Source organism: Nocardia sp. FBN12 (genome assembly GCF_050320175.1).
In the GTDB taxonomy this organism is placed as follows: Bacteria; Actinomycetota; Actinomycetes; order Mycobacteriales; family Mycobacteriaceae; genus Nocardia.
The window spans coordinates 5174908-6097653 of record NZ_CP190048.1 but is presented as its reverse complement, the minus strand read 5'-3'; the positions used below and the strand labels follow the sequence as shown (position 1 = coordinate 6097653).

General features: G+C 67.1%; 834 protein-coding genes, 8 tRNA genes, 5 pseudogenes and 1 riboswitch (2 of these 848 cut by a window edge). Of the genes and pseudogenes, 497 read left to right on the top strand and 350 right to left on the bottom strand.

The genetic code is table 11. The annotated features are described in order from the left end of the window. Together ACQHI0_RS28785 and ACQHI0_RS28780 are read right to left on the bottom strand one after the other, a co-directional pair. Window positions 1–302, bottom strand: partial view of a DUF4328 domain-containing protein gene (locus tag ACQHI0_RS28785; protein ID WP_427904893.1) — the beginning only. It extends 739 nt beyond the left edge of the window; 302 of the gene's 1041 nt are visible here — the first part of the coding sequence; the start codon lies at window positions 300–302; the stop codon falls past the left edge of the window. A 29-nt stretch (window positions 303–331) separates the two neighbouring features. Then, entirely contained in the window at window positions 332–691 is a 360-nt protein-coding gene (locus ACQHI0_RS28780) for a rhodanese-like domain-containing protein (protein ID WP_427904892.1), read from the bottom strand. A 335-nt stretch (window positions 692–1026) separates the two neighbouring features. Between ACQHI0_RS28780 and ACQHI0_RS28775 the strand changes: the two genes are divergently transcribed. The 4 genes from ACQHI0_RS28775 to ACQHI0_RS28760 all read left to right on the top strand — a co-directional run bounded on the left by ACQHI0_RS28775 (window position 1027) and on the right by ACQHI0_RS28760 (window position 4256). After that, window positions 1027–1638, top strand: coding sequence for a hypothetical protein (locus ACQHI0_RS28775; protein ID WP_427904891.1), 612 nt, complete (start codon window positions 1027–1029; stop codon window positions 1636–1638). 235 nt (window positions 1639–1873) lie between these two features. Further along, window positions 1874–2497, top strand: a complete 624-nt coding sequence (locus ACQHI0_RS28770) for a superoxide dismutase (RefSeq protein WP_194825332.1) — start codon at window positions 1874–1876, stop codon at window positions 2495–2497. A 153-nt stretch (window positions 2498–2650) separates the two neighbouring features. Then, window positions 2651–3178, top strand: coding sequence for a peptidase (locus ACQHI0_RS28765; RefSeq protein ID WP_266294923.1), 528 nt, complete (start codon window positions 2651–2653; stop codon window positions 3176–3178). A 373-nt stretch (window positions 3179–3551) separates the two neighbouring features. Continuing rightward, window positions 3552–4256, top strand: coding sequence for a TMEM165/GDT1 family protein (locus ACQHI0_RS28760; RefSeq protein ID WP_427904890.1), 705 nt, complete (start codon window positions 3552–3554; stop codon window positions 4254–4256). Between the two features lie 45 nt (window positions 4257–4301). On the opposite strand, the gene ACQHI0_RS28755 is transcribed toward ACQHI0_RS28760, so the two are convergent. Together ACQHI0_RS28755 and ACQHI0_RS28750 are read right to left on the bottom strand one after the other, a co-directional pair. Next, window positions 4302–4940, bottom strand: coding sequence for a TetR/AcrR family transcriptional regulator (locus ACQHI0_RS28755; protein ID WP_427904889.1), 639 nt, complete (start codon window positions 4938–4940; stop codon window positions 4302–4304). Then, window positions 4937–5815: an SDR family NAD(P)-dependent oxidoreductase gene (locus ACQHI0_RS28750; RefSeq protein WP_427904888.1), complete on the bottom strand. Its 879-nt coding sequence runs from the start codon at window positions 5813–5815 to the stop codon at window positions 4937–4939. The genes ACQHI0_RS28755 and ACQHI0_RS28750 overlap by 4 nt, the downstream gene beginning before the upstream one ends. Window positions 5816–5964: 149 nt before the next feature. On the opposite strand from ACQHI0_RS28750, the gene ACQHI0_RS28745 reads away from it, so the two are divergent. Continuing rightward, the gene (locus tag ACQHI0_RS28745) at window positions 5965–6732 is read left to right on the top strand and encodes an SDR family NAD(P)-dependent oxidoreductase (RefSeq protein WP_427904887.1); all 768 of its coding nucleotides are present in this window, start codon (window positions 5965–5967) and stop codon (window positions 6730–6732) included. 98 nt (window positions 6733–6830) lie between these two features. Here the strand turns inward: ACQHI0_RS28745 and ACQHI0_RS28740 are convergent, their stop codons facing one another. From ACQHI0_RS28740 to ACQHI0_RS28730, 3 genes are all read right to left on the bottom strand, one after another. After that, window positions 6831–7280, bottom strand: coding sequence for an N-acetyltransferase family protein (locus ACQHI0_RS28740; RefSeq protein ID WP_427904886.1), 450 nt, complete (start codon window positions 7278–7280; stop codon window positions 6831–6833). Between the two features lie 103 nt (window positions 7281–7383). Then, on the bottom strand, window positions 7384–9345 hold the full coding sequence (gene htpG, locus ACQHI0_RS28735; RefSeq protein WP_427904885.1) for a molecular chaperone HtpG: 1962 nt from the start codon (window positions 9343–9345) through the stop codon (window positions 7384–7386). A 13-nt stretch (window positions 9346–9358) separates the two neighbouring features. After that, complete coding sequence (locus tag ACQHI0_RS28730) at window positions 9359–10963, bottom strand: TM0106 family RecB-like putative nuclease (protein ID WP_427909336.1); 1605 nt, start codon at window positions 10961–10963, stop codon at window positions 9359–9361. 244 nt (window positions 10964–11207) lie between these two features. Between ACQHI0_RS28730 and ACQHI0_RS28725 the strand changes: the two genes are divergently transcribed. The 7 genes from ACQHI0_RS28725 (at window position 11208) to rraA (ending at window position 15710) form a co-directional block, all read left to right on the top strand. Then, a complete protein-coding gene (locus tag ACQHI0_RS28725; RefSeq protein WP_427904884.1) occupies window positions 11208–11882 on the top strand; it encodes a DUF6474 family protein in 675 nt (224 codons plus the stop codon). A gap of 8 nt (window positions 11883–11890) precedes the next feature. Next, window positions 11891–12463, top strand: a complete 573-nt coding sequence (locus ACQHI0_RS28720) for a hypothetical protein (protein WP_427904883.1) — start codon at window positions 11891–11893, stop codon at window positions 12461–12463. A gap of 41 nt (window positions 12464–12504) precedes the next feature. Beyond that, window positions 12505–13158, top strand: coding sequence for a YcnI family protein (locus ACQHI0_RS28715; protein WP_427904882.1), 654 nt, complete (start codon window positions 12505–12507; stop codon window positions 13156–13158). 62 nt (window positions 13159–13220) lie between these two features. Then, the gene (locus ACQHI0_RS28710) at window positions 13221–13736 is read left to right on the top strand and encodes a copper resistance CopC family protein (RefSeq protein ID WP_427909335.1); all 516 of its coding nucleotides are present in this window, start codon (window positions 13221–13223) and stop codon (window positions 13734–13736) included. Between the two features lie 6 nt (window positions 13737–13742). Beyond that, window positions 13743–14687, top strand: a complete 945-nt coding sequence (locus ACQHI0_RS28705; RefSeq protein ID WP_427904881.1) for a CopD family protein — start codon at window positions 13743–13745, stop codon at window positions 14685–14687. 65 nt (window positions 14688–14752) lie between these two features. Continuing rightward, a complete protein-coding gene (locus ACQHI0_RS28700; protein WP_427904880.1) occupies window positions 14753–15208 on the top strand; it encodes an SRPBCC family protein in 456 nt (151 codons plus the stop codon). A gap of 13 nt (window positions 15209–15221) precedes the next feature. After that, complete coding sequence (gene rraA / locus ACQHI0_RS28695) at window positions 15222–15710, top strand: ribonuclease E activity regulator RraA (RefSeq protein ID WP_427904879.1); 489 nt, start codon at window positions 15222–15224, stop codon at window positions 15708–15710. 21 nt (window positions 15711–15731) lie between these two features. Here the strand turns inward: rraA and ACQHI0_RS28690 are convergent, their stop codons facing one another. Then, window positions 15732–15953 carry an RNA-binding S4 domain-containing protein gene (locus tag ACQHI0_RS28690; RefSeq protein WP_427904878.1) on the bottom strand — a complete coding sequence of 74 codons (222 nt, stop codon included), beginning with the start codon at window positions 15951–15953 and terminating at the stop codon, window positions 15732–15734. 113 nt (window positions 15954–16066) lie between these two features. On the opposite strand from ACQHI0_RS28690, the gene lysX reads away from it, so the two are divergent. The 3 genes from lysX (at window position 16067) to ACQHI0_RS28675 (ending at window position 20679) form a co-directional block, all read left to right on the top strand. Then, complete coding sequence (lysX, locus tag ACQHI0_RS28685; RefSeq protein WP_427904877.1) at window positions 16067–19372, top strand: bifunctional lysylphosphatidylglycerol synthetase/lysine--tRNA ligase LysX; 3306 nt, start codon at window positions 16067–16069, stop codon at window positions 19370–19372. Between the two features lie 133 nt (window positions 19373–19505). Beyond that, window positions 19506–19889, top strand: a complete 384-nt coding sequence (locus tag ACQHI0_RS28680; protein ID WP_427904876.1) for a hypothetical protein — start codon at window positions 19506–19508, stop codon at window positions 19887–19889. A gap of 169 nt (window positions 19890–20058) precedes the next feature. Beyond that, window positions 20059–20679: a histidine phosphatase family protein gene (locus tag ACQHI0_RS28675; protein WP_427904875.1), complete on the top strand. Its 621-nt coding sequence runs from the start codon at window positions 20059–20061 to the stop codon at window positions 20677–20679. A gap of 63 nt (window positions 20680–20742) precedes the next feature. Here ACQHI0_RS28675 and ACQHI0_RS28670 read toward each other — a convergent pair whose 3' ends face one another. The 8 genes from ACQHI0_RS28670 to gltB form a co-directional block, all read right to left on the bottom strand. Continuing rightward, window positions 20743–21642 (bottom strand): cutinase family protein, encoded by a 900-nt coding sequence (locus tag ACQHI0_RS28670; protein WP_427904874.1) that lies wholly within the window; start codon window positions 21640–21642, stop codon window positions 20743–20745. A gap of 211 nt (window positions 21643–21853) precedes the next feature. Further along, window positions 21854–22225 carry a hypothetical protein gene (locus ACQHI0_RS28665; protein ID WP_427904873.1) on the bottom strand — a complete coding sequence of 124 codons (372 nt, stop codon included), beginning with the start codon at window positions 22223–22225 and terminating at the stop codon, window positions 21854–21856. Window positions 22226–22235: 10 nt separating this feature from the next. Then, entirely contained in the window at window positions 22236–22697 is a 462-nt protein-coding gene (locus ACQHI0_RS28660) for a roadblock/LC7 domain-containing protein (protein ID WP_427904872.1), read from the bottom strand. Next, entirely contained in the window at window positions 22694–23644 is a 951-nt protein-coding gene (locus ACQHI0_RS28655; protein WP_427904871.1) for a hypothetical protein, read from the bottom strand. Before ACQHI0_RS28655 ends, ACQHI0_RS28660 begins: the two co-directional genes overlap by 4 nt. Then, window positions 23641–23988, bottom strand: coding sequence for a hypothetical protein (locus ACQHI0_RS28650; protein ID WP_427904870.1), 348 nt, complete (start codon window positions 23986–23988; stop codon window positions 23641–23643). The genes ACQHI0_RS28655 and ACQHI0_RS28650 overlap by 4 nt, the downstream gene beginning before the upstream one ends. Before the next feature lie 510 nt (window positions 23989–24498). Beyond that, a complete protein-coding gene (locus tag ACQHI0_RS28645) occupies window positions 24499–25125 on the bottom strand; it encodes a tetratricopeptide repeat protein (protein WP_427904869.1) in 627 nt (208 codons plus the stop codon). A gap of 256 nt (window positions 25126–25381) precedes the next feature. Beyond that, window positions 25382–26854, bottom strand: coding sequence for a glutamate synthase subunit beta (locus tag ACQHI0_RS28640; protein ID WP_427904868.1), 1473 nt, complete (start codon window positions 26852–26854; stop codon window positions 25382–25384). A 56-nt stretch (window positions 26855–26910) separates the two neighbouring features. Then, complete coding sequence (gltB, locus tag ACQHI0_RS28635) at window positions 26911–31578, bottom strand: glutamate synthase large subunit (RefSeq protein ID WP_427904867.1); 4668 nt, start codon at window positions 31576–31578, stop codon at window positions 26911–26913. A gap of 928 nt (window positions 31579–32506) precedes the next feature. Here gltB and ACQHI0_RS28630 point away from each other — a divergent pair. Next, window positions 32507–34297 carry a DUF4407 domain-containing protein gene (locus ACQHI0_RS28630; protein WP_427904866.1) on the top strand — a complete coding sequence of 597 codons (1791 nt, stop codon included), beginning with the start codon at window positions 32507–32509 and terminating at the stop codon, window positions 34295–34297. A 70-nt stretch (window positions 34298–34367) separates the two neighbouring features. On the opposite strand, the gene ACQHI0_RS28625 is transcribed toward ACQHI0_RS28630, so the two are convergent. After that, window positions 34368–35879: an MFS transporter gene (locus tag ACQHI0_RS28625; protein ID WP_427904865.1), complete on the bottom strand. Its 1512-nt coding sequence runs from the start codon at window positions 35877–35879 to the stop codon at window positions 34368–34370. Between the two features lie 80 nt (window positions 35880–35959). Between ACQHI0_RS28625 and ACQHI0_RS28620 the strand changes: the two genes are divergently transcribed. From ACQHI0_RS28620 to ACQHI0_RS28595, 6 genes are all read left to right on the top strand, one after another. After that, window positions 35960–36505: a TetR/AcrR family transcriptional regulator gene (locus tag ACQHI0_RS28620; protein WP_427904864.1), complete on the top strand. Its 546-nt coding sequence runs from the start codon at window positions 35960–35962 to the stop codon at window positions 36503–36505. A 205-nt stretch (window positions 36506–36710) separates the two neighbouring features. Continuing rightward, complete coding sequence (locus ACQHI0_RS28615; RefSeq protein ID WP_427904863.1) at window positions 36711–38300, top strand: adenylate/guanylate cyclase domain-containing protein; 1590 nt, start codon at window positions 36711–36713, stop codon at window positions 38298–38300. Window positions 38301–38511: 211 nt separating this feature from the next. Beyond that, window positions 38512–39396 (top strand): hypothetical protein, encoded by an 885-nt coding sequence (locus ACQHI0_RS28610; protein ID WP_427904862.1) that lies wholly within the window; start codon window positions 38512–38514, stop codon window positions 39394–39396. Beyond that, entirely contained in the window at window positions 39393–40418 is a 1026-nt protein-coding gene (locus ACQHI0_RS28605; protein WP_427904861.1) for a DUF4129 domain-containing protein, read from the top strand. Before ACQHI0_RS28610 ends, ACQHI0_RS28605 begins: the two co-directional genes overlap by 4 nt. Beyond that, on the top strand, window positions 40415–41410 hold the full coding sequence (locus ACQHI0_RS28600) for an AAA family ATPase (protein ID WP_427904860.1): 996 nt from the start codon (window positions 40415–40417) through the stop codon (window positions 41408–41410). The genes ACQHI0_RS28605 and ACQHI0_RS28600 overlap by 4 nt, the downstream gene beginning before the upstream one ends. Window positions 41411–41414: 4 nt before the next feature. Continuing rightward, window positions 41415–42701 (top strand): DUF58 domain-containing protein, encoded by a 1287-nt coding sequence (locus ACQHI0_RS28595; RefSeq protein ID WP_427904859.1) that lies wholly within the window; start codon window positions 41415–41417, stop codon window positions 42699–42701. Window positions 42702–42881: 180 nt separating this feature from the next. Here ACQHI0_RS28595 and ACQHI0_RS28590 read toward each other — a convergent pair whose 3' ends face one another. Then, on the bottom strand, window positions 42882–43628 hold the full coding sequence (locus ACQHI0_RS28590; RefSeq protein WP_427904858.1) for an RDD family protein: 747 nt from the start codon (window positions 43626–43628) through the stop codon (window positions 42882–42884). Between the two features lie 18 nt (window positions 43629–43646). Between ACQHI0_RS28590 and ACQHI0_RS28585 the strand changes: the two genes are divergently transcribed. Then, window positions 43647–44681: a stage II sporulation protein M gene (locus tag ACQHI0_RS28585; RefSeq protein ID WP_427904857.1), complete on the top strand. Its 1035-nt coding sequence runs from the start codon at window positions 43647–43649 to the stop codon at window positions 44679–44681. A gap of 801 nt (window positions 44682–45482) precedes the next feature. Here ACQHI0_RS28585 and ACQHI0_RS28580 read toward each other — a convergent pair. Then, window positions 45483–46904, bottom strand: a complete 1422-nt coding sequence (locus ACQHI0_RS28580) for a hypothetical protein (protein WP_427909334.1) — start codon at window positions 46902–46904, stop codon at window positions 45483–45485. An 89-nt stretch (window positions 46905–46993) separates the two neighbouring features. Between ACQHI0_RS28580 and ACQHI0_RS28575 the strand changes: the two genes are divergently transcribed. Next, window positions 46994–47632, top strand: coding sequence for a class I SAM-dependent methyltransferase (locus ACQHI0_RS28575; protein ID WP_427904856.1), 639 nt, complete (start codon window positions 46994–46996; stop codon window positions 47630–47632). A gap of 56 nt (window positions 47633–47688) precedes the next feature. Here ACQHI0_RS28575 and ACQHI0_RS28570 read toward each other — a convergent pair. After that, a tRNA-Leu gene (locus tag ACQHI0_RS28570) sits at window positions 47689–47771 on the bottom strand. A gap of 218 nt (window positions 47772–47989) precedes the next feature. Between ACQHI0_RS28570 and ACQHI0_RS28565 the strand changes: the two genes are divergently transcribed. The 8 genes from ACQHI0_RS28565 (at window position 47990) to ACQHI0_RS28530 (ending at window position 58426) form a co-directional block, all read left to right on the top strand. Further along, window positions 47990–49423 (top strand): DUF3662 and FHA domain-containing protein, encoded by a 1434-nt coding sequence (locus ACQHI0_RS28565; RefSeq protein WP_427904855.1) that lies wholly within the window; start codon window positions 47990–47992, stop codon window positions 49421–49423. Between the two features lie 168 nt (window positions 49424–49591). Then, window positions 49592–50068, top strand: coding sequence for an FHA domain-containing protein FhaB/FipA (locus ACQHI0_RS28560; protein WP_427904854.1), 477 nt, complete (start codon window positions 49592–49594; stop codon window positions 50066–50068). Next, on the top strand, window positions 50065–51510 hold the full coding sequence (locus ACQHI0_RS28555; RefSeq protein ID WP_427904853.1) for a PP2C family protein-serine/threonine phosphatase: 1446 nt from the start codon (window positions 50065–50067) through the stop codon (window positions 51508–51510). The genes ACQHI0_RS28560 and ACQHI0_RS28555 overlap by 4 nt, the downstream gene beginning before the upstream one ends. Further along, entirely contained in the window at window positions 51510–52982 is a 1473-nt protein-coding gene (locus ACQHI0_RS28550) for an FtsW/RodA/SpoVE family cell cycle protein (protein ID WP_427904852.1), read from the top strand. Before ACQHI0_RS28555 ends, ACQHI0_RS28550 begins: the two co-directional genes overlap by 1 nt. Further along, entirely contained in the window at window positions 52979–54445 is a 1467-nt protein-coding gene (locus ACQHI0_RS28545; protein WP_427904851.1) for a peptidoglycan D,D-transpeptidase FtsI family protein, read from the top strand. Before ACQHI0_RS28550 ends, ACQHI0_RS28545 begins: the two co-directional genes overlap by 4 nt. 37 nt (window positions 54446–54482) lie before the next feature. After that, complete coding sequence (locus ACQHI0_RS28540) at window positions 54483–56009, top strand: protein kinase domain-containing protein (protein WP_427904850.1); 1527 nt, start codon at window positions 54483–54485, stop codon at window positions 56007–56009. Further along, a complete protein-coding gene (pknB, locus tag ACQHI0_RS28535; protein ID WP_427904849.1) occupies window positions 56006–57907 on the top strand; it encodes a Stk1 family PASTA domain-containing Ser/Thr kinase in 1902 nt (633 codons plus the stop codon). Before ACQHI0_RS28540 ends, pknB begins: the two co-directional genes overlap by 4 nt. Before the next feature lie 99 nt (window positions 57908–58006). Further along, window positions 58007–58426, top strand: coding sequence for a CBS domain-containing protein (locus tag ACQHI0_RS28530; RefSeq protein ID WP_427904848.1), 420 nt, complete (start codon window positions 58007–58009; stop codon window positions 58424–58426). 7 nt (window positions 58427–58433) lie between these two features. Here the strand turns inward: ACQHI0_RS28530 and ACQHI0_RS28525 are convergent, their stop codons facing one another. The 3 genes from ACQHI0_RS28525 to ACQHI0_RS28515 all read right to left on the bottom strand — a co-directional run bounded on the left by ACQHI0_RS28525 (window position 58434) and on the right by ACQHI0_RS28515 (window position 60375). Further along, window positions 58434–58892 (bottom strand): deaminase, encoded by a 459-nt coding sequence (locus ACQHI0_RS28525; RefSeq protein ID WP_427904847.1) that lies wholly within the window; start codon window positions 58890–58892, stop codon window positions 58434–58436. A 143-nt stretch (window positions 58893–59035) separates the two neighbouring features. Next, window positions 59036–59716, bottom strand: coding sequence for a RibD family protein (locus ACQHI0_RS28520; protein ID WP_427904846.1), 681 nt, complete (start codon window positions 59714–59716; stop codon window positions 59036–59038). Continuing rightward, window positions 59713–60375, bottom strand: a complete 663-nt coding sequence (locus ACQHI0_RS28515) for an aminodeoxychorismate/anthranilate synthase component II (protein WP_427904845.1) — start codon at window positions 60373–60375, stop codon at window positions 59713–59715. The genes ACQHI0_RS28520 and ACQHI0_RS28515 overlap by 4 nt, the downstream gene beginning before the upstream one ends. A gap of 191 nt (window positions 60376–60566) precedes the next feature. On the opposite strand from ACQHI0_RS28515, the gene crgA reads away from it, so the two are divergent. Both crgA and ACQHI0_RS28505 read left to right on the top strand, forming a co-directional pair. Then, entirely contained in the window at window positions 60567–60830 is a 264-nt protein-coding gene (crgA, locus tag ACQHI0_RS28510) for a cell division protein CrgA (protein WP_427909333.1), read from the top strand. 84 nt (window positions 60831–60914) lie between these two features. Continuing rightward, on the top strand, window positions 60915–61358 hold the full coding sequence (locus tag ACQHI0_RS28505) for a PH domain-containing protein (RefSeq protein ID WP_427904844.1): 444 nt from the start codon (window positions 60915–60917) through the stop codon (window positions 61356–61358). 104 nt (window positions 61359–61462) lie between these two features. Here the strand turns inward: ACQHI0_RS28505 and ACQHI0_RS28500 are convergent, their stop codons facing one another. Next, window positions 61463–61996 carry a peptidylprolyl isomerase gene (locus ACQHI0_RS28500; protein ID WP_427904843.1) on the bottom strand — a complete coding sequence of 178 codons (534 nt, stop codon included), beginning with the start codon at window positions 61994–61996 and terminating at the stop codon, window positions 61463–61465. A gap of 52 nt (window positions 61997–62048) precedes the next feature. Here ACQHI0_RS28500 and ACQHI0_RS28495 point away from each other — a divergent pair, with 52 nt between their 5' ends. Continuing rightward, complete coding sequence (locus ACQHI0_RS28495; RefSeq protein ID WP_170112099.1) at window positions 62049–62198, top strand: hypothetical protein; 150 nt, start codon at window positions 62049–62051, stop codon at window positions 62196–62198. 13 nt (window positions 62199–62211) lie between these two features. Here ACQHI0_RS28495 and ACQHI0_RS28490 read toward each other — a convergent pair whose 3' ends face one another. Next, on the bottom strand, window positions 62212–63057 hold the full coding sequence (locus tag ACQHI0_RS28490) for an ABC transporter permease (protein WP_427909332.1): 846 nt from the start codon (window positions 63055–63057) through the stop codon (window positions 62212–62214). A 5-nt stretch (window positions 63058–63062) separates the two neighbouring features. Further along, on the bottom strand, window positions 63063–64064 hold the full coding sequence (locus tag ACQHI0_RS28485; RefSeq protein ID WP_427904842.1) for an ATP-binding cassette domain-containing protein: 1002 nt from the start codon (window positions 64062–64064) through the stop codon (window positions 63063–63065). A gap of 604 nt (window positions 64065–64668) precedes the next feature. Here ACQHI0_RS28485 and ACQHI0_RS28480 point away from each other — a divergent pair. After that, complete coding sequence (locus tag ACQHI0_RS28480; protein ID WP_427904841.1) at window positions 64669–66258, top strand: serine hydrolase; 1590 nt, start codon at window positions 64669–64671, stop codon at window positions 66256–66258. Here the strand turns inward: ACQHI0_RS28480 and ACQHI0_RS28475 are convergent, their stop codons facing one another. The 11 genes from ACQHI0_RS28475 to dnaA form a co-directional block, all read right to left on the bottom strand. Next, entirely contained in the window at window positions 66259–67167 is a 909-nt protein-coding gene (locus tag ACQHI0_RS28475; protein ID WP_427904840.1) for an acyl-CoA dehydrogenase family protein, read from the bottom strand. 5 nt (window positions 67168–67172) lie between these two features. After that, window positions 67173–67245, bottom strand: a tRNA-Ala gene (locus ACQHI0_RS28470). A 32-nt stretch (window positions 67246–67277) separates the two neighbouring features. Further along, window positions 67278–67385: a DLW-39 family protein gene (locus tag ACQHI0_RS28465; RefSeq protein WP_211300361.1), complete on the bottom strand. Its 108-nt coding sequence runs from the start codon at window positions 67383–67385 to the stop codon at window positions 67278–67280. 29 nt (window positions 67386–67414) lie between these two features. Beyond that, a tRNA-Ile gene (locus tag ACQHI0_RS28460) sits at window positions 67415–67488 on the bottom strand. Window positions 67489–67623: 135 nt separating this feature from the next. Continuing rightward, window positions 67624–68598 (bottom strand): DUF3566 domain-containing protein, encoded by a 975-nt coding sequence (locus ACQHI0_RS28455; protein WP_427904839.1) that lies wholly within the window; start codon window positions 68596–68598, stop codon window positions 67624–67626. Window positions 68599–68640: 42 nt separating this feature from the next. Then, entirely contained in the window at window positions 68641–71148 is a 2508-nt protein-coding gene (gene gyrA / locus ACQHI0_RS28450) for a DNA gyrase subunit A (protein WP_427904838.1), read from the bottom strand. 58 nt (window positions 71149–71206) lie between these two features. Next, window positions 71207–73237: a DNA topoisomerase (ATP-hydrolyzing) subunit B gene (gene gyrB / locus ACQHI0_RS28445; protein WP_427909331.1), complete on the bottom strand. Its 2031-nt coding sequence runs from the start codon at window positions 73235–73237 to the stop codon at window positions 71207–71209. Window positions 73238–73690: 453 nt separating this feature from the next. After that, window positions 73691–74227: a DUF721 family protein gene (locus ACQHI0_RS28440; RefSeq protein ID WP_427904837.1), complete on the bottom strand. Its 537-nt coding sequence runs from the start codon at window positions 74225–74227 to the stop codon at window positions 73691–73693. A 132-nt stretch (window positions 74228–74359) separates the two neighbouring features. Next, a complete protein-coding gene (gene recF / locus ACQHI0_RS28435) occupies window positions 74360–75562 on the bottom strand; it encodes a DNA replication/repair protein RecF (protein ID WP_427904836.1) in 1203 nt (400 codons plus the stop codon). A gap of 24 nt (window positions 75563–75586) precedes the next feature. Continuing rightward, complete coding sequence (dnaN, locus tag ACQHI0_RS28430) at window positions 75587–76762, bottom strand: DNA polymerase III subunit beta (RefSeq protein ID WP_427904835.1); 1176 nt, start codon at window positions 76760–76762, stop codon at window positions 75587–75589. 786 nt (window positions 76763–77548) lie between these two features. Beyond that, window positions 77549–79855 carry a chromosomal replication initiator protein DnaA gene (gene dnaA / locus ACQHI0_RS28425; RefSeq protein WP_427904834.1) on the bottom strand — a complete coding sequence of 769 codons (2307 nt, stop codon included), beginning with the start codon at window positions 79853–79855 and terminating at the stop codon, window positions 77549–77551. A 673-nt stretch (window positions 79856–80528) separates the two neighbouring features. Here dnaA and rpmH point away from each other — a divergent pair. The 9 genes from rpmH to ACQHI0_RS28380 all read left to right on the top strand — a co-directional run bounded on the left by rpmH (window position 80529) and on the right by ACQHI0_RS28380 (window position 88029). Beyond that, window positions 80529–80672 (top strand): 50S ribosomal protein L34, encoded by a 144-nt coding sequence (rpmH, locus tag ACQHI0_RS28420; protein ID WP_082843828.1) that lies wholly within the window; start codon window positions 80529–80531, stop codon window positions 80670–80672. A gap of 22 nt (window positions 80673–80694) precedes the next feature. After that, window positions 80695–81114, top strand: a complete 420-nt coding sequence (rnpA, locus tag ACQHI0_RS28415) for a ribonuclease P protein component (RefSeq protein ID WP_427904833.1) — start codon at window positions 80695–80697, stop codon at window positions 81112–81114. Further along, window positions 81111–81410, top strand: coding sequence for a membrane protein insertion efficiency factor YidD (gene yidD / locus ACQHI0_RS28410; protein WP_266294807.1), 300 nt, complete (start codon window positions 81111–81113; stop codon window positions 81408–81410). Before rnpA ends, yidD begins: the two co-directional genes overlap by 4 nt. A gap of 4 nt (window positions 81411–81414) precedes the next feature. Further along, window positions 81415–82494: a membrane protein insertase YidC gene (gene yidC / locus ACQHI0_RS28405; RefSeq protein WP_427904832.1), complete on the top strand. Its 1080-nt coding sequence runs from the start codon at window positions 81415–81417 to the stop codon at window positions 82492–82494. A gap of 25 nt (window positions 82495–82519) precedes the next feature. Next, entirely contained in the window at window positions 82520–83056 is a 537-nt protein-coding gene (locus tag ACQHI0_RS28400; protein ID WP_056822606.1) for a protein jag, read from the top strand. An 84-nt stretch (window positions 83057–83140) separates the two neighbouring features. Continuing rightward, on the top strand, window positions 83141–83881 hold the full coding sequence (gene rsmG, locus ACQHI0_RS28395) for a 16S rRNA (guanine(527)-N(7))-methyltransferase RsmG (RefSeq protein WP_427904831.1): 741 nt from the start codon (window positions 83141–83143) through the stop codon (window positions 83879–83881). A gap of 1275 nt (window positions 83882–85156) precedes the next feature. After that, window positions 85157–86152 (top strand): ParA family protein, encoded by a 996-nt coding sequence (locus ACQHI0_RS28390; protein WP_427904830.1) that lies wholly within the window; start codon window positions 85157–85159, stop codon window positions 86150–86152. Window positions 86153–86185: 33 nt separating this feature from the next. Then, complete coding sequence (locus ACQHI0_RS28385) at window positions 86186–87223, top strand: ParB/RepB/Spo0J family partition protein (RefSeq protein WP_427904829.1); 1038 nt, start codon at window positions 86186–86188, stop codon at window positions 87221–87223. Between the two features lie 80 nt (window positions 87224–87303). Next, window positions 87304–88029, top strand: coding sequence for a GNAT family N-acetyltransferase (locus ACQHI0_RS28380; RefSeq protein ID WP_427909330.1), 726 nt, complete (start codon window positions 87304–87306; stop codon window positions 88027–88029). Window positions 88030–88088: 59 nt separating this feature from the next. Here ACQHI0_RS28380 and ACQHI0_RS28375 read toward each other — a convergent pair whose 3' ends face one another. The 8 genes from ACQHI0_RS28375 to ACQHI0_RS28340 all read right to left on the bottom strand — a co-directional run bounded on the left by ACQHI0_RS28375 (window position 88089) and on the right by ACQHI0_RS28340 (window position 100688). Next, window positions 88089–89300: an N-acetylmuramoyl-L-alanine amidase gene (locus ACQHI0_RS28375; RefSeq protein WP_427904828.1), complete on the bottom strand. Its 1212-nt coding sequence runs from the start codon at window positions 89298–89300 to the stop codon at window positions 88089–88091. Window positions 89301–89432: 132 nt separating this feature from the next. Further along, window positions 89433–89765 carry a thioredoxin gene (trxA, locus tag ACQHI0_RS28370; protein WP_378545159.1) on the bottom strand — a complete coding sequence of 111 codons (333 nt, stop codon included), beginning with the start codon at window positions 89763–89765 and terminating at the stop codon, window positions 89433–89435. A 32-nt stretch (window positions 89766–89797) separates the two neighbouring features. After that, window positions 89798–90784: a thioredoxin-disulfide reductase gene (gene trxB / locus ACQHI0_RS28365; RefSeq protein ID WP_427904827.1), complete on the bottom strand. Its 987-nt coding sequence runs from the start codon at window positions 90782–90784 to the stop codon at window positions 89798–89800. Between the two features lie 142 nt (window positions 90785–90926). Beyond that, window positions 90927–91688 (bottom strand): hypothetical protein, encoded by a 762-nt coding sequence (locus ACQHI0_RS28360; RefSeq protein WP_427904826.1) that lies wholly within the window; start codon window positions 91686–91688, stop codon window positions 90927–90929. Between the two features lie 96 nt (window positions 91689–91784). Beyond that, window positions 91785–92342: an RNA polymerase sigma factor SigM gene (gene sigM / locus ACQHI0_RS28355; RefSeq protein ID WP_427909329.1), complete on the bottom strand. Its 558-nt coding sequence runs from the start codon at window positions 92340–92342 to the stop codon at window positions 91785–91787. 335 nt (window positions 92343–92677) lie between these two features. Next, window positions 92678–96298: a murein biosynthesis integral membrane protein MurJ gene (locus ACQHI0_RS28350; protein WP_427909328.1), complete on the bottom strand. Its 3621-nt coding sequence runs from the start codon at window positions 96296–96298 to the stop codon at window positions 92678–92680. 1478 nt (window positions 96299–97776) lie between these two features. Next, window positions 97777–100236, bottom strand: coding sequence for a DUF6049 family protein (locus ACQHI0_RS28345; RefSeq protein WP_427904825.1), 2460 nt, complete (start codon window positions 100234–100236; stop codon window positions 97777–97779). Further along, on the bottom strand, window positions 100233–100688 hold the full coding sequence (locus ACQHI0_RS28340) for an NUDIX hydrolase (protein ID WP_387221260.1): 456 nt from the start codon (window positions 100686–100688) through the stop codon (window positions 100233–100235). The genes ACQHI0_RS28345 and ACQHI0_RS28340 overlap by 4 nt, the downstream gene beginning before the upstream one ends. A gap of 273 nt (window positions 100689–100961) precedes the next feature. Here ACQHI0_RS28340 and ACQHI0_RS28335 point away from each other — a divergent pair, with 273 nt between their 5' ends. Next, complete coding sequence (locus tag ACQHI0_RS28335; RefSeq protein ID WP_427904824.1) at window positions 100962–102425, top strand: CCA tRNA nucleotidyltransferase; 1464 nt, start codon at window positions 100962–100964, stop codon at window positions 102423–102425. Here the strand turns inward: ACQHI0_RS28335 and ACQHI0_RS28330 are convergent, their stop codons facing one another. Further along, on the bottom strand, window positions 102426–103241 hold the full coding sequence (locus ACQHI0_RS28330) for a hypothetical protein (RefSeq protein WP_427904823.1): 816 nt from the start codon (window positions 103239–103241) through the stop codon (window positions 102426–102428). It lies immediately after the preceding gene. Between the two features lie 138 nt (window positions 103242–103379). Between ACQHI0_RS28330 and ACQHI0_RS28325 the strand changes: the two genes are divergently transcribed. From ACQHI0_RS28325 to ACQHI0_RS28295, 7 genes are all read left to right on the top strand, one after another. Then, a complete protein-coding gene (locus ACQHI0_RS28325) occupies window positions 103380–103778 on the top strand; it encodes a TOBE domain-containing protein (RefSeq protein ID WP_427904822.1) in 399 nt (132 codons plus the stop codon). Further along, a complete protein-coding gene (gene modA / locus ACQHI0_RS28320; RefSeq protein ID WP_427904821.1) occupies window positions 103775–104518 on the top strand; it encodes a molybdate ABC transporter substrate-binding protein in 744 nt (247 codons plus the stop codon). Before ACQHI0_RS28325 ends, modA begins: the two co-directional genes overlap by 4 nt. Window positions 104519–104531: 13 nt before the next feature. Further along, window positions 104532–105356 carry an ABC transporter permease gene (locus tag ACQHI0_RS28315; protein WP_427904820.1) on the top strand — a complete coding sequence of 275 codons (825 nt, stop codon included), beginning with the start codon at window positions 104532–104534 and terminating at the stop codon, window positions 105354–105356. Next, on the top strand, window positions 105353–106609 hold the full coding sequence (locus ACQHI0_RS28310; RefSeq protein ID WP_427904819.1) for a sulfate/molybdate ABC transporter ATP-binding protein: 1257 nt from the start codon (window positions 105353–105355) through the stop codon (window positions 106607–106609). The genes ACQHI0_RS28315 and ACQHI0_RS28310 overlap by 4 nt, the downstream gene beginning before the upstream one ends. Window positions 106610–106706: 97 nt before the next feature. Continuing rightward, a complete protein-coding gene (locus tag ACQHI0_RS28305; protein ID WP_427904818.1) occupies window positions 106707–107456 on the top strand; it encodes a LamB/YcsF family protein in 750 nt (249 codons plus the stop codon). 15 nt (window positions 107457–107471) lie between these two features. After that, window positions 107472–108146 (top strand): 5-oxoprolinase subunit B family protein, encoded by a 675-nt coding sequence (locus ACQHI0_RS28300; protein WP_427904817.1) that lies wholly within the window; start codon window positions 107472–107474, stop codon window positions 108144–108146. A gap of 69 nt (window positions 108147–108215) precedes the next feature. After that, window positions 108216–109073: a biotin-dependent carboxyltransferase family protein gene (locus ACQHI0_RS28295; RefSeq protein WP_427904816.1), complete on the top strand. Its 858-nt coding sequence runs from the start codon at window positions 108216–108218 to the stop codon at window positions 109071–109073. Between the two features lie 19 nt (window positions 109074–109092). On the opposite strand, the gene ACQHI0_RS28290 is transcribed toward ACQHI0_RS28295, so the two are convergent. Continuing rightward, window positions 109093–110616 carry a DUF4185 domain-containing protein gene (locus tag ACQHI0_RS28290; RefSeq protein WP_427904815.1) on the bottom strand — a complete coding sequence of 508 codons (1524 nt, stop codon included), beginning with the start codon at window positions 110614–110616 and terminating at the stop codon, window positions 109093–109095. A 92-nt stretch (window positions 110617–110708) separates the two neighbouring features. On the opposite strand from ACQHI0_RS28290, the gene ACQHI0_RS28285 reads away from it, so the two are divergent. Next, window positions 110709–110939, top strand: a complete 231-nt coding sequence (locus ACQHI0_RS28285; protein ID WP_427904814.1) for a hypothetical protein — start codon at window positions 110709–110711, stop codon at window positions 110937–110939. Here ACQHI0_RS28285 and ACQHI0_RS28280 read toward each other — a convergent pair. After that, window positions 110908–112221 (bottom strand): MFS transporter, encoded by a 1314-nt coding sequence (locus tag ACQHI0_RS28280; RefSeq protein WP_427904813.1) that lies wholly within the window; start codon window positions 112219–112221, stop codon window positions 110908–110910. The two genes, ACQHI0_RS28285 and ACQHI0_RS28280, sit on opposite strands and share 32 nt — an antisense overlap. A gap of 200 nt (window positions 112222–112421) precedes the next feature. Here ACQHI0_RS28280 and ACQHI0_RS28275 point away from each other — a divergent pair, with 200 nt between their 5' ends. Next, window positions 112422–113141: a pirin family protein gene (locus ACQHI0_RS28275; protein ID WP_427909327.1), complete on the top strand. Its 720-nt coding sequence runs from the start codon at window positions 112422–112424 to the stop codon at window positions 113139–113141. Window positions 113142–113143: 2 nt separating this feature from the next. On the opposite strand, the gene ACQHI0_RS28270 is transcribed toward ACQHI0_RS28275, so the two are convergent. Further along, window positions 113144–113674, bottom strand: a complete 531-nt coding sequence (locus tag ACQHI0_RS28270; RefSeq protein WP_427904812.1) for a hypothetical protein — start codon at window positions 113672–113674, stop codon at window positions 113144–113146. A 221-nt stretch (window positions 113675–113895) separates the two neighbouring features. On the opposite strand from ACQHI0_RS28270, the gene ACQHI0_RS28265 reads away from it, so the two are divergent. The 5 genes from ACQHI0_RS28265 to ACQHI0_RS28245 all read left to right on the top strand — a co-directional run bounded on the left by ACQHI0_RS28265 (window position 113896) and on the right by ACQHI0_RS28245 (window position 119427). Next, complete coding sequence (locus tag ACQHI0_RS28265; protein ID WP_427904811.1) at window positions 113896–114750, top strand: helix-turn-helix domain-containing protein; 855 nt, start codon at window positions 113896–113898, stop codon at window positions 114748–114750. A 10-nt stretch (window positions 114751–114760) separates the two neighbouring features. Next, window positions 114761–115126 carry a DUF397 domain-containing protein gene (locus ACQHI0_RS28260; protein WP_427904810.1) on the top strand — a complete coding sequence of 122 codons (366 nt, stop codon included), beginning with the start codon at window positions 114761–114763 and terminating at the stop codon, window positions 115124–115126. A gap of 178 nt (window positions 115127–115304) precedes the next feature. Then, a complete protein-coding gene (locus tag ACQHI0_RS28255; protein WP_427904809.1) occupies window positions 115305–117320 on the top strand; it encodes a M13 family metallopeptidase in 2016 nt (671 codons plus the stop codon). Window positions 117321–117391: 71 nt separating this feature from the next. Further along, the gene (locus ACQHI0_RS28250) at window positions 117392–118144 is read left to right on the top strand and encodes an MBL fold metallo-hydrolase (protein WP_427904808.1); all 753 of its coding nucleotides are present in this window, start codon (window positions 117392–117394) and stop codon (window positions 118142–118144) included. A 104-nt stretch (window positions 118145–118248) separates the two neighbouring features. Continuing rightward, the gene (locus ACQHI0_RS28245) at window positions 118249–119427 is read left to right on the top strand and encodes a Fic family protein (protein ID WP_427904807.1); all 1179 of its coding nucleotides are present in this window, start codon (window positions 118249–118251) and stop codon (window positions 119425–119427) included. Here the strand turns inward: ACQHI0_RS28245 and ACQHI0_RS28240 are convergent. The 7 genes from ACQHI0_RS28240 to ACQHI0_RS28210 form a co-directional block, all read right to left on the bottom strand. Further along, window positions 119424–120500 (bottom strand): ABC transporter ATP-binding protein, encoded by a 1077-nt coding sequence (locus ACQHI0_RS28240; protein ID WP_427904806.1) that lies wholly within the window; start codon window positions 120498–120500, stop codon window positions 119424–119426. The genes ACQHI0_RS28245 and ACQHI0_RS28240 overlap by 4 nt on opposite strands. Before the next feature lie 69 nt (window positions 120501–120569). Then, complete coding sequence (locus ACQHI0_RS28235; protein ID WP_427904805.1) at window positions 120570–121898, bottom strand: ABC transporter substrate-binding protein; 1329 nt, start codon at window positions 121896–121898, stop codon at window positions 120570–120572. A gap of 21 nt (window positions 121899–121919) precedes the next feature. Next, a complete protein-coding gene (locus ACQHI0_RS28230) occupies window positions 121920–122786 on the bottom strand; it encodes a carbohydrate ABC transporter permease (protein ID WP_427904804.1) in 867 nt (288 codons plus the stop codon). Beyond that, entirely contained in the window at window positions 122783–123694 is a 912-nt protein-coding gene (locus ACQHI0_RS28225) for a carbohydrate ABC transporter permease (protein WP_427904803.1), read from the bottom strand. Before ACQHI0_RS28225 ends, ACQHI0_RS28230 begins: the two co-directional genes overlap by 4 nt. Before the next feature lie 265 nt (window positions 123695–123959). Next, window positions 123960–124850 carry a L,D-transpeptidase gene (locus ACQHI0_RS28220; RefSeq protein ID WP_427904802.1) on the bottom strand — a complete coding sequence of 297 codons (891 nt, stop codon included), beginning with the start codon at window positions 124848–124850 and terminating at the stop codon, window positions 123960–123962. 319 nt (window positions 124851–125169) lie between these two features. Then, window positions 125170–126501 carry a cytochrome P450 gene (locus ACQHI0_RS28215; protein ID WP_427904801.1) on the bottom strand — a complete coding sequence of 444 codons (1332 nt, stop codon included), beginning with the start codon at window positions 126499–126501 and terminating at the stop codon, window positions 125170–125172. 36 nt (window positions 126502–126537) lie between these two features. Next, complete coding sequence (locus ACQHI0_RS28210; protein ID WP_427909326.1) at window positions 126538–127698, bottom strand: serine hydrolase domain-containing protein; 1161 nt, start codon at window positions 127696–127698, stop codon at window positions 126538–126540. A gap of 183 nt (window positions 127699–127881) precedes the next feature. On the opposite strand from ACQHI0_RS28210, the gene lppU reads away from it, so the two are divergent. Continuing rightward, window positions 127882–128511, top strand: a complete 630-nt coding sequence (gene lppU, locus ACQHI0_RS28205; RefSeq protein ID WP_427904800.1) for an LppU family putative lipoprotein — start codon at window positions 127882–127884, stop codon at window positions 128509–128511. Window positions 128512–128541: 30 nt separating this feature from the next. Next, entirely contained in the window at window positions 128542–129999 is a 1458-nt protein-coding gene (locus ACQHI0_RS28200) for an MFS transporter (RefSeq protein ID WP_427904799.1), read from the top strand. A 53-nt stretch (window positions 130000–130052) separates the two neighbouring features. Here ACQHI0_RS28200 and ACQHI0_RS28195 read toward each other — a convergent pair whose 3' ends face one another. Next, entirely contained in the window at window positions 130053–130721 is a 669-nt protein-coding gene (locus ACQHI0_RS28195; protein ID WP_427904798.1) for a S1 family peptidase, read from the bottom strand. Between the two features lie 490 nt (window positions 130722–131211). Between ACQHI0_RS28195 and ACQHI0_RS28190 the strand changes: the two genes are divergently transcribed. The 9 genes from ACQHI0_RS28190 to ACQHI0_RS28150 all read left to right on the top strand — a co-directional run bounded on the left by ACQHI0_RS28190 (window position 131212) and on the right by ACQHI0_RS28150 (window position 140718). Continuing rightward, window positions 131212–132066 carry an MlaE family ABC transporter permease gene (locus ACQHI0_RS28190; RefSeq protein WP_427904797.1) on the top strand — a complete coding sequence of 285 codons (855 nt, stop codon included), beginning with the start codon at window positions 131212–131214 and terminating at the stop codon, window positions 132064–132066. A 3-nt stretch (window positions 132067–132069) separates the two neighbouring features. After that, window positions 132070–132933, top strand: coding sequence for an MlaE family ABC transporter permease (locus ACQHI0_RS28185; RefSeq protein WP_427904796.1), 864 nt, complete (start codon window positions 132070–132072; stop codon window positions 132931–132933). A gap of 7 nt (window positions 132934–132940) precedes the next feature. After that, window positions 132941–134440 (top strand): MlaD family protein, encoded by a 1500-nt coding sequence (locus ACQHI0_RS28180; RefSeq protein WP_427904795.1) that lies wholly within the window; start codon window positions 132941–132943, stop codon window positions 134438–134440. Further along, window positions 134437–135462 carry an MCE family protein gene (locus ACQHI0_RS28175; RefSeq protein WP_427904794.1) on the top strand — a complete coding sequence of 342 codons (1026 nt, stop codon included), beginning with the start codon at window positions 134437–134439 and terminating at the stop codon, window positions 135460–135462. Before ACQHI0_RS28180 ends, ACQHI0_RS28175 begins: the two co-directional genes overlap by 4 nt. Further along, entirely contained in the window at window positions 135459–136454 is a 996-nt protein-coding gene (locus ACQHI0_RS28170) for an MCE family protein (protein ID WP_427904793.1), read from the top strand. Before ACQHI0_RS28175 ends, ACQHI0_RS28170 begins: the two co-directional genes overlap by 4 nt. Further along, window positions 136451–137551, top strand: coding sequence for an MCE family protein (locus tag ACQHI0_RS28165; RefSeq protein ID WP_427904792.1), 1101 nt, complete (start codon window positions 136451–136453; stop codon window positions 137549–137551). The genes ACQHI0_RS28170 and ACQHI0_RS28165 overlap by 4 nt, the downstream gene beginning before the upstream one ends. Before the next feature lie 8 nt (window positions 137552–137559). Beyond that, a complete protein-coding gene (locus ACQHI0_RS28160; protein WP_427904791.1) occupies window positions 137560–138648 on the top strand; it encodes an MCE family protein in 1089 nt (362 codons plus the stop codon). After that, a complete protein-coding gene (locus ACQHI0_RS28155; protein WP_427904790.1) occupies window positions 138645–139823 on the top strand; it encodes an MlaD family protein in 1179 nt (392 codons plus the stop codon). Before ACQHI0_RS28160 ends, ACQHI0_RS28155 begins: the two co-directional genes overlap by 4 nt. A 127-nt stretch (window positions 139824–139950) precedes the next feature. Continuing rightward, on the top strand, window positions 139951–140718 hold the full coding sequence (locus ACQHI0_RS28150) for a hypothetical protein (RefSeq protein WP_427904789.1): 768 nt from the start codon (window positions 139951–139953) through the stop codon (window positions 140716–140718). 86 nt (window positions 140719–140804) lie between these two features. Here the strand turns inward: ACQHI0_RS28150 and ACQHI0_RS28145 are convergent, their stop codons facing one another. The 6 genes from ACQHI0_RS28145 to ACQHI0_RS28120 all read right to left on the bottom strand — a co-directional run bounded on the left by ACQHI0_RS28145 (window position 140805) and on the right by ACQHI0_RS28120 (window position 146436). Then, a complete protein-coding gene (locus ACQHI0_RS28145) occupies window positions 140805–141389 on the bottom strand; it encodes a ribonuclease H family protein (protein WP_427904788.1) in 585 nt (194 codons plus the stop codon). A gap of 10 nt (window positions 141390–141399) precedes the next feature. Beyond that, window positions 141400–141879: an SRPBCC family protein gene (locus ACQHI0_RS28140; protein WP_427904787.1), complete on the bottom strand. Its 480-nt coding sequence runs from the start codon at window positions 141877–141879 to the stop codon at window positions 141400–141402. Window positions 141880–141949: 70 nt separating this feature from the next. Next, on the bottom strand, window positions 141950–143167 hold the full coding sequence (gene lhgO, locus ACQHI0_RS28135) for an L-2-hydroxyglutarate oxidase (RefSeq protein WP_427904786.1): 1218 nt from the start codon (window positions 143165–143167) through the stop codon (window positions 141950–141952). After that, window positions 143164–143856, bottom strand: coding sequence for a hypothetical protein (locus tag ACQHI0_RS28130; protein ID WP_427904785.1), 693 nt, complete (start codon window positions 143854–143856; stop codon window positions 143164–143166). Before ACQHI0_RS28130 ends, lhgO begins: the two co-directional genes overlap by 4 nt. 334 nt (window positions 143857–144190) lie before the next feature. Beyond that, a complete protein-coding gene (locus ACQHI0_RS28125; RefSeq protein ID WP_427904784.1) occupies window positions 144191–144982 on the bottom strand; it encodes a TIGR03084 family metal-binding protein in 792 nt (263 codons plus the stop codon). A gap of 98 nt (window positions 144983–145080) precedes the next feature. Next, window positions 145081–146436 (bottom strand): hypothetical protein, encoded by a 1356-nt coding sequence (locus ACQHI0_RS28120; protein ID WP_427904783.1) that lies wholly within the window; start codon window positions 146434–146436, stop codon window positions 145081–145083. Between the two features lie 279 nt (window positions 146437–146715). On the opposite strand from ACQHI0_RS28120, the gene ACQHI0_RS28115 reads away from it, so the two are divergent. The 3 genes from ACQHI0_RS28115 to ACQHI0_RS28105 all read left to right on the top strand — a co-directional run bounded on the left by ACQHI0_RS28115 (window position 146716) and on the right by ACQHI0_RS28105 (window position 150322). After that, window positions 146716–147504: a 3-hydroxyacyl-CoA dehydrogenase family protein gene (locus tag ACQHI0_RS28115; RefSeq protein ID WP_427909325.1), complete on the top strand. Its 789-nt coding sequence runs from the start codon at window positions 146716–146718 to the stop codon at window positions 147502–147504. A gap of 5 nt (window positions 147505–147509) precedes the next feature. Next, window positions 147510–148394: a hypothetical protein gene (locus ACQHI0_RS28110; RefSeq protein WP_427904782.1), complete on the top strand. Its 885-nt coding sequence runs from the start codon at window positions 147510–147512 to the stop codon at window positions 148392–148394. Window positions 148395–148579: 185 nt separating this feature from the next. Next, window positions 148580–150322, top strand: coding sequence for a protein kinase domain-containing protein (locus tag ACQHI0_RS28105; RefSeq protein ID WP_427904781.1), 1743 nt, complete (start codon window positions 148580–148582; stop codon window positions 150320–150322). A gap of 317 nt (window positions 150323–150639) precedes the next feature. Here ACQHI0_RS28105 and ACQHI0_RS28100 read toward each other — a convergent pair whose 3' ends face one another. After that, window positions 150640–151257, bottom strand: coding sequence for a TetR/AcrR family transcriptional regulator (locus ACQHI0_RS28100; RefSeq protein ID WP_427904780.1), 618 nt, complete (start codon window positions 151255–151257; stop codon window positions 150640–150642). Between the two features lie 83 nt (window positions 151258–151340). Between ACQHI0_RS28100 and ACQHI0_RS28095 the strand changes: the two genes are divergently transcribed. Genes ACQHI0_RS28095 through ACQHI0_RS28085 form a run of 3 tightly spaced genes read left to right on the top strand, consistent with a single transcriptional unit; the run spans window position 151341 to window position 153391 of the window. Next, on the top strand, window positions 151341–152120 hold the full coding sequence (locus ACQHI0_RS28095) for a hypothetical protein (protein WP_427904779.1): 780 nt from the start codon (window positions 151341–151343) through the stop codon (window positions 152118–152120). Window positions 152121–152150: 30 nt separating this feature from the next. Then, window positions 152151–152321, top strand: coding sequence for a DUF2613 domain-containing protein (locus ACQHI0_RS28090; protein ID WP_082844323.1), 171 nt, complete (start codon window positions 152151–152153; stop codon window positions 152319–152321). Continuing rightward, entirely contained in the window at window positions 152318–153391 is a 1074-nt protein-coding gene (locus ACQHI0_RS28085; protein ID WP_427904778.1) for a DUF3068 domain-containing protein, read from the top strand. The genes ACQHI0_RS28090 and ACQHI0_RS28085 overlap by 4 nt, the downstream gene beginning before the upstream one ends. 97 nt (window positions 153392–153488) lie before the next feature. Here the strand turns inward: ACQHI0_RS28085 and ACQHI0_RS28080 are convergent, their stop codons facing one another. Together ACQHI0_RS28080 and ACQHI0_RS28075 are read right to left on the bottom strand one after the other, a co-directional pair. Beyond that, window positions 153489–154628 (bottom strand): RNA polymerase sigma factor, encoded by a 1140-nt coding sequence (locus tag ACQHI0_RS28080; RefSeq protein WP_427904777.1) that lies wholly within the window; start codon window positions 154626–154628, stop codon window positions 153489–153491. Next, the gene (locus ACQHI0_RS28075) at window positions 154625–155032 is read right to left on the bottom strand and encodes a YciI family protein (RefSeq protein ID WP_427904776.1); all 408 of its coding nucleotides are present in this window, start codon (window positions 155030–155032) and stop codon (window positions 154625–154627) included. Before ACQHI0_RS28075 ends, ACQHI0_RS28080 begins: the two co-directional genes overlap by 4 nt. A gap of 188 nt (window positions 155033–155220) precedes the next feature. Between ACQHI0_RS28075 and lon the strand changes: the two genes are divergently transcribed. After that, window positions 155221–157728: an endopeptidase La gene (gene lon, locus ACQHI0_RS28070; RefSeq protein WP_427904775.1), complete on the top strand. Its 2508-nt coding sequence runs from the start codon at window positions 155221–155223 to the stop codon at window positions 157726–157728. A gap of 225 nt (window positions 157729–157953) precedes the next feature. Here the strand turns inward: lon and ACQHI0_RS28065 are convergent. Beyond that, window positions 157954–158361: pseudogene (locus ACQHI0_RS28065) on the bottom strand (PaaI family thioesterase); the annotation flags it as partial. Window positions 158362–158465: 104 nt separating this feature from the next. Here ACQHI0_RS28065 and ACQHI0_RS28060 point away from each other — a divergent pair. After that, complete coding sequence (locus ACQHI0_RS28060; RefSeq protein ID WP_427904774.1) at window positions 158466–159533, top strand: DNA polymerase IV; 1068 nt, start codon at window positions 158466–158468, stop codon at window positions 159531–159533. Window positions 159534–159612: 79 nt separating this feature from the next. After that, a complete protein-coding gene (locus ACQHI0_RS28055; RefSeq protein WP_427904773.1) occupies window positions 159613–160608 on the top strand; it encodes an acryloyl-CoA reductase in 996 nt (331 codons plus the stop codon). 84 nt (window positions 160609–160692) lie between these two features. Here ACQHI0_RS28055 and ACQHI0_RS28050 read toward each other — a convergent pair whose 3' ends face one another. Beyond that, window positions 160693–162576, bottom strand: coding sequence for an ABC transporter ATP-binding protein (locus ACQHI0_RS28050; protein WP_427904772.1), 1884 nt, complete (start codon window positions 162574–162576; stop codon window positions 160693–160695). 225 nt (window positions 162577–162801) lie between these two features. Here ACQHI0_RS28050 and ACQHI0_RS28045 point away from each other — a divergent pair, with 225 nt between their 5' ends. From ACQHI0_RS28045 to ACQHI0_RS28025, 5 genes are all read left to right on the top strand, one after another. Then, the gene (locus ACQHI0_RS28045; protein WP_427909324.1) at window positions 162802–165618 is read left to right on the top strand and encodes an FAD-binding and (Fe-S)-binding domain-containing protein; all 2817 of its coding nucleotides are present in this window, start codon (window positions 162802–162804) and stop codon (window positions 165616–165618) included. 27 nt (window positions 165619–165645) lie between these two features. After that, on the top strand, window positions 165646–166587 hold the full coding sequence (locus ACQHI0_RS28040) for a DNA-3-methyladenine glycosylase family protein (protein WP_427904771.1): 942 nt from the start codon (window positions 165646–165648) through the stop codon (window positions 166585–166587). A 217-nt stretch (window positions 166588–166804) separates the two neighbouring features. Then, on the top strand, window positions 166805–167905 hold the full coding sequence (locus ACQHI0_RS28035; protein WP_427904770.1) for a helix-turn-helix domain-containing protein: 1101 nt from the start codon (window positions 166805–166807) through the stop codon (window positions 167903–167905). Then, on the top strand, window positions 167902–168102 hold the full coding sequence (locus ACQHI0_RS28030; RefSeq protein ID WP_379239438.1) for a DUF397 domain-containing protein: 201 nt from the start codon (window positions 167902–167904) through the stop codon (window positions 168100–168102). The genes ACQHI0_RS28035 and ACQHI0_RS28030 overlap by 4 nt, the downstream gene beginning before the upstream one ends. Beyond that, the gene (locus ACQHI0_RS28025) at window positions 168099–168308 is read left to right on the top strand and encodes a DUF397 domain-containing protein (protein WP_427904769.1); all 210 of its coding nucleotides are present in this window, start codon (window positions 168099–168101) and stop codon (window positions 168306–168308) included. Before ACQHI0_RS28030 ends, ACQHI0_RS28025 begins: the two co-directional genes overlap by 4 nt. A gap of 320 nt (window positions 168309–168628) precedes the next feature. On the opposite strand, the gene ACQHI0_RS28020 is transcribed toward ACQHI0_RS28025, so the two are convergent. From ACQHI0_RS28020 to ACQHI0_RS28010, 3 genes are read right to left on the bottom strand one after another with little or no spacing between them, the layout of a single operon-like run. Next, on the bottom strand, window positions 168629–169375 hold the full coding sequence (locus ACQHI0_RS28020) for a succinate dehydrogenase/fumarate reductase iron-sulfur subunit (RefSeq protein ID WP_427904768.1): 747 nt from the start codon (window positions 169373–169375) through the stop codon (window positions 168629–168631). 2 nt (window positions 169376–169377) lie between these two features. Then, on the bottom strand, window positions 169378–171300 hold the full coding sequence (locus ACQHI0_RS28015) for a fumarate reductase/succinate dehydrogenase flavoprotein subunit (RefSeq protein WP_427904767.1): 1923 nt from the start codon (window positions 171298–171300) through the stop codon (window positions 169378–169380). Between the two features lie 30 nt (window positions 171301–171330). Next, window positions 171331–172170, bottom strand: a complete 840-nt coding sequence (locus ACQHI0_RS28010) for a hypothetical protein (protein WP_427909323.1) — start codon at window positions 172168–172170, stop codon at window positions 171331–171333. A 246-nt stretch (window positions 172171–172416) separates the two neighbouring features. On the opposite strand from ACQHI0_RS28010, the gene ACQHI0_RS28005 reads away from it, so the two are divergent. Then, a complete protein-coding gene (locus ACQHI0_RS28005) occupies window positions 172417–173595 on the top strand; it encodes an acetyl-CoA acetyltransferase (RefSeq protein ID WP_427904766.1) in 1179 nt (392 codons plus the stop codon). 69 nt (window positions 173596–173664) lie between these two features. Here ACQHI0_RS28005 and ACQHI0_RS28000 read toward each other — a convergent pair whose 3' ends face one another. The 3 genes from ACQHI0_RS28000 to ACQHI0_RS27990 form a co-directional block, all read right to left on the bottom strand. Further along, the gene (locus ACQHI0_RS28000) at window positions 173665–173955 is read right to left on the bottom strand and encodes a hypothetical protein (RefSeq protein ID WP_266294652.1); all 291 of its coding nucleotides are present in this window, start codon (window positions 173953–173955) and stop codon (window positions 173665–173667) included. Window positions 173956–174147: 192 nt separating this feature from the next. Then, a complete protein-coding gene (locus tag ACQHI0_RS27995) occupies window positions 174148–175098 on the bottom strand; it encodes an alpha/beta fold hydrolase (protein WP_427904765.1) in 951 nt (316 codons plus the stop codon). Window positions 175099–175359: 261 nt separating this feature from the next. Then, on the bottom strand, window positions 175360–176541 hold the full coding sequence (locus tag ACQHI0_RS27990; protein WP_427904764.1) for an ATP-binding protein: 1182 nt from the start codon (window positions 176539–176541) through the stop codon (window positions 175360–175362). A gap of 109 nt (window positions 176542–176650) precedes the next feature. Here ACQHI0_RS27990 and ACQHI0_RS27985 point away from each other — a divergent pair, with 109 nt between their 5' ends. From ACQHI0_RS27985 to ACQHI0_RS27970, 4 genes are all read left to right on the top strand, one after another. Next, the gene (locus ACQHI0_RS27985; protein WP_427904763.1) at window positions 176651–176914 is read left to right on the top strand and encodes a hypothetical protein; all 264 of its coding nucleotides are present in this window, start codon (window positions 176651–176653) and stop codon (window positions 176912–176914) included. A gap of 330 nt (window positions 176915–177244) precedes the next feature. Continuing rightward, complete coding sequence (locus ACQHI0_RS27980; RefSeq protein WP_427909322.1) at window positions 177245–177805, top strand: C40 family peptidase; 561 nt, start codon at window positions 177245–177247, stop codon at window positions 177803–177805. Between the two features lie 2 nt (window positions 177806–177807). Beyond that, complete coding sequence (locus ACQHI0_RS27975) at window positions 177808–178200, top strand: RNA-binding S4 domain-containing protein (RefSeq protein WP_427904762.1); 393 nt, start codon at window positions 177808–177810, stop codon at window positions 178198–178200. A gap of 152 nt (window positions 178201–178352) precedes the next feature. Then, window positions 178353–179291 (top strand): MBL fold metallo-hydrolase, encoded by a 939-nt coding sequence (locus ACQHI0_RS27970; protein WP_427904761.1) that lies wholly within the window; start codon window positions 178353–178355, stop codon window positions 179289–179291. Between the two features lie 52 nt (window positions 179292–179343). On the opposite strand, the gene ACQHI0_RS27965 is transcribed toward ACQHI0_RS27970, so the two are convergent. Next, on the bottom strand, window positions 179344–180270 hold the full coding sequence (locus ACQHI0_RS27965) for an NAD-dependent epimerase/dehydratase family protein (protein ID WP_427904760.1): 927 nt from the start codon (window positions 180268–180270) through the stop codon (window positions 179344–179346). Between the two features lie 162 nt (window positions 180271–180432). Here ACQHI0_RS27965 and ACQHI0_RS27960 point away from each other — a divergent pair, with 162 nt between their 5' ends. Together ACQHI0_RS27960 and ACQHI0_RS27955 are read left to right on the top strand one after the other, a co-directional pair. Continuing rightward, entirely contained in the window at window positions 180433–182805 is a 2373-nt protein-coding gene (locus ACQHI0_RS27960) for a lysylphosphatidylglycerol synthase domain-containing protein (RefSeq protein WP_427904759.1), read from the top strand. Between the two features lie 354 nt (window positions 182806–183159). Continuing rightward, window positions 183160–183933, top strand: coding sequence for a GntR family transcriptional regulator (locus ACQHI0_RS27955; protein ID WP_427904758.1), 774 nt, complete (start codon window positions 183160–183162; stop codon window positions 183931–183933). Between the two features lie 23 nt (window positions 183934–183956). Here the strand turns inward: ACQHI0_RS27955 and ACQHI0_RS27950 are convergent, their stop codons facing one another. The 5 genes from ACQHI0_RS27950 to ACQHI0_RS27930 form a co-directional block, all read right to left on the bottom strand. After that, entirely contained in the window at window positions 183957–185393 is a 1437-nt protein-coding gene (locus ACQHI0_RS27950; RefSeq protein WP_427904757.1) for a threonine/serine ThrE exporter family protein, read from the bottom strand. 121 nt (window positions 185394–185514) lie between these two features. Then, on the bottom strand, window positions 185515–186633 hold the full coding sequence (locus tag ACQHI0_RS27945; protein ID WP_427904756.1) for an NAD(P)H-dependent flavin oxidoreductase: 1119 nt from the start codon (window positions 186631–186633) through the stop codon (window positions 185515–185517). 109 nt (window positions 186634–186742) lie between these two features. Beyond that, window positions 186743–188095 carry a WS/DGAT/MGAT family O-acyltransferase gene (locus tag ACQHI0_RS27940; RefSeq protein WP_427904755.1) on the bottom strand — a complete coding sequence of 451 codons (1353 nt, stop codon included), beginning with the start codon at window positions 188093–188095 and terminating at the stop codon, window positions 186743–186745. 207 nt (window positions 188096–188302) lie between these two features. After that, complete coding sequence (locus tag ACQHI0_RS27935; protein ID WP_427904754.1) at window positions 188303–189220, bottom strand: hypothetical protein; 918 nt, start codon at window positions 189218–189220, stop codon at window positions 188303–188305. A 67-nt stretch (window positions 189221–189287) separates the two neighbouring features. After that, entirely contained in the window at window positions 189288–189737 is a 450-nt protein-coding gene (locus ACQHI0_RS27930; RefSeq protein ID WP_427904753.1) for a MarR family winged helix-turn-helix transcriptional regulator, read from the bottom strand. Window positions 189738–189842: 105 nt separating this feature from the next. Here ACQHI0_RS27930 and ACQHI0_RS27925 point away from each other — a divergent pair, with 105 nt between their 5' ends. Both ACQHI0_RS27925 and ACQHI0_RS27920 read left to right on the top strand, forming a co-directional pair. Then, window positions 189843–191021, top strand: coding sequence for an MFS transporter (locus ACQHI0_RS27925; RefSeq protein WP_427904752.1), 1179 nt, complete (start codon window positions 189843–189845; stop codon window positions 191019–191021). Between the two features lie 104 nt (window positions 191022–191125). Continuing rightward, complete coding sequence (locus tag ACQHI0_RS27920) at window positions 191126–192736, top strand: alpha-L-fucosidase (RefSeq protein WP_427904751.1); 1611 nt, start codon at window positions 191126–191128, stop codon at window positions 192734–192736. A gap of 76 nt (window positions 192737–192812) precedes the next feature. On the opposite strand, the gene ACQHI0_RS27915 is transcribed toward ACQHI0_RS27920, so the two are convergent. The 7 genes from ACQHI0_RS27915 to ACQHI0_RS27885 all read right to left on the bottom strand — a co-directional run bounded on the left by ACQHI0_RS27915 (window position 192813) and on the right by ACQHI0_RS27885 (window position 199874). Then, window positions 192813–194510 carry a cutinase family protein gene (locus ACQHI0_RS27915; protein ID WP_427904750.1) on the bottom strand — a complete coding sequence of 566 codons (1698 nt, stop codon included), beginning with the start codon at window positions 194508–194510 and terminating at the stop codon, window positions 192813–192815. A gap of 141 nt (window positions 194511–194651) precedes the next feature. Further along, window positions 194652–195809, bottom strand: coding sequence for a cation:proton antiporter (locus ACQHI0_RS27910; protein ID WP_427904749.1), 1158 nt, complete (start codon window positions 195807–195809; stop codon window positions 194652–194654). Further along, on the bottom strand, window positions 195806–196183 hold the full coding sequence (locus ACQHI0_RS27905) for a hypothetical protein (protein WP_427909321.1): 378 nt from the start codon (window positions 196181–196183) through the stop codon (window positions 195806–195808). Before ACQHI0_RS27905 ends, ACQHI0_RS27910 begins: the two co-directional genes overlap by 4 nt. An 83-nt stretch (window positions 196184–196266) precedes the next feature. Continuing rightward, window positions 196267–196800 carry a hypothetical protein gene (locus ACQHI0_RS27900; protein ID WP_427904748.1) on the bottom strand — a complete coding sequence of 178 codons (534 nt, stop codon included), beginning with the start codon at window positions 196798–196800 and terminating at the stop codon, window positions 196267–196269. Between the two features lie 134 nt (window positions 196801–196934). Beyond that, window positions 196935–197333, bottom strand: a complete 399-nt coding sequence (locus ACQHI0_RS27895) for a MerR family transcriptional regulator (protein WP_427904747.1) — start codon at window positions 197331–197333, stop codon at window positions 196935–196937. A 104-nt stretch (window positions 197334–197437) separates the two neighbouring features. Further along, window positions 197438–198517, bottom strand: coding sequence for a CNNM domain-containing protein (locus ACQHI0_RS27890; RefSeq protein WP_427904746.1), 1080 nt, complete (start codon window positions 198515–198517; stop codon window positions 197438–197440). Continuing rightward, complete coding sequence (locus ACQHI0_RS27885; protein WP_427909320.1) at window positions 198510–199874, bottom strand: hemolysin family protein; 1365 nt, start codon at window positions 199872–199874, stop codon at window positions 198510–198512. The genes ACQHI0_RS27890 and ACQHI0_RS27885 overlap by 8 nt, the downstream gene beginning before the upstream one ends. A 530-nt stretch (window positions 199875–200404) precedes the next feature. Between ACQHI0_RS27885 and ACQHI0_RS27880 the strand changes: the two genes are divergently transcribed. Next, window positions 200405–201127, top strand: coding sequence for a VTT domain-containing protein (locus ACQHI0_RS27880; protein WP_427904745.1), 723 nt, complete (start codon window positions 200405–200407; stop codon window positions 201125–201127). Window positions 201128–201593: 466 nt separating this feature from the next. Here ACQHI0_RS27880 and ACQHI0_RS27875 read toward each other — a convergent pair whose 3' ends face one another. After that, window positions 201594–202226 (bottom strand): TetR/AcrR family transcriptional regulator, encoded by a 633-nt coding sequence (locus ACQHI0_RS27875; protein ID WP_427904744.1) that lies wholly within the window; start codon window positions 202224–202226, stop codon window positions 201594–201596. Window positions 202227–202310: 84 nt separating this feature from the next. Here ACQHI0_RS27875 and ACQHI0_RS27870 point away from each other — a divergent pair, with 84 nt between their 5' ends. From ACQHI0_RS27870 to ACQHI0_RS27855, 4 genes are all read left to right on the top strand, one after another. Next, window positions 202311–203252, top strand: coding sequence for a quinone oxidoreductase family protein (locus tag ACQHI0_RS27870; RefSeq protein ID WP_427904743.1), 942 nt, complete (start codon window positions 202311–202313; stop codon window positions 203250–203252). Window positions 203253–203301: 49 nt separating this feature from the next. Further along, window positions 203302–204660, top strand: coding sequence for an MFS transporter (locus ACQHI0_RS27865; protein ID WP_427904742.1), 1359 nt, complete (start codon window positions 203302–203304; stop codon window positions 204658–204660). 340 nt (window positions 204661–205000) lie between these two features. After that, window positions 205001–205261 carry a hypothetical protein gene (locus ACQHI0_RS27860; protein WP_427904741.1) on the top strand — a complete coding sequence of 87 codons (261 nt, stop codon included), beginning with the start codon at window positions 205001–205003 and terminating at the stop codon, window positions 205259–205261. After that, window positions 205258–205953, top strand: coding sequence for a hypothetical protein (locus tag ACQHI0_RS27855; protein WP_427904740.1), 696 nt, complete (start codon window positions 205258–205260; stop codon window positions 205951–205953). The genes ACQHI0_RS27860 and ACQHI0_RS27855 overlap by 4 nt, the downstream gene beginning before the upstream one ends. A gap of 173 nt (window positions 205954–206126) precedes the next feature. Here ACQHI0_RS27855 and ACQHI0_RS27850 read toward each other — a convergent pair whose 3' ends face one another. From ACQHI0_RS27850 to rpsF, 5 genes are all read right to left on the bottom strand, one after another. Next, entirely contained in the window at window positions 206127–209138 is a 3012-nt protein-coding gene (locus ACQHI0_RS27850) for a replicative DNA helicase (RefSeq protein ID WP_427909319.1), read from the bottom strand. 668 nt (window positions 209139–209806) lie between these two features. Then, a complete protein-coding gene (gene rplI, locus ACQHI0_RS27845) occupies window positions 209807–210259 on the bottom strand; it encodes a 50S ribosomal protein L9 (protein ID WP_427904739.1) in 453 nt (150 codons plus the stop codon). Window positions 210260–210276: 17 nt separating this feature from the next. After that, entirely contained in the window at window positions 210277–210528 is a 252-nt protein-coding gene (gene rpsR, locus ACQHI0_RS27840; protein WP_056823934.1) for a 30S ribosomal protein S18, read from the bottom strand. Between the two features lie 33 nt (window positions 210529–210561). Further along, window positions 210562–211137: a single-stranded DNA-binding protein gene (locus ACQHI0_RS27835; protein ID WP_427904738.1), complete on the bottom strand. Its 576-nt coding sequence runs from the start codon at window positions 211135–211137 to the stop codon at window positions 210562–210564. 94 nt (window positions 211138–211231) lie between these two features. Then, complete coding sequence (gene rpsF / locus ACQHI0_RS27830; protein WP_056823926.1) at window positions 211232–211519, bottom strand: 30S ribosomal protein S6; 288 nt, start codon at window positions 211517–211519, stop codon at window positions 211232–211234. A 170-nt stretch (window positions 211520–211689) separates the two neighbouring features. On the opposite strand from rpsF, the gene ACQHI0_RS27825 reads away from it, so the two are divergent. Continuing rightward, window positions 211690–213066: a glycosyltransferase family 87 protein gene (locus ACQHI0_RS27825; RefSeq protein WP_427904737.1), complete on the top strand. Its 1377-nt coding sequence runs from the start codon at window positions 211690–211692 to the stop codon at window positions 213064–213066. A gap of 54 nt (window positions 213067–213120) precedes the next feature. On the opposite strand, the gene ACQHI0_RS27820 is transcribed toward ACQHI0_RS27825, so the two are convergent. Both ACQHI0_RS27820 and ACQHI0_RS27815 read right to left on the bottom strand, forming a co-directional pair. Then, window positions 213121–214230: a DUF475 domain-containing protein gene (locus tag ACQHI0_RS27820; RefSeq protein WP_427904736.1), complete on the bottom strand. Its 1110-nt coding sequence runs from the start codon at window positions 214228–214230 to the stop codon at window positions 213121–213123. A 69-nt stretch (window positions 214231–214299) separates the two neighbouring features. After that, complete coding sequence (locus tag ACQHI0_RS27815; protein ID WP_056823921.1) at window positions 214300–214875, bottom strand: TerD family protein; 576 nt, start codon at window positions 214873–214875, stop codon at window positions 214300–214302. Between the two features lie 194 nt (window positions 214876–215069). On the opposite strand from ACQHI0_RS27815, the gene ACQHI0_RS27810 reads away from it, so the two are divergent. From ACQHI0_RS27810 to ACQHI0_RS27795, 4 genes are read left to right on the top strand one after another with little or no spacing between them, the layout of a single operon-like run. Then, entirely contained in the window at window positions 215070–216281 is a 1212-nt protein-coding gene (locus ACQHI0_RS27810) for a hypothetical protein (protein WP_427904735.1), read from the top strand. A gap of 33 nt (window positions 216282–216314) precedes the next feature. Beyond that, entirely contained in the window at window positions 216315–217526 is a 1212-nt protein-coding gene (locus ACQHI0_RS27805; RefSeq protein ID WP_427904734.1) for an HpcH/HpaI aldolase/citrate lyase family protein, read from the top strand. Then, a complete protein-coding gene (locus ACQHI0_RS27800; RefSeq protein ID WP_427904733.1) occupies window positions 217523–220015 on the top strand; it encodes a phosphoribosyltransferase in 2493 nt (830 codons plus the stop codon). The genes ACQHI0_RS27805 and ACQHI0_RS27800 overlap by 4 nt, the downstream gene beginning before the upstream one ends. A 38-nt stretch (window positions 220016–220053) precedes the next feature. After that, a complete protein-coding gene (locus ACQHI0_RS27795) occupies window positions 220054–220848 on the top strand; it encodes an HAD family hydrolase (protein WP_427909318.1) in 795 nt (264 codons plus the stop codon). 49 nt (window positions 220849–220897) lie between these two features. Here ACQHI0_RS27795 and ACQHI0_RS27790 read toward each other — a convergent pair whose 3' ends face one another. From ACQHI0_RS27790 to ACQHI0_RS27780, 3 genes are read right to left on the bottom strand one after another with little or no spacing between them, the layout of a single operon-like run. After that, on the bottom strand, window positions 220898–221662 hold the full coding sequence (locus ACQHI0_RS27790; protein WP_427904732.1) for an AIM24 family protein: 765 nt from the start codon (window positions 221660–221662) through the stop codon (window positions 220898–220900). A gap of 4 nt (window positions 221663–221666) precedes the next feature. Beyond that, window positions 221667–222368 carry an AIM24 family protein gene (locus ACQHI0_RS27785; protein ID WP_378634877.1) on the bottom strand — a complete coding sequence of 234 codons (702 nt, stop codon included), beginning with the start codon at window positions 222366–222368 and terminating at the stop codon, window positions 221667–221669. Between the two features lie 4 nt (window positions 222369–222372). After that, window positions 222373–222996: an AIM24 family protein gene (locus tag ACQHI0_RS27780; RefSeq protein WP_427904731.1), complete on the bottom strand. Its 624-nt coding sequence runs from the start codon at window positions 222994–222996 to the stop codon at window positions 222373–222375. Between the two features lie 185 nt (window positions 222997–223181). Between ACQHI0_RS27780 and ACQHI0_RS27775 the strand changes: the two genes are divergently transcribed. Both ACQHI0_RS27775 and ACQHI0_RS27770 read left to right on the top strand, forming a co-directional pair. Then, complete coding sequence (locus tag ACQHI0_RS27775) at window positions 223182–224561, top strand: TerD family protein (RefSeq protein WP_427904730.1); 1380 nt, start codon at window positions 223182–223184, stop codon at window positions 224559–224561. Between the two features lie 52 nt (window positions 224562–224613). Further along, window positions 224614–226164: a TerD family protein gene (locus ACQHI0_RS27770; protein ID WP_427904729.1), complete on the top strand. Its 1551-nt coding sequence runs from the start codon at window positions 224614–224616 to the stop codon at window positions 226162–226164. A gap of 53 nt (window positions 226165–226217) precedes the next feature. Here the strand turns inward: ACQHI0_RS27770 and ACQHI0_RS27765 are convergent, their stop codons facing one another. From ACQHI0_RS27765 to ACQHI0_RS27755, 3 genes are all read right to left on the bottom strand, one after another. Continuing rightward, window positions 226218–227957 carry a glycosyltransferase family 87 protein gene (locus ACQHI0_RS27765; protein WP_427904728.1) on the bottom strand — a complete coding sequence of 580 codons (1740 nt, stop codon included), beginning with the start codon at window positions 227955–227957 and terminating at the stop codon, window positions 226218–226220. A 21-nt stretch (window positions 227958–227978) separates the two neighbouring features. Next, window positions 227979–230147 carry a transglycosylase domain-containing protein gene (locus ACQHI0_RS27760; RefSeq protein ID WP_427909317.1) on the bottom strand — a complete coding sequence of 723 codons (2169 nt, stop codon included), beginning with the start codon at window positions 230145–230147 and terminating at the stop codon, window positions 227979–227981. A gap of 904 nt (window positions 230148–231051) precedes the next feature. After that, window positions 231052–231468, bottom strand: a complete 417-nt coding sequence (locus tag ACQHI0_RS27755; RefSeq protein ID WP_427904727.1) for a DUF5318 domain-containing protein — start codon at window positions 231466–231468, stop codon at window positions 231052–231054. Between the two features lie 173 nt (window positions 231469–231641). On the opposite strand from ACQHI0_RS27755, the gene ACQHI0_RS27750 reads away from it, so the two are divergent. Further along, window positions 231642–232199 (top strand): PadR family transcriptional regulator, encoded by a 558-nt coding sequence (locus ACQHI0_RS27750; RefSeq protein ID WP_379238509.1) that lies wholly within the window; start codon window positions 231642–231644, stop codon window positions 232197–232199. After that, window positions 232192–233301: an inositol-3-phosphate synthase gene (locus ACQHI0_RS27745; RefSeq protein ID WP_358103718.1), complete on the top strand. Its 1110-nt coding sequence runs from the start codon at window positions 232192–232194 to the stop codon at window positions 233299–233301. The genes ACQHI0_RS27750 and ACQHI0_RS27745 overlap by 8 nt, the downstream gene beginning before the upstream one ends. A gap of 59 nt (window positions 233302–233360) precedes the next feature. Here the strand turns inward: ACQHI0_RS27745 and ACQHI0_RS27740 are convergent, their stop codons facing one another. The 6 genes from ACQHI0_RS27740 to ACQHI0_RS27715 form a co-directional block, all read right to left on the bottom strand. Beyond that, on the bottom strand, window positions 233361–233792 hold the full coding sequence (locus ACQHI0_RS27740) for a GyrI-like domain-containing protein (RefSeq protein ID WP_427904726.1): 432 nt from the start codon (window positions 233790–233792) through the stop codon (window positions 233361–233363). Beyond that, entirely contained in the window at window positions 233792–234247 is a 456-nt protein-coding gene (locus ACQHI0_RS27735; RefSeq protein WP_427904725.1) for a GyrI-like domain-containing protein, read from the bottom strand. The genes ACQHI0_RS27740 and ACQHI0_RS27735 overlap by 1 nt, the downstream gene beginning before the upstream one ends. A 177-nt stretch (window positions 234248–234424) precedes the next feature. Next, window positions 234425–236740 (bottom strand): transglycosylase domain-containing protein, encoded by a 2316-nt coding sequence (locus ACQHI0_RS27730; RefSeq protein ID WP_427904724.1) that lies wholly within the window; start codon window positions 236738–236740, stop codon window positions 234425–234427. A gap of 97 nt (window positions 236741–236837) precedes the next feature. Continuing rightward, complete coding sequence (locus ACQHI0_RS27725) at window positions 236838–237686, bottom strand: carbohydrate ABC transporter permease (protein ID WP_427909316.1); 849 nt, start codon at window positions 237684–237686, stop codon at window positions 236838–236840. A gap of 50 nt (window positions 237687–237736) precedes the next feature. Then, complete coding sequence (locus tag ACQHI0_RS27720; RefSeq protein ID WP_427904723.1) at window positions 237737–238714, bottom strand: carbohydrate ABC transporter permease; 978 nt, start codon at window positions 238712–238714, stop codon at window positions 237737–237739. 45 nt (window positions 238715–238759) lie between these two features. Continuing rightward, the gene (locus tag ACQHI0_RS27715; protein ID WP_427904722.1) at window positions 238760–240037 is read right to left on the bottom strand and encodes an ABC transporter substrate-binding protein; all 1278 of its coding nucleotides are present in this window, start codon (window positions 240035–240037) and stop codon (window positions 238760–238762) included. Window positions 240038–240238: 201 nt separating this feature from the next. On the opposite strand from ACQHI0_RS27715, the gene ACQHI0_RS27710 reads away from it, so the two are divergent. Beyond that, entirely contained in the window at window positions 240239–241039 is an 801-nt protein-coding gene (locus ACQHI0_RS27710; protein ID WP_427909315.1) for a DUF2786 domain-containing protein, read from the top strand. Between the two features lie 78 nt (window positions 241040–241117). Continuing rightward, window positions 241118–241648 carry a TIGR04338 family metallohydrolase gene (locus ACQHI0_RS27705; protein WP_427904721.1) on the top strand — a complete coding sequence of 177 codons (531 nt, stop codon included), beginning with the start codon at window positions 241118–241120 and terminating at the stop codon, window positions 241646–241648. A gap of 10 nt (window positions 241649–241658) precedes the next feature. Here ACQHI0_RS27705 and ACQHI0_RS27700 read toward each other — a convergent pair whose 3' ends face one another. After that, window positions 241659–242660 carry an o-succinylbenzoate synthase gene (locus ACQHI0_RS27700; RefSeq protein ID WP_427904720.1) on the bottom strand — a complete coding sequence of 334 codons (1002 nt, stop codon included), beginning with the start codon at window positions 242658–242660 and terminating at the stop codon, window positions 241659–241661. 77 nt (window positions 242661–242737) lie between these two features. After that, window positions 242738–243109, bottom strand: coding sequence for a MerR family transcriptional regulator (locus ACQHI0_RS27695; protein WP_427904719.1), 372 nt, complete (start codon window positions 243107–243109; stop codon window positions 242738–242740). Between the two features lie 39 nt (window positions 243110–243148). Here ACQHI0_RS27695 and ACQHI0_RS27690 point away from each other — a divergent pair, with 39 nt between their 5' ends. Beyond that, on the top strand, window positions 243149–244414 hold the full coding sequence (locus ACQHI0_RS27690; protein WP_427904718.1) for an MFS transporter: 1266 nt from the start codon (window positions 243149–243151) through the stop codon (window positions 244412–244414). A 104-nt stretch (window positions 244415–244518) separates the two neighbouring features. Here the strand turns inward: ACQHI0_RS27690 and ACQHI0_RS27685 are convergent, their stop codons facing one another. Beyond that, window positions 244519–245688 (bottom strand): thiolase family protein, encoded by a 1170-nt coding sequence (locus tag ACQHI0_RS27685; protein WP_427904717.1) that lies wholly within the window; start codon window positions 245686–245688, stop codon window positions 244519–244521. Window positions 245689–245772: 84 nt separating this feature from the next. On the opposite strand from ACQHI0_RS27685, the gene ACQHI0_RS27680 reads away from it, so the two are divergent. From ACQHI0_RS27680 to ACQHI0_RS27670, 3 genes are all read left to right on the top strand, one after another. Continuing rightward, window positions 245773–246294, top strand: a complete 522-nt coding sequence (locus tag ACQHI0_RS27680) for a winged helix-turn-helix transcriptional regulator (RefSeq protein WP_427904716.1) — start codon at window positions 245773–245775, stop codon at window positions 246292–246294. Between the two features lie 106 nt (window positions 246295–246400). Next, window positions 246401–246808 (top strand): helix-turn-helix domain-containing protein, encoded by a 408-nt coding sequence (locus ACQHI0_RS27675; protein WP_427904715.1) that lies wholly within the window; start codon window positions 246401–246403, stop codon window positions 246806–246808. After that, entirely contained in the window at window positions 246693–247103 is a 411-nt protein-coding gene (locus ACQHI0_RS27670; RefSeq protein WP_427904714.1) for a DUF3039 domain-containing protein, read from the top strand. Before ACQHI0_RS27675 ends, ACQHI0_RS27670 begins: the two co-directional genes overlap by 116 nt. Before the next feature lie 48 nt (window positions 247104–247151). Here ACQHI0_RS27670 and ACQHI0_RS27665 read toward each other — a convergent pair whose 3' ends face one another. Continuing rightward, window positions 247152–248231 carry an ABC transporter ATP-binding protein gene (locus tag ACQHI0_RS27665; RefSeq protein WP_427904713.1) on the bottom strand — a complete coding sequence of 360 codons (1080 nt, stop codon included), beginning with the start codon at window positions 248229–248231 and terminating at the stop codon, window positions 247152–247154. A 135-nt stretch (window positions 248232–248366) separates the two neighbouring features. Between ACQHI0_RS27665 and ACQHI0_RS27660 the strand changes: the two genes are divergently transcribed. From ACQHI0_RS27660 to ACQHI0_RS27645, 4 genes are all read left to right on the top strand, one after another. Next, complete coding sequence (locus ACQHI0_RS27660; RefSeq protein WP_427904712.1) at window positions 248367–249161, top strand: LLM class F420-dependent oxidoreductase; 795 nt, start codon at window positions 248367–248369, stop codon at window positions 249159–249161. 150 nt (window positions 249162–249311) lie between these two features. Next, window positions 249312–251093, top strand: coding sequence for an ABC transporter substrate-binding protein/permease (locus tag ACQHI0_RS27655; RefSeq protein ID WP_427904711.1), 1782 nt, complete (start codon window positions 249312–249314; stop codon window positions 251091–251093). 55 nt (window positions 251094–251148) lie between these two features. After that, window positions 251149–251874, top strand: coding sequence for an amino acid ABC transporter ATP-binding protein (locus ACQHI0_RS27650; protein WP_379296259.1), 726 nt, complete (start codon window positions 251149–251151; stop codon window positions 251872–251874). A 112-nt stretch (window positions 251875–251986) separates the two neighbouring features. Beyond that, window positions 251987–252283 (top strand): hypothetical protein, encoded by a 297-nt coding sequence (locus ACQHI0_RS27645; RefSeq protein ID WP_427904710.1) that lies wholly within the window; start codon window positions 251987–251989, stop codon window positions 252281–252283. On the opposite strand, the gene ACQHI0_RS27640 is transcribed toward ACQHI0_RS27645, so the two are convergent. From ACQHI0_RS27640 to ACQHI0_RS27620, 5 genes are all read right to left on the bottom strand, one after another. Further along, window positions 252284–252583: a helix-turn-helix domain-containing protein gene (locus tag ACQHI0_RS27640; protein WP_427904709.1), complete on the bottom strand. Its 300-nt coding sequence runs from the start codon at window positions 252581–252583 to the stop codon at window positions 252284–252286. Window positions 252584–252698: 115 nt separating this feature from the next. Continuing rightward, the gene (locus ACQHI0_RS27635) at window positions 252699–253982 is read right to left on the bottom strand and encodes a CHAT domain-containing protein (protein ID WP_427904708.1); all 1284 of its coding nucleotides are present in this window, start codon (window positions 253980–253982) and stop codon (window positions 252699–252701) included. Next, the gene (locus ACQHI0_RS27630) at window positions 253979–255493 is read right to left on the bottom strand and encodes a tetratricopeptide repeat protein (RefSeq protein ID WP_427904707.1); all 1515 of its coding nucleotides are present in this window, start codon (window positions 255491–255493) and stop codon (window positions 253979–253981) included. Before ACQHI0_RS27630 ends, ACQHI0_RS27635 begins: the two co-directional genes overlap by 4 nt. Before the next feature lie 68 nt (window positions 255494–255561). Then, window positions 255562–256620: a hypothetical protein gene (locus ACQHI0_RS27625; RefSeq protein ID WP_427904706.1), complete on the bottom strand. Its 1059-nt coding sequence runs from the start codon at window positions 256618–256620 to the stop codon at window positions 255562–255564. Next, window positions 256620–257984, bottom strand: a complete 1365-nt coding sequence (locus tag ACQHI0_RS27620; RefSeq protein WP_427909314.1) for a hypothetical protein — start codon at window positions 257982–257984, stop codon at window positions 256620–256622. Before ACQHI0_RS27620 ends, ACQHI0_RS27625 begins: the two co-directional genes overlap by 1 nt. A 192-nt stretch (window positions 257985–258176) precedes the next feature. On the opposite strand from ACQHI0_RS27620, the gene ACQHI0_RS27615 reads away from it, so the two are divergent. Both ACQHI0_RS27615 and ACQHI0_RS27610 read left to right on the top strand, forming a co-directional pair. Further along, a complete protein-coding gene (locus tag ACQHI0_RS27615; RefSeq protein ID WP_427904705.1) occupies window positions 258177–258695 on the top strand; it encodes a lipoprotein LpqH in 519 nt (172 codons plus the stop codon). Window positions 258696–258826: 131 nt separating this feature from the next. Continuing rightward, window positions 258827–259627 (top strand): hypothetical protein, encoded by an 801-nt coding sequence (locus ACQHI0_RS27610; protein WP_427904704.1) that lies wholly within the window; start codon window positions 258827–258829, stop codon window positions 259625–259627. A 28-nt stretch (window positions 259628–259655) separates the two neighbouring features. Here the strand turns inward: ACQHI0_RS27610 and ACQHI0_RS27605 are convergent, their stop codons facing one another. Both ACQHI0_RS27605 and ACQHI0_RS27600 read right to left on the bottom strand, forming a co-directional pair. After that, complete coding sequence (locus ACQHI0_RS27605; protein ID WP_427904703.1) at window positions 259656–260228, bottom strand: TetR/AcrR family transcriptional regulator; 573 nt, start codon at window positions 260226–260228, stop codon at window positions 259656–259658. Between the two features lie 60 nt (window positions 260229–260288). After that, the gene (locus tag ACQHI0_RS27600; protein ID WP_427904702.1) at window positions 260289–261392 is read right to left on the bottom strand and encodes an agmatine deiminase family protein; all 1104 of its coding nucleotides are present in this window, start codon (window positions 261390–261392) and stop codon (window positions 260289–260291) included. Between the two features lie 218 nt (window positions 261393–261610). On the opposite strand from ACQHI0_RS27600, the gene ACQHI0_RS27595 reads away from it, so the two are divergent. Beyond that, window positions 261611–263665 carry a PhoX family protein gene (locus tag ACQHI0_RS27595; RefSeq protein WP_427904701.1) on the top strand — a complete coding sequence of 685 codons (2055 nt, stop codon included), beginning with the start codon at window positions 261611–261613 and terminating at the stop codon, window positions 263663–263665. Between the two features lie 61 nt (window positions 263666–263726). Here the strand turns inward: ACQHI0_RS27595 and ACQHI0_RS27590 are convergent, their stop codons facing one another. After that, window positions 263727–264461: a glycoside hydrolase family 25 protein gene (locus ACQHI0_RS27590; protein WP_427904700.1), complete on the bottom strand. Its 735-nt coding sequence runs from the start codon at window positions 264459–264461 to the stop codon at window positions 263727–263729. A 112-nt stretch (window positions 264462–264573) separates the two neighbouring features. On the opposite strand from ACQHI0_RS27590, the gene ACQHI0_RS27585 reads away from it, so the two are divergent. Continuing rightward, the gene (locus ACQHI0_RS27585; RefSeq protein WP_427904699.1) at window positions 264574–265275 is read left to right on the top strand and encodes a pentapeptide repeat-containing protein; all 702 of its coding nucleotides are present in this window, start codon (window positions 264574–264576) and stop codon (window positions 265273–265275) included. On the opposite strand, the gene ggh is transcribed toward ACQHI0_RS27585, so the two are convergent. Beyond that, on the bottom strand, window positions 265272–266612 hold the full coding sequence (gene ggh, locus ACQHI0_RS27580; protein ID WP_427904698.1) for a glucosylglycerate hydrolase: 1341 nt from the start codon (window positions 266610–266612) through the stop codon (window positions 265272–265274). The genes ACQHI0_RS27585 and ggh overlap by 4 nt on opposite strands. A gap of 54 nt (window positions 266613–266666) precedes the next feature. Further along, the gene (locus ACQHI0_RS27575; RefSeq protein ID WP_427904697.1) at window positions 266667–267206 is read right to left on the bottom strand and encodes a DUF6069 family protein; all 540 of its coding nucleotides are present in this window, start codon (window positions 267204–267206) and stop codon (window positions 266667–266669) included. Window positions 267207–267326: 120 nt separating this feature from the next. On the opposite strand from ACQHI0_RS27575, the gene ACQHI0_RS27570 reads away from it, so the two are divergent. Both ACQHI0_RS27570 and ACQHI0_RS27565 read left to right on the top strand, forming a co-directional pair. Next, window positions 267327–268016 carry an SDR family oxidoreductase gene (locus tag ACQHI0_RS27570; protein WP_427904696.1) on the top strand — a complete coding sequence of 230 codons (690 nt, stop codon included), beginning with the start codon at window positions 267327–267329 and terminating at the stop codon, window positions 268014–268016. 228 nt (window positions 268017–268244) lie between these two features. Further along, on the top strand, window positions 268245–269030 hold the full coding sequence (locus tag ACQHI0_RS27565; protein WP_427909313.1) for a polysaccharide deacetylase family protein: 786 nt from the start codon (window positions 268245–268247) through the stop codon (window positions 269028–269030). 116 nt (window positions 269031–269146) lie between these two features. Here ACQHI0_RS27565 and leuS read toward each other — a convergent pair whose 3' ends face one another. After that, a complete protein-coding gene (leuS, locus tag ACQHI0_RS27560) occupies window positions 269147–271987 on the bottom strand; it encodes a leucine--tRNA ligase (protein WP_427904695.1) in 2841 nt (946 codons plus the stop codon). 202 nt (window positions 271988–272189) lie between these two features. On the opposite strand from leuS, the gene ACQHI0_RS27555 reads away from it, so the two are divergent. From ACQHI0_RS27555 to ACQHI0_RS27530, 6 genes are all read left to right on the top strand, one after another. Further along, the gene (locus ACQHI0_RS27555) at window positions 272190–272597 is read left to right on the top strand and encodes an SdpI family protein (RefSeq protein ID WP_427904694.1); all 408 of its coding nucleotides are present in this window, start codon (window positions 272190–272192) and stop codon (window positions 272595–272597) included. A gap of 62 nt (window positions 272598–272659) precedes the next feature. Continuing rightward, entirely contained in the window at window positions 272660–272968 is a 309-nt protein-coding gene (locus ACQHI0_RS27550) for a hypothetical protein (RefSeq protein ID WP_427904693.1), read from the top strand. Window positions 272969–273055: 87 nt separating this feature from the next. After that, the gene (locus tag ACQHI0_RS27545) at window positions 273056–273214 is read left to right on the top strand and encodes a hypothetical protein (protein WP_427904692.1); all 159 of its coding nucleotides are present in this window, start codon (window positions 273056–273058) and stop codon (window positions 273212–273214) included. Between the two features lie 43 nt (window positions 273215–273257). Then, entirely contained in the window at window positions 273258–273437 is a 180-nt protein-coding gene (locus tag ACQHI0_RS27540) for a hypothetical protein (RefSeq protein WP_427904691.1), read from the top strand. A gap of 186 nt (window positions 273438–273623) precedes the next feature. Continuing rightward, entirely contained in the window at window positions 273624–273866 is a 243-nt protein-coding gene (locus ACQHI0_RS27535) for a hypothetical protein (protein WP_427904690.1), read from the top strand. A 66-nt stretch (window positions 273867–273932) separates the two neighbouring features. Beyond that, window positions 273933–274292 carry a hypothetical protein gene (locus ACQHI0_RS27530; protein WP_427904689.1) on the top strand — a complete coding sequence of 120 codons (360 nt, stop codon included), beginning with the start codon at window positions 273933–273935 and terminating at the stop codon, window positions 274290–274292. A gap of 90 nt (window positions 274293–274382) precedes the next feature. On the opposite strand, the gene ACQHI0_RS27525 is transcribed toward ACQHI0_RS27530, so the two are convergent. From ACQHI0_RS27525 to ACQHI0_RS27510, 4 genes are read right to left on the bottom strand one after another with little or no spacing between them, the layout of a single operon-like run. Next, complete coding sequence (locus ACQHI0_RS27525) at window positions 274383–275411, bottom strand: aminotransferase class I/II-fold pyridoxal phosphate-dependent enzyme (RefSeq protein ID WP_427904688.1); 1029 nt, start codon at window positions 275409–275411, stop codon at window positions 274383–274385. Then, window positions 275408–276421, bottom strand: a complete 1014-nt coding sequence (locus ACQHI0_RS27520; protein WP_427909312.1) for a 3-oxoacyl-ACP synthase III family protein — start codon at window positions 276419–276421, stop codon at window positions 275408–275410. Before ACQHI0_RS27520 ends, ACQHI0_RS27525 begins: the two co-directional genes overlap by 4 nt. A 2-nt stretch (window positions 276422–276423) precedes the next feature. Beyond that, window positions 276424–277083 carry an SRPBCC family protein gene (locus ACQHI0_RS27515; protein WP_427904687.1) on the bottom strand — a complete coding sequence of 220 codons (660 nt, stop codon included), beginning with the start codon at window positions 277081–277083 and terminating at the stop codon, window positions 276424–276426. Next, complete coding sequence (locus ACQHI0_RS27510; protein ID WP_427904686.1) at window positions 277080–278825, bottom strand: thiamine pyrophosphate-binding protein; 1746 nt, start codon at window positions 278823–278825, stop codon at window positions 277080–277082. The genes ACQHI0_RS27515 and ACQHI0_RS27510 overlap by 4 nt, the downstream gene beginning before the upstream one ends. A 141-nt stretch (window positions 278826–278966) precedes the next feature. Between ACQHI0_RS27510 and ACQHI0_RS27505 the strand changes: the two genes are divergently transcribed. From ACQHI0_RS27505 to ACQHI0_RS27495, 3 genes are all read left to right on the top strand, one after another. After that, entirely contained in the window at window positions 278967–279494 is a 528-nt protein-coding gene (locus ACQHI0_RS27505) for an EXLDI protein (protein ID WP_427904685.1), read from the top strand. 115 nt (window positions 279495–279609) lie between these two features. Further along, window positions 279610–280569, top strand: a complete 960-nt coding sequence (locus ACQHI0_RS27500; RefSeq protein WP_427909311.1) for an ATP-binding cassette domain-containing protein — start codon at window positions 279610–279612, stop codon at window positions 280567–280569. Further along, complete coding sequence (locus ACQHI0_RS27495) at window positions 280566–281363, top strand: ABC transporter permease (RefSeq protein WP_427904684.1); 798 nt, start codon at window positions 280566–280568, stop codon at window positions 281361–281363. The genes ACQHI0_RS27500 and ACQHI0_RS27495 overlap by 4 nt, the downstream gene beginning before the upstream one ends. Window positions 281364–281480: 117 nt before the next feature. On the opposite strand, the gene ACQHI0_RS27490 is transcribed toward ACQHI0_RS27495, so the two are convergent. From ACQHI0_RS27490 to ACQHI0_RS27480, 3 genes are all read right to left on the bottom strand, one after another. Further along, window positions 281481–282179: a zf-HC2 domain-containing protein gene (locus tag ACQHI0_RS27490; protein ID WP_427904683.1), complete on the bottom strand. Its 699-nt coding sequence runs from the start codon at window positions 282177–282179 to the stop codon at window positions 281481–281483. Continuing rightward, a complete protein-coding gene (locus ACQHI0_RS27485; RefSeq protein ID WP_427904682.1) occupies window positions 282176–282685 on the bottom strand; it encodes a sigma-70 family RNA polymerase sigma factor in 510 nt (169 codons plus the stop codon). The genes ACQHI0_RS27490 and ACQHI0_RS27485 overlap by 4 nt, the downstream gene beginning before the upstream one ends. A 67-nt stretch (window positions 282686–282752) precedes the next feature. Further along, window positions 282753–283391 (bottom strand): YqgE/AlgH family protein, encoded by a 639-nt coding sequence (locus ACQHI0_RS27480; protein WP_427904681.1) that lies wholly within the window; start codon window positions 283389–283391, stop codon window positions 282753–282755. Window positions 283392–283498: 107 nt separating this feature from the next. On the opposite strand from ACQHI0_RS27480, the gene ACQHI0_RS27475 reads away from it, so the two are divergent. Beyond that, window positions 283499–284257, top strand: a complete 759-nt coding sequence (locus ACQHI0_RS27475) for a lysophospholipid acyltransferase family protein (protein WP_427904680.1) — start codon at window positions 283499–283501, stop codon at window positions 284255–284257. Here ACQHI0_RS27475 and ACQHI0_RS27470 read toward each other — a convergent pair. Continuing rightward, entirely contained in the window at window positions 284251–284562 is a 312-nt protein-coding gene (locus ACQHI0_RS27470) for a GNAT family N-acetyltransferase (protein ID WP_427904679.1), read from the bottom strand. The genes ACQHI0_RS27475 and ACQHI0_RS27470 overlap by 7 nt on opposite strands. 182 nt (window positions 284563–284744) lie before the next feature. On the opposite strand from ACQHI0_RS27470, the gene ACQHI0_RS27465 reads away from it, so the two are divergent. After that, complete coding sequence (locus tag ACQHI0_RS27465; RefSeq protein ID WP_427904678.1) at window positions 284745–285869, top strand: glycerate kinase; 1125 nt, start codon at window positions 284745–284747, stop codon at window positions 285867–285869. A gap of 21 nt (window positions 285870–285890) precedes the next feature. On the opposite strand, the gene ACQHI0_RS27460 is transcribed toward ACQHI0_RS27465, so the two are convergent. Further along, on the bottom strand, window positions 285891–286268 hold the full coding sequence (locus tag ACQHI0_RS27460; RefSeq protein WP_427904677.1) for a winged helix-turn-helix transcriptional regulator: 378 nt from the start codon (window positions 286266–286268) through the stop codon (window positions 285891–285893). A gap of 154 nt (window positions 286269–286422) precedes the next feature. Here ACQHI0_RS27460 and ACQHI0_RS27455 point away from each other — a divergent pair, with 154 nt between their 5' ends. Both ACQHI0_RS27455 and ACQHI0_RS27450 read left to right on the top strand, forming a co-directional pair. Continuing rightward, complete coding sequence (locus ACQHI0_RS27455; protein WP_427904676.1) at window positions 286423–287304, top strand: NAD(P)-dependent oxidoreductase; 882 nt, start codon at window positions 286423–286425, stop codon at window positions 287302–287304. 88 nt (window positions 287305–287392) lie between these two features. After that, window positions 287393–287971 (top strand): hypothetical protein, encoded by a 579-nt coding sequence (locus ACQHI0_RS27450; RefSeq protein ID WP_427904675.1) that lies wholly within the window; start codon window positions 287393–287395, stop codon window positions 287969–287971. Window positions 287972–288017: 46 nt separating this feature from the next. Here ACQHI0_RS27450 and ACQHI0_RS27445 read toward each other — a convergent pair whose 3' ends face one another. Genes ACQHI0_RS27445 through ACQHI0_RS27435 form a run of 3 tightly spaced genes read right to left on the bottom strand, consistent with a single transcriptional unit; the run spans window position 288018 to window position 290030 of the window. Continuing rightward, window positions 288018–288254: a helix-turn-helix transcriptional regulator gene (locus ACQHI0_RS27445; protein ID WP_067455043.1), complete on the bottom strand. Its 237-nt coding sequence runs from the start codon at window positions 288252–288254 to the stop codon at window positions 288018–288020. After that, on the bottom strand, window positions 288244–289092 hold the full coding sequence (locus tag ACQHI0_RS27440) for an ABC transporter permease (RefSeq protein WP_427904674.1): 849 nt from the start codon (window positions 289090–289092) through the stop codon (window positions 288244–288246). Before ACQHI0_RS27440 ends, ACQHI0_RS27445 begins: the two co-directional genes overlap by 11 nt. Further along, on the bottom strand, window positions 289089–290030 hold the full coding sequence (locus tag ACQHI0_RS27435) for an ABC transporter ATP-binding protein (protein ID WP_427904673.1): 942 nt from the start codon (window positions 290028–290030) through the stop codon (window positions 289089–289091). Before ACQHI0_RS27435 ends, ACQHI0_RS27440 begins: the two co-directional genes overlap by 4 nt. 178 nt (window positions 290031–290208) lie before the next feature. Between ACQHI0_RS27435 and ACQHI0_RS27430 the strand changes: the two genes are divergently transcribed. Then, window positions 290209–290655: a nitroreductase/quinone reductase family protein gene (locus ACQHI0_RS27430; protein WP_427904672.1), complete on the top strand. Its 447-nt coding sequence runs from the start codon at window positions 290209–290211 to the stop codon at window positions 290653–290655. A 98-nt stretch (window positions 290656–290753) separates the two neighbouring features. Here the strand turns inward: ACQHI0_RS27430 and aroQ are convergent, their stop codons facing one another. Beyond that, window positions 290754–291209 (bottom strand): type II 3-dehydroquinate dehydratase, encoded by a 456-nt coding sequence (aroQ, locus tag ACQHI0_RS27425; RefSeq protein ID WP_427904671.1) that lies wholly within the window; start codon window positions 291207–291209, stop codon window positions 290754–290756. Window positions 291210–291271: 62 nt separating this feature from the next. Further along, the gene (locus tag ACQHI0_RS27420) at window positions 291272–291826 is read right to left on the bottom strand and encodes a hypothetical protein (protein ID WP_427904670.1); all 555 of its coding nucleotides are present in this window, start codon (window positions 291824–291826) and stop codon (window positions 291272–291274) included. A 519-nt stretch (window positions 291827–292345) separates the two neighbouring features. Here ACQHI0_RS27420 and ACQHI0_RS27415 point away from each other — a divergent pair. Together ACQHI0_RS27415 and ACQHI0_RS27410 are read left to right on the top strand one after the other, a co-directional pair. Continuing rightward, the gene (locus ACQHI0_RS27415) at window positions 292346–293902 is read left to right on the top strand and encodes an NTF2-like N-terminal transpeptidase domain-containing protein (RefSeq protein ID WP_427904669.1); all 1557 of its coding nucleotides are present in this window, start codon (window positions 292346–292348) and stop codon (window positions 293900–293902) included. Between the two features lie 81 nt (window positions 293903–293983). After that, window positions 293984–294340 (top strand): DUF3054 domain-containing protein, encoded by a 357-nt coding sequence (locus ACQHI0_RS27410; protein WP_427904668.1) that lies wholly within the window; start codon window positions 293984–293986, stop codon window positions 294338–294340. Here the strand turns inward: ACQHI0_RS27410 and ACQHI0_RS27405 are convergent, their stop codons facing one another. Both ACQHI0_RS27405 and ACQHI0_RS27400 read right to left on the bottom strand, forming a co-directional pair. Then, window positions 294341–295411 carry a lysylphosphatidylglycerol synthase transmembrane domain-containing protein gene (locus tag ACQHI0_RS27405; RefSeq protein WP_427904667.1) on the bottom strand — a complete coding sequence of 357 codons (1071 nt, stop codon included), beginning with the start codon at window positions 295409–295411 and terminating at the stop codon, window positions 294341–294343. A 4-nt stretch (window positions 295412–295415) separates the two neighbouring features. Then, window positions 295416–296969, bottom strand: coding sequence for an adenylate/guanylate cyclase domain-containing protein (locus ACQHI0_RS27400; protein WP_427904666.1), 1554 nt, complete (start codon window positions 296967–296969; stop codon window positions 295416–295418). Between the two features lie 39 nt (window positions 296970–297008). Here ACQHI0_RS27400 and ACQHI0_RS27395 point away from each other — a divergent pair, with 39 nt between their 5' ends. From ACQHI0_RS27395 to ACQHI0_RS27375, 5 genes are all read left to right on the top strand, one after another. Beyond that, complete coding sequence (locus tag ACQHI0_RS27395) at window positions 297009–298250, top strand: AI-2E family transporter (RefSeq protein WP_427904665.1); 1242 nt, start codon at window positions 297009–297011, stop codon at window positions 298248–298250. Continuing rightward, window positions 298231–299409, top strand: a complete 1179-nt coding sequence (gene macS, locus ACQHI0_RS27390; protein ID WP_427904664.1) for a MacS family sensor histidine kinase — start codon at window positions 298231–298233, stop codon at window positions 299407–299409. Before ACQHI0_RS27395 ends, macS begins: the two co-directional genes overlap by 20 nt. 16 nt (window positions 299410–299425) lie before the next feature. Beyond that, on the top strand, window positions 299426–300076 hold the full coding sequence (locus ACQHI0_RS27385) for a response regulator (protein WP_427904663.1): 651 nt from the start codon (window positions 299426–299428) through the stop codon (window positions 300074–300076). A 62-nt stretch (window positions 300077–300138) separates the two neighbouring features. Beyond that, a complete protein-coding gene (locus ACQHI0_RS27380; protein WP_387216122.1) occupies window positions 300139–300810 on the top strand; it encodes a DUF1707 SHOCT-like domain-containing protein in 672 nt (223 codons plus the stop codon). Window positions 300811–301348: 538 nt separating this feature from the next. Next, the gene (locus ACQHI0_RS27375; RefSeq protein WP_427904662.1) at window positions 301349–302983 is read left to right on the top strand and encodes a DUF2339 domain-containing protein; all 1635 of its coding nucleotides are present in this window, start codon (window positions 301349–301351) and stop codon (window positions 302981–302983) included. A 53-nt stretch (window positions 302984–303036) separates the two neighbouring features. Here the strand turns inward: ACQHI0_RS27375 and ACQHI0_RS27370 are convergent, their stop codons facing one another. Genes ACQHI0_RS27370 through trmB form a run of 3 tightly spaced genes read right to left on the bottom strand, consistent with a single transcriptional unit; the run spans window position 303037 to window position 308561 of the window. Continuing rightward, the gene (locus ACQHI0_RS27370) at window positions 303037–307044 is read right to left on the bottom strand and encodes an MMPL family transporter (protein ID WP_427904661.1); all 4008 of its coding nucleotides are present in this window, start codon (window positions 307042–307044) and stop codon (window positions 303037–303039) included. Continuing rightward, window positions 307045–307761 (bottom strand): NYN domain-containing protein, encoded by a 717-nt coding sequence (locus ACQHI0_RS27365; protein WP_427904660.1) that lies wholly within the window; start codon window positions 307759–307761, stop codon window positions 307045–307047. Then, window positions 307758–308561, bottom strand: a complete 804-nt coding sequence (trmB, locus tag ACQHI0_RS27360; RefSeq protein ID WP_427904659.1) for a tRNA (guanosine(46)-N7)-methyltransferase TrmB — start codon at window positions 308559–308561, stop codon at window positions 307758–307760. The genes ACQHI0_RS27365 and trmB overlap by 4 nt, the downstream gene beginning before the upstream one ends. A 132-nt stretch (window positions 308562–308693) precedes the next feature. On the opposite strand from trmB, the gene ACQHI0_RS27355 reads away from it, so the two are divergent. From ACQHI0_RS27355 to ACQHI0_RS27340, 4 genes are all read left to right on the top strand, one after another. Next, complete coding sequence (locus tag ACQHI0_RS27355) at window positions 308694–309803, top strand: hypothetical protein (protein ID WP_427904658.1); 1110 nt, start codon at window positions 308694–308696, stop codon at window positions 309801–309803. Then, window positions 309790–311373, top strand: a complete 1584-nt coding sequence (locus ACQHI0_RS27350) for a hypothetical protein (RefSeq protein WP_427904657.1) — start codon at window positions 309790–309792, stop codon at window positions 311371–311373. The genes ACQHI0_RS27355 and ACQHI0_RS27350 overlap by 14 nt, the downstream gene beginning before the upstream one ends. Window positions 311374–311624: 251 nt before the next feature. Then, window positions 311625–313454 (top strand): phosphoenolpyruvate carboxykinase (GTP), encoded by a 1830-nt coding sequence (locus ACQHI0_RS27345; RefSeq protein WP_427904656.1) that lies wholly within the window; start codon window positions 311625–311627, stop codon window positions 313452–313454. 216 nt (window positions 313455–313670) lie between these two features. After that, on the top strand, window positions 313671–313850 hold the full coding sequence (locus tag ACQHI0_RS27340) for a hypothetical protein (protein ID WP_410871358.1): 180 nt from the start codon (window positions 313671–313673) through the stop codon (window positions 313848–313850). Window positions 313851–313901: 51 nt separating this feature from the next. Here the strand turns inward: ACQHI0_RS27340 and ACQHI0_RS27335 are convergent, their stop codons facing one another. Further along, window positions 313902–315350 (bottom strand): aldehyde dehydrogenase, encoded by a 1449-nt coding sequence (locus ACQHI0_RS27335; RefSeq protein ID WP_427904655.1) that lies wholly within the window; start codon window positions 315348–315350, stop codon window positions 313902–313904. Window positions 315351–315591: 241 nt separating this feature from the next. Here ACQHI0_RS27335 and ACQHI0_RS27330 point away from each other — a divergent pair, with 241 nt between their 5' ends. Further along, window positions 315592–315858, top strand: coding sequence for a hypothetical protein (locus tag ACQHI0_RS27330; protein WP_427904654.1), 267 nt, complete (start codon window positions 315592–315594; stop codon window positions 315856–315858). Here the strand turns inward: ACQHI0_RS27330 and ACQHI0_RS27325 are convergent, their stop codons facing one another. After that, window positions 315859–316659 (bottom strand): class I SAM-dependent methyltransferase, encoded by an 801-nt coding sequence (locus tag ACQHI0_RS27325; RefSeq protein WP_427904653.1) that lies wholly within the window; start codon window positions 316657–316659, stop codon window positions 315859–315861. Between the two features lie 235 nt (window positions 316660–316894). Here ACQHI0_RS27325 and ACQHI0_RS27320 point away from each other — a divergent pair, with 235 nt between their 5' ends. Further along, entirely contained in the window at window positions 316895–318061 is a 1167-nt protein-coding gene (locus ACQHI0_RS27320; RefSeq protein ID WP_427904652.1) for a glycosyltransferase family 4 protein, read from the top strand. Here ACQHI0_RS27320 and ACQHI0_RS27315 read toward each other — a convergent pair. Further along, complete coding sequence (locus ACQHI0_RS27315) at window positions 318030–320003, bottom strand: hypothetical protein (RefSeq protein ID WP_427904651.1); 1974 nt, start codon at window positions 320001–320003, stop codon at window positions 318030–318032. The genes ACQHI0_RS27320 and ACQHI0_RS27315 overlap by 32 nt on opposite strands. A 293-nt stretch (window positions 320004–320296) precedes the next feature. On the opposite strand from ACQHI0_RS27315, the gene ACQHI0_RS27310 reads away from it, so the two are divergent. After that, complete coding sequence (locus tag ACQHI0_RS27310; protein ID WP_427904650.1) at window positions 320297–321520, top strand: polysaccharide biosynthesis protein; 1224 nt, start codon at window positions 320297–320299, stop codon at window positions 321518–321520. Between the two features lie 68 nt (window positions 321521–321588). Here the strand turns inward: ACQHI0_RS27310 and ACQHI0_RS27305 are convergent, their stop codons facing one another. Next, complete coding sequence (locus tag ACQHI0_RS27305) at window positions 321589–322779, bottom strand: DUF3068 domain-containing protein (protein ID WP_427904649.1); 1191 nt, start codon at window positions 322777–322779, stop codon at window positions 321589–321591. A 146-nt stretch (window positions 322780–322925) separates the two neighbouring features. Here ACQHI0_RS27305 and ACQHI0_RS27300 point away from each other — a divergent pair, with 146 nt between their 5' ends. Next, window positions 322926–324107, top strand: a complete 1182-nt coding sequence (locus ACQHI0_RS27300) for an acyltransferase family protein (RefSeq protein ID WP_427904648.1) — start codon at window positions 322926–322928, stop codon at window positions 324105–324107. 7 nt (window positions 324108–324114) lie between these two features. Here ACQHI0_RS27300 and ACQHI0_RS27295 read toward each other — a convergent pair whose 3' ends face one another. From ACQHI0_RS27295 to ACQHI0_RS27280, 4 genes are all read right to left on the bottom strand, one after another. Beyond that, window positions 324115–328590 (bottom strand): alpha-(1->3)-arabinofuranosyltransferase domain-containing protein, encoded by a 4476-nt coding sequence (locus tag ACQHI0_RS27295; RefSeq protein WP_427909310.1) that lies wholly within the window; start codon window positions 328588–328590, stop codon window positions 324115–324117. After that, a complete protein-coding gene (locus tag ACQHI0_RS27290) occupies window positions 328571–328741 on the bottom strand; it encodes a DUF2613 domain-containing protein (protein WP_022566695.1) in 171 nt (56 codons plus the stop codon). Before ACQHI0_RS27290 ends, ACQHI0_RS27295 begins: the two co-directional genes overlap by 20 nt. A 66-nt stretch (window positions 328742–328807) precedes the next feature. Beyond that, window positions 328808–329905, bottom strand: coding sequence for an isochorismate synthase (locus ACQHI0_RS27285; protein ID WP_427904647.1), 1098 nt, complete (start codon window positions 329903–329905; stop codon window positions 328808–328810). A gap of 66 nt (window positions 329906–329971) precedes the next feature. Further along, window positions 329972–330439, bottom strand: coding sequence for a universal stress protein (locus ACQHI0_RS27280; RefSeq protein WP_378920419.1), 468 nt, complete (start codon window positions 330437–330439; stop codon window positions 329972–329974). 115 nt (window positions 330440–330554) lie between these two features. On the opposite strand from ACQHI0_RS27280, the gene ACQHI0_RS27275 reads away from it, so the two are divergent. The 3 genes from ACQHI0_RS27275 (at window position 330555) to ACQHI0_RS27265 (ending at window position 333834) form a co-directional block, all read left to right on the top strand. Continuing rightward, a complete protein-coding gene (locus tag ACQHI0_RS27275) occupies window positions 330555–331733 on the top strand; it encodes a glycoside hydrolase family 3 N-terminal domain-containing protein (RefSeq protein WP_427904646.1) in 1179 nt (392 codons plus the stop codon). 86 nt (window positions 331734–331819) lie between these two features. After that, entirely contained in the window at window positions 331820–332419 is a 600-nt protein-coding gene (locus ACQHI0_RS27270; protein ID WP_266294419.1) for a TetR/AcrR family transcriptional regulator, read from the top strand. A gap of 113 nt (window positions 332420–332532) precedes the next feature. After that, entirely contained in the window at window positions 332533–333834 is a 1302-nt protein-coding gene (locus ACQHI0_RS27265; protein ID WP_427904645.1) for a DUF5685 family protein, read from the top strand. A gap of 60 nt (window positions 333835–333894) precedes the next feature. Here ACQHI0_RS27265 and ACQHI0_RS27260 read toward each other — a convergent pair whose 3' ends face one another. Beyond that, window positions 333895–335751 (bottom strand): VanW family protein, encoded by a 1857-nt coding sequence (locus ACQHI0_RS27260; protein WP_427904644.1) that lies wholly within the window; start codon window positions 335749–335751, stop codon window positions 333895–333897. A gap of 301 nt (window positions 335752–336052) precedes the next feature. Between ACQHI0_RS27260 and gnd the strand changes: the two genes are divergently transcribed. From gnd to ACQHI0_RS27245, 3 genes are all read left to right on the top strand, one after another. Then, window positions 336053–337084 (top strand): phosphogluconate dehydrogenase (NAD(+)-dependent, decarboxylating), encoded by a 1032-nt coding sequence (gene gnd, locus ACQHI0_RS27255; protein ID WP_427904643.1) that lies wholly within the window; start codon window positions 336053–336055, stop codon window positions 337082–337084. Window positions 337085–337260: 176 nt separating this feature from the next. Beyond that, window positions 337261–337959 carry a hypothetical protein gene (locus tag ACQHI0_RS27250; protein ID WP_427904642.1) on the top strand — a complete coding sequence of 233 codons (699 nt, stop codon included), beginning with the start codon at window positions 337261–337263 and terminating at the stop codon, window positions 337957–337959. Between the two features lie 107 nt (window positions 337960–338066). Next, on the top strand, window positions 338067–339044 hold the full coding sequence (locus ACQHI0_RS27245; protein WP_427904641.1) for an alpha/beta hydrolase: 978 nt from the start codon (window positions 338067–338069) through the stop codon (window positions 339042–339044). Window positions 339045–339147: 103 nt separating this feature from the next. On the opposite strand, the gene ACQHI0_RS27240 is transcribed toward ACQHI0_RS27245, so the two are convergent. Continuing rightward, window positions 339148–340485: an acetyl-CoA C-acetyltransferase gene (locus tag ACQHI0_RS27240; protein ID WP_427904640.1), complete on the bottom strand. Its 1338-nt coding sequence runs from the start codon at window positions 340483–340485 to the stop codon at window positions 339148–339150. A gap of 205 nt (window positions 340486–340690) precedes the next feature. On the opposite strand from ACQHI0_RS27240, the gene ACQHI0_RS27235 reads away from it, so the two are divergent. Both ACQHI0_RS27235 and ACQHI0_RS27230 read left to right on the top strand, forming a co-directional pair. Beyond that, complete coding sequence (locus ACQHI0_RS27235) at window positions 340691–342046, top strand: 3-oxoacyl-ACP reductase (RefSeq protein WP_427904639.1); 1356 nt, start codon at window positions 340691–340693, stop codon at window positions 342044–342046. Then, window positions 342046–342915 carry a MaoC family dehydratase gene (locus ACQHI0_RS27230; protein WP_427904638.1) on the top strand — a complete coding sequence of 290 codons (870 nt, stop codon included), beginning with the start codon at window positions 342046–342048 and terminating at the stop codon, window positions 342913–342915. The genes ACQHI0_RS27235 and ACQHI0_RS27230 overlap by 1 nt, the downstream gene beginning before the upstream one ends. 140 nt (window positions 342916–343055) lie before the next feature. Here ACQHI0_RS27230 and ACQHI0_RS27225 read toward each other — a convergent pair whose 3' ends face one another. Continuing rightward, window positions 343056–343253 (bottom strand): hypothetical protein, encoded by a 198-nt coding sequence (locus ACQHI0_RS27225; protein ID WP_427904637.1) that lies wholly within the window; start codon window positions 343251–343253, stop codon window positions 343056–343058. 123 nt (window positions 343254–343376) lie between these two features. On the opposite strand from ACQHI0_RS27225, the gene ACQHI0_RS27220 reads away from it, so the two are divergent. From ACQHI0_RS27220 to ACQHI0_RS27205, 4 genes are all read left to right on the top strand, one after another. Continuing rightward, window positions 343377–343757 carry a hypothetical protein gene (locus tag ACQHI0_RS27220; protein WP_427904636.1) on the top strand — a complete coding sequence of 127 codons (381 nt, stop codon included), beginning with the start codon at window positions 343377–343379 and terminating at the stop codon, window positions 343755–343757. Window positions 343758–343928: 171 nt separating this feature from the next. After that, the gene (locus ACQHI0_RS27215; RefSeq protein ID WP_427904635.1) at window positions 343929–345467 is read left to right on the top strand and encodes a hypothetical protein; all 1539 of its coding nucleotides are present in this window, start codon (window positions 343929–343931) and stop codon (window positions 345465–345467) included. A 52-nt stretch (window positions 345468–345519) separates the two neighbouring features. Next, window positions 345520–346977 carry a hypothetical protein gene (locus ACQHI0_RS27210; protein ID WP_427904634.1) on the top strand — a complete coding sequence of 486 codons (1458 nt, stop codon included), beginning with the start codon at window positions 345520–345522 and terminating at the stop codon, window positions 346975–346977. A 53-nt stretch (window positions 346978–347030) separates the two neighbouring features. Next, the gene (locus ACQHI0_RS27205; RefSeq protein WP_427904633.1) at window positions 347031–348326 is read left to right on the top strand and encodes an acyltransferase family protein; all 1296 of its coding nucleotides are present in this window, start codon (window positions 347031–347033) and stop codon (window positions 348324–348326) included. 39 nt (window positions 348327–348365) lie between these two features. On the opposite strand, the gene ACQHI0_RS27200 is transcribed toward ACQHI0_RS27205, so the two are convergent. Together ACQHI0_RS27200 and ACQHI0_RS27195 are read right to left on the bottom strand one after the other, a co-directional pair. Then, window positions 348366–350000 (bottom strand): HipA domain-containing protein, encoded by a 1635-nt coding sequence (locus tag ACQHI0_RS27200; RefSeq protein WP_427904632.1) that lies wholly within the window; start codon window positions 349998–350000, stop codon window positions 348366–348368. A 138-nt stretch (window positions 350001–350138) separates the two neighbouring features. Continuing rightward, window positions 350139–350534 carry a helix-turn-helix domain-containing protein gene (locus ACQHI0_RS27195; protein WP_427904631.1) on the bottom strand — a complete coding sequence of 132 codons (396 nt, stop codon included), beginning with the start codon at window positions 350532–350534 and terminating at the stop codon, window positions 350139–350141. A gap of 377 nt (window positions 350535–350911) precedes the next feature. Here ACQHI0_RS27195 and ACQHI0_RS27190 point away from each other — a divergent pair, with 377 nt between their 5' ends. The 14 genes from ACQHI0_RS27190 to ACQHI0_RS27125 all read left to right on the top strand — a co-directional run bounded on the left by ACQHI0_RS27190 (window position 350912) and on the right by ACQHI0_RS27125 (window position 359284). After that, the gene (locus tag ACQHI0_RS27190; RefSeq protein ID WP_427904630.1) at window positions 350912–351604 is read left to right on the top strand and encodes a hypothetical protein; all 693 of its coding nucleotides are present in this window, start codon (window positions 350912–350914) and stop codon (window positions 351602–351604) included. 756 nt (window positions 351605–352360) lie between these two features. Next, window positions 352361–352930, top strand: coding sequence for an ImmA/IrrE family metallo-endopeptidase (locus ACQHI0_RS27185; RefSeq protein WP_427904629.1), 570 nt, complete (start codon window positions 352361–352363; stop codon window positions 352928–352930). A 277-nt stretch (window positions 352931–353207) separates the two neighbouring features. After that, window positions 353208–353975, top strand: coding sequence for a PE-PPE domain-containing protein (locus ACQHI0_RS27180; protein WP_427904628.1), 768 nt, complete (start codon window positions 353208–353210; stop codon window positions 353973–353975). A gap of 32 nt (window positions 353976–354007) precedes the next feature. Beyond that, window positions 354008–354238 carry a hypothetical protein gene (locus ACQHI0_RS27175; RefSeq protein ID WP_427904627.1) on the top strand — a complete coding sequence of 77 codons (231 nt, stop codon included), beginning with the start codon at window positions 354008–354010 and terminating at the stop codon, window positions 354236–354238. Further along, a complete protein-coding gene (locus tag ACQHI0_RS27170; RefSeq protein WP_427904626.1) occupies window positions 354216–354512 on the top strand; it encodes a hypothetical protein in 297 nt (98 codons plus the stop codon). The genes ACQHI0_RS27175 and ACQHI0_RS27170 overlap by 23 nt, the downstream gene beginning before the upstream one ends. A gap of 228 nt (window positions 354513–354740) precedes the next feature. Then, window positions 354741–355508: a peptidoglycan recognition protein family protein gene (locus ACQHI0_RS27165; protein ID WP_427904625.1), complete on the top strand. Its 768-nt coding sequence runs from the start codon at window positions 354741–354743 to the stop codon at window positions 355506–355508. A gap of 10 nt (window positions 355509–355518) precedes the next feature. After that, a complete protein-coding gene (locus tag ACQHI0_RS27160) occupies window positions 355519–356184 on the top strand; it encodes a hypothetical protein (protein WP_427904624.1) in 666 nt (221 codons plus the stop codon). A gap of 148 nt (window positions 356185–356332) precedes the next feature. Further along, entirely contained in the window at window positions 356333–356554 is a 222-nt protein-coding gene (locus ACQHI0_RS27155; RefSeq protein ID WP_427904623.1) for a hypothetical protein, read from the top strand. Continuing rightward, window positions 356554–357000 (top strand): hypothetical protein, encoded by a 447-nt coding sequence (locus ACQHI0_RS27150; protein ID WP_427904622.1) that lies wholly within the window; start codon window positions 356554–356556, stop codon window positions 356998–357000. Before ACQHI0_RS27155 ends, ACQHI0_RS27150 begins: the two co-directional genes overlap by 1 nt. A 96-nt stretch (window positions 357001–357096) precedes the next feature. Then, window positions 357097–357759: a hypothetical protein gene (locus ACQHI0_RS27145; protein ID WP_427904621.1), complete on the top strand. Its 663-nt coding sequence runs from the start codon at window positions 357097–357099 to the stop codon at window positions 357757–357759. Window positions 357760–357891: 132 nt separating this feature from the next. Then, the gene (locus ACQHI0_RS27140) at window positions 357892–358050 is read left to right on the top strand and encodes a hypothetical protein (RefSeq protein ID WP_427904620.1); all 159 of its coding nucleotides are present in this window, start codon (window positions 357892–357894) and stop codon (window positions 358048–358050) included. 30 nt (window positions 358051–358080) lie between these two features. Next, window positions 358081–358413 (top strand): hypothetical protein, encoded by a 333-nt coding sequence (locus tag ACQHI0_RS27135; RefSeq protein WP_427904619.1) that lies wholly within the window; start codon window positions 358081–358083, stop codon window positions 358411–358413. Window positions 358414–358451: 38 nt separating this feature from the next. Next, window positions 358452–358898 (top strand): hypothetical protein, encoded by a 447-nt coding sequence (locus tag ACQHI0_RS27130; RefSeq protein WP_427904618.1) that lies wholly within the window; start codon window positions 358452–358454, stop codon window positions 358896–358898. Further along, window positions 358895–359284: a hypothetical protein gene (locus ACQHI0_RS27125; RefSeq protein WP_427904617.1), complete on the top strand. Its 390-nt coding sequence runs from the start codon at window positions 358895–358897 to the stop codon at window positions 359282–359284. Before ACQHI0_RS27130 ends, ACQHI0_RS27125 begins: the two co-directional genes overlap by 4 nt. 40 nt (window positions 359285–359324) lie before the next feature. Here ACQHI0_RS27125 and ACQHI0_RS27120 read toward each other — a convergent pair whose 3' ends face one another. Then, window positions 359325–359819 (bottom strand): hypothetical protein, encoded by a 495-nt coding sequence (locus ACQHI0_RS27120; protein WP_427904616.1) that lies wholly within the window; start codon window positions 359817–359819, stop codon window positions 359325–359327. A 186-nt stretch (window positions 359820–360005) separates the two neighbouring features. On the opposite strand from ACQHI0_RS27120, the gene ACQHI0_RS27115 reads away from it, so the two are divergent. From ACQHI0_RS27115 to ACQHI0_RS27015, 21 genes are all read left to right on the top strand, one after another. Beyond that, the gene (locus tag ACQHI0_RS27115) at window positions 360006–361238 is read left to right on the top strand and encodes a hypothetical protein (RefSeq protein WP_427904615.1); all 1233 of its coding nucleotides are present in this window, start codon (window positions 360006–360008) and stop codon (window positions 361236–361238) included. Between the two features lie 194 nt (window positions 361239–361432). Further along, window positions 361433–362317, top strand: coding sequence for a phage tail protein (locus ACQHI0_RS27110; protein ID WP_427904614.1), 885 nt, complete (start codon window positions 361433–361435; stop codon window positions 362315–362317). Beyond that, window positions 362314–363993: a phage tail protein gene (locus tag ACQHI0_RS27105; RefSeq protein WP_427904613.1), complete on the top strand. Its 1680-nt coding sequence runs from the start codon at window positions 362314–362316 to the stop codon at window positions 363991–363993. The genes ACQHI0_RS27110 and ACQHI0_RS27105 overlap by 4 nt, the downstream gene beginning before the upstream one ends. A 13-nt stretch (window positions 363994–364006) precedes the next feature. Next, on the top strand, window positions 364007–364444 hold the full coding sequence (locus tag ACQHI0_RS27100; RefSeq protein WP_427904612.1) for a phage gene 29 protein family protein: 438 nt from the start codon (window positions 364007–364009) through the stop codon (window positions 364442–364444). A 65-nt stretch (window positions 364445–364509) separates the two neighbouring features. After that, window positions 364510–365829: a DUF7257 domain-containing protein gene (locus tag ACQHI0_RS27095; RefSeq protein WP_427904611.1), complete on the top strand. Its 1320-nt coding sequence runs from the start codon at window positions 364510–364512 to the stop codon at window positions 365827–365829. 224 nt (window positions 365830–366053) lie between these two features. Then, entirely contained in the window at window positions 366054–366389 is a 336-nt protein-coding gene (locus tag ACQHI0_RS27090) for a DUF7264 domain-containing protein (protein ID WP_427904610.1), read from the top strand. A gap of 60 nt (window positions 366390–366449) precedes the next feature. Next, window positions 366450–366800, top strand: coding sequence for a phage tail fiber protein (locus tag ACQHI0_RS27085; RefSeq protein WP_101465256.1), 351 nt, complete (start codon window positions 366450–366452; stop codon window positions 366798–366800). Between the two features lie 53 nt (window positions 366801–366853). Further along, a complete protein-coding gene (locus ACQHI0_RS27080; protein WP_427904609.1) occupies window positions 366854–367810 on the top strand; it encodes a hypothetical protein in 957 nt (318 codons plus the stop codon). A gap of 426 nt (window positions 367811–368236) precedes the next feature. Then, on the top strand, window positions 368237–371323 hold the full coding sequence (locus ACQHI0_RS27075) for a hypothetical protein (RefSeq protein WP_427904608.1): 3087 nt from the start codon (window positions 368237–368239) through the stop codon (window positions 371321–371323). A gap of 90 nt (window positions 371324–371413) precedes the next feature. Next, on the top strand, window positions 371414–372139 hold the full coding sequence (locus ACQHI0_RS27070) for a hypothetical protein (protein WP_427904607.1): 726 nt from the start codon (window positions 371414–371416) through the stop codon (window positions 372137–372139). Between the two features lie 64 nt (window positions 372140–372203). After that, entirely contained in the window at window positions 372204–372929 is a 726-nt protein-coding gene (locus ACQHI0_RS27065; protein WP_427904606.1) for a hypothetical protein, read from the top strand. A 119-nt stretch (window positions 372930–373048) separates the two neighbouring features. Continuing rightward, window positions 373049–373312, top strand: a complete 264-nt coding sequence (locus ACQHI0_RS27060; RefSeq protein WP_427904605.1) for a hypothetical protein — start codon at window positions 373049–373051, stop codon at window positions 373310–373312. A 79-nt stretch (window positions 373313–373391) separates the two neighbouring features. Next, window positions 373392–373883: a DUF6301 family protein gene (locus ACQHI0_RS27055; protein WP_427904604.1), complete on the top strand. Its 492-nt coding sequence runs from the start codon at window positions 373392–373394 to the stop codon at window positions 373881–373883. After that, window positions 373883–374311 (top strand): TY-Chap domain-containing protein, encoded by a 429-nt coding sequence (locus ACQHI0_RS27050; RefSeq protein WP_427904603.1) that lies wholly within the window; start codon window positions 373883–373885, stop codon window positions 374309–374311. Before ACQHI0_RS27055 ends, ACQHI0_RS27050 begins: the two co-directional genes overlap by 1 nt. 223 nt (window positions 374312–374534) lie before the next feature. Further along, the gene (locus ACQHI0_RS27045; RefSeq protein WP_427904602.1) at window positions 374535–374885 is read left to right on the top strand and encodes a hypothetical protein; all 351 of its coding nucleotides are present in this window, start codon (window positions 374535–374537) and stop codon (window positions 374883–374885) included. A 462-nt stretch (window positions 374886–375347) separates the two neighbouring features. Beyond that, window positions 375348–375755 carry a hypothetical protein gene (locus ACQHI0_RS27040; protein WP_427904601.1) on the top strand — a complete coding sequence of 136 codons (408 nt, stop codon included), beginning with the start codon at window positions 375348–375350 and terminating at the stop codon, window positions 375753–375755. 185 nt (window positions 375756–375940) lie between these two features. Then, entirely contained in the window at window positions 375941–376384 is a 444-nt protein-coding gene (locus ACQHI0_RS27035) for a helix-turn-helix domain-containing protein (protein ID WP_427904600.1), read from the top strand. Beyond that, a complete protein-coding gene (locus ACQHI0_RS27030; protein WP_427904599.1) occupies window positions 376381–376623 on the top strand; it encodes a hypothetical protein in 243 nt (80 codons plus the stop codon). The genes ACQHI0_RS27035 and ACQHI0_RS27030 overlap by 4 nt, the downstream gene beginning before the upstream one ends. Before the next feature lie 124 nt (window positions 376624–376747). After that, entirely contained in the window at window positions 376748–377194 is a 447-nt protein-coding gene (locus tag ACQHI0_RS27025) for a DUF6301 family protein (protein WP_427904598.1), read from the top strand. Between the two features lie 35 nt (window positions 377195–377229). Then, window positions 377230–377703 (top strand): TY-Chap domain-containing protein, encoded by a 474-nt coding sequence (locus ACQHI0_RS27020; protein WP_427904597.1) that lies wholly within the window; start codon window positions 377230–377232, stop codon window positions 377701–377703. Window positions 377704–378777: 1074 nt separating this feature from the next. Then, window positions 378778–379425, top strand: coding sequence for a hypothetical protein (locus tag ACQHI0_RS27015; protein ID WP_427904596.1), 648 nt, complete (start codon window positions 378778–378780; stop codon window positions 379423–379425). Between the two features lie 324 nt (window positions 379426–379749). Here ACQHI0_RS27015 and ACQHI0_RS27010 read toward each other — a convergent pair whose 3' ends face one another. Next, window positions 379750–380154 carry a hypothetical protein gene (locus ACQHI0_RS27010; RefSeq protein ID WP_427904595.1) on the bottom strand — a complete coding sequence of 135 codons (405 nt, stop codon included), beginning with the start codon at window positions 380152–380154 and terminating at the stop codon, window positions 379750–379752. A gap of 573 nt (window positions 380155–380727) precedes the next feature. Between ACQHI0_RS27010 and ACQHI0_RS27005 the strand changes: the two genes are divergently transcribed. The 3 genes from ACQHI0_RS27005 to ACQHI0_RS26995 all read left to right on the top strand — a co-directional run bounded on the left by ACQHI0_RS27005 (window position 380728) and on the right by ACQHI0_RS26995 (window position 382318). After that, on the top strand, window positions 380728–381171 hold the full coding sequence (locus ACQHI0_RS27005; RefSeq protein WP_427904594.1) for a helix-turn-helix domain-containing protein: 444 nt from the start codon (window positions 380728–380730) through the stop codon (window positions 381169–381171). Beyond that, window positions 381168–381533, top strand: coding sequence for a HepT-like ribonuclease domain-containing protein (locus tag ACQHI0_RS27000; protein ID WP_427904593.1), 366 nt, complete (start codon window positions 381168–381170; stop codon window positions 381531–381533). Before ACQHI0_RS27005 ends, ACQHI0_RS27000 begins: the two co-directional genes overlap by 4 nt. 371 nt (window positions 381534–381904) lie before the next feature. After that, window positions 381905–382318, top strand: a complete 414-nt coding sequence (locus tag ACQHI0_RS26995; RefSeq protein WP_427904592.1) for a carbohydrate-binding protein — start codon at window positions 381905–381907, stop codon at window positions 382316–382318. An 84-nt stretch (window positions 382319–382402) separates the two neighbouring features. Here ACQHI0_RS26995 and ACQHI0_RS26990 read toward each other — a convergent pair whose 3' ends face one another. After that, entirely contained in the window at window positions 382403–382984 is a 582-nt protein-coding gene (locus ACQHI0_RS26990) for an isochorismatase family protein (RefSeq protein WP_427904591.1), read from the bottom strand. 81 nt (window positions 382985–383065) lie between these two features. Here ACQHI0_RS26990 and ACQHI0_RS26985 point away from each other — a divergent pair, with 81 nt between their 5' ends. From ACQHI0_RS26985 to ACQHI0_RS26975, 3 genes are all read left to right on the top strand, one after another. Further along, on the top strand, window positions 383066–384043 hold the full coding sequence (locus ACQHI0_RS26985) for a GlxA family transcriptional regulator (protein ID WP_427904590.1): 978 nt from the start codon (window positions 383066–383068) through the stop codon (window positions 384041–384043). Between the two features lie 78 nt (window positions 384044–384121). Further along, window positions 384122–384376: a hypothetical protein gene (locus ACQHI0_RS26980; RefSeq protein ID WP_427904589.1), complete on the top strand. Its 255-nt coding sequence runs from the start codon at window positions 384122–384124 to the stop codon at window positions 384374–384376. A 145-nt stretch (window positions 384377–384521) separates the two neighbouring features. Next, window positions 384522–384872 (top strand): hypothetical protein, encoded by a 351-nt coding sequence (locus ACQHI0_RS26975; protein WP_427904588.1) that lies wholly within the window; start codon window positions 384522–384524, stop codon window positions 384870–384872. 53 nt (window positions 384873–384925) lie between these two features. Here the strand turns inward: ACQHI0_RS26975 and ACQHI0_RS26970 are convergent, their stop codons facing one another. Beyond that, on the bottom strand, window positions 384926–385639 hold the full coding sequence (locus ACQHI0_RS26970; RefSeq protein WP_427904587.1) for a helix-turn-helix domain-containing protein: 714 nt from the start codon (window positions 385637–385639) through the stop codon (window positions 384926–384928). A gap of 408 nt (window positions 385640–386047) precedes the next feature. Beyond that, window positions 386048–387883, bottom strand: coding sequence for an acyl-CoA dehydrogenase (locus tag ACQHI0_RS26965; RefSeq protein ID WP_427904586.1), 1836 nt, complete (start codon window positions 387881–387883; stop codon window positions 386048–386050). A 211-nt stretch (window positions 387884–388094) separates the two neighbouring features. On the opposite strand from ACQHI0_RS26965, the gene ACQHI0_RS26960 reads away from it, so the two are divergent. Continuing rightward, window positions 388095–388697, top strand: coding sequence for an alpha/beta family hydrolase (locus tag ACQHI0_RS26960; protein WP_427904585.1), 603 nt, complete (start codon window positions 388095–388097; stop codon window positions 388695–388697). Window positions 388698–388735: 38 nt separating this feature from the next. Here ACQHI0_RS26960 and ACQHI0_RS26955 read toward each other — a convergent pair whose 3' ends face one another. From ACQHI0_RS26955 to ACQHI0_RS26945, 3 genes are all read right to left on the bottom strand, one after another. Beyond that, window positions 388736–389407 (bottom strand): class I SAM-dependent methyltransferase, encoded by a 672-nt coding sequence (locus ACQHI0_RS26955; protein ID WP_427904584.1) that lies wholly within the window; start codon window positions 389405–389407, stop codon window positions 388736–388738. 22 nt (window positions 389408–389429) lie between these two features. Continuing rightward, window positions 389430–390536 (bottom strand): DUF4185 domain-containing protein, encoded by a 1107-nt coding sequence (locus tag ACQHI0_RS26950; protein ID WP_427904583.1) that lies wholly within the window; start codon window positions 390534–390536, stop codon window positions 389430–389432. Window positions 390537–390704: 168 nt separating this feature from the next. Continuing rightward, window positions 390705–391454: a crotonase/enoyl-CoA hydratase family protein gene (locus tag ACQHI0_RS26945; protein ID WP_427904582.1), complete on the bottom strand. Its 750-nt coding sequence runs from the start codon at window positions 391452–391454 to the stop codon at window positions 390705–390707. 111 nt (window positions 391455–391565) lie between these two features. Here ACQHI0_RS26945 and ACQHI0_RS26940 point away from each other — a divergent pair, with 111 nt between their 5' ends. The 6 genes from ACQHI0_RS26940 to ACQHI0_RS26915 all read left to right on the top strand — a co-directional run bounded on the left by ACQHI0_RS26940 (window position 391566) and on the right by ACQHI0_RS26915 (window position 395976). Then, on the top strand, window positions 391566–391883 hold the full coding sequence (locus tag ACQHI0_RS26940) for a hypothetical protein (RefSeq protein ID WP_427904581.1): 318 nt from the start codon (window positions 391566–391568) through the stop codon (window positions 391881–391883). An 86-nt stretch (window positions 391884–391969) separates the two neighbouring features. Next, the gene (gene sfnG, locus ACQHI0_RS26935; protein WP_427904580.1) at window positions 391970–393085 is read left to right on the top strand and encodes a dimethylsulfone monooxygenase SfnG; all 1116 of its coding nucleotides are present in this window, start codon (window positions 391970–391972) and stop codon (window positions 393083–393085) included. Continuing rightward, window positions 393085–394485, top strand: a complete 1401-nt coding sequence (locus ACQHI0_RS26930; protein ID WP_427904579.1) for an acyl-CoA dehydrogenase family protein — start codon at window positions 393085–393087, stop codon at window positions 394483–394485. The genes sfnG and ACQHI0_RS26930 overlap by 1 nt, the downstream gene beginning before the upstream one ends. 26 nt (window positions 394486–394511) lie before the next feature. Continuing rightward, window positions 394512–395039 (top strand): NADPH-dependent FMN reductase, encoded by a 528-nt coding sequence (locus ACQHI0_RS26925; RefSeq protein WP_427904578.1) that lies wholly within the window; start codon window positions 394512–394514, stop codon window positions 395037–395039. Further along, window positions 395032–395529, top strand: coding sequence for a flavin reductase family protein (locus tag ACQHI0_RS26920; RefSeq protein WP_427904577.1), 498 nt, complete (start codon window positions 395032–395034; stop codon window positions 395527–395529). Before ACQHI0_RS26925 ends, ACQHI0_RS26920 begins: the two co-directional genes overlap by 8 nt. Window positions 395530–395637: 108 nt before the next feature. Beyond that, window positions 395638–395976 (top strand): hypothetical protein, encoded by a 339-nt coding sequence (locus ACQHI0_RS26915; RefSeq protein ID WP_427904576.1) that lies wholly within the window; start codon window positions 395638–395640, stop codon window positions 395974–395976. 59 nt (window positions 395977–396035) lie between these two features. On the opposite strand, the gene ACQHI0_RS26910 is transcribed toward ACQHI0_RS26915, so the two are convergent. Then, a tRNA-Gly gene (locus ACQHI0_RS26910) sits at window positions 396036–396106 on the bottom strand. 277 nt (window positions 396107–396383) lie between these two features. Between ACQHI0_RS26910 and ACQHI0_RS26905 the strand changes: the two genes are divergently transcribed. Both ACQHI0_RS26905 and dcd read left to right on the top strand, forming a co-directional pair. Continuing rightward, window positions 396384–396767 (top strand): hypothetical protein, encoded by a 384-nt coding sequence (locus ACQHI0_RS26905; protein WP_427904575.1) that lies wholly within the window; start codon window positions 396384–396386, stop codon window positions 396765–396767. Window positions 396768–396868: 101 nt separating this feature from the next. Further along, window positions 396869–397468 (top strand): dCTP deaminase, encoded by a 600-nt coding sequence (dcd, locus tag ACQHI0_RS26900; RefSeq protein ID WP_067455312.1) that lies wholly within the window; start codon window positions 396869–396871, stop codon window positions 397466–397468. Here dcd and ACQHI0_RS26895 read toward each other — a convergent pair. Continuing rightward, complete coding sequence (locus ACQHI0_RS26895; protein ID WP_427904574.1) at window positions 397387–397896, bottom strand: hypothetical protein; 510 nt, start codon at window positions 397894–397896, stop codon at window positions 397387–397389. The two genes, dcd and ACQHI0_RS26895, sit on opposite strands and share 82 nt — an antisense overlap. Before the next feature lie 203 nt (window positions 397897–398099). On the opposite strand from ACQHI0_RS26895, the gene ACQHI0_RS26890 reads away from it, so the two are divergent. The 3 genes from ACQHI0_RS26890 (at window position 398100) to ACQHI0_RS26880 (ending at window position 402490) form a co-directional block, all read left to right on the top strand. Next, the gene (locus ACQHI0_RS26890) at window positions 398100–399359 is read left to right on the top strand and encodes a helix-turn-helix domain-containing protein (protein ID WP_427904573.1); all 1260 of its coding nucleotides are present in this window, start codon (window positions 398100–398102) and stop codon (window positions 399357–399359) included. Between the two features lie 147 nt (window positions 399360–399506). Beyond that, entirely contained in the window at window positions 399507–400760 is a 1254-nt protein-coding gene (locus ACQHI0_RS26885; protein ID WP_427904572.1) for a pyridoxal phosphate-dependent aminotransferase, read from the top strand. Between the two features lie 458 nt (window positions 400761–401218). Next, on the top strand, window positions 401219–402490 hold the full coding sequence (locus ACQHI0_RS26880; RefSeq protein WP_427904571.1) for a YibE/F family protein: 1272 nt from the start codon (window positions 401219–401221) through the stop codon (window positions 402488–402490). Window positions 402491–402511: 21 nt separating this feature from the next. On the opposite strand, the gene ACQHI0_RS26875 is transcribed toward ACQHI0_RS26880, so the two are convergent. Both ACQHI0_RS26875 and ACQHI0_RS26870 read right to left on the bottom strand, forming a co-directional pair. Then, window positions 402512–403870 carry an Hsp70 family protein gene (locus ACQHI0_RS26875; RefSeq protein WP_427904570.1) on the bottom strand — a complete coding sequence of 453 codons (1359 nt, stop codon included), beginning with the start codon at window positions 403868–403870 and terminating at the stop codon, window positions 402512–402514. 90 nt (window positions 403871–403960) lie between these two features. Then, on the bottom strand, window positions 403961–405283 hold the full coding sequence (locus ACQHI0_RS26870) for a UDP-glucose dehydrogenase family protein (RefSeq protein ID WP_427904569.1): 1323 nt from the start codon (window positions 405281–405283) through the stop codon (window positions 403961–403963). A gap of 197 nt (window positions 405284–405480) precedes the next feature. Between ACQHI0_RS26870 and ACQHI0_RS26865 the strand changes: the two genes are divergently transcribed. Next, window positions 405481–406005 (top strand): YdcF family protein, encoded by a 525-nt coding sequence (locus tag ACQHI0_RS26865; RefSeq protein ID WP_427904568.1) that lies wholly within the window; start codon window positions 405481–405483, stop codon window positions 406003–406005. A gap of 92 nt (window positions 406006–406097) precedes the next feature. Here the strand turns inward: ACQHI0_RS26865 and ACQHI0_RS26860 are convergent, their stop codons facing one another. Next, window positions 406098–406784 carry a hypothetical protein gene (locus ACQHI0_RS26860; RefSeq protein ID WP_427904567.1) on the bottom strand — a complete coding sequence of 229 codons (687 nt, stop codon included), beginning with the start codon at window positions 406782–406784 and terminating at the stop codon, window positions 406098–406100. Window positions 406785–407241: 457 nt separating this feature from the next. Here ACQHI0_RS26860 and ACQHI0_RS26855 point away from each other — a divergent pair, with 457 nt between their 5' ends. Then, window positions 407242–410472: a (Fe-S)-binding protein gene (locus ACQHI0_RS26855; RefSeq protein ID WP_427904566.1), complete on the top strand. Its 3231-nt coding sequence runs from the start codon at window positions 407242–407244 to the stop codon at window positions 410470–410472. Window positions 410473–411234: 762 nt separating this feature from the next. On the opposite strand, the gene ACQHI0_RS26850 is transcribed toward ACQHI0_RS26855, so the two are convergent. The 5 genes from ACQHI0_RS26850 to ACQHI0_RS26830 all read right to left on the bottom strand — a co-directional run bounded on the left by ACQHI0_RS26850 (window position 411235) and on the right by ACQHI0_RS26830 (window position 419573). After that, window positions 411235–412494: a S1 family peptidase gene (locus tag ACQHI0_RS26850; RefSeq protein WP_427904565.1), complete on the bottom strand. Its 1260-nt coding sequence runs from the start codon at window positions 412492–412494 to the stop codon at window positions 411235–411237. A gap of 154 nt (window positions 412495–412648) precedes the next feature. Further along, window positions 412649–414010 (bottom strand): S1 family peptidase, encoded by a 1362-nt coding sequence (locus ACQHI0_RS26845; RefSeq protein ID WP_427904564.1) that lies wholly within the window; start codon window positions 414008–414010, stop codon window positions 412649–412651. 118 nt (window positions 414011–414128) lie between these two features. After that, window positions 414129–415223, bottom strand: coding sequence for a hypothetical protein (locus tag ACQHI0_RS26840; protein ID WP_427904563.1), 1095 nt, complete (start codon window positions 415221–415223; stop codon window positions 414129–414131). A 47-nt stretch (window positions 415224–415270) separates the two neighbouring features. After that, the gene (locus ACQHI0_RS26835; RefSeq protein ID WP_427904562.1) at window positions 415271–417784 is read right to left on the bottom strand and encodes a LuxR C-terminal-related transcriptional regulator; all 2514 of its coding nucleotides are present in this window, start codon (window positions 417782–417784) and stop codon (window positions 415271–415273) included. Then, complete coding sequence (locus tag ACQHI0_RS26830) at window positions 417774–419573, bottom strand: Hsp70 family protein (RefSeq protein ID WP_427904561.1); 1800 nt, start codon at window positions 419571–419573, stop codon at window positions 417774–417776. Before ACQHI0_RS26830 ends, ACQHI0_RS26835 begins: the two co-directional genes overlap by 11 nt. A 289-nt stretch (window positions 419574–419862) precedes the next feature. Here ACQHI0_RS26830 and ACQHI0_RS26825 point away from each other — a divergent pair, with 289 nt between their 5' ends. From ACQHI0_RS26825 to ACQHI0_RS26815, 3 genes are read left to right on the top strand one after another with little or no spacing between them, the layout of a single operon-like run. Next, complete coding sequence (locus ACQHI0_RS26825) at window positions 419863–422229, top strand: IniB N-terminal domain-containing protein (RefSeq protein ID WP_427904560.1); 2367 nt, start codon at window positions 419863–419865, stop codon at window positions 422227–422229. Window positions 422230–422246: 17 nt separating this feature from the next. Beyond that, window positions 422247–424085, top strand: coding sequence for a dynamin family protein (locus ACQHI0_RS26820; protein WP_427904559.1), 1839 nt, complete (start codon window positions 422247–422249; stop codon window positions 424083–424085). Then, window positions 424082–425650, top strand: a complete 1569-nt coding sequence (locus ACQHI0_RS26815) for a dynamin family protein (RefSeq protein ID WP_427904558.1) — start codon at window positions 424082–424084, stop codon at window positions 425648–425650. Before ACQHI0_RS26820 ends, ACQHI0_RS26815 begins: the two co-directional genes overlap by 4 nt. A gap of 4 nt (window positions 425651–425654) precedes the next feature. Here ACQHI0_RS26815 and ACQHI0_RS26810 read toward each other — a convergent pair whose 3' ends face one another. Together ACQHI0_RS26810 and ACQHI0_RS26805 are read right to left on the bottom strand one after the other, a co-directional pair. Beyond that, entirely contained in the window at window positions 425655–425930 is a 276-nt protein-coding gene (locus ACQHI0_RS26810) for a hypothetical protein (RefSeq protein ID WP_427904557.1), read from the bottom strand. A gap of 85 nt (window positions 425931–426015) precedes the next feature. After that, entirely contained in the window at window positions 426016–426318 is a 303-nt protein-coding gene (locus ACQHI0_RS26805; RefSeq protein ID WP_427904556.1) for a hypothetical protein, read from the bottom strand. A 385-nt stretch (window positions 426319–426703) separates the two neighbouring features. On the opposite strand from ACQHI0_RS26805, the gene dnaK reads away from it, so the two are divergent. From dnaK to ACQHI0_RS26780, 5 genes are all read left to right on the top strand, one after another. Further along, complete coding sequence (gene dnaK, locus ACQHI0_RS26800) at window positions 426704–428569, top strand: molecular chaperone DnaK (RefSeq protein ID WP_427904555.1); 1866 nt, start codon at window positions 426704–426706, stop codon at window positions 428567–428569. Beyond that, complete coding sequence (gene grpE / locus ACQHI0_RS26795; protein ID WP_427904554.1) at window positions 428566–429132, top strand: nucleotide exchange factor GrpE; 567 nt, start codon at window positions 428566–428568, stop codon at window positions 429130–429132. The genes dnaK and grpE overlap by 4 nt, the downstream gene beginning before the upstream one ends. Window positions 429133–429150: 18 nt before the next feature. Next, complete coding sequence (dnaJ, locus tag ACQHI0_RS26790) at window positions 429151–430347, top strand: molecular chaperone DnaJ (RefSeq protein WP_427904553.1); 1197 nt, start codon at window positions 429151–429153, stop codon at window positions 430345–430347. A gap of 2 nt (window positions 430348–430349) precedes the next feature. Further along, the gene (locus ACQHI0_RS26785; RefSeq protein ID WP_427904552.1) at window positions 430350–430751 is read left to right on the top strand and encodes a heat shock protein transcriptional repressor HspR; all 402 of its coding nucleotides are present in this window, start codon (window positions 430350–430352) and stop codon (window positions 430749–430751) included. A gap of 613 nt (window positions 430752–431364) precedes the next feature. Beyond that, window positions 431365–432534: a globin domain-containing protein gene (locus ACQHI0_RS26780; protein ID WP_427904551.1), complete on the top strand. Its 1170-nt coding sequence runs from the start codon at window positions 431365–431367 to the stop codon at window positions 432532–432534. Window positions 432535–432597: 63 nt separating this feature from the next. On the opposite strand, the gene ACQHI0_RS26775 is transcribed toward ACQHI0_RS26780, so the two are convergent. From ACQHI0_RS26775 to ACQHI0_RS26750, 6 genes are all read right to left on the bottom strand, one after another. Further along, window positions 432598–433356 carry an FAD-binding oxidoreductase gene (locus ACQHI0_RS26775; protein ID WP_427904550.1) on the bottom strand — a complete coding sequence of 253 codons (759 nt, stop codon included), beginning with the start codon at window positions 433354–433356 and terminating at the stop codon, window positions 432598–432600. A 19-nt stretch (window positions 433357–433375) separates the two neighbouring features. Beyond that, window positions 433376–434533, bottom strand: a complete 1158-nt coding sequence (locus ACQHI0_RS26770) for an FAD-binding oxidoreductase (RefSeq protein WP_427909309.1) — start codon at window positions 434531–434533, stop codon at window positions 433376–433378. Between the two features lie 199 nt (window positions 434534–434732). After that, on the bottom strand, window positions 434733–435080 hold the full coding sequence (locus ACQHI0_RS26765; protein WP_427904549.1) for a hypothetical protein: 348 nt from the start codon (window positions 435078–435080) through the stop codon (window positions 434733–434735). Between the two features lies 1 nt (window position 435081). Then, window positions 435082–435567 (bottom strand): hypothetical protein, encoded by a 486-nt coding sequence (locus ACQHI0_RS26760; RefSeq protein ID WP_427904548.1) that lies wholly within the window; start codon window positions 435565–435567, stop codon window positions 435082–435084. Continuing rightward, on the bottom strand, window positions 435564–436907 hold the full coding sequence (locus tag ACQHI0_RS26755; protein WP_427904547.1) for a hypothetical protein: 1344 nt from the start codon (window positions 436905–436907) through the stop codon (window positions 435564–435566). Before ACQHI0_RS26755 ends, ACQHI0_RS26760 begins: the two co-directional genes overlap by 4 nt. A gap of 4 nt (window positions 436908–436911) precedes the next feature. Next, on the bottom strand, window positions 436912–437193 hold the full coding sequence (locus tag ACQHI0_RS26750; protein ID WP_427904546.1) for a hypothetical protein: 282 nt from the start codon (window positions 437191–437193) through the stop codon (window positions 436912–436914). Window positions 437194–437337: 144 nt separating this feature from the next. Between ACQHI0_RS26750 and ACQHI0_RS26745 the strand changes: the two genes are divergently transcribed. Then, a complete protein-coding gene (locus ACQHI0_RS26745; protein ID WP_427904545.1) occupies window positions 437338–437916 on the top strand; it encodes a DapH/DapD/GlmU-related protein in 579 nt (192 codons plus the stop codon). Window positions 437917–437977: 61 nt separating this feature from the next. On the opposite strand, the gene ACQHI0_RS26740 is transcribed toward ACQHI0_RS26745, so the two are convergent. After that, window positions 437978–438361, bottom strand: a complete 384-nt coding sequence (locus ACQHI0_RS26740; RefSeq protein ID WP_427909308.1) for a MarR family winged helix-turn-helix transcriptional regulator — start codon at window positions 438359–438361, stop codon at window positions 437978–437980. Between the two features lie 121 nt (window positions 438362–438482). On the opposite strand from ACQHI0_RS26740, the gene ACQHI0_RS26735 reads away from it, so the two are divergent. Next, window positions 438483–439112: a maleylpyruvate isomerase family mycothiol-dependent enzyme gene (locus ACQHI0_RS26735; protein WP_427904544.1), complete on the top strand. Its 630-nt coding sequence runs from the start codon at window positions 438483–438485 to the stop codon at window positions 439110–439112. Window positions 439113–439119: 7 nt separating this feature from the next. Here the strand turns inward: ACQHI0_RS26735 and ACQHI0_RS26730 are convergent, their stop codons facing one another. Beyond that, entirely contained in the window at window positions 439120–439485 is a 366-nt protein-coding gene (locus ACQHI0_RS26730; protein WP_427904543.1) for a hypothetical protein, read from the bottom strand. 88 nt (window positions 439486–439573) lie between these two features. Between ACQHI0_RS26730 and ACQHI0_RS26725 the strand changes: the two genes are divergently transcribed. From ACQHI0_RS26725 to ACQHI0_RS26710, 4 genes are read left to right on the top strand one after another with little or no spacing between them, the layout of a single operon-like run. Continuing rightward, entirely contained in the window at window positions 439574–440098 is a 525-nt protein-coding gene (locus ACQHI0_RS26725) for a DUF3558 domain-containing protein (protein WP_427904542.1), read from the top strand. Window positions 440099–440112: 14 nt separating this feature from the next. Then, complete coding sequence (locus ACQHI0_RS26720) at window positions 440113–440490, top strand: hypothetical protein (RefSeq protein WP_427904541.1); 378 nt, start codon at window positions 440113–440115, stop codon at window positions 440488–440490. Window position 440491: 1 nt separating this feature from the next. Next, window positions 440492–441802, top strand: coding sequence for a hypothetical protein (locus tag ACQHI0_RS26715; protein ID WP_427904540.1), 1311 nt, complete (start codon window positions 440492–440494; stop codon window positions 441800–441802). 32 nt (window positions 441803–441834) lie between these two features. Further along, window positions 441835–442593, top strand: a complete 759-nt coding sequence (locus ACQHI0_RS26710; protein WP_427904539.1) for an ESX secretion-associated protein EspG — start codon at window positions 441835–441837, stop codon at window positions 442591–442593. Window positions 442594–442807: 214 nt separating this feature from the next. Here ACQHI0_RS26710 and ACQHI0_RS26705 read toward each other — a convergent pair whose 3' ends face one another. The 4 genes from ACQHI0_RS26705 to ACQHI0_RS26690 form a co-directional block, all read right to left on the bottom strand. Then, window positions 442808–443218, bottom strand: coding sequence for a type II toxin-antitoxin system VapC family toxin (locus ACQHI0_RS26705; RefSeq protein ID WP_427904538.1), 411 nt, complete (start codon window positions 443216–443218; stop codon window positions 442808–442810). Further along, window positions 443211–443465: a type II toxin-antitoxin system Phd/YefM family antitoxin gene (locus ACQHI0_RS26700; protein ID WP_427904537.1), complete on the bottom strand. Its 255-nt coding sequence runs from the start codon at window positions 443463–443465 to the stop codon at window positions 443211–443213. Before ACQHI0_RS26700 ends, ACQHI0_RS26705 begins: the two co-directional genes overlap by 8 nt. Window positions 443466–443592: 127 nt before the next feature. Beyond that, the gene (locus tag ACQHI0_RS26695) at window positions 443593–444051 is read right to left on the bottom strand and encodes a DUF6882 domain-containing protein (protein ID WP_427904536.1); all 459 of its coding nucleotides are present in this window, start codon (window positions 444049–444051) and stop codon (window positions 443593–443595) included. Between the two features lie 344 nt (window positions 444052–444395). Next, on the bottom strand, window positions 444396–445385 hold the full coding sequence (locus tag ACQHI0_RS26690; RefSeq protein ID WP_427904535.1) for an NADP-dependent oxidoreductase: 990 nt from the start codon (window positions 445383–445385) through the stop codon (window positions 444396–444398). A gap of 213 nt (window positions 445386–445598) precedes the next feature. On the opposite strand from ACQHI0_RS26690, the gene clpB reads away from it, so the two are divergent. From clpB to ACQHI0_RS26650, 8 genes are all read left to right on the top strand, one after another. Continuing rightward, the gene (gene clpB / locus ACQHI0_RS26685; RefSeq protein WP_427904534.1) at window positions 445599–448172 is read left to right on the top strand and encodes an ATP-dependent chaperone ClpB; all 2574 of its coding nucleotides are present in this window, start codon (window positions 445599–445601) and stop codon (window positions 448170–448172) included. 63 nt (window positions 448173–448235) lie between these two features. Next, a complete protein-coding gene (locus ACQHI0_RS26680) occupies window positions 448236–449066 on the top strand; it encodes a DUF5666 domain-containing protein (RefSeq protein ID WP_427904533.1) in 831 nt (276 codons plus the stop codon). A gap of 68 nt (window positions 449067–449134) precedes the next feature. Then, on the top strand, window positions 449135–450358 hold the full coding sequence (locus tag ACQHI0_RS26675) for a hypothetical protein (protein ID WP_427904532.1): 1224 nt from the start codon (window positions 449135–449137) through the stop codon (window positions 450356–450358). Between the two features lie 53 nt (window positions 450359–450411). After that, the gene (locus tag ACQHI0_RS26670) at window positions 450412–451218 is read left to right on the top strand and encodes an SDR family NAD(P)-dependent oxidoreductase (protein WP_427904531.1); all 807 of its coding nucleotides are present in this window, start codon (window positions 450412–450414) and stop codon (window positions 451216–451218) included. A 5-nt stretch (window positions 451219–451223) separates the two neighbouring features. After that, a complete protein-coding gene (pyrE, locus tag ACQHI0_RS26665; RefSeq protein ID WP_427904530.1) occupies window positions 451224–451787 on the top strand; it encodes an orotate phosphoribosyltransferase in 564 nt (187 codons plus the stop codon). A 67-nt stretch (window positions 451788–451854) separates the two neighbouring features. Beyond that, the gene (locus ACQHI0_RS26660) at window positions 451855–452913 is read left to right on the top strand and encodes a beta-ketoacyl-ACP synthase 3 (RefSeq protein ID WP_427904529.1); all 1059 of its coding nucleotides are present in this window, start codon (window positions 451855–451857) and stop codon (window positions 452911–452913) included. A 1-nt stretch (window position 452914) separates the two neighbouring features. Then, a complete protein-coding gene (locus tag ACQHI0_RS26655; RefSeq protein WP_427904528.1) occupies window positions 452915–453601 on the top strand; it encodes a lysoplasmalogenase in 687 nt (228 codons plus the stop codon). 189 nt (window positions 453602–453790) lie between these two features. Continuing rightward, entirely contained in the window at window positions 453791–454801 is a 1011-nt protein-coding gene (locus ACQHI0_RS26650) for an alpha/beta fold hydrolase (protein ID WP_427904527.1), read from the top strand. Window positions 454802–454875: 74 nt separating this feature from the next. Here the strand turns inward: ACQHI0_RS26650 and ACQHI0_RS26645 are convergent, their stop codons facing one another. After that, entirely contained in the window at window positions 454876–455322 is a 447-nt protein-coding gene (locus tag ACQHI0_RS26645; RefSeq protein WP_427909307.1) for a hypothetical protein, read from the bottom strand. Window positions 455323–455469: 147 nt separating this feature from the next. Between ACQHI0_RS26645 and ACQHI0_RS26640 the strand changes: the two genes are divergently transcribed. The 3 genes from ACQHI0_RS26640 to ACQHI0_RS26630 all read left to right on the top strand — a co-directional run bounded on the left by ACQHI0_RS26640 (window position 455470) and on the right by ACQHI0_RS26630 (window position 457689). Then, window positions 455470–455778 (top strand): DUF4190 domain-containing protein, encoded by a 309-nt coding sequence (locus ACQHI0_RS26640; RefSeq protein WP_427904526.1) that lies wholly within the window; start codon window positions 455470–455472, stop codon window positions 455776–455778. A gap of 13 nt (window positions 455779–455791) precedes the next feature. Next, window positions 455792–456466: a TrmH family RNA methyltransferase gene (locus ACQHI0_RS26635; RefSeq protein ID WP_427904525.1), complete on the top strand. Its 675-nt coding sequence runs from the start codon at window positions 455792–455794 to the stop codon at window positions 456464–456466. Between the two features lie 131 nt (window positions 456467–456597). After that, window positions 456598–457689, top strand: a complete 1092-nt coding sequence (locus ACQHI0_RS26630; RefSeq protein ID WP_427909306.1) for a glycoside hydrolase family 76 protein — start codon at window positions 456598–456600, stop codon at window positions 457687–457689. A 1-nt stretch (window position 457690) separates the two neighbouring features. Here ACQHI0_RS26630 and ACQHI0_RS26625 read toward each other — a convergent pair whose 3' ends face one another. Both ACQHI0_RS26625 and ACQHI0_RS26620 read right to left on the bottom strand, forming a co-directional pair. Continuing rightward, the gene (locus tag ACQHI0_RS26625; protein ID WP_427904524.1) at window positions 457691–458383 is read right to left on the bottom strand and encodes a DedA family protein; all 693 of its coding nucleotides are present in this window, start codon (window positions 458381–458383) and stop codon (window positions 457691–457693) included. A gap of 5 nt (window positions 458384–458388) precedes the next feature. Then, window positions 458389–459045 (bottom strand): DedA family protein, encoded by a 657-nt coding sequence (locus tag ACQHI0_RS26620; RefSeq protein WP_427909305.1) that lies wholly within the window; start codon window positions 459043–459045, stop codon window positions 458389–458391. 212 nt (window positions 459046–459257) lie between these two features. On the opposite strand from ACQHI0_RS26620, the gene fbaA reads away from it, so the two are divergent. Both fbaA and ACQHI0_RS26610 read left to right on the top strand, forming a co-directional pair. Beyond that, the gene (gene fbaA, locus ACQHI0_RS26615) at window positions 459258–460295 is read left to right on the top strand and encodes a class II fructose-bisphosphate aldolase (RefSeq protein WP_427904523.1); all 1038 of its coding nucleotides are present in this window, start codon (window positions 459258–459260) and stop codon (window positions 460293–460295) included. A 30-nt stretch (window positions 460296–460325) separates the two neighbouring features. Then, window positions 460326–461444 carry a BTAD domain-containing putative transcriptional regulator gene (locus ACQHI0_RS26610; protein WP_427904522.1) on the top strand — a complete coding sequence of 373 codons (1119 nt, stop codon included), beginning with the start codon at window positions 460326–460328 and terminating at the stop codon, window positions 461442–461444. Between the two features lie 379 nt (window positions 461445–461823). On the opposite strand, the gene ACQHI0_RS26605 is transcribed toward ACQHI0_RS26610, so the two are convergent. Together ACQHI0_RS26605 and ACQHI0_RS26600 are read right to left on the bottom strand one after the other, a co-directional pair. Then, the gene (locus tag ACQHI0_RS26605) at window positions 461824–462882 is read right to left on the bottom strand and encodes a fused (3R)-hydroxyacyl-ACP dehydratase subunits HadA/HadB (RefSeq protein ID WP_427904521.1); all 1059 of its coding nucleotides are present in this window, start codon (window positions 462880–462882) and stop codon (window positions 461824–461826) included. Window positions 462883–462980: 98 nt separating this feature from the next. Further along, the gene (locus ACQHI0_RS26600; RefSeq protein WP_427904520.1) at window positions 462981–465011 is read right to left on the bottom strand and encodes a hypothetical protein; all 2031 of its coding nucleotides are present in this window, start codon (window positions 465009–465011) and stop codon (window positions 462981–462983) included. 1326 nt (window positions 465012–466337) lie between these two features. Between ACQHI0_RS26600 and ACQHI0_RS26595 the strand changes: the two genes are divergently transcribed. Continuing rightward, window positions 466338–466772, top strand: coding sequence for a DUF3151 domain-containing protein (locus tag ACQHI0_RS26595; RefSeq protein WP_427904519.1), 435 nt, complete (start codon window positions 466338–466340; stop codon window positions 466770–466772). Window positions 466773–466797: 25 nt separating this feature from the next. Further along, window positions 466798–467964, top strand: coding sequence for an FUSC family protein (locus ACQHI0_RS26590; protein WP_427904518.1), 1167 nt, complete (start codon window positions 466798–466800; stop codon window positions 467962–467964). Between the two features lies 1 nt (window position 467965). On the opposite strand, the gene ACQHI0_RS26585 is transcribed toward ACQHI0_RS26590, so the two are convergent. Genes ACQHI0_RS26585 through ACQHI0_RS26575 form a run of 3 tightly spaced genes read right to left on the bottom strand, consistent with a single transcriptional unit; the run spans window position 467966 to window position 470275 of the window. Further along, a complete protein-coding gene (locus tag ACQHI0_RS26585; RefSeq protein ID WP_427904517.1) occupies window positions 467966–468820 on the bottom strand; it encodes a glycosyltransferase family 2 protein in 855 nt (284 codons plus the stop codon). Window positions 468821–468860: 40 nt separating this feature from the next. Beyond that, window positions 468861–469649, bottom strand: coding sequence for a site-2 protease family protein (locus ACQHI0_RS26580; RefSeq protein WP_427904516.1), 789 nt, complete (start codon window positions 469647–469649; stop codon window positions 468861–468863). Continuing rightward, a complete protein-coding gene (locus tag ACQHI0_RS26575) occupies window positions 469646–470275 on the bottom strand; it encodes a hypothetical protein (protein ID WP_427904515.1) in 630 nt (209 codons plus the stop codon). The genes ACQHI0_RS26580 and ACQHI0_RS26575 overlap by 4 nt, the downstream gene beginning before the upstream one ends. A 253-nt stretch (window positions 470276–470528) precedes the next feature. Here ACQHI0_RS26575 and ACQHI0_RS26570 point away from each other — a divergent pair, with 253 nt between their 5' ends. The 3 genes from ACQHI0_RS26570 to ACQHI0_RS26560 all read left to right on the top strand — a co-directional run bounded on the left by ACQHI0_RS26570 (window position 470529) and on the right by ACQHI0_RS26560 (window position 473751). Next, the gene (locus ACQHI0_RS26570) at window positions 470529–471818 is read left to right on the top strand and encodes an adenylosuccinate synthase (RefSeq protein WP_378633609.1); all 1290 of its coding nucleotides are present in this window, start codon (window positions 470529–470531) and stop codon (window positions 471816–471818) included. Window positions 471819–472268: 450 nt separating this feature from the next. Beyond that, window positions 472269–473255, top strand: a complete 987-nt coding sequence (locus ACQHI0_RS26565) for a hypothetical protein (RefSeq protein ID WP_427904514.1) — start codon at window positions 472269–472271, stop codon at window positions 473253–473255. Window positions 473256–473454: 199 nt separating this feature from the next. Beyond that, on the top strand, window positions 473455–473751 hold the full coding sequence (locus ACQHI0_RS26560) for a hypothetical protein (protein ID WP_427904513.1): 297 nt from the start codon (window positions 473455–473457) through the stop codon (window positions 473749–473751). Between the two features lie 40 nt (window positions 473752–473791). Here ACQHI0_RS26560 and ACQHI0_RS26555 read toward each other — a convergent pair whose 3' ends face one another. From ACQHI0_RS26555 to ACQHI0_RS26545, 3 genes are all read right to left on the bottom strand, one after another. Then, the gene (locus ACQHI0_RS26555) at window positions 473792–474610 is read right to left on the bottom strand and encodes an alpha/beta fold hydrolase (protein ID WP_427904512.1); all 819 of its coding nucleotides are present in this window, start codon (window positions 474608–474610) and stop codon (window positions 473792–473794) included. Window positions 474611–474828: 218 nt separating this feature from the next. Next, the gene (locus tag ACQHI0_RS26550) at window positions 474829–475392 is read right to left on the bottom strand and encodes a methylated-DNA--[protein]-cysteine S-methyltransferase (RefSeq protein WP_427904511.1); all 564 of its coding nucleotides are present in this window, start codon (window positions 475390–475392) and stop codon (window positions 474829–474831) included. 37 nt (window positions 475393–475429) lie between these two features. Further along, entirely contained in the window at window positions 475430–475693 is a 264-nt protein-coding gene (locus ACQHI0_RS26545; RefSeq protein WP_427904510.1) for a hypothetical protein, read from the bottom strand. Window positions 475694–475755: 62 nt separating this feature from the next. Here ACQHI0_RS26545 and ACQHI0_RS26540 point away from each other — a divergent pair, with 62 nt between their 5' ends. Then, a complete protein-coding gene (locus tag ACQHI0_RS26540; protein WP_427904509.1) occupies window positions 475756–477255 on the top strand; it encodes a PLP-dependent aminotransferase family protein in 1500 nt (499 codons plus the stop codon). Here the strand turns inward: ACQHI0_RS26540 and ACQHI0_RS26535 are convergent. Further along, window positions 477242–477613: a hypothetical protein gene (locus tag ACQHI0_RS26535; protein ID WP_427904508.1), complete on the bottom strand. Its 372-nt coding sequence runs from the start codon at window positions 477611–477613 to the stop codon at window positions 477242–477244. The genes ACQHI0_RS26540 and ACQHI0_RS26535 overlap by 14 nt on opposite strands. A 78-nt stretch (window positions 477614–477691) precedes the next feature. Further along, window positions 477692–478789, bottom strand: a complete 1098-nt coding sequence (locus tag ACQHI0_RS26530) for a CaiB/BaiF CoA transferase family protein (protein ID WP_427904507.1) — start codon at window positions 478787–478789, stop codon at window positions 477692–477694. 127 nt (window positions 478790–478916) lie between these two features. Here ACQHI0_RS26530 and ACQHI0_RS26525 point away from each other — a divergent pair, with 127 nt between their 5' ends. Then, window positions 478917–479399 (top strand): DUF456 domain-containing protein, encoded by a 483-nt coding sequence (locus tag ACQHI0_RS26525; RefSeq protein ID WP_427904506.1) that lies wholly within the window; start codon window positions 478917–478919, stop codon window positions 479397–479399. 27 nt (window positions 479400–479426) lie between these two features. Here the strand turns inward: ACQHI0_RS26525 and ACQHI0_RS26520 are convergent, their stop codons facing one another. Together ACQHI0_RS26520 and ACQHI0_RS26515 are read right to left on the bottom strand one after the other, a co-directional pair. After that, window positions 479427–480281, bottom strand: coding sequence for an amidohydrolase family protein (locus ACQHI0_RS26520; protein WP_427904505.1), 855 nt, complete (start codon window positions 480279–480281; stop codon window positions 479427–479429). A gap of 36 nt (window positions 480282–480317) precedes the next feature. Continuing rightward, window positions 480318–481706 carry an FAD-dependent oxidoreductase gene (locus tag ACQHI0_RS26515; protein WP_427904504.1) on the bottom strand — a complete coding sequence of 463 codons (1389 nt, stop codon included), beginning with the start codon at window positions 481704–481706 and terminating at the stop codon, window positions 480318–480320. A 190-nt stretch (window positions 481707–481896) separates the two neighbouring features. Here ACQHI0_RS26515 and ACQHI0_RS26510 point away from each other — a divergent pair, with 190 nt between their 5' ends. The 3 genes from ACQHI0_RS26510 (at window position 481897) to ACQHI0_RS26500 (ending at window position 484173) form a co-directional block, all read left to right on the top strand. Then, complete coding sequence (locus tag ACQHI0_RS26510) at window positions 481897–482355, top strand: hypothetical protein (protein WP_427904503.1); 459 nt, start codon at window positions 481897–481899, stop codon at window positions 482353–482355. A gap of 45 nt (window positions 482356–482400) precedes the next feature. Further along, window positions 482401–482520: riboswitch (SAM riboswitch) on the top strand. Window positions 482521–482537: 17 nt separating this feature from the next. Next, window positions 482538–482954: a rhodanese-like domain-containing protein gene (locus tag ACQHI0_RS26505; protein ID WP_427904502.1), complete on the top strand. Its 417-nt coding sequence runs from the start codon at window positions 482538–482540 to the stop codon at window positions 482952–482954. A 10-nt stretch (window positions 482955–482964) separates the two neighbouring features. Then, a complete protein-coding gene (locus ACQHI0_RS26500) occupies window positions 482965–484173 on the top strand; it encodes an O-succinylhomoserine sulfhydrylase (RefSeq protein ID WP_427904501.1) in 1209 nt (402 codons plus the stop codon). A 14-nt stretch (window positions 484174–484187) separates the two neighbouring features. On the opposite strand, the gene ACQHI0_RS26495 is transcribed toward ACQHI0_RS26500, so the two are convergent. The 3 genes and pseudogenes from ACQHI0_RS26495 to fgd form a co-directional block, all read right to left on the bottom strand. After that, a complete protein-coding gene (locus ACQHI0_RS26495) occupies window positions 484188–484589 on the bottom strand; it encodes a type II toxin-antitoxin system VapC family toxin (protein WP_427904500.1) in 402 nt (133 codons plus the stop codon). A gap of 95 nt (window positions 484590–484684) precedes the next feature. Then, window positions 484685–484834: pseudogene (locus tag ACQHI0_RS26490) on the bottom strand (type II toxin-antitoxin system Phd/YefM family antitoxin); the annotation flags it as partial. A gap of 104 nt (window positions 484835–484938) precedes the next feature. Next, window positions 484939–485949, bottom strand: coding sequence for a glucose-6-phosphate dehydrogenase (coenzyme-F420) (fgd, locus tag ACQHI0_RS26485; protein ID WP_427904499.1), 1011 nt, complete (start codon window positions 485947–485949; stop codon window positions 484939–484941). Window positions 485950–486107: 158 nt separating this feature from the next. Here fgd and ACQHI0_RS26480 point away from each other — a divergent pair, with 158 nt between their 5' ends. The 4 genes from ACQHI0_RS26480 (at window position 486108) to ACQHI0_RS26465 (ending at window position 489256) form a co-directional block, all read left to right on the top strand. Then, window positions 486108–486866: an HAD-IIA family hydrolase gene (locus tag ACQHI0_RS26480; RefSeq protein WP_427909304.1), complete on the top strand. Its 759-nt coding sequence runs from the start codon at window positions 486108–486110 to the stop codon at window positions 486864–486866. Window positions 486867–486943: 77 nt separating this feature from the next. After that, window positions 486944–488035, top strand: coding sequence for an LLM class flavin-dependent oxidoreductase (locus ACQHI0_RS26475; protein WP_427904498.1), 1092 nt, complete (start codon window positions 486944–486946; stop codon window positions 488033–488035). Window positions 488036–488078: 43 nt separating this feature from the next. Next, window positions 488079–488711 (top strand): FMN reductase, encoded by a 633-nt coding sequence (locus ACQHI0_RS26470; RefSeq protein ID WP_427904497.1) that lies wholly within the window; start codon window positions 488079–488081, stop codon window positions 488709–488711. Continuing rightward, on the top strand, window positions 488708–489256 hold the full coding sequence (locus ACQHI0_RS26465; RefSeq protein WP_427904496.1) for a YceI family protein: 549 nt from the start codon (window positions 488708–488710) through the stop codon (window positions 489254–489256). The genes ACQHI0_RS26470 and ACQHI0_RS26465 overlap by 4 nt, the downstream gene beginning before the upstream one ends. 65 nt (window positions 489257–489321) lie before the next feature. Here the strand turns inward: ACQHI0_RS26465 and ACQHI0_RS26460 are convergent, their stop codons facing one another. Together ACQHI0_RS26460 and ACQHI0_RS26455 are read right to left on the bottom strand one after the other, a co-directional pair. Then, window positions 489322–489768, bottom strand: coding sequence for a MarR family winged helix-turn-helix transcriptional regulator (locus ACQHI0_RS26460; protein WP_427904495.1), 447 nt, complete (start codon window positions 489766–489768; stop codon window positions 489322–489324). Continuing rightward, entirely contained in the window at window positions 489765–490391 is a 627-nt protein-coding gene (locus ACQHI0_RS26455; protein WP_427904494.1) for a DJ-1/PfpI family protein, read from the bottom strand. Before ACQHI0_RS26455 ends, ACQHI0_RS26460 begins: the two co-directional genes overlap by 4 nt. 115 nt (window positions 490392–490506) lie before the next feature. Between ACQHI0_RS26455 and ACQHI0_RS26450 the strand changes: the two genes are divergently transcribed. Together ACQHI0_RS26450 and ACQHI0_RS26445 are read left to right on the top strand one after the other, a co-directional pair. Continuing rightward, the gene (locus tag ACQHI0_RS26450; protein WP_427904493.1) at window positions 490507–490725 is read left to right on the top strand and encodes a hypothetical protein; all 219 of its coding nucleotides are present in this window, start codon (window positions 490507–490509) and stop codon (window positions 490723–490725) included. A gap of 12 nt (window positions 490726–490737) precedes the next feature. Further along, entirely contained in the window at window positions 490738–491835 is a 1098-nt protein-coding gene (locus ACQHI0_RS26445; protein ID WP_427909303.1) for an SPFH domain-containing protein, read from the top strand. Window positions 491836–491879: 44 nt separating this feature from the next. Here the strand turns inward: ACQHI0_RS26445 and ACQHI0_RS26440 are convergent, their stop codons facing one another. Then, window positions 491880–492302 carry a Rid family hydrolase gene (locus ACQHI0_RS26440; protein ID WP_427904492.1) on the bottom strand — a complete coding sequence of 141 codons (423 nt, stop codon included), beginning with the start codon at window positions 492300–492302 and terminating at the stop codon, window positions 491880–491882. A gap of 94 nt (window positions 492303–492396) precedes the next feature. Here ACQHI0_RS26440 and ACQHI0_RS26435 point away from each other — a divergent pair, with 94 nt between their 5' ends. After that, entirely contained in the window at window positions 492397–492897 is a 501-nt protein-coding gene (locus ACQHI0_RS26435) for a MarR family winged helix-turn-helix transcriptional regulator (RefSeq protein WP_427904491.1), read from the top strand. Between the two features lie 5 nt (window positions 492898–492902). Here ACQHI0_RS26435 and ACQHI0_RS26430 read toward each other — a convergent pair whose 3' ends face one another. Then, window positions 492903–493409 (bottom strand): nitroreductase/quinone reductase family protein, encoded by a 507-nt coding sequence (locus tag ACQHI0_RS26430; RefSeq protein ID WP_427904490.1) that lies wholly within the window; start codon window positions 493407–493409, stop codon window positions 492903–492905. Window positions 493410–493538: 129 nt separating this feature from the next. Between ACQHI0_RS26430 and pta the strand changes: the two genes are divergently transcribed. Beyond that, the gene (gene pta, locus ACQHI0_RS26425) at window positions 493539–495617 is read left to right on the top strand and encodes a phosphate acetyltransferase (protein WP_427904489.1); all 2079 of its coding nucleotides are present in this window, start codon (window positions 493539–493541) and stop codon (window positions 495615–495617) included. After that, on the top strand, window positions 495614–496810 hold the full coding sequence (locus ACQHI0_RS26420) for an acetate kinase (RefSeq protein ID WP_427904488.1): 1197 nt from the start codon (window positions 495614–495616) through the stop codon (window positions 496808–496810). Before pta ends, ACQHI0_RS26420 begins: the two co-directional genes overlap by 4 nt. 134 nt (window positions 496811–496944) lie before the next feature. On the opposite strand, the gene ACQHI0_RS26415 is transcribed toward ACQHI0_RS26420, so the two are convergent. The 3 genes from ACQHI0_RS26415 to ACQHI0_RS26405 all read right to left on the bottom strand — a co-directional run bounded on the left by ACQHI0_RS26415 (window position 496945) and on the right by ACQHI0_RS26405 (window position 502309). Continuing rightward, on the bottom strand, window positions 496945–499188 hold the full coding sequence (locus tag ACQHI0_RS26415) for a tetratricopeptide repeat protein (protein WP_427909302.1): 2244 nt from the start codon (window positions 499186–499188) through the stop codon (window positions 496945–496947). Window positions 499189–499874: 686 nt separating this feature from the next. After that, the gene (locus tag ACQHI0_RS26410) at window positions 499875–500831 is read right to left on the bottom strand and encodes a glutamate ABC transporter substrate-binding protein (protein ID WP_427904487.1); all 957 of its coding nucleotides are present in this window, start codon (window positions 500829–500831) and stop codon (window positions 499875–499877) included. After that, window positions 500828–502309: a hypothetical protein gene (locus ACQHI0_RS26405; RefSeq protein WP_427904486.1), complete on the bottom strand. Its 1482-nt coding sequence runs from the start codon at window positions 502307–502309 to the stop codon at window positions 500828–500830. The genes ACQHI0_RS26410 and ACQHI0_RS26405 overlap by 4 nt, the downstream gene beginning before the upstream one ends. A gap of 128 nt (window positions 502310–502437) precedes the next feature. On the opposite strand from ACQHI0_RS26405, the gene ACQHI0_RS26400 reads away from it, so the two are divergent. Continuing rightward, window positions 502438–503076 (top strand): NUDIX domain-containing protein, encoded by a 639-nt coding sequence (locus tag ACQHI0_RS26400; protein ID WP_427904485.1) that lies wholly within the window; start codon window positions 502438–502440, stop codon window positions 503074–503076. A gap of 87 nt (window positions 503077–503163) precedes the next feature. On the opposite strand, the gene thiE is transcribed toward ACQHI0_RS26400, so the two are convergent. Next, window positions 503164–503862: a thiamine phosphate synthase gene (gene thiE, locus ACQHI0_RS26395; RefSeq protein WP_427904484.1), complete on the bottom strand. Its 699-nt coding sequence runs from the start codon at window positions 503860–503862 to the stop codon at window positions 503164–503166. A gap of 211 nt (window positions 503863–504073) precedes the next feature. Here thiE and thiO point away from each other — a divergent pair, with 211 nt between their 5' ends. The 6 genes from thiO to ACQHI0_RS26365 all read left to right on the top strand — a co-directional run bounded on the left by thiO (window position 504074) and on the right by ACQHI0_RS26365 (window position 508980). Next, the gene (gene thiO, locus ACQHI0_RS26390; protein ID WP_427904483.1) at window positions 504074–505144 is read left to right on the top strand and encodes a glycine oxidase ThiO; all 1071 of its coding nucleotides are present in this window, start codon (window positions 504074–504076) and stop codon (window positions 505142–505144) included. Then, on the top strand, window positions 505141–505356 hold the full coding sequence (thiS, locus tag ACQHI0_RS26385; protein ID WP_378633691.1) for a sulfur carrier protein ThiS: 216 nt from the start codon (window positions 505141–505143) through the stop codon (window positions 505354–505356). Before thiO ends, thiS begins: the two co-directional genes overlap by 4 nt. Continuing rightward, the gene (locus ACQHI0_RS26380) at window positions 505349–506104 is read left to right on the top strand and encodes a thiazole synthase (RefSeq protein WP_427904482.1); all 756 of its coding nucleotides are present in this window, start codon (window positions 505349–505351) and stop codon (window positions 506102–506104) included. Before thiS ends, ACQHI0_RS26380 begins: the two co-directional genes overlap by 8 nt. An 84-nt stretch (window positions 506105–506188) precedes the next feature. After that, entirely contained in the window at window positions 506189–507124 is a 936-nt protein-coding gene (locus ACQHI0_RS26375) for an ABC transporter ATP-binding protein (protein WP_427904481.1), read from the top strand. Continuing rightward, complete coding sequence (locus ACQHI0_RS26370) at window positions 507124–507885, top strand: ABC transporter permease (RefSeq protein ID WP_427904480.1); 762 nt, start codon at window positions 507124–507126, stop codon at window positions 507883–507885. The genes ACQHI0_RS26375 and ACQHI0_RS26370 overlap by 1 nt, the downstream gene beginning before the upstream one ends. Before the next feature lie 240 nt (window positions 507886–508125). Further along, the gene (locus tag ACQHI0_RS26365; RefSeq protein ID WP_427909301.1) at window positions 508126–508980 is read left to right on the top strand and encodes an adenylate/guanylate cyclase domain-containing protein; all 855 of its coding nucleotides are present in this window, start codon (window positions 508126–508128) and stop codon (window positions 508978–508980) included. Here ACQHI0_RS26365 and ACQHI0_RS26360 read toward each other — a convergent pair. Next, entirely contained in the window at window positions 508963–509301 is a 339-nt protein-coding gene (locus ACQHI0_RS26360; protein WP_427904479.1) for a hypothetical protein, read from the bottom strand. The genes ACQHI0_RS26365 and ACQHI0_RS26360 overlap by 18 nt on opposite strands. A gap of 49 nt (window positions 509302–509350) precedes the next feature. Continuing rightward, complete coding sequence (locus tag ACQHI0_RS26355) at window positions 509351–509494, bottom strand: hypothetical protein (protein ID WP_427904478.1); 144 nt, start codon at window positions 509492–509494, stop codon at window positions 509351–509353. A gap of 85 nt (window positions 509495–509579) precedes the next feature. On the opposite strand from ACQHI0_RS26355, the gene ACQHI0_RS26350 reads away from it, so the two are divergent. The 10 genes from ACQHI0_RS26350 to ACQHI0_RS26305 all read left to right on the top strand — a co-directional run bounded on the left by ACQHI0_RS26350 (window position 509580) and on the right by ACQHI0_RS26305 (window position 520636). After that, window positions 509580–511295, top strand: a complete 1716-nt coding sequence (locus ACQHI0_RS26350) for an acyclic terpene utilization AtuA family protein (RefSeq protein WP_427904477.1) — start codon at window positions 509580–509582, stop codon at window positions 511293–511295. Beyond that, a complete protein-coding gene (locus tag ACQHI0_RS26345; protein WP_427904476.1) occupies window positions 511292–512443 on the top strand; it encodes an acyl-CoA dehydrogenase family protein in 1152 nt (383 codons plus the stop codon). The genes ACQHI0_RS26350 and ACQHI0_RS26345 overlap by 4 nt, the downstream gene beginning before the upstream one ends. Beyond that, entirely contained in the window at window positions 512440–514038 is a 1599-nt protein-coding gene (locus ACQHI0_RS26340; protein WP_378922301.1) for an acyl-CoA carboxylase subunit beta, read from the top strand. The genes ACQHI0_RS26345 and ACQHI0_RS26340 overlap by 4 nt, the downstream gene beginning before the upstream one ends. Window positions 514039–514046: 8 nt before the next feature. After that, window positions 514047–516041 (top strand): acetyl/propionyl/methylcrotonyl-CoA carboxylase subunit alpha, encoded by a 1995-nt coding sequence (locus tag ACQHI0_RS26335; protein ID WP_427904475.1) that lies wholly within the window; start codon window positions 514047–514049, stop codon window positions 516039–516041. Window positions 516042–516112: 71 nt separating this feature from the next. Further along, window positions 516113–517273, top strand: a complete 1161-nt coding sequence (locus ACQHI0_RS26330; RefSeq protein WP_427904474.1) for an acyl-CoA dehydrogenase family protein — start codon at window positions 516113–516115, stop codon at window positions 517271–517273. 408 nt (window positions 517274–517681) lie between these two features. Next, on the top strand, window positions 517682–518464 hold the full coding sequence (locus tag ACQHI0_RS26325) for an enoyl-CoA hydratase family protein (protein ID WP_427904473.1): 783 nt from the start codon (window positions 517682–517684) through the stop codon (window positions 518462–518464). Between the two features lie 4 nt (window positions 518465–518468). Beyond that, the gene (locus ACQHI0_RS26320; protein ID WP_427904472.1) at window positions 518469–519083 is read left to right on the top strand and encodes a TetR/AcrR family transcriptional regulator; all 615 of its coding nucleotides are present in this window, start codon (window positions 518469–518471) and stop codon (window positions 519081–519083) included. Between the two features lie 70 nt (window positions 519084–519153). Continuing rightward, complete coding sequence (locus ACQHI0_RS26315) at window positions 519154–519360, top strand: hypothetical protein (protein ID WP_056814932.1); 207 nt, start codon at window positions 519154–519156, stop codon at window positions 519358–519360. Then, window positions 519351–519782, top strand: a complete 432-nt coding sequence (locus ACQHI0_RS26310; protein WP_427904471.1) for a PIN domain-containing protein — start codon at window positions 519351–519353, stop codon at window positions 519780–519782. The genes ACQHI0_RS26315 and ACQHI0_RS26310 overlap by 10 nt, the downstream gene beginning before the upstream one ends. A gap of 74 nt (window positions 519783–519856) precedes the next feature. Next, on the top strand, window positions 519857–520636 hold the full coding sequence (locus ACQHI0_RS26305; protein ID WP_427904470.1) for an SDR family oxidoreductase: 780 nt from the start codon (window positions 519857–519859) through the stop codon (window positions 520634–520636). Window positions 520637–520683: 47 nt separating this feature from the next. On the opposite strand, the gene ACQHI0_RS26300 is transcribed toward ACQHI0_RS26305, so the two are convergent. From ACQHI0_RS26300 to ACQHI0_RS26290, 3 genes are all read right to left on the bottom strand, one after another. Further along, the gene (locus ACQHI0_RS26300; protein ID WP_427904469.1) at window positions 520684–522795 is read right to left on the bottom strand and encodes a glycosyltransferase family 39 protein; all 2112 of its coding nucleotides are present in this window, start codon (window positions 522793–522795) and stop codon (window positions 520684–520686) included. Beyond that, window positions 522792–524147, bottom strand: coding sequence for a glycosyltransferase (locus ACQHI0_RS26295; protein ID WP_427904468.1), 1356 nt, complete (start codon window positions 524145–524147; stop codon window positions 522792–522794). Before ACQHI0_RS26295 ends, ACQHI0_RS26300 begins: the two co-directional genes overlap by 4 nt. Window positions 524148–524216: 69 nt before the next feature. Beyond that, window positions 524217–524843 carry a class I SAM-dependent methyltransferase gene (locus ACQHI0_RS26290; protein WP_427904467.1) on the bottom strand — a complete coding sequence of 209 codons (627 nt, stop codon included), beginning with the start codon at window positions 524841–524843 and terminating at the stop codon, window positions 524217–524219. Window positions 524844–524993: 150 nt separating this feature from the next. Between ACQHI0_RS26290 and ACQHI0_RS26285 the strand changes: the two genes are divergently transcribed. After that, entirely contained in the window at window positions 524994–525719 is a 726-nt protein-coding gene (locus tag ACQHI0_RS26285; RefSeq protein ID WP_427904466.1) for a TetR/AcrR family transcriptional regulator, read from the top strand. A gap of 114 nt (window positions 525720–525833) precedes the next feature. Here the strand turns inward: ACQHI0_RS26285 and thiD are convergent, their stop codons facing one another. After that, complete coding sequence (gene thiD / locus ACQHI0_RS26280; RefSeq protein WP_427904465.1) at window positions 525834–526682, bottom strand: bifunctional hydroxymethylpyrimidine kinase/phosphomethylpyrimidine kinase; 849 nt, start codon at window positions 526680–526682, stop codon at window positions 525834–525836. Between the two features lie 79 nt (window positions 526683–526761). Between thiD and ACQHI0_RS26275 the strand changes: the two genes are divergently transcribed. After that, window positions 526762–527907 carry a GTP-binding protein gene (locus ACQHI0_RS26275; protein WP_427904464.1) on the top strand — a complete coding sequence of 382 codons (1146 nt, stop codon included), beginning with the start codon at window positions 526762–526764 and terminating at the stop codon, window positions 527905–527907. A gap of 109 nt (window positions 527908–528016) precedes the next feature. Here the strand turns inward: ACQHI0_RS26275 and ACQHI0_RS26270 are convergent, their stop codons facing one another. Next, a complete protein-coding gene (locus ACQHI0_RS26270; RefSeq protein WP_427904463.1) occupies window positions 528017–529153 on the bottom strand; it encodes an epoxide hydrolase family protein in 1137 nt (378 codons plus the stop codon). Window positions 529154–529242: 89 nt separating this feature from the next. Here ACQHI0_RS26270 and ACQHI0_RS26265 point away from each other — a divergent pair, with 89 nt between their 5' ends. The 9 genes from ACQHI0_RS26265 (at window position 529243) to ACQHI0_RS26225 (ending at window position 536169) form a co-directional block, all read left to right on the top strand. Beyond that, window positions 529243–529890, top strand: a complete 648-nt coding sequence (locus ACQHI0_RS26265; RefSeq protein WP_427904462.1) for a TetR/AcrR family transcriptional regulator — start codon at window positions 529243–529245, stop codon at window positions 529888–529890. A gap of 63 nt (window positions 529891–529953) precedes the next feature. After that, entirely contained in the window at window positions 529954–530364 is a 411-nt protein-coding gene (locus ACQHI0_RS26260) for a VOC family protein (RefSeq protein ID WP_427904461.1), read from the top strand. A gap of 57 nt (window positions 530365–530421) precedes the next feature. Then, on the top strand, window positions 530422–531228 hold the full coding sequence (locus tag ACQHI0_RS26255; protein WP_427904460.1) for an ABC transporter permease: 807 nt from the start codon (window positions 530422–530424) through the stop codon (window positions 531226–531228). A 91-nt stretch (window positions 531229–531319) separates the two neighbouring features. Then, on the top strand, window positions 531320–532066 hold the full coding sequence (locus tag ACQHI0_RS26250; protein WP_427904459.1) for an ABC transporter ATP-binding protein: 747 nt from the start codon (window positions 531320–531322) through the stop codon (window positions 532064–532066). Window positions 532067–532142: 76 nt separating this feature from the next. Further along, complete coding sequence (locus tag ACQHI0_RS26245; RefSeq protein WP_427904458.1) at window positions 532143–533138, top strand: ABC transporter substrate-binding protein; 996 nt, start codon at window positions 532143–532145, stop codon at window positions 533136–533138. A gap of 154 nt (window positions 533139–533292) precedes the next feature. Next, window positions 533293–534810 carry an MFS transporter gene (locus tag ACQHI0_RS26240; RefSeq protein WP_427904457.1) on the top strand — a complete coding sequence of 506 codons (1518 nt, stop codon included), beginning with the start codon at window positions 533293–533295 and terminating at the stop codon, window positions 534808–534810. An 83-nt stretch (window positions 534811–534893) separates the two neighbouring features. After that, complete coding sequence (locus ACQHI0_RS26235) at window positions 534894–535328, top strand: SRPBCC domain-containing protein (protein WP_427904456.1); 435 nt, start codon at window positions 534894–534896, stop codon at window positions 535326–535328. Further along, a complete protein-coding gene (locus ACQHI0_RS26230; protein WP_427904455.1) occupies window positions 535318–535647 on the top strand; it encodes an ArsR/SmtB family transcription factor in 330 nt (109 codons plus the stop codon). The genes ACQHI0_RS26235 and ACQHI0_RS26230 overlap by 11 nt, the downstream gene beginning before the upstream one ends. A gap of 15 nt (window positions 535648–535662) precedes the next feature. Then, the gene (locus tag ACQHI0_RS26225) at window positions 535663–536169 is read left to right on the top strand and encodes an SRPBCC family protein (RefSeq protein WP_427904454.1); all 507 of its coding nucleotides are present in this window, start codon (window positions 535663–535665) and stop codon (window positions 536167–536169) included. Between the two features lie 4 nt (window positions 536170–536173). Here the strand turns inward: ACQHI0_RS26225 and ACQHI0_RS26220 are convergent, their stop codons facing one another. The 9 genes from ACQHI0_RS26220 to ACQHI0_RS26180 form a co-directional block, all read right to left on the bottom strand. Further along, complete coding sequence (locus ACQHI0_RS26220) at window positions 536174–536965, bottom strand: thioesterase family protein (protein ID WP_427904453.1); 792 nt, start codon at window positions 536963–536965, stop codon at window positions 536174–536176. Between the two features lie 94 nt (window positions 536966–537059). Next, the gene (gene thiC, locus ACQHI0_RS26215; RefSeq protein WP_427904452.1) at window positions 537060–538700 is read right to left on the bottom strand and encodes a phosphomethylpyrimidine synthase ThiC; all 1641 of its coding nucleotides are present in this window, start codon (window positions 538698–538700) and stop codon (window positions 537060–537062) included. A gap of 192 nt (window positions 538701–538892) precedes the next feature. Further along, window positions 538893–541154, bottom strand: a complete 2262-nt coding sequence (locus tag ACQHI0_RS26210; protein ID WP_427904451.1) for an MMPL family transporter — start codon at window positions 541152–541154, stop codon at window positions 538893–538895. Between the two features lie 148 nt (window positions 541155–541302). Further along, window positions 541303–541491: a hypothetical protein gene (locus ACQHI0_RS26205; protein WP_427904450.1), complete on the bottom strand. Its 189-nt coding sequence runs from the start codon at window positions 541489–541491 to the stop codon at window positions 541303–541305. A 45-nt stretch (window positions 541492–541536) separates the two neighbouring features. Further along, window positions 541537–542727 carry a fumarylacetoacetase gene (fahA, locus tag ACQHI0_RS26200; protein WP_427904449.1) on the bottom strand — a complete coding sequence of 397 codons (1191 nt, stop codon included), beginning with the start codon at window positions 542725–542727 and terminating at the stop codon, window positions 541537–541539. After that, a complete protein-coding gene (locus ACQHI0_RS26195) occupies window positions 542724–543923 on the bottom strand; it encodes a homogentisate 1,2-dioxygenase (RefSeq protein ID WP_427904448.1) in 1200 nt (399 codons plus the stop codon). The genes fahA and ACQHI0_RS26195 overlap by 4 nt, the downstream gene beginning before the upstream one ends. A 73-nt stretch (window positions 543924–543996) precedes the next feature. Then, window positions 543997–544806, bottom strand: coding sequence for an exodeoxyribonuclease III (locus ACQHI0_RS26190; protein ID WP_427904447.1), 810 nt, complete (start codon window positions 544804–544806; stop codon window positions 543997–543999). Between the two features lie 35 nt (window positions 544807–544841). Beyond that, entirely contained in the window at window positions 544842–545828 is a 987-nt protein-coding gene (locus tag ACQHI0_RS26185) for an N-acetylglutamate synthase, CG3035 family (RefSeq protein WP_427904446.1), read from the bottom strand. After that, window positions 545818–546408 carry a peptide deformylase gene (locus tag ACQHI0_RS26180; protein WP_427904445.1) on the bottom strand — a complete coding sequence of 197 codons (591 nt, stop codon included), beginning with the start codon at window positions 546406–546408 and terminating at the stop codon, window positions 545818–545820. Before ACQHI0_RS26180 ends, ACQHI0_RS26185 begins: the two co-directional genes overlap by 11 nt. Before the next feature lie 172 nt (window positions 546409–546580). Between ACQHI0_RS26180 and ACQHI0_RS26175 the strand changes: the two genes are divergently transcribed. From ACQHI0_RS26175 to ACQHI0_RS26140, 8 genes are all read left to right on the top strand, one after another. Beyond that, on the top strand, window positions 546581–546907 hold the full coding sequence (locus tag ACQHI0_RS26175; protein ID WP_427904444.1) for a DUF3263 domain-containing protein: 327 nt from the start codon (window positions 546581–546583) through the stop codon (window positions 546905–546907). A 42-nt stretch (window positions 546908–546949) separates the two neighbouring features. Beyond that, on the top strand, window positions 546950–547501 hold the full coding sequence (locus ACQHI0_RS26170; RefSeq protein WP_427904443.1) for a LytR C-terminal domain-containing protein: 552 nt from the start codon (window positions 546950–546952) through the stop codon (window positions 547499–547501). An 89-nt stretch (window positions 547502–547590) separates the two neighbouring features. Next, window positions 547591–548286 carry a superoxide dismutase[Cu-Zn] gene (gene sodC / locus ACQHI0_RS26165; RefSeq protein WP_427904442.1) on the top strand — a complete coding sequence of 232 codons (696 nt, stop codon included), beginning with the start codon at window positions 547591–547593 and terminating at the stop codon, window positions 548284–548286. A gap of 11 nt (window positions 548287–548297) precedes the next feature. Next, the gene (locus tag ACQHI0_RS26160; RefSeq protein WP_427904441.1) at window positions 548298–549440 is read left to right on the top strand and encodes a glutamate--cysteine ligase; all 1143 of its coding nucleotides are present in this window, start codon (window positions 548298–548300) and stop codon (window positions 549438–549440) included. Between the two features lie 50 nt (window positions 549441–549490). Next, the gene (locus ACQHI0_RS26155; RefSeq protein ID WP_427904440.1) at window positions 549491–550837 is read left to right on the top strand and encodes a DUF5933 domain-containing protein; all 1347 of its coding nucleotides are present in this window, start codon (window positions 549491–549493) and stop codon (window positions 550835–550837) included. Window positions 550838–550965: 128 nt separating this feature from the next. Then, window positions 550966–551190 carry a FitA-like ribbon-helix-helix domain-containing protein gene (locus ACQHI0_RS26150; protein WP_427904439.1) on the top strand — a complete coding sequence of 75 codons (225 nt, stop codon included), beginning with the start codon at window positions 550966–550968 and terminating at the stop codon, window positions 551188–551190. Further along, window positions 551187–551597 (top strand): type II toxin-antitoxin system VapC family toxin, encoded by a 411-nt coding sequence (locus ACQHI0_RS26145; protein ID WP_427904438.1) that lies wholly within the window; start codon window positions 551187–551189, stop codon window positions 551595–551597. Before ACQHI0_RS26150 ends, ACQHI0_RS26145 begins: the two co-directional genes overlap by 4 nt. Before the next feature lie 59 nt (window positions 551598–551656). Next, on the top strand, window positions 551657–552040 hold the full coding sequence (locus tag ACQHI0_RS26140; protein ID WP_427904437.1) for a hypothetical protein: 384 nt from the start codon (window positions 551657–551659) through the stop codon (window positions 552038–552040). 529 nt (window positions 552041–552569) lie between these two features. On the opposite strand, the gene ACQHI0_RS26135 is transcribed toward ACQHI0_RS26140, so the two are convergent. The 9 genes from ACQHI0_RS26135 to ACQHI0_RS26095 form a co-directional block, all read right to left on the bottom strand. Beyond that, window positions 552570–552794 (bottom strand): hypothetical protein, encoded by a 225-nt coding sequence (locus tag ACQHI0_RS26135; RefSeq protein ID WP_427904436.1) that lies wholly within the window; start codon window positions 552792–552794, stop codon window positions 552570–552572. A gap of 681 nt (window positions 552795–553475) precedes the next feature. Further along, window positions 553476–553778, bottom strand: a complete 303-nt coding sequence (gene mnhG / locus ACQHI0_RS26130; protein ID WP_427904435.1) for a monovalent cation/H(+) antiporter subunit G — start codon at window positions 553776–553778, stop codon at window positions 553476–553478. After that, a complete protein-coding gene (locus ACQHI0_RS26125) occupies window positions 553775–554035 on the bottom strand; it encodes a monovalent cation/H+ antiporter complex subunit F (protein ID WP_427904434.1) in 261 nt (86 codons plus the stop codon). The genes mnhG and ACQHI0_RS26125 overlap by 4 nt, the downstream gene beginning before the upstream one ends. Further along, window positions 554032–554577 (bottom strand): Na+/H+ antiporter subunit E, encoded by a 546-nt coding sequence (locus ACQHI0_RS26120; protein ID WP_427904433.1) that lies wholly within the window; start codon window positions 554575–554577, stop codon window positions 554032–554034. Before ACQHI0_RS26120 ends, ACQHI0_RS26125 begins: the two co-directional genes overlap by 4 nt. Further along, complete coding sequence (locus ACQHI0_RS26115) at window positions 554574–556169, bottom strand: Na+/H+ antiporter subunit D (RefSeq protein ID WP_427904432.1); 1596 nt, start codon at window positions 556167–556169, stop codon at window positions 554574–554576. The genes ACQHI0_RS26120 and ACQHI0_RS26115 overlap by 4 nt, the downstream gene beginning before the upstream one ends. Beyond that, the gene (locus ACQHI0_RS26110) at window positions 556166–556549 is read right to left on the bottom strand and encodes a Na(+)/H(+) antiporter subunit C (RefSeq protein WP_427904431.1); all 384 of its coding nucleotides are present in this window, start codon (window positions 556547–556549) and stop codon (window positions 556166–556168) included. Before ACQHI0_RS26110 ends, ACQHI0_RS26115 begins: the two co-directional genes overlap by 4 nt. Continuing rightward, window positions 556546–559335 (bottom strand): Na+/H+ antiporter subunit A, encoded by a 2790-nt coding sequence (locus tag ACQHI0_RS26105; RefSeq protein WP_427904430.1) that lies wholly within the window; start codon window positions 559333–559335, stop codon window positions 556546–556548. Before ACQHI0_RS26105 ends, ACQHI0_RS26110 begins: the two co-directional genes overlap by 4 nt. Window positions 559336–559449: 114 nt before the next feature. Beyond that, window positions 559450–560724 carry a hypothetical protein gene (locus tag ACQHI0_RS26100; RefSeq protein WP_427904429.1) on the bottom strand — a complete coding sequence of 425 codons (1275 nt, stop codon included), beginning with the start codon at window positions 560722–560724 and terminating at the stop codon, window positions 559450–559452. Between the two features lie 79 nt (window positions 560725–560803). Next, window positions 560804–563029 (bottom strand): AAA family ATPase, encoded by a 2226-nt coding sequence (locus ACQHI0_RS26095; protein WP_427904428.1) that lies wholly within the window; start codon window positions 563027–563029, stop codon window positions 560804–560806. Between the two features lie 77 nt (window positions 563030–563106). On the opposite strand from ACQHI0_RS26095, the gene ACQHI0_RS26090 reads away from it, so the two are divergent. Next, complete coding sequence (locus ACQHI0_RS26090; RefSeq protein ID WP_427904427.1) at window positions 563107–563562, top strand: hypothetical protein; 456 nt, start codon at window positions 563107–563109, stop codon at window positions 563560–563562. Between the two features lie 7 nt (window positions 563563–563569). Here ACQHI0_RS26090 and ACQHI0_RS26085 read toward each other — a convergent pair whose 3' ends face one another. The 5 genes from ACQHI0_RS26085 to ACQHI0_RS26065 form a co-directional block, all read right to left on the bottom strand. Beyond that, a complete protein-coding gene (locus tag ACQHI0_RS26085) occupies window positions 563570–563917 on the bottom strand; it encodes a UBP-type zinc finger domain-containing protein (RefSeq protein ID WP_427904426.1) in 348 nt (115 codons plus the stop codon). Further along, window positions 563910–565376, bottom strand: coding sequence for an ATP-binding protein (locus ACQHI0_RS26080; RefSeq protein WP_427904425.1), 1467 nt, complete (start codon window positions 565374–565376; stop codon window positions 563910–563912). Before ACQHI0_RS26080 ends, ACQHI0_RS26085 begins: the two co-directional genes overlap by 8 nt. A 77-nt stretch (window positions 565377–565453) precedes the next feature. Further along, window positions 565454–567121: an FAD-dependent oxidoreductase gene (locus ACQHI0_RS26075; protein WP_427904424.1), complete on the bottom strand. Its 1668-nt coding sequence runs from the start codon at window positions 567119–567121 to the stop codon at window positions 565454–565456. A gap of 33 nt (window positions 567122–567154) precedes the next feature. Next, complete coding sequence (locus ACQHI0_RS26070) at window positions 567155–567340, bottom strand: hypothetical protein (RefSeq protein WP_427904423.1); 186 nt, start codon at window positions 567338–567340, stop codon at window positions 567155–567157. Between the two features lie 190 nt (window positions 567341–567530). After that, window positions 567531–568559 carry a beta-ketoacyl-ACP synthase III gene (locus tag ACQHI0_RS26065; RefSeq protein WP_427904422.1) on the bottom strand — a complete coding sequence of 343 codons (1029 nt, stop codon included), beginning with the start codon at window positions 568557–568559 and terminating at the stop codon, window positions 567531–567533. 262 nt (window positions 568560–568821) lie between these two features. Between ACQHI0_RS26065 and ACQHI0_RS26060 the strand changes: the two genes are divergently transcribed. The 4 genes from ACQHI0_RS26060 to ACQHI0_RS26045 all read left to right on the top strand — a co-directional run bounded on the left by ACQHI0_RS26060 (window position 568822) and on the right by ACQHI0_RS26045 (window position 572629). Next, window positions 568822–569535: a phosphatidylserine decarboxylase gene (locus ACQHI0_RS26060; protein ID WP_427904421.1), complete on the top strand. Its 714-nt coding sequence runs from the start codon at window positions 568822–568824 to the stop codon at window positions 569533–569535. Further along, on the top strand, window positions 569532–570401 hold the full coding sequence (locus tag ACQHI0_RS26055; protein ID WP_378916512.1) for a CDP-alcohol phosphatidyltransferase family protein: 870 nt from the start codon (window positions 569532–569534) through the stop codon (window positions 570399–570401). Before ACQHI0_RS26060 ends, ACQHI0_RS26055 begins: the two co-directional genes overlap by 4 nt. 129 nt (window positions 570402–570530) lie before the next feature. Further along, complete coding sequence (locus ACQHI0_RS26050; protein ID WP_427904420.1) at window positions 570531–571406, top strand: RNA polymerase sigma-70 factor; 876 nt, start codon at window positions 570531–570533, stop codon at window positions 571404–571406. Between the two features lie 140 nt (window positions 571407–571546). Then, complete coding sequence (locus tag ACQHI0_RS26045; RefSeq protein WP_427904419.1) at window positions 571547–572629, top strand: NAD(P)/FAD-dependent oxidoreductase; 1083 nt, start codon at window positions 571547–571549, stop codon at window positions 572627–572629. Between the two features lie 94 nt (window positions 572630–572723). Here the strand turns inward: ACQHI0_RS26045 and ACQHI0_RS26040 are convergent, their stop codons facing one another. Next, on the bottom strand, window positions 572724–573965 hold the full coding sequence (locus ACQHI0_RS26040) for a hypothetical protein (protein ID WP_427904418.1): 1242 nt from the start codon (window positions 573963–573965) through the stop codon (window positions 572724–572726). A 72-nt stretch (window positions 573966–574037) separates the two neighbouring features. Between ACQHI0_RS26040 and ACQHI0_RS26035 the strand changes: the two genes are divergently transcribed. The 3 genes from ACQHI0_RS26035 (at window position 574038) to ACQHI0_RS26025 (ending at window position 577067) form a co-directional block, all read left to right on the top strand. Beyond that, window positions 574038–574772 carry a Clp protease N-terminal domain-containing protein gene (locus tag ACQHI0_RS26035; protein ID WP_427904417.1) on the top strand — a complete coding sequence of 245 codons (735 nt, stop codon included), beginning with the start codon at window positions 574038–574040 and terminating at the stop codon, window positions 574770–574772. A 250-nt stretch (window positions 574773–575022) separates the two neighbouring features. Next, window positions 575023–576648, top strand: a complete 1626-nt coding sequence (groL, locus tag ACQHI0_RS26030) for a chaperonin GroEL (RefSeq protein ID WP_266294031.1) — start codon at window positions 575023–575025, stop codon at window positions 576646–576648. A gap of 80 nt (window positions 576649–576728) precedes the next feature. After that, window positions 576729–577067, top strand: coding sequence for a hypothetical protein (locus ACQHI0_RS26025; RefSeq protein ID WP_427904416.1), 339 nt, complete (start codon window positions 576729–576731; stop codon window positions 577065–577067). A gap of 18 nt (window positions 577068–577085) precedes the next feature. Here ACQHI0_RS26025 and ACQHI0_RS26020 read toward each other — a convergent pair whose 3' ends face one another. Further along, window positions 577086–577886, bottom strand: coding sequence for a DUF6585 family protein (locus ACQHI0_RS26020; RefSeq protein ID WP_427904415.1), 801 nt, complete (start codon window positions 577884–577886; stop codon window positions 577086–577088). 106 nt (window positions 577887–577992) lie between these two features. Then, window positions 577993–578679 (bottom strand): ZIP family metal transporter, encoded by a 687-nt coding sequence (locus ACQHI0_RS26015; protein ID WP_427904414.1) that lies wholly within the window; start codon window positions 578677–578679, stop codon window positions 577993–577995. Between the two features lie 120 nt (window positions 578680–578799). On the opposite strand from ACQHI0_RS26015, the gene ACQHI0_RS26010 reads away from it, so the two are divergent. After that, window positions 578800–579576 (top strand): alpha/beta fold hydrolase, encoded by a 777-nt coding sequence (locus tag ACQHI0_RS26010; protein WP_427904413.1) that lies wholly within the window; start codon window positions 578800–578802, stop codon window positions 579574–579576. On the opposite strand, the gene ACQHI0_RS26005 is transcribed toward ACQHI0_RS26010, so the two are convergent. Continuing rightward, the gene (locus tag ACQHI0_RS26005) at window positions 579563–580594 is read right to left on the bottom strand and encodes an SMP-30/gluconolactonase/LRE family protein (protein WP_427904412.1); all 1032 of its coding nucleotides are present in this window, start codon (window positions 580592–580594) and stop codon (window positions 579563–579565) included. The genes ACQHI0_RS26010 and ACQHI0_RS26005 overlap by 14 nt on opposite strands. 31 nt (window positions 580595–580625) lie before the next feature. Here ACQHI0_RS26005 and ACQHI0_RS26000 point away from each other — a divergent pair, with 31 nt between their 5' ends. After that, on the top strand, window positions 580626–581075 hold the full coding sequence (locus tag ACQHI0_RS26000) for a MarR family winged helix-turn-helix transcriptional regulator (RefSeq protein WP_427904411.1): 450 nt from the start codon (window positions 580626–580628) through the stop codon (window positions 581073–581075). Between the two features lie 49 nt (window positions 581076–581124). Here the strand turns inward: ACQHI0_RS26000 and ACQHI0_RS25995 are convergent, their stop codons facing one another. Next, window positions 581125–581577 carry an SRPBCC family protein gene (locus ACQHI0_RS25995; RefSeq protein WP_427904410.1) on the bottom strand — a complete coding sequence of 151 codons (453 nt, stop codon included), beginning with the start codon at window positions 581575–581577 and terminating at the stop codon, window positions 581125–581127. Window positions 581578–582109: 532 nt separating this feature from the next. Here ACQHI0_RS25995 and ACQHI0_RS25990 point away from each other — a divergent pair. Together ACQHI0_RS25990 and ACQHI0_RS25985 are read left to right on the top strand one after the other, a co-directional pair. After that, complete coding sequence (locus ACQHI0_RS25990) at window positions 582110–582742, top strand: TetR/AcrR family transcriptional regulator (RefSeq protein ID WP_427904409.1); 633 nt, start codon at window positions 582110–582112, stop codon at window positions 582740–582742. After that, window positions 582742–583611 (top strand): alpha/beta hydrolase family protein, encoded by an 870-nt coding sequence (locus ACQHI0_RS25985; protein ID WP_427904408.1) that lies wholly within the window; start codon window positions 582742–582744, stop codon window positions 583609–583611. The genes ACQHI0_RS25990 and ACQHI0_RS25985 overlap by 1 nt, the downstream gene beginning before the upstream one ends. A gap of 4 nt (window positions 583612–583615) precedes the next feature. Here ACQHI0_RS25985 and ACQHI0_RS25980 read toward each other — a convergent pair whose 3' ends face one another. After that, window positions 583616–585676 (bottom strand): prolyl oligopeptidase family serine peptidase, encoded by a 2061-nt coding sequence (locus ACQHI0_RS25980; protein ID WP_427904407.1) that lies wholly within the window; start codon window positions 585674–585676, stop codon window positions 583616–583618. Between the two features lie 65 nt (window positions 585677–585741). Continuing rightward, the gene (locus ACQHI0_RS25975; RefSeq protein ID WP_427904406.1) at window positions 585742–586272 is read right to left on the bottom strand and encodes an AMIN-like domain-containing (lipo)protein; all 531 of its coding nucleotides are present in this window, start codon (window positions 586270–586272) and stop codon (window positions 585742–585744) included. 137 nt (window positions 586273–586409) lie between these two features. On the opposite strand from ACQHI0_RS25975, the gene ACQHI0_RS25970 reads away from it, so the two are divergent. Beyond that, window positions 586410–587384 (top strand): dipeptidase, encoded by a 975-nt coding sequence (locus ACQHI0_RS25970; RefSeq protein ID WP_427904405.1) that lies wholly within the window; start codon window positions 586410–586412, stop codon window positions 587382–587384. Between the two features lie 34 nt (window positions 587385–587418). Here ACQHI0_RS25970 and ACQHI0_RS25965 read toward each other — a convergent pair whose 3' ends face one another. Beyond that, a complete protein-coding gene (locus ACQHI0_RS25965; protein ID WP_427904404.1) occupies window positions 587419–588447 on the bottom strand; it encodes an NADP-dependent oxidoreductase in 1029 nt (342 codons plus the stop codon). A gap of 145 nt (window positions 588448–588592) precedes the next feature. Then, complete coding sequence (locus ACQHI0_RS25960) at window positions 588593–589627, bottom strand: AraC family transcriptional regulator ligand-binding domain-containing protein (protein ID WP_427904403.1); 1035 nt, start codon at window positions 589625–589627, stop codon at window positions 588593–588595. 111 nt (window positions 589628–589738) lie between these two features. Between ACQHI0_RS25960 and lpdA the strand changes: the two genes are divergently transcribed. The 3 genes from lpdA to ACQHI0_RS25945 all read left to right on the top strand — a co-directional run bounded on the left by lpdA (window position 589739) and on the right by ACQHI0_RS25945 (window position 592615). Continuing rightward, entirely contained in the window at window positions 589739–591142 is a 1404-nt protein-coding gene (gene lpdA, locus ACQHI0_RS25955; RefSeq protein ID WP_427904402.1) for a dihydrolipoyl dehydrogenase, read from the top strand. Between the two features lie 311 nt (window positions 591143–591453). Beyond that, entirely contained in the window at window positions 591454–591867 is a 414-nt protein-coding gene (locus ACQHI0_RS25950) for a L,D-transpeptidase (RefSeq protein ID WP_427904401.1), read from the top strand. Between the two features lie 52 nt (window positions 591868–591919). After that, a complete protein-coding gene (locus tag ACQHI0_RS25945) occupies window positions 591920–592615 on the top strand; it encodes a polysaccharide deacetylase family protein (protein WP_427904400.1) in 696 nt (231 codons plus the stop codon). 1 nt (window position 592616) lies between these two features. Here ACQHI0_RS25945 and ACQHI0_RS25940 read toward each other — a convergent pair whose 3' ends face one another. After that, window positions 592617–593015, bottom strand: coding sequence for a winged helix-turn-helix transcriptional regulator (locus tag ACQHI0_RS25940; protein WP_427904399.1), 399 nt, complete (start codon window positions 593013–593015; stop codon window positions 592617–592619). Between the two features lie 85 nt (window positions 593016–593100). On the opposite strand from ACQHI0_RS25940, the gene ACQHI0_RS25935 reads away from it, so the two are divergent. Continuing rightward, the gene (locus ACQHI0_RS25935) at window positions 593101–593928 is read left to right on the top strand and encodes an NAD(P)H-binding protein (protein WP_427904398.1); all 828 of its coding nucleotides are present in this window, start codon (window positions 593101–593103) and stop codon (window positions 593926–593928) included. 168 nt (window positions 593929–594096) lie between these two features. Continuing rightward, window positions 594097–594420 carry a DoxX family protein gene (locus ACQHI0_RS25930; RefSeq protein ID WP_427909300.1) on the top strand — a complete coding sequence of 108 codons (324 nt, stop codon included), beginning with the start codon at window positions 594097–594099 and terminating at the stop codon, window positions 594418–594420. On the opposite strand, the gene ACQHI0_RS25925 is transcribed toward ACQHI0_RS25930, so the two are convergent. Further along, a complete protein-coding gene (locus tag ACQHI0_RS25925; RefSeq protein ID WP_427904397.1) occupies window positions 594421–594798 on the bottom strand; it encodes a VOC family protein in 378 nt (125 codons plus the stop codon). It lies immediately after the preceding gene. Between the two features lie 89 nt (window positions 594799–594887). After that, window positions 594888–595436, bottom strand: a complete 549-nt coding sequence (locus ACQHI0_RS25920) for a carboxymuconolactone decarboxylase family protein (protein ID WP_427904396.1) — start codon at window positions 595434–595436, stop codon at window positions 594888–594890. 202 nt (window positions 595437–595638) lie between these two features. On the opposite strand from ACQHI0_RS25920, the gene ACQHI0_RS25915 reads away from it, so the two are divergent. Then, entirely contained in the window at window positions 595639–596520 is an 882-nt protein-coding gene (locus tag ACQHI0_RS25915; RefSeq protein WP_427904395.1) for an NERD domain-containing protein, read from the top strand. On the opposite strand, the gene ACQHI0_RS25910 is transcribed toward ACQHI0_RS25915, so the two are convergent. The 6 genes from ACQHI0_RS25910 to urtA form a co-directional block, all read right to left on the bottom strand. After that, complete coding sequence (locus ACQHI0_RS25910) at window positions 596521–597306, bottom strand: GntR family transcriptional regulator (RefSeq protein WP_427904394.1); 786 nt, start codon at window positions 597304–597306, stop codon at window positions 596521–596523. A gap of 14 nt (window positions 597307–597320) precedes the next feature. Further along, complete coding sequence (urtE, locus tag ACQHI0_RS25905; RefSeq protein ID WP_427904393.1) at window positions 597321–598013, bottom strand: urea ABC transporter ATP-binding subunit UrtE; 693 nt, start codon at window positions 598011–598013, stop codon at window positions 597321–597323. Next, window positions 598006–598809, bottom strand: coding sequence for an urea ABC transporter ATP-binding protein UrtD (urtD, locus tag ACQHI0_RS25900; RefSeq protein WP_427904392.1), 804 nt, complete (start codon window positions 598807–598809; stop codon window positions 598006–598008). The genes urtE and urtD overlap by 8 nt, the downstream gene beginning before the upstream one ends. Further along, window positions 598806–599933: an urea ABC transporter permease subunit UrtC gene (gene urtC / locus ACQHI0_RS25895; protein ID WP_427904391.1), complete on the bottom strand. Its 1128-nt coding sequence runs from the start codon at window positions 599931–599933 to the stop codon at window positions 598806–598808. The genes urtD and urtC overlap by 4 nt, the downstream gene beginning before the upstream one ends. Next, window positions 599930–600814 (bottom strand): urea ABC transporter permease subunit UrtB, encoded by an 885-nt coding sequence (gene urtB, locus ACQHI0_RS25890; protein ID WP_427904390.1) that lies wholly within the window; start codon window positions 600812–600814, stop codon window positions 599930–599932. Before urtB ends, urtC begins: the two co-directional genes overlap by 4 nt. A 70-nt stretch (window positions 600815–600884) precedes the next feature. After that, entirely contained in the window at window positions 600885–602135 is a 1251-nt protein-coding gene (gene urtA, locus ACQHI0_RS25885; protein ID WP_427904389.1) for an urea ABC transporter substrate-binding protein, read from the bottom strand. Between the two features lie 337 nt (window positions 602136–602472). Here urtA and ACQHI0_RS25880 point away from each other — a divergent pair, with 337 nt between their 5' ends. Continuing rightward, entirely contained in the window at window positions 602473–604299 is a 1827-nt protein-coding gene (locus tag ACQHI0_RS25880; protein WP_427904388.1) for an acyl-CoA dehydrogenase, read from the top strand. A 116-nt stretch (window positions 604300–604415) separates the two neighbouring features. Here ACQHI0_RS25880 and ACQHI0_RS25875 read toward each other — a convergent pair whose 3' ends face one another. From ACQHI0_RS25875 to ACQHI0_RS25855, 5 genes are all read right to left on the bottom strand, one after another. Continuing rightward, window positions 604416–605654, bottom strand: coding sequence for a type II toxin-antitoxin system HipA family toxin (locus ACQHI0_RS25875; protein WP_427904387.1), 1239 nt, complete (start codon window positions 605652–605654; stop codon window positions 604416–604418). Beyond that, window positions 605654–605950 carry a helix-turn-helix domain-containing protein gene (locus ACQHI0_RS25870; protein ID WP_427904386.1) on the bottom strand — a complete coding sequence of 99 codons (297 nt, stop codon included), beginning with the start codon at window positions 605948–605950 and terminating at the stop codon, window positions 605654–605656. Before ACQHI0_RS25870 ends, ACQHI0_RS25875 begins: the two co-directional genes overlap by 1 nt. A gap of 69 nt (window positions 605951–606019) precedes the next feature. Then, complete coding sequence (ramB, locus tag ACQHI0_RS25865; RefSeq protein ID WP_427904385.1) at window positions 606020–607426, bottom strand: acetate metabolism transcriptional regulator RamB; 1407 nt, start codon at window positions 607424–607426, stop codon at window positions 606020–606022. 121 nt (window positions 607427–607547) lie between these two features. Then, window positions 607548–608573 (bottom strand): alpha/beta fold hydrolase, encoded by a 1026-nt coding sequence (locus ACQHI0_RS25860; protein ID WP_427904384.1) that lies wholly within the window; start codon window positions 608571–608573, stop codon window positions 607548–607550. Between the two features lie 29 nt (window positions 608574–608602). After that, on the bottom strand, window positions 608603–609229 hold the full coding sequence (locus tag ACQHI0_RS25855; RefSeq protein ID WP_427904383.1) for a class I SAM-dependent methyltransferase: 627 nt from the start codon (window positions 609227–609229) through the stop codon (window positions 608603–608605). 86 nt (window positions 609230–609315) lie between these two features. On the opposite strand from ACQHI0_RS25855, the gene ACQHI0_RS25850 reads away from it, so the two are divergent. From ACQHI0_RS25850 to ACQHI0_RS25825, 6 genes are all read left to right on the top strand, one after another. Beyond that, window positions 609316–609909, top strand: a complete 594-nt coding sequence (locus ACQHI0_RS25850) for a helix-turn-helix domain-containing protein (RefSeq protein ID WP_427904382.1) — start codon at window positions 609316–609318, stop codon at window positions 609907–609909. Between the two features lie 56 nt (window positions 609910–609965). Continuing rightward, window positions 609966–611468 (top strand): ATP-dependent DNA ligase, encoded by a 1503-nt coding sequence (locus ACQHI0_RS25845; protein WP_427904381.1) that lies wholly within the window; start codon window positions 609966–609968, stop codon window positions 611466–611468. Between the two features lie 74 nt (window positions 611469–611542). Beyond that, on the top strand, window positions 611543–612727 hold the full coding sequence (locus tag ACQHI0_RS25840; RefSeq protein WP_427904380.1) for an inorganic phosphate transporter: 1185 nt from the start codon (window positions 611543–611545) through the stop codon (window positions 612725–612727). 14 nt (window positions 612728–612741) lie between these two features. Then, the gene (locus ACQHI0_RS25835; RefSeq protein WP_427904379.1) at window positions 612742–613023 is read left to right on the top strand and encodes a hypothetical protein; all 282 of its coding nucleotides are present in this window, start codon (window positions 612742–612744) and stop codon (window positions 613021–613023) included. 11 nt (window positions 613024–613034) lie between these two features. Then, window positions 613035–613391, top strand: a complete 357-nt coding sequence (locus tag ACQHI0_RS25830) for a DUF3349 domain-containing protein (RefSeq protein ID WP_427904378.1) — start codon at window positions 613035–613037, stop codon at window positions 613389–613391. A 97-nt stretch (window positions 613392–613488) separates the two neighbouring features. After that, entirely contained in the window at window positions 613489–614160 is a 672-nt protein-coding gene (locus ACQHI0_RS25825) for a TetR/AcrR family transcriptional regulator (RefSeq protein ID WP_427904377.1), read from the top strand. A 53-nt stretch (window positions 614161–614213) separates the two neighbouring features. On the opposite strand, the gene ACQHI0_RS25820 is transcribed toward ACQHI0_RS25825, so the two are convergent. Beyond that, complete coding sequence (locus ACQHI0_RS25820) at window positions 614214–615230, bottom strand: alpha/beta hydrolase (RefSeq protein ID WP_427904376.1); 1017 nt, start codon at window positions 615228–615230, stop codon at window positions 614214–614216. Window positions 615231–615476: 246 nt separating this feature from the next. Here ACQHI0_RS25820 and ACQHI0_RS25815 point away from each other — a divergent pair, with 246 nt between their 5' ends. The 4 genes from ACQHI0_RS25815 (at window position 615477) to ACQHI0_RS25800 (ending at window position 619177) form a co-directional block, all read left to right on the top strand. Further along, entirely contained in the window at window positions 615477–616271 is a 795-nt protein-coding gene (locus ACQHI0_RS25815) for an ABC transporter ATP-binding protein (RefSeq protein WP_427904375.1), read from the top strand. A 38-nt stretch (window positions 616272–616309) separates the two neighbouring features. Further along, window positions 616310–617101, top strand: coding sequence for an ABC transporter permease (locus ACQHI0_RS25810; protein ID WP_427909299.1), 792 nt, complete (start codon window positions 616310–616312; stop codon window positions 617099–617101). Window positions 617102–617141: 40 nt separating this feature from the next. After that, window positions 617142–617942: an ABC transporter permease gene (locus ACQHI0_RS25805; protein WP_427904374.1), complete on the top strand. Its 801-nt coding sequence runs from the start codon at window positions 617142–617144 to the stop codon at window positions 617940–617942. 170 nt (window positions 617943–618112) lie between these two features. Next, on the top strand, window positions 618113–619177 hold the full coding sequence (locus ACQHI0_RS25800) for an ABC transporter substrate-binding protein (protein ID WP_427904373.1): 1065 nt from the start codon (window positions 618113–618115) through the stop codon (window positions 619175–619177). 12 nt (window positions 619178–619189) lie between these two features. On the opposite strand, the gene ACQHI0_RS25795 is transcribed toward ACQHI0_RS25800, so the two are convergent. After that, entirely contained in the window at window positions 619190–620209 is a 1020-nt protein-coding gene (locus ACQHI0_RS25795; protein WP_427904372.1) for an XdhC family protein, read from the bottom strand. A gap of 15 nt (window positions 620210–620224) precedes the next feature. Beyond that, a complete protein-coding gene (locus ACQHI0_RS25790; protein WP_427904371.1) occupies window positions 620225–620821 on the bottom strand; it encodes a nucleotidyltransferase family protein in 597 nt (198 codons plus the stop codon). 126 nt (window positions 620822–620947) lie between these two features. Between ACQHI0_RS25790 and uraD the strand changes: the two genes are divergently transcribed. The 9 genes from uraD (at window position 620948) to puuE (ending at window position 631605) form a co-directional block, all read left to right on the top strand. Next, a complete protein-coding gene (gene uraD, locus ACQHI0_RS25785; RefSeq protein ID WP_427904370.1) occupies window positions 620948–621436 on the top strand; it encodes a 2-oxo-4-hydroxy-4-carboxy-5-ureidoimidazoline decarboxylase in 489 nt (162 codons plus the stop codon). Further along, the gene (gene uraH, locus ACQHI0_RS25780; protein ID WP_427904369.1) at window positions 621433–621750 is read left to right on the top strand and encodes a hydroxyisourate hydrolase; all 318 of its coding nucleotides are present in this window, start codon (window positions 621433–621435) and stop codon (window positions 621748–621750) included. The genes uraD and uraH overlap by 4 nt, the downstream gene beginning before the upstream one ends. 1 nt (window position 621751) lies before the next feature. Then, the gene (gene pucL / locus ACQHI0_RS25775; protein ID WP_427904368.1) at window positions 621752–622657 is read left to right on the top strand and encodes a factor-independent urate hydroxylase; all 906 of its coding nucleotides are present in this window, start codon (window positions 621752–621754) and stop codon (window positions 622655–622657) included. Next, the gene (locus ACQHI0_RS25770; RefSeq protein WP_427904367.1) at window positions 622645–624009 is read left to right on the top strand and encodes an 8-oxoguanine deaminase; all 1365 of its coding nucleotides are present in this window, start codon (window positions 622645–622647) and stop codon (window positions 624007–624009) included. The genes pucL and ACQHI0_RS25770 overlap by 13 nt, the downstream gene beginning before the upstream one ends. A gap of 206 nt (window positions 624010–624215) precedes the next feature. Then, a complete protein-coding gene (locus tag ACQHI0_RS25765; RefSeq protein WP_427904366.1) occupies window positions 624216–625067 on the top strand; it encodes an FAD binding domain-containing protein in 852 nt (283 codons plus the stop codon). Between the two features lie 117 nt (window positions 625068–625184). Then, a complete protein-coding gene (locus ACQHI0_RS25760) occupies window positions 625185–628352 on the top strand; it encodes a molybdopterin-dependent oxidoreductase (RefSeq protein WP_427904365.1) in 3168 nt (1055 codons plus the stop codon). Beyond that, window positions 628349–629572: a DUF6986 family protein gene (locus ACQHI0_RS25755; protein ID WP_427904364.1), complete on the top strand. Its 1224-nt coding sequence runs from the start codon at window positions 628349–628351 to the stop codon at window positions 629570–629572. The genes ACQHI0_RS25760 and ACQHI0_RS25755 overlap by 4 nt, the downstream gene beginning before the upstream one ends. 144 nt (window positions 629573–629716) lie before the next feature. Next, complete coding sequence (gene alc, locus ACQHI0_RS25750; protein WP_427904363.1) at window positions 629717–630694, top strand: allantoicase; 978 nt, start codon at window positions 629717–629719, stop codon at window positions 630692–630694. Next, window positions 630691–631605: an allantoinase PuuE gene (gene puuE, locus ACQHI0_RS25745; protein WP_427904362.1), complete on the top strand. Its 915-nt coding sequence runs from the start codon at window positions 630691–630693 to the stop codon at window positions 631603–631605. The genes alc and puuE overlap by 4 nt, the downstream gene beginning before the upstream one ends. Window positions 631606–631654: 49 nt before the next feature. Here the strand turns inward: puuE and ACQHI0_RS25740 are convergent, their stop codons facing one another. The 3 genes from ACQHI0_RS25740 to ACQHI0_RS25730 form a co-directional block, all read right to left on the bottom strand. Further along, window positions 631655–631942 carry a hypothetical protein gene (locus tag ACQHI0_RS25740; RefSeq protein WP_427904361.1) on the bottom strand — a complete coding sequence of 96 codons (288 nt, stop codon included), beginning with the start codon at window positions 631940–631942 and terminating at the stop codon, window positions 631655–631657. A 197-nt stretch (window positions 631943–632139) separates the two neighbouring features. Continuing rightward, on the bottom strand, window positions 632140–632478 hold the full coding sequence (locus ACQHI0_RS25735) for a helix-turn-helix domain-containing protein (protein ID WP_427904360.1): 339 nt from the start codon (window positions 632476–632478) through the stop codon (window positions 632140–632142). A 90-nt stretch (window positions 632479–632568) separates the two neighbouring features. Then, complete coding sequence (locus tag ACQHI0_RS25730) at window positions 632569–633708, bottom strand: alpha/beta hydrolase family protein (protein ID WP_427904359.1); 1140 nt, start codon at window positions 633706–633708, stop codon at window positions 632569–632571. 547 nt (window positions 633709–634255) lie between these two features. On the opposite strand from ACQHI0_RS25730, the gene aceA reads away from it, so the two are divergent. The 8 genes from aceA (at window position 634256) to ACQHI0_RS25690 (ending at window position 645374) form a co-directional block, all read left to right on the top strand. Beyond that, entirely contained in the window at window positions 634256–635545 is a 1290-nt protein-coding gene (gene aceA, locus ACQHI0_RS25725) for an isocitrate lyase (RefSeq protein WP_067450000.1), read from the top strand. A gap of 241 nt (window positions 635546–635786) precedes the next feature. Next, entirely contained in the window at window positions 635787–636659 is an 873-nt protein-coding gene (locus ACQHI0_RS25720; RefSeq protein ID WP_427904358.1) for a 3-hydroxybutyryl-CoA dehydrogenase, read from the top strand. Window positions 636660–637000: 341 nt separating this feature from the next. Continuing rightward, window positions 637001–639328, top strand: coding sequence for a 5-methyltetrahydropteroyltriglutamate--homocysteine S-methyltransferase (gene metE, locus ACQHI0_RS25715; protein ID WP_427904357.1), 2328 nt, complete (start codon window positions 637001–637003; stop codon window positions 639326–639328). Window positions 639329–639450: 122 nt separating this feature from the next. Beyond that, on the top strand, window positions 639451–639879 hold the full coding sequence (locus tag ACQHI0_RS25710) for a VOC family protein (RefSeq protein WP_427904356.1): 429 nt from the start codon (window positions 639451–639453) through the stop codon (window positions 639877–639879). A 218-nt stretch (window positions 639880–640097) separates the two neighbouring features. Then, on the top strand, window positions 640098–640598 hold the full coding sequence (locus ACQHI0_RS25705; protein WP_427904355.1) for a DUF4365 domain-containing protein: 501 nt from the start codon (window positions 640098–640100) through the stop codon (window positions 640596–640598). Between the two features lie 6 nt (window positions 640599–640604). Next, on the top strand, window positions 640605–641657 hold the full coding sequence (locus tag ACQHI0_RS25700; RefSeq protein WP_427904354.1) for a hypothetical protein: 1053 nt from the start codon (window positions 640605–640607) through the stop codon (window positions 641655–641657). A 28-nt stretch (window positions 641658–641685) separates the two neighbouring features. Further along, the gene (locus ACQHI0_RS25695; RefSeq protein WP_427904353.1) at window positions 641686–642279 is read left to right on the top strand and encodes a hypothetical protein; all 594 of its coding nucleotides are present in this window, start codon (window positions 641686–641688) and stop codon (window positions 642277–642279) included. Further along, the gene (locus ACQHI0_RS25690) at window positions 642276–645374 is read left to right on the top strand and encodes an ATP-binding protein (protein WP_427904352.1); all 3099 of its coding nucleotides are present in this window, start codon (window positions 642276–642278) and stop codon (window positions 645372–645374) included. The genes ACQHI0_RS25695 and ACQHI0_RS25690 overlap by 4 nt, the downstream gene beginning before the upstream one ends. Before the next feature lie 195 nt (window positions 645375–645569). Here the strand turns inward: ACQHI0_RS25690 and ACQHI0_RS25685 are convergent, their stop codons facing one another. Then, window positions 645570–646640, bottom strand: a complete 1071-nt coding sequence (locus tag ACQHI0_RS25685) for a S1C family serine protease (RefSeq protein WP_427904351.1) — start codon at window positions 646638–646640, stop codon at window positions 645570–645572. Between the two features lie 156 nt (window positions 646641–646796). On the opposite strand from ACQHI0_RS25685, the gene ACQHI0_RS25680 reads away from it, so the two are divergent. From ACQHI0_RS25680 to ACQHI0_RS25655, 6 genes are all read left to right on the top strand, one after another. After that, window positions 646797–647849: an NAD(P)-dependent alcohol dehydrogenase gene (locus tag ACQHI0_RS25680; RefSeq protein WP_427904350.1), complete on the top strand. Its 1053-nt coding sequence runs from the start codon at window positions 646797–646799 to the stop codon at window positions 647847–647849. A gap of 58 nt (window positions 647850–647907) precedes the next feature. Continuing rightward, complete coding sequence (locus ACQHI0_RS25675) at window positions 647908–649083, top strand: AI-2E family transporter (protein WP_427904349.1); 1176 nt, start codon at window positions 647908–647910, stop codon at window positions 649081–649083. A gap of 164 nt (window positions 649084–649247) precedes the next feature. Beyond that, window positions 649248–650705, top strand: coding sequence for an alanine/glycine:cation symporter family protein (locus ACQHI0_RS25670; protein ID WP_427904348.1), 1458 nt, complete (start codon window positions 649248–649250; stop codon window positions 650703–650705). A 15-nt stretch (window positions 650706–650720) separates the two neighbouring features. After that, window positions 650721–651566, top strand: coding sequence for a PPK2 family polyphosphate kinase (locus tag ACQHI0_RS25665; RefSeq protein ID WP_427904347.1), 846 nt, complete (start codon window positions 650721–650723; stop codon window positions 651564–651566). Between the two features lie 83 nt (window positions 651567–651649). Next, entirely contained in the window at window positions 651650–652411 is a 762-nt protein-coding gene (locus ACQHI0_RS25660; protein ID WP_427904346.1) for a DsbA family protein, read from the top strand. Then, window positions 652408–652974, top strand: coding sequence for a vitamin K epoxide reductase family protein (locus ACQHI0_RS25655; RefSeq protein WP_427904345.1), 567 nt, complete (start codon window positions 652408–652410; stop codon window positions 652972–652974). The genes ACQHI0_RS25660 and ACQHI0_RS25655 overlap by 4 nt, the downstream gene beginning before the upstream one ends. On the opposite strand, the gene ACQHI0_RS25650 is transcribed toward ACQHI0_RS25655, so the two are convergent. The 4 genes from ACQHI0_RS25650 to ACQHI0_RS25635 all read right to left on the bottom strand — a co-directional run bounded on the left by ACQHI0_RS25650 (window position 652961) and on the right by ACQHI0_RS25635 (window position 657136). After that, a complete protein-coding gene (locus tag ACQHI0_RS25650) occupies window positions 652961–653602 on the bottom strand; it encodes a methyltransferase domain-containing protein (RefSeq protein WP_427904344.1) in 642 nt (213 codons plus the stop codon). The two genes, ACQHI0_RS25655 and ACQHI0_RS25650, sit on opposite strands and share 14 nt — an antisense overlap. Continuing rightward, a complete protein-coding gene (locus ACQHI0_RS25645) occupies window positions 653599–654843 on the bottom strand; it encodes a saccharopine dehydrogenase family protein (RefSeq protein ID WP_427904343.1) in 1245 nt (414 codons plus the stop codon). Before ACQHI0_RS25645 ends, ACQHI0_RS25650 begins: the two co-directional genes overlap by 4 nt. Window positions 654844–654865: 22 nt before the next feature. Beyond that, the gene (locus tag ACQHI0_RS25640) at window positions 654866–656296 is read right to left on the bottom strand and encodes an ABC1 kinase family protein (protein WP_427904342.1); all 1431 of its coding nucleotides are present in this window, start codon (window positions 656294–656296) and stop codon (window positions 654866–654868) included. Window positions 656297–656422: 126 nt separating this feature from the next. Further along, window positions 656423–657136 carry a TetR/AcrR family transcriptional regulator gene (locus ACQHI0_RS25635; protein ID WP_427909298.1) on the bottom strand — a complete coding sequence of 238 codons (714 nt, stop codon included), beginning with the start codon at window positions 657134–657136 and terminating at the stop codon, window positions 656423–656425. A gap of 310 nt (window positions 657137–657446) precedes the next feature. Here ACQHI0_RS25635 and ACQHI0_RS25630 point away from each other — a divergent pair, with 310 nt between their 5' ends. From ACQHI0_RS25630 to purU, 6 genes are all read left to right on the top strand, one after another. After that, on the top strand, window positions 657447–658703 hold the full coding sequence (locus tag ACQHI0_RS25630; RefSeq protein ID WP_427909297.1) for a DUF445 domain-containing protein: 1257 nt from the start codon (window positions 657447–657449) through the stop codon (window positions 658701–658703). Window positions 658704–658837: 134 nt separating this feature from the next. Then, a complete protein-coding gene (locus ACQHI0_RS25625; RefSeq protein ID WP_427904341.1) occupies window positions 658838–659284 on the top strand; it encodes a helix-turn-helix domain-containing protein in 447 nt (148 codons plus the stop codon). Further along, window positions 659284–659931 (top strand): heparin-binding hemagglutinin, encoded by a 648-nt coding sequence (locus ACQHI0_RS25620; protein ID WP_427904340.1) that lies wholly within the window; start codon window positions 659284–659286, stop codon window positions 659929–659931. Before ACQHI0_RS25625 ends, ACQHI0_RS25620 begins: the two co-directional genes overlap by 1 nt. 68 nt (window positions 659932–659999) lie before the next feature. Then, window positions 660000–660305 (top strand): DUF2516 family protein, encoded by a 306-nt coding sequence (locus ACQHI0_RS25615; RefSeq protein WP_427904339.1) that lies wholly within the window; start codon window positions 660000–660002, stop codon window positions 660303–660305. Window positions 660306–660381: 76 nt separating this feature from the next. Continuing rightward, window positions 660382–661434 (top strand): alpha/beta fold hydrolase, encoded by a 1053-nt coding sequence (locus ACQHI0_RS25610; protein ID WP_427904338.1) that lies wholly within the window; start codon window positions 660382–660384, stop codon window positions 661432–661434. Between the two features lie 20 nt (window positions 661435–661454). Continuing rightward, window positions 661455–662345 (top strand): formyltetrahydrofolate deformylase, encoded by an 891-nt coding sequence (gene purU, locus ACQHI0_RS25605; protein WP_427904337.1) that lies wholly within the window; start codon window positions 661455–661457, stop codon window positions 662343–662345. 1 nt (window position 662346) lies between these two features. Here purU and ACQHI0_RS25600 read toward each other — a convergent pair whose 3' ends face one another. Then, on the bottom strand, window positions 662347–662874 hold the full coding sequence (locus tag ACQHI0_RS25600; protein ID WP_427909296.1) for a GNAT family N-acetyltransferase: 528 nt from the start codon (window positions 662872–662874) through the stop codon (window positions 662347–662349). 117 nt (window positions 662875–662991) lie between these two features. Here ACQHI0_RS25600 and deoC point away from each other — a divergent pair, with 117 nt between their 5' ends. Continuing rightward, window positions 662992–663657 (top strand): deoxyribose-phosphate aldolase, encoded by a 666-nt coding sequence (gene deoC, locus ACQHI0_RS25595; RefSeq protein ID WP_427904336.1) that lies wholly within the window; start codon window positions 662992–662994, stop codon window positions 663655–663657. Window positions 663658–663683: 26 nt separating this feature from the next. On the opposite strand, the gene ACQHI0_RS25590 is transcribed toward deoC, so the two are convergent. Beyond that, window positions 663684–664424, bottom strand: a complete 741-nt coding sequence (locus tag ACQHI0_RS25590) for an LmeA family phospholipid-binding protein (protein WP_427904335.1) — start codon at window positions 664422–664424, stop codon at window positions 663684–663686. Between the two features lie 106 nt (window positions 664425–664530). Here ACQHI0_RS25590 and ACQHI0_RS25585 point away from each other — a divergent pair, with 106 nt between their 5' ends. Then, window positions 664531–665139 carry a hypothetical protein gene (locus ACQHI0_RS25585; protein WP_427904334.1) on the top strand — a complete coding sequence of 203 codons (609 nt, stop codon included), beginning with the start codon at window positions 664531–664533 and terminating at the stop codon, window positions 665137–665139. Here ACQHI0_RS25585 and ACQHI0_RS25580 read toward each other — a convergent pair. The 3 genes from ACQHI0_RS25580 to ACQHI0_RS25570 all read right to left on the bottom strand — a co-directional run bounded on the left by ACQHI0_RS25580 (window position 665125) and on the right by ACQHI0_RS25570 (window position 667737). After that, entirely contained in the window at window positions 665125–665922 is a 798-nt protein-coding gene (locus ACQHI0_RS25580; protein ID WP_427904333.1) for a class I SAM-dependent methyltransferase, read from the bottom strand. The genes ACQHI0_RS25585 and ACQHI0_RS25580 overlap by 15 nt on opposite strands. A 20-nt stretch (window positions 665923–665942) precedes the next feature. Beyond that, window positions 665943–666470, bottom strand: coding sequence for a DUF2505 domain-containing protein (locus ACQHI0_RS25575; protein ID WP_427904332.1), 528 nt, complete (start codon window positions 666468–666470; stop codon window positions 665943–665945). Between the two features lie 130 nt (window positions 666471–666600). Beyond that, window positions 666601–667737 carry a UDP-N-acetylmuramate dehydrogenase gene (locus tag ACQHI0_RS25570; protein ID WP_427904331.1) on the bottom strand — a complete coding sequence of 379 codons (1137 nt, stop codon included), beginning with the start codon at window positions 667735–667737 and terminating at the stop codon, window positions 666601–666603. Between ACQHI0_RS25570 and ACQHI0_RS25565 the strand changes: the two genes are divergently transcribed. Continuing rightward, window positions 667736–668224, top strand: a complete 489-nt coding sequence (locus ACQHI0_RS25565) for a DUF2505 domain-containing protein (protein ID WP_427904330.1) — start codon at window positions 667736–667738, stop codon at window positions 668222–668224. The two genes, ACQHI0_RS25570 and ACQHI0_RS25565, sit on opposite strands and share 2 nt — an antisense overlap. Window positions 668225–668371: 147 nt before the next feature. Then, on the top strand, window positions 668372–669562 hold the full coding sequence (locus ACQHI0_RS25560; protein ID WP_427909295.1) for a L,D-transpeptidase: 1191 nt from the start codon (window positions 668372–668374) through the stop codon (window positions 669560–669562). 84 nt (window positions 669563–669646) lie between these two features. Here the strand turns inward: ACQHI0_RS25560 and ACQHI0_RS25555 are convergent, their stop codons facing one another. Further along, complete coding sequence (locus ACQHI0_RS25555; protein ID WP_427904329.1) at window positions 669647–671008, bottom strand: MFS transporter; 1362 nt, start codon at window positions 671006–671008, stop codon at window positions 669647–669649. Between the two features lie 172 nt (window positions 671009–671180). Here ACQHI0_RS25555 and ACQHI0_RS25550 point away from each other — a divergent pair, with 172 nt between their 5' ends. Both ACQHI0_RS25550 and ACQHI0_RS25545 read left to right on the top strand, forming a co-directional pair. After that, a complete protein-coding gene (locus ACQHI0_RS25550) occupies window positions 671181–671783 on the top strand; it encodes an NADPH-dependent FMN reductase (RefSeq protein ID WP_427904328.1) in 603 nt (200 codons plus the stop codon). 5 nt (window positions 671784–671788) lie between these two features. After that, window positions 671789–673237: a DHA2 family efflux MFS transporter permease subunit gene (locus ACQHI0_RS25545; RefSeq protein WP_427904327.1), complete on the top strand. Its 1449-nt coding sequence runs from the start codon at window positions 671789–671791 to the stop codon at window positions 673235–673237. A gap of 48 nt (window positions 673238–673285) precedes the next feature. On the opposite strand, the gene ACQHI0_RS25540 is transcribed toward ACQHI0_RS25545, so the two are convergent. Both ACQHI0_RS25540 and ACQHI0_RS25535 read right to left on the bottom strand, forming a co-directional pair. Further along, on the bottom strand, window positions 673286–673702 hold the full coding sequence (locus tag ACQHI0_RS25540; protein WP_427904326.1) for an MscL family protein: 417 nt from the start codon (window positions 673700–673702) through the stop codon (window positions 673286–673288). A gap of 345 nt (window positions 673703–674047) precedes the next feature. Next, the gene (locus ACQHI0_RS25535) at window positions 674048–674782 is read right to left on the bottom strand and encodes an SDR family NAD(P)-dependent oxidoreductase (RefSeq protein WP_427904325.1); all 735 of its coding nucleotides are present in this window, start codon (window positions 674780–674782) and stop codon (window positions 674048–674050) included. Window positions 674783–674907: 125 nt separating this feature from the next. Between ACQHI0_RS25535 and ACQHI0_RS25530 the strand changes: the two genes are divergently transcribed. The 4 genes from ACQHI0_RS25530 to ACQHI0_RS25515 all read left to right on the top strand — a co-directional run bounded on the left by ACQHI0_RS25530 (window position 674908) and on the right by ACQHI0_RS25515 (window position 679096). Next, window positions 674908–675726: an alpha/beta fold hydrolase gene (locus ACQHI0_RS25530; RefSeq protein ID WP_427904324.1), complete on the top strand. Its 819-nt coding sequence runs from the start codon at window positions 674908–674910 to the stop codon at window positions 675724–675726. A gap of 388 nt (window positions 675727–676114) precedes the next feature. Beyond that, the gene (locus ACQHI0_RS25525; RefSeq protein WP_427909294.1) at window positions 676115–677107 is read left to right on the top strand and encodes an alpha/beta hydrolase; all 993 of its coding nucleotides are present in this window, start codon (window positions 676115–676117) and stop codon (window positions 677105–677107) included. 139 nt (window positions 677108–677246) lie between these two features. Then, window positions 677247–678605: a D-inositol-3-phosphate glycosyltransferase gene (gene mshA / locus ACQHI0_RS25520; RefSeq protein ID WP_427909293.1), complete on the top strand. Its 1359-nt coding sequence runs from the start codon at window positions 677247–677249 to the stop codon at window positions 678603–678605. Beyond that, window positions 678602–679096, top strand: coding sequence for a YbjN domain-containing protein (locus tag ACQHI0_RS25515; protein ID WP_427904323.1), 495 nt, complete (start codon window positions 678602–678604; stop codon window positions 679094–679096). The genes mshA and ACQHI0_RS25515 overlap by 4 nt, the downstream gene beginning before the upstream one ends. Before the next feature lie 50 nt (window positions 679097–679146). Here ACQHI0_RS25515 and ACQHI0_RS25510 read toward each other — a convergent pair whose 3' ends face one another. Beyond that, window positions 679147–680322 carry a lipase family protein gene (locus ACQHI0_RS25510; RefSeq protein WP_427904322.1) on the bottom strand — a complete coding sequence of 392 codons (1176 nt, stop codon included), beginning with the start codon at window positions 680320–680322 and terminating at the stop codon, window positions 679147–679149. A 187-nt stretch (window positions 680323–680509) separates the two neighbouring features. Here ACQHI0_RS25510 and ACQHI0_RS25505 point away from each other — a divergent pair, with 187 nt between their 5' ends. The 12 genes and pseudogenes from ACQHI0_RS25505 to ACQHI0_RS25450 all read left to right on the top strand — a co-directional run bounded on the left by ACQHI0_RS25505 (window position 680510) and on the right by ACQHI0_RS25450 (window position 691034). Next, a complete protein-coding gene (locus ACQHI0_RS25505) occupies window positions 680510–681403 on the top strand; it encodes an ROK family protein (protein WP_427904321.1) in 894 nt (297 codons plus the stop codon). A 103-nt stretch (window positions 681404–681506) separates the two neighbouring features. Continuing rightward, window positions 681507–681683 (top strand): hypothetical protein, encoded by a 177-nt coding sequence (locus ACQHI0_RS25500; RefSeq protein ID WP_170112119.1) that lies wholly within the window; start codon window positions 681507–681509, stop codon window positions 681681–681683. 27 nt (window positions 681684–681710) lie between these two features. Further along, on the top strand, window positions 681711–682448 hold the full coding sequence (locus ACQHI0_RS25495) for a phosphoglyceromutase (RefSeq protein ID WP_427904320.1): 738 nt from the start codon (window positions 681711–681713) through the stop codon (window positions 682446–682448). A gap of 135 nt (window positions 682449–682583) precedes the next feature. Continuing rightward, on the top strand, window positions 682584–682940 hold the full coding sequence (locus ACQHI0_RS25490; RefSeq protein WP_427904319.1) for a DoxX family protein: 357 nt from the start codon (window positions 682584–682586) through the stop codon (window positions 682938–682940). 101 nt (window positions 682941–683041) lie between these two features. Then, window positions 683042–683175: pseudogene (locus ACQHI0_RS25485) on the top strand (IS3-like element ISAar24 family transposase); the annotation flags it as partial. Between the two features lie 283 nt (window positions 683176–683458). Next, window positions 683459–683779: a hypothetical protein gene (locus tag ACQHI0_RS25480; RefSeq protein ID WP_427904318.1), complete on the top strand. Its 321-nt coding sequence runs from the start codon at window positions 683459–683461 to the stop codon at window positions 683777–683779. Continuing rightward, entirely contained in the window at window positions 683779–686352 is a 2574-nt protein-coding gene (locus ACQHI0_RS25475; RefSeq protein WP_427904317.1) for a hypothetical protein, read from the top strand. The genes ACQHI0_RS25480 and ACQHI0_RS25475 overlap by 1 nt, the downstream gene beginning before the upstream one ends. 165 nt (window positions 686353–686517) lie before the next feature. Further along, complete coding sequence (locus ACQHI0_RS25470) at window positions 686518–687045, top strand: hypothetical protein (protein WP_427904316.1); 528 nt, start codon at window positions 686518–686520, stop codon at window positions 687043–687045. 936 nt (window positions 687046–687981) lie between these two features. Beyond that, on the top strand, window positions 687982–688344 hold the full coding sequence (locus ACQHI0_RS25465) for a hypothetical protein (protein WP_427904315.1): 363 nt from the start codon (window positions 687982–687984) through the stop codon (window positions 688342–688344). A 1-nt stretch (window position 688345) separates the two neighbouring features. Then, window positions 688346–688975: a DUF3558 domain-containing protein gene (locus ACQHI0_RS25460; protein WP_427904314.1), complete on the top strand. Its 630-nt coding sequence runs from the start codon at window positions 688346–688348 to the stop codon at window positions 688973–688975. 2 nt (window positions 688976–688977) lie between these two features. After that, window positions 688978–690333, top strand: coding sequence for a hypothetical protein (locus tag ACQHI0_RS25455; protein ID WP_427904313.1), 1356 nt, complete (start codon window positions 688978–688980; stop codon window positions 690331–690333). Beyond that, window positions 690330–691034, top strand: coding sequence for a hypothetical protein (locus ACQHI0_RS25450; protein WP_427904312.1), 705 nt, complete (start codon window positions 690330–690332; stop codon window positions 691032–691034). Before ACQHI0_RS25455 ends, ACQHI0_RS25450 begins: the two co-directional genes overlap by 4 nt. Window positions 691035–691137: 103 nt before the next feature. On the opposite strand, the gene ACQHI0_RS25445 is transcribed toward ACQHI0_RS25450, so the two are convergent. Beyond that, entirely contained in the window at window positions 691138–691848 is a 711-nt protein-coding gene (locus ACQHI0_RS25445; RefSeq protein ID WP_427904311.1) for an NADPH-dependent F420 reductase, read from the bottom strand. A 109-nt stretch (window positions 691849–691957) separates the two neighbouring features. Between ACQHI0_RS25445 and ACQHI0_RS25440 the strand changes: the two genes are divergently transcribed. From ACQHI0_RS25440 to ACQHI0_RS25430, 3 genes are all read left to right on the top strand, one after another. Continuing rightward, window positions 691958–692338 carry a winged helix-turn-helix transcriptional regulator gene (locus ACQHI0_RS25440; RefSeq protein ID WP_427904310.1) on the top strand — a complete coding sequence of 127 codons (381 nt, stop codon included), beginning with the start codon at window positions 691958–691960 and terminating at the stop codon, window positions 692336–692338. A 130-nt stretch (window positions 692339–692468) separates the two neighbouring features. Further along, window positions 692469–693707, top strand: coding sequence for a sensor histidine kinase (locus ACQHI0_RS25435; RefSeq protein ID WP_427904309.1), 1239 nt, complete (start codon window positions 692469–692471; stop codon window positions 693705–693707). Continuing rightward, window positions 693704–694393 carry a response regulator transcription factor gene (locus tag ACQHI0_RS25430; protein WP_056814516.1) on the top strand — a complete coding sequence of 230 codons (690 nt, stop codon included), beginning with the start codon at window positions 693704–693706 and terminating at the stop codon, window positions 694391–694393. Before ACQHI0_RS25435 ends, ACQHI0_RS25430 begins: the two co-directional genes overlap by 4 nt. A gap of 201 nt (window positions 694394–694594) precedes the next feature. Here the strand turns inward: ACQHI0_RS25430 and ACQHI0_RS25425 are convergent, their stop codons facing one another. Both ACQHI0_RS25425 and ACQHI0_RS25420 read right to left on the bottom strand, forming a co-directional pair. Further along, a complete protein-coding gene (locus ACQHI0_RS25425) occupies window positions 694595–694924 on the bottom strand; it encodes a hypothetical protein (protein WP_427904308.1) in 330 nt (109 codons plus the stop codon). 70 nt (window positions 694925–694994) lie between these two features. Further along, a complete protein-coding gene (locus ACQHI0_RS25420; RefSeq protein WP_427909292.1) occupies window positions 694995–695819 on the bottom strand; it encodes a hypothetical protein in 825 nt (274 codons plus the stop codon). A 119-nt stretch (window positions 695820–695938) separates the two neighbouring features. On the opposite strand from ACQHI0_RS25420, the gene ACQHI0_RS25415 reads away from it, so the two are divergent. The 9 genes and pseudogenes from ACQHI0_RS25415 to ACQHI0_RS25375 all read left to right on the top strand — a co-directional run bounded on the left by ACQHI0_RS25415 (window position 695939) and on the right by ACQHI0_RS25375 (window position 704923). Next, complete coding sequence (locus ACQHI0_RS25415) at window positions 695939–696925, top strand: hypothetical protein (RefSeq protein WP_427904307.1); 987 nt, start codon at window positions 695939–695941, stop codon at window positions 696923–696925. Window positions 696926–698927: 2002 nt separating this feature from the next. Continuing rightward, window positions 698928–699146, top strand: a pseudogene (locus ACQHI0_RS25410) (hypothetical protein); the annotation flags it as partial. A gap of 16 nt (window positions 699147–699162) precedes the next feature. Continuing rightward, window positions 699163–700047: a sugar phosphate isomerase/epimerase family protein gene (locus tag ACQHI0_RS25405; RefSeq protein WP_427904306.1), complete on the top strand. Its 885-nt coding sequence runs from the start codon at window positions 699163–699165 to the stop codon at window positions 700045–700047. Window positions 700048–700207: 160 nt separating this feature from the next. After that, a complete protein-coding gene (locus tag ACQHI0_RS25400) occupies window positions 700208–701074 on the top strand; it encodes a thioesterase family protein (RefSeq protein WP_427904305.1) in 867 nt (288 codons plus the stop codon). A 28-nt stretch (window positions 701075–701102) separates the two neighbouring features. Continuing rightward, window positions 701103–701921 carry a pyrroline-5-carboxylate reductase gene (gene proC, locus ACQHI0_RS25395; protein WP_427904304.1) on the top strand — a complete coding sequence of 273 codons (819 nt, stop codon included), beginning with the start codon at window positions 701103–701105 and terminating at the stop codon, window positions 701919–701921. A gap of 144 nt (window positions 701922–702065) precedes the next feature. Then, entirely contained in the window at window positions 702066–702347 is a 282-nt protein-coding gene (locus tag ACQHI0_RS25390; RefSeq protein WP_378902047.1) for a helix-turn-helix domain-containing protein, read from the top strand. Between the two features lie 188 nt (window positions 702348–702535). Further along, entirely contained in the window at window positions 702536–702637 is a 102-nt protein-coding gene (locus ACQHI0_RS25385) for a 30S ribosomal protein bS22 (RefSeq protein WP_003402602.1), read from the top strand. A 238-nt stretch (window positions 702638–702875) separates the two neighbouring features. Then, window positions 702876–703910, top strand: a complete 1035-nt coding sequence (locus ACQHI0_RS25380) for an NAD-dependent epimerase/dehydratase family protein (RefSeq protein ID WP_427904303.1) — start codon at window positions 702876–702878, stop codon at window positions 703908–703910. After that, window positions 703907–704923, top strand: a complete 1017-nt coding sequence (locus tag ACQHI0_RS25375; RefSeq protein WP_427904302.1) for a lysophospholipid acyltransferase family protein — start codon at window positions 703907–703909, stop codon at window positions 704921–704923. Before ACQHI0_RS25380 ends, ACQHI0_RS25375 begins: the two co-directional genes overlap by 4 nt. Here ACQHI0_RS25375 and ACQHI0_RS25370 read toward each other — a convergent pair whose 3' ends face one another. Next, window positions 704924–705949, bottom strand: coding sequence for an HAD family hydrolase (locus tag ACQHI0_RS25370; protein WP_427904301.1), 1026 nt, complete (start codon window positions 705947–705949; stop codon window positions 704924–704926). Window positions 705950–706037: 88 nt separating this feature from the next. On the opposite strand from ACQHI0_RS25370, the gene ACQHI0_RS25365 reads away from it, so the two are divergent. From ACQHI0_RS25365 to ACQHI0_RS25345, 5 genes are all read left to right on the top strand, one after another. Continuing rightward, window positions 706038–706319 carry a glutaredoxin family protein gene (locus ACQHI0_RS25365; protein WP_427904300.1) on the top strand — a complete coding sequence of 94 codons (282 nt, stop codon included), beginning with the start codon at window positions 706038–706040 and terminating at the stop codon, window positions 706317–706319. 205 nt (window positions 706320–706524) lie between these two features. Continuing rightward, window positions 706525–707388: a redox-sensing transcriptional repressor Rex gene (locus ACQHI0_RS25360; protein WP_427904299.1), complete on the top strand. Its 864-nt coding sequence runs from the start codon at window positions 706525–706527 to the stop codon at window positions 707386–707388. A gap of 76 nt (window positions 707389–707464) precedes the next feature. Next, window positions 707465–708937, top strand: a complete 1473-nt coding sequence (locus ACQHI0_RS25355; RefSeq protein WP_427904298.1) for a glutamyl-tRNA reductase — start codon at window positions 707465–707467, stop codon at window positions 708935–708937. Beyond that, window positions 708934–709965, top strand: a complete 1032-nt coding sequence (gene hemC, locus ACQHI0_RS25350) for a hydroxymethylbilane synthase (RefSeq protein WP_427904297.1) — start codon at window positions 708934–708936, stop codon at window positions 709963–709965. Before ACQHI0_RS25355 ends, hemC begins: the two co-directional genes overlap by 4 nt. Continuing rightward, window positions 709962–711536 carry a bifunctional uroporphyrinogen-III C-methyltransferase/uroporphyrinogen-III synthase gene (locus tag ACQHI0_RS25345; protein WP_301903744.1) on the top strand — a complete coding sequence of 525 codons (1575 nt, stop codon included), beginning with the start codon at window positions 709962–709964 and terminating at the stop codon, window positions 711534–711536. The genes hemC and ACQHI0_RS25345 overlap by 4 nt, the downstream gene beginning before the upstream one ends. Window positions 711537–711592: 56 nt before the next feature. Here the strand turns inward: ACQHI0_RS25345 and ACQHI0_RS25340 are convergent, their stop codons facing one another. Next, window positions 711593–711871, bottom strand: a complete 279-nt coding sequence (locus ACQHI0_RS25340) for a hypothetical protein (protein ID WP_427904296.1) — start codon at window positions 711869–711871, stop codon at window positions 711593–711595. A gap of 255 nt (window positions 711872–712126) precedes the next feature. On the opposite strand from ACQHI0_RS25340, the gene ACQHI0_RS25335 reads away from it, so the two are divergent. The 5 genes from ACQHI0_RS25335 (at window position 712127) to ACQHI0_RS25315 (ending at window position 715603) form a co-directional block, all read left to right on the top strand. Further along, complete coding sequence (locus ACQHI0_RS25335; protein ID WP_427904295.1) at window positions 712127–713305, top strand: serine hydrolase domain-containing protein; 1179 nt, start codon at window positions 712127–712129, stop codon at window positions 713303–713305. 42 nt (window positions 713306–713347) lie between these two features. Continuing rightward, window positions 713348–714325, top strand: a complete 978-nt coding sequence (hemB, locus tag ACQHI0_RS25330) for a porphobilinogen synthase (RefSeq protein ID WP_427904294.1) — start codon at window positions 713348–713350, stop codon at window positions 714323–714325. After that, window positions 714322–714834 carry a hypothetical protein gene (locus ACQHI0_RS25325; RefSeq protein WP_427904293.1) on the top strand — a complete coding sequence of 171 codons (513 nt, stop codon included), beginning with the start codon at window positions 714322–714324 and terminating at the stop codon, window positions 714832–714834. The genes hemB and ACQHI0_RS25325 overlap by 4 nt, the downstream gene beginning before the upstream one ends. Before the next feature lie 201 nt (window positions 714835–715035). Beyond that, window positions 715036–715299 (top strand): hypothetical protein, encoded by a 264-nt coding sequence (locus ACQHI0_RS25320; RefSeq protein ID WP_427904292.1) that lies wholly within the window; start codon window positions 715036–715038, stop codon window positions 715297–715299. Window positions 715300–715375: 76 nt separating this feature from the next. Then, complete coding sequence (locus tag ACQHI0_RS25315; protein ID WP_427904291.1) at window positions 715376–715603, top strand: hypothetical protein; 228 nt, start codon at window positions 715376–715378, stop codon at window positions 715601–715603. A gap of 14 nt (window positions 715604–715617) precedes the next feature. Here the strand turns inward: ACQHI0_RS25315 and ACQHI0_RS25310 are convergent, their stop codons facing one another. Next, on the bottom strand, window positions 715618–716004 hold the full coding sequence (locus ACQHI0_RS25310; RefSeq protein WP_427904290.1) for a hypothetical protein: 387 nt from the start codon (window positions 716002–716004) through the stop codon (window positions 715618–715620). Window positions 716005–716202: 198 nt separating this feature from the next. Here ACQHI0_RS25310 and hemL point away from each other — a divergent pair, with 198 nt between their 5' ends. The 9 genes from hemL (at window position 716203) to ACQHI0_RS25265 (ending at window position 723251) form a co-directional block, all read left to right on the top strand. Then, window positions 716203–717531: a glutamate-1-semialdehyde 2,1-aminomutase gene (hemL, locus tag ACQHI0_RS25305; RefSeq protein ID WP_427909291.1), complete on the top strand. Its 1329-nt coding sequence runs from the start codon at window positions 716203–716205 to the stop codon at window positions 717529–717531. Between the two features lie 119 nt (window positions 717532–717650). Continuing rightward, a complete protein-coding gene (locus ACQHI0_RS25300; protein WP_427909290.1) occupies window positions 717651–718268 on the top strand; it encodes a histidine phosphatase family protein in 618 nt (205 codons plus the stop codon). Next, window positions 718265–718906: a TlpA disulfide reductase family protein gene (locus tag ACQHI0_RS25295; protein WP_427904289.1), complete on the top strand. Its 642-nt coding sequence runs from the start codon at window positions 718265–718267 to the stop codon at window positions 718904–718906. The genes ACQHI0_RS25300 and ACQHI0_RS25295 overlap by 4 nt, the downstream gene beginning before the upstream one ends. Beyond that, window positions 718903–719139 carry a hypothetical protein gene (locus tag ACQHI0_RS25290; RefSeq protein ID WP_427904288.1) on the top strand — a complete coding sequence of 79 codons (237 nt, stop codon included), beginning with the start codon at window positions 718903–718905 and terminating at the stop codon, window positions 719137–719139. The genes ACQHI0_RS25295 and ACQHI0_RS25290 overlap by 4 nt, the downstream gene beginning before the upstream one ends. Next, window positions 719136–719948: a cytochrome c biogenesis CcdA family protein gene (locus tag ACQHI0_RS25285; protein WP_427904287.1), complete on the top strand. Its 813-nt coding sequence runs from the start codon at window positions 719136–719138 to the stop codon at window positions 719946–719948. The genes ACQHI0_RS25290 and ACQHI0_RS25285 overlap by 4 nt, the downstream gene beginning before the upstream one ends. Continuing rightward, window positions 719948–721576, top strand: a complete 1629-nt coding sequence (gene resB, locus ACQHI0_RS25280; RefSeq protein ID WP_427904286.1) for a cytochrome c biogenesis protein ResB — start codon at window positions 719948–719950, stop codon at window positions 721574–721576. The genes ACQHI0_RS25285 and resB overlap by 1 nt, the downstream gene beginning before the upstream one ends. 31 nt (window positions 721577–721607) lie before the next feature. Next, the gene (ccsB, locus tag ACQHI0_RS25275) at window positions 721608–722564 is read left to right on the top strand and encodes a c-type cytochrome biogenesis protein CcsB (RefSeq protein WP_427904285.1); all 957 of its coding nucleotides are present in this window, start codon (window positions 721608–721610) and stop codon (window positions 722562–722564) included. A 106-nt stretch (window positions 722565–722670) separates the two neighbouring features. Continuing rightward, complete coding sequence (locus tag ACQHI0_RS25270; protein WP_427904284.1) at window positions 722671–722943, top strand: hypothetical protein; 273 nt, start codon at window positions 722671–722673, stop codon at window positions 722941–722943. A 35-nt stretch (window positions 722944–722978) separates the two neighbouring features. Next, window positions 722979–723251, top strand: coding sequence for a hypothetical protein (locus ACQHI0_RS25265; RefSeq protein ID WP_427904283.1), 273 nt, complete (start codon window positions 722979–722981; stop codon window positions 723249–723251). Window positions 723252–723597: 346 nt separating this feature from the next. Here ACQHI0_RS25265 and ACQHI0_RS25260 read toward each other — a convergent pair whose 3' ends face one another. From ACQHI0_RS25260 to ACQHI0_RS25250, 3 genes are all read right to left on the bottom strand, one after another. Then, a complete protein-coding gene (locus tag ACQHI0_RS25260) occupies window positions 723598–724248 on the bottom strand; it encodes a hypothetical protein (RefSeq protein ID WP_427904282.1) in 651 nt (216 codons plus the stop codon). Between the two features lie 79 nt (window positions 724249–724327). Then, on the bottom strand, window positions 724328–724519 hold the full coding sequence (locus tag ACQHI0_RS25255) for a hypothetical protein (protein WP_266293729.1): 192 nt from the start codon (window positions 724517–724519) through the stop codon (window positions 724328–724330). Between the two features lie 114 nt (window positions 724520–724633). Continuing rightward, window positions 724634–724843: a BldC family transcriptional regulator gene (locus tag ACQHI0_RS25250; protein WP_056814442.1), complete on the bottom strand. Its 210-nt coding sequence runs from the start codon at window positions 724841–724843 to the stop codon at window positions 724634–724636. Between the two features lie 163 nt (window positions 724844–725006). Between ACQHI0_RS25250 and ACQHI0_RS25245 the strand changes: the two genes are divergently transcribed. From ACQHI0_RS25245 to ACQHI0_RS25225, 5 genes are all read left to right on the top strand, one after another. Continuing rightward, entirely contained in the window at window positions 725007–725333 is a 327-nt protein-coding gene (locus tag ACQHI0_RS25245) for a DUF4229 domain-containing protein (protein ID WP_410870875.1), read from the top strand. After that, on the top strand, window positions 725330–726415 hold the full coding sequence (locus tag ACQHI0_RS25240) for a PLP-dependent cysteine synthase family protein (protein ID WP_427904281.1): 1086 nt from the start codon (window positions 725330–725332) through the stop codon (window positions 726413–726415). The genes ACQHI0_RS25245 and ACQHI0_RS25240 overlap by 4 nt, the downstream gene beginning before the upstream one ends. 93 nt (window positions 726416–726508) lie before the next feature. Continuing rightward, on the top strand, window positions 726509–726730 hold the full coding sequence (locus ACQHI0_RS25235) for a hypothetical protein (RefSeq protein WP_019049431.1): 222 nt from the start codon (window positions 726509–726511) through the stop codon (window positions 726728–726730). Next, window positions 726730–727311: a Clp protease N-terminal domain-containing protein gene (locus ACQHI0_RS25230; RefSeq protein WP_427904280.1), complete on the top strand. Its 582-nt coding sequence runs from the start codon at window positions 726730–726732 to the stop codon at window positions 727309–727311. Before ACQHI0_RS25235 ends, ACQHI0_RS25230 begins: the two co-directional genes overlap by 1 nt. Before the next feature lie 55 nt (window positions 727312–727366). Next, complete coding sequence (locus ACQHI0_RS25225) at window positions 727367–727762, top strand: phage holin family protein (protein WP_427904279.1); 396 nt, start codon at window positions 727367–727369, stop codon at window positions 727760–727762. 47 nt (window positions 727763–727809) lie between these two features. Here the strand turns inward: ACQHI0_RS25225 and ACQHI0_RS25220 are convergent, their stop codons facing one another. Together ACQHI0_RS25220 and ACQHI0_RS25215 are read right to left on the bottom strand one after the other, a co-directional pair. Next, window positions 727810–728679, bottom strand: coding sequence for a 1,4-dihydroxy-2-naphthoate polyprenyltransferase (locus tag ACQHI0_RS25220; protein ID WP_427904278.1), 870 nt, complete (start codon window positions 728677–728679; stop codon window positions 727810–727812). Window positions 728680–728749: 70 nt separating this feature from the next. Continuing rightward, a complete protein-coding gene (locus ACQHI0_RS25215; RefSeq protein ID WP_427904277.1) occupies window positions 728750–729214 on the bottom strand; it encodes an SRPBCC family protein in 465 nt (154 codons plus the stop codon). 113 nt (window positions 729215–729327) lie between these two features. Here ACQHI0_RS25215 and ACQHI0_RS25210 point away from each other — a divergent pair, with 113 nt between their 5' ends. Further along, entirely contained in the window at window positions 729328–732891 is a 3564-nt protein-coding gene (locus tag ACQHI0_RS25210; RefSeq protein ID WP_427904276.1) for an AfsR/SARP family transcriptional regulator, read from the top strand. 47 nt (window positions 732892–732938) lie between these two features. Here the strand turns inward: ACQHI0_RS25210 and ACQHI0_RS25205 are convergent, their stop codons facing one another. The 5 genes from ACQHI0_RS25205 to ACQHI0_RS25185 all read right to left on the bottom strand — a co-directional run bounded on the left by ACQHI0_RS25205 (window position 732939) and on the right by ACQHI0_RS25185 (window position 737514). Next, the gene (locus ACQHI0_RS25205; protein ID WP_427904275.1) at window positions 732939–733763 is read right to left on the bottom strand and encodes an ABC transporter permease; all 825 of its coding nucleotides are present in this window, start codon (window positions 733761–733763) and stop codon (window positions 732939–732941) included. Continuing rightward, entirely contained in the window at window positions 733760–734746 is a 987-nt protein-coding gene (locus ACQHI0_RS25200; RefSeq protein ID WP_427904274.1) for an ATP-binding cassette domain-containing protein, read from the bottom strand. Before ACQHI0_RS25200 ends, ACQHI0_RS25205 begins: the two co-directional genes overlap by 4 nt. Window positions 734747–734813: 67 nt before the next feature. Next, complete coding sequence (gene menE / locus ACQHI0_RS25195) at window positions 734814–735938, bottom strand: o-succinylbenzoate--CoA ligase (protein WP_427909289.1); 1125 nt, start codon at window positions 735936–735938, stop codon at window positions 734814–734816. Between the two features lie 276 nt (window positions 735939–736214). Further along, window positions 736215–736607 (bottom strand): VOC family protein, encoded by a 393-nt coding sequence (locus ACQHI0_RS25190; RefSeq protein ID WP_427904273.1) that lies wholly within the window; start codon window positions 736605–736607, stop codon window positions 736215–736217. Between the two features lie 13 nt (window positions 736608–736620). Beyond that, window positions 736621–737514, bottom strand: coding sequence for a 1,4-dihydroxy-2-naphthoyl-CoA synthase (locus tag ACQHI0_RS25185; protein WP_427904272.1), 894 nt, complete (start codon window positions 737512–737514; stop codon window positions 736621–736623). Window positions 737515–737655: 141 nt separating this feature from the next. On the opposite strand from ACQHI0_RS25185, the gene ACQHI0_RS25180 reads away from it, so the two are divergent. The 3 genes from ACQHI0_RS25180 (at window position 737656) to menD (ending at window position 740615) form a co-directional block, all read left to right on the top strand. Further along, window positions 737656–738102: a DUF6918 family protein gene (locus tag ACQHI0_RS25180; protein ID WP_427904271.1), complete on the top strand. Its 447-nt coding sequence runs from the start codon at window positions 737656–737658 to the stop codon at window positions 738100–738102. A 364-nt stretch (window positions 738103–738466) separates the two neighbouring features. Then, complete coding sequence (locus ACQHI0_RS25175) at window positions 738467–738724, top strand: hypothetical protein (RefSeq protein ID WP_427904270.1); 258 nt, start codon at window positions 738467–738469, stop codon at window positions 738722–738724. Window positions 738725–738983: 259 nt separating this feature from the next. After that, window positions 738984–740615, top strand: a complete 1632-nt coding sequence (gene menD / locus ACQHI0_RS25170) for a 2-succinyl-5-enolpyruvyl-6-hydroxy-3-cyclohexene-1-carboxylic-acid synthase (RefSeq protein WP_427904269.1) — start codon at window positions 738984–738986, stop codon at window positions 740613–740615. A 27-nt stretch (window positions 740616–740642) separates the two neighbouring features. On the opposite strand, the gene ACQHI0_RS25165 is transcribed toward menD, so the two are convergent. Further along, window positions 740643–740897: a hypothetical protein gene (locus tag ACQHI0_RS25165; protein ID WP_427904268.1), complete on the bottom strand. Its 255-nt coding sequence runs from the start codon at window positions 740895–740897 to the stop codon at window positions 740643–740645. A gap of 181 nt (window positions 740898–741078) precedes the next feature. Here ACQHI0_RS25165 and ACQHI0_RS25160 point away from each other — a divergent pair, with 181 nt between their 5' ends. Then, entirely contained in the window at window positions 741079–741669 is a 591-nt protein-coding gene (locus ACQHI0_RS25160) for a TIGR03086 family metal-binding protein (RefSeq protein WP_427904267.1), read from the top strand. 28 nt (window positions 741670–741697) lie between these two features. Here the strand turns inward: ACQHI0_RS25160 and ACQHI0_RS25155 are convergent, their stop codons facing one another. After that, a complete protein-coding gene (locus tag ACQHI0_RS25155; protein WP_427904266.1) occupies window positions 741698–742330 on the bottom strand; it encodes a TetR/AcrR family transcriptional regulator C-terminal ligand-binding domain-containing protein in 633 nt (210 codons plus the stop codon). An 82-nt stretch (window positions 742331–742412) separates the two neighbouring features. Here ACQHI0_RS25155 and ACQHI0_RS25150 point away from each other — a divergent pair, with 82 nt between their 5' ends. Beyond that, entirely contained in the window at window positions 742413–743456 is a 1044-nt protein-coding gene (locus ACQHI0_RS25150) for an aldo/keto reductase (protein WP_427904265.1), read from the top strand. A 12-nt stretch (window positions 743457–743468) separates the two neighbouring features. On the opposite strand, the gene ACQHI0_RS25145 is transcribed toward ACQHI0_RS25150, so the two are convergent. The 4 genes from ACQHI0_RS25145 to ACQHI0_RS25130 form a co-directional block, all read right to left on the bottom strand. Continuing rightward, a complete protein-coding gene (locus ACQHI0_RS25145) occupies window positions 743469–747791 on the bottom strand; it encodes a molybdopterin-dependent oxidoreductase (RefSeq protein ID WP_427904264.1) in 4323 nt (1440 codons plus the stop codon). Between the two features lie 198 nt (window positions 747792–747989). Then, on the bottom strand, window positions 747990–748703 hold the full coding sequence (locus ACQHI0_RS25140) for a demethylmenaquinone methyltransferase (protein WP_266293685.1): 714 nt from the start codon (window positions 748701–748703) through the stop codon (window positions 747990–747992). Window positions 748704–748754: 51 nt separating this feature from the next. After that, complete coding sequence (locus ACQHI0_RS25135; protein WP_427904263.1) at window positions 748755–749897, bottom strand: glycosyltransferase family 4 protein; 1143 nt, start codon at window positions 749895–749897, stop codon at window positions 748755–748757. Window positions 749898–749969: 72 nt separating this feature from the next. Next, window positions 749970–750410: a DUF3592 domain-containing protein gene (locus ACQHI0_RS25130; RefSeq protein WP_427909288.1), complete on the bottom strand. Its 441-nt coding sequence runs from the start codon at window positions 750408–750410 to the stop codon at window positions 749970–749972. Between the two features lie 103 nt (window positions 750411–750513). Here ACQHI0_RS25130 and ACQHI0_RS25125 point away from each other — a divergent pair, with 103 nt between their 5' ends. Then, window positions 750514–751011 carry a DUF2505 domain-containing protein gene (locus ACQHI0_RS25125; RefSeq protein ID WP_427904262.1) on the top strand — a complete coding sequence of 166 codons (498 nt, stop codon included), beginning with the start codon at window positions 750514–750516 and terminating at the stop codon, window positions 751009–751011. A 43-nt stretch (window positions 751012–751054) separates the two neighbouring features. Here ACQHI0_RS25125 and ACQHI0_RS25120 read toward each other — a convergent pair whose 3' ends face one another. Genes ACQHI0_RS25120 through ACQHI0_RS25110 form a run of 3 tightly spaced genes read right to left on the bottom strand, consistent with a single transcriptional unit; the run spans window position 751055 to window position 753256 of the window. Beyond that, complete coding sequence (locus tag ACQHI0_RS25120) at window positions 751055–751471, bottom strand: VOC family protein (RefSeq protein ID WP_427904261.1); 417 nt, start codon at window positions 751469–751471, stop codon at window positions 751055–751057. 9 nt (window positions 751472–751480) lie between these two features. Next, entirely contained in the window at window positions 751481–751942 is a 462-nt protein-coding gene (locus ACQHI0_RS25115) for a helix-turn-helix transcriptional regulator (protein ID WP_427904260.1), read from the bottom strand. 36 nt (window positions 751943–751978) lie between these two features. Then, window positions 751979–753256 carry a geranylgeranyl reductase family protein gene (locus ACQHI0_RS25110; protein WP_427904259.1) on the bottom strand — a complete coding sequence of 426 codons (1278 nt, stop codon included), beginning with the start codon at window positions 753254–753256 and terminating at the stop codon, window positions 751979–751981. Between the two features lie 145 nt (window positions 753257–753401). Here ACQHI0_RS25110 and ACQHI0_RS25105 point away from each other — a divergent pair, with 145 nt between their 5' ends. Then, on the top strand, window positions 753402–754424 hold the full coding sequence (locus tag ACQHI0_RS25105; protein WP_427904258.1) for a polyprenyl synthetase family protein: 1023 nt from the start codon (window positions 753402–753404) through the stop codon (window positions 754422–754424). Between the two features lie 37 nt (window positions 754425–754461). After that, a complete protein-coding gene (gene htpX / locus ACQHI0_RS25100) occupies window positions 754462–755328 on the top strand; it encodes a zinc metalloprotease HtpX (protein ID WP_427904257.1) in 867 nt (288 codons plus the stop codon). An 18-nt stretch (window positions 755329–755346) separates the two neighbouring features. Here the strand turns inward: htpX and ACQHI0_RS25095 are convergent, their stop codons facing one another. Beyond that, on the bottom strand, window positions 755347–755838 hold the full coding sequence (locus ACQHI0_RS25095; RefSeq protein WP_056814350.1) for a YajQ family cyclic di-GMP-binding protein: 492 nt from the start codon (window positions 755836–755838) through the stop codon (window positions 755347–755349). Window positions 755839–756014: 176 nt separating this feature from the next. On the opposite strand from ACQHI0_RS25095, the gene ACQHI0_RS25090 reads away from it, so the two are divergent. The 10 genes from ACQHI0_RS25090 to rplA all read left to right on the top strand — a co-directional run bounded on the left by ACQHI0_RS25090 (window position 756015) and on the right by rplA (window position 761129). Beyond that, a tRNA-Tyr gene (locus tag ACQHI0_RS25090) sits at window positions 756015–756097 on the top strand. A 243-nt stretch (window positions 756098–756340) separates the two neighbouring features. Continuing rightward, window positions 756341–756413 (top strand) — tRNA-Thr (locus ACQHI0_RS25085). Window positions 756414–756472: 59 nt separating this feature from the next. Continuing rightward, a tRNA-Met gene (locus ACQHI0_RS25080) sits at window positions 756473–756548 on the top strand. A 36-nt stretch (window positions 756549–756584) separates the two neighbouring features. Then, window positions 756585–756755: a 50S ribosomal protein L33 gene (rpmG, locus tag ACQHI0_RS25075; protein WP_056814348.1), complete on the top strand. Its 171-nt coding sequence runs from the start codon at window positions 756585–756587 to the stop codon at window positions 756753–756755. Between the two features lie 162 nt (window positions 756756–756917). Next, on the top strand, window positions 756918–757991 hold the full coding sequence (locus ACQHI0_RS25070) for a fused (3R)-hydroxyacyl-ACP dehydratase subunits HadA/HadB (RefSeq protein WP_427909287.1): 1074 nt from the start codon (window positions 756918–756920) through the stop codon (window positions 757989–757991). Between the two features lie 194 nt (window positions 757992–758185). Further along, window positions 758186–758258, top strand: a tRNA-Trp gene (locus tag ACQHI0_RS25065). A gap of 31 nt (window positions 758259–758289) precedes the next feature. Then, entirely contained in the window at window positions 758290–758661 is a 372-nt protein-coding gene (gene secE / locus ACQHI0_RS25060; protein WP_427904256.1) for a preprotein translocase subunit SecE, read from the top strand. Between the two features lie 112 nt (window positions 758662–758773). Beyond that, window positions 758774–759607, top strand: a complete 834-nt coding sequence (gene nusG / locus ACQHI0_RS25055; RefSeq protein ID WP_427904255.1) for a transcription termination/antitermination protein NusG — start codon at window positions 758774–758776, stop codon at window positions 759605–759607. 216 nt (window positions 759608–759823) lie between these two features. After that, window positions 759824–760258: a 50S ribosomal protein L11 gene (gene rplK / locus ACQHI0_RS25050; RefSeq protein WP_063004011.1), complete on the top strand. Its 435-nt coding sequence runs from the start codon at window positions 759824–759826 to the stop codon at window positions 760256–760258. A gap of 157 nt (window positions 760259–760415) precedes the next feature. Continuing rightward, window positions 760416–761129 carry a 50S ribosomal protein L1 gene (gene rplA / locus ACQHI0_RS25045; RefSeq protein ID WP_301903705.1) on the top strand — a complete coding sequence of 238 codons (714 nt, stop codon included), beginning with the start codon at window positions 760416–760418 and terminating at the stop codon, window positions 761127–761129. 78 nt (window positions 761130–761207) lie between these two features. Here rplA and ACQHI0_RS25040 read toward each other — a convergent pair whose 3' ends face one another. Beyond that, window positions 761208–762824 (bottom strand): MFS transporter, encoded by a 1617-nt coding sequence (locus tag ACQHI0_RS25040; protein WP_427904254.1) that lies wholly within the window; start codon window positions 762822–762824, stop codon window positions 761208–761210. A gap of 417 nt (window positions 762825–763241) precedes the next feature. On the opposite strand from ACQHI0_RS25040, the gene rplJ reads away from it, so the two are divergent. The 5 genes from rplJ to ACQHI0_RS25015 all read left to right on the top strand — a co-directional run bounded on the left by rplJ (window position 763242) and on the right by ACQHI0_RS25015 (window position 773773). Next, window positions 763242–763775 carry a 50S ribosomal protein L10 gene (gene rplJ, locus ACQHI0_RS25035; RefSeq protein ID WP_266293657.1) on the top strand — a complete coding sequence of 178 codons (534 nt, stop codon included), beginning with the start codon at window positions 763242–763244 and terminating at the stop codon, window positions 763773–763775. Window positions 763776–763835: 60 nt separating this feature from the next. Continuing rightward, on the top strand, window positions 763836–764222 hold the full coding sequence (gene rplL / locus ACQHI0_RS25030; protein ID WP_427904253.1) for a 50S ribosomal protein L7/L12: 387 nt from the start codon (window positions 763836–763838) through the stop codon (window positions 764220–764222). 234 nt (window positions 764223–764456) lie between these two features. After that, a complete protein-coding gene (locus tag ACQHI0_RS25025) occupies window positions 764457–765536 on the top strand; it encodes an ABC transporter ATP-binding protein (RefSeq protein WP_427904252.1) in 1080 nt (359 codons plus the stop codon). A gap of 667 nt (window positions 765537–766203) precedes the next feature. Beyond that, a complete protein-coding gene (locus ACQHI0_RS25020; protein ID WP_358060948.1) occupies window positions 766204–769704 on the top strand; it encodes a DNA-directed RNA polymerase subunit beta in 3501 nt (1166 codons plus the stop codon). A 115-nt stretch (window positions 769705–769819) separates the two neighbouring features. Next, window positions 769820–773773, top strand: coding sequence for a DNA-directed RNA polymerase subunit beta' (locus ACQHI0_RS25015; RefSeq protein WP_427904251.1), 3954 nt, complete (start codon window positions 769820–769822; stop codon window positions 773771–773773). 55 nt (window positions 773774–773828) lie between these two features. Here ACQHI0_RS25015 and ACQHI0_RS25010 read toward each other — a convergent pair whose 3' ends face one another. Then, the gene (locus tag ACQHI0_RS25010) at window positions 773829–774494 is read right to left on the bottom strand and encodes a hypothetical protein (protein WP_427904250.1); all 666 of its coding nucleotides are present in this window, start codon (window positions 774492–774494) and stop codon (window positions 773829–773831) included. A 193-nt stretch (window positions 774495–774687) separates the two neighbouring features. Between ACQHI0_RS25010 and ACQHI0_RS25005 the strand changes: the two genes are divergently transcribed. After that, window positions 774688–775035 carry a hypothetical protein gene (locus ACQHI0_RS25005; RefSeq protein ID WP_427904249.1) on the top strand — a complete coding sequence of 116 codons (348 nt, stop codon included), beginning with the start codon at window positions 774688–774690 and terminating at the stop codon, window positions 775033–775035. Between the two features lie 13 nt (window positions 775036–775048). On the opposite strand, the gene ACQHI0_RS25000 is transcribed toward ACQHI0_RS25005, so the two are convergent. Next, complete coding sequence (locus tag ACQHI0_RS25000) at window positions 775049–775888, bottom strand: formate/nitrite transporter family protein (RefSeq protein WP_427904248.1); 840 nt, start codon at window positions 775886–775888, stop codon at window positions 775049–775051. 157 nt (window positions 775889–776045) lie between these two features. Between ACQHI0_RS25000 and cynS the strand changes: the two genes are divergently transcribed. Together cynS and ACQHI0_RS24990 are read left to right on the top strand one after the other, a co-directional pair. Further along, window positions 776046–776495: a cyanase gene (gene cynS, locus ACQHI0_RS24995; RefSeq protein WP_427904247.1), complete on the top strand. Its 450-nt coding sequence runs from the start codon at window positions 776046–776048 to the stop codon at window positions 776493–776495. Window positions 776496–776758: 263 nt separating this feature from the next. Continuing rightward, window positions 776759–777796 carry a DUF3558 family protein gene (locus ACQHI0_RS24990; RefSeq protein ID WP_427904246.1) on the top strand — a complete coding sequence of 346 codons (1038 nt, stop codon included), beginning with the start codon at window positions 776759–776761 and terminating at the stop codon, window positions 777794–777796. A gap of 49 nt (window positions 777797–777845) precedes the next feature. On the opposite strand, the gene ACQHI0_RS24985 is transcribed toward ACQHI0_RS24990, so the two are convergent. Beyond that, window positions 777846–778073: a hypothetical protein gene (locus tag ACQHI0_RS24985; RefSeq protein WP_427904245.1), complete on the bottom strand. Its 228-nt coding sequence runs from the start codon at window positions 778071–778073 to the stop codon at window positions 777846–777848. A 91-nt stretch (window positions 778074–778164) separates the two neighbouring features. Continuing rightward, on the bottom strand, window positions 778165–779160 hold the full coding sequence (locus ACQHI0_RS24980) for an EamA family transporter (RefSeq protein WP_427904244.1): 996 nt from the start codon (window positions 779158–779160) through the stop codon (window positions 778165–778167). 38 nt (window positions 779161–779198) lie between these two features. Between ACQHI0_RS24980 and ACQHI0_RS24975 the strand changes: the two genes are divergently transcribed. Then, window positions 779199–779729: a CGNR zinc finger domain-containing protein gene (locus ACQHI0_RS24975; RefSeq protein ID WP_427904243.1), complete on the top strand. Its 531-nt coding sequence runs from the start codon at window positions 779199–779201 to the stop codon at window positions 779727–779729. 40 nt (window positions 779730–779769) lie between these two features. Here ACQHI0_RS24975 and ACQHI0_RS24970 read toward each other — a convergent pair whose 3' ends face one another. After that, window positions 779770–780438, bottom strand: a complete 669-nt coding sequence (locus tag ACQHI0_RS24970; protein WP_427904242.1) for a TetR/AcrR family transcriptional regulator C-terminal domain-containing protein — start codon at window positions 780436–780438, stop codon at window positions 779770–779772. A 114-nt stretch (window positions 780439–780552) separates the two neighbouring features. Here ACQHI0_RS24970 and ACQHI0_RS24965 point away from each other — a divergent pair, with 114 nt between their 5' ends. Both ACQHI0_RS24965 and ACQHI0_RS24960 read left to right on the top strand, forming a co-directional pair. Continuing rightward, complete coding sequence (locus ACQHI0_RS24965; RefSeq protein ID WP_427904241.1) at window positions 780553–781071, top strand: hypothetical protein; 519 nt, start codon at window positions 780553–780555, stop codon at window positions 781069–781071. A 22-nt stretch (window positions 781072–781093) separates the two neighbouring features. Continuing rightward, window positions 781094–782425, top strand: a complete 1332-nt coding sequence (locus tag ACQHI0_RS24960) for a serine hydrolase domain-containing protein (protein WP_427904240.1) — start codon at window positions 781094–781096, stop codon at window positions 782423–782425. Window positions 782426–782453: 28 nt separating this feature from the next. Here ACQHI0_RS24960 and ACQHI0_RS24955 read toward each other — a convergent pair whose 3' ends face one another. The 3 genes from ACQHI0_RS24955 to ACQHI0_RS24945 form a co-directional block, all read right to left on the bottom strand. Next, on the bottom strand, window positions 782454–783134 hold the full coding sequence (locus ACQHI0_RS24955) for a hypothetical protein (RefSeq protein ID WP_427904239.1): 681 nt from the start codon (window positions 783132–783134) through the stop codon (window positions 782454–782456). A 177-nt stretch (window positions 783135–783311) separates the two neighbouring features. Beyond that, complete coding sequence (locus ACQHI0_RS24950; RefSeq protein ID WP_427904238.1) at window positions 783312–783953, bottom strand: hypothetical protein; 642 nt, start codon at window positions 783951–783953, stop codon at window positions 783312–783314. Between the two features lie 110 nt (window positions 783954–784063). Continuing rightward, on the bottom strand, window positions 784064–785320 hold the full coding sequence (locus ACQHI0_RS24945) for an FAD-dependent oxidoreductase (protein ID WP_427904237.1): 1257 nt from the start codon (window positions 785318–785320) through the stop codon (window positions 784064–784066). A gap of 123 nt (window positions 785321–785443) precedes the next feature. Between ACQHI0_RS24945 and ACQHI0_RS24940 the strand changes: the two genes are divergently transcribed. Both ACQHI0_RS24940 and ACQHI0_RS24935 read left to right on the top strand, forming a co-directional pair. Continuing rightward, window positions 785444–785776: an ArsR/SmtB family transcription factor gene (locus ACQHI0_RS24940; RefSeq protein WP_427904236.1), complete on the top strand. Its 333-nt coding sequence runs from the start codon at window positions 785444–785446 to the stop codon at window positions 785774–785776. After that, on the top strand, window positions 785773–786252 hold the full coding sequence (locus tag ACQHI0_RS24935) for an SRPBCC family protein (RefSeq protein WP_427904235.1): 480 nt from the start codon (window positions 785773–785775) through the stop codon (window positions 786250–786252). The genes ACQHI0_RS24940 and ACQHI0_RS24935 overlap by 4 nt, the downstream gene beginning before the upstream one ends. An 83-nt stretch (window positions 786253–786335) precedes the next feature. Here ACQHI0_RS24935 and ACQHI0_RS24930 read toward each other — a convergent pair whose 3' ends face one another. The 5 genes from ACQHI0_RS24930 to ACQHI0_RS24910 form a co-directional block, all read right to left on the bottom strand. Beyond that, entirely contained in the window at window positions 786336–787325 is a 990-nt protein-coding gene (locus ACQHI0_RS24930) for a pirin family protein (RefSeq protein WP_427904234.1), read from the bottom strand. Continuing rightward, window positions 787318–787635 (bottom strand): GNAT family N-acetyltransferase, encoded by a 318-nt coding sequence (locus ACQHI0_RS24925; protein ID WP_427904233.1) that lies wholly within the window; start codon window positions 787633–787635, stop codon window positions 787318–787320. The genes ACQHI0_RS24930 and ACQHI0_RS24925 overlap by 8 nt, the downstream gene beginning before the upstream one ends. Before the next feature lie 180 nt (window positions 787636–787815). Beyond that, window positions 787816–788832 carry an aldo/keto reductase gene (locus ACQHI0_RS24920; protein ID WP_427904232.1) on the bottom strand — a complete coding sequence of 339 codons (1017 nt, stop codon included), beginning with the start codon at window positions 788830–788832 and terminating at the stop codon, window positions 787816–787818. After that, on the bottom strand, window positions 788829–789293 hold the full coding sequence (locus ACQHI0_RS24915) for a MerR family transcriptional regulator (RefSeq protein WP_427904231.1): 465 nt from the start codon (window positions 789291–789293) through the stop codon (window positions 788829–788831). Before ACQHI0_RS24915 ends, ACQHI0_RS24920 begins: the two co-directional genes overlap by 4 nt. 89 nt (window positions 789294–789382) lie before the next feature. After that, window positions 789383–789751 carry a VOC family protein gene (locus ACQHI0_RS24910; protein ID WP_427904230.1) on the bottom strand — a complete coding sequence of 123 codons (369 nt, stop codon included), beginning with the start codon at window positions 789749–789751 and terminating at the stop codon, window positions 789383–789385. 48 nt (window positions 789752–789799) lie between these two features. On the opposite strand from ACQHI0_RS24910, the gene ACQHI0_RS24905 reads away from it, so the two are divergent. Then, the gene (locus tag ACQHI0_RS24905) at window positions 789800–790003 is read left to right on the top strand and encodes a hypothetical protein (protein ID WP_427904229.1); all 204 of its coding nucleotides are present in this window, start codon (window positions 789800–789802) and stop codon (window positions 790001–790003) included. 10 nt (window positions 790004–790013) lie between these two features. Here ACQHI0_RS24905 and ACQHI0_RS24900 read toward each other — a convergent pair whose 3' ends face one another. Beyond that, a complete protein-coding gene (locus ACQHI0_RS24900) occupies window positions 790014–790505 on the bottom strand; it encodes a SixA phosphatase family protein (protein WP_427904228.1) in 492 nt (163 codons plus the stop codon). Between the two features lie 155 nt (window positions 790506–790660). Here ACQHI0_RS24900 and ACQHI0_RS24895 point away from each other — a divergent pair, with 155 nt between their 5' ends. Next, complete coding sequence (locus tag ACQHI0_RS24895) at window positions 790661–792328, top strand: FAD-dependent oxidoreductase (protein WP_427904227.1); 1668 nt, start codon at window positions 790661–790663, stop codon at window positions 792326–792328. 69 nt (window positions 792329–792397) lie between these two features. Here the strand turns inward: ACQHI0_RS24895 and ACQHI0_RS24890 are convergent, their stop codons facing one another. Then, a complete protein-coding gene (locus ACQHI0_RS24890; RefSeq protein ID WP_427904226.1) occupies window positions 792398–793171 on the bottom strand; it encodes an acyl-[acyl-carrier-protein] thioesterase in 774 nt (257 codons plus the stop codon). A gap of 188 nt (window positions 793172–793359) precedes the next feature. On the opposite strand from ACQHI0_RS24890, the gene ACQHI0_RS24885 reads away from it, so the two are divergent. From ACQHI0_RS24885 to ACQHI0_RS24845, 9 genes are all read left to right on the top strand, one after another. Then, window positions 793360–795474 carry a protein kinase domain-containing protein gene (locus ACQHI0_RS24885; RefSeq protein ID WP_427904225.1) on the top strand — a complete coding sequence of 705 codons (2115 nt, stop codon included), beginning with the start codon at window positions 793360–793362 and terminating at the stop codon, window positions 795472–795474. A gap of 24 nt (window positions 795475–795498) precedes the next feature. Beyond that, entirely contained in the window at window positions 795499–796473 is a 975-nt protein-coding gene (locus ACQHI0_RS24880) for an NADPH:quinone oxidoreductase family protein (protein WP_427904224.1), read from the top strand. A 133-nt stretch (window positions 796474–796606) separates the two neighbouring features. Beyond that, entirely contained in the window at window positions 796607–797719 is a 1113-nt protein-coding gene (locus tag ACQHI0_RS24875) for a winged helix DNA-binding domain-containing protein (RefSeq protein ID WP_427904223.1), read from the top strand. Window positions 797720–797847: 128 nt separating this feature from the next. After that, complete coding sequence (locus ACQHI0_RS24870) at window positions 797848–799161, top strand: amidohydrolase family protein (RefSeq protein ID WP_427904222.1); 1314 nt, start codon at window positions 797848–797850, stop codon at window positions 799159–799161. A gap of 112 nt (window positions 799162–799273) precedes the next feature. After that, a complete protein-coding gene (locus tag ACQHI0_RS24865; RefSeq protein ID WP_427909286.1) occupies window positions 799274–800059 on the top strand; it encodes an ABC transporter ATP-binding protein in 786 nt (261 codons plus the stop codon). Further along, the gene (locus ACQHI0_RS24860; protein ID WP_427904221.1) at window positions 800059–800901 is read left to right on the top strand and encodes an ABC transporter permease; all 843 of its coding nucleotides are present in this window, start codon (window positions 800059–800061) and stop codon (window positions 800899–800901) included. The genes ACQHI0_RS24865 and ACQHI0_RS24860 overlap by 1 nt, the downstream gene beginning before the upstream one ends. Before the next feature lie 33 nt (window positions 800902–800934). Next, window positions 800935–802104, top strand: a complete 1170-nt coding sequence (locus ACQHI0_RS24855) for a nitrate ABC transporter substrate-binding protein (protein WP_427904220.1) — start codon at window positions 800935–800937, stop codon at window positions 802102–802104. A gap of 13 nt (window positions 802105–802117) precedes the next feature. Further along, on the top strand, window positions 802118–803110 hold the full coding sequence (locus ACQHI0_RS24850) for an isopenicillin N synthase family dioxygenase (RefSeq protein WP_427904219.1): 993 nt from the start codon (window positions 802118–802120) through the stop codon (window positions 803108–803110). A gap of 7 nt (window positions 803111–803117) precedes the next feature. Then, entirely contained in the window at window positions 803118–803759 is a 642-nt protein-coding gene (locus tag ACQHI0_RS24845; RefSeq protein WP_427904218.1) for a GntR family transcriptional regulator, read from the top strand. Between the two features lie 36 nt (window positions 803760–803795). Here ACQHI0_RS24845 and ACQHI0_RS24840 read toward each other — a convergent pair whose 3' ends face one another. Beyond that, on the bottom strand, window positions 803796–804311 hold the full coding sequence (locus tag ACQHI0_RS24840; protein WP_427904217.1) for an Lrp/AsnC family transcriptional regulator: 516 nt from the start codon (window positions 804309–804311) through the stop codon (window positions 803796–803798). A 132-nt stretch (window positions 804312–804443) separates the two neighbouring features. Here ACQHI0_RS24840 and hppD point away from each other — a divergent pair, with 132 nt between their 5' ends. The 7 genes from hppD (at window position 804444) to tuf (ending at window position 811266) form a co-directional block, all read left to right on the top strand. Beyond that, window positions 804444–805586: a 4-hydroxyphenylpyruvate dioxygenase gene (gene hppD / locus ACQHI0_RS24835; protein ID WP_427904216.1), complete on the top strand. Its 1143-nt coding sequence runs from the start codon at window positions 804444–804446 to the stop codon at window positions 805584–805586. A 31-nt stretch (window positions 805587–805617) separates the two neighbouring features. After that, window positions 805618–806145, top strand: a complete 528-nt coding sequence (locus ACQHI0_RS24830; RefSeq protein WP_427904215.1) for a DUF3558 domain-containing protein — start codon at window positions 805618–805620, stop codon at window positions 806143–806145. Next, window positions 806142–806684, top strand: coding sequence for a DUF3558 domain-containing protein (locus tag ACQHI0_RS24825; RefSeq protein ID WP_427904214.1), 543 nt, complete (start codon window positions 806142–806144; stop codon window positions 806682–806684). The genes ACQHI0_RS24830 and ACQHI0_RS24825 overlap by 4 nt, the downstream gene beginning before the upstream one ends. A 274-nt stretch (window positions 806685–806958) precedes the next feature. Then, window positions 806959–807333, top strand: coding sequence for a 30S ribosomal protein S12 (gene rpsL / locus ACQHI0_RS24820; RefSeq protein ID WP_056814220.1), 375 nt, complete (start codon window positions 806959–806961; stop codon window positions 807331–807333). 1 nt (window position 807334) lies between these two features. Next, a complete protein-coding gene (rpsG, locus tag ACQHI0_RS24815; protein WP_056814216.1) occupies window positions 807335–807805 on the top strand; it encodes a 30S ribosomal protein S7 in 471 nt (156 codons plus the stop codon). 33 nt (window positions 807806–807838) lie between these two features. Continuing rightward, window positions 807839–809941, top strand: a complete 2103-nt coding sequence (gene fusA, locus ACQHI0_RS24810; RefSeq protein ID WP_427904213.1) for an elongation factor G — start codon at window positions 807839–807841, stop codon at window positions 809939–809941. A gap of 134 nt (window positions 809942–810075) precedes the next feature. Beyond that, window positions 810076–811266, top strand: a complete 1191-nt coding sequence (gene tuf, locus ACQHI0_RS24805; protein WP_358109020.1) for an elongation factor Tu — start codon at window positions 810076–810078, stop codon at window positions 811264–811266. Window positions 811267–811340: 74 nt separating this feature from the next. On the opposite strand, the gene ACQHI0_RS24800 is transcribed toward tuf, so the two are convergent. Next, window positions 811341–811697 (bottom strand): nitroreductase/quinone reductase family protein, encoded by a 357-nt coding sequence (locus ACQHI0_RS24800; RefSeq protein ID WP_427904212.1) that lies wholly within the window; start codon window positions 811695–811697, stop codon window positions 811341–811343. Window positions 811698–811881: 184 nt separating this feature from the next. Between ACQHI0_RS24800 and ACQHI0_RS24795 the strand changes: the two genes are divergently transcribed. Then, window positions 811882–812703, top strand: coding sequence for an alpha/beta fold hydrolase (locus ACQHI0_RS24795; RefSeq protein ID WP_427904211.1), 822 nt, complete (start codon window positions 811882–811884; stop codon window positions 812701–812703). A gap of 1 nt (window position 812704) precedes the next feature. On the opposite strand, the gene ACQHI0_RS24790 is transcribed toward ACQHI0_RS24795, so the two are convergent. Continuing rightward, the gene (locus ACQHI0_RS24790) at window positions 812705–813136 is read right to left on the bottom strand and encodes a PPOX class F420-dependent oxidoreductase (protein WP_427904210.1); all 432 of its coding nucleotides are present in this window, start codon (window positions 813134–813136) and stop codon (window positions 812705–812707) included. Window positions 813137–813429: 293 nt separating this feature from the next. Here ACQHI0_RS24790 and ACQHI0_RS24785 point away from each other — a divergent pair. Further along, a pseudogene (locus ACQHI0_RS24785) lies at window positions 813430–814796 on the top strand (elongation factor G); the annotation flags it as partial. Window positions 814797–814842: 46 nt separating this feature from the next. Here ACQHI0_RS24785 and ACQHI0_RS24780 read toward each other — a convergent pair. Continuing rightward, a complete protein-coding gene (locus ACQHI0_RS24780) occupies window positions 814843–815736 on the bottom strand; it encodes a helix-turn-helix transcriptional regulator (RefSeq protein ID WP_427904209.1) in 894 nt (297 codons plus the stop codon). Window positions 815737–815839: 103 nt separating this feature from the next. Between ACQHI0_RS24780 and ACQHI0_RS24775 the strand changes: the two genes are divergently transcribed. The 3 genes from ACQHI0_RS24775 (at window position 815840) to ACQHI0_RS24765 (ending at window position 818080) form a co-directional block, all read left to right on the top strand. Further along, on the top strand, window positions 815840–817363 hold the full coding sequence (locus tag ACQHI0_RS24775; protein WP_427904208.1) for an MFS transporter: 1524 nt from the start codon (window positions 815840–815842) through the stop codon (window positions 817361–817363). 88 nt (window positions 817364–817451) lie between these two features. Further along, window positions 817452–817685, top strand: a complete 234-nt coding sequence (locus ACQHI0_RS24770; protein ID WP_427904207.1) for an antitoxin — start codon at window positions 817452–817454, stop codon at window positions 817683–817685. Next, on the top strand, window positions 817682–818080 hold the full coding sequence (locus ACQHI0_RS24765) for a TA system VapC family ribonuclease toxin (protein ID WP_427904206.1): 399 nt from the start codon (window positions 817682–817684) through the stop codon (window positions 818078–818080). Before ACQHI0_RS24770 ends, ACQHI0_RS24765 begins: the two co-directional genes overlap by 4 nt. A gap of 102 nt (window positions 818081–818182) precedes the next feature. On the opposite strand, the gene ACQHI0_RS24760 is transcribed toward ACQHI0_RS24765, so the two are convergent. The 3 genes from ACQHI0_RS24760 to ACQHI0_RS24750 are packed head-to-tail and all read right to left on the bottom strand — an operon-like array spanning window position 818183 to window position 820045. Next, window positions 818183–819016 (bottom strand): class I SAM-dependent methyltransferase, encoded by an 834-nt coding sequence (locus ACQHI0_RS24760; RefSeq protein ID WP_427904205.1) that lies wholly within the window; start codon window positions 819014–819016, stop codon window positions 818183–818185. A 55-nt stretch (window positions 819017–819071) separates the two neighbouring features. Continuing rightward, window positions 819072–819689, bottom strand: coding sequence for a TetR/AcrR family transcriptional regulator (locus ACQHI0_RS24755; protein WP_427904204.1), 618 nt, complete (start codon window positions 819687–819689; stop codon window positions 819072–819074). Beyond that, window positions 819689–820045 carry an SPW repeat domain-containing protein gene (locus tag ACQHI0_RS24750; RefSeq protein ID WP_427904203.1) on the bottom strand — a complete coding sequence of 119 codons (357 nt, stop codon included), beginning with the start codon at window positions 820043–820045 and terminating at the stop codon, window positions 819689–819691. The genes ACQHI0_RS24755 and ACQHI0_RS24750 overlap by 1 nt, the downstream gene beginning before the upstream one ends. 218 nt (window positions 820046–820263) lie before the next feature. Here ACQHI0_RS24750 and ACQHI0_RS24745 point away from each other — a divergent pair, with 218 nt between their 5' ends. The 3 genes from ACQHI0_RS24745 to ACQHI0_RS24735 all read left to right on the top strand — a co-directional run bounded on the left by ACQHI0_RS24745 (window position 820264) and on the right by ACQHI0_RS24735 (window position 823209). Continuing rightward, complete coding sequence (locus ACQHI0_RS24745) at window positions 820264–821463, top strand: NAD(P)/FAD-dependent oxidoreductase (RefSeq protein WP_427904202.1); 1200 nt, start codon at window positions 820264–820266, stop codon at window positions 821461–821463. A gap of 128 nt (window positions 821464–821591) precedes the next feature. Next, a complete protein-coding gene (locus tag ACQHI0_RS24740) occupies window positions 821592–822356 on the top strand; it encodes a glutamate racemase (RefSeq protein WP_427904201.1) in 765 nt (254 codons plus the stop codon). 79 nt (window positions 822357–822435) lie between these two features. Continuing rightward, on the top strand, window positions 822436–823209 hold the full coding sequence (locus tag ACQHI0_RS24735) for a DNA alkylation repair protein (RefSeq protein WP_427904200.1): 774 nt from the start codon (window positions 822436–822438) through the stop codon (window positions 823207–823209). Here ACQHI0_RS24735 and ACQHI0_RS24730 read toward each other — a convergent pair. Together ACQHI0_RS24730 and mftR2 are read right to left on the bottom strand one after the other, a co-directional pair. After that, window positions 823206–824261, bottom strand: a complete 1056-nt coding sequence (locus ACQHI0_RS24730; protein WP_427904199.1) for a 2Fe-2S iron-sulfur cluster-binding protein — start codon at window positions 824259–824261, stop codon at window positions 823206–823208. The genes ACQHI0_RS24735 and ACQHI0_RS24730 overlap by 4 nt on opposite strands. Window positions 824262–824308: 47 nt before the next feature. Next, on the bottom strand, window positions 824309–824941 hold the full coding sequence (gene mftR2 / locus ACQHI0_RS24725; protein WP_427904198.1) for a mycofactocin system transcriptional regulator MftR2: 633 nt from the start codon (window positions 824939–824941) through the stop codon (window positions 824309–824311). A 185-nt stretch (window positions 824942–825126) separates the two neighbouring features. Here mftR2 and mftA point away from each other — a divergent pair, with 185 nt between their 5' ends. From mftA to ACQHI0_RS24685, 8 genes are all read left to right on the top strand, one after another. Further along, on the top strand, window positions 825127–825231 hold the full coding sequence (gene mftA, locus ACQHI0_RS24720; RefSeq protein ID WP_427904197.1) for a mycofactocin precursor MftA: 105 nt from the start codon (window positions 825127–825129) through the stop codon (window positions 825229–825231). Window positions 825232–825233: 2 nt separating this feature from the next. Next, on the top strand, window positions 825234–826709 hold the full coding sequence (gene mftC / locus ACQHI0_RS24715; protein ID WP_427909285.1) for a mycofactocin radical SAM maturase: 1476 nt from the start codon (window positions 825234–825236) through the stop codon (window positions 826707–826709). Between the two features lie 141 nt (window positions 826710–826850). After that, complete coding sequence (mftF, locus tag ACQHI0_RS24710; protein ID WP_427904196.1) at window positions 826851–828248, top strand: mycofactocin biosynthesis glycosyltransferase MftF; 1398 nt, start codon at window positions 826851–826853, stop codon at window positions 828246–828248. A 10-nt stretch (window positions 828249–828258) separates the two neighbouring features. Continuing rightward, window positions 828259–829653, top strand: a complete 1395-nt coding sequence (gene mftG, locus ACQHI0_RS24705) for a mycofactocin dehydrogenase MftG (RefSeq protein WP_427904195.1) — start codon at window positions 828259–828261, stop codon at window positions 829651–829653. 105 nt (window positions 829654–829758) lie between these two features. Then, complete coding sequence (locus ACQHI0_RS24700; RefSeq protein WP_427904194.1) at window positions 829759–831123, top strand: GAF domain-containing protein; 1365 nt, start codon at window positions 829759–829761, stop codon at window positions 831121–831123. 424 nt (window positions 831124–831547) lie between these two features. Next, entirely contained in the window at window positions 831548–849691 is an 18144-nt protein-coding gene (locus tag ACQHI0_RS24695) for a non-ribosomal peptide synthase/polyketide synthase (RefSeq protein WP_427904193.1), read from the top strand. Beyond that, window positions 849691–851802 carry an AMP-binding protein gene (locus ACQHI0_RS24690; protein WP_427904192.1) on the top strand — a complete coding sequence of 704 codons (2112 nt, stop codon included), beginning with the start codon at window positions 849691–849693 and terminating at the stop codon, window positions 851800–851802. Before ACQHI0_RS24695 ends, ACQHI0_RS24690 begins: the two co-directional genes overlap by 1 nt. Beyond that, entirely contained in the window at window positions 851799–852014 is a 216-nt protein-coding gene (locus ACQHI0_RS24685; protein ID WP_266293539.1) for an MbtH family protein, read from the top strand. The genes ACQHI0_RS24690 and ACQHI0_RS24685 overlap by 4 nt, the downstream gene beginning before the upstream one ends. Before the next feature lie 14 nt (window positions 852015–852028). Here ACQHI0_RS24685 and ACQHI0_RS24680 read toward each other — a convergent pair whose 3' ends face one another. The 8 genes from ACQHI0_RS24680 to ACQHI0_RS24645 all read right to left on the bottom strand — a co-directional run bounded on the left by ACQHI0_RS24680 (window position 852029) and on the right by ACQHI0_RS24645 (window position 863020). Next, window positions 852029–853444, bottom strand: coding sequence for a DUF1254 domain-containing protein (locus ACQHI0_RS24680; protein WP_427904191.1), 1416 nt, complete (start codon window positions 853442–853444; stop codon window positions 852029–852031). Between the two features lie 80 nt (window positions 853445–853524). Further along, window positions 853525–854739, bottom strand: coding sequence for a TetR/AcrR family transcriptional regulator (locus ACQHI0_RS24675; protein ID WP_427904190.1), 1215 nt, complete (start codon window positions 854737–854739; stop codon window positions 853525–853527). A 12-nt stretch (window positions 854740–854751) separates the two neighbouring features. Then, window positions 854752–856692 (bottom strand): acetoacetate--CoA ligase, encoded by a 1941-nt coding sequence (locus ACQHI0_RS24670; protein WP_427904189.1) that lies wholly within the window; start codon window positions 856690–856692, stop codon window positions 854752–854754. Between the two features lie 56 nt (window positions 856693–856748). Further along, window positions 856749–857585, bottom strand: coding sequence for an HpcH/HpaI aldolase/citrate lyase family protein (locus tag ACQHI0_RS24665; RefSeq protein WP_427904188.1), 837 nt, complete (start codon window positions 857583–857585; stop codon window positions 856749–856751). Next, window positions 857582–858031: a MaoC family dehydratase gene (locus ACQHI0_RS24660; protein WP_427909284.1), complete on the bottom strand. Its 450-nt coding sequence runs from the start codon at window positions 858029–858031 to the stop codon at window positions 857582–857584. Before ACQHI0_RS24660 ends, ACQHI0_RS24665 begins: the two co-directional genes overlap by 4 nt. A 98-nt stretch (window positions 858032–858129) precedes the next feature. Continuing rightward, complete coding sequence (locus ACQHI0_RS24655; protein WP_427904187.1) at window positions 858130–859290, bottom strand: acyl-CoA dehydrogenase family protein; 1161 nt, start codon at window positions 859288–859290, stop codon at window positions 858130–858132. Next, window positions 859287–861416 carry a biotin carboxylase N-terminal domain-containing protein gene (locus ACQHI0_RS24650; protein ID WP_427904186.1) on the bottom strand — a complete coding sequence of 710 codons (2130 nt, stop codon included), beginning with the start codon at window positions 861414–861416 and terminating at the stop codon, window positions 859287–859289. Before ACQHI0_RS24650 ends, ACQHI0_RS24655 begins: the two co-directional genes overlap by 4 nt. Before the next feature lie 5 nt (window positions 861417–861421). Continuing rightward, window positions 861422–863020 carry a carboxyl transferase domain-containing protein gene (locus tag ACQHI0_RS24645; protein ID WP_427904185.1) on the bottom strand — a complete coding sequence of 533 codons (1599 nt, stop codon included), beginning with the start codon at window positions 863018–863020 and terminating at the stop codon, window positions 861422–861424. A gap of 87 nt (window positions 863021–863107) precedes the next feature. On the opposite strand from ACQHI0_RS24645, the gene ACQHI0_RS24640 reads away from it, so the two are divergent. Beyond that, on the top strand, window positions 863108–863707 hold the full coding sequence (locus ACQHI0_RS24640) for a TetR/AcrR family transcriptional regulator (protein ID WP_427904184.1): 600 nt from the start codon (window positions 863108–863110) through the stop codon (window positions 863705–863707). Between the two features lie 64 nt (window positions 863708–863771). Here ACQHI0_RS24640 and ACQHI0_RS24635 read toward each other — a convergent pair whose 3' ends face one another. The 3 genes from ACQHI0_RS24635 to ACQHI0_RS24625 all read right to left on the bottom strand — a co-directional run bounded on the left by ACQHI0_RS24635 (window position 863772) and on the right by ACQHI0_RS24625 (window position 866114). Continuing rightward, entirely contained in the window at window positions 863772–864158 is a 387-nt protein-coding gene (locus ACQHI0_RS24635) for an NYN domain-containing protein (protein WP_427904183.1), read from the bottom strand. A gap of 147 nt (window positions 864159–864305) precedes the next feature. Then, window positions 864306–865022: an ABC transporter ATP-binding protein gene (locus ACQHI0_RS24630; RefSeq protein ID WP_427904182.1), complete on the bottom strand. Its 717-nt coding sequence runs from the start codon at window positions 865020–865022 to the stop codon at window positions 864306–864308. Between the two features lie 51 nt (window positions 865023–865073). After that, a complete protein-coding gene (locus tag ACQHI0_RS24625; protein ID WP_427904181.1) occupies window positions 865074–866114 on the bottom strand; it encodes an ABC transporter permease in 1041 nt (346 codons plus the stop codon). 130 nt (window positions 866115–866244) lie between these two features. On the opposite strand from ACQHI0_RS24625, the gene ACQHI0_RS24620 reads away from it, so the two are divergent. The 5 genes from ACQHI0_RS24620 to ACQHI0_RS24600 all read left to right on the top strand — a co-directional run bounded on the left by ACQHI0_RS24620 (window position 866245) and on the right by ACQHI0_RS24600 (window position 869417). Continuing rightward, window positions 866245–867540 (top strand): sensor histidine kinase, encoded by a 1296-nt coding sequence (locus tag ACQHI0_RS24620; RefSeq protein WP_427904180.1) that lies wholly within the window; start codon window positions 866245–866247, stop codon window positions 867538–867540. Further along, window positions 867537–868154 carry a LuxR C-terminal-related transcriptional regulator gene (locus ACQHI0_RS24615; RefSeq protein ID WP_427904179.1) on the top strand — a complete coding sequence of 206 codons (618 nt, stop codon included), beginning with the start codon at window positions 867537–867539 and terminating at the stop codon, window positions 868152–868154. The genes ACQHI0_RS24620 and ACQHI0_RS24615 overlap by 4 nt, the downstream gene beginning before the upstream one ends. 75 nt (window positions 868155–868229) lie before the next feature. Continuing rightward, window positions 868230–868655, top strand: a complete 426-nt coding sequence (locus ACQHI0_RS24610; RefSeq protein WP_427909283.1) for a PPOX class F420-dependent oxidoreductase — start codon at window positions 868230–868232, stop codon at window positions 868653–868655. 76 nt (window positions 868656–868731) lie between these two features. Beyond that, window positions 868732–868986: a type II toxin-antitoxin system Phd/YefM family antitoxin gene (locus ACQHI0_RS24605; protein ID WP_427904178.1), complete on the top strand. Its 255-nt coding sequence runs from the start codon at window positions 868732–868734 to the stop codon at window positions 868984–868986. Next, a complete protein-coding gene (locus ACQHI0_RS24600; RefSeq protein ID WP_427904177.1) occupies window positions 868983–869417 on the top strand; it encodes a type II toxin-antitoxin system VapC family toxin in 435 nt (144 codons plus the stop codon). Before ACQHI0_RS24605 ends, ACQHI0_RS24600 begins: the two co-directional genes overlap by 4 nt. Window positions 869418–869421: 4 nt before the next feature. On the opposite strand, the gene ACQHI0_RS24595 is transcribed toward ACQHI0_RS24600, so the two are convergent. Further along, entirely contained in the window at window positions 869422–870114 is a 693-nt protein-coding gene (locus ACQHI0_RS24595; RefSeq protein ID WP_427904176.1) for a DUF3105 domain-containing protein, read from the bottom strand. Between the two features lie 143 nt (window positions 870115–870257). Here ACQHI0_RS24595 and cobM point away from each other — a divergent pair, with 143 nt between their 5' ends. From cobM to ACQHI0_RS24580, 3 genes are all read left to right on the top strand, one after another. Continuing rightward, window positions 870258–871019, top strand: coding sequence for a precorrin-4 C(11)-methyltransferase (cobM, locus tag ACQHI0_RS24590; RefSeq protein ID WP_427904175.1), 762 nt, complete (start codon window positions 870258–870260; stop codon window positions 871017–871019). A 1078-nt stretch (window positions 871020–872097) separates the two neighbouring features. After that, window positions 872098–916689 (top strand): non-ribosomal peptide synthase/polyketide synthase, encoded by a 44592-nt coding sequence (locus tag ACQHI0_RS24585; protein WP_427904174.1) that lies wholly within the window; start codon window positions 872098–872100, stop codon window positions 916687–916689. Between the two features lie 110 nt (window positions 916690–916799). Further along, window positions 916800–917378, top strand: coding sequence for a Uma2 family endonuclease (locus tag ACQHI0_RS24580; protein WP_427904173.1), 579 nt, complete (start codon window positions 916800–916802; stop codon window positions 917376–917378). Window positions 917379–917427: 49 nt separating this feature from the next. Here the strand turns inward: ACQHI0_RS24580 and ACQHI0_RS24575 are convergent, their stop codons facing one another. Both ACQHI0_RS24575 and ACQHI0_RS24570 read right to left on the bottom strand, forming a co-directional pair. Continuing rightward, window positions 917428–918114, bottom strand: coding sequence for a response regulator (locus ACQHI0_RS24575; RefSeq protein WP_427904172.1), 687 nt, complete (start codon window positions 918112–918114; stop codon window positions 917428–917430). After that, the gene (locus ACQHI0_RS24570) at window positions 918111–919376 is read right to left on the bottom strand and encodes a sensor histidine kinase (protein WP_427904171.1); all 1266 of its coding nucleotides are present in this window, start codon (window positions 919374–919376) and stop codon (window positions 918111–918113) included. The genes ACQHI0_RS24575 and ACQHI0_RS24570 overlap by 4 nt, the downstream gene beginning before the upstream one ends. 277 nt (window positions 919377–919653) lie before the next feature. Here ACQHI0_RS24570 and ACQHI0_RS24565 point away from each other — a divergent pair, with 277 nt between their 5' ends. The 3 genes from ACQHI0_RS24565 to ACQHI0_RS24555 all read left to right on the top strand — a co-directional run. Beyond that, window positions 919654–921123, top strand: a complete 1470-nt coding sequence (locus tag ACQHI0_RS24565) for an MFS transporter (protein WP_427904170.1) — start codon at window positions 919654–919656, stop codon at window positions 921121–921123. A gap of 33 nt (window positions 921124–921156) precedes the next feature. Beyond that, complete coding sequence (locus ACQHI0_RS24560; protein ID WP_427904169.1) at window positions 921157–922335, top strand: FAD-dependent monooxygenase; 1179 nt, start codon at window positions 921157–921159, stop codon at window positions 922333–922335. Window positions 922336–922498: 163 nt separating this feature from the next. Continuing rightward, window positions 922499–922746, top strand: the 5' portion of a protein-coding gene (locus ACQHI0_RS24555; RefSeq protein WP_427904168.1) for an ATP-grasp domain-containing protein. Its footprint extends 784 nt past the window's final position; the window shows 248 of its 1032 coding nt (coding positions 1–248); it begins with the start codon at window positions 922499–922501; its stop codon lies off the right edge, out of view.

The following is a 922746-nucleotide window of genomic DNA, read 5'->3' as shown; positions in this document are numbered from 1 at the left end:
CGGGCGGCGAGGCCGCGCAGCGGGCGCTCCGGCGCGGGGGACGCCGACGGCGGCGGATCGAGCAGACCCCAGCGCGGGGTCTCGGTGTAGCGCGGAGTGGGCCCGAGGGGGGCCGGGGTGGTCGCGCCCGCCTTACGGGTGCGATGGTCGGGTCGGCGCGCGACCCAGCGGTAGTTGCGCTGGGCGGGCGGCGCGTCGACCTTGCCGGGCGAGAGCAGCACCCCTCGGCAGCGCGGGCACCAGTGCATCGGCGCGCCCTGCACGGCCCACCGCGCACCACAGCGTGCACATGGTTGCACCACCGAACTCACCCGCGCACCCCGCTTCCGGACTAGTAGATCTTGGCTTCGTGGTCGCCGTCGGCGACCACCGGGCGGCCGGTCTGCTGCCAGGCCACCATGCCCCCCGCGACGTTGACCGCTTCGTACCCGATGTGGGCCAGATACCGGACGACCTCGATGGACCGGCCACCCTGCCTGCACACGATGTAGAGCTCGGCGTCGATATCGAGCTCGTCGAGGCGGGCGGGCACGTCGACCATCGGGATGTGGATCGCGCCCGGCGCGTGCCCGAGGTTCCATTCGTCGGGTTCGCGCACGTCGAGCAGCTGCGCGCCCGGCGCCGGGTCCGCGTCGTCGAACGCGGCGGGTACCGCACCCACCGGCACGGTGGGGACATCGGAGCTCGTCACGCCTCGATCCTGCCATGCCACGCGCATCGCCGGGCGAGCCTGTGCGAGGACGAGGTGTCGCGCGGGCCTCAGCTATCGGTCAGCACACAGTCAACGGGAACCGGCTGCCGACGACGCCGACAGCCGGGTGGAACCAGCCGGGAACGACCGATCCGGGACTCCCCTCCATGTCATCCCGGAGCGGTCGTTCGCCGCTGACGTCGGGATTCGTGGAGCGTGTTTGTCCCGACATCTACTTGGACGCAAGCGGGACCGATTCGGTTCCATAAAAACGAGAACACTAGAGAAAATCTTAAATCCTGGGATCTGGGCGGCCAGATCGGTAGCCTGGGCGCATGAACGTGAGCAGGGGGCTACTCGACAGTTTCGACATCAACGGCTTGAATACCGCTTTGTCCGAATCCACGTGTCTAGGGGTAGAAGTGGATGCCGCGGCGGGACGGCTGCAACTCGCTCTCGAGGTGCTGACGTTACCCACGGATGGACCCGCGCCGATCGACGCGAAAGTTCTGCTCACCTTTACCGGAGTCACCCGCGTCGCGGCCTCCCTGCGCATCCAGCGCTGGGACGACGTCGACGCCCGCGTGCTCCCGCTGAGCCTCGACCAGCTCGACGAGGCCATCGAGAGCTTCGGCGGCGGCGGGCTGCACGGGTGGGAGTTCATCGATCTCGACGACAGTGGCTGGACGCTGTGGAGCGAGTTGCTCAGCTTCGACACTGTGCTCGATCAGCGCATCGCCGCCCACGTCATCGAGTTCTCCCAGGAGGAGGGCATCGACCCGCGCGAACTCGATGTGCGCGTGTGGTTCGACAAGATCTCGGTCACCGACACCGCGGGGCGCGAGATTCCGATGAACGAGTTCATCGAGGGTGGGCAGCGCTGGTGGGACGCGCACGCCACCGGAGACGCGCGGGCCAGCAAGGCCGACATCGCACCGCCGCTGTAGTTTTGGAGCGCTGGCGCGCTCGAGCGGGGCCCTTCGGGCCCCTGATCTTCCCTCCCTCCGGGCACTCCTTCGTCGCACCCTCCACTCAGTCCAGATCAGGGCGGGCCCCTTCGGGCGAGACCTACAGGGAATGCGGGGGCAAGGTGCGCGGGTTGCACGGGGCGGGTGTACGAATGATGGTTGGTGTTGTCGTCCGAACTGGGCGCGCACAGCCCGACACACGGAAAGGGACATCGTGGCCGTCTACACGCTGCCAGAACTGGATTACGACTTCGGCGCACTGGAGCCGCACATCTCCGGTGAGATCAACGAGATCCACTACACCAAGCACCACGCCGCCTACGTCGCAGGCGCGAACAAGGCACTCGAGCAGCTCGAGGAAGCCCGTGAGTCCGGCGACCTGGCTGCCATTCTCCTGCTGGAGAAGAACCTGGCCTTCCACCTCGGTGGCCACTACAACCACTCGGTGTGGTGGAAGAACCTCTCCCCCAACGGTGGCGACCAGCCGGACGGCGACCTGGCCGCGGCCATCGCCGACCAGTTCGGCTCGTTCGACAAGTTCCGCGCGCAGTTCACCGCTGCCGCGAACGGCCTGCAGGGCTCCGGCTGGGCCGTCCTGGGTTACGACACCCTCGGCCAGAAGCTGCTGACCTTCCAGCTGTACGACCAGCAGGCCAACGTGCCGACCGGCATCATCCCGCTGCTGCAGGTCGACATGTGGGAGCACGCCTTCTACCTGCAGTACAAGAACGTCAAGGCCGATTACGTGACCGCGTTCTGGAACGTCGTCAACTGGGCTGACGTGCAGGACCGCTTCGCCCGGGCCGTCGGCCAGGGCAAGGGCCTCATCTTCGGGTGAGTTAAGCCTTTCAACGGGCCCGCATGCGATTTTCGCGTGCGGGCCCGTTGTCGTTTTGCCCGATTAGCACTCATTGGTACTTGTGTGCCAGATGGGTATAGGGCTATTCCTGTGGTACGGGCATAGTCGCCCCCGGTAGTTCGGGAGGCCATCATGAATACACAGGGTCCGATCGGGATCACGCCATTTCAGGCACGTGGACGACTGAGCGGGTTCGTGGTGTCGGGGCGGTGGCCGGACACCACCAAGGAATGGGCACAGGTGCTGGTGCTGGCCGTGCGGGTGGCGTCGATGCCGGGCCTGCTGGTGACCACCACGGTGTTCGGGGTGCGCGAGGAGCTGCCCGACGACCCGGAACCGGGCACGGTGGGGCTGGTGATGGCGGAGGGGCCGGTGCTCGGGGACGAGGCGATCGAACCCGGCCGGTTCGCCGCGCACACCCCGCCCGCGCTGCTGATGCTGCATCCGCCGTCGGAGACGCGCCCCTCACTGCCCGAATGCGCGGGCGCGGCCTCGGGCTGCGTGCTGCTGCCCGGCGTACCACACCTCGGCCTGGAACATCGCGCGGCGTGGGCCGAGGCCGAACTCGACGGCACGATCACCTCGCTGGTGAGCCGCGTCGGGATGGATCTGATCAGCGATCCCGATACTGCCGTGCTAGCAATGCTGCTGGCCGCCTGAGTATTTCGTCGACGACGGTCCGGCGAATGCTCGGCAACGGGTCTGCGTGGTGCTGAAATCAGGGAAACCCAACAATCACCACCGCACACCCAAACTTATTGTGCCCATTGCGATTTGGATTACCAGGACTTGGCATACCGGGAGCTACCGGGCTACAGTGGGAAACAGCGAAGGGGAGTAGCCCGCAATCGCGCAGTCGACATACTGATCGCCGCCGTACGGCGCGGTCCGGCTGCGTGAACCGGTAACCACCGGTGGGCGAGACCTTCGGCCACGAACCGATCCGTCGACCGGTGTGGCTGAAGGCGGCTTGCGACATTCGAAAGCACGGTCTCTCAGCCACAGGCCGGAGTATTTCCTGGGAGCTGACTTCATGATCGCCACGATCGTATTGAGCTTCGGCGTGCTCTTCCTCGCCGAACTCGGCGACAAATCGCAACTCATGGCGCTGACCTTCTCGCTTCGCTACCGCTGGTGGGTGGTCCTGGCCGGCATCAGCGTGGCCAGCGTCGCCGTGAACCTCATCGCCGCGGGCGTCGGCCATTTCCTCGGCACCGCCCTGCCCGCGAACGCCATCGCCGTCGTCACCGCACTCACCCTGCTGGTAGTCGGCCTCTGGACCCTGCGCGACGCGCTGACCAGCGATAACAATGCCGAACAAGCTCCCGAGCCGCCGAGTACCCGCAACGCCTTCCTCGTCGTCATCTCCGCGTTCACCCTCGCCGAACTCGGCGACCGCACCATGTTCGCCGCCGCCGCCCTCGCCTCCAGCAACAACTGGCTGGCCGTGTGGATCGGCTCGGTCGCCGGCATGGTCGCCGCGGGCGCCCTGGCGATCCTGGTCGGCAAGATCGCGGGCAAGCACCTGCCCGAACGTGGCATCGCCATCGCCTCCGGCCTGCTGTTCCTGTTCTTCGCGGGCAAGACCGTCCTCGACGCCTTCGTGCCCTCGCTGGGTGGTTGGGGTTCGGTGGCGACCGCCCTGATCGCCCCTGCGGTGCTCGGCGTCGGCGTCCTGGTGTGGCGCAAGCGCAGGCAGTCCGCCGTGCGCACCGAGCTCACCGACATCGCGAGCTGAATTCGCGAAGGTGGGCCATCCAGTTTCGGGGCTCAGCCGGAAAAGCTAGGCGAAGGCGTTGCCGTAGAGGGTGCCTGAGCGGCTGGCCAGCGCGATCAGCTGGTCTTTGATGCCGCGCAGGCTTTCCGGGTCGTCGGCGGCGATGCGGCCGGTGACCATGGCGCCGATGGCGGCGGCCAGGGTCGCGCAGGCGAAGCGCTGGTCGTCGGATTCGGCGCCGAGCATGGCGGCCACCACCTCGACGAAACGATGCTGCAAGGCCATTCGCGCCTCGATGGCCGACGGGCCGACCGCGTAGACCTCCACCAGGAACAGGCGGGCCGAGGCGGGGTCGTCGATCATATGGTCGAAGTAGACGGTGAGGATGCGGTCCATTCTGGTGAGCGCGTCGGTGTCGGCGCACTCGGCGATCACGGTCTGGAGCTTTTCGGCCAGCACGCTCGACACCCGGTCGAAGGCCGCGTTGAAGCAGTCCTCCTTGGAGCGGAACAGCTCGTAGAAGGTTTCCCGTGAAACCCCGGCCCGCTTGAGAACGGCCGCGACCGGCGTGCCGACGTAGCCGCCGACGGTCATCGCCTCACCCATCGCGACGAGAATGCGTTCCCGTTGCGAGGCGACGACTTCTTCGCGCGAGAGATGGTGCCGTCCACGCGGAAGTTGCTGCCGCAGGGTCGAATCGCTCATGCTTGCCGTTCCATTCTGCGGGGTCGGGCGGGCTGATCGGTGGTGAACGGGACGTCCTCGGTGCGGGCGATGTCGATGGCGCGGGCCAGGCGGTCGCCCTGCACCCGTTGCACGACCAGTTGAGCGAGCAGCCGGAACGGCCGCACCAACGCGACCCACCACGGCGAGACAACGGTCTTGCGTCGTCGCGCGATGGCTCGTTCCAGCGCTTCGACCGCGGGTCCGATCGGTGAGATCCCGGTCAGGCTGGTGTCCCCCAGCACGGTGTGCGCGGCGGCCGTACCGAATCCGCGCACCGTCATGTCGGTGTCGATGCCGGCGAAATAGCTGACGCCCACCTTGGCTCCGGTCGAGCGCAGTTCCGCGCGCAGCGTGGCGCCGAGCGAGGCCACCGCCGCCGCCGAGGCGCTGTAAGCCCCGCCGAGCGGCAGCTGCACGGCTGTGGAGATCGACGACATCATCAGCACATACCCACCCGGATGCGAAAGATGCGCCCCCGCCGCCGACACTGTGTACGCGACCCCGAGCACGTTCACCGCGAGGGTCTCCTCTAGCACCGACAGATCCCCGCCGATCATCGCCATCTGCTTGGCGACCCCCGCGTTGGCCACCAGCACATCGAGCCCGCCGAGTTCGCCGACCAACGCCTCGACCACCCGTTCGACCTGTCCCCGATCGGCCACATCGCAATACCGCCACGGCACATCACCGCATTCGGCGGCCACCTCGGCCAGCAGTTCGGGTTCCAGCCCGAGCAGCGCGACATGGGCCCCGCGGGCGGCCAACCTACGAGCGAGCGCGGCACCGATCCCGCGAGCGGCCCCGGTGATCAGGACCTTACGTCCGGCCACCGAAGGACCGGCGAACGATCTCATGACGGCACGCTACCACCGGTAAACACCGGTGTTCACGACGATTTCCGCACACCTCCGGATGGGTGTTCCAGAGCACACCGGCGACGGGTTAGGGTGCCTTGTTGGCAAGCGGCACAATAAGCCGCGTATCACCTACAGATTGGACCGTCGTGGAGATTTCGGGTTCCGCCGCCATTGTCACCGGAGGGGCCTCCGGCCTCGGTGCCGCCACCGCCAAGCGCCTGGCCGATGCGGGCGCCACAGTCTTCGGACTTGACGTTCCCGCGTCCATCGAGCGCGCGGGCGACAACGTCCCCGCCGGCGTCACCCTGATCGCGGCCGACGTGACCAGTGGCGACGAGGTCGCCGCCGCGATCGCCCAGGTCACCGAGGGCCCGGCGCCGCTGCGCATCGTGGTCAACTGTGCCGGTGTCGGCTGGGCGGGGCGCATCCTGTCCAAGAACGGCCCGCACGATCTGGAGCTGTTCCGCACCGTCATCACCGTGAACCTGCTCGGCACGTTCAACGTGATGCGCCTGGCCGCCGATGCCATCGCCAAGACCGAGCCGGTCGACGAGTTCGGCCAGCGTGGCGTGGTCGTCAACACCGCCTCGGTCGCGGCCTTCGAAGGCCAGATCGGCCAGATCGCCTACTCCGCGTCCAAGGGTGGTGTCCACGGCATGACCGTGCCTGCGGCCCGTGACCTCGCCCAGTTCGGCATCCGCGTCAACACCATCGCCCCCGGCATCATCGACACCCCGATGCTGGCCGGCGTCACCCCCGAATACCGCGCCGGCCTCGAAGCAGGCGTCCCGTTCCCCTCCCGCCTCGGCCGCCCCGACGAGTACGCCCAGCTCGTGGAGTACATCGCGTCGCACGACTACCTCAACGGCGAGACCATTCGCATGGACGGCGCCCTGCGCATGGCCCCGCGCTAGAGGTCGGCTGTTCAACGGCGCCTCGCTCACCGAGCGGGGCGCCGTTCGCCTTTCGTGGGGCACACCCGCATACTGCTCACCCCGAGGAGACCGGCTGGCTACACGGGCCGGGTGAAGGTGATCAGGGATCTGCCTGGGCCGTTGTAGTTGGGGATGGGGCCGGTGACGGTGAAGCCGAGGCTGCGGTGGAAGTCGATCGAGGTGTAGTTGGCGGGGGAAGTTATGGCGGTGACGGTGGTGCGGTTGTCGGAGCGGGCGATGGTGAAGAACGCTTCGTAGAGGGTTCTGCCCAGGCCGGCTTTACGGGCATCCGGGCGGACGGCGACGAAGTGGATATAGGCGGTGTAGGGGTCGGACGGCGAGCCGAAACCCACCAGGAAACCGGAGATTCCGTTGTCGTCGGAGGCGATCAGGCTGGTCCGGTGGAAGTGGTCGAGGAACATGCGTGGGAGGTTGTGGACCGCGGCCCTGCCCCACCAGTTGTCGACTACGCCGATGATCTTGTCGTAGTCGTCGGGTCTCGCCCGACGAATCTTGTGCCCCACCATCACTCAATGGTGGACCTGATGTGAGTTGTCAGCACCAGAATTGCTGGTGAACAAAACTGCCCGCTGCCGGAATCGGCAGCGGGCAGTCTCTGGAACTTCTAGCTCAGACCGTGCGGGTCAGGCGCTCGGTGAGGAGCTGGGCGAAGCGGGCGGGATCCTTGAGTTCGCCGCCCTCGGCGAGAACCGCTGTGCCGTAGAGCAGCTCGGCGGTTTCGGCGAGCTCGGGAACCTTGCCTTCGTCGGCATCGGACTTGCGGGCGTCGTAGGCGTCGCGCAGACCCGTCACCAGGGGGTGGGTCGGGTTGAGCTCGAGGATGCGCTTGGACTCCGGCAGGGCCTGGCCCGAGGCGCGGTACATGCGCTCGAGCATCGGGGTGAAGTCGTAGACGTCGCCGACCAGGCAGGCGGGTGAGGTGGTGAGGCGGTTGGTGAGGCGGACTTCCTTGGCGACGTCGCCGAGAGTGCCACCCAGCCAGCCCAGCAGGTCGCCGAAGTCCTTGTCCTGCTGTTCGCGCAGGGCTTCGGTTTCCTTCTTCTCGTCCTCGGTTTCCAGGTCGACCTCGCCCTTGGCGATGGACTGGAACGTCTTGCCCTGGAATTCCGGAACCGAACCGACCCACATCTCGTCGACCGGATCGGTGAGGATCAGCACCTCGCGCCCCTTGGCCGTGAAGGCCTCCAGGTGCGGCGAATTCTCCACCTGCGCACGGCTTTCGCCGGTCATGTAGTAGATCGACTCCTGGCCGTCCTTCATCCGCTCCACGTACTGGGCGAGCGTGGTGAGCTCGGACTCCGACGCGGTGGACGCGAAAGACGAGACGGTGAGCAGGGTTTCGCGGTTGTCGGTGTCGGAGAGCAAGCCCTCCTTGAGGACTCGGCCGAACTGGGCCCAGAACGTCTGGTACCTGGTCTGATCCTCGGCGCCCTGCATGTCCTTGACCGTGGACAGCACCTTCTTCACCAGGCGCTTGCGGATCATCTGGATCTGGCGGTCCTGCTGCAGGATCTCGCGCGAGACATTGAGCGAGAGGTCCTGCGCGTCGACCACGCCCTTGACGAAGCGCAGGTACTCCGGCATCAGCTCTTCGCAGTTGTCCATGATGAATACGCGACGCACGTAGAGCTGCACACCGCGCTTGTGCTCACGGGTGAACAGGTCGAACGGCGCGATCGACGGGATGAACAGCAGCGCTTGGTATTCGAAGGTGCCTTCGGCCTTCATCGGGATGATCTCGAGCGGCTCGTCCCAGGCGTGGCTGACGTGGTGGTAGAACTCCTTGTACTCCTCGTCGGTCACCTCGCCGCGCGGCCGCGTCCACAACGCCTTCTGCGAGTTGAGGATCTGGTCCTCGACGATGGTCTTGTCGACCTTGTCCTCGCCCTCCCCCTCGGTCACCGTGCGCTCGACCTGCATCCGGATCGGCCAGGCGATGAAGTCGGAGTACTTGCGGACGATCTCGCGCAGCTTCCATTCCTGCGTGTAATCGAAGAGGTGATCGTCTTCGTCGGCCGGCTTGAGCTCGAGGGTCACCGACGTGCCCTGCGGTGCGTCGGCGACGGTGTCGATCTCATAGGTCGAGCTCCCCGCGGCGGCGCTCCAGCGGGTGCCTTCGGCCTCGTCCGCCTTGCGGGTGGTGAGGACGACCCGGTCGGCGACCATGAAGGTGGAGTAGAAGCCGATGCCGAACTGGCCGATCAGCTCCTCGGCGGCGGCGTCGGACTTGGCCTCGGTCAGCTTGCGGCGCAGGTCGGCGGTGCCGGATTTGGCGAGGGTGCCGATCAGGTCGATCACTTCGGCGCGGGACATGCCGATGCCGTTGTCGCGGACGGTCAGGACACGCTTGTCCTGGTCGACCTCCAGCTCGATGTGCAGGTCGGAGGTGTCGGCGGCCAGGTCTTTGTCCTGGTAGGCGGCAAGCTTGAGCTTGTCGAGTGCGTCGGAAGCGTTCGAGATCAGCTCTCGCAGGAAGGTGTCTTTGTTGGAGTAGACCGAGTGGATCATCAGCTCGAGGAGCTGGTGGGTTTCGGCCTGGAACTCGAGGGTTTCGACGTGCTGCTCAGTCACGCCCCCGATGGTATTACCGCCCGAAATCCGCCAGTGAGGGCACCTCGGCTACAGCCCGCTTCGACATCCAATCGCGCAGCACCTGGGTGGCGCGGACATCGTCTTCGTTGTAGACGAACAGGCGGGTGCGCTGGGACAGGTCGATGTCGTCGTCGTAGCCGACCGCGCGGCGGTACCAGCCCATCGACGCCTCGCCACCGGCTTCCGGATCACGCCAGCCGAATCCGGCGACGGGGGCGATCTTCTTGAGGCCCTTGCCGTTCGGGCAGATGAACTGCTCGGTGACGGCCTGGAACATGTCGACCCATTCTTTCGAGTCGACGAAAGCGCGGACTTCCTCGTGGGTCGGGACGCCGGGGCGGCCGGCGAACCGGCGGGCCGACTCGTAGAGCCACTTGTCCTCGGCGGTGCGCGAATAGCAGTAGGCCGCAAAGGTTTTGCCCGCGGCGTGGGCTTCGGCGCGACGTTCCATCAGCCAGGTCCAGAACTCGCCGAACGAGCGGCCCTCGTCCTCGGTGGGCAGCGGATCCCAGGTGACGAACGGGCGGTAGACGTCGTCGAGCAGGGTGCCCCACAGGTAGGCGCCGTCCTCCTGATAGCTCTCCAGGTCGACGTCGATCTCCACATCCGCGCGACGTACGCTGACCTGCTCGAACCGGCGCACCAGCGGAGCGCCGTCGATCCAGGCGCGGGCGGTGACCACAGTTTCGGCGAACGGGCCGTGCTGCCAGTCGTCGGGGTCCTCGCCCTCCCAGGCGGCCAGTTCGTCGACGGTTTCGATGCCGTGCAGGCGCAGCACGTCGGCGCGTGAGCCCGGTGCCACCAGGCTCACATCCCGCATCTGCGCCAGCGTCGCCTCACAGCTGGGCTCAGCTGTGTCTGACTGCTGCGCGTCAGGACCGCGCACCCACCACGGGCACTGCCTGCACTCGGGCACCTTCGACGGCTGGGTGGGCAGTTCGCCGCGCACCACCGCGATCCGGTCGGCGTAGCGCTGGTCGTAATCGGCCAGCACGCTCGTCAGGTCGTGCACCAGGATGCGGTCGGCGACCAGTCCGATCGCCCCGCCGCTCAGGGCCGGGCTGGCCATGCCGTAGCGCTGCAACATCCGGTACAGGTGAGCGAGGCGCTGCTGGTCGCGCGGCTGCGGACGCAGTTTCACATGCTTGTCGCGCCGGGGCTGCCAGCGGAACAGGTCCGAGGTCATCGGGTGGAAATCGGCCGGGTCGGGCTTGCGCGGGTCGGTGACCTTGTGGTTGACCACGATGATCGGGATATAGCCGCCGCGGTCGGCGTCGCGCAGCAGGAATTCGACACCGCCGCGTCGACCGGTGTCGGCCTCCTGCGGCAGCAGTCCGCCCCAGATGCGCGGGGCGCCCGCCTCGATGGCGGCCATCGTCGCCGCGGCCTTGGCCGCGCCGCGCAGCTCCGGATCGATCACCACCCAGTCGCCGGGGGCGGCCGCGACCAGTTCGTCGCGGATCTTGATGCGATGGGCGGTGGCCGCGTCGCGACGCTGCTGTACGCCCGAATCCTCGCGAACCTCGGCGAGGATGCCCGGATTCTCGGCGTCGAGGCGAAGGCGATGTCGGCACCCGATCAGCGAGCGCGCGTCCAGGAAGGCGGCGCGGGTGCCCCCACCGTCGGCGCCGCGACCGGGCGCAGCGGAAGCGGGGACCGGGCTACGCACCGGCCCGCCGTCGAAGTCGTCCTCGGCTGCACGCACGCAAGCAGTATGGGCCTTACCCCCGACACAATGCCCAATCGCTACCCCCTTCCCACTACGCTAGGTAATAACGGCAGGCCGCTTCGGAGGCGGTGCTGCCTCATGACTTGGCGAGCATGACGGAGGGCCTGATCTCATGGGGTTGTTCAGCAAGCGGAAGCGGCGGCCGAGCCGACGCGCTGAGGCGAAAGCGCTCAAGCACAAAGCCGCGGTCGAGGCGAAGCTGGGCGCCAAGAACGAGCGCAAGGCGGCCAAGGCCGGTGAGCGCGTGAACCGGCGCACGGCCAAGGCACAGGCCCGCACGGCCGACAAGGTCGCCAAGGCGCAGATCGCGACCCTGCAGGCCGAGGAGAAGGCCGCGCAGAAGGCCGCGGCCAAGGCTGATCGCGAGCTGTTCAGCGCGAGTCAGATCCGCAAGTACATCGGGGTGGCCCGGGTCCTGATCCCGGTGCTGGCCCCGCTGGCCTATCGCGGCGCGACGATGGTGCGCGGACAACTCGACGCGCGCAAGGCGCAGCAGCTCGGTATCGGCATGGACCAGCTGAGCGAGTTCAGCGGGCACGGTGCGCGGCTGCAGGCCCGCATCACCAATACCGAGGAAGCCCTCGACAAGATCGCCGCCGACAAGGCAGGCGATGCCGACACCGAGAAGTTCGTCGCCGCGGCGCGCTCGCGCATGGCCGATCTGAACGTGGCGGTGCGCACGGCCGAGCAGATGCCCGCCGCGCGTCGCAAGGCTGTGCACGCGTCGATCTCGGCCGAGCTGGCCGTGCTCGAGAACGACGTGCTCGCCCGCCTCGGCGTTCGCTGATCCTGCTCGTGACCACGCCGCAGTTCGCCTCCCGCTTGCGCGGTGGTGGCTGCGGCGTACTCGTGGGCGGGCTGGCCGTCGCCGCGCACGGGATCGGCGGTGGCGCGGTGCCACGGTCGGCGGAAATCGCACTGCTGCTGCTGGTTTCGCTAGCTGCCGGTGTCATCGGCGGATCAGCGAAACCGGCCGCAGGGCGACGGTTGCCTGGTGATCCGCGCGACGGCGCGCTAGCACGCGGGAGCGCCCCCTCGGCCGCGCGAACAGCCTCGGCATTGCTCGCGGGGCAGTGGGCCGGGCACTTCGCGCTGTCGACATCACTAGACCATCACGGCGGTCTGCTGCATCTGCCGAGTTGGCCGATGATCGCGGCGCACCTGGGTGCGGCATTTGCCTGTGCCGCACTGATCTCGGTCGCCGAGCGGCTGTATCTCGTTGCGTCGAGCGTGCTTCGGGCGGTGCTCGGCTCACCGACGCCGGTGATCGCACCGCGCGCTGTGCGCTGGTCCGCCACAGCCACTTTCGCGCGAACCGCTCGTCCGAAGGGTGCGCGATGTCCGCGCGCGCCGCCGCTGTTCGCCTGATTCACGACGACATCAGAATTCTTCGGACGACAAGGCATTCCATGCACAACTTCATCACTCGTTCCACCGCAACCGCTGCTCTCGCAGCCGGTTTGGTGCTCGCCGCCTGCGGCTCCGCGGCCGCGCACGTCAGCGTCGAGGCGCCGGGCGCCGCCCAGGGCAAATACACCGTCGCCACCTTCAAGGTGCCGACCGAATCCGACACCGCGTCCACCACCGCATTGCGCGTCACCGTGCCGAATCTGAAAAGTGTTCGGACCGAGCCGATGCCGGGTTGGACCTCGACTGTCGAACGCAATGACAAGGGCGAATCGCTCGCCGTGGTGTGGACCGCCGCGCCCGGTAATCCGGGCGTCGGGCCGGGCCAGTTCCAGCGGTTCGTGCTCTCGATCGGGCCGCTGCCAACCCAGGACACCGTGAACTTCCCCGCGCAGCAGACCTATAGCGATGGCAAGGTCGTGGCCTGGGACCAGCCGAGCACCGGCGGCGCCGAGCCGGAGCACCCAGCGCCTTCGCTCACCCTGACCGCGAACGGCGGTGCCGAGGGCGGCGACCACCACGTCGCTTCAGCCGAATCCGCCGAGGCACAACCGGACAATGTCGCCCGTTGGCTGGGTGGCGCGGGCCTCGCGCTCGGACTTTTCGCCGCCGCGCTGGGCCTCGGCATCGTCGTGCGCTCCAGGAAGTCCTCATGACGGGCGGTGCGAACCACGTTGCTGCCGTGGATAACCCGGTGCGGCGGCGCACGCCGAGAAAGATGCTGGTCGCCTTACTGGCTGTGCTGTTCGCCTGCGCTTTCGCGGCGGCGGGTACGGCGAGCGCGCATTCGGGTGCGGTGAGCAGCGTTCCCGAGAACGGCTCGACGGTCGAGGCCGGACCGGCGCGGGCCAGTGTCACCTTCAATGAGGAACTGCAGCAGAACTTTCCGTCGCTGACCGTGGTCGGGCCGGACGGCAAGTTGTGGTCCAAGGGCAAGGCGCTCGTCGAAGGACGAAGTGTCAGTGTGGAAGTGGGTGAGCTCGGGCCGGTCGGCGAGTACACGATCGCGTTCCGGGTCACCTCGGCCGACGGTCATCCCGTCAGCGGGACAAGGACTTTCACGCTCAGCAAGGCAGGCACCGGCACCCCCGGCGCACGTCCGGGTGAGGACAAGACCGACGACGGCGGCGACGGTGGGGTGCCCGTGTGGGTGTTCGTCGCCGGCGGCGTAGTGCTGTTCGGTGCCGGTCTCGCGGTGGCGTTGCTCGGCGGCCGGTCCGGTCGCAAGAAGTAGTCGACGATGACGACCGGTCGCCGGGCACCCCGTGCTGCGCGCAAGCAGTGGCGAGTCCTGGTGCCGGTCGTCGTCGCGGCGCTGGCCGGGGTGGTGCTGGCCTGGATACTGCGCCACACCGGCGGGTTCGCATTGGTGGCGTTCGCGCGCGTACTCGCCGACGGTGCGGGCGCGGTCGTGCTCGGTCTGGCCGCGCTGCCCCGGCTCAACGACCGCCTCACGATCACCTGGCGCCCACTGGCCGCCCTCGCCGGGGTCTGGTTCGCCGCCGAATTCACCGTGCTCGTCTGCGAGGCCGCTGAAATCGTCGGCGTCCCCGTGACCCAGCTCGACGCGAGCGACTTCACCACTTTCCTCGGCCGGCTCAGTGGCGGCCAGATCGGCATCGCGATCCTGTTCTGCACCGGCGCGATCGCCTGCTACGCGGCCATGTCCTTCCGCCGCCCCGACACCGCATCGGCCGACCTGGTCCTGGTCTTCGCCGCGGTCGCGCTCTCGCTGCGCCCGATCACCGGGCACATGTCCCAGCAGATGCTCGGCTCGGTCCTGGCCGCGATCCACGCACTGGCCGCCGCCTGCTGGCTGGGCCTGCTCCTCGCCATGGTCCTCACCCTGCGCACCCGCGGCGAATGGGCCGCCACCCTCCCCCGCTATTCGACGATCGCGGCTCCACTGGTCGCCGTTGTCGCGGTCACCGGCCTGATCAACGGCTTGGTACGACTCGACGGCATCACCCCGTTACTGACCACGGGCTACGGACGAATCCTGCTGGCCAAGCTCACCATCCTGTGCGCCCTGGTCGCCCTCGGCTGGTGGTGGCGCCGAACCTGGGTCCGCAAAGCCGCCGACCACCGCGTCACCGCCGAGATCTCCCTGCGTAACGCGACAATCGAAGTGCTGGGAATGGCAGTAGCGTTCGGCCTGGCAGCGACCTTGGCAGTCACCGCTTAGTCGTCTCGGTCACGTTCGGCGTCGAGCGCCATTTCACCGAATGGGTACCGATTACAGTGATCGGCATGACCGAAGTGAGGATCGCCGAAGATTGCGCCGCGCCCGCCGAAGCAGCGTTCGCGTTCGTCAACGACTACCGCAATCTGCCGAAGTTCTGGTACGGCATCGAATCCTTCACCCCTGTCACCGCGCAGACCGACGGTCTCGGCGCGAAGTTCGACGGGAAGATGAAGCTCGGCCCCGCCTCGCTGACCTCGCGTATCGAGGTCGTCGGCTGGGAAGAGGGCCGGTTGATCGCCACCAAGTCGATCAAGGGCATCGAGATCGTCGCGACCTTCAATTTCATCCCCAAGGGTGAGATCGCGTGCACGGTGGACGCGGATATCAATTTCTCCGTCGGCGGCGGCATCGCGGGCAAGGTGCTGAGCAAGACCATCGAGCCGTTCGTGAAGATCGCCGTCCAGCACACCACCGACTCGCTCGTTCGCGAGATCGAAAAGTCACATGCCGATCAGGCCTGACACAATATCGACCATGACCGAATCAGCGAATGTTGTGGCCACCGCCGATCTGGCCGACGAGATCGGCCCCGAGATCCGTAGCTGCGATACGCAGTTCATCCAGTTCGGCGGCCGCGCCGAATTCGCGGGCCGGATCACCACGATCCGCTGCTTCCAGGACAACCTGCTGGTCAAGCAGACCCTGAGCACCCCCGGCGACGGCAAGGTGCTGGTCGTAGACGGCGGCGCGAGCGTCCACACCGCCCTCGTGGGCGACATCATCGCAGGCCGCGGCGTGGACAACGGCTGGGCCGGCGTCATCGTCAACGGCGCCGTCCGCGACTCCGCCATCCTGCGGACCCTCGAAATCGGCGTGAAGGCCCTTGGCACCAACCCCCGCAAGAGCACCCAAACCGGCACCGGCGAACAGGACGTCCCTGTCGAATTCGGCGGCATCACCTTCGTCCCCGGCGAAATGCTCTACAGCGACTCCGACGGCGTGGTCGTTCGCGCCGAGGACTGAGGCGACGCGGGTGTCCGAGGGTCAGCCCGCGGACACCCGTACCTTGTTCCCGGCGAGCAGAACGACATCGCCGATCTCGAGCTGCCTCCCCCGACGTAACTCCACTTCATCGTTGACGCGCACCAAACCCTGCGCGATCACGGTCTTGGCCTCGGAACCCGAATCGATCAGGTTGGCCAGTTTCAGGAATTGCCCGAGCCGGATGACAACGTCATCGATCGGCACATCAACTGGTTCCGACATGCGCTAATACTTACTCCACCGCGAGAAACCGGTCGCAACCGGCCCCGGCCGGTGACGAACACGCCGCAGCGACTCCCACCCGGATCGGGCCCGGATGGACGCACACTGGATCGGTGACTTCCACGCAGGCCGAGCAGCACCCCATCGTCGAGGACCGCACGCCGGTGCCTCATCGCGCGCACGGCAAGTTGTCCGAGGTACCGCACATCGCCGGATTGATGCTCGGCGGGTTCGCGGTGCTGTTGTTCTTGTGGAGTCTCTCGCCCAGTCTCCGGATTCTCACGCAGGTGCCACGGCATTATGTCGACACCTACTACTTCGACGCCCCCGACACCAGCCTCGTGTGGGCCTTGGTCGTCGGCCTGCTCGCCGGGGCGACCGCGGCCCGCAAGCGGATCGCCTGGTGGCTGCTGGTCGTGTATCTGCTGCTGTACGCGGTGGCGAACATCCTGGACTTCTTCGCCGATGACGATGTGGACGCGCTGGTCGCCTTCATCGTGCACGTGGTGGTGATCGGGATACTGCTTGCCGCGCGCAAGGAGTTCTACACCCGGGTTCGGCCAGGGGCGCTGTGGAAGGCGCTGGGTGTACTGGTGTCCGGGCTCGCCCTCGGCTGCCTGGTCGGCTGGGGGCTCGTCGAACTGTTCCCCGGTTCGCTGCCCGCGGGCGTGCAGCGTCCGCTGTGGTCGGTGTATCGGGTCACCGCGGCCGTGCTGGTGAACAACGAGCATTTCGACGGGCACCCGCGAGCCTGGGTGAACTTCCTGCTCGGCCTGTTCGGCGCGCTCGCGCTGCTGGCAGCGGTGGTGGTGCTGCTGCGCTCGCAACGCGCCGACAACGCGATGACCGGCCTCGACGAATCCGCCATCCGCGGGCTGCTGGCGAGCAGCGACGTGGAGGACTCGCTCGGCTACTTCGCGACCCGCCGCGACAAGGCGGTGGTGTTCGCGCCGAACGGCAAGGCCGCCATCACCTATCGGGTCGAGTTGGGTGTGTGCCTGGCCAGTGGCGATCCGATCGGCCCGAAACAGGGCTGGCCGCAGGCGATTCAGGCCTGGCTCGAGCAGGCCGACCGGTTCGGCTGGCAGCCCGCGGTGATGGGTGCGAGCGAACTCGGCGCCACCGCCTATCGCCAGGCGGGTCTGTCGGCGCTGCGACTCGGTGACGAGGCCATCCTCGACACCCGCACGTTCTCGCTGGCAGGCCCGGAGATGAAACAGGTGCGCCAGGCCGCGAACCGGCTGCGCAAGAACGGTCTCGGCGTGCGGGTGCGCAGGCACCACGACATCCCCGCCGCCGAGTTCGCCGAGATCGTCGCCCGCGCGGACGCCTGGCGCGACACCGAGACCGAGCGCGGTTTCTCGATGGCGCTCGGCCGCCTCGGCGACCCGCTCGACGGTGACTGTCTGCTGGTCGAGGCCATCGATCACGACGACCGCGTGCACGCCATGCTCTCGCTCGTCCCGTGGGGCCGCACCGGAGTCTCACTGGAATTGATGCGCCGCGACCCGCGGAGCCCGAACGGCGTGATGGAGCTGATGATCTCGCAGCTCGCCCTCACCTCGGACCAGTACGGCATCACCAAGGTGTCGCTGAACTTCGCGGTGTTCCGTTCGGTGTTCGAGGAGGGCGGCCGGATCGGCGCCGGACCGATCCTGCGGGCCTGGCGCGGTGTGCTGCTTTTCTTCTCGCGCTGGTGGCAGCTCGAGGCGCTGTACCGGTCGAATGTGAAGTACCACCCGCGCTGGGTGCCACGGTTCTTCCTGTTCGAGGAACGCAGGCAGCTGCCACGGGTCGCCACGGCGAGCGGGCTCGCCGAAGGGTTCCTGCCGCGCCTCGGCAAGGCCCCCGACGCGGCCGTCCACACCGGCACCGAGACCGCCGTCCCCGCCACGATCACCGGCCTGCACCCCGACGGCAGCGCGCCGGACGCGCCGGAGGGCACCGACGCCGAGCAGGGTCCGCGCAGGCCGGAGCAGGTGCGGGTGCGCCTGGACAAACTCGACCGGCTCACCGCGGCGGGCATCGACGCCTACCCCGTCGCCTACCCACCGACCCACGACATCGCCGAGGCCAGACGCTGCCCCAAGGGCACCACGGTGCGAATCGCGGGTCGGCTCTTGCGCATTCGCGATTACGGCGGCGTGATCTTCGTGCTGGTGCGCGATTGGTCCGGCGAGATCCAGCTGCTGATCGACCGCGAACGGGTCGGCGCCGATCGCAGCAACGAGTTCACCGAATTCTTCGACCTCGGCGATCTCATCGAGGTGAGCGGGCAGCTCGGCACCAGCCGCAACGGTGAGCTCTCGCTGCTCGCGCAGGACTGGCGGATGAACGGCAAGTGCCTGCATCCGCTGCCCGACAAGTGGCGTGGGCTGGCCGATCAGGAGGCCAAGGTCCGGCAGCGCTATGTGGACATGGCGATCAACCCCGAGACCCGCGAGGTGATGGCCAAGCGCAGCGCGGTACTGCATTCGCTGCGCGATTCGCTGCACGCCTGGGGCTTTTTCGAGGTGGAGACGCCGATCCTGCAGCAGGTACACGGCGGCGCCAACGCGACCCCGTTCCGTACCCACATCAACGCCTACGACCTCGACCTGTACCTGCGCATCGCGCCCGAGCTGTACCTGAAACGGCTGTGCGTGGGTGGCATGGAGAAGGTGTTCGAGCTCGGCCGGACCTTCCGCAACGAAGGTGTCGACTTCAGCCACAATCCCGAGTTCACGATCCTGGAAGCCTATGAGGCGCACAGCGATTACCTGCAGATGATGCACCTGTGCCGTCGGCTGATCCAGCACGCGGCGATGGCGGCCAACGGCGCCGAGGTGGCACTGCGACCCACCGCGAACGGCTTCGAGACGGTCGACATCTCCGGCGAGTGGCGGGTGAAAACCGTGCACGGCGCGGTCTCGGAAGCGATCGGCACCGAGATCACCGCGCGCACCGAGCTGGACCGGCTGCGCGAACTGTGCGACGAGGCGGGCGTGGCCTACCAACACGGTTGGGACGCAGGGCAAGTGGTGCTGGAAATGTATGAGCACCTGGTGGAAGCACAGACCACCTACCCCACCTTCTACCTCGACTTCCCCACCTCGGTCTCCCCCCTCACCCGCTCGCACCGCAGCATCGAGGGGGTGGCCGAACGCTGGGACCTGGTGGCCTGGGGCGTCGAATTGGGTACCGCCTACAGCGAACTCACCGATCCGGTGGAACAGCGGCGCCGACTCACCGAACAGTCGATGCTCGCGGCGGGCGGCGATCCGGAGGCGATGGAACTCGACGAGGACTTCCTGGCCGCGCTCGAACACGCGATGCCGCCCACCGGCGGGCTCGGCATGGGCGTGGATCGGGTGGTCATGTTGATCACCGGACGCAGCATCCGCGAGACGCTGCCGTTCCCGTTGGTGAAACCGCGATGAAAACGGGTACAGGTGTAAACGGGTCGCGACGCGTTCGCGATCAACTACTGCTCTGTGTGGCGAAACCACCGTTACTCTCGGAGTTCCGGCACCGGGAGGATGCCGGGCCACCAACACATCGGGATGGGACTTTATGTATCTGGACTTGCTGACCACGGCCGCTCTCGTCGATCCGCACTTGTTCACCAGCAGCTTCGACACCCTGGCGAGTTCGGACGCTGTCAACACCGTGACCGAACTCGCGGCGAAGAAGAAAAAGAAGAACAACTCCGGCTTGATCATCGGCGGCATCTGCTGCCTGATCGTCGTGGTGCTGATCGTGGGCGGGATCTACCTGCTCAAGAACAAGAAGAAGAACGACCAGCCGCCGTACAACGGTGGGCAGCCGCCGTTCAACGGTCCGCAGGGTGGGCAGCCGCCGTACGGCCCGCAGGGTGGGCAGCCGCCGTACGGCCCGCAGGGTGGGCAGCCGCCGTACGGCCCGCAGGGTGGACAGCCGCCCTACGGCCAGCCCTGACCTGAGCGGAGGACTCGCGGCGATACCCGGTCGATGACGAGGCATCCCGCGAGTCCTCGAACGAACATCTGTTCGCCGAGGGGCCTTTCGCGACCGGGTGTGGACGTTTCGGCTACGAGGAGATCGACCCCGAGCCGTAGTCGCCGGCGGATAGGGCAGAGTGTTGGACGTGCAGTTGATACTCGTGCGTCACGCCCAGCCCGAACGCGTTGTCGGCGACACCACCGCCGCCGACCCCGGCCTCACCGACATCGGCCGGAGCCAAGCCGACCGCGTCCCCGCCGCGCTCGCGCCCCACGACATCACCCGCATCGTCAGCAGCCCCCAGCGCCGCGCCCGCGACACCGCGCTCCCCACCGCGACCGCCCGCGACCTACCGATCGACATCGTCGACGACCTCGCCGAATACGACCGCGACCTGCCCGCCTACATCCCCATCGAGGATGCGAAAACCGATTTCGCCGAGGCCTACGCCCGCATCAAAGCAGGCCACCTCCCGCTCGAAATCGACGGCCCCGCCTTCACTCAGCGAGTACTGACCGCCATCGAAAACCTCGTGGCCACAACAGCTCCCACCGACACAGTCGTCGCCTTCGCCCACGGCGGCGTCATCAACGTCCTCCTAGCGGACATCCTCGGCCTTTCCCGTCCCCTCACCTTCCCGATCGACTACTGCTCGATCACCCGCATCCTCTACTCCCGCACCGGCACCCGCACGGCCGCCACCATCAACGAGAACGCCCACGTCTGGACCCTGTTGCCCCGGGCTCTGTCCCGGACCACGCCCTGAACCGGCCCGGACACAAAGGAACCCGGCACCGCCGAAGCGATACCGGGCCCTTCACACAGCTACTCAGGCCTGCTGAGCGATCCAGTTGTGCATCCAGGTGATGGCCGTCTGCCCGCCACCCACCGAGTAACTCCCGTACAGCGTGTGCGCCTGCGACCGGTAGAACTGCTCCAGGTCCTTGGCCCGCTTCTGGTTGGCCGCGTCCGTCAGCTGCGCCCCCAGCGTCGGGATCCCACCGAACGACATCAGGTCGTTCACAATCGCGCCTGCCTCGAGCTGGTAGCGCCAGAGATTGGCCGGATTCGCATCCGAGCTCTGCGCGAGGAAGCCCGCGAACCGCGTCACGAAGTCGTCGGTGGCGGTAGCGCAGTACAGATCGTCGACAGCGCAGATCGTGCGCGTGCGGTCGCTCAACCAACCGAACCCGCCCGGACGGGCACCACCGGCACCCGCGCCAGGCGCATACGGCCCGACCTGGATATCGGTCGGCGAACGGCGCGGATCGGAGATGAGGCCGACGGCGGCGACCCGGTCCTGCGGGATCGGGCTGATGCCGGTGCCGATCTCGGCCGCGAGATCGCCTGCGGCGTCGGCACCCTGGCTGTAGCCGACGAGCGCGGCCTTGGTGTTACCGCAGGAGGCCAGCTTTTCGCTGATCAGTCCGCGGGCGGCGTCGACCGCCTGCTTCTTGGAATTGCCGTAGACATCGCCCTCCCAGGGGAACGCGGTGGCGGCATAGGTGACGTAGTCGACGTCGGTGTTGCTCGGTAGGCCCCTGGTGACACCGGCGAGCATGCCGGGGCCAGGGGTCTTCTCGTGGCCGGTTTCCCAGGTGCCGGGAATGGCGACCACATACAGACTCGGGCAGGCGGGCGCCGCGCTGGCGCTCGAGCTGCCGACAACAATTCCGGACATCATCGCCGCGGACGCTCCCAGAGCCGCGACAACCTTCTTCAACTGCATACCGCTCCAGTTCACCCTTGCTCGTCGTTAGGAGAGCAACCCCGAATACTGACGTTGTGGCCCCAGACCTCGCCGCGAATCACAATAGGCGTCCGAGCCGTCCCGTGCCACATGACCTCTCGATCCGGTGACTGGTCGCACAGCATCCGCGCACTGGAGAGCTGGGATGTCGGCGGCGCGTCACCGCCGACACACCCCCCGTTCGCGAAACTCACACCTCCAGGTCTTCTTCGATGCCCTTGAGCTTGTGCCGCGCCAGCGCCAGATTGGCCCGGCCGCGATCGAGCGCCAGGTACAGGAACAGCCCCTTGGACTTGCGGCCCGTCATCGGGCGGATCAGGTGATACTGCGAGCCCAGTGTGATCAGGATGTCCTCGATCTCCTCGTTGAGGCCGAGCTGCTCGATGGTGCGCATCTTCGCCCGCACCACCTCGGTGTTGCCCGCCGCGGCGACCTGCAGGTCCAGTGCTTTGGTGCTGCTGAGCATCCCGAGCGCCATGCCACTGCTGTAGTCGACGATCGCGGCGCCGACCGCGCCGTCGATCACCATCATGTCCTTGAGAGCCAGATCCATATTCGACATGTTGTGCCTTTCAATCGTTGTGCGCCGCCGCCAGCTGTTCGGCGATGGCACGAGCTACCGGTCGCGACTCCAGGTGGAGCCGACCGACATTCACTTCGGGTCCCGCGAGCACGGTCAGCGAGGTGTAACCGGCGGCGTAGATCACCACCTGCCCCTCGGTGCCGTGCACGACGACCTCGCTGAACCCGCCGCCGTGCGCGGTGTTCGCCAGTCGATACGACAACGACAACTGCGCGGCCGACAGCGCGGCCATGCCCGCGGGTTCGATCTGTGGGGGGAGGTCGTGTTCGATGAGCAGTCCGTCGCTGGACGCCACGAGCGAGCCGATGAGCTGAGGTAGTCGCTCGCGCAACGCCTTCAGCTCGGCCAGCACCTCCGGATAGTGTTGCGCCGCCCTCGGTTCGGGCGCGGTCATCGCCGGCTTGGTCAACCTTCCCCTCCATTCACCGAGCAGCTTCTTCCGCACGGTCACGCAAGCTCCTCCAACGCCGCCCTGAGCCGGATGAGTGTTTCGCGGTCCACCTGTTGCCAGCGGTCGGGTTCGTAGGCGCTGGCGTGGGTTCCGCGGTAGTGGGCGGTCGCGGTCGCTTCCTCGTCGATCGCGTGCCTGCCCGGTTGTTCGCCCGATCCCCGGCGATGGGAACCGGCCGGTCCCGCGTTACCGGACGGGATCCGTCGCGGTAGCGCGGGCACGTGTGTGGGGGTCTCGCCTTGCGGTTCCGGTGCGAGCGCGAGATGTCGACCGGCACGCTGCGCGGGTTCTGCCGCGATGACGGGTTCCGCCGCGATGACGGGTTCCGGCGGCTCCAGCAAGCCTGCCGCGGTGAGCTCGCACACGGCGACGAGGCAGCCGTAGGTGGTGCGGCCCAGGTCGCGGGCGATGTCGGCGATGCTGCGGCGGGTGTCGGCGGCGGCGAGGATCTCGGCCTGACTTCCGGTGAGTACCACCTGGTTTCGCTTGATGCGGCGCGCGGGCACCACCGGGACCGTGGTGACGAGGTCGGCCGACCACGGTCCGTGCTCGTTGCCGGTGCGGCGTTCGCATTCGTGAACAAGCGCGCGAGGGGCGATGTGGCAGACCGGGGCCAGCCAATGTTCGGGCGCGGGGCGGAATTCCGGCTCACCCGGCGGGGAGGTCAGCAAAAAGTAGGCAGCGTCGAAAACCGACAGCAGTGCGAGGGTTTCCAGTTGCGGTTGATCCAGCAGCTCACCCGGGTCGCCCGCGCCCGCGCGACGCCAATCCTCCGCCGTTGCTACACCCGCTTCGACCACCAGCCGGTCGAGTCCGATGGTGCGCCGGCAGCCGACCGACGCGATAGTGCCTCGGACCAAGTGGAATTCACCGTCACCGGCGCGCAATACGCCGGTCGAGCCCTCTTCGCCGAGCCGATGCAAGGTATCGGCGAGCGCGGCACTCATCTGCCCCCGCCCGTCAATTCTGCCAATGCCGACCGGAGTTGGTAGCGCGCCATCCCGAGATTGCCTGTCCCGCTGTCGAAGACGACGTGCACGAACAGCCGGCCGTCGAAATCGCCGTCGACCAGTTGTAGGAGGTGAAATCCGCTGGTCCGGCACACCACGATCTCGGTGAGGTCGTCGTCGGCGCTCCCCAGCGCCTGGCATCGGAGTGCCGCCCGCACCACATCCGTGGTCCCCGCCGCGTCCTCGTGCTCGTCGATGCCCTTGTGCTCGCCCGCACTGGCGACAGCCAAGCCGCTCGCCCCGTCCACCAGCGTCACACTGCGCGCCCCGGGGATATCCATGATGCGTTTCAAACACCCATCAAGAGAATTCACCGCGCCCCCGAACCGCTATCGACTATCGAACGAAAAGAGACGCTATACCTCCCCGCTATTCTTCGCATCTCGAACGCCGGAAAATTGCTGCCGCACAATATGTTTGCTGATGGTTGCTGGAAAACCACTCGGTATCACTACTTTTGGGTAACTTCGACGCTCGTTCGCTACGTCCCGCTATAACCGGTGATCACTCGCCTGTTTCACCCGCCAGCGATCTTCGCGCGAATATCGAATCCACCTACTTCGCAGACCTCGCAGTGTGTTTGGAGCGCTGGCGCGCTCGAGCGGGGCCCCTGGTGGCCCCGATCTTCCCTCCCTCCGGGTACTCCTTCGTCGCACCCTCCGGTCAGTCCAGATCGGGGCGGGCCCCTTTGGGTAGAGACATCCCAGGGATACCCGGCCCAGGCTGTGTGCACGGGTGGCGACATGCGTCTTTCCGGGGAACGTGGCCCGCAGAGAGGTTCGGCGGGTCGGTCAGCCGGCGGCGCGGCGGTACCAGGTTTCCGCTTCGCGGTGGGCGCCTAGGGATTCCAGGAGGGCGGCCAGGTTTGCCATGGCACGCGGGTGGCCGAGGTCGGCGGCGCGGCGGAAGCAGCGGCGGGCCTCGGTGGTGGCGCCGCGGCGGCGCAGCAGGATGCCCAGGTTGTTGACGGCGTCGATGTCGCCGTGGTCGGCGGCCTCGCCGTACCAGGCCTCGGCGTCGTCGAGGCGGTGATGATCCTCGAAGAGGCGGGCGAGGTTGTACATCGCGTCGACGTGGCCTGCCATCGCGGCGTGGTGGTACCAGGTTTCGGCGTCGCGGCGGTCACCGCACTGGTAGAGCATGGTGGCCAGATTGAACATGGCGTTGGCATTGCCCGCGGCGGCCGCACGGCGGTACCAGGATTCGGCCTCGTCGAGTTCACCGAACTGATCGAGCAGCACAGCCAGGTTGTTCATCGAGCGCGTATGCCCCGCGGCGGCGGCGCGCCGGAACCAGTGCTCGGCGGCCTCGAAATCGCTGTGGTCATGGTAGAAGTGGGCGAGATTGTGCATGGCGGTACCGTCACCACGCTCTGCGGCGCGGCGCAGGTTCGCCAACGCTTCCGGCGGCAACGGCACAGCTCCCCCTCGGATCTTCCCGTACACCTCGACACGGAAAGTCTATGTGCTGCACCGTAGATCGGCCACGTCGTTTGCCGACCTACCGAACCCCTTGCACCCCTTCCCCGTTCACCCCCTACGCACATTCCCCGCAAACCCGCAGGTATCCGGCAACGCGTACGGATCCGCCACCGTAACCACCTCGTGTGGGGGGAATGACAAAAAAGAACGCCCGCAGGCTCGAAAGCCTGCGGGCGTCTTGGTGCTTCAGCGGTCAGCGCTGGGCGACAGCCGTCGGGGGGATCGGCGCGGGGAGCGCGGTCTCGCCCTCGAGGTACTTGTCGACGGCCGACGCGGCGGCGCGGCCCTCGGCGATGGCCCAGACGATGAGCGACTGGCCGCGACCCATGTCACCGGCGACGAAGACGCCGGGGATGTTGGTGGCCCAGCTCTTGTCGCGCTGGACGTTGCCGCGACCGTCGTAGCCGACGCCGAGATCGGTGAGCAGACCCGGCTTCTGGGGGCCGACGAAGCCCATGGCCAGCAGGACCAGGTCGGCTTCGAGGGTGAAGTCGGTGCCTTCGACCTTTTCGAAGCGCCCGTTGGCCATCTTGACCTCGTGCGCGTCGAGACCGGTGACCTTGCCGTCCTTGCCGACGAAACGCTCGGTGTTCACCGAGAACAGACGTTCGCCGCCCTCTTCGTGTGCCGAGGCGACCCGGTACATCAGGGGGTAGGTCGGCCACGGGGTCGAGCCCGCGCGCTCCTCGGGGGGACGCGGCATGATCTCGAACTGGTGGACCGACTCGGCGCCGTGGCGGTGCGAGGTACCGAGGCAGTCGGCGCCGGTGTCGCCACCGCCGATGATGATGACCTTCTTGCCCTTGGCGTGGATCGGCGGCAGGCCGTCGGAGTCGGCGATGTCGTCACCGAGCTGCACCCGGTTGGACAGCGGCAGGAACTCCATCGCCTGGTGGATGCCGTCGAGCTCGCGGCCGGGGATCGGCAGGTCGCGGGCGATGGTGGCGCCACCGGCGAGCACGATCGCGTCGAAACGCTCACGCAGCTGCTCGGCGGTGATGTCGACACCCACGTTGACGCCAGCCTTGAAAATGGTGCCTTCGGCTTCCATCTGGGCCAGACGACGGTCGATGACCGACTTCTCCATCTTGAATTCCGGGATGCCGTAGCGCATCAGGCCGCCGATGCGGTCGTCACGCTCGAACACGGTCACGGTGTGACCGGCGCGAGTCAGCTGCTGGGCGGCGGCCAGACCGGCCGGACCCGAGCCGACGACGGCGATCTTCTTGCCGGTGAGACGGGTCGGGTACACCGGGGTGACCCAGCCCTCGTCGAAGGCGTTCTCGATGAGCTCGACCTCGACCTGCTTGATCGTGACCGGCTCCTGGTTGATGCCGAGCACGCAGGACGCCTCACACGGAGCCGGGCACAGGCGGCCGGTGAACTCCGGGAAGTTGTTGGTGGCGTGCAGGCGGTCGATGCCTTCGCGCCACGCGCCCTTGTAGACCAGGTCGTTCCATTCGGGAATCAGGTTCCCGAGCGGACAGCCCTGGTGGCAGAAGGGAATTCCGCAGTCCATGCAGCGGCTGGCCTGGGTCTTCAAGGTGTCCTGGGAGAACTTCTTCTCCTCGTAGACCTCTTTCCAGTCGAGCAGACGCAGCTCGACCGGGCGACGGGCCGGGGTTTCCCTCGAGGTGTGCTTCAAAAATCCCTGTGGGTCAGCCACGTGCCGCCCCCGAAGAATCACTGTGCGGTGTCGACATCATCTTTAGAACTCCTTGACTAACCACGAGCCGCCTCCATGATCGCGGTATCGACATCCTTGCCGGCCTTTTCGGCCTCGGAGATCGCGAGTAGAACCTTCTTGTATTCGCGGGGCATGACCTTCACGAAGTGGTTCACCTGCTGGGACCAATCGCTCAGGATGCGTTCGGCCACAGCCGATCCCGTTTCGTCACGGTGGGTGGCGATGATGTCGCGCAGCCAGGTGAAGTCGTCACCGGAGAGCTGCTCGATCGCGTCGACCTGATCCGGGTTGACCCGGCCGGGCAGCTTGCCCTCGGGGTCGTAGAAGTAGGCGACACCGCCCGACATTCCGGCACCGAGGTTGCGGCCGGTCTCACCGAGGATGACCACGCGGCCACCGGTCATGTACTCGAGCGCGTGGTCGCCCACACCCTCGACGACCGCGGTGGCACCGGAGTTGCGCACACCGAAGCGCTCGCCCGCGACACCGTTGATCAGGATGCGACCGCTGGTGGCGCCGAACATGATCACGTTGCCCGCGATGATGTTGTCTTCGGCGACAAAGGCTTCCGGCGCGGTAGCCGACGGGCGGACCACGATGTGGCCACCCGACAGACCCTTGCCGACGTAGTCGTTGGCGTCGCCGAAGACCCGCAGCGTGATGCCGGCCGGGACGAACGCGCCGAAGCTGTTGCCCGCCGAACCGGTGAAGGTGATGTCGATGGTGTCGTCGGGCAGGCCCGCGCCACCGTAGAGCTTGGTCACCTCGTGGCCGAGCATGGTGCCGACCGTGCGGTTCACGTTGGTGATCTTGGTGTCGATCTTCACCGCCTGGCCACGCTCGAGCGCGGGGGCGCTCTGCGCGATCAGCTCGTTGTCCAGCGCCTTGTCCAGACCGTGGTCCTGGGTGCCGGTGCAGCGGGTGTTCTGGTTCATGAACGCCGTCTCCGGCATGTCCAGAATCGGCGACAGGTCCAGCTTGGCGGCCTTGAAGTGCTGCTTGGCCTTGGCGGTGTCGAGCAGGTCGACCCGGCCGACGGCCTCGTCGAGGGTGCGGAAGCCCAGCTCGGCGAGCAGCTCACGCACCTCCTCGGCGATGAACATCATGAAGTTCTCGACGAATTCCGGCTTGCCGGTGAAGCGCTCGCGCAGAACGGGGTTCTGGGTGGCGATGCCGACCGGGCAGGTGTCGAGGTGACACACGCGCATCATGACGCAACCCGAGACCACCAGGGGCGCGGTCGCGAAACCGAACTCCTCTGCGCCGAGCAGGGCGGCGATCATCACGTCGCGACCGGTCTTCATCTGACCGTCGACCTGGACCACGATGCGGTCACGCAGACCGTTGAGCAGCAGCGTCTGCTGGGTCTCGGCCAGGCCGAGCTCCCAGGGACCACCGGCGTGCTTGAGCGAGGTCAACGGCGAAGCGCCGGTGCCGCCGTCGTGGCCGGAGATGAGCACCACGTCGGCGTGTGCCTTGGACACACCGGTGGCGACGGTGCCGACACCCGGCTCCGCGACAAGTTTCACGTGAATCCGAGCCTGCGGGTTCGCGTTCTTCAGGTCGTGGATCAGCTGCGCCAGATCCTCGATCGAGTAGATGTCGTGGTGCGGCGGCGGGGAAATGAGACCCACACCCGGCGTGGAGTGCCGCACCTCGGCGACCCACGGGTACACCTTGTGCGCGGGCAGCTGGCCGCCCTCGCCCGGCTTGGCGCCCTGGGCCATCTTGATCTGGATGTCGGTGGCGTTGGTCAGGTAGTGCGCGGTGACGCCGAAGCGGCCCGACGCGACCTGCTTGATCGCCGACCGGCGCCAGTCGCCGTTGTCCTCGACCTCGAAGCGAGCGGGGCTCTCGCCGCCCTCACCGGAGTTGGAGCGGGCACCGATGCGGTTCATCGCGATCGCGAGGGTCTCGTGCGCTTCGGCGGAGATGGAGCCGTAGCTCATCGCACCGGTCGAGAAACGCTTCACGATCTCGCTGGCGGGCTCGACCTCGTCGATGGAGATCGAGGCGCGCTGGTTCGACTTGAACTTGAACAGGCCACGCAGCGCGGCAAGGCGCTCGGACTGATCGTCGACCAGCTTGGTGTACTCCTTGAAGATCGAGTACTGGCCGGTGCGGGTCGCGTGCTGCAGCTTGAACACCGTGTCCGGGTTGAACAGGTGGTACTCGCCCTCACGACGCCACTGGTACTCGCCGCCGACCTCGAGCTCGCGGTGCGCGCGCTCGTTGCGGTTCTCCAGGAACGCGACGCGGTGGCGCACGGCCACCTCTTCGGCGATCTCGTCGAGGCCGATGCCGCCCAGCGGGGAGCGCAGGCCGGTGAAGTACTCGTCGACCAGGTCCTGACCGAGGCCGATGACCTGGTACAGCTGGGCGCCGTTGTAGGAGGCGAGGGTGGAGATGCCCATCTTCGACATCACCTTGAGCACGCCGTTGCTGCCCGCGGTGCAGTAGTTCGCGACGGCCTTGCGGAAGTCGGCGGTGTGGTCGCCGGTCGAGCCGGGCATCTGCAGCGAGCCGCGCTCGAGCATGTCCTCGATGGTCTCGAAGGCCATGTACGGGTTGATCGCGGCGGCGCCGAAACCGATCAGCAGGGCCATGTGGTGCACCTCGCGGGCGTCACCGGCCTCAACGACCAGGCCGACCATGGTGCGGGTCCGCTCGCGCACCAGGTGGTGGTGCACCGAGGAGGTGAGCAGCAGCGACGGGATCGGCGCCAGCTTCTCGTTCGACTCGCGGTCCGAGAGCACGATGATGCGCGCGCCACCGTCGATGGCGGCCGAGACCTGGGTGTTGATGGCCGCGAGTGCCTTGCGCAGACCCTCGCCGCCCTCGGCGACCGGGTACAGACCACGCACGACCACCGAGCGCAGGCCCGGCTGGCTGCCGTCGTCGTTGATGTGGACGAGCTTGCCCAGCTCGTCGTTGTCCAGGATCGGCTGTTCGAGCGCGATCTGGCGACAGGAGTCGGGGCCGGGGTGCAGCAGGTCGGCCTCGGGGCCGATGTTGCGCTTGAGGCTGGTGACGACCTTCTCGCGGATGGCGTCGAGCGGCGGGTTGGTGACCTGCGCGAACAGCTGCGAGAAGTAGTCGAACAGCAGACGCGACCGGTTCGACAGCACCGCGATCGGCGTATCGGTACCCATCGAGCCCAGTGCCTCGCCGCCGGTCTTGGCCATCGGCGTGATCAGCAGGTTCAGGTCCTCGGTGGTGTAACCGAAGATCTGCTGACGGATCAGCACGCGGTCGTGCGACATGTGCACGTGCGGGCGGTCGGGCAGGTCGGCCATGCGGCTGACGCCCTCGTCGAGCCACTGCTGGTACGGCTGCGCCGCGGCCAGCTCCGACTTGACCTCTTCGTCGGTGACGATGCGGCCCTGCTCGGTGTCGACCAGGAACATCTTGCCCGGCTGCAGGCGGATCTTCTGGACCACGGTGGCGGGGTCGATGTCGAGCACGCCGACCTCGGAGGCCAGCACGACGAGACCGTCCTCGGTGACCCAGATGCGACCGGGGCGCAGACCGTTGCGGTCGAGCACGGCGCCGATCTTGGTGCCGTCGGAGAAGCACACCGCCGCCGGGCCGTCCCACGGCTCCATCAGCATCGAGTGGTACTCGTAGAACGCGCGCCGCTCGGGGTCGAGGTTCTCGTTACGCTCCCACGCCTCGGGGATCATCATCATGATGGCGTGGTGCAGTTCGCGACCGCCGAGGTGCAGCAGTTCGAGCACCTCGTCGAAGCGCGCGGTGTCGGAGGCGCCGGGGGTGCAGACCGGGAAGATCTTCTGCAGCCGGTCCTTGCCCGCCTCGTCCTTGCCGAACACGTCGCTGCGCAGCAGCGCCTCACGGGCGCGCATCCAGTTCTCGTTACCGGTGACGGTGTTGATCTCACCGTTGTGGGCCACCCGGCGGAACGGGTGCGCCAGCGGCCACGAGGGGAAGGTGTTGGTGGAGAAGCGCGAGTGCACGATGCCGATGGCCGACTCGACGCGCTCGTCCTGCAGGTCCAGGTAGAACGCACGCAGCTGGGGCGTGGTGAACATGCCCTTGTAGATGAAGGTCTGGCCGGACAGGCTCGGGAAGTACACCGATTCCTTGCCGACGGTGCCCTCACCGGGGCCGGACTTGCCGAGCTCGTGCTCGATCCGCTTGCGGATCACGTAGGCGCGGCGCTCCAGGTCCATGCCCGACAGCTCCTCGTCGGAGTTCTTCGGCGAACCGATGAAGATCTGCCGGAACGTCGGCATGGCGTCGCGGGCCAGCGCGCCGAGCGAGGACTCGTCGATCGGCACCTCGCGCCAGCCGAGCACGGCCAGGCCCTCTTCGGTGACGATCTTCTCGACGCCGTAGGCGGCACGCGCGGCTTCGCGACGGGCCTGCGGCAGGAAGGCGATACCGGAGGCGTAGGAGCCCTCCGGCGGCAACTCGAAGGGAGCGGCACTTTCGGCGATGATCGCGCGGAAGAACTTGTCCGGGAGCTGGATCAGGACGCCCGCGCCGTCGCCGGAGTTCGGCTCGGCACCCGCAGCACCGCGGTGCTCCAGGTTCAGGAGGGCCGTGATGGCCTTGTCGACGATGTCTCGACTGCGTCGTCCATGCATGTCGGCTACGAACGCGACGCCGCAAGCGTCGTGCTCGAAAGCCGGATCGTAGAGCCCGGTGACTCCGGGTGACCTGTGGCCAGGAAGTTGCGTCATGCCTCTGCCTTCAAGAAAGTCGGCTGTCGATGTCGGCCACCCAGCAAGCTGAGCGTGGGCCCTTCGTCGTTTCGCCTCCGTCAAGACTGCGTCCGTACGATCCGAAACCAGCGACGGTGGTGGTTTGCGGCGTTGACGTAGTTGGGGTGCTCAGAGGTAACGGGATGCTTACTTCTCCCTTACCTCTGCGCGGGGTTTCACCCGCTACTCTTGGCCCGGTTTCACCGGACCTCGAACAGGTGGTTGGCCGAACATGGGTGCGTTCGGCGTAAGAGCAAACGATAAGTCAGACCGCAGACCCAACCAACTAAGGTTGTGCTAAGTAACCCGTCTAGCTGGGGTTTGTAACGGCCGCTTGCATCGTCGCGCGCGTCGTCCAGTGTAAAGCAGACCGGGGACCGGATCGATCCCGGACAACCCACGTCTACCTGCGTGAACACTGTCGACGAACAGACTCCGATGAGCCATCGGCACGGGGCCGAAAGCTGAACTCACCTGCACCGCAGCAGATTTCCCTGAGATTGCCCTGGTCAAACCTCCCGCCTCCGCTAACCGGGGGTGTGGGCGGTGAGATATTCCCGACACGGGTCCCCACGAGCACGCCAGTCAGCCGACCGTACGGTCTGTATAGCGTTATGTGTGCCACAGCACATCGCTGGCTAACTTCTGGCAGTGTTGTTCGACACAAATCGGGCATCGATGGCGATGCGGCCCGGCTCGCCGCGCACGACACGCCGAGGTCGGCCCGGAAATATCGCCGCCCACGCGATACCTGGTCACCTGGATTGTGAGGCTGACCACAAGCACCACCTCGGCACTCGGTGTGTCGGCGCCGGGCCTGTCACGCTGGCACAACGAATCAATGCCAGTTTCGCCCTACCTACCAGTTTCGCCATGCCCAGTGGAGCGCACGACCCGGGGAGAATTCATGACCGGCTTACTCACCTGGCTCGGCGGAGGCCTCGCCTCGCCTCGGCGCCGGGATCCCGAAACGGGTGCCGACCTGGCTCTCAGCCATGAACAGGGCCGCTATCTCGTCACCGGTGCCGCGGTATCGCTGTTCGCGGTGATCGCCGGTCTGGTGTGTCTGTCCGCCCTGCTTGCCGCCGATGTCGGTGGGTTCGGCGCGGCGCTGTTCGCGCTGGTCATCGTGGGGGCCGCAGGGGCACTCGGGCGAGCCCTGGCCACCGCTCGTCCCGGTGCCGACGACGATCGGTTCGGCATCGCGGCCCGGATCGGGGTCGGCGTGCTGGCGGGGGTCTTCGTCGCCGAACTCGCCGCCACCGTGCTGCTCGGCGGGACCGTCGACCGGGAGCTGGATGTGCGGGCCCAGGTGAGCGCCGAGAACGCCCCCGCGGTGGTGGCCGCGCGCACCTCGTTCGATCTGGCGACCGCCGACCGCGGCGCGCTCGACCTGAGCATCGCCAAGTCGCAGGCCGATATCGACCGGGCACTGGTGATCGCCCGGTGCGAGTACAACCCCACTCCCGAATGCCCGCAGACCAGGATCACCGGGGTACCGGGACGCGGTCCGGAAACCCAGACCGCCAACGACATGCTCGACGACGCCCGCAAGCAGCTCGCCACCGCGCAGGGCCGCATCGAGGGCCTCGACCAGCGGGTTCGCACCGAGTCGGCCGCGTTGGCCGCCGCCAGGATCACCGCTGTCGCCGAGGGCGACCGTGGACTCGGTGCCCGCTGGCTGGCCATGAACAGCTACACCGGCTCGCACGCGGGTGGCGCCGCGCTGCGCTTGCTCATTCTTCTCGCCGGGGTCGCGTTGGCCCTGCTGCCGCTGTTGCTGCGCTGGTGGCGCGGGGAAACCTCGCTCGACCGCCGGGTCGACGCCGCCGACATGGCCGACCGCGCCCAGCGCGAAGCCGACGCCGCCATCGCCGTGAAACGCGCCGAGGTCCGCACCGAGACGGCCGCGTTGCGCGCCGAACACGAGCTCACCGCCGCGCAACTGGCCATCGAAGCCGATACCGTGATCGACCGAGAACGTCAGCGCACCAGGATCATCGCCGCGATCGGCGGTTTCGAGCTCGGTTTCGCCGAGCCGCATCGAAAGGACGACTCCGTGTCTCTGGAGCCGAACGTGACATCGCAGCTGCCCGCCGGATACGCCAAGCACGCGCTGCCCGCCGGAACCGCCGGGAACCTCGTCCCCGCCACCCAGCAGCCGCCAGCGCCCGCACCCACCAGTGGTGGCGGTTTGGAATTGCCGATCATCGGAACGGTGCCGTTTACCGACACCGCCGCCCGCTGGATCCGCCCGCTGGTCCCCGCCTTCGTCGCCAACGCCTTCGACTCGGCCACCCATCCGATGCGTACCGCGCGACAGGCGTTCGAGGAGGTCGAAGAGGTGACCTTCACGCTGCGGCGCACCCGCAAGGTCACCGTCGACACTCAGGATTCCGCGGCGCAGCAGCAGGTTCCGGCGGGATATCAGGTGCAGGGTCAGCCCGCGCAGGGGTTCCTGCCGCCCGGCGCCTACCCGCAGCAGCCGTACGCGCAGCAGATCGCGTCGAATGTGGTCGATGCGCCATCGAGTCGGTTCCACCCGGATCCGCGTCAGTATCAGTCGGCGCCGAACTACACCGCGTTGCCCGCGGGGCAGGGGAATGGTCTGCCGGACGCGGAGGGGTATGGGGAGATTGCGGGCGGTAATGCGAATGAGCTGCCGGGTAGTCGTCGGCAGTTGCCGCCTGCTCGGTAGTGACTGCGACGGGTAGACCGGGGTCACCCGACCGGGGCTGTGTTGCCCCGGTCGGGTGTGCCGAGGCCGGTCAGCTCGGCGTTGTCTTCGCGCGCAGGGCGCTGTATGCGGCGAACAACAGGACCGCGACGATGCCCACCACTGTCAGGTGGATGCCGCTGACGAACGCTTGGTTCGCCGACGACAGGAACTCCTCGGCCACTGCGGTGGGTAGATCACCAGCCACCTCGACGGCGCCGCTCAGTGAGCCCGAGGCGGTTGCCACCATGTCCTCGGGCAGCAAGGACAGATCCAGCCCGCGCCGGAAGATCGCCATCACCGTGCTGCCGAGCAACGCGACACCTAGCGCGAGACCCGTCTCGTAAGCGGTTTCCGAGATCGCCGCGGCCGCACCGGCACGCTCCGCCGGTGCCGATCCGACGACCAGATCGGCGGCCACCGTCATCGCCACGCCCGCGCCGAGCCCGATGCCGACGAAACCGAGCACGAACGCATCGGCCCCGCGCACAGCGTCGACGGCGAGGAAGGCCGCCGTGCCGATGGCCGTGACCACCAGCGCACCGGCCAGGACCACCGCCGCGCGCCAGCGCCGCACGAGAAAGGCCGCCGCCAGCGAGCCGAACACGCTCGCCACGAGCCCGGGCAGCATCAACAGACCCGCCTCCAACGGTGAGCGCCCGAGCACCAGCTGCAGATACTGCGATCCGAAGAACAGCACGCCTGCCAGGGCGAACACCGCGAGCAGGTTGGTGAACACCGCCACCCGGAACCTCGGCAACTCGAACAGCCGCAGATCGAGCATCGGATCGGTCAGGCGACGCTGCCTGCGCACGAACAGCACAGCCGAGACCACACCGACCAGGCCGATGAGCAGCGCGCCCACCGTCGGGCCGTGTGCCGCGGTCTCCTTCACCGCGTAGACCACCGGGACCAGCGCGAGCATGGACAGCAGCGCGCTGAGCGCGTCGAATCGGCCCGGGTTCGGGTCACGTGATTCGGGGATGAGCAGCGGCGCGAGCGCCAGCAGCACCAGCATGACCGGCAGGTTCACCAAAAACACCGAGCCCCACCAGAAGTGCTCGAGCAGCCAGCCGCCGACCAGCGGACCGGCCGCGGCGCCACCGCCGGCCATCGCGCTCCACACGCCGATCGCGATGGTGCGCTGACGCGCGTCCTGGAACATCGAGCGGATCAGCCCCAGCGTGGCCGGCATCAGCGTGGCACCGGCGACGCCCTGCAACACGCGCGCCGCGATCAGCATCTCCGGCGAGACCGCCCACGCGGCCATGGCCGAGGCGACGCCGAAGCCGACGGCGCCGATCAGCAGCAGCCTGCGCCTGCCGATCCGGTCGCCGAGATTGCCCATCACGACCAGCAGACCGGCGAGCACGAACGAGTACACGTCGATGATCCAGAGCAGTTGTGGCGTGCTCGGCGCGAGGTCGGCGCTGATCGCGGGCACGGCCAGGTCGAGCACGGTCGCGTCGACGGCGAGCAGCAGCAGGGCAAGGGCGAGGACGCCGAGTCCGGCCCATTCACGCGGGGTGGCGCGCGGTGGGGTCAGCACGGTGGGGGTGTTCATCGGTTTCTCGACTTTCGGGTTGGTAAACCGTCCAGACGGTACAGTAACAGAGAAACCGTCCAGACGGTACAGTGATCGGCGTGAGCCCCGGCACCCGCGACCGCATCCTCGACGCCCTGGAAACCCTGCTGCTCGAACGCGGCACCGCCCAGATGACCCTCGACAATGTCGCCGCGGCGGCGGGCGTGTCCAAGGGTGGGCTGCTCTATCACTTCAAAAGCAAAGACGCGCTGCTCGTCGGACTGGTGCAGCGGCTCGGCGACCGCGCTCGCGACCAGCTCGACGAGGCAAGCGCGAGCGGAACGTCGATCGCCGAGTGGTACCTGCAGACACCCGACCCGACCGCGCCGGAAGACGCCGTCGAACTCGCCCTCTACCGCTCACTGCTGGCGACCATGCGCACCATCGACGCCTCGGCGGGCAACGAACCCGATGAGGTGCAGCGCGCGCTCGACGCTGTGATGGCGGCCTGGTCGGAGAACCTCGACACCGAGGTGGCCGACCCAGTCCGCGCCGACACCATCCGCCTGGTCGGCGACGGGGTATATCTGCGCGCCCTGCTCGGCCTGCCGCAGCTCGAACCCGCCCGCTACCGCGCCGTCGTCGATCGGTTGCTGCAACGCTGACGCCGCGAGCGCACCCGAGACGACTCGCCATCTCAGCACTGAGTGGACACTTGTACACCGAATACGAATGTGGACACCGCCACGGCCCACCGACCGGTGGATGGTCACAAAAACCAGTACGACCTGTTGGTATAGCCACCCGACTCGCACAGTGACCTGCGCAACTCTATGGCCGATTCGGGATCCTCCGGTTTACAGTTCGGTGGTGATCAACCGCGAGGGACCGGCACGCGCGGCGAGATCAGCGCCGTGGGGCTCGCCGCTGCTCGGACCAGTCGACGAGAAGTCGACGGTCCGGCGCGTTCGGGTGCAGTTGTTGCTCACCGTTCCGCTGCTCATCGCCAATCTGATCGGCATCGCGATGGTGGTGGTGCTGGCAGGCTTCGTGCTGCCGGGACCGACGGTGTTCACCCGGCAATTACTGCTGGTGAACAGCGTTTTCACGCCATTGTGCGCGGGGCTCGCGCTGGCGGGCGGCGCCGTGTGGGGCACGGTGGCCGGGGTGCGGTCGATGCGCTGGGCCACCGATCCCGAACACGTGCCGACGCCGGCCGAACAGCAGGTGACGGTGTCGGCGCCGCGCTGGATGGTGCTGCAGCAGGCCATCCTGTGGACGCTGACATTGACCGTGCTCACCGTGGTCTACGGCGTGCTGGAGCCCGCGCTGATCCCCAAGGTCTTCCTCGCGATCGGCGCGGCCGCGATCGTCGTGTGCGCCAACAGCTATCTGATCATCGAATTCGCGCTGCGCCCGGTGACCGCGCGCGTGCTGGCGGCCGACCCACACCGCCGCCGCGGCATCGGCGTGTTCGGCCGGACCATGCTGTCGTGGTTCGTCGGCGTCGGGGTGCCGGTAGCGCTGACGATGACGGTGGCGGTGTGGGCGCTGGCCGATCCGGCGGTGAGCAAGGCCAGGCTGGCGGTGTGCATGCTCAGCCTCGGCGGCTCGGCCCTGCTGTTCGGGTTGATCCTGATGGCCCAGGTCGTCGCGGCGACGGTGGCACCGATCAAAGGTGTGCGGCAGGCGCTGCGCCGCGTCGAGAACGGTGACCTCGACGCCGAGATCGCCCTCTACGACGGCACCGAGCTGGGCGAACTCCAGAGCGGGTTCAACCGGATGGTGCTCGGGCTGCGCGAGCGGGCGATGATCGAGGACCTGTTCGGCAAGCATGTCGGTCACGACGTGGCGATGGCGGCGATCGCCTCCCAGCCGGTGCTCGGTGGCACCGAGACCGAGGCGGCGGCGCTGTTCATCGACATCATCGGGTCGACCACGATGGCGGCCACGCTGCCCGCGCCCGAGATCGTCGGGATCCTGAACCGGTTCTTCGACATTGTCGTCGATGAGGTGGAGCGCCACGGTGGGCTGCTGAACAAGTTCGAGGGGGATGCGGCGCTGGCGGTGTTCGGAACGCCTGCTCCGCTCGATGATCTGGCTGGTTCGGCGCTGTCGTGTGGGCGGGCGATCCAGCGCAGGTTGCGGGATGCCTCCGACCTCGACGCGGGGATCGGGGTGGCGGCCGGGCGGGTGGTCGCGGGGAATGTGGGCACGCACAATCGGTACGAGTTCACGGTGATCGGTGATGCTGTGAACGAGGCTGCGCGACTCTGCGAGCTGTCCAAGCAGCACGACGAGCGGTTGCTCAGCTCGGCTACCACTCTTGCGGCTGCGGATGATTCGGAATCTGCGCATTGGGTGCTCGGGGAGACTGTCACGTTGCGTGGGCGGTTGAAGCCGACACAGGTCGCGTTGCCGAAGGTGTCCGAGGTAGTTGGGTCTGCCGAGGTTCGGTAGGGGACGACAACGGGTAAAACCGGGCCCGGGGGGCTGGACCTTGCTGTGTCTATTGGAGCGCTGACGCGCTCGAGTCGGGGCCCTTCGGGCCCCCGATCTTCCCTCCCTCCGGGTACTCCTTCGTCGCACCCTCCACTCAGTCCAGATCGGGGCGGGCACCTCCGGGTAAGACATACCAGGCGGGGCGGTCGGGATTGACTACACTCGGGCCGTGCGTCCTGCCGTTGATGCGGTCGGCGCCGTTGGGGCGGGAATCGATCCGGCGCTGGTACCTGCGCCGGTGACTGCGATGCCGCCTACGGTGCCGATCCGTCCCTTGCGTTTTCGCGAATTGCTCGATGAGCCGTTCGCCCTGATCCAGGCCCATATTCGGGCCTTCGCGGTGCTCGGCGGTAGTGCGCTGGTGATCGGTGTGCTCATTTCGCTCGGGGTGACCGGCCTGGTTTCCCATCTCACCGACGGATCCGACGCGGGCACGGCATTGGCCGCGATCCTGGCTACCGCGACGTGCGTCTGGGTGGTGCGCCTCGTGCTGCGCGGCGCCACCGTGGCCATCGCGCTCGCCGACTTCCACGGGGTTCGGTACGGCGTGCTCGACGGGTTGCGGGCCGTGGCAAGGCGGGCAGCGCCGCTGGTGGTCGCGCAGATCATGTTCACGCTCACCGGGATCGGAGTGCTGTTGCTCGGGAGCATCCTGGTGATCACCTATCCGCTTGCGCTGATCTGGCTCTCGCAGGTGCGGGCGCGGCGGTTCGTGACCGAGCCGGTGATCGTTGCCGAGCACGCGGGTTTCGGCGCGGGCGTCGCTCGTTCGAAGATGCTGATGGAGGGTGCGGTCTGGTCGACCGCGGGGCTGTGGCTCACTCAGCGATGCATCTTCGCGGTACTCGCGGTGCCCGCGTTCGGCATTCCGTTCTTTCTCTCCGACTTCTCCGGCACCCATCGCTGGGCCGTCATCACGATGCTCGTCGGCGGGTTCCTGCTGGTGGTGACGGTGAGTGAGATCGTCGAGGCGACCAGCCGCGCCCTCAATTACATCAGTCGGCGGTGTGTCCGCGAGGGCATGGACATCCGAATCCCCGGTGATCGCCGGTGACCGAATTCCCTGACGGCGTCCCACCGCGGCCCCGGCTCGGAGCCGCCGCCGAACACCGCGCCGCCGCCGAGAATGCCGCCGGCCGCCGCGATTACGACCGTGCGCTGCGCGAACGCTTCCGCGCGGTGCTGCGCGGACTCGAGCAGGACGGTAGCTTGCCGGTGCGCCGCTCGCGCACGGCGCAGGAGACCGCCGACGACGCGACCACCGCACTGCCGCTGGAACAATCCACCGAATTGCACCCGGCGGCACGGAGTTTCGACGAAGTCGTCTATGGCGGACGCACTGCCACCGAGGACGAGTACCGCCGACTCGAATACGCCGACCGGTATTCCGAATCCGCCCCACCACCCGTGCTCGACCCGGTCGAGATCGAGGTCGTCGAGCGGGAACCCAAGCAGCGCAGGTCACTTCCCCCACTGCCGGGATTCTTGCGGAGCCCGCGGTTCTGGGCAGCGCTCGCCGCCGGACTCGCCATCGCCCTGCTGCTCTACGCCACCATGCAGTCGTGCGGCGCCCCCACCGCGCCCGATACCCCCGACCTCCCCAACCCGCCGGACCCGCCCGAGAAACCACGCGACGACAGCGACCTCGATTTCGGTAGCGGTAAGGATTCGATCTTCACCCGCCTACCGGGCTGGCTGGCGTTCGGCGGCCTGCAATTCCTGCTCGCCTTCGTCGCGCTGATCTGGTGGCGGGCGCGCAGGCGTGGCGCGCTGGTCGGCGAGCCACGCCCGGTCGAAGTACCCGCGAACGAACTGCTCGCGGGCCAGGCGGGGTTGTATCGCCGCTCCGGCGACGTGGCCCACGTGGCGCGGATCTTGCGCGCCGCGACGCTGCGCCGGATCAAGCGGCGGCTGGGCGGCGAGCGGACCGACGATCAACTCGTCGACACCGTGGCGAGCCGGCTCGGCGTACCCACCCAGCAGATCGGCACTGTCCTGTTCGGTGACGTACCGGACGAGACCACCCTCAATTACGTTGCCGCACACCTCGAATGGATCGAGACGGAGCTCGGATGACAAACATTTCCAAGGACACCGTTCTGCGCGAGACACCGAGCGCGCAGGACGCCGCGGCGGCGCTGGCCGCGCTGCGCACCGAGATCGGCAAAGCGGTGGTCGGCAACGACCAGGCCGTGCTGTATCTGGTGCTGGCACTGTTGTGCCGCGGCCACGTGCTGCTGGAAGGTGTTCCCGGCGTGGCCAAGACGCTGCTGGTGCGCGCGCTGGCCACCTCGCTGGCACTCGAGCACGCGCGCGTGCAGTTCACCCCGGACCTGATGCCGGGCGATGTCACCGGATCGCAGATCTACGACCCGCATTCGGCCGAATTCACCTTCCGCAAGGGCCCGGTCTTCACCAACTTGCTGCTGGCCGACGAAATCAACCGCACCCCACCGAAAACCCAGTCCTCACTGCTGGAATCGATGGAGGAGCGCCAGGTTTCGGTAGACGGGCAGCCGCGTCCACTGCCCGAACCGTTCGTGGTGGTCGCCACCCAGAACCCGATCGAGCAGGAGGGCACCTATCCGCTGCCCGAGGCCCAGCTCGACCGGTTCCTGTTCAAGGTCGACATCCGGCTGCCCGACCGCGACGACGAGTTCCGCATCCTGCAGCGGCACGCGGGCGGCTTCGACCCCCGCGATCTCGGCGCCGCGGGCCTGCGCCCGGTCGCGGGCCCCGAGCACATCGCGGCCGCGCGCGCCGCGGTGGGCGAGGTGGCGGTGAGCCCGGAGGTGCTGGCCTACATCGTCGACCTGTGCCGCGCCACCCGCTCCTCCCCCGCCGTCGCGCACGGCGCGTCCACTCGCGGTGCGACCGCGCTGCTGGCCGCCGCCCGCGCCTTCGCCTGGCTCAACGGCCGCCCGTACGTAACGCCGGACGACGTGAAAACTGTGGCGATGGCGGTACTTCGGCATCGCCTGCAGTTGCGGCCGGAGGCCGAGCTGGACGGGGTGAGCACCGAGGGCGTGCTCTCGTCCTTGCTGGTCTCGGTGCCGGTTCCGGTCTAGCGACGTGGTGGTCACAGGCCGGTTCGCGCTGCTCGCCACGGCCGCGGCGGCGGTGGTGATGTTCGTGGTCCCGACGTGGGTAGGGGTGCTCGGCGCGTCCGCGTTGCTGGTGGCGCTGCTGCTGGTCGATATCGCGCTGACCGCGCGGGCGGATTCGCTGTCGCTGACCCGCGATCCGTTGACGGTGGTGCGGCTCGGCCGCGCCACCGAGGTGGAGTTGGTGGTCACCAACACGGGCGCCGCCACCGTGCGCGGACTGCTGTGGGACGCCTGGCCCGACAGCGCGCGTCCCGAACTACGCGACCAGCACCTGGATCTGGCGCCACACACGCGAATCCGCTTGCGCACCAAGCTGACTCCCACCTATCGCGGCGATCGGGTCGCGGGTCCGGTGACGGTGCGGCTGCTCGGACCACTGGGTCTGGCGGGACGCCAGAGCCGGGTCGACGTGCCCGCCAGAGTGCGCGCGCTGCCCGCGTTTCGCAGTGAGCGACTGCTGCGTTCGAAGGTGAGACGGCTGCATCACCTCGAGGGCCGCAATGTCGCCAACACGCGCGGGCAGGGCACCGAATTCGATTCGTTCCGCGAGTACGTGGCAGGCGATGACGTGCGCAGTATCGATTGGCGGGCCACCGCGCGCGCCAACGACGTGCTGGTGCGGACCTGGCGGCCCGAACGCAACCGGCACATGCTGATGGTCCTCGACACCGGGCGGGCGAGTGCGGGCCGGGTCGGCGAGGGGACGCGGCTCGACAGTTCGATCGAAGCGGCGTTGCTGCTGGGTGGGCTGGCCGCGGCCGCGGGCGACACGGTCGACCTGATGGCCTACGACCGGCGAGTGCGTGCGGAAGTGAGTGGTGTCGGCGGCAATCAGCTGCCGCTCAAACTTATGCACACCCTCGCGGGGGTTACTCCACAGCTGGTGGACACCGATACCGACGGACTGGTCCGCACCGTGATCTCCCGGGTGCGCAGGCGGGCGTTGATCGTATGGTTCACCAGTCTCGACGGGCCGACTGTCACCGAGCACCTGCTGCCCGCGCTACCCACACTCACGCAACGTCATCGGGTGCTGATCGTCTCGGTCACCGACCCCGATATCGCCGCGGCGGCGAGCGATCGTTCGCAGGTCTACACCGCGGCGGCCGCCGAAACCGTGCTGGCCGAACGCGCGCTCGTGCAGGAATCACTGCGGCGGCGCGGTGTGGCCGTGGTGGCGGCTGCCCCCGATCAGCTGCCCGAGGCACTGGCCGACGAGTACCTCGAACTGAAGCAGTCCGGCTCGCTCTGAATCTATGGACATCGCGAATTGTGCACAACCGCACCTGGTTGTGGATAACCGGAGTTTCTACCGGTACTCACAGTTCATCCACCGACTCGCCAACAGATTCATCCACAGGATGGTTTGTGCACAGGTGGGTTCGCGCACAACCTGATTCGTGCACAGGCTGTTTCATCCACAAGCTGGGGATTACACCCGCGAAAGCTGCTGTCGCCGAGCGAGAATCGCGCCGAGCACGTGATACGGCGGGTAGCCGACGGGCGCCGGACAGCGCAGCGCAGCGCACATCGCCTCGACGAGTTCGGTGCCGAGATAGTGCTGTGTGGGCGGCGTGAGCGTCGGCAGCCGGGTCAGGTAGCGCCGTGCCGCGGCGGCCAATTCGTCGGAGATCCCGCTCGGATCCAGCTGCGCCGACCACCCGGCCAACCACGGCGGCGCGACGGCCAGCGACGGCATCGGCATGGCCTGCCGGGTGTGCACAACTACGGTTCCGGCGAGCACATCGCCCACTCGCTTGCCCTCGCGCGAACACAGCGACGTGACCACGGCGACCGCGCCGAACGCACCGAGCATCCAGAAATCCACAATCGCACCCGCGAGGCCACGGGTGAGCGCGTGCCGGAAGTCGATCGGCCCGGCATCGGCGCGCACGACGCGCAAGCCGAAGGCCAGCTTGCCCAGTGACCGCCCGCGCGAGACGGTTTCACTGACCACCGGGTAGGCGATCAGCACAACCACCAGCGTGACGACCGCCGTCACCGAGAACCAGGCGGAGTCGGCGTCGGTGACGATCAGCACCAGCATCAAGACATATTCCAGCGTCGCGGCGAGCGCGAGCTGGAGCATCAGGTCGAGCAGAAAAGCGCCCGCACGGCTGGGGATGCGCGCGATGGGGAGCTCGAGCGCTACCGCTTCGCCGGTGGTGAATTCAGCCATGTGGCTAGCATTCCCGATATGGACACCGATGCCTACAGCTGGGCGAGTCAACGGTCTTGGTATCGGCTCGATCAGCTGGTTCGCCAGCGCAAGTTGTCCGGTGCCGATGCCGACGAACTGGTCCGGTTGTACCGGTCCAGCTCGCAGCAGCTGGCGAGATTGCAGGGGCACCACCCCGATCCGGAGCTCGTCGACCGGCTCAGCGCGCTGCTGGCGCGGGCCCGTGGCCGGGTGCTGGCGGCCAGGTCGCAGCCGTGGCGCGAGGTCGGCCGGTTCTTCACCCGGCACTTTCCCGCGGCTGTGTACAGAGCCTGGCCGTGGTGGTTGGGGACAACTGCGATCTTTCTGGCCGTCGCGGGCGTGATCGGCGTGCTTGTGGATCGTTCGGCCGCGGCGCGCGATGCGCTGGGGATACCAGCGGGTGATCTGTCCGACATCACCGGACCTGGGGGTTCGTTCGAAACGTACTACTCCGAGCACCCCAACGAGGCCTTCGCCGCCAAGGTCTGGACCCACAACTCGCTGGTGTCGGCGATCGCGTTGTTCACCGGTGTGCTGATCCTGCCGGCTGTGTACGCATTGTTCATGAACGCGCTGAATCTGGGGATAACCGGTGGATTGATGGCCGACGTGGGGCGGCTGGATTCGTTCTTCGGCTTCATCCTGCCGCACGGCACGCTGGAGCTCACCGCACTGTTCGTCGCGGGCGGGGTGGGGTTGAAACTCGGCTGGACGCTGGTGGACCCGGGACGGCGCAGCAGGGCGGCCGCGATGGCCAGGCAGGGGCGTGCGACCGCCACGGTGGCGCTCGGGCTGGTGTGCGTGCTGCTGGTGTGTGGCCTGCTGGAGGGTTTCGTGACGCCGAGCCCACTGCCGGTCCCGGTGCGGATCGCGCTGGGGTTCGTGGCCGAGGCGCTGTTCCTGTACTACGTCTTCGGGATCGGCAGGCGGGTGGCCGAGGAACAGGACGCGGAGGCAGTGGTACCGGTCTCGGCGGCGGATCCGGCCGATCGGTGGCTGATGGCGCCGGCGAAGGTGCTCGACCGGGCGTGAGCTCGCATCTGTGCGTGCATCTGTGCAGCCGACAACTCCGAGCACACCGGCCACGGGACGCGCCGGGCAATCGGCAGCTACGGAAGGTTAAGAGACGGTGACGAACTCCCCCATTTGAGTTCCGCTGGCCGCAGCGAGTCGGGCTCGAACTGCGGCCAGCGTTACCGTCAACTGTACACAATCGTTATGGTCACGCAACCCCCAACGCGCAGGTCCGGGGTAGGAATTGCGAACCTGCAAAGGGCTGTGGACGCACCGTTTTTCACACCCGCAGCAAACTTCTGGCGTCACCCGCACCGCATGGCCGGCGGCACCGAGAATTCACCCCGAGCAAACCTTCGATAACGAGTCACGCACCTTCGACAACGTTCGCGCGCGAATATTGAGCAAGGTTGCCTCGGCACATACCAACCCCTCCTCATAGCTGTCACCTGGGGTTTCGGCAACGGAATTACGGTTGCCGACTACTTGAAACGAGAAAAGAAACCTCAAGTTTGTTAACTAGCCTGCAAACTAGACACACGCCCAGCAATCGCACTGAAACACCGAATTCATTGGCTCTAACTGGTCGAATGACCGGTTGCGAACGGGCCGCCGAACAACCAGAAATCGGCGGAAGAACACCCGGAATACAAGGGTGCACGGGCAGTGTGACCTTCGCCTCACCTGCGAGTATCGGGACTATCCAGTCATGCAGAGGACAGCATCGATGCCGCCGCGCGGCGATGGCCGCCACCAGCCGAAACAGGCACGAGGTCGGCTCGAGGTGCGAAAGGCCGGACGCTGCCGGACGCGGCGGTCTCAGCCGATTCGGACGATCCCCGTCACCGTTCCCTGCCAGAGCGCGCCGCCTCGGGTGATGAGCGCGGCCATCTGCAGCGGATCCTCCGCGACGGTTCCCGGCAGGTGTGTGGAGGTGCGCACGGCACCGGTTTCCGGGTCGACAACGACGTAGTCGAATCCGTCGAGGGGGGTTGCCGAATCGGGCCCGACACGCCGCAGGGTGTGGATGCCGCCGTCGGCGAGCGACAGCCGCGGGACCGCCGCGCTGCGAACTCGGCTGTCCCACACCGGGACACATCCGTCGGCGGTGAGGTCGACCCGGCTCAGACCGCCGTGAAACGGCGCGTTCGCCGGCACAGCCGGGCCCGCGCCCTCGGGAACGGTGGGATACGGATAGCCGTAGGTGCTCGCGACGAAGATCGACGAACCGATCGCGATCGGCGAATTCTCACTACCGCCGACGGGGACCGGAATGGAGCAGACCTGCTCACCCGAACCGGACCGCGCCACGATGAGTCGCACCTGATCGTCGGCATTGTCGACGATGGCGAGATATTCGTCGCCGCGCACGGGACCGAAGTATGTCGGCGTCGAGCCGGTACCCCAGCTGAGCTGACCCGGTTTGCGTGCGGCGCCGCGATCGTAGGCGGCCCGCCAAAGGATCTCCGGCTCACTGTTTTTCGCACGCAGTTCGTACAGGGCGTGCGTACTCGCCACGGCCACACCACCATTGGGTGCCGACGAGATGCTGTTGGCCACCGACTCCCCGGACGGCAGCCGCACCGTCCCCACGCCACCATCGCGTCCGACGAACCCGACGACACCGTGTCCCGTCGCGAACCACACATTGCCCGACCAGTCGGGGACCAGCCCGGTGACGTTGTCGCCCTGGGGAATCACGCCACTCAGATCCGACTGCACGGTCGCCGTCAACCGCCACGCGCCGTCGTCACCCCGAACATGCGCGACCCGCAACAGCCGCCGCGCACCGTCGACGACCACCAGTCGATCCTCGTTGTCGAGAAAGGCGTAGACCCCGCCGAGCAAGCTCCCCTTGGTCAACGGCAGCGAAGCGAGCGCCCCACCGACCGGCCCCGGCGCGGCCGTATCGAACAGAAACACCGTCGGCGTCTGACCCGCGATGGCGGTGCACAACCCGACTACCAGTCCGTCCGCGCCCTCGAGCAGCGTCGGGCAAGCAGCCCCGAGCGGATACACCGTGACCCCGGCCCCGGCGGCGGGCCCGGCCAGCGGCGTCACATCCGACGATCCGGCATCCCCGTGCATCGTCGCCGTTCCGAGCGGACCGAGGAAAGGGTTGGCCGCGAGCGGACCGGTCACCGGCGGCGCGGCCGACGCCGGAACCGACCAGGCGCTCGCCGAGACGAGGGTGAGGACGGCGGCGCGGGCGAGGAAGCGGCGAGATACAGACGACACGATCTGTATCGAACCCGAATTCCGGGCCGGAGAGAAGTATTCGGATCACCCTGCGGGACCGGCGGCCCGAAAACGCGGCCTACGATGGCCCCATGACCGGGGTCAGAGATCGTCTGCTCACGACAATCGCCGGGCAGCTCGGCAATCCGCACGGTGTGCTCGGCAAGGGCGTGGCGTCGGTCCTCAATCGCGGGAACAAGCGTGCCATCGCGGCCGCCGTCGACGCCGCGGCGCCGACCGCCGCAGCGCGGGTCGCCGATATCGGTTTCGGCGGTGGGATCGGCCTGGAGTTGCTGCTGGCCCGTGTCGGCGCCGAGGGCGTGGTGCACGGCATCGAACCCTCCCCCGACATGCTCGCCCGCGCGCACGGCCGTTTCGCGGGGGCGGTCGCGCACGGCCGCCTCGCTCTCGCCGACGGCACCCTCACCGCGATCCCCGTGCCCGACGCGAGCCTGCACGCGGCGATCACGGTCAACACCATCTACTTCCTCGCCGATCTCCCGGCCGCCTGCGCCGAACTCGCCCGCGTCCTGCGGCCAGGTGGCGTCGCTGTGGTCGGCATCGGCGACCCCGAGGCCATGGCGAAAATGCCGTTCACCCCTTACGGCTTCACCCTGCGTCCGGTTGCCGAGGTAGTGGCGGCGCTGAGCTCCGCCGGACTGACTGTGGAGCAGCGCACCCTGGCGAATCCGCCGATCCCGCACCACCTGCTGATCGCGCGCAAGGCCTGATACCACCCCCGAAACGACTGAAGGCCCGATCCAGAAGGATCGAGCCTTTAGTCTTGTGGGCGAAGGGGGACTTGAACCCCCACGTCCTTACGGACACTGGCACCTGAAGCCAGCGCGTCTGCCATTCCGCCACTCGCCCGAGCGACTGGAAAAATCTAACATGCCCCGCGGGCGAAAATAAAATCGATTCCCTGACCTGCGGCGATGCGGTGAAAGCCGGGCCGGGAACCGGGGGGCGCCGCCGGGAGTTACCCAGGTAGAGGATCGTGGATATCATGCAAGGAACGTGGTCGCGTCCGGACACGCCGTAACTAGCGGTCGAGAAGGGCGGACACGCGCACCGAAGGGAGGGCTGTGATGGGCATCGTGTCGAGATTCGAGCGTCGCTTGCAGGGCGCTGTCGGTGACGTGTTCGCGCGGGTGTTCGGCGGCAGTGTGGTTCCCCAGGAGGTGGAGGCCGCGCTGCAGCAAGAAGCCGCAGATCAGATCCAGGATCTGGAGGGCGGGCACCGCCTCGCGCCGAACAGTTACGTGATCACGATCAACGAAACCGATCACGGCAAGCTCGACGCCGATCACGACCTGACAACCAAAGCGTTCGCCAAACATCTGCAGGATTACATCCGCGAGCAGGGCTGGCAGACCTACGGCGAAGTTCACGTGGCGTTCGAGGCATCACCTACGCTGCACACCGGAATGTTCAGAGCGAGCGGCCGCGTCGACCCCGACGCCGGTCGTGGGACGGCCCCACCTCGCCCCGGACCGCCACAACGACCCGCACACCCGCAACCAGGAGCTGGCCCCATGACGCATAACTCAGGCTACGAGCCCGGCCGAGAGCCCGCGGAGTCCGATCCACGCAACCGCGGGTATGCACCGCCGCCCGCCGGTGCGCCAGGGGCTTCCTACCCGGCCGACGATTACGGCCGCGGTGGCGGCTACGGCGCGCCCGAGGCGCAGCCCGGATACGGCGACGCCGCGTACGGCCAGCAGGGTGGCGAATACCAGAACGGCTACGACCCCGCCGCGCCCGCCCAGCAGGGCTACGGCCAGCAGGGTGGCTACGGCGCCCAGCCCGCGTACGGCGAGCAGGGCTACGACCAGCAGGGCGGCTACGGCCAGCAGGCCTACAGCCAGCAGGGCGGCTACGGCGGCCAGGGCGCCCAGCCCGGTTACGCCGAGCCCGGCTACGACCAGCAGGGCGGCTACGGCCAGCAGGGCTACGCCGAACCCCAGCAGCAGGGCTACGGCCAGCAGGGTGGCTACGGCCAGCAGGGCTACGCCGACCCCGGCTACGACCAGCAGGGCGGCTACGGCCAGCAGGGCTACGCCGAACCGCAGCAGCAGGGCTACGGCCAGCAGGGCTACGGCGCGCAGCCCGGTTACGCCGAGCCCGCCTACGGCCAGGAGGAGCAGGGCGGTTACGCCCAGCCCGCCGCCGCGGGCTACGGCCAGCAGGGTTACGGCCAGCAGCAGGGCGCGGGCTACGGCGCCGCCCAGTCGAGCTACTCGGCCACGCTGCAGCTCGACGACGGCAGCGGCCGTACCTACGCGCTGCGCGAGGGGTCCAACATCCTCGGCCGCGGCCAGGACGCCCACTTCCGGTTACCCGACACGGGTGTGTCGCGTCGCCATATCGAGGTGCGCTGGGACGGCCAGACGGCCATGCTCTCCGACCTCGGTTCCACCAACGGGACCCTCGTCAACGGGTCCCCCGTGCAGGATTGGCAGCTCGCCGATGGCGACGTCATCCGGGCCGGACATTCCGAGATCCTGATCCGGATCGTCTGATCCCGTAAGCTGCGCGGTGCACGTCACGAGTCGACGCTGTCGGCTCTATGATGCTGCCATTACACGCACGGTCCCGACCTCGGGGCCCGCAAGCCAGCACGCTGGTGGGGGTGGTTCGCCCCGCACCTGCCGTACCGACGTACCCGGGCGAACAGGAGGTGGAACGCCGTGCAGGGATTGATCCTGCAATTGACCCGCGCGGGGTTCCTGCTGCTGCTCTGGTTGTTCGTCTGGGCCGTTCTGCGGACCTTGCGCAGCGATATCTACGCGGCATCCGGCATACGGATTCAGCCGAGGGCAACTCGCGGTGCACGCGGGTCCATCGGTCTGCCCTCCTTCAGCCGAAGCCAGAAGGGCGCCAAGTATCTAGTGGTGACTCATGGTTCACTCGCCGGCACTCGGATCACCCTCGGCACGCAACCGGTTCTCATCGGACGCGCCGACGATTCGACGCTGGTACTCACCGACGACTACGCCTCGACCAGGCACGCGCGACTGTCTCAGCGTGGTGACGACTGGTACGTGGAAGACCTCGGTTCCACCAATGGCACTTATCTCGACCGCGCGAAAGTCACCACCGCCGTCCGTGTTCCGCTCGGCACTCCGGTGCGAGTCGGCAAAACAGTGATCGAGCTGCGATCGTGACTCTTGTTCTGCGCTACACCGCGCGAAGCGACCGCGGACTCGTCCGGGGCAACAACGAAGATTCGGTCTACGCGGGCGCACGCCTGTTAGCGCTGGCCGACGGCATGGGTGGCCATGCCGCCGGAGAAGTGGCTTCCCAGTTGATGATCGCCGCGTTGGCGCATCTCGACGACGACGAGCCCGGCGACGACATCCTCGGAAAGCTCGACCACGCCACGCATTCCGGCAACGCCGCCATCGCCGACCACGTCGAGGCCGAACCCGAACTCGACGGCATGGGCACCACGCTCACCGCCATCCTGTTCGCGGGCCGCAAGCTCGGCATGGTCCACATCGGCGACTCGCGCGCCTACCTGTTACGCGACGGCGAACTCACCCAGATCACCCGCGACGACACGTTCGTGCAGTCGCTGGTCGACGAGGGCCGGATCACTCCGGAGCAGGCGCACACCCATCCGCAGCGTTCGCTGATCATGCGTGCCCTCACCGGCAACGAGATCGAGCCGACGCTGATCATGCGCGAGGCCCGCGCCGGTGATCGTTATCTGCTGTGCTCCGACGGACTCTCGGACGTGGTCAGCGACGAGACCATCGGCAACACCATGCGCGAGGGCAATACCGACGAGTGCGCCGACCGGCTCATCGAATTGGCTTTGCGCTCAGGCGGTCCCGACAACGTGACCGTCGTGGTCGCCGATGTGATCGACCTCGACTACGGCCAGAGCCACCCGATCCTCGCGGGCGCCGCCTCCACCGAGGAGGAGGAAGACGCCCCGCCGCCGAACACCGCCGCAGGGCGCGCCGCCGCCATGCGTCCGCCGCGCGCGCAACCGCGCCGCGCCGCCGCCGCGCCGCCGCCAGTGGAAACCAAGTCGCACAAGCTGCGCTGGCTGTTGCTGTCGCTGGCGTTGATCGGCGCGGTCGCCGTCGGACTCGTGGTGGGCTACAAGATGATTCGCAGCAACTACTACGTGGGCGCCGACAACGACAAGGTGGTCGTGATGCGCGGCCTGCCCGGTTCGATCCTCGGCTACTCCATCCACGATGTGGAGCTGTCGGGTTGTGTGAACAACAAAGGCGAGCTCACGCTGCTCGAAGTCGGCAAGTCCGCGCCGAGCGGTTGCAAGACCCTGATGGTCAGCGATCTGAAGCAGACCGGGCGCGACCAGGTGAGCAAAGGCCTGCCGCCGGATTCGCTGGACAAGGCGCGCGGCAGCATGAAGGTGCTGGCGCAGAACGAACTCCTGCCGGTGTGCCCGAAGAAGGAATCGGTGCCGCAGCCCGGCGTGCTGCCGCCCGAGCAGACCCAGCTGCCCCCCGGTGCACCGACTCCCGGCCCTGATCAGCCCGCGACACCGACCACCACCCCGGCACCGACCACCACGACCGTTGCGCCGACAACCCCGCAGATCTCAGGGGAGAACTGCCGGGTGACGGACTGATGTCCGCACCGCCACCGCCGTCGGCCGGGGCGTTCCCCAGTCCCCCTGGCGGATTCGCGCCGGCGCCACCGCCGTCGACGCGACGCAACCAGGAGTTGCTGCTGCTGGCGGGTGCGGCGGGCATCACGACGGTGTCTTTGGTCATCGTCGAGGCGAGCCAGGAACAGTCGATCACCACCGACATCGCCAAGTACGGCTTGGCGTTCCTCGCGCTGTTCGGGATCGCGCATCTCGCGGTGCGCCGATTCGCGCCGTTCGCCGACCCACTCCTACTACCGATTGTGGCGCTGCTCAACGGATTGGGCCTGGTACTGATCCACCGGCTCGACCTCGCGGAAGCGCAGAAAGCCGCATACGACGCGACATCGGTCCCCTCCCCCGACGCCAACCAGCAGATCATGTGGACCGGCCTCGGCATCGTGGTGTTCATCAGCCTGCTCATCGTCTTGCGGGATTACCGCACGCTGGCGCGCTACACCTACACACTAGGCCTGGTCGGCCTTGTCGCGCTGGCGATTCCGGCACTGTTGCCGAGCCGGTTCTCCGAAGTCAACGGCGCCAAGATCTGGATCCGGCTGCCCGGATTCAGCATGCAGCCGGGTGAATTCGCGAAGATCCTGCTCATCATCTTCTTCGCGGGCGTGCTGGTGGCCAAGCGTGACCTGTTCACCGCGGCGGGCAAGCACTTCCTCGGCATGGAGTGGCCGCGACCGCGCGATATGGGCCCGGTCCTGATCGTGTGGATCGTCTGCATCGGCGTGCTCGTGCTCGAAAAGGACCTCGGCACTTCACTGCTCATCTTCGGCACGGTGCTGGTGATGATCTACATCGCCACCGAGCGGGTGGGCTGGCTGATCATCGGTGGCGGGCTGCTCGCGCTCGGCTTCGTGTTCGCCTATCAACTGTTCGGGCACGTGCGCGTGCGCGTCGACACCTGGCTGCACCCGTTCGACGACTACCACAACACCGGTTACCAGATCTCGCAGTCGATGTTCGGTTTCGCCACCGGCGGGCTCGCGGGCACCGGCCTCGGCAGCGGACGGCCCCAGCAGGTGCCCTTCGCCAAGACCGACTTCATCGTCACCACCATCGGCGAGGAACTGGGCCTGATCGGGCTCACCGCGGTGCTGATGCTGTTCCTGATCTTCATCGTCCGCGGGCTGCGCACCGCGCTGGCGGTGCGTGACAGCTTCGGCAAGCTGCTCGCGGCCGGTCTGTCCTTCACCATCGCGATCCAGATCTTCGTGGTCGTCGGCGGTGTCACCAAACTGATTCCACTCACCGGTCTGACCACGCCGTTCATCTCCTACGGCGGTTCGTCGCTGCTGGCGAACTACGCGCTGCTCGGGCTGTTGATCAAGATCTCCGATGCGGCCCGCGCACCGGCACCGACCCGTAAGCGCGCGCCCGCCCCGATCGCCGACGCGGCCACGGAACTGGTGCGCAGGCCGGAAGGCAGGGTGAGCGAATGAACACGCCTCTGCGTCGCGTCGCCGTCGCCGTCATGGTGATGGTGGTGGCGTTGCTCGTGAACGCGACCTACCTGCAGGTGGTCAAGGCCGACGACCTGCGCAGCGATCCGCGCAATTCGCGGGTGCTGCTCGACGAGTACTCGCGCCAGCGCGGTCAGATCTCCGCGGGCGGCACCGTGCTCGCCGGCTCCGTCGCGACCGACGACCGGTACAAGTACCTGCGCGAATATCCGTCAAACCCACCCGCTTACGCACCTGCCACCGGCTTCTACTCGATGCAGTACGGCAAGACCGGGCTCGAGCTGGCCGAGGATCCGCTGCTGTCGGGCAATGACTCGAGTCTGTTCGGCCGACGCCTCATCGACATGTTCTCCGGACGCGATCCGCGCGGTGCGAACGTGCTCACCACGCTGAATCCGATGATGCAGCAGGTCGCCTACGAGCAGATGACGTCGAAGGGCTACACCGGCGCCGTCGTGGCGATCGAGCCGAGCACCGGCAAGATCCTGACCATGGTCTCCACGCCGAGTTACGACCCCAACGAGCTGTCGGGCCACGACGGCGCGGCGGGGCGGGCGGCCTGGGAGCGGTTGAGCACCGACGAGACCCAGCCGATGCTCAATCGCGCTGTCTCGCAGACCTACCCGCCGGGCTCGACGTTCAAGACCATCGTCACCGCGGCCGCGCTGTCCAACGGTGTCGCCGGACCGAACGACCAGTTCACCGCGGCGCCCAACATCACCCTGCCCGGCACCAGCACCACGCTGGAGAACTACAACGGCAGCACCTGTGGTGACCAGCCGACGGCCAGCCTCTACGAGGCGTTCCGGCGGTCGTGCAATACCGCGTTCGTCGAACTCGGCGTGAAGGTCGGCGCGGCCAAGCTCAAGGACGAGGCCGCGGCCTTCGGAATCGGACCGCACCGCGGGGTGCCGATCCCGGTGGCCGAGTCGACCGTCGGACCGATCCCGGACAACGCCGCCCTCGGCCAGTCGAGCATCGGTCAGCGCGATGTGTCGGTGACCCCGCTCGACATCGCGGTGGTCGCCTCGACCATCGCCAACGGTGGTACCAGGATGCAGCCGTATCTGGTCGACCAGACCCAGGCGCCCGATCTGTCCGAACTCAGCAAGTCCGACCCGGTCAGCGTCGGACAGGCCGTGACGCCGCAGGTAGCGTCGACATTGAAGGATCTGATGGTCGCCTCGGAAGCCAACACCGCGGGCGGTGGACGCTCGCCGTACCAGATCGCGTCCAAGACCGGAACCGCCGAACACGGCAGTAATCCCCGTAACACCCCGCCACACGCCTGGTATATGGCCTTCGCGCCCGCGCAGAACCCGAAGATCGCCATCGCGGTGATCGTCGAGAACGGCGGCGATCGGGCGCTGGCGGCCACCGGTGGTTCGGTGGCGGCACCGATCGCCAGGTCGGTGCTGGACGCGGGCCTGGCAGGGGGCTGAACGAAATGAGTGTGCGAGTGACAACACGGGGGCCCCGATGCTGAACAACGGTGCTTTGATCGCCGACCGCTACCGCCTGCAGCGGCTCATCGCCACGGGCGGGATGGGTCAGGTCTGGGAGGCGATGGACACCCGGCTCGATCGCCGGGTGGCGGTCAAGGTCCTCAAGACCGAGTTCTCCGCCGACCCGACCTTCCGTGCCCGGTTCCGGGTCGAAGCGCGCACCACCGCGCAACTCAACGCCCCCGGGATCGCGGGCATCTACGACTACGGCGAGACCGCCGACCCGTCGGGCGGCGAGACCGCGTACCTGGTGATGGAGCTCGTGCAGGGCGAGCCGCTCAACGCGGTGCTCAACCGGATGGGCAGGCTCTCGGTCATCCAGGGTCTCGACATGCTGGAGCAGACCGGGCGAGCCCTCGAGGTCGCGCACGCGGCCGGCGTGGTGCACCGTGACGTGAAGCCGGGCAACATCCTGGTCACGCCGACCGGTCAGGTGAAGATCACCGACTTCGGCATCGCCAAGGCGGTCGACGCCTCGCCGGTGACCAAGACCGGCATGGTGATGGGCACCGCCCAGTACATCGCCCCCGAACAGGCCGTCGGCGAGGACGCCACCGCGGCATCGGATGTGTACGCGCTCGGCATCGTCGGCTACGAAGCACTGGCAGGCGTCCGTCCGTTCACCGGCGAGGGTGCGATCACCGTCGCGATGAAGCACGTGCGCGACGCGCCGCCGCCGATGCCCGACGACCTGCCCGCGAACGTGCACGAGCTGATCGCCATCACGATGGCCAAGGATCCGCTGCAGCGCTACAGCAGCGGTGGCGAGTTCGCCGATGCCGTCGCCGCCGTGCGCGCCGGGCACATGCCACCGCTTCCCGGCGGCGCCACCGGGTCGTCGATGACCGGCGCGACCCGGGTCCTGCCGCCCGGACCGACCGTGGTGCTGCCCGCGGCGGCCGCAGCGGCCGCCGCCGCGGCGGACTACGAGGGCGCGACCATGCGCTTCGGCCATCAGCCCGGCGGCCCGCCGACCGGCGGTTACAGCGGTCCGGCCACCCAGGCTGCCGCGCCGGCGCCGGTTCCGGCGAGCAACTCCAAGAACAATCAGAAGTGGCTGATCGCGCTCGGCGTCGGCGCACTGGCGCTCGGCGGCATCGTGCTGTGGGTGCTGTTCGGCGGTGAACCGAACCGGGGTTCGACCACCACGACCACCACGGTGCAGACCACCAAGCCGCTGCCCCCGCCGGTCACCACCACCCAGCCCGTCCCGCCGCCGCCGGTGATCTCCGAGGAACCGACGACCACCACGCAGCGCCCGACGACCACCACCGAGCCGCCGACTACCACCACCGAGCCGCCGACTACCACCACCACGGTGCCGCCGACCACCACGACCAAGACCAAGCCGACGACGACGCCGAAAACGACCAAGCCGGAGCCGACCACCACGGCGCCCGCCGGGGGAACCACCACCGTCGGCCGCCCCCGGCTGCCCACCTTCGACCTGCCGTTCCCCGACAGCGACACGGCCGTAGGCCCGACCATAGGACAACCATGACGACCCCGAAGAATCTCTCCTCGCGGTACGAGCTTGGCGAGATCATCGGGTTCGGCGGCATGTCGGAGGTGCACCGCGCCCGCGACGTGCGGCTGTCGCGCGACGTGGCGATCAAGGTTTTGCGGGCCGATCTTGCCCGCGATCCCACGTTCTACCTGCGGTTCAAGCGCGAAGCCCAGAACGCGGCCGCGCTGAACCACCCGGCCATCGTGGCCGTGTACGACACCGGCGAGGCCACCGTCGACGGCGGCCCGCTGCCCTACATCGTGATGGAGTACGTCGAGGGCGACACCCTGCGCGACATCGTGCGCGGCAAGGGGCCGCTGGCGCCGCGCAAGGCGATGGAAGTCGTGGCCGATGTGTGCGCCGCGCTCGATTTCAGCCACAAGGCCGGGATCGTGCACCGCGATATGAAGCCGGCCAACATCATGATCAACCGCGCCGGTGCGGTGAAGGTGATGGACTTCGGCATCGCGCGGGCGATCGCCGACAGCGCCAACCCGATGACCCAGACCGCCGCGGTGATCGGCACCGCGCAGTACCTCTCGCCCGAACAGGCGCGCGGCGAGACTGTCGACGCGCGTTCGGATGTCTATTCCGTCGGCTGTGTGCTGTTCGAAATTCTCACCGGGCAGCCGCCGTTCACCGGTGACTCGCCGGTCGCGGTCGCCTACCAGCACGTGAAGGAAGACCCGCCGCTACCGTCGTCGGTCAATCCCGGCGTGCCACGCGAGCTCGATTCGGTGATCCTCAAGGCGATGGCCAAGAACCCGGCCAACCGGTACCAGACGGCCGCGGAGATGCGGGCCGACCTGATCCGGGTGCTCGGCGGGCAGAAGCCGAGCGCGCCGATGGTGATGAACGACGAAGACCGCGGCGATTACGACTACGACGACGATCCAGGCCCGCGCAGCTTTCACGACCGCCGCGACGACACCTCCGAGCACCCCGTGGTCGGACCCGCCGGTGAGGAACGCAACCGCACCGGCCTGATCGCGCTCGGCGTCGCGGCCGCGCTGGCCGTGGCGTTCGGGCTGTTCTGGGTGCTGGTCGGGCCGGGGAGCAAGGCCGATCAGGTGGCCGTTCCCGACCTGTCGGGCAAGCCCGCCCAGCAGGCGCAGAGCGAGCTGCAGCAGGCCGGTTTCTTCGTGGCCGTGCAGCAGAAGCCGGATGGCAAAGTGGCGGCGGGCAATGTGATCGCGACCCAACCGCTGGGCGGTTCGCGCATCGACGAGGGCAGCACCGTGACGTTGCAGATCTCGACCGGGCCGACGCAGGTGCAACTGCCTCGGCTGATCGGGATGACGCGGGCCGACGCCGAGCGGGAGCTGAATTCGATCGGGCTGCAACTGGATCCGAATGTGGCGCGCAAGCCGTCGAGCACGGCCGACACCGACAAGGTGATCGCGCAGGACCCGAGCGCGGGTGTGCGGGTCGACATCGATCGGCCGGTCGTCCTCACCATCGGCGACGGGCCGGAAGAGGTTCGCGTGCCGAGCGTGGTCGGCCAGGACATCTCTGTCGCCCAGCCCAATCTGGTCGACTCCGCCGGTTTCACGGTCGATATCAAGGAGATGAAGTCCGCGCTGCCGAAGGGCCAGGTGCTCGCCACCAACCCGGCAGGCGGCAGCAACGCGGAGAAGGGCTCGACCATCACGGTCCATGTCTCCGCCGGTGACCGGATCACCGTCCCCGATCTGACCGGGCTTACGCCGGTGCAGGCCCAGGAAAGGCTGCGCAGCGAGGGATGGACCGGCCAGCTCAGCCAGACCACGGTGATCACTCTCGACGGCAATGCCTCGGGCAAGGTCGTCGGGCAGAGTCCGGCGGCCGGTTCGGCAGTGACGTTCAACGGCAATATCGTGCTGCACGTCGGAGCCTCGCCGATTCCGCGGTGAGGTCTCGATTGGATGGCGAAAGCGCCCGCCGCGGCCAGGCGGGCGCAGAATAAGGCTGCTCATCCCATCCAGCTCTGCTGAACGAGGAGGTAGCCCCTTATGACCACAGCCAGGGACATCATGAAGCCCGGTGCGCAGTGGATCACCCGAGGTGACACCGTCGCGACCGCGGCGACAGCGATGGCCGATCTCGGTGTCGGCTCGCTCGTCGTCGCCGATGACGACGAGCGCATGTGCGGCATCATCACCGACCGCGACATCGTGGTGAAGTGCGTCGCGCTCGGCTTGTCTCCGGATCTGACCACGGCGGCGGAACTCTGTGAGGCGACCCCGCGGTGGGTCAGCGCGGACGCCGATGTGGAAGACGTGCTCGACCAGATGGAATCGCACCGGGTGAAGCGGATGCCGGTGATCGAGAACAAGCGCCTGGTCGGGATGATCAGCGAGGCCGACCTGGCGCGGCACCTCGACGACAATCAGCTCGGCGAATTCGTGACCGCCATCTACGGCAGGCCATGACCCAGCGCTAGCCCAGATCGAGGTGGGCGTTCATCGACATGGCCTCGGTGGCCAGGTCGGTGAGCTCCACCACGCGTACGCCGTTGGTACGGAGTTTGTCCACACCCTCGCAGGCGGCGACGAACAGGCTCGGCTCGCGCCAGGCGATGACCACGGTGGGGATGCCCGCGGCCAGGATCCGATCGGTGCACGGCAGCCGGGTAGCGGTGGCGCGGGTGGAGCACGGTTCGAGGGTGCTGTAGATCGTTGCGCTGGTCAGGCGGGGGTCGGCGGGGTCGAGCTTGTTCAGCGCGGACTCTTCGGCATGCACTTTCTCGTCGGTTTCGCGGGAGAAACCGGTCGCGATTTCCACACCGTCGGCGACGATCACGGCGCCCACCGAGTAGGCGGTATCGCTGGGGGGACAGTTCCTGGCGAGTTCGATCGCCCTGTGCATGAACCGGTGGTCGGCATCGTCGTGGCTCATCGTGTCCCCTGTGGTCTGCAAGTTATCCACAACTCCGGCGTGATGTGGAATCGGTCATTTTCAGGTGTGGAGCAAAGTTGTCCGCGAACTGTGGACAGCGGAATTTTCCCAGGTCAGTGCGGTGAAGTTGTTCGCAGTACCAGTTAGTTGTGGGGGTGGGGATCAGGGCTGACCAGGTAGTTCAGCACAGCGACATCCCCAAGTTGTTCCACACCCGCCAGGTGCAGCCTGCGCGCGGCGCCGCCGGGGAACTCGGCCGGTCCCACGAAGCGCGGAGCCGCCGGATCGCCGACCAGGATCGGGGCGATCGCCAAGCGGATCTCGTCGACCAGGTCGGCCGCGAGGAAACCGGTGTGCATACCGGTGCCGCCTTCGACCATGAGCCTGTGGATATCTCGTGCGCGGAGATCGTCGACGAGGGCGCCGAGCACGAGTCGCTCGCCGAGGCTGATCACCTCGGCGAGTCCGTCCAGCCGGTCGCCCAGCTTCGCGGCGCCCGCGTCGGAGGTGTAGACGAGTTTGTCGCCGCCGGTGTGCCAGAAGCGCAGCTCCGGATCGAGCTCACCGGAATCGGTGACAGTCACCTTCACCGGATACTCCGGCTTGCCCGCCGCCACCCGCGCGGCCCGGCGCTCGGCACTGTTCACCAGCAACCGCGGATTGTCGGAGCGCAGGGTTTGCGCCCCGATCAGGATGGCGTCCGATTCGGCGCGAATCTGGTCGACCCGATCGAAGTCGGCGGCGTTGGACAGCAGCAGCCGCCGCGCACTCGCGTCATCGATGTAGCCGTCGAGACTCGCCGCGACAGAGAGCAGAACTCTCATTTCGTCACCAGCGCGGCGACCTCCGCCTCGAGCGCGGAAACGAGTGCCTCGGACGGACGTTCGCCGCAGACCTCAAGCCAGTTGGCCAGCATCCGGTGGCCGCCCTGGGTGAGCACGGACTCGGGGTGGAACTGCACGCCGTGGATGGGCAGCGTGCGGTGCCGCATCGCCATCACGATGCCGCTCTCGGTGTGTCCGACGACGACCAGTTCCTCGGGGATGGTCTCCGGGAGAACCGTCAGCGAGTGGTAGCGGGTCGCGGTGAAGGGATCGGGCAGGCCGGCCAGGACGCCGGACCCCAGGTGGAACACCTCGCTGGTCTTGCCGTGCAGCAGTTCGGGCGCCCGGTCGACGGTGCCGCCGAACGCCTCGCCGATCGCCTGATGCCCGAGGCACACACCGAGCAGCGGAACGGTGTGCTTCGCGGCCGCGTGCACCAGCGGGATGCTCGCGCCCGCGCGGTCGGGGCTACCGGGACCGGGGCTCACCAACACGCCGTCGAAGGTGCCGCCCTCGTCACCGATGGTGAGCAGAGTGTCGAGATCGTCGAGGCGGGGATCGTCATTGCGCCAGACCACGACGTCGGCACCAAGCTGGCCGAGGTACTGCACCAGGTTGAACACGAAGCTGTCGTAGTTGTCGACGACCAATACACGCATGCGTCGAGGGTACGTGGCGACCCACGTTCTCGGCGCGCCTCCGCCTCTGGACTGAGTGGAGGGTGCGACGAAGGAGTGCCCGGAGGGAGGGAAGAGGCGGAGTTAAGCGCCGAGAACAGCGGCGCCAGCCGCCGATGACACAGCCTGGTGGGATAGCCTGGACATACCTGTACTCCGAATTCGAGGACGTCATGCCCAAGTCCAAGGTCCGCAAGAAGGCCGACTACACCCCCAGCCCCGCCAACCGCACCGCGGTGAAGGTGAAAGCGGGGCCGTCGCCGGTCTGGTACGTCGCGATCATGCTGGGCTTCATGCTCGCCGGTCTGGTGTGGCTGATCGTGTATTACCTGGCCGCAGAGCACATCGGCTTCATGAACGACCTGAACGCGTGGAACTTCCTGATCGGGTTCGGCCTGATGGTCGTCGGCCTGGTCATGACCATGCGCTGGCGCTGATCGCCACGGATTACACGCGTGTTATTCATGCACACCTGTGGATAACCCTGTGCACAACTCGAGGATAGAGGGGCGAACTACCGCGTGAACGACGCACAACCCGTCTCGTGGTCGACCCCTGTCGCAGGCCTGCTCGCCGTCACCGGCGGCGGAATCCTGCTGGTGGTGCTCGCGATCCTCGCCCAGGACGGGCCGAGCAGGCTGCTCGTCGGCATCGCCGCCGTCGCGGTGCTCGCCATGTCCGCGCTCGGCCTCCGGCAGCGCCCCCGCCTCACCATGGTTCCCGGTTCAGAGCCGCGCCTGGTGGTCGGCACCCTCACCGGCCCACAGGAATACCCCCTCGACCGGATCGATCGGATCCGGATGGTCTCCTACCGCCGCATCGGCCGCAAAACCGCGATGCTCGAGATCGACGTCCAGCACGACGACACCGAGCGCCTACTGATCTTCGGCCGCTGGGACCTCGGCACCAACCCCCACGACGTCTACGACGCCCTCGTGGTGAACGGTTTCGCCTCGGTGACCTAGCGGCCGGCGCCGAGAACACCGACCTCCGACTGACGTTGTTTCACGTGAAGCAAAGAAACTCCCCGCCGCGATGATCTGCGACGGGGAGTTCTTTATGACTGCGATCAGTCGATGCTGACGCCCGAGATGATGACCGGGTCGGTCGGACGATCGTTGCGATCGGTCTTCACCGAGGCGATCGCGTCGACCACCTTGCGCGAATCGGGGTCGACCACCTCGCCGAAGATCGAGTGCTTGCGGTTGAGGTGCGGCTGCGCGCCGACCGTGATGAAGAACTGCGAACCATTGGTCTCGGTGCCCGCGCCCGCATTGGCCATCGCGAGCAGATAGCCGCGGTCGAAGCGCAGATCCGGGTGGAACTCATCGGCGAACTCGAAGCCCGGCCCACCACGGCCGGTGCCCGTCGGATCGCCGCCCTGGATCATGAACCCCGGGATGATCCGGTGGAAGACGGCGCCGTCGTAGAACGGGCCACTGTCCGTACCGCCGGCATTGACGGTGGAGTACGGCGCGGTGCCGTCGGCGAGACCGACGAAATTGCGCACCGTCTTCGGAGCGTGGTTGCCGAAGAGCGCGATCCTGATATCGCCGTGGTTGGTGTGCAGAGTCGCCACGGCCGTCTGGTTGGGTGAGGTCACGCAGTTATGGTGCCACGCGGCACGCCGAATCTGTTTGTGCCACAGTGGTCGAATGAAGCTTCGTAATCCGCTGCTCGCATCGATCGCGCTCGCCGGGGCGGGCGCCCTGGCTTACCTGGCCCGCGCCAAGCGTCCACAACTGCCCGAACCGGCCGCCGAGCCGCCGCGTCTCGGGTATTCCCGCAACGGCTCGGCGCACTAGTTCCGGCTGTTCCTCAGCGGCTGACCGACTTCTTGTACTGGATCTGAGCCAGCGGCACGAACACGATCAGGATCACCACGATCCACATCAGCGATGTCGCCACCGGATGCTCCATCGGCCAGGCCTGCGACGGCGGCGCCATCGGATTGACGTTGCCGAACAGGTCACGCACCGCCTGGGTGAGCGCCGAGACCGGGTTCAATTCGGCGAAGACCCGAAGCGGAGTCGGCATGTTGTCGAGCGGCACGAAGGCGTTGGACAGGAACGTCAGCGGGAAGATCACCATGAAGCTGGCGTTGTTGAACACCTCCGGCGCCCGCACGATCAGGCCGACCACCGCCATCATCCACGACAGCGCGTAGGCGAACAGCAGCATCAGCGCATACGCCAGTACCGCGTCGAGGAACGACCCGCGGATCCGCCAGCCGACGACCAAACCGGTCAGCGACATCACCACCAGGCTGACGATATTGATCACCACATCGCTGATCGTGCGCCCGACCAGCACCGCGGACGGCGCCATCGGCAGCGACCGGAATCGGTCGATGATGCCCTTCTGCATGTCTTCGGCCAGGCCCGCGCCGGTGAAGGTGGCGCCGAACACGACGGTCTGGGCGAAGATGCCCGCGATCAGGAATTCGCGGTACCCGCCTTCCAGCCCCGGAACGCTGATCGCCGAGCCGAAGACATAGGCGAACAGCAGCACGAACATGATCGGCGACATGGTGGTGAAGATCAGCACGTCGGGCACGCGCTTGATCTTGATGACATTGCGTTTGGCGATGGTGATGCTGTCGCTCACCACCATCGAGAGGCGTTCGCCGAGGCTCGGATGTGACACAACGGCTTTGTCGAGCATGGCGCTCATCGGTTCTTTCCTTCCGCGGCGCCCACGGTCTGCGACTCGGGCTCACCGTTGACGATTTCTTCGGCCTCGTGCCCGGTGAGAGTCAGGAAGACGTCGTCGAGCGAGGGCCGACGCAGGGCCACATCGTTGATGGTCACCTTGTGCTCGGTGAGCCTGCCGATGGCGGTGACCAGGTCCGCCGACCCGTCGGCCACCGGGACCGTGAGCTTGCGCAGGCCGGGTTCGAGGTGGATCTCGCCATCGGCGAGCCCGCCGAGCACCTGTTGGGCGACGGCCAGTTGGTCGACCGCACCGACGGTGAGTTCGATCCGGTCGCCACCGACCAGCGCCTTGAGTTCGTCGGCGGTGCCGCGCGCGATCACCTTGCCGTGGTCGATCACCGCGATGGAATCGGCGAGGCGGTCGGCCTCTTCCATGTACTGGGTGGTGAGCAGCAGCGTGGTGCCGCCCGCGACCAGTTCCTCGATGACGTCCCACAGGTCGAGCCGGGCGCGCGGGTCGAGACCGGTGGTCGGCTCGTCGAGGAACAACACCGGCGGGTTGGCCACCAGCGCGCCGGCCAGGTCGAGACGCCTGCGCATGCCGCCGGAGTAGCCCTTCACCGGCCGGTCGGCGGCGTCGCTGAGCCGGAAGCGGTCGAGCAGTTCGCGAGCCCGCTCCTTACTGCGCTGGGTGCCGAGGTGGTAGAGCCTGCCGACCATTTCGAGATTCTCGAAGCCGGTGAGGTACTCGTCGACCGCGGAATACTGGCCGGAGGCGCCGATGCGTGAGCGCAGGGCCTGCGGTTGGGTGAGCACGTCGATGCCCGCGACGGTGGCGGTGCCCTCGTCGGGGATGAGCAGGGTGGTGAGAACGCGGACGGTCGTGGTCTTTCCGGCGCCGTTCGGGCCGAGAAGCGCGGTGACGGTACCTTCCGGCACGGAAAGGTCGAGTCCGTCCAGGGCGACGAGCTGCCCATACCGTTTGACCAGACCCTCGGCGACGATTGCGTCGGGCATGATTCTCCTGAAGTCGAGGTTGGCGATGCTGTGCCCAGTATTGCCCTACCCACTGACAAGTCGCATCCCCATTACGGCCGGGCCCCATCAGATGTACAGATTTGTTCGACATGCCGAGGCGTTGCGACACGCGGCGAATCGGACTGATTTTCTGTCTCCCGACACGAACAAGAGCACCTTTTCCCATGCCGGTCGCCACCCGCGAGACGAGAACATGTTCACCGGCGATTCGCCGTAAAACGTTGCGTACCAGCCAATTCCGTGCGTCGTCGAACAACTGACAAGCGCCGGAGGCGCGCAACCGGCCCGCATCACACCCCGGGCCACCTCCGACACCCCCGCCAACGGCCGAATAATCTCGCAAACTCGCCCGGTGCGCGTACACGAATTCCGCGCGTATCGCGTAGGATCGTTCAGGTCGGCCCCTCCCCCCCGGGCCGACCCTACGCGGGCCTCGGCTAACTCCCCCCCTTCGCCGAGGCCCGCTCCCCATTTTCCGGCAAGGTCGCAGCTCGGCAGATCGCCTGACGCGCACCGCTACGCCGAGCGTCACAGTCCGGCCACGGTCGGGCGATCACCCGGCAACCAGGGCTATCGTCGGCCCATGGTGCCTGGTCGCGGTGCGATCGCCGGGGTCGTCTTATCGTTGACGATCCTGGTCGGTTGTTCCGGTTCCACCGACGACCAGCACACCGCCACGACGACCACCGCCGAGGTCCCCCCGAATCAGGTCGCCGGTGTCGCCCTGCCCGCCGACGCGGTCGGCAAAGCCGTCGGACGGCTCGACGAACTGGCAGCCTCGCTGATGGAATCCAGCCGTATCCCCGGCATGGCTGTCGCGGTCGTACACGGTGGAAAAACCGTGTACGCCAAGGGTTTCGGTGTTCGCGAGGCGGGCGCGCCGGACAAGGTGGACGCCGACACCGTCTTCCAGCTGGCCTCGGTGTCGAAGTCGCTCGCCGCGACCGTCGTGGCCAACCAGGTCGGCGCTGACACGATCGAGTGGACGACCCCGGTCGTCGCGCATCTCCCCTCGTTCGCGCTGGCCGACCCCGACACCACCGCCCAGCTCACCGTGGGCGATCTGTTCGCGCACCGCAGCGGCCTGCCCGACCACGCGGGCGACCGGCTCGAAGACCTCGGCTACGACCAGGCCGCGATCTTCGACAAGCTGCGCCTCGAACCCCTCGACCCGTTCCGGATCACCTACCACTACACCAACTTCGGGCTCACGGCAGGCGCCGAATCGGTGGCCGCGGCGGCCGGAAAGGACTGGGCGCGACTCTCCGACGACGCCCTCTACGCACCGCTCGGCATGCGCGACACCAGCTCTCGCTTCGACGACTTCCGAGCGCACCCGAATCACGCTGTGGGACATGTGAACATCGACGGCGAATGGGTGGCCCGCTACGTGCGCGACCCCGACCCCCAGTCCCCCGCCGGCGGCGCGAGTTCGTCGGTGAACGACATGGCCCGCTGGCTGACGATGCTGCTCGGCGACGGCACAGCGGGCCCGACGACCATCGCCCCACCCGAGGCCCTGCTCCCCGCCGTCACCCCCCAGATCGTCTCGGCGCCGCCGAGCACTCCCGCCGCGCGAGCGGGCAGCTACGGGTACGGCTTCAACGTGTCGGTCTCCTCGGCGGGCCGCACCGCCAACAGCCACTCCGGCGCGTTCACCCTCGGCGCGGCCACCACCTTCCTGGTGATCCCGTCCGCCGACGTGGCCATCGTCGCGCTGACGAACGCGGCACCGCTCGGCATCCCGGAAACCCTGACCGCCGAGTTCGGCGATCTCGTGCAGTTCGGCGAGATCCGCGAGGACTGGCGCGGCCTGTACCGCGACGCGTTCGCCACCGTCAACGATCCGGAAGGCGACCTGTCGGGCCGGCCCGCCCCGGCGAATCCGGCTCCCGCGCAACCACTACCGGCCTACGAGGGCACCTACGACAGCGCCTATTGGGGACCTGCGACGATCGTCGCGACGGACACCGGCCTGCGGCTGACCATCGGGCCCGAGCAGCGGACCTATCAACTCCGGCACTGGGACGGCGACACCTTCGCCTTCGACCTGAGCGGAGAGAACGCCCCGCCCGGCAGCGTCTCGTCCGCGCGGTTCGCCGACGGCACGCTGACCATCGACTACTTCGACGAGAGCGGCCTCGGCACGTTCACCAGAACCGGATCACGGTGATCAGGCCACCGTGCGCCACGCCGTCGCCAACCGCGCGGCCCTGACCTTCCCCGCGACCCCGAGCAACGGCGCGTCCCGCTCCCAGCGCTCCCTGACCCCCGGATCCACCGGTGTCCACAGCGGGTCCAGCTCGGTACGCAGCGCCGTCAGCCGATCGAAGACGCCACCGAGCGCGATATGCACACCCGGCGAGCCAGGATCCTCGGCACCGACTCCACGGACCGCCGCAAACAGCGCCAGCAGCTGTTCTACGGGCTCCGCGGGCCACTGCGCTAGCCGGGCAACCCGAACGAGCTGACCCAGCACAGCGGCCACCACATGCAGGTCCTCGATCGTCCGGAACGGCTTCAGGAAATCGGTGTAGCCGTCACCGGGCAGCAGTTCACCCGGCGCGGCGTCGAAGGTCACGGTGGCGTGCGGGATCTCCGGCGCGAACGGCAGCGCGGGCAGCGGCGTCACCGCGGCGGACGCACCGGCGGGAACCAGCACTGCGCGCAGTATCGCCCTGCCATCGGGCTGGGTACCGGATCGGGCGATCACCAGGAAGCGATCGGCGAACGTCCCGAGGGTGGCGAAGGATTTGGTCCCGTCGACGACGCCGGCTTCGTTCACGACGGTGGCCATCGTCGACGGCCGCGCACCGGCACCCTCGGTCGCGCACATAGCGGCGAGTTCGGCGGGATCGAGCGAGGGCACCAGCGCGTGAAGCGCTTCCTGATAGCCACCGAGAAACGCGGGACCGGTTCCGGCACTGTCGAATCCGGCGATCGCGGCCCGGTCGAGCGAACTCGCGAAATCGCGTGATCGTGCGCGGTGGCGGGCCCAGTCCGCCGCGAAATCAGCCGAAACGGAGTCGGCGGGTGCGGCGGTGAGGAGAAAATCGAAGACCGAGGAATACATCGCATTCACAGATGTGGAGCCTAGGGGAATCGAACCCCTAACCCCTGCCTTGCAAAGGCAGTGCTCTGCCAATTGAGCTAAGGCCCCTTACTGGCCACTGACCAGTTGGCAACCCGAAGTCAGCGGGTGGTGACCTCGCGCCAGAGGTCTGCGTCGTCGCGCTTGCGGAATTTGCTGACACCGATGAGAACGGCGATCACAACACCGACCATGAGGACAATCTTCATGATTCCCACCCTACTGTGCTGTTCGGGAGTGGGCCTAGGAGGACTTGAACCTCCGACCTCTTCGTTATCAGCGAAGCGCTCTAACCGCCTGAGCTATAGGCCCGAACTCATTTCGATCCCCTGCTCGAGCAGTGAACCGCAACGAGAAACGAGGTTACCTTACCTGGCTACCGATAACCAAAACGGCCGGTCAGACCCTTTTTCGAAGGGCTGACCGGCCGTCGGGAAAAACGCACTTCTAGTCGGGATCGGCCAGGGTTATCTGGATGCCACCGACCAGATCGCAGCACTGGTTGTAGATGAACACGCCGACCGTGGCCAGCGCGGTGAACAGCACCACGTTGATCAGGCCGATCACGCCCGCGTAGCCGAACACCGTGCCCGCGTCGATCAGGCTCGACGAGCTGCCCTCCTGGTTCAGCATCTCGCCAAGCGAGTTGTCCAGGTTGTCCCAGACGCCCATGCCGGCCAGCACGATGTAGAGCAGGCCGACGGCCAGCATCCACACGAAGAACAGCGCCACGCTGATCACCAGCGTGATCTTCAGGGTCGACCATGGGTCGATCCGGCGGATCTGCACCGTCGCGCGTAGCGGCTCACCCGACGCGGCGGCCGCGATCGCCACCGGCGCCGCGGGCGAGACCGTGCCCGCCGCGGCGGCCGCCCGCGCGCTCGGCCCCATGTTGTGCTGGGGCTGCGGCGCCATCGGCAGCCCAGGAGGGGCCACCGGCGCCTCGGGTGCCGGGTGGCGCACGTCGGACAGATCGGGCATGTCCTTGACCAGTTCCGGACGCGCGATGGAGCGGGTTGGCCCGTCGATACCGACGGACTTCACCATCGCCGCTTCCTTGCGGGCCGCCTTGGCCGCCAGGTCCGCGGTGGTCCTGGCGTTGGACGCGCCGCTGCCCTTGAGCCCGCCCGAGGACTGGCCGCCGGACGAGGGCCGTCCCTGACTCGGCGATTCGCCGGGCCGATACAGGTTCGACTGCGGTTCACGCTGCGGCAGCTGCGCCCACCCGTCCTGGTAGGGCGAGGATTTACTGCCCTTACCGTCGTGCGAATCGGCACCGGCCGCACCGGATTCCGGCGCCGCGCCCTCGGCCGGACCGCCCTGGCGCGGGATCGGTCGCGGCGGGATCGGAGACGTGGCGATCCGCTCGGTGACGCCGTTGGTCTGGTTCCGATCGTCGTTCGACTGATTCGGTGTGGTCAATGGAATCCTCAGATCCGTTCGTTGCCGCCGCTATTTGGTGTATTACTCCGAAGCCACGTCGCCGAGGAGCTGATCGGGATCGGGCTCGTCGGCGTTGCGCGCGATCGCTAGCAAGGTATCGCCATCCGCGAGGTTCATCAATCGCACGCCCTTTGTCTGGCGTCCGGCCTTACGAACCTGCTTGGCTGCGGTGCGGATGACGCCACCACTGGAAGTGATCGCGTACAACTCGTCCTCGTCGTCGACGATGAGCGCACCCACCAGGCTGCCACGCTTCGGATCGTATTGGATTGTCAATACGCCTTTTCCGCCACGACCCTGCGCGGTGTACTCCTCGATCGCGGTCCGCTTCGCGTACCCGCCGGCCGTCGCGACCAGCAGATATGTCTCCAGACGCACCACGTTGAGCGAGAGCAGCTCGTCGTCGGTGTTGAAGCGCATGCCCTGCACGCCGGAGGTGGCGCGACCCATCGGACGCAGCGCCTCATCGGTCGCCGCGAAGCGGATCGACTGGCCGTGCGCCGAGACCAGGAGCAGGTCATCGTCGGACGAGCACAGCACCGCACCGACCAATTCGTCGTCGTCGCGCAGGTTCACCGCGACGATGCCGCCGGAGCGGTTGGAGTCGAAATCGGTGAGTTTCGACTTCTTCACCAAACCCGCGCGTGTCGCGAGCACCAGGTACGGCGCGTCCTCGTAGGTCTTGAGCTGGATGATCTGGGCGATCTTCTCGTCCGGCTGGAACGCGAGCAGGTTGGCCACGTGCTGACCACGCGCGGTCCGGTTGGCCTCGGGCAGTTCGTAGGCTTTGGCCCGGTAGACGCGGCCCTTGTTGGTGAAGAACAGCAGCCAGTCGTGGGTGGACGAGACGAAGAAGTGCTTGACGATGTCGTCCTGCTTGAGGCCCGCGCCCATCACGCCCTTGCCGCCGCGCTTCTGCGAGCGGTAGAGGTCGGTCTTGGTGCGCTTGGCGTAGCCGGTCTCGGTGATCGTGACCACCACGTCCTCGCGCGCGATCAGGTCCTCGTCGGCGACGTCACCGTCGGCGGCGATGATCCTGGTCCGGCGGTCGTCGCCGTACTTCTCGACGATCTCGGCCAGCTCGTCGCGCACGATCGCGCGCTGACGCTCGGGCTTTTCGAGAATGTCCTTGTAGTCGGCGATCTCGATCTCGATCTTGGCCAGATCGTCGATGATGCGCTGACGCTCCAGCGCCGACAGCCGACGCAGCTGCATGTCGAGGATGGCGGTCGACTGGATCTCGTCGATGTCGAGCAGCTGCATCAGGCCGGTGCGCGCGGTGTCGGTGTTCGCCGCGCCGCGGATCAACGCGATGACCTGGTCGAGCATGTCGAGGGCCTTGACCAGGCCGCGCAGGATGTGGGCCCGCTCCTCGGCCTTGCGCAGCAGGTAGCGGGTGCGCCGCACGATGACCTCGAGCTGGTGATTCACGTAGTAGCGAATCATCTGATCCAGCCGCAGCGTGCGCGGGACGCCGTCGACGATCGAGAGCATGTTCGCGCCGAAGCTGGTCTGCAGCTGGGTGTGCTTGTAGAGGTTGTTCAGCACCACCTTGGCGACCGCGTCACGCTTGACCGTGACCACGATGCGCATGCCGACACGGTCGGAGGACTCGTCGTGGATATCGGAGATACCCGCGATCTTCGCGTCCTTCACCTGCTCGGCGATGGAGTTGACGAAGTTGTCGGTGTTGACCTGGTACGGCAGTTCGGTGATGACGATCGTGGTGCGACCACGCGCGTCTTCCTCGATCTCCACCACACCGCGCATGCGGATCGAACCGCGACCAGTGGTGTAGGCGTCGTGAATGCCCTGACTGCCGACGATCAGGCCGTGCGTCGGGAAGTCGGGGCCCTTGACCCGTTCCATGCAGGCGGCGAGGGTGGATTCCTCGTCGGCCTCGTAGTTCTCCAGCGCCCAGTAGATGGCCTCGGCCAGCTCGTTGAGGTTGTGCGGCGGGATGTTGGTCGCCATGCCGACCGCGATGCCGTTGGAGCCGTTCATCAACAGCGCGGGCACGCGGGCGGGCAGCACGGTCGGCTCCTGCGAGCGACCGTCGTAGTTCGGGACGAAATCGACCGTCTCGGAGTCGATATCGCGCAGCATTTCCATGGCCAGCGGCGTCAGACGGCACTCGGTGTAGCGCATGGCGGCCGCGCCGTCGTTGCCGCGGGAACCGAAGTTGCCCTGGCCGTCGACCAGCGGATAGCGCAGCGACCACGGCTGGGCCATTCGCACGAGGGTGTCGTAGATCGACGAGTCGCCGTGCGGGTGGTAGTTACCCATGGTCTCGGCGACCGGGCGCGCGGACTTCACATAGCCGCGGTCCGGGCGGTAGCCGTTGTCGTACATCGCGTAGAGCACGCGACGGTGCACCGGCTTGAGGCCGTCGCGCACGTCGGGCAGCGCACGGCCCACGATCACGCTCATCGCGTAATCGATGTAGCTGTTCTGCATTTCGGTCTGGATGTCGACCGGTTCGGTCCGGTCGCCCGCACCGCCGGACGGTGGCAGCGTGGTCTCAGTCATCAAATCTCCTTCGAGGGGCCGATATGCGAGCGGGCGCGCCCGTCAGGCGCAGCGCCGCTTACACATCGAGGAAACGGACGTCCTTGGCATTGCGGGTGATGAAGCTGCGACGTGCTTCCACGTCCTCACCCATCAGCACGGAGAACAGCTCGTCGGCCGCGGCCGCGTCGTCCAGCGTCACCTGACGAAGCACCCGCACCGAGGGGTCCATCGTGGTCTCCCACAGCTCCTTGGCGTTCATCTCGCCCAGACCCTTGTAGCGCTGGATCCCGTCGTCCTTGTTGATCTTCTTGCCCGCGGCAAGCCCGGCCTCGACCAGCGCGTCGCGCTCACGGTCGGAGTAGGCGAACTCGGGATCGGAACGCATCCACTTGAGCTTGTACAGCGGCGGCTGGGCCAAGTACACGTGACCGTGCTCGACCAGTGGACGCATGAAGCGGAACAGCAGCGTGAGCAGCAGCGTCGCGATGTGCTGACCGTCCACGTCGGCGTCGGCCATCAGGATGATCTTGTTGTAGCGCAGCTTGGCGATATCGAACTCGTCGTGGATCCCGGTGCCGAACGCGGTGATGATCGACTGGACCTCGTTGTTCTTGAGGACACGGTCGATACGGGCCTTCTCGACGTTGATGATCTTTCCGCGCAGCGGCAGGATCGCCTGGTACATCGAGTCGCGGCCGGACTTGGCCGAACCACCGGCGGAGTCACCCTCGACGATGTAGATCTCGCACTTGTGCGGATCCTTGGACCGGCAGTCGGCCAGCTTGCCCGGCAGCCCGCCCAGGTCGGTCGCCGACTTGCGGCGGACCAGCTCGCGCGCCTTACGGGCGGCCATCCGGGCCTGCGCCGAGGACACCGCCTTCTGCACGATGGTCTTCGCGTCGGCCGGGTTGGCCTCGAACCAGTGCTGCAGGTGCTCGTTGCAGGCACGCTGCACGAACGACTTGACCTCGGTGTTGCCGAGCTTGGTCTTGGTCTGGCCCTCGAACTGCGGCTCGCCGACCTTGACGCTCACGATGGCGGCCAGGCCCTCGCGGATGTCGTCACCGGTGAGGTTGCCGTCCTTCTCCTTGAGGAGCTTCTTCTCCTTGGCGTACTTGTTGACCACCGTGGTGAGCGCCGCGCGGAAGCCCTCTTCGTGGGTGCCGCCCTCGTGGGTGTTGATCGTGTTGGCGAAGGTGTGGACCGACTCGGAGTAGCCCGAGTTCCACTGCATCGCGACCTCGAGCTCGTGGCCGGTGCCCTTGACCGTGTAGCCGACGACCGAGTTGTGGATGGCCGACTTGGTGCGGTTGATGTGGCGGACGAAGTCCACCAGGCCGCCCGGGTAGTGGTAGGTGCGGGTCTTCACCTTGTGCTCGACCGCTTCCGCGGCGACCACCTCGGCGTCCTTGGGCGCCTCGGCGACCTCACTCACCACGTCGTCGATGACCTCGCCCTCGGCGACCCGCTCGTCGGTGAACTTGATGGTCAGGCCCTTGTTCAGGAAGGCCATTTCCTGCAGGCGCCGCGCGACGGTCTCGAAGTTGTAGTTCGTGGTCTCGAAGATGTCGGGGTCGGCCCAGAACCGCACCGTGGTGCCGGTGGACTTGGTCGGCTCGCCCTGCACCAGCTTGCCGGGCTTGGCGTCTTTGTAGGTCTGGTGCCAGTGGTAGCCGTCGGTGTCGACCTCGACCTCGACCTTGGTCGAGAGGGCGTTCACCACCGAGATACCGACACCGTGCAGACCACCCGAGACCGCGTAGGAATCGGAGTCGAACTTGCCGCCGGCGTGCAGCTGGGTCATGACGACCTCGATCGTCGGCACGCCCTGAGCGTGCATTCCGACCGGGATGCCGCGACCGTCGTCGATCACCTCGACGCCGCCGTCGGCGAGCAGAGTCACCTCGACCTTGCTGGCGTGGCCCGCCATCGCCTCGTCGACCGAGTTGTCCACAACCTCCCAGATGAGGTGGTGCAGACCGCGTTCACCGGTGGAACCGATGTACATGCCAGGGCGCTTACGCACCGCCTCGAGGCCTTCGAGGACCGTGATGGAGGAGGCATCGTAGCCTGATTTGCCCGATGCGTTGGAGTCGTTGGCAGCCACTTCTCGGTAGCTCTCCTTACTTGCTGATCCCTGGCGCAGCGACCTGGGCAGCACGCGCACGACTCTGCGAAGAGCCATCAGATATCACGGACTGCACAGCACGCGCCGAAGGTTCGCCGCTGGTTACGTCACCATCCTACTGGTAAGCCCAACTTACAGTGCACCTACGACACCCCTGGCTTCCCCGTGAATGCAAGAAATCGTCCGACTGCGGGAGTTTTCCGGCCTTTCCGCCTCTCCGTGTCTCTATGGCCAGATTTAGGCGCGGGGAGATCTGCACTGGCGGCCAGACTGTCTCGGTGGCTTGGATGGCCCGGTCCCGGTGAGTTACCCATGTACTTGCGCGATCAGTCGTCGCCTTCGAAGTTATCCACAGGCCCTGTGTACATGTCCACAACTTCGGGGCTCGAGAGCGGCGTGGGCGCAACGGATCTCGCCCCGGTCACCGCGCGGCTACCCGTAGGTATCGCGCGGCCCACGGCCCTTGATGTGGCGATCGCCCTTGCGCCAGCTCGGCGCGGCGGGGCCGGTGATGCGCAGCGAGGTGACCACGCCCTGCCCGACCGCGGCATTGATCTTGGCCAGGATCTGGCTCTGCAACATCCGCAGCTGGGTGGCCCATGCGGTGGACTCGGCAGCGATCTTGAGCACACCGTTCTCCAGGGTCACCGGGGTGGCGTGGGAGGCGATGTCCTCGCCGACCACGCGGGGCCAGCTGCCGAACACCGTGCCCTCGGCTACCTTGCCTGACCAGCCACGACTCTTCGCCAGCGTGCCGCTGAGCGCGCCGAGCAGCTGGGGATCACGGGCATCGGGACCCGAGCCGGACCACCCGCTGCGGCGCCTGCCACCGGCCCGCAATTTGCGTACCGGCGAGGCCCTGCCCTGCCCGACGGACTTGCCACTCGCCTTGGCCGCGGCGCGTGCCTCTTCCAGCGCACGGCGGGCCAGATCGATGCCGCGCAGCTCCGGTGCGGGATCTTCGGGCACGGGTTTCCGCCTTCCGGTGTGGGGAGTGGCCGAGTGTGGGTGGAGTCTACGCCGGGGTGCCGACGGGGTCGTCGAGCACCGATCTGGCATATGTCCAGCATGTTGCGGGTTTTCCACAGGGGCTGGGGATAACTATCGCGAACTGTGCATATCTTCGGTGTTTTCGACGACATCGGTGACGATCTGTGAGGTTCGCCGGTCCGCCTCGCCGGTCGTGTGCACACGCAATGGTTCGGCGGCCAGTTCCGACGGCACATCCTCGGCCACCGCGGCTGTGATCAACACCTGTTCGGCGCCTGCGGCCACCTCCGCGAGCGCGGCGCGGCGGCGGCGGTCGAGTTCGGCGAACACGTCGTCGAGCAGCAGCACCGGTTCGGAGCCCTCGCCGCGCAACAACTCGAACGAGGCCAGCCGCAGCGCGAGGGCGAACGACCAGGACTCCCCGTGACTGGCGAAGCCCTTCGCGGGCGCGCTGCCGAGCAGCAATTCCAGATCGTCGCGATGCGGGCCGACCAGACAGACCCCGCGATCGAGCTCCCGGTTCCTGGCGGCGGCCAGCTCGCGCAGCATGATCTCGTGCAGCAGTTGTGGATCACCTGGTTCGGGAGCCCTGGCCGGATCGAGTAGTTCCGGTGGCAGGTACCCCGAGCGGTAAGTGATTGCCGCGGGACGTGATTCGGGCGCGATCGACCGATATGCCTGGGACAGATGGGGATACAGGTCGTGGACCAGGCGTAACCGTTCGGCGAGCAGCACCGCCGCGTGGTCGGCGAGATGGCCGTCCCACACGTCGAGGGTGCCCAGATCGGCACGCGAACGCGATTGGCGCCCAGCGGTTTTCAACAGGGCAGAACGTTGCCGCAGTACCTTGTCGTAGTCCGCGCGCACCCCGGCGAGCCTGGGCAACCGAGCTGTGGACAACTCGTCGAGGAACCGCCGCCGCTCCCCCGGATCGCCACGCACCAGCGCCAGATCCTCCGGCGCGAACAGCACGGTCTGCAGAATCCCCAGGATTTCGCGGGAACGGCGCACCGGCGAGCGATTGATCTGCGCGCGATTGGCGGCACCCGCCTTGAGCTCCACATCCACCCGCAGTTCCCGGCCGGTGTTCACCACCGTGGCGCCGATCCTGGCCTGGGTGGCACCCAGCCGGATCAGCGGCGCGTCGGCGGAGACCCGATGTGAGCCGAGCGTCGCGAGATAGCCGACCGCCTCGAGCAGATTGGTCTTGCCGTTGCCGTTCGCCCCCAACAGCACCGTGCGCCCTGGGGACAACTCGAGGTCGGCGTGTTCCCACGAACGGAAATCACGGACCGACAGCTCACGGATGAACATGTAGGCCTAGCCGCCCCTGCCAGCTCAGCCGGGCAGCCGGACCGGCATCAACAGGTAGATGTACTGGCTCTCCAAGGCCGCGAACGCGCCGGACTCGAGCACCTTCGGCTCCTCGTCGGAGGCGGGCAGCAGCACCGCGGGGCGGCTGGGGGTGGTGAACCCGAAGGTGACCCGGTCGGTGTGCAGCGCGGCCAGCCCCTCGGTCAGGTAGCCGGGGTTGAACGCGATGGTGAGGGGTTCGCCGCGGAAATCGGCTTCCAGCCATTCCTCGGCCCGGCCCGCGTCGTCCCCACCCGCCGACAGCAGCACGCCGTCTGTGGAGAACTCGAGCCGCACCTGGGCACCGCGCTCGGCCACCAGGGCGACGCGCTTGATCGCCTCCGAGAGCACCGCGACGGGCAGGGTGGCGATCGAAGTGTGTTCCTTGGGGAGCAACTGGCGGAACTTGGGGAATTCCGCGTCGAGCAAGCGGGTGGTGGTGCGCCGACCACCGTTGACGATGCCGAGCAGGCCGTCGGCGCCGCCACCGCTGCCCAGCGACAGCTGCACGGGCGCCTCGGCGGCACCGAGGGTCTTGGCGGCCTCGGACAGCGTGCGCGCGGGGATCAGCACCGCGGTCTCGATGTCGGAGCGGGTCGGGTTCCACTGCAGGTGGCGCACGGCGAGGCGGAAGCGGTCGGTGGCGGCCAGCACCACGTCGTTGCCCTCGATCTCGACGCGGATGCCGGTGAGCATCGGCAGGGTGTCGTCACGGCCGGCGGCGACGGCGACCTGGCCGACCGCCTCGGCGAACACGTCGACGGTGACCTCACCGGTTTGCTGCGGCACCTCGGGCAGCTGGGGATAGTCCTCGACCGGCATGGTCGGCAGGGAGAACTTCGCGCTGCCACAGGCGATGAGCACGCGGGTGCCGTCGACGGAGACGTCGACCGGCTTGTTCGACAGCGACTTGGTGATGTCGGCGAGCAGGCGGCCTGAGACCAGCACCTGGCCGGGACCGGCGACCTCGGCCGCGACGCGCATCTGCGCGGAGACCTCGTAGTCGAACCCGGAGACCGTCAGGCCGTTCTCGTCGGCCACCAGCAGCACACCGCCGAGAACAGGCACCGGAGGCCGGGACGGGAGACTGCGCGCCACCCAGGCCACCGATTCGGCGAAGTCCTCTCGGGCGACCCGAAACTTCATGCTCGCAAGCTCCATCGCCCGATTTGTCCTCTCCGAGTTTCGAATCCGTGTGCGGGGGTGTGTCAGCGGAGTTGAACTGCTGTGTCGGCCGCGCACTGAGTCTCGCACAACCAACCGACAAGCAAACGGTACCCGTGCGATGCGCGAACTCCGCATCGACCCTCCCGGTCGTTTCCGCCTTGTCGATCCACCCCGCTTCTCCTTGCCTGCCTGTGAGTGAACGACCGCCTGACTCGAGCCTCCCCAACCGAGTTTCCACACACCCTGTTTTAAAAGAGTTCTCTCTAGAAGGAGAACTGAAGTAGTAGTAGGCACTGTGGAATCTGTGGATTTCGGCCGAATCCGCAGGTCAGACCGCTTGGTGGGATGGGGATGGACTTGGGGTGACTCGAGGATGAATCGGCGGTGGCTGTGGAGGCGCGAAGTTGTCCCCATTCCATCCTCGAGTTGTCCTCGAGTTGTTCCACCGGATTCACCCAGTTGTTCACACGTCGGGGCAGCCTGGTGGTAACGGTGGGGATTCCTCGAGGACTCCACAGGGACTCCTCGAGGAATCCACAGGCCCGATTCGGCGCTGTCGCAGGTCACCGCTAGTGCACAGGTGTTAGCGGAGCGTCCTGTGGATGATGTGGACAACTGCCTGTGCACGAACGCTGCACAGGCTCGCCCAACACCCTGTGCACCGACCGGTGCACAAAGGTGTGGATTCCTCGAGGAGTCCACAGGAATTCCTCGAGGAATCCACAGGGCAAAAAAGAACACCGCCCCAGGTCAGGGCGGTGTTCCGGGTTGGGGATGAAATCAGCGGGAGCGCTGTTTGATTCGGGCTGTGAGTTCTTGGACCTGGTCGTAGACGCGACGGCGCTCGGTCATCTCCTTGCGCACCTTTTTCTCCGCGTACATCACCGTGGTGTGGTCGCGACCGAACGCCTGGCCGATCTTGGGCAGCGACAGATCGGTGAGCTCACGGCACAGGTACATGGCGATCTGGCGGGCCTGCGCCAGCGGACGGGCCTTGCCGGGCCCGGTCAGCTCCTCGAGCGTGGTGTTGAAGTACTCGGCGGTGACGGCCATGATCGTCGCCGCGTTGATCTCCAGCGCCGCCGTATCGGGCATCAGGTCGCGCAGCACCACCTCGGCCAGCGAGAGGTCGAGCGGCTGACCGTTGAGCGAGGCGAACGCCGTCACCCGGATCAGCGCGCCCTCCAGCTCGCGGATATTGCGCTCCACCCGGCTCGCGATCAGCTCGAGCACATCGTGGGGCACATCGAGCCGGTCCATCCGCGCCTTCTTCCGCAGGATCGCGATGCGCGTCTCCAGCTCAGGCGGCTGTACATCGGTGATCAGGCCCCACTCGAAGCGGGTCCGCAGCCGTTCCTCCAGGGTGGCCAGCTGCTTGGGCGGGCGATCCGAGGACACCACGATCTGCTTGTTCGCGTTGTGCAGGGTGTTGAAGGTGTGGAAGAACTCCTCCTGGATGCCTTCCTTGCCCTCGATGAACTGGATGTCGTCCACCAGCAGGATGTCGGTCTCGCGGTAGCGGCGCTTGAACGCGACCTTGCGGTCGTCGCGCAGGCTGTTGATGAAGTCGTTGGTGAATTCCTCGGTGGAGACGTACTTCACCCGCATGCCGGGGAACAGGCGCTGTGCGTAGTGGCCCGCCGCGTGCAGCAGGTGGGTTTTGCCCAATCCTGAAGCGCCCCAGACGAACAGTGGGTTGTACGCCCGCGCAGGTGCCTCCGCGATGGCCACCGCGGCGGCATGCGCGAACCGGTTGGACGCGCCGATGACGAAGGTCTCGAACGTGTACTTGGCATTGAGACTGGCCGACGAGGAGGACTGCGGCGGCGCCTCGGGCGACTTGTTGAAATAGGTCGGCCAGTTGTTGCGATTGCTGACCACCGGCTCGTCGTCGACCGGCTGGGCACCGGGCTGGCCGGGGAACGGCGTGTCCTGACCCTCGGCGCTCGGCTCCTCGGCCCGCGCCGCGGCGGGCTCCTCGGCCGGCCTGCCACGGTTCGGCGCACGCTGCGGCGCCGGGTCCGGCGTGAACAGCGACTCCTGCCCGGAGTGGTCGCGGCGCGGTGAAGCTGCCTGCTCACGGCGGGCGGGCGGTGCGGTCTCGGGGACCCGCTGGTCCGGGCGACCGCCACGGAACTCACCGCGGCCGCCGAACTCGCCGCCTGCGTAGTCGGCCACCGGGTAAGCCGCGGTCGGCTCGAAATCGGTACCGGGGAAATCGTTGCGCTCGCCCTGGTACTCCGACGGTGCCTGTTTGTATTCGGTCTGCTGGCCGTATTCCGCGGGCTGGCCGTACTCGGAGGGTGCCTGCTGGTACTCCGGCTGCTGACCGTATTCCGACGGCGCCTGCTGATACTCCGGCTGCTGGCTGTACTCGGCGGGGGCTTGCTTGTACTCGGCGGGCTGGCCGTACTCGGCAGGCGCCTGCTTGTATTCGCCGGACTGGCTGAACTCCGACGGGTTCTGTTGGTACTCCGGTTCGGCCTGGTAGTCGCGGTGCCCGGCGTAGTCGTTGCGCTCGCCGTACTCGCCGCCCTGCACGGGGTACTCACGGCCGCCGTAGCTGTTCGGGTACTCGCCGTTGGCCGGATAGTCGTTGCCGTACTCCCCGCCCTGGCCCGGATACTCGCCTGCGCCGTAACGCGGCCTGCCGTACTCACCGCGCGCGGCATAATCGGGAACGCTGAAATCGGGCCCGGGATAACCGGCGGGCGGGCGCACCTGCTCGCGCGGACGCTCCGGCCTGCTCGTCATCCTGGCGTGCCGAGGCGAACTACCGGCCCGCTCCCCCGCGGCCGGGCTCGGCGCGGCGATGCGCACTCCGAGTCCTTCCACCTGGGGACCCAGGCGGCGGCCGAGCGATCGCAGGATCGGCTCGCGCAGATCACGCTCGATCGCCTCCTGTGCCAGCGAGGACGGAACCGACAGCAACGCGAAACCCTGCGCGACGGTAAGCGGCTTCACCAGCTTCAACCAGGCCTGCTGTGCGCGACTCACCGCGGGGATGGCGCCGTCGGCAGAGCCGGTGGTGAGCTCGGCAACCACCTCTGGCCACACCGTGGCCAGTACGTTCTGCTCGTCGTCCATACAGCGTCCTCCCCGGACCGGTTAGTTGGGGCCCACGGCCCGGCGCACGCCGGAAACCACCCGCGAACAGGTGTTATCCAGTGATCCTGCGTACAACCGAAGCTGGTTCGAACGCTCGAGGTCCGGCGATTCCGGACTGCGGCGCGGGCACCGACGGCCCTACGAATATGCCACTGCGGCCGTCTGTCCACATAATTATCCACAGATGTGGACAAACCTGGGGATAAAGGAATTCTGCCAGCGTGTGGCAGTGAATGGGGCTGGACCAGCGGTTCTTCAGCAATCCCCCGGCTACAGAGGCTAGCTGGCCGCGCCACGCAACGCCAGGGGTGTGGAAGAACTCACGAAAAGTGCCTGCATGCGTCACTGCGGCCCGGGCGTGTCGTGCCTGGTCGGGCTCGATGCGCCACGCGAACGGCGCCGCGTCCACGGCCGATTCGGGGGTCCGGTAACCTGGAGCTCGTGCCGGTGACAGGTACGTGGGGGCCGAGTTTGACCCGTCCCTTCGGGGTAAGTACCCTCGTACAGTCACCCCTTGGCGCGGTTGGCGGCTGTCTGCTGCACACCGATCGCCAAGGCAATCTGTGCGTAGACCGCGGTCCGCAGCGCAGACAAATCATTTGTACAGACTTCGGGCGCCGAATGGTGCCCACTTACTACAGGAGTGTTGACCGTGGCCAAGGGCAAGCGGACGTTCCAGCCGAACAACCGTCGTCGGGCGCGCGTCCACGGCTTCCGTCTCCGGATGCGTACCCGTGCGGGTCGCGCCATCGTTGCGGCGCGTCGCCGCAAGGGCCGTACCGAACTGACTGCCTGATCGCGCGTAGTCGGACGCTCGGGTGTTGCCTGAGCCGTATCGGTTGCACCACCGTGCCGAATTCTCCCGCACGGTGCGCCGCGGTCAGCGAATCGGGAGGCGAGATCTCGTCGTACACGCGCTCACGCACGGGTACGACGATGTCGCCGACGGCGATTCCCTGGTCCGCGTAGGCGGTCCGCGGTTCGGACTGATTGTCAGCAAGGCGGTGGGTAACGCGGTGGTTCGCCACCGGGTGGCCCGCCGCCTGCGTCATATGTGCGCCCAGGTGGTCGACGAATTGCCTGTCGGTACCGATGTCGTGATCCGGGCGCTGCCCGGCGCCGCCACCGCTGATTCCGCCGAGTTGCTGCGCCAGCTGCGCACCGGCCTGCGCAAGCTCGGCTTGCGCGGGGAACCGGAGCTCGCGCTCGGTCGCACCCCGGCCGGTGAACGGCGATGAGGACGCTCACCCGCTTACCCGCTAAAGCCCTGATCGCGCTGATCGAGCTCTACCGGACCTACGTCTCCCCCACCCGGATGCCGATCTGCCGGTTCACCCCCACCTGCAGTGAGTACGCGGTGACTGCCTTGCGTACCCGCGGGCTGGTCGTCGGATCGGCACTGACGGTCGTGCGGCTCGCGAAATGCGCGCCCTGGCACCCTGGAGGGTGGGATCCCGTGCCTGAGCGCGGGTCGAAAGCCTGCACAAAGTCATCGCCCGCGCTGATCGGCGATACGAACGACGGGAGTACCTAGAGCCGTGCTCGACATCATCTATTGGCCGGTATCCGCAATTCTGTGGTTCTGGCACAAAGCCTTCGGCTTTGTGTTCGGAGCAGACAGCGGGCTCACGTGGAGCCTCGCCGTGGTGTTCCTGGTCTTCACGCTGCGGCTTGTGCTGTACAAGCCGTTCGTGAAGCAGGTGCGCACCACCAAGCAGATGCAGGAGCTGCAGCCCCAGATCAAGGAGCTGCAGAAGAAGTACAAGAACGACCGCGAGACCATGGCGAAGGAGATGCAGAAGCTCCAGAAGGAGCACGGCTTCAACCCGCTCATGGGTTGCCTGCCGGTCCTTGTGCAGGTGCCGGTCTTCCTCGGTCTGTTCCATGTGCTGCGTTCGTTCAACCGCACCGGCCACGGCTGGGGTCAGTTGGGTATGAGCGCGTACGACAACGCGCACACCCCGAACTACATCTTCAGCGCGACCGATGTCCAGTCGTTCCTGAGCGCCCGCATCTTCGGTGCGCCGATCGCGTCCTTCATCACCGCGCCCGCCAGCGAGATGCAGGCGTTCGCCGATTGGGGCGGCACGCCGACCAAGCTGAACATCGCGATGGTGGCGGTTCCGCTGATGATCATCGCCGGTCTGGCGACCCACTTCAACGCCCGCGCCTCGGTCCAGCGGCAGACACCCGAAGCCGCGGCCAACCCGCAGGCCGCCATCATGAACAAGCTGTCGCTGTGGGTCTTCCCGCTCGGCGTGATGGTCGGTGGCCCCTTCCTGATGATCGGCATCCTGCTCTACTGGGTGGCCAACAACATCTGGACCTACGGACAGCAGCACCTGGTGTTCGGCCGGATGGAAAAGGAAGACGAAGAGCGCAAGCAGAAGAAGCTCGAGCTGCGGGCGCAGAACGCGCCTAAGCCCGGTGTCAAACCCGTCGACGTCCGCAAGAAACAGGATGCCCCGGCCGATGACGAGTCCTCGGCGAACGGCACCGCGGCGACCAACGGCACCACCCCCAAACAGTCGGCCAAGCAGGGCGGCGGCAAGCGTAGGCCCGGCGGGCAGCAGCGGCCGGGTAACCGTGGCCGTGCGAACCAGAAGCGTAAGCGCTGAGACGCGATCGGATAGAGGGAATCCAATGACTGTTGAGACCGAGACCGACGGAGGGGACGCCACTGTGGCGACGACTGCTGTTGACGTCGTGAACGACGCCGAAGAAGCGTTGATCGAAGAGGGCGAGATCGCGGGCGACTACCTCGAGCAGCTACTCGACGTGCTCGACTTCGATGGCGATATCGACCTCGATGTCGAGGGCGACCGCGCCATCGTGAGCATCGATGGCGGCCGCGATCTGACCAAGCTCGTCGGGCGCAACGGTGAAGTGCTCGACGCGCTGCAGGAGCTCACCCGGTTGGCCGTGCAGCAGGCGACCGGCGTGCGTAGCCGGCTGATGCTCGATGTGGCCGGTTGGCGTGCACAGCGCCGGACCGATCTGAGCGAGATCGGTGTCGCCGCCGCGAAGCGGGTGCTGGAGTCGGGCGCGCCCGAGGCGCTGTCGGCGATGACTCCGTTCGAGCGGAAGATCGTGCACGACGCGGTCGCCGATATCGAGGGTGTGGCGAGCGAGAGCGAAGGCGTCGAGCCGAATCGTCACGTGGTGGTAGTGCCCGAGTAGGCTGACTTCCGCCGTAACCACGAACATGTGATTAGGCCTCCGGTCTCGGACCGGGGGCTTTTTCATTGCCATCAACGGAGAAGGATGTTTCACGTGGAACGAGAACTGAGCGCGCCGTCCGACGAGCTGGAACCGCCCGCCGCCGCTGCCCGCGTGTTCGGCGACCGCTTGGACATCGCTCGCCGGTACTGCGCTGCGTTGGCGACGGCCGGCGTGGAACGCGGTCTCATCGGACCGCGTGAGGTTCCCCGGTTGTGGGAGCGTCACATTCTCAACTGTGCTGTCATCGGCGAGTTGATCGACGAAGGCGCTTCGGTGGTCGATATCGGGAGCGGTGCCGGTCTTCCTGGAATCCCGCTGGCGATCGCTCGGCCCGATCTTCGGATCACCCTCGTGGAGCCGTTGCTGCGGCGGACGATTTTCTTGAGTGAGTTCATCGAGGAAGCCGGGCTGGATGTCACGGTGGTTCGCGGTCGTGCCGAGCAGTCGGGGGTGATCAAGGAAGCGGGCGGTGCTGATGTTGTTACTTCGCGGGCGGTCGCTCCTCTTGCCAAGCTTGCGCACTGGTCTCTGCCGCTCCTCCGTGATCATGGTCGGATGCTGGCGCTCAAGGGGACGAGTGCGGCTGAGGAGCTCGAGCGGGATGGTGCTGAGTTGATTCGTGATGGGGCTACGGATCTTCGGGTTGTGGGGTGTGGTGCTGGGGTTGTGGAGGTTCCTACTTTGGTGATCAGTGCTGAGCTGCTCCCCCGGGCTGAGCGTCCTAGTCGGCGGAGTGAGCGTAAGGCTGCTGGGGTGGAGAAGAAGGCTCGGAAGCGTCGGTGAGTTTGGTTTTCTTTGGGTTGGTTTGAGGGTGGGTGCGTTCGAAGGGTTTTCGTAACGTGACGAATTGGGGTGAGGGTTGTTGTATGGGGTTTGGGCGGTGTGAAATTCGTTAGGTGTGGCGGGGTGGCGCGTTAGTGGTGTGCGTGTGCGTTGTGACCACTCCGCTGGCGGTCGCGTTTTGGGGTGGGAGTGTTTCACGTGGAACGGGGGGTGGTTGTTTTGTGGTGGCGGGGGTGGTGGTGTGCGGGGGTGTTGAGATTTGGGGTTTGGTAGTCCGGGACGCGCTGGCTGTATTTTTGGCGCGCTGGCGCGCGCGTGTCCGCGGCCCTGAGGGGCCGCCGGTTAGCCACCGGGGCTTGCTCCTTCGTCGCGTACGCCCCGGCGGCTAACCGGCGACCCGGCCGCGGACCGGCCACTTCGTGGCCGTCCCTCCCTAGGGGTCGGGAGTGCGGTGGTTGGGGTGGGTGGGTTGTTGAAGACGGGGACAGGCTGGGTGTGCGGCGTGGGGGTGTTGAAGACGGGGACAGGCTGGGTGTGCGGCGGGGGGTGTTGAAGATGCGGACTGGCTGGGTGTGCGCCGTGGTTCTAGAGATGTGGACCGGCTGGGTGTGAGCGGTGGGTTCTGGATATCTGGACTGGCTCGGTGCGAGCGGTGAAGATTTAGAGATGCGGACTGGCTCGGTGTGGGCCGCGGGTATTCAGAAATGCGGACGGGCTCGGTTGTGCGCCGTGGGGATTTGGAGATGCGGGCAGGCTGGGTGTGCACCGTGGGATTTGGAGATGCGGGCGGACGGGCTGGGGTTCGCTCAGCGTTGTCGGTGTGGGAGCTGCGCGGTGGGTGGTGGTGTGGGAGCTACTGCATGGGTTGCGCGGTGTGATTGGGGGTGGGGTTTGGAGGTGCGAGTGCGCTCGGGGTGGGCGGGGTTGGGGTCTGCTTGGTGGCGCGTTCGTGGGTGGTTGGCGCGGGGGTTATGTGCTGGCTCGGTTGGGCGGTGGGGTGTCGGGCCTGGGGTGCGGAAGGCTCAGGGGGTGGGACTGTTTCCCGTGAAACATCGGCGGTGGGTGTTAATTCGGCGGTCTTTGGTGTGTCTTACTCGGCGAGCCGCGATTCAGCTTTCCTAAGTGTCTTGGGGCTGGCAAGCTGTCAGAGTCGGTGGGAGTGAGTTCGCTCCTCGGGTCTTCGAGTTCTCCACCGACGCAGTTTGTTTGTGACGACACGGCGCCGACGCTCGTCGGGGATACGTGATCTGAAGTTTCTCGGGTTAGGAGCAATCTATGTCGAGCGGTCCGGCGAATGTTTCACGGGAAACAACGTCGCGGGTCCCGGGGATGCTGGATTCCAGCAGCTTCGACGCGGAGACGTTCGGGAATACTCCTTTCGGGCATATCTCTCCGGCCGAGACCCCGATCGCGGCGGAAGCGCAACGCGCCAGCCAGATTCTGCATCCAGGAAAGGTCACTGTGCCGAAACCCCGCGAGCAACGGATCATCACCATCGCCAACCAGAAGGGCGGCGTCGGCAAGACAACTACGACGGTCAATCTCGCTGCGGCGCTAGCGCACCAGGGAATGACGGTCCTTGTGGTCGATCTGGATCCGCAGGGGAACGCGAGTACGGCGCTGGGCGTCGCGCACAACTCGGGTGTGCCGTCCAGCTACGAACTGCTGATCGGTGAAGTGACGGTCAAAGATGCGATCCAGGTGAGCCCGCACAGCGAGCGCCTACTCTGTGTCCCGGCCACGATCGACCTGGCCGGCGCGGAGATCGAGCTGGTCTCGATGGTCGCCCGGGAAGGGCGATTGAAGACCGCGATCCGCGAGGCGGGCATGGTCGGCTTCGACATCGACTACGTACTGATCGACTGCCCGCCCTCGCTCGGCCTGCTCACGGTCAACGCGCTCGTGGCGGCCAAGGAAGTGCTGATCCCGATCCAGTGCGAGTACTACGCGCTGGAGGGCGTGGGTCAGCTGCTGCGCAATATCGGGCTGGTGCAAGCGCACCTCAACCCGGAGCTGCACGTGTCCACCGTCCTGCTGACGATGTACGACGGCCGCACCAAGCTGGCCGACCAGGTGGCCGAGGAAGTACGCAACCACTTCGGCGACGTGGTGCTCAAGTCGATGATCCCGCGCAGCGTGAAGGTCTCGGAGGCGCCGGGCTACGGGATGACCGTGCTCGATTACGATCCAGGCTCGCGTGGTGCGATGAGCTACATGGATGCGGGACGCGAGCTGGCCAGTCGTGCGCAGCTGAAGCAAGACGCGTCGTAGCGTGAGTTGGAACGAGGAAGGGATCGGTAGCCGATGAGTCAGGCGAAAAAGGGCGGTCTCGGTCGCGGGTTGGCCGCATTGATCCCGACGGGTCCGGCCGTGGCGCCGGGCTTGAGCAGTGCTGCGGCGAGCGTGATCGGGATCAATCCGATCGGCCCGCAACCGGCCGAGGCATTCCTGCATCGGGTTCCGGATGCCGAGCCGGAGCCGGAGCCCGAGCCCGAAGCCGAGCTGGTCTCCCCCGGCGACGCGGTGTACCGCGAGATCCCGGCAGACCAGATCGAGCCGAACCCGAAGCAGCCCCGCCAGGTCTTCGAGGAAGAAGCACTGGCCGAGCTGGTGCACTCGATTCGCGAGTTCGGGCTCATGCAGCCGATCGTCGTGCGTCGCACCGAACCGGGCGTCGACAAGTTCCAGTTGGTCATGGGCGAGCGCCGTTGGCGCGCCTGCCAGGAGGCCGGACTCGCCACGATTCCGGCGATCATCCGCGACACCGACGACGGCTCGATGCTGCGCGACGCGCTGCTGGAGAACATCCACCGCGTGCAGCTGAACCCCCTCGAAGAGGCGGCGGCCTACCAGCAGCTGCTCGAGGAATTCGACGTCACCCATGAGGAATTGGCTTCGCGAATCGGTCGCTCGCGACCGGTGGTGACGAATATGATTCGTTTGCTGAAGCTGCCGATTCCGGTGCAGCGTCGGGTGGCCGCCGGGGTGCTCTCGGCCGGACATGCCAGGGCGCTGCTCGGCTTGGATGCCGGCGTGGACGCACAGGAAGAATTGGCTGCCCGGATCGTCCGTGAGGGAATGTCTGTTCGGTCTACCGAGGAAGCGGTGCAGCTCGCGAACCGCAACCCCGCGACGACCACTCCCCCGGCGCCGAAACGCAAACCGATCCATATGCCAGGTCTGCAAGATGTCGCCGAGCGACTGTCGGGGTCTTACGACACCCGAGTCACGGTCAGCCTCGGGAAGAACAAGGGCAAGATCGTTGTCGAGTTCGGTTCGGTCGAAGATCTCGAGCGCATCGTGGCGCTGATGGAGCAAGTCGGCCCCGAAACGTCACTGTGACTGAAAGAGGCGGCACGTACTGTGGATAGTGATGTGGCGTGAGCGTGGATGAATCCGACAGCTGGAGGCTGAACAGAGCGGTGTCGACCAGCGTCACGGCTTTGACTCTCGACGGGCTGGGTCAGCTCCCGGCGCACACCCGGCGGTGTGTGTTCTGGGAGCTCGACCCGGCCGTCGCCGCTGACTCGCACGCCTTCAGCGATCCGGTCTTCGAAAAGGAAGCCTGGCTCTCGACGGTGATGCTCGAGTGGGGTTCGTGCGGGCAGGTGGCCCACGTGGACAACAATCTCGCGGGCTGCGCGCTGTACTCGCCCCCGAGTGCCGTGCCGCGATCGTCGTTGTTCCCCACCTCCCCCGTAAGCCCGGACGCGGTCCTGCTGACCACGCTGCAGGCCGAATTCCCGTATGACGAGGCCGATGTAGCCCATCACCTGGTTCAGGCCGTGGTGGGCGATCTGGTGCGTCGTGGCGTGCGCGCACTGGAGGCGTTCGGCATTCGCAACGGTCCACCGTCGAGTTCGGTGGCCGATCGCGGATTCGGATCGTCGATGCGGCTGATGGAACGGATCGCGGCACCACTGCGCGATCCGTCGTCGGCGACGAGGTGCACTCCCGAAACCTGCATGATCGACGCCGATTTCCTCGCCGAGGTCGGGTTCGAAGTGGTGGCCCCGCATCACCGCTTCCCCCGCCTGCGCCTGGAGCTCGACTCCGATCACGGCTGGAAGGAAGACGTCGAGCGCGCACTCGACCAGCTTCTGGCCGCTGCCTCGATGGAACCGCCCACGCGCGTCGGCGTGCAGTAACACCGGACAACAAAGAACGGCCCCGCGAACATTCGCGGGGCCGTTGGTCTTTGAGGGAACTACACGCGCGGGGACGAAACGTTGCCCGCGTCGGCGGCGGCCAGTTCTTCGGCGAGCAGTTCGGCGAAGGTGTAGGTGCCGGTGGGCTGGTCGTCCTGGCCGAGCAGGTACAGCCGCTTCACCGAGACGAGAATCGCTTCGGCGATCACGTCGCGCATGCGCGGGTTGGTGAGAACCGAGGCGTCGTAGTCGTTGGTGAGATAGCCGAGGTCCACCTGGACGGTCGGCATCTTGGTCAGCCGCAACAGGTCCCAGGTGCGCTGGTGAGTCCGGCAGTCCTGCACCGAAGTTCGGGCCACCACTTCGCGCTGGATGTAGCCGGCGAGCACCTGGCCGATCATCGACACCGAACCGTGTGAGTTGCCCCAGTAGAAGCTGGCCACGCCCTTCGCGGACGGATTGTCACTCGTCGCGCAGCGCAGCGAGATCATCAGATCAGCGTCGAAGGCGTTGGAGGTTTCGGCGCGTTCGACATCGGTGGGATTGGCGCCCCACGGCCGGGACAGGAAGGTCTCCATGCCGGTCGCGGCCATTCGGCCTTCGAGCCGAGAAGCCAGATCCCAGAGGATCTCCGACTCGTACTCGTCGCCGAATTCGGTGGGCACCGCGAAACCCTTGTCGATGCCGCCGAATCCGGGATCGATGACAATCCGCTTGCCGGTGAGCTGCGGGCCCGCCCGGTGCACCACTTCTTCCTCGGCGATGCGGTGCGGGTTGCCACCGGTGACGCGCGCGCCGAGCAGATCCAGCGAGCGCAAGGTGTCGGGTCCGCAGATACCGTCGGCGGACAGGCCGATCTCGCGCTGGAACGCGCTGAGCCCGTCATGGGTGTGCGGGCCGAAATGCCCGTCCACCCGGTACACGTAGAAGCCGAGGTCCTGCAGCTTGCGCTGCAGGGTGGCCACGTCGTCACCGTAGAGCGGCGCCGACAACTGGTAGATCAACGTACGAGCACCCAGCCGGTAGGAGGCTTCCTTCAGCGCACGATAGGTGGCCGGACCGACCACCCCGTCGACGAGCAGACCGCGCTGCTGCTGGAACGCGCGGATCGCCGAATCGAGGGGCCGATCGAACACCGCCTCGGTATCTTTCCAATACTCCGATCCGTCCGTGGATTCGACGTGTGGGAGATGCAGGAGACCGAGGCTTGCGAGGGTGCTCCGAACCTCTGCGACGGCTGGTCCTGAATCGCCGTGACGAAGTCGGTGCATGCGTGAGAGCCCTTTCCTTCGGCCGGAGCGTCCGTCGATTGTCGCAGACCCGGGGCGCTTTGCGGGAATCCCGGGTCCAGGCATCCTACGGCGCGTCGGCCGGTAGGAGGCGCTTTTGTCGGATGCGCTGGGTTAGATGAGGCCGTCGAGCTCGCGCAGCAGCGCCGCCTTGCCCTTGGCGCCGACGATCTGCTTCACCGGCTTGCCACCCTGGAACAAGATCATGGTCGGCAGCGACAGGATCTGGTAGTCGCGGGCGGTGCCGGGGTTGGCCTCGGTGTCGAGCTTGGCGATGGTCAGCTTGTCGGCGTGGGTGCCCGCGATCTCCTCGAGCACGGGGGCGACCATCTTGCACGGGCCGCACCAGTCGGCCCAGAAGTCGACGAGCACCGGCTTTTCGCTGAGCAGGACGTCGTCGGCGAAGGACTGGTCGGTGACGGTGATGGTGTTGGCGCTGTCGGCCATGGGTGTCTCCTCGACAGGGGTGGAACTCGAAATCAGTTGGTGCGCACGGCGGCCGGGCCGTCGGCGTGGTCGAGCGTGTTGGCGGTGATGTCGCCCTGCTCGGCGAGCCAGCGTTCGGCGTCGATCGCGGCGCGGCAGCCGGTGCCCGCAGCGGTGATCGCCTGCCGGTAGGTGTGGTCGACGAGGTCGCCCACGGCGAACACGCCTGCCACGTCGGTGGCGGTGCCCGGATTGGTCACCAGCACATAGCCTTCGCCGTCGAGAGCGACCTGGCCCTTGACGAGTTCGCTGCGCGGGTCGTGGCCGACGGCGACGAACAGCCCGGTCGCGTCGAGCTCGGACTCCTCGCCGGTGCGGGTGTCGCGCAGGGTGAGGCTGGTGACGCTCTTCTCGCCGTTGACCTTCACGACCTCGGCGTTGAGCCGGAACTTGATCTTCTCGTTGGCCTTGGCGCGCTCGAGCATGATCCGCGAGGCACGGAACTCCTCGCGACGGTGCACGATGGTGACGCTCGCGGCGAACTTGGTGAGGAAGGTCGCTTCCTCCATGGCGGAGTCGCCGCCGCCGACCACGACGATGTCCTGGCCCTTGAAGAAGAAGCCGTCGCAGGTGGCGCAGGCACTCACGCCGCGACCGAGCAGCTCCTGCTCGCCCGGCACGTTCAGGTAGCGCGCGGCCGAACCCATCGCGAGGATCACGGCATAGGCCTCGAAGGTCTCGTCACCGACGGTGACCTTCTTCACGGGGCCGGACAGGTCGATCGCGTCGACGTCCTCGGTGCGCAGCTCGGCGCCGAAACGCTTGGCCTGGTCGCGCATCTGCTCCATGAGGTCAGGGCCCATGATGCCGTCGCGGAAACCGGGGAAGTTCTCCACCTCGGTGGTGGTCATCAGGGCGCCACCGAACTGGGTGCCCTCGAAGACCAGCGGCGAAAGCTCCGCGCGGGCGGCGTAGACGGCCGCCGTGTAGCCGGCGGGGCCTGAGCCGACGATGATCAGGTCGCGAACTGGCGTGCTCATGGGGCCCTTCCGAAAAAGCAATCTGGGGACGTGTCGGTCAACAACAGCCTAAACGGTGTTGTTCCCACGGCGCTCTGGGCAGGGCAATCCTGATGTGTCTCTCCCCCTGGGCCCGGTTTTACCTCTTGAGAGCCTTACGGAATCAACCGATGTCGCGCAGAGTCAGCTGTTCTGGGATACCCGTGGTGCAGCCGGTGCCCACGACCAGCGCAGTGATAGTCGGTGCCTTGGCGCCCTGGACAAGGACCAGAACGGCATCGGACCCCCGGAAGGTGATGTTCGTCGCGCCGAGGACCGTGCGGTCGATTCCGTTCGCTTGCACACAGCGGGTGAGCGCGGCCTCGTCGGCCAGTGGGCCGACCACGTCGCGTTTGCCCAGCGCGCGCAGTGCGGCGGCGGTGGTGAGTTCGTCGGCGGCCGCCGGTTCGGTGTACGGGGCGGCGGTGGGGGTGCCCTCGGTGGTGTCGAGGGTGCTGAACACCGCACCGGCGCCTGCCAGGACCGCCACGGCCGCGGCCGCCGCGGCGAGCAACCCCATCCGCTTCCGTGATCGGTAGCGGTCCAGCGAGATCGGCGTGACCCGGACGGTCGGACCGTCGTCGGCGACCGGTTCGGCCGCTGGGATCGACCGCGGCGTGATGCGTTCGGTCGGCCCCTCCCCCGCGTCGAGATCGGCGACGAAACGGAACATGCGGTCGGCCACGTCGTCGGGCATGCGGTGCATGACCCGCTCGTCGGTGGCGAGCGTGCGGAGGTGGGTGTTCACCTCGTCGAGCTTGTTCAGGTAGTGCAGCGCGTCTACGTCGGTGCGGACCACGGGCCACAGTTGCTCGCACAATTCCGGCGCGAGGTTGTCGGCATGCAGATCGGCCAGCAGTTCCGACGGGAACGGAGGCTGCGGCACGGATCGAGACACCCTCGCACCTCCCCTGTTCTGTCGATATCGGATCGCAGGATTTACATCGCTGACTTGTTCGTCACTGTTAATGACGCATCCCGACTACATCCGGTTCCCTGGATCCCGGAAAAATTCCAAACGTTCTTGCAAACGTACGCGCGCTCGGGCGCATCGGCTCTTGATCGTGCCCGGCGCCACGCCGAGCGCAGCGGCGGTTTCGGCGACGCTGCGGCCTTCCATCTCGGTCATGACCAGGGCCAAGCGCTGTTCGTCAGGGAGGGTGAACAGCGCCTCGCTCACGACGGTGGACAGTTCGTAGTGAGCGAAGGCATCGTGCGGGTCGATCGCTTCGGGCATGGTGTCGGGCAGGACCGAGATGGCGCGGCGGGTCTTGTTGCGGCGGATCCGGTCGAGGCAGGCATTGACCACGATGGCGTGCAGCCAGCTGCGCACCTCGGATTCGGCGCGGAAGGTGTCGGCGGTGCGGTGGGCCGAGAACAGCGCGTCCTGCAGGCAGTCGGCGGCGTCCTCGCGGTTATAGGAGGTTCGTAGCGCGGTCTGCCAGAGATGGTCGGAGTGCCTGCGCAGCAGTTCGGCGAAGACGTGCGGTTCTCCGCGCACGTGGGCGGCCAGCAGTTGCTTGTCGCTACCGTTCTCCAGGAACGAGCGGACGCAGGCCGCGTCCTGTCGCGGCGGTACACCGCGGACGTGCTCGTTGACTTCCGGCGACAAAACTGACCCCTTGGACAGCGCTCGTTACGGCGACTTCAAGTCGGCGAAACAAGGCCGATCCATCACCTGCGACTACTACGCGGCGTCCAGGATCGACGTCGACAAATCCTGGGTAACTCTCAACCGAGAGCGCGGGGCGATCATATCGTCGATAACAATTACGCACCAACCGGACCGCGGTTCGATGAAGATCGGCGATGAGCCCGGAAATGATCGACCACCTGCACAGATCGCGGAGGCGGGAGGGGACGCGGGCGGCCCGATTACGGCGCGGCGTCGAAGCGGACGTCGGCGATCGCGGTCTGGAACTGACCGCCCGAATTCGCCAGTCCGGTGATCCATACGAGCACGAAACGAGCGGCTTGATCGGTCTGCACGGCGATATCGGTGACCCCGTCACCGAGCTTGGCCGAACCGATCAGCTGGGTCTGGTCGAGGGTGGGGGCCTCGGTGGGCGAGGTGCGGATCTCGACGGTGCTGCCAGCGCTGGGTGAGGTGATCGACACATTGGTGAGCTTCGCCGGTGTCGGCAGCGTGGCCAGCAGCCCCACGCCCTTCTTGAGGGCGGGGAACTGCTGGAAGTACTGATCGGTGCGCCACAGTGTCGAGGCGTTGTTGTCGAGCACCGCGCCCGCCGCCGCGGCACCGTCGGGGGTGCCCTCCGGGGAGAACACCGCGGCACCGGTGACCGGCACCGGCACACTCGTCGGCGGTGCCGCGGATTCGGCCGCGGGCGGTGCGCTTGCCGCCGGCGGCGGTGCCACGCTCGAAGTGAGGCCGATATTGATCTGCTGGTCCAGCGGCTTATCCGAGGCGCCGGGCGCGAAGATGCTGACCATCCACCAGATCAGCACGCCGACCACCAGCGCCGCGAGCACGCCGAGGCCGACCATGATCCACAACATCCGCTTGGAGCGTTCCCGCTCGGCGGCCAGCAGTTCCGGGTCGGCGAGTGAATCGGCACCGGGGGCGACAGCCCGCTGACCCAGTCGTAAGACCGGAATGAAATCGGTCTTCTGGTCGACGACCGAGGCCTGCTCGAGCACGTGCTGCACGGTGGCGGCGGTGCGTACGCCCTTGTTGGATTCCAGCGAGCGAACCGCGACCGCCGAGATCTCGAACGGCACCTCCGGCCGGATCTGCCGCGGTTCCACCGGCGTGCCGTCGGGCCCGAAATCGGCCAGTCGCAGACCGCCGATGGTGGCCGCCGCGCCGGTGACGCCGCCGACCCGAATCGGCCAGCGCGCGGTGATCAGGGCGTAGAGCATCGCGCCGAGGCCACGGACGTCGCCTTGCGCGTCGGAATCGCCGAGCGTGCCGGGGAACGCGAGGACGGCGTCGCCGGAGGCACTGATCCGGATCCGATCGGGATGATCGATCGACAGCGACCCGCCACCACGATGGGCGAGTTCGGCCGCCGAGGCGAGCGCCCTGATGGCCCTGGCCGCGCCGATCGGCGACGGCACGGTCTCGGCCATCTCGCGCAGCGAACGGCCGGGCGTCCACTCGGCGACGACGATGCCGCCGGAGCTGCCGCGGACCACGTCGAGCACCCTGGCCAGACCGGGCGAATTGATCCGGCCAAGCCGCAGTGTGCGTGAGAGCACCGCCTGCGGGCCGTCGTGCCCGGAGTTCTCGCCTGCGCTCTGATCGGCGTCGACGAAGGTCAGCGCGACCTCGCGATCGAGCTTGATATCGAGTGCCTGCCAGAACTTCAGCCCACGCGCCCCGCCGTGACCGGCCAGCAGCCGGTAGCGGCCACCGGCGACAGACGCGCCCGGCATGAGCTTGGGGCCACGCTGCGCGCGGTTGGCCGCGGCGCTCGGGGCCACCTGCGGCGGGATCGGCAACATGCCGGTGTCGTAGGTCGGATCGTGCGGCGGCATGGCCGAACGCGTGTCTTGGTCGTGCGTGTCGCGTTCGTCTGGCGCGTCGGCCTGCTCGGACCCCGTCGAGTTCGGAGCATCGGGCCCGACCTCGGTGGACATTCCTGCTGCCGCGCGCGCCGCAGAATCAGCGGCTGGGACGCCGCCCACCGCGTCATCGCTCACCCTCGGTCCTCCTTCGGCCTGAAAACCCGTGTCGGTCTGCGGAACAGCGTACGGGAACTGTGCTTTACCGGTGCTGTCAACAGCGCCCGGTCGAATGACGGGAAGCACCATGGTCTGGGTGTCCAAAGACTGCCCGTACGCGGGGAATCCGTAGGTATCGGGACGGCGGAGGACGGTGGTCGCGTAGATGTCGTCCGCCGGGGTGTCGTCGAGTCCGAGATCCGGCGCGGGCGGGGTGATGCCGAGCTTGCGCGAGATGGCGACCGTGATGGCGACGACCTCGGGAATTCCGGCCAGACGCATGAGTCCGAACGTCACCGAGAACATGACCAGCGCATCGATGACGACGCGCAGCAGCGAGCCCGCGCCACCGGAGACGCGGTCGAGCCCGGTCACCGTGTCGACGATCAGCATCACCGCGCCGCCCGCGATCGAGGCGAGCAACACTCTGGTCACAGTTCGGCCGACATTGACCATGCGCAAGTCGCCGAGACTGCGGTGCAGCAGCACGCCGCCGATCACCGCGCCAGCGGTGAAGCCGAGGCCGGTGGCGACACCGAGCACGATCACCACGTCATCGCTGTCGCGGGCGATGACCGGTGCCAGTGCCGAGATCAGGATCTTGATCGTCGTGATGCCGAGGATGATCCAGGTGGGCGTCCACGCCTGCTCGCGCGCGTAGAACACCCGCAAATGGATGAGTACGAGCGAGTACGGGATGAGCGAGAACGCCGACCAGCTCACTGCGTCGCCGAGTCGCTCGGCATCGCCGGAGAATCGTGCGTAGCCGTAGAGCGCCTGGCCGATCTCGGGGCCCGCGAGGGTCATGAAGGTGACGATCGGGAGCATCGCGATCATCGTGAGCCGGGTGGCTACGGACAGGTCGTCGACCACTGCGGGTGTGTCGTCGTCGGCGGCGCTGCGGCTGAGTCTGGGCATGATCGCGGTGAGCAGGGTTACCCCGATGACGCCGTAGGGCAGCTGCAACAGGGCCCATGCGTTCGCGAAGATCGCGGGGCCCGCCTCGTCGGCCTTGGAGGCGATGTTGTTCGCGACCACCAAGCCGATCTGGCTGATCAGCACGTACAAGATGATCGCGATGCCCATCCTGCCGAACTGCTTGAGGCGCGCGTCGACTCCCCACAGGGGACGCAAGTTGATCCCGTGCCTGCGGATCGCGGGCAGCAGACAGAGTGCCTGGGTCGCCACGCCCGCGGTGATACCGAGGCCGAGAACCAGCAGTTTCGGATCGCTCATCCGCACCGGATCGAGGGTGATCTCGCCGGGCGTCAGCGCGTAGACCGCCAGCACCGTCAAGGCGACCACATTGTTCATCACGGGGGCCCACGCACCCGGCTTGAATGCCTGCCTGGTGTTGAGGATCGCGGTGAACAGTGCCGACATTCCGTAGAAGAGGAGCGCGGGTGCCAGTAGGTAGGTCAGCGCGACGGTCAGGTCCGTGTTCACCTTGCCGTCGGACGAGACGAGCACGTGACCGGCCAGGATCGGGGTGGCCGCCAAAGTCAGCACAGTGGCGACGAACAGCACGGTGAAGGCCGCTGTCACCAATCTGCGCACGAACGCGGCACCGTTGTCGGCGTCCTCCTGCTCGGCGCGGATCAAGGTCGGCACCACGATGGCAGTCAGCACGGCGCCGAGGACGAGCTCGGCGATCATGTTCGGGATCAGGTTCGCCGAGATGAACGCACTCGCGATGGCCGGGCCGAGCACCGTCAGCAACAACAGCTGCTTGGCGAATCCGGTGATCCGGCTGATCAGCGTCGCGACCGCGATCGAACCCGAGTCCTTGAGCAGCCTCGCATTGGCACTCATCGGGGCGACGCCCGCTTTTTCGGCAGGCTCGGCCGCCACCTTCTTCGGCCGGGCGATGACCTGAGTCCGCTCCGACCGATCGCCGACAGAACCACTCGCGGCCCGGCCACGCTCACCGAATCCGGCACCAGCCTGACGACCGTCTCGCGCGGGATCCGCGGCGGGCATCCCGGGAAAGCTCGCGCGCGGTGGCACCGGCCGCCCCTGCTCCGGCGGAGCTTGCCTACGTCCGCCGGGCTGATCGGGCCGATCCTGCCTCGGAATAGCCCCGGACTGCCCACCACGCGGCGGGGCCGGGCGTTGCTGCGGGAACTCGCCCGAGGGGTTCGGACCGGTCCGGCGCGGGGCGTATCCGTCCGGTCCGGGGCGCTGTTGCTGGGGGAATTCGCCGGAGGGACTCGGCCCGGTCCGCCGCGCGGCGTATCCGTCTGGTCCCGGGCGCTGTTGCTGGGGGAATTCGCCGGAGGGGTTCGGGCCGGTCCGGCGCGGGGGGAATCCGTCCGGTCCGGGGCGCTGTTGCTGCGGGAATTCGCCCGAGCGCCCGGCGGGACCAGGCGCACGGCGTTGCGGTGGAGGTGTGGGGCGGCGGTCGGGGCCGGGTGCCGGCGGGCGTGGTGGCTCGCCGGGACGCCCGGCCGGGCCGCTGACGCCGGGGCGCGGTGCCTGCCCGCCGCCGGGACGTTGCTGCTGCGGGAACTCACCCGAGCGGTTAGCCGGGCCGGGTGGCTGTTGGCGCGGGTTCGGGACCTGCCCGGGCCGCTCGCCGTGCGGCGGGCGGTGCGGATCCGCGGAACGCTGATCCGGACGACCGGTGGGCGGCCCTGGTCGGCCCGGTCCTGAGCGGGGTCCCACGGGCGGTTGGGGCGTGCCGATCTGATCCGGTCCGGGACGGTAGCCAGCCGGCGGCGGTTCGGGGCGATAGGCCGATCGACCCGGCGGCATGGGCGGGCGCGGGTCGCGGTGAGCGGCGGGCGGTTGAGGTGCGCTCGGGTCGGCGGAACCCGGCCGGTATCCGGTCTGTTCGGCGGGGCGGTAGCCGGACTGTCCCGGTATGTCGGGCCGAGGTTCGGGTCGCTCCCCCGGATGACGCGGTGCGCCGGACTGTCCCGCACCAGGATGGCGGGGCATCGCCTGCGGATCGAATCCCGGATCACCGGGCCGGACGGGCGGACGGCTGTCGCGGGGGGCGGCGAAGTCGGGGCGGTGGCCGGGCGCACCAGTACGCCGGTCCACCTCGTCGCGATCGGCGTCCTGTCCGGCCGTCATCCCGCGTTCCCACGGCGCGCTGGGGGCAGCCCGGCGCAGGGTCGGGTCGTCGTCGTGGTCACGCCGATGAGCGGAATCATCGTCGCCCATCATGCCTCCTGTACCCGGCGTAACCCGCGAATCTCGTCGCCTTGCGGTGAGCGTTTCGCTCACCGGTGCCACTCTCGTCCTTGTCTGTCATGGTGCCCTGACCGCGCGTCAGGCGCGGGCGTTCACTGCCCTCGCAGCTTCTGACGCGCGCGCCGCAATCGACCCGCCCGTTCGACCGTCTCCGGGGCGAACCCTTCGTCGGCGGGGTCGGGTTGGCCGCGGAACCGGCGCAGCAGTCGGCGCCCGGCCAGCAGCAACAGCAGTATCGCGGCACATCCGGTAATTATGGCCAGCGCCTGACCGTAGGCGTTCGAGCGCACGGAGACCGACGTCGCGTCGCCTAGCGCTATCCCGTCCGGAGTGGTAAGGGCGATCGGAATCACCAGCTTACGGCTGTCGCTCACCTCGGTCGGGATCTGGAACGACCGGGTACCGGATGGCGGAAGCAGCTGTTCGCCGATATCGGTGATGTTCGTCTCTGCGGGTGCTTCGATCCGGAACATCACCCGGATCGCGACGGGCAGTTCATTGCGCGCTACCAGCAACAACGGGCTCTGCTCGGAGGCGAGCGTGTACACCCCGCCCGGCGGCAGCACCGAGACCGAGGCGAACATCGTGTCCAGTTCGCGGGTCGCCTGATCGATGCGGCGCTGGGCGTGCAGGTCGGCCAGGGTGTCGTTGTCGGCCCTGCGGTCGGACAGGCTCAGCGCGCGCAGCAGGTCCTCGCGCGCCGGGGTCAGGAAAGCGTGCGGGGTGAGCTCGGATTCGGGCAGCTCGACCAGTGCGCGCATCAACTCGGTCACGCGGGCGCCCTGGGCGTGGACCGGCTCGATGAACCGTTCCGGCGCGGCGTCCTGGGCGGCGCGCGGCAGATATTCCAGCGCGAACGGTTGCGGGTCGGGCGCCTGGGTGACGAGGTCGGCGAACGCGCGCGGGCTCGCGAGGTTGTTACGGGTGAGCAGTTCGACCTGCTTGAGCAGCGCGATGCCCTCCTCCCGGCTGGCCCCCCATTGCTGCGGCGGCATCAGCAGTTGCGAGCGCGGCCGGTCCGGCGACGGATTGAGCGCACCCCACGCCATCGCGCCGAGCGCGTCCTGCAATCGGGCCGCGCGCGAGTCGTTGGTGACGTCGAACCGCACCTTCGACGGCGTGAACGACGGCGTCGGCGGGTTCGAACCGACCGCGGCCAGCGCGGTCGCCGACCAGATGTCGAAGGTGGTCACGCGCAGCGCGGGATCGGTCCCCGCGGCGGCACCGGCGGGCGGTTCGACACTCACGCCCGGCACCCGCACGACATCGGGCACCGCCTGCTCCCCACCCACGACGACATCGGGCGCGAGCGTGGTCGGCGCGGTGGTGAGCGCGTTGTCGGTATCGGCGGGCGACCCGTCACCCGACACCGCCGATCCGGCCAGCACCGCCGTCCCGTACCCGTGCTCGCGCAACAGCCTGCCCGCCGGATCGTCGATGCTGCCCGCATCGGGCAGGCTCACCCCGCGCAACGACTGCGTACCGAGGATCGAGTCCACTACATCGGCGGGTGCGATCAGGGCCCGCGCCGACAGTTCCGGATCGTTCACCGCGGCCAGCGCCGACATGTCGACCTGCGCGAACGGCAGGGCGACCGTGCACATCGACCCGGCCAGCGCGCGCAACCGGTCGAGCCAGGCCTGCGCGTTCGCGGCCCCGGTCCCCTCCCTGGTCGCGCCGCTCGGATCCGACGGACTCGCCAGCACCCGATAGCCCCGCGTCATGGTCTGCACGGTCGAGACGAGGTCGGGATCGATGGCGATACACACCGATCCGGCCACACCTTTGTCTTTGCCCGGCGCGGGCACCACCGATTCCAGCGCCGCGACCAGCTGTTCGAGGCGGCCGCCCTTGCCGACCGAGGCCGCCAGTTCGTCGTCGAGCAGTTCGGCCTGACCGTTCACCGAGCCGGGCTTGCCCGCGACCATGCGCGGCCGGTCGGCCAGCGGCCAGATCATCGTGGTCGCGACCGGCGATGCTTCCGGCGGTGTGGCCACCGGCGGGTTCGTCTCGTCGGTACCGGGCAGCCCGAGCACGGGAAGCAGGAAGCGCGCGTCGTCGAGCCTGGCCTGGGTGCCGTAGGCGGGTTCGCCGTTGACGTTGAGCAGCAGCGGATACACCCCGGGATCGGTGAGCCCAAGCGATGCCTCCGAGCCCGCGCGCAACGCGATACTCACCGAGAACTGTTTGCGCTGACCGGGACTCAACTGCGGCGCGACATCCTGGAACGGGCCCGTGACCTCGTAGTTCACCTGGTCCAGGCGCAGCGAACTGCGCAATCCGCTCGGCGCCTCCACCGCGGCCGCCCGCTGGATCCGCACGCTCACATCGTCGACGACCCGGTCACCGATATTGGTGACCGTGCCCGAGACGGTCAGTTTCGGGTCGCTGCCGGTGGTGACCGTGCCCGGCGCCACCGCGTCCAGGGTCAGCTTGAGAAACTTCGGTGTTCCCGACTCGTCCGTTTGAGCGTGCGCGACCGCGGGCAGCAGCGTCATCGAACCCAAGATGGTCAGGACCGCCGTGATCAGCCGGAACAGTCCACCCGTCATCGCTTGCCGGTCTCCATCCGGTCGATCAATCGATTCGCTACTTCGGCCAGCCGCCGTTCGTCGGCGTAGGCCAATCGGGAATCCAACTCGCTCAACGGAACCCACGCAACCTGGGTGACTTCGACGTCGGCGTCGGACAGCTCACCGCCCAGACACCGCAGCAGGAAATGGTGCACGGTCTTGTGTACCCGTCTGCCCTCGGTGACGAACCAGTAATCGATACTGCCGAGTTCGGCGACCACCTCACCGTCGATACCGGTCTCCTCGGCGACTTCGCGGATCGCGGTCTGCTCGGAGGTCTCGCCCTCTTCGATATGCCCTTTGGGCAGCGACCACAGCAGGCGGCCTCTTCTGTCGGTGCGTCCGATCAGGGCGGCCGTGCGCTGGTCTTTCGGACCGTCGAGGCCTTCTACGACCAGCCCGCCCGCGGAGGTTTCCCGGACGGTGCGCATGCGCGGTTTACCGGCATTGTTCGCCGAACCACGCCGCCGCGGCTGGCGGCGTCGACTGTTCGCGCGATCGGCCGGAGGAGACACCCGCCCAGCTTAGCTGTGCAGATTGAGTGCGGGCGCGGTCGAGGGTGCGGGGCTGGGTGGGTTGTCGAAGACGGAGACAGGCCGGGGTGCACGGGGTGGCTGGGTTGGGTGGGTTGTGGAAGAGGGGGACGGGTGCGGTCGGTGGCGGACTGTGGGGAATCGATTCGACGGGGTCGGTAAAGTGCCTGTGTGGTTTCCCCGGATGTTGTTCCTGATGCTGTGGCGGATCGTCGTGCTCGCCTGCTGGCGGGGGCGGCGGTGACGTTGGGGCAGCTCAATGATGTGCTGGCGCCGTTGGGGGCGATGTTCGCCGAGCGGGGGCACAGTCTTTATCTGGTCGGGGGCAGCGTGCGGGACGCGGTGCTCGGGCGGCTCGGGAACGACCTGGATTTCACGACCGATGCGCGGCCGGAGGTTGTGCAGGAGTTGATGCGCGGGTGGGCCGACCATCTGTGGGATACCGGCGGCTTGGCTTTCGGGACCGTCAGTGCGGCCAAGGATGATCAGCAGCTCGAGATCACGACTTTCCGTGCCGATACCTATGACCGGGTCTCGCGCAATCCCGAGGTCACCTTCGGTGACAGCCTCGACGGTGACCTGGTGCGCCGCGATTTCACGGTGAACGCGATGGCGGTGAAGATCGCCGCCGACGGCTCGCTGGAATTCGTGGATCCGCTCAACGGGATCGACGCGCTGCTCGACGGCGTGCTTGATACCCCTGCGACGCCGCAGGATTCGTTCGACGACGATCCGCTGCGGATGCTGCGGGCCGCACGTTTCGTGGCGCAGCTGGGGTTCGAGGTGGCGCCGCGGGTGCGTGCGGCGATCATCGAGATGGCCGATCAGATCGACCGGATCACCGCCGAGCGAGTACGCGCCGAACTCGACAAGCTGATCGGCGCCGACCACCCGATCGACGGCATCAACCTGATGTGCGACACCGGTCTGGCGCAGCGCGTGCTGCCCGAGGTGCCCGCGATGAAGCTCGAGATCGACGAGCACCACCAGCACAAGGACGTGTATCAGCATTCGCTGACCGTGCTGCAGCAGGCGATCGACCAGGAGGAAGGCGACCCCGACCTGGTGTTGCGCTGGGCGGCGCTGCTCCACGACATCGGCAAGCCCGACACCAAGCGCAACGAACCCGCGGGCGGGGTGAGCTTCCACCATCACGAGGTGGTCGGCGCGAAGATGGTGCGCAAGCGGATGCGGGCGCTGAAGTACCCGAAGGCGTTCACCGAAGAGGTTGCGCGCCTGGTGTTTCTGCACCTGCGCTTCCACGGGTACGGCAAGGGGCAGTGGACGGATTCGGCGGTGCGCCGGTACGTCACCGACGCCGACGACCTGCTCGATCGCCTGCACAAGCTCGTGCGCGCCGACTGCACCACGCGCAACAAGCGCCGAGCGGCGGCGCTGCGCTCGACCTACGACGAGCTGGAGGAGCGGATCGCGGCGCTGCGCGAGCAGGAGGATCTGGCGCGGGTGCGGCCGGATCTGGACGGCAACGCGATCATGGAATTGCTCGGGCTGCCGCCGGGCCCGCAGGTGGGCAAGGCGTGGAAGTTCCTGAAGGATCTGCGTCTCGACCGCGGCCCGATGACGCGGGAAGAAGCCGAAGCGGCCCTTCAGGAATGGTGGAAGACCCAGTCCTGATCAGAAGACGATCAGTGTTGTCCCCGCGATGATGGCGTCGCGGATCTGGGTCAGGTCGAACGAGCCGGTGGTCTCGGGGAGTTCGAGCCGGAACTTCACCACGTCACCGCGCCGGTGCGCGTATGAGATGCTGGCCCGGTTGGGCAGATCGTCGAGCAGCAGCGCGGGCGCCGGCACGACGCGTTTGGGCAGCCGGATGCCGTACCAACTGGCCTTGCGGATGTCGAGGGTGAGCAGGTTGTCGTAGACCTGCCCGTCGATGACCGCCCGCATCTTGCGCGTGCGATGCGTCGCGACGATCTGTCCGCGGTCGTCGAGCCGCACCCGCCAGTCCAGGTTCTGGGCGTCCACCCACTCTGCCATCGCGCTGATGCCGAGGGAGCCCTCGATATCGAGCTGCTGGACCCGGACCTTGGTCGGCACGCCGGGAATCAGCCGCACGCCGTGCGCGACCACGGTGACCGTGTCGAAGGGGTGCGAGTCCCAGACCAGGTTCGACAGCACCGTCTTGCTCTGGAAGTGAGCGCCGCGTCTGCGCAGCTTGAAGGTGTCGAGGGTGGCGGTGAGGTCGTGTCCGAGCAGCGTGGCGTTGATCTCCTGGCCGCCGAAACGGCTGAGGATGCCCTCGCTGAGCACGGTCATCAGCACATCGGGCATGAGCGCGGTGACGGTGCCGGAACCCAGGTCGGCGACGGGATCGGCCCAGGACGTGGTGAAGCCGAGCCACTGGTCGATCCATGATGGGTCGAGCAGACGTTTGCCCATATCGACAGCGCCCGCCAGTGACCAGGACTTCGGATCGAAATACGTGGCCATGATGGCTCCGAGCGTACTTGGCCGCGTCGCCGGTAGCCACGAAGTGTGACCCGATTATGGAATGTCACGACCGTTTGATTCCGAAAGTGCGGAGATGTTTTCTTGTTATGTCCGAATCTGCGGACCTATCCTGTTCTGGTGGTGAAACTGCGAATCAAGGAAGCGGCCGACCTGCTCGGCGTCAGCGACGATACGGTGCGTCGCTGGATCGACACGGGCACGCTGACGGCGACCAAGGACGCCGCGGGCCGCTTGGTGCTGGACGGCCGGGAGCTGGCCGAACACGCCGTCGACCAGGCGCGCACGCCACACACCCAGGTGGGAAGTGCCAGCTCGGCACGCAACCGGTTCCCCGGCCTGGTCACCCGCGTGGTGACCGACACGGTGATGGCACAGGTGGAGATGCAATGCGGTCCTTTCACGGTGGTCTCCCTGATGAGCAGCGAATCGGTGCGCGAGCTGGGGCTGGAGCCGGGCAGCGTCGCGCTGGCGAGCGTCAAGGCGACCACCGTGGTGATCGAGAAGGCCGCCGAATGATCCGCCGGGTGGCAGCGGGTGCTGTGCTGGTCGTGCTCACCGTGAGTGGTTGCGGGAGCGGTGATTCGGCGCAATCCACGCTGACGGTGTTCGCGGCGGCGTCGTTGAAGAGTGTCTTCACCGAGCTGGAGAAGGACTTCGAGACCGCGAATCCCGGTGTGGACGTGCAGTTCTCGTTCGCGGGTTCGTCCGACCTCGCCGCACAACTCCAAGCAGGCGCTCCCGCTGATGTCTTCGCCGCCGCCGACCAGCCGACGATGGACAAGGTGGTGCAGGGCGGTCGAATCACAGCGGCACCAGCCACTTTCGCCACGAACGTCCTCACGATCGTCACCGCACCGGGAAATCCCAAGGGCATCAACGGAATCGACGACCTTGCCGACGCCACCCTGGTCGTCTGCGCTCCGCAGGTTCCGTGCGGCCGGGCGACGAAAAAGGTCGCCGACGCCGCGGCCGTCACCCTGCATCCCGTGAGCGAGGAGTCTTCGGTAGCCGACGTGCTCACCAAGGTCACCTCGGGCCAGGCCGACGCGGGCTTCGTCTATGTCACCGACGCGGCCGGTGCGGGTGCGAAGGTGAGCGCCGTCGCGGTTCCCGAGGCCTCGGCAGCGGTGAACGCCTATCCGATCGCGGTGGTGGCGGATTCGAAGCAGGCTACGACGGCGCAGAAGTTCACCGAGCTGGTGACCGGTCCCACCGGCCGAGCGGCTCTGGCGGCAGCCGGTTTCGGTGCGCCGTGATCGGGCCCGGCGCGTGACGAGCGCGGGGCTGCCTCGCTGGTTACCGGTGCCCGCTGGTGTGGGGTTCGCACTGGTGGTGCTGCCGCTGGCGGCGTTGGCGTGGGGGGTCGAGTGGGGGCGGTTCGTCGAGCTGGTCAGTACCGAAGCATCACGGGACGCGCTGTGGTTGAGCATGCGAACCGCTACCGCGAGCACGGTGTTGTGCCTGGTGTTCGGGGTGCCGATGGCGGCGGTGCTGGCGCGGGCGCGATGGCGTGCGTTGCCGGTGTTGCGGGCACTTGTGTTGCTGCCCTTGGTATTACCGCCCGTCGTCGGTGGTATCGCGCTGCTCTATACCTTCGGCCGGCGTGGGCTTCTCGGCGAACACCTGGAAGCCGCGGGGATTCAGATCGCGTTCAGCACCACCGCTGTCGTGCTGGCGCAAACCTTTGTGGCGCTGCCCTTTCTGGTGCTGACTCTCGAAGGTGCATTGCGTACGGCGGGTAGTCGATACGAGCAGATCGCGGCAACGCTCGGCGCGGGCCCGAGCACCGTCTGGTGGCGGATCACCCTGCCGCTGCTGCGGCCGGCGCTGATCTCCGGAGCGGTCCTCGCCTTCGCCCGCGCCCTCGGCGAATTCGGCGCCACCCTCACCTTCGCCGGCAGCCTCCAAGGCCGCACCCGCACCCTGCCGCTGGAGATCTACCTCCAGCGCGAGGCCGATCCCGACGCGGCGGTCGCCCTGTCGGTGGTCCTGATCATCGTCGCCGTCCTGATCGTCCTGCTCGCCTACCGCCGCACCAGCCCGATCCCCGGCACCCAGCTGCGCAGCGGCGCCACGATCGGCGGCGTGAAGTGACCGGAGATTCGCCGCGCCCGACCGGTCTTTCGGTGTCCGCGCGGATCGCCGCCCGCGATCTCGACGTGCGGATCGAAGTCGCTCCGGGCGAGGTCCTCGCCGTGCTCGGCCCCAACGGCGCGGGCAAATCCAGCCTCCTGCAGGTCGTCGCCGGGCTGATCGTCCCCGACGCGGGCCATGTCCGGCTCGGCGATCGCACGCTCACCGACACGGCCGAAGGCATCGCGCTACCCCCACATCGGCGCGGAGTCTCCCTCCTCGCCCAGGATCCCCTCCTGTTCCCCCACCTCAGCGTGCGCGACAACGTCGCCTTCGGCCCACGCAGCGCGGGCGCGAGCACCCGAACTGCCCGGAAGATCGCCGAAGACTGGCTGGCGGCGGTCGACGCAGGGGAATTCGCCGACCGCCACCCCGGCGCTCTGTCCGGTGGCCAAGCTCAGCGCGTCGCCCTCGCACGCGCCCTCGCCGTCGACCCCGACCTGCTGCTTCTCGACGAACCCATGTCCGCCCTCGACGTCGATGTCGCCCCGGCGATGCGAACCCTGCTCCGCCGGGTCCTGCGCGACGAACCCGGCCGCGACCATCCCCGCTGCGCCGTCCTTGTCACGCACGACATCATCGACGCCATCACCCTCGCCGACCGACTCGTCGTCGTGGAGGCGGGCCGCATAGTCGAATCCGGGCCCGTCGCCGCAGTGATGTCGCACCCACGCAACCCGTTCGCCGCCCGCATCGCCGGCCTCAACCTGCTGCGCGGCACCGGCGTCGAGTCAGCGCTCCTGCCAGGCCCTGCTGCGGATGGGGGCCGGCTCATCGGCGCCACCTCCGCCACACCCCTACAACGGGAGTCTGCGGACCATCCAGGCGATACCGCCGACGAACCGCCGGTATCGCGGACTCACCCCGGCGATCCGGCCCCGACTTTCGGGACCGTGCTCGTCGACGACCTCGGCGTCGATGGCTGCGTCGTCGGCGATTTCGTCCCCGGCGTCCGCGCCGCGGCGGTGTTCGCACCGGCGGCGGTGTCGGTGTTCCGCACCAGACCCGGCGGCAGTCCACGCAATGTGTTCACCGTCGACATCACCGAGATCACCGACCGCGGCGGCATCGTCCGGGTTCGCGGTGACGCAGCGCAGGCACCAGGGCTGTGCGCCGACCTGACCCCCGCCGCCGTCGCCCAACTCCATCTCACCATCGGCGCACAGGTCTACTTCGCGGTCAAAGCCACCGAGGTCCGCGTGTACGCCTGTTGAACACGCCCCGGTGATAACGGTATGGATCTGTGCGTTCATGCTCGAATTGCCGGGGTATCTACCCGGCGAGTGACCCGCGAACACCGGAGGGCATCGCATGCCGCTGGACCTGAACAGTGATCTGGGCGAAGGCTTCGGCCCGTGGCGGATGGGCGACGATGCCGCCATGCTCGACATCGTGACCAGCGCGAACATCGCGTGCGGTTTCCATGCCGGCGACCCGGCCATCATGCGCCGCACCTGCGAACTCGCGGTGGCCAAGGGCGTGCGAATCGGCGCGCACGTCGGCTATCGCGATCTGGTCGGCTTCGGTCGCCGCGATATCGCCATCGCTCCCGCCGATCTCCGCGACGAGGTGCTCTATCAAATCGGCGCACTGCAAGCTTTCGCCAGAGCCGCGGGCGATCGCGTGCGCTATGTGAAACCGCACGGCGCGCTCTATCACGCGGCGGCCCGCGATCGTCTGCTCGCCGAGGCGCTGCTCGCCGCGGTGGCCGAGGCCGAACCGGGTCTGGCGCTGCTCGGTCCGGCGGGTACAGAATTGGAACGGGCCGCGCAGCGCGTGCGTTTCGTCGGTGAGGGATTCGCCGACCGGGCCTACACTGCAACAGGTTCGCTGGCCCCGCGCGGAGTTGCCGGGGCGGTGCTGTCGCCCGACGCCGCCGTGGCGCAGGCGACATCTCTTGCGATGTCAGGGACCGCGCGTACCGTAGACGGTCCCGGTACGGTCGCCGTGTCCGTGGCCAGCGTGTGTGTCCACGGCGATTCGCCGGCGGCAGTCGAGATGGCTCGCCGGATTCGGGGGGCGCTCGACGAAGCCGGGATACCGGTGGAGCCGTTCAGCTGAGGGGTGGGAGGCAGGATGGACATCGATTGGAACGCGCGGATCCGACCCGCGGGTGACCGCGCCATGCTCATCACCCTCGACGACCCGCGCCCGGTGCAGCGCCTGGCCTCGGCGCTGCGCGTGCACGCGATCGCCGGTGTCGAGGATGTGCTGCCCGCGGCGGAAACCGTGCTGGTCACCATGCATTCGGTGAGCTATGGCGTGCAGGTCCGACGTGAACTCGTCGCGCTGCTCGACCGGCTGGATCACGAGCCACCGCAAGCGGATTCGCCGGATGTTTCCCGTGGAACAGTGCCCGATGACGAGCCTGTCGTGACCATTCCCGTTCGCTACGACGGTGCCGATCTGCCCGAGGTGGCCGGGCTGCTCGACCTGTCGATCCCCGAGGTGATCGCGGCGCACACCGGCACCGTCTGGCGTTGCGCTTTCGTCGGTTTCGCGCCCGGTTTCGGCTACCTCACCTCGCCCGACGGCAGGCTCACGGTGCCGCGCCGCACCCATGCCCGCACCGCCATCCCGGCGGGCGCGGTGGCGCTGGCAGGCGGATATTCGGCGGTGTACCCACGCGGTACACCGGGCGGATGGCAATTGATCGGCAGCACCGATCTGCGCATGTGGGCGGTGGACCGCGATCCACCCGCACTGGTGCGGGCGGGTTCGGCGATCAGGTTCGTCGTTTCCGAGGAATAGCTGCTTCGGCGGAAAATCAAGGGCTGCTCAACGACGCGCCGCCTCGACAGCGAATCGGGGAGAGATCGCATGCTGATCTTCATCGAGCGGGTGGGGCCGCTCGCGACGGTGCAGGACCTGGGCAGGCAGGGCTGGTTCGATTCCGGCGTCGGCCAGGCGGGCGCGGCCGACCGCGGGTCACTGCGGCTGGCGAACCGGCTGGTCGGCAATCCGGAGAACTTCGCCGCCATCGAAGTACTGCTCGGCGGCCTGGCCCTGCGCGCCGACGCTCACCTCACTGTCGCGGTCACCGGTGCCCCCGCCCCCGCCACCGTCGACGGCACCCCGGTCGGACACGCGAGCGTGCTCGAACTCGACGAGGGTCAGGTGCTGCGGCTCGGCCTGGCGAGCTCGGGTCTGCGCAGCTACGTGGCGGTCCGCGGCGGCATCGATGTGGCCAAGGTGCTGGGTTCGCGCAGCCGCGACACGCTCTCCGGCATCGGCCCCGACCCGCTGGCAGTCGGCATGCAGGTCCCCGTCGGTCCCCCACCGCGCACCCTGCCGACAGTGGAATTCGCACCGATTCCACCGCCGCCGGAGGTACTCAGGGTGCGGGCGTGTCCGGGTCCGCGCGCCGACTGGTTCACCGATCCGGATCAGCTGTTCCGCGGCTCCTGGACTGTTTCGGCCGACACGGACCGCGTCGGTGCGCGCCTCGACCGCGCGGACGGACCACCGCTGGTGCGTTCGATCGCGCGCGAATTGCCCTCGGAGGGGGTCGCGTTGGGGTCGGTGCAGGTGCCACCGAGCGGTCAGCCGGTCGTTTTCCTGGCCGATCACCCGATCACGGGCGGTTATCCGGTGATCGCGGTCGTCCTCGATGCCGATGTCGACCGCGTCGCGCAGGCTCGTCCAGGAGACACCCTGCAGTTCGTGGTCGCGCCCTGACACACATCGTGGCCGTGACTCAGCGCGGCGGATTCAATCGCGCGTGCATGAGATACACGTTGTAGCTGTCCCACGCCGACATCGTGAAGTACAGATCCTGCGCGGTCGACCAGGGATGGATGAACCCGCCGTACGCCTTCGGATACATCTCGGTGGAGACCAGCGGCACCGCGGAAGTCCACGCACCCTGCGGCTGACCCGCGGTCCGCAACACGATCTGGCTCGCGGCCGAGTCGAGGTAGACCATCTGCCACTGCCCGCTCTCCTGGTCGAACCGCACCGACAGCTCACTGGCCGTGCCGTGCACGAGTGGCGTCGCCGAGTTCTCCGCCGCGGGAGCCCAATTGCCATCCACCCAGTACTGGTAGGCGGTCTTGTTGAGCACGTCGTCCTTGCGCACCCTGGCCAGCCCGATCACACCGATCCGGCCGTTGGGCGTGCCGAACATGTAGACGTAGTCGCCGTGCGGCACCATCGCCGCCACCTGGAACCGCCCGAGCCCGAACATGTTCTCCCAGCGGGCATGCTGATCTTTGGTCCAGGTCTGGCCGCCGTCGTCGGAGTAGGCCAGGCCGCCGTAGTTCGTCAGCCACATGCCGGGGATCTTCGACCAGTGGTTCACCGACATGTAGCTCAGGAACTGCCTTTTCCCGAGCGCGAATCCCGAGGTGGGGATCGTGGTGGTCTCCCAGTTCTTGATCTTGCGGCTGCCGAGGAGTTCGGCGGCGTGGCAGGCGCTGTCCTGCACCATCGTGTCGATGGTGATCCCGTCGCTCAGGTCCTTGTCGGAGCTGTAGGCGAGCACATTCGACCGCCAGTCGGCGGTGTCGGCGCCCGCGCCGCCGTAGGCCCAGCCCTCGCCGAAGGTGTCACCGAAAACCATGGCGACCTTGCCCGGTTCGGTTTCCCAGAACAGCCCGAGGTCGGTGCCGTCGACCTGCCAGCGCATATCGGTCCGGTTGGCGGATCCGTGCCCGGTCACCTGTTCGACCAGGCGCACGGACTCCACTTTCGCCGGCACGACGGGCGCCCCGAGCGGGCCGCGCTCGATCGGCCGGACCACCGGAGTGGGCGCTTGCTGGGCGGGCTCGCCCTCGCCGCCCGGTACCGGGATCGGAATGGGCTCGATCTCCGGGTTGATCCTGATTCGCGGCAACGCGACAGCCGAACCGGTCGAGGTTGTCTCGTCGGTACTTTCGGGTTCGGGTTCCGGCGTGTCCCTGACCTCCGGACACGGATTGCGGCACGGGTCCGAGGGCAGCGGCACCTGCGCGACGCGCGTCTGGTCGTGCGGCGGATCGGGAATCGGCACCGGCGTCAGCTGCGGCACCCAGACCGGGATATCGATGCTCGGCGGCAGGATCGGCGCGGGCGGTGCGGCCGGATCGGGCAGCCGGTTGACCGGGTCGAATCCTGTTTCCCCGCAGATATTTACCGGCGGCGGCAGCCACGGCAGCGGACCCGCCTGCGCGGGAACAGCGAGGATGGCCGAAAGCGCCACACCCACGGCGGCCGTTCCGTGCGATACCGGTCTTGCGCGCATCTGGCTCCCTCGAATCGGTGTCGGCGAGGAACACCTGTGATCTTGTGTGAACTTACCGGAACCGATCGCGGTTGCCGTGCGTCCAAACAGATGTGAACGAAATCGAGTACGTCTTCGGAATTGGCGACGCGGTCGTGCACCACTGGTCGAGCCACGACGAACTGGCCGACACGAGCCTGCTCGACTCGCTATGGATCGACTACGACACCGGCATCGATCACGATGCCCTACTACCCGATATCCCCCTGGCCACCGTCGATCACCGAACGGTCCTGGCCGAACCGCCCGCCCTCAGCACGCCACCTTGGCTCGACGGGAATTGAGCGCGATGGCCACGATGCCGAGCGCGTAGACACCGGCACCGGCCAGCACCACCCCGATGGACCGTCCGTCGGCCGGGATCACCAGCGCGGTCACCGCGATCGCCAACACGAAGGAGATGTTGAAAACCGTGTCCTGCAGGGCGAATACCTGCCCGCGCTGATCGTCGTCGATGTCGATCTGCATGCTCGCGTCGCCGGTCAGCTTGATCGTCTGACCGGCGAGGCCGAGCCCGAACGCCCCGATCAGCAACAGCCGGTGCGCGTTGTCGGTCGCCGAGCCGGTGGCCAGCGTGATCGGGGTGACCAGCGTGAGCTCCACGAGCAGCGCCGTGGTGAGACCGAGCAACACGGTGCGCGGCCTGCCGAGGCGCGGAATCAGGATCGGTGCGCCGATCGCGGCCACCAGCATGCCCGCCGCGATGACCATGATCACCACCCCGAAGCCGACCAGCCCGCCGCTCATCTCGGCGCCGTCGGCGGGTTGGCGCAGCACCAGCACCATGATCAGCGTGTTCATCCCGAACACGATGCGATGGGCGCCGATGCCGATCATCGCCGTCGTCACCTGCGCCGAGTTCCACACGGCGTTCGCGCCGGTGCGCAGGCCGGTGGCGATGGCGTGCACGGTGCTCTCGGTGCCCGCCGACCCGCTATCGGGCCCGAGCACATGCCGGCGGAATCCGCAGGCGAGCACGGCGCCGACCAGCGAACCGATGCCCGACAGTGCCACCGCGACCGCCGAGGCCGCGTCACCCGCGCCGATCAGCGCGATCACCGCCACCGACGCCGCCGCACCGACTCCCGCGCACACCGAGGCCACCGTCGCCAGCACCGAATTCATCGGCACCAGCCAGCGCTGTTCAAGTACTCGCGGCAGCGCCGCCGACACCCCGGCCAGCACGAACCTGCTGATTCCCACGGTCGCCAAGGCCAGCACCAGCAGTGGTGTCTCCCCGATGCCGACGAACAACCCGATCGCGGCGACACCGATCAGCACCGCCCGCGCCACACTCGCGACCAGCAGCACATTGCGCCGATCCCATCGGTCCAGCAGCGCGCCCGCGTACGGTCCGAGCACCGAATACGGCAGCAGCAGCACCGCGAAACCCGCGGCGATGGCCAGCGGATCGGTCTCGCGTTCCGGGTTGAACAGAATCGCGCCCGACAGTGCCGCCTGGAACATCCCGTCACCGAACTGCGCCGCCAGACGCAGCACCGCCAGGCGCGGCATGCGCGGGTTCTGGCGAACGATCCCGCGGCCGTCGCGCAGGAGATGTCGCATCGAGATCGGCTGCTCATCCGCCGCATTCGAGCTGTCAGAGGGATGAGTCGACACGCCATGACCCTAGTGCCACAGCGAACCGCCGTCCCTACCACGCACACCCGTGAGCGGTGCACTCTCACAATTGGTGCCAGAATTGAATGGTGACGCCCACATCGACGACACCGCCGCGGATCGAACTACACCGCGGTGGCGACCGGATGAAGACGCGGATCCCGTGGCTCGACTCCAAGCATTCGTTCTCCTTCGGTGAGCACTACGACCCCGACAACACCCATCACGGGCTGTTGCTGGTGAACAACGAGGACGTGGTGCTGCCCGGCGAGGGTTTCGACACCCATCCGCATCGGGACATGGAGATCGTCACCTGGGTACTCGGCGGCAGCCTGGTGCATCAGGATTCGCTCGGGCACAACGGTGTCATCTATCCGGGGCTGGCCCAGCGGATGAGCGCGGGCACCGGCATCCAGCACTCGGAGAAGAACGATTCGTGGCGCCTGGACGGCCGATCGCACGACGACCCCGTGCATTTCGTCCAGATGTGGGTTGTCCCCGACGAGCCCGGCGTCGACCCCGGCTATCAGCAGCTCGAGATCGATGACGAACTCGCGCGCGGCGATCTGGTGACGGTCGCGTCGGGCCTACCCCGCTATCGCGATCGCACCGCCATCGCGATCAATTCCTCGCACGCCGCGATGCACGTCGCCAGGATGCCTGCCGACAGTCCAGGCGTCACCCTCCCTGATGCCCCCTACCTGCATGTTTTCGTCGCGCGCGGGGAGATCGACGTCGAAGGTCTCGGCACCATGTCCCAGGGCGACGCGATCCGGCTGACACGCTCCGGCGGCCAGCTGATCCGTCCGCACGGCGACGCCGAGGTGCTCGTCTGGGAGATGCACGCGCGCCTCGGCGGCGGGTGAACTCAGGCCGAACCCGGCTGCCGCGTCAAGGTCGCCGATTTGGCATTGGTCCTGGTAGCGGCGACGATCTGCGCGAAATCGGGCCGGAAATCGCCGTCGGGGGCCTGCATCCAGGTGCGATAGCCGCTGCGCTCGTCGGCAGGCGACGGGAGCACGACATCACTGCCGGGCAAGGCCACCGAGGCGCACACCCGGAACAGCTCGGCGAACAGCTCGGTGTCGAGGTAGGAGTTGTCGATCGGGCCGGTGAGGAAAGTCCAGCGACCGGAACGCGGATGGGCGATGATCGGCCCGCAGCGCAGACCGCGCGTGACGAGCATCCCGCGGACCCGTTCGCCCAGCGTCGACGGCATCACCACCGCGCCGACCGAGCCGATCTCGAGCACGATCCGACCCAGCGCCGCGTCGACGACGCCGTAGAGGCCATGGTGCTTGCGGTACTGGCGACAGCGCGCCAGAGCGTCCTGGGTGGCCGAGTATTCCTCGGCGGCCGTATACCCGCCCTTGTCCTCATCAGTGCGCAACGTGCTCATCATGACCTCGTCTCTGTCGACGGTGGTTCGATGTAGCTGTGAGTTCGCTCGATCGGGGCGAATCTCGGTGGGAGGTGGAGCATCACGACCGGGTGGCGCGGGAAACTTTTTCATAACGGCAGGACGTGCGAGAAAAAGACCGTTCTGCACAGCCTATAGCCGCACAACCGGGCTGACAATAGTCAGTAGCTGGCGTGTCGATCGGCGTACGATATTCGCCCATGGCTCCCGTTTCGCCGACCGTCGCGCGGTGGGAACTCGTGCTCCGGCTGCGCGAGCTCCGTGAGCAGCGCGGATTCGATTCGGCCGGTTTCGCCCGTCGGGTCGGGTTCACCCCCGCCAACTGGTCGCACGTCGAGAAGGGCAGGCGGGTGCTCACCCGCACCACGATCGAACCGGTTCTCGACGTTCTGGATGTGACGCCCGACGAACGCAACGAACTGCTGGCCCTGCTCGAGGCGAGCAAGCAGCGCGGCTGGTGGACGACGGCGTCCTCGGCGCTGATCGGCCCCGAGCTGCAGCGGCTGTACGGGATGGAGGCGGGCGCGCAGAGTATCCGCAGCTACGACAGCATGATCGTGCCCGGGTTGTTGCAGACCGAGGCCTACGCACGGGCTCTGATCAGCGCCGATGTGATGATCCGACCGGTCCAAGTTGACCAATTAGTCGCGATACGACTGCGTCGGCAGCGCCGGCTGCGCGAACCCGATCCGCTCGAACTCACCGCGGTGCTCGGCGAGGCGACGCTGCGTCAGCAGACCGGTGGCAGTGCGGTGCTGCGCGAGCAGTTGCGGCACCTGGTGACGCTGGTGCGCGAGCTCGACACCGTCGACGTGCGCGTCATCCCGTTCAGCGCCCCCGAAGGTGCCGTCCTCGGCGGTTCCAGCTTCCATCTGCTCGACTTCGCAAGCGACCAGCTACCTACCTTCGCCTGGGCGGAGAGCGCGGTGTTCGGCGGCCATGTCGACGATGCCGAACAGGTCCGCGATCTAGGCTTCGCCTACGTCCGTGCCCGCGAGCAATCCCTTTCTCGCACCGAATCTCTCACCCTGATCAGGGAGTATGCGAGCGTGTAAGATTCGAGGTATGTCCACCACCGCTCGCCGCAGCCCGGCCGAACACGGCTGGTTCACCTCGTCACGCTCCAATAACGGCAACCAATGTGTCGAGGTTCGTTTCGATGGAGACGCTGTCCAGATACGAGACAGCAAATTCCGCCGCAACCCGATGAACACCGGCTTGGACGAGCCCATCATCACCGTCGACACCGCCCTGTGGACAGACTTCCTGCACTGTGTGCGCACCACCCGCCGCCACCCCACCCTCGTGGCCCACACCTCCCCCGACGGCTCGACCACCCTCCGCCACGAAGACGTCCTTCTCCACTTCACCGCCCCCGAATGGCAAGCCTTCGTAGCCGGCGCCCGAGACGACGAGTTCGCCCGCGTCTAGACAGCCGCGTCTAGCGTCGCGCACGAATGGCGGCGCCAGCCGCCCGGTTCTCGGCGCGCCTCCGGCTCTGGACTGAGCGGAGGGTGCGACGAAGGAGTACCCGGAGGGAGGGAAGAGCCGGAGTCAAGCGCCGAGAACCAGCGGCACCAGCCGCCGATGACACGGCATACTGGAGCGCGTGACTTCGGATCTGAGCAGCCCCTCCGGTATTGATCTGTCCTTCCGTGATCAGGATGTGCGGGTGCAGGACGATTTGTTCGCGCATGTCAACGGGCAGTGGTTGGCCGGGTATGAGATCCCGGCTGATCGCGCCGTGGACGGTGCGTTTCGCACGCTCTACGACCAGGCCGAGCTCGACGTGCAGGCGATCATCACCGATAGCGCGTCCGGCGCGGCCGATGATGCCGATGCGCGCAAGATCGGCGATCTGTTCTCGAGCTTCATGGCCACCGATGTGGTCGCGGCGGCCGGGTTCACCCCCATCGCCGCCGAACTGCGCGAGATCGCCGAGGTGAGCGATCCGAGCGCGTTCGCCGCTCTGCTCGGTCGTTTGCAGCGCACCGGCGTTCGCGGCACGCTCGCCTACTACGTCGATACCGACGACAAGAACTCCACCCGCTACCTCGTGCACGCGACCCAGGCGGGCATCGGGCTGCCCGACGAGTCCTACTACCGCTCCGAGGAATTCGCGGGGATCCGCGACGCCTATATCGCGCACATCACCAAGATGTTCACCATCGCCGCCGCTGACGCGTCGCTGGACGGACTGCTGCCCGCCGACCCGGCCGATGCCGCCAAGCGCGTATTCGAGCTGGAACGCACACTCGCCGCGGGTCACTGGGATGTGGTGCGGCGTCGTGATGCCGAGAAGAGCTACAACCTCACCACTTTCGCTGATCTGGTCGCCGAGAACCCGGAATTCGATTGGGCCGCTTGGGTGGACGGCGTCGCGACCGGTCTCGACCGCGACGGCAAGGATCTGTTCGCCGAGCTCGTGGTGCGTCAGCCCGATTACCTGCGGGCCTTCGCCACCGCATGGGCCGAGGTGCCGCAGGCTGATTGGCAGGCGTGGGCGGCGTGGCAGGTACTGCACGCGCGCGCCGGTTTCCTCACCGACGAGATCGTCGAGGAGTACTTCGACTTCTACGGTCGCACCCTCACCGGCGCGAAGGAGAACCGCGAGCGCTGGAAGCGTGGCGTGTCGCTGGTGCAGGAACTGCTCGGCGAAGCGGTGGGCAAACTGTATGTGGCCCGGCACTTTCCGCCGCAGGCCAAGGCGCGGATGGTCGAGCTGGTGGCCAATCTGCAGGAGGCCTACCGGCGCAATATCGCCGACCTCGAGTGGATGGGCCCCGACACTCGCGCGGCCGCGCTGACCAAGCTGGAGAAGTTCACCCCCAAGATCGGCTACCCGGACACCTGGCGCGACTACTCCGCGGTCGAGATCGACGCGACCGATCTGGTCGGCAACTACCGCCGTGGCTACGCCGCCGACCACGACCGTGACCTGGGCAAACTGGGTGGCGAGGTCGATCGGGGCGAGTGGTTCATGACCCCGCAGACCGTGAACGCCTACTACAACCCCGGCATGAACGAGATCGTGTTCCCCGCCGCGATCCTGCAGCCGCCGTTCTTCGACATGAACGCCGACGACGCCGCCAACTACGGCGGGATCGGCGCCGTGATCGGCCACGAGATCGGCCACGGTTTCGACGACCAGGGCGCCAAGTACGACGGCGACGGCAATATGCAGGACTGGTGGACCGACGAGGACCGCGCCGAATTCGGCAAGCGCACCAAGGCTCTGATCGACCAGTACAACGTGCTCTCCCCCGCCGACCTGGCCGACGAGCACACCGTGAACGGCGAGTTCACCATCGGCGAGAACATCGGCGACCTGGGCGGCCTCTCGATTGCCCTCGCCGCGTACAAGATCTCGCTCGACGGCAAGGAGGCGCCGGTCATCGACGGCCTCACCGGGCTGCAGCGTGTCTTCTACGGCTGGGCCCAGGTGTGGCGCACCAAGGCTCGACAGGAAGAAGCCATCCGCCGCCTCGCCGTCGACCCGCACTCCCCGCCGGAGTTCCGCTGCAACGCGGTGATCCGCAATATCGACAGCTTCTACGAGGCTTTCGACGTGACCCCCGCCGACGCGCTGTACCTCGATCCCGCGGAGCGCGTGACGATCTGGTGACGTGCTCGACCCTGCCGGCGAGACGATCGCCGGTAGGGTCGGAACCCGTTGCTCGAGAAGGGGTTCTACCAGTGCGTTATCAGCAGGTAGCCGACGATGTCTTCACCATCGCAGGCACAGATGTGAACATGGTCCTGCTCCGCGAAGGCCGTGACCTGACGCTGATCGACGCGGGCTGGTACGGCGACGCCGGCCTGCTCGAGGCGACCATCGAAGCCCTCGGCCACCGCCCCGAAGACATCCGAGCGGTCCTGCTGACCCACGCCCACCTGGACCACGTCGGCGCCCTCAACCACCTCCAGGCGAAGTACGGCATCCCCGCCTACACCAGCCCGCTCGAGGTGGCCCACGCCAAGGGTGAGGTCCACGAGTCGGCCACGCCCCTCGATGTCGTCAAACGCCTCACCGACATCTCGACCTGTGGTTGGGCCCTGCGCATCACCCGCGCCGGCGGCCTCCGTAAGAACCCGGTCCCCCACATCCAGCCCTTCCCGACCGAAGGCCCCCTGGATCTCCCCGGCCGTCCGGTCCCGATCCCCACCCCTGGACACACCTCAGGACACTCCGCCTTCCATTTCCCTAACGCGGGTGCGGTGGCCACTGGCGACACTTTGGTTACCGCCCACCCCACCTCGAAATACCATGGGCCCCAGGTACTCCCCAAGTTCTTCAACCACTCGACTCCCGATACAGTGCTGGCCCTGCGCGCCCTCGAATCACTCTCTGCCGATCTGGTCCTCCCCGGCCACGGTGTCCCCTTCGCCGAGGGGATCGGCCGAGCCGTCGACCTGGCGCGGACCCACGCGACCACCAGTCTCACTTGATCGTCCCGCGGGAGTAGTGAGCTGGTTACTCTCGTTGCAACCGAAAAACGCGAGCAATTCGCAAGTTAGTGGCGTTTCCAAGAGCGAAAGTATTGCTAGAACTGATGAATTGGCCGGCGCACCACGTCGAACAGCGACCATGGACGGCGCGCGGCGGGCGCGGTTCGCGAGTGGGTCCCATGCCCGAGCAGGTCGCTGTGTCGATCCCCCCGCACATCGCTCGGCTCGATTTCGCTACCAGGCGAACGACATCGGCCAGCGAGGCCGCGGCGATCGCGGTGACCCATCTCGAAGCCGGCCATGGCGGGCTGGCTCCCCTGCGCGAGTTCCTGCTGCGCAGCGAGGCGGTCGCGTCGTCGCGAATCGAGCACATCGACGCGGGCTGGCGAGCATTCAGCAAAGCCTTCGGTGGCGCGACGGCTCGTCCCGAAGCCGCGTCGCAGGTGGCCGCGGTGCGGGCGCTGACCGGCCTGGTCGACACCGCCGAGCACGGCCAGATCACCGAGGCGAGCCTGCTCAGCGCTCATCGGGTGCTGATCGCCCCGGAGTGGGAGAAGGCCGGGCGCTTCCGCACCGTCCAAACCTGGATCGGCGGCAGCGACTACACGCCACTCAACGCGCTGTATGTGCCGCCCCCACCAGAACTGGTGCCCGAGCTGGTGGCCGACCTGCTGGCCTTCGTCGCGCGCGGCGACCTGCCGATCCTCGTGCAGGCCGCGCTCGCGCACGCGCAGTTCGTATCGATCCACCCGTTCGTCAGTGGCAACGGCCGGATCGGTCGCGCCCTGGTAACCGCCATCCTGCGCCGGCGCGGCCTGACCGACCGGGTGACCGTCCCGTTCTCCTCGGTCATGCTCGCCGACACCTCGCGCTACTTCGCCCAACTGGCCGCCTACCGCACCGGCGCCGCCGAGGAATTCGTCGTGTACCTGGCTCTCGCCGCGGTGTACGCCAGCGAGGCCGCGATCGACTCGGCCCGCGCACTCACCGCGCTCCCCGACGGCTGGCGCGACCGGGCCCGCCCGCGCGCCGGCTCCGCCGACGAGGCACTACTGGCGAACCTGCTCGAGCATCCGATCCTCACGATCGCCCAAGCCAACGCCATCACCACGACCACGGACTCGGCCACCTACCGAGCCCTGGATCGCCTCACCGACGCGGGCATCCTCGAAGTCGTCTCCGACTCCAAACGAAACCGCATCTGGGCCGCGACCGACATCCTCGCCGAACTCGGCGCCCTCAACGCCGCGATCGGCCGCCGCACCGCGGCGGGTCTGTCCTAGCGCAGGCGCAGTTCGGTGCCTGCGTCGAAGAAGAAGATCTCCTCGGGCTTGGGCCGCAGGTGCAAGGTTTCGCCGAGCGTGGTCTGGAACCGGCGGTCCACTCGGACCACGATTTTGCCGGAGCGGGTGGACCAGTCGGTGCCCGCGCCGTGGGTGTAGACGAACGATTCGGCGCCGAGTTCCTCGAGCAGTTCGGCGACGACGGTGATCCCGGCGGGGTCGGTGGTGACTTCCCACGATTCAGGCCGGATACCGAGAACGACACGGGCCCCGGAAACACTGCGGGGCAGCGGGATTCGCAGGCCGTCCAGCACAGCCTCGCCATCGACCACGGGTGCCTCGAGTAGGTTCATGCCCGGCGAGCCGATGAACCCGGCGACGAAGGTATTCAGCGGGTTGTCGTAAAGCTCACGTGGAGAGGCGATCTGCTGCAGCGTGCCGTCACGGAGAACAGCGACACGGTGACCCATCGTCATCGCCTCGACCTGGTCGTGGGTGACATACACCGTGGTCGTGCCGAGACGCTGCTGCAGCGCGGCGATCTGGGAGCGGGTGCTCACCCGGAGTTTCGCGTCCAGGTTGGACAGCGGCTCGTCCATGCAGAACACCTGTGGCCTGCGCACGATGGCGCGGCCCATGGCGACGCGCTGACGCTGACCACCGGAAAGCTTCGCGGGTTTGCGGTCGAGCAGGGGCTCCAGCTCTAGCATCGCCGCGGCCTCCTTCACGCGAACCAGCGTGTCGGACTTCGACATTCCCGCATTGCGCAGCGCGAACCCCATGTTCTCGGCCACGGTCATGTTCGGATACAGCGCGTAACTCTGGAATACCATCGCCACATCGCGAGCGCGCGGCGGCAGGTCGGTGACATCGCGCTCGCCGATCCGAATCGTCCCGGCCGCAACGGATTCCAGCCCGGCCAGCATTCGCAGACTCGTCGACTTGCCGCAGCCGGACGGCCCGACCAGCACCAGGAACTCACCATCGGCGATGTCGAGATCGAGTGCGTCGACGGCGGGGGCGTCGGCGCCGGGGTAGCGGTGGGTCACACCGTCGAACTGCACTGTCGCCATGGCGAATTCTCCTAGGAGGGAAAGCGAAAACGGGCCGGTGGTCACGACGAACCACCGGCCCACGGGGAACTACTTGGGCAGCTTGGGCGTGATCTGCCGGTCGATGATCGCCTGCACGTCGGCGGCGACCTTCGCGAGGACCGTTGCGGGATCGGCGTTCTGGAGGCCGATCTGCTCGTAGCCGGTGCCGATGATCTGGTCGGCGCCTGGCACGAACACGCGCGCGTAATCCTGCGACTTCGTCACGGCCAGCTGGTCGATGGCGACCTTGGAGTTCGGGTTCTTCGCCAGGAAGTCGACCTCGCTCGGGTCGGTGACCGCCGACTTGCGCACCGGCATGTAGCCCGTGTTCTGCGAGAAGTACGCGGTGTTCGCACCGTTGGTGATGAACTCGATGAACTTCAGCGCGTTCACCTTTCGCGCGTCCGAGATCCGCGACGGGATGGCCAGACCGGCGCCGCCGGTGGTGACGCCTGGCCCGTTCGGATGCGGCAGGAAGGCCGTGCCGACCTCGAACTTGCCGTCGGCGTTCTTCTTGATGCCCTTGAGGTCGCCGGTGGAGGCGATGGTCGAGGCGGCCACGCCGGTGCCGAAATCGACCGCGATCTGCGGGCGGATGGCGGCGTACTTCTTGACGTTGATCGAGTCACGCAGGTAGGTGGCAGCCGCGATCGAGCCGGGATCGGTGAACTTCAGCTTCCACTGATCGGAGTACGCGCCACCGAAGGTCCAGTTCGGGCCCTGGAAGGTCCAGCCGAGGTAGTTCTTGGCGTCGCCCCACGCGTGGGCGAACTTGTCGCCGCCGACGACCGACTGCAGCTTGGGGCCCCACTCGTCGAATTCCTGCCAGGAGTTCGGGCCGCGATCCGGCAGACCGGCCTTGGCCCAGACGTCCTTGTTGTAGTAGAACAGCGGGGTCGAGCGGGCATAGGGCAGCGCGTAGTGCTTGCCGTCGAACAGGTAGTCGGCGGCGAGCGAGTCGACGTAATCGCCCAGCTGCACACCCGCGGCGCCGAAATGCCCGTCGAGCGGCTCGATCGCCTTGCTCAGCGCGTAGTTGAACCACCAGACATCCGACAGCACAACAACATCGGGCAGCTCTCCGCCGGTGAGCGCCGCGTTGAACTTCTGCGCCACCTCCTCGTAGTTCTTGCCCGCGTCGACCAGGTTCACTTTCAGATCAGGGTTTTTCGCCTGGAAGCGGTTGATCAGCTCCAGCTCCAGCTCCTTGGAGGTGCCGGGGTGGTTGGACCAGAAGGTGATGGTGTTGGCGTCACCGGAATCACCGGATCCGCCGCCGGTGCCCGCGCATGCGGCAAGGGCTGCGGCCGCGGCGACGCCGCCGGTCAGGCCGATGAAGCCACGGCGACTCAGCGCCGGGAATCGTGAGTTGGACACTGGCGAACTCCTGTTCGAGATTTAACCCTTGACCGCACCGGAGGTGAGGCCTTTGATCATGTGACGTTGCAGGGCAAGGAAGACGATGAGAATCGGCAGCATCGTGAGCACGGTGCCCGCCATCACCGGCCCCCAGTTGGTGACGCTGGGGTTCTCGGTGTTCTGCAGCAGGGTCAGGCCGACCGGCAGCGTCGCGACATCGGCGGAGTCGGCCATCAGGAACGGCCAGAGGTACTCGTTCCACTCGTTGACCAGCGTCACCACCGCGAACGCCACCATCGTCGGCCCCGACATGGGCAGGACAACGCGGGTGAGCAGCCGCCACCAGTTGGCGCCGTCCATCCGTGCCGCCTCGATCACCTCGCCGGGCAGCGACAGGAAGTGATTGCGCATCAGGAAGGTGCCGAAGGCGACGCCGCAGAGCGGAATGATGATGCCCTGGAAGGTGTTTCGCCACCCGAGCTGGGCGATGAACGCGTAGTTGGAGATCACGGTGATCTGGTTGGGCACCATCAGCGCCGCGATGATCACCAGGAACACGATGTTCTTGCCGGGAAAGCGCAGGAACACCAGGCCGTACGCGCTGAACACACCGAGCGCGAACTTCACCACCGACACGATGCCGGTGACGATGATCGAGTTCCGCAGGAACGTCCAGAACGGCACCGTGGTGGTGGCATGGCTGTAGTTCTCCGGACGCCAGGTGCTCGGCCAGTAGACCGCGGGCTGGGTGTAGATGTCGGAGCGGTCTTTGAGCGAGGTGATCAGGATCCAGAACAGCGGGACCCCGACGATGATCAGCACGCACACCATCGCCGCGTAGCCGAGCAGGGTGACCGCGCGTTCACGGCGCTGGTACGAAAGGGTCTGCGGGCCTATGTGTTTCATCGTTCGCCTCGATCCATCACGCGCACCTGGATCAACGTGACCACCAGCAGCACCACGAACATGATCGTGGCCACGGTGGCGCCGTAGCCGGCCCGGAAATTGCGGAACGACTCCTCGTACACCTGGAACACCATCGTGGTCGTGCCGTTGCCGAGCGGGCCGCCGCGGGTCATCACATTGATGATGTCGAAGACCTGCAGGGAGTTGAGCAACACGGTGATCGACAGGAAGAAGGTAGTCGGACGTAGCTGGGGCAGAAGGACTTTCGTGAATCTGGTCCAGCTGCTCGCACCGTCCATTTCGGCCGCTTCGAGCAATTCGGCGCGCACACCCTGCAGCGCGGCCAGATAGATCACGAAGGCATAGCCGAGGTTCTTCCAGATGTAGGTGATCGTCACCATGAACAGGGCCCACTGCGGGTCCTGATAGAAATCGGGCACATTGTCGACGCCGATCCGGTGCAGAACATCTTGTACCAGACCGAAACTCGGATCGAAGATGAATTGAAAAGCCACACCGATCGCCGCGCCCGAAATCACGAACGGGGCGAAAATGGCCGATCGAACAACATTGCGCCCGAACAGCTTTCGATCGAGCAGCATGGCCAGCGCCAGACCGAGCGCCATACTGACCACGACGGCCGCCACGGTGAAGATCACCGTATTGCTGACGACCTTCCATGAGTCGTCGCGCTGCCACCATTCGATGTAGTTGTCGAACCCCACCGAATTCGCCACCGGCTCAGCGATATTCCAGTCGGTGAACGACAGCCGGATGTTATCGGCTAGCGGCCGGTAAACGAACAGGCCGAGCAGTGCCAGGTTGGGCACCACGAGTACTACGAACAGCGCGTAGTCCTGCCACGGACGGCTTCTCCCGGGGAGTACCCGCTCTGGACTCTTTCGCACCGCGGCAGCTTTACGGCGCATGGCGAACCGTTGGTTAACCCTGCCCGCCGATTTTCTGAACATCGGACGCACAGAACCGATTACAACAGAGGGCCGAACAACACGACCCGTTTGATCGTATTGTTCGGCCCTCGTTCAGTGAGTACATGGGTAACTCACCGGGAACCGGCTGACTCCGCAGTCACCCGACTGTCGGCCGCGTCGCCGACAACCAACCCACCTGAGTCTGGCCAGAATACGCGGAGAGGCGGATGAGCTCAGTGCGTTAGTTCCAGTCGCCGAGACCGTCGCCCGCACTGAGGGTTCCGCCCTGGGTGCCGGTGATGATCACCGCATCGCCGCGACGGGTGTTCTCCAGGAACCACTTTCCGTCCTCGGTGCTCACATTGAGGCAGCCGTGGCTGGCATTGGAGTAACCCTGCTGGCCGACCGACCACGGGGCGGCGTGCACGAAGATGCCGCTGTTGGACAGGCGGGTGGCGTATTCGACCTCGAGCTTGTAGCCCTCGGGATCGGTGACCGGCACGCCGTAGGTCGACGAGTCCATCGTCATCTTCTCGAGCCGCTCACCCACGATGTAGGTGCCGTTGGGAGTCTCGTAGCCGGGCTTGCCGAGCGAGGTCGGCATCTCCCGGACGACCTCACCGTTGACCGTCACGACGATCATCTTGGTGGCGTCGTCGACGGTGGCGACGAACGCGTCACCGATGCGGAACGAGCTGGTGGTGCCGCCCGCGACCACGGTCACGTCGGTGTTGGCCGGCCAGAACTCGGTGGGCTTCCAGCGGACCTGCTTGCTGGAGGTCCAGTAGAAGTGGCCCGGCGCGTTGGCGCTCGAGGTGACCTTGATGGCCCGCTCGGCGGCCGCGCGGTCCTCGACCGGCTCCTGGAAAGTGATGGCGATCGGCTGCGCGACGCCGACGGTTTCGCCGTCGGCGATGTTGATGTTCGGCGGCGCGAAGGGCGCCTGCTGCGCGGGCTCGTTCACCGCGGGCTGGCTGGAACCGGCGCCGAAGCCCGGCAGAGTCGGCTGAGCCTGCGCGGGCACGGCGACCAGTGCGCCGGTCGCTGCGATCGCCGCCGACAGCAGCAGGCCCCGGCGGAGCCAGTGCGATTGCCGCATATTTGCCTCGTAGTGCATAGGTTTCTCGTCCATTCCATCTCTCGTTCCGCATGCGGCGGCGCGAGATCTACTCAGTGACGCTTGTTCTCATTGACCGCAGAGGCCGCGACGGGTCTCTGCGAGGTAACGATTCCCCGACCCTGACCTTCCATTACTACCCGTACCGGCCGTCTTGGTGCCAGCCGCGTTGCGCGGTGATAACAGAGCCGCAACTATGTGCCGTGAGTCACATAACGCGCTGTGATTCAGTGCCTTTCGTCAAACGCCACGCTCACAGCGGCGAGTCGATCGCGGTGCGGATGAACAGCCGGGAAACACATCCGTGTGAGTCCCAAACGTCGAGTGAGGCAGATCACCCCGTCCGTGTGAAGTGGATCGCCCGATCCGGCGCGGTCGCGAGATTGCGCGGCACGGCGCGCGGTCGTCTGCCGAGCGCCAGCGCGGGTTCGAGGGTCAACCGGACCTCGGTCAGCAGCGTAGCCAGCACGATCCGCAGTTCGTAGTCGGCCAGCGTCGCTCCGATGCAGCGCCGGTGACCACCGCCGAACGGCGCGAACTCGAACTGGCTCACCTTGCGGTCGAGGAATCGGTCCGGATGGAAGAGGTGTGGTGCGGGCCAGGTCGACGGCTGGCTGTGCAGTACGCCGACGGCAAGGCCGATGGTGGCGCCCGCCGCCACGTCGAACCCGCGCCAGCGCAACGGCGCTGTCAGGGTGCGCAACACGATCGGCACCGGCGGGTGCAGTCGCAGGGTCTCCTGGCAGACGGCGTCGAGGAGCGGAAGACGGGCCTGTTCGGCGGGGTCGTCGCCCGCGGCGGGTAGTTCGGCGAGCAGGCGGGTGAGCAGGCCGGGTTCGCGGTGCAGGTGGTAGAGCGCCCAGGTGAGGGTGGTCGCGGTGGTTTCGTGGCCGGCGGCGAGCAGGGTGCGTAGTTGTTCGCAGAGTTCGGTGTCGGTGAGGGCGGTGCCGTCGTCGTAGCGGGTGGCGAGCAGCAGGTCGAGCAGGTCGCCGTCGGCCGGACCGGTGCGGCGCCGCTCGGCGATGTCGGCCAGGAGCAGGGTGTCCAGCCGTTCGCGTGCCGCGGTGAAGCGCTCCCACGGCCCGAAACCGCCTATGCCACGGCGTAATACCGGTGCCACCATGAGCGGCGTGGTGAACGCGGCGAGGAAATCGGCGACCACACCGTCATATTCGGCGGCCCGATCGGAACCAGGACCGAACACCGCGGCGAGAATGACCCGCAAGGTGATGGCGCGGGTGGCCTCGAGCGCATCGATGCGGGTGCCGAGCTGCCAGGGACCGGCTGTACCGCAGTGTATTTCGCGCAGCGTCGCATTCCGGATCACCTCCCCCAGCGGCCGCACCCGCGCACCGTGCAGCGCGGGGGCAAGCAGCGCGCGATCCGTGCGATGCCGCGTTCCGGAACTGAGGATCAGCGACGCGGCACCGACCATCGGCTCGATCGGATTGGGTAGCGGCGGCTCGAGCGAGGCGGCGGGCGCCCGGAACAGTTCGCGCGCGCCCTCGGCTGTTCCGGTGAACAGCACCTCGGGAAACCCGGGGAACCCGACCGCGAACGGATCACTACGCGCGGCCCGTCGGCGCAGGTAGCCCGCGAAATCCCGGCCGGCAGCCAAGCCGTGCAGCAGCGACCAGCGTGGAGCGGCGGGGCTCGGCGAACTCATGCCTATTACTACGGCCCACCTCCGGTGCGGGTTCGGTCACCCTCGCAGCGTGCGCGCCGTGCCCTGCGCCATCGCTGCCAGTTTGGCCAGGCGGGCGTCGCCGAGTGCGGTGACGGCACCACCCAGCCGATTGGTGACGAACGCGATCGACATTCCGAGATCGGGATCGGCGTAGGCGCCCGACCCACCAACCCCGTAGTGGCCGAACGCGTTTCGTGGTTGCTGCTTGGTCATCAGGACCGGGCGGTGGTAGCCGAGGGTGAACCGGAGCGGTAGGCCGAGGACGTAGTCGCGGCTGCTGGTCTGCTGGGTGCGGTTGATCGTCTCGATGGTTTCCGGACGCAGGAACCGCACGTCGCCGACCTGGCCACCGTTGGCGAGCGCGCCGTACATTCTGGCCAGCGCCCGCGCCGAGAACACGCCGTTCCAGCCGGGCATCACCGCATCGTGCACGCGCGGGTCGCGGACCAGCTCGTCGAAACTCTCCGGCATGCCCGCCTCGGCCAGCCCGCGCGCGGGCCGCACCCACGACAGCACCGACGACGCGGTGTTCCAGCGAATCCCCGGTGGCGCCAGATGCGGAAAGATCTTCGCGATCCGATGCCGTTCGCCCGGCGGTACCTGGAACCAGAACTCGTCGATTCCCAAGGGCCGCGCCACTTCTCGGCGCAGTACCTCGGTGAACGGGTCGCCGGTCACCCGCTGCACGATCTCGGCGACCAGCCAGCCGAAGGTGATCGCGTGATAGCCGGAACTTCGGATACGGCGCGGGTCGGCGGGGCTCTCGGCGAGCGCGCGCACAACCGCCCCGTAGTCGAGAATGCCCTCGCGACCTGGCACGAGCCCACGCACCCGGTGCAGACCCGCGCGGTGCGACAGCACGTCGCGCACGGTGATGTCGTCCTTGCCGTGCGACCCGAACTCGGGCCAGTAGGTGGCCACCGGCTCGTCGTAATCGATCAGCCCCCGCTCGGCCACCCGATGCAGCACGGTGGCGGCGACGCCCTTGCCGGTGGAGAAGGTGAGCGCGATGTTCTCGCCGGTCCAGCGCTGATCCTTGGCCGCCCAGCCCGCCCAGATATCGACCACCGGTGCGCCGTCCAGATAGATAGCCAGCGCACCGCCGCCGCGACTCGGCTGGGAGAACATCCCGAAGAAATGATCGGCGAGCCGGATGAAGCGCGGATCGACCACCATCTGCCGTGGCGCCGCGAAATCACCGACCGGTCCCGGTAATGGGGTACTGCTCACGCCTCACCTCCTGATCCGTGATCGGGGGCCCTGCGCCGCACGTGGCGACCGGAATACCGAGCGTATCGCAGGCGCGGACCCGCCGGGCTGGAGTCGACGCGGGTGCCTCGAGTGGTGTATTCACAATGTGTGTTTGCAGATTTGCCCATCGGCCGGCTCGTCGGCGCGATCGCCATCACCGTGACCGCGTTCGTCTCGACCGGTTGTGGAGGCACCATCGATGGCTACGCCCAGCCTGCGATCGACGTCGTCCCCGCGACGAGTGGCGCGACGCCGACCACCAAGCCGGGCAAGACCACCGGCAAACCCACCACCAGCAAGCCCGCGCCGACCTCGAGCAAGGGCGGCAAGACCGACTTCCAGGCCAATATCGGTGACTGCGTGTCGCTCGGCGGCACGGTCAACGACGCGACTATCGAGAAGGCCGCGTGCGGTAGCCGGTCGTCGAACTACAAGGTCATCGCCAAGGCCAAGACCAGCAGCGGCTGTGTCGGCGACCGCGACAACTTCTACGCCGAGACGCTCAACGGCGTCGAGACCGGCGCGCTGTGCCTCGACATCGACTGGGTCGTCGGCGGCTGCATCGACGTGGGCGGCGACGAGCCGAAGCGCATCGAGTGCACCGAGGGCGGGACCGAACCGGTCAAGGTGATCACGATCAACAAGAGTTCCGACAGCGTCGACGACTGCCCCGACGCCGCCGACTCCGGCTTCAAATACGCCGAGCGCAAGATGGTCGTCTGCGTGGAAAGCCTGTAACCAGGCAGGCACGGCGGCTAACTTGGAGTCGTGACCGAGACGGTTCGGCTGAAGTCGGCGACGGGTCGCTGGATCCTGCTCGCCACCATCCTCGGCTCGTCGATGGCGTCGCTGGACGCTACCGTCGTTTCCGTGGCGCTGCCACGCATCGGCGAGTCGCTGCACACCGATGTCGCGGGCCTGCAGTGGACCGTCAACGGCTACACGCTCACCCTCGCCTCGTTCATCCTGCTCGGCGGTTCGCTCGGCGACCGCCTCGGCCGTCGTCGCGTATTCGTCTGGGGCATCATCGGATTCGCGATCACCTCGCTGTTGTGCGCGCTCGCGGTGAACATCGAGATGCTGGTCGTCGCGCGGTTGCTGCAGGGTGTGGCGGGCGCGCTGCTCACGCCGGGGAGTCTGGCGCTGATCTCGGCCTCGCTGGATCGGCGCGATCAGGGCAGCGCGATCGGACTGTGGTCCGGGCTCGGTGGCGTGGCCGGTGCGTTCGGGCCGCTGCTGGGGGGTGGGCTGATCGATCTGGTCGGCTGGCGGGCGATCTTCCTGCTCAATGTGCCACTCGCGTTGCTGGTCGCCGTCGTCGCGATGAAACACGTGCCGGAGAGCCGTGATCCGCAAGCGCCGGCGCGGATCGACGTGCCCGGCGCGGTGATCGTCGCGTTCGCGCTCGGTGCGCTCACCCTGGGACTCATCGATGCGCGGGTCGTGCTGGTGGCCATCGGGTTCGGCGCGCTGGTGTGTTTCGCGCTGGTGGAACTGCGCAGCCCGAATCCGCTGGTACCGCCGTCGCTGTTCCGGTCGCGGGTGTTCACGGCCGCGAACCTGGTGACATTGCTCGTGTATGCCGCGCTCGGTGGCGTCTTCTTCCTGCTGGTCCTGCAATTGCAGCTGGTCGCCGGGTACTCGCCGATGGCTTCGGGCGCCGCGGGTCTGCCCGTCACCCTGCTGATGCTGGTGCTCTCGGCGCCCGCGGGGCGGTGGGCGCAGCGGCACGGGCCACGGATTCCGATGACGATCGGCCCGCTGCTGGCCGCGGGCGGGGTGTTCGCGCTGCAGCGGATCGGGGCGGACGCGGACTATCTCACCGATGTGTTGCCGGGCGTGTTCGTCTTCGGATTGGGGCTGTCGGTGATGGTCGCGCCGTTGACCGGCGCGGTGCTCGGCGCGGTCCGGGAGGGCGAGGCGGGCATCGCGTCGGGAGTGAACAACGCCGTAGCGCGCACAGCGCAGCTGTTGGCCGTGGCGGCGCTGCCGGGATTGGCCGGGCTGTCGGGCGCGTTCAGCGATCCGGTCGCCTTCGCGGCCGGTTTCGACACCGCGATGCGCTGGTGCGCGGTGCTCCTTCTGCTCGGTGCGGGCATCGCCGCGGTCCTGCTGCGCGTGCCCCGCCAGACTCCCGAGCCCGAGCGCGTCGACTGCCTGCCGCACTGCGCAGGCGCCGACGGACCGGCGCTCGCCCCGACGATCCCACAGGCCACAACCAAATAGCGGGCCGCGTGGACAACCACGCGACCCGCTCGACACCCCCGACGAGAAGGGACCTAGATCGGGTGGAAACCCGCACCGACGCCGCCGCGGGCGTTGACGTCGTCCATGATCGAGTTCATGTTCGTGCCGACCTCGGGCCCGATGCAGGCCATGGCCAGGTAGGCGTTCACCATGCCGACCAGCGTCGACCCGACGACGACCGGCGCGCCGGAATCGCCCTCGACCACGCACATCTGCGACCAGGTCTCGGTATTGGTCTGGAAAACGTCGCCCCAGGTGATGCCGCAGGTGTTGCCGGTGGTCCGGCCTTCCTTACAGACGATCGTCGGGAACTGCGCGGGCCCGCCGACACCGGTGATGCTCACATTGCCGATCCGGTTGACCGGGGTGATCCGGCCCGGCGTGAACTCGATGACCGCGTAGTCGAGTTCATTGTTGCTGTACGCGAATCGGCCGATCTCGCCGTAGCCCCGGTCCACCTCCGCGCTGACCGTCGCGCCCGCGTCACCGCAGTGACCCGCGGTGAGCCCGACCAGCCTGCCTGCCCCATCGTGCCCGACCGTGGTGACGGTGCACTCGAACGCGTTGTCGATCACGATGCCGGAGCCGCCGCCGATCACCGGGGGGCCTGCTTGCGCGGTGGCCGCGCCGGTGCCGAGCAGAGCCGCACCGAGCGCGACGGCGAAGGCGGCGTTGGCCACCTTGGCGAGTTTGCTGAACATGTCCCTCCAGATGTCGGAAGTTCGCACGATATCAATACGGTCTGTCTATCGTGCCTGTATTCGGTCCCGGGCGCGCCCCCGGACCGGTGCGGTTGCTGGCCGAATCCGGTCCGACGCGGCGGTCGAAGATGATAGCGATCCTCTATCGAAAATCGTGTCCCGGCGCGTCGTTAATGTTTCACACGTGATTTGTTCAGATAATTCGGCGAGGGATTCGTTATGAATGACAAAGTTCCGCGAAATTCCTCGAGCGCGACCGCCGGTACTGGGAAACCATGTGGGAAACAGCTACATGCGTAATCCACGGAACGCCGACAATTGTGCGTTGTAAGGTCCGGGATGACGTGTCTCATAGCCGTTTCGGACAGTGACCTCTATCTATGACAGCGCTCACATGTCGGTGATGTGTTCTGCGCTACTCCGTAGTAAGGTGCGTCAAGCAAACAAGTCGTCGGGGCGTTGAGGGTCCGACGTCGAGAGGGGTTATGCAGTGCAGTCGACCGAGAGTCCGCCCACACGTTCACGAGTCAGCGAGGCTGTCGACTGGACGAAGGGCCTTTGGGACGACCACCCGAAGAAGTCGCTGGAAACCTTCGGTCGACAGATCACGATGGGTATCGAAGCGATCACGGAGTTGTTCGTCGCGATCTTCCGTCGGCGCTTTCCTTTCGACGAGTTCGTTCGGCAGTCCGCGTTCATGGCGAGTGTCGCCGCGGCGCCGACGTTGTTGGTCGCCATTCCGATCGCGGTGATCGTCTCGATCCAGGTCGGCGCGGTCGCGGGCCAGGTCGGTGCGACCTCGTTCATCGGCGCGGCCAACGGCCTCGGCATCATTCAGCAGGGCGCCCCACTGGTCACCGCGCTGATGATCGCGGGCGCCGTCGGTTCGGCCATCTGCGCCGACCTCGGCTCGCGCACCATCCGTGAAGAGATCGACGCGATGAAGGTCATGGGTGTCGACCCGCTGCGCCGCCTGGTGGCTCCCCGCCTCGGCGCCGCGATGCTGGTCAGCTTCCTGCTCTGCGGGTTCGTCGTCTTCGTCGGCTTCCTGACCGGCTACATGTTCAACATCTTCGCCCAGGGCGGTACGCCCGGCTCCTACATGAGCACCTTCGCCTCGTTCGCGGTCACCCGCGACCTCGCGGTGGCGCTGTTGAAGTCGGTGCTGTTCGGTCTGATCGCCTCCATCATCGCCTGCGACTGCGGCCTGAACGCTCGCGGCGGTCCCGGTGGTGTCGCCAACGCGGTGAACTCCGCGGTGGTCAGCTCCACCGTCATGCTGCTCGGTGTCAACGTGGCGATCACCCAGATCTACTCCGCCGTATTCCCCCCACAGGTGGTCTGAGCCATGTCATCTACTTACGTACCTCCGCTACTGCGGCCGATCCGGTCGCTGCAGAAAGCGAGCAAGGCGCCCGGCGACCTGCTTGCCCGCCTCGGCCATCAGGTCTTCTTCTTCCTGCGTTCGGTCGGCTCCATTCCGCTGGCCTTCAAGCAGTACCCGAAGGAGATCTGGCGACTGCTCTCCGACGTCACCTGGGGTAACGGCAATATCGTCGTCGGTGGTGGCACCATCGGCGTCATCCTGATCATCAGCGCCTTCGGCGGGATGACCGTGGCCATTCAGGGCCATACCTCACTGAACCTGCTGGGTCTGAGCCCCATCACCGGCGCGATCTCGGCCTTCGCGACCACTCGCGAACTCGGCCCGCTGCTGGCGGCATTGGCCTTTGCGGCCCAGGCGGGCTGCCGGTTCACCGCACAGCTGGGCGCCATGCGCATCTCCGAGGAGATCGACGCGCTCGAGTCGGTGGCCATCCGCCCGCTGCCCTATCTGGTCAGCACCAGGATGATGGCCGCGGTGATGGCGATCGTGCCGCTGTACGCAGTCGGTCTGACCACGGCATACCTGGCCTGCTCGGTCACCGTGCAGTTGATCGGCGGTACCGCGGCGGGCACCTACTCGCATTACTTCTTCCAATTCCTGGTGCCGACGGACGTGCTCTACTCCCTGCTCAAGGTGATCATCTTCGTCATGATCACGACGTTCATCCAGTGCTACTACGGCTTCTTCGCCTCGGGTGGTCCCGAAGGCGTCGGCGTGGCGGCCGGTCGCGCGATCAAGATGTGCATCATCCTGGTCGTGTTCGCCGACCTCCTCATGACATTGGCGATCTGGGGCATCAACCCCGGCATCAGGATCTCGGGGTAAGCGCGCGATGATCATCGATCCCAGTGGGCGCGGTCCCACCATGAAGCAGTTGTACGTGGCCGGTACTGCCGGTTTGATCGTCTTCGGCGTAATCCTGGCTTTCCTCACGGCCCGCTACCAGGGCTACTTCGTCCCCAAGGTCAACGTGGTCGCGAACCTGTCGACCACCGGTGACGGCCTGCCCTCCGATGCCGATGTGAAGTTCCGCGGCGTGCTCGTCGGCGTGGTGAAGAACGTCGAGATCGGCAAGAGCGCCGAGCAGAAGGTGAACATCGAGCTCAAGCCCGAGTTCGCCGACGGCATTCCGAACACCGTCACCGCACGCGTCGTGCCGTCCAACCTCTTCGCGGTCACCTCCGTGGAGCTGGTCTACAACGGCGCGAACAGCCAGCACCTGAAAGAGGGATCGCAGATCCCCGAGGACCGCAGCCAGGGCACGATCGCGCTGCAGGACACGCTCACCACGGTGCGCGACATCCTCAACGAGGTCGATCCGGTGCAGCTCGGTCGCGTGCTCGGCACGCTCACCCAGGCACTCGACGGCAGCGGCCGGGTCCCAGGCTCGACCATCCAGCGCCTCGACCACTGGCTCACCACGGTCGCCGACGCGGGCCCGAACGTGGGCGGGATGCTGGACAACTTCTCCAACTCCGCGCACGCGCTCAACCAGTCGGCCCCGGAACTGCTCGATGTGCTCGGCTCCTCGGTGCAGACCGCGAACACCATCGCCACCAAGCGTGAACAGCTGATCGCGCTGCTGGCCGGTGCTAGCGCCACCACGGATCGGGTGAACGACCTGTTCGCCACGAATCCCGATGTGGGTAAGGAAGTTACGGTCGGCATGAACGCCACCCTCGGTGCGCTGGCCGCCGAGCCCGCCTCGATCACCGAGTTGTTCCGGGTCTTCGGTCCCTCGCTGGCTCAGCTCAACACCACCTTCCACGGTGGCCCGAGCGGCAAGCAGATGGTGTGGAACGCCGGCCTCACGCTGACGCCCTACCGGCCCAACACCGTCGCCGACTGCCCGCGCTACGGCGACCTGCTCGGCCCGAGCTGCTTCACCGCACCGGCCGAGGTTTCCCTGCCGCCGATTCCGGACAACCTGCGTCCGCGCAAGCTCGACTCCGCGGCCGGCCTGCCGCCGCTGGTATCGCTCCCGGGTATGCCCGACATTCCGGGCCTGACCAGTCCCGGTGTCGCGCCGATGCAGACCGCGGGCGGCACCGAGATCAAGCCGTTCCAGGGCACGCCACTCGAGGGCATCGTTCCGCCGATCCAGATTCCGGGCCTGCCCGGTGTGCTGGGTGGCGCGCCCGCTCCGGCGGCCGCACCGGCCGCGGCGCCCGCTCCGGCGACAACGCCCGCCGCGACGCCGATCTCCTACACCGGTGACGCGGCGATGACTCAGCTGCTCGGTCGCAAGCCGAACGCGTCCGAATATCTGCTGCTCGGTCCGATTTTGAAGGGCGGAACCCTGCAAGTGTCCGAAAACGGGGGTGGCGCATGAGTATCCGCAAGCCGCTGATCGGGTTCAGTATCTTCGCGATCGTCTCACTGCTCGTCACCGTGGTCGTGTGGAACACACTCGCCCGCACGGTCGACGGTGACACCCGCAAGTACACCGCGATCTTCACCGATGTCCTCGGGCTGCGGCCCGGCGACGATGTCCGGATGGCCGGCGTGCGCGTCGGCAAGGTCGAGAAAATCGAGCTCGACGGCAAGAACGACGCCAAGGTGTCGTTCATCGTGCAGAGCGACCAGACCCTGTTCAACGACACCAAGGCGCTGGTCAGGTACCAGAACCTGATCGGCCAGCGCTACGTCGCGCTGACTCCGGGCAGCACGCCGAGCCCGGAGGCGCTCAAGAGCGGTGCCACCATTCCGCTCGATCGCACCGAGCCCTCGTTCGATATCTCGGCCCTGCTCAACGGTTTCCAGCCGCTGTTCCAGGCGCTCGAGCCCGCCGAGGTCAACGCGATGTCGGAGACCTTGATCCAGGCGCTGCAGGGTGACGGAGTGTCGTTGTCGGCCTTCATCATTCAGGCCGCCCAGCTGGCCACCGATTTCCAGCGTCGCGACGCGATCTTGTCCGACGTGATCACCAACCTGTCCGGGGTGATGGCCGGGTTGGCAAAGCGAGGGGATGAATTGGAGACCCTGGTTACCCAGACCCGGGCGTTGATCGGCGGACTCTACGACCAGGGTCAGTCGCTGCAGGCTTCCACGGCCACGCTCGCCGATTCGACGACCGCGCTGGTCGGGATGATGACCAAGATCCAGCCCAAGCTGGCGATGGCCCAGAACTCCTCCACCGCGGCACTGAACCTGCTGCTGGCCAACGGCGCCAAGCTCGACCAGGTCGCGATCGACATGCCCTCGATGCTCGCCGACCTCGGCCGGATGACGTCGGAGGGTACCCACGCCAACGCCTACCTGTGTGGCCTGGACATCTCGCTGTACGGGGTTCTCTTCCCGCGCGGCCTGTTCAGCCAGATCGGTGGCAACGGCCATTCCGAGGTGTGCAGATGAGCAAGATCAAGTCAGCGTTCGTCGGTAACCGCAACTTCTGGCTGGGTGTGGTCGGTGGCCTGTGCATCGTGCTGCTGCTGGTCGGTTCGAGCATCTTCCAGTTCATCGGACTCGGAAAGCAGTCCATCGACGCGGAATTCGTGCAGGCCGCGGGCATCAAGACCGGCGACAAGGTCGCGGTCTCGGGTGTGCAGGTCGGCACGGTTTCCGGCGCCAAGATCGAGGGCGATCACGTGGTGGTCACCCTCGATGTGGACAGCTCGCTGAAGCTCGGTCCCGACGCGCACGCCGCGATCAAGATGGCGACCCTGCTCGGCGCGCGTTATGTCGACCTGCAGCCCGGCGACGGATCGGGGCTGAAGAACGACACGATCCCGCGCTCCAACACCGACGTTCCGTACAACATCGCCGATGTGGTGCAGGTCGGTACGCCGAAGTTCGAGGCGCTCGACACCAAGAAGCTCGCCGCCTCGCTCAACACCATCAACTCCCAGCTCGGTGATTCGCCGGAGCTGGTCGCCCAGGCGCTCGACAGCGTCGGCGCGGTCGCCAAGGTGGTCGACCAGCGCAAGGGTGAGGTGGACAGCCTGATCAAGGACCTCAACCGGGTCACCCAGCTGCTCGCCGACAACCGCAACTCGATCCTGCTCGTGATCACCCAGGGCGAGGCCATCGCCAACCGGGTGATGGAACGGCAGAACCTGCTGCGTCAGCTGCTCGACAATGTCGCCACGCTGACCCGCCAGCTGGAGGAGATCGGCGCCGAGAACGGTGACCAGTTCGGCGGCACGATCGCCCAGCTCAACACCATGGCCGAGGGCCTGCAGAAGAACAAGGACAATCTCGACAAGCTGCTGCAGATCGGTCAGCCGACGGCGCGCTACTTCAACAACGCGCTCGGCAACGGTAACTACGGTTCGGTCGCACTGCCGTGGGTGTTCCCCGACAACTGGCTGTGCTTCGTTCAGGTGATCCAGGGGTGCCAAGGATGAAACTGACCAACAAGCTCCGCATCGCGCGGACGATGATGATCACCGCCACCGCGCTGGCCCTCGGCAGCTGCTCGCTGCTGCCCAGCCAGTTCGACGACGCGCTCGGCCGCTCGACCAAGATCACCGCCGACTTCGAGAACATCGCGGGCATGTACGAGGGCAACGAGATCATGGTCCTCGGCCTGGCGGTGGGCAAGGTCGACAAGATCGTGCCGAAGGGCACCTACGTCGAGGTCCACATGACCATCGACGCGGGCGTGAAGATCCCGAAAGACGCGATCGCCGCGATCATCTCGCCCTCGATCGTCACCGACCGGCACATCGAGGTGAGCCCGCCCTTCACCGGCGGTGAGACGCTGAAGTCCGGCGATCACCTGCCCAAGGCGCGCACCAGGACGCCGGTCGAACTCGACACGATGATCAAGACCATCGACCAGTTCGCCGCCGCGCTGAAGCCCGAACCCGGTCAGGAGGGTCTCGGCCCGCTGTCGGGCCGGGTGCTCTACCCGGTGCTCAACGGCAACGGCCAGAAGATCAGGGAAACCCTCGACGCGCTCTCCGGCGCGCTGAAGGTCGGTGTCGACAACAAGGACGCCATCTCCAACATCATCATCAAGCTCAACGAGCTCACGACGATGCTGGCCGACAACGATCAGTCGGTGCGCGACTTCAGCGACCGGATGACCGCCATGTCGGGGCTGCTCGCCGAACAGGCGCCCGGCCTGCAGGCCACCCTCGACCAGCTCAACCAGTTCCTGAACAACACCTCGACGACCTTCGCCGGGCACCAGGACGAACTGGCCGCCTCGCTGGCGGGCCTGACCAACGTCACCAACCAGCTGCGCGCCAACTCGGGCGCGATGGTCGAGATCGTGGACGTGGTTCCGCTGCTCATGCAGAACATCGACGGAGCCATCAACAAGGAAAAGGGCTTCGTCCGCCTGCAGGCGCTGATCGGTACCACGCTCTCGGGCGAGATCGTCAGCGTGTTCTGCGAACGGATCCAGATGCGCTCCGAGGGTTGCCGCAGCGGAAACGCTCAGGATTTCGGCCCCGACTACGGGCTCACCGCCGCACTGCTCGGACTGACGAAATGACCCTACGTATGACAACGAAGGCCCGCCGCGCGATGTTGTCCGCGGCCGCACTGGCCACGGTCGCCATCACCACCGGCTGTGGTTTCACCGTGGAGGATCTGCCGCTGCCCAAGCCGGGCACCGGCGGTGAGACCTACACGCTCCACGCGAAGTTCGAGAACGCGCTGAACCTGCCCGACCAGGCCAAGGTGAAGGTCGGTGGTTCCGATGTCGGCGTCGTGTCGTCGATCAAGACCAAGAACTTCCAGGCCGAAGTCGACATGGAGATCAACACCGACTTCAAGCTGCCCAAGGGCAGTACCGCGGAGTTGCGCCAGGCCACTCCCCTCGGTGACGTCTTCATCTCGCTGAGCCAGCCGAAGAACGCGTCGGGCGCGGGCGACATGGTCGAGGGCGACACGTTCACCCTGGAAGCCACGTCGGCGGGCGCCACCGTGGAAGAGCTGCTGGTGTCGGTGTCGATGCTGTTCAACGGTGGTGGTGTCGCCAGCCTGAGCAGGCTCGGCACCGAACTCGGCTCGATCCTCAACGGGCACGGCGGTGAGCTGGGGCATCTGATCTACGAGATGACCGGCGTGATCGGCGAATTGAACGCCAACAGCACCAAGGTCGACTCGGTGCTCACGGAGTTCAACACCCTCGCCAACACCATCGAGGCCAACAAGGGTCAGCTCGGCCAGGTGGCCGACACGCTGCCCCAGGCCATCGGCGCGATCGCCGAGAACAACCGGGCGATCGGCGATCTGCTCGCCAAGCTGGCCACCGCCACCGGCGCGATCGGTGACTACTCCAACACCACCGGTGACCAGCTGTCCGAACTGCTCACCAATCTCGACAACCTGATGAACGCGCTGGCCGCGACCGGCGACGACTTCGGTTACGTGATGGATCAACTGCACGCGATCCGTCCCGGTGCCAACCAGACGATGAAGGGCAAGAGTCTGGCGCCGTACGCGACGCTGACCAACCTCGATGTCGGCCTGCTGACCGACCCGGCGAACAGCAAGCTCTGGGACATGAAAGACGTGAACGATTTCGTCGGCAGCTTCATCCAGGTGCTGCAGGTCGTTCAGGGCCGAGTGGGAGGCCACCGATGAGCAGACTGAAAAAGTTCGCGAGCAGCAAGATCCTGCTGGCGAACTGCGCACTGGTGGTCGTGCTCATCCTCGGTGGGACCTACCTGCTGATCAACGTGATGCGGGTGAATCCGCTGCGCTCCGAGTACGACGTCACCGTCAACCTGGACCGCTCCGGCGGTCTGCAGCCGGGCAACGACGTGACCATGCGCGGTTTCCGGATCGGCAAGGTCACCTCGATCGAACTGATCAACGACGGCGAGGCGATCGCCGCCAAGACCCGGATCGACAAGGACTTCAAGATCCCGGTCGACACCATGATCCAGGTCGCTGCCCTGTCGGCGGCGGGCGAGCAGTACATCGACTTCCGCCCGAAGAGCGATGTCGGCCCGTTCCTCAGCGACGGCGCGGTGATCAAGTTCAGCCCGGAGCAGATCCAGACACCGGTTCCGGTGTGGGCCGTGCTCGACGACACGAGCGCGCTGATCGCCCAGGTGAATCCGCAGCAGTTCGACGTGATCCTCGACGAGCTCGACATCGCGCTCGGCGCCGGTCCCGATCAGCTGCGCGGCCTCATCAACGGCGTCAGCCTGGTGGTCGCGGGTCTGGACAACCTGCTCCCGCAGACGGTGAATCTCATCGCCAACCTGCGGGTGATCGCCGAGACCACCTCGCACGCCCAGCCCGATCTGCAGACGCTCACCCAGAATTCGGGTGCGCTGCTCACGCAGTTCAACAATGCCAATGCCGAGCTGCAGGGCGTGCTCGACAACGCGCCGGGTCAGTTCGAGTCGCTCGGCGCGGTGCTGGACAAGACGGCCGATCCGATCAGCTCGCTGGCGGCCAACTTCGTGGCCATCACCAAGGCGGCGCAGCTGCGTACGCCGGCCATGCGGGTGCTGTTCCCGTCGCTGGCGCTGGGTCTCGGTGCGATCGGCGCTCCGGCGCACGAGGGTGAATTCCACACCATCATCGACATCTGGCCGCGTCCGACGTGTAACTACGACACCGAGTACCGGCGCAACGAAGAGGTCCAGGACGGCAGTATTCCGAAGTGGAACTACTGCACCAACCCGAGCGCCGACCTGCAGATCCGTGGTTCGGCCAACGCCCCGCGCCCGAACGTGCCCAACAACGGCGCCCAGATGCCACCCGGCGTCGACCCGAGGGAACGGACGCCCATTCCCGCGAAGTGAGTGCTGCCCGGCCAGGCTGTTCACAGCTTGACCGGGCATACTCGCGGGGAGACGTGTGGCCCGGCTCACGGGCCACACACCGGAAATCGGTGCGATATGTGCGCCGGGAAAGAGCAGGATTGATTCGATGACCAGCGACGATGCCCAGAGCAAGTCCGATGCTGCCGCGGCAGACAAGCCCGATCTGGCCAAGGCCGACGACACCGTGAAGGGTGCGGCGGCGACTCCCGAGGTCGATCAGCCGACTGTCAAGGCACAGACCGTGAGCGAGGCGCCGGCGCCGGCCGCCCCGAGCGCGGCATCGAGCTCGACGGGCTGGATCGCCGCGGGTGTGGCCGGTGTGGTCGCGGTCGGCGCGATCACCGCGGGTGTGGTGTTCTTCCTGCAGAACAGCGACAAGGCCGAGAAGCTCGACGCCATCGCCGAGTCGACCAAGGCAGCCTGTGATTACGGCGCCATCCTGGCCAACTACGACTACTCCAAGGATCTCGACGGTTACATCGCGTCGATGAAGGCGGGCGCCACCGGCGACTACCTCAAGGAGTTCAGCGATGCCAGCGAGGCGCTCAAGGGCGCCATGGTGCAGGCCCAGGTCAAGTCGACCGGCGAAGACGTACAGTGCGCGTACATGTCGGGCAGCACCGACGACGTCAAGGCCATGGTCACCATGACCCAGTACCGCACCAACTTCACCCAGACCGAGCCCGACCGGATGATGTTCGCGATCGAGATGAGCCTCGAGCGTTCCGGTGACAAGTGGCTGGTCAGCAAGCTGGACTCGCCGCTGCTCAAGAACGGTGGTGGCGGCGCTGCCGGTGGGACCGCGCCCGCGCCCGGTGAGGCGGTGCCCGCTCCGGCTCCGGCTCCGGCGCCTGCTCCGACACCGGGGAACTGATCCGGTAGGACAACAACCGAAACGCCGCGGGCAGATTCATCGCCCGCGGCGTTTCGTTGTGCGGTCCCACTCCGGTCGCACCGCGCCTAGAACAGGGTGAGAGTCCCTGCCACTGGCGCATCGGATGCGACCGACTTCCCTGTGGAGACCGTGTTCATGGGGGCGGGTGCCGCGGGTTCCCGGCGCTGGAGCCTCGCTGGTTCCGGCACGACGGGCGCGGGCTCGCGGCTGAGATCCGGGTTCTCACGGACCGCCCTGGCCGCCTCGCCTGCCAATTTGTCGGCCTGTTCGTTGAAATAGTTGCCCACATGGCCGCGTACCCAGCGGAAGCGCACCGGTCCTTCGCGACCGGTGATGGCGCGGTCGATCTGCTTGATGATCTCGACGTTCTTCACCGCGCCGCCGGTGGAGGTGCGCCAGCCGTTGCGGCGCCAGCTGGTGATCCATTCCGAGGCGCACTTGATGGCGTACTGGGAGTCGCTCTCGATGAGCATCGGTTCGGCGCCGGGGTGGGCGAGGATGGCCTCCAGCACGCCGCGGAGTTCGGCGATCTGGTTGGTGCCGCTGGCCGCGCCACCACTGTCGGCGGGACCGGCATGATTCACCCAGGCCCAGCCGATGGCACCGCCGGGATTGCGCAGGCAGGACCCGTCGGTGCTCACGATGATCATGACCGCCACCCTAGGCGATGCGGCCGACAAGATCGGTACCGTGGAATGCCTCTATCTCCCTTCGCAACCGCGATTCCGTTCGGCGCAGTGCCGATCTCGCGGCCGCGTCAGCGAGGCCGAGTCGGTGGCACAGGCGGGCGAACATGCCGCGTGGTGGTGGATAGTCGGCTTCGGAGGTCAGCACCGACCGTTCGTAGCCGAGTGGATCGAATCGCAGGGTAACGGTTCCGTATATCCGCCCACGCAGGGTATACCCGATCACCGCATTGCGCCGATATTCGGTGATTTCCACCGACGTGCGCAGCGGAATCACCCCGAACAACCGGACTTTCACCGCGAACGCGGCGCCCAGCCCCTGATCCGGTTCGCCGAGCGACGCGACATCGGTGACGCCGAACATCCACCGCGGTCCGTGCCGGAAATCCTCGGCATAGGCGAAAGCGGCGTCGACCGGTGCGCCGACGTCACACGCAAACCTGATGTGGCCCATCGGCCCTCCCTGCTCCGGATGGGTTTATCGCCCATGCGTACAGGACCTAAAAGTACTACAAATCTCCTGTTTATTTGGCGGAATAGAGTTGTTCGACGAGGTATTCCGCGATCGGCATCGCCGAGGTGGCGGCCGGAGAAGGCGCGTTGAGCACATGGATCGAGCGCGGCGTGCGTTCGATGAGAAAGTCGTGCACCAGCGTGCCGTCCCGGAGCACCGCCTGCGCTCTGATACCCGCGCGGTACGGGAGCAGATCGGCGGTGGTGAGTTCGGGGCAGTACTTGCGGCATTGCGCGAGGTAGCCGCGCTTGAACACCGAATTGCGGAGCTCGCGGACGCCGGTGGTGAGGTGCTCGCGGGCCACCCGGCGCACGCCGGCGAAGCTCAGCACGTCGATGGCGTCGCGCCGGTTCACGCTGCCCTTGCGGTAACCCTCTCTCGACAGCCCGAGCACCGCGTTCGGACCGACAGTGAGTTCGCCGTCGATGGTGGGGCTCAGGTGGACGCCGAGAAACGGCAGCGCGGGGTCGGGCACCGGATAGATCAGCGTGCGCACCAGATCCGACCGCTCGGCGGGGAGCCGGTAGTACTCGCCGCGGAACGGCACGATGCGAAAGTCGGTGTCGATCCCGGCCTTTCGAGCCATCCGGTCGGCCTGCAAACCCGCGCAGACAATCAGCGTGCTCGCGGTGACGGCACCGCGCGGACCCGAAACCGTGACAGCTGAGACATTTTCGGTGATCGCGTCGACCTGGGTGTCGAGCCGGATCTCCCCGCCCATCGCCCGGATCTGCGCGGCCAATACGGCAGTGATCTTCGGGTAGTCGATGATGCCGGTAGCGGGTACGAAAAGCGCTCCGACACCGGTGATCCGGGGTTCGCGCCGATGCAATTCGGCCGCATCGATCGCCTCGACCTCCACCCCGTTGGCGATCGAGCGCTCGTACAGCGCGAGCATCCGCGCGTGTTCGGCGGAATCGGTGGCGACCAGCAACTTTCCGCATTCACGGAACGGAATGTCATGGGCCGCGGCGAATTCCTTGGTCCACTGCGCGCCGGCCCGGCACAGTCGCGCCTTCAAACTGTCCGGAGGGTAGTAGATCCCGGAGTGGATGACGCCGCTGTTGTGCCCGGTCTGATGCGCGCCGAGCGTGGACTCCTTCTCGATGAGCACGAGGGTGGCATCGGGATACGCGGTCAGCAGCCGGTGCGCGGTGGCCACGCCGACGATGCCGCCGCCGACCACGCAGAAGTCGTACGCACCGCTCGAGGTGCCGCGAGAAGTCACACGCCGACGGTAGTCGGCACTTCCTCGGTCGGCGACCGCGGCGCCTCGGCTTGATCGGCGGCGGGCTCGGTCACCGTGGGCTCCGTGGCTGCCGGTGTTTCGACTCGCTCCACCCGTAGCGTGTGGCTACCGAGCGCGGGGTCCGACAGCACGAACACCAATTCCCCACGGCGCGAGTCGAACTCGGTGTGCAGTGCGGTGACTGCGGCCGGATCAGGCGCCAGGCCGAGGTATTTCGCCGCCACCGTCACCAGGTTGGTGTCCACGGTGAACGCGACGGTGTCACTACGGGCGGGCTGCACTTGCGCGCCGACATACGTGCCGCCGATCCCGACCCGTCCGGCCAGCGGCGAATTGCCAGGTCGCGCACCGACACCGGACTGCAGCGCGGTGATCGGCGTGCGCGTCGCGGCGACCTCCGACCGTTCGGTGGACAGCGTCGGCGCCCCGAAGGACATGGCCAGCTCGACGCTCCCGCGTGGTGCGGAGTCCTCGATCGAAAAGGGCCGGTGGTGGCCGGGATTCGGCGGCGCGGCCGGTCCCGCGTAGTCCTGCGCGGGCGGCGGCGCGAGTTCCGGCATGTGATTGACGATGTAGGCGCCCGCGGCCACGGTGAGGCAGAGGCTGGCAGCGCCGGAGCAGACGATCGCGGACAGGCGCACGATCTGGCCAGGTCGATGTGCGGTCACGATGCGGTTCCCTCCTGCGGGTGTGGGTATACCCAGACGAACGGGCCCGCATCGTTGAAAGCCACGTGCTGATACCCACGGTACCGAGTACCGCGCACGCGGGGCGCCTCACACCGCTGAGATCAGAGCCACATCCGAAACGATGCCGTATCACTCCTAGTCGGAGTGTGTTTTCGGGTGGGTAAGTGTTTCTCACACCGGGTAAGGGGTACCTGTAGGGGGCAGGCGAGCGTCATTCACGACTGCCACGGCAGGTCTACCCCCGGCCAATGATGTCCGGGGCAGTCGGCACGAATGGCGCTCAGGGAAGGGCGCTCGCCTGTTCGGGGCCTGGTCAGGTGAACTGGCCGGGTTCGCGGCCTTGTCCAGGGGGGCCCGCGAAGGCTTGGGCGATGCCTAGCCAGTGGTCGGCGTCGGGGCCCTCGGTGCGTAGGGCGGTGTCGGCGCGGTGTCGGCGCTGGGTGGTGATCAGGCAGAAGTCGACCGCGGGGCCGGTGACGCGCTGGGGGGCGTCTTCGGGGCCCCAGGTCCAGAGCGTGCCGTCGGGGGCGGTGAGTTCTACCCGGAATTCCTCTGCCGGGCCCGATTCGCCGTTCACCATGTAGGCGAAGTTCCTGGTGCGGACGCTGATGTGGGCCACGGTGCGCAGGCGGGTTGTGGGGACGCGGGTCACGCCGAGCGCGTCGGCGACGTCCTGGCCGTGCGCCCAGGTTTCCATGATCCTGGCCGAGATCATCGACGCGGCGCTCATCGGCGGGCCGAACCAGGGCAGTTTGGTGCCCGCGGGGACGGCGGCCAGCGCGGCGATCAGCCGTTCGCGACCTGCCCGCCAGCGAACCAGCAGGTCGGCGGGCGGGGTCTCGGCGATTTCCTCGGCACCTTCGTCGACGACGGTCAGCACCCGCGGCGCGGCTTCGGCGACGAACGCGGCGAAGGCATCGGCATCGGTCGCGGCGATCACCGAAACCTCGTCGGTCCAGGTCAGGTGGGCGATCTGGGTGGCGATGTCCCAGTGGGGGGCGGGTGTGGGCGTCTGCCACTGCTCGGGGGTCAGCGGTGCGACCAGGTTTTCGAGATCCGCGCATTCGGCGGCGAAATCGTCGAGCAGCGCTGCGAGGTCAGCCATGGAATCCCTTGCCGATCATGGCGCGACCCGGTACCGGTGCGCCGTCGTCACCAAGAGTCGCAGCGACCATCGAAAAATGCAAGCACGCGTGCTTGTTATTACCAGCCGAAGGTCAACAGGTGCAGCGCACCGACGCCGATGCCGAGCGCGCCGCCGTGCAGGTACAGCAACCACGCGTCCTGTTCGACCGACGCGTAGAACATCTCCATGAACTCGCCGGGCGTCAGTGTCCGTAGCTTGCGCGCGGCGAAGTCGTCGATCTTCTTCGCCTGTTCCAGCACGAACTGCTCGTCGGAGATCATCGTGCGCGCCGAGATCAGCCCGGCACCGGCGCCGGAGACCGCCAGATTCTCGAACTGGCGCTTGCCCAGCGCGGCCCGCACCATGAAGGCGGTAGCGCCGAGCTGCTTGTGGATCTCCTCCGACACCACCCGCTCGATGAGCTGGCGGGTCTTGTCCCCGTTCGGCCCTTCCAGCAGCTCGTTGGACAGGTTCTCCACGGTCAGCACCTGGTAGGCCAGGATGTGCGCGAGGTCGGTGGCGGCCTGCGGCTGACGTTTGGCCAGCAGCGCCTGGCGCCACAGGTACTTGTAGCGCGGCTGCGGGTCGCCGGGTTCGAACACCATCTTGATCGCGATCACGTTCACCGTCACCCCGATCATGGCCGAGGCGAACAGCACGATCACCCAGGCCGGAATCGCCCCCCAGTAGGGAATGCTCGAGTGAATATGCAGGTAGAGAGCGAGAACGAGCCCGAACGGCGCACCGAGCAGCCCGATCCGCGCCATGAACTTGAGCTCCGGCGCGGCGATGGTGGTGGTCAGGTCCTTGAGGATGGCCGGGTTCTGCTCGAGGTACCTGATCACGAAGTTCTTCACATCGAGCAGCTGGTCGATGGTGTCGCCCAGGCTCTCGAACGCGCGCCGGCACAAGGCGGGCAACTGCCGGTCCACCCGCTGGTAGATGGCCTGTTTCACCGGTCGCGGCAGCGAACGCCACAGGTCGGGGTTCTCCCGGTTCATGATCTCGTCGACGATCGGCGCCACTTCGTCGCGCGCCCGCTCGGCGAGATAATCGCCGATCCCGTCGAGGTCGAGTTCGTGGATGAAGTCGCGCGGACTGCCGATCCGCATCAGCGCCTTGTCCACGCAGATGCTGGCCATCTTCTCCGAGCGCGCCGGGATGAACCCCTGAAAGCCCAGCTTGCGCCCATCCCCGGAAAACGTCGGCAGCACCTGCACCCGCCGTGGCAGATACGGGTACAGCACATGCAGCATCGGTACCCGGAAGCCCTTGAAATACAGCGGCCAGAACAGCATCAGCACGCCGGTCCAGTTGGTGAGCCATCCCGCGAGCGCACTGAAAATCGGAAAACTGATCAGCTCGACCACAAACTTCGACTGCCCCGTCAGATCTTCCCAGTCGATGAAGAGTCCGGAGGCCAGTGTGGTCATCGAGGAGCCCCCTAGTGCTGACGCGCGAAAAAATGTGCTGACGTGAGGATAAGGCAACCACATAAGCACCGGTCGTGACGGGGTGTCCACCGATTCGGGTGCGTCCGGCGACCGGGTTGCCGGCCCTCGGCGCTAGGCTGGCATGGCTGTCGATTTGGTCACCGAGTTCTTCCCGCCGCCTGTGCAAAGGGAGTCGCCGTGAGCAGTGTTCCGCAGAATCATTTCGAGCGTCCGGTCGCCGTGATCGGGGGTGGGACGCTGGGCAGACGGATTGCCCTGATGTTCGCCACCAGGGGCGGTGAAGTGCGCATCATCGATCCCGACGGTGAGGTCGGCAACGCGGCCGTGACGTTCGTGGAGAAACAGTTGCCCGAGGTGGCTGCCACGGTGCCGAACGGCAAGGTGGGGACCGCGGAATATGTGCCCGATCAGGCGATCGGTGTGAAGGGCGCGTGGCTGGTGGTCGAAGCGGTGCCGGAGATTCTGGACCTGAAGAAGAAGGTCTTCGCACAGCTCGACGCCGATGCCGAAGCCGACGCGATCGTCGCCTCGAACTCGTCGTCGTATGCGAGCCGGTTGTTCACCGAGGGCTTGCGGACCAACGACCGGATGCTCAACACCCACTTCTACATGCCACCGCAGTCGACGGTGCTCGACGTGATGTCGGACGGGAACACCTCCCAGGACGTCCTCGACTTCGTCCTGAAGACCTTCCCGGAGTACGGCGTACACCCGTTTCTCGTGCGCAAGGAGTCGACGGGCTTCATCTTCAACCGCATCTGGGCCGCCATCAAACGCGAGTCGCTCGAGGTCGTCTACGAGGGTGTGTCGGTTCCGGAGGACATCGACGCGATGTTCATGCAGAATTTCGGCACCAAGGCCGGCCCGTTCCGGATGATGGACCAGGTGGGTCTGGATGTGGTGCTCGATATCGAGCAGCATTACGAGCAGGAGAACCCGAATCTGCCGAAGGGCCCGGTCGAACTGCTGAAGAAGTATGTCGACGCGGGCAAGCTCGGGGCGAAGACCGGCGAGGGTTTCTACAACGACTACCCGAAGCCGAAGTAGGGCACATGACCGAAATAGTGGCGTTGGACATCAAAGCCGGTGTGATGCACGCTGTTTCGCTCGACGGCAAGCAGGTGCGCACGGTGGTCGACGGCCTCGGCCGAGTTCCCGACGGTGTCGTCGTCGACAAGCTGCGCGGCCATATCTACTGGACCAACATGGGCACACCCGACGCACGCCCCGTGCCGGGCGTCGAGCCGGAGTTCTTCTCCCGCAACGGTTCCATCGAACGCGTCGACCTCGACGGCGGCAACCGCACCACGATCGTCGCGATCGGCGCCTTCACCACCGGCAAACAGCTCGCCGCCGATTTCGAAGGGGGCAGGCTGTATTGGTGTGATCGCGAGGGCATGCAGGTCCTCACCTGCGATCTCAACGGTGACGACCTCCATGCCCTCGTGGTAACCGGCGACGACAGTGCCATCGAGCGCGACTGGTGCGTCGGCGTCTGCCTCGACCTCGACCGCCGCCTGCTGTACTGGACCCAGAAGGGCGCGGCCAAGGCCGGTGACGGCCGGATCTTCCGCGCCCCGTTGGATCTGCCTCCCGGTGCCGACCCCGCTGCCCGCACCGACATCGAACTGCTCTGGGAAAACCTGCCCGAGCCGATCGACATCGAACTCCACGTCGGTGATCTCATCTGGACCGACCGCGGCGCCGCCCCCCACGGCAACGCCCTGTACACAGCCGAGGTCCAACCGGAGGTGGGCACCCCGGCGATCCTGTCCACCGGGTACCACGAGGCGATCGGGGTGACCGGTTTCGATTCCCGCTTCTATGTGAGCGATCTGGGTGGCACGATCCGCCAGGTCGATGTCGGGACCGGCATCGATACCGACCTCGTCCGGATCGGTAGCCCGCTCACCGGCATCGCGCTGGCCGACCTGTAACGAGGGCACCCGTAGCAGGGCCGCGGGTGGTGCCTTGATCACGTCGTCCGAGAACGCGCGCCGTCAGGCGGGGAAAGCTACAGTGGCCGGGTCGTGTGATGTTGTTCTCGAGGTGGAGTCAAGCGCCGAGAACCGCGGCGCCAGCCGCACAACACGCAGCTCGTGTTCGGAGGAACCACCCCGCTATGCAACCGCTAGGCCCGAACGATCCTCGGCGGATCGGCGATTACCGCCTGCTGGGTGTGCTCGGTGCGGGTGGCATGGGCAAGGTGTATCTGGGGCGGAATCCGGGTGGCCGCACCGTCGCGGTGAAGGTGATCCGTCCTGATCTGATCGATCGTGAATTCCGCGCGAGGTTCCGTCGCGAAGTCGCGGCCGCGCAGAGCGTCGGCGGTGCTTTCACCGCACCGGTGCTCGACGCCGATGTCGATGCCGAGGCGCCGTGGCTGGCCACCGGGTACGTCGCCGGGATCTCGTTGACCGACGCGGTGACCGAATTCGGGCCGTTCGCCGAGCCCTCGCTGGTGGCGTTGGCGCGCGGGCTCGCCGAAGCGCTCGTCGCAGTGCACGCGCCGGGCATCGTGCACCGTGATCTGAAGCCGTCGAATGTGATGCTCGCGATCGACGGGCCCAAGGTGATCGATTTCGGGATCGCCAGGGTGATCGCGGATTCCGCCCTCACCACGACCGGGAAGTTCCTCGGCTCACCGGGTTTCATGTGCCCCGAGCAGGTGAGCGGCGAAACCCTCAGTCCCGCATGTGATGTCTTCGCCCTCGGCGGCGTCCTTGTCTTCGCTGCCTCGGGCCATGGCCCCTTCGGTACCGCCGAGGTCATGCAGATGCTCTGGCGCATCGTCTACGAGGAACCGCGCCTCGACGGACTCCCCGCGTCGCTGCGGCCGTTGGTCGAGTCCTGTCTCGCCAAGGATCCCGCCGCCAGACCGACACCACAACAAGTCCTTTCGGAACTGGCCGGCATCGGCGCCCCCGAACGCGCCGGTTGGCTACCGCCACAAGTAATAGGACACATCAGCGCTGCCGCCGTCCGTCTGCTCGACTTGGATTCAGGCCCCGCCGACCCACCGCATCCGGGCACCACCGCGACCGCCGCACCGGGCTGGTCGACCGCGACCTCAGCTCCGAACCTGCCCACCGCGAGCCCGCCGCAGAGCTTTCCGACCGGCTCGTCCATGCCGAACGTCACCTCGCCGACTCCTTATAGACAACACAGCGGATTCACGACCGATCCATCCCGGACATCCGAGCGAGCTGCCACCTACGCCGGATCGAATTCCAGTGCGCGGAGCAGCGAATTCACCCCGCCGCCCCTTGTAGCACCGCACAACCACGCCGCCACGCCCACGCCGCCACGCACCACCGCACCGCGGCGCACCCGCACCCTGCTGATCGCCGCGGGGGTCACAGTCGCGCTGGCTGTCGGGGGCGGCGCCTATCTGATCGGCACCCAGCTGAACGCCGAGTCCACCGGCGGAATGCGCATCTCCATCGGACCGACCACCGACGCCGCTGATCCGACCGTCACGGATCCCACCGAGCCCACATCGACCGACACCGCATCGGGCGCGAACACCGTCCCGGCCGCCTTCGTCGGCAGCTGGACGGGCCGCGCCGCCGACGGTCTCGTCCAATTCGACATCGAACTCACCATCGCCGAAGGCGCGGTAGGCCAGGAACTCGCCGTGGCCGCCAACACCGGCACCCTCGCCCGCGAGCGGTGCGAACGCGCGGAGACCCTCACCGCCGCCACTGCCGACCGGCTGACCTTCCGCGCCAGACTCACCAGCGGCCCCGGCTGCGCCGATCAGGGCAAGCCGTCGACGGCCACCCTGCGACCCGACGGCACCCTCGCCTACGAAACCCCCAGCTTCTTCGGCGGCACCATCGCCGGCACCCTGCGCAAAGGCTGACGATGCACTCCCACCGAACTGGAACAGGTTGCCGCCGGATAGCCCGCGGGTGCCTCGGCGCGAGCGCACCCGGTCGTTTGTCCAGTAGCAAACCTCTACGTGAAACGCGATGTCACGCCGCAGACGGGAACCGCCGCGAGTTCATACCCGCAGGTAGCGTCGGTCTCGCAAACTCTGCCGTTGCGATCTGGGTCACTAATATGTCAAACTCTCGCCCACACTGTGAAGCCAGTCGGTCTCACAATGTCTGGAAAGGGAGTCGATTGAGCAGGCGGCAGGTGAGCGAAGTTGCCACCGTCCCGACGGCTGCCCGGATGTCAGTCGAACGTGACCAGCGCCAGCGCCGCGCCGGTGAGCAGATCGACCAGCTCGTCGACGGGTGGGCGCGTCTCGCGCAGCAACCACTCGTGCGCCACACCCGTGACCGCCCCGGTGATCAACGCGGTGGTCAGCTCGGCGTCGCCACGCAACCGCACGCCCACCTGGCTCAGCGCGCCCTCGATCAGCGCCGACCAGGCATGTCTGCGGGTCCGGCGATGGTTCTCCATCCGATCGCTCACCCCGACCACCTCGATCAGCGCCACCTGCGCGCGATACGGGTCAGAGCCGAGCGACTCCAGGTACGCGCCGAAACCGGCCCGCAGCGCGAGCTGTGGATCGGTCGAGCCGAGCGCTACCAGCGCGGTGCCCACCGCGGCCGCCGCGTCGTCCTGGATTCGGTCGTAGGCCGCGAGCAGCACGTCTTCGCGGGTCTCGAACTCCTCGTAGAACTGCCGCTTGGACAGGCCCGCCGCCGCGCACACCTCGGCGAGCGAGCACGTGGCGTATCCACGTTCGGCGAAGATTCGCGTCGCTGCTTCCAGGAATCGCAGTCGCCGTTCGGCTTTACGCGCGACGACCGTACGACCCCCATACCGCCTGTCCGCTGTAGTCACCTCTCCAAAGTATCTGAAACCCGGGATAACACTGACCTTTCCGGGTCGCTTCATCTATCCACCGAACAAAGGACGGCCGACCAGTGCTGAGCACCCGAGCATCGCGGACCGCATTGTCCGCCCTCGTACTAGCGGCGGGTGCGGCACTCGTGGCACCCACGCCAACGATGGCTGCCCCGCAGTCCGCCGCGACACAGCCGAGTGTCCCTGCCATCGCCGAGAACGTTCCCTCGGGGACGCTCGCTGCGCTGGCACCGACGATCGTAGGCGCCATCTCCGCCCCCGGCCCCATCGCCGACGGTGGACAGGCCGCGATCCTGGCTCAGGCGCGCGTGCTGCTGGCCACGCCCGGCATCCCCGCGCAGGTCAAGGCCACCCTCGAAAGGGTCATCACCTTCCTCGACGGCAGTGGCGGCGGCGGTCCCGACCTGCCGCCTTCGGACGGTCCGCGCATCGCGCAGTTCCTCTACCCGACCATCGGCAAGGGCTGCATCGGCCCGACCTCGGATTCCGTCGGCACCGCGCTGGCCGTCCCCGGCCCGGCGCAGCTGCCGCCGCCCGGACCGGCCGCGGGCCAGACCGGCTTCGTTTTCACCGCGCTCGGCACGAAAAGCGCTACCGCCGTACAGAATCCACCGATGACGGTGCAGTGGGTCAACCTCGACAACCGTCGCACCGGCACCCAGCCGCTCACCACCGCGGCGGGTATCAACCCCGATGGTCCGGCCACCCTGTCCGCCATCGCCGACACCGGCCCCGGCCGGGTCGCCGCCGTGATCACCGGCTCGCTCACCACGGCCACCGCCGATGGTGACCGCACCTGCTCGTTCGCCCCGACCCTCGGGTTCTTCTCCGTCGGCTGAGTCTCGCACCACGCAATTGGAGTTCGATCTATGAAGTTTGTCGTCCCCGGCCTGGTCAGCGGCCTGGCCGGCGCGGTCATCGGGGTGATTGCCGTTCTCGGCATCACCGCGGGCGCGCAACAGAATTCGATCCCGGCGCCCGAGGAGTCCGGTGACCCGGGCTCGTCGCTGCTGGGCAACGTGCAGTACGGCTCGCGATGAGCAACGTGCGCAGGCTCATCGCCTGCATCCTCGTCGGCCTCGGCGCGCTGCTGCTCGCCGCCTCGATCATGATCCCCACCTACACGGTCGGCAAGGTCGCCAAGACCCCGCTCGACCTGCGCATCACCACGATCGCCAAGAGCGTGCCCGGCGAGGAAAGCCTGGTGCTGGACGCGAAGTCGCTCACCGCGACCGAGGGCGCTGCCAAGGTGAACACCAACGTGCCGCTCGTTTCCCAGCGCTTCCTGACGGTCGAGGAGCCCTCGGGCGCCGACGAGATGACCGTCCAGGCCGGCCAGACCCTGCGTCGTGACGACCAGGACCCCAAGGACGGCCTGCTCACCGCCTCGGTCGACCGCGTCACCCTCGACCGCGTCACCGGCGCGCCGATCGACGCCTCGCCCAACGGTTCGATCGCCGTGGCTCAGGACCCCAAGTCGGGTGCCGCGATCCCCACCGAGCAGCAGCGTCGCGGTCTGCAGTACCGCTTCCCGATCGGCACCGAGAAGAAGTCGTACCCGTACTTCGACCTCAACGCCCGCGCCACCTACGACATCGATTTCATCGAGGAGTCGGAGATCAACGGCGTGCCGGTCTACCACTTCCGGCAGACCATCCCGGTGACGAACATGTGGGACGTCGTCCAGCACCCGTCCCACAAGCTCGCGCTGCCCGCCGCCAAGTGGGGCCTCGAGGGCACCGAGCCGGTCACCATGACCCGCTTCTACACCAACACCCGCGACGTGTGGGTGGAGCCGAGGACCGGCGCGGTCCTCAAGGGTGGCGAGAGCCTGCACATGTACTACGGCCGTAGCGCCGAGCAGGTGGACGTCAACATCCTGAAGTCGCACCTCGTCTTCGACGAAGAGACGATCGACGCCCAGATGGCCGTCACCCAGGAGAGCTTGGACAAGCTCGACCTGTTCGGCAAGACCCTGCCGATCATCCTCGGCATCCTCGCCGCCCTGTTCCTCATCGGCGGCGCGGTCCTCGGATTCCTGAGCGCCGGCTCCACCTCGGGCCGCCCGTTCGATCCCCCGACCGAGCGGATTCGTTCCTCGAACCTGTAAGGCCACCACCTCGGCCTCCCGGTCCTCAACCCGGGACGCCCTTCCACCACCTCGGCCTCCCCGGCCCTCAACCCGGGGAGGCCGAGGTCGTTTCGGTTCAGGACAGGAGTAGGCGCACCCGGGCTGCTTCGCGGGTGAGGTGGTCTCGCTCCGGCACGGTGGTGGCCGTGCGGGATGCCTCGGCGTAGAGGGTGGCGGCCTGCTCGAGCTCGCCCGCGCGTTCGAGCAGGTAGGCGCGAACCGCGGTGTGGCGCGGCAGTTCCGGGTCGAGTTCGGCCAGGGCGGCGAGTCCGGCGCGGGGTCCGTCGGCCTCGCCTACCGCGACCGCGCGATTGAGGCGGACTACCGGGCTGTCGGTGCGGGCGAGCAGCTCGTCGTACCACTCCACGATCTGTACCCAGTCCGTTTCGGCGGTGCTCGGGGCGTCGGCGTGCAGGGCGGCGATCGCGGCTTGGGCTTGGTATTCGCCGAGTCGGTCACGGGCCAGCGCTGCCTGCAGAATCATCACCCCTTCGGCGATCAGGGTTGTGTCCCACCGGGATCGGTCCTGATCGGCCAGTGTCACCAGGCGCCCGCCCTCGGTGCGTGCGGCGCGGCGGGCGTGGTGCAGCAGCATCAGCGCGAGCAGTCCCAAGGCCTCGGGTTCGCCGGTGGCGGCGGCGAGCTGGCGGGTGAGCCGGATGGCTTCGGCCGCCAGGTCGAGGTCGCCGCTGTAGCCCTCGTTGAAGACGAGGTAGAGCACGCGCAGCACGGTGGCCGGGTCGCTTGGCCGGTCTAGCGGCAAGCCGGTGATGCGCTTCTTGGCTCGGCTGATCCGTTGCGCCATAGTCGATTCCGGCACGAGGTAGGCCGTCGCGATCTGCCGCGTTGTCAGACCGCCGACCGCGCGCAAGGTCAACGCGACGGCCGAGCCGGGCGACAGCGAAGGGTGCGCGCACAGGAAATACAGCCACAGCGTGTCGTCGGTAGCGGGCACCGGCCCGGCTTCGGGCTCGGCATCGACCGCGAATTCCCTTCCCCGCCTAGATGTTTCGGCGCGCGCCGCGTCGAGGAACTTTCGCCAGGCGACGGCGACGAGCCAGCCCTTCGCATCGCGCGGTGGATCGTCGGGCCAGCTTTCCAGCGCCCGGATCAACGCCTCCTGTACCGCGTCCTCGGCCGCGGCGAACTCGGCCCCGCGGCGGACCAGGATTGCGATCACCGCGGGGACCAGCTCGCGCAGCAGCGCCTCGTTCATTCGGTCACCGTGGGCAACTCCGTGTAGAACGGCCGCAGTTCGAGCCATTCCTGCACCGGCTTCCCACCTGCGCCCGGTGCCGCCGACAGCTCCCCGGCCAGTTCGAGCGCCCGGTCGTAGGTCTCGACGTCGATGACCATCCAGCCGGCGATCAGGTCCTTGGTCTCCGCGAACGGCCCATCGGTGATCGGCGGGCGACCCTCGCCATCCGAGCGGACCCACGTGCCCTGGGTGGACAGCGCCTGACCGTCGACGAACTCGCCGGTCGAGCGCAGGCGATCGGCGAAATCCGTCATGTACCGCACATGCGCGGACACCTCGTCCGGCGTCCACTGATCCATCGGCGCGTCGTTGACCGACGCGGGCGCGCCACGGTAGTGCTTGAGCAGCAGGTACTTGGCCATGATGTTCTCCTCGGTTCGTGTCCTTCGTGGGTTGTACCCCTGGGACGGAGCCACCCACGCGTTCTCGACATCCACGGCAAAAGAATTTCGATCGATTATTTTCGCCGTGAGTGAACGACGCCACCTGCAGGAACAAACCACCGGGGGTCCATGTTGAGTCAGCAAAGCTCAACTTTGGAAGGGTCGACATGACTTCAGCTCAGAACCTGCCGGTGCTGTTCCTGACCGATCCGATCGTGCTGCCGGGCATGGTCGTGCCCATCGAATTGGACGAATCCGCGCAGGCCGCCATCGATGCCGCGCAGGCGGCCAAAACCGGCTCGGTGCTGGTCGCGCCGCGCCTCGACGAGGGGTACGCCTCCTACGGCGTCGTCGCCACCATCGAACAGGTCGGCCGGATGCGCGGTGGCGCGCCCGCGGCCGTGTTGAAGGCCGAGCGCCGCGCGCGGATCGGGCACGGGGTCACCGGGCCGGGTGCCGCGCTATGGGTGGAGGCCGAACTCGTCGAGGCCGTCGAGCCCGACGAGCACACCACCGCGCTCGCCGCCGAGTACAAGAAGCTGGTCGTCGCCGTGCTGCAGCGGCGCGAGGCCTGGCAGATCATCGACATCGTCAACCAGCTCGACGACGTGGAGGCCATTGCCGACACCGCGGGCTACGCGCCGTACCTGTCCGACGATCAGAAGCGCGAGCTGCTCGAGACTCCCGATGTCACCGTGCGGCTGACCAAGCAGATCGCTTGGATCAAAGACCACATCGCCGAGGTGGAGGTCACCGACAAGATCTCCGAAGACGTCCGCGACGGCATGGAGAAGAGCCAGCGCGAGTTCCTGCTGCGCCAGCAGCTCAACGCCATCCGCAAGGAGCTCGGCGAGGACGAACCCGACGGCGCCGATGACTACCGCGCCCGCGTGGAGAACGCCGACCTGCCCGAGAACGTGCGCGCCGAGGCGTTGCGCGAGGTCGGCCGGTTGGAGCGCGCCAGCGACCAGAGCCCGGAATCCGGCTGGATCCGCACCTGGCTCGACACTGTGCTCGAACTGCCCTGGACGGTGAAAACCGAAGACAGCACCGATGTTTCGGCCGCTCGCGCGGTGCTCGACGCCGACCACCACGGTCTGGAAGAGGTCAAGGACCGGATGGTCGAGTACCTGGCGGTGCGTTCGAGGCGGGCCGCGCGTGGTCTCGAGGTCGTCGGCGGACGTGGGTCCGGCGCGGTGCTCGTGCTGGTCGGTCCGCCCGGTGTCGGCAAGACCTCGCTGGGTGAGTCGGTCGCGAAGGCCCTGGGCCGCAAGTTCGTTCGCGTCGCCCTTGGCGGCGTGCGCGACGAGGCCGAGATCCGTGGCCACCGCCGCACCTACGTCGGCGCGCTGCCCGGCCGGATCGTGCGTGCGGTGAAGGAGGCGGGTTCGATGAATCCCGTTGTCCTGCTGGACGAGATCGACAAGGTCGGGTCGGACTTCCGTGGTGATCCGGCCGCGGCCCTGCTCGAGGTCCTTGACCCCGCGCAGAACCACACCTTCCGCGACCACTACCTCGACCTCGACCTCGACCTGTCCAACGTCCTGTTCATCGCCACCGCCAACGTCATGGACACCATCCCCGGTCCCCTGCTGGACCGCATGGAGCTCATCACCGTCGACGGCTACACCGAAGCCGACAAGGTCGCCATCGCTCGCGACTTCCTGGTCCCCCGTCAGCTGGAGCGCAATGCGCTGACCGCGGAAGAGGTTTCGATCACCGACGCGGCATTGCGTGAGGTCGCGGCGAACTACACCCGCGAGGCCGGGGTTCGTCAGATGGAGCGGCTGGTGGCAAAAGCCTTGCGCAAGGCGGCAACTCGCCTGGTGACGGGCGACGCACGCGTCGGCGCGGACGCTGGGCTCGGCAACGCTGCGCTCGACAAGGACACCGCGCTGGTCGACAAGGGCTCGCTCGGTGAGGGCGCGGTGCTCGGCTACGACCCGGAACTCGGGTACGACAACGTCATCGACATCGAATCCGGCCCACAACCGGCCGGTCAGGTGACGAGCTTGACAGTCGACATCGACAACCTCACCGACTACCTCGGCCGCCCCCGTTTCACCCCGGACTCGATGGAACGCACCTCGGTCCCCGGCGTGGCCACGGGTCTCGCGGTAACCGGTGCGGGCGGTGACGTGCTCTACATCGAGGCCAACGGCGCCGAGGGCGAGCGTTCCCTCACGCTCACCGGCCAACTCGGCGACGTCATGAAGGAGTCGGCCCAGATCGCCCTCACCTACGTGCGCTCGCACCTGGAGGAAATCGGCATCGAACCCAAGGTCCTCGACCGCAACATCCACATCCACTTCCCCGCGGGCGCAGTTCCCAAGGACGGCCCATCGGCAGGCGTCACCATGGTCACCGCCCTGGTCTCCCTGGCGCTGGGCCGCCCGGTCCGCGGCGATGTCGGCATGACCGGCGAGGTCACCCTCAACGGCAGCGTGCTGCCCATCGGCGGCGTGAAACAAAAGCTCCTCGCCGCCCAGCGAGCCGGCCTGAAGACCGTCTTCATCCCGGCCCGCAATGAACCGGACCTCGACGAAGTCCCCGCCGAGGTCCTGGCCGCCCTGAATGTCCGCCCCGTCGCCGACGTGGCAGACATCCTGGCCTACGCCATCGAACCGATCGCCGAACCCGCCGCCGAAAGCAAGCCTTTCGCCGTCAGCGCCTGATCCCAACCGGCAACGGGCCGTGTGCACATCGCGCACGGCCCGTTGGCCGTGCCTTGACAGTTCCGTTTACCGGCTGACTGTCGGCGGGAGTTCCGGGCCGTTGACGGTGACCACCGTCAGCTGGTCGGTGTCGTAGTTGTCCTGGTCGTCGTCGAATTCGGCATCGTCGTCGAATTCGGTGTCTTCCTCGGCCGAGGGGGCGAGGTCCTTTTCGACGCGGCGGGTGGTGCCCTGGGCGACCGCGCAGAGGATGGGTTCCTCGCCCTCGGTTTCGGCGTAGACGTCGCAGTGGGTGACGGCTTGGCGGCGGGTGGCGCCGAGGACGGTGGCGTGCACGCGCAGGCGCTCGCCCTGGGCTGGGCGCAGGTAGGTGATGGTGAAGCCGCCGGTGAGGACATTGGGGCCGAGGACGGTGCCCGCGGCGAAGGTGAGGGCGTTGTCGGCGGCGTAGGCGAGCACCCCGCCGTGCACGAACCCGAACTGCTGGCCGTGCTCGGGCTGAATGTCGATGACAAGAGTGGCTGCCCCATCGCCGAATTCGGTGAGCTCGGTGCCGACCAGACGGGCGAACGGTTGCGCGGCGAGTACCTGGCGCGCCAGGTCGAGGTCGAGGGTGGTGGCTTCGGTCGGCATCGGGTGTTCCGTTCTTCGAGCTCAGTCGTGATCGGTTGGCGCGCTACGGATATTGCCACGCCCGGTTACGCCGGATTGTCGGTGCCATGGGGTATGACGGAACAGTGCCTCGGTGGCTCCTGCATGTGGATCTCGACCAGTTCCAGGCGGCGGTGGAATTCCGGCGTCGCCCCGAGCTGCGCGGGCAGCCGGTCATCGTCGGCGGCGAAGGTGATCCCGCACAGCCTCGCAAGGTCGTGACCTGCGCTTCTTACCCCGCGCGTGCCTATGGCGTGCGTGCGGGGATGGCGTTGAAGATGGCGCAGCGCAAGTGTCCCGATGGCGTTTTCCTGCCGGTCGACATGGCGGCGTACGAGGTGGCCTCCGAGGAGATCATGGCGACGCTCGGCCGGGTGGCGGGCGCGGTCGAGGTGTGGGGGATGGACGAGGCCTTCGTCGCCACCGACGGCGACCCATGGCAGCTCGCCGCCGAAATCCGCACCGCGATCATCGAACTCGGCCTCACCTGCGCGGTCGGCATCGGCGACAACAAGCTCACCGCGAAGCTCGCCACCGGCTTCGCCAAATCCACCGGCAAGACCTCCGCCGAACCCGAACATGACCCCGGCGCCGCCACCGGCATCTTCGAACTCACCGCCGCCAACTGGACCGAACTCATGGGCCACCGCCCCACCGACGCGCTCTGGGGCGTCGGCGCCCGCATCGCCAAGCGCATGGCCGATCTAGACATCACCACGGTCGCCGACCTCATGGCCGCCGACCGCGCACGCCTTGCCGCCGAATTCGGCCCGAGCACCGGCCCCTACCTGTGGGTCCTCGGCCACGGCAAAGGCGACACCGAACTCTCGACCACCCCGCGAATCCCGGTGGGCCGCAGTAAATCCGAAACCTTCCCGCACGACCTCACCGACCCCGACGAGATCCGCCGCGAGGTCGCCCGCCTCGCCACCGAAGTCGCCGGGGAAATGCGCGAACACCACCGAATCAGCACCCGGGTCGCGGTCACCGTCCGCACCAAAACCTTCTACACCCGCAGCAAACAGCAAAAACTCCCCTCCCCCACCGACGACATCGCCACTATCACCGACACGGCCCTGGCGATCATCGCCCGCTTCGACCTGGACCGCCCCGTCCGCCTCCTCGGCGTCCGCCTGGAACTCCTCCCACCCTGACCGGCCCAACAGCGCGCGGTCCCGGCTCGCGACTGTGCGTAGGGGTTGTGGAGGGTGGGGTGACTCGTATGCTCAGGGCATGGAGTTCTCAGCGATGGTGGCCAGGGAAGCTGACGGCGGGATCGTGCTCGCTCGTGAAACTGTCGGGGATGATTTCCTCGGCGCGGGCGAGGTGACGATCAAGATCCATTACTCGAGTGCGAATTACAAAGACCTGCTGGCGATCACGCCGCGCGGCGGAGTGGTGCGCAACTACCCGATCGTGCCCGGCATCGACCTCACCGGCGAGGTGATCGCCTCGGAGGTCGACGACTTCGCCCCCGGCGACCAGGTCATCGCACACGGCTACGAGCTGGGCGTTTCCCGCAACGGCGGCTTCGCCGAATACACCAGGGTGCCCGCCGAATGGGTGGTGAGACTCGACGGCCTCGACACCCGCGACGCCGCCACGATCGGCACCGCGGGCTTCACCGCCGCCATGAGCGTGCAGGCCCTGCTCGACCACGGCCTGACCCCCGATGACGGCGCCGTCCTGGTCACCGGCGCGACCGGCGGTGTCGGCACCGTCGCCATCGACATCCTCTCCGGCCTCGGTTTCGAGGTGATCGCCTCCACCGGCAAGACCGACGCGAACGACCTGCTCGCCGAACTCGGCGCCAACGAGGTGATCGGCCGCCTCCCCCTCGACCCCGATGCCAAGCCGCGCCCGCTCAACAAGGCCAACTGGGCCGCCGCGGTGGACAGCGTCGGCGGCGCCTCGCTCGCCCACGTCCTGAGCTCGATCGGCTACGGCGGCGCGGTAGCCGCCAGCGGCCTCACCGGCGGCGCCGAACTCCCCACCACCGTGCTCCCCTTCATCCTGCGCGGCGTCAGCCTGCTCGGCATCGACTCGGTCCAACTCCCGATCGAGAAGCGCCGCGCCCTGTGGGCGGCCCTCGGCAAACAGCTTCGCCCTCAACACCTCTCATCGATCGAGTCCTTCACCTCGATCACCGCGGTCGGCAGCGTTCTCCAGTCGATCAAGGACGGCACCCATTCCGGCCGCACCGTGATCGGCGTCGCCAACGAGTTCTGAGCCGCACCTGCCTCACCATGGAGCAGGCGTTCGGCGGCCGGGTCCGGACACTGGGTGTGCCGGACCCGGCCGGGTGCGTTTCGCTCAGACGGCGGCCGGGATGACGGGGTCGTCGGCGAACTGGGTTCGGTAGAGCTCGGCGTAGCGGCCATCCGCGTTGAGGAGGGTGGCGTGGGTGCCGCGTTCGATGATGCGGCCTTCCTCGAGGACCAGGATCTGGTCGGCGGCGCGGATGGTGGACAGGCGGTGGGCGATGACCAGGGCGGTGCGGCCGGTGAGGGCTTCGGCGAGCGCGGCCTGAACGGCGGCTTCGGAGGTGGAGTCGAGGGAGGCGGTTGCCTCGTCGAGGATGACCACCCTGGGCTGCTTGAGGAGCAGGCGGGCGATGGTGAGGCGTTGGCGTTCGCCGCCGGAGAGGCGGTAGCCGCGTTCGCCGACCACGGTGTCGAGGCCGTCGGTGAGGGTGTCGACCAGGTCGCCGAGGCGAGCGCGGCCGAGAGCGTCCCACAGTTCGGCTTCGGTGGCTTCCGGGCGTGCGAGCAGCAGGTTCGCGCGGATGGTGTCGTGGAAGAGGTGGCCGTCCTGGGTGACGAGGCCGACGGTGCGCTGAATGGATTCGGTGGTCAGGTCCCGCACGTCGGAACCGTTGAGCCGGACAGCGCCGGAGTCGACATCGTAGAGCCGCGAAACCAGTTGGGCGATGGTCGATTTACCCGCGCCGGACGAACCGACGAGCGCGATGAGCTGACCGGGCTCGGCCCGCAACGACACCTCGTGCAGCACCTCGACACCGCCACGGCTGTCCAGCGTCGCCACGTCTTCCAGCGAAGCGAGCGAGACCTTGTCGGCCGACGGGTAACCGAAGTTCACCGCGTCCAGTTCCACCGCGACGGGGCCGTCGGGCACCGGGGTGGCGTGCGGGGCGTCCTCGATCAGCGGCTTCAGATCGAGCACCTCGAAGACGCGCTCGAAACTCACCAGCGCCGACATGATCTCGAGCCGGGCGCTGGCCAGTGCGGTGAGCGGGGTGTACAGGCGGGTGAGCAGCAGCGAGAGCGCGACCACCGAGCCCGCGTCGAGGCTGCCCTTCAGCGCGTACCAGCCGCCGAGACCGTAGACCAGCGCGAGTGCGAGCGCGGAGACCAGCGTGAGCGAGGTGACGAAGGTGGTCTGCAGCATGGCCGTGCGCACGCCGATGTCACGCACACGGGTGGCGCGCACCGCGAACTCCGACGACTCCTGCTTCGGCCTGCCGAACAGCTTCACCAGGGTGGCGCCCGGCGCGGAGAAGCGCTCGGTCATCTGGGTGCTCATCGCGGCGTTGAGCTGGGCGGCTTCGCGCTGCATGGCGGCGAGTTTGTTGCCCGCGCGCCGGGCCGGGATGACGAAGACGGGCAGCAGTACCAGCGCCAGCAGGGTGATCTGCCAGGAGATGCTGAGCATCACGGCGAGCGTGAGCAGCAGGGTGACGAGGTTGGTGATCACGCCGGAGAGGGTGTCGCTGAACGCGCGCTGCGCGCCGATGACGTCGCTGTTGAGCCGGCTCACCAGCGCGCCGGTGCGGGTTCGGGTGAAGAACGCGACGGGCATCTTCTGCACGTGATCGAACACGGCGGTGCGCAGATCGAGGATCAGACCCTCGCCGATCCGGGCCGAGAGCCACCGGATAGCGATGCCGAGGGCCGCGTCGAGGATGGCCAGGCCCGCGATGGCGAGCGCGAGCAGCGCCACCGTGCGCGGGGCCGCACCGTCGACGATCCCGTTCACGACCCGTCCGGCCAGCACCGGCGTCGCCACGCCGAGCACCGCCGCGAGCACGCTGAGCAGTAGGAACCCGCCGATCCGCCGCCGATGATGCGTAGCGAACCGCACAATCCGCTGCGCCGTCACCATGCTGAACGGGCGCTGCTCCTGCGGCGCGTTCGCCTGCCGGTACATCTGGCTGTATGCCACTGATTCGATACTCACTGCCACTCTCCTCGAGGCTCCCCACCCATTGAACTCCTGCCCACCGACACTAAAACCTCAACAAAGGTTGACCGCAAATACTTTCTGGGCGCCGCGGATTCCGCGCTCAGCGAAATCGGGCTCCCGCATCGCCTCGCCAGGCAAGTCGGCCGGTCGCGTCGACGCGCATAGGCTGGTTTCGTGGACGACGACCGGAGCGCCGAATTGCTGGCCGAGGCCCTGCGCATGCGGATCGACTGCCAAGTCGACGCGTCGGTCCGCAGGCGCGTCGAGTACTCCGCCGACGCCTCCAACTACCGCGTCCGACCCGCCATGGTGGTGTTTCCCCGCGCCGAGGACGACGTCGCCGCCGCGATGACCTTCGCGCGCGAGAACGGGCTGCCGGTCACCGCTCGCGGCGGCGGAACCTCGGTCGCGGGCAATGCCATCGGGCCTGGCATCGTGCTGGACTTCAGCAGGCACATGACGGCGGTGCGCGCGGTCGATGTCGAGGCGCGAACGGCGACAGTGCAGCCAGGGGTCGTGCTGTCGGAGCTGCAACGAAGGCTCCGCCCCGACGGGCTGCGGTTCGGGCCGGATCCGTCGACGCAGGATCGCTGCACGCTGGGCGGGATGATCGGCAACAACGCGTGTGGACCGCATGCGCTGGCCTGGGGGCGCACCGCCGATACCGTGCGTGAGCTGCGCATTCTCGACGGCGCGGGGGAGCGGCGAACGCTCGGTGCCGACCTGACCGCGGTGCCCGGCCTGGCGAAGTTCACCACGGCCAATCTGGCTGTCCTGCGCACCGAACTCGGGCGCTTCGATCGACAGGCGTCCGGCTACGGTCTGGAACACCTGCTGCCGGAACGTGGTTTGTCCGCTGCGAAGGCGTTCGTCGGTTCCGAAGGAACCTGTGGACTACTCCTGGAAGCGGATATCGCGCTCACGCCGGTTCCCGCCGCGACGGTGCTCACCGTGCTCGGCTACCCCGATATCGCCTCGGCCGCAGACGATATCGCGGCGGTGGTGGGCTGCGCGCCGATCGCGGTGGAGGGCATCGATGCCGGCCTGGTCGACGTCGTCCGGGCACATCGGGGAACGGTGCCCGAGTTGCCGCGTGGGCGCGGCTGGCTGTTCGTCGAAACCGCGGGAGCGACCCCGGCCGAGGCGCTGTCGGTGGCCCAACGACTGTGCGCGGCCAGCGCTGCCGATGACCACCGGATCGTCACCGATCCGAGTGCGACAGCGGCACTCTGGCGTATCCGCGCCGATGGTGCCGGTCTGGCCGGTCGAACTCCCGATGGGAAGCCGGCGTGGCCCGGTTGGGAGGATGCCGCTGTCCCCCCGGAGAATCTCGGGTCCTACCTCCGCGAATTCGCTACGCTCACCGCGGAATACGACGTGAGCGGCCTGTTGTACGGCCACCTCGGCGACGGCTGCATCCACGTCCGCCTCGACTTCCCGATCACCGACGCACCCCGGCGATTTCGCACCTTCCTGTTCGATGCCGCCGAACTCGTTGTGCGCCACGGCGGCTCGCTCTCGGGCGAACACGGCGACGGCCGTGCCAGATCCGAACTACTCGAAGTCATGTACTCACCGGCCGCCCGTGCGGCTTTCGTCGGCTTCAAAACTCTGTTCGATCCCGACAACATCCTGAACCCCGGCGTCCTCGTCGCCCCGAACCCCGTCGACGCCGACCTGCGCGTAGCCGGTCTCGCACCCGTCCCGTCGCGAGGTTTCGCCTTGTCCGCAGACGCCGGCGATTTATCCACAGCTGTGCACAGATGTGTAGGAATCGGTAAGTGCCGTGCGGACACTCACTTGACCGGCGGCTTCATGTGCCCCTCGTACCTGGCCACCGCCGACGAGAAGGACACCACGCGAGCCCGCGCGCGAGTCCTCCAGGAGGTCGTCCGCGGCGAACTCGACTGGCGCGCACCAGCAGTCGAGCAATCCCTTGACCTCTGCCTGTCCTGCAAAGCCTGCGCCTCCGACTGCCCCGCGGGCGTCGACATGGCCACCTACAAATCCGAGGCGCTCTACCGCCGCTACCAGGGCCGCCTCCGCCCACTGGATCACTATGTCCTCGGCCAACTCCCACGCTGGCTGGCGATCGCCCGGCACTTCCCCCGCCTGGCCAACGCCTTGGCCGCCCGCCCCCGCCTCCGTCGAACCGGCATGCGTCTGGCCGGAATCGACCCGAGGCGCGTGGCACCGCGGCTCGCCCCCGAACCGCTGCGCCGGATCTGGACCGATGAGAAAGCGAAAGTGCGGGGCCGCGACGGCGACCACGTGTCCGCCGAGCGCACACCGGCATCGGCCAGCGATCTGCCCGCAGGCGAAGTGATGCTGTGGATCGACACCTTCACCGAGACGTTCGACCCCGAGAACGCGCTGGCCGCCAGACAACTCATCGAACAGCTCGGCTACCGCGTCACCCTCCCGAAGGCTCGCGTCTGCTGCGGCCTCACCTGGATCAGCACCGGCCAACTCGACGGCGCCCGCAACCGCCTGCGCGCCACCCTCGACGCCCTGGCCGAACACGCGGCGGCAGGCGGCCCGATCATCGGCCTCGAACCCTCTTGCACCGCCACCCTCCGCGCCGACCTCCCCGAACTACTGCCCGGCGACCCACGGGCACACCGGGTCGCCGCCTCGATCCGCACCCTCGCCGAGTTCCTGCTCGAGCACCCCGCCTGGCAGCCACCCCGTCGACCGCACGACACCGTCGTGGTCCAGCCGCACTGTCACCAGCACGCCGTAGGTGGCTTCGATGCCGAACGCCGGATCCTCGCCGCGATGGGCGTCACGGTCGAGGAACTGGCAGGCTGCTGCGGCCTGGCAGGCAACTTCGGCATGCAACGCGGCCACTACGACGTCTCGGTCGCAGTAGCGGAAAACGCCCTGCTCCCCGCGCTGAGAAGCGCCCCACCGAACGCCGTGTTCCTGGCCGACGGGTTCTCCTGCCGCACCCAAGCCGACCAGCTGGCCGGCGTCCGTGGCCGACATCTGGCCAGGTACCTGCTCGACAGTTCGACCGGACCGCCCATCGGTTGACGCCGGTCACAGGCGCACAATGGTCGGATGCGTGACCAGACCCTGGCTCAGGACCTGGCCGGTCTGTCCAGAACTGTCCGGTCGAGCAGGCCCTTCGACGTCGGCATCACCGTGTCGCCCCTGCGTCGGGGTGGCGGCGACCCCTGCCACCACGTCACCCCCGACGGTGCCCACTGGCACGCCTCGCGACTGCCCACCGGCGTGGTCACCTACCGCCTGACCCAGGACGGCCGCGACGGCGCCACCGCGCGCGCCTGGGGCCCCGGTGCCGAGGAATTCCTGGCCGGCCTCGAGACCATGCTCTGCCTCGAGGAGAACCTCGACGACTTCGCCCCCGAACATCCCAAGCTCAAAGAAGCCCACCGCACGGTCCCTGGCCTGCGCATGCTGAAAACCGGCCGGGTGATGGAGTCGCTGATCCCGGCCGTCCTCGAACAGAAGGTGCACACCAAGTCGTCGTTCGCGGCCTGGCGCACCCTGGTCCGCGAGTTCGGCACGAAGGCTCCCGGTCCGGCACCGACCGGCCTGATGGTGGCGCCGGACGCCGAGACCTGGCGGCTCATCCCGTCGTGGAAATACCACCGAGCCAATGTCGGCCCGCAGCGCGCACAGACCATCGTGCGCGCGGCCAGGGTCGCCGATTCGATCGAACGCACGGCAACGCTCGACCCGGCCGAGGCGGCGCGACGTCTGCGCAGCCTGCCGGGTATCGGCGTATGGACGGTGGCCGAGACCGCGCAACGCGCCTTCGGTGACGCCGACGCGCTCTCGGTCGGCGACTACCACCTCGCCGCCGTGGTCGGCTGGAGCCTGCTCGGCCACCCGATCGACGACGACGCGATGATCGAATACCTGCGACCGCTACAACCCCACCGCTACCGGGCGGTGCGGCTGCTCGGGCTGAGCGGACAGGCGCGCAAACCGAAGTTCGGCCCGCGCGATCCGATCACCGACCATCGCCACCACTGAGGCGTGCCACCACTAACGCGTCGCGCGCGCATCCAAGACGCAGCGGCCCGCTTCGACGAGGGTGTTACGCGCCCGTCTGCGCACCCGACACTCCTCGACCGTGCAGTCGAGGTGCAATTGCATTGCGGCATGAGCTTGTTCGGGCTCCATCGGGCCCGGATCGGTAGAGCAACTCAGCAGTGCTGTGGCGACGCGCATGTTCACTTCGCTCAATTGCATGGAACCAGCACAGCACGCAAACCCCCCGCTAACGGTGAGTACACGCCCGTTCGGCGAGATTTACCGCGAATTCCCAGCACAACATCCAAGCGGGAGTGCAGGATTCCCCACAGTGGACGAAATCCACCCTCGCAGTGGGGCTCGGCGCGGGGTGGCGGGTGTGCGACACAGAAGGAGTGGGGCTGTGGCAGCGAACGCATCTAACGGAACAGAAGGGCAGACAGGTGTCTCCTCGACCCTGCCGCGCCGCCAACTCGGGCGCTATCTGCGCGATTGGCGCACCCAGGCCGGGCTCACCATCGCCGAGGCGGCCCGGCTGATGGAGTGGGGCGCCAGCACCCTGCAGCGCCTGGAAAAGGGTCAGGCCGATCGCATCCGGACCATCGACATCCACGAACTGTGCCGGATCTACGGGATTCCCGACGATCTCGCCGAGGGCTTCACCGGTCTCGCGCAGCAGGCCGCTGTGAAGAGTTGGTGGCACGCCTACGGCGATCTGATACCCGAAAATTTCGATATCTATGTGGGTTTGGAGGCTTCGGCGCACCGGCTGCGCGCCTATCAGTCCGAGCTGGTTCCCGGCCTGTTGCAGACCGCGGAATACGCACGGGCACTGAATCATCTGGGCTTTCCCCAGGATTCGGTCGACGAGCTCGATCGCCGCGTCGCGCTGCGGCTGCAACGCCAGGCGCTGATCAACCGCAAGCATTCGCCCGCCGAGATCGACGTGGTGCTGCACGAATCGGTATTGCGCACGATCGTCGGTGATGCAAAGGTGATGGCTGCGCAGTTGCGACATCTCGCCGACGCGAGTACGCGAAGTAATGTGGCAGTGCGCATCCTGCCGTTTGCCGCCGGTGTTCCGCTCGGAGTCTCTACCGGACCTTTCACGGTTCTCGAGTTCGGCACCGACAGTAAGGGGCAACCGGTCGAACCACCGGTGGTGTACGCCGAAGGCTTTACCGGCGACCTCTACCTGGAACGACGCGCGGATGTTCGAAGGTACGACCTGGCTCACGAATGCCTCCAGCGTCATGCGCTGGATATCCAACCGAGTAGATACCTGCTGCGGCAGGTCGCGAAGGAGTATGTGGCATGAGTTTCGATCTCGTCGACGCACACTGGTTCAAGAGCACCCGCAGTGGTGCGGGCAAGGATTGCGTCGAAGTTGCCTTCCTGTTCGGTGGGCAGGTCGGCGTGCGTGACAGCAAGAACCCCGCGGGCCCGGCGCTGGTCTTCGACGGCGCCAGCTGGGATGCCTTCACCCGCGGCATCGACACCGGCGTGTTCGCGTGAACACCAAGCGCGACATCGACACCACCGGCGCTACCTGGCTGCGCGCGGGTACCGAGGACGGCAGCGTGGAGGTCGCCATGCTGGCGCAGGGGTACGTCGCCCTGCGCGACAGCAAGAATCCCGACGGTCCGGTGCTGATCTTCACCCCGAGTGAATGGACCGCGTTCACCGCGGGTGTGCACGACGGCGAGTTCGATCGTCCTTGATCACGCTAGATCACAGAACGATAGATATTCGGCATAGGCCGAGGTTTGGTGCGGGCAGGGTCGGGTAGCCCAGGTATATGGACCGAGGGTTGAAGAAGATGCCACCCCGGTACCGGAGGCTAGCGCCTGAGGATGGGGTGGAGCGCCTGATCGTGATACTGCTGTTCGCGGTATCGGCGATCGGAATCTACGTACTCACCGGCTCATTCCTGTCGGCGCTGTTCATCGGATTACTGGTCGGATTAGTCGCTGTGGGGACTGTCGCTGTCTTGTAGGCGGCGGACGCTGCGGGGTTTCGTACCCCGCAGCGTCAACAGTTCCTATCGCCTGAACAATTTATTGCCGAGCCAGACAATCGGGTCGTATTTGCGATCCACGACCCGTTCCTTCAGCGGAATCAGCGCGTTGTCAGTGATCTTGATGTGCTCGGGGCACACGTCGGTGCAGCACTTGGTGATATTGCAATAGCTCAAACCTGCTTCCTCCTGGGCCATTTCGCGTCGATCGCGCGTGTCCAGGGGATGCATCTCCAACTCCGCGATGCGCATCAGGTAGCGCGGGCCCGCGAAGGAGGGCTTGTTCTCCTCGTGATCACGCACCACATGGCAGGTGTCCTGGCACAGGAAGCACTCGATGCACTTGCGGAACTCCTGCGAGCGTTCCACGTCGATCTGCTTCATCCGGTAGTCGCCCGGCGCGAGACCGGCCGGTGGTGTGAACGACGGTATCTCCCTTGCCTTCTCGTAGTTGAACGAGACGTCGGTGACGAGATCCTTGATGATCGGGAACGTGCGCATCGGGGTGACGGTGATGACCTCGTCCGCCGTGAACGTCGACATCCGCGTCATACACAGCAACCGCGGGCGCCCGTTCACCTCCGCCGAGCACGAACCACACTTGCCCGCTTTGCAATTCCAGCGCACCGCGAGGTCGGGGGTTTGGGTGGCCTGCAGGCGATGGATGATGTCGAGCACCACCTCGCCCTCGTTCACCGCCACCGTGTAGTCCTCGAGACTGCCGCCGTCGATGTCGCCGCGCCAGACCCGGAACCGGGCGTCGTATCCCATGGTTACGCCTTTCCCTCGGCTGCCGGGTGCGCAGCCAATTCTTGCTCGGTGTAGTACTTTTCGAGCTCGCCGAATTCGAACAGGGCGAGTAGGTCTTCGCGCATCGGTGTCTGATCGGCGGGGGTCACGGTGACGTCCGGGATCTGCGCGCGCGATCCGGCGACGGCCGCGCAGACCAGCAACTTGTTGCGCCAGTCCGGATTCATGCCGGGGTGATCGTCGCGGGTGTGGCCGCCGCGGCTCTCGGTCCGCAAAAGCGCTGCCTGGGCGACACATTCGCTGACCAGCAGCATGTTGGCCAGGTCGAGGGCCAGGTGCCAGCCGGGGTTGAAGGGCCGCTTGCCCGCTACCGTCACGTTGGCATAGCGGGCGCGCAATTCGTTCAGCTTGTCGATCGCCGCGCGCACCTCGTGCTCCTTGCGGATGATGCCGACCAGGTCGTTCATCGTCTGCTGGAGTTCGGAGTGCAGGGTGTAGGGGTTCTCGCCCGCACCGTCTACGGCCGAATCGAATGGCGCCAGTGCGGTTTTCACCGCGTCGTCGATATCGGCCTCGGCGGGTGTCGGCTTGTCGGTGAGCTGCTGGACGTACGCCGAAGCGCCGAGCCCGGCCCTGCGGCCGAATACCAGCAGGTCCGACAGCGAGTTGCCGCCGAGCCGGTTCGAACCGTGCATACCGCCGGAACACTCACCGGCGGCGAACAATCCGGGCACCACCGCCGCGCCGGTATCGGGATTCACCTCGATCCCGCCCATCACGTAGTGGCAGGTGGGCCCTACTTCCATCGGCTCGGCCGTGATGTCGACGTCGGCCAGTTCCTTGAACTGATGGTGCATCGACGGCAGCCTGCGCACGATCTCCTCGGCGGGCATGCGCGAGGCGATGTCGAGGAATACGCCGCCGTGCTCGGTGCCGCGGCCCGCCTTCACCTCCTCGTTGATCGCCCGTGCGACCTCGTCGCGGGGGAGTAGGTCGGGGGTGCGGCGCGCGGAATCGTTGTCGCGCAGCCACTGATCGGCTTCTTCCTCGGTCTCGGCGTATTGGCCCTTGAACACCGGCGGGATGTAGTCGAACATGAACCGCTTACCCTCGGAGTTCTTCAGCACACCACCGTCGCCGCGCACACCCTCGGTGACGAGAATGCCCTTCACACTCGGCGGCCAGACCATGCCGGTGGGGTGGAACTGCAGGAACTCCATATTGATCAGCGTCGCGCCGGAGCGAATCGCCAGCGCGTGGCCGTCGCCCGTGTACTCCCACGAGTTCGATGTCACCTTGTAGGACTTGCCGATTCCGCCGGTGGCCAACACCACGGCGGGCGCCTTGAACAGGATGAAGCCACCGGATTCGCGCCAGTACCCGAACGCGCCCGCGATCGCGCCCGCCTCGGTGAGCAATTCGGTGATCGTGCACTCGGCGAAGACCTTGATCCTGGCCTCGTAATCGCCGGTCTCCGCGTAGTCCTCCTGCTGCAGCGAGACGATCTTCTGCTGCATCGTGCGGATCAGTTCCAGGCCGGTCCGGTCGCCGACGTGGGCGAGGCGGGGATAGGTGTGGCCGCCGAAGTTGCGCTGGCTGATCCGGCCGTCGGCCGTCCGATCGAACAGCGCCCCATAGGTTTCCAGCTCCCACACCCGATCGGCCGCCTCCTGGGCATGCAGTTCGGCCATGCGCCAGTTGTTGAGGAACTTGCCGCCGCGCATCGTGTCTCTGAAGTGCGTCTGCCAGTTGTCCTTGTCGTTGGCATTGCCCATCGACGCCGCGCAGCCGCCCTCGGCCATCACGGTATGCGCCTTGCCGAACAACGACTTACACACCACCGCCACCGAAAGCCCTTGTTCGCGTGCCTCGATCACGGCTCGCAGACCCGCGCCGCCCGCCCCGATCACCACGACGTCGTAGTCGTGCCGTTCCACGTCTGGCATTGAAATTCAAGCTCCTCGCGTTGTCGCGGATCAGTTGACGAACCGCAGGTCCGAAATGGTGTCGCTCGCAACCAACATCACGTAGAAGTCGGTGAGCACGAGGGTGCCGAGCGTGGTCCAGGCCAGCGCCATGTGGCGGGTGTTGAGCTTGGAGATCTGGGTCCAGTACCAGTACCGCACCGGGTGGGCGGAGAAGTTCTTGAGCCGTCCGCCCGCGATGTGCCTGCACGAGTGACACGACAGGGTGTAGGCCCACAGCAGGATCACGTTGACCAGCAGCACTATGTTGCCGAGGCCGAAACCGAAACCACCACTGCTGCCGTGGAACGCGGTGATCGCGTCGTAGGTATTGACCAGCGACACCACCAGCGCCACGTAGAAGAAGTAGCGGTGCGCGTTCTGGATGATCAACGGCAGCCGCGACTCACCGGTGTAGCGCGCGTGTGGCTCGGCTACCGCGCAGGCGGGCGGGGAGAACCACACCGAGCGGTAGTAGGCCTTGCGGTAGTAGTAGCAGGTCAGCCGGAAGCCGAGCAGGAACGGCAGCACCACGAACCCCAGCGGGATCCAGATCGGCAGCTCGGGGAACGGGGTACCGAAGTGCGCCGACCCCGGCGCGCACGAGTCGCTCAGACACGGCGAATAGAACGGGGTCAGATAGTGGAACTCGGGTACCCAATAGGCCGTCCGCACAAAGGATCTGATCGTCGCGTAGATGATGAACGCGGCGAGCCCGAGCGCGGTGAACAGTGGTGGTAGCCACCAGCGGTCGGTGCGGAGGGTGCGTGCGGAAATACGGGCACGCGTTCTGCTGAAGACGCCGGTCCCCGCCGAGTGCGATGCGGGGGAGGCGGTCGGTGCGGCACTCACGGTGGATGCCTCGCTGATCTTCGGGTCTGCGGCAGTGATCATTCCCCACCGCGATGGATTGTGATGTGGAGCACCATACGCCTGTGTTCACGCCGCTCGTCGTGGGTCTCACGCACTCGGTTGCCGCACACGTCGGTGATCTCGATCACAGCCGTGACGGCCGTGACGGGCTGTCATACCTGTGCAACAAACCTGTGGTGCCCTGTGACAGGTATTCCCCCGCCGGGGAGAGGAGCGTGACGCGCAATGAGAAGAGCCGCGATCGTGGCACCCGTCCGCACGCCCAGTGGCGTCGAGGGTGGTGCGCTGTCGGGTATGCCCGCCGAATGGCTCGCGACCACGGTGTTGTCGGCCGTGATCGAACGCTCGGGGATCGACCCGCTACGCATCGCCGATGTGGCCATGGCCTGCATCGACGGTGGCCTCTCCGATGTCCCCGCGGTGGGTTCGCTCGCCGCCCGCGGCGCCGGATTACCTTTCGCGGTGCCAGGTTTCGTCACTGACAAACACGGTGGCAGCGGCCTGCAGGCGGTGATCACCGCGGCGATGATGGTGCAGACCGGTGCCGCCGACGTGGTGGTCGCGGGCGGAGTGGAATGCGCGTCGACACAGTCCGGGCTGCTCGGTGGGACCGCTGGGCTGCACAATGCCGAGCGGCTCGCGCACTACTACGGGATCGACCGCAATGCCGCCGACGAGTTCGCGGTCGCCAGTCATCGCAAGGCGGCCCGCGCTTGGCGGCAGGGTGCGTTCGCGGCCGAGGTGGTCGGGGTGGCCGCCGGGTACGGCGATCACCAGATCACCCGCGACGAAGGTGTTCGCGATGATCTCTCGACGCACACGCTGGCCGGCTTGCGCCCGCTGCTCGCCGACGGAGTGGTGACGGCCGGGAACATGAGTTCGCATCGGCTCGGGGCGTCCGCGTGCCTGGTCGTGGCCGAGGATCGCCTCGGTGAGCTGGGATTGACCCCGATGGCTTTCCTCGCGGGGTGGGCCGCCGCGGGATGTGACAACGAGGGCCCCGGTCTCGGTGCGGCGCCCGCGGTGTCGAAACTGCTCGGCCGTACCGGGTGTTCGCTGGATGAGATCGACTTGCTCGAGATCAACGAGGGTTACGCGGTGGAGGTGCTCGCCTTGGCCACCGAATGGGAACTCGACCCCTTGGACCGCCTGAACGTGAACGGCTCGGATATCGCGCTCGGCCATCCGGTCGGTGCCACCGGCCTGCGCATCATGACGACGATGCTGCACGAACTCGGCCGCACCGGCGGCCGCTACGGACTCGAGGCCATCGCGCTCGGCCACGATCACGGGATCGCGGCGTTGTTCGAATCCGCCGAGGTCGACGAGCCCGCTGAAGTCCCGCGTGGCGCCCGCTTTCACGGCTCCCGAACACGCAGACTTGGCCGACATCGGGCGGGGTGACCCCGATGCGGCGCAGGAGGGTCGGCGCGACGACCCTGGTAGCAGGGCCGTCGCGCCGGTGATCAGGCTTTACTTCGTGCGCGGCCGGGAGTGGAACCCCAACCCTTCGTCCTGCGCGCCCATCCATGCCGCTTCGTCCGACTTGCTGTCGGGGACGTAGATCGGCTCGGACCTGCGCGGAACGGCCAGTTCCGGCGGCGGCTCGTGCTCGAAATCCTCGGCGTCGATGACGAGCCGCTCCAGGTCGTTCTCCAGGCGGCGGATGGTGGCCGCGTCGCCGTAGTTGGAGCGCAGTGCGCCGATCGATTGCCGGAGTTGGCCGACCGCGTAGCGCAGTTCCGCGATATCGCTGCGTGTCATCGTTACCTCCTGGGTATATGGCGGGCATACCGACTCGCCGGATCACGGGTACGCCCGAAGAGTCCCGGGCCGCACTGCACCGAGCCGTGTGACTCACCACACAACGTGATCTCCACCACAATAACGGATCTTTTCGGTTTACGCCCGGAGTTGTGGGGGATCACTGCGATTGCCATCGGGTAACTGTTCGACTCACCCCGCGACGGCGTAACGGGCCCGAACGCCGGTACTTGCCCGGTCGACCAGCTCGGTGAGCGAGTGCGCCACTTCCTCCGCGCGCTCGAGGACCACGCTGTGACCCGCGCCCTCGATCCGCACCAACTCGGCGCCCGCCAGCTGCGAGGCGAGTACCACCGAGTGCGCGAACGGCATCATGAGATCGGCCGAACCCGCCAGGACCAGGGCGGGCAGATCGCCGAAGTGGGGCAGCGTGAGCGCCTCGTCGAAGTCGAGCAGCGAGCTCAGGAAGCCGGACATGGTGAGCAGCGCGGTCTCGTTCAGCACCGCGGTGGCGATGGCCGCCACCCGTGGATTCACCCGCCGGGTGCCCGTGCTCGCCTCGCGGATCAGCGGCCCGAAGATCCAGCGCGAGAGACGCTTCGACGCCTGCATCACCCGGGGCGCGTGCACGACGGCGTGTTGCAGCGAGGCCACCGCGTGCCGGTTGAGCAGCCTGCCGAGACCGACCTCGGTGATACCGCCGGCGGCGCCGGCGATCAGGCCGATCCCCGCGACCCGCTGACCGATGGCCGCCGGGTAGAGGCGGGCGTAGGCCAGCACCACCATCGCGCCCATCGAATGACCGACCAGCACCACCGGTCCGGTCGGCGCGACCGCGCGCAGCACCGCGTCGAGATCGGTGGCGAGCTGGTCGATCGTGTAGGTGCCGTGGTGCGCGTGCCCGGATTCGCCGTGGCCGCGGTGGTCGTAGAAGACCATCCGGGTGCCTGCGTCCCAGTCCCGCAGGAGGTGTTCGCGCAGGAAGGACCAATATTCGGTGTGCAGGCAGTGGCCGTGGACGAAGACGACGGTCAGCGCCGCGTCGGTGGCGCCGAAGCTGCGGACCGCGATCGGTACACCGTCGTCGGCGACGACTGTGCAGCGGCGACCGTCGCTGTCGGTGATAGGGAAGGTCTTCGACATAGCGGCCTCCTCCGGTCCGGCGGGACGCATCTGAACGACGCGTCCCTGCTGGGCTTTTCGGAGAAGGTTTCCAGCGCGTTAACTGCTCAACCCTCGCGTTATCCACCCGATGCGCAACTGATCCCGGGCAGGCTCACACCGTTACTCACCACAATCTTCGAATATCTAGCGAATTGAATAGAACTATGTAGATATTGGTCGAGTGGGCTCTTCAGGTTTTTCTTTCGCTCTCTAGTGGATGTCATAGAAACCAGAAGAAACTCATACGCTCCGGAGATAGCGGCCGAAGTGGGGAACGGTGAAGCCGATCGTGCCGCGTTCGGCCGAGTAGATGAGCCCCTTCTTGATCAGCCCGTCGCGCGCGGGTGACACCGACGCGGGCTTTCGGCCGAGCTCGGCAGCCACCGCCGCCGTCGCGACCGGAGCATCGTCACCGGCCAAGTCGGCCATGGCGCGCATGTACTCGCGTTCGGCGGGGGTGGCGCGTTCATAGCGGGAGCCGAAGAATCCGACCGCGAGTTCCTCTTCCGCCGCGGGTGCGGCCACGGCCACATCTTCGGCGGTGATCGGGCTGTCGGGCGCCTGATCCCAGGCCGCTTTGCCATAGGCCTGCACGAAATACGGGTAGCCGTCGGCTCTTTGGTAGAGCGAGTCGAGCGCGGTCTCGGTGAACTTCACGTCCTCGCGTTCGGCGGGCGCGATGAGGGCGAGGTCGGCCGACTCGCGGTCGAGGCGATCGATGCGGTGATAGCTGAACAGTCGCTCGGAGTAGCTTTTCGAGGCCGAAAGGACTGCGGGGAGGTGAGGTAGGCCCGCCCCGACGACGATCAGCGGCGCGCCGTCCTGGCTCAGCTCGTGGCAGGCCCCGCAGATCGCGGACACGTCAGCGGGCCCGAGGTCTTGCATTTCGTCGATGAAGACGGCTATGCCGACACCGATGTCGGAGGCGAGGGCCGCGGCCTCTTTGAACAGTTCGATCAGGTCGATCTCGATATCGCCGGAATCGGCACGGCCGGTCACCGCCGGTACGTCGATGCCGGGCTGCCAGCGTTCGCGCATTCCCTTGTCCGCGGTGGCGCGCAGGGCGAAGGCCTTGAGAATGCCGAGGAAATCGTCGACCTGCTCGGCATTGCGCGCGTTCATCGCGATCCCGCGCACCGCCATGTGCAGTGCCGAGGACAGCGGTCTGCGCAGATCCTGGTCGGGTCGCGCCTCGATCTTGCCGGTGCCCCAGCCGCGTGAGATGGCGGCCGAGCGAAGCTGGTTGAGCAGCACGGTCTTTCCGACGCCACGCAGGCCGGTGAGCATCACGCTGCGTTCCGGGCGGCCGCGGGCGATGCGCTCGAGCACGATGTCGAACGCCGCGAGTTGTTTGCCACGACCGGCCAATTCGGGCGGACGCTGGCCGGCGCCGGGTGCATACGGATTGCGCACGGGGTCCATGCCGGATAACCGTAGCGCGTGTGCACGGGAGAATCTCGGTAACTCTGCGCTGCGTCCTAGATACTGCTAGCGAACACGAGAGGTGTCCGTGAATCCGAGAAGGAGGGTGATGTCCGAGCAACCGAGGTCCACCGCCGAAATGGTCGCCGCGTGGCCGCTGCCGCCGGGGGCGTATCTGGCCGACTCGGTCCGGCGCGGACTGCTGGCGACGCTCGAGGCGACGTTCGAGCAGGGCTATGGCGACCTGCCCCCTGAGGCGCTCGCCGACCTGGCGCTCGGACCACTGTTGATCATGCTTGGCAGGCTGGAGGTCGACCTGGCCGACGCCCGGACGCGCATCGACGAACTCGAGCGCGCGCTGCGCGATCGGTAACGCATCGCGCGACAGTGACGATGAATTCGTTACTCGCGCCGACACGCCGGTGCCGTGGCTTCTGTTCTGGGCTTTTCCCGTTGGCGGAAAACAACTTGCGTGCTTCGCTGGACAGCGCTCATCACAGGCCGTAATCTTCTCGTGACTTAGTGGAGTCTGTCGGTTCGTCAGAGAAGCGGCGCCACTGGGTCACCGCCGAATAGTCGTTGTCGCCAAGCGATTCGCGACGAATCGGCGGGAGAGTAGCAAGATCGGAGACTCGTCTCGGTGGGTAAACACAGCTTGCAGCGGGATTCTCGACTGCCGAATTCCGTCAAGGGTGCCCTTGTCCTGGGCGCGGTGGCCGCTACAACCGGTGCGATGCCCGCGCTGTCGCAGGCCGCCACGATCAACATTCCCGGTCTCGGTAACTTCGATCTGCCGCCAGAGCTCGAGCAGCCGGCGCAGCAGATGGAGAAGCAGCTGCAGGCGATGGTCGCCCCTCAGGGCCAGGCCGCACCGCAGCTCCCGAGCGTGAACATCGAAAACCCGTTCCAGCAGCAGCAGACTGCGGGCAACGTCGCTCTCGACGCCGCTCGTGGCAAGGTCGGCGCCCAGTACAACTGGGGTGCCGCGGGCCCGCAGAGCTTCGACTGCTCCGGCCTCGTGCAGTGGGCATACCGCCAGGCCGGTGTCGAACTGCCGCGCACCAGCTTCGAGCAGTCGCACGTCGGCGCTCCGGTCTCGTTCGACAACCTGCAGGCCGGTGACATCGTCATCACCAACGGTGGCGGCCACGTCGGTATCTACGCGGGCAACGGCCAGCTCCTCAATGCCGTGCAGTCGGGCACCCCGGTGTCCTACACCCACCTCTCCGCCGACGACGTCGTCACGGCTCGCCGTATCGTCTAGGGGTGGCCCCCGCGCAGCAGCGCTCCGAAACCCAGGCCCGGGTAGACGCCTGGACCTGGGCAGTGCGCCTGTTCAAAACACGCTCGGCCGCGGCAGAAGCCTGTCGCGCCGGGCATGTGCGCGTTAATGGGGTGACCGCGAAACCGGCGCTGACCGTTCGCCCCGGTGACGAGATCAGGGTCCGGCATGCGGGTATCGAGCGCATCGTGGTGGTCGAACGGATCATCCACAAGCGGGTCGGCCCACCGGTCGCCGCCCAGTGTCTGATCGACCGCAGCCCACCACCGCCGCCGAAGGAAGTTCTAGCGACGCTGCCGCAACGGGAGCGTGGCGCCGGTCGGCCCACAAAACGTGAACGGCGTGAGACGGATCGGCTGATGGGCCGCACCGACTGAGCCCACCGTAGACCGACGCCAGCGCCCGCTGTCGGGCCGATAGCCGGAAGGTCGCCGGATGTTGTCATGCGTTAGCGCGAGCGGAGTCTGCAGTCGAGTGGCTCGACCTGGTCCGGTGGTCGGGGTGTGGGGGATCGCCTACGGTGACAGGTATGGGTGAGCGCACGACTATGTTATCGACTGTTCTCGCCTGCTGTGTCGCTGTTGCCGCGACGGGCCCGCGGCTGCTCTGGCCGCGCGGGGCGAACAAGATTTTCCTCGACGGGCTCGAGTCCGCTGCTGTTCCGCCCGCGCACAACACGGTCGGGCTGACCGCGCTCGTGCAGGCGGATCTGTGCGCGCCGACCGCGATCGTCGCCGAGGGCGTGCGCACGCTGCGGTCAACGCAGCTGACCATGTCGAGCTTCCTGATCCGCCACCCCGACGCCACCTTCCTCGTCGACCCGGCGATCTGCGCGGGCGTGCACGAGCGGGTGCTGCCCGAACTGCCGTTCCTGGTATCGCAGCTGGTGGCTCCCGACGATCCGGTGCACCCGCTGACCGAGGTGCTGGCCGCCCACGACCTCACCGGCAACGACATCGACTTCGTGCTGCCGACCCATCTGCACTGGGATCACGTCTCCGGCCTGTACGAGCTGCCCGGCTTGGTTCCGATCCGGGTGCCCGCCGTCGAATACCACTGGGCGATGGGCGGTTCGCACGTCCCGCTCGGCGTCGCCCGCGGTCCCCTGCGCGGACGTGCCTTCGACCTCTACGAACTCGACGGCCCGCCGGTTCTCACCTTCGACCGCAGTCACGATCTCTTCGGCGACGGCTCCGTGCTGATCGTCGACCTGGCCGGTCATACGCCCGGCAGTGTCGGCGTTCTCCTCGCGGTCGACGACGGCTCCCGGGTGCTGCTCGCCGGCGACGCGGTCTGGAGCACCCTGCAAATCGACCTCCTACGCGAAAAGGCCCCGATCCCCGGCGAATTCGTCGACGCCGACCGCGACAAGGCCTTCGAGACGATCCACCGCCTGCATGCCCTGCCCGCCGAGATCGAAGTGATCCCCGGCCACGACCGCGCCGCCGTCGTGGCCAGGGCGCACTGAACCGGCGTACGGCATCCTCGAGCTCCGCCGTGGCTCCGATCGCGTCGACCCGCTAGGCGGCGAGCCCCGCGGAAACGCTGGAATACTGTGGACGCCAACCTAATTCATCGTGCGCGAGCTGACTCGAGATCCGTATCGAGGTGTCCGACATGAGCGCACCGATATAGGGAACGGCCAGTCGAATCATCCACGCCGGCAAGCGAATCGGACGCGGCGTGTGCTGGCTGCGCGCCACCTCGGTGAAGAACTCCCGCCAGGTGATCGGGTTGTCGTCGGCGATGTTGTAGGCGCGGCCGGGTATGCCGCGTTCCAGCGCGGCGACGGTCGCGGCGGCCGCGTCATCGACATGGACCCAGGTATTGACGCCACCGGAACCGAGCGGCCCGACCGGACTGTGCTTACGCATCATGTCCGCGAACAGATCGCTGAACGCGCCTGGCCCGTAGAAGAGCCCGTACCGCATCGCGATGGCCTCGACCCCGGGTGCCTCGAACGCCTGGCTCTCGCCGGTGACGCACGCGCGCACCACCTCGTCGGCCACCCCACCGTCGTACACGCCGAACCGATCGCGTTCGGTGATGAGCCGGTCACCGTGATCGTGGTACCCGTAGCCGAGGATCAGCGACTGCGTGACGAATCGCCCTGCACCCACCCGCTCCGCGGCATCGAGCAGGTTGGCCGTGCCGACCGTGCGCAGCAAGCTGGTCGGATCGTCGGCCGGAATCCGGCGCTGCACCTTCGCATTGCGCAGGGCGGTGGCCTGGTGGATCACGGCGTCGGCGCGAGTGCCCTCCACCGCGCGCAGCAGCCCGTCGCGGTCGAGTACATCGGCCGTGATCGGCACGGCACCGAGTTCGCGGACGAGCGGGTGCGCGCTCGGATCGCGGACGAGCGCCGAGACCGCGTGCCCGTTCGCGGTCAACGCGCGGATCAGAGGGCGGCCGATGGCGCCGGTGGCGCCTGCGAGCAGAACCTGCATGATCGTTCCTTCCGGCTGAGTGGGTGTTTCCCTACTTCCTGGACGGGGTGACGCCGGTGTTTGTGACGGCCTGTGATCGGCTTCACCGCACGCGGGAACGACCGTGCCGGTTGGGTGATGTCACGGCGGGTCTGCGGCGTGTCGGTGTGTATCGTGCGGCTCATGCGAGTCGACGGTCGGGATATCCCGGTCACGGGGAAACTCCTGCAACCGCTGATCCGGCGTACCAGTGACATCGTCCGGGTGGTGCTGGCGGCGCTGGGCGTTGCCATCGTGATCGCGGGCTCGCTGATCACCCGACCGGAGTGGCTGGCGCTGGAACGTTCGGTCGCCAATATCGTCGACTTCCTCAGCCAGGACCAGTCGACCATGGTCTATCTGATCTACGGATTGCTCATCCTGGCACTGCCGTTCGCCATCTTCATCGAACTCGTGCTGCGCAGGCAGTGGAAACTGCTGTTCGGGTACGGGGCGGCGGGCCTGCTCGCCGTGCTGGCCCTGTCGATCACCGGCACCGGCATCTCCACCCCGAAATGGCACCTGCCGGTCCCGGACCGGTTCGACACCTTCCTGTCGCAATTCCTCGACGACCCACGCTGGATCGCGATGCTCGCGGCCATGCTCACCGTGTCGAGTCCGTGGTTGCCGACGCGGACACGGCGCTGGATGTGGTTCCTGCTGCTGATGTTCGCACCGATTCACCTGGCGGTGAGCTCGGTGGTGCCCGCGCGGGCGATGCTCGGCCTGGTGGTCGGCTGGCTCGTCGGTGCGGTGATCGTCTGGCTGGTCGGCACGCCCGCGCTCGAGGTGCCGCTCGACGCCGCGGTCCGGGTGCTCGCGGGGCGCGGCTACACGGTGCATGCTTTCCGGGTCGATCGCCCGGCCGGACGCGGACCGCTGCTGCTCGCCACCGAGGTCGACGGGCCCGAAGACGAGATCGTCGTCGAGCTGTACGGCAAGAACCAGCGCAGCTTCGGCGCGATCCGGCAGGTGTGGCGCTGGATCACGTTCCGCTCCAGCGAAACCGCGCCGCTGCACGGATCGATGCACCGGGCGGTGGAACATCGAGCGCTGCTCGGCATCGCGATCGGGGACCTCGGTATGGCCGACAGCCACCAGGTCGCGGTGGCGGGCCTGAGTCGCGGCTGGATGCTGTACGCGCACACCATGCCTCGCGGCACGCCGATCGCCACGCTGTCGGCGCAGGTGCTGCCGGGGGTGTGGCGGTCGCTGCATCGCCTGCACGAGAACCAGATCAGCCTTGGCGATCTGCAACCCGGCTTCGTGCGAGTCAGTCAGGGCGACACGCTGTTCGGTGGTTTCGCGGCCGCTGAATTCGGGACCGCCGAGGCACAGTGCCAGACCGATATCGCCCAGCTGCTGGTGACCACCACCTCGCTCTACGGCAAACACGAGGCAGTCTCGGCCGCGATCGAGGTGCTCGGCGAGGACGTCGTCGCCCACGCGGCCCGGCGGCTGACGAAATCGGCCATGTCGATCGGCATTCGAAAGTCGGTGCCGCAGTGGACGAAAGTGATGGCCACCGCCCGCGAGGAGGTGCGCAGGCAGACCGGCCACGACCGCATCCAGTCCGAGCAGATCACCCGCTTCTCCCGCAACCAGATCATCCAGCTCGTCCTGCTGGTCGCGCTCGTCTATGTGGCCTATCCGTTCATCAGCCAGGTGCCGACGTTCTTCAGTCAGCTGCGCACGATCAACTGGTGGTGGGCGCTGGCCGGCCTCGCGGTCTCGGGGCTCACCTACATCGGTGCCGCCGCCGCGCTCGGCGCCTGCGCGGACGGGCTGATCAGGATGCGCTACCTGGTGGTGGAGCAGCTGGCCAACACCTTCGTGGCGACGACCACCCCCGCCGGTGTCGGCGGGCTGGCGCTGAGCGTGCGGTTCCTGCAGAAGGCGGGCATGTCGACGCTGCGCGCGACGGCCGCGGTGGCGATGCAGCAGTCGATGCAGGTGCTCACCCACCTGGTGCTGCTCGTGGTGTTCAGCGTGGTGGCGGGCACGTCGACCAACCTGGCACACATCGTGCCCGACGCGACCGTGCTGTACCTGATCGCCGGTGTCGGCGTCGGACTGATCGGCGCGTTCATGTTCGTGCCGACGTTGCGGCGCTGGGTGAATCATTCGATCCGCCCGCAGGTCACGGAAGTGCTTGGCGAACTCGTCGACCTCGCCAAGGACCCGAAGCGATTCCTGGTGATCGTCGGCGGCTGCGGCGCGATCACGCTCGGGCAGGCGCTGGCGTTGTGGACGAGTGTCGAAGCCTTCGGTGGCGGAACGGATTTCGTGGCCGTCACCATCGTCACGATGATCGGCGGCACGCTGGCTTCGGCCGCGCCGACACCCGGTGGCGTCGGCGCGGTCGAAGCGGCGCTGATCGGTGGTCTCGCGGCCTTCGGCGTCCCGGCCGAGATCGCGGTCCCCGCGGTACTGCTCTACCGCGTCCTGACCTGCTGGATCCCCGTCGGTTTGGGCTGGCCCGTCATGCGCTGGCTGGACAAGAAGGACATGATCTAGCTCGCGCGCACCGCGATCACGGCGACCGCGCTCGCGGCGAGCCGGGCGGTTCTCACCATTTTCCCCAAGATGTTTAGCTGCCCCGTTGCGTGCGTATTCAATCACGGTGTCGCGCAATGCTGTCTGATCCAGATGCGCGGGCTTCTCGGGGATTTCCGCCGGTCGACCTCGGGCGTGCCTCGGCGTCCGCTGAATTGCCGATTACTTGCCGAAGAGGCTGTTCGGTCGGTTCCAGGCAGTGAACGGCTGTGTGACGTGAACCGGCCCACAGCACCGCTGGTGCGTGCGGGTGTCGGCCCCACCACCTAAACTGTCTGGGACGTAGCCGGTTCATGACCGAGAGGTGTTGTTTCGATGGGATCCCGGACGGTGGTCGCCGACGTCGCCGATGAGTTGGCACGCCGGGTAGCCACCGGCGAGTACCGGCCCGGCGAGCTGATGCCATCGGTACGCCAGGTCGCCGACGAGTTCGGGATGAACCGCGCCACCGCCCAGCTCATCCTGGGCAGACTCGAGTCCTACGGATTCGTCGAGGCCAGGCGGGGCAAGGGCTTCACCATCCGCGATGTCCGGGTCGAGGGCGGCATGGACGTCTACCGGCACCTGTTCCGGTTCTCGATCACCGCGCCCGCTGTCGCCGCCGAGATGTTCACCGACATCGTCGAGGTGGAGCGCGGCATCGTCGGCGAGGCGCTGCTCGCCTACACCGCGGGGGAGAAGGTACTCGACTCGGCCGAGCTCGCCGCCGCCGTCGACGAACTCGAGGCGATGGCCCGCGACGCCGTGCCCGATCACGCGCGCATCATCGCCGCCGAGATCGCACTGGTACGCAAGCTGCTCGGCGTGCTCGAGATGAGTATGCAACGCGCGGTACTGAATTCGATCGCCGATATGGTCGTCGAGGTGCCGGAGGCGGTCGACGCCTACTTCGCCGTCGCGCCCGATCTGCACGTGCTCGTCTGGCGGGCGTTGCTCGCGGTGTGGGACGCCGAATCCGCGCCGAGCGAGGCCCAGCTAGCGCTGTTCGGGGATCTGTTCGCGCTGTACCACGAGAAGGTGATCGCGCGCTTCGGTCAACTCGTCGGCGAGACGCCCATCCACACCGTGCCACTCAGCTCTGCCATCTGAAACTGACCAGCGGCCAGAACCGGCTAGCTGTCTGAGTCGGATTTCTCGGCGCGCGTCGCATGGTGCCACGGCAGATGACGTGGCACCACCGTGTCGATGATCGTGCTGACCCGCGGAGTGTGCGCGGTCGCGAGGCCCGATCCGACCATCACACCCAGCGCGATCGACATCACTGAGAGCAGTGCCGATACCAGCACCTCGAGCCCGCCGCTCGCCACCCCCGAGAGGGAGTGTGTGACCAGGTCGGAGATCCCGGTGAGGCTGATGCCGCCGGGCACCAGCATCCAGAACGCGGGCAGGAACGCCACCTGCGTCGGCGGCGCGTGTTTGCGGCCCTGGATCAGATACGCCGCGTTCACGGCGACGATGCCACCGAAGAACGCGCCCGTCAGCGGGCCGGACACATGCTTGCCGAACAGCTGGGCCGCGAAGGTGATGTAGAGGACCAGCAGCAGCCAGCCCACCGTGTTCTGCGGCGCGCTCGACCGCCATGAATGCCCGTACCCGATCAGCAGCACCCCGAGTATCGGTGCCCACCAACCCAATTGGGCACTACTCACCGGTGGGTCGGACAGCGGCCCGAGCAGACTGATCCCCACATAGGAACCCAGCGCGAGCAGGAACAGCATGTTGATGCCGTAGACGACCCGGCTGGCACCGGCCACCATCGACCCGGTCGCCAGTTCGATGGTGCCGTTGGTGAGCATCGCGCCGGGTAGCAGCGTCGCGACCGCGGGAATCAGCAATTGCTGCGGCTGCCCACCGGCGAGCGCTCCGGGAAAGCCGTACGCCAGCAGCGCCACCACCGCCGAGGCGACCACCGGCAACGCCATCGACAGCAGCTTCACCTTGTCGGCGAGCTGGGTGAGGGCGCCGACGACCAGACCGAGCACCACATAGCCGACCAGCGCCCGCGCGCCCGGGTTGAGCATCATGCCGATGCCGACGGTCAGCACGACCTGTCCGAGCAGGATCAGCCACGGCGGACTGCCGGGTTTCTGGGTCAGGATTGTGTCGAGGTCGTCGGACGCCTGGCTCGGCGGCGGCGCATCCTGCTCGATCCGGTCGATGAGCCGGTAGAGGCCGTCGATCTGGTCCAGTGGCAGGGTGCCGACACGCGCGTCGAGCATGTCGATAAAGGAGGTGTTGTCGGTGCGGACCCGGACGAACACGGCGGTGGGCAGCACCATGAAGTGGATATTGTCGGTGCCGTAGCGCCTCGACAGCTTGTCGAGCAGGGTCTGCACCCGCGCGGACGTCTCGCCGGCGCCGACCAGCGCCACCCCGAGCCGGCACAGCAGATTCAGCAGATCGGCGGGTACCGGCGGGTCGACGGGCGGTGTGTGCTCGGTGGACCGGGGCGGACTCTTGCCGTACTCCGCGCGCATCTTGGCGATGGCGTGGGTGACTCGGTACCTGGTGACCCGCCAGGTCTTGCTCGCGCGTTCCTCCGAAGCCATGTCACCGCCGTCCGCAACCGTTGGGCAATGCCGCGGGACGGTGTGTTGTACACCGCCCCGCAGGTCAGATACGCCGAGTGTAGTGGCTCCTCCGCACAATCAAATGGACCGAGCAACCAGCTCAGCTGTTGAGCTTGGTGAGGCGGTCGGAGGCGGTGACGTACTCCTCGACCAGACGGTTGACCACGTCGGCGCTGCGTTCGACCTTGTTCATCATGCCGACCACCTGGCCGACCGGGTTGAAGTTCACGTCCTTGGCGGCCTCCGGGTAGCGGTGTCCGCGCTTGACGCCGTCGAGGGCCACCATCATCTGCAGCGGCATCGGCAGCGGGTCGGGGGTCTCGGTGGACTCCCAGGCGTCGGTCCAGTCGTTGCGCAGCATGCGGCACGGCTTGCCGGTCCAGGACCGCGAGCGGATGGTGTCGTGGCTGGTCGCCTCGAGGTAGGTGTCCATCTGGGCGGGCGGCACATTGGCCTCCTCGACGGTGAGCCACAGCGAGCCGGTCCACGCGCCCGCCGCGCCCATCGCCAGCGCGGCCGCGACCTGCGCGCCGTTGCCGATACCACCGGCGGCCAGCACCGGCGTATCGCCGATCGCGTCGATCACCTGCGGCCACAGCACCAGCGAGGACACCTCGCCGCAGTGCCCGCCACCCTCGGTGCCCTGGCACACCACGAAGTCCAGGCCCGCCGCCTTGTGGTTCATCGCGTGCTTGACCGAACCGCACAGCGCGCCGATCACCCGGCCGGAATCCTGGATGCGCTTGACGACATCCTCGGGTGGGGTACCGAGCGCGTTGGCGACGAGCTTGGCTTTGGGGTGGTTCAGGATCACGTCGACCTGCGGGCCCGCGGTGGTGGCGGTCCAGCCGAGCAGCTCGTTGTGGTGCTCACCGTCGGGCAGCGCCGGCACGTTGTGGTCGGTGAGGATCTGCTGGGCGAAGTCGCGATGGCCCTGCGGAACCATCTGCGCCAGTTGCTTTTCCAGCTGTTCGGGGGTGAGCCCGTCTACGCCCTTGCCCTCGTATTTCGACGGGATCACCAGGTCGACGCCGTAGATCCCGGTGACGTGTTCGTCGAGCCAGGCCAGCTCCACCTCGAGCTGTTCGGCGGTGAAGCCGACCGCGCCGAGTACCCCCAATCCGCCCGCGTTGCTCACTGCCGCCACGACATCGCGGCAGTGGGTGAAGGCGAAGATGGGGAACTCGATGCCGAGCTGTTCGCAGAATTCGGTACGCATACCGAACTGTAACACGTTCTAGTTTGATCGAAAATGCTCAGAGGAAACTTGTACGGCAGTTCGTCCAGGCCTGCCGAGATCAATCCTGGACGAGATTGCCGTCCAATTTCTACAAGGCGGCGTCCTCCAGCGCGGCCAGCGAATCCTCGAGGTGATCGAGCAGTCGATGCAGGTCGGGCAGTGTGCGGCGGCAGCCGACCAGCCCGAAATCGAGGCTGTCGCCACTGGAGGTGAGCGTGATGTTCACCGCCTGCCCGTCGAGCGGGATAGACAGCGGATAGGTGGCATCGAGGCGCGAGCCGTTCCAGTACAGCGGCTCCCGCGCACCGGGCACATTCGAGATGACGATATTGAACGGCGGCGTCGCCACCGTGGCGAATCCCGGCAGCAGCATCGCCGCCATCGGACTCAGCATCACCCCGGCCATGGCGAGGGTCTGCGTCGGCGTGAGCGAGCGGTACACCTCTTTGTTCCGGCGCGTCGAATCACTCACCACTCGAAGGCGTTCCAGCGGATCGGCGACATCGGTACCCAGGTTGCACAGCAGCGCGGCGATTTTCACACCCTGGGTGTCGACATCGTCTTCCTCGCGCAACGACATCGGCACCAGCGCGATCATCGGCTTGTCCGGTAAAGCGTTGTGCTCCAGCAGATAAGCCCGCAGCGCCCCCGCCGACATCGCCAGCACCACATCGTTGACGGTGGCGCCCGTCGCCTTCTTCACCTGCTTGATCCGATCCATCGACCAGCTGCGCACCGCGCACTTGCGGGCACCACCGATCGGCACGTTGAACGGCGTGCGCGGGGCCTCGAACGGCAGGGTGAGCTGCTGCTGCAGCAGGCCGGTGCGGGCCGCCTTGATCAGTGCGGTGGTCGACGTACGTGCCGAGGTGACGGTGTCGATCAGCCCGCCGAGCCGGGACTTGCCGGGGCGTGCCGGGCCGAGTTTGCGCGGCAGATTCCACGGCCGCATCAGCTCGGTCGAGAAGGGGTCGGTGGTCAGCGTGCGGCGCATGAGGCGCTGGGCCGAGACGCCGTCGACCAGGGCGTGATGCATCTTCGAATAGAGGGCGAAACGGCCGTCGGCCATGCCCTCGACGAAATGCAGCTCCCACATCGGGCGGTGCCGGTCGAGCAACGCGCTGTGCAGGGTCGACGCGTGGTCGAGCAGCTGGCCGAGATTGCCCGGTCCGGGCAGGGCGCTGCGCTGGACGTGATAGTCCAGGTCGACGTCGTCGTCCTGGGTCCAGGCCATCTGCGGTGCGCCCAGCCAGGTGGCGGGTCGCTTGCTGAAGGTGGGCCGAACGGTCTTGTCGGCCAACAAGGTGTCGCGGAACTCGCGCAGGTATTCGGGGCCGGCGTCTTCCGGCGGTTCGAACAACTGCAGTGAGCCCACGTGCATCGGGTGTTCACGAGATTCGGCGAGCAAGAACAGCGCATCCAACGGCGCGATGAGATCCATGACAGATCGCCCCCTGACGAGAGTGGATCGTGAGTGTTTTCGATGGATCGACCACGCTGTCGGGTACGGCACCCCTGCGTGCCGTATTCCCAAGTTACCCGCCTGTCGCGGGCCGCGTCACATGAACGGTCGGACCATGACCCACGTCATGGTGTTCGCCGGATGTTCGCGTCGATCAGACACGGCGGCCTGTTCTTCGTGCTGCGGTCAGACTTTGACGGTCTGGGCTTCGCGCGGGTCGACGGCGTCGCGCGGATCGTCTTCCTGCGGTGCCTCGTTCACGTGCTGCACCTCGGCGGACTGCTGCGGCTCGGCGGACTGCTGGGTCTGAGCGGACTGCTGGGGCTCGGCTGACGGCTGCTGCTGGGCCACTTGCTGCGGCTCGGTGGACTGCTGAGGTTCGGCCGACTCCTGGGCCTGAACAGGTTCGGAGGTGACTTCCTCGAATTCGACTTCTTCCGAACGAGTTTCGGCCACCATCGGCTGCGGCACCGGAACAGGATCTACACCGACGCCTTTCGAGGCGATCTCGATCCCGAGTTCGATCCGCGTCGTCTCGACCAGCGCCCGCTCCTGCTCGGCCGCGTGGCGCATCGCCTTCTGCCACAGCGACGCCATCTCCTCCAGCTCCTCGACGGTGGCCTCCACGTCGATGTGCAGCTTCAGCCGCTGCATCGTGATGTGCTGGGCGGCCGTGAGCGTGCGAAGCAGGTCTTCGCACTTGTTGGGAATCCGGCGATGCGCCACCACCCGCAGGCGAGTCAGCATGCCGCCGGGGCGATCCCAGATGACCTTGTGGATCTGCGCGCTGACGCTGTCGATCTCGTCGGCGGTGACCAGATCCCATTCACCGCAGGTGGTGAGATCGGCGCGCACCGAGGCCGAGGTCTCCAGGATCGAGGCGACCGCGGCGAGCACCGCCTCGCGGCGCCACGCCTCGTGATCGCGCTGGTCGCCCACCATATTCGACAGCTCGACATTGCGCTGCGCGGCGTCGAGAGCCTGCCTGCCGCGCTCGTCCGCGGCCGCGATTCCTTCACGGTGGGTTCGGTTGTTGGCGATGACGCCGACCAGAACTGCGCCGGCGACGGGGAGCGAGCCGAGGAGTGGGAGCCACTGAGTCACCCAGCGATCATTGCACCGGTGTCCGCAACAGTCACCATGATCGGCGCGTTGGTATCGATGTCGCGTGTCAGCTCGGGGCCGGAACCCGGTGCAGAAAACCGACGAGTGGTGCCAGTTCCGGGATCTGTTCGGCGTCGGCGAGCGCTTTTTCGAGGGCTCGATCGTGGGTCGGTTTCGCCGTCTCGTAGGCGGCGCGGCCGGTGTCGGTGAGCTCGGTGTAGATGCCGCGGCGATCGTCGGCGCACAAAACGCGCACCAGGAAGGCGCGGTCTTCGAGTCGATTGACCAGTCGGGTGGTCGCGCTCGCCGACAGTGCGGCGGCGCGGGCCAGCTGGGAGATCCGCATGTGCCAACCGTCCTGGCGGGCCAGCGCGTCGAGCACGGTGAACTCGACGATCGACAGTTCGTGTGCGCGCACCAGTTCGCGTTCGAGCGCGGTCTCGATGTGCCCGTGCAGCGCGGCCAGGGTGCGCCAGCCGGTCGCCCGCACCTCGACGGCGTCATCAGCAATACCCATGTGACGAGTATAGCTGGCGGTTGCAATATAGCGCGTGTGCAATTAACGTCGGATAGCGTTAGTTGCACACGCGGGTAATCGGCCTCTGAAGGAAGAAGCGCTCACATGCCACTCGGTCTCATCGCTCTCGCGCTCGGGGGCTTCGGCATTGGACTCACCGAATTCGTCATCGCGGGACTGCTCTCCCCGGTGGCTGCCGACCTCGGCGTCTCCGTGCCCACCGCCGGCTACCTGATCTCCGGGTACGCCCTGGCCGTCGTCGTCGGTGCGCTCGCCCTGACTCCGCTCGTCAACCGCTGGCCGCCCAAGCGTGCGTTGCAGCTGCTCATGGTGCTGTTCACCGTCGGCAACGCGGCCTCGGCGCTGGCTCCCGGCTATGCCGCGCTGCTCGGCGGGCGGGTGCTCGCGGCGCTCGCGCACGGTGCGTTCTTCGGCATCGGGGCCGTGCTCGCGTCCTCGCTCGTCGCGCCGGAGAAGAAGGCCGGCGCGATTTCGATCATGTTCGGCGGGCTCACCATCGCGAATGTGCTCGGCGTTCCGCTCGGGACCTTCATCGGCCAGCAGTGGGGCTGGCGGGCCACGTTCGTGGTGATCACCGTCGTCGGGCTGGCCGCGCTGGCAGGCATCACCGCGCTGGTCCCCGACGCGCCGGCCGCCCGCGAACGCCCGAACCTGCGGGCCGAGCTGTCGGTCTTCCGCAACACCCAGGTCTGGTACTCGCTGATGATGACCGTGCTGGTGTTCGGTGGCATGTTCGGCGCGTTCATGTACATCGAGCCGCTGCTCACCCGCGTCACCGGCTTCTCCGAAGCCATGGTGCCCTGGCTGCTGGTGCTGTTCGGCGTCGGCCTGTTCTTCGGCAATCTGCTCGGCGGCCGCTGGGCCGACCGCGCCCTCACCCGCACCCTGCTCGCCCTGACGCTCGCCCTCGCGCTCTCCCTGGCGGCGTTCGCGCTGCTCGCCGACTACAAGATCGCGGCGCTGCTGCTCCTGCCCGCCATGGGCTTCTTCGGGTTCGGCGCGACCCCGGGCCTGCAGATGCGGGTGCTCGACAATGCCGGTACCGCACCGACTCTCGCGTCGTCGGCCAACATCGCGGCCTTCAACGTCGGCAATTTCCTCGGCGTGTGGCTGTCCGGACTCGCGATCAGCGCCGGGTTCGGCTGGGTGTCGCCGCTGTGGGTCGGCATGGGATTCGCGGTGACCGGTCTGGTGGTGCTGATCGCGGCTACGCGCGGCGAGCGCGCTCTCGAGCCTGCCGTACCGGAACCTGTCGCGGTCTAGATTCAGACGGCTCGCCCGGCCGACGAGCGGCGTAATCGCGCACTTCGCGTGCGGTTCTCGGCGCGGCAGCGGTTGCCGGGCGGGCACGGGCCTACCGTGGAGGTATGCGGACCCACAGGCCGTCCACCTCGCTGCCGCGTCGGATCGGCCGGTGGGTGATTCGCGGCGTGGTGGTCGGGGTGACGGCGGTGCTGCTCGCGGGGGCGATCTTCGGGATCGGGACCTGGTGGTGGACGCGGACCGATGACGCCGAGGCCGTGATGACAACCACCGGTCCCTACACCGCCGATCTCGACTCACTTCGTAGCCATCCGCTGCCCACCTGGTTCCAGGACGCCGCCTTCGGGATCATGGTGCACTGGGGTCCCTATTCCGTCCCGGGTTTCGCGCCCAAGGGCCGCACCTTCGTGCAGATGCTCCAGGACGACTACGACCACGCCATGACCCGCGGTCCTTATGCCGAGGACTACGCCAACCAGATCAAGGACCCCGGCTCGCCGGCGGCCGCCTTCCACCGCGAAACCTACGGCGACGCCACCTATGCCGATATCGCCGACCGCTTCGAAACCGAACTCGCCGACTGGAACCCGCGGGCCTGGGCCGACCAATTCCGCGCGGCCGGCGCCTCCTATGTGGTGTTCACCGCCAAATACGCTGACGGATACAGCCTGTGGCCATCGAGTGTGCCCAATCCGCACGCACCAGACTTCCATTCCGAGCGCGACCTCGTCGGTGAACTGGCCGCCGCCGTTCGCGCTCGTGGCATGAAGTTCGGGCTCTATTACTCCGGTGGCGTCGACTGGACCTTCCAGCCCGCGCCGGTCTACACCCTCGGCGACTACGCCTACCTGCCGTACGGACGCGACTACGCCGATTACGCGGAAGCCCAAGTGCGCGAACTGATTCAGCGCTACCGGCCCGACATCCTCTGGAACGACATCGCCTGGCCCACCGGGCAGCAGCGACTCAACGCACTGTTCGCCGATTACTACAACACGGTGCCCGAAGGCGTGGTCGACGACCGCTGGACCACCGCTTCGTACACCCGCCAGGTCATGGGCGCGGCCCCGTTGCGCGGCGGTTTCGACCTCTTCATGAAAGCGGTCATCGACCAGCCCGGTGTGGCAGACCAGGCCAGTAGGCCACCATCGGTGCCGCACAGCGACTTTCGCACGCCCGAGTACGAGGGATACGACACGATCCAGGAGAAGTTCTGGCAGCAGGACCGCGGGATCGGCGGTTCCTTCGGCTACAACCGGCAGGAAACCGACGCCGACTACGCATCGGTGGAAAGTCTGCTCGGTGACCTGATGCAGGCGGCCGCCAACAACGGGACGTTCCTGCTCAATGTCGGGCCGAGTGGTGGTGCGGGAGAAATCGTTGTCCCGCAGCGGAATCGGATCGAGTCGGTGGGTTCGTGGTTGACGATGAATCGTGAGGCTGTCGACGGTACGCGGCCGTGGCGGATGTCCTCGGCTGTCACCCAGGACGGCACCCGAGTCCTGTTCACCCGCCGCGGCACCGATCTCTACCTCACGGTGCTCGGGCGTCCCAGCGCTCCGATCACCGTGAAAGCTGTCGAGCTGCGAGGTACGGGGTCGCTGCTGGGTTCTTCCGGCGCCTTCACGGTCGAATCAGGTGCCGGGGAGACCGTGATCAGCGCACCGTTCGACGGACGGTACGCGCCGGTCATCAAGATCACCGGAGCGGCGTAGCGCCCACCGCGGGAGCCGGATATAGCGCGAATCCCCGGCGGGGCGGTTGCCTCACCGGGGATTTCGCGGTTGGTGACTAGTTGGCCGACGGGGTGGTCGTCGGGGCAACAGTGGTGGTCGGCGCGACCGTCGTGGTGGGAGCCACGGTGGTGGTCGGCGCGACCGTGGTGGTCGGCGCCACGGTCGTGGTCGGTTCGACCGTGGTGGTCGGCGCGGGGGCGACCGCCTGGTTGGTTGCCGGCTCCGGCGTGGTGGTCGGCGGGACCACCGTGGTGGACGGGGTCGTGGTGGGTGCCTTCGACGTGGTGGTCGACTTGGCGCTGGTCGTGGTCGACTTCTTCGACGTGGTCGGCGGCGCGGTGGTCGTCGTCGCGGGCTTGGTCGGAGCCGCCAGTGCGGCCGTCACCGCGGCGTCATCCGGCGCGGCCTTGGTATCGACGGTCTCGCCGGCCTGCGCCTGCTTGGCCAGGCTGGTCAGCCAGGCCGCCGCGTACTCCGCCGAGGTCAGCGGCTTGCCGTTGGCGGCATCGGAGTCACGCCAGTAGTCGAAGTGGTGACCGGTGCCGTTCGGGCCGAGGGTGAGCTGGTACGGATCGTTCATCAGCACCGGGATCGTGTTCTGGTTCGTCACGATCAGCCCGACGATCTCGTTGAAGATCTTCTGCGGCAGGTACGCCAGCCCGGAGACCTGCTCCGCGGCGATCGCGTCGGCGTTGACCGGCGCGGCGGTCTGGCCCGGCTTGTAGTCCGGGTCGGAGACCTTCAGCAGCACGTCGAGGAAGGTCTCGTCGCTGGCCATCCAGTTCGGGTTCGACCCGATATCGGCGAACGCGGCCATCGCGATCCGGCCCAGCGTGAAGGCCATGTCCTGGCCCATCGCCGGTGTGATGCCCGCGACGCCGTTGCGCCCGAGGTCGGCGCGTTCCAGCTCGTCGATGTTGATCTGGCGACCGACATTCGCGGCCAGCTGCAGCAGCGAGATGTTCTCCGGCGCCGCGCAGGTGAGGTCGCCTTCGGAACAGAACGAGGCGATCTTGCCGTTGAGCGCGCCGAAATCGGTGCCCGTGGTGATGCCCTGACCCGAGATCGGCTTGCCGCCGTTGGAGTAGTTCTGGTCGAAGTTGTCCGGGCGGTTGGGGTCCTGGGCGCCGAGGAAGGTGCCGTCACCGGCCTTTCGACCTGGGTCGGCGAACATCACCACGCCCAGCACATCGTCCGGGTTCACCGTCGCGTAGCCGTCGGCGGGGTTGTCGTTGCCGATGCCCTCGGCCACGCGACGCACCACATCGGCGCCCTCGCTGTAGCCCACGATGGAGAACTTGGTGTCCGGGCAGGCCGCCGAGATCTCGCGCATCACCTGCTGGGTGTTCGCCACTCCCGCGTTGACCGCGTCCTCATAGGTACCCATATCGGCCGGGTAGGCGATGTACACCGCGGCGTACTCACCCTCGGCGAGGTCGTCGCGGGGTGCGTTCACCACCGGATCGACCCACACGCTGCTGTGATCGCCCGACAGCGCGGCGGGCAGCGGATTGCCGTTGGCGTCGAGCAGCATCGCCGTCGTGCCTTCGACCGGGGTGTCGTTGCGCCCTGCCACCGAGATGGTCACCATCTCGCGGCACTCGGTCACCGAGGTCGTCAGGGTGTACGAGGGCGACTCGGGCTGTGACGTCACCGCGAACGACGCGGCGACAATCGCCGCAACCCCCAACGCCGCAGGCGCGGCAACAGCCGAAGCGATGCGATGTTTCGCAAGAAACTCACGCAGATTCATATGTGATCCCGTTCGAATGACCTACAGGTGGGCAGGCCCCCCGACGGGCCGCATGTCACGAACAATGTCGTGCCCACCAGCAAGATCGTTACTACCGCGAACAGGAACCCTCGCCCCCACTTCTGGGGTGATGCGGCATCGCTATCGAGCGCCGGGTTGATCAGCGGGCCGAGTGGGCGCTTTCGCCGCGAGCCGCCCGGCCGCCAATGTCGCCACCGCGATCGTGCACAACGTCGCCAACATGATCGCCGAGCCCTCACCCGGCACGAGCACCCCCAGCTGACTGCCGACGGTCACGGCCGCGACCGGCACCCCGATCTGGGCGGCGGCCAGCGCACCGTAGGCCACCGGCTGCCCGAGCACGCGCGCCACACAATGCACCCCCACCGCGCCGAAGCCGAGCGCCAGCCCGAGCAAGATGAACCGCGGATGCTCGCCGAGCTCCCGGAGATCGAGCCGGGCGCCGAGCCAGACGAAGAACAGCGGAGCGAGCAGCCCATCACTGATCGCGAACACCTGCTTGGCCACCCGCCGCGGCTCACCGACCCCCGCCACCGCCAGCCCCGCCGCGAACCCGCCGAGCATGATCGACACGTGCATCGAGCTCGCCACCCCGCACAGCGCGAACACCAGCACCAAACTCACCCGCAGCTCGAGCGTGAACTTCCGCTCCTCGGACACCTCGTGCACCTGCCGCTGCGCACCTGTCTTCTGTAGATAGCGCAGGACGAAGAACATCACGCCGGCGCACAGTGCCACGACCACCGCGCCGATCGCCGCCCTGGCCGCGTTCGCCGGATCGATCACCAGCGGCAGGGCGACGATGCAGGCGGTGTCGGCGATGGCCACCTGCGCGGTGAGCGCGAGCACCGGTGGCCCGCTCAATCGCATCGAGTCGATCATCGGCAACGCCATCGCCGCCGACGACGACGCCATCAGCACCGCGTACACGGCCGCGTTCCCGAGATCGAACGCCTGCGCCACCGCCCAGCCCGCCACCGCCGCGACCACCCCGACCAGCACGGCCCGCGCCGCACCGGTGCCGAGCGCGCCGCGAACCCGCGGATCACGCACCGGCACATGCGTCCCCGCGGCGAACATCACCAGCGCGAAACCCATGTCGGCGAGGAACACGAAGATCGGGTCGGCGGGATCGAGGATGCGAAAACCGGTGGTGCCGAAGATGATTCCCGCCACCAGCTCGCCGAGCAACACCGGCAGATACAACTGTTTCGGCAAAGCCAGCAGCGGCCCGATCAACCCGAGCGCGACCACCAGCGCCAGGGTCGCGAACGTCATGGCATCGCGGCGATCTTGGCCGGAATCTCGACGTTCTCGTCGGCCCAGTACAGCGCGCACACGCGGTGATAACCATCGGCGATCAGCATCGGCACGTTCTTACGGCAGTCGCCCCGCACCAACAGAATCGGCGAGAGCTTCTTCCCCTCGTTCACCTTGAGCAGGTCTTTGCGCACATGCGGGTTATCCGGGGTAAGGGCTTCGAGCTGGGAAGCCCGCAGAATGTCTTTCGCCTTCTTGACCACCACCGGCGCGGCCCTGAGCTCGGCCACGATCGCGTCGACCACCGTTTTGTCGCCCAGCAGATCGAGATAATCAGCGGCCGCCGGATAGTCATGATCTTCCGGCGCGGACTTCCACTTCACCTGCAGGATCTGCTCAGCCATCGCCCCATCATCCGCCGCGCGCAACCGATTTCCCGGGAGGTCGTTCTGAGTGTCGGCTGGTCAGCGGGCATTCACCAGAGGTCGACCCACTGTGGCCGCAACGCCAGATCGAACCCCGCGGCGCGTCCGCGCACCAACATCGGCAATTCGGCGCCTTCCGGGAACCGATGCAGCAGCTCTTTCGCGGTGGATCGCCGGAACTCGAACATCGCGTATTCCTTCTTCATCCAATGCTCCACCCCGGTGCCCGGATGCGTGAACATCACCTTCAGACGCACCCGATGCGTGGCGAACGGGTTATTGGACGAGTGCGTCACCCGATGTCCGGCCTCGGTGACCGTCGCGCGCACCGGCACAGCGACCTTCCGCAAATACGCCCGCCGGCCCCACCACACCAACATCAGTACGAACGGCCAGGTGATCAACGCGAACAACAGCCCACCCAGCACGCCGAAGACATACCCCACGGATTCGTCGGTCAAGGAGGGCGCGACAAAGGTCGCCACACGCAACGTCCACGAGACGTACAACGCGGCGCCGATCACCGACACCGCCCAGTACACGAACACCATCGGGTTGTACAGCACCCCCGGTCTTTTCCCCACCCTGATTCCGATCTGTCTCCGCTCCGGCGACACAGCCGGGTCCTCGCCCGAGCCTATCGGCCCGGACGCGGCCGAACGTCAGCCCCCGCTCGGTCAGTGAGTTCTGTTCCGACGAATTCTCATCGAGGTCGGGCTCAGAGGATGGGGATGTCCGGGGGGATCTGGAGTGCGATGTAGATGAGCGTGTGGACCCGGGTGGCGATGACGCCGAGCAATCCTTGCATCGCCGCGGGTGCGGTTTCGACGACGGCTTGTAAGGATTTCAGATCGCCGTCGATACGTTCGAGGATCGGGCCGACATCCGCGGGATGGTTGGTGAGCGCCGCTGCGATCTCCTCGAGCGAGATACCTTGCATTTCAAGGCTTTTGATGAGCTGGATCCGCTCGGCATCCGCTGGTGAGTAGAGCCGGAAGTTCCCGGAGGTTCGTTCGGCGGGGGACAGCAGTCCGAGGCTGGTGTAGTAGTCGACTGTGCGCGTCGATACCTCGGCACGACTGGCCAGCTCACCGATACGGATCGGCGCTTCTGTCATTTCGGCGCCTCCTCCTCAACTGCCGTTCACCTGGTCAGGGCGCCCATCAGCGTAGCTGCTGCGCTCGACCACAGCAGCACTGGCGTGCTCCGTTCCCGCTGCTGCTATGTACTCGCGGTGGTGGTGCCACCACCCTGCCGGCGTGGTGGCACCGAGTTGATCGGATCGCTGCCCGCGGCGGCCGGGAGCAGCCGCTGCAGGACGTCGGTGATCGTGACCAGCCCGACGATCGCGACCCCGGAATCCGGGGCGGCGACCAGGGCGAGATGGTTGCGGGTTTCGCGCATCACGCGCAGCGCCTCATAGACCGGGACGCTGGTGTCGAACCGCAGGACCGGTCGCAAGAGATCCGCAGCTGTGGACTGCGCCGGTGCGGCAAGGCTGTCGCGGACATGGACCACGCCCACGACATCGTCACCGGTGCGTACCAGCAGCCGCAGGTGACCGGTATCGCGCGAAACTGTCTGGATTTCACCGACGTCGGCATTGGGTGCGACAGCGCTCGGACCCGGGTTCGGTGCGACGATATCGCCGACGGTGAGCTGCTCGAGTTCCAGTGCGCTGGTGAGGTTTCCGTGGTACCGCTCGTCGAGAGTACCCACGGTCGCGGAGTGCTCGACCAGATGCCGCAGCGCAGCCGAATCCTGACCGGCGTCGACCTCGTCGACGGGGGTAACGCCCACCTTGCGCAGACACCAGTTCGCGGCGTGGTTCAACGCGGTGAGCAGTGGTCGCGTCACCGTCATGAACGCTCGCATCGGAATAGCCAGCATGGTGGCTGATCTCTCCGGATGTGCGATCGCCCACGACTTGGGCGCCATCTCACCGACCACCAGATGCAGAAACGTCACCACGATCAACGCGAGCACGAACCCGGCGGCATCGGCAACCCACAGCGGCGCGCCCAGATGCTCGATGAGCGGGGTGATCCAATGGTGCACAGCCGGTTTGGTAACCGCACCCAACGCCAGCGTGCACACCGTGATCCCGAGCTGAGATCCTGCGAGCAGCACCGGCAACTCCGCGGAACTACGCAACGCCGCCCGCGCCGCCCGGCTTGTCGGCGCCGCGTCCTCCAAACGATGCTTGCGTGCCGCGATCAACGCGAACTCGACAGCGACGAAGAACGCGCTGGCCGCGATCAATACGATCGTGACAGCGACGACCACCCACGGGTTACTCACCGGCGTCCCCTGCCTGTTCGGTACGCACGGTCAACCACACCGACGACGGCACATGTTTCCCGACCGCCCTGACTTCCGCGAGCACCGTCCGAGCCGGACCCGGCCGCTCGGTGAGGTAGTCGGCGCCACTGCGCGGCACCACGATGTCGACGCGGGCACCTGCTTCGGGCAGACCCCCATAGGTGTTGATCACCAGGCCCGCGATGGTTTCATAGTCGCCGGTGGGCAGGTCGACACCGATCACCCGCTCGACCTCGTCGAGGTGCACAGTTCCCGGAACGAGCCAACCACCGTCTTCGGCAATGATTTCCGGGGTCGTGCCCGAGTCGTGTTCGTCGGCGATCTCACCGACGAGTTCTTCGGCGATGTCCTCGACCGTCACGATCCCGGCGAAACCGCCGTATTCGTCGACGACCAACGCCATCTCCTGCCGAGTCTCGCTGAGGCGGGCGACGACGTCGGGCAATGCCAACGATTCCGGGACCAAGACCGCAGGCCGCATGTGGTCTCCCGCGATTCCGGTCGGGTCATCGCCGAGCAGGTCGTGCAATTCGATGACGCCGAGCAGGTCGTCGCTGGAACTACCGACCACCGGATACCGCGTATGCCCGGTACTCATCCGGGCAATCACCTCGGCGACCGGAACGTCGGCGTGAACGAGGTCGACCTGGGCGCGGGGAATCATCGCGTGTTCGGCTGTGGCGGAAGGGAAATCGAGAATGCGGTCCAGCAACGTGGACAACTCGCGGGGCAGTTCACCCGCATCACGTGACGCGGCGACGATGTGTTCGAGGTCGCGTGGTGTGGCCGAATGCTCCACATCGTGGACCGGTTCGATGCGCAACGCGCGCAACAACACGTTCGATGATTGGTCGAAAAGCCAGATCAGCCATCCGAATACGCGCAGATAGGCGGTCGTCGAGCGGGCGAGCCAGCGGGCGACGGGCTCGGGGCGAGCGATGGCGAGGTTCTTCGGGAACAACTCACCGAACAACATCTGCACCACAGTCGAGAACACAATCGCGAGAACCGTGCCGACACCGATACCGACCGCGGTCGGGATTCCGATGCCGCCGAACAGTTCCCCTAGCCCCCGCCCGATCAGCGGTTCGGCTACATAGCCGACCAGCAGTCCGGTCACGGTGATACCCAACTGGGCGCCCGAGAGCATGAACGAGGTTCGCCGGGTCACCGACAACGCGCGGCCGGCCGCTGCGTCACCGGCTTCGGCCTGCGCCGCCAGCCGGGAGCGGTCCACCGCCATATACGCGAATTCCTGGGCTACGAAATACCCGGTCAACGCGGTGATCAACAGAACTACTGCTACTCCGAGAAGGACACTCAACGCGGTCAGCACACCCACACCCTGCCACCGCATTCCCGCGCCGCTCTGCGGAGCAACTGACTCGGACCTTCGTCGTCACTGTCACCTTCAGGCATGCGAGCCACACTAACACGTAGCACTGTAGGGTTGACGGCCCATCGCAGCCCCTACGATCCCGCCGGCTGTTCTCGCGGTCATCGCAGGCGCCCACACCCCGGTCTTCTGAAAGCCCTCTCTTCCAAAGCTTTTCGTTCGACAATCCGTTGCCAGATCGCTGAGACCTGCCGACAGAATATTGGATGGTCGGCGATCTCCGGCGGTTCGTACACGCTCAGGCAAAGGTGCACCAGGCATGGCTAGTCTCGCGATGGCGCACGCGAACGGGACGCAGTAGGGCGGGTGGCGTCGACCGGTGCCTTCTTGCGGCGGGGAACCATACAGTGGCACGTGTTACCGTCGTGAGTGAGGAGCCGCACCGAGCGACTGGCCGCCACGTCGGCGGCGCACTCGAACCAGCTCCACCATGTCCTGCGATCGCCCCGAGTTCAGGTAGGTAGCCCACAATGACGTTGCAGACCATGGCCAGTTCAGTGACCACGGATCTGGCATTGCTTCCAGGCTTTCTGGATCCGGTGAACCTGCTCAACTCGTTCGGCACCTGGATGCTGCTGGGCCTGCTCGTCGTGGTGTTCGTCGAGTCGGGGCTCCTGTTTCCGTTGTTGCCCGGCGACTCGCTGCTGTTCACCGCGGGGTTGATCGCGGCGTCGAAGTCAACCGAGATCGCGCCGTTCGCGCCGATCGGTGTCCTGCTGGTGCTGGTCCCGATCGCCGCGATCCTCGGCGACCAGGTCGGGTACGTGATCGGTGCCCGCGGCGGCACCGCGTTGTTCAAGAGCAACGACGCCCGGTTCTTCAAGAAGAGCTATATCGACGAATCGCATGCCTTCTTCGTCAAACACGGGCCGATCACCATTGTGCTGGCCCGCTTCGTTCCGATCGTGCGGACCTTCGCGCCGGTCGTCGCGGGCGCTGCCGGTATGCGGTACCGAACCTTCGCGATCTACAACATCATCGGTGGCGTGTTGTGGGGCTCCGGTGTCACTTACCTGGGGTACCTGCTCGGCCAGATCAAGATGGTCCGCGACAACATCGATCTCATCTTTCTACTCATCGTGGCGGTCTCCGTCCTGCCCATCGTCATCGAAGTCGCTAAGCGCGTCATCGGTGGCAAGCGAACCGCTCCCGTCGAAGACACCGCCGATTCCACCGAACCTGCCCGCGCTTGATCGGTCACGCAGCAAGGTGACTACGACAGTACCTAGGCCCGGACCAGGTCTACGCGGTGACGACTAGGCGCCGGACTCGATCCGATGCTGCTCCACCACGTCGTCATACTCCTCACGACGGTCCGCGGTCATATCCTCCTCGCTCGGCAGATCCATCCTCTTACCGCGACTCAGAACTGCTGGTCGAAAATGGCGGCAGCGTCCTGTGAACACGATTGAATCACCGGTCGTAGAACATCATTCAGCACATCGGACTCGACAGGCTCTGACTCGATCGACAGCGCATCGGCCAGACCGCGCGCGGCGGCCGTGATCATCGTGGCCGCGGCGGCGCTGTCGTCCTCGGCGCCCCGCTGCTTTCGGCTGTGAGAGCACGCGGCTGGCCGGAGGTTGACGCCGAAATCGCTAGTGGCGCAACCCGTGTCGGCAGGGATTGTGAAAGGTAGTGGATCGGCGACCTGTCGGATCAGCGCTGATCAAGATCCGCGCTGAGACCGGCAGCGATGAACTCGGTCAGATTGTCGATGCCGGTCTGCGGATCGGAGTCCCAGGTCTGGATCATCGTTTCGGCGGTGGCCGCGATCATCGCGGCGGTGGCGGCGGGACCCGCGGGGAGCCGGGCGCCGCGGGCGGCCAGCTCGGTGAGCCACGCGATCCAGGGTCGGAACTGTTCGGCGCGGAAGGCTCGCATCTGCTGGGCGAACGCCGAATTCGCTAGTGCGGCCTGTTCGATCGCGGCGAAGACGTCGCGGTTGGCGGCGTAGGTGTGCCAGAAGACCGTGAGGTGGTTGCGGGTGGACTCGTGGATCGGCATCACGCTGGACTCCGTGACCGAGTGCGGCGGGTCGTTTGCGATGATGTCGGCGGCCTCGCCGATGTCGACAGCGAGAGCTGCGAGGACCTCCTCCTTGCTCTGGAAGTGGTTGTAGAACGACCCTGCTGCACGACCTGCCTCGGCAGTGATGTCGGTGATCTTGGTGTTCAGATAGCCCTGACGTGCGAAAACGACCCGCGCCGCGGCCTTCAGATCGGCGTTCGTCTGGGCGGCTTGGCGCTGCCGGTGCGTCGGCCGGCCGGCGGTTGCGTCGATGTCGATCACTCCTTGACAGTCTCAACGGGGAGGGTATCGTCATGAATCATAGTTCACTGAATATCGATTCACTACAGCTTTGAGGGTGGGCTCATGAAAGCTGCGGTACTGCACAGGTACGGCGCACCGGAATTCGGGAATTTCGACGCTCCAAAACCAAGCACCTATCCCGATGGCGTACTGATCGAGGTCCGCGCGGCCACGATCAACTCGATCGACCGGTTCACCGCCGCCGGCAAGCACTATCTGAGTCCCACGAGGTTCCCGGTCGTCACCGGCATCGAAGGGGCTGGAGTGACCACTGACAACCAGCGTGTCTACTTCGGCAGGCCGATCACTCCCTTCGGGTCGATGGCCGAAAGCACAGTCGTCCCTGCCGGATTCACGATCCCCATCCCCGACAGCGTCGACTTCCCCGTCGCGGCCTGCCTCGGCAACAGCGGGATGGCGGCACTGATGCCACTCACCGACACCGCACGGGTGCAGCCGGGCGACAACGTCGTGCTGCTCGGCGGAAGCGGTGTCGTCGGCAGGCTCGCGATCCAAGCCGCACGGCTGCTCGGCGCGGGCACCATTACCGTGGTCGGCCGCGACAAAAGCGCACTGGAAGCCACCATCGCGCTCGGAGCTTCGGCGACGATCGCGACCGACAAACTTTCGGTTGAGCAGCTCTGCGCTGCCATCCGTGAAGCCTCGGGCGGCGTGGACGTCATCGTGGACTACACGTGGGGTGAACCTGCCCGGGCCGCCATCGCGGCGGGCAATCCTGGTGTGCGCCTTGTGCAAGTAGGTGATCGCGCGGGTGCGACAGTGGCGTTGCCCGCACAACTCCTGCGCTCACTCGGCGCTTCGGTCACCGGATTCATGCCGGTACACCACGGACCGGAAGCGATGATGCGCGCCTACCGGCAGTTGATCGAATGGGTCGACCGCAGGGATCTGATCGTCGACTACGAGCTGGTCCCGCTGGCCGACGTAGCTGCCGCTTGGGAACGGTCGGCCACCGTGCGGCACAAGATGGTGCTTGTTCCATGAGCCGCCTGGCGGCACGGCAGCGGATGACCACCGATCACGCGGCGATGTGATGGTCGGGGAATCCGGTGACGAGTCGCAGTCGCCCGAGCGTCGTAGCGGTGTGCTGATCGATCGCAGACCGTTGGCGTATCCGGCGTTCCGGCGACTGTGGCTCAGCGGGGTCGTGTCGATCTCCGGTGCACAGCTGACAGTGATCGCGGTACCCCTACAGGTGTACGCGATGACGGGATCGTCGGCCTACGTCGGCCTCGTCGGCGTGTTCACGCTGGCGCCCCTGGTCATCTTCGGGTTGTGGGGCGGAGCGTTAGCCGATGTTGTCGACCGACGGAAACTTCTGGTGGGCAGTTCATTCGGGATGCTCCTTGCCACCAGTCTGCTGTTCACTCAGGCCTTTCTGCATCTGAACAACATCTGGCTGCTGTTTGGGATTCTCGTGTTGCAGCAGGCATGTATCGCGATCAACCAGTCGACCCGCAATGCGATTTTCCCGCGTATTCTGCCCGCGCAGCACATCGCGGCCGCCAATACCCTCGAGATGACGGTCATTCAGATCGGCGGCATCGTCGGTAGCGTGCTGGCCGGCGTGACCATCGCCTTCGGCGGGTCGGCGCTGGCCTACCTGCTGGATTCGGCCGCGATGCTGGTCGCGGTGTGGGCTGCCTACCGACTGCCCGCGTTGCCACCCAGCGGCAACGTGACCCGGTCCGGCGTGCGCGAGATCTGGTTCGGGTTGGTGTATGTCTCGTCGCATCGCCTGATCATGGCGATGTTCGTGATCGACCTGGTCGCGATGGTCGCTGGTCTGCCGCGTGCGCTGTTCCCGGAGATGACCGAGAAGAGTTTCGCCGCGGGTGCGGCTGACGGTGAGTTGATCGTCGGCTTGTTGTTCGCGGCGATGGCGATCGGATCGGTGCTCGGCGGTGTCTTCTCCGGATGGGTGCCGAGGGTGCGCAGGCACGGTGTCGCGGTTGTGGTCGGCGTCGTCATCTGGGGTCTGGGCATCACCGGATTCGGTCTGAGCGCTCTTCTCGGCAGCGGCGGGCTCGTTCTCGCGATCTTCTTCCTGGCGATCGCCGGAGTCGGCGACCTGATCTCGGTGATCTTCCGCTCCACCATGATTCAGCAGATCGCCACCGACGATATCCGCGGTCGACTGCAGGGATTGTTCACTGTCGCAGTCGCGGGCGGTCAACGCCTCGGCGACTTCTCTCACGGCATCACCGCGGCACTGGTGGGCACCACGATCGCTGTCTCCGGCGGCGGCACCATGGTCATCTTCGCGGCGATCTTGATCATGATCGTCATCCCGATCACCTACCGCTACCGGTTCGACCCCACTCGCCCAGGTGCTGGCGCCACTGACGAATCGGTTGTCAAACACGAGCGGGTCCCGGCAAAAGAGCCATGAGGTCAGATTTGTCGGCGCCTCGTCGGTCAGCTGGCATCTGGTATCGGTACAGCTCGATGAACTTGTAGATCCTCAGATCTGGTTTCATATCTTCTCAGATACTTTGCGTTGACGCAGGACAGGTACCGGGTGGTCACCGGAAAGCCTGCTTCCCCGTGCGCTGCGAGACGATCGCAGGGATGCGTTGACAGCCGATTCGGGCTAGGGTCGTTCTGGCCCGCTTGATCGACGCGGCCGTACCAACGGGGGTTAAATGGAGATTTTCGCAGGCGTCACGGCGCTTAGAGCGGCCGATGTCATAGCGGGGCGTCATTAATGGCGACTCGAGGACATTACAATCGTGATTTTCACTGGCGGGGCGGGTGGTACCGACAGTTACCAGAGTGCGGCGTTGGAATGCGTCGCCACGTTTATGAGCGGAACCAAAACCCTGATGGATGATCTCAGCAAATATATGATCGATTCCGGCGGCAAGATCGACGATATCATCACCCAGATCAATCAGGTGGAAGTCCCTGCGGCGATCGCTCCAGCCGCGTTGAGTGTTCCGGGATGGCAGCCCCGTAATCCGACTGGTCCAGGCTGGGGGGTGCCGTCATGAATGTAAGAAACAGCATGTGGGTATCCGCGGTAGCTACAGCGTCTTGCCTGACCCTCGCGAGCTGTGGGACCACGGAATCTGACGTTGCGCAGTACAGCACGCCGCCTGCTGACTGCGCCAAAATTTATGAGGCCGCCAAGGACTCCATTTCGAGTTTTGCCGGGGATCTCTTCGACTCCGGAATTCAATTCAAGAGCGAATTGCCGGAACAGGATTTCTCCAAAACATTGACCTGCTACGGTGCCTACACCGCCGGCACGTCCGAGATAAATGCAGCTGATGGAACAAGTCTACGTTCCAACACAATTTTTATCTCAGTACGCGTGAACCAGGCTGACGAATGGGGTGCCAGCGACCCCGTGGAAGAAGCGAAGCGAAACTTTGTGACCTACCGTAACCAGCATGTCCCGACGGCAACAGTCATCCAGAATCTTGGCGATGATGCGTACTCATTCAAGGAGATTGCAGAGAAGAGTGCCAGCGGCGAAGTTGACTTCCGCATAGCGAATGCCACCCTGCATGTCCGGTTGAACCGGAGCTTCGCCGGGACTCCTTCGCCCGAGCAGGGCGCTGATGTGGCAAGTAGCGCATCTGCGCTCGCGCAGTCGCTTGCAGCTGGTTTTGATAGTTTTTATGTCCTAATGTTCTGTGGAGCTGCCCATCCTGTGGAGGGCACGGTGGCCGACCAGTAGATACCAGAGAAGTGCTTCTGTCCGAGTCGCCATCGAAACGTTCGCCACGGAGCAGGATCCCTGCGATGTCGCCGACGGCCATGTCCTCCCAAGGGATTTCGGGGACATCCCCGACGGCGCGGCGAAACGATACCGACGAGCCACGCGGACCAATCTACAGGCCCAGCGTTGTGTCAGCCGCGGGCCATATCCACGAAGCGGCTCAAATGCAGTTGGTGCGCAACGGTGATCGTGGCGGTCGGGCCGTTACGGTGCTTGCCGACGATGAGGTCGGCCTCGCCGCCTCGGGGGTCGTCTCGTTCGATCGCATCGGGGCGGTGGAGCAAGATGACCATGTCGGCGTCCTGCTCCAGGCTGTTGTGGGCCGAAATACCTTGTGCCACAAAGTTATGTGTGCCTGGGACAGTTCCGTCGTAGACGTCTTGCTCGCCGAGGCTGGTGATATCGACGATCTTGTCCCAGAAGACATCGTTGGTGGCGAGCATGTCGATGTCGGCATTGTCGAGGACGGTCGCGACTCGGGCCAGGCGTGAACGACTGGGGGAGTGCTTCCACATGGTGCTGCCGCAGAAGCGCGAACCCATGGCGGCGGAAAACTCTCGGTGCGTCATTTCCTTGTCTGCCAGTAGCGTGCGGACGCGGTTCCAGACTTCGGCGGGCACAGTGTCGACGTTCGTGTTGCGAGCCATCGGGGCCAGCTCTGCGAGGGCGGCCTCGGCGGACTTGCCGCGTGCGCCGTGCACGCCGACGTCACGCAGGAAGGTCGTCTGGTTCTCGCCGCCGTCGATTGTCAGGTGGTAGCAGTCTCGGTAATTGGCTTTACGGACTGTCTTGATGCGGCCGTGCACACCGAGGCGCAATAGCAATTGGTTCACATCATCGACAAGGCGACGGCTGGTCGAGGCGTAGTACACGCGGGCTTGGCGGCCCTTCGCGTCCCATCGCACGGACCCGTCGGTTGCCCATAGGTGACGCAGGAACAGTGCGATCTGGTCGTTGGGCAGCGCGAAAATTGGCTCGGGGACGAACTTTTCGTAGCTACGAAGGCCGAACAAGCCAAGGGTGTCCAGCCAGGCGGCGATCGGGTTGCGCTTGCCGTGGGTAAGCCGGTACGGCGCGCGCAGGCGCAGGGTGGTGACGCGGGCGGCGGGGTACTCGTCGCGGACCGCGCTGATACCGAAGTGCTCGGCGGCGGTCGTGACGGCGGCGAGATTTTGCTCGTCGACGCTCGCGTAGCGGATCGGTTGGCGTTTCACGCACGAGCCGTCGCCGATCATGTGCGCGAGCATCACGATCTCGGCTTCAGGCAGTCGCGTGGTGTGCACGGGTTCCGGGACGAGTCGTGGCGTCGCCAGGCGGTCGCCGACAGCGAGCTTGTCGAGGGCGATCCAGCCGTCGACAGTCAGGAAGGGGTGGTTGCCGGTGGCTTCGACCTCGCGGCCGGAGGCGAGCTTCAGCTTGAAGACTTCCTTGTGTCCGCTCGGGAACACCTTCACCATCGGGCGGGCCACCATCCGCATCCGCTCGTCGAGTGACCAGACGAGTGGCTGCTCGCCACTGTCGATCAGCTCTCCCAGGGTGACCTCGGCACCGTTGTCTGCACGCAGGATTCGCGTCGACGCGGGCATGCAACCCGATTCACGAAGGTCGGACACCATGGGACGCTTGTCGGTTCGCTGTTCCGGACCACGGTTCAGCTGCGAGATCGCGATCACGGGAACTTCGAGTTCCTTGGCGAGCAGCTTGAGGTGACGTGAGAATTCCGAGACTTCCTGCTGGCGCGATTCGACCTTTTTGCCCGAGCTCATCAGCTGGAGGTAGTCCACCACAACGAGTTTCAGGTCATGGCGCTGCTTGAGCCGCCGAGCCTTCGCCCGAATCTCCATCATCGTCAAGTTCGGTGAATCATCGACGAACAGCGGCGCCTCACTGATCTCACTCATCCGGCGAGCCAGCTTGGTCCAGTCATCATCGCTCATCCGCCCGGACCGCATATCGCCGAGCTTGATCTTTGCTTCGGCAGAGAGCAGACGCATCACGATCTCGGTGCGGCTCATTTCGAGCGAGAAGATGACGCTGGCCATGCCGTGCTTGATCGAGCAGCTGCGCATGAAGTCCATGCCGAGTGTCGAGTTGTGCGTGGGCACCATCGTGCGACCCGCTAGGTACATGTGGTCGGCGTTGTCGACCTCGACGCAGCGGACGAGCACGGGGTCGACCTTGCGGACGTCAACGATCTGGCGTGCCGCCGACCGAGCGGATCTGGGCACCATGTGGGCGAAGTTGTCCCGCGGCGTGCGCAGGCTGTGTGCGATCTCGCCGGTGGTCCGGACAACCGGATGCGGTGCCAAGGTGGGGGCGAGTGTGGTCCACAAGTGTTCTTCGTCGGCGGTGATGACGGTGCCGTCGGAGAACTCGACCTCGTAGCAAGGCCGGTCGGTCATCTCCTCGGTGGCTGCGAGCACCCTGGTCGGCCTGCCGTCGGCCCCGAGGAGCTCGTCACCGACACGAACCTCGCCCATCGTGGTCCAACCGCCAGGCGTCGGCAGGGGAGTATCCAGTGCCAGCGCCTTACCGACACCAGGTCGCGCCGCGACGATGATCATCTGCCCCGGGTGCAACCCGTTGGTGAGCTCGTCGAGTTCGGTGAAGCCGGTGGGGACGCCGAGGGAGATGCCGCCTCGGGAGGCGATGGAGTCGATTTCGTCCATGGTGGGCTGGAGGAGTTCTTCCAGCGGGGTGAAGTCCTCGGTGGTGCGGCGTTCGGTGACTTCGTAGATTTCGGCCTGGGCGCGGTCGACCACCTCGGCCACGTCCTGGCCGTCGGCGCCGGCGTAGCCGAACTGGACGATGCGGGTGCCCGCTTCGACCAGGCGGCGCAGGATGGCCTTTTCCGCGACGATCTCGGCGTAGAAGCCGGCGTTGGCCGCGGTGGGGACGGTCTGGGTGAGGGTGACCAGGTAGGGCGGGCCGCCGATGCGCTTGAGTTCGCCGCGGCGGTCGAGACCGGCGGAGACGGTGACGGGGTCGGCGGGTTCGCCGCGGCTGTAGAGGTCGAGGATGGTGTCGTAGACGGCCTGGTGCGCGGGACGGTAGAAGTCGCCGGGGCGCAGCACCTCGATCACGTCGGCGATGGCGTCCTTGCTCAGCAGCATGCCGCCGAGGACCGACTGCTCAGCGGCCATGTCGTGCGGGGGCTGACGACCGAAGTCCTCGCCGGGGGGTTCAGGCGTGAACTCGGTTTGCGCGCGGTCACCGGTGGTTGTCACCAGGGGAGTCCTCTCTGCCCGCAGAACCGGGGGTTACACATCGATGTTCTCGTTGTACTCCCGGACACCGACACGGATGTCAGCAATCGGTTGCCTGCGTGATTCCCGGGGCCGCTCGCAGGGCAATGCGACGAACCTAGGCGACGTTTTCGGGACTCGCCAACCCGACATGTGCACACAACTGTGGATAACTTGGGGGTAGTTCACCTGTTGTTGTGCACCACCTGTGGAAAACATGGGGAAAACCCAGGTCAGCGCGATTAAACACCCTGCTAGACCCCGATTTACCAAACTTCGGCCCTGTGGATGAAAGAAGTTTCGGCGTGTCGGTCAAGGTGAACAGCCGGGCGTGTTGGGTAAACAGTGATGGTGCAGGCTATGACGGGAGTCACAAATCTGCCGGTCGGTTTCACCAGTCATCCACAGGCTGAATAACCGGTGGTCAAGCGATTACCGACCATGAGCCGCGCAACACCATCCGTGCATGCCACGACATCGGCTACCGATCAGTTATCGCAAAATCGGCCTGAAAAAGGCAAGCAGAAACCACCCCTATGCACGCACAGGGGTGGTTTCCGGCGAACTCAGTTCGCAGCAACCTCGAGGTTGAACTTCGCAGCCACATCGGGGTGCAGGTGCACCACGATGCCGTGCTTACCGGTCGCCTTGATGTGCGACTTCGGCAGCTCGATGCTGCGCTTGTCCACCACGGGGCCACCGGCCGCCTTGATGGCCGAAGCCACGTCGGTGGTGGTGACCGAACCGAACAGCTTGCCGCTGTCGGCGGTCTTCACGGCCAGCTTGACCTCGGCGAGGCCCTCGATGGCCTGCTTCAGCTCGTTGGCGTGATCCAGGTCGCGCACCTTGCGGGCGTCCTGGGCGCGACGGATTCCGTCGACCTGCTTCTGGGCGCCACGGGTGGCCTGGATGGCCAGACCGCGGGGCAGCAGGAAGTTACGGCCGTAGCCGTCCTTGACCTCGACAAGGTCGCCGGGGGCGCCGAGGTTGTCGACATCAGCGGTGAGGATGAGCTTCATCTGTGTGACTCCCTTTCTCAGCGAGCGGTCGACACGTAAGGAAGCAGAGCCACCTCACGCGAGTTCTTGACGGCGACAGCGATGTCACGCTGGTGCTGCACGCAGTTGCCGGTGACGCGGCGAGCGCGGATCTTGCCGCGATCGCTGACGTACTTACGCAGCAGCGTGGTGTCCTTGTAATCGATATTGACGATTCCGGACTTTGCTTCCTTGCAGAAAGCACAGGCCTTCTTCTTCAGTACCTTTTCGCGCGCGGGCGCTTTAGGCATGGTTTTTCTCTCCGTACTATGAGTGCCGTTCGATCAGAACGGCGGTTCGTCATCCATGCGGCCGCCGCCCCCGAAGGAGCCGGCCGCGGGCGCGCTACCCCACGGATCGTCGTCGCCACCGGCATTGCTGCCAGCGGCCGGACGTCCGCCGCCATTGTTGGCGTTGTAGCCGCCTGCGCTAGATCCACCACCGGCATTGCCGGAACCACCACCACTGAAGCCGCCACCGCCGCCTCCGCCACCGCGACCGGCCTTGGAGACCTTCGCCGTCGCGTAACGCAGCGAGGGACCGACTTCGTCGACCTCGAGCTCGACCACAGTGCGCTTCTCACCCTCGCGGGTTTCGTAGGAGCGCTGCTTGAGCCGACCGCTCACGATGACGCGAGCGCCTCGGGTCAGACTTTCGGCGACGTTCTCCGCTGCCTCACGCCAGATGTTGCAGCGCAGGAACAGCGCCTCGCCGTCTTTCCACTCGTTCGAATTGCGATCGAACACACGGGGAGTCGACGCGACGGTGAAATTAGCCACCGCCGCACCTGCGGGCGTGAAACGAAGCTCCGGGTCTGCCGTCAAGTTTCCGATGACGGTTATGACCGTGTCGCCTGCCATGGGGTTCCTCCTGCTCGGGGTGCAGTCCGCAATCTCGGGATTTGCGCTCGAGCCTAAAGCCAAGCTCTGACACAAATGGTGAGAAGGGTGCGGACTACTTGTCGTTGCGCAGAACCTTGGTGCGCAGCACCGTCTCGTTCAGGCCCAGCTGGCGGTCGAGTTCGCTCACGGTGGCCGGGGTCGCGGTCAGGTTGACGATCGCGTAGATGCCTTCGGCCTGCTTGGCGATTTCGTAGGCGAGCCGGCGGCGGCCCCAGATGTCGACCTTGTCGACGTTGCCGCCCTCGGTCTTGACGACCGTGAGCAGGGTATCCAGGGACTGCCCGACGATGCGCTCGTCCAGGCTCGGGTCGAGGATGACCATTACTTCATATTGACGCACGGACCAATCACCTCCTGTGGACTAGGAAACGGCCATGGACTCTCCATGGCAGGAGGGTTCGTTGCGTCAGCAACCCGCCAAGGCTACATGAGCGGGTGGTGACCAGCGAAATCGATGCCCGCCGCGGGTGTGCGCCGACGATCGTGGAACCGCCGCTTAATGTGGTCGGCATGACCACAGTCGGCCCGCGGCAGCGCGCAGTTCAACGCGGCGCGACGTGGGCTGCGACCATGAGCATCCTGGTGATGGTGCTGTGCGGACTCACCCTCGCGCTGGCCTACGCCAACAAGGCCAGGTGCGCGGGCGGCGCGATCGACGAATCCGGGCGCAGCCTGGTCTTCGAGGAGCGCAAGGACTCGCAGGTCTGCTACTCCGACATCCAATTCCTCTGGCTCGGCCGCGATATCGACAACCACGTGTTCCCGTATGTCGACGGCGCGATCACCGAAGACGGCGCGCTGACCGGCGGCGCGGTGGAGTATCCCGTGCTCAGCGGCGTGCTGATGTGGGCAGGTGCCATCGGGGTGGACAACGACGCCGACTTCCTGTGGCACTCGGCGCTGCTGCTCGCGCCGTTCGCCCTGCTCACCGCCTGGATGCTGGCCCGGATCGCGGGCCCGGCGGCGCTGCTCTGGGCGATCGGCCCGCCGCTGGTGTTCTACGCATTCCACAACTGGGAACTGCCGGTGGTCTGTACGGCGGTGGCGGCGGTCTACGTGATGACGATGCTGACCGGCCTGTCTGTGCGAACTCGCGGAATCATCGCCGCGGTACTGCTCGCGCTGGGCTTCTGTCTCAAGCTCTATCCGGGAATCTTCGTGCTCCCGCTCGCGATCTATGTGCTCACCGAGGGCGCCCCGCGCGGTCGGCGCCGGATCGGCGAGCTCGATGTGGCGGGTGCCGCGCAGACCCTGCTCGCCGCGATGGGCACGGTCTTGGCGGTGAACCTGCCGTTCATGCTGGCCGGGCCGGAAGGCTGGCGCGCCTCGATCACCTTCCAGCAGTTGCGCCAGGCCGACATCACCACCAACTCGATCTGGTACTGGGGTCACCAGCTGATCTTCGGTCGCGCGGCGGAAACGACGCAGACCTGGCACGACGCGGTCTCGATCGCCTCGCCCGCGTTGATCTTCGGCGGGTTCGCGCTGGCCATGTGGCTTGGCTGGCGGCGCTGGACCCCGAATTCGGCGTACCCGTGGGTGGGCGTGAGCGGGGCGATGCTGGCCGCGTTCATGCTTTTCCACAAGGTGCATTCGCCCCAGTACACCCTGTGGATAATTCCGTTCCTGGTGTTGCTGGAGGTGCCGTGGTCGCTGGTCGCGGCGTATCTGGTGGCCGACGCGGCGGTGGGCGTCGGGGTGTTCCGGTACTTCGCCGCGCTGGGTGAGGGCGAAGGCGTCGAGCTGATGGAAGGGATCGTCCAGTTCGGCGTGTGGCTGCGCACCGCTCTGTTGATCACCCTGTTCTTCGTCTTCCTGCGAGCGAGAATGCGCGGTCCGTGTGTCGTACCGAGCACCGAACCGGGACGCCGACTGCAACCCGCGTAAACGACAACGGCGGCGGATCCCGGAAAGGGACTCGCCGCCGTTGTGGTTCGCCGATCAGCTGACCGGAGTGGATTCCTTGGCGTCTTCCACTGCGTCAGGCTCGGCCTTGCGGTTGCGCAGGACACTGGAGATGAGCGCCGCGCCGATGAACGCCACGCCGACGAGACCAGTGATGAGCTCGTTGACGTGCACGCCGATCGAGATCAGCAGGATCGTCGCCAGCGCGCCGATCGCCCAGTGGGCGCCGTGCTCGAGGTACACGTAATCCGACAGCGTGCCCTGGCGAACCAGGTACACCGTGATCGACCGGACGAACATCGCACCGATCAGGCCGAGGCCGAGCGCGATGATGATCGGGTCGGAGGTGATCGCGAACGCGCCGATCACACCGTCGAAGGAGAACGAGGCGTCGAGCACTTCCAGGTAAAGGAACAGGAAGAAGGCGGCCTTACCGGTCGCCTTGACCAGCGTGGACGGGCCACCCTGCGGTCCCTCTTCGAACTCCTCGGTGTGGAACATCGAACCGAGTCCGTCGACCAGGATGTAGACGATCATGCCGAGCAGACCGGCGACCAGCACGGTCGAACGATCGTCGGCGTCGGCGAGGAACTCCGCGACCAGCACCAGACCGGTACCGGACACGACCACCGAGAGCATGTCGAGCTTGCCCGCTTTGGCCAGCGGCTTCTCGATCCAGCTCAGCCAGGTGTGCTCGCGTTCCTCGAAGATGAAGTTCAGGAACAGCAGCGCCAGGAACATGCCACCGAACGCCGCGATCTGCGGGTGCGCGTCGGTGAGCAGGGTCTCGTAGCTGGGGCTGCCGTCAGCGAAGGTGGGAGCGTCGTTCGCCGGCGGGTTGAGGGCCAGATCGAAGGCCTCGACGGGGTTCAGTCCGGCGGTGACCCACACGATGGCGAGCGGGAACACCAGACGCATACCGAACACGGCGATCAGCACGCCGATAGTCAGGAAGATCCGCTGCCAGAACTCGCTCATCCGTTCCAGGACGGTGGCGTTGATGACGGCGTTGTCGAACGACAGCGACACCTCGAGAATGCCGAGGATGGCGCACAGTGCGAGAGCGGTCAAGCCGCCGTAGAGGTAGGCCACGACCAGCGAGACCACCGTGATGGCGATGGACAGGCCGAAGATGCGCGTTATCACGCGGAGGGACCTTTCTGTTTCGCACGAACAGGGGGCCCGATGTGTCGAGCCCCCTGTTCGCGATGATGACTAGACGTTGACGCCGTAGTCGCGAGCGATACCGGACAGGCCGGAGGCGTAGCCCTGACCGACAGCGCGGAACTTCCATTCTGCACCGTTGCGGTACAGCTCGCCGAAGACCATGGCGGTCTCGGTCGAAGCGTCCTCGGACAGGTCGTAGCGGGCGAGCTCGGTGCCGTTGGCCCGATCGACCACGCGGATGTAGGCGTTGCGCACCTGGCCGAACGACTGCGAGCGGGTCTCGGCATCGTAGATCGATACCGGGAAGAAGATGCTCTCGATCGTCGGCGGGGTGTTGGCCAGGTCGACGTTGATGACCTCGTCGTCGCCTTCGCCCTCACCGGTGGTGTTGTCGCCTGCGTGCTCGATGGCGCCTTCGGGCGACTTCAGATTGTTGAAGAAGACGAAGTGCTTGTCGGAGACGACCTTCTTGTCGGCGCCGGTCGCGATGGCGCTCGCGTCGAGGTCGAAGTCGGTGCCGGTGGTGGTGCGCACGTCCCAGCCGAGGCCGACCGAGACCGCGGTCAAGTTCGGGGCCTCTTTGGTCAGCGAAACGTTGCCGCCCTTGGACAGACTGACACCCATGCGGGAATCCCTTCGGTTAGTCCGGTGTGTCGTTTCCCAGCATGTCCGAATCGCCGGGTACCGCTACGACAGTAATAGGTTTCGCGGATCTTGCGTAGGAACCGTCTGCAGCCCAGGTTAACGGGGTGAATCTCCTACCATCGACGGCAGTGAGTGGGCGAACCGTATGCGCGGTTCGGAAAGGGGACGTGCCGGTGACACCTCGCAGACGCGGATGGTTCAGGTCCGGGGCCGATCATGAGTGGATCAGCGGGGCGCGGGCCACGACGTCGGCGGCCTTCCTGGATATGGATCGCAGGCAGTCGGCGGCGGAGGCGGGTGTGTTGGCCAGTGAGCAGGTCTTTCCCGAGCGCCGGATCGGCGCTGTCTGGGAGCCGGTGCGGGCGCGGTGCTACGCCGCGGCGGGCGCGTATCTGAGTTTCACCGATGAGCTCGACGCCGCCGAGGCCGCGGGCACCCCGATCGCCGACGGCCCGGCCAGGGCCGACGTGCTGGTGCGGCAGCTGAACGACGCCGCACGCGGGGTCGACGAGTTCTACAACGCGCACCGCAACGGCCTCGCCGAAGCCGCGACCGTGCGGGCGTCGGTGCCGCAACTGCTGACCCATGTGCGTGCCGAGGCCGAGCAGGTGCTGGCCGCGGCCGCGTCGTCCGGGTTCACGAAATACCCCTCTGTCGAAGGCGGTGTAAGGAGGCTGGATGAGGCTCTGCTCACAGCCTCCTCGACCGATCCCGGTACGGCGGTGGCGGGTGCGCGCGAGGCCGCGGCACAGGTACAGCAGGCGACGGCTGAACTATCGAATGCGTTGGCGCAGGCGCCTTCTCGTGCCTCGGCGGCCGCCAACGCGATCGCCTCGGTGACCACGAGGCTGGCGGCTGTGCGTAATCGCGCCGGCGCGCTCGGACCGGCTTACTCCGCGCTGTTGCGCGAGTTCAGCGCTGCGAGTTCGGCGGACTTGACCAACAATGAGCGGGAAAGCCGTCGTGGCATGGACGCCGCCGACGAAGCGCTGGTCGGCGCGCGCGTCGCGGCAGCCGATCGGAATCCGGAGACCGCCCTTGACTTGACCGCCAGCGCACGCGAGTACCTCGCCGAGGCCGAACAGTTGGTCGACGCCGTCACCCGGCGTCTCGAATTGTTACGAGAGGTACGTAGCGACCCCGAAGCTCAGGCGCGCACCGTACGATTCCGGCTGCGGGACGCGCAGATGCTCGCGGTCGACCGAGGTCTGGTCGCCGAGTGGGGCTCGGTTCTCGATGCACAAGTAGAACGCCTCGATCGCATTACAGCTGGACTGACGGGTCGTCATCCAGACTATTGGGCGTATGTTACGGAGCTGCGGACCGTCGCAGAGTTCATCGCCGGAGTGGTCGAGCGCATCAGAAAACACGTTTCCGACAAGTAGAAATGACATGGGCCGACAGATGAGGTGGGGGGAATGACCGCGGGCTACGCCATCGCACCGGAAGTTTGCTTGCGTAAGCAGGTACCGCTGCGCCATTTCCAGCAGTTGCAGGGCCCGCGCAGACGGGAGTTGTTCCTGGTCGAACCGGATCCGATCCGGGGCCACGACGACCGGGAGCTGTTGGCGACCGCGCTCGGCGCGACCCTGTATGTGCCCGCGACCCGCCCCGACCTCACCGCGACGATCCGCCGACGGGCCGCGCGCGGGGTGTGCTCGATGGTGATCGACCTCGAGGACGCCGTCGCCGATCACCAGGTGGAGGCCGCCAAACAGCATGCGGTCGACACCCTCGACCTGCTGGCCCGCAGCGAAGACGCGAACCCGATGCTGTTCATCCGGGTGCGCGACGCGGCGTCGGTCGGCGAGCTGGTCTCGGCGCTCGGGCCGGGTGCCGATGTGCTCACCGGCTTCGTGTTCCCCAAGTTCGACGCCGTGAGCGGACCCGCCTACCTGGCCGCCCTCGACGACGCGAACCGCACCCTCGGCCGCCCCGTCTACGCGATGCCGGTGCTCGAATCGGCGAAGCTGGTGCACCGCCAGACCCGCGACGAGCAGCTCTCGCGCATCGCCGAACTGCTCGCCGAGCATCGTGAACAGCTGCTGGCCGTGCGCATCGGCGCCACCGACATGTGCTCGACCTTCGGCATTCGCCGCGACCGCGACCTCACGATCTACGACGTGCGGGTGGTCGCCGACGTGATCGCCGACATCGTCAACTACCTCGGGCGCGTCGACGGCACCGGCTTCATCATCACCGGTCCGGTCTGGGAGTACTTCGCCGATCACGAGCGGATGTTCCGGCCGCAGCTGCGCAGCGCGCCGTTCGAGGAATCCGACGCGGTGAAGTTTCGCCAGTACCTGGTGAGCCGTGACCTCGACGGCCTGCTGCGCGAGATCACCCTCGACCGCGCCAACGGCATCCAGGGCAAGACGGTGATCCACCCCTCGCATGTGCCCGTCGTGCACGCGATGCAGGTGGTGACCCACGAGGAGTACGCCGACGCGCTCGACATCATGTCCGCCGATGTCGGTGGCGTCGCGGCCTCGGAATACCGCAACAAGATGAACGAGATGCGCCCACACCGCAGTTGGGCCCGCCAGACGATGGTTCGGGCCCGTGCGTTCGGGGTCGCGAACAAGGGAGTGTCTTTCGTGGACTTGCTGACAGCGATGATCGCCGAATGAGTGCCGTACGGCCTTGGGCGACAGTCCATCTCGGTATCGAGCTGCATCACGGTGAGTCGTTCGTCGCGTGCTCGGCCGAGGACGTGCGGGCTGACGATGGGTTCGTAGCGCTGTCCGCCGAAAGTGTGGCCACGGGTGAGCTGTCGATCGGCGCGCTGGTGCAGCCGGGTCTGCGCCGCAATCCGCGCCGGGCGCATCTGCTGGTGTCCACGGTGTTGGGCAAGCACCTGCCGACCGATCCGCGCATTGTGATCGGTGCCGGTAACCGCCTGGCTGATCTGGTGCGTGAGGTGCTGGGTGCTCGGGAAGCTGTGGTGCTCGGATTCGCCGAGACCGCTACCGGTTTGGGTCACTGTGTGGCCGCGCGAATCGACGCGGGCTGCTACCTGCACTCCACTCGCAGGCACGAGCCGCGAGCCACCACGCTGACCGGTTTCGAAGAAGGCCACTCGCACGCCACCTCGCATCTGCTCCAGCCCGCGCCCGCCGCGATCTTCGCCAACGATCTGCCGCTGGTGCTGGTCGACGACGAGATCTCCACCGGTGACACCGCCATCGACGCGGTCCGCGCCCTGCATGCCTTCGCGCCGCGCTCGCATTACGTCCTGGCCTCGCTGGTGGACATGCGCACCCCCGCCGATCGGATCAAATTCGAAGCTGCCGCAGCCGAACTCGGCGCGCGCATCGACACGGTCTGCCTGGCCTCCGGTCGCACCGAATTGCCCGCCGAACTGATCGAAACCGTCACGAACTTGCCCGATCCGCAGCTGAATCCGGTGGCAGCCCAGCCGGGTTCGTACGGCCGCGTCGAATTGTCGTGGCCTGCGGATGTTCCCGAAGGCGGCCGCCACGGCACCCTGCGCTCGGACAACGCGGCTTTCGATGTCGCGGTGAAATCCATTGCCGACGAGGTGAACGCCCGCCTCGAGGCCGAGTTCGCCGGCCGCCCGGTCATCGTCATCGGTCACGAAGAACTCATGTACCTCCCTCTGCGCCTGGCCGCCGACCTGGCCGACGCGGGGACCCCCACCCGCTTCCAAACGACCACCCGCTCACCGGCATACGTCCTCGACGAACCCGGCTACCCCCTCCGCCGTGGCTTCCGCTTCACCGCCCCGGAACCCGACCCCACCGCCCAGCGCTACCTCTACAACGCCCAGTGGCCCGACGCGGACCCGGTCCTGCTGGTCGTCATCGATCCCCCCGCCGACACCCCGGAGCTGGTCGCCCCCGGCGGACTGGTCGACGTCCTCACCGCATCGGGTGCCGACGTCTTGATCGCGGTCCTCCCCGGCGCGAATCCCCGTGCGCTGCATGCGGGCCGGACCGCCGAGCAGGTAGCCGCGCCGGCGCCACGTGCTCGTCCGCTGCCCTCGGCCCTGCACGGACCCGAATTCGGTTCCTATGCGCCCGAGGATGTTTCGTGGCTGCTGAAGGATCTCTCCGACGCCGATCTGGAAGCCGATGTGACCGAACGTGAACGGCGCATCCAAGCCGGTGTGGCCCATTACGCCGAGTCACTGCCGGTGGAGTTCCAGCCCGACGCCGAATACCGCGAGCTCTTCGATCGTGTGCTCGCCGACAGCGCTGAGCGACTGGCGCTGGCGGTGGCGACCGTGGCCGAACTCGTTGTCGCCGAACGCGGTGAGAATGTTGTGCTGGTCTCGCTGGCCAGGGCGGGCACCCCCGTCGGAGTGCTCATGCGCCGGTGGCTCGTCAGCGGTATCGGCCGCGAACCACTGGTCGTGCCGCATTACGCGGTCTCGATCGTGCGTGATCGCGGCATCGACGCTGTGGCGCTGGACTACCTCGCCCGCCACCACGATCCGGCCTCGATCGTCTTCGTCGACGGCTGGACCGGCAAGGGCGCGATCACCCACGAACTCACCGCCGCCCTCGATGCCTATCACGCGGCCGGTGGCGCCCGGTTCAACGACGAGCTCGTAGTCCTGGCCGACCCCGCCAATTGCGTGCGCACCTACGGCACCCGCGACGACTTCCTCATCGCCTCGGCCTGCCTGAATTCGACTGTCTCCGGCTTGGTCTCGCGCACGGTTCTCAACGAAACCCTGATCGGCCCCGGCGAGTTCCACGGCGCCAAGTTCTACCGCGACCTCATCGGCGCCGATGTCTCGAACCAGCTGATCAACACCGTCACAGCGGCTTTCGGCGCGATCAGCGACCAGGTGCCTGCCGCCGTCGCCGCGATCCAGGATTCCGATCGCACCCCGGACTGGTCCGGGTGGGCCTCGGTGGAGAAGGTCCGTGCCGAGTACGACATCAGCACAGTCAATTACGTGAAGCCCGGCGTCGGCGAGACCACCCGCGTGCTGTTGCGCCGGGTACCGTGGCGGGTGCTGGTCCGCGAGGCAGACGCACCGGAGCACGCCCACATCCGCCTGCTCGCCGCGGCGCGCAACGTCCCGGTGGAAGTGGTCCCCGACCTGGCCTATTCCTGCATGGGCCTGATCAAGGAGTTACCCCGGTGACCGCCGAGTCCCTCTTCGCGACCGATCTCGATCGCACGATGATCTTCTCCCGCAACGGCTTCGGTGGTGCCGAAGCCGTCGCGAAGGAATGCGTCGAGTACTACGAGGGCGAACCCCTCTCCTACATGACCAGCACCGCCATCACCGCCCTGCGCGAGCTCGCCGCGATCGCCCCGGTGATCCCCACGACTACCCGCACGATCGAACAGTTCCAGCGCATCACCCTGCCGGGCGCCCCCTGGCGCTACGCGATCACCAGCAACGGCGGCAACATCCTCGTCGACGGCATCCCTGACCCTGCCTGGCGCGTCGCCATCGACGACCAGGTCAATGCCTCCGGATCCACCCTCGCCGACGTAGGCGCCGAATTACGCTCCCGCATAGACGATTCCTGGGTCACCAAGTACCGCGAGGCCGACGAACTGTTCTGCTACCTGGTGGTCCGACCCGACGCGGTCCCCGCCGGTTTCCTCGCCGAATGGGACACCTGGTGTCGCGCCAACGGCTGGTCCGCCTCTCAGCAGGGTCGCAAGATCTACACGATGCCCGACGCCGTCTGCAAGAGTCTCGCTGTCGCCGAAGTACGCAAGCGGCTGGTCGAGGCCGGCGAATTGACCAGCGGGGCAACACTTTTCACGGCCGGCGATGGTGCGCTGGATGCGGAAATGCTGAAGGCGGCCGACGCCGCGATCCGCCCACGCCACGGCGAGCTGGAAGAACTGAATTTCACCGCACCCAACCTGACCGTCACCGCGGCGACCGGAATCCTGGCAGGCGAGGAAATCCTCGAGTGGTTCCACGCCGCGGCGCAGCGCACCGCAGTTCCGGCCTAGAACAGCCGGAAACCCGGGCGCTACAACGGCGCCCGGGTTTCGCTGTAACTCAGTAGTGCTGCTGCTGACCAGCCAACTGCTGGGCGATCACACCTTGAATCCGCTGCAACCCACCGACCGTGACACCACTTTGCAGCTGTCCCTCGATCGTGCGCACCAGCGCGTTGTCGCTCATGATCTTCTCGGTCGACTGGATCAGCACGGTCCCCGCACCGGTGAAGTCGAACTGCCGTTCCTCGCCCGAGTTGGCGCCCATCCTGGCCGCACCCGCCGCGAGGAAGCTGCCGATCCAGCCCTGGTCGTAGTGGTGACTTGGTGATGGGCAGTCAGCCCATCCGACCAGGGATTCGGGGTCGACGCGCAGCGGCGGTTCGGCGAACATCACCGGACCATTGGACGAGGCGAGGAACTTGCCGGTCCCGATCAGCGTGAGGAATCCGGGCACGATCGACTGCTTCAACGCCAGACCCGGCTCGAAGGCCAGCAGATTCGCACCACGGATGGTGAGGTTGCCTTCCTCGAGATCGTAGGAATTGATGTCGTACCCGCGGTCGCCGATGATCAGCTTGCCGTGACCCTGCGCCACCACGTAGTCGCCGGCGAACAGCGGCGCCGAGAACTGGCTGCTCACCATGTGCATCATGCCGCCCTGCAGCCCGTGTGTGAGCATCTGGAACTCGATCTGCCCGTAGTAGGCGATCATCGCGCCCTTGCGCATGAACCACGGACCGGTCAGGTCGATGCAGTAGGCGTAGCTGTTGCCCGGAATGTTGTCGCTGGCACCGAGATTGCTCGGTGAGAGGAGTTCGCTCATCGGTTCACAACTTCTCTTCGGAGGCCTGCACGTACACCACACCCTGTCCGTGGCAATGCAATTGCATCGCCTCGCCCGCGCCGCGACCCACCGCGTCGCGCCAGCTCATCGCGGATTTCAGTTCGGTCTGCACATTGCCGTACGCGGCGACGAACGCCTGCGGGTCGACAACGATCGGATTCGGCCCGCCCACTTGCAGTTCCAGGAATCCGCCGTGCGCGAGCAGCACCGCCGAACCCTGTCCGCTGAGCTGGGTGGTGAACATGCCCTGCCCGGTCGCGACACCCGCGGCGGCACCGCGCAGCGCGCCCATCAGACCGCCGCCGCCACCACCGCTACCGCCCGAACTGGCGACCGACACCACCGAAGCCTGCAAACCGGCCGACTGCGCGAGCAGCCGTGAAGCCTCGGCCCGCAACACCGCGCCCGGCTGCATCTGCACCACGTGCACCTCGAGCCCGGCGAATCCGTAGTGGACCTCACCGTTGCCCTGCGCGAGCATGGTCCGCTCGTGCTCACCGGCCATCATCTGCCCGGCCATCCGCATCAAACCGCCGCCGCCCATGCCTTGACCAGCGCCGGGAATCTGGTGCGGCGCGAACGCCACCTGGCCCGTGTAGAACAACATCGCGCCGGAGCGGGCGACGACGCCGCCAGCCTGTCCGACATTGACCTTGACGACCTTGCTGTTGACCTTCTCGAACATCCCTCTACCGTTCCGCCGGCTGAATCAACACGACGCCCTGGCCCTCGAACCGCAACGAGAACGCCTCGCCCGCATCCTGTCCGACCATCGTCCGCCAGGAAACATCGGTGATGAACGACTGGTTGAGGTTGCCGCGCGAGGCGACGAAAGCATCGGGATCCACGATCAGCGGATACTGCGGCGAAACCTCGAGATGGATCAGCGGCCCACCGGCCGACAGCAGCGCCACCTGGCCCTGCCCACTGACCGTTGTGGTGAACAGCCCGGCACCCGACGACATCCCGCCGACCCCGGCGAACCGCACATCGGTGCGCAGATTCCCCGCGAAGGCCAGCAGCTGCTGCGACTCGACCTGCAACGTCTCGTTGTTCAGGTTCACCACGGTGACGTTCTGTCCGTTCACCGCCAGGAACACTCGCCCGTTGCCGTTGCACTCCATCAGTGACAGTTTCTCGCCGGTGGCGCGGCGCTTGAGGCCGTTGAGCACGCCCTCGCCGCCGCCGAACCCGGCCGATTTGAACTGCACATTGCCTTCGTAGGCCACCATCGAGCCCGAGATCGCGCGGATACTCGTCCCCGCGAGCTGCGCCTCGATCACTTTCTTCGATTGTTCGAACAATTGCGCCATGACAGGTGTGTGCCCGTCCCCTCTGCGAAAGCGGTCAAACCGCCTGTTCCGACTGCGACGTCACCCTAACCGATCAGGGGAAAGTACGCCCGGGCCACAGAGCACGGACGCGTACGCCCGGTTTCTCGTAGAGTGACAAGCACTGCTGTGGAACAACCCAACCGACGACAAGCGAAGGGTCGAACTTGTCTGCAACACTCGCCAAGGGCCAGAACGGCCCGCTGGCCGTCAGTGACGTGGTGATCTCGCTCCAGGTCACCGCACCGGCCGACCTGTCCGCACTGCTCGTCACCGAGCAGGGCAAGGTCCGCACCGACGCTGATTTCGTCTTCTACAACCAGCCGAGTGGACCGGGCGTCGATCTACGCCCCGGGCCCGCGGGTCAGCCTGCCTCGCTTGCTGTTTCGCTGTCCGCGGTGCCCGCCGACATCGATCAGATCCGCGCGGTGATCACCCTCGACGACGCGACCAGCAATTTCGGCCGCTTCGCCCCGCCCACCGCGCTGGTCTCCGACGCGTCGGGCAACCAGCTGTTCAGCTACCAGATCGACGGTCTGAACGCCGAGTCGATCGTGATCGCGCTCGAGCTGTACCGCCGTCAGGGCAGCTGGAAGGTGCGCGCGGTCGGCCAGGGCTACGCGGGCGGTTTCGCCGCGCTGGTCACCGATCACGGTGTGCAGGTGGATGATTCGCCCGCCCAGGCCGCGCCGCAGCAGGCCGCGCCGCAGCAGGCCGCGCCGCAGCAGGCGCCCCCGCCGCCCCCGCCGCAGCAGGCTCCGCCCGCGTACCCGGCGCAGTCCGCGCCCAGCTACCCGCAGCAGCCCGCGCCCGCCTACGCCCCGCCCGGCGGTGGCTACCCGCCGCCGCCCGGTCCGGCTCAGCAGCCGCCCGGTGGTTACCCGCCGCCCCCCGGTGGTGGTTACCCGCCGCCCGCGCAGGGCGCGCCGCAGCAGCCGCCCGGCGAGATCAGCTTGAGCAAGGATCGCCCGGTCAGCCTGCAGAAGGGCCAGCGGGTCACGCTGCGCAAGGAGGGCGGCGCCGCGCTGACCTTCGTGAAGATGGGCCTCGGCTGGGATCCGGTGCGCACGCGCGGCATGTTCGGCAATCGCACGGTCGATATCGACCTCGACGCCTCGGTCTGCCTGTTCGCCGACCAGAATCTCGTCGACGTGGCCTACTACGGCCAGCTGTCGTCGAAGGACGGTTCGGTGCGCCACCAGGGTGACAACCTCACCGGCGAGGGCGAGGGCGACGACGAGATGATCCTCGTCGACCTGACCAGGATCCCCGCGCACATCACCACGCTGCTGTTCATCGTCACCTCGTACAAGGGCCACTCCTTCGAGCAGGTGCAGAACGCGTTCAGCCGCCTGATCGACGGCACCACCAACGGTGAGCTGGCGCGCTACACCCTCGCGGGCGGCATGCCGTTCACCGCGATGGCGATGGCGAAGGTGTACCGCGTCGGCGGCGACTGGAAGATGCAGGCGCTCGGCGAGGGCTTCAACGCCAAGCATCCCGGCGAAGCCGTGCCGCAGCTGGGCCGATTCCTCGGCGGCAATTGATCCAAGAGGGTTGACCGAGACACACCAGATCGCGACAGAGCAGGCAGATACCGTGATTCACCTGAAAGCGGGGCAGAACACTGCTCTGAGCGCTGATTCCGTGCGCTTCACCGCGCAGACCACCGGCACCGTCGAGTTCGGGGCGCTGGTGGTCGGCGAGGATCTGCGGGTTCGCGACGTGCACGATCATGTGTGCGCGTCGCGGCCCTCGGCACCCGGCGTGCGCTTCGCCGGTGTGGCAGTGGATCTGACGCTTTCGCAGATCAGGGCCGACGCGCATGCGGTGCTGTTGTTCGTCGCGGGCGGGCAGACTCTCGGTGCGGTCACGGCGTCGCTGTACGAAAACGGCAGTCCCGCCGCTGAATTCGTCATCGCGCCGACCGCGGGTGAGAGTGCGCTGATCTGCCTCGAGGTGTACCGGCGTGGTGGCGGGTGGAAGTTGCGGGCGCTCGGTCAGGGGTACGCCGGCGGCTCGGCGCAATTGCTGACCGCGCACGGAGTGACCGCCCCCGAGCCCGCACCCGCGCAGGCATGGCAGCCCGCACCACTCGCACCGCCGACCGCCCCCACCGAGACGGTCGCGAGACCCGTTCCCGCATCCGGCATTCCGCTCGAGGTCGACCACGGCCTGCAGCGAATGTGGATGATCTTCGAAGACGCCGCCCGCTCGGCCGCCGCGCTCGTCTCGGCCCGCGACTACGCGACCAAACGCCTGGATCAGGAACTCTCCGAAGCTGTTTCGAATCCGGCGACCCGCAACACCCCCGCCGCCGACGCGGCCCGCACCGCCGCCCAGCGCCGTCACGACGACCTCGCCGCCGTCGCCGACGCCAACCACCGCCGTGACAGTGACCAACTCGCCCACGAGATCGCCGAAGCCGACGCCGCCATGCCCGCCGCACTGGCCTCCTGGCTGGCTCCCGCCTGGACCACCCGTGCCGCCCCCAGCGACGGCATCCGCCTCGGCGAGCTCTACGCACTCGACCGCGGCGGCCTGCGCGTGCCGTATTGCGTTCCGGTGCCACTGAATCGGCCACTGTGGGTCGACACCGAATCCACCGCCGCGGCCGCACGCGTGATCGGCGCCCTGGTGGCCCGCCTCGTCGCCGCGATCCCCGACAAGCCGACCAAGGTCGACCTGATCGACCTCACCGGCGGCCTGCGCACCCTCGCCACCCCCCTCGCCCCACTCCTGGCCGGCCCGGTGATCGCCGACCACGGCGACATCTCCGCCCGCCTGGCCGAACTGGCCCACGCCGCTGAACTGGCCGAAATCGCTTACAACAGTGGACAAGCCGTCCCCCCGGCCGAACACCGCATCCTCGTCGCCGCCGACTTCCCCCACGGCTACCAGGGCAGCGACGTAGTCCGCCTCGGCCAACTGATGGTCCGCGGCGACCTGATCGGCCTGTCCCTGGTCATCGTCGGCAGCAACGGCGAATTCGGCGACGGACCGGTAGATCTCCTCGCCCAGTCCTGCCGCCACCTCCCCACAATGCCCGGCACCCCCCTGTTCGACCCCTGGACCGGCAACGCCTGGGAACTCGACCTCGACATGCTCCCCGCCGAACCCGAACTCCAGGCGCGCTACTTGCGAATGTAGGGCCACGCCGATGACGAACTCCCACTGGGGAACCCGTCATCGCACCTGTTCCGTCAGTTCAGTACCGATACCGGTCGCGCGCTGATCGTGGCCTGTTTCGGGCGCAGGAACTCGGGGAGCCAGGGGAGTAGTGGGTCGAGGGCTCGGTCGAGGACGCCGCCTGCTGGGTCGTCGACGAAGTCTCGGCGGACTACGTCGTTCTGGGGGCGCAGGATTTCGTAGACGATCAGGGCGCACAGGCCGAGGACGGCGAGGTCGCGCAGGACGACGGTGCCGGTGAACCACTGTTCGGGTAGGCCCTTGTTGTCCTCGCCGAGGTAGTAGTACATGCGTGGCACCCAGACGAGTGCGTCGATCGTCATCCACGCCAACAGGATTCGCCGGTGCGGTAATGCGAGGACCGCCAGCGGCACCAGCCACAGCGAATACTGCGGGCTCCACACCTTGTTCGTCAGCAGGAAGGCCGCGACGACGAGGAAGCACAGCTGGGTCAGGCGTGGGCGCCGTGGTGCGGTGAGCGCGAGGTAGGCGATGCCCGCGCAGGCGGCGACGAAGGCCAGCAGCGAGACGGTGTTCAGGATGGTCGGTGGCTGGCCGTGGCCGATCGCCCCGTCGAAGCCTTGCCAGCCGGTGAACGAGGTGATCACGTTGTAGATCGAATCGGGATCGGCGTGCCGGGTGGTGTTGAGGCGGAAGAACTCGCGCCAGCCCTCCGGGTACAGCGCGGCGATCGGCAGGTTCACCGCTGCCCAGGTTCCGGCTGCGGCGAGCACGGTGAGGGTGGCCGCGCCGAGCGGGCGCAAGGCGAACAGATGGGTCCTGGCGGGGGTTTCCCGCAACCAGGTACGTGCGGAGTCGAGACTGTCGACATCACGCAAGCGCAAGCCCGCCCGCGCGGCAGGCTGACGCTGCATCGGATCGATCCGTAAGCACAGCACCACGATCGGCCCGAGCAGCAACAGCGGATACAGCTTCGCCGCCCCGCCGAGTCCAAGGAGGACGCCTGCCAGAACAGGTTTGCGCCGCGCCCATGCCAGCAGCCCGGTCGCCGCGAAAGCCGTTGCGAGAGCATCGAAATTGGTGAAGATGTGCACGATCACCAAGGGCGACAACGCGATCAGCGCCACATCCCAGACCCGTCGTCCGGCTAATCGCGACGACGCCCAGACGGTGATCAGCCAGCCGACCGAAAGACCCAGTGCGACAACGTTGAAATACACCACCACCGACATCGCGCCGGGCACCGGCAGGTGATCCCACACATTGCCGATCTGCATCGCCGCGTACTGGTAGAGCCCCGAAAGCACCGGATACTCCATGTATCTGGTCTCGGTGCCGCCGTCGGGCGTGCTCTCGGTCCAGGATTTCTTGTACGGGAACGCACCCTCGTTGAGCCGTTCGGCGCCGTAGAGCGGCACGGTGTCGGAGTAGCACATGGCCACGTACTGACGCCCGTTGTTCCAGTCGAGCGTCAGCCCGCCGTCACCGTCGCTGGTCTGCTGGATGCAGCCTGCCTTGGCCGACCAGCCCAGCGCCAGGAAGATCACCGTGAAGGCGAACAGCACCCGCAGCGGCGTCCAGAACCGCACGCGCCCGATCAGCGCGTGATCGCCGACCGGGCCGCCGACCACGGTGGACAGCTGCGCGGTGAGCGAGTCGTTACGGCTCGGCCGGTCTCGCGCATCGATCGAGCGCAGGTCGGGTGCCAGCCGGGCGGGCGCCACGTACTGCGCCTCGCGGTCCGGCCGGGTACCACTCGACGCCGGCTGGTCCGCGAGTTGCTGATCGGTCACGACATCCGAGGCTACCGGTGGTTACCGGGATCGGGTCGGCGTGGCTCCCGCGCCGCTGCTTTCGTCGTCGTTGCCGCCGCCCTGACCGTTGCCGTTGCCCGGCCGGGTAGCCGGCGTGGTCGGCGAGCCCTCCGGCCCCGCCGTCGGCTGGCCGGGCAGCGGGCCCGCACCGGTCTCGGGCGTCGACTGCGACTGCGGCACCGCGGGCTGCTGCACCCCGGGCACCGGAATCCGGATGCCGGGCAGGATCTCGACCTGCGAGGGCACGATCACCGGCGGCACGATCGCCGGATTGCTGGTGGACGGCGCGGTGTAGGGCGCCGACCATTCCGGCACACCGGCCTGGCCCTTGATCGGGGAAGGCTTGGGGAACGACTCGTTCGACGTGCCCGACAGCGCGCCGTCCATCGCCGACTTCCAGATGTCGGAAGGCAGTCCGGAACCGTAGATGCTGCCGCCGCCGTAGTTCTTGAGCGGTTCGCCCTGCTCGGTACCGACCCACACCGCGGTCGACAGCGACGGGGTGTAACCGACCATCCAGGCGTCGCGGTTGTTACCGGTGTCACCGAGCTGGTGGGTACCGGTCTTGGCGGCGGACTCCCGGCCACCGGCCAGGTTGTGATTGCGCGAGTAGGCCGCGATCGGCTTCATCGCCGCGGTGACGTTGTCGGCCACGGCCGCGCTCACTCGCTGCTCACCGGCGGGCTCGCCGCGATCGAGCAGCACCTCACCCTTGGCGGTCACGACCCGCTGCACGAAATGCGGCGCGTGATAGACACCCGACGCCGCCAGCGTGGCGTAGGCCGAGGCCATGTCGAGCGGGCGGGACTGGTACTGGCCGAGCACGATGCCGTTGTTGGGGCCGACGCCGCCGGGCTCGGTGAGCGTTTCGCCGATGCCGGGCAGTTCCTTGGCGATACCGAGCTTGTGGCCCATATCGGCGATCTTCTGCGGACCGTTCTGCATGTCCAGCTGCATGCGGTAGAAGCTGGTGTTCAGTGAGCGCTTGAGCGCCTCGGCGATGGTGCACATGCCGCAGCCTTCGCCTTCGACGTTGCCGATCTTGATGCCGTTGACGGTGATCGGCGAGCTGTCGTAGAGCTGCGAAAGCGGAACGCCCTGTTCGAGATTCGCGGCAAGGCCGATCGCCTTGAACGAAGAACCGGTCGGCAGACCGGCATTGGCGAAGTCGTAGCCCTGGCCGTCGCTGCCGCCGTAGTAGGCGCGCACCGCACCGGTGCGCGGGTCGACGGAAACCACCGCGGTGCGCAGGTTCTCGGGTTCACCCTCGAGCTTGCCCTGCGCGGCCTTGATCGCGGCGTCCTGCGCCTTCGGATCGATCGTGGTGGTGATCTGCAGGCCCTCGGTGTTGAGCTGCTGCTCGCTGATGCCCGCGGTCGAGAGCTCCTGCAGCACCTGGTTCTTCACCAGGCCGGACGGGCCCTCGTCGTTGTTCTTGTCGCCGAGCGAGTCCAGCGACACCACCTGCGGGTACTGCATGCCCTGACGTTCGGTCGCGGGCAGGTTGTTCTCCGCGACCATGCCGTCGAGCACGTACTCCCAGCGCGTCTTGGCGCCGGTGGGGTTCTTCTCCGGATCCAGCATCGAGGGCAGCTGGATGGTCGCGGCGAGGACAGCGCCCTCGGCCACGGTCAGCTCCTGCACCGGCTTGCCGAAGTAGGACTTGGCCGCGGCGTCGATGCCGTACGCGCCACGACCGAAGTAGATCGTGTTCAGGTAGGCGGCGAGGATGTCTTCCTTGCTCCACTGGCGCGCCATCTTGGCCGAGATCACCAATTCGTGCATCTTGCGCGTCATCGACCGTTCGTCACCGACCAGCGCGTTCTTCACGTACTGCTGGGTGATCGTGGAACCACCACCGGCGCTTTCCTTGCCGAGGATGTTGTCGCGGGCGGCGCGGGCGAAGCCCGAGACCGAGAAGCCGGGGTTGGTGTAGAAGTCGCGGTCCTCGGCGGCGATCACGGCATTGCGCACGTGCGGCGGGATCTGGTCGATCGAGACCTCGGTGCGGTTGCCCTGCGGCGGAACCACCTTGCTGATCTCGGTCGTGCCGTCGGCGGCGAGGATCGTGGCGACCTGGTTGGTCTCCAGATCGCCCGGCTTCGGCACCGACACCGCCGTATAGGCGACCAGGAACACCGCGCTCGGCACGACGATGGCCAGCGCCATCAAGACGTAGAGCGTCCGGCGAACGATCCGCCACGGCGATTTCTTCACCGCACCATCACTACCCGAGCCGTCGTCGCCCCCGCCACCATCGCGGCGGTTGCGCGGACCGGTCGGCGGGGGTGTGCCGCCCGCGCGGCGATCACCGGCGAGCGCGCGACGTTCGCCCGAGGCAGGGCCGCCTGCCGCGGTGGCGCGTCGCTCACCGCTGGTCGGCCCACCGGGGCGGCGGCCCGCACCGGCGCGCGCGGCAGCGGCGGCGCCACCAGCGCGGTTCGCGCGTGCCATGTCGTCGCCCGCACCGCGCACGGTCCGGTCACCCGAACGCACTGTCGGCTCCTCGGGAGCGCCGGGACGCGGGAGTTTCTGGGTGGCGTTGGCCGGGGGCGGAACCGGTCGACCCGGCTGCGCGGGCCGACCCTGCGGCGGCCTGCCCTGGCCGGGACCACCCTGCGGAACCGGCCCACCGGGACGCTGCGGCGGCGGACCAGGTCGACGCGGCGGCATCCCACCTGGCGGCGGGCCCTGCTGACGACCGGGCGGCGGCCCCTGCGGACCACGTCCACCAGGCACCGGACCACCCTGCGGACGCCCACCCTGCACGGGACCACCCTGCGGGCGGGGACCGTTGGGTCCCGGCAGCCGCGGCGGCGGACCGCCGGGCCGATCACCCGACTGTGGGGGGAGACCCGGTTGTGCACCACGAGCCGGGCGGCCGCCGCGCGGATCATCGCCGTGGGGGGAGGATTCGTAGGGCGAACTCACTGACCAGATCTCCATAACTTGTAAGGTTCGGGCACACAACATCCGCGCCGGAGTACCGGCGCGGAAAGGGTGCACCCCGAACAGTGGCGCATCACGCGGTGGCCACCATCACTCGAGTCGGCTGCCCATCACTCGGCAGCCATCACTCGACAGCAGAGCGCCGGGCTCGCGAACTCGTTCGTCGCCGAGCCGGCGCGGGGGCCGTGCCGAGTACATACGACTGCACCAGATGGTTCCAGCTGCACGAGCGACATACCTCGACGACATGCACCGAGAATTCTTCGTTCGACTCTGCCATCCGGATCAGTTCCTCGGGCGTTCGCGCCGACCCGGCCGCTTGGCCGAGCCCATCACCGAACACCCACGAAACCAACGTCAGCTGCTCTTTTCGGCAGATCGGGCAGGTCGCCTCACTGCCCCGGCCGTGGAACTTCGCGGCCCGGAGCAGATAGGGATTCGCGTCGCACACCTCGGCGACGCCGACCCGCCCCGCGTAGACATCGGCCAGCAGCGACCTGCGCCGGAGCGCATAGTCCACCACCTGCCGCTGAATTCGCACGATCACCAGAGTAGCGGGGTTCGGATAGGCACGCCCATGGCACAAGAGATGACGGAGTGATCTGCGTCATTGCGTTGTGCGTTGTTATATCGGCCCGATATAGTTGGAAGTCGCATCCACGGTTAGGTTCGCACGGCCTGTTCGGCCGTCATAGTCAGGGAGTGAGGTCGGCAGTGCTCGAATTGGCGATTCTCGGCCTGCTCCTCGACGCGCCCATGCACGGTTACGAGCTGCGCAAGCGGCTGACGGGCCTGCTCGGAGCGTTCCGGGCCTTCTCCTACGGTTCGCTCTACCCGACGCTGCGCAGAATGCAGGCCGACGGGTTGATCGCCGAGGAGCTCCCCGAGGGCGCGATCGCGCGCCGTGCGCGCCGCGTCTACCGGCTCACGCCGGTCGGGCGGGAACGGTTCTCCGAACTCCTCGCCGACACCGGTCCGCAGAACTACACCGATGACGGTTTCGGCGTTCACCTGGCCTTCTTCAGCCGCACTCCCGCCGAGGCGAGAATGCGGATCCTGGAGGGCAGGCGACGCCAGGTCGAGGAGCGACGAGAGGGTCTGCGAGAAGCGATCAAGAAGGCCAGCGGGTCACTCGATCGCTACACCAAGCAGCTCCACCAGCTCGGATTGGAATCAAGCGAGCGCGAAGTGCGCTGGCTCAACGAGTTGATTGCGGCGGAGCAATCGACGAAGGCGGCACCACAGAAAGAGGGAAAGAGCGGCCATGAGTGATGTCAACAAGGTTGGATCCGGCGAAGTCCGCGTCGCGATCGTCGGTGTGGGCAACTGCGCATCGTCGCTCGTGCAGGGCGTGCAGTACTACAAGGACGCCGACGAGAACCAGGTCGTTCCCGGCCTCATGCACGTCAAGTTCGGTAGCTACCACGTTCGCGACGTGAAGTTCGTGGCCGCGTTCGATGTCGACGCCAAGAAGGTCGGCTTCGACCTGGCCGAGGCCATCTTCGCCAGCGAGAACAACACCATCAAGATCTCCGACGTGCCGCCGACCGATGTGACGGTCCTGCGTGGCCCGACCCTCGACGGCATCGGCAAGTACTACGCCGAGACCATCGAGCAGTCCGAGGCGCCCGCGGTCGACGTGGTCAAGGCGCTCAAGGATGCCAAGGTCGACGTGCTGGTCTCGTACCTGCCCGTCGGTTCCGAAGAGGCCGACAAGTTCTACGCGCAGTGCGCGATCGACGCGAATGTCGCGTTCGTCAACGCGCTGCCGGTCTTCATCGCCTCCGACCCGGTCTGGGCGCAGAAGTTCGTCGACGCCGGTGTCCCGATCGTCGGCGACGACATCAAGTCGCAGGTCGGCGCGACCATCACCCACCGCGTGATGGCCAAGCTGTTCGAAGACCGCGGCGTGGTGCTCGATCGCACCTACCAGCTCAATGTCGGCGGCAACATGGACTTCAAGAACATGCTCGAGCGGGAGCGTCTGGAGTCGAAGAAGGTCTCCAAGACCCAGGCCGTCACGTCGAACCTCACCGGCGCGCTCGCGGGCAAGGTCCACGACCGCAACGTCCACATCGGTCCCTCGGACTATGTGGAGTGGCTCGACGACCGCAAGTGGGCCTACGTGCGGCTCGAGGGTCGTGCGTTCGGTGACGCCCCGCTGAACCTGGAGTACAAGCTCGAGGTGTGGGATTCGCCGAACTCGGCCGGCATCATCATCGACGCCGTTCGCGCGGCGAAGATCGCCAAGGACCGCGGCATCGGCGGACCGGTCATCCCGGCTTCGGCTTACCTGATGAAGTCCCCGCCCGTGCAGATCGCCGACGATGTCGCGCGCACTCAGCTCGAGGCGTTCATCATCGGTGCCGATTAATCACTGAACGAAAAAAGCCGGTGCACACGAACTTTCGTGCGCACCGGCTTTTTCGGGTCTCAGTCCAGCGAGACGTACACCTCGACCGAAGTCGGACCGGTGTAGCGCTCCAGCTCCGCCGTGTGCGAGCGGGTGATGGTGCCCGCGTTCTCGGCCTTGATCACCTGCGCCCACGCGGTGCGCAGCAGATCGTAGGGCTTGTCCGAGACCACGAACTTGGCGTAGCGCCCCGCGGGGATGCGGGTGAGCACGTCGCCTTCGTCGATGTCGTCCAGTCCGGCGACCTCGTAGCCGAGCACGGCCACCGCATGATCGTTCTGGCCGATATAGGCCGCCGCGCGCGGCACGGACTTTTCTCGCGACAGATAGCGATCCCAGGTGAAATTCACCAGATCAAGATCGCGCGCGGTCACCTCACGCCCGGCCAACGGCACGGTGAGGCCCGCGATCAGCCCGTCGTCGAGGGTGACGATTTCGAAATCCACGGCCATCAGCTGTCCTTCTCCTCGGTCAGCGAAACGAAGATCTCGACCGTGCGCTCGTCGGGATACTGCTCGCAGTCGCCGGTATAGGCGCGCACGAATTCACCCGCTGCCTCCGCGTCCCACACCTGGCGCCACAGCCCGACGATGGTGTCGCCGAGGTTGTCGCCGCTGGCGACGAAGCGCGCGTAGCGGCCCGCCGGAATCCGGCCGAGAACATCGCCCACCTGCAGGTCGGCGAGAGTCTTGCACTCGTATCCGACGATGTGAGTCAGGTAGGAATTGATCTCCGGCGCGAAATCGACATAGCCCGTCGCGACCGGCCCCGGTAACGTCCTCGCCCGCAGGTGCGCCCACGCCTCGACCACCTTGGCGCGGCGCGGCCCCTCGACGGCGAGCGCCGGGCTGCGGAGCACCGTGCCCGCGATCAGCGTCTCGGGACGGTCAACGACATTGAAATCCACCTGCGTAGCCCCTATGTCTAGTGTCGTCGCATGTCGGTACCGACCGCACATCCTCCCGTATCGGTCCGACAGGTTCCGCGCCGGGATCATTCGACCCCTGGTCGGGCGGTTCGCGCTCTGGGCAACGATGTTGCCATGTCCCTAGGGTAGCCGGGTGCGGCTGCGCCAACTCGTGATCTATCTCGGCCCCTCGCCACCGAGTCCGGGGAACAATTCGCCGGGCACCGCGGGCGTCGGCGCGGGCGGGATCACGATCAACGGCGGCGGCGCGGGGCGCGGCGAGTTCGTCGGCGGGCCGAAGATATCGAAGCCGCCGCCCGGCCTCGGCGCGGTCTCGGTACCGGGCGTCGGCACCAGCTGCGGGCTCGGCAGCGCTGGCACCTCGAATGTTTCGACCGGGGTCCCCGCCAGCGCGGCGTCCATCGCCTGCTTCCAGATGTCGGCGGGCAGTCCCGATCCCCAGATGGCCCCTCCCCGGCCGTTGCGCAGCGGCTGTGGGTTCTCGGTGCCCACCCACACCGCGGTCGACAGCGAAGGCGTGTACCCGACCATCCACGCGTCCTTGTTGTCCTTGGTCTCGCCGAGCTGGGTGGTTCCGGTCTTGCTCGCCGACTGCCTGCCGTCGGCGAGCCCGTGGCCGTTGGAGTAGTTGGCGATCGGCAGCATCGCCGACGTAGTCGCATCGGCGATCTCGGCGGAGATCCGCTGCTCGGGCTCTGAATGTCGTTTGCCCGTCGCGGTTTCCCAGCTGCGGTCGAGCAGCACCCGCCCGTCGCCGGTGCTCACCTTCTGCACGAAGTACGGCTGGTGATAGACCCCGGAGGCGGCCAGCGTCGCATACGCCGACGCCATATCGAGGGGGCGAACCAGATACTGCCCGAGCACGATCCCGTTGAGCGGGTACCCGTCCGGCTCCGTGAGGCTGATGCCGTCGACGCCGGGAATGTACTCGGGGATGCCTGCCAGGTGCGCGGCCTCGGCGACCGAGCGCGGGCCGTCGGCCATCGTCATCGTGAGCCGGTAGAAGCTGGTGTTGAGCGAGCGTTTGAGCGCCTCGGCGAGCGAGCAGCGCCCGCACGAGTCACCCTCGACATTGGTGATCTCGGTGCCGCGGTCGGTGATCGGCGAGCTGTCCATCGCCCGCGTCACCGGAATGCCCTGGCGTTGCGCCGCGACGAGCGCGAAAACCTTGAACGCGGAACCTGTTTGGAGCGGCGCCTGCGCGAAATCGAAGCCGGTGCCGTCTTCCCCGCCGTAGTAGGCGCGCACCGCCCCGCTGCGCGGATCGATCGACACCACCGCCGAGCGCAGTTCCGGTGGCTGCCAGGAGAACCGCTCACGCACCGAGTCGACCGCGCCCGCCTGCGCCGCGGCGTCGATGGTGGTGGTGATCTGCAGTGCGCCCGTATTGATGTCGGCGTCGTCGAGGCCCGCCGCGCGCAGCTCGCGCAGCACCTGGGTGCGGATATGGCCCTCGGGTCCGAGTGCGACGCCTTCGGCGGGCACATCGTCGAGCGGGATGATCGGCGGGAACACCGTCGCGTCACGGTCGCCGGGCGCGAGCACGTTCATCTCGACCATGCCGTCGAGCACGTACTGCCAGCGGGCCCGCAGCTGGTCGAGATGGTTCTCCGGATCGAGCACCGAGGGGGAGCGGATCACCGCCGCCAGCACCGCGCCCTCGGCGAGGGTGAGCTCGGGCACCGGCTTGTCGAAATAGGCCTTCGCGGCGGCCGCGATCCCGTACGCGCCGCGGCCGTAGTAGATGGTGTTGAGGTAGGCGGCCAGGATCTCGTCTTTGCTCCACTGCCGCGCCATCTTCGCCGCGATGACCAACTCCCGCATCTTGCGCGTGACGGTGCGTTCGGAGCTGAGGAAGGCATTCTTCACGTACTGCTGGGTGATCGTCGAGCCGCCGCCCGCGTTGTCCTGACCGGTCACATTGTCGCGGGCGGCGCGCAGGAAGCCACTGGTCGAGTAGCCGGCGTTGGTATAGAAGGTGCGGTCTTCGGCGGCCAGCACGGCGTCGCGCACCGGATACGGCACATCGGTGAGTGGGATGGGGATCCGATTGCCCTGTGGCGGAATGAATTTCGTCAGTACGGTGGTGCCGTCGGCGGCCAGCACGGTGGCCGGCTGCTCGACCGCGACCTCGGCCGGTTCGGGGATCTCCGAACTCCAGTACACCGCGACGAACAGCAGCGCGGGCACACACACGAAGATCACGAAGAGCGCGAGCAGCAACCGCCGGATGCGCTGGCCCCTGGTGCGCGGCTGACGTTCCCGCTCCTCTGTGCCCAGCCGCGCGGCCTGTTCCCGCCGCGCCGCTCCCTTGTCCGGTGGTCCGTCGGTGGCGGCGAGTCGCGCCGCCTGTGCCCGTCGGGCCGCACCTTTGGCCGGTTTGCCTTCGCTCGCCAGCGGATCGCGGAACCCGGCTATCGAGGTATACGGGACGTCCCCATCGGAACGCCCGCGCCCGCGCTGGGAGGCCACACCATCTCCTTTCGGAGCGAGCAGAAGAACTCACCTGCACCGACGTCGATATCGGTGCAGGCGACTCTACCCGGCGGTGGCGCCAGAACCCGGCAGGTCAGCTCTTGACGCCGCCCGCGGTGAGACCGGAGATGATGCGACGCTGGAAGATCAGCACCATGATCACCAGCGGCACGGTGACGATCACGCCCGCCGCCATGATCGCCGCGTACGGCTGCACCAGCGGGTCGTTGCCCGAGAAACTCGCGATCGCGACCGTCACCGGCTTGGTGTCGTCGCCCGACAGCAAGCGGGCAAGCAGGTACTCGTTGATCGAGGCGATGAACGCCAGGATCGCGGTGGTGAACACCGCGGGCGCGGCCAGCGGCAGCATGATCAACCGGAAGGCCTGGAACTTGCTCGCGCCGTCGATGCGCGCGGCCTCTTCGAGCTCCCACGGCAGTTCGGCGAAGAACGAGGCCAGGATGTAGACCGTCATCGGCAGGACGAAGGAGATGTTCGGGATGATCATCGCCTGGTACTGGCCGATCCAGCCGATATCGGTGAACAGTTGGAACAGCGGCGTCACCAGCACCACGGCCGGGAACATCGACGCCGACAGGATCAGCCCCGAGATCAGGTACTTGCCCGCGAAGGTCATCCGGGCCAGCGCGTAGGCCGCGAGTACACCGAGGATCAGCGCGACAGCGGTGGTCGCCGAACCGATGATCACACTGTTGAGCAGCGCTTTGCCGAAGTCGTTGCCGCGGCTGGTGTCGAAGGCGTTGCGGAAGTTCTCCAGCGTCACGTGGGTGGGCCACGGGGTGCTGTCGAAGGTGTGGGCCGGGTCGCGGAACGCCACCACGGCCATCCAGTAGAACGGCCCGAGCCCCCACACCAGCACGATGGCGACACCGAGGTAGAGGCGCACCGTGCCGATCCGCTTGCGCCACGACACCGGCTGCATCGGCACCGGATTCGCTTCGGCGCCAGGTTCTTTCGTCATCGAGATGCTCATCAGTTCGCCTTCCGCTGTTCTTCCTGCGTGCGAACAGCGTTGGCGCCGAGCACCTTCACCAGAACGAACGCGATCGCGAAGACGAGCAGGAAGGTGATCACCGACAGCGCCGCGGCGCTGTTGGGACCTTGGCGCACCTGCTCGACCACCAGGATCGACAGCGTGTTGGTCGACGGGTTGCCCAGCGTCATGATCGCGGGCAGGTCGTACATGCGCAGCGCGTCCATCGTGCGGAAGAGCACCGCTACGAGCAGCGCGGGCTTGAGCAGCGGCAGCGTGATGTTCACGAACCGCTGCCAGGCCGACGCGCCGTCGACCTTGGCGGCCTCGTACACGTCGGCCGGAATCACTTGCAGCCCAGCCAGAATCAGCAGCGCCATGAACGGCGTGGTCTTCCACACGTCGGCCGCGATCACCGCGAACCGCGACGCCCACACATCCGAGGTCCACAGGATCTGCGTGCCGAGCACCCGGTTCACGACGCCGTCGTACTGGAACATGAACTCCCACAGCCGCGCTGTGACAGCGGTGGGAATCGCCCATGGGATCAGCACGGCGGCGCGCAACAGCGCCCGGCCGCGGAAGGTCTTGCCCATCACCATGGCCATGCCGAGCCCGAGCAGGGCCTCGAGCGTCACCGTGATCACGGTGAAGAACAGGGTGATCCCGACCGCCGACCAGAACTGCGAGCCCAGCGTGCCGGTGGGGCACGACACCGTGCCCATCAGCGACCCGCACTGCTGCATCAGCCAGTGCGTGTAGTTGCTGAAGCCGGCGCCGCCGCCCTCGACGAACATCCCGGTGGCCGGGTCGATGCCGGAGTCCTTCGAGAAGGACATGACGATCGCCTCGACCACCGGATAGCCGATGACCACGGCCAGTGCGACGAGCACGGGCGTGACGAACAGCCACGCCTTGCCGGATTGTCGCAGGTGCAGCGCTAGCCCGCGCTGCTTGGCTCCCGAAGGATCCGACACCGTTACTACTCTCCTACGGTCTGGTCGGGTCCGCTGCGCGTACCGCTACGAACCGGCGGTCTCGATGCCCTTTTGCATGCCCGCGACGGCGTCGTCGACGGACTTGGCACCGGTCAGTGCAGCATAAGCGTTGTCCTGGATGGCCTTCGACACCGCGGGATAGAACGGGGTCACCGGACGCGGCACGGCGCTGGCGATGGACTCCTTCAGCGCGGGCAGGTACGGCATCTTCGCGATCAGGGCCGGGTCGTCGTAGAGCGAGGAGCGCACCGAGGGCAGCGAGCCCGAGGCGATGATCTGCTGTGCCTCTTCGCTGATCAGGTAGCGAACGAAGTCCGCGGCAGTGGCCTTGTTCTTGGAGAACGCGCTGATCGCGGCGTTGTAACCACCGAGGGTGGAAGCACCGACGCCGGTGTTGCCCGGCAGCGGGGCGACACCGAACTTGTCCTTCACCGCGGAGCCGTCGGCGGAGGCCTGGGCGTAGAGGTAGGGCCAGTTACGCAGGAACAGCAGCTTGCCAGTCTCGAACGCGCTCGCGCTCTCACCTTCCTTGAAGGTGATGGCTTCCTTGGGGATGTCACCGTTCTTGTAGGCGTCGACGAGGACCTTCAGGCCGGCCTTCGACTCCGGGCTGTTCACGGTGGGGGTCTTGCCGTCGGCGCCGACGAAGCTGCCACCGAAGGCGTTGATGACCTCGGAGGTGTTCACGGTCAGGCCCTCGTAGGGGGCCAGCTGACCGGCGTAGCAGCCGATGTTGTTCTCGCGCGCCACCTGGCACTGGCCGAGCATCTCGGTCCAGGTCTTGGGCGGGTTGGGCACCAGGTCCTTGCGGTAGTACAGCAGGCCACCGTTGGTGTTGCGCGGGGCCGCGTACAGCTTGCCGTTGTAGGTGGCGCTGGCCACGGTCGGCGCGAGCAGCGGCGCGGTGTCGATCGCGAAGGTGTCCTCGAGCGGCTGGATCCAGCCCTTGGCCGCGAACTCGGCGGTGTTCGGCACGTCGAGGGCGACCACGTCGTAGCCGTCCTGCTTCGCGCGGAAGTGCTCGGCGAGGTCGTCGTGCTGCTGGGTGGCGTCGGCCGACTGCTCCTTGAACGTCACCTGCTCGTTCGGGTGCGCGGCGTTCCAGCGGTCGATGAGTTGTTTGACCACACCGGTCTCGGTGGTGTCCTTACCTTCGACGTAGGTGATCGGGCCGCGGCCCGTCAGGTTCTGGTCGAGCGCGTTGCCACCGTCGTCACTGGAGCAACCACTGGCGAACGTTGCGGTGAGCAGCGCGATCGAGGCAGCAGCCATCGTCGCTCTGGGGACAAACTTCAAGGCCATCGCAGACACTCCAGGGTCAAGACGTGAGCAGCAGCACACCTTGCTGCGGTGCAACAGGCAACATACATGGTGCGCGGTCTTCGCGTCCGATCGTCCTGCTCATCGGCTTACTTTTCGGTCAGTTCCCTTGGGATTTCGGTGTCGGTGCCGTGCCCTACCCTCGACTGCGTGACCAGTCCACCGCCGTCGACGCCCGATCGGATGCTCACTCGCATCGGTGGTTTGCTGCGCAAGGCCGAGTCCACCGACAACGCGCACGAGGCCGAAGCGTTCCTCGCCGCGGCCCAGCGGCTGGCGACGAAATCCTCGATCGATCTCGCGGTGGCGCGCTCGCATGTGGCCGCGCGTGAGCGCAGGTCGGCGCCGGTGCAGCGGATCATCCCGATCGGCGAGCCCGGTCGAAAAGGGCTGCGCACCTATGTCCAGTTGTTCGTGGCGATCGCCACGGCCAACGATGTTCGCTGCGATGTCGCCCGCAGCTCCGCCCAGGTCTACGCCTACGGCTTCGCCGCCGACATCGACACCTGCGAAGCGCTCTACGCGAGCCTGCTGATCCAGATGGTCCGGGCGTCGGACCACTACATCAAATCCGGCGCCTATCGCGAGGCCACGGTCGTGAAGGTGGTCACCGAGAAGCGCCTCGGCCGTACGGTTCGGCGCAAGGTGGAGGTTCCGGTGGCGGGGGTTACGGCGCGGCTGAACTTCCAGATGGCCTTCGGCGCGCGGATCGGTGCGCGGCTGGCCGAGGTGAAAGCTGAAGTCGTCGCCGAGGAATCGGCCGTCGAGTCGACGGGAACCGCTCTTGCCCTGCGCGACAAAGAGGTCGCGTTGACCGACTTCTACACGGCCACCTCCGAGGCCCGCGGAACCTGGCGCGGCCCCCAAGCCTCCACCGGGCACTCCGCCGCGGCCCGCCGGGCGGGAGACCGAGCGGGCCGAAACGCTCGCTTGGGTACCTCGCCTGAGCTGCCGGCCGCTCGCGGAAAGATCACCGGCCGATGAGAGCGCGCAGGCGGCGAATCGTGACCTGCCCGATCAGATCAGCTGGGGTGTCGTGGGTGATATCCGACAGGGCGAGCCGTGCCGCACCGTGATTCGGGCAATACCCAGCGCGATAGCCAACGCGCCAAGGTTTACGACGGGGAGCAGTTGGTGCGCGGGGCATTCGACCGGGCCGACGAGTTCGGGCATCGGACGGTGGAGGTGTACGGCTCGCAGTTGACCTTGCCGGTGGAGCGACGGTTCGCTTCGGTGGAATCGGTGCAGAGCTATGTCGACAAGGTGCTGGCGCTGAATTGGGTTCGTGCGCAATGGGAGCGGGCCGCCGTGGCGGTTCGGGTCCGTGCGCGTGCGGGCGCGGCCGCGGCGCACTACGAGACGGCGGCCGCTGTGCTGGCCGTTCCGCTCCACACCGGTTCCACTGCCTGGGCACTGCGCGAACTCGTCGTTCTCCACGAACTCGCCCATCATTTGTCGCCGGATTCCGTGGAAGCCCCGCACGGACCCGAATTCTGCACTCGGTACGTCGAATTGGTCGATGGCGTGATCGGTCCGGAGGCCGCATTGTTGATCCGGGCGACCTTTGCCGGGTGCGGCGTTCGGTTCGGCTAGGGTTCGCCGCTCAGCTGCTCCCGAGCAGTGCACTGACTCGCTCGTATCGCCGCAGCCACCAGTCGACTCGCTCGGGGTCGGGGTGTCGGTACTTGTCGAGCAGCGTCGGGTCGGGCTCAGGCGGCGCGGTCGGGACCGGCAGCCAGCCATCCGTGGGTAGTAGCGAGTCTGCGACGAGATCACCTTCGAACAGTGCGAGAGTTCCCAGACCGCAGGCGAATTCCAGATCAGGCAGCGCGCCCGCCAACGCCAGTTGCGCGGCCAGACCGACGCTGGTCTCGAGCGCCGACGAGACCACCGTCGGCAGCCCGGCCGCGCCGGCCACCGCCAATGCTCGACGCACCCCGCCCAGCGGCGTGCACTTCAGCACCGCCACGTCGGCGGCGCCGGCCACCGCTACCCGCATCGGGTCATCGGCTCGTCGAATCGACTCGTCGGCCGCGATCGGCACCGAAACCCGTCGCCGCACTTCAGCTAATTCCTCGATCGTCCGGCACGGCTGTTCTACGTATTCCAAACCCCCGGCAGCCCTGTCGATCTCACCGATATTCCGTACTGCGGTCGCAACGTCCCACATCGCGTTCGCATCGACTCGAACCGCCCCGGACTTCCCGATCGCCTCCCGCACGGCCGCCACGCGCGCCACATCCTCGGCCAAGGAATCAGCGTGGTCTGCCACCTTCACTTTGGCTGTCGCGCAACCGGATTCCCGCACGATCCGGCCGGCCCGCGCCGGATCTACCGCGGGCACGGTGCAATTCACCGGAATTCGATCCCGCACCGGCGCCGGCCACCCCACCGTCACCTGTTCGACTGCGGTAGCCAACCATCCCACCGCTTCCCGGTCGTCATACTCGGGAAACGCGCAGAACTCCCCCCATCCCAATTCCCCTCGAATCAACATCCCCTCGCGCACAGTGATCCCTCGAAACCGCGTCCGCAGCGGAATCGCATAAACAAACAGGTCGGCGCTCACGCGTTCGATCGTAGAGGTCGCGGATATACCGGCCATGGCCTGAGTGATTTCTGTGGCTCGGAGTTGCCCCGCCCGGCGGCATGTGCGTGCGTTGATATTGAAGTGAGAGGCGGTCAGGAAGCTCGGATTTCGTGGCTCACGGCGTCGAGGTAGTCGTTGATGGCTCGGTGGTTTTTCGTGAGGCATTCGATCTTCTCTGCCATGCGGTCGCGTTGGTGTTCGAGTGTCGCGATCATGTCTGGGGTGACGTATGGCAGGTGTATCGCCCGCGAACTGTCCAGGCAGGGAAGGATCTGCTTGATGATCCGTGTTGGCAGGCCGGCATCGAGTAGGCCCCGGACTTGCCACACCCGGTCGACAACGTAGTCCTCGTAGCTCCGGTACCCGTTGGGGAGCCGTTCGGAGTGGATCAGCTCCTGTTCCTCGTAGTAGCGGAGCATCCGCACCGGCGTGTCCGTGCGCTGGGAGAGCTCACCGATCTTCATCCCCACACCTTTTCGTGTCTGGGCTGCGATGCAGCCGGCTTGACCCTCACATCAATGTCACACATTGATGATAGGGGCATGACACGAACGGTTACATCACCATCCCCTTCCGCCGCTGATGCACGGTTCCCGCTCGCAGGTCTGCTGGCTCTGGCTGCCACGGGGTTCATCACGCTCCTGACGGAGACGATGCCCGCCGGGATGCTGTCGCAGATGAGCCGCGACCTGGGAGTGAGCGAGGCCGCTGCCGGGCAGAGCGTGACGGTCTTCGCGATCGGGGCGATTCTCGCGGCGGTTCCTCTCACGAGAGCAACGATCGGCTGGCGACGCAAGCGCCTGCTGCTGTTCGCGATTTCCGGGTTCGCGGTCGCCAACACGATCACCGCCTTCTCCGACAGTTTCGCACTCACCCTGACCGCCCGGTTCCTCGGCGGCATCGTCGGCGGCATGCTCTGGGCGCTCCTTGCCGGTTACGCCCGACGGATGGTTCCCGCGCACCAGCGCGGCAAAGCCATGGCCATCGCGATGGCGGGCGGAACCGTTGCGCTGTCCGTCGGGGTCCCCGCAGCTGCGTTCCTCGCCAAGGTCGTCGAATGGCGATTCGCTTTCGGGATCATCACACTGGTGACTCTCGCACTGATCGTATGGGTGATTGCCACCGTTCCGGACTTCCCTGGCCAATCCAAGGGCGCACGACTGCCGCTGGTCCATGCGTTCCGCACACCCGGAGTCGCCCCGATCCTCGTCGTGACGTTGACGTTCGTGTTAGCTCACAACATTCTCTTCACCTATATCGCCCCGTTCCTGGCCCCGCTCGGCATGGCGGGTCAGGTCGATTCGGTGCTGCTTACCTTCGGTCTGGTGTCGCTCGTGAGTATCTGGCTCACCGGCGTGCTCATCGACCGACACCTGCGCATGCTCATGATCTCGGCCTGCGCGCTCCTGGCCACAGCGGCTCTCGTCCTGAGCGTCTTCTCTGGCACCCCTGCTCTCGTGTACGCCAGTGCAGCCCTGTGGGGGCTCGCGTTCGGCGGCGCCTCAACCCTGCTGCAAACCGCGATCGCTGACGCCGCCGGCCCAGCGGGCGACGTCGCACAAGCACTCCTCACCACATGCTGGAACATCGGGATCGCCGCAGGCGGGGTCATCGGCGGTATCACCCTCAACGTACTGGGATCCGCCTCCCTGAGCTGGATCACACTCGCGCTCCTGCTCCCGACGCTCGCTATCGTCATCGGCGCACGTCGACACGGATTCACCAGCCGCACATTCGAACGCGAGACCGCCTCCAAACCGGACGCGTGACACCAGCGCTCGTCCGTGTCAAGCGGGCGCGCACCACCGGCACACGGACAGTCTGCGGGGTCGAGCCGGACGGTGGCGCTCGCGGTGAGCGCCACCGTTTCGGTTCACAGCCGTTCGATGATGGTGGCGTTGGCGAGGCCACCCGCTTCGCACATGGTCTGCAATCCGTAGCGCGCCCCACGCTGCTGCATCGCGTGCACCAGCGTCGTCATCAACCGCGCCCCGGACGCGCCGAGTGGATGCCCGAGCGCGATCGCCCCGCCGTTGACGTTGACCCGGCTCATCTCCACGCCGGTCTCCTGCGCCCACGCCAGCACAACCGGCGAGAACGCCTCGTTGATCTCGAACAGGTCGATGTCGGAAATGCCCAGACCGGCCCGCCGCAGCACCTTCTCGGTGGCCGGGATAACCGCCGTGAGCATCAGCAATGGATCGTCGCCCGCGACGGAGAAGCTGTGCAGCCGAGCCAACGGCCGCAGCCCCAATTGCTGGGCACGTTCGCTGGACATGATCAGCACCGCGGAACTCCCGTCGCTGACCTGGCTGGCCGAGGCGGCGGTGATCTCCCAGCCGATCTGCGGGAACCGAGCGGCCATCGCGGGGTCGTAATAGGCAGGCTTCAGTTTCGCGAGGGTATCGATCGTGCTGCCGACCCTGATTCCCTCATCCGAGCTCAGCCCGTTGATCGGCGCGAGTTCATTCGCGAAGAGCCCGTCTTTGGTTGCCCGAGCGGCCTTTTCGTGACTTCCGAGTGCGAACTCGTCGAGCTGAGTGCGGGTCAGCCCCCACTTCGCGGCAATGAGCTCGGCGCTGATTCCCTGCGGGACAAGATCATCGGGATATCGCTCCGCGAAGGCGATTCCGGACAGATCGCTGGCGCCGATCAGGTTGGCGCCCATGGGTACTCGCCCCATGGATTCCACCCCGGCGGCCACCACAATGTCATAGGCCCCCGCGATAACCCCTTGTGCCGCGAAATGAATCGCCTGCTGACTACTACCGCACTGCCGATCCACCGTCGTGGCGGGCACGGATTCCGGATACCCGGCGGCCAGGGCGGCCCGCCGAGTCATATTCGCCGCTTGCTCCCCGACCTGGGTGACGATCCCGCCGATCACATCGTCTATCAGCACCGGGTCGATCCCGCTGCGTTCGACGACTGCCCGCAGGCTGTGCGCCAGCAGATCAACAGGATGAACGTCGTGAAGTGCGCCGTTCGGCTTGCCCCGCCCGATCGGCGTGCGTACCGCTTCGACGATGACCGCGTCTCGCATGGAAGTCCTCTTTCGACACCACTGGCTCTAGCTGACGATAGTCAGCATAAACCCTAACTATCGTCAGCTCAAGTCAGATTGGCTATGATGTCTCCCATGGCAGCAGTGATGGAAGGACCCCTGGCCGATCTCAGCAAATGGGACACGGAAGGCTGCTCCATCGCCAGAGCCATGGACCTCATCGGCACCCGCTCCGCGATGCTCATCCTGCGCGAGGCCTACTACGGCACCCGCCGCTTCGACGGCTTCGCCCGCCGAGTAGGCATCACCGACGCCGCCGCAGCGGCCCAACTCCGCAAACTCACCACCGCCGGCCTCCTGGAAAAACGCCCTTACCAGGAAGAAGGCAAACGCACCCGCCACGAATACGCCCTCACCCAAATGGGCAGAGACCTACTCCCCGCCGTCGTGGCCCTCTGGCAATGGGGCGACACCTACCTCCAACCCGGCCCACCGCCCTTGCTTCGAGTAGACGCCGAGACCGGCGCCCCCGTCCGCGCTGACCTCCGCACCTCCGACGGCACCGAAATCCCGCTCGAACGGCTAGCCGTCCGTGTCAATGAGGACTACCTGCGCGACCGTAAAGCTGCTCGTGGGCGGCCGTGATTCGTGTCGGCGCAATCAGTGTTGACATTGTCAGCTCTCGACCGTAGCGTCATCTGTGACATGTATGGCATGTATGCCGTCTGTTGTGTGAAGAAAAGGGGGCGTTGTGGTTGCCATTCATGAGGTAGATGCGACGGCGGTGCCCGCCGATCAGCTGGCAAAACTCGAGCAGTTGGTCACTGAGCTCGGCCCGTCTGAGCTGCGTGAACTGCTGCGGGCTGTGACGACAAGCGTGCACTCCGGTGTCGACGTCGCCATGTTCCGCGCCGACGATGTTCTGACGCCCGCCCAGGTCGCGACCCGCATCGGAATGAGCCGTACCCACTTGTACAAACTGCTCGACTCCGGAGCGCTTCCCTCTTTCCGAGTCGGTCGCGACCGCCGGGTCCGCGTCGCCGATGTCATGGCTTTCCAGCGAGCCCGCGATCGTGATCGCGGAGAGCTTGCCGAACGCTTCGCGAAGATCGACGGAACCCGCCGCGATGCCATCGCAGAGCTGGCCGCCGAGCTGTAATTCTGGCTCTGACAAGATGGTTCGGTTCGAGTGGTCGTTTTCGACGGTTGCCGAGGTCGGGTTCGCGCGCCGCCGGGTCGTGCAACTTCGTGCAGCGGCGAATCGCGGCGAGCTGCTTGCTCCTGAGCTCGGGGCTGTCAGCCACTTCGTGCATTCGGAACATCTCGCCGCAGCGGCCGTACAAGGAAATGCGACGCGCGCACTGTGCGGAGTCTTCTTCGTTCCGATGCAGGATCATCAGCGCCTGCCCACCTGTCCGGAATGCTCGAACAGGTTCGCAGCGCTCCCGAAGTAGGTGTGCCGCAGGCGACTCGGTGCGAACAAGGCGCCTGCGGCATCCGAATCAGCGCAGGCGTCGGCCGTCGACGCTGAAGAAGTACACGTGTTCGGGGTCGGCGGTCAGCCGCAGACGCTCGCCCTTGGAGGGCGGGTTGCGCCAATCCACGCGCGCCACAATGGTTTCCCCGGTTTGGCCGCTGGTGCCTGCGGAGAGGGCGCGGCCGTAGACGTAGGCGTCGGAGCCGAGCTCTTCCACCACGTCGACCTCCATTTCGAGGCCGCCGTCGCCCACCTCGAGATGCTCGGGACGAATGCCGAGTACCACGGAACCCTCACCGGCGTCGGCCACCGCGCGCGGCACTCGCACCGGATATCCGCCGATGGTGACGGCTCCGTCGTCGACCGGCAGCGTGAAGAGGTTCATCGCGGGCGAACCCATGAACCCGGCGACGAACATATTCGCCGGATCGCGGTAGAGGTCGCGCGGGGAGGCGCACTGCTGGAGCAGGCCGTCCTTGAGGACCGCGACCCGGTCGCCCATCGTCATCGCCTCGACCTGGTCGTGCGTGACGTAGACCGTGGTGGTCCCGAGCCGCCGTTGCAGCTGTGCGATCTGGGTGCGGGTCTGCACGCGCAGCTTGGCGTCGAGGTTCGACAGCGGCTCGTCCATCAGGAACACCCGCGGCTGCCGCACGATCGCGCGCCCCATCGCCACCCGCTGCCGCTGACCGCCCGACAGCGCCTTCGGCTTGCGGTCCAGGTACTGCTCGAGGTCGAGCAGCTTGGCCGCCTCGAGCACCCGCTCGTCCCGCTCGGCCTTGGACACCTTGGCCAGCTTCAGCGCGAACCCCATGTTCTCCGCGACCGACATGTGCGGATACAGCGCGTAGTTCTGGAACACCATCGCGATATCGCGATCCTTGGGCTCGGCGTTCGTCACGTCCTTGTCGCCGATCCGGATACACCCACCGTTGACCTCCTCGAGCCCGGCCAGCATCCGCAGCGAGGTCGATTTGCCACACCCCGACGGCCCGACGAGTACCAGGAATTCGCCATCGGCGATCTCGAGATTCAACGCGTCGACCGCGGGCTTGGTGGCCCCGGGATACAGCCGGGTAGCGCGGTCGAAAGTAACGGTAGCCATGCGTAGATCAACATCCCATCCCGGCAGGAACGTGCCGGACGATCCGAGTAGTGGGTCGCTGGGATCGTAGCGGCCCTCGTGGGCTCCGGGTAGCCTCGGTCGCGGAGAATCGGCGAGCCCTTAGGAGCCAGCGGTATGAATCGTCCGGTCCGTATCGGAGTTCAGCTTCAGCCTCAGCACGCGCCTGATTACGGGCTCATCCGCGATGCGGTGTTGCGGGCCGAGGATGCCGGGGTCGACATCATTTTCAATTGGGATCACTTCTTTCCGCTGACCGGTGATCCCGAGGGTGCGCATTTCGAATGTTGGACGATGCTCGGGGCGTGGGCGGAGCAGACCGAGCGGGTCGAGCTCGGTGCGTTGGTGACCGGTGGTGGCTACCGCAATCCCGATCTGCTGGCCGATATGGCGCGCACGGTCGACAACATCAGTGGCGGCAGGCTGATTCTCGGCATCGGCGGGGGCTGGTTCGAGCGTGACTACGACGAGTACGGCTACGAGTTCGGAACGCCGGGTAGCAGGCTGAACTTGTTGAAGGACAACATGTCTCGCCTCACGGCCCGGCTGGCGAAGCTGAACCCCCCGCCGGTGCGGGCGATCCCGCTTCTCATCGGCGGCGGTGGCGAGCGCAAGACGCTGCGCCTGGTCGCCGAGTACGCCGACATCTGGCACTCCTTCGCCGATGTGTCGACGCTGGCGCACAAGAACAAGGTGCTGGCCGAGCACGCGGCGGCCGTCGGCACCGACGAGTCGCGGATCGAACGTTCGGTGCAGTGGCAGGGGCGCGACGACGCGAAGGCACTGCACGACGCAGGTGTCACCCTGTTCACCGTCGGCGTCTCCGGCCCCGACTACGACCTCACCGAGGTGTACCGAGCCATCGAATGGCGCGATGATGTGAACCCGGCACTGCTCGAGGGGCTCGCATAGGTCCTGCCTGGACGAGAACGATCCGTCCTGGGCTCGGGCTGTTGCCCAACTCTGCGGTCATAGCGAAGACGGATGACTGCGGTAGGCGCCAGATGATGGACCGCGGTGCGTATCCCTCGCTGTGCAAGGTTGCGGCTAGGGTTTATCGCCATGGCAGGTGTACGAACGAAGGCGCGGATCGCCGCCCTCTTGCTCCTCGTCGGCGTCGCGGCGACCGGATGCGGTGGTGGCTCCGACAGCAGCACCGCACGCGATCTCTGTTCCCCACCGGGCCCGTCAGCTGCCGCCGCCGCACCGACCAACCTGGCCGCCGGTGAGACCGCGGGTGCCGACCGCTACACCACGGCGACAACGGCACCGGTCGACACGATCGACACCGCGAAGCTCGGCCTGCTCAACCCCGGCACCCTGAGCGTCGGCACTCTTTCCGACGCCCCGCCGAGCATCTGTGTGAACGGCCAGGGCGCCTTCACCGGCTTCGACAACGAACTTCTCGCCGCGATCGGCGCGAAACTCGGTCTGCGCGTGGAGTTCTCGGGCACCGAGTTCGCCGGCCTGCTCGCCCAGGTGTCGGGCAAGCGCTTCGATGTCGGCTCGTCCAACATCACCACCACCGACGCGCGCCGCGAACTGGTCGGCTTCACCAACGGCTACGACTTCGGCTACTTCTCCCTGGTCGTCCCGCAGGGCAGCGCGGTGCAGGGCTTCGGCGACCTGAACCAGGGCTCGCGCATCGCGGTGGTGCAGGGCACCGTGCAGGACGAGTTCGTGGTGAACCAGCTGAAGCTGGACCCGGTGAAGTTCCCCGACTACAACACCGCCTACGCGAATCTGAAGTCCGGTCAGGTCGACGCCTGGGTCGCGCCGTCGGCTCAAGCCGAGGGTGCGATCAAGCCCGGCGACGGAATCGTGGTCTCGCAGAACACCTTCAGCCTCGACAACTTCGTCGGCTACGCGGTGGCCAAGAGCAACCAGCCGCTGATCGACGCGCTCAACTCCGGTCTCGACGCGGTGATCGCCGACGGCACCTACGCGCGCCTATACGCCGACTGGGTGCCCCGCGAACTCCCGCCCGGCTGGAAGCCCGGCTCGAAAGCCGCACCCACACCCCAACTTCCGGACTTCGCGGCGATGGCGGCGGAGAAGGCGCCCGAGACCGAACAGGTCGCGCAGAAGTCGACCTTGCAGCAGTTGAAGGACACCTTTTTCGACTGGTCGTTGTACAGCAAGGCCTTTCCCGATCTGATCAAGACCGGCCTGCCGAATACCCTGATCCTGGCACTGGTTTCGGGTGTCCTCGGCACCGTGATCGGCATGCTGCTCGCGGTGATGGGCATTTCCCGCACCCGCTGGCTGCGCTGGCCCGCCCGCGTCTACACCGACATCTTCCGCGGCCTGCCCGCCGTTGTGATCATCCTGCTGATCGGTCTCGGCATCGGGCCGGTGGTCCGCAATATCACCGGCGGTAACCCGTACTGGCTCGGCGCGGTGGCACTGGCCCTGCTCTCGTCGGCCTACATCGGCGAGATCTTCCGCTCCGGTATCCAGTCGGTGGAGCCGGGTCAGCTCGAGGCCGCGCGTGCCATCGGTTTCGGGTACCGGCAGTCGATGACGCTGGTGGTGATCCCGCAGGGTGTGCGCCGGGTGCTGCCCGCCCTGATGAACCAGTTCATCGCGCTGATCAAGGACTCGTCGCTGATCTACTTCCTCGGCCTGCTGGCTTCCCAGCGTGAGCTGTTCGCGGTCGGGCGCGACCTCAACGCCCAGACCGGCAACCTGTCCCCGCTGGTCGCGGCGGGTCTGATGTATCTGGTGCTCACCATCCCGCTCACCCACCTGGTCAACTACATCGACCAGCGCATGCGCACCGGCAAACCCACCCCCGCCGACCCGATCGAGCAGGCAGTCATCACAGAAGGGCGAGGCGCATGAGCGAGCGGCTGACCTATGCGGTCATGGCGGAACCGAGCGTCAGCGAGGTGCGGGCATGAGTGCATCGTTGACCGGCACCGGGCTCGAGCTGACGCTCGGCAACAACCACATCCTGCGCGGTGTCGACATCCACGTCGAGGCAGGCCACGCCACCACCGTCATCGGCCCGTCCGGCTCGGGCAAATCGACCCTGCTGCGCGTGCTCAACCGCCTACACGAACCCGATTCCGGTGACGTGCTCCTCGATGGCAAGTCGGTCCTCAAAGACAACCCCGACAAGCTGCGCCAGCGCATCGGCATGGTCTTCCAGCAGTTCAACCTGTTCCCGCACAAGACCGTCGCCGACAACATCGTCCTCGGCCCCCGCAAGCTGCGCGGATTGTCCGCCGACGAAGCTCGTGCGCTGGCGATCGAACAACTCGAGATCGTCGGCCTGGCCGACAAGGCCGACGCCAGGCCCGCTTCGCTGTCGGGCGGCCAGCAGCAGCGCGTGGCCATCGCCCGCGCGCTGGCCATGAAACCGGAGCTGATGTTCTTCGACGAGGCCACCTCCGCGCTGGATCCGGAGCTGGTCAAGGGTGTGCTCGCGCTGATGGCCGACCTCGCCTCGGGCGGCATGTCGATGATCGTGGTGACCCACGAGATGGGCTTCGCCCGCGAGGTCTCCGACAGCGTCGTGTTCATGGATCAGGGCGTCGTCGTGGAGACCGGCACCCCCGATGCCCTGTTCGACGACGCGCAAACCCCGCGCCTGCGCCGCTTCCTCGATCAGGTCCTCTGACCAGGTAAGGGGCCTCACAGCAACGCATGCGCAACTGCTAATGTCGGAAGTGCTTGGAGCTCCATTCGTTCAGTACCGGACCGAGTTCCGGGAAACCGGAAAGAGAGAGCCGATGACCACAACGCATGCCGAACACCCGCAGCACACCCATGTCCATGGCCCCACCTGCGGCCACGTCGCGGTTCCGCACGAGGACCACGTCGATTACGTCCACGACGGGCACCTGCACCGCGAACACGAGGGCCACTTCGACGAGTGCGAGACCTCAGCACACGTCGAGCACACCGCCCACACCCACCAGCACGGCCCCGGCTGCGGCCACGTCTCCGTCCCGCACGGCGACCACGTCGACTACATCCATGACGGTCACCGCCACGCCGCCCACGCGGACCACTACGACGATCACTGACTAACCGGCGGCCCGACCTGGCTCGAATTCCACCCGCAGACGCAGCTCGAGTGCCGTAGCGAGGCGCTCGAGCAGTGGAATCGTCGGCATGGTGCCGCCCGCTTCGAATCGAGCCACCGCCGGCTGGCGAAGTCCGGCGCGTGAGGCCAACTCCGCCTGTGTGAGACCGAGTTCCTCACGTCGATTCCGCACTGCCGCGCCGAGCTCGAACCGGAGCCGCGCCGCGTCGTAAGCCGCACCGGCGCCAGGCCGCCCCAGGATCGCCGAGCGCTTTTCCGACCAACTTGTCCGTTCACTCACGACTCTCGTACCTCCTCTACGGTGTGTTGTTCGTCCATACCGCCAACTCGACAACCACGACGGCCGTTCTGCAACTGGCGGCGGGCTTGGGACTTCCCGAATAGCCGTGCGCCGGTCAGTCGGTGACGGTGGCGAAGGCGGCCCACAGTAGAGGTGAGTTCTCGGGCATCGGCGCTGCACGCCAGGCGGCCAGTCGAGACCTTTGCCAGGTCAGCAGGGTGGGGATGGGTGTGGGTGAATCGTGGGCGGTGTCTACAGCGCAGATGGCGGATTGCAGCGGGTAGGTCGTGGTGGGGGTGAGGGTGTGGAAGGCGTGGTCGGTGGGTAGCGGCCAGCGGGTGGCGGTGACCAGTTCGGCGCCCGCCGAGAGGGCCGCGGTGGTGAGGCCGAGGGCTTCGGTGAAGCGCAGGTCGCCACCGCTTTCGCAGGCGATGAGGGCTACGCGGCTCGGCATCGGCCACAGGGCCCGGCCGGGGGTGGGGGACGGGTCGAGGGAGTGGGTGCCGAGCAGGAGGTCCTTCGCGGAGAGGGGGCGGTGGGTGCGGTTCGTCGTCGCGAAGCCGAGGGTGTCGGCGGTGCAGCTGAGGTGCAGCTCAGCGTGTTCGCTCAGACCGGATTTCGGTGCGGGGGCGGTGACATGGCCGACATAGACGAGTCGGCTGGCACCTGCCCGGAGGACATCGGAAAGCCAGGCGCGGTCGGTGTCGGCGCGACGGAACAGCTCCACTGGATCGTCGACACGCGGGACCAGTCGATCGCGATAGCGGCTGAAGTGCTGGGTGACAAGGGTTTCCGTGCCGGGTCGGCCGAGCACCGAGCCGAGTTCTGAGTCCGCGCGAAATCCGGGGACGCGTGGATCGAGCACCGCGACCACGGGCAGATCGCGAGTATCTGTCCAGCGCCGCGCGATTCGCTCCGGCGCGTGCACCACCGACACGGGCGCGAGCAGGCTCACCTCGGCGATGTCGAGCAGTCGGAGCTGGGGATCAGGAGCGATGATCTCCCACGGAACCTGCGCCAGCCGCGGCGAAGGCTGAATCCGCAGATGCGGTCGAATCCCACGCTGCGACAGTTCGTACAGCTGCACTGCGAGCCCATAGGGCAGCAGGGTGCGTGACAACGCCTGCGCCAGTGCCCTTTCCGCCTCGGGATCGACCAACGCGCCCGCGGTCATGACCCGCCGCAGATCGTCGGGTCGTGCCGGATCGGGCACCGCTTCGGTCAGCAGTCGCAGCGTCTCGCGCACCTGGTCGCGGGGCAGCACCGCCACGCCACGCGCCAACGCGTCGTCGGCCCACCGCCACGACATATAGACGTCGCCGGCGTCGGCCAGCCGGATGAATGCGGTGGGCGCATTGTTGAATTCGGTTGGCGTTGGCTGTGCGGCAGGCACCTTCATAGCGCGATCACCCTGGTATCGCGGACGGGGCGGCCGTAGCGCTGCTCGGCGTAGGAGATGAAGTTCGCCAAGACGATACGTCCGTCGTCGTCCAGCCGGGGTGGTGGTGCGACGGGGATACCCGCGGTGGCGGCGACGTCGGCGAGTGCGGCGCCGAGTTGCAGGGCCGGTGTGGTGATCTGCTCGGCGGGCACGGGGTCGAACAGCTGGAATTCGAGGACCGGCGCGGCCTCATCGGTGTACGCGGTGGAGTCGAGAGTGGTTCCAGCGCACTGTGTCTCGATCAGATCGCTCACCAGTTGGCCGTTGCCGGACAGACCGGCACATCGGAACGCGACGCGCATCGCCGGTTCGGCGACGGCGCGGTGCCAGTGCGCTCGCTGGTTGCCGTTGGGGAGGGTGTGGCGAACGGCGTCGATGGCGAGTGCCGCCGGTATCGACAGGGCGACCGCGCGGGTGAGCAGTTCCGGATCCGGTTGTGCCGCTTGCTCGATCGCGGTGTGGAGGAGTTCGGCGTGCCAGTAGTCGAGTTGGGCGCAGTGCATCCCGAGTCCGTGGGCGGCGTAGACCGAGAACGACGCGTCGAGCAGTTCCTCGGCGGCGGCGAGATCGCCTTCCGCACTGGCGACGGTGGCGAGGCGCAGTCGAACGTCCGCCGCGTCCACCACCGCGCCGGTGGAGTCGAAGCGATCCAGTGCTCGCTCGTAATGCGCACGTGCCGTAGCGAAGTCGTTCCGACGTTCGGCGAGGAAGCCCAGTGTCTTGGACCCGATCCCGGACCAATGGCCCAGCTCACCGGCTTCGAAGAATTCCTGGCTGGCCCGCAACGGCTCCTCTGCCTCGTCGAAGCGACCCGCACGCACCAGCATGGTGGCCAGATTCTGCTGTGACTCGGCGACCGAGGCCGCCGCGCCCGCCGCGGCGAAAGCGGCCACCCCCTGTCGCGCGAAGTCGATGGCCAGTTCCCAGCGCCCGGTCTCGAACGAGCAGGCGGCCAGGTTCATCAACGGATGGCCGGCCATCTCCGGCGCGAAACGTTCTGTCACACCGAGAGATTCGCCCGCCAGCTCACCGGCGCGGGCCCACTGCTGCCTGTGCAACGCCACCGCTGTCAGCGACAACAGACACGCCACCCGCAACAACCCCTGATCGGTACTGTCGGCGAGCAGCGCGCGCGCTTCCTCGAGCACATCCTGCGCGGCGTCGAACTCGCCCAGGTGCTGGAAGGCCTGCGACAAATTCACCAGCGCCGCAGGTCGCTGATGGGCGGCGTCCTCGGGCATTTCAGCGAGTGCCGTCCGGAACAGCACCACCGACCGCCGGTGATCGCCGAGCTCGTCGGCCATACTCGCGGCGTTGATCAACGCCGCACTGCGCAGTCGGGGTGCCGCACCGTCGGCCGCCTGCTCGAAAATCTCCAACGCCGCCACGACATCGCCACGCTGATACGCCGCATACCCCGCGGTGAGCTGGGTGTCGTCCTGGTCGGACGTTCTTCCGGTGGCTGCCATCTATCCGGCTCCGATCTGCGCCAGGTGCGCGTTCTTCGCATGGCCGGCCGAAATTCGCGTCGAGGTCATCAGAAGTCCTCGTCTGCTTCGGCCGCGGTCGATTCAGCGGTCAGTGGACGGCCGGTGGGATCGCTGAGGCGAAGGCGGGCGAACCGCCGAATTCGGTCTCGAACAACCGCCTCCTCCACGGGGTCGGCCGGTCCGAAACCTGGAACGAAAACTGTTATGTCAAGCGATGTCTCAGTGCGAAGGGCAATCTCGGCCGCCCCCGTCCAGGCGTCCCCCCGCAGGTGCAAGGGGATCTGCACGTCGACCGATGGTTCCGCGCGATCGTGCCCGGCCGACTGCCCTTGCTCGGTGGCCGCAGGAGGCTGCGCTCGGACCGAACGCACGCGCGCGAGGGGCCGAAGATGTTCGGGGACAGCGCGCCGGCAATCTGGCGCGGCGACCACACTGACCCGCACCGTCGACACCCCACCCGCCCGCGTCACCTGCCACGACACCGCGTTCTCGCCCGCGTCGAGCAGGCCGGGCGGGCAACGCCGCCAGTCCCAATGACCGCTACCCCGCGCGACGATCAGCCCGTCGGCTGCATCCGTACCACCGGCCGCCAACGCGTAATCCACTGCGCGAACACGTGATACGGACTCGCTTTCGAGTCCACGTTCGAGAGGACCGAAGTCATCGCTGCCGAACATCATCTCGCACTGCTCGGTGAGCACCTCGATTTCCTCGAGCAGCAGGCGCGGGTCCAGGGCGGGAATCCCGTCGACAGTCGACGCGGGCCACCACCGGCTTGCCCAGTGCGCGTAGGCAAGTCGGCGCATGTTCGCCACCGTCTCCGGCTGCGCGGGCGAGGCTGTCAGTGCTCGGGGATCGTAGTCCGCGACGGCCACGGCGACTTCCTCGCCGTACACCGCCCACACCCAATCCTGTGCCGCGTCGACATCATCGAGCACCGCGGCGGGTACCACCCCGCTGTCGAACAGGCTCCAAGTCAGGTGTCCCCCTGCGACTTCGAGCACCAGCGCATCGAGCCCTGGCGCGGCATCGGTGACCAGTGGCGCCCCGTCGGGAGCGATGACGAGCAGGCCCGGGTCCGCATGGCGAAGATGGACGACAGTCATCAGCCGGCCCTCGCTTCCACCACGGTCGCGGCGTCGGCGGTCAGCGCCTGTTTGATCCGCGTGCGATGGTCCAGCCTCACCGACCGGGCGACACCATCGAGTAGATCCCAGAGCTCACCCGGCTCGTACACCGGCATCTCCCGCACATCCCGCCCGTGCAATCGCACCCACAACCTGCGCAGATACGGCCGCCACGGTGTGCGCAACTCGGCTGCCACCGTCGCCAGCGGACCTACCCCGTCGACCACATGAACCGCATACCGCCGCGCCTGCAGCACATACCCTTCTCGCCGCCACCGGCTGTTGACCACCTCGTGCGCACGGGACGTCGCGGTGGGTGGCACCACCTCCGCATTCCGTGGGGCGTCGCCTCGAGCTTCGATCGGATTCGCGGACGCCGCCCGGGTGCCTGCCGCCGCGATCGGTGAGAGACCAAGCGCCAGTTCACAACCCGCGGCAGCGGCGACCCGCAACGATTCATCGAGCAGCCCCCACGGCGAACAACTGCGCGAGATCTCCCGGGTCACCAGTTCCGGAATCCCGGGCAGGTCGGTCCGATCGAGACTGCCCTGCAACACCGTGAACACCCGCTCGTAGACGGTCCGGTCGAACGGCAGGCCGAGATTCGAGGTCGACGCGGACGCGCCGAGTTCGGGTCGCCGGGGGCTCGAATGCGTGGTGAGTCCCAGGTCGTCGGCACCGTCGGCCGGATGCTCCAGCCACAGGGCGATCCCGCGATGGGTGCCCGCACGGTTGTCGACGAGGTCGTCGAACAGCGGCCCGGCATCCGCCGGGTCCCCTTCGCGGGCCAGCGTGCAAGCTTCGAGGAACTCGGTCAGTTCGGCCGCCAGATCCCGAGCGCCATAGAGCGCGAGGGGCCTTCGCGCCCAGGCGACAGCCAGCAGTTCGGCCAGCTCGACGGCCCGATGTGGTTCGGTCACATAGCTTTTCAGTGCGGCCGTGGTTCGCCCGCCCGTGCTCTCGTGGACTTCGCGCAAGGTCTCCTCGGCCCGCGCTGGTCCGTCACCCGCAGGCGCGCCCCACCGGATCGCCAACTCGAAGCACCGCTGGAAGTACAGATCCTGCGCGTTCCCCTCGGTGATCCGCAGCGCCCGGCGCACCTGCTTCATGACGACAAACCATGCCGCACACGCCCGCAGCGCATCGGAGCGCGCGTGCACGAGCGCGGTGAGCAACGCGATCGCGTCCTCATCGAGCACGCTCGCGGCCAACCCTGGATGCTGCACCGGCCGCAGCACCAGCGGATCCAGAATCAACTTCACCGTCCGCCGCAGCGGCCCACCATCGGCCCCGCTCAACGCCTCGACACCGTCGAGCCCCCGCCACACCTCATCGAGCACCATGGCGCGCGGTCTCCGCATTCGACCAGGTTAGCTGGATACGTGGCGGCTGTTCGTGCAGTTCTCGGCGGGTAGCCGAGAACTGCGGCGCCAGCCGCCGATAACACCAAAGTTGGGATCGGTAGGCGGCGAACGATTTCTACCTTTCTCTCAACGGGTTACCAACCCGGTCACACCGAGAGAAACGGAACCACCATGAACACCAAGCTGATCGCCGTCCTCGCCGCTTCCGCCGCCGCCACCGCGCTGTTCGTCACCGGTTGCAGCGACGACGCGAGCACCACCTCCCCGACCAGCACCCCCGGATCGGCGGCTCCGGCCCCGGCCGCGGGCAAGTCCACCGCCAGTGTGGACGGCAAGGAAGTCGCCGCGAAGTTCGACACCACCTGCGCTAAGCAGGCAGGCACCCTCGCCCTGGCGCTCACCGACACGGCCAACGCCACCTACGGCAGCCTGTCGGTCAGCGCGACGGTCGAAGGCGACACGGTCCAGGCCGTCGCCATCGGTGGGAGCCAGGGTGGCGCCAACGGCCTGCCCTACGCGGTCGGCTACGGCCAGGGCGCACCCGGCGGTTCCGCGAAGCTGGCCAAGGACGGCAACACCTACCGCATCACCGGTGAGGGCATCAGCGCCGATATGACCAACCCGCTGGCAGGCCCGTCGACGGTCAAGTTCGACGTCACCTTCGCCTGCGCCACCATCGTCGGCGCCTGACCTCACCCGCGACCCGGTCGGACACCACAGTTCTCGGCGCGCCTCCGCCTCTGGACTGCCCGGAGGGAGGGAAGAGGCGGAGTCAAGCGCCGAGAACCGCGGCACCAGCCGCAAATGAACAGGGAGACATCATGAAATCCAAGCTGCGTGCGGCCGCGGTCGCGTTCGGGATCTTCGCCATCGGCTACTACCTCTACTACGGCCTCACCTACACCCCCGACGAATACACCGGCGCGATGCTCGGCTGGGTCGGCCCCCAGATGGCCCTGCCGATCATCGCGCTCACCATCGTCCCCATCGTCTTCGCCTTCACCGGCGACGGCATCCTCGAAGCCTTCACCGGCCGCAACAGCAGCGAGTTCCGCGACGCCGCCGTCGGTATCGGCACCATCACCTCGTTCCGGCAGACCGGCGTCTCGGTGAACGACCAACCGCAGGTCAAGATTGCTTTCCGGGTCGAGGGGTCCGATGGAAAGGTCTTCGATTCGCACGCCAAGATGATCGTTGCGCTCACCGAACTGGCCCTGCTGCAGCCGGGCGTGGTCCTGCCGGTCCGGTACCTGCCGGGCCGCACCGACAAGGTCGAGGTCGACCGCTCCGGCGACAACGGCGCCGCCCAGCGCGCGATGAACGAATCGCTCATCCGTAAGGGCATCACCACCCGTGGCAAGCTCGACATCGCCGAGCGCGGCATCGCGGCCCAGGCGGTGGTGCGCAGCCTCGACGTCCCCGGTCGCATCCGTGGCGGGTACACCGAGATCGCGCTCGGCCTGGTGGTCACCCGCCCCGACGGCACCACCTTCGAGACCCGTGCCGAGAAGTACCTGCCCCCGACGGCGGTCGGCGCGGTGCAGGTCGGCCGGATCGTGGCAGTGCACTACCTGCCCGGCAACGAGCAGGAGGTGGTGATCGCCCTCCCGGTCAATGCCTGATGACAACTTCCTTCGTACGCGCCTCGTGTTACGGCCGATCGAGCTCGACCGCGACGGCCCCGGTGAGCAGCGCGCGGGCGCGGTCGAGGCTCACCGACCCGCTGTGCCAACGCTCGCTGAGCCCTTCGACGAGGGTGGTGAGGCGTTCGGCGGCAGCGGCCGCGTCGATTTCGGCCGAGAGGCTGCCGGTGAGCTGGCCATCCCGGATGAGGGTTTCGATGTCGGTGTTCCAGGCGTGCGTGGATCCGGCGAGGGGTTCGCGCAGGTGAGTGTTGAACACCGCGCTGGCGCGGAGCTCACCCCAGGCGATGCTGGTTTCGCGGACCTCGTCGGTCTGCTGGAGTTCGAGCAGCAGTGTGTTCTCGATGCGGTCACGGGGCTGCGCGGTGTCGAGACCGTGCTCGGTGTAGCGCTGAGCACGGTGGTTGATGTACTCGAGCGCCGCATCGAGAACGCCGGTTCGATCCTTGAAGTGGTAGTAGATGAGAGCGGTGGATACTCCCGCCGCCGTGGCGAGTTTGTCCACGCGCAGGCCGCGGATGCCGTCCTGGGCGATGACGCGCACGGCTGCTTCGAGGATCTGGTTTCGACGCTCTGACACGGGTCCCCACAGTAAGAGAAGGGTAGGACTGGGCGGGTGTCCAGCCCTGCCGCGGGCGGGCTAGGCGGCCGGTTGCTGCTGGGTGGCGCAGTGGATCCCACCGCCACCGGCGGCGATGCCGTCGATATTGAGCTGGACGATCTCCCGGTCGGGAAAGAGCCGTTGCAACGTGCCCCGGCTGGCCGCGTCGGCGCCGAGATCGCCGAACTCCGGTGCGATGACCGCGCCGTTGCAGACATAGAAGTTGATGTAGCCGGCGGCGAAGTCGTCGTCGGCGAAAGTCTCGCGGACAGTGGACGGACCTTCGAGGACCTCCACCCGCAGGCGGCGGCCGTGCACGTCGGTGGCCTGGCGCAAGATGTCGAGGTGACGGCGGGTGACGTCGTAATCGAAGGAGTCGGGGTCGTTGTCCAGCCCCGCGACGACCACACCGGGCCCGGCGAATCGGGCGTAGAAGTCGGTGTGCCCGTCGGTGATGTCCTTGCCCGCGATGCCGGGCAGCCAGATCACCTTCTCGATGCCGAGCAGATACGCCAGTTCCTCCTCGACGTCCTTCTTCTTCCAGCCCGGGTTGCGGTTGTTGTTGAGCACGCAGCTCTCGGTGATCAGCGCGGTGCCCTCGCCGTCGACCTCGATGCCACCACCTTCGAGCACCAGATCGGTCTCCAGGCGCTCCACTCCGGCGCGGTCGGTGACCAAACGGGCGACCTCGGCGTCACGGCGATGCTCCTGTTTGTCGCCCCAGCCGTTGAAGTTGAAGTCGACGCCGGCCCGCCCGTCGGGTCCGGTGACGAATACCGGGCCGGTGTCGCGGATCCACAGGTCGTCGATCTCGGCGGCGATCAGCTCGACGTTCGCACCGCCGATCAGACTCCTGGCCAGGTCCATTTCCATAGGCCGAACCAGCATCGACACCGGTTCGAACCGGGCGATCGTGGTGGCGATGGCGGCCAGATTGCGCTGTACTTCCGGCACGAGGTCGGCGCCCCAGATCCGTTCGGCGGCGCCGAACGCCATCCAGGTCCGCGCGTGCGGTGTGCCCTCGTCGGGCATCGACCACTGTCTGCCGTCGTCGTCGTTGCCCGACGGACTCGCCTCTCGACAACCGATCAGCATGCTGCTCAACGCGGCCATCGACGTCTGGACGAATATGCGTCGCCGCATGAATTGCTCCTGTGTCCTTGTCGGATGCGCCGGCGACACTCGCGGCGCGTAGGTCCGAATGTAGTCCTGACTAAAAATTCAGTCAAGGTGAAAGGCGTGGTCGCCACGGTCGGACGACCTTGGCGCGCCGAGTTTTGGTCGTCCGTTCATCTATGCGTTCCCACTGGCTCGCTTGGGCTGCTTACGGTGCCGGAAGTCCGTTCTACTCAGGAGTCACCGTGAGTCCGAAACCGCTCGCCCTGTTCGTCAAGCACGACGGCCAGTCGGCACGCGCCGCCCTGACCTGTGAATACAAGTGCGGCAACGCCTGCTTCCACGAGGTGCCCAACACCTCCGACGGTGAGTACTTCGGTGACATCGTCGCCCGGCTCAACCGTCGTGGTCTGATCAAGGGCGGCGCCGCCGTCGTACTCGGCGTCGGCGCGGTGAGCGCGCTGGCCGCCTGCGGCGACGACAGCTCCGACACCGGCTCGAGCCCCACCGGCTCGCCCGGCACCGGCACCGGCTTCACCGCCGTCGCGCCGAACAAGGAAGACGCTGTGGTCATCCCGGAGGGCTACGAGCAGTCGGTGCTGATCCGCTGGGGCGACGCCGTGATCGAAGGCGCGCCCGCGTTCGACTTCGACAAGCAGACCCCCGCCGCTGCCGCCAAGCAGTTCGGCTACAACTGCGACTTCGCCGGCCTGCTGCCGATCGAGGGCCAAGCCGACAAGTACCTGCTGGTCGTGAGCCACGAGTACAGCACCGAGCCGATGATGTTCCGCGGCTACAACAAGGACGCGCCGACCCGCGAGCAGTTCGACATCGCGCTGGCCTCGCACGGCCTCAGCGTCGTCGAGGTGCACGGTGAGTCCGGCTCGGGCAAGCTGAAGCCCGCGTTCGGCAAGTACAACCGCCGCATCACCGCGACCACCGAGTTCGAGGTGAAGGGTCCGGCCGCGGGCAGCGCGCTGCTCAAGACCAAGGCCGACCCCACCGGCACCAAGGTGCTCGGCACCTTGAACAACTGTTCGGGTGGTGTAACCCCTTGGGGCACGGTGCTTTCGGGTGAAGAGAACTTCAACCAGTACTTCGGCAACGCCGCGAGCGTCACCGAACCGGCCGCCGCGGCCCGCCTGAAGCGCTACGGCGTCGAGGGCACCGCTTCCGAGCGCAAGTGGGAAACTCTCGACCCGCGCTTCGACATCGCCGCCGAGCCCAACGAGGTCAACCGCTTCGGCTACGTCGTCGAGGTCAACCCGTGGGACGCCACCTCGGCGCCCGTCAAGCACACCTCGCTCGGCCGCTTCAAGCATGAGGCCGCCACCATCCACGTCACCGGCGACGGCAGCGTCGTGGCCTACAGCGGTGACGACGAGCGCTTCGACTACATGTACAAGTTCGTTTCCACCAAGAAGGTGCAGTCGGGCGTCGGCGCTTCGGCCATGCGTCACAACATGACCATCCTCGACGAGGGCACCCTCTACGTCGCCAAGCTCACCGGCGACCACGCTGCCGAGATCGATGGCTCCGGCAAGGTTCCCAACGGCGGCTTCACCGGCAAGGGCCAGTGGATCCCGCTGCTCGAGACCGGCGCCGACGGCAAGGGGAAGTCCCTGGTCGAGGGCATGTCCGCCGAAGAGGTCGCGGTGTTCACCCGCCAGGCAGGCGACAAGGTCGGCGCCACCAAGATGGACCGCCCCGAGGACTTCGAGACCAACCCGAAGACCGGCAAGGTCTACGTCGCGCTGACCAACAACTCCAACCGCGCCGCCGACGGCAAGCCCGGTGTGGACGAGGCCAACCCGCGCAAGCTGAACAAGAACGGCCAGGTGCTCGAGCTCACCGACAACCACACCGGCACCGACTTCACCTGGTCGCTGCTGCTGGTCTGCGGCGACCCCACCACCGCCGACACCTACTTCAGCGGCTTCGACAAGACCAAGGTCAGCCCGATCTCCTGCCCGGACAACCTGGCCTTCGACCCGTACGGCAACCTGTGGATCTCCACCGACGGCAACGCGCTGAAGTCCAACGACGGCCTGTTCTCGGTGGTCCTCGACGGCCCCAACCGCGGCGAGACCAAGCAGTTCCTCACCGTCCCGCGCGGCGGCGAGACCTGCGGCCCGATCGTCACCGAGAAGCAGGTGATCGTCTGCGTGCAGCACCCCGGCGAGGGTGACGACGCCACCCCCGACAAGCCCCTGTCGAACTGGCCCGACGGCGGCACCGCCCAACCCCGCCCCTCGGTCGCGGTGGTCTGGAAGAAGAACGGCGGACGAATCGGCGTATAGCCGGACCCCGATCCGCTGACGAAACCGCTACTCGGCTGGGCGAGTAGCGGTTTCGGCATTTTCAGCTGCTGCCGAACAGGCCTGACATGTTGGCGAAGCGGGCGAAATCGGTGTGGGTGGCGTTGAAGCGGTTGACGTCGGTGCCGCCGTGGATGCCGGGGACGGCGCCGCGGTCGGTGGTTTGCCAGAAGGTCCAGGTGGGCCAGTTGCCGGGGATTTCGGGGTGGTCGTTGCCGCTGTAGTCGGCGATCCAGAGTGGGTATCTGGTGAACTCGCTGGTATCGGCCATCGCGGTCTTCCAGAAGTTCGGGTACGTGTAGATGATCGGCGTGCGGCCGGTGAGGGTTCGCAGGGCGTTGAGGTAGCGGTGGGTCCAGTCGATGAGGGCGGCGGGGGCCAGGCCACCCGCGGCTTCCAGATCGAGGACCGGGGGCAGGTCGAGGGGACCGTTCTGGCCGAGAACCGTCGCCGCGTACATCGCCGCCTGCGGTTCCGGCGGCAGCTCGGGTCGCGCGAAGTGGTACGTCCCGCGCGCCACCCCGGCGGTTCGCATCAGGATGCTGTCCTGCACGAAGAACGGGTTGACGTAGTGCAGGCCCTCGGTGGCCTTCACCATCGCGAACTGATGCCCGGCCGCGCGTACCGCGTGCCAGTCGATCATCCGGCCGTCCACATGCTGCCAGGACGACACATCCGGCCCGCTTGGCTCGGCCTGCGCGGTGGCGGGTAGAGCGCAGGCCACGGCGACGAGCACGACGCAACCACGGACTCTCGAACTCCAGCGCTTGGTGTCCATGGGCGTCGACCGTAGTGGCCTGTTGCCGGTGTGACCAGTGGTGTTGGTGTGTGTCTGGGAATAGTTACCGAAAGCCTGTCGGCTGGTGCCCGTATGTTGGTGCGGACATCGGATGACGGGAGTGCAAGTGGCGCGCAAGCGTGAGGTGCGGTTCGAACCCGCCGTGGCGAAGCTGGGCGAATTGCGGCCTGCGGCCGCGCCCGGTGACGACCCGATCGACGAACTGAGTGTGACCGACGTCGAATATCGTGACGCGGATTTCGCCGAGCGGCACGTCTCCGGCATGAGCGCCGAGGCCTGCCTGTTCGACAGCGTCCGATTCCCGAGCACCCTGCGGCACAGCACCGTTGCCGAGTCCACGCTGCGGGTCTGCGATCTGGCCAACGTCCAGGCCGACGATTCCACGATGATCGAGTCTCTGCTCGAGCACGGCCGCCTCACCGGATTGTCCTGGACCGCAGGCGTTCTCCGCGACGTACTGATCGACTCCACGCGCGCCGACCTGTCCTCCTTCGCGCAATCTCGCCTGCGCACCGTCGTTTTCCGCGACTGCGACCTCCGTCAAGCCGACTTCCAGGGCACCGAGTTCCGCAACGTCCGCTTCGAACGCTGCAACCTCGTCGGCGCCCGCTTCACCGGCGCGCGCATCCAGCAGAACCTGCGCTTCGAAGACTGCGACCTCACGGGCATCTACGGCATCACCGCGCTGCGCGGCGCCACCATCAACGGCGGCGACCCGGAGGGACTCGCGTCAACTCTGGCGCGCGAACTCGGCATCACCGTCGAATGGCACGCCGCTCTCAGCGAGAACTAGCCCAGCCAGTCGAGAACCGAAGCGGCAGTCCAGGATTGCTGCATGCTGCCCAGCGGCGCGCCGGTGAACGGCTCGTAGTACTCGGCGAAGCTGCCGTCGCTGGCCTGGCGCAGACCCTCGGCGCGCAGCATGTAGGAGCGCTCGGCCCAGCCTCGGCGGGCGAAGGCCCAGGAGAACAGCCAGCTCATGACCGGCCAGACGGGGCCGCGCCAGTATTCGCGGGGGCGGAAGTCCTTGGAAACGGGCGAGGTCGACGGGGGCAGGGCGTAGCGGAGGTCGGGGTGGCCGCAGAAGCGTGGGCCTTCGAAGGTGTTGAGAAGGGCGCGTTCGGCGTGGCGGGGCAGGCCGCCCGAGATCAGCGGCGCGAACATGGCGAGGGTTTCGGTGCTGATCCAGCGTTGCAGGCGTACGTCGTAATCCCTTGCGGCACCGGTGCGTTCGTCGGCGGTGGCGACCACGCCCGTGCGGAAACGGTCGGCCCAGCCGTGCAGTTCGCGGACGTCGGCGTGCGGTTGTTTGTACTCCTCGCCGATGTCGGCCAGTACCTCGCAGGCCAGCGCGAAGATCGCCGAGACGAACACGTCCTCCACGGCGAAACTCATCACCGAGGTGAGCTGGAAATCGTCGTAGTTCGCGCGTCGCATCTGCTCGACCAGCCAGAGGTAGCGGTCGTACTCACGGTCGCTCGGCCGCTGCGAGGGGTCGGAGATGATCGAGGTGTCGGCGCGGCGATACGGCGGAAGGTCCGTTCCTGGAACAACATTGGCATACGCCCGGTCCCAGCGCGGTGAGTTGTCCATCCCGGATTCCCAGCCGTGATACAGCGTGATCCGCCCGGTTTCCTTGGGGTCGCGGGCATGCGCGAGCCAGCGGTGCCAGCGCACCAGATCCGGCCAGCGACGGTTCAGGAACTCCTCGGCGACCGCGCGGGTGGAGCGGCCGTGCCTGCGGGAATGGTCGAGGATGCGCTGCACGGCGATCGCGTGTACCGGCGGTTGGGTGATGCCGGAGGTGTCGGGCCCCTCGGGCGCGTTGGCGGCCAGCTTGCGACATTCCCAGCGTGCCGGGCCGGGGAAATACCCGTCCACCCCGTTGGCGAAGACGATGTGCGGGATCATCCCGTTCTTCCACTGCGCCGACAACAGCGTGTCGAGTTCGACCACCGCCCGCTCCACACTCAGCGGTGCCAGGCCAACCGCGACGAACGCCGCGTCCCAGCTCCACATGTGCGGGTAGAGGCGGGGTGCGGCGCTGGTCATCGTGCCCAGGTCGTTGCCGCGCAGAAGGTAGGCGGCGCGCGCCGCGAGCTGCGTCGAGGTGAAACCGGGGTCGGTCATCTCCCTATTCTGCGGCGGTGCAGGCGCTATGGCACCTCGGCAGCCCTGTGACGATCAGTACCCCGCTTGACGCGGCCCGTTCTGCGCCGCCGAACCCACCGAGCTGAGCATGGTGGTGATGCACAGCCCCACCAGCAGGTTGACCGCCGCGGTCGCGATCTTCGCATCAAGGTCGGCGACCAGCGTGAACGGCAGAATCACCGCGACGGCGGTGAGGAGCAGGCAGATCCAGGTGAAGAAGGTGAGCGGGCTCGGCATGGCCAGCAGCAGCACCATCAGCAGTGCGGTGGCCAGCAGCGCGGCGCCCGCGGCCGCGATGGCGTAGGAGGTGGTGGAGACGGTGCCGTAGGCGCCCGCGCCTTCCGGCGAGAGGATCGCGATGCCGAGCACCCCGCGGATCAGCATGATCGCGACGACCACCAGCAAGGCGGCCACGACGGCCGTGCCGATGCCGCCAGCCCACAGCTTGCCCACATTGACCTTGGGTTCGGGATCATCCTGGGGATATTGGGGCTGGCCGTACTGAGGCTGCCCCTGGTACTGGGGGTGCTGCGGGTCCGCTGGTCCGTAGTTGTTGTACCGAGGATCGGTCATAGTCCGACGGTACTAGTCGGTGCCCACATCCGCGCGTGGAAACGGCCACGGTGTCGAGATCTCCCTACCCCGTTGTCACGCCCGTGTGGCTGATCGCCCCCGGCGGTTTAGCGTGAACCCATGACGGTGACCAGTACGCCCGCCCCGACCGCCCTCATCACCGGCGCCAGCCGCGGACTCGGCGCCGCGATCGCCCGTGAACTCGCGCCGACCCACGACCTGCTGCTCGGTGCCCGTTCCGCCGAAGCGCTGACGCCGATTCTCGCCGAACTTCCCGCCGCTACCGGCTGGCCGGTGCCGCTGACCGATTACCCCGCCGTCGCAGCGGCCGCCGAGCGGCTCGAGCGGCTCGACGTCCTCGTCCACAACGCGGGCGTCGCCGACCTCGGCACGGTCGCCGAGTCCTCGGTCGAACAGTGGCGCGAAACCCTCGAGGTCAATCTGATCGCGGTCGCCGAGCTGACGAGAGTACTGCTGCCCGCGCTGCGCGCCGCGAACGGGCATGTGGTGCTGGTCAATTCGGGTGCTGGGCTGCGTGCGAATCCCGGCTGGGGTTCCTACGCGGCGAGCAAATTCGGGCTCCGCGCGTTCGCCGACGCGCTGCGTCTGGAGGAGCCCGCTCTGCGAGTGACCTCGCTGTTTCCCGGTCGCATCGATACCGATATGCAGCGCGCGATCGTCGCCGACGAAGGCCGTGAGTATCGGCCGTCGGAATTCCTCACTGCCGAGACCGTGGCAACGGCGGTCCGCAACGCCGTCGACACTGCGCGTGATTGCCATCCGACCGAAATCGTCCTGCGCCCGGCCTGATCGCGCGATTCGGTCGCGTTATGCCATCACCCACGCACGGCGCACAGGGTATTGTCGCGATGCGCGCGGACGGGCACCAGGGGGTCGAGGCTGTTCGCGCGGATGTGCCCGAGCGTTCGCCTGCTCGAAGGATGCGCCGGGTACTTTCCCGCTGATGTGTGCTGACCTGGTCACATGGCCGGGTGGCACCCTGTCCGAGTAGGGGTTCGCGAAGTGGATAGACGTGCAATGCTGGCGCTGTTGGCCGCCGGCACCGCCGTGGCGTTGACCGGCTGCGCGACCGCCGAGGGTGAGACCGTCGAAGCCGGTTCCGCCGGCGGCGCGATTCCCGTTCCGCCACCAGCGCCCGCGCAGCCACTGCTCCCGCCCCCGCCGGGCGGCCCGAAGTCGATCATTCCCCCGAAACCCATCACCGCCCTCCCGGGCCAAGGTCTGTCGATGGCGCTGACCGTCGATGACGGCGCCAGCCCCGAAGTCGTCGGCGCCTACGTGAAATGGGCCAAGGACACCGGCGCCCGCTTCACCTTCTTCGTCACCGGCTACTACGAATCCTGGACCATCCACCGCGACGCGCTGCGCCCGCTGGTGGACTCGGGTCAGATCCAGCTCGGCAACCACACCTGGGACCACGCCGCCCTGACCAAGATCAGCGCCACCCAGGTAGCCGACCAGCTCAGCCGCACAAAGACCTTCTTGCGCAACAATTTCGGTGTCGACGGCACCCCGTACTACCGCCCACCGTTCGGATACCACAATGCGGGCGTGGACCAGATCGCCGCCGACCTCGGCTACACCGTCCCCACCATGTGGTACGGCTCCCTCTCCGATTCGGGCCTCATCACCGAGGAGTACTTGATCGAGTGCGCCCACAAGTACTTCGCCGCCCAGTCGATCGTCATCGGCCACGCCAACTTTCCCCCGGTCACCCACTGCTACGGGCAGCTCGTCGACATCATCCGCGAGCGCAATCTGTCGCTGGTCACGCTGAACGACGTCCTGGAAGTACGCAGCTGATCTCGCGAGAACATGGGTAACTCACCGAGCACGAGCTAACCTGCCCACCTCACAAAGCTTGCCGCGTCCCTGACTCTCCCCGTCCCCGGGTCTGGCCAAAAGGCCCGGGGAGGCGGCTACAGCACGATGTTGACCATCTTGCCTGGCACCACGATGATCTTGCGGGGTGCTTGACCGTCGAGCAGGGCGATGACCTTCTCGTCGGCCAGCGCGGCGGCCTCGATCGAGGCGGGGTCGGCGTCGGCCGGAACCTGGATTCGGCTACGGACCTTGCCTTTCACCTGAATCGGGTACTCCACCGAGTCCGCCACCAGCAGCGCGGGATCGGCAGCGGGGAAGGGTCCGTGGGCCAGGGATGTGGTGTGGCCGAGGCGTTCCCACAGTTCCTCGGCGATGTGCGGGGCCAGCGGCGCGAGCATCAGGACCAGGGGTTCCACCGCGGCGCGGGGGGCGCCGGTGGCGTAGTTCTTGGTCAGGTGGTTGGTCAGCTCGATCAGCTTGGCGCCCGCGGTGTTGTCGCGCAGGGCGGCCAGGTCCTCGTCGACGCCGGCGATGGTGCGGTGCACCAGGCGCAGGGTCTCGTCCGAGGGCGCGGCGTCGGTGGCCTTCACCGTGCCGGTTTCCTCGTCGACGACCAGGCGCCAGACGCGCTGCAGGAAGCGGTGCGCGCCCACGACATCCTTGGTCGCCCACGGGCGCGAGGTGTCCAGCGGACCCATCGACATCTCGTAGAACCGGAAGGTGTCGGCGCCGTAGAGGTCGCACATCTCGTCGGGCGAGATGGCGTTCTTCAGCGACTTGCCGATCTTGCCGTACTCCTGGGAGACCTCGATCTCGACGCCGTCGGCACCGGTCCAGAAGAACTTCGCGTCACGCTCGACGACCTCGGCCGCGGGCACGTACGCGCCACGGGAGTCGGTGTAGGCGTAACCCTGCACGTAGCCCTGGTTGTACAGGCGGCGGTAGGGCTCGTTGCCCGACACATCGCCCAGGTCGAAGAGCACTTTCTGCCAGAACCGCGCGTACAGCAGGTGCAGCACCGCGTGCTCGACGCCACCGACGTACAGGTCGACACCGCCCGGATCGTTCGGGCCGTGCTCAGCCGTGCGTGGGCCGAGCCAGTACTTCTCGTTCTCCTCGGCGCAGAACGTCTCGGCGTTGGTTGGGTCGGCGTAGCGCAGCTGGTACCACGACGAGCCGGCCCAGTTGGGCATGACATTGGTGTCGCGGCGGTACTGCTTGGGCCCGTCACCCAGGTCCAGCTCGACGTTCACCCAGTCGGTGGCCTTGGCCAGCGGCGGGGACGGCTCGGAATCGGCGTCGTCGGCGTCGAAGGTGACCGGCGCGAAGTCTTCCATCTCCGGAAGTTCCACGGGCAGCATGGATTCCGGCAGCGCGTGCGCCACGCCGTCGGCGTCGTAGACGATCGGGAACGGTTCGCCCCAGTATCGCTGGCGCGCGAACAGCCAGTCGCGCAGCTTGTACTGCACGGTGCCGGTGCCGTGGCCCTCGGCTTCGAGGTGGCCGATCATCGTCGCCTTGGCCTCGTCGACCGAAAGCCCGTTCAGGAAGCCGGAATTCACCAGCTTGCCCTCGCCGGAGTGGACCGCTTCGGCGACGTTCCCGCCGTCGATCACCTCGATGATCGGCAGGTTCAGCGCGGTCGCGAAGTCCCAGTCGCGGCTGTCGTGGCCGGGCACCGCCATGATGGCGCCGGTGCCGTAGCCGCTCAGCACGTAGTCGGCGATGAAGATCGGTACCTGCGAGCCGTCGGCCGGGTTGGTGGCGTAGGAGCCGAGGAAGACGCCGGTCTTCTCCTTGTTCTCCTGACGTTCCAGATCCGACTTCGCCGCGATCGACTTGCGGTATGCGGCAATGGCTTCCGCGGGGGTGGCGCTGTCGTTGGTCCAGCGGGCGTCGGTGTCGGCCGGCCAGGCGTCGGCGGTCAGCTTGTCGACCAGCTCGTGCTCGGGGGCCAGCACGACATACGTTGCGCCGAACAGGGTGTCGGGGCGAGTGGTGAACACCTCGATGGTCTCGCCGTCGGCGTCGAACCGCACCTGCGCGCCACGCGAGCGCCCGATCCAGTTGCGCTGCATGGACTTCACGTTGTCCGGCCAGTCCAGCGTGTCCAGGTCGTCGACCAGGCGGTCGGAGTAGGAGGTGATCCGCATCATCCACTGCCACATGCGCTTACGGAACACGGGGAAGTTCCCGCGCTCGCTGCGGCCGTCGGCGGTGACCTCTTCGTTCGACAGCACCGTGCCCAGACCCGGGCACCAGTTGACGATCGAATCCGACTGGTACACCAGGCGATACGAGTCGATCAGCGCACCACGCTCGGCGGCGGACATGGTGTTCCAGTCGCCGGCGGGAACCGGGCGTGCGCCGGTGGCGAACTGCTCTTCCAGCTCCGCGATGGGGCGCGCGTGTCCGGCCTCCTGGTCGTACCAGGCGTTGTAGATGCGCAGGAAGATCCACTGCGTCCACCGGTAGTACTCGGGATCGGTGGTGGCGAACGAACGGCGCGGGTCGTGGCCGAGGCCCAGCCGGTCCAGCTGACGCTGCATCGTCGCGATGTTGGCCTCGGTGGTCACCCGCGGGTGCGCGCCGGTCTGCACGGCGTACTGCTCGGCGGGCAGGCCGAAGGCGTCGTAGCCCAGCGCGTGCAGCACATTGCGGCCACGCATGCGGTGGTAGCGACCGAAGACGTCGGTGGCGATATAGCCGAGGGGGTGGCCGACGTGCAGGCCCGCGCCCGAGGGGAACGGGAACATGTCCTGGATGAACAGCTTGTCGGGCGGCGTCTCGCCGGCGAGCGGCCCGACCGGGTTGGGCGCGTTGAAGGTGCCGCGCTCGGTCCAGTTCTGCTGCCAGCGGCGTTCGATCCGCCCAGCCAGCTCGGCGTTGTACCGGTGCTGAGGTACGTCAGTCTCGGTTGCACGAGTGTCCTGCACGGTCCTGCCTTCTTGTTCTCGCCGATCCCCGGTAAACATCGTCTAACAGCGTAGAACGTCGGTGCGAGGTGATTTCCCAAGGGCCGAGAACGTGCCGCCTGGTCTCGCGCGGCCCGGGCAATACCCACCGGTGGATGTGTGGCCGGTCACCTCGGCGGGGAGCCCTGATTTCGGGTCTTTACGGGTGCGCTAGCCTGCATGAATGGTCGTCGTCGCTCTCCTGTTGTTCGCGCTGGCCGCGGTCGCCATCGTGACCGGCGTGCTCGGACTGCTCGGCAAACTGCCCCGCAACCGCTTCCTCGGTGTCACCACCGAAGCCGCCCTGCACGGCGACGACAATTTCCGCATCGCGAACCGCATCGCCGCCCCCACCTCCGTGGGCGCGGGCGCTCTCCTGTTCGCCGGCGGCCTGGTCGTGCTGGTATCCGGTGGTTTCGCGGGCCTCGGCGTAGCCGCCCTGGTCGCCGTGATCGCCGTCTTCACCCTCGGCGCAGGCGCCAACGCGGCCGCCCGAGCAGTCGAACCTCTCCTCCCCCCGGCCCCCGTCGGCGGCTGCGGCTCCTCCTGCGGCGGCTGCTCCCTCCGCGACACCTGCGCCCCCGCGAACTAACCCCTGGCGGCGGGTCCTGCGTTCCGGTAAAACAGGAGGCAGGACCTTGATCGGGGGGCATCATGAAGGTTGTCGGGGCGGGGCTCGTGCTCGCATTGATCGGCGCGATCACTACCGGCTATTCGGCGGTCGCGGGGATTGTCATGCTCGTCGTGGCGGCGGTGCTCCTCGCGAGCGGCCTCGTTCTTGTTTTCCGTGATCCCGGTGGTTCGCGGAAATCGAAGCGATGGTGGGCCGCTGGTGCGGGGTCGTCCGCGGCGGGGGTTGCCTGGTTCGGTGACGGCGGCGGGCAGCATCACGGTGGCAGCGGCGGGGGCAACAGCAGCGGGCACGGTGGTGGCGGCTGCGGTGGTGGCGGCGGTGGCGATTAGTCGCTGACTGCGACTGAGCCACAAGGGGATTACAAGAACGCGCGGTTACGGTCGGCCTCGTCATACCGGTACAGGTAGGAGGGGTTCATGAGTATCAGCGATGTGGTCACAACGATTCTCTCGCTTCTCGTCGGCGTGCTCGGCGTGGTGGGAATCGTGGCGGTGCCCGTCATGGTCATCCTGGCGATTGTTCAGCAGCTGTCCGATCCGGCCGGGCGACCGGAAAGGCGCGCGCGGATCTGCTGACGTGGTTGCCGGGCCGGAACAGTAAACAGTTCGGGGAGAAACCATGATCTTTGTCTTGGCGTTCATTGTCGCCGTAGTCGGGCTGTTGCTCGGGGGTGGAACGGGAGCGGTCCTACTGGCGACCGCGATCGCGATGGTGCTGTTCGGGCTCGTAATGCTCAGTGCCACACCGGAAGCCAAGAACGAACGGCAGGCCGCGGCGGCGCGCCGAGCGCGTCGGTGAGCGATTACGACTCGTTTTGTACCGAAAGTGTTCGGGTACACCGTAGTAACGACTGAATTGGGGGAATCATGAAGGTATTGGGGCTAGGGCTCGCACTGTTCTTCGGCGGATTGTTCGCCGGAGCTTTCGAACCGTTACTCGGCGTGCCGATCATCTTGATCTCGATGGGCTTCATCGCGGCCGGCTGTGTCCAGCTCAGCCGCGCCTCCGGGCAGCGACCTACGCGCGCAGGCGGTCGCCGCAATCGAGGTTGGGCCGCGGGTGGGGCTGCTGCCGCGGGCACCTATGGCTCCGGCGACGGCGGTAGCGGAAGCGGCAGCAGTTGTGGCGGCGGAAGCAGCTGCGGCGGTGGCGGCGGAGGCGGCTGTGGTGGAGGCGGCGGTGGCGGCGGGGGCGGCTGACCCGGCGTTCTGGCCGCTGGTCGGCTGAAAGCCGATTGCAAGGACTCGCGGTTACGGTCGGTCTCGACATACCGAACCAGGTAGGAGGGGCCCCGTGAACTTCATCGACGTGCTCGCCGCAGTGCTCTCACTCGTCGTCCTCATGGTATTCGTCGTAGTGCTCATCGGAGCGCCGGTGCTGATCCTCGTGGCGATCATCAGGGCAACCGATACGCCGGCCAGGGCCGGCAGGCGGGCCCAACGTGCCGCGAACCAACATCAGGCGCGCACGCAAATGCGGGCACGGCGCTCGGGCTCGACCAGTTGGGGCTCCACTGACAGCAGCTGGTCGAGCGGTAGCGGTTGGTCAGCGAGCAGCGACTCCGGATCCAGCAGCGGCAGCAGTTGCGGCGGCGGCAGTAGCAGCAGCTGTGGTGGGGGAAGCAGTTGCGGTGGCGGTGGTGGTGGGGACTGAGCCGCGGATGACCGGGACCTGGTGGAGGGTCCAGGTCCCGGTCGGGGGGGACCCGGTGAGTACCGGGTCAGGCTTCGGTTGCCGAAGTGATCACCGCAGGTCGATGAGGGCGGTGTGGACGGCGGCGGCCGCGGCGGGGTCGCCGACGGTGATGCGGGCGCTGCCGTCGGGGTAGGCCTTCGCTTTGATTCCGGCACGGCGCAGGGCGGTGGCTACGCCGGGTCCGGGGAGGTAGAGGAAGTTCGCGTGGCTGCGGGGGACGTCGATTCCGCAGGTGCGCAGTGTCATTCGGAGGAGTTCCCGTTCGTGGTTGATGTAGGCGACGCGGTCGTGGAGTTCGGTGGTGGCGGCGTAGGCGGCGCGGACCGCCGCGACCGAGGTGGTGGGGATGCCGAAGGGCAACTGCTGGTGGCGGATTCGTTCGATCAGCTTTCCCCGGCCGACGCAGTAGCCGATGCGTAGGCCGGCCAGGCCGTAAGCCTTCGAGAACGTCCGCAGGATCAGCAGGTTCGGGTGGCGGCGCAGGAGGGTGTGGATGTCGAGTCGATCTGCCGGGTCGAGGAATTCGACGTAGGCCTCGTCGAGGAGCACCGGCACGCGGTTCGGGATCGCGGCGAGGAAGGATCGGACGGCAGCGGCGTCGATGACGGTGCCGGTTGGATTGTGGGGTCGGCACAGCACGACCAGGGCGGTGCGCCGGTTCACCGAGCGGCGCATGGCGGTCAGATCCTGATTGCCACCGGCGTCGAGCGGGACCGGGACGAGCACCATTCCGGCCATCTCCGCCATGATCGGGTACCCGTCGAACGTCGGTGTGCCGGTGAGCAGTTCACCGTCACCGAGAGCCCGCAGCACCTGCATCGCGACACCGGTAGCCCCGGCGCCGACCACCACATCGTCGGGTGAGACCGCCAGCTGGCCGGCGATCACCCGCGGCAGTTCTTCCGGAAGGAATTCCGGATACCGATTGGCCTGGGTCAGTGCGGTATTCACCGCGGTGAGAACGGAAGGCAGTGGTGGAAACGGATTCTCGCTGAGGCTGAGATCGAACAGCTGGGGTGTCGCGGTGGTGCGGAACCGGCGGGAGGGGATAGTCGGTTCCACCAGTTGCAGACTCATCGCGCGGCGCCCCAGCGAATGGCCGCCGCGCCGGCGAAATCGCCCGCGTGCGCGAACGCGGACAGCAACACCACCGACCCGTTGCGCAACCGGCCTGCCCGGTTCTCCACATCGAGCGTCACGGGAATGCCTGCGGCGAACAGGTTTCCGCACTGATCGAACGTATCGGGATGACGTTCCGCGGGCAGCTCCAGCGCGTCGTGCCAGTTGCGCAGGAACAGCCGGTTCGGCTGATTGGTGACGAAGGTGTCGATATCGCTGCTCTTCACCCCGATCCGCTCGCACACCTCCAGCGCCACCTCGGGCACCAGCCGATTACCGCGTGCGAAGACCTTGGTGATCTTCGATTCGGAGAAACTCACACAACCCTGACCCTCGCCCGGCTCCCAGTACTTGCGCGTGCCATTCGTGGAAAAGTCCATGTCACCGGCGAATTCGGGATAGGTGCGGGTTTCGATCTCGAGAATCGGTCCCGAATCATCCTTGCGCAGCAGCCCGATTCCGCACCCGTCCCCTGGCACCGGCGCCTGCGCCAATTTCCGGATATCGGGCTGGGTGAACACCGGTCCCGCGCAATTCTGCGCGGCGACGATCAGCGCGGTTCTCGCATCGCTGGTGGCCATCATCATCCGGGCCAACGACATCATCTGGACGAACGCCGCGCACCCACTGTTGTGCACGTCGAGCACCTGCGAGGGATGCGCGCCCAGCCGGCGAGCCAGTTCCGGGCCCGCTCCGAGCACCGGATTGTCGGGCAGCTGGGTGTGGGTGATGATGATATCGATCTCGGACGCCAGGTCGGCGCCGTGCCGTTCGCGCAGGACGGCGAAGGCCTGCTCGGCCATGTCGACGGCGGTTTCGTCGCGGCCGATGTGGTGGCGGCCGGCCGGCGAACGGAACATCACGTTCTTGGCCATCCGCTCCGAACGGGAGAACTGGGTGAAGTAGTCGGTCGGGACGGGGTCGCCGGGCAGATAGCTCGCGACGTCGACCAGACTCACCTGCGGCATATTCACTGCATCCACTCCGGCTTGATCGGCAGCCCGTTGACCGCGCGGTATTCACAAATGGCTTTGAGGTTGTCGAGCTCGAGCTGGTGTCCGGCGGAGAACATCTCCCAGAAATCGCCGACCCAGACGGGGCGCTTCGGCGGTGCTGTTTCGGGATAACCGTTCTCGTCGTAGAAGGGGTGTTTGCAGTTGACCCACGTCACCACCGAACCGGGCTTGTTGAACACCACCTGCGCATCGATCACCCGCATCAGATAGATCATCCACAGATGCTCGGACTGGTCCCACGCGCAGTGATAGTCGACGGTCATCGCGTCGGCATGGGTGACGGTGCGGGTGAAACACTTGGTCGCGTCACCGAGGCGGTCGTAGGACAGCCACAGGCCGGGCTCGTCGGTTTCGACGAATCCGCGCAGGCTGTAGGTCCATTCCTCGAGCGAGCGGGTATCGGCCAGGTACGCGAAGACCTCGCGTGGCGGTGCGGCGATGTAGGTCTGCACGGGGCAGTAGTCGCCGAAGATCTGGTCGTGCGGATACACCGACCGCAGCATGTCCATGATGATCGGCGTGGTGGTCTCCCGGTCGGAATTCTCGATCCGGATGACGCCGGGCACCACCTCATCGGGGATGTCGGACAGGGCTGGCAGGGCGCTGGTGGTCACGGGGTGCTCCTGGATTCGAGGGTCGACAAGAAGGGCAGAAAAGGCGGGACTTCATCTGGGTCGCACAGGATTTCGAGAAACGAAGGGCCGGGGGTGGCGAAGCTGTCGGCCAAGGTCTCGAACAGCCGGTCGGGGTCGGAAACGGTGTGGGCGGACAGCCCGGGGAACATGGCGCCGATGCCCGCTCCCAGATGCGACGGCTGAAAACGGTTGAAGCTGTATCGATCTCGGTAGTAGAGCTGTTCCCGGGTGACGCACATCGCGTGTGCGTTGTTGTTGAACACCACGAAGGTGATGGGCAGGTCGTGTTCGATCGCGGTGTGAATCTCCATGCCGTGCATGAAGAACGAGCCGTCGCCCGCGATGACGACGGTCCGGTGCGGGCCGTCGGGTGCGGCACGGCGGGCGAACGCGGAACCGATACCCGCGCCGAAGGCGTAACCCATGCCGCCCATCCCGAGCGCGACCGTGAAACGTCCGCGCTCGGGTACCCGTAGGTAATGCACCACCGAGGCGCCGGTGTTACCCGCATCGGCGAAAATGTCGGCGCCAGCGGGCAGCGCGCGCTGGATCGCCTCGACGACGGTGCGATAGCGCAGACCCGGACCCTCGGCCGCGGGGACCGTCATCGGGGTGAGCTCGGTGGCGCCCGCGCTCGTCGTCGGCCCCGCACCGATGCCCGCCAGCAGGGCGCTGATGGTCGCGGTCAGATCTGTGCTGGTGGCATGGGTCGCCGCCGGGTACGGCGGTAGGGCGCCGACGCTCAGCACCGGCAGGTCGGCGAGGGCGTTGTCGAGGCCGGCGCGGGTGGTGACCGGAAGGCGCGTGCCGACGAGCAGGCATGCGCTCGCCTCCGCGAGGTTCTCGACCAGTTCGGCATGACCCATGCTGCCCGCGACACCGCAGTAGCCGGGGCCCGTATTGGAGTACACGTCCTTGGCGTCGGGAGCCACGCCGATCGAGGCGTCGAGCGCGGCGACCAGTGCGGTGAGTTCGGCGCGAGCATCGTCGCGAGCGACCTGATCACCGGCGATGATCACTACCTTGCCGACGCGCCGGGCGGCGGCGAGTTCGGATGCGATGGTGAGCGTGGAGACTCCGGGTGTTGCCGTTCGTGCGAGCTCGGCTTCCTCGGGAACCGGCGAGCCTGCCCTGGAAACCACCGCGGCGGGCAGTGGATCCGTGGCGAACCGTCCGCCGGTCTCGTCGTGTACCGGCATCACCTGCTGCTGAACATCTTTCGGAATAAGCAAAACGGCGGGACCGCCACTTTCCGCGGCGGCGATCGCCGCCGCGAGCTGCGCGGGCAGCTCGGCGGGGTCGCTCACGCGCGCGCAGTACCTGCTGATCGTGGCGAACAGCGCTGCCGCGTCGATGGATTCGGCCAGCCCGCTCGAATCCTGGAAGGCACCGAGTCCTTGCAGACCGGTCGGCGGCTGTCCGACCAAAGCCAGCACCGGCACCCGCGAGGTGAACGACTCGGCAAGGCCGGCAACAAGATTCATGGCCCCACCACCCGAAGTAGCCGCGACGACACCCATTCCGCCCGTGCTGCGCGCGTACCCGTCGGCCATCGTCGCCGCCGAGAACTCGTGCTTGGCGACGATCCCGGCGGGAAATCCGCCCGCATCGAAGATCGCGTCGTACAGGTCCTCGATATTGGCGCCGTCGACGCCGAAGATCTGGGCGATTCCCCGGTCGGCTACCGTTCGTACCAGGTAGTCCACGACTCTGTCCGGCATCGGCCCTCCTTCTGCGCGACAAGATGTGACGCCGTTGTTCACCGCGTCTATCGGGGACTACGAGGCGCGCCGAGGGGGAGTTCAGAGGGTGGGCGAAAACTAGCCCTTGTGTGTACGTACACATATACGTATAGTGAGTTCATGCCCAACAAGACGATCTACGTAGCCGACGATGATCTCCCCGTGTTCCAGCGGGCTCAGGAGCTGGTCGGCGGAAACCTCTCCAGCACCGTGGTCAGCGCGCTGCGCAGGCTCATCGAGCTGGAGGAAGGCCGTGCGGCCGGCTTCGAGGAGGTCGTCCTGCAGGTGGGTCGCGACGGGGTCCGGCAGGTGCGTTTCCAGGGCGCGCTGCTGGCCGAATGGCGCGATGTCGGCGACAAGCGAGTGCTGCACCAGCAGGTGTATCGCAGCCGCAAGGGCAAGCTCGTGCTCCACACGCACTCGGCGTTGTGGTCGGAATACCCGACCGGCGACGCCGCGGGCGACCTCAAGGACTGGAAATACTGGCGCCGCATGTTCGGCATCGGTGACCGGCCGTGGGACTGGGGTGACTACGAGTACGAGATCCTCGACGACCTGAAAGCCCTGAAGGATCGCGTGCCCGACAAGCTCTATCGCAAGGTCGAAGACATCACCGCGCACCCGCAGATCGAGGAACTCGACATCTAACTCCTCGCGCCGACAACCACACACCGCACACACCAACCGCAGCCCCTGGGGGCTGTGTCGATAACTCATGCACATATTCGCAGCAATGAATGCAATTCTCTGGAAAGGGACGATCATGGTCAACTCGGCCATCACCGCACGCGGTCTCCACAAGGCCTACGGCGACAAAACAGTTCTCGACGGCATCGACATCACCGTCGCCGAGGGCACGGTGTTCTCCCTGCTCGGCCCCAACGGCGCGGGCAAGACCACCACCGTGCAGATCCTCACCACGCTGATCGCCGCCGACGGTGGGCAGTGCACGGTGGGTGGCCACGACGTGGCGAACGATCGAGGCGGGGTGCGCGAGCTGATCGGCGTCACCGGGCAGTTCGCCGCGGTCGACGAGCTGCTGACCGGCCGGGAGAACCTGCACATGATGGGTGACCTGAACCATCTACCGCGCCGCGAAACCCGCAGTCTGGCAGACGAATTGCTGGCCCGCTTCGACCTGGTCGAAGCCGCCGACAAGCCGGCGAGCACCTACTCCGGTGGCATGACCCGCAGGCTCGATCTGGCGATGACGCTGGTCGGCGATCCGCGGGTGATCTTCCTCGACGAACCGACCACCGGCCTCGATCCGCGCAGCCGCCGCTCCATCTGGGAGATCATCCGCGGCCTGGTCGACGACCTCGGCGTCACCGTCTTCCTCACCACCCAGTATCTCGAGGAGGCCGACCACCTGGCCGACCGCATCGCGGTACTCGACAACGGCCGCATCGTCGCGGAAGGCACTGCGGCAGAGCTGAAGCGGCTGATCCCCGGTGGTCACATCCGCATCGACTTCACCGATCAGCCCGACGTGGCCGCCGCCCAGCGTGCGTTCGGCCCGACGGCGAAGGTGGTCGAGGGCACCGACGGGCTGACCCTCGCCGTGCCGAGCGACGGCGGCGTGCGGTCACTGCGCGCCGTGCTCGACCTGCTCGACGCCGAAAACATCGAAGCGGGCGGTATTTCCGTCCACACGTCCAATCTCGACGACGTCTTCCTCACCCTTACCGGCCGCGCCACCACCGAGCAGGAGTCACTGCGATGACCACTATGACCAAGTCCAAGTCCTACGCCTTCGCCGACACGATGACGATGTTGCGGCGCAACATGATTCACGTCAAGCGTTACCCCAGCATGACGTTCAGCATCATCATCATGCCGATCGTGCTGATGCTCGTGTTCAAGTACGTCTTCGGCGGGGCGCTCGAAAAGTCCTCTGGCGGCAGCTATATCGACTATCTGGCACCCGGCATGATGTTGCTGTTGCCCGCGTATCTCACGGTGTCGGTCGCGGTCTCGATCGCCACCGACGCGAGTAAGGGCATCGTGAATCGCTTTCGGGTGATGGCGATCTCGCAGTCGTCGGTGCTCACCGGGCATGTGCTCGGAGCACTTATCCAGGCGATGGCGGGTGTTGTCGCGATGACCGCCGTCGCGATGCTGGTCGGCTTCCGGCCGAACGCGAACGTCGTCGAGTGGGTCGGTGCGTTCGGGCTGCTCGCACTGGTGACCTTCGCCTTCACCTGGCTCGCCATCGCGCTCGGCCTGCTCTCGCCCACTCCCGAAAGTGCCAGCAACGCACCGTTTCCCATCGTGCTGCTGCCCTTCCTCGGCAGCGGTCTGGTGGCCACCGACACGATGCCGGTGGGTATGCGTCAGTTCGCCGAGTACCAGCCCTTCACCCCCATCACCGAGACGCTGCGCGGCCTGCTGATGGGCACGGAGATCGGCATCAACGGCTGGGTCTCGCTGGCCTGGTGCGCCGTGATCGCGGGCGGCGGCTTCCTCTGGTCAGCCCGCCTCTCCGCGAATTACAGCCGGTCTCGAGCGGGCAGCTAGCCAGGCAGGCGGCCGCCGGTCGATAACGTGTGAGCTTGGCCCGTACCCGGTGAGTTACCCATGTTCTCGCTGAATCTGTTGAACGGTCCCGGATTGCGATCCGGGACCGTTCTGCGGTCAGACCTGGGCGACCAAGATGGGCCGACCGGAATCGACAGAGGTGATCTCCACCTTGCTGATCGACTCCGGCGGTGCGTCGATGGTGCGATCCACCGTCAGCTCGGTGCCGGGGCCCGCGGGCCACTGGTCGAGTTCGAACCGCTGCTCACCCGCGGTCACGACCAGACCGTACGTGCGGGTATAGCCGGAACCGTAGGAACTCGGCGCGTAGCGGCAGGTCATCACCAGGCGCGTGCGATCACCGTCGCGGACCAGTTTCACTTCCGCGCTCACCGGGGTCTGCTCCACGGCCTGCATCTGCTGCTCCGCGACGATCTGCTCGGTCGGCGTCTCCGAGCGGGCCACGGTCATCGTCACCGGGATCGCGATCGCCACCGCGGCCGCAGCGGCCGCCACCGCGCTCCCGACACCCACCCAGCGCCGCCGCTTCCTGCGCCGTTCGGCGGCCGCGGCCAACGCCGGAATCAGGTCAGGGACCTGCGGCGCGACCGGCTCGGGCGATTCGATCATCGACAGCGCGATATCGCGGTCGACCAGGGCGAGCATGCCCGGCATCCCGGACAGTTCGGCGACGGCCTGCTGGCACTGCGGGCAAGTCAGCAGATGCGTCTCGTATTCGCGCCGCTCGGCGGCACCCAGCGAACCGAGGACGTAGGCAGCGTCCCAGGTGCTGTACTCGTCGGCGAGGTCGGTCATCGGTTCGTCACCCCCATCTCCTGTAATGCCAGTCGCATGGCGCGCATGCCGTAGTGCAGGCGCGATTTCACCGTCCCCGGTGGGATGTCCAGTTCGTCGGCGATCTGGGCCATGCCGAGTCCGCGATAGTAGGCCCGCACGATCACCTCGCGATGATCCGGGCTCAGCGTGCTCAGCGCGTCGGCGACCAGCCAGCCGTCGAGTGCGCGTTCGGATTGGTCGGGGCTCACCTGCTCCGGCGGGGTGTCGGTACCGAACTCGCGACGGTGCCTGGCACTGCGATATTCGTCGACCGCGAGATTACGGGCCACGGTGAACAACCATGCGCGCGGCGAGGTTTCGGTCTGTTCCAGCACGGCGGGACGTTGCCAGGCGCGCAGCAATGTCTCCTGCACGATGTCCTCGGCGCGGCCGGGATCGCGCACCAAACCGAGGGTGAAACGCCATAGTGCTGGTGCGTGCTCGGCGTAGAGCGCGCGCATCAATTCGTCGCGACCGTCGTTCATCGGCGGCCCTGGTCACTGCTCGTCGTAATTCATGGGTCACTCCTGCTCGTGTGAAGGAGTAACGGGATCAGTTGCGTTCGAGTTCAATCGGGTGTGTCGCCAGCAGGGCAAGCGGCAACGGCTGACGACGCAACACCGCGGCCCACAGATCGTGGCGGTCGGTGGCGATCGGGTCCGACGGCAGCGCCGACACCACGATCCAGTCGTCGTTGTCGAGTTCCCCGTCGAGCTGGCCCATCGACCAGCCCGCGTATCCGGCGAAGATCCGGATCTGCTCGACGAGCGGACCGATCTCGGCGGGGTCGGCGTCCAGATCGACCAGCACCACCCGGCCGTCGACCCGGCGCAGGCCGCGGATCTCGGAGATATCGACCCCCGCGCGCAGCACCGCCAGACACAGCGCCGCATCACGTTTGACCGGGCCGCCGATGTAGAGATCCGTCGGCGTCGCGGCCAGATCCGCCCAGGCGGGCAACACATCAACGACCGGGGTCTCGCTGGGCCGGTTCAGCACCACGCCGAGGCTGCCTGCGTCGTTGTGCTCGATCACATAGACGACGGTGCGCCGGAAAGTAGGTTCCACCAGGTCTATCGCGGACACCAGCAGGTTGCCCGCGCGAACGTTCAGCGCGGGCTGACCGCGCCGCCGATCGTCGCCGTGCCCGTCGCGAGTCCGGCGCTCGTCGGGATCGTCTCCGCCTGCCACCGAGCCATCATCGCATTGGATCGGCGGTGTGCGCTCCCCGCGGAGCGGATCGAAACCGGAATTTTGCTCCCGCGCGGGCTCCGGGGATCGCCCGGTAGGGTCGCGCTATGCACACGCCCGAGGTCCTACTCGACGACAACGACGCCGTGTACGACTACTACCTGCGCCATCAGCAGAACCGGTGGAAGGCGCTGGCCTCCTACGCGGTGCTGGCCCGGCGGTTCCGGCCGCGCGTGACCTTCGCCGAGGGCGCGAAACAGCAGGTGAAAGCGCTGATCCGGAGTGGGCGGCCGGTGATCTACGCGATCAACCATCTGTCGACCAGCGATCCGTACACGGTCGCGGCGACGGCGTGGCGCTCGCCGCTGCGGTCGAAGATCGGGCGGGTGCGAGTGCTGGCCAAGGACGAGCTCTTTCTCGATCCCGAGCAGCGGCGCAAAGTGGACATGATGGGCGGGATCCCGGTGTTCCGCGGCAAGGACCACGGGATTCGGGCGGTCAATGCCGCAGGTCAGCGGATGATGGACGTCTGCGCGCAGCGGTTGGCCGCCGGTGATCACCTCGCGATCTTCCCCGAGGGGACGTGCAATGAGGTAGATCACAGCACAGTGCAGGCCGTCGGTAGCGGGATCGGGCATATCGCGTTTCGTGCGGCCAAGCTGGACGCGGCGCCCGCGATGATCGCGATCGGGATGAACTACGGGACCTACGAGCCTGGTGTCGAACCGACGGCGGCCGAGGTCGTCTCGGGGATCGCCTACTTCCGGGCGCCGGTTCTCGAACTGCCGCAGCGGCCCGCCGACATCGCCAGGCTCGTCAAAGAAGAGCTGCAACTGGCTGTCGACGGGGCCGTCGCGCACTACTGAGGTAGGCCGAACAATTCCCTGGCTCGTTGCGGAACGTAGGCGATGTAGTCGGGGTGAGTGGTGATGAAATGCAGGACCACCGGGCACATCGGCAGGACGCTGTAGCCTTCGTCGCGGCTGGCGTCGAGTGCTGCCCGCACCAGGACATTCGCCAATCCACGGCCTTCGAATCGGGGGTAGATCTCGGTGTGGACGAGGGCGCGTTCATCGCCGGTGTCCTGGTATTCGATGTAGCCGGCGGGGTGAGCGTCGGTGGTGAGTTCGAACCGCTCGAGCGCGGTGTTGTTGCGGACCTCGGTCGCCATATGTCGACGCTACCGTGTAGGGGAGGACAACCCACTGAGCAGATGAGAACATGGGTGACTCCCGGACCACCTCCGAGCCGCTGCGCACCCGCCGCAAGACCGAGAACCATCGGTCGTGCTCGGAAATGGCACGCTGAATTCGCGGAGAGGCGGAACAGGTGGAGAGGCGGACAGTGGAACAGATGACTCGGCGACCTCTTGTCGTGCTCGCCCCCGACAAGTTCAAAGGTTCGCTCTCGGCGCCCGAGGTGGCCGCGGCATTGGGTAGGGGGATCGCTCGGCGGGCGCCGGGGGCGCGGGTGCGGTGTGTGCCGGTGGCCGATGGTGGCGACGGAATGGTCGACGCCTTCGCCGCGGCAGGGTGGAAACGGGTCGAGGTGGCAGCGCCAGGACCCACCGGGGAGGCTTCGACGGCGGTGTACGCGATGCGCGGAGATACCGCGGTGGTGGAGTTGGCGGCTGCTGTCGGGGTGGTGAAGTTGCCCGGTGGGCGGCTCGATCCGTTGCGGGCGAGCACGTTCGGGCTCGGCGTGGTGATCGGGCACGCGCTCGACGCCGGGGCGCGCGAGATCGTGTTGGGGCTCGGCGGGAGTGCGTCGACCGATGGTGGCGCGGGGATGTTGCGGGCGCTCGGTTTGCGGTTGCTGGACCGGGACGGACAGGAGCTGGACGGCGACGTCGATGTAGCCGCGATGCTCGAGCGGGTTGTCTCGGTGGACCGCGCCGGCTTGCACCCGGCGGTGACGACGGCGCTGTTCACCCTTGCCTGCGATGTGGACAATCCGTTGCTCGGTCCCGCGGGCGCGGTGGCTGTGTACGCGCCGCAGAAGGGGGCCACTGCTCGGCAGATGGCGAAACTGGAGGCAGGACTTACCAATTGGGCCGCGGTGCTGGGCACCGGGTATGCCGAGATCAGTGGCGCGGGGGCCGCGGGCGGTACCGGGTTCGGTGTGCTGGCGGTGCTGGGGGCGCAGGTGCGCAGCGGAATCGATGTGGTGCTCGAACTGCTGGAATTCGCGAAGCTGGTCGACGAGGCCACGCTGGTTGTCACCGGTGAGGGCTCGCTGGATCACCAGAGCATGCACGGCAAGGCACCCGTCGGGGTCGCGGCGGCGGCGAAGCGGGCGAGGGTGCCGGTGATCGCGGCGGTCGGCCGAACTCTGTTGTCGCCCGGCGAGATCCGGGCCGCCGGGTTCGCCGCGTGCTATCCGCTCAGTGACCTGGAGCCGGATCCCGCGCGTTCGATCAGCGCCGCGGCCGCCCTGCTCGAACGGATCGGCGAGCGAATCGCCCTGGAGCACTTGTAGTCAGAACCGCGACCGCCGAAATCACAGTGCGACTCGCGTGCCGGCCTGCGCTGGGATTTGTGGGCGGCTGACGGTGGCCAGTTCCGAGCGGTGCGTATTGCCCCAGCTCTCGAGCGGCTCCAGGGCCAGGCGCAGCGTTTCGCCCAGCGGCGTGAGCGAGTACTCCACGCGCGGGGGGATCTCGGGGAAGATCTCGCGGTGCACCACGCCGGTGCTCTCCAGATGACGCAGGTTCTCGGCGAGCACCTTCTCGCTCACGCCGTCGAGCAGTCGCCGGATCTGGCCGAATCGCTGCGGCCCATCGCCGAGCACCCACATCAGATGCAGCTTCCATTTACCGCCGACGACGTCGATGGCCAGGCTCATACCGCACACATCGTGATCTGCGTCACTACTCATCGTCGCCACACCCTTCTGACCGTTTTTCGAACCTCTAGGTAAGCAACCACACCACAACGTTCGGTCTTCCCGACGATACCCGCGCCGACCACCATGGAAAGCGGCGCCGAACCAACCAGTATCGAAGCAATATCGAGAACCGAAGGGCCACACCATGTCCGAGCAGACCGCTCCCCGTTCCGTTTCCGTCCTCGGCCTCGGCCCGATGGGCCAGTCCATGGTCAAGGCCTTCCTCGAGGCCGGCGTCGAGGTGACGGTGTGGAATCGCAGCACCGCCAAGGTCGACGCGATGGTGGCGCTGGGTGCCAAGCGCGCCGGCACCGTCGCCGAGGCACTCGACGCCAACGAGGTCGCCGTCCTCAGCCTCACCCACTACGACGCCATGTACGACGTCCTCGGCCAGGCGATCGACCACCTGCCCGGCAAGGTGATCGCCAACCTGTCCTCCGATTCACCGGAGAAGGCGCGGGCAGGCGCCGAGTGGGTCCGCGAGCGCGGCGCCGAATTCTTCTCCGGCGGGGTGATGTCGGCGGGCGACAATATCGCCCATCCCGCGTCCTACATCTTCTACAGCGGCCCGAAGCCCGTGTTCGACGCGCACGCCGAACTCCTGCGCCCGCTGAGCCCGCAGGAGTACCTCGGCGCCGACGACGGCCTCGCCCAGGTCTTCTACCAGGCACTGCTGACGATCTTCCACCCGTGGCTGCTCGCCTTCGACCAGGCGACCGCCGTGATCGCGAAGTCGGGCCACGACATCGCCCAGTTCGTCCCGTTCGCGGTGCGCGCCAGCGAGGCCTTCCCGTACTTCATGGAACAGTTCTCGGTGGCGAACCTGAACGGTGGCTGGGCCGACGTGGCGAGCCTGAAGATGATGGACGCGGGCGCCCAGCACATCATCGATGCCAGTGAGGAAGTCGGCGTCGACGCCGGGTTCTCGCACCTGGCGCAGTCGTACTGGCGCAAGGCACTGGTCGCCAGCGAGGCCGCGGGCACGGCGGTCTCGACCTTCGCGTTGATGCGCGGCGAGGCGTCCTGATGGCGCCATCGAGCCGAGCGAACGCGGTGACCGTCATCGGCCTCGGCTCGATGGGCAGGCAGATCGCGCGAAGCTGACCGGCAAGGTCGTGGTCAACCTGTCCTCGGATTCGCCGCAGCGAACCAGAGCGGGCGCGGCGTTCGTCCGGGCTCGGGGTGGTGAGTTTCTCGCCGGTGGGGTGATGGCTCAGCCGGAAGAGCTGGCAGGCCCGTCGGCCTACATCTTCTACAGCGGACCGGCGGCGGTCTTCGAGTCGCAACGAGAGTTGTTGCGGCCCTTGGCGGCAGCGGAATATCTGGGTGCCGACGACGGCGCGGCCCAGGTGTACTACCAGGCGATGCTCGCCCTGTTCCTGCCTTTACTGCTCGGCTACGAACAGGCGCTGGCGATCATCGACCGGTCCGGCTCCGAGATCGCCCGGTTCCTGCCCTTCGCCCAGCGCTCACTCGGCAGTGTCGGCGACCTGTACGCCGCGTGGGCGGGGATGGCCGAGGCCGGGGGGCTGGCCGATCCCGGTTACCTGCGGATGATGGGGGCCGGTGCGCGACATGTGGTGGCCACCAGCGCGGCGGCCGGCGTGGATACCGCTCTGGCCGAGTCTGTTTCGTCGTACTGGGAGCGTGCCATCGGCAGGCGGGCATCGACGTTCCAGGTACTTCGCGGATAACACGTCGAAACCGTTCGGCACAGTGCTGCCGAACGGTTTCGGGTGTTCACGCGGTCTCGGCGCCCAGTCTCGGGAACGGCTCGGTGGAGAACACCACTTCCACCGCTACTTCGAAATAGGCCGCGAGGCGCAGGGCGAGGTGCAGGCTCGGGCTGTATTCGCCGCGCTCGAGGTAGCCGACGGTTTGGTAGTGCACGCCGAGGGCTTCGGCTAGGTCTCGCCGCGAGATGCCGCGCTCGGCACGCAGCATCGCGATGCGGTTGTAGATGACCTCAGAAGGCACGCTGCATCGCTTTCTCGCGGCGGACGGCCACGCTGGATCCCGACTCATGGCGGGCCGCTCGCCGCAGCACGATCGGCGCGAGCAGCAACCCGACGATCGACCATACGCCGAGTACGGCGGCGGTCTCGAGGTGCCGCCACGACCCGTCGATCTCGATGGCCGCTGCCTCGGCGGGCAGCAGCGCCGAGCGCATGCCGAGGCCCAGCCAGTACATCGGGAAGAGTTGGGCCAGACCCTGCAACCAGCCGGGCAGGGCGGTGACCGGGTACCAAATCCCGGAGATGGCGATCAGGCCCATCAGGGGCAGAGTCAGCAGGAAGATGTCGCGGGCGCCTACGATCAACCCACCCAGGATGGCGCCGATCGGCAGCGTGGCGAGCAGGCCGAGCACGATCACCCAGACGAGCGTGATCATCGCGCCGCCGGGCGCCGACAAGCCACCGACGATCACGGCACCGATGGTCAGCACCACCACCAGCTGGACGAGTACCGCGCCCGCGGTCGTGCCGACCTTGCCGATGAAGTAGCCGAGGATGCCGTTCGGAATTGTCTTGGCGCGCAACAGGGTTCCGTCCTCGCGGTCGAGCGCGAGGACCTCGGCGATGCCGTACAAGCCGTTGAACGCGATGATGCTACCGAGCAGGCCGGGCACCGCGAGTTCGCCGAGCGACAGTGCGGTGTCCTGGTAGGTCCGATCGCGCAGGAATAAGATCGCGACCAGAAACAGTGCGGGAGTGAGGAACTGGCCCATCAGGCTCGTGCCGTTGGTGTACAGCTGCCGCAGTTCGATCCACATAGCCGTCAGGCCGCCCCTGACGGCAACGAGTGTGGGATTCATCGCGTGACCTCCTGCAGAGACCGGACCGGCTCGGCGGCCGCGTCGGATTCGAAACGGCGGACCAGCGCCATATAGGTGTCCTCCAGCGAGGCGCGCTGCACCTCGAGATCCTCGATCAATTCACCGTGCTGCTTGAACAGTTCGTGGACGTACTTGGTCGACTCGGTGGTCGTGTGGACGAAACGCTGACCGTCGCGGGTCCAGCGCACTTCGGCCTCGCCTGCGGTGGCGGCGCTGAGCTCCTCCGGGGAACCGTCGGCGATGATGCGGCCACCCGCCAGGATCAGGATGCGGTCGGCGAGCTTCTCGGCTTCGTCCAGGTCGTGGGTCGTGAGCAGGACGGTGGTGTCGTCGAGGTCGGCCAAGCGGTGCACCAGGTCGTGGAAGTCGCGGCGCGCGGCCGGGTCGAAACCGGCGGTCGGTTCGTCCATGAACAGCAGTTCGGGTCGGCCGACGATGCCGATCGCCACGTCCAGCCGGCGGCGTTGACCGCCCGAGAGGGTGGAGATCTTGGCGTCGGCTTGGTCGGTGAGTCCGACCAGATCGATGAGTTCGCCGGTATCCCATGGCCGTTGCACTCGGGCGGTGGAATACGGGGCGTAGTAGGTACCGAGATGCCGAAGTAGTTCGGCCACTCGCCATTTGGCGTGGTCTCGCCAGGATTGGAGCACCACGCCGATGCGGGCGCGCCAGAGTTCGTCACCGTGTTCGGGATCGGCCCCCAGCACGTCGACCTGGCCGGCCGACCTCCTGCGGAACCCCTCGAGGATCTCGATCGTGGTGGTCTTGCCCGCACCGTTGGGCCCGAGCATGACGAGCACTTCCCCGCGCCTGGCTTGGAATGTCACGTCGTGCAGGACGTCTGTCTCGTCGTAGCGCATGCGTAATTGCGCGACATCGAGAACGACATCTGGCGCACCGTTGTTGTTCGAAGTCATGAGTCCTCCCAGTCATCGACCTTCGATGATATGTAGCATACGTACTACATATCATCGCGGCAATGCTTCGCCGAAATTGGACATTCGAGAACTGTGAGCACTGCTCTTGACTTTGCGCGATGGCACGCGCATGCTTGTACACAACAGAGAGCAGTGCTCACGGTTTTAGGAGATCGACATGGACAACGCGACCCGCCACCTGCCCCCGACCGGCATCGATCCGATCGTCAACAAGATCGCTAACCTGCTTCCCGAGTTCGGGATCAGCATCATGGGTTCGCGGCTGCTCGCCGTGCGCGGCCGCAAGAGCGGTGAATGGCGCACGACCATGGTGAACGTGCTGACTGCCGCCGACGGCGAGCGCTACCTGGTCGCGCCGCGCGGGCACGTGCAGTGGGTGCGCAACCTGCGCGTGGCAGGCGACGGCGAACTGCGATTGGGCCGCAAGGTCGAATCCTTCACGGCCACCGAGGTTCCCGACGCTGACAAGGTCCCGCTGCTGCGGCTGTACCTGGAGAAGTGGGGCTGGGAGGTCGGTAAGTTCTTCGAAGGCGTCACCAAGGACGCGACCGATGGCGAGCTCGCCCGAATCGCCCCGGGTTTCCCGGTTTTCCGTCTCGCGTGATCATGCGAGAACAACGGTAACTCTCCCTGGGCACGGGCTGACCCTCTCGCCGGTGAACCGTCGGCCGCGTCCCCGGATCGCCCGGAGCTGAGTCCGGTCTAGATTCGCGGAGCGGCGGCACAGAATTCGATCGCGGCGGCATAGCCCTGGATGCCGAGGCCGGCGATCACCGCGGTCGCGATCGGGGAGACGTAGGAATGGTGCCGGAACTCCTCGCGCGCGTGCACATTGCTGATGTGCACCTCCACGATCGGTACCTCGGGAATCACCAGGGCGTCGCGCAGCGCGACCGAGGTGTGGGTGAGGCCGCCCGGATTGATGACGATGGCCGATACCTCGCCGCGGGCCTGCTGGATCCGATCGATCAGCGCGCCTTCGTGATTGGACTGGAAGGCGACCACAGTGCGGCCGAAGCGGGCGGCGGTTTTCTCGCACAGCGCCACGACATCATCGAGGGTGTCGGCGCCGTAGATCTCGGGCTGACGGGTGCCGAGCATGTTCAGGTTCGGTCCGTTGACGACGAGAATCGGACCAGTGGCCTGCACGGTTTCCATGCAGGCCATCCTATTGGAGCGCTGGCGCGCTCGAGGCGGGTCCCTTCGGGCCCCGCTGGTGATTACAGACCCGTCGGGCCTTCTGAGCGCAGGTCGTCGACTTTGCGCATGGCCTCGCGGAGTTCGGCCAGCCAGGTTTCGGCGTGTTTTCCGGCGAGTTTGACGGTCCAGGCGAGGGCGTCGGCGCGGGAGCGGGCTACGCCGGCGTCGATGAGGGTGTCGAGGACCTGGCGTTCGGGTTGGCGCAGGCGGGTCATGACGGGGACGGCCAGGTGGGTGAACACGGTCCGGTGGCCGTCTACTCGCACGCCCCAGGCGACGCTGCGGCCGTAACGGCGCTGGGCCTCGTCGGCGATCTGCATGCGGGCCGGGCGGGTCGACTCGCGGAAGCGGGCGAGGGTTCCCTCCTTGGTGGCGGTACTCGCGTCGCCTGCGACGGGGAGGTCGCCGACCACGACGATCTCGTCGCGGTCGATCTCGATCTCCACCGGACCGGTGAACCAGTCGGCGGGCAATCGTCCGGCGAACCAGTCGGGGGCGTCGGCGGGATCGGGAAGGTCGGCTTGCTGCCAGCCGCCGGGTCGGCCGAATCCGCGTTCGCGTCGGTCGTTCCGCATGGGAATCACCTGCTATCTCTGTTGCGCTCGTTGCGTTGATTACAAGATTACGCCGATATACGAGCTGCGGATTCCGCTCTGCGTGAACGGTTTCTTCTCGCCTCGCGAGGCGGGTACCGCGGGGGTTGGCGGTCGGTGGCCTGGGTACCCTCGCGTTGAATCGCCGGACAATTGCGAGATCCGCACGACCCGGCGAGGCTGTCGGTACGGTTGACACAGCAGTTGTTGCCGCTTACTGGGCGAGGTTGGAAATCCTGTCCTCATCGGGGCGAGATTTCCGGCACAATCGAGGTGTCGAGGTCGGGCCTGGTCCCGACTTACCGGGGCATTGGAGACGGGTCAACTTCCGGTACGGTGGATTTGTTACCGGAGTGGCAAGAGTGAAGAGTGGGCGATATGGATGTGTGGGGATCCCGCCGCTTTCGCGTCCGGGGCGCAATGGCGATTGCGGGGGTTGCGACCCTCGCCATGGCGTTGTGCTCATGTGGAGCGGGTGGGAACACGAGCGAGTCGGAGACGGTGGTTCAGAAGTTCACCGACCTCCTCGACGATCAGGACTACAGCAAAGCCGCCGACCTGACCTCGTACCCCGCCGCCGCTTCGGCAACCATGAAGCAAATGTTCGAGGGCCTGCAGACGGGCACTGTCGACTACGAGGCCTCGCAGGTCATCGACCTCGACAAGCAGTCGGCGATCTTCAGCATGGACGTCGCCTGGAACTTCGGTGAGAAGAAGGACTGGAACTACACCCTGCAGGGCACCGTCCGCAAGCTCGCGATCGGCTGGCGGATCACCTGGGAGCCCGCAGTGGTGATGCCGCAGTTGGAGAACAACCGCACCGTCAAGCTCGTGCGCACGACCGCCAAGCCGCCGCCGAAGGTCGTCGACCTGCCGGGCGACACGCTGATGACCGAGCAGACACTCAACGTGATCAAGATCGACCCGAGTCGCACCGGCGATCTCGTCGGCACCACCAATGCCCTCGCCGACGCCATCGAACCGGTCGCGCCGCTGATCACCGGACCATCGCTGATGCAGCAGTTGGCGGGCTCGCAGGGCAAGCCGATCGTCGCGGTGAACCTGCGCGACGGGGATTTCGCGATCCTGGAACCGCGGATGGCCAAGGTGCCGGGCGTGGTGATGGAGAAGCAGCCGAAGCTGATCTCGGCCGACCGGCGCACCCGCTCGCCGATGCTCGACGCGCTGCGCGAGGTATGGCAGGACAGCCTCGAGGCGACCGCGGGCTGGGGTGTGCAGATCTTCGAGGCCGACGGCCGGTTCGTCAACCAGGTGGCCGGGTATCAGGGGCCCGCTGGTCCGGATATCGCCGCGACGATGGATCAGCGCTTACAGCGTGCCGCCGAGGACGCGGTGGTGAGCGCGGGGACACCGGCCACGGTCGTGGCCATGCAGCCCTCGACCGGCGCGGTCGTCGCGGTCGCGCAGAATTCCTACGCCACCGAGAAGGGCCCGATCGCCTTCACCGGACTGTTCCCGGCGGGCGGCACGATGGAGCTCTTCCGCGCGGTCGCCGCCGCGACCAAGAACAAGCCGCCGCAGGACGTGACAGTGCAGGAAGCGGCCGAGGCGGCCACCGCGCTCGGCGTCGGCGTCGACTTCAAGGTGGCCGGGCTCGACGAGGTGACCGGGCGGATCAGCGCGCCCGGCCGCAGCACCGAGCAGGTGCGTCAGGGTGCGGGATCCGATGCGGTGCAGGTCAGCCCCTTCGGAATGGCGATCGCCGCCGCGGCGATCTCGCGTGGCTCGGTGGCGCCGCCGATGATCGAGGCGGGCAAGCCGGGCACCACCGATACCCCGGTCCCCGCGCTGCCCCAGCCCGCGGTCGACCGGTTGCGCGCCATGATGCACGAGGGCATCGGCAAGCCGGAAACCGCTGCGCTGCGCGGGTTCCGCGATATCACCGCGTTCGCCGCGACGGGCGGGACGGACGGTTGGCTGCTGGCGACGATGGGCGATCTGGTCTTCGCGGTGCACATCGCCGACGTCGACAGTGGTGACGCCACGTCACGACTCGCGGCCGTCTTGCTGAAATCCCTGGCCACGCCGGAGCCGTGAGGCCCGGTTTCGATGCACGCACACTGGTCAGTGGATATCGACCCGGTCTCGATCTAGATCAACAACGGTTACGCTACGTCCGTGAAGAGATACGCGCCGTTCGGTATCGATGCTCTCCTGGTGATCGTCTTCTGTGCGATCGGTAGGCGCAGTCATGACGAGGCTGTCATCGCCGGTCTGCTGAAAACGGTGTGGCCCTTCGGGGCGGGATTGATCCTCGGCTGGGTCTTGGCGAGCTACCTCGCCCGGAATACGCGGTTCGACGCAACCGCGTTGTGGCCCACCGGAATCCTGATCTGGGCGAGCACCCTCGTCGGCGGGATGGTGTTGCGCGCCATCAGCGGGCAGGGCGTCGCACTGAGTTTCATGATCGTCGCGGCCTGCGTGCTCGCGCTGTTCCTGCTCGGCTGGCGAGCGGCCATTCGCGCACTGCGGTGATCAGATTCGGCGCTGCTGCTTGAATTCCTGCTCGTATTCCTCGTCGTCGGCCTGCGGGGTGCGGAACAGGAACGCGAAGACGATCCAGCCGACGACGGCGACCAGGATGAAGCTGACCAGCCGGTAGACGAACGCGGCCGCGACCGCCTGCGCGGCGGGCAGCCCAGCGCCCGCGGTGAGGCCGTAGATCAGCGTCGCGTCCACGTAGACGATGCCGCCCGGCGCGAACGGGATCGACCCCACCGCCTTACCCGCCGCGAACGCGATGAGCAGCCCGGACAACTTCGGATCGGCGCCGACCGCGTAACAGGCGGCGCCGAGACACGCCACATCGGCGAACCGGTGCAGCAGCGCCCACACCCCGACGAGCGCGGCGTCCTTCTTCCCCAGATCGACCGACTCGAGCTGCGACCTGATCTCGGCCAGCTTGGCGATGCCGTGATCGGCCGGTTTCTTGCGCAGCCGGTTGACCAGCGCGAGCACCCGCCGCAGGATCGCCTCCAGCGTGCCCGGATGGCGGGCGAGGTAGTTGCCGACGAACAGCACCAGGGCGAGCACGACCAGTGAGACGATGAATTTGAACCCGATCCCCTGCCCGACCAGCGCGGCACCGGTGATACCGAGTATCGCCAGCCCGGCCGCGGCGACCACGCCGGAGAAGACCAGCTGCCAGGAGGCGACGATCGGGCTCGCGCCCCAACGCCGGGTCTGGCGGTAGGTGAAGGCGGTGGAGAAGACCTGGCCCGCGGGCAGCGTCAGCGACATCGCGGTCGCGCCGTAGACCACCGATTCCGATTTCACCTGGCTGACGTCCACCCCGCCCGCGTGCAGTAGCTGCCGCTGCACGCCGCCGAATCCGCTCATCGACAGGGCCTGCAGGACGATGCAGCCGATCAGCCAACCCCAGTGGATCTCGGTGAGTGTGCGCCAGGATTCGTGCAGGCGGGGCCACAGGTACACGCCTTCGCCGACGAGCAGCGCGAGGATCACCGCGCCGAGCACCCACTTGACCCACCGGAAGCGGCGGCGGCGCTCGGCCGGTACGCCTGCTAGGTCGCCGTCGGCCGTCACGGTCTCAGCCTAGCGAACTGACCTGTTCTTCCTCGTCGGTGTGCGGCGCGGCGATCGCGGACTTCGGCCAGGCCAGGCGGGTTTTTCTGCGTCTGCCGCGCAATTGGACCTCGTCTCCGGTTACCCAATGTTCTTGCTCGCTTTCGTCGGCGAAGTAGAGCGCGCTGCCCGAAGCGAGAACGCGGCCGGGATGATCTTTGGCCAATTCGGTGAGTCGCGAGGCCTCGTTGACGGGGTCGCCGATCACGGTGTATTCGAAACGATTTGCGGCACCGATGTTTCCGGCGACCGCCAGGCCGGCCGAGACGCCGATGCCGATGTCGAGGCTGGTCACCTCGCGCAGCGCCTCGCGCAGATCACGGGCCGCGGCGAGTGCGGCGCTCGGCGCGTCGGGGCGGTCGAGCGGGGCGCCGAAGATGGCGAGCGCCGCGTCGCCGACGAATTTGTTGACGAAACCGTGGTGGCTGTCGATCACATCGACCACCACCCGGAAGAACTCGTTGAGCAGGCTGACGACCTCGGTCGGCGGACGTTCGGCGGCAGCGGCGGTCGAACCGACCATGTCGACGAACAGCACCGCCACGAAACGCGTCTCACCGCCGAGTTCGGTGCCGTAGTCCAATGCTCGCTGCGCCACGTCCTCGCCGACGTGCTGACCGAACAGTTCCTGCAGCTTGCGCCGCTTGGCCGCCTCGTCCATCATCCGGTTGAAGCCCACCTGCAACAGCCCGATCTCGCTGCCGTCGTAGACCTCCACCTGAACGTCACGCGAGCCGGCCTGCACCCTGTTGATGGCTTGGGACAACTGGCGCACCGGGTCGGAGATCGACGAACCGGTCAGCATCGACAGCGCCAGCGCCTGCAGGATCACCACGCCACACAGCAGCAGGATCGAGATGGCGAGGGACTTCGCCGAGAACTTCACGTCCGAGGAGATCTGGGTGACGCACAGCAGCACGATCGCGATGGTCGGCGCGAACGTGCCCATGCCCCAGGTCATCGCCATCCGGGTGCCGACGCCGGGGGTCAGGGTGTGGTCGAAGGTGCCCTCGGTCAGCGCCTCCGCGGCGACCGGGCGCAGGATGCGTTCGCCAAGCATGTAGGTGAAGCCGAACACGATGGTGGCGGCCATACACTCGGTGACGATCACCGCGCCTGCCAGCTCGGGCGATTCGGCGATGATCATCGCGGCCAGGATCCCGCCACCGATGATCCACAGCACCAGGTGCACGATCGACTGCCGCAGCGGCACGTGCAGCGCCGCCATCTGCTCACGTCTGCTCGGTGGCCCGCCACGCATCTGCCAGCGCATCACCGGCCGCAGCATGAGCGCGGCGGCGCAGATACTGAGTACCGCCGCGATCCCGAAAACGAGCAGCGGCGCGAGCAGACCGGTCTGGCGCACCCCACCCGGATCGCCCTCGGGAACCGGCAGGCCGTATTGGATGAAGGCCCACACCAGTACCGCGCCGAAGGCGTTGGCCAGCAGCACAGACGTCAGGTACAGCGGCCAGCGCGTTCGCATGGTCTGTTTGACCGCTTCCAGAGGCGCCGACACGACCACCAATCTAGCGTTCGGACCGATAGGCTCTCTCGAGTGACCGACCAGAAGGTAGATTCCGGGACCGCGTCAACGCCATGGCGCTCGGACGCCGAGGCAGTTCACCCCCTTGTTCGCAAAGCCGCGGCATGGAGTTGGCGGTTGCTGATCATCTTCGGCGCGTTGCTCGCGGTGGGGATGCTGGTCCAGAAGTTCGCCACGGTGGTGATCCCGCTGGCTATCGCGCTGCTCGCCGCCGCACTGCTCGCGCCGCTGGTCGATTGGATGCAGCGGGTGGGGATTCCGCGCTCGCTCGGCGTGTTCGTGGCGCTGCTGGGGTCGATCGGGCTGCTCGCGGGGGTGTTGACGTTTGTCGTCGAGCAGTTCGTCGACGGTGTGCCGGGGTTGTCCAATGAGGTCACCAACAGCGTGCACAAGGTGCAGGACTGGTTGATCAACGGCCCGCCGCATCTGAGCGACCAGCAGATCCGCAACGCGGGCGACACCATCGTGCGCACCATCCAGGACAACCGCGAGAGCCTGACCAGCGGCGCGCTGACCACCGCCACCGCCATCGGCCACATCCTCACCGGTGCGTTCCTGATCCTGTTCATCCTCATCTTCTTCCTCTACGGCGGGGATCAGATCTGGAACTTCATCACCCGGATCATCCCCACAGCGCACCGCGAAAAGGTCCGTACCGCAGGTGAACTGGGCTTCGGGACGCTGGTCGGATTCGTGCGCGCCACCGTGGTGGTCGCGGCGGTGGACGCGATCGGTATAGGAGCCGGGCTGGCGATTCTGCATGTGCCGCTTGCCTTGCCGCTGGCTTCGCTGGTGTTCATCAGCGCCTTCATCCCGATCATCGGCGCGTTCTTCGCCGGGTTCGTCGCGGTGTTCATCGCGCTGGTCACCAAGGGATTGGTGACCGCGCTGATCGTGCTCGGCATCATCGTCGCGGTGATGCAGCTGGAAGGCCATGTGCTGCAGCCACTGCTGCTCGGCCGGGCCGTGAGCATCCATCCGCTGGCCGTGGTGCTGGCGATCACCGCCGGGTTGGTCGTCGGTGGGATCGCGGGCGCGCTGCTCGCCGTGCCGTTGATCGCGGTGGGCAACACCGCGATTCGATATCTGCTCGCCGACAGTCCAGCGGAGGCCTTCGGTGAGCTGGTCGGCGCCGAGGAGCGAAAACGGTTCACCGCCGAGCCCGACAAACCGGAGCCACCGGGCCGCTTCGACGTGGCGAAGCGGCTGCGCAAGGAAGAAGAAGAGTCCGGCGATGCGGACCCACACAGCTGAGTTGAGCTCGGCCGATGCCGCCACCGCGCCGCTGTGGCGGGCTGCGCAGGCGTTTCGGCTGGTCACGCTGCTGTACGCGATCGGGCAGCAGATCGCGTCGGCGCCGTATTACGAGCATCCGCGGCTGAGTTGGGTGCTGATCGCGGTGATGGCGATCTGGTCGGGGAGTTCGGCGCTGCTGCTGTCGCAGTGGTACTTCCCCGAGGCGACCGGGAAGATTCGCGGCTGGGTGGTGTTCGGCGACCAGGTGGTGACGGTGGCGCTGATCGCCTCGACCAGGCTTGTCGCGGACTACGATTGGTATCACGGGCATCAGACGCTGCCGACGACGTTGTGGATCGCGAACTCGGTGATCTCGATGGCGATCCTGCGCGGACCGGTCGCGGGAGTTGTCGCGGGACTTGCCATGGCGGCTGTGGTGGTGACGGTGCGCGATCAGTGGGGACAGGACGTGTGGGGGGATGCCACCGCGCCCGTGCTCGTTTCGGTGGGGTTGGCGCTCGGGTTGGCGGCCAATACCGCCAGGCGGGCACAGGGGCAGCTCGAGCGGGCATTGCGGATCACGGCCGCCGCGCAGGAACGGGAGCGGTTGGCCCGTGAGGTGCACGACGGAGTGTTGCAGGTGCTCGCCTACATCAAGCGGCGCGGTGGTGAGATCGGCGGGCCCGCAACCGAACTCGCGCAGCGAGCAGGGGAGCAGGAGGTGGCGTTGCGGGTGCTGTTGTCCGAGCAGGCGCAACAGCCGGACTCCGGTTCGGGGGAAGTGGATCTGCGGCCGCTGCTGACTTCGCGGGCCACGACCACGGTGTCGGTGGCTACGCCGGGCGATCCGGTGCCGGTCGGGCAGCTGGTGGCGCACGAGATCGCCGCGGCGGTGACCACCGCGCTGTCGAATGTCGCACTGCATGCCGGGCCCGATGCGAAAGCGTATGTGCTGCTGGAAGATACCGTCGACGCAGTGGTGGTGAGTGTGCGCGACGACGGTGTCGGCATCGAGGCGGGACGACTGGAGGCAGCCGCTGCCGAAGGGAGGATGGGTGTTTCGCGGTCGATCATCGGGCGGATCGAGGCGCTCGGTGGGACCGCGGAGTTGCTCACCGAGGGGGAGGACCTCGGTACCGAGTGGGAATTCCGGATTCCGCGCCAGTCGGCGCGCTGAGAAGAGGAGCTGGGCGATGCCGGTCATTACGGTGATGGTGGTCGACGACCATCCGATGTGGCGTGAGGGCGTTTCGCGCGATCTCGCCGAGGCCGGGTTCGAGGTGTTGGCCACCGCTGACGGCGTGGGGACAGCGTCTCGGCGTGCCGCGGCCGTGCAGCCGGACGTGGTGTTGATGGACATGCAGCTCACCGATGGGAACGGGGCCGCGGCGACGGCGGAGGTGCTGCGGGTTTCGCCGCATAGCCGAGTGCTGGTGCTGTCGGCTTCGGCCGAGCGCGACGATGTGCTCGACGCGATCAAGGCGGGGGCAAGCGGGTATCTGGTGAAGAGTGCGTCGGCGGCCGAGTTGATCGATGCCGTTCGCGCCACTGCCGCAGGTCAGCCGGTGTTCACGCCCGGATTGGCCGGGTTGGTGCTCGGGGAGTATCGGCGGATGGCCACCGCGCCCGCGGCCGCCGATCAGCCGCACCGGCCGTCGTTGACCGAGCGGGAGACCGAGGTTCTGCGGATGGTGGCCAAGGGGTTGTCGGCCAAGCAGATCGCTACTCGGTTGAATCTCTCGCATCGGACGGTGGAGAACCATGTACAGGCGACGCTACGCAAGTTGCAGCTGGCGAATCGGGTAGAGCTCACCCGCTACGCCATCGAGCAGGGGCTCGAATAGTTGTCTTGAATGGGGGTTTGCCCTGATGCGCCGGGACGGTTTCGCTGGCTACCCTCGATGGCATGGGCGGTCCTGAATCCCTTTTCGTACCCGGTGCCGCGACGGCTGGTCCCGTCGGTGACCGTGAGCTGCGTGTTTCCGACGCCGAGCGGGAGCATGTCGGGCAGTTGCTGCAGCGTGCCGTCGGGCTCGGCATGCTCTCGCTCGGCGAGTTCACCGAGCGGATGGATACGGCGCTGGCCGCGAAGACTCGCGGTGAACTCAACGCTGTGCTCGTCGACCTGCCCGGAATGCGGGTGGCGGGCACACCGCAGCCCGCCGCGATGCCGCGGCCACGCCATGTTCCGGTGCCTGCCGGTGGGTCCAATCCGAGCGCGATTCGTAGCCGGTTGTCGGGGGTCCACCGGCGTGGGCCGTGGCAGGTGCCGCCGGTGTTGCATCTCAACAACCTGATGTCGGGCGTGACCTTGGACTTCACCGAGGCCGTGATGCAGACGCAGATCGTCGAGATCCAGGTCGATGACTACTGCACGAGTCTCACGTTGCTCGTCCCCGCGGCCGCCACTGTCGACCTCAACGGCCTCGATCTGGTGGGATCCTCGGCCAACAACAAGGTTCGCACCGGCCCGCCGATCGGGCCGTTGCATCTTGTCGTGCACGGTCGCATCCGGTTCGGATCGGTGACCGCGAAATACCCGCTGATGGTTCAGTGGAGGCGATTCCTGGGTTCGTGAACCCTGGGCTCTGCGGACATACGAAAGGCGCTTTTCGCGTAGGAACAGCGCGCCCGCAGGGGTTTTTACTCATGTACGGCGATCCGCACGGGTCGACTATGGAGTTATGAGTACTGCCATCGATCCCGCGCTGGTTGCCCGGCTGTCCGGAGAGTTCACCGCGCTCGGCGCACACCTGAGTCAGCTGGGCGGCGACCTGGATGTGCTGTCTGCGCAGTTGCGAGCGGAAGCGTCGCGTGCGGGCGGGTCGACCGGGGCGCCAGCGAACTGGGCTGCTCCGGTGGGGCCGCATGGTGGCGGTGCCGCGCCGTTCGGGGTTCCCGCGAACTGGGTTGGACCGTATGGGGGACCTGCTGCGCCGCCTGGGGGCGGTCCGGCCGGGCCGCGCGGTGGTGGTTTTGCACCGTACGGACAGGCAGGAGGGCCGACCGGTTGGGCGAGGTCGACCGGGCAGGGTGTTCCCACGTGGGCAGCCCGCGGCGGGCAACCAGGGCCGGTGCGGGTGCCGTGGTGGCAGCGCGAAGGAGTGATTTCCCGGGTGCTTGCCGTGGCCGGCGTCGGGGTGACCTTGGTCGGCGTGCTGATGCTGTTGGTGTTGGCCGCGCAGGCGGGGTTCTTCGGTCCGGTAGCGAGAGTCATCGCTGGCGCGGTGTTTTCCGCCGTACTGGTCGGCCTCGGCTGGCGGGTGTTCACGCGGCCCGGTGGTCGTGTCGGTGGAATTGCGTTGGTGGCCACTGGTATTGCCGGGCTGTATCTGGATGTTGTTGCGGTAACCGGGTATTACCGATGGGTGCCCGGCGGAGTCGGGCTTGCCGTGGCGCTGGTGGTGGCGCTGGTCGGGGTGGGGGTCGCGGTGCGGTGGCAGTCGCAGCCGTTGGCGGTGGGGGTGGTGTTGGGGGCCGCGGTGTTGTCGCCCGCGTTGACCACCGAATTGATGTTGCTCGGGTTCTTGGTGGTGTTGCAGGCGGCGGGGGTTCCGGTGCAGCTGCGCAGGGACTGGCCGGTACTGCACGTGGCGCGCACCTTGCCGGTGGTGCTCGCGGTGCTGGGGATGGTGGCGCTCAGTGGGATCGAAGCAGCGATCTCCGGCACGGAGGTGGAGCACAGGCAAGGGCTGCTGATCGCGGCGATCGCCGGTGCGGTGGTCGGACTGGTCGGTGCGCTGCTCGCGGTGCGCCGCAGGCCGGGCGACATCACCGCCAGCATCACGATCGCCCTCACCGTCCTCCCGGTGCTCGCCGCCGCGGCGCTGTTCGACCGGGTGGTGAGCGTGTCGATCACCGCGGTCATCGCCACAGTCCTGCTCGGCCTCGCCGCTACCGGGTTGATTCCTGCCGGCGCTGGTGCGGCGGCTTCCGGCTCGGAAACGGTCATGGGTCCCCGGCTTGATGTTGCTCGGGATGTCGGGCGGCTGGGGATCGCCCGGCACACGGCGTTGGTGGCCGCGTTGACCGGTGCGGTCGCGTTGCTGCAGACGTGCGCCGTCGCGACGGGCGGTCACCCTCGACTGATGCCGACCGCGCTTTTCGTTGCCGGTCTCGCGTTCTTCGGGGTTGCCGCCGTGAGCCGCACACGGGTCGCTGCTGGGCTCGGTGTCGCGTTCGCGCTGCTGGGCGGGCTCGTGATGCTGGCGATCGCTACGCCGGAAACGCTTGCGCTGCAACGGCTTGCGGAGCAGGATCTCGATGTCGCGACGGCGATGGCGGCAGTTGCGGGATCGGGGGTGGCGGCGATGGTGGCGTGGACCGTGCCACGGTTGCCGCGGTGCGACGATCCAGCACTCGTCACCGGAGTGTGGATCGCGGTGATTATCGCCGGGCTGTACTACGTGCTGGTCGCCGCGGTGTCGCTCGGCGTATCCCTCGGCGGCGCGGACGGTTTCATCGTCGGCCACAGCGTGGCGACCATCGTGTGGATGGTGGCCGCCACCGCCGCACTGTTCTACGGGTTGCGCCGACTCGCCACTTCACCCGTGGTCGCGAAGGTCTGCCTGGTCTCCGGCCTCCTGGTAGCCGCGGCCGCACTCGCGAAACTGTTCCTGTTCGACCTGGCCACCCTCTCCGGGCTGGTCCGGGTAGCAGCCTTCCTGGCAGTCGGAATCCTGTTGCTTCTCACCGGAACCCGCTACGCCCGCGCCTTCGCGGACTCTTCCCCGGCGCGCCAGGGTCAGTAAACAGAACGGGGCGGGGCCCGAAGGCCCCGCCCCAGCGCTCTCACGGAGCGACCTCAGTCGTCCTCGCGCCGACGCAGCAGCTCGTTCACACTCACGGTCCGACCCTCGCCACCGCTATGGCGACCCTCGTCCACGCCGGTGCCCCGGCGAGACGAGCGCAGCTGAGCCATCCAGTTCTCGATCTCATTGCGGGTGTCCGCCTGCGGTTCAGCGGATTCCGTTGCCGTGGAATCGGTTTCAGCAGCGGGTGCGGTCACCTCGTCGGACGGTTCCGCCGGCGACGCGGCGGGCGTCGGGACGGCGGTGAAGCCGGACGGCGCCTGCCATCGACCGGGGGTATCGGCCTGGTCGGCCGTCGCCTCCTCGTCGAGGTCACCCGCCGACGAGGACGGCGTGACCGGCGAGAACCGTGGTCCGCTGTCCTGATCGGGCGGATTGAAACCGCGCGGCGTGCCGGGGCCGGTCATGCCGTTGTTCCACGGAGCGCTCGGCTGCGGTTCGACCGGCACCGAGGTACCGAAAACGCCCGGGGAGGGAAGAGGTGATTCGGGTTCGGTCTCCGCGCGCGCCGCGGTACCCGGGTGCGACTCGGCACGATGCGAGCCGGGCGTTGCCGAGAAGTCAGGGCGCGGTGCCTCGGAGCCCCGCGGGTTCGAATCCGTTTCGCGCACAGCGCCGTCGACCTGTCCGGGCATGCTCGAGTCCGGTGCGGGGGTGTCGGGCGTGACCGGCCGGAGGTTCGACGCGGTCACCGGGCTGAACCCGTTGAAGGTTCCGCTCGACGGGGCCTCGTGTGGTGCCGGTGGCGTGGCACTCGGCGGGGTGTCGTGAGGTGCTGGTGGCACGGCGCTCGGCGGGGCCTCGCGCGGCGTCGGCGGGGTGTTGACGATCCGCGGAGGCTGCGGCGGGACGATCCCGCGCGGCGGGGTCGCCGTGTTCGGCCGGGCCGGGGGAACGATGCTCGGCCGCGAATCCACTGTGGGCGTACCGAATCCGGCGCCATCGCCGGTCTCGTTCGGCGTCGAAATTCGCGGCACCGGCGGCGTCTCGCCGATCACTCCCGGCGTGTACCCCGAGGGCGGCTGCACGCGCCCGGAGCCACGCGGCGGAACACCGGTGACGATGCCGGGCAGATCGAGCCCGGACCCGTTGTCGACCGGGTCGGGGTGGGAAATCGAAGGGCCACTGGGGGTTTCGGTGCCACCGCCTTCTGGCGCGGTGGTGCCTGCGGGGCCGAAGCGCGAATCGTGACCGAAGCTCGGTCCGGTGTCGCCGAACGGCGAGCTGATGCTCGGCGCGTCGGCAGTGCTGCCCGTGTGTCCGAGCTCGCTGGTGGGGCGAGTGGCGCCGCCGGGCCCGGTTTCGGGATCGCCGAGATCGGTGAGCGGTATGGGCGGGGTGCCGAAGCTCGGTCCCGAATAGCCACGGTCTTCGTCCGTGGAGCTATCCGAGGTCGAATCGTTTTGTCCCTGAGCCGGATTCGGGGTGCCCGGCTTGACGATCGGCAGCACCTGGGTCGGCTCGCCGGACACGTGGTTCGGCAGGTCGAGTCCGGATTCCGTCGGCTTCGCGCCATCCCCCTGCTCGGATTTCGCCGGCGTGCCCGGCTTCACCACCGGCAACTCGCGCGTCGGCTCACCCGAAGACAGCATCGAGGCGCGGGGACGCGTCGGATCGGGCGACATCGGCAAGCGCGGCCGAGCGGGCTCGGCGGCCTCGGCATCGGTGATCTTGTCGATGCGCTGAGTCGGCGCCTCGGCCTCGATCTCGGCGACCGTACGCGGCCTGCGCGGGGTGCGGGCCAGCTTGGAGTCGGGGACCGCCGTCATCTGCATGGTCGGCGGGTCGGTGATCGGGGTGGTCTTCACCAGGTCGACCGCGTCGCTGTTGCCAGGGCGCTCGTCGTCGAGGATGGGTTCGCCGAGGCCGATCTTCTCCTGGATCCGCTTCATCCACTTCGGCGCCCACCAGCAGTCGTCGCCGAGCAACTTCATGATCGCCGGGACAAGCAGCATGCGCAGGATGGTGGCGTCGATGAGCAGCGCCGCGATCATGCCGTAGGCGATGTACTGCATCATCACCATGTCGGAGAACGCGAACGCGCCGGTCACCACGAGCAGGATCAGCGCGGCGGCGGTGATGATTCGCCCGGTTTGGGCGGTGCCTATTCGCACGGCCTCGGTGGTGGACGCACCTTGGGCGCGGGCCTCCACCATGCGGGAGAGCAGGAAGACCTCGTAGTCGGTCGACAGGCCGTAGATGATCGCGATGATCAGCATCAAGACCGGCGCGCTGATCGGCTGTGGCGTGAAGTTCAGGAGTGTGGCGCCGTTGCCGTCGACGAAGATCCACGTGAGGATGCCGAGGGTCGCGCCGAGGCCGAGCGCGCTCATCAAGGCGGCCTTGATCGGCAGTACCAGCGAACCGAATGTCAGGAACATCAGGATCGTGGTGGTGACCAAGACGAGCAAGATCATCCACGGCATCAGTTCCATCAGCGTGTCGATGCTGTCGGCCATCAGGGTGGGCTGACCGGTGACGTACATCGTGACGCCGTCGGGTATTTCGATCGAGCGCAGGTAGTCGATCGTCGGCTCGGCGTTGTTGGTCGGATCGACCATGGGTGCCGAGGTACGGAACACCTGGGAGTTGGTCGGCGACTTGACCGGCACTTCGAACGGGCTCACCAGCCCGGGAGCTTGATTGGCTTCCTTCCAGACCTTGCCGATCGCGTTGGTGTTGTCCGAGACGAAGACCAGCTGGATCGGGTCGGTCTTCTTCATCGGGAAGACCTCGTAGAAGTGCTCGAGCGCGGAACGAGCGGGGTCGTCCGGTGGGAGGTACTTCTCGTTGATGCCGCCGAACGCCAGATCCTTGACCGGGATGATCAGCAGCAGCAGGCCGATGGTGATCGGGATGGCGATCTTGAGCGGGTGCCGCATGACCCACCGGGTCAGGTTGCCCCAGAAACCGTTCTCGACCTGCTCCGCGGTCTTGGTCTTGCGGAACCGCTTGAGGCCGAGCATGTCCACGCGCGGACCGAGGATGGCCAGCATCGCGGGCAGAATCGTGACGGCGGTCAGCGCCGCAAGGGAGACCGCCGCGATGGTGCCGTACGCGACCGACCGCAGGAAGCCCTGCGGGAAGATCAGAATGCCGCCGACGCTGGCGATGATCATCGTCGCGGAGAACACCACTGTTCGTCCAGCGGTCATGACCGACCGCCGGACGGCGGCTCTGGTGCTGTAACCCTCGGCCAGCTCCTCGCGGAAACGGCTGACGATGAACAGCCCGTAGTCGATCGCCAGGCCGAGACCGATCATCGAGACGACACCGGTGACGAAGAAGTTGACCTCGGTGAAATTGGTCAGCGCCATCACGATGCCGGTGGCGCCGAGGATCGTCAGACCACCGATGATCAGCGGCAACGCGGCCGCGACGATGCCACCGAAGATGAAGAACAGCAGGATCGCCACGGCGGGGAAGGCGATTACTTCCATTCGCTTGGAGTCGTGGTCGAGGGTGTCGGTCAGGGTGACCGCGATGGCTTGCAGGCCCGAGACCTCGACGTCGACGCCGGGGATGTAGAAGGCGTCCGCCACGGCGCGGTAGTTGGCCATCATGACGGTGTCGTTGTCACCGGCGATGGCGATCGAGGCGAACGCGTGTTTCTTGTCCTTCGACCCGAACGCCGACGGCACGGCGGGCGCGTCGCCCACCTTCCAATAGGTGCCGTTGATCTTGCCGATCTGATCGGGGTGTTCGGTGACGGCGGTACTCAGGCTGTCGACGACCTTCTTCGAGAACTCCGGGTCATCGATCGTTTTGCCCTCGGGGGCGTTGTACATGACGATGACGTCGGCCTGGTGGTCGCGGCCGTAAGACCCGTCCGCGATCTGCGCGCCCTGCACCGACTCCGAGCCAGGATCGAACCAGCCACTCTGGCTCAGCCGGGGCCCGAGCCCCATGCCGTACGCACCCAACGCCAACATCGCCCCACCGACAACCACGATGACGGCGAAGCGGAACCGATATACCAGATCGCCCCAGCGGGTGAACACTTAAGCGACTCCTTGACCAGGGCGAGAAGTGAGTAGCGCCGACAGCGGCCGGAAAGGCTGCAGCCAAGCACCCTCGTCGGGCAGCGACTCGAGACTCACCCGCGGTAGCGGTTCCCGGAATACTCCAGGGATGTCCTCGAGGTCGACGAACCCGAGGGTATCCGAAGTGACCGCCCAACTCGCGTGCTCACGAAATCCGAGTACCTGAGCTGGGATTCCCTTGGCCGCGATGGCTTCCAGTGGTTCACGGAAGGCTTGACCATCGGCCGAGGCGACCATGATTCCGGCTAAACCGCCGTCGCGCTGACGGGTCGCGATGTGGGCGAGCATATCGGCGTCGACATCGGAGTCTTCGTCGATCTTGGGCTTGGCGAACACCGCGAAACCGACGTTGCGCAGCGCTTCCACCCAGGGGCGGACCACGTCGGCGGTGCCGGGCGCGATATTGGTGAAGACGGTGGCCTCGGCCTCGATGCGCCCCTTCGAGGCGACCGAGATCTCGGCGGTGCGGGCCAGCAACCAGCGGCCGAGCGCGTCGAAACGGGGGCGATAAGCGGCGGTGGGACGTCCTCCGAGGATGGCGCCGAGCCCCATATCGAGGTTCGGCGCGTCCCAGACCAACAGCACACGTCGAACATCGGAACCGCTCAACGCCTCGGAACCGGGGCCTGCCTGGGCGGGCACCGGCATCTCGGGGGCGATCTCACTCACGCTCATCTGTCGATCTTCCCCCATATGAACTCGTTGATGGCGCTACCGGCACGCAGGCCTTTGCCCTCGAACTTGGTGACGGGCCGTTCGAAACCGATCGGCGCGGTAGTGCGGTTGGCGGCGCTGTCGCCGCCGGTGGTGTCGTTCAGGCCGGTGAACAGCGGTTCCTTGGAGCCTACTTCGAGAATATGCTCCGCGTAATCCGCGTGGTCGGTCGCCACGTGCAGCACACCGCCGGGCTTGAGTCTGCTGGCGATCAGCGCGAATGTCGGCGCCTGCAGCAGCCTGCGCTTGTGGTGGCGGGCCTTGGGCCACGGGTCGGGGAAGAACACCCGAACGCCGATCAGCGACTCCGGGGCAACCATGTTCTCGAGTACGTCGACGGCGTCGCCGCGCAGCAACCGGATGTTGTCGATCTCGTCGCGCTCGATCTGCTGAACCAGCTGGGCCAGACCCGGCTGGTACACCTCGATGCCGATCAGGTTCAGGTGCGGTTCGGCCTTGGCCATGGCGGCCGTCGCGGTGCCGGTGCCGGTGCCGATCTCGATGACCAGCGGCGCCTCGCGCCCGAACCAGGCGTCGGCGTCGACCGGATCGTTGGACACATTGCGCCCGATCACCGGCCACGTCTTGTCCCAGGAGGCCTGCTGGTTCGGCGTCAGCGCGCCGCGGCGAGTGCGGAAACTCGTGACGCGCGGGTACAGCCGGGAGCCGGTGAGTGAGCGCCTGCCGGCGTCGTCGGGCATCTCCGACAGCTTGTGGCTGGTCGGCTCGGCGTGGTTGGCGGCGTCGTTCACGTCGTCCATTGTCCAGCATGCGTGGAGCTACGCCACAGGCGAGTTCGGGGACCGCCGATCTGCCAGGTCGCGCAGTGGGTTCGCCGAGCCCCCGCTCGGCGCGGATCTGACAGAATGCCCTCCGAAAAGGGGGTGTGCAGAATGTCGACAGCCACCGAATTCGCACAGACACGGCCCGCGGACCAGCTCGACGAGCTGATCTCGCGCCTCGGTGCAGGTCGGGGCGGTGATCCGGCGATCGCCGAACAGCTCGCCGCGGCGGCCGCGCGGCGTCGACGTCCGCTGCGCATCCAGATCACCGGGCGTGCGCTCAGTGGGCGGACCACCGTGCTCGCCGCGCTCGCGTTGTTGTCCGCGCACGAGACCTCGCCGGTCGATCAGCCCGAGTCGCCCGATCCGGTTCTCGACGGTGATCTGGTCATCTATGTGCTGGCCGGTGCGCCGCAGGCCGCCGACTATCGCCTGCTCGCCACCGTGCCGAAGGGTCGCGGTCTTGTCGTGCTCAACAAGGCCGACGCGGTCGGCGCGCGCTGGGGTGAGGCCGTGGCCGCGGCGCAGCGGCACGCGCAGGAAATCGGCCTGCCGATCGTGCCGATCGTCGCGTCTGTCGCCGCCCGGACCAGGGCGGGAGCGGTGAGCGCCGACGATCTGAGCGATCTGCGCAGGCTCGCCGTCGGCCCCGATGTGCCCTCGGTGCTGGCGGCCGATCTGTTCATCGGCAGCGGTTCCGACCAGGACGCGCGCAGGCGCCTGATCGCCAATTGGGATCTCTACGGCGTTGATTGCGCGCTGTCGGCCTTGCGCGCCGATCCCGACCTGCCCGCGTCGGCACTCATCCAGATCCTGCACTCCGCGAGCGGGATCGACCCGTTGCACAAGCTGGTCCACCGCCGGTACGAGCAGGTGGAAGCGGTACGCGGCGGCGAACTGCTCGACCAGCTGATCCGGCTGGCGGCCCGCGCGGTCCCCGGCGACGGTGGGCGCGCCCGCGAACAGATCGAGCACTACCTCGCCGGTGACGAAGCGCTCTGGGCCGGACTGTGCGCCGGCTTGGCCTGCCCGCAGGTCTCGCACCTGGCCGCCGGCTACCCGTCACCCTCGCCCGCCGACGCCGACGAGGCACTCGCCCGCGCCACCCGCTGGCGTGCCGTGGTGTCCAGCGATATGCCCCCCGCCGCCCGCCGCGCTGCCCTTCGCGTCCACAACGGCTATGTCAGAGCCTGGGAGCGGATGTCCAGTGCCGGACTCTGAGGCCCCCGATCCAGGTTCGGCCGCCGACGCGCGAGGCACCGGCGATCCGAGCACCTCGGCGGATCACGGTACGGCCGACGAGGAGCAGGGCGACAGAGCTGACGATCCGGGCGCCGCGTCCGGTCGTTCGCCGATCGACGATCCGAACGCGCTCTCGCCTGCGGTAGACGCGGTGATCGAACGGTGGAATCCCCAGGGCGCCGCACTGCTGCGGGCGATGGCCGGTGCGGGCCATGGCACCACTGTCGACTTCTATGCCCCCGACGACGCCAACACCACCCTGCTCCGCACCGAACTCGCGCGCTTCGAACCCCATATCGACCTGGCCGATCCCACCTCGGGTACCGAACCCGCCGCGGCGCTCATCCTCTTCGACGCGGGCAGTGTCCTCGGCGCGGACATGTTCGCCCTGATCGATCGCCTGCGCGCCGCCGACCGGCGAATCCTGCTCGCCATGAACGGCTTTCACGCCTATCAGGACTGGCGCGCGACCCGCGATCGCAACCTCGAACTGCTCGCCGCCCGCGGCATCACCGACCTCGACATCGTCGCCGTCTCGGCCCGCATGTCCGCCGCGGCCCGCGCCGCCGACGACTCCGCCCTGCTCGACCGCTCCGGCGTCGCCGGACTGCACGCCACCCTCGCCGCCGCCACCGCGAAGGGACCGGCCGACGGCGCTCAGCGCCGCACCGCCGTGCGCACCCGGGTCCTCGCCGACACCAGGGCGCGAATCGACGAGCAGATCACCGCCCTGCGCTCCGGCACTGACACCGCCCGGATCCGGGAGGAACGCATCGGCCTGGCCGCCGAGCGCGACGGCGGCCGTCAGGCCGGGCTGGCCGCCGTGCGCAGCCAGGTCCAGCTCGCCCGCGTCGACCTGACCGCCGAACTCGGCTCGATGGTGCGCGCGCTGCACACCCGTTCCCGCGCCGAACTCGACCGCTGCGACCGCGCCGAGCTACGCGCCTATCCCCAGCGACTCCAGCAGGCGGCCGGTGAACTCTCGGCCTCGGTCGACGCCGTGATCGACGATCGAGTCATCGAAGCCGCCCGCCGCATCGGCACCGCCGCACCGACCGCCCGCCGGCGCGATCCGGCGCCCCGGGTCGGTCCAGATCCCGGCAAGCGGCACCGTGGTGTCGAAGATCACCTCATGATCGCCCTCGGCGCGTCGGCCGGTGTCGGCCTCGGCAGGCTGATCGTGGCGCCGCTGTCGCTGGTGCCGACACTCGATGTGGCGAGCGTCCCGGTGACGCTGCTGCTCGGCGCGGGCGCGGCCGCCTGGGTGGTGCGCGCCCGCGGCCAGCTCGCCGAGCGCAACCACATGTCGCAGTGGGTCTCCGAAGCGTTGGTGAACATCAAAGCCCAGCTCGAGCAGCGTGTCGCGGCGGTGCTGGTTGACATCGAGGCCGAGCTGGCCGAGCACGTGGTGCGCGAATCGACCGCCCGCGCGATCGCCGTCGACAGGCGTGTCACCGAGCTCGACGCGCTCGCGCGCAGGCTCGTCGCGGAGCGCCCCGCGCAGCTGACCGCGTGCGAGCGCGACATCGCCACACTCGATCAACTGTGAGCGCGGGATTGACTGATACACCTATGGGTACCCGTTAGGGAGCCCGATGCCGTATCGGTCGTCATATCGCGTTAACCTGGAGGCAGGAACCTGGGCGTCCGCTCTTGCCAGTCGATGCGCGGCCATCGTCCGTGTACGGCCTTTTCTCAGCCGTCTCTCGGGGTTGTGCGACGGTTGGTCTCGGCGGACGCCTTACCCGCCCATGGTGGCGATCGATGGATCGAACAACCGCCCATCTCAGGAGAGTTTTCATGACCTCAGCGACCATTCCTGGTCTTCGTGGATCCGACGGCAAGGCGCCGACCGAGCACAGTGAACTGCTCGCCTGGGTACAGGAAGTCGCAGAGCTCACCACCCCCGACCGCGTGGTCTGGGCCGACGGCTCCGACGCGGAATGGGATCGCCTGACCACGCAGCTGGTCGAGGCGGGCACCTTCAAGCAGCTCGACGAGAAGAAGAAGCCGAACTCCTTCCTCGCGCTGTCCGATCCCTCCGATGTGGCCCGCGTCGAATCGCGCACCTACATCTGTTCCAAGACCGAGGCCGACGCCGGCCCGACCAACAACTGGGTCGACCCCGCCGAGATGCGCGCCACCATGACCGAGCTGTACCGCGGCTCGATGAAGGGCCGCACCATGTACGTGGTGCCGTTCTGCATGGGCCCGCTCGGCGCCGAGGACCCCAAGCTGGGCGTGGAGATCACCGACTCCGAGTACGTGGTCGTCTCGATGCGCGTGATGACCCGCATGGGCGCCGCCGCCCTGGAGAAGCTGGGCACCGATCGTCCGTTCGTGAAGGCGCTGCACTCCGTGGGCGCGCCGCTCGCCGAGGGCCAGGCCGACGTGCCGTGGCCGTGCAGCGACACCAAGTACATCACCCACTTCCCCGAGGACCGCGAGATCTGGTCCTTCGGTTCGGGCTACGGCGGCAACGCGCTGCTCGGCAAGAAGTGCTACTCGCTGCGCATCGCCTCGGCGATGGCCCACGACGAGGGCTGGCTGGCCGAGCACATGCTGATCCTCAAGCTGATCTCGCCCGAGAACAAGAACTACTACATCGCCGCCGCGTTCCCGAGCGCCTGTGGCAAGACCAACCTCGCGATGATCCAGCCGACCATCCCGGGCTGGCGCGCGGAGACCCTGGGCGACGACATCGCCTGGATGCGTTTCGGCAAGGACGGCCAGCTCTACGCCGTGAACCCGGAGTTCGGTTTCTTCGGCGTCGCGCCGGGCACCAACCACAGCTCCAACCCCAACGCGATGGCCACCATCGACGCGGGCAACACCGTCTACACCAACGTCGCCCAGACCGACGACAACGATGTGTGGTGGGAGGGTCTCGAAGGCGACCCGCAGCACCTGATCGACTGGAAGGGCAACGACTGGACCCCCGAGTCCGAGGGCCACGCCGCGCACCCGAACTCGCGCTACTGCACCCCGATGTCGCAGTGCCCCACCCTGGCGCCGGAGTGGGACGACCCGCAGGGCGTGCCGATCTCGGCCATCCTGTTCGGCGGTCGCCGCAAGACCACTGTTCCGCTGGTGACCGAGTCGTTCGGCTGGGAGCACGGCGTGTTCATGGGCGCCACCATGGGCTCGGAGCAGACCGCCGCCGCCGAGGGCAAGGTCGGCACCGTCCGTCGCGACCCGATGGCGATGCTGCCGTTCCTCGGCTACCACGTGGGCGACTACCTCAACCACTGGATCGACCTCGGCAAGAACGCCGACGCGAACAAGCTGCCGAAGATCTTCTACGTCAACTGGTTCCGTCGTGGCGACGACGGCCGCTTCCTGTGGCCCGGATTCGGTGAGAACTCCCGCGTGCTGGAGTGGATCGTCGGCCGCATCGAAGGCCGCTCGGGCGCCACGGCCACCGCGGTCGGCAACGTGCCCTCGGCTGCCGATCTCGACCTGGACGGCCTCGACGTGGTCGCCGCCGACGTCGACGAGGCGCTCGCGGTGAACGCCGACGAGTGGCGCAAGGAGATCCCGTCGATCGAGGAATGGTTCGAGTTCGTCGGCGACAAGCTGCCTTCGGGCGTGCGTGACGAGTTCGAGGCACTCAAGGAGCGCCTGGGCTGATCCCCCGAACACAGAACCGCCCGTACCTCTCGGTACGGGCGGTTTTTTTGTGCTCCCAGTTCGTCGGACGATTTCCGCGGTCTCTTTATGGGTACATCTGTCGATGTCAGAGAGTCGCTGGTGGCGTCGGCGCAACTGTCGCCTATATTTCCTCTCGAGCTGAACCCCCGCGAGACTCCTGCACCGCCACGAGAACGCTGAGAGGTGGTTTGACGCATGACCGATCTGGTGACCGGATTCGAGTCCGACACCTATTCGAGCACGCCCCTGCAGCGAGTGGCTGGGCGGTTGGAGCGGGTGCTGCCCCCGGGCTGGCGGGTCGAGGTCGTCGACCTACCTGCCCGGGGTGAGGTAGCCGCGCAGCCTGTCCTCCGGGTACTGATGCCGGAGAATTAGGAAGTCCGGCAGAGTGATGCGCACGCGTTGGTGTGCGTGCGCATTCTCGGACTACTCGGCGGTCCAGCCCATCGGCATCAGGACGGACTTCTGCTCGCAGAAGGCGTCGAGGCCTTCGGGGCCGTTCTCGCGGCCGATGCCGGAGTTCTTGTAGCCGCCGAACGGTGCGGTCGGGTCGAAGGCGTACCAGTTGATCGCGAAGGTACCGGTGCGGATCCGGGCCGCGACCTCGGCGCCGTGCTCGATATCGGTGGTCCACACCGAACCGGCGAGCCCGTAGTCCGAGTCGTTGGCGATCGCGATGGCCTCGTCCTCGGTCTCGTACGGGATCACCGAGAGCACCGGACCGAAGATCTCCTCCTGGGCGATGGTGCTCGAATTGTCGACGTCGGCGAAGATCGTCGGCTCCACGAACCAGCCGCGCTCCACGCCATCGGGCCTGCCGCCGCCGAGCACGAGCCGAGCACCCTCTGCCTTGCCCTTGGCGATGTAGCTCTCCACCCGGTCGCGCTGCTTTTCGCTGATCAGCGGGCCGAGCTGGGTCGCGGGATCGGTCGGGTCACCGGTCTGCATGGTCTTCACGTGCGCGACCAGGGCGTCGACGATCTCGTCATAGCGACTGCGCGGCGCGAGAATTCGCGTCTGCGCGACGCACCCCTGACCGCTGTTCATCAGCCCGGAGAACGCGAGCACCGGAATGCTCGCGGCCAGGTCGACATCGGGCAGCACGATCGCGGCCGACTTGCCGCCGAGCTCCAGCGACACCGTCTTGAGCTGCTCACCGGCCAGCGCGGCCAGCTTCCGGCCGACCGGGGTGCTGCCGGTGAAGGTCACCTTGTCGACGCCGGGGTGGCCCGCGAGGTACTCACTGGCCTCGGCTTCGGCGGGCAGCACCGAGAGCACGCCGTCGGGCAGGCCCGCCTCGGTGAAGATGTCGGCGAGAATGTTCGCGGTCAACGGAGTCAGCGGCGATGGCTTGAGTACCACGGTGCAGCCGGCCAGCAACGCGGGTCCGAGCTTGTTCGCGGCGAGGAACAACGGGACATTCCAGGCGGTGATCGCGGCAACCACACCGCGCGGTTCCCGTGACACACGCGAGGTTCCGAACAGGCCGACTCGAGTCTCGTTCCAGGCGAACGTCTTCGCGAGTTCGACGATCGCGTCCAACGCCGCGACGGCCGGAATCTGGTTGAGTGTCAAGGCCGCTAACGTCGGCGCACCCATCTCCGCGGTGAGCGCGGCGAGCAATTCCGGCGAACGCTGCTCGATCAGCCGGGCGACCTTGCCGAGTACCTCCGCTCGTTCCAGTGGCGGCGTCGATGGCCACGGCCCGCTGTCGAACGCGTCGCGCGCGGCGGCGACCGCCGCGTCGACATCGGCGTTCGTTACCGCCGGCACGCTGCCGACGGTCTCCTCCGTTGCAGGGGAGACCACCGAAATGCGGTCACTACCGGCCGGGGTGGTCCACTTCCCGCCGATGAACAGACTGTCGTAGTGCATAAGAACACGTTACAGTTTTGCGGGCGAATTGTCTGCAACCTGTTCTAATTCGCTGCGGCGCAACGACTGTGAAGATTGTGAATTCCAACCTGTCGGTTCGCTTTTCGGGGAAACGCACTATTGCGTTCCGCTGGTGAAAGGTGGATGCTTTAGCTACTGATCAGCTCGCTCGATTCATCGGACATTAACAGCGAATTGGGGAGACCGACGCATGGCTGTGCAAGTGATCGGCCGATCGTTGATGACCAGCGACCAGACCGACCATCAAGCGAAAAGTGTGGGTAGCGGCGGATGGGTTGTCTCATTCCTGCCGGGCCGCACACTCACGATCGAGCAGGCGACTGCCGCCATCCAGGCCGCTGAGGCGGTTGCGATGGTCGGCGCGCTGGCCGATCAGGTCGGCCTGACCACGCTGGAGACCGTTGGCCTGGCGATTCAGGAATCGCCGTGGGTCAGGGTGTTACCCGAGCCGATTCGGAGGTCGCGGCGCTTGAGCTGGCTGGCCTGATCAGTCCTTGGTCGCCACCACTACCAAGTTGCTGACCAGTAGCTCTCGGATCACCGGAACTCGGACGAGCCACCAGGCCCACCGCGGGTGGTAGCGCGGGAAAATGGTCCGCACGTCGGCTGAAGTCGTTGCCGCCCAGCGCAACCCGTCAGCTGCCGTCACCGCGAACAGTGATCGGCCGAACCTGTTCTTCGGTTCGTGTCCGTGCTTGCGCCGGTACCGGCGGGCCGCGAACTCGCCACCGACGTAATGCCAGAGGCCGGTCTCGTGACCACCGAAGGGCCCGTGCCACACCGTGTACGAGTACACGATGAGGCCGCCGGGCTTGGTCACCCGCACCATCTCGTCCGCCATCAGCCACGGCTGCGGCACGTGCTCGGCGACATTTGAGGAGAAGCAGACGTCGAAGGCGTTGTCGCGGAACGGCAATGCCATCCCCGATCCGCGCACCGAGCCCGACACCCGCAGCCCGGCCGCGTGCATCTCCGACGGGTCCGGCTCCACCGACACATAGCGCGCGCCAACCGCGGTGAACTCGTCGGCGAAGTAGCCGGGTCCGCCGCCGACGTCGAGCACCACGGTGCCGGTGAGGTCGCGACCGGTGATGTCGGCGTAGAAGTCGCTGATCAGCTCGGCGCTGTCGGTGGCGATGCCGCCGTAGAAGCGCGCCGGGTCGGTCTGCTCGAAGCGGAAGCTCGTGAGCAGGCGCAGCGAGCGGCGCAGGGTGGCGCGGCGCGCGAACCTGGATCGGTCACGGCGCGCGACGGGCTGCTCGGTTCTCGGCTGGGTGGCGGTCGACACGGGCAGGAGTTTATTGGGAGCCCGTTCCGGTCCGTGAGGTGTGGGGTGAGTTGGAGCCCGGTACCAGCGATAAGCGAGGGTCTCCACGTCCGGAAGCGGGCGTGATCGGTCGGCCTCCGGGGTGTCATCGCGCGATCTGGGCGGGGGCTGGCGATACGAGCGTGTTGCGTGGAGCACACCCGCTAGGGTGGGGGCCGACGTTTGTCTGCCACCGAACCGATTGCGAGACCCGACCGTGCGTGAAGTCCTCCTACTCTGCTGGCGTGACACCGGGCACCCACAGGGTGGCGGCAGCGAGCGGTATCTGGAGCAGGTCGGCGCGCAGCTGGCCGCGCGTGGCATCAAGGTCACCCTACGGACGGCCGGGTATCCCGGTGCGCCGAAGCGCGAGCGGATCGACGGGATCGACATCAGTCGCGCGGGTGGGCGCTTTACCGTGTATCCCCGCGCGCTGGCCGCCATCGTGGCCGGTCGGCTCGGTTTCGGCCCACTGAAGGGCCTGCGTCCCGATGTCGTGATCGACACCCAGAACGGCATTCCCTTCTTCGCCACCGCCACGGGCGTGCCCTCGGTGGTGCTGGTTCATCACGGGCACCGCGAGCAGTGGCCGGTGGCCGGTCGCCTGGTCGGGCGGATCGGCTGGTGGATCGAATCCACGCTGTCCCCGCGCGTGCACCGCGACAATCAGTACCTCACCGTCTCGCTGCCCTCGGCCGAGGAGCTGTCGGTGCTCGGTGTGGACCGTGAGCGCATCGCGGTGGTCCGCAACGGCGCCGAACCGGTCCCGGACGAGGTCGTCCCCGGCGCCGACGCTACCCGCGCCACCCATCCCCGCATCGCGGTCCTCTCGCGGCTGGTACCGCACAAGCAGATCGAAGACGCGCTCACCGCCGTCGCCCACCTGCGCGAACGCTTCCCCGACGTGCACCTCGACGTCATCGGCGACGGCTGGTGGGCGCCCAACCTGCGCGACTGCGCCGCCGCACTCGGCATCGCCGAGGCTGTCACCTTCCACGGCCACGTCGACGAACGCCGCAAACACGAGATCCTCTCGACCGCCTGGGTCCACGTGATGCCCTCGCGCAAGGAAGGCTGGGGCCTGGCCGTCATCGAAGCCGCTCAGCACGGCGTCCCCACGATCGGTTACCGCAGCTCCCGAGGCCTTACCGACTCCATCGTCGACGGCGTCACCGGCCTGCTCGTCGACGACGCTCCCGCCCTCGCCGCCGCCGCCGCCGAGCTCCTCGCCGACCCCGAGACCCGGCTGGTCATGGGCGAAAAGGCCCGCGCCCGAGCAGGCGAGTTCTCCTGGGAACAGACCGGCGCCGGTGTTTACGAAGTCCTCGCGGCGGCCGCCCGCGGGCGCAACGTCAGCGGATTGGTCTCCCCGGCCCGGGTCTAGCCGACTCGGTTACCGGCTGCCGCTCGATCCGCCTGCCCGTGCGGTCCGGGCGCAGTGCCGCGGCGATCAGTCCGGTGAGGAGCAGGATCGCCCAGAGGAGGTGGGCCGCGGCGGAGACTCGGCGCTGGGACGGGGTGGCGGTGTCGAGAAGCGCGGGGGAGGAAATCCGGTACAGGGCCAGGTCCTTGTCCTGGAACGTCAATTCGGCTGTGGCGAGGGTGTTTTCGGAGCTGCCGAGGGGCCCGGGGGTGGTGCGCTCGATCAGGATCCAGCCGACGCCGAGAGCTGCTAGATCGCTGGCCGGGGCGCCTTCGAGCAGTGCTTGCTCGACTGTGCGGGCGCGGTTGCCCTCGCCGGCCACCGCGTAGCCGCGGACTCGGAGTTCGCCGGTTTGCAGGACGTCGCTGGGGAGGATGCGGGGAGCGGGGTCGAGGACGGGAACTGCTCCGCTGTAAGGGAATCGGCGGAACATCCCGGCGGGAAGAACGGCGATATCGCCGGGACCATCGATGTGGTCGACGACCTGCTGCCAGCCGGCGGGGTAGTGGACGGGACGCATGGCGCCGCCGACTCCCCAGGCGAGGTCGGCCAGCGGGAGGGTGAGCAGAAGAACGAAAAGGATTGCGGCGGCACGAAATCCGGTCTGAGTAGCGTGAACAGACTGGCGCTCGTCGGCAACACCTGGATTCTTCGCGTCGTGCGCCGATATTCGGCGGGCCGCTTCGGTGACGGTTCGGCACGCGGCGGCCGCGCACAGCGCGTACGCGGGCATCGCCAATGCCACGTATTTCTGCGTATCCCGGAGCAATCCGGCGCCGGGAACGTGCACCACCAACCATTCCCCGGCGGCCAGCCCCCAGCTGGTCGCGCCGAGGGCGGGCAGCACGATCGCCACCGCCGCGATCACCAGCAACGCTCGCCCGTCACGCCCCAGCGCCCACACCGCGCGCACTCCGCAGGCGACGATGGCGAGCAGTAATACGGTGCCGACCAGGGCGAGTGGGGTCGTACGGCTCGCGGGTACGGCCTCACCGTTCCAGATCCCGCCCAGCCCGGCGAGGCTGCCGAGCGTGCCGAGCCACGGCTCGGCCCGTGCCGCGAACGCTGATACCCCGGCCGGGTCCGACGGTTCGGCCCCCGATCCGAGCGCGGTCGCGGTCAGCCAGGGCGCGCAGGTCGCGATCCAGAGCACGACGGCGGGGAGAAATGCCCGTCGCCCGATCAGCGCCAGCCCGATGACAGCGGCCAGCAGCGAACCGGTCGGGGTCAACCCGGCCGCGGCGAAGCTCGCCGTCAGGGCGGCCCAACCACCGAGAGATCCACTGCGGCAAGCCAACCCGAAGCGCCGGGCCGCGACCGCCTCGTCGGCGGAGTCGGTGCGCTCGAATGCCTTCGACGGCTCGGCAGAGTCGGTGCGCTCGGATGCCCGCGAGCTGCCGACAGTGCCGGTGCCACGGGGTGGGTGCGCGCTGTGTGCGTCGTTGGTTGCTGTTCGGATGCGCGTGGCGGCGAGGGCGACCCAGGGGAGGGCAGCGTAACCGGCGAGCAGGCTCCAATGTCCTTGCAGAAGGCGTTCCGCGACAAAGGGATTCCACAGTGCGAGGGTCGCGGCGACCAATTGCGCGCCGGTGGCGGCGCAAACGAAGCGTCGGGCGAGCGCTGCCGCGCCGTACCCGGCCGACCACAGCGCGACGATGAGGATCGCCTTCACGAGAATTCCGCCGTCGACGACCGGGGAGAGCGCGGCGAGTAGCGCGTCCTGGGGGACGGCCCGCGGGGCGGCGGCGCCGAGGCCGAGCGCTGAATCGGTGGGGTACGAGCGCGGGGTGCTCACCGCGTCGCGCAGCAGCAGGTAGCCCGACCCGGCGAGTGGACCGACGATGATCGCCGTGAGAAGCGCGCAGTATCCGGCCACCAAGGCCCTTGCCCGCCCACTACTCATCACGTCAGTGGACCTTACGTTCTGTCATCATCAGGGTCGAACAGCCCCTGCGCCGGCGTAATCGCCCGCTTCGCGCGAATCCGGTCAGAAAACTGATCGGCAGCCCGCCGATCGGGCGATGACGCCAGTGGTCGCGGCGTTGCGCGCGGCGGAGCCGCTCGAGGTGAGTCCGTGCGGACTCACATTTTCGGGGTAGGCGTGATGGCGAACACAGTGAGGTGCGACGATGAGGCGTGTCCTCAGTCCGTCGCCCCCCTGTCGTTGCCGATCTGACCTGGGTCACGGCTGGCGCGATGACCGCCAACGTCGCCGGCTACCTGCTGCAATTGCTGGCGGCGAGCTGGTTGGGGGTCGAGGGATACAGCGAGTTCGCGAGCTTGCTCGCGGTGCAGTTGTTGTGCGCCGTCCCTGCCCTTGCCATGCAGAACGTGGTCGCCAGGGAGGTGGTGCGCGGCGCGTCCTCGCGGGCGGTGCGGGCGATGATGTGGCGGTGCGCCGCGTTGGTCGCCGCGGTCGCGGTGGTGCTGATTCCGGTCGTGGCCGGGGTGCTGAACGTCGGCGTGTGGGCCGCGGCCGCCGCGCTCGGTGCGGCACCCGCGCTGGTGATCCTCTCGGGCGAGCAGGGAATCCTGCAGGGTGACAACCACTTCCGTGCGCTCGCCACCGTGCTCGCGATGGCGGGCACGGCGCGGGTGGCACCTGCGCTGCTCGCGCTCGCCCTCGGCGGCGGTGCGGCCGGTGCGTTGTGGGCTGGTGCGGCGGGCATCGTCGGTGCCGCGCTCATCGCCGGTCGGATAGCCCGATCGCAAGCCACGGATCAATCTGCGGGCACGCACGAACCCGCGCTCCGATCGACGTCCAGGCCAGACCTGACGCAGGAGGAAGGCCGTGCGGCGCCGCGCGAGCGTGCCGAGTCCGTCGGTGTGCTGCCGGTGTTGCGTGCCGTCCAGGTGCAAGCCGCGCTGATGGCGCTGTCCTCGGTCGACCTGATCGTGGTCCGCATCGTCCTGGACGAGGTCGACGCGAGCCGCTATTCACTGGGCACCATCGCCACCAAGATCGCGTTCTGGCTACCCCAAGCAGTCGGCGTCGTGCTGTATCCCCGGATGGCCCAGCCCACCCATTCGGCTCGCGCGATCCGCGACGCCCTTTCGGTGCTCTCGGTGATCGGCGTGGTCGCGGTGCTCGGCGCCGCGCTGGCGGCCCCCCTCGCGCCCCTGTTCGCCGGTGCCGACTACGCCCCTATTCAGGGCATGCTGTGGCTGTTCGCGCTGCACGGCGCGATCCTGGCGGTTCTGCAGGGCGCTCTGCTGTCAGCGATCGCCGTCGAACGCACCGCCCTGGCCGCTGTCACCTGGATCGGCCTTGCCATCGAGATCACCCTGATGCTCATCTTCGCCCGCACCATCGAATCGCTGATCACCACAGCCGTCTCCGTAGCCGCGGTCACCACCACAATCGTCGCCGCCGTAGTCCTGCGCGCAGCCCGGACCCACCCCGCCCCCGTCCCGCACTGAAACCTCGGCCTGCCCGGAAAACACGACAGCCCCGGCCGAAGACCGGGGCTGTCGTGAAGCGTGTGCGTCTATTGACGCTTGTCGATATCGATCTGCTCGGTAGGAGCGTCATAGTCGCCACGAGGGAACTGCGTAGTCGGCGCGTCGTCCCCATCCCACCGAGTAGCCGCGGTGTCATCAGGCGCAGCCGACGGCGCGGGCGTCGGACGCGACCCCCGAGGAGTCGCATGAGCCGGCGCGCTCCCTCCGCGGAGTCCGAGGAACAACCCGGCCAGCAACGCCAACACGCCGAGCACGCCGAACACGATCGGCACCACACGCCCGAACAGCGAGAGCTTGTCGGTGTTCTCCTTCGCGATCGCGATCTGCGACTCGACAGTCGCCTCGTCGAACACCAGGTGCGACTTCAGCGCGGTCACCTCGGGCTTGTCCCCGGAACGCGCGTAGAACAGGTGGATCGACTCCCCACCCTTGATCACGGTGCCGGTCTGCGGCTCGACCCACAGGTCACGCACGTTGGTGTAGTAGCGCGTCATGGTGACGGGGGTGTCGCCACCCTCCACGCCCCACTTGGCGGCGGGCAGCGTGAGCCGGTTGGTCGGCGACTGCACGACGTCCCAGGTGCTGGAGACCGGCGCGGTCATCTGGAACCGGTACACCTTCATGCTGTTGATCTCGGTCTCTTCGATGAAGTTCGCGTCGAAGGACTTACGCACGTTGATGTCGAAGTACGGGTAGGTCTTCTTCTCGGTGCCGATCGGGAAGCGGTAGCCGATGCCGGTGTGCTGCACCGGCTCCATGACGCTGCCTTCCTTGTTCACGGTCACCGCGATCGACCCGTTGGGGTCGGTGTCGACCGGCATGCCGGTGGTGCGCGAGATGGTGACGCGGTCGATGGCGGCGGTGAGCAGGCCGGTGTCGCCCTGCACGTCGGTGCGCCGCAGCGTCTGACCGGCCTGCAGCGTCATCTCGTCGGCGTCGGAGGGCTCCTCGACGGTGACGAAACGCTGGGAGACCAGCGGCACATCCTTGTTGACCACGGCGGCACCGTCACCGGAGGTCAGCGACTTGGAGTCGAGCACGAGGCTGTCCTCGCCCGGCTGATTCTCCGCGATCGTGGTGATCTCGAGGTCGAGTGGAGTCTTGGCGACTTTGCTCACCGTGTAGGTGGGGATCATCAGCGCGGCGACGAGTAATGCCGCGCCCAGACCCACGAGCACGCAGGCGACCGTTCTTCTGGTACCGGCACTCAGTGCCATGCAAACTCTCCTCGTCGTTCGGACACGGATGGCCCACTGGTCTGGTATTGCACCACAGGCGCTCGTGAGCCCCGACACTAACAGCCCAGGCCCCGAAGGTGCGGTGCTGTGCCGTGGAAATCGCCGACACGGCAGACTGGACCTCGATGACGACCGCCACCGCCCCCGTTCCGCCACCGCGCACCTTCATTCCCGCCCTCGAAGGGATGCGCGGTATGGCGGCGCTCGGTGTGCTGGTCACCCACGTCGCGTTCCAGACCGGAACGAGCCGGACACCGGTCCTCGGCCCGCTCCTGGAACGCTTCGATATGGCGGTCGCGATCTTCTTCGCGCTGTCGGGTTTCCTGCTGTGGCGTCCGCACGCGGCCGCCGCGCACGGACTCGGCCGCGCGCCGAGGACCTCGCGCTACCTGCTGCACCGGGTGGCCAGGGTGATGCCCGCGTACTGGGTGGTCGTGGTGTTCGTGCTGGTGTTGCTGCCCGGCGCGGCGCATTCGGCGAACCTGCGGGTGTGGGTGTCGAATCTGTTTCTGCTGCAGGTGTTCGTGCCGCTGACCTTGACCGATGGGCTCACCCAGATGTGGAGCCTTTCGGTGGAGATGGCCTTCTACCTGGTGTTGCCGCTGCTGGCATGGCTGGTCGTGCGACTGCGCGGTTCCGCGGCCCGGTGGCGGGTGCCGGTGCTGTGCGGGCTGGTCGCGGTGTCTCTGACGTGGAATCTGTGGCCCGTCCCGACGCCCGACGCGATCCACGCCGACAACTGGCTGCCCGGCTACCTGCCCTGGTTCGCGGCGGGCATGATTCTCGCGGAACTGATCTACCTGGTGCGACCGGACGTGCGATGGGCCCGCCTGCTGTCGAATCAGCCGTTGATGTGGGCGCTGGCACTGGCGGCGTTCCTGCTCTCGGCGACCGAATTCGGCGGCCCGGCCGGCCTCGAACGCGCCCAACCGTGGCAGTACGCGATGAAGATGGTGCTCGGCATGATCATCGGCTTCGGCCTGCTCGCCCCCCTGGTGATCCGCCGGCCCGGCGCCACCAACCGCTGGCTGGAATCGAGAACCGCCGCGATCCTCGGGCGCTGGTCCTACGGGATCTTCCTGTGGCACCTGGTGGTGCTCACCGTGGTCTTCCCGGTCTTCGGCATCGTCCCCTTCAACGGGCACTTCCTCTACGTGATCATCCTGACCACCGCGCTGACCCTCCCACTCGCGGCCGCGAGCTTCGCCCTGATCGAGGAACCGGCCCGCAGCTGGGCCGCGCGCTGGGATCGGCGGGTCACCGCGCGCGTCGAACGCGGGTCGGAATCGATCTCGTCGGTGCGCTGAGTCGTGGTCAACGGCGGCGTGGCAGCGCCGCTACTCCGACGGCGACGACCGCGATGACGGCCGGCGCCTGTGCCATGAGCGAGCCGCCCATGTACTCCGTGCCCGAGCGCCAGGTCCCGGTCGACAGGGCCGCCGCCGAGATCAGCGTCCCGAGGCCCGCGAGCCACGGCAGGGTCCGCGCTGTCATCGCGGGCCGGAAATAGCCGCAGCCCAACGCGATCAGCGTGAACGCCGCGCCGAACGGTCCGGAGATGACAGCGATCACGCCGGTCAGCCCGACCGCCGCGACCCAGCGGACACCCCAGGTGACCGGTGCGGGCCCGGTGTCTACCAGCGGGCGTCGCCGGGGAATCGCGAGCAGCACAAGGGGAATCAGCAGCAACAGTCCGCCGAAGATCGCCAGCCGGTACCAGCGGTCGGCCGGGAACGACACCGTGATCTCGCCGCTGGTCCCGGGCGGAATCAGCCACGCCTGCTGCCAACCGTCGACGACGAGAGGTGCGAGTTCCCGCCCGTCGGCGGTGTGCGCCTGCCAGCCGACGTTGGTGCTCAGCGGCAGGACCAGCAGTTGAGTGCCCGGCGCCGGATTTGCGGGCTCGGGCGCGGTATCGGCTGGTGTCGTCGCCGGGGCTTCGGGTGATTCGGCGGAGTTGGTCGGTGTTGTCGCCGGGGCCTCTCTGGATTCGGCGGCGTCACCGGGTGCGGTTGCGCTGGGCTGGCTCTGCGGTGCGCCCGGGTAGGGGTCGGTGCGGGGGAGGCGGATGCGGTCGACGGTGAAGAGTTCGGTGGGGGCGACGGTGAGGTCGGGGTGGCCGGGGAGGAGTTCGATGTCGGCGGCGTCTTCGGGGCACGGTTGCGCGGAAACCGGTGCGCCCGAGCGGAGTTCGTCGGCGGTGGCGGTGATCGTGGTGTGCACGGCGCGTCCGCCGATGGCGATCACCGGGCCCGCGTCGCAGCCGATGGTGATGAGCCGGTCGCCGGGGGCGTGCGCCGGGTAGTCGGGGCCGAGCACTTCGACTTCGGCCAGGCCCGCGGGCTGGCTGAGGACGAAGCCGAGCGCGGTGCGGTCGAGCACCTCGTTCCAGCTCTGGATGCTGATCTCGATGCGGTCGGTTTCGGTGGGGTACAGCGAGATTCGGGCCGGTTCGCCGTGCTCACGTTCGGGCAGCTCGCGGATCTGCGGTCCGTTGCCCATGTTCACCGCGACGGAGGTGGCCGTCGCGGGTAAGCCGCCGAGCGCGGTGGTGATGTCGAGCCCGGTCACCAGAGTCGGTTCCGGAAGTTCCAGCACCAGTGTGGGTTTGCCGCCAGCGGGTTCACGCACGGTGGACTCGGGTGCGGTCCACGTGGTCTTCGGATCGCCGTCGGTGGCGGCGAAGGCAGCGCCGCGCAGGTCGGCGACGTCGGCCTGACCACGGGCAACCGGCCGGGTCGGGTCGGTGAGCAAGGCCTCCAGCGCGGGCCCTGGCCGGGTGCGCACGGTGAGGTCGGTGCCGACGGTGAGCGGTTCCGGCACCGCGAGCGTGCGCCCGAAGATGCCGGGCTCCTCGGCGGGCAGCCCGAGCCCCTTGCTGCAGTGCACGCGGTCGGGACCGTCGAAACAGTTACCGCGCCCGGGGAATTCCTGTCCGAGATCCCACCCGTTGACAATCGTGCCCGGGGCGGGATCCGGCAGCACCACCCGGTGCCGGATGTCAACACGCACCGGCGCTTCGCGGTTGGAGTAGTCGTCGAGGGTGAGCTCGCTGATCCCGAATTGCCCACCACGCGTACCGGTTTCGGTGCGCGCGGCACTGATCATCACCCAGTCGGACTTGCCCGCGGGCAGCGCGACGGACACGGGTTCGCCGGGTTCGGTGATCCGGGCCGACACCGTCCCGCGCGAGGTGCGGACCTCGACCCACTTCACCGGGTCGCCCAGCGCCGCCGCGGTCGTGGTGAACAGCAGCGAGCCGCTGGCGATCGGCTTGTCGAGATCGAGCCGGATCCATTGCCCGAGAGCGGATTCCGACCCGTTGCTGATCCATGCGGTACTCGGGTCACCGTCGACGGCGGCCGCGGTCGAACTTCCGGGCGCCGCCCCGCCGATCTGGGTGGCGTCGGCGGCGGAGCTGGACGCGGTGACCTTCGCCCCCGACCATTCGCCCTGGACGAGTTCGGCGCCGTCGACCGGGTAGTCGGGGACGAGATTGTGGGTGCGACGCGCGTCGTCGGCGGCGCGGACCGCGGAGTTGTGATTGTCGACCCGGCCGAAGTCGGACTCGCGATCCATCGGGGTGTCGGTCAGCAGTGTGGGCCGCGGCGGTAATCCGGCCCGCCGCGCATCGGCTTCGAGAAGCACTGGCGCCGTGGGGTTCTCGCCATCTCGGCGCACCCGTTCGAGAACTTCGGGCCCCCCTTGGACAACCGGCGTCGAGTCCAGCGGGACGGTGTAAGCGCCGGGGAATCCGGGTGGCGCGCCGGTGCCGCTGCGCACGTCGACGGGTGTGCCGGGCGGTGGCACGTCGACGCGGTAGATCTCGACCGCCGGATAGGCGGGCAGCAGATCGTTGTCGACGACCAGCCCCGCATCAGCCGCGCGCGGCCCGATGGGCGCCCCGAACGAGGTCACCTTGGTCAGCCCCGGCGACCCTTCGATCGCGCGGTGCGCCAGCATCGGCCGGGTCGAGCGCGAGGTCTCGGGATCCAAGTCGTTGCGCAACACCAGGATTCCGATGCCCTGGTCGGCCAGGGTGGCGGCGAGACCGGTCGACGGTCTGCCATCGGCGATCAGCCGCTGCACCGAATCCATCGCGCGAATCGTGCCCGGCGGATTCAGCGGCACCGAATCACGCACGGCCCACGGCGTTTTCGCCAACGCTTGCAGCGGTTCGTCGCGGGTGAGCCCCCAGATCTGACTGCCGAACGGCGCGCCGGGCACGACCAGCGCGCGGGTGTCGGCGGCATTGGCGGCCAGCCAGTCGGCGGTGTCGGTCCAGTAGGCGGGCACCCGGTCGTAGGCACCGCGCGGGGCGAGTCGACCGGTCCACGCCAGTGAGGTCGCGAGGGTGAGCGCGGCCAGAACCAGCGCGGCGACCGCGACGACCCGATCACGCTCGGGATGGGCGAAAGAGCTGCGCCACACCGGCATCGGCACCGAGGCAGGCAGCGCGACGCGACCGAGCAGATGCGCAAGGCCAACCACCAGCGGCAGCCGGATCAGCGGTTCGAGCTTGTGCACATTACGCAGCGGCGCACCGCCGGAGTCGAGGAAGATCCGCACCGATTCGGCGAACGGCCCACCGAGCGTCCCGACATAGCCCGCGCAGATCCCCGCCAGCCCCACGCACAGGATCAACGCGAACCGGCCCCGATACGGAATCGACGACCGCGCGAGCCCGGCCATCCCCGCCGCCGCGAGCAAGCCGGTCGCCAGCACCGCGGCAGGCTGGGTCACCAGCACCGCACCGGCGATCCGCTCCGGCGAAACGAACGGCGTCCAGCTGTCGGTCCCGCGCAGCACCTCGCTCAACGCGGCCCACTGCGTCGTCACCCCCGACGACTCGATGAAGTCGAGGAACGGCGGGCTCACCTTCCCGAGCAACAGCAGCGGCACGACCCACCAGAAAGTGGCAAGGACCAGCAGCGGAATCCACGCCCGGGTAAACCGCCACCACTGCCGATTCGGCCGGTAGGAAGCCCACCACAGCGCGGCGGGCAGGAACGCCGCCACGGTCGCGACCGCGTTCACCGACCCCATCAACGCCAGTGCTAGCGCACTCCCGGCCGGTGAGAGTGGGCCACCTCGAAACGCGACCCGGCTCTGTTGATCCGCGGCCGTCGTACGATCTGCCCCGTCACCGGCCGGGTCGCGAACCTCCGCCGTGCCTGAGGTTCCGCTGTCGGCTGTCCGATCTATGTCGTCCGACCCAGCCCGAGCCACGCGCCCCTTTATCGCCACACCGAGTGCGGCAGGCGCGAGCAGAACCCACGGCGCCAGCATCATCGGCAGCGTTTCCGAGGAGATCGAGCCGAGCGTCGTGAGCACCCGCGGCGACAAGGCGAACGCGATGCCCGCGATGACACGTGACCCGCGCGAGCCGATGCCGAGCGTTTCGCACAGCTTGACGATTCCCCAGAACCCGGCGAGCAGCAGCAGCGCCCACCAGACGCGCTGGGTGACCCACGCGGGCAGGTGCAGAATGTGGCCCGCGGAGAAGAAGGCGCCGTGCGGGAAGAAGTAGCCGTAGGCCTGATTCTGGACCTGGCCCATGGTGGCCTGGCTGTTCCACAGATGCGACGCCCGCGCGAGGAACCCCAGTGGGTTCTCGGCGAGGTCGTACTTGGTGTCGGCGACGGTGAGGCCGGGCGCCTGCGCGAAGGTCAGTACGAAGGCGGCTACTACCGAGCCGACGAGCCAGCGCCAACTCAGTGGCGCCTTGTCCGGTTGCCCCGATGCGGGGCGCGACGCGCGGGCGCCTCCCTCAGCGGCTGCCGTATTCAGGGGCGTTGAGCAGCGAGGAGTCTTTGTCACCGCTGCGGTCGATCGAAGGTGCCGTGTTCTGCTGCACCGCTGCCGTGATCGCGAAGACGGCGATCGCGCTCAGCAGGGCGCCGCCGACCGCGCTGGCAACAGCCGGAACAGCAAACTTCATCGCGCACTCCAATACGCTCGACGTCGGGGCCTATCTGGGCCAACCTAGCAGGTGTACGGGCCTCGGTCAGTCGTTGGGCAGCGCGCAACGCAGGGCGCCGAGCAAGGTGCGAAGTTTGGCCGTCGTTTCGGCCAGCTCGGCCCGCGGATCGGAGGCCGCCACGATCCCGCCACCCGCACTGGCTCGCAGGACGCGCCGATCGGCCGACAGTTCGCCGCCGCGGATCGCCACGACCCATTCACCGTCGCCGTCGTCGCCACACCAGCCCACCGCGCCGCCGTAGAACCCGCGCCACGGTTCGTCGGTGGCGATGGCGTCGAGTGCGGCGGCGAACGGGGTGCCGTTGACGGCGGGGGTGGGGTGCAGCCGGAGCGCGAGGTCGAGGGCCGTGGTCGACGGGTCGCGCAGCACGCCGTGGATGGGCGTGGCCAGGTGCCAGACCTGTTCGGTGCTGAGGAGTTCGGGCGCGTCGGGGATGCGCAGCTCCGCGCAGACAGGTGTCAGCTGCTCGCGGATCCAGTCGATCACATATGCGTGTTCGGCATGATTCTTGGTGCTGGACAACAGTTCTCGCGCCTGTGCCGCGTCGTCCGCGGGATCGGCGAGACGGGGGAGCGTGCCGGCCAGCGGACGCAAGCTCACCCGATCGCCGTGCCGCGCGACCAGTACTTCGGGCGTCGCGCCGACGAGCGTCTCGCCCGCGCGCCCCGCCGCGGACAGGTCGACCGCGTACACGGATGCATTCGGATGCCTGGTCAGCAGGTGTCCGGCCAGCACATCGAGGTCGAGCGGGGCGTCGGCCTCGAGCACTATCGATCGGGCGGCCACCACCTTGCGCAGGTCGTTCGCGGGGTCACCGAGTTGCTCGACCAGCTTCGTCACCCTGGCCACATGTTCTGCCGCACTTGGCATCTCGGCTACCACCCGCACGCCCGGCAACTCCGGCAGCGCGGCGGGCCGCCAAGGTCCCGCGGTGTGCAGCACGCTCTCGGGCTGCCAGAGCGCGGCCGCCTCGCGGGGATCGAACGGGAGCGCGCCGACGATCAACTTCGGGGCCGTCGTCTGACGCAGCGCCTCGACCGCCTGCCGCGGATCGGAATAGCTCGCGCGCACCCCTGACGTGCGCAACACCGCGTCGGGTCGAGCGAGCAGGAATCCGTTCATGGTGCTTCGACCATAACGCCGCCGCCGGCGATCCGAACCCGCGGAGCGACCGAACTCTCAGTCGAGCTACTGCTCGGGTGGAACCAGGAAGACCGGCCGATGCCCGTGCTTGAGCACGGCCTCGGCCACACTGCTGTGCAACAGCGCCCGCAACCCCGTCGACCCGCGCGTACCGGCGACGATGATGTCGACATCGAGCTCATCGGCGCAGTCCACGATGGCGTTCCAGATCGTGGTTGTGCACTCGGCGGTGCGCGGTTCGGCGTCGATCCCGGCCAGTTTCGCCAGGTGCACGCCCTCCGCGTTGATCTTGCGGGCGTCGGAGTAGGCGATGTCCTCCACCTCCTCGTCGGGCACCCAGTCCGGCTGCATCACCCCGGCGAGCCCCGAGATGCGCGCGGCCTGGCGCACCATCGGTTCCCATGCGGTGAGCAGAATCGCGCGTTCGGCGGTCAGGAACCGCCCGGCGTACTCGATGGCTCGTTTGGCGTGTTCGGAACCGTCGTAGGCGATGAGCATCCGATCGCATGCCATGACGACCTCCTGCGCTGGTCGGAGCGGCTTTTCCCTCAGGTTACCCCCGTCAGGGGTATATCAATCCGAACTCCGGTAGTGGGGTTCGCGCCGGGAGCGGGCTACCGTGGAGCGCATGCGGAAATCGCCTGTGGTCGTGTTCGCAGTCCTCGCCGCCGTTGCCACCGCCTGTTCGGGAGGGTCGTCGACCGAGACGACGCCCGCGGCGAGTAGCTCGGGGGTCCCGTCTTCGGCTGCTCCCGGCGAGTCGGGTGCGCCACCATCGGCTACGCCGGTCCAGAACGATTGCGGCGCGGACTATCTCGCGAAACTCTCCCAGCGCGAGAAGCTCGCCCAGCTGCTGACGGTCGGCATCACCGGTTCGGCGGACGCGTCGAATGTGGTGAGTTCCGAGCAGGTCGGCGGCATCTTCGTCGGCAGCTGGACCGATCCGAGCCTGCTGGACAAGACCGCCCTCGACGCGGTGAAGGCACAGGCCAAGGTGCCGCTGATGGTGACCATCGACGAGGAGGGCGGGCGTGTCTCGCGCGCCAAGAACGTGATCGGCACCGCGCCGTCGGCCCGCGAGATCGCGCAGACCCAGACTCCCGAGCAGTTCTACCAATTCACGCTGACCAGGTCGCAGGCGCTCAAGGATGTCGGCATCACCGTCGATTTCGCGCCCGATGTCGATGTGAGCGGCCAGCCCGCCGACAGCGTGATCGGTGATCGCTCCTTCAGCGACGACCCGAAGGTCGTCTCCGAATTCGCCGGCGCCTACATTCGCGCGTCCAACGAAGTGGGCCTCGGCTCGGTCATCAAGCACTTCCCCGGCCACGGCTCCGGCTCCGGCGACTCGCACACCGGTGCCGTCACCACCCCGCCGATCGACCAGATGCAGAACACCGACCTGGTGCCGTTCCGCGACCTGGTGAACTCCGGCGCGGCGGTGATGGTCGGCCACCTCGACGTCCCCGGCCTCACCGAGCCCGACGTGCCCGCCAGCATCAGCCCGGCCGCGATGTCGCTGCTGCGTGAGGGCAAGGGCTACGGTGCCCCGCCGTTCAACGGCCCGATCTTCACCGACGATCTCAGCGGCATGGCCGCCATCACCGCCCGCATGTCCATCGCCGACGCGGTCGAGGCCACCCTCGTCGCCGGCGCCGACAATGCCCTGTGGATCAGCACCGATGCGGTGCCCCAGGTGCTCGACCGTTTGGAACAGTCGGTGGCTAGTGGCAAACTGCCCGCCGACCGGGTCGACGCTTCCGTGCTGCGGATGGCGCGCTACAAGGGCGTAGCGCTGGGCTGCTGATCGCTCCCGGCGACTGTGCGGCAAATGAGCGCGGGTGAACTTACCTTGGAGTAAGATAGGTGGTTCACCCTGCGGTAGGAGAGTGGATGGCAGGCGGGACCAAGCGACTTCCCCGGGCGGTTCGTGAGCAGCAGATGCTCGATGCCGCCGTCGAGGTGTTCGCGCGCAAGGGCTTCCACGACACGTCGATGGATGCCATCGCCGCCGAGGCGAAGATCTCCAAACCCATGCTCTACCTGTACTACGGCTCCAAGGACGAGCTGTTCCGCGCCTGCATCCAGCGCGAGGGCTTACGTTTCATCGAGGCCGTCGCGCCCGCGGGCAACCCGCAGCTGACCCCGCACGAGCAGGTCCGCACCGCGCTCGAGGGTTTCCTCGATTTCGTCGACCGCAATCGGCAGTCCTGGCAGGTCCTCTACCGCCAGGCGATCGGGCAGCAAACCTTCGCCTCCGAAATCGACAACGCCCGTGAGCGCGTCATCGAACTCACCGCGAAACTGCTGGAATCCAGCGCCAAGAACGCCGACCCGGGAACCAATTTCGAGGTTGTCGCCGCGGCGGTGATCGGCGCGGGCGAGGCCATCGCCGACCGGGTCGCGAGCGGCCGGATCGAAGTGGCGGAGGCCGTCGACCTGCTCGACGATCTCGCCTGGCGCGGTCTGGCCGGTCGAAAGAAGGCCGAGTAGCGGTTGCGGTCGTCTCGTCTGGCTGCGAGGGTGCAGGGTCAGGCGTTCGGAGCGCCTTTCGCTCAGGCCATGTGCGCCTGAGCTCGACAGGCGTTACAGCAGACGGGGTATCAGTGTTCGGTGTGTTGAAGCCGTGTGCGCACGGTGCGGCGAAATACGGCATCGATCCGGGGCAGTGGCAAGCACATATGTGTGGGCTGTGTCTGGGTCTGCGTGACGGGCACGGCCAGTTGGCCCGTGCCGCGACGAATACCGATGCGATCGTGCTCAGCGTGCTCACCGAGGCACAGGCGGGGGCCGGTGCGCGTACGACCGCCGGTCCGTGTCCGCTGCGTGGGATGAAGCGCGCTTCGGTGGTCGCGGCGAACGCGCCGGGGGTGCAGCTGGCTGCCACGGCGTCACTGTTGCTGGGGGCGGCCAAGATTGGCGATCATGTCGAGGACGGTGACGCCTCCGCCTTCGCCCGCCGACCGATGCGCAAGGTTTCGGGCACCTGGGCGGCACGGGCGCAGCAGCAGGCCGCACAGATCGGCCTCGATGTAGCACCGTTGCTCGCGGCGATCGCCACACAGGGCGCTGTGGAAGCGCGCGCGGCGCGGTCGTCGACCGAACTGCGCGCAGTCTCGGCCGCCGTTGGTGCGTCCGATCCGACACCTCCGGCTGCGATCGATGCGTCCGATTCACTGGGGGCACGGCAGGATTTGTCGCCGTCGATGGTCGAAGTGATCACTCTCGATGAACTCACCGGGCCGACGCAGCTCTGTGCCGCCACTCTCTTCGGTCACACCGCGACGCTGGCCGGTCGACCGGAAAACGTTGCGGCCCTGCAGGAGATCGGACGCCATGTCGGTCGTATCGCCCATCTGGCCGACGCCATCGAAGACCTCGAGCGCGACCGAGCACGCGGCCGTTTCAATCCGCTGGAGGCCACCGGCACCGACATGCCCCGCGCCTATGATCTGTTGCGCGAGAGCGAGTCCCGCATTCGGCAGGTCGCGGCCGAGGCCGAACTCGACCAGCTGCCGACCGTGCGCTGGGCGCTGCTCGATCCGCTGGCGAGTCTGCTGCGAAACCTCGGCAAGGGTCTGGGTATCGCGGTCGGCCACGTCTGCCGCACTTCCGCTACGGCGCAACAGCGTTCGCCGTACGAATTCCCGTCCCCGCCCGGACAGCGACCGAACCGGCCAGGTCCGCTCGAGACGCTCGGTGTGGTCATGGGCATCTATTGCACCGGCCTGGCCTGCTGTTTCGACCACACCAGCCCGTGTACCGGCGAGAAAAAGGATGCCTGGGCCAAGCGCTGCGATTGCGGTAGTTGCTGCGATTGCGGTGAGTGCTGCGGTGGTTGCTGCGGCGAGGACGGTTGCTGCAGCGGTTGCGGTTGCGACAGCTGCGGTTGCGATTGCAGCTGCTGACGAAAAAGGCTCGCGCGGTGGCGAAATCGCCGACCGCGCGAGCCTCTTACCGTCGAATCCCTACTCGCACTTGACGACCGGGATCGGGTCGTACTTCACGGTCCGGGTATGCCGCGACACCTGCGCACCGGACTTGGCGTCGGTGATCACCCTGGTGTCGGAGATGGTGAAGCCGGGCGCACCCTCGGAGGCGATGCAGTCCTTACCCTTGGGCAGCACTACCTCATTGGGCTCGGTCGGCTTCGACTTCTCGCCCGTAATCGATTCCACGTTCACGGTTTTGGTGCCCCACAACCGCACGGTGATCTCGGATCCGGTGGCCACGGTCTGAATGTAGACACCGGTCGTGGCGGTATTGCGGAACGCCAGATCGATCGCACCGTCGAACACGGTCGCCTCGCGCGCGGCCGGGTAGCGCGAGATGTAGTAGCTGTGCTCGGTGTGCCCGCCGTCTTCCATCCCGGCGAAGTAGGCCGCGTTGTAGAGCGTGGTGGCGAACTGGCTGATGCCGCCGCCGACCGCGGTACTCGGCCTGCCCTTGTCGATGATGCCGGACTCGACATAACCTTCCGCGGCGGTGCGCGGACCGGTGAACTCGTTGAGCGAGAACGTATCTCCCGGCTTGATCACCGCTCCGTCGACCTTCGCGGCGACCGTGCGGATGTTCACTCCGGAGGGCCCGCTGAAGCCACCGGTGGTGAACTGGCCGATCATCTCGTTGACCCCGAGCGCGTTCGCGGCCTCGGTGGTGAGCTTGGGCTCGATGCGCTGATACACCACCGGGCTGGTGCGCGGGCCCGGCGCCGTGAGCAGGGCGGGCAGCTTCTCCAGCGTCTTGGGCCAGTCGACCTTCTCACCGACCACGGAAGGCACCACGGTGGGCTTACCGGCGCCTGCCGTGAAGGTGGCGTCCTTGGGTTCTACCTCGGACGGCGCCAATTGCGGTGCGAGCAAGGCGATGACGGCGTCATTGTTGATCTGCGGTGCCAGCCCGCCGTTGCCGTCGGGCACGAACCCGAGCACGTCGGCGATCTGATCGGGCGTCAGCGCGACCTGAATGTCCTTGCCGGCCAGGACGATCGGTGACGCCACCGCTGGGGTCGCGATATCGCGCAACGCCGCCTGCACCGCATCGGTACGTACGGCGACCGGCGCGGCCACCACGGGCAGGTCCAGTTGGCTGCTCGCGGCCCAGCGGTCGGTGATGGTGGCGCGCGCGGCCTCGGTGTCGAGCACTCGGCCCGGTACCGGCGCGACCGCGACGGGCCTGCCGTTCTCGAACCGCACCGTGCCCTCGACGGTCGGATTGTCGTGGGCGCGGAAACTCTCGAGCTGTGCGTCGAGGGCGGCGGTGTCAACCGTGCTCGAGACCGGTACCTCGCGGGTGCCGAACAGCGAGAGCAGTCGGCTCACCGGGTTCAACGGCTGGCTGCCGACGGCGTCCCAGGTGCGGTCGTAGTCCACCGACAGGCCTGCGGCGGCGGGCACCAGGCTGGCCTGCACGTCGCCGATCCGCACGGGTAGCGGTCGTTCGGCCTTGGGTCCGAGCTCGGAGTGCAGCAGGGCGTCGGCCTCGGCCTGATCCATCCCGCCGATGTCGACCCCGGCGACGACGACGCCACGCGCCACCTCACCCGAGCTCAACGCGAGGTCGGCCAGGTAGGCGGCGGTACCGACGGCCAGCACGGCGCCGACCGCGATCCCGATCCGCTTGACCAGCTGCTGGTTGGCGGGCGGGGCCGGCGGCTGTGGTGCCGGGCCGGGAGTGGGCGACCAGCGGTCGCGGGTCACAGTGCTGAGGGGCTGGGTCAGGGCGGTGGTGTCCGGATCGAAAGTGCGATTTGATTCGAGCAACTTGCGTAATCCGACCTCGCCCCTTCGGTCGGCCGGTTGTCCGGCGGTCGACTCGCTGGGCACGGAGGTCCTTCCGTTAGGTTGGCCCCGAATGTTTGCGGGGTCCGGCCCGAGGGTAACGCGCATCGGCGCGCTCGGCAGCTCGGCAACCGGCTGTCGGCAACAGAAAGGCTCCGTGTAGTTGCCGGGTCGGGGGTCTGGCAACTACACGGAGCCGATCTGTTTATCGGGCCCCCGAGCGGGGCGTTACAGCCCATTCGGAAGAATTTCGGTGAACCCGGTGGCGCCGCCCCGCGACGGCTGCCCACCTCGCGAGACAATCAGGGTGAGACTCGACACCACGACCGGACTACGAGGAGAACTGATGCAGCTGGGAATGATCGGCCTCGGCCGGATGGGCGCCAATATCGTGCGCCGCATCGTGCGTGACGGGCACTCCGCCGTCGGGTACGAACGCCACCAAGGGCTGATTCCCGAGCTGGAAGCCGAGCTGGGTGACAAATTCAGCGGCACGACCGACCTGGCCGAGTTCATCGGCAGGCTCGAGGCGCCCCGCGTGGTGTGGGTGATGATCCCCGCCGGCGCCACCGGCAAGGTGATCGAGGACGTCGCCGAGCTGCTCGAGCCGGGCGACATCATCATCGACGGCGGCAACAGCCGCTACCACGAGGACATCAAGCGCGCGAAGGCATTGGAGCCCAAGGGTATTCACTACCTCGACATCGGCACCTCGGGTGGCGTGTTCGGTCTGCAGCGCGGCTACTGCCTGATGATCGGTGGCAACCAGGCCCAGGTCGACTACCTCGAGCCGCTGCTGGCGACCATCGCCCCCGGTTATGAGTCTGCCCCGCGCACCCCCGGCCGCACCGGTGAGCCGTCGCAGGCCGAGAAGGGCTATCTGCTGTGCGGTCCGCACGGTGCGGGCCACTTCGTGAAGATGGTGCACAACGGCATCGAATACGGCGCTATGGGCGCCTACGCCGAGGGTCTCAACATCCTGAAGCACGCCAACGCGGGCTCGGCGTATCTGCACGGTGAGCACTCCGCCGAGGAGACGCCGATGGAGCACCCCGAGTACTACATGTACGACCTGGACATCCCGGCCATCACCGAGGTGTGGCGCCGCGGCTCGGTCGTGGCCTCCTGGCTCCTCGATCTCACCGCATCGGCCCTGGTCGCCGACCCCGACCTGGATTCCTACGGTGGCCGCGTCTCCGACTCCGGCGAGGGTCGCTGGACGATCGACGCCGCCATCGACACCGCCGTCCCGGTCCCGGTGCTCTCCGCTGCCCTCTACCAGCGCTTCTCCTCCCGAGGCCAGGCCCTCTACGCCGACAAAATGCTCTCAGCCATGAGGAAGGCGTTCGGCGGCCACAACGAGCTGCCGCAGATATAGCCCCCTTGACACCTGCAACCGGTCTTTCCGCACGTAGGAAGGCCGGCCGCCGCATTTCCGGCGCAATTTGGAATGTGAATGTTCCACAAAAATGAGAACGCGTTCCTGTTCCTAGGACAAGCGTCCAGTAGGGCCGTTACGTTGTGGCCCGAAGGGGGTCAGCCTTGGAGGAAATCATGTTCCGGACTTCGCGTATCGCCGCGGGCATCGCCACTACTGCCCTGGTCGTCGCCGGTATCGGTGTCGGCTTCGGTTCCGGCGTCGCCGCTGCCGCCGGCTGCGCGGTGAGCAGCCACGACACCAAACAGGACTGGAGCACCGTCGGTGTCACCCACGTCTACGACAAGATCGCCAGCGCCGAGCAGATCGGCGTCGGCACCTCGGTCACCTACAAGGTGATCGTCGGGACCACCGGCATCGGCAACCCGTACGTCAACACCATCACCGACTTCCCGCCCGTCGGCTTCGGCGCACCCACCAAGACCACCATCACCGCCTACCACGCGATCGGCGGCCAGGTCACCGAGGACGTCACCGCCGAACCCAACGCGGGCGGCTGGAAGGTCACCAGCACCGGCTGGTTCGTCAACTCCGGCAACCCGGTCACCCTGACCATCACCTACCCCGTGCCGAGCGGCATCAAGGTGGGCCAGATGGTCACCAGCGGTGGCGTCGGCGTCGCGGGCACCGTGGGCGTCAGCAACGAAATGCCCGGCCTCACCGCCTGTTTCACCGCGCGTAGCGCCAACGCGGGCGAGACCGTGATCGGCAGCCTCGGCGACAACGGGCTCGGTTCCGATGATGGCCAGCTGAGCTCCACCGGCTCGCTGAGCGACATCATCTCCGACGTGCTGGGCGATCTGATCGGTAGCTGATCTCCCAGCACTTGGTCGCCGGGACGGTCTCGCGCTGCCGTCCCGGCGTTCCATTCTCCTTGTGGCGCACCTTGTTTCGAACCCTGTGAGGAATCGTGTTCACCTGTATGCGGACCGTGCTGATCGCGCTCGCTGTCATCGCGCTGTCGATCGTCGCCGTCGGAACCGCCGGTGCGGACGGATCGCGCCTGGATCGGATCGAACGGCCCGGCCAGCGACAGCAGACGCTGCACGTGTACTCCGCGTCGATGGACCGGGTGATCCCGCTGCAGGTCATCACGCCGCATGACACCAGCGCGCCACGGCCGACGCTGTATCTGCTCAACGGCGCGGGCGGCGGCGAGGATATCGCGAACTGGTACAACCAGACCGATATCGTGCAGTTCTTCGCCGACAAGAACGTCAACGTCGTCACGCCCGCGGCGGGCGCCTTCTCCTACTACACCGACTGGCAGCGCGACGATCCCAAGCTCGGCCGCAACAAATGGCAGACCTTCCTCACCGAGGAACTCCCGCCGATCATCGACACCACCTTGCGTACCACCGGCGTGAATGCCATTGCCGGCCTGTCGATGTCGGCCACCGCGGTGCTCAACCTGGCCATCGCCGCGCCCAACCGCTACCGTGCCGTCGGCGCCTACAGCGGCTGCGCCTCGGTCGATGACCCGATGGGCCGCGTCGCCATCGACCTGGTCCTCGCCCGCGGCGGCGCCGATCCGGCCAATATGTGGGGCCCACCCGGCGACCCCGCCTGGCGTGCGAACGACGCCTACCTCAACGCGGAACGCCTGCGCGGCAAGGCGATCTACCTGTCCAGTGCGAACGGACTCCCCGGCGTCGCCGAAACCCTGCCGCCCGGAGCGACGCCAGGAAAGGTCATCGGCATGACCGACCAGATCCTCCTCGGCGGCGCCATCGAAGCCGCCGCCAACCACTGCACCCAGCGCCTCGCCGCACGGCTGGCGGAACTGAACATCCCCGCCCACACCGAGTTTCGCCCCGCAGGTACCCACACCTGGCGGTACTGGGAACAAGACCTCCACAACTCCTGGCCGCTGATCGCCGCCGCTATCGACGCGAGCTGACTGCGATCCGCGCAGCCGAACCCGATGTGCCGCTGAGCTCAGACGACGAACGGCGGGTGGTTTCCGGAGAAACCACCCGCCGTCGCTGTGTGATCAGTGCGAGCTAGCGCTCGATGATCGCCACCACGCCCTGCCCGCCCGCGGCGCAGATGGAGACCAGCGCGCGGCCGGATCCCTTCTCCGCCAGCGTCTTCGCGGTCGAGGCGACGATCCGCCCGCCGGTCGCGGCGAACGGGTGGCCCGCGGCGAGCGAGGAGCCGTTGACGTTGAGCTTGCTGCGGTCGATCGAGCCGAGCGCGCCGTCGAGGCCGAGGCGCTCCTTGCAGTAGGCGTCGGACTCCCACGCGGCCAGAGTGGCCAGCACCACGGAGGCGAAGGCCTCGTGGATCTCGTAGTAGTCGAAGTCCTGCAGGGTCAGGCCGTTGCGGGCCAGCAGGCGCGCGACCGCGTAGGTGGGCGCCATCAGCAGGCCGTCGGGGCCGTGGATGTAGTCCACCGCGGCGACCTCGGAATCCACCAGGTGGGCCAGCACCGGGAGGTTGCGCTCGGCCGCCCACTCGTCGGTGGACAGCAGCACCGCGGACGCGCCGTCGGTGAGCGGGGTCGAGTTGCCCGCGGTCATGGTGGCGCCGCCCGCCTTGACGCCGAACACCGGCTTCAGGGTCGACAGCTTCTCCACGGTCGAGCCGGGACGCAGGTTGTCGTCGCGGGTCAGGCCGAGGAACGGCGTGATCAGATCGTCGAAGAAGCCACGGTCGTAGGCGGCGGCCATGTTCTTGTGCGAGAGGTAGGCCAGCTCGTCCTGCGCCTCGCGGGCGACCCCGAACTCCTTGGCGGTGATGGCGGCGTGTTCGCCCATCGACAGCCCGGTGCGCGGCTCGGCATTGCGCGGGATCTCGATGCCAAGCATCGAGGGACGCAGCTGGCCGACCAGCTTGAGCTTGTCCTTGTTGGTCCTGGCGCGGTTGGCGGTGAGCATCCACTCGCGCATGTCCTCGCTCACGCCGATCGGCGCGTCGGAGGTGGTGTCGGCGCCGCCGCCGATGCCGGACTCGATGCGCCCGAGCGCGATCGCGTCACCGACGGTGACGATCGACTGCAGGCCGGTGCCGCAGGCGAGCTGCAGGTCGTGGGCCGGGGTGTAGGGCGAGAGCTTCGAGCCGAGCACGCTCTCACGGATCAGGCTGTGCTCGCCGACCTTCTTGAGCACAGCGCCACCGACGACCATGCCGAGGCGCTCGCCCTGCAGGCCGAACCGGCTGATCAGCCCGTCGAGCGCGGCGGTGAACATGTCCTGGTTGGACGCCTTCGCGTAGGCCTTGTCGGAGCGCGCGAACGGAATGCGATTGCCGCCAACGATGGCGACCGGGTGCTGGGTCTTCGCGGCCTTGGCAGGCTTAGCTGCGGCCTTGGCCGTCGCCGAGCGGGCTTTGCTAGTCACTCGAGTTCTCCATGGTCTCGTCGGTTCCGGGTAACGCCGGCCGGTGGAATGGGCCCCCGTGCGGTCGCGGCGTCGTATCGGTTTACATTAAACTTACTCCGGAGTAAGTTCGTTGTCGACACCGTACCCGCAAGTGTGCGCTCACACGGGGGACACTGGGCGGAGCACGGTCACACACTCGTCGAGCACAGAGAAGGTAGGAACAGTGGCAGCCAAGAGCAAGGGTGCACCGAACCTCTACGGATCTTTCATCCACTCCGCCCCCGGCGCGTTCCTCGCGAGCAAGCTGGGCCTCCCGCAGCCGGCGCAACTGCGCCGCTACAAGGCCGGCGAGCCCGCGCTGCCCGGCCCGGTGCTGCTCGGTGGCAAGGGCCGCCTGGCCGAGCCGGTCCGCGCGTTGCTGTCGGATTACACCGTCGCGGACTCGCTCGACTCGGGCACCAAGTACGGCGCGCTGGTCTTCGACGCCACCGGCATCGACTCGATCGACAAGCTCGCGCAGCTGTTCGAATTCTTCCAGCCCGCCATGCGCAACCTCGCGCCGTCGGGCCGTGTCGTCGTGCTCGGCACCACCCCCGAACTGGTCGGGTCGGTCGACGCGCAGATCGCCCAGCGCGCGCTCGAGGGCTTCACCCGCTCGGTCGCCAAGGAGCTGCTGCGCGGCGCCACCGGCCAGCTCGTCTACGTGCACCCCGAATCCGATGCTGCCGCAACGGGTCTCGAGTCGACCCTGCGCTTCCTGCTGTCGGGCAAGTCGGCCTTCGTCGACGGCCAGGTCATCCGGGTCGGTTCCGCCGATTCGGTCGCCCCGGCCTCGTGGGACAAGCCGCTCGCGGGCAAGGTCGCCGTCGTGACCGGTGCCGCGCGCGGTATCGGCGCCACCATCGCCGAGGTGTTCGCCCGTGACGGCGCCACCGTGATCGTCGCCGACATCCCCGCCGCGGGCGAGGCGCTGTCCGACACCGCGAACAAGATCGGCGCCACCGCGCTGGCCCTCGACGTCACCGCGCCCGACGCCGCCGAGCGTCTGGCCGACTTCGCCACCGAGCGTTTCGGTGGCATCGACATCGTCGTCCACAACGCGGGCATCACCCGCGACAAGCTGCTCGCCAACATGGACGAGGGCCGCTGGAACTCGGTGATCAACGTCAATCTCGCTGCCCCGCACCGCATCACCTCCGGCCTCGTCGCCAAGGGTGTGCTCAAGGAAGGCGGCCGCGTGATCGATGTGTCCTCCATCGCGGGCATCGCGGGCAACCGCGGCCAGACCAACTACGGCGCCTCCAAGGCCGGTGTCATCGGCATGGTCGACGCCGAGGCACCGCTGCTGGCCGAGAAGGGCATCACCATCAACGCGGTGGCACCCGGCTTCATCGAGACCGCCATGACCGCCGCCATCCCCGTCGGCACCCGTGAGGCCGGTCGCCTGATGAGTTCGCTGCTGCAGGGTGGCCAGACCGTCGACGTCGCCGAGACCATCGCCTACTTCGCGAGCCCCGCGTCGAACGCGGTGAGCGGCAACGTGGTTCGCGTGTGCGGTCAGAGCCTGATCGGCGCCTGATGACTCAGACGATCACCCTCACCGAGGTTCCCCGCAACGGCGGCCTGTACGCCAAGGCGGCGCTGGGCGCCATCCCGTTGCCCGCCGCGCTGTCGGGTCGCAAGCCGACCCTGCCCGATCGCCGGGTAGTCGTCGAAGGTGTGCGGGTCGACCCCGACCACCTGGCCGACTACTGCCACGCCACCGGCCTGCGTTTCAGCGATACTCTGCCGCTGACGTACCCCTTCATCCTCGCGTTCCCGCTGATGATGGAACTCGTTGTCGCACGGGATTTCCCGTTCAGCGCGGTCGGTGCGGTGCATTTCGAGAACGTCATCGAACGCACCCGCGAGATCTCGGTCGCCGAGCCCCTCGACTTCTCGGCCCACATCGAGAATCTCCGTGAACACCCGAAAGGCCTTCTGGTGGACGCGATCACGGAGATCCGCGTCGGCCGCGAACTCGTCTGGCGTCAGGTGACCACGTTCCTGCACCAGCAGCGCACGTCGCTGTCGGGCGGCCCGAAATCGGCACCCCCCGCCGACGAGGTCCCCCCGCCCCCGCTGCGCGTGCAGCGTGTCGATCAGAAAATGATCAACCGCTACGCCGCCGCGTCGGGCGACCGCAACCCGATCCACGTCTCCGGAATCGGCGCCAAGGCAATGGGTTTCCCCCAGACCATCGCCCACGGCATGTGGTCGGCAGCCGCGATCCTCAGCACCATCGAGGGCCGTGTCCCCGAAAAGACCACCTACGCGGTCAAATTCGGTAAGCCGATCTTCCTGCCGTCCTCGGTGAACATCTACGCCGAGCAGGCCGGATCCGGCTGGGACCTCTCCATCCTGCACCCGAAAAAGGGCTACCCACACCTCACCGCGACTTTGCGCTGAGTCCCCACCGACAGGGCCGCACACTCCAGGGGGTGTGCGGCCCTTTTGTTTTGCCGCGATCGAATTCGAGGGCAATCTGTTACAGGTTCTGTGAGTGAGATCTATCATGGTCTAAGCCGAACGGTAACTGGGTACTCAGTTCAGTTCGGCGCAAGCAGGCCGCACGACCTCGGCCGTTTGTCGCGGCGCAGGTCCGCGCGGCGCGTGCGATTGATCGATTGTCCAGCGGTAATGATCTTGGTCGAGCCGGCACCTTCCGCTCCGTGCGACAATCGGCGAATCATCGAGATGACACTCCAGAAACGAATTCCGCCGCATTTCACCGCCTCAGCAATCATGCAGCAACAGCGATGCGGGCGCCCCGAATATTTCGGGCTAGGGAGGTGTCTGTAACGCGTGTTAGAAACTTTCAGTCGGCAACAAGGCCGATAATCATGGTTAATACCGAGGGGTTTCACTTCATGAAGAAGATTCGCACGCTCAGCTTCGGCATCGTCATCGCCGCCGGGATGGCAATGTTCGGCACGGGCATCGCGTCCGCCACTGAAGAGACCACCCCGCCGCCCGCGACCACCGACCCCGCGACCGGCGACGACGCCACCACCGGCTCGGCCGGTAGCCTGGCCGCCATCCTGAAGGCCCTGACCAGCGGTTCGGCAGCGGCCGAAGACCCGGCAGACCCCGCAACCGGCGACGATATCGCTGACGAGACCGACCCCGCGACCGGCGATGACGCCACCACCGGTTCGGCCGACAGCCTGGCCACGATTCTGAAGGCCCTGACCAGCGGTTCGGCAGCGGCCGAAGAGGAGCCGGTGGAGACCCCGGCCCCGGCTGCCTGACCTACCACCTGACGACGAGTGCCCTGCTGACGAGCGGGGCACTCGTCGTTTCGGTCGCTGAGGGCATTGCCCACGATGGCCATCGACTCCCGTTGCTCAGTGTTGCCCAGCTGGCACTAAGATCGCCGGCTATGGGTTGGTAGGCCCTGTTCGAACTATTTGCGGTGTGGTGTGACGAAATCTGATCAGGTAATTGTCGATCCGGTGGTACGGGTCGAAGAAGAAGTACGCACCACGTTTCAGCCGGGGGGACTCGCAGTATTCATCGTGGCGTGGCTCGCCTATGCCACGGCTCTGTTGACCAGCAGCCGTGATCTGTTCACCCGAATGCTGTACGAGCACGAGGACGCAGCGGCCTTCTCGATCCAGGTGATCGCCGCGAAGGATTTCGACCTTCTCATCGGACACTACTCCCGGATCGGTTTTCATCACCCCGGACCAGCGTTGATCTATGTGCAGGCGTTCGGTGAGTGGCTTTTCCACGATGTGCTGCAGTGGGTGCCGACCCCGTGGAACGGTCAGGCGATCGCCATTCTGCTGCTCAACGCCGCGATGATGGCTCTGGCACTGAACGTCGTCTACAGCTGGTATCCGTCGTGGACGCTCATGGCCGGGCTGGGCGGTGCGAGCCTTTTGTTCGTGACGGTGTATCGCGACCTGATCAGCGGGATCTGGTTTCCCTATGTCTATTTCGCGATTTTCCTGGTCTTTTTGGTCGCGGTGTCCTCGGTAGTGGCCGGGCGGACCGGACACCTGTGGATCGCGGCGCTGGCCGGCGGATTGCTTTTTCACGGAAACGCGGCGTTCGTGTTCTTCGTGCCGGCTCTGGGCGGGGTGGCGCTGTACCTGGTCGTGTGGCGATGGAAACTGGAGATCGCCAAGAAGGACTGGTGGCTGTTCGGCGCGGTCGTTGCTGTGTTCGCCTTCCCGATCCTGCTCAATACGATCGTGAATTTCCCCGGTGAACTTCCGAAGTACGTCGGCTATGGCGGTGGGCACGGGATCCACATGCCGTGGACCGCAGTGTCGTACGCAATGCAGTTCTGGGGGCCGAGCCGCCTGCTCGGCTATGTCATCTGCGTCGCGCTTTTCATCCTCGTGGTGCGAGTGGCGCGCCGCCAAAAGTTCCTGAACAGCGGCCTGGCGTTTTGTGCGGCGTCGGTGGCGCTGATGGTGGTCTACGCGATGATCGGCATCGATCAAATCGATCAGGCCTACATCGGGTACTTCTCGTATGCGGTGCCGCTGTTCATGTGCATGCTTGCACTGATCGGTCTCACCCAGCGGACCGAGTGGCTGAAGTTCGCCGGTGTCGGGCTGCTCGTTGTCGGGATCGTGGTCGCCGCGATGACACACTCGCTGGCCAATCGGCGCAACGAGGTCCTCGGCATTCCCGCTTCGTTGCAGGCGATGGAGCGGGTAGCCGGCGATCGGCCGATTGTTCTGGAGCGCCGACCGCACAAGGCGTGGGCCGACGTGACCGCACTCGTGCTGGCCGGAGTACGTGATGGTAGTCGGGTGTGCGCCGACGATCGCAACAAGATGGAACTGCTGGTGACTACCGAATTTGTCTGCACCCCGGAGGAATTGGCCCGCGGGGTCCGTTTCGTGGTGTGGTGGAAGGAAGCCGGTGCCCCCGCTGGGCATGTGGTCGGCGAGATGGGCCCGGCGAACGGCAGCCAGCATGTCTGGGTGACCGCGGTTGACTGACACGACGAAAACTGATGAGAGAACACGGACGAGTGGTGGGCGGTTCGGGCCCATGCGAGTGTTTCTCGTGGCTTGGGTCGCGTACGCCTCCGCTCTGCTGACCAGCAGTCGTGACCTGTTCACCCGAGTGGTGTTCGAGGAAGGCGACGGTGCGACCGTGTCGATCCAGGTGCTCGCGGCGAAGGATTTCGAGCTCCTTGTCGGCAACTATTCCAGGGTCGGATTTCATCACCCTGGGCCCGCGCTCATCTATGTGGATGCGTTCGGCGAATGGCTCTTCTACGATGTGCTGAATCTGGTGCCGTCACCGTGGAACGGTCAGGCGATCGCCATCCTGCTCTTCAACGCCACGATGGTGGCCCTGGTACTCGGCATCGTCTACAGCTGGTACCCGTCCTGGTCGCTTATCGCCGGGCTCGGCGGTGCGAGCTTGTTGTTCGTGACGGCGTACCGCGAACTGCTCAGCCAGCCCGCGATGCCCTACGTGTATTTCGGTGTGTTCCTGGCCTTTCTGGTTGCGGTGTCCTCGGTACTGGCCGGGCGGACCGGACACCTCTGGATCGCGGCGCTCACCGGCGGACTGCTCATCCATGGCCACGCCGAGTTCTTGTTCTTCGTGACATTGCTGGGTGGCGCAGCGCTCTACCTCGTTGTCCGACGATGGAAACTGGATGTCGCCGAGAAGGATTGGTGGTGGTTCGGCGCGGTCGTTGCTGTGTTCGCCTTCCCGATCCTGCTCAATACGATCGTGAATTTCCCCGGTGAACTTCCGAAGTACGTCGGCTATGGCGGTGGCCACGGCATTCACATGCCGTGGACCGCGGTGTCGTACACGGTGCAGTTCTGGGGGCCGAACCGAGGACTCGGTTTGGTCATTCTCGTCGCGCTGTTCGTCCTCGTCACATTGGTGGCGCGCGGACAGAGGTTTTTGCAGCGCGGCGTGGCCTTGTGCGCGGCGTCGGTGGCGCTGATGGTGGTCTACGCGATGATCGGCATCGATCAGATCAACGAGGCCTATATCGGCTACTTCTCGTACGCCGTTCCGCTGTTCATGTTCTTCCTCCTGCTGATAGGTCTCACCCAGCGGCTCGACCAACTGAAATACGCGGGCGTCGGCCTGCTCGTCGCCGGGATCGTGGTGGTTGCGATGACCCACTCGCTGGCCAATCAGCGCCACGAATTGGTCGGTATCCCAGCAGCTTTGGATGCGATGGTCGATGTGGCCGGAGATCGGCCGATCGTCTTGGAACGCCGACCGCACGAAGCTTGGGCCGAAGTTGTTCCTCTCGTGCTGGGCGGGGCGCGCGCCGGCCTTCGGGTTTGCGCCGATGATGCCAAGCGGATGGAGCTACTGGTGACAGACAAGTTGGTCTGCACCGCAGAGGAATTGACTACCGGTGCACACTTCGCGCTGGTGAGAAAGGATGCCGGTGCGCCGGTCGGGCAGGTCATCGGCGAGGTCGGCCAATCGTCGGGCAGAACGCAGAGTTGGGTGACAGTGGCGGACTGATAGATCCTGCCGGCAAACGATTGATGACCTGTTCGACGATGTGATGGTGCGGTATGACTAAAGCTGTTGATGTGGTGCCTGTTTCGACTGATCCAGTCGAAGGCAAAGCCCGGACTCGTGGCGGCCGGTTCGAGTTTCTGGACGCACTCCGAGGTATCGCCGCTTCGGCCGTGGTGATCGAGCATTGCTCGTCTGAACTGTGGCCAGCCTACGCCCGGTTCTCGATCGGCTACTTCGACAGCGGGGTGTTCGGGGTCTTCGTCTTCTTCATCGCGAGCGGCTTCATCATCCCCGCGTCGATGGAGCGGGGACGGTCGTTGGGTGCGTTCTGGGTAGGCCGATTCTTCCGGCTGTACCCCCTGTTCTGGGTATGCCTGATCGCGGCGGTCTTCCTGCACATTGCGGGCATGTACGGCGGGCCTCCTGGCTTTCTGCAAGAGCCTGCCTTGGACCTCGCCACGAATGCCACGATGGCGCACTACTTTATCGGCGGATCCGACTCACAGATGCTTGTCGTCGCGTGGACACTCGCCTTCGAATTGGCCTTCTACGCGTTCGTGTCACTACTTTTCATCGGCGGGTGCAACCGCCGATCGGTGCCGGTGGCGCTCTTCGCGATCGGTTCGATTCCCTTGGCCGGCGTGCTGCTGCCGGTCGCGATGCTCAGCGGCGGCGAGGCGAACCTTCGTACTCGTCTGATAGTTGTGGGTGTAACAGTTGTTGTCGCGGCGTTCTTCGCATGGCGGGCCGCTACCAAACGCGCGGCTGCCGCAGCGGTACTGATTTCCGCGATCGTTGTTCCGCTGGTGTTGAACCAGCCTGTCCCCTCGGCGTACGCGGTGACGATTTTTGCGACGATGTTCGTCGGCACCGTGCTGTACCGGATGACAGCGGGCGAGACCTCGGCCTGGCTCGGTTGGGGGGTGTTCGGGCTCGCCGTCTGCTTGATCGCCGGCCTCGAACTGCTCGGATCTCCACTCCTGCGCAGAACCGGAGACGCATTGCCCGATGTGACGGTGAATATTCCCGTGATCGGGGCCTATCTGGTGTTCGCGGGGGCGCTGCTACTGCTCCGACGTTCTTTTCCGCGCCCACTGCTGTTCCTGGGCCGAATCAGCTTCTCGCTGTATCTGGTACACGGTTTCGTCATCAACGCAGTACCCAAATGGCCGACCTCGCTGATCGGCAGTCCCGCACCCTGGCTCACCTGGTGCACATGGATCATCATCTCGATCGCCCTGGCCACCTTGTCTTACAACAAGATCGAGAAACCCGCCCTCGCACTGGGCCATCGCGTGATGGCCAAGATGGACGCCCGCGCACGACCAGCGGCATCCCCGGTCGGCTGACCCACCAGCGGACGTCCGTGCAATGAGTCGCTCCTGTCCTCACGAGTCGAGCGTATGCTCCAATTCTCCTCGGCGAAGCCGGAGTTCACGTCGAGTTCTGTTCAACGGTGAACCGGTGAACCGGAGCTGATCGAGATCGACTGTCGATGCGGCGCGGAGTGCGAGTTGTTGCGCCGACTTCGCGGCTTTGGTGGGTAGCCCGATTTCTGCGGCGAATTCGGCCCAGTGCTTTGCGCGTAGATTCTTCGTTCGCCCGACGATCGGCAGCGCCATCGAGTCGTCGTCGTAGACCAGGGTGCATGGAATGTCGTAAATCGGCGCGATAGCCCAACGTCCCAGGCTGTCCTGAAGTACCCCGATGTTCTTGCCATGTAGGTCGCCGTTGCCGGTCAACCATGCGAATAGGAACTGCAAGTACAGATTTCGGGCGGCGAGCAGCGGTGCGCGGACCGTGCCGGCGAGTGCTTCGACGACTTGGACCGAATCGACGTTGTACTTCGCTGAGGGTGGCAACCCGAGAACCTGGGTGGCATCTTCGAACGCGAGACGACGCCACGTGTCTCCATCGAGGACGCGGTCGAAGCGGCGGACGAGTAGCCCCGGCTGTCCGGACCTGTCGTGCACGAGATCCGAATCGGTGACTGCCAACTTCAGCGTCCGGGCTGCGGCCAGATGCGCGGCCTCGTTCTCTATCAGGTGTGGGTATCCCGACTGCGACAGCTTCAGGATGAATCGTCCGAATCCCGCGACGATCGGCGTACTGATCATCGACGCACTCGCCTTGTTCTGGACACCTGGGATCGAATGTGGATCAACCACTTCGACACATCGGTCGAAGGCCGCCTGGCCAATCGCCGTGCACTCCATCAGGCTTGGAACATCGACGGGGGCGCAGCCGGTTGGGAAGACCTGGATGTCGCCCGGCATGTCGGCGCCAACTGCGAGAAGGATGCTGAGTTCGTCTTCGGCGCTTGTCTCGACTGCCCGTCGAAGTAGCGCCAACCGGTGACCTTCTGGCAGCAAACCTGCGAAGAAGGTTGGCACTGAGCCCCTGGGTACATGCACCGGTGCGTTGCCGACTGGCAGCGTGGAGGCGATCGGATCTTTGGGACATTGGAGATACTCAGGGGTATACCGGAATTCGGTGCCACCATCGTCTGTTCTCGCAATCACAGCAGCTAGATGCCCTGCCTTGTAAATGTCGCCGCTACGGATCCTTTTCAGTTCTCGGAGGTTGGCGTTGGGGTGAGCTGCGGCGTTGCACGCAGTCGAGATTCCGCTCGCTGATCGAGGGTTCGTGGTCAGAGAGCGTCGAGCTGAGGTCAGTTCAGCGGCCGTGTGATTGCGGGGGACGAGCGCGCCATTCGGCTCGTAGATGAAGAGCGCAATCCGGTGTTCGTCGGCGTAGGCGATAGCGTGCATCGAATACTCAGACGCGGCAAAGAAGAGGAGGCGTTTGTAGAAGGCGCTACCACGTGCACCGAAGAGCTTCTGAACCTCGTTTCGAGAGACTGCCGCTCCGCGCCACTTAACCTGTGCCAGTGCGGTTGTCGCGCGGATATCAACGCCGCCATCCGCGCCGGCGGCGGTTACCTCAGCATCGACGAATCCCAATTCCTGCATGCGAGCGGCCGCGTTGCGCTCCGCCTCCTGGTATGTGCGAATGTATTGCACAACAAGCCCCCGAGTTTCGGCTGTCTGACCTGCCTTGACCCGCACAGCATAGCTGTTGGCTATTGATAGCCGCTGTACTGCCGCCGGGGTTCGACTCGCGTGCTTACAAGGGGGCACAATGTGGTCGAGTGGCTGAAGCTACTGGGAGACATGCCTAGCTGCTCTAAGCCCGTTGACGTACGCGGCGACAATCCGCAGATCCCCTTCGGACAACCCGGAGAGGTCGACGATCCCCTCGGCCGGCTGGGGTCGAGTCGGCTCCGGCTCGACCGGATCCAGACCCGTCTGCGCCAGCAGTGGCTCGGCGTCGAGCCCGACCGCCTCGGCCATCGCCTGCAAGGTCTCGGCCGTGGTGCTGGCCTGGACCTTCTGGCCGCGTTTGTACTGGGTTCCGTTCTCGACCTGCGTCCACAGGCTCGTGCTGATTCGTGCTGCTTTCGCGGCACGGTCCATCGACATCTCGCGCTCCTTGCGAGCAAGCCGCAGGGTGGCGCTGACCTCGGGAGGGACCACCGCGCTCCGTTGTCTCACCATGCATCGAGGGTAGCAGATTGTTTGCACTGATGCATTAAGTGCATGCAGCGGCCAGCTGCGAACTTGCGAAGTGAACGCCGCCTCGGCTTGTTGATGCTAACAGGATCGAGTGAGTTTGTTTGTGCGAACTGGTAATTGGGTATGCGGATCTGATCGCTCGGCTTGACAGGCGCGCTTCGACAACGTTGCATACAACGAGTGTTCGATTGTGGGTCCCAGTAGGAGTCACTCCGCGACACCGTCCCGAGCACGCACCGATTCGGCCGCGTAGCAGGGGACGACCGGGGCTCCGGCCCGTTATCGACTGAAGGAGTACGTACATGGGCACAGACGATGCCGTCACGGCGTCGAACCGCATGCGGGAGGATTCATGCGGCGTGACCCCATTGGACAGGTGGGTCGATGATGCTCACCTGTACCTGGATCGCGAGGAAGCGCGGGACCTTGCCCGGATGCTGGGCGACGTCCCCGATCTGGCCGAGGACCTACTCGACGCGCGAACGCGTCAGACACGATTCGGCACGGTGGACTACCGCACCCGCAACGGTGCGCGGGAGCAGCGACTGCCGTTCAACCCGGCCGCTGCTCGTGCTGCTGACCATCTCCAGTCGGTCTTGGGGGCGTGGGTTCGGTTGGTGTGCGAACAGCGCGATGTCACCTACGGTGGCGCGACGAGCATCAGTGGAATGGCGGAGTGGTTGCAACGCAACATCATTGCGCTGGCGATGACCGAAGGCGTGGAGACCGCGGCGGCCGAGATCGGCGCGGCGATCGAGGCGGCGGAGACGGTGGTGTGCCCGCCGGCCGAGGTCGCCGCCGCCGACGCGGACCTTGTCCTGCAAGCCAGGGCGGTCCGCCTCAATGCCGCCGGCATCGGCAAGCTCGCGGAACAGCTGGGTGACACCTTCGGCAATCTGACAGCCCGTCGGGTGCGCACACTGCGCAAGGCGGGGCTGATCACGCCGGTGCCGGGCCCTTGGTCGGCCGGCTGGCCCGAATTATTCCTTGTCGGTGAGGTTTTGGACGCGCACCGGGCTCTCCCAGCGCGACAGCACAGGAAAGATGCATAGCGAACAGAGTGACCCAGCGGGGCGTCGGCAGATTGTTGCCGGCGCCCCGCTGGCGTTGGCGCAGGGATTCTGCTCGCCGGACTGTTCGCGCCAAAAGCGCTTGGGCCCATAGCGGATTCGAGGGAGCGCAGTATGTGCCCAGTTCGAAATACCTACCTGGACCAGCGATTTCGTTCCGTCTTGGATTGGGGGTTGACATCATGTGGCCGATGCCGCAAACTAGTGCCAGCGGGATTTCGCATGCCCAAAAGCGTCTAAGGGCAATGCGATTGGATACAAGCTGTCCCGCCCTCCCGCGGATCCCGATCGGGGCTCAGCTCACGTCAACGCTAGAATGGGCACGTGCTCTCGACCGAGAGTCTCCACATTTCGGCTGCTGGGTGAGGTTCTTCCTGTGTCAGGTGCATTCGATGCATTCATTCCCGACGACTCGGGTAAGCCGACCGAATCCCGGTCAGATCGCGCGGGCGGTGGGTCCCTCCACGGTGTGAATGACTCGCTGCCAGGTAGAAGGGCTCATGCCGGCCATGTCGACATCTCCGACATCTGCGTAGCGGATCTCGAGGTCGTCGCCGGTGTGGTGAATCGCTGGCGTACTCTCCGGCCGCCGATCATTGTGACGCAAAACACTTCTCGGTGACGTGACGCACAGCATCTGACACCGTCGGGGTGGTGATGATGCGACGGGTCGTGGTCAGTTCCGAGTTGTGAGAGTTGTGTATTGCTATGGGTGACGAAGGTGAGTCGGATGCCGCGATGTCAGATCGACCAGATATCGCGGTGCAGCGCAATGGGTTCAATGCCCAAGAATTGGCGTTCAGCCTTGGAATCCGGGTCGATTCGGCCGTAGTTTTCGACTTCGTGTCGTATTGGTCGGTAGCCGACCGTGCGATCCTTATCCAAGCGGACCTGTCAGGTCATGTGCGAAACGAAGTCATCGCACACGCCGTCGCGCACATCGAGATGGCCGAATCGCGCGAACTGGCAGCAGCGCTCGACGGCGAGCGGTGGCGCGGCCGGATCGAGAAGCAGGTTCATCATGTTGTCGCACAACGGCTCATTCCCATCGCCGACCTGCGTGACGCATTGGAGGTCGGCGACAACCTCACCGATGTCGCGGCGCTCCTCGGTGTCACCGAATTCCTGCTCGGCTGGCGGCTGGAACACCTGGCGAACGAAGAATTCGCGGTGATCCCGGTCCACCTGCTGAATCGCCTCGGTTGGCTGCCCGGTATGCCCTCCGAATACCCCTACCTCTGTCTGTGGCCGACGTCCAGCTCGGGGGATATCCTGCGCCAGCTCGCCCCCGGCCGACACCACCGATAGCCAAGTCCATCTGAGCCCTCGTTCCGTGAAAACGGTACGGGGGCTTTGTCATTGGCGCTTGTAGCTGACGTCGAACTCATGCGGTAGGCCCCCGGACAAACTCAACATCACCAGCGGGTTCAGAGCCCGCCGCATGCCCGCCCCTGATGCGCCGTCTCCCGCAGCACGCTGCGGTCGAAAGACGTTGTCGCAGCGCAGGGGCGAATCGGTCCCGCTCCAGATGAGCACTCGTCCGGAGCGGGACCTCCAACCCGATGCCCCCCCGAGAGGTAGCAACATGTCACTGTGGTCTCCGAAAGGAACGTCGCGCACCATCGATGTACTTGTGGTCGGCGGCACCTGGAACCCCGGCGGCGACGGCGTCACCGGCGCCTTCGTCGACGCGCTGAACAAGTCGATGTTCACCCCTCGAATGGTTCCGTACCCGGCCGACTACGGCTCGCACGTGAGCTACGCAGAGAGCGTCGCCGAAGGCAAAAGGGCGATGCTGGCGGCTATCGACCGCTCACCGAATCGTGTTGTACTGGCTGGGTATTCGCAAGGTGCCGCGGTAGCCGGTGACCTCGCGGCCGAGATCGGTCGCGGCGAGCATCCGGGTCGTGAGGTGATCGCCTGCGCGCTGATCGCCGATCCGCGTCGACCGGCAGGTGAGTATCTCGGCGACACCGATCCCGGCGGCTACGGCGTGGTCGGCGAGCGGCCGATCGACGGCATTCCCGCCTACTGGGCCGCAGTGCCCGGCGACCCCATCACCGCCCTGCCCGCGGGCAATCCGTTGCGAACTATCGCGGATCTGAGCGCTTTCTTCAGCTTCGCCAGTGCGAACTCGGCGATCCGATGGGCACAGCGAATGCTCGACACCGCGACTCGAAACCAATTGCAGCGCTGGTGGTCTCCATCGAACTGGCGCCACTGGGCCGGCGCTGTCGCGTATGCCCGCGGCTACCTCTTCGACGGCAGGCACACCAGTGATTACGTCCGCTATGGGCACTCCCGCGCACTAGCCCAGGCGCTGAATCGCGATGTCGCCGAAGGGCGCATCTGAGACCCGCGAAAGTATGTGGGAAGGAACACATTATGAGAATCAGCAATGCTCCAGAACCCGCGCTGGTTCGGTCGGTCCTCGTCGCTGCCACGGGTGTCCTCGCCTATGTTCTCGGTCGCCAAATCGATTCGGCGTGGGTCGAAACACTGCTCACCCTTTACGGTTTGGCCACACCGGTGATCGCCGGCGCACTCATCAGGCCAGCTGTTACCCCCGTGAGCGGATCGGCAGGTGATCGGGATGGCAACGTGGTTAAGCCCTGAACTGGTGCAGGCTACCGGCATGGCCCTCGCCACCGTGATCGGCGCGGTGACAGCGTGGCAGGCCCGCGAAGTCGCCAAGTTGCGTGAGCGAGTGGTCGCGCTCGAGGAGCAGGCCGCCGACGATCACCTCCGATTCCGCGATGCGATCCGTCTGATCCGCGCACTGCAGCGACACATCGACGAACTGCTCGGCTTCCTGCGCCTGCACGTCCCAGGCATGGAGCCCCCGGTGGCGGATTACAAGATCCCCGCCACCCTCCAAGAAGAAATCTGACGGCGTCCCCGCCGTTCCCGAACTGCATGCGGTCGGCCCCCGGAGAACACTCGACACGGTGCGGGTTTCGAGCCCGCCGCATGCCGCGCTCCTGACGCGCCCGTCTCCCGCAGGTGGTCTGCGGTCGTAGACGCCGCCGCTGCGTCAGGAGTGAAGGTCCCGCCCTCGGCGCTTCCCCTCGTCTGCGAGGGCGGGACCGCAAACCTTCACTCACACAAGGAGACACCCATGGCTTGGACAGGAGACCCGGTATGGCTGGCCGACGTGCTGCGCGACGCCGGGCTGGACGTCATCGAACACGAAGGCTGGCGCGATCGAGGCCACGGCGACTTCCGTGACATCCGCGGCGTGCTCTGCCACCACACCGCGGGCGGCGGCCGCAACGACTGGCGCATCGTCCAAGACGGCCGTGCCGACCTCCCCGGCCCCCTCGCCCAGCTCGTCCTGGAACGCGACGGTACCTTCCGCGTGATCGCCGCCGGTGTCTGCTGGCACGCGGGCCGCGGCTCCTGGCCCGGCTGGCCCACCGACAACGCCAACTACCACGTGATCGGCATCGAAGCCGTGTCGCGCGGCGACGGAACTGACTGGACCCCAGCACAACTCGACGCTTACAAGCGAGGCTGCGCGGCGATTCTCGCCAGAATCGGCGCCGACGCCGAGGACTGCGTGGCCCATCGCGAGTACTCCCACGAAGGAAAAATCGACCCCGCCGGTATCGACATGGACGAGTTCCGTCGCGACGTACAGGCATTCATCGACGGAAAGGACGCTCCGATGAGCGCAGCCGAAGTCACCCAGATCCAGGATTTCATCACCGCGTTCTGCGGCCCGATCGGGACTGATGTCAAGGACATCCGCGAGCAGCTGTGCGGTAGCCAGCAGCGTGATGCCGGCATGTTCGCGGGCTGGGAACAGCTCGACGGCATGACCGTGGTCGACGCCCTGGCCGACGTGCTGGACCGCCTGAAGGCCCTCGAATCCCCACTCGAATGAATGGTCGACAATGTCTTTCGAAGATGTACGAGATGATGCGCAGTTCGTGCGCTTCGCCGACGGAGAATCGGAGGGCCGGCGCCCCGGCTATGACGATGGCGCACTATCGGTTTCCCGCCCAGGTCGCCTAGCGCCGTTCCTTCAATGGTCGACAATGGCCAGCAGCGCTGGGCAGGCGCTGGGTAAGGCAGTGTTCAAGACGAAGGCTTATGCGTCGGGTGGTGAGGTAGAAGAAGAACATGGACCGACCGATGCCGGCGGATTCCTCGCTACCGCTCCGGTTGGTTCACTATTTCCATTCCTGCAATGGAACAACTGGTACAACATTTACAAAGGTACGCGCAACGAGATCGAGGCAGCCGGTGGTGAAGCTGCGATCTCCGAGCTATCGGGAGCCGTAACCGGACCCGTGAGCGCTGCAGTCACCGGTGCTGCCACCGCGTTGAACAGCACAGTAAGCACGGTTGTGCAGACCCTGTCGTCGGCATCGAACGACCTGCGCCAGACCGCTCCGAGGGCGATTCAGCCTCGAATACGTTCTCTCGAACAGCGTGTGGGCCCGGAGATCGACCGGAGCACGACCATCAACGTCATCAATCCCCAATTCACCGCGCCGAAGCTCACCAATGATCCGTTGCGCGACCGACTTTCCACGTATCTGAGCCACGTGCGCTGACACGTCTGTGCTCGAAGAGTGAAGGGGGGTGATGAAAGTGCTCAACACCGTTGTCTATGTCCTCGAACTGCTCAGCGTGGTCCTGCCACTGCTGCTGCCGCTGCTCGGACTGTAGTTCTACCCGTGAACCAAACATTTGGAGAATATCGTGCCAAGTTCCGATGATCCCAGTGGTCTCGCCGAACAGATCATTACCGAACTTCAGGCCTTGGTCAGTCGGCTGGCGACCTTGAGGTCCGATATCAACGTGCTGGCCAATCTGGCTCAGGGGGTTGCGATGACGGTTGCCGACGCCATCCCGGTACCGGAAGCCCCCGCGGGATCCCTCGAGGCTGAGGTGGCAGTCGGCCCGGCGCCGGAAGCGACGTAATGACTTACCCCACGCCGGGGGAGTTCCCCGATTTCGAGCAGTTCATGGTCGACCTGTTCACCCCGATCGCCACCTCCGTCACCACGTTGCCCGCGACGTCGGCGGACCTGCAGTCCGAACTGCCCTTGATCTGGGTGCGGACCACCGGCGGAACGCTCGATATCAACGCCATCACCTACAAGGCCAAGGTCAGTGTGGTGGCCTTCGGTACCAGCCGTGCTCAGGCGCAACAGCTTTCGGTGCAGATCCGCACCGCACTGTTGAACGCGCCGGCGAGCCACGTCAATGGAGTCCTCGTCGACTACACCGAGGAGATCGTGGCCGAGGAGCCGAAGTTCCATCCGCCGATCCTGCGACGTAGCCGCGGTCTGTCGGAGGTGCCTGACCTCGACCCGCTCAATCAGATGGTCGAGATTGCCTTCACTGTCGAAGCCCGCCGCCAGTAGGCCGAACATCTGCCTTGCCCTGGGCTTTTCGTCGGTGCCAGTCGGTACCGGCTTCTAAACCGCGACCCGCACTCGCGGGCGCTCGAATGGAGACACATGCCTGCCACCAACCTCACCGCGCTGAAGAACGCGCAGCGATCGCTGCTGCTCAAGCCGCTCGACGCGGCCATTTTCATCGCACCCCACTACACCGCGGCGCCGGCGGCGCTGACCGATGCGTCGGGTGCTCTGCAGACCCTTCCGGCTGCCTACCAGCCAGTCGGTCTGATCGACAAGAAGACCGGCGTGGCCTTCGCTCGCGGTATCACCGCGGCTCCGATCGAGTCCTACGGTGAGCTGCAGCCGGTCCGCAACGACGTGACCAGCGACATCACCACCATCGAGTTCCAGCCGCAGCAGACCACCGCGCTGACCCTGAACCTCGCCACCGGTACGGCCCTGACGGCGATCAAGGCCAACGCCGCCTCCGGCGAAGTGTTCTTCGCCCAGCCTGCATCGGAAGAGATCACCTACTACTCGGCGATCATCATCGGTAAGGACGGCAACGACGCCAGCCCGATCTACGTCTACAAGGTGCTGCCGAAGGTCGCGGTCAGCAAGTACGGCGGCGAGCAGTGGAACCCGACCGAGGTTCTCGCCCAGAAGCTGACCATGGTCGCGTTCAAGGACGATACCGCCGGCTACGCCATCGCTCACGGCTTCGGCGGCTCGGGCTGGAAGAAGATCCTGGCCCAGACCGGTATCCCCAACGCGGTGTAATCCGCCCCGGCCGTGAAGGCATCTTGAACTCCCGAGTCCTGACTCGGGCGTGGGGCGTGTCATGTGTCTCCGGTCATGGCACGCCCCACACATTCCCTATCCATTCTTGCCGGAGAAGAAAGCGGGTCCACCGTGTCCGCCATCCCCACCGAGTACCCCGTCACCATGACCGACGGCGTCGACGAGTACATCGTTTCCACCGCATCCGAATACGTCAACGCGGTCTTCAAGCTCGGCCACGCCGAAAAGGCCGTCGACAAGGCGACGCAGCGGCGTACCTCGAAGTCCTAGTCGCACAACACCACCCGGAGAAGCAACATCATGGCACCCACACCCGAAGCGGCCGACCAGGACAAGGTCGGCGGCCGTTTCCACGAGCTGCAGCAAGAGCTCGCCCCGCGCCGACGCGCGCCTTACCGCCTGACCGACAGCATCGCGATCGCACCGGTCACCCGGAGCCAGGTCCTGGCCCTGCGCCGGACTGCCAGCGATGACGAACAGATGGCGATCGTGCTGGGCGACCAGTACGAAGCCGTCGAGAACCTGTTCGCTGATCGGCCGCTCGACGAGTGGTTCGCCTTCCAGAAAGACCTCTACGCGCACCTCTTCGGCCAGGGCTCCTCGGAGCTGCCGGGGGGATCGCAGGGCTCGTAGAGTTCTGGGAACGTTTCGGTGCCGCGCTCGACTACGACTTGCTCGAGCGCGGCATCGACATCCGGGACTGCTTCGGGCCCAACACAATCCGCACGCGCGACTGGCGGACCATCTGGGCCTTCAAAGACAGGCTGCCGCACGGCTCGCAATACCGATCTGCGCTGGCGATGGACCAAGAACTCGCCGAACAGATGCTCGCCGCCGAACAAGCCGAGGACAAGCTCGATTTGTACGAGGACAAGTCCGAGCCCACGGGGCCCTCGCCAGAGGGCTACACGATCGACAGCTACCTATTGCTCTCGGTCATCGACGCACTCCAAGGCGTGCAGGCCGCAGTCATCGCCGCAGCCGGCGGAGACCCGCCCCGGGTTTCGCCGATGCCCCGCCCGGTCACCGCGGTGGACATCGTCCGCGACGCCCAACGAGACGAGTCGATGCAAAACCTGATCGACGAGTTCACCGCATCCACCTGGGAGGACGAATGATCTACTCCGCAACTCTGCCGGCGCAAGCCGCCGGAGGAGCCGATACCACCACCTTGGCCGGGGTGTATTCCTCAGCCTTCTACAGCGGCGACACCGTCACCGACGTCCAGCTCGTCGCACCGCCGGGCTACGCAACGATCGTTGGAGCCGCGACCGACAATGCGACCATCTCTGTCCGGCAGCTCCGCAATGGTGTTGTGCTGCAGATCTTTGCGAGTCTCACGCTGATCGCGGGAACGAACTTGGCGGCAGAGATCCCGGTTACCGTTCCGCTCACCTCGCAACCCGTGCTGCGCGCCGGTGACGTCCTCGATGTGCGGATGCATCAAAACGGAACCGGCTCAGCGATTCCCGCTGGCCTACACGCATCAGTCTTTGTGAGCTGATCAAAGTTTCGCGTCTGAGTGTTCGGGGACCGGGATCGATTTACCCGCTGCCGCAGGTGACATGCACCCGCAGCACGAAAATGGAGCCGTCGTTGGCGTCTGCGACCTGAGCCTTGGTCAACTTCGACTCGTCATAGGCGTTGTCTATGCCTCGGTAAACCGATAGACGGCAATCATCCGCTGTATTGCCGTACCCCTCCCACGTGGATCGGTACAACGTCCCGGCAGTTTGCGCAGATTTCTCCGACTCGTCAACAAGAGGAATCGGAGCGGGGCCGAGCGAGAGCCCGGGGGCAGCAACGAGGCTGCGCACGTCGTCGACAGGCGGTCCGATGAACATAGCTTCGGCCCATGGACCGGCGCCGCTCTTGTCGCTTACCTGCGTCACTCTGGTGTAGCCAGCGACGCTGACCTCGTTCAGGTGGCGTTCCGCCGGATTACGGAGCGCCGCCCAGGTAGCAAAGCTGCCGACGCTGACCGCTGAGATCGCTGCAATGGCCGCAAGCCATGGCCACCGGCGTCGAGAACTGCCCACTTGACCAGAATTCATTTTTCCTCACAGGGTCACATCGCACGGAGACGAATCTCGGTGCTTGCACTATAGCCGCTGCGACCTGCGTGTCGATCTCGTCCGCTACGTCATCGCTCGGCCCCGCCGTGCAGAAATTGGATTTGTGACGGCGATAGCCGGGATGTCTGCATTCCAGAAGGAAATTCATAAATGACCGACTATACGAATACATGGAATAGTCCTCCGCCGAAGTTCAATTGGAATCCGGATGTCCATGGCACGCCTGAGGATGTTGATCCTAAAGTAGCGCAGTGGGCGCTGGATTCTGTCAGGGCTGGTGGTGCCGCAGGCGTCGATCCTCGCCTTGTAATGGCAATTGTGCTCAATGAGGGTGCTGACGCGAACCTAACTTGGGATGGTCATCAGGGGGAGCTGAAAGATTGGGTCCGTAGGAATACGTCTCCATTTCGTGAGCTCGTCGATGGCGGGCAGTCCAACTCGCTAGGGTTGACAAACATGAAAGAGGATACGTTCAATCGTGTGAAGGCTGAGTATCCCGCTGTATTTGCTAACAGGGAATGGTCGGATCTTGCAAACGATCAGACGCTTGCGGTGTATGCCGCGGCATACAACCTCGCGCTGATCAAGAAGCGCTGGTCTGAAAAAATCCCTCCGAGCATGAAGTCGGAATACAGCCTGAATGCAGTTCTGGCCGCTGGCTACAATGCAGAAGGATTTTTCGGCGACTATGTAGCGAACGCGGAACTGGGCGGCAAGGCGACCCGGTACGCGGGTATGTCGCAAGGGAGTTTCGGTAGGGCCGAGCGGATCATGGCCAAGATGTTCACCTGGCACGACGTTGTCGATCCTGGTATGACTCCGTGGGTTCCAAATCCTGACCTGGCACCTCCAGAGAATGGCCCATTGGTTGACCTGAATACGGGTGAATTGATTCCTCCGATTTCAGGAAACGGTGATGGTCGAGGTAACGGTACTATTGCCAGAACCCTTCCGGTGAGCGGGTTCTTCGAATATATCGGTCAGTCAGCCGGCTCGATTACCGAGTACATACAACCACGTGTTGCTGATTTTGCCAGCGCTGTCCGGCATGTAGCCGGATTCTCGGGAGGCGGAAACGTGCAAGGGCCAGGTTCCTCGATCGGTGACAAGATCCCGGCCTATCTTTCGGACGGCGAGTTCGTCATGAATGCGCGGTCGACGACGGTTAACCGTCCGTTCCTACAGGCATTGAATGCGGACCCCTTCTTCTTGCAGAAAATGATGGAGCAGCGGTCCGCGCAGCCCAGCAGCGGCCGCGGTTACGCACCGAGTGCTCCATCAGGTCAGCCTGCGACGGTTAATATTTCGATGTCGAGCCAGGATGACGTCGTCGCGAGACTCAAAGTTCTCGCACAGCAATGGGAACTAATGAACGCCAACTGATCTGGCAGCCGTCGTCCTTTCCCGCTTGTCGCGGTGACCTCGGCGGATGAATCGCGGAAGTGACCTCAGGTCGACCGTCCGTTAAATTATTTCGATGTCGGCTCGATCGGGCGCATCGGAAATTCAAAGTGCCCGGAGCAATAGGGATAAACCCTAATGCTCGGCGAGGCCCGTGCAAAGAATGAGGTGAATCTGTGGCGTCTAATGCTGCGATGATCACGGTGACCGGAGTCGATGGTTCGCAATGGACGATCGCTGGTCAGGGTAGTGGTCGTGAGGGTGTGGAGTTGGCTACGTCGCCGACCGGTTTGTACGACGCGCCGGTGACGACGATCTGGAATCAGTCGGCGTTTCAGGCCGGCTCGTCGTTCGGTGGTTACCGGACGAACAAGCGCGATGTTGTGTTCGCGGTCAACGTGTTTCAAGCCGCGGGTGGTTCGTGGGAGGCGGTGGATTCGGCGTGGCGTAAGGCGTGGGCCTACGACCGTGACTCCACGTTGACGATCACGACTGATTTCGGGACGCGGTCGTTGAAGCTCCGGATGTCGGAGCAGCCGGACTTCAAGCCGGACAAGGATCCGCATCTGAAGTCGATGGGCAAGGTCGTCATGACGTGTACCGCGGGAAATCCGTGGTGGGTCGAGTCGGATGTGACCGGCACCTGGACCTCGACGACCGACACCACCGGTGAGGGCAGGAGCCAGTCCGGCACTATCACGATCGCTAACCCGACTGATCAGCCGATGTGGTTGAAGTGGGTGTGCGCGGCGCCGGGCAAGTGGACGCTGCCCGACTTCTCCTGGGGCGCCGACGAACGCGACCTTGCCCGCGTGATCACCTTGCCGCACGCCGCGACGGGTAAGGATCTGACGGTCGATACCGACCCGATGGAAGAGATGATCGTCGCCAAGGACGGCTCCCAGATCTGGGCATTGATGAACGGTGTCAGCTTCCTGTACCCCGTCCCGCCCTACACTCCCGCCACCACGGTGCCGGTTTCGGTCAGCGGCGCCCCGACCGGCACCGCGGTCATGGTCGTGCAGCCGCGTAACTGGTCGCGTCCGTGGGGGCTGCAGTGACGGGCCTGCTGGATCTGCCCGCGATCTACGCGGATGCGCAGGCTACCAAGACCACTCGCAAACAGCGGCGGTTCGCGCGACCGCTGATCAGATTGTGGGATGGCGACTGGAACCTGCGCGGGACATGTGGGGCGGAGATCAGCGCTGATTTCCGGTGGATTCTCAACCAGGCCGGCACGGGCGTGTTGGTGCTGCCCTACGACTACTACCTGGCGAAATGGGCGGTCGATATCAACGGCCGCGTGAAGAAGAATGTGCACATCACCGTCGATAAAGACGGTGCGCGGTGGGACGGACGGCTCGAGAAGGCCGTCATCAAGACCGACGCCCAGGGTGTGACGACCGTGGAGTTGCTGTTCATGCACTCCTACCAGGATCTCAAGCACATCTACTGCTGGTCGAACCCGTTTCTTCCCGAGCATGTGCAGTTTCCGCGACAGTTCCTGCTCGCCGGGCCCAGCGTGTGGACCCTCAAGACGGCGTTGCATCTGAACCTGCTTCGCTTGGAAGGCGGCCTGTGGACGCTGCCCGACGATCCGCTGGATCCCAGCGAATGGGGCACCCTCGATCAGTCGAGGTGGGGCGTGGTGGTGAAACCCACCGCGTTCCATGAGGATACGTCGCTGTGGACGATCTTCGGTTCCCGCTTCCAGAACTTCCATGAAGCGTCCGCGGGCACCCTCGAAACCGCCCAGCTGGCGGTCGTGACCCGGCGCTGGCTCACCGGTGATCCGCCACCGTGGCCCGGCGCTGTGGTCCGTCACGGGTGTTTGGTCGTCGACATCGTCGACAAGTCCGGGTTCTGGACCGGTACCAGTACCGGTGGCGATATGTGGGACGGTCTGGAGCGCACCAAGCAGGTGTTCGACAATTCCTGGCTCGATTACAGCCCTGATGTGCTGCCGGATCAAAATGTGCCCGAGCTGTACAAGAATCCGGGCTGGATGGGCACGCTCCCGTCGAACCCATGGGTGGTCTACCGGCAGAACGAGAACTCCGGCATCCAGACCTCGCAGTTCGTGGTCAACCCAGCCTCGGCGGTGCAGGTGCTCACCGGTGGTCACTCGATGCCCGGTGTGAACGAGGCGATCTCCTCGGCGATCCAGGTCGTGGGCTTCCTCATCGCCGGCGCGCTGAGCGAAATTCCCCTCGGTGGTTCGATCGCCGGTGGCGCGGTGAATGCCGCTACCGCGGTGGCGAACACGATCGCGACGTCGTTGTTGTCGGACACGCTGCTGGCATGGCAGCGACACCGCTCACCCAAACGAGCGCTGAACGCGGGTTGGTCGCACTACCACGAGCATTTCGAGAACAGCTCGGACCGGGCCTACACCCTCGGCTCGCTGCTCACCCTCGGTGAGGGTATGTGGAAGACCCGCCAGCACTTCACCCACAAATTCATCGTCGCCAACGGCGAGCCGTACCTGATCGGCGATCAGGGCCTCGGCCACTTCTTCCTCGGTGACCGTGTGGGTTCCACCGTCAAGGGGATGCCGGAGGGCTCGATCTACGTCGACCAGGTCACCGAACTCGAACTGGCCTGGTCGCGGACCGCGAGCCCGGCCTGGCAGGTCACTGTGGGCTCGGATCGCGACAGCGACATGCCCTTCGCCAAATCCATGCGCGTGGTCGCCGACATCGTCGACGACATCCATGCGCTCGCCGTTCAGATGTAGATCCGGAGAGAACATGTCCATCCCTTCGCTCGAGCAGTGCAATCCCGATGACCCCCATGAAGCGTTCGTGTGGGCGCTCGTGGGTCTTCCCGGGCCGCAGAACTCGCCGCTGCTGGTCCATCCCGATGTGCTTCGGCAGTGGTCGAAACACCTGTGGGATCTCGGCTTTCGGCACTATGCCGCTGAGCAGACCAAGGAATACCACCCGCCCGCTCGCGGCGTCACCCATTGGCTCAACGGCGCGGGCCAGTGGGCGGAGAAGGGCGCCCCGCGCCCGCCGGAAAGCTCCGCGCCCGACGTCACCGACCTGACACCGGAAGAGCGTGCTCACTTGGTGGAACAGCTCCGCGATTCCGGCGAACTCAAGCACCTGGTAGATCCTCGCGATCTCGACCTCAATCACGCGAAAATCGGTGCTGTGCAACCGACGTCGGCTGAGGCGGATCGATGACCAGTCCGGATAGGTCAGTACCTTCTGGCTCCTATACCGGGGGGTCGATTCGCAACATCCAAAAGGTGACATGGGAGTCGGCGCGCGCGACGATACTGTCCAGCGTCATGGGGTCCTTTGCCGGGGTCGAAGCGATCGGCGCGAACATGAACGCGGCGAACAACGAAGCGATCAACGCCGCGGGTGAGGCCCGAGCTGGGGCTTCATCGGCGAAGTCCTCGGCGGATTCGGCGCAGACTACTTCGACGGCGAACGCTTCGGCGATCTCGGACCTGCAGACCAAACAAACCCAGGAACAAGTCGGCGGTGCCTCGGCAACAGACAACTTCCAGTCATGGGATGACACCAAATGGACAGTCGCCAAATGGTTGGCTGGTGCGGGTACCGTCGCGGATATGGTCGTCGTTGACGATCAGGCCGGTATTTCCAAGAGCGGGAACACCAGTACCGGTGCAGATCTCGCGTTGCGCAAGACCCCCCTCATGACCGACGACCAGTCGGTGTCGATGGTGCTCGGGCGACCGAACCAAGCCGGTGTATTCACCGGAAGCGGGCTTCTGCTCCGGTCGGCTGTGGACATGTCGACGTTCGTCATCGTGCAGGTCGGAACCGCGAGGATCCTGCTCCAACGCGCCACATTCAGCAACGGCGAAATGGTCATCACGACGTGGGCAGAGAAGACTGGGCTGGCTCTGAGCGTCGGCGACACGGTAACTGTCACCGCTACCGGACCTTCCTATGAGGTACTGGTCAACGGCATCAGCAAACTGACGTACCGTGACGCCACGGTAAGTTCGCCAGTAGGCGCCAACAACCGGTGGGTCGGCTTCTTCAGCGCTTGCAATGTCACTGATGCCTGGGACGGTTCCAAGGAATTGTCGTTCGGTTTCGATATCGATTCTTTCGCCGCTGCCGACACCACACCCCCGGCGGTTGTCGGGACGGGTTGGTCGCTCTGTCGCCAGAACACCGCGGGCGCGCCGATGAGCGCGGGGTCCAACAAATTCGGTGCTGCTTTCGATACTGCGCGCCAAGCGAGCAACGTCAACATCATCGACCTTCCGTCCGGCACGATCCAGATCGTCAAGCCCGGCTGGTATGTGATGACCGTCAGCTCGTTCTGGGCCAGCCCTTGCGGTTCGGCGTACAACTACAACGTCTCTCTGTGGACTGCGTCGAGTCCGGAGGGGCAGTGGAAACTTGCCCGCAACGGTGGGGCGACCGGAGGCGACGCAGTCCTGCACTCGTCGGCAACATTCGTCGTGTTCGCCGCAGCTGGAAGCGTGTGGGGACCAGGCTATTACACCCCGTTCGCCAACAATATGAAGGGTGATCCGTTGGGCCACGACACCTATTTCGACGGCACGCTGTGCTCCTATTCGTGAGTGTGTGACCACCGGAAGACAAGTCTCCGGGTCACCATCGTGACTCGCCGAGTCGTGGCCGTGTAGGTCGCACTCATTCAGAAATTGGACCACGCCACCGGACTGTTCCGGGCGGCGCTCGCTGTGCTGCGCGGCGTGATCGAAGCGGTCCAGAGCGGCCGTGTCCCTCGAACCGTCCCTCGCCACGAATTCATGGACGAGGCCGAACACAGCAGAGGAAACCTATGACAACAGCACTCGATCCCGGATATCTCGGATACCAGCCGAAAGTCGAACCGCTCAAGCTCACCACCGGTGCCAGCTTCGTGCAAACCATCGAGCCCTCCGGCGGCGCCGTATTTCCCAACGGGACAACGGTCTCCATTGTGATCACTGCTCCTGGTGGGGCGACGATCGGTACCTGGGCGGCCACCGTCACCAATACCGCGGCCAAATGGGCCGTTCCGGCCGTCACGTGTGACGCCATTCCCACCAACTCGCGTTACACGATGTTGGTCACCTATCTGACCTCCCCGGTCACCACCTACGCGTGGTACGTCGGCTCCGTTATCCGCCACTGATTTCTCAGCCGCCGGACAGCGACATTCTCTCCACAACAACAACTCTCGAGGAGTACTTCCATGGCTATTGCAGTTACCTCCACCAAGAACGCGCTGTGCGCCGCCTACGCCAACATCGCCTCCACCGTCTACGTTTCCGTCCACATCGCTGACCCGGGCACCAACGGTTCGAACGAGGCTTCCGGCGGTTCGCCGGCCTACGCACGCGTCGCGACCACGTGGAGCGCGCCGGCCAACGGCCAGATCTCCGGCAGCCAGGTGACCGTGAACCTGCCCGCAGGCACCTACACCCACGCCGGCCTGTGGAGCGCGCCGACCGGCGGCACCTTCATCGACAAGGTCGCCATCGCCTCCACCACCCTCGGTGCGCAGGGCACGCTGCTCATCACCCCCACCTTCGCCATGAGCTGAATCGGCACCTCGGTGTCGAAAAATATTCACTCACAACCAAATCGGAGGCCGCTATGACGGCACCCACGCAGGTGCTCACAGCAAGTCTGCCGACGCCGCCGACTGCGGTCATGGCCATCCCCGGCGCGCCGACGATGGTCGCCGACGCACCGCGATCACCCAGCACCATGATCGACGGAACCCGAATTCCGGAGGTTCCGCCGTTCGTCTATGCCACCTTCACGGGCAACGAGGTGAAATCTGCGATCCTTCGGCCCTTGGCTACCGCCAGGGCGGTAGCGGGAGCAGAGGGAGAATTGCGCGCGGTCGCATGGCCGTTGTCGCAATGGATCTCGCCCGTGCTCGGTGACACCGGGACCGCAACCGCACGAGTGTCTGTGGGCGCCGGCGGCCGGGTCGTAGTTTCAGCGGCATTCGCCGCAGGCAGTCGCACGGCGAGCCGTGGTGCGGTGTTCACCTCCAAGGCAGTCCTGTCAGCCGAAGTCGTTCCGAATCTCTCTGCGTCCGCGGGGTTCGGCACGACCGGCGTATGCGCGACCACACGTATCGGTCCGATCCCGATGGCCGCCAGTGGTACGGGCACGTTCTCGATGGCAGTTGCACCGCCGTTCAAGCCCTCGGGCATGAGCAAGGGCGGTGACCAGGCACTCGGCGGAAGTTGGTCCGATATCACGGGTTGGTACGCCGATACTGCCGCCTTCCCGGGTTCGACGGTCAGTGGCAATGCGCTGATCGCTCAGGGGACCGCGCTCAACATCTTTGTGTCGGCGAGCATTCCGTATGCGATCTACAGCGGTTTCGGTGGTCCTCGCCAGGCTGTGCGACTGCTGGTCAACGGTGTCGTGATCGCCACTGGTGCTGAGAAGACCGGGTGGACGGGAACGATGACCGCGAGCGCCACTGTGCGGGTCGACTCGGGTGATCGGGTGACCCTTCAGGGTTGGTCCACTCATGGTGCGACGGTTCGTGATGGGACCGCGACTCAGATCCGGATCGTCCGCGCACCGTAATCACGGTGCACCGCTGAAACCAGGGTAGGCACAACGCTCCTCGTAGACGTCACGGCTGTCATGTGACCTGCACTGTGCGGGTGCTACCGCGGTGTCGAGTGCCGCGTTCGACTTTCGGGTTGAACGCGGCACTTGTCGTTTTTTCGGTCCCTCAGGGGCGATACCGGTGAGGGTTCACGCTGCAGGGATGGTCCTCGCACGAGGCGACGGTGCGGGACGGGGGCCGCGACCCGGGTCGGATCATCCGCGCACCCGTATAGCCGGTAGTTGCGGTGCGGTCGCTCGTCGGCTACGAGTGCCGCGTTCGCCCCTTTTCGAAGGTGAACCGGCATTTGTAGTTTTTCTGGCCCGGAAGATTCCGTGGTCCGAGGGTTTCCTCTGTTTCGTCGATCTTTTCGAGGCGTTCTTCCTTTTTCTGGAGTGGTTATGAGTTTGTGGGACAAAGTCAAGGGCGTCTTCGATGACGACGAGGACGAGAAGAAGACTTCTGAACCGCCCAAGTCGTCGGCACCGGTGGTTTCCGCGCAATCGTCGGCGAACGCTGCTGAGCGTGCGACCGGGGCGGCGGAAAACGGGCCTACCGGCAATCCTGTCTTGAATGCGTTGGCCGGTGACGCCCCGGTTCCCGAGCAGTCGGCCGAGGTTGGTGGCTTGCTGGATGTGGTTTCGCTGGTCAATCAATCCGAGAAGCTCGAGTCCGGCGAAACAGTGACTTTGCCGAGTGGAATGCAGGTCGACCAGGAGCGAACCGATGTCGGCAATGGGCTGTATTCGGATACACCGTCGGTACGTCTTCCCGGCGAGGAGTGGGTAAAAGACCCATCGGGCACTTCAGCCAAGCCGCAACATTTCGTGCTACCGGCATTGATGGCTGGTGCCATCGGCACGGACGAAAACTACTCCTTGGAACAGCGTGACCGCGATATCGCACTCGTCGTCGCTGCCCGAACGGCACCGGTGGTCGGGGATTACTATGGTGCGCTGAACCGGTTGAACTCGCATTACGTTCCCGGTTCGATCGTAGGACCCAGTGGAGATATGTTCACCCCGAGCAGGGACTACTCCGCGGTGGACATCCTGGGCGATCTGGCCATGTCGGCGACAGTCGGTGAGCTGGACGAATTGAGCTCGCAGAAGCGGGCAGCAGCGCTCGACCGGTTGGCGAATTCATCGAATCGGTACTCGGCTCAGCAACAAGACGAGGATCAAAAGGCAGCACATCTGCAATACGGGTCAGCCTACGGTGGTGCATCCGATGAGGTCCGCGAAGCCCGGATTCGGGAACTCATGGGCGTCGGCTACACCCGTGAACGGGCATTGCAGCAGCTCAACGCGAACGCCCTCGCGGCACGCGATCGGCTCAACGCCCACGGTATCGGTGTCGATCCCGCGCGTGCGACAGAACTCGAGTCCAACAAATACGGCAGCCTGTATCCCACCGATCCGCGGACCACCTACATTCCGAACTCGGTATTGAATCCCCATAAATTCGATTTCAACGACGCGCGCAATGTTGTCGGTGGCCTCGTCGATGCGATGGTCCTGGACCATGCTGAAAATCTCGTCACGGGCCTACAGGAAGACAATTACGGAAAGGCCTTGTGGGGTGCGACGAATATGTTCACCCTGGGATTGCCAGCGGCGGCAGTGGATTCATCCGTGCAGGTGTACGACGGCGTTACCGAAGGCGACTGGGGCAAGATCAGGAACGGTGCTCTCGGGCTGGGGCTCGTTATCATTCCGTTTCCGGTACTACGGTTCGCCGGTAAGGCGTGGGCGGCTGCTGGGGCAGAAATCGAAGCCGCGATTCTGCTTGAACGGCTAGCTGCTGCCGAAGGCGTGACGGGCTTGGGTACGGCCGAAGCTGCTATCGAGGCAGGTCGACGCGCTGGCCTGGGAACGGTACCGAGATCTGGTGGAACTGCCGGTGAGGCAGTGGCGCCGCACACTCCGTTGACTACCACGCCGCGCCACTCTCCCGAGTATCCCGCCGGGACGCAATCGGGTGCACCGCGGCCTGGTGCAACGAATCCTTGGGATTCGCGCGTCGATCCGGCCGGTATCGACGGGCCGACTATCGACGGCCTCAGCATCTTCCCCACGAGACCGAGACCGGGTGCGAATATTCCCCAGCGGGGGCCCGGTCAGCATGGCGGAGGTACAGCGGCGGGTGGTACCCCAAAGGCGCCGGCACGCGGTTCCGACGGAGATCTCGTACTGCAGGTCGATGAGTTGTATCAGCAGGCAGGGATGCGTGAATCGGAGATCATCGCCAGGTTGGGCGGGCAGGGTCTTACCGATGACCAAATCCGTGCGGTGATCGCCGCATCGGATCACTGGAAGGGCTTGTTGAAGCCGGGTCAGTGGATAGATGACAACGGCAAGATCCATAACCCGGGAGGCCGTTTCGCAGGCGAGGCGGACCTGCCCGGGGGCAAGAATCCCATGACTCTGGCGCCTGATCCGCGACCGTCAGCGGCGGAGATGAAGGCGTTGGAACGTGCCACCGAGCTCGACGACACCCAGCGTTTCGGTATGACACCGACACCGGCGGGTCGGCCGAGCCCCTGGAACACCGCAGGCCTGGGTGATACGGGCAACGTCGGGGCGATCGGCGGACGAATTGGTGAACGACTCACCCGAACGAAACTCGAGGCGGACGGTTACGTCATAATCGCTGAAGGAGCAGATGCCAGAATCCCGATCCCGAACAGACCGGGTAGATATTTCGAACCCGACTTCATCGTCGTCAAAGATGGCAAAGTCAGTTTCGTCGAATCCAAATGGGGTGACGGTGCCTACACGCGCGGGCAGCTCGAGGGATACGAAGCATACCGGCAGGGAGGGCAGCAACTCCTCATCGACGACATCCAGAACGCCGAGCTTCGGGGCCTCATTAGGCAAAGAGAACTTGACCCATCGCAGATTCAGGTCGATGGCGTGACAACGATTCGGTGGAACAATGGGTGGCAGGCTACCGATGATCTGGTGTGGCAGGCTGCGAATGAACCATGGCCGACCGACCTATTGAGAGCGGATGGCAACTGGAACCAATCGCTGCCTGCCTATGCTGAATTGAATGCCGAAGCTGCACGCCGGGCAGCGCTGGCCAATAATCCTGCCGCGTACCTGTACTTTCAAGCACGAAGCGATGCGCTGCTCGCAGTACAGGCGTTGACACCCAGCCCCACCGCCGCACAAAACGCGTTGGCTTCCGCTGTGGACGACTTCGCTCAGCGCGCCGCCACCTTATTGGGCGGGCCTCCGATGGTTCCGGGTGACGCTATGCGGTCGTTGGGATTCATCTCGGATGCAGAGGTGGCACCCGTCGTCCCGAATGTAACAGCCCCTGTGAATACGGCAATCGCCGACCTCACGCAGGCGGGGCAGCGCAATCGAATGGGTAGGCGAGTCGATCAATCGTTGACCGTACAGATTGCCATGACTCAGCCAAATGGTGGGGCGGTATCGCGCGGGGAGGAGCTCAGTGAGCTGACCATGCTGGGGCGGTGACGGCAGAAGGCCACCAGGCCCGTGTCATGATTGTGTCAGATGCGGTATCGAGAGGAGATCATTGTGGGTGGCGCTGGGTCGGATCGGTTGATGAAGTCGATTATCGCCAAGCTGGGTGAAGCACTAGCTGCCGACGGTTTCGTGCAGTGCGAGGCGTTGGACAGAAACGGAGAGGCACAGCCTGGGAAGCGATATCCTCGGTGGCGGCACGCGTGGTTCGCTGCTGATATCGAAGGCTTGCCGGGTGTGCGCCAAGCCATCATGGCTTCGCTGAAGCTCGATCGGGACAGCTGTGTCAGTGTCTTCGGGTGGGCGTATGTGATGTCGGGCGTGGTCGGGCAGGTCCGTGCCGAATTGCCTATTGATGCGTTGGAAAGCGCCGCCGACGGTTCGGTACCCGCCCCGGTAGACTCTGTTACGTTTGGAATTTTTCGTTATCCGCAGAATGTTTCGAGGGCGAAGAGTTGGGTGGCGACCGAGGCTGATATCGACAACAGTGTCGTTGAGTTCATGGATTATGTTCGCGGTGATGTCCGGGACTGGTTCGGGCAGATGTCGACGATCACGGACCTGCTGGCTCGGGCTCGAGAGCCGAGGTTGTCCGCGTTGGACCGGTCCAACCCTAATCCGGAGCGGTTGCGTGCTGTGGTCATTTTGGCGTTGCTGGCGGGTCGTGTTCAGGATGTGGTGTCGTTGATGGATTGGTATCGTGACCGTGACCAGTTTCATGATTGGGATTCGGCGGAGCGGGTCGCGGCGTTCGATGCCGCGATAGGTGTTCGTTTCCCGGAATATGCTGCCGCTCGGTTGGCCTGAGCCTCTCGATCAGCTGAGTATTCGAGAGGAGAACATGATGGGTTCGGCTGGGTCGGATCGGTTGATGAAATCGACTATCGCCAAGTTGGGTGAGGCCCTGGCTGTGGAGGGTTTCACGCAGTGCGAGGCGTTGGACAGACACGGAGAAGCTCAGCCGGGGAAGCGATATCCGCGGTGGCGGCATGCGTGGTTTGCTGCTGATATCGACGGTTTGCTGGGTGTGCGCCAAGCCGTCATGGCTTCCCTGACGCTCGATCGGGACGGGTGCATCGGCCTCTTCGGATGGGCGTATTTGATGTCGGACGTGGTCAGGCAGATCCGCGCCGAGCTGCCTATTGATGCGTTGGAAAGCGCCGCCGGAAGTCTTGAGCCATCCCGCATTGATTTTGTGTCGTTCGGAGATTTTCGCTATCCGCAGAATGTTTCGAGGGCGAAGATCTGGGTCGCGGTGGAAGCTGATATCGACACCAGTGTTGCTGAATTCATGGATTATGTCCGTGGTGAAGTTCGGGACTGGTTCGGGCAGGTGTCGACGATCAATGACCTGCTGACCCGTGCTCGGGAGCCTGCATTGGGTGCTATCGATCAGTTGAACCCTGCACCTGAGCGCCTTCGCGATGTGGTGATTTTGGCGTTGTTGGCGGGTCGTGTTCAGGATGTGGTGTCGTTGATGGATTGGTATCGTGGCCGTGACCAGTTTCATGATTGGGATTCGGCGGAGCGGGTCGCGGCGTTCGATGCCGCCATAGGTGTTCGTTTCCCAGAATATGCCGCTACTCGGTCGGCCTGAGCATTTCGATCAACCTGTTGAAGAACGGGCGCTGAACAATTGGAGTTGGAATGACGGTATGTGAGGTCGGGCGGATCGATCAGGTCGCTGTCGGGGCGAATGGTCGACTGATATTGGCGATGACCGAGGATCGTGATTATGGTCCGGGTGCGGATGCGGAGCTGATCGAGGATTTCCGGCGGAAGCTGAACGCGTATCTCGGGGCTGTGCGGTCGGGTGAGGTGCGCCGGATGGCGAAGAAGGCGGGGGTGGCGGGGGACAACGGGGTCGATATTGTGCTGTTCAGTGTGAGTGAACCGCCGCAGCTGGTTCGGGAAATGCTGGACACGGTCACTTCGAAACTCGGCAAAGAGGGTGTTTCTGCTCGATACGAGCTGCTTTGACCAACTGCTGAGGTGAGTGTGCCATCTGGCACTGCCGTGCTTATATTTGATAGTCGTTGCGCCGTATCGCACCCTCAATGTGGAGTCTGAAGAAATGCTTGCTGGTGTTGAAAAGGTCGTAGAAAAGGTCCGGGTAGCTGCCGGTTTTGACTGGACGTGGTTCGGTACGGATCTCGATCGGTTCTGCAGAGTGCAAAATTGGCGGGTCGCCGAGCATACTGCTCTCGGTGCCGTAATTACTACCGATCTTGACCTGGCTCGTCCAGAAGCACGTTGGAGGGAGCGAGATGGTCGGGCCGAGCAGGTTATTGTATTTCTCTCTGACCTATCAAGTAGTGACGAATCGGATTTCGTGCGCCAGGTGTACGACCATTTTTCCGCACTGACTACTGGAATTGTGTCGACGTTAGGTCTGCCAACCCGAACCCGAGCGGGATCTGACGGTTTCGTCAGATGGGACCTAGCCTCAGCCATCGTTGAACTCCGTCTAGACGAAGACAGCATCTTCCTGCATTTTGTAGATCCGATGTACCGAGCTGAGCTCGATCACTCGGTGAATGAGGAGTGCTGATGGTGCGTGATAATGCAGACTGGCCTAGCTTCCAGGCTGCGCTAGCTTTGACGTTGGCGCGTATGCCCGCCGATGGATGCCTGGTTATTAAAGCCAGTGGGAACCGATTTGCTCAGTTCACTGTTATGGGCGAAGTGATTCATGCCGAAATTGTGGACGGTGCCGTGGTGGAGGATAGTTATGAGATTTCGTGGGAGGACGCTGCACGATTGGTAGCTGATGGTTGGGCTGCGCCATCCGAGGACTCATGGCCGAACTGGTACCGAGAGATCAGCTGGCCGGCACTGTATCGGGACTTCGAGGAGATGGCTGATCGCGCGGTTTCGGCTTTACGCGACGTCTTAGAAGTCGCTGAGGCCAGCGAATTATCGGTTGAGTCCTGGGTGAATTTTGGGGGTGGGGACTTCGATACCAGCGCGCTGGAGTGAATCCATGGATCAGCGTCGAGGGTGTCCCCGTGCGTCGTCAGAGTCGTGAGATGAGGGTATGACCTGCAGATTCGGGCGCGTGTCGTTGGCGCTGGCACAGCGACTACCCCGAGATAATCGCGGTTCTCACACGTGATCGTCGAAGCGTTGAGCTCAATCACCGTGCGCTACACCACTATGCGGGACTAAACTTGATACCAACTCGAACCTGAACTCCGAGCAGGTGTTCGACGGGGTCTACGTCGATGGTGCCAACTGGGGTGATGCCGGAGTCCGTTCCGGATTCGCCCCCTACCCGGCACAGCAGGCGCAATTCCTCAACTATGCCTTTCGCGACTGCGAGTTCGAGTGGAGTACCGGCACGATGCTCGACTTCCGGATGGGCGGCAGCATCTACCTCCATGGTGGCTCGTGGATCCTGTGCGACACCACCGAGACCACGATATCGGCCATGATCAAGCTGGGTCGCAACAGTATCGCCGAGGGCTCCTGGCGCTTTCTCGCCCAAAGGGTGCGCTTCGAGCTTCGTTCCAAGTACCACCGGATAATCGATTTGCGAGTGGGTCGCCGGTAATGTGGTGTTCGAAAGCTGCGGCGACACAGCGCTGGTCTTTCAGGCGGTCGGCAACAAGATCATTCCGAATTCCTTTCCCGCGTTCGTCAACGCCTCACCGCTGACGCATTCCTACGACTGGACCATGTGGGGAACAGGTCCGATCGTCCGATACCTCGACTGTCAGCTGATGGGATATCACCAGGTGACACCAACACCGCGGTGGATCCCGTCGGCAAGATCATCTACGACGGCTGCTCGCTGGCGACCGAGCCACAGGCAACCTTCCTTCGTTCGACCCAGGCCACCGCGCCGAGCCTTTCCAGAACATCGGTCTTGTCTCGGCCATATGAGACTGCCCGCTGACCTGACCAGCAGTGAATTGTGCGCCTGCTCGGTGTTGTCGAGACGATTCGCCGTAGTTTTCGGCAGACGCGCACCTCGCGCGCTGACGGGTCTTTGGAAGTAAATATCATATGTAATATGGAAGGAAATGAAATGACTATTACCCGTGAGATCAGCCTCGCCGCCGGCGAGGAATTGTTGGTGAAGCACATGCCGACACCGTTCAGGTATGCGCGGCTGGTTGAAGTTGCCGAGACCGGCATCCGTTACCTGCTCGATCTCAGCGTTCCCGTCGTCTATAGCGGCGTAGAGTGCGTGCAGGTCGAGATTCAGTTCAATCAGGTTCTTCAGTATGCGAACTATTACACCGTGACCGTGATATCCGCTGACGGGGCGCGACGGGGGACGCGTCAAGTGGGCCGGTCCTTTTGGGGCTCTAGGACGGTCAGGGGCCTGCTGGTGTGGGAACTCGAGCAGGTCGGCGACAGCTACGAGATTGTCGACTGGGGCGGCTTCGCAGTGCCCAACGATGCGCCAGCTGCTTAATCGAAGGCTATTGCTCGCCCCCTGCTATCCGGCGGGCGAGGTGAGCTGGCGAATCGCCTGATGATCGATCGGCGGACCCCCGGTGCTCGGCCCGCACTCCTGAAGGGGTGCGGGCCGTTTCGTCGTTTCCGCGGATGTCGTCCAAGGCGGACCGCGAGGTTGATACCGTCCGATATGTTCGAGGCATGGAAACCGTGCGTGAGCTGCGTCTGGCTGCTGGTCTTACCCAGGCTGAGCTGGCTCAGCGCTCCGGGGTGGCGCAGCCCAATATTGCCGCCTACGAGAGTGGTAGCCGTCGGCCGTCGGCGGCGATGATGGCGCGGCTGCGCGAGGTTGCCAAGCCCCGCCCGTCCGGTGTCGTTGCCGCGCATCGAGATCAGATCATCGCGCTTGCGCTGCGGCACAAGGCAAATCGAGTGCGGGTTTTCGGGTCGGTGTCGCGGGGCGACGACGTCTCGGGTAGCGACATCGACCTGCTTGTCCGGTTCGATGCCGATGCCGACCTGCTCGATATGGCCGAGTTGATGCTCGACTTGGAGGAGCTCACCGGTCTGCATGTCGACCTGGTGTCCGAAGGTGGGCTACTGCCAGGGCCGCACCCCATTCGGGATGAGGCAAAGCCGCTGTGAGCGGCCGTGATGCCGGTGAGCGGACCGTCAAGAGCCTGCAGGACTTCCTTGCCTTCAGTGAGATGGCGGCACGCATCGTCAGCGGCGGTAAAGCCGCCTACGACTCTGATGAGATCACCAGGCTGGCCGCCGAGGCGGTGCTGCACCGGCTCGGCGAATCGGTAGCCCGCCTGCCCGGGGAATTCGTCGCTTCGCACCCCGAGGCTTTCTTTCCTGCGGGATCGGGCGCAACCTGCTGATCAGTCGGTCGTCGTAAACCGTGCGGTTCAGCCAACGAGCAGCGAGAACACCCTCGGTCGGGAAGTAATGTCCAACCTGACCTATGCTTCTACTATCCGATGACAACCCAGAGGGGTCCATTCCATGCAGGTCGACGCTGAAGGCGCAGTCCGAGTTGCAAGGCTAGCCAAAGAATTCGAGTGGACTGGAGATATTGATGACTTACGCCGGTTCGGTGAAGTTGCAGGGTGGGAAGTTACTTGGTCTGGAGATAATGGTATTACTTTCCTGACAAATTTGGATGTCATGCGTCCCGAAGCACGCACCTTTATGCGAAAGCGAACGTTCTCCGATATCTCACTGTATGTTACCGATATTGTCGACCGGTCGGTACCGTGGGTGCAGTGCCGGCAACTGGTCGTTGACTCTTTTGTAGATCTCGGTGGCGCACTTGAAGCTGTTCTGGGTGTGCCCACGCGAAAGGACCCTGGAGTTCAAGCAGCAATCGGGTGGGACTATTTGGGAGTTTCGATCAATTTGCGGTCCTCGACGCGTTCGATCGCTCTTGAGCTGGCGAATCCAAAATGTTAAAAGTACAGTTCACGATTCGGGCAATGGAGAAATAGATGAACGCAACACCATTGGATGCAGATTGGCAGAATTTCTCGGCGGCGCTAGCATTGACGTTGTCGAGTATGCCGGCCAAGGCTTACGTGGTTATCAAATCTTCTGGTGGACGCTACGCTCGCTTCTTTGTCGCCACACCCGAACTGTGGTGCGAGATTGTTCATGATGACGAGCTCGGCGCTGATTTTCAGATGTCTGATCGGTCACGGAAGGAATTACGGGAACAAGGTTGGCGCCCACCCGTGCGCGGCCTCTCGGAAAATTGGCACTTGCTCCTCGATTGGCCGGTTCGCTACCGCGTATATGAAAATGTGGCCGAACAAGTAGTCTTGGCATTGCGGCAGGGTCTCGGAGTTGCGGGGCCCACCGAGTTCGAGATCAAGTCTTGGATCGAAGACTCGGACAAGGAATTTCCGGTGAGTGCCCTGATCGACGCGAGCATGGGCGGTGCGTCGCCCTCTGCATCCAACTAATCCTCTGACCGCCCCGGCCACCCCAGCCGCGCAGGCGGGCCGCTGGCAAGCGGGCGCAATGGATCGGGGACTCTCGCGACAGTCAATATTAATGCATCGGATGACGAAGACATTGTTCCGCGACTCAAGGTACTTGCACTGCAGTGGGAATTGGCAAATAGCTAGCCGCATCTCCATTCGCCGACAATATGGACAATTTCTTCGTCGCGCCGTGGTTCACGATCCACCGGGGGTTCGGCGAATCGGCTTACCCAGGTGTCGATATGTCCCGCGTTTCTAGAATGGTTGAACACAATTATGTTAAGGGGCCTGCCGGTTTGTCGGCCCCGACCTGTCCGGCCACGGCCGGCCGGCGGGGTTATCAGCATTGCGCTTGACCCGCCTCCAAGTTCGGATGTTGTACCCGGATTTCGGTAGGCTTCAAGCTCTCGGTTCACGTCGATCAGAAGCGTTTGCTTCTTGTTTTCGATCGTCATGACGATCGCCGCTGCGAATCTGTGCGAGGTCGGGTATGGCTCCGAGAGCCACCCAGGTTCATTTGTGTACTCAGCGCATCGTGTCATTGTGCTACCGGGGTATTCGTCGGTTGCTCTATGGACGTTTTCGCCGACCGTCACTTTTCCTTCATACCAACCCGTCAGGGTGAGGTTCTGTGGAAGGTCGTCGAGTTGAGGACTCAGAATGCCGCACCCACTGGTCGTGCCGACGATGCAGACGGTCGACATGGCTATGACCATGGATCTGACCTGGTGGTGCGTGATTGGTCTCATTTGTCCTTGATCTCAGCGCGCTGTACCTACCTGCTGGATGCTACCGGGCTCTCAGTGGCACCGCCTGTCGATTCCGGTCGACCTCGGCGAAGACTCCGGGCGGCCAAGCGAATTGTCCGGCTCGGCCTGGCGCAAAGGTGGACGTAGAACATCGACTGCGCTCTGACCATCACTACGGATTTCGGGCCCACTCATTACGGCTCCAGCCGACCAGTCAATCCGCTTCACCTCGTACAAGGAACCTTCGTTCTTTCATACGGTGCACATATACGTTGAATTCTCTCGCGATCGGCTGTGTCGAAAGATGGTAGTTTCCAAAAAGGTTAGCCAGAGCTTTTCGCGGATCGAACTCGGGAACCCCGACCAGGATGGTGGGCTCCCCTTTCTGTCTGAGCGCTATTCGGTCACAAGACCGGCCGAACCCGAGTCCATCCGGCGTCTGCTCGCGCTGCACCCGAGCCGTGCGGCACTCATCGACATCGCTGATTACCTCATTCCCCCGCGATCGGCAATCGGTAGCCGAATCAGGCTGCCTCATTCAAAGAAGGGAATCGAACAAATGTCGAAACTTGTTCGTATCGCAGTGAATTCTAATCCTGAGTGGACGACCATTCGGGTGCCTCGGCAGGCTCGGCCGGTTCAGGCGCGACGTGTGCTCGGTGGTGTGGTGATCGGCTTGCCGCCGGGCTCTGAACCTACTTCTGACGTCGTTGTCTACAACACGTACTGGGAGGTTCCGAGCAATGCGCTGGCAGGCGAGGAGACCTATCTGATCCGGCGGGGCGTGTTGCCCGATCAAGCAACCGGCAGCCCCGGTGAGCCGCCGCGCGATGAGGTCAGTGAGTCCGGGATGGCCGGCGCCACTGCGTTTTTCGCGGCGGACTCGGAGATCTTCTGGATCTATCGCGATTTGTTCCAGTTCGGTAGCGGCTTCCCGCCGAACCGGGTCTGACAGATCGGCATCTCGACAGTCTCGCGACGGAACTGGTGCGCACTGGAACCCCAGTGCTCGGCCCGCACTCCTGAACAGGGGTGCGGGCCGTTTTGTCGTTCTGTCGCTGCGGCACAACACAAATCGTGTGCGTATGTTCGGTTCGGTGACGACTGAGCGGCTGATCGTGATCGTGCTGTTCGACGGTGTCGACCTGCTGGATGTCACGGGGCCGCCCGAGAGACAGCAATGGACGTAGTCCGCGAGGAGCGGCGCCTGTCCACGATGAACAGCATCGTCGACATCTTCAAACCGGTCGCCGGCTAGTCCCGTGCTAGCGGTCGATCAGAACGCCCCGCCGGAGAAGCACTTGACGACCGGCGGCTGACCGCTGGCATCCGCGTCCGGCATCGGAGCACTGCTGCCGGTACTGCCACCGACCACCCCGCCGATGATCGCACCGGGAAATGCTCCGATAGCCGAACCGGCGACAAACCCGCCAATGGCGCCAAGGCCCATGCCGATCAGGCCGTTTGTGGTGATGTTCTGGCAGTAGGCCCGTTGCTCGGGCGTCAGCGCGATCGGTGCAGCCTGCACCGGGCTGGTAGTGACTGTGCTGGGATCGAATCCGGGTGCCGGCGCGGCGTGTGCAGTACTGGCGAACGCCGCTGTTGCCGCGATCGCAAGACAGGTCGCGGCAATAAACTTCTTCAATTTTCTCGAACTCCCAGAGAGATAGCAATCAAACATGTTGTCTCCCAGAGCAGTTCGGCCTTGAGAGCATACGAAGCTTAAGCCGGTTCGGCCGTGCCCACGCGGCAACGCCGATCGATTGTGGGGCTTATCACGTTTGCTGTGAACCTTCCTTGCTGCCAGCCATTTTCGTTGTGATGCTGATGATTCAGTTGAGCGATCGTCCGCGCCGCCCCGGTCCGGTTCCATGGGCTAACTGCGGCACGCAGACAGTGATGCGCGCACGAAATCCGACCATGATCCCGAGTCGAAGAGTCATTGACTCTGGATGGATACACCCTCGACACGTATCTGCTGCTGTCGATTATCGACGGGTCACAAGGCGTCCAAGCTGCCGTGATCGCGGCAGCCGGCGCGGATCCACCGCAGGTGAAACCGATCCCCCGTCCGCAGACCGCAACGGTCGACAGTCCGCGGGGAACGCCGACTGTCGACAATGAACAGCACCGTCGACATCGTCAAACCCGGTGCTCGGCCCGCACTCCTGAAGGGGTGCGGGCCGTTTTGTCGTTTCCGCGCTCCTGGCGACGACGGCTCGGCGAGGTTGATATCTTCCGATATGATCGGGGTATGGAAACCGTGCGTGAGCTGCGCCTGGCTGCTGGCCTCACCCAGGCTGAGCTGGCTCAGCGCTCCGGGGTGGCGCAGCCCAATATCGCCGCCTACGAGAGTGGTAGCCGTCGGCCGTCGGCGGCGATGATGGCGCGGCTGCGCGAGGTTGCCAAGCCCCGCCCGTCCGGTGTCGTTGCCGCGCATCGAGATCAGATCATCGCGCTTGCGCTGCGGCACAAGGCAAATCGAGTGCGGGTTTTCGGGTCGGTGTCGCGGGGCGACGACGTCTCGGGTAGCGACATCGACCTGCTTGTCCGGTTCGATGCCGATGCCGACCTGCTCGATATGGCCGAGTTGATGCTCGACTTGGAGGAGCTCACCGGTCTGCATGTCGACCTGGTGTCCGAAGGTGGGCTACCGCCCGGGCCGCACCCCATTCGGGATGAGGCAAAGCCGCTGTGAGCGGCCGTGATGCCGGTGAGCGGACCGTCAAGAGCCTGCAGGACTTCCTTGCCTTCAGTGAGATGGCGGCACGCATCGTCAGCGGCGGTAAAGCCGCCTACGACTCTGATGAGATCACCAGGCTGGCCGCCGAGGCGGTGCTGCACCGGCTCGGCGAATCGGTAGCCCGCCTGCCCGCGGAATTCGTCGCTTCGCACCCCGAGGTTTCTTGGCGCGGGGTGAAGGCGACGCGGAATCTGGTCGCACACAACTACGACGTTGTCGACCACACGATTCTCTGGAACCTTCTCGCGAACAGATTGCCCGGCAAGGCGGCACTCGTGCGCCAGCTTCTCGCCGACCTGGAAACCGCCGAGGGCTGATCGGCAAGGTCCGCTTCGTCGGCACGGTGCTCTACCGGATGGCATCCGGTGAGATCTCGCCTCGGGCCGGATGGGGAGTGTTCCGGCTCGCGGTCTGCGTGGCGCTCGGCTGGCATCCGATGATGTGATGTCGGCAGCATTGCGAAAGATGTTGGGCTACAACAGCTTCCACCGTCCAGTCGCGCATCTGTGTGTGATACTTCGCAGTTGGCCGCGCGTCAGTGGCCGACCGGGGACGGAATTGGTCCACCGCTGTGTGAGCATAGGGATAGCAACTTGAAGACATCACACCTGCGACGCATCAGCGTCGGCGTCATCGGGCATCGGCTGCGGCGCTGACGGCAACGTCCGCGCAGGCAAACCCCATCACCATGACGGTTTCTGGCACCGAGCACTATGTGAACACCACCTACACGATCACCATTCAGTGTGATTTTCGGTCGACTGTCGCTGTGATCGACAACGGCGACGTCGCCACTGCGACTCTGACCCCGGCGGATGTCAACAATGTGGCTGTCGCGCAATGGACTCCGACGACAACCGGCGTACACACGCTCGTGGCGGAAGGTTGCATGAGTTCTACGCAGACCAACACGCCGATTCAGATCACCGTCACGGTGATGGACGCGGCGCCCGTCATGCCGGCTTGGCAGTTGAACGGCACCTATAAGGTCGGCGATGTCGTCACTTACGAGGGAGCGAAGTACCAGTGTCGTCAGGCGCACACTGCCTACGCACCCAACTGGACTCCGCCGAATACTCCGGCGCTCTGGCAGCGGCTCTGACGACTGTCTGTAATCAATCGGCCCGTACTCCTGATCGGAGTGCGGGCCGATTCGTCATATCGGCTGAAGACGCCTCGGCGAAGGCTAATCGGTGAGGTCGGCGGGATTGTCGACGACGATGCCGTAGAGGTCGGTGATGGTGGCTAGGGCACTGTCGTGGAGTTGGTCTGCGGGGACTTTGCCCAGGGGGCGGGTGGCGCAGGCGTTGGCGACCACGGTGGGGGTGTTGCCTCGGAGGAAGGCGCCTTCGGTGGTGAAGGTGACGCACATGTGGGTCATGAAGCCGGCGATGATGAGGTTGGTGTTGCCTGCGGCGTCGACCAGTTCGGGGAGGTTGGTGCCGACGAAGGAATTGGGGGCCTTTTTCACGACGACGGATTCGTCGGCGGCGGGGGCTACCTTGGGGTGGATCTGGCCGATTTCGGCGGTGATGTCGTAGGGGGTGTCTTTGCCGCCGTCGTTGATGACGTGGATGACGGGGGTGCCTGCGGCGCGGGCCGCGGCCAGGAGTTCGGCGGCTGCTTCGAGGGCCGGTTCCCAGCCGGTCAGTTCCATGACGCCCTGGGTGTAGGTGTTCTGGTAGTCGATCAGGACGAGGGTGGAATTGGTGAGGGTGGCGGGGGTCTGGTCGAAGCCGTTGAGTTCGCGCAGCGTTGTCGAGGTCATGATTTCACGGTATTCGCAGGTCGGGGTGTCGGCAATGTCATGTAACCTGCAGATTCAGACATCGTGACGGGAGATTCTGTGGTGACGACTGAGCGGCTGATCGTGATCGTGCTGTTCGACGGTGTCGACCTGCTGGATGTCACGGGGCCGCCCGAAGTCTTCTCGCTGTTGCAGCGGGAGATGGCGGAGCCGACGGGGTATCAGGTGGTGCTGGCGGCGGAGTCGATGGATCCGGTGACCACGTCGGCGGGGGTTCGGATCCTGCCGGACGTGACGTTCGCCGAGGTGGGGCGAGTGGACACGGTGGTGGTGCCGGGAGCGGTGGAGACGGACAGCCGGCGGCGGGTCAGTGCTGTCGTCGATCCGGGGGTGGTCGCGGCGGTGGCGCGGTTGGCCGACGGGGCTCGGCGGGTGGCTTCGGTGTGTGTCGGTGCGCATATTCTGGCGGCGGCGGGGCTGCTCGATGGGAAACGGGCGACCACGCATTGGTCGACGGCGCAGCAGTTGGCTGCCGAGCATCCGGAGGTTGTCGTCGACGCTGACCCGATCTACATTCGCGACGAAAACGTCTGGACCGGTGCGGGACTCACGGCTTGTCTGGATCTCACGCTCGCGTTGGTGGCCGACGATTTCGGGGACGAACTGGCCTTGCGGGTTGCTCGCCAGCTGGTGATGTATCTGAAAAGGCCGAGCGGGCAGAGTCAGTTCAGTGTTTCGCTCGAGCCGGTGTCGACCACCCGGCGGATCGAGGATCTGCGGCAGTACATTTCGCGCAATATCGCGAGCCCGCTCACGGTGACCGACCTGGCCGCGCAGGTTCATGTGAGCGATCGCCAGCTCACCCGCATCTTTCGCACCGAACTCGGGATGACGCCCGCGGCCTACATCGAGTCCGCGCGGGTGGAGGTGGCGCGACATCGGCTCGAATCGAGCGACGAAACGCTCCAAAAGATTGCTACCGCTTGCGGTTTCAATACCATCGATACCCTCGCACGTGCTTTCCGTCGCCAGCTCGACACCACCCCGAACGAGTACCGCCGCCGCTTCCGGATCGGGTAACTCATTATGATCCTGGTCGGGACATTGCCGGTGATGGTATGAGCAACAGGGGGTTTCGGGAATGGGTATCGCGGAGGAATGGCCGACCGGGTCGGCAACGACGATGCTGTGGGGAATGACCGGCCTGCTGCAGCTGTTGGTCAGCGGCTCGGCGGCCTGAATGAGGGGCATGGCCGCTCGACAACAGGGCAGCCGGCTGGCCAGTGCGATGCCCGCGTCTTGACGGTCGAGGTGGCCCGCCCGCATCAGGATCAGATCCTCGGCGTCGCGGCGGGTGATCCGGACGATGCCGTCGCCGGCCTTCTCCACCACGTCTTTCGGGTGGCGGAGTAGTTCAGTGAAGGTGGCGGTAGTGCTCAGATATCTTCGTTGGTCTGTCTTGCCCCCCTTTCATTGGGCTGCCGCCGGGGGTTGTTTCGCTGTTAGACATCTTGTGCGGCGGAAATCCGCGGCAAATCTGAAGTATGAGGGGTTCACAATGAGCAAGATTCGTGTCTTCGGTGTGGCTATGGCGGCGGCTGCGAGTATTTCGGTGCTCGGCGCCGGTGCGGCGTTCGCGGAGGAGCCGAGCACCGGGTCGGCGGACTCGATCCTGGCCGGGCTGGGCAGCGGGACGGCGGAGGAGCCGGCCAACGTCGCCGAGGAGGAGCCCGCTGCCGGTTCGCTCGAAGGGCTGGATCTGTCGGCGCTGCTCGTGCTGCTGACCAGTGGTTCCGCCGAAGCCGAGCCGGTGGCCGATGAACCGGCGACCGGGTCGCTCGAGGGCCTTGACCTTGCCGCGCTGCTGGCCCTGCTGACGTCCGGCTCGGGCGAGACTCCCGCCGAGTAACTCCTGGCGAATCGCGGGCCCCTGTTGCTGCGGCGACGGGGGCCCTGCCGCGTTCACCTGGCGGGGATCAGGCGGTAGAGCCACCATGGGCGGCTGGGGAAGGCGGGGTCGTAGATGCGCAGCGTCATGCGGCGTTCGAGGCCGGTGCTGCGTTCGCGTAGGCGCAGGTGGCGGCGGGCGATGTCTTGGGGGCGAACCTCGCTGGTCCACACCGGATCCCAGTCGGGGGACTCGCAGCACTGTTCGGTGATCGCGGAGACGCGCTGGGCGGGGGCCAGCGGGGCGAGCATGCGAAACGCATGAACCAGGAGTTGGGCTTCGGTGTGCCAGTCGAGGTAGACCTTCTTCGCCACGGGGTTGAGGAACATCCACTCGAGCATGTTCACGCCGGCGCCGAGGCCGGGGAAAAGGCGCTGGTAGTCGGCGTTCGCGGCGAGCATGTCCATGGTGGGGAAGCGGGCGAGGCAGGCGGGGTGGGTGAGGCTGGCCAGGTCGGCGAGGTCTTCGGCCGAGGGGGTGCTGGGGGCGGTGCCGGATTCTACGGCGCACAGGCCGAGGATCAGGATGTGTTTGCGGTACCACACCGGCACGTCGAGGCTGTCGAAAAGTCGTTGCAGCATCGCGGGATTCGGGACGAGTGCCCCGGATTCGATCTGGCTGATGAGTAGTGGCGCGAGCTGGGTGCGGATGGCGAGCTCGGTCCGCGCGAGCCCCGCGGCCAGCCGCCGTTCCCGCAAATACACACTGAGCGCAGTGCTTTGAACCATCCCAACCCCCGAGCCTCACCCCGACCGACGGTAAATCCCAGGGTACGCCGGGTGGGGAGCCGGATGACGGGAAACCAGCGCCTGAAGAAGCTGTTCAGCGGCATGACAGCCGAGCGCGTCAGCGCGCTGGGCCGGGTGCTCACCGCGTCGCAAGTGGACTGAGCGGGCATGTTCGCTCGGCGTTCATCTCGTCAAGGTTGTCCGTAAGCATTCCGTGATAGGAATGGCCGACCCACTTCGAAGGAGATTTTTTCATGGATGGCCTGATGTACTTCCTCACGACGCTCGCAGCACTCTCCAGCGGCTCCGCCGGCTAGGGATTGCGCGACACACCTCCCACACGGGAGACAAAACGGGCCGGAGCTGAATGCTCCGGCCCGTTCAGCGTGGATCAGGTGAGAAACAACCTCAGAAGGCGGCTTCGTCCAGGTCCATGATGTCGTTGTCCAGGTTGGCGAGGATCGCGCGGGTGGCGGTCAGCTCGGGCAGGACGTTGCGGGCGAAGAACTGCGCCGAGGCGACCTTGCCGGTGTAGAAGGCGACGTCGGGGCCGGTGGCGCCGTTGTCGAGCGCGGCCAGCGCGATCTCGGCCTGGTTCAGCAGCATCCAGCCGATGAACAGGTCGCCGACGGCCATCAGGAAACGCACCGAACCCAGGCCGACCTTGTACAGCTCGGTCGGCTGCTCCTGGGCGCCCATCAGGTGGCCGGTCAGGGTGGCGGCCATGGTCTGCACGTCCTCGAGCGCGGTGGCGAGCAGCTTGCGCTCGCCCTTGAGGCGCTCGTTGGCGGAGTCGGACTCCAGGAACTTCTGGATCTGACCGGCGACGTGGGCCAGGGCGACGCCACGGTCACGCGCGATCTTGCGGAAGAAGAAGTCCTGCGCCTGGATGGCGGTGGTGCCCTCGTAGAGCGAGTCGATCTTCGCGTCGCGGATGTACTGCTCGATCGGGTAGTCCTGCAGGAAGCCCGAGCCTCCGAAGGTCTGCAGCGAATCGGTCAGGTACTGGTAGGCGCGCTCGGAGCCGACACCCTTGACGATCGGGAGCAGCAGGTCGTTCACGCGGAACGCGACGTCCTTGTCAGCACCCGAGACGACCTCGGCGATTTCCGGGTTCTGGTGCGCGGCGGTGTAGAGGTAGATCGCGCGCAGGCCCTCGGCGTACGCCTTCTGGGTGGCCAGCGAACGACGCACGTCCGGGTGGTGGGTGATGGTCACGCGGGGCGCGGCCTTGTCGGTCATCTGGGTCAGGTCGGCACCCTGGACGCGGGTCTTGGCGTACTCCAGCGCGTTCAGGTAACCGGTCGACAGGGTCGCGATGGCCTTGGTGCCCACCATCATGCGAGCGTTCTCGATGACGTCGAACATCTGCGCGATGCCGTTGTGCACCTCGCCGACCAGCCAGCCCTTGGCGGGCACACCGTGGCCGCCGAAGGTGACCTCACAGGTGGTGGAGGCCTTGATGCCCATCTTGTGCTCGACGTTGGTGACGAACACGCCGTTACGGTCGCCGTAGGTCTCGGTGTCGAAGTCGAAGTGGGTCTTCGGGACGTAGAACAGCGACAGGCCCTTGGTGCCCGGTCCGGCGCCCTCGGGGCGAGCCAGCACCAGGTGCATGATGTTCTCGAACATGTCGTCGGAGTCGGCCGAGGTGATGAAGCGCTTCACACCCTCGATGTGCCAGGTGCCGTCTTCCTGCTTGATCGCCTTGGTGCGACCGGCGCCGACGTCGGAACCGGCGTCCGGCTCGGTCAGCACCATGGTGGCGCCCCAGTTGCGGTCTGCGATCTTGGCCGCCCACTTCTTCTGCTCTTCGGTGCCGTTGTTGAAGAACACCTGGGCGAAGCCGGCGCCCGCGGCGTACATCTGGATGGGCGGGTTGGCGCCGAGCACCATCTCCGACAGGGCCCATGCGACGGCGGACGGGGCGGCGAGGCCACCCAGCTCCTCGTTCAGCGGAACCTTGGCCCACTCGCCGTCTTCGAGCGCCTTGTAGGACTTCTTGAAGGCCTCGGGGAGCTTCACGGTGTGGGTGTTCGGGTCGAACACGGGCGGGTTGCGGTCGGCGTCGGCGAACGAGTCGGCCAGCGGGCCCTCGGCCAGGCGGCGGACCTCGGAGAGCATTTCCTTGACCGTGTCGGTGTCCAGGTCGCCGAAGGCGCCTGCGTCGAGCACCTTGTCGATGCCGAGGACCTCGAAGAGGTTGAACTCGAGGTCGCGAACGTTTGCCTTGTAGTGGCCCATGTGAGTACTCACTCTCCATTGAGTTCTGGTGCGGTCGGTGGTGTGCCGTTCCCGCCCGTCGCCGGTTTTCCGCATGCTACTCGCGGGTAACTTATTGACCATATTACCGGTGGGTAATGGCTTCGGCAAAGGGGTGGGCGGCAATGTGATGCGAAAAACACGCGCGGCCGTGAAATGCCTGGTCGCGGCGACGGCGGGGCTACCGTGAGGTGTGCGCATCGAGACGACCGCGGGACCCGCCGAGATCGAGCTCGACGAGGTGGGTGATCCGGCATTCCTGCTGGTGATCACACACGGGGCCGGTGGCGGCGTCGATGCGAAAGATATTCTGGCCGTGCGTGATTCGGCCGTCGCAGCCGGTGGTGCGGTAGCCCGGGTGGTGCAGCCGTATCGGGTTGCCGGGCGGCGGGCGCCGGGGAACGCGGAGAAACAGGACGAGGCCTGGCTCGAGCTCGTGGCGGCGTTGCGGGCGCGGTTTCCCGGGGTGCCGATCGTTCAGGGGGGTCGAAGCAACGGGGCGCGGGTGGCGTGCCGGACGGCGGTGGAGGTCGGGGCGCGGGGTGTGATCGCGCTGTCGTTCCCGTTGCATCCGCCGGGCAAGCCCGAGAAGAGCAGGCGCGATGAGTTGCTTGCGCCCGGGGACATCGAGGTGGTGGTGATCAACGGGGGCAGCGACCCGTTCGGGGTGCCCGATGCCGCTGACGCCGCCGAAGTCCGGGTCATCCCCAAGCAGGCGCACTCGTTCCGCACCGGATTCGACGTCATCGAGGCGACCGTGACCCCCTGGTTCGCCCGCTGGGCGGTTGATCACTAAACCCAGGCATCGCCCGAGAAGCAGCCTGTTGATCTTGATCAGTCGGTGGGTTCGGGGCGTGGGCGCTCGGCGATGAGCAGGGAGTCGATGGCGTCGGGGCCCTCGGTGGGGCGGAAGACCTCGTGGGCGAGGGCGACGGTGACGTCGTCGCGGGCCAGGTCGGCGCTGAGGTCTTCGGGGGAGAAGAGGATCTCCGGTTCCTGGGGGCCGCCGTAGCCGTCGGTGACGTTGCGGGTGGCATGGCCGAGGATCAGGAGCTTGCCGCCGGGGGTGAGCATGCCCGACAGGTGGTGCAGCAGGGTGCGGCGCTCGTCGGCGGGGAGGTGGACGAAGACCATCAGGATCAATTCGAAGGGGCCGGTGATGTCGGCGGCTTCGAGGTCGGTGATGTCGCCTGTTCGCCAGTCGACGCGGGAACGGACCGATCGCGACAGGCGCGCGGCGACAGTGCGGCCCTTGTCGATACCGACCTGGGAGAAGTCGACGGCTGTCACCTGCCAGCCGTGGGTGGCCAGCCAGAGTGCGTGGCGGCCTTCGCCGCAGGCCAGGTCGAGGGCGCGGGGGAGGGGCGGGGTTACCCCGGATTCGTCGGGGAGCAGCGGAATTCTGCGGTCAAGGCCGTAGACATGTTCGACAACGGTGCTGTTCGGCGGTGCGCCCCACACCAATTCACTGCGCGCATAGCGCGCGTCCCAATCCGCCGCATCCATGACTCGAGTGTAGGGGCCCCGCCTACAGCGTGGTGCGCATCAATACGACGTTGTACTGGGTGTGGATGGTCGTCATGAAGTAGAGGTCGCGGCCGGTTTGGTAGGGGAAGATCGACGGCGCGTAGGCGGTGGGGAGTTCGCGGGCATCGATCAGCACCTCGGGACCGCTCCACGGGCCCTCGGGGGAGGGCGCGCGGCGCATCACCACGGAGTTGAACGGGTCGGTGGTGAGGGAGATGAACTGGCCGAGGTGCTCGTTGAACATCACCGAGAGCTCGCCGACACCGCCCATGATGGGGGCCGCCGCGTTCACGTCGTTGAGCTTCCACTCACCGCCGTCCCAGTACTCGTAGGCGGCGAGGTTCTCGATCTGAGCTTCGGGGACGCGGGCGATGAACGCCTCGTTGTTGCGGCCGGCGCGGGTGCCGTATTCGTAGACGAAGCCGCCGTCCTTCACGAAGCTGTTCATCTGGAAGTTGGCGTTGCCGCCCTCGTCGGGGCGGCGGGTGTGGCCGAGATCGGCCCAGGTCTCGCCGTTGTCGGCCGAGGCGGCCAGGCCGGAGAAACTGGTGGTCCACTCGCCGGGCGCGTCCCAGGTCTTCACCGACATCAGTGACATGTACTGCACGCCGTTGGCCGAGATGCCCGCGGTGGGGATGCGGCTGATCTCCAGGAACGGGATCTTGGGGCTGGGGATCAGGTCGCGCGCCTGGCCGATGACATCGCGGACGACACCGTCGAACATGATCCCGTCGGCCGGGTTCTTATCGTGGCTGCGGACCAGGATGTTGGAGCGCCACGCCCAGGTGCTGCCCGCGAGCAGGTTCGGGAAGCCGAGGCCCGCGGTGTCGCCGAAGGCGGTGAGCATCTCGCCGCGCCCGTTGTCCCACATGATGCCGAGATCGGTACCGAGGACGTTGTAGTTCTGGGTGTTGTTCGGGCTGGCCATGCCCGTTACCTGGAACACCGCCTGGGTGCGCCCGTGCAGCACGGGCAGGCCGTGGGTGCCGTTGAGAACGGGAATCGGGTTGATGGCGTTGGGGTTCGCGACGGCGGGAGGCGCGGCGCTCACCAGCAAGGCCGTAGTACCTGCGAGGGCGGACAGCAGGATGGATCCGGTCTTGTTCACAGGTGATGCAGCCTCCGGGTCACGCCGAAAGCGGGGCACGTTTCGAGGCTTGCCGTCACGTACCACTCTTCGACTGGTCAGCGAATCGAAGCGATGCTAACAGCCGCTAACAGTGATGTGGGGTACATCCCTTCGGTAGTCGGCATGAATTCCCAGGTCGATTGCTTGTCAGTCGCTACTACCCATGGCTTTGCGCAGCAGCAATGGGAGTTGGGCCAAGCGCTCGGCGGTGAAGGTGGCGCGCGAATTGCGTTGCCACGACCGGTCGAACAGGTGCTTGGCGGCGGCCACCGCGTTGCGGTCGCGGGCGGTGATGCGGTCGGCGAGGGCGTGGGCGGCCTTCACCGGGTCGTCGGCGACGTCGGTGATCAGGCCGATCCGGAGGGCGTAATCGGTGTCGATCGCGTCGGCGGTCATCGCCAGCAGCATGGCCTGGTCGATGCCGATGAGCTGTGACAATGTGGCGGGGCCTGTCATATCGGGAATCAGGCCGTGGGCGGCTTCCATTACCGAGAATTCGGCGGTGGGGGTGGCGATCCGGAAGTCGGCGGCGAGGGCGATCTGGAGGCCGCCGCCGAAGCAACGGCCATGGATCGCGGCGATCACCGGGACGTCGAGGCGGCGCCAGGCCCAGCAGGCTTCCTGGAAGGTATTGGTGCCGCGTAAAGGACGCGGCAGGAATTCTTTGACGATAGCCACCGGATTGCGGGTGGCGGCTGCGATGTCGAGTCCGCTACTGAAACTCGGGCCGTTGCCGGTGATGATGACGGCGCGGGTTGTCTTGTGGTCGGCCACTTTTCGGGCGGCCTCCACGAGATCGCGGAGCATTTCCAAGGTGAGCCCGTTGTGTTTGCCGGGCCTGTTCAACTCGACGTAGGCGCGGTCGTTGTCGAAGCGGACGGTGATGTGGTCTCCCATGTCCCTATCTTACTCGTGAGTCAGTTTGAGTGGGTGGCCATGCGGACGAGGGTGCGGCATGATCCGAACGCGCGTCGTCTGGGCGCGCGAGGTATCGAGAGGACTCACCGAATGCGGATCTGTCTGATTGCCGCGGCACTGCTCGCACTGCCCGTGCTGTCGGCTTGCGGCAGTGGCGACGAAGCACCTGCGGTCACTCAGGCCGAGCTGTCGAAGTCGTTGCAGGACAAGGGGTTGAAGAACCCGGCGCTGGCCGACTGCGCGGCGCAGGTCTTCCTCGACTCTGGGATGTCGCAGGACGGGCTGCGGGTGATGGTGTCGAACGCGCAGTCCGACGATCCGGCGAAGCTGCTCAGCGAGGACGACTCGGCCAAGGTGGGCGCGGCGCAGTCGAAGATCGCGGCCGATTGCGTGCGTCTGGGGAGCTGACGCGTATCGATCGCGCCGATTCAAACCCTCGTCGGGGTCGGCTGCCGGTGTTGCACTGGAGAGGCCGACGACGAGGAGGAACCGCCGTGACCACGGAGAAGATCGCCGACCAGGTCTCGTTCGCCTACTGGGTGCCCAATGTCAGTGGCGGGCTGGTGACCAGCGATATCGAGCAGCGCACCAGCTGGGATTTCGACTACAACCGCAAGCTCGCCCAGACCGCGGAGCGCAATGGTTTCGACTACGCGCTCACCCAGGTGCGCTACACCGCTTCCTACGGCGCCGAGTTCCAGCACGAGTCGACCTCCTTCAGTCTCGCGCTGCTCGCCGCCACCGAGCGGCTCAAGGTGATCGCCGCGGTGCATCCGGGGCTGTGGCACCCGGCGGTGCTGGCCAAATTCGGCGCGACGGCCGACCATCTGTCCGGGGGCCGGTTCGCGATCAATGTGGTGTCGGGGTGGTTCGCCGGTGAGTTCAAGGCGCTGGGCGAGCCGTGGCTCGAACACGACGAGCGATACCGGCGCAGCGCCGAGTTCCTCGAGGTGATCCGCAAGATCTGGACCGAGGACGCGGTGAACTACGGCGGCGACTTCTACCGGATCCGCGACTTCACCTTGAAGCCGAAGCCACTCAACTCCCCTGAACGGCCGAATCCTGAACTGTTCCAAGGTGGTAACTCCACGGCGGCCCGGCGCAACGGTGGCCGCCATGCCGACTGGTACTTCTCCAACGGCAAGGACTTCGACGGCGTCACAGAGCAATTGGACGATCTGCGTGCTGTTGCCAGGGACAACGACCGCGAGGTGAAGTTCGGGCTCAATGGGTTCATCATCGCCCGCGATACCGAGAAGGAAGCGCGCGACACCCTGCGCGAGATCGTCGAGAAGGCGAACAAACCTGCGGTGCAAGGGTTCCGCGACGCGGTGCAGCAGGCGGGTGCGTCCACCGGTGATCGCAAGGGCATGTGGGCGGACTCCACGTTCGAGGATCTTGTGCAGTACAACGACGGATTCCGGACCGGGCTGATCGGCACGCCCGAGCAGATAGCCGAGCGGATCGTGGCCTACCGGGCGCTCGGCGTCGACCTGATCCTGGCCGGGTTCCTGCACTTCCAGGAAGAGGTCGAGTACTTCGGCGCGAAGGTGCTGCCGCTGGTCCGTGAGCTGGAGGCCGCCGCGACGCCGGTCGCGGCGGGGCGCTGATGACGGTGGTGACCGCCGAGCGGATTACCACGGCGGGTCAGGCGGTGCGGATCGCTGGTGAGTTGGCCGAGGTGTTCGCCGCGGGTGCCGCCGAGCGTGATTTCTCGCGTCGGCTGCCGCACGAAGAGCTGGATCAACTCTCGGCCAGTGGGTTGCTCGCGATCACGGTGCCCGCCGAGTTCGGCGGGGCCGATCTGCCGCCGAGTGTGGTCGCCGAGGTGGTGCGGATCCTGGCCGCGGCTGATCCGAATATCGCGCAGGTGCCGCACAGTCACTTCGTGTACCTGAACCTGTTGCGGCTGGCGGGAACTCGGGCGCAGCGGCAGGAGTATTTCGGCAAGGTGCTGGCGGGTGCGCGGATCGCCAACGCGCAGTCCGAGCGTGGTGGGGCGACGGTGGCTGAGATCTCCACGGTGCTGCGGCCGGTCGATGGTGCGGGCGCGGATGTGCCCGAGGCCGATGTGCAGCGCAATGGCATCGGCCTCGGGCTGGGCGCGCCGGGAGTCGACGGACCAGGTGCCGGCGTCGGCGAGCGAGGGCGCGGCGGCGAGTGGCGGATCGATGCCACGAGTGCGGGCGTCGGCGCCCGGCGGTTTGTGGTCGAGGGGACGAAGTTCTATTGCACGGGTTCGTTGTTCGCTGATCTGCTTGCGGTGTTGACCAGACTTGATGATCCGCAGGGTATTTCGGGGCTAGCGCCTGGTGAGTATGTGGCCTTCGTGCCAGCGCTGGATCCGGGTGTGCGGATCGTTGACGACTGGGATGCCCTGGGGCAACGGACAACTGGAAGTGGGACTGTCGAGTTCGACGGGGTGGCGGTCGGGCGTGAGCAGTTGGTCGCTCGGGCGGCGGCGGTCAACGCGCCGACCGGGTACGGGGCGTTCGCGCAGCTGCTGCATGCGGCGATCGATGCCGGGATCGCGCGCGGTGCGCTGGGGGCGGCTGCCGAGTTCGTGCGGACGCGCAGTCGGGCGTGGTTCGAGGCCGAGGTTGCGCACGCGGCTGACGATCCGCTGGTCGTGCAGCGGTTCGGGGAATTGGCTGTTGCCGTGGCGGCTGCTGAATCGACGCTGATCGTCGCGGGTGCGGCGGTGGATGCGGCGGTTCGGTCGGCGCCGACGAACGAGTCGCATCCGGCGGGATCCCTCGATGGCGATGGCGCGCGGGCGTCGATCGCGGTTGCGACGGCGAAGATCCTTGCTGACCGTGCTGCGAACGAGGTGTCCGCGGCGATATTCGAAGTGGGGGGCACTCGTAGCGCCGCGGCCGAACATCGGCTCGACCACTTCTGGCGCAACGCGCGCACCCACACGCTGCACGACCCGGTTCGCTGGAAATACCAGCACATCGGGCGGGCCGTCCTGCACAACCGACCGCCGCCGCTGCACGGCGTTATCTGAATCACCGAGCGAGACAAGGACATTCCATGACAGTGACGGTCGTCGTCGGAAACCCGAAACCCGCATCGCGCACCCTCGCCGCTGCCGTGCTGGTCGCACGGGCGCTGCGCCCCGACACCGAGCCCGCGGTGATCGACCTGGTCACCCTCGGGCCCGGCCTGCTCGGCTGGGGTGACCCGGCGGTGACTGCGGCGGCACGCACGGTCGCGGCGTCCGAGCTCGTCGTATTCGTCAGCCCGACCTTCAAGGCCACCTACACCGGTCTGCTGAAACTATTCCTCGAACAGTTCGACGGCGGTACCGGGCTTGCCGGTGTGTTGACCGTGCCGGTGATGCTCGGCGCGGGCCCGGCCCACGCCCTCGCGCCAGACCTGCTGCTCAAGCCCGTCCTGGTGGAAATCGGTGGCACCGCCGCGCTGCCCGGGCTCTATCTGTCCGACAAGACATTCGGCGAAGACGGCGTTATCGAGGAATACGCGCGGCGATGGGCGCCCGTCGTCGCGGCACTGACAGACCCGGCCGTAGCGCCGGTGGAGGGAACGAATCATGCATGAGCTCTTGGACTTTCCCGCAGACGGCAACGGTCTACGCCGCGCCTTCGCCAACTTCCCCAGCGGTGTCGTAGCCGTGTGCGCCGAAATCGACGGCATCCCACAAGGTTTGGCGGTGAGTACCTTCGTTCCCGTCTCCCTCGACCCCCCGCTCGTCTCGTTCTGCGTCCAGAACTCGTCATCGACCTGGCCGAAACTGGCAAGCGCCGGCCACCTCGGCCTGAGCCTGCTCGGCACCGACCAGCAGGCCGCGGCCAAGGCCCTCGGCGCCCGCAACGGCGACCGTTTCCGGGAAACCGCGCTGCATCGCGGAACCGGCGAAGCGGTGTTCATCGACGGCGCGACGGCCTGGATCGAAGGGGTGCCGGAAACGCAGGTCAGCGCCGGCGACCATCTAGTAGTGATCCTGCGCGTGAACCGCGTCGCCGCCCGCGAGGACATCGACCCGCTGGTCTTCCACGGCAGCAAGTTCCGCACCTTGCACGCGGGCTGAGTGCTACGTAACACCAAGCGTTTCACCAGATTTCGCCAAGGGATCTCGATAAATCTGTCACCGGGGACAGCATCTGTCTGTCCACTCCAGTGAACGGGGGAGATCCTGATGAGTTCATTCGTCGGTCGTGTAGGTGCGGTGTGTATCGCAGTCGCCGCAACGTTTCTGGTGTCCGCACCTGCCCATGCAAGCCCGGACTCGAATGCGTGCCTGACAGTCGCGAACCAGCTTCCCGACACTGTTGTCATCCACCTGGAGAATGCATTCCAGGACGAATGGTGGGAGGTGGCCCCTTTCACCACCACGATATTGACAGTGGACGACCAGGCGATTGCCTCCGACGATGGCTGGGTGGTGCGAACCCCGCCCCGTGGCACGTGGTACTTCGATTCCGCGCTGAACACCGCCTGGGGCTGTGACGGCTCCTGGGTGTTCACCACCTATTGACGCGGGCGAGGCCGACAGAAAAACAAAACCCCCAGGATGACCTGGGGGTTTTGTCGTTGAGCCGATGACGGGAATCGAACCCGCGCCATCTGCTTGGGAAGCAGAAGTTCTACCATTGAACTACATCGGCACTGCGCCGCTGGCGCTGTCGCGACTCTATCAGAACTCGTGCCGTGCGATGCAAGTGTTGCCGGGTTCGCGCTGGTAGCCGGGCGGTCGGGCGAGTTTCGGCGGTGGTTGTCGGTGCGGCGATCTAGAGTGCGGGCAGCGGGTTTCGCACATTTTTCGTCAGCGTTCGTCGTGCGGGATCCGGCCATGCCGTGTTCGTGCGGCGCAACTAGTTCTCCGGTTCGAAGTTCGGCTCGGTGGGATCGGGTCGATGGCCGGGATGACGAAGGGCTGACTGAATGAGGCGGGTTCTGTTCGTTTCGGTGATCGCGGCGCTGGGGGTGCTGGGGGCCGGTTGTTCGGATGATTCCGGGTCCGGGACCGAGACCACGTCGAAGACCACGTCCAGTACGACCACCGTGCAGCCGACCACCACCACCACGGTGGGGCAGGACGAAGGGCACGGGGAGCCGGGACACCAGCACATGAGCACAACGGCACCCGCGCCTGGGCCGAACATGATGTCGAATCCGAATGGGGACGGGAGCTGGGTGCCGTGTGAGGGCACCATCTGCACCAATCCGAACCACGGTGGCGGCGACAGCCCGAACACGACCGAGACCGCCGAGATGGGGACGCCGGTGCCGGCGACGGAGACCGGCGCAGTGCCGCCGACCGAGTAGCCCGAGGCGGCGAGGTGTGTTCGGCTCCAGCGGACGGATCGGTGTGTGCTCGAGGGTAGGGGGTCGCCCTACCTGGGGTGTCAGCTGCCTACACTGGGCCGGTGCTGCTCTCCGATCGTGACATCAGGGCCGAGATCGCCGCCGGGCGGCTCGGTGTCGAACCGATGCTCGAGTCGATGGTTCAGCCGTCGAGCATCGACGTGCGCCTCGACGGGCTGTTCCGGGTGTTCGACAACAGTCGCTATACCCATATCGATCCGGCGCAGCAGCAGGACGAGCTGACCAGCCTGGTCGAGCCGAAGCCTGGTGAGCCGTTCGTGTTGCATCCGGGGGAGTTCGTGCTCGGGTCGACGCTCGAGGTGTGCTCGCTGCCCGACGATCTGGCGGGGCGGCTGGAGGGCAAATCGAGTCTGGGGCGGCTCGGGCTGCTCACGCATTCGACGGCGGGGTTCATCGACCCGGGGTTCAGCGGGCACATCACCCTGGAACTGTCGAATGTGGCGAATCTGCCGATCACGCTGTGGCCGGGGATGAAGATCGGGCAGCTGTGCCTGATCCGGCTGTCGAGTCCGGCCGAGCACCCGTACGGCAGCGCCAAGGCCGGGTCGAAGTATCAGGGTCAGCGGGGGCCGACGCCGTCGCGGTCGTACCTCAACTTTCCCCTCTCGCCCGATTCGCTGAGCGCGGTCGAGACTCGCTGAGGGCCTGACGCCACCGCGATACTCAGCACCAGCGACAGCGCGGGCAGGGTGTCGCCACCGCCGGACGGTGGGCGCACCCAGTGACAGCCCTCGCGACTCCAGCGGCCCAGGTTCGTAGGCAGCATCACGGCGCTGCCGGTGCCGGGGATATCGATATCGAGCCCCGCGAGCTCGGCGGCCTCTTCCTCGGAGGGCCTGGCGTCGGGTACGGCGAGCACGCTCCAGCGGATCTGACGTGCCAGCACCGGACCCTCACAGCGTTGCTCGCGCAGCGCCGTGAGCACCTTCTCGGCGCGCGTGGTCGGAAGGTGCACCACGCAGAGCCGGTCGGTGATCGGCAGCATCACAAAGCCGCCGCGCTCGCGGACGGGTAGCCGGAATTCACGCTGGTAACACCGCACCCAGTCGTCGACAGTTCTGGCTTCCACGCTTCCAGAATCGCGCACGCGAGCGCGCGTGACCACTGCCCCGCACCGCCCTTTCACTGCCTCTGGCAACCGATTCCGCCAAGTTGTGGTGTGTCTCACTGTGACGCTCGTACTCTGGAGGGGAGTTGTCCGTCGGATGAGGTGACGCCGTGGTCGGGGAGTGGACAGGGAGAGAGGCCAGAGCTCTTCGCGATGCCAAACGAATGAGCATCCGGGAGTTCGCGGCTCACCTCGGTGTGCACGAACGGCTGGTGTCGAAGTGGGAGGCGGGCGGGGTGCGGGTTCGCCCGCGTCCGGTGAACCAGGCCGCGCTCGATACGTCACTGGCCCGTTCCGATGACGTTGTGCGCGCGCGATTCTCGACCCTGCTGGCGCCCGCGGGTGATGCCGACCTGCTCGCGTTCGTCGATGCGGGAACTGTCAAAGGTGCTGTGCCCGAGGTGTTGTCGGAGAGGGAGTTGATTATGGCGGCTGCGCACGAGGCCAGCGAACACGCGGCCGCCGCGGAGGGCACCAATGTGGGGGCAACGACGTTGGCCCAGCTCGACGCCGACGTCCGGCGTATCGCCAACGAATACGTCCATGCCGCACCGGCACCCATGATGGTGGAGATGCTGCGGGTGCGCAGGCGGGTGTATCGACTACTCGACGGGCAGCAGAAGCCCGTCGACACCAGCCACCTATACCTGCTGGCAGGGACGTTGTCGGGGCTGCTGGCCAACGCGAGTACCGACCTCGGCTATCTCGATGCCGCGGGCGAACAGATCAGGGCCGCTTGGGCTTACGCGGAACTGAGCGGGCACAACGGATTACGCGCGTGGACGCGCGGCATGCACGCGCTGATCGAGAACTGGTCCGACCGGCCGCGCAACGCCGTCCAATTAGCGCGCAGCGGGCAGGAATTCGCGGGGCCGGGACTCGGCCGGGTGCGGCTGCTCAACATCGAGGCCAGGGTGTGGGCGCGGCTCGGCAGCGACGTCGAGACCGACCGGTGCCTGCGCGCGGCCGAAGTGGCGGCCGGTGACCGCCGCGACGAACTGCACGACGAGATCGGCGGGGTGTTCGGTTTCGGCCCCCCCAAGGCCGCCTACTACGCGGGCGCCACCTGCATCCAGCTCGGCCGCGCCGAACAGGCACTCGCCGCCACCGAACGCGCCATCACCCTCTACTCGAGCGGCCCGCCGCTGCAACGTTCCTACGGCGCCGAATCGCTGGCCCGCGTCGACAACGCGGCCGCCCACCTCATCAACGGCAGCATCGACGGCGCCGCCGACGCCCTCCGCCCGGTCCTCGACCTCCCCGAGGACAAACGCATCGCCCAACTGAGCGAACGCCTCGTGGGCCTGCGCCGCCGCATCGCCGCCCCGACGTATCGCGACGCCGTCGAAGCGCGAGGCCTCGATGAGCGAATCGAGGAGTTCTGCGTCCAGTTCCCCCTCCCCGGGACTGCCAGCCGGACCTAGGCGCGGCATGCGTCGGCGACCGGCGGCGGGGGCGGGCATCGCGTCAGCTCGTTCCCGACGAGTCGCCCATGTTCGTGCGTGACCAGGCGTTGCGATAACTACCTACCGGTGGGCCAGGCGATAAATCGGCTTGCGGACAGTGGCACCATGGGGACCGTGAGTCCTCAACATCCGCACCTGCCCCCGCGCGTTCTCGAGCAGTCGACCAAACTGCAGAACGTGGTCTACGAGATCCGTGGGCCGGTTCACGCGCAGGCAGCACGTCTGGAGGCCGAGGGCCACCGCATTCTCAAGCTGAACATCGGCAACCCGGCCCCGTTCGGGTTCGAGGCGCCCGATGTGATCATGCGCGACATCATCGCCGCGCTGCCGTATGCCCAGGGGTATTCCGAGTCGAAGGGGATCCTGTCCGCCCGGCGCGCCATCGTCACCAGGTACGAGCTGGTTCCCGGGTTCCCCGAGCTCGATGTGGACGACGTCTACCTCGGCAACGGCGTGTCCGAGCTGATCACCGTCACCATGCAGGCCCTGCTCGACAACGGCGACGAGGTGCTGATCCCGGCCCCCGACTACCCGCTGTGGACAGCCATGACCAGCCTGGCCGGCGGTACCCCGGTGCACTACCTGTGCGACGAGGAGAACGGCTGGCAGCCCGATATCGCCGATATCGAATCGAAGATCACCGACAAGACCAAGGCCTTGCTGGTGATCAACCCGAACAATCCGACGGGTGCGGTGTACTCGGCGGAGGTGTTGCAGCAGATCGTCGACCTGGCGCGCAAGCATCGGTTGCTGCTGCTGGCCGACGAGATCTACGACAAGATCCTCTACGACGACGCCAAGCACATCTCGCTGGCCTCGCTCGCCCCCGACCTGCTGTGCCTGACGTTCAACGGCCTGTCGAAGGCGTACCGGGTGGCCGGGTACCGCGCGGGCTGGCTCGCGATCACCGGGCCGAAGGAACACGCGGCGGGCTTCCTGGAGGGCATCGACCTGCTCGCGTCGTCGCGGTTGTGCCCGAACGTGCCCGCGCAGCACGCCATCCAGGTGGCGCTCGGCGGGCATCAGAGCATCGAGGATCTGATCCTGCCCGGCGGGCGGCTGCTCGAGCAGCGCGACGTGGCGTGGGAGCGGCTCAACATGATCCCTGGTGTGTCGTGTGTGAAGCCGCGTGGCGCGCTGTACGCGTTCCCTCGATTGGATCCGAATGTGCACGAGATCCACGACGACGGGAAGCTCGTGCTCGATCTGCTGCTGCAGGAGAAGATCCTGATGGTGCAGGGGACCGGGTTCAACTGGCCCGCGAACGACCATCTGCGGATCGTGACGTTGCCGTGGGCGCGGGATCTGGCCGTGGCGATCGAACGGTTCGGCAATTTCCTCGCCGGTTACCGGCAGTAGAGTTACAGAGATAGCTCACCTGTCACGGCTCTGACCAGTGCGTTTCTGGGCTCTGGGCAGGATGGCCATCCTGGTATGGCAGGTAAAACAGACTGCGAGTTCGGAATGTTGGATGTTTTGAAGATCTACTAGTGCAAAAGTCCATCTTTTGTGTACAGTAGACCTCGGCGCTTCGGCGCCCTGGCCCGGTTGTCTACCCCCCCTGGACAACCGAGAGCCTCAGGTACGCGCGCCTACCCCCCTGGGCGCCTGCCTCCGGCGGCGGAGACACCCCCCTGCTCTCCGCCGCCCACAAACCCGCCTCCCCGGGTCCAGGTCTGACTTGGACCCGGGGAGGTTTTTTTGTGTGGCACCAGGCCACGCACGAACATGCCGCCGCCCGCCATGGCAGGGACCCACGCGCCAGAGCCTGGCCTGGATTCGCGGAGTGGCGGGCTGGTTCCTTTAAGCTTCGGGCCGTGAGCGAGCATCATCACCATCACGACCATTCCGGGCCTATCGCCATCAGTGACACGGCCGCCAAGGTCGTTGTCGGGCTGTTGGGGATCATCGGGGCGGTGGTGCTGGTCGCGACGGTGATTCTGTGGCCGAGTGCCCAGCACGTCGAGATTCCGTTGCCGATGCAGACCATGTCCGGCGGGGCGGTGCAGACCGAAGCCGGGACCGTGGTCATGCAGGACGTCGGGCCGTGTGGGAGTCCGTCGATGGGCAAGGCGTTCGCGCAGACACCGGAGCCGCCGAGGACCGCCGCCTACACGTGTCAGCGCAGCATCATCGATATTCGATCGGGGCCCGACGAGGGCAAGAAGACACTGTTCGAAATCGCGCCGGGCCCAGGACAGCCCGATCTGCGCGCGGGTGACGACATCCGGATGGTGCGGGCCGCCGACCCGGCGGGCATCACCCTGTACGGGTTCGAGGACTACTCGCGCGGACTGCCGTTGCTGTTGATCGTGCTGGCCTTCGTGGTGGTGATCTGTGTCGTCGCGCGGTGGCGGGGATTCCGGGCGCTGGTGGGGTTGTGCTTCGCCTTCGGGGTGGTGGTGATGTTCCTGTTGCCCGCGCTGCTCGACGGGAAGGCGGCGATCCCGGTGGCGCTGGTCTCAGGGGCGCTGATCCTCTACGTGGTGCTCTACCTAGCGCACGGGGTGAATCTGCGGACCAGTTCGGCGTTGCTCGGGACGCTCGCGTCGATGGTGGTGGCGGCGGTGCTGTCGTGGCTGGCGATCGAGGTCACCCATCTCACCGGCTTGTCCGAAGAGCAGAACACCAACGTGGCGACCTACATTCAGCACGTCAGCATCACCGGATTGCTGCTGGCGGGATTCATCATCGGCTCGCTCGGTGTGCTCAACGACGTGACCATCACGCAGGCTTCGGCGGCCTTCGAACTCGCCGCGCTCGATGAGGGCGCCACGCGACGTGAGATCTTCACCGCGGCCATGCGGGTCGGGCGCGACCACATCGCCAGTACGGTCTACACGCTCGTGCTCGCCTATGCCGGTGGGGCGCTGCCGCTTCTGCTGCTGTTCAGTGTGGCGGGGCGATCGATCACCGATGTGCTCACCGGGGACGCGGTCGCCATCGAGATCACGCGATCGGCGGTGGGTGGTATCGCGCTGGCGCTGTCGGTGCCGTTGACCACGGCGATCGCGGTGATGCTGGCGCGACCGTTCGGTTCGAAGCCTGCCGCGGTGGCACCTGCGCGGGCACGGCACGCTCGGAACTGAAACCTGTTCGGACGTCGGCGGTTACTGGCCGGCCGGCGGGAAGCCTGGCAGTACTACCGGCGGGAGGGTCGGCAGGACTACCGGGGGGAGGCCGGGCACCACGGTGAAGGTGTTGGGGCCCGGTGCGGGGGGCGCGGCGGTGGTTTCCTCGGCTCGGCGCGGGTTGGCCGGGGGCGCGGCGACCGTTTCGTGTTGGGCCTCGGTGGTCGCGGCGGGGGCCGTGGTCGGGCCGATCGCGCTCGGCCGGGGCGGGGTGGTCGCGGGGACGGCTTGCGAACCGTCGCTCGACGAACCGCGCTCGAGCACCTCGGGGCCGTAGCCGAGGCCGAGCCCGATCGCGGCGAGGACCACCAGCGAACTCACCGTCAGCACCGCCACGTTCAGTTCGCGGCGGGAATGGGAGCGGTTGGTGAGCGCGCTGAGCGGGCGGCGGCCGCGGGCGGGCGCGGTGAGCCAGGCGGGGGTCACGTCGTCGTGTTCGCCCATCGGGACCGGTGCCGCGGCGACCGGCGCCTGCTGGATCTGCGCGGGCCGGGCCAGCAGCGCCGCACCGCGGGCCAACGCCGTCTCCGGTTCGGCGGGCACGATCACCGGCACACCGATCGTGCGCTCCAGTACGCGCGCGATCAGCGGAATCCGGGCGCCACCACCGAGCACCAGCACCGCCTGCACCGGATGCTGCGCGCGGATGATCACATCGCGGGTCATCCGGGCCGACGACTCGATCGCCAGCATCATCAGCGATTCGAAATTCTCCTGCGTGAGCAGGACAAGGCCCTGTTCGCTGGGTAACGCCACCGCGTTGCTGTTCGACAGCTGCTCCTTGGCGGCCCGGCACAGCGCGTCGAGCGCGGCCAAGCCCGCCGGGTCGGCCGGATGCGCGATCCGGCCCGAGGCGATCTGCTGCTCCCGGATCAGCGAATCCAGGTAGTCGCCGCTGATATCGCTGATCCGCTCGCACTGGTACACATCGCTGGTGCGGGCGTTGATCACGCTCACCGTGAGACCCGAACTGCCCAGGTCGTAGACGGCCAGGGTGGACACCTCACGCATATCGCTGGTGGCATGGGCGAAGTGCACGGCGGCAACGGCTTCGGGGATGAGCTGGTAGTTCGTGAGCTGGCGTCGTGCCATCGCGGCGCGCACCGCCCTGGCCTGCGGCTCGCTACGGAACGTGATGGTGGTGGCGGCGATCTCCGGCGACGAGGCCAGGGTGGCGGCGATCGCGTCGGCGGCGGACTCCTCGGCCTGCTGTTCCGGCATCGAGATCGATTGCACCTCGAACGAATACGGCGGAACGGAACCGTGCGGGCCACCGTGCTGCGGACGCGCGAGGCGCACCGTCCCGGCCCCCACCGATATTCCCAGAACCGAACTCATCCGCTGCCCATCTCGTCCGTGCTGCACGACATGCGAAGGACTGCGATAATGCGGACCGAAATCCGCCCAGCCCCCGCTTGGATCGTTACTCTACGGGGTGCCGAGTCCGGCGTATACCCACCCGGCCGCACGCCAGGTTGCGCTGTCCAAGCAGTTGCGACCGTCGATGATCGAACGGGACCGTACCACCGGGGCGAGGTCGGCCGGAGTCAAGGCGGTGAATTCGTTCCACTCGGTAAGGACCAGCACCACATCGGCGCGATCACAGGCCTCCGAGACCGAGGTGGCGTAGTTCAAGGTGGGGAACACGCGGCGCGAATTCTCCACTGCCTTGGGGTCGTACACGGTGACGACGGCGCCGTGCAGCTGGATCATCCCCGCCACATTCAGCGCGGGTGAATCGCGAACATCGTCGGATTCGGGCTTGAAGGCCGCGCCGAGCACCGCCACGTTCGCGCCGAGCAGGGAACCGCCGCAGGCGCGGGCGGCCATGTCGACGACCTTGGTGCGGCGGCGCATGTTGATGTTGTCGACCTCACGCAGGAACGCCACGGCGTGATCGGCGCCGAGTTCCCCCGAGCGGGCCATGAAGGCGCGGATGTCCTTGGGTAAGCAGCCACCGCCGAAACCCAGACCGGCATTGAGGAATCGGCGGCCGATCCGGGCGTCGTAGCCGAGCGCGTCGGCCAGCATGGTCACGTCGGCGCCGGTGGCCTCGCACACCTCCGAGACGGCGTTGATGAACGAGATCTTCGTCGCCAGAAAGGCATTCGCCGAGACCTTCACCAATTCGGCGGTGGCCAGGTCGGTGAGCAGGAACGGGATCTCGGCGGCGAGGAGGTCGGCGTAGATCTCCCGGATGGTCTGCTCCACCCAGGCGCTGCGTTCGCGAGCGTGGTCGAGGCCGAGAACGAGGCGGTCGGGGCGCAGGGTGTCCTGGACGGCGAAGCCCTCGCGCAGGAACTCCGGGTTCCAGGCGACCTCGACCTCGACCTTCGCCTGCTCGCGAGCCCGGATACCAAGGGCCGCGGCGGTTCCCACCGGCACGGTGGACTTGCCGACGATCACCGCCGGGCGTTCCAGCATCGGGGCGAGCGTATCCACCACGGCGTGCACGTATTTCAGGTCGGCGCCGTATTCGCCCTTCTTCTGCGGTGTGCCGACGCCGAGGAAGTGGACATCGGCATGGGCCGCGGCGTCCTCGTAGTCCGTGGTGAACCGCAGGCGGCCGGCGGCGAGGTTGCGTTGCAGCACTTCCTCGAGCCCCGGTTCGTAGAACGGCACCACACCGTCGGCCAGTTTGGCCACCTTGCCGGGATCGACGTCCACCCCGACCACGTCGTGTCCCAACTCGGCCATACACGCTGCATGCGTGGCTCCGAGGTACCCCGTTCCGAAGACTGTGCATCGCATACTCCTGTTGGTAAGCGGTGCGCGTGGCTACGCCGCGTCAGCGAGGCAAGAGGGGACGCAACATCTGGTGTACAGGGGGAAACGTGCGGTGGGGTGGTTGTCGGGTAGGTGCTCTACCTGCGGTGATGTGTTCGGTGGACGGTGCACGGTTCGGATCGTCGGCCTGCATTTCCGGCGGGCCTCACTAGCATTCGGGGATGCGCCGGATCATGTTCGCCACGGGTGGGTTGCTGGTCGTGGTGTTGATCGCGGCGGTCGCGCTGTGGCCGGTCTACGTGCGGCCGCGCACGGACACGGCGCAGGTGGCGGATGCGATCCTGGTCCTCGGGGGTGCCCACGACGGGCGTGAACAGCTCGGGCTGCGATTGGCGGCGCAAGGGTACGCGCCGCGGGTGCTAGTCTCCAACCCCTACGAGCGCAGCCCGATGGTGAATCGGATCTGCCACGGGGGCTACAGCTTCGAGGTCATCTGCTTCGATCCATCGCCCCGCACGACTCTCGGTGAGGGGCGGGAGCTGGGTCGGCTCGGTGGTGATTGGGACCGCGTCATCGTGGTCACCTTCACCCCGCACGTCTCCCGCGCCCGGTACATCCTCGGGAAATGCTGGGGCGGTGAGTTGCTGTTCGTCGACCCCGAACCCCAGCTGTCGCCCGCGCGCTGGGCGTGGGACTACGCCTATCAGTCGGCAGGTTTCGTGAAGGCTTGGTTCGCCGACTGCTGATCGGGTCGCCGTCGAACGAGTGCGGCCCCGCTCCGAAAAGGGGCAGGGCCGCACGCATGAGAAACCGTTGGGGCCTGAGCCCTTGTGGCGATTTACTTCGGCTTGTCAGCCCACACGGTGGTGCCGTCCGGAGCCTGCAGCACCTGCAGCAGCTCCCAGCCGGTGACGGCCATGGTCGGGCCACCGATGGCGATCATGCCCACGATGCCGCCGACAGCGGCACCGACGGTCAGACCCGGGATGCAACCGACGGGGATGGTGACGACGCAACCGATCAGCGCGCCGACCGCGGTGCCGACGAACGTGCCGATGGCGGTGCCGATGCTGAACTTGCTGGAGAAGTCGTTGATCGCCTTCTGGTTCTCCTGCGCCGACGCGATGTCCTTCAGGACCGGCTTCGGGCTGACAACCTGCTGGCCGATGTTCACGCCCGTCGGCTTCTCCGGGGTGAGCTCCAGAACGGTGGAGTCCTTGACGACCTCGGACTTGGTCGGGATCTCCGCGCCGCCGATCGAGAAGGCGATCGGCAGGGCGATCACGACCGCGCCGCTGGTGTCCTTGATCTCGGCGACCTTGGTCTTGGGAGCTTCGGGGGTCTCGCCATCCTGCTCGACAATCGAGAAGGTGCCGTTCTTCACGGTGGCGACAACAGTCTTGTCGACCAGCTTGACCGAGTACTTGATGTCCTGCGGCGCCTCTTCGGCATGAGCGGTGCCCATGGCCACGGTCATCGCCCCGATAACCAGTGCAGCAGCCGCAGTGGTCCTACGGAAGTTCATTCAGGTTCCATTCATCAGGTTGTGGTGCGGCGTGCGATCGAGCGACACGCGAGACTCGTCAAGCAGGGCATCCCTATGAGATGTCCCCTACTTCTCCCCGAGCAGTGTGAAGACCGGCACAGCATGCAGAACAGCTGGAGCCTAATGGACCGAATCCTCCGTGGCCACACCGAATTTCGGGGGGCCTAGTAAGCCTGACCTTAGCTTCATCGCAGTTCACGGACGGTTTACGGTGTTCAGCAGGTGCTACGGGAACCCCGCAGCAAACACTTTTGTGATATTGCTCACAGGCAAACCGCAGGTCAAGTCCCAGTAAACAAGGTCAGAGCGCAAATGCCGATACTACGGTGGACAGCAGTAGTTACTGGCCGGTAACTTAGTGGCAGTTACGATACGAGCAATCGAGTGAGGTCTCCTCGCTCAGACCCTCGTGTTGCCTCGAAAGAAAGGTCGCGACATGAATGCCCTGACTATCACGTTGGGCACGATTGGAGCTGTGCTCAGCCTGTTCTGTTGGGCGTCGTTTATCGGCGGCGCATGGAACATCGGCAAGGCCATCACCATCGGCCAGTCAGCTCCCGATCGTTGGCGACCGTTCTTCCCACGGTTCAAGAACATGTTCGTCGAGGTCGCGGCCCACACGCGGATGAACAAGTTCCGCACTGTCGGCTGGGCGCACTGGCTGGTCATGACCGGCTTCATCCTGGGTGCGATCCTGTGGTTCGAGGCCTACGGCCAGACCTTCGACGGTTCGTTCCACTGGCCGATCATCGGCAACTTGGCGATCTACCACCTGGTCGACGAGATCCTCGGCATCGGCACCGTGGTCGGTATCGGCACGCTGATCATCATCCGTCAGCTGAACCACCCGCGGATCCCCGAACGCCTGTCGCGGTTCAGCGGCTCCAAGATGGCCCCCGCCTATGTGATCGAGACGATCGTCCTGCTCGAGGGCCTCGGCATGATCATGGTCAAGGCAGGCAAGATCGCGACCTACGGGAACGGCCACCTCTCGACCGACTTCTTCACGATGCAGATCGCGAAGCTGCTGCCCGCGAGCCCGACCATGGTGTCGATCTTCGCGTTCGTCAAGCTGATGTCGGGCATGGCCTTCCTGTACCTGGTCGGCCGCAACATCACCTGGGGCGTCGCCTGGCACCGCTTCTCGGCCTTCTTCAACATCTACTTCAAGCGCGAGGCCGACGGCAGCGTCGCGCTCGGCGCGGCCAAGCCGATGATGTCGGACGGCAAGGTTCTCGACATGGAGAACGTCGACCCCGATGTCGACAATCTCGGTGCGGGCCGCATGGAGGACTTCTCCTGGAAGGGCTGGCTCGACTTCACCACCTGCACCGAGTGCGGTCGCTGCCAGTCGCAGTGCCCCGCCTGGAACACCGGTAAGCCGCTCTCGCCGAAGCTGCTGATCATGTCGCTGCGCGACCACGGTTACGCCGCCGCCCCGTACCTGCTGGCCGGTGGCCGCAAGGACGCCGGAGGCGACGAGATCGGCCTGGTCGACGCCGATGGCAAGCCCGACGAGGCCGCACTGGCCAAGATCCCCGAGGCCGCCCGCGCCGAGGCCGATCGTCCGCTGGTCGGTGGCGAGGATGTCCACGGCATCATCGACCCCGAAGTGCTGTGGAGCTGCACCACCTGTGGTGCGTGCGTCGAGCAGTGCCCGGTCGATATCGAGCACGTCGACCACATCATCGACATGCGCCGCTACCAGGTGCTGATCGAGTCGGAGTTCCCGTCCGAGCTGGCTGGTCTGTTCAAGAACCTGGAGAACAAGGGCAACCCGTGGGGTCAGAACTCCAAGGACCGCCTGAACTGGATCAAGGAAGTCGACTTCGACATCCCGGTCTTCGGTAAGGACGCCGACAGCTTCGACGGCTACGAGTACCTGTTCTGGGTCGGTTGCGCCGGTGCCTACGAGGACCGTGCGAAGAAGACCACCAAGGCCGTAGCCGAGCTGCTCGCGACCGCGGGTACCAAGTTCATGGTGCTCGGCGCCGAGGAAACCTGCACCGGTGACTCCGCTCGCCGTGCGGGTAACGAGTTCCTGTTCCAGCAGCTGGCACTGCAGAACATCGAGGTCATCAACTCGGTGTTCGAGGGTGTCGAGCAGTCGAAGAAGAAGATCGTCGTCACCTGTGCGCACTGCTTCAACGCGCTCAACAACGAGTACCCGCAGGTCGGTGGCAACTACGAGGTCGTGCACCACACCCAGCTGCTGAACCGTCTCGTGCGCCAGAAGCAGCTGGTCCCGGTCTCGCAGGTCTCGCAGCAGATCACCTACCACGACCCCTGCTACCTGGGTCGGCACAACAAGATCTACAACGCACCGCGTGAGCTGATGGAAGCCTCGGGCTCGACCCTGGTCGAAATGCCCCGGCACGGCGAACGTTCCATGTGCTGTGGTGCCGGTGGCGCTCGCATGTGGATGGAAGAGCAGCTCGGCAAGCGCATCAACGTCGATCGGGTCGACGAGGCGTTGTCGACGAATCCGACCAAGATCGCGACCGGTTGCCCGTTCTGCCGCGTCATGCTCAACGACGGTGTGACCGCGCGGCAGGAACAGGGTCAGGGTGAGGGTGTCGAGGTCGTCGACGTCTCGCAGCTGATGCTGGATTCGATCACTCGCATCGATTCCGCCGCACTGTCGGCCAATCTGCTCGTCGTCCAGGAGCCGAAGGCCGAACCTGAGCCTGAGCCCGAGCCGGAACCGGTGGTCGCCGAGGTTGCCACCGAAGCCGCTCCGAAGGCTGCCCCCGCTGGTGGTGGCCTCGGCATGAAGGGGGCCGCGAAGGCCCCCGGTGGCGGTCTGGGCATGAAGGGCGCCGCGAAGGCACCCGGTGGCGGTCTCGGCATGAAGGGCGCTGCCAAGGCGCCCGGCGCGAAGGCCGAAGCTGCCCCTGCGGCCGAAGCAGCCGCGCCCGCCAAGGGTCTTGGCATGAAGGGTGGAGCCAAAGCTCCTGGCGGTGGTCTGGGCATGAAGGGTGGCGCGAAGGCTCCCGGTGCGAAGGCGCCTGCGGCCGAAGCGGCCCCGGCTACCGAAACCGCAGCCCCCGCGGCTCCGGTCAAGGGGCTGGGTATGAAAGGCGGAGCGAAGGCTCCTGGCGGCCTCGGTATGAAGGGCGGCATCAAGGCCCCCGGTGCCAAGGCCCCCGCCGCAGCTCCGGCTGAGGCAGCTCCCGCGACTTCCGCGGCAGCTGCCGAAGCCCCTGCTGAAGCCAAGCCGTCGGTGCCTGCCAAGGGTCTGGCTATGAAGTCCGGTCTGAAGCGACCGGCCGCCAAGGCTCCCGGCTCTACGGCTGCAGCGCCCGCGGCACCGGCAGCTCCGGCGGCCGAAGCCACCGCGACCCCGGAGGCTTCGGCTCCCGCTGAAGCTAAGCCGTCGGTGCCTGCCAAGGGTCTGGCCATGAAGTCGGGTCTGAAGCGGCCCGGGCCGAAGGCTCCCGGCACCGCTGCGGCTCCCGCTGCAGCTGCGGCTCCCGCTGCCCCGGCGGAATCCCCGGCTCCGGCCGAACCGGAAGCCCCCGCGGCCGAACCGGAAGCGCCCGTGGCGGAACCGGCCACCCAGGCCGAGGCCAGCAATGGCAACGGCACAACTGTGGCGCCGCCGACCGCTAAGCCGGGTGGTCTCGGGTTCAAGTCCGGTGCGAAGTCTCCGGGTCGTAAGAGCTGACGACTGACACCCAGTGAGGCGCGGATTCTCCGGAATCCGCGCCTCACTTGTTTCTGCGTATGTGCTCGGGTGACAACGGTGTTGGTGGGGGGTCATGGGGGTGTGGATGGTTCTGTGGACCCTTGTTCGGTAGTCCCAGGCAGGTTTGACGCTGTGTTTATTGGAGCGCTGGCGCGCTCGAGTCGCGGCCCTGAGGGGCCGCCGGTTAGGCGCCGTTGCTTGCTCCTTCGTCGCCTACGCAACGGCGCCTAACCGGCGACCCGGCCGCGACCGGCCACTTCGTGGCCGTCCCTCCCTAAGGGTCGGGAGTGCGGTGGCTGGGTTGGGAGGGTTGTGGAAGACGGGGACAGGCTGGGGTGCACGGTGTGGTCGGGAGTCCGGTAGGGCTGCGGTCTTCGGGGTGCACGGTGTGGTTGGGAGTCCGGTAGGGCTGCGGTCTTCGGGGTGCACGGTGTCGCCGGAAGTCCGGTAGGGCTGCGGTCTTCGGGGTGCACGGTGTCGCCGGAAGTCCGGTAGGGCTGCGGTCTTCGGGGTGCACGGTGTCGCCGGAAGTCCGGTAGGGCTGCGGTCTTCGGGGTGCACGGTGTCGCCGGAAGTCCGGTAGCGCTGCGGGTCTTCGGGGTGCACGGTGTGGTCGGGAGTCCGGTAGCGCTGCGGGTCTTCGGGGGTGTGGTGGGGAAAAAGGGTGTGAGATGCCGAAAAGGCCGGTAGCGCGATCGCTACCGGCCTTTTCGGGGCTGCTCTGTGCCTACATGGTGTTGATCAGTTGGTGCGGACCGACAAGCCGGGGTTGTCCGACAGGACCACGCTCAGGGGCTGGGCGAAGAGCTGGGGAGTGTCGCCGGTGATGGCGCCGATGATGTTCGGGATCTCGCAGATGGGGAAGTCCGCGACCGAGGAGGCGCTGGAGATGCCGAGGGCGAGGCGGCCGGTGACGATGGCGCCGCCGGAGTCGCCGGGGAGGGCGCAGATGTTGGCCGAGAAGCTCTGGGTGAGCTGGCGGTCGCCGACCTGGACGGTCTGGTCGACGCCGTTGATCACGCCACAGCTGAAGCCGGTGCGGGCACCGGACTTGCACACGGGAGCGCCGACCACGGGGGTGGCCACGCCGTCGACGGCGATGGGGGCCTGGCCGGGGATGCGGACCAGGTTGTTCTCGAAGCGGGCGCGCGCGTTGTCGTTGACGCGGATGATCGAGTAGTCCTGCTCGCCGAGCACCGACTTCTGGAAGGTGCCGAGCTGGGCGCCCGCCTTGTCGCCGACGATCTCGTAGATGGCGGCGGCGGTGCCGGTGCCGGCCGACTCGATCTCGGGGTTGCAGTGGCCCGCCGAGATATTGACGACGTTGCCCGAGCGGTCGGTGCCGTTGAAGCCGAGCGAGCAGCGCAGCGAGCTGCGGCCGATCACCGAGGCGTAGCCGTCGCCGCCTGCCAGCGCGCCGTTGCCGTCACCGGCGACGGGGGTGGCGGCCAGGTCGACTCGCTCGCCTGCCACCGGCGGGGCGGTGACGATGACGCGGGACGGATCGATGAAGCTGGGTAGCGGGAGCCCGGCCTGCTGCACGCGGACCGCGATCGAGTTGTTCACGGTGTCGACGACGACACCACGCACCAGGGCGGAGACCTCCGGCGGTGCGGCGGCGAGCCAGTTCTCGAACGCGGTCTTCTCGCCACGCAGGGTGGACTGGCTCTTGGCGACGTTGCGGACCTCGAAACCGGCCGACTGGGCGGCCGCGCGGGCCTCGTCGACGCCGGGACCCTGCGACAGCGCCACCACGGCGTTGCCCTGGTCGCTCAGCCAGGAACCGGCGAAGACCTGCGGGAACTGGCGCTGCGCGGTGGTGGAGAACGCGGCGACCTGCTGGGCCACATCGGCGCGGCGCAGGTACTCGTCGGGGGAGATCTTCAGATCGCGAGTGACCGCTTCGATGAGCTGAGCGGGCAGATCTGCGGGCGCGGGCTGCGCGTCGGCAACCGCCATCGTGGGGCCGAACAGCAGAAACGCCGCCGAAGCGGCGATCAACGATTTCCGAGCTCTTCTCGAGCTTCGCGCGGACGGGGTACGACCCATACGTGGCAGGAGCATGGTCCGAACTATATGGGCTCGAGCGACTTATGCCTACTCGGACCGGGCAAGAGATTTCGCTCACCCGGTCCGGTCGGTGGTTTGTCCCCGCTCAGCCCGCGTTGGTCTTGGTGCGCACCATGATTCCGGTGCCGACACCGCCGTCGGAGGAGGCCTCGATGTCGGCCAGGATCGCCCGGATCGGGATGCCGAGGGACGCGGTGCCGCCGTACGGGGCCAGCTGCGTGTTGGCCTCGGTGCAGTTGGGCGCGGCCGAGGCATTCGAGCCGCTGGTGATGCCGAGGGCGAGCGTGCCGGAGACGATCGCGCCGCCGCTGTCGCCGCCGAGCGTGCAGGCGGTGCTGGCGAAGCCGCGGATCGTCTTGCTGACGCCCTCTTCGGTGAACAGCTGGGTCTCCACGTGGTCGGCCGAGACGAAACCACAGGTGAAGGTGGAGGACTGGCCGGTCTTGCAGACCGGCGCGCCGGTGACGGGTTCGGCGGTGCCGGTGAGCGTCAGGGTGGTGCCCTCGGCGCCGCGCACGCGCGGCTGGTTCATGCCCGCGTTCACCGCGCGTTCGTTGAGCTTGATCACCGAGTAGTCGAGCGAGGCGGGTCCGCCGAGGACAGCGCGGGCGAACGAGCCGACCTCAGGACTGTTGGGGATGTCGCGCACGTTCGGCACGTAGACCGAGGCCGGGCCGCCGTTGTCGACATTCGGATTGCAGTGGCCCGCGGAGATATTGAGCGCGTTGCCCGCGGCGTCGGTGCTGTTGAAACCGAACGAGCACACGTCGACGCCGCGCAGGCCCGCGTCGTGCAGGTCCTTGGTCGCGGTGATGTAGGTGTCGCCGCCCATCGGCTTGTACTCCACCGGACCGCCGCCGCCGGGCTGCAGCACCACCTTGATGGTGGCGATCAGGGTCGGCAGGTTGAGCATGTGGCCGGTGGGCGTGTTGGCCACGTTGAGCACCAGCTGGCTGTTGAGCACGTCGATCGCGACCGAGCTGATCGGCGCGGAGATCGCGGGCGGCAAGCTGGCGATCCACTGACTCAGTTGCACCAGCGCGCCTTCCAGTCCACCGGCCGAGATCGGCGCGAGGTGGGTCTGGTAGCCGGCGGCGGTGACGAGTTTGCCCGCCTCGGCATCGGTGGTGGCGACGACGGCCTTGCCCTCGGGAGTGAGCCAGGCACCGGCGAAGGTGTCGGGGTTGGCGGCGCGGAAGTCGGTCGCGTAGTCGCGCAACTGCTGGGCGCGCGCGGCACGATCGAGGTACTCGGCCGGCGACATCCCCAGATCGCGCTCGAGCGCGGTCACCAACGCACCGGGTAACGCATCGGCCGAGAGTTGTAGTGGCGCAGCAGGTTCCGACGACGCGATACCGGATCCGAGCAGGGGTGCGAGAAGAACGGTCGCGGCGAACCCGGCGGAGGCTGCCTTGACCGCGGCGCGACGCGCCACCAACTTGCGCATGAAATCCCTTCGTCGACAACCAGTGACCGAGAACACCGCCGGCGGCGATCATGTCGGTCAGCGCATCACTCTAAGGCACGCTCGCCCAGCTGGCGCGGTTACGGTCGTGCTGCTGGTTTCAGCGTTGACCCGGGATCGTCAGGGGTGCGGGGAGATAGCCCGGCGGGTAGGTACCGAAGGGCGACCGTGGGCGGGTAGTGGTGGTCGGGCTCGGCGTGGTCGGCGGTGCCGTGGTGGTCGGCTCCGGGGTGGTCGTCGGGGGTGCCTCGGTGGTGGGCTCCGGTTCCGGTTCCGGCTCGGTGGTGGTGACCGGCGGGGGTGTGGTCTCCTCGACGACCGGCGGGGGCGGCGGCGCGGGTGCCGGGGTGGTGGTCAGCGTTTCCGGGCGGGCATCGGAAATGGTGGGCGGCGGGACGGTTTCGGGATCGCGGAGCAGGGCCGAGACCGCGATACCGCCGAGCAGCAGGCCGATGAGTGCGGCGCCGGCGATCAGCAGTGGGGTTTTGTTGCGGGCGGGTGCGGGGGGCACCACGGTGGGCTCGGCGCTCGGCGCGACCGGTGCCATCGCCTTGGTCGGCAGGGGCGAGACCGGCATCGCCGCGGAGTACGCCTGCGCGGTCACCACGGGTGTCGGCAGCGCGGGCATCACATCGGTGGCGGACGTCGCGTTCTCGGTGACGATCGGATCGGGCGGAGTCGCGCCCGCCGGCGTCGCCAGCACCGCGACCAGCGCGGCCTCGGCGGCGGCGGTGGCGAACGTCTTGCCCGGATCGGCGCCGTCGGTGGGCTGGGGCAGCTCGTCCTCGCCGAGCAGCGCCACCGACTTCAAGCCCAGATAGTCCAGCGCCTCGCGCACACCGCGCACCACCTCGGTCGACCAACCCGCGGGATGCGTCGCGTAGAACTCGGCCGGACCGCTGAGGTGCTCGGTGGTGAGATCGATCAGGCAGAACATGGCCGTCGCGAGGAGGTCCTCGGCGCGGTATGCCTCGCCGCCGTCGACATCCACGCCGGCCGGATCGCCGATCGCCCGCACGAAACCGGCGATCGAGTGAGCATGCCCGGAGGGCGCGGGTCCGCCGAGAGCGGCGTCGCCCTCGTCGGACATGTGCAGGACAGAAGCACGTTCGATCACCTGAACCGTGCCGTCCTCGGTGACCACCGCGGCGATGCACTCATCATCGGCGATACGCAGGCCGACCCCAGTGGCCATTGGCGACAAACACCCCTCAAACTCGGCGTCGACATCGTCCACGCGAGTCACACCAGCAGTTGGCCGTGTCCCATCGCGCGCAGCATTGACAGTAATTCCGATCGTGAGCGCGCGCCTATTCGACGTCGGATTCGCGCGACGTGATGCTCCACGGTTTTCGCGGAAATGTACAGCCGTGCGCCGATCTCCCGATAGGTCAGACCGAGCAGAACCAGCTCGGCGACTTCGCGCTCGCGATCGCTGAGCGCGCCGGACTCGCCGGTCAGGGGCATGGGACCGGCTGCGGGCGGCTGCGGTTGTGCGCTCGGTCGCAGCGGCTCGACCGGCTGGGATTGGGCGCGCACCGAACGCGCGAGTTTGAGCAGGGCGGTGGCGGTGGTCGAGTCGCTTGCCGCGAGGGCGGCCTCGCTGGCCAGGCGGGCGGCGTCCCAGGTGAGCCCGAGCTCGGCCAGTGCCGAGACCGCGGCCTGCACATCGGCCGCGGCCACTTGCCCACGCAGCACGAGGACCCAGGTGCGCCCGGCGTCGGCCAGCACGGTGGCCTGCCGGTCACCCGCTTCCGCCGCCGTCTTCAGCGCGTGGGCGTGGGGCAGCAGCGCGCGGGGCGACTCGTCGGCCAGCGCGGCCTGCACCGCGTACCAGTGGAAGGAATTGGCCCAGGCGGGTGCGCGGCCCAGTTTGCGGACCAGCGCCATGGCGGCTTCGACGAGCGGTTCGATCCGGCGCGCGTCTCCCAACCGGATGCCGGCCAGCCACAGTTCGCCGATCGGCAACAGGCTCAACAGGTCGGCTTCCAGCTCGTCGAACAGCGGGCAGGCCGCTTGCCACGCGTGCGCCAGGGCGGCGTGATCGCCGCCGCGCCGCGCAAGTCCCACGGTCAGGGCATGGGCGAGGAGTTGATCGCGGGGCGCGAGGGCGGGGATGTCGATCTCGGCGAGGGTGCTCGCGGCGCGGCGTTCGTCGCCGCCGAGCAGCGCGGTCCAGGCAGTCAGCACCGCAAGCTGCCTGCCGCCGCCCATGCCCGCCGCCCGGCGCAGCGCGTCACCGGCGCGGCGGGGCTCGCCGCTGCCGAGGCAGAGCAGCGTGGCGATCGAGACCGCGGAGCAGGGCAGATAGCGATCTTCGCCGGTGTCGGTGTTGCCCGCCTGGATCAGGGCGGAAATCGCCGCGGCCGTGCCGGTTCCGTGCGGGTCGAGCGATTCGTCGAGCGCGCTCGCGATCAGCCGAGCGCCCGCGTCGGCCTCGGTCGGCGGCCAGCGCTGTGCTGATTCGGACATGCGCGCGGCGCCTGCCTGTTCACCGGCCAGGGTGAGGACGATGGCCGCGGGCGCCCAGTCGGCACCGATGCGGTCGGGTCCGAGCCAGTTGTACAGTCCGGCCGCCCGGCTCACCAGTCCGCGGCGGACGAGCACGCTGGCGCAGATGCGCACCGCGGCGACGAGATCGGGGCGCGCGACGTTCTCGGCGGTCAGCAGCGGCTCGGCCAGGCGTAGCGCGGTGTCGGTGTCGCCCGCGTGCGCGGCGGCCTCGGCCCAGCGCAGCGCGATCGACTCCACCGGCGCACCCGCCGCGGCCGCCGCCGCGTAGCAGCGGGTCGCCTCGTCGGACTTCTCGGCTGTGCGACAGAGGAACTCGGCGAGCCGGGCATCGACGACGCCGGACTCGGCCAGGATCAGCGCGGTGCGATCGCGCAGCAGACCGGCGTCGAGGCGGGCGGTGAGCAGCCTGCGCTGCACATCGACATAGCGACGATCGCCGAGCAGCGTCCGCAGCGGACCGACGGCGGGCGCGAGGAGCAGGTCGGCATCGGTGACCAGGGCGCCCGACCTGGCACGGTCGATCAGGTCGTGGGCGGTGGCGGTGTCGACACCGAGCACCTCGGTGAGTTCCGTGGCATCCAATCCGGTTCCGGTCGCCGCGACGACCAGCGTTTCGAGCAACGCGGGATCGACCGCTTCCAGCAGCGTCCGCGTCCAGACGGTGACGGCTTCGTCCACCGCTGCCTCGCAGGTCTGCAGCGAAGCGGCATGGGCGCCCTTCAACGCCGCGACGACCCCGCCGGGGATTCCCGCCGTCAGCTGATGGATACGCGACGCGAGTGGCTGGGACACGGCCACGCCGAGTTCCTTGGCGAACGAGGAGATGTGGGCACTTCCCAGTGCGCGTAGCTCCAGCGTGCGGCCGTTGCGCGCCACCGCGTCGGCCAGCGCGCGCAGCTGGGGATCGTGTGGCCGGGGCTGGGTGGTCAGCACGACGGAGCGTTGCCCGGTTTCGATGGCCTCGCAGAGCGCGCGAAGCTCGGCGTCGCTGTAGCTGTGGACATTGTCGGCGACGAGCACCGCCCGGTCGGGAACCCCGTTCTGGACGTCGTCGGCCGCGGATTCGACGACCGGTATGCCGCGGCGACGCAGGTATGCGCGAACGGCGTCGAGCAGGAACGTTTTTCCGGTCCCGGCCCGGCCGCGGATCAAGACCAGCACGGTCTGCTGGTCGGCGGTGTCGAGATCGCGGAAGACGGTTCGGGCATGCGGGAAGGTGTCGTGGGCGATCTCAGCCACCATTTCCTCCGAGGACCTTGCCGGGCAGTTGCGTACCCGATTCGAGGGTCTCGCCGACCGCGCCGCCCACGTCGTCGAGCAGGCCGCCGGGATCGACCTTGATGGTGGGGACCTGCGGCCGGGTAGGCGCAGGAGCGGGGGCCGGAGCTGGTGCGGGGGCGGGCGCCGGAGCCGGGGCGGGGGCCGGGGACTGCCCGGCGGGCGGCGCCTGCGCGGGTTGCTGCTCAGCGGGGCCCGGCCTGCCCGCGGTCGCCGGTGTTCCGTCGGCGGGTGCTCCCACGGTGGGTGCGCCTGCGGGTGCCGGAGTCCCCGCAGTGGGCGTGCCGCCAGGAGCCCCGGCGTCGGTCGTGCCGACCGGGATCGCACCCGATGGCGCTGTTGTGCCGACCGCGCCCGGCTTGGCCGGGTCGGTGACCACGGAGTTCGTGGCATTCGCTGTTCCGGCCGCGCCGCCCGCGCTGGTCGCCGCGGGGGCGCCGGGGACCGGTGGGGCGACGGTGGTCTCGGCGGGTCCGGTGGGTGAGAATTGGGGGGCGCCACCGAGCGCGAGGGTGCCGGTGGCGAGGGCGGCCATGGTGACGGCCGCCGCCGCGATGATCGCCGAGCGTTTGGCTGTGAACATCTTGGTTCGTACCGGCTCGGACGGTGGCAGCGTGAGTCCTTCGATGGCCGGTGCCACCCCCGCCGGTGCCGGTGCCACCGGCACGATCGGGATGGCCTCGGTGGGCACGCTGATCGCGGCGACGTCGAGGGCGATCTCGGCCGCGCCGCGTGCGGCGCAGGTCGCCGGGTCGGCGCAGGCGATCACCGGCAGGCCGAATTCGGTCGAGATCAGCTCGGCGACCAGGGGAATCGCGCCGCCGCCACCGGTGAGCAGCACCCGGCCGACATCGCCGAGGGTGAGTTCGGCGCGGCGCACCGCGTCCTGGATCAGGCTCATCGAGTCGAGCAGGGCCGGACGAAGCAGATCTTCGAGTTCGCCGCGGGTCAACCGGACCTGTTCGGTGTGGACCGAGGGGTTGAGAATGCCGACCGGAATCGTCGTCGCGGTAATTCTGGAGAGGTCTTCTTTCGCAATTCTGCAGCGGTCTCGCAATGCCGACAATTCTTCTTCGACAACGGGATCGAATGGATCGATATCGTTTCCGTTCAGAACATTTGCCAGCACGTAGCGCATGGTCAGTAGATCGAATTCGGAACCGGCGATCGCGGTGCTGTGCGCCGGGGTGCCGAGCAGGCCGGCCTGCTCGCCGGTGCGCAGGACGGACACGGTCGATCCGCTCGCGCCGAGGTCGTACACGACCAGCGCGCCGTCTTCGAGCTGTCCGTGCTCGATCTCGTATCTGCGCACCGCGGCCAGCGGTTCGGGCACCAGCGTCACTTCGGCCAGGCCCGAGCGCACGAGCGCGGACCTGGCGGCCTCGACCGCGTGCTCCGGCCACCATGCCGGATAGCACGCGACGGTGGTCGGCGCGTCGGTGGATTCGGCGGCGACGCCGGCGAGTTCGGCGATCAGCGCGCAGGTCGCGGCTGCGACCAAATCGGCTGCGTCGTGGGCGGAACCGTCTTCTGCCAGCAGATCCACCGGATCGCCGACCCTGGCCACGTAGTCGTCGACGACAACTCCGCGATGGTGGCGCGTGGTGTCGGCGAAACTCACCGATCCGTCGGCGCCGAACATCAGTGCGCTGCGGTGGGTGAGAACGGTGGCACCGGTCCCGTCGGCTGTCGTGGCCGCGGCGGCCGAATTCACCGCTCCGACAGTGATGCCGAGCGCCAGACGCTCTGTCATTGGACAACCCCGTTCGCAAGACTTCCGGTGGGCCGGTAAACGCTTGTGTGCAGCGAGATCGCCGATGGCAGCGTCCCACTCGATCTGTCGGTTGCTAGGGGGCAGCTGTTACCTGTGCTGGGGCAGGTACGGGGAAATTCCCCTAATCGGTGGTCGGCCCCTAATGGGGCACGTCCGGCGGGACTAGGTATTCGCCCCGTTATCTGTAACGACGGACCCGCCTAGCGTGAAAGACATTCCAACGACAAACAGATCGGGCATCGCCCATGATCTGGAGGAGCTGATCTCGATGACACCGAACGCGATTCTGGAGTTCATCCTCAATCTGCTGCGCGACCCGGACGCCGCGGCCAGTTACTGCGCCAACCCGTGCTTCGCGCTGGCGGAGGCAGGCCTGGTGGTGACCCCGGAGGACATTTCCGCCGTCGCCCCGATGGTGGCGGAATCCGCGCTGGTCAGCGGCGGCTCCCAGCTGCAGGCGATCGTAGCTGCCGGCGCCGCGGCGAGCACGAGCGCGGCCATGGCGGGCACGGCCACCGCCGCCGCCGCTGTCACGGCGGCCGCGGCCGCCGATGCTGAACTCGACCTCGGTCTCGACGTCGGCCTCGGCGCTGTAGCCTCGGTCGTCGCCGACGCCGCCGCCCAGGTCGGCGCCGGTCTCGATGTCGCACTCGACGCCGTGACCGGCGCGAACGTCGACGTGAACGCGGACCTCGGCGCCGATGTGACCGGCGCACTCGGCGCGGGCCTCGGCCTGAACGGCGCGATCGACAGCGCCCTCGACCTCGGTGCGAACCTCGGCGGTGCGTTGAACGGTGCGGTGGGTGTTGGTGGTGATTTGGCTGCTGGTCTCGGCGGTGCGTTGAACGGCGCGGTGGGTGTTGGTGGTGACCTGGCTGCTGGTCTCGGCGGTGCGTTGAACGGTGCGGTCGGTGTTGGTGGTGACTTGGCTGCTGGTGTCGGTGGTGCTGTGAACGGTGCGGTCGGTGTGGGTGGCGATCTGGCTGCTGGTCTTGGTGGTGCTGTGAACGGTGCGGTCGGTGTTGGTGGTGACCTGGCCGGTGGTCTCGGTGCTGCCCTGGGCGGTGCGGTCGACGTGAGTGGCGACCTTGCGGCTGGTCTTGGTGGTGCACTGAATGGCGCGGCCGGTGCCGGCGCGGATCTCGGCGCGGGGCTTCACACCACGGTGGCCGGTGGAATCGGTGCCGGTCTCGACGGTGCCCTGTCGGGTGCGGTCGGCGCGGGGGCGGACCTTGCCGCCGGCCTCGGCGGCAGCTTGGCCGGTACGGTCGGCGCGGGCGCCGGTCTCGGTGAGGCGCTCACCGGCGCGGTCGGCGCGGGTGGCGAACTCGAGACCGGACTGGATGCTGCGGCTGGTGCGGGTGTGGGTCTGGGCGGTGTCCTCACGGGCGCGGCAGGCGCGGGCGCGGATCTTGCCGCTGGTCTCGACAGTGCGGTGGGTGCCGGTCTTGGTGGCGAGGTGACCGGTGCGGCCGGTGCCGGTCTCGGTGGCGCACTGTCCAGTGCGGTCGGCGCGGGCGCTGGTCTCGACGGCGCGTTGGCCGCGGGTGGCGATATCGCCGCCGACTTGGCTGGCGCGGTCGATGTGGCCGCTGGTCTCGGCGGTGGCCTCGATGCCGGTCTGAGCGGTGCGACCACGGCCGCGGGAGGTCTCGGTGCCGGTGTCGGCGGTGGTCTCGGTGCGGTCGCCAACGCGGGCGCGCAGGCAGCCGGTGGTCTCGGCGCCGCAGCCACCGTGGGCGCGCAGGCCGCGGGCGGGCTGGGCGCGGCCGCCACCACGTCGGCGATCACCGGTCTCGACGGTGTGGTCGGCGCGGGCGCGGACCTGGGTACCGGTCTCGAAACCGGGTTGGGTGGCGCAGCGTCGGCGGGTACCGATCTGACCGGCGGCTTCACGGGTGGGGCGGGGACGGGGTTCGGGGTCGACGGATTGCTCACCGGCGGCAGCTCCGGACAGATCACGACCGGATTGGAATCAGCGCTGTCCACCACGTCGGGTATCGGGCTGACCACCGGTCTGCAGGGCGGCCTCGACGCCGCGACGACGGTCGGCACCGACGTGACCGGCTCGCTCACCTCGGGTGCGCAGGCAGGAGTGAACGGCGCCGCCGATCTGGCCGGCGGTGCCAACGCGGGCCTGAACGGCGCCGTTGACGCGGGCGCCGGACTCGCCGGTTCCGTTGCCGGCGGTGCGCAGACCGGGTTGACCGGTGCCATGGAGACCGGCCTGACAGCTTCCGCGACCGGCGGTGCCGAAACCGGAACCGGCCTCGAGACCGGACTCGGCGACACGGGACTGTCGGGTGCGATCACGGGCGGCACGCAGGTGACAGGCGGCTTCGCCTCCGCCGTCGACGGCACAGCGCAGAGCGGCGCCGCCGCGGTCGGCGGCCTCTCGGGCCAGACCACCTCGACCTCGACCACCCAGGTCGACGCTTCCGGCACCGTCGGCGCGACGACCCAGGGCGCGGTCACCACCGCTGCCGACACCTGGTCCGGCGTCGACGTATCGAGCGCATTCGGCTCTGGCCTGCACGGTTCCACCCTCGGTGGTGCCGAGACCTCGCTGTTCGGTGAATCGAGCACCGTCACCGACACCGGCGCCGACGTGCACACCGACGGACTGTTCCACTGAGCGAAACGGGCGAAGGGATGACTGTTCTCGCACCGACCGCGGTGCCGCTGGCGACGGTGTTGTCCGACACCGTCGCGGCGGCCCACGCCGCGGGCCGTGACGACCTGGTCGGACGCCTGGAGAAGGTGGCAGTGCGGGTGCGCGACCCGCGGCACCGGATCGTCGTCACCGGTCAGCTCGGTCAGGGCAAGAGCAGGTTCGTGAACGCACTACTCGGCGTGGATGTATGCCGGGTCGGCGACGACGCGACCACCGTGTTGCCCATGCAGCTGTCCTACGGTGCGCAGCAGCGGGCGTACCTGGTGCTCACCGCGCCGGGCACCGACGAATCACGGGTCGAGATCCCGTTCGACGAGATCGGCGCCGTCGATACCCGCACGCCACTGGCCCAGGGCAGACAGGTCGTGCGGATCGAGGCCGAGCTCCCCAGTCAGCTGCTGGCCGACGGCATCGTCCTGATCGATACCCCTGGCGTCGGCGGACACGGAAGTGCTTGCGCCGCAGGTGTACTCAGCCTCGCCGCGGCCGCCGACGCCGTTCTCGTGCTCTCCGATGCCTCCACCGAGCTCACCGAGCCCGAACTCACCTTCGTCCGGCAGATCCGCGAAATGTGTCCCGCGGTCGCCGTTCTGCTCACCAAGACCGACCTCTACCCGCACTGGCGTCAGGTGCTGGAGGCCGACCGAGCCCATCTCACGCGCGCGGAAACCGATGTCGCCCTGATGCCGGTTTCGGCGCTGCTCCGTGCGCACGCCCTGCGCTTGCAGGACGCGGAACTGGGCCTGGAGTCCGGTTTCGGCGTGCTGTTCGGTTTCCTGCGCGATCGGGTCGTCGCCCGCGATCAGGCGGTCACGCGGCAGGCGGTAGCCCGCGAATTGCATTCGGCGGCAGAGCATCTGGCGTTGGCGCTGGGCAGCGAGCTGGTCGCGCTGCGCGATCCGGCCGGTGGCGCGGCAGCGGTCAACGAGTTGCAGTCGGCGCGCGCGGCCGCCGAGGAGTTGCAGCGGCGCACCGCGAGCTGGCAGCAGACCCTCACCGACGGCATCACCGACCTCGTCGGCGACGTGGACCACGACCTGCGCGATCGGCTGCGCGGCATCGCCCGCACGGGCCAGGAATGGATCGACGAGAACGACCCGAGCAGGCATTGGGGCGCGATCACGGAATGGCTGACCGGCTCCGTCGACACCGCCCTCGGCGACAACCTCCTGCTGACCCACCACCGAGCCGAACTGCTGGCCGAACGGATCGCGGGCCATTTCGCCGAGGTCGGCGCGGTCGATCTGCCGGAGGTGCACGCCGGGATGGACGATGAGAGCGGCCTGGTCAGCTCGGGTTCCTTGGCCGATCTCGAGCCCGATATCGGCTTCACGAGCAAGGTGCTGGTCGGTATGCGCGGTTCCTACGGCGGCGTGCTGATGATCGGCCTTGCCACGACCTTCGCCGGCCTGGCCATGCTGAATCCGATCTCGCTCGGCGCAGGCCTGATCGTCGGCGGCAAGGCCTATCGCGACGACAAGTCCGCCCGCCTGGCGCGCCGCCGCATCGAGGCCAACGGTGAGGTGCGCCGGTTCCTCGACGACGTAGCGTTCCAGGCCGCCAAGGACACCAAGGACCGGCTGCACCGCATCCACCGTGCGCTGCGCGACCACTTCGCCGGGGTGGCCGAGCGCAGTCTGCGTTCGATCGATGCTTCCCTGCGGGCCGCGCAGGAGGCGGCGGCGATGGCCGCGACCCATCGCGCCGAGCGCACCGTCGTGCTGGAACGCCAACTACACGCGGTCGCCGAGCTGCGCCGTTACGCGGAATCGATGCAGGTCGAACTGAGACGGGCCGACGGTACGGTATCTGGGTGACCCACCGTTTCGACACCGCCGCGCCCGGCGGCCGGACCACATCGAGGATCCTGGCCGAAGCGCACGAGCTGATCGGCGCGGCGGCGCGTTCGTTCGGGCGCGACGAGTACGCGCGCATGCTGCTGGCCGAGTGCGAATACCGCTTGCGCGAGCCGCTGCGGGTCGCGCTGGCCGGTTCGATCAAGGCGGGCAAGTCGACGTTGCTGAACGCGCTGGTCGGCCAGGCTGTCGCCCCGACCGACGCCACCGAGTGCACCCGCGTCGTCACCTGGTACCGCGACGCCGCTACCCCCACGGTCACCGCGCACGCGGTCGACGGATCGCGCGCGAATGTGATCGTGCGCCGCGGCAGCGGCGCGCACGGTCTGACCTTCGACCTGAACGGTCTGCGCTGGGATGCCCGCGGTCCCCGCGAGGTGGACCATCTCGAGGTCGGCTGGCCGTCGGCCGCGTTGTCGCAGACCACGATCATCGACACCCCTGGCACGTCATCGCTGTCGCGTGAGGTGTCGCTGCGCACCGCACGACTGCTCACTCCCGCCGAGGTCGAGGACGATTCGCGAGCCGAGCCGCTGTCGGTGTCCGGCGCCGACGCCGTCGTGTACCTGTTGCGCCGCCTCGATGCCGCCGACGTGCGTTTTCTCGAGCAGATCGGTGCGGGCGCCGGTGGTGCGGGCCCGCTCGGCGTGATCGGGGTGGTGTCGCGCGCCGACGAGATCGGCTCCGGTCGCATCGATGCGCTGCATTCGGCCCGCGACGTCGCCGCTCGATTCGCGGATGAGCTGGAACGAACCGGCCTGTGCCAGGCGGTGATTCCGGTGGCCGGCCTGCTCGCCTTCGCCGCGGCGACTCTGCGACAGCCGGAGTTCGCGGCTTTCGAGGCGCTGTCCACGGTGCCCGCGGAGGACCTCGGGATCGCGTTGCTCTCGGCGGACCGATTCGCCCGCGCCGACATCGCGTTGCCGGTCGCCCCGGAGCTGCGTGCGCAGCTGGCGGATCGCTTCGGCCTGTTCGGTATTCGCATGGCCACCATGCTGATTCGGCTCGGTGCCCGCGATTCTTCCGCGCTGGCGGCGGAATTGGCGGCCCGTAGCGGCATCGAGGAACTCCGCTCGGTCTTGGAAGTTCAATTCGGCCAGCGCGCTGAGGAATTGAAGGCCCATTCGGCGCTGAGCACGCTGGACCGGATCCTGGCCGCCTACCCCGGTACCGAAGCCGATCGCCTGCGCCCTCGCGTGCGTGCCCGGCTCGCAGACGTGCACGGTTTCACCGAACTCCGACTGCTCGGCCGCCTGCGCACCGACGAATTACCTTTGCCGCCACCGGTACTCGCCGACCTGCACCGCATTCTCGGCGGTGTCGGCGTGGCGGCGCATCTGCGCCTCGGCCTGCCCGCGGAGTCCGACCCGGATTCCCTGCGCGCCACGGCTTTCGCTGCTGTCCGTACCTGGCGCGGCCGAGCGACCCATCCACTGGCCGACCGAGCGACCGCCACCGCGTGCCGTGCCGCGGCCCGCAGCGCCGAGGGAATTCTGGCCGAACTCCCGCAGCCGCGGACCAGCTAGCCGGTCAGATGAAGTAGGCGGTCCCCGACGAACTTCCGGTCCCGTACCCCAGGCTCTTCGCGAACTCCCGAATCGCGATCAACGCGTGCCCGACCGGCCCAGGATCGCTGCACGACCCACCGACCGACGAGAACGTGCACCCATCATCAGCGATGGCAACGCCGCTGTCGGCCACGGCGCTCCCGGCGGACGCCACCATCCCACCTCCGGCCAGGGCGGCGACCACAGCCACCCCGCCGAGCGCCCGCTGCCACTGAACCTTGCCCCTCGATGCACGCATACCCCGAAACTAGTGCCCGACCGGACTTGTTCGCACCCCTATCGGTGCCCCGAATATTCAGGGCACCCGAGCGCGGAACGGCTGATCACTCGGCCAGTGTCGGCACAACCTCCTCCGCGAGGTACTGCTCGATTCCGCGCCCAGCCCGCTCCGCCTGGATCACGGTGGCGCCGTGCTCCTGGGCAGCAGCCGTCAACACCTTCCTGGACTCGGCCTCGACCCCGCCTCCGATCACCAGCAGACGAACCCGCTCGCGCCCGAGCACCGCCAGCGCCTCCTCGTCGGCAGTCGACCCGAGGACACGAAATCCGAGCCCACCGACATAGGCGAGCGCGGCATCGACAACCTCGCGACCACGACCGACGGCAAGCAAATCAACTGTGTACATGCGTTTCCTTCCAGAGTGCAGGGGCGCGCGGTAGCCCTTGTGTCCCTACCTGTTTCATACTGTGACGCTTTCCCGCTCATCATCGAGCACGCGCTGTTCCAGCTTCGCGTCTTTCGGAAGAGCGAGGAATCCGCGGTAGGTCTCCGGACCGTCACGATCGCGCATCGGGGGCTGCAGTTGAGCGCACCCATGGCAAGAATGGCTCCGGGGTCGGGAAATTTTTTCGGTGGCGGGAATGAATCGCCGCAGCTGCTGGTTGTGCAGATCAACAACATGAGCGGACCAGACTCAACTTCGGGTTGACTCACGGTGGATCTCGCAGGCAAGATTGAGCCCACTGCGCTCAGCGTTGCAATAACCGAACGTCAAACAGGAGGAAACCACTATGGCTCGTGCGGTCGGAATCGACCTCGGGACCACGAACTCCGTCGTCGCCGTGCTCGAAGGCGGCGAGCCGGTCGTCGTCGCGAACTCGGAAGGCTCGCGCACCACCCCCTCGATCGTCGCCTTCGCGAAGAACGGCGAGGTTCTCGTCGGTCAGCCCGCGAAGAACCAGGCGGTCACCAACGTCGACCGCACCATCCGCTCGGTCAAGCGCCACATCGGCACCGACTGGAACGTCGAGATCGACGACAAGAAGTACACGCCGCAGGAGATCTCCGCGCGCACGCTGATGAAGCTGAAGCGCGATGCCGAGGCCTACCTGGGCGAAGAGATCACCGACGCCGTGATCACCGTCCCGGCCTACTTCGAAGACGCCCAGCGTCAGGCCACCAAGGAAGCCGGCCAGATCGCCGGTCTCAACGTGCTGCGCATCGTCAACGAGCCCACCGCGGCCGCGCTCGCGTACGGCCTGGACAAGGGCGACAAAGAGCAGACCATCCTGGTCTTCGACCTCGGTGGCGGCACCTTCGACGTCTCGCTGCTGGAAATCGGCGAGGGCGTCGTCGAGGTCCGCGCGACCTCCGGTGACAACCACCTCGGTGGCGACGACTGGGACGAGCGCGTCGTGTCCTGGCTGGTCGACAAGTTCAAGGCGTCCTCTGGCATCGACCTGACCAAGGACAAGATGGCCATGCAGCGTCTGCGTGAGGCTGCCGAGAAGGCCAAGATCGAACTGTCCTCGGGCCAGTCCACCTCGATCAACCTGCCCTACATCACCGTCGACGCGGACAAGAACCCGCTGTTCCTCGACGAGCAGCTCACCCGCTCGGAGTTCCAGAAGATCACCTCTGATCTGCTGGATCGCACCCGCGCGCCGTTCCAGTCCGTGATCAAGGACTCGGGCCTGAACGTGGCCGATATCGACCACGTCGTGCTCGTCGGTGGCTCCACCCGGATGCCCGCCGTGTCCGACCTGGTCAAGGAACTGACCGGCGGCCGTGAGCCCAACAAGGGCGTGAACCCGGACGAGGTCGTCGCCGTCGGCGCCGCGCTGCAGGCCGGCGTGCTCAAGGGCGAGGTCAAGGACGTCCTGCTGCTCGATGTCACCCCGCTGTCGCTGGGCATCGAGACCAAGGGCGGCGTGATGACCAAGCTCATCGAGCGCAACACCACCATCCCCACCAAGCGCTCGGAAACCTTCACCACCGCTGACGACAACCAGCCTTCGGTACAGATCCAGGTGTTCCAGGGTGAGCGCGAGATCGCCTCGCACAACAAGCTGCTCGGCTCCTTCGAGCTCACCGGCCTGCCGCCCGCCCCGCGTGGCGTGCCGCAGATCGAGGTCACCTTCGACATCGACGCCAACGGCATCGTGCACGTCACCGCGAAGGACAAGGGCACCGGCAAGGAAAACAAGATCAAGATCCAGGACGGCTCCGGTCTGTCCAAGGAGGAGATCGACCGCATGGTCGCCGACGCCGAGGCGCATGCCGCCGACGACAAGGCGCGCCGTGAGGAGGCCGAGACCCGCAACCAGGCCGAGTCGCTGGTGCACCAGACCGAGAAGTTCATCAACGAGCAGAAGTCCAGCGAGGGTGGCGCACAGGTCTCCGCCGAGCAGCTGGCGAAGGTGGAAACCGCGGTCGCCGAGGCCAAGTCGGCCCTGGAAGGCACCGACATCTCCGCGGTGAAGTCGGCCGTGGAGAAGCTGGCCACCGAGTCGCAGGCCCTCGGCCAGGCGATCTACGAGGCCAGCGCCGCCGCCGACGCGCAGTCCGGCAACGGCTCGGGCCCCACCCAGGCCGATGACGATCAGGTCGTCGACGCGGAGGTCGTGGACGAGCCGGTCGACACGGACAAGAAGTGACCGAGGCGAACTCCTCGGAGCAGGAGTTGGTCGAGGAAATCCTGGACGACACTGCGGACGAGAACGCGGAGGCCGCCCCGGCGGACTCCGCCCTCGACGCCGAAGTTGTCGAGCCGGAGCACGACGAGCTGGCCGAGCGCACGGCCGACCTGCAGCGGTTGACCGCGGAATACGCGAACTACCGCCGCCGCGTCGAGCGTGACCGGCAGGCCAACATCGACGCCGCCAAGGCCTCGGTGGTCACCGAATTGCTCGCGGTGCTGGACGATCTGGATCGGGCGAGGGCGCACGGCGACCTCGAGACCGGCCCGCTGAAGTCCGTCGCCGACAAGCTCGAGACCGCGCTCACCAAGCAGGGTCTCGTCGAATTCGGTGCCACCGGTGACCCGTTCGACCCCACGCTGCACGAGGCAGTGCAGCACGAGGGCTCGGGCGCCGACCCGGTGATCGGCATCGTCATGCGCAAGGGCTATAGGTTCGGCGACCGGGTGCTTCGGCACGCGTTGGTCGGGGTAACCGACGCGGAGGCATCGGACGCGGATGCCGACGCGAACGAGAAATAAGAAAGGAGGAGATGCCCGGTGAGCCAACGGGAGTGGATCGAAAAGGACTTCTACAAGGAGCTGGGTGTCTCCTCCGGCGCCTCGCAGGACGAGATCAAGAAGGCCTACCGCAAGCTCGCCCGCGACCTGCACCCGGACTCCAACCCGGGTGACACCAAGGCCGAGGAGCGGTTCAAGGCCGTCAGCGAGGCCAACGCCGTGCTGTCGGATCCGGCCAAGCGCAAGGAGTACGACGACACCCGCCGCATGTTCGCCGGCGGTGGCGGTGGCGGCCGGGCCTACGGTGGCGGTGGATTCAATCCCGGTGCGGGTGGCGGCTTTTCGCAGGACTTCAACATCGGTGACATCTTCGGTCAGGCCGGTGGCGCAGGCGCTCCCGGCGACGGCGGGCTCGGCGATCTGCTTGGCGGGCTGTTCAACCGGGGTGGCGGCGGTGGCCGGGCGGCGGCTCGTCCGCGGCGCGGCTCCGATGTGGAGACCGAGACGACCCTGGGTTTCCGCGAGGCCGCCCAGGGCGTCACCGTTCCGCTGCGGATGACGAGTCCGTCGCCGTGCACCACCTGTCACGGCAGCGGTGCCAAGCCGGGCACCAGCCCGCGCGTGTGCCCGCACTGCAACGGTGCGGGCGTGGTCAGCCGTAATCAGGGCGCGTTCGGTTTCAGCGAGCCCTGTGACGACTGCCGCGGCACCGGGTCGATCATCGACGACCCGTGCACCGACTGCTCGGGCAGCGGCATCCAGAACCGCACCCGCACCATCACCGTCCGGATCCCACCGGGCGTCAGCGATGGTCAGAAGATCCGCTTGGCCGGTCAGGGCGAGGCGGGTCTGCGCGGTGCGCCTTCGGGCGATCTGTATGTCACCGTGCACGTCAGCCAGGACAAGGTCTTCGGCCGTCAAGGCGACGACCTCACCCTGGTGCTCCCGGTGAGCTACAGCGAACTGGTGCTGGGGACAACAGTTTCCGTGCCGACGCTGGACGGCCGGGTCGGCGTGAAGGTGCCTCCGGGCACCGCCGACGGGCGTATCCTGCGGGTGCGGGGTCGTGGTGTTCCCAAGCGCGGCGCCGCGGGCGGCGCCGGTGACCTGCTGGTCACGGTGAAGGTCGCGGTACCGCAATCGCTCGACTCCGACGCCACCGATGCGCTCAAGCGCTATCAGGAGGCGGAGAAGACCAGTGGGTTCGAACCGCGGGCAGGATGGGCGGGTGCTTGATGATGTCCGATGATCCGAAGTCTGTTTCGGGTGCCGCCTCGCGCGCCGAGTTCTTCATGATCTCGGTGGCGGCTCAACTGGCGGGGATGCACGCGCAAACGCTGCGTACCTACGACCGGCTGGGTTTGGTCACCCCGCAACGGACCTCGGGTGGCGGACGCCGTTATTCGGCCCGCGATGTCGAGGTGCTGCGCGAGGTGCAGCGCCTGTCGCAGGACGAGGGCGTCAATCTCGCCGGCATCAAGCGCATCATCGAACTCACCAACCAGGTGGAGGCGTTGCAGCAGCGCGTCGAGGAGATGAGTGCGGAGATGGAGCGGTTGCGGGCGGGCTATCGGCCCGATCTGTCGCCGCCCGCACGCAGTACCGCGCTCGTGGTGTGGCAGCCACGGCATCGGCGCTGAGCGTTTTCGTTCGACGAGCCCCCGGTTCGAAATCCGCTGCGGTGGATGACGAGCCGGGGGTTCGGTCGTTCCGGTCAACCCCGGGCGACCCGCCAGTCACTCTCCAGCAACTCACTTATTCGTGATCTTGGTGACCACAAGTAGCGTTGCGATGCGCTGAGGTGCGGATTCATCACTGTGGACGTCCAAAAGTTTGCTGTCTGGATGCTGAATTCGGATCAATCGGAAGACATTTCGCCATTGCTGACCAGCCACTCCGGTGTAGCCACCCCGCGTGTCATGGCCCGGCGCGTCGGATGGCCGCGTGGTGCCGACGTAGCGGAAGGGTCGCTCTACCAGGGCCATTGGTCACCAATTGCCTGATATGCGGGGTACTTTGACGATTCGTGGGCGGCCGTTCACCCCTGGTTAACGGTCCTGAGGTATGTTTTCAAGGGAAATTACTAGGAACCGCCTGGTATTTCTAGAATTACATGCGTGATGTTTAAGAGTACGATTCCTAAGCTGGCAAACCTCGCCTAGACTTCTCGCATCGGCTGCTGACGAGTGTCCTCCCAGCCCGTCACTCGCCGGCGCGGCTAGCGTTCGATGGCGAAACGAGGTAGTGACACATATGGATTCGCGGACTGTCGCTTTGATCCGTACTACGTTCAAGGCGGTTGCTGCGGAAGAAGGTGGATCAGAGAAGCTGTCGAGGGCGTTCTACTCGATCCTCTTCACGGACTATCCCGGTGTCCGCGACTACTTCCCGGCTGCCATGGATGCCCAGCGCGACCGACTGGTCCAGGCGATCTCGTACGCCCTCGACCGCCTCGAAGAGCCCGACAAGCTGCTGCCGTTCCTGGCGCAGCTCGGGCGCGACCATCGCAAGTACGGGGTACAACCGGCCCACTATGTGGCCGTGGCCAATTCGCTGAAGACGGCGCTGCGCGAGTTCGCGGGCACCGAGATGTGGACCGACGAGGTAGCCAACGCCTGGGACGAGGGCCTGGCCACCATCAGCGGCGCGATGATCAGCGCCGCCGACAAGGAGACCACACCCGCCGCCTGGACCGGCACCGTCGTCGAACACCGCGAGGTGCTGCGCAACCTGTCTGTCGTGCGCGTGCAGCTCGATCAGCCGATGCAGTACGCCGCGGGCCAGTACATCAGCGTCGAGATCCCGTCGCGCCCCCGGATGTGGCGCTATCTCTCGCCCGCGAACCCGTCCAATCCCCAGGGCGAGATCGAGTTCCACGTGCGCGGCGTGCTCGGCGGCTGGGTGAGCCCCGCCATGGTCGCGCACACCGCGGTCGGCGACCAGTGGCGACTCGGTTCCCCCCTCGGCGGCCTCGGCGTGCCACGCAACACCAAGCGCAAGATGCTGATGGTCGGCTGCGGCACCGGCATCGCCCCCCTGCGCGCCCAGATCATGGCGATGGCCCAGCGCCGCGTCAACCCGAAGGTCCACCTCTTCGTCGGCGGCCACCACCCCTGCGACCTCTACGACCTGCAGGTCCTGAGCCACCTCGCCATCGCCAACAAATGGCTCACCGTCACCCCCGTCACCGAAAGCGACGAAAACCCCTGGTGGTACTACGATTCCGGGGAACCCCACGCCGACCTGCCAGGCCTCGAGCCCCGCATGACCGGCCAAATCGGCAAGGTAGTAGCCAGCTACGGCCCCTGGTCGGACCGCGACGTCCAAATCGTAGGCTCCCCCTCCATGGTCCAAACCACCAAGTTCCGCCTCATGGCCGCAGGCACCCAAGCCCAGTCGATCCGCCACGACCCCTTGTTCTGAGAGTCAGCCGACCAGTCGAGCATCGACTCCAGGGGACTCGCCGGACTTGTGCGGTGCGCGGTCTCAGGCGCCTTCGGAGATGATGTTCGTCGGGGGAGTTCCTGATTCGATCAGGCGGTCGACGGTGGTGCGGACCATCGCCGGGGAACCGCAGACCAGGACTTGGTGTTTGGTGAAAGGGCCGTGCGCGGCGGCCACGTCGGCCAGGGTGCCGTGCAGCATTTCCTCGAGGCCGAAGCCCACGTCCGAACGGGTCTGCTCGAACCATTCATCGCGCACCGCGGGATCTTCCGGACTCTCGACCACCGGAATGACCGAGAGCCAAGGCAATTCGCCCGCCAGCAGGAACAGCATGTCGTTGGCGTAGAGGTCGCGCGGCGAGCGCCCACCGAAGAACAGGTAGGTGCGTGGCGGGGTATCGCGGCGGGCCAGGTCAAGGATCTGGGCGCGCATCGGCGCCAGTCCGGTACCGCCGGCGATCATCACCAACTCGACGGCATCCGGATCCACCGCGAAAACCCCATGGGGAGCATTGATTCGCCACTGATCACCGGGTTTGGTGTCGGTGACGATAGAACTCGAACACCACCCACCGGGCACCGTCCGCACATGGAACTCGAGTTTTCCGTCCAGCGAGGGCGGCAGCGCGGGGGAGAACCGCCGCCGCACCCCGGGATGCTGCGGCACTTCCACTTCCACCGAACCCCCGGCCTCGAACGGCACGAAGTCCCCGATCAGCCGGATCACGGCGAGATCGTGGCGCAAACGGTGATGGCCGACCACGGTCGCCGTCCATGCGGGATCAGGAAACGCGTTGCTCATCAGCCTCTTTCGCGAAGTGTCAGACAGGATCGGCAGCGATGATCTCGCTCGGTGTACCGGCTCGCAGAAGCGCGTAACGGGTATTGGCGATCATCGACGGCGATCCCGCGATCTGGATCTGCCGGTCCGACCACGCCCCGAAGCTGGTCACCACCGCTCCCAGGTTACCGACCAATCGCCGCGGCATGCCCATCGGCGTCTCGCCCGAATCCTGTGGGTACCACCAGGGATTGGTGTGTTCCTCGCTCACCGGCACCACGGTCAGCCAGGGATTGGACTGCGAGAGCTGCCACATGTTGTCCACGTCGTAGAGGTCGCCCGGATACCGCCCACCGGTGAAGAAGTGCACGCGCGGATTGATCCCCCGCTGACTCATCTCGATCAGCTGCGCCCGCAACGGCGCGATCCCCGTGCCGGAGCCGATCATCAGCACATCGCGCCCCGACTCCCGATCCACCTGCAAACCACCCAGCGGCCCGGCGATCTTCCATCGATCGCCGACCTTGGTGTCGTTGACGATCGCCGGACTCACCCAGCCACCGCTGATCCGCCGCACATGGAATTCGATCTCGCCATAGGGGTTCGCGGGGATGGCGGGGGAGAAGTAGCGCCACATGTTCGGCCGCTGCGGCACCATGACCGGCACATACTGCCCGGCCTTGAACGGAATCGGCCCGTCGGCCTGCAGCCGCACGATCGCGAGATCCTCGAGCACCCGCCGATGACCCACCACGGTCGCGTCCCAGTACGGCTGCGAGGTGTCCTCGTTCGCGCCGATCGCCATCGACGCCGAGATCAGCAGCGTGATGTCGCGCCAGCCCTCGTCGAGTTCCCTGGTCCAGCGGTTGCCGTGGTAGGTGCGCAGCGCCGCGAGCAGCGCGCGTCCGGCCAGGTCGTAGTGGTCGGCTTCGACCCCATATTTGCGATGGTCGCGGGCCAGTTGCTCGAGGAAGCGTTGCGCCCGCTCGAAGTCCTCGAGATGCTCGAGCACGAACTGCACCGCCGTCGTGATCCGCTTGGCCTGCATGTCCATGGCAGGCGGAAACAGCTCACGCAACCTCGGGTCCTGTGCGAACAGGTGACCGTAGAAAGCGCTGATCAGCCGCTCGGGACCACCAGGTGTCTCCGACACCCCGCGGAAATCGGCGCGGACCAGCGCAAGCGAACGCGCATCCACGTCGTCAAGCTCCGTTTCTCTACAATTGCTGCAAAGTGGCCCCGCCTGAGACGCGGCCATCACCAGTATCCCCCGAAACCGTCATCTGGGTGCAGGGATGCTCGTCACGCCGTTACCCAGCAGCACGGATCGTAAACCCTCGACTCCGGATCAGTGCGTTCTCCCCACGATCGATACGCGGCGGTGATCTTGTTCGGAGCTACCAGCCTCGTTCGAAGATGCTGGCTTCGTCTTCCTCGTCGCTGGGTTCGGGCCGCTCGAACTCGATCGCGCCGGCATCGGCCGCGATGAACGCCATCGTCGATTCCACCCGGGGATCCGCCGCGAGTTCGCGCATCGCGGCGGTGACCCGGGGTTGCATCTCCAGTACCGCGAGGCGATACGCCGCGAGGATCTTCCCGCCGTGCGGGCCGCTCACCGCGACCAGCTGGCTTTCGGCATCGATCTCGACGGTCACGCCGTCGACCGTGCCGATGCCACGGATCTTCTCCAGCGCGTGCTGGGCCCGCTGGACTTTGAGGCCGAGCTCGTCGTGCCGACTCGCCATCTCAGCCGCCGGACGTTGCGGTGAAGACCAGGATCGGTTTCTCGGTGTGCAGGTATCCGGTCGCGGTGCCGTTCCATTCGGCACTGCCGCCGAGCGCGGTGTCGAACTGGGGGCCGGTGACGTACGAGCCGGCGGGTACCTCGGTGCGCAACACATCCGGCAGTTCCGGTGGCTGCGCGGGCGCGACGAGTCCGGTGCGCAGTGCGGCGGCCGTGTCCGGTTCGAGTTCGACGACCGCCTCGACCCAGTAGGTGGTCGGGCCGGGCGCACCGCCCGCGTTGTTCCTGCCCAGCCAGAACACCTCGACCGGCTTGCCGATGATCGGGAAGTACTTCTGCATCGGCTCCGGGTCGCGGCGCAGTTCGTTGGACACGCTGCTCGTCCTTTCCTGCGAATTCGAATCGGAAGGTGCGGTGGAACAGCCGAACACGGCCAGCGCCGCGAGCGGAATCGCCAGTGTCGCGGTGACGCGCTGCGGTGTTCTCACTTCGGGCGGCCCTCTCCGGTGCTGCGATCGTTGTCGGGCATGCGGCCGCTGTCGCCGTCGTTGCGGCCGTCGGAGCGGTCCTCGCGACCCGGGTTGCGGTCCGGGCTCGACGATTCGGCCGTCACCCCGCTCGACGGTGGCTGCCCGAGTTCCCAGGACACCGTCCGGGTGACGCTGCCGTGCGATTCGAACGGTTTCGCCCAGCCTATCTCGGTGAATCGGCCGTTGTCCGAATCCGGGGCGCCGGTGGCGATATCGTTCTTGCCGTTGTCGAAGTTGTAGTAGTCCTCCGCTTCCACGGTGACATCCATGACCACCCGATTTCCTTCGACGCGGGCGTTGGCGTGGCTCCATTGCTGGTACCCGCCGATCGTCTTCTCCCAATTCTCGGTACTCGTGCCACCGGTTGTGGGATCACCGGTGAGTTTGAAGTTCTTGTTGCCCGTTCGCGCGAAATAGTCCGCGGCGGCAGCCATGTTGGCGACCTCGGTATCGACATTGCTACGAACGGTCGGGTCTTCCTTGTAGGCCTCGTCGTAGTCGAAGGCGATCTTCTCGCCGTTGTTGTCCCAGTAGTGGCGGTACAACGCGGTGGCATCGTCCAATTCGGACTTGATGTACTCGCCGCCGAGCAGTTTGGCCTGCCACTTCTGCTTGTTGAGCCAGTCCTGGAAGTTGGCGTCCTTCGAGTTGTAGACGAAGGTGTCGTCGTGCTTGAGGCCCGGCCTCTTCGGGTCGCCGATCCGGTATCGGCCGTCCGGGGAGGTGGTCAACGAGGGCAGATCCGGTATGGACGCGGTGGGTTTGTCTTTGAGCGTCTGCAGCGCGTCGGCGCCGAGTTCGATCGCGGTGGCGGCATGCTGCTCGACGTCGCCGAAGTCTTTGAGCAACCCCGTCAGTTGGGCCTGGAAAAAAGCCGCCTGACCATTGAGTTTCGTCTGCATGATGAAGCTCATCAGCGTGCCCTCGGTCGCCGGATATTTCGGCGGCGTGACGGTGCCGTCGTCGGCGACCTTCATGCCCGCCGCGGGCGCGGCATTGTCGGCGATGTCGAGTACCGATGTGCGCGTCCCGTCCAGTCGGGTCCCGAAGGTCTTGTAGTACTCCGCGACGGAGGTGACCACTTCGTCGATTCGGGTGCCGATCAATTTCTGCGAAACCGAACCTGCCGACGCCGCCGCGCTCGCGACGCCCTTCCATCCGGTCACGGTTCTGTCGACAGCGGAGGCCATATTGCCGACCTGTTTGGTGAATTCGCTGGTACCCGTGGTGAGGGCCGTGCCGAAGGTCACCATGGTCGCTGGCTGGCAGCCGCGCACATGACTGATCGTCGCCGCCATCGACTCAGGCCAGCTTCCGGAACTGTTCCCCGAATGCCTGGTCGACTTCTTCGTATGTTTTCGCGCCGGAACCGGCTACCCGAGCCATCTGCCCGATGCGGTCTCCCATCGCGTGAAATGCTGCTTCCGCGTTCTCGTCGATGGCCGTGGTGACGCTGTGGACGGGCGATCCCGGCATAGTGACGGCGACATTCAATGTGATGCCGGTGATGAGATCGGCCTGCCCCGTCAATGTCTTGCCCAGCTCCCGCAGCGCAGTCGCGTCTACCTGCAGAATCTCAACCATGGGTCTCCCCGTCGCAGCTGTCGAACCTCGCCTGCGCGCGACCCTACCCGATCGAGATTCCTTGCGCAGCACTAACTTCCGTCGATCGAGCCGCCCGTACATACCGTAGTTTCTCTTATCTGGCGAGGGTGTGAGAATCGTCCGATGGCGAGCGACAATTTCATGTTGATCCACGATCCCGAACTTCTCGCTCGTGGCGAGCGGGTGCTCGGAGCCGAGTTCAAGGCGATGCACGAGCGGGTGCTGCAGGTCAGCGCGTTGACCTCCCGGCTCAACATGCTGCCTTTCGACGACGAGACCGGCAAGGCGGCACTGCTCGAAGAAATCCTCGGCCGCCCACTCCCGGCGGGGCTCACTGTCTACCCGCCCTTCTACACCGACCACGGCCTGAATCTCGACATCGCCGAACAGGTGTTCATCAACCAGGGCTGCACATTCCTCGACTACGCCGGAATCCGGTTGGGCCGTGGCGTGATGGTCGGCCCGAAAGCCACTTTCATCACCATGGGCCACCCCGTTGACCCGGAGGAACGGCGCCGATTTCTCACCGGCGCACCGATCGACATCGCCGAGAACGTGTGGATCGGCGCGGGCGCGATGATCCTGCCCGGCGTCAGTATCGGCCGTGACGCGGTGATCGCCGCGGGTGCGGTCGTCGCCGACGACGTCCCGGCGAACAGCTTGGTGACCGGTTCCAAGGCGACTGTGCATCGAAGCTGGTAGCGCGATGTTCGGGTTCGTTGCCGGCTGAACTGCGGGACTCCTTCGAACCCGTCGGCCGTCCTCACACGTAGGGGTCGGTGATGTCGCGGAGGGTGGTGAGCGTCTTGCGCAGCTCGGCAGCGGAGCGTCTTCCCAGGTGGGAGATCCATTCGGACTGGACTTCGTCGGCCGTGCGGTTGGCGAGGTCGGCGGCCGAGCGCCCGATGGGGGTGAGGCGAAGAAGACGTGCGCGGCCGTCGGTGGGGTCGGCGACGCGCTCGAGGTAGCCGGCGCGCACCAGTTGGTCGGCGAGGGTGCTCGCGGTTTGTTTGGTGACCTGGGCCTGGGCGGCGAGGTCGGTGAGACGCGTGCCGTCGGGACCGATCCGGGCGACCAGGCGAGCTTTGGCCGGGGTGAGTTCGGCATGACCACCGGCGGTGAGCGCGGCGAACACCCGGCGCTCCATCTCCCGATACGGGACGAACAGGAGCACCCCCAGGTTCAATTCGTCCACGCCTACCTCCTTGTTTCGGTCAGTGTATCTGACTATATTGGTCAGAGAGGCTGACTAATTTCGGAGGTCGATCATGGATCGCGAACAGCAGTGGCAGGTCATCGAACAGCAGCGCCGCGCCGTCGCCGACCTACTCGACGACCTCGCCCCGGCCGAATGGGGCGCACCGTCGCTGTGTGCGGGCTGGCGAGTGCGCGATGTCGCCGCGCACCTGGCCATGGCCCCCCAGCCGCCCGGCCCCGCCGCGATGGCCTGGATGGGAATCCGGGCGGGTGGCCGCTTCCACCGAATGAATCACGATGCCGCGGTGCGTTATTCGATCCGCCCCGACCTGGCAGGGGAGATTCGCGCGCACGCGGCATCGCGCACATTGCCCGCGGTGACCAACTACCGCAACATCTTCTACGACGTCATCGTCCATGCCCAGGACATCGCCCGCCCACTCGACCGCACCATCGAAGTCACCCCGCGCGCGGCAGCCGTTGCCGCACAACGGGTCTGGACGATGGGCTGGCCCTTCTGGGCAAAGCGCCGTCTCCGCGGCCTGCACCTCGCCGCCGACGACATCGAATGGTCGACGGGCGCGGGCACTCCGGTCCACGGCCCCATCCTCGAGCTGCTGCTCGTGATGACCGGCAGACCGGCAGCCCTCCCGAACCTACGCGGCCCCGGCATGGAAGCGCTCGCACGCAGCCTGCGCTGAGCCCGGCTCAGCCCACCACCTTCTGCACCGCCGCCTGCCGAGCCTGCTCGTCGACCTCCCCGATCTCGAACCCCTTGCCGACGATGTGCTGGACCAGCGCCTGCTCCGGCGGCAGTCCGTACTTGCGCAGGTAGTACGGAACCGCGCCCGGCCAGACGAACACGCCGTCGGTGTGGAAGTTCAACGGCACCTCCCGCTGGGCGGGGTCGAACTCGTCGGCATCGCGGCTGCGGGCACTCAGAATCACCGGCGCGTGCTCGAGGTAGGCCAGCACCCGATCCTGGATATCGGAGTCCACCGCCGACCGGTTCACCACCGGTTTGCCCTCGGGATCACGCCCGTCGAACGGCGCCGAAAGTCGAAGTTCGCTCATGGTCAGACAACCTACGCGGCTCCGGTTCGAGCCGTTTCGTCGTGCTAATGTGCCTGGTCAAGGCAGTGCTCGGCCGGAAGGGGTGGGGATGAAACGCGCAGGTACGGCGTTGGTGATTGCCGGTTTGGCGGTTGTCGGGTTGGTGGGTTGTGACTCGGGGGAGTCGCGGTCGAAGGAGACGACGACCACAGCCAAGCCGGTTCTGTGGAACCCGTGTACGGAGATTCCCGATGCTGCGTTGACGGAGGCGGGGGTGGATCCGGCGACGGAGGAGAAGGGTGTTGCGGGGGTTACGCAGTCGGGGTGGGAGATCTGTGGATGGGGCGGACCCGACTACTCGATCACCGTCTACACGACGAACAAGCCTGTGGATGAGTTCGAGCAGAAGCCTGGCAACGTCGACTTCCGGGACGTGACCATCGCGGGCCGTACAGGGCGCGAGTTCAAGGTCACAGGCGCGTCGAAGGATCTCGGGTGCGACGTGCTCTTCCCGGCGAGTCAGGGCGTCGTCCAGTTGCAGATTTTCAACTCGGCGCTGAAGACGGGGCTGGACGACCCCTGCACGTACCTCGAGCGCGTGGGCGAAGTGCTTGTTCCAATCTTTCCGAACTGAACCGGGGAGGGTTCATGAGTGAAAACACGGCATACAGTTCTTTGCTTGCGCAGGCCAAGGCGGGCGAGGTCTATCTGAACGACGAAGCTGCGGCTTTCCACATGTTCAAGGCGTGCGACGACCGACTTGCCGACCTGCAAGAGATCCTGGTTGTCACCCGTCGAGTCCAAAGCGTCACCGGGTTCGGCGATTTCCAGATCGGCAAGGATCTCGAGAAGAAGTTCCTCCTTCAGGCGACCGGCGACCAGAACTCGATCGATGTCGTGGTGAGGAAAGACATCGAGGCTGTGCAACAGCTGCGCGAGGTTTTCTCCATCTCCTTCAAACGCATCGCAGGCAAAGACATCGAAAACGCCAACGCCCTCGACTACGTCACCGGGCAGGTGAGCTGACATGACCGGCATGCAGAGCATCGGCGGCATCGACCTTCTCGGCAACCTCCGCAACTTCGTCATGTCCCCGTTCTCCGGTGACGACGGCGAACTCGACAGCTCGGAGATCGCTGACATCCAGAACCAGTACAACGCTCAGCGCGACGGCAACCGACGAAAGGCCGGCGACCTCGGCTTCGATGGCGAGTACCGCCCCGCCCTGGTGGCGAAGAACGACGCCTTTCCCGGAACCGTTGCGGAACTGCGCGAAAAGGTCGACAAGATCGATCTCGAAGCGGTCAACGGCCTGATCGGCGCGTGGAAAGAAATCTCCACCCGCAACACCACCTCCCTCGACGAGTTCCGCAAACAGATCGCCCGCGGTATGTCCCCCGACGTCTGGGCAGGCTCCGCCGCGAACGCAGCAGCGCAAACCGTTGCGGCATATGACACCACGGGCAAGAAGGTCAGCACCGCCGCTGCCCTCACCAGCACCAAACTGGACGAACTCCGCACCGGTCTCGAACCGACCAAGCGCCTCGTCCCACACGCCCCCGAGCACCGCAGCGGACTCGACAACGTCGGCGCCTTCCTCACCGGTCGCGGGTGGCGCGATGACGATGTCGCACAAGAGAATGCGCGCGTCGAAGCCGTCCGTATCCTCCAAACTGTCTATGCCCCAGTCATTTACGAGTCCGACGACAGGGTTCCGGTGATCCCCATCCCGAAGACCATCGAAAACGGCGGCGGACAACCCGAAATCACCGGCGGTACAACCCAGCCCACTACGCAGAGTTCGGCAACGCAGCCAACCACCCAGCCCACGACGACGCCGACCACCACCCCGGCGTCGACCACCGAGGACGACACCGACACCGACACCGACACCGACGACTCGGCAGACGACTCCACGCCCGAGTCGACGACCCCTGAGTCGACAGACCCGGCCTCGACGACCCCAGCCTCGACCACCCCGAGCGCGACCACCCCCGGTTCCGGCTCCCCATCCGGTTCACCAAGTGGCGGGGGCTCTCCCGGCGGCGGATCCCCCGGATCGGGCACGCCGGGCGCCGGCTCTCCCGGCGGTGCTGTTCCCGGAAGCCCGACCTCCGGGGGCGCTGCCGCGGGCCGCGGAACCGGCGCGGGTTCCGGCGCGGCAGGCCGCTCCGGCATGCCCGGCATGATGAGCCCCGGTGCGGGCAAGGGTAGCGGCAAAGACGACGAATCCACCAAGGGAATCCCCGACTACCTCCTCACTCAGGAACACGGTGACGAACTCACCGGTCTGGACGACTTACCCAAAACAGTCCCGCCCGTCATCGGCGCCGACTGATCCGAATCCTGATGGAACAGAGTAGATCTCGCGTGCGTACCTGGCATCTCACCGCTCTAGATTTCCGTACCCTGTGGGAGGCCGCGGGTCGCGACGTTCTCCCGTACCCCCTCCATCACCGCCACACCGATGTCGAAACCCACGCCGAGATCCTGCGCCTGCGCAGCAAGGCCGCCGAGAACCTGATGGCCGAATTCGACAGCGATCTCGACCGCGCCATGGCCGCCCTGCTCGCCCCGCACGCCCGCGTCGAGGTGGCGGGCGCGTCCAAGGGCGTCAAAACGATCCGAGCCCATGGCGGCACCCGCGACACCTACGCCTCCCTCGCCGTCCAAGCTCCCGGCGACGACACCAACCCCGGCGACGTCACCCTCCACCTCTTCGACCCCGAAGCCCTGGCGCCCGCAGTCCTCTCCACCCTCCCGAAGGTCGCCCCCGGCAAAGGCCGCGAAATCCGCGTCACCGCAGCAGAACTCGCCGCCCCCCGCCCCCACGTCCGCGACCGCTGGAACCCCACCCCCCGAGAACAACTCGAATCCTTCCTCGCCAAACCCACCACCACCCTCACCCACATCGGCGTCTACGCCCACGCCAGCGTCGACAACCGCCACACCGAAGGCCGCGACGACTTCCAGCTCCACGACATCCCCGGCGACGGCCGCTACGTCTTCTACGGCGAAACCACTTTCATCGCCAAACCCACCACCCCCACCCGAATCCAGTCCACCCTCACCACAATCCTCACCACCACAGCCACCAAGGCCCGCACCGGCACCTACCTCCCGCGCTGAGCCACCAGCGCCATAGCCAGGTGCTGGTTCAGCGGGTCGCGAGTGACGGTCAGGACAGTCGAATTCTGCTGCAGCACTAGACCATTCGAGTGGTTGCGAACAAACACTGCTGTTGTGAGGTCGAAGGGGGATAAGGCGAACAAGAACTTGGTGTGCGATACCGTCGTTGTTCTCGAGTTGCGGAACTGGTCCGGGATGACCACGGATGGTTACTTTACGGAACCGGCACCAGGGTGAGGACTGGGTCAAGCCCCTTGAAGTCGTCGGGGTTGCGGGTATAGAGCGGGAGGTCGTTGACCGACGCGATGGCCGCGATCATCAGATCGCACTTACGTGGCTTCGGGTTCCGGCCTTCGGCGACAACCAGTTTGGCCATCGTCGTGAATCGCCGGGCAGACGACGAACAGAAGTTCAGCGCGTCGAAACTGTGCTCGACCTCGAGCAGCCGTTCGGTGCGAAGGGCCAGTACCTGAGGCGACTGGGCGAGTGCGATGCCGATGCCCAATTCGGCCAGGGTGATCGTGCTGATCCTCGAGTACGCCGGAAGCTGCGCATCGTCGATGGTGGCGAGATCGATGAGAACGCAGGTATCGAGCAACCCCACCGGGTGCCGCTGCTCAGTCATCGAGGCGGTCCTCGCCGAACGCCGCATCGATCTCAGCCCGCTCAGACGCTGCGTCCCCAGCTCCAGCGAAGCGCGCGAGTCGCTCCTTGAGATCAGAGGTCGCCACATTTCGCTGCACCCGAATCGGACGCAGCTCCCCAACCGGGTTCCCGTTCCTGGTGATGATGAAGTTGTCGCCCGCTTCGAGCGCGTCCATCACGCCCGCGCTGCCGTTACGAAGCTCGGCCTGAGTGATCGTCCTGGTCATATCCCCATGATAGCGACTGGTGCTATACGTGGCTACCGTACGTGTAACGGCACTCCCCTGAGGCAGTGCCCGGCGCAGGCTACACCACCGGCTCCAACGTGTAGATGTAGTGCGTGGGGTTGAATCATCATGTGGCCGAGTCGGATTCGCTGGTTACCAGAATTGGTTGCCGGTTCACCCGGTCCGAGCCGCGGTGATCCGGCTGCGGTCGTCCCGGGTCAGCATGCGCGCAGCGGTCACCGCGCCTGGCCCGGTCAAGCGAGCCGGGTAGGGCACCGAACGGCACCTCCGCATCGGCGAGTTCGCTTATCCCATAACGTATTCCGAAGTCGCGGACAGTCTGTGCGAGCCCGGTGAGCGAATTCGGATACCCGGCCGGGTTACCCCACGACCACAACCAGGACTGTGGCCCCGGCGCGGCCGACCCGAGCAGGTGCATCCGCTCGCACTCGATCGGCTGGTCGCCGGTCAAAGTGAACCGCCCGGCCGTCAGATCGCAGCTCCACCCACGATCGCCGGCTACATCGGCGAGCTGCCCGGCGAGCGCCAACTCACCGAACGGCCTGGGTGCGAAACAGGTACACACTGTTCGCACCGTGGGATGAAATTCTACATGCAACGGTTCGGCGCATCCCGCGTCGGGCTTTCGTCGTTTCAGGGGGTGGAAGTACGCCCTGGCGACGGGCTACCTGTGTCGTGACCTGGGCTCCTGGCCGCTCCTGTCGGTCGTTATCGGAGAGCCCGACCGAGGGACAGACAACCCTGACACCCAGCCTCCTGCGAGCGTCGTACGCCTCGCACGTACGCACCTGGTCGGTTCGGGAGTGCGCACCTTCGCCCAGGTCCAACGCTGCCACACGCCGAATCAGGCGTGGGGCCAATTGTGTTGGCCGAACCCACCGGCGACCGGTCCCGTTTCGCTGTGCCGAATCAGATGGCGAGGACGGTCTTTCCGCGCGCGCCGCCCTGGCCGAGCACGGCGGGAGCGGCCTCGAGCGGCACTGTCATCTGCACCGGAACAACCACATCGCCCGCGGCGACGCGAGACAGCAATCGGCTCAATTCCGGTGAGCGACCTTTGGATTCGAAGTTGCCGCCAATGATGTCGCGATCGCGGAGCGTGGCTTCGTCGGCTGCCCACGTCGTCGAGTAGGCGTGTCCACCGCTGCGGACCAGGGTGGCGTGTGAGGCGAAATCGCCTGCTGCGCTGATCAAGTCGAACAGCACGTCGATCCCGTCGGGGTGGGTGAAGCGGACCGCGTCGGTGACGCTCGTGTCCTGACGGGTGGCCGGGTCCGGGTCGACGACATTCGGGTCGGCGGGGCGGACCTGGGTGTAGTCGACAGTTTCGGCGGCGCCGAGACGGGCAACCTGGTCGGTGGCATCGCCGCGGGCGGTCGCGATCACGTGGGCGCCCGCGATATTGGCGAGTTGGACGAGGAAGGAGCCGACGCCGCCGGTGGCACCGACGATCAGGACCGTCTGGTCGGGTTGGATATCGGCCGCGTCGACAAGGTCCTGGGCTGTCACGCCGGCGATCGGGAGGGCGGCGGCGGCCACGCTGGTGACGCCGTCGGGGATCGGGACGAGGGTCGCGTCCTCGGGGACCGTGGCGTACTGCGCCCAACTACCGTGGCCCGCGGGCGCGGTCAGGAATTTGCCGACCACCTTGTCGCCCACCCTGAACCTGGTGACGCCGGAGCCGATCGCCGAGACGGTGCCCGCGCCGTCGACGCCGAGGATCATCGGGAAGTCGGTGGGCATCTTGCCCTTCAGCAGACCGTCCGCCATTTTCAGGTCGAACGGGTTGACCCCGGCCGCGTCGAGCGCCACCTGAACCTCACCCGGACCGGCCTCGGGCACCGGCACATCGGCAAGCTCGGGAGTGGCGCCGAACTTCTGAACCACGATCGCGCGCATAGGGGGTGAACTCCTCGCATCTTCGGGTGGAGCCGGGCACCGTAATCCTAGGCGGATAGCCGTCCGACATGCGGTGATTGGTCGTCTTCGGTGGTGTCGCGGCGTAGCGTGAACCCGGATCCGAAGTCGGGGCAAAATTTTTGAAGTTGAGCGGAACAGACTCAACTTTTCGAACGTTGAACAAGTCGATACCGGACACATACAAGGAGATTCGTGGACTCGTTCAATCCCACCACCAAGACGCAGGCGGCCTTCAACGCCGCCCTTCAGGCCGCCGCGGCGGCGGGCAATCCGGAGATCCGTCCGGCACATTTGCTGGTGGCGTTGCTGGATCAAACCGATGGCATCGCCGCGCCGCTGCTCAAGGCCATCGGAGTCGACCCGGCGACAGTCGAACGGGAAGCGGGCGCCCTCGTCGACCGGCTGCCGCGCGCTACCGGCGCCACCACCACACCACAACTCGGCCGCGAAGTACTGGCCGCGATGACCGCTGCCCAGCGGCTCGCCACCGAGCTCGGCGACGAGTTCGTCTCTACCGAAAACCTGCTGGTCGGGCTGGCCGAAGGTGATTCGGATGTCGCCCAGTTGCTGCGCAAGCACAGCGCCACCCCGGAGGCCCTGCGCGACGCGTTCACCGCGGTCCGCGGCAGCGGCCGGGTGACCAGCGCCGACCCGGAAGCCAGCTACCAGGCGCTCGAGAAGTACTCCACCGACCTCACCGACCTGGCCCGCGCGGGCAAACTCGACCCGGTCATCGGGCGCGACACCGAGATTCGTCGCGTGGTGCAAGTGCTGAGCAGGCGCACCAAGAACAACCCGGTGCTCATCGGCGAACCCGGTGTCGGCAAGACCGCCATCGTCGAAGGTCTCGCGCGCCGCATCATCGAAGGCGACGTGCCGGAATCGTTGCGCAACAAGAAGGTTGTCTCCCTCGACCTCGGCGCCATGGTGGCGGGCGCGAAGTATCGCGGTGAATTCGAGGAGCGGCTCAAGGCCGTGCTCGACGACATCAAGAACAGCGCGGGCGAGATCATCACCTTCATCGACGAGCTGCACACCATCGTCGGCGCGGGCGGCACCGGCGATTCGGCGATGGACGCGGGCAACATGATCAAACCGCTGCTGGCCCGCGGCGAGCTGCGTCTGGTCGGCGCGACCACCCTCGACGAGTACCGCAAGTACATCGAGAAGGACGCGGCGCTCGAGCGGCGATTCCAGCAGGTGCTGGTCGGCGAGCCGTCGGTGGCCGACACCATCGGCATCCTGCGCGGCATCAAGGAGCGCTACGAGGTGCACCACGGCGTGCGGATCACCGACTCCGCGCTGGTGGCGGCCGCGACGTTGTCGGACCGCTACATCACCTCGCGTTTCCTGCCCGACAAGGCGATCGACCTGATCGACGAATCGGCGTCGCGGTTGCGCATGGAGATCGACTCGCGTCCGGTCGAGATCGACGAGGTGGAGCGCGCGGTGCGCCGTCTCGAGATCGAGGAGCTCGCGCTCGAGAAGGAAACCGACGCCGCTTCGAAGCAGCGCCTGGAAAAGCTGCGCTCCGAACTCGCCGACGACCGCGAGAAGCTCGGCCAGCTCACCACCCGCTGGCAGAACGAGAAGAGCGCGATCGACTCGGTGCGCGCGCTGAAAGAGCAGCTCGAAGGGCTGCGTGGGGAGTCCGAGCGCGCCGCCCGCGACGGTGAACTCGAAAAGGCCGCCGAGCTGATGCACGGCCGAATCCCCGCGCTGGAGAAGGAGATTGCCGCAGCCGAACAGGCCAGTGACGCGGCGGCCGACGGCGAGGTGATGCTCAACGAGGAGGTCACTCCCGACGACATCGCCGACGTGGTTTCGGCGTGGACCGGGGTGCCGGTCGGGCGCATGCTCGAAGGCGAGACCGCCAAGCTGCTGCGGATGGAAACCGAGGTCGCCGGACGCGTCGTCGGGCAGGAGGAAGCGGTGCAGGCCGTCTCCGACGCGGTGCGCAGGGCGCGCGCCGGTGTCGCCGACCCGAACCGCCCGACCGGATCGTTCCTGTTCGTCGGCCCGACCGGCGTCGGTAAGACGGAGCTGGCGAAATCGCTGGCCGACTTCCTATTCGCCGATGAACGCGCCATGGTGCGCATCGACATGAGCGAATACAGCGAGAAGCACTCGGTGGCCCGGCTCGTCGGCGCGCCGCCCGGATATGTCGGCTACGACCAGGGCGGTCAGCTCACCGAAGCGGTGCGAAGGCGGCCGTATTCGGTGGTGTTGTTCGACGAGATCGAGAAGGCACACCCGGACGTCTTCGACATTTTGTTGCAAGTTCTCGACGAAGGCAGGCTCACCGACAGCCAGGGTCGCACGGTCGACTTCCGCAACACCATCCTCATTCTCACCTCCAATCTCGGCGCCGGTGGCGACCGCGATCAGGTGATGGAGGCGGTGCGGCGCGCGTTCAAACCGGAGTTCATCAACCGGCTCGACGACGTCGTGATGTTCCACGCGCTCGACGCCAAGCAGCTGGAGTCGATCGTCGACATCAACCTGCGTCAGCTGCAGAAACGGCTCTCCCAGCGCCGTCTGACCCTCGATGTCACCGACGAAGCCAAGCAGTGGCTCGCCGTGCGCGGCTACGACCCGGCCTACGGCGCGCGACCGCTACGCAGGTTGATCCAACAGGCCATCGGCGACAGCCTGGCCAAGGAACTCCTCTCCGGTTCGGTCGCCGACGGTGACACGGTGAAGGTGAGTGTCGACGACGCCACCGACAAGCTCGTCGTCGAACGCGAAGTTATCCACAGCTCGTGATTTATCCACAGGCCGGTGCGTAGGGACCTCCCAAACGCACCGGCCTGTCCTACCCTGGAGCCCATGACGAACCCCAAGGATCCGTGGCAGCGCCCGGACGACGCGCCGACCGAACGGCTGGGTTCGTCGGGCCCCGAGTCGACCACGCCGTACGGCGGCAACTCGTTCGACGAGTGGGGGCAGCCCTCGAATCCGACGCAGGCGTTGCCGCCGCACGACGAGGCCTGGGGCGCCTACGAAAGTGGCTATCCCGCACCGCAACCCCCACCTCACCAGGCGCCACCCGGCTACGGCCATGGGTATCAGGCCGCGCCGCCGGGTTACGACCAGGGCTATCCGCCGCCGGGTTATGACCAGGGGCAGCAGCCGCCTGGTTACCCGCCGCGTCCGCAGGATGGTGACCAGGAGGAACCGCCCAAACGGCACACCGGTTTGTGGATCGCACTTGGCCTCGGCGTGCTGGCGCTGATCGCGGTCGGTGGCGTGCTGGCCGGTCTCGTGCTGAGTGGCAATTCTTCGGAGGACAACACCGCATCGCCGCCGACGACGAGTCAGCTTCTCGTCCCGCCGACGATGAAACAGACCACTCCAGGCGCGCCGCCGAGTGCGAGCGGCCTGCCCGGCCTGCCCGGCTTGGGCGGCGGCGAAGATCTCGGCGCCACAATGGGCAGCATCACCGCCAATACCGGCACCGAGATCACCATGAGCACCCTCGGCGGCTCCGATGTTCGGGTGCTGATCGACGATGCCACCCAGGTGATCTCGCTGACCAGCACGAAGGCGAGCGAGCTTCCCGTGGGCGACATGGTTATGGTGCAGGGCGACAAGAACCCAGACGGGTCGATCCACGCCAAGATCATCATCAGTACGGCGTTGCCGGGCGGCCCCCGATGAGCGACCCGCGCGTCCAATCCCCGGTGCTACCGGGCAATCACGGCGACGGCTGGATAGGCTAGGCGACGATGACGGCTATGTGGTTCGGGTTAGCAGCGATCGCACTCGTGGGTGCGGTCGTCCTGTTGTATTTCGATCGGGTCCAGCGCCAGCGCACCGGACACGCGAGACAGGTGTGGGCGAAGTCCCAGGGCTACACCTACGTGTCGGTGGAGCCTGCGCTCGCCTCGACGTGGCGTCGTGGCGCGCTGGCAAAGCTCGGCTACCTCTCGGCGGTCGACGTGGTGTCCGGCATTCGCAAGGGCGAGAAGTTCGTGCTCTTCGACCTGGAAGACGCGGCGACGCTGGTGGCCGTGCGCCGCCAGATCGGCTCCGAGATCGACGTAGACATGCGGCTCAAGACCGCATCGCCGCCCAAGGACCACGATCTGGAACTGCTCGGCGCCATCGGCGACCGGGTCGTGTTCGCCACCGATCCGGAGATCGCCCGCCACGCCGTAGACCAGCGGATGGTCGGCTTCATCGAGTCGCTGTCCGACACCGTGCAGATGCTGTGGAGCGAGGGCAATTGGACCCTCGGCATGCTTCCCGTCGGTAGCGGATCCAAGGATTGGGAGACCGCGATCGACGTGGTGCTCCGGTTGTCAGGCCTGCTGCACGTGCTGCCCCCGGTGGCCGAGCCGAACGAGTTCACTCGCCCTCGATCGAGTGCCAATCTCGCGCCCGGCTTCCGCCCCGAGTACGACGAAGAGGACGACGCCCGCGAATTCGCCTCTGGCCGTGATGAATTCGCCGATGCCGAAGAGCGTGGCCGTGCCCGCTTCCCCGGCCCCGACGAACTCGATGCCGACGAGCCCCGCTTCGGCGAAGACAACGAACTCGACAGCGGCCGTGGCGCTCGCTTCGCCGGAGACGACGAGCCTTACGTGCCACGTGGGGCCGCGGCGCGTCTGCCCGAAGACGACGATCCCTACGCCACCCGTGGCGGCGCGGCGCGCGTGCCCGAATACGACGAGCCCTACGGTCGCGGTGCCGACGATCGCGCTCCGATCGGCGGCCGCGCCCCGGCGCTGCCCGCCGACTACGACCCCGACCTCGACGACCCTGAGTTCGAAGACCAGCCCGCCCCCGGCCGCCGCCCCCTCGGCGAACCGCCGAAGCGCCCCTCGCTGGCCGTCGTGCCCGAACCGCGTCCCCGCACCGAGCCCCCGCTCGACGATGCGGAATCGAGTCAGCCGGGTGGACCGTTCCACCCCGGTTTCCGCCCGTACCAGGGTCCCGTACCGAAATGATCCACCTGTCGCGGTAGTCGTCGCGGCACCCCGTCGACCGGAATCGACCAGCGATGTCTGATAGTCCCCTGCGCCTGCCCGGCGCACACCGCCCCGTCGCGATGATCACCGGACCGACGTCCGGCATCGGGCAGGGCTTCGCCCACCGCCTCGCCGCTCTCGGCTACGACCTGGTCCTCGTGGCCAGGAACGAAGAGCGACTACGCGAACTCGCCGACGAATTGGCCCGCCGTTTCGCCACCTCGGCCGAGGTCCTCGTCGCCGATCTGGCCGATCCCGACGACCGCGCCCGCGTCGCCGCCCGAGCGGCCCGTGGCATCGAATTCCTCGTCAACAACGCGGGTTTCGCGCATTCGGGCGAGTTCTGGACGCTCGAGCCCGCGCAGCTGCAAGCCCAGCTCGACGTCAACGTCACCTCGGTCCTGCAGCTCACCAGGGCGGCGCTGCCGTCGATGGTCGCGGCGGGCGCGGGCTCGATCGTGAATGTGGCGAGTGTGGCCGGATTGCTCTCCGGACGGGGGTCGACCTACTCGGCCTCCAAGGCCTACGTCGTATCCTTCTCGGAGGGTTTAGCGGGAGGATTGGTGGGCACCGGTGTCCGCATCCAAGCGTTGTGCCCCGGATTCGTGCACACCGAGTTCCATCAGCGCGCGGGCATCGAGATGAGTTCGCTGCCCGAGCGCCTGTGGCTCGACGTCGATCAGGTCGTCGACGGGTGCCTGCGGGATCTGGACTCCGGCCGGGTGATCAGCGTGCCCGGCGTGCAGTACAAGGTGCTCACCGCGGTGGCGGGGTTCGTCCCGCGCTCCCTGGTGGCCCGCATCAATCGCGGACTCTTCAACGCACGCGGAAGGACATGACTCAGATGATCGACCAAGCACGTCAGTCGCTCACGAAGGCCGATCGCGACCAGCTGGCCGCCCTCGTGCGCGAGCTCGCGGTCGTGCACGGCAAGGTGACGCTGTCCTCGGGCAAGGAAGCCGACTACTACGTCGACCTGCGCCGGGCGACCCTGCACCACCAGGCGGCCCCGCTGATCGGTTCGCTGTTGCGCGAGCTGGTCGCCGACTGGGACTTCGACGCCGTCGGTGGGCTCACCATGGGCGCCGATCCGGTCGCGATGGCCGTGATGCACGCGCCGGGCCGCCCGATCGACGCGTTCGTGGTCCGCAAGGCGGCCAAGGCGCACGGCATGCAGCGCCAGATCGAGGGCCCCAACATCGTCGGCAAGCGGGTGCTCGTCGTCGAAGACACCACCACCACCGGTAACTCGCCGCTCACCGCGGTACGAGCACTGCGCGACGCAGGCGCCATCGTGGTCGGCGTTGCCACCGTTGTCGACCGGGAAACCGGTGCTGACCAGGTAATCGCCGAGGAGGGACTGGAGTATCGGTCGATCCTCGGGCTCGACGATCTTGCCCTGAGCTAGCCTGACAACGCCGAACCGGACGACGACGTGGTCTGTCCGGAAAGTCTGAAGGACGTGTGAGTCACCTGTGGTGAGCATTGCAGTAAACAAAGGTCGCGACAACGTTGCGATGCTCGGGATCGGTGCCTACCGCCCGCAACGCATCGTCAGCAATGCCGAAGTGTGCGAGACCCTCGACTCGACGCCCGACTGGATCTTCGAGCGCACCGGTATCCACAACCGCCGGTGGATCAGTGGCGACGAGACGATCCGGTCGATCGCCGCGGCCGCCGGTGAGCGCGCGCTGAACAACACCCCGATCGATCGATCCAAGATCGGCGCGGTCGTTCTGTGCACGTCGAGCTGGCTCAAGCTCACCCCGCACGGTGCCCCGTCGGTGGCCTTCGACCTGGGCCTCAACGGCGTCGCCGCCTTCGACCTCACCTCCGGCTGCGGTGGCTTCTGCTACGGGCTCGGTGTCGCGGCCGACCTGATCCGCGCCGGTTCGTTCGACTACGTGCTGGTGATCGGCGCCGAGACGATGACCGTCGGCCTCGACCCCACCGACCGTGGCACCGCGATGATCTTCGGTGACGGCGCGGGCGCTGTGGTCGTCGGTCCGGCTGACGACAACGGCATCTCGCCGACGGTCTGGGGCAGCGACGGCGAGAACGCCGAAGCCATCGCCCAGGACGTCGATTTCCTGGAGTACATGAACAAGGCGCAGGCCCTGCAGGGCACCGACCCGGCGGTCGAGGCCGTCGGCCGGATGTCGCTGCACATGGAGGGCCCGAAGGTCTTCCGGTGGGCCGCGGTCACGCTGCCGCGCGCGCTCTCGGCGGCGCTCGAGAGCTCCGGCGTGGCCAAAGAGGACATCGAGGTGTTCGTCCCGCACCAGGCCAACGCCCGGATCAACGAGCTGATGAAGAAGAACCTCGGCCTGGCCGAGGGCGTCCCGATCGCCAACGACATCGAGAACACCGGCAACACGTCCGCCGCCTCGGTACCACTGGCGATCGAGGAAATGCTGGTCACCGGCAAGGCGAAGGGCGGTCAGCTCGCGCTGCTGCTCGGCTTCGGCGCGGGTCTGAGTTACGCGGGCCAGGTTGTCACCCTGCCGCCCGCCCCGAAGGAACCGAGTTTCTGACATGCGAAGGCTGCGCGCCGCTTATCTGGGGGCTGCGGCGGTCACCGTGTTCGGTGCCGTCACCGGCCGCGACCGCCTGCAATGGGTCGCCAAGCCACTGCTGATGCCACTGCTGGCCGCCGACACGGTGAGCAGCGGTGACCTCGCGCCGGACGAACGTCGACTGCTGCTCGGCTCGCTGGCCGCGGCCACGGTCGGCGACGTGCTACTGCTCGACCCCGACAACGACCGCCGCCTCATCGCGGGCGCGTCATCCTTCGCGGTGATGCAAACGGGCTACTCCATCCTGTGGTGGAAACGCGGCGCCCGCCCCCGCCCCGAGATCGCCCTTCCCCGAGTGGTGGCCTGGGCAGGCGCGGCGGGTCTGCTCCGCGCCAAAGCCCCGAACCTCGCACTCCCGCTCACCGCCTACGGCGCGACACTGGGCACCGCGGCAACCCTCGCCTCGGACCCAGCCCTCGCACCGGACGCGAAAAACATTGCGGGCCTGAACATTCCGAACGCGGATCCCCGCAGCCGCTACGGCGTCGGCGCCTTGCTGTTCACGATCTCGGACGGCCTGATCGTCCTGCGCCGCCTCTTCGCCCGAGACGACCGCACCCGCCGAATCACCGAAGGCATCATCCTGGCGACCTACGCCGCGGCACAGTACCTGCTCACGGAGCCTTTCCAAGACCGCGACCACTGATTTCGCGGGTACATGGGTAACTCGTCGGGTACGAGCCAACCCGACTCGATCGCGATCGCAAGGCGCCAACGCTCCGTAACCCGGGCCTGGGTCTGGCCAAAATCGCGGGGAGGCGGAACAGTACGCCACGTCACACGGCCCTAACTTCGGTGTTGTCAAGGCGCAACACCTCGCGCGCACGATTCGTAGATGAGCGGGGAAACGCAGTTCATCGAGGTGCACGGGTATCGCCGGGCGTTCCGGATAGCTGGCACGGGTCCGCCGCTGCTGCTCATCCACGGCATCACCGATAGTTCGGGCACGTGGGCGCCCGTGTTCGACGCGCTCGCCGAGCATTACACCGTGATCGCGCCCGACCTGCTCGGTCATGGTGAATCGGACAAACCGCGCGGCGACTACGCCGTGGCGGCCTATGCCAACGGCATGCGCGATCTGCTCAGCATCCTCGGTATCGAGCGGATCAGCGTCGTCGGGCACTCGCTCGGTGGTGGAGTCGCGATGCAGTTCGCCTACCAGTTCCCGGAGAAGGTGGAGCGGATCGCGCTGGTGTGCCCGGCGGGGATGGGCGCGGGTGTGCATCCCGCGTTCCGGCTCGCGACGCTGGCGGGCGCGGGGCCGGCGCTGATGGCGATCACCAGCTGGCCGGTCCGCACCGCGGTGACCGCTGCTGTTCCGGTGGTCACCGCACTCGGTGGACTCGGCCTCGGTCCCGACGCCGAATACGTGCTCCGCCTCTACGGCCATCTCGCCGACTCCGGCGCCCGCAATGCCTTCCTGCGCACCATCCGCGCCGCCGCCGACCGCCGCGGTCAAACCATCACCATGCTCGACCGCGGCTACCTCGCCGCCCACCTCCCGACGTTGGTCATCGGCGGCACCCGCGACACCGTCATCCCGTCGGGGCACGCCGATCGCGCCCACCGCGCCTTCCCCGGCAGCCGGATCGAAATCTTCGCGGGCGCAGGCCATTTCCCGCACCACTTCGACCCCGACCGCTTCGTGACACTGATCCGCTCCTTCATCGAGGAGACCGACCCGGCCGTCTTCGACCCACTGCGCTGGCAACGAACGCTCCGCCGCGGCCGCCCGATAGTCGGGCTCCCGTCACCCGCGCCGTCGAACGAACCCACGCCGACAGCCGCACCGGTGCAAGCGGTTCGGCCCGCCTCCCCGCAGACGGTCGGTTCCGCACCCGCCTAGCGCCTGGTCCTAGGCCCGCGGGCTGATCGTGGGAGCCGCCGCACCCGCGCAGTCGCATCCGGGTGGGCCCGTGTTCACAGGTCAAGGATGATCCGATCCCGGTCCTGCGGATCAACGCGAATCGGAACAGTCTCTCCGACAATCATTTTCGGCTTGTGCACCGGCATCACATCCACCACGATCGTCCCGTGATAACTCGCGGCCCCCGGCACCGTGAGCTCCACATCGAACTCGGTCAACTCACTAGAGTGATCGGTCCGGCTCAACGGATGCACCCCATCGATGCGCGCCCACCCCTCGAGCCCGTGCTTGCGTAACCGCCGGTCCGCCCGCGTCGGCATCGAAGCCCACGTCAGCGCGATCCCGCAGGCCGTGCCGAACAACCCGACCATGATCATCACCTGATACGGCTGTGTACCGGGCTCCGCGTGCGGCGCCAGCCATGCCAACCACACCGCGAGCGCGATCAGATACCCCGCCACGACGCCCGCCAGCGCCTGCAAAACCCGACCATGATCCATCGCCGTCACCACCCAAGAGAAGCGATTACTCCAGAATAGGCGCACCCGCGCGACTTCTTCGATGTGCGAAACGGGCTGACCTGCACCGAGTGGCGCCCACGCCCGCGCGTTCGGCGCCGCTGCGACCGGCCCGTCTACGATTCGCCCATGAACTATCCGCCGCAGGGCTATTACCAGCGCCCGCCCGAGCACCCCCAGGCCACCACAGTTCTGATCCTGGGCTGCCTCGGCCTCGCCTTCTGCGGTTTCTGCGCCCCGTTCGCCTGGATCAAGGGCCGCAAAGTACTCGCCGAGATCGACGCCGCAGGCGGGCAGATCGGCGGCCGCTCCCAAGCATCCGCGGGTCATGTCATGGGTATTGTCGGCACGGCGCTGCTGGGAATCATGCTCCTCGCCATGATCGGCGGTATCGCGCTCATGATCATCAGCGCGGAAGCCGAGTCCGCGCGCTACTGACCTCCCGCCTAGCATGGCCCGGGTGAATGAACCAGAGGTCGCGGGCCCGACCGAGTGGGGCGAGCACCCGCACGGCCTCGGTCCGTGGGCGCAGGAATACGACACCCCGGTCCCCACCGACGCCCGCTACGACCCCGTCCTGCTGGCCGAGGGTGACCGCCGCAACGTCGTCGACGCCTACCGCTACTGGACCCGCGAGGCGATTGTCGCCGACATCGACGCCCGCCGCTTCCCCTTCCACGTGGCCATCGAGAACTTCGGCCACGACGCCAACATCGGCACCGTCGTCCGCACCGCCAACGCCTTCGCCGCCGCCGCCGTGCACATCGTCGGCAAGCGGCGCTGGAACCGCCGCGGCGCCATGGTCACCGACCGCTACCAGCATCTCGTCCATCATGCCGACCTGGCTGAACTGCGTGAATTCGCCGCCCGCGAGGGTTTGACGGTGGTCGCCGTCGACAACGTGCCCGGCGCGGTCCCACTGGAAACAGCGGACCTGCCACGTAACTGCCTGCTGCTGTTCGGCCAGGAGGGGCCCGGCGTCAGCGACGACGCGAAAGACGCAGCAGCCCTGACTGTTTCGATAGCCCAGTTCGGCTCTACCCGCAGTATCAACGCGGGCGTCGCCGCGGGCATCGCGATGCACGCCTGGATCCGCCAACACGCCGATCTGTCGGCTGCCTGGTAACGGAACGGGCACGGAATGTCGGTGCCACCTGGCACCATGGAGCCATGACCTCGCGCAGCGGCCGGCGCCCCCAGCCCTCTGATCGCGCCGGATCCGTGCCCACTCCGGCGCTGTGGTCCGAGCGTGCCGATATGGCCGAGTCCGCGATCATCTCGCGGCACCTGCGGACGCTGTGGGGTTGTCCCGGAACCGAATTGGGTGTTGTCGGCTGGCCCGCCACCCGCCGCGAACGGGCCTTCGCGGGGTGGCACTACTGGTGGCAGGCGCACCTGCTCGACGTCGCGGTCGACGCCGCCAATCGCGTCCCCACCCCCGCCCGGCGCAGGCGCATCGGCGCGATCGCGCGCGGCATCCGGCTGCGCAACATCACCGGCTGGACCAACCGCTACTACGACGACATGGCCTGGCTGGCCATCGCCCTGGAACGCGCCGAGCGCACCCAGGAACTCACCTCGGCCCGCACCGGTCTGCTCGCCCTCGAGCAGAAGCTCTACGGCGCGTGGGCGCCCGAGGTCGGCGGCGGCATTCCGTGGCGGATCAAATCGGACTTCTTCAACGCCCCCGCCAACGGCCCCGCCGGCATCGCACTCCTGCGCCTCGGCCGGGTGGAGCGCGCGCGAGAGATGGCCGACTGGATCGACGCGACCCTGCGTGACCCCGAATCCGGCCTGATCCTCGACGGCATCCACCTACCCTCCGGCGAGATCGAACGTCCCGTTTTCAGCTACTGCCAGGGCGTCGTACTCGGTCTGGAAGCCGAGCTTGCCGTGCACACCGACGACGACGAACGCCACATCGAACGGGTCAGCAGACTGCTGGCCGCGGTGGAAGAACACCTGACCACCCGGCTGGTGATCAACGGTGGTGGCGGCGGTGACGGCGGCCTGTTCAACGGCGTGCTGGCGCGCTACCTCGCGGTGGTCGCCCTGATGCTGCCCGGTGCGGGCAGGCAGGCCGAGACCGACCGGCGCACCGCCGCGGCCATCGTCAAGGCCTCGGCGACCGCTGCCTGGGCCAATCGACTCGAGTTCGAAGGCGAGCCGCTGTTCGGGTTCGACTGGAGCAAACCGGCCAGACTGCCCGGCGGTACGGCGGGCGCGGGCAAGTTCACCGCAGGCGGTTCGGTGACGGCCTCGGCCGTGCCGGAACGCGATTTATCGGTGCAGTTATCGGGCTGGATGCTGATGGAAGCGGCCTACCAGGTGACCGCCGCCGGACTGTAGCTCAGCGCTCGGACTCGACCGCGATGCTCGGCTCGAGATCGTAGTCTTCGATCGGCTTCGCCATCTCCTGGCGGTAATGCCGGATGCCGAGGACGGTGCCGATGACCAGACCGACGATCAGCGTGCCGATCACGGCGGGCATCAGCCACGGCACTTGCTCGAGGAACTCGCCCGCGTAATACCCGATCAACAACAGCACCGGCGCCCAGATGATCGCGCCGAGCGTGCTGGCCACGGTGTAGCGCCGATGATCCATCCCGGCCGCGCCCGCCACCATCGGGCACAGTGTGCGCACCCACGGAATCCACCGGGCCACCAGCACCGCGAGGAACCCGTGCCGTTCGAGCAGATCGGTGACCTTGGCCAGATTCCTGGTGTTGATATACCGGCCGTTCTTACGCGCGACCAGGCGATGCCCGGTGCGCGCCCCGACGACATACCCCACCTGATTACCCGCGATCGCGGCGAGCATCGTGCCCACCGACAACGCCCAGACCTGCGCTTCACCATTGGCGTGCGAGGCCAGCACGATGCCCGCGGTGATCAGCATCGAGTCACCGGGCAGGAACAGCCCGATGATGAACGCGCATTCGAGAAAGACGAAAACCAGGACCACCGACCAGACCACAGCGGGGCCTGCCGAGATCAGCGGTTCGAAGCTGCCCACTGCGAGGGTCGACGGTACTGCGGTCACTGGGATCAGTGGGTCTCGTTCGTCGAAGCCGCCAGCTCGCCGCTCTGCGCCGGCGCGGCCGGTGCGTTGCGACGCTCGAGCATCTTCTTACCGACCGTGATGATCGCGGGCAGGATCGAGACGAACACGATCAGCAGGAAGATCGCTTCGACGTGGTCGCGGATGAACGGCACATTGCCGAGGAAGTAGCCGATGACCGTGACGCCGCCACCCCAGAGCACCGCGCCGACGATGTCGAACGCCACATACTTGCGGTAGCTCATCTGCGACACACCCGCCAGCACCGGCATGAACGTGCGCACGATCGGCACGAACCTGGCCAGGATGATGGTCTTGGGGCCGTGCTTCTCGAAGAACTCGTGCGTCTCGGTGACGTAGTGCTTCTTGAAGAACCGGCTGTCTTCCTTCTTGAAGATGGCCGGACCGATCTTGCGGCCGATCCAATACGCACACTGGTCGCCGGCGAAGGCTGTGAGGATCACCAACGGCACGAGCCACCAGATCGAGACCACCGGGTTCTCCTGCGCCGCCAGCATGCCGCCGGTGAACAGCAGTGAGTCACCCGGCAGCAACGGGAACAGCAGACCCGTCTCGATGAACACGATCGCCAGGATGGCGGGCAGAACCGCGTTCTTGAGCCAGGTTTCCTGGAGTAGATACATCGGGTCCAGCAACTGGGTCAACGCAAGGTTGTTCGTTACCGCATCGGATACCGCCAGCAAAGTCACGGCCCCCACAGTACCGGTCCGATCTGTGACATGAGTGCCCTGCGGGTGAACCTCGCCCCACCGGGTAATTCCTCGTTCGCCTTCCTGATTTAGGGTGTGGCCTGACAGAATTGGTTTTTGCTCCCCACAAGACGGAGGTCACTGCTGTGCCTATCGCGACCCCGGAGGTCTACGCCGAGATGCTCGGCCGGGCCAAGGCGCACTCGTTCGCGTTCCCGGCTATCAACTGCACGTCGTCGGAGACGATCAACGCCGCCATCAAGGGCTTCGCCGACGCGGGCAGTGACGGCATCATCCAGTTCTCCACCGGTGGCGCCGAGTTCGGCTCGGGCCTCGGCGTGAAGGACATGGTCACCGGTGCGGTGGCACTGGCCGAGTTCGCGCACGTCGTCGCCGCGAAGTACGACGTGACGATCGCGCTGCACACCGATCACTGCCCCAAGGACAAGCTGGACACCTACGTGCGTCCGCTGATCGCGATCTCGCAGGAGCGCGTGAACAACGGCCTGAACCCGCTGTTCCAGTCGCACATGTGGGACGGCTCGGCCATCCCGATCGACGAGAACCTCGAGATCGCCAAGGAACTGCTGAAGGCCTGTCAGTCGGCCAACATCATCCTCGAGGTCGAGATCGGTGTTGTCGGCGGCGAGGAAGACGGCGTCGAGGCCGAGATCAACGACAAGCTCTACACCTCGCCCGAGGACTTCGAGAAGACCATCGAGGCGCTCGGCGCGGGCGAGAACGGCAAGTACCTGCTCGCCGCCACCTTCGGCAACGTGCACGGTGTGTACAAGCCGGGCAACGTGGTCCTCAAGCCGGAGGTGCTGGCCGAGGGTCAGCGCGTCGCGGCCGCGAAGCTGGGCCTCGAGACCGGTGCGCAGCCGTTCGACTTCGTCTTCCACGGTGGTTCGGGCTCGCTGAAGTCCGAGATCGAGGACTCGCTGCGCTACGGCGTGGTGAAGATGAACGTCGACACCGACACCCAGTACGCGTTCACCCGCCCGATCGCCGGTCACATGTTCGGCAATTACGACGGTGTGCTGAAGATCGACGGTGAGGTCGGCAACAAGAAGGTCTACGACCCGCGCAGCTACCTGAAGAAGGCCGAGACCTCGATGGCCGAGCGCGTCACCGAGGCCTGCAACGACCTGAAGTCGGCCGGTCGCTCCGTCAGCGGTTCCTGATTTTCGCACCAACCTACGGGGCCCGAGCTCATGAGTCTTGATGTCCGTGTGCTCGGGCCCGTTCGACTGCTCGTCGGCGGTGAGCCGGTAGCGGTCGGCGGGCCCAAGCCGCGCGCTCTCCTTGCCGCGCTCACCGTCAACCGGCGGCGCGCGGTGTCTTCTGCTGTGCTCGCCGAGATGGTCTGGAACGAGGACCCACCGGATTCCTACGCCGCCAGCCTGCAGGTGTTCGTGTCGAACATCCGCAAGGCGATGCGCAACGCTGGGATCGATTCGGCGCAGGTGCTGCGTACCGAGGGCGCGGGGTATCGGCTCGAAATCCCGGATACCGCTTGCGATCTCGGCCGGTTCGAGAGTGCGCGCGAAGCGGGTTCGCGCTGTCTGGACGTGGGCGACCATCCCGGTGCGGCCAATCTCTTCGGTGCGGCGCTGAAGGAATGGACCGGGCGGGCACTGGCCGACCTGGCAGGCCTGCAGTTCGCCGACGGGTTCGCCACTGCCATGAACGAGGAGCGGTTGCTCGCTGTCTCCGCGCGGGTCGATGCTGAAATCGCCTGTGGGCGAGCGTCTTCGGTGATCGGCGAGTTGGTGTCGATGACCAACGAGCATCCGCTGCGTGAGCCGCTGTGGGGGCAGTTGATCACCGCGCTGTATCTGTCCGGGCGGCAGGCGGATGCGTTGGAGGCTTGCCGGCGGGTGCGTGGGGTGCTGGCCGAGGAGCTGGGGATCGATCCCGGTGCGGCGCTGATCGAGCTGGAGCGGCAGGTGCTGCGGCAGGAGCCGTTGAATGTGTTGGCGGCCAGGCGATCTGATCAGGTGGCTGCGGCGATGACCGAGACGGTCACCGAGGTTCCGCAGTCGATCCGGAACGGGAATCTGCGGTTCGCTGATGGGCGTACGCTGCCGATTCCGCACGGGGGCATCAGGATCGGTCGGATGACGGACAACGAACTGGTGCTCGATGATCCGAAGGCCAGTCGGTATCACGCGCACATCATGCCCAGCCGGGCTGGGTTGCTGATCAAGGATTTGCACTCGGCCAACGGGGTTTACGTCAACGAGGTGCCGATCGACAATGGGGCGTTGCTGGCCGATGGGGACGTAATTCGTATCGGTGGAACTGTTTTGGTGTTTATCGCGGTGAAGTAGACCGGGGTTTGGTAGTCCGGGACGCGCTGGCTGTGTTTATTGGCGCGCTGGCGCGCGCGTGTCCGCGGCCCCGAGGGGCCGCCGGTTAGCCACCGGGGCTTGCTCCTTCGTCGCGTACGCCCCGGCGGCTAACCGGCGACCCGGCCGCGGACCGGCCACTTCGTGGCCGTCCCTCCCTAGGGGTCGGGAGTGCGGTGGTTGGGTTGGGTGGGTTGTTGAAGACGGGGACCGACAGCGTGCGCAGGGTTGCATCACCGCGGTGGCTTCGCAAACGTCGGCGACCAGGCGCAGGGCGGCGGTGTCGACCAGGGACGCTGTGCACCGGCCGGGTGTGCGCCGTGGGTGTGAAGGCCGGGACCGGCTGGTGTGCGGGTGGCTGTTAGGTCAGGCGGATTTCGGCTGCGGCTCGGCCGAAGAGTTTGCGGCCCTCGGAGACTCCGCTCAGCAGGACGGTTGCCGCGCGGCGGTCGGGGTCGACGGACTTGATCTTGCCGGAGAACTCGATGACACCTGCTTCGGCGGGCGGGACCGGAACGAATCCCGAGAAGCGGACGCTCAGTTTCTCGATGGCGGTCGGGTCGCCCAGCCAGTCGGTGAGGTACTGGGCGGCCAGGCCCATGGTGAGCAGGCCGTGGGCGACCACGGTGGGCAGGCCGGCCAGTTCGGCGGCGCGGTCGCTGAAGTGGATGGGGTTGGGGTCGCCGGAGACGCCCGCGTAGTTGGCCAGGTCGCCGCGGGTGAGGCGGGCGGTGGCGGGCGGGAGTTGAGTGCCCTTGGCCAGGGTGTCGAATTCGGGGGTGGTGTTGACCGCGACGGTTTCGCGCGGGGCGAGTGCGGGGGCGGGGCCGGTGTGGCGGATCAGCTGGTCGCCGGCGCCGACGTCGGCGATGGTGCCGGGGCGCGGGTGCATGCTGATGTTCTCGACGGCCTCGACGATATTGGGGTCCACCTCGACACCGCGGCGGGCCACGATGGTGGTGGTGCCCTGCACGGCGACCTGGTCGTGCTGGTTGCGCAGCTTGAAGCCGACGTTGATGAAGTCGTTGTCGCCGAACTGGCGGATCGACTCGATCTCGATCTCGGTGCTGATCCGGTCGCCCGCCAGCATCGGGTGGAACAGCTCGAAAACCTGGTCGGTCTGCAGTACCTGCGACAGGTCGTACTCGGTGAGTACGCCGTCGAGCAGGGCGCGGGTGGCGGTCATGCCGATCACCGAGGCGAAGGTCGGCGGGGCGATCACCCCGTCGTAGCCGAGCTTGCGCGCGTCGACTTCCTGCTGATGGGCGGGGTGCAGATTCTGCACCGCCCTGGCGAATTCCCGGATCTTCTCGCGGCCGACTTCGTAGTGATCGCGGAAGGCGAAGCGCTGACCGACCAGCGTCGCATCCGGGACCACAGCATCGATGTCCGGCTGCACCACTGTCTGTTCCCTGCTCATGATCCGGAAAACTTTACTTGTTTACCCATCTGGATCACCAGTTATGTGTGACCCGTCATACCAGGCAGAACTGCCCGGTATGACGGGTCGAGGACCTCCTACGGGGTTCCCGCGGGGTCACACACCTTCCAGCTGCCATCGGTGCGCTGCAGGTCGAACGTCCGCGCGGTCCGCTTCGACGGATCCGCGGAGGTGTACACCGTGGCCTGGGCCAGTGCGGTGTCGCCGGTGATCCGCACCGCGTCGACGCTGTCGACCACCGGGATGGAACCGCGCTCGGTGGAGACCTCGTGCACGCCCTTGAACTGTTCGGGGGTGATGCCCTGATAGAACGCGTGCAGCTCGCCACACGTGCTTGTTCGCAGGTCCTCCAGGTCACCGCTGCGCAGCGCGTCGGTGTAATCACCGATCACCGCCTTCACCTGGCCCTCGGGCGAATCGTCCGCACCGCCCATCAACGCCACTACCGACGCGATCAAGGCAACGACCAGCACCGCGGCGCCGCCCGCGGCCAACAGCCACTTCTTGGACCGCTGGGCCCCCGGCTCCCCGGCAGTCTCGCCCTGCTGGGCTCCGATCCGCTGCGGCGGCGCCACCTGCCGCGGCCCCTCGGACAACTGCTGCGCGGGCCGAGTCGGCTGAATATCCGCGGGCGAAGGCGCCGACCCCTCCTTCCGTAGTGGCGCGCCAGGCCCTTGCTGACCTGAGCCCTGCGGACCGCGCGCGGCTCCTTGCTGTCCGAGCCCCGCTGGTCCGTGTTGACCGGCACCCGCGATGCCCTGCTGACCCGGGCCTGCGGGGTGCTGGCCGGCGGCGGTGGGGCCCTGCTGACCCTGGTCTGCGGGATGTTGGCGGGGACCCGCGCTGCCCTGCTGCCCCGGCCCTGCGGGGTGCTGGCCGGGACCGGCCGGGCCTTGCTGGCTTGGGCCTGCGGGGTGCTGGCCGGGCGCGGTAGGGCCTTGCTGGCCGGGGCCGGGCTGGCCGGCCTGCCGAGGTCCGGCAGGTCCACGCGGCGTATTCGGCGGCGGCGTCATCGCGGGCCGCCCACCCGCAGGCGGCACCACCCGATCGGTCCCACCCGGCCCCGTGTTCTTCGGCCGCTGCACCGGCATCGCAGTGGTCGGCGCATCCGCCGAACTCACCACCCGCATCGCCACGGTCTGGTCCTCGGAAGCAGGGCCCACACCCTTCGCCCCACCGGTCTGGAACTTCTCGGTGGCGTCGACGTCAGCCGACTTGCCGCCCCGCGAGACACCTTCTCCCGCAACAGCATCGGCCGCCGCGCTTCCGGCTTCCGCCGCACTAGCTGCCGTGCCGCTGGCCGTGCTGCCGGCTGTCGCGCTTCCGGCTGCCGCGGCACCTGCTGCCGTGCCGCTGGCCGTGCGACCGGCTGCCGTGCCACTGGCTGTCGCGCTTCCGGCTGCCGTGCCACTGGCTGCCGCGCTTCCGGCTGCCGTGCCACTGGCTGCCGCGCTTCCGGCTGTCGCGCCACTGGCTGCCGTGCCGCTGGCCGTGCTGTCGGCTGCCGTGCCACCGGTCGGCTTGGCAGTGGACTTTGCGCCATCGTCTGCTGTGGCACTGGATTTCGAGACATCGGATCTTGCGTCACCGGACCCTGCGCCCAGGGACCCTGCGTCGTTGGACCCCGCGGCACCGGGCCTTGCGGCCGAGCCCGACTGCTGTGCCGTATCGGTAGCCACGGCCGGATCGCCGCTCTGTCCTGTGGTGGCAGCCGAATCAGCTTCGGCCGCAGCATCGTCGGGGGTTCGCGTGAAGCTGTCGTCGTCCTGCGGACGGGTACCAGAGCGGCCATCGGCATTCGGAGTCGAGCCCTGCGAATCCGGCGCCTCGTCGGATCCGCTGCCCGATGCCGTGGCACCCGCCGCGGCGGCAGCACCGGCAACCGCACCGGCCGCAGCCGCACCGGCAACCGCACCACGTGCGGTCGCGTCCGGTGCGGATGTCGTATCCGACTCCGCATCCGACAACCTTGCGAGTTCAGCCCTGGTCATCCCGTGAGTCGGCACATCGGCTTGAGTCGACTTCGCCTGCGCGCCACCCATTTTCACCGTGCGGTCATCCGCCGAACCGTCGCGTTCCGCAGCCGCGTCTCGTCCGGGAATCGGCATCGCGGTTGTCGCCGCATCGGGTCCGGCGAGATCGGCACCCCGCTCGTCACGAGGCGGTGCTTTCGAGTCGTCCGGTCGACCGCCCGGCAACCCCTTCGACAACCCGGCCAACGGCGAGGCGCCTCCCGCCGAATCCTGCTCCGCTGGTCGCCCTCCCGGACCCGTAGGGGCATTCGCTTGCCGGCTGGCAGGCGATCCGCCGGGCCCAGCAGGCCGCGCTCCATCACTCCCATTGCCTGGCCCACCCGGTTGCCGAGCGCCGGGCGCGCCGACAGATCCGCCCCCGACCCGAGGCCCACCACCCTGCTCCGACCCCGGCCCGCCGCTCGGTCCGCGCCCGGCCTGCGACCCACTGCCCTGCGGCGAGCCCGGTCCACCACCTGGCCCGCCCCCGACCCGAGGCCCACCGCCCTGCTGCGAAGCTGGCCCGCTGCTCGGTCCGCGCCCGGCCTGCGGCCCACTGCCCTGCGGCGAGCCCGGTCCACCACCTGGCCCGCGTCCGGCTGGGGGCCCACCTGCCTGCTGCGAACCCGGTCCGCCGCTCGGTCCGCGTCCGGCTGGGGGCCCACCTGCCTGCTGCGAACCCAGCGGTCCGCGCCCGGCCTGTGGCCCATTGCTCTGTGGTGAACCCTGCGCACCGCCCGGACCGGTCGGCCGCTGCCCGCCCTGGTTCGAATGCTGTTGTGCGCCAAGCTGATTGCCCGGTCCACCTGGAGGTTGCGCGCCGGCGGGGTTGCCGGGTTGTCCCGCACCGGGGCCACTGCCCGGTCGCGCCGCACCGGGCGTGAACCCTGGCCGCCCCCACGACGGCTGCGATCCCCGACCCGAAGGCTGTTGTCCCGCAGGGGCATTGCCAGGCCGGGCGGGACCCTGCCCTTGGCCCGGTGCGGTGCCGGGGCGTCCACCGACGGCATTACCCGGCAGATCCCCTCGCCGGATCACCACCGTCTGATCGGAACCCGCAGGCGGCCTCGTCGCGCGGTCCGGCTGGGTGACCGACTCCGGTGCGCCGGGAGGGGACGCGGACGAATCGTCACGCTGGCCGGGCGCGCCGGTACCGGCAGACTCTGCTGCCGGGTTGTTCTCGTCGGTCGGGTCGGACACCTCTGTACCCCTCGCTCAGGCTCGAACTCTGCACTCTGCGCTCAGCCTAATAGGCACTGACCCGAAGCGGCCCCAAGTCTGATGCGCATGGTCCGAGCGAAGGCGGAGGCACACCCGGCAGGCACCGGCGCGAACGGCGAAGACAGGTCTGAGGGCGGCGTCCGGTGGAGTGCTGCGGCGGGCCGGTCGGCGCCTGTCGGACCCTCGGTGCACAATGAACCCATGACCTCCTTCGGTGACTTGCTCGGACCGCAGCCGGTCCTCCTCCCAGAACTGATCGACGCCGAAGACGCCATTGCCGCGGGCACCGACCCGGTCGAGGTCGCCGCGCAGCACCCGGCCGCATCGATCGCATGGGCCCAGCTGGCAGAGGCCGCGCTGCAGCGCGCGGGCGGCGAGGTGAACCACGACACCGTCGCCGCGTACGCCTTCGCCCGCACCGGCTACCACCGCGGTCTCGACCTGCTGCGCCGCAACGGCTGGAAGGGTTTCGGCCCTGTGCCGTGGAGCCACGAACCCAACCAGGGCTTCCTGCGCAGCGTCGGCGCGCTGGCGAGTGCCGCGAAGACGATCGGCGAAACCGAGGAATACGCGCGCTGTCTCGATCTGCTCGAGGATTGCGATCCGCGCGCGGCGAACGAACTCGGCCTGGACTGAGTCAGCGGTCGGGGCCGAGACGTAGGTGAGCGAGCACAAGCCGTTTGTCGCCGTTGCCACGCCGGTAGTCGCGGCCGCCAAGGTCAGCACCGTCGGCCGGTACCGGGCTTCGGTCGAGCGCTTGCGTCTCTCGGCGATCCCGATCATCCAGTGCGCCCTCGGCGCCGCACTGGCCTGGTTCATCGCCCACAACCTCGTCGGCCACATCGAACCGTTCTTCGCGCCGACCGCCGCGGTGGTCTCCATCGGTGTCTCGTTCGGTGCGCGGGTACGCCGGTCGGTGGAACTGGTGGTGGGTGTCGCGGTCGGCATCGGCATCGGCGACCTGTTCATCGCCCAGGTCGGGACCGGTGTCTGGCAGGTGGCCCTGGTGGTCGGCGGCGCCATGGCGGTGTCGGTCTTCCTCGGCAGCGGCGCGCTCATGACCATCCAGGCAGCGGGTTCGGCCGTGCTGGTCTCGACCTTGAATCAGGCGCCCGGCGCGGGCCCCAACCGCATGATCGACGCCTTGATCGGCGGACTCGTCGGCGTCCTGATGGTCGCGCTGATCCCGCTGCACCCGGTCCGCCGTGCCCGCGAACACGCCGCCGACGTGCTGTCGGTGATGAGTAAATCGATGATCACCTGCGCGGAGGGCCTGCTCGAACAGAACTCGACCAAGGTCTCCGACTCGCTCTCGGCGGTGCGCGACACTCAGCCCCAGATCGATGCCTTACGCGATGCACTCGCCGGCGGCCGCGAGATCAGTCGCATCTCACCGCTGTACTGGAATTCCCGAAAACGCTTGGAACGCATCCACAACGCGGCCGACCCACTCGACAACGCCGTCCGCAATACCCGTGTGCTGCTTCGCCGTTCGCTCACCCTGGTCCGCGACGACGAGGTCCTCGATCCGCGCCTGATCGACCTGGTCGATCAGCTGGGCCACGCCACCGACGTGGTCCGCAAGATGATGCTGGCCGACCCCGGCGAGCAACCCGATCAGGCCGAGGCCCTCAAGTCGGTGCGCAGTGTCGCCAAGGGCGCACGCCCCGAACTCGTTGTCGGAGCGGGACTCTCGGCGCACGTGGTGTTCGCGCAGATCCGCTCGATCGTGGTGGATCTGATGGTGGTGTGTGGGATGCAGCGCATCTCGGCGATCGCGCTGCTCCCACCCACCGTGCCCAATCCGTATGTGACGCCGGAGGAATGACTCAGTCGCCGACCGGTGAAACGCGCGGGCGCCCCGGTCGCAGCGAGAAACGCTTGCGGTCGAAATCCCACGCCCGGTAGATCGGCCACTGCGAGGTGTGCATGATCCACGCGCCGGTGATCACCGCGCGATGGAACGGGACGATCGCATAGCCCTGGTTGGCGATGGTCTGCAGCCCGCGCAACTGGTACTTCCACCACACGTCCGGCGGGGTCTTGCGACGGCGCGCGGAGATCTCGGCCCGCAAGACAGGCAGCTGATCGATCCGCAGCTTCGCCTTCGACAGGCACAGCGCCAGGTCGAGGTCCTCGTGTAGGTCGCGACGGGTCGTGGTGGCCGAACGCACCTGCTCCCACGCCGAGCGCCGGATCGCCATGTTGGCGCCGTGCACATTGCCGACGGGCTGGGTCTTGATCATCCCGAGCCGTTCCTGCCCGCTGATCGCGGCGGCGAGGAAGATGCCGATCGGGGAGTCGTGATAGGTGCTGATCCCGGTCACCGCCATGGTGTCCGGGTAGGCGTCGAGGTGGGCGCGCACCGTGGCGCCCCATTCGGGGGAGACGAGGGTGTCGGCGTCGATACGGCCGAGATAGTCGCCACGAGCTTTGTCGAAGCCGGTGTTGCGAGCGAACGCGACGCCGGGTTGCGGCTCGGAGATCAGCTCGATCTTGGGATAGCGGGTGGCGAGTTCGGCGACGATCTCGCGGGTGTTGTCGGTGCTGCCGTTGTCGACAACGACGATCTCATCGATCGTGTCCTGCCCGACAAGGCACTCGAGGCACGCGGTGATGCCCGCTGCTTCGTCGAGTGCCGGAATGATGACGGACAGGACAGCGGACGATCCGGTGGAGCTCATACGCAATTTCCGTTCCAGGGTCGATTATGACCCGAGGCTATCAACGCCAGAAACGGGTCAACTGGCCACCATAGGCGGCCCACACCTCAGGTACCCCGGAGAGTTCGAACAATGCGTAAACCCCGTTGAAGAACACCTGACTCAGCGGGGTGAAAAAGATGACAGCGAACAGAATCAACATGCCGTAGGGCTTGATCTGATCGAGCGAGCGCCGCGTCTGGTAGCTCAGCGACGGCTCGATGACCCCGTAGCCGTCCAGACCCGGTACCGGAAGAGCATTCAGCAGAAACGCCGTGATCTGCAGAAACGCCAGAAAACTGAGCCCGCACCAGAACGCCGGGTGCTCCTGGACCGATCCGAAAGCCCGGATCACGATCAGCAGCACCACCGCGCACAACGCGTTCGACGCGGGCCCGACCGCGCTCACCAATCGCTGCACACTCGATTTGAATCGCGTCGTATCCACATATACCGCGCCACCGGGCAGCCCGATTCCGCCGAGCGCGATGAATACCAGCGGCAGCACGATCGAGAGCACCGGGTGGCTGTATTTCAGCGGATTCAGCGTGAGATACCCACGCACCTCCACCTCGTGATCGCCCGCCCGCCACGCCACATAGGCGTGCGAGAACTCGTGCAGGCACAAACTGATGATCCAGCCGAACACCACGAGCAGGAAAACGCCGACCTTGGCGCGCACCGAATCGATATCGGCGTCCCAGGCGATTGCACCGCCGCCCACGGCGATCAGCACGATCAGCAGGAAGACCGGGCTCGGCCGGACCGCGCTGTGCCCGGACCGCCGATCCGAGGGGAAGGAGTAAGTCATCGCACCAGTAACCAGGGTTGTTCGAATCGATAGAAGGTTGATCGGGGAACCGTGCGTTCGGCGGTGATCCCGTCGCGGGTGACCACGGCCCGCGGGGTGCCGAGCTGGGCGGCGCGACCGGACACCCAGGTGCGCTTGCGCAGGCCTTTGCGTACTCGCGCGCGGACACCGGGCATGGTCATCGTCGGCGAGATCAGCATCGTGGTGACCTTGCCGCTGAACAGCAGCGTGTCGTCGACGTAGGCTTCGCCCTCGAGTTTCGCGCCGTCGACGCCGGTGATGCTCGCGCGGCCGACCAGCACGGTGCCGGTGTCGTCGCGGATCAGCGGCGTCTCGATCGCCCGGCCCGCCACCGCGCGCTTCGCGGCGCCGTTACCGGTGCCGGTCTGATAGACCCGCGAGGCGTAGGTCGCGTCGACCGGCACGAAACCGACTTCGACGTGCAGCCGCTCGGTACGCATCAAATGGGTGAGCACGGCGGCGAGCGAGGCGTCGGCGCCGAGCACGATCAGGCGCGGCAGGCTGTCGGCGGCCAGCACCGGAAGTAGTTCGTCGATCACCGCGACATCGGGGACACGCCCGGTCTGGGTGTTGGGTAACGAGGAGAGTGCGATCGGGACCGGCATGTCACCGCATCGGAGAACGTGGGTACTCAAACCGTGCCTACACCCTCCTCGGTCACGCAAACTCACTGCCGACTGGTAACCGTAACCGATCAGGGCAGTGCCGGTAGGCCGGGGTCGGGGCGCTCCGACAGGACCCGATCAGGCGTCGGCTAGACTGTGTCTCCGGCCACCGCCTCAGTGATAGACGCGCAGCGTCTACGGCAGGTAGCTGCAGTGCTGCACGCGCTGCCGTCGATCTGTAGGAGACTCCGAAATGCCGGCAATCGTCCTCATCGGTGCCCAATGGGGCGACGAGGGTAAGGGCAAAGCTACAGACCTGCTAGGCGAGCGGTTGCAGTGGGTGGTCCGATACCAGGGCGGCAACAACGCCGGCCACACGGTGGTGCTGCCCAACGGTGACAAGTTCGCGCTGCACCTGATTCCGTCCGGCATCCTCACCCCCGGTGTGAAGAACGTCATCGGCAACGGTGTCGTCGTCGACCCGGGCGTGCTGCTCGACGAACTCGCCGGTCTGGAAGAGCGCGGAGTCGATACCTCCGGCCTGCTGCTCTCCGCTGACGCGCACCTGATCATGCCGTACCACGTGGCCATCGATAAGGTCACCGAACGCTTCCTCGGCAACCGCAAGATCGGCACCACCGGTCGCGGTATCGGCCCTTGCTACCAGGACAAGGTCGCTCGCGTCGGCGTCCGCGTCGCCGACGTGCTCGACGAGAAGATCCTCACCCAGAAGGTCGAAGCCGCCCTGGAATTCAAGAATCAGGTACTGGTCAAGATCTACAACCGCCGCGCGCTCGACCCGCAGCAGGTTGTCGACGAGGTGCTCGAGCAGGCCGAATCGTTCAAGCACCGCATCTCCGACACCCGGCTCGAACTGAACCTGGCGCTCGAGCGGGGCGACACGGTGCTGCTGGAAGGTTCGCAGGGCACGCTGCTCGACGTCGACCACGGCACCTATCCGTTCGTCACCTCGTCCAACCCGACCGCGGGTGGGGCCGCGGTGGGTTCGGGTATCGGGCCGAACAAGATCGACACGGTGCTCGGCATTCTCAAGTGCTACACCACCCGCGTCGGTTCGGGTCCGTTCCCGACTGAGCTGTTCGACAACTTCGGTGAGTTCCTGGCCAAGAACGGTGGCGAGGTCGGTGTCACCACCGGTCGTGCGCGTCGTTGTGGGTGGTTCGATGCGGTGATCAGCCGGTACGCCACTCGGGTCAACGGGGTTACCGACTACTTCCTCACCAAGCTGGATGTGCTGTCCGGGCTGGACACTGTGCCGATCTGCGTGGCGTACGAGATCGACGGTAAGCGGGTCGAGCAGATGCCGACGACGCAGACCGAGTTCCATCACGCCAAGCCGATCTACGAGGAGCTGCCGGGGTGGTGGGAGGACATCTCGCACGCTCGCACGTTCGAGGAGTTGCCCGCCAACGCGCAGGCGTATGTGCTTCGGCTGGAAGAGCTTTCGGGTGCGCGGATTTCGTGCATCGGTGTGGGGCCGGGGCGTGATCAGACGATCGTTCGGCATGATGTGCTTGCTTGATGTGCGGCTGAAGTAGTGGGGAGGTCCGGTGCCGGTTGTGGCGCCGGGCCTTTCTTGTTTGGTAGCGCCAGGGCGGGTTGGTATGGCAGAGCTCGGGTAGGGCTGCGGGCTTCGGGGTGGCCGGTGTGGCTGGGAGCGCGGTAGGGCTGCGGACTTCGGCGTGGGCGGTGTGGCTGGGGTGGGTCATCGTGGACCTGGGGTGGCGCGGTGGGGTTGGGAGTTCGGGGCATCGTGGACTTGGTGCTGGTCCAGGCTGTGCGCGGGGGGTGATGTCTTATCGCTATCGATTTGTAGCATCCGGCTGGCAAACGTTATCGTTCGCGGGCGGCGCGCGGGGACGTGTCGCTTTCCTTGAACTTGTTAGTGGGTGTCGGCGTGATCCGTCGGTCTGTAAATGTGAACTCCTCGACGGTGCGGCGGATCTCTCGCCCGGTTGTCGGGGTCCTGCCGATGGCGTTGGCCGTTGCTTGCGCTGGTGTGGCTATCGCGGTGCCGCAGCCGGGTGTCACCCAGCCGCCGGTGCAGCCGGGTGTCACCACCGAGCAGCCTGCCGACGACGGTGGTCGCTCGGATCTGGCCGAGTTCGACGGGCCGGACACTCTCGGTTACCTGAAGCCTGAACAGACGCGTCCGGTCCCGGAGTACACCACTCCGGCCCCGCCGATCGTTGTCGAGGAACTCCACCTGCCCGAGCCGGTCGAGCCCGTCGCGCCGATCGCCCCGCCCGAGCGGACGCTGCGCATCGGCGACTTCACTTCCCCCGTCCCCGACGATGTCCCGGACGACATTCTCGGCGACGTCAACGGCACGGCCGCGAACATCGAGGCCGCCATCGCTACCCAGGGCCGCTCGGTCGGCATCGACCCCAGCCGCTCGGACAAGATCGCCGCGGCGACGGTCGGCGGCGCGCTGATCGGTGCCACGGTCGTCGGCGTGCCCGCGGCGACTGTCGGCGCGGTTGGTGGTGGCCTCGCCGGTGCGGCTGTCGGCGCAGGTGCTGGATTCGTGGTCGGCGCGGTCACGACCGGCACCGCCGGTGCGATCCTCGCGGCCGCTGCGGCGGTGCCGACCGGCGGCGTGGGCTCGCTCGCCGTTCTCGGAGCCACTGCCGCGGCGACAGCGGGTGCCACTGGTGCCGGTGCGTTGATCGGAGCAGGCGTCGGTGCGGCCGCGGGTGCCGCGGTCCTCGGCATCCCCGCTGCGACTGTCGGTGCGGTCGGTGGCGGTGTCATCGGTAGCGTCGTCGGCGCGACGGCCTTCCCCGGCGGTGCCCACCAAGGCGCACCGACCAACCCCGCCGAACAGCTCGAGGCACTGGTCGACGACCAGCTCGCCGACATGCCCTGCCCCCAGCTCCCGGAGCTGCCGCAGGTCCAGCTCCCGCAGCTCCCGCTGCCCGCGGGCCCGCAGCTGCCCGACTGCCCCTGCGAGGACTGACATCTTCGCCGCGACGGTCGATCTGATCCGTCGCGCAGCGCCCGGTCCTGTCGGAATTCTGGCAGGGCCGGGCGTTCGGTCTACCCGGTGCGGCGCGAACTTGCGTGATCGGGCAATTGCACGATCGCCATGCGCCAGGGTGCACTCGGCAATCACCTGTGTGGCGAGTAGCGTCGAAACGGGTCTCGGACGGAGGTGGATGGTGGCGGTACGTGGCGGGTTCGCCGTGGCGGCGTTGCTTGCATCGGCGGTTCTGTCCGGGTGCGCCGCACCCGATGCACCGCCGCCGCCGACCACCGCCGCCCCGGTCAAGTCGGTGGTGCCGCCCGCGCAGACCCTCGCCCCGACGCAACAGCGCAACGAGCGTATTCGCGGGATGCTGTACACCGTCGGTTGCACCAGCAACAGCTGTGTTCAGGTCTACTTCGCCTGCCTGGACGGCTATCTCACCGGAGAACCGTGCCAGTTCTTCCGCGACCACCCGCCGCCGCCGTGAGCTGACCGAACTCGATCTCGGCTGTCACACAGCTAGCTGATTATGTTGTGCGGGTGAGGAATTCGCCGACAGCGGGGGCGAGGATCGAGATCTTCGGGTTGTGGCTCACGCCGTGGAGTTCGGCGAACTTCGCGTTCGGCAGCACCTCGGCGGCGGCCTTCGAGCCCTTGATGAGCAGCGGTGCGGTCCGGTCGCCCGCGAGCACGAGCACCGGAACCTCGACACCCCGCCAATCGGCCGGATTCAGCTTCTTCCCCTGCATGTACGGCTTCATCACGGCCCAGTCGTGCGCGGTCGAATTCGACGTTGCCGCCAGCGTTTTCCAGAACGGTGTCACCCGCATCGCCGCCACCATCAGCAACGGCATCCCCATCGCCTTGGTCATGTAGTACCGCACGGTCTTCCCGCGATCGCCCGCCGCGATCATCGGGTGCAGCTTGGCCTCCAGATCCTTCGGCGGCACATGGCCTTTCGTGTCGACCACGAACGGCGGCTCGAAGGCCACCACCTCGGTGACACCGGGCACCGATTGCGCCGCCAGCAGCGCGAGCGCGGCACCGGAGGACCAGCCGAACAGCGCGGCCTTCCCACCCGCGGCCTCGACCAGCGCCGCGATATCGGCGATCTCATTGGCCACGTCGTACACGCCGGGGGAGTCGGCACTGTCCCCGCGTCCGCGCCGGTCGTAGTTCAGCACCGTCAGCCCGTAGTCGTCGGCCAGCGTCTGCGCGAGCTCGACCATCGTCGGGAACGCGCGGTAACTGAACGCCCCACCGATCAGAACGACGGTCCCCGCGGTCCCCTCGCCGATCCGGTCGTAGGCGATCGTGGTGCCGTCGGCCGACGTCACAGTCTGCATGGGGAATTCCTCTCGATAACGGGCCGCCGCGCTCGACGGTACGCGATCACCTCGACCGCAGGTCCGCGTGGGTTTCGCGCCTTCCTCGAACTCGACAAGTGATTTCGCGAGCACATGGGTAACTTCCCAGGCAGGGGCTGACTGAGCCCCGTCCAAGTCTGGCCGCCGACGCAAGTTCCCTCTAGCCCAGGTCTGGCCGAAAGTCGCGGAGAGGCGGGCTAGAACAACATCGGTTCGCCGAATCCCGGCGTCCGTTCGATCTCCAACAGCCGCGCCTTGGTCCCGATCCCGCCCGGCGCCGAGAATCCGTGCAGCGCGTGATCGGCGGCGAGCACCCGATGGCACGGGATGATGAGCGGAACAGGGTTGCGCCCCAACGCTTGTCCGACAGCCTGCGCGGAACCGGGAGCGCCGAGGCGACTGGCGATATCGCCGTAGCTGAGGGTGTGGCCTGGGTCGATCTCGCGCGTCACCGCATAGACAGCGCGATGGAACTCCGGCACCCCGTGCAGGTCGACCTCGATCCAGCGCAACGCGTCGAGCGCGCCATCGAGATGGGCGCGAATTCCCGCGATCGCCTCGACGATCACGGGCCCCGGTGCGCTCTCCGGCACCGGAGCCCCGCCGAACGGCCGGGTGATCCGCGCGAGCGTCTCCTCTTCGCTGGCCTCGGGTAACTGGAACCGGACAACGGCGTCACCGTGCCAGGCGATAGCGCACAGCCCGATAGCGGTGTCGAACAGTGCCGAGACCACCGTCTCGGTCTGCGTCGAGTCACTCATGATCACAGTGTGCGCCGACCCACCGACAAAGACACGCTCACGCGGCGAGCGACCCCGGCTGCGTGTCGGTAGGGTCCTCTTTAAGGCCAGTTGCAGATAACTGGACTGCATTGTCATCGACATCGTGGGCTCGCATCGCGTCCAGTTCTCGATACAGCCGCTGCTCATCATAGGTGCCGAATGCCCGGTCATGCGGCAGATATTGGAACGGCCAGAACGGCAGCTCCCCCTTCTTCGGGGAAAAGTGGTAGACCGCCAACCCGAAGGCAACGGCAACGGCGAGGGCAAGGAAAGTGGTCATGTCAGTAAGAATCTCCCCACTGGCCTTGCCTAGAAATATCCACTTAGGGAATACTGGACTTTATGGCGACAAGAGTGATCGGCGCGGCAGGCTTGGCTCGCGACCTCGGCCGGTGGCGCGACCCCGAAACCGGCGGCGATGCCGAACGCCGCCCGCACCGCCCCGCCTATCTGGCCCTGGCCGAGGCCATCCGGCTGCTGATCCATGACGGTCGCGCCCCACTCGGCGTCGCGCTGCCCAGCGAGCGCGATCTGGCGGGCACCCTCGGCGTCAGCCGCACCACCATCACCTCCACGTACGCACTGCTGCGCGAACACGGCTACTTGATCAGCCGCCAGGGCTCCCGCAGCACCGTCGCGCTGCCACCCGCGATCCAGCACGACGGCGCCAAGCCCAGCCGCGGCATCATGGCGCTGATGGCGCAGCCGGAACTGCCGACCATCGACATGACCTACGCCGCGATGCCGGCGTCGCCCGAACTTCACGACGCGTATTCCATTGCACTGCAAGGTATCCCGTCCTACCTCGGCACACATGGCATGGACCCGGTCGGTATCCTCGCGCTGCGCGAAGCGCTGGCCCGCCGCTACACCGCGCGCGGCCTGCCGACGGAACCGGAACAGATCCTGGTGACTCTCGGTGCGCAACACGGACTTCGGCTGCTTCTCAACGTGCTGGCCTCACCCGGCGCGCGCGTCCTGATCGAGCACCCCTCCTATCCGAACGCCATCGAAGCCATCCGCGATGTCGGCGCCCGGCCCATCCCGATTCCACTGCGACCCGAATTCCCCGACGCCGGTTGGGATCTCGAAGGCCTGCGCAGCACCGCGAGGCAAACCGCGGCCACCCTGGCCTACCTGGTCCCCGACTTCAACAACCCGACCGGTCTGCTCCTCAACGCGGAAGGCCGCGCCGAACTGGCCGCCATCGCGCGCGACACCAGGATGACCGTCGTCGTCGACGAGTCGATGAGCGAACTCGGCCTGTCGGATGGCGCGATGCCCCCGCCGGTCGCCGCGTTCGCGAAGGGCTCCGAGATCGTCACCATCGGCTCGGCGTCGAAGTCGTTCTGGGGTGGCCTGCGGGTCGGCTGGATCCGTACCAATCAGCCATTGATCACCAAGCTGCTCGGAATACGCTCCACCGTCGACCTCGGCACGCCCGTGATGGACCAGCTCGCCACGGTGCACTTGCTCGAAAACGCCGAACCCATCCTCGAACGCCGCCGCGAACAGCTGCGCACCCAGCGCACCGCCCTGCTCGACGCCGTCGCCGAAGAGCTCCCCGGCTGGCACATAACAGTCGGCGCCGGCGGCATGTCGGTGTGGGCCCAGCTTCCCAGCCCGGTCTCCACCGCACTCGCCGCCACCGCACCCAATCACGGCGTATTGCTCGCCGCCGGACCACGTTTCGGTGTCCAGGGAGCGTTCGAACGGTTCATCCGGCTGCCCTACACCCACCCCGAGGCCGAGCTGCGTATCGCCGTCAAATCCATCGCCGCGGCCTACGACGCACTCACCCCACGCGCCGCCGACCCGCTTCAGCCGCTCACCTGCTACTGAACGCGCACGGGTCGGGCGCGACGGATGCCGGTTCGGGACGGACGGTTTCGTACCCCACCCCGAACATGAACAGCACCGATGCCACCAACCCCACCGCGGTCAACGGCACCGCGACAGCGCCACGTTCGGACGGATAGCGGAACAGCAGCACCAGCAAACAGAGCAGCGAGACGGCGGCGGCCAGCAGGAGCCCGGCCGCGAGCCCGTTCAGCACGCTCACCATCACGGGCACCGGTGCCGTACTGCGGCAATGTGATTCGGCGATCTGACCTTCGCGATTGTCGAACAATCCTTCGGCCAGGATGAAGCACAGCACCGCCGTGCCGAAGGTGGTGACCGCGATGAGGGCGGCGAGCACCTTCGGTGGCGTCCTGACGGTTCGGATCCTCGGCCTGTCGTCGATAGTCGAAAACTTTACCGACGACAGGCCGGCAAATCAGTCAGCCCAGACCGTTTCGATCGGTGTCGCGACGTTCGGCGGGGGAGTGGGTGTGCCGCCGGGCGTACGCGAGAAGCGCGGCGCCGGCGCGTGCTGGACCACGCCGTCGATCTCGATCAGGCCGGTACGGGCCACGATATGCGGGTTCTCGGTGGCCTCGGTGAAGGTCAGCACGGGCGTGGTGCAGGCGTCGGTGCCGTCGAAGATCGCGGCCCACTCGTCGCGGGTCTTGGTCAGGAACTTGTCGGTGAACAGCTTGCGCAGCTGCTCCTGACCGTTCGGATCGATCTGCATCGGCAGACCTTCCGGATCGATCTCCAATCCGGCCAGCAGTTCGGCGTAGAACTGCGGCTCGATCGCGCCGACGGCCATGTACTTGCCGTCGGAGGTCTCGTAGGTGTCGTAGAACGCCATGCCGGTGTCGAGCAGGTTGGTGCCGCGCTCATCGGACCACAGACCGACCCCGCGCATGCCCCAGATCATGTGCGAAAGGGCAAGTGCCCCATCGATCATCGCGGCGTCGACCACCTGGCCCTTGCCGGAACTCTGCCGCTCCACCAGCGCGGCGAGCACGCCGAACACCAGGAACATCGAGCCACCGCCGAAGTCACCGACCATGTTCAGCGGCGGTACCGGCCGCTCGCCCTTGCGGCCGATGGCATTGAGCACACCGGTCAGCGAGATGTAGTTGATGTCGTGTCCCGCGCGATCGGCGAGCGGGCCGTGCTGGCCCCAGCCGGTCATCCGGCCGTAGACCAGGCGGGGATTGCGGGCCAGCACATCGTCGGGGCCCAGGCCCATCCGCTCGGTGACGCCGGGACGGAAGCCTTCCAGCAGCACATCGGCCTTCTCGACCAGGTCGAGGATCTTGGCTACGTCGGCGGGGTCTTTCAGATTCGCCTCGACGATGGTGCGCCCACGCCACTGCGGGCGTTCCATGAAGCCGGGCAGCTGGTTGGCGCGCTGTACGCGCACCACGTCGGCGCCGAGGTCAGCCAGCAGCAGCGCGGCGTGCGGACCTGGCCCGATGCCTGCCAACTCGATGACCTTGATGCCCGCAAGGGGCCCCTGCTTGGCGGTGGACTCCGTGCTCACGCGGTGACCTCAGTTCGTCGTCGAACGGTATTGACACTCCGACAATAGCGCTGGGGTGGCGGCTCGGGTAGAGCATGGGCGAGAATTCGCACGAGCGCGACTCGGCGCGGCAACGGGAGGACCGGTAGTGAGCGTGTGGGGTGAGGTCGTTGTCGGCCTCGTCATTCTGGTCGGCATCGTCGGCGTGATCGTACCGATCCTGCCGGGGGTGATCCTCGTTTTCGCGGCAATCGCGGTGTGGGCGTTCATGACCGGCGGCGCGACGGCCTGGACGGTCCTGGCGATCGCGACAGTGGCGCTGGTCCTCTCCGGCGTCGTGAAGTACACCTGGCCGGGTAAGCGGATGCGCGAGGCCGGGGTGTCGAACCGTGCGTTGCTGGCCGGTGCGGTGCTCGGCGTCGTCGGCTTCTTCGTGATCCCGATCGTCGGCCTGTTCATCGGCTTCGTGCTCGGTGTCTACCTGGCCGAGCTGTACCGCTTGAAGACCAACGACCTGGCGTGGCCCGCGACGGTACACGCGCTCAAGGGCGTCGGCCTGTCGATGCTGGTCGAGCTGTTCGGCGCGCTGATCGCGGCCGGCGTGTGGCTCACCGGCGTGATTATCAGCTGAGTATGTGGCGCCGCGGCCGAGAACAGCTTATTTCTCGATGATCGGCAGCGGGCGGGTGTGGTCGTCCGCGCCGGGGAGCAGGTTGCGCGGAATCGGGATGGTCGGATTATCGGTGCGGCGCGGCGGCGTCGGCTCCGGGCGGTGCACCGCGGGCAATCGGTAGAACTCGCGGGCGTTGTCCTCGAGCACCGCGTGCATATCCGAGCCGACCACCTGGGAGATCAGGTCCACATCGCGGTCCTCGAACGGCCGACCGGCGCGTGTGCCCGGCAGATCGCTGCCGAACATCAGCGCACCCGGATTGACCGTGTGGATGCGCCGCAGCGTCTCGGCCACATCCATCTCGACCCGGCCGAAACCCGTTGCCTTCACCCGCGCGCCGCGGTCGACCAGGTCCAGCAGGTACGGCAGTCCCTCCTGGGACATGCCGAGGTGGTCGATCGAGAGCGCGGGCAGCTTCGAGATCACCGGTTGCAGCGAGGCCAGCATCTGCCCGTCGATGTAGAGCTCGACGTGCCAGCCCGCCAGCTCATAGGCGCGCAGGGCCTGCAACGTCATCTCGGTGATATCGGCGGCCGCGCGCTTGAGATTGAACCGCAGGGCCCGCACACCGGCCTGGTCCAGCTCCAGGATCTCGTCGTCTCCTGCATCGAGGTCGAGCCGGGTCACGCCGACCCAGTCGGGACCGAGCGCGGACAGTGCTGCCTTCAGATATGTCTGATCAACGCCTTGGAAAGACGCGCTGACGACAGCACCGCCGCGAACATCGAAGTGCCCCATGCGCTTTCGATAGTCACCGATCACGTAGGGCTCGGGGAGATAGCCTTCGTTCTCGATCAGCGGAAACCGCGGATCGATGATGTGGACGTGGGCATCGAACACCTGTACAGAATGCCCTATCTCGGGAGCGGCGGCAGCTCAGGCCTTGTTCGGCTCGGAGGCGCGCAGCATGTCCTCGCGCTCCACGACCTTCACGCGCTCACGGCCTTCGGGCTCGCCGAGGGCGCGCTCGTGGGCGTCGAGGCGGTACCAGCCGGCCCAGGTGGTGAACGGGATGCCCTTGCCCTCGAGGAACTCGGTCACGGCGTCCAGCTCGGGCTTCGGCGCGGGGGCGAAGGCCTTGGCGTCGTCGAGAAGGCAGGCGATGGTCTCGTTGGCGTCGCCCTTGGTGTGGCCGATGAGGCCGACCGGGCCGCGCTTGATCCAGCCGGTCACGTAGGTGGCGGGCATGAAGCGGGCGTTGCCTTCGGCGGTGTCGTCGGAGATCACGCGACCGGCCTCGTTGGGCACCGTGCCCGCCTGATCGTCGAACGGCAGCTGGGTGACGTTCTGCGAGAGGTAGCCGACGGCGCGGTACACGGCCTGGATGTCCCAGTCGGTGAAGTTGCCGGTGCCCTTGACGTTGCCGGTGCCGTCGAGCTGGGTGCGTTCGGTCTTCAAACCGACGACCTTGCCGTCTTCGCCGAGGATCTCCGAGGGCGATTCGAAGAAGTGCAGGAACAGTTTGTGCGGGCGGTCGCCGTGGTCGCGGATGGCCCACTGCTCCAAGGTGTTGGCGACCATGTCGACCTGCTTGGAGTTGCGGCGCGCGGCTTCGGAGCCTTCGTCGTAGTCGATGTCTTCGGGGTTGACGATGACCTCGATGGTCGGCGAGTGATCGAGTTCGCGTAGTTCCAAAGGCGTGAACTTGGCCTGGGCGGGGCCGCGACGTCCGAAGACGTGGACCTCGAGGGCCTTGTTGTTCTTCAGTCCTTCGTAGACGTTCGGCGGGATCTCGGTCGCCAGCAGCTCGTCGCCGGTCTTGGCGAGCACGCGCGCGACGTCGAGGGCGACGTTGCCGACGCCGAGGACGGCGACTTTCTCGGCCTCGAGGGGCCAGGAACGCGGGACGTCGGGGTGGCCGTCGTACCAGGACACGAAGTCGGCGGCGCCGTAGGAGCCGTCGAGGTCGATGCCGGGGATCGCGAGGGCGCGGTCGGCGTTGGCGCCGGTGGAGAAGATGACGGCGTCGTAGAACTGGCGCAGGTCGTCGAGGGTGATGTCGGTGCCGTAGTCGATGTTTCCGAGCAGGCGGACCTGGTCTTTGTCGAGGACCTTGTGCAGGGCGGTGATGATGCCCTTGATGCGCGGGTGGTCGGGGGCGACGCCGTAGCGGATCAGGCCGAAGGGCGCGGGCATGCGCTCGTAGAGGTCGATGCTCACGTCGGCATCGGACTTCATCAACGCGTCGGCGGCGTAGATACCGGCCGGTCCCGCACCCACGATCGCAATGCGAAGTGGGCGAGTCGCTGCACTCTGTTCGGTCATCTTTACGCGCACCCTTTGGTCGAGAACTGATTTGACGGCGTCAACTTAGCTTAGGCTAAGTCGGACATCCGCTTACTGGCAGCTGATACCCCAGGCCATAGCAGGCCCCGATCAAGGCGATTCTAGCTGCGGCGTCGCGGCCACCCGGCGCGCGGTGTAGCTGCTCGCGCGGGTCTGTCAGGATTACAACATGAACGAGGAGCAAACAGGCTCGGACGACCAGCCCGTAGTGGTGGATCAGACCGACAAGCGTTCCATCGTCCCGTTCGTCGCGGCCGCGGTGATCGCGATCATCGTGCTCATCGGCATCGTGGCGGGCGGACTGCTCTCACCCGCTGAGAAAAATGTCACAGAGGCCGACCGTCTCGCGGCCGCCGTCACCAACTATATCGACGCGCGCTCGCGCAGCGAGCTCCGTCCGCCGGCGGGCGTGGCCTGCCCCGGCTTCAGCGAAGAGTCCTCCGGCCTCGGCGAACAGCTCGGCGGCCCGAAATCGGTTGTCACGATCGACGGCAAGGGTTTCGAGAACGCCACCGTGAACGGCGACCGCGCCAAAATCGACGCCGCGCTCGTGGTGAACGGGAACCCGGCGGCGAGCAACTGGAAACTGACCCGCGTGGACAGCGCGTGGCTGGTGTGCACCTTCTGAATCGTTTGACACGATGACCGGTGCCGAGGCAATCTCAGATCGCAAGGTCATGAGTGCCAGCATCAAGCCCCGGCTCGCTGGTCGGCAACCCTCCTCCGCGGTGGGGTGCTCCGGGTGACGACCTGGCCGTGTGTTCGGGGATTTCCGGCACGGCAAGAGCGGATTCACGCAGGAGGATCGACATGACTTACGCCGGCGACATCACCCCTGAGAAGGCGTGGGAGCTGCTCACCGAGCACCCCGGCGCCGTGCTGGTCGACGTGCGCACCGAAGGCGAGTGGGCACACATCGGCATTCCCGACACCAGCTCCATCGAACGCCCGGCCCATTTCATCGAATGGGTCGACGGCACCGGCACCCGCAACCCCGCGTTCGGCGTGCAGCTCGAGAAGGCACTCGCCGGTCGCCCGGACGACGCACCGGTCGTGTTCCTGTGTCGCTCCGGCCAGCGCTCCGCGCACGCGGCGAACCTGGCGACGGCGGCGGGCGTGGCACCGTCCTACAACGTGCTCGACGGTTTCGAAGGTGGTCCCGACGCGTTCGGTCAGCGCGGCAGCACCGGTTGGCGCGCTGTCGGCCTGCCGTGGCGTCAGGCTTAAGGAGAAAAGCATGATCACGGGTGGTTCGTTCGACAAGCCACTGCCCGAGGGCGTCGGTCCCGGCACGCTCGGCGTGCGTGGCGGCCTGCGCCGTTCCGGCTTCGACGAGACCTCCGAGGCGCTGTACCTGACCTCGGGTTTCGTCTACGAGAGCGCCGAAGCCGCCGAGGCCGCGTTCACCGGCGACGTCGAGCACTTCGTCTACTCCCGGTTCGGCAACCCGACCGTGGCGATGTTCGAGGAGCGCATCCGCCTGCTCGACGGCGCCGAAGCCGCCTTCGCGACCGCGTCCGGCATGTCGGCGGTGTTCACCGCGCTCGGTGCCCTGCTGAAGGCGGGCGACCGTCTCGTCGCCGCCCGCAGCCTGTTCGGATCCTGTTTCGTGGTCTGCAACGAGATCCTCCCGCGATGGGGCATCGAAACCGTCTTCGTCGACGGTGACGACCTCGACCAGTGGGAGCAGGCGCTGTCGGTCTCCACCCAGGCCGTCTTCTTCGAGACCCCCGCCAACCCGATGCAGACTCTCGTCGATGTCCGCAAGGTCACCGAGCTTGCCCATGCCGCGGGCGCGAAGGTGGTGCTGGACAACGTCTTCGCCACCCCCCTGCTCCAGCGCGGTTTCGAACTCGGCGCCGACGTGGTGGTCTACTCCGGCACCAAACACATCGACGGCCAGGGCCGCGTCCTCGGCGGCGCCATCCTCGGCGCACAGGACTACATCGACGGCCCCGTCAAAACCCTGATGCGCCACACGGGCCCGGCACTGAGCCCCTTCAACGCCTGGACCTTGCTCAAGGGCCTGGAAACCATGCCGTTGCGCGTGCGCCACTCCACCGAGTCGGCCCTGCGAGTGGCCGAATTCCTGGAGACCAAGAACGCGGTCGACTGGGTGAAATACCCCTTCCTGGAATCACATCCACAACACGCACTGGCCAAAGAGCAGATGACCGGCGGCGGCACAGTCGTCACCTTCGCCCTCAACGGCGACGACGGCAAGAAGCGAGCCTTCGAGGTTTTGAACCGCCTGCGCATCATCGACATCTCCAACAACCTCGGCGACGCCAAGACCATGATCACCCACCCCGCCACCACCACCCACCGAGCCATGGGCCCGGAGGGACGCGCGTCAATCGGCTTGTCCGACGGGGTAGTTCGCATCTCGGTAGGCCTCGAAGACCTCGAAGACCTCCTCGGCGACCTCGACCACGCCCTGAGCTAGCTTCTCGTAGCCATCTACTGGACCGGGTCGAAGACCGCGAATCCGAGGTGTTCCGCGACCGTGGCCATGTTCTTGTCGTGGGTCACCACCGTCAGATCTTCCAAGCCGCTGCGCAGCGCAGACGCCAGGTGAATCGCATCGAGTGTCCGGATGTGCGAGATGATCGCTTCGGCTTCGTTCAGAACAGCGTGATCGATCGGAATGATGTCGATGTGGTCGATGATCTGACCTCGGTCGAGTACGGGTAGGCCTTCTCTGCGAAGGACGCGAGTGATCTCGGTGCGCAACAGTCGCGAAGAAACAATCCGGCACTCTTTGTTTGCGGTGGCATTGTCGAACCATCGCGCGGCTTCGATGGAATGCCCCAGCATGATCCGGATGGCTACCGAGGTGTCGAGGTAGTACGCCCTCACCACTCGCCCTTCTCGGACTCGAGGAGTTCGTCGATAGACGCAGCGGTTCGGAGTTCATGCCGGGCAATCGTGCTGGTACGCGCTCCACCATCGACCGCGCGTCGAATGATCTGCGTCGACGAGACCGCGGGAACGATGTAGCCGACCCGATGGTTGTGCCGCGTCAACTCATAGACCTCGCCCGACTCGACGTCCGCAACCATGGCGGACGGATTCTGGCGGAGTTCGCCGACACTGATCGACTTCATGAAATCAGTCTAGCCGAAAATTATCTACTATTGTCTACGGTCCCGCGCCGCATGCCGAAGCATGCGGCGGACGGGGGCCGATCCTTCCCAGGACACTCGTGAGATCAGCCCAGGGCGCGGAGGCGGGGGGCCAGGTCTCGCTTGAAGAGGTCGAGGAAGCGCAGCTGGTCGTGGCCGGGGGCGTGGAAGACGAGGTGGTTGAGGCCTGCATCGAGGTAAGGCTTGATCTTGGCGACGGCTTCGTCGGGGTCGCTGGCGACGATCCAGCGCTTGGCGACCTGTTCGATCGGGAGGGCGTCGGCGGCCTTCTCCATTTCGATCGGGTCGGTGATGTCGTGCTTCTGTTCGGGGGTCAAGGACAGGGGAGCCCAGAAGCGGGTGTTCTGTAGTGCCAGTTCGGGATCGGTGTCGTAGGAGATCTTGATCTCGATCATCTTGTCGATCTCGGCGACATCGCGTTCGGCCTTCGCGGCGCCCTCGGCGACGGCGGGCAGCAGCTTCTCGGTGTAGAGGTCCATGCCCTTGCCGGAGGTGCAGATGAATCCGTCGCCCGCGCGGCCCGCGTACCGGGCGACAACGGGGCCGCCTGCGGCGATGTAGACGGGGATTCCGCCCTTGGGAACGTCATAGATGGAGGCGCCGACGGTGTGGTAGTAATCGCCGTCGAAATCGACGCGATCGCCGGTCCACAGTTCGCGCATCATCTTCACCGCTTCACGCAGGCGAGCGAAACGCTCCTTGAAATCGGGCCATTCGCCCTTGTAGCCGGTGGCGATCTCGTTGAGCGCCTCGCCGGTGCCGACACCGAGCATCACCCGGCCCGGGTACAGGCAGCCCATGGTGGCGAAGGCCTGTGCGATCACCGCGGGGTTGTAGCGGAAGGTGGGGGTGAGCACGGAGGTGCCGAGCTGGATGCGGTCGGTGCGCTCGCCGACGGCCGCCAGCCAGGCCAGCGAGAACGGCGCGTGGCCGCCGTCGTGGCGCCACGGCTGGAAGTGGTCGCTCACGGTCGCGCTGTCGAGACCGTGCTGCTCGGCGGCGACGCCGAGTTCGACCAGCTCTCGCGGCCCGAACTGCTCTGCCGATGCCTTGTACCCGAGCTTGAGCTCAACCATTCCAGCCACTCCTGTCGTCCGCTGACCCCTGCCACACGACACTAGCGCGCGGGCCGTCCTCCGCGCCCATGCCATTTCGTCACCCATCACGCCGGGTTTTAGCGGACAATTAACTGGTGACCGCGAAAGATGAGCAGATCCTGTCGTATCTCACCGACATGGACGGCGTCCTGGTGCACGAGGATCAGCTGATCCCCGGCGCCGACGAGTTCCTGGCCGAACTGCGCGCGAACGAGATCCCGTTCCTCGTGCTGACCAACAACTCGATTCGCACCCCGCGCGACCTGCAGGCCCGCCTGCGCCACACCGGACTCGACATCCCCGAGGAGTCGATCTGGACCTCGGCGCTGGCCACGGCGACCTTCCTCGACGACCAGCGCCCCAACGGCACCGCGTATGTGGTCGGCGAATCCGGCCTCACCACCGCGCTGCACGAGATCGGCTATGTGCTCACCGATAGCGATCCCGATTACGTGGTCCTCGGCGAAACCCGCACGTACTCCTTCGAGGCGATCACCACCGCGATCCGGCTGGTGGACAAGGGTGCCAAGTTCATCGCCACGAATCCCGACGCCACCGGCCCCTCCCGCGACGGTGTCCTGCCCGCCACCGGCTCGGTCGCGGCCCTCATCACCCGGGCGACCGGCAAGGATCCGTACTACGTCGGCAAGCCGAATCCGCTGATGATGCGCTCGGCCCTGCGCCGCATCGGCGCGCACTCCCAGTCGACGGTGATGATCGGCGACCGGATGGACACCGACGTGATCGCCGGGCTGGAAGCGGGCATGCGGACCGTGCTGGTGACGTCCGGTATCTCGTCGAAAGCCTCGGTGGAGGCCTACCCCTTCCGTCCGACCGCCGTGGTCGGCTCGGTCGCGGATCTCGTCGGCCGCACCCGTCACCCGTTCGCCGCGTAGCTATGTGACCTGCGTCTCATCGGAATAGGTTTCCGCCCTCCGTGGTTATAGTTGCCATGGCAACCAAAGGAGGGCCCGTGCAGTTCGGAATCTTCAGCGTCGGCGATGTGACCACCGATCCCACCACCGGCCGCACCCCCACCGAGGCCGAGCGGATCAAGGCGATGGTCGCGATCGCGCAGAAGGCGGAGGAGGTGGGTCTGGACGTGTTCGCGATGGGCGAGCACCACAATCGCCCCTTCGTCCCGTCGTCGCCGACCACGATGCTCGGCTATATCGCCGGCCGCACCGACAAGATCATGCTGTCCACTTCGACCACGCTGATCACCACGAACGACCCGGTGAAGATCGCCGAGGACTTCGCGATGCTGCAGCACCTGGCTGACGGCCGGGTCGACCTGATGCTCGGTCGCGGCAACACCGGCCCGGTCTACCCGTGGTTCGGCAAGGACATCCGCGACGGCATCCCCCTGGCCATCGAGAACTACGCTCTGTTGAATCGGCTCTGGCGTGAGGACGTCGTGAACTGGGAAGGCAAGTTCCGTACGCCGCTGCAGTCGTTCACCTCGACGCCGCGTCCACTCGACGACGTGCCGCCGTTCGTCTGGCATGGGTCGATCCGCAGCCCGGAGATCGCCGAGCAGGCCGCGTACTACGGTGACGGCTTCTTCGCCAACCACATCTTCTGGCCCACCGACCACTTCCAGCGACTGATCGACCTGTACCGCCGCCGCTACGAGCACTACGGCCACGGCAGTGCCGACCAGGCCATCGTCGGCCTCGGTGGACAAGTGTTCCTGCGCAAAAACTCTCAGGACGCGGTCCGCGAATTCCGCCCCTACTTCGACAACGCGCCCGTCTACGGACACGGTCCGTCGCTGGAGGATTTCACCGAGCAGACCCCGCTCACCGTTGGCAGCCCGGAGCAGGTCATCGAGAAGACGCTCACCTTCCGTGAGAACTTCGGCGACTACCAGCGTCAGCTGTTCCTGGTCGACCATGCCGGGCTCCCGCTGAAGACGGTGCTCGAGCAGCTAGACCTGCTCGGTGAGGAAGTAATTCCGGTGTTGCGCAAAGAGTTCGCTGCCCGGCGCCCGGCGCATGTGCCGGACGCCCCGACGCACGCCTCGCTACTCGCCGCCAAGACCGTGGCGGAGGTGAGCGCGTGACATCGGCATCCGACTCGATGGCAGGCACAACGGAGGTGATCGCATGACAACCCGTATCGCGGTGGTGTCGGCAGGGCTTTCGCAGCCTTCGTCGACGCGGCTACTGGCCGATCGGCTGGCCGCCGCGACCGCACGCGAACTGCGCGCGAAAGGCACCGAGGTCGAAGTGGACTTCGTCGATCTGCGCGATCACGCTCGCGATCTCGCCGACAACCTGCTCACCGGGTTCCCGGCGCCATCGCTGCGGGCGGCGATCGACAAGGTCGTCACCGCCGACGGTCTGATCGCCGTCACGCCGATCTTCAGCGCGTCCTACAGCGGCCTGTTCAAGACGTTCTTCGATGTGCTGGAACCGGATTCGCTGGCAGGCCTGCCGGTACTCACCGGCGCGACCGGCGGTACCGAACGCCACTCGCTGGCACTCGAGCACGCGGTGCGCCCGCTGTTCGCCTACCTGCGCTCGATCGTCGTCCCCACCGCGGTCTACGCGGCGTCGACCGATTGGGGCGCCAACGGCGCCGACCAGGCGCTGAACAACCGAATCGACCGCGCCGCAGCCGAATTCAGCGCGCTGCTGCTCGGCAAATCCGCACCCCGACCCACCGACCCCTACATCGACACAACCCCGTTCGAAGACCTTCTCGCAGCGAATCACCCACAAGGAGCACATTCATGACCACCGCCATCGCCAAGGGACTCACCGCAGGCACCTGGGCCATCGACCCCACCCACTCCACCGTCGGCTTCGCCGTACGCCACCTGATGGTGAGCAAGGTTCGCGGCCGCTTCACCGACTTCGACGGCGCCCTCGTGATCGCCGAGGACGGCACCGCCACCGCGCAGGCCGAGATCCGCGTCGACTCCCTCACCACCGACAACGCCCAGCGCGACGGCCACCTGCGCACCGCCGACTTCTTCCACGCCGAAGAGTTCCCCGTGATGACCTTCAAGTCCACCGGTTTCCGCGGCGAGGGCACCGATTTCGTCGTCGACGGCGAGTTCACCGTGCGCGGCAACACCAAGCCGGTCACCCTCGAGGTCGAGTTCGTCGGCGTCAGTCCGGGCATGGGCAACGGCCCCGTCGCCGGCTTCGAAGCCAAGACCGTGGTCTCGCGCCGCGACTTCGGCCTCGACATCGACATGCCGCTGCCCGACGGCGGCGCCGTGATCGGCGACAAGATCACCCTCACCCTCGAGATCGAGGCCGTGCTCCAGAGCTGACCCCGCACCGACTCCACGCCCTCATCACCCCTCGCGGTGGTGGGGGCGTTGTGCTGTTCGACCGGTTATTCGGCGGTGATCACGTCGAGCGCGGCGGCGAGCCTGGTCAGTGTGGCGACGGCGGCCGCGAGCTCGGCGGGGCCGAGTTCCTCGGCGAGGCGTTGCGCGATGTCCGCATGCTGCGGGTTGATGCGGTGCACTGCCGCGAGACCCGACTTCGTCGCGGCGACCAGCTTGGCGCGACGATGCGCCGGGTTCGGACGGTATTCGCACAATCCGTCGCCGACCAGCAGGTCCGCGATGCGCTGCACGCTCTGGCGGGTGATGCCCATCGCGCGGGCGATGCCCGCGACCGGCAGCGGTTCGGTGAGTACGGCGCCGAGTACCTGCCAGCGCGCGGCGGTGAGGCCTGCCGGAGCGGCCAATTCCTCGGCGATGGAGAGGAATTGGCCGTTGAGGCGGAACGAGGTGATCGCCGCGGTGGAGAAGAGAGCTTGTTCGTCGACGGTCATTCGGCGGCTTCGTATTCGGCCAGCACCGCGTAGCCGGCGGGATCCTTCTGCGCGAACAGTTTGTACCAGGCTTCGAGAACGTGCGGTTCGTAGAGACCGAGGCGGGCGAAGATCTCGCGGGCGAATTCGAAGGGGGACATCGAATCCGCGGTGATCACATCACTGTCGGTGACAGCGGGTGCTTCGACGTAGTGTTCGGCGCCCGAATAGCCGCTGTAGACCAGGTATTCGGCGACATTGCTGGTGTGCGCGCGGTCGTCGAGCAGGCCCGCCTTGGCGAGGCCGAAAGTGGCGCCGCAGATGCCCGCTACCGGTACGCCCGCATCGACGAACTGTTTCGCCTTGTCCGCGAACGGATTCAGATCATCGCCGTCCCACAGATCGGCGCCGGGCAGGATCAGCATGGCGCTGTCGGCGGGGTCGAGATCGGCGAGTGTCATATCGGGGATGATGCGCATCCGGCCGATCGTGGTGATCGGATCGCTGGTGAGGCCGACCGTTTTGACCTCGAACGTTCCCGGCTCGCGATGCCATGCGCCGTTGGCGATATGCGCGGTGGCGGCACCGACCTCCCAGTCGGCGAGGGTGTCGTAAACGGCTACGTGAACGGTTTTCGTAGGCATGACAGTATGTTGTCATATTTGACAGGATGCTGTCAATAAGAATTTTGCTACCCGCTTATAGCCGGTGCTCCGTACGCTGACGGCATCCGGTGCGAGACAAGGAGGTTCACCCTCGATGACCGACTCCGTGCACGGTATGACCGGCGTCATCACGTCGCCGATCCGCGCGGCCGGCGCGCTGGGTGAGGTGCTGGTCTCGATTCGTGGGGGTACCGAGCTCTACCTCGCCCGAGCCGACGAGCCGATCGCCGCCTGGACCACTGTGTTGATCGTCGCGGTTCATCCGGGGCGGCTCGTCGACGTGGTCACCTGGATTCCACTCCCCGCTGAATGAAAGGGCCCCATGATGCTGGGCTATCACGTTCCCGATCCCGACGAAGCGATGCTGGTCAGCGGCGCCAAGACCAAGGATGACACCCCGTTCAAGGTGGTCATCGGGCGCGGCACCTGGGTGGTGCCGCTGTTCCGGAAGGTCCGCTACCTCTCGCTGGCCATGTTCGAATCCGAGATCCGCGAGCGCTGCGTCACCAAGCAGGCCATCCAGCTCGATGTGCGTGCGGTGATCGCGTTCAAGGTCGCCAACGACACCCAGTCGATCGTCAACGCCGCACAGCGCTTCCTGTCCGAGCAGGAGCAGGAGATGTCGGTGCTGACGGGCCGCATCTTCTCCGGCCACCTGCGCTCGATCATCGGCTCGATGACCGTCGAGGAGATCATCCGCGAACGCCAGAAGCTGGCCGACGAGGTACTCATCGCCTCCAAGGTGGAGATGAGCAATATCGGCCTGTGGGTCGACTCGTTCCAGATCCAGTCCATCGACGACGGCAACCTCGGCTACATCAACGCCCTTGCCGCACCGCACAACGCGGCCGTGCAGCGCGACGCCCAGATCGCCCAGGCGCAAGCCGCCCAGCGCTCCGCCGAAGCCGAACAGGAATCGCTGCGCCGTCGCGCCGAGTACGAGCGCGAGACCTCGATCCTCAAGGCCGAGTACCAGCGCGATATCGACAAGGCCAATGCCGAAGCGGCACAGGCGGGCCCGCTCGCCGATGCCATCGCCCGGCAGGCGGTCCTGCAGGCTCAGGCCGAGCAGGCTCGCAAGAACGCCGAACTCCGCGAGCAGCAGCTCCAGGCCGAAGTGGTGAAACCCGCTGAGGCGGAAGCGGAACGCGTCCGCATCCTGGCGGTGGCCGAAGCCGACCGCACCCGCATCCAGGCCGAAGCGGCGGCGTCCAACAACCGAATCGCGTTGGATCAGATGCTGATCGAGCAACTTCCCGAAATCGTCAAGCAGGCTTCCCATGGCCTGGCCGGCGCCAACCTCACCGTCCTCAACGGCCCCGACGGCGTCGGCGAATTGCTCAACGGCATGGTCGGCCAGGGTCTGACGGTCTTCAATTCCCTGCAGAAGGCCTTGTCGAACGGCGAGAACGAGAAGCTCTGAAACGCGAGTCGGGTGGTCCGGCCGAGGTCGTCCACCCGACTCGGTCAGCTCTGCTGGTTCACCAGCGCGGTTACGCGGATCTCGACGCGCATACCGGGTGCGCCGAGGGCGGCGACGCCGATTTGGGTCCAGATCGGTGCTCGGTCGCCCATCCGCCGGCGGAACTGCTCGGCCATGACGCGGGTCTGCTCCTCGCCGATCGTGTCGTCGGCCGTGGGGATGTGGTAGCTGTCGACAGCGATGACGTCGGTCCAGGTCGCGCCCACGGTCGCGAGAGTCCGTTCGACGTTCTCGAAGGCCTGGACGATTTCTTCCTCGAGGGACTCGGGGAAGGCGATGTCGTCGTTCCAGCCGCCCTGGCCCGAGATGTCGACCCGGTCGCCGACGCGGACTGCCTGTCGGTAGTGGAGCAGGTCGAAGAGCTTCTGGCCGTATCCGGGGGTGCTGGTGAAGGTGGCAGTGCTCATCGGTGTGAACCTTTCGTTTGACTTCACGTATGAAGTCAAACTAGCACGGAATCACTTCAAGGGTGAACTCAATAGGGCTCGCTATGATTACCCGATGACTGCGGCGACCCCAGGATCCGACGGTGCGAACACCGAGACGGCGCCTGCATGGCTGAACGCGGAAGAGAAAGAAGCCTGGACCGGGCTGGTCTCGCTTATTCTGCTGCTGCCGGGCCGGTTGGAGGGGCCGCTGCAAGCCGAGGCCGGGCTGACGCTCTTCGACTACCTCGTGCTCAGCCATCTGTCCGAGGCTCCCGAGCGCCGAATTCGGATGAGCGAGTTGGCCTTTCTGGCGAACGGTTCGCTGTCGCGGCTCTCGAACGTCGTCAAGCGCTTCGAGCAGCGCGGCTGGGTGACCCGCGCGCCCGACCCCGACGACGGGCGGTACACGGTCGCCTCGCTCACCGACTCCGGGTACGCGGTGGTCGTGGCGGCGGCCCCGACCCACGTACGCGCCGTCCGCGAGGCCTTCCTCGATCAGGTGAGCGCCGCCGACGGCCGAGCGCTGGCCCGGATCGCCGCGAAGCTCCGTGTCCGCCCCGCCGATCTGGCCTGAGCCTTCTACGCCCGGCGCAAGCCGAACATGCGCAGGTTGCGGGTGGTGCGGTCACGGTAGGCGGCGTAGGCACCGGTGATGTCGATGAAACGGGCGAAGATCGCGTCCTTGTCCGCGTCGGGAACCAGGCTGGCGGTGACCGGGATGCGTTCGCCTGCGATGGCGACGGTGGCGGCCGGGTCGGCGAGCAGGTTGCCGGTCCAGGCCGGGTGGTGCTGCTGGCCGAAGTTGGAGCCGACCACGTAGAGGGTGTCGCCGTCGTGGACGTAGAGCAGCGGCTGGGTGCGGGCGACGCCGGACTTGCGTCCGGTGGTGGTGAGCAGGATCACGGGTGCGCCGATCGGGCCGAGCACGGTGTACTTGGCATCGGTGCGTTCGAGCAGAGCCCGGTCGAGCGGGGTGATCGTGCGAATCAGCCAGGAGCCGGGCTTGGTCGCGGCGGAACGGTTGGCTGCGCGGGACAGGGGATTGGTGCGCGAACCCCACTGCCGATCCGGGAACTGCGATGTCATGGGGCGGACTATAACCCGACAGATCGCACCCCGATCCGGGGACTGAGTGTCTTTGCGGCGGGACTATAACGCGACTGATCGGGCCACACCGAACCCCTGAGTCGCCGATAATTCACTAAGCTCGCGAGCATGGTCGAACAAGCCCCGTCCACCGTGTACATCGCCTCACCCGAGGGTGACACCGGAAAATCTACGGTGGCGCTTGGCGTTCTCGGCATGCTGTGCGCCACCACCGCACGTGTCGGCGTGTTCCGGCCGATCACCCGCTCCACCGACGAACCCGATTACATCCTCGAGCTACTGCTCGAGCACAGCACCGCCGATATCAGCTATGAGCAGGCCGTCGGCGTCACCTACGAGGACGTGCACCGCGACCCCACCGCCGCGATCAGCGACATCGTGATGCGTTTCCACGACGTCGCCAAGGCGTGCGACGCGGTGGTGATCGTCGGCAGCGACTACACCGACGTCGCCAGCCCGAGCGAACTGCGCTTCAACGCCCGCATCGCGGTGAACCTGGGCGCGCCGGTATTGCTGGTGGTTCGTGGCGCGGAACGCACGCCCGGCGAGGTCAAGCAGCTGGTCGAGCTGTGTACCGCCGAGCTCACCGCCGAGCACGCCCACCTGGTCGCGATCGTGGCCAATCGCTGCGCGCCCGACGAGCTCGACGAAATAGCCACCGCGCTGGCGAGTTTCGAGGTCCCGTCCTGGACGCTGCCCGAGGTTCCGCTGCTGATGGCGCCGACCATGGGTGAACTCTGCGAGGCGATCGACGGCGAAATCTACAGTGGTGACCCGGAATTGCTGCAACGTGAGGCGTTACGCATCATGGTCGGCGGCATGACCGCCGAACACATCCTGGAGCGACTCTCCGACGGCGTGGTGGTGATCGCCCCGGGTGACCGCTCCGATGTGCTGCTCAGCTTGGTGAATGCCCATGAGGCAGAGGGTTTCCCGTCGCTGGCAGGTGTGATCATGAACGGCGGCCTGCGCCCGCATCCGGCGATCGCGCGGCTGATGGCGGGCCTGCACCCCAAGCTGCCGATCCTCGCCACCGAACTCGGCACCTACGACACCGCCAGCGCCGTGCACGGCACCCGCGGCCGGATGTGGGCGGGCAGCCCGCGCAAGGTCGACACCGCGCTCGCGCTGATGGAACAGCGGGTCGACGCGCCGGAACTGCTTCGGCGCGTGCAGGTTCCGTCCTCGGCCGTCGTGACACCGCAGATGTTCGAGTACCGGCTGATCGAACGCGCGCGCGCCGATCGCAAGCGCATCGTGCTGCCCGAAGGCGACGACGACCGCATCCTGCGCGCCGCCGGACGGGTGCTGCAACGCAAGATCGCCGACCTCACCATCCTCGGCGACGAGACCTCGATCCGGGCGCGTGCCGCCGAACTCGGTGTCGACATCGCGGCCGCCCAGGTGCTCGACCCACGCACCTCCGGCTACCTCGACGAATTCGCCGCCGAGTACACCGAACTGCGCAAGCACAAGGGCATGACGCTCGAGCGCGCGCGCGAAACCATGGCCGATATCTCATATTTCGGCACCATGATGGTCTACAAGGGGATCGCCGACGGCATGGTCTCCGGTGCCGCGCACACCACCGCGCACACGATCCGGCCCTCGTTCGAGATCATCAAGACGGTGCCCGGCGTCTCCACCGTGTCGAGTGTTTTCCTGATGTGCCTGGCCGATCGTGTGCTCGCCTATGGTGATTGCGCGGTGGTCCCCGATCCGACCTCGGAGCAGCTGGCCGATATCGCGGTGTCCTCGGCGGGCACGGCGGCCCGGTTCGGGATCGATCCGCGGGTGGCGATGCTGTCGTACTCGACCGGTGCGTCGGGTACCGGCGCCGATGTCGACAAGGTCCGCGCGGCCACCGAACTGGTACGTGAGCGGGCACCGGAACTGCCGGTGGAGGGACCGATCCAATACGACGCGGCGATCGAGCCCTCCGTCGCCAGTGCCAAGCTGCCCGATTCCGAAGTAGCGGGCAAGGCAACGGTGTTCGTCTTCCCCGATCTCAATACCGGCAACAACACCTACAAGGCGGTGCAGCGCAGTGCTGGTGCCGTCGCGATCGGTCCGGTGCTGCAGGGTTTGCGCAAGCCGGTGAACGATCTTTCGCGCGGCGCGCTGGTCGCCGACATCGTCAATACGGTGGCGATCACCGCGATTCAGGCGCAGGGAGATGCCAAGTGAGCGACCTCGTGCTGGTGCTGAACAGCGGCTCCTCGTCGATCAAATATCAACTGCTGCACGCTGTCTCGGGCGACGTCCTCGCCTCGGGGCTGGTCGAGAAGATCGGCGAGACGCACGGCGGCCGAATCGTGCATGAGGCAGGTCCCGCGAAACTCGAATACGACGGGGCGATCCCGGACCACAAGGCCGGCCTGCTGCGGGCGGTCGAGATGTTCCGCCAGACCGGACTCGACCTGACCTCGATCGGTATCGGCGCGGTCGGGCACCGGGTGGTGCACGGCGGCGAGGTGTTCTGGGAACCGACCATGATCACCGACGAGGTGCTGCAGACGATCGACAAGCTGTCGGTGCTCGCGCCGCTGCACAATCCGGCGAACGTGGTCGGCATCGAATCCACGCGCGAGCTGCTGCCCGGCATCCCCGAGGTCGCGGTCTTCGACACGGCCTTCTTCCACACCATGCCCGCCGCGGCCAAGACCTACGCGATCGACGCGAAACTCGCTGCCGCCCACGGCATTCGCAAGTACGGCTTCCATGGCACCTCGCATCAGTACGTGTCGGAGAAGGCCGCGCAGTACCTGGGCAGGCCGACCGAGGAGCTGAACCAGATCGTCTTCCACCTCGGCAACGGTGCGTCAGCATCGTCGATCCAGGGCGGTATCGCGATCGACACCACCATGGGCATGACCCCGCTGGAAGGTCTCGTGATGGGGACGAGGCCGGGCGATCTCGACCCCGGTGTCACGCCGTATCTCATGCGGGCGTCCGAACTGGACGTGAGCCAGGTCGAGCAGCTGCTCAACCGTAGTTCCGGCCTCAAGGGCATGAGTGGGGTCAACGACTTCCGCGAATTGCAGCAGCTCATCGATGGTGGCGACGCGCAGGCCAAGCTCGCCTACGACGTCTACATCCACCGCCTGCGCCGCTACCTGGGCGCCTACCTGGTGGAACTTGGCACCGTCGACACGATCATCTTCACCGCGGGCGTGGGGGAGAACAGTCCGGCCGTGCGGGCCGACGCGCTGGCGGGGCTGCGGAATCTGGGCATCGAGATCGACCCGGCCCGCAACGAGACCAGAACCCCCGGCGTCCGCCGCATCTCCCCGGACTCCGCCCCGGTGACGGTGCTGGTGGTGCCGACCAACGAGGAACTTGCCATCGCCCGGGCTGCCCACAAGCTGGCCACCACCTGAGTTCTGCTGTCCTGGGTTTTCGGCCGCCTTGATCTGGACTGACCGGAGGGTGCGACGAAGGAGTGCCCGTAGGGAGGGAAGATCAAGGTTATATAGGCCGAAAACCCGCGGCGCCAGCCGCAATAGATACAGCTTCAGAACCAGGATTTGGGGCGTAGGGAGTTGGCGAGGTCTACCAGGGCATAGCGGTGGGCGCGTCCAGGTGCGTTGTGGGCCAGGGAGCGGAGGCCGGATTCGGTTCCGTCGCGCAGGTCGCGTTCGGTGAAGGTGCGGCCGAACAGCTTGGCGTCCTTGCGTTTCGGTGTGTTCCCGGCTTGCAGCCAGGCCAACGCGGTGCCCTGGACCAGGGTGCGCATCAGAGTGGCTCGGTGCTCGCCGACGGGAATGGACTGGGCGCGCGAGGCGGCCAGTCGCAGGATCTGTTCGTCGAGTTCGGTGACGGGAGAGCTGGTGAGCAGCAACAGGATCGCCGTGGTCTGGGCGGTGGTGAAGTGGCGCGACGCGGCGGGGACGTCGTCGAGCGCGTGTACCGCTTCGCCGACTCGTCCCGCCACTGCCAGTTGTCGGGCGAGGCCGAACGCGGCGCTCACGACGGCCCGGTCGGTGCGCCACACGGTGTCGTAATAGCGTTCGGCGAAGCTGCGCCACTGCTCGGGTGCCTCGGAATCCCAGTGTTGCAGAATGAGTTCCGCGGTGGCGGCGAGCGCCAGCTTGGGGGCGATCTCGCCCGGCAGCACCCGCAGCACCCGCTCGAACGACGCGAAGGCGGCCTCGTAGTCGAGCTCGAGCAGATACGCCTGACCGGTGAACCAGTCGGTGCGCCAGTCGGAGTCGCTGGGCACCCGGTCGAGCATGTGCAGCACCGCGGCCGACTCGCCGAGCTCCAGCCGGGCCCGCGCCTCGGCGAAGAGCAGTTCACCCGCGAGGGTTTCGGGTGCGTTGTCGGGGTCGGCCTCGGCCCGCTCGCGGGAATCGTGCAGCGCCTCCAGCACCCGCTCCGGCTCCGGGTTGGTGGTCGCGGCCAGCAGCGGCGCCGACGGGTCGGCGGGGTCGATCAGCGGAATCGGCAGTGCGGCAACGACATCACGGGAATCGAGCAGTGGGGAGCGCCCGACGCCGTCGAGGTAGGCGTCGGTTTGGCTGATCAGCTCCTCGGTGCCGAAGCTGGTGCGCTGTGGACTGAACACGGTGGACAGCTGTGGATGTTCGGTATCGGTGTCGTAGGCGAGGATCTCGCGCAGCACACCGGCCAGCTGTGCCGACATCGCGCGCGCCGACGGGAACCGCTGGGCCGGATCGGGATCGGTGGCGGTGAGCAGGAAACGGTGGAAGAACTCGTAGCGGGCCAGCAGCGGTTCGTCGGCCGGATCGGGGATGCCGTCGAGGTAGCGGCCGTGTTCGCTGGGCAGGGCCAGTGTGAGCGCGGCGAGGGTGCGGCCGACGGTGTAGACGTCGGAGGCGGGGGTCGGGCCGGTGCGGGCGATCTCGGGGGCTTGGAAACCTTTGGTGCCGTACAGGTTTCCGTAGGCATCGATGGTGGCGACCGCGCCGAGGTCGATCAGCTTCACCTGGTCCTCGGTGACCATCACATTGTCGGGCTTGAGGTCGTTGTAGGTGAGGCCGATCGAATGCAGATGCTCCAGCGCGGGCAGGATCTCCAGCACATACGCGATGGCCTCAGCCAGGGGCATCCGCTCGCCAGGTGGCCTGGCGTCGAGAATGTCACGCAGCGAATGGCCGCCCACGTACTCCATCACGATGTAGCCGATGGACCCGTCGCCCGCGGTGTGCTCGACGAAGTTGTGGATCTTGACGATGCTCGGGTGCGCCACCTCGGCCAGGAACTGCCGCTCGGCCACCGCCACGGCCTGCGCTTCGGCGTCGCCCGCGTGCAGCAGCCCCTTGAGTACCACCCATCGATCGCTCACATTGCGGTCGATGGCCAGGTAGATCCAGCCGAGCCCACCGTGCGCGATGCAACCCTGGATCTCGTACTGCCCGGCGACCATGTCGCCTTCGTGCAGTGAGGGCCGGAAATCGTAGGCAGCGCCGCAGGTTTCGCATTCGCCACTGGTAGACGCGGCCCGCGCCGGTGTCGACCGGCCGACCGGATTGCCGCAGCGCCAGCAGAACCGCCGCCCCTCCGACACCATCGGATCGATCAGTACCGCGTCGCGCGGATCGGCCGGCGTGACCGTCGGAATCGGCACCAGCCCGGCCCCGAGCCTGCGCGTCGGGCGTGACCGTGCCGTCCGCACACTGCGTCCTGACCGTGAGGTACTCACGCCGGTCTCCGGCGCCGACGGCCAGGATCCGGAAGATGTGCCGAGCGGTTCGGCGCGCTGGGCCGCCTCGGTCGCCGCGTGCGGTGCGTTCATCGGAACCCGTTGTGCCGCTTCGGTCGCCGCGTAAGGCGCGGTTTCCTTGGGCCGTAGCGCGGCCTCGGTCGCCGCATAGGGCTCGGTTTGAGGGGACCGCTCCTCGGCCGACGACGGTGCCTCGGAGGTGCGCTGTGCCGCTTCGGTCGGCGCATACGCCGCGGACTCGTCAGGACCGGGCGCTTGGCGGCTCGCCCGCTGCGTCGCGAGCTGGTCATCCGCAGGCGTTCCCGAGTGGGCAGCAACTTGGCCCGATCGCTGGACGGCGCCGGATTCCTCGGTGCGCGAGGTCGCATCGGTCGCCGGGGTCTGGTCGCGGCTGCTCGCCTGGTTGCGGGCGAACTCCGCGGCTGCCTCGGCGGTGATCTTGGGCAGCGGCCGCGTCTCGTCGTCGCCGGGCAGCGTCCACCCGCCGGGCAGCGTGCCCGGACGATGACGTTGGGTCAGCTGGGTGGGCTGGCGCCGTTCCACGTCGTCCGGCGCCGGGGCGGGGTGCGTCGATTCGGTGCGCGCCGGGTCGTGATCCGAGTCATGCGGTGTCTGGCCGTGCGCGGGCTGTGCGGTGCGCGCCGGGTCGCGGTCCAATTCATGCCGCGCTGGGCGAGGCGATCCGGTGTCTGCCTGATCGTCCGGGGCTGAATCGCGTTGCTCTGGCTGTTCATCAGCCGGGTTCGTACTCATGGCCGTCAGTCCTGGTACTTCGGTGCGGGCGGGCTCGGCGTCTCGCCGAGGGTCGCGAGCCAGCGGCGGTGGATGCGGGTCCAGGTGCCGTCGTTGCGGATGCGGTCCAGGGTGGAGTTGACGAAACGCACCAGGTCGTCGTCGCCTTTGGGAATGCCGATCCCGTACGGCTCGGCGCTGATGCTGCCCCCGACCACCTCGGTGTACGGGTCCTGGGCGGCCAGGCCTGCCAGGATCGAGTCGTCGGTACTCACCGCGTCGACCTGTCGTTGCTGCAGGACCACCAGGCAATCGGCCCAGGTCGGCACCGTCAGAATCGTGGCGGCCGGTTGGTCGCGGCGGATGTGGTCGAGCGACGTGGTGCCGCGGACGACGCACACTCGCTTGCCCGCCAGATCGGCGAGGCCGTTGATGCCCGAGTCCTTCACCGCGAGCACCCGCTGATCCGCGCGCAGGTACACCGTGGAGAACGCCACCCGCTGACGTCGCTCGCAGGTGATCGTCATCGTCTTGGCGATCAGGTCGACGGTGTGATCTTGCAGCGCGCGCTCGCGCTCTTCCGAAGCGAGACTGCGGTATTCGATCAAATCGGGATTGCCGAGCAGGTCGCGGGCGATCTCGCGGGCGATGTCGGCGTCGAAGCCGACAATGCGACCGGAGAGTGGATCGCGGAAGCTGAACAGGTTGCTGCCCGCGTCGAGACCGACTACCAATCGGCCGCGCGCGCGAATCGCGTTGATCGTCGGGCCCGCGGCGGTGCTCGGCCGCAGGCTGGCGGTCGGATCGCCGCATTGCTCGCCACCGGTGGCTGGCACGGGGGTGTCGGTGCCGATCGGAATCGCCTTGGCGGGCAACGGCGGTTCGGAATAGACGCCGCGCTCGCCGGGCGCGGGTGTGCTGTCGGAACAGCTAGCCAGCAGCCCGACCAGCATCAGCGCCGCGAGGACGCGTCGGCGCCTCACCGGTACTCCCGCAGTCGCGGCCACAATCCGAGCGCGACGCACGCCGCCGCGATGATCCCGAGCACGAACGCGCCGGGCGCGAGGAACGACAGCACATCGATCGCGCGGGAAACCTTTTCCCGCAAGGTATCTCGTGTCTGCGCACCCGCCTTGTCCAGCGCGCGGTCGAGCGCGTCGACCTGGGCGGCCGAATCGGCGGCGCTCGGGCCGGTGGCGACAGTGGCCGCGCCCATGAAATCGCCCCGCTCGAGTGTGTCGTTCATCCGCTCGTGGGCGGACTGCCAGCGGGTCAGCGCCGCCTGCGCGTGCGCCACTTCGTCGCGGGCAGGCGCGTTCTCGGGATAGCCGGCGAGTAGTTCGGTGAGCCGGGCGGCATTCGTGTCGAAGGTGCGGTCGTAGTCGCCGGTCGCGTCGCGGCGAACCAGCTTCACCATTTCCGCTGATCTGGCTTGCTGCACCAGGATTCGGCTCTCGGCCAACCGTGCCGACGGCACCGCGCCCTCGTCCCGGCAGCGAATCATCGCCACCGCGGAGACCGAACCCGCCGCCACCGTCCACAGCAGGGTCAACGCCAGCGCGCCGGTGCCGAGCAGCAGGCCCATATTGAAGAACCGCCGCGAGCGCCGCGCCAGCTCCACCTGTACCCAGATCAGCGCGCCGAGGGCCACCACCAGCAGCACGATCGCCGTCCACGGTGGTTGCACGTGCCGGTGCTGGGCGGCGGTCACCGCGTCGAAGCGATGGTCCTCGAGCTCCTCGGCCATCGGCAGCAGGCTGGTCTGCATCTGATGCGAGGCCTCGCTCAGATACGCCGCGCCGACGGGATAGCCGTTGCGATTGTTCACCCGCGCCGTCTCGATCAGACCGCTGTACACGGGCAGCCCGGTCGCGATGCCGGTGCGCAGGCGGCGATCGGCGCCTGACGGGTCGGCCGCCTCTTCGTCGGAGATGTGCCCGGCCTGGGTCACCAGCTCGGCGGCCGCTTCGCCGATGGCCTGGGTGTATCGGTCGCGCACCGCTTGGGGCTCGAGTCCGCCCGCGATGAACGCAGTGCCCGCGGCGGCGTCGGCGATCGAGAGCGAGGTGTAGAGGTGGTTGGCCGAATGCGCGTCGGGTTCGGTGTCGTCGAGCAGGATGCCGAGAGCTTGCTGGCGCTCACTGACGGTCGTCGAAGTCACCGCGCCCGCGGTCACGCACAGCACCATCAGAACCAGTCCGGCGGCGACCAGCCGACCCGGCGAGGACTGCGCGAAAGTGCGCAATCGGGCGGGTTGGAACTGCGCGCGCAACGCCCTGACGTCGGGGGCGGGCGGCCGGTCGACGGGTGCGGCCGGTCGGCGCAGTGGCGCCCAGCGCGGTGTCACCGGCGCCGCGTCGGCCGCCTCGGAATGCTTCGCACCCGTCTTGGCCTGCGATGATGGGCGAACACGGACGGCCGCCACCTCTGTCGAGGCATTGCGATTCCCCGGTTCGTCCATCGTTCACCTCCCAGCGCTGTCCGTGCACATCAACTGTTCCGGAGTTTATTGTGGGCGTACGGGTAGCGCAGCCCCTCACACACCCCCGACGCGGTTGCTGTTCGGCTGCTCGCAGGAAAGAGTATGGGATGCGCGGCGACGGAGACGGCTGGTACAAGAGCACCGACGGGATCAAGCACTGGGGAAAGTACGGTGCGGCGGGACTGCTGCTGCGCGCACCGCTGCCCGGCGGCGGGTCGGCGGTGCTGTTGCAACACCGGGCGCCGTGGAGTCATCAGGGTGGTACCTGGGCGTTGCCGGGTGGGGCGCGCGATTCGCACGAGTCACCCGAGCACGCAGCCGTCCGCGAGGCCGAAGAGGAAGCGGGCATCACCGGTGACGACCTCCGGGTCCGCGCCGAGCGACTGACCATGACTGCCCCGAGCGGCTGGACCTACATCACCGTCATCGCCGACGCGGACAAACCGCTGCCGACGGTCGCCAACCAGGAAAGCGCCGAACTGGCGTGGGTTCCCGAAGACGAGGTCGCCGACCTGCCGTTGCACCCCGGCTTCGCGACCGCCTGGATCGAGCTGCGCGCGGTGCCGTTGCGCGTGCGATTCGAGGCCGACCGCGAGCTCGCCGACGCACTACCCCGCACCATCGAACTGCCCGGCCATGGGTTTTTCTGGTTGCACGCGAGGGTCGACGGACCGGGCATCGAGATCGTCCTCGACGCGGCAGCTCTCGACGGCCCCACCCTCACCCGAGCAGACATCCTGACCTGAGCGCTGTCGGCGCTGTTCCCCGTCACTCGACCGAGCCCCTGTCGAGGCCGCCGATGCACAGGTCCGACCGCCGCTGGCCGAGCTGACTCAGTTCGCGGCGAGCAGGGCCTGCTTGAGCTCCCGCGCGGCGGCCTCGGGATCGGCGGCTTCGGTGATCGCGCGCACGACCACAACGCGGCGCGCACCGGCCGCGAGGACCTCCGGGAGACGCTGCGCGTCGACTCCGCCGATCGCGAACCAGGGCAGCGTCGGGTGCGCGTCGGCGGTCGAGCGGAGGAAGTCGACACCTGCGGCCTGCCTGCCTGGCTTGGTCGGGGTGGTCCAGACGGGGCCGGTGCAGAAGTAGTCGAGGTGGCCGTCGATCGCGGCCAGGCCGGCCTGGTTGCGGTTGTGGGTGGAGCGGCCGATCACCACGTCCGGGCCGACGACGCGTCGTGCGTACGCGGGCGGCAGATCACCCTGGCCCAGGTGCAGCACGTCCGCACCGGCGGCCAGCGCGATATCGGCGCGATCGTTCACCGCGAGCAAGGCACCGTGCCTGCGGGTCGCGGCCTTGATCTCGGCGAGCGCGCCCAGCTCGGCCTTCGCCTCCAGCGCACCGAATTCGGCCTCACCCGGCGACCCCTTGTCCCTGAGCTGCACGATATCGACGCCACCGGCGAGCGCGGCGTCGACGAATCTGGCCAGATCGCCCTTCTCCCGGCGCGCATCGGTGCACAGATACAGCAGCGCACTCGACAGGCGCTCCCGGGGCGGGACGGAACGGTTCGGATGGGAGGGCTGCACGGTCCTGACGGTAGTCGCGCTACCGTTGAAGTGCGAACGCCGCGGCGTGAAGCCCGGGGCGACGAGCTGCGCGGAAGTATGGTTTTCGGCCGCCTTGATCTGGACTGAGTGGAGGGTGCGACGAAGGAGTGCCCGGAGGGAGGGAAGATCGAGGGAACAGGCCGAAAACCCGCGGCGCCAGCCGCGAGAGAGACAGACAGGTAGGAACGTGATGCGAACTCTGGCGGTCGTTGGCGGCGGCGCCGTCGGACTCGCTGTCGCATGGCGGGCCGCGGAGGCCGGTTGGACGGTCACCGTCTTCGATCCGGAGCCCGCGCGTGGCGCCTCCTATGTGGCAGGCGGAATGCTCGCGCCACTGTCGGAGGGCTGGCCCGGTGAGGATCGCGTGCTCGTCTTCGGCGCTGCCGCGCTCGCCGAGTGGCCTGCCTTCGCCGAGCGCTTGCGGGAGATCTCGGGCGAGTCGATGTTCGTGGCCGATGAGACGTTGACCGTCGCGCTCGACGGCGCCGACGCGACCGACCTCCGCACCGTCTCCGAGTGGCTGGCGGATTTCGGTCATGACCTGCCAGTGCTCGATCGTGAGGGAGTCCGTGCGCTGGAACCCGCACTCGCGCGAACCGTCCGAGCGGGCCTGTACGCGAAAACCGAACCCGCCATCGACAACCGCCGTGTGCTGCGGGCGCTCCAGCGAGCTTGCGCGGGGATCGAGATTCGCACCGAAGCTGTTGTCGCACTGGATGATCTACCTCATGACCGGATCGTTCTCGCGGCGGGCGCCCGCTCGGCCGAGCTCTGGCCCGGTCTCGCGGTGCGTCCGGTGAAGGGTGAGATCCTCCGATTGCGGCGCAGGCCCGGTGTCAGCCCGCCGCCGACCAGGGTGATCCGCGCCCGCGTGCACGGCAGACAGGTTTACCTCGTCCCTCGTGAGGACGGAATCGTCGTCGGCGCAACACAATACGAAGCAGGCTTCGATACCACCGTCACTGTCGGCGGCGTCCGCGACCTGATCGCCGATGCCGAGACCATCCTGCCCGGCATCGCCGAATACGAACTGGCCGAAGCGAATGCGGGTTCGAGACCGGGAACTCCCGACAATCTCCCGCTGCTCGGCCACCTCGACGACCGGGTCATCGCCGCCACCGGTCACGGCCGCAACGGCATGCTCACCCTCGCGCTCACCGCCACGGTCGTGCAGGCCCTGCTCGACGGCGCGACCCTCCGTATCGCCGAAATCGCCTCACCCCATCGCTTTTCAGCACTGTCGCAAGGAGGAGTTCGATGACCTCGACCATCCCGATCGGCGTCACCGTCAACGGTGTCGACCACGAGTTCCCCGAGCCGCTCAGCGTCCGCGAACTCCTGACGAAGCTCGAATTGCCCTGCCAGGGTGTGGCCTTGGCGGTCGACGGCGCGGTCTTCTCGAAATCCCGCTGGGACGAACCGGTCGGCCGCGGCTGGACCATCGAGGTGCTCACGGCGGTGCAGGGTGGCTGAGCCGCTGCGGATCGCCGACAAGGAGTTCGATTCGCGCCTGATCATGGGCACCGGCGGCGCGGAGAACCTCGCCGTCCTCGAACAGGCCCTGATCGCGTCGGGTACCGAGCTCACCACGGTCGCCATGCGCCGCGTCGACGCCGCGGGCGGCACCGGCGTCCTCGACCTCCTCAAACGCCTCGACATCACCCTGCTGCCCAACACCGCGGGCTGTCGCACCGCCGCCGAAGCGGTACTCACCGCCCAACTCGCGCGCGAGGCCCTCGACACCAACTGGGTGAAGCTCGAGGTGGTCGCCGACGACCGCACCCTGCTACCCGATCCCTTCGAACTCCTCGACGCCGCCGAAAAGCTGGTCGACGACGGTTTCGTGGTCCTGCCGTACACCACCGACGACCCCGTCCTCGCCCGTCGGCTCGAAGAAGCAGGCTGCGCCGCCGTCATGCCGCTCGGTTCCCCGATCGGCACCGGCTTGGGCATCGGCAACCCGCACAACATCGAGATGATCGTCGCGGCCGCGGGCGTCCCCGTCATCCTCGACGCGGGCATCGGCACCGCCAGCGACGCCGCCCTCGCCATGGAGCTCGGCTGCTCGGCAGTGCTCCTCGCCACCGCCGTGACCAGGGCACGAGAACCCGAACTCATGGCATCGGCCATGTCCGCCGCCGTCACGGCCGGTTACCTGGCCAGACAAGCGGGCCGCATTCCCAAGCGCTTCTGGGCTCAGGCTTCTTCCCCATCCCGCTAAGGGTCGAAGGTCATCCTCGAGGATGACCCGACTCGCTACTTTCCGGCGACGCGCGAAACGGGGATCTTCAGGCAAGCTGGGCTCATGATCGAGCTGAAGGGCCTGACGAAGCAATTCGGCCAGACCGTCGCGGTGCAGGACCTCACGTTCACCGTCCGACCAGGACTGGTGACCGGGTTCCTCGGACCCAACGGTGCCGGTAAATCGACGACCATGCGGATGATCCTCGGATTGGACAAGCCGACGGCGGGCAGTGCGCTCATCGACGGCAAGCACTACCCCGAATTGGAGCGCCCGCTCACGCAGGTCGGTGCGCTGCTCGACGCCAAGTGGGTGCATCCGAACCGTTCGGCGCGTGCCCATCTGGAGTGGCTGGCCGCCTCCAACGACATCCCGAAGTCGCGGGTCGAAGAGGTACTGCGCCTCGTCGGCCTGTCCGAGGTGGCGAACAAGAACGCGGGCGGGTTCTCGCTCGGCATGTCGCAGCGCCTCGGCCTGGCGGGCGCGCTGCTCGGTGACCCCAAGGTGCTGCTTTTCGACGAGCCGGTCAACGGCCTCGACCCGGAGGGCATCCTGTGGATCCGCCGGTTCATGCAGCGCCTGGCCGCCGAGGGTCGCACGGTGCTCGTCTCGAGCCACCTGCTCTCGGAGATGGCCCAGACCGCCGAGCAGCTCATCGTGATCGGCCGTGGTCAGCTGATGTTCGACGGCTCCACCAAGGAGTTCATCGACCGCGCCTCCGAGCAGTCGGTGCGCGTGCGCAGCCCACAACTGGATCAGCTGCGCAGCCTGCTCACCTCGCACGGCATGACCGTGAAGGAAGAGGGCGACGCCGCGCTGATCGTCGCGGGTGTCACCTCCGACGAGGTCGGCAAGGTGGCGGGCTCCAACAACGTCACGCTCTACGAGTTGGCACCGCAGCAGGCCTCCCTGGAGGAAGCGTTCATGCGGATGACCGGCGGCGCCGTGGAGTACCACGGTGAAAGCTTCGACCACCAGGCGATGGGAGGTGCGCTCTGATGGGCGTGCTCGCAGCGGAACGAATCAAACTCACCTCCACCCGTTCACCCTGGTGGTGCTCGGTGGCCGTGGTCGTGCTCGGCATCGGATTCGCCGTGCTGATGGCACTGGTCCTCAATGCCGACTCGACGGGTAATCCGGGCGAGGGCCCGCCGCCGCTCACCCCGAGCGCGGCTGTCTCCGGTATCACCGGTTTCGGTGTGACGGTCTTGATGATCATGGCCGCGTTGTCGGTGACCAGCGAATACCGCTTCGGCGTCATCCGGTCGAGTTTCCTCGCGGTGCCGAACCGGTCCAAGGTCATCCTGTCCAAGACCGCGCTGGTCGGTGCCTATTCGGCCGTGCTCACCGGTGTCCTCGGACTGATCGCGTTCGTCGTGGCGAAGGCGATCTCGGGTGACAACGCGCCGGGCCTGGTGCTCGACGGCAACTGGCGCGCCATCTACGGCCTGCCGATCTACGCCATCCTGTGCGTGATGCTGGCCGTCGGGGTCGGTGTGCTGGTGCGTCAGTCGGCCGCCGCGATCTCGCTGCTGATCCTGTGGCCACTGCTGATCGAGACCCTGCTCGGTGCGTTCGGCAGCTTCGGCCGCACGGTAACCCCGTTCCTCCCCTTCGCCAACATCAACCGCTTCCTGAGCGACCAACCCGTGACAGGCGACTGGCACTGGGGCGTGTGGGGCAGCCTGATCTACTTCGGCGTCTTCGTGGGAATCGTGTTCGCCGGCGCGCTCGTGCTGGTCAACCGCCGCGACGCCTGACAATCCAACCCGGGCCCGCCCTCGTAATGGCCCGGGTCGCGAGGGCCGCGACCTTGTCGGGAGGTCGCGCGACCCGACCTTCGAGCTTCCGCTGCCCGGTAGCTCGAAGGTAGGACCGCCGGTCCGCTGCACACCAGCAGCGGACCGGCGGTCGTTGTCGGGTGAGATAACCTTTTGAGCGTGAGTGAAACGCCTTCTGGCGGGGTGAATCCGCGGCGCGATGCCGCCGCGGACGTGTCCATCCCGTTGGAGCCGATCGTGAGTGCATCCGCCGAATCCGACCCCGGTGCGCGTGCAGGTAGGAAGCGCCCCCAGATCTCCTCGAAGTTGCAGGCCGCCAACCGCCGGGCCGACGTGATCGGCGCGCTGCGCAAGGCACGTCAACAGTTACCCGGTGACCCCGCGTTCGGCGATCCGCTGTCGGTGACGGGTCCCGGCGGTGCGCGCGCTGTGGCGAGGGCGGCGGACAAGATCGTCGGTGGCGCCCCGACCGCGGCCAGGGAAATCGGTTTCGGCGCGCTGCAGGTGTGGCAGGCCGGGCTGGAGCGGATCGGCCGTGGACGTGGCACCGCGGAGGTGACCATCGTGTTCACCGATCTGGTCGGGTTCTCGAGCTGGTCGCTGTCGGTGGGCGACGAGCGCACGCTGGAGCTGCTGCGCAAGGTCGCCAAGGCCATCGAGCCGCCGATCGTCGAGCGTGGCGGTCAGGTGGTCAAGCGCATGGGCGACGGCCTGATGGCGGTGTTCTCCTCGCCCGACCGGGCCGTGCGCGCCGCGCTGGCGGCGCGGCGCAATCTCGCCGGAGTCGAGATCGAAGGTCATACCCCGCGCATGCGAGTCGGCCTGCACACTGGTTCCCCCCGCGAGATCGGTGGCGACTGGCTCGGCGTCGACGTCAATATCGCCGCCCGGATGATGGAGGCAGGCGGCAACGGCAACACGATGATTTCCAGCACCACCTTGGCCGCGCTGCGCCCGGAAACCCTCGATGAGCTGGGCGTTATCGCAAAACCTTACAAGCGCAACTTCTGGGCCGCACCACTGAACGGTGTGCCAGAAGACGTCAGGATCTTCAAACTACACACGACGAGCTGAGTTCTTCGCCAGCCGATCCTGTTCCTTCCAATACTCGCGGAAGGCCTTCTGCGTCGGGGTCGGCTTGTCGGTCAGCGCCTGCCAGTTCGTCGAGCGCACGAAGTCGATGATCATCAGCACCGGCAGGATGAACGCGGAGAAGAAGATCAGGTAGCTGCCGCCGTCGAAGACGAACGCCAGGTAGCCCGCGTAGCCGAGGAAGACGACGCCGAACACGGCGTTGAGGGCACGCGAGAGCTCACCGCGGCCGTTGTCGATGTTGGCCATGATGATCATCGCGAGGCCGCTGACTGCGAGCAGGCCGACATACCAAGTGAACATGTCGGCAAGCCAACAGCTTTCGCCTTGCCCTGATCTTGCGAAACCCTTGCTACTCGAGCCAGAGCACGGCACCGACGGCCGCGAGGACAGCGGTGACGATCAGACCGATCGCCATCGCGCGATTGTTCTTCCAGGTCGTGTACGCGCCGCCGAGCAGGAATCCGGCGAGGGCGAAGAGGAGGACGGACAGCATGGGCTCCATCTTGCCTGGTGAATTGTTCGCGATTAACAAGCACGCGTGCTTGCTTTTTTTCTGAAGCGCTGCGATCCTGGGTGCCATGAGTGCTCTCTCCGCTGACCCGGACCTGATCCGGATCGGGAATTGTTCCGGGTTCTACGGTGACCGGCTCAGCGCTATGCGCGAGATGCTGGAGGGTGGCCAGCTCGACGTGCTGACCGGCGACTACCTCGCCGAACTCACCATGTTGATCCTGGGTCGCGACCGGATGAAGGATCCGAGCCTCGGCTATGCCAAGACCTTCGTCAAGCAGATCAAGGACTGTCTCGGGCTCGCGCTCGAGAAGAACGTCCAGATCGTCACCAATGCCGGCGGCCTGAATCCGGCCGGGTTGGCCGAGCAGCTGCGCAAGGTCGCCGCCGAACTCGGGCTCGATGCCAAGATCGCCCACGTCGAAGGCGACGACCTGGTGGCGCGCGCCGCCGAGCTCGACCTCGGCCAGCCACTCACCGCGAACGCCTATCTCGGCGCGTGGGGGATCGTCGAGTGCTTGAACTCCGGCGCCGACATCGTAGTCACGGGCCGGGTCACCGACGCCTCCGTGATCGTGGGTCCCGCGGCGGCCCACTTCGGTTGGGCCCGAACCGATTACGACGCACTCGCCGGTGCGGTGGTCGCGGGCCATGTGATCGAGTGCAGCACCCAGGCCACCGGCGGCAACTTCGCCTTCTTCACCGAACTCGGCGACATCGGCCGCCCCGGTTTCCCGATCGCCGAGATCCGTCGCGACGGGTCCTGCGTGATCACCAAGCACGACGGCACCGGCGGCGCGGTCACCGTCGACACCGTCGAAGCCCAGCTCATGTACGAGATCCAGAGCGCGCGCTACGCCGGACCCGACGTCACCACCCGCCTGGACAGCATCGCGCTGAGCCAGCAGGGCAAGGACCGGGTACTGATCAGCGGCGTCACCGGTGAGGCCCCGCCGCCGCAGCTCAAGGTCTCGCTGAACACCCTCGGCGGCTTCCGCAACGAGATGTCGTTCATCCTCACCGGCCTCGACATCGAGGCCAAAGCCGATCTGGCGCGGCGACAGCTGGAATCCTGGCTGCCGGACAAGCCCGCCGAACTCACCTGGACGCTGGCCCGCCTCGACCGCCCCGACGCCGAGACGGAGGAGCAGGCCAGCGCGATGCTGCGCTGTGTGGTGCGCGATCCCGACCCGAACAAGGTCGGCCGCGGGTTCTCCAGTGTCGCCGTGGAATTGGCGCTGGCCAGCTACCCGGGAGCCAGCTTCACCGCACTGCCCGGAAACGGTTCGCCCTACGGTGTCTTCACCCCCGGCTTCGTCGATGCGCACGAGGTGCCGCATGTCGCGGTGCTGGCGGACGGCTCCCGTATCGATATCGCCCCTGCCACGGAAACCGTTGTCCTCGAGCCTGTTCCCGAACCGGAACTCCCCGCACCACTGCCGCCTGCCGAAACCCGTCGAGTCCCGCTCGGCACGATCGCGCTCGCCCGCAGCGGCGACAAGGGCGGTGACGCCAATATCGGCGTGTGGGTGCGCACCGACGACCAGTGGCGCTGGCTCGTGCACACCCTCACCGTCGAAAAGCTGCGAGAACTCCTCCCCGAGACGGCCGAACTGACCGTCACCCGCCACGTGCTGCCGAACCTGCGCGCGGTCAACTTCATCATTTCCGGCCTGCTCGGCAAGGGCGTCGCCTACCAGGCGCGTTTCGACCCGCAGGCCAAGGGGCTCGGCGAATGGCTGCGCTCCCGCCACATCGATATGCCGACGGAGCTGCTCGCATGACGTCTGTTTGGGAAACACCGGAGCGAAAAGAGCTGCGCGCCACCGTGCGTGGGTTCGTCGAGCGGGAGATCCTGCCCGACCTCGACTCGTGGGAGCGCGCGGGCGAGCTGCCGCGCGAGCTGCACAAGAAAGCGGGCGAACTCGGCCTGCTCGGTATCGAGTACCCGGAATCGGCGGGCGGCGAGGGCGGTAATGCCATCGACTCGGTGATCGTGGGCGAGGAGTTCCATGTCGCCGGCGCGTCCGGTGGGCTGTGGGCCTCGCTGCTGACCTGCGGCATCGCGTTGCCGCACATGATCGCCTCGGGCAACCAGGCTCAGATCGACCAGTGGGCCAAGCCGACACTGGCCGGTGACCTGATCGGTTCGCTGGCCATCACCGAACCCGGCGGCGGTTCCGATGTCGGCCACCTCACCACCACCGCGGTGCGTGATGGCGAGGACTTCATCATCAACGGCGCCAAGACGTTCATCACCTCGGGCTGTCGCGCAGACTTCGTCGTCACCGCGGTGCGCACGGGCGGCCCTGGCGCGGCGGGTGTTTCGCTGATCCTGGTGCCGAAGGACACTCCCGGCTTCACCGTCAGCCGCAAGCTGGAGAAGATGGGCTGGCTGGCCTCCGACACCGCCGAGCTGTCGTATGTGGATGTGCGGGTGCCCGCGTCGAATCTGGTGGGCGCCGAGAACAGCGGCTTCGCGCAGATCGCCGCCGCGTTCGTCAGCGAGCGGGTCGGCCTCGCGGTGCAGGCGTATTCGCTGGCCCAGCGCGCGCTCGATCTCACCGTGCAGTGGTGCCGTGATCGCGAGACCTTCGGCCGTCCGCTGATCAGCCGCCAGAAGGTGCAGATGACGCTGACGGATATGGCTCAGCGCGTGGACATTTCGCGCACCTACACGCGAGCGCTGGTCGAACGCTACGTCGCCGGTGAGGAGAACCTGATCGCCCAGGTCTGCTTCGCCAAGAACAACGCCGTCGAGACGGCCGAATGGGTGGCCAACCAGGCCGTGCAGTTGCACGGCGGGATGGGCTACATGCGCGAGGCCGAGGTCGAGCGCATCTACCGCGATGTGCGCATCATCGGCATCGGCGGCGGTACCAACGAGATCCTGACCATGCTGGCGTCGAAAGTATTGGGGTACCAGTCGTGACGACCTTCCGTTCCATCATCGACACCGCCTCGCCCGAGTACACCGCGGCCGCCGAGGCGATGTCGACCAAGCTCACCGAGGTCGAGGCGGAGTTCGCCAAGGCCATCGCCGGTGGCGGCCCCGAGAAAGTGGCCCGGCACCACAAGCGCGGCAAGCTCACGGCCCGTGAGCGCATCGAACTGCTGCTCGACGAGGACTCGCCGTTCCTCGAACTGTGCCCACTTGCCGCGTGGGGCAGTGATTTTCACGTCGGCGCGTCGACGATCGCCGGTATCGGCCTCGTCGAGGGTGTCGAGTGCATGATCGTCGCGCCCGATCCGACGGTGCGCGGCGGCACATCGAACCCGTGGACGCTGCGCAAGACGCTGCGCATCAACGACATCGTCCGGGAGAACCGGCTGCCGGTGATCTCGCTGGTCGAGTCCGGCGGCGCGGACTTGCCGACGCAGAAGGAAGTCTTCATCCCGGGCGGCGCGATGTTCCGCGACCTCACCCAAGCCTCCGCGGCCGGAATCCCCACCATCTCTTTGGTTTTCGGCAACTCCACCGCGGGCGGCGCCTACATCCCCGGCATGTCCGACTACGTGGTGATGGTCAAGGAAGCCGCGAAGGTCTTCCTGGCGGGCCCGCCGCTGGTGAAGATGGCCACCGGTGAGGACTCCGACGACGAGACCCTCGGCGGCGCCGAGATGCACGCCCGCACTTCGGGTCTGGCCGACTACATGGCCGCCGACGAGCAGGACGCGATCCGCCTCGGCCGCAATATCGTTCGTCGCCTGAACTGGAAGAAGCAGGGTCCCGAGCCGCGCGCCGAGGTGATCTCGCCGATCTACGATCCCGAGGAACTGCTCGGCATCGTGCCCTCGGACCTGAAGATCCCGTTCGATCCGCGCGAGGTCATCGCCCGCGTGGTCGACGGTTCCGACTTCGACGAGTTCAAGCCGCTCTACGGTTCCAGCCTGGTCACCGGCTGGGCCGAGATCAACGGCTACCCGATCGGCATCCTCGCCAACGCGCGCGGCGTGCTGTTCTCCGAGGAATCGCAGAAGGCCACCCAGTTCATCCAGCTGGCCAACAAGAAGAACACGCCACTGTTGTTCCTGCACAACACCACCGGCTACATGGTCGGCAAGGAGTACGAGCACGGCGGCATCATCAAGCACGGCGCGATGATGATCAACGCGGTCGCCAACTCCACGGTGCCGCACATCTCGCTGCTGGTCGGCGCCTCCTACGGTGCCGGGCACTACGGCATGTGCGGGCGCGCGTTCAACCCGCGTTTCCTGTTCGCCTGGCCGAGCGCGAAATCCGCCGTCATGGGTGGGGCGCAGCTGGGCGGTGTGCTCACCATCGTGCAGCGCGGCGCGGCCGAGTCCAAGGGCCTGCCGTTCGACGAGGAGGCCGCCGCCGGTCTCGCCGCGATGGTCGAGGCGCAGATCGAGGCCGAGGCCATGCCGATGTTCCTGTCGGGCAGGCTGTTCGACGACGGCATCATCGACCCCCGCGACACCCGCACCGTGCTGGGAATGGCTCTGTCGGCCATTCACACAGCCCCGATCAAGGGCGCCGAGGGCTTCGGCGTCTTCCGAATGTGAGATGCGCTGTGGCCATTAGTAATGTTCTTGTTGCCAATCGTGGTGAGATCGCTCGCCGCGTGTTCGCCACCTGCCGTCGGATGGGTATCGGCACCACCGCGGTCTACTCCGACGCTGACGCCGCGTCGCCGCACGTGTCCGAGGCCGACGCCGCTATCAGGCTGCCCGGCAACACTCCCGCGGAGACCTACCTGCGTGGTGAGCTGATCATCGAGGCCGCGCTGTCGGCCGGTGCCGATGCGATCCACCCCGGCTACGGATTCCTGTCCGAGAACGCCGAGTTCGCGCGCTCCGTGCTCGACGCGGGTCTGGTGTGGATCGGCCCGCCGGTGGCGGCCATCGAGCAGATGGGCTCCAAGGTCGAGTCCAAGAAGATGATGGACGCCGCCGGTGTCCCCGTTCTCGCCGAGCTGGATCCGGCCGAGGTCACCGACGCGCACCTGCCTGTGCTGATCAAGGCGTCCGCCGGTGGTGGTGGTCGCGGCATGCGCGTGGTGCGGGATCTGGCCGAATTGCGGGATCAGATCGCCGGCGCGCAGCGCGAGGCCGAGTCGGCCTTCGGCGATCCGACGGTGTTCTGTGAGCGCTACCTCGAGACCGGCAGGCACATCGAAGTGCAGGTCATGTCGGACACTTTCGGCAAGACCTGGGCCGTGGGCGAGCGTGAGTGCTCGATCCAGCGACGTCATCAGAAGGTCGTCGAAGAGGCGCCATCGCCGCTGGTCGAGAAGATCGACGGCATGCGGGATCGGCTGTTCGAGGCGGCGCGTCTTGCTGCCGAGGCGATCGGTTACGAAGGCGCGGGCACCGTTGAGTTCCTGGCTGACGAGAAGGGCGACTTCTTCTTCCTGGAGATGAATACCCGTCTGCAGGTGGAACATCCGGTCACCGAGCAGACCACCGGCCTCGACCTGGTCCGCCTGCAGTTGCAGGTGGCGTCGGGTCTGCCGCTGCCCGCGACGCTGCCCGCCCAGCGTGGTCACTCGATCGAGGTTCGCCTCTACGCCGAGGACCCCGCCCACGACTGGCAGCCGCAGAGCGGTCCGGTGCACAAGATCGAGATCCCGTTCACCGCTGGGGAATTCACGGTTCTCGAGCAGGCCGGCGTGCGCCTGGACACCGGTGTCGTCGACGGCTCGCTGGTCGGTGTGCACTACGACCCGATGCTCGCCAAGGTGATCTCCTACGCCGAAACCCGTGCGGAGGCAGCGCATCTGCTCGCCACCGCATTGCAGCGCGCCAAGATCCACGGCCTCGTCACCAACCGCGACCTGCTCGTGCGCGTGCTGCGCCACCCGGCGTTCCTCGCCGGTGACACCGACACCGCCTTCTTCGCCACCCACGACCTGGCTGTGCTCTCGGCACCGCTGGTCTCGGAGGCCGATGAGGCATTGTCGATCGTGGCTGCGGCACTTGCCGATTCAGCCGCCAATCGCAGCACCTCGCGCCTGGCCGGACTCACCCCGAGCGGCTGGCGCAACCTGGCTTCGGAGCCGCAGACCAAGTCCTACGAGAGCCGCACCACCGGCACGCACGAGGTGCGCTACCGCTTCACCCGCACCGGCATCGCGGTCGAGGGCCACGACGGCCTCGAGCTGATCTCGGTGGCGCCCGATCGTGTCGTCCTCGGTGTTCCGGGCGAACGTGGCTCGGTGCGTAGGCAATTCGAGATCGCTCGTTACGACGACCTCGTCGCGATCGACTCCCCGCTCGGCCCGGTGGCCGTGCGCAGGCTGCCGCGCTTCACCGATCCGTCGGAGCAGGTGGCGGCGGGTTCGCTGCTCGCGCCGATGCCCGGCAGCGTGATCCGCCTCGGTGCCGCGGAAGGTGACCACGTCAAGCAGGGTCAGCCGATCCTGTGGCTGGAGGCGATGAAGATGGAACACACCATCGCCGCACCGGCCACCGGCGTTCTCAGTGCACTCAACGTGACCGTCGGCCAGCAGGTCGAGGTCGGAACCGTCCTCGCCGTCGTCGAGGAAGAAGAGCAGGAGCCGTCCTGATCCGGTCAAGCCCGGAGGCGGTAGCGAAGCGTGACCACGGAGGGCTCCGGGTCAGGACAGAAGGGTTCAGCATGAGCTTCATCGAAACCGAAGAGCAGACCGCGCTGCGGGCGGCGGTCGCGTCGCTCGCGTCGAAGTACAACTACCGCGACTACGTGCTGCCGCTCTCGCGCAAGAACGAGCCGCTCACCGAACTGTGGGACGAGGCGGGCAAGCTCGGCTTCCTCGGCGTGAACCTGCCCGAGGAGTTCGGCGGCGGTGGCGCGGGCATGTACGAGCTGGCGCTGGTGCAGGAAGAGCTCTCGGCGCAGGGCGCGGGCCTGCTGTTGATGGTCGTCTCCCCGGCCATCTGCGGCACCATCATCACCAAGTACGGCACCGACGCGCAGAAGCAGAACTGGCTGCCCAAGCTCGCCGACGGCACCTCGAAGATGGTCTTCGCGATCACCGAGCCCGACGCGGGCTCCAACTCGCACCAGATCACCACCACCGCCCGCCGCGACGGCGGCGACTGGATCCTCAACGGCCGCAAGATCTTCATCTCCGGTGTCGATCAGGCCGAGGCGATCCTGGTGGTTTCGCGGACCGAGGATCACAAGACCGGCAAGCTCAAGCCCGCGCTGTTCATCGTGCCGGTGGACGCGCCCGGCCTGGTGAAGAACGTCCAGGAGATGGATGTCATCGAGCCGGACAACCAGTTCACGCTGTTCTTCGACGATGTGCGCCTGCCCGCCGATGCCCTGGTCGGCTCGGAGGATGCGGCGCTGGCGCAGCTGTTCGCCGGGCTGAACCCCGAGCGGATCATGGGCTCGGCCATGGCGATCGGCCTTGGCCGTTACGCGATCGACCGTGCGGTGGAATACGCCAAGGAGCGGACGGTGTGGAAGACGCCGATCGGTGCGCACCAGGGTATTTCGCATCCATTGGCGCAGATCAAGATCGAGCTGGAGCTGGCCAAGCTGATGATGCAGAAGGCTGCGACGCTTTATGACACGGGCGATGAGTTCGGTGCTGCTGAGGCTGCCAATATGGCCAAGTACGCTGCCGCTGAGGCCAGTATCAAGGCGCTTGACCAGTCGATTCAGACGCATGGTGGTTCGGGGCTGACTCGTGAGGTCGGGCTGTCGGCGATGCTTCAGGCGGCGCGGATCATGCGGATTGCGCCGGTGAGTCGGGAGATGATTTTGAACTTTGTTTCGCAGCATTCGTTGGGGTTGCCTAGGTCTTACTGATGTTCGGTAGTCCCAGGGAGGTTTGGGGCTGTGTTTATTGGAGCGCTGGCGCGCTCGAGTCGCGGCCCCGAGGGGCCGCCGGTTAGGCACCGTTGCTTGCTCCTTCGTCGCCTACGCAACGGCGCCTAACCGGCGACCCGGCCGCGACCGGCCACTTCGTGGCCGTCCCTCCCTAAGGGTCGGGAGTGCGGTGGCTGGATTGGGTGGGTTGTGGAAGACGGCGACAGGCCGGTGTGCACGGTGTGGTGGTCGGGAGTGTGGTGGCTGGGTTGGGTGGGTTGTGGAAGACGGGGGGCAGGCTGGGTGTACGGCCTGGCGGGGTGGGTTGTGGGAGACGGGACAGGCTGGGTGGGCGGTGTGGTGGGGGAGTGCGGTCATGGCGGAATTGGGAACTAGTAGGAGGCTTTGATGGACGGATCGGCTGATAGTCCTTATGTGCGGTATGAGGTTGTTGACGGGTTCGCCACGCTGACCTTCGACTCGCCGCACAACCGTAATGCGCTCTCGTCCAGGCTTGTTCGTGAGCTGCTCGCCGGGTTCGATGCGGCGGCATCCGATCCCGCTGTGCGTGGCATCGTGCTCGCCCACACCGGCGACACTTTCTGTGCGGGCGCGGACCTCAAGGAGGCGAGTACCGCCGATCCGGCCGTGGCCGCCGATGAGCGCACCCGCGTGATGATCGACGTGCTGCGCGGCATCCTCGCCTCGCCCAAGCCGGTGATCGCGCAGATCGACGGCAATGTCCGCGCCGGTGGCATGGGGATCATCGGGGCCTGTGATCTCGTTGTCGCGGGGCCGGGTAGTAGTTTCGCGCTCACCGAGGTGCGGATCGGGATGGCGCCGTTCATGATCTCGCTCACGCTGGTGCCGCGGATGGACCAGCGGGCCGCTAGCCGCTACTTCCTGACCGGCGAGAAGTTCGATGCCGCGACCGCGCAGGAGATCGGCCTGGTCACCGTGGCCGCGCAGGATGCCGCCGCCGAGGTGAAACGCCTGAGTGGCGAGCTGCGCAAGGGGTCGCCGCAGGGGTTGGCGGAGTCCAAGAAACTGGTCAACGCGGCGCTGCTGGCGACGTTCGACGCCGAGGCCGAAGCACTGGCCAAGCGGTCGGCGAGCTTCTTCGGCACGCCCGAGGTGATCGAGGGCATGACGGCCTTCTTCCAGAAGCGTCCGCCCAGCTGGGCACAATAGTCCGATGGCGACACCCCACGAACCCAAGCAGGACCGCAGCCGGGCCACCCGGCAGCGGCTGCTGGAGGCGACCATCGACTGCCTGGCCGAAACCGGCTGGGCAGCCGCCACCGTGTCGGTGGTCGCCGAGCGGGCCGGGGTGTCGCGCGGCGCCGCCCAGCACCATTTCCCCACCCGCGAGGATCTGATCACCGCCGCGCTCGAGTTCATGTTCGAGTTCCGGATGGACCAGGCCAAGGCCGAAGCCGAAACGGTGAACGCGGTCGCCCAGGGTGAGGGCCGCACGCGCGCCGTCGTCTCCGCGCTCGTCGAGTCCTACACCACCCCGTTCTTCAAAGCCGCCCTCCAGGTCTGGACCCACGCGGCCGCCGACCCGGCCCTGCGCGAACGCATCCTGCCCCTCGAGGCCCGCTTCGGCCGCATCTCCCACCGCCGCGCCATCGAAGCCCTCGGCGTCGACGACTCCGATCCGGTCACCCACCACCTCGTCCAGGCCACCCTCGACCTGGCCCGCGGTCTCGGCCTCGCCGACGTCCTCACCGACGACTCCGCCCGCCGCAAACTCATCGTCGACCAATGGGCCGCCACCCTCCACACCGCCCTGAATCTGCCCCACTGACCCCTTGTGACCTGGTAGTTTCGGGGTATATAGTTCGGACATGGGGGAATATATATCGAGGGACTGTGCGATGACCAAACGCCTGATCGAGATCGACGACGAGCTACTCGAGTCCGCGCAGGACGCGCTCGGTACAGCCGGGGTCTCCGATACCGTTCGCGCCGCGCTGAACTCGGCTGTGGTGGCGCACGCGCGCGCCAGCGAAGTCGAATGGTTGGTCAACGGCGGGATGGCCGAAATGGCCGACAAGGATCGGCGCGACGACGTATGGCGATAACGGCGCGGTATCTCATCGACACCAGCGCGGCCGCTCGAATGCGCCATCCGGACGTGGGGGCCGCACTCGGGCCGCTGCTCGAGGCCGGATTGGTCGCCACCTGCGCACCGCTCGATTCCGAGGCGCTCTACAGCGCCCGGAGCCCGGCCGAATACGAACAGATTCGTTTTCGGCGCCGCGCAGCCTACGAGTACTTGCCCACCAATGACGAACACTGGCACAGCGCTTTCACGATTCAACGCGAACTGGCGCGGTCGAGCCGCCACCGCGCGGTCGGCATCCATGACCTGCTCGCTTCGGTGCTGGCGATCGAACATCGCCTCGTCCTGTTCCACTACGACTCCGATTTCGAAACAGTGGCGTCGGTGGTGGACCTCAATCACCGCTGGGTCGCGCCTCGGGGGAGTCTCGAGACGTCCTGACCAGGTGATGTCACACCCCGGTCGCCTACTTCGTCGACTCTGTGAACGCGGAAGAAGCAATGGAGGAGTCGATCATGGTGGAGCAGAAGAAGATCGCGGTGGCAGGGGCGACCGGGCGGCTGGGTCGGCATGTGGTGGATGTGCTGGCCGAGCGTGGACATGACGTCGTCGCCTTCTCGCGGGCCAACGGTGTCGACATCGAGACCGGCGTGGGTCTCGACGAGGCGTTGACCGGGGTCGACATCGTCATCGACGCGTCCAGTACGCCTTCGGCCGATCAGCAGGTGGCGACCGAGTTCTTCACCGCTACCGCGCGCAATCTGCATGCGGCGGGCCAGCGGGCCGGGGTCGAGCGGCTGGTGGTGGTGTCCATCATCGGGATCGACGGTTCGCTCGCCGGGTACAACGCCGCCAAGCTCGCCCACGAGCAGGAACTGCTCAAAGGTGCACTACCGGTGCGGATTCTGCGTGCGGCGCAGTTCCACGAACTCGTCGAGGTGATGGTCGGGTGGGGCACGCAGGACGCTGTCGCCTACGTCCCTGGCATGCGCACCCAGCTGGTCGCCGCTCGAACTGTCGCCGAGGCACTGGTCGACCTCGCCACGAATCCGATTGGCGCCGAGGATATTCCGTTCCCCGAGATCGCAGGCCCGCGGCCGGAGACCATGGCCGGTGCGGCCGCTGTCTTGGTCGAGGCCCGCGGTGACGCGCTGGGGATCATCGAAACCTCCGACTCCGCCAACCCCGACCGTGAGCAATTCGAAAACGGCACCCTCCTGCCGTCCCCGCACGCCACCCTGGCCGGTCCGTCCTTCGCCGAGTGGATCGCCGCCACGGCACCCGCCGCCCGATAACGCTGCTCCGACGCGGCCGATGCCGGACCCAGCCTTAGGTCTAGACGCTACGACTTCGGTTGGGTGAGGTCGTAGAGGGTTACTCCGTCGACTGTCGTCGCGGTGTAGTTCGCCGTCACCCAGGCGGTGATCGCCGAGCTGGTCGACGCACTGTTCCCGCCGGGCCCACCCCGGCCACCGCCGACGAAGTAGTGGATCTTTCCGTCGGCCACGTACTGCTTGAACTGTTCGAGGGTGGGCGACGGGTCGCTGCCGTTGAAACCGCCGATCGGCATCACTGGCAACTCGGTGGCGAGCTGATACCCGGCGGCGCTGTTGGAACCGACCGCCGCCGCGACCCAGGTGTAGTCGGTGCCGTTCGACTCGAGCAGGGTGACGATCTGATCGCTCGGACGTGACCCGCCCAGCAATCCACCCGCGCCACCCCTGCGCTGCGCACCAGCGTTCGAGCCGCCCGCACCCTGTGCCGAACCGCCCGCCGCCGCGCCATCTTGCCCTGGCACGCCACCGTCCGAGGGGATGCCCGCAGCGGCACCGTCCGACGGCATGCCGGTCTGGGTGCCGTCCGGGGGCGTACCGCCGGTCGATGGCGCGCCGTTTCCCGCACCAGTGGTGGTGGATCCGTCGGCACCGGGTCTGCCATCGTCCCCACCGGGACGCATTCCGGGTCCACCCATTCCGCGCATCCCACCAGAACTCGGTCCAGCCGACGGGATCGAACCGGAGTGCGCGGAGGCGAGGGTGTCGGCGGAGTAGGCGATCGGCCCGGCCAGCCCGATGAACGCGGCGGCGAGCGCGACGATCACCGATTGCGTGCGCGCGAGCGGGAACAGGAAGGCCACTGTGGCGATCACACCGACAGCCAGAATCGCCCATCGCAACCATGGCTGGAAGGAAGCGCTGCGCGACAACAACATCCACGCGGTCGCCGTGGTGAGTGCGATGGCCACAGCGCCTGCGCACCGCACCCACAACCGGTCGCGCGAACTCCAGATCTGCACGGACCCGATCCCGACCAGCGCCGCGACAGCAGGCGCGAGCGCCACCGTGTAGTACTGGTGGAAGATCCCCGCCATGAAGCTGAAGACGAGCCCGGTGACGAGAAGCCAACCGCCCCACAGGATCAGCGCGGCCCGCCGGCGATCGGTACGCGGTGCGCGCCCGCGCAACACGAGCCCGGCCACCAGCGCGACCAGTGCGGCCGGAATCAACCAGGCGATCTGACCGCCCTGCGCGGCATCGAACATCCGGGCGATCCCGGTGCTGCCCCACATCCCGTTCCCGCCCGCGGGCAGCTCGCCACCGGGCCCGACACTGCCGGTCTCGTTGCCGTTCAGCCGCCCGAGCCCGTTGTATCCGAGGGTGAGCTCGATGATCGAATTGTTCTGCGACCCACCGATCCACGGTCGCGAATCCGCAGGCCACAGCTCCACCGCCAACAACCACCAGCCCGCCGCCACCACCATCGCCGCACCGGCGGCGAACAACTGCGCGACCCGCTTGCCGAGCTTCGGGGGCCCGGCGAGCAGATACATCAGCGCCAACGGCGGCACAACCAACAGCACCTGCAACTGCTTGGCCAGGAACCCGAATCCGATGAACCCGCCGGTGAGCAGCAACCAGCGCCACCGCCCGTCCGTGACCGCACGCGTCATCGCCCAGGCGGCCGCTGTCATCAGCAAGACGAGCAGCGCATCCGGATTGTTGAACCGAAACATCAGCACCGCGACAGGAGTCACCGCCAGCACCGTTCCCGCGATCAACCCCGCGGCGGGCCCGAACGACCTGCGCACCGTCGCCCACAACAGCGCGACACTCGCCACGCCGAGCAGCACCTGCGGCACCAGCATGCTCCAGCTGTTGAGCCCGAACAGCCGCACCGACAGTTCCATCACCCACAGCGAAGCGGGCGGCTTGTCCACGGTGATCGAGTTCGCGGCATCGGAGGAGCCGAAGAAGAACGCCTCCCATGATTGCGAACCCGCTTGTACCGCAGCGGCATAGAAGTCATTCGCCCAGCCGTTGGCGCTCAGGTTGACGAGGTAGCAAACCAGTGTGCCGAGTAGCAGCGCCGCTAAAGCCGGACGCTCCCAACGGTTTCGGGTCGGCTCGATGTGCGCGAGGTCGGTGCGCGATGCGGGGGCGACTGTCGCGGTCATCGACGCACCTCCGAAGTGCCAAGGCGCGCTGCTGGAGCCGTTGCGTGGGTGGCAGTCCCGGGAACGCGGGCAATGCTCACGGTCCGCTCGGAGCTGGTTCCGCAATCCGAGCCTTGACCATCTCGCATACCTGACGCGCTACCGAGTTCGGCATTCCGGAACACCCAGCGCAGCCCAACAAAACGGGCAAGTGTCGCAACGAGATTGGCGGTGATCAGCACCGTGAGTTCCACCGCCACAGGTACGTCGGGAGCCCAGCGATGCAGGGCGAACAGCGAACCGCTGGTGATCGCGAGCCCGAACGCGAAGATGGCCAATCCTTGGAACTGGTGCGAGATCGCGTCCCCGCGTCCGCGGACACCGAAGGTGAAGGCCCGGTTGGCCGCCGTATTGCCCACCGCCGTCACCAGCAGCGACACCAGATTGGCGCCCTGGCTGCCGACCAGCGGCTGCAACAGCAGATACAGCGCGATATAGGCGAGCGTCGAGGTCACCCCCACGATCGCGAATCGCACCAACTGCCCGACCATCCCGAGCGGCACCCCGGCGATCAGCGGTTCACGCCCGACGGCGGCCCGCAACTCGTCCATCGGGAGAGCGCCGGTGGTCAATGCCCTGGTCAACCGCCAGATCCCGCGCAGATCCTTACGCGCGGTATCGATGATGTCGACCCGGCTGTCGGGATCGTCGATCCAGTCGACGGGCACCTCGTGAATCCGCAGACCCGCCCGCTCGGCCAGCACCAGCAGCTCGGTATCGAAGAACCATTCGCCATCGCGTACCAGCGGCAGCAGCTCACGAGCGACCTCGGTTCGCACGGCCTTGAATCCGCATTGCGCATCCGAAAAGCCGGCCCGCAGTGTGGTTTTCAACAGCAAGTTGTAGCAGCGGGAGATGATTTCACGCTTGGGTCCGCGCACCACTCGCGACGACGCGTCGAGTCTGGTGCCGATCGCGAGATCGGAATGCCCGGACACCAGCGGCGCGACCAGCGGCAGCAGCGCGTTCAGATCGGTCGACAGATCGACGTCCATGTACGCGACCACCGCCGCATCCGAGCTCTCCCACGCGGTGCGCAAGGCCCGCCCACGCCCTTTGGCGTCCAGGTGCAACACCGCGACGCCGTCGAGTTCGGCCGCCAGCAGCTCGGCCACCGCGAGGGTGGCGTCGGTGCTGGCGTTGTCGGCGATGGTGATGCGGGCGGTGAAGGGGAATCCGGCGCGCAGATAGGCGTGCAACCTACGCACGCACAGGCCGAGATCGACCTCTTCGTTGTACACGGGTATCACTACGTCGAGCACCGGCGCGCGGCTGCTCTGCATGGCCTTCTGCTCGGCCTCGGTCTGAGTCATGCCACCCAGACTCGATGGCCGCGCTGCCACCGAGCTGGGACCGAGCTGGGAGGTTGCTGGGGATCGTGCTCAGCCGCGACGTACGCGCAGCACGCTGTCGGCGCGCTCGCCGGCCACGCCATCGGGGCTGGTCGAGGGGGTGTGGACCAGTTCGGCGGTCTCCACCTGCCACTCGGGTCCGAGCTCGAGCTGCTCGAGAACCTGCTCGATGGTCGGGAACACATGGGCGTGCATCTCGCTGGACGCCCAGCTCGGCGCGGCCGCGTGCGCGCCGATCACCAGCACCCCACCCGGTGCGACGGCGGCCGCCGCGCTGCGCAGAATCCCCGCCCGCTCGTCCGGGCGCTCCACCGGCGAGTGCAGGAACTGCGCGGACACCAGGTCGAAGCTGCCAGCGGGGAAACTCGCCTGCAGGTCGTGGCGCTCCCAGGTGATCGTCACGCCCGCCTCGGCGGCCCGCTGCGCACCGCGCTCCATCGCGGTCTCGGAGATGTCCGCCGCGGTGACCTGCCAGCCGCGCTTCGCCAACCAGATCGCGTCGGCGCCCTCGCCGCAGCCCAGATCGAGAGCCGTCCCCGGGGCCAGCTCGGCGACCTCTCGCACCAGGAGGGGGTTCGGGTTGCCGGTCCAGATCTGCTCGCGCTCGCGGTAGAAGTCTTCCCAGAACTCTTCGGCGTTCGCCACGGTCTCGGTCATCGATGCTCCTGGTCAGTCCGGGTGAAATGTTCATCCGATAGTGCATCGGCACCTTCTTAATCCGCCAGAAAATTTGCCGTTTCGGCAATTGTATTCCCGGTCTCGGGAGGGTGCGTATCCCGCGACGTGGCCCGTCCTAGTATTACTGACGTGACGCGCGGTTACCCCAAGACGGACGAGGCGCCGCGCCGTCGTGTCGACGCGCGGACCGAACGCTGGCGCGAGCATCGCGTGCAGGTGCGCATCGAGTTCGTCGACGCGGCTTTCCGGGCGCTCGATCAGCTGGGCCCCGATGTGAGCATGGGCGATATCGCCAAGGAAGCGGGCGCGGCCAAGCCGAAGCTGTATCGCCATTTCGAGGACAAGTCCGACCTCTACAACGCGATCGTCGATCGGGTGCGCGACATGCTCTGGGAGCGGGTGCTCACCAGTGTGAATCTCACCGACGATTCGATCGCCGAACTCGTCCACACCGCGGCCGCCGAATATGTGGCGGTGGTGTCGGCGCACCCGAATGTCTTCCGGTTCATGCTGCACAGCCATTTCAGCCAGCAGGCCAAGGAAACCGAACGAGCCCTGGTGGCGGCCCGTCAATCCGCAAGGCGCGCAGCGGAATTCTTCGCGGATCTGCTGCCGACGGAATCGATCGACGTGGCCGGGATCGAATTGGTGAACTATTCGATTTTCGGTGCGGTCGCCTCGGCCACGGACTGGTGGCTCGGCGCGAATCAACGCGAGGTATCGGCGATGCCGGTCGAGCGCTTCGTCGACTATCTGGCCGAGAGCATCTCGGCTTTGGCACAGGCACATGCCCGCTTCAACGGGGTCAAGATCGACACATCGAGCCCTTTGCGCATCGCTTTCGGTCTCGACTGAATCCACCGCGCCCGGCACGAACTCCGTTGTTCTCGTCGATCACGTCGTTGGGGTCGACGGTGGGTGCGATGAGTTCAGTATGAACCTGGGCACCGACAAGTTCGCGACGCCACGCTAGACGTCGGTACGCAGTCTCCAGAGAGGTGAGACAGGGCCGTGACCTGCGCCTAGATCGTACGAGGCGGCCAGGCAGCGGTAGGTCCACTCCTTCGCGAACTCGACCGCGTCGGGCACCGGGTAGCCGTTGGCGAGCGCGCTGGCGATCGCCGCCGCGAGGGTGTCGCCGCCGCCGTGGTCGTTGCCGGTGGCGATGCGCGGCGCGGTGTATTCGCGGAAGGTGTCGCCGTCGTAGAGCAGATCGGTGCTGACCTCCGACGCGCGCAGGTGCCCGCCCTTCACGATCGCCCACTGCGCACCCAGCCCGTGCAATGCCTCGGCGGCCTTGCGCGCGGTGGCGTCGTCGACCACCTCGATGCCGGTGATCAGGCGCACCTCGTCGAGGTTCGGAGTGACGACGGTAGCGAGCGGGATCAGCGTATTGCGCACTGCTTCAAGGGCTTCCGCGTGCAGCAGGGGGTCTCCGTGCATGGAGGCCGCGACCGGATCGACCACAAGGGGGATGGTGCCGCCGCGCCCGATCCCGAGCTCACGGCAGACCCCCGCGACCGCCTCGATGATCGCGGTGGAGGCGAGCATGCCGGTCTTGGCCGCGCCGATGCCGATATCGCGAACGACCACCCGCACCTGGTCGGCCACGACCTGCGCCGGAATCTCGTGAAAACCACTGACGCCCACCGTGTTCTGCACGGTCACCGCGGCCACCGCCACGCACGCGTGCACGCCACACAGCGCCATCGTGCGCGAATCGGCCTGGATGCCCGCGCCGCCGCCGGAGTCGGTGCCCGCGATGGTGAGCGCGCGAACGGGGGTCTGGCCATCGGGGGTCAGCGGCAACATCTTCACGCCCCAACCCTACGACCGCCGCTGCCGCGGGGGGACCCCACCTATCCATCGCAAATGAAAACCATTATCATTAACTCTCGTGACCAACTCCCCGACACCATCGCTGCCCGTCGCCGTCCTGTCCGGCTTCCTCGGCGCGGGCAAGACCACGCTGCTCAACCACATCCTCGCCAACCGCGACGGCCGCCGGGTCGCGGTGATCGTCAACGACATGAGCGAGGTCAATATCGACGCGGCGCTGGTCGCGGGCCAGGGGCACCTCGACCGCACCGAGGAAAAGCTGGTCGAGCTCACCAACGGCTGCATCTGCTGCACCCTGCGCGAGGACCTGATCGAGGCCGTCGCGCGGCTGGCGCGCGAGGGCCGCTTCGACCAGCTGGTGATCGAGTCGACCGGCATCTCCGAACCGATGCCGGTGGCCGCCACCTTCGACTGGGAGTTCGACGACGGGTTCAGCCTCGGCGACATCGCCCGGCTCGACACCATGGTCACCGTCGTCGACGCCTCGACCTTCCTGGCCGAACTGGTTCGTGGACAGGCACTCGCCGATCGCGATCTCGAAGCGGGCGAGGGTGACGCGCGCTCGATCGCGGATCTGCTGGTCGACCAGGTGGAGTTCGCCGATGTGCTGCTGATCAACAAAACCGACCTGGTCAGCGCGAACGCCGCGGCCACCGTCGAGGCGACCGTGCGCAGGCTCAATCCTCGCGCCCATGTGCTGCGCACCGAGAAGGGCGTTGTCGACCTGTCCGAGGTGCTCGCCACCGGCCGCTACAACCCGGAAGTCGCTGCCGAATCGGACGGCTGGGCAGCGGAATTGACCGGCGGGCACACGCCCGAAACCGAGGAATACGGGATCAGTAGCCTCACCTTCATCGCCGACCGGCCGTTCCATCCGCAGCGCCTCGCCGACGTGCTGGCCGGGATGCGGGGAATGTTGCGCAGCAAGGGATTCTGCTGGATCGCGAGTCGTCCCGAGCTGGCGGCGATCTGGTCGCAGGCCGGTCCGAATATCACCTTCGAGCCGGGGGCGTGGTGGTCGGAACTGGAAGTGCCTGCCGGGCAAGAGCTCGTGTTCATCGGGGTGCGCCTCGACGCGCCCGGCGTCCGGCGCGAGCTCGAGGCCGCCCTGCTCACCGATGCGGAGTTCGCGGCGGGCGTGGGGGCGTGGACCGGCTACCCCGATCCGTTCCCGGCCTGGGCTGACCTGCACGAGCATCACTGATTGGCATCTTTGCTGCGCGTATCACACTGCGCTGGTGCATGATTCGAAGGGGCCGCGACCCACGCACCGATGAGGGGAGCGTGGGCCGCGGCACCTGGACCTCGCCGCGTCAGGCGAGTCCGGCGAAGAACGCACGGATGTCGCCGACCAGCACCTCGGGTGCCTCGTGCGCGGCATAGTGCCCGGCCGCGTCGTTCGCGCCACCCTCGCCCGTGCTGGTGTCGTAGGAATTCCAGCGCACGATCTGGCGGTGATCGCGCTCGGCGAACCGGCGGATGGACTGGAAGTCGCCCGCGAACATGGCCAGCGCGGTCGGGACCGTGGTCGGCTCGGTCGGCTGCTCGCCTGCGTGCGCGTCCTCGTAGTAGAAGCGCAGCGACGAACCGGCCGTCCCGGTGAGCCAGTACAGCGCCACGTTCGCGATCACGAACTGCGCGTCGAGCGATTCGCCGAACAGCTGCGCGTTCCAGCCGAGCAGGCCCACCGGGGAGTCGGCGAGCGCGTAGGCCAGGGTCTGCGGCTGCTGGCTGTGCAGGGTATTGAAGGCCATCTTGTTCTCGTGGAACCACTGAAGGTGTTGCAGCGCGGCCATATCCGCCTCGGAGAGGCCCTCGAACTCGGCCGGGTCGCCGGACGGGAACGAGAACAGCTGGGTGACGTGCACGCCGATCACGTTCTCGGGCACAATGCGGCCGATCTCGGGGGAGACCATCGACCCACCGTCGTTGCCGATGGCGCCGTAGCGCTGGTAGCCGAGGCGCGACATCAGTTCGGCCCAGGCGCGGGCGGTGCGGTAGCGGTTCCAGCCGGTGCTGCGGGTGGGCCCGGAGAAGCCGAAACCGGGCAGCGACGGGATGACCAGGTGGAAGGCCGGCTGATCGGCCGATTCCGGCTCGGTGAGCGGGGCGATCACGTCGAGGTATTCGAGGATCGAACCGGGCCAGCCGTGGGTGAGGATCACCGGCGTCGCGTCGGGGCGCGAGGAGCGGATATGCAGGAAGTGGATGTCCTCACCGTCGATCTCGGTGGTGAACTGCGGGTAGGCGTTGAGCTCGGATTCCAGTGCGCGCCAATCGAACTCCTCCAGCCAGTACTTGGCGAGGGTTCGCACCCGGCCGGCGGGCACGCCGTAGGCGTCGCCGACGCCGGGCAGTTCGTCCGGGTACAGGGCGTTGCGCAGGCGGTCGGCGAGTTCGTCGAGGCGGGCCTGCGGAACTTCGATCTGGAAGGGGGTGATGGTGGCCATGTCGACTCCTCAAATTGAAACGGAATGTTTCGTTCTGTTTCAAACGTAACAGAACGGAGCATTCCGTTTCAAGTGGTAGGCTGATATTCATGGCGAAGCAGAACGAAACCGCAGATCAGCCCCGGTTGCCCGGTCGTAAGGCGCAGGCCGCGCGCAACGACGGACTGATCCTCGATGCCGCGCGTGCGGTGTTCCTCGATGATCCGAACGCGCCGATCGCCGCTGTCGCCGAACGAGCGGGGGTGGGGATCAGTGCGCTCTATCGGCGTTATCCGAGCAAGGAGGTGTTGCTGCGCACGCTGTGTCACGAAGGGCTGCGGCGGTTCAACGCGGAAGGCGATGCGGCGCTGGCGGAGTCGGATGGGTGGCGGGGGTTCGTGACGTTTCTGGAGCGGGTTGTCGAGGCTGATGTGCACTCGCTGACCGTGCGGCTGGCGGGGACCTTCACTCCGGATGAGTCGATGCTGCCCGACGTGGTGCACTCCGGCCAGGTCGGCGAGGAGCTGGTCCGCCGGGCCCATGCGAGTGGCCGCCTACGTGCTGATGTCGACGCACTCGACCTCGGGCTGATCCTCGAGGCCTGCTCGGCCATCACTATGCCCGACCCGGTGCGGACAGCTGAGCTGCGCCAGCGAATGCTCGCATTGATGGTGGACGGGCTGACCGCAGAGGGCGAGCTCCCAGGCCCGCGCCCTGCTGCGGGCGAGTTCGCTTGGCGTTGGGAACGCAAGTCCTGACCGTGGTGGTGTGCGGCTGGCAGACTTGGCGCAACATCGGTGACTACCACGCGGAGGCGCGTAGTGAACTGGACCCTGGAAGTTGTGATCGTGCCGGTTTCCGATATCGACCGGGCCAAGGATTTCTATGCCGGCCAGCTCGGCTTCACCGTCGACCACGACACGGTGATCTCCGACGACGTGCGGATCGTGCAGCTCACCCCGCCGGGATCGGGCTGCTCGATCGTCATCGGCAAGGGGGCGGTTCCGCACATGCCGCCCGGATCGCTGAAGGGCCTGCAGCTCGTCGTCCCGGACATCAAGCAGGCACATGCCGAACTCGTGGCGCGTGGGGTCGAGGTCACCGAGGTGCAGGAGCTCGGCAAGAATCCGCGGCCGGTCCCGCATCCGCTCGACAATGTGGGCTTCGTCTTCTTCAGCGATCCCGACGGCAACAGCTGGGGTGTCCAGCAGATCTCGAGCCGGGCGGAGTAACCCTCGAGCTGATTTGAACCCTGTCGGCACGGGCCGCTGGGCGGGCACCATGCTCGCATGCTGTTGGAGAAGTTCACCGAAACCGACGAGCGACGGGTTCCGCTGTACCGCCGCCCGGGGTTCCTGCGTGCGCTCTCGCCGATCGCGTTGTTGCTCGTCTGGCAAGTGGGCAGCACCAGCGGGTGGATTCCGCCCAAGAAGCTGCCCGCGCCGTCCGCGGTTCTCGACGCGGGACTCGAGACCTATCGGTCCGGCCAGCTCACCGAGGCACTGCTGGTTTCCGGCCAGCGCGCGCTGTACGGCTTCGCGCTCGGCGCGGTGCTCGCGTTGGTGCTCGGCGTTCTCGCCGGTCTGAGCAAGATCGGTGAGTACGCGGTCGACCCGCCGCTGCAGATGATCCGCACCATCCCGCTGTTCGGTCTGATTCCGCTGTTCATCATCTGGTTCGGCATCGGCGAGGAACCCAAGGTCTACCTGATCGCGCTCGGCGTGTTCTTCCCGCTGTACCTCAACACCTTCTCGGGCATCCGCCAACTCGACCCGAAACTGCTCGAACTCGGCAGCGCCCTGCGCCTCGGCCTCGGCGAACGTCTGCGCCTGCTGATCATCCCCGGCGCCCTGCCGCAGATCCTGGTCGGCGCCCGGCAGAGCCTCGGCATCGCCTGGCTCTCGCTCATCGTGGCCGAACAGATCAATGCCAGTGCGGGTCTCGGCTTCGTCGTCAACAATGCCCGCGAATTCCTGCGCACCGACATCGTCGTCTTCGGCCTGATGGTCTACAGCCTCCTTGGCCTGCTCACCGACTCGCTCGTGCGGCTGCTCGAACGTCGCGCCCTGCGCTGGCGCCCGGCGGTGCACCACTGATGTCCGTTACTTCCGCCGGCTCGAGGACCCACCCCGTCCCGATGGCCGGCCGGCCAGCTACCCGCCGCCGTTCGATTGCGAGGTTCACCTCATGACCGCTGCCGCCACCACTGTCGCCCCCATCGGCTCGCGTGCGGCCGCCGCTCGAATCACCGGTCTCAGCAAGCGATTCGGTGAACGTAGCGTGCTAGACAGGATCGATCTCGAGATCGGCGTCGGCGAGATCGTCGCACTGGTCGGACGCAGCGGATCGGGTAAGTCCACGCTGTTGCGGATCCTCGCCGGGCTCGATACTCCCACTCGCGGTGCGGTTTCCGTCGACGGCAGGCCGACGATCGTCTTTCAGGAACCGCGGTTGATTCCGTGGCAGCCGGTGGTGCGCAATGTCGCGCTCGGCAGGCCGAAACCGCGCAATCGGCGTGCCGACGAGCAGGCCGCGCGTGAGCTGCTCGCCGAGGTCGGCCTCGCCGGTCGCGCCGATGCCTGGCCGCTGACGCTGTCGGGCGGTGAGGCCCAACGTGCCGCGCTGGCACGGGCATTGGTGGCCGAGCCGACCCTGTTGCTGCTCGACGAACCGTTCGGCGCCCTCGACGCCTTGACCCGCCTGACCATGCACGAGCTCCTGCTCGGCTTGCACGCCCAGCGCGAATTCGGCGTTCTGCTCGTGACTCACGATGTGCTGGAAGCGATCACGCTAGCCGACCGAGTGCTGGTACTCGACGAGGGTCGCATCGCCGCCGATGTGCGCATCGACCTGGCACGCCCACGCACCGCCGCCGCACCCGAAGTCGCCGAGTATGCGACCCGGCTGCTCGCGCTACTCGGTGTGACGCACTGACACCACCAGCCGTCGAAGACGCGTCGCGCACTGCGCGACGGAACTCTGTTGTCTCCCACGCACGAAAGTTGTTCCCGTGAAACGCACTCCGAAGTCCCGTCTGACCGGTCTGGCATTCGCCGTCGTCGCCGCGCTCTCCTTGAGCGCCTGCGGCGACGACGTGGCGACCGAGGCCGCGCCGTCGGGGCCGGTCGACCTCAGCACCGTTACGCTGAAAGTCGGTGACCAGAAGGCGATTTCGATCGAGGTGTTGCTGAAGGCGTCGGGCCAATTGGAGAACTTGCCCTACAAGATCGAATTCTCGACCTTCACCGCCGGTCTGCCGCTGGTCGAAGCGGCGAGCGCGGGGGGCATCGACATCGCTCAAACGGGTAATACCCCGGTGATCTTCGGTGCGGCGGCCGACGCCGATATCAAGATCGTCGGTGCGCTTTCGGCGACCGGTAAAGGCGACGCGATCCTGGTCGGCAAGGACTCGGCGATCGGTTCCGTCGCAGCGCTCAAAGGCAAGAAGGTCGCTGTCTACAAGGGCAGTTCGGCCAACGCGAACCTGCTCCTGCAACTGCAGAAGGCGGGTCTGTCGCTGAGCGATATCGAGCCGGTCTACCTCGCCCCCGGCGATGGCTACACCGCGCTCACCCGCGGTGACGTCGACGCCTGGGCCACCTGGGATCCCTACACCGCCATCGCCGAAAAGGAGTCCGGCGCCAAGTCGATCGCCACCGCCGACCAGGCCGCCAACGGCTACAACTTCTGGGTCGCGGGCAACAAAACCGTCGCCGACGCGGGCAAATCGGCTGCGCTGGCCGACTTCTTCCAGCGCTATGCCGCGGCGACGAAATGGTCCTCGGACAATCTGGACACCTGGTCGACCAAGTACGCCGAACTGACCCAGATCAGCGTGGATGCCTCCCGCACCACCTGGACCCGCTCGATCAAGGAGCCGATCACGCTGTCCGATCAGGTCATTGCCTCGGAACAGGAGATCGCGGACGCGTTCACCGAGGCCAAGGCTATTCCGGGGAAGGTCGACTTCGAGTCCTTTGTCGATACTCGGTTCGACAAAGGGTAGAGGGGGATCGGGGGTACCCGGGCCGGGGCGTTGACGCGACGGCGACGGATCGGGGTTGCCGGGTGGCGGGCCCGGTGTTGGGTAGGTTGAGCGGTGGATCGCGTGCTACTGATCCGGATACCGGAGGTGACCAGGGATCGGGTGAGGTGGCGTGGTGGGTGAGACGACGCAGACGTACGGCGCGATCAGGTGGGTCATGCTCGGCGTGCTGTGCGCGAGTCTGTTGCTGGTGGCGATGGATGCCACCATCCTCAATGTGGCGTTGCCGTCGCTGATCGAGGATCTGCAGGTCGGGCCGCTGGAACAGCTGTGGATCATCGACATCTACGGGCTCGTACTCGGCGGGCTGCTCATCACCACCGGTGCGCTCGGGGATCGGGTGGGGCGAAAACTGTTGTTCATCAGCGGTTTCGTGCTGTTCGGTATCGCTTCGGTGGTCGCGGCTACGGCGGGGAGCGCGGCCCAGCTGATCGGTGGGCGGGTGCTGCTCGGGATCGGCGGGGCGATGGTGATGCCGTCGACGCTGTCGCTGATCCGCAATATCTTCATCGACGCGCGCGAACGCACCATGGCCATCGGGATCTGGGCCGCGGTCGCGGGGGTCGGTGCCACTGTCGGACCTATCGTCGGCGGGTTCCTCGTCGAGCATTTCGGGTGGGCGTCCGCGTTCTGGCTCAATGTGCCGGTGGTGCTCGTGACGGTCGTGGTCGGGCTGTGGGTGCTGCCGGAATACCGTGCGCCACAGGCGGGCAACCTCGACTGGTTCGCCGCCGCGCTCTCGGTCGCGGGCATCGTCTGCCTGGCCTGGGGAATCAAGCACCTCGCGAAAGGTGAAGCGAGCGTGGTGGACTGGGTGATCCTGATCATCGGCATCGCCGCACTGGCCTGGTTCACCCGTCGCCAGCTCACCGCCACCGACCCGCTGCTGGACGTGCGCCTGTTCCGCAACGGCGCGTTCACCGCGGCCGCCGTCGCGACCCTGCTTGCCATGATGGCGATCGGCGCGGCCATGTTCCTGATCTCGCTGTGGCTCCAATATGTCCACGGCTACAGCCCTTCGCAGGCGGGTATCCGGATGTTGCCCGCCGCGCTCACTCTCCTCACTGCCTCGCTACTGACACCGATACTGATGGAGAAGATCGGTGTCCGCGCGGTGCTCGGCGTCGGTCTCGGCGCGGTCGCCCTCGGCTTCCTGCTCCTGGCGGTGAGTCCGGAACCCACCACCTATCCGGTGGTCGCGCTGGTCCTGGTGTCCTTCGGCCTCGGCGACGGCATGGCTGTCACCGCGGCGGCAGCCGTCCTCGTGGGCGCCGTCCCCGCCGACCGTGCCGGCCAAGCGGGCGCGGTGGAGGAGACCAACTACGAGGTCGGCGTCGGTTTCGGCGTCGCCCTGCTCGGCAGCCTGCACGCCAGAATATTCAGCCAGCACATGACAGATCTACCCGTGCCCGCCGACCGCCTCGACCAGGCGAGCGGTTCGATCGGTGGCGCCGCCGAGGTAGCCGCCGACCTGCCCGAACCGGCCCACACCCAGCTGGCCCAAGCCTCGACCCATGCCTTCGACGTCGCCCTCACCACCACGTCCTACATCTCCGCCGCGGTGGTAGCCGTCGTCACCGTCGTCACCGTCTGGCTCGTCCCCAAGGGCTTCCGCGTCACCGGCGGCCACTGAACCTGCGGGTCCACCCTTGACGCAACCCGAAGGTTGCAATATTGTGAGTAGCAACCAATCGGTTGCTATATAGAGGAGGCGTCATGGGATTCCCTGATCAGATCGTGCGGACTGTCGAGCTCGCGCACCCGCCGCAGAAGGTATGGGCGGCACTGACAACGGCCGAGGGGCTCGGGAGCTGGTTCGGAAATACCGCCACTATCGATCTGCGACCCGGGGGTGCGGCGCGGATGACGTGGAACGAGGGCGGGCACGTCGCGAACATGCGGGTCGAGCGGGTGGAGGAGGCGACCGTGTTCGGCTACACCTGGCCGATCTATGGATTGCCCGACGATGACCCGCGACGAACCTACGTGGAGTTCACGCTCGAGCCGGTCGGTGCTGGGACACGGCTGACCGTCGTCGAGACCGGGTTCGCGCAGCTGTCCGACGATGCCTACAAGGAGGCGTTCGAGGGCAATGTCGGTGGCTGGAAGAGCGAACTGGGTGAGCTGGTCGAGTACCTCGATGCGGCCTGAGTTAGAGGAGACCGCCGAACGGGTCTTCGTCGCGCTGGCGGATCCGAGCAGACGAGCGGTGCTGGCCGCCCTCGCCGCCGACGGGCCCGCCACCGCGACAGACCTTGCCGATCGCCTGCCCATCACCCGGCAGGCGATCGCCAAACACCTTGTCCTGCTGGCAGACGCGGGTCTGGTGATCGCGGAACCGGGGGAGCGGCGCCGAGTGCGCTACCGCCTCGACTCCGCCCCCATGCAAGTGGCCCAGCAGTTTCTGGCCGCCATGGCCCGTGACTGGGACGGGCCGTTCGACGCCCTCCGGCGACATCTGGACGGCTGAACCGAAGGAAAAGCAATGAGCGACAAGAACTTCACCGCGAGCACCACCGTCGACTCGACCCCAGGGGAAGCGTTCGCGGCGATCAACAATGTGCGCGGCTGGTGGAACGAGACGATCGAAGGCACTTCGGGCACCGTCGGCGACAGCTACCGGTTCGAGGTCCCCGGCGCGCACCGCTGCACCATGACCACCACCGAGTCGATTCCCGGCAAGCGCCTGGTCTGGCACGTCACCGACACTTACATATCCTTCATCGACGACACCGCCGAATGGGAGGACACCGACGTGGTTTTCGACATCGTCGAACGCGACGGCGGCACCGAGATCCGTTTCACCCATGTGGGTTTGCGCCCGGCCGACGAATGTTACGAGGTGTGTGCCAATGCCTGGGGCGGCTACATCACCAAGAGCCTGCACGAGCTGATCACCACCGGCACCGGTGACCCGTTCCACACCGACAGCACCTTCGATTCCGAACTGCTCGAGCACGGCAACACCGACCTGGTGAAGTCGCGCCCCTGAGTCGCTAGCGCGGTGCCAGCAGCAGCGTCTGGGTGCTGCGACCCAGGGGCCCGGTCTCGTCGAAGAGCGCGGATTCGGCGAGACCGATGCCGTGCGGTTGCGGATGGGTGACCGCGTCGAGGCACACCCATTCGCCGACCGGCTGACGATGCAGCGTGACGGTTAGATCGGTATTGATGAACAGGTACTTCGACCAGTCGAGGACGGCACTCACACCATTGCCGGAATCGGCGGCCGCGAGAGCGCGCTCGAGCGGGCTCGCAGTGGTGCCCGCGACGATCGGGTACTTCAACCGGATCCAGCAGACCGCGGGGCCCGGCTCATCGAAAGACCCGGTAGCGAAGCGATATTCGATGCCGGTGTGGAATCCCACCTCGTGATCGGTCGGGAACGGCGACGGCTCGGTCGTGGTGGGTAGCGGCCTCGTGCCTGTCGGCAGGAACTCGGCCGGCAGATCGAGGGCGGGCTCGGCGAGCTTGAGCCGCCACGCGTTCGCCCGCATCACCGGGCCACGCTCCGACGACAGGGTCGCCTCGATCAGTTCGACACTGCGCCCCGATCGCACCACCTTCGCCTGCGCGGTGAGCGGAGCCAGCGGCACCGGCCCGAGAATCTCGACGGCGACCCGCCCGACCTGGAATCCCGGCCGCGGCTCGCAACGCTCGATCACGTGGCCGAGCAGCGCCGACGGGGGTCCCGCGTGCTGCGCGTCGGGTGACCACGGGCCCCGTGTCAGTTCGGTGGAAACGAACCGATTCGGGTCCGACGGGTCGGGGAGATAGAACGCATCGGCCATATCGCCGACGCTACCGCAGCACCGCCGACCCGGAACAAGCCGCGGTGCCGCTCGCGACTGCCCGCCCGGTCGTGACCGGGCGGGCAGCGGCGGATCAGACGATGGGCAGGTAGACCTGGCTGCCGTGGTCGGCGAACTCGGCGGACTTCTCCGCCATGCCCGCCTCGATGGCGGCCACATCGGTCAGCCCCTGCTTCTCCGCGTACTCGCGCACATCGGCGGAGATACGCATCGAGCAGAACTTCGGACCGCACATCGAGCAGAAGTGGGCGGTCTTGGCGGGCTCGGCAGGCATGGTCTCGTCGTGGTACTCCCGGGCGGTGTCGGGATCGAGCGAGAGCGCGAACTGGTCGTGCCAGCGGAATTCGAAACGGGCCTTGGACAATTCGTTGTCGCGGTCCTGGGCATGCGGGTGGCCCTTGGCGAGGTCGGCGGCGTGGGCGGCGATCTTGTAGGTGATCACGCCGACCTTGACGTCGTCGCGGTTGGGCAGGCCGAGGTGCTCCTTGGGGGTGACGTAGCAGAGCATCGCGGTACCCGCCTGGGCGATGATCGCGGCGCCGATGGCCGAGGTGATGTGGTCGTAGGCGGGCGCGATATCGGTGGCCAGCGGGCCGAGGGTGTAGAACGGTGCCTCTTCGCACAGCTCTTCCTCGAGGCGGACGTTCTCGACGATCTTGTGCATCGGCACGTGGCCGGGACCTTCGATCATCACCTGCACGCCATAGGATTTCGCGATCTTGGTGAGCTCGCCGAGGGTGCGCAGCTCGGCGAACTGGGCTTCGTCGTTGGCGTCGGCGATGGAGCCCGGACGCAGGCCGTCACCGAGGGAGAAGGTGACGTCGTAGCGCGCCAGGATCTCGCAGAGTTCACGGAAGTGCGTGTACAGGAACGATTCCTGGTGATGCGCCAAACACCAAGCCGCCATGATGGATCCGCCGCGCGAGACGATGCCGGTGACGCGCTTGGCGGTGAGCGGGATATAGCGAAGCAGCACGCCCGCGTGCACGGTCATGTAGTCGACACCCTGCTCGCACTGCTCGATCACGGTGTCGCGGTACATCTCCCAGGTGAGCTTGGTGGGATCACCGTTCACCTTCTCGAGGGCCTGGTAGATCGGCACGGTGCCGATCGGGACCGGCGAATTGCGCAGGATCCACTCGCGGGTCTCGTGGATGTTCTTGCCGGTGGACAGGTCCATGATGGTGTCGGCGCCCCAGCGCGCGGCCCACACCATCTTCTCGACTTCCTCGGCGATCGACGACGACACCGCCGAGTTGCCGATATTGGCATTGATCTTGACCAGGAACTTCTTGCCGATGATCGTCGGCTCCAGCTCCGGGTGATTGTGGTTGGCCGGAATCACCGCGCGACCGAGCGCGACCTCGTCACGCACCAGCTCGGGCGAGACGCCTTCACGGGCGGCGATGAACCGCATCTCGGGGGTGATGATGCCCTCACGAGCCCAGTGCAGCTGGGTGCGCGGGCCGTCGACGGTGGGCTTTTCCCATTCGTCACGCAGTTTCGGCAGCCCGGCCTCGAGGTCGATCACCGCGTTGCCGTCGGTGTACGGCCCCGAAGTATCGAAGACATCGAAATGATCGCCGTTGGTGAGATTGATCCGGCGAACGGGGATGCGCAGGTCGTCTACCTGCTGATAGTGCTTGACGCTGCCCTGGATCGGACCGGTGGTGACGGTATCGACCGTCCTGTCAGAAGACGTGTTCGAGCCCATGCGTGTTCCTCCCTACGCCGGCATTACCCGGTCAGGTTCATACGGTCGACGGCCCTGACGCCCGATTGGGCTAGCCGTCCTCTCAGCCCGCTGGTGCGAGCCCCCGTGCTTGTTCGAGCGCTGCCGCGAGCCCCTCCTCGAGGTCGGGGCGTGCGTGGCTGTTCGAAGTCTAGGCGTCGAGCTGGTTGTCCGCTAACGAGTGCCGGTTTCGGTCAGCTGCCGTTCAACCGGCGCCGCAGTGTCGTCGGACTCGGCCAATCCGAACTTGCTGTGCAGCACCACCAGTGGCTTCGGCGCCCACCAGTTCCAGGTGCCCATCATTCGCATGAGTGCCGGTGCGAGCAGGCCGCGGATGACCGTCGCGTCGCTGATCACCGCGAGCGCGCAGCCGAGACCGAACAGTTTCATCATCGACACACCGGAGGTGGCGACGCCGAGGAACACGATGCTCATCAGCAACGCCGCGGCGGTGAAAATGCGCCCGGTCCTGGCCACCCCCATCGCGACGGCCTGGGTATTGCCCTCGGTGGTCTTCGGCCCGGCCAGCCATTCCTCGCGGATGCGCGAGAGCAGGAAGACCTCATAGTCCATCGACGCGCCGAAGGCCAGGCTGAACATGAGGATGGGCATGGCCAGGTTGAGGGTGCCGGTGGCGGTGAAGCCGAGCAGTTCCGACAGGTGGCCTTCCTGGAAGATCCACACCATCGCGCCGAAGGTCGCCGCCAGCGACAGGATATTGAGGATCAGCGCCTTGATCGGCAGCACCACGCTGCCGGTGAACAGGAACAGCAGCACCAGCGTGGTGAGCGCGATCAGCGCGCCCGCCAGTGGCAGTTTGCCGGTGATCGCGTCGACCGAGTCCTGGTTGAGTGCGGCCGGGCCGGTGATCAGGGCCTTCGACGGCGCGGGGACGGCGCGCAGGGCGTCGAGTTGGGCCCCGCCCGCGTCGGAGTAGGGGTCGAGGGCGGTGCCGACCGACAGGTACGCACCGTGCCGCGCGTCCGTCATCTCGGGTACGCCGGCAGCCACTCGCATCCCGTTGCGGTACACCGCCGCGCTGCTGAGGACTGCGGGTACGTCGGGCACCTTGGACAGGTCGCGGGCATAGGTGTCGAGTTCTGCTGCGCTGCCACGGAATTCGGGCAGCACGATGGTCGCGCTCGAGGCGAGGTCGGCGTCGAAGTCGGTGCGCAGGATGTCGCCCACCTCGCGACTGGCGACATCGGTGGGCAGCGCCCGGTCGTCGGGATAGCCGAACTGGACACCGAGGAACGGCGAGCCGAGCAACAGCAGGAACGCGGTGGTGGCCAGCGCGATCGACATCGGCCGCTTCATCACCGCGATGACGAGGCGATACCAAAATGTCTGGCGCGGTTCCTTTTCCGTGCGAGGTGCCAGCCGGAACAGCCGTCGCATCGGCGCCCGCAGGTCGCCCGCGTCGATGCGATCGCCGACCAGGATGAGCAGCGCGGGCAGCACGATCACCGCGGCGGCCGCGGCGGCGGCGACCACGGCGATGCCCGCATAGGCGAACGACTTGAAGAAGTACTGCGGGAACACCAGCAGCGCCGACAGCGAGAGTGCGACAACCAGTGCCGAGTACACGACCGTGCGACCGGCGGTCTGGATCGCGCGGGTCACCGCTTTCGTCGGCGTAGCGCCCGCGGTCAACTCTTCGCGATATCGGCTCACGATGAACAGGCTGTAGTCGATCGCCAGCGCGAGTCCGAGTGCGGTGGTCATGTTCAGCGCGAAGATCGACACGTCGGTGAGTGAGGTCAGTACGCGCAGAATGCCCAGTGACGCCGCGATGGCGAACAGCCCGATCGCGATCGGGAGCGCGGCGGCCATCAGACTGCCGAACACCAGGGCCAGCAGCAGACCGGTGATCGGGATCGCGATCGCCTCGGCGATGATCAGATCCTTGCTGATCTGGGTGTTGATATCGGCGAAGGAGGCGGCGAGCCCACCGGCCTTGACCGTGACCGGACCGCTCTCCACCTGCAGTTCTTCGCTCAGCATCGCCGCCCGAACGGGCAGTTCGGCGTCGTCGCCCTCGATGCTGGCCAGGATCAGCGCGTGCTTGCGATCCTTGCTGAGCATCGCCTGTTTGAGATCGGGGCGCGCCGTCCAATACGACTGCACGCCGCTGACGATCTCGGGATGGCTGTCGAGGACGGCGAGCGCATGGTCGGCGGCCGCGCGGGCGTCCGCGGAATCGGCCACGCCCTCGGCGGAGATCGTCAGGACGTAATTGGGCTCACTGCCGGGGAAGTGCTCGCTCAGGTATTGGCTGGCCTGCACCGAATCGAGATCTTCAGTGACGAATCCGCCCGATTTCATGTGCGAGTGTACGGTTGCGCCGATCGTGCCACTCAGGATCATCAGCAACAGCGCGACCGCGACCACCCACCGTGGTCGGGCAACGGCGGTGTGGGCGATTCTCGTCAACATCGTCGGGCCCTCTTTGTCGGGAACTGCTCGGAAACGGTCGAACCGTCACCGTATCCCGTGCTCAATTGCTCCCGATACCCCCTCGGGGCGGAGGAATGGCGAGTATCATCTCCGCCCCTGGGTGGACGCTACCGGCGACCCGCTGTGGTTAACCCGCGGACGACCCGTTGAAGAGCGCGGCCACCAGCAGGCTGAGGTGATAGGGAACCTGTTCCGCCGAGCTGGGTGCGCAGGGGACCGGGTACGGCCCGCACTCGGCGGCGGCGGGCGCGGCCAGTGGAAGCTGAACGAGGCCGATGACAGCGAGACCGGCCGCGGTGGCGACAAGAGATTTCATGTGGTCAACGTAGGTCGCGGTGGTGGACACCGGCAGACCGGAGTTCTAGGGGCGTGAAGTGTTGTGCGCGGGCAGGATTCGCCCGCTGACCTGGCCGAGGCCGATCCGTCTTCCGGCCGTGCCGGGGGCGGTGGCTGTGATCGTCACCTCATCCGCGTCGGCCAGGAAGGTGCGTGAGTCGGCGCCGATGGTGATGGATTCGGAGCCACTCCAGGACAATTCGATGAACGAGCCGCGTTGTGACGGCTCGGGGCCGGAAATCGTGCCGGAGGCGTAGAGGTCGCCCGGGCGGATCGAGGCGCCGTTGGCGGTGAGGTGGGCCAGCATCTGGGCGGGGGACCAGTACATGCGTGAGTAGGGCGGGTGCGTGACGACCTCGCCGTTCCAGGCGACCGCGAGGTCGATGTCAAGGCCGAAGTCGTCGGTGCCGCGCAGGTAGGGGAGCGGTTCGGGGTCCTGTACCGGAAGCGGTACCCGGGCCTCGGTCAGCGCGGCCAACGGGGTGATCCAGGCCGAGATCGAGGTGGCGAACGATTTGCCGAGGAACGGGCCGAGTGGTTGGTACTCCCAGGCTTGGATATCTCGCGCCGACCAGTCGTTGACCAGGGCGACGCCGAAGACATGCTCGGTGAATTCGTCGACGGTGACCGGTGCGCCGAGGGTGGAGCCGGTTCCGACGACGAAGCCCAATTCGGCCTCGATGTCCAGGCGCGCGGACGGACCGAAATCAGGTGTGCCGGAGGCTGTTCGGCGCTGGCCGCGCGGCCGGATGATCGGCGTATCCGACACGACGACGGTGCCCGCCCTGCCGTGATAGCCCACCGGTAGGTGCCGCCAATTCGGTAGCAGCGGTTCACTGTCCGGCCGGAAGAGCCTGCCGAGATTGGTGGCGTGGTCGATGCTGGCGTAGAAGTCGACGTAATCGCCGATCCGCACCGGCAATGCCATTCGCACCGAAGACACGGGATACACGGTATCGACCGGCAGCGCGGTGTCGGCGAGTGCGCGCAATCTCTCGCGGACCTCGTGCCAGCGGCTGGAACCCTGCGCGAGAAAGGCGTTCAGGTCGGGCCGTGCGAACACCGGATCATCCAGCAGCGCAGCCAGATCGAGCACCATGTCACTCAACCGGCAACCGACCCGGAGTTCACCGTCGGGTGGTGCGAAAACGCCGTAGGGCATGTTCTCCGGCCCGAACAGGGAGTCGGCGGGCACCTCCACGCGCAGCACGCTCATCCGAGCCCTGGCCCGCGACCCGACCAAGTCCACGCATAAGCGGGGTCTTCGCAGGCCAGCGCCCCTTCGCCGAGTTGCAGCGGCCGGAACGTATCCACCATCACCGCCAGTTCGTCGAAGAACTCCGCCCCGATACTGCGTTCGTAGGCGCCCGGTTGTGGGCCGTGCGCGTAACCGCCCGGATGCACCGACACCGAACCCTGAGTGATGCCGGAACCCTTGCGCGCCTCATAGTTTCCGCCGCAATAGAACATGATCTCGTCGGAATCCACATTGGAGTGGTAGTACGGCACCGGAATCGACAGCGGGTGATAGTCCACCTTGCGCGGCACGAAATTGCAGATCACGAAATTGGTGGCCTCGAAGGCCTGATGCACCGGCGGTGGCTGGTGTACGCGGCCGGTCAGCGGTTCGAAATCGGCGATATTGAAGGTGTACGGGTACAGGCAGCCATCCCAGCCGACGACATCGAACGGATGCGTCGCATACGTCATCCTGGTGCCGATCACCTCGTTGCCCGCGCGATGCTTGACCAGCACCTCCACGTCGGTGTCCTCGACGAGCAGCAAGTCGAGTGGTCCGTGCAGATCTCGCTCGCAGTACGGCGAATTCTCCAGTAGCTGACCGAATTTCGACAGGTAGCGCTTGGGTGGGGTGATGTGGCTAGACGCCTCGATCACGTACGCGCGCAACGGTTCCTCGCCCATCGGCAGCCAGCGGTGGGTCGTCGCGCGCGGCATGAGGACCTGATCGCCTTGGCGCACCGGCAGGACCCCGAACACGCTTTCCACCACGGCCGCACCGGATTCCACATACACCAGTTCGTCGCCGATGGCATTGCGGTACAGCGGGGACGCGCCCTTGGCGACCACGTACGAGATCCGTACATCGGCATTCGCCAGCAGCAGTCTGCGCCCGGTCACTGGGTCGGTCGTGCTGGCCGTATCGCCGGGGAACAGCAGCGGCAGCCGCAGATGACGGTGGTGCAGTGGATGATTCGGCGTCAACGTCTGGTCTGGCAGGTCCCAGACGGTCGCGTCGACGATCGCGGGCGGCAGGGCGCGGTGATACAGCAGCGAGGAGTCTCCGGAGAACCCCTCCTCGCCCATCAACTCCTCGTAATAGAGGCTGCCGAACTCATCCCGATGCTGGGTATGCCGCTTCGGCGGCACCGCACCAACCCGGCGGTAGAACATCGACGGCACCTCCCGCTTCGTTGCAGGCTGAAATTTCTCCCTCCAACGTAACCGAGAACGCGTGGAAAATCCGTCAGAATTCGGCGATCACCGGAGCATGATCGCTGGCGCCCTTGCCTTTGCGTTCCTCGCGGTCCACCGACGCGTCCTTGATCTGATCGGCGAGGGCGGGGGAGGCGAGGATGAAGTCGATGCGCATGCCCTCCTTGCGGGGGAAACGCAGCTGCGTGTAGTCCCAGTAGGTGTAGACGCCGGGGCCGGGGGCGAACGGGCGCATCACGTCGCGGAAGCCGAGATCGAGCATGGCCTGGAAGGCGGCGCGCTCGGGCGCGGAGGTGTGGGTCTTGCCGATGAACAGTTCCGGCGCCCAGACATCGTCGTCGGTGGGGGCGATATTCCAGTCGCCGACCAGTGCGATCTTCGCCTCGGGGTCCTCGGTCAGCCAGCCCGCCGCCTTCGCGTGCAGGGTCGAGAGCCAGTTCAGTTTGTAGGTGTAGTGCGGGTCGGCGAGCGCGCGGCCGTTGGGGACATAGAGGCTCCACACCCGCACCCCACCGCAGGTCGCGCCGAGCGCGCGCGCCTCGACCACCGGCGATTCGATCAGCGAATCGCCCGCGTCCTTGTCGAAGCCGGGCTGATCGGGGAACGCGAGCTCGACATCGGTGAGCCCGACCCGCGACACGATCGCGACGCCGTTCCACTGATTGAGCCCCACGTGCGCCACCTCGTACCCCGCGGCCTCGAACTGCTCGAAGGGGAACTGATCATCACGGCACTTGGTCTCCTGCAACGCCAGCACATCGATGTCGTGGCGGTCCAGAAAGGCAATCGCCCGATCGACGCGGGAGCGGATCGAGTTGACGTTCCACGTGGCGAGGCGCACGGTCGGCGGTCCTTTCGATGGGGTGGCGCCAGCCGCTAATGACTCTGACTCTGCGGGGCGGCGTAGCGGTAGGCGTGATGTTCGATGAAGCCGAGGTCGCGGTAGAGGGCGAGGGCGCCCGCGTTGCCTACCTCTACCTGAACGTAGGCGTGGCTCGCGCCCTGCTCGGCGCCCCAGCGGATCAGTTCGGCGCACAGCAGCGCGCCGAGTCCGTTGCGGCGGTGCGCGGTCGCGACGGCCACGCAGGTGAGGCCGACCCAGCGCCGGCCGTCGGGTGCGGTGGTCACCGCGCCGCGGCCGATGGCCAGGGGTTCGGGCAGGCCGAGCGAGGCGAAGCCGAGGGTGCCGTCCAGGACCGAGGTGAGCACCGCGAAATCCGGTTCGCGCACGGTCGGGTCGACGGGGATCTCGCCGCGGTAGCGGTGGGTCCTGAGCCAGCCTTCCTCGGGCTGGTCGGTGATCCGTACCATCGACGGTCCTTGCGGCAGCACGAAATTCGCGATGTCGAGGCCGAGGACCACGGTCTCGCTCCAGGTGTTCCAGGTCGGTGGCACGGGCGCGAGCCGGTCGGGCAGTTGCAGCAGCAACGGCAATCCCTGACTCGTGTACCAGTCGGCGATCTTGTGCATGGTGTCGATCGACAACACCGCGGGCACACCCGACTCACCCAGCGGCACAGCCGAATTCGCCCGTCCGGTGTAGCCGTTGCCCGCCCGCACCAGCCAGCCGTCGATCCACAGGTGCGCGCTGCCCGGCCAGGCCATCGCCGCCGCGGTCTCCAGCGACCGGATCTCCTTGGTCCGAATGGGCCTCGGCCCCAGTGCTTTCAGCGCGACAACGCGATCGGCGGACACCGAGACCAGCTCACCCTCGGCGGTCCGCACCGACGGCGGCGTCAGTGACACCAGTTCGCCGATCACATCGGTGAGCGGCTGTGGATAACCCGCGGGCAGTTGATACCGCATCACCACCCGGCGGCCGAGGGGGATCATGGTTCTCGGCCGCCTTGACTCAGTCGTCATGGCCGAAGGGGTCTGGAACGGTGCCGGGGATCCAGCTCAAACCCGGTGTGCCCCAGCCGTTTCGCTTGATCGCCTTCTTGGCGGCGCGGGCGTTGCGGCCGATCAGCACGTCGACGTAGAGGAAGCCGTCGAGGTGACCGACCTCGTGCTGCAGCATGCGCGCGAAGAAGTCGGTGCCCTCGAGTTCGACGGGCTCGCCGTTCTCGTCGGTCCCGGTGACCTTCGCCCAGTCCGCGCGACCGGTCGGGAACTGCTCGCCGGGCACCGACAGGCAGCCTTCCTCGTCGTCATCGGGGTCGGGCATGGTCTCGGGGATCGCCGAGGTCTCCAGCACCGGGTTCACGACGACACCCTTGCGCCGAATCGGATTGCCGGTGGCGTCGAAGTCGGGGCAGTCGTAGACGAACAGCCGCTTGCCGACGCCCACCTGATTGGCCGCGAGGCCGACACCCTTGGACTCTTCGAGCGTGTCGTACATATCCGCGATCAGCTCGGCCAGCTCCGCGGGGGTCTCCGTCACCTTCGCGGTGGGGGTGTGGAGAACGGGGTCACCGACGATCACGATCGGGAGAATTGCCATGGTCGCCATTATCGCCGCTGGGCCGGGCGGATGATCGGCGGACCCCTGTGGGCCGGGACACCCCTACTGGCTTGGAGTCAACACGCCGTGACATGGGTCGAGGGTTCGGGGGAACCCGTGGTTGAATGACGACGGTATCTACCCATCTCGTGATACTCGGCGAGGGAGCAAGATGGACGGCGCAGCAGCTCGGCACATCTCCGATGGCCCCACTGCGGGCGAACAGGATTCGGCGGCCGACGAGAGCACCGGCCTGAGCCGCCGCGAGCTCGACATCCTCGATTTCGAACGCAAATGGTGGAAATACGCGGGCGCCAAGGAAGACGCGATCCGCGAACTCTTCGCCATGTCGGCCACCAGGTACTACCAGGTCCTCAACGCGATCGTCGACTCCGACGCCGCGCTGGCCGCCGACCCGATGCTGGTCAAGCGGCTGCGCAGGCTGCGGGCGAGCAGGCAGAAGTCGCGTGCCGCCCGCAAACTCGGTTTCCAGGTCTGACATGACGGCCACACACCCACCGTTGCGACTAGGGTTGAGCGGGTGAGCAACCCGAACCCCACCCCCGGCGGCCCGCCGTTGCGCGCGCTGGCGATGGTGTTGATCGCGCTGGCCATTGTCTTCGCCGGTCTGGGTGCGATGTCGCTGTCGAATTCCGATGCCCAGGCTTCGGAATCGGAGCAGACCGAGACCACCACCTCCAGCGCGGTCGCGCAGGCGCCTGCCACCACGAAGGCGCCGACGACCACCAGCGCGGCTGCCGCGACCACCACGACCTCCGTCGCGCCGACGACCACCACCTCCTCGCCCGCGGCGAGTGGCACGGATCAAGCTGTGTCGGTGAAGGTACTGAACAACAGCCTGGTCGCCGGACTGGCCGCGCGCACCGCCAGTGAGCTGGGCGCGGCGGGCTGGACCAATGTGAGCACCGGCAACTACAGCGGCGCGAACCTGACCACCACCACCGTGTACTACGGCGGCGGCGCGGGCGACAAGGCCGCGGCCACCGAGATCGCCGAGCAGGTCGGCGGCACGGTGGCACCCAAGTCGGGGGACACCTCGCCGGGTGTCGTCGTCGTCCTGACCGGTCGCTGAACCGGGCGCGGCACGCGGTGCCGTAGGTCGTGTCGCCGCTGTGGCATCATCTTGAGCGGTATAGCCCCAGTCCGATAAGGAGTCTCCTGATGGCCACGTCGACAACTCGTCGCCCGTCCTGGCGCATTGTGACCCCGGTGCTCGCGGTCGCCGCGTTCGGGCTCGCAGCCTGCACCAACAGCCAGGAGTCGAGTGACGTCAAGGGCACTACGCCGCCGGTGTGGACCAGCTCGGCGGCTCCCGGCGGCGAAACCGGTGAACACGGTGGCGGTCACGCCGCACCGTCGGCCACCGCGGCCCCCGGCCACGGCGAAGAGCAGGGTGGCGTGGCAGACGGCCTGAAGACCTCGCTGAAGAACGGCGCGGGCGCCGAGGTCGGCACCGCGACCATCGTGGCCGAAGGTAGCCACCTGGTCGTCACCGTCGAGGCGCGCGGTCTCACCCCCGGCTTCCACGGCCTGCACTTCCACCAGAACGGCACCTGTGAGGGCGATTTCGCCTCGGCCGGTGGACATCTGCAGGTCGGCGGCGCCACCGCGCACCCCGCCAGCGGTGACCTCACCTCGCTGCAGGTCGGCGCCGACGGCTCCGCGAAGCTGGTCACCCGGACCGACACCGTCACCCTCGACAACATCAAGGGCAAGGCCCTGATCATCCACGGCGGCGCCGACAACTTCGGCAACATCCCGCCGCGCTACACGCGTGAGGGTGGCACCGGCCCGGACGAGACCACCCTGGCCACCGGCGATGCGGGTGCCCGGGTGGCGTGCGGCGTGGTCGGTTAGCGAGTCACGTCATGGCCGGGGCATTCCAGTCGGTTCCGTTTCGCGGCTCGCCCCGGCCGACCATCGGCATCGAATGGGAGATCGCGCTCGTCGACAAGGTGACGCGCGATCTGTCCAACACCGCCTCGGCGGTCTTCGACGCGGTCGGTGACCTGCGCGCCTACGATGGCACCCCGCAGGTCACCAAGGAATTGCTCCGCAACACAGTCGAATTGGTGACCGGCGTGCACGACACGGTCGGTGGCGCGGTGGAAGACCTGCGCGGCACCATGAACGCGGTGCGGCGCGCGGCCGACCCGCTCGGTGTCGACCTGTTCTGCGCGGGCACCCACCCCTTCGCGGCATGGTCGGCCCAACAGCTCACGCGCTCACCGCATTACGACGAACTGATCGAGCGCACCCAGTGGTGGGGCCGCCAGATGCTCATCTGGGGTGTGCACGTGCATGTGGGAGTTTCGCACCGGGACAAGGTCTTTCCGATCCTGAACTCGTTGCTGCTCTCGTATCCGCATCTGCTCGCGCTGTCGGCGTCCTCGCCGATGTGGTCCGGCGACGACACCGGTTACGCGAGCAATCGCGCGCTGATGTTCCAGCAGTTGCCGACCGCGGGGCTGCCGTTCCAGTTCGAGAACTGGCGTCAGTTCGAGGGTTTCGTGCACGACCAGGTGAAGACCGGTGTGTTCGACCAACTCGGCGGCATGCACTGGGACATCAGGCCCGCCCCCAAGTGGGGCACCATCGAGGTGCGGGTGTGTGACGGGCTGTCCAGTCGCGCCGAACTCGCCTCGGTGGCCGCGCTGATCCACTGTCTGATCGTCGACCTCGACCAGCGCCTCGAGAACGGGGAGCAGCTACCTACGCTGCCGCCGTGGCATGTGCAGGAGAACAAATGGCGGGCCGCGCGCTACGGGCTCGACGCGATCATCATCGTCGACGACGCCAGCAATGAGCGTTTGGTCACCGACGATCTGACCGACCTGCTCACCCGGCTCGAGCCGATCGCGAAGCGTCTCGGCTGCGCCGACGAGCTGGCCGCGGTGGCCGAGATTCCTCGCCACGGTGCCTCCTACCAGCGGCAACGCCGGGTCGCCGCGCAGACCCAGGGCGACATGGTCGCGGTCGTCGACGCGCTGGTCCGCGAGCTCGATCAGTAGCGTTCAGCTGCGCACTGGGGCGTCGTTAACCCGCCGTTTACGATGGTCGGATGCTTGTCGAAGAACCACGCACTGTGGCGGGGGGTGCCACTCTCGGTTCCCGTCTGCGCGAACCACGGATACTCGCCGTTATCGCGGTGGCCGCGGTGCTCGCCTTGCTCATCGGACTGCAGGTCATGGCGTGGATCATGGGTTTCGACGGGCCGCTGGCCAGCCTGGCCCGCGACTTCGTCGGCACGCCCAAGTCGATGTCGGTGCCGTGGGCGGGGCTGGTGCTCGCGCTGGTCGGGATCTCCGCGCGCAGGCGGGTGATCGCGCTGGCCGTCGCGATCGGGATCGACGCGGTGTGGGTGGCGCTGCGGCTCATCGACGGTAATCCGTTCACGGTCGGCAACGGGCCCACGATCGTGCTGGCCGCGCTGGCGGTCATCGCGGCAGTGCGATGGCGGGGTCGTGAACGCACTGACGCGTTGAAGGCCGTCGCGCTCGGTGCGCTGCTGGTGCTGGCCACCAAGGTCGGTGACGTGTGGTTGCACCTGACCTCGGCGGCCCGGCCCGCGGTGCTCGACGAATACGCCTTGCTCGCCGATCACGCGCTCGGTGATCCGTCGTGGGTGCTCGGGCGGGTGCTCGATGTGCTCGGGCCCGAGGTGTACGCGGTGCTGCACTGGGTCTACATCGAATTGCCGGTGGCGGCGATCGCGGTGGCGGTGTGGCAGCTGCGCAAGGTGGTGACGACCGGGCAGTGGCCGAGTCACTATCTGGTGCGCACGTTCCTGGTACTCGGGCTGGTCGGGCCGCTGTTCTATGTGCTGTTCCCGGTGGTGGGGCCGATGTTCGCGTTCGGGGCCGACGGGCACGGCTTCGAGGTGGGCAACTTCTGGCCCGCCGCGCTGCCGCCGATCGACACCAATCCGTCGGCGCTGCCGTTCGACGAGTTCACGCCGCGCAACTGCATGCCCTCGATGCACACCGCGTGGGCGCTGTCGCTGTTCATCCACACCCGCCGCGATATCGACGGATCCCGTGCGCCGATCTGGATGCGCTGGGGCGGCGCCTTCTGGCTGGCCGCCACGGTCACCGCGACCCTGGGTTTCGGGTATCACTACGGCGTGGACCTGGTGGCGGGCGCGGTGCTGTGCCTGACCGTCGAGTCGGCGTTGCGCGCTCCCGAGCGGGGCTGGGGTGCCTTCCGGATCCGGCTGGTGGGCTTCGGTGCCGCGGTGTTCGCCGGGCTGCTCTTGTCCTACCGGTACCTGGCTGTACCGATGGCCGAGTACCCGGTGGCCGCGGGCGCGATCGTCATCGGGCTGCTGGCCGCGGTCGCGATCGCCTTCCACAACACCTGGTTCGCCACCGCCCCGGAACCTGCTATCGAACGGATCGCGGCCGCCTAGAACAACCCATCACGGTGGCGTTGTTCGCGGTAGGCCGTGCGGCCGATGAGGTGCAGTCCCGAATCTCGAGAAGTTCAGGCGACGTCTAGCCAAGCCTGGCCCGTGCAATCGCTGATAGCATTGATTGCATGGCCAGCATAACCATTCGGGATCTCGATGACGACGTGAAAGCGCGGCTACGGCGCCGAGCCGCGGCCCACGGCCACAGCATGGAGGCCGAGGCCCGCGAGATTCTGTCGGCGGCCGTTCGTCCGCGGCGCTTGCTGCGCGAGGTCTATGAACGGACGCGGCCATTTGCCGCCGACCTCGAGCTACCCGACCGCTCCGAGGAGGCGCGGGGAATCGATCTGTGATCATCGCCGATACGAATGTGGTGTGCGAGCTGTTCCGTCCAGAGCCTGATGTGCGGGTGATCGAATGGTTGGAAGCCAATCCGGACGTGGGAACTACCGCCATCACCGTCGGCGAGCTGTGGGTCGGTATCGAGAACTTGCCGGATGGCCGGCGCAAGTCGGGGCTGGCGAGCGTGGCTGACGAGCTGTTCAACGAGTTCTTCGGCGACATCACCGATTACGACGCGCGAGCCGCGCGAACGTATGGGCAGATCGTCGCCGAACGTCGTCGACAGGGTCGCCCGATCAGTCAGGGCGACGCACAGATCGCGGCGATCTGCTTGGCAGCGGGAGCGACCTTGGCGACACGAAACGTCAAGGATTTCGTCGGCATCGAACTGGTTGTACTGGACCCCTGGGAAATGTAAACCGAGGTCACCGCACTGGGCTCGGGCGGGATGTCGTACGTCAGCGGTATCTTCGGGACGTGCACACGAACCCCACTGGTACTCCGATGGGCGTAGAGCTTTCGCCCGACCGTCGCAAACGTGCCGCCCAACGGCGTCAGCGCGAGGAACAACGCTGGACCGCCAAATCCGGGCCCGTCGTCGTCTCCTCCTCCGATGCTGAGGTTAATTCCGGTGTACAGGTAGGTAATTGGGTCCGAACCAAAACTGGGACGCGCGCCCACTATGTGCGCGAGATCGCCGCCGACGGCACCTACCGCACGCTGTGCGGCAAGGTTCGAGGCGTTAAGGACCGGGCCTACGACTTGAAGTCGGTTGTCGCGATTGATGATCCGACCGACATGGAGTGCCAGTACTGCTTCGGGCGATGCGGCAAGGAGGGAATCCGGCTGCTTCGGTCATGATGACCTGCGGGCTGAATTGAACCGATTCGAGCACCCAAGGGTGCCGGTGTCGTAACCATCCCTGCCCGCTTCCCCGCACCGAACCCCGATTTGCGTCCTCGGCCAACACTTCTGGCCGCGCGTCCGATGGGCGCGTGGCTGGTTGGACCGTGGCGAAGGTGTGCACTCCCGGCCGTCACGGTGCGTACGTGCGAGGCGTACGACGGTGGTACTCGCAGACGGCTGTTTGATGGGTTGGAATCTCCCCGGTCGGGCTCGTCGGTAACGACCGCGAAGGGCCCAGGGCCTTGGGAAGCGAAACGGTTGTTCGCGGTCCGCGCACGGGAGAATTGAAACTCCTGGCATCAGGACGACGACCTCGGCATTGGGGCACTCCGAGGAGGTGCAGGTAGGGTTTCCCCTACGGTGCGAACAGGTAAGGCTGTTTCGTACCCAGGCCCTCGGTGAGCGTTGGTAGCGCTCCCGGGGGCCGATCTCTGTGAGCGACGCTACACCTCGGGTTATGGATCAGCAAACAGGCAACTGTGCCTCAACTCGCGTTCTTGGACGGCTCAGTTTGGCGAGCAGCGAAGTTCGGTAGCCTCCACGCACCGACGATGGTTAAGGTGAGGCCAACTACGAGGACGACCAACCCGGGGCGAAACTCGAGGTCATCGGCGTCGGGAAGAGTCAGCGTGAGCCCGATGGATAACGCCATCAGGGTGCCGAGCGTTTCGGCGACTGCGAGGCACTGCACCCACACGCTCGGAATCACGGGTAAGAGTGTGAGGTGAAGGAGAACTCCTGCGACAACCAACAGGGTCGCGCCGAGGACGAGTAGAGGCAAGCCGGGGGCGCCGACTTCGCGCAATTCCCACAGCGAATGGGACGGCGCTTTGCGGTAACTCCCTGTCTTGAAAAGCGGGAGCCAGAGTGCGAAAAGGGTTGCGAGGGAGCCGTACAGCAACATACCGGGCGTAACGTCATCGCGACCCAAACATCCTCACCTGACCCAGATTTCGGGGCAGACGTACGGCTGGCCTCGGTTCCTCGCGGCGATCTGCTGCGCTACTTCTCGCTCACACTACCTGCGGCTACCGCTGGCGGAGCTTAGCAGATGGTCGGCTACACCCCGCGAATCAGAGGTGAATCCGCACCGACCTCGTGGCGTGTTGCCGCAGACGGGCGATCGTCGGTGGAGGAACGGATGCGTGCGTTCCTGCGCCTGCCGCGATCGGCCGAAGGCGCGTTCCGAATTGATCATCCACGGTCGACCGAACCGACCTACATCAGCTGGGTCGACATCGCTCCTGGTAATCGTGCGTCTGGCCGTTACCTGATCACTGTCAACGAGACCGGTACTGACACAGTGATTTTGCCTGCCGACGCAGACGCAATCGCTTCCGAACTCCGACGCCGAATCCAGCCGCGATAGCGGCAGAATGCCGATGCGTTCTCAGAACAGTCCATCACGGTGGCGTTGTTCGCGGTAGGCGGTGCGGCCGATGAGGTGGGCGATGACGGGGGCCGTGATGATCGTGAACAGGCCGGTGAGGACGAGCATCCAGACATTGATGTCGTCGCGGATGTCGATGCCGGTGCCGACGAGGACCAGCATGAGGCCGACCACCTGTGGTTTGGTGGCCGCGTGCATGCGGGTGAGAGTGTCGGGGAAACGGACGATGCCGATCGATGCCGTGAACGCGAGTGCGCAGCCGGTCAGGATCAGGATCGCCGACACCCATTCCCAGACGCTCACCGGTCATCACTGACCCGGAATCGGGTGACCGCGGCCGAGCCGAGGAAACCGACCAGCGCGAGCGCCACGATCGCCGGGATCACCGTGGTGTCGTTGCTGTAGGCGGCCCACACCGCGAGCCCGGACGCGGCGATGGCCATCAGCGAATCGATGCCGACGACGCGATCGAGAGTGCTCGGGCCTGCGAGGACGCGGTAGCTGGTGATCACCGCGGCGGCTGTGAGCAGCACAGCGGCGATGACGGCGACAACGGTCATGGTTGTACCTCCGTGGGCCGGCGCCGTTCGCTGGGGCGTTCGAAGGCGTTGATCATCAGGCGTTCCAGGCGCCGGGTGGTGCGGTAGAACTTCACGACCGATCCGTCGCTGCCCACATCGAGCACGTGCACATAGACCACGCAGCGGGCGCGGTCGAGTTCGAGGACCATGGTGCCGGGGATCAGGTTGAGCAGGTCGGCGCACATCACCAGCACCAGATCGGACTGGATGCCCAGGTGCACGCGCAGCACGCCCGAGACCGGCGGGCCGCTGGGCCGGAGGGCGAACCAGGCCACCTGCAGACTCGATTCGAGCGCGTAATAGATACTCGCGGCGATCAATTCGAGAAACGACAGCGGATGGAAGCGCCCGGCCACCGGGACCAGCGGCAGTGGCAGCGCGAAGACCACGATCAGCGCGACCACCACGCCGGCGAGGGTGTTGGCCACGCTCAGATCGCCCCAGAGCGCGACCCACACGGCCGTGAGCCAGATCAGCACGCTGAGCCGAAGAACATTGTCGCGGGTGACCAGTCGGCTCATCGCTGCTCCGGTCCGAGTACCGAGTCGATGTAGACCGACGGGTCGTCGAGGTCGGCGGCGGCGCGTTCGGCGATGCCGAGGATCGGCCCGGCGAACACGGTGAGCGCGAGTCCGGCGCTGACCAGCCCGATGGTGGCCAGCACCATCAGCACGGGCATCCGGCCGGGATCGGTGCGGTCCTCGTAGTTCACATCGGTCGAATCCTCTACCAGCGTCGGCAGATTCGCCGCGGTGAGATGGCCTTCGGGTGCCTCTTCGCGCGGTCGCCAGAACGCCTTGCTCCACACTCGCGCCACCGCGTACAGCGTGAGCAGGCTCGTGACCACCGAACCACCGACCAGCACCCAGGCCAGCACGCTGCCCTCGGCGGCGCCGGCCTCCAGTAGTGCGACCTTGCCGATGAAACCCGAAAAGGGTGGAATGCCACCGAGATTCAAAGCGGGGACCAGGAACAACACGCCCAGTAGCGGACTCGCGGTCGCCAGCCCGCCGATCCGGCGCAACGACACCGACCCGGCCTGCCGTTCGATCAATCCGACAGCGAGAAACAGTGCGGTCTGCACCAGAATGTGGTGGGCCACGTAGAACACCGCGCCGGTCAGCCCGGCGGTGGTGGCGAGGCCGATGCCGAACACCATGTAACCGATGTGGCTGACCAGCGTGAACGAGAGCAGTCGCCGGATATCGTTCTGCGCGATCGCGCCAAGGATGCCGACGATCATCGTCGCCAGGCCGCAGACCAGCAGGATGTCGTCGAACGCGCCGTCGGGGAACCAGAGCGTGTGCGTGCGGATGATCGCGTACACACCGACTTTGGTGAGCAGGCCCGCGAACACCGCGGTCACCGGTGCGGGCGCGGTGGGGTAGGAGTCGGGCAGCCAGCTCGACAGCGGGAACACCGCCGCCTTGATCCCGAACGCCACCAGCAGCACCGCGTAGCAGGCGGTACGCACGCCGCTGGGTGTCGCTTCCAGGCGCCCGGCGAGCTGCGCGAGGTTCAGGGTGCCCGTTGCCGCGTAGGTGAGGGCGATGCCGATCAGGAAGATCAGCGACGACACCATCGACACCATCACATAGGCGATGCCGGTGCGGATCCGTTCCTCGGTGGCGCCCACGGTGAGCAGCACGAACGAGGCGACGAGCAGGATTTCGAAGCCGACGAACAGGTTGAACAGGTCACCGGCCAGGAACGCGGTCGAGACGCCCGCGGTCAGGATCAGGTAGGTGGGGCGGTAGATCGAGGTCGGCTGGAGTTCGTCGCCGTCGGAAATATTCTGTCCCGCACCGTAAATCGACACCACGAGCAGCACGAAGGCCGAGACCAGCAGCATGGCGGCGCTGAGCCGGTCGACGACGAGGGTGATGCCGATGGGGGTCGGCCAGCCGCCCACCTGCACGGCGGTGGTGCCGTCGCGGTCGGCGAGGTACAGCAGCAGCCCGCTGATCACCAGCACCGTCGACAGCGCGGTCAGCGTGATCATCGCCTGCAGGCGCGGGCGCCGGCCGAACACCAGCGTGGCCGCGGCGGCGAGCAGCGGAACCAGCACCGGCAGCGCGGCGACGGCGGGGAGCAGATCCGGGGACAGGGTCACTGTTCGGGATCCTCCCGTTCGCGGCCCGCGGCGACCTGGGCGTCCTCGGGGTCCTTGCTCACGTCTTCGGTGGTGGTCAGCATGTAGGCGCGATAGGCCAGCGCGAGGACGAAAGCGGCCACCCCCATGGTGATCACGATCGCGGTGAGCACCATGGCCTGCGCGAGCGGGTCGGCCATGCCGTCGGGGGAGGTGTCGGGGCTGCCGAGGATCGGTGGTTCGCCGTCCGCGCCGCCCATGGTGAGGATCAGCAGATTCACCGCGTTGCCGAGCAGGATCATCCCGAGCAGCATCTTCGACACCACCCGCTCGAGCAGCAGGTAGACGCCGCACGCGGTGAGCACGCCGATGGTGATCAGCAGAATCAGGTTGGCGCTCATAACAATTCCTTGTCCAGGCGGGCGCCGAGGCTGCGCAGCACGTCCAGCACCAGCCCCACGATCACCAGATAGACGCCGAGGTCGAAGAAGAGGGCGGTGACCAGTTTGATGTGGCCGAGCAGCGGCAGCGTCACCTCGATGATCGCGGAGGACAGCGGGGGCGCGCCGAACAGGAGTGAAGCAGTCGCGGTGCCCGCGGCGAGGGTGAGGCCGGCGCCGAGCAGGTGCCCGGCGTCGACCGGGAGTGCTTCGCCCAGTTCGTAGCGGCCGCCCGCCAAGTAGCGCAGGGTCAGCGCCAACCCCGCGACGAGGCCACCCGCGAAGCCACCGCCGGGTGCGTTGTGGCCGGAGAAGAAGAAGTACACCGACAGCACCATGATGGTCGGAAAGACCAGGCGGGTGGTGATCTGCAGGACCATCGAGCGGTCGCGCCGGTCGAGGAGGCGGGCGGCGGGCAGCCAGCTCACCGCGTCGGGGTCGTAGTTCGGTGAATCGACGGCGCGGGGTGCGCTGCCGAAGCGGCGGCTGCGGAAAACCAGCGACGCGACGCCGGTCGCGGCGACGACGAGCACCGAGATCTCGCCGAGGGTGTCCCAGGCGCGGATGTCGACCAGCAGGACATTGACCGCGTTCTTGCCGCCACCGATCCGGTAGGCCGCGTCCGGGATGGCGTGCCAGATCGGGTTGCCGTGCCGGGCGGCGACGGCGAACGCGGCGATGACGGGGACGGTGATGCCGACCGCGGTGGCCAGCAGGGCCCGGCGGAATTTGAAGGCCGTGCCCTGGCTTTCGGCGATCTCCGCGGGAAACGCGCGCAGGACGAGCACGAACACGACCAAAGTCAGTGTCTCGACAAGGAATTGGGTCAGCGCCAGGTCGGGGGCACCGTGCAGCGCGAAGATCACACCGCAGCCGTAGCCCGTCACCCCGACGACGAGCACGCTGGCCAACCTGTTGCGCAACACGGTGGCGGCCAACGCCATCGCGATCATGATCGCGCCGATCGCGGCCTGCAACGGCGAATCCCACAGTCGCAGCCGCACTCCCGTGCGGGTGCCGACCGCGAGCAGGATCGCGGGCAACACGATCAGCGTGCAGAGGATGGTGGCCTGGCTGGCGGGCAGCGAGCCGGACTGCACAGTTCCGGTGATACGCAACGACAGTCGATCCATCGCGCGCAGGGCCGCGTCGTAGTTGCGGTCGGCGTTGCCGAGACGTGGGTGCGCGGGTTCGCCGATCCGGCCGCGGATCAGGAACAGCGCGACACCGGCCGCGACGATGACCACCGTCAGCGCGAGCGGCCCGGTGAAGCTGTGCCAGAGGGCGAGATGGGTGTCGAGAACGCCGGGCAGTGTCTCGGCGTAGGGGCTCAGCCAGCGATCGACGGCCGGGGTGGTCAGACCGCCGGCCAGACCGGCCACCGCGAGCACCGCGGGCGGGCCGAGCAGCAAGGGGCCGGGTGCGTGCCAGGTGACCGCGCGCTCGGGGTTCGCGGTGATTCCGAAAGCGCCCCAGACGAATCGGATGCTGTAGGCGACGGTGAACGCCGAACCGACCGTGACCCCCGCCAGCAGGGCGAACCGCACCGGCGTGCTCAGCACCTCGGCCGACCACAGCGCGCCGAGCGCGGATTCCTTGCCGACGAACCCGAGCAGTGGCGGCAGTCCGGCCATGCTCAGCGTCGCGAGTACCGCGATCGCGCACAGCACCGGCGCACGCTGACCGAGCCCGGACAACCGGCGCAGATCCCTGGTACCCGCGCCGTGATCGATGATGCCGACCACCATGAACAGACACGCCTTGAACAGCCCGTGCGCCACCAGCAGGCACAGCCCGGCCAGCGCCGCGTCGGGCGTGCCGATGCCCACCATGGTGATCATCAGACCCAACTGGCTGACGGTCCCGAACGCCAGCACCAGCTTCAGATCGTGCACCTGGATCGCCCGCCACCCCGCGAGCAGCATCGTGGCGATACCGAGCGGCAGCAGCATGAGATGCCACGGGGGCGTCTGCGCGAGTGCGGGCGCCAGCCGGGCCACCAGGTAGACACCGGCTTTCACCATCGCGGCGGCATGCAGGTAGGCACTCACCGGCGTGGGCGCCGCCATCGCACCGGGCAACCAGAAGTGCAGCGGCACGATCGCGGATTTGCTGATCGCCCCGAGTAGTACCAGGCCGACCCCGACCGATACCGCGGTCCCAGTCGGGACCGAACTCGCCGCGAGGACATCCGAGAGCAGGAAACTCTCGTAACGCAGCCCGAGAATCACGATTCCGACCAGCATCGCCAGCCCGCCCGCGCCCGTCACCAGCAGCGCCTGGATCGCGGCCCTGCGACTGACCGAACGCTCGGCGTAGTGACCGACGAGCAGGAACGACAGCACCGTCGTGATTTCCCAGAACACGTAGAGCAGCAGCATGTTATCGCTGGTGACGAGCCCGAACATGGCACCGGTGAACCCGGTCAGCTCGGCCGCGAACACCCCGAGCCTGGCCTCGTCACGCTCGAAGTAGCGGCCGCAGTAGGCCAGGATCAACGCGCCGACGCCGAGCACCAGCGTGCACATCACCGCGGCGAGGGAATCGAACCGCAGATCGATGTCCATCGAAATCTGCGGCGCCCATCGCACTTGCGTGCGCACGGTGTCGCCCCAGTGCGCGAACACCCAGCCGAGGCTGCCGAGCGGGACCAGCGCCAGCAGATAGAAAGCGTTGCGGCCCAGCACTCGTACACACAGCGGGGCCAGGAGGGCGGCCAGTGCGTGAACGAGCAGAACGGCTAACAACTCCCCCTCCGTCGGGTAGGTAGCGGTCGAGTAGCGCGCCCCGATCCTACGGGCGCGAGCGCGATGTTCGGCGGCACCGAGGTTGTCGCGTCGGCCATGTCGCGCGCGGTGCGGCTATGGCTGTGCTGTTCGGGACGTGGCGGGCCGGAGTTGGAACAGCACCGCGAGTCCGGCCGCGGACCCGAGAGTGATGGCCAGCGCGACCTGACCCGGCACCCGCTCCGCGACCGCGGCGCTGCCGGTCGGCCAGTGCCGCTGCTCGGTGGGGATCGACCACAGGATCGACGGCAGGAACAGCGCGCCGAGCCCGAGCATCGCGCTCGGCAGGTAGGTGACCCGGGTCGAGCCGATGGCGTAACCGGCCACACCGGACAGCAACACCACCCCGGCCGACCACGCGAACGACAACGGAAGATGTTCGGCGAACGCGGCGAACGCGCAGATCGCGGCGACACCGAGCAGCACGCCCCACGGCGTCGCCCAGCGCAGACCGGCCAGGATGGCGATCACGCCGACGACGAGAACGACAACGAGATGCCAGCCGAGCGTCGATGCGTCACCGAGTGAATCGGCTGCCGCGGCCAAGCTCACGGCGAGCAGCACGCCGGTGCCGTCGCGGCCGGGCAGCAGCAGCGCGGCCACGAGTGCCGCGATGAGCGTGACGATCACGGCGATAACGATCTGCCAGAAATTGCTGCGTCGTCCGTCGAATTCGCGGCCGAGCCATTCGGTGGCGATCAACAGCGACAGCGACAGCACAGTGGTGGCGATGATCGGGGAGATCGGCAGATCCGCGGCCATGCGCGGGATGGCGGGCAGCATGATGCCGTGCTGGTGGCGCAGGGTGTTCACCGCCAGCAGCACGACCGCGGCGCCGACCAGCCAGAACGGGGTGTGCACGGCCTTGTCCGCCGTCGCGGAGGCGTTCGAGGTGAACACCGCGACGACTTCGCCATAGACGAACACGACGAGGATCCCGAGGCCGAAACCGACCGCGGACCAGCGTGTTCGCCACGCGCAGACGCACAGCGCGCCGAACAGCACGCCGCCGAACAGGGAGTCGATGTAGTTCTGGGTGGTGAGAACATCCGCGGAGGTCATCGCCTCGCCGATGTAGTAGTTGATCGCCAAGGCCGTCGCCCCGCCCGTCGCGGTGAGCCAGATCAGCCCCGGCCGGTTGATCGGCCTGGCCAGCACGGCGACGACGACAGCGACGATGAGACCGAGTGCCGCCGCGCGCGGCACACTGTTGATCAGGCTGGTGACACGATACGGCGAATCCATCGACGACCCGTCACCGTAGCTGAACGGCAGGAACAGCGACATCCCCGCGGCCGCGGCCCCGGCGAACGCCGTGACCACGTCAAGACCATCACCGATCTTGGGCACCGTCCCGACGATACCGGCGACTACCCCTCCCACCTGGGATGTCGTGACCGGATCGAAAGGCGGCGAGTTCCGGCGGCGATCACGCCCTGCTCTCGGCGTAGCGGCGCAGCGATTCGACCTGCGCGGGATCGAGGGAGGGGCGCACGGTGGCGCGGGCTCCTGCCACGTCCCCGGCGGTGACGTCGGCGGCGGCCATATCGCGGCGCAGGGCCGAGAGCGCGGCCTCGCGGAGCAGGGCGGCGCAGTCGGCGGCCGAGTAGCCGTCGAGATCCTCGGCCAGGGCGGCTAGATCGACGTCATCGGCGAGCGGTACCGAGCGGCCCGCGGTGCGCAGGATCTCGAGCCGGGCGGGGCCGTCCGGCGGCGGGACGAAGACCAGGCGATCGAGGCGGCCCGGTCGCAACAGCGCGGGGTCGATCAATTCGGGGCGGTTGGTCGCGCCGACCACCACCACGTCGCGCAGCGGTTCGACTCCGTCGAGCTCGGTGAGCAGCGCGGCGACCACCCGGTCCGACACCCCGGAGTCGCTGCTCTGGCCGCGGCGCGGGGCGAGGGCGTCGACCTCGTCGAGGAAGATCAGCGACGGCGCCGAATCGCGAGCCCGCTGGAAGAGTTCGCGTACCGCGCGTTCGGAGGAGCCGACCCACTTGTCCATCAGCTCAGCGCCTTTCACCGCATGCACGCTGAGCTGGCCGGTGCCTGCCAGTGCTCGGACGAGGAAGGTCTTGCCGCAGCCGGGTGGGCCGTAGAGCAGGACGCCGCGGGGCGGTTCGATGCCGAGGCGGGCGAACGAGTCGGGGTGGCGCAGCGGCCACAGCACCGTTTCGGTGAGTGCCTGTTTGGTCTCGACCATGTCGCCGACGTCGTCGAGGTCGAGCGAGCCGATCGCCAATTCCTCTGTCCCCGAACGGGACAGGGGCCGGATCACCTCGAGTGCGCCGATCAGGTCGTCCTGGGCGAGCTCGGGTTCGGTGTGTTCGCGGCTGGCCCGGCCCGCCGCGCGCACGGCCGCTTCCCGGCACAGCGCGGTCAGGTCGGCGACAACGAAACCTGGTGTGCGCGAGGCGACCACATCGAGATCGAGCTTGCCCGCGGGTACCTTGCGCAGTAGCTGTTCCAGTAGTGCCCGGCGAATCGCGGCCGTCGGCAGCGGCAAGGCCAGCTCGCGGTCGCACAGGTCCGGTGCCCGCAGACGCGAATCCACCTGGGTGGGGTGGGCGGTGGTGGCCAGCAGGGCGACACACGGCGCGCGCACCGCGGCCCGCAGCTGGTCGAGGATGAGGGTGGCGACCGGTTCGGCCTCGGCGGGCAGCAGGGCGTCGATATCGGTGATCAGCAGCACGCCGCCCTGTCCGGTGGCGACATCGGCGACCGCCTCGGCGACCTCACGCAGCCGGGTGCCGCTCTCGGTCGCGCCGACGCTCGGACCGTCGAGTTCGACGATCCGGCGCGGTGCGGCAACAGCTTTCGCGAAAGTTGCTTTGCCGACCCCGGCCGGACCGGTGATGAGCACACCCAGGTGCGCTGGTGCGCCGAGTGTTTTGAGCAACTCGGGTTCGTTGAGCGCCAGACTCAGCCATTCGGCCAGCTTGCCCGCCTGGCTCTGCACTCCGGCCAGGTCCTCGACCTGGATCGGTACGTTTCCCGAACTCACGTGCACGGCGACAGATTCGGTCTGATCCGACCCGGAAACCTGTCCTGACGAAGTTTGCGGCGCGTCGCGGGCCACCGCGTGCAGGATCGCGGCCGCGCCCGCGCCCCAACCGGCGGCCGAATTCGGTTGCACGCTCACCGGTCCCGGCATCGGCTCGATGGCCGTGACGGTGAGCAGTTCGGTGGTCCAGGCGATACCGAAGGCGCGCGAGAGCGCCTGGGTGGCCGCCGAGGAACTGATGTCGGGTCCGAGATCGCGCGGCAGCAGCGACACCGTGTCACCCACGGTCACCACTTTGCCGAGCAGCGCCTGGCGCAGGGTGACCGCCGGAATACTGGCCATCGCGTGCGCCGAGCCGCTCAGCGAGATCTGCTTGGCGCCGAAGACCGTCACCGGGGCGACGGTCACCGCCGCGTTCTCCCGCAACCCCACATTCGACAGCGTCACGTCATCGAGCAGGGCCACCCCCGGCGGACTGTCCGCGGGCGCCTTCGCCACCACCGCGGCGGTCCGGCGCGCGCCGATCAGCGCGATGCCGTCCCATTCGCGCAGACCGAGCGCGGTGAGCGTCTCGGGGTGCAGGCGCACCACCCCGCGGCGGGCATCGGCGGCGGAGGGGTTGAGCCGGGCGGTGAGCGAAAGTTCAGCCACCGCCCCATTCTGCCGCTTCTGCGCGCGATCAGGAATCGATAGGCAGACCGCAAGGTCAGAAGCCCATTCTGGCTGACATGACGAACAATCGCCGCCAGTCGGTACGCTGCACCGGACGCGCCGGAGGTGCCGGCGCCGCGATCTACCGGGGAAAGCAGCAGATGAACCGAATCTCCCTCGCCGTTCTGGCCGCCGGGGCACTGATCCTGACTGTGGTCGGGTGCGGGTCCGACGACGCCGCCGATGCGAGCGGGCTGCGCAAGGGCACGCCGACCTCCAGCACGAGCGCGCCCGCCACCACCACAGCCGCCGCCTCCACCTCGACGCCCACGTCCGCCGATATCACCTGCGCGCAGTTCAAGACACTGGACGCCGACGGCGAGAAGAAGGCGATCGAGCAGATCCTCGCGGCCCATCCCGGCGGACCGTTCGAGGGCAGCCCCAACGTGGCGCTCAGCACGGCGAAACTGGTCTGCCTCGTGCCGAGCAACGGCGACAAGCCGGTCGCCGATGCCGGCGGGATGAAGCCGTAGGGTCCGCTCAGCCGAGCAGTGATTGCCAGTTCGCGGGTACCCGGGCGGCCGGGCCGGGGACGGTCTGGTCGGCCGGGTGGCTGGTCGGCGCGGCGAGCTCGGGACCGTCGCTGTACATCTCGCCGCTGGCGAAGTTGTAGAACCAGTCCTCGCCCGGTTCGTAGCTCTGCATGAACGGGTGCGCGGTGGCCTCGAAATGTTTCGTCGCGTGCTTGCTGGGGGAGCTGTCGCAGCAGCCGATGTGACCGCATTCGGCGCACCGGCGCAGGTGTACCCACCAGCCGTCGCTCGCGTCGCACTCGACACAACCGGCGCCACTCGGCGGCACGCTCGGATCGATTCCGGCTTCAGCCATCCTGACCTCCTGTAGTAGGTGTGCCCCCATCCTCCGCCGCCGGGTGTAACGGCAGGCGGACGATGAACCGCGTGTTGCCCGGCTCTGATTCGACCCGGATGTCACCGTTGTGCTTGTTCGTCACGATCCGGAACGAGATGTCGAGGCCGAGGCCGGTGCCGTCGCCGACCGGTTTGGTGGTGAAGAACGGTTCGAAGATGCGGCTGCGCGTCCCGTCGGGAATGCCGGGCCCGGTGTCTCCGATTTCGATTGCGGCGCAGTCGTTTTCCTTGAAGGTGCGGATCGTCAAGGTGCCCTCGCCGCCCATCGCGTAGACGGCGTTGTCGATCAGGTTGGTCCACACCTGGTTGAGTTCGGCGGCGAAGCAGGGAATCGGCGGCAGGCTGCGGTCGTAGTCCTTCACCACGTCGACGCCGTCACCGAGTTTGCGGTTGAGCATCACCAGCGTGGAATCGAGCAGCTCGTGCAGGTCGACGACCTGATACGGCGCGCGGTCCATCTGCGAATACTGTTTGGCCGCGCCGACGAGGGTGGAGATGCGGGTGGTCGAGTCGAAGATCTCGTTCATCAGCAACTCGGTCTCGATGGTGTAGTTCAGCCAGCGCACGGCACCCTCGAACACCGGCGCCTTGCAGGCTTCCAGGGTCGCGTGCACGCCCTCGAGCCAGTCGGTGTCCAGGCCCGCCTGCACGAAGGTAGGTGCCAGATTCCAGCCGTCGGCGACGCCGCGCTCTTCGAACCAGTCGGCCAGCGCGTCCTCGCGATCGGCCGCTTCCAACGGGCTGAGGTCGGGTGCCTTGGCGACCTGGTCGGCGGCCTGTTCCTGCATCTCGACGAGCTTGACCAGCGCGTCGGCGGGGAACTTGCCTTCGGCCATCATCTTCAGCTTGTGCCGCATCCCGGCGACGCGTTCGCGCAGACCGGAGGTGGCGCGCACCGCGGCGGCGGCGGGGTTGTTGAGCTCGTGGGTGAGTCCGGCAGACAGCGAACCGAGGGCGAGCAACCGTTCCCGTTCGGCGATCCGCTGGCTCGACTTCTGCCCACCGAAGAACGCGCCCTCGAGCAGGTGCACGGCCATCGGGAACCACTCGTGCATGATCCTGGCGAAATCGCCCGCGTCCATGACCAGGAACCGGGAGCGGCGCAGCACGTACATCGAGCCGTTGTAGTCCTGCTTCGCGCGGTCGCCGAGATAGGCCATCCAGGCGCCCGCGTATACCCCGCGATGGTCGGTGCGGTTGGTCTCGATCTCCACTCCGCCGGACAGTTTTGTCAGCCGCACCTCGCCGTCGATCAGCACGTAGAAGCAGGTGGCGGGATCGCCCTCGCGGTACACCGGGCCCGGGTCGACGTACTCGATGCGCCCGATGACACACAGCTCGGCGAGCTGGGATTCGTCGAGCTTCTCGAACAGGAACAGCGTGCGCAGTTCTTCGGGATCGCAGATCAAGGAACTCACCTCCTAGGCGGTCTGTCTGGGCATGATCGGGCGGCCTGCGTGAGTACGCTCCGCTACCGCCTCCGGCCGCTGACCTCTCATGCCAGGTACCGGTGGACGAGCATGACCGCCATCGCGCCCTCGCCGACCGCCGAGGCGACCCGCTTGGCGGACTCGGCGTGTACATCGCCCGCGACGAACACGCCGGGGACGCTGGTCTCCAGGTGTTGCGGTGGTCGCGGTAGTTCCCAGCCGGGTGGCCGGGCGCCGTCGATCATCAGGTCCGGTCCGGCCAGCACGTATCCGGCGGCGTCGCGGGTGACGACGCCGTCGAGCCAGCCGGTCTGCGGCGCGGCGCCGATGAACAGGAACAGTCGTTGGGCGTCGACTTTGTCCTCGGTGCCGGAGCTGTTGTCGCGCAGGATGATCCGTTCCAGGTGAGTGTCGCCGTCGACGCCGACCACCTCGGTCTCGGTGTGCACGACGATGTTCGGGATCCCCGCGATCTGCTGAACGAGATAGTGCGACATCGACCGCTCCAGCGAGTCGCCCCGAACCACCAGATGCACGCGACGAGCGTTGCGCGACAAGAACACCGCGGCCTGACCGGCGGAATTAGCCCCGCCGACGATATAGACCTCCTGCTCGGCGCACTCGGCCGCCTCGGTCATCGCCGACCCGTAATACACACCGCGCCCGGTGAATTCGTCCACACCCGTGGCCGGATGACGTCGATAGTCTACCCCCGTGGCGATCAGAACCGTATGCGCGCACAGCTTTCCGCCATCGGCGAACCGCACCGTGCGCGCCGAACCGTTGACCTCTAGCGCGACCACATCGCGTGTAGTGATGATCTCCGCACCGAACTTCGCCGCCTGCCTGCGCGCCCGATCCGCCAGCTGCGACCCCGACACCCCATCCGGGAATCCGAGATAGTTCTCGATCCGCGAACTCTGCCCCGCCTGCCCGCCGGTGGCAGTGCGCTCCACCAACACGGTGCGCAACCCCTCCGACGCGCCGTAAACCGCCGCACCGAGCCCGGCAGGCCCGCCACCGACCACGATCAGATCGTAGAAATCCCCACTCGGTTCGACCGTGAGCCCGACATTTTCGGCCAGCTCGCTGTCGGTCGGCTGAATCAGCGCCGTACCACCGGCCGTGATCACCACCGGACAGGTCAGCGGATCGGCCCCCGCCGCCTCCAGCAACCGGGTCCCCTCCGGCTCGTCGACCGGATACCACCGATACGGCAACTGATTGCGCGCCAAGAACTCTCGCACCTGCGAAGACCGCGGCGACCACCGGTCGCCGACCACCTTGGTCTCGTACACCGGCCGCTGCTCGGCACTGCGCCACACCTCGAGCAACCCGTCGATCACCGGGTACAGCTTCTCCTCCGGCGGGTCCCACGGCTTGAGTAGATAGTGATCGAGATCGATGACATTGATCGCGTCGATCGCCGCGTCGGTATCGGCGTAGGCGGTGAGCAGTACCCGCCGCGCGTAGGGGTGCAGATCCATCGCCTGCTCGAGGAATTCGATCCCGTCCATGCCGGGCATCCGGTAGTCGGCGATCAGTACCGCCACCGGCTGGCCGCGCAGCTTCATCTCCCGCAGCGCCTCCAGCGCCTGCTGCCCCGATTCGGCCCGCAGAATCCGGTAGTCGGCGCCGTAGCGGCGGCGCAGATCGCGCACGACCGCGCGGGAAACGCCGGGATCGTCGTCAACGCTCAAAATGGCCGGTTTGGTTACCGAGGGAGTGCTCACCCGATCGAGTATCCCCCTGCTGTGCGGTAGCCGTCAGAGCTGGTGGTGCAGGACCAGGTCGAGCTCACTGGGAGTGAGCAGGCGTTCGAGGCGTTCCTCGCGTTTGAGTCGAGTCCCCCGCGGCACGAACACACTCGGGAGCGAGCCGTCGGGTCCGATGCTCGGTAGGAGCGGGACCTCGTTGATGTGCCTGCGTGGCAGGAGTGAGCGCAGTTTCACGGCCGATCACCTCGGGTTTGACGACGGGAACGCTGGAGGCTGAGCTGCGTAGATCAGCAAACGTCGGTAGCGAGAAGTTTGCCAGCATGTCCGAGTTGGTGCAAGCGGGACAAGGTGGACACGGCGAGCCAACCGTTCGGCGGCCTGCTCCGTCGCAGGCCACCCCGGTTTTGTGAGATTTGCTGAGCGGCTATTTCCAGGCGGGCATGGTGACAACCTGTGCCGCGTAGGACAGTCCGGCGCCGAAGGCGATCAGCAGCGCGGTGTCACCCGGCTTCGATTCGCCCTTGCGCAGCAGCGCCTCCATGGCGAGCGGCACCGATGCTGCCGAGGTGTTGCCGGAATCCTCGATGTCGTTGGCGAGCGCGCAGTGTTCCGGCAGCTCGAGCACCCTGGCCATGATCTCGATGATCCGGCCGTTGGCCTGGTGCGGGATCATCGCGTCGAGGTCGTCGGTGGTCAGGCCGGCGCGGTCGATCGCGTCGCGGCAGACCTTCTCCAGCGAGTGCGCGGCCCAGCGGAACACCGCGGTGCCCTCCATCGTGAGGTAGGGGCGCACCGCGTCGGTGCCCTTCTCCTCGATCTCGGCGAAGAACTCCGCCCAGTCCTTGGACTGGCGGATGGCGTGGTGCTGGGTACCGTCCGAACCCCAGACGGTCGGGCCGATGCCCTGCTCGGCCGACGGGCCGACGACTACCGCGCCCGCGCCGTCGGCGAAGAGGAACGCCGTCGAACGGTCGGTGAAATCGATGGTCTCGGTGAGCTTCTCGACGCCGACCACCAGCACGTGGTTCGAGGTGCCCGCGCGGACCAGGTCCGATGCCATCCCCACGGCGTGACAGAACCCCGCGCAGCCCGCCGAGATGTCGAAGGCGGCCGAGCCGGTCATGCCGAGCTCGGTGGCGATGCGCGGACCGACGGACGGGGTGAGGACCAGGTTCGTCGACGTCGCCACGATGACGCAGTCGATCTGATCCACCTGCACGCCCGCGGCGGCGATCGCGTCGCGCGCGGCGGCGACGCTCATGAACTGGATGGTTTCCTCGGCCGAGGCGAAGCGTCTGGTGTTGATGCCCGAGCGGGTGCGGATCCACTCGTCGCTGGAGTCGATCGGCCCTGCGACCTCGTCGTTGGTGACCACCCGGACGGGGCGGTAGACACCCAATCCGAGGATCGCGGTGTGCTCAGCACCCGTCGTCTGGGCGATTCGAGCAGCCATTGTGTGTCTCCTATGTACCTGTCAACCTGCGGCAGCACCGCTGGGTGTACCCGAAGCATCGAAATCTGTCCCTCATCGCCCGTGACCCGCGCGTAGACAGCATGTGAACGCTGAGACATGAGGCATCCTCATATTAGCGCGCCCGGCCGCGATCCGAGTGCCGATTGTCACAAGAGGGCGGGCGGCCAACGGCCACGGGTGCTTGCCCCGGGATTCCCGTAAGGTGTGATCGCTCGTAGTCATCACACGAAAGAGGGAGCCCGTGGCACGCCGCCCCACCCCGCCCGGCACGCCCGATACCACCGGCGTCGGACATGTCGTCGACTTGGTGCGGGCCGCTGTACCCCCGCTACATCCCGCCGGACTGCCGTTCGTCGCGGTGCCGTTGGCGGTGGCGGTCATCGGCGGACGCAATAAATGGGTGCGCCGGGCCGGTTTGGCCTCGGCCGCCGCCTGCGCCGCCTTCTTCCGGCATCCGCACCGCGTGCCGCCGAACCGGGCGGGCATCGTGGTCGCGCCCGCCGACGGTGAAGTGGCATTGGTCGACACCGCGGTGCCGCCCGCCGAGCTCGGGCTCGGCGATCAGCCGTTGCCGCGCGTCAGCATCTTCCTGTCGGTGCTCGATGTGCACGTGCAGCGCGTTCCGGTGTCCGGAACCGTGCGCGAGGTGCTGCATCAGCCCGGCAAATTCCTCTCGGCCGATCTGCCGGAGGCCTCCGACGCCAACGAGCGCAACAGCATGGTCATCGACACCGCCGACGGTAAGCAGGTCGTCGTGGTGCAGATCGCCGGGCTGCTGGCCCGGCGCATCGTCTGCGATGCCCGCGTCGGCGACCTGCTCACCATCGGTGACACCTACGGCCTGATCCGGTTCGGATCCCGTGTCGATACGTACTTCCCGGTCGGCACCGAACTACTGGTTGCCCCCGGGCAGCGCACGATCGGGGCCGAAACCGTCCTGGCTGTGCTGGGATGATCGAACAGGCTCGTAAGCGTCCCCGCTCGGTACGGCTGCTGCCGAGCGTCGTCACGATCCTCGCGCTGTGTGCGGGCCTGTCGGCGGTGAAGTTCGGACTCGACGGCGAGCTCGGTATCTCCTTGGCGATGGTCGGCGCGGCCGCCGTGCTCGACACCCTCGACGGCAGGCTCGCGCGCATGCTCGACGCCACCTCCAAGATGGGCGCCGAACTCGATTCGCTGTCGGACGCGATCTCCTTCGGTGTCGCGCCCGCGCTGGTCATCTACGTGACCCTGCTCGACGGCTACAGCGCGGGCTGGATCGTGGCGCTGTTGTTCGCGGTGAGCCTGGTCCTGCGCCTGGCGCGCTTCAACACCCTGCTCGATGACGATTCCCGCCCGAACTGGGCGCGCGAATACTTCGTCGGCGTGCCAGCGCCCGCCGGTGCGTTGATCGCGCTGGTGCCGATCGCGTTGAAGGTGCAGTTCGGCGACGGCTGGTGGGACGGTTTCGCCTTCGTCGCCGCGTGGACGGTCTTCGCCGCGCTGCTGTGTGTGAGCACCATCCCGACGCTGGCGATGAAGTCGGTGTCGGTGGCACCGCAGGCCGCGGCGGGTCTGCTGGTGCTGACCGCGCTGGCCGCCGCGCTGCTGGTGACCTATCCGATCGTGCTGCTGCTGATCTTGGTGGCGTTGTACCTGGCGCACATTCCGTTCGCCTGGCGGTCGGCGCGCTGGGTGGCCGCGCGGCCGGAGACCTGGCAGCACAAGCCGGCTGAGCGGCGGGCGCAGCGGCGGGCGCAGCGGCGGATGCCCGCTATTCGTCGACCGGCGATCCGTGGTTCCGCGCGGCTGCGGTTGCGTCGTCCGCGCAACGACGACTAGGCCCTCGCCGAGCTGACCGGTTCTTGCCGACCCGGCCGCTGCCTCGCGAGACGGCGCCCACATCACGGCAAATGGTCGGGGCCGCGGCGGTACCGTCTATGGCACTGAAGCTGCGCGAAGGGGTACAGGGTGGAATCCGACGGCGTCGCCGAGTTTCTGGAGCATCGGCCGCGGCTGTTCTCGCTCGCATACCGCATGTTCGGGGCGGCGAGTGAGGCCGAGGACGCCGTCCAGGAGGTCTATCTGCGGTGGGCGCTCGCCGATCGTGGGGAGATCGCTAATTCCGAGGCGTGGTTGACGACCGTCACCGTGAATCTGTGTCGTACACAGCTTGTTTCGGCACGGGCAAGGCGTGAGACCTATGTCGGGCAGTGGCTGCCGGAGCCGGTGCCGACCGGGGGTGGTGCGCTCGGTCCGCTGGGGACCGTCGAGGAACGTGAGTCGGTGTCGCTGGCCGTGCTCACCGCGATGGAACGGCTCAGCCCGATCGAGCGCGCGGTGTTCGTGCTGCGTGAGGCATTCGGTTACTCGCATGCCGAGATCGCGGAGATGCTCGAGCTCACCGTGGCCAACACCCAGCAGATCTTCCATCGGGCCGGGCAGCGGGTGCGGACCGGCAAACAGCGCTTCGTGGTGTCGGCCGAGCACGCGCGCACGATGATCGAGAAGTTTCTGCAGGCGGCGTCGACCGGCGATGTGGACGGACTGCGCGAACTGCTCGCCGATGACGTGGTGTCGGTGGCCGACGGTGGCGGCCGGGTGGTCGCGGCCAAGGTCCCGGTGGTCGGCGGCGACGTGGTCGCGCGCTACCTGTCCAAGCTGCGCCGCTTCCTCACTCCCACCTCGCGGTTCGAGTTCGCCGAGATCAACGGTGACGTGGGTCTGATCCTCGTCCAGGACGAGGTCACGACCGGCGTGCTGGTCTTCGACTTCGACGAGGCGGGTGCGATCGCGGCAGTTCGCACGGTCGTGAACCCGGTCAAGTTGACCGCCGTGACGGCGTGAGAGCCGCGCCGATTCGCCCGGTCAGGCACCTGGCTCGGCCGTGCGGAGTGGTGTGATCCAGATCACTTCTAGAACCTGTCAGGAACTCGGGGGCTGATCGGTCTGGTGTGTGTAGGCATTTCGAGAGAAGGAGCCACACCATGACCGGTCAGCATCGGATCGTTGTCCTCGGCGCCGGGTACGCGGGACTCACCGCGGCCCGCGCCCTCGCGAAGAAGACTCGCGACACCCAGATCACCGTCGTGGACGCCCGCGCCGAATTCGTGCAGCGGGTGCGTCTGCACCAGGCCGCCGCAGGCCAGTCGGTCAAGCGCCTCGACCTGCAGAAGTCGCTGGGGCGCAAGGGCATCGAGTTCATCCAGGCGCGGGTCACCGACCTGGATCCGGACCGCAAGCTCGTCGCCGTCGACGGTGAGTGGACGCTGCACTACGACACCCTCGTCTACGCGCTCGGTAGCCAGGCCGACCGCCGCGCCGTGCCCGGTGCGGCCGAGCACGCGAAGTTCGTCGCCACCGCCGAGGATACGACGGAGCTTTCGGGTCAGATCGTCATCGTCGGATCGGGCCCAACCGGCATCGAGCTGGCCACCGAACTCGCTGAGTCACATCCGGATTCGCGGATCAGCCTGCTCGGCTCCGAAGATCCCGGTGCCTGGCTCTCGCCGCGCGCGCACCAGTTGATCCGCGCCGCGCTCACCCGGCTCGGCGTCGAAATCCGTTCCGGCGTCAAGGTTGTCGAGGTTCTGCCCGATGCTGTCCGGCTCGCCGACGGCACGCTGGTGCCCGCTGCGACCACCGTCTGGGCCACCGGTTTCACCGTCCCCGATCTGGCTCGTCGGGCGGGCCTCGAGGTCGCCGCCGACGGCCGTATCCGCACCGATGACACCTTGCGCTCGGTGTCGCACCCCGATGTCTATGCCATCGGCGACGCCGCGTTGATGGTGGGCGTGGACGGCCGGGCGCTGCGGATGGCTTGCGCGACAGCCATTCCCGCCGGGCAATACGTGGTCGGCGCGATCGCGGCCAGGGCACGCGGTCGCGAACCCGAGCCGATGAACGGCCGCTACGTGGCACAGTGCATCAGCCTCGGCCGTCGGGATGCGGTCTTCCAGGTTGTCAAGGCCGACGACACCCCGACGAACACGGTGCTGACCGGTCGTGTCGGTGCGGTCGTGAAAGAACTGATCGTGCGCGGCACTGCCTTCACGGTGGGGCTGCGATAGGCCGATCGGACCCGGCGTCATCGTGCGATCGGGTCTCGCGGAATCGGCATACCGACTGGCGGACCGCGTTTTGCACGATTACGCCGGGTCGGCGTCATCCGGTGACGGTTTCACGCCGCCGGGGTCGAGCGAGGCCGACCAACGTCCACACCCAGGGTGCGATCGCGATCAGGATGAGCATGCCGAGCCACGGCAGCCGCCACCACCAGCGCAGATCCTGCTCGAGCACCGTCGTCGGCTCGGTCAGCGGTCGCGCCGTCGACGACCACACCACGAACGCGTCCCCGATCGGCAGGAGTCCGAAGGCGTACCGCTTGGAGCCGGGCAGGCTGACCGGCAGCCCGAGCAGTTCGCCTTCCGCGCCGATTGCGGACGCCAGATCGCGATCACCGTGCACGCGGGCGGCGCCTTGGGCGACAACCGTGGCCGAAAGGCTGATACCGGCGACCAGCGGACCCGAGTCGACATCGCCACTCCCGTCGACACCCTTCGGGTACTCGCGCAGGGCAGGGCCGAAACCGCCTGGATAGGCGAGGAACTGGTCGCGGTAGCGCGAGTACTGACTCGTCGCGAACGCCGGATCGATCTCGGGGAGGAACCGGTGGATGGCGGTCTGCGAGGTCGCTCTTGCGCCGGTCATCAGCGATCCGTCCGACGGTGCAACCTGGTGCGGAAGTAGCCCGGTGGCGGGGTCGAGGCGGGATTTCGCCTGCTCCAGCCAGCGATCGATCACCGCCGTGTAGTCCGCTCCGAACAGCTTGTCGTGCAGGCGAAGCGACGCGATGGCGACGGTGGAATCGACCGGCCACGCCTGGCCCGGATAGGCCTGGAGAAAGGGCGTTTCCGCGGCCGCGAACGCCTGCGCGATCTCCGAACTGTGCGTGGCGAACCGCCGCACCTCCGCGGTATCGGTGTCGTCGAGCGACAAGATCGCTGCGCGCAGCCAGTTGGTCCAACCCGCGAAGAACACCCCGAACGTGGGCCGCAGCGCAGGGCTGAAAATCGCCTTGCCCTCGTCGGACTCCAATCGTGCCAGCGCCCACCGTGATTCGCGGAGCGCCGCGGCGCGCAGCCCGGAATCGGTGTGCGCGGCCTGCACCCAGGCGAGACCGTAGAGCACGTTCGAAAAGACGTAGCCCTCCGGAAACAGTTCTTGCGCAGCCGTATCCGATCCCTCGTCGAGCGCTTCCCGCACGAAGGCCAATTGCCGCTCTGTCGACCCTGGCTGTTCGTCGAGTCCCGGTTGCGGCCACAGCAGTCGTCCGGCGCCGACCAGGCACGCCAGCGTCACGACGATCCCCACCACGCGCGGCGCCCAGCGCCGAATACTCCCCATGGCGCCACTCTGCCAGGAATTTGCCGTCAACCAATCGTTGACGATCTTGCATCGTCAACCTATGGTTGACGCATGAGCACTCCGAACTTTCGCCTCGACGACCTCATCGACGGCATCAAGAAGGCCCGCCCCGACAATGTCCTCGACCAACTCTCCGACGCGGTGGTCGCCGCCAATCACCTCGGCGAGACCGCCGACCACCTGATCGGACACTTCGTCGACCAGGCCCGCCGCTCCGGCGCCTCCTGGACCGACATCGGCGCCAGCATGGGCGTCAGCAAGCAGGCCGTGCAGAAACGATTCGTGCCGAAGGGTCCGAGCGACACGGCCGCCATGGACCCCCAGGCCGGTTTCGCCAAGTTCACCGACCGGGCCAGGCAGGTCGTCGTCGGTTCGCAGGAAGCCGCCCGCGCCTCGGGGAGTGGTCAGATCGCGCTCGGGCATCTGATTCTCGGACTGATCGGCCAGCCGGAAGGTCTGGCGGCCAAGGAGATCGTCGCGCGGGGTGTCGCGCTGGACGCGGTGCGCGATGCCGCGACCGCCTCGCTGCCCGCCGCCGACGGTGAGGTGCCCGCCCTCATTCCGTTCGACGGTGACACGAAAAAGGTACTCGAGCTCACCTTTCGCGAGGCGCTGCGGCTCGGCCACAACTACATCGGTACCGAGCACATCCTGCTGGCTCTGCTGGAACAGGAGAACGGCACGGGCGTACTCAGCGGTCTGGGCCTTGACAAGGCCGTCGTCGAGGCCGAGCTCGTCGAGCTGCTGAATCAGTTCCTGGCGTCGGTGCAGGACGACTCGGTGTAGAGCCGGCATGAGCGGCGGTCGCGCCCGGTATGTCCTGCGCGCCGGGCGCGACCTTGCACTCTCGCCACCCGAGTGCTAAAAATGGCTTGGCACTCGTGACTGTTGAGTGCCAGGTCGGGACGGTGAGATCGGGTTCCATCGACACCCTCGGTCGTCCGTCGCGGGCACCTCCTGGCCAGCGTACTTTGGGGCGATCCAACCTGTGGTCGTCTCGTGTGTCAGCCATAGACATGTGGAGGATCTCAACGCAATGGCCAAGACAATTGCGTACGACGAAGAGGCCCGTCGCGGTCTCGAGCGGGGTCTGAACGCCCTCGCCGACGCTGTCAAGGTGACGCTGGGCCCGAAGGGTCGCAACGTCGTGCTCGAGAAGAAGTGGGGCGCCCCCACGATCACCAACGATGGTGTTTCCATCGCCAAGGAGATCGACCTCGAGGACCCGTACGAGAAGATCGGCGCCGAGCTGGTCAAGGAAGTCGCCAAGAAGACGGACGACGTCGCGGGCGACGGTACGACCACCGCCACCGTGCTCGCCCAGGCGCTCGTGCGTGAAGGTCTGCGCAACGTCGCGGCCGGCGCGAACCCGCTCGGCCTGAAGCGTGGCATCGAGAAGGCCGTCGAGGCCGTCACCGCCAAGCTGCTCGACACCGCCAAGGAGATCGACACCAAGGAGCAGATCGCTGCTACCGCTGGTATCTCCGCGGGCGACCCGGCCATCGGCCAGCTCATCGCCGAGGCGATGGACAAGGTCGGCAAGGAAGGTGTCATCACCGTCGAGGAGAGCAACACCTTCGGGCTCCAGCTGGAGCTCACCGAGGGCATGCGCTTCGACAAGGGCTACATCTCCGGTTACTTCGTGACCGACCCCGAGCGTCAGGAAGCGGTCCTCGAGGATCCGTACATCCTGCTCGTCTCGTCCAAGATCTCGACGGTCAAGGACCTGCTGCCGCTGCTGGAGAAGGTCATCCAGGCCGGCAAGCCGCTGCTGATCATCGCCGAGGACGTCGAGGGCGAAGCCCTGTCGACCCTGGTCGTGAACAAGATCCGTGGCACCTTCAAGTCTGTCGCCGTCAAGGCGCCCGGCTTCGGTGACCGTCGCAAGGCCCAGCTGGCCGATATCGCCATCCTCACCGGTGGCGAGGTCATCAGCGAAGAGGTCGGCCTTTCCCTGGAGACCGCCGGTATCGAGCTGCTCGGCACCGCGCGCAAGGTCGTCATCACCAAGGACGAGACCACCATCGTCGAGGGTGCCGGCGACGCGGAGGCCATCAAGGGCCGCGTGGCGCAGATCCGCGCCGAGATCGAGTCCTCTGACTCGGACTACGACCGTGAGAAGCTGCAGGAACGTCTGGCCAAGCTGGCCGGCGGCGTCGCGGTGATCAAGGCCGGTGCCGCTACCGAGGTCGAGCTCAAGGAGCGCAAGCACCGCATCGAAGATGCCGTGCGCAACGCCAAGGCCGCCGTCGAAGAGGGCATCGTTGCCGGTGGTGGCGTCGCGCTGCTGCAGGCCGCCCCCGCGCTCGACGGCTTCAGCGGTCTGACCGCTGACGAGGCGACCGGTGTCAACATCGTGCGCGTCGCGCTGTCGGCTCCGCTCAAGCAGATCGCCTTCAACGCGGGCCTCGAGCCCGGCGTCGTGGCCGAGAAGGTCTCCAACCTCCCCGAGGGCGAAGGCCTGAACGCCGACACCGGTGTCTACGAGAACCTGCTGGCCGCCGGCGTTGCCGACCCGGTCAAGGTCACCCGCTCGGCCCTGCAGAACGCGGCCTCCATCGCCGCGCTCTTCCTCACCACCGAGGCCGTTGTCGCCGACAAGCCGGAGAAGTCCGCCCCCGCGGGCGACCCCACCGGCGGCATGGGCGGCATGGACTTCTGATCTCCTGATCAGCAGTTCTACGCAAGTCACGAAGGCCGGTCCACCACACGGTGGACCGGCCTTCGGCATGAAATAGGGGAGTGAACGTGGCGATCGTCCACACGGTCCGCAAGTACTGGTTGTTCTGTGTACTGATGGGGATAATTTGCGGCTGGGTGATTCTGTCGGGTCTGCTCGATCTGGCCGACGGCACGGTCACCTGTCACGACTGGAGCCCCCTCGTCCTGGATTTCACCAGCTATGACATGGCCCCAGGCGATAACTCGTGCGCGATGTCGAAGTCCGGCGCCAACTACGCGGACGTGAAGATGATCAACAATGTCCTTGACTCGGTGCGGGTCATCATCGGTGCGGTGATGTTGTGGATAGGTTGTTCTGCCATACGTGACTTGGCCAAGAAGGACTACCCGAGCGAATAGATCGACCTGCGCGCGAGGTCAGCCGACCGGGGTCAACCGCAGGCGCTCCGCCAGCTCGTTGAAGATGTAGAAGTTGGGGATGGTGCTGACGGGGGCCAGTGACATCCAGACGCCGGAGAGTTTGATGCGGATGTGGCCGCTGCGGGCGTCGATGAGCTGGATGTCTTCCCAGGGGAGGGCCTCGCCACGGAAGGTGAGGGCCTCGAGGGAGAGGGCTAGGTCGCCGAAGGGGACTGTTTCGCCGTTGTCGATGGCGGCTACCGCGGCGGGGAGTTGGGTTGCGGTGACGGCGGATTGGATGGCGCGAGCCCATTCGCGGGCGCGGGCGAAGCCCTCTTCGTCGACGGTCGCTTCCACGCCGCCGGGGCCGGACAGTTCCAGCAGGTAGGCGACGGGGGTGGTGTCGTGGAAGGGGATCTCGTGCTGACGCACTTCGGTACTGTCCCAACGGAATCCGGCCACCCGCTGACCCGAGCGGTAGACGGTGACGCCGTGGTCGAACAGATCGATGCGGGCGGCGCGGTTCTGCCGGTTGATCACGCCGCGGCGCAGTGCGAGCAGGACGGGCGCGGCCGCGATCACGAGCAGTGCCACACCGCCCTGCCATCCGCCGACCGCGGCGACGATCACGCCGATGGTGGCGATACAGCCCGCGACGATGCCGCAGCCGCGTACGAAGGTGTCGTCGGCGGGAGTGGCCAGAAAGGTGTCACGGTGCGCGCCGAGGTGCTGATACTCCGCCATCAGGTGTATCAGTTGGGTCAATGGCACCGCGTGCCTACCTTCGGCTACGTCCTCCGGCCTGTTCGGAGTGATCACTCGTCCCTCCATGAGGCGTCTTCATCCGCGGCGAAGCGTATGCGAACCAGCGGAATATTGCCACCGGTACGGTACGGAAATTCTGGCCGCGACCGGGCCGAATGGTTCAGCCGATGGCAAAAGCGACGAAGAATCCCGCCGCAGTGGCCATCCCGACCCACCAGCCGCCTTCGCGGTAGGCCTCGGGGATGAGCGAGTCGGCCAGCACCGCGATCGTCGCGCCGCCCGCGAAGGCTTGGACCGCGCTGATCGCGGTCGGTGACACGGAATCGGCGAAACCGTTGCCCAGCACCGTCACTGCGACGAGCGCCGCGGCCGTCACCGCCCACAGCGCGAAGGTTCGGCCCGCCTCGAACCCGTGCTGCTCGCGCATGAGTACCGCCCCGCTGAGCGCTTCGGGCACATTGCCCGCCGCGATCGCGACGAGCAACACGAATCCGCCGCCACCGCTGAGGGTTACGCCCAGCGCGAGGTTCTCCGGCACGCCGTCGAGCACGGTCCCCAGCAGCAACGCCCAGCCGATCGCGGCAGGCCCGAGCTTGTTCTCGATGAGGTGATTGGCGACAACGTAAACCCCAGCGCCTGCGAACAGCGCGCTGCCCGCGATCAGTGCGCCGTCGCGATGGAAGGCGGGTGCGAACAGCTCCTCCGATATCGCCGCGATCATCGTGCCCGCGCCGAACGCCATCATCGCGGCGAGCACGGCCTTCGGCAGCGTCCACCGCAGCCCCACCGCCACGCCGATCAGCAGCGGCACCGCGGTGCCGAGTCCGTAGAGCAGGGCGGTTGACATGAACGGAGCCTATTCGGCTGTCCTGCTGAGGACGGTGAACGCTGCTCGCCCGTGTCCGATCGGGCGCCACCCGAGAACGACTGCCGAAGGCTCGTGGCGGCGCCGACTAGGGTGGTTGACGTGTTGTTTCTGGACGAAGGCGAGCCCACCGCACCGGCGGTCGTGTTCCTCCACGGCATTCCGGGGTCGGTCGACTGGTTCGCGGCTGTCGCCGAGCGGATGGTCGCCGACTTTCGCGTGATCCGGATCGATATGCAGAAACTCGGCGTCGACGACGACTTCAGCGCGGTGGCGCGTACGGCCCCGCTCATCGCGCTCCTGAACGACCTCGACCTCACCGACGTGACGGTGGTCGGGCATTCCTTCGGCGCCGAGATCGCCCTGGAACTCGCGGCTACCTCGAATCGTGTTGCCCGCGTCGTGGTCGTCGGCCAAGCGCCGGACTACCAGGCTGCCAGGATCCCGGCCATCGCGAAATGGGTTGTCCGCCCGTGGTCGGTCCGATTGGCGCAACGGTGGACACCCGGAACCGTGATTCGGCTGGGGAGCCGCCCGTCCTTCGCCCGGCGGTTCCGCTACGACTCGGCGCCGGGCTTGGCCGACGCGCTGGTCCGCGACTTCCGCGCAGCCCTGCCCGCCGGACTCGCCTACGCGGTGGGCGCCCGGGTCGACGACTTCGCCGCGGGACCTCTCGATTCCCGCGTACAAGCCCTGGAACAGCCGGTTCTCGCCATCCACGGCCGCTACGACAATCTCTACGACAGCACCGAAACCCTCGCCCGCTACGCCGCGGCGGGTGCCGTCACCCACCTCGTCGAACACGCGGGCCATTCGCCCCAGGTCGAGCAACCGGACGAATTCGTCTCCGTCCTGGGCGAATTCATCAGATCCCACTGACGGCCGAAACCACGAACGTCCCCGGTGTGCCCTGCGCCCCCAGCGGCCCGCCCTTGTCGAACTGCGAGGACACGATCAGCGCCTTCTCGCCCGAATGCACCATCGTGGTAGGAACATTCAGCGCCGGATCGTGGAATTCGCCGGTACGGGTGGCGGTGGCGCCATTGTCGGCGAGGGTCCAGCGGCTGATGGTGTTGTCCAGGTTGTGAACTATCCACAGGGTGTCCCCGCGCAGATCCAACCCGTCGCCATGGCGTGCATCGCCGCCGGTCAGCGCTACCTTGCGGATCGATTCCGGGCCGCCGGTCAGGTCGATGCGGTACAGCTCGGCCGCTGACATGGCGACGACGAGCAGATATTCTCCGGCCGGGTCGGCGACGATTCCGTTGAGCTCGAACACCTTCGGGTCGCGCGACCCGAGCGTGGCGGTCAGGTCGTAGGCGACGGTCAATTCGTCACTGTCGGCACCGATGATCGCCCGGTAGACGACATTGCGCATGCTGTCGGTCAGGTAGGCGGACCCATCCGGCCCGAAATCGAGATCGTTGACGAATCGTGGCGCGTCACCGGGCACATCGAACTTCGCGAGCAATGCGCGTGACCCGGTGTCGTAAACACTCACGCCCACACCGGAATCGATTACCCACAGCCGACCGCTGCGATCGACCTTCACGCCGTTCGCCGTCTTCCTGCCGTCTGCGCCCGCGGGCAGGAAGACCTCGGCGCGCGAGGCGTCGGCACCCGCCCGATACACCGTTCCGTCCGCGAACGACCCGACGTAGGTGTCACCGTTACGCGCGTCCAAGGCGATGCCCTCGGGGTACACGGCGTTGCCAGGCAGCTCGTAAGCGGTGCTCAGCGTGGGTACGGCGGGCGAGGTCCCGCATGCGGTCATGGCAAGGCAGGCGGTGGCGACAGCGATGGTTCGCAGCATGATGAAGCCTCTCAGTGATGTAATGCCAAACATCAAGCAATAGGCAGTAATGTAAATTAGAGTCGTTATGATCGTCAAGGGCATTACGAAGTGATGGGCGGATACCATGCAACCCATGACGTCCATGTCCGCCGCCGAGAGACTCGGCACGTATATCAAGCGCGCCGAGCAAGCCCTGATCGCGACAAAGACGGCCGCGCTGAAACCGGCCGGACTGACCGTCGCGCAGTACAGCGCGCTGATGCACCTCGCGGAGAATCCCGGCATCTCGGCCGCGGCTCTGGCTCGCCTGGCCGGCGTCACCCCGCCGACGATGAACACTGTCCTGACCAACCTGCAGGAGCGCGGCTTGGTGGACCGAACCCCGCACGAGTGGCACAAGAACGTGCTGGAAACCCGCCTGACCGAGGCGGGACGCTCGGTGATGGCCGATGCCGACACCCGCGCGATCGCGGTGGAGCGCGCCGTGGCCGATCGATTCACCGAGGCCGAACTGGCATCGATGCAGGAGCTACTCACGCGCAGCGCGCGGGCCCTCGACGAGATCCGCGACAACCTGCCGTGACGAAAAGAGCCCGCCGGGAAGTTCCGGCGGGCTCAGGCGGCGATCGGGGTCAGCGCTCGGCGGCGACCTTCACCTTGTTCAGTGTCTGCTGCATTCCCGAGATCAGGTCGGCCTCGAACTGCTGTTCGCCACCCATGGCGACCTTGATCGTCTTCTGCAGCCAGCCGGGCAGGCCCTTGGCGTCGACGGTGCGGGTCTCGACGACGCGGGTGCCGGTAGCAGTCGGCTCGAGCTCGTAGGTCCAGACCGTGCGGTTCTCGTTCATCCGGAAAGCGAACGCCTTGTTCGGCTCGAAGCGCACGATCCGCGAGGTGGTCGGGTAGATTTTCCAGCCGACCTTGTTGACGTTGACGGTGAACGCGCCGTCGCGGACGCCACCGACCGCGACCATCTTCACCGTCGTCGGGCTGAACTCGGGCATGCGGCGCAGGTCGGACAGCACCGTCCAGACCTTTTCCGGCGATGCGGCGATGTCGATACTGGCTTCGAGAGTGTTCGGCAACGGTGCCTCCGGGTACGCGTGACAGACGGTCACGCACAGCATAGGGACCATGACATCGCCCGACGTCCACCCGTGGTCGGATTTCCCCGAATCGGGTGCCACACATCGGTACACTCGCGTTTCACATATCGGTCGTGCCGGGTGGGTTGGCCCCGTCGAGACCGAACTTCTCGGGTCTTGTGCTCAATGCCAAAAAATTCTAGAAAATTCCTTTAAAACACCCACGCTTCACATTGGCGGTCGGTATCGTCCGAGACGGCAAATGGCCGGTGACAACGAAGTCACAAAACATCGACTTGGAGTGACACATGCTTTACAACATCACCGAAAACAGCAGTGGCAGTGCGGACAGCAATCTTCTGACGCTGCTGCTCGGCCTGCTCACCAGCTCGCTCAGCACCGGTTCGGTACAGGGCTCGGGCAACTGAGCCGACAATAGCCAACTTTCGGCTAACGCGCGGTTGGCCGAATGGGCACCCGAAGGGCCTGATCCATGACGAGGGGATCAGGCCCTTCGGTATTGTCAGCGACAATGTCACAGGATGCGAATACGGGACGAATGTATGCCGGGCAACCCGTAGAGGACCGGCAACGCCAGCGGCGTGCGCGTTTTCTGGAGTCAGGCCTGACGGTCTTCGCGCGCGACGGGTACGCCAACAGCTCGGTCGGGGCCATCTGCAAGGACGCCGGACTATCGTCACGGCAGTTCTACGAGGAGTTCACCGGCCGTGAATCCTTGCTGCTGGAGCTGTACGAGCAGATCGACCGACATTCGCGCGAAGCGGTGGCCACCGCGCTCGAGGACAAGTCCGAGGCGACCGTGCTCGAGCAGATCGACGCGGCCGTGCGGGCTTACGTCGAGTCGATCGGCAACGATCCGCGTAAGGCGCGGGTGGCACTGGTCGAAGTGGTCGGCGCCGGACCCAAGGTCGAGAAGTTCCGCCTCGAATTGCGACGTGTCTGGGGATCGCTGCTGGCCAGCGCCGCCGAGGACGCGGCAATGCACGGCGAAATCCCCGCCGGCGACTACGAATTGCGGGTGCTCGCGGTCATCGGCGCGGTGAACTATGTCGTCGACGGCTGGAGCGGCAGCGATCCGCGCCCGCCCCTCGACGAGGTGATCAAGGTGCTGAGCCGGGTGATCCTTGGCGCGGTCGGGGCTTGATGGCGCGGGTCGAGATCGTCGAGATCCAAGTACCCGACGGCAGCACCCTGCCGGTGCGCCTCATCCCGGCCACCGGCGCCCACCGGCATCCGGTCACCCCCGACGCACCGCGCGCGGTCGTGGTCATCGTGCCCGGCCTCGCGGTGCCCGGTGAGTTCTACGAGTACTTCGCCCACCGGCTGGCCGCCTGCGGATTCGACGTCGCCATCGGCGAACTTCGCGGTCAGGGCGAGAGCACCCACCGACCCGATGGCGAAAGTACCTACGGCTACCACGAATTGGTCTCGGTGGACTTCCCCGCGATGCTGGCCGCGGTGCGCACCCGATTCCCCGCCAGCACCCCGTACCTGCTCGGTCACAGCATGGGCGGCCAGCTGGCGGCGATGTACGCGGCCAGGGTGCGTGGCAGGCTCGGCGGCCTGATCCTGGTCGCTTCCGGCACACCGTATTTCCGTGGGTATCGCGGCGTGCTCGGGCCCGGCATGCTGGTCGGCACCGCGGCGGTGGCGGTGGCGTCGAGCCTGGCCGGATTCTGGCCGGGGGACCTACTCGGCAAGCGCGCGTACGGCAGACAGTCCAAGGTGCTCATGTCGGATTGGGCCAGGCTTGCCCGCACCGGGCGCTTCGTGCCCGTCGGAGCCGATATCGACTACGACGAGCGGATGTCGCGGCTGAAGTTCCCGGTGTTGTCGATCACGATCGCCGGTGACGACCTGGCACCGCAGACCTCTGCCGACCATCTGCTGAGCAAACTGCCCGGTGCCCAGATCGACCGGTGGTTCCAGCCGGAGGCCCTGGGGCACAACGGCTGGATCACCAATCCGGACTCCACGGTCGACGCGGTGCGGCTGTGGTTGCGCGACCGCTGACGGCTCAGGCCGAGCGGCGGCCCTCGATCAGCATCTGGATGAAGAACTCGTAGACCAGCGCGGACAGGTACGCCGACTGTTTGTTGTCGGCGGCACCGCCGTGACCACCCTCGATGTTCTCGTAGTACCAGACGGTGCGATCCTGAGACTCCAGCAGCGCGGCCATCTTTCGCGCATGGCCGGGATGAACCCGGTCGTCGCGGGTGGAGGTGGCGAGCAGGATCGGCGGGTACTGCTTGCCGGTATCGGTGTTCTGATACGGCGAGTACTCGCTGATGTAGGCCCATTCCTCAGGCTTGTCCGGGTCGCCGTACTCGGCGACCCACGACGCACCGGCCAGCAGCAGGTGGTAGCGCTTCATATCCAGCAGCGGCACCTGGCAGACGATGGCGCCGAACAGCTCCGGGTAGCGGGTGAGCATCACGCCCATCAGCAGGCCGCCGTTGCTGCCGCCGATCGCGCCGAGCCGGTCTGGGGTGGTGATGCCGCGGGTCACGAGGTCGCGCGCGATGGCGGCGAAATCCTCGTAGGCGCGGTGCCGGTGCTCTTTCAGTGCGGCGGTGTGCCATTCGGGGCCGTACTCGCCGCCGCCGCGGATGTTGGTCACCACATAGGTGCCGCCGCGCTCGAGCCACGCCATGCCGGTGCCGCCCAGATAGCCGGGGGTCTTGGAGATTTCGAAGCCGCCGTAGCCGTTCATGATCGTCGGGCCGGGCGTGCCGCGACGTTCTCGATGCCGAATCACGAAGTAGGGCACCGCGGTTCCGTCATCAGACGTGGCGAAGAACTGCTCTGTCTCGATGCCGGTGGCGTCGAAGTAGCTCGGCGCCTGCCGCAACGTCACCGCCGGTTCGCCGATCGCGCTGCTCAGCAGTGTGGTGGGGGTGGTGAAACCGGTTGTGGTGAGCATGAATTCGTCGCCGCCCTCGAGCGGGTCGAGATTGGTCACCGAGGTGGACGACATGGCGGGGACGTCGGTGAGTTCGCTGGTAGTCCAGCCGTCCGGGCCGGGGGTGAGCACCCGGAAGCCGGTCTGCACGTCCTGCAGCGTGGACAGGATCAGGTGATTCTCGGTCCATCCCCAGCCATCGAGTGAAGTGTGCGCGTCGGGGGTGAACAGCGCCTCGAATTCCCTCGCACCAGCGAGGAAGTCGTTCAGATCGGTGACGAGCAGGCTGCCGGGCGGGAAGGTGGTATCGCTCGGTGTCCACTCGGTCTTCAAGCGCACCAGCAGCCAGTCGCGATACCAGTCGACGTCCGCGTCGGTCGGCGTTTCGATCAGGCGCCACTCACCGTTGTCGAGCAGCGACACCTCACTGTTGAAGAAGTCGGTCGAACGGGTCAGGTAGTGCCGCTCGTACCCGGGGTGGCGGTCGTACCCGACGCCGATCGAGACATCGCTGGCCTTGCCTTCGTACACCGTTTCGGCAGCGGACAATTCGGTGCCGCGCCGCCAGCGCTTGGCGATGCGCGGGTACCCGGAATCGGTGAGCGAGCCCGGTCCGAAATCGGTGCCGACATAGACGGTGTCGGCGTCGATCCAGCTGATCCGCGACTTCGCCTCCGGCACGAAGAATCCGCCGTCCACCGGTTCGACGAATGTCCTTGTGGTCATGTCGAATTCGCGCTCGACAGTGGCGTCGGCACCGCCGCGCGACAGGTGGATGATGGCGCGTTCCTGCGAGGGCCGCAGCACCGCGGCGCCCGCCCACACCCAGTTCTCGCTGTCGGCCTCGGCCAGCGCGTCCACATCGATCAGCACATCCCACTCGGGGTCACCGGTGGCGTAGGACTCGAACGTGGTCCGCCGCCACAACCCGCGCTGATGCTGCGCGTCGCGCCAGAAGTTGTACAGCCACGGCCCGCGCCTGCCGGGGTAGGCGATCTTGGTGTCGTCGTCGAGCATCGCGAGCATGCGACGCTCCAGATCGGCGAATCGGTCGGTCGCCGCGAACCGCTGCCCGACCACCTCGTTGCGGGCGCGCGCCCAGTCCAGCGCGCCCTCGTCGGTTACGTCCTCGAGCCAGAGATAGGGATCGGTCACGTTCTCTTCAACGCCGCTCATCCCCACATTGTTGCCGATGTGAGAATTGTCTTCGCCTGTCGGGCGCGCTGTGGACTACCGCCGGGTCACCAGTAGTGAGCGACGTCGACGACCACGCGGGTCGGGTTGTCGAGGGTGCTCACGCGGAACGGCAGGCGGGCGCGCACGCCGAGACCGATCGTGGACTGGCCTTCGAACGAGACCGCCCAGGCGAGCTGGCGCAACGTTTGATAGCCGTTGACGTTCGCGAGTTCGGTGCGGTCGGCGGGGCGGTAGGTCATGTTGCCCGCGTCGTCGTAAGCGGGCGCGTTGACTGTCACCTGGAGGAACGCGCCACCGCGCAGGGGGACGGGGGCGCCGGAGCCGTCCTCGGTGACGGTGTCGACATAGCGCACCAGGTAGCCCGCCGACGGGCCCGCCAGGTCGACGACCATGCGATCGAAGCACTCGTGCCTGCCCGCCCGCACGGCGGTGAGGGTGGCCGGGGAGTACTTCGGATTCGACTTGTCCTGCGAACCCCAGACGAGCCCGCAGTAAGACGGAGTGGCGGCCGCGGGCAGCGTCGAGAGGCCGACACAAGCGGCGAGGGTGGCGAGGAGGACGAGGAAGCGACGCATGTCGCACCGCCTTTGATCAGGGCCTTGGGCTAGCGGAGAAGTACCGATATATCGAATGAATCAGACTTCGCGTTAGCGTCGGTCCGGTGTCGAATGCGCCGCGAAACGTAGGATCGCAGGTCACGAATCAACCGGAGGTGGATGTGTTCCTGTGGGAGCAGCACTGTTGTCTGCCGTTGCGGCACACGGCGCGCGTCGCCGAACTGGCTCGGTACCCGCTTGGGTCGTATCTGTCGGTGAACGTCGGGTACTCGGCGCAGACCAAGGACGATTCGCTGGCCCTGCTGCACCGGTTCCGGGACGAGGCGGGGGCCGATCCGCGGTTCCGGCTGGTCGACCGGGTGGGCGATATCGGCGCACCCGAGGTGATCTCGCTGGCCTTCGATCTCGAGGATTCCAGGCCACTCGACGGCGATCTCGACACTGTGGAACTGTTCTACGACCTCGGTGTGCGTTCGCTGCTGCCCACCTACAACCATGCGAACCCGGCCGGCTGCGGTTGCCTCGACACCGATGACACCGGGCTGACCGGCTACGGAAAAGACCTGGTGCGCAAGCTCAATGCGGTCGGCATGTTCGCCGACGGCTCGCACTGCTCCCGCCGCACCGGCCTCGACATCGCCACCCACACCTCGGTCCCGATGATCTACAGCCACTCCAATTTCGCCGCGCTGTGCGAACACCCGCGCAATATCACCGATGAGCAAGCGCTGGCCTGTGCCGCCACCGGCGGGGTGATCGGCATCAACGGCGTCGGCATCTTCCTCGGCCGCAACGCGCCCGCCGCGCGAGCCGAGCGGGTCGCGGCGATGGCCGACCAGATCCGATACGGCGTCGACCTGGTGGGTATCGACCACATCGGAATCGGGTCGGACTACTCGTTCGACGGTCAGGAATTCAACGACGAGATCCGCGACAACCCCGGCGCGTTCTCCGATTCCTACACGAAGTGGGGCCCACTCCAGCGGACCCCACCCGAGGACCTCCTCGGCGAATCCGAGGTACCCGGCCTGGACGACCTCCTCGCCGACCGAGGATTCACCGCCGCCGAGCGCGAGGCCGTCTTCGGCGGCAACTTCGCCCGGGTAGCAAGCCAGGTCTGGCGCGCCTGACGCGCTGCCCGGCTGATCACCAGGCCACCACGTTTCAGGCGAGGTGGACGAGCATCTTGCCGGTGTTGGCGCCGGTGAGGACGCCGAGGAAGGCGGCGGGGGCCTGGTCGAGGCCCTCGTAGACGGTTTCGGTGGTGTGCAGGGTGCCGTCGGCGAGCCAGCCCGCGGCCTTGGCGATGTACTCGCCGAAGATCGGGAAGTAGCTGGTCACCAGCATGCCGCGCAGGCTGGCCTCCTTCGTCGCGGCGAGATACAGGTCGGGGGTCTGCTGGGCGGAGGCGCCGTTGTAGCCGCTGATCGCGCCGACCAGGGCGATGCGGCCGTGCTGGTTGAGTGCCTCGATAGCGACCTTCAGGTGTTCGCCGCCGACACTGTCGAGGTAGACATCCACCCCCTCGGGCGCCGCCGCCGCGAGCTGTCCACCGAGATCGCCGGCGCGGTAATCGATCGACGCGTCGAAACCGAACTCAGCCAGCAACTTCCGGGCCTTGACGGGACCGCCGGCCGAACCGATGACCCGCTTCGCGCCCAGCGCCTTCGCGATCTGGCCCGCCACGCTGCCGACCGCTCCCGCGGCCGCCGAGATGAAGACGGTGTCACCGGGCGCCACCTCGGCGACATCGGTGAGCGCGGCGTAGGCGGTGAGTCCCGTGGTGCCGAGCACACTCAGGAAGTGCTGCGGTGCAGCGAGTTCCGGATCGATCGGCGTGGCGGTGGCCGCGGCGACGATGGCGTGTTCGCGCCAGCCGGCGAAGTGCGAAACCGTTGCCCCGACCGCGATGTCGGCCGAGCGGGACGCGATCACCTCGCCGACCGCCGAACCATCGAGGGCCGCACCGAGTTCGAACGGCGCGATGTAGGACTCCTTGTCGTCCATCCGGCCACGCATGTACGGGTCGACCGACATCCAGGTGTTGCGGACCAGGATCTGGCCCTCGGTGAGCTCCGGCAGCTCCCGCTGCACCAGGGCGAAATCGCCGGCGACCGGTGCGCCGTTCGGGCGGGCGGCGAGGTGGATCTCGCGGGTGAAGGTGGGCAGTGCGCGGGTGGCCGTGTTCGACATGATCGAGCCTTCTTTCGAGGTCAGCCGGTGTTTCTCGCCGGTGATGACTACGTTATGGCGCGCGATCGGCCCTATCGAGGTCCGCGCGCGCCACCACCCGGTCCGTTCGCGCCACGTGTTGCGGGGCTGCCGCCAGCGGGGTGGGTCAGCGAGCTGGGTGAGCGGCTGATGTTTCGCCGGTCCATCGGTGGAAGGCCTTGCGGAGGGCGCGGTCGTCAGTGAAGGCGAGGCGCTGGGCGATCACGCTTCTGGTAAGTCCTTGGTCCAGCAGGGTTCTCGCGCGTTCGTAGCGGAGTAGGTCGAGTTCGTCGCGCCAGGTGGTGCCGTGTTCGGCGAGATGGCGCTGGAGGGTGCGCTGGCTCATCGCCAGTGCTCTCGCGACTCGCGGGAGGGTCGGGTCGGCGGCGTCGAGGGCGGCGGCGAGGGCGATGCGAAAGGCATCGAGGGGGTCGGTGATGGTGCGCGAGGACGAGAGGACCAGGCCGGCGTGGCTGCGCATCAGGTCGGCGAGCATCGGGTCGGCGCGGGGGAGCGGGGCGTCGGCGTCGTCGGCGTGGAAGGTGATCGAGTCGGCATCCGCCTCGAATTCGATGCTGTCCGTACCGAATACGGCGGACAGATCGGCGCGGTCCGCCGGTGCGTGGTGACCGAAACTCACCCGGGTCGGAACGAGGGGACGGCCGGTCGCCTCGCGGGCCCGGCGCAGGTAGTAGGCCATCACGTACTCGTTGACCACCGACGCCACCGCGGGATCGCCTGCCGAGGTGCGATAGCCGATGGTGAGATCGCCCTCGCCGGACAGCTCGAAACCTTCGGTGGCCGCGGTGACCAGGCGGTGATACGGCAGGGCGGCATGCAGTGAATCCCGCAGTGTCGCACCGCCTGTCACCAGGTAGTCCCAGGTGTTCAGCGTGCCGAGCGGCGCGGCGGCGGCCACCGCGGCCCCCGCCCCGACCGGCCGCGCGTGCGCGATCAACTCCCACAGCCGCAGCAGTGAACTCATCGGAATCCGGTTCAGCTCGCCGCGCAACACCACCTCGTCGGTGCCGGGGATCCGCGTCAACTGCTCCTCGGCGGCCCCAGCGTGCCTGGCGGCCTGGACCAGTAGCCGCACCAGGTGCGTCGACACCGTGCCGTCGAGCCGACTGCCGATTCCGTCCGCCGACCCAGCACCGCTCACCTCCCCGACCTTACTGCGAGGCCCGGTGCCGAGGCGGCCCGTCGCGGGCTCATCTCACCTATGTGGGGGACGGGTGGGTGAACTCTCCGAAACAGAGTTAGGCTCGGTGACGTGACTTCCCACTACGATGTCGTCGTTCTCGGCGCTGGTCCCGGCGGATATGTCGCCGCGATCCGTGCCGCTCAACTCGGCCTGCGAACAGCGATTGTCGAGCAGAAATACTGGGGTGGCGTGTGCCTGAACGTGGGCTGCATCCCGTCCAAGGCACTGCTGCGCAACGCCGAGCTGGCCCATATCTTCCAGAAGGAAGCCAAGACCTTCGGCATCTCCGGTGAGGTCAGCTTCGACTTCGGTGCCGCCTTCGATCGCAGCCGCAAGGTGGCCGACGGTCGGGTCAAGGGCGTGCACTTCCTGATGAAGAAGAACAAGATCGACGAGTTCGACGGCCTCGGTACCTTCACCGGCCCGAACTCGATCGATGTCGCCCTCACCAAGGGTGGCAGCGAGACGGTCACGTTCGACAATGTCATCATCGCCACCGGCACCACCACCAAGCTGCTGCCGGGCACCCAGCTCTCCGAGAACGTGGTCACTTACGAGGAGCAGATCCTCACCCGCGACCTACCCGGCTCGATCCTGATCGTCGGCGCGGGCGCGATCGGCATGGAGTTCGCCTACGTCCTCAAGAACTACGGCGTCGACGTGCGGATCGTGGAGTTCCTCGACCGCGCGCTGCCCAACGAGGACGCCGACGTCTCCAAGGAGATCACCAAGCAGTACAAGAAGCTCGGCGTCACCATCACCACCGGTGCGGCCGTGCAGTCGATCGACGACGACGGCTCCAAGGTCACCGTCCAGATCAAGGACAACAAGTCCGGCTCGATCGAGACCGTCACCGTCGACAAGGTGCTGCAGGCCGTCGGCTTCGCGCCGCGGGTGGAAGGCTACGGCCTGGAGACCACCGGCGTCGCGCTCACCGACCGTGGCGCGATCGAGATCGACGACTACATGCGCACCAACGTGGCGCACATCTACGCGATCGGTGACGTCACCGCCAAGCTGCAGCTCGCCCACGTGGCGGAGGCGCAGGGCGTGGTCGCGGCCGAGACCATCGGCGGCGCCGAGACGATGACCCTCGGTGACTACCGGATGATGCCGCGCGCCACCTTCTGCCAGCCGCAGGTCGCCAGCTTCGGTCTCACCGAGCAGCAGGCCCGCGACGAGGGCTACGACGTGAAGGTCGCGACCTTCCCGTTCCAGGCCAACGGCAAGGCACACGGCCTCGGCGACCCGACCGGCTTCGTGAAGCTGATCGCCGACGGCGCGCACGGCGAACTCCTCGGCGGGCACCTGATCGGCCCCGACGTCTCCGAGCTGCTCCCGGAGCTCACCCTCGCCCAGAAGTGGGACCTCACCGTCAACGAGGTGGCCCGCAATGTGCACACGCACCCGACGCTGAGCGAAGCGGTGCAGGAAGCGATCCACGGCCTCGCGGGGCACATGATCAACTTCTGAGAAATCAGCTGAAAAGGCCGGGTACGCGTTCGCGGGCCCGGCCTTTTGGTTTCTATTCGGTATTTTTCCGGGCGTTGATTTGGTGAATCGGGGTCTGTACCACGATGATCGACAACACCTCCAGGTTTGTTGTTCCACGCTCGTGTTCGACATGTTTATGTTCCATGAGATGGTCCCCTCACCCGGGTTGACTCGCGGTGGCGGGCACGGTTGAGAGGGTCTGAAACGCGATGAGCATTTTCGGTTGGGCAGCTCGGATTGCGGCTATGGCCGCGGTGGCTGTAGCCGGACTCGGTACGGTGACGCCGGCTGTGGCTGAACCCCTTTTCCCCGGTGGACCGGACATTCCCGGTGTCACCTCCATCGTTCCCACCGCATCTCCATGCCCCGTTGTCGAAGCCAGGGCGTGCCTGCGGCTGTCGACGAACGAGGCGTGGCTGGTCGACAACGGCCGGGTGATCTTCGGACCGACGCCGATCTCGCACGGCATGGGCGGATACGAAACGCCGCCCGCGGTGACCAGGATTTCCTTCAAGCGGGAATTCCACTGGAGCACGATGCACGATGCGCCGATGCGCTGGGCCACCTTCTTCAACGGTGACATGGCATTTCACGTGGGTCCGATCGATTCGAAATCACACGGTTGTGTGCGCATGACCGAAGACGGCGCCCACCGCTTCTTCGACTACCTGAAGCCGGGCGACATCACCCAGGTGATCGTCTAAGTACGCCGACAACTCACCGGGTCGAGCCGGCCCGGTGAGTTACCGTCTGCTCATGCGCAAGTGGTTGATCGGTGCGGTCGTCGGCATCGTCGTGGTGATGGCGGTAGCGGCCGGTCTGTACGTGGTGATGAATTCACGGACGTATCAGGTGGCGGGGCGGCTGGTGGATCGGGTCGAGACCGACGAGAAGGTCGTCGCGTTGACCTTCGACGACGGCCCGACCGCGCGGACGCCGCAAGTATTGCGGATGCTGGCGCAATCGCAGGTCCCCGCGACCTTCTACCTGGTCGGCGACAACCTCACCGCGCATCCCGAATACGGTGCGGCGATCGTGGGTGCGGGTCACGAGATCGGTAATCACACCTATTCACACCGGCGCATGGTGCTGGTCTCCGGCGATACCGTGCGCGACGAGGTCGAACGGACCGACGCCGAGATCCGTCGCGCCGGGTATCAGGGGCCCATCACCTTTCGCCCGCCCTACGGCAAGAAGCTGTGGTCGCTGCCGCACTATCTGGCCGACCACGATCGCACCACGGTGACCTGGGATGTCGAGCCGGATTCCGCGGGTGGTGCGTCCCGCGAGGCGATCGTCGCCGACACCCTCGCCCAGACCCGGCCGGGCTCGATCATCCTGCTGCACGTCATGCACGGCGACGAGTCGGCTGCGGCGGTGCCCGAGATCGTCAGCGGATTGCGTGCGCGGGGCTACCGATTCGTCACTGTCTCAGAGCTTCTCGCGCGCTGAGTCAATCCGGCACGCCCCCGGCGCGGTGATAGTTCTCCTGCGCGGCGCGGACGGTGTCCATATTGGATTCCAGGACCACGACCAGCGCTCTCAGCTGCTCCGCGACCTCGGCACCCAGTGTTGTGAGGGTGTATTCGACGCGGGGTGGGATCGCTTCCAGCACCTCGCGATGCACCATGCCGTCGCGCTCGAGAGCCTGCAGGGTTTGCGACAGCATGCGCTCGCTCACGCCGTCGACCCGGCGGCGCAGCGCGCTGAAGCGGACCGGGCCGTCGAGTAGCGCGACCAGGGCGAGCACGCCCCAGCGGCCGGCGATGTTCTGCAGGACGGGGCGGGAAGCGCAATTGCGCGCGAAGACGTCGGCTTCCAGCGTGGGGTCGTCGTCCGGCGTCTCGAGCATGCCCCCATCGTACCCACTTGACGCAAGCACCCACTGAAGGCATAGTGCTTACTAATAGTTAGTGCATCAAAAATTGGAGGCAGCGATGACCGTGGCAGTGACAGCGGCAAGTGGACAGCTCGGCAGGTTGGTCGTGGCGGCACTGCTCGACGCGGGGGAGCGGCCGGTCGCGATCGTCCGCGATCCGCGGAAGGTGGCCGACCTGGCCGCGCGCGGTGCCGACGTGCGACAGGCGTCCTACGACGATCCGGCCGCCCTCGACGCCGCCCTGGCCGGTGTCGACCGCGTGTTGCTGATCTCGGGCAATGAATTCGGCAAGCGAATTGACCAGCACACCAACGTGATTCGCGCCGCCGAGCGTGCCGGTGTCGAACTGCTGGCCTACACCAGCATCCCGCGCGCCGACCGCAATCCGATGGCGCTGGCCGCCGAGCATCGCGGCACCGAAGAGGTGCTGGCGACTGCCTCGGTGCCGACGGTACTGCTGCGCAACAGCTGGTACTGGGAGAACTACGGCGGTTCCGTCGCGCACGCGGCGCAGGCCGGTGTCCTCCACGGCGCGATGGGCGATGGCCGGGTCTCTGGTGCGGCCCGAGCCGATTACGCCGAGGCCGCCGCACGCGTGCTGACCAGCGACGGACACGAGGGTCGCGTCTACGAATTGGGCGGTGACGAGGCGCTGACCGGCGCGGATCTCGCCGCGGCGGTCGGTGAGTCGGTGCGCTACGAAAACCTGGCCCCCGACGGCTACGCGGCGGCCCTGCGTGCGGCAGGACTCGACGATCAGGTTGCCGCGTCCCTGGCCGACGCCGACGCCCGCATCGGTGAGGGCTGGCTCGAGGTGGTCACCGGCGACCTCACCAAGCTTCTCGGCCGCCCCGCGACCTCCGCCGCCACGGTATTCGCGCAGTAGTCGTCGCCCTGGTGGCGGCAGTACATGGGCAACTCACCGGGCGCGGGCTAACCTGACCAGATGAGCGACCTCCACCCGCCAACGTCACTTAGCCCCGCGCCGCGGTCTGGCTTGAATACCAGGAGAGGCGGAAAGGCGCACTCTTGGCTGAGTGGACTGCTGTTCGTGATGGGCACCCTGCACTTCGTAGCGCCGAAGCCGTTCGACAAGATCGTGCCGCCGCAGCTGCCCGGCGACCCGCGGACCTACACCTACGCGTCCGGGGTCGCCGAGCTCGGGGTGGCGACCGCGCTGGCCGTGCCGCGGACCCGGCGGCTCGGTGGGTGGCTGGCGGTGGCGCTGTTCATCGGCGTCTTCCCGGCCAATGTCCAGATGACGGTGGACGTGGTCGGTAATCCTAAGGCGCCCAAGGCTTTCAAGGCAGGCGTGCTGGCGCGGTTGCCGCTCCAGATCCCGATGATCGTGGCCGCGTTGCGGGTCGCGCGCCGCTGATCACACCCACTGGACGAGCTGGATGACGACCCCGTTGGGGTCGGTCATCTGGAAGTAGCGCTCGCCCCATTCCTCGGTTTCGATCGGCGTTTCGATCGGGACGCCCGCGGTGCGCAGCCGGTCGTATTCGCCGTCGATGTCGTCGACGACGAAGACGATCAGCAGCCCGTCGCCTGCGCTGCCCGCGATCCGGGCGGGCTTGAACGAACCGAGGCCGGTGCGCAGGTAGATGACGTCCATGCCCGCGTCGGCCCGGGTCAGCGCGACGAAGCCGTCGGCGGCCATCTTCTCGGCGAAGCCGAGGTGCTCGATCAGGAACTGAGCCGAGGCCCGCGGGTCGGTGACATTGAGCGAGACGGCGGAAGCGGTGATCTGCAAGGGTCCTCCTCGGTGGCGGCTAACTCCGTACTTTGTACGCCTTTACTCTGGGCGCCCTTTCGGCGTGCCGCCATATGACCTGGGTCACATCATTTGAACGCGTCGCGTTGGACGCGCAGGGTCGTGATGGTCGACGCCAGCCCCTCGTACTGGTTGATCAGCAGCACGATCTCGATCAGCACCCGCTCGTCGTAGTGTTCAGCCAGTGCGGCCCACGCCGCGTCGTCCACATCGCGGCTGGTCACCAGCTGATCGACGACCCTCAGCAGGGCCCGCTGGCGCGGCGTCCAGCCCTCGGCCTCGGGGCCGGCGGCCACCCGCTCGATCTCGACGGCCGACAGCCCCGCCTTGCGCCCCAGCCGACGATGATGATCGGCCTCGTAGTCGCACTCGCGCAGCCGCGCGACCCGCAGGATCGCCAATTCGGCCTCGGCCCGCGGCAACCTGCCACCCGGCATGAGCTTGCCGGAGAAATGCAGCCAGCCGCGGAAGAGCCCGCCCGTGCGGCCGAGGGTGCTGAATAGGTGCGCGTCCTCGGTGCCCGACGCGCGGGAAAGTACTTGCCAGACAACCCAGTTGATCGGCCCGAGTTCACCGAACCGGCCGGGCGAAACGCGTGGTAGTGGCGCTGAATCCATTTCTGATCCACCTGTCTTCTCGAACATCGTCGGCCAGAATCGGAGCGTACTCGCCGGTATGGCCGTGGTGGGCCGCCTCGAGGGTCTTGCCGGTTTTCTTTGGTTTCCAGTGGTTTTCGGAACAGTTGCGCGTCATGATCGGTGGGTACCGCAGCGCGCAGCGGCGGTGTGAAGTCGCAAGCCTGGTAGGGGAACATCGCACATGCTGGTTCGGATCAGACCGGGTGCCGAGCTCACCGGCGCCGAGCGCGAGCTCGTGGATTGCCTGCGCGCCTATCCGAGTACGGGGCTCGCGCTGATCGATTGCCGGGTGGGTGACCGGCGGCTCGGAGCGGTGCTCGTGACACCGCGCGGGATCACGGTGCTCGAGGTCAAAGGCTTCCGTCGACGGCAGAGCGGGCTGCTCACCGCCACCGCCGACGGCGGCTGGATGATCAGCGACAGCCCGCTGGATTTAGCGGAAGAGCCGTCGAACGGGCTCACCGACCGGGTCGAGCACGGGGTGCACGCGGTGCGGGTCGCGCTCGAACAGGCGTTGCAGGACAGCAGGCATGTGTCCGGTGCGGTGGTGCTGGTCCCGTATCGGGGCGTGGTCGTGCGGCCCGCGCGTACCGCGCTGCGACCGGGCCTCGATGTGCTGGTCGCGAACACAGTCGACGCGCACGAACTGCGGGTTTACCTCGAAGGGTTCTCGGCCGGGCCACGCGAATGGACGATCGAGCGGGTGCTCAACACCTGTACGACGCTCGGGACGACCGAGGTGCCCTCGCGGGCCGAGCTGGCCGAGGAGGGTTTCGACAGCAATCGGCCCGCGCCGACGCCGGTGGTGCCGCAGGTGCGCAGGTTCAGCGAGCCCGCCCCGCCGCCTGATCCGTCGCGCCAGGGAAAGCTCGCGGGCATCGCACTGTTCGCTGCCGCGCTGCTCGGCATTCTCGTCGTCTTCGTGGTGGTCGGTGTGGCGCTGTTCCAGGACTCGCCCAATCCGCGTCCGATGTCGGATACCTCGCAGACCTCGACGACCCGGGCGCCCACCTCGGCGACTCCGCGCAAGACCGAGTGCTGGCCGTTCCAGCAGGACTGTTGATCAATCCCGCACGGCGCGACCGAGTTTGGTGAAGGCGATCGCCTGCTCGGCCCGAACTCGAACGTGGGCGCGGGAGGAATCGATGTGGGCGGTGAGGGTGCGCAGGGCCTGTTCGTCGTCACCGGCCAGCACCTGTTCGGCGATGGTGATGTGATCGGCCGTCATGGCCGCGACCCGTTCGGCGGTGGGCACGTCCATGGTGCGCACCGGGCGAACCCGCAGGTAGACCGCCGCCAGCGCCTCGGCGAGCGCGGAATTGCCTGCCGCCCTGAGCAGTTCGGTGTGGAACTGTTCGTCGGCGGCGACGAGATCGGGTCCGGGTTCGGGTGGGGTGTCGCGGTATTCGAGCCAGCGGGCCAGCTCGGCGCGCACGGTGGGCTGATCGTGCTCGGCCGGAATGTGCACCTGAACCGAACCGCCCGCGACGATCCGTTGAAAACCGCGCGATTCCAGCACAATTCGTAGCTCGTAGAGCTCATCGAGCTCGTTCAGACGTGGGCGATAGAGGTAGAGCCCGTCGCCATGGCGCACAACGAGACCATCGGCCTGCAGCCGGGCCAGCGCCTCGCGCACCGGAGTGCGCGAGACGCCGTAGCGCTCGGCCAGCCGTTCGGCGCGTAACCGTTCGGTCGGCGCCAGCTCCCCGGTGGCGAGGTCGTGCCGCAGTTCGTCGTAGACGCGCGCGGCGAGCGGCACCCGCTTCGTAGCTCCGGCCGCACTCGAACCGCTGACCTCGGCGGACGCCGCGCCCGCACCCGACCCGGTGCCCGAGCCCCTGTCTGCCATGTGTCCGGCGACGTTCAGATGGTCATCGCCGCGCGGACCGCGGACTCCGCACCTGCCCCGCCCGCCCCGGTCGAGCCGAGATGCCCCGAATGCACCACGTAGTACCGCTGCGCGGCCTGTAGCGCGAAGCCGATGTGCTGCTCCACCAGCAGCACGCTCAAGCCGCCGCGCTGCGTCAATTCGATGATGGTGCGCTCGATTTCGGCGACCACCGACGGCTGGATGCCCTCGGTCGGTTCGTCGAGGATGAGCAGCTTCGGCTCGGTGATCAGTGCCCGCGCGATGGCCAGCTGCTGACGTTGACCGCCCGAGAGCAGGCCCGCCTTACGGGTGAGCAGGTCCTTCAGCGCGGGGAACAGATCGAGCGACTCGTCGATCAGGGCCTTACCGCGCTTGCGTCCGTCCGCCACCACCTGCAGGTTCTCGGCGGTGGTGAGCTGCCCGAAGCTCTGCTGGCCCTGCGGCACGTAGCCGATGCCGCGCTTGACCCGTTGCGAGGGTGAGAGTTTGGTGATCTTCTCGCCGTCGAAGGTGATGGTGCCCGACTTGGTGGGCAGCAGGCCGACGGCGGCACGCAGCAGGGTGGTCTTGCCCGCGCCGTTGTGGCCCATGATGGCGACCACGCTGTCGTCGGGCACGGTGAGGCTGATGCCGTGGATCACCTCGGTGCGCCCGTATCCCGAATGGATCTCGTGTAGTTCAAGCATCGGCCGATTCCTTGTCTGTCGCAGCGAGATTCGCGGTGCCGAGATAGACCTCCTGCACCTTCGGATCGGCCTGGACCTGTTCGACGCTGCCCTCGCTGAGTACCTTGCCGCCCGCGAGCACGGTGACCGAGGTGGCGAAGGATCGCATGAAGTCCATGTCGTGCTCGACGACGATCACCACGCGATCACCACCGATGCGGCGCAACAGGTTTCCGGTCTCCTCCCGCTCCTCGGCGCTCATGCCCGCGACCGGCTCGTCGAGCAGCAGCACCGACGCGTTCTGCACGAGCAGCATGCCGATCTCGAGCCACTGCTTCTGCCCGTGCGCGAGGATTCCGGCCGGCTTGTCACGCAGTGCGGTGAGACCGGTTGTCGCCAAGGCCTCTTCGATGCTCGGCAGTACCGACTTGCGGGTACGCAACAGCGACAGCGCCGATCGCCCGGCGCCCGCGGCGATATCCAGGTTCTGCAGCACGGTGAGCTGTTCGAACACACTGGCCGTCTGGAAGGTGCGCCCGACGCCGAGGCGCGCGATCTGGTGCACCTTCTTGCCGAGCAGTTCGGTGCCCGACTTCTGCGCGGAGCCGGTGGCCGGGACCAGGCCGGTGATGGCGTCGATCAATGTGGTCTTGCCCGCGCCGTTCGGGCCGATCAGGAACCGCAGGTCACCCTGCAGCACCGTGAGATCGACGTCGGTGACCGCCTTGAAACCGTCGAAACTGACTGAGAGGCCACGGATTTCGAGGTAGTCGCTGTCCATGCCGGCGTTGCCGCCCGCTTTGGGTTCGTGTGTCATCGCGCTTGCACCTTCTCCTCGGTGACGACCGCTGGTTCTTCCGGTGCGGGTGGCAGCTTCTTGCGACTGTCTAGCCAGCCCTTCAGCATCGGCCACAGCCCGGCCAGACCGGCGGGGATGAACCCGACGACCACGATGAACAGCACACCCTGCATGTAGGTCCAGCCCGACGGGAACGACTCCGACAGCGAGGTCTGCGCCCAGGCCACCCCGATCGCGCCGAGAATCGGCCCGAGCAGCGTGGTGCGGCCACCGATGGCGACGCCGATCAGGAAGGCGATCGACGGGATGACACCGATGTCGGCGGGGGAGATGATGCCGACGATCGGGGTGAACAACGCACCCGCGATACCGGCGAGGAAGGCCGCCACGACGTACGCGACGATCTTGATATTGGCCGGGTCGTAGCCGAGGAAGCGCACGCGCTCCTCCGCGTCACGCACCGCCACCAGCAGTTCGCCGTAGCGGCTGCGGTTGAGCTGACGGATCAGCGCCACCACCACGAGCAAGGTGCCGGACGCGATGAAGAACAGCATCTGCCGGTTGGCCGGGTCGGACAGCTTGAAGCCGAAGAAGGCGCGGAAGTCCGAGAGCCCGGTGAAGCCGCCGATGGCCTGCTGTCCGGTGAGCAGGATCGCCAGCGCCGCCGCCAGCGCCTGGCTCAGGATGGCGAAGTAGGCACCGCGCACGCGACGCTTGAACACGCCGTAACCGAGCACGGCCGCGACCAGCGCGGGTAGCACCAGGATGCCGAGGATGGCGACCGGCGCGGAACTGAACGGCTGCCAGAAGCCGGGGAGTTCGCTGATGCCGGAGATCTCCATGAACTCCGGGACGTCGTTGCCGAGGCGGGCGGCGTCGGCGAGCTGCATGTGCATGGCCATGATGTAGGCGCCGATGCCGAAGAACACGCCCTGGCCGAGGGTGAGCATTCCGCCACGGCCCCAAGCCAATCCGATGCCGGCCGCCACGATGGCGAAGCAGAGGAATTTGGCGAGCAGGTTCAGGCGGAAGTCGCTCAGGACCGCCGGGGCGACAGCGAAGAGAACAATCGCGGCGACCGCGAAACCGGCCAGCGGCGTCAGTCGCGGGTAGGCGCGCAGACGTTCGGTGAGTGCGGTCATGCCAGGCTCCTCGTCCGCACGGTGAACAGGCCCTGCGGGCGGACCTGCAGGAAGATGACGATCAGCACGAACACGATCACCTTCGCGATGGACGCGGTGGTGGAGTATTCGATGAACGAGTTGAGCAGGCCGAGCGCGAACGCCGCGATCACCGTGCCCTTGATCTGGCCGAGGCCACCGATCACCACCACCAGGAACGCGTCGATCAGATAGCTCTGGCCGATGGTGGGACTCGTCGAACCGATCAGGGTGAGCGCCACCCCGGCGACACCGGCCAGGCCGGAGCCGATGAAGAACGTGCTGATATCGGTGAATCTGCTGGAGATGCCGCTGGTTTCGGCAAGCCCGCGATTCTGCACGACGGCGCGAATCCGCCGGCCCATCGGGGTGGTCTTGAGCACGGCGGCCAGCGTGGTCACCGCGACGATCGCCAGGACCAGGATGAAGATGCGGGTCTTGGGAACCACCGCGCCCGCGATAGTGATTCCACCACTGAGCCATTCGGGCACCAGCACGTTCTTGGCGGGCGCGCCGAAGATGTCACGCGCGGCCTGCTGCAGCACGAGCCCGACACCGAAGGTGACGAGCAATGTGTCGAGCGGCCGGTCGTACATGTAGCGGATCAGCCCCATCTCCAGGGCGGCACCGAGCAGGCCGCCGATGAGGAAGCCCATCAGCAGGGATACGGCCAGTGACACGCCGGCCGAGGAGAAGACTTGTTGCACAACGTAAGTGGTGTAGCAACCGGCCATGATGAATTCGCCGTGCGCCATATTGATGACGCCCATCTGACCGAAGGTCAGGGAGAGGCCGAGCGCGGCGAGCAGAAGAATGGATCCCAGACTCAGCCCGGTGAAGAGCTGACTGATCAGCACGTCCATTGCAGTGGACTCCTTGGAGATGGGGCGAGGTGGGACGCGCGCGGTGCGCGTCCCACCTCTGTCGGGCTACTTACTTGAGGCCCTTGGCCCACTCGTAGGACTTCAGGTACGGGTCGGGGGTGATGGCCTTGCCGGAATCCCAGACGGTGTAGATCAGGCCGTCGGGGCGGATCTCACCGATGCGGGCGGTCTTGGTGATGTGGTGGTTGGAGCCGTCGATGGTGACAGTGCCCTCCGGGGCGTCGAAGCTCACGCCGTCGGCCGCGGCCTGAATGTCGGCCACCGCGAACGACTTCGCCTTCTCGACGGTGTTCTTCCACAGGTAGACCGAGGCGTAGGCGGCTTCCATCGGGTCCGAGGTCGGCTTGTCGGCGCCGAAGGCCGCCTTGTAGTCGGCGACGAACTTCTTGTTCGCCGGGGAGTCGACGGTCTGGTAGTAGTTCCAGGCGGTCAGCTGGCCCGCGATGATCTGCGGGCCGATGCCCGCGACCTCCTCCTCGGCGATCGACACCGAAACCACCGGCATCTCAGCGGCTTTCAGGCCCGCGTTGGCGTACTCGCGGAAGAAGGCGACGTTGGAGTCGCCGTTGAGGGTGTTGAACACCGCGCCCGCCTTGGCGGCGCGCACCTTGTTGACGATGGTGGAGAAATCGGTGGAGCCGAGCGGGGTGTAGTCCTCGCCCTTGATCTCGATGCCGTTGGCCGCGGCGTAGGCCTTGATCTCGCGGTTGGCGGTCTGCGGGAAGACGTAGTCGGAGCCGACCAGGTAGAGGGACGTGATGCCCTTCTGCTTCAGGTAGTCCAGCGCGGGGATGATCTGCTGGTTGGTGGTGGCGCCGGTGTAGAAGATGTTCTTGGAGTCTTCCAGGCCCTCGTACTGCACGGGGTAGTAGAGCAGCGAGTTCAGGTTCTCGAACTTGGGCTTCATGGCCTTACGGCTCGACGAGGTCCAGCCGCCGAAAACCGAAGCGACACAGTCGGAGCTGATCAGCTTCTCGGCCTTCTCGGCGAAGGTCTTCGGGTCGGAGGCGCCGTCCTCGAGGACGATCTCGATCTTCTTGCCGAGCACACCGCCCGCCGCGTTGATCTGGTCGACCGCCAGCTTGGTCGAATTGGCCACGGTGACTTCGGAAATGGCCATGGTGCCCGACAGCGAGTGCAGCGAGCCCACCTTGATGGTGTCCTTGCTGGTGTCGACGCAGGAGGCGGCGGTCGAGCCGGTCGACGCGTCGTCGCGCGCACCACAGCCGGTGAGCAGCAGGCCGGCGACGGCCACCGCGGCAGGCACGACAAGTGCCTTGACCAAACGGGATTCAGACATGGGGCGGTTCTCCTCATCAGGTGCAACGGTGGCGCCATACGCGCCACAACGAACACCACCGCTGCTCCCCGGCGACTGGATGTACACCGAGTTGTATACAGCTGCTGTATTCGTGATTCGAGACAGTAGATGGAACTTGTTGCACCCGAATGTCTCCCGATCACGTGCCCGTTTCGTCTGTTTCGTCCGTGTGAATTGTTCGCCGCGGGACTACCGGAGGATCGGCGTACCTACGGTTGCGTAGGAGCGCGCAGGTGCGGCAGGCTCGATCAGTACGACGTCGAGCAGCCGAGCCACGCGGCAATCCGGCCGTGTGCGGTCAGTCGAGGAGGGCCCGATGGGGCACTACAAGGCGAACGTGCGTGACATCGAGTTCAATCTGTTCGAGGTGCTGAACCTGGACAAACTTCTCGACTCCGGCGCCTACGGCGACCTGGACTCCGATACGGTTCGCCAGCTCCTCGACGAGGTGAAACACCTGGCCGAGGGCCCGATCGCGGACTCGTTCGCCGAGGCCGACCGGGAGCCCGTGGTCTTCCAGCCCGATACCAACGACATCACCGTGCCCGAACCACTGCGCAAGACGGTGCGCATGGTGCGCGAGGCGGGCTGGTACCGCCTCGGCATGCCGGCGGGCATGGATGGTACCGCCGCCCCGAATGTGCTGATGTGGGCTGTCAACGAGCTCATCATCTGTGCCAACCCGGCGGCCAGCTTCTACAACATGGGCCCGCCGATGGGCTCGGTGCTCTACGGGGTCGGCAACGAAGACCAGCGGCGCTGGGCGCGGGGCGGGGTCGAGCGCGGGTGGCAGGCCACCATGGTGCTCACCGAGCCCGACGCCGGGTCCGATGTCGGCGCGGGGCGTACCAAGGCTGTGCCGCAGCCCGACGGGTCGTGGCACATCGACGGGGTGAAACGGTTCATTTCCGGCGGTGACGTGGGTGATACGGCGGAGAACATCTTCCACCTTGTGCTCGCTCGGCCGGAGGGCGCCGGCCCCGGCACCAAGGGGCTGTCGCTGTTCTACGTGCCGAAGTTCCTCTTCGATCCCGAGACGCTGGAACTGGGCGACCGCAACGGGGTGTATGTGACCGGGGTCGAGCACAAGATGGGGCTCAAGTCGTCGCCGACCTGCGAGCTGACCTTCGGCGGCACCGCGGTGCCCGCCAAGGGCTGGCTGGTCGGCGATGTGCACAACGGCATCGCCCAGATGTTCGAGGTGATCGAGAACGCGCGGATGACGGTGGGTGTGAAGTCGTCCGGGACGTTGTCGACCGGGTATCTGAACGCACTCGAGTACGCCAAGACACGCGTGCAGGGCGCGGATCTGACGCAGATCGCCGACAAGGCGGCGCCGCGCGTCACCATCACCCATCACCCCGATGTGCGCCGGTCGCTGGCCATGCAGAAGGCCTACGCGGAGGGGCTGCGCGCGGTGTATCTGTACACCGCCGCGCATCAGAACGCGGAGGTCGCGCAGCTGGTATCCGGTGCAGATCCGGAGACCGCGCACCGCGTGAACGATCTGCTGTTGCCGATCGTCAAGGGCGTGGGATCCGAGCGCGCGTACCAGTTGCTGACCGAGTCGCTGCAGACTTTCGGTGGCTCCGGCTATCTGCGGGACTATCCGATCGAGCAGTACATCCGCGACGCCAAGATCGACTCGCTCTACGAGGGCACCACGGCGATCCAGGCGCAGGACTTCTTCTTCCGCAAGATCATTCGCGATCGCGGTGTCGCCCTGGCCCACGTGAACGCGCAGATCAGCGAGTACCTGGACAACGACACCGGCCGTTTCGCCACCGAGCGCGCCTTGCTGCGCACCGCCCAAGCCGACGTCGGCGCCATGGCCGCCACCCTCACCGGCTACGCCATGGCGGCCCGCACCGAGCCGACCGAGCTCTACAAGGTCGGCCTCGGCTCGGTCCGCTTCCTGATGGCGGTCGGCGATCTCCTCATCGCCTGGCGCCTGCTGGTCCAGGCCGACATCGCCGCCGCCACAGCCTCCGACGCCGCACCGCGGGAACGCCCCTTCTACCAGGGCAAAGTCGCCGCGGCGAGCTTCTTCGCCAAGAACGTCCTCCCCGAACTCACCGCTACCAAGAACATCCTCGCCGCCATCGACAACGACATCATGGCCGTCCCGGAGGAAGCCTTCTGAGAGTTATTTGATGAGGTACGGCGAGACCGAGCTCCGGTGTTCGCTGATCTCGAGGGCCTTGCCATGGAGGGGCGCGTGCACTGTCTGGGGAAAGCGCCGACAGGCAAGTAATCGCTTCAGATGTGACGGACGGCCGTTTCCATCGCTGGGCGTAATCCCTCGAAGGCAGGCGCGAAACGGGTGCGCTCAGCGGTCGAGATTCCATTGGCGGCGGAGGTCTGTGCCCAGGTTGCGGTTGCGGCGAGCACTTCACTGAGGGCGGCTGTCGCGTCGTTCGACGTCAGGCCGAAGGCATCTGCCGCCGCCATCAATGCCTCGAGTTCATCGGCGCGTGCGGTCACTCCAGCGATGGAGGTTGTCCGATGTTCTGTGATCTCAGGGTTGGGGTTCACGTCGAAGATCGGTGCTAGTTGCCATCCGCCTGGGTGATGGAGGAAACCGTGATTGCGGAGGTGGTCGTCGGTGTTGTGGATGGCGACGCTGAAGGCGATTCGACGCCACAGGGCGCGCAGGTCTGAGTTCGTCTGTGCGCTGTGCTCGGGGAGCGCCTCGGCGAGGTCGAGATAGTCATGACCTTGTCCGTCGCGCGCTTGCAGCATGGTCATGGCGCTGATGTAGCCGATTCGCTGTCCGTGCGCGCGATCGAATCGGTCGAGGATGAGCACTCCTCGGCCGTCGATCCGGCGCAGAGCGCGAGCGGGGGTCGCGATGCCCGCAGCCTCAGCGAGGTCAAGAGCGGTTTTCTCCCAGGCCATGACATCCCAGGAATCGGCGTGATGTGGAAACTTGGCGATACACAGCCGGTCCTCGTCACGAACCGACGCTTTTGGGCGGGCACCACCCAATGTTGCGGTTCCGGCGGCAAGCAGCAACTTCAGGTCGCTGAAGTCAGCATCATCTCGGGCGAGGTGATCGGAAGCCCTGAGTAGCGAGGGCAATTCGATCAACTTCGGGACCGCCGGGTCAGGATCCAGGAACTCGCCGGTATCGGGCTCGGCAAAGCGGAGCGCGCCCTGACGGGTGAGATCGCTGACTCCGACCAAGTAGTCGACGGGTGTGAGCGCGCGGGGCATCGACTTGTTCGTCTGATCCAGTACCTGGCGGCGCCTCTTGACGAGGTTTTGCCCCCAGCGGTCAGGTGCGCAGTCAGCGAACGCACCGGGCAGACCGGACACGTGGTGCTGTCCTTGATACAGAGGAAGAGCGGGGTCTAGTTCGTAGGCCCCGGGCGTCCGAAGATAGTCGGCGTTGTACTGAAATGAGGTGGCAAGGCTGCCTCGGTGGGTGAAATAGGCAGTGCCTGCCGGGATAGTCCGGCCGTTGATGTCGACGGAGACGATCAGCTCGTCAGGCATCAGCGCACTCGCTTCGGGAGTTGCTGATCAGCGCGGGCGCGGCCGAGGTCGGTCTCGTACGGATCAATGGCTGTGACAACGTTGTCGAGTTGTCCCAGTGCTCGCAGCACGTTCAGATAGGTTTCCATCGAGACCCCCAGTTCGCCCTGTTCGAGGCGCCGGTAGGTGGATCTGGCGACGCCTGCCCGTTCGGAGACTTGCTCGGCGGTGAGGCCGAGAAGTTTTCGCCACGCGACCAGGTGTTCGCCGATGTCGCGTGCCGCTCGAGTGACCCGCGCGGGGGTTCGTCGCTTCACTGCCCCTCCTGCTAATGGCGCGTATATGAACCACTATAGGGTCTTACGGACCAGATACGCTCCATTGAGCTACTTGATGAGGTACGGCGAGACCGAGCTCCGGTGTTCGCTGATGTCGAGGGCCTTGCCGAGGGGTGGGAAGGCGCGTTGGGGGCAGTTGGAGCGGACGCAGACTCGGCAGCCCGCGCCGATGGGGGTGGCGTTGGCCTCGCCGAGGTCGATGCCGTCGGCGTAGACCACGCGGCCCGCGTGGCGGAGTTCGCAGCCGAGGCCGATGGCGAAGGTTTTGCCGGGTTGGCCGTAGCGGGTGGCGCGGCGTTCGACGGTGCGGGCGATCCAGAGGTATTTGCGGCCGTCGGGCATCTGGGCGATCTGAGTCATGATCTTGCCGGGGTAGGCGAAGGTCTCGTAGACGTTCCAGAGGGGGCAGGTGCCGCCGCTGGCGGAGAAGTGGAAACCGGTGGCGGACTGGCGTTTCGACATATTTCCGGCGCGGTCGACGCGGACGAAGGAGAAGGGGACGCCGCGCAGGGTGGGCCGTTGCAGGGTCGACAGGCGGTGACAGATGGTTTCGAAACTCTGCGAGAAGTGGGCTGACAGGCGCTCGATGTCGTACCGGAAGTTCTCGGCTACCTCGTGAAAATGCGTGTAGGGCAAGACGATTGCGGCGGCGAAATAGTTCGCCAGACCGAGCATCGCGAGTTTGTACGAGGATTCGGACGCGAAATTGCCTTCGTCGACCAGCTTTTCGAGTAGTGGGCCACATTCGAGATAGGCGAGTTCGGCGGCCAGTTTGAAAGTGCGCTGCCCGCCGGACAGGTGCGGGGAGATCTCGAGCTGTTTGGTCTCGGGGTCGTAGTGGTGCAGCACGCCCTCGCCGAGGTCGATGCGCTCGCTGATCCGCACGCCGTGCGCGCGCAGCAGACGCACGATCTCGGTGCTCACCTCGCCGCCGTGGAATCGGATACGCGCGGTGAGATCTTCTGCGGCGGTGTCCAATTCGTGAATGTAGTTCTGCCGCTGGTAGAAGTAGTCGCGCACTTCCTCGTGCGGCTTGCTGATCGCGGCGCTGCCCGCACCGTCGGCGAACCGGTCCTCGGTGGCGGCGGCAAGCTGCGCGCTGGTGTTGCGGTAGCGGTTGTGCATGGCCACCAGGGCGCGCGCCATCGACGGATGCGCGGAGACCATGTCGGCGATCTGCTGGGTATCGGCCTCGATACCGAGCTCGGCGTCCATCACCACTTCGGACAGCTCGGCGATGAGGCGGGTGTCGTCCTGGGCGGAGAAGAAGGTGGGGTCGACGCCGAAGACCTCGTTGATGCGCGTGAGCACCGGCACGGTGAGCGGTCGCACGTCGTGTTCGATCTGGTTCAGATAACTGGCCGAGATCTCCAGTTTCTGCGCGAGCGCGACCTGGCTCAGCCCACGCTCGGTGCGCAGCTGGCGCAGCCGCGCTCCGACGTAGGTCTTGGCCATATGTCCAGTTTAGAGCTGCTTTCGCAGGCGTGCCAACCCTTTGTTAACAACGGTGCGCAGCGTTGTGACCGCTGCGGATCACGACCGGGGCGCTCGACAACGTAGGGCCACGCCCTGGGGATCATCCGTCGAGGAAGTTCAGCAGTTCCGCCGTGACGAACCGCGGGTTCTCCTCGACGAGCCAGTGTCCTGCGTTCGGCACGTCCACTGCCCGCACGATGTTGGTCATCCGTGGGGCCGCGGTCGCCCGTACCGGGTCGAGCTGCCCCTGGGCGGTCATCAGCAGCGTGGGCACCTGGGTCGGTGTTGCTGCCACGGCATCGCGGACGTCCTGGTCGAGGGCTCGGTAGAGCTCGAAGCCGCCTGCCATTTTCTCGGGTTGGCTGTAAGTCCGTGCGTACTCATCGATTTCGGCATCGGTGAACGGGGAGCGGTCCGACGTGCCACCGAAGGCCGATCCGCCGAAGGAGACCTGGGGATAGAACAGCGCCAGGTACTCGCGGACGTCGTCGTCGACGACAGCCTCGGGGACCCGCCGCTGGGAGTGGAAGGCGATATGCCAGCTCATCGAACGGTAGGTGGGCGCATCGATCGCGGGTCCGGGGAGTGGCAGGTCGAGGTAGCCGAGGCGCGCGGTGTCGGCGGGGAACTGGGTGGCGTAGTGGAATGCCACCGCGGCGCCGAAATCGTGCCCGACGATGCGGGCGTCACGCACCCCGAGCCGATCGGCGATCAGGGTGTGCACGTACCGGGCCATGGTGGCTTTGTCGTAGCCGCTCGGTGCGCCGGTGCTGTCGCCGAGCCCGGGCAGGTCGATGGCGTAAACGGTGTGCTTCTCGGCCAGGTCCGGCATGATCGGCCACCAGCCGAACCAGGTCTGTGGCCAACCGTGGATCAGCACCACCGGCGTGCCGCTGCCGCCGGTCACGTAGTGCATCCGGACCCCGTCGATATCGGCGAACTCGTGGCGGAAGGTTTTGTCGAACTCCGGGTCGTTGTGGGTGGCAACGGCGTACGGGGGAACGGCGGGGGTCGGCGTGGAGCACCCCGCGGTGCCGACCGTGAGCAGGAGCGCGAGCGTGGCGGTCGCCATCGCGCGTGCGGAGCGGTGGAAGCGGTGCGGCGACGGCCGGGTTGCGGTGATCATGGGTTCCTGTCCTGGGGGAGTCAGGCGGATCAGACGGTGCGGCGGATCAGTAGGACGTGGTCGGTGACCTCGGCGGTGCGCCCATCCGGTCCCGTCGCGATCCGGCGGGGTGCGTCGGCCCGCTCGACGAGCCACGTCGCCGGATCTGGATCAATATCCGCCGCGACTTCCCGCGGGCTCGGGTAGCGCAGGTCAGGGTCCTGATTCCACGACCATGGCGCGGTCGAGCCGTGGTCGACGATCAGCAGTCGCCCGCCCGGACGCAGCGCGTGCGCGGCCCCGCGCAGGACGGTCGACCGATCCAGGTCGAAGGGGGTGTGTAGATAGTGGGCGGAGATCAGGTCGAATCGGCCCTGCGGGAAGGACTTCCGCAGGTCGTGCTGCTTGGCGGTGACGTGGGTACCCAGGCCGCGTGAGTTGGTGAGGGCGGTGAGCCGCGCGATCGCCACGGCCGAGATGTCGACGGCGGTGACGTGCCAACCCCGCTCGGCGAGCCAGAGCGTGTCGCCGCTGTCACCGCATCCGAGATCCAATGCGTCCGCGGGTGACAGATCCGAGACCACCTCGGTGAGACGGTCGTTCGGCCGCGGGTCGGTTGCTGCCGAACGGCCTTCGTAGACGCCGTTCCAGAAGGTGACCGCATCGGTGGCGCTCATCAAGACTCCTTTGATCGGGATACCTCAGTGTTTCCGGACCCAGGACGATCTGGCACGCAATCTTGCTGTTCCGGCAAGATCAACTCATGGATCGTGAATCAGAAGACGTGCTCGACCTGGTCGGCCCGCGGCTGCGTGCGCTGCGTCGCGACCGCGGCATCACGCTCGCCGACCTGTCGGCGCGCACGGGGGTATCGGAGAGCACCCTGTCTCGACTGGAGAGCGGGCAGCGCCGGGCGACGCTGGAGTTGCTGCTGCCGCTCGCGCGCACCTACGACGTTCCGCTGGACGATCTCGTCGGTGCCCCGCGCACCGGCGACCCGCGAATCCACCTGAAGCCGATCCGGCGGTTCGGGCTGATCTTCGTGCCGCTGTCGCGACGGCCGGGTGGGGTGCAGGCGTTCAAGATGATCATTCCCGCGGTGCCGGAACCGCTCGAACCGACACCGCAGACACATGACGGTTTCGAATGGCTGTACGTGCTCAACGGGCGCCTGCGGCTGGTGCTCGGCGAGCGCGACCTGACCTTGCCGCCCGGTGAGGCCGCCGAGTTCGACACATCCTTGCCACACTGGCTCGGCAGTGCCGACGGCGGTGCGGTCGAACTACTTATCCTGTTCGGCGTGCAAGGGATGCGTGCGCACGTGCGCGCCGACGTACCTGGGTCAAAGGGCCATTGATATGTGACCGTCTGTCCGTCACCAGCTGTGTCACACCCTCGCGATAGTGTCGTCAGGTGCTGTTCAGCGATGTCGTCACGGCCTCGGAGACCGTGCGGGCGACTCGGTCGCGCAAGGCGAAGATCGCCGCGCTGGCCGAGCTCTTCGGTGCCGCGGGCCCGGACGAGATCGGCATTGTGGTGGCGTGGTTGTCCGGTGAGCTGATGCAGGGCCGGATCGGGGCGGGTTGGCGCACGGTGGCGGGGCTCGACACCTCGCCGAGCGACGAGGCGCGCCTCGTGGTCGCGGCGGTGGACGACGTCTTCACGCAGCTCACCGGACTGAGCGGCCCAGGATCGACCACCCGGCGTCGCGAATTGCTGACCGCGCTCTTCACGGCCGCGACCGCGGAAGAACAGTCCTTCCTGATCCGCCTGCTCACCGGCGAACTCCGCCAGGGCGCGCTCACCGCGATCGTCGTCGAAGCGCTTGCCCAGTCCACCGGCATCCCCGTCGAGGTCGTGCGCCGCGCCCACATGCTCTCTGGCCAACTCCCGGCCACCGCGATCGCCGCGCTCGCGGGCGGCGAAGCAGCACTGTCGGCGTTCCGCCTCGAAGTGGGCCGCCCCGTCGCGCCGATGCTGGCCTCACCCGGCGGCTCGCTGGACGAGGCACTGGCCGAACTCGGCTCCGACATCAGCGTCGAGCACAAACTCGACGGCGCCCGCATCCAGGTGCACCGCGACGGCGACCAGGTCTGGGTCTTCACCAGAACCCTGCGCGACATCACCGCCGGCGTCCCCGAACTCGTCGACCTCGTCAAGACCCTCGACTGCGCCACCGTTGTCCTCGACGGTGAAACCCTCGCGCTCACCGACGCGGGCCGCCCCCGCCCGTTCCAGGAAACAATGAGCCGCTTCGCCACCATCGGCGACCCGCGCCGGCTGCACCCGTACTTCTTCGACTGCCTGCACCTCGACGGCACCGACCTCATCGACGAACCGCTGCGCGTGCGCCGCACCGCCCTGGAACAGGTCGCGGGCGACCACAGCATCCCCGCGCTCATCGCACCGACCCCCGAGGCCGCCGCCGACTGCTACGACGACGCGCTCGCCGTCGGCAACGAAGGCGTGATGGTGAAGGCACTCGACGCCCCGTACGCCGCGGGCAGGCGCGGCAAGGCCTGGCAGAAGATCAAACCCGCGCACACCCTCGACCTGCTGGTGATCGGCGCCGAATGGGGCTACGGCCGCCGCACCGGTTTCCTGTCGAATCTGCATCTGGCAGCCGTTGATCCGGCGACCGGCGAGCCGGTGATGGTCGGCAAGACCTTCAAGGGCCTGACCGACGAACTGCTCCGCTGGCAGACCGAGGAATTCCCGCGCCACGAAACTCACCGCGACGGTCCGACCGTGTACCTGCGCCCGCGACTCGTCGTCGAGATCGCGCTCGACGGCGTCCAGACCAGTACCCGATATCCGGGCGGGGTGGCGCTGCGGTTCGCCCGAGTTGTCCGGTATCGGCCGGACAAGGAACCGGCGCAGGCCGACACCATCGACGCGGTGCGCGCACTCGGCTGAGGTCAGCCCCGGTAAACGGCGACTTACCCGCAACAGTTTGGCAATCCGGCGGCAGCATACGACACACTGTTCCGGTGAGCGCCGAACTAATGGTCCTGCTGATCGTCATCGTCACAGCTCTCGCATTCGACTTCACGAACGGATTCCACGACACGGCCAACGCCATGGCGACCTCGATCGCCACCGGTGCGCTGAAGCCGAAGACGGCGGTGGCGCTCTCGGGCGTGCTGAACCTGATCGGTGCGTTTCTGTCGGTGTCGGTGGCGGCGACGGTGGCCAAGGGCATCGTGCAGTTGAACGAAGTGAGCGGGCAGGATCTCCTCGTCATCGTCTTCGCCGGTTTGGTCGGCGGCATCCTGTGGAACCTGTTCACCTGGCTGCTCGGCCTGCCGTCGAGTTCCTCACACGCGCTGTTCGGCGGGTTGATCGGCGCGACGATCGCCGCGCTCGGCTGGAACGGCGTGATCTGGGCTTCGGGTTCGGACGGCGTGCTGATCAAGATCGTGCTGCCCGCCATCCTCGCGCCGGTGATCGCGGCCGTGGTGGCGGCGATCGGCACGTTCCTGGTGTACCGGATCACCCACGGCGTGGACCAGGCGAAGACCGACGAGGGTTTCCGCTGGGGTCAGATCGGCTCGGCCTCGTTGGTGTCGCTGGCGCACGGCACCAACGACGCGCAGAAGACGATGGGCGTCATCTTCCTCGCGCTGGTCGCCTACGGCTCGCTGGGTCAGGACGACCACATGCCGCTGTGGGTGATGGCTTCCTGTGCGGTCGCGATCGCCCTCGGTACCTATCTCGGCGGCTGGCGGATCATCCGGACCCTCGGCAAGGGCCTGGTCGAGATCGAATCGCCGCAGGGTCTGGCCGCCGAATCGACGTCGGCCGCAATCATTCTCACTTCGGCGCACTTCGGCCTGCCGCTCTCGACCACGCAGACCGCCACCGGCGCGATCCTCGGTACCGGCATCGGCAAGGGCGCGGAGGTGCGCTGGCGGGTGATGGGCCGGATGGCTGTCGCCTGGCTGCTGACGCTGCCGATGGCGGGCATCGTCGGTGCGATCTGCTGGGCACTGGCACATCTCATCGGCGGGCTCCCTGGTGTCCTCGTGGTGTTCGGCATCCTGATCGCCGGCGCGCTCGGGATGTATCTGCGATCGCGCCGGGATCCGGTCGGCACGCACAATGTGAACGAGTGGCCGGAAGGCAAGCCACCCACTTCGGCGCAGCCGCCGATCGACCAGAATCACGCCGGGTAGAGGGGGAGCGAAAAGTGCAGACCGTGATCACCAATCTGAGTTCACTGTGGGAAGTGGTGCTCGCCGCGCTGATCTTCGGCGCCGGCGTCCCCGCGGTCTTCGCCTTCGCGGTGCGGTGGTGGGCAAATGCCGAGACCGTCGACGAGCAGGGCCGCGTCCACCGCAACTATCCCGCGCTGGCGGGAGCGCTGATCTGCGTGACCCTGATCGTCGTCGTGGTGATCACCGGAATCCTGTTCACCGCCAAGGCTTTCATCGCCCACCAGTTCGGCATCCACCTGTTCGGCCAATCATGAGTGAGGACGCCATGACCGATCCGAACCCCAGCCCCTCGGTCCGCGGCAACCTGCTCTCGCGGGTGCTCGGCTGGTTGCGCGCCGGGTATCCGCAGGGCATTCCGCAGTCGGACTACGTCGCCTTGTTCGCGGTGCTGCACCGCCACCTCACCGATTACGAAGTGGTCGTGATCGGGGAGCGGCTGGTGGAGGCCAGCCGTCCGGGCGAGAAGATCAGCGAGGCCGATATCGCCGCTGCCATCGCCGATTTCGCGAAGGAGCAGCCCGCGCCCGACGATGTCTCGCGCGTCGCTTCGCATCTGGCGGCCGGTGGCTGGCCGTTGGCCGAACCGCTCGACGACAGTGAACCCACTACCGAACAGAATTGATCGGTCGACGCTTCGACAATTCCGCTGCACCAGCGCAATTCACCGCGACAATGGCGAATCGCCTGGCTGACAGGCGATCGCGCGCTAGCATGCATCCGTGGTTCGGCGTGCGGAAGAAACCGATAGTGGTCGTAGTTACGGTGGATTGTCGCGCCAGCAGCGAGTAGCGCTACGCCGCAACAGGTTGACCGACGCGGCGCTGGAACTATTCGGCACCCAGGGATATTCGTCGACCTCGATCGAGCGACTGTGTTCGACCGCGAATGTGTCGACCCGTAGTTTCTACGAAGACATCGGTAGCCGCGAGGCATTGTTGATCGCGCTCGTCGATCGGTTGAACGCGGCCGCGCTGCGCCGCCTCGACGAGGCATTGGAACTCACCAGTGAACAGCCGCTGGTGGTGCGCGTCGTCGAGAGCTTCCGTGCGTTTCTCGCGGTGACCTGCCGGGATCGGCGGGCCGCGCGGGTGTTCTATGTCGAGGTCGTCGGGGTGAGTCCGGTGGTGGAGGAGTGGCGGCGCGCGCAGCGGCGGTCGATTTCAGCGCTGCTCACCCGCGAAGCGCAACGGGCCGCCGAACGCGGCGAGGCGGAATCGCGCAGCCTGCATCTGTTCGGCCTCGCGGTGATCGGCGCGGTGAATTCGCTCGCCCAGGAGATGGTGCACGCCACCGTTCCCGGTGACGCGATCTCGGTCGACGAGATCTGCGACGAGATCGCCTATTTCATCCGCTCGGGGCTCACCGTGCGCACCGCGGTCGCGCCTAGCTGACGCGAAAACGGGAGGCATCCGAATTCGGACGCCTCCCGTTTTTCAGTGGAGAATCAGATACCCATGCCCTCGGCGAGCAGCGGCCACGAGTCGTGCAGCGCCTGCTCCCAGTACGGCCAGTAGTGGGTGCCCATCGGGGTGAACTGGTAGGTCGCCGGGATACCCAGCGAGTCCAGCTTGGCCTTCAGGTTCTGGCTGCAGGCGTTGGTCGCCGCTTCGATGCCGATGCCGAGACCGAGGTTGATCACGCCCATCGGGCCGGGCGCGCCGTTGAGGTAGTAGGCCACGTCGGCGTTGGTCGGCATACCGCTACCGCTGGAGATGTAGAGGTTGGTGCCGCGCAGCTTCTCGGCGTTGATCACCGGGTCGTTCTCGACCCAGGCCGGATCGTTGTCCGGGCCGTACATGTTGACGGTCTTGCCGCCCGCCCAGGTCTCCGTCGAGAACTTGACGGCCTGCTTGCCCATCGGGTCGGCGATCTGCGCGCAGCCACTGTAGGCGGCGACGGACTTGAACAGACCCGGCTTGGCCTCGGCCAGCTGCAGCACCGAGGTGCCGGAGGTGGACAGCCCGGCCAGCGCGTTGCGGCCGGTCGAGTTGAGCGCGCTGTCGAGCAGCGGCGGGAGCTCCTGGGTGAAGAAGGTGGTCCACTTGTTCAGACCCAGCTTCGGGTCTTCCTGCTTCCAGTCGGTGTAGTAGCTGCCGCGACCACCGATCGGCTGGATCACATTGACCTGCTTGTCGGCGAGGAAGTCCAGCGCCTGGGTCTGCGCGTTCCAGCTGGCGGTGCCCTCACCGCCGTCGAGGCCGTTGAGCATGAAGAAGTTGGGGGCGGGCTTGGACTCGTCGACGGGACGCTGCACGTCGATCGTGATGTCCTTCTTCATCGCGGCCGAGTACACCTTCAGATGCCACACGCGTCCGTCTTTGACGATCGACGACACGGCCGAGGGCTTCTCGGGTTCGGCGGATGCGGCGCCACCGGCGACAACGGCCACCGACAACGCGGCGGTCAGTGCCACGGCGGTGGTGCGCAGCGCGGCCACGGTACGTAGTGCAGAGAGCTTCATCGAACAGTCGGTTCCAGTCCACGTGCCCTGTCGGGCACGTCATCGCAGTGCTTCCCCTGGTCGGTCGAGAGCATAGGCGCTCGAGCGTCTCGGGGCTGTCAGATCCTCCGACACTCTATGTCCTCTCACATGACCGAATCGTTACCGGTTCACATTTATCGTGACCTCGAGCACGATTTACGAGCCCGCAATCTGGGCTCCGATTCGGAAATGCCGCCGCAACCGGCCACTCTTATGGTGACGAGCATGGGTAAGGAAATCCCCGGTAGCGTGACCACCGGGATCGAGATCAGTGGGTTGAGCAAGACCTTCACGGTGGGCCGCAACACCGTCGACGCGCTGGACTCGGTCGATTTACGGACTTCGCACGGTGCATTCCTGTCCTTGCTCGGACCGTCCGGTTGCGGTAAATCGACGGTGCTGCGGATTCTGGCCGGCCTCGACGAACCGAGTGCGGGCACCGCGCGGATCAACGGCCTGTCTCCGGAACAATTGCGCGGCCGACATCAGCTGGGTATCGCGTTCCAGGATTCGGCGCTGCTGCCGTGGCGCAGCGTGGAGTCCAACATCCGGCTGCCACTGCAGGTGGCCGGGTTGCCCGCCGAACCGGACCGGATCGCCGAACTGATCGCGCTGGTCGGTCTCGAGGGATTCGAGAAGGCCAAGCCCGCGCAGTTGTCCGGCGGTATGCGCCAACGGGTTTCGATCGCACGCGCGCTGGTGGTGCAGCCGTCGGTGCTGTTGCTCGACGAACCGTTCGGCGCGCTCGACGACATGACGCGGCAGCGGCTGAACCTGGAACTGCTGCGCATCTGGACCGAGCGGCCCGCCACCACCCTGATGGTCACCCATGGGATCGGTGAGGCCGTGTTCCTCTCCGATGTGGTCGCGGTGATGAGCCCGCGACCGGGGCGGGTGCTGGAATTGGTGGAGATCGATCTGCCGCGTCCGCGCACCCCTGAGATGATGCGCACGCCGGAATTCCACAAGCTCTGTGATTACCTGTCGGAGTTGCTTTTCGGGCGGGGCGGGGTCGCGTGAGCGAGCAGCGTACCGACGGTCTGCCCGCGACCACTGCCGTGAATACGGCAGCAGCACAGCGCATCCCGACGTGGTTCGGGGACGGGCGGATCGCCGGGACGTTCGGTGTCGTCGCCTTGATCGCGCTGTGGTGGGCACTTGCCGCGGCCGGAACCGCGGGCGGGACGATTCCCACACCGTGGCGGGTGCTGTCGACCATGTGGTCGGACGGGTGGGGCCTCTACGGGCCGAACTTCCAGGTCACCGCGATCGGGGCCTTGCAGGGTTTCCTGTGGGGGAACGTGCTGGCCATCGGGATCGCGGCGCTGATCATGCTGGTGCCGCGGATCGAACCGCTCGCCACCCAGCTGGCCATCCTGAGCTACTGCACGCCGCTGGTGGCGCTCGGCCCGATCATCCTGGTGGTGTTCGGCGGACGCACACCCACGGTGTTCCTGGCCGCGATGTACTGCTTCTTCACCACGATGGTCGGCGCGGTGAGCGGATTGCGTTCGGCTGATCCGGCGAGCCTGGATCTGGTGCGCGCCTACGGCGGCGGTCGCTGGCAGCAGCTGTTTCGGGTCCAATCCATTGCCGCGCTGCCGAATACGTTCGCCGCCTTGAAGATCGCCGCGCCATCGGCGGTGCTCGGCGCGATCATCGGCGAGTACCTGGGTGGTGTCGACAGCGGTATCGGGGTCGCGCTCACCGCGGCGCAGACCGCCTACAACGTGCCGCGCACCTGGGGCATGGCCATCGCCGCCGCCGCGCTGGCCGGGCTCGGCTACGTGTTGGTGGCCGCAGCGGCCCGATTGATCACGCCGTGGACAACCGCGCAGGAGGGGCGATGACACAAGCCATTTCAGCGCCTGTACCAGAAGGGGTCCGCCGGTGACCGCCACTGTCCTGCGGAGGATCGGCCGCTTCCTGTTGCCGCTGGCCACCTCGTTGGTCCTGCTACTGGCGGTCTGGACGCTGTTTCTTCGCCTGTTCCCGCAGATCGGGCCGCGGGTGGGCAAGACACCGTCGGATGTCTGGGCCTATCTGGTGACCTCATCGGGTGCGCCGACCGCACGGCGGGCGATCTTCGACGACCTCGCGATCACCCTGGGCGACGCGGCATCCGGCTTCGTGGTCGGGATGGTCGGCGCGCTCGGTGTCGCCGCGCTGTTCGTGCTGTATTCGGCTGTGCAGCAGACCTTTATGCCGGTCGCGATGCTGTTGCGCTCGGTGCCGCTGGTGGCGCTGAGCCCGATCGTCGTGCTGATCTTCGGTCGTGGCACGGCGGGGGTGACGGTGCTGACGGCGATCGTCGTGTTCTTCCCCGCCCTGGTGATGATCATGACCGGCTTACGCGAAGCGCCCAGGCAGGCAATGGAATTGGTGACGGCCTACGGTGGGTCGCGCTGGACGCGGCTGCGGATGGTCGCGGTGCCCGCCGCGCTGCCGTCGGTGTTCGCCGCGGCCAGGGTCTCGGTGCCGGGTGCGTTGATCGGTGCGCTGCTGGGTGAATGGCTCGGCAGTGGAACAGGTTTGGGCGCGAGCCTGGTGCGGGCCATCCCGATGTTCCAGTACAACCGGCTGTGGGCCTCGATCGTGGTGGTCACGGTGGTCTCGGTGCTGCTGTACGCGATTGTCGGCGTCATCGAAAACCTGGTGCTCGCGCGATTCGGGCCGAGCGCGGGATCGTAATACTACGAACCGTTCTCGGCGCGCCTCCGCCGATGGACTGACCGGAGGGTGCGACGAAGGAGTGCCCGTAGGGAGGGAAGAGGTGGAGTTCAGCGCCGAGAACCGCGGCACCAGCCGCCAATAAACACAGCCGCAAAGAGAACGAAACGCATCGAATCTACATTCTGCGTATGAACAGTATCGACCGTCGTTCCCTTCTCCGCTTTTCCGCACTGACCGGCGCCGCGCTCGGCGGCGCCGGTCTGCTCGCCGCCTGCGGTGGTAGTTCGGCCACTTCCTCGAACGGTTCGACCGACGACGGCTCGAAATTCGGCAAGGTCGCTGTCCAGTTGTCCTGGATCAAGAACATCGAATTCGCGGGCGAGTATTTCGCCGATTCGAAAGGCTATTTCAAGGATGCGGGATTCGGTGCGGTAGATCTCGTCGCGGGTGGTGCGGCGTCGACGTCGGTGGAAGCAGGTCTCGATACCGGCAAGATCTGGCTCGGCCTTTCCGCGCCGCAGACCACCGCGCCCGCCGTGCTGGAAGGGCTGCCCGCCAAGATCGTCGGCGCGACCTATCAGAAGAACCCGTTCGCGATCGTCAGCGCGGCGGGTAAGCCGATCAAGTCGCCCGCGGACATGAAGGGCCGCAAGATCGGTGTGCAGGACACGAATCAGCTCATCTTCAGCGCGCTGCTGGCCGCCAACGGCATCAACCCCGGCGAGGTGACGGTGGTGCCCGCGCAGTTCGATCCGACCCCGCTCGCCAACGGTGAGGTCGACGGTTGGGTGAGCTACGTGACGAACGAGCCGATCACCCTGGCCGCCAAGGGCTTCGCCAACGACCACTTCCTGTTCGCCGACTTCGGCCTGCCGCTGGTCGCGGAGACGATGACCGTCAGCCAGCACACGATCGACAACGAGCGCGACAAGCTCAAGGCCTTCCTGACCGCCCAGATCAAGGGCTGGAAGGACGCTGTCGCCGCGCCCGCCGAGTCCGCGCGCCTGGCCGTCGAGGTCTACGGCAAGGACCTGAAACTCGACCTGGCCGAGCAGACGAAGGAAGCCACCGCGCAGAACGACCTGGTGGTCTCGGCCTCGACCAAGACCGACGGCCTGCTGACGATGTCCGACGCGCTGATCGCGCAGAACATCGCCGCGCTGAAGACCGCCAAGATCGACATCGAGGCCGACCAGCTCTTCGACATGTCGGTGATTCGTGAGATCTACGCCGAGAACCCGGGTCTGAAGTAGTACCTGGCCGGACTAGATCGCCATCCCCACCGAGGGCCTGGAGGCGTAGTCGCGTTGCGCGGCCAGGCGAAGGCCCGCACGGGAAGCGAGGAAATCGGCGGTGATGAAGACGGCCGTTTCGGCGGGGGTACGCGGGCCCGCTTCCAGCCCGGCGGGCACGTGCACGCGGGCCAGGGTGGGCTCGTCGAAGCCGCCTGCGCGCAGATCGTCGAGGCGGCGGGCCTGGTCGGCGGGGGTGCCGAGGGCGGCGAGGTACCCGAGCTCGGGTAGTCGTAGGGCGACGGTGAGCAGCGGGATCTCGAAGCGCGGTTCGTTGGCCAGCACCACGATCGCGGTAGTGGTGTCCACCTCGCCCGCGGCCGCGAGGGTGTTGAGGTAGCGATGCGGCCAGTCGACGACCACTTCGGCACCGGGGAACGACGCCGGGTCGGCGAACTCGGGGCGCGAGTCGCAGATGCTCACCCGGTAGCCGATCATCCGCGCCTGCGCCACGAGGGTGGCCGCATAGGCGTTGGCGCCGAAGATGATCAGACGCGGCGGCGGGCAGTACGAGGCGACGAACAGATCCGACTCGGGCAGTGCGACGAGCTCGGTCGCGTGCTTGCGATCGGTGACCAGATGCTGGCCGATCACATCGGGATCCTGATTCCACACCACGGTGAACACGGTGACCCGGCGATGGGCCTGGATATCAGCGGCGATGGTGGGGAATTCGGGAAAATCGCGGCAGGAGAACGGCTCTACGAAGATGTCGACGAGCGTGCCGTCGTCGGCGCTCGATTCCAGCCCGGTGAGCATGCTGTAGCGACGCAGTTGCCGGACACCGGTGCGACCGGCTTCCAGTGCCGCCTCGTAGACGGTCTCTTCCAGCCGGCCGGAGGCGATGGATCCGAAGACGCCACCGTTGGGGGTGACGAGCATCGAGGAGCCGATCGGCAGGGAATTGGTGCCGATGGTACGGACCACGGTGGCGAGGCCGCCCGTACGGCCCGAATGCCACACTCGCAGAAGGTCATCGACGATATCGCGCATATCTCAAAACTCCGATCATCGTGCGCCGACTTCCGGGAAATCGCGATCGGTCCCTGTCGCCAAGTCGTCGCACGTGACGCACACCATATCCTGTCGACCGCCCAAATAGGAACCGGCTCCGGAATCACCCGAGGCGCTGGCCGATATGGCTTCCCAGTGCTTGTTCTCGATCACAACGGGGTGTCCAGGTGTGTTGTGAAACACAGCACGGGCAAGTCCGCTCTGGCTCGAACGCGCGGCGGCGAGCACTCTGGCGACGACATCGGGCCCGATATCGGGGATGTCGACAGGCAGAAACGCCACGTAACGGGTGCCCGTCTCGGTGGCCGCGCGCAAGCCCGCGCGCACCGTCGCGGCGAGTCCGGTCGCCCAGTCGGCAACCCACCGCCATTCGGTGCCGTCGGGCAGACCGAGGGGGGCCGGATCGGGTCCGGTCGCGCCGAGCGCGACGATCACCGGATCGCAACCACCGTCGCGCAGCGCGGTGATCGCCGAGCGCAACCAGGCGCCGTTTTCGGCGAGTGCCTTGGGTTTGCCGTATCGCGTGCCCGCACCCGCCGCGAGGACGATGCCCGTGCACGAGGCGTGCGCGGAACGGTCGACTGGGGGCATGTTCGCGAAGGTAATGAGCCAATGTTGCCGGTCGATTACGGCAGGGGAGCGCAGCGACGACGACACGCCGACGTGATGGATTGCACATCGGTGGCGGCTCGGCGGGGATCGCGCGATGCTGGATCGATGACGAGCGAAGGGTTGAGCCTCGCGGGTTTCAACGATCTACCTGCGACGATGGCCGAAGAGGCACTGCTCGGTTGTTGCTCGGCGCCACGCTGGGCGCGGGCGATCGCGGCCGCGCGTCCCTATCCCACCGTGGAATCGTTGCTGGCGGCGGCCGATGCGGGATCGGCCGCACTCGACGACGCCGAGATCGACGAGGCGCTGGCCGGTCACCCGCGGATCGGCGACCGCACGATCTCGGCGAAGTCCGCGCGCGAGCAGTCCGGGGTCGGCGAGGACGTGCGCTCCGCGCTGGCCGAGGGCAATCGCGCCTACGAGGCGAAATTCGGCCATATCTACCTGGTCTGCGCCGCAGGTCGCGGCGGCGAGGAATTGCTCGCGATCCTGCGGGCGCGGCTGGACAACGATCCGTCGACGGAAAGGCAGGTCATGCGAACAGAATTGGCGAAGATCAACCGGCTGCGCCTGGCGGGACTGGTGGCGCCATGACGAGTGTGAGTACGCACGTCCTCGATGCCGTGCGCGGGGTGCCCGCCGCGGGTGTCGCGGTGTGGCTGGTGCGCGGTGAGCAGCGGCTCACCGAGGCCCTCACCGACGCCGACGGCCGGGTGAAAGAGCTCGCGGCCGGGCTGAATCCGGGTGATTACCAGCTGTACTTCGATACCGGCAGCTACTTCGCGGCGCAGGGCACCGAGACCTTCTATCCGGAGGTCTGCGTCGCGTTCACGGTGGGTGAGCAGCCGCATCTGCATGTGCCGCTGCTGCTGTCGCCGTTCGCCTATTCCACCTACCGAGGGAGCTGAGATGGCACTGAGTGGTCCGATCGTGTTGACCGACAACCGATATGGCAAGTCCGAGAATCGGGTTGTGCGTTTCTACAAAGAGAACGCGCGCCACGAGATTCGCGACGTGAACGTCTCGACCGCCCTACGCGGCGATTTCGAGGCGGCATATACCGATGGTGACCAGCGTCACGTCCTGCCCACCGATACCCAGAAGCACATGGCCTTCGTGTACTCGAAGAAGCCCGGACTCGACACCATCGAGGACTACGCGATCGCGCTGGGGAAGCATTTCGTCGATTCGGTCGATCCGGTGTCGAGTGCGCGCATCGACGTGGACTCCTACGGCTGGCAGCGGGTTTCGGTCGATGGTGCCGAACATGATCACACCTGGGTGCGCCAGGGCCCCGAGGTGCGTACGGCCGCGGTGACCGTGGCGGGTAAGGGTGCGCAGCAGCAGCGGTGGGTGATCGGCGGGATCAAGGATCTGGTGCTGCTCAAGTCCACCGGCTCGGAGTTCGCGGACTTCCTCACCGACGAGTACACAACGCTCGCGCCGACCCACGATCGGGTGCTGGCCAGTTCACTGGTGGTCCAGTGGCGGTTCGCCGAGACCAGCGGATTCGACTGGGACGAGGTGTACGCCGGAATTCGCGCGACCCTGCTCGAGCTGTTCGCGACCACGTATTCCAAGGCGTTGCAGCAGACGCTGTACGCGATGGGAACGGCTGCGCTGGAACGCTTTCCGATGTTGGCCGAGATCCGGTTGTCGGCGCCGAACAAACATCACTTCGACTACGACCTGGCGCGGTTCGAGATCGAGAACAAGGGTGAGGTGTTCTGGGCGGCCGACCGGCCGTACGGCTCGATCCACGCCACCCTGGCACGTGCGGATGCTGCCGATGCGGGGATTGCGTGGCAGCCGTGAGTGATCTGCTGATCTACGGATGCGCGGTGGTGACCGTCGACGCGGCGGGCACCGAGTACCGCCGAGGCTGGGTCACAGTGCGTGGCAACAAGATCGAGGCTGTGGGCGAGGGTGCGCCGCCGGAGGTCGGTCCGGAGGTCGCGCGGATCGACGGGCGCGGCTGCGTGCTCACGCCAGGTCTGGTCAACACCCACCACCACCTGTACCAGTGGATCACCCGCGGGCTGGCCGCCGACAACACGCTGTTCGAGTGGCTGACCACGTTGTATCCGGTGTGGGCGCGGATCGACGAGAAATCGGTGCGGACCGCGGCCACCGGCGCGCTGGTTTCGCTGGCGCGCAGTGGGTGCACGACGTCGTCGGATCACCATTACGTGTTCCCGCGCGGTGGCGGCGATCTGCTCGCGGCGGAGATCGGGGCGGCGGCCGAAGTGGGGCTCCGGTTCCATCCGGCGCGCGGGTCGATGGATCTCGGGCAGAGCAAGGGCGGGCTGCCGCCGGACTCTGTGGTGGAGTCCATCGACGACATTCTCGCCGCTAGCTCCTCGGCCATCGAGGACTGGCACGACCCGTCCTTCGACGCGATGGTGCGGGTCGCGCTGGCCCCCTGCTCGCCGTTCTCGGTGACCGCCGACCTCATGCGCGAGTCCGCGGCACTGGCCCGTTCCACCGGGGTCCGGCTGCACACCCACCTCGCCGAAACCCTCGATGAGCAGGACTTCTGCCAGGACAAATTCGGCTGCACGCCCGCCGAGTACATGGAACAGCTCGGCTGGCTGGGTGACGACGTCTGGTACGCCCATGCCGTGCACCTCGACGATCCGGCGATCGCGGCGATGGCTCGCACCGGGACCGGGATCGCGCACTGCCCCACCTCCAACGGCCGGTTGGGCGCCGGAATCGCGCGGACCGCCGACCTGGTGGCGGCCGGTGTGCCCGTCGGCCTCGGGGTCGACGGCGCGGCGAGCAACGAGTCGAGTTCGATGATCGAGGAACCGCGCAACGCGTTGCTGTACGCGCGGGCGGTCGGCGGTCCGCGGGCGATGACGGTGCGCACGGCGCTGGAGCTGGCGACCATGGGTGGAGCGCGGGTGCTCGGGCGGGCCGCGGAGATCGGGTCGATCGAGCCCGGCAAGCTGGCGGACCTGGCGCTGTGGCGGCTGGATACACCCGCTCACGCCGGTATCGAGGATCCTGTCGTCGCGCTGATCCTCGGGTCGGCCCCGCCGCTGGCCGCGCTGGTGGTGAACGGGCGTGAGGTTGTTCGCGACGATGTGGTGCTGACGGTGGACGAGGCGTCAGTGGGTGCCGATGTCGCCCAAGCGCAGGCAACGCTGCTGGCCGGTGGGTGATCTCGCGGGCCTCGGTGGGTCATGCGGCGGGCGGGCCGGAGCCGGCTGCCGTCGCGGGTCGTCGGCGGCGTGCTGAACTGCGGGTTTGCCGGAACCGGCGCACACTGGATGGCGTACACCGGGTTAACCGCGGCGCAATCTGGCGCGGGTTTCGTGCAACATCGTGGCAACTCCCGGCCCCTACTGTGGCCGGTGAGGTTAGCGAGGTGAACGTGGATCTGGATACTGTTTCCGAGGTTGTCCTCGCCCGCGAACGCGCCGATCTGGCGCAGGTCGGAGCGGGGAGCGCGGTGCTGGCGGGCGGCACCTTCCTGTTCTCCGAACCACACGATCACCTCGACCGGCTGGTCGACATCACCACCCTCGGCTGGACACCGTTGACCGCGTCCGCGCAGGGTCTGGAGATCGCCGCGACCTGCACCCTCGCGGAATTCGCCGGTGCGAGGCCGGGCCGTGAACTCGGTACCCCGATGTTGCGACCGGAGTGGCCGGGCACGACGCTGTTCGCCCAGTCCTGCCGCGCCCTGCTCGCCTCGCACAAGATCTGGCGCACGGCCACCGTCGGCGGGAATGTCTGTCTGTCACTGCCCGCCGGTGCGGTACTCGGCGCGCTCGTCGCCTTGGACGCGACGGCGGTGATCTGGCCACGCGGCGGCGGCGAACGTCGAATAGCTTTGCGTGACTTCGTCACCGGGCCGGGCGAGAACTTGCTGGCCACGGGCGCGGTCGTGCGCTCGTTCCTGGTCCCCACCTCGAGTCTGCTGGCGCACACCAGCTTTCGCAAGATCGCTTTGGCCCCACTCGGTCGTTCTGGATCGGTGGTGATGGGCAGGCGCGATGTCGGCGAACGGTGCGCGATCACCATCACCGCCGCCACCGTTCGCCCGATCGTCCTCGACTTCGATGCCGTCCCATCGCAATTGGATCTCACCGACGCACTGGCCGAACTGGATGCCGACGTGTGGTTCGACGACCCGCACGGCGCGCCGGACTGGCGTCAGCACGTGACCGGGCTGCTGGCGGCCGAGGTCGCCGCCGAACTCAGGGAGGCGTCGTGAGTTCAGCGGGTTCCGGCGAGCACCCGATCCAGGTGTTGCCGCCGACGCACACATCCGACCGGCCGAAGGCGGCCTGCGCGGCCGAATCGTGCTGACCACGGCACAAGGAGGTGGTTCATGAGACTCGATATCGACGGCCGCGCGGTCGAGGTGACCGCGCGCCCCGGCCAGTGCCTGCGCACGCTGCTGCGCGAACACGGCGAGCTCGCGGTCAAGAAGGGCTGCGACTCCGGCGACTGCGGTGCCTGCTCGGTACTGCTCGACGGCGAACCCGTCCACTCCTGCCTGATCCCGGCCCACCGCGCCGCCGACCGCGCGGTGACGACCGCCGCGGGCCTCGGCGATCCGGGCGCCCCGAACCCGGTGCAGCGCGGCTTCGTCGAGAACGCCGGCTTTCAATGCGGTTTCTGCACCGCCGGAATGGTGGTGACAGCATCGGGTCTGGCCGCCGCCCGGCCCGACACAGCTGTGGACAACTTGCCTGCTCAGGCAGTCGCCGATGCCGAACGCGCCGAACTGCTGAAGGGAAACCTGTGCCGCTGCACGGGTTATCGCGCTATCGCCGACTCTTTGTCCACACCCTGTGCAGCACTGTGCACAGATGACGAGGCCGACTTGTCGCCGCAGACCTGTGTCGCGCAGGCGGCGTCCGGGTTCGGCGAGGTGACCGCCGACCGATCCGACGATAGTTCGTCAGTCACGCGCGGCGTTACCGAAAAAGTCGCGAAGCAGCCGGGCACTGAACCTCCGCCGGCTTCTTCGCACACCGATGACGCTCAGTCCGCTCGGGGAGACGTCCGGCCGGGAAACGATGAGGTGGCGCGATCCGATGAGTCGTTCGGTGCGGCGGGACCTGCTGTCGAGTCCTATGTGACACACGGCCACCCGGGTCGGTTGGCTGGTGAGGTCACCACGGTGTCGGCCGAGGAGGGGCCCGCGGTCGCGGTATCTGCCGTGTTGGGGGCGCAAGCGCGGGTCGGTGGCGTGATGCGGCGGAAGTATCGGGCGGGGCAGATCGGCGACGGGGTTGCGGCGCCCGCTGGGGCACGGATTGTGCGGGGTGGGGAGGCGTTCACGATGGATGTGGTGCCGGGGGCCGGGGACCGGATGCCGCCGGTGGCACCCTGGCATCTTGCCGTGTCGGCCAGTCCGCACGCGCACGCGCGGATCGTGTCCATCGATGTGGCCGCGGCGCAGGCTGTTCCGGGTGTGCGGGTGGTGTTGACACATGTGGATGGACCGCGAACCGCGTTCTCCACGGCGCGCCACGAACTGCGCGAGGACGATCCCGACGACACCTTCGTGCTCGATCGAACGGTCCGATTCGTGGGGCAGCGTGTGGCCGCGGTAGTGGGGGATACCTTGGCCGCCGCACGTGCCGGAGTGCGTGCGCTTCGAGTCGAGTACGAGGTACTGTCCGCGGTATTCGACCCCGAGGCCGCCTTGGCCGACGGCGCACCGCGACTGCATGCCGACAAGCCGGACTCGGCACGGATCGCCGATGCCCAGCGCAATCTGATCGCCGAGATCCACGGTGGCGTGGGCGATTTCGAGGCGGGGGTCGCAGCGGCCGCGAAGGTGGTGAGCGGCGTCTGGAATTCGCCTCGCGTGCAGCACGTGCACCTGGAAACCCACGGTGGGATCGGCTGGCTCGACGACGCGGGCAGGCTCGTCGTCCGGTCGAGCACGCAGGTGCCCTTCCTGGTGCGCGACGAACTCTGTCACGTATTCGGGCTGGATCGAGATCGCGTGCGGGTGTTCGCGGCTCGCGTCGGCGGCGGGTTCGGTGCGAAGCAGGAGATGCTGGCCGAGGACCTGATCGCACTGGCCGTCCTGCGCACCGGGCACCCCGTGCAATACGAGTTCACCCGCACAGATGAATTCACCTCCGCCACTTGCCGTCACCCGATGCGCGTCGCGGTCACCGCCGCAGCCGACGCGGCGGGCATCCTGACCGCCCTCTCGGTGGACGTCCTCGCCGACGCGGGCGCCTACGGCAACCACAGTGCAGGCGTGATGTTCCATTCGGTCGGCGAATCGGTGGCCGTCTACCGCTGCCCGAACAAGCGGGTCGACGCACAAGCGGTGTACACCAACAACATTCCGTCCGGCGCGTTCCGTGGTTACGGGCTCGGCCAGGTGATCTTCGGCGTCGAGTCGGCGATCGACGAACTCGCCCGCGAACTCGGCATGGACCCCTTCGAGTTCCGCCGCCGCAATGTGGTGATCCCGGGCGACCGGTTCACCGGCGCCGAAATCGACGAGTCCGACCTGACTTTCGGCAGCTACGGCCTCGACCAATGCCTCGACACCGCCCAGCGGGCACTGCGCCGCGGCAACGGTGTCGCCGCACCCGGTCCGGACTGGCAGGTGGGTGAGGGAATGGCTGTGGCGATGATCGCGACCGTCCCGCCGCGCGGCCATCATGCCGATGCCACGGCGAGCTTGCTACGTGACGGACGCTACGAAATCGGCGTCGGCACAGCGGAATTCGGTAACGGCACCACCACGGTCCATGCCCAGTTAGCGGCAACGGCACTGGCCACCGCCGCCGAGCGGATCGTCGTCCGGCAGTCCGACACCGACGTCGTCGGCCACGACACGGGCGCGTTCGGCTCCACCGGCACCATGGTCGCGGGCAAGGCTTCCTACGCGGCGGCGCTCGAACTGCACGCGATGCTGCTGGCCAGGGCGGCGAAAGTGAGCGGTCATCCAGAGCGCGACTGCCTACTCGAAGCGGGCGGCGTGCGCTGCGGCGACGAGCTGATCACCGCCGCGCAGCTGCTGGCCGACGGCGACCTCATCGCCCACGGCACCCACGCGGGCACGCCGCGCTCGGTGAGTTTCAATGTGCACGCGTTCCGGGTGGCGGTCCAGCCGTCGACCGGCGTGGTGCGGATCCTGCAGTCGATCCAGGTCGCCGACGCGGGCACGGTGCTCAACCCGGTGCAGCTGCGCGGCCAGGTGGAAGGCGGTGTGGCCCAGGCGATCGGCACCGCGCTCTACGAGGACATGCGTTCGGACAATGGTGTGGTGACCACCAGGACGCTGCGCCACTATCACGTCCCGCAGTTCGCCGATCTGCCACGCACCGAGGTCTATTTCGCCGAAACCAGTGACGAACTGGGCCCGCTGGGTGCCAAATCGATGAGTGAGTCCCCGTACAACCCGGTGGCCCCGGCCTTGGCGAACGCGGTCCGCGACGCCATCGGTGTCCGGCCGGACCGATTACCGATGACCGCCGACCGTGTGTGGCGTGCCATCCAGGAAGGAACCGCCGGGTGAGTACCCGTATCCCCGAACACATTCGGGCCCGAATCGATGCTGTTCTCGACTCCGTCGACGCCGACCTACGCGTGCGCTACCCCGGCGCGGGCGACCGGGTGCAACCCGTGCACACCGCCTACGTCCCGGCCGATCGCGCGTCCGCGCAGACCCCCGCCGAGTGGGGCGCCGCCGCGTTGGAGCTGCTGCATCGGCACGCCGACTTCCTCGTCGGCCTCGACGTCACCGATTCGCTGCAGGCCGTCCGCCGCCAACTCACCGATCAGCCGGTGCAGGACATGCGCATCGACTTCGAAGACGGTTACGGTTTCCGTACTGACGAGGAAGAGGACGCGGCGGCGAAGGTGGCGGGCGAGGCGCTGGCGGCGTGGGCCGAAAAGCCGGGTGCGCCAGCATCATTCGGCGTGAGAACCAAGGGACTGGCCGCGAACGAACGTCGCCGCGCGCTGCGGACCCTCGAATTGGTCCTAGACGGCGCGGGTGGCGCGCTGCCCGGCTTCGTGTTCACCGTGCCGAAAATCCGTGCCGCGGAGCAGGTGCCTGCGATCGTCGACCTGTGCACCGGACTCGAGCGCGGCCACGGCCTGCCGGAACGTTCCCTGCGTTTCGAACTGCAGATCGAGAGCCCGCAGGCGATCATCGCGCCCGACGGCACCGCACCGATCGCGAAGATGATTCACCTGGCCGACGGACGCTGCAGCGCACTGCATTTCGGCACCTACGACTACACCGCCGCCTGCGGTATCGCGGCCACCGATCAGGCCCTCGACCATCCCGCCGCCGACTTCGCCAAGTCGGTGATGCAGGTCGCCGCCGCGCAGACGGGCGTGTGGATCTGTGACGGTTCGACCCAGATCGTGCCGGATGCCGATCCAGAAGGTGCGATGGCCAACCATCATCGGCTGGTCGAGCGTGCCCTGCGCCGTGGCTACTACCAGGGCTGGGACATGCACCCCGGCCACCTGATCACCCGCTGGCTTGCCACTTACGACTTCTTCCGCAGCGCGTCCCAGGTGGCGGTGCCTCGGCTGACCGCCTATCTGGAACGGCGCGGCGGGGGCGTGCTGGACGAGCCGGCGACCGCCGAAGCCTTGGCGAGCACCGTGCTGCGCGGCCTGCGGGCAGGTGCCTACACCGAGGCTGAGCTTCTCGCGACCGCACCGGGCCTGACCAGCGACGTTCTGCTCGACCTCGCCGCTCGGCGAGTACGCCCGACGTGAAGCACCCACATAGCGGTATACCGGTAATGTCGGAGGAGGCGCCGCACAGTCGATGAGAGCGCAGTGTCGCGCACCCGGCGCAATATTTTCAGACGAGGTGCCCCGCCCGGCTTCGGTCGCGGGCACCCGACTCAGGAGGCACCCGTGAGCCGATCCAACGGCACCGACGATTTCACCCTGCTCCCGGATCTGGCCGTCCGCACCCTCGGCGGTTCGGTGATCTGGGCGAACGACGAATTCTTCGCGGAGAAGGAGAACCTGGTCAGCCCGGGTCCGTCGGAATATCAGCCGGCGACGTTCGGCCACAAGGGGCAGGTCTACGACGGCTGGGAGACCCGCAGGCATCGCGGCAAGCCCGGTGACGATTCGGCCGTTGTCCGGCTCGGTGTACCCGGCGTGATCCGTGGTGTCGTGGTGGACACCGCCTGGTTCAAGGGCAACTATCCGCCCGAGGTGTCGCTGTCGGCGCTCGCGATCGAGGGCTACCCGCCTGCCGAGGAAATCGCCGCCCGCACCGACTGGGTGACCCTGCTCGACCGTGTGAAGGTGGGCGGTGACAGCCGCAATCCCTTCGTCGTGGACGACGAAAACCGCTGGACCCATGTGAAACTCACCATGCATCCCGATGGTGGCGTTGCCCGTCTTCGGGTGCACGGCGAAGGTCGCCCCGACACCGCGGTGCTCGGCCTCGGCCCGCTCGACCTCGCCGCGCTGGAGAACGGGGCCCTCGTGCTCGACTGCTCCAATCGGTTCTACAGCTCACCCAACCAGCTGCTCTATCCCGGTCTGGCCAGGGAAATGGGCGACGGCTGGGAGACCGCGCGCCGCCGCGACGACGGAAACGACTGGGTGCGAATCAAACTCGCGGGCCCCGGTGCGATTCGCCTGGCCGAGATCGACACCTCCTGTTTCCTCGGTAACAGCCCCGGCTCGGCCTCGCTCACCGGATTCACCAGTGACGGAACAGAAGTCGAACTCCTGCCCCGCACCGACCTGCTGCCCGACACCCGCCACCGGTTCGCGCTCCAGCCTGCGGCCGCTTCGGTCGTGGAGGTGCGCCTGGATATCTATCCCGACGGCGGCCTCGCCCGGCTGCGCCTCTACGGGGAGTTGAGCGCGTGACAGGAGCACGTGATTTCGTCGGGTACGGCCCGACGCCGCCCGACCCGCAATGGCCCGGCGGTGCGCGCATCGCGGTGCAGTTCGTGCTGAATTACGAAGAGGGCGGGGAGAACAACGTCCTCGACGGTTCGGCGCACTCGGAGACCTTCCTCTCCGAGATGACGCCCGCCGAGGCCTTCCCGAACCGGCACATGAGCATGGAATCGCTCTACGAGTACGGTTCCCGCGCCGGGCTGTGGCGGGTGCTGCGCGCCTTCGAACGGCGTGGTCTGCCGCTCACCGTGTTCGCGGTCGCGCGCGCCATGGAGCGCAATCCCGAAGCGGTAGCGGCATTTTCGGAACTCGGCTACGAGATCGCCAGTCACGGCCTGCGGTGGCAGTCCTACCAACTCGTCGACGCCGATGTCGAACGCGCCGACATGGCCGAGGCCGTGCGCATCCTCACCGAACTCACCGGTGCGGCGCCGCTGGGCTGGTACACCGGCCGCGACTCACCCCGCACCCGCGAATTGGTCGTCGAACACGGCGGTTTCGCCTACGACTCCGACTCCTACGCCGACGACCTGCCCTACTGGACCGAGGTCAACGGCCACAACCACCTGGTCGTCCCCTACACCCTCGACACCAACGACATGCGCTTCGCGTCCCCCGCGGGCTTCGCCAACGGCGACGAGTTCTACGCCCACCTGCGCGACGCCTTCGACCTCCTCTACCGAGAAGGCTCCGAAGGCGCCCCCAAAATGCTCTCCATCGGCCTGCACTGCCGAATAGCGGGCCGCCCCGCCCGCACCGTCGGCCTCGAACGCTTCCTCGACCACGTCCAATCCCACGACAAGGTGTGGATAACCCGCCGCATCGACATCGCCGAACACTGGCGCAAAGTCCACCCGGCGGGCCTGCTCGGCAACTGACGGCGAAACGTCGACCCCGCTACCCACGGGGTCGACGTCCGCTCAACCCCTAGGCCAAGCCGCACCGTTCGATATTGGTCAGCGTGACCTGGCGATCCGATTCCTTGGCCTGGGGAACGCGGTTGTACGCGCCCATCGAGTCCATGTAGGTGACGAACACGTCAGCGATCTCCTCCGGCGTCGCGTCGGGCTTGCTCGCGCGGACGTTGTCGACCAGCGCACGCGTGGTGTCGCACTGCTCTTCCTGGGTGAAGATCGGCGGCGGGTCGGCGTGCGCGAACGCAGGCGCGAGCAGCAACACAAAAGCGGCCAGTACGGCGGATCTGACAATTCTCACGCACGCGACTGTACTGGGGCGGAAGATGATGTGGCTCTATCGATCTCACGGCAAGGCTCTGAATTGCGGGTAACGCGCCACGTCGGAGGTGCCGTAACCATCCCTGCCGCTTCCCCGCACCGAACCCCGATTTGCGTCCTCGGCCAACACTTGGTCCGCGTGTTCGCAGCCGTGCTTCTCGCCGTAAGCATCGTTGTTCAGGACAGGCGGTATTCGCGGTCGCCGAAGTCGGCGATGATGTTCAATTTCCCGCCTAAGGCACGGACGTAGGCGCGAAGGGTCGAGAGTGTCACGACGTCGAGTTCGCCGCGTTCGAGTGCGCTGACTCGCGGCTGGCTTACTCCCATCGCTGCCGCCAGTTCGGTCTGTGACCGGTCTTGGTCGGTGCGAACTTGAGCAAGGTGCCACGCTCGTACATGGTCCTCGGTGATCTGATTCGCGCGGTCCAGATCCTCGTCATTCAAATCGAGTTCGGTAAGCAACTGCTCGACACCGTCATAGGACGGCCACTTCATGTCATCGGCTGGGTTCGTCATCGCGCTTCTCCTTCCCGTCCTCGCTGCGCCGCCAAAGCTCGACATATTGCAAATATAATGAATATGTTATGGGGCGCAACCCTGTCTTTGTCAGGCGAACAGTGCGCTGACGAAGGGGAGGGAGTCGACTAGGGAGGCGTTGACGGTGCCGTCGTGGTCGGTGGGGTAGGTGTGGGGGGTGGCGGGTTGGTTGGTGGCTTTCAGGACTGCGAAGTAGCGGAGGGTTTCGGGGGTTACCACGTCGGTGTCGAGGAGGCCTTGGCCGAGGAAGAGGGGGCGGTCGAAGCCGGATTCGGGCAGGCCCATGTAGTGGGAGAGGAGGGCGTGCGCGTTGGGGAGGGAGGCGAGGGGGCGGGCGAAAAGGCTGCCGATGGAGGGCTTTTCAGCGGCCAGGTCGTCGCCGAGGGGGCCGATGCAGGCGGTTTGGGAGCGGGCCAGCCAGGTGCGGCCGGTGTCGGTGAGCAGGCCGTCGATGTCGAGGTCGGGGTAGGTGGTGCGCAGGCCGCTGAGGATGTAGAGGACGTAGGCGGTGAGGTGCGAGCTCAGGGCGACCGGGGGCACGCCGGGGCCCGCGAGGCTGATCACGTCTTCGATGTAGGCGGGGACGCCGGTGGACACCGCGCCTCGGTAATCGAGTGCGGGGCCGCCGAATTCGGTGGCGTAGCGGGCGGTGAACACCGCGGCGCCGCCGCCCTGGGACTGGCCGACCACGGCCCACTTGTTCGACAGGGACGAGTACTGCTCGGTGGCGGCCTTCACCGCGTCGACCACGTTGTGTGCTTCGGCGATGCCGTTGAGGTAGGGATGTTCGCCGGGTCCGCCGAGGCCCGCGTAATCGGCGGCGACGATCGCGTAGCCCTGCTTCAGCCAGGTACCGAGATAGGCCCAGTCCCGCTCGACCGCGGCGGGTCCGGCCACGCTGTAAGCACAGTCGTCGCCGAGGCCGACGGTGCCGTGCGCCCACGCGATCACCGGCCAGCCGCCCTCGGGTGCCTCGCCGGCCGGGAAGTACACGGCCGCGCTGGTGGTGGTCGGCTGATCGCCCGCAGTGGTCGAGCGGTAGAGCAGGCGCTCGGCGCGGGCCGAACCGGGCAGGGTCGCCGCGGCGGACAGTGACTCGACGCCGATGGGGGTGCCCGCCGTGGTCGGTTGTGCGCTCGCCACCGGAACCAGGCTCAGGGTCGCCGCCAACAGGGTCAGCGATACCGCCGCGATCCTCGAAATTCTCATGGACCCACTCTTTCGTGATGCGCGCCCGGTTCCGAGCGTCCGTCGTCTCAGTGGATGAGTGTTGCGCATGCCACGCTGTGCACCCACTTCTGGGGGCGAAGGGGGCGATACCCGCGCCGTGACCGAATCGAGTGACGACACGCACACCAATCGTGTCCGGCGTGGTGTGTGAGAGCCCTCACAGAGTGCGAGGCTCGGGTGTGTCGACGAGGGAGGTGGTCATGATCGCTAACAGTACGAGCGTTATGCTAAAACTCCTGGTCAGCCCTACCCATCGGTAGGGCGAGTACTTGCAATTAGCCCGCTAATTTCGCAAAGTTAGCAAACGCGTCGGCAAAACTAGCTGAGATTCACACAACCAACAGGTAGACGGCCATTTCCAGGTGTGTCATTGTTTGGAAGTACACCCCTTGGGCCCTAGTAAGTCCTAGCAAGCCTGCAAATTGCTCCAGCAGTACGAGATGTGCAACCGAAAGCGTTCAGCCGCCGGTTGATTCGCACGCCGACTGCGTGGAGCACCGACCACACGAGGAAGTGGAGTCAAGAGATGTCTCTCCCCGGCACCCCGAAGACCGCAGCGGAAATCCAGCAGGATTGGGACACCAACCCGCGTTGGAAGGGCCTCACCCGCACCTACTCCGCCGAGCAGGTTTCCAAGCTGCAGGGCAACGTCGTCGAGGAGCACACCCTCGCCCGTCGCGGTTCGGAGATCCTGTGGGACCTCGTGAACAACGAGGACTACATCAACTCGCTGGGCGCCCTCACCGGCAACCAGGCCGTGCAGCAGGTTCGCGCCGGCCTGAAGGCCATCTACCTGTCCGGTTGGCAGGTCGCCGGTGACGCCAACCTGTCCGGCCACACCTACCCGGACCAGTCGCTGTACCCGGCGAACTCGGTTCCCGCGGTCGTGCGTCGCATCAACAACGCCCTGTCGCGCGCCGACGAGATCTCCAAGGTCGAGGGCGACGAGTCGGTCAAGAACTGGCTGGCCCCGATCGTGGCCGACGCCGAGGCCGGCTTCGGTGGCGCCCTGAACGCCTACGAGCTGCAGAAGGCCATGATCGTGGCCGGCGCCGCCGGTGTGCACTGGGAAGACCAGCTGGCTTCGGAGAAGAAGTGCGGCCACCTCGGTGGCAAGGTGCTGATCCCCACCCAGCAGCACATCCGCACTCTTACGTCTGCCCGGCTCGCTGCTGATGTCGCCGACGTGCCGTCGGTGATCATCGCCCGCACCGACGCCGAGGCCGCCACCCTCATCACCTCCGATGTGGACGAGCGCGACCGTGAGTTCCTGGACGGCACCCGTACCGCCGAGGGCTTCTTCGGTGTGAAGAACGGCATCGAGCCCTGCATCGCGCGTGCCAAGGCCTACGCCCCCTTCGCCGACCTCATCTGGATGGAGACCGGTATCCCGGATCTCGAGGTCGCGCGCAAGTTCGCCGAGTCGGTTCGCAGCGAGTTCCCGGACCAGCTGCTGGCCTACAACTGCTCGCCTTCGTTCAACTGGAAGGCGCACCTGGACGACGCGACCATCGCGAAGTTCCAGCGTGAGCTCGGCGCGATGGGCTTCAAGTTCCAGTTCATCACCCTGGCGGGCTTCCACTCGCTCAACTACGGCATGTTCGACCTGGCGCACGGCTACGCTCGCGAGGGCATGACCGCGTTCGTCGACCTGCAGGAGCGCGAGTTCAAGGCTGCTGCCGAGCGTGGCTTCACCGCCATCAAGCACCAGCGTGAGGTCGGTGCCGGCTACTTCGACACCATCGCCACCACCGTGGACCCGAACACTTCGACGGCTGCCCTGAAGGGTTCCACCGAAGAAGGTCAGTTCCACTGAGTTGCTTTGACTAGCAACGGATTTCCTCTACGCAGGTAGGGGTGTACGCCCTCCCCTGTCGATCAGCCCCGACAGGGGAGGGCATCCCTATACTGTGGGCCGAAATCTGAAAGATTTCGGCCCGCCCCCGCCTCTGGACTGACCGGAGGGTGCGACGAAGGAGTGCCCGGAGGGAGGGAAGAGGCGGGGTTACAGGGCCGAAATCCGCGGCGCCAGCCGCTAATAGATACAGGAGCGGGACGTGAGCAGCAGCGAGAAGATTCAGCGCGTTGGCATCATCGGCGCCGGACAGATGGGCGCGGGCATCGCGGAGGTGTGCGCACGCGCGCACGTCGACGTCCTCGTCTACGAGGCCACCCGTGAACTCGCCGCTGCGGGTCGCGCACGCATCCTGCGTTCGCTGGATCGTGGCGTGAGCAGTGGCAAGATCACTGAGCGCGAGCGTGAGCAGGCCGCATGGCGGCTGCGCTTCACCTCCGATCTCAGCGACTTCGCCGACCGTCAGCTGGTGGTCGAGGCCGTTGTCGAGAACGAAGAGGTCAAGACGGCCATCTTCGCCGAGCTGGACAAGGTCGTCACCGACCCCAACGCCGTGCTCGCCTCCAACACCTCCTCGATCCCGATCATGAAGATCGCCGTCGCCACCGCGAACCCCGAGCGGGTGGTCGGTCTGCACTTCTTCAACCCGGTGCCGGTGCTGCCGCTGGTCGAGCTGGTCACCACCTTGAAGACGAGCGAGCCGGTCGCCAAGCGCGCCGAGCAGTTCGCCGCCGAGATCCTCGGCAAGCAGATCGTGCGCTCGGCCGACCGCTCCGGTTTCGTCGTCAACGCGCTGCTGGTGCCGTATCTGCTCTCGGCGATCCGGATGGTCGAGTCGGGCTTCGCCACCAAGGACGACGTCGACAAGGCGATGGTGCTCGGCTGTGCGCACCCGATGGGCCCGCTGGCGCTGACCGACCTGGTCGGCCTCGACACGGTGAAGTCGATCGCGGACTCGATGTACTCCGAGTTCAAGGAGCCGCTGTACTCCGCGCCGCCGCTGTTGATGCGCATGGTCGAAGCCGGGCTGCTCGGTAAGAAGACCGGAGCCGGGTTCTACCAGTACGGCAAGTAGGGGACGGCCTTTATTCGGGTTGTTCGGTAGGGACGCATCAGGACCACCCGCTCGGGGTCGTTTGGTGGCTGTGTTTATTGGAGCGCTGGCGCGCTCGAGCGGGGCCCTTCGGGCCCCTGATCTTCCCTCCCTACGGGTACTCCTTCGTCGCACCCTCCGGTCAGTCCAGATCAGGGCGGGCCCCCTAAAAAGACTTACACGAGGCGCTCAGGTGCTCGGGGTTTGCGGGGGGAGCGGCGCGGGGGCGTTCTTGCGGCTTAAGCTGCTGTAGCCGGACGCGCTCGCGTGCCCGGTGCTATGTCTCGAGCGCAGCGTGTGATCGAAAGGGAGTATCGGCGGTCATGGTCAATGTCACCGATGGATTCGGGTCGAGCGTTCTCGGATACCCGAGGATCGGTCCGCACCGAGAGCTCAAGCGTGCGCTCGAGTCGTACTGGCGCGGATCGCTCGAACGTGAGGAACTGCTCACGGTAGGTCGCGATGTCCAGGAGCGTCAGTTCAACGAGCTGGCCGCGACCGGACTCTCGCAGGTGCCGGGCAACACGTTCTCCTTCTACGACCACATCCTCGACAACGCGCTGCTGTTCGGTGCGGTGCCGTCGCGGTTCAAGCAATTCGCCGACGGGCTCGACCCGCTCGACTTCTACTTCCTGATGGCGCGCGGCAACCCGGACACCCCGCCGCTCGAGCTGGTGCGTTTCTTCGGCACCAACTACCACTACCGCCAGCCCGAACTCGACGCCGACACCACGTTCTCGCTGCATCCCGAGGCCCTGCTCGACGAGTGGGACCGGGCGGCCGAGCGCGGGATCGAGCTGCGTCCGGTGGTCCTCGGACCGGTGTCGCTGCTGCTGCTGTCGAAGGCCGGGCATGTGCCGGGCGAGGCCGAGTTCGACACGTTGACTCTGCTCGACCAGCTGCTGCCGTTCTACGAAGAGCTGTTCGAGATCCTCGCCAAGCGCGGGTCGACCTGCGTGCAGCTCGACGAACCCTGCTTCACCGGTGAGCGCACGCCCGCCGAGCTGGCCGCGTTCGAGAAGGCCTACCACCAGCTGGCGAAGGCGCCGCTGCGTCCGCGCATCCTGGTCACCGGGCAGTACGGCGATTTCGGTGAGGCGCTGCGGATTCTGGCCGCGAGCAATGTCGAGGCGATCGGGCTCGATCTGGCCTCGTACCGGATGCAGCCAGAGGAACTGGCGGCGATCCCGGGGATCAAGCGTAAGCGGATCTACGCCGGTGTGATCAGCGGTCAGAATGTGTGGCGGGCCGACCGGGTCGTCACGCTGAACTACCTGAACTCGATCGCCGAGGTGTGCCCGGATCTGGTGGTGTCGACCGGCACCACGCTGCTGCACGTGCCCTACGACGTGCTCGCCGAGTACGACATCGAGGGCAATGTCGCCGACCGGCTCGCCTTCGCGAAACAGAAGGTGGGCGAGGTCGTCTCGCTCGCCAAGGCGCTCACCGAGGGGCCGTCGGAGAACTGGCGCAAGCGGCCGACCGAGGTGCATTTCAAGCAGAAGCACGCGGTGCGTCAGCGGGTGTACGCGGTGACGCCCGAGATGCGCGAACGGGCGCCCTATGACGTGCGCGCGGCGGCGCAGCAGGAGCGGCTGAACCTGCCGCTGGTGCCCGCCACCACTTTGGGCTCGTTCCCGCAGAGCGGCAAGCTCCGGCAGGCTCGTCACGAGGTGGCTTCCGGGCGACTGTCCGACGACGACTACCGCAAGCAGGTCGAGGCCGAGATCGAGGCCACGATCCGGCTCCAGGAAGACATCGGCCTCGACGTGTTCGTGCACGGTGAGCACGAGCGCAACGACATGATCCAGTTCTTCGCCGAGCAGCTCGACGGTTTCGCCACCACCCGTTTCGGCTGGGTGCAGGTGTACGGGTCCCGGTGTGTGCGACCGCCGATCGTCTACGGCGATGTGGCGCGGCCGGCGCCGATGTCGGTGGAGTGGACCACCTACGCGCAGTCGCTGACCGACAAGCCGGTCAAGGGCATGGTCACCGGGCCGGTCACCATGCTGGCGCGCTCGTTCGTCCGCCAGGATCAGCCGCTCTACGAGACGGCCGACCAAGTGGCACTTGCCATTCGGGACGAAGTGGTGGACCTGGAGAAGGCGGGCATCGCGATCATCCAGGTGGACGAACCCGCCATCCGCGAGCTGCTCCCTGCCCGTCCGGCCGGACGCGAGGAGTACCTGCGCTGGGCGGTCGGCGCCTTCAAGCTGGCCACCTCCGGCGTGCGCCCCGACACCCAGATCCACACGCACATCGGCTATTCCGGCCGCACCGAGGTGGTCGACGCGATCGATCAGCTCGACGCCGACGTCACCGCGATCGTGGCGACCCGCTCGATCGAATGGGTCATCGAAGCCCTCACCGAGGACCTGTCCTCGGGTCACGGCCTCACCCACGGCGTCGGCCCCGGCGTGTACGAGAGCCGCTCGGCCCGCATCCCTGACATCGACGAATTCGACGAGCTGCTCACCCAGGCCGCGAATGCCGTGACGCCACAACGGTTGTGGGCCAACCCCGACGGTGGACTCAAGACGCGCCACTACTGGCAGCTGGAGCCGTCGTTGCGCAACATGGTGGCCGCTGCTCGCCGGGTGCGCAGGCGCGCGCTGGCCGCGCAAGCCGCAGCGGCGACCGGCTCGGAATAACTGAATAACGAACAGGCGCACCGGAATCGGTGCGCCTGTTCGTTGAGCCCATATGCACGCGTGAGCGCGACGACACGCCCCACATCGCCGTGTTCGGCCCGGTCGGGCTCTACCGTGGCTGAATGGAACAGCGAATCAGCCTGATCACCCTGGGTGTCGCCGATCTGGCGCGCGCCCGCGCCTTCTACGAAGCCCTCGGCTGGCGTGGCCAGGAGATCGAGGAGACGGTCTTCTTTCAAGCGGGTGGGCTCGGCCTGGTGTTGTGGGGCCGGGACAAGCTCGCCGCGGATTCCGGTCTGCCCGACGATGGCGCCGGATTCGGCGGGATCACCCTGGCACACAACGTCCGGTCCGACGCCGAGGTCGAGGAACTGCTGGCGGCGGCGCAGGCAGCGGGCGCCACGATCACCAAGCCCGCGACCACCAACCCCCTCGGCTTTCGCTCCGGTGTCTTCCTCGATCCGGACGGTTATCCCTGGGAGGTAGCGCACAACCCGGGTTTCCCACTGGCCGCGGATGGTTCGATCACCATCCCCGATTTCGGCGCCTGAGCCCACTGAGCGTACCGCTGTCAGGCGCGGATCGTGGCTTGGCCGCCTGCGGTGAGCTCGGCCGCGGCGGGCGTGTGCCTGCGCTTCGGTGAGTTCCGCACGCAGCGACGGGCTTACCCAAGATCGCGCGCGGTAAACATGAAATTGCCTGAACCTCAGCGGATCTCGACGGCAGCGACTACAGTTCGCGGCGGTACCGTCAGGTCAGGAGGGGCGCGGTGCTCGATTCGCATCACCACCAAGGGAAGTTCGGGCACGATTACATTCGGGTGCTCGCCTCCGCGGCCGGGCTCGTCTGGTCGACGGACGACCTCGATGTCGACGGGGTCGACCTGACCATCAAGCAACCGGGGCGGACGAAGTACGGGCACTCTCCGCAGATCGAAGTGCAGATCAAGACCGTGTCGCGTCCGAAGTACCGCCAGGGACAGCTGATTTTCGGCGGGCTCAGCCATACCCAGTTCAATCAGCTCGCCGGCGCCGATTTCGCCGTTCCACGCTATCTTTTCGCCATTCACGTGCCCGCCATCGCTGACCTGTTCACCGATTCGATCACCGGCGGGTTGATGCTTCGGCACACGGGATACTTTCTCTCACTGCGTGACCGGGCGCGATTCGCTGTCGACAATCCCAAACGCAAGGTGTCGGTATCGATTCCGGTCAGCAATGTGCTCGACGTCGAGGCTCTCGCCGCGCTCGTCGCCGGATCGCCGCGGTAGTGCCCGATGGTCGCGACGCCCCGGCTCGATGAGGTCATCGAGTACCTGCAGGCACAAGGGTGGACGCCCCAGACGCAGTGGCGCAATGGCCAGGTCTGGTCACACGGTGAGTTCGACGTGCTGGTGCCCGACGGCGAGGTCGTCGACTACGGCGCACGAATGCGGGCGCTGGTGCGGTGTGTCGCGGACTCCGAGCAACGATCCACCGAAATCGTTGTGCGTGACATTGTTTCCGGCGGCGTCGACATTGTCGGGTATCGCGCGGGCGACGCCGCCACCGAGGTCTCGGTCGAGGCGGGCACCGCTGCGTTGACGGCGCTACGGTCCTTGCTCGTCATCTGCGCGGACCAGGTGGCGGGCAGTGAGATCAGGATCGCGACCATGCGTGAGCATGCCGTTGCCGAACTGCTCAACAGCACGATATTGCTGCCGCGTCGGGATGTCTTCGGGTTCGATCTCGTTCTCGCCGGGCCGGGTTCGAGACTCAGTCGCCGTGCGGCGGTCCGGTTGCTCGACGTCGCCGCGACCATGCGGGAGGCCACGGACGGTCGCGGGTTCGGCATGGGTGCCGAGATGTGGTCCGACACCGTCGAGATGTTCAGCGCGCTCGGCTCGGCAGAGCGCGACCCGATGCGATTCGAGCTCAGTTTCCACTGGTCACGTCAAGTTCCACGGCCGGGTGTCGTCATCGAATTCTCCAGCACCGAGATCGCCCGACTGCCACGGCTGCTCGACGTGGGCACCATCGCGTCATCGCCACTACCGACCGAATCGGTGCCCGGCGCCGAACAGCCCGCCGTGATCGAAGGGGTCGTGGTCGGGGTGGACAACGACGGCGGACCGAAGGCGACTGTGCGGGGTGTGCTCTTCGTCGACGCGACCAGCACCGGGAGGCAACGACGTGTGACGGTGCGCCTTCGTACACCCGAGGAATACGTGAAAGCTCTGGTGGCGCACAGGTCGCGAAGCAGGGTCCGGGCCACCGGAATCTTCGACGGCAGACGTGACCTACAGATTTCCGAAAACGGATTCACCGTCATCGACGGCGACGGATCGTGAGAGAACGGATCGAACTTTGTCGGATCAGATGAGTCCACGAGAACTTGCTGTGCTGCTGACGCTGTTGGCAGAGGCACGCGAACTCACCAACGCGGAATTGTTCGCGGTGGCCGGGGTGACGCTCGACGGCAAACCGCGACTTCGGCTCAACAAGCTGGGCCTGGTCGACAGCGTGAAGGTCGGTCGCGCACTCGTGCACGAGCTCACCGAGCAGGGGGCCCAGTGGTGCACTGCCGAGCTCACCCGCCCACGTCCGGAGAAATCGGGGTCCTACGGCGGGGCCCTGTACGCGGTGCTCGCCGGGCTGCACCGGCATCTCGAGACCTCAGGACAAATACTCACCGATATCTTCGAGCCCGATGTGGCGGGCCAGATCATCCGGAAATACACCGAGCTCACCAAGGGCAAACCGGATCAGATCCGGCTCGCCGACCTGCGTAACAGGTTGGCGCACATCCCGCCTGCCGACTTCTCGGACGCGATGACGCGGCTCGCCGATCGCGACGGCGTGCACGTACGGGCGGAAGCCGACCGCAAGACATTGACCGATGCCGATCACGCGGCGGCGATCGTGCTTGGCGGTACCCCTCGTCATCTGCTGACCGTCGAGGCGGTGCGGTGAACGAGCTGGAATATCGCGCGCTCGCGCGGGTGCAGTTCAGCACCGCACTCGGCCCGGATTCGATCTGGCGGCCGCAGAGCTATCACGTCGAGGAGCTGCACCGCGCTGCGTCGGCGGAGCTTGCCAGGGCGATCGGTCTCGCGAAGGATCGGCCGGAGATGTCGCCGACCGGGTTCATTCTCAACGGCGACCCCGGGGTCGGGAAGACCCATTTGCTCGGCTGGATACGGCAGTACGTCCAGGACCCGGCGGTGGGCGGCTTCTTCTTCATGCCGAAGCTGATCGACGGAAAATCGTTCTGGGACGGGGCCGTCCACGGGGTGATGAACCGGTTGATCGACGCCGATGGCGGGCAGCTGCGCCGATTGCTGGTCTTCCTCGCCGGGCGGGCAGGCTACGATCGCGAACGCACCGCGCGGATCGCCGGGCCGATGCGGCCGAAGCCGACAGACATCGATCAGTTTCTGACCGATCTGGCTGGTCCGGAACCGCAGCTGGCTTACCAATGCCAAGACACGCTGCGGGCACTGGTGCTGTTCCGAGCCGGCGGACCCTTGCGCGATCTGGGCGACAGCTACCTCATTCTGCGTGACCCCCTGGACGCCGAGGTCGCCAGGGAGTGGGGCTTTCGCAGCGGAAACCGCGATTCGCAGTTGATCTTTCAGGATCTGATCCGATTGTTCGGCGCGGCGGGTCCGGTGGTGATCGCGCTCGACCAGATCGACGCCGTGATGGCGGATTCGGCGAACCGGGGCGGGGCGAAGGCGGCGAACCTTGCGGACAGCTTGATGAAGCTGCGCGAAGAGACGGTGCGCACGATCATCATCGCCGCGTGTATTCCCACCACCTGGGATTACCTGAAGGCACAGGGGTTGGCCTCATCCGCGGACCGATTCACCGAGCGCTTCTTGGCCACTGCGCTACCCGGCGCCCCGGTAGCGGCAGCCGTTGTCGCGGGGCATCTGGCGGTCCAGTACGACGAGGTCGACTTCACGCCGCCATACCCGACGTGGCCGATCGCTGTCGGCGCCTTCGAAGCCGCCGAGGTGACCAGCTACACCCCGCGCAGATTGCTGCAACTCGTCGCCGAGCACGTGCGCGACTGCCTGGATCGGGGAGAGATTCGCGAACTCGGCGACTTCGCCGATCTCGGCGGTGGTGCTGAGGCGAATGTGCCGGTGCCGCAGGGGGATCTGCTTGGGTTCGACAGCCGTTTCGCGGCATTGCGCGATGCCGCGGATTCCACGATGCCGTTGGACCCGGCCAACGAGGACGAGGTCATGGCCGCCCTGCTCAAGGCCGCCCTCCAGTGCTTCGTCCTCGAGCAACGTGATCGCGACGACCTGAGCATCGACCCGGCGACCGCTACGGGCCGCGCACTGCACGCACGCCTGCTTCGCACGGTCGACCCGATTCTCGAAGAGCAAGAACACTGGAGCTTCCGGGCGATCGGGCACACCCATCACCTGGCTGTGCAGTCCCGGATGCGTTCGGCGGTTATCGAATCCGGCATCGAAGAGTCCGAGGGCAACCGCCACCTGACCATCCTGCGCAATATCCCGTTCTCGAAGGGCCCCAAAACCGCTGCGATGCTGACTGATCTGGCGTCGGCGGATGGCAGCACGCTGCCCATCTCGCAGGATGATCTCCGAACCTTCACCGCGTTGCAGCAGATGCTGGCCGAGGCGAGGCCGGGCTTCGACGGTTGGCTGGTGGAGCGCGCGCCTGCTGGACAGACTCAGTTGTTTCGCCGGGTGTTCAGTGATCTGCCCGAATCGGTCCCTGCGCACCCAGCTTCGGACGCGACCGACGGCGGCAGTCACTCCGAGATCGGACCAGCAACCCGCGCTGTGGTCGAATCCGCTGGATCGACGATCACACTCGGTCGTGGGCTTACCGACCAGAGTGAATTCGTCATACCGCTGGAATTGCTGCGGAAGCATCTCGTCTTGTTCGCCAGCAGCGGCTCCGGCAAGACGGTGCTGCTACGGAGGCTGGTGGAAGAGGTCGCGCTGCACGGAGTTTCGGTGATCGTTCTCGATGTCAACAATGATCTTTCCAGGCTCGGCGATGCGTGGCAGGAGGTTCCGTCGGCGTGGCGGCCGGGCGATGCCGAGAAGGCCGAGCGGTACCTGGCCGAGACCGATGTGGTGGTGTGGACCCCACGCCGCCAAGTCGGCCGACCCCTCATCCTCAATCCGCTTCCGGACTTCGGCGCGGTGCTCGACGACCCGGATGAACTGCGGACCGCCGTGGAAGTGGCCGCGGGTGATCTGCTCGCGCGTTCCGGCATCGCACGGACGAAGGCGGCGCAGGCGCGCGCGGTCCTGTTGGAGGCGCTCACTCATTTCGCTCGGTCGGGGGAGACCAAACTGCCGGGGCTGATCGCCCTGCTCGCCGACCTGCCCGACGGCGTGAGTCGCGTGCGCAACGCAGCGCGGATCGCGGCCGAGATGTCGGACGGGCTCACGGTTTCCATGATCAATGACCCGCTGTTCGGTGGCGATGGTGAACCCCTCGATCCCGGCGCACTGCTGACGCCCGCGCCCGGCAAGAAGGCCCGAGTCTCGGTGGTCAGTTGCATCGGGCTGCCCGACCCTGATCAGCGCGCCACCTTCGTCAGTCAGCTACAGGTGGCCTTGTTCACCTACTTCAAGACAAATCCTGCGGGCGACCGGCCACTGGGTGCGCTCCTTGTGCTCGACGAGGCGCAAATGCTCGCGCCGTCGGGCAAGAGCACTCCGGCCACGGCGAGCACGCTGATGCTCGCGGCGCAGGCACGAAAGTACGGACTGGGGATCGCCTATGCCACGCAGGCGCCGAAAGGGTTGGACAACAAGGTGGTCGGCAACACGGCGATACAGTTCTTCGGCAAGCTGGGCACGGCGGTCCAGATCCAGGCAGCCAAGAGTATCGCCGCCACCTGGGGTGGAAACGTCGACGATATCGGCCGCCTGAAGACCGGCCAGTTCTACGGCGCCACCGAAGGGCGAGCGTTCCGCAAACTCGCCACCCCGCTGTGCTTGAGCCACCATCCGGCCAGTCCGCCCACTGAGGCCGAAGTACTCGAACGCGCGAGGCGCGACCAGAGCTAGCTACCACCTCGAATTCACCAGTCATGTCGACGACAGTCCGGGGGAGGCGCCCAGGGCCCATCTGCCGCCATGGGCGCCGGATCATGGCTCGGGCGCCGTGCACGGCGAGATCGATCCCGCGATCCCGCGGACGGTGCTCGACGAACTCGCCGCCGCGCATCCGCTGCCGCGGAGTCAGTGATCCGGGTCAATCGGTCAGTTGGGGGTTCCTCGGGCCAACACCACGTCGACGGTTCGGGTGGTGCCGTTCGGTGAGGTGACGTCGAGGCGGACGGGGTCGGCGGGTTTGCGGATGCTGATGGCCGCGCTCAGGGCCTTCGCGGTGGTGATCGAGGTGCCGTTGACCGCGGTGATCACGTCGCCGATGTTGATGCCCGCTTCGCGGGCGGGTTGGCCGTAGAAGGCCCAGCTCACCTGGGCGCCGGCGGGGCGGGCGTCGATGACCTGGACGCCGAGGGTGGCCGTGGGGCCGATGTGGACAGTATCGGTGGGGGTGCCCGAGCGGATCTGGGCGACGATGCGCATGGCGGTGTCGATCGGGACGGCGTAGCCGTTGGCCGGTCGGCCTTCGGCCCTGGCGTTATCGCCGGATGCCGCTGTGATCACCCCGACGACCGCCCCTGACGCGTCGGCCAGTGCACCGCCGGACTGGCCGCCCATCACGGGCGCGGCGATCTCCACCATGCCGTTGAGCGCTTTGCGGGTGAGGTCGGCGGAGTTCATGGCGACGATCGTCGCGTCCAGATCGGTGATCGGGCCGGCGACCGAGGTCGGCTCGCCACCGTCACCGCCCGCATCGCCGATGGCCAGCACATCCTGGCTGATGCGCAGGTCAGCGGAGGTGCCGAGGCGTGCGGTCGGCAGATCCTCGGCGCCGCCCAACGACAGCAGCGCGATATCGGCGCCGGAGTCGTAGCCGAGGACGGTGGCCTCGTAGACGGACCCGTTGGCGATATCGGTGACGCTCAGCGCCTCGGCCCCTTTGATCACGTGATGGCTGGTCAGAATCTGCCCGTCGGCGGTGAGCACGATCCCCGACCCGGCCGCCCCGATCCCGAAACCGGCCGCGTCGACATCGATATTGACCAGCACCGACTCCATCTGCCCGGCGACGAGCGCGGGATCGAGCGGCACCAGGACGGGCGCCTGTGCTTGCGCCACGAATTCCGGCTCGACCAGGGCGAACTCCCCGCGATACCCGAGAAACGCGCACACCCCCAGCATCGCTACCACCATCGTCACCAGCACTCGTCCGACACGCTTCACAGCACATGTCCTCTCTCGCGAGCCGACCAATCCATTGTCACCCGTTTTCCGCGTCCGCTGGTCTCGAAATGGACGCGGTCGTTCCAGGGACCTGTGCGACGCAGGCGTCGGTGCGCGGACTTGGCAAAGCACGCATGCGGCTGTAGGCATGTAGCCATGAGCACCGCAGCCGCCTACGCCAAGCCATCCCCCGACGGGGCTTTCGAGAAGGTCACCATCGAACGTCGCGAGGTCGGTGCCGACGATGTGCTGATCGACATCAAATACGCCGGCATCTGCCACTCCGATATCCACACCGCGCGCGACGAGTGGGGTGGCGCGAAATACCCGTGCGTGCCCGGTCACGAGATCGCGGGCATTGTCGCCGCGGTCGGCTCGTCGGTGCGCAAGTACCAGGTGGGCGACCGGGTCGGCGTCGGCTGCCTGGTGAACTCCTGCGGCAAGTGCGTGCCGTGTCTGGCGGGCGAGGAGCAGTACTGCACCGGCGGCGCCACCTGGACCTACAACTCCCCGGTGCCCGAAACCGCGCAGCCCGGCGGGTACACGATGGGCGGCTATTCCACCCAGATCGTGGTCGACGAGAGCTTCGTCGTCGCGATCCCAGAAGGCATCGGCCTCGATGTCGCCGCGCCGCTGCTGTGCGCGGGCATCACGCTGTATTCGCCGCTCAAGCACTGGAACGCGGGGCCGGGCAAGAAGGTCGCGATCATCGGGATGGGCGGGCTGGGGCACGTCGGTGTGAAGATCGCCTCGGCGCTGGGCGCGGAGGTCACCGTGCTGAGCCAGTCGCTGCGCAAGCGCGACGACGGCCTGCGCATGGGGGCCGACCACTACTACGCCACCAGCGAGAAGGAAACCTTCCGCCAGCTGCGCGGCCAGTTCGACCTGATCATCAACACCGTCTCGGCCGACCTGCCGATCGACAACTACCTGCGCCTGCTCGCCCTCGACGGCACGCTCGTCATCCTGGGCCTGCCGGAGCACCCGATGAGCGTCACCGGGCGCCACCTCGCCGGTTTCCGCCGGTCGCTGGCCGGTTCGATGATCGGTGGCCTCGCCCAGACCCAGGAGATGCTGAACTTCTGCGCCGCGCACGGGATCGGCGCGGAGATCGAACTGATCTCCGCCGACGAGATCGACTCCGCCTACGACCGGGTTGTCGCCAGCGACGTCCAGTATCGATTCGTGATCGACACCGCCACGGTGTGATTCTCGCGGTACGCGCGCCGACGGGCTGTGGGCGCGCGTCCTGGGTAGCGTGACATTCGTGGTTGCCGAGGACGAATCCGCTGAACCCGCCGCACAGTCCGCCGACCTGCCCGCCTACTGGTCGGTGCGAACCCCGCCGCGCTGGCTGCCGCGCGCGCTGCTGTACGCGGTGCTCGCGGTAGCCGGGCTGATCACGGCGTTCTGGGTGCTGGGCAAGATGCAGGGTCTGCTGACCGTGCTGATGGTATCGATCTTCCTGGCGTTCGCGATCGAGCCCGCGGTGAATTGGCTTGCGGCGCGCGGTGTTCGGCGTGGGGCGGGCACCGGTGCGGTGTTCCTGGTGGTGCTGGTACTGATCGTTGCGTTCGTGTGGACATTGGGCGCGTTGCTCGTCAACCAGGTGACCATGCTGGTGAAGAACGCCCCCGACTATGTCCAGGATCTCGTCGACTGGGTCAATTCGACCTTCCACCAAGATATTTCGGGCGATGATCTGACCAAGTACGCCTCGGAGTGGAGTTCCACGATCGAGAAGTATCTGGTCGGATTGGCTGGAAACGTCTGGGGCATCGGCACTGTCGCGATCGGCGCGCTGTTCCAGCTGCTCGGGGTGCTGCTGTTCACGTTCTACTTCGCCGCCGACGGTCCGCGTTTCCGGTCCTGGGTGTGTTCGTTGCTGCCGCCGAAACAGCAGAAGCATGTGTTGCGGGCCTGGGACATCGCGGTCGAGAAGACCGGTGGCTACATCTATTCGCGGGCGTTGCTCGCGCTGTGCTCGGCGGTCGCGCACTACGTCGCGTTGCGGGTGCTCGATGTGCCATCGGCGTTCGCCTTGGCGTTGTGGGTCGGCGTTGTCTCGCAGTTCATTCCGACTGTCGGCACCTATATGGCGGGTGCGCTGCCGGTGCTGGTGGCGCTGGTGCACGACCCGATCACCGCGCTGTGGATCCTGCTGTTCATCATCGCCTATCAGCAGTTCGAGAACTACGTCCTCCAGCCGCGCATCACCGCGACCACCCTGGATATGCACCCGGCGGTGGCCTTCGGGGCGGTGATCGCGGGCGCCGCACTACTCGGCCCGACAGGTGCGCTCCTCGCGATCCCGGTCACCGCCACGCTGCAGGGTTTCGCGGGCGCGTATGTGCGGCGTTACGAAGTCACCGAAGAGGCCGACGCGCCACCGCCGAAGAAAAAGAAGCGCAAGAAGCCCGAAGCCGCATCCACCGACGAATAGACAACTCATGGCGACGTAGAAGCGCACCACCTCGTCGAGTCGGTCGGGCCTGCGCGGCGGGCAAGGTTTCGGTGCGCACGGTTCCACGATGGCGTAGATGCCCCGTGGCGACATCGGACGTGGGTTGAGGGGTTGGCGTGCGGTGCGGCGGTAGCGTTCGGCGGATGGACACCCTGAACTCGGTGATCGTCGATGTCAATGATGCTTTCTGGAACTGGCTGCTGATTCCGCTCGTCCTCGTCGCCGGGCTGTACTTCACCGTGCGCAGTGGTGTGGTGCAGGTGCGGATGCTGCCCGAAATGTTCCGGGTGGTCACGGAGAAGGGGCCGACGGCGGCCGACGGGAAGAAATCGGTGTCGGCGTTCGGGGCGTTCAGTATTTCCGCGGCGGCGCGGGTGGGGACCGGCAATATCGCGGGGGTCGCGACCGCGATCAGTGTCGGTGGGCCGGGGGCGGTGTTCTGGATGTGGGCGATGGCCACGGTCGGTGCCGCGTCGGCATTCGTGGAATCCACGCTCGCTCAGCTCTACAAGCGGCGCGAGAGCGAGCCGGGGACCTTTCGCGGCGGTCCCGCCTACTACATGGAGCACGGGCTGCGCCGTCGGTGGCAGGGGTTGGCGTTCGCGGTGATCATCACCGTGACCTTCGGGTTCGTGTTCAACGCCGTGCAGGCCAACACCATCGTGGCCACCAGCCGCGTCTCGCTCGCGGAGCTCGACGGTGGCTGGTATGCCCCGCTGATCGGGCTCGGTTTGGTGGTCCTGCTCGGGCTGGTGATCTTTGGCGGGGTGCGCCGGATCAGCCACATCACCGAGGTGCTCGTCCCGGTGATGGCCTTGGCGTACCTGGTGCTCGGCATCGCGGTGGTCGCGTTGAACATCGACGATCTGCCGCGCGTGTTCGCCGATATCGTCGGCGGGGCGTTCGGGCTGCGCGAGGTGGTCGGCGGTGGCATCGGTGTCGCCATCACGCAGGGGATCCGGCGCGGCATGTTCTCCAACGAGGCCGGTCTGGGCTCGGCTCCGAATGCCGCTGCGGCCGCGGATGTCTCACATCCGGTGAAACAGGGGCTGGTGCAGTCGCTCGGCGTCTACTTCGACACCCTGCTGATCTGCTCGATCACCGCGTTCATCATCCTGACCAGCGACCCCGACCTGTCCGAGCGACGCAGCGCCGACCTCACCCAGAACGCGCTGCAGACATCACTCGGCACCTGGGCTGGCCATGTACTCACGGCGGTGGTGTTCATGCTCGCGTTCAGCTCGATGATCGGCAATTTCTACTACGGTCGCTCCAACATCGAGTTCATCACCACCCGCCCCCAGGTGCTCACGGTCTTTCGAGTGTTGGTGCTGGTGGCCGTTTTCGGCGGCGCGCTGGGCTCGGTGAGCCTGATCTGGAACCTGGCCGATGTGTTCATGGGCGTGATGGCGCTGGTCAACCTGGCCGCGATCATCCCGCTCGGCGCCGTCGCGTTCCGTCTGCTCGCCGACTACCGCGCCCAGCGCGCCGCGGGCAAAGACCCCGTCTATCTGCACAGCGCCGACATCGCCGACCCGGCGGGTGTGCAGTGCTGGCAGGCAACGATTGCGTCGAGCTTGCCCGGTAAACCCACTCACTAGTGGTAGGCATGGGAAATGGCGAAACAATGGACCGAGCCGGCTGATGTCGCACTGCGCGCCGACGGTCTGCGCGTCGCCGATCTGGACACCTCGAGCACGCCGGGATTCGCCGGCGACAAGCGTCTGGGCAAGCAGCTGCTCGCCGAACGGGCGACGGTGCTTTCGGTGTTGCAGGAGAAGCTGTTCGCGCACGGTCGCACCGGCGGCCAGCGCAGTGTGCTGCTGATCCTGCAGGGCATGGACACCGCGGGCAAGGGCGGAATCGTGCGGCACGTCATCGGCTCGGTCGACCCGCAGGGCGTCGACCACGCGTCCTTCGGCGTGCCGACCGAGCTGGAGTCCCAACACGACTTCCTGTGGCGGATTCGCAACAAACTGCCCGCGCACGGTCAGATCGGCGTGTTCGACCGCTCCCAGTACGAGGACGTGCTGGTGGTGCGGGTGCACGACCTCGTGCCGCAGGCGGAGTGGGAACAGCGCTACGACCAGATCAACACCTTCGAGAAGGAGGCCGCCGACGCGGGCACCACCATTGTGAAGGTGGCCATGTTCGTCTCCCTCGACGAACAGAAACGCCGGCTGCGCGAACGGCTGGAACGCCCGGACAAGTACTGGAAATTCAACCCCTCCGACATCACCGAACGCGCCTACTGGCCCGAATATCAGAAGGCCTACCAGGCCGTTCTCGACCGCACCAACACCGACTACGCGCCCTGGTACGTGCTGCCGTCGGACCACAAGTGGTACGCGCGCCTGGCGATCACCGAGTTGCTGATCGCCGCGCTCGCCCAGCTGAAATTGGACTGGCCACCCGCCGACTTCGATATCGCCGAGCAGCTTCGCCGACTCGACGAGTCCTGAATCGAGCTTTGCGGAAACTCTCAGGTTCGGCCCGCATGATGTTCGGTGGTGGGGAGCCAACTAGCGAAAGGCGTGTGACGACGGTGAGCACGGGCAACAGGCCCTCGGGCAAGAATCCGCTGGCGGCGGCAGAGGCGGCCGACAAGAAGCGCAAGATCGCGATCCAGGTCGGCGTCGCCGCGGTGCTGGTCGCGCTGGTCGCGGCCATCGGCGTCGGTATCGCGGTGAAGCAGTCCGATAAAGACACCGAAGCGGCGACCACGTCGGCGGCACAGCTGCCCGCGACGGGCGGGGCGGTCACCGATACCGGCACGGTCGTGATCGGCAATCCCGACGCCAAGGTCAAGGTGCGCGTCGTCGCCGACCTGCAGTGCCCGGCCTGCCAGAAGTTCGAGGCCGCCAACGGGGAAGCGCTGGCCAAGGCCGCCGCCGATGGCACCGCCTCCGTCGAGTACCAGATCATCTCGTTCCTCGACAAGGCCTCCACCAACCAGTACTCCTCGCGCGCGGCCAACGCGTCGTTCTGCGTGGCCAAGTCCGATACGACGAAGTACCAGTCCTGGCTGCAGACCATGTTCGAAAAGCAGCCCGCCGAGGGCGGTGCCGGCCTCAGCAACGACGAGCTCATCCAGATCGCCACCGACGTCGGCTACACCGATCCCGCCGTGGCGACCTGCATCAACGACAAGCCGTACAACGACTACATCCAGCAGGTCACCCAGACCACGCTGCAGAGCGGCGTGGAGTCGACGCCGTCGGTGTTCATCAACGGCCAGCTGAACCAGTCCGACGCGATCTTCACCGAGAACGGCCTCGCCGCCGTGATCGCTGACGCGGCGAAGTGATCACCGCCCCCGCCCGCTCGGCCTGGCTGCTGCTGATCGCCGGGCTGGCGGGCTGGCTGGCGTCGTTCACGCTCACCGTCGAACGGTTCAAACTGTTCGTCGACCCGGACTACGTCACCTCGTGCAGCATCAACTCGGTGCTGTCGTGTGGGTCGATCATGAAGACCGACCAGGCCGCGGTCTTCGGTTTCCCCAACCCGCTGATCGGCGTCGTCGGGTTCTCGGTGGTGGTGACCCTCGCTGTGCTGTCGGTGGTCGGTGTCGGGTTCCCGCGCTGGATCTGGGGCGGGCTGTGGCTCGGCACCGTGCTCGGCATCGCCGGGCTGTGCTGGCTGATCTTCCAGAGCCTGTACCGGATCAACGCGCTGTGCCCGTACTGCATGGTGGTGTGGGTGGCGGTGCCGGTGCTGTTCGCGGTGACCACGCAGGAGGTGTGGGGCCGCTCGCGCGGGGTGATGGGGATCCTCGCCGAATGGCGCTGGACCCTGGTCGTGGTGTTCTACGCGGTGGTGCTGCTGCTGGTGTTCCTGAAGTTCCAGGACTACTGGCTCAGCTTGGTGTGAGCGGCTTGGTGGCGTCCACGTACTGCATGAAACGGTGGACCCGCTGGTCGATTTCGGTCAGGCCCGCCCTGGCGAACAGCTTCGGGAAGGTGTCGCGGTCGAACAGGCGAAGGCCGCTCAGGCTCGCGGCAAGGCTGCTCGCCGAGCCGAAGAGATTGTCCTCGGCGTAGCTGGTGCTGATCGCGATGCGGCCGCCGGGGGCGAGGACGCGGATCATCTCGCGGGTGGCGACCAGCGGATCGGGGATCAGGTAGAGAGCGCCGAAACAGCAGACGGCGTCGAAGGTTCCGTCGGCGAAGGGCAGGATGCGGGCGTCGCCGCGGACGTAGCCGACGCGGGGGCTCGCGTTGTCGTTTGCGGCCTTGGCCAGCATCGGCGCCGAGTAGTCCAGGCCGGTGACGAAGCCGCCCTTGGTCAGATACTCGCTGAGGTAACGGGTGAAATTGCCTGGGCCGCATGCCAAGTCGAGCACCTTCATGGGGCCGCTCAGGCGCAGGGTGTCGACCGCGTCGCGGCGGTCGGTGCCGGTGGTCCGGCCGCTGGCGAGGTAGAACAGCGTGGGTCGCCACGCGTGCTCGTACACCGCCGCCAGCGCCGGGGCGTTCATCGTCTTGCGGGCGAGATTCACAGTCGCGCGACCTCGATGGTCATGCCCGCCGCGCGCAGCCGCTCGGTGAGCGCCTCGCCCATCGCGGACGCGGGGGTGAGCACGCCGGCGCGCTCGGGCAGGGTGTCGAAGGCCAGGCTCAGGCCGCTCTGGCCGAGCAGCACGGCGGTGGCCTGGTAGCCGGGGTCGCCGGTGCCGGAGAAGGTGGCCTGGTACTTGGCACCGGAGCTGGTGCGCGCGAAGGTCTTCATGGTGAACCACCCACTGCGGCGGGCCTTCTCGTCGGGGCCGGTGCCGGGCTTCGGCAGGATCCGGTCGAGCAGCTTGCGGCCGAGCGAAACCCTCGAAAGGACTGCGCCCGAGGCCATGCCGGCCACGAGGCCGCCCGCGATACCCGCGGCGACCAGTGGTGCGGCGGCCGAGGTGCCCGCGTTCATCACCTCGCGGTAGCGGAACTGCTTGCCGTAGGCCCAGCCGAGCAGGCCGTTGGTGCGGCGCACGACCTTGGTGTTGTGCGAGGCCATCACGAACGTGGTGACCCAGCCGTCCAGGCTGGGGTCGATGCTGTCGGCGCGGGCCAGCGCCTGATCGGACTGGCGGCCGACATCGGGTTCCATGCTGCGGTCCGGGCTCAGCGAGTACGGGTGGGCCAGGATCTTGCCGCGCGCGGAGTCGGCCGCGATGTCCTCCATCATGGCGCGCCCGGAATCGATGGTGCCGCCGCTCATGCCGCCCTTGAGGTAGGCGACCAGGGTGGTGTCCTCTAGCTCGCCGGTGTCGTCGGCGAGGGTGGCGCGGTAGATCTCGTACACGCTCAGATCCGACGGAATCGAGTCGTAGCCACAGGAATTCACGATCTTGGCGCCCGAGTCGACCGCGGTCTGCTCGTACTTCTCGATGGCGTCGTGAATGAACAGCGGCTCGCCGGTGAGGTCGGCGTAGTGGGTGCCCGCCGCGGCGCACGCGCCGACCAGCGGCATGCCGTAGCGCAGGTACGGGCCGACGGTGGTGACCACGACCTTGGTGCGCTCGGCCAGCGCGGCAAGCGAGGCGGGATCGCTGGAATCGGCGACGACGAGTTCCCATGTCGCGGCGGCCGGACCGAGCTCGTCGCGGGTGGCGGCGAGCTTGCTCGCCGAGCGACCGGCCAGGGCGATCCTGGCGTCGGCCGGGGCCGCGGTGAGCAGGTATTCAGCGGTGAGCTTGCCGACGAAACCTGTTGCGCCGAACAGGATCAGGTCGAACTCGCGGTGCTGCGGCATGACGCGCCTTTCGAAAAGATGATCAGGGCTTGGTGGCTGGTGCGCTCGCCTTGCGGGCGCGAGTCTTCTTCACCGGCTTCGGTGGATGGGTGGCGAGCCAATCACGGTGGGCCAGGCCGAGTTCGGTGACCGGCGGATCGCCGTAGAGCCATTCCCTGGCGATCGAATGCCAGTTGTTGGTGCTGTCGAGCTGCCCGAGCATGCCGAAGGTGAGGAAGTCGGCGCGGCGGGAGAACAGGTGTTCCGGCGGCAGGTTCTGCTGCTTCATGCCGGTGAACTCGCTGGCCCTCGGGTCGACGGCGAGCAGGAACGCGCCGCTGGCCAGTTCGGGGGTGATGGTGAGTTCCTCGTCGACCAGACACCATTCCGAGGCGGCGAGCACGTATTCGAGGCATTCCTCGGCGCCGATCTCCTCGGGTGAGTCGATCACGCCGCGATCGATCATCAACTGCCGCAGGTCTTCCGCGCGATCCTCCGCGGCCGCGCGCAGGCACTGGATTTCGAATCCGACCAGCTTGGGGTCCATCCGGTTGAACAGCCCGAAGTCGAGGAAGGCGACCCGGCCGTCCCTGGCGAGCAGCACATTGCCCGGATGCGGGTCGCCACAGAACTCGTTGAAGCTGAACAGCGAGCCGACATAGAAGCGGTAGATGATCTCGCCGACCCGATCACGTGTCGCGGTAGGCATTTTCCGGATCGCGTCGAAGCCGTCGCCGTCGATGAACTCGCTGACCAGCACGCGGGTGGTCGAGAGCTCCGGCACCGAGGAGGGCACCACGATGAACGGGTGTTCGCGGTACAGGTGCGCGATCTCGGCCTGGGTGGCGGCTTCGGCCTGGTAGTCGAGCTCGCTCTCCATATTGAGTTTGAGCTCGTCGAGCACCGCGGGGGTGATCCACGGCATCGCCGAGGCCAGCACCCGGCGGAACATGGTGAGGTTCTTCAGATCCGCGCGCACCGCGGCGTCGACGCCGGGGTACTGAACCTTCACCGCGACAGCGCGACCGTCGTGCAGGGTGGCCCGGTAGACCTGGCCGATCGAGGCGGCGGCGATCGGCTCCGCATCGAATTCGGCGAAGATCTCCGCCAGCGGGGCACCGAAATCCTGCTCGATCACCGCGCGCATGGACTCGAACGACACCGTCGGCGCCGCATCGCGCAAGACCGCGAGGCGCTGCTGGAAACGCTCGCGATGGTTCTCCGGCACCAGATCCAGATCCAGCACCGACATCATCTGGCCCAGCTTCATGGCCACGCCCTTCATGGTGCCGAGCACCATGACCACCTGTTCGGTGGTGCGGATCATCGACTCCTCGGCCATCCGCGCGCGGACCGCCTCCGAACGGCCGCGCATCGATAGCCTGGTCTTCTTCGAGCGGATAACCGACCCCGCCGCGACCGCCCCCAGCTTCGTCCCGCGGGCAAGCCGGGAAGTCGGCACGTTCTTCGCCATCGAGATACCTCCGTTGGTGCCGACGCGCACGGCGGTGACACAAGCCACAGCGTCCCGCCCGGGTTCAGCGTAGCCAACCGTGCGGCGTTGTCGAGCCCGGCTCCCGCTAGTGGATGAAAGTGCCGGTCAGGGCAGCTGCGTGGGGACTTCGGGGAAGAGGTGCGGCTGGGCGGTGAAGTACGCCGGTGAGCCGCCGGCGCGCACGATGCCCTCGAGCGCGCTCCACGCCATCATCGTCAGGTAGTCGATGACGTCCTGGCGGGGCATGGCCTTCTCGGTCGTCGTCCACCAGTGCGTGGCCAGCTGGATGCCGCCGACCAGCACGTAGGACCACAACATCGCGCCGTCGGTGCGCACGCCCTTGTCGCCGGCCCGGTCGACCAGCACTGTGGTGACCACCTCGGCGAAGAGCCGCTCGAACTCCGCGAGCGAGGACTTGTCGCCCGCGGAATTGCTCATGATGAAGCGGTAGACCTCGGGGTCGTCGTCGACGGTGCCGACGTATTCGGTCATCGCGGCGCGCACGAGCTGGTACTCGTCGGCATCGAGGCTGATCGCGCCGTAGACCCGGGGCAGCAACGTGGTTTCGATGAAGCGCTGCATGGTGGCGTGGACCAGGTCGTTCTTGTCCGCGAAGTAGCGGTACAGGACGGTCTTGGACACGCCGATCTCGGTGGCGATCTCGTCCATGCCCGCCTGGCTGCCGCGGGCGCGGATGGCGTTGAGGGTGCCGTCGACCAGTTCTTCGCGGCGGTCGATCTTGTGCTGTCGCCACCGACGTTTGCGGCCGTCGGCCTGGCCGCCGCCGCGCACAGGTGCTCGGCTCGACTGCTCGCCGATCTCGACAAGGTCTTCGGTGGACAGAACAGCCCCCTTGTGATCGATGTTGGCGTCTCTGCACAACAGCTTAGGCGCGCCGGTGTGGGGTGGCGCTCCTTTGGCCCACGTTGGGGCATTTACCACACTTCGCTGGGTACCCGCGCGTACGCCAAACCAGGCGGTTCACCGTGTCGTGGGCGGCGCCACGCGGGGTTGGCGGCGGCACACTCGCCGCGCGCACAGCAGAATGGGGGCTATGGAGAAATCTCCCGGCAACACGGCGGTTCTCACGCCGCGCACCGAGACCGCCACGCAGGCCGCCGGCTTCGCGATGCTGACCGACGAGGCGGGCAAGAAACGCGACCTGTTCAAGATGAAGGCGCTGGCGACCGGTTTCCTGGTGGTGGCCAGTGTGATCTACCTGCTGTGCCGCTGGCTCGAATCGCGCGGCGGCGGCGGCGAGTGGGTGGGCTATGTGCGCGCGGCCTCGGAGGCGGGCATGGTCGGCGCGCTGGCCGACTGGTTCGCGGTCACCGCGCTGTTCAAGCACCCGCTGGGGCTGCCGATCCCGCACACCGCGATCATCCGCAAGAAGAAGGACCAGCTCGGCGAGAGCCTCGGCGCCTTCGTCGGCACCAACTTCCTCGCCCCCGACGTGGTCTCGGCCCGCCTCGACGCGGCGCAGATCTCGCTGCGCGTCGGCCGCTGGATGGCCGATCCGGGGCACGCGGCCCGGGTGGCGCAGGAGAGCGCGACGATCCTCACCGCGGTGGTGAACACCCTGCGCGACGAGGACGTCGAGGAGATCATCGACAACACCATCGTCAAACGGATCGCCGAGCCGCTGTGGGGGCCGCCGCTGGGGCGGGTGCTCTCGGAACTGATCGCCGACAACCGGCAGCGGCCGCTGATCGATCTGCTGGCCGAGCGCGCGCATCAGTGGGCGCTCGGTTCGCAGGACACGATCGACCGGATCGTGGTGCGCGATGCGCCGCAGTGGGCGCCGAAATTCGTCAACACGTTGCTTTCCGAGCGAATTTATCGGGAACTCGTCGAGTTCACCTGGAAGGTGCGCTCCGATCCCGATCATGAATTGCGCCGGGCGGCCGATCGCTTTCTGCAGGATTTCGCCGAGGACCTGCAGCACGACGACGCGATGATCGCCAAGGCGGAGAAGGTGAAGGCCGAGATCATGGGCCGCGAGCAGATCACCGGAATGGCCGAGGCCACCTGGCGGGCGGCGAAACGGTTGATCTTGGAGTCGGCCGATGATCCGGATTCCACGCTTCGTCGCAAGGTGGCCGAGAATGTGCAACAGCTCGGTGAGCGACTGCGTGACGATCCGGCGATGCGTGGCAAAGTGGACGGGTGGATCGACCGCGGTGCTCGCTATCTGGTCGGAAACTACTCCGCGGAGATCACGACACTGGTGACCGAGACGGTCGCGCGCTGGGACGCCGACGAGGCGAGCCGGAAGATCGAATTGCAGGTCGGCCGGGATCTGCAGTTCATCAGGATCAACGGCACGGTCGTCGGCTCGCTCGCCGGCCTTGCCATCTACACGATCTCGCAGCTGCTGTTCCACTGAGTAGGTGTCAGCTGGGCTGAACACAGCTGGTCAGCGGGGTTGAGTGACGGTTAGCCGACCAAGTGCTAACTGTAGTGCTTGCAATAGTTAGCACCCTGTTCTAGTATTGGCCTTACAACGCCAGAAGGTGAGCGATGACAGACCAACCCGAGAGTCGTGTAGCGCACGCGGCTCAAGATATCGGAGGTTTCATCAGGGCACAGCGCGAAGGCGCGCAGGTGTCCCTGCGTCAGCTCGCCGCTCTGGCGGGGGTGAGTAATCCGTACCTGAGCCAAATCGAACGCGGATTACGTAATCCCTCCGCCGAAGTACTCGCGCAGATCGCCAAGGCACTGCGGGTTTCCTCGGAGGTGTTGTATGTGCGGGCAGGATTTCTGGAACAGCGTCCGCACAGCCCGGTCCGTGACGCCCTGCTCGCCGATACCTCGGTATCCGAGCGGCAGAAACAGGTGTTGCTGGAAATCTATGAGTCGTTTCGCCGGGAAAACGGGGAAGAGACCGGCTCAGGGGGGACCGAGCGAGACAGTGACGTTTCGCTCACGACAACTGACACTCCGCCACACCAGGAGAATGAAGACTGATGACCGAGAAGACCGCCACTGTGTCCAAGCCGCTGTTCGCCACCGTCGGCGCCGGTGACGCCATCTACGCCGCCGTGAACGACGTTGTCGCCGACGTCCGTGGCCGCGTTGTCGCCACCGATGCCAAGGCCCGCGTCGAAGAGGCCCGCGAGCGCATCGCGAACGTGCCCGCCGACGTGCAGGCCCAGTTCGACACCCTGCGTGACCGCATCTCCGGCCTGCCGTCGGAGCTGCCGGAGGACCTCGCCGAGCTGCGCGAGAAGTTCACCCCCGAAGAGCTGCGCAAGCTGGCCGAGCAGTACTACCGCCAGGCGCTCGACATCTACGCCGATCTCGCCGTGCGCGGCGAGGAGACCGTCGACCGGCTGCGTGCCAACCAGGCCGTCGACGAGCAGATCGGCCGCGTCGAGACCCTTTACAAGGATGCCTCGGCTCGCGCCGAGGATGCCCTGACCAAGGTCAACGACCTGCTGGGCCGTGGCAAGGCCGAGGCCGAGGCTGTGGCCGACAAGGTCGAGGCTGTTGTCGAGGCCGAGGTCGTCGCCGTCACCGACGAGACCACTCCGGCCAAGGCTCCGGCCGCCAAGAAGGCCGCTCCGGCCAAGAAGGCTCCGGCGAAGAAGGCAGCCGCGCCGAAGAAGGTCTGACAGCCTTCGCGCATCACCGCTGACAGCGGCCCCGTACACCCTGTGTGTGCGGGGCCGCTGTTCGTATGATGGGAGGCGTGAACATTGTGAATGGGTTGACCTCGCTGATTCTGCTGGTCCTGTGGGTCTGCGCCCTCGGTGCGACGGTGTTCGCGCTCATTCACGCGATCCGGCAGCGTTCGGATGCCTTCACCGCGGTCGACAAGTTGAGCAAGCCGATCTGGTTGGCCATTCTCGGCGGCGCGCTGGTGTTCCTGCTGCTCGGGGCGGGTGGGCTGGGATTCATCGCGATCATCGGCATCGTCGCGACCGGTGTGTATCTGGCCGACGTGCGGCCGAAGGTCGACGAGGTGCAGCGCGGCCCGCGCTGGTAAATAGCTCGTCGAAGGGCTCGCGGGTGCGTGGTACGCAGTGTTACTGTATCTAGCAGTAACACGAAGGAGTGTGCCGATGCGCGCAACGTTGCCGACGGCTCTGGTGAACCTGGTCGATCAGGCGTCCACCGTGGTCAAGACCGTGCTGGCGGCCCACCGGGCCGACCTGCGGACCCGCTCGCACGGGATCGCGGCCTTCGATCCGCCGCGGATGCCACACGACGTGATCCCGGTGGTCACCGCCGACGGCGCCCGCCTTCGGGTGCACGCCTACGGCCCGGTCGACGCGCCCGTCATCGTGTTCGCGCACGGCTGGACCTGTTCCCTCGAATACTGGAACGCCCAGATCAACGCCTTCGCCGGCGAGTACCGCGTGGTCGCCTACGACCAGCGCGGCCACGGCGAGAGCACCAACGGGTACGCCAAGCCGAGCACGAATCTGCTCGCCGACGACCTGTGCGACGTACTCGACGCCGTCCTGCTGCCGGGTCAGCGTGCGGTGCTCGCCGGGCACAGCATGGGCGGGATGACGCTGATCGCCTGGGCCGGTCGCTACCCCGAGCGGGTCGCCGAGCAGGCCGCCGCGGTGATCCTCACCAATACCGGCGCGCACTCGCTGGTCGAGGTGTCGACCATGGTTCCCGGCCTCAATGTGCCGTTGCGGATTCTCCGCGGCCGGTCGATGCCGACACCGGACTGGCTCGGCAAGCTCATCCTCGGCACCCCGGTGGTCATGCCGCCGATCAAGCCGGTGCGCTGGATCTTCGCCCGTCAGGTGATGACCCTCGATACCTCGCGCGAGAAGCTGGACTACGCGCTCTCGGTGGTGCGTGGCTGCCCGATGATGACGCGCTCGCGCTACGGATTCCTGCTCACCGGCCTGCACCTGGGCGATGACGCGAAGAATTTCTCGGTCCCCACCACCGTGCTCGCCGGCGACCGCGACGACATGACCCCGGTGCTGCACGCCGAGCGCCTGGCCGCGCTGCTGCGTGAAGCAGGCACCCTGGCCGGGTTCAAGGTGCTGCCGACCGGGCATCTGGGCAATGTCGAACGCTTCGACCTGTTCAATGCCGAAGTGGCTGAGGTGCTCGCCGCTGTCCGCGAGCCCGTGCGCGCCCTGGCCTGACCGCCTGCGAGAATCGGCGGATGAGTTCTACCGCTGTGACCTCGGACGACCGCCGATTCGTGCTCACCCTCGGGTGCCCGGACCGGCCGGGCATCATCGCCCGGATCTCCTCGTTCATCGCCGAGTTCGGTGGCTCGATCTCCGAGGCCGGGTACCACTCCGACGGTGACATCGGCTGGTTCTTCACCCGGCAGGCCGTGAAGGCCTCGACGGTGCCGTTCTCGATCGACGAGTTGCGCGGGCGCTTCGCCGACGTGGCCGCCGAGTTCGGTCCCGAAACCGACTGGCAGGTCCACGATTCCGGTTCGCCGCGACGGGTGGTGCTGCTGGTCAGCAAGGACGGGCACTGCCTACACGACCTGCTCGGACGCGCGCAGGCCGGTGAGCTGCCCGCCACCATCGAGGCCGTGATCGGCAACCATCCCGATCTGGCGGGGATGACCGAGGCGCACGGGATCAAGTTCCACTACGTGCCGTTCCCGAAGGATCCGGCCGAGCGTGGTCCGGCCTTCGAGCAGGTGCGCGAACTCGTCGACGCCCACGATCCGCACGCGGTGGTGCTCGCCCGTTTCATGCAGGTGCTGCCCGCGCAGCTGTGCGAGTACTGGGCCGGGCGCGCGATCAATATCCACCACAGCTTCCTGCCCTCGTTCGTCGGCGCGCGGCCCTATCACCAGGCGTACGCGCGCGGGGTGAAGCTGATCGGGGCGACCTGCCATTACGTCACCGCCGAGCTGGACGCGGGGCCCATCATCGAGCAGGACGTGATCCGGGTCGATCACGCCGACGACGTGCGCGACATGGTGCGCCAGGGCCGCGACATCGAGCGGGTCGTGCTCGCGCGCGGGCTGCGCTGGCACCTCGAGGGCCGGGTGCTCGTGCACGGTCGGCGCACGGTTGTCTTCGAGTGATTCAGAGGTCGTAAAAGGGTGCGGGGTAACGGAATTCGCCGGTGACTGCGGAGTCGTACGCGGTGAGCGGGCGCACCTGGAAGTACGGCGCCCAGTCGGCTTCGTCGGGCACGATGCCAAGGCGCGGGCCGGGGACGAAACCGAAGCGGGCGTAGTAATCGGGATCGCCGACCAGGCCGACGACCGATTCGTCGAGGGCATCGGCGGCGCCGAGCGCGGCATGGACCAGCGCCGAGCCGACGCCGGACTTCTGATGCTCGGGATCGACGCCGAGCGGGCCGAGCGCGAGCACCGGGAACGGGCCGATCCCGGCCCTGGTCAGGCAGATGTGCCCGACGACGGTGTCGTATTCGAGCGCGACCAGCGACAGCGTCGGCATCCAGGCCTCGTCGGTGCGTAGCGTGTCGACGAGGGCGGATTCGGGTGGTTCGGTGACGGCCGGGTCGCCCGCGTACTGCGGGGCGAAGGCGGCGCGGTGGATCGCGGCGATGGCCGCGGCGTCCGCTGGGGTCTCGCGACGGATCAGCACAGGCATAAGTGTCCAGGATTTGGGTAGTTGAGCGCAATGATGTGCGCGGCCTGATGTCGGCGGATACGTCGACGACCTCGCCGCTGGACTCGGCCGCGGGTATGCCATGCTCGGGAAATGACTTCCGCGCCGCTGACCCGGGCCGCCGTGGCCGACCTGATCGACCACACCCTGCTGGCCCCGGAAGCGACTCCGGCCGAGGTCGACGCGCTGATCGCCGAGGCACGCAAGCTCGGGGTCTACGCGATCTGCCTTTCGCCCTCGATGCTGCCCGTGCGCGCGCCCGGACTGGTGGTGGCGACCGTCGCGGGTTTCCCTTCCGGCAAACATCATTCGCTGGTGAAGGGCGCCGAGGCGCGGCTGGCCGTCGACCAGGGCGCCGCCGAGATCGACATGGTGATCGACGTGGGTGCCGCGCTGGCCGGTGATTTCAATGCCGTCCTCGCCGACATCATCACCGTGCGCGAGGCGACCGCCGATCGCGCCGTGCTCAAGGTGATCATCGAATCGGCCGCGCTCACCGACGACGCGATCGTCGGTGCGTGCCGGGCAGCCGAGCGGGCAGGCGCCGATTTCGTGAAGACCTCCACCGGTTTTCATCCCGCGGGCGGGGCGAGCGTGCACGCGGTGCGATTGATGGCCGAGACCGTCGGCGGGCGGCTCGGGGTGAAGGCCAGTGGTGGGATCCGCACCGCCGAGGACGCCGCGGCGATGATCGAGGCTGGTGCTACCCGGCTCGGTCTGTCGAAATCCGCCGTGGTGCTCGACGGCTTTCCCGAGTAGGCAACGGATTTCGCCGCCGCGCGGGATCAGCAGGTGAACTCGGCCTGCTGACCGGGCGGGTTGCTCGCGGCGTCGAGCGAGGTCTTGCCGCCCGAGAGGTGCACTGTCACACCGTCATCGGTGACCTTCACCTCCTGCGCGCGCAGACCGAGCGGGTAGCTCTGCAAGCTCTGCGTGAATGTTTCGACGATGCCCTGCACGAGGTCGGTGGGCAGGCCGATGCCGAGCAGCTGGGCCGACTTGGTGTCCACCGTGATGTTGCCGTCGCGGACCAGCGGCTGCACCTCCAGCTGGGCGAGGCCGCCGAGCACGTCCAGGGTCAGCACGCCGGTGCTCGCCGAGGAGCTCACACCGCTCACCATCGTGCCGAGGGTCTGGCGGATGCCTTCGTTGTTCCAGGTCACGTCGGCGGTGGAGCTGCCGATGGTGCCGCCCCCGCGACCGCGGTCGACGAGCTCGATGTCGTTGAATTTCGCGTGCACCGCCATGCCGACCGCGGGACCGAACTTGTTGTCCTCACTGTCGACGGTGAGCGAGCCGACCTTGCCGTCCACATAGGACAGCAACACCGGTCGGAGGCCGAAGCCGACGTCGATGCTCGAGCCCATCTCCTGCTCGAACGCGCCGCTGATGCAGTTCGAGATCTTGTGCCGGGCATAGGCTTCGGTTCCACCGATGGCCGCGACCAGCAGGATGGCGACCACCGCCAGCGCGATCACCAGCGGGCGCCGACCGATCCTGGGGCGTGTTGTCTTCTGCGTGGTCATGGCATCGGATTCTTCCCGATCTTTCTGTGTCTGCTCTGAGGACGGAGTGAAAGCCTTCACAGCAAAATGTGACCTGGCGCACTGCACCGGGCGTAACCTGGGCTTCATGACTGGCGAGGGCATGCGCCGGGTGGCGGGGACAGCGGATCATCGGTGGAGGGTGCTGCGGCGGCTCGCCGGGCGGCACGCGGGCTTCTTCACCACTCGTCAGGTGTTGCGGACCGGCTGTGAATCCCAGGTCAGGGCGGCATTGGGGGACGGGTCGGTGACCAGGGCCGGGGTCGGGATGATGCGGCTGGGGCAGTGGCGGGTGGGGCCGCTGGATGAATACGCGATGTGGGCGGCGTGGTTCGACGGCGCGGCGGCGGTGTCGTATCAGAGTGCGGCGGAACTGCATGGGATCGGCCGGTTGCAGCCGCGGTTTCTGCATCTGTCGGTGTCGGCGGGGCGCCCGCCGGTGACGCCGCGGCTGGTGCTGACGCGACGCAAGCTCTCCGGGGTGGACGTGGAGTCGGCCGGGCCGTTTCTGGTGACTACGCCCGTGCGGACCGTCCTGGATCTGGCCGAGACCGAGATCTCGCAGTCGGCGCTGGACGAGGTGGTGGCCGACGCGGTGGCGATTCACCGGTGCGATACCGACGAGATCTGGTGGGGTGGGCAGCAATTGGCGCCACGGGCGTCGGCGCGGGTGCGCCGGGCGTTAAGCCGGGTGTGACGGGGCGACGACATCCCAGGGGACCGACAGCACGCAGTCGCGCATTCTTCGCTGGTAGGGCCGTAGCGGGAAACCGTTGGCGCGCAGCATCTCCGCCGCTTCTCGCCAGCGGATGCGCGGGCCGTACGGTGCCAGCGCCGCCGTTCGTTCCCAGGCCTGGTCGGCCGCGGCGAGGAGGGCGTGGATGCGTTCGCCGGGAATGTTGCGGTGGATCAACGCTTTCGGCAGGCGCTCGGCGATGTCGGAGGGCCGGTCTACGGTGAAGGGATCCCAGGCCAGGGTGAGGGAAAGGGGGCGGTGACGGTCAATCAGCACCCAGGCGCAGCGGCGGCCGAGTTCATCGCAGGTGCCGTCCACGAGCAGGCCGTCGGGGGCCAGATTGGCCTGGATCCGGGACCACGCGTCGGGGACAGCGTCCTCGGGGTACTGGCGTAGGACGTTGAACGCGCGGACCAGGGTCGGTCGCAGACCTGCCAGCTCGAAGCCGCCGCGAGCGAAGCGGACGCCGTCGCGGGGCTCGACCACGCGGGCCGGATCGATCTCGAGGCCGACCACCTCGACATCGGGGCGGACGGTGCGCAGGCGAGCGGCCAGCTCGAAGGTGGTCCAGGGCGCGGCGCCGTAGCCGAGGTCGACAACCAGGGGGGTGGTGGATTCACGCAGGGTCGTGCTGACGAGTTCGTCGTTGACGAGCCAGCGATCGCTGCGGCGTAGGCGATTGACGCCGGTGGTGCCGCGGGTGATGGTGCCGACCGGGGGGAGGGCCTTGCGGCTCGGGGCCACTCGAAACTCTCGGTGGGGTGTCAGACCGATTTGTCGGCGGTCTGCTTGTCCAGGTAGCGCAGGGTTTCCTCCTGCTCGGCGCGGAACAGGTCGACCAGGTTGACCAGCATCAACTGCTCGAGCCGCGGACCGACCATGGGGATGAAGACCTTGGCGGTGGGGGAGAAGCGCATGGTGGCACCGGTCTCGGTGGGGAACAGGCGGATGGTGCCCGTGAGGCTGCCGGGGCCCGCGGGGATCGAGGCGGAGAACTTGCCCTCGGTCTCGTCGTGGGCGAAGGGGCCCCAGCTCTCCTTGCGGGTGATCACCATGTCTTTGCGCATGACGGTCTGGGCGATCTCGGGCAGCATCTCGCGCGGCAGGGTGTGGTGCAGGACCACGTCGATGCCGTCATCGGTGACGTCGAGGCTCACCACTTCGTTGTTGGGCGCGTACTTGCGCATTTCGGCGACGCGGGCTTCCCAGTAGTCCCTGCTCTGGAGGGCTGCGTACAACTCTTCGGTGGTGTGCAGGGGGTAGCGGGCGGAGTAGTCCAGTCTGCGTGCCATGGCAGGACACGTTACGGGGTTGAACTGGGCGCCGGCATAAGAGGTGGGGATGTTGTCGAGGGTCCCAAGGCGATGAGACCGAGGGTCAGGTCGAACCGCCGCCGACGTCAGCGCTGACGATCTGCGTGTTCTAGAGGGTGAGGCCGACGGTAACCGGCTCGGGTTCGAGGGTGACGCCGAATCGTTCCTGGACGCCCGCGCGGACGGTGCGGGCCAGGGCGACGATGTCGGTGGCGGTCGCGGTGCCGCGGTTGGTCAGGGCCAGGGTGTGTTTGGTCGACAGGCGCGCGGCGGCCTCATCGCCGGGGAAGCCCTTCGCGAAACCGGCTCGTTCGATGAGCCAGCCTGCCGAGAGTTTGGTGCCGTCGAGGGCGGGATAGGTGGGCACCTTCACGTCGTCACCGACGTGCGCGGCGATCGCGGCCAGTACCTGGGGGAGCCGTTCATCGGAGACAACGGGGTTGGTGAAGAACGAACCGGCACTCCAGGTGTCGTGATCGGCGGGGTCGAGCACCATACCCTTGCCCGCTCGCAGGCGCAGTACTTTCGCGCGCACCTGCGCGACGGGACGGGTTTCGCCGTCGCCCGCGCCGAGCACCTTCGCGAGTTCGCCGTAGCGCAGCGGTGCGCTCATCCCACTCGGGTCCACCGCGAATTCGACCGCGAGGACCACGGCGTCGTCGCTGTGCTTGAGCACACTGGTCCGGTAGCCGAAGCCGAGCTCGGCCGGTTCGACCCAGCGCACGTCCCCGGTCTTGCGATCGAGCAGCCGCACCCGGCGCAACAGCGACGCGACCTCGACGCCGTACGCGCCGACGTTCTGTACCGGCGTAGCACCGGCCGAACCCGGAATCCCGGACAGGCACTCGAGCCCGCCCAATCCGGCCGCGACGGTCGCCGCGACGACCTCGTCCCAGTTCGCGCCCGCCTCGGCTACGACACCGTCGGCGCCGAGCTCCACGCCGGTCGTGGCGACCCGCACGGCCACGCCGTCGAAGCCGGCGTCGTCGATGAGCAGGTTCGACCCGCCCGCCACCAGCAGGACCGCGATACCGGCCGCATCCAGGGCCTTCACCGTGGCCACCAGGGCCTCGGTGGTCGTGCATTCGGCGAGCAGCGCGGGTCCACCGACCCGCAGGGTCGTCAATTCGGACAAACGCACCGAATCGTGGACCTTCGCGCCGGTATCGGCCAGCAGGTCACGCAGCTGATCGGAGGACACCACCCGTGTTGTACGCACGTCCGCAGACGGTACCGTGTCGAGCATGGCTACACCTCTGGCGTTCACTGCCGGCTACACGCATTCCGTCGATGCGGTGCGCGCCGCGTACTCCGACGAGCAGTACTGGAAGGCCCGGATCGCCGAGGTCGGCGGCCCAGGGGCCCGGCTCGACGCCTTCGCCGTCGACGGCGACCAGGTCCGTGTCCAGATGGTGCAGTCCATCCCCGCCGATCAGCTTCCGCCCGCCATCACCGCCGTGCGCCCCGGTGACCTGATCATTCCGCGCACCGAGACCTACACCGGCACCGGCGGCATCTTCGAAGCCCACGTCGACGGCGCCCCCGCGGTGGTCCGCGGCACGGTGACCATGGCACCCGACGGCGGCACGGGGTCGACCACCGCCATCAACGGCACCATCGAGGTGAAGATCCCGCTCTTCGGCGGCAAGATCGAGGCGGCCATCTCGGAGCACCTGATCGAACTCCTCGGCAACGAGGCCACCTTCACCGAGGAATGGCTCAACCGCCAGTAGTCGCGCACCGACATGGTTGGTGACCGCTCTCACGGGGTATAGGTCGATAGCCCGGCGTACATTCGATGCGTGAGCAAACATTCGGTAACCGGTCTGTTGCCCGCGCGGGCTACCGCGCGGCGAGGTTTGTCGGCGCGGGGGCGTGAAATGCGCGTTCGGGGCGGGCGGTCGCTGGTTGCGGTGATCTTGCTGGCGGTGCTCGTCGTGCTGACCGGGTGCACGGTCGGCGGGTCGGATGAGAGTGCGGAGCCGGCCGGCCCGGTCGCGCAGGTCACCATCGCGCCCACGCCCGGCGCCACCGATGTCGACCCCGTCGCCCCCGTCTCGGTGACGGTCGCCCATGGCACGATCGACCAGATCGCGCTCACCAATGCCAGCGGCAAGCAGATCACCGGAGAGCTCAGCCCGGATCGCACGACCTACCAGGTCTCCGAACCGCTCGGCTACGGCGCGGCCTACACCTGGACCGGCACCGCCATCGGCGCCGATGCGAAGCCGGTGCCGATCAACAGCACCTTCACCACGATCAGCCCGCAGTCGACCATTCCGGCCACGATCAATATCGGCGACGGCCAGGAAGTCGGCATCGCGGCGCCGATCATCCTGAAGTTCGTCGGGCCCGTCACGAACAAGGCGGCGGTGGAGAAGGCGCTCACCGTCACCACCGATCAGAGCACCGAAGGGTCATGGGCCTGGCTGCCCGACGACGGTGGCTCGCGCGTGCACTGGCGCCCGAAGAACTACTGGACGCCCGGCACCACCGTGCACGTCGCCGCCAAGCTGTACGGCGTCGACCTCGGCGGCGGCGCCTACGGCGACTCCGATCTCACCTCCGACTTCACCATCGGCCGCAGCCAGATCGTCATCGCGAACGCCCCGAGTCACCGCATGCAGGTGGTCCGCGACGGTGCCACGGTCTTCGACTTCGCGGTCTCCTACGGCGAAGGCAACGAACCGCGCAATGTCACTCGTTCGGGCGTGCACGTGGTCACCGAGAAGTACGAGGACTTCATGATGTCGAATCCGCCGTACTACACCAACGTTCGCGAACGCTGGGCCGTGCGCATCTCCAACAACGGCGAATTCATCCACGCCAACCCAGAATCCTTGGCGTCGCAGGGTTCTTCGAACGTCACCAACGGCTGCATCAACCTCTCGCCCAGCGACGCCCAGGCCTATTTCCCGACGGCCCTCTACGGCGATCCGGTCGAGGTGACCGGTACTTCCATCGAGCTGTCCCAGGCTGACGGCGACATCTACGACTGGGCCGTCGACTGGTCGACGTGGCAGTCGATGTCGGCGTTGTCCGAAGGCGCGGGAGTCGCCATGCCGCGCTAGTCCGAGTCGACAGCAACTCGTCGCGCACGACCCATCCACGCAACGGACCCCGACGGTGATCGTCGGGTCCGTTGTTCTGCCGGGTCAGGCGTAGGCCAGGGCAGCCTTCGTCGGCCAGTGCGGGTGGTTGGGGTCGATGACGTAGTCGTGGGTGTGCTGGTACCGGTTGGGGCCGATCTTGATGGCGTCGACCAGGATCGCCGGGTCGACCGCGCCGAGTTCGTGGACGTGGGTGATCCGGGTGGGGTCGTTGTGGGGCCAGAAGCGGACCGCCGCTGCCGTGCCGATGGCGGCGATGGCGGCGAGGGTGGCCCAGGTGGTGGTGAAGCCCGCGGTGGTGGCCAGCCAGCCGGTGATCGGGTAGGTGACCAGCCAGGCGAGGTGGGACAGGGAGAACTGGGCGGCGAAGAGGGCGGGGCGGTCTTCGGCGCGGGCGGAGCGGCGCAGGACGCGGCCGGTGGGGGTGAGGATCAGTGCGGTGCCCGCGCCGATGGTTGCCCAGGTGGTGAGGGCGGCGGGCCAGTGCCAGTCGCCGGTCGGCAGGGTGGACAGGACGAGTGCGGCGGTGAGGCCGGTGAGCAGCACCGCCGCGCCGGTGAGCATGACCGGGCGTTCGCCGCTGCGGTCCAGGATCTTGGGCAGGGTGAGGGCGATGAGCATGGTGCCGAGGCCGTTCGCCGCGAGCAGCAACGCGACGCCGGACTGGTCGCCGCCCAGCACATCTCGCGCGTAGTTCACCGTGTTGACCATCACCACCGAGCCCGCGGCGGCGACCACCAGGTTCAACCCGAGCAGCCCACGCAGTCGTGGCGTCGCCGCGAACAGTCGCAGCCCGGCCGCGAGCCGTTCCTTGATGGCGCCCTCGCCGACCACCGCGTTCGGAATGCGCGCGGCCATCACCAGGGCGACCGAGACGGCGAAGCCGAGGCCGGTGCCGACGAACAGCCAGTGGAAGCTGATCAGGCTCAGGGCCAGCGCCGCCAGCATCGGGCTGAGCAGCGTTTCCATGGTCGCCGCGAGCTGGGCGGCCGAGAGCGCCTTCGTGTAGTCGCGTTCGTCGGGGAGGATATCGGGCAGAATCGCCTGGTAGGTGGGGGTGTAGGCGGCCGAGGCGATCTGTAGCAGCGTGATGAGCACATAGATCTGCCAGATCTGGTCGACGAAGGGCAGAGCGAGCACGATCGCACCGCGAATGCCGTTGAGCGCCATCAGGAATTGCCTGCGCGGCAGCCTGCCCGCGTACGCGCCCGCGATCGGGGCGATGGTCACGTAGGCGACCATCTTCAGCGTCAACGCGGTGCTGAGCACGATGGCCGCGTTGCCGCCTGCCAGTTCGTAGGCGAGCAGGCCGAGGGCGACCGTGGTGAGTCCGGTGCCGAACAGGGCCGCGACCTGGGCGGTGAACAGCAGTCGGTAGTCGCGGTGGGCGAACAGTGAGGTGGTCATGTGCCTGCCCTTTCAAGGCTGCTTATCTGCGTATGAATGCAATAACCAGCATATGGCGGGACGTATTCCAGGAGAGCCGAAATTTCTTTCGACTTGACCTCAATAACCGTTGAGGTAGGACGGTAGAGCGCAGCGGCGGCCGAGGGGCCGTCACCGACGAAGAGGGAACGTCATGAGCGCCACGGTTGACCACGTCCGAACCGCCGACAGCCCGTTGCGGCTCGCGGTCGTCATCGGCAGCACCAGACAGGGGCGCTTCGGCCCGACGATCGCGGGCTGGTTCATCCGGCAGGCCGCACTGCGCGACGTCATCACCGTCGACGTCGTCGACACCGCCGACATCGAACTGCCGCAGGCGTTCGGCGCCCCCACCAGCCATGCGTCGGTCGCGCAGGCCACCGAAAAGCTCTCGCGCGCCGACGCGTTCGTGGTGGTGACGCCCGAGTACAACCACAGCTACCCTGGCTCGCTGAAGAACCTGATCGACAGTCATCACGCCGAATGGCAGGCCAAGCCAGTGGGTTTCGTCTCCTACGGCGGCATCTCCGGCGGGCTACGCGCCGTCGAACACCTGCGTCCGGTCTTCGCCGAACTGCACGCGGTCACCGTGCGCGACTCGGTCGCCTTCCCGAATCCGTGGGGCCGATTCGACGAGCAGGGCGAGCTGACCGCCGCCGATGGTGCCGACGACGCCGCCGCGGTCATGCTGGATCAGCTGACCTGGTGGGGCGAAGCACTGCGCGCGGCCCGTCTCGCCCGGCCGTACGGGAAGTGACGGCCGTGATCACCACCGTCGAACCCGCCACCACCCCACGCGATCCGATGCGGATCGCGCTGGTCCTGGTGGTCGGCATGATCATGGCGACGCTCGATCAGACCATCGTGAACGTCGCCATCAACAAACTCTCCGACGAATTCGATGCGGGCCTCGGCACGATCCAGTGGGTCGTGACCGGCTACTCGCTCGCTCTCGGTGCCGTGGTGCCGACCTCGGCGTGGCTGGTCGGCCGGTTCGGCGCCAAGCGGCTGTATCTGGCGGCGATCACCGCCTTCGCGCTGGGGTCCGCCCTGGCCGGCTTCGCGTGGAATGTCGAGTCGCTCATCGCCTTTCGTGTTATCCAGGGTGCGAGCGGCGGGCTGCTGATGCCGGTCGCCATGGTGATCCTGCTGCGCGCGGCCGGGCCGGACCGGCTGGGTCGGCTGATGAGCACGCTCGGCCTCGCCATCCTGGTCGGCCCGCTGCTCGGGCCGGTGATCGGCGGGTATTTCGTCGACGAGCTGTCGTGGCGGTGGATGTTCTTCATCAATCTGCCGCTGGGTGTGCTGGTGCTGGTGCTGGCCTCGCGGGTGGTGCCCGACGACGCACCGGAACCGCCGCGCGCACTCGATTGGCGCGGGCTGCTGCTGATGTCGCCGGGTCTGGCGCTGGTCATCTACGGAGTTTCCGCCGCGGGCGAGAGCGCGGGCTTCGCTACCCCGTCGGTGCTGGTCCCGCTCCTGGTCGGGGCCGGGCTCATCGCGGCCTTCGTGCGCCGGTCGCTGACCACCGCGACGCCACTGGTGGATCTGCGGGTGCTCCGCCATCGGACGACCGGCATCTGCGCGGTGCTGCTCGCGGTGTTCGCGAGTGGGTACTTCGGCTCGATGCTGTTGCTGCCATTGTATTTTCAGGTAGTTCGCGGTGAATCAGCGCTGATGGCAGGTGCTCTCGGCATCCCGGTCGCGTTGGCGTCCGGGATCGCGATGCAGGTGGGCGGCAGGCTGATCGACCGGGTTCCGCCCGGGCGCTACCTGCCGGTGTCGATCATGATGGCGCTCACCGGTTTCGGGCTGTTCGTGGTGCAGCTCGACGCGGACACGCCGTATTGGGCGATGGGCGCGGCGATGCTGCTGATGGGTGCCGGTGGCGGTGGCACGATGATGCCGCTGATCACCACGGCGACCAGACCGTTGAGCCGCGAGCAGCAGCCGGCCGGGTCGACGGTGCTGAACATGATCAGCACCACGTCCACGGCGATCGGGACCGCGGTGGCCTCGGTGACGCTGGGCGCGCTGCTCCCGGTCGCGGGCGGGCTGCAAGCTCTGCACGCGATGGGCTCGCAGCAGCGCGCCGACCTCGCCCCAGCCTTGGCCGAGGCGTTCCAGCACACCTATCTGATCGTTCCGGCTTTGATCGCGTTGGCACTGGTCCCGGCGCTGTTACTGCCTCGACGGCGAGTTACCGGCTGATTCGGGGCCGGGCCGGTGGATCGTGTCCACTGGCCCGGTCGGCCGCGACTACGCCTCGGCGGACGCGCTCGCGCGTTCCTTGCTCAGCTCGATGGTCTGATCGGTGGTCAGCCCCTGCTGCTTGGCCAGCAGGTCGCGGATCTCGATGAGCAGCTCGGTCTCGGTGGGCTCGGCGTCTTTGGTGGTGCCGAACTTGTTCTTCAGCGACTTCATCGGCAGCATCAGCACGAAGTACAGGACCGCGGCGACCATGAAGAAGTCGATGAACGCGGTGATGATCGGGCCGAGCGCGATGAACGTCGCCGGCTTGTCGGCGATCAGCTGGACACCGAGGCCCATCTCATTGGTCGAGCCGAACACCGCGAGCAGCGGATTGATCAGGCCTTTGCTGAACGAGGTGACCACCGCGGTGAACGCGGTGCCCATGACGACAGCGACCGCGAGGTCGATGACGTTCCCGCGCATCAGAAAATCTTTGAACCCACTGAAAACGGACTTGATACCGAGCATGGGACTTCTACTCCTAGGACTGGCTAACGGCAAACGGCCATGTTAACGACCGGTTGCAGATCGTGGCGAATTTGTAGCAACGCCGGAACGCCTCGCTCCCAGTATCAATTCTCGTTGCCGACTCCGCTACTCGAAAGACGGTCGCGTCGAATTGGGCTGGCGCACCCGTCAATTGACAGCGCAGTTCGAGACAGCCCGCGCAGCCTCGGGTGAGAGGCTGAGACAACCGGAGTGTCGAGCTTCACGTTTAGCGGCCGCAGTGGCCAAACCCTGGTCGCGCAACGCGAAGGCCCGGCGTACTCAGAGGCGGCGGGCGAAGGAGCCGGGGCCCGCCTGGTCTCGGGGTTTGACGACGATGGTGTCGAGGTTGACGTGCGGTGGGCGGGTGGCCACGAAGCCGACGATCTCGGCGATGTCCTGGGCATACAGGGGGTCGATGCCCTCGTAGACCTTGGCGGCGCGGTCGGCGTCGCCGTCGAAGCGGACCAGGGAGAACTCGGTTTCCACGGCACCAGGGGCGATCTCGGTGAGGCGGACCGGCTGGCCGAGGAGTTCGCCGCGCAGGGTGCGATGGGCGACGGCCTGGGCGTGCTTGGCGGAGGTGTAGCCGGAGCCGTTGTCGTAGGTGTGTATGGCGGCGATGGAGGTGATGGTGACGATCAGGCCGTCGCCGGAGGCGATCAGTTTGGGCAGCAGCGCCTTGGTGACGCGCAGGGTGCCGACGACATTGGTTTCCCACATCCAGCGCCAGTCGTCGAGGTCGGCGTCGATGACCGGGGCCATGCCTTTCGCGCCGCCCGCGTTGTTGACCAGCACGTCGACGTGGTCGATCGCGTCGGTGAACGCGCGCACCGATTCCTCGGAGGTGACGTCGAGCTCGATGGCGGTGCCGCCGATCTCGGCGGCGAGGCGCTGCACACGGTCGAACCGTCGGGCACCGACATAGACGTGATAACCCTGCTTCGCCAGTTCCCGGGCGGTGGCTTCACCGATTCCCGAGCTGGCTCCGGTGACGACAGCGGTGCGAGTGCTCATGTTCACCGATCCTATTCGCCCCTGATCTACGGCCGCCATGGCTCCGATCACCGTGACGTCAGGCGTACCGCCGGCCCGTGCGGAGCTGAGGAAAGCTTCGCGACGGCGCCGATTAGCCTGTCGGTATGGCTATTCGTGATGCTGTCAGTGCCGATGGAACGAGGATCGTCTACCGGGTCGGTGGTACCGGTCGACCGCTGGTGCTGCTGCACGGGTGGGCGGGGAATCTGCGGTGCTGGGGAGCGGCCGCCGATGATCTGGCCGAGCGTTATCAGGTGATCGCGGTCGATCTGCGTGGGCACGGGTATTCCGACGATCCCGGCACCGGCTATGACGATCCCAAGGCGTGGGCCGGCGATGTGGCCGCGGTACTGGCCGCCGAGGGCATCGACGCGGGCGCTGTTCTGCTCGGCTGGTCGTATGGCGGGATCGTCGCCACCGACTACCTCGCCACCCATGGCACCGCTGCCGTCGCGGGCGTCGTCTACTGCGGTGCGCCCGCCCATATCGGCCGGGGTGTCCCCGGTGCGGCGCCCGGCCCGTCGATGGAGAAGGCGATTCCCGGCGTGTTCGACGAGGCCGCCGGGCGGGCGGTGCGTGCGTTCGCGGTGTTCGGCAATGCCAATACCGGGCCGGGCGAGGACAAGGGTGCCGATGCCCAGCGGCTGTTCGGCGGCAGTCTCGCGACCCCGCCGTCGGTACGCAAGGCGCTGTTCTACCGCACGATCGACAACACCGAAACCCTTCGCGCCCTGGATGTTCCGGTCCTGGTGCTGCACGGCACCGCCGATCCGGTGGTCCCGGCGGCCAATGGTCAGTACATCCTCGACAATGCCCCCGACGCCCGCGGTTCCTTCTGGGAAGGGGCTCAGCACGGGCTGTTCATCGAGGATCGCCCGCGCTTCGTCGCCGAGGTCAGCGCGTTCATCGACGCGCTGGACTGAGGGCTGCCAGCTGGTCGGTGACCTCGCGGTTTCCGGCCCAGCAAATATTTTCGCAAGTTCGTTGCGCTGAGTTTTCGCAATTCGTGGCATGGAACCCGGCTGTCCTATTGGTCTGGTATTGCCGCTTGATATCCGTCTTTCGGGTGTCCATGAAGGCGGGTATGGTCGAGCTGTCTGTGCAGGTAGATCCATTGACGTGATTGGTTCGCGGTGCTGACGTGATCGGTCTGTGATTGGTTACGAGCACCAGCTCGAGCTGGGGAAACAGGATTCCGGAGAATCTTCTGGGAATCGTCACAGACTTTCGGTGAATTCCTCTGTAGCGTTCTGGAATGTCGTTGAATCGTAGACGGAGAAGAGGATTCGGCGTCGAGAACGGAGTTCGATGATGTTTGGTCGGGCAGTGGGCGCACGGGTCGCGGTGGCCATGTTGGGGTTGGTGGCAGGAGCTGTTGTCGGTGTGCCCGCGGTGGCCGCGCCCGAGCAGGCGCGGATCGAAGATCAGCGGGTCGAGCCGGATCGCACCATCGATATGGGCGTGTACTCGCCGGCGATGGACATCGTCACCCGGGTTCGGGTGCTGCGGGCCGCGGATCCGGAAGCGCCCGCGCCGACGCTGTATCTGCTCAACGGGGTGGGCGGTGGCAGCGACGGGAACTGGCTCGATCGCACCGATGTCGTCGAGTTCTTCAAAGACAAACAGGTCAACGTGGTGATCCCGTTCGGCGGGGCAGGCAGCTACTTCGCCGACTGGCGCACCGACGATCCGGTACTCGGCAAGCAGCGCTGGACCACGTTCCTCACCAAAGAGCTACCGCCCGTGATCGATGCGGAGTTCGACGGCACCGGCGCCAACGCCATCGCGGGCCTGTCGATGGCGGGGACCTCGGTGTTCCAGCTCGCGCTCGCCGAGCCGGGGCTGTACCGGGCGATCGGGTCCTACAGCGGGTGCGTGCGCACGAGTGATCCACGCGGACAGGCGATCGTGCGGACCGTGGTGGGCAGCAGGCTCGGCAACGCGGCCAATATGTGGGGCCCGCCCACCGATCCCGCGTGGTCGGCCAACGACCCGTACCTGCACGCGGAAGCGTTGCGCGGCACCGACGTCTACATCTCGTCGGGCACCGGCATTCCCGGCCCGCACGACAACATCGCCGGTGCCAAGGGCGACCCGGTGCAGCTCACCATGCAGCTGCTGTTCGGCGCCGGGCTCGAAGCCGTCACCAATCTGTGCACCCAGCAGTTGCGCGATCGGCTGCAGACGCTCGGCATCCCCGCGACGGTGGACATGCGCCCCAACGGCACCCATTCCTGGGGTTACTGGGAGCAGGACATGCACAAATCGTGGCCCGTGTTCGAGGCGGCGCTGAACCGAGCGTGACGACCGAAATCCGCTCGCGCTCCGGCGTCGGATCGGGCAGGGTGGATCGCGACGAGCACGTGAACTCACACGCTTTCGAGCTGTGACAGCCGTCACCGATCCCGGTAGCGGCTTCGGGGGCGGCGTCGCGGCGTGCACACTGGAGGGTGTGAGCCAGCGTCGTCCCGATCTATTGCCCCATCGCATCGCGGTGCTATCGGTGCACACCTCGCCGCTGGCGCAGCCCGGCACCGGTGACGCGGGCGGGATGAACGTCTACGTGCTGCAAACCGCGCTCGAGCTGGCCAAACGTGGCACCGAGGTGGAGATCTTCACCCGGGCGACCTCCTCGGAGCTGCCGCCGGTGGCCGAAGCCGGACCCGGCGTGATCGTGCGCCACGTGGTCGCGGGCCCGTTCGAGGGACTCGACAAGCACGAGCTGCCCACCCAGCTGTGTCCGTTCACCGCCGAGGTTCTGCGCCAGGAAGCGCGGCATCTGCCCGGCCACTACGACCTCGTGCATTCGCACTACTGGCTGTCCGGCCAGGTCGGCTGGCTCGCGCGCGACCGCTGGCGGGTGCCGCTGGTGCACACCGCGCACACCCTCGCCGCGGTGAAGAACGCCGCGCTGGCCGACGGCGATACCCCCGAACCCGAGACCAGGGTGATCGGCGAGAAGCAGGTGATCGCCGAGTCCGACCGGCTCGTGGCGAACACCGGTGACGAAGCCCGTCAGCTCGTCGACCTCTACGGCGCCTCGCCCGACCGCATCGACGTGGTGCCCCCCGGCGCCGATCTCACCCGTTACCGGCCCGGCGACAAGCTCGCCGCGCGCGCCGAACTCGGGCTGCGCGCCGACGAGCAGCTCGTCGCCTTCATCGGCCGGATCCAGCCGCTCAAGGCCCCCGATGTGCTCGTGCGGGCCGCGGCCGAGCTCCTGAGCCGCGATCCGAGCCGCAAGTTGCGCGTGCTGATCGTGGGCGGGCCTTCCGGCACCGGGCTGGCCAGGCCCGACGCGCTGATCGAACTGGCCGCCGACCTCGGCATCGCCGAGCGCGTCACGTTCCTGCCACCGCAACCGGCCGACAAGCTCGTGCAGGTGTATCGCGCGGCCGACGTGGTTGCCGTGCCCAGCTACAACGAATCCTTCGGCCTGGTCGCCATCGAGGCGCAGGCCAGCGGTACACCCGTGCTCGCCGCCGACGTCGGCGGACTTGGCACCGCGGTCCGTCATCGCGAATCCGGCCTGTTGGTGCCGGGACATCGCACCCCCGAGTGGGCCGACGCGCTGGCCGCCCTGCTCGACGATCCCGACCGCCTCACCCGGATGGGCGCCGCCGCCGTCGAGCACGCGAGCAGGTTCTCCTGGGCGCACACCGCCGACGGCCTGCTCGACAGCTACGCTGCCGCGATGGCCGGATTCCGCAGCGAACGCGGTCCGATCGCCCTGCACGCGGGCGAGACCAGACAGGCCAGATCGCGGGCGCTGTTGCGGCGCCGGACGGGAGTGCGCAGGTGAGCGCCGTTTCGCAGGTTATCGACGACACGCTGCGCGATCGCGAGATCGAATACACCCGCCACGGTGACGACACGTTCATCGTGGTGCTGCCCGGCGAGCGCAAGCTCAAGACCACGGTGATGCTGACCGTCGGCAAGCACGGGGTTCGCATCGAATCGTTCGTCTGCCGCAAGCCCGACGAGAACTTCGAAGGCGTCTACAAATATCTGCTGCGCCGCAACCGCCGCCTGTACGCGGTGGCCTACACCCTCGACAATGTCGGCGACATCTACCTGGTCGGCCGGATGTCCACGGAGTCGGTCACCGCCGACGAGCTCGACCGCATCTTCGGTCAGATCCTGGAAGCCGTCGACAACGACTTCAACATCCTGCTGGAGCTCGGGTTCGCCGAATCCATTCGCAAGGAATGGAAGTGGCGGGTCTCGCGGGGTGAGTCACTGAAGAACCTGCGCGCCTTCGAGCACATCATCGACGACGCCGACAAGGTCTGAAAACAAATGATGCCGGACAGGAAAGTTCCTGTCCGGCATCATTGTTCAGCTCAGCAGTTCGTCGGGACCGGTTCGCCGCGGAAACGGGCCTCGACGTAGTTCCAGGCATCGGGGAAGCCCGCCACAGCGGCGGTCATGTGCTCGGAGATCTCGACCGTGTTCAGCTGCACCGGCGCACCCTGGCCGCACCAGCGGGCGACGGTCTCGGCGACCGGCGCGTACGGGGTGAGGATGTCGTACTTGCCCTGCCAGATGTAGGTGGGTGCGGTCGGCGCGCCCTGGAAGTGCACGAGGCTGTTCTCCTGCAGGACACCACGGGCCACCTGGCTGCCCATCAGCTCCTTGGATGCCGCCATCTGGTCGGCGTTGCGCAGGGCGCCGTGGAACAGCAGGAAGCGACGGCACGCGTCCTTGGTGAATTCACGGAACCACAGCCCGTTTTCGTTGAGCTGGTCCGACACCGGCACCTGCTCGGGGTACTCACGCTCGATGCCCATCGCGGCGGCGAAGGCGAGACCGAAACCGGGGTGCGGCGCGAAACCCAGTGCGTCGGCCATCAATTCGAGGTCGGCGGGGATACCGCCGGACACCACGGCCGCGAGCTTCAGCTCCGGTGCGTAGGTGGGCTGCAGCGCGCCCGCCCACGCGGTGGCCATGCCGCCGCCGGAGTAGCCTGCGATCGCGACCGGCGAGTTACCGACGCCCAGCTCGGCGACCTTCTGCACCGCACGCACGCTGTCGAGGGTGACCATGCCACTGAGCTTGGCCGCACCGTAGGCCACCGTCGGGCCGAGGTAGTCGGGCACCGAGATCGCCCAGCCGCGCGCCAGCGGCAGCATGGCGCCGGGCGCGTCCTGCAGCTCGCCGTTGAACAGCGACTGCGAGGGGTTGCAGCGGGTGCCGATGGAGTTGATCAGTGCCTGGTAGGACACCAGCGGCGGGTTCTTCACGCCGATCGGCATGAGCACGGTGGTGATGCCCATGATCGCGTTGCCCGCCGAGTTGGTGGAGCGGAACGCGACCTGGTGGCCTTCGGTGCCCGGGTACATCCAGGTGTCGATGTGGCGGGTCCGCACGACGTCGCCAGGTGCCAGCGCGGCGATATCGGCGGGTGCGGTGAAGAACGGATCCGGATCAGGCGTCGGATACAGCGGGTTCGCCCCCGCGGGTGCGGCGAACAAGCCCACAGATAGCAGACTCAACACCAATACAGCGATTTTCGACACAGCTTTCCTTCATCAACAGTAGTGCTGCCCAAACGAGACGACCCGACCCGTGCAGAAGTATCTAACGAAAACCTGTGATTTGTACCGACCAGTAGTCAAAGTGTCGTGTGCCACATGTTGTGATGACTCACATCGGGGGCGTATGGGCGCGCTGCGGTGCTGGTAGGCGCGGTAGGCAGGAGTAGTGATGGCGGTACTTGCGCTCGATATCGGGGCGACGAAGTTTGCTGCGGGGCTTGTGGATCGGCACTACCGGCTGCACGGCGTGCGCCGGGTGGCCGCGGGCGTCGGCGATCCATGGGCGGCGTGCCGCGAGTTGCTGCGCGTTGTGGCAGGTGACAACGAGGTGCGCGCGGTCGGGATCGGATCCGCGGGGCCGGTCGATGTGCCCGCCGGGGTGATCGAGCCGTTGAACCTGGCCGCGTGGCGGGACGGATTCGCGATCGTCGAAGCGGTGCGGGCGCTGTTTCCCGATGCGGTGGTGCGGTTGGCGATCGACGGCGCGTGTTTGGTGCTGGCCGAGCATCGGATGGGTGGGTTGCGCGGGGTGGACAACGGGCTGGCCTTGACCGTGTCGTCGGGGGTCGGCGGCGGGATCATCGCCGATGGGCGAGTGGTGGTGGGGCGCACGGGGAATGCCGGTCACATCGGCCACATGGTGGTGCCCGGCGATGACACCGCGTGTCCCTGTGGGGGATTCGGCTGCGTGGAGGCGGTGGCGAGCGGGATGTCGTCGGTGCGCTGGGCGCGTGCGCGTGGGTGGACAGGCGAGAGCGGTGTGGAGCTTGCGGCCGCGGCGCACGCGGGTGACCCGATCGCGCTGGCGGCGATGGCCCGTGCGGGAAATGCCTTGGGGCAGGGAATTTCGTCGGCCGCCGCGCTACTGGATGTCGATCGGGTGGTGATCAGCGGGGGGTTCGCGCATTCGGGGGAGCCGCTGTGGGGGCCGTTGCGTGCGGCCGTCGCCAGGTATGCGCGGCTCGATTTCATTCGGGGGTTGTCGGTGGAACTGTCGACATTGAACGAGGGCGCGACGCTGGTCGGGGCGGGAGTTCTCGCCGTGGAAGCTGCACCGGATTAGCGGATTGCGGGCCACTGGGTCCCGCGATCGGAGCGGAAAGAGTCCAAGGCTGCTCGGGCGCGTTCGGGTGGGGAGCGGCGCCGCCGGGCGTAGCCTCGATGAGGTGGCTGCCGACTACGTGCCGGGCGATGTCGTCCATATACCGGAGGGTCCGTTCCAAGGAGTGTGCGCCGTAGTGCGCGAAGTCGACTCGGTGGCGTCACGATTACAGGTCGACGCGCTGGTCAAAGGCGGTCCCTACGAGATCGTCATCGGCTTCGACGAGGTGGAGTGGGCCTGACAGCACCGCAATGTCAGAATGACCCTTATGACCTACACCCTCGTGCTGCTGCGCCACGGCGAGAGCGAATGGAACGCCCTCAACCTGTTCACCGGCTGGGTGGATGTCCAACTCACCGACAAGGGCATCGCCGAGGGTAAGCGGGCCGGTGAACTGCTGAAAGAGGCAGGCATCCTGCCCGACGTCGTCTACACCTCGCTGCTGCGCCGCGCGATCAGCACCGCTGACAACGCGCTCGGCACCGCCGACCGGCACTGGATTCCGGTCGTGCGCGACTGGCGCCTCAACGAGCGTCACTACGGCGATCTGCAGGGCAAGAACAAGGAACAGGTCCGCGAGCAGTACGGCCAGGAGCAGTTCATGCTGTGGCGTCGCAGCTACGACACCCCGCCGCCGCCGATCCAGCCCGACAACGAGTACAGCCAGGAAGGCGACCCGCGCTACGCTGGCATCGAGGTCCCCAAGACCGAGTGCCTGCTCGACGTCGTCAAGCGGATGGTTCCGTACTGGGAAGACACCATCTCCAAAGAGCTGCTGACCGGCAAGACCGTGCTGGTCGCCGCGCACGGCAACTCGCTGCGCGCGCTGGTCAAGCACCTCGACGGCATCTCCGACGAGGACATCTCCGGGCTGAACATTCCCACCGGCATTCCGCTGGTCTACGAGCTGGACGAGAACATGCGTCCGGTGAAGGCCGCCGAGTACCTCGACCCGGCCGCCGCCGCGGCCGGCGCCGCCGCTGTCGCCAATCAGGGCGGCAAGTAACTCCGGCGCTTTCGGCCCCACACCTTTCGAAGGGTGTGGGGCCGTTGTGTTTTCGCGGCGATGTCACACCCGCGACGGCTGTGTCGTCACCTCGGTAGATACCGCGAAACGCGCGGCCGCCGAAGGAGTTACGCCATGAACACCGCCTACGTCATCGTCACTGTCGTCGCCGCACTGTGGGTGGGCTTCTCGGCGGTCTCACTGCTGCGCCGCGCACCCTTCGTGGTGGAGCCGCTGGTGGAATACGGCGTGCCGCGGACCTGGTGGACGCCGCTTGGTATCGCCAAGGCGCTCGGGTCGGTGGGGCTGCTGGTCGGCCCGTTCGTCCCGATGATCGGGTTTGCCGCAGCTGTGGGGCTGATCCTGTACTTCGCCGGTGCTGTGGTGACGGTGCTGCGCGCCCGTTCGTACAAGACCGTGGCGTTCCCGGTTCTGTACCTGGTGCCGGTCGCGGTCGCCCTGGGTCTCGGCATTGCCGCTCGAGCGAGTTGAGGAGCTCGCTCGCTCGCGCCGCACCGGGCCCTGGATTTGGATCGAGCAGACTGACCTGCCCTTCCACGCACGCACGATCGCACTGGTCCGCGCAGGTAAGCCCCGACACCGGCGGGATCGTGCACGCCGACCACGGAACCCAGTTCACATATTGTCTTCGGCGAGAAAATCCGCTCAGCGGGGCCTGCTGCCCTCGTTCGGCACCGTTGGCGATGGTCTCGATAACGCGATGATGGCCACCCTTCGACTGGGCCGCCCCGGATCGTCACCGCGCGTTCGGGTTGCAACATCATGCTGCCACGGCTGCCCCGCTTCCGGTTTCGACAGCGGGGTGCGATGTCCCACTCCCCCGCTGCGCCGATGGCTTCGGCGGCATGCATACAGCGCATAGGCCAAGCGAACGTGATCGCGTGCAGGTAGGCGACAGCTCGGCCGGTCACGGTCAGTAGCGCAGCGTAAAGGTGAACAGATATGGTCGATCGGCCGAACAGTTCCTTGTTCGTTTGTCTGAGGGGGGAGTGCGTCACGTGTTGCAGGTCGATATAAACGAATTGAGGAAGCTCGCCACCACGGTGACCTCGGTGGGGGAGGAGATCGACACGATCGATGTCCGAACCAACGGCGACAAGGTCGGTGAGTCGTTCCCCGGTGTCGAGATCGGGGCTGCGTGCGCGAAGGCAGGTGAGTACTCGGAGGGTGCGTGGTTGCGGATCGCCGAGCGGATGCGGAAGCTGGCGGGCATCGTCAATCAATGCGCCGATGACGTCCAGACCACCGACCAGCAATTCAAGAACCGACTCGAGGAAATGGATTTCTTCGCCACCGGGAGCGTCAGCTGATGGCGACACGCAAAGATGTCGAGGCGTGGAAACCGGAGAAGCTGTCGGAATGGGCTCAGGAGCTCGAAGACGATACCACTGCCTATGAAACCCAACTCGGTTCCACGCTGACTCATTTCCGGGAGACAACCTGGCAGGGCGCTGCGTATCTGGCCGCCTACGACCGCTTCTACGAGGAGAATGACCAGGGTCGCCGGCTGTCCACGGAAATTCGTGATATCGCTACGGTGCTCCGTAGCGCCGACTCGCGACTGGCCAGCGAGCGTGGTGTGCTGCTCGGCCGCGTCGCTGATGCGGAGCACGATGCAGAGTCGCCGGTCGGCATGACCGTCGACGACAGTTGGAAGGTGTCGGCTAAGCCGTACACCGAGTCCGATTTCACCGACGAGCAAAAACAGAAGGTCAAGGACGGGGTCGTCCACCATCAGGGTCTGATCGATACCGCGAAGTCGAGCCTGCTGGCCGCGGTGGCGCAAACGATCTCGACTCTCGACACCGCGTCGGACGAGGTACGCGTCCGCGGCAACCAGCTCGGCAACGGATTGGACGTGCCGACCGCGACGACGGTCGATGTCGCGGGGCTCGGCCGTCAGGACGGCGAGACCATCGCCGACGGCAAATTGTCGGACGAGGAGATCGCTCGGATCACCGCCCGCCTCAACCAGGCCGGACTAACCCCCGAACAACTCCAGGCACTGGCGGACGGCCAGGAAGTCACCGTCCCGCAGTCGACGATGGACTACCTGAGCAACCTCTATGACAAGGCCGGTCGCGACGGCCTGATCGACCTGGCGGACCGCCTCGTGGTGAACGGATCCCCGGAGTCCCTCGAACTTCGCTCGAGCCTCGCCGACGGGTTGCTCACCCTGTCCAACGAGGACGTCGTCACCCCCGCCAGCGCCGGCGCGATCCCCGAACGCGGCGGCTGGGACCAACTCCACCCCGAAATCCGCGAACTCATCGGCACCCGCCCGGGTTTCAACGACAGCCCCGACGGCAACACCTCCGATCTGCCTGACGACTACCGCTCGGGCTTTTTCGGGCCGAACATGGATCGGTGGGCCGGTGTCCAGGAATACACGAAGGATATGCGCGGTTTCGGGCAGTTCCTCGCGTCCTCCGACCAGGCCTACATTCCCGGCGAACGATTCGGTGTCGAGCTCGATCGCCAAGCCGCGAACCAGGCATGGATCGCCGACAACGGCGGATATCAGAACTACACCGGTGATCCCAATGAACCGGAGTGGCTGTCCCGCACAGAACACAGCGCCGCCGATCTGCTGTCCGTGGGCACCCGCAACAACGACGCCAGCTACGCGTTGTTGACAGGCAACGGCAGCGAAGAACTCTTCGGCAAGGACGTCCCCGGGCAAAGCTACGAGAAATACGACCCGCAGGTCGTCCAGGGAATCTTCCAGCACGACTGGGTCGACAACGGAACCGCCGCCGGCCAGATGATCAGCTGGATCGGCACCGAATCCCACGAAGTCGGCGCCGACGGCAAACTGACCACCGACGCACTCCAAGCCCGTGAGGCCCTCACCCACTTGCCCGATGTGTTCACTCCCCGCGAGGAGGTGGACGACCCCGACGACGACAAACCCGATCGCCATCGCTCGGGTGGGATCGAGGTGGAGGAGTTCAAAAAGATCGAGATGGGGTTCGTGAACAACCCCGAACTCGCCCGGGGGCTGTCGGTTGCCATGGGCTCGAACATCGAGGCATGGGATAACCACCTGGTCCCTAGAACGGCTTACCTGCCTGACCATGGGGAGGCGCAGATCGCTGTGACCGATGCGAACCGTCTGCTCTATTTGGCGAGCCAATCCGAGGGCGGCAGGTTAACGCTGGAGGTCGCGCGGTCAGCGTATGAATCAGAATTCTTGAACCGCGCATACACGCAAAACGAAGTACCGCCCAGTGAATATCTGGGGCGACATGTCAGCGAGCTTGCAACATTGGACGGCCGTATAACGAATGCAGCCGCCAATGCGCTAACATTTCAAGACCAGAACGCTGTCCAGCAACACAATGATTCCCAACAGGAAATATACGACAACAAAAAAGCAGCAGCGAAACTTGTCGACCAGGTCCTGATGGGAAGCGTCGATGTCGGATTGGATTACACGAAGGGCCTCACGCAGGACAGTTACGGCTTGGGTGCTGCCACTGGCGTCGAGGGCGGTAAGAAAGCCGCGGCGATGCTCGGCGAAGGCCTTGTCGAAGGCATGATTATGCAGTATGTCGATGATCCCGAGAAGATGACGGTCCAGTATCCCAACGGAACCGCAATGAATGCATCAGCCGTAAGTGGGTTTCAGCAGTCGATCCTGAACGCTGCGTTTGAACATGGAAAACTCGACACGGGTCTGATCGATTCGCAAACTGGCCGCCCTGTGGATCTGAGCGGTCCTCGTTCGGAGAATTCGCAGCATGAACTTGGTGCCTACATGGGATCGCAAGGATTGCAATCGATTATCGATAGCTACCAGACTACGCATGGAATGACAACGGCATTGGGTGCAGGACTGGGTGGCTCATCGCTCTCGGTAATCCGAACTGGAACAGAATAGGACGAGAACGCGATATCAATGAAACTCACACCTAAGGTGCTGGGTACAGCACTTATCCTCAATGCTGTGGTCCTGACTTCGTCATGCGTCACGACACCGGCGACGGAGCCTCCTGCGGCCCCCACTGCCACGTCGGCGTCTAGTTCGCCCTTTCCATTTCCGCCTGTGCAGTACACCTGGGATGCTGCTGCGCCGCTGAGCGTGCAGCAGCAGGCGGCGGCAGATACCGCCATTAAGAAGATTGATTTGGTAAGTAAATGGATCCCCATATCTGATCCGACTATCCCGTCCGAGATCCTCGCGATCGTCAGCCCTGGGAATAAGCCAGCTTTCTTGCCTGGGAAGGCGCTTGCTGAAACTGGTGGCAAACTCTATCGAGTAGTTGCGGTTAAGGAGATATCGTTAACTCAATGGGATTTCGATGTTTGCGTGTACGATACCCCGGGAGTGTACAGTATGGGCTCCGATGGTCAGCTGAAATTGAGTACGCCTCACATCGTCTACTCGGCTGGTACGCATACTGTGTCGATGACGACGGAGCCGAATGGTGCCGGGGAGATTTCGGATGCTCCCCGATTTCTGGTCGTTGATTCTCGGCAGATTGGCAATGATATGGCGCGTAAAACATGCGAACCATTCCTACCCGACCCGTACATTCAGCAGCCGCCTCAGCCTCTTTCGTCCGGAAAATAGGATATGTGGGTGGCTCGCCGAGGATGCCTTGCGTTGACACTCGGTGTCGGATGCATAGGTGGGGAGTTGGCTCGATGAGATTTATGTCCAAGGTGCTTGGTGTCGTACTTTGTCCCATTGCTGTGGTCATGACGCCGTCATGTGCTCCAGACCCCGCGACAGATTCTACGCAGGCGGCTCCTACCTCGTCCGTGACTAGTTCGCCTTTTCCGTTTCCGCCTCTGGAAACCATCTGGGATTCTGCTGTCCCGTTGAGTTCGCAACAGCAAGCGGCTGTAGAAGTCATCTTCCAGGAAATGGATTTGGTCCACGAATGGCGTCCCAAGTTTGATCCGACTATCCCACCTGAAATCCTCGCGATAGTCGGCCCCGAAAACAAACCTGTCTACTTGCCTGTGAAGACGCTGGCTGAAACTGGTGGTGAAACGTTTCGGGTAGTCGACGTTAGGGCGGTGTCGTCATCGCAATGGGAATTCGATATGTGCAGATATGATAGCCCGGGCGCTTATAGCATGGGACCCAATGGTCAGCTGCAATTAAGTGCGCCGCACATGGTCTACTCTGCTGCGACGCACACTGTGTCGTGGACAACGGAGCCGAATGGAGCAGGGGAGAGGTCGGATACTCCCCGATTCCTGGTGGTTGACGACGAGTCGATCATCAACGATATGGCGCGGCAAACCTGCGAACCATTCCGACCTGACCCGTACATCCAACAGCCACCCCAGCCCCTTTCTTCCGGGAAATAGGCCAGGCGATCCTTCGTGCGAATCGGCGGGCAGGTCGCGGCTTGGTCCCAGTTCGTGGTCTGCCGTGGAGGTATCGGGCCGAGCGGAGACCTGTCGGACGAACCCAACCGCGCGAATCCGGGGGATTCTCGGTTGTGCGGTGGGGCGCTACACTGCGTGCTGACGAGCGGACGTGGGGGAGGGCTCAATGGCTATCGGTGGGGATGCTGCGGCACAGCTGTGGAACGCGGCTTCGTCGGGGCAGTTGACGATGGAGCCGGATGCCGCGCGGGAGGTGGCTGGGGCGTATCTGCGGTTCGCGGCGACGTGTGATGGGTGGGTCAAGGATGCGGCTCACCTGCAGAGCATCCATGGGTTCGGGTCTCTGAACTCCGCTCTGCAGCTGCAGAAAGGATTCGCGGACAAGGCGGCGTCGGCTGTGCAAGTACTCGAACAGATGGCATCGGCGGCGCGGGGTATGGCTGATGGGTACCTTCAGGCTGCGGGAATCCTAGGCGAGGCTGATCAGCTCACTGCGTCGGCGTTGAGCTCGATCAGCGGACAGGCATGAGATGAAAACTGGAATATCCATCGCGAGTTGCCTTCTGGTCGCATTGGCAAGCGCGTCATGTAGTTCAACTCCCGGCGCTGCTAAGTCAGCTTCCCCGACATCGGAGGGTGTGACCGAGACCCAGACAGCACGCCCGACGCTGACCAATCCGAAGTTGCAGCCGCCGTCGCAGGACAACAAGTACACCCGGTCATCGGGCCGTCCGAAGGTGGTCTTCGACCCCTGCACGTGGATCGGTGCCGCCGATATCGAGTCCGTGGGTTTCCGTTCGGAGTCTCGGGAACGGGGGCCAGACCTTGTTGCCGAGTACACGTTCTTGACGTGCACCTTCGACAACCCAGGCAACACGCTGGCGCTTGGCCTGGATTCGGGGAACATCACGTGGGAAGAGAACCTGCAGAAGAACGGAAGCTGGCTGGAGTCGACGACAATCAATGGCCGCCGAGCGGGGTGGGGCAAGGGTGCGCCTGGAGCCACGGATGAATGCAACGTGCAGATGGAGACGAAGGTCGGCGTGGTACTGATGTGGATCCGAGTCCAAAGTCTCGGCAAGAACCAGAACCTCGACCCCTGCGCCAACATCATGGAAATCGCCTCGGCAGTAGAGAAATCCATCGGTAAGGAGAACTGACCATGGCGGACGGGGGAGGAACGCAAGTTCCGCTGACGGACATTCTGTCGACAACATTCGGGGTACCGCTCGTACCGACGGCCAACGGGAATCAGCAGCAGTCAGGTGCCGAGAAGCAGCAGAGCTCGCTCAGCCACGGGGGAACCGATCCGGCCTACATCCAGAGCGGGAGTTGGGAAGTCTTCGAGGGTCTTTCGCACGAGGACATCTACAACGCCGTGCAGCAGATGCAGCCGGGTGTGATGCAGCAGTTCGGCGACAAGTGGGTCGCGATGTTCACGGAGATCTCCGGTGCGGTAACCGGGTTGATGCTGCAGACGGGGCGCGCGTCGTCGAGCCTGGACGGTGCGTTCGCGTCGGCGGGAGAAGCCGCTGGGCGGCGGTTCATCACCGAGGCGACCGATGTGTACACAGTGCTGTCCGCGGTCGGGCATCGGGTGAAGGCCGCGGCCTATGGTGCGGAGGCGGTGAAAGTGGCTGTGCCGGCACCGGTCTCCTCGACCGAGGGGACGAACACGGGCACCTCGGTGCCGACGAGCCTGACGGAGCTCGCGGTTCCCGATGGGGCGGCGGCGATCGCGCGCGAGAAGGAGAGCCGGCGCCTGGAGGCGATCGCGGCGATGAACCTGACCTATAAGCCGACCTATGGTCCCGCGGGCGAGAATGTGCCGACCTTCGTCGCACCGACCCAGCCGGGCGATGACACCGGCACGGGCGGCGGCGGGTCGGACAACGGTGGCACCACCGGCGGCGGTGGAAACAACACCGACGCGGGGACTTCCGGCGACACCGCCGAGGAGACCACCCAGCCCGGCACGACGACCGAAGACGAGACAACGTCGGCCGGCACGGATACCGAGGACAGCAGCACCGACGATTCTCAGGGACAGGACGGTACCGACCCCGCGAGCACCACTCCTGCGTCGACGACTCCTGCCTCGACCGCGCCGGGCACCAACCCGTCCGGCGGCTCGCCGGGGTCAGGATCGCCAGGGTCCGGCTCGCCGGGGTCAGGATCGCCCGGTGGTGGTTCGAATCCGGGCGGCAACACGCCCGGCGCGGCCGCGCCTGTTGCTGGGCGCCCGCTCGCCGGTGCTGGTCAAAGCCTCACGGCTGGTGGTGTTTCCGGTGCGGCCTCGGCCGGGCGCGGAATGAGCCCGGGCATGATGGGTGCGCCGGGTGCGCGCGGCGGCGGCAAAGACGACGAGCAGGAACACCAGGCGCCCGACTATCTTCGCGGTGTTCAACCCGAGTTGCTCGGCGCGGAACAGCCCACGGTGCCCGAAGCGATCGGCGCGGACGCGCCCGCGACCCGGCCCGCGGACCAAACGGGTGGCACGGCCACGGGAGCGTTGTGAGCTGGACGTTCACCGCCGACGAGTTCGCGCACGTGTGGCAGGGGGAGACCGATGACGACCGGTACCCCTTCCCGCTCACGGTGTATTCGGCAGCCGCCACCCAGGACCGGTACGAGGAGCTCGCACAGGCCGCGGCGCAGCGCTGGCCCACCAACGCCGACCCGGACCTGACCGCAGTGCTGCGGCATGCGGCCAGACCCGAGACCGCGATGGCGGTGTTCGACGAGGCAGGTCCCCGGCTGCGGGCTTACGGCGCGCGGTCCGGCGAGCGCGGCGTCGTGATCCGCCAGTACGACGACAACAGTGTCGAGGTGTTCTCGGGTGCCGGGCGAATGGTGGCACGGGCTTTCGCCACCTTCCTCGGCGAGCAGCCCGCCGGACGCGCGGGACATCTCGTCGAGGACGTCGACCGGCTGGCCGCGCACTTCGAATCCTGGCAGCGCCCAGCCGATTCCGTCGCCGCCGGCATGCACCGGCTCACCGCGGCCGAACGCGCCGCCTACGGTCGCATCGAGGTCAGGGTCGGTTTGCATGCCGAACGACCGACGCCGGCGCGATATCTGACTTGGCTCGATGTGACGGACGACGGACGCTATCTCACCTACCAACGGTACCGGGATCTGCACATCGAACCAGCGGACAAGCAACGTCTGATCGATGCGATCGAGGCTATCGCGATCGCCGGTTCGCCCGACGACTGAGTCCGATCACCCCGCCGCGTCCGGGATTCCCGTCCACTAGGCCGGCCTCCGGGAATGGCCGCAGTGCACGGTCTTCGGCGAGAGAGGCCACCGCTCGGCGTGCTCAGGCGTCCGCGACCGCGAAGGCCGCCGACAGCGGGGGCAGCATCGCGCGGGCGTCGAGGCCTCCGAACCATAGACCGACGGTGAAGACCGAGGCGGCCTCCAGGTATCTGGCTCGGCGCAAGCCGCCCGCGGGGAACGGTTGCAGCGCAAGGTCTTCGGCTAGACGAGCCACCGTCTGTACGGCCGTGGCGTCGTCGCCACAGATCGGGACGGCCAGGCGCACACCGTCGAAGACGCGGTCGGCGCCTGCCCAGACCTCGGCGGCGAGCAGGTTGAAGGCCTTGACCACGTGGGCTTTCGGCGCTGCCACAGCGATTCGTTCGGCGACCGCGTCCTCGCTCAGAACAAACGCGGTGACGCCGTCGGGTGCCGACTCGTCCGGCAGGAACGCGTTGGTGCAGTCGATGACGATCTTTCCGGCCAGCTCGGCGCCGTGCGCGGTGAGCAGTTCGGTGAGTGCGCTCACGGGCACCGCGAACAGCACCGCCTCGGCGAAGGCGATCGTCGCGCTGATCGTCGCAGGTCGCACGTCGACCGGAGATCCGCTCGTCCGGTCGGCATCAGGTCCACCGATCGCATTGATCTCGGACGCGAGTGCCTGCGCCGAGTCGGCCGAGCGGGCGCCGATCCGCACCTCGTGACCCGCCGCGGCCCAGCCGCCGCCCAACGCGGCCGCCATCGCGCCCGCACCGATGATTCCGATTCGCATGAGAACTCCTGTGATTGCAGGTGCCGAGCCCGTTGGCATCGACCACACCGACGCTAGAAAGGCCGAAAGGCACCTGCGGGTGCCTTTCGGCGGTGGCACGCTGGTACCCATGACCACCGCCGAATCGGTGCAGTTCCCGCCCTACGGTGCCTACGAGGCCGACTGTCCCGCGCGGATGGCGGTGGATCTGTTCGCGAATTCGTGGCTGCCGGTGGTGGTGTACCTGCTGCGCGATGGTCCGCAACGTCACAGCGAACTGCTCGCGGGCGCGGGCGGGATCAGCCAGAAGATGTTGACCCAGACGTTGCGGCGGATGGAGCGGATGACGCTCGTACGCAGGCGGCGGTATGCCGAGGCGCCGCCGCGGGTCGAATACGAACTCACCGAAGCGGGCCGCGATCTGCTCGTTCCCATTTATGCGCTCGGCGCATGGGTCGACCGGCACGGCTCCGCTGTGACCGCCGCCATGTACGGCGAGCCCCCCGGCTGACACGCCCGGCGACGGCCAGAGTGCCTGCCGGGTGAACGGCAAGAGAACGCCATGCCAAGTGCCTGTGACCTGCGCGAAACTTCGTCGACCCGCCGACGTTATGTCGGTCCGCACTCGTACGATCAATCTTGTGAGTGTTCCGCAGGCAGTGCTGTTGGCAGTCCTCGCGGCTGTCGTCGGACTGGCAGTCGGGGGCCTGCTGATCCCGTTCGTCAATGCCAGGCAAGCCGCCCGCACCCAGGAAGACACCGGGCTGACGATGTCGCAGGTGCTCGACCTGATCGTGCTCGCGTCCGAGTCCGGCATCGCCGTTGTCGACGAATACCGCGACGTGGTGCTGGTGAATCCGCGTGCCGAGGAACTCGGACTCGTCCGCAACCGGTTGCTCGACGAACGGGCGTGGGCCGCCGTGGAGAAGGTCCTCGCGACCGGCGAATCCGCCGAGTACGACCTCACCGCCAAGAACCCGCTACCCGGCCGCGGCCGGATCGCCGTGCGTGGCGTGGCCCGCAAACTCTCCCGCGAGGAAACCAGCTTCGTCGTGCTGTTCGCCGACGACGATTCCGAGCAGGCCCGCATGGAAGCCACGCGGCGCGATTTCGTGGCGAACGTCAGCCACGAACTCAAGACGCCGGTCGGCGCGATGAGCCTGCTGGCCGAGGCCATGCTGGAATCGGCCGACGATCCCGAGGCCGTGCGCCACTTCGGCTCGCGCGTGCTCGGCGAATCGCGGCGCCTCGGCAAAATGGTGACCGAGCTGATCGCGCTGTCGCGATTGCAGGGCGCCGAGAAACTGCCCGATCTGGCCGTGGTCGACGTCGACACGGTGGTTCAGCAGGCGGTCGACCGCTCGCGCACCGCCGCCGAGGCCGCGGGCATCACCGTCAGCACCGACCGGCCGAGCGGGCTGGAAGTGCTCGGTGACGAAACGTTGCTGGTGACCGCGCTGTCGAATCTGGTGGAGAATGCGATCGCGTATTCACCACAGGGTTCGCACGTGTCGGTGAGCCGGTCGCTGCGCGGCGATCATGTCGCGATGGCGGTCACCGATCGAGGGATCGGAATCGCCAAGGAAGACCAGGAACGGGTGTTCGAGCGGTTCTTCCGCTCCGACAAGGCCCGATCCCGGTCGACCGGCGGCACCGGGCTCGGCCTGGCCATCGTGAAACACGTGGCGGCCAATCACAACGGCGAGATCACCCTGTGGAGCAAACTGGGCACCGGTTCGACGTTCACGCTGCGCATCCCCGCCCATCTGGAAGCCGATGGGGACGAGGACGCGGAACAGACGCCGGAGTCCACCACGAGAGAAACCACCGTCCCGCGCACTCTCGCGGGACGAACGAACGGTGTGGAGGCACGCAGATGACGAGTGTGTTGATCGTCGAAGACGAGGATTCGCTGGCCGAGCCGCTGGCGTTCCTGCTTCGCAAGGAAGGCTTCGACGTCACTGTCGTCGGCGACGGCCCGTCCGCGCTGGCCGAATTCGACCGCTCCGGCGCCGATATCGTGCTGCTGGACCTGATGCTGCCCGGGATGAGCGGCACCGACGTGTGCAAGCAGTTGCGTACGCGCAGCGGCGTGCCGGTGATCATGGTGACGGCGCGCGACAGCGAGATCGACAAGGTCGTCGGGCTGGAACTCGGCGCCGACGACTACGTCACCAAGCCGTACTCGGCCCGCGAGCTGATCGCGCGGATCCGGGCTGTGCTGCGCCGCGGCGCCGGTGACGAGCTCGACTCCGGCAGCGAGAACGGCGTCCTCGAGGCGGGCCCGGTGCGGATGGACGTGGACCGCCACACCGTGCACGTCAACGGTGGCCAGGTCACCCTGCCGCTCAAGGAGTTCGACCTGCTCGAATACCTGCTCCGCAACTCCGGCCGCGTACTGACCCGCGGCCAGCTGATCGACCGCGTCTGGGGCGCCGACTACGTAGGCGACACGAAGACCCTCGACGTCCACGTCAAGCGCCTGCGCTCGAAGATCGAAGCAGACCCGGCCAAGCCGGAACACCTGGTGACCGTGCGAGGCCTCGGCTACAAGCTCGAAGCCTGACACCAGCCCCACAACGAAAGATCCCGCCGGCGCACCGGCGGGATCTTTTCGTTCATAGACGGAATGCCTGATTTAGCAAGAACATGGGTAACTCACCGGGCACGAGCCAACTCGGGCAACAACGTCACCGCCAGCCGCGTACCCGGCCCCCCCCGCACCTAGATCTGGCCTAGAGTCGCGGAGAGGCGGAGAGGGGCTTGCTTACAGCACGCTCCAGGCGGTGCCGATGGGGGTTTCGATCTTCTTCAGGGAGACCACTTCCACGCCGTCGAACTGCTTGCAGTCGTAGATCGGCACATCGGTGCCGTTGCCGCGGCAGCCGATCGGGGAGGAGGTGCCCATCGTGGAGATGATGATGTATTTGCCGTTCTTGGCGGCGTCCATCGCGGCCGGGTCGGTGTAGTTCACGAAGTCGGCCGTGAAGTCCGCGTACGCGGCCGGATCACCGTTCGGTTCGGCGTTGGCCAGGCCGGTCATGGAGAGGGTCGCGCCGATCGCGAGGGTCGCTGCGTAGATCGCTTTCTTGGACATGAACAGCTATCCAACCCGAGTTCGGTGACAGATGCACGACCTACAGGTGAACCAAGTGGTCACGAGGCTTTCACTCCGAGTGATTCGCTCCGTGAGATTCGGGGTTCATCCGCTCGGCTTCGACGGTGGCCGGATGCACGGCGACCAGGCTCAGACCCTCGCGCCGGCGGCAGTGCCGGGCGAGTTCGTCGTAGGCGGGCGCACCGAGCAGCTCACGCAGTTCCGGGCCGTAGGACTGCCAGACCGGCTTCGCGCCGACGTGGGCGTCGGGGGAGCCGGTGCAATACCAATCCAGATCCAGGCCGCCGGGCCCCCAGCCGCGCCGGTCGTATTCGGTGACGACGGTGCGCAGAATCTGGACGCCATCCGGGCGATCCACCCAGTCCTGGGTCCGCCGGATCGGCAGTTGCCAGCACACGTCCGGCTTCACTTCGAGAGGTTCGATGCCCTTGCGCACCGCCATGATGTGCAGCGCGCAGCCGGGACCCGCGGCGAACCCCGGTCGGTTGAGGAAGATGCAGGCGCCCTCGAAGCGGCGGGTGCGCAGGGCCGGTTCGTCCTCGAGTTCGTCTAGTTCGAGGTAACCCTTCTTGACGACCTTGCCGTTGTCGGTGGCCTCGTCCATGTTCTGCCAGTCGTCGGATGTGAGCATCTTCACAGCCGATGACAGGCGCTTGCGATCGTCCTTGTCGGACAGGAAAGCGCCGTGTGAGCAACACCCGTCGTCGGGGCGGTCGGCGATGATGCCTTGGCAGGCAGGCGTGCCGAACACGCACGTCCAGCGCGACAGCAGCCACGTCAGATCGGCGACGATCTGGTGCTCGTCGTTTGCTGGGTCGGTGAACTCGATCCACTCGCGTGGGAAATCGAGGTCGACCTCCGGGGCCGGATTGATCTTATTCCCAGGTCGGAGCCCGGTCTCCGCGGTGCCAGCTGCGCCTTCGGTCACAACTCGTGACGCTAACAGTTCAGTCGCCTGGCCTGTCGTACCGGATCACCAAGTACCGTATTCGTGTGCGGCTTGGTGTTCTCGATGTCGGAAGCAATACCGTCCACCTGCTCGTGGTGGACGCGCATCGTGGTGGACACCCGATGCCGATGAGTTCGTCGAAGTCGGCGTTGCGGCTGTCGGAGAGCATGGATTCGATGGGCCGGATCACCGAGGAGGGTGAGGCGCGGCTGATCGCGACCATCCTCGAATTCGCTGATCTGGCACGCAATTCCAAGTGCGTCGAGCTGATGCCCTTCGCCACGTCGGCGCTGCGTGAGGCGACCAACTCCGACGAAGTGCTCGCGCGGGTGCGGGCCATGACCGGAGTCGATCTCGAGGTGCTCTCCGGCGACGACGAGGCCAGGCTGACGTTTCTCGCGGTGCGCCGCTGGTTCGGCTGGAGCGCGGGCCGGATCATCAACCTCGACATCGGCGGCGGCTCGCTCGAGCTGTCCAACGGCGGCGACGAGGAACCCGATGTGGCGCTGTCGCTGCAACTCGGTGCGGGCAGGCTCACCAGGGAGTGGCTGCGCGACGATCCGCCGGGCAAGCGCAAGATCGCGGTCCTGCGCGACTGGCTCGACGCCGAACTCGTCGTGCCGTCCAAGACGATGATCGACGCGGGCCGACCCGATCTGGCCGTCGGCACCTCGAAGACATTCCGTTCGCTGGCCCGGCTGACCGGCGCCGCACCCTCGGCCGCGGGCCCACGGGTGCGCCGTACACTGACCAGCTCCGGTCTGCGCCAGCTGATCGCGTTCATCTCCCGGATGACCGCCTCGGATCGCGCGGAGCTGGAAGGCGTGAGTTCGGACCGGTCCCAGCAATTGGTGGCCGGCGCATTGGTCGCGGAGGCGAGTATGCGGGCGTTATCGCTCGACAGCATCGAAATCTGCCCATGGGCGCTGCGCGAAGGCCTCATCTTGCGCAAACTGGACTCCGAGCCCAATGGCGGTGGGCCGGTCGGTGTGCCGCCGGTGACACCAGTCGCGGAAGTGGAGACGGCATGAGCGGTCAGCGCCCGGAGGCGGTAGCGAAGCGTGGCCACGGAGGGCGCCCGAGCATGCCGGAGAGAAGCAGCATGAGCGGTCAGCGCCCGGAGGCGGTAACTTGCGTGACTGTGTCGAAGGCGGTGGCTCGCGTCAGTTCGCGGGGCAGTAGAGCGTGCCGGAGGGACGCAGTATGAGTGGCGAGGATTCCAAGCAGCTATCGGTGGCCGAGCTGCTGGCGCGTAACGCCGCGCAGGGGGCCGCGCCCGCGGCCTCCGGTGGCGGTGGCCGGCGGCGGCGCAGTGGACGCGGGCTCTCGGTCAACGATCTGACCGGTGAGAACGCGGCCGTGAAGCCGAATTCGCATGCCGCGCCCGCGCCGGAACCGCCGCCCGCCTATGTACCCCCGCCGAGCTACGCGCCTGAGCCCGCGCCTTACGAACCACCCGCGAGTTACCAGCCCGCGCCTTATCCGCCGCCCGGCCCGGCTGAACCGGCGTTCTCGCCGATGTCGGGTCCGATCACCCGATTCGATCCCGACGCAGGGTATTCCGCGCCCGATCCGCTCGGTCTCGCCGAGCCGCGACCGTCGTCCGATCCGTTCGGGCCGTTCCGTGCCGAGGCACGCGATACCGCCGCGCGCGGTGGGCGTGGTCCTGGTCGGCTCGGCGTTCCCGGCGGTCCCGCGCAGCCGGTCGATCCCGGTATCGCCGAGATGTTCGGCTCCGGTGCGCTCCCCGCTGTCGGCGGGGGCAGGCGGCATCGGCCGGATGAGCCCGAGGCCGCGCCCTATGCCGAGCCGCCGAAGCCGCCGGTGACCGGTGGGCGGGCGGCGCGCAGGCGGGCCGCCGAAGCCGCGGAAGAGGCAGCCGAGCCGAGCCCGGCGCCGGGCCGCCCCGCGTTCGACGCGCCCCTGTACGAGGCGGGCATCGACGCGCCGCAGGCTTTCATGGGTCGGCCGGGGCAGTCGCGCGGATTGGACGATCTGCCCGAGATCGGTCCCGGTTTCGGCAGTCAGTCCGGATCGGGCTTCGACCCTCGGCCCGCGCCGGGCTTCAACGGCCGACCGGGTGAGTCTTTCGACGGCAGGCCCGCAGCAGGCTTCAACGGGCGGCCTGGTGAGTCTTTCGACGGGCAGCCTGTCGACGGGCGGAAGGGCCCCGAGACCGCGCGAGGTTTCAACGGAGCGGGTCGTAACGGCGCGCCAGGATTCAACGCGCCAAGTCGTGACGAGGTCGCGCCGGGGGTGAACGGGCAGCCCGCGCCAGGGTTCAACGGGTATCCGGCGAATGCCGAGGCGACGCAGGCCTACAACCTCGCGCCGGGCGTGGATGCCCCGCCTGCGCGCGGTGCGGATCAGCGCCCCTCGCTGGATCGCAGGCGGGGTGAGCCGAAGTCCGGTGGGTTGCCGTCGTGGTCGGCGCGCAGGCATCGGCCGGACAAGTCCGCGCCCGCACCGGAGAGCGGTGGTTTCCCGACCGCCGCGTGGTCGCCGGTCAGCCAGGAGCAGCCGCTGGTGTCCGGGCAGTCGGTGGCCGGGGATCTGCTGCGGCAGCGGGCTGATCGCGGTCCGGACGCCGACGCGCACACCGAGATCGTGTATCGCGACGACCACGCCGCCGACGAGGACACCGACGACTACGCCGAGTCCGATTACGTCGACCGCGATTACGTCGACAACGACTACTCCGACGCCGACTACGCCGAATCCGATTACGACGACGCGGCTTTCGACGACGACTACGACGACGAGTACGAACCGAAGCCGACCAGGGCGAGCAGGCGCGCCGCGACCAAGGCCGCCGCGTCGAAGCTGACCAGCCGGGCCAGGTCGAAGGTGTCGCGCCGGGCGGAGTCGAAGGCCGCGAGCATCGCCGAGTCGCGGGCCGCGAGCCGGCTGTCGGGTAATCGGGCGGGCGGGTCGGTAGCGAGCCGCGCCGCACGCGTGTCGAGCATGGCGCGCGGCGGTGGCGACAACGACAACCGCCGCCAGTGGCTGATCCTCGGCGCGCAGAGCGCGGGTGCGGCAGTCGCCGGAATGTTGCTGTTCAAGGGTTTCGAGACGTTGTGGGAGTCGATGGCGTTGGTGGCGCTGGCGCTGGCGACGGTCGTGATCCTCGGTCTGGTGGCGCTGGTGCGGATCCTGCGCCGCACCGACGACATCTACAGCACTGTGATCGCCGTCGTCGTAGGCGTCTTCGTGACGCTGGGACCGCTAGCCTTTCTCCTCAGTACCAGCTGAATACAGGGAGTGGGCTGTGGGGAACGCACGAGCGGACATCGCGATCGGGCTGTCGACGGCCTCGGTGTATCCGGAGAACACCCAGGCGGCGTTCCGCTACGCCGCCGAATTGGGTTACGACGGTGTGGAATTGATGGTCTGGGCCGAGCCTGCCAGCCAGGACATCGCGACCGTGCAGTCCTACGCCAAGCGTTACGGCGTGCCGGTGCTCGCCGTGCACGCGCCGTGTCTGCTGATCTCGCAGCGGGTCTGGGGCGCCGACCCGGTGGCCAAGCTCGAACGCAGCGTGCGCACCGCGGAGGCGCTCGGCGCCGACACCGTGGTGGTGCACCCGCCGTTTCGCTGGCAGCGCCGCTACGCCAGGGGTTTCGCCGATCAGGTCGGTGAGCTCGAGGCCCATCACCCGGTGAAAGTGGCTGTGGAGAACATGTTCCCGATGCGCGCGGACACCCTGTTCCGCGACGGTGCGGTGCGCAGGCTGGAACGGCGCGCGGGCCCCGGACGTGCGGTGAGCGCGTTCAGCCCCTCCTACGATCCGACCGATACCGGCTTCGACCACTACACCCTCGACCTCTCGCACACCGCCACCGCGGGCGCCGACGCGCTCGAGCTGGCCCGCCGGATGGGCGAGGGCCTGGTCCACCTGCACCTGGCCGACGGTCGCGGCGCCGCCCACGACGAACACCTGGTCCCCGGCGACGGCACCCAGCCCTGCGCCCAACTGTGTGAACACCTGGTACACACCGGTTTCCGCGGCCACGCGGTCGCCGAGATCAACACCCAGAACGCGCGAACCACCGCCGAACGCTCCGCGCAACTGGCGCGCACTCTCGAATTCGCACGCCGTCACCTCACCGGCGCAACCCCGGATCCCAGGCCGCACCACGCCGACCTCCCATGACCGGCACGGCAGGCAACCGACCTCGGCCGGAATCCCCGTTCGTCGTCACCGATGTGCACAGCCCGGGCTGGGTGACTCCGATACCCCAGCGCGGAATACTTGCGTCACCAACCAGCTTGTACGCTGTACGAATTGCTGTGCCCCTCGACCAGGAGTGACGATGACGCGAGAACTCGCGACCGACGCGCCGTTCAGTCAGGTCCTCGACCTGACCGAGCTCACCACCACCGATGCCGAGACCGGCCGCTACGCCGGCATCATCGACCCCACCTGGACCATCGGCCCCAAGGTGCACGGCGGCACCATGGTCGCGGCCACGGCCGCCGCGGCGACTCGCTGGCTCACCGAGGCCGACGAATCGCTCGCCCGGATGGCGCCCATCGCGGCCAGCACCGACTTTCTCGGCGCCCCCGATCCCGGTGAGGTCGAGTACGCGGTGCACATCCGTAAGAAGGGCCGCCAGATCTGCCTGGCCGACGTCGACCTGATCCAGAACGGTCGCACCCTCGTCCGCACCGCGTTCACCTTCGGCCACCTCGATTCCGCGGAGACGCGCTGGAGCGGACCCGGCACCGACATGGCCGCGGAGCCGACCGACCAGGCGTTCCAGTACACCCCCGATTCGCCGATGGGCAAGATCGTGCACGTCAGCCAGGGTGCCCACATGGTGATCGACCCCACATGGGGCGAATTCCTGCGCGGCGAGACCGGCCCGCCCCGGCTGCGGCTGTGGATCCGCCCGTTCGACGGTGACGAATCCGACCCGAGGGCACGTGCCGCCTTCGCGATGATGGCCGCCGACATCAGCCCGCCGGTGCCGATGAACCTCGGCCACTTCGGCTGGTCGCCGACGGTCCAGATGACCACCTACCTGCGTCGCATCCCCGCGCCCGGCTGGCTGCGCGTCATCGCGACCGCCCGCGAGGTCGGTGAGCGGATGTTCGACGAGGACCACCTGGTCATCGACTCGACCGGTGCCGTCGTCGCCCAGAGTCGCCAACTGGCCTTGATCCCGGCGGCGCGCTGAGCAGCCCCACCCCACTAACCTTGTTCGCATGACGAGAATTGCGGTGGTCGGTGGCGGTCGGATCGGTGAGGCGCTGGTGGCCGGATTGCTGGAATCCGGCCGGGCGACGAAGGATTTGGTCATCGTCGAGCCGCTCGCCCCGCGGGCCGCGCAGCTGGCCGAGCGGTTCAAGGTGCGGGTGAGCGGATCTGTCAGCGACGCGGTGGTCGGTGCCGACATCGTGGTCATCGCGGTCAAGCCCAGTGTGGTCGACTCGGTCCTCACCGACCTGTCCAAGGCCGACCTGGACAGCAGCGGCGACCAAGTGCTGGTCTCCCTGGCCGCCGGGGTTTCCACCGCGCGGCTCGAGGCGAAGCTACCTGCGGGTTTCGCCGTCGTACGCGTCATGCCGAACACGCCGATGCTGGTCGGGCAGGGTATGTGCGTGCAGTCGCCCGGTCGCTACGCCAAGGCCGAACAGCTGGAGCAGGTCGGCGAGATGCTCGAAGCCGTCGGCAAGGTGGTGACGGTGCCCGAATCGCAGATGGACGCGGTCACCGCGGTGTCGGGTTCGGGGCCCGCGTACTTCTTCCTCGTCGTCGAGGCGATGGTCGACGCCGCGGTCGGCCTCGGTCTGGCCCGGGATGTGGCAGGCGAACTGGTCGTGCAGACCATGATCGGATCGGCGGCCATGCTCGACGAAACCGGGCAGAGCCCGGCCGATCTGCGGGCCGCGGTCACCTCGCCCGGCGGCACCACCGCGGCGGCACTGCGCGAACTCGAACGTGGCGCGCTGCGCTCGACTTTCACCGAAGCGCTCCACGCGGCCAAGCAGCGCTCCGCCGAACAGGGCGCAACGAACGAGTGACGATCGGGTACCCGGTTTGAAAACCGATTTCTCACACCCGTCGCAGTAATCCCACTGGTCCCGCTAAGCTCGTAGAAGCACGTGCGTGTCTGTTCCGCTGGTGGGGAAGCCGGCGGCGCGGGCGTGCCGGAGGTCAATGGTGCCATGATGTCTGCGAACAGAATGTCAAGTAATCCATCGGCGTCGGGCGGTGGTTCGGGTTCGCCCGGGCCACGGGTCGGCGCCACCCCACAAACGGTGATCGGCGGTGGCACGCAGTTCCTCACCGTCGCCGAAGTCGCCGATCTCATGCGGGTGTCGAAAATGACGGTGTACCGGCTCGTGCACTCGGGTGAACTGCCCGCGGTGCGCGTCGGACGCTCGTTCCGAGTGCACGCGAAGGCGGTGCACGACTACCTGGAGACGTCGTACTTCGACGCCGGATGAGGTAGTTCGGCCAGGTACAAGGGCGGTTTCGTCGCCGCGACGGTGTCCCGGTAGCATGGACAATCGGTTCGTGTCCGCCTGCCGGTGGCACCGTTCGTGGTGTCCGGTTGCCCCGGCGGCGCGGACGCCAGACGACGCACGTGACCAACGCGTGTGTATGCCGAGTAGAGAGAACGCGAGGAAACCCTATGGGTTCTGTGATCAAGAAGCGCCGCAAGCGTATGTCGAAGAAGAAGCACCGCAAGCTGCTTCGCCGCACGCGTGTTCAGCGGCGCAAACTCGGCAAGTAAGCCTGCGTGCCTGCGAAGGGCCCGTCACCTTTTCGAAGGTGACGGGCCCTTGCTGTGAAATGCCCCAGTTTGTGAATCTCGCTGTGCACGAACGGGTCGCCAGTGTTAAAAGCTTGTAGATCGTGACGGCGAGTGGCGCGAATGCGGCTACTCTGGTACGCGAAACACGACGAGCAGGGGGCTTTGAGTGGGGTCAGGTTCGAGTTCCGACACACGGGAACGACACACGCCGAGGGTTGTGCTGGTCACTGGTGCCAGCCGCTTCTTCGGTGGCAATGTCGCGGCGCGTCTAGCGGCCGAACCCGGCGTCGAACGTGTCATCGCGGTGGACACCGTGACCCCGAGCCGTGAGCTCCGCCGCAAAATGGGTAGTGCCGAGTTCGTGCGCGCCGATATCAGGAATCCGCTGATCCGCAAGGTCGTCGAAGGCAACGACGTCGATACTGTCGTGCACGCGGCCGTGCTCACCCGCCCGCCGGCCGGTGGCGGTCGCGCGGTGATGAAGGACCTCAATGTCCTCGGCACCATGCAATTGCTCGCCGTGTGTCACAAGGCGCCGTCGGTGCGGCGCGTGGTCGTGCGGTCGTCGTCGGCGGTGTACGGCTGCAGCGCCAAGGATCCGGCGAAATTCACCGAGGAAATGGGCGCGCGCACACCGCCCGCGGGCTGGTTCGCGCGCGACATGATCGATATCGAGGCGCTGGTCCGTGGAATGGCGCGGCGCAGGCCCGATATCTCGGCGTCGATTCTGCGTTTCGCGCCGATCGTCGGTCCACGTCTGGCCGATCGGGGCGTGCAATATCTGCGTTCGCCGGTCACCCCGACCGTTCTCGGTCGCGAAGCCAGACTGCAATTGCTGCACGAGGAGGATGCCGTCGCGGTGCTCGTACACGCGGCGCAGCGTGCGCACGGTGGCACGGTCAATATCGCCGGTGACGGCGCGCTGGCCATGTCGCAGGCGATCCGCCGAGCCGGGCGCATCGTTGCCCCGGTGCCGTTCTTTGTCTTCCGCACGGTCGGCCGCTCGCTGATGGGCCCGATCATGCGCGGATTCAGTGGCGAACAACCCGACTATTTCTATTTCGGCTGCGGGCTCGACACCACCCGTATGCGAACCGAACTCGGTTTCACCCCACGCTGGACCACGGTCCAGGCATTCGATGACTTCATCGCGGGCGCAGCGTTGCGGCCCGTCTTCGATCCGGCTTGGATCGACGCCGCGGAACACAAACTGCTCGGCCTCATAAGGGCCGGTTCAGGAGCGCATACATGAACGAGGGAGCGAAAGTCATTCGTCTCGACGTGAATGTCGAGACCCGACAGCGACCGCAGACCCGGCGATGGCCGGATCAGCCGACGCAGGCGATGCCGGTCACCTCCCTCAGCGAGCGTCGGCCGGGAATGCCTGCGCGGCCGCCGAAATCGCTTACCGACATCGTGCGCGATGCCGTCGGCGAGCAGATCGAACGGACCGCGGAATTCGCGCGCCGTCGGCTCACCGGGGACTACCAGATCGACGAGTTCGGCTACGACCGGCACCTGCTCGAATCGGTCATCCTGCCCGCGCTGCGACCGCTGTCGGACTACTGGTTCCGCGTCGAGGTGACGGGTATCGAGAACATTCCCGCCGTCGGTGGCGCGCTGCTGGTCGCCAATCACGCGGGCACCGTGCCGATCGACGGGCTGATGCTGCAACTGGCCGTGCACGACAAGCATCCGCAGCACCGGGCGCTGCGGCTGCTCGCCGCCGACCTCATCTTCGAGATGCCGCTGCTGGGTGCGCTGGCCCGTAAGGCCGGGCACACGCTGGCCTGCCATCCCGATGCCGAACGGTTGCTGCGCGCCGGGCACATCGCCGGCGTGTTCCCCGAAGGATTCAAGGGCGTCGGCAAGAACTACGCCGACCGGTACAAGCTGCAGCGGTTCGGGCGCGGTGGGTTCGTGTCGGCCGCGGTGCGGGCCGGGGTGCCGATCATTCCGGTGTCGATCGTCGGCTCCGAGGAGATCTATCCGAAGCTGGCCGATATCAAGCCGCTCGCACGGCTGCTCGGGCTGCCGTACTTCCCGGTGACACCGCTGTTCCCGCATCTGGGGCTGTTGGGTGCGGTGCCGATGCCGTCGAAGTGGTACATCGAGTTCGGTGAGCCGATCGCGACCACGGCGTTCGAGCCGGAGGAGGCCGATGACCCGATGACGATGTTCGAGGTCACCGACCAGGTCCGCGAGACCATCCAGCAGACCCTGTACAAGCTGCTGGCCAAGCGCCGGAACGTGGTGCTCGGTTAGTTAGTGCTCGCGGTGGCGGGCCACGACGGCCGCCACCGCACCGCCTGCCGCACCCAGTGCCAGGGCCGTGGGGACGCCGATCTTGGCCGCCTTGCGGCCGGTGCGGAAGTCGCGGATTTCCCAGCCTCGGTTTTTCGCGACTTCGCGAAGGTCGGAGTCGGGGTTGATGGCGACCGCTGTGCCGACCAGCGACAGCATGGGGACGTCGTTGTGGCTGTCGGAGTAGGCAGTGCAGCGCTTGAGATTGAGGCCTTCGCGCACGGCCAGCGTGCGCACGGCGTGCGCCTTGCCGAGGCCGTGCAGGATGTCGCCGACCAGGCGACCGGTGAACTTGCCGTCGACACTCTCGGCGACCGTGCCAAGGGCGCCGGTCAGGCCGAGGCGTTTGGCGATCACATTGGCCAGCTCGACCGGAGTGGCCGTGACCAGCCAGACCTGCTGGCCGGCGTCGAGATGCATCTGGGCGAGTGCGCGGGTGCCGGGCCAGATCTTGTCGGCGATGATCTCGTCGTAGATCTCCTCGCCGAGCGCGGCGAGTTCGGCGGTGGGGCGGCCCGCGATGAAGCTGAGCGCCTTCTCCCGGCCGGAGACCATGTCCGACGAGTTCTCCTTGCCGGTGACCCGGAACTTCACCTGCTTCCAGGCGACGTCGACCAGGTCGGAGGTCTTGAAGTACTTGCGCGCGGCAAGGCCTCGGGCGAAGTGGACGATCGAGGCACCCTGCACGAGAGTGTTGTCGACATCGAAGAACGCCGCGGCGGTGAGGTCGCGAGGAACCTCGGGGCCCGCGTCGGTGCCCTGTTCGGCGAGCTCGGCGTCGTGCAGCTCGAGCGCGGCGTCGGCGCTGGCCTCACCGGCCAGGTTGGCGCGCAGCTCTTCTTCACTCGGCCCGAACGGGCTGCGTGGCAGCCGTGCGAACTGTTCCTGCAGTTCCTGACCGAGGCGGCTGGGCTGCCACCGCGCAGGGAACTCCCCGAATCGCCCTGCGACGAATCCGGCCCTAGTCACCTTCGAACGTTCCGGCACCAGTACCCTCCGCTAGTCGCGCGAACCCTGTCCACAGTAACCGGCGGCACCGACAACCCGCTGGGGGCTCGGGGATTAAATAGGGCTCATGACTAATCCCACACCGACGGTGACCCTGTTGACTCGCGCAGGTTGCGGCATGTGCAGCACGGCACTGGCGCAATTGCAGACGATCTGTGGTGATTTCGGTCTCCCGGTCGCCACCGTCGACGTCGACGAAGCCGCGGTCAGCGAGCCGGAACTGCGCGCGGAATACGGCGATCGCCTGCCGGTGGTCCTGTTGAACGGCCGTGAACACAGCTATTTCGACGTCGACGAGCCCCGGTTGCGGGCGGACCTGAGCCGGATCGCTGGTCGCGACGGAAAATGAGGCCGAATTCACCGACTTTGTGAACGCCTGCACAAGCGGTTACGGTGGTGACACGCAATCCGCACCGCCGCTCCACGCGGCGGCGGTAACCGGGTTTGTACCGCCCCTATGGCACCGGTCGCGCTCTCGTAATTGCAGCGACCCACACCGGTGAACGAACAGAGGATCCGGACCGCGATCAGGCCCGGAACGAGGAGCCGACGACGTGACAGAGCAGCACGAGACGCCGAGTGGCGTCTCCGGCAAGGCTCTTGTGCGGGACATTCCGCAGGCCACGGTGACTCGTCTTGCTACCTATCTCCGGGTTCTCGCCGGGTTGGCCGACGAGGGTGTAGTCATCGTATCGAGTGAGGAACTCGCTGTCGCGGCGGGTGTCAATTCGGCGAAGCTGCGCAAGGATCTTTCCTTCCTCGGACCCAACGGTGTGCGGGGTGTCGGCTATGACGTAGCCAAGTTGCGCACCAGGATCGAAGATGTGCTCGGACTGTCGCAGGGACATCGGGTAGTGCTGATCGGCGCGGGCAATCTGGGCCGCGCTCTGGTCGGTTACGGCGGATTCGGGGTACGAGGCTTCACCGTGGTCGGGATCTTCGACAACGATCCCTCGGTGATCGGCCAGTCGTACGCCGGTCTCGTCGTGCGCGATGTCGAGCAGCTGACCGCCCAGATTCCGGCGCTGACACCGACGATCGCCGTGGTGGCCGTGCCCGACGAGGCCGCCCAGGACGTGTGTGACCGGCTCGTCGAGGCCGGCCTGCCGTCGATTCTGAGCTTCGCGCCGCTGGAACTGCGCGCGCCCGCCCACGTCCAGGTTCGCCGCGTCGACCTGGCGATGGAACTGCAGATGCTGTCCTTCGACGCCGCCCGCAACGACGCGCCCGCGCTGCCCGAAATCGCGGAAGTCGGCTCCGGCCGGATCGCGCGCCGGGTGCCGCCCCCAAGCCACCTCACCCACGCCGCACCGGTCGAACCGGCCCGCGGCAGGCCGACGCGTCGCACCGCGCCGCATTCGGCCACGCCCCACTCGGCAACGGAGCCAAGCACCAAGGGATCGGTGATCACGCCATGAGCGAGCGCAAGCGAGCGAAACAGCGACACGGCGTGCGGACGCGCATGACGCGGCCGAGCATCGGCGAGGTGCGGTCATGAGTGTGTTGCTGGTCGGGATTTCGCATCGGAGCGCCCCGGTATCGGTGCTCGAGAAGGTCGCTATCAGTGAGGCCGATCGGCCGAAGCTGGTGGATCGGCTGCTCTCGTCGAGCCATGTGTCCGAGGCGATGATCGTCTCCACCTGTAACCGGGTCGAGGTCTACGCCGTCGTCGACGCCTTCCACGGCGGACTCGGCGAGGTGAGCGAGCTGCTCACCAAGCATTCCGGACTGCCGCTGGGCGATCTCACCAAGCACGCCTACGTGCGCTACAGCGAGGCGGCGGCCGAGCATCTTTTCGCGGTCGCGAGCGGCCTCGACTCGATGGTCGTCGGCGAGCAGCAGGTGCTGAGCCAGATTCGCAGCGCCTACGCCAGCGCCGACGGTCAGCAGGCGGTCGGGCGTACCCTGCACGAGCTGGCCCAGCACGGGTTGCGGGTCGGCAAGCGGGTGCATTCGGAGACCGGGATCGACCGGGCCGGTGCCTCGGTGGTGTCGGTGGCGCTGGATCGCGCACGCGGTGTCGTCGGCGATCTCGCCGGGCGGACCGCGGTCGTCGTCGGTGCCGGTGCGATGGGCGGGCTGGCCGTGGCGCATCTGTCGCGGGCCGGGATCGGGCGCATCATCGTCGTCAACCGGACCCTCGAACGCGCACAGCGGCTCGCCGAGACCGGGCGCACCATGCACGGTGTCGATGCCGAAGCGGTCGAGATGTCGCGGCTCACCGAGGCCATGGCCGGCACCGATGTCGTGATCACCTGTACCGGCGCGGTCGGGTCCGTGGTGACCCTGGCCGACACCCACCGCGCGCTCGCCGGGCGAGCTCGCACCGACGCCGCCGAGCGTCCGCTGGTCTTCTGCGATCTGGGCCTGCCCCGCGATGTGGAGCACGCCGTGGCAGGTCTGCCGGGCGTGGCCGTGATCGACATCGAATCGCTGCAGCGCGATCCGGCCGCGGGCGCCGCGGCCGACGACACCGCCGCCGCGCGCGTCATCGTCGCCGACGAACTCGCCAAATACCTTGCCGGGCAACGCATGGCGGAGGTCACCCCCACGGTGGCCGCACTGCGTCAGCGTGCCGCCGATGTGGTGGAGGCCGAATTGCTCCGCCTCGATTCGCGGCTGCCCGACCTGGCCGACCCGGCCCGCGACGAGGTGGCGCGCACCGTGCGCCGCGTCGTCGACAAGCTGCTGCACGCGCCGACCGTGCGCGTGAAGCAGTTGGCATCCACCCCGGGCGGCGACAGCTACGCCGAAGCGTTGCGTGAGCTGTTCGAACTGAAACCCGGTGCGGTACAAGCGGTTGCCGCGCCGATGGAGGTCGCCGCGGGCGAGTCCGCGTTGGCCGACGACTTCACCGCAGGCCACCTCGGCGATGGGCCGTCACGCTTGACCGAGTCAAGACCCGACACAGGCAGCATGCGAAACCACGCAGCGCCGCTCGGGCATGCGCAGGAGGAAACCGCATGACCACGACAGTGCAGGAAGAGGACACCGTGACCGCAGGCAGCAGCAGTGCGCCGTGGCGGATCGGCACGCGCGGCAGCCTGCTCGCGCTGACACAGGCGGGCACCATCCGTGATGCGCTGATCGCGGCGGGGCAGCCCGCCGAACTGGTGGTCATCAAGACGCCGGGCGATCTGTCATCGGATCCGGTGCAGAAGATCGGTGTCGGGGTGTTCACCTCCGCGCTGCGCGACGAGCTCGCCGCGGGCGGCATCGACATCGCGGTGCACTCCTATAAAGACCTCCCCACCGCGCAGGATCCGCGCTTCACCATCGCCGCGATCCCGGTTCGCGAGGACCCGCGCGACGCGCTGGTGGCTCGCGACGGCATGGTCCTCGGCGAGCTACCCGCCGGTGCCCGCGTCGGCACCTCCGCGCCGCGCCGCGCCGCGCAGCTGCGCGCACTCGGGCTCGGTCTCGACATTCTTCCGCTGCGCGGCAATATCGACTCCCGCCTGCGCAAGGTGAGCGAGGGCGAACTCGACGCGATCGTCATCGCCCGGGCCGGCCTGTGCCGGATCGGGCGCACCGACGAGATCACCGAATCGCTCGAACCGGTGCAGATGCTGCCCGCCCCCTCACAGGGCGCCCTCGCGGTCGAATGCCGCAGTGACGACCCGCAATTGATCGAGGTACTCGCCGGTCTGGACGATGCCGCGACCAGAGCCGCGGTGCTCGCCGAGCGTTCGCTGCTCGGTGAGCTCGAGGCAGGCTGCACCGCACCGATCGGAGCACTCGCCGAGATCGTCGAGTCGATCGACGAGGACGGCCGAATCTTCGACGAACTCTCGCTGCGCGCCTGTGCCGCCGCGATCGACGGCTCCGACGTCTTGCGCGCCTCGATCGTCGGCGCGCCGAAAGACGCGGCCGAACTCGGTCGCACGCTGGCGCGCGAACTGCTGGACCTGGGGGCTCGCGCATTGCTGAGCGTCGCAGACGAACCGGCGCCCACCGACTTCACTAATTCCAGCCCGATGGAGAACAACCGATGAGCAGCAGCCGAGCTACCAAGAAGCAACCAGGGCGGATCCTTTTCGTCGGATCCGGCCCCGGCGACCCGGCCCTGCTGACCGTGCGCGCCCGTGAGGTGCTCGAGCGGGCGATGCTGGCGTTCACCGACCCCGATGTCGACAAGGGCGTGCTCGCCCTGATCGGTATCGCCCACGAGGTGGACGAGAACGGCGAGAGCCCGGTCGACGTGCGGCCCGCCCTCGGCGAACCCGCCGAGGTGGCCAAAACGCTGATCGCCGAGGCGCGCAACGGTCACGACGTGGTCCGCATCGTCACCGGCGACCCGCTGACCACCGATTCGGTGATCAACGAGGTCAACGCCGTCACCCGCTCGCACATGGTGTTCGAGGTGCTGCCCGGCCTGCCCAACGGCTCGGCCGTGCCCAGCTACGCGGGCATCGCGCTCGGCTCCGGGCACACCGAAGCCGATGTGCGCGGCGAGGTCGACTGGTCGGCGCTGGCCGCCGCCCCCGGCCCGCTGGTGCTGCACGCCACCTCCGGGCACCTGGCCGAGACCGCGAGCGCGCTGGTGGAACACGGCCTGGCGCCGCAGACGCCGGTCGCGGTGACTGTGCGTGGCACCACCCGTCAGCAGCGCACCATCGAGGCCACGCTGGCCTCGCTGAACAACGCCGCCTCCGAGCTGGTCGGCCCGCTGGTCGTGACGGTGGGCAAGGAAGTCGACAAGCGCGCCAAGATGTCGTGGTGGGAATCGCGTGCCCTCTACGGCTGGACCGTGCTTGTGCCGCGCACCAAGGATCAGGCCGGCGAGATGAGCGAGCGGCTCGTCACCCACGGTGCGATCCCGATCGAGGTGCCGACGATCGCGGTGGAGCCGCCGCGCAGCCCCGCCCAGATGGAACGGGCCGTGAAGGGCCTGGTCGACGGGCGCTACCAGTGGGTGGTGTTCACCTCCACCAACGCCGTGCGCGCGGTGTGGGAGAAGTTCGCCGAGTTCGGTCTGGACGCGCGCGCATTCTCCGGTGTGAAGATCGCCTGCGTCGGTGAGGCCACCGCGGAGAAGGTGCGCTCCTTCGGCATCAACCCCGAACTGGTGCCCAGTGGCGAACAGTCCTCCGAGGGCCTGCTCGCCGACTTCCCGCCCTACGACGACGTGTTCGATCCGGTGAACCGGGTGCTGCTGCCCCGCGCCGACATCGCCACCGAGACCCTCGCCGAAGGCCTGCGTGAGCGCGGCTGGGAGATCGACGACGTCACCGCCTACCGCACCGTGCGCGCTTCGCCGCCGCCGGCGGAGACCCGCGAGATGATCAAGACCGGCGGTTTCGACGCGGTCCTGTTCACCTCGTCCTCCACGGTCCGCAACCTCGTGGGTATCGCGGGCAAGCCGCACGCTCGCACCATCGTGGCCTGCATCGGCCCGAAGACCGCCGAGACCGCGATCGAGTTCGGTCTGCGCGTGGATGTGCAGCCCGAGTCGGCCCAGGTGGGTCCGCTGGTGGAGGCACTGGCCGAGCACGCGTCGCGCTTGCGCGCCGAGGGCCTGCTGCCGCCGCCGCGTAAGAAGAGCCGCCGCAGCAGCAGCCGCTAGCTTCAGCAGATACCCCGAAAGCCCGCCCGCACCGGCGGGCTTTCGGCGTATCAGGGTCATCGGCTGTAGCGCAGCAGCGTGCGCACCAGCCTGCAGGTGGCATCCGAGGGCGGGCGGATGTCGATCTTCTCCGCGGTGCGCCGGATCGTCTCGTTGGTGGCCTGATTGGGCAGGTACACACCGGAATCCAGCAGCGCGATGGTCAAACGCATGGCCTTGAGCCGGCGATTGTGCGCCACATACCAGCGGCGCGGTCTGCCCGCGGGCAGTCGCTTCTTCTCCAGCGGCACGTACGGCGCGGTGATGAAAGTGGTCTTGGCGGCAATGGCATTCATTCGGCGTCCTCCCGTCGCGTGTGGGTTCCGCCCCCGGTCGTCGGAACCCTCGAACACGCTTTCGATTATAGCGAGAGGCACCGACAGGTTTCGGCGATCTCGCGCGGAAGCCATTGAGCTCCAACCGGTTTCGATGTTATCCACAGGTTCGCCGCGACCGGTCGCCGACTTCGGCGAAGCGCTGCGGGTGGCAAATCGCCGATAGCTGTCGGACCGCTGTGGTCTAGTTGCGCCAACGCGATCCGAGGAGATGTGATGACGGTGGACGAGATCGACAAGCGGCTCGGCGCGCACGTCGTGGCGGACGAACTGCTCGGCCTGGCCTGGCTCGTGGCGATCGGCGACGACGTAGCCACCGGCGCCGTCGGGTACGTCGATGGCACGCGCAGCACGCCGGTGCGCACCGACACGATCTTCCGGATCTCCTCGATGACCAAACCGCTCACCGCGGTCGCCGCGTCGATCCTGATCGACGACGGTGTCCTCGACCCGGCCGAACCGGTCGACCGGCTGCTCCCCGAACTCGCCGACTTGCGGGTCCTGTCGAACCCAGCCGCCGAGATCACCGACACGGTCGCGGCGAACCGCCCGATCACCGTCGAGGACCTCCTCACCTTCCGCCTCGGTTGGGGCATGGATTTCGCCGACTTCGCACCAAAGCCGTTCAATGCGGCCTGGAGCGAACTCGATCTCGGCTGGGGTCCACCGACCCCCGCGCAGATGCTGCCCCCGGATACCTGGCTGGAACGACTCGGCACCCTGCCGCTGCAATTCCAGCCGGGTGAACGCTGGCTCTATCACGTCGGCGCACCGATCCTCGGCTTTCTGATCGCCAGGGCGGCGGGCACACCGCTCTCGGAATTCCTCACTGAACGCGTCCTGCGCCCACTCGGCATGAGCGACACCGGCTTCGCCGTCCCACCGGAGAAACTGGCCCGATTCGGCCCGCATTACGCAGAAATCGACGGCGCCCGCACCGTTTTCGACCCGGCGGTCGGCCAATGGAGCAACCCGCCCGCCTTCGAAGGCGGCGGCGACGGCCTGGTCTCCACCCTCGCCGACTACCACCGCTTCGCCCGCATGCTGCGCAACGGCGGCGAACTCGACGGCACCCGCATCCTGTCCGAACAAGCCGTCACCACCATGACCACCAACCACCTCACACCCGAGCAACTGTCCCGCGGCGGACCTGGCCCCGACGACAGCGCGGGCTGGGGCTACGGCGTCGGCGTCCAACTGCGCGACGACCCCGACGGTCCACGCGCGGGTGCCTACGGCTGGGCCGGCGGCCTCGGCTCGATCTGGTCCAACGACGGCGCCGTCACCGCGATTCTGCTCACCAACCAGACCTGGGGCGAGGCCGGTCCCTTACCCGTCTTCGCTACCTTCGAGCAGATTCTGGGCGAACTGGCTCGTGGATTCGACCCGCTGTAGGCGCTGCGGCGACCATCGGGGGACAGGCGTATTCTGCGGGCTATGACCGCTTTCGACCGCCCACGGCGGTTGCGCAGGACACCCGCATTGCGTCGACTCGTCGCCGAAACCACGCTGCAGCCGCGTCAGCTGGTGCTGCCGATGTTCGTGGCCGACGGGCTCGACGAGCCGCGGGAGATCAGCTCGATGCCCGGGGTGTATCAGCACTCGCTGGACTCCCTGCGCAAGGCCGCCGCGGAGGCGGTGGCCGCCGGGGTCGGCGGGCTGATGCTGTTCGGGGTGCCGCTGCCCGAGGACAAGGACCCCACGGGCAGCCAGGCCAGTGATCCGAACGGGATCCTGAATCGTGGTCTGCGCGCGCTGGCCGAAGAGGTCGGGGACGCGACAGTCATCATGGCCGACACCTGCCTGGACGAGTTCACCGATCACGGCCACTGCGGCGTGATCGGCACCGACGGCGCGGTCGACAACGACGCCACCCTGCACCGCTATGTGGAGATGGCGCTGTCGCAGGCCGAGGCGGGCGCCGACCTGCTCGGAACCAGCGGGATGATGGACGGCCAGGTCGGCGCGATCCGGCGCGGACTCGACGCCGTCGGCCGCACCGACACCGCGATCCTCGCCTACGCGGCCAAGTACGCCTCGGCCTTCTACGGCCCGTTCCGCGAGGCCGTCGGCTCGACGCTGGAAGGCGATCGGCGCACCTACCAGCAGGATCCGGCCAACCGCCGGGAATCGCTGCGCGAACTCGACCTCGATCTCGCCGAGGGCGCCGACATCGTGATGGTGAAGCCCGCGATGTCCTACCTCGACATCCTGCGCGACGTCGCCGACCGCTCGACGGTCCCCGTCGCGGCCTACCAGATCTCCGGCGAGTACGCGATGATCACCGCCGCCGCCGAGCGTGGCTGGATCGATCGCAGGGCCTCGATTCTGGAGTCGCTGATCGGCATCCGGCGGGCAGGCGCGGACATCGTGCTCACCTACTGGGCGACCGAGGCAGCACACTGGCTGTCGTGATCGTTCCGCCGAACAAACCCGAAACCCTGCCCATGCCCGAGGACGTCGGCACCGCTCGTCAACTGTGGTGGGGAATCGCCGGCCTCGGTGTCGTCTACACGTTCGCCAGCGTCATCACCATGACCGGCGAGCGCGACAAGCTCAGCAAGCAGTTCCTCGACGAGATGCACAAGTCGGATCCGAACTTCCCTGCGTCGACTGTCGATGTGATGGTGCTGGTGGCTTTCGCGGTGACCGCGCTGGTCGGCGTGCTGCTGGCCGGTGTCACCGTGGCCATCGCGCATCAGCTCGGCCGTGGCAAGAGCTGGGCGCGCACGGTGCTCACGGTCATCGCGATCTGGCTCGGACTCGGCGCCATCGCCACCATGTTCAGCTTCTCCGCTGTCGCGAACCCCGCGACGATCGTGGCGGGTGGCTCAGCGATCGTGCAGGGCGTGCTGGCCGCCGGCGCCGCGTTCCTGAGCTACCGGCCGGAGTCGACCAAGTACTTCCTGGCCCACCGGAAGTGACCCTGCGCAGTGTATGGTGAGGATTATCACACCGGTTGAGCGGAGGCAATGATGCGCGTGGTGATCGAGCAACCACACAGCCTGCGACGCGACCTGTTGGTCATCGGGTTGATGGTCGTGCTCACCCTCGCTCTCATCGCGCTGATTCTGCTCCCGAGCCTGGTCGGCTGATTCGATCTTGCCCCTGGCAGGATCGCAGGAATGAAACGCTGGATCGCGCTTGTCGAACTCGGCTTCGCCGTGCTTTTCCTGGCCTGCGGGGTTGTCAGCTGGCGGGCCGCACGGCGCACGACCGAATTCGCGGGCACCGAGGAGCATCCAGGTTTCGCGGCGGTGCGTTATGTGCCGCCGCTGCTGTTGCTCGCCTGCGCGTTGGTGATGGTGGGCGGGTTACTGGTGATCGATGCCGTGGCCAGGAGCTATGCCAGATCTGTAGCGCGACGCGGCATCGAACCGATGATCTAGGGGAAGCCGAATTCCGATGTCCGCGTGGGGGTTCGGGACACGAGCTCGCGCCACGGGCTCTCTCGAGGAGGAATCGATGACAAGACTGACCGCCGGAATCTGTACCGTCGCCGCCGCTGTGGCGACGATCGCTCTGGCCGCGGCACCCGCTCAGGCCGCTGCCGGCCTGCCGCTCACCCCGATGGTCGCCGAGCCGGCCGCCGGTGGCGGTTTCGCCCCGGAGACCGGTTCGAGCGCGATCTACAACGGCCTCATGTGCCAGCTGCACACGATCTCGGCCGAAGTTCCCTGCATGTACACCTAGACCAGCACAGCCGCCTAGGAAACCCACTGCTGGTAGACGTCGACGACGCGGCCGCCGCGCGTGCCGGGCGCGTTCAGGAAAACGGAGACGGTGCCGTCGGGATGTGCCGCCGCCTCCGTCACCACCTGACGCAGGGTGGCGCGGATGCCGCCGTCGGCGTCGCGGTACAGCTCGGTATCGGCGTGCAGCCCCGCGCCGATCCGCTGAGCGGGCACGAACATCGCGGTGATCGCCGGAATCGGCCCCGCGCCGAGTGCCACGGTCTCCTCGTGGCTGAGCTGAGCGCCGATCCGATCGGGCTGGATCTGCGGTGCGAACGCGGTGGCCGAACCCGCGCCGAGTAGCACTCCCGCCGCGACGAACCCCGTGCCAAGGGCAGTGCTGGTGACGCCGAAACGCATGAAAAACCCTCCCGCTGATAGCCGAATCACTCCAGGCTCAGGTGCTGAGCCGCCCGGAGCGTAGTCGCAGGCCAATGGGCCTAGATCGAAATCTTTCGCCAATCGGGGCGGCGTGTCGGGCGTGTCGTCGGTGGGTCGCTGCGGTCTGGGTCACTGTGCTCCACCCTGTCGTCCGGCGTGCCGAGGCGAACTGAGACACTGGAATCCGTGAGTCTTACGCAGGTACCGGTTTCGGCCCAGCTCTTCGAGCGGGCGGCCGCCGTGATCCCGGGTGGCGTCAATTCCCCGGTTCGTGCGTTCAATTCGGTCGGCGGTACGCCGCGGTTCATCACCTCCGCGAGCGGCTACACCCTCATCGACGCCGACGGCAACGACTACGTCGATCTGGTGTGTTCGTGGGGGCCGATGATCCTCGGTCACGCCCACCCCGCCGTCGTCGAGGCCGTGCAGAAGGCCGCGACGAGCGGACTGTCGTTCGGTGCGCCGACCGAGGCCGAGATCGAGCTCGCCGAGGCCATCGCTGCCCGCGTCGATCCCGTCGAGCGGGTTCGCCTGGTGAACTCCGGTACCGAAGCCACGATGAGCGCGGTCCGTCTCGCCCGCGGCTTCACCGGCCGCTCCAAGATCATCAAATTCTCCGGTTGCTACCACGGTCACGTCGACGCGCTGCTGGCCGACGCGGGTTCCGGCGTCGCGACGCTCGGCCTGCCGACCTCGCCCGGCGTCACCGGCGCGCAAGCCGCCGACACGATCGTGCTGCCCTACAACGACCTCACCGCCGTCGCCGCTGCCTTCGAGGCGCACCCCGGCCAGGTCGCGTGCGTGATCACCGAGGCCGCCGCGGGCAACATGGGCGCGGTCGCGCCGCTGCCCGGCTTCAACGAGGGACTGCGCACCCTGGCTCACGACAACGGCGCGCTGCTGATCATGGACGAGGTGATGACCGGTTTCCGGGTCAGCGCCTCGGGTTGGTACGGCCGCGAAGGCGTCGCCGGTGATCTCTACACCTTCGGCAAGGTGATGAGCGGTGGCCTGCCCGCCGCCGCGTTCGGCGGTCGCGCCGAGATCATGAACAACCTCGCCCCGCTCGGCCCGGTCTATCAGGCGGGCACCCTGTCCGGTAATCCCGTCGCCGTCGCGGCGGGCCTGGCGACGCTGCGCGCGGCCGACGCCGAGGTGTACGCGGCGCTCGACCGCAACGCCGATCGCCTCGGCTCGCTCTTCGCGAAGGCCCTGACAGAGGCCGGTGTCGAGCATCAAGTCCAGTTCGCAGGCAATATGGTGAGCGTGTTCTTCGCCGAGCGCCCGGTGACCGATTACGCCGCCGCCAAAGCGAGCCAGACCTGGCGTTACCCCGCCTTCTTCCACGCCCTGCTCGACGCGGGCGTGTACGCGCCGCCGAGCGCGTTCGAGGCTTGGTTCGTCTCCGCGGCACTCGACGAGGACGCGTTCGACCGTATCGCCGCCGCTCTGCCCGCCGCCGCCCTCGCGGCCGCGGCCGCAACCCCCGAAGGATCCCTAGCGTGAGCTCCGACCAGCCCGACGCAGAATTCGCCCCAGTCCCGGCGGATAGCGACGAGGCGCCCCATCCTGCCCCCGCCGCCGCGCCGCCCGCCCTCGACGACGACCCGTCGAGCGTCGAAACCATCGTGCACGTGCTGCGCCACGGCGAGGTACACAACCCGAACGGCATCCTCTACGGCCGCCTGCCCGGCTTCAGCCTCTCGGTGGCCGGGCGCTCGCAGGCCGGTGCGGTCGCGCGCTCGCTGGCCGATCACGACATCTCGATGGTGATCGCCTCCCCGCTGCAGCGCGCCCAGGAGACCGCGGCGCCGATCGCGGCCGCCCACGACCTGATCGTGCGCACCGACGAGAACCTGATCGAAGCGGGCAACACCTTCGAGGGCCTGCGCGTGTCCGTCGGCGACGGTGCCCTGCGCAAGCCGCGGCACTGGTGGAAGCTGCGCGATCCGTTCACCCCGTCCTGGGGCGAGCCGTACCTGCAGATCGCCCATCGCATGCTCGCCGCGGTGAACAAGGCCCGCGTCGAAGCCGCCGGTCACGAAGTGGTGCTGGTCTCGCATCAGCTGCCCGTCTGGACGCTGCGCCGATTCCTGCAGGGCCAGCGGTTGTGGCACGACCCGCGCAACCGGCAGTGCTCGCTCGCGTCGCTGACCTCGCTGGTCTATCACGGCGACACGCTCGTCGACATCGTCTATTCCGAGCCGGCGGGCGCGTCGGATCCGTCGGTACACGGCGCATGACACGCTTCACCTCTTCGGGAACCGCCCGTGGCCGTCGGCCGCGGGCGCTGACCGCCGTGCTGTCCGCCCTGCTGGTGATCGCCGCCGCGGCGGGCTGTTCGACGGGTACCGATGCGGTTGCCACCGGTGGTGGGACCTTCGAATTCGTCTCACCCGGTGGTAGAACGGATATCTACTACGATCCGCCCGCCACCCGCGGAACGATCGGTACGCTCTCGGGGCCCGATCTGATGAACGAGGGAAAGACCGTTTCGGTCGACGATTTCCCGAACCAGATCGTGGTCGTGAACCTGTGGGGACAGTGGTGCGGCCCGTGCCGCGCCGAGTCGCCCGCTCTCGAAAAAGTCTTCGCGGCGACCAGAGATCAAGGCGTCGCGTTCCTGGGAATCAATGTCCGTGACCATCAGCGCGACAAAGCCCAGGACTTCGTAGTGGACAACAAGATCGAATACCCGTCCATCTACGACCCGTCGATGCGGACCTTGCTCGCTCTCGGCGGAAACTTTCCCACCAGTGTTATTCCGACCACGTTGATCCTGGATCGTCAGCACCGGGTCGCCGCGGTCTTCCTTCGCTCGCTACTTGCAGAAGATCTGCAGCCCGTGGTCGAGCGCATCGCCGCCGAGGAGAAGCAGTGAGCAGCCGTCGTCGTCCAGGAAATCTGACCGCGTGTCGTCCCCGTCAGGGCGCGCGCCGAATGGGTGCGGGCTGGACGGTCGATGACCGTTGGGCCGGCATCGCGACCGTCCCGCGTAGTGTCGCCGGTGCCGGTCTGTTCGATTTCGGCCCCGCGGAACCGGCCGAGACCGAGCGCACTCTGTCGTTGCCGCGCGACGAAGAGCGTGACATCGACGCGAGCAACGACGAGTGATTCCGCTCGCCGCAGTCGGGGATTCCTTCCAGCAGACGGCGGCATCGGGTCCGCTGTTGCTGGCGCTGGGAGCCTGCCTGCTCGCGGGCCTGGTGTCGTTCGCTTCACCGTGTGTCGTGCCGCTCGTCCCCGGCTATCTGTCGTATCTGGCCGGGCTGGTCGGTGCCGAGGCACCGCCTGCCACCAGTACCCAGGCCACGCTCACCGCGCAGCGCCGTAGTGCGAAGATGCGCGTCGCCGGTGCCGCCGTGCTGTTCGTCGCCGGGTTCACGGTGGTGTTCGTGCTGGCCACGGCCACTGTTTTCGGCGTGATCCAGACCCTCAATGTGAATCGGGAACTGCTGCAGCGCATCGGCGGCGTGGTGACGATCCTGATGGGTCTGGTGTTCATCGGCCTGGTCCCCGCCCTGCAGCGCGACACGCGGATGGAGCCGCGCAGGCTCACCAGCATCCTCGGCGCACCCCTGCTCGGCGGGGTGTTCGCGCTCGGCTGGACGCCGTGTCTGGGGCCGACGCTGTCGGGTGTGATGGCGGTTTCCGCGGGTACCGAGGGCACCACCGCCGTGCGCGGGGTGACGTTGATCGTCGCGTACTGCCTCGGTCTCGGGCTGCCGTTCATCGTGCTGGCCTTCGGATCGGCCGGTGCGTTGCGTGGGGTCGGCTGGCTGCGGCGTAATTCGCGCACTATTCAGGTAATCGGGGGTGTTCTGCTCGTCGCCGTCGGCGTCGCGCTGGTCACGGGGGCATGGGATCAGTTCGTCAGCTGGGTGCGTGACGGGTTCGTCTCCGAGGTGACTCTTCCGATCTGATGACTGACACACTGACCACTCCGACCACCCCCACCCCGCCCGTCCGGCAGTCGCTGCTGGGCCGGGCCTGGGCCCTGGTCCGAAATTCCTGGCGCGGCCTGACGAGCATGCGCACCGCGCTGGTGCTGCTGTTCCTGCTCGCTCTCGCCGCCATCCCCGGCGCGCTGCTGCCGCAGCGCAGCTTGAACGCGCAGAAGGTCGACCAGTACATCGCCGACCGTCCGACGCTCGGCCCGTGGATGGACCGATTCGAACTGTTCGACGTGTTCGGCAGTTTCTGGTTCACCGCCATTTACGTGCTGCTGTTCATCTCGCTGGTCGGCTGCATCCTGCCGCGCTGCTGGGACCACTACCGGGCGTTGCGCACCCCACCGGTGGCAGCGCCGCGCAACCTCGGCCGGTTGCCACACCACTTCAGCGAAACCGACGACCGCACGCCCGACGAGGTGATCGAGGCCGCTGAGACGTCGTTGCGTGGGTGGCGGACCCAGATTCGCCCCGGTCAGCGCGATGGTGAGGTGACGCTGTCCGCCGAGAAGGGCTACCTGCGCGAGTTCGGCAACCTGGTGTTCCACCTGTCGCTGGTGGGGCTGCTGGTCGCGATCGCGCTGGGCAAGCTGCTCGGGTACGAGGGCAATGTCATCGTAATCGCCAACAACGGTCCGGGCTTCTGCACGACCTCGCCCGCGGTGTACGACTCGTTCCGCGCGGGCAACGTCAACGACGGCACCGGCATGACACCGCTGTGCATCAAGGTGAAGGATTTCAAGGCCGACTACCTGCCCACCGGCCAAGCCGAGATGTTCCACTCGAACATCGAATACCAGGCGGGTGCGGACCTCAGCACCGACACGTGGCGTAGCACCGAGCTCCAGGTGAACCATCCGTTGCGCGTCGCCGGTGACCGTGTCTACCTGCAGGGGCACGGCTTCGCGCCGACGTTCACCGTCACCTTCCCCAACGGGCAGACCCGCACCGAGACGATCCAGTGGCGGCCCGACGACGCGCAGACCTTCCTGTCCAGCGGTGTGTTGCGGATCGACCCGCCCGGTGGCATGTACGCGACCGACGAGGAACGTCGACAGAACCAGATCGCGATCGAGGGCCTGTTCGCGCCGACCGCGCTGTTCCACGGCAGCCTGCTCACCTCGTCGTTCCCCCGGATGGACGACCCGGCCGTCGCGGTCGACATCTACCGCGGCAACACCGGCCTCGACACCGGCCGCTCGCAGTCGCTGTTCTCGCTGGACCCGGAGATGATCAAGCAGGGCCGGTTGACCAAGGAAGCGCGGGTCAACCTGCGTCCCGGCGAGTCGACCACACTGCCCGGCGGTACGAAGGTCACCTTCGACGGCGCAGAGGAGTTCGTGAACCTGCAGGTCTCGCACGACCCCGCCCAGCAGTGGGTGCTGGTGAGCGCGCTGACGATGATGGCGGGCCTGCTGGTGTCGCTGTTGCTGAAACGGCGGCGGATCTGGATCCGGACGTACCCGGTCGAAGACCCAACAGGTACCGTGGGTCAACGACGCACCGTAGTAGAAATGGGCGGTCTGGCCAGGAGCGATCAAGCAGGCTGGGGCGCCGAGTTCGATCGACTGCGGACACGGCTGCTGGGAGCGGAGAAGTGATCCGCGCACTCGACATGGAGACGGAATCCTGATGCAGATCGACGAAACGCTGGCCCGCTATAGCGACTTCGCCTTCATGTCGGCCATTGCCATCTACACCCTGGCAACGGTGCTGCTGATCGTGCAGTACGCCTCGGCGCGGGCGAAGGCGGTCGTCGGCCGTGAACAGGGAACCACGATCGACCCGTCATTGCCGGGCCGAATCGAGACCCCCGCCGGAAAATCGCGTGCGGAGCGCTTCGGCGACATGGCGTTCTCGGTGCTCTCGGTAGGCGCGGTCCTGCACATCACCTCGATCGTGCTGCGCGGTTTCGCCACCCATCGCTTCCCGCTGGGCAACATGTACGAGTTCACCACCATGGCCACCGCGGCCGCCGTGGTGATCGGTCTGATCTTCCTGCGCGATCAGCGCTACCGCGCCATGTGGGCGTTCCTGCTGGTCCCCGTGCTGATCCTGATGTTCCTGGCAGGCACGATCCTCTACGCCGACGCCGCCCCCGTGGTCCCCGCCCTGCGTTCGTTCTGGCTGCCGATCCACGTCACCATCGTCAGCATCGGCAGCGGCGTCTTCCTGGTCTCCGGCGTAGCCAGCCTGCTCTACCTGTTCCGCATGCGCCAGCCCGCGGGCGAAGAGTCGTCGAACATCTTCGGCACCGTTGCCCGCCGCCTCCCCGACGCCCGCACCCTCGACCAACTCGCCTACAAAACCACTATCATCGGCTTCCCCCTCTTCGGCGCAGGCGTCATCCTCGGCGCCATCTGGGCCGAAGCCGCCTGGGGCCGCTTCTGGGGCTGGGACCCCAAAGAAACCTGCTCCTTCATCGCCTGGGTCCTCTACGCGGCCTACCTCCACGCCCGAGCCACCTCCGGCTGGCGAGACACCAAGGCAGCCTGGATCAACATCGCCGGCTTCGTCGCCATGTTGTTCAACTTGTTCATCATCAACATGGTGATCAGCGGTCTGCACAGCTACGCCGGCCTGACCTGACCACACTCGACTCTGATTCGGTACCCGAGTCACGAGCTGAGCGTGCTACGGCGTTCTGTAGGAAAGTTTCGGCGTGCCAACAATGCAAGGGACAGCAGTCCGGTGGGTGGACGATGACAGCACCGCCGGAGGCGTAGTCGAGGTCGAGTTCGTCGATGCGGACGGCGCCGTGCACTCTGTGATCGACAAGCTGCCGGCCTTCTTGGGGCAGGACGTCGATGACTTCCAACCCGACTCACCCTTCCCGATGCCGTGCCCGATCGAAGTGATCGTGGCCGAGCACCTCAGCGGTGGCCGCACTGTCGTCGGCCTCCATTGGTCGGTATCGACCAACGATCAGGTTCGATTCATCGTGCCCACCGAGAACATCGCGTTGTGATCAGGTTGGGTGCGTGGACCGGGGATTTTCACGACGTGCCGTGGACCGAGATCGCGCGTCGATGCCGGGCGATGTCGGACAGACATCCCGAATTTCGCTATCTGACCGACATCGTGGACAGCGTCATGGAGTCCGGCTTTGATCAGCATCTGGCGGTGCAGACGACGATGCACGACCTGGTTGTGACCGTCAGGCCGATATCGCCGGGACGGATCGAGGAGGTCGTCGTCCGTGCGCCGGGATCGCTGGTTCCAGCGGCCGACGGGACGTTGGTGATCGAGTGCTTCTCCGATACCCGTCCGGCGTGATTGCGGCCGTGGCGATTTCGTTTGGCTGTGGAGTGTCGGGTACGGCGATCGCAGCGGCTGCGCCGGCCGTATCCCTGGAGCCGGTCGCTGTGGATATGGGCTCCGCCACGCCGTTCACGGCGTCCGCGGACCCGCAATCGGGCTCAGCCGCGCTCCCCGGTGCTCTGCTGCAATGCCTGATGAACGGGTCCAGTCTGTCCATGGGTATGCCGTTGTGCGTCTGACCTGAGGTCAGGTGTGTTCGCGCGGTCGAACGAGTGAGGCCCGGATTCTCGAATGAGCGTCCGGGCCTTTGTTGTTGCCGAGCGGGCCCGGTTGCCGAAATCCGACGATCCCGAATCGGTGGTCAGCAGTAGTAGCAGATCTTGTTGGCCGGGAGTTCTACGTGGCAGTTGAGGCAGACCGGTTTGCGGACCGGTTCTGGCTTGGGGATGGCTGCTACGGTGCGGCGGGCGGCGGCGGGGCGTTTGACGGCCGCTTCGGCTGCTTCGGCGGTGGCCAGGTCCGCGGAGGTGGACTGGCGGATGGCGGCGACCTTCGGGGGGAGGGTGGGGAGGCCGCCGTCGGCGGGGAGGTCGGTGGCGTAGTGCTGGTAGCACTGCCAGCGGGCCGCGGCGGCGTGCATCTCGAGGTCGTCGGGGATGGGCAGGCCCGCGAGCTCGAGGATGTAGCGGTAGCCGGTGCCGACCGTCTGGTTTTTGCGCACGCACAGCGCGCTCAGCGGGGGCTCGTTGTTCTTGTGACAGTTCTCGGCGACCTTGTCCAGCACGACGGGCAGCCAGTGCTGCCACTTCACCGCGGTCCGGATCCCGGACTCTTCCTGGACCAGCTCGGCCAGCTCGGTGTTGACGATGAAGTTGTTGAACCTGGTAGCGGTATCGGCCAGCACTTCGTGTGCCGCGCGAGTCCACTCCGACCGTGCCTCGGTGAACGTCACGGCGCTGCCGTCGGCCGCGCGCCACGTGGTCGGGACAGAACCCTGCTGCACATCAATCACCGGAATACGTTATCTACCCAGCTCTTTCGACGCGCAACGGGGGTATGTGCGTCAGCTCACGGCGACACACATCGCGAGGTCACTCGGTGGGGCCGGAGTCGTCGCGTGGTTGTTTGCCGAGGCGCCAGAGGAATTCCGGGTCGTCGTCAGGGCCGAGGACCGGTCTGCGCGGGGGCGGGCCGGAATTCGGGCGGGGCATTTCGGGGCCGAACGCCTTCCAGCACAACACCGCGATGGCCACGATCGCGATGAGTGCCAACAGGTACGTCACGTCGCTCACCTCCTGCTATCGAGGGTAGCCGTGTCCGCGCCGTGTGCACATCCGCAACGGGAGGGAAATTTTTGGCGAACGCGAGCCCGCGGTGGGCTCGCGTCGGCCGGTGAGTCAGCGGGGCGCTGCCTCGGTGGTCAGTGATCTGAGCAACTGCAGGACCTCGGACTCGCGGAAACGGCGATGTCCGCCCGGTGTGCGCAGGGAGCCGAGTCTGCCGGCATGAGCCCACCTGGTGACGGTCTTGGGATCTACGTGGAACATGGCGGCCACTTGGCCTGGTGTCAGCAGAGTGTCCTGAAGGCCGACGGTGATCGCAGTCATAGCTAACCTCTCCGTTCTCGACAGTTCCCTCATCAGTGGCGTCATCGTCGCACTGCGACCCCCACCTAGTCGAACCACCTACTGTTGGTAAAGGGGAAGTAATAGACAAAAGCCGCGAACGGGGCCGCATCGGCGGCGATCCGGGCGGGGCTAGTCTGTAGTCGTGAGTGAAGCAACAGGTCAGCAGGGTTCCGGCGCCGGAAAGCGACTGGTACGCAATCTCGCGCTCTACACGCTGGCCCGTCTCGGGCTGGTCGTCGTGATCGCCGCGCTGATCGTAGGCGTCGCCAAGTTGATCGGTGTCGAGGTGCCGGTCATCGTCGCGGCGCTGTTCGCGTTGATCGTCGCGATGCCGCTCTCGCTGACGTTGTTCAAGAAGTTGCGAGTGAAGGTGAACGAGGACATCGCCGTCGTCGACGCGCGCCGCCGCCAGGACAAGGCGCAGCTGCGGGCCCGCTTGCGGGGTGACGACGACAGCACGTCGGCATGAAATACCTCGACCGCAGCGCCCCGCGTGACTGGGTCGACAATGCCGTCCGGCTGATCGACGCCGACACCCAGCGCTCCGCCGACACCCACCTGCTGCGGTATCCGCTGCCCGCCGACTGGCCGGTGCAGCTCTACCTCAAGGACGAGTCCACCCACATCACCGGCAGCCTCAAGCACCGGCTGGCGCGGTCGCTGTTCCTGTACGCGATCTGCAACGGCTGGGTGACCGAGGGCACGACCGTGGTCGAGGCGTCGTCGGGTTCGACGGCGGTGAGCGAGGCCTATTTCGCCAAGCTGCTCGGCTTGGATTTCGTCGCGGTGATGCCGGCGAGCACGTCGCCGCAGAAGGTCGCGCTGATCGAAGCGCAGGGCGGCCGTTGCCATTTCGTCGATCGACCGCCGGACATGTACACCGAGGCCAAGCGCCTCGCCGCCGAATCCGGCGGGCATTTCATGGATCAGTTCACCCACGCCGAGCGGGCCACCGACTGGCGCGGCAACAACAACATCGCCGAATCGATCTTCGAACAGCTGTCGCTGGAGAACCATCCGGTACCGGAGTGGATCGTGGTGGGCGCGGGCACCGGCGGCACCAGCGCGACGATCGGGCGCTACATCCGTTATCGCAGGCATGCGACGCGCTTGGCCGTGGTCGACCCGGAACACTCGGCGTTCTACGGCGGCTACGAGACCGGTGACGCGGGCTACGAAACCGGAATGCCTTCGCGCATCGAGGGAATCGGCCGTCCGCGGGTGGAACCGTCGTTCGTCGGCCAGGTGGTCGATCGCATGATCGTGGTGCCCGACGCGGCCTCCATCGCGACCGCCCGCCACGCGAGCACCGCGCTCGGCCGTCGCGTCGGCGGCTCGACCGGCACGAACCTCTGGGGTGCCTTCCATCTTGTCGCCGAGCTGGTCGCGGCTGGCCGTAGCGGCAGTGTGGTCACGCTGCTGTGCGACGGTGGCGACCGGTACGCGGGCACGTACTTCGACGACGACTGGGTGGCCGCCCAGAACATGGATCTGACCGGCCCGACCGAGATCCTCAGCGAATTCGCCACCACCGGCCGCTGGAACGGCTGACAACTTCTTCCGCACCTCCTTCCTCGTCTGTTCGCGCTCAGCGATGTCAATTTTTGTTGACAAACGTGGCGGTCGTCAATCAAAATTGACGTCATGACCGATGCAACAACCCTCGCCTCAGCGGCAGGCAACCCCGACCCCGCGGTCGGGCTGCGTGCCGTTCTCGCGCTGCGCCGACTTGCCGACCGGCTCGAAACCATCCAGGTTGCCAATGCAAGAGCCAACGGCTGGTCGTGGCAGGCCATCGCCGAGGCGCTCGAGGTGAGCAAGCAAGCGGTCCATCAGAAACACAACCGAAAAGGTGGGACCCGCTGATGTTCGAGAAATTCAGTAAGAACGCCCGGATGGCGGTCGTCGCAACGCAAGAGGACGCCAAGCAGCTGGGGGCGGCGAGGATCGGCCCGGAGCACCTGCTGCTCGGCGTGCTGGCCAACGCGGAGCCGGACTTGGCGGCGGTACTCGCCACCCGCGACATCACGGCCGACAGCGTTCGTGCCGCCGTGGCTCAGCGGGCGACGGCGGACCCGCTGGGTGGCGACGACGCCGAGGCGCTGCGCTCGATCGGCATCGACCTCGACGCCGTCCAGGCCAGTGTCGCCGAGAATTTCGGTGCCGGCGCCTGGGATCGCGCCGAACCGGAACCCAAGCGCGGCCTGCTCGGTCGGCTACTCGGCGCCAACTGGGACCACATTCCGTTCTCCACCGAGGCGAAGAAGTCGCTCGAGCTCGCGCTACGCGAGGCGATCCACTGCAAGGACCGCGAGATCTCGTCGGCGCATCTGCTGCTCGGCATCCTGCGTGCCGCCGAGTCGACTACCGCCGATCTCGTCGGCGGGCGCGAGGCGGTATCGGGTCTGCGCACCGACGTCTACGGAATGCTCGACCGCGCCGCGTGAACTCGACTGCGCCAGACCCACCGCAATGCCCGTTTCCAGGCCTAGCATTACGTGTATGCAACTAGCAATACGGTTGGTCATCAACGCCATAGCCATCTGGGCTGCGGTCGCGTGGATCGACAAGATCGATGTCATCGTGCCGCCGGAATGGCAATCGGAGTGGGGCAACTGGGGCAAAGCCCTGGTCCTGCTCATCGTCGCCGTCGTGTTCACGGCCGTCAACGCCGTGATCAAGCCGATCGTGAACCTTCTGTCGCTGCCGTTCGTGATCCTCACGCTCGGACTGTTCCTGCTGGTGGTGAACGCCGCGATGCTGTGGCTCACCGCCAAGATCACCGAGATCACCGACTACGGCCTTCGCGTCGACGGCTTCTGGGCCGCGTTGTGGGGCGGCTTGATCATCACACTGGTCAACTGGGTGCTCGGCATCCTGGTACCGGACGGCGACTAGCTCTTGCCGACGGGCACACGGTGCTGGGACTCGGTGAACGGCGACAACTAGCCGAGTCCGACGGCCAGCGCGCTCAGTACTGACCAGGCCAGCAACGCCAGCCCGGAATCGCGAAGGGCGGGAATCAGTTCCAGCCCGCCCTTGCCGGTACGCACGGGCGCGTTGGCCCGGATCGCCAGCGGCAACGCGAGCAATCCGGCCAACGCCCATGGCGTGCTCGCCATCATCGCGAGGCTGATCACGAACGGCGCCGCGAGCAGCACCACGTGCAGGGTGCGGGTGCGCGCGTCGCCGAGTTTCACCGCGAGCGTGACCTTGCCGGACTCGGTGTCGGTGGGGATGTCACGCAGGTTGTTGGCCACCAGCACCGCGCTGGAGAACGCGCCGACACCGATCGCGAGCAGCAGGCCGACCCAGTCGACCCGCAGTGCCTGCACGTACTGGGTACCGAGCACCGCGATCAACCCGAAGAACACGAACACCGCGATCTCGCCGAAACCGCTGTAGCCGTAGGGCTTGCTGCCGCCGGTATAGAACCAGGCACCCGCCAGGCACACCGCCCCGATCAGCACCAGCCACCACGCGGTGGTCACGGCCAGCACCAGGCCCGCGACCGCGCCGATCGCCAGGCTGAGCACCGCGGCGGTGCGAACCGCCTTGGGGGAGGCCAGCTTCGAGCCGACCAGCCGCAACGGGCCGACCCGCTCGTCGTCGGTGCCGCGAATACCGTCGGAATAGTCGTTGGCGTAATTCACCCCGACGATCAGTGCCAGCGAAACCAGGAGCGCGAGTGCCGCTTTCCACCACACGGCCCCGTCGAGCGACGCGGCGGCGCCGGTACCCGCGAGTACCGGCGCGATCGCGTTGGGCAGCGTCCGCGGCCGGGCGCCCTCGATCCATTCCGCTGCTGTAGCCATGGATCGAAGCCTAATCCGACACCGGCGCCCCGCGCTCCTGGAGTCCCTCGCGGCGCCGCGGGCCGCGCCGTCAGTCCTGGGCGGATTCCGCGATCGTCTTGAGCCGGGCCAGGCCTTTGTCGAAATCCTTGCCGATGAGGTTGTCGATCGGGAACACCTTGCCCAGCACGCCCATCAGGCCGGAGTGAGTGCCGGTCATCTTCCAGATGACCTCGGTACCACCGGCGACCGGGTCGAGCGTGAAGGTGACGAAATTGGTGGCTTTGAACGGCTTCTCGAAGGTGAGCTCGACCCCGATCTCGCGTTCGGCGGCGGCTTTGATCTCCATCACACCCGCACCGGCTTTGCGGTTGCCACGCCAGGCGTAGCGGGCCCCGACGCCGGACTCCGGGCCGGTGTAGGTGCGGACGAGCTGGGGGTCGGCGTCTTCCCACGGCGACCACAGCCGCCACTGGTGGAAGTTATCGATCAGTGCGTGGATCCGTGCCGGCTCGGCGGCGATGGCGGTGCGCCGCGACACCTCGAAGTTGCCCATGTGCGTGAGCCTAAAGCGAGGTGGGGACAAATTCGCGGGACACATCGACCGTGGTGTCACCGGGTGCGCGAACCGGGAACCCGTCGTAGTGCTCGCCTACGATGACATCCGGCATGTCTGCACAGCACCGCGGCCACGAAGGGTCGCCATCCGAGGCTCTCTCCCGCGTTGTCGTGGGGGTGCTCGGCGTGATCGCGATCCGCCGCGACGACGCCATGATCGCGCTACCCGGTGCCCGCGCCCGGTTGCTGCTCACTGCTCTCGCGGTGCATCCCGGCCGGGCTCGCAGCGCAGCATCGCTGATCGACGAGGTCTGGGGTGACCAGCCACCTCGCGCACCGATGAACGCCCTGCACACTCAGGTCTCGCGACTGCGGGCACTGCTGCCGGAGGGGGCGCTGGAGATCGGGCCCGCCGGCTACCGCCTCACCTTGCCCGCCGACAGTGTCGACCTCACGGCGGTCGCCGCGCTCGCCCGCCGAGCCGACGAACACCTGGCAGCGGGAAACACCGCTGAAAGCCTCGCCACGATCGCTTCGGCCCGCACCCTGTGGCGTGGCGAACCGGGTGCCGACCTCCCCGATTCCGTTCCCGCCGACGACCTGTGCACGGCCGCCGACGACCTTCGCCGCCATCTCGATCAGACCGAACTCACCGCCCACACCACTCAGCGCGACTTCACCGCTGCGATCCCGCTGGCCCGCGCCGCCGCCACGGCTGACCCCCTGGACGAATCCGCCCACACGACCCTGATCCGCCTGCTCGCCACCGCGGGCCGAACCAACGAGGCGCTGGAAGTCTTCGCCACGTACCGCCGGCGCCTGATCGAAGAACTCGGCGCCGAGCCGGGCCCCACCCTTCTCGCCCTCAACACCGCGGTGCTGCGTGGCGAACCGATCGAGTTCCCCGGAACCCGCGCGCCACAGCACAAACCTGAGGCCGACCCGAGCGTCTCGACGCCGGCGAATGGCGCTGGATCCCGGCCCACCGACGGGCACCACCCGGCCGGCGCCTTGCCTCATCCCGGTGGAGCCACGGCAGATCCGGTCGACTCATCAGCGAGTTCGACCAGCGACGGTGGGTCTCAGCGGACCGGCGCGCCAGCCGCCGTGGGCGACCGGGAACGGCCGAACGCTTTGCCTGTCGAAGCGGCGAACGGCGGCACGGCCGACCGGTCGACGCCACACCCACGAACCGCAGTGGGCCTGCGTGCCGCACCCAATGAATTGCTCGGTCGCGCAGCAGATCTCGACGCGATCACCGACCTGGTTCTGCGCTCGCGAGTGACTACGGTCCTCGGTCCCGGCGGTACGGGCAAGACCAGGGTCGCCAACGCGGTGGGTGAACGGCTGGCCAGCTCGGCGCCGGTGGTGCTCGTCGAATTGGCCTCTGTGCAGGCCGAATCGGAGGCGGGGGCACAATCGCGCACTGGTATCGAGGTCGCGATCGGGCAGGTGATGGGCGTCGGCGAGGTGCGCGAACCGGGCGCCCTCCGAGCAGGCAGGCAGATCGACGCGAGCACCCGCCTGCGTGAAGCGCTCGCGGCGCGGCCGATGGTGCTGATTCTGGACAATTGCGAGCACGTGATCGATGCCGCGGCCGAGGTGGTCGCCGATCTCGTCGGCAGTTGCGCTCAGCTGACCGTGCTCACCACCAGCCGCGCACCGCTGGCGATCACCGCCGAATCCGTCTATCCCCTCGCGCCTTTGGCGATCGACGCGGCCGGTTCGCCCGCGACAGAGCTTTTCTCGGCTCGCGCACGGGCCGTGCGCCCCGATGTGCGTCTCGACCCCGATACCGTGGCCAGGCTGTGTCGCACCCTCGACGGTCTCCCGCTGGCGATCGAGCTCGCCGCGGCTCGGGTACGCACGATGGGCGTCGCCGAGATCGAGACCAGACTCGAACATCGTTTCGCCCTGTTGCGCACCGGTGATCGATCCGCGCCACACCGGCATCGCACCCTGCACGCGGTGATCGCCTGGAGCTGGAACCTCCTCGATCCCGATCAGCAGGTGACGCTGCGCAGGCTGAGCCGTTTCCCGGCCGGTTTCACCCTGTCCGCGGCCGAGATCGTCGCCGCGGGCCCCGATGTGGCCGCCGCGGTCGACGGGCTGGTCGGCCAGTCCCTGCTCACCGTCCTCGATGACCCCGACGGCGCGGGCATCCGCTATCGCATGCTCGAAACGGTCCGCGAGTTCGGCGCCGAACAGATCGCCGCCGTCGACGCGGTGACCGACGGCGCCGAATCCGCGCTCGTGCTCGACCGGATGTTCTGCTGGGCGCGTGAATTCGCGCTGGAGTCGTTTCGCGGCTACCGCGGCGGCGACCAGGTGGCGTCGGTGCTCGCGGTCAGTGCCGACCTGGACAACCTGGTCGCCGTGCTGCGTACCGCCGTCGAGCAGGCCGACGCGCACACCGCGTACTCGGTGTTTCCGGTGGTCGCGATGGTGTGGGTGATGCGTGGCGCGCACCTGGAATTCACCGGGTGGGCAATGCGAATGGTCGCCCTCGCGCCGCCGCCTGCCTCGGCCGAGGCAGCCGACCTGCAGATGATCGCGCATCTGCTGACCTGTCTGCACATGCTGTTCCTCAAGGACGGTGGTGTCCGCGCGACAGCGATCGTGCGCACACGTGCGCGACGGCTGCTGACGCACCCCGATCTCGATCCGGGCCTGTCCTTCCTCGCTGCGGTGATCACCGTGGCGCCCAAGCCGTTCCGGTTGGGCAGGCTGTTCGCGCGGGGCGCGCGTTCACACCATCCGCAAGTGCGGATCGCCGCGCTGGTGGCACGCGCCAACTTCTGGGAGAACGGCGGCAACGTCGCGGGCTCGACGCGTGACTCCTTCCGCACACTCGACGACATGGATCCGGCGGAGGTGTGGGGGATGGCGACGGTATGCCAGCACCTGGCCCAGCTGTCCGGCCAGTCCGCGCGCTATGACGACGCGGTGACGTACTACCGCCGCGCGCTGGAGCTGATGGGCAAGCTCCGCGTGCACGACGAGATCATGGAGAGCCGTTGCTACCTGGCCGCCGCTCTGGTCGGCGGCGGCCGGCTCGAGCAGGCGCGTGCCGAACTCGACTTCGTGGTGCGGCCCGACGTTTCCGGTGTCAGCCCGGTCGACGACCCGACGGTTCGCCGTAACCACCGGCTGGCCAACGCTGCCACCGCCCTCGCCGAACTCGAACTCGCCGAGGGCGATATCGACGCCGGGCTCCGTCATTACCGCCGCGCGCTGGAACTACTCGGCTGGCCCGATTTCGAACCGACGCCCGGTCCCGGTTCGTTGATGGTGGCGGCGGCCACCGTCAGCGCCCACGTGCTGCACGGCCGCGCGTCCGTTGCCGCCGACATGGTGGCCCAGATGACCGAGACCGCCGATCAGCGGCTCGCGCAGTACATAGATCTGCCGCAGATCGGGGCGGTCGCGTGCGCGCTCGGTTCCTACCTGCTCACCACCGAGGACCAGCGCGCCGACGGCCTCGAACTACTCACCCTCGCCAGAACATCGGTGGCCAGGCAGGACGGTCCATCGATGGAACTGGCCGCCCACCTCGCCCTGCATCGGAGCGTGGTGGGCGATGCCGCGATGGATGCCGCGCTGCGGCGCGCGGCGGGTACGCGTCGTCTCGACGCCGCGATGCGCATCATCGAGATCATCGCCGGACTGCGCTGACACGACAACGGCACCCGACCCGGTGGATCGGATGCCGTTGCGGGATTTCAGGCGCGGCGCATGTAGGCCCGCACCGCCAGTGGCGCGAATATCGCGATCACCACGAGCGAACCGACCAGCGACCAGACGAGGTCGGCGCCGTAACTGTTGCTGTTCATCAGTTCTCGGCAGGTGTTGACCATGTAGTACACCGGGTTGACGTGGTTGAGCCCCTGCATCCAGCCGGGCATGGTGCTCACCGGAGCGAACGCGCCGGACATGAACGTCAGCGGGAACATCACCATCATCGAGATACCCTGCACCGACGCGGCGCTCTTGCCGGTGACGCCGACCAGCGCCCAGATCCAGCTCACCGCGAACGAGCACACCACGACCACCAGGCAGGCCGCGACCACGCCGACCAGCCCGCCGCCGGGCCGGTAGCCCAGCGCCAGCCCGACCAGCACGGTCAGCGTCGAGGCGATGCCGTAGCGGACCATATCCGCCAGCAGCGCGCCCGCCAGCGCCGAAACCCGCGCGATGGGTAGGGATTTGAAGCGGTCGAAGACGCCCTTGTCCATGTCCTCACGCAACTGCGTGCCGGTGACGACGGAGGTCAGCACCACGGTTTGCACGAGGATGCCCGGGATCAGCACCGGCAGATAACCGGACACGCTGCCCGAGATCGCGCCGCCGAAGATGTAGGTGAACAGTGCGGTGAACAGAATCGGCTGCACCGTCACGTCGAAGAGTTGTTCGGGGTTGTGTTTGATCTTGAGCAAGCCGCGATAGGCCATCGTGAACGAGGTGGAGATCGTGTCGCGCAGGCTGATTCGGTCGCTGGCCTGGGGCAGATCGCCGGTTGTCGCGGGAGCGGTGAGTACAGCGGTCATGCCGCGCTCCGTTCGGTGTCGTCGGATTCGTCGGCCGGGTGGCCGGTGATGGTGAGAAAGACTTCGTCCAGCGTCGGCTTGCTGACGGTGATCTCCTCGACCCCGACCTCCCAGTCGCGCAACCGGATCAGCAGGTCGGCGGTGAGATTCGGGTCGGGCAGCGGCGCCGTGAGCCTGCCCGCTTCGGGGCTGATCTGCGCGCTCACGCCGAGGAAGTCGCCGACGATGCGGCGGGCCTCGTCGAGTTGTTCGGGGTCGACCAGGGTCAGGTGCACCGAGGATCCGCCGATGGACGCTTTGAGCTGGTCGGCGGTGCCGTCGGCGATCACCTTGCCGCGGTCGATCACCGCGATCCGGTCGGCCAGCTGGTCGGCCTCGTCGAGGTACTGGGTGGTGAGCAGCACCGTCGCGCCCTCGCGGACCAGCCTGCGGATGGTGTCCCACATCTGGGCGCGGGTGCGCGGATCGAGGCCGGTGGTGGGCTCGTCGAGGAACAGCAGCGGCGGAGTGGAGATGAGGCTGGCGGCGAGGTCGAGGCGCCTGCGCATGCCGCCGGAGAAGTTCTTCAGCGGTTTGTTCGCGGCCTCGGTGAGGTCGAACTCCTCGAGCAGTTCGACGGCCTTGCGACGGGCATCGGGCCTGCTCAGGCCGAGCAGCCTGCCGAAGATGATCAGGTTCTCGGTGGCGCTGAGCATCTCGTCGACCGAGGCGTACTGGCCGGTGACACCGATGAGTGAGCGCACCGCGTTCGGTTCGGCCACCACGTCGCGGCCGAAGATCCGGGCGCTACCGCCGTCGGGGCGGAGCAGGGTCGCCAGCATCTTGATGGTCGTGGTCTTGCCGGCGCCGTTCGGTCCGAGTACGCCGTACACGGCACCGCGCGGCACCGCCAGGCTCACCCCGTCGACCGCGCGCTGCTTGCCGAACACCTTGACCAGCCCGTCCGCCTCGACGGCGAGGGATGAAGTGGGTGTGTAAGTCATGAGCACCACCGTGCCCACTCCGACTTGCACGCCCCTTGCACGGCGCTGTCGGCGACCTCTTGCGTGGCTATTCGGCCAGAAGGAGTTTGCGCAAGGCCGTGCGGTCGGGTTTGCCGGGGCCGCGGAGTGGGATCTCGGACAGGACGGCCAGTTCACGCGGTGCGGCGATCGAGTCGAGCTCGGCCACCACATGCGCACGCAACTCGTCCAGCGTCGGCGCCGCACCGGGTGCGGGCACGATCGCGACCGCGACCCGCTGACCCAGCCGCTCATCGGGCAGACCGAGCACGATGCACTCGCGGATACCGGGATGATTGGCCAGCACAGCCTCCACCACCTGCGGAATCACCAGCAATCCGCCGGTCATGATCGCCTCGTCGAGCCGCCCCGAAATCGAGAGCACACCGTCTTCGAACGAACCCGCGTCCTCGGTCCGGAACCAGCCGGGCTCGGCGAAGGCCGGATGATCGGGCAGATTGCGGTAACCGCGCGCGATCATCGCCCCGCCGAGGATGACGCGACCGTCCTCGATCCGCACCTCGGTGCCGTCGAGCGGCACGCCGTCGTAGACGCACCCACCGCAGGTCTCACTCATCCCGTACGTGCGCACCACGGTGATACCCGCGTCCTGCGCCCGCTCCAGGACCGGCACGGGCGTGGCGGCACCGCCGACGAGCACACCGTCGAGTTCGGCCAGCGCCTTGGACGCCACCGGTGAATCCAGCGACTTGATCAGCTGTGTCGGCACCAGCGCGGTATAGCGGCGCGGCCCGCGCATCGCCCCAACGGCACCGGCCAGCGCCTCGGGCAGGAACCCACCCGACACATCGAGCACGGTCGGCTCGGTCCCGGCCAGGATGCTGCGCAGCAACACCTGGATCCCCGCGATGTGATGGGTCGGCAGGGCGAGCAGCCAGCTGCCGGGCCCGCCGAGCCGATCGTGGGTGGCATTGCCGCTGGCCCGCAGCGCTTCGGCGCCGAGCAACGCCCCCTTCGGGATACCGGTCGTGCCCGAGGTCGTCACGACCAGCGCGACATCGTCATCGATCGGATCGCCCGGCTTGAGCGCATCGGAGAGTCTGCGCGCCTCCCGGCGATCGGTGGTCGGGATCGGCAGCCACGCCGGACCACTGCCATCGAGGGCTTGCCGCAGGTGGGGCATCACTTCGCTGACCCCGGAACCGGTAGGCATCTGCAGCGTCCGCAGGGTCTTACTCACCCCACACCTCCGGAAACAGCTTGCCGCGCGCCCTCACGGCTTCGATCGTGTCATGCGAGCGACAAGACCCGGCCAACGGGTCGGTTTGCCGGGAAACGGGTCGGGAAAGCCAGACATAGCGACTGCGATTCAGTAGATGGACACCACACGCGCTGCGGTCCGGACGACGTCGGTCGGGCGCTTGCTCGCAGCTATCGTGCTCGGCCGAGCCGTCATCGGCAACTCGGCTCGACCGCCTTCGCTGCCCTCTCACTCCGCCGACCAGCGCGGATCCCGCCGGATCGGATGTTCGGCAGGAACCTGTACCAGCACGATCGCGACCCCGTCCGGGTCGCGCACCCACATCTCCCACAGACCCCACGGTTCGAGCACCGGTGGGCGTTCGATCGCAATCCCCTTCAGCGCCAACTCCGCCGCGGCATCCTCGACATCGCGCACCTGCAACCAGATCGCGCCGTCGAAGCTGCCGGACTGCCCGCTGCCACCGTGCGCCGCGACCTCGAGCAGCGACTGACCGGCGTAGAACACCGTGCCGCCCGGGTACTCCCGCGCGATCGCCAAGCCGAGGCCGTCGCGGTAGAACGCCAGCGTGCGCCCATAATCGCTGGGACGCACGATGATCCGGCTGTTGAGAATCTCCATGGGGTGTCCGTTCTCAGAAGTACCAGGGGTAAGGCGTCCAATCGGGCTTGCGCTTCTCCAGGAACGAGTCTCGGCCCTCGACCGCCTCGTCGGTCATGTACGCCAGGCGGGTCGCCTCGCCCGCGAACAGCTGCTGACCGACCAGACCATCGTCGAGCAGGTTGAACGCGTACTTCAGCATGCGCTGCGCCTGCGGCGATTTGCCGTTGATATCGGCGGTCCACTCGAGCGCGACGTTCTCCAGCTCGTCATGGTCGACGACCTTGTTCACCGCACCCATCTGATGCATCTCCTCGGCCGTGTAGGGCCTGCCGAGGAAGAAGATCTCGCGAGCGAATTTCTGGCCGACCATCTTCGCCAGATACGCGCTGCCGTAACCACCGTCGAACGAGCCGACGTCGGCATCGGTCTGCTTGAACTTCGCGTGCTCGCGCGAGGCGAGCGTCAGATCGCAGACCACGTGCAGGCTGTGCCCGCCACCGGCCGCCCAACCGTTGACCAGCGCGATCACCACCTTGGGCATGAAGCGGATCAGCCGCTGTACTTCCAGGATGTGCAGCCGGCCCGCGCGTGCCGCGTCGACCGTGTCGGCGGTCTCGCCATCGGCGTACTGGTAGCCGTTACGCCCGCGGATGCGCTGGTCGCCACCGGAGCAGAACGCCCAGCCACCGTCTTTCTCACTCGGGCCGTTGCCGGTGAGCAGCACCGCGCCAACGTCGGGAGTCATCCGCGCGTGATCGAGCGCGCGGTAGAGCTCGTCGACGGTGTGCGGGCGGAACGCGTTGCGCACCTCCGGCCGGTCGAACGCCACCCGCACCGTGCCCTGCTCGAGGTGCCGGTGATAGGTGATATCGGTCAGGTCCTCGAACCCGGGGACGGTCTGCCACAGCTTCGGATCGAAAGTCACGAACACGATTATTGCCCTATGGTCCGACAGCGCGGTACATGGTCGTAACACCGCAGCTCGAGCGGTCGCCGCATACTCTGAGCACCCGATGCGTATAGTTGCGCCTGCTCGTACATCGAACCGATCCGGAGGAACCTGAAAGTGGTTGCAGCACTGTCTGAATCCCTGCTCGACGACGCCAAGCGTCCGGCTTTCCTTGCTGACGCCGTCGAGGTGCTCGACGCCGAGGTCTCGGACAAAGGTGGTGCGTCCGGCCTGGCCGTGAAGGGTGGCTACGCGGCTGTCAAGAAGATCAGCCCGACCATCGTTCCCGACGGCCTCGCGTCGCTGGCGCCGAAACTGCTCGATCAGCTCCAGCCGTACTGGGCCGAATTCACCACCACCGGCACCGGCACCTTCGCCGATCTGCTGGCGGCGAAGTCCGACGAGGTCGCCGAATCGCTGCTGGCCGTCACCGACGCTCGCGCCGAGTCGTCCACCCGGCCCGCGCTGAAGAAGGTGTACTCGTCGATGCGTGGTTCGGCCAAGAAGCACGTCATCGAGGCACTGCCGCGCGTGGGCGATCTGGTGCAGAAGCACGCGGGCTGAGCAGTATGGCGAGGTAGCCCTCGCCGCGATCGTTGCAGAGAGGCCGGTGCAGTTCGGGTCAACCGAACCGCACCGGCCTTTCGCGTCCGCGGGTGACGACGCTCACGTCAACTGGGTATGTGGTGGCGGCGGACACACCGATTCCCGGTCGGCGGTAAATTCCGGGATGGCCTGTGTGACAAATATTACCGCCCCGGTGAACGCCAGGATAATTGCGGGTTTCCACGAATTCGACAAATGCGCGCCGGGCGCATTCGCGATTGACAAGTACCCTGCCTTATCGGTTACGTTGCCAATCAAGCGATTCGGAACGTGAATTGCTTCGAATGACTGCATTGCACAGGTCGAAAGGAAGTTTGCTCACATGATCTCTCGCAAGACCCTCGCCGCCACCGGTGCTGCCGCTGCCGCCGCCGTCATGTTCTTCGGTCCCGCCGTCGCGAGCGCCGACACCGGTTCCGCCGACGCCTCCTCGGGCTCGGCCGACGTCCTGACCGGCTCGTCCGCCGGTTCGGGCGTGCTCGAGTCGGGCAGCGCCGCGGTCGACAGCGCGACCTCGGCCGTGCTCAACATCATCGAATCCATCACGGGCATCACCGATCTCACCGCGCCCGCGGAGTGAGCTGAATATTCGTTCGACCAGCCATTTACCGGGTTGGCAGAAATTTCGGCGGCGGGCCAATGGCTCGCCGCCGGATTTCTTTCTCCAGTTGTTCTCTTTGCGATTCGATGAATATCGGCGATGTAGTTATATCGACTATTGCCGTTCGCTGCGTTCGGCCGTGCGCGCAATGGTTGTTGGAGTGTGCTGCCCCACTCGGTGACGCAGGCAACGCGGGCCGGGGGCAGACGGGCGCGCGCCGGTCTGACAGGCTGTGATTGTGAATCCGTCTACTGCGCAGGCACGAGTGGTCGTCGACGAGCTCGTCCGCGGCGGCGTCCGCGAGGTGGTGCTGTGCCCCGGATCGCGCAACGCGCCACTGGCCTTCGCGCTGCAGGCGGCCGACGCGGCAGGGGAACTCCGGCTGCACATGCGTGTCGACGAGCGCACCGCGGGGTTCCTCGCGATCGGCCTCGCGGTGTCGTCGGGGCGACCGGTTCCGGTCGTGATGACCTCCGGCACCGCGGTGGCGAACCTGGGTCCGGCGGTGCTGGAGGCCAATTACGCGCGGGTGCCGCTGATCGTCGTCAGCGCGAACCGGCCTTACGAGATGCTCGGTACCGGCGCCAACCAGACGGTGGAACAACTCGGACTGTTCGGTTCGCAGGTGCGTGCCACGATCAGCCTCGGGCTGGCCGAAGCCGAGGCGGGGGAGGCGGCCTATCCGCGGCAGAACAGTGTGTGGCGTTCGTCGGTATGCCGCGTGCTCGCCGCCGCGCGCGGAACCCGTTCCGGCAACGCCGGTCCCGTGCAATTCGACATTCCACTGCGTGAGCCGCTGGTCCCCGAGCTTTCCGACGATCCGCTGCCTGTCGGTCGCGAAGGTGAACGGCCATGGACGGCAACCCAATACGCCACTCTCGACGTTCCCCTCGACATCGATCTGACGCCCGATACCGTCGTCATCTCCGGCCACGGCGCGCGCCTGCTGCCCGAACTCGCCGCGCTGCCAACGGTGGCCGAGCCGACCGCGCCGATGCACGGACCCGCCCTGCACCCGCTGACGCTGTCGCTGCTGAAGCCGACCCAGGCGATCATCACCGGCCGTCCGACCCTGCACCGGCAGGTCTCGCGCGTGCTCGCCGATCCGGATGTCACCGTCTTCGCGCTCACCACCGGTCCGCGCTGGCCCGACGTCTCCGGCAATGTCGTCGGCACCGGCACTCGGGCGGTGACCACCGGCGCGCCTGATCCCGCGTGGCTGGCGCGGTGCTCGGAACTGAATCAGCAGGCCGAATCGGTGGTGCGCGCCGAGCTGGCCGTGCATCCCAAGGCGACCGGCCTGCATGTGGCGGCTGTGGTGATGGACGCGCTGCGCGAAGGCGATCAACTGCTGCTCGGCGCGTCGAATCCGGTGCGCGATGCCGCGCTGGTCTCGAATCCGCGGCCGGGTATCCGGGTGCTGTCCAACCGTGGTGTGGCCGGTATCGATGGCACGGTGTCCGGTGCGGTCGGTGCCGCCCTCGCGCATCCGGGCCGCACCGTGGCGCTGATGGGCGACCTGACCTTTCTGCACGATGCGGCCGGGCTGTTGATCGGGCGCGGCGAACCGCGTCCGGACAACCTCACGATCGTCGTCGCCAATGACGACGGCGGTGGCATCTTCGAGCTGCTCGAACAGGGCGATCCGCAGTACGCGGGCGTGTTCGAGCGGGTGTTCGGCACACCGCACGGCATGGATCTGGCCGCGCTGTGCGCTGCCTACCGCATCCCGCACCGCCAGGTCGACCCCGCCGAACTGGCCGTGGAACTGACCGGCGACGCGCACGGGCTGCGGGTGCTCGAGGTCGCGACCGAGCGTTCCAGCCTGCGTGAACTCCACGCGGGCCTGCGGGCGAAGATCGCCGGTTAGGCGTACCTCCGCCTTCGCTCGGGCCTGCTACCCCTCCTCGGCGACGGTGAATTCGTCGGCACCCTCGTCGAAGGGCACGGGGATGGTTTGTTCGATGACGTCGGCCGGATTCGCGGAGTCGGCATCGCGGGTGACTCGCGCGGCCATCTCGTCGGTGTAGTCGGCAGCGTCGATGTAGGCCGGATCGTCGGGGTCGTCGTCGCGGAAGGCGGACTGCTCCTGCTCGACGCGATCGGCCTCGGGGACCTCGTCCAATGGGCGAGTGGGTTCGTAGTCGATCATCGGTGCTCCTCGTTCGTCGGCCTGCTCGATCGTGTGAGCCTCGGACGTGATGTGCGCTGATCGGGTCCTGCGCTGTCCAGCGTGCGCCGATCCGGTGCGCGCGGCAACCCGCACCGATGACTTTCCGGCGATGGGGTCGTCTTCATGAGTGCAGCCGCGCAGTCACCGATGAGGAGCGCTCATGGAACCGCAGTTCGATTTCGACCCCGCCGCCCGGTCGCTTGCCGCGGTCGTCGACGGCATCTCCGACGATCAGCTCGCCGACCCGACGCCGTGTGCCGAGTCCACGGTGCGTGATCTGCTCGCCCATGTGGTCGGGCTGACCGAGGCTTTCCGGCAGGCCGCGACCAAGGAGTCGGTCGGTCACTCGACCCCGCCGCCCAGCGGTTCCGACAGCCCACTTCCCGACGACTGGCGCACCCGCATCGCCGCGCAGCTCGAGACGCTGACGTCGGTGTGGCGCGTGGCCGAGGCGTGGGACGGCGACACCGAGGCCGGTGGCGTCGAACTGCCTGCCGCTGTCATGGCGATCGTCGCGCTCGACGAGATCGTCATTCACGCGTGGGATCTCGCTGCCGCGACCGGTCAGCAGTTGACCGTGGTACCGGCGGACCTGGTGATCCTGCACGAATTCCTGCGCGAAACCGATCCGGCCGGCACGCCCGGCCTGTTCGGTCCGGTCGTCGAGGTCCCGGCCGACGCACCCGCGCTCGACCGCCTGCTCGCCCTCACCGGCCGCGACCCGGCCTGGCGTTCGGCCACCGTCGCGTAGCATCCCGCGCGGCAGTCTCGCCTCGCGTTCAGTCGCCGTGGCCGTCGGCGGCGATGACGAATGTCCCCGCGGCGGTGGCGATGGCGGCGGCTCTGGCCGATCGGTCGGCGATGTCGTCGTCGATGGGATCGCCGCTGGCCAGTAATCGGTAGTAGAGCGGCGCGGAGACGGCGGAGAGAACGGCGCGTGGGTCGGTGCCGACCGGTGCCTCGCCGCGGATGACGGCCTCCTCGACGCACGGCGCCCACTCGTTGAGCCGGGTGTCGTAGAACGTATGCAGCGCGGCGGCTGTGGCATCGTCGCAGGTGGCGGCGGCGATGACGGCGCGGAAGAGGTTGCTCTGGCGGCCGTCGGCAAGGGTCTTCGCGACCAGTCTGGCGTTGGCCGTCAGGTCGTCGAGTAGCGAGCCGGTATCGGCGCGGGGCAGCGACTGCTCGGCCATGTCGACGAGCAGATCGGCGACCAAGCCGGCGGGCGTGCGCCAACGGCGGTAGACGGTGGTCTTGCCGACCCCGGCGCCGGTGGCGACCTCGGTCAGGTCCAGATGCGCGAAGCCGCGGTCGGCCAGCAGATCGCCTGCCACTTCGAGTACGGATTCGCGCACCCTGGCAGTGCGCCCACCAGGGCGAACAGATCCAGGCCAGGCGATATCGTGATCCATAACGGAACTCCTGTTTCATTTAGCGCGGATCGGGTGTACTGTCGGTCGTGTTAACGAAACTATAGACCCTTTAGGAGCTCTCATGGAATACCGGCGGCTCGGCGCATCTGGTCTTCTCGTTCCGGCACTCGGCTTCGGCGCAGGCACTTTCGGCGGCCGCGGCGCGCTGTTCAGCGCGTGGGGCGATACCGATGCCGCGCAGGCCAGGCGCTTGATCGACATCAGCCTGGAGGCCGGTGTCACCCTGTTCGATACGGCCGATGTCTACTCCGACGGTGCGTCGGAGGAAGTGCTCGGCGCGGCGATCAAGGGCAGGCGCGACCAGGTACTGCTGTCGACCAAATCGGCCCTGCCCACCGGCCCCGGCGCGCAGGAAGCGGGATCGGGCCGCGCGAGGCTGATCCGCGCCGTCGACGCCTCACTGCGCCGCCTCGGCACCGACTACCTCGACCTGTTCCAGTTGCACGCCTTCGATGCGGGCACTCCCTTGGGCGAAACCCTCACGGCCCTGAATGATCTCGTGCGGGCTGGCAAGATCCGCTACCTCGGCGTCTCCAACTTCGCCGGCTGGGAGCTGATGAAAACGCTCGCCACCGCCGAGGCGCTCGGCCTGGAAAAGCCGGTGGCGCATCAGGTCTACTACTCGCTGGTCGGTCGCGACTACGAATGGGAACTGATGCCGCTCGGTGCCGACCAGGGTGTCGGGTCCATCATCTGGAGCCCGCTCGGCTGGGGCAGGCTCACCGGCAAAGTCCGTCGCGGACAGCCGCTTCCGGAAGGCAGCCGACTGCACGAGACCGCGCAGGCAGGCCCGCCCGTCGACGACGAACGCCTCTACGACATTGTCGATGTGCTGGATCGGATCGCTGCCGAAACAGGACGCAGCGTCCCGCAGATCTCCCTGAACTGGCTGCTCACCCGGCCCACGGTGGCCACCGTGTTGATCGGTGCGCGCAACGAGGAGCAGTTACGCCAGAATCTCGGTGCTGTCGGTTGGCAGCTCGAGCCCGAGCATCTGGCCGCCCTCGACGCCGCGAGCGTGACCACGCCGCCGTACCCCTACTACCCGTATCACCGGCTGGCCGACTTCGCCCGGCTCAACCCGCCGGCGATCCGCGCGGCCTGATCAGGCTCGGTCTCAGTACACGTCGCGCACGTATCGCTTCTCGGCAACGAGTTGCTTCTTGAAGGCCAGCGCGCCTGCCTCGTCCAGCTTTCCGTGGATCTGGGCGATGCGTAGCAGGGTGTCGTCGACATCCTTCGCCATCCGGGCGGCGTCACCGCAGACGTAGAAGTGACCGCCGTCGCGCAGCCACGACCACAGCTCGGCGCCGTGCTCGATCATCCGGTGCTGGACATAGACCCGCTCGCGCTGATCGCGGGAGAAGGCCAGGTCGAGGCGGGTGAGGAAGCCGGAACGGAACATGTCCTCGAGCTCGGCGCGGTAGTAGAAGTTCTGGGCGGCGTGCTGGTCGCCGAAGAACAACCAGTTGCGGCCGGTCGCGCCGATGGCCCGCCGCTCGTGCAGGAACCCGCGGAAAGGAGCGATACCCGTGCCCGGTCCCACCATGATCATCGGGGCATTCGGGTCAAGCGGCGGACGGAAATGCGGTGCCCGCTGCAGAAAGATCGGCACTTCGGTGGTGCCACGGTCGGCCAGGAACGTCGAACACACGCCACCTCGACGCGACGAGGTACCCACCGGGTCGCCGTAGCGGACGACGCCGACGGTCAACTGCACCTCGTCCGGGGTGGTCAACGGGCTCGAGGAGATCGAATATTGGCGTGGCTGCAGCTTTTTCAGTGCACCTAGCCAGTCGACGAGATCGGTGCGCACCGGGAAGTCGCGCAGCACATCGACGGCCTGGCGGTCCCACAGGTAGGAGGCGAGTTCATTACGGTTGTCGCGGCGCAGCAGCTTGGCCAGCTGCGGGTGCGGGTTGCGCTCGCCGATGAAGCCGAGCAGATCCTGACTCACCTTGGTGATGTCGTAGTGCGTGCGCAGTGCATCGGTGAGCGTGAGTTCGCGGTCGTCGACTTCGATCATCCGCCTGCCGTCGAGGCCCGTGCAGGCGAGCCATTCGGCGACCAGGTCGGGGCAATTGGCGGGCAGCACGCCCAGCGAATCGCCCACTTCGTAGCCGGCATCGAGATCGTGGAGGTCGAAACCGAAGCGCCGCACCTCTTTCGGTGAGCCGGGTGCGCTGAGAATCTCGTTGCGCATCAGGGTGGCGCGGACCGGGGACTGGCGGGTGAACGGCGCGGCGGTGGCGCGTTTCGCTCGGGAAGTGGCCGGTGCGAGTTGCCGGTCGAGCACGGTGGCACCGCCGCGGCCGACGGGCGATGGCATCGGGTGCTCCGAATTCGTGTGCGGGGCAACACTATCGACACCATCGGGGAAGAAGCTGCTCGAAGCGCCCGTCGGCACACCGTCGCGACCGTGTCGAGCACCGTCCGGCGACGTCATGCGGCCCAGCGCAGCGCCGCCCGGCGAGCCATCGCGACCTTGTGCACCACCCGGGGTGGTGCTGCCGGCGGGGGATCCGCTGGTGATCGCGGCGAGGACATCATCGAGCCACTGATCGGCGGTGTCGGCGAAATCGGGTTCGCTGTCCACTCGTGGTAGCAGCCGCTTCGCACCACGTTCGGCGAACAGGGTGTCGAGCTTGCGGCCGTGGCCGCAGAAGTCGTCGTAGGAGGAGTCACCGAGCGCGAACACCGCGTAGCGAACACCGTTGAGGCGAATGATGCTGTCTTCGAGCCTGGTCCAGAAGTCGGCACCGTTGTCCGGCGGCCCGCCGTCACCGAAGGTGCTGGTCACGATGAGTACGTCACCGGCGATCGAGGTCAGCTCGCACGAATCCATATCGAGCAACGAGGGTGTGAGGCCTGCTTCCGCGAGCCGGGCCGCGATGGTGGCGGCCAGTTCCTCGGCGTTGCCGGTCTGGGAGGCCCACAGCACGGTGACGGGCTGGGGGGCGGGGATGTCGGTGGATTCGGCGCCGGCGCCGACATTGCGGGAGTACATGCCTGCCAGCAGGCCGTCGACCCACAGTCGCGACTGTGTCGACAGCGGTGCGCTCACCGGCAGCACGGGCTGCCCGGTCACCGGCAGGGTCTGTAATGCGGCGAGGTAGCCGCCGAGATAGATGCGCTCGGTTTCGCTGAGCGTAGGTGAGGTGCCGGCGTCGAGGCCGAGTATCCCGGCCAGCGGGTGCGCGGCCGGTTGCGCGGGCAGCTGTGCGGGTTGCGAGGGCGCTTGCTCGGCGACAGCCGCCGGGCCGACCCGGCGCAGCGCCACCGCGCAGGCCTTGAATTCCGGCTGCAACGAGGCCGGATCCACCGCGTCATTGGTAACCGCGTTGATCGTCAGATATTCGCCCTGTTCGTCATTCCAGTGGAAAGGAGCAAAACAATCACCAGGTCGCACCCGGTCGCTGATCCGCACCGGCAACACAGCACGGCCACGGCGCGACGCGATCTCGAGCTGATCGCCCGGCTTCAGATCGAGCCGTTCGGCATCGGTGGGATGCACTTCGACGAACGGCTCGCCGGTCAGCTTCGTCAGCTTGGCGACCTTGCCCGTCTTCGTCATCGTGTGCCACTGATGTTGCAGCCGACCGGTATTGAGCAGGAACGGGTAGTCGTCGTCGGGCAGTTCGGCGGCGGGCAGATGCGGTCGGGGGAAGAACATCGCGCGCCTGCTCGGCGTGGCGAACGCGAGGCGCGGCGTCGTGCCGTCGGCTGCCACGTGCAGCGGCTGGTGCGTGCCGTCGTTGAGGTAGCGGATCGGGTTGCGGGGTGTGTCGGCGTCGTTGCACGGCCACTGCATCGGGCCGTCCGCCAGGCGCTCGTAGCTCATGCCGCTCAGGTCGTAGCCGGTGGCCGGATTGGTGAACTGCCGCAACTCGGCGAAAACCTCAGCACTGGAGCCGAATTCGAAGCCGGAGAAGCCCATGGCGGTGGCAACCTGGGCGACCAGCAGCCAGTCCGGCCGCGCGTCGCCGATCGGGTCGACCGACTGTTGGAGCAGGGTGACGTTTCGCTCCGAATTCACCATCACCGCATCGGTTTCGGCCCACAGCGCGGCGGGCAGCAACAGATCGGCGTACGCATTGGTCGCGGTCTCGGCGTAGGCGTCCTGCACGACGACGAACTCGGCCGCCTCGAGGCCGGCGATCACGGTCTTGCGATTGGCAACCGTGGCAACGGGATTGGTGCAGATGATCCACGCGGCCTTGATCTCGCCGTCGGCCAGTCCGCGGAACATGTCGATGGTGCCCGGCCCCGCCTCGGTGCGCAGGGTGCCCTCGGGCAGGTCCCAGGCCGTTTCGACGAAGGTGCGGTCGGCGGGGGAGAGCAGGCTGCGCTGCCCGGGCAGGCCGGGGCCCATGTAGCCCATTTCGCGACCGCCCATGGCGTTGGGCTGGCCGGTGAGCGAGAAGGGCCCACTGCCCGGTCGGCAGATGGTGCCGGTCGCCAGGTGCAGGTTCACCAGGGCGTTGGTGTTCCAGGTCCCGTGCGTCGACTGATTGAGTCCCATCGTCCACAGCGACATCCACTCGCCCGCCTCGGCGATCATCGTGGCCGCGGTGCGGATATCGGTCTCGGCCAGGCCGGTCAGTTCGGCGACGCGGGCCGGCGGATAGTCGGCGAGGAACTCGGGCATCGCGTCCCAGCCCTCGGTGTGCTCGGCGATGAACCCGGTGTCGATCGCACCGTCGGCTACCAGCAGGTGCAGCAGCCCGTTGAGCAGGGCGAGGTCGGTTCCCGGTGCGATCTGCAGGAACAGGTCGGCGCGGGCGGCGGTATCGGTGCGGCGTGGGTCGACCACGATCAGCTTGGCGCCTGCCTTGAGCCGCTCGGCCATGCGCAGGTACAGGATCGGGTGACAGTCGGCCATGTTCGCGCCGCTGACCAGGAACAGGTCGGCGTGTTCGAAGTCGTCATAGGAGCCGGGCGGGCCGTCCGCGCCGAGCGACTGTTTGTAGCCGGTGCCCGCGCTGGCCATGCACAGGCGCGAGTTGGCTTCGATGTGTTTGGTCCGCAGGTAGCCCTTGGCCAGTTTGGTGGCCAGGTACTGGGCTTCCAGCGACATCTGCCCGGAGACGTAGACGGCGATCGCGTCGGGGCCGTGCTCGTCGAGGATCGCGCGCAGGCGGCTGGCGGTCTCGTGCACGGCCTCGTCGACCGGCAGCGGAACCGGGACCTGACCGCGTTCGGGGCGCCGGTAGGCGGTGTCCATCCGGCCGGGTGCGGCCATCATCTCCGCGTGGGTGGCGCCCTTGGTGCACAGCCTGCCCGCGTTCGCCGGATGCAGCTTGTCGCCGCTGACCTTCGCGATCACCCGCGCACCAGACTGATCAGTCTTTGTCTGGACGTTTATGCCGCAGCCGACGCCACAGTACGAGCACTGTGTACGCACAGTGTCCGTGCCGCGGCCGTCCGCTTCCCCTGTCATGACTCGATCATCCGCATTGGTCGTTGCGCTCGATTTACCGAACGTTATGTCCAGGTGACAATCGACCTCACACGTCAAAATTTCGACGGTGAGGGTACGGCCCGAATATCGCCCCTGATCAGGGCGCATTCAGGGCTGCGGGCACGCATTCGCGGTCGGGCCGGGGTGACCGGACTCACGCCGGCCGGCAGCGGTGTTTCAGCCCAATTTGTAGCCGCGGTGCAGAGCCACCACACCACCGGTGAGGTCACGCCACTGCACCGAGTCCCAGCCGGCGTCCGCGATCCGGCGGGCGAGCCTGCGCTGGTTCGGCCAGGCACGGATCGACTCGGCCAGGTACACGTACGCGTCCGGGTTCGAGCTCACCGCTTGCGCTACTCGCGGCAGCGCCTTCATCAGGTACTCCATGTACACGGTGCGGAACGGCCCGAACACCGGCGTGGAGAACTCACAGACCACCACCCGGCCGCCGGGCTTGGTCACCCGCAGCATCTCGCGCAGTGCCACATCGATATCGGCGACATTGCGCAGCCCGAACGAGATGGTCACCGCGTCGAACGAATCGTCGGCGAACGGCAGCGCCATCGCATCGCCCGCCACCATCGGCACCTGCCGGAACCGGCCTGCCGCCAGCATGCCCTGCGAGAAGTCGGCCGCGACGCACCAGGCACCGGACTTGCCGAGTTCCACGGTCGAGACGCCGGTACCCGCGGCGAGGTCGAGGACCCGTTCGCCGGGACGCAGCCCGAGAGCACGTCGCGTCGCCCACCGCCAGTACCGATCCTGGCCACCGGAGATGACCGTATTGGTGAGGTCGTAGCGCTTCGCCACACCGTCGAACATCGACGCGACCTCGTGGGGTTGCTTGTCCAGCGAAGCCCGAATCGGTTCTCGCTGCTCTGTTGTCGCCACGAACCGAGCTTAGAGTTCTTTCGCCGCGATAGCGCGGGTGGGATTCGCCACTCAGGCCGTGCGCGGCAATCGCTCGCGCATCCCGGTGACGTCGGCATAGTGGCCCATCAGCTCGGTGCAGATCGCGGGCCAGGTGCGGTGCAGTACCGACTTGCGTGCCGCCGTCGCGAACAAGCCGCGCTGCCCCGCGTCACGCAGGGCCGACACCGCGCTCGGCAGCAACTCCGCGAACCGGTCGACCGGCAGCAGATACCCGTTGCGGCAATGCGAGATCAGATCCCGTGGCCCTCCCGCGTCGGGTCCGATCACCGGCACACCCGAGGACAGCGCTTCCTGCACGCCCTGACAGAAGGTCTCGTGCTCGCCGGGGTGCACCATCACGTCCAGGCTGGCGTAGTGCGTCGCCAGCTCGCTGCCACCCAGCTCGCCCGTGAACACCGCGTCCGGCATCAGCCTGCGCAGCCGGGCCCGTTCCGGCCCGTCGCCCACCACGACGAGCTGGATCGACGGGTCGCCGGCCAGCGCGGCCAGGCGCTCCACGTGCTTTTCCGGTGCGAGCCTGCCCACGAACCCGACGACGAGCCGGTCGCTGGACCCCAGCCAGCTCGCCCGCAACTCGGCACTGCGCGCGGCCGGGTTGAACCGGGCGATGTCCACGCCGCGCCCCCAACGGTGCACCCGGGGAATCCCGTGTTCGGCCAGGTCGTGCGCGGCTGCCGACGACGGTGCCAGCGTGCGGGTAGCGCCCTCGTGGATCCGGCGCGTCCACGCCCAAGCGGCCCGTGCGGCCAACCCGAGCCCATAGCTCTTGGCGAACCCGGCCACATCGGTCTGATACACCGCGACCGTCGGCAGATCCAATCGCGTCGCCGCGGCGAGCCCACCCGCACCGAGCAGGAACGGCGAAGCCAGATGCACCACATCGGGATCGAAAGCGGCGATGGCGGCGGTTATCCCCGGTTGCGGCAGACCCACGGGCAGCGAACTCACCTTCGGCACCATCATCGCGGGCACTCGGTGCACCGGGAAGCGGCCGTGGAAACGCGGTGCGGGTGGGGCGCCGCGCAGAGAATCGGGCGCCACGATCATCGCGTCGTGACCGTGCTGGTCCAGGTGGTCCAACACCCGCAGCACGGAGTTGACGACGCCGTTCATGTTCGGCAGGAAAGACTCCGAGACGATGGCTACGCGCACACTCTCAGGGTGACCGCCACACCGCGCGCCACACCCACACCGACGTGAAGCCGGGACGAACAGCAAACGAAGTTACAGCTCGCGCTGCTTGCGGCGCACGATCCACAGCACCGGCAGGGCCAGCGCCCAGGCCACGACGATCACCGAGGCCGCCGGGACGATCGCCACCCGGGCGTCGCGCCCCGCCACCCGGACCAGGTCGGGATCACGTGTGCTGTACTCCACGTTGATCCGCTGACCAGCGGTCAGATTCGTCGGATACAGGATGCCGACCTTCGGATTGTGGGTCACGCTGTCGGGCGTCACGTAGATCACCGCCGAGCGCAAACGACCCGCGGAAAGAACCTCGCCGGAGGTGACGCCACGATGCCGCTCGATCTCGAAATCGTTGCGCCAGGCCGCGAGTACCAGCAACACCATCAGCACACTGACCACGGTCGCCGCCCCGACCACCCACGCCCGAACCCGCCGCAGGCGCTTGCTCCGCCGCTCCGACAGGCTGGTTTCCGACACCCGCCACACAGTACCGGCTGTATTTTCGGCGGCGGGTGCCGCGGGTTCTCGGCCGATCAGCCTGCCGCAGCCCGGGGCGACGAATCCGCCTACCATTCCCGTCATGTCCCGCAAATTCAGCTTCACCGTGCCCTACACCGTCCCGGTCGAAGAGCTTCACCGGGCACTTGTCGATGACGCGGTCTGGCAGGCGCGTTTCGCCGGCGCCGAGACCGCGACCATCGAACTCTCCCATCCCGACGGCCCCGGCTCGATTACCATCCAGATGACCGAAACCCCAGGTAAGGACAAGGTTCCCGCGCTCGTCCGCAAGGTGCTCAAGAGCGATCTGGTCCTGGTCCGCACCGACAACTGGCAGCCACTGGCAGGCGAGATCGCCAAGGGCAGCTTCACCGGCAACACCAGCGGTATCACCACCGAGATGTCGGGCACCTATGAACTGCGCCCCACCGCCGAGGGCAGCGAGATCGAGGTCGTCGGCACGGTCAAGGTGAAGGTTCCGCTGGTCGGCGGCGCCATCGAGCCGCTGGCCGAACAGTTGCACCAGCGCGTCCTCAACAGCGAACGCAAGTTCATCGAGAACTGGTTCGCCAAGCTCTGAGCCGGCAGCGACGGGTGCCGCTTCACGGAGCGGCACCCGCGCGTCAGCCGCGGTTCTCGACCAGCACCAGCCAGTTGCCCGAGTTGTCGCGAATGATCGCCTCGGTGCCGTAAGGACGTTCGGACGGCGGCTGGATGAACTCGACCCCCTTCGCGGTGAGTTCCTCGTAGGTCTTCTGGCAGTCGGCGGTGCGCAGCCCGAGGGCGCCGTGGGTGCCGTCGGCCAGCGCCCGCCGGATCGCGTCGGCGAGGTCGTCGGTGAGCGGCGGCCCCGGAATCATCAGGGTGACCTCGAGCTCGCGGTGATCGGGGTGGGCGATGCTGACCCACCGGAACCCGTTGTCGCCCATGCTCACGTCCGCGGTCTCGACGAATCCGAGCTTGTCGATGTACCACTGCTTGGCGGCATCCTGATCGGTGACGTACACGGTGACCAGGGAAACGTTCGTAATCGGTGTCATGGTTGCAGGCTATGGCCGCCCGGTGCCATCCGGCTTCTCCGAAATTGCGGTGTCGTGGCGGACACGGTCGGACAGCCCGTGCATAAAGACGTAGCAGCCCGGAATATGCGGCGCCCCGTCGGCGAATTTCGCCTGATACTCGCTTGGTGTCACCCCGACGAGCTGCCGGAACTTGGCGCTGAACGAGCCGAGGCTCGAATACCCGACCAGCATGCACACCTCGGTGACGGTCAGATTGGTCGACCGCAACAGATCCTGCGCCCGCTCGATCCGGCGCTCGGCCAGATACACAGCCGGCGTGCGCCCGTACACCGCGGCGAACGCGCGCAGGAAGTGGTACTTGGAAACACCCGCGGCACGGGCGAGTGCGTCGAGGTCGAGCGGGTCGGCATACTGCCGATCGACCAGGTCACGGGCCTTACGCAGATGCGGCAGCAGTGCCAGCACCGGACGACGACCTGTCGCGCTCATCGCTTCACGCTGTCCGCCGACGCGACCTGGCTGCAGTCACGGGGAGACGGAGGAGAAGGGCGGGAGTTCGTCCGCGCGCAGCGAAGCTCGTCCCGCCGCGCGCCAGGCGCGGGCCGTGAGGTCGAGGTCCTCGTCGGTCACCAGATTGCCCATGACGCGAACCGCCGTGCGCTGCAGATACTTCGAGCGCATCACCGGCGGCCCACCGAGCGGGACCATCCTCGGCTGGGTGGCCAGGCCCGCGAGCCTGCGCGCCACCGAGAAGGTGCGGCCGTAGTGGTCGCGCAGCAGTTGCGGCCACACCCGGGTCAGATCGGGCTCGTCGAGCAGGTCCGCGAGCATGTGCCCGCCTTCCAGCCCGTAGTCGATGCCTTCGCCGTTCAACGGGTTCACGCAGCCCGCGGCGTCCCCGACCAGCACCCAGTTCGGGCCCGCCACGTTCGAGACCGCGCCGCCCATCGGCAGCAGCGCCGAGGCCACCGCGCGCAGTTCGCCCTCGAGTTCCCATTCCTCGCGGCGCAGCCGGGTGTAGTGCTCGAGCAGCGGCTTGAGCGCGACGTGCGAGGGCCGCGCCTCGGTGGCCAGCGAGCCGACGCCGATGTTCACCTCACCGTTGCCGAGCGGGAAGATCCAGCCGTAACCGGGGACGAGCTCGTCGGCGGCGTTGCGCAGTTCCAGGTGCGAGGAAATCCACTGGTCGTCGCTACGGCCGGACTTGATGTAGGCGCGCGCCGCCGTACCGTAGGCGTAGCGGCGATGCCAGGTGCGGCCCAACTGCTTTCCGATGGGGGAGCGCACGCCGTCGGCCACCACCAACACCCGGCAGCGCACCGTGTGGGTGTGCTCGCCGATGCGCACCGTCACCCCGGTGACCCGCTCGCCCTCGCGCAGCACCTCGGTGACCTTCGCGCCGTCGACCATCCGCGCACCGGACTTGATCGCGGTCTCGCGCAGCTTGTCGTCGAGTTCGGTTCGTGGAACGGCACTTCCGTAGGTAGGGAACGACCCGCCCGGCCACGGCAGCAGCGATTCCCTGCCGAAACCCGCCATCCGCAGGCCGTGGTTCACCGTGTGCGCGCGCAACCACTCGCCCAGACCCAGATGCTCCAGCTCGGCGGTGGCGCGCGGCGTCAGCCCGTCGCCGCAGGTCTTGTCGCGCGGGAAAACCGCCGAATCGAGCAGCAGCACATCGCGTCCGGCGCGCGCGGCCCACGCCGCCGACGCGGAACCGGCGGGCCCTGCCCCCACCACCAGTACCTCGACGGCGGCAGGCAGCGGAGCACGGTCGGCAGGGGTGAGATCCGGTGAACCCATGGCTCAATACTGGCACTGTCGGCCGCTGTGCGAGAGTGTCGGGTACACCGGGAATAGTCACTGTGTGACGGGGTTCATCGGCCATAGTGCCGGGACACGCTAGGTTGCTACCCGTCGGGGTCGGACGCATCGCTGGGAGAAGATAATGAGCACATCGGCTGTGAGCGACGAAAGCACCGTGGTTGCCGGGGTAGATCTCGTCGATCCCGAACTCGCCGTCACCGTGCGCGACGGACTGGCCGCGGTCGAGAAACTGCTCGTCGACGAACTCTCCGACGGCGAGGAATTCCTCCAGGAGGCGGCGCTGCACCTGGCCAGGGCGGGCGGCAAGCGGTTCCGGCCGCTGTTCACCGTGCTCACCGGCCAGCTCGGACCGAATCCCACCGACCCGGCGCTGGTCACCGCGGGCACGGTCGTCGAACTCGTGCACCTCGCGACCCTCTACCACGACGACGTCATGGACGAGGCGACCCAGCGTCGCGGCGCGGAGAGCGTCAACTCGCGGTGGGGTAACAACATCGCGATCCTGGCGGGCGACTATCTGTTCGCTCATGCCTCGCGCCTGACCTCCACCCTCGGCCCCGACGCGGTCCGCATCATCGCCGAGACCTTCGCCGAGCTGGTCACCGGCCAGATGCGGGAAACCATGGGCGCCAAGCAGACCCAGGATCCCGTCGAGCACTACCTGCGCGTGGTGTGGGAGAAGACCGGCTCGCTCATCGCCGCCGCGGGCCGCTTCGGCGGCACCTTCTCCGGCGCGGGCCCCGAGCATGTCGAGCGACTGGCCCGGCTCGGTGACGCGGTCGGCACCGCCTTCCAGATCTCCGACGACATCATCGATATCTCGTCCTCCGCCGAGCAGTCGGGCAAGACCCCTGGCACCGACCTGCGCGAAGGCGTGCACACCCTGCCGGTGCTCTACGCGCTGCGCGAGACCGGCGCCGACGGCGACCGCCTGCGCACCCTGCTGGCTCACCCACTGCAAACCGACGCCGAGGTCGACGAAGCACTCGAGCTGCTGCGCCGCTCACCCGGCATGGCACTGGCCAAGGAAAAGCTCGCCGAATACGCCGATCTCGCCGACACCGAACTCGCGGCCCTGCCCGCGGGTCCTGCCAACGACGCCCTCACCCGCCTGGTCCGCTACACCATCGAGCGGGTCGGCTGAGGAGGAACTTTCAGGGCGAGATTCGCGTTTCTCCTGCATGCCCAATGGGATCAAAACGTTCGGTTTGATGGTCGGGATGTCGGCGTTGATCGTCGCCATCGGGGCCATGTTCCGCAGCCCGACGATCCTGCTCATCTCGATTGTGCTGGCCGTCGGCATGAACGCCTACGCCTACTTCAACAGCGACAAACTGGCGTTGAAGTCGATGCACGCGCAACCGGTGAGCGAACTGGAGGCGCCGGTCATGTACCGGATCGTGCGCGAGCTCGCGACGATGGCGCGCCAGCCGATGCCGCGGCTCTACATCAGTCCGACCAGCGCCCCCAACGCGTTCGCGACCGGCCGCAATCCCCGACACGCGGCGGTCTGCTGTACCAGCGGCATCCTGCAACTGCTCGATGAACGTGAGCTGCGCGCGGTGCTCGGCCACGAGCTGTCTCACGTCTACAACCGCGACATCCTGATCTCGTCGGTGGCGGGCGCGATGGCCTCGGTCATCACCGGCCTGGCGAATATGGCGTTCTTCGCGAGCTCGTTCGGCAACCGCGACGGAAACGGCCCGAACATCATCGGTGTGCTGCTGGTCTCACTGCTCGGTCCGATTGCCGCAGGTCTGATCAAGATGGCGGTCTCGCGATCACGGGAGTTCCAAGCCGACCGATCCGGCGCCGAACTCACCGGCGATCCACTGGCCTTGGCCTCGGCCCTGCGCAAGATCGAACGCGGCGTCCAGGTGGCTCCGCTCCCGCCCGATCCCAAGATCACCAGCGAATCGCACCTGATGATCGCCAACCCGTTCCGTGCCGGCGATCGCGTCGCCCGGTGGTACTCCACCCACCCCCCGATGGACGAACGCATCAAGCGCCTCGAAGACCTGGCCAGGGGCGACACCCATCAGCACTGAGTGCCGCCCGACGACCGCCTAGCGGTAGTTCACGAACTGCAGGGCGATGCCGAAATCCTCGCCCTTGAGCAGCGAGATCACTTCCTGCAGATCATCACGCTTCTTGCTGCTGACCCGCAGCTCCTCACCCTGGATCTGCGCCTTCACGCCCTTGGGGCCCTCGTCGCGGATCTTCTTGGAGATCTTCTTCGCCTTCTCGGTGTCGATGCCCTGCACCAGCGTGCCGGTAATCTTGAACACCTTCCCCGACGGCTGCGCCTCGCCGGCATCGAATGCCTTCAGCGAGATATCGCGCCGGATCAGCTTCTCCTTGAAGACGTCGAGCGCGGCCTGTACCCGCTCCTCGGCATTGGCGGTCAGCACGATGGCTTCCTCGCCCGACCACGCGATCGACGCATCGGTGCCCTTGAAGTCGTAGCGCGAGTTCAGCTCCTTCTCGGCCTGATGCAGAGCGTTGTCGACCTCCTGACGATCGACCTTGCTCACGACGTCGAATGACGAATCAGCCACACTGCGCTCCTGTCCTGTGAAGGTCCGGCGAACCCCGGGGCCGGTTGTACCCGGCCATCGAGACAGTTGTACCCGCATAGGGGGTCAACCGGTGCTCGCAGGGGGTCTGTGCAGGCGTTTTGATAGTCCGGGTGGGTACGTTGTAAGCTGCTCAGCGCACCGGAAACGGCGCATACGGCAGATTGCCCGAGCGGCCAATGGGAGCGGACTGTAAATCCGTCGGCTTATGCCTACGTAGGTTCGAATCCTACATCTGCCACATCGAACCCCCGTCGATCATGAAGATCGGCGGGGGTTCCTTGGTTTGTGGGCTGTGCCGACGCGCATCGCGGGTAGCCTTGACGTGAGCCTGGCGGATCCAGGGGATTGAAACCCCCTGAAAACGGCCCTTGAGCTGCCGATTTGGTGCTCTGGGCGAGGAGTGTGTAATCTCGTTCAGGACGCCGGAGCACGGGGTCACGCTGATCGGCTTGCCGATACAGACTCTGTGCCACGTTGTCATGCCCCCTTAGCTCAGTCGGTAGAGCGTTTCCATGGTAAGGAAAAGGTCAACGGTTCGATTCCGTTAGGGGGCTCGCCGGATTGCCGGTGGTGAGCGGCTTACCGCGGCATCATCGGGATATTAGTCCGCCGTGGCGGTGTAGCTCAGTTGGTAGAGCAAACGACTCATAATCGTTGTGTCGCCGGTTCAAGTCCGGCCATCGCTACCAATTTCAACTCAGCCCAGACCGGAAAGAAGGCAAATCGTGGCCGCGAAGTCCACCGATGTCCGGCCAAAGATCACCTTGGCCTGCGACGAGTGCAAGCACCGCAACTACATCACCAAGAAGAACCGGCGTAACGACCCGGATCGCCTCGAGCTGAAGAAGTTCTGCCCGAACTGCGGAACTCACCGGGCGCACCGCGAGTCGCGCTAGTTTTCACCAGCATTTGCCGAAGGCCGGACGAGAGTCCGGCCTTTGTGCTTTTCCGGGAAGTTCATGCGAAGTTCGGGCCCGATACAGTACCCGGACGTGTCACGTTTTACACCGGTCGACGGCGATGCCGTCTGACAAGTGAGTAAGGTCCACGTTGTGACAGTGAACACCGGAACTCACGAAGCGGTCCCTGCCGCAGCCGCCGAATCCTTCGATCCCGCCGCCCACGCGGCGTCGATGGTCGGCCACCACTACCGCGTCGACGACTACTACGAGGTCGGCCGCGAGAAGGTGCGTGAATACGCCCGTGCGGTGCAGGATTACCACCCGGTGCACTGGGAAGAAGACATCGCCCGCGAGTACGGCCACCAGGGCCTGGTCGCTCCGCTCACCTTCATTTCCCTGGTCGGAATCCTCGCCCAGCGCAAACTGTTCGAACAGATCGTGACCGGGTACGACCTGAGTCAGATCATGCAGACCGACCAGATCCTGGAATTCCACCGCCCGATCCGGGTCGGCGACCAGTTGACCTGTGATGTGTATCTGCATTCTTTCCGCCAGGCCTTCGGCGGCGACATCATCGTGACCAAGAACATCGTCACCGCCCAGGACGACGAATTGGTGCTCACCACCTACACCACCCTGATCGGCCGCAGCGGCGGTGACATCGATCCACGGATGTCGGACGCGGTGCGCAACGTGCTCATGCACGGCCTCGGCGAGGAAGAGCCCGCCCACCACGCGCCGTCCGAGCTCGCGGTCGGGATCACACCGGACCCGATCACCAGACAACCCGCTCCGACGCTCAGCGCGCACGCCCTGTCCTTCGACAGCGTCTCGGTCGGCGACGAGCTGCCTTCGCGCGTGGTGCGACTCACCCGCGGCGACCTGGTCAACTACGCGGGTGTCTCCGGCGACGCGAACCCGATCCACTGGAGCGACGAGGTCGTGAAGCTGGTCGGCCTGGACAACGTGGTCGCGCACGGCATGCTCACGATGGGACTCGGCGGCGGTTTCGTCACCTCGTGGCTGGGCGATCCCGGCGCGGTGCAGGAATACAACGTCCGCTTCACGAGCCCGGTCTACGTCGGTGCCGACGCTCCGGCCGAGCTCGAATTCACCGGAAAGGTGAAATCGGTCGACCCGGAGGCGCGGACCGCGGTGGTCGCCATCATCGCGAAGTCGGCGGGCAAAAAGATCTTCGGGCGCGCCACGGCAACCGTTCAGTTGTCCTGACCTGGTCGAGTGTCGGTGGATTGGCGATAACCGCGCGCGGTGACGTATAGTCGGGACTCTGGGGTCACGAGATGCTGCGCGCTGATCTTCCCGAGGGGTTAACCCTCATGGAAGCGGCGCGCGTGTTGTGTGACACTGGAGACAACCGAATATCGAATGTGGTTGGGCACTACAGCTCAGGCTGGTCCAACCGAAGGGGCGTAGCTCAATTGGCAGAGCAGCGGTCTCCAAAACCGCAGGTTGCAGGTTCAAGTCCTGTCGCCCCTGCCCTGAATGCCAGCGACGAGAGAGGATCGACGTGAGCGACGAGCGGGACACTCGCGAAGACGGCGAGGACACCGCCGCTGCCACTCGACCGAGTGGCAAGCGGTCTGCTCGTCGGGTGCGCGCGTCGGATGCGCCGGCAGACAACGGATCGGTGGCCACGCTCGATCGGCCATCGTCCTCGCGCAAGGCAGACAAGACTGCCGGCAAGGCGGGCAACCCGTTCAAGCGGCTGCTGAAGTTCCTGCGAGAGGTCATCGGGGAACTGCGCAAGGTGATCTGGCCCAACCGGAAGCAGATGGTCACCTATACGGCCGTCGTTCTGGTGTTCGTGGTCTTCATGGTCGCGTTCATCGCCGGGATCGACATAGCGTTCGTCAAGGGTGTCGACTGGCTGTTCGGCTGATCGCCGACACCCACGCCGGTAGCCGATTGCGGGCAGGAACGGCGGAGCGTGCCTCCGCGCGACCGACCCGGCCCAGACGATGTACGTGACGACACAGGAAGCGAGTGCCTCAGTGAGCACCCCGGAGAACGACACCAACGACGAGTTCCCGGTTGACGACACGGTCGTGGCGGAAACCGCCACCGACGAGGTCGAGGCCGCCGAGCTCGCCGATGCCGACGTGGCCGATGACGAAGCCGCAGCCGAAGAGGCTGTCGTCGACGAAGCCGTGATCGACGAAGTCGCCACCGAGGAAGACCCCGAGGCCGACCCGATCGAGTCGATGAAGACCAAGCTGCGCCGCGTGCCCGGCGACTGGTACGTCGTGCACTCGTACGCCGGTTACGAGAACAAGGTCAAGACCAACCTGGAGACCCGTGTGCAGAACCTCGGTCTCGAGGACTACATCTTCCAGGTCGAGGTACCGACCGAAGAGGTCACCGAGATCAAGAACGGCCAGAAGAAGAACGTCAACCGCAAGGTGTTGCCGGGCTACATCCTGGTCCGGATGGAACTGAACAACGAGTCGTGGGGCGCGGTCCGCAACACCCCGGGTGTCACCGGTTTCGTCGGCATGACCGGCGGTGGCCCCGGCGCCAAGCCGACCCCGCTGACCATCAACGAGGTCGTGAAGTTCCTGGTCCCGGCCGGTGCGCAGGCGCAGAAGAAGGCCGCCGCGGCCGCTGCCAGTGGTTCGGATGCCGGTAGCTCGGCTTCGGGCAAGCCCACCATCGAGGTCGACTTCGAGGTCGGCGAGTCGGTCACCGTCATGGACGGCCCGTTCGCCACGCTGCCCGCGTCGATCTCCGAGGTCAACGCCGAGCAGCAGAAGCTCAAGGTGCTCGTGTCGATCTTCGGTCGCGAGACCCCGGTCGAGCTGAACTTCACCCAGGTCTCCAAGATCTAAAGATTTCCACACCCGCGTCAACGGCACCGCTCATCGGCGGTGCCGTTGGTGTTTGTGCTGGTCGCCACCCGATTGTCGAGGTGCGAGACCGGTTCGGTAGAGTGTGATGGTTCGTGTTCTGACTTCCCCGCAGTACTTGTCGGGGACCGGTCGTGCGCGGATACGAGGCTTACGGCAACCGTAAGGAACCGAACCCCAGAAAGCCAAGGAAGAAAGATGCCCCCCAAGAAGAAGAAGCTCGCCGGGATCATCAAGCTGCAGATCCAGGCCGGCGCAGCCAACCCGGCACCGCCGGTCGGCCCCGCGCTCGGTCAGCACGGCGTCAACATCATGGAGTTCTGCAAGGCGTACAACGCCGCGACCGAGTCGCAGCGTGGCAACGTCATTCCGGTCGAGATCTCGGTGTACGAGGACCGGACGTTCGACTTCAAGCTGAAGACCCCGCCTGCCGCTCGGCTGCTGCTCAAGGCCGCCGGTGTGCAGAAGGGCTCCGCTGAGCCGCACAAGACCAAGGTCGCCAAGGTCACGATGGACCAGGTCCGCGAGATCGCCAAGACCAAGGCCGAGGATCTCAACGCCACTGACATCGATCAGGCCGCGAAGATCATCGCCGGTACCGCGCGTTCGATGGGTATCACCGTCGAAGGCTGAGCGTCAGCGCCGGAGGCGGCAGCGCAGCGTAACCACGCAGGCGTAGCGAAGCCTTCGATCAGGCACTGCAGGCTGAGCGAATCTCGCTCTCATGTGGGAGGGCCGGCCAGGCCCGACGAAACCACATCTGAACCCAGAACTTTAAGGACAGAGAATCATGGCAAAACGAAGCAAGGCGTACCTCGCCGCTGCTGAGAAGGTCGATCGCGACAACCTGTACTCCCCGCTGGCCGCCGCGCGCCTGGCGAAGGAGACCGCGACCACCAAGACCGACGCGACCGTCGAGGTCGCCGTCCGTCTCGGCGTGGATCCCCGCAAGGCCGACCAGATGGTCCGTGGCACCGTCAACCTGCCGCACGGCACCGGTAAGACTGCCCGCGTCATCGTGTTCGCCGCGGGCGAGAAGGCTTCCGAGGCCGAGGCCGCCGGCGCCGACGCCGTGGGCGCCGAGGACCTGATCGAGCGGATCCAGGGCGGCTGGCTCGACTTCGACGCCGCGATCGCCACCCCGGATCAGATGGCCAAGGTCGGCCGCATCGCGCGTGTCCTCGGCCCGCGTGGTCTGATGCCGAACCCGAAGACGGGCACCGTCACCAACGATGTGACCAAGGCCGTCAACGAGATCAAGGGCGGCAAGATCAACTTCCGCGTCGACAAGCAGGCCAACCTGCACTTCGTCATCGGCAAGGCGTCCTTCGACGATGCCAAGCTGGTGGAGAACTACGGCGCCGCGCTGGACGAGATCCTGCGTGTGAAGCCGTCGACCGCCAAGGGTCGCTACGTCAAGAAGATCACGGTTTCGACGAACACCGGACCGGGCATCCCGGTGGACCCGAACCGCACCCGCAACCTCCTCGACGAGGATGCGTGAGCTTCGGCTGACAGCTAGCTCCTAGAGCAACCACGAGGGTGGGAACGCACTGCGTTCCCACCCTCTGGCGTTTGCCGGTCAGTCGTTCTGCGGTTCGGGTGCCTTGTCGCGCCAGCCGAGCAGCACGGATTCGCCGTTCTGCGGCTTCCACGGCAGGAAGACGGCCACGATCACCGCGCACACCAGCACCGCGCCGGTGGCGACCAGTGAGGCGGCGTGTGCGCCCTGCAGCGTCGCGGACTTCATGGCGATGATCAGATTCTCGCGCTGGGTTTCGAAGAACGGCGTGAGCTCGCGCTTACGCAGTTCCAGCACGCTGAGCGGACTGGCCTTGACCAGGCTCTTCTCGTTGTCGTTCATGATGCCCATCGGGATCGCGTCGATGCGCGCGCCGATCCGGCTGGTGTAGTACGAGGCCACGATCGAGCCGAGTACCGCGACGCCGAGGGTCCCGCCGATCTCGCGGGTCGTGTCGTTGACGGCCGATCCGGCGCCCGCCTCGTTCAGCGGGAGCGAGGACATGATCGACTCGGTGGCCGGTCCCTGCACGATGCCGAGTCCCAGCGCCATCAACACCATCGAGGGCAGCACGCCGATCACGTAGGTGCTGTCGACGGTGACCTGCCCGCCCAGATAGAGGCCGGCGCCGATGAGCAGCAGGCCCAGCACCAGCACCGCGGTGGTGCCGACCCGTTGCGCCAGCAGCGTCGCGACCGGTGCGCCGATCGCGACCGAGACGGCGAACGGCAGTGAGGCGATACCGAATTCGAGCGGGGTGTATTCGCGCACGCCCTGGAAATACTGGGTGATCAGGAAAAGGAAACCGAACATCGAGAAGTAGCCGATGGCGATTGCCAGCGCGGGCAACGAGAATCGGCGGTTGCGGAACAACCGCATATCGAGAATCGGTGCGGCAGTGCGCAATTCCCACGTCACGAAGCCGGCGAGCAGCACGGTGCCGAGCGCCGCGGTGCACAGGGTGGTGAGCGAGAGCCAGCCATTGTGCGGCGCTTCGATGATCGACCACACCACCAGCGTGATCCCGGCGATCGAGAGCGCGATACCGACGAGATCGAGTTTGCCGATCTTGTCGGCGCGCGATTCGGGCACCCAGATCAGCGTCGCGATCAGCGCGATCAGCGCCACCGGCACGTTGATCCAGAACACCGAGTGCCAGCTGAAATGTTCGAGCAGCCAGCCGCCCGAGATCGGGCCGATGGCGATCGCGAACCCGGCCATCGCGGTCCACGCGGCGATGGCCAGCGCGCGTTCGCGCCGGTCGGTGAAGATATTGATGATCAGGGCGAGGGTGGCGGGGAAGACCGCGGCGGCGAAAACGCCCATCGCGGCCCTGGCGACGATGACCTGCGTCATCGACTCGGCGAGCGCGCCGCCGACCGACATCGCCGCGATACCGACGAGGCCGACGGTCATGATCCGGCGGCGGCCGTAGCGGTCACCGAGATTGCCCGCCGCCAGTAGCAGGCCGGCGAAGGTGAGGGTGTAGGCGTCGACGACCCACTGCAGCCCGGAGACCCCGGTCTGTAGTTGGACGCCGATCGAGGGAAGGGCGACATTGACGATGGTGTTGTCGAGCACCACCAGCAATTCGGCCAGACAGATGACGGCGAGCGCGAGAAACCGCTGCGAACGCCGGTCCAGCAGCATTGATGGAGCGACTATGGAGGTTGCCATAGCATCGGAGTCAACCAGATTACTGTCACTGCACGTAACACCTTTTGGCTGGGATCGCTGACACATCGCCGTGCCGAAGTGGCTTGGGTCACATCGAATTCGCCCGAATTGGTCCGTGAGGTACCCGTTTTGGCAGATGGGGGTAGGTGCAGGTACAGTAAGCAACGGTCATGCGGGATGTGCATACATCCGGCGAGGACCACACCCATTCGTTCTACCGAAGACCGTTGGTCGTTGATGCCGAATTTCACGGTGTCGATCGAAGGTCCGGCGACATTGCCGGCGACCCACGCAGGGAGAGCTGAGGCCGAAGTTATTTTGCGCCCCGGTACGCCTTGCGTCCGGGGCGTTCGTTTTGTCGCCGGCCCCTGATTCGGTAGTGCACCAACGAAACCGACATCAGAGAGGAGGCGAAGTATGGCGAAACCTGAAAAGGTCACCGCTGTCGCGGAGATCGCGGAGCAGTTCAAGAACTCCACGGCCACTGTTGTCACGGAATACCGTGGCCTGTCGGTCGGCAAGCTCACCGAGCTGCGTCGTGCGCTCGGCGCCGACGCCACGTACTCCGTCGCCAAGAACACCCTGGTCAAGATCGCGGCCGCGGAAGCGGGCGTCGAGGGCCTGGACGACTTGTTCGTCGGACCGACCGCCATCACCTTCATTTCGGGTGAGCCCGTCCTGGCCGCGAAGGCCCTCAAGACCTTCGCCAAGGACAACAAGGCACTCGTCATCAAGGGCGGCTACATGGACGGCGCTGCGCTGTCCGTGTCCGAGGTCGAGAAGATCGCCGACCTGGAGACCCGCGAGGTCCTGCTGGCCAAGCTGGCAGGCGCGATGAAGGGCAACCTGTCCAAGGCGGCCGGTCTGTTCAACGCTCCCGCAGGTCAGGTGGCCCGTCTGGCCGCCGCGCTGCAGGAGAAGAAGCAGGCCGCCGAAGGCGCTGCCGAGTAATACCCCCTGCTCGGGTATTACGCCCGCGCGCAAAGACATTCACCACCGAAAGGAACAATCATGGCCAAGCTGTCCACTGAAGAGCTGCTCGACGTTTTCTCGGAGATGACCCTCCTGGAGCTGTCCTCCTTCGTCAAGGCGTTCGAGGACAAGTTCGAGGTCACCGCTGCTGCCCCCGTCGCGATCGCCGCTGCCGGTGGCGCCGCTGCTCCGGCTGACGCCGCTGAAGAGCAGGACGAGTTCGACGTCATCCTCGAGGGTGCCGGCGACAAGAAGATCCAGGTCATCAAGGTGGTCCGTGAGATCGTCTCGGGCCTGGGCCTGAAGGAAGCCAAGGACCTGGTCGAGGGCGCCCCGAAGCCGATCCTGGAGAAGGTCGCCAAGGATGCCGCCGAGGCCGCCAAGGCGAAGCTCGAAGAGGCCGGCGCCAAGGTTTCCGTCAAGTAATTCGGCAACCCTGTGCTGTTGTGAACGGGCGGTCCTTTATGGGCCGCCCGTTTGCTATTTGTCCCGGACATGCGAAAGTGATCCGGGTCGTGGGAACCGTCGCAGGTTACTCTTCAGTCATGTAGGGGTGTGCCCCGTCTCACTGATGGGTTACAGTGACCGGACCCACAGAGTCGTAGCGCACCGCCGTGATGTGAGCGCGCGGGAACGCGGGTGGGGTGCTCGCAGGGATCAATGGAGGTAGCAGTGGGCGTCGAGGTCAGGACCGAGGGTGTAACTAAATCCTTCGGTTCACAGCGAATTTGGCAGGACGTGTCGATCACGCTCCCTTCGGGTGAGGTCAGTGCGTTGCTCGGCCCTTCGGGTACGGGTAAGTCGGTGTTCCTGAAGTCGCTCATCGGTCTGCTGCGGCCCGAGCGCGGGTCCATCTTCATCGATGGCACCGACATCATGACCTGCTCCAACAAGGAGCTCTACGAGATCCGCAAACTGTTCGGCGTCCTTTTCCAGGACGGTGCGCTGTTCGGCTCGATGAATTTGTACGACAACATCGCTTTCCCGCTTCGTGAGCACACGAAGAAGACGGAATCCGAGATCCGCCGCGTGGTCATGGAGAAGCTCGAGCTGACCGGTCTGCTCGGCGCCGAGGGCAAGCTGCCCGGCGAGATCTCCGGCGGTATGCGCAAGCGCGCCGGGCTGGCCCGCGCGCTGGTCCTCGACCCGCAGATCATCCTCGTCGACGAGCCCGACTCGGGCCTGGACCCGGTGCGTACCTCGTACCTGGCGCAGCTGCTGCTCAATATCAACGCGCAGATCGACGCCACGATCCTGATCGTGACGCACAACATCAACCTGGCCCGCACCGTGCCGGACAACATCGGCATGCTCTTCCGCCGTCAGCTGGTGATGTTCGGCCCCCGTGAGGTGCTGCTCACCAGCGAGGAGCCGGTGGTCAAGCAGTTCCTCAACGGCCGCATGATCGGCCCGATCGGTATGTCGGAGGAGAAGGACGAGGCGCAGATGGCGCGCGAGCAGGCCCTCGTCGACGCCGGTCACCACCACGGTGGCGCCGAGGAGATCGACGGCATCATCCCGCAGATGAAGGCCGAGCCCGGCATGCCGGCCCGCCAGGCCGTGTTCCGCCGTCAGGCGCGCGTGCGCGAGATCATCCACACGCTGCCGCACGCGGCGCAGGTGGCGATCCGCGAATCGCTGGATTCCTCCGACGACACTCAGGTGATGGCGAACTACGCCGGCAGCGATCAGCCCACCGAAACGTTCAAGACGGTTCCGCACGGCCAGATCAACGGCTGAGCGACTTTTACGCCTCAGATGAGCCCCGGCCTACGGCCGGGGCTCATCTGCGTGACAGGGCGGAAAACAGTCGCTGACCGGCCGTCTGCCAGCTGGCGCGCACGGCGTGTCGCGAGTAAAATGACCGCGGCGCCGGGTGGGGGATCCCCAGCGCGCCAGGCGATCTCGCATCGCGAACCGACCTACCCGCGGCACTTGACGAGGGGCCCGCGAACCGTCACCCTATTCACAGCAGCGTCAGCTGTTAAGGGGCATCAGCGCCAGTGAGAAAAGGGCCCTGCGCCAGCGAAAGTAGGCGTCAGCGTCAGCTGAACAGGGGCTCAGCGCCAGTTGAATAGAGGGCTCAGCGCCAGGTGGGCAGTCGGCTCGGGGGAGTCGGCGGCAGGGCGCAGAGCGGTGAAGGATCTGACGCGGCCAGCGTCCAGGGCTTCGGCGCGTTATCCCGTGCGAGCGGTCACACGGATGGTATGTTGACACTCCCTTGTCTAGGGGTGTAAGTTTGGACGTTGCGCTGGCTGCCTCCTGTCCACACCTTGATTCGCACTCGAAAGTTCCACCCTTCCGGTGTTACTTCCGCTGCTGCTTGTTCTGGTTTCGTTCGGGCTGTAACCAGCGGAATTCGTAGCAGACAAGCGACGGTCGCGGACCACCACGCGACGCGCGTGAGGTGCTGGAAGGACGCATCTTGGCAGTCTCCACCCAGACCAAGGCTGGTATCCCCGGAGCCCCGTTGAGGGTTTCGTTCGCGAAGATCCGTGAGCCCCTCGAGGTGCCCGGACTTCTCGACCTACAAACGGACTCGTTCGCCTGGCTGGTCGGTACACCCGACTGGCGTGAGAAGGCAGCCGCTCGCGGCGACGTCGGTCTCGCAGGCGGCCTCGAGGAGGTGCTCGAAGAGCTCTCGCCGATCGAGGACTTCTCCGGTTCCATGTCCCTGTCGTTCTCTGATCCGCGCTTCGAAGAGGTCAAGGCCTCCATCGACGAGTGCAAAGAGAAGGACATGACCTACGCGGCGCCGTTGTTCGTCACCGCGGAGTTCATCAACAACAACACCGGCGAGATCAAGAGCCAGACGGTGTTCATGGGCGATTTCCCCATGATGACCGACAAGGGCACCTTCATCATCAACGGCACCGAGCGTGTCGTCGTCTCGCAGCTGGTCCGTTCCCCGGGCGTCTACTTCGATCACAACATCGACAAGACCACCGAGAAGGACCTGCACAGCGTGCGCGTGATTCCGTCGCGCGGCGCGTGGCTGGAGTTCGACGTCGACAAGCGCGACACCGTCGGTGTCCGTATCGACCGCAAGCGCCGTCAGCCGGTCACCGTGCTGCTGAAGGCGCTGGGTTGGACGACCGAGGAGATCGTCGAGCGTTTCGGCTTCTCCGAGATCATGATGTCCACCCTGGAGAAGGACAGCACGCCCGGCCAGGACGAGGCGCTGCTCGATATCTACCGCAAGCTGCGTCCGGGCGAGCCGCCGACCAAGGAGTCCGCGCAGACTCTGCTGGAGAACCTGTTCTTCAAGGAGAAGCGCTACGACCTGGCCCGCGTCGGTCGTTACAAGATCAACAAGAAGCTCGGCATCCACGTGCACGAGCCGGTGACCTCCTCGGTTCTCACCAAGGAAGACATCGTCGACACCATCGAGTACCTGGTGCGTCTGCACGCCGGTGACCGCACGATGACCGCCCCCGGCGGTGAAGAGGTCCCCGTCGAGATCGACGACATCGACCACTTCGGTAACCGTCGTCTGCGCACCGTCGGCGAGCTCATCCAGAACCAGATCCGCGTCGGTCTGTCTCGTATGGAGCGCGTGGTTCGCGAGCGGATGACGACTCAGGACGTCGAGGCGATCACGCCGCAGACCCTGATCAACATCCGTCCGGTTGTCGCCGCGATCAAGGAGTTCTTCGGAACTTCGCAGCTGTCGCAGTTCATGGACCAGAACAACCCGCTGTCGGGCCTGACCCACAAGCGCCGCCTGTCGGCGCTCGGCCCGGGTGGTCTGTCCCGTGAGCGTGCCGGTCTGGAAGTTCGTGACGTCCACCCGTCGCACTACGGCCGCATGTGCCCGATCGAGACCCCGGAAGGCCCGAACATCGGCCTGATCGGTTCGCTGTCGGTGTACGCGCGGGTCAACCCGTTCGGCTTCATCGAGACGCCGTACCAGAAGGTTGTCGACGGCAAGGTCACCGACGAGGTCAAGTACCTGACCGCCGACGAGGAAGACCGCTACGTTCGCGCGCAGGCCAATTCCCCGGTCGACGCCGAGGGTCGCTTCCTCGAGGAGAAGGTCCTCGTCCGCCGTGCGGGCGAAGAGGTCGAGTTCGTGACGCCGGCGCAGGTCGACTTCATGGACATCTCGCCGCGCCAGATGGTGTCGGTCGCGACGGCCATGATCCCGTTCCTCGAGCACGACGATGCCAACCGTGCCCTCATGGGTGCGAACATGCAGCGTCAGGCCGTGCCGCTGATCCGTTCCGAGTCCCCGATCGTGGGTACCGGCATGGAGCTGCGCGCAGCCGTCGACGCGGGCGACGTCGTTGTCAACGAGAAGCCCGGTGTCGTCGAAGAGGTCTCGGCCGATTACGTCACCGTGATGGCCGACGACGGCAGCCGCAAGTCCTACCGGATGCGCAAGTTCAACCGGTCGAACCAGGGCACCTGCTCGAACCAGCGTCCGATCGTGGACGAGGGCGATCGGGTGGAGAAGGGGCAGGTCCTCGCGGACGGCCCCTGCACCGAGAACGGTGAGATGGCGCTGGGCAAGAACTTGCTCGTCGCGATCATGCCGTGGGAAGGCCACAACTACGAGGACGCGATCATCCTGTCGCAGCGCCTCGTGGAAGAGGACGTTCTCACCTCGATCCACATCGAAGAGCACGAGATCGATGCTCGCGACACCAAGCTCGGTGCCGAGGAGATCACCCGGGATATCCCGAACGTCTCCGATGAGGTCCTCGCCGACCTCGACGAGCGCGGCATCATCCGCATCGGTGCCGAGGTTCGCGACGGCGACATCCTGGTCGGCAAGGTCACGCCAAAGGGCGAGACCGAGCTCACCCCGGAAGAGCGTCTGCTGCGTGCCATCTTCGGTGAGAAGGCTCGCGAAGTTCGCGACACCTCGCTGAAGGTGCCCCACGGTGAGTCCGGCAAGGTCATCGGCATTCGCGTGTTCTCGCGCGAGGACGACGACGATCTGCCTCCCGGTGTGAACGAGCTGGTCCGCGTCTACGTGGCGCAGAAGCGCAAGATCCAGGACGGCGACAAGCTCGCCGGTCGCCACGGCAACAAGGGCGTCATCGGCAAGATCCTCCCCATCGAGGACATGCCGTTCATGCCCGACGGCACGCCGGTCGACATCATCCTGAACACCCACGGTGTGCCCCGTCGTATGAACATCGGCCAGATCCTGGAAACCCATCTCGGGTGGATCGGTAAGGCCGGCTGGAATATCGACGTGGCCGCGGATGGCACCCGCCCCGAGTGGGCGGCGACGCTGCCCGAGGAGATGCTGGCGGCGCCGGCCGACTCGAACATCGCCACGCCCGTCTTCGACGGTGCCAAGGATGACGAGCTGACCGGTCTGCTCGGCTCGACCCTGCCCAACCGTGACGGTGAGCGGATGGTCAACGCCGACGGCAAGTCGACGCTGTTCGACGGTCGTTCGGGTGAGCCGTTCCCGTACCCGGTCGCGGTCGGTTACATGTACATCCTGAAGCTGCACCACCTGGTCGACGACAAGATCCACGCCCGTTCGACCGGTCCGTACTCGATGATCACGCAGCAGCCGCTGGGTGGTAAGGCGCAGTTCGGTGGTCAGCGTTTCGGTGAGATGGAGTGCTGGGCCATGCAGGCCTACGGCGCGGCGTACACGCTGCAGGAACTCCTGACCATCAAGTCCGACGACGTGGTCGGCCGCGTGAAGGTCTACGAGGCCATCGTCAAGGGCGAGAACATTCCGGAGCCGGGCATTCCGGAGTCGTTCAAGGTGCTCCTCAAGGAACTCCAGTCACTGTGCCTCAACGTCGAGGTGCTGTCTTCGGACGGCGCCGCGATCGAGATGGGCGGCGGCGAAGACGAGGATCTGGAGCGCGCGGCCGCGAACCTGGGCATCAACCTGTCCAGGAACGAAGCCGCAACCATCGACGATCTGGCGAACTAGGTGGTACGCGCGGTGCGGCTGTCCCTTGGAAAAGGGCAGCCGCCCCGCGCCCCGCGCTCGACCAAACTAGTGAACTTTTGCTCGAATTCGACCCGAATAGGGGAAAGGAAGTTACGTGCTAGACGTCAACTTCTTCGATGAACTCCGGATCGGCCTTGCCTCCGCCGACGACATCCGCCAGTGGTCCTACGGCGAGGTGAAGAAGCCGGAGACCATCAACTACCGCACGCTCAAGCCGGAGAAGGACGGGCTCTTCTGCGAGAAGATCTTCGGTCCCACCCGGGACTGGGAGTGCTACTGCGGCAAGTACAAGCGTGTCCGCTTCAAGGGCATCATCTGTGAGCGCTGTGGCGTCGAGGTGACTCGCGCCAAGGTGCGTCGTGAGCGGATGGGCCACATCGAGCTGGCCGCTCCCGTTACTCACATCTGGTACTTCAAGGGCGTTCCGTCGCGCTTGGGTTATCTGCTCGACCTGGCGCCGAAGGATCTCGAGAAGATCATCTACTTCGCCGCCTACGTCATCGTCGGTGTCGACGAGGAGCTGCGTCACAACGAGCTCTCCACGCTCGAAGCCGAGATGGAGGTCGAGAAGAAGGCTGTCGCCGATCAGCGCGACGCCGACCTCGAGGCCCGCGCGCAGAAGCTCGAAGCCGATCTGGCCGAGCTGGAAGCCGAAGGCGCCAAGTCCGACGTGCGCCGCAAGGTCAAGGACGGCGGCGAGCGCGAAATGCGTCAGCTGCGCGACCGCTCGCAGCGTGAGCTGGACCGTCTCGACGAGATCTGGACCACCTTCACCAAGCTGTCGGTTCAGCAGCTCATCGTCGACGAGGTGCTCTACCGCGAGCTCGTCGACCGTTACGGCGAGTACTTCACCGGCGCCATGGGTGCGGAGTCCATCCAGAAGCTGATGGAGAACTTCGACATCAACGCCGAGGCCGAGAAGCTGCGCGAGACCATTCGCAGCGGCAAGGGCCAGAAGAAGCTGCGTGCGCTCAAGCGTCTGAAGGTCGTCGCGGCCTTCCAGACCAACGGCAACTCGCCGATGGGCATGGTGCTCGACGCTGTTCCGGTGATCCCGCCGGAGCTGCGTCCGATGGTTCAGCTCGACGGTGGCCGTTTCGCCACCTCCGACCTGAACGACCTGTACCGCCGCGTGATCAACCGCAACAACCGCCTCAAGCGACTGATCGATCTGGGTGCGCCCGAGATCATCGTCAACAACGAGAAGCGGATGCTGCAGGAGTCGGTCGACGCACTGTTCGACAACGGCCGTCGTGGCCGTCCGGTCACCGGACCGGGTAACCGCCCGCTGAAGTCGCTGAGCGATCTGCTCAAGGGCAAGCAGGGTCGTTTCCGTCAGAACCTGCTCGGCAAGCGCGTCGACTACTCGGGCCGTTCGGTCATCGTCGTCGGTCCTCAGCTGAAGCTGCACCAGTGTGGTCTGCCCAAGCTGATGGCGCTCGAGCTGTTCAAGCCGTTCGTGATGAAGCGTCTGGTCGATCTCAACCACGCGCAGAACATCAAGTCCGCCAAGCGGATGGTCGAGCGTCAGCGTGCCCAGGTGTGGGATGTCCTCGAAGAGGTCATCGCCGAACACCCGGTGATGCTGAACCGCGCGCCCACCCTGCACCGCCTCGGCATCCAGGCCTTCGAGCCCCAGCTGGTCGAAGGCAAGGCCATCCAGCTGCACCCGCTCGTCTGTGAAGCGTTCAACGCCGACTTCGACGGTGACCAGATGGCCGTGCACCTTCCGCTGTCCGCGGAGGCGCAGGCCGAGGCGCGCATCCTGATGCTGTCGTCGAACAACATCCTGTCCCCGGCGTCGGGTCGCCCGCTGGCGATGCCGCGTCTGGACATGGTGACGGGCCTGTTCTACCTGACCCGTCTCGACGAGAACGGTGCCGGCACGTACAAGGCGTCGGCCAAGGACGTGCCGGAATACGGCGTGTACTCCTCGCCCGCCGAGGCGCAGATGGCCGTCGATCGTGGCGAGCTGACCGTGCGGTCCACCATCAAGGTGCGACTGACCGAGCAGCGCCCGCCGCGTGACATCGAGAGCGCGCAGTTCCCGGACGGCTGGAAGCGCGGCGACGCGTGGCTGGCCGAGACCACGCTGGGTCGCGTGATCTTCAACGATCTGCTTCCGGCGGACTACGCGTTCATCAACGAGCCGATGCCGAAGAAGCGTCAGGCCACGATCATCAACGATCTGGCCGAGCGCTACCCGATGATCGTCGTCGCGCAGACCGTCGACAAGCTCAAGGACGCCGGCTTCTACTGGGCCACGCGTTCGGGTGTCACCGTCTCCATGTCGGACGTGCTCGTTCCGCCGGAGAAGCCCGAGATCATGGAACGCTACGAGTCGATGGCGGACCTGATCGAGAAGAAGTACCAGCGTGGTGCGCTCGATCACGCCGAGCGCAACAACGCGCTGGTCAAGATCTGGCAGGAAGCCACCGAGGAAGTGGGCGCCGCGCTGCGGACCCACTACCCGCCGGACAACCCGATCATCACGATCGTCGACTCCGGCGCCACGGGTAACTTCACCCAGACCCGTACCCTCGCGGGTATGAAGGGCCTGGTGACGAACCCGAAGGGTGAGTTCATCCCGCGCCCGATCAAGTCCTCGTTCCGTGAGGGCCTGACCGTGCTCGAGTACTTCATCAACACCCACGGTGCTCGTAAGGGTCTGGCCGATACGGCGCTTCGTACCGCCGACTCGGGTTACCTGACCCGTCGTCTGGTCGACGTGTCGCAGGACGTCATCGTCCGCGAAGAGGACTGTGGCACCGAGCGCGGCATCCTGGTGCCGATCGCGGAGAAGCTGGCCGACGGCACGATCATCCGTGACGCGCACGTCGAGACCTCGACCTTCGCCCGGACCCTGGCGTCCGACGCGGTCGATGCCAAGGGCAACGTCATCGTGGCGAAGGGCGCCGACCTCGGCGACCCCGCGCTGGAGGCGCTGCTCGAGGCCGGTATCACCGAGGTGAAGGTCCGCTCCGTGCTGACCTGCACCACCGGCACCGGCGTCTGCGCCACCTGCTACGGCCGTTCGATGGCCACCGGCAAGCTGGTCGATATCGGCGAGGCCGTCGGCATCGTCGCCGCCCAGTCCATCGGTGAGCCCGGTACCCAGCTGACCATGCGTACCTTCCACCAGGGTGGCGTCGCGGGCGACGACATCACCGGTGGTCTGCCGCGTGTTCAGGAGCTCTTCGAGGCCCGTGTCCCCAAGGGCAAGGCGCCGATCGCGGAGGTCTCGGGCCGGGTGCGTCTCGAGGACGACGACCGCTTCTACAAGATCACGATCATCCCTGATGACGGGTCCGAGGAAGTCGTCTACGACAAGCTCTCGAAGCGTCAGCGTCTGCGGGTGTTCAAGCACGACGACGGCTCCGAGCGTCTGCTGGCCGACGGTGACCACGTGGAGGTGGGTCAGCAGCTGCTCGAGGGCGCTGCCGATCCGCACGAGGTGCTGCGCGTGATGGGTCCCCGTCAGGTGCAGGTCCACTTGGTCCACGAGGTCCAGGAGGTCTACCGCTCGCAGGGTGTGTCGATCCACGACAAGCACATCGAGGTGATTGTTCGCCAGATGCTGCGTCGTGTGACGATCATCGACTCGGGTGCGACCGAGTTCCTGCCCGGTTCGCTCACCGAGCGTGCCGAGTTCGAGAACTCGAACCGTCGTGTGGTGGCCGAAGGTCGCGAGCCGGCTTCGGGCCGTCCCGTGCTGATGGGTATCACCAAGGCGTCGCTGGCCACCGATTCGTGGCTGTCGGCGGCCTCCTTCCAGGAGACCACCCGAGTGCTGACGGACGCGGCCATCAACTGCCGCTCCGACAAGCTGATCGGCCTGAAGGAGAACGTGATCATCGGTAAGCTCATCCCGGCCGGTACCGGTATCAACCGTTACCGCAACATCCAGGTGCAGCCGACCGAAGAAGCCCGTGCCGCGGCGTACGCGGTGCCGTCCTACGACGACACCTACTACTCCCCGGACAGCTTCGGCTCCTCCACCGGCGCAGCAGTGCCGCTGGACGACTACGGCTTCAGCGACTACCGCTAAGCAGTAACCCGAACGCCCCGTTCCCTTGTGGAACGGGGCGTTCGTCGTGTCCTGGTCAGCGGACTCGCTGGCAGGCTTTACCCGCGATGTGACAGCGTTCCTCGAAGCCGTGAGGTAACCAAGAACCGCTGATCAGTTGCGGGTGATGGGGGAATCTCGCCTGGCTGGCGATAAGGAACGCCGGCGCCGCCCACGGTGTCGCCAATTCGAGGTAGTGCGATGTGGCCTGTTCGCGAGCCGCCGCAGCTGCTGCGTTTGCCACGCGTGCAGCATCGGCCGCCGCCTGAACCATCTGAACCGCCATACGCTCGCTTCGTTGTCTTGCGTTGAAGGCTGCGGCATTGGCTGCCGTGCGTGCTCGCTGGATATCGCGGCGCGAGCTGCCGCGTGGTGCGACAAAGACTGGAGTTGACGGCGAGACGGCCGCGATCACCGCTGGGGCAATTGTGGGCGGTGGCGGCGGCAGCTCAGGGCTACGAAACACCGCCCACAGGCCCTGGCCTTCACCGAAGCAGGTCTCCTGCTCCTCCATCACGATCGACGTCGGGTACGGATCGAGCGCCGCAATGCCGCCCGCCCGCAGCCGCGACAGCATCTTGCAGGCGTACAGCAGGTGGTCGTCGACCCAATTCCAGCCGACCTGCGCGGCCAACGCCCGTTCGACATCCGCCATCGGATCGTGCACCTTCACCGCCTGGGTTGTTGCTGCATAGGGGGTCATCCAGACTAGCGGCCTCGCCCGCATCGTAGAACCGCTTGCGTGGTTACCGGTCTCGGGACTCATGACCGCCGCCGTGACCACCACCCGCTGGACGACTACGGGTTCAGCGACTACCGCTAGTCCGCAGGTAGGCAACAGATTTCGGCCCCCGCTCTTCCGAGAGCGGGGGCCGTTTTCTGTGTACGGTCGCGGTGTGAAGTCTCAGGTTGTCGTCGTCGTGCTCGCGGTGGCCGGTGTGCTCGCGTCGGCGTTCACCGCCTACCGATTCGCCGCATATGCAATGTCCGACCAGGTCGAACTCAGCTGCGGCCCGGAGCACGGCAACAGGTCGTACTGTGTGTACCACCGCACCACGCCGGGGCTGTTGGCCACCGAGTATCAGATCCACGTCGGGATCGCGCCCAATCGTGGGCTGTTCTACGACATCCCCTACCCGGCAGGCGATGTCGCCGCTACCTGGAACCCCGACACCGGACTTGTGACGATCACGATGCCGGGCACGGAGCTGACGATCGCCGAAGCGGAGTACCGCGACCGGTAGCCAGCTGAATTCTTCAGTCCGCCACAACGGATTCTGTGGGTTCGGGCTGCCGGCGGGATGGGGCGGTGCGGGCGTGGGTGGCGTAGAGGGTTAGGCCTACGAAGGTGAGGCCGCCGACGAGATTGCCGATGACGGTGGGGATTTCGTTCCAGATGAGGTAGTCGGCCAGGGAGAAGTCGCCGCCGAGGAGCAGGCCCGAGGGGAACAGGAACATGTTGACGATGGAGTGTTCGAAGCCCATGTAGAAGAACAGCATGATGGGCATCCACATCGCGATCACCTTGCCCGACACCGAGGTCGACATCATCGCGGCGACCACGCCGGTGGAGACCATCCAGTTGCACAGCACGGCGCGGATGAACAGGGTGAGCATGCCCGCGGCGCCGTGTTCGGCGTAGCCGAGGGTCCTGGATTCGCCGATCTCGCCGAGCTTTTCGCCGACGACGCTGGGGTCGACGGAGAAGCCCATGGTCAGGATGATCGCCATCATCACCGCGACGGTGAACGCGCCGGCGAAGTTGCCGACGAACACCAGTCCCCAGTTGCGCAGCATCGAGCGCACGGTGACGCCGCGCCGCTTGTCGATCAAAGCCAGGGGAACCAGCGTGAAAACGCCGGTGAGCAAGTCGAATCCGAGTAGGTAGAGCATGCAGAACCCGACGGGGAAGAGCACGGCTCCGAGCAGTGGCTCGCCGGTGTTCACGGTGATCGTCACCGCGAAGGCGGCGGCGAGGGCGAGGATCGCGCCCGCCATGTAGGCGCGGATCACGGTGTCGCGGGTGGACATGAACGCTTTGGCTTCGCCCGCGTCGATCATCTTCTCGACGAAGTCCGCCGGTTTGAGATAGGACATGGAAACCCCTTCGTAGTGCCTCTAGCGCAGGAGTTTTCGCTGTCGAGGTTGCCTCGCGATCACCGGATGTTGCTCCCACGTAAATAGTGGTATTCCACTATGGCGGCGAGTGCCCCCGAATGGCAGGCTAGCGGCGACCCCGACCCTAGGAGCCCGCATGCAACCGATCCTGAGCAAATCCGCCGCCGCCGACCTCATCGTCGCCGCCCGTATCCGCAAGGATCTGACGTGGGCGGGTATCGCGGAATCTCTCGGCGCACCCCTGGTCTGGACGACAGCGGCCCTGCTCGGCCAGCACCCGATGACCGCAGAACAAGCCGCCGCCGTCTGCACCCTGCTCGACCTAGACGACACCGTCGCCGAAAGCCTGCGCCTGCAACCCTCCCGCGGCGCCGACCCGGCACAACTGTCCGACCCCACCATCTACCGCCTCGTCGAAGCGGTCTCGGTCTACGGCCCCGCCCTCAAAGAACTCATTCACGAGGAATTCGGCGACGGCATCATGAGCGCCATCAACTTCAACATCGACATCGCCCGCCGCCCCCACCCCGACGGCGACCGCGTCGTCATCACCCTGGACGGCAAATTCCTCGACTACCGCTGGTGAACCCAGCCGTGTACGGCACGAGGCAACTCTGTCGACGTGCCGGCCGAGGATCCGGGCGTAAGCCCGCGGGACAGTGTTTCCCGAGGTCGGCCGCGGTGTGGTAGTTGTTGCGGGTGCTCATGCCTTCGCGTCCGTACCTAATGGTGTTGTGCGCCTTGGTGTTCACAGCGGGGTGCTCGATCGGGGACGGTGGTACGACGGGAAGCGCTGTCCCCGAGGTTCGGTCGTATTCGGCGTTGCCTTCGTCGTGCGAGGCGGTGGATGTGGCGGCCCGGGAGGCGCTGGGTCGGTTCGCTGGGTATCTGGACGACCCGGAAACACGATTGCAGGCCGCAGACACCGAAATGCCGCACCGCGCGAACGAGCTGATCTGTACGGCGAGCTTCGATGCCGACCCGGTCCCCGCCGGTGATGTCATGCCCGCTGCTGGACCGCTGCTGCGCACCGTGACTATCGAGCTGAGTCGCGCTCCGGTTTCGCCGCCGCAGATTCACGTCACGAGGACGCCGATGGCGTCGAATGCCGTTGAGCGTGAGCACTTCAGCACACCGCGCCGACTCGACGGAATCGGCGACGACGCGATGATCCGGGACCAGGATCAAGCCGGAGCGATGCGGAGCTGGGCGACCGCGGCAGTGGGTAACGTCAGGCTCGAGGTCGTCACGTCCGGAATGGATTGGAGTGGCGGCGCGACGCCTCCGGTCTGGAGGTCACCGACCATGCGTGACGATCTGAGCTCAGGTGCCCAGGCGGTCCTCGCCGAGCTTGCCCGTGAGCTGCCCGAAAGTCTGCCCATCGCGACGAGCGAACCACCGTCTACTCCGACTGCTCCCCCCGGTACGACCACGACAACGGTGCCCGTGCCCGTGTGGAACCCTTGCGCTATCCCTGAATCTGCCATCGTCGCAGCCGGATTGGACGCTTCGAAGAAGGAGAACGGTACCGGCGGCGGATGTCGATGGCGGGGCGACGGGTACACAGTCGAGATCTTGGCGGGCGCCGAACCATTTCATGAGGTGTACTACAGCCACTACGGCTGGTACCCGACGCCGCGACCGATCAAGATCCGAGATCGGCCTGCGCTCATGGTCACCAAGGCTTTCGGTGGCGCTGGTACCGACGTCGACGACGGCTACTGCGAGCTCGGGTTCGACACACCTTTCGGCACGAAGAACGGCATCCCGACCGGTCGCGTCAGCATCGAACTGTGGGACACCGTCGACCGCAAGCCGGCCGCGGTGTGTAAGGACCTCGCCCGCTTGGCGGAACCACTCGTCGCCCACATCCCACCCAGCAGATAGCGGGCGTCGAACAAGCCGCGCAGGGGTGCCGAGTCGACCGATGACCGAGTCAACGCGTTGAGTCTGGTTCTTGGCTACGGGTGACATGCCGATCCTGGTAGCGGCTGATCAGCTTTTCCATGTCAGCACGGTGCTGCTCGTCTGCTTTTCGGGCCATGCATGGAATGCAGCCCCACCGTAGCGAGTCGTTGACACAGCATCCGCCCAGGATGATCTCGCCACGCTCGGCGCGTTCGCGCATCGGCGGGCTAGGTTTGCCATAGGCGATCCGGGTCATCGGGCCACTGCATTCCGGACAGTGCGGTGTGTCCGCTCGCTTCTCCAGCACCTGGACAGTGTGGCGGAATGAGTGTTGTCGCGCCCACGGATCAGGGTTCTGGCGTCAGCGCGGGCGCGTCGTCGAGGGTGTCTGCCGGTGTCTCGGGGTCGCCGAGGGCGGCGGTGGAGGGTTCGCCGAGGCGGACGGTGACTACGCCGATGAGGATCAGTGCGCCGCCGAGCAATTGGATGGGGCGGGGGGCCTCGGCGAGGAGGATCCAAGCGAAGATCAGGGCGGCCAGGACTTCGGTGAGGGCTACGAAGGAGGCTAGGCGGGAGCCGAGGCGGCGGGTGGCGGCGATGCCGGTGACGTAGGCGATGGCGGCGGTGACGATGCCGATGAGAAGGATGGGGATCCACCAGGGGGTGGTGAAGTCGGCGAAGACGGCCGGGTTTGTGGCGGCGTGCAGGGGGACGATGCCGACGGCGCCCGCGAGGAGCAGGGTCAGGCCGCCGATCAGGAGGCCGCCTGCGGCGAGCACGGTGCCGGGCAGGTCGCCGCCCTCGGCCGACAGCAGGAAGTACGCGGCGGCGCCGACCATCGAGCCCAGCGCCCACACGATGCCGACCGGATCGGTCGACACCCCGGACAACACGTCGAGGACCAATATCAGGCCGGTGATGCCGAGGGCGGCCCCCGCGATGGTCGCCGCGCCGGGCCGTTGACGATGACGCGCCCACAACCAGCCGACGATCGCGATCGGGGCGGCGAACTCGATGAGCAACGCGGTGCCCACCTCCATGCGCGCGACCGCGTTGAAGTATGCGAGCTGGGTGCCCGCCACGGCGATCAAACCGTAGACGGCGATGAGGCTCGCGTTGGCGCGCACCAGCTGCCAGTTGCCCTTCAGTTGGTGAATCGCCAAGGGCAGCAGGACGACTCCGGCGAGCAGCACGCGCGCGGCGACCACCGCGGCCGCACTCCATCCCGCGTCCATCAGCCCGCGGGCGAGCGGGCCCGACATTCCGAACGAGGTGGCGGAGGCGAGGGCGAAGAACAGTCCGGTTCGGATCCGGGCCGCGCCGTCATGAGTCAAAGTCTCCATGACTAATGACGGTAAATTCGTTGAGGTAATATGTCAACGTGGTTTTTGCTCATGACACCGAGGCGGCACTGCTGGCGGCGGTAGAGCTGGTCAACTCCGCCGAAGACCCCGACACCCTGACCGAGACGGCCCAGCTCGCCGAGTTCTTCGAACGGCACGTCTACACGGGCGTGCACGCCGGTGACGCGGCTGAACTGGCCGCCGTCCGGGCCCTGCGCGCGCCGTTGCGCCGCATCCTCACCAGCGACCGGGACGCCGCGGTCGCCCTGGTGAACGAGACCCTGGCCGAGTATCGCGCGGTCCCGCAACTCGTCCGCCACGGCGAGGTCGACTACCACGTGCACGCTGTCCCAGCGCAGGCGCCGCTGCCTGTTCGCATCGCCGTCGAGACCGCGATGGCCATGATCGATCTGATCCGCGCCGACGACCTGAGTCGCCTATCGATCTGTGCGGACGCGGATTGTGAGGGACTCGTGCTCGACCTGTCGCGCAACCGGTCCCGTCGCTATTGCAGCACGGCCTGTGGAAATCGCAACGCCGTCGCCGCCTATCGCGCGCGCCAGAAGTAGCCCACTGCACCGTGATTCGCGCCGAAGCGAGGTCCGCGCGCTAGCTCGGCAGCCGTTGCGCGAGCCCGTCGAGCAGCGCCGCGAGTCCGAACTCGAAATCCCCCACGGCCGTGAGGGTTTCCGTATCGGCCCGCTCGAGCCGTGCCCGCAGCCGCGGGTGCGGCAGGGCGATCTCGCCTGCCTCGTCGAGCGCGGCCTGTAATTCGACCGCCGGATCGCGATCTCCGCGCCCGAGCCGCCGCCGCAGTGACACGTCGGCCGCGGCGCCGGCGGCGTTGCCGAGGATCAGCGTGAACACCGCCCCCATCGCTTGGTCGGCCGCGTCGTCGGCGAACCCGGCGTGCTCGTACACCGTCAGCGCGACCTCATCGTGGCGAGCTTTGTTCGGCCCGTAGAGCAGGTAGCTCGACTGGGCCTGCGCCAGCCAGGGATGCCTGGTGATGGTTGTGTACAACCCGCGAGCCAGCTGTTCGGCGGCCGCGCGCCAGTCGAGCGAGCCGGGATCGGGCAGGGCGATTTCGCCCCATGTCTCGTCGGCGGCCAGGCGAATCAGGTTGTCCTTGTTCTTCACATGCCAGTACATCGCGGTCGGCGCGGAGTCGAGCCGCTTGCCGAGGCTGCGCATGTTCAGCCCGTCCAGGCCCTCTTCGTCCAGGAGTTCGATCGTGGTGGCGACGATCTGTTCGCGGGTCAATGTCTCACGCGGCATGCCCCAACCATAGGGGCTCACCTGGCACTTTCACAAAGTTCAAGAAACTCCTTGCACTTAGTTCAAGTCGCGGGCTATTGTACTTTTACATAGTTCAAGAAGGGATTGACCAGCATGAACGTCCTCCTCGCCGCCATCGATCTAGTCATCGCCGCCGCATTCGTGAGCATGCCGATCGTGCGTCATCGCTACGGCGCGGCCGCCATGGCCGCCGCCGAGTCCGAGCTGGCCCGGCAGGGCGTGCGCACCACCGCGCTCACCGAGAACGGCATGCGGTTCGACGCCAGCGGCCATGAGAGTGCCGCGCCGATCAGCATCGCCGCGATCATGATCGCGCTCGCCGGAGTCAACCTCGCTGACCTGGCCGTCGCCCAGCCACTGAACTGGGTGGTGTTGACCTTGGTTCTGCTCGGCAACACCGTCATCGTCTACAGCAATCACACTGCCGTGAGCTCGGTGCGCACCGCGTTCCGCCGCAAGGGCGATCCCGAACTGACCCGCATCGACGTTCCCGCACTGCTCGCGGCCGCCGAATCCGGCTTCCCGGCCTGGACTTGGACCCTGCAGACGCTGCGCAACATCACCGTTTTCGGCGGCACCATCCTCGGCCTCGCCGCCCTCGCCCTTTCCTGAAACAGCAAGCAAGGAGAAGACCATGTCCGCTCTCGCCCAGTTCATCGCCGCCACTGCCACCGAATTCGGTATCCCCGGCGTAGCCGTCGGCGTCTTCGTCGACGGTCACGAGATCTTCGCGACGCACGGCGTCACCGGCGTCGAGAACCCGCTTCCCATCACCCCCGACACCCTGTTCGCCGCTGGCTCGATCACCAAACCGGTGACCGCGACCGCGCTGATGCGGCTGGTAGCCGACGGCAGGGTCGACCTGAACGCGCCTGTGCAGCAGTATGTTCCGGAGTTCACCGCCTCGACCGACATCACGGTCGCAAACCTGCTCAACCACACCGCGGGCCTGGACTGGAACCTCCTCGTCGACAGCGGTGAGGGTGACGACGCGCTCGCCGAGTTCGCCCGCCAACTGGGCGATCTCCCGACGATCGGCAAGCCCGGCGAACGGTCCTCCTACAGCCAGGCCGGGTTCAACCTCCTCGGCCGGGTCATCGAAACTGTCACCGGACAGAGTTTCGAGAGCGCGGTCCATGATCTGGTGCTCGCGCCAGTCGGCATGAACAACAGCGTCTTTCAGCTCTCCGACGTCGTCACCCGCCGCTTCGCGATCGGCCACGAACTCGGCGCCGACCACGAAGTGAGCGTCGTGCGGCCGTGGAAGGGCAACCGCGCCAACAATCCCGGCGGCGGCCTCGCCACAACCGTGGTCGACCAGTTGCGATGGATGCGTGTCCATCTGGGGACGAACGACGTGCTGCCGGCCGACATGCTCACCCACATGCAGGAGCCGACCGTGCAGTTGCGGGCCAGTTCACTCGGCGACGCGATCGGCCTGTGCTGGTTCGTCCGCGACATCGACGGTGTCCGAACCATCGGCCACGGCGGTTCGGGCTTCGGGCAGTTCGCCGAACTGCTTCTCGTCCCCGAACGCGACTTCGCGGTGGTCGTGATGGCCAACGCCGGTCCCGATGGCATCGCGTGCAACCAGCGGATCGTCCGCTGGGTTCTCGCGCACTACCTCGGCATCGACGATGTCGACCCGGCACCGCTGCCTTTCGACGCCACGGCCGCCGCGGAACTGCTCGGCCGCTACGAGATCGACGCGATGACCTTCGACATCACCGCGACCCCTTCGAGTCTGGTCCTCGAGGTCAGGATCAAGCCGGAGTTGCGCGCGGCCGACCCGGCGCTCCCGCCCGACCACGCGCCGTTCGACTTCGGCCTGCTGCCGGGCGCGGGTGACGAATACATCGTCACCTCAGGAGCTTTCGTCGGCCAGCGTGGGTACTTCAGCCGTGACGAGAACGGCGCGGTGAGCGGAGTCGACCTGGCTGGACGGTTGTTCACGCGCATCGGCTAGCTCGAGACGGCCGTACCGACCAGCGCGTCTACCGGACCTTCGGGCACTTCTTCCCCGCCAGATGGCACTTGTCCTCGAACCCCGCAGGCAGCCAAGTCCCGGTCTTCAGCAGCGGGTGATGCGGGAAATGTCGCAGCGCGGCGGTGACGAAAAGCAGTGCTGCCCACGGAGTCTGGATCTGTATCTGCTGGAGTTTGCCGTCCCGGTCGGGGAATCGGCAGCCGACGCGATCCGGCGAGGTGAGGTCGATGGATTCGAGTGCGGACCAGTACAGCGAGAACGACCGATCAGGGTTGGTGAGATGCAGTCGGCGATCCGAGATCATCACCGACCCTGCCCGTTCCGCCACCCAGCGGGGTTGCGCGGCGGCCGCCGCCTGTGTGCGCCGGGTCCGGTTCACGACGGCGTTGCCCAACTGCGCGGCCGCGACGATCGGGGCCGGGCCTGCGCCGGGGCCCCGGTGACGAGTCGAGTTGCCGTCGCCGGTCGCCCGCCACGTGTACCAGTTGACCGACCCCTCGGCCAGGCCGACCTCACCGGGCTCGATCCGCACCCGGGTCGCGGTGTGCGGGATCAGCGCCACCTCACCGCGCGCGAGGAGATCGGCCACCCCGCACGTGTACAGCAGGTAGTCGTCGAACCACGTCCACCCGGCCTGTTCGGCCAGGGCGCGTTCGATATCGGCCAGCGGGTCGAACACCACTCTCATCACCACCCACCCGTGCGGACATGCTGCCTCAACGGTAGCCGAGACCGGCGACAATCCACCGTCGAGAGTTCGCGAGCCGGCTGCTTGCGCCCGCGGCGACGCGATCAGCGTTCGCTGTCCGGCATGGCCATCTGTTCGTCCGCGTACCGCTCGCCCGGTGCCGTACCCGCACAGTGATCAGGGCGCCCCGGTGACATAGGCCAGCGCGGTATCGATCGCGGGCTGACCACCCGCCATCGCGTATCCGGCGAGAGCGCCGATCGCCGCACCCGCCACGGTGGCGACCGGGACGGTGATGAAGTCCAGGATGAAGAGGCCGAGCGGGAAGCCGAGCACGAAACCGATAGCAGCCCCGATGGCGGCGCCTTCGATGATCTGCGGTTGCAGGCGCTGGGTTTCGGCGAAGAAGCGTTCCTGGGCGCTGATATCGCGCACGGGTGCGGTGGCTTCGCCGATCGGGGTGAGGGTCAGGCTGGTGCCCTTCTCGTCGATCGACGGCGTGAGCGGCACCGCGTGCTCACCGACGCGCACAACCATCGGCAGCGCCGCGAGAATCGCACCCGATTCATCGGTCACCGCAACGACTTTCGCGTCGTGGACGAGCTGGAACCGCCCCGCGTCGATGCTGGTGACCACCGCGCGCCGATCATCGGTCGCGCTCACCTGGTAGTTCACACCCTTGTCGACCCCGCGCAGCGACGGCGCCGAAACCGGCTGCTCGGCGACAACCGCGGCGGGCTCGGCGTACCCGTTCCCGGCCGCCGCCACGATGACCCCCATCGCGAGCAGCGCCGCCCCGACCCCAGTGCCGATCCTCATCCCGCAAGCCTCCTGCTGCTCCACCCGGGCCCTTTTCGTCCCGTTCGTCGCGGCAAACCTAGCCGTTGCGGCCTCGTTCGGAAAGTCCACAGCCGATCGAGCCGAACAGCTCAGCGCCTCGTGTCCGACGTTTCCGCAGCGGCCGGTGGACGTCGCGCGAACTCCGGTGCGCGCTCGGGGCGCAGACCGATCCCGCCGAGATAGGCGGTGATTCCGGCGAGCGCGGGCACGGCATCGACGACGCGCAGCGACAGCGGTGCGGTGTGCAGGGTTCCCCGCAGTGCGGGCGCGATGAGCATGTCGTGTTCGCCGCGCTGGGATCGCTGGGTGAAGCTCGCGGGCAGCATCCGTCTGCGCTGCACCTTTTCCAGATCGGCGATCCGCACGGTGCCGTCGAGCAGTGGCTGCGCCAGGATGCGCGCGGCCGCCACGGCGTCCTGTACCGCGAGGTTGACGCCGACGCCGCCGACCGGTGACATCGTGTGCGCGGCATCGCCGATGCACAGCAGGCCGGGCACGTACCACCGGTCGAGCATGCCCACCGTCACCTCGAGCAGCTTGACGTCGTCCCAGGTCCGGATCGCCGCCGTCGCCCCGGCGGGCCAGCCGAAGAGTTCGGTGACGCGATCACGCAGCCATCGCACGTCGTTGGCATCGCGAAGCGCTGCGTCGCAGCCCTTTTCGATGATGTAACCGGTCTGGTAGTAGTCGCCGCGGTCGATGGCCACCGCGGAGTTGCCGTTGGTGAAGCGCGCCTGCACCGCACCGCCGTCGATGTCGTCCACCGCTTTCGGGATGCGGAAGAACCACATGTCCATCGGCACGTCCTCCATCCGCTGACGCAGGCCCGCGGCCTCGCGCGCCACGGAATCGCGTCCGTCGCAGGCGATCACGAGATCGGCGCGCAGCGCGTGTGCGTTGCCGTCGGCATCGCGATAACGCACTCCGGCCACTCGTCCGCCCTCGTCGATCAACCCGGTCGCGGTCGAGCGCATGCGCAAGGTGAAGGTCGGCTCCTCGGCCGCGGCACGCACCAACAGGTCGAGGAAGTCCCACTGCGGCACCATGGCGATATGCCGGTACTTGCCGGGAATTCGCGTGAGATCGGCGGCGACCACCATGCGGTCGCCTGCGTACATGCACATCCGGTTCAGCTCGGAACGCGGCAACCTGGCGAACTCGGTGCCGAGACCCAGTTCGTCGATCAGCCGGACCGTCGACGGATGCACGGTGTCGCCGCGAAAATCCCGGAGGAAGTCGGCATGTTTTTCCAGCACGGTGACCTCGACACCGGCTCTGGCCAGCAGCAGGCCTGCCATCGTGCCCGCGGGGCCACCGCCGACGATGCAGCACGTGGTCTTGTCCATGAGTTCCCCCTCGATGAGTCCCGCCAGGTCCTACGACAAAGCGTAGTAGGCAATTCTGCGCTCCGTCCAGCGTTCGGCGAAAGGGGCTTGACCGGATGGCGTCGCCACGCAATACTGAACTAGATGGTTCAGTATGACTTCCTAGACGCCTCGTTCGGGGCGCTCGCGGACCCCACCCGGCGGGGCATCCTCGAGCAACTCGGGCGTGGGCCCGCGAGTATCAGCGAGTTGGCCGAGCGGTTCGAGATGACGTTGACCGGCATCAAGAAGCACATCGGGCTGCTCGAGGACGCGGGCATGGTGGTCACCGAGAAGCGTGGGCGGGTGCGGTACTGCCGGATCTGTGAGCACGTCTTCGATCGTGAGGTGGCCTGGATGCAGGGTTATCGGCAGATGCTCGAGGCCCGGATGGACCGTCTCGGTGAATTCCTGCAACGAACGGAGCCAGACCAATGAGCACAACCACCAACGACGCGGTCATCACCTCCACCTCGGACCGCGAAGTCCACATCGAACGCGATTTCGACGCGCCGCTGGATCGGGTGTGGGACGCCTTCAGCCGCATCGAGCAGCTTTCGCGCTGGTGGGGCCGCGGCCACACGGTCGACATCGAGCGCTGGGAGTTCCGCAAGGGCGGGCACTGGCGTTTCGTCGAACACGAGGGCGACGAGTCCTACGGTTTCGAAGGCCGCTTCCGCGAGATCACCCCGAAGCAGCGCATCGTGCAGTCCTTCGAGTGGGACGGCATGCCCGCCCATATCTCCATCGACGACACGACCTTCGTCGACCTCGGCGACGGCCGGACCAGGGTCGTCACCGACAGTGTCTTCCACACGGCCGAGGAGTGTGCTGGCATGCTCGCCTCGGGTATGGAGGGCGGCCTCAACGACAGCTACCGCGCGCTGGACGCCCTGCTGGCCAAGGGGCGCTGAGCCGCGCTACCTCGATGCGCGCCGGGGGAGGCCGCATCGAGGTAGCGCTGATTCCCGGGTGCGAAGGCGATTCGGCCTCCGAGTCAGTGGTGTGGGCAGCCGGTGGCTCGTTTGCGCGGCTTCAGGCGCAACGGCGGTAGTGGCGGAGCGGGGATCCGCTCCTCGGGGGTGTGGCCGACGACCGTGGGAAAGCGGCTGGTGTCGCGAGCTTCCCACGCCCCGCGTGCCTCGACGATCTCGTCGTGACTGCGGGCGACGAAGTTCCACCACATCACCAGCTCCTCGACGAAGGGTTCGCCGCCGACCAGCGCGAAATGCGCACCGCCGGAACTGGTCAGGCGCAGCTCGGCGCGGTCGGTGCCCAGGTACAGCAGCGGTCCCGGGGTGAGTTCGGTGCCGTCGACCGTCACCGTGCCCGCGATCACCAGCACCGCGTGCTCGAACCCGCGCTCCACCGGCAGCCGTACCTCGGCACCGGGATCGAGCACGATATCGGCCCCGACGATCGGCGTGTAGGCCTTCGCCGGTGAGGTGACATCACCCAGCGCGCCGATCAGCACGGTGGCACGCAGCCCTGCCGCCGAGTAGACCGGCAGTTCGCGATGCTGCTCGAAATGCGGCTCGATGCCCGTCGCGGTGCCGGGCAACGCGATCCACAGCTGGAGGCCGTGGCCCGCCTCGGCGCCGGGCACGCCGAACTCCGAGTGCGCGATGCCGCGACCGGAGGTCATCAGATTCAGCTGCCCCGGTTCGATCTCGACGTCGGAGCCCACCGAATCGCGATGCCGGATGCGCCCGTCGAGCGGCCAGGTCACCGTCTGCAGGCCGATGTGCGGGTGCGGCAGGATGTCGGGGGAGGCGCCCGCCTCGGTCGCGGTGGCCGAACCGAACCGGTCGAGGAAACACCACGCGCCGACGGTCGGTAGATCCCGTTGCGGCAGTGTGCGTTCCACGTATACGCCGCGCACACCCCCGAGCGGCACCTCCCTGGCCGGGTACAGCTCGGCGACCGGCCCGGGGCTCGGCGACGGCTCGCACACAGCCTCGCCGGGATGCGCCTCCAGGTCACTCACCAGCGATGCCCTTGCCCACCACGTGCGCGTCGTACTCGGGATGCTTGTCCAGCCAGCCGCGGATGAACGGGCAGTGCGCGGTGATGGTGCGTCCGCGCGCGATCACGTCCTCGATGGCCCGACGGGCGAGCACCCCGCCCAGGCCCTTGCCCGCGAACGCGTCGTCGATCTCGGTGTGGATGAAATCGGTGTCGTTGCCGCGCTCGATGTACTCGGCGAAACCGGCGAGCTCGTCGTCGAGGAACACGTCGTAGCGGTTCTTCTCGACGTTGTGCACGACGCGGCGTTGCGCCTCGGTGGTCTCGGTCATCTGCGTGTGCTCCTTTCGCACCGGTACCGGTGCACGGCGGATCAGTACGTGAACGGTGCGGCCCGGACGAGCACCGACCGGTATTCGTCGAAAAGAACTGTTCGTCACCTGCTGCTATTCCGCGTGGACCGCGCGGCTCGGCGGCGATCGTCGACCGCGACCATCGCCGCCCCGCCGCCGCTACTCGCGCCCGGCCGAGGTGAACGTCATATCCGCGTACCGGCTGCCCGCCACCTGCCCCGCGATCGGTTCCAGCGTCGCGAGTTCATCGGCCGACAGCCGCACCGACGCCGCGGCGACGTTCTCGGCCAGTCTGGTCCGCTTGCGGGTACCGGGGATCGGCACCACGGACAAGTTGTGCACACTCGCCCTCGCGTGCACCCACGCGAGCGCGACCTGCGCCTGGGTGATGCCGTGTGCCGCGGCGATCGTGGCCAACGGTGTCAGCAATTCGGCGTTGTGCTGGGCGTTGTCGCCGGTGAAGCGCGGCTGGAATCGACGGAAGTCCTTGTCGCTCAGCTCTTTCGCCGAGGCGAATGCGCCGGTGAGAAAACCACGCCCCAGCGGCGAATACGGCACGAACGTCACACCGAGTTCGGCCGCGGCGGGCACCGCGGTGCGTTCCACATCGCGGGAGAACAGCGACCACTCCGACTGCAGCGCCGCGATCGGGTGCACCGCGTGCGCGGCGCGCAGTTCGTCCCCGGTCACCTCGGACAGGCCGAGCGCCCGTACCTTGCCCGCCGCGACGAGTTCGGCCATCGCGGCGACGGTCTCCTCGATCGGCACGGCCGGATCGCGCCGGTGCATGTAGTACAGGTCGATCGCGTCGACGCCGAGCCTGCGCAGGCTGGCATCGACGGAGGCGCGGATGTAGGCGGGGGAGTTGTCGAAACCGCGGAAGCGCGGGTCGTCGGCCTTACGCACCATGCCGAATTTGGTGGCGATCAGCAGGTTTTCGCGGTTGGCGCGGACGAAATCGGCCAGGAATTCCTCGTTGTGGCCGGAGCCGTACACGTCGGCGGTGTCGAACAGGGTGACGCCGAGTTCGAGTGCGTGATCGAGGGTGGCTTGCGATTCGGCCGCATCGGTATCGCCGTAGAACTCGCTGATACCCATGCAGCCGAGCCCCTGGGCGCCGATCAGCGGGCCGTCGGCGCCGAGGGTGGTGGTCGGCAGTGTCGCGGTGGTGCTCATATGTCGCTTCCTTCGCTCGTGGGCACGGTGATCGTGGCGGGTCGGCCCACATCGGATCGGCCTTCGTAGATGGCGATCTTGTAGTCGAGAACGGCCACGGTCTGTTGCAGCTCCGCGATCTTGTCGAGCACGTCGGATCTGGTCTGGCGGAACATCTCCAGCCGCTGCGGATAGGTCTGCTCACCGGCCCGCACCAGTTCGGCGTAGCGGATCATGTCGGCCACCGGCATGCCGGTGAGCCGCAGCCGCCCGATCAGCGCCAGCCACTCGAGGTCGCGGTCGCTGAACCGGCGGTTGCCGGTGTGATCGCGACCGATGTACCCCATCAGCCCGATCCGCTCGTACCAGCGCAACGTGTCGCGGCTGAGCCCTGATCGCTCGGCTGCCTGGCCGATCGAGTACTTCGGGCGCTCGTGCTCCCGATCTCCGCTGTCGGCGCGCAGGGCGGTGTCCTGATCCATCGTGCTCGTCCCTTCCCGTGGAACTTCCTCGACGCTATTCACCTGGAGTGCACTCCAAGCAAGCGTCGATTTTCCCCGAGCGAGCGACGTCAGCTGTAGTTCGGCAGCTCCTGGATGGCCCACTTGTTGCCGTCTGGATCGGCGAAGAACGTGAACCGGCCCCAGCCCATGTCCTCGACAGGGGTGGCTTGCACGCCGGCGGCGATCAGCTGTTCATAGGCCTTGTCGGCGCTGGCCACGACCATCTGCATCCCCTCGACGCTGCCCGGTGCGGCGCTGGTGAGCCCGCGGCCGATGCAGATCGAACACCCCGAACCTGGCGGGGTGAGCTGCACGAATCGGATATCCGGGCTCGGCGTGTGGTCGTGATCGGCGTTGAAGCCGATGCTGGTGTAGAAATCCTTGGCCCGGTCGACATCGGTGACCGGGATGGCAACGAGTTCGATTTTCCAATCCATGTGCTCGAGCATGACACGGTTGTCCGACAGAAACGTAGTGTGGATCACATGGCTGGTAAGGACATCGACCGCGTCAGGGCCCGCTCGGCTTGGGAAACGGTCAAGGAGAGCCCGGTGATCACCGCGATCGCGGTGGCGCCGGTGGTACTCGTGCTCGGCGTGGTCTGGGCGTTGACGAACGGCTTCGTCGCGTTGCTGCTCCTGGTGTTACTCGGGGTGGGCATCGTCGTCGGAGGCAAGTTGCTGAAGTGAACCCGGCACCTCAGCGAGGCACGTGGAACGACGTGAGTTCGCCGGTACCGGGGCCGAGCTGTGCCCACGGCCGGTCGAATTCGAGCACTGCCAGCGCCGAGGTGGGGAACTTGCGGCTGAGTTCGGTCGCCTGATCGGATTCGCGATTGCTCGCCAGTTCCCATGCGGTCCAGGGGATTCCGGGCACATGGCCGACGAGCAGCAGCGTCGAGATGGAGTCGTCGGTGAGTCCGATCAGCTCCAGGAGGGTGTGCGGGTTCGCGTCGTAGATGTCATCGGTGTACTCGACCGGCGCCGTGATGCCGGTGCGCGCCAGCGTCTGCCTCGTCCGTTCGGCGGTCGAGCAGCGCACCGCGTCGATCGGCGGCTGGGTGGCCCGCAGCCAGTCGCCTGCCAGCGCCGCTTCGCGTTCGCCACGCGGTGCGAGCGGGCGCGCGTGGTCGTCGACATTGTCGGGGTAGGCCGATTTTCCGTGCCGCATCAAGATCAGGGTCGCCACCATCAGACCACCGTAATCCCGGGCAGGGGTGAGGTGGCAGTCACACTCGAGGCACACTGAAAGCTGCGTCACCATCGATGCGTTCACGGCACACCCCGCCGCGAGCCGTCGCGGGGGCGCCTCGAGCCACCGACCACACATTTCGAGGATCTGCACCTATGGCCTACGTCATCACGCAGCGTTGTTGCAACGACGCCAGCTGCGTCACCGAATGCCCGGTCGACTGCATCCGCCCGACTCCGGATCAACCGGAGTTCGCCACGGCGGAGATGCTGTACATCGACCCCGACACCTGCATCGACTGCGGTGCCTGCGTCGACGCGTGCCCGGTGGACGCGATCTTCTCCGAGGATGACCTGCTGGCCTCGCTGTCCAGGTACCGCGAGATCAACGCCGCCTACTTCCAGCGTCACCCGCTCGAGTCGAATTTCGACCCGCTGAGCACGCCCACCCGTCCGCCCAAGAGCTTGGGCACGCTGCGCGTCGCGATCGTCGGCGCGGGCCCCGCGGCCTGTTACGCCGCCGACGAACTGCTGCGGCGCAGCGATGTCGAGGTCGAGATGTTCGACCGGCTGCCGACCCCGTGGGGTCTGGTGCGCGCGGGCGTCGCTCCCGATCACGCGGGTACCAAGGGCGTGGCCGAGATGTTCGAGTCGGCGTTCCGTCGCGACACGCTGCAGTACTACCTCAACGTCGAGGTAGGCGAGCACATCGATCACCAGGAGCTCCTCGATCACCACCACGCGGTGATCTACGCCGTCGGCGCTTCGAGTGACCGCTCGCTCGACATCCCCGGCGAGGACCTGCCCGGCAGTCACTCGGCCACCGAGTTCGTGGCCTGGTACAACGGCCACCCCGACTTCGCCGAGCGCGAGTTCGACCTGTCCGGCGAGCGCGCGGTGATCGTCGGCAACGGCAACGTCGCCCTCGATGTGGCGCGCGTGCTCACCGGCGATCCGGACGAGCTGGCCAAGACCGACATCGCCGACCACGCGCTGGATGCCCTGCGCCGCAGCAATATTCGCGAGGTCGTCGTGCTCGGCAGGCGCGGTCCGCTGCAAGCCGCGTACAGCTCGCCGGAGTTCCTGTCGCTCACGCATCGCAACAATGTCGACGTGATCATCGACCCCGCCGATATCGAGCTCGACCCGCACAGTCGCGCGATCCTCGACGATCCGAACATCGAACCCTCGCTGCGCCTGAAGTACGAACTGGCGAAGGAGTACTCGACGGCGAAGCCGGACTTGTCGAACAAGCGGATCGTCTTCCGCTACCTCGCCACGCCGACCGCCGTGCACGGCACCGACGCGGTGACCGCGCTCGAGTTCGCGCACAACGAATTGACCGAGGAGAACGGGCAATTGGTGGCCACCGCCACCGACCGCACCGAGACCATCGAGACCGGATTGGTGTTGCGTTCGATCGGTTACCGCGGCGTGCCCGTCGCCGGCCTGCCCTTCGACGAGCGGCGCGGCACGGTGCCGAGCGAGCACGGCCGGGTCATCGACGCGACCCAGCCGGTCCCCGGCGTCTACGTCTCCGGCTGGATCAAGCGCGGCCCGCGCGGCGTGATCGGCTCCAACCGCGTCGACGCCGAGGAAACCGTCGAAGCGGTGATCGCCGACTTCATCGCGGGCAAACTCACCGCGCCGACCGGCGACCGGGCCGCCCTGCGCGCCCTGCTCGCCGAGCGTCAGCCCGACCTGGTCGACCGCAAGGCCTGGAAGACCATCGACCAGGCCGAGAAGTCCGCGGGCAAGGCAGCAGGCAGGCCACGGGTCAAGTTCACCACCCGCGCCGACCTGCTCAAAGCAGCCAAGGGCTAGCCGCTGGGCCCCGGCGCCACCCAGGCGCCGGGGTAGGCGGTCGAGAATTGGCGGCGCCGGCCGCCAAGACTATTGCGGTAGCGGCATGATTCGGACGACGGTCGTCGTGACGCCGCCGACCACGAACCACAGTCGCAACACCATCTGTCCGGTGTTGTCGCCCGGTTCGTGGCGGGCGCGCACGGTGATGTGCTCGCGGGCCAGCACCGGCGCCACATACTCGATCACGGCGCGGTGCGGGCCCGCGACCAGTTTCGGGTAGTCGACGAGGAACTGTTCGACGGCCTGCCAGTAGCAGGCGTTGTTGACGTGGTTGTACTGGTCGATATCGGTCGCGCGCACCGGGAACGGCAGGTCGGTATCGGACTCGCGCGGCGCCGGATCGGTGAGGTACGGCCGCCACCGCAGGCGGTGCTCGTCGGTGGATCGGGCCAGGTAGGCGAGGCCGTCGTCGCTGATCCGAGCGGGGAGATTGCTCGATTCGCTGAGGTTGATCCAGAATCCCTCGGTCTCGATCAACCCGCCGCGTTCGCTGGTGATCCGCGTGCGCATGTTCGTCCAGCGGGTGGACATCGACGAACACCAGCGCTCGAGATGCACGTTGTCGGGCCATACGACCGGCCGGATCACGTCGATGACGGTGCGGCGCACGATCCAGGTGGGATCGGTGAGGTGCAGCGCCGTCTGGTTCAGTTCGTCCCAGGCGATATCGGAGAGGTAGCGCGCCACGGCATCCAGGCGCAGCCGTTGATAAGGATCCACGTCGCCGGCCCGGACGGGCCACGCCGTGGCGAAACCCGTGCCCTCCTGCGGAAGCGGGGCCAGTGGCTGATCGAGTGACACGTGTGCTCCTTGCACGGCCCACCAGGTGCGCCGCGACTTCTTGCGTAGTTCTGTACACGACTTTACGGGTCGCAGATCACACCCTCGCGCCGAGTCGGGACTAGCGGTACCAGGTGCCGGTCACCACGGCGGTACCAGCGCGGTTGTCTTACATGACAGAGACGTCCGTGCCCAGGTAGCCTGCACTAATGGCCGGCGGAGCAATGGCGGGCTCGATGTTCGGGCGCTATGAAATTCGCAGACTTCTCGGAGTCGGCGGTATGGGGGAGGTCTACGAGGCATACGACACCTCCAAGAATCGTGTTGTCGCCCTCAAGATGCTCAATCGCGAACTCGCCGGCGACCCCACCTTCGTGCAGCGCTTCCGCCGCGAATCGCAGGCGATGGCCAGCGTGCAGGAACCGCATGTCATCCCGGTGCACGACTGGGGCGAGGTCGACGGCGTTCTCTATATCGACATGCGGCTGGTCAAGGGCGTCGATCTCCGCGAGCGGCTCCAGCAGCACGGCAGGCTCACGCCCGTCGAGGCGGTGCAGGTGGTCGAGCAGATCGCGTTCGCGCTCGACGCGGCGCACGAGGTCGGCCTGGTCCATCGCGACGTGAAACCGGGCAACATCCTGCTCACCGGCAACCTGTTCGCCTACCTGGTCGACTTCGGCATCGCCCATACCGCCACCGACCCGCAGCTCACCAGCGCGGGCAGTGCGGTCGGCTCGATGGCGTACATGGCGCCGGAGCGGTTCGAGAGCGTGCCGATGTCGCCGTCGGTGGACACCTACGCGCTCACCTGTGTGCTCTACGAATGCCTGGTCGGCCGGGTGCCGTTCCCGGTGAACAGCCTCGCGGGCGCGATCGGGTCACACCAGATGGCGCCCGCGCCGCGCCCCAGCGCCGCCGACTCCACGCTGGCCACCTTCGACGCGGTGATCGAGCGAGGCATGGCCAAGCGCCCCGAACAGCGTTACGGCACCCCCGTCGACCTGGCCCGTGCCGCGAAGGCCGCGCTGATCCAAGCCGAACGCTCCACTCCCGCCACGGTGGCAGGCGCCCGCGTCGAGATCACCGGCCCCCAGACACCGCCGCCCGCACCCGAGGATGCTCCTTCCCCGCCGACAACCCGCGGCTCGGCTGTCGTCCCCTCCGACCCACCGCCGACTCGAGATTCCGCCGCTCTCCCGCGCGACGCGCCCGCGACCAGCGACTCGGCAGCGCTGTCGCCTGACTCGTACGCGCCGCCCACTCGGGATTCCGCGGCGTTGTCCCGGGACACGCATTCGCCGCCGACTAGGGATTCCGCAGCGCTGTCGCCCGACTCGCACGCACCCGCGACCCGGAATTCGGCTGCGCTGTCGCGGGACTCGCATTCGCCGCCCACTCGAAACGTCGCTGCGCTGTCGCCCGACTCGCATTCGCCGGCAACCCGAGCCTCGGGCGCCCTGTCCGCCGGGCCGAAGTCGCCCCCGCAAACGCGGGGGTTGGCGTCCCAGCCGGCGCGTCAGCCGACCGAAGCCAGACCGTTCGGCCCGACGCCGCAGGTCGCGGGTTCACAAGCCGCCGAACGGTATTCGACGCGTCGCGGGACAGGTCCGGAGCCGACCCGTCGCGTCACCGGACCGCAACCCGGGCGGGCCGCGGAGTACGAGGTCACGGCCTTGCGCGCGTCGCAGCGGGTAGTCGGTCCGGGGAGTGGGTACACCCATCCGTCCGCACCGATACCGGTACCCCAGCAACGTAATTCGGCGACACCGGTTCTGGTCGGCGCGCTCGGTTCACTGATCGTGCTGGCGGCGGTCGGCATCGGGGTGTGGATCATGATGAGTGTCGACGACAGTCGCGAGGGGGCCGTCCCGGCACCGCCCCCGTCCGGCGTCGTCGAACCGTCCGTGATCGACACCCAGAGCCAGACGTACGCCTCCCCGGCCCCGACCACCGTCCCGCCGTTGCAGTCCAGCGTTTCCGGCGCCGAGCCAGGGCTTCCTGACGGCGGGTCCACGCTGCAACGACAACGATGCCGCGATGTCGATCGCCCGCACCACTCGATCGCGAGTCGTCATCTGCCACACCGGCGATCAGCGCTACTACTACAAGGGTGTGCGCGCCAGCGACGGCGCCGGAATCGAAATCGACGATCCGGTGCCCACCGGCGGCGGCGCGTACACCGTGACCAACCTGAAAGACGGCACCCGGTACCAACTCGACGCGTCCGCGCTCACGATCACGAGGGACGGTTCGGTGCTCGCCGACGAGCCGGTCACCGAGTTCGCCTATCGCTGATCCCGCGGCCGGGTTATGTTCGCGGGTGAATGTCATCAAGAGAGGTGTCGAAGATGCGCGCAGCCCAGGTCGGCAAGTTGGACGGACCCTCGGCGATCGAGATCGTCGATCTGCCAGAGCCGGTGCCCTACCCGGGCGGCGTCCTGATCGACGTGCACGCCGCGGGCATCGCCTTCCCCGATGTGCTGATGACGCGCGGCCTCTACCAGATGAAGCCGGGCCTGCCCTTCGTCGTCGGCGGTGAAGTAGCCGGCGTCGTGCGCGAGGCGCCGGCGGGTTCGTCGCTGCGCCCCGGTGACCGGGTCGCCGCGCTGACCATGCTGGGCAACGGTGTCGCCGAGGTGGCGGTGTCGCCGGAACACGCTGTGTTCCCCCTCCCTGACAACGTCTCGCTCGAGGCGGGCGCCGGTGTGCTGTTCAACGACCTCACCGTCCACTTCTGCCTGACCAAGCGCGGCAGGCTGGCCGAGGGCGAGACCGTGCTGGTCCACGGCGCGGCCGGTGGTGTCGGCACCTCCACCCTGCGCATGGCCAAGGCACTCGGCGCGGGCCGGGTGATCGCGGTGGTCAGCACCGACGCGAAAGCCCAGGTGGCCAAGGCCAACGGCGCCACCGATGTGGTGCTCACCGAGGGCTGGCTCGCCGCGGTGAAAGAACTGACCGAGGGTCGCGGCGTCGACATCGTCCTCGACCCGGTCGGCGGTGACCGCTTCACCGACAGCATCCGGTCGCTGGCCGGCGGCGGCCGGCTGCTCGTCGTCGGGTTCACCGCGGGCGAGATCCCGACGGTGAAGGTGAACCGCCTGCTGCTCAAGAACGTCGAGGTCGTCGGCGCGGCCTGGGGCGAATGGGTGATGACCCACCCCACCTACCTCGCCGAACAATGGGCCGAGATCGAACCCCTGCTCGCCTCCGGCGCGATCACCGCACCCGACCCGGTCCTCTACCCACTCGACCGCACCGCGGAAGCGGTTGCGGCACTGGATGAGCGCACCGCCGCGGGCAAGGTCGTCGTCCAGCTGCGATAAAACCGGCGTAGTCCGCATGATCGGCGGCGGATCGAACGGCCAGGGCGGGATGTTCGGCCGGAGCCCGTCGACTGCGCGGACCGGTGTGTCGTAGCGGGCCGGTATCGTCGGCCGAGGAGCCGAAGGAGTCGCAGTGCTGGTGTCGAATCGGGTGTTGAACCGGACTTTGCTCGCGCGTCAGCACCTGCTCGAGCGGTCGACCATGACGGCGCCGCAAATGTGCGATCACCTCGTCGGTCTGCAGGCCCAGGACGTGCCGCCGCCGTTCATCGGATTGTGGAGTCGGATAGCCGATTTCGATCCGGCGACAGTGTCGCAGGGTCTCGACGACCGTTCGCTGGTGCGGATCACTTTGATGCGCGGCACGATTCATCTCGTCACGCCGCTGGACGCCTTGCGGATCGCGCCGCACATTCAGCCCGAACTCGAGAAGACCCCGTTCCGAAAGGGTTTCAACTACGGCGCGATGGTCGGCCTCGACCCCGACGAGGTGCGCGCCCACGGCGAGGCGGCGCTAGGTGACGAGCCGATGTCGGCGGCGGATCTGCGCGCCGAGGCCGCCCGCCGCTATCCCGACCGCGACGCCGGTGCGGTCGCGCAGACCTGGCTCTACCAACTTCCCGTGCTGCAGACCCCGCCGCGCGGCCGATGGGGCGACAACAGCCGGCCGGTGTGGTCGCGCGTGCAGCCCTGGCTCGGCGCGCCGCTGGATCCCGGCTACCCGGTGGCGGAGCTGATTCTGCGGTACCTGCGTGCCTTCGGCCCGGCGAGCACGATGGACATGCAGACGTGGTCGCGCCTTCCCGCGATGAAGAAGGCCGTCACCGCACTGGGTGACCGCGTCCGCACCTATACCGACGTGCGCGGTCGCACCCTCTACGACGCCGCTGACCTGGAACTCGCCGACCCGGATCTGCCCGCGCCCGTCCGGCTGCTCGGCTGGTACGACAACGCCCTGCTGTCCCACCAGGACCGCGCCCGGATCACCGGCGACGACAATCCGCCGACACTGCGCGCCTTCGCCACCAATGTCTCGCCGATCCTGATCGATGGTTTCGCGGCCGGGGTGTACAAGGTCTTCGCCAAGTCCGGCACCGCGCGACTGCGGATCAGCCCGGCCCGCCCGTGGACGAAAACCGAAGCGGCGCAGGTGCACGCGGAGGCGGCCGCCTTGCTCGCCTTCCTGGAACCCGAATCCGACCCCGTCATCGAGATCCTCGAGCCCGGCGCAGACCTTCGCCCGTGACATCGCTTTAACGTCGAGGCAACAACCGCTTCCTAGGGTCGTCCCCACGACGTTCATGGCTGCAACGGGCGACGTGCTCCGCTGAATCCGGCGGGCGAACCAGCCGCATCCGCAGAAGAGGTGCGCGCATGGAATCTGTTGCGTCCGTAGTTATTACCAATGCCACCGTCTACACCGAGCAGGGCTGGGCGCCCGGTGCGGTAGTGATCGTGGACGGCGAGATCGTTGCCCTCGAGGCCGGACCCGAACACGCGGACCTGCCCCGCTTCGACGGTGGTGGTGGCCACCTGCTTCCCGGTTTCGTCAACACCCACACCCACCTGCAGCAGGCGGTCCTGCGCGGGATCGGCGAGGGTCTGCCGCTGCTGGAATGGCTGCGCTGCGTCGGCGAACGGACTGTCGCCGCCACCCCGGAACAGACCTATCTGTCAGCGCTGGCCGGCGGCCTTGAACTGCTGCGCAGCGGCGTCACCACGGTCGTCGAACACATGTGGCCGAGCCCGTCCGACGCGGTCCACCAGGCGATGATCCGCGCGCTACACGAGCTCGGCATCCGCGTTGTCCTCGGGCGCGGCATCGCCGACCGCGCCGACATCACCCGCAAATGGGGACTCGACCCGCGCCTCATGCAACCACTCGACGAGGCGTTCGCCCACGTCGACGCACTCGACAAGCAACTGCTCGGCACCCGCATCAGCACCGCGCTCGCCGTCCCCAACCCCCGCTGTCTCACCCCCGACGGCATGGCGGCCGCCCGCGAGTACGCACAGGCCACCGACAAGACAGTGTCGATACATGTCCTCGAGACCACCACCGACGACGACATGTGCCGATTGCATGCAGGTGCCCGCGCCGTCGACTACCTCGACGCGAGCGGTTTCCTCTGGGACCGCACCCTGGCCGTGCACTGCGTCAACCTCGACGACCACGGCCGCAAGGTCTTCGCCGAGCGCGGCGTCGCCGTGTCCTACAACCCGGTGTCCAACATGCGCCTGGGCAGCGGTGTCGCCCCGATTCCGGAGATGCTCGCCGCGGGCATCGACGTCACCCTCGGTGTCGACGGCGCTGCGAGCAACGACACCCAGGACATGCTGCAGGCCCTGCGCATCGGCGCGTACCTGCAGCGCGCGGCCCACAAGAAGGCCGACCTGCTCGGCTTCGAACAGATGCTGTGGATGGCGACCGGCGCCGCGGGCCGGGTCCTCGGACGCCCGGCGCGCACCGGCATCGCCATCGGTGACCGCGCCGACCTCACCCTCGTGCGCTTCGACCGCGACTTCGCCTGCCTGCCGGTCCTCGACCCCGGCGCCACGCTGCTGACTGCCGCGTCACCGCGGGTGATCGACACCGTGTGGGTCGACGGCGAGGCCGTGATCCGCGACGGCCTCAGCACGCGCGTCGATCAGCACGATCTCGCGCAGCGCCTGATTCGCATGCGATGACTGTTAATACGCCGGAAACGAATGGCACATTGCATGTAATCAAGCTAGCCAATACTGAATATGCCCAATGGTTGCACGCAACACCGATATACCGCAGGAGAAGGTGATCACGGTGACGCTCTACGACACGGTGAACGACGCCGACGCGAGGACGCTGCTGTCCGGCATGGAGGTCTCCTTCGCCGACGTGAGCAAGCGCTTCGGCGGCGAAGACGGCACACTCGCCCTGACCGACGTCGACCTCGACATCCGCGAAGGCGAATTCGTCGCGGTGGTCGGCCCTTCCGGCTGCGGCAAGTCCACGCTGCTGCGCCTGGCCGCCGGCCTCGAGCCGGTGACGTCGGGAGCCGTTGCGGTGCGGACGAATTCGATCGGGTTCATCTTTCAGGAAGCCACGCTGCTGCCGTGGCGCAAGGTGCGCCGCAATGTCGAACTCTCGGCCGAGCTGGCCGGTGTCGACCGCAAGACGCGCCGCGAACGGGTCGAGCGCGCGATCGAAGCCGTCGGCCTGACCGACTTCGCGAACAAACTGCCAAGTCAGCTCTCCGGCGGTATGCGCATGCGCGTTTCGCTGGCCAGGGCGCTGTCGCTGGAACCGCGCCTGATGCTGCTCGACGAGCCGTTCGGCGCGCTCGACGAGATGACCAGGCTGAACATGCAGGAAGAGTTGCTGCGCCTGTACCGCGACAACGCCTTCACCGCCCTGTTCATCACCCACTCGGTCTCCGAGGCCGTGTTCCTCGCCTCGCGCGTGGTGGTGATGTCGGCCCGGCCCGGCCGCATCCACGAGGTGATCGACGTCGACCTGCCCTATCCGCGGGACCGCGAACTCCGTTTCGAACCCGCCTTCACCGAACTCGTTTCGCGCATCTCGCGCTCGTTGAAAGAGGCTGCCTGATGGTGAGTGTCGCGGCCCGAATCCCCGCCGCCACGAAGATGCAGCTGCCCACCGCGCACCTGCGCAAATTCGGCGGTTCGCTGGTAGCGCCGATTGTCTCGATCACGCTGGCGCTGGCTGCCTGGTACGCGGTGTCGATGTTGATTCTCAGCGAAGGTCGTCGCTTCCTGCTGCCGCCGCCGCACGTGGTGTTCAGTGAGTCGCTGGCCGATCCGAAGAAGCTCGAGGTGATGCTGGAGGCGCTGGCCGTTACCGCCAGGGTCGCGATCACCGGCCTGCTGATCTCGGCGGTGCTCGGGGTGGCGATCGCGGTGCTGATGAGCCAGGCCAAGCCGATCGAGAACGTGGTGTACCCGTATGCGGTTGTCCTGCAGGCGATCCCGGTACTCGCGGTGGTCCCGCTGATCGGCTTGTGGTTGGGTTACGGCTTCGCCGCCCGCACCACCGTGTGCGTGCTGATCGCGATCCATCCGATCATCGCGATGACACTGTTCGGGATCAAATCCGTGGACGGCAATCTCCAAGAGCTGTTCACCCTCGGCCGCGCGAGCAGGCTGCGCCGCCTCTGGTCGCTGCAACTGCCCGCCGCACTGCCGTCGACGCTGACCGGATTGCGCACCGCCGCAGGACTTTCCGTGACCGGCGCGATCATCGGCGACATGTTCTTCGCGCAGGGCAAACCCGGCATCGGCACCCTGCTCGACACCTACCGCGCCCGCCTGCAATCCGAGGACCTGATCGGCGCACTGCTGCTGGCCGCCCTGTTCGGCGTGCTCGTGTTCACGGTGTTCACGGTCATTCAGAAGGTCAGCGTCGGCCGCTGGCACAACTCCGCCAACTGACTACAGCGCACAATCTTTTTCGAAGGACTACTCATGAAGACAGCGCCTTTCTGTCGCTTCGGCATCGCCGCATTGGCTGTGCTGCTGGCCGGCACCGCGTCCGCCTGTTCCGACGACACCTCCGACGCCCCCGCGGTCGCGCTCGAACCGGCCCCAGCCGAGCAGCAGCTCGCAGGCGCCTGCCCCGCCACCGTGGTCGTCCAGCTCCAGTGGGCACCGGAAACCGACTCCGGCCCGATCTTCGGTCTGCTCGGCCCTGGCTACCAGGTCGACGCCGACAACAACAAGATCACCGGCCCGCTCGTGGCCGACGGCAAGGACACCGGCGTGAAGCTGGAGATCCGCGCCGGTGGCCCGGCCATCGGCTTCCAGACGGTGCCGTCGCAGATGTATGTCGACCAGAGCATCACGCTCGGTCTCGCGCACTCCGAGCACGCCATCGCCGCCGCTGGTCAGCAGCCGATCGTCGCCGTCACCACGCTGCTGCGCAACAGCCCGCAGATGCTGATGTGGGATCCGGCGACCAACCCCGATTGGCAGGGCATCGCCGATATCGGCAAGTCCGGCAAACCGGTGGTGGTCTCCAAGGGTCAGCTGTACCCGGACTGGCTGGTCGCGCGTGGGCTGGTGAAGAAGGAGCAGGTCGACGCGTCCTACGACAACTCGCCTTCGCGCTTCGTGACCGATCCGTCCTTCGCCCAGCAGGGTTTCGTCAATGCCGAACCCTTCACCTACGAGCACGAAGTGCGGGCGTGGAACAAGCCGGTCGGCTACCAGCTGCTCAAGGACGTCGGCTACGAGGGTTACGCCCGCACCGTCAACGTGCGCGCCGACAAGCTCGCCGAGCTGGGCCCGTGCCTGCGGAAGCTGGTGCCGATGATCCAGCAGGCCACCGCGTCGTTCAAGGCCGATCCCAGCCAGGTCAACGATGTCGTCGTCGATGTGGTCGAACAGAACCCCAAGCTCAGCCCCTACAGCGCCGAACTGGCCGAATTCGGCTCCAAGGCCCTGATCGACGGCGGTCTGATCGGCAACGACACCGACGGCGTCCTCGGCAGTTTCGACGAGGCCCGCGTCCAGCGCATCATCGACGAATTCGGACCCATCCTGCGGACCGGCGGCGCGGACGTGCCGACCGGCCTGGCCGCCAAGGACCTGGTCACCAAGGAATTCCTCGACCCCGCCATTTCCGTCACCGGCTAAGGAGACATCCACCATGACCACCAGTTACGACATGTCCGAGGTCTCGCGCGAGAAGCAGATGGGCGGGCTCGGCAAGGAAACCACCGACCGCGAGATCCGCGTCATCGACCTCACCGACTTCGAGAACCGGCGCGCCGAGATCACCGAGGAACTGTGGGCCGCCGCCACCGAGATCGGTTTCTTCCAGCTCTCCGGCCACGGCATCCCGCAGCACCGGATCGACGAAATGTTCAGCACCACAGCCGATTTCTTCGCCCTTCCCGAGGAGATCAAGGGGCAGTACCCCCTGGTCAAGAAGAACAACGCGGGCTGGGAGAGCCTGAGTCAGGTGCGCCCATCGATCGGCGTACCGGATCAGAAGGAGTCCTACCAGGTCACCCGGCCGCATATGGACAAGCTGTGGCCCACCGAGCACGAACTGGCCGGATTCCGTTCTCGCGTGCTCGATTTCGAGCACAGCGCCTGGGAAGTGGCGATGCGGGTGCTGTCCTGCTTCGCCGACCGCCTCGGTTTCGACCGTGAACACTTCACCGCCGCACACGATCCCGGCTCCGAGAGCTACCAGAGCGCCCTGCGCCTGCTGCACTACTTCGCCGTCCCCGAAGAACTGCGCGGCGTCCCCGGACGCTGGCGGGCCGGCGCCCACACCGACTTCGACTGCCTCACACTGCTTTTCCAGCGAGACGGGCAGGGCGGGCTGCAGGTATGCCCCGGCAAGGAGATGGCGGAACAGGAGTGGACTTCCATCACACCGTCGTCGAGCCTGATCACCTGCAATATCGGGGACATGCTCACCCGCTGGAGCGATGACCTGCTGCCGTCGAACTTCCATCGCGTCCGCAGCCCCGGCGAGGGCGAGTACCAGGGCGAGCGCTACAGCATCGCCTACTTCGCTCAGGCCGACCGCGACGCCGTCATCCAGGGACCCGCCGGGAAATACCCGCCCGTCACCGCCGCGGACTTCCTGACTCAGCGGGTGCAGGCGAACTACCAGCCCCAGGGATAATCAGCGCATGGATAGCACTTCTTCGCTGCTCGGCCAGTCTGTCCATCGGCAGATCAGGCAGATGGTGCTCGCCGGCGAGCTGACCCCGGGCCAATCGCTCAGCGTGCCCGCGCTGGCGACCAAGCTCGGGGTCAGCCGCAGCCCCGTCCGCGAAGCGGTGCAGCAGCTGATCTACGAGGGTCTCGCCGTGAGCGCACCGCACGCCGGGGCGAAGGTGGCCGCCGTCGACGACGACCGCATCCGCGATGTCCTCGCGGTGCGCGCCGCGCTCGACGGTCTCGCCGCCGCCGCGGCCGCCACCCGCCTCACCGAGGCCGACCTCGACAAGCTCACCGGCATCATCACCGCCCAGGAGACCCACCTGGACGAACCGATCGACGCCACCCGCGACGCCCAGCTCGATCTGGAATTCCACACCTTCATCCGCGACGCGTCCGGCAACGCGTGCGTCGTCGACGAACTGGCCCGCCTGGAAGCCCAAGCTCACCTCTACCGCGGCGACCTGTGGTGCTCGGCCCGCAACCGCCGCGTCGCCCTGCGCGAACACCGCCGCATCGTCGAAGCCCTCGAATCCGGCCACCCCGAGTCCGCCCGCGCCGCCGCGGAAGCTCACGTACAAGGGCTGCTCACGCGTCTCGCCCGGCACTGAGCACGCCGCACCGCCGGAAACGTTGCTCCCGGCGGCTCAGCGGTGGTCTCGGTACGCGGGCGCCTTCGCGGTTCCCGCCGGGGTCAACGTGTGCAGCAGCGGCATCGTCCGATGCGCGACCACCGTCGACAACACCACCACGCTGTGCGACCGCACCACCGATCCCGTCCGATCGATGCTCAACAACACCGCCTGCAGCCCCGCGTGTGAATCGGCCCCGATCCGGCACAGCACGTCGCCGGACCCTGTCGTCGCATACGCCTCGAGCACCCCCGGAATCGCCGCCAGTTCAGCACTCACCGTGTCCAGCGCCCCCTGCGCGATCTCCAACGTCACGAACGCCTGCACATCGAAACCCGCTGCGGTGACATCGATCTGCGGATTGTAGGAGGCGATCACCCCGGATTCCTCCATCCGGTTGATCCGCGCCTGCACCGTCGCCCGCGCGACCTTCGTCCGCCGCGACAGCTCGAGAATTCCGGCCTTCTGGAACTCGTGCATCGCGGTGAGGATCGCCAGGTCGAGTTCGTCCAATTTCGCGGGCGTGCGCATGCGCTGACCTCCGTGTCCGGTTGCTATTCAAATTGTCCACCATCTCGCCGGTTTCGGTGGCTTCTCGAGCCAGCCTGTCCAGGCGGCGATGGAGTAGTTGCCCACCTGCCGTGTGCCGCGATTTCCTAGGTCATGACCATTGAGCAGCAGCTCGTCGGGCTGATCGAGCACGACGACAGTGTCGATCCGTTTCCCGTGATCGGGTGGGACGCCCTCGTGTGGGTCGTCGGCAACGCGACCCAGAGCGCCCACTTCCTGCAATCGGCATTCGGGATGCGACTCGAGGCGTACTCGGGCCCCGAGACCGGCAATCGCGACCACAAGGCGTTCGTGCTGCGCAGCGGGGGAGCGCGGTTCGTGATCACCGGCGCGGTCGACCCCGACAGCCCGCTCGTCGACCATCACGACCGCCACGGCGACGGCATCGTCGACATCGCCCTCGAGGTCCCCGACGTGGACCGCTGCATCGCCTGGGCCCGCGAACACGGCGCCACGATCCTCGTCGAACCCCATGACGAGACCGACGAATTCGGCACCGTCCGCTCCGCGGCGCTGGCCACCTACGGCGACACCAGGCACACCCTCGTCGACCGCTCCGGCTACGCCGGCCCCTATCTGCCCGGCTATATCGCGCGCACGTCCACCCGCGAGCCGGGCAAGCGCGTGTTCCAGGCCATCGACCACGTGGTCGGCAATGTCGAGCTGGGCATGATGGACCGCTGGGTCGACTTCTACCGCGGCGTCATGGGGTTCACGAACATGGCCGAATTCGTCGGCGACGACATCGCCACCGAGTACTCCGCGCTGATGAGCAAGGTCGTCGCCAACGGCAACCACCGGGTGAAGTTCCCGCTCAACGAACCAGCACACGGCCGCAAGCGTTCTCAGATCGACGAGTACCTCGAGTTCTACCGCGGCCCCGGCGTCCAGCACATCGCGCTCGCCACCGGCGACATCCTCGCCACGGTCGACGCCCTGCGCGCCGAGGGCGTCGAATTCCTCGCCACTCCCGACACCTATTACGAGGACCCCGAATTGCGCGCGCGCATCGGCGCCGTGCGCGTGCCGGTCGACGAACTGCAGCGCCGCGGCATCCTGGTCGACCGCGACGAGGACGGCTACCTCCTGCAGATCTTCACCCGCCCCCTCGTCGACCGCCCCACCGTCTTCTTCGAACTCATCGAGCGACACGGCTCACTCGGTTTCGGAAAAGGCAACTTCAAGGCCCTTTTTCAGGCCATCGAGCGCGAACAGGAGGCTCGCGGCAACCTGTGAGGCGGTGCGGTGAACCATTAGAGTTCATGGCATGCGGATCCCCTCGGCGATCATTACCGGCATGACCTTGGTCGTCATGCTGACGTCGTGCGGATCGGGGGGCGACTCCGATACGCCGACAGGGCCCAACCGACCTCCACCCAAGGTCGCCTCACTCGGCCCGTTCGTCGGCGAGTGCGGCCATGTCACCGACGACGAAGTGCGCGACCTCGCCGGCCTCGGCCAGATCGCGCGGGTCTTCAAGAACGCGACCGGCTGCAACTGGCAGTCGGCCGGATTGTCCTCGCCCAGTGTTACTTTCGCCTCGTACCGGGGCAGTCCGATCGAACGTGAGAAGGCGTGGGTGTCCAGCGTCGGCCGCGAACCGGAGACCATCGACGTCGCGGGACGCTCCGGCTTCATGGCCCTCGACCCGCAGGGCACCGTCTGCGACCTCGCCGTGCAACTCGACGACGACTTCTTCGAATGGTCGATGTCCACCGGCCTGTTCGCCACCGCGGGCAATCCGTGCGACAAGACCAGGAAACTGGCCGAGCTCACCGTGGGACGCCTGCAGTGAGGGCGGGCAAGGTCACCGCCGCGCTGATGCTCACCCTCGCGCTGGCGGGCTGCGGCCAGAAGATCGAGGGCAGCGCCCAGCCGCTCGGGCAGGGTGGCGGCGGCGAGACGATCAACACCGACTTCGACAAGCTGCTGCGCGAGTGCGAGGTGGTGGCCGCCGACAAGATCGGTGAGATCATCGGCAACGCCCAGCAGGTGAACGCCTCGTTCAGCGGCGCCGTCTGCATGTGGGACATCGAGGACGCTCCTGGTGGGACAGCCATGGCCAGCCTCAACTGGTACGAGATGGGTACGCTGAACAACGAGAAGACCACCAACGACAAGTTGGGCTACCTCTCCGGCGACATCACCGTGCAGGGCCGCAGGGCGCTGCAGGTGCGCAGGCCGGGCGACAACGACTCCTGTGGCGTCACCGCCCCGGCCGCCGATGTCGGCGTGGTCGGTTGGTGGATCAACTACAAGCCCGGCTCGGCGCACCCCGATCCGTGCGCGGGTGCCCAGAAATTGGTCGAGCTGACTCTGGATCTCGCCCGGTAGAAGGCTTGACGCGGCCCCCCGCTTTGACCCCGAATCGGGCACGCGGGTATCGTAGATCCCTGTGCCCGGATTGCTACGGGCAAGTTCGTGTGTGAACGTAGGCCAGCGAAAGCGGCCGATACGTTCCAGCGTGCCTTGAAAAGGGCACTGAGCGCCTCAGCGACACGCCCGACCACGGGTTAACGGAAACGTGGTCTGACGTGCGGGTGAAAGCTCGATGAACTGCAGTTGACACTACACACCAAGCGCAATAACCAATAAGGAAAGCCGGTCTATGCCAACCATCAACCAGCTGGTCCGCAAGGGTCGCCGCGACAAGGTCACCAAGACCAAGACTGCGGCCCTGAAGGGGAGCCCGCAGCGTCGTGGCGTGTGCACTCGCGTGTACACCACCACCCCCAAGAAGCCGAACTCCGCGCTCCGTAAGGTCGCGCGTGTTCGCCTGACCAGCGCGATCGAGGTCACGGCGTACATCCCCGGTGAAGGCCACAACCTGCAGGAGCACTCCATGGTGCTCGTTCGCGGCGGTCGTGTGAAGGACCTCCCCGGTGTCCGTTACAAGATCATCCGTGGATCGCTCGACACCCAGGGCGTGAAGAACCGCAAGCAGGCGCGCAGCCGCTACGGCGCCAAGAAGGAGAAGAGCTGATATGCCACGCAAGGGCCCCGCACCCAAGCGTCCGCTGATCAACGACCCGGTCTACGGGTCCCCGCTGGTCACTCAGCTGGTCAACAAGATCCTGATGGACGGCAAGAAGTCCACCGCCGAGCGCATCGTCTACGGCGCACTCGAGCAGGCGCGTGAGAAGACCGGCACCGATCCGGTCGTCACCCTCAAGCGCGCGCTGGACAACGTCAAGCCCGCCCTCGAGGTGAAGCCCCGTCGTGTCGGTGGCGCCACCTACCAGGTGCCGGTCGAGGTCCGTCCGGGCCGCGCCAACACCCTCGCGCTGCGCTGGCTGGTCAGCTACTCCCGCGCCCGTCGCGAGAAGACCATGGTCGAGCGTCTCGCCAACGAGCTCCTCGACGCCAGCAACGGCCTCGGTGCCGCTGTGAAGCGTCGCGAAGACACCCACAAGATGGCCGAGTCGAACCGGGCCTTCGCGCACTACCGCTGGTGATAGTCCGGCCCGTCACTTAAAAGGGAGAATTTCGTGGCACAGGACGTGCTCACCGACCTGAACAAGGTCCGCAACATCGGCATCATGGCCCACATCGATGCGGGCAAGACCACCACAACCGAACGCATCCTGTTCTACACCGGTATCACGTACAAGATCGGTGAAGTTCACGACGGCGCGGCCACGATGGACTGGATGGAGCAGGAGCAGGAGCGTGGTATCACCATCACCTCCGCGGCTACCACTTGCTTCTGGAAAGACAACCAGATCAACATCATCGACACCCCCGGGCACGTCGACTTCACCGTCGAGGTGGAGCGTTCGCTCCGCGTGCTCGATGGTGCGGTCGCGGTGTTCGACGGCAAAGAGGGTGTCGAGCCCCAGTCCGAGCAGGTGTGGCGTCAGGCCGACAAGTACGACGTGCCGCGTATCTGCTTCGTGAACAAGATGGACAAGCTCGGTGCGGATTTCTACTTCACCGTGCAGACCATCAAGGACCGTCTCGGCGCTCGTCCGCTCGTGATCCAGCTGCCCATCGGCGCTGAGAACGACTTCGAGGGCATCGTCGACCTGGTCGAGAACAATGCCAAGGTCTGGAAGGGCGAGACCAAGCTCGGCGAAGAGTACGAAGTCGTCGAGATCCCGGCCGACCTCAAGGAGAAGGCCGAGCAGTACCGTCAGGAACTGCTCGAGACCGTCGCCGAGTCCGACGAGGCACTGCTCGAGAAGTTCTTCGGTGGCGAGGATCTCACCATCGAGGAGATCAAGGGCGCCATCCGCAAGATGACGGTCAACTCCGAGCTGTACCCGGTGCTGTGTGGTTCCGCGTTCAAGAACAAGGGCGTTCAGCCCATGCTCGACGCGGTCATCGATTACCTCCCTTCCCCGCTGGACGTCGAGGCCACCACCGGCCACGTGCCCAACAAGGAAGAAGAGCTGGTCACCCGCAAGCCCAACGTCGACGAGCCCTTCGCGGCCCTGGCGTTCAAGATCGCGGTGCACCCGTTCTTCGGTGAGCTCACCTACGTGCGCGTGTACTCGGGTCAGGTTGCCTCCGGCGCCCAGGTCGTGAACTCGACCAAGGGCAAGAAGGAGCGTCTTGGCAAGCTGTTCCAGATGCACTCCAACAAGGAGATGCCGGTCGCGACGGCTTCGGCCGGCCACATCTACGCGGTCATCGGCCTGAAGGACACCACCACCGGTGACACCCTGTCCGACGCGCAGAACCAGGTCGTGCTCGAGTCGATGACCTTCCCGGATCCGGTCATCGAGGTCTCGATCGAGCCCAAGACCAAGTCCGACCAGGAAAAGCTCGGCACCGCGATCCAGAAGCTGGCGCGCGAAGACCCGACGTTCTCGGTCAAGCTCGACCAGGAGACCGGCCAGACCGTCATCGGCGGCATGGGCGAGCTCCACCTCGACATCCTCGTCGACCGTATGCGTCGCGAGTTCAAGGTCGAGGCGAACGTCGGCAAGCCGCAGGTGGCCTACCGCGAGACCATCACCAAGAAGGTCGAAAAGCACGAGTTCACCCACAAGAAGCAGACGGGTGGCTCCGGCCAGTTCGCGAAGGTCATCATCGCCCTCGAGCCGTTCATCGGCGAGGACGGCGCGACCTACGAGTTCGAGAACAAGGTCTCCGGCGGTCGCGTGCCCCGTGAGTACATCCCGTCGGTCGACGCGGGCGCCCAGGATGCCATGCAGTACGGCGTGCTCGCCGGCTACCCGCTGGTGAACCTGAAGGTCAGCCTGCTCGACGGCGCGTACCACGACGTCGACTCCTCGGAAATGGCGTTCAAGATCGCGGGTTCGCAGGCCCTCAAGGAAGCGGCCCGTAAGGCCGGTCCGGTGATCCTCGAGCCGCTCATGGCGGTCGAGGTCATCACGCCCGAGGAATACATGGGCGACGTGATCGGCGACCTCAACTCCCGCCGTGGCCAGATTCAGGCCATGGAGGAACGCAGTGGTGCCCGTGTCGTCAAGGCGCTGGTTCCGCTCTCGGAGATGTTCGGTTACATCGGTGACCTGCGGTCGAAGACCCAGGGTCGCGCGAACTACTCCATGGTGTTCGCCCAGTACGCAGAGGTTCCGGCCAATGTGTCCAAGGAGATCATCGCCAAGGCGACCGGCGAATAAACCCCTTGGGGTCCAGTGGCACACTGGACCCCGAGTGTCGGGCGTCATGTAATACCCCCGGTCCCCACCCCCAGTGGGGATGACACACGCACTGCTGCAAATGCACGCACCAACAAGTCCAGGAGGACCCAAAAGTGGCGAAGGCGAAGTTCGAGCGGACGAAGCCGCACGTCAACATCGGCACCATCGGTCACGTCGACCACGGCAAGACCACGCTGACTGCAGCGATCACCAAGGTGCTGGCTGACAAGTTCCCGGATCTGAACGACGCGTTCGCGTTCGATCAGATCGACAAGGCGCCGGAGGAGAAGGCTCGTGGTATCACGATCAACATCTCCCACGTCGAGTACCAGACCGATAAGCGCCACTACGCGCACGTCGACGCCCCGGGCCACGCGGACTACATCAAGAACATGATCACCGGTGCGGCGCAGATGGACGGCGCCATCCTGGTCGTCGCGGCCACCGATGGTCCGATGCCGCAGACTCGCGAGCACGTGCTGCTCGCCCGTCAGGTCGGCGTGCCCTACATCCTGGTCGCGCTGAACAAGTCGGACATGGTCGACGATGAGGAAATCCTCGAGCTCGTCGAGATGGAGGTCCGCGAACTGCTGGCCTCGCAGGAATTCGACGAGGACGCGCCGGTCGTGCGCGTCTCCGGTCTGAAGGCCCTCGAGGGCGACGAGAAGTGGGCCGAGGCCATCGTCGAGCTCATGCAGGCCGTCGACGACTCGATCCCGGACCCGGTCCGCGAGACCGAGCTCCCGTTCCTGATGCCCGTTGAGGACGTCTTCACGATCACCGGTCGTGGCACCGTCGTCACCGGTCGTGTCGAGCGCGGCATCGTCAACGTGAACGAGGAGGTGGAAATCGTCGGCATCAAGGAGAAGTCGACCAAGACCACCGTCACCGGTATCGAGATGTTCCGCAAGCTGCTCGACCAGGGCCAGGCGGGCGACAACGTCGGCCTGCTGGTTCGTGGCATCAAGCGCGAAGATGTCGAGCGTGGCCAGGTTGTCGTCAAGCCGGGCACCACGACTCCCCACACGGAGTTCGAGGGCCAGGCGTACATCCTGTCGAAGGACGAGGGCGGCCGCCACACCCCGTTCTTCAACAACTACCGCCCGCAGTTCTACTTCCGTACCACGGACGTGACCGGCGTCGTTACCCTCCCCGAGGGCACCGAGATGGTCATGCCCGGCGACAACACCGAGATGCTGGTCAAGCTGATCCAGCCGGTCGCCATGGACGAAGGCCTGCGCTTCGCGATCCGCGAGGGTGGCCGCACCGTCGGTGCCGGTCGCGTCACGAAGATCATCAAGTGAGTCTGTAAGACCCACTGCACAACCTGAACGGCGTCGCTCCCCTGGGAGCGGCGCCGTTCGGCGTTTACCGGGGGTCAGTCGGCCGCGTCGAGCTTCACCCGGACGGCGACCCGGCCCCGCTGGTCCCGATGGGCGACCGCATGGCCGACGTGGTCGACGCCATCGATGCGCAGGGTGACCGGGCCACCCTCGCCGAGAAAGTTGCGCCACCACTTCTTCTTGTCGGGCATCGCGGCACCGATGACGTACTCCTCGCCGGAACGCCGATAGTTCACCGGCGTCGTGAACGTCCGCCCGGAACGCCGACCCACATAGCTGATCTGCGCGAACGACTTACCCAGCACCTTCCCGATGACCGGGGCCTCGGTCAACGCCACCACCCCGGCGTTCATCCCCCGCAATCCCCGACGCAACAACGATTCCTGAATCAACGGCTTCTCCTGCCTGATGAAGAACGAACGTGCTGTTGCCCAAGCTACCGACGATCTTTGGCAGCGGGCTGAGAGTCCGGGCGATCGCCGGCCACCTACGAGTGATGACCTCGCAGGTCATCGCGGTTGTCGGTGATTGTCGGTAGCGTTGGGTGCCAAGGCATTCGAGAGGATCGGAGACTTCGTGGGTAGGGCAGCGCTCGAACGGGAATTGGATGTCAGCGAAGGGGTGTTCGAGCACGGGATGCCCTATCTCGCGTTCGGGGCGGGGCGGCCGCTGGTGTTCCTGCGGTGGTTCATGCCCGATCACGCCAATCCGCGTGGCTGGCTGCGGTCGAGCGAGATCAAGACGATGGCGCCGTTGGCCAGGAACTTCCGGGTGTATGCGGTCAATCGCGCGCCGGGGATGGCGGCCGGTACCTCGATGGCCGACATCGCGCGCGAGCACGCGCAAGCCCTGCACAACGAATTCGGTGCTCCCGTAGACGTTCTCGGCATTTCGTCGGGTGGCTCGGTTGCCCTGCAACTCGCCGCCGACCATCCCGCGGTAGTGCGGCGACTGGTGGTCGCTTCCTCCGCCTACCGTCTCGACCAGTCCGCGCGCGTGTCGCAAATGAACTACGCGCAGGCCGCCGCCGCGGGCAAACGCTCCCTGCACCACCTGGCGACTCAGGGCATCGAATCTCCGCTGAAAGCCCGCCTCGTCGGCGCGGCGGCCTGGCTGGCGGACCCGCTGCTCCGCCCGAAGAACCCCGCCGACACCCTCGCTTTCGTCCATGCCGAAGACGCCTTCGACCTCACCGATCGCCTCGCCGAGATCAAAGCCCGGACCTTGGTCGTCGCCGGCGAACGCGACGAGTTCTACGACCAGTCGTCCTTCCGCTACACCGCCGACGGCATCCCCGATTCCCGCCTGATCATCTACCCCGCGACAGACCATCTGGGCGCGATCAAACATGCCCGGTTCGCTCCAGATGTCACCGAATTCCTCTCGGAGACAACCTGACTCAGCGGATCTTGGCACCGTAGACGTGTTCGACGGCCAAGGCCATGAGCACGCGCCGATCCGAGACCATCACCTCGCGGTACTCGTTCCAGTCGGGGTGCTCGCCCGCGGCCGCTCGGTAATAGCCGACCAACGCCTCGACTTCCGGGCCGTTCGGGTCGGTTCCGGGTCCGGTCAACGTGGCGGTGCCCTCCGCGGTGGCCCATGACCATCCGTCCGCGCTGGTGACCTCCAGCGCGGCGCGCGGGTCGCGTCGAAGGTTGACCGTCTTGGCGCGGCCTTCGGTCATGGAGACGTAGATGATGCCCGCGGCGCGGTCGTAGTACGGGGTGACGGGGGAGAGTTGGGGCCTGCCGTCGGATTTGATCGTGGCGAGGATGCCGATGCGGGAATCGGCGATGAGAGCGTGCAGGTCGAGTGGGGTTTCGGGCATCGATCGGCTCCTAGTGGCTGGCGGGGCTGTTCGTTGTGACGAACCGTGGGGGTCACGCGTTTATGCCCGGGTGGCGGAAATTCCGTCGACAGCGCGCGATCGGGCGCGTAGAACTTGTCGCATGGTTACAGCACTTCCGCAGTCGCGGTTCTAGTTCGCATCGGGTCATGAGGGCGCCGGTGCGGCGCCGCGTGATCCGACGCCGTGCCGTTCCAGGAACGCCCCACTGGCGAGCGTCGATTCATCGACAAAAACCAGCCTGGGGGATTCCCATGACCAGAATCGATCTCGCCCGAATACGCAATATCGACGCCCCCGGCCACGTCGACTTCACCGCCGAAGTGGAGCGCACGCTGCGGGTGCTCGACGGTGCGGTCGCGGTATTCGATGCCAAGGAAGGCGAGATTCCAGAAGATCTGCGCACCACGGCATTACAACATCGCGAGGTGTTGGAGGCGGCAGTCGCGGAAGGCGACGAGGAAGTGCAGGAGCGCTACCTCGCCGGGCTCCCGATCACGGTCGAGGTCCTCGAGGCCGCCATCCGGCGGATGACGATCGACGCAAAGGCCTACCCGGTCCTGTGTGGTTCGGCGCTGGCGAACATCGGCGTGCAGCCGCTGCTGTACGCCATCGTCGACTATCTGCCTTCGCCACTTGATGTCGTTGCTGTACAGGGATTCTCGCCCGAGAGCGAACCGATTCACCGTGCGCCCGAGATCGCCGAGCCCTTCGCGGCCCTGGCGTTCAAAGTCGCGGTGCTCCCATCGTGCTCGAGCCGATGACCTTCCCCGACCCCGTGCTCGCGGTATCGATCGAACCGCGAACCCGCGCGGATCAGGACAAGCTGGGCACCGCGCTGGCCCGTCTGGCCGAGGAGGACCCGACGTTCACCGTGCGCGCGGACATCGAAACCGGTCAAACGGTCATCGGTGGCATGGGCGAACTGCATCTGGAGGTCTTGGTCGACCGGATGAAACGGCAGTTCGGGGTGGATGCCGAGATCGGCGCACCACGCGTGGCCTATCGTGAAACCATCACCACCGCAGTCGAACTGTTCGAATACACCCACCGCAAGCAAGTGGGCGGACGCGGACAGTTCGCCGAGGTGGCGATCGCGCTGGAACCACACGTGGCCGACGACGGCGCGATCTACGAATTCGACAGCCGGGTCACCGGCGGGCGGATACCGCGGGAGTACATCCCCGCGGTCGACGCGGGCGCACAAGACGCACTCCGCATCGGCCCGCTCGCGGGCTTCCCCCTGGTGAACGTGAAAGTGACGCTGCTCGACGGCGCCGCCCACGTTCAGGATTCGTCCGACCTGGCCTTCCGCCTGGCCGGTGCGGCGGCGGTGCGAGCCGCGGTCGCGAAGGCGAAGCCAGTACTCCTCGAACCGATGATGGCCGTAGAGGTCCTCACCCACGAGGAGTACGTCGGCGAGATCATCGGTGACCTCAACGCCCGGCGCGGCCGAGTCACCGACCTCACCGAACGCGGCGGCGCCCACGTCATCCGCGCACTGACCCCGCTCCAGGAGATGTTCGGCTACATCGGGGACCTGCGCTCGAAAACCCGTGGCCGAGCGAACTACTCGATGGTGTTCGACTCCTACGCCCCGGTCCCACCGAGTGCGGCGGAGTCGATCATCGCGGGCAGTTGATCGAAACCGGTGGCGTCGCACAGTGCGGCGTCACCGGTTCGTCTGGCTATGCGTGGGTTTCGTCCGACGCGTCGATGTCGACCATCGCCGGAGTCGGTCGAGTTCCGGCGGTCAGTAGCCGCAGCGCGTCAGCCGAACTCGCGTCGCGCGCGGTGTAGACCTCGAGCCGGTGATCAGGGCTGTCGGGCTGCAACCACACCTGATAATCGACATCGACGCGGCCCACCGTCGGATGGCGCAGATCCATCGGTCCGACAGTGCAGTCGGCGACCTCCGCCGCGGCCCATAGCGTGGCGAACGTAGAACTGCGCATGGCGAGTTCGCCGATCAGTTCGGCCAGACGCGCATCGGTGGGGTACCGACCGGCGGTCAGCCGCAGGTAGCCGACGTGGATACGGGCGAGCTCGTCCCAGTTCCGGTACAGATCCCTGGCGTGCGGATCGAGGAAGAACAGCCGCGGAATCGACGGGCGCCGCTCGGGGTCGTCGGGTGCGGTGAAGTCGAGGTGCTCGCCGACGAGCGCGTGCCCGGCACGGTTCCAGGCGAGTACATCGCCACGGCGACCGAGGACCACGGCGGGCATGGTGTCACCGAGTGAGGTGAGCAGCGTGAGGACCCGAGCGTGGGGTTGCTCCGGTTCGTCTCTGATCAGGCGGGGGACGGATGGTTGGCCCGCGAGGTTGTGCAGGTGGGTCGTTTCGGCGGGGTCGAGTTGGAGCACCCGGGCGAGAGCGTCGATGACCTGCGCGGAGACGGTTCCCGCCTGGTCCTGTTCGAGGCGGGTGTAGTACCCGGCGCTGACCCCGGCGAGCTGAGCGAGTTCCTCACGCCGGAGGCCGGGCACGCGCCGGGTGACACCGAAGGTGCGTAGGCCGATCCGTTCCGGGGTGGTTCGGTCGCGGCGGGACTTGAGGAACGTTCCGAGGCTTTCCAACTCCATCGTTCCCATCGTAGGCACCGGGCAGGAGTCGTGCCTACTCCTGCCGGGTGTACCCACGTCAGGGGTCTGGTTGTCGTCCGCGCCCGATCGCAGGGTGGGTGACATGAATCGAATCAATTCCGAGCTGCGGTCCTGGCTCGGCCTGCTGGTGGTACTCGGCCCCGTCCTGCTCGTCGCGATGGACGGCTCGGTGCTGTTCTTGGCGATGCCCGCCATCACCGGCGCGCTCGCACCCTCGGCCGACCAATCCCTCTGGATCCTGGACAGCTACGGCTTCGCGGTCGGCTCCTTGCTGATCGCGTTCGGCACCATCGGCGACCGCTACGGCCGCAAACGCCTGTTGATGATCGGCGCGGCGATGTTCGGCCTCGGCTCGGTGGGTGCCGCCTTCGCCACGAGCCCCGAGCTGCTGATCGCCTTCCGTGTCCTGATGGGCGTGGCCGGTGCGACGCTGTTGCCGTCGGCGCTCGCTGTGCTCGGCACCCTGTTCACCGACCCACGCAGGCGCGCCCAGGCCATCGGTATCTTCGCCGCCACGTTCGCCGCGGGTTTCGCGATCGGCCCGATCGTCGCCGGTCAGCTGTTGAGCCATTTCTGGTGGGGGTCGGTACTGCTGATCAACGTGCCCGTGGTGCTGGTGTTCCTGGTGCTGGCGCCGATCCTGCTCGGTGAGGTGCGCGCGAGCGGCGGTGCCGGCGTCGATATCGCCAGCGTGCTCACCTCGGCTGCCGGACTGCTGCTGACCATGTATGCCGTGAAGCATGTTGCCGCCGAGGGTGTTTCGTTCGCAACGCTGGTTCTCGGACTGGCCGGTGTGGCGCTGCTCTCGGTGTTCGGCCGCAGGCAGGCGCGCATCGACAACCCGCTCATCGACTTCACCTTGTTCCGCAACCCGGTCTTCACCATCGCGATCATCACCGGGTTCCTGCCACTGGCCGCCTGGTCGGCAACCGCGTACCTGGCGGCGACCTACCTGCAATCGGTCCTCGGCCTGTCCATCGCCGACGCCGCGCTACTGGCGGTCCCCGGCGCGCTCGTTCTCACGGTGGCCGCCGTCGTCACCCCGGCCGTCGTCGCCCGTATCGGCCGCGCGGCTGCCCTGATCACCGCCCACTTCACGATCGCCGCAGGACTGCTGCTGCTGTTGCCGACCGGCACCGGTGACGGAATCGGCTGGTACATCGCGGCGACCGCGGTCGCGGGCATCGGCTACGGCATCTCGTTCAGCGTGGTCGCCGACATCGCCGTCGCCGCGGTCCCCGCCGAACGCGCGGGCTCCGCCGCCGCACTCGCCGAAACCGGCAACGAACTCGGCAACGCACTCGGCATCGCCCTGTTCGGCTCGCTGGCCGCCGCCCTCTTCCGCATCGACGGCCCCGACCTCGCCCCCACCCTCGGCGAAACCCTGAACCTGCCAGGTCTCGCCTCCGCCGTACTCGACGACGCCCGCAGCGCCTTCGTCAGCGGATTGCACGTCGTCGCCGTCACCGCGGCCATCCTGCACGGCGTCCTCGGCGCCGTGGCCATCCGCGTGCTCCGCAGCGAGGCGCTCGCCGCGGACAAATCGAATGCGGTGCCAACCGAGCCCGCATCGCACCGACGACCCCCGGCGGACATCCGAAGCTGACGGACCGAGTCCGCACTCAGCCGCGTTCCGCTGCAGATGGCCATGGTGGACATATGCATCATGATGCAATGATGGTATTCTCGCTGGTATGCGCACCACAATCGACCTTCCCGACGACCTGCATGCTCAGGCGATGGCCATTGCGCGTGACTCACGCCGCAGCTTCAATCAAACCGTTGCCCTGCTCGTTCGCCGCGGCCTCAATCAAGGGGGTCAGGGTGGTCAGGCCGCGGTTTCCGAGAGCGAGCTGACCGGGCTCCCGGCGATCACGCTGGGAAAGGTCGTCACCTCGGAGGACGTTCGTTCGCTGGAGGACGAGTGACTGCACTGCTCGATGCCAATGTGCTGATCGCTCTTGTGGTGACTGATCATTCGCATCATGATGCGGCAGAGGCGTGGTTCGCTGGTTCGTCGGTCAACTTCGCGACCTGCCCGATCACCCAAGGCAGCCTCGTACGGCTACTTCTGCGTGAAGGGCTGACCTCCGGTGCCGCGTTGAAAGCGCTCGACGGCCTTTCGGGGCACAAGCGGCATGAGTTCTGGCCGGATTCGATCTCCTTTGCTCGGGTCGAAATGGGGGGCGTGATCGGACATCGTCAAGTGACCGACGCGTACCTCGCGGCGCTCGCACGCTCGAACCAGGGGCGGCTGATCACGTTCGACAAGGGTTTGGCCGCGGCTCACCCTGACATTGCCGATCTCGTCGAGGCTGTCTGAGGGAGAGCCGAATTCGCTTGTGACCGAGTCAGCCCCGGCCGATCAGGACGTAATGGCCGGGGTCGACCTAAGAAGGCGCAGGTTTGCTCACGGAGGTCGGGGTCATCCGAGCTGAGTCGTGGCGATCGCCATGCGGGCACCGTAGGGGAGTGGTCCTTCCTCAGCCAGCTGCGAAGCCTGTCTGAGGAATTCTTCCCGAAGATTCTGGAGTTGCCGAGTGTCGACGAAAGTGACTTCGTAATAGGAGTCAACGGCAGACTGCCACATTTGAGCCGGCGTCGCGTTGGTGCCGGGGCTGACCTCGGTCCAGCTGACGGCCTGGAACCCAGCGGCTTCGACCAGCTCATTCAATCCCTCGCGAGTGCGTGTGCGGCGGTCGCCAAGAGCGGGCATCGACTCCTGCTGCTGCACTGCGGCGAAGAGCACCGGTCGCGCCAGCTTCAGGAACAATGCGCGTCCGCTTCCGGGTGCAGGGCGCAGCCCGACAGAGATCGCGAGCTGACCTTCCGGTTTCAACACGCGCGCGGCCTCGGCTAGTACCTGTTCGACATCTGCCATCAGCATCAATGCCATGTGGGAAACCACAGTGTCGAATGCGTTGTCCTCGAACGGAAGCTCTTGGGCGCGTCCTTGTCGCAAATCCGCACCAGCCAACTCCGGCCGGTTCCTCGCGGTGACGAGCTCTCCGTCGGCCAGGTCGATGCCGGCAAGGCCGGTCGCACCACTACGGGCCAGGACTGCCAGCAGCGAGCCGTCTCCACAGCCGAGGTCGAGTACTTGCCGAGCGTCGGGAACCTGGTCGGCCAGGAACTGGTAGCTGGATCGTCCGTCGGGTAGTGGGTTCGCCCGTACGTATCGGCTCGTAGCCCCTGGCATTTGGTTGTGGGTTCGCCGGTAAAAGTCTTCGCCCGCGTGTATCTCGTCAACTGCCCTCATGATTCGAATCCAATTCCATTTCGATGTCGGCACATTTGTGTTCGCGGCGACGCGCTCAGCCGAGCTGTGTCATCCCCGCTGCGACGACCTGGGCGACGTTCAGCAGTTCGTCCGCGGTGGGAACGGGTAGTCCGTCGAGGGCGTGCAGGCGGTCGGTGCTGGCGATCGCGAACATGGCGGAGACCCAGGCGGCGGCGCAGGCGTGGAGTGTGCCGGGGCGGACGGGGACCGGGGTGCTGGCCTGTAGGACGCGGGCGGTGATGTCGAGCAGCTGGTCACGCAGGGTGCGCAGGGTGCGGCGCACGTCGGGGTGGGTGTCGGCCTCGCGCCACATGATCACCCGCAGGACCGAGGAATGATGGTCGCGCAGGTTGATCGCGGTGTCGAGGTTGATCAGGCTGGCGGCCGGATCGCCGGGGGTGACCACGGCGGTGAGGTCGTCGAGCGGGTGTTGCGGGACGCGTTCGCGCATGAGCGCGGACAGGATCGCGTTCTTGGTGGGGAAGTAGTAGAAGACAAGTCCTTTCGGTACCTCGGCGGCCGCGGCGACGGCCGCGGTCGGTGTTGCGTCGAATCCCTGTGCGGCGAACAGGGTTTCGGCGGCATCCAGGATGAGTTGCCGGGCGTCGCCATCGCGTTTCGCGTTGCGGCGCCCGACGCGTCGGCCCGGCATCAGTGATGCGGAGCCATGTTGTGCAGGCGCTGGTTCATCGCGGGCAGTGCGGCGACCGCCACCACCGCCGTCACCACTCCGACCACCCATGCGGTCCAGGATGCGCCGCTGAACGCGGTGAAGTCCATGACCCACGGCGAGATGAACAGCAGCACGCCGAATACGCCCATCGCGTAGTCCGCGACGATCAGGTCGTCCCTTGCCATCTGGATCAGACCGGTCGCGGCGATGAGCGCGCCGAGCACGATGAGAGTCCAGCGGGCGTTGTCGCTGGTGTCGAGCCACAGGGGCGACAGTGCGGTGAATGCGCCGAGCACGACGGCTAGAAAATCCTGTGCGCGACTGTTGGTGAACATGGGGAAATGCCTCCTCGTTGAGCCGAAAAATACCTCTGACCTCGGTCTACTCCTGATTGACCGCCCGGTCGATACCGGAACCGGCACGGTTGTGTTGCGACGTGGGTGTCACAGGTGACCCGGCGCACTGGTACAAACATCTGGGGGCCGTAGTGGTCCGCGACACAGCAGAACATGGCCTGCGCGGTCGGTGACCGGGCAGACCGAGAGGACACAACATGAGCGCGCCCATCGTGATCGTCGGAGCGGGTCTGGCAGGCCTGCGCACGGCCGAGGAACTGCGTCGGGCCGGATACGAGGGCGAGGTGGTGCTGCTCGGCGACGAGACGCGCCCGCCCTACGACCGTCCGCCGCTGTCGAAGCAGTTCGTGCGCGGTGAGACCGACGACACGACCCTTCGGCCGCCGGAGTTCTTCGCGGACAAGAACATCGAGCTGCGCCTCGGGACCGCGGTGACCGGCGTCGACACCGCCGCGCGCACCATCGCCCTGGCCGACGGCGGCACGCTCGCCTACGACCAGCTGATCATCGCGACCGGCCTGCGCCCGCGCAGGCTGCCCGGCCTGCCCGCCGTGTCGGGCGTGCACGTGCTGCGTGCGCACGAGGATGCCGAATCCCTGCGCGCCGAACTCGACGGTGCGAATCGCGCCCTGGTCGTCGGCGCCGGCTTCATCGGCTGTGAACTCGCCGCCAGCTTCCGTGCCGCCGGGGTCGAGGTGACCCTCATCGAACCGCAGCCGACCCCGCTCGCCTCGGTCCTCGGCGAGCAGATCGGGCGCCTGGTGGCGCGCATGCACCGCGATGAAGGCGTCGACGTGCGCTGCGGCGTCGGCGTCGACACCCTGCGCGCCGACGATTCCGGCCGGGTGCGCGGCGCGGTCTGCACCGACGGCACCGAAATCGACGCCGACCTGGTCGTCGTCGGCGTCGGCTCGGTTCCCGTCACCGATTGGCTGGCCGACTCCGGCATCGAACTGGCCGACCGATCCGCGGGCGGCGGCGTGCTCGCCGACGAGGTGGGCCGGACGAACGCCGACCACGTCTGGGCCGTCGGCGACGTCGCCGCCTGGCAGCACGACACCGGCGTCCGCAAGCGCGTAGAACACTGGACCAGCGCGGGCGAGCAGGCGAAACTCCTGGTCACCGCCCTCCTCGGCGGCGCACCCCCCACTATGGCGCGCGTCCCGTACTTCTGGAGCGACCAGTACGACATCAAGATCCAGGCCCTCGGCACCCCCTCACCCGACGACGACGTCACCGTGGTCACCGACGACGGCCGCAAGTTCCTCGCCTACTACTCCCGCGACGGCATCCTCACCGCCGTCCTCGGTGCGGGCCTGACCGGCCAGGTGATGAAGCTCCGCGCCAAGCTGGCCACCCCCACCCCTGTCGCCGATCTCCTCACCGTCACCAGCTGACGAACCGCTGGATCACCAGGCCTGCACGGAGGCATCGCCCAGGCGCGAAAATCCCGCATGGCCTGGTGATCATCTGACCGTGTGCGCTAATGGTGGTCGCGCTGCGGGCGTGTAATACGGTGGATGCTGTGATCGTCGCACTCATCGATTCCGGCCTCGGCCTGTTGCCTACGGCTTCGTGGTTGCGCAAGCTGCGGCCCGATGTCGACCTGTTGCTGCTGCTGGACCCCGATGGTGCGCCGTGGGGGCCCAAGCCCGAGCAGTGGGTGGTCGAGCGGGTTGTCGGTGCGGCGCGGCAGGCGATCGAGGCGGGGGCCGAGGTGATCGTGTTGCCGTGCAATACCGCCAGTGTCACCGCGTTGGACCATGTGCGGGCCGAGGTGGGGGATTCGGTGCCGGTGATCGGCACCGTTCCCGCGATCAAACCTGCTGCCGCACAATGTAATTCGGTGGCGGTGTGGGCCACGGCGGCGACGACCGCCAGCCGCTACCAGGCCGATCTGATCGCCCGGTTCGGCGGTGACGCGAAGATCGTCGGGGTCGCCTGCCATGGGCTGGCAGATGCGATCGACCGCGGTGACATCGCGGCGATCCGCGAGTCGATCGCCGATTCGGCCGCGCGCACCCCGGCGGACGTCGAGGGCGTGGTGCTGGGCTGCACCCACTACCCGCTGGTCGTCGATGCCATCGTCGCCGCCCTGCCCGACGGTGTGCGCCTTTTCGACAGCGCCCAAGCCGTCGCCGCTCAGACCGTCCGCAAGATGGACGAACTCGGCCGACCCACCACCGGGACCGGCACCGTCGCTGTCCACACGAGCGGGCGGCCGGGCGAATTACCCTCCGGCGCAGCGACATTCGAGTCGGGCCGACTCCTCGGCGCACGTCCGGCTTGATCGGCGCGTAGCCGTCCGATCCGATCGCGACGGCGCCGCGGCGAAAGCCTGCGCCTACCTGTCACCGCGGCAGTGTTGAATGCGGAGGGAATCCGCCGACCCGGAGGTGCGTGTGTCCGAGATCCCCACCGCTGCACAGGTGCGCAAGGCCCTCGCCGACCTGGCGAACCCCACTGACGCGCATCACCTGCAACGCTTCTTCAAGACCGGTCCCGGCGAATACGGCGAGGGCGACATCTTCCTCGGCATCCGCGTCCCCGCCACCAGGAAAGTCGCGAAACAGTTCCCCACGCTGCCGCTTTCGCAGATCGACGAACTCCTCGACAGCCCCCTCCACGAGGAACGCCTGGCCGCCCTGTTCATCCTCAACGCCCGCTTCGCCGCGGCATCGAAACCGCGCACACTCGACGACACGGCCCGCAAGGAGATGGTCGACCTCTACCTGGCGGCTGTCCGACGCGGCCGGGTCAACAACTGGGACCTGGTCGACGCCTCCGCCGAGAACATCATCGGCCCATGGCTCCTCGACCGGGACCGTGCCCTGCTTTTCGAACTGGCCCAACAGGATTCACTCTGGGAGCGCAGAGTAGCCCTGCTCTCCACCTTCGCCTTCATCAAGGCGGGCGACCCGAGCACCACCCTCGAGCTCGGCGAAATTCTCAAAGAAGACCGCCGAGATCTCATCCAGAAGGCGCTCGGCTGGATGCTGCGCGAGGTCGGCAAGCGCGTCGACCCGGCCGCGCTCACCGATTTCCTCAATGCCAACGCACCCGAATTGGGCCGCACCGCTTTGAGTTACGCGACCGAGCATCTCGACCCCGAACAACGCGCCGCCTACCGCGCCATGCGCTAGAACTGAATCCGCAGGTGGTCGGTCACCGGCCGTGCCTGGCAGCCGAGGATGTACCCGTTCTCGATGTCCTCGGGATCCAGGATCTCCGCATTGGCCATCTCCACTTTGCCTTCCAGCACCGTGCAGGCACACGACCCGCACTCGCCCTCCTGGCAGGAGTAGGGCACGTCGAGGCCCTTGTCGAGCATGATGTCGACCAGCGTCTGCTTGCGTGGCCACGACATCTCGTGCACCTGCCCGTCGAGCTCCACCTCGACCGTCGCGGCGTCGGCCGCTTCGGCCTCGGACACCTCGACCGGCGCGTGATCGGCGAACGGATCACCGGCCAGGGAGTTGAACACCTCGGCGTGGGTGCGGTTGCGCGGCACCTCGAGCGCGGCCAGCGCGTCGTGCACCAGGTCCATGAACGGCTTCGGCCCGCACATGAACGCCTCGTAGGCGGTGTAGGGCCGGACCAGCGTGGCCAGCATGTCGGCGGTCGGCAGGCCGAGCAGCGGTTCGAGCCAGTGGATGACGGTGAGCCGCTGGGGATGCTTGCCGACGAGATCGCGGAGTTCGTCGGCGAAGATCACCGAGTTCGCGTCGCGGTTGGCGTAGACCAGCACGACCTTGCCCGAGCCCTGCGACAGCGCCGACTTCAGAATCGACATCACCGGGGTGATCCCGCTACCCGCGCCGAACAGCAGCATGTCCTCGTCGAGGTTCTTCGGCGTGAACACACCCGACGGCGGCAGCACCTCGACCTCGTCACCAGCGGCGATGTTGTCGCACAGCCAGTTCGAGCCGTACCCGTCCACGGTGCGCTTGACGGTCACCTTCGGCAGATCGTCGGTGAACGGCGAGCTGGCGAGCGAGTAGCAGCGGGCGACCGAGCCGGTCTGCTCGCTCGGGATGCGCAGCGTCAGGAACTGGCCGGGGGAGTAGGCGAAGCGCTCGCGGAGTTCGGCGGGCACCTCGAAGACCACGGAGTTGGTATCGGCCGTTTCGGCGATCACCGCGGCTACTCGCAGCACCACCGAGCGCGAGCCGTGCGGAACCTCGACTGTGGTCATGTCTTCCTCTCGAGCAGAACTAGCCAAAACTAGAACGTGTTTCAGTTTCATGCTAGGCCGGGACGCGCCTGCAGGGCAAGCTGCGCCTCGAGTCCGGCGACCAGAACCTCCATCCCGAAGTCGTAGGAGTACTTCCCGCGCAGGTCGGACATGTACTTCGTGGCTCGGGCCACCGCCTCGGGCAGCAGTACGTCCGCCGGCGCGGAACGATCGCGCGGGTTCACTCTGCTGCGGCCGAACAGGTAGGTGTGGATGGTCGCGTAGGCGGCCAGCACGTTGCGGTCGTTGAAGCCCGCGTCGAACAGGATCTCCATCACGGCGTCGATCAGGTCGAGCTGCTTACCGAGCATCTGCTCGAGCAGGATGTCGCCCAGGCCGGGATGCGTGCGCAGTTTATCGTCTATCTGATCGATCAGATCGCGCAGGCGCTCCTGCCACGGACCGGACTCGCGCGGCGGCTTACGCACCCCGACCAGCGCGGCACTGGCGACGAGATCGAGCAGTTCACGCTTGTCTGCCACGTAGTAGTACGGCGCCATCGGTGACACCCCGAGCTCGCGCGAGAGCCGCCGCATCGAAAGTTTCTCGACTCCGTCCTCGCGCACCACCTTGAGTGCCGCGTCGACGATCTCTGCCTCGGACAGTGTCGAACTAGCGCCCGCCCCACCATGGTTACGCAAGCCTCTGCCTCACCTCTGCTGCCGCCGGGCCATCAGCCCATTTCCCATCCCTGCCTCCGGAAGTCTAGAGGGGTTCGCAGCCGATGGGGGTGGGGTGTGCACAGAGAAAGATTTTCCGATTCCGCCCTTTATGGCAGTCACTGACGTTAAGGTTCGAGGTGACCGGCAACACAATGGAGGTAGTCATGCCTGAGAACACCACGCCTGCGACCGTCGAATCCGACGAGAACCTGGTCACCGAGACGCTGATCGAAGAGGTCAGCATCGACGGCATGTGCGGCGTGTACTGACCATGCTGGATCTCGACACCCGTTGGACGCTGCACCCACGGGTCTCGTTGCGCCCGGAGTCCTTCGGCGCGCTGCTGTACCACTTCGGGACCCGCAAGCTCTCGTTCCTCAAGAGCCGCGACCTCGTCGACGTGGTCCGGTCGCTGCCCGCGCACTCCTCCGTGCGCGACGCACTGCGTGCCAAGGGCATCGACGCCTCCGACGCGCACGTCGCGGCGCTCGCGCAGCTGGCCGACACCGACATGATCGTGGCATCGCCCGGCCCGGTCACCACGGCTCCGCAAGCCTTGGCCGCCGGTGACGCGACCCAGGGCGGCAGGCTGATCGACCGTTTCGAATCCGGCCTGGCCGCACCGATCTGCCTCACCTGGGAACTCACCTACGCCTGCAACCTGTCGTGCGTGCACTGCTTGTCCTCGTCGGGCCGCCGCGACCCGAACGAACTGAGCACTGAGCAGTGCAAGGCGCTGATCGACGAGTTCGAGCGCATGCAGATCTTCTACGTCAATATCGGCGGCGGCGAGCCGACTGTGCGCCCGGACTTCTGGGAACTGGTCGACTACGCCACCGCGCACAATGTGGGGGTCAAGTTCTCCACCAACGGCGTTCGCATCAATGAAGAGGTCGCCGCGCGCTTGGCGGCCAGCGACTACGTCGACGTGCAGATCTCCCTCGACGGCGCCGACGCCGCGGTCAACGATGCCGTGCGCGGCCCCGGCTCCTACGACACCGCGATCAAGGCCTTGTCGAACCTGTCCGCGGCGGGATTCAAGGACGCGAAGCTCTCGGTCGTGGCCACCCGCCACAACATCTCCCAGCTCGACGAGTTCAAGGCCATCGCCGACAAGTACGGCGCCACCTTGCGACTCACCCGCCTTCGTCCCTCGGGCCGTGGCGCGGACGTGTGGGACGAACTGCACCCGCTGCCCGAACAGCAGCGCGAGCTCTACGACTGGCTCGTGGCCAACGGCGAGGGCGTCCTGACCGGTGACTCGTTCTTCCACCTGTCCGCATTCGGCTCGGCCCTACCGGGTTTGAACATGTGCGGTGCGGGTCGGGTGGTCTGCCTGGTCGACCCGGTCGGCGACGTCTACGCCTGCCCCTTCGCCATCCACGACCGCTTCAAGGCCGGAAACATCGTCGCCGACGGTGGTTTCGAGGCGGTCTGGACCGACTCGGCGCTCTTCGCCGAGCTGCGCGAACCGGTCGACGGTGGCGCGTGCACCAAGTGCTCGCACTACGACTCCTGTCGTGGCGGCTGCATGGCGGCCAAGTTCTTCACCGGCCTGCCCGCCAACGGGCCTGATCCGGAGTGCGTGCAGGGCTACGGCGAAGCGGCGCTGACGGCACCGGGGCGCACCATTCCGCGCCCCGCCGTCGACCACTCGCGTCCGGTGCGCAGCCGGGCCAGGGTGTCGTTGCCGTTGACGGTGAAGCGCCCACCGGCCAAGGCGTGCAACGAGAGTCCGCTCGGATAAACCGATCCCGGTTGCCGGAAGTGCGCTGCCGATCTTGTTGACGCGTCCGGCAACCGGTCACAGCGGTATTTCGGACAGACTTTGGTCCTTTTTTGTGGGGTGATGATGTCTGCGGGGCCAACTGCGAATAGCATGCGAGGAATGCGCCATGATCGTCTGCCCGACGGCTTCGGGGTACGGATCGATCCACGGGTACGCGCATTTTCCGGGGGTCGGATCCTGATCGGAGGATCGCCCGCACGGATGCTGCGCTTGGCCCCGGAGGCCGCCGAGTTGATCGGCGACGGATACCTGGAGGTGACCGACACCAAGTCCGCGATCGTCGCGCGCCGACTGCTCGATTCCGGCGTGGCCAACCCGCGCCCGCGGCTCGAACCGTCCCTCGACGACGTCACCGTCGTCATCCCGCTGTACAACAACGCCGACGGACTCTTACGTCTGCTGGCGGTGCTGCGCGGGCACAATGTGATCGTCGTCGACGACGGTTCCGACGATCCGGTCCGCATCCCGCCCCGATCCGGTCGTGGTCAGGTATCGGTGATCCGGCACGAGAGTCCGCTCGGTCCCGCGGCTGCCCGCAATGCCGGATTACAGGCGGCGACAACGGGCTTCGTCGCGTTCCTCGACTCCGACGTGGTGCCCCGCAGCGGGTGGCTCGAGGTCATGCTCGGGCACTTCAGTGATCCGCAGGTCGCGCTGGTCGCGCCGCGCATCGTCGCCCTCGACTCCGAATCCAACGCGCTCGCCCGCTACGAACACACCCGCTCCTCGCTCGACCTCGGCCGCCGCGAGTCGGCGGTGCACGCGCGCGGCATCGTGTCGTATGTGCCGAGCGCGGCGCTGCTGGCCAGGCGCGTGGCGCTGCTCGGCGAGGGCGGATTCGACGAATCCATGCAGGTGGCCGAGGATGTCGACCTGTGCTGGCGGCTCGAGCGCGCCGGCTGGCGGTTGCGCTACGAGCCCGCCGCGCACGTCGCCCACGATCATCGAGTGGCCTTCCGCGCCTGGTTCGGGCGAAAGCTGTTCTACGGCACCGGCGCCGCACCGCTCGGAAAACGACACTCGGGCTTGGTCTCGCCGCTGTCGGTACCGACCTGGACCGTGCTGGCCAGTCTGCTGTTCGCGACCCTGTCCAGATGGGGTCTACTCGGTGGCCTCGTCACCCTCGCCACCGCGCTGGTTCGCCTGCGCCGGGTCTTCACCGAACTCGACAATCCGACCAGGATCGCCGCGGTCTACCTGGCCCGCGGCTACTTCGCCGGCATGTGGCGACTGGCTTCGGCGATGTGCCGCGACTATTGGCCGGTGACGCTCCTAGCGGTGATCGCCTCGAGCCGCATCCGCAGGATCGCCATCACGATGGCACTGGCCGACGGCCTCGCCGACTGGTTCACCCACCGCGACTCCGGCGGCCTCGACCCCGTGCGCTACGTGGCCTACAAGCGACTCGACGACGTCGCCTACGGCACGGGCCTGTGGCTCGGCGTCATCCGGGCGCGCAGTTTCGAGGCGCTCAAGCCGAGCGTGCCACCTCGCTGAATACAACTGCGTGACGAGCACTCTCATCGTCGGAGCCGGGTCGGCGGGCTGCGTGCTCGCCGCCCGGCTCAGCGCGGACCCGGGGCGTTCGGTGCGCGTGTTCGAAGCCGGGCCGGCCTTCCCGACGATGGGCGAGTTGCCTGTCGAACTGCTCGACCCGAGCCATCTCCCGGTCGGTCCCGAGTCGCGGCTGATCTGGCGGTACCAGGCAAACCTGGTGCGCGGCAGGCTGATCGGTGGTTCCGGTGCGATCAACGGCAGCTACTTCGTCCGCCCACCCGCCGCGGACTTCGCCGCATGGCGTGCGGTGGCAGGTCCGCGCTGGTCGTTCGACGCGGTTGTGCCCGTCTTCTGCGACCTCGAAGACGACGAGGATTTCGGCAAGGAGCCCGGCCACGGCGTCGGCGGACCGATCCCGATCTCCCGAACCAGTGATCCCACCGGGTTCAGTGCCGAATTCGCGCAGCGGTGCACGGCGGCGGGATTCGCCGCAATCCCTGACCTCAACACCCCCACCGGCGATACCGATGCCGGATTCGGGCGCGTGCCGTTGGCGATATCGCGAGATCGCCGCGCGGGGCCCGCGATCACCCATCTTCTTCCCGCACTCCACAGAACCGATCTGACCGTCACCGGCGACACGATGGTGACCCGGCTGCTGCTGCGAGGTACTCGGGCGATCGGGGTGGAGTGGGCGCGCGGCCGAGAACGCGGGACGGCGTACGCCGATGAGGTGGTGTTGTGCGCGGGCGCGATCGAGTCGGCCGCACTGCTGATCCGGTCCGGAATCGGTCCCGAACCGCTGCTGCGCTCGCTCGGTGTGCCGATCGTGGTGCCCGCTCCGGTCGGCGCCTGGTGCACCGATCACCCCGAGATCGGCGTCGAATTCCCCGCAGGCGATCCCGGCGAGCCCGCCGTCCCGCTCGAATATGTCCTCGAAATCGACGACCTGGAAGTCCGGCCGTACACCCCGATGTTCACGCCGGGTCTTCGCCGAGTCGGGGTCGCCCTGATGCGGCCCGAGTCGGCCGGCGAGCTGACATTGGTCTCGACAGATCCCACCGTCCCGGCGCGCATCGACCAGCGCTACCTGCGGAGCGAAAAGGACCGAGCCCGTCTGCGCGCCGGAGTAGCACTCACCGCGGACCTCTACGGTCGACGAATCGGCCCCGTCGACGACCGCTGGCTACACGCCAACCTCGGCACCTCCCAACATCTTTCCGGTACCTGCCGCATGGGCCCAGCCCACGACGAGCGAGCGGTGGTCGACGAAAACGGCCGCGTGCATGGCATCGAAGCCCTGACAGTCGCCGATCTGTCGATCGTTCCGGTCCCGTTGCGCCGTGGCCCACAGGCCACCACTGTGATGCTCGCCGCGGCAATAGCGGACCATATGGTCGTGTGACGAAGTGTCGATAAATACCATGATGTGACCTGCGGGACAAACCCCGACTTATGCCGTTTTGCCCGATAACTGCCCGGTACAGTTTGTAGCGGGAAAGAAAGGCAAATGGTCAGCAATCTTGCAGGTGGGAGGCCCCCACGGCAGGCACCGGAGTCGGGCGCACAGCTCGGAGCTCTGGAAGCCTATGCCGCACAGGCCCATGGATATCTCAGTGCCGGTGGTGAACAGCTGACCCAGCTGGCCGGCCTACTACGTCCGCTCGTCCTCGAATCATGGCTGCGCAGTGTGCGCGGCGGAGTCGACCCGACGGACGTCATCGACGGTCGCGGGCTGCGCGGTGCCGATCTGGAGCGTTATCGGGATGCCCATCCCCTCGCCGCGCTCATGCCGCTGATCGACAAACTGCTGGTCCAGGACGCGGCGCAGGCCGGCTTGATCGTGACCGTGGCCGACCAATTCGGCCGGGTGCTCACGGTGGCCGGTCACCCCGAACAGCTCGCCGCCGCCGCCGAGATCGGCCTGCGCGAGGGCGACGATCTCAGCGAGCGCCGGATCGGCACCAATGCCGTCGGCCTCGTCGTGCGCACCGGCCGCGCCACCTGGATTCACGGACCCGAACATTTCCTGCATCGCATGCACCAGATCACCGGCGCCGCGGCCCCCGTGCACGAGCCGGACGGCCGTCTGATCGGCGTTTTGATGATTGCCGGCGGGATGCGGGTGGCCAAGCCGGAAATCCTCGCTTTGGTCAAAGCCGCCGCGACCGCCGCCGAAATGGACCTCGTGCTGCGGGCGATGCGCGCGAGCCACGGCATCGCCGCACCGGCTCCGGCGAACCGCGACGGTGGCGAACCGGCCACGCTCGGCCTCGATGTCTTGGGTCTGGGTCAACCTCAGTTGAGCATCGCGGGGGAGCGGGTGTCGCTCTCGCAACGGCATGCCGAGATTCTGCTCTTGCTCACCGAACATCCCGAGGGTCTTGGCGCCGATCATCTCGCGCTGCTGCTCGACGACACCGATCTCGACAACGGCACGATCCGCGCCGCGATGTCGCGGCTGCGGTCGGTGATCGGGGCCTCGGTCGTCGGTTCGCGTCCATACCGTCTACGCGTGCATGTCGCAACCGATGTGGAGGAGCTCCGGGCCGCGCTCGACTCCGGTGATACCGCATCCGCATTGCGCTTGTACGCCGGTCCGGTGCTGCCGCGGTCGTCCGCTCCCGGCATCTGCGATATCCGCGACGAGCTCCGGGTTCGCTTGCGGACCGCCGTGCTCGCCGCCCCCGATGCCGCCGTGCTGCGCCGATGGACGTCCTGCCCGGAGGGGCGTGACGATGCCGCCGCGTGGGCCGCGTACCGGGCCACGGTCGATCGTGATTCGCCGCTGTATGCGCAGATAGAAGCCAAGATCCGGGTGCTCGACCGGCGGATCGGCGCCGATGCAACGCAGATGCAACGTTTCGGCTCATAGTGTCCCGGTCTGAAGGTGTGATGGCTCACATTCGGATGACCGAAGTGTTGGAGTACGCACCCGTGTCACGGTCATGCCTACTCGCCGGTACAGACTGGACGATCGACCGACTTTTTTAGCGGAAAAAGGTTCTTTTTATTAATTTTGCGCCTACTGTCGGCACTGCATGGACAGGTACCCATGTGATGTAACTGACACAGCCGTTGGAGGAATGATCAACAGCTAGGCACCCGCGACGGACGCGTCGTCCGTCGCTCGGCGACCCCCACGGTCGCCGATCTCGTCCACATGATCTGTCGGGGATCTTGCGCGAGTGTGGCCGCACGCCCACCGCGTTCACATCGAATCTTCGGTTCACGAGGTGTATTCGTGCTGCCCGAAAACGGTTCGATCTGCTGTTCTTTCGCGATACGAGGAGGCTCTGGTGCACGGTACGGAGTTGGGTGGGTTCAGCGCGCGACCGCAGGAAGCGCAGGTCGAAGGTCTGCCGTTTCCGCTGACCCCGGCTCAGCTGGGTGTCTGGTACGCGCAGCTGCTCGACCCCGACGTCCCGATCACCATCGCCCAGTACGTCGATATCGACGGTGAACTGGATCCCGCTGTGCTGCAGCAGGTTACGGCCGAGGCGGCGCACGCTTACGGTTCGCCGCTGGTGCGTATCGGCGAGTCCGACGGTGTTCCGCACCAATACGTCGACCATGGCGTTCCGGTCGAGCGGGAACTGCCGCTGATCGATCTGCGCCACCACGACGATCCTGTCGCCGCCGCGCAGGAATGGATGCGCGCGGAGTTCGGCGCCCCCATCGACCTGCTCACCGATCGGCTGGTGGCGGGTGCCGTGCTGCGCGTCGGCGAAGCGCGCTGGTTCTGGTACCTGCGCGGCCATCACATCGTGCTCGACGGGTACGGCGCGTTCACCCTTTCCCAGCGCATTTCCGAGCTCTACACCGCGCGGCTACTCGGTACCGCGCCGCGCGAGGTGGTGCCGGGCGAGCTGTCCGCGCTGGTCGAGGGCGAACAGCGGTATCGCGAGAGCACTCGTTTCGTCGGCGATCGCGAGCACTGGGCGCAGCGGATCGCGGGCCTCGACAGCCCCACCGCGCTCGACGCCCGCACCGCGCCGCGTTCGGCGATCAACCTGGTGACCGGCGGACGACTGTCGGAAAAGCTGGTCGACCGCCTGGAAACCATTGCCGCCAGCGATGATTCGACGATCTCCGCAGTGCTGCTCGCCGCCTTCGCCGCCTACCTCGGCCGCCTCACCGACCGCCCCGACGCGGTGCTGAGCCTGCCCGTCACCGCCCGCACCACCGCGGTCATGCGTCGTTCGGCGGGCATGCTGTCCAATATCGTGCCGCTGCGCCTGCCCACGGGCGCGGCGGGTTCGGCCGCCACCTGGGGTGAGCTGCTGCGCGCGGCCCGGGTCGAGGTCGCCGGCGCGCTGCGTCATCAGCGCTACCGCGCCGAGGACATCCGCCGCGACGCCGAGGACGACGGCCGCCCCGCCCGGCGCGCGCTGTTCGGTCCGCTCGCCAACTTCATGCTCTTCCGCAGTGACCTCACCCTCGGCACCACCACCGGTCGCTACCGGGTGCTGTCCACCGGCCCGATCGAGGACCTGAGCCTCAACGTCTACTACGGCGACCGCGACCGTGTGCACGTCGACTTCGAGGCCAACCCGCACCTCTACGGCGCCGACACCCTGGCCAGGCACCACGCCCGCTTCCTCGGCTTCCTCGAGCGCCTCGCCGCCGCCGATCTGGACACCGCGCTGAGCGCGATCGAGGTGGCGACCGAGCTGGAACTGCAGGTCAGCACGCGGATCTGGAATTCCACCCGGTTCGATGTGAACGCCGCGCTGGCCGAACGTTCGGTGCCGGTGGCGACGCTGCCGGCGATGTTCGAAGCCCAGGTCGCGCGTACACCCGACGACGTGGCCGTCCGTATGGCGACGTCTTCGCGCACGGATGCGAGTCGGGATGCCGGCGCCGCGGATGCCGATGACCTGACATATCGCGAGCTGGCCCAGCGCGTGAATCGGCTGGCCCGGCGCCTGCGGGCGGATGGCATCGGCCCGGAATCGCTGGTGGCACTGAGCATTCGGCGTTCGCCCGAGCTCGTCGTCGCGATGTACGCGGTGCTGACGGCGGGCGCGGCCTATGTGCCGATCGACCCCGATCACCCGGCCGATCGCATCGCGCACATCCTCGCCACCGCCGCTCCGGCCGCCGTGCTCACCACCACCCGCGACGGTATGCCGGTGGACGGCCTACCGGTGCTTGCCGTGGACACCCTCGACCTGAGCGACTACGACGCCGCCCCGCTGACCGACGCCGACCGCACCGCGCCGCTGCGCCCCGGGCACCCCGCCTACGTCATCTTCACCTCCGGCTCCACCGGTCTGCCCAAGGGCGTCGCGGTAGGGCACGCCGCGATCGTGAACCGCCTGGTGTGGATGCAGCAGACCTACCGGCTGCACGGTGTCGACGTGGTACTCCAGAAGACCCCGGTGACCTTCGACGTCTCGGTCTGGGAGTTCTTCTGGCCCTTGCAGATCGGTGCCACCCTGCTGCTCGCTGAGCCGGACGGCCACCGCGACCCCGCATACCTGCGGCGGGTGATCGTCGAATATGGCGTCACTGTCGCGCATTTCGTGCCGTCGATGCTCGAAGTCTTTCTCGCCCAACAGGACATCGCCGAGCGCACCTCGCTGCGGCTGGTCTTCGCCTCGGGCGAGGCGCTGCCTGCCGCGCCTGCCCAGCGGCTGCGGCTGCTGACGGGGGCACGGCTGCACAATCTCTACGGCCCGACCGAAGCCGCTGTCGATGTCACCTTCCACGAGGTCGACGACGGCGACCGGGTCACGGTGCCGATCGGCGCGCCGGTGTTCAACACCCGGCTCCATGTTCTCGACTCGCGGCTGCGGCCAGTACCGGTCGGGGCTCCGGGTGAGCTGTATCTGTCGGGGGTACAGCTCGCCCGGGGTTATGTGGGTCGTGCCGAACTCACCGCCGGACGTTTCGTCGCCGCGCCGGGTCCGGCCGCGACAGATTCCGCGCCGGGCAGTGCGGTCCCCGCGCCCGGCGAGCGGATGTACCGCACCGGCGACCTGGTTCGCTGGACCACCAATGGTGAATTGGAATACCTGGGGCGCACCGACTTTCAGGTGAAGGTGCGTGGTCTGCGGATCGAGCTCGGCGAGATCGAGGCGGTGCTGGAGAGCGTCGACTCGGCGGCCCGCGCGGTGGTCGTGGTCCGCGACGACGCGGGCGCGGGCGAGCAGCTGGTCGCCTATGTGGTGGAAGCCGAGACGGGCGCGGTCGCGATCGATGAGCTGCGCGAGACCGCGCTGCGCGCGCTGCCCGCCTACATGGTGCCTGCCGCCTTCGTGCTGCTCGACGCCCTGCCGGTGAACGCCTCGGGCAAACTGGATCGCAAGGCACTGCCCGCTCCCGCCCGCACCGTCGTCACCTACGCCGAGCCGGTCGGTCCGGTGGAGCAGACGGTAGCCAGGGTCTTCGGCGAGGTCCTCGGCCTCGATCGGGTCGGCCGTGACGACGACTTCTTCGCCCTCGGCGGCAACAGCCTGGTCGCCACCCAGGTCGCGGCCCGCCTCGGCGCCGACCTGGGCTGCCGCCTCGGCGTGCGCGACCTGTTCGGCGCGGCCACCGTCGCCCGCCTCGCCGCCGCCATCACCGACCGTGCCGCCACCGGGGTCTCGGATCGGCTCCCCGTGCTCACCGCAGGTTCCCGCCCCGCCCTGATCCCGCTTTCCCCTGCGCAACAACGCATCTGGTTCCTCAACCGCTTCGACCCCTCGGCCCCCGGCTACAACATGCCGTTCGTCATCCGCATGCGCGGCACCGCTGACCTGCCCGCCCTGGTCGCCGCCCTCCACGCGGTAGTCGACCGCCACGAAGCCCTGCGCACCGTGTTCCCCGCTGTCGACGCCCCTGGTGGCGAAGTCGCCGAGCAGGTCATCCGCGATGCCGGACGGGTCCGAATCGGCGACCCCGTCGCGGTGTCGGCCGCCGACCTCGACGCCGAACTCACCCGATTCGCCCGCGCGGGCTTCGATCTCGAGCGCGAGGCACCCTTCCGTGCACGCATCCTCCTCGTCGACGCGGAGTCGGCGGGGGAGTGCGTACTCGCCGTCGTGCTGCATCACATCGCGGCAGACGGTGTTTCGCTCCAGGTGCTGGTGCGCGACGTGCTCACGGCCTACCGCGCCGCCACCGATGGCGTCGAACCCGATTGGTCGCCGCTGAGTGTCCAGTACGCCGACTACGCCCTGTGGCAGCGCGAACTCCTCGGTGCCGAAGCGGATCCGCAGTCGCTGGCTTCGCGTGAAATCACCTTCTGGCAGCGGACTCTCGCCGCTCTGCCCGACCAGCTCGCGCTGCCCTCGGCTCGGCAGCGTCCGATCGAACCCAGCATGCGCGGTGCCCGCACCGCTTTCACCATCGATGCCGACCTGCACCGTCAGCTCGCCGACCTGGCGCAGCGGGCCGGGGCGTCGCTGTTCATGGTTGTGCACACCGCGCTGGCCGTGCTGCTCGCGCGCCTGTCCGGCACCACCGATATCGCCATCGGCACCGGTGTGGCGGGCCGCGGCGACCGCGCCATCGACGACCTGATCGGCATGTTCGTCAATACCCTCGTCCTGCGCAGCGAGGTCGACCCCGCCGCGAGCTTCACCGCGGCCCTCGAGCAGACAAGAGAAACCGACCTGGCCGCCTTCGCGCATGCCACCATCCCCTTCGATCGCCTGGTCGACGTCGTGAACCCGGCTCGCTCGCAGTCCCGGCACCCGCTGTTCCAGGTGGCGCTCAACTTCCAGGCCGTCCTCGACACCACCTTCGAACTGGCGGGTTCGCCGGTGACGGTGGGCGAGATCGAACTCGACATCACCAAATTCGACCTACAGCTCACCCTCGCCGAACGGCGCAGTGCCGCAGGCGAACCGGCGGGTATCGACGGCGTCACCCGCTATGCCACCGACCTGTTCGACGAGTCCGAGATGCGCACGTTCGGTGCGCGTTTCGTGCGGCTGCTCGCCGCCGCGGTCGCCGCACCCGGCACCGCGGTCGGTGACCTGCCGCTGCTGTCGGCCGCCGAACACTCCCACCTCACCAATATGCGCGGCGTCCCGGTCACCGCCACCGGTCTGCTGCCCGACCTCCTCGCGGACGCCGTCGCGGTCGATCCGGAGCGCGAGGCCGTCACCGACGGCGACCGCGTCCTCACCTACCGCGAACTCGACCGCGCGTCGTCGCGGCTGGCCAGGGTCCTCATCGACAGCGGCGTCGGCCCCGATGACGTGATCGCCGTCGGTATCCCGCGCTCCATCGAGTCGGTCCTCGCGGAGTGGGCGGTGGCCAAGTCCGGTGCCGCCTGGCTGCCCGTCGACCCGAGCTACCCGCGAGATCGGATCACCCATATGGTGACCGATTCCGGTGCGCGACTCGGTCTTACGGTGTCCGAGTCGCAGGCCGCGCTCCCCGGCCCGATCGACTGGCTGGTCCTCGACGAGCTGAAGCTGATGGCCGAATGCGCGTGGCGTTCCGGCGATCCCGTCACCGACCTCGACCGGGTCCGCCCGCTGCGCGCCAAGCACCTCGCCTACGTCATCTATACCTCCGGCTCCACCGGCCTGCCCAAGGGCGTGCTGGTCACCCAGGCGGGGATCGCCGGATTCGCCGCCGAGGAGACCGCCCGCATGTTCGGCACCGCCGACGCCCGCGTCCTCCAGGTCGGCTCCCCGTCGTTCGACATCTCGGTGATGGAGTTCCTGCTCGCCGTGAACTCCGCCGCGACCCTGGTGATCGCCCCACCGGGACGCCACGTGGGAGCCGAACTGGCCCAACTGCTTTCGGAGCAGCGCGTCACGCACACCTTGCTGACCCCGTCCGGTCTGGCTGTGCTCGACCCCGCCCCGCTCGACACCCTGCGCATGGTGATGGTCGGCGGCGAAGCCTGCCCGCCCGACCTCATCTCCCGCTGGACCACCGGCCCCGTTCCGCGCGCGTTCGTGAACGCCTACGGTCCCTCCGAGACCACGATCGCCACCAACATCAGCGCCCCTCTCACCGCCGATTCGCCGCTGACCCTCGGTACGCCACTGCGCGGAATCACCCAGTGGGTACTCGACTCTCGATTGCGTCCGGTCCCCACCGGGGTGGCTGGCGAACTATATGTCGCGGGCGCCCAGGTGGCCCGCGGGTACCGCTCCCGCGCGGCACTCACCGCAGCCCGTTTCGTCGCCTGCCCGTGGTCACCGTCCGAGCGCATGTACCGCACCGGCGACCTGGTCCGCTGGAGCACCGAAGGTACCCTCGAATACTTGGGTCGCAACGATGACCAGGTCAAACTCCGGGGTTTTCGCATCGAACTCGGCGAAGTCGAGTCCGCGCTGCTCGCTCACTCGCCGGTGCGCCAGGCCGTCGTCCTGGTCCGCCCCGACGCCCACCGCGGCGACCAACTGGTCGCGTACCTCGTTCCGCGGGAGTCCGCCGCTGGGCGCGGGGCCACCACTGCGGATGCGCAGCGGGACACGGCCGAAGGCGTGCGAGCCGACCTGGACGTCGAGCTGATCGCCGCCGCCCTGCGCGGCGCCCTCGCCGCGCACATGGTTCCGTCCGCATTCGTGGTGCTCGACGAGCTGCCGCTCACCCCGAACGGCAAGCTGGACCGGAAAGCGCTGCCGGATCCGGTGTTCGCCGCGCGGTCTTTCCGCGCGCCGGCCGACGGCATCGAGTCCGCGGTGGCTCGGGTGTTCGGTGAGATTCTCGGGATCGAGCAGATCGGGGCCGACGACGACTTCTTCGCACTGGGTGGCAACTCGCTCGTCGCCACCCAGGTGGTGTCGCGGCTCGGGGCCGCGCTCGGTCGCACGGTGTCGCTGAAGGCGCTGTTCGAAGCACCGACCGTCACCGCGCTCGCAGCCCTGCTCGGGTCGGCGCAAGCGGTCGCGCCGAGGCCGCCACTGGTGGCAGGTGAACGCCCGCACCAGATTCCGTTGTCCTACGCGCAGCAGCGCATGTGGTTCCTGAACCAGTTCGACGCCGAATCGGTCGCCGACAATATCGCCGCCGCCATCCGCCTGACCGGCGCCATCGACTACGCCGCCATGAACGCGGCCGTGGCCTCGGTGTTCGCCAGGCACGAGGCCCTGCGCACCCGCTATCCCGCTGTCGACGGTATCCCGTTCCAGCAGGTACTCGCCGCCGACCAGTTGACGATCACCCTCGAACCACACGCGATCGCCCCGGTCGACCTCGACAACCGGATCCGCGCAGTGGCCGCCGTCCCGTTCGCGGTCGACCGGGAGCCCCCGGTCCGCCTGCACCTGCTGCACACCGCCACCGACGAGCACGTCCTTGTCCTCGTGCTGCATCACATCGCCGCCGACGGCTGGTCGGTCGCCCCGCTGACCCGCGACGTGATGGTCGCCTACGCTGCCCACCTGGCAGGCACCGCACCCGAGTGGACCCCGCTGCCGGTGCAGTACGCCGACTTCGCCCTCTGGCAGCGCGCGGCACTCGGCGCCGAGGACGACGCCGATTCCAGCGTGTCCCAGCAGGTCGACTTCTGGACCGCGGAACTGGCGGACCTTCCCGACCTGCTGGCCCTGCCGAGTGATCGCCCCCGTCCCGCCGTCGCCTCGGGACATGGTGCGCGCCAAGCGTTCACAGTTCCCGACGCGATCACCGAACGGCTGCGCGCAATCGGTGCGGATGCCAGTGCCTCGCTGTTCATGGTGCTGCACACCGCATTCGCCATCACCCTCGCCGAACTGTCCGGCCAGCACGACATCTCGATCGGAACTCCGGTCGCAGGCCGCGGCGACCAGGCGCTCGACGACCTCGTCGGCATGTTCGTCAACACGCTTGTGCTGCGCACCCGGATCCGCCCCGACGCCACCTTCGCCGAACTCCTCGGCACGGTCCGCGACCGTGACCTGCGCGCCCTCGCCAATGCCGACGTCACCTTCGACCGCCTCGTCGAAGCGCTCAACCCCGAGCGCTCGACCGCGCGGCACCCGCTGTTCCAGGTGATGCTCGACTTCCAGAACACCTCCCGAACCGAACTCGAACTCGCGGGTTTGACCGCTTCCGAGATCGAGATCGACACCCGGACAGCCAAATTCGACCTACACCTCACCGTGCGTGAGACCGGGGACGGCCTGCTCGCCCGCTTCGAATACGCAACCGACCTGTTCGACGCGCAGACCATCACAGATTTCGGCACGCGCTTGCTGCGGCTGCTGGATACGGTGACCGCCGATCCCAACGTCGTGATCGGCGACATCGACCTCCTCGACACCGCGGAGCGCACCCGCCTGCTCGACACCTGGAACGCCACGGCGTACCCGGTCGACGAGCGCATGACGCTGGCTTCGCTGTTCAGCGCGCAGGCCACGCGGACCCCGGACGCGATCGCGGTGACTTTCGACGGCGAGTCGTCCGAGGACCACCCGGCATCGAGTCACGGTGTGACGCTGTCGTATTCCGAGTTCGCCGCCGAGGTGAATCGGCTCGCTCGCCTGCTGATCTCGATCGGTGTCGGTCCCGACCGCACGGTGGCTCTCGGCATGCGGCGCTCGACCGACCTGGTCGTCGCCATATACGCGATCCTCGCCGCGGGTGGTGCCTACGTGCCGCTCGACCCGGACCACCCGGCCGAGCGCATCGCCCAGGTTCTCGCCGCCGCCGACCCGGTCTGCGTGCTGACCCGCGCGATCGACGACCTCGACGTCACCGCCGTGGCCGCCGACAGCACGCACCGTCGCGTGATTCTCGACCTCGAGCAACTCGACACCGCGGATTACTCGCCCGAGCCGATCACCGATGCCGACCGCCTCGCCACCTTGACCCCCGGCAACGCCGCCTATCTGATCTTCACCTCCGGCTCCACCGGCCGGCCCAAGGGTGTCGTGATCACCCATGGCGCCATCGTCAACCGGCTGGTGTGGATGCAGGACGCCTACCGCCTCACCCCCGGCGATGTCGTCTTGCAGAAGACCCCCGCGACCTTCGACGTCTCGGTCTGGGAGTTCTTCTGGCCCTTGCAGATCGGTGCCCGCCTCGTCCTGGCCCGCCCCGACGGCCACCGCGACCCCGCCTACCTGGCCCAGCTGATCGACACCGAGCAGATCACCGTCGCCCACTTCGTCCCGTCGATGCTCGCGGTCTTCGTCGCCGCCCTCGACGACGCTGATTCGCGCGGCGAGTGCGCATCGCTGCGCATGGTGTTCGCCTCGGGCGAGGCATTGCCGCCCGCGCCCGCGCAACTGCTGCGCCGGCTCACCGGTACGGCTGTGCACAACCTGTACGGGCCCACCGAGGCCGCGGTCGACGTGACCTTCCACGAGGTGAGCGACGCCGACACCGTCACGGTGCCCATCGGCGCACCAGTGCACAACACCCGGGTGTATGTCCTCGACAGCCGGCTCCGCCCGGTCCCCGTCGGCGTCCCCGGCGAGCTGTATCTGGCGGGAGCGCAACTCGCGCGCGGCTACGCGGGTCGCGTCGATCTGACCGCGGACCGCTTCGTCGCCGACCCCTTCGCTACGGGCGAGCGGATGTACCGCACCGGCGACCTCGTCACCTGGACGCGGGGTGGTGAACTGGAGTACTCGGGCCGTACCGACTTCCAGGTGAAGCTTCGTGGTTTGCGGATCGAACTCGGCGAGATCGAGGCCGCACTGTCCGCGCTGCCCGAGATCACCCAGGCCGCCGTCATCGTGCGCGACGACATCCTGGTCGCGTATCTCGTCGCGGCACAGCATGTCGATGTCTCGGCGGTGAAGTCCACGCTCTTGCGTTCCCTGCCCACCTACATGGTCCCCGCGGCCTTTGTCGTCCTCGACGAGTTCCCGCTCAACGCCTCCGGCAAGCTCGACCGAAAGTCGCTCCCCGCACCGCGTTTCGAGGCGGCGGTCTTCCGCGCGCCGTCCACCGAAGTGGCGCGCGTCATCGCGGCCACCTTCGCCGCGGTGCTCGGATTCCCCGCCGATCGCGAAGTCGGTCTCGACGACGACTTCTTCGCCCTCGGCGGCAACTCCCTCAACGCCACCCAGGTCGCCGCCCGCCTCGGTGCCGCCCTCGACACCCAGATCCCGGTTCGGCTGCTGTTCGACGCGCCGACGGTGGCCGAGCTGGCTGACCGATGCACCGCCCTGCGCGGCACCGGTGGCCGCCTCGAACTCACCACTCGGGAACGGCCACAGCGTATTCCGCTGTCCGCCGCTCAGCGGCGCATGTGGTTCCTCAACCGCTACCTCGCCGACGTCGACGGTATCGGCGACGCTGTCGACAACATCCCCATCGCGCTGCGCCTGACCGGCGACCTCGACGTCAATGCCCTGAAAGCGGCGATCGCCGACGTGATCGCCAGGCACGAAACTCTGCGCACGAGTTACCCCGAAGTCGCAGCGGGCGCAGATGATTCCGAGCGCCGCGATACAGCGGGCCGGAATTCGACCGCCGGGTCGGCGAATGCCGCGTGGGCGACCCCGATCCAGCTGATCGCCGACTCGATCGACATCCCACTTCGGGCCGAAGCTATCGCGGAAGCCGAGCTGCCGACGCGCCTGTTGGCCTGCGCCGCGGTCCGCTTCGACCTCACCACCGAAATCCCGTTTCGCGCAACCCTGTTCACGGTTGACGCCGATCATGTGCTGGTCCTCGTGCTGCACCACATCGCCGCCGACGGCTTCTCCCTCGGCCCGCTCGCGGCCGACCTGATGACCGCCTACGCCGCCCGCCGCGACGGCACCGGTCCCCGCTGGTCCCCGCTGCCGATCCAGTACGCCGACTACACCCTCTGGCAGCACGAAAACCTCGGCGACGCACTCGATCCCACGTCTCGCGCGCACACCCAACTCGACTTCTGGCGCCACGGCCTCGCCGGCCTCCCCGAGCAGCTCGACCTGCCGACCGACCGTCTCCGCCCCGCCGAGTCCACCTACCGTGGCGCCGTCCATCGCTTCCAAATCGACTCCGATCTGCACAGTGAACTGCGCGAACTGGCCCGCAAACACGAGGCCACCCTGTTCAGCACCGTGCACGCCGCACTCGCCGTGCTGCTGGCCCGCCTGTCCGGCGGCAGTGACATCGCCATCGGCACCCCGGTCGCGGGTCGCGGGGAGGCCGCCCTCGACGGCCTGATCGGCATGTTCGTCAACACCCTGGTCCTGCGGACCCAGATCGACCCGCGCGCCGAATTCGAAACCACCCTCGACGCCGTCCGCGCGGGCGACCTCGATGCCCTCTCGCACGCCGACATCCCGTTCGAGCAGGTCGTCGATGCCGTGGCTCCGGCGCGAGCCCGCAATCGCCACCCCCTGTTCCAGGTGGCACTGGTGCTGCAGAACTTCACCGTTCCCGCATTGGAGGCCGCGGGGCTGCGCGTCGAACCCGTCGATTTCGACGCCGCGGTCGCGAAGTTCGATCTGCAGTTCACCATCGGGGAGTCCGACGATATCGACGGGCGCGCGAACGGGTTGTCCATCGAAATCGCCTACGCCACCGAGCTGTTCGATGCGGGCAGTGTCGCGGTGCTGGCCCGGCGCTTCACCCAGGTACTCGCAGCTGTCGTCGCCGACCCGACCGTCGTGGTGGGTGACATCCAGCTACTCAGTGCCGAGGAACAGCAGCGCACGCTGCACGATTGGTCCGCCACCGGAGCTTCGGTGGCTGCCGCCGATACCATCGTGGACCGGTTCGCCCGCGTCGCCGGCCGCGACCCGAACGCCATCGCCGTGAAGGCGGGTGACGCCACCCTCACCTACGGCGAGCTCGACGCCTGGTCCAACCGGCTCGCCCGGCGTCTCGTCGCCGCGGGCGTCGGACCGGAATCGCTGGTCGCGGTGGCACTGCCGCGTTCGGTGGAACTGCCTGTCGCGCTACTCGCCGTGCTGAAGGCGGGCGGCGGCTACCTGCCGATCGACCCGAACTACCCCGCCGACCGCATCGAGTACATCCTGGACGACGCCCGTCCCCACTGCGCCGTCACGAACGGCGACACGGGCCTGCCACGTGACTGGTTCGGTGGCCCGGTCATCGCCCCGGCCGCCGGCAACCTGTCCGATTTCGCCGCCGAATCCATGACCGACGCGGACCGGCGGTCGCCGCTGGTTGCCTCGAATACCGCCTACGTGATCTACACCTCCGGCTCGACCGGGCGTCCCAAGGGTGTTGTCGTCCCGCACGCGAATGTCGGTGCCCTGCTGGACAACACCGCGAACCGGTTCGATTTCGGCCCGTCGGATGTGTGGACGATGTTCCACTCCTACGCCTTCGACTTCTCGGTGTGGGAACTGTGGGGCGCGCTGCTCCACGGCGGGTCGATCGTCCTGGTCGACTATTTCACCTCCCGCTCGCCCGATCAGTTCCGCGAACTGCTCCGCACCGAACGCGTCACCGTCCTCAACCAGACGCCGTCCGCGTTCTACCAGCTCATCGCCGCGGACCTGGCCGCGCCCACGCCTACCGAATACGCCTTGCGCACAGTGATCTTCGGTGGCGAGGCGCTCGAACCTCAACGCCTCGCCGGCTGGTTTGCCCGCTACCCGGATTCGCCGCGCATGGTGAACATGTACGGCATCACCGAGACCACCGTCCATTCCTCCTACCGCGAGATCACGCCGAACACCGGCTCCGCCAGCGTGATCGGTGGCGCAATCGCGGGACTCACACTGCGCGTGCTGGATTCGCGTCTGCGCCCCGTCCCGCTCGGCGTTCCAGGCGAGATCTACGTCTCCGGACCACAATTGGCGCGCGGATACCTGAGCCGCCCCGACCTGACCGCGAGCCGCTTCGTCGCCGATCCCTACGGCCCTGCGGGATCTCTCGCCTACCGTTCGGGCGACCTCGCTCGCTGGACAGTGGTATCCGACGACGTCGCCGAGCTGCCCGCCTCGGCCCGCGCCGACGCGGAACTCCCGGGTCTGCCTGCGCTCGATCAGGGATCGCTCGAGGCTCGCGCTACTCGCGTCGATCTCGAATACCTGGGTCGCGCCGACCAACAGGTCAATCTCCGTGGCTTCCGCGTAGAGCTCGGCGAGGTCGAGGCTGCGCTGCTGCGCAGTTCGGTCTCCCCGCGCGAGGTCGCGGTGCTGGTCCGTACCGATCTCGTCGACGAGCCGCGGATCGTGGCGTATCTGGTCGCGGAGTCCGCCGAGCTCGATACCGCCGCCCTGCGCAAGGAATTGGCGCACACCCTGCCCGAGCACATGCTCCCGGCAGCCGTCGTGCTGGTCGACCGCATCCCGCTGACGGTCAACGGCAAGCTCGACCGCGCCGCCCTGCCCGCACCCGTCTTCGAGACCACGTCCTATCGCCGGCCCGTCACGATCACCGAGCAGATCATCGCCGACGTCTACACCGAGGTCCTCGGCCGTACCGACGAGCAGCCGATCGGTGCCGACGACGACTTCTTCGCACTCGGCGGCAGCTCGCTGCTGGCAGCCAAGGCCGTCGCTCGCATCGGCGCGGCCCTTGACCGGCGCGTCGGTGTGCGGACCCTGTTCGAGGCACCGCGCGTCACCGAGTTGGCCGCCGCGGTCGACGCCCAGTCCCAGGTCGACCGGCCCGCGCTCGTCGGCCGGGCCCGCCCCGAACTCCTTCCGCTGTCCCCGGCCCAGCAGCGCATGTGGTTCCTCAACCGGTTCGACCGCGCCTCGGTGGCCTACAACATCCCGTTCGCGCTGCGCCTGAGCGGTGCGCTCGACGTCGACGCGCTGCGGGCCGCGATGGCCGACGTGGTCGCCCGCCACGAATCGCTGCGCACCGTGTACCCGGACGTCGACGGCACGCCCGTGCAGTCGATCATGGGCGCCGCCGAGGCGATGCCGACGCTCGCGCCGGTGGTGACCAGCGAATCCGCACTTCCCGCCGCGATTCGCGAACTGGCCGAGACCACCTTCGATGTCACCGCCGAGATCCCGGTGCGTATGCGCCTGTTCGAGGTGTCCGACACCGAATTCGTGCTCGCCGCCGTCCTGCACCACATCGCGGCAGACGGTTCCTCCATCGCGCCCTTCGTCGCCGACCTGATGCGGGCCTACACCGCTCGCCTCGCCGACACCGCGCCCGGCTGGGCACCGCCCGCCGTGCAGTTCGCCGACTACGCACTGTGGCAGCGCGATCTGCTCGGTGACGAAGCCGACCCGCAATCCGTCGCCGCCCAGCAAGTCGGCTACTGGCGAACGCAGCTCGCTGGACTGCCCGATCAGCTGGCGCTGCCCACCGACCGCCCGCGACCGGCCCGCCAGAGCTTGCGTGGCGACAAGGTGAGCTTCACCGTCGATGCCGACCTGCACGCCGCACTGTCCGCCCTCGGCCGCACGAACGGCGCCACCCTGTTCATGGTGGTGCACGCGGCCTTCGCGGCCCTGCTGGCCAGGCTCTCCGGCACCGCCGACATCGCCGTCGGCACTCCGAACGCGGGCCGCGGGGAAGCCGAACTCGACGAGGTCATCGGCATGTTCGTCAATACCCTCGTCCTGCGCACCCAGGTCGCGGGCGACGCGCCGTTCACCGACCTGCTCGCCGCGGCCCGAACCGCCGACATCGCCGCGTTCTCGCACGCCGACGTGCCGTTCGAGCGGCTGGTCGAGATACTGAATCCGGCCCGCTCCACCGCGCGGCACCCGCTGTTCCAGGTCGGCTATTCGTTCCAGAACCACGATCGCGGCCGGCTGGAACTGCCCGGCCTGACTGTCTCCGCCATCGAATTCGACTCCGGTGTAGCCCAGTTCGACCTGCACCTGTTCGCTCTCGACAACTACACCGCCGACGGTGCTCCCGCCGGCATCGAGATGGCCCTCGGCTACGCCACCGATCTGTTCGACGCCGAAACGGCCGAGCGCGTCGCCGGACAGCTGCGCCGGATTCTCGAATCCGTCGTCACCGCGCCGGATTCCGCGGTCGGTGCTCTCGACCTCCTCGGCAGCGACCGTGCGCTGCTGCTCGAGACCTGGAACGACACCGCCCATCCGGTCGAGTCGACCACGCTCGCCGAACTGGCTGCCCGCCAGGCGAACCGAACCCCCGGCGAGCTCGCGCTGGTGGACGACGAGACCGGCGAGTCCCTGGACTACGCCACCTTCGACGCGCAGGTCAACCGTGTCGCCAGGCTCCTGATCGCCGAAGGAGTAGGCCCGGAGCGCACCGTCGTCCTGGCGATGCGGCGCGGGATCGACCTCGTCATCGCGATGCACGCCGTAGTCCGGGCGGGCGGCGCGTACGTGCCGATCGACCCCGATCACCCCGCCGACCGCATCGCCTACATCGTCACCACGGCGGCACCGCTGTGCGTGCTCACCACCGCCGCCGACGGTTTGCCGATCCCCATGGACGTTCCCGTCTTCGAACTGGATCACCGGGCGCTGCGGGAGCTCTCGAGCGAGCAGGTGACCGATGCCGAGCGCGTCGCTCCGCTGCGCCCCGAGCATCCCGCGTACATCATCTTCACCTCCGGCTCCACCGGGCGCCCCAAGGGTGTCACCGTTGCGCACTCCGCGATCGTCAACCAGCTCGCCTGGCTGCACGACCGTTTCGCGATGGCCACCATCGACCGAGTCCTGTTGAAGACGCCCGCCACCTTCGACCTCTCGGTCTGGGAGTTCTGGTCACCGCTCACCTCCGGCGGGGCCTTGATCGTCACTCGCCCCGGCGACGAGCGAGACCCGGATCGACTGCGCGACATCATGACCCGCCACGGCGTCACTGTCCTGCACGCCGTGCCGTCACTCGTCAGCATGCTCCTGACCACTGAAACCGCACCCGCCCTGCCGGTTTCACTACGTGCGGTGCTCGCCATCGGCGAAGCGCTTCCCGTGGCGACTGCGGATCGGTTCCGGGCCGGCGGTACCCACGCGGTCCTGCACAACCTGTACGGCCCGACCGAGGCGGCGGTCTCGATCACCGAACACGAAGTGGCACAGGAACTGTCGCATGTGGTGCCGATCGGAAATCCCGCCTGGAACAGCAGCCTGTACGTCCTCGATGCTCGCCTGCAGCCGGTTCCGATCGGTGTCGCCGGAGAGCTGTACCTGTCCGGCGACCAGATCGCCCGCGGCTACCACGGCCGCAGCGCCCTCACCGCCGATCGCTTCGTCGCCAACCCCTTCCCGATCGCCGAACCCGCTGAGCCGCGGTTGGCGCGCAGCTCCGAGACCTCCACAGCAGCTGTAGGTCACCGCCACACCGGCTCGCGGATGTACCGCACCGGCGACATCGTGCGCTGGCGGGCCGACGGCACCCTCGAGTACCTCGAACGCGCCGACTTCCAAGTCAAGATCGGCGGTTTTCGCATCGAACTCGGCGAAGTCGAAACAGCACTGTCGCGCTGTGCCGATGTCCGCGCCGCTGTCGCGGTCGCCAGGGTCGACGAGCGAGCAGGTGCCCGCCTGATCGCCTACGCCGCGGTCGCCGACCTGACCCCGGGCGAAGAATCTGTGGTCGCCGCCCGGCTGCGCGCCGAACTCGCTGCCGACCTGCCCGCCTACATGGTTCCCGCTGCCCTGGTCGTACTCGACGAGTTACCACTCAACGCCAACGGCAAGGTCGACCGCGCCAACCTGCCCGAGCCCGAGTTCGCCGAGGCTGCCTTCCGCGCCCCGGTCACCGAGGTCGAACAGCTTGTCGCCCAGACCTTCACCGAGGTGATCGGTTGCCCGGCGGCCGGACTGGACGACGACTTCTTCGCCCTCGGCGGCAACTCCCTCATGGCCACTCGCCTGGCCGCCCGCCTCGGCGTCGCACTCGGCACCCAGGTTCCGGTCGCCGCGGTCTTCGACGCCCCGACGGTCGCCGCACTGGCCGAACATCTGGCCACCGCCGACCGCACCGTCGCCCGCCCCCCGCTGCGCACACGCACGGGCGAAGGCCCCGCGGTGCTCTCGCCCGCGCAGCAGCGCATGTGGGTCCTGCACCAGCTGTCACCCCAATCCTCGGCCTATCACATCCCCGCTGCCATCCGCCTCACCGGCGACCTCGACCTCTCCGCCCTGCAATCGGCCATCGCCGACCTCCTGGCCCGCCATGAAACCCTCCGTACCCGTTACCCGGACACCGCGGCCGGCCCCATCCAGCAGGTGATGCCCGCGTGGTCCGCCGCCGTCGACCTCGCGCCCATCCCGGTCGAGCCCACCGATGTCGAAACCCGAATCGCGGCACTCGTCGCGCAGCCCTTCGACATCACCGCCGCGCCACCGATCCGCGTCGCCCTCTACCGCCTCGGCGACGACGATCACGTCCTTGTCGTCGTGGTGCACCACATCAGCGCCGACGGCTACTCGATCGACCCGCTCACCCGAGACCTCGTGCGCGCCTACGTGGATCGCAGCAACGGCCGCGAACCAGGGTGGGCCCCGCTGGCCATTCAGTACGGCGACTTCAGTGCCTGGCAGCGCGAGCTGCTCGGCTCCGATACCGATCCCGGCAGTGTGCTCACCCAGCAACTGACCTACTGGACCCGTGAACTCACCGGCGCCCCGGAGCTGCTGGCTCTGCCCACGGACCGGCCACGCGCCGCCAGGCGTGAAATGCGCGGCGCGGTCGTCGACTTCGCGCTCGGCTCGACGCTGACTCGCGATCTCGACAGCGTTGCCCGGACACACGGAACCACGCTGTTCACCCTGGTGCACAGCGCTATGGCGGTCCTGCTGGCCAAACAATCCGGCAGCGCGGACATCATCATCGGCGCGCCGGTATCCGGTCGCGGCGCCCGCGAACTCGACGACCTCGTCGGCATGTTCGTCAACACCGTCGCCCTGCGCACCGAGGTCGACGCACGAGCGCCGTTCACCGATCTGCTCGCCCAGGCCAAGCGCCGCGACCTCGCTGCCCTCTCGCACGCCGACGTTCCGTTCGAGCAGGTAGTCGATGCCATCGGCCGCACCCGCACCGGCGCCTACACCCCGCTGTTCCAGGTGATGCTGACCTTCCAGAACATGCCACCGGGCGGCATCGACCTACCCGGCCTCCACGTCCAGGCCCTTGACCCCGGCCTCACCGAAGCCAAATTCGACCTGCACGTCACCGCCATGCAGCGATATACCGGCGACGGCACCCTCGACGGTCTCGACGTTCATTTCGGTTACGCCACCGATCTTTTCGATGCGCCGACGGTAGAGGTCCTGGCCGAACGATTCCGAAAGATCCTCGCCGCCGTCGCCGCCGATCCCACCGTCGCCGTGCGCGCGATCGACATGCGCACCGACGCCGAACAGACCCCGACCACCTACACCGTCGCCGACCTCCCGAACCTCGTCGGTTCGGCAGCTCGGCTCGCGCCGGCGACCGTGGCATTCGCCCACGGCGAGCACGCCATCTCCTACGGTGCCCTCGACGCCAAACTCACCGCGGTGAGCAGGGCGATGGGCGCGAAGATGAAACCCGAAGCGCTGGTGAACGTCGCGCTTGCCGGGCTCGTGCCCGGCGTGCTCGCCGCACTCGGCGCGGCCGGTCTCACTTCCACTCTGCAAACACTGGTGACCGATGCCGCCGCGGTAATCGCCGGGGCGGCATCGGTTGACGACTCGGAAGGACAACTCTGATGTCGCACACGGATTCGGTCACAACCGCCGCCACCCTCGCCGCGCTGCTGCGTGACCTGGACGGCGAACGCCCGCGTGACCCGGCGACCCTGCTCGCCGCCTTCTCCGCCCACGCCGACCGCGAACCGGACATCCTCGCGGTGCGCGACGGCGAAAGTCGCTGTACCTACGGCGAATTGGCTGTGCGCGTCGATGCGCTGGCCGCGGCTCTGGTCGAACACGGCGTCGGTCCCGAGACCACCGTCGCGGTGTCGCTGCCGCGTTCGATGGAACTCGTCGTCGCCGCGCACGCGGTGCTCGCCGCGGGCGGCGCGTTCGTCCTGCTCGACCCAGCTGCCCCTGGTGACCTGCAACGACGCGCCGCCGCATTGGCTGCGTCGACCGTGATCCTCACTACCGACGCAACACCGCACCCCAGCGGTTTCCCGGTGCTCTACACCGATGCCACCGCCGACATCGCCCCCGACGAGCTACCAGGGCCGGGTGCCGACAATCCCGCCTACCTGGTGGTCGACGTGGTCGCCTCGGCTGCCGTGGTCGTCGGACATCGCGCGGCACAGGCGAATTCGAATTGGCGCCAGCGGCTGTGTGGCATCGGCTCCGGCGACTCCGTGCTCTGGCACGCGCCGCTGACCGGGCAGGCCGCGGTGGGGGAGATGCTGCTCGCGCTGCAGACCGGCGCCACGCTCGTAGTCTCGCCTACCGCGGTACTCGCCGATGCCATCGCCGAAACTGGCGTAACCGCAGCATGTTTCGATCATCACGAGCTGGCGGAACTGGCGGCGCTGCCCGATGCCGAAGAACGTCTCGACTCGCTGCGTGTGGTACTGGGCTCGGGTGGATCGCTGCTCGCGAAGACCGCTGCCGCCCTGCGCGAGGTGAGCGGAGCGACGCTGTGGCACGTCTACGGCAGGCCCGAGACCGCGGGCGAGTTCGTCGCACACGAGGTGACCGGCGCCGACCTGGAGGTGGTGCCGTTCGGCTCGGCCGCCGATGATGTCGAACTGCTCATTCTCGACGAACACCTGTGCCCGGTCGCCGACGGCGAGATCGGTGAACTCTACGTCTCCGGCGTGCAATTGGCGCGCGGATACATCGGCAGGCAGGCCACGGCCGCGACCTTCCTCGCCAACCCCATCGGCCCGGTGGACGACCGCATGTTCGCCACCGGCGACCTGGTGCGCCGCAGACCACCGGGCGACGCCTGGACCGCCGAGATCGAATTCGTCGGCCGCATCGACGACGGGCCCTACTCCCGTTCGGTCGGCCTACCCGGCGAGCTACTGCTCGACGAGTTCGAAGCCCAAGCTGCCGCAACCCCTTTCGACCCGGCCGTCGTCCATGCGCCGAACGACGGCCCGACCTCGATCATCACCTACGGTGATCTCGACCGGCGCACCAACCAGCTGGCCAGGCACCTGACCGCCCTCGGCATCGGCCCGGAATCCGCTGTGCTCGTGAATGTTCCACGCTCCATCGACTTCGTGGTCGCCACCTACGCGGTCCTCAAAGCCGGTGGTGCGGTGGTTCCCGTCGACACCACCGTGCTGCCACCCATCGCCGACCCCGCACTGGCGCTGACCATCGCCGCCCGCGGGCACCTCGGAACCTACGACATCCCGACAGTCACGATCGACCGGGTCACGCTCTCGGCCTACTCCAGTGAACCGATTTCCCGCAGCGAACACCGCACGCCGATCCTGCCGCAACACCCCGCCATCGTGCTGTTTCCCCCCGGCACCACGCACAGCGTCACCATCAGCCACGCCGCCGCGGTCCACCGGGTCACCGCCATGCAGGCCCGCCACCACCTCACCACCCGCGACACCTACCTGCACCAGGCCCACACCGGCGACACCACCGCCTGGCACGGCTTCCTGCTCCCGCTGCGCGTCGGCGCGACCGTGGTCCTCACCGAACCACCGGACCCCACCCGATTAGCCGCCCTCATCACCACCTACGGCATCACCACCACCGACTTCACCCCGTACCACGAACCCCCCGCGGGTGACCGGCTGTACCGCACCAGCGACCTCGCCCACACCGAAATAGAAGGCACACCGAGCACTCTGACCCACCTCAGCGCCCTGATCAGAAAGGCCACCCCATGACCAACCCCTTCGACGACGACAACGCCCAGTTCTACGTCCTGGTCAACACCGAAGGCGAACACTCCCTCTGGCCCACCTTCGCCGCCGTCCCCGGCGGCTGGACCGTAGCCTTCGGCGCCGCCCCCCGCACCTCCTGCCTGCACTACGTGGAATCCCACTGGCTCGACATGCGCCCCAACTCCCTCATCGCCGCCATGTCCAACAAGCCCTGACCAGCGCGGCCGACTCAGTCGATTCTGGTCAGCGGTGGTGGCTCCCACTTTCCGTCGATAGCCTCCCCGCGAGGGGCGTAGAGGCGCAGGGTGAGGGAGAAGTCGCCGGTCGGTGGGATGGGGAGCCAGTTGCCGGTGGGGACGGACGGGCGGGGGTCCTGTTGCTGGATGGCTAGTTCCACGGAACCGTCGGGGGCGGCGACTACCCGGGGGACGTGGCCTACCGAGTAGATCTGCTCGGGGTTGGGGACCAGGAGACCTTGGGTGTCGTAGGCGGTGATCGAGGCGAAGGCGTCGACGGGGGGCCAGGTGCCCGGTGCGAAGCGGATTCGGTACCGGTACGGGGCGCCTCGCTCGTCGGTGGCGGGGGCGTCCAGGTTCCCGTAGAGGATGTCGCGGATGGGGGCGAGGCCGGGGGAGCGTCTGGTGGTGGCCGCGCGGCGGAGGTAGTCGGTGCCGAAGGTACCGAGGTCGATGGGGATTTCCCAGCCGTTGACCGAGCGGGCGGTCGGGTCGGTCCAGTCGGCGATGCGACGCTGTCCCTGGCGGACCGCTTCGTCGAGGATGTCGGCGGGTCGGTCGTCGACGACCCCGCCGGGTTGTATCTCGATCTTGGCCAGTTCGGCCATCAAGGGTGCGTCGGCGGCGGCGGGCGGATCGGTCAGCATCAGCCGGCACAGGCGGTTGAGATAGGTGCGGCCGTCCAGGGCGGCGATTCGTTTCGCCGGCGGTTCGGTGCCACGGTCGATCGGGTGAACGCGGCTGACCGTGGCGTCGAGGTCGCCGCGTTTCCAAGCGCTGAGCGGGATCAGTTTGATCTGCTGCTGCAATTCGTTGACCTTCGGCGCGTCCTGGACACCGTTGATCTGGATCCGCCCCACGATCGTGCACAGCGTCGACGGCATGTGCAGCCGTGTCATCTGCGCCGGCAGTTCCCCGGCCCACTGCGGGCCGGTGAGGATGTAGGTGAACGGTGGACCGTCGGCGTCGACGGTGGTTCGTGGGGTCTTGCTCGTCAGGTCGTGTTCGGTGTTGGCCCACCCGTCGATCAGCTGGAACAGCCAGAACCGGTCGGGCTCCATTCCCGGGATCTGCAGCACCATCGGCTCTTCGGTGAGATCGAGCCATGCCTGTGAATACACCATGTCGTGGCTGAGCCGGGCCACCCCGCGATCGTTGGGATCGGGGAGAACACTGTGATCGATGGTGTTGGTCGGCCCGCTCGCCGCGCGCATGATGTCGAGCAGCATCATCGGGTAGCCGAAGACGTAGGCGTCGGTGGCCAGCGCGAGCACGTCCGGGCGGTCGGTTGTGTGGACCGGCAGGCGCACCGACTGGTCGCTACACCCCGGCAGCACGGCCGCGGCGGCTGCCGCGGCACCGAGACCCAGCAGCGATCGCCTGGTCAGCGCACCCGCGCGTGGATCCATACACGCTCCGTTCGACGGCCTGATCGCCGAGCGTATGTCGCGTCAGGAACAGGCCGCCTCATCCGCGACGGGTGAACTGCTCAACCGAGCAGCACCCGCCGCATCAGGAAGCCGACCCTGGCCCGGCCCGCGATCGGGTTGTCGCCGAACTCCTGACCGAGGTCGATGACCATCGCGAACGCCGCGTGTACCAGGAATCGCGCCTCGGCAGCGGTCAGCTCCGGCCGCATGTCGCGCACCAGCCGCGCCCATTCCTGCACGCTCAACCGCTGGATATTGCGCAGGACCGCGCGTTCCTCGGCGGGCACGTGCCCGAATTCGGCGTAGTAGACCACGGCGAGGGCTCGCTCGTCGAAGGTGTCGGCGACGAACTGCTCGACCAGCACACCCAGCGCCGCGCCGCTGTCGGGCGTGCTCGCCACGGCGGGCCCGATCGCCCCGGACACCCGGTCCGCCGCCCGCCGGAACGCGGCAGCGAGGATATCGCTCTTGCCCCGATAGAACCGGTACACCGCCGATGCCGCCGACAATCCCGCCGCCGAGGCGATGTCCTCCACGCTGACATTCGGATAACCGCGGATGTGAAACAGCTCCACCGCTTTACGCAGCAGCAGTTCATGTTTGAACGAGGCCGGAATCTCGGCACGGACGCCCTGCTCCGGCACTGTTGCGGCAGGGGGCAATTCACTATCGGTCAATGCCATACCCGCTGAGCCGAGCAGTTTGTTCAGCGTGCGAACGGGCAGCGCGGCGTGATGATCGGCGATGCTGGTGACGACACCGAGCATCGCCGTGGAGATCATTCGCAGTTCCGCCGTGGTCAATTCGGGACGCAAGACGGCCAGTTGCTCGTCGAGCGCCACCAGCACCGAACTCTGCTGTTCATCGAGCACCACACGATCGGCTGGTTCGAGGTAGCGGCCCTCCCATCGCACCAACCGCACCGTCGCCCGATTCTCGACGGTCGCGCCGATCAGCCCGGTCAGTATGTACCGCAACCGTTGTGCCGCGGGCAGCGTGTCCTGCGCCGACACCACGATCGACGCGGTGAAGGCCTGCCCGACCCGAAGTAACTCCTCCCGGAACAACGCGTACTTACTGGGGTAGTGCCGATACAGCGCGGCCGAACTGATCCCCAGCCCGGACGCGATGTCCTCCATGCTCACGCCGTGGTACCCGGCGGCCCCGAACGCCACCGCCGACGACGCCGCGATCTGCGCCCGGCGATTCTTCGGCCGACGCCGAACTTCAGTCCCAGCTACCCCACGCGCCCCACGAGACTCGCTGACATTCATGTGGGAAGTGTATTAGCCCTTGTCGGGCGGGGTTATCCGGGCATACCAGTCGAGGAGTGCGGGGTCGTCGACGGCGCTGCGTTCGACGACGCGGGCGGGGTCGGCGCCCTGGAAGAGTTTCTTGATGGGGACTTCCAGTTTCTTGCCGGTGCGGGTGTGCGGGATGCCGGGGGCTTCGCGGATCTCGTCGGGGACGTGGCGGGGGGACACCTCGGTGCGGATCGCGGTGGACAGGCGGGATTTCAGGTCCTCGGTGAGCTCGGCGCCGGGGGCGAGCACGACGAACAGGGGCATCCAGTAGCCGCCGTCGGGTTGTTCGGCGCCGATCACCAAGGCCTCGGCGATTTCCGGGAACTGTTCGACGACCTGGTAGATGTCGGCGCTGCCCATGCGGATGCCGTGGCGGTTGAGGGTGGAATCGGAGCGGCCGTGCACGACGATGCTGCCGTGTTCGGTGCGGGTGATCCAGTCGCCGTGGCGCCACACGCCGGGATAGGTGTCGAAATAGGCGGCGTGATAGCGCTTTCCGTCGTCGTCGCGCCAGAAGTGGACCGGCATCGACGGCATGGGTGCGGTGACCACCAGCTCGCCGACCTCGCCGCGCACAGAGTCGCCCTGCTCGTCGAAGGCATCGAGTGCGACGCCGAGATACGGCGCCGACAGTTCACCGGGCCACACCGGCACGGTCGGTGCGCCGCCGACGAACGCCGACACCACGTCGGTGCCGCCGCTGATCGAGCTCACCTGAACATGCTCGCCCGCATTCTCGTTCAACCACAGCGCACTCGAAACCGGTAGCGCCGAACCGGTGATGCCCACCGAACGCAGGGCCGACAGGTCGTGGTCGGCGCGTGGCACCGAGCCGGCCTTGATGCAGCCGAGGACATAGCCGGGGCTGGTGCCGAACACGGTGGCGCCCACCTGAGCGGTGATGCGCCACAGGGCATCCGGACCGCCCGCTGTCGGGCTGCCGTCGTAGGTGACCACTGTGGTGCCGGTCAGCAGACCCGCTACCTGGAAGTTCCACATCATCCAGCTCGGGCTGGTGTACCAGAAGAACGTGTCCTCCGGGCCCATGTTCGATTGCAGCGCTACGGCTTTCAGATGTTCGAGCAGCACGCCGCCGTGGCCGTGCACGATGCCCTTCGGCAGTCCGGTGGTGCCGGAGGAGAAGACGATCCACAGCGGATGATCGAAATCGACGGGGACGGTTTCGATGACACCGAGCCCGGCATCGGCTACCGAGTCCGTCCACGACAGCGAGTCGGGCACGTCGAGTCCGAGCTGCGAGACCACCACGGTCGCACGCAGGTTCAAGCCGTCCTGCAAGGCGGCGATGTCGGCCCGCTTGTCGTGTTCCCGGCCGCCGAAGCGGTAGCCGTCGGCGGTGACAAGCACCGTCGGGTCGAGCTGGCCGAGCCGGTCGAGTGCGGCCTTCGCGGAGTAGTCCTGGCCGCAGGCACTCCACACCGCGCCGATGCTGGCGGTGGCGAGGAAGGCGACGATCGCCTCCGGGATATTGGGCAGGTAGCCGACCACCCGGTCGCCTGCCTCTACGCCCTGTTCACGCAAGGTGCGCGCGAAAACCGTGACCTGCTCGATCAATTCGGCCCACGACACCTCCCTCGGCTCGGCGTCCTCGTGCAGCGCGATGACCGCGGGGCGGCCGAACTGGGCCATCCGGATGATCTGGTCGACATAGTTCAGCCGCGTTCCGGGGAACCACTCGGCACCCGGCATCGCCCGCGAACCGAGGACCTCACCGGCGGTCTCGCCGAGCTCGAAGTAGTCCCACACGGCCTGCCAGAAGCCGGCGATGTCATCCACCGACCACTGCCACAGGGCCTGGTAGTCCGGGTATTCGTCGCCGGTTCGCGCGGTGACGAAGGTGGCGAAGTCGGTGATTCGGGCCGATGCGACGTCGTGTGCGCTCGGTACCCATTGCGGTTGCACCGGATGTCCTCCTCGAACTGGACTACTGCGGGTATCGGGAGATGGTTACCCGATGATCAGCTGGGCACGCCCGCGCGGCGGACGATCTGTTCGGCATGCCGGAGTACCGGCGCGTCGACCATACGACCCTCGAACGCGAAGACGCCACGGTGGTCGGGCACTTCCGCCAGCACCCGGCGCGCCCAGTCGAGCTCGGCGGGGTCGGGCGCGTAGCCGTCGCGGATCACGGCGACCTGACTCGGGTGGATGGCGACCTTGGCGTCGAATCCGACGGCGACCGCGTCGCTCGTCTCCGCGGCGAGGCCTTCGAGATCCTTGATGTTCAGATACACCGAGTCCAGCGCGAAGCGACCGAATGCCTTGGCCGCCAGTAGTGTCGCCGATCGCACCTGGCGAGCGACATCGCGGTAACCGCCGTCGGCATGCCTGCTCGAATTGCCACCGAGCCCGGCGACCAGATCCTCGGCGCCCCACATCACGCCGATGGCATTGCCGGCTTGCACCGACTCGGTGATCCGCACCGCACCGAGCGGCGATTCGACCAGCACGATCACTTCGTAGCCATCGAGGGTCCGAACCTGTTCGGCCGATTCGCATTTGGGCAGCATGACCCGGCGATAACCGGTCTGCGCGAGCGCTGCCAGATCGGCCGCGTACTCGTCGGTGTCGGCGGCGTTGACGCGAATCACGGTGTGCCGCGGGTCTAGCGGGGTGTCGATCAGCGCCTGCCGAGCGGCAGCCTTGTCCGCCGCCGCCACTCCGTCCTCGAGGTCGAGAATCACCACATCGGCCACCGCGGCGGCCTTGGCGAAACGCTCAGGGCGGTCCGCCGGGCAGAACAGCCACGCGGGTCCACTCGGCTGCCAGGATTCGGTGGGGGGTCGGTTGCTCACGCGGCGGGCGCCTTTCGGACGAGGGTCTGGCGAACGGCGGTCGCCACCACGACCCCGTTCTGGTTACGCGCGGTGTGCGCCAGGCTGACGATCCCCTCACCCGGGCGGCTCTTGGATTCCCGCTTGTCGGTGACCAGCGTTTCCGCGTACATGGTGTCGCCGTGGAACAGTGGCGCGGGCACGGTCATCTCGGAGAAGCCGAGGTTGGCCACCAGCGTGCCCTGGGTGAGCTGGGCGACGGAGAGCCCGACCAGTGTCGACAGCGTGAACATCGAATTCACCAGGCGCTGGTTGAACGGCGGCTGCGCGTCGGCGAAGGCCGCGTCCAGGTGCAGGGCCTGGGTGTTCATCGTCAGCGTGGTGAACAGGACATTGTCGGCCTCGGTGATGGTGCGGCCGGGCCGGTGCTCGTAGATCGTGCCGATCTCGAACTCCTCGAACCACAGTCCGCGCTGGACGACCCGCTGTGTTGTCGGCGCCTGCTCTCGAGGCCCTGCGTGGTCACGCTCCGCTGCCGCCTCCGGGCCGCCGTGATCAGGCGCGCTCACAGACCCAGCTCCCGTGCGATCAGCATCAGCTGTACCTCCGTGGTGCCCTCGCCGATTTCCAGGATCTTGCTGTCACGGTAGTGCCTGGACACCGGGTAGTCATTCATGAAGCCGTTGCCGCCGAAGATCTGGGTGGCGTCGCGGGCGTTGTCCATCGCGGCCTCGCTGGCGACCATCTTCGCGATCGACGCGGCCTTCTTGAACGGCTTGCCCGCCAGCATCAGCGCGGCGGCGTCGTAGTAGGCGGTGCGCGCGACGTGGGCCCGTGCCTCCATCCGGGCGATCTTGAACGCGATGGCCTGGTTGCGGCCGATCGCCTGTCCGAAGGCCTGGCGCTCGCCCGCGTAGCGCACGCTCTCGTCGACACAGCCCTGCGCGGCGCCGACGGCCAGCGCGGCGATGGCGATGCGGCCCTCGTCGAGGATCCGCAGGAAGTTGGCGTAGCCGCGACCGCGCTCGCCGAGCAGGTTCTCCTGCGGCACCCGCACGTCGGTGAGGCTCAGCGGGTGGGTGTCGGAGGCGTTCCAGCCGACCTTGTTGTAGGCGGGCTCGGCCACGAAGCCCGGCGTGGCGGTCGGCACCAGGATGGTGGAGATCTCCTTCTTGCCGCCTGTCTGCCCGGTGACCGCGGTGACGGTGACCAGGCGGGTGATGTCGGTGCCGGAGTTGGTGATGAACTGCTTGCTGCCGTTGATCACCCAGCTCTCGCCGTCCTGCACCGCGGTGGTCCTGGTGCCGCCCGCGTCGCTACCCGCATCCGGTTCGGTGAGTCCGAAGCCCGCCAGCGCCTGTCCACTGGTGAGCTGCGGCAGCCATTCGGTGCGCTGCTTGTCGTTGCCGAAGCGGTAGATCGGCATTGCGCCGAGCGACACTCCCGCTTCGAGGGTGATGGCCACGCTCTGGTCGATCTTGCCCAGTTCCTCGAGTGCCAGGCACAGCGCGAAGTAGTCGCCGCCCATGCCGCCGAACTCCTCGGGGAACGGCAGGCCGAACAGTCCCATCTCCGCCATGCCCGCCACGACCTCGTACGGAAAGCTGTGTTCGGCATCGTGTTTCGCCGACACCGGCGCGACGACCTGGTTGGCGAAATCGCGCACGGTGAGTGCGAGCTGGCGATATTCCTCCGGCAGCGAACCGGTGGACAGGTAGTCGGTCATGCGGGGGTTCCTTCGCGCTCGGTATCGGGCAATGTGGCCGTGGAAACCGCCACGGCCGTGTCGGTTTCGGCGGGGTCGCCGGGGTTCGCATCGATGGCTTCGGCGGGATGGGCGACGACGCGCACCAGCACCTGGTCCAGCTTCACCTGGGCACCCGGCGCGGCGAGCACCTCCACCGTGCCTGCCACCGGCGCGGTGAGCGCGTGCTCCATCTTCATGGCCTCGATCACGATCACCGGATCACCGACGGCGACGGTCGCGCCGTTCTCGACCGGTGTCGCGATCACCGAACCCGGCATGGGACTGCGGATTTCGGCGTCACCCACGTGGGCGGCATCGCCACGGACCGCCGCCTCGGCGACCTCGCGCAGGACAGCGAGCGCGCCGCCGTGGCTCACCCACAGCTGCCCGTCGGCCTCGGCGATGCGGTAGTCGCGCCGCAGCCCGTCGAGCGTCGCCGCGAGACCGTCGGCCGTGGCGGTGGCGGTGAGTGTGCGCGGCTCCGGCCGACTCGAAGTCGCGGCGCCGGACTCCGGTGCGTCCAGCCACACTGTCGCCGAAGCCGGTGTGCCAGTGATGAAGACGTGGCGCGCCTGGTCGCCCGCGGACAGTCTGATCGACGTCGGGGCCGGTGCGCCGAGTCGCCATCCCGAGGGCGACGACCACGGATCGCCGCCGGTCGCGGGCCAGCGCCGCAACCAGTGATGCGCTGCGGCGGCGATGAATTCGTCGTCGGTGACCTCGGCGGCCACGAAGTCGGCGACGCGGCGATCCAGCAGCGCGGTGTCGAGGCGGCCCGCCTGCACGTCGTCGTCGGCCAGCAGGAACCGCAGGAACTCGATATTGCTCGTCACGCCGAGCAGCACGGTCTGTTCCAGCGCGCGGTCCAGCGCGGCGAGTGCCTCGGCACGAGTGGAGCCGCGCGCGATCACCTTCGACAGCATCGGGTCGTAATCGCTGCCGACCGCGGTGCCGACCGACAGGCCCGAATCCACCCGCACACCGGCGCCTTCCGGCTCCGACAGCGCGAGCACGGTGCCGCCGGTCGGCAGGAATCCACGGCTCGGGTCCTCCGCGTAGACGCGCGCCTCGACGGCATGCCCGACCAGGTGGATCTCGTCCTGCGTGCGCGCCAGTTTCTGGCCCGCGGCGACCCGCACCTGGCACTCGACCAGGTCGACGCCGGTGACCATCTCGGTGACCGGATGTTCCACCTGCAGACGGGTATTCATCTCCATGAAGAAGAACTCGTCGGGCTGATCGGCCGAGACGATGAACTCCACGGTGCCCGCGCCCACATAGTCCACGCTGCGGGCGGTGTTGCAGGCCGCAGTGCCGATCCGGGCCCTGGTCTGCGCGTCCAGCAGCGGCGACGGAGCTTCCTCGATCACCTTCTGATGCCTGCGCTGCAAGCTGCATTCGCGCTCACCCAGGTGCACCACATTGCCGAACTTGTCGGCCAGGACCTGCACCTCGATGTGGCGGGGCCGGTTGACGAACCGCTCGAGGAACAGGGTGTCGTCGCCGAACGACGCACCGGCTTCGCGCCTGGCGCTCACCAACGCGGCAGGCAGGTCGGCGGGGTCGGTGACCCGGCGCATGCCCTTGCCGCCACCACCGGCGGACGGCTTCACCAGCACGGGGTAGCCGATTTCCGTTGCCGCGGCGATCAATTGGTCATCGGTCAGACCCGGTTCGGCGATGCCGGGCACCACCGGGACCCCGAACGCCGTCACCGTCTTCTTCGCGGTGATCTTGTCGCCCATCACCTCGATGGCCTTCGCGGGCGGCCCGAGGAACACGATGCCCGCGTCGGCCAGGGCCGCCGCGAAGGCCGAATTCTCCGACAGGAAGCCGTAACCCGGATGCACCGCCTGCGCGCCCGAACGAACAGCGGCGTCGACGACCTTCTCGATCGACAGGTAGCTCTCGCGCGCGGGCGCCGGTCCGAGGCGCACCGCGACATCGGCCTCACGCACGTGGCGCGCGCCCGCGTCGGCATCGCTGTACACCGCGACCGAGCGAATGCCCATGGCGCGCAGGGTCTTGATCACACGCACCGCGATCTCGCCGCGGTTGGCGACCAGGACGGTGTCGAATTCGATGGGGTGGTTCTTGTTCAGCATATCGCTCACATCCGGAAGACGCCGTAGGAAACGGGTTCGAGCGGCGCTTGCGCGCACACCGAAAGGGCAAGGCCGAGCACGGTTCTGGTGTCGGTGGGCGCGATGACGCCGTCGTCCCAGATCCGCGCCGTCGAATAGTAGGGGTTGCCCTGGGTCTCGTACTGGTCCCGGATCGGCGCCTTGAAGGCCTCCTGATCCGCCTCGGACCACGGCTTGCCCGCGCTGTCGAGCTGATCGCCGCGCACCGTCGACAGCACCGAGGCTGCCTGCTCGCCACCCATCACCGAGATGCGCGCGTTCGGCCACATCCACAGGAAGCGCGGCGAATACGCGCGCCCGCACATGGAGTAGTTGCCCGCGCCGTAGGAGCCGCCGATCACCACGGTCAGCTTCGGCACCCGCGCGCACGCCACCGCGGTGACCATCTTCGCGCCGTGCTTGGCGATGCCGCCCGCCTCGTAGTCGCGCCCGACCATGAATCCGGTGATGTTCTGCAGGAACAGCAGCGGGATCTTGCGCTTGTCGCACAGTTCGATGAAATGCGCGCCCTTCATGGCGGACTCGGCGAACAGCACGCCGTTGTTGGCGACGATGCCGACCGGATGGCCGTGGATGCGGGCGAACCCGGTGACCAGGGTCTTGCCGTATTCGGCCTTGAACTCGTGGAATCCGGCCTCGCCGTCGACGATCCGATCGATCACCTCGCGCACGTCGTACGGCGTGCGCGGGTCGACCGGGACCACGTCGTAGAGCTCGCCCTCGGGCTTGGCGGGCGGGGTGCTCGCCAGCACCTCCCACGGCGTCTCGGGCTTCGGGCCGAGCGTGCCGACGATCTTGCGGACGATGCGCAGCGCGTCGCGATCGTCGTCGGCCAGGTGGTCGGTGACGCCGGAGGTTCGCGAATGCAGCAGGCCGCCGCCGAGCTCCTCGGCGGTGACGACCTCACCGGTCGCGGCCTTCACCAGCGGCGGGCCGCCGAGGAAGATGGTGCCCTGATCACGCACGATGACGGCCTCGTCGGCCATCGCGGGCACATACGCGCCGCCCGCGGTGCACGAGCCCATCACCGCCGCGATCTGGGCGATGCCCTTGGCGCTCATGTTCGCCTGGTTGTAGAAGATGCGGCCGAAGTGCTCGCGGTCGGGGAACACCTCGTCCTGGTGCGGCAGGAAGGCGCCGCCGGAGTCCACCAGATACACACACGGCAGGTTGTTCTGCGCGGCCACTTCTTGCGCGCGCAGGTGCTTCTTCACCGAGATCGGGTAGTACGTGCCGCCCTTGACCGTCGCGTCGTTGGCCAGGACCAGGCACTCGCGGCCCGAGATGCGGCCGATGCCGGCGATCATGCCCGCGCCCGGGCACTCGTCGCCGTACATGCCGTTGCCGGCCAGTGGCGCGATCTCGAGGAACGGGCTGCCCGGGTCGAGCAGCTGCTCGACCCGCTCGCGGGGGAGCAGCTTGCCCCTGGCCACGTGCCGTTCGCGGGACTTCTGCGGACCACCGAGCGCGGCCGTGGCCAGCCGCTGCCGCAGATCCGCGACCAGGGCGCCGTGCGCGTCCCGGTTGCTCGTCACGGTGGCTTCGGTTTCATGCGTAACCGTCATCGCGCCATTCTCTCATTCGGTTAGTCGCTAATAACTGAAATTCAGGTTAATCTTGACTAACCAAGTTGTCCAGAGGGGGCTGCCACGATGTCGACTACCGAGCCGGTTCAGGTGACCCGCCGCGAGCAGCTCAAGGCCCAGCGTCGTGAACAGTTGCTGGCCTCGGGCGCCCGGCTGATCGCCGACCGCGGCTTCTTCGGCGTGCGCCTCGACGACCTCGGCGCGGCGGTCGGCATCAGCGGTCCCGCCGTCTACCGCCACTTCGCGAACAAAGAGGCACTGCTGGTCGAACTCCTGGTCGGAGTCAGTGAGCGTCTGCTCTCGGGCGGTCGCGCCGTCGTCGAGGATTCGTCGTCGGCCGCGACAGCGCTCACCGCGCTGGTCGACTTCCACCTCGACTTCGCCTTCGGCAACCCCGAGCTCATCCGCATCCAGGACCGCGACCTCGACAACGTCCCGGCCAACGAACGCCGCATCCTGCGCCGCACCCAGCGCCACTACGTCGAGATCTGGGTCGGCGTCCTGCGTGAACTGAATCCCGGACTCCCCGAGGAAACCGCCCGCATCCAGGCCCACGCGGCGTTCGGCCTGATCAACTCGACCCCGCACAGCGCGTCAGCGGCGAGCGCGTCGAGGGCCCGTCCGGTGCTGCGCCAGATGGCGTTGGCGGCGCTCTCGGCCGGCTAGTTCGCGCCGATCCGGCGCCTGCCGTGTCGAGGCGGGGCGCGGTCGGCGATCAGCGGCGGTGCGGTCAGTCGAGCTGACTCCACAGCCAGCCAGGACCGACGGTTTCGGCGCCGTGGGCTGCCACTCGGCCGCGGAGCTCTCGGTCGGCGGTGACGACGGTGATCTGCTCGTGGGAGTTCGTTCCGGCGACCACGTCGACGATCTTGTCGTCACCGGACCGCTCGGCGAGCACCACGGTCATGCGCGGTGCGCCGGGTGCGTCGGCGGCGGCCTTGGCGGCACCCTCGAGGACGACGGTGATCTCGGTGTCAGCGGGCAGGCTGGTCGTCAGGTTCGCCACGTCGGCGAGGAACCTGCGCGCGGCGCCTGCACGGTCCTTCCACCATCCGTTGGCGCGAGAGCCGATCACGTTGGCCGCGTCCACCACGATGAGATGCCTCGGATCGCTCATCGGTCCAGTCTGCCCGCCGTCGGGGGCCCGGTCCGCGACGGGCGGCCGAATCGTCGGCACCACGCGGTCTCGCCCGACCGCGGACGCTCGAGCACCGCGCTCTCACGTGCGCATCGCCCGGTAGGCGGACGCCACCACAGAATCGGGTTACGCGTCCGCGGGGACGGGGGTGGCGAGCGGGGTGAGGCGGCCGTCGGTCATGCGGTAGACGGCGTCCATGCGGTGCAGGTGGGTGGGGTCATGGGTGACGAGGATCGTGGCGGCCTGATGGTCGCGGGCGATTGTGGTGATCAGGGCGATGATGGCGGCGCCGCGTTCGGAGTCCAGCGCGCTGGTGGGTTCGTCGACTACGAGTAGGGCGGGGTCGTTCATGAGGGCTCGGGCGATGTTGACGCGTTGGCGTTGTCCGCCGGAGAGCTGGGCCGGGCGTTTGTGCGCGTGTTCGGCCAGGCCTACCGCTTCGAGGAGTTCCTGTGCGCGGGTGCTGGTTTCGCTCCGCGATGCCCGCTTCGGGCCGCCGAGGCGGGCGGTCACCTCCAGCTGCTCGACAGCGGTGAGCGACGGGATGAGATTCGGCTGCTGGAACACGATGCCCATCGAGTTCCGGCGAGCTGTGGCGGCCGCTCGGCGGCTCAGCGTGACGAGATCCGTGGTGGCCGAGTCTGTTTCGAGCACGACGGTGCCCGAATCGGGCCGGATCAGGGTCGCGGCGACGGCGAGCAGACTCGACTTTCCCGAGCCGGACGCGCCGGTCACCGCGGCGATGGTGCCGCCGGGGACGTGCAGGTTCACCCGGTCGAGGGCGGTGAGACGGTCGGTGCCGTCGGGGTAGGTGAGGGTCACGTCGGTGAGAGTGATTGCCACAGTCGGTCCTTCGGTTCTATCGCGCTGAGCTGCCGGTGCGGGCGACGGTTGTCAGCGGGTCGCGCCGAGCGCGATCAGTGGGTCGGTGGTGAACAGGAAGCGCAGGGCGACAGCGGCGCCGACCAGGCCGAGGGCGATCAGGGCCAGCGCGGGTACCAAGGTCGTCGCCGGGCTGAGCACGAAAGGCATTGCGTCGCCTAGGAATAGTGAGGCGACGGCGGTGATCGCGAGGCCCGCCGTGACACCGGCGGTCAGGACGATCGCGGCTTGGGCGAGGGCATCGCGAACCAGTGAGCCGGTGGTCGCGCCGAGGGCTTTCAAGGTGGCGATGTCGGGTTGACGCTGGACGGTCCAGACCGTGAAGAAGGCGCCGATCACCAGGGCCGAGATGGCGAACAGCAGCACGGTCATCAGGGTGAGTGAGCTGTTCTCGGCCTGGTAGGAGCCGATCGCTTGGACGGCGTCTTTCGCGGGCAGCGAGTGTGTTCCGGCTTCGGCGTCGAGGCCGCCGGGGACATCGCCGGTCACCGCGAGCACGGTCGCGGCACCGCCGCGCGGGCTGGCCGCCTGCCAGTCCTGCATGCTCGTCCAGATCACGGGGGTGTGGCTGTACCACTCGTCACCGGCTACATCGGCGACGGTGAACTCGTGGCCCGCCAGCAGGACGACATCGCCGGTGCCCGCGGACAGTTCACGAGCCGCGGCCGAACTCAGTACCACCGCACCGGGTTCGGTAGCAGGACGGTTGCTGAACGCTGATGGGTCGCCGCCGAACAACGCGACCTGTGTCGGGCTGGCACCGGCGTGCTCGGCCCTGGTGCGCGAGATGCCGATCGGGGTCGCGTCCGCCGATTGCCACTGCGCGAGCTGCTGCTCGGTGAGCACCGACGAGTCGAACGACGGGTCGGCCCCGGTCTCCGCGAAAACGACCTGGTCGGCATCGATCCCCTGGACAGCGGAGATATTCTGGTGCGCCAGCCCGGCGGTGAGGCCACTGAGGAAGCTCACCAGCACCGCCACCAGCAGCACGATGGTGGTGATGAGCAGGAAGCGGCCGCGGGCGGCCCGCAGATCTCGGAGTGCGACGAACATGACTCCACTCTGTCCTTCGCGCCGGTCCACGCCATCGCACCGGCGCACGAAACGCCGTCCAACCAAGGTCTGGCGGCGTTTACTTCTTTCGATGGATGCCCGCGTGGTTGCCGCACATAAGCTGGTCAGCGTGCATTCGTCCCCCCTGACCCCGGTGGTCACCACCCTGCGCCTCGGCCTGCATGTGCTGGTGACGGTGCTGGCTGTGGTGGTCGCGGTGCGCGCGTTGCTGCCCGGCGGTGGCGGGCACGGTATCGCGGTGGTCGCGCTGACGGCGGTGTGGTTGCTGCTCTATTTCGCGGGGACCGAGTTCCCTCTCTCCCGTGCGCAAGAGGATCGGGCTGGGGCTGCTTCGGGGGTGCCGGTCGAGGGAACGTCGGCTGCGCCGGGCCAGCGATCGGTGGCTCGCGGTGTTGATCGTGGCGAGCCGAGCTCGGCCGGTGCTCGTCGAGGGGCGGTGGCGGTATGGGTGTGGCTGGCGGCGCTGACCGTGTTGTGGCTGGTCTTGCTCGCGCTCACCCCGGACGCGGTCTATCTGGCATTCGGGCTGTTCTTCCTCTATCTGCACCTGCTTCCTCGACCGTGGAGTCTGGTCGCGGTGGTGTCGGCGACGGCGGTCGGTGTGCTCGGGTTCGCGGCGCATCGTGGTTGGTCGGCAGGCGCGGTAGTGGGGCCGGTGCTCGGCGCGTTGGTAGCGATCGGAATCGGGCTCGGGTATCAGGCGCTGCATCGCGAGGCGGTCGAACGGGAGCGGCTGATCGACGAATTGATCGGCACCAGAGCGATTCTCGCCGAACAGGAGCGCACCGCGGGCAAGCTCGCCGAGCGCGAGCGCCTGGCCAAGGAAATCCATGACACCGTCGCCCAGGGGCTGAGCAGTATCCAGTTACTCCTGCACGCCGCCGAACAGGCGGCACCGGATCACCCTGCGCTGGACCGTATTCGGCTCGCGCGCGAGACCGCCGCCGGGGATCTGGCCGAAACCCGAAGGCTCATCGACGAATTGTCGCCCGCCGCGCTGGACGGTCAGTCACTCGCCGAAGCATTGGAACGCATTTGCCTTCGCGCACAATCGCCTTCGTTGACCACGCAGCTGCTCGTCGAGGGGGAGCCGGAGCGACTGCCGATGCCCATCGAGGCCGCGCTGGTACGTATCGCTCAGAGCGCCGTGGCCAATGTGGTCCAGCACGCGCACGCTGAGCGCATGCGGGTCACCCTCACCTACGACGGCACCGACGCGCACCTGGACATCGTCGACGACGGCATCGGTATCGAGCCGAACATGTTGCGTCACCCGAGATCCGGCGCCTTCGGCCTCGCCGCCATGCGCAGCCGCGTCGAGCAACAGGGTGGTGCGATGACCGTCGAATCCGAGCCCGGCCACACCGCCGTGACCGTGACCTTCCCGCTCGGCGCAGCCTCATGATCCGCCTACTCCTCGCCGACGACCACGCCATCGTCCGCGCGGGCCTGCGCGCCCTCCTCGACGCCGCCGCCGACATCACCGTCGTCGGTGATGTCGCGGATGCCGATGCGGCAGTAGCCTTTTGCGCCGCCACCCCCGTCGACCTGGTCCTGATGGACCTGCGCTTCGGCGACGGCCGCTCCGGCGCCTCCGCCACCGCCGACCTGCGCGCCCTCCCCGCCCCACCGAACGTCCTCGTCGTCACCAACTACGACACCGACGCCGACATCCTCGGCGCCATCGAAGCAGGCGCCGTCGGCTACCTCCTCAAAGACACCCCACCCACCGAACTCCTGGCCGCCGTCCGCGCCGCCGCCGCAGGCGAAAGCGTCCTCTCCCCGACCGTCGCCTCCCGCCTGATGACCAGAGTCCGCCGAGCCGACACCACCCTCAGCCCCCGCGAAGTAGAAGTCCTCCGCCTGGTAGCCGCCGGCCTCTCCAACCGCGACATCGCCAAACAACTCTTCCTCAGCGAAACCACCGTGAAGTCCCACCTCGTCCACATCTACGCCAAACTCGGCGTGAAGTCCCGCACCTCCGCCGTCGCCACGGCCCGCGAAACCGGCGCGATCTGAACCCATCGCGGGACTCCGCTGACAGGCCGTTCGTCAGTACCACGAGGTGCCACCTCGGTGGCCTACCCTGAGCGCATGGCCTCTTTGTCTGATCCCAAGGTGCGCGAATTTCTTTCCCACGGAACGCGAACGGGCAAGGTGGCGTTCGTTGCCGCTGATGGGCGTCCGCTGGTGACACCGGTGTGGTTCATCGTCGAGGGGGACGAGCTGGTTTTCAACACCGGCAAGGACACTGCCAAGGGGCGGGCGTTCGCGCGTGATCCGCGGGTCGCGCTGTGTGTCGATCTCGAGGAGCCGCCGTACGCGCTGGTCGCGGTGCAGGGGGCGGTCACGCTGTCCGAGGACCTCGATGAGCTCGTGCGAACGGCAACCGCCATTGCCGCCCGGTACATGGGGCCGGACAAGGCGGAGGCGTTCGGGAAGCGCAATGGGGTTCCCGGCGAGCTCGTGGTTCGACTGCGGCCGACGAAGGTCATCGCACAGTTCGATATGACGGGCTAGCGGGCGCGGATCCCGCCGAGAATCGTCCTGAGTGGCTACAATGAAGGAAGCTTTTGTGGCCACAATAAGGAGCGTCATGGAGATCGGTGTGCGGGACCTGCGAGACCATCTCAGCAGCCATCTGGCCGATGTACGCGCGGGCCGGACTGTGACAGTGACCGACCATGGGAAGCCGATCGCGCGCATCGTCCCGGTCGATCGTCTGACCGCCTTGGAGCAGCTGCGTGCCGAGGGGCGAATTCAACCAGCCCGAAAGCGTAAGCAGCCCGCGGGGGAGCCGGTGCAGGGCAGTGGGATCGTCTCCGACCTGATCGATGATCAGCGCCGGTGATCGGCTACCTCGATACTTCGGCGTTCATCCCGCTGCTGGTCGCCGAGCCCAGTAGTGCCGCGTGTCAACGATTCTGGGACCTAGCCGATGATGTCGTCTCGTGTCGGCTGCTCTATGTCGAATCGGCTGCGACGCTGGCCCAGGCACACCGGATGGGCCGACTCGACGAACCTCAGCTCCGTGCGGCCTCACGCCTGCGGGACGAATTCTGGCAACAGATCAACGTCACCGAGGTGGACGAGAAGCTGGCACAGTCGGCCGCCGTCCTAGCCGAGCGGTATGCATTGCGCGGCTACGACGCCGTGCATTGTGCTGCTGCCGCACAACTCGAGGACCCTGATCTTGTTGCCGGCTCCGGTGACGGGAAGTTGCTCACCGCATGGAAGGCGCTCGGGATCGCCACCTTCGATTCGAACGCGCCAGAGCAGTGACGGGCTAGCGGGCGCCGTCCATCGGGACGGCGTCGGGGCCGGGCGGGGTCGGGTCGTAGGGCGGGGGATCCGCGCGGTCGAAGAGGGGGGAGGAGCAGGTCGCGCCCACTTCTGGTGTGGTGTAGGGGTTTTCGCGAAGGGCGACGATGAACTGGTCGATGCGTTCGTCGGTGGCGGAGTCGACGGCGAGTTGGTGGCCCCACGATTGCAATGAGATCGGGTCGTCCAGGTCGGGGATGGGCGACATCAGGGTGTACTGCCGGTCGGTCACCTTGGCGCTCAGCGTCGCCTGATCCTCGGCGCTCACCTTCGCGGGGTTGTAGGCGATCCACACCGCACCGTGCTCGAGCGAGTGGACCGCGTTCTCGGAGCGCAGGGCCTTCGAATAGACGACGCCCGCGCAGGCTGCCCATTGGGAATCGTGCGGTCCGCCGACCGGGGGGATCGACGAGTAGGCGACGCGCTGGGTCGGCAGCACGTGCGGTTGTCCGGGCGCGATCTCGGTGACGACGACGCCGCGAATCCCGAGCGAGGGATCCCGGTTGTCCGCGGTCGGCGCGAAGCTGTCCCCGGCGGCGGTGGCCTGACCAACGATCACGTCGGCCGCGCCGCACCCCGCCGCCGACATCGCGACCACGACCATCGCCGAGCAGACGCCGGCGGCCCGCACCCCACCGCTCCAGCCTGAAACCCGCATCGCAGACCCCCGTTTCGTCGTCGCTTGTCTTCCGACCACAGAACCTACTTGTCGCCACGTCGCGGGGACACCCGACCGAACCTTTTCGCCTCGGGCGCCGGTCCGAGTCGGCTTCGTTCGACGCGGTCCCTAGACTCCTGCGCATGACTGTGCATTTCATCGGGGCAGGCCCCGGCGCCGCCGACCTGCTCACGGTGCGCGCGGTCGACCTGCTGCGCGCCAGCCCGGTCTGCCTCTACGCGGGCACCTACCTCGACCCCGAGGTCCTCGCCCACTGCGCCCCTGGCACCGAACTGATCGACACCCAGCACCTGAACCTGGACCAGATCATCGACCACCTCGTGCGCGCCACCGAGGCTGGCAAGGACGTCGCCCGGTTGTGCTCCGGTGATCCCTCCCTGTATTCGGCCCTTACCGAACAGACCCGCCGGCTCGACGCCCATAACGTGCCATGGGACATCACCCCCGGCGTCCCCGCCTACGCGGCCGCCGCAGCGGCCCTCGGCACCGAACTGACCGTCCCCGAGGTCGTCCAATCGGTGGTCCTCACCCGAACCCAGGCTCGCTCCACCGCGATGCCGCGAGGCGAGGCCCTGGCGAACTTCGCGACCACCGGCGCGACCCTTGTCCTGCATCTCGCGATCACGCGAATCAGAGCGCTCGCCGACGAGCTGGTAGCCGTAGCCGAGTACGGCGCGGACTGCCCGGCTGCCGTCGTCTACCGCGCCAGCCAGCCCGAACAACTCGTCCTACGCGGCACCCTGACCGACATCGCCGACCAAGTCGAAGCAGCAGGCCTGCGCCAAGCCGCGGTCATCCTGGTCGGCCGGGCGTTGTCGGTGTCGATCGACTGCGCTCAGTCCCACCTCTACGACCCCGCCCGCGTTCGACAGATCTCGGATTGAACCGGCGCCGTCAGCTGATATCGCCGTAGCCCACGGCGGTTCCGCCGGCGGGATAGGCAAATGCCTGCACCAGGATCGCCGACTGAGGTACCCAGTTGACTGCGGTCCCTCGCGTCTCCGATGGCAGATTCAAGTCGAGACGGGCACGGTCGGTATGACCCTGCCCGGCGTCGACACGCATGACACCGCTGGGTAGCGCAGTCCACATGTTCCGTTCATCGGTCCACGTGACTCCCAGTGTGGCCGAGCAAGTCGTCGGCGCTGCCAGGCCCGGAACGGTCGACCGGATGCCGACAGGTTCTACGAACGCGACCGGGCGACCGTCGCTCGGGTCAGCTTCGACTGTTAGTAGTACGTCGACGTAACAGTTGAGGGCGTCGCCCAAGAAGTAACTGTTCACCGGCCCATGCGGAGGCCAACTGGCGGAGGCGGTGGGTGCGACGGCGGCAACGGCCACTGCGCATCCAGCGATGGCAGCGGCCAACGTCAGCGAACGAGTGGCGAACATGATCTTCCTGCTTTCCTTCTTAAACTCCTTGTTCGCGCACGGTAGCTACGTTCCAGGCATCTCGTCTAATCGCTTCAAGCGGGAGCAGGCGTGCTGTGGGCAACGGATCTGATGGCGAATCGCCGATCTGTGCGGGGCGGTCCGGCGCGGTGGCAAGGCCCGCATATCGGACCGATCGGTGTGATCCATCACTCAGTTGCGCCGGTGCGCAGCTCATCCCACGGGGATGTGAGAACGCGGACAAGCGTCAGCAAACGTCGCTCTGCGGTCTCACCTGGGCCGATGTTCGCCAGCTATGGAGGTGGTTGGTTGCGGGGCAGGCACACCGGTAGATTGGTGCGATGGTTTGCGACGAGTAGACCGGCGCTGTCGGTGTGGACGGTTCAGTGCATGGTCTCGGCCGTGTAACGAGACGTGCCAGGTCGATAGATAGTGCCAATGGACATTTTTGCCTGATTGATTCGAGAACTGAACCCGAGACGCGGGCGCCACGCTGGTAGTTAGGTGGGCGCTCGCGTTCCGGTGTCGTCGGGGAGCGCCTACCCAGGTGTTCCGGAAGCGAGGTTTGGGTTGGACCGGCTGGATTTCGGCGGAAACGGCGAAACTGGTGACGGACGTGGAGGCTCCTCGGAGTACTTCCCGCTCTCGCCCGCACAGCTGGGTATCTGGTACGCGCAGCACGTCGACCCACAGGTGCCGATCAACATCGCCCAGTACGTCGACCTGCGCGGACGCCTCGATGTCGCCGTGCTCGAGCGCGCGAGCGCCGACGCGGCCACCGACCTCGAATCGGGCTGGCTGCGCATCGTCGAGGTCGACGGTGAGCCGATGCAGACCGTCGATCCCACCCAGGACGCGACGCTGATCTATGTCGACGTGCGTGGCGAGGCCGACCCCGAAGCGGCCGCCGCCGCGTGGATGCGCGCCGAGTACAGCCGCCCGCTCGACATCGTTCGTGACCGTCTCGTCCAGGCTGCCGCGATCCAGCTCAGCGATGACCGCTGGTACTGGTACGCCCGCGTTCACCACATCGTGCTCGACGGTTTCGGTGCCAACAACTTCGTCAACCGCACGGCGCAGCTCTATACCGCCGAGGTCACCGGCACCCCGGCTCCGCCGAACAAAGCCACCGATCTGCGCGCGCTCTACGAGTCCGAACTGGTCTACCGCGACAGCACCCGCTTCCAGTCCGACAAAGAACACTGGGCCCAGCGCGTCGCGGGCTTGGAAGAGGGCAGCAGCCTCACCGGCCGCTCTGCCCCGCCCTCGCCGGTCAACGACGTCACCAGCGCGGCGCTGAGCACGGCCAAGGACGAGCTGCTCACCGCGGCGATCGCCCGCCACGACAGCACGGCCGCACCGCTGCTGATCGCCGGTTTCGCGGCGTATCTGGCCCAGATCACCGGTACCGAGGACGTCATCCTCAGTCTGCCGGTCACCGCCCGCACCACCGCGGTGATGCGTCGCTCGGGCGGTGCGACCTCGAACATCGTCCCGCTGCGCCTGCGCGTCGGCCACGACACCACCGTCGCGCAGCTGCTGCGCTCGGTGACCACCGAGGTCTCCGGCGCCCTGCGCCACCAGCGCTACCGCCACGAGGACATCCGCCGTGATTCGGCGGGCGAGGGCATGGTCTCCACGGAGTTCTTCGGCCCGTGGGTCAACATCATGCTGTTCGACAACCACCTGAAATTCGGTGGCATGGAGGGCACGCTCAACGTGCTGTCCACGGGCAGCATCGAGGACCTGGGCGTCAACTTCTATCAGTCGCACGGTGGCACCCGCTCCCACATCGACTTCGAGACCAACCCGAACCTGTATTCGGCGGCCGAGGCGCAGACCCATCACGGCCGGTTCCTCGAGTTCTTCGATCGTTTCCTGGCCGCCGACGCCGAGCTACCGGTCTGGAACCTGCCGGTCACCGGCACCGCGGAACTGGAACGCTCGCTCACCGAGTGGAACGACGCGGCACACGAGGTCCCCGCGACCACCCTGCCCGCACTGCTCGACGCGCAGATCCCGCTTACTCCGGACAACATCGCCCTGGACTTCGAGGGCGAAACCCTCACCTACGCCGAATTCGGCGCGAAGGTCAACCGGCTGGCCCGCTTCCTGATCGCTGACGGTGTCGGCCCGGAATCCCTGGTCGCGCTCGGCATGCGTCGCTCGCTCGACCTCGTGATCGGCATGCACGCCGTGCTGCGGGCCGGTGGCGCGTATGTGCCGATCGACCCCGATCATCCGGCCGACCGCACCGCCTACATCCTCGAGTCCGCGGCACCGGTCTGCGTCCTGACCACCACCGGCGACGACCTCGATCTGCCGGAAACTGTCGCCCGCGTCGAGATCGATCGACTCGACACGACCGGCTTCGACGCCACACCTCTCACCGACGCCGACCGCCTGTCCCCGCTGCGCCCGGACAACACGGCCTACGTCATCTACACCTCGGGTTCGACCGGTCGCCCCAAGGGCGTCGCGATCACCCACCACGCGATCGTCAACCAAGAGCTGTGGATGCTCGACGAGTACCGGTTGACCGCCGATGACGTCTACTTGCAGAAGACCGCCACCACCTTCGACGTGTCGCTGTGGGGCTACTTCCTGCCGCTGATGGTCGGCGCGAAGCTGGTCATCGCGAGCCCCGATGGCCACCGCGACCCGCTGTACGTCGCCGACATGATCGAGCGTCACGGCGTCACCGTGACGGACTTCGTCCCGTCGATGCTCACCGTCTTCGTCTCCCACGCCACGCAGGTCCAATGTGCGACTCTGCGTGCGGTTTTCGTCATCGGTGAGGCTTTGCCGCCCGAGACCGCCGCGGGTCTGCGCGCGATCTCCGACGCCGGCCTGCACAACCTCTACGGCCCCACCGAAGCCGCGGTCTCGGTGACCTATTGGGAGGCAACCGAAGCCGACACCACGCAGGTGCCGATCGGTATCCCCGAGTGGAATGTCGAAGTCTACGTACTGGATTCGCGGCTGCGCCCGGCCGCGATCGGCGCACCGGGTGAGCTGTACCTGGCCGGTCGGCAGCTGGCCCGCTGCTACCGCGGCCGCCCCGACCTGACCTCGGATCGCTTCGTCGCCAACCCCGTCGGCGCCCCCGGCGAGCGCATGTACCGCACCGGTGACCTGGTGCGCTGGAACGCCGACGGCGTCCTGGAATACATCGGCCGCACCGACTTCCAGGTGAAGTTCCGCGGTCAGCGCATCGAGCTCGGCGAGATCGAGACCGACCTGCTCGCACACCCGACCGTCAGCCAGGCCGCGGTGCTCGTGGTCGATACCGCGACCGGTCAGCAGCTCGTCGCCTACATCGTGCCCGCGCCCGGCCAGTCCGCCGACCCGGCGACGCTGACCCGCTTCGTGTCCGAGAAGCTGCCCGCCTACATGGTGCCCGCGTCGATCATGGTGCTCGACGCGTTCCCGCTCAACACCTCGGGCAAACTGGACCGCAAGGGCCTGCCCGAACCCGTCTTCACCGCTGCCGCAGGCGATTTCCGCGCACCGCGCACCCCGGCCGAGCAGATCGTGGCGGGCATCTTCGGCGACGTGCTGAGCCAGGAACGCGTCGGCGCCGACGACAACTTCTTCGAACTCGGCGGCAACTCGCTGGTCGCCACCCAGGTCGTCGCCCGCATCGGCGCCGCCTTCGGCATCCAGCTCGGTGTGCGCGCGCTGTTCGAGACCCCGACCGTGGCCGGACTCGCCGCACGGGCCGAATCCGTCACGCCCGCCGATGTTTCCACCCGGCCGCCGCTCGTCGCGCAGCCGCATCCCGAGCAGGTGCCGCTGTCGCTGGCCCAGCAGCGGATGTGGTTCATCAACCAGTTCGACCCCACCGCGCCCACCTACAACCTGCCCTTCGTGGTGCAGATGAAGGGCCGCGTCGACGTCGACGCCCTGATCGCCGCGCTCAATGATGTTGTGGTGCGCCAGGAATCGCTGCGCACGATCTTCCCCGACGCCGACGGTGGCTTCCAGCAGGTCCTCGGCGCCGACGAATTCGATCTCGGCATCGCGGTGACTCCGATCGACCAGTCGCGCCTGCGCGACGAACTGATCGACTTCGCCTCCACCGGCTTCGACGTCACCCTCGAGCTGCCGATTCGCGTCCAGATCTTCAAGGTCGTCGGCGGAATCGCTGAGTCCAACGGCGCCGCCCCCGAGGGCTCTGCCTGGTCACGCTCCGCGACCGCCGAGCCCGCCGGTCACGGCGGTGACACACCGGCGGAATACGCGGTCGCCTTCGTGGTGCACCACATCGCCGCCGACGGTTTCTCCTTCGGCCCGCTGGCCCGCGACGTCGCCACCGCCTACCTGGCTCGCGCCGCCGGTCAGGCCCCGGCCTGGCTGCCGCTGCCGGTCCAGTACCGCGACTACACCCTGTGGCAGCACGAACTGCTCGGCGCCGAATCCGACCCGGCCTCGATGGCCGCCCGTCAGCTCGACTACTGGAAGAGCGCCCTCGAGGGCCTGCCCGACCAGCTCGACCTGCCCAGCGACCGCCCGCGTCCGCAGCAGCAGAGCTTCCGCGGCGCGCGCGTCGGTTTCGAGATCGACGCCGACACCCACGAGCAGCTCGCCGCCGTGGCCCGCGCCAACGGCGTCACCCTGTTCATGGTGGTGCACGCCTCCCTCGCGGTGTTGCTCGCGCGACTGTCGGGCACCACCGACATCGCCGTCGGCACCCCCATCGCCGGCCGCGGTGAGCAGGCACTGGACGACCTGATCGGCATGTTCGTCAACACCCTGGTGTTGCGTTCCGACGTCGACCCCACCCAGCCGTTCAGCGAATTCCTCACTCGCACACGCGAAACCGATCTGAGCGCGTTCGCCAACGCGGACGTCCCGTTCGAGCGGCTCGTCGACGTACTCAACCCGTCGCGCTCGCAGGCGCGGCACCCGCTGTTCCAGGTGGTGCTGTCGTTCCAGGAGATGTCGCACGGCACCCTGGAACTGCCCGGTCTCACGGTCACGGCCGACGAGGTCGAGGTCGACATGGCCAAGTTCGACCTGCAGTGGACCCTCACCGAGGAACACACCGGCACCGGCTCGCTCTCGGGCATGACCGGCGTACTCACCTACGCCATCGACCTGTTCGACCAGTCGACCGTCGAAGAACTGCTGCTGCGCTGGCGGCGCGTGCTCGACGCGATCCTGGCCGACCCGGCCGTCACCGTCGGCGCGATCGACGTGCTCGACGACGCCGAACGCGCCGATCTGGTCACCCGCTTCGGCGCCCCCGCCGCGGTGGCGCGCACTCTGCCGCAGCTGATCGCGCAGGCCGCCCGCGACACCGAGGCGACCGCCGTGGTGTTCGAGGGCACCGCGGTGACCTACGGCGAACTCGATCGTCGCTCGAACCAGTTGGCGCGCTTGCTGATCCAGCAGGGTCTTGGCGCCGAGGACTTCGTCGCCGTCGCCGTGCCGCGCTCGCTGGAATCGGTGCTCGCCGTGTGGGCGGTCACCAAGACCGGCGCCGCGTTTGTGCCCGTCGATCCGAACTACCCGGCCGACCGCATCGCCCACATGATCGCCGATGCCGGTGTGTCCGTCGGCATCACGGTCACCGGCGAGGCCGATGAGCTCCCGGGTTTCGCGCAGCGACCGGCGGGCCCGGACGCGGTTGCGGAGCAGTCGGGCACAGTGAGCTGGGTCGTGGTCGACGACATCGATCTCACCCACATCTCCGACGCGCCGCTGGCTCCGCGCGAACTGGTCCGCCAGGCCGATCCCGCGCAGCCCGCGTACCTGATCTACACCTCCGGTTCCACCGGTGTGCCAAAGGGCGTCGTGGTCACCCATGCCTCCGTCGCCAACTTCTGCGCCGAGCAGATCGACCTCTACTCCCTCGACTCCACTACGCGCGCACTGCATTTCGCCTCGCCGTCGTTCGACGCGTCGGTGCTGGAAATGCTGCTCGCCATCGGTCGCGGCGGCACGCTCGTCGTCGTCCCGCCTGGTGTCTACGGTGGTGAGGAACTGCGTGACATCCTCATCACCGAACAGGTCACCCACGCGTTCGTGACCCCGGCCGCGCTGGCCACCTTCGACGCCCGTGGCCTCGATCACCTGCGGGTGCTCGCCGCCGGCGGTGAAGCGGTTCCGCCCGAACTGGTCTCGAAGTGGGCTGTGCGCCTGCCCGACGGCTCGCGCCGCATGCTCGGCAATGTCTACGGCCCCACCGAGACCACCATCGCGTCCAACCTCAGCGAAGGGCTGATCCCGGGGGAGCGGGTCGTCATCGGCGGCCCGATCCGCGGCGTCCACACCCTGATCCTCGACGACCGCCTTCGCCCCGTGCCGGTCGGTGTCGCGGGTGAGCTCTACATCGGTGGCGTCGGCATGGCGCGTGGGTACCACGCGCGCGCCTCGCTGACCGCCGACCGTTTCGTCGCCAACCCCTACGCCCCCGGCGCGCGGATGTACCGCACCGGTGACGTGGTGCGCTGGACCGCCGACCGCAATGTGGAGTACGTCGGCCGCTCCGACTTCCAGGTGAAGGTCCGCGGTTTCCGTATCGAGCTGGGCGAAATCGATTCCGCGCTCGCCTCGCACGAGACCGTCGACTTCGCGGTGAGCATCGGTCACAAGAACAAGGGCGGCAGCACCTCGCTGGTGTCCTATGTCGTCGCGACGCCGGGCAATTCGATCGACATCGCCGAGCTCACCGACCATGTCGCGCAGCGTTTGCCCGCGTACATGGTGCCGTCGTCGATCATGGTGCTCGCCGCGATCCCGCTGACCGTCAACGGCAAGCTCGATCGTCGCGCGCTGCCCGCGCCGGTGTTCGAGGTGCGCGAGTTCCGCGCGCCGACCACGCCGATCGAGCAGATCGTCGCGCAGATCTTCGCCGACGTGCTCGAACTGGGCCGGGTCGGTGTCGAGGACGACTTCTTCGAACTGGGCGGCAACTCGCTGATCGCCACCCAAGTCGCGTCCCGCATCGGTATCGCCCTCGACACCCGCGTCCCGGTGCGCATGCTGTTCGAGGCCCCCACGGTGGCCGCGCTGGCCGCCCGCGTGGAGTCCCAGGCCGGTGACGGCGCGCGCAAGGCGCTGGTCGCCCGCGAACGTCCTGACCGGGTGCCGCTGTCGCTGGCGCAGCAGCGCATGTGGTTCCTCAACCGCTTCGACACCGCGTCGGCGGTCAACAACATCCCCGTCGCGATCCGGCTCTCCGGTGACCTCGACGTGGCCGCCCTGCAGGTCGCGGTCATCGACGTCATCGACCGGCACGAGTCGCTGCGTACCGTGTTCCCGGACTCGGGCACCGGCCCCGTGCAGGTGGTTCTCGACGCCGCCCAGATCGTCCCCGACCTCACCCCGTACCGGGTCACCGAGGACAACCTCATCGATCACCTGATCGATCTGGCGTCGATGGCGTTCGACGTGACCAGCGAAGTACCCCTGCACGCAAGGCTTTTCGAGGTCTCCGAGTCCGAGTACGTGCTCGGTATGGTGGTGCACCACATCTCCGCGGACGGCTGGTCGATGGCCCCGCTCTCGCGCGATGTGATCATGGCCTATGCCGCCCGCACCTCGTGGGAAGCGCCGACCTGGGCCGAATTGCCGGTGCAGTACGCCGATTACGCGCTCTGGCAGCGTGAGGTGCTCGGTTCCGAGGACGACCCGCAGTCGCTGATCTCCTCCGAGATCGCCTACTGGGCGAAGGAACTCGCCGATCTGCCCGACGAGCTGGTCCTCCCGGCCGATCACCCGCGCCCGCCCGCCGCCTCCTACCGCGGTGGCACGTACAGCTTCGTCATCGCGAGCGAAACCCAGCGCGCCCTGGTCGAATTGGGCCGCCGCTACAACGCCTCGCTGTTCATGGTCATGCACAGCGCGCTGGCCGTGCTGCTCGCCCGCGCCAGCGGCACCAGCGACATCGCGATCGGCACACCGGTCGCGGGCCGTGGTGACCAGGCGCTCGACGACCTGGTCGGCATGTTCGTCAACACCCTGGTGCTGCGTTCGCAGGTCGAGGGCGCCACCCCGTTCGCGACCCTGCTCGATCAGGCACGCGAGACCGACCTGCAGGCCTTCGCACATGCCGACGTGCCGTTCGAGCGGCTCGTCGAGGTGCTGAACCCGGCGCGCTCGCAGGCACGTCACCCGCTGTTCCAGGTGATGCTGTCGTTCCAGAACAACAAGCAGGCCTCGCTGCAGCTGCCCGGCCTCGCGGTCAGCGGCATCGACTACGACCCGCAGCTGGCCAAGTTCGACCTGCAGCTCAGCCTCACCGAGGTACAGGACACCGACGGTGAACCCGGCGGCATGGCGGCCGAGTTCTCGTACGCGCTGGACCTGTTCTCCGAATCGACGATCGCCGCGTTCGCGCGCAGGCTCGACAACATCTTCGCCGCGGTCGTCGCCGATCCCGAGGTGATGGTCGGCGACATCGATCTGCTCGCGCCCGAGGAACACGCGCAGGTCCTCGTCGACTGGAACGACACCGCGCACGCCGTCCCGCACGCCACCCTGGTGTCGCTGTTCGACGCGCAGGTCGAGCGGACTCCGGACGCGGTCGCCCTGGTCTTCGACAACGAGGAACTGTCCTACCGCGAGCTGCAGGAGCGGGCCAACCGCATCGCCCGCCGCTTGATCTCCGACGGCGTCGGCCCCGGTGACCATGTGGCACTGGCGATTCGGCGCTCGACGGAGCTGGTCGTCGCCATGTACGCGGTGCTGCAGACCGGTGCCGCCTACGTGCCGCTCGACCCGGATCAGCCCGCCGACCGCATCGGCCACATCATCGAGACCGCGCAGCCGCGACTGGTGCTCACCAGCCGTCGCGACTCGTTCGACGCCGACGGTGTGACCGTGGCCGCGGTCGAGAACCTCTTCTCGCCCGCCGACTTCAGCGGTGCCCCGATCGCCGATGCCGAACGCGTGCAACCGATTCGGGCCACCAACACCGCCTATGTGATCTTCACGTCCGGCTCGACCGGTCGTCCCAAGGGTGTGGCGGTCGATCACGCCGCGATCGTCAACCGCCTGCTGTGGATGCAGCACGAGTACCCGATCGACGCCGCCGACGCCGTGCTGCAGAAGACTCCGGCCACCTTCGACGTGTCGGTCTGGGAGTTCTTCTGGCCCTTGCAGACCGGTGCCCGCCTGGTCGTCGCCAAGCCCGACGGCCACCGCGACCCGGTGTACCTGGCCCAGATCATCGCCGAACGCGGCATCACCACCGCGCACTTCGTGCCCTCGATGCTGTCGGTGTTCGTCTCGACCCTCGGCAGCAACGGCAACGGCGACGCGGTGCGCCTGCGTCAGGTGTTCGCCTCCGGTGAGGCGCTGCCCGCGCCCACCGCGCAGCGCCTGCGCGAACTCACCGGTGCGCGCCTGCACAACCTGTACGGGCCCACCGAGGCCGCGGTCGACGTCACCTATCACGAGGTCGTCGACGCCGATGTGGAGTCGGTGCCGATCGGGCGTCCGGTGTGGAACACCCGGGTGTTCGTGCTGGATTCGCGACTGCACCCGGTGGCACCCGGCGTCGCGGGAGAGCTCTATCTCGCGGGCGACCAGCTGGCCGTCGGCTACCTCAACCGGGCCGACCTCACCGCCGACCGTTTCGTCGCCAACCCGTACGGCGGGGCCGGCTCGCGCATGTACCGCACCGGCGACCTGGTCACCTGGACCTCGGTGTCCGACGGCTCTGGCCTGACGCACGGCGAACTGAACTACCTGGGCCGCACCGACTTCCAGGTGAAGCTGCGCGGTCTGCGCATCGAACTCGGCGAGATCGAGGCGACCCTGCTGGCCCAGCCGGGTGTCGCGCAGTCGGTCGTCGTCGTGCGCTCCGACGCGCACGCCGGTGACCAGCTCGTCGGTTACGTTGTGCCCGAAGCGGAGACGACCCTCGACGTGGCCGCCGTGAAGGCGGGCATCACCGCCGAACTGCCCACCTACATGGTGCCGTCCGCCCTGGTGGTGCTGGATGCCTTCCCGCTCAACGCTTCCGGCAAGCTCGACCGTAAAGCGTTGCCCGCGCCGGTGTTCGAGGCCAAGGTGTTCCGCGCGCCCTCGACGCCGATCGAGGAGATCGTCGCCGAGATCTTCGCCGACCTGCTCGGCGCCGAGCGCGTCGGCGTGGACGACGACTTCTTCGCCCTCGGCGGCAACTCCCTGGTCGCCACCCAGGTCGCCGCCCGCCTGAGCAAGGCACTCGATGCCGAGGTCGGCGTGCGCACCCTGTTCGAGGCGCCCACCGTCGGTGCCCTGGCCGCGCGCGTGGAATCGCACGCGGGCACCGGTCTGCGCGCCGAACTCACGGCTCGTCAGCGTCCCGAGCACCCGCCGCTCTCGCTCGCGCAGCAGCGCATGTGGTTCCTGAACCGCTTCGACGTCGCCGACACCGGCACCTACAACATCCCGGTCGCGGTCCGCCTCCAGGGCCTGCTCGACCTGCCCGCTCTGCGCGGCGCGGTCGCCGACGTGGTCGCCCGCCACGAAACCCTGCGCACGGTCTATCCCGTGTACGTGGCCGCCGAGCCGGGTCGCGCCACCATGGCCGACGGCAGCGCCTTCCAGAAGGTCCTGGCGGCCGCGGGCTCGATCCCCGAAGTCGAGCTGGTCGAAGCCGACGAGACCGACATGGCGACCTCGCTCTACGAGTTCGCCCGCCGCGGCTTCGACGTCACCGCGAACGCGCCTGTGCGCCTTCGGGTCTACGAACTCAGCGAACGCGAGCACGTGCTGGTGATGGTGGTCCACCACATCGCCGCCGACGGCTTCTCGCTGCGCCCGCTGGTGCGCGACCTGATGACCGCCTACGTGGCTCGCACCGCGGGCACCGAACCCGGCTGGCCGCCCCTGGACATCCAGTACGTCGACTACGCGCTCTGGCAGCGCGAAATCCTCGGCGACGAAACCGATCCCACCTCGCTGATCTCCGAGCAGCTCGAGCACTGGCGCGGCGCGCTGGCCGACCTGCCCGACGAACTGCGCCTCGGCCACAAGTCGCGGCCCGCGCAGGCCAGCTACCAGGCGGGCACGCACCGTTTCGAGTTGCCGGGCGAGCTCGTCGACGCACTGAACCAGGTCGCGCACGAGCACAGCACCACCCTGTTCATGGTGGTGCACAGCGCCTTCGCCGTGCTGCTGTCGCGCCTGTCCGGTACCGACGACATCGCCATCGGCACCCCGGTCGCGGGCCGTGGTCAGCAGGCCCTCGACGACCTGGTCGGCATGTTCGTCAACACCCTGGTGCTGCGCGCGCAGGTCGACCCGGCCGCCACCTTCACCGAGCTGCTCGGTCAGGTCCGCGAACACGATCTGGCCGCCTTCGCCCACGCCGACGTGCCGTTCGAGCGCCTCGTCGAGGTGCTCAACCCGGCGCGCTCGCAGTCGCGGCACCCGCTGTTCCAGGTGATGCTCTCGTTCCAGAACCTGGGCCGCACCACCTTGGAACTGCCCGGCCTCACGGTCTCGGAGCTGGGTATCGACCAGCACATGGCCAAGTTCGACCTGCAGCTCGCGCTGAGCGAGGTTCCGGACGACAGCTACATGGACGCCGAACTCGTCTACGCCACAGACCTTTTCGACGCCGACTTCGCCGCGCGGTTCGGTGCCCGCCTGCTGCGCGTGCTCACCGCCATCGTGGTCGATCCCTCGGCCCCCGTCGGCGACATCGAACTCCTCGACACCGCCGAACGCACCCTGGTGCTCGACCGCTGGAACGACACCGAATTCGCGGTCGACGCCGCGCTGAGCACCCCGAGCGACGACGACCCGGCCACCCTCAATGCCCTCTTCGAGGCCCAGGTCGCGCGCACGCCCGACGCGATCGCGCTCACGTTCGAGGGGACGAGTCTGTCCTACGCCGAGTTCGCGGGGCGGGTGCGTCAGCTGGCGCGCTGGCTCAAGGACGCCGGTGTCGGCCCGGAATCGTATGTGGCCCTTGGTATGCGGCGCTCGATCGACCTGCTGGTCGGCATGTACGCCGTGTCCGCCGCCGGTGGCGCGTACGTGCCGCTCGACCCCGACCACCCGGCCGAGCGCATCGAGCACATCCTCGAGACCGCGCAACCGGTCTGCGTGCTCACCTCCGGTGAGGACCTGCCCGCGGCCGCCGGTCGCGAGGTGCGCATCGACCAGCTCGACCTGTCGGGCCACTCGACCGCGCCGGTCACCGATGCCGACCGGCACCGCCCGCTGCGCTCGGACAACACCGCCTACGTCATCTTCACCTCCGGTTCGACCGGTCGCCCCAAGGGCGTCGCGGTCAGCCACGCGGCGATCGTCAACCGCCTGGTGTGGATGCACGCCGCCTACGGCCTCGCCGCCGACGACGTGGTGCTGCAGAAGACCCCCGCCACCTTCGACGTGTCGGTGTGGGAGTTCTTCTGGCCCCTGCAGGTCGGCGCGCGCCTGGTCGTCGCCAAGCCGGACGGCCATCGCGATCCGGCCTACCTGGCGCGGCTGATCGTGGCCGAGCAGGTCACCACGGTGCACTTCGTGCCGTCGATGATGGCGGTGTTCGTCACCGAACCGCTTGCCGCCGAGTGTGTCTCGCTGCGTAACGTGTTCGCCTCCGGTGAAGGTCTGCCCGCGCCGACCGCCCAGCGTCTGCGCGAATTGACCGGCGCCGCACTGCACAACCTCTACGGACCCACCGAAGCCGCGGTCGACGTGACCTATCACGAGGTCACCGACGCCGACACCGAGACAGTGCCGATCGGCGCCCCGGTGTTCAACACCCGCCTGTACGTGCTGGATTCGCGACTGCGGCCGGTTCCGGTCGGTGTCGCGGGTGAGCTCTATCTCGCGGGCGTGCAGCTGGCCCACGGGTATGTGGGTCGCGCGGATCTGACGATGGACCGGTTCGTCGCCGATCCCTTCGCACCCGGCGAGCGCATGTACCGCACCGGTGACCTCGTCACCTGGACCGCGGCAGGCGAACTGGAATACCTGGGCCGCACCGACTTCCAGGTGAAGCTGCGTGGTCTGCGCATCGAACTCGGTGAGATCGAGTCGGCGCTGACCGCGCTGCCGGAGATCGCCCAGTCGGTGGTCGTGGTTCGCGCCGATGAGCACACCGGCGATCAGCTGGTCGCCTACGTCATCCCGCAGACCGGCGCCACCGTCGACACCGACGCGGTCAAGAACGCCCTCGGCACCGCGCTGCCGGTCTACATGGTGCCCGCCGCGTACGTGGTGCTGAACGCGTTCCCGCTCAACGCCTCCGGCAAGCTCGACCGCAAGGCGCTGCCCTCGCCGGTGTTCGCCGCGCGGGTGTTCCAGCCGCCGGTCACGCCGGTGCAGCAGATCGTCGCCGCCACCTTCGCCGAGGTGCTCGGCGCCGGTCAGGTCGGCCTCGACGACGACTTCTTCGAACTCGGCGGCAACTCCCTGGTCGCCACCAGGGTCGCGGCGCGCCTGTCGGAGGCGCTCGACATCCAGGTGCCGCTGCGCGCGCTGTTCGAGGCCTCGACGGTGGCCGCGCTGTCCGCGCACGTCGAAACGCACACCGGCCGTGGCGGCCGGATCCCGCTTGCTCCTCGCCCGCGTCCCGAGTTGGTGCCGCTGTCGCAGGCCCAGCAGCGGATGTGGTTCCTCAACCGCTTCGACAATCGCACCGCGGTCAACAACATCCCCGTCGCGATCCGCCTCACCGGTGAGCTCGATGTCGCCGCGCTCGAAGCGGCCATCGCCGACGTGGTCGCCCGGCACGAGTCCCTGCGCACCTTCTACCCGGCCGCCGACATCGCCACGAGCGCGGTGGAGGAAGGCGCGGGCTACCAGCGGATCCTGCCCGCCGACGAGGCCCGTTTCGCGCTGGCCGCCCAGCCGGTCGCCGCGAGCGACGTGGTGGCCAGGGTGATCGAACTGGCGAGCGTGCACTTCGACGTGACCCGCGAAGTCCCGTTCCGCGCGAGCCTGCTGCGCGTCGACGACCGTACCCACGTCGCCGTGCTGGTCATGCACCACATCAGCGGCGACGGCTTCTCGCTGCGTCCGCTGCTGCGCGATGTCGTCATCGCCTACACCGAGCGCACCCGCGGCGAGATCCCCGCCTGGGCGCCACTCGAGGTCCAGTACGCCGACTACACCCTGTGGCAGCGTGAGGTCCTCGGCGAGGAGTCCGATCCCGAGTCGGTCGCCGCGAGCCAGCTCACCTACTGGACCGAGCAACTGCGCGACCTGCCGGATCAGCTCGAGCTGCCCGCCGATCGCCCGCGCCCCGAGGTCGCCACCAATGCCGGTGACCTGCACCGATTCTCGGTCGACGCGCAACTGCGCCACGCACTGACCGAGATCGCCCGCGCCCGCGGCGTCACGCTGTTCATGGTGATGCACGCGGCACTGGCCACCTGGGCCGCGCGCCTGTCCAACAGCACCGACATCGCCATCGGCACGCCCATCGCCGGTCGTGGCGAGCGCACGCTCGACGACCTGGTCGGCATGTTCGTCAACACCCTGGTGCTGCGCAGCGAGGTCGACTCGAGCGCGAGCTTCAGTGACCTCCTCGACCAGATCCGCAAGGTCGACCTGTCCGCCTTCGCCAACGCCGATGTGCCGTTCGAACGCCTCGTCGACGTGCTCAGCCCCACCCGATCGCAGGCGCACCACCCGCTGTTCCAGGTGGTGCTCACCTTCGAAGCGGCCACCGCCGCCGACACCGGCACCATCGCCCTGCCCGGCCTCGACCTCGATGTCGTCGACTTCGACCCGGGCACAGCGAAATTCGACGTGCAGCTCACCGTGGGCGAAGCCGCCGACGGCTCGCTCGCACTGTCGTGGAACTACGCCACCGATCTGTTCGACGCCGAAACCGTCGTCGCCTTCGGTGACCGGCTGGTACGCATCCTGCGCACCGTCGCCGAGAACCCGGACGTGATCGTCGGCGACATCGACCTGCTCGGCGAGGCCGAGCAGCGCGATGTCGCCCAGCGCTGGGTGTCCTCGGGGGTCGACGCCATCGGCCTGCCGGTCATCCACGACGCGAGCACCCCCGCCGGCTACCGGCGCGGCCTGTTCGGCAACAAGCACACCACCCTGGTCGACCTGTTCGACGCCGCGGCCGCCGCCTACCCCGATCGCATCGCCGCCAAGTTCGGCATGGAATCGCTGACCTACAGCGAACTCGATCGCCGCGCGAACGTGCTGGCGCGCAGGCTGATCGACGACGGCGCGCGCCCGGAATCGCTGGTCGCGGTGATCCTGCCGCGCTCGCTGGACCTGGTCGTCGCGCTGCTCGCCGTGGTGAAGACCGGCGCGGGCTACGTGCCCGTCGACCCGACCTACCCGGCCGAGCGCATCGCCTACGTGCTCGAGGACTCGCGCCCCACCAGCGTGGTCCTCGATTCGACCGTCCAGGTGACGGTGCCGGAGCACCTGCCCTCGGTGGTACTCGACGGCTTCGCCGTGGAAACCGGCAATATCGAAGACGCCGACGATGCCCCGATCACCGACGCCGACCGGCTCGCCCCGCTCTCGCCGGACAATGTCGCCTACGTCATCTACACCTCCGGCTCGACCGGCCGCCCCAAGGGTGTCGCGGTCGCGCACCGCAATGTGGTGCGCCTGTTCGCCAACACCGATCGCGACTTCGGCTTCGGCCCGCGCGATGTGTGGACCCTGTTCCACTCCTACGCCTTCGACTTCTCGGTGTGGGAACTGTGGGGCCCGCTGCTGTTCGGCGGCTCGCTGATCGTCGTCGACTACTACACCTCGCGTTCGCCCGAGCAGTTCCTGGAACTGCTGCGCGTGGAACAGGTGACGGTGCTCAACCAGACGCCGTCGGCGTTCTACCAGCTGGCCGAGGCCGACCGGAACGCCGGCCCGGGCCTGGAACCGCTCGCCCTGCGCTACGTCGTATTCGGTGGCGAGGCGCTCGAACTGCGCCGCCTGTCGGATTGGGTCGCCCGCCACGGTGACAGCTCGCCGACGCTGGTCAACATGTACGGCATCACCGAGACCACGGTGCACGTGTCGTTCCGGGCGCTGGACGCGAAAACCATTGCCGCCGCGGCTGGTTCGGTCGTCGGCCGCGCCATCGCGGGCCTTGGCGTGTACGTGCTCGACAACCGGTTGCGTCCGGTGCCGGTGGGTGTCGCGGGCGAAATGTATGTGGCCGGACCGCAATTGGCGCGCGGCTACCTCGGTCGCCCCGACCTGACCGCCACCCGCTTCGTCGCCAACCCCCTCGCGGGCCCGAACCAGGGCGGCTCGCGCCTGTACCGCTCCGGTGACCTCGCGCGCTGGAACCGCTTCGGTGAACTCGAATACCTCGGCCGCGCCGACGACCAGGTGAAGGTCCGCGGCTTCCGAATCGAGCTCGGCGAGATCGAAGCCGCCGTCCTCGCGCAGCCCGGCATCGCTCAGGCCGCGGTCATCGTGCGCGAGGATCAGCCGGGTGACCAGCGGATCGTCGCCTACGTGGTCGCCGAGGGCGATCTCGAACCCGACCTGGAGACCATCCGCAGCGGTGCGGCCGAACAGCTGCCCGCCTACATGGTTCCGGCGGCGCTCGTGCGCCTCGAGTGGATCCCGCTGACCGTCAACGGCAAGCTGGACCGCCGCGCGCTGCCCGCTCCGGCGGTGCAGGCGCGGGCCTTCCGCGCACCGGTCACGCCTGTGCAGGAAACCGTCGCCGCGGTCTTCGCCGACGTCCTCGGCCTTGACCGGGTCGGCGTCGACGACGACTTCTTCGACCTCGGCGGCAACTCGCTCATCGCCACCCGCGTCGTCGCCCGCATCGGTGCGGCGCTCGGCGCCACGGTGCCGGTGCGCGCGCTGTTCGAAGCCTCCACCGTGGAAGCCCTTGCGACACGGGTGGAATCGCACACCGGCGGCACCGCCCGCGCGGCGCTGGTCGCCCGCGAGCGCGCCGAAGGTGAACTGGTTCCGCTGTCGTTCGCGCAGCAGCGCATGTGGTTCCTCAACAAGTACGACACCACCTCGGCCGCCTACAACCTGCCCGTCGCGATCCGCCTCACCGGCGAACTCGACACCGAGGCACTGTCGTTGGCGCTGGCCGACCTGGTCCGCAGGCACGAGTCGCTGCGCACCCGCTACCCCGAACACGGCGGCACCCCGGTGCAGCAGATCGTCGCGGCGGAACGCATCTCGCTGGATCTGCGCCCGGTCGCGGTCTCGCCGGACGAGCTGTTCGAGACCGTCACCGAGTTCGTCTCCACCGGTTTCGATGTGGCCGAACAGGTTCCGATGCGCGCGCGGCTGTTCCGGGTCGCCTCCGCTGAACACGTCTTGGTCGTGGTCGTGCACCACATCGCCGCCGACGGCTTCTCGATCGCGCCGCTGACCCGCGACGTCATGCGGGCCTACACCGCCCGCGCCCAGGGCACTGCCCCGGGTTGGACGCCGCTGCCGGTGCAGTACGCCGATTTCGCGATCTGGCAGCGTGCGGTGCTCGGCACCGAGGACGACGCCGATTCGTTGATGTCGCGCCAGGTCGGGTATTGGCAGCAGCAACTCGCCGGCGTTCCCGACGAACTGACCCTGCCGTTCGACCGGCAGCGTCCGGCCATCGCCTCACTGCGCGGCGCCACCGTGCATCGCGAGCTCTCGCCCGAGCTCATCGCGAAGCTCGACGAGGTGGCCCGTCGCCAGGGCGCGTCGCTGTTCATGGTCATGCACACCGCGCTGGCGGTGCTGTTGGCTCGCCTTTCCGGCTCCGACGACGTAGCTATCGGCACCCCGATCGCGGGCCGTGGTGAGCAGGCGCTCGACGACCTGGTTGGCATGTTCGTCAACACCCTGGTGCTGCGCACCGGCGTGCGCCCGGCCGAGTCGTTCACCGACCTGCTCGAGCAGGCGCGCAAGACCGACCTGGACGCCTACGGCAACGCCGACGTGCCCTTCGAACGCCTGGTGGAACTCCTGGCGCCCGAGCGCTCGCAGTCGCGCAACCCGCTGTTCCAGGTGATGCTGGCCTTCCAGAACCTGGACCGCACCACCTTGGAACTGCCCGGCCTGGCTGTCTCCGCGCTCGATCTCGACGAGAGCGTTGCCCGCTTCGACCTGCAGTTCACCCTCTCCGAGCTGGGCGAACCCGGCCACGGCGGGATGGCGCTGGCACTGAACTACGCCACCGAACTGTTCGACGAGGACACCGTCGCCACCATCGCGACCCGCTGGGAACGAGTGCTCGAAGCGGTGGCCGCCGATGCGTCGGTGACCGTCAGCGCGATCGATGTGCTCGATGCCGCCGAGCGGGCCGACCTGGTGTTCCGGGTCGGCGAACCGCCGGTGCCCGCGCGCACCCTGCGCAACCTCATGGCCGACGCTGTCGCCCAGAACCCGACCGGCACCGCCGTGGTGTTCCAGGGGACGAGTGTCGCCCACCCGTCGCCCGACCACCGCCCCTCATCGAGTCGCTTCGCGACGCTGTCGTACGCCGAACTCGACGAACGCTCGAACCGCCTGGCGCGCTTGCTGATCGCCGAGGGAATCGGCACCGAAGACCTCGTCGCGATCGGCGTTCCGCGATCGGCCGACTCGGTGCTGGCAGCGTGGGCGGTCGCCAAGACCGGTGCCGCGTTCGTCCCGGTCGACCCGACCTATCCCGCCGACCGCATCGCCCACATGGTCACCGACTCCGGTTCGCCGCTGGGCATCACCGTCGCGTCGGTGCTGGGCGGACTGCCCGACATCGCACCGCCTACCGCGGCCGGTGTCGAATCCACGCCGCACGCGTCGGGTGAAGCCGCCGAGTCGGAAACAAGCCATGGCAGTTCGACCGCGGATGCTCCCGCGGCAGGTTGGCTCGTGCTCGATGAGCTCGACCTGGCTCGTTTCGACGGCGGTCCGATCACCGACGCCGAGCTCGTCCGGGTAACCGCCCCTGAGCAGCCCGCCTACGTGATCTACACCTCCGGCTCCACCGGCGTGCCCAAGGGCGTCGTCGTCACGCACGCCGGTCTTGCCAACTTCGGCGAGGAGCAGGCCAAGCGCTACGCCCTCGATTCCGGCACGCGCGCACTGCATTTCGCCTCGCCCTCGTTCGACGCCTCGATCCTCGAACTGCTGCTGGCGCTGGCCCGCGGTGGCACGCTGGTCGTCGTCCCGCCGGGCGTCTACGGCGGCGACGAACTGTCCGAACTGATCCGCACCGAGCGGGTCACCCACGCCTTCATCACCCCCGCCGCCCTGGCGACCTTCGACCCCACCGGCCTCGACTCGCTGCGCGTCCTGGTCGCCGGTGGTGAGGCGGTGCCCGCCGATCTGGTGAGCAAGTGGGCAGTTCCCCTGGAAAACGGCACAACTCGCGCCTTCCACAACGGTTACGGACCCACCGAGACCACGATCATGACGAACATCAGCGCCGCGCTGGTGCCGGGCGAGTTGGTCACCATCGGTGGGCCGACCCGCGGCATGCGCTCGCTGATCCTGGACGCCCAGCTCCAGCCCGTTCCGGTGGGTGTCGCGGGTGAGCTCTACCTGTCGGGCATCCAGCTGGCCCGCGGCTACCACGCCCGCGCCGGGCTCACCGCCGACCGGTTCGTCGCCGACCCGTTCCTGCCGGGGGAGCGGATGTACCGCACCGGCGACGTCGTGCGCTGGACCGCCGAGCGGACCGTCGAGTACGTCGGCCGCTCCGACTTCCAGGTCAAGATCCGCGGCTTCCGGATCGAACTGGGCGAGATCGACTCCGCTCTCGCCTCGCACGAGACCGTCGACTTCGCCACCACAGTCGGCCACAAGAGCACCGCTGGCGCCGTCTCGCTGGTCGCGTATGTGGTTGCCGCGCCGGGTCATTCGATCGATGTCGCCGCGCTGACCGCGCACGTCGAGGATCGCCTGCCCGCGTACATGGTGCCGTCGTCGATCATGGTGATCGACCACGTGCCGCTCACCCCGGTCGGCAAGCTCGACCGAAAGGCGCTGCCGGAGCCGGTGTTCGCCACCGAGGTGACCTTCCGGGCCGCGCGAAACCCGATCGAGCAGACCATCGCCGAGGTCTTCGCCGAGGTGCTCGGGGTGGAACGCGTTGGCGTGGACGACTCGTTCTTCGCCCTCGGCGGCGACTCGATCGTCTCCATCCAGCTCGTCTCCCGCGCCAAGGCGCGCGGCGTGCTCTTCTCCCCGCGCAACGTCTTCGAACAGCGCACCGTCGCCGGCCTGGCCTCGGTCGCCGAAACCGCCGATGTGGCAGCCGCTTCCGCGATCACCCTGGCCGAGCTGCCGGGCGGTGGCGTCGGCGAGATGCCGCTGACCCCGGTCGTGCGGTTCATGGCGGAGCGGGCCGGTTCGTTCAACCGGTTCAACCAGACCATGGCGCTGGAACTGCCGGTCGGCATCGACCGCGCCGGCATCGCCGCCACCGTCGGCGCGGTCATCGATCGCCACGACATGCTGCGCTCGCGCCTGCACCAGGTCGACGGCCGCTGGGTCGTCGACACCGCCCCGACCGGCACCGTCGACGCCACCGCACTGATCGACCACACCGCTTTCGACACCGCCGTCTCCGATGCCGAACTCGTCGAAATCGCTTCCGCCGCATTGGATGCCAGCCTCGACCGCCTCGACCCCGCCAACGGTGTCGTCGTGCGCTTCGTCTGGCTCGAGCCGGACCTGAACACCGCTGAGTCGAGCGACGCCGCCCCGGAGGGCCTGGCAGTCACGCACACCAGCGCCGCGACCGGTGCGTCGAATGCCCGTCGGGCGGGTCGACTGATCGTCGTCGCCCACCACCTCGTGGTCGACGGTGTCTCGTGGCGCATCCTCGTGCCCGACTTCGTTTCCGCGTGGGGTCAGCTCTCCGCCGGGCAGCAGCCCGAACTCGGCGCCCCCGCCACCTCGATGCGGGCCTGGGCGCACGCCCTCGCCGACGAGGCGAAGAGCGCCGATCGCGCCGCCGAACTCGACTTCTGGCGTGCGGTCGTCCAGACCCCGGACCCGCTGCTCACCGAGCGGCCGATGGACCCGGCGGTCGACGTCTCCGGCGTCGTCGAGAAGCTGCCGGTCGAGGTGTCCGCCGAGGTCACCAAGGCCCTGCTCACCACCGTCCCCGCGCTGTTCCACGGTGGCGTGAACGACGGCCTGCTCACTGCGCTGGCACTGGCCGCCGCCAAGTGGCGCTCCACCCGCACCGGTACCGCGAGCAGCGACCGTGCCGCCACGAACGGTCGCAGTTCGGCCGCGGGCGCGCGGTCCGGCGACGACGCCCTGCTGGTCCGCCTCGAAGGCCACGGCCGCGAGGAAGAGGTCGCGCCCGGCGCCGATCTGTCCCGCACTGTCGGCTGGTTCACCGCGATCTTCCCGGTCCGCCTCGACCTGGCAGGCATCGATATCGACGCCGCTCTCGCCGGTGGACCGGCGCTGGGCCAGGCCGTGAAGGCCGTCAAGGAACAGCTGCTCTCGGTGCCCGACAAGGGCATCGGTTACGGCCTGCTGCGGTACATGAACGCCGAGACCGCCGTCGAACTGCCCACGCAGCTCCCCGGCCAGATCAGCTTCAACTACCTCGGCCGCGTCGCCGACAGCGATGTCCCCGAAGCCCTGCGCGGCTTCGGCTGGATTCCCGCGCCCGAACTGGCCGCCCTCGGTGGCGCCTACGACGCCGACATGCCCGCGATGGCGCCCCTCGACGTCAACGCGATCGTCGTCGGCGACAAGCTCAGCGCCAACATCGGCTACCCGAGCACCCTGCTCGCCGAAGCCGAGGTCCGCGAATTCGCCGACCTGTGGATCACCGCACTCGAAGCCGTTGCCCGGCACGCCAATTCGGCGGACGCGGGCGGCCACACGCCGTCCGACTTCGCTCTCGTGCGCGCCACCCAGCGTGACATCGACACCTGGGAGCAGCGCTACCCCGAGCTGACCCAGGTGTGGCCGCTGGCCGCGCTGCAGGCAGGCCTGTTCTTCCACGCCCGCCTCGCGGCCAGCTCGGTCGACGTCTACACCGCCCAGGCTGTTCTCACGCTCACCGGTCGCGTCGACGCCACCCGTCTGCGCGCCGCCGCCCAGGCGCTGCTCGACCGCCACGAAACCCTGCGCACCGCGTTCGTCACCGACCACGACGGCAATGCCGTACAGGTCGTCCTCGACACCACCCGTGTTGCCTGGACCGAACACGACCGCACGGAATCGGGCGAGTACAACGACCTCGTCGAGGCCGACCGCACCGCCCGCTTCGACCTGGCGAACCCGCCGCTGATCCGCTTCACACTGATCCAGATCGCCGAGCACGAGTGGCGCTTCGTGGTGTCCAACCACCACATCCTCCTGGACGGCTGGTCGACGCCGCTGGTCATGCGTGACCTGCTCGCCCTCTACGCCCTGCACGGCGACGCGAGCGCGCTGCCCGCCGTTCGCTCCTACCGCCACTTCCTGGAATGGGTTGCCCGCCAGGATCATTCGGTCTCGGTCGAGGCCTGGTCCGACGCACTGCGCGGCGTCACCGAGCCCACCATGCTGGCTCGTCCCGACGCGAGCCGCGAGATCGCCGCGTTGTCCGACGAGTACCTGTTCGACCTCGACGAGCCCACCACGGCCCGCCTGGTCGCCCTGGCCGCCGACCTCGGCGTCACCCCGAACACCGTTCTTCAGGTGGCCTGGTCGATCGTGCTCGGCCGGATGACCGGCCGCGACGACGTGCTCTTCGGCACCACCGTCTCGGGCCGTCCCGCGCAGCTCGCAGGCGTGGAATCCATGGTCGGCCTGTTCATCAACACCGTCCCGGTGCGCGTGCGCTTCGACGCCGCCGAATCGGTGCGTGACGTGCTCACCCGTACCCAGGGCGAGCAGGCCGACCTGCTCGACCACCACTACATCGGCCTCGCCGAGATCCAGTCGGCGGCAGGCATCGGTGGCCTGTTCGACTCGCTGGTGGTCTTCGAGTCCTACCCGGTCGACGCCGAGGGCATCAAGGCCCAGGCCGCCGATATCGACGGCATGGCCGTCACCGGCCTCGACGCCGCCGACGCCACGCACTACCCGCTGTCGCTGATCGCCCAGCTCGACACCCAGCTGCGCATCCGCGCCGGCTACTTGAGCGACCTGTTCGACGCCGCCACCGTCCATCGCATCGCCGAGCGCCTGATCCGGGTGCTCACCGCGATCACCACGGAACCGGCTGTCGCCGTGGGTGATATCGAGCTGCTCGATGCCGCCGAACGCGAACTCGTCGTCCGTGCGTGGAACGCCACCGCGCACGAGGTCGATCAGCAGGCCACCCTCGTCTCGATGTTCGAGGCCCAGCTGGCGCGCACGCCGCGGGGCACCGCGCTGTCCTTCGAGGGCACCAGCCTGTCCTACGCCGAGTTCGCCCAGCGGGTCTACCGCCTGTCGCGCTGGCTGATCGACCGCGGCGTCGGCCCGGAAACCTATGTGGCACTTGGCATGCGCCGCTCGCTCGACCTGGTGATCGGCATGTACGCGGTGAGCGTGGCCGGTGGCGCCTATGTGCCGCTCGACCCCGATCACCCGGCCGAGCGCACGGAATACATTCTGGCGACAGCGGATCCGGTGTGTGTGCTCACCTCGGGCACCGATCTGGCGATCGACACCGCGCAGGTGCGCATCGACCTGCTCGATCTGGACGGCTACACCGACACTCGCGTCACCGATGCCCAGCGCATCGCGCCGCTGCGTCCGGAGAACACCGCGTACGTGATCTTCACGTCGGGTTCGACCGGCCGGCCGAAGGGCGTTGCGGTCAGCCACGGTGCGATCGTCAACCGTCTCGTCTGGATGCAGGAGGCCTACGGCCTGACCGAGGCCGATGTGGTCCTGCAGAAGACGCCCGCCACCTTCGACGTGTCGGTGTGGGAGTTCTTCTGGCCCTTGCAGATCGGCGCGAAGCTCGTCGTCGCGAAGCCGGACGGCCATCGCGATCCGGCGTACCTCGCGGAGATCATTCGCACCGAGGGCGTCACCGTCACCCACTTCGTGCCGTCGATGCTCGCCGTGTTCGTCGCCGACGCCGCGGCCGCGCGCTGTGAGTCGCTGCGCATGGTGTTCGCCTCCGGTGAAGCGTTGCCGCCCAAGCCCGCTCACCGTCTGCGTGAGCTGACCGGCGCCGCGCTGCACAACCTGTACGGCCCCACCGAGGCCGCGGTCGACGTCACCTTCCACGAGGTCGTCGACACCGATGTGGACACTGTCCCGATCGGCGCGCCGGTCTTCAACACCCAGGTCTACGTTCTCGACGCGCGCCTGCGCCCTGTCCCGGTCGGCGTCGCGGGTGAGCTCTACCTCGCGGGCGATCAGTTGGCGCGCGGATACGTCGCGCGGCCTGACCTGTCCGCGGACCGCTTCGTTGCCAACCCGTTCGGCGCTGTATCCGACGGCGGTGCAGCCGAGGGCCCTGCGCGGTCACGCTCCGCTACCGCCTCCGGGCCCGCCGGCAGCCCCACGGGCGGCGAGCGCATGTACCGCACCGGTGACCTCGTCGCCTGGACCGAACAGGGCGAGCTGGAATACCTGGGCCGCACCGACTTCCAGGTGAAGCTGCGCGGTCTGCGCATCGAGCTCGGCGAGATCGAGTCCGCGCTCACCGGCCTCGACGAGGTCGCGCAGTCGGTGGTCGTCGTACGCGGCGATCAGCACACCGGTGACCAGCTGGTGGCCTACGTCATCCCGGCGACCGGCCGCACCGTCGACATCGAGGACACCCGCGAGGAACTGGGCAACAACCTGCCCGCCTACATGGTGCCCGCGGTGATCATCGTCCTCGACGAGTTCCCGCTCAACGCCTCCGGCAAGCTCGACCGCAAGGCGCTGCCCGCGCCGGTGTTCGAGGCCGCGGTGTTCCGCGCCCCGACCACTCCGGTCGAGGAGATCGTCGCGGCGACCTTCGCCGGCGTGCTCGGCCTCGACCGGGTCGGCCTCGACGACGACTTCTTCGCCCTCGGCGGCAACTCGCTGACCGCCACCCAGGTCGCCGCCCGCCTGTCGGCCGCCTTGGACTCCGATATCGGCGTGCGCGAGCTGTTCGAAGCCTCCACCGTCGCCGCCCTGGCGGCCCGCGCCGAGACGCACTCCGGTGCCGAGCGTCGCGCACCGCTGGTGCCGCAGCAACGCCCCGAGCGGGTGCCGCTGTCCCTTGCCCAGCAGCGCATGTGGTTCCTCAACCGCTTCGACCCCGAGTCCGCGGTGGACAACATCCCTGCCGCCGTGCGACTTTCGGGTCTGCTCGACCGCCAGGCCCTCCAGGTGGCCGTGGCCGACGTGCTCGCCCGCCACGAATCCCTGCGCAGCTACTACCCGGAGGTCTCCGGCGCCGGCTACCAGGTGATCGTCCCGACCGGCAAGGTGATCCCCGACCTCGCGCCGATCGAGACCACCGCCGCCGAACTGCCGCAACGGCTTTCGGAGCTGGTGCGCACCGCGTTCGACGTCACCGCCGAGGTACCCTTCCGCGCGGCCCTGTTCGAGGTGAGCCCCACCGAACACGTGCTCGCCCTTGTCGTGCACCACATCTCGGCCGACGGCTTCTCCATGGGCCCACTCACCCGCGACGTGATGACCGCCTACAGCGCCCGCGTCGAAGGCGCGGAACCGGCCTGGCGTCCCCTCGAGGTCCAGTACGCCGACTTCGCGCTCTGGCAGCGCGCCGTGCTCGGTGACGAGGACGACGTGAAATCGGTGATCGCCCAGCAGATCTCGTTCTGGGGTTCGACCCTGCGCGGCCTGCCCGAGCAGCTCGACCTGCCCGCCGACCGGCCGCGCCCCGCGGTCGCCAGCGGCCGCGGCGCCACCCACACCTTCGAGATCGACGCGAAAACCCACGCGGCACTGGCCGAGCTGGCCCGCACCCGTGGCGCGACGCTGTTCATGGTCGCCCACGCGGCGCTGGCCCTGCTGCTCTCGCGCCTGTCCGGCGAGAACGACATCGCCATCGGTACCCCCATCGCGGGCCGTGGTGAGCGCGCTCTCGACGACCTGATCGGCATGTTCGTCAACACCCTGGTGCTGCGCACCGAGGTGGACAGCGACGCCGGCTTCACCGACCTGCTCGGCGAGGTCCGCACGAGCGACATCGCCGCCTTCGGCCACGCCGACCTGCCGTTCGAGCGCCTCGTCGAGATCATCAACCCCGCTCGCTCGCAGGCCCGCCACCCGCTGTTCCAGGTCATGCTGGCCTTCCAGAACACCGCCCAGACGAGCCTGGAACTGCCCGGCCTCACCGTCAGCGGCGTCGACCTCCCGATCGACGTGGCCAAGTTCGACCTGCAGGTCGTGCTGACCGAGAAGCAGGGCGAGACCGCAGGCATCGTCGCCGAGCTGATCTACGCCACCGACCTGTTCGACGCGGCGACGATGGAACGCTTCGGTGCCCGGTTCGCCCGCCTGCTCGCCGGAATCGCGGCGACCCCGCACCGCGCCGTCGGCGACATCGCGCTGCTCGACTCGGCGGAAACCGCACTGGCCGTGCGGGGTTGGAACGACACCGCCCGCGAGCTGCCCGACGCGGGCACGCTGGTGGACGAGTTCGCCCGCCAGGCCGCGGCCACCCCTGACGCGGTCGCGATGATCGACCCCGCCACCGGGGAAACCCTGACCTACGCCGAATTCGCTTCGCGCGTACACCGGTTGGCACATCGCCTGATCGAAGCGGGCGTCGGCCCGGAATCCCTGGTCGCCCTCGGCCTGCGCCGCAGCGTCGACCTGGTCGTCGCCGCCTACGCGGTGCAGGAAGCAGGCGGTGGCTACGTGCCGCTGGACCTGGACCAGCCCGCCGACCGCATCGCCTATGTGCTCGAGACGGCGGCCCCGGTCGCCGTCCTCACTACGACCCGCGACGGGTTCGGGCTCGACGACAGCGCGGCCGAGGATGCCGCCGGATCACGCGCCACCGCGACCGCGACCGGCCAGGCTGCCGTGACCGGCGGCGCTGCCGTGACCGGCTCGTCCGCTGGGATCGGCTCGGCTGTCGGCGGCGAGGTCGCGGGTGACCCGATGACGCTGGTCATCGACGCGATCGACCTCTCGGCGTACCCGGAGACCCCGGTCACCGACGCCGAGCGGATCGCGCCGCTGCGCCCGCAGCACCCGGCCTACGTCATCTTCACCTCCGGTTCGACCGGTCGCCCCAAGGGTGTGGCCGTGCCGCACTCGGCCGTGGTGAACCAGATCCGCTGGATCACCGGCGAATACGGCATCGGTGCCGACGATGTAGTGCTGTTCAAGACGCCCGCCACCTTCGACGTCTCGGTGTGGGAGCTGTTCGGCCCGCTGAGCACCGGCGGCCGGATCGTCGTGGCGAGCCCGGACGGTCACCGCGATCCCCAGTACCTGGCGGATGTCATTGCCGCGCAACAGGTCACGATGACGTCGTTCGTGCCGTCCATGCTGACTGTTTTCGCAGCCAGCATCGGTGAAGCCGCTGTCGAGGGCGGAGCTCTGTCCTCGCTGCGCGCCCTGCTGATCGCCGGTGAGGCGTTCACCGCCGACACGGTCGTCGCGTTCCGCAAGGTGAGCGACGCGGCCCTGTTCAACCTGTACGGGCCCACCGAGTTCACCGTTCATGCGACGCACGGCCCGGTCGCCGACCAGGTCGAAGGTGCCGTCCCGATCGGTGCGCCGGTCTGGAACTCGCAGGCCTACGTCCTGGATTCGCGTCTGCACCCGGTCGCCGCCGGTGTCGCCGGTGAGCTGTACCTCGCTGGTGCCCAGCTGGCGCGCGGCTACTTCGGCCGACCCGACCTCACCGCCGACCGCTTCGTCGCCGACCCGTTCGGGACAAGCGGTGAGCGCATGTACCGCACCGGTGACCTCGTCCGCCGCGACGAGAACGGCGTCATCACCTATCTCGGCCGCACCGACTTCCAGGTCAAGCTGCGTGGTCTGCGGATCGAGCTCGGCGAGATCGAGGCCGCGCTCACCGCGCACAACACCCTCACCCAGGCTGTGGTGGTCGTGCGCTCGGATGCGCGCACCGGTGACCAGCTCGTCGGCTATGTCGTGCCCGCCGCCGGCGAGACCGTCGAAATCGGCGCTCTGCGTGCGCATCTCGCGGCACAGCTGCCGTCGTACATGGTTCCGGCCGCGTTCGTCGTCATCGACGAGATGCCGCTGAGCGCCAATGGCAAGCTCGACCGGCGGGCCCTGCCCGAGCCGGTGTTCGAGGCGCGCGAGTTCCGCGCGCCGAGCACGCCGATCGAGGAGATCGTCGCCGCCACCTTCGCCGAGGTACTCGGCCTGACCGGCGACCGCGCGGTCGGCCTCGACGACGACTTCTTCGACCTGGGCGGCAACTCGCTCATCGCCACCCAGGTGGTCGCCCGCCTCGGTGCCGCGCTCGACACCCGCGTCCCCGTGCGCGTGCTGTTCGAGGCGCCGTCGGTGGCCGCCCTCGCCGCCAAGGTCGAGGTCCACGCGGGTAGCGGCAGCCGTCGCGAGCTCGTCGCCGGTGCGCGCCCGGAGCAGATCCCGCTCTCGCTCGCCCAGCAGCGCATGTGGTTCCTCAACCGCTTCGACAGCGCGACCGGCGTCAACAACATCCCACTGGCCGTCCGCCTGACCGGTGACCTCGACATCGACGCCCTGAGCCAGGCCGTCGCCGACGTGGTCGACCGGCACGAGGTGCTGCGTACCGTCTACCCGGAAACCGCCGAGGGCCAGGGCGTGCAGGTCGTGCTGCCCGTGGGGCAGGTGCCGATCTCGCTGCACCCGATCACCGTGGGCGAGGACGAGATCCGCGATCGGATCAGCGAACTCGTGCTCGCCGGGTTCGACGTGACCGCCGAGGTCCCGGTGCGCGCCGAATTGTTGCGCATCGCGGGCTCGATGGACGGCTCGCAGCCCGACACCCACGTGCTGGTCTTCGTCGTGCACCACATCTCCGGCGACGGCTGGTCGGTGCGCCCGCTGGCCCGCGACGTGATGATCGCCTACGCCGCCCGCTCGCGCGGCGAGGCGCCCGGCTGGACCCCGCTGCCCGTGCAGTACGCCGACTTCGCCCTGTGGCAGCGCGAAACGCTTGGCTCCGAAGCGGATTCGGCGTCGATGATCGCCCAGCAGGTGGCCTACTGGTCGCAGCACCTGGCCGGTCTGCCCGACCAGCTCGACCTGCCCGCCGATCGGGCCCGTCCCGCCGTCGCGTCCAATCGCGGTGGCGTGCACGAGTTCTCGATCGACCCGACGCTGTCGGCGAGCCTCAACGCGCTGGCCCGCGAACACGGCGCCAGCCTGTTCATGGTCGTGCACGCCGCGTTCGCCGCACTGCTGGCCCGCCTGTCGGGCAGCGACGACATCGCCATCGGCACCGCCGTCGCGGGCCGTGGTGAAGCGGTGCTCGACGATGCCATCGGCATGTTCGTCAACACCCTGGTCCTGCGCAGCACCGTCGACCCGGCCCAGCCGTTCGCCGACCTCCTCGCCCAGACCAGGGAGAACGACCTCGCCGCCTTCGGCCACGCCGACCTGCCCTTCGAGCGGCTCGTCGAGATCCTCAACCCGGCCCGTTCGCAGGCACGCCACCCGCTGTTCCAGGTGATGCTGTCGTTCCAGAACACCGGCGAGGCCTCCTTCGAACTCCCCGGCCTCGAGGTCGCGGGCGTGCCGCTGGATGTGGTCACCGCCAAGTTCGATCTGCACCTGAACCTGGCCGACCGCCACCGTGCCGACGGTTCCGCCGACGGCATGACGGCCGAATTCGCCTACGCGACCGACATGTTCGACGCCGGCACCGTCGCCGCTCTCGCGCAGCGCCTGGTACGGATGCTGACCGCGGTCGTCGCCAAGCCGACCCGCGCGATCGGCGAGGTCGACCTGCTTGCCCCGGCCGAATACCGCCAGGTGGTCACCGACTGGAACGCCACCGAGCACCCGGTCGACCAGGCCGCCACGCTGGTCTCGATGTTCGAGGCACAGGCCGCGACCAGCCCGAACGCGACCGCCGTGACATTCGAGGGGACGAGTCTGGCCCACCCGTCGCCCGACCACCACCCCTCATCTAGTAGCGCTGCGACGCTGACATATGGCGAGTTCTCCGCGCAGGTGAACCGCCTGGCCCGCCACCTCATCGCCCAGGGCGTCGGCCCGGACACCATGGTCGCGCTCGGCATGCGCCGCTCGCTCGACCTGGTGATCGGCATGTACGCGGTGAGCGTGGCCGGTGGCGCCTATGTGCCGCTGGACCCCGACCACCCGGCCGAGCGCACCCACTACGTGCTCGAGACCGCGGCACCGGTCTGCGTATTGACCACTGCCCGTGACGAATTCGACGCGGGATCGACCGCCGCGCTGAACATCGAGCGCCTGGATCTCTCGGGTTACTCGGATGCGCCGGTCACCGATGCCGATCGGATCGCGCCGCTGCGTCCGGAGAACACCGCGTACGTGATCTTCACGTCGGGTTCCACGGGTCGTCCGAAGGGTGTGGCGGTCAGCCACGGTGCGATCGTCAACCGTTTGGTGTGGATGCAGGAGGCCTACGGTCTGACCGAGGCCGATGTGGTCTTGCAGAAGACCCCGGCGACGTTCGACGTGTCGGTGTGGGAGTTCTTCTGGCCCTTGCAGATCGGCGCGCGACTCGTTGTCGCGAAGCCCGATGGTCACCGCGATCCGGCCTACCTCGCCGAGCTCATCGCCGCCGAGGGCGTCACCACCGCGCACTTCGTGCCGTCGATGATGTCGGTCTTCGTCGCCGAACTGGCCGAGTCCGCCGCCGTGGCGCTCGCCGACGGTGCGGAGGTCTCGAGCAGCCTGCGCCTGGTGTTCGCCTCGGGTGAGGCGCTGCCCGCGCCGACCGCCCAGCGGATGCGCGCGCTCACCGGCGCGGCCCTGCACAACCTGTACGGGCCCACCGAAGCCGCGGTCGACGTGACCTTCCACGAGGTCGCCGATGCCGACACCACCTCGGTGCCGATCGGTGCTCCCGTCTTCAATACCCAGGTGTACGTGCTGGATTCGCGTCTGCACCCGGTGCCCGTCGGCGTTCCCGGCGAGCTGTACCTGGCCGGTGTCCAGCTGGCGCGCGGCTATGTCGCTCGCCCGGATCTCACCGCTGATCGCTTCGTGGCCGACCCGTTCGGTGCCGATGGCGAGCGCATGTACCGCACGGGCGACCTCGTCGCCTGGACCGCGGACGGCGAGCTGGAATACCTGGGCCGCACCGACTTCCAGGTCAAGCTGCGTGGTCTGCGTATCGAACTCGGCGAGATCGAGTCCGCGCTCACCGCACTGCCCTCGATCGCCCAGTCCGTGGTCGTGGTCCGTTCCGACGAGCGCCTCGGCGACCAGCTGGTCGGCTACCTGATCCCGGCGGCCGGTGCGAGCATCGACCTCGACGCCGTGCGCACCGAACTCGGCGGCGCGCTGCCTGCCTACATGGTTCCCACCGCCTTCGTGATCTTGGATGCCTTCCCGCTCAACGCCTCCGGCAAGCTCGACCGCAAGGCGCTGCCCGCGCCGGTGTTCGAGGCCAAGGTGTTCCGCGCCGCGTCCACCCCGATCGAGGAGATCGTGGCGGGCACCTTCGGCGACGTGCTCGGCGTGACCCGCGTCGGCGCCGACGACGACTTCTTCGAACTCGGCGGCAACTCGCTGCTGGCCACCCAGGTCACCGCCCGCATCGGCGCCGCCCTGGACACCCAGCTCTCGGTGCGCGACCTGTTCGAGGCCTCGACGGTCTCCGCACTGGCCGCCCGCGCCGAGCACAACGCGGGCTCCGGCCGGACCCGTCCGCGCCTGACCGCGGGGGAGCGGCCCGCCGTCATCCCGCTCTCGCCCGCCCAGCAGCGCTACTGGTTCCTCAACCAGTTCGACACGTCCACCTCCGCGGTCGACAACATCCCCCTCGCCGTCCGCCTCACCGGTGAACTCGACGTGCCCGCGCTCGAGCAGGCCATCGGCGACGTGTTCGCCCGCCACGAGATGCTGCGCACCACCTACCCGGGCTCGCCCGACGGCCCGCACCAGGTGATCCTGCCCATCTCGCAGAGCCGCGCCGTGGTGCACCGTATCTCGGTCACCGAGGCCGAATTGCTCGGCAGCGTCATCGAATTCGCGATGACCACCTTCGACGTCACCCAGGAGGTGCCGCTCAAGGTCGCGCTGTTCGAACTGAACGAGACCGACCACGTGCTCGCGTTCACCGTGCACCACGTCTCCGCCGACGGTTCCTCGATGGGTCCGCTGGCCCGCGACATCATGGCCGCCTACGTGGCCCGCGTGCAGGGCGAGGCGCCGCAGTGGGCGCCGCTGCCCGTGCAGTACGCCGACTACGCGCTCTGGCAGCGTGAGGTCCTCGGCGACGAGACCGATTCCGAATCCCTCGCCGCCAAGCAGGTCGCGTACTGGGCCGAAGCGCTCGCCGGGCTGCCCGACCAGCTCGAACTGCCCGCCGACCGGCCGCGCCCGCCCGCGCAGTCGTTCCAGGGCCAGGCCATTCGCTTCGAGATCGACCCGGTCCGCCACGCGGCCCTGCACGAGCTGGCCAGGGCGAACAACGCCTCGCTGTTCATGGTCGTGCACGCCGCGCTCGCGGTGCTGCTGGCCCGCCTGTCGGGCACCGACGACATCGCGGTCGGCACCCCGATCGCGGGCCGTGGTGAACGCGAACTCGACGACCTGATCGGCATGTTCGTCAACACCCTGGTGTTCCGCACCGCCGTCGACCCCGGCGCCTCCTTCGCCGAACTGCTCGCCGACGTGCGCAACCGCGACCTGGAGGCCTTCGCCAACGCCGACGTGCCGTTCGAGCGTCTCGTCGAGGTGCTCAACCCGGTCCGCTCCACCGCGCGCAACCCGCTGTTCCAGGTGGGCCTGTCGTTCCAGAACCTGGCCGACACCACCTTCGAACTGCCCGGCCTGACGGTCAGCGCCGTCGACTACGACTCGCAGCTGGCCAAGACCGACCTGCATGTCACCCTCTACGACCGCTACACCGACGACGGCGCACCTGCCCAGCTGGTGACCGAATTCGGTTACGCCATCGACCTGTTCGACGAGTCGACGGTTCAGAGCTTCGCGGACCGCTTCCTGCTCGTCCTCGACGCGGTCGCCGCCGACGCCACCATCCCGGTCGGCGACATCGACCTGCTCACCACGCCGGAATCCGAGCGGATCGTCACCGCGTGGAACGACACCGCGCACGCTGTCGACACCGACGCCACCCTGGTGTCGCTGCTGGACGCCACTGTGGCGGCCACGCCCGACGCGATCGCACTGGTCGTGGACGAGCCGGAGTCCGACGCGAACGGTCTGAGCGTCGGCGGTCGTCGTGAGCTGACCTACGCCGAACTCGATGCCGAGGTCAACCGCCTTGCGCGGCACCTGATCTCGCGCGGCATCGGCACCGAGGACCGGGTGGCTCTTGCCATCCGCCGCTCCGCCGAGCTGATCATCGCGATGTACGCGGTGGCCCGCACGGGCGCGGCCTACGTGCCGATCGACCCGGATCAGCCTGCCGAGCGCACCGACTACATCCTGGAAACAGCCGCACCCGCTGTCGTGCTGACCACGGCGAACGCCGAATTCAGCACGGCGGCAGCCGAAGTGGTTGTTCTCGACGAGCTCGACCTGAGCGATGTCAGCGATGCCGCGATCACCGGGCGCACCCTGGTCCCCGCGAACACCGCGTACGTGATCTTCACGTCCGGCTCGACCGGCAAGCCCAAGGGTGTCGCGGTCTCGCACGGTGCGATTGTCAACCAGTTGCTGTGGGAGACGGCTGAATTCGGCATCGGCGCCGACGACGCGGTGCTGCTCAAGACCGCCGCCACCTTCGACCTCTCGGTCTGGGAGTTCTGGACCGCCGCCGTCGCGGGCGCCCGCCTGGTGGTCGCCACCGCCGACGGCCACCGCGACCCGGCCTACCTCAACGACCTGATGCGGGCCACCGCCGTCACCACACTGCACGCGGTGCCGTCGATGCTCGACGCGCTGCTCACCGAATCCGGTGCGGCGCTGCCGCGCACGCTGCGCCGCGTCCTCGCCATCGGTGAGGCGCTGCCCGCCGCGACCGCGCAGCGTTTCCGCACGGCCAACACCGCCGCGCTGTTCAACCTCTACGGCCCGACCGAGGCCGCGGTCTCGATCACCAGCCACGCGGTCACCGACGCCGACACCGTCTCGGTGTCGATCGGTGCGCCGGAGTGGAACAGCCTTGTCTACGTGCTGGATTCGCGCCTGCGCCCGGTCCCGGTCGGCGTCTCCGGCGAGCTGTACCTGGCCGGTGCCCAGCTGGCCCGCGGCTACTACGGCCGCGCCGACCTCACCGCCGACCGCTTCGTCGCCGATCCGTTCGCTGCTTCCGCGGCTGGAACCGCCGGCGAACTCGGTGCCCGGATGTACCGCACCGGCGACCTGGTGGCCTGGAATGCCAACGGCGAATTGGACTACCGTGGCCGCACCGACTTCCAGGTGAAGATCCGCGGTTTCCGCATCGAACTCGGCGAGATCGAAGCCGCGCTACTGCGTCAGCCCGGCATCACCTCTGCCGCCGTTCTCGCCCACACCGATCCCGTCGTAGGCGATCGCCTGGTCGCCTACGTCGTCGCCGGTACCGCTGCTGATGCCGCCGTGGTGGACGCCGTGACCGGGGACGCCCAGACCGTAACCGCCTTGAACGCCGACGCCGCGCAGTCTCGCTCCGCCACTGAGCTCGACAAGCTGGCCCTGCGTGCCGCACTGGCCGCCGAGCTGCCGTCGTACATGGTCCCGACTGTGTTCCTGCAGCTCGACGCCCTGCCGCTGAACGCCAACGGCAAGCTCGACCGCAAGGCGCTGCCGGAGCCCGAGGTCGAGAAGGCCGTGTTCCGCGCGCCGGTGAGTCCGAGTGAACAGCTCGTCGCCGCCACCTTCGCCGAGGTCCTTCGCCTCGACGCCGACAAGCGGTTCGGGCTCGACGACGACTTCTTCGCCTGGGGCGGTAACTCGTTGCTGGCTACGCAGGTCGCGGCTCGCCTGGGTGAGTCGCTCGACACCCGCATCCCCGTGCGTCTGCTGTTCGAGGCATCGACGGTGGCCGCGCTGGCCCAGCGGGTCGAGCAGCATGCCGAGACCGGTGATCGCAAGGCGCTGACCGCCGGTCCGCGCCCCGAGCACATCCCGCTCTCGCTCGCGCAGCAGCGGATGTGGTTCCTCAACCGCTTCGACACTCAGTCGGCCGCCTACAACGTGCCCGTCGCGGTCCGCCTCACCGGCGACCTCGACGTGAACGCGCTGCGTGCGGCGGTCACCGACCTGGTGACCCGCCACGAGATCCTGCGCACGATCTACCCGCAGCTCGGGGTGGGTCAGGGGGCAGGGGGCGCTGCTGGTGCGGCACAGGTGATCCTGTCGCCCGCACAGGCCGCGCCGGAGCTGATCGAACGCACGGTCGCCGCCGACGAGGTGGAATCGGCTGTGGCGGAACTGATGTCGACGATGTTCGACGTCACCGTCGAGGTCCCCCTCAAGGTCGCACTATTCCGCGTCGAGAACGCTGAATCTGATGGCGATGCTCTCGAGGGCCCTGCGTGGTCACGCTCCGCTACCTCCTCCGGGCCCGCCGGGAGCATCGCGGGCGACTTCGTGCTGGCCCTGGTCGTGCACCACATCTCCGGTGACGGTTCCTCCGTCGCCCCGCTGACCCGCGACCTGATGACCGCCTACGCGGCCCGCTCCATGGGCTCCGAGCCCGGCTGGGCACCCCTGGCCGTGCAGTACGCGGACTACAGCATCTGGCAGCGCGACCTCCTCGGCAGCGAGGACGACGCCGACTCGATGGCGTCCAAGCAGGTCGCGCACTGGAAGCAGGCCCTCGCGGACCTGCCCGATCAGCTCGACCTGCCCGCCGACCGCCCGCGCCCCGCGGTGCAGACCTTCGCCGGCAGCAAGGTCGACCTCCAGATCGACGCCGACACCCACCGCGCGCTGGTCGAACTGGCCCGCGCCGAGGGCGCGACGCTGTTCATGGTCGTGCACACCGCCCTCGCGGTGCTGCTCGCCCGCCTGTCCGGCACCGACGACATCGCCATCGGCACCCCGATGGCCGGTCGTGGCGAAGCTGCACTCGACGACATGATCGGCATGTTCGTCAACACCCTGGTGTTCCGCACCAAGGTCGACGGCGGCGAGGCGTTCACGCAACTGCTGGCCCGCCAGCGTGAAGACGACATCGCGGCGTTCGCCAACGCCGACGTGCCGTTCGAGCGCCTGGTCGAGGTACTCAACCCGGTCCGCTCGACCGCGCGCCACCCGCTGTTCCAGGTGGGCCTGTCGTTCCAGAACCTCAGCCGCGCCACCCTGGAACTGCCCGGCCTGACGGTCTCCGGCCTCGACATCGCCACCGAGCTGTCGCAGTTCGATTTGCACCTGATCGCCACCGACCGCTACGGCGATGCCGGTGAGCCCGAAGGCATTTCGGGTCTGTTCACCTACGCCACCGACCTGTTCGATCACGCCACGGTCGAAGGTTTCGTGGAGCGCTTCGTCCGCTTGCTCGGCGCGATCGTCGCCACCCCGCGCACCGCGGTCGGCGATATCGAGCTGTTGGCCCCGGCCGAGCGCACCCAGATCCTCGATGCCCGCAACGCCACCACCTATTCGGTCGACACCGAGGCCACCCTGGTCTCGCTGCTCGACGCGACCGTGGCCGCCGACCCGAAGTCGACCGCTTTGGTCACTGACGACGGCGCCCAGCTCACCTACGCCGAACTCGACGCGAAGGTGAACCGTCTCGCCCGGCACCTGATCTCGCTGGGTGTGGGCCCGGAGTCCCGTGTCGCGCTGGCCATGCGGCGCTCGGTGGATCTGGTTGTCGCGATGTACGCGGTAGCCAAGTCCGGTGGCGCGTACGTGCCGGTCGATCCCGATCAGGCAGCCGAGCGCACCGACTACATCCTCGAGACTGCGGCACCGGTCTGCGTGCTGACCAACGCCGAGTTCGCCACCGATGCCGCACCGGTCGTGCGGATCGACGAGCTTGACCTGGAATCGATCGCTGCCACACCGATTTCCGATGCCGAGCGCACCGAACCGCTGCGTCCGGAGAACACCGCCTACGTGATCTTCACGTCCGGCTCCACCGGCCGCCCGAAGGGTGTGGCCGTCCCGCACGGCGCCATCGCCAGCCAGCTGCAGTGGAAGCTGATCGAGTTCGGCATGGACGCCGCCGACGCGGTGCTGCTCAAGACCGCCGCCACTTTCGACCTCTCGGTCTGGGAGTTCTGGTCGGCCGCGGTCTGCGGTGGCCGCCTGGTGATCGCCTCGGCCGACGGCCATCGCGACCCGGCCTACCTCAACGAGCTGATGGCCCGCGAATGGGTCACCACCCTGCACGTGGTGCCGTCGATGCTCGACGCGCTGCTCGCTTCCGGGATGCCGGATTCGCTGTGGCGGGTCCTGGCGATCGGTGAGGCACTGCCGGGCTCGCTGGCTCAGCGCTTCCGAGCCGAGTTCGGCCGCACCGAGCTGTTCAACCTGTACGGCCCGACCGAGGCCGCGGTGTCTATCACCTCGCACCGGGTGAACGCCGCCGACCAGGCCTCGGTCTCCATCGGTTCGCCCGAGTGGAACAGCCAGGTCTACGTGCTCGACGAGCGTCTGCGCCCGGTGCCCGACGGTGTCGCCGGTGAGCTGTACCTTGCAGGCGCGCAGCTGGCTCGCGGCTACTACGGTCGCCCCGACCTGACCGCCGATCGCTTCGTGGCCAACCCGTTCACCCCGGGTACCCGCATGTACCGCACCGGTGACCTGGTGGCCTGGCACAACCGCGAACTCGACTACCGCGGCCGCACCGACTTCCAGGTGAAGATCCGCGGTTTCCGGATCGAACTCGGCGAGATCGAAGCCGCGCTGCTCGCGCTGCCCGAGATCGCCCAGACCGCGGTGATCGCCAAGTCCGATCCGCGCACTGGTGATCGCCTGGTCGCGTACCTGGTCGGTGCCGCGACGACACCCGCTTCGGGTGCACCGGCGGATGACGTGGCCGACGGCCTCGATCAGCCCTCGACTGCCGCGGATATCGATGTGGCACAGGTCAAGTCGACGCTCGCCGCCGGGCTGCCGTCCTACATGGTGCCCACCGCGTTCGTCGTGCTGGACGCGCTGCCGCTCAACGTGAACGGCAAGCTCGACCGCAAGGCGCTGCCGGAGCCGGAGTTCGAGGCGCAGGCCTTCCGCGCGCCGTCGACCCCGATCGAGGAGATCGTGGCGGGCGTGTTCGCCGATGTCCTCGGCGCCGATCGTGTCGGCGCCGACGACGACTTCTTCGCCCTCGGCGGCAACTCGCTGCTGGCCACCCAGGTCACGGCCCGCCTCGGTGCCGCCCTGGACAGCCGGGTGCCCGTGCGCCTGCTGTTCGAGGCGTCGACCGTTGCCGGTCTCGCGGTGAAGGTCGAGCAGGGTGCGGGCGCCGGTGGGCGTCGCGCGCTGGTCGCCGGGACGCGTCCCGACCAGGTGCCGCTGTCGCTCGCGCAGCAGCGCATGTGGTTCCTGAACCAGTTCGACACGGCTTCTTCGGTGAACAACATCCCCGTCGCCGTCCGCCTGTCGGGCGCGCTGGATGTCGAGGCGCTGCAACTGGCCGTCGCCGATGTGCTCGCACGGCACGAGACCCTGCGCACGGTGTACCCGTCGACCGACGGCACCCCGCACCAGGTGATCCTGCCGGTCGAGGGCAATGTGCCGGACCTGACGCCGGAAACCGTTGCCCCCGAACAGATTCGCGACAAGATCGCCGAAGTGATCGCTACCGGCTTCGATGTGATCAGCGAAGTTCCGTTGCGCGCCAAGCTGCTCCGCGTTGCCGCCGACGCGACGGCCGCGGGCGATGCTGTCGTGACCACCGGCAGTGCCACAGGTGCGACGCGGGCCGGGTCGGACTCGGCGGACGAGTACGTCCTCGTCTTCGTCGCTCACCACATCAGCGCCGACGGCTGGTCCATGGGCCCGCTGACCCGCGACGTGATGATCGCCTACGCCGCGCGTGCCGCCGGTGAGGCCCCGGGCTGGGCGCCGATGCCGGTGCAGTACGCCGACTTCAGCGTCTGGCAGCGCGAGGTGCTCGGTTCCGAGACCGACGAGACCAGCCTCGTCGCCCAGCAGGCCGACTACTGGAAGCGCGCACTCGCCGGTGTCCCCGACGAGCTGAACCTGCCCCTCGACCGGCCGCGTCCGAGCACGCAGTCCTTCGCCGGTGGCCGGGTGCTGTTCCCGATCGGTGGCGACATCCACGCCGGGCTGTCCGCGATCGCTCGCGAGCAGAACGCGACGCTGTTCATGGTCGTGCACACCGCGCTCGCGGTATTCCTGGCGCGCATGTCGGGCACCGAGGACATCGTCATCGGCACCCCGATCGCGGGCCGCGGCGAAGCCGAACTCGACGACGTGATCGGCATGTTCGTCAACACCCTCGCCCTGCGCACGCAGGTCGGCGGACAGCTGAGCTTCGCCGAGCTGCTGACCCAGGCCAAGGAAGCCGATCTGGCCGCCTTCGCCCACGCCGACATCCCGTTCGAACGCCTGGTGGAACTGCTCAACCCCGAGCGCTCCACCGCGCGGCACCCGCTGTTCCAGGTGGCGCTGTCGTTCGAGAACCTGCCCGACGCCAGCTTCGAGCTGCCGGGTCTGTCGGTCTCGGCGGTCGACTTCGACGTCGACACCGCCAAGTTCGACCTGCTGCTCACCGTGCGGGAAGCGGCAGCCGGAGACGACGCGGGCGCCTACGCCGAGTTCTCCTACGCCAGTGCGTTGTTCGATCAGTCGACGGTGGAGAAGTTCGCGCAGCGCTTCCAGCGTCTGCTCGCCGAGGTCGTCGCCGACACCACCACCCCGGTCGGTGACCTCGAACTCCTCGACAGCGCCGAGCGCACCGAACTGCTCACCCGCACAGGCGGTCCCGCCGCTTCGGTGAGCACCCTGCCGGAGCTGCTGACCCAGGCCGTCGCGACCAACCCGACCGGTCAGGCCATCGTCGCGCCGGGCGAGTCGGCCTCGCTGACCTACGCCGAGCTCGACGCGGCTTCCTCGCGCCTGGCTCGTGTGTTGATCGAGCGTGGTGCGGCACCGGAAACGGTCGTCGCCATCGCCATGCAGCGTTCGCTCGACACCACCCTGGCCATCTGGGCCGTCAGCAAGACCGGTGCGGCGTTCCTCCCTGTCGATCCGAAGTACCCGGCCGAGCGCATCGCGCACATGATGTCGGACTCCGGTGCGGCACTGGGCATTACGGTCTCGTCCGAGGTCGGCCACCTGCCCGCGCCCGCACAGGGTGACTGGCTGGTTCTCGACGACGCCGCCGCTCAGACGGAGATCGCCGCGCAGTCCGATGCCCCGATCGCCGAGGCCGAGCGCCGCGGCGCGGTCCGCCCCGGCAACACGGCCTACATGATCTACACCTCGGGTTCGACGGGCCTGCCAAAGGGCGTAGTCGTCACCCACGCCAGTGTGCCCAACTTCGCCGCCGCCCAGGTCGCGCAGTTCGGTCTCGACAAGAACGCACGGACCCTGGCGTTCGCGTCACCGTCGTTCGACGCCTCGATCCTCGAGTTCCTCCTCGCGGTCGGCTCGGCGGGCACGCTCGTCATCACGCCGGTCGGCGTGGTCGGCGGCGAGGAACTGGCCGACATCATCACCAGCCAGCAGCTGACCCACGTGTTCCTCACCCCGCTGGTCGCGGCGTCGATGGAACCCGCGGCACTGGCCGGACTCGAAGCGCTGATCGTCGGTGGCGACAAGGCCCCCGTCGACCTGGTCGCGAACTGGCACAGCGCGGGCACCGACCCGGCGCACCACCGGTTCTACAACGCCTACGGTCCGACCGAGGCGACCATCGCCACCAACCTGTCCGATCCGCTGCTGCCGGGCGACACCATGAACATCGGTGGCCCGATCGCGGGCGCGACCGTGTACGTGCTCGACAACCGCCTGCGCCCGGTTCCCGAGGGTGTAGCCGGTGAGCTGTACCTCGGCGGGGTCCCGCTGGCCCGCGGCTACCACGCGCGCCACGGCCTCACCGCCGAGCGTTTCGTGGCCAGCCCGTACGCCGACGGCGAGCGCCTCTACCGCACCGGCGACGTCGTCGCCTGGCGCACCGTCAACGACAAGCCGGTCGTGGAATACGTGGGCCGCAACGACTTCCAGGTGAAGATCCGCGGTTTCCGCATCGAACTGGGCGAGATCGACGCGGTCCTCACCGCGCACGACGACGTCGAGTTCGCCGCCACCATCGGCCGCAAGACCGACGCGGGCGCCACCATCCTGGTGTCCTACGTGCGCGGCAACGTCGACCCGGCCGCCCTGGTCGAATACGCGGCGCAGCACCTGCCCGCGCACATGGTGCCCGCCGCCGTGATGGTCCTCGACGAGATCCCGCTGACCCCCGCGGGCAAGCTGGACCGTCGCGCACTGCCCGAGCCCGTTCTCGCTCCGCGCGAGTTCCGCACGCCGACAAGCGAAGTCGAGGCGATCATCGCGACCGTCTTCGCCGAGGTGCTCGGTGTCGACGCCGTCGGCCTGGACGATTCGTTCTTCGCTCTTGGCGGCGATTCGATCCTGTCCATCCAGCTGGTCTCGCGCGCCAAGGATCGCGGCGTGCTCTTCAAGCCGCGCGATGTGTTCGAAAAGCGCAGCGTGGCAGGGCTTGCCGAGATCGCCGTGCTCGCGGGCGACGCCGAACAGATCGTGCTCGAGGAACTGCCGGGCGGCGGTGTCGGCGATATCCCGATGCTGCCGATCATGCGCCAGATCCTGGCCGGCGGCTCCACCTACGACCGGTTCTCCCAGTCGATGGTGCTTCGCCTGCCCGAGAACATCACCGCCGAGGTCCTGCACGCCACGATCGGCGCGGTCTTCGACCACCACGACGTGCTGCGTTCGAGGGTGGCGCACGGTGAAAACGGTTGGATCTTCGAGGCTTTGGCGCCGGGCGAGGTCGATGTGACCACGCTGGTGCGCCGGGTCGAGGTGCCCGGTGACATCGCCGACGATCAGCTGTCCAAGCTGGCCAGTATCGAATACGACGAGGCCATGGGCCGTCTCGACCCCGCGAACGCCGCCATGGTGCAGTTCGTCTGGTTCACCTTCGGCGAGCCCACCGAGGGTCCCCGCCGTCGCGACGCGCTGCTCATCGTCGGCCACCACTTCGTGATCGACGGCGTCTCCTGGCGCATCCTGATCCCGGACCTCGGCATGGCCTGGGGCCAGATCGCGGCGGGCCAGCAGGTCGCGCTGCCGGTCAACGGCACGTCGATGCGTCGCTGGGCACACAGCCTGGTGGAGCAGTCGCAAGACCGTCGCGCGGAACTGCCGTTCTGGCGCGAGGTCTCGGCCACCGCCGACCCGCAGCTGGGCGCGCGGGCGTTCGACCCGCAGGTCGACACCTTCGCCACCGTCGACCGGGTGCAGGTCACCCTCTCGCCCGAGGTCACCGACGCGGTCCTCACCGCGATCCCCGGCCTCTACCACGGCGGCGTCAACGACGGTCTGCTCACCGCGCTCGCGCTGGCTGTATCCCGTTGGCGTGGAGACGAATCCGGTACTGCGGCGCTGATCAAGCTGGAAGGCCACGGCCGCCAGGAAGAGATCGTCGCCGGTGCGGATCTGTCGCGCACCGTCGGCTGGTTCACCACAGCCTTCCCGGTCCGCCTGGATCTGGCCGGTGCTGATCTCGACGACGCGTTCGCCGGTGGCGCCGTGCTCGGTGACGTCATCAAGTCGGTCAAGGAGCAGATGCTCGCGGTGCCGGACAAGGGCATCGGCTTCGGCATGCTGAAGTACCTCGACGGTGCCGACCTGCCGAGCGTGGGCCAGATCAGCTTCAACTACCTCGGTCGCGCGACCGCGGGCGAGATTCCCGCCGAACTCGCCGAACTCGGCTGGGTGCCGGTGGCGGATCTGGGTCAGCTCGACGCCGAGATGGACCTCGACATGCCCGCCAACGCGACCCTGGACATCAACGCCATCGTCAACGACGGCGACGAGGGCCCGCAGCTCGGCGCGAACATCGCGTTTCCGAAGGGTCTGCTCACCGCCGAGCAGGCGCAGGAGTTCGCCGACCTGTTCGTGGCCGCGCTCACCGCGCTCGCCACCCACGCCCAGCGTGCCGACGCGGGTGGTTTCACCCCGTCCGACATGCAGCTCGTGCGGGTCGGCCAGTCCGATCTCGAGCTGTGGGAGCGCGACTACCCGGCGCTGTCGGAGGTATGGCCGCTCTCGCCGCTGCAGGCGGGCCTGATGTTCCACGCCATGCTCAGCTCGGCGACCGTCGACGTCTACACCGTGCAGGCCGTGCTCGACCTGACCGGCACCCTCGACACCGAGCGGCTGCGTGGCGCGGCCCAGGCCGTGCTCGACCGGTACCCGAACCTGCGGACCGCGTTCGTCACCGATTCTGCCGGTCAGCCGGTGCAGGTGGTGCTGTCCGAGCTCGAGGTGCCGTGGCGCGAGGTCGACCTCACCGACCTGCCCGAAGACGAGCGGATGCCGCGCATGCGACAGCTGCTGCAGGCCGATCAGGCGAACCAGTTCGACATGGCCACCGCGCCGCTGATCCGCTTCGGTCTGTACACGACCGGCGAGGGCACGGCGCACCTGGCGATCACCGTCCACCACATCCTGGTCGACGGCTGGTCCATGCCGCTGCTCATGCGCGACCTGCTCGTGCTCTACGCGGTGCACGGTGACCTCACCGCGCTGCCGCGGGTGGCGTCCTACCGCAACTTCCTGTCCTGGCTTTCGGGCTGGGATCGTGAAGTGTCGCTGCAGGTCTGGGCCGACGCGCTGGCCGGGGTCGAAGGCCCCACCCAGCTCGCGCCCGCGCCGCGCACCGAGGAACGCTACGAACTCGGCAAGGTCATCGTCGAGATCGACAACGACCGCACCAGGGCGCTCGGCAAGTTCGCCGGCGAGCTCGGTGTCACCGTGAACACGATGCTGCAGACCGCGTGGGGCATCGTCGTCGGACGCCTGACCGGGCGTGACGACGTGGTGTTCGGCGCGACCGTCTCCGGCCGCCCGGCGGAACTGCCCGGCGTGGAGTCCATGGTCGGCCTGTTCATCAACACCCTGCCCGTGCGCATCCAGATCGACGACCGGATGACCGCGGAGAAGCTGACCCAGCGGGTGCAGTCCGAGCAGGCCGAACTGCTCAGCCACCACTTCGTCGGCCTGTCCGACATCCAGCGGGTGGCGGGCATGGGCTCGCAGTTCGACACGCTGGTGGTGTTCGAGTCCTACCCGATGGACAAGGACGCCGTCACCGCGGCGAGCTCGATCGACGGCATGCAGGTCACCGGTGTGGGCCTCGACGACGCCACCCACTACCCGCTCACGCTCGTGGTGATGGCCGAGTCGACCATCGAGATCACGATGAAGTACCTGACCAGCACCTTCACCGCCGACGAGGTCCGCACACTGTCGCAGCGCCTGCTGCGCGTGCTCGACGAGCTGCTCGACAACCCGAACGGCCTGGTCGGCGACATCGACATCCTCGATGCGAGCGAACGTGCCCAGCTGCTCGCCGATTCCGGTCTGACAGCTGCTGTTTCGGCTCCGGTGGCGTCCGGTGTCGGCGCGCAGACGGTGGCCAAGGTGCTCGCCGAGGTCGTCGAAGCCGACCCGCAGGCACCCGCGCTGTTGCGTGGTGACAGCGAAATCGCCTACAGCGCACTGGATCGCAAGTCCTCCCAGCTGGCCCGGGTGCTCATCGCGCGCGGTGCGGGCCCCGGCGACGTGGTCGCGATCTCGCTGCCCCGCAGTGTGGATTCGGTCCTCGCCGCCTGGGCGGTGCACAAGGCAGGCGCCGCGGTGCTCTTCGCCGGCGAACTCTCCGGTGTCGAACTCGCCGCTGCCGGAGCATCCTTCGGCATCAGCGCCGACCCGGTCGCCGGCGTAGCGGGCCAGTGGCTGACCCTGTCCGACGTCGAAGACGAGATCGCCGCAGCCGCAGCACATCCCGTCTCCTACGCCGACCGAGTCCGCCCCCTCGCCGAAGTCCACCCGGCCTTTGTGCTGGTCGCCGGCGAGAACACCACGGTCCTCAGCCAGTCCGAAGCGGTAGCCCTCGCCGAGCGCCTCCGCGACGAACACAGCATCGACTACGAATGCACCACCTACACCACCCACGCCTCCGGCCCGGCCGCCATTCAGGAATTCCTGGTGTCGTCCACCGCCGGTGCGCTGTCGGTGTTGCCCGATGGCGCGGTCGAAGACGACCTGGCCGAGGGCGAGGTCACGCACTGGTTCGTCGCCGCGGGCGACCCGACCGACGCGGTCGAGGGTGAGGTCACGGTGATCGCTGCCGAGTAGGTCTGCACCGTTGAGCCAAGTGATGAGCTGGGTCGACACGATGACTGAACTAGACTGAGCCTTACCAGTGCGTTCATGTGACGAGTTCAGCAAGGTGGGAGGTGGTTTCCATGGCAATGCCGGTGCCTCATTCGGCCGAATGGACCGCTGCCGATCTGGATCGACTACCCGATGACGGACTGCGTTACGAGGTATTGAATGGCCAGCTTGTCGTGAACGCCGCACCCAAGCCGAAGCACCAGTGGTTGATCAAACGGCTGACACAGGTCCTTGACGCGTGCGTTCCCGCCGATCACCTCGTCCTGGACGGTGTCGGCGTACTCATCGGGGACGACGAGCCGATCCCCGATCTGATGGTTGTCGCCGGATCGATCGACTGGAACGGGCGCGGGGTTCCGGTGGGACAGGTCGCGCTCGCCGTGGAGGTCGTGTCGAGGTCGACGACATTGCAGGACCGATTGGTGAAGCCGGTTCTGTACGCGCAGGCCGGAATCCCGACGTATTGGCGATTCGAAATCAACGCATTCAAAGGCTGTCTGGCCGGCGAAGAGTTGCCGGTACTGTTCGCCTACGCCCTCGGCACTGATGGTGAGTACGAGCAGACGCACCGTGCGTCCGCGGGTGATCCGGTGACTTTACGTTCGCCGTACGAGGTCACCTTCGACCCTGGCGCGCTGCTCCCTCGCTAGGTCGGCGCCCAGGAAGGCCCGTCCAGCCCGGCAGGACGCGACGCCGATGTCATGGCAGGTGATCGGTGCCGTCGCTCGCGCGGTTGACCAGTCCGGTGCGGTGGGCGATGACGACGAGCTGTGCACGATCGCGAGCTTGCAGCTTGTTCATGGCGCGCTGCACATGGGCGCGGACGGTGAACGGACTCACGAACAGTTGCTCGGCGATCTCGTTGTTGGACAGTCCTGTTGCGACCAGCATGGTCATTTCGCGTTCGCGCGGGGTGAGGGCGTCGAGTAGCTCGGACGTGTGGGCGTCGTGGGTCGGCGTTGCCAGAAAGCGGGCGATCAAGCTGCGCGTTGCCGCAGGGGACAGGAGGGTTTCTCCGTCTGCGATAGTGCGCACGGCGGCGAGTAGCTCCGCTGCGCCGATGCCCTTTCCGATGAAACCGCTCGCGCCCGCGCGCAGCGCCTGCGCGACGTATTCGTCGGTCTCATAGGTGGTGAGGATCAGGACGCGGCTGTCGCGCAGTTGTGGGTCCGCGCAGATCTGTGCGGTGGCGGTGAGGCCGTCGGTGTCCGGCATCCGGATGTCCATGATGACCACATCGGGGCGCAGTTCACGGGTGAGGCTCACCGCTTGCCTGCCATCGGCGGCCTCACCGACCACGCTGATGTCGTCGGCGGTGTCGAGCAGCGTCCGGAACGCTTGGCGTAGCAGGGCCTGGTCGTCGGCGAGTAACACTCGAATCGTCATGGGGGACCACCGTTCTCTGCGTCGCTTACGCGCCCGGCGTCCGAATCTGCAGCCGGTTTGTCGGCCGTCGGCGCGTTCTCGGGCGTGAGCGGCAGGTGGGTGGAGACGATGAAGCCACCTGCCGGGCTGTTGGTGGTGAAGAGCTGGCCCCCGACCGCGGTGGCGCGTTCTCGCATACCGATCAGCCCGTAACCCGATGGCCGGTCCGATCGCGTGAACGCACTCGGCTCGAGCGGTTTCGGTGCGGCCTGCGAGTCCGGTCCGTCGTCGGTGACGGTGATGGCGAGTCGGTTGTGGCTCCAGGACAAGCGGATTCGAGCGCTGCCGGTCCCTGCGTGTTTGCGCACGTTGGTCAGGGCTTCCTGAATGATCCGGTAGGCAGTGAGATCCACGCCGGGAGGTAGTGGTTTTGGCGCGCCTTCGTTGTCCATCGTCACTTGTAGTCCCGCACGGCCGAATGACTCGAGGAGCGGGGGAAGCTGCGACAGCCCGGGCGACGGTTCGGCGGAAGTACCAGCGTCCCCGGCCTGGCGTAGCAGTCCGACCGTGGCCCGCAGGTCATCGAGGGCGTTTTTCGTGGTCTGGATGATGTTCCGCAGGTTCGAGCGAGTCTGTTCCGGGTGCGAGTCGAACACGTGCGCGGCAACCACGGCTTGGGCGTTGGCGAGCGTGATCTGGTGGGCGACGACATCGTGCAGCTCACGCGCGATGCGTACTCGCTCTTCGGCAACACTGCGGCGCGCTTCGCTCTCCCGGCTCTCCTCGGCGCGCAGAGCCCGCTCTTCCATCGCCGCCAGGTAGGCCCGTCGGCTCTGCGTCGCGTTGCCGAGCGCTGCGGCGATCAGCGGGAGCGCCGCCACCGACAGCAGCCTGCTGCCGTCCTGCCAGGAAAGCCCGTCGAGCAGTGGGGTCACCGCGACCAGCAACGCGACGGCAGGGAGCAGGATCGCGATCGTCACTCTGGGTTCGGTATGCACTGCCAGCGCGTAGGCGGCGATCGCGAGGGGCACCACGATCAACGGGGTCAACAGCAGGCCGAACGGCGCGGCCAGCATCCCGCACACGGTGGTCACGGCGACCGCGATCACGGGTGCGCGATGCCGGACGACCAGCGCCGCACACGAGACTCCCGCGACAGCATAGGTGGCGATCGGCGGCCATCCCAGGGTGTTGTCGGGGTGAAAGATCCCGCCGGCCAGGCACAGCAGCAACGCTGTCGCGAGGACGAGCGCCTCGCGCCACCACACGGGTCGTCGTGCCACTGGGTGGGTGGCCGTCACCGGGTCGGGGAACGCTGCTGGGTTGGCAACAACTCGCCCAAGATACGCGCGTCCGAGGCCACGGCGACCGCATGGCGCTCGACTCGGTGCGTACGCACCAGGGTGCGCGGTCGTCTGGTGCGACAGCACTAGCGGCAGTCGGTGACGAGAGACGATGCCCGCAGGAAGCTCCGCTGGAACGGTGGTAACCAGCCCGGCGCCCGCGTGGCGCGAGTCCCGCCGAGTCGGGACATCAACCTCTGGTGAGGAGCCGAAGTCAATGCAGCAGAACACAATCGACGATGCGAACGTCGGTCTACACACGCGATGGAGCTGGCGACTACTCGGCCTCGTCGCGGTCTTGGCCTTGGTGAACTTCGTGGTGGACTCGGCGATCGGCGCCCCGCTGATCGTCCTGCCCGAGATGCTCGACCATTTCGGCACCGACCAGGCGGCGTGGCTCAACGCCACCGCGATGCTGGCGGGCGTGATGTGGGCGCCGCTGCTCGGCAAGAGCGCCGACATCTACGGCAAACGCCGAGTGCTCGTGCTGGCATTGCTGATCAGTTGCGTGGGTGCGCTGATCTGCGCGGTGGCCCCGACGATGTGGATCTTCGTCGTGGGACGCATGTTGCAGGGAGCCGCGTTGGCGGCCATGTTCTTGTCGGTCGCGATCGTGCGAACCGTCTGCACGCCACGCCTGGCCATGATCATCGTCGGCATCGTGACCACCGGTACCGCGGTGCTCAATGTCGCGTCCCGTTTTCTCATCGAGAAGCTGGCGACGGAGTTCGGCTTCCAGATCCTTTTCCTCATCTCGGCCGCGGTGGCGGTCGCGATGGCGGTTTGCGTGCGTGTGCTGGTTCCCGAATCGCTCGTGAAGACGCCGGGCCGGCTCGACATCTCGGGTGCGCTGCTGCTCGGGGGCGGTCTGCTCGGGGTGCTCGGCTACATCAGCATGGGTCCCGACCTCGGCTGGTCGGCCATCGGCCCGCTTGCCGTTCTCCTCGGTGGGATCGTGGCGCTGGCCAGATGGTTCGCGGTCTCGAGCCGAAAGCCCGACCCGCTGATCGACGTCGGGAACCTCGGCAGGCCGTTGATTCTCACGCTGCTTGTCGTTTTCCTCGGCGCGGGTTCCTACCAGAGCATGCTTCAGCTCATCCCGCTCATCAGTGAGATTCCGGCTAACCAGAATCTGGGCTACGGTCTCGGCGGTCACGGGTCGGTGGCGCTGCTTCTCGCGGCACCCGCTGTCGGTGTGATGCTCGGAGGTCCGGTGGCCGGCTGGTTGGGGACGCGGATCGGACCCGCCAGGACCTTGGCCGGGGCGGTCATGCTCGGAACCGCAGCCACCATCGGGATGTTTCTCGGTGTGTCGCAGCTGGTCGCGGCGCTGGGCTTCGCGTTCCTGCTCGGTGTCACGGTCGCCGCGTTGGGTGCGTCGGGTTTCAACATGGCAGGCAACTTGGCGTCGGCACAACGGCAGGGCATCGTGTCCAGCCTGGTCATGGTGATGGTGTCGACCGGGGCCGTGGTGTTCAACTTCGTCGGCGCGGCCGTGCTCGCCTCGACCACCGTCGTCGCGGACGGCGAGACAGTGAATTCCGCAACCGGGGTGTTCAGCTACATCGCGATCGCCACCGTGGCATTCGCGATCGCCGCGGTGGTCGTCGTCATTCTCGTACGAACCACCCGCCCGGAGCATCAGGCGCCGGCGCAGAGGCTCGAACCCGTCGAGACGCGCGCGTGAGCCTTTCCATCGACAGAAAACGTAGGAGTTGACATGAAATCCAGCGGAACCGTCCTGATTTCCGGCGCGAGCATCGCGGGTCCCGCGCTGGCGTTCTGGCTGCGCAGACATGGCTTCGAGGTGACGGTGGTCGAGAAGTCCACCGGGGTGCGCGACGGCGGATATCCGATCGACGTGCGTGGCACCGCGGTAGCCGTCGCGCACCGGATGGGCATCCTGCCGCGCCTACGGCAAGCCCATATCGACACGCGGCGGGTGAGCTTCCTCGATGCCGACGGCAGTCGCGCCGCGGTCGTTCATCCGCAGGCAGTGGTAGGCGGCGTCGACGGACATGACCTCGAGATACCGCGAGGGACGCTGACCGACGTGCTCTACACCGCCGTCCGCGACGACGTGGAGTTCCTGTTCGACGATGCCATCGACGCGCTCACCGAGCACGATCACGGTGTCGACGTCACCTTCCGCAGCGGCGCCCACCGTAGTTTCGACCTCGTGGTCGGCGCTGACGGAATGCACTCACGAACCCGGGCCCTCACCTTCGGCCCCGAACAGGACTACCTGCGCTACCTCGGCTACTGCTTCTCGATCTGCACCATGCCCAACACGTTCGGGCTCTCGCACGAGGCACTCGTCTGGAACACCCCTGGACGCGCCGCCGCTCTCTACGCCGTCGGAAACAGCGACGACGTACACGCCCTGCTGACCTTCGCCCACCCCGAACCAGCACACGAAGCACTCCGCGACAACGGCACTCGAGACGAGCTGATCACCACCGTCTTCGGCGATGACGGATGGCAGGTACCGATGATCGTCGACGCCATGCGTCACGCGCCGGATCAGTTCTTCGACACGGTCAGTCAGATCCACCTGCCGCGATGGTCGAGCGGGCGGGTGGCATTCGTCGGCGATGCCGCCTACGCGCCGTCGTTCCTCACCGGGCAGGGCTCGAGTCTCGCCCTCGTCGGCGCCTACATGCTCGCCCACGCCCTGGCCACCCACGACGATCACACCGCCGCCTTCACCGCCTACGAGCGCGCCAGCCGCGGATTCGTCGAACTCAACCAAGCGCAGATCTCCACCGGCGAGGCAGCGCTGTTTCCCACCACCGCCGAGGCATTGGAAGCTCGCAACCACCGGCTCCGCGGCCTCACCACGTCGCCGCCGACCACAGGACGACCGGCCCACACGGCACTCACCTTGCCCGACCACTGAGCCCATCCGCCGGGATGGATGTGACGTGGGGGCCTGCTGCCCGAAATGTGCTCGTCACCGAACCGGGATAGGGTCCGGGTTCGCATCGGGAACAGGCTAGGGAGCGTTCGTTATCGCACTTCGGATTTGGCTGAGCAGTGCCGGGGCAGCGACCGTTCAGGTCATGCGGTTGCTCCGGGAGAACCCGGACGGTGTCGACGTCACGATTTATGCCAGCAATGTGGATCCGAGTGCGGTCGCTCTCTCGGCAGGTGATGTGTCGGCGATCGAACCTCGGTACGTGAGCAACGAGGAGTACGCGCAGTTCGCGCTCGAATTCTGTCGCACGCATCGCATCGATGTGCTCATTCCGCCACGGCGTCTCGACGCGCTGGCAGGTCGGGGAGCCGACTTCGCGGCGGTCGGCACCAG

Bases quoted from the DNA above. Each gene is read 5' to 3' on its own strand.
- ACQHI0_RS28775 (WP_427904891.1), top strand. From the start codon at position 1,027: ATGAACGTGAGCAGGGGGCTACTCGACAGTTTCGACATCAACGGCTTG.
- ACQHI0_RS28765 (WP_266294923.1), top strand. From the start codon at position 2,651: ATGAATACACAGGGTCCGATCGGGATCACGCCATTTCAGGCACGTGGA.
- ACQHI0_RS28760 (WP_427904890.1), top strand. From the start codon at position 3,552: ATGATCGCCACGATCGTATTGAGCTTCGGCGTGCTCTTCCTCGCCGAA.
- ACQHI0_RS28755 (WP_427904889.1), bottom strand. From the start codon at position 4,940: ATGAGCGATTCGACCCTGCGGCAGCAACTTCCGCGTGGACGGCACCAT.
- ACQHI0_RS28750 (WP_427904888.1), bottom strand. From the start codon at position 5,815: ATGAGATCGTTCGCCGGTCCTTCGGTGGCCGGACGTAAGGTCCTGATC.
- ACQHI0_RS28740 (WP_427904886.1), bottom strand. From the start codon at position 7,280: ATGGTGGGGCACAAGATTCGTCGGGCGAGACCCGACGACTACGACAAG.
- ACQHI0_RS28725 (WP_427904884.1), top strand. From the start codon at position 11,208: ATGGGGTTGTTCAGCAAGCGGAAGCGGCGGCCGAGCCGACGCGCTGAG.
- ACQHI0_RS28715 (WP_427904882.1), top strand. From the start codon at position 12,505: ATGCACAACTTCATCACTCGTTCCACCGCAACCGCTGCTCTCGCAGCC.
- ACQHI0_RS28710 (WP_427909335.1), top strand. From the start codon at position 13,221: ATGCTGGTCGCCTTACTGGCTGTGCTGTTCGCCTGCGCTTTCGCGGCG.
- ACQHI0_RS28705 (WP_427904881.1), top strand. From the start codon at position 13,743: ATGACGACCGGTCGCCGGGCACCCCGTGCTGCGCGCAAGCAGTGGCGA.
- ACQHI0_RS28700 (WP_427904880.1), top strand. From the start codon at position 14,753: ATGACCGAAGTGAGGATCGCCGAAGATTGCGCCGCGCCCGCCGAAGCA.
- rraA (WP_427904879.1), top strand. From the start codon at position 15,222: ATGACCGAATCAGCGAATGTTGTGGCCACCGCCGATCTGGCCGACGAG.
- ACQHI0_RS28690 (WP_427904878.1), bottom strand. From the start codon at position 15,953: ATGTCGGAACCAGTTGATGTGCCGATCGATGACGTTGTCATCCGGCTC.
- ACQHI0_RS28680 (WP_427904876.1), top strand. From the start codon at position 19,506: ATGTATCTGGACTTGCTGACCACGGCCGCTCTCGTCGATCCGCACTTG.
- ACQHI0_RS28670 (WP_427904874.1), bottom strand. From the start codon at position 21,642: ATGCAGTTGAAGAAGGTTGTCGCGGCTCTGGGAGCGTCCGCGGCGATG.
- ACQHI0_RS28665 (WP_427904873.1), bottom strand. From the start codon at position 22,225: ATGTCGAATATGGATCTGGCTCTCAAGGACATGATGGTGATCGACGGC.
- ACQHI0_RS28655 (WP_427904871.1), bottom strand. From the start codon at position 23,644: ATGAGTGCCGCGCTCGCCGATACCTTGCATCGGCTCGGCGAAGAGGGC.
- ACQHI0_RS28650 (WP_427904870.1), bottom strand. From the start codon at position 23,988: ATGGATATCCCCGGGGCGCGCAGTGTGACGCTGGTGGACGGGGCGAGC.
- gltB (WP_427904867.1), bottom strand. From the start codon at position 31,578: ATGACGCAACTTCCTGGCCACAGGTCACCCGGAGTCACCGGGCTCTAC.
- ACQHI0_RS28630 (WP_427904866.1), top strand. From the start codon at position 32,507: ATGACCGGCTTACTCACCTGGCTCGGCGGAGGCCTCGCCTCGCCTCGG.
- ACQHI0_RS28625 (WP_427904865.1), bottom strand. From the start codon at position 35,879: ATGAACACCCCCACCGTGCTGACCCCACCGCGCGCCACCCCGCGTGAA.
- ACQHI0_RS28600 (WP_427904860.1), top strand. From the start codon at position 40,415: ATGACAAACATTTCCAAGGACACCGTTCTGCGCGAGACACCGAGCGCG.
- ACQHI0_RS28590 (WP_427904858.1), bottom strand. From the start codon at position 43,628: ATGGCTGAATTCACCACCGGCGAAGCGGTAGCGCTCGAGCTCCCCATC.
- ACQHI0_RS28585 (WP_427904857.1), top strand. From the start codon at position 43,647: ATGGACACCGATGCCTACAGCTGGGCGAGTCAACGGTCTTGGTATCGG.
- ACQHI0_RS28575 (WP_427904856.1), top strand. From the start codon at position 46,994: ATGACCGGGGTCAGAGATCGTCTGCTCACGACAATCGCCGGGCAGCTC.
- ACQHI0_RS28565 (WP_427904855.1), top strand. From the start codon at position 47,990: ATGGGCATCGTGTCGAGATTCGAGCGTCGCTTGCAGGGCGCTGTCGGT.
- ACQHI0_RS28550 (WP_427904852.1), top strand. From the start codon at position 51,510: ATGTCCGCACCGCCACCGCCGTCGGCCGGGGCGTTCCCCAGTCCCCCT.
- ACQHI0_RS28545 (WP_427904851.1), top strand. From the start codon at position 52,979: ATGAACACGCCTCTGCGTCGCGTCGCCGTCGCCGTCATGGTGATGGTG.
- ACQHI0_RS28540 (WP_427904850.1), top strand. From the start codon at position 54,483: ATGCTGAACAACGGTGCTTTGATCGCCGACCGCTACCGCCTGCAGCGG.
- pknB (WP_427904849.1), top strand. From the start codon at position 56,006: ATGACGACCCCGAAGAATCTCTCCTCGCGGTACGAGCTTGGCGAGATC.
- ACQHI0_RS28530 (WP_427904848.1), top strand. From the start codon at position 58,007: ATGACCACAGCCAGGGACATCATGAAGCCCGGTGCGCAGTGGATCACC.
- ACQHI0_RS28525 (WP_427904847.1), bottom strand. From the start codon at position 58,892: ATGAGCCACGACGATGCCGACCACCGGTTCATGCACAGGGCGATCGAA.
- ACQHI0_RS28520 (WP_427904846.1), bottom strand. From the start codon at position 59,716: ATGAGAGTTCTGCTCTCTGTCGCGGCGAGTCTCGACGGCTACATCGAT.
- ACQHI0_RS28515 (WP_427904845.1), bottom strand. From the start codon at position 60,375: ATGCGTGTATTGGTCGTCGACAACTACGACAGCTTCGTGTTCAACCTG.
- crgA (WP_427909333.1), top strand. From the start codon at position 60,567: ATGCCCAAGTCCAAGGTCCGCAAGAAGGCCGACTACACCCCCAGCCCC.
- ACQHI0_RS28495 (WP_170112099.1), top strand. From the start codon at position 62,049: ATGAAGCTTCGTAATCCGCTGCTCGCATCGATCGCGCTCGCCGGGGCG.
- ACQHI0_RS28490 (WP_427909332.1), bottom strand. From the start codon at position 63,057: ATGCTCGACAAAGCCGTTGTGTCACATCCGAGCCTCGGCGAACGCCTC.
- ACQHI0_RS28485 (WP_427904842.1), bottom strand. From the start codon at position 64,064: ATGCCCGACGCAATCGTCGCCGAGGGTCTGGTCAAACGGTATGGGCAG.
- ACQHI0_RS28480 (WP_427904841.1), top strand. From the start codon at position 64,669: ATGGTGCCTGGTCGCGGTGCGATCGCCGGGGTCGTCTTATCGTTGACG.
- ACQHI0_RS28465 (WP_211300361.1), bottom strand. From the start codon at position 67,385: ATGAAGATTGTCCTCATGGTCGGTGTTGTGATCGCCGTTCTCATCGGT.
- gyrA (WP_427904838.1), bottom strand. From the start codon at position 71,148: ATGACTGAGACCACGCTGCCACCGTCCGGCGGTGCGGGCGACCGGACC.
- recF (WP_427904836.1), bottom strand. From the start codon at position 75,562: ATGTTCATCCGTGAGCTGTCGGTCCGTGATTTCCGTTCGTGGGAACAC.
- dnaN (WP_427904835.1), bottom strand. From the start codon at position 76,762: ATGGAGCTTGCGAGCATGAAGTTTCGGGTCGCCCGAGAGGACTTCGCC.
- dnaA (WP_427904834.1), bottom strand. From the start codon at position 79,855: ATGGACGACGAGCAGAACGTACTGGCCACGGTGTGGCCAGAGGTGGTT.
- yidD (WP_266294807.1), top strand. From the start codon at position 81,111: ATGAGGACGCTCACCCGCTTACCCGCTAAAGCCCTGATCGCGCTGATC.
- ACQHI0_RS28400 (WP_056822606.1), top strand. From the start codon at position 82,520: ATGACTGTTGAGACCGAGACCGACGGAGGGGACGCCACTGTGGCGACG.
- rsmG (WP_427904831.1), top strand. From the start codon at position 83,141: ATGTTTCACGTGGAACGAGAACTGAGCGCGCCGTCCGACGAGCTGGAA.
- ACQHI0_RS28390 (WP_427904830.1), top strand. From the start codon at position 85,157: ATGTCGAGCGGTCCGGCGAATGTTTCACGGGAAACAACGTCGCGGGTC.
- ACQHI0_RS28385 (WP_427904829.1), top strand. From the start codon at position 86,186: ATGAGTCAGGCGAAAAAGGGCGGTCTCGGTCGCGGGTTGGCCGCATTG.
- ACQHI0_RS28375 (WP_427904828.1), bottom strand. From the start codon at position 89,300: ATGCACCGACTTCGTCACGGCGATTCAGGACCAGCCGTCGCAGAGGTT.
- trxA (WP_378545159.1), bottom strand. From the start codon at position 89,765: ATGGCCGACAGCGCCAACACCATCACCGTCACCGACCAGTCCTTCGCC.
- trxB (WP_427904827.1), bottom strand. From the start codon at position 90,784: ATGAGCACGCCAGTTCGCGACCTGATCATCGTCGGCTCAGGCCCCGCC.
- ACQHI0_RS28350 (WP_427909328.1), bottom strand. From the start codon at position 96,298: ATGAGTGCCAATGCGAGGCTGCTCAAGGACTCGGGTTCGATCGCGGTC.
- ACQHI0_RS28345 (WP_427904825.1), bottom strand. From the start codon at position 100,236: ATGACGGGTGGACTGTTCCGGCTGATCACGGCGGTCCTGACCATCTTG.
- ACQHI0_RS28340 (WP_387221260.1), bottom strand. From the start codon at position 100,688: ATGCGCACCGTCCGGGAAACCTCCGCGGGCGGGCTGGTCGTAGAAGGC.
- ACQHI0_RS28330 (WP_427904823.1), bottom strand. From the start codon at position 103,241: ATGGCCACGTATTTCGATCCGAAGTCCTGGTCACTGGCGGGCGCTGTC.
- modA (WP_427904821.1), top strand. From the start codon at position 103,775: ATGATCCGCCGGGTGGCAGCGGGTGCTGTGCTGGTCGTGCTCACCGTG.
- ACQHI0_RS28305 (WP_427904818.1), top strand. From the start codon at position 106,707: ATGCCGCTGGACCTGAACAGTGATCTGGGCGAAGGCTTCGGCCCGTGG.
- ACQHI0_RS28300 (WP_427904817.1), top strand. From the start codon at position 107,472: ATGGACATCGATTGGAACGCGCGGATCCGACCCGCGGGTGACCGCGCC.
- ACQHI0_RS28295 (WP_427904816.1), top strand. From the start codon at position 108,216: ATGCTGATCTTCATCGAGCGGGTGGGGCCGCTCGCGACGGTGCAGGAC.
- ACQHI0_RS28290 (WP_427904815.1), bottom strand. From the start codon at position 110,616: ATGCGCGCAAGACCGGTATCGCACGGAACGGCCGCCGTGGGTGTGGCG.
- ACQHI0_RS28280 (WP_427904813.1), bottom strand. From the start codon at position 112,221: ATGCGACATCTCCTGCGCGACGGCCGCGGGATCGTTCGCCAGAACCCG.
- ACQHI0_RS28275 (WP_427909327.1), top strand. From the start codon at position 112,422: ATGAAGACGCGGATCCCGTGGCTCGACTCCAAGCATTCGTTCTCCTTC.
- ACQHI0_RS28270 (WP_427904812.1), bottom strand. From the start codon at position 113,674: ATGAGCACGTTGCGCACTGATGAGGACAAGGGCGGGTATACGGCCGCC.
- ACQHI0_RS28265 (WP_427904811.1), top strand. From the start codon at position 113,896: ATGGCTCCCGTTTCGCCGACCGTCGCGCGGTGGGAACTCGTGCTCCGG.
- ACQHI0_RS28260 (WP_427904810.1), top strand. From the start codon at position 114,761: ATGTCCACCACCGCTCGCCGCAGCCCGGCCGAACACGGCTGGTTCACC.
- ACQHI0_RS28245 (WP_427904807.1), top strand. From the start codon at position 118,249: ATGAATTGGCCGGCGCACCACGTCGAACAGCGACCATGGACGGCGCGC.
- ACQHI0_RS28240 (WP_427904806.1), bottom strand. From the start codon at position 120,500: ATGGCGACAGTGCAGTTCGACGGTGTGACCCACCGCTACCCCGGCGCC.
- ACQHI0_RS28230 (WP_427904804.1), bottom strand. From the start codon at position 122,786: ATGAAACACATAGGCCCGCAGACCCTTTCGTACCAGCGCCGTGAACGC.
- ACQHI0_RS28220 (WP_427904802.1), bottom strand. From the start codon at position 124,850: ATGGACGAGAAACCTATGCACTACGAGGCAAATATGCGGCAATCGCAC.
- ACQHI0_RS28215 (WP_427904801.1), bottom strand. From the start codon at position 126,501: ATGAGTTCGCCGAGCCCCGCCGCTCCACGCTGGTCGCTGCTGCACGGC.
- ACQHI0_RS28210 (WP_427909326.1), bottom strand. From the start codon at position 127,698: ATGGTGGTCGATCCGCGCTTCATCCGGCTCGCCGATCATTTCTTCGGG.
- ACQHI0_RS28195 (WP_427904798.1), bottom strand. From the start codon at position 130,721: ATGTTCAGCAAACTCGCCAAGGTGGCCAACGCCGCCTTCGCCGTCGCG.
- ACQHI0_RS28185 (WP_427904796.1), top strand. From the start codon at position 132,070: ATGTCATCTACTTACGTACCTCCGCTACTGCGGCCGATCCGGTCGCTG.
- ACQHI0_RS28180 (WP_427904795.1), top strand. From the start codon at position 132,941: ATGATCATCGATCCCAGTGGGCGCGGTCCCACCATGAAGCAGTTGTAC.
- ACQHI0_RS28175 (WP_427904794.1), top strand. From the start codon at position 134,437: ATGAGTATCCGCAAGCCGCTGATCGGGTTCAGTATCTTCGCGATCGTC.
- ACQHI0_RS28170 (WP_427904793.1), top strand. From the start codon at position 135,459: ATGAGCAAGATCAAGTCAGCGTTCGTCGGTAACCGCAACTTCTGGCTG.
- ACQHI0_RS28165 (WP_427904792.1), top strand. From the start codon at position 136,451: ATGAAACTGACCAACAAGCTCCGCATCGCGCGGACGATGATGATCACC.
- ACQHI0_RS28160 (WP_427904791.1), top strand. From the start codon at position 137,560: ATGACAACGAAGGCCCGCCGCGCGATGTTGTCCGCGGCCGCACTGGCC.
- ACQHI0_RS28155 (WP_427904790.1), top strand. From the start codon at position 138,645: ATGAGCAGACTGAAAAAGTTCGCGAGCAGCAAGATCCTGCTGGCGAAC.
- ACQHI0_RS28150 (WP_427904789.1), top strand. From the start codon at position 139,951: ATGACCAGCGACGATGCCCAGAGCAAGTCCGATGCTGCCGCGGCAGAC.
- ACQHI0_RS28145 (WP_427904788.1), bottom strand. From the start codon at position 141,389: ATGATCATCGTGAGCACCGACGGGTCCTGCCTGCGCAATCCCGGCGGT.
- ACQHI0_RS28140 (WP_427904787.1), bottom strand. From the start codon at position 141,879: ATGGGCCACATCAGGTTTGCGTGTGACGTCGGCGCACCGGTCGACGCC.
- ACQHI0_RS28125 (WP_427904784.1), bottom strand. From the start codon at position 144,982: ATGGCTGACCTCGCAGCGCTGCTCGACGATTTCGCCGCCGAATGCGCG.
- ACQHI0_RS28120 (WP_427904783.1), bottom strand. From the start codon at position 146,436: ATGACCACACTGGCCTCCGGACTCTTCATCGACTGGGAAGATCTGACG.
- ACQHI0_RS28115 (WP_427909325.1), top strand. From the start codon at position 146,716: ATGTTCGCCACCAGGGGCGGTGAAGTGCGCATCATCGATCCCGACGGT.
- ACQHI0_RS28110 (WP_427904782.1), top strand. From the start codon at position 147,510: ATGACCGAAATAGTGGCGTTGGACATCAAAGCCGGTGTGATGCACGCT.
- ACQHI0_RS28105 (WP_427904781.1), top strand. From the start codon at position 148,580: ATGCAACCGCTAGGCCCGAACGATCCTCGGCGGATCGGCGATTACCGC.
- ACQHI0_RS28090 (WP_082844323.1), top strand. From the start codon at position 152,151: ATGAAGTTTGTCGTCCCCGGCCTGGTCAGCGGCCTGGCCGGCGCGGTC.
- ACQHI0_RS28085 (WP_427904778.1), top strand. From the start codon at position 152,318: ATGAGCAACGTGCGCAGGCTCATCGCCTGCATCCTCGTCGGCCTCGGC.
- ACQHI0_RS28080 (WP_427904777.1), bottom strand. From the start codon at position 154,628: ATGAACGAGGCGCTGCTGCGCGAGCTGGTCCCCGCGGTGATCGCAATC.
- ACQHI0_RS28075 (WP_427904776.1), bottom strand. From the start codon at position 155,032: ATGGCCAAGTACCTGCTGCTCAAGCACTACCGTGGCGCGCCCGCGTCG.
- lon (WP_427904775.1), top strand. From the start codon at position 155,221: ATGACTTCAGCTCAGAACCTGCCGGTGCTGTTCCTGACCGATCCGATC.
- ACQHI0_RS28055 (WP_427904773.1), top strand. From the start codon at position 159,613: ATGGAGTTCTCAGCGATGGTGGCCAGGGAAGCTGACGGCGGGATCGTG.
- ACQHI0_RS28045 (WP_427909324.1), top strand. From the start codon at position 162,802: ATGCGGATCGACTGCCAAGTCGACGCGTCGGTCCGCAGGCGCGTCGAG.
- ACQHI0_RS28040 (WP_427904771.1), top strand. From the start codon at position 165,646: ATGCGTGACCAGACCCTGGCTCAGGACCTGGCCGGTCTGTCCAGAACT.
- ACQHI0_RS28035 (WP_427904770.1), top strand. From the start codon at position 166,805: ATGGAACCAGCACAGCACGCAAACCCCCCGCTAACGGTGAGTACACGC.
- ACQHI0_RS28030 (WP_379239438.1), top strand. From the start codon at position 167,902: ATGAGTTTCGATCTCGTCGACGCACACTGGTTCAAGAGCACCCGCAGT.
- ACQHI0_RS28020 (WP_427904768.1), bottom strand. From the start codon at position 169,375: ATGGGATACGACGCCCGGTTCCGGGTCTGGCGCGGCGACATCGACGGC.
- ACQHI0_RS28015 (WP_427904767.1), bottom strand. From the start codon at position 171,300: ATGCCAGACGTGGAACGGCACGACTACGACGTCGTGGTGATCGGGGCG.
- ACQHI0_RS28005 (WP_427904766.1), top strand. From the start codon at position 172,417: ATGAGAAGAGCCGCGATCGTGGCACCCGTCCGCACGCCCAGTGGCGTC.
- ACQHI0_RS28000 (WP_266294652.1), bottom strand. From the start codon at position 173,955: ATGACACGCAGCGATATCGCGGAACTGCGCTACGCGGTCGGCCAACTC.
- ACQHI0_RS27995 (WP_427904765.1), bottom strand. From the start codon at position 175,098: ATGTCGAAGACCTTCCCTATCACCGACAGCGACGGTCGCCGCTGCACA.
- ACQHI0_RS27990 (WP_427904764.1), bottom strand. From the start codon at position 176,541: ATGGACCCCGTGCGCAATCCGTATGCACCCGGCGCCGGCCAGCGTCCG.
- ACQHI0_RS27985 (WP_427904763.1), top strand. From the start codon at position 176,651: ATGTCCGAGCAACCGAGGTCCACCGCCGAAATGGTCGCCGCGTGGCCG.
- ACQHI0_RS27970 (WP_427904761.1), top strand. From the start codon at position 178,353: ATGGGTGAGCGCACGACTATGTTATCGACTGTTCTCGCCTGCTGTGTC.
- ACQHI0_RS27965 (WP_427904760.1), bottom strand. From the start codon at position 180,270: ATGCAGGTTCTGCTCGCAGGCGCCACCGGCGCCATCGGCCGCCCTCTG.
- ACQHI0_RS27960 (WP_427904759.1), top strand. From the start codon at position 180,433: ATGCGAGTCGACGGTCGGGATATCCCGGTCACGGGGAAACTCCTGCAA.
- ACQHI0_RS27955 (WP_427904758.1), top strand. From the start codon at position 183,160: ATGGGATCCCGGACGGTGGTCGCCGACGTCGCCGATGAGTTGGCACGC.
- ACQHI0_RS27950 (WP_427904757.1), bottom strand. From the start codon at position 185,393: ATGGCTTCGGAGGAACGCGCGAGCAAGACCTGGCGGGTCACCAGGTAC.
- ACQHI0_RS27945 (WP_427904756.1), bottom strand. From the start codon at position 186,633: ATGCGTACCGAATTCTGCGAACAGCTCGGCATCGAGTTCCCCATCTTC.
- ACQHI0_RS27940 (WP_427904755.1), bottom strand. From the start codon at position 188,095: ATGGATCTCATCGCGCCGTTGGATGCGCTGTTCTTGCTCGCCGAATCT.
- ACQHI0_RS27930 (WP_427904753.1), bottom strand. From the start codon at position 189,737: ATGGGTATTGCTGATGACGCCGTCGAGGTGCGGGCGACCGGCTGGCGC.
- ACQHI0_RS27925 (WP_427904752.1), top strand. From the start codon at position 189,843: ATGCCACTCGGTCTCATCGCTCTCGCGCTCGGGGGCTTCGGCATTGGA.
- ACQHI0_RS27920 (WP_427904751.1), top strand. From the start codon at position 191,126: ATGCGGACCCACAGGCCGTCCACCTCGCTGCCGCGTCGGATCGGCCGG.
- ACQHI0_RS27915 (WP_427904750.1), bottom strand. From the start codon at position 194,510: ATGAATCTGCGTGAGTTTCTTGCGAAACATCGCATCGCTTCGGCTGTT.
- ACQHI0_RS27910 (WP_427904749.1), bottom strand. From the start codon at position 195,809: ATGACGTTCGCGACCCTGGCGCTGGTGGTCGCGCTCGGGTTGATCGGG.
- ACQHI0_RS27895 (WP_427904747.1), bottom strand. From the start codon at position 197,333: ATGACAGAAGCGCCGATCCGTATCGGTGAGCTGGCCAGTCGTGCCGAG.
- ACQHI0_RS27880 (WP_427904745.1), top strand. From the start codon at position 200,405: ATGACGTTGCAGACCATGGCCAGTTCAGTGACCACGGATCTGGCATTG.
- ACQHI0_RS27870 (WP_427904743.1), top strand. From the start codon at position 202,311: ATGAAAGCTGCGGTACTGCACAGGTACGGCGCACCGGAATTCGGGAAT.
- ACQHI0_RS27865 (WP_427904742.1), top strand. From the start codon at position 203,302: ATGGTCGGGGAATCCGGTGACGAGTCGCAGTCGCCCGAGCGTCGTAGC.
- ACQHI0_RS27855 (WP_427904740.1), top strand. From the start codon at position 205,258: ATGAATGTAAGAAACAGCATGTGGGTATCCGCGGTAGCTACAGCGTCT.
- ACQHI0_RS27850 (WP_427909319.1), bottom strand. From the start codon at position 209,138: ATGGCCGCTGAGCAGTCGGTCCTCGGCGGCATGCTGCTGAGCAAGGAC.
- rplI (WP_427904739.1), bottom strand. From the start codon at position 210,259: ATGAAGCTCATCCTCACCGCTGATGTCGACAACCTCGGCGCCCCCGGC.
- rpsR (WP_056823934.1), bottom strand. From the start codon at position 210,528: ATGCCTAAAGCGCCCGCGCGCGAAAAGGTACTGAAGAAGAAGGCCTGT.
- ACQHI0_RS27835 (WP_427904738.1), bottom strand. From the start codon at position 211,137: ATGGCAGGCGACACGGTCATAACCGTCATCGGAAACTTGACGGCAGAC.
- ACQHI0_RS27825 (WP_427904737.1), top strand. From the start codon at position 211,690: ATGACCACAGTCGGCCCGCGGCAGCGCGCAGTTCAACGCGGCGCGACG.
- ACQHI0_RS27815 (WP_056823921.1), bottom strand. From the start codon at position 214,875: ATGGGTGTCAGTCTGTCCAAGGGCGGCAACGTTTCGCTGACCAAAGAG.
- ACQHI0_RS27805 (WP_427904734.1), top strand. From the start codon at position 216,315: ATGACCGCGGGCTACGCCATCGCACCGGAAGTTTGCTTGCGTAAGCAG.
- ACQHI0_RS27800 (WP_427904733.1), top strand. From the start codon at position 217,523: ATGAGTGCCGTACGGCCTTGGGCGACAGTCCATCTCGGTATCGAGCTG.
- ACQHI0_RS27795 (WP_427909318.1), top strand. From the start codon at position 220,054: ATGATCTTCTCCCGCAACGGCTTCGGTGGTGCCGAAGCCGTCGCGAAG.
- ACQHI0_RS27790 (WP_427904732.1), bottom strand. From the start codon at position 221,662: ATGAGCGAACTCCTCTCACCGAGCAATCTCGGTGCCAGCGACAACATT.
- ACQHI0_RS27785 (WP_378634877.1), bottom strand. From the start codon at position 222,368: ATGTTCGAGAAGGTCAACAGCAAGGTCGTCAAGGTCAATGTCGGACAG.
- ACQHI0_RS27780 (WP_427904731.1), bottom strand. From the start codon at position 222,996: ATGGCGCAATTGTTCGAACAATCGAAGAAAGTGATCGAGGCGCAGCTC.
- ACQHI0_RS27760 (WP_427909317.1), bottom strand. From the start codon at position 230,147: ATGGCGCTGGCCATCGTCGTGCCGAGCGCGGTGTTCCTGGTCGCCTAT.
- ACQHI0_RS27745 (WP_358103718.1), top strand. From the start codon at position 232,192: ATGAGTGATGTCAACAAGGTTGGATCCGGCGAAGTCCGCGTCGCGATC.
- ACQHI0_RS27740 (WP_427904726.1), bottom strand. From the start codon at position 233,792: ATGGCCGTGGATTTCGAAATCGTCACCCTCGACGACGGGCTGATCGCG.
- ACQHI0_RS27725 (WP_427909316.1), bottom strand. From the start codon at position 237,686: ATGCAGCCGGTGTCGTGGCGCAAGCGGATCGGCACGGTGCGCCTCTAC.
- ACQHI0_RS27715 (WP_427904722.1), bottom strand. From the start codon at position 240,037: ATGGCCTTGAAGTTTGTCCCCAGAGCGACGATGGCTGCTGCCTCGATC.
- ACQHI0_RS27710 (WP_427909315.1), top strand. From the start codon at position 240,239: ATGCTCACTCGCATCGGTGGTTTGCTGCGCAAGGCCGAGTCCACCGAC.
- ACQHI0_RS27700 (WP_427904720.1), bottom strand. From the start codon at position 242,660: ATGGCCGGTATATCCGCGACCTCTACGATCGAACGCGTGAGCGCCGAC.
- ACQHI0_RS27695 (WP_427904719.1), bottom strand. From the start codon at position 243,109: ATGAAGATCGGTGAGCTCTCCCAGCGCACGGACACGCCGGTGCGGATG.
- ACQHI0_RS27685 (WP_427904717.1), bottom strand. From the start codon at position 245,688: ATGCGAGACGCGGTCATCGTCGAAGCGGTACGCACGCCGATCGGGCGG.
- ACQHI0_RS27680 (WP_427904716.1), top strand. From the start codon at position 245,773: ATGATGTCTCCCATGGCAGCAGTGATGGAAGGACCCCTGGCCGATCTC.
- ACQHI0_RS27670 (WP_427904714.1), top strand. From the start codon at position 246,693: ATGTCATGGCTTTCCAGCGAGCCCGCGATCGTGATCGCGGAGAGCTTG.
- ACQHI0_RS27665 (WP_427904713.1), bottom strand. From the start codon at position 248,231: ATGGCTACCGTTACTTTCGACCGCGCTACCCGGCTGTATCCCGGGGCC.
- ACQHI0_RS27660 (WP_427904712.1), top strand. From the start codon at position 248,367: ATGAATCGTCCGGTCCGTATCGGAGTTCAGCTTCAGCCTCAGCACGCG.
- ACQHI0_RS27655 (WP_427904711.1), top strand. From the start codon at position 249,312: ATGGCAGGTGTACGAACGAAGGCGCGGATCGCCGCCCTCTTGCTCCTC.
- ACQHI0_RS27650 (WP_379296259.1), top strand. From the start codon at position 251,149: ATGAGTGCATCGTTGACCGGCACCGGGCTCGAGCTGACGCTCGGCAAC.
- ACQHI0_RS27645 (WP_427904710.1), top strand. From the start codon at position 251,987: ATGACCACAACGCATGCCGAACACCCGCAGCACACCCATGTCCATGGC.
- ACQHI0_RS27635 (WP_427904708.1), bottom strand. From the start codon at position 253,982: ATGAAGGTGCCTGCCGCACAGCCAACGCCAACCGAATTCAACAATGCG.
- ACQHI0_RS27630 (WP_427904707.1), bottom strand. From the start codon at position 255,493: ATGGCAGCCACCGGAAGAACGTCCGACCAGGACGACACCCAGCTCACC.
- ACQHI0_RS27625 (WP_427904706.1), bottom strand. From the start codon at position 256,620: ATGACTGTCGTCCATCTTCGCCATGCGGACCCGGGCCTGCTCGTCATC.
- ACQHI0_RS27620 (WP_427909314.1), bottom strand. From the start codon at position 257,984: ATGGTGCTCGATGAGGTGTGGCGGGGGCTCGACGGTGTCGAGGCGTTG.
- ACQHI0_RS27615 (WP_427904705.1), top strand. From the start codon at position 258,177: ATGAACACCAAGCTGATCGCCGTCCTCGCCGCTTCCGCCGCCGCCACC.
- ACQHI0_RS27610 (WP_427904704.1), top strand. From the start codon at position 258,827: ATGAAATCCAAGCTGCGTGCGGCCGCGGTCGCGTTCGGGATCTTCGCC.
- ACQHI0_RS27600 (WP_427904702.1), bottom strand. From the start codon at position 261,392: ATGCGGCGACGCATATTCGTCCAGACGTCGATGGCCGCGTTGAGCAGC.
- ACQHI0_RS27590 (WP_427904700.1), bottom strand. From the start codon at position 264,461: ATGGACACCAAGCGCTGGAGTTCGAGAGTCCGTGGTTGCGTCGTGCTC.
- ACQHI0_RS27585 (WP_427904699.1), top strand. From the start codon at position 264,574: ATGACGGGAGTGCAAGTGGCGCGCAAGCGTGAGGTGCGGTTCGAACCC.
- ggh (WP_427904698.1), bottom strand. From the start codon at position 266,612: ATGACCGACCCCGGTTTCACCTCGACGCAGCTCGCGGCGCGCGCCGCC.
- ACQHI0_RS27575 (WP_427904697.1), bottom strand. From the start codon at position 267,206: ATGACCGATCCTCGGTACAACAACTACGGACCAGCGGACCCGCAGCAC.
- ACQHI0_RS27570 (WP_427904696.1), top strand. From the start codon at position 267,327: ATGACGGTGACCAGTACGCCCGCCCCGACCGCCCTCATCACCGGCGCC.
- ACQHI0_RS27565 (WP_427909313.1), top strand. From the start codon at position 268,245: ATGCTGGCGCTGTTGGCCGCCGGCACCGCCGTGGCGTTGACCGGCTGC.
- ACQHI0_RS27555 (WP_427904694.1), top strand. From the start codon at position 272,190: ATGGTCGTCGTCGCTCTCCTGTTGTTCGCGCTGGCCGCGGTCGCCATC.
- ACQHI0_RS27550 (WP_427904693.1), top strand. From the start codon at position 272,660: ATGAAGGTTGTCGGGGCGGGGCTCGTGCTCGCATTGATCGGCGCGATC.
- ACQHI0_RS27545 (WP_427904692.1), top strand. From the start codon at position 273,056: ATGAGTATCAGCGATGTGGTCACAACGATTCTCTCGCTTCTCGTCGGC.
- ACQHI0_RS27540 (WP_427904691.1), top strand. From the start codon at position 273,258: ATGATCTTTGTCTTGGCGTTCATTGTCGCCGTAGTCGGGCTGTTGCTC.
- ACQHI0_RS27525 (WP_427904688.1), bottom strand. From the start codon at position 275,411: ATGAGTCTGCAACTGGTGGAACCGACTATCCCCTCCCGCCGGTTCCGC.
- ACQHI0_RS27520 (WP_427909312.1), bottom strand. From the start codon at position 276,421: ATGCCGCAGGTGAGTCTGGTCGACGTCGCGAGCTATCTGCCCGGCGAC.
- ACQHI0_RS27510 (WP_427904686.1), bottom strand. From the start codon at position 278,825: ATGCCGGACAGAGTCGTGGACTACCTGGTACGAACGGTAGCCGACCGG.
- ACQHI0_RS27505 (WP_427904685.1), top strand. From the start codon at position 278,967: ATGCCCAACAAGACGATCTACGTAGCCGACGATGATCTCCCCGTGTTC.
- ACQHI0_RS27500 (WP_427909311.1), top strand. From the start codon at position 279,610: ATGGTCAACTCGGCCATCACCGCACGCGGTCTCCACAAGGCCTACGGC.
- ACQHI0_RS27495 (WP_427904684.1), top strand. From the start codon at position 280,566: ATGACCACTATGACCAAGTCCAAGTCCTACGCCTTCGCCGACACGATG.
- ACQHI0_RS27490 (WP_427904683.1), bottom strand. From the start codon at position 282,179: ATGACCGACCTCGCCGACGAGTACAGCACCTGGGACGCTGCCTACGTC.
- ACQHI0_RS27485 (WP_427904682.1), bottom strand. From the start codon at position 282,685: ATGAACGACGGTCGCGACGAATTGATGCGCGCGCTCTACGCCGAGCAC.
- ACQHI0_RS27475 (WP_427904680.1), top strand. From the start codon at position 283,499: ATGCACACGCCCGAGGTCCTACTCGACGACAACGACGCCGTGTACGAC.
- ACQHI0_RS27470 (WP_427904679.1), bottom strand. From the start codon at position 284,562: ATGGCGACCGAGGTCCGCAACAACACCGCGCTCGAGCGGTTCGAACTC.
- ACQHI0_RS27465 (WP_427904678.1), top strand. From the start codon at position 284,745: ATGACTCGGCGACCTCTTGTCGTGCTCGCCCCCGACAAGTTCAAAGGT.
- ACQHI0_RS27460 (WP_427904677.1), bottom strand. From the start codon at position 286,268: ATGAGTAGTGACGCAGATCACGATGTGTGCGGTATGAGCCTGGCCATC.
- ACQHI0_RS27455 (WP_427904676.1), top strand. From the start codon at position 286,423: ATGTCCGAGCAGACCGCTCCCCGTTCCGTTTCCGTCCTCGGCCTCGGC.
- ACQHI0_RS27440 (WP_427904674.1), bottom strand. From the start codon at position 289,092: ATGAATCCCACACTCGTTGCCGTCAGGGGCGGCCTGACGGCTATGTGG.
- ACQHI0_RS27435 (WP_427904673.1), bottom strand. From the start codon at position 290,030: ATGACTTCGAACAACAACGGTGCGCCAGATGTCGTTCTCGATGTCGCG.
- ACQHI0_RS27430 (WP_427904672.1), top strand. From the start codon at position 290,209: ATGGACAACGCGACCCGCCACCTGCCCCCGACCGGCATCGATCCGATC.
- aroQ (WP_427904671.1), bottom strand. From the start codon at position 291,209: ATGGAAACCGTGCAGGCCACTGGTCCGATTCTCGTCGTCAACGGACCG.
- ACQHI0_RS27420 (WP_427904670.1), bottom strand. From the start codon at position 291,826: ATGCGGAACGACCGACGCGAACGCGGATTCGGCCGACCCGGCGGCTGG.
- macS (WP_427904664.1), top strand. From the start codon at position 298,231: ATGCGGACCCACACAGCTGAGTTGAGCTCGGCCGATGCCGCCACCGCG.
- ACQHI0_RS27385 (WP_427904663.1), top strand. From the start codon at position 299,426: ATGCCGGTCATTACGGTGATGGTGGTCGACGACCATCCGATGTGGCGT.
- ACQHI0_RS27380 (WP_387216122.1), top strand. From the start codon at position 300,139: ATGGGCGGTCCTGAATCCCTTTTCGTACCCGGTGCCGCGACGGCTGGT.
- ACQHI0_RS27365 (WP_427904660.1), bottom strand. From the start codon at position 307,761: ATGAGCGTGAGTGAGATCGCCCCCGAGATGCCGGTGCCCGCCCAGGCA.
- trmB (WP_427904659.1), bottom strand. From the start codon at position 308,561: ATGGACGACGTGAACGACGCCGCCAACCACGCCGAGCCGACCAGCCAC.
- ACQHI0_RS27355 (WP_427904658.1), top strand. From the start codon at position 308,694: ATGTCGACAGCCACCGAATTCGCACAGACACGGCCCGCGGACCAGCTC.
- ACQHI0_RS27345 (WP_427904656.1), top strand. From the start codon at position 311,625: ATGACCTCAGCGACCATTCCTGGTCTTCGTGGATCCGACGGCAAGGCG.
- ACQHI0_RS27340 (WP_410871358.1), top strand. From the start codon at position 313,671: ATGACCGATCTGGTGACCGGATTCGAGTCCGACACCTATTCGAGCACG.
- ACQHI0_RS27335 (WP_427904655.1), bottom strand. From the start codon at position 315,350: ATGCACTACGACAGTCTGTTCATCGGCGGGAAGTGGACCACCCCGGCC.
- ACQHI0_RS27330 (WP_427904654.1), top strand. From the start codon at position 315,592: ATGACCAGCGACCAGACCGACCATCAAGCGAAAAGTGTGGGTAGCGGC.
- ACQHI0_RS27315 (WP_427904651.1), bottom strand. From the start codon at position 320,003: ATGAGTAGTGGGCGGGCAAGGGCCTTGGTGGCCGGATACTGCGCGCTT.
- ACQHI0_RS27310 (WP_427904650.1), top strand. From the start codon at position 320,297: ATGACCGCCAACGTCGCCGGCTACCTGCTGCAATTGCTGGCGGCGAGC.
- ACQHI0_RS27305 (WP_427904649.1), bottom strand. From the start codon at position 322,779: ATGGCACTGAGTGCCGGTACCAGAAGAACGGTCGCCTGCGTGCTCGTG.
- ACQHI0_RS27300 (WP_427904648.1), top strand. From the start codon at position 322,926: ATGACGACCGCCACCGCCCCCGTTCCGCCACCGCGCACCTTCATTCCC.
- ACQHI0_RS27290 (WP_022566695.1), bottom strand. From the start codon at position 328,741: ATGAAGTTTGCTGTTCCGGCTGTTGCCAGCGCGGTCGGCGGCGCCCTG.
- ACQHI0_RS27285 (WP_427904647.1), bottom strand. From the start codon at position 329,905: ATGAACGGATTCCTGCTCGCTCGACCCGACGCGGTGTTGCGCACGTCA.
- ACQHI0_RS27280 (WP_378920419.1), bottom strand. From the start codon at position 330,439: ATGGCATGCGATCGGATGCTCATCGCCTACGACGGTTCCGAACACGCC.
- ACQHI0_RS27275 (WP_427904646.1), top strand. From the start codon at position 330,555: ATGCGGAAATCGCCTGTGGTCGTGTTCGCAGTCCTCGCCGCCGTTGCC.
- ACQHI0_RS27270 (WP_266294419.1), top strand. From the start codon at position 331,820: ATGGCAGGCGGGACCAAGCGACTTCCCCGGGCGGTTCGTGAGCAGCAG.
- gnd (WP_427904643.1), top strand. From the start codon at position 336,053: ATGCAGCTGGGAATGATCGGCCTCGGCCGGATGGGCGCCAATATCGTG.
- ACQHI0_RS27250 (WP_427904642.1), top strand. From the start codon at position 337,261: ATGTTCCGGACTTCGCGTATCGCCGCGGGCATCGCCACTACTGCCCTG.
- ACQHI0_RS27245 (WP_427904641.1), top strand. From the start codon at position 338,067: ATGCGGACCGTGCTGATCGCGCTCGCTGTCATCGCGCTGTCGATCGTC.
- ACQHI0_RS27230 (WP_427904638.1), top strand. From the start codon at position 342,046: ATGACTCAGACGATCACCCTCACCGAGGTTCCCCGCAACGGCGGCCTG.
- ACQHI0_RS27225 (WP_427904637.1), bottom strand. From the start codon at position 343,253: ATGATTGCTGAGGCGGTGAAATGCGGCGGAATTCGTTTCTGGAGTGTC.
- ACQHI0_RS27220 (WP_427904636.1), top strand. From the start codon at position 343,377: ATGAAGAAGATTCGCACGCTCAGCTTCGGCATCGTCATCGCCGCCGGG.
- ACQHI0_RS27210 (WP_427904634.1), top strand. From the start codon at position 345,520: ATGCGAGTGTTTCTCGTGGCTTGGGTCGCGTACGCCTCCGCTCTGCTG.
- ACQHI0_RS27205 (WP_427904633.1), top strand. From the start codon at position 347,031: ATGACTAAAGCTGTTGATGTGGTGCCTGTTTCGACTGATCCAGTCGAA.
- ACQHI0_RS27195 (WP_427904631.1), bottom strand. From the start codon at position 350,534: ATGGTGAGACAACGGAGCGCGGTGGTCCCTCCCGAGGTCAGCGCCACC.
- ACQHI0_RS27185 (WP_427904629.1), top strand. From the start codon at position 352,361: ATGTCAGATCGACCAGATATCGCGGTGCAGCGCAATGGGTTCAATGCC.
- ACQHI0_RS27180 (WP_427904628.1), top strand. From the start codon at position 353,208: ATGTCACTGTGGTCTCCGAAAGGAACGTCGCGCACCATCGATGTACTT.
- ACQHI0_RS27175 (WP_427904627.1), top strand. From the start codon at position 354,008: ATGAGAATCAGCAATGCTCCAGAACCCGCGCTGGTTCGGTCGGTCCTC.
- ACQHI0_RS27170 (WP_427904626.1), top strand. From the start codon at position 354,216: ATGGCAACGTGGTTAAGCCCTGAACTGGTGCAGGCTACCGGCATGGCC.
- ACQHI0_RS27165 (WP_427904625.1), top strand. From the start codon at position 354,741: ATGGCTTGGACAGGAGACCCGGTATGGCTGGCCGACGTGCTGCGCGAC.
- ACQHI0_RS27160 (WP_427904624.1), top strand. From the start codon at position 355,519: ATGTCTTTCGAAGATGTACGAGATGATGCGCAGTTCGTGCGCTTCGCC.
- ACQHI0_RS27150 (WP_427904622.1), top strand. From the start codon at position 356,554: ATGACTTACCCCACGCCGGGGGAGTTCCCCGATTTCGAGCAGTTCATG.
- ACQHI0_RS27145 (WP_427904621.1), top strand. From the start codon at position 357,097: ATGCCTGCCACCAACCTCACCGCGCTGAAGAACGCGCAGCGATCGCTG.
- ACQHI0_RS27135 (WP_427904619.1), top strand. From the start codon at position 358,081: ATGGCACCCACACCCGAAGCGGCCGACCAGGACAAGGTCGGCGGCCGT.
- ACQHI0_RS27125 (WP_427904617.1), top strand. From the start codon at position 358,895: ATGATCTACTCCGCAACTCTGCCGGCGCAAGCCGCCGGAGGAGCCGAT.
- ACQHI0_RS27115 (WP_427904615.1), top strand. From the start codon at position 360,006: ATGACCGACTATACGAATACATGGAATAGTCCTCCGCCGAAGTTCAAT.
- ACQHI0_RS27100 (WP_427904612.1), top strand. From the start codon at position 364,007: ATGTCCATCCCTTCGCTCGAGCAGTGCAATCCCGATGACCCCCATGAA.
- ACQHI0_RS27090 (WP_427904610.1), top strand. From the start codon at position 366,054: ATGACAACAGCACTCGATCCCGGATATCTCGGATACCAGCCGAAAGTC.
- ACQHI0_RS27085 (WP_101465256.1), top strand. From the start codon at position 366,450: ATGGCTATTGCAGTTACCTCCACCAAGAACGCGCTGTGCGCCGCCTAC.
- ACQHI0_RS27080 (WP_427904609.1), top strand. From the start codon at position 366,854: ATGACGGCACCCACGCAGGTGCTCACAGCAAGTCTGCCGACGCCGCCG.
- ACQHI0_RS27075 (WP_427904608.1), top strand. From the start codon at position 368,237: ATGAGTTTGTGGGACAAAGTCAAGGGCGTCTTCGATGACGACGAGGAC.
- ACQHI0_RS27070 (WP_427904607.1), top strand. From the start codon at position 371,414: ATGAAGTCGATTATCGCCAAGCTGGGTGAAGCACTAGCTGCCGACGGT.
- ACQHI0_RS27065 (WP_427904606.1), top strand. From the start codon at position 372,204: ATGAAATCGACTATCGCCAAGTTGGGTGAGGCCCTGGCTGTGGAGGGT.
- ACQHI0_RS27060 (WP_427904605.1), top strand. From the start codon at position 373,049: ATGACCGAGGATCGTGATTATGGTCCGGGTGCGGATGCGGAGCTGATC.
- ACQHI0_RS27050 (WP_427904603.1), top strand. From the start codon at position 373,883: ATGGTGCGTGATAATGCAGACTGGCCTAGCTTCCAGGCTGCGCTAGCT.
- ACQHI0_RS27040 (WP_427904601.1), top strand. From the start codon at position 375,348: ATGGAAGGAAATGAAATGACTATTACCCGTGAGATCAGCCTCGCCGCC.
- ACQHI0_RS27035 (WP_427904600.1), top strand. From the start codon at position 375,941: ATGGAAACCGTGCGTGAGCTGCGTCTGGCTGCTGGTCTTACCCAGGCT.
- ACQHI0_RS27025 (WP_427904598.1), top strand. From the start codon at position 376,748: ATGCAGGTCGACGCTGAAGGCGCAGTCCGAGTTGCAAGGCTAGCCAAA.
- ACQHI0_RS27020 (WP_427904597.1), top strand. From the start codon at position 377,230: ATGAACGCAACACCATTGGATGCAGATTGGCAGAATTTCTCGGCGGCG.
- ACQHI0_RS27015 (WP_427904596.1), top strand. From the start codon at position 378,778: ATGGTAGTTTCCAAAAAGGTTAGCCAGAGCTTTTCGCGGATCGAACTC.
- ACQHI0_RS27010 (WP_427904595.1), bottom strand. From the start codon at position 380,154: ATGTTTGATTGCTATCTCTCTGGGAGTTCGAGAAAATTGAAGAAGTTT.
- ACQHI0_RS27005 (WP_427904594.1), top strand. From the start codon at position 380,728: ATGGAAACCGTGCGTGAGCTGCGCCTGGCTGCTGGCCTCACCCAGGCT.
- ACQHI0_RS26995 (WP_427904592.1), top strand. From the start codon at position 381,905: ATGACGGTTTCTGGCACCGAGCACTATGTGAACACCACCTACACGATC.
- ACQHI0_RS26990 (WP_427904591.1), bottom strand. From the start codon at position 382,984: ATGACCTCGACAACGCTGCGCGAACTCAACGGCTTCGACCAGACCCCC.
- ACQHI0_RS26980 (WP_427904589.1), top strand. From the start codon at position 384,122: ATGGCCGACCGGGTCGGCAACGACGATGCTGTGGGGAATGACCGGCCT.
- ACQHI0_RS26975 (WP_427904588.1), top strand. From the start codon at position 384,522: ATGAGCAAGATTCGTGTCTTCGGTGTGGCTATGGCGGCGGCTGCGAGT.
- ACQHI0_RS26970 (WP_427904587.1), bottom strand. From the start codon at position 385,639: ATGGTTCAAAGCACTGCGCTCAGTGTGTATTTGCGGGAACGGCGGCTG.
- ACQHI0_RS26965 (WP_427904586.1), bottom strand. From the start codon at position 387,883: ATGGGCCACTACAAGGCAAACGTTCGCGACCTCGAGTTCAACCTCTTC.
- ACQHI0_RS26955 (WP_427904584.1), bottom strand. From the start codon at position 389,407: ATGGATGCGGCGGATTGGGACGCGCGCTATGCGCGCAGTGAATTGGTG.
- ACQHI0_RS26945 (WP_427904582.1), bottom strand. From the start codon at position 391,454: ATGGGAGACCACATCACCGTCCGCTTCGACAACGACCGCGCCTACGTC.
- ACQHI0_RS26940 (WP_427904581.1), top strand. From the start codon at position 391,566: ATGCGGATCTGTCTGATTGCCGCGGCACTGCTCGCACTGCCCGTGCTG.
- ACQHI0_RS26930 (WP_427904579.1), top strand. From the start codon at position 393,085: ATGACGGTGGTGACCGCCGAGCGGATTACCACGGCGGGTCAGGCGGTG.
- ACQHI0_RS26925 (WP_427904578.1), top strand. From the start codon at position 394,512: ATGACAGTGACGGTCGTCGTCGGAAACCCGAAACCCGCATCGCGCACC.
- ACQHI0_RS26920 (WP_427904577.1), top strand. From the start codon at position 395,032: ATGCATGAGCTCTTGGACTTTCCCGCAGACGGCAACGGTCTACGCCGC.
- ACQHI0_RS26915 (WP_427904576.1), top strand. From the start codon at position 395,638: ATGAGTTCATTCGTCGGTCGTGTAGGTGCGGTGTGTATCGCAGTCGCC.
- ACQHI0_RS26905 (WP_427904575.1), top strand. From the start codon at position 396,384: ATGAGGCGGGTTCTGTTCGTTTCGGTGATCGCGGCGCTGGGGGTGCTG.
- ACQHI0_RS26890 (WP_427904573.1), top strand. From the start codon at position 398,100: ATGAGCATCCGGGAGTTCGCGGCTCACCTCGGTGTGCACGAACGGCTG.
- ACQHI0_RS26885 (WP_427904572.1), top strand. From the start codon at position 399,507: ATGGGGACCGTGAGTCCTCAACATCCGCACCTGCCCCCGCGCGTTCTC.
- ACQHI0_RS26875 (WP_427904570.1), bottom strand. From the start codon at position 403,870: ATGAGTTCGGTTCTGGGAATATCGGTGGGGGCCGGGACGGTGCGCCTC.
- ACQHI0_RS26870 (WP_427904569.1), bottom strand. From the start codon at position 405,283: ATGCGATGCACAGTCTTCGGAACGGGGTACCTCGGAGCCACGCATGCA.
- ACQHI0_RS26865 (WP_427904568.1), top strand. From the start codon at position 405,481: ATGCGCCGGATCATGTTCGCCACGGGTGGGTTGCTGGTCGTGGTGTTG.
- ACQHI0_RS26860 (WP_427904567.1), bottom strand. From the start codon at position 406,784: ATGAACTTCCGTAGGACCACTGCGGCTGCTGCACTGGTTATCGGGGCG.
- ACQHI0_RS26855 (WP_427904566.1), top strand. From the start codon at position 407,242: ATGAATGCCCTGACTATCACGTTGGGCACGATTGGAGCTGTGCTCAGC.
- ACQHI0_RS26845 (WP_427904564.1), bottom strand. From the start codon at position 414,010: ATGCGCAAGTTGGTGGCGCGTCGCGCCGCGGTCAAGGCAGCCTCCGCC.
- ACQHI0_RS26840 (WP_427904563.1), bottom strand. From the start codon at position 415,223: ATGGCCACTGGGGTCGGCCTGCGTATCGCCGATGATGAGTGCATCGCC.
- ACQHI0_RS26835 (WP_427904562.1), bottom strand. From the start codon at position 417,784: ATGGTGGCTGAGATCGCCCACGACACCTTCCCGCATGCCCGAACCGTC.
- ACQHI0_RS26830 (WP_427904561.1), bottom strand. From the start codon at position 419,573: ATGACAGAGCGTCTGGCGCTCGGCATCACTGTCGGAGCGGTGAATTCG.
- ACQHI0_RS26825 (WP_427904560.1), top strand. From the start codon at position 419,863: ATGACACCGAACGCGATTCTGGAGTTCATCCTCAATCTGCTGCGCGAC.
- ACQHI0_RS26820 (WP_427904559.1), top strand. From the start codon at position 422,247: ATGACTGTTCTCGCACCGACCGCGGTGCCGCTGGCGACGGTGTTGTCC.
- ACQHI0_RS26810 (WP_427904557.1), bottom strand. From the start codon at position 425,930: ATGCGTGCATCGAGGGGCAAGGTTCAGTGGCAGCGGGCGCTCGGCGGG.
- ACQHI0_RS26805 (WP_427904556.1), bottom strand. From the start codon at position 426,318: ATGTACACAGTTGATTTGCTTGCCGTCGGTCGTGGTCGCGAGGTTGTC.
- dnaK (WP_427904555.1), top strand. From the start codon at position 426,704: ATGGCTCGTGCGGTCGGAATCGACCTCGGGACCACGAACTCCGTCGTC.
- ACQHI0_RS26785 (WP_427904552.1), top strand. From the start codon at position 430,350: ATGTCCGATGATCCGAAGTCTGTTTCGGGTGCCGCCTCGCGCGCCGAG.
- ACQHI0_RS26780 (WP_427904551.1), top strand. From the start codon at position 431,365: ATGGATTCGCGGACTGTCGCTTTGATCCGTACTACGTTCAAGGCGGTT.
- ACQHI0_RS26775 (WP_427904550.1), bottom strand. From the start codon at position 433,356: ATGAGCAACGCGTTTCCTGATCCCGCATGGACGGCGACCGTGGTCGGC.
- ACQHI0_RS26765 (WP_427904549.1), bottom strand. From the start codon at position 435,080: ATGGCGAGTCGGCACGACGAGCTCGGCCTCAAAGTCCAGCGGGCCCAG.
- ACQHI0_RS26755 (WP_427904547.1), bottom strand. From the start codon at position 436,907: ATGGCGGCGACGATCAGTCATGTGCGCGGCTGCCAGCCAGCGACCATG.
- ACQHI0_RS26750 (WP_427904546.1), bottom strand. From the start codon at position 437,193: ATGGTTGAGATTCTGCAGGTAGACGCGACTGCGCTGCGGGAGCTGGGC.
- ACQHI0_RS26745 (WP_427904545.1), top strand. From the start codon at position 437,338: ATGGCGAGCGACAATTTCATGTTGATCCACGATCCCGAACTTCTCGCT.
- ACQHI0_RS26740 (WP_427909308.1), bottom strand. From the start codon at position 438,361: ATGGAGCGCCGGGTGTTCGCCGCGCTCACCGCCGGTGGTCATGCCGAA.
- ACQHI0_RS26735 (WP_427904544.1), top strand. From the start codon at position 438,483: ATGGATCGCGAACAGCAGTGGCAGGTCATCGAACAGCAGCGCCGCGCC.
- ACQHI0_RS26730 (WP_427904543.1), bottom strand. From the start codon at position 439,485: ATGAGCGAACTTCGACTTTCGGCGCCGTTCGACGGGCGTGATCCCGAG.
- ACQHI0_RS26725 (WP_427904542.1), top strand. From the start codon at position 439,574: ATGAAACGCGCAGGTACGGCGTTGGTGATTGCCGGTTTGGCGGTTGTC.
- ACQHI0_RS26720 (WP_427904541.1), top strand. From the start codon at position 440,113: ATGAGTGAAAACACGGCATACAGTTCTTTGCTTGCGCAGGCCAAGGCG.
- ACQHI0_RS26715 (WP_427904540.1), top strand. From the start codon at position 440,492: ATGACCGGCATGCAGAGCATCGGCGGCATCGACCTTCTCGGCAACCTC.
- ACQHI0_RS26705 (WP_427904538.1), bottom strand. From the start codon at position 443,218: ATGACTGAGCAGCGGCACCCGGTGGGGTTGCTCGATACCTGCGTTCTC.
- ACQHI0_RS26700 (WP_427904537.1), bottom strand. From the start codon at position 443,465: ATGACCAGGACGATCACTCAGGCCGAGCTTCGTAACGGCAGCGCGGGC.
- ACQHI0_RS26690 (WP_427904535.1), bottom strand. From the start codon at position 445,385: ATGCGCGCGATCGTGGTTCAGAAGTTCGGCGCCACTCCCGAGCTTGCC.
- ACQHI0_RS26680 (WP_427904533.1), top strand. From the start codon at position 448,236: ATGACGAACCCCAAGGATCCGTGGCAGCGCCCGGACGACGCGCCGACC.
- ACQHI0_RS26675 (WP_427904532.1), top strand. From the start codon at position 449,135: ATGACGGCTATGTGGTTCGGGTTAGCAGCGATCGCACTCGTGGGTGCG.
- ACQHI0_RS26670 (WP_427904531.1), top strand. From the start codon at position 450,412: ATGTCTGATAGTCCCCTGCGCCTGCCCGGCGCACACCGCCCCGTCGCG.
- pyrE (WP_427904530.1), top strand. From the start codon at position 451,224: ATGATCGACCAAGCACGTCAGTCGCTCACGAAGGCCGATCGCGACCAG.
- ACQHI0_RS26655 (WP_427904528.1), top strand. From the start codon at position 452,915: ATGCGAAGGCTGCGCGCCGCTTATCTGGGGGCTGCGGCGGTCACCGTG.
- ACQHI0_RS26650 (WP_427904527.1), top strand. From the start codon at position 453,791: ATGAGCGGGGAAACGCAGTTCATCGAGGTGCACGGGTATCGCCGGGCG.
- ACQHI0_RS26645 (WP_427909307.1), bottom strand. From the start codon at position 455,322: ATGGATCATGGTCGGGTTTTGCAGGCGCTGGCGGGCGTCGTGGCGGGG.
- ACQHI0_RS26640 (WP_427904526.1), top strand. From the start codon at position 455,470: ATGAACTATCCGCCGCAGGGCTATTACCAGCGCCCGCCCGAGCACCCC.
- ACQHI0_RS26635 (WP_427904525.1), top strand. From the start codon at position 455,792: ATGGCCCGGGTGAATGAACCAGAGGTCGCGGGCCCGACCGAGTGGGGC.
- ACQHI0_RS26630 (WP_427909306.1), top strand. From the start codon at position 456,598: ATGGCCGAGTCCGCGATCATCTCGCGGCACCTGCGGACGCTGTGGGGT.
- ACQHI0_RS26620 (WP_427909305.1), bottom strand. From the start codon at position 459,045: ATGTATCTACTCCAGGAAACCTGGCTCAAGAACGCGGTTCTGCCCGCC.
- ACQHI0_RS26610 (WP_427904522.1), top strand. From the start codon at position 460,326: ATGAGTCTTGATGTCCGTGTGCTCGGGCCCGTTCGACTGCTCGTCGGC.
- ACQHI0_RS26605 (WP_427904521.1), bottom strand. From the start codon at position 462,882: ATGAGCAGGGAACAGACAGTGGTGCAGCCGGACATCGATGCTGTGGTC.
- ACQHI0_RS26600 (WP_427904520.1), bottom strand. From the start codon at position 465,011: ATGCCGATTCCCGGACGAGACGCGGCTGCGGAACGCGACGGTTCGGCG.
- ACQHI0_RS26595 (WP_427904519.1), top strand. From the start codon at position 466,338: ATGACCTCCTTCGGTGACTTGCTCGGACCGCAGCCGGTCCTCCTCCCA.
- ACQHI0_RS26585 (WP_427904517.1), bottom strand. From the start codon at position 468,820: ATGAGCTCCACCGGATCGTCCGCTGTCCTGTCCGTCATCATTCCGGCA.
- ACQHI0_RS26580 (WP_427904516.1), bottom strand. From the start codon at position 469,649: ATGACTTACTCCTTCCCCTCGGATCGGCGGTCCGGGCACAGCGCGGTC.
- ACQHI0_RS26575 (WP_427904515.1), bottom strand. From the start codon at position 470,275: ATGCCGGTCCCGATCGCACTCTCCTCGTTACCCAACACCCAGACCGGG.
- ACQHI0_RS26570 (WP_378633609.1), top strand. From the start codon at position 470,529: ATGCCGGCAATCGTCCTCATCGGTGCCCAATGGGGCGACGAGGGTAAG.
- ACQHI0_RS26565 (WP_427904514.1), top strand. From the start codon at position 472,269: ATGGCGTTGGCCGTTGCTTGCGCTGGTGTGGCTATCGCGGTGCCGCAG.
- ACQHI0_RS26560 (WP_427904513.1), top strand. From the start codon at position 473,455: ATGGTGGCGGTACGTGGCGGGTTCGCCGTGGCGGCGTTGCTTGCATCG.
- ACQHI0_RS26555 (WP_427904512.1), bottom strand. From the start codon at position 474,610: ATGCAGACTGTGACGTCGGCCGACGGCACCACGATCGCCTACGACCGG.
- ACQHI0_RS26550 (WP_427904511.1), bottom strand. From the start codon at position 475,392: ATGAGTGACTCGACGCAGACCGAGACGGTGGTCTCGGCACTGTTCGAC.
- ACQHI0_RS26545 (WP_427904510.1), bottom strand. From the start codon at position 475,693: ATGACCACTTTCCTTGCCCTCGCCGTTGCCGTTGCCTTCGGGTTGGCG.
- ACQHI0_RS26540 (WP_427904509.1), top strand. From the start codon at position 475,756: ATGGCGACAAGAGTGATCGGCGCGGCAGGCTTGGCTCGCGACCTCGGC.
- ACQHI0_RS26515 (WP_427904504.1), bottom strand. From the start codon at position 481,706: ATGACCGAACAGAGTGCAGCGACTCGCCCACTTCGCATTGCGATCGTG.
- ACQHI0_RS26510 (WP_427904503.1), top strand. From the start codon at position 481,897: ATGAACGAGGAGCAAACAGGCTCGGACGACCAGCCCGTAGTGGTGGAT.
- ACQHI0_RS26505 (WP_427904502.1), top strand. From the start codon at position 482,538: ATGACTTACGCCGGCGACATCACCCCTGAGAAGGCGTGGGAGCTGCTC.
- ACQHI0_RS26500 (WP_427904501.1), top strand. From the start codon at position 482,965: ATGATCACGGGTGGTTCGTTCGACAAGCCACTGCCCGAGGGCGTCGGT.
- fgd (WP_427904499.1), bottom strand. From the start codon at position 485,949: ATGGTTGAGCTCAAGCTCGGGTACAAGGCATCGGCAGAGCAGTTCGGG.
- ACQHI0_RS26480 (WP_427909304.1), top strand. From the start codon at position 486,108: ATGGACGGCGTCCTGGTGCACGAGGATCAGCTGATCCCCGGCGCCGAC.
- ACQHI0_RS26470 (WP_427904497.1), top strand. From the start codon at position 488,079: ATGACAACCCGTATCGCGGTGGTGTCGGCAGGGCTTTCGCAGCCTTCG.
- ACQHI0_RS26465 (WP_427904496.1), top strand. From the start codon at position 488,708: ATGACCACCGCCATCGCCAAGGGACTCACCGCAGGCACCTGGGCCATC.
- ACQHI0_RS26460 (WP_427904495.1), bottom strand. From the start codon at position 489,768: ATGACCGTCGACGAACAAGCTCTCTTCTCCACCGCGGCGATCACCTCG.
- ACQHI0_RS26455 (WP_427904494.1), bottom strand. From the start codon at position 490,391: ATGCCTACGAAAACCGTTCACGTAGCCGTTTACGACACCCTCGCCGAC.
- ACQHI0_RS26450 (WP_427904493.1), top strand. From the start codon at position 490,507: ATGACCGACTCCGTGCACGGTATGACCGGCGTCATCACGTCGCCGATC.
- ACQHI0_RS26445 (WP_427909303.1), top strand. From the start codon at position 490,738: ATGCTGGGCTATCACGTTCCCGATCCCGACGAAGCGATGCTGGTCAGC.
- ACQHI0_RS26440 (WP_427904492.1), bottom strand. From the start codon at position 492,302: ATGAGCACTGCCACCTTCACCAGCACCCCCGGATACGGCCAGAAGCTC.
- ACQHI0_RS26435 (WP_427904491.1), top strand. From the start codon at position 492,397: ATGACTGCGGCGACCCCAGGATCCGACGGTGCGAACACCGAGACGGCG.
- ACQHI0_RS26430 (WP_427904490.1), bottom strand. From the start codon at position 493,409: ATGACATCGCAGTTCCCGGATCGGCAGTGGGGTTCGCGCACCAATCCC.
- pta (WP_427904489.1), top strand. From the start codon at position 493,539: ATGGTCGAACAAGCCCCGTCCACCGTGTACATCGCCTCACCCGAGGGT.
- ACQHI0_RS26415 (WP_427909302.1), bottom strand. From the start codon at position 499,188: ATGAACGCACCGCACGCGGCGACCGAGGCGGCCCAGCGCGCCGAACCG.
- ACQHI0_RS26405 (WP_427904486.1), bottom strand. From the start codon at position 502,309: ATGGACGAACCGGGGAATCGCAATGCCTCGACAGAGGTGGCGGCCGTC.
- ACQHI0_RS26400 (WP_427904485.1), top strand. From the start codon at position 502,438: ATGCGCGGCGACGGAGACGGCTGGTACAAGAGCACCGACGGGATCAAG.
- thiO (WP_427904483.1), top strand. From the start codon at position 504,074: ATGCGAACTCTGGCGGTCGTTGGCGGCGGCGCCGTCGGACTCGCTGTC.
- thiS (WP_378633691.1), top strand. From the start codon at position 505,141: ATGACCTCGACCATCCCGATCGGCGTCACCGTCAACGGTGTCGACCAC.
- ACQHI0_RS26375 (WP_427904481.1), top strand. From the start codon at position 506,189: ATGATCGAGCTGAAGGGCCTGACGAAGCAATTCGGCCAGACCGTCGCG.
- ACQHI0_RS26370 (WP_427904480.1), top strand. From the start codon at position 507,124: ATGGGCGTGCTCGCAGCGGAACGAATCAAACTCACCTCCACCCGTTCA.
- ACQHI0_RS26360 (WP_427904479.1), bottom strand. From the start codon at position 509,301: ATGTTCACTTGGTATGTCGGCCTGCTCGCAGTCAGCGGCCTCGCGATG.
- ACQHI0_RS26355 (WP_427904478.1), bottom strand. From the start codon at position 509,494: ATGCTGTCCGTCCTCCTCTTCGCCCTCGCCGGATTCCTGCTCGGCGGC.
- ACQHI0_RS26350 (WP_427904477.1), top strand. From the start codon at position 509,580: ATGAGTGCTCTCTCCGCTGACCCGGACCTGATCCGGATCGGGAATTGT.
- ACQHI0_RS26345 (WP_427904476.1), top strand. From the start codon at position 511,292: ATGACGTCTGTTTGGGAAACACCGGAGCGAAAAGAGCTGCGCGCCACC.
- ACQHI0_RS26330 (WP_427904474.1), top strand. From the start codon at position 516,113: ATGAGCTTCATCGAAACCGAAGAGCAGACCGCGCTGCGGGCGGCGGTC.
- ACQHI0_RS26325 (WP_427904473.1), top strand. From the start codon at position 517,682: ATGGACGGATCGGCTGATAGTCCTTATGTGCGGTATGAGGTTGTTGAC.
- ACQHI0_RS26320 (WP_427904472.1), top strand. From the start codon at position 518,469: ATGGCGACACCCCACGAACCCAAGCAGGACCGCAGCCGGGCCACCCGG.
- ACQHI0_RS26315 (WP_056814932.1), top strand. From the start codon at position 519,154: ATGACCAAACGCCTGATCGAGATCGACGACGAGCTACTCGAGTCCGCG.
- ACQHI0_RS26310 (WP_427904471.1), top strand. From the start codon at position 519,351: ATGGCGATAACGGCGCGGTATCTCATCGACACCAGCGCGGCCGCTCGA.
- ACQHI0_RS26305 (WP_427904470.1), top strand. From the start codon at position 519,857: ATGGTGGAGCAGAAGAAGATCGCGGTGGCAGGGGCGACCGGGCGGCTG.
- ACQHI0_RS26300 (WP_427904469.1), bottom strand. From the start codon at position 522,795: ATGACCGCGACAGTCGCCCCCGCATCGCGCACCGACCTCGCGCACATC.
- ACQHI0_RS26295 (WP_427904468.1), bottom strand. From the start codon at position 524,147: ATGACTCAGACCGAGGCCGAGCAGAAGGCCATGCAGAGCAGCCGCGCG.
- ACQHI0_RS26290 (WP_427904467.1), bottom strand. From the start codon at position 524,843: ATGACCGAGACCGTGGCGAACGCCGAAGAGTTCTGGGAAGACTTCTAC.
- ACQHI0_RS26270 (WP_427904463.1), bottom strand. From the start codon at position 529,153: ATGGCCACCATCACCCCCTTCCAGATCGAAGTTCCGCAGGCCCGCCTC.
- ACQHI0_RS26265 (WP_427904462.1), top strand. From the start codon at position 529,243: ATGGCGAAGCAGAACGAAACCGCAGATCAGCCCCGGTTGCCCGGTCGT.
- ACQHI0_RS26255 (WP_427904460.1), top strand. From the start codon at position 530,422: ATGCTGTTGGAGAAGTTCACCGAAACCGACGAGCGACGGGTTCCGCTG.
- ACQHI0_RS26250 (WP_427904459.1), top strand. From the start codon at position 531,320: ATGACCGCTGCCGCCACCACTGTCGCCCCCATCGGCTCGCGTGCGGCC.
- ACQHI0_RS26235 (WP_427904456.1), top strand. From the start codon at position 534,894: ATGGGATTCCCTGATCAGATCGTGCGGACTGTCGAGCTCGCGCACCCG.
- ACQHI0_RS26230 (WP_427904455.1), top strand. From the start codon at position 535,318: ATGCGGCCTGAGTTAGAGGAGACCGCCGAACGGGTCTTCGTCGCGCTG.
- ACQHI0_RS26225 (WP_427904454.1), top strand. From the start codon at position 535,663: ATGAGCGACAAGAACTTCACCGCGAGCACCACCGTCGACTCGACCCCA.
- ACQHI0_RS26220 (WP_427904453.1), bottom strand. From the start codon at position 536,965: ATGGCCGATGCGTTCTATCTCCCCGACCCGTCGGACCCGAATCGGTTC.
- thiC (WP_427904452.1), bottom strand. From the start codon at position 538,700: ATGGGCTCGAACACGTCTTCTGACAGGACGGTCGATACCGTCACCACC.
- ACQHI0_RS26210 (WP_427904451.1), bottom strand. From the start codon at position 541,154: ATGTTGACGAGAATCGCCCACACCGCCGTTGCCCGACCACGGTGGGTG.
- ACQHI0_RS26205 (WP_427904450.1), bottom strand. From the start codon at position 541,491: ATGAAATCTCTTGTCGCCACCGCGGCCGGTCTCGCTGTCATCGGCCTC.
- fahA (WP_427904449.1), bottom strand. From the start codon at position 542,727: ATGAGCGTGCTGCGCGTGGAGGTGCCCGCCGACTCCCTGTTCGGGCCG.
- ACQHI0_RS26195 (WP_427904448.1), bottom strand. From the start codon at position 543,923: ATGTTCTACCGCCGGGTTGGTGCGGTGCCGCCGAAGCGGCATACCCAG.
- ACQHI0_RS26185 (WP_427904446.1), bottom strand. From the start codon at position 545,828: ATGACGACTGAGTCAAGGCGGCCGAGAACCATGATCCCCCTCGGCCGC.
- ACQHI0_RS26180 (WP_427904445.1), bottom strand. From the start codon at position 546,408: ATGGCAATTCTCCCGATCGTGATCGTCGGTGACCCCGTTCTCCACACC.
- ACQHI0_RS26175 (WP_427904444.1), top strand. From the start codon at position 546,581: ATGGACGGCGCAGCAGCTCGGCACATCTCCGATGGCCCCACTGCGGGC.
- sodC (WP_427904442.1), top strand. From the start codon at position 547,591: ATGGCCACGTCGACAACTCGTCGCCCGTCCTGGCGCATTGTGACCCCG.
- ACQHI0_RS26160 (WP_427904441.1), top strand. From the start codon at position 548,298: ATGGCCGGGGCATTCCAGTCGGTTCCGTTTCGCGGCTCGCCCCGGCCG.
- ACQHI0_RS26155 (WP_427904440.1), top strand. From the start codon at position 549,491: ATGCTTGTCGAAGAACCACGCACTGTGGCGGGGGGTGCCACTCTCGGT.
- ACQHI0_RS26150 (WP_427904439.1), top strand. From the start codon at position 550,966: ATGGCCAGCATAACCATTCGGGATCTCGATGACGACGTGAAAGCGCGG.
- ACQHI0_RS26125 (WP_427904434.1), bottom strand. From the start codon at position 554,035: ATGACCGTTGTCGCCGTCATCGCCGCTGTGCTGCTCACAGCCGCCGCG.
- ACQHI0_RS26120 (WP_427904433.1), bottom strand. From the start codon at position 554,577: ATGAGCCGACTGGTCACCCGCGACAATGTTCTTCGGCTCAGCGTGCTG.
- ACQHI0_RS26110 (WP_427904431.1), bottom strand. From the start codon at position 556,549: ATGAGCGCCAACCTGATTCTGCTGATCACCATCGGCGTGCTCACCGCG.
- ACQHI0_RS26090 (WP_427904427.1), top strand. From the start codon at position 563,107: ATGACGAACAATCGCCGCCAGTCGGTACGCTGCACCGGACGCGCCGGA.
- ACQHI0_RS26085 (WP_427904426.1), bottom strand. From the start codon at position 563,917: ATGGCTGAAGCCGGAATCGATCCGAGCGTGCCGCCGAGTGGCGCCGGT.
- ACQHI0_RS26065 (WP_427904422.1), bottom strand. From the start codon at position 568,559: ATGGCTGCTCGAATCGCCCAGACGACGGGTGCTGAGCACACCGCGATC.
- ACQHI0_RS26055 (WP_378916512.1), top strand. From the start codon at position 569,532: ATGATCGAACAGGCTCGTAAGCGTCCCCGCTCGGTACGGCTGCTGCCG.
- ACQHI0_RS26045 (WP_427904419.1), top strand. From the start codon at position 571,547: ATGACCGGTCAGCATCGGATCGTTGTCCTCGGCGCCGGGTACGCGGGA.
- ACQHI0_RS26040 (WP_427904418.1), bottom strand. From the start codon at position 573,965: ATGGGGAGTATTCGGCGCTGGGCGCCGCGCGTGGTGGGGATCGTCGTG.
- ACQHI0_RS26035 (WP_427904417.1), top strand. From the start codon at position 574,038: ATGAGCACTCCGAACTTTCGCCTCGACGACCTCATCGACGGCATCAAG.
- groL (WP_266294031.1), top strand. From the start codon at position 575,023: ATGGCCAAGACAATTGCGTACGACGAAGAGGCCCGTCGCGGTCTCGAG.
- ACQHI0_RS26015 (WP_427904414.1), bottom strand. From the start codon at position 578,679: ATGTCAACCGCCCTGCTCTACGGACTCGGCACCGCGGTGCCGCTGCTG.
- ACQHI0_RS26005 (WP_427904412.1), bottom strand. From the start codon at position 580,594: ATGCCCTTGACGATCATAACGACTCTAATTTACATTACTGCCTATTGC.
- ACQHI0_RS26000 (WP_427904411.1), top strand. From the start codon at position 580,626: ATGACGTCCATGTCCGCCGCCGAGAGACTCGGCACGTATATCAAGCGC.
- ACQHI0_RS25990 (WP_427904409.1), top strand. From the start codon at position 582,110: ATGTCACAGGATGCGAATACGGGACGAATGTATGCCGGGCAACCCGTA.
- ACQHI0_RS25985 (WP_427904408.1), top strand. From the start codon at position 582,742: ATGGCGCGGGTCGAGATCGTCGAGATCCAAGTACCCGACGGCAGCACC.
- ACQHI0_RS25980 (WP_427904407.1), bottom strand. From the start codon at position 585,676: ATGAGCGGCGTTGAAGAGAACGTGACCGATCCCTATCTCTGGCTCGAG.
- ACQHI0_RS25975 (WP_427904406.1), bottom strand. From the start codon at position 586,272: ATGCGTCGCTTCCTCGTCCTCCTCGCCACCCTCGCCGCTTGTGTCGGC.
- ACQHI0_RS25965 (WP_427904404.1), bottom strand. From the start codon at position 588,447: ATGTCGAACACGGCCACCCGCGCACTGCCCACCTTCACCCGCGAGATC.
- ACQHI0_RS25945 (WP_427904400.1), top strand. From the start codon at position 591,920: ATGCGCAAGTGGTTGATCGGTGCGGTCGTCGGCATCGTCGTGGTGATG.
- ACQHI0_RS25940 (WP_427904399.1), bottom strand. From the start codon at position 593,015: ATGCTCGAGACGCCGGACGACGACCCCACGCTGGAAGCCGACGTCTTC.
- ACQHI0_RS25935 (WP_427904398.1), top strand. From the start codon at position 593,101: ATGACCGTGGCAGTGACAGCGGCAAGTGGACAGCTCGGCAGGTTGGTC.
- ACQHI0_RS25930 (WP_427909300.1), top strand. From the start codon at position 594,097: ATGGGCACCCTGCACTTCGTAGCGCCGAAGCCGTTCGACAAGATCGTG.
- ACQHI0_RS25920 (WP_427904396.1), bottom strand. From the start codon at position 595,436: ATGGATTCAGCGCCACTACCACGCGTTTCGCCCGGCCGGTTCGGTGAA.
- ACQHI0_RS25915 (WP_427904395.1), top strand. From the start codon at position 595,639: ATGCTGGTTCGGATCAGACCGGGTGCCGAGCTCACCGGCGCCGAGCGC.
- ACQHI0_RS25910 (WP_427904394.1), bottom strand. From the start codon at position 597,306: ATGGCAGACAGGGGCTCGGGCACCGGGTCGGGTGCGGGCGCGGCGTCC.
- urtE (WP_427904393.1), bottom strand. From the start codon at position 598,013: ATGCTTGAACTACACGAGATCCATTCGGGATACGGGCGCACCGAGGTG.
- urtD (WP_427904392.1), bottom strand. From the start codon at position 598,809: ATGACACACGAACCCAAAGCGGGCGGCAACGCCGGCATGGACAGCGAC.
- urtC (WP_427904391.1), bottom strand. From the start codon at position 599,933: ATGACCGCACTCACCGAACGTCTGCGCGCCTACCCGCGACTGACGCCG.
- urtB (WP_427904390.1), bottom strand. From the start codon at position 600,814: ATGGACGTGCTGATCAGTCAGCTCTTCACCGGGCTGAGTCTGGGATCC.
- urtA (WP_427904389.1), bottom strand. From the start codon at position 602,135: ATGTCTGAATCCCGTTTGGTCAAGGCACTTGTCGTGCCTGCCGCGGTG.
- ACQHI0_RS25880 (WP_427904388.1), top strand. From the start codon at position 602,473: ATGGGGCACTACAAGGCGAACGTGCGTGACATCGAGTTCAATCTGTTC.
- ACQHI0_RS25875 (WP_427904387.1), bottom strand. From the start codon at position 605,654: ATGCCTGACGAGCTGATCGTCTCCGTCGACATCAACGGCCGGACTATC.
- ramB (WP_427904385.1), bottom strand. From the start codon at position 607,426: ATGGCCAAGACCTACGTCGGAGCGCGGCTGCGCCAGCTGCGCACCGAG.
- ACQHI0_RS25860 (WP_427904384.1), bottom strand. From the start codon at position 608,573: ATGATCACCGCAACCCGGCCGTCGCCGCACCGCTTCCACCGCTCCGCA.
- ACQHI0_RS25855 (WP_427904383.1), bottom strand. From the start codon at position 609,229: ATGAGCGCCACCGATGCGGTCACCTTCTGGAACGGCGTCTACGAAGGC.
- ACQHI0_RS25850 (WP_427904382.1), top strand. From the start codon at position 609,316: ATGGATCGTGAATCAGAAGACGTGCTCGACCTGGTCGGCCCGCGGCTG.
- ACQHI0_RS25830 (WP_427904378.1), top strand. From the start codon at position 613,035: ATGACCGATCCGAACCCCAGCCCCTCGGTCCGCGGCAACCTGCTCTCG.
- ACQHI0_RS25820 (WP_427904376.1), bottom strand. From the start codon at position 615,230: ATGAAGCTCTCTGCACTACGTACCGTGGCCGCGCTGCGCACCACCGCC.
- ACQHI0_RS25815 (WP_427904375.1), top strand. From the start codon at position 615,477: ATGGGTAAGGAAATCCCCGGTAGCGTGACCACCGGGATCGAGATCAGT.
- ACQHI0_RS25800 (WP_427904373.1), top strand. From the start codon at position 618,113: ATGAACAGTATCGACCGTCGTTCCCTTCTCCGCTTTTCCGCACTGACC.
- ACQHI0_RS25795 (WP_427904372.1), bottom strand. From the start codon at position 620,209: ATGCGCGATATCGTCGATGACCTTCTGCGAGTGTGGCATTCGGGCCGT.
- ACQHI0_RS25790 (WP_427904371.1), bottom strand. From the start codon at position 620,821: ATGCCCCCAGTCGACCGTTCCGCGCACGCCTCGTGCACGGGCATCGTC.
- uraD (WP_427904370.1), top strand. From the start codon at position 620,948: ATGACGAGCGAAGGGTTGAGCCTCGCGGGTTTCAACGATCTACCTGCG.
- uraH (WP_427904369.1), top strand. From the start codon at position 621,433: ATGACGAGTGTGAGTACGCACGTCCTCGATGCCGTGCGCGGGGTGCCC.
- pucL (WP_427904368.1), top strand. From the start codon at position 621,752: ATGGCACTGAGTGGTCCGATCGTGTTGACCGACAACCGATATGGCAAG.
- ACQHI0_RS25760 (WP_427904365.1), top strand. From the start codon at position 625,185: ATGAGACTCGATATCGACGGCCGCGCGGTCGAGGTGACCGCGCGCCCC.
- ACQHI0_RS25735 (WP_427904360.1), bottom strand. From the start codon at position 632,478: ATGACGAACCCAGCCGATGACATGAAGTGGCCGTCCTATGACGGTGTC.
- ACQHI0_RS25730 (WP_427904359.1), bottom strand. From the start codon at position 633,708: ATGAGAATTTCGAGGATCGCGGCGGTATCGCTGACCCTGTTGGCGGCG.
- aceA (WP_067450000.1), top strand. From the start codon at position 634,256: ATGTCTCTCCCCGGCACCCCGAAGACCGCAGCGGAAATCCAGCAGGAT.
- metE (WP_427904357.1), top strand. From the start codon at position 637,001: ATGGTCAATGTCACCGATGGATTCGGGTCGAGCGTTCTCGGATACCCG.
- ACQHI0_RS25710 (WP_427904356.1), top strand. From the start codon at position 639,451: ATGGAACAGCGAATCAGCCTGATCACCCTGGGTGTCGCCGATCTGGCG.
- ACQHI0_RS25700 (WP_427904354.1), top strand. From the start codon at position 640,605: ATGGTCGCGACGCCCCGGCTCGATGAGGTCATCGAGTACCTGCAGGCA.
- ACQHI0_RS25695 (WP_427904353.1), top strand. From the start codon at position 641,686: ATGAGTCCACGAGAACTTGCTGTGCTGCTGACGCTGTTGGCAGAGGCA.
- ACQHI0_RS25680 (WP_427904350.1), top strand. From the start codon at position 646,797: ATGAGCACCGCAGCCGCCTACGCCAAGCCATCCCCCGACGGGGCTTTC.
- ACQHI0_RS25670 (WP_427904348.1), top strand. From the start codon at position 649,248: ATGGACACCCTGAACTCGGTGATCGTCGATGTCAATGATGCTTTCTGG.
- ACQHI0_RS25665 (WP_427904347.1), top strand. From the start codon at position 650,721: ATGGCGAAACAATGGACCGAGCCGGCTGATGTCGCACTGCGCGCCGAC.
- ACQHI0_RS25645 (WP_427904343.1), bottom strand. From the start codon at position 654,843: ATGCCGCAGCACCGCGAGTTCGACCTGATCCTGTTCGGCGCAACAGGT.
- ACQHI0_RS25640 (WP_427904342.1), bottom strand. From the start codon at position 656,296: ATGGCGAAGAACGTGCCGACTTCCCGGCTTGCCCGCGGGACGAAGCTG.
- ACQHI0_RS25630 (WP_427909297.1), top strand. From the start codon at position 657,447: ATGCTGACCGACGAGGCGGGCAAGAAACGCGACCTGTTCAAGATGAAG.
- ACQHI0_RS25625 (WP_427904341.1), top strand. From the start codon at position 658,838: ATGACAGACCAACCCGAGAGTCGTGTAGCGCACGCGGCTCAAGATATC.
- ACQHI0_RS25620 (WP_427904340.1), top strand. From the start codon at position 659,284: ATGACCGAGAAGACCGCCACTGTGTCCAAGCCGCTGTTCGCCACCGTC.
- ACQHI0_RS25615 (WP_427904339.1), top strand. From the start codon at position 660,000: ATGGGAGGCGTGAACATTGTGAATGGGTTGACCTCGCTGATTCTGCTG.
- ACQHI0_RS25610 (WP_427904338.1), top strand. From the start codon at position 660,382: ATGCGCGCAACGTTGCCGACGGCTCTGGTGAACCTGGTCGATCAGGCG.
- purU (WP_427904337.1), top strand. From the start codon at position 661,455: ATGAGTTCTACCGCTGTGACCTCGGACGACCGCCGATTCGTGCTCACC.
- deoC (WP_427904336.1), top strand. From the start codon at position 662,992: ATGACTTCCGCGCCGCTGACCCGGGCCGCCGTGGCCGACCTGATCGAC.
- ACQHI0_RS25590 (WP_427904335.1), bottom strand. From the start codon at position 664,424: ATGACCACGCAGAAGACAACACGCCCCAGGATCGGTCGGCGCCCGCTG.
- ACQHI0_RS25585 (WP_427904334.1), top strand. From the start codon at position 664,531: ATGACTGGCGAGGGCATGCGCCGGGTGGCGGGGACAGCGGATCATCGG.
- ACQHI0_RS25575 (WP_427904332.1), bottom strand. From the start codon at position 666,470: ATGGCACGCAGACTGGACTACTCCGCCCGCTACCCCCTGCACACCACC.
- ACQHI0_RS25565 (WP_427904330.1), top strand. From the start codon at position 667,736: ATGGCTACACCTCTGGCGTTCACTGCCGGCTACACGCATTCCGTCGAT.
- ACQHI0_RS25570 (WP_427904331.1), bottom strand. From the start codon at position 667,737: ATGCTCGACACGGTACCGTCTGCGGACGTGCGTACAACACGGGTGGTG.
- ACQHI0_RS25560 (WP_427909295.1), top strand. From the start codon at position 668,372: ATGCGCGTTCGGGGCGGGCGGTCGCTGGTTGCGGTGATCTTGCTGGCG.
- ACQHI0_RS25555 (WP_427904329.1), bottom strand. From the start codon at position 671,008: ATGACCACCTCACTGTTCGCCCACCGCGACTACCGACTGCTGTTCACC.
- ACQHI0_RS25550 (WP_427904328.1), top strand. From the start codon at position 671,181: ATGAGCGCCACGGTTGACCACGTCCGAACCGCCGACAGCCCGTTGCGG.
- ACQHI0_RS25540 (WP_427904326.1), bottom strand. From the start codon at position 673,702: ATGCGCGGGAACGTCATCGACCTCGCGGTCGCTGTCGTCATGGGCACC.
- ACQHI0_RS25535 (WP_427904325.1), bottom strand. From the start codon at position 674,782: ATGAGCACTCGCACCGCTGTCGTCACCGGAGCCAGCTCGGGAATCGGT.
- ACQHI0_RS25530 (WP_427904324.1), top strand. From the start codon at position 674,908: ATGGCTATTCGTGATGCTGTCAGTGCCGATGGAACGAGGATCGTCTAC.
- ACQHI0_RS25525 (WP_427909294.1), top strand. From the start codon at position 676,115: ATGTTTGGTCGGGCAGTGGGCGCACGGGTCGCGGTGGCCATGTTGGGG.
- ACQHI0_RS25505 (WP_427904321.1), top strand. From the start codon at position 680,510: ATGGCGGTACTTGCGCTCGATATCGGGGCGACGAAGTTTGCTGCGGGG.
- ACQHI0_RS25495 (WP_427904320.1), top strand. From the start codon at position 681,711: ATGACCTACACCCTCGTGCTGCTGCGCCACGGCGAGAGCGAATGGAAC.
- ACQHI0_RS25490 (WP_427904319.1), top strand. From the start codon at position 682,584: ATGAACACCGCCTACGTCATCGTCACTGTCGTCGCCGCACTGTGGGTG.
- ACQHI0_RS25475 (WP_427904317.1), top strand. From the start codon at position 683,779: ATGGCGACACGCAAAGATGTCGAGGCGTGGAAACCGGAGAAGCTGTCG.
- ACQHI0_RS25465 (WP_427904315.1), top strand. From the start codon at position 687,982: ATGGCTATCGGTGGGGATGCTGCGGCACAGCTGTGGAACGCGGCTTCG.
- ACQHI0_RS25460 (WP_427904314.1), top strand. From the start codon at position 688,346: ATGAAAACTGGAATATCCATCGCGAGTTGCCTTCTGGTCGCATTGGCA.
- ACQHI0_RS25455 (WP_427904313.1), top strand. From the start codon at position 688,978: ATGGCGGACGGGGGAGGAACGCAAGTTCCGCTGACGGACATTCTGTCG.
- ACQHI0_RS25445 (WP_427904311.1), bottom strand. From the start codon at position 691,848: ATGCGAATCGGAATCATCGGTGCGGGCGCGATGGCGGCCGCGTTGGGC.
- ACQHI0_RS25440 (WP_427904310.1), top strand. From the start codon at position 691,958: ATGACCACCGCCGAATCGGTGCAGTTCCCGCCCTACGGTGCCTACGAG.
- ACQHI0_RS25430 (WP_056814516.1), top strand. From the start codon at position 693,704: ATGACGAGTGTGTTGATCGTCGAAGACGAGGATTCGCTGGCCGAGCCG.
- ACQHI0_RS25425 (WP_427904308.1), bottom strand. From the start codon at position 694,924: ATGTCCAAGAAAGCGATCTACGCAGCGACCCTCGCGATCGGCGCGACC.
- ACQHI0_RS25400 (WP_427904305.1), top strand. From the start codon at position 700,208: ATGACGCGAGAACTCGCGACCGACGCGCCGTTCAGTCAGGTCCTCGAC.
- proC (WP_427904304.1), top strand. From the start codon at position 701,103: ATGACGAGAATTGCGGTGGTCGGTGGCGGTCGGATCGGTGAGGCGCTG.
- ACQHI0_RS25390 (WP_378902047.1), top strand. From the start codon at position 702,066: ATGATGTCTGCGAACAGAATGTCAAGTAATCCATCGGCGTCGGGCGGT.
- ACQHI0_RS25385 (WP_003402602.1), top strand. From the start codon at position 702,536: ATGGGTTCTGTGATCAAGAAGCGCCGCAAGCGTATGTCGAAGAAGAAG.
- ACQHI0_RS25375 (WP_427904302.1), top strand. From the start codon at position 703,907: ATGAACGAGGGAGCGAAAGTCATTCGTCTCGACGTGAATGTCGAGACC.
- ACQHI0_RS25365 (WP_427904300.1), top strand. From the start codon at position 706,038: ATGACTAATCCCACACCGACGGTGACCCTGTTGACTCGCGCAGGTTGC.
- ACQHI0_RS25355 (WP_427904298.1), top strand. From the start codon at position 707,465: ATGAGTGTGTTGCTGGTCGGGATTTCGCATCGGAGCGCCCCGGTATCG.
- hemC (WP_427904297.1), top strand. From the start codon at position 708,934: ATGACCACGACAGTGCAGGAAGAGGACACCGTGACCGCAGGCAGCAGC.
- ACQHI0_RS25345 (WP_301903744.1), top strand. From the start codon at position 709,962: ATGAGCAGCAGCCGAGCTACCAAGAAGCAACCAGGGCGGATCCTTTTC.
- ACQHI0_RS25340 (WP_427904296.1), bottom strand. From the start codon at position 711,871: ATGAATGCCATTGCCGCCAAGACCACTTTCATCACCGCGCCGTACGTG.
- ACQHI0_RS25335 (WP_427904295.1), top strand. From the start codon at position 712,127: ATGACGGTGGACGAGATCGACAAGCGGCTCGGCGCGCACGTCGTGGCG.
- hemB (WP_427904294.1), top strand. From the start codon at position 713,348: ATGACCGCTTTCGACCGCCCACGGCGGTTGCGCAGGACACCCGCATTG.
- ACQHI0_RS25320 (WP_427904292.1), top strand. From the start codon at position 715,036: ATGAAACGCTGGATCGCGCTTGTCGAACTCGGCTTCGCCGTGCTTTTC.
- ACQHI0_RS25315 (WP_427904291.1), top strand. From the start codon at position 715,376: ATGACAAGACTGACCGCCGGAATCTGTACCGTCGCCGCCGCTGTGGCG.
- ACQHI0_RS25310 (WP_427904290.1), bottom strand. From the start codon at position 716,004: ATGCGTTTCGGCGTCACCAGCACTGCCCTTGGCACGGGGTTCGTCGCG.
- ACQHI0_RS25295 (WP_427904289.1), top strand. From the start codon at position 718,265: ATGACACGCTTCACCTCTTCGGGAACCGCCCGTGGCCGTCGGCCGCGG.
- resB (WP_427904286.1), top strand. From the start codon at position 719,948: ATGACTGACACACTGACCACTCCGACCACCCCCACCCCGCCCGTCCGG.
- ccsB (WP_427904285.1), top strand. From the start codon at position 721,608: ATGCAGATCGACGAAACGCTGGCCCGCTATAGCGACTTCGCCTTCATG.
- ACQHI0_RS25250 (WP_056814442.1), bottom strand. From the start codon at position 724,843: ATGACTGCGATCACCGTCGGCCTTCAGGACACTCTGCTGACACCAGGC.
- ACQHI0_RS25240 (WP_427904281.1), top strand. From the start codon at position 725,330: ATGAAATACCTCGACCGCAGCGCCCCGCGTGACTGGGTCGACAATGCC.
- ACQHI0_RS25235 (WP_019049431.1), top strand. From the start codon at position 726,509: ATGACCGATGCAACAACCCTCGCCTCAGCGGCAGGCAACCCCGACCCC.
- ACQHI0_RS25230 (WP_427904280.1), top strand. From the start codon at position 726,730: ATGTTCGAGAAATTCAGTAAGAACGCCCGGATGGCGGTCGTCGCAACG.
- ACQHI0_RS25225 (WP_427904279.1), top strand. From the start codon at position 727,367: ATGCAACTAGCAATACGGTTGGTCATCAACGCCATAGCCATCTGGGCT.
- ACQHI0_RS25220 (WP_427904278.1), bottom strand. From the start codon at position 728,679: ATGGCTACAGCAGCGGAATGGATCGAGGGCGCCCGGCCGCGGACGCTG.
- ACQHI0_RS25215 (WP_427904277.1), bottom strand. From the start codon at position 729,214: ATGGGCAACTTCGAGGTGTCGCGGCGCACCGCCATCGCCGCCGAGCCG.
- ACQHI0_RS25210 (WP_427904276.1), top strand. From the start codon at position 729,328: ATGTCTGCACAGCACCGCGGCCACGAAGGGTCGCCATCCGAGGCTCTC.
- ACQHI0_RS25205 (WP_427904275.1), bottom strand. From the start codon at position 733,763: ATGACCGCTGTACTCACCGCTCCCGCGACAACCGGCGATCTGCCCCAG.
- ACQHI0_RS25200 (WP_427904274.1), bottom strand. From the start codon at position 734,746: ATGACTTACACACCCACTTCATCCCTCGCCGTCGAGGCGGACGGGCTG.
- menE (WP_427909289.1), bottom strand. From the start codon at position 735,938: ATGCCTACCGGTTCCGGGGTCAGCGAAGTGATGCCCCACCTGCGGCAA.
- ACQHI0_RS25190 (WP_427904273.1), bottom strand. From the start codon at position 736,607: ATGGAGATTCTCAACAGCCGGATCATCGTGCGTCCCAGCGATTATGGG.
- ACQHI0_RS25175 (WP_427904270.1), top strand. From the start codon at position 738,467: ATGATCTCTCGCAAGACCCTCGCCGCCACCGGTGCTGCCGCTGCCGCC.
- ACQHI0_RS25165 (WP_427904268.1), bottom strand. From the start codon at position 740,897: ATGATCGACTACGAACCCACTCGCCCATTGGACGAGGTCCCCGAGGCC.
- ACQHI0_RS25160 (WP_427904267.1), top strand. From the start codon at position 741,079: ATGGAACCGCAGTTCGATTTCGACCCCGCCGCCCGGTCGCTTGCCGCG.
- ACQHI0_RS25155 (WP_427904266.1), bottom strand. From the start codon at position 742,330: ATGGATCACGATATCGCCTGGCCTGGATCTGTTCGCCCTGGTGGGCGC.
- ACQHI0_RS25150 (WP_427904265.1), top strand. From the start codon at position 742,413: ATGGAATACCGGCGGCTCGGCGCATCTGGTCTTCTCGTTCCGGCACTC.
- ACQHI0_RS25145 (WP_427904264.1), bottom strand. From the start codon at position 747,791: ATGACAGGGGAAGCGGACGGCCGCGGCACGGACACTGTGCGTACACAG.
- ACQHI0_RS25125 (WP_427904262.1), top strand. From the start codon at position 750,514: ATGTCCCGCAAATTCAGCTTCACCGTGCCCTACACCGTCCCGGTCGAA.
- ACQHI0_RS25120 (WP_427904261.1), bottom strand. From the start codon at position 751,471: ATGACACCGATTACGAACGTTTCCCTGGTCACCGTGTACGTCACCGAT.
- ACQHI0_RS25115 (WP_427904260.1), bottom strand. From the start codon at position 751,942: ATGAGCGCGACAGGTCGTCGTCCGGTGCTGGCACTGCTGCCGCATCTG.
- ACQHI0_RS25110 (WP_427904259.1), bottom strand. From the start codon at position 753,256: ATGGGTTCACCGGATCTCACCCCTGCCGACCGTGCTCCGCTGCCTGCC.
- ACQHI0_RS25105 (WP_427904258.1), top strand. From the start codon at position 753,402: ATGAGCACATCGGCTGTGAGCGACGAAAGCACCGTGGTTGCCGGGGTA.
- htpX (WP_427904257.1), top strand. From the start codon at position 754,462: ATGCCCAATGGGATCAAAACGTTCGGTTTGATGGTCGGGATGTCGGCG.
- rplK (WP_063004011.1), top strand. From the start codon at position 759,824: ATGCCCCCCAAGAAGAAGAAGCTCGCCGGGATCATCAAGCTGCAGATC.
- rplA (WP_301903705.1), top strand. From the start codon at position 760,416: ATGGCAAAACGAAGCAAGGCGTACCTCGCCGCTGCTGAGAAGGTCGAT.
- ACQHI0_RS25040 (WP_427904254.1), bottom strand. From the start codon at position 762,824: ATGGCAACCTCCATAGTCGCTCCATCAATGCTGCTGGACCGGCGTTCG.
- rplJ (WP_266293657.1), top strand. From the start codon at position 763,242: ATGGCGAAACCTGAAAAGGTCACCGCTGTCGCGGAGATCGCGGAGCAG.
- rplL (WP_427904253.1), top strand. From the start codon at position 763,836: ATGGCCAAGCTGTCCACTGAAGAGCTGCTCGACGTTTTCTCGGAGATG.
- ACQHI0_RS25025 (WP_427904252.1), top strand. From the start codon at position 764,457: ATGGAGGTAGCAGTGGGCGTCGAGGTCAGGACCGAGGGTGTAACTAAA.
- ACQHI0_RS25010 (WP_427904250.1), bottom strand. From the start codon at position 774,494: ATGACCCCCTATGCAGCAACAACCCAGGCGGTGAAGGTGCACGATCCG.
- ACQHI0_RS25000 (WP_427904248.1), bottom strand. From the start codon at position 775,888: ATGTCCTATCTCAAACCGGCGGACTTCGTCGAGAAGATGATCGACGCG.
- cynS (WP_427904247.1), top strand. From the start codon at position 776,046: ATGCAACCGATCCTGAGCAAATCCGCCGCCGCCGACCTCATCGTCGCC.
- ACQHI0_RS24985 (WP_427904245.1), bottom strand. From the start codon at position 778,073: ATGACCCGGATCGCCTATGGCAAACCTAGCCCGCCGATGCGCGAACGC.
- ACQHI0_RS24980 (WP_427904244.1), bottom strand. From the start codon at position 779,160: ATGGAGACTTTGACTCATGACGGCGCGGCCCGGATCCGAACCGGACTG.
- ACQHI0_RS24970 (WP_427904242.1), bottom strand. From the start codon at position 780,438: ATGCCGCGTGAGACATTGACCCGCGAACAGATCGTCGCCACCACGATC.
- ACQHI0_RS24965 (WP_427904241.1), top strand. From the start codon at position 780,553: ATGAACGTCCTCCTCGCCGCCATCGATCTAGTCATCGCCGCCGCATTC.
- ACQHI0_RS24960 (WP_427904240.1), top strand. From the start codon at position 781,094: ATGTCCGCTCTCGCCCAGTTCATCGCCGCCACTGCCACCGAATTCGGT.
- ACQHI0_RS24955 (WP_427904239.1), bottom strand. From the start codon at position 783,134: ATGAGAGTGGTGTTCGACCCGCTGGCCGATATCGAACGCGCCCTGGCC.
- ACQHI0_RS24950 (WP_427904238.1), bottom strand. From the start codon at position 783,953: ATGAGGATCGGCACTGGGGTCGGGGCGGCGCTGCTCGCGATGGGGGTC.
- ACQHI0_RS24945 (WP_427904237.1), bottom strand. From the start codon at position 785,320: ATGGACAAGACCACGTGCTGCATCGTCGGCGGTGGCCCCGCGGGCACG.
- ACQHI0_RS24940 (WP_427904236.1), top strand. From the start codon at position 785,444: ATGGTTCAGTATGACTTCCTAGACGCCTCGTTCGGGGCGCTCGCGGAC.
- ACQHI0_RS24935 (WP_427904235.1), top strand. From the start codon at position 785,773: ATGAGCACAACCACCAACGACGCGGTCATCACCTCCACCTCGGACCGC.
- ACQHI0_RS24925 (WP_427904233.1), bottom strand. From the start codon at position 787,635: ATGACCGAGACCACCGAGGCGCAACGCCGCGTCGTGCACAACGTCGAG.
- ACQHI0_RS24920 (WP_427904232.1), bottom strand. From the start codon at position 788,832: ATGAGCACCACCGCGACACTGCCGACCACCACCCTCGGCGCCGACGGC.
- ACQHI0_RS24915 (WP_427904231.1), bottom strand. From the start codon at position 789,293: ATGGATCAGGACACCGCCCTGCGCGCCGACAGCGGAGATCGGGAGCAC.
- ACQHI0_RS24910 (WP_427904230.1), bottom strand. From the start codon at position 789,751: ATGGATTGGAAAATCGAACTCGTTGCCATCCCGGTCACCGATGTCGAC.
- ACQHI0_RS24905 (WP_427904229.1), top strand. From the start codon at position 789,800: ATGGCTGGTAAGGACATCGACCGCGTCAGGGCCCGCTCGGCTTGGGAA.
- ACQHI0_RS24900 (WP_427904228.1), bottom strand. From the start codon at position 790,505: ATGGTGGCGACCCTGATCTTGATGCGGCACGGAAAATCGGCCTACCCC.
- ACQHI0_RS24895 (WP_427904227.1), top strand. From the start codon at position 790,661: ATGGCCTACGTCATCACGCAGCGTTGTTGCAACGACGCCAGCTGCGTC.
- ACQHI0_RS24885 (WP_427904225.1), top strand. From the start codon at position 793,360: ATGGCCGGCGGAGCAATGGCGGGCTCGATGTTCGGGCGCTATGAAATT.
- ACQHI0_RS24880 (WP_427904224.1), top strand. From the start codon at position 795,499: ATGCGCGCAGCCCAGGTCGGCAAGTTGGACGGACCCTCGGCGATCGAG.
- ACQHI0_RS24870 (WP_427904222.1), top strand. From the start codon at position 797,848: ATGGAATCTGTTGCGTCCGTAGTTATTACCAATGCCACCGTCTACACC.
- ACQHI0_RS24860 (WP_427904221.1), top strand. From the start codon at position 800,059: ATGGTGAGTGTCGCGGCCCGAATCCCCGCCGCCACGAAGATGCAGCTG.
- ACQHI0_RS24855 (WP_427904220.1), top strand. From the start codon at position 800,935: ATGAAGACAGCGCCTTTCTGTCGCTTCGGCATCGCCGCATTGGCTGTG.
- ACQHI0_RS24850 (WP_427904219.1), top strand. From the start codon at position 802,118: ATGACCACCAGTTACGACATGTCCGAGGTCTCGCGCGAGAAGCAGATG.
- ACQHI0_RS24845 (WP_427904218.1), top strand. From the start codon at position 803,118: ATGGATAGCACTTCTTCGCTGCTCGGCCAGTCTGTCCATCGGCAGATC.
- ACQHI0_RS24840 (WP_427904217.1), bottom strand. From the start codon at position 804,311: ATGCGCACGCCCGCGAAATTGGACGAACTCGACCTGGCGATCCTCACC.
- hppD (WP_427904216.1), top strand. From the start codon at position 804,444: ATGACCATTGAGCAGCAGCTCGTCGGGCTGATCGAGCACGACGACAGT.
- ACQHI0_RS24830 (WP_427904215.1), top strand. From the start codon at position 805,618: ATGCGGATCCCCTCGGCGATCATTACCGGCATGACCTTGGTCGTCATG.
- rpsL (WP_056814220.1), top strand. From the start codon at position 806,959: ATGCCAACCATCAACCAGCTGGTCCGCAAGGGTCGCCGCGACAAGGTC.
- rpsG (WP_056814216.1), top strand. From the start codon at position 807,335: ATGCCACGCAAGGGCCCCGCACCCAAGCGTCCGCTGATCAACGACCCG.
- ACQHI0_RS24790 (WP_427904210.1), bottom strand. From the start codon at position 813,136: ATGCCCGAAACCCCACTCGACCTGCACGCTCTCATCGCCGATTCCCGC.
- ACQHI0_RS24780 (WP_427904209.1), bottom strand. From the start codon at position 815,736: ATGGAGTTGGAAAGCCTCGGAACGTTCCTCAAGTCCCGCCGCGACCGA.
- ACQHI0_RS24775 (WP_427904208.1), top strand. From the start codon at position 815,840: ATGAATCGAATCAATTCCGAGCTGCGGTCCTGGCTCGGCCTGCTGGTG.
- ACQHI0_RS24770 (WP_427904207.1), top strand. From the start codon at position 817,452: ATGCGCACCACAATCGACCTTCCCGACGACCTGCATGCTCAGGCGATG.
- ACQHI0_RS24760 (WP_427904205.1), bottom strand. From the start codon at position 819,016: ATGAGGGCAGTTGACGAGATACACGCGGGCGAAGACTTTTACCGGCGA.
- ACQHI0_RS24755 (WP_427904204.1), bottom strand. From the start codon at position 819,689: ATGCCGGGCCGACGCGTCGGGCGCCGCAACGCGAAACGCGATGGCGAC.
- ACQHI0_RS24750 (WP_427904203.1), bottom strand. From the start codon at position 820,045: ATGTTCACCAACAGTCGCGCACAGGATTTTCTAGCCGTCGTGCTCGGC.
- ACQHI0_RS24745 (WP_427904202.1), top strand. From the start codon at position 820,264: ATGAGCGCGCCCATCGTGATCGTCGGAGCGGGTCTGGCAGGCCTGCGC.
- ACQHI0_RS24735 (WP_427904200.1), top strand. From the start codon at position 822,436: ATGCGGAGGGAATCCGCCGACCCGGAGGTGCGTGTGTCCGAGATCCCC.
- ACQHI0_RS24730 (WP_427904199.1), bottom strand. From the start codon at position 824,261: ATGACCACAGTCGAGGTTCCGCACGGCTCGCGCTCGGTGGTGCTGCGA.
- mftA (WP_427904197.1), top strand. From the start codon at position 825,127: ATGCCTGAGAACACCACGCCTGCGACCGTCGAATCCGACGAGAACCTG.
- mftC (WP_427909285.1), top strand. From the start codon at position 825,234: ATGCTGGATCTCGACACCCGTTGGACGCTGCACCCACGGGTCTCGTTG.
- mftF (WP_427904196.1), top strand. From the start codon at position 826,851: ATGCGCCATGATCGTCTGCCCGACGGCTTCGGGGTACGGATCGATCCA.
- ACQHI0_RS24700 (WP_427904194.1), top strand. From the start codon at position 829,759: ATGGTCAGCAATCTTGCAGGTGGGAGGCCCCCACGGCAGGCACCGGAG.
- ACQHI0_RS24690 (WP_427904192.1), top strand. From the start codon at position 849,691: ATGTCGCACACGGATTCGGTCACAACCGCCGCCACCCTCGCCGCGCTG.
- ACQHI0_RS24685 (WP_266293539.1), top strand. From the start codon at position 851,799: ATGACCAACCCCTTCGACGACGACAACGCCCAGTTCTACGTCCTGGTC.
- ACQHI0_RS24680 (WP_427904191.1), bottom strand. From the start codon at position 853,444: ATGGATCCACGCGCGGGTGCGCTGACCAGGCGATCGCTGCTGGGTCTC.
- ACQHI0_RS24675 (WP_427904190.1), bottom strand. From the start codon at position 854,739: ATGAATGTCAGCGAGTCTCGTGGGGCGCGTGGGGTAGCTGGGACTGAA.
- ACQHI0_RS24655 (WP_427904187.1), bottom strand. From the start codon at position 859,290: ATGACCGACTACCTGTCCACCGGTTCGCTGCCGGAGGAATATCGCCAG.
- ACQHI0_RS24650 (WP_427904186.1), bottom strand. From the start codon at position 861,416: ATGCTGAACAAGAACCACCCCATCGAATTCGACACCGTCCTGGTCGCC.
- ACQHI0_RS24645 (WP_427904185.1), bottom strand. From the start codon at position 863,020: ATGACGGTTACGCATGAAACCGAAGCCACCGTGACGAGCAACCGGGAC.
- ACQHI0_RS24640 (WP_427904184.1), top strand. From the start codon at position 863,108: ATGTCGACTACCGAGCCGGTTCAGGTGACCCGCCGCGAGCAGCTCAAG.
- ACQHI0_RS24635 (WP_427904183.1), bottom strand. From the start codon at position 864,158: ATGAGCGATCCGAGGCATCTCATCGTGGTGGACGCGGCCAACGTGATC.
- ACQHI0_RS24625 (WP_427904181.1), bottom strand. From the start codon at position 866,114: ATGTTCGTCGCACTCCGAGATCTGCGGGCCGCCCGCGGCCGCTTCCTG.
- ACQHI0_RS24615 (WP_427904179.1), top strand. From the start codon at position 867,537: ATGATCCGCCTACTCCTCGCCGACGACCACGCCATCGTCCGCGCGGGC.
- ACQHI0_RS24610 (WP_427909283.1), top strand. From the start codon at position 868,230: ATGGCCTCTTTGTCTGATCCCAAGGTGCGCGAATTTCTTTCCCACGGA.
- ACQHI0_RS24605 (WP_427904178.1), top strand. From the start codon at position 868,732: ATGGAGATCGGTGTGCGGGACCTGCGAGACCATCTCAGCAGCCATCTG.
- ACQHI0_RS24595 (WP_427904176.1), bottom strand. From the start codon at position 870,114: ATGCGGGTTTCAGGCTGGAGCGGTGGGGTGCGGGCCGCCGGCGTCTGC.
- cobM (WP_427904175.1), top strand. From the start codon at position 870,258: ATGACTGTGCATTTCATCGGGGCAGGCCCCGGCGCCGCCGACCTGCTC.
- ACQHI0_RS24580 (WP_427904173.1), top strand. From the start codon at position 916,800: ATGGCAATGCCGGTGCCTCATTCGGCCGAATGGACCGCTGCCGATCTG.
- ACQHI0_RS24575 (WP_427904172.1), bottom strand. From the start codon at position 918,114: ATGACGATTCGAGTGTTACTCGCCGACGACCAGGCCCTGCTACGCCAA.
- ACQHI0_RS24565 (WP_427904170.1), top strand. From the start codon at position 919,654: ATGCAGCAGAACACAATCGACGATGCGAACGTCGGTCTACACACGCGA.
- ACQHI0_RS24560 (WP_427904169.1), top strand. From the start codon at position 921,157: ATGAAATCCAGCGGAACCGTCCTGATTTCCGGCGCGAGCATCGCGGGT.